General features: G+C 64.7%; 854 protein-coding genes, 3 tRNA genes, 9 pseudogenes and 1 riboswitch (2 of these 867 cut by a window edge). Of the genes and pseudogenes, 403 read left to right on the top strand and 463 right to left on the bottom strand.

Annotation, left to right across the window (positions count from 1 at the left end):
• Positions 1-850, top strand: partial view of a crotonase/enoyl-CoA hydratase family protein gene (locus N2603_RS17190; protein ID WP_260389709.1) — the 3' portion only. It extends 41 nt beyond the left edge of the window; 850 of the gene's 891 nt are visible here — the last part of the coding sequence; its start codon lies beyond the left edge, outside the window; it ends in the stop codon at positions 848-850.
• A 120-nt stretch (positions 851-970) separates the two neighbouring features.
• Here N2603_RS17190 and N2603_RS17185 read toward each other — a convergent pair whose 3' ends face one another.
• From N2603_RS17185 to N2603_RS17175, 3 genes are all read right to left on the bottom strand, one after another.
• Entirely contained in the window at positions 971-1948 is a 978-nt protein-coding gene (locus N2603_RS17185) for an NADPH:quinone oxidoreductase family protein (protein WP_260389708.1), read from the bottom strand.
• The gene (locus N2603_RS17180) at positions 1948-2556 is read right to left on the bottom strand and encodes a 2-hydroxychromene-2-carboxylate isomerase (RefSeq protein ID WP_018647019.1); all 609 of its coding nucleotides are present in this window, start codon (positions 2554-2556) and stop codon (positions 1948-1950) included. Before N2603_RS17180 ends, N2603_RS17185 begins: the two co-directional genes overlap by 1 nt.
• A 138-nt stretch (positions 2557-2694) precedes the next feature.
• Entirely contained in the window at positions 2695-3396 is a 702-nt protein-coding gene (locus N2603_RS17175; protein ID WP_260389707.1) for a glutathione S-transferase N-terminal domain-containing protein, read from the bottom strand.
• Positions 3397-3541: 145 nt separating this feature from the next.
• Between N2603_RS17175 and N2603_RS17170 the strand changes: the two genes are divergently transcribed.
• The 5 genes from N2603_RS17170 to N2603_RS17150 all read left to right on the top strand — a co-directional run bounded on the left by N2603_RS17170 (position 3542) and on the right by N2603_RS17150 (position 5918).
• A complete protein-coding gene (locus N2603_RS17170) occupies positions 3542-4564 on the top strand; it encodes a methionine synthase (RefSeq protein ID WP_260389706.1) in 1023 nt (340 codons plus the stop codon).
• Positions 4561-4797 carry a hypothetical protein gene (locus N2603_RS17165; protein WP_260389705.1) on the top strand — a complete coding sequence of 79 codons (237 nt, stop codon included), beginning with the start codon at positions 4561-4563 and terminating at the stop codon, positions 4795-4797. The genes N2603_RS17170 and N2603_RS17165 overlap by 4 nt, the downstream gene beginning before the upstream one ends.
• A gap of 245 nt (positions 4798-5042) precedes the next feature.
• Positions 5043-5258, top strand: a complete 216-nt coding sequence (locus N2603_RS17160) for a dodecin family protein (protein ID WP_026312625.1) — start codon at positions 5043-5045, stop codon at positions 5256-5258.
• Positions 5259-5369: 111 nt separating this feature from the next.
• Positions 5370-5549, top strand: coding sequence for a hypothetical protein (locus N2603_RS17155; RefSeq protein ID WP_260389704.1), 180 nt, complete (start codon positions 5370-5372; stop codon positions 5547-5549).
• Between the two features lie 39 nt (positions 5550-5588).
• A complete protein-coding gene (locus tag N2603_RS17150; RefSeq protein WP_260389703.1) occupies positions 5589-5918 on the top strand; it encodes a GcrA family cell cycle regulator in 330 nt (109 codons plus the stop codon).
• A gap of 184 nt (positions 5919-6102) precedes the next feature.
• Here N2603_RS17150 and N2603_RS17145 read toward each other — a convergent pair whose 3' ends face one another.
• The 3 genes from N2603_RS17145 to N2603_RS17135 all read right to left on the bottom strand — a co-directional run bounded on the left by N2603_RS17145 (position 6103) and on the right by N2603_RS17135 (position 8129).
• A complete protein-coding gene (locus N2603_RS17145) occupies positions 6103-6720 on the bottom strand; it encodes a hypothetical protein (RefSeq protein ID WP_260389702.1) in 618 nt (205 codons plus the stop codon).
• A gap of 107 nt (positions 6721-6827) precedes the next feature.
• Entirely contained in the window at positions 6828-7355 is a 528-nt protein-coding gene (gene gpt, locus N2603_RS17140) for a xanthine phosphoribosyltransferase (protein ID WP_018647011.1), read from the bottom strand.
• 36 nt (positions 7356-7391) lie between these two features.
• Complete coding sequence (locus N2603_RS17135; RefSeq protein WP_018647010.1) at positions 7392-8129, bottom strand: competence/damage-inducible protein A; 738 nt, start codon at positions 8127-8129, stop codon at positions 7392-7394.
• Between the two features lie 221 nt (positions 8130-8350).
• On the opposite strand from N2603_RS17135, the gene N2603_RS17130 reads away from it, so the two are divergent.
• The 8 genes and pseudogenes from N2603_RS17130 to N2603_RS17095 all read left to right on the top strand — a co-directional run bounded on the left by N2603_RS17130 (position 8351) and on the right by N2603_RS17095 (position 15131).
• Complete coding sequence (locus N2603_RS17130; protein WP_260389701.1) at positions 8351-9769, top strand: circularly permuted type 2 ATP-grasp protein; 1419 nt, start codon at positions 8351-8353, stop codon at positions 9767-9769.
• Between the two features lie 4 nt (positions 9770-9773).
• Positions 9774-10718: an alpha-E domain-containing protein gene (locus tag N2603_RS17125; RefSeq protein WP_018647008.1), complete on the top strand. Its 945-nt coding sequence runs from the start codon at positions 9774-9776 to the stop codon at positions 10716-10718.
• Positions 10719-10836: 118 nt separating this feature from the next.
• Complete coding sequence (locus tag N2603_RS17120; protein WP_260389700.1) at positions 10837-11685, top strand: transglutaminase family protein; 849 nt, start codon at positions 10837-10839, stop codon at positions 11683-11685.
• A 103-nt stretch (positions 11686-11788) separates the two neighbouring features.
• Positions 11789-12037, top strand: a pseudogene (locus tag N2603_RS17115) (acyl-CoA dehydrogenase family protein); the annotation flags it as partial.
• 155 nt (positions 12038-12192) lie between these two features.
• The gene (locus N2603_RS17110) at positions 12193-12981 is read left to right on the top strand and encodes an acyl-CoA dehydrogenase family protein (protein ID WP_260389699.1); all 789 of its coding nucleotides are present in this window, start codon (positions 12193-12195) and stop codon (positions 12979-12981) included.
• A 53-nt stretch (positions 12982-13034) separates the two neighbouring features.
• Positions 13035-13442, top strand: coding sequence for a carboxymuconolactone decarboxylase family protein (locus N2603_RS17105; RefSeq protein ID WP_018647005.1), 408 nt, complete (start codon positions 13035-13037; stop codon positions 13440-13442).
• A 145-nt stretch (positions 13443-13587) separates the two neighbouring features.
• The gene (locus N2603_RS17100) at positions 13588-14346 is read left to right on the top strand and encodes a proteasome-type protease (RefSeq protein ID WP_018647004.1); all 759 of its coding nucleotides are present in this window, start codon (positions 13588-13590) and stop codon (positions 14344-14346) included.
• 26 nt (positions 14347-14372) lie between these two features.
• The gene (locus N2603_RS17095; protein ID WP_260389698.1) at positions 14373-15131 is read left to right on the top strand and encodes an SDR family oxidoreductase; all 759 of its coding nucleotides are present in this window, start codon (positions 14373-14375) and stop codon (positions 15129-15131) included.
• A gap of 246 nt (positions 15132-15377) precedes the next feature.
• Here N2603_RS17095 and N2603_RS17090 read toward each other — a convergent pair whose 3' ends face one another.
• Positions 15378-16616, bottom strand: coding sequence for an MFS transporter (locus tag N2603_RS17090; RefSeq protein ID WP_260389697.1), 1239 nt, complete (start codon positions 16614-16616; stop codon positions 15378-15380).
• Between the two features lie 161 nt (positions 16617-16777).
• Between N2603_RS17090 and N2603_RS17085 the strand changes: the two genes are divergently transcribed.
• Entirely contained in the window at positions 16778-18028 is a 1251-nt protein-coding gene (locus tag N2603_RS17085) for a NupC/NupG family nucleoside CNT transporter (RefSeq protein ID WP_260389696.1), read from the top strand.
• A gap of 185 nt (positions 18029-18213) precedes the next feature.
• Here the strand turns inward: N2603_RS17085 and N2603_RS17080 are convergent, their stop codons facing one another.
• The gene (locus N2603_RS17080) at positions 18214-18741 is read right to left on the bottom strand and encodes a cupin domain-containing protein (protein WP_018648590.1); all 528 of its coding nucleotides are present in this window, start codon (positions 18739-18741) and stop codon (positions 18214-18216) included.
• Positions 18742-18958: 217 nt separating this feature from the next.
• On the opposite strand from N2603_RS17080, the gene N2603_RS17075 reads away from it, so the two are divergent.
• On the top strand, positions 18959-21085 hold the full coding sequence (locus N2603_RS17075) for a tetratricopeptide repeat protein (protein ID WP_260389695.1): 2127 nt from the start codon (positions 18959-18961) through the stop codon (positions 21083-21085).
• 206 nt (positions 21086-21291) lie between these two features.
• Here N2603_RS17075 and N2603_RS17070 read toward each other — a convergent pair whose 3' ends face one another.
• Complete coding sequence (locus N2603_RS17070) at positions 21292-21579, bottom strand: usg protein (protein ID WP_018648592.1); 288 nt, start codon at positions 21577-21579, stop codon at positions 21292-21294.
• A gap of 398 nt (positions 21580-21977) precedes the next feature.
• Here N2603_RS17070 and N2603_RS17065 point away from each other — a divergent pair, with 398 nt between their 5' ends.
• On the top strand, positions 21978-22292 hold the full coding sequence (locus N2603_RS17065; RefSeq protein ID WP_014494241.1) for a co-chaperone GroES: 315 nt from the start codon (positions 21978-21980) through the stop codon (positions 22290-22292).
• Between the two features lie 46 nt (positions 22293-22338).
• Positions 22339-23979, top strand: a complete 1641-nt coding sequence (gene groL / locus N2603_RS17060; RefSeq protein ID WP_027560140.1) for a chaperonin GroEL — start codon at positions 22339-22341, stop codon at positions 23977-23979.
• 138 nt (positions 23980-24117) lie between these two features.
• Here the strand turns inward: groL and N2603_RS17055 are convergent, their stop codons facing one another.
• The 7 genes and pseudogenes from N2603_RS17055 to N2603_RS17030 all read right to left on the bottom strand — a co-directional run bounded on the left by N2603_RS17055 (position 24118) and on the right by N2603_RS17030 (position 28035).
• The gene (locus N2603_RS17055) at positions 24118-24405 is read right to left on the bottom strand and encodes a GIY-YIG nuclease family protein (protein WP_260389694.1); all 288 of its coding nucleotides are present in this window, start codon (positions 24403-24405) and stop codon (positions 24118-24120) included.
• A gap of 80 nt (positions 24406-24485) precedes the next feature.
• On the bottom strand, positions 24486-24767 hold the full coding sequence (gene lepB / locus N2603_RS44940; protein ID WP_425248990.1) for a signal peptidase I: 282 nt from the start codon (positions 24765-24767) through the stop codon (positions 24486-24488).
• 85 nt (positions 24768-24852) lie between these two features.
• A pseudogene (lepB, locus tag N2603_RS44935) lies at positions 24853-25215 on the bottom strand (signal peptidase I); the annotation flags it as partial.
• A gap of 152 nt (positions 25216-25367) precedes the next feature.
• A complete protein-coding gene (locus N2603_RS17045) occupies positions 25368-26531 on the bottom strand; it encodes an SPFH domain-containing protein (protein ID WP_260389693.1) in 1164 nt (387 codons plus the stop codon).
• Between the two features lie 336 nt (positions 26532-26867).
• A tRNA-Lys gene (locus N2603_RS17040) sits at positions 26868-26933 on the bottom strand.
• Between the two features lie 4 nt (positions 26934-26937).
• Positions 26938-27007: transfer RNA gene (locus tag N2603_RS17035), tRNA-Phe, on the bottom strand.
• Between the two features lie 194 nt (positions 27008-27201).
• On the bottom strand, positions 27202-28035 hold the full coding sequence (locus N2603_RS17030; RefSeq protein WP_260389692.1) for a LysR family transcriptional regulator: 834 nt from the start codon (positions 28033-28035) through the stop codon (positions 27202-27204).
• Between the two features lie 129 nt (positions 28036-28164).
• On the opposite strand from N2603_RS17030, the gene N2603_RS17025 reads away from it, so the two are divergent.
• The 3 genes from N2603_RS17025 (at position 28165) to N2603_RS17015 (ending at position 30309) form a co-directional block, all read left to right on the top strand.
• Positions 28165-28758, top strand: coding sequence for a cysteine hydrolase family protein (locus tag N2603_RS17025; RefSeq protein ID WP_260389691.1), 594 nt, complete (start codon positions 28165-28167; stop codon positions 28756-28758).
• 12 nt (positions 28759-28770) lie between these two features.
• Positions 28771-29409, top strand: a complete 639-nt coding sequence (locus N2603_RS17020) for a glutathione binding-like protein (RefSeq protein WP_260389690.1) — start codon at positions 28771-28773, stop codon at positions 29407-29409.
• A 75-nt stretch (positions 29410-29484) separates the two neighbouring features.
• A complete protein-coding gene (locus tag N2603_RS17015; protein ID WP_260389689.1) occupies positions 29485-30309 on the top strand; it encodes an SDR family NAD(P)-dependent oxidoreductase in 825 nt (274 codons plus the stop codon).
• Positions 30310-30373: 64 nt separating this feature from the next.
• Here the strand turns inward: N2603_RS17015 and N2603_RS17010 are convergent, their stop codons facing one another.
• On the bottom strand, positions 30374-31465 hold the full coding sequence (locus N2603_RS17010) for a DUF2778 domain-containing protein (RefSeq protein ID WP_260389688.1): 1092 nt from the start codon (positions 31463-31465) through the stop codon (positions 30374-30376).
• A 651-nt stretch (positions 31466-32116) separates the two neighbouring features.
• On the opposite strand from N2603_RS17010, the gene N2603_RS17005 reads away from it, so the two are divergent.
• Both N2603_RS17005 and N2603_RS17000 read left to right on the top strand, forming a co-directional pair.
• On the top strand, positions 32117-32638 hold the full coding sequence (locus N2603_RS17005; RefSeq protein WP_260389687.1) for a FecR domain-containing protein: 522 nt from the start codon (positions 32117-32119) through the stop codon (positions 32636-32638).
• Positions 32639-32732: 94 nt separating this feature from the next.
• A complete protein-coding gene (locus N2603_RS17000; RefSeq protein ID WP_260389686.1) occupies positions 32733-34616 on the top strand; it encodes a CHASE2 domain-containing protein in 1884 nt (627 codons plus the stop codon).
• 181 nt (positions 34617-34797) lie between these two features.
• Here N2603_RS17000 and N2603_RS16995 read toward each other — a convergent pair whose 3' ends face one another.
• The 4 genes from N2603_RS16995 to N2603_RS16980 all read right to left on the bottom strand — a co-directional run bounded on the left by N2603_RS16995 (position 34798) and on the right by N2603_RS16980 (position 38350).
• Positions 34798-36300 carry a glycosyltransferase family 39 protein gene (locus tag N2603_RS16995; RefSeq protein WP_260389685.1) on the bottom strand — a complete coding sequence of 501 codons (1503 nt, stop codon included), beginning with the start codon at positions 36298-36300 and terminating at the stop codon, positions 34798-34800.
• Between the two features lie 6 nt (positions 36301-36306).
• Positions 36307-37440 carry a glycosyltransferase family 2 protein gene (locus N2603_RS16990; protein ID WP_260389684.1) on the bottom strand — a complete coding sequence of 378 codons (1134 nt, stop codon included), beginning with the start codon at positions 37438-37440 and terminating at the stop codon, positions 36307-36309.
• A gap of 240 nt (positions 37441-37680) precedes the next feature.
• Positions 37681-37881 carry a hypothetical protein gene (locus N2603_RS16985; RefSeq protein ID WP_018645823.1) on the bottom strand — a complete coding sequence of 67 codons (201 nt, stop codon included), beginning with the start codon at positions 37879-37881 and terminating at the stop codon, positions 37681-37683.
• A gap of 88 nt (positions 37882-37969) precedes the next feature.
• Entirely contained in the window at positions 37970-38350 is a 381-nt protein-coding gene (locus N2603_RS16980; protein WP_260389683.1) for a hypothetical protein, read from the bottom strand.
• A gap of 104 nt (positions 38351-38454) precedes the next feature.
• Here N2603_RS16980 and N2603_RS16975 point away from each other — a divergent pair, with 104 nt between their 5' ends.
• Both N2603_RS16975 and N2603_RS16970 read left to right on the top strand, forming a co-directional pair.
• Positions 38455-39291: a DUF72 domain-containing protein gene (locus N2603_RS16975; RefSeq protein ID WP_260389682.1), complete on the top strand. Its 837-nt coding sequence runs from the start codon at positions 38455-38457 to the stop codon at positions 39289-39291.
• Positions 39292-39300: 9 nt separating this feature from the next.
• Positions 39301-39762 (top strand): DUF488 domain-containing protein, encoded by a 462-nt coding sequence (locus tag N2603_RS16970; protein WP_260389681.1) that lies wholly within the window; start codon positions 39301-39303, stop codon positions 39760-39762.
• A 105-nt stretch (positions 39763-39867) separates the two neighbouring features.
• Here the strand turns inward: N2603_RS16970 and N2603_RS16965 are convergent, their stop codons facing one another.
• The 6 genes from N2603_RS16965 to N2603_RS16940 all read right to left on the bottom strand — a co-directional run bounded on the left by N2603_RS16965 (position 39868) and on the right by N2603_RS16940 (position 46301).
• Positions 39868-40782, bottom strand: a complete 915-nt coding sequence (locus N2603_RS16965; protein ID WP_260389680.1) for a PhzF family phenazine biosynthesis protein — start codon at positions 40780-40782, stop codon at positions 39868-39870.
• A 551-nt stretch (positions 40783-41333) separates the two neighbouring features.
• Entirely contained in the window at positions 41334-42638 is a 1305-nt protein-coding gene (locus N2603_RS16960) for an adenylate/guanylate cyclase domain-containing protein (RefSeq protein WP_018645829.1), read from the bottom strand.
• Positions 42639-42746: 108 nt separating this feature from the next.
• Positions 42747-43910, bottom strand: coding sequence for an ABC transporter permease (locus N2603_RS16955; RefSeq protein WP_018645830.1), 1164 nt, complete (start codon positions 43908-43910; stop codon positions 42747-42749).
• Positions 43907-44839, bottom strand: coding sequence for an ABC transporter ATP-binding protein (locus N2603_RS16950; protein WP_018645831.1), 933 nt, complete (start codon positions 44837-44839; stop codon positions 43907-43909). Before N2603_RS16950 ends, N2603_RS16955 begins: the two co-directional genes overlap by 4 nt.
• Positions 44836-45624: an HlyD family secretion protein gene (locus N2603_RS16945; protein WP_260389679.1), complete on the bottom strand. Its 789-nt coding sequence runs from the start codon at positions 45622-45624 to the stop codon at positions 44836-44838. Before N2603_RS16945 ends, N2603_RS16950 begins: the two co-directional genes overlap by 4 nt.
• Complete coding sequence (locus N2603_RS16940) at positions 45621-46301, bottom strand: TetR/AcrR family transcriptional regulator (RefSeq protein ID WP_260389678.1); 681 nt, start codon at positions 46299-46301, stop codon at positions 45621-45623. Before N2603_RS16940 ends, N2603_RS16945 begins: the two co-directional genes overlap by 4 nt.
• Positions 46302-46409: 108 nt before the next feature.
• On the opposite strand from N2603_RS16940, the gene N2603_RS16935 reads away from it, so the two are divergent.
• Genes N2603_RS16935 through N2603_RS16925 form a run of 3 tightly spaced genes read left to right on the top strand, consistent with a single transcriptional unit; the run spans position 46410 to position 47629 of the window.
• On the top strand, positions 46410-46745 hold the full coding sequence (locus N2603_RS16935) for an ArsR/SmtB family transcription factor (RefSeq protein ID WP_018645834.1): 336 nt from the start codon (positions 46410-46412) through the stop codon (positions 46743-46745).
• The gene (locus N2603_RS16930) at positions 46742-47203 is read left to right on the top strand and encodes an SRPBCC family protein (protein WP_260389677.1); all 462 of its coding nucleotides are present in this window, start codon (positions 46742-46744) and stop codon (positions 47201-47203) included. Before N2603_RS16935 ends, N2603_RS16930 begins: the two co-directional genes overlap by 4 nt.
• A gap of 12 nt (positions 47204-47215) precedes the next feature.
• On the top strand, positions 47216-47629 hold the full coding sequence (locus tag N2603_RS16925) for a GFA family protein (protein WP_260389676.1): 414 nt from the start codon (positions 47216-47218) through the stop codon (positions 47627-47629).
• Between the two features lie 4 nt (positions 47630-47633).
• Here N2603_RS16925 and adhP read toward each other — a convergent pair whose 3' ends face one another.
• From adhP to N2603_RS16910, 3 genes are all read right to left on the bottom strand, one after another.
• Positions 47634-48659 (bottom strand): alcohol dehydrogenase AdhP, encoded by a 1026-nt coding sequence (gene adhP, locus N2603_RS16920; protein ID WP_260389675.1) that lies wholly within the window; start codon positions 48657-48659, stop codon positions 47634-47636.
• Positions 48660-48806: 147 nt separating this feature from the next.
• The gene (locus tag N2603_RS16915; RefSeq protein WP_260389674.1) at positions 48807-49217 is read right to left on the bottom strand and encodes a DUF2000 family protein; all 411 of its coding nucleotides are present in this window, start codon (positions 49215-49217) and stop codon (positions 48807-48809) included.
• A gap of 120 nt (positions 49218-49337) precedes the next feature.
• The gene (locus tag N2603_RS16910; protein ID WP_260389673.1) at positions 49338-49727 is read right to left on the bottom strand and encodes a DUF4189 domain-containing protein; all 390 of its coding nucleotides are present in this window, start codon (positions 49725-49727) and stop codon (positions 49338-49340) included.
• Between the two features lie 187 nt (positions 49728-49914).
• Between N2603_RS16910 and N2603_RS16905 the strand changes: the two genes are divergently transcribed.
• Positions 49915-50406: an avidin/streptavidin family protein gene (locus N2603_RS16905; protein WP_260389672.1), complete on the top strand. Its 492-nt coding sequence runs from the start codon at positions 49915-49917 to the stop codon at positions 50404-50406.
• A 166-nt stretch (positions 50407-50572) separates the two neighbouring features.
• Here the strand turns inward: N2603_RS16905 and N2603_RS16900 are convergent, their stop codons facing one another.
• From N2603_RS16900 to N2603_RS16865, 8 genes are all read right to left on the bottom strand, one after another.
• Positions 50573-52177: a molybdopterin-binding/glycosyltransferase family 2 protein gene (locus N2603_RS16900; protein WP_260389671.1), complete on the bottom strand. Its 1605-nt coding sequence runs from the start codon at positions 52175-52177 to the stop codon at positions 50573-50575.
• Positions 52174-52875, bottom strand: coding sequence for an XdhC family protein (locus N2603_RS16895; RefSeq protein WP_260389670.1), 702 nt, complete (start codon positions 52873-52875; stop codon positions 52174-52176). Before N2603_RS16895 ends, N2603_RS16900 begins: the two co-directional genes overlap by 4 nt.
• A gap of 2 nt (positions 52876-52877) precedes the next feature.
• Positions 52878-53201 (bottom strand): XdhC family protein, encoded by a 324-nt coding sequence (locus N2603_RS16890; RefSeq protein WP_008564652.1) that lies wholly within the window; start codon positions 53199-53201, stop codon positions 52878-52880.
• A gap of 10 nt (positions 53202-53211) precedes the next feature.
• Positions 53212-54414, bottom strand: a complete 1203-nt coding sequence (locus N2603_RS16885) for a vWA domain-containing protein (RefSeq protein WP_018645843.1) — start codon at positions 54412-54414, stop codon at positions 53212-53214.
• Positions 54415-54558: 144 nt separating this feature from the next.
• Positions 54559-55482, bottom strand: a complete 924-nt coding sequence (locus N2603_RS16880; protein WP_018645844.1) for an AAA family ATPase — start codon at positions 55480-55482, stop codon at positions 54559-54561.
• A 63-nt stretch (positions 55483-55545) separates the two neighbouring features.
• Complete coding sequence (locus N2603_RS16875; protein WP_260389669.1) at positions 55546-56352, bottom strand: FAD binding domain-containing protein; 807 nt, start codon at positions 56350-56352, stop codon at positions 55546-55548.
• Between the two features lie 27 nt (positions 56353-56379).
• Positions 56380-56865 carry a (2Fe-2S)-binding protein gene (locus tag N2603_RS16870; protein WP_008137528.1) on the bottom strand — a complete coding sequence of 162 codons (486 nt, stop codon included), beginning with the start codon at positions 56863-56865 and terminating at the stop codon, positions 56380-56382.
• A gap of 149 nt (positions 56866-57014) precedes the next feature.
• Entirely contained in the window at positions 57015-57461 is a 447-nt protein-coding gene (locus tag N2603_RS16865; protein WP_018645847.1) for an SRPBCC family protein, read from the bottom strand.
• Between the two features lie 170 nt (positions 57462-57631).
• On the opposite strand from N2603_RS16865, the gene N2603_RS16860 reads away from it, so the two are divergent.
• The 3 genes from N2603_RS16860 to N2603_RS16850 all read left to right on the top strand — a co-directional run bounded on the left by N2603_RS16860 (position 57632) and on the right by N2603_RS16850 (position 60362).
• The gene (locus N2603_RS16860) at positions 57632-58987 is read left to right on the top strand and encodes a 3-carboxy-cis,cis-muconate cycloisomerase (protein ID WP_260389668.1); all 1356 of its coding nucleotides are present in this window, start codon (positions 57632-57634) and stop codon (positions 58985-58987) included.
• 100 nt (positions 58988-59087) lie between these two features.
• Complete coding sequence (gene pcaD / locus N2603_RS16855) at positions 59088-59870, top strand: 3-oxoadipate enol-lactonase (RefSeq protein WP_260389667.1); 783 nt, start codon at positions 59088-59090, stop codon at positions 59868-59870.
• Between the two features lie 99 nt (positions 59871-59969).
• Positions 59970-60362, top strand: a complete 393-nt coding sequence (locus tag N2603_RS16850) for a carboxymuconolactone decarboxylase family protein (protein ID WP_026312440.1) — start codon at positions 59970-59972, stop codon at positions 60360-60362.
• Here the strand turns inward: N2603_RS16850 and N2603_RS16845 are convergent.
• Both N2603_RS16845 and N2603_RS16840 read right to left on the bottom strand, forming a co-directional pair.
• Positions 60324-60848, bottom strand: a complete 525-nt coding sequence (locus tag N2603_RS16845) for a hypothetical protein (protein ID WP_026312441.1) — start codon at positions 60846-60848, stop codon at positions 60324-60326. The two genes, N2603_RS16850 and N2603_RS16845, sit on opposite strands and share 39 nt — an antisense overlap.
• A 282-nt stretch (positions 60849-61130) precedes the next feature.
• Positions 61131-61301 carry a hypothetical protein gene (locus N2603_RS16840; RefSeq protein ID WP_018645852.1) on the bottom strand — a complete coding sequence of 57 codons (171 nt, stop codon included), beginning with the start codon at positions 61299-61301 and terminating at the stop codon, positions 61131-61133.
• 280 nt (positions 61302-61581) lie between these two features.
• Between N2603_RS16840 and N2603_RS16835 the strand changes: the two genes are divergently transcribed.
• From N2603_RS16835 to N2603_RS16815, 5 genes are all read left to right on the top strand, one after another.
• Positions 61582-62499 carry an ABC transporter permease subunit gene (locus N2603_RS16835; protein ID WP_018645853.1) on the top strand — a complete coding sequence of 306 codons (918 nt, stop codon included), beginning with the start codon at positions 61582-61584 and terminating at the stop codon, positions 62497-62499.
• A 9-nt stretch (positions 62500-62508) separates the two neighbouring features.
• The gene (gene livM, locus N2603_RS16830; RefSeq protein ID WP_018645854.1) at positions 62509-63828 is read left to right on the top strand and encodes a high-affinity branched-chain amino acid ABC transporter permease LivM; all 1320 of its coding nucleotides are present in this window, start codon (positions 62509-62511) and stop codon (positions 63826-63828) included.
• Positions 63825-64670, top strand: coding sequence for an ABC transporter ATP-binding protein (locus N2603_RS16825; protein ID WP_260389666.1), 846 nt, complete (start codon positions 63825-63827; stop codon positions 64668-64670). The genes livM and N2603_RS16825 overlap by 4 nt, the downstream gene beginning before the upstream one ends.
• Positions 64667-65410 (top strand): ABC transporter ATP-binding protein, encoded by a 744-nt coding sequence (locus tag N2603_RS16820; RefSeq protein WP_018645856.1) that lies wholly within the window; start codon positions 64667-64669, stop codon positions 65408-65410. The genes N2603_RS16825 and N2603_RS16820 overlap by 4 nt, the downstream gene beginning before the upstream one ends.
• A gap of 151 nt (positions 65411-65561) precedes the next feature.
• A complete protein-coding gene (locus N2603_RS16815; RefSeq protein ID WP_018645857.1) occupies positions 65562-66680 on the top strand; it encodes a branched-chain amino acid ABC transporter substrate-binding protein in 1119 nt (372 codons plus the stop codon).
• A gap of 80 nt (positions 66681-66760) precedes the next feature.
• Here the strand turns inward: N2603_RS16815 and N2603_RS16810 are convergent, their stop codons facing one another.
• Entirely contained in the window at positions 66761-67147 is a 387-nt protein-coding gene (locus N2603_RS16810) for a response regulator (protein WP_018645858.1), read from the bottom strand.
• A gap of 227 nt (positions 67148-67374) precedes the next feature.
• Here N2603_RS16810 and N2603_RS16805 point away from each other — a divergent pair, with 227 nt between their 5' ends.
• From N2603_RS16805 to N2603_RS16795, 3 genes are read left to right on the top strand one after another with little or no spacing between them, the layout of a single operon-like run.
• On the top strand, positions 67375-70200 hold the full coding sequence (locus tag N2603_RS16805; protein ID WP_260389665.1) for a PAS domain S-box protein: 2826 nt from the start codon (positions 67375-67377) through the stop codon (positions 70198-70200).
• 58 nt (positions 70201-70258) lie between these two features.
• Positions 70259-71254 carry a P1 family peptidase gene (locus N2603_RS16800; RefSeq protein ID WP_260389664.1) on the top strand — a complete coding sequence of 332 codons (996 nt, stop codon included), beginning with the start codon at positions 70259-70261 and terminating at the stop codon, positions 71252-71254.
• A gap of 49 nt (positions 71255-71303) precedes the next feature.
• Entirely contained in the window at positions 71304-71528 is a 225-nt protein-coding gene (locus tag N2603_RS16795) for a KTSC domain-containing protein (protein ID WP_018645861.1), read from the top strand.
• Here N2603_RS16795 and N2603_RS16790 read toward each other — a convergent pair whose 3' ends face one another.
• Positions 71529-72332: an EF-hand domain-containing protein gene (locus N2603_RS16790; RefSeq protein WP_260389663.1), complete on the bottom strand. Its 804-nt coding sequence runs from the start codon at positions 72330-72332 to the stop codon at positions 71529-71531. It lies immediately after the preceding gene.
• Between the two features lie 254 nt (positions 72333-72586).
• On the opposite strand from N2603_RS16790, the gene rpe reads away from it, so the two are divergent.
• The 4 genes from rpe to N2603_RS16770 all read left to right on the top strand — a co-directional run bounded on the left by rpe (position 72587) and on the right by N2603_RS16770 (position 74564).
• Positions 72587-73288 (top strand): ribulose-phosphate 3-epimerase, encoded by a 702-nt coding sequence (rpe, locus tag N2603_RS16785; protein ID WP_260389662.1) that lies wholly within the window; start codon positions 72587-72589, stop codon positions 73286-73288.
• A 49-nt stretch (positions 73289-73337) separates the two neighbouring features.
• On the top strand, positions 73338-73937 hold the full coding sequence (locus N2603_RS16780) for a hypothetical protein (RefSeq protein ID WP_260389661.1): 600 nt from the start codon (positions 73338-73340) through the stop codon (positions 73935-73937).
• Positions 73938-74028: 91 nt separating this feature from the next.
• Complete coding sequence (locus N2603_RS16775) at positions 74029-74169, top strand: hypothetical protein (RefSeq protein WP_260389660.1); 141 nt, start codon at positions 74029-74031, stop codon at positions 74167-74169.
• Positions 74170-74174: 5 nt separating this feature from the next.
• On the top strand, positions 74175-74564 hold the full coding sequence (locus N2603_RS16770) for a hypothetical protein (RefSeq protein WP_260389659.1): 390 nt from the start codon (positions 74175-74177) through the stop codon (positions 74562-74564).
• 107 nt (positions 74565-74671) lie between these two features.
• On the opposite strand, the gene N2603_RS16765 is transcribed toward N2603_RS16770, so the two are convergent.
• The 5 genes from N2603_RS16765 to N2603_RS16745 form a co-directional block, all read right to left on the bottom strand.
• Positions 74672-76093 carry a serine/threonine protein kinase gene (locus N2603_RS16765; protein ID WP_260389658.1) on the bottom strand — a complete coding sequence of 474 codons (1422 nt, stop codon included), beginning with the start codon at positions 76091-76093 and terminating at the stop codon, positions 74672-74674.
• A 6-nt stretch (positions 76094-76099) separates the two neighbouring features.
• A complete protein-coding gene (locus N2603_RS16760) occupies positions 76100-76840 on the bottom strand; it encodes a metallophosphoesterase family protein (RefSeq protein ID WP_018645867.1) in 741 nt (246 codons plus the stop codon).
• 117 nt (positions 76841-76957) lie between these two features.
• Complete coding sequence (locus N2603_RS16755; protein ID WP_018645868.1) at positions 76958-77563, bottom strand: hypothetical protein; 606 nt, start codon at positions 77561-77563, stop codon at positions 76958-76960.
• Entirely contained in the window at positions 77556-78242 is a 687-nt protein-coding gene (locus tag N2603_RS16750; RefSeq protein ID WP_260389657.1) for a hypothetical protein, read from the bottom strand. Before N2603_RS16750 ends, N2603_RS16755 begins: the two co-directional genes overlap by 8 nt.
• On the bottom strand, positions 78239-79024 hold the full coding sequence (locus N2603_RS16745) for a MotA/TolQ/ExbB proton channel family protein (protein ID WP_260389656.1): 786 nt from the start codon (positions 79022-79024) through the stop codon (positions 78239-78241). Before N2603_RS16745 ends, N2603_RS16750 begins: the two co-directional genes overlap by 4 nt.
• A 199-nt stretch (positions 79025-79223) precedes the next feature.
• On the opposite strand from N2603_RS16745, the gene N2603_RS16740 reads away from it, so the two are divergent.
• From N2603_RS16740 to N2603_RS16730, 3 genes are all read left to right on the top strand, one after another.
• Positions 79224-80594: a sensor histidine kinase gene (locus N2603_RS16740; RefSeq protein WP_260389655.1), complete on the top strand. Its 1371-nt coding sequence runs from the start codon at positions 79224-79226 to the stop codon at positions 80592-80594.
• 7 nt (positions 80595-80601) lie between these two features.
• The gene (locus N2603_RS16735; protein WP_260389654.1) at positions 80602-81255 is read left to right on the top strand and encodes a response regulator; all 654 of its coding nucleotides are present in this window, start codon (positions 80602-80604) and stop codon (positions 81253-81255) included.
• Positions 81256-81366: 111 nt separating this feature from the next.
• Positions 81367-81672 (top strand): hypothetical protein, encoded by a 306-nt coding sequence (locus tag N2603_RS16730; RefSeq protein WP_212343166.1) that lies wholly within the window; start codon positions 81367-81369, stop codon positions 81670-81672.
• A gap of 9 nt (positions 81673-81681) precedes the next feature.
• Here N2603_RS16730 and N2603_RS16725 read toward each other — a convergent pair whose 3' ends face one another.
• Positions 81682-82269 (bottom strand): TetR/AcrR family transcriptional regulator, encoded by a 588-nt coding sequence (locus tag N2603_RS16725; protein ID WP_026312444.1) that lies wholly within the window; start codon positions 82267-82269, stop codon positions 81682-81684.
• 563 nt (positions 82270-82832) lie between these two features.
• Here N2603_RS16725 and purB point away from each other — a divergent pair.
• Together purB and N2603_RS16715 are read left to right on the top strand one after the other, a co-directional pair.
• Positions 82833-84140 carry an adenylosuccinate lyase gene (gene purB / locus N2603_RS16720; RefSeq protein ID WP_254125050.1) on the top strand — a complete coding sequence of 436 codons (1308 nt, stop codon included), beginning with the start codon at positions 82833-82835 and terminating at the stop codon, positions 84138-84140.
• Between the two features lie 106 nt (positions 84141-84246).
• Complete coding sequence (locus N2603_RS16715) at positions 84247-85416, top strand: M20 aminoacylase family protein (protein WP_260389653.1); 1170 nt, start codon at positions 84247-84249, stop codon at positions 85414-85416.
• 230 nt (positions 85417-85646) lie between these two features.
• Here the strand turns inward: N2603_RS16715 and N2603_RS16710 are convergent, their stop codons facing one another.
• The 4 genes from N2603_RS16710 to N2603_RS16695 form a co-directional block, all read right to left on the bottom strand.
• Positions 85647-87467 (bottom strand): caspase family protein, encoded by a 1821-nt coding sequence (locus N2603_RS16710; protein WP_260389652.1) that lies wholly within the window; start codon positions 87465-87467, stop codon positions 85647-85649.
• Position 87468: 1 nt separating this feature from the next.
• A complete protein-coding gene (locus N2603_RS16705) occupies positions 87469-89271 on the bottom strand; it encodes a caspase family protein (protein WP_260424209.1) in 1803 nt (600 codons plus the stop codon).
• Positions 89272-89335: 64 nt separating this feature from the next.
• The gene (locus N2603_RS16700) at positions 89336-91144 is read right to left on the bottom strand and encodes a caspase family protein (protein WP_260389651.1); all 1809 of its coding nucleotides are present in this window, start codon (positions 91142-91144) and stop codon (positions 89336-89338) included.
• A gap of 259 nt (positions 91145-91403) precedes the next feature.
• Complete coding sequence (locus N2603_RS16695; RefSeq protein ID WP_311741452.1) at positions 91404-93257, bottom strand: ATP-binding protein; 1854 nt, start codon at positions 93255-93257, stop codon at positions 91404-91406.
• A gap of 208 nt (positions 93258-93465) precedes the next feature.
• Here N2603_RS16695 and N2603_RS16685 point away from each other — a divergent pair, with 208 nt between their 5' ends.
• The gene (locus N2603_RS16685) at positions 93466-94833 is read left to right on the top strand and encodes an ABC transporter substrate-binding protein (protein WP_260389650.1); all 1368 of its coding nucleotides are present in this window, start codon (positions 93466-93468) and stop codon (positions 94831-94833) included.
• Positions 94834-94989: 156 nt separating this feature from the next.
• Here the strand turns inward: N2603_RS16685 and N2603_RS16680 are convergent, their stop codons facing one another.
• On the bottom strand, positions 94990-96315 hold the full coding sequence (locus N2603_RS16680) for an LVIVD repeat-containing protein (protein WP_260389649.1): 1326 nt from the start codon (positions 96313-96315) through the stop codon (positions 94990-94992).
• A gap of 77 nt (positions 96316-96392) precedes the next feature.
• The gene (locus N2603_RS16675; RefSeq protein WP_260389648.1) at positions 96393-98300 is read right to left on the bottom strand and encodes an acyl-CoA synthetase; all 1908 of its coding nucleotides are present in this window, start codon (positions 98298-98300) and stop codon (positions 96393-96395) included.
• A 244-nt stretch (positions 98301-98544) separates the two neighbouring features.
• On the opposite strand from N2603_RS16675, the gene N2603_RS16670 reads away from it, so the two are divergent.
• On the top strand, positions 98545-99627 hold the full coding sequence (locus N2603_RS16670) for a SecDF P1 head subdomain-containing protein (protein ID WP_260389647.1): 1083 nt from the start codon (positions 98545-98547) through the stop codon (positions 99625-99627).
• Positions 99628-99883: 256 nt separating this feature from the next.
• Positions 99884-100690: a Crp/Fnr family transcriptional regulator gene (locus tag N2603_RS16665; RefSeq protein ID WP_018645886.1), complete on the top strand. Its 807-nt coding sequence runs from the start codon at positions 99884-99886 to the stop codon at positions 100688-100690.
• 7 nt (positions 100691-100697) lie between these two features.
• Here N2603_RS16665 and N2603_RS16660 read toward each other — a convergent pair whose 3' ends face one another.
• Both N2603_RS16660 and N2603_RS16655 read right to left on the bottom strand, forming a co-directional pair.
• Positions 100698-101339, bottom strand: coding sequence for a glutathione S-transferase family protein (locus N2603_RS16660; protein ID WP_260389646.1), 642 nt, complete (start codon positions 101337-101339; stop codon positions 100698-100700).
• Positions 101340-101557: 218 nt separating this feature from the next.
• Positions 101558-102109, bottom strand: coding sequence for a cytochrome b (locus N2603_RS16655; RefSeq protein WP_260389645.1), 552 nt, complete (start codon positions 102107-102109; stop codon positions 101558-101560).
• 173 nt (positions 102110-102282) lie between these two features.
• Between N2603_RS16655 and murI the strand changes: the two genes are divergently transcribed.
• The 8 genes from murI to N2603_RS16615 all read left to right on the top strand — a co-directional run bounded on the left by murI (position 102283) and on the right by N2603_RS16615 (position 107785).
• Positions 102283-103074 (top strand): glutamate racemase, encoded by a 792-nt coding sequence (murI, locus tag N2603_RS16650; protein ID WP_260389644.1) that lies wholly within the window; start codon positions 102283-102285, stop codon positions 103072-103074.
• Positions 103075-103135: 61 nt separating this feature from the next.
• Positions 103136-103909, top strand: coding sequence for an HpcH/HpaI aldolase family protein (locus tag N2603_RS16645; RefSeq protein WP_018647413.1), 774 nt, complete (start codon positions 103136-103138; stop codon positions 103907-103909).
• A 70-nt stretch (positions 103910-103979) separates the two neighbouring features.
• A complete protein-coding gene (locus N2603_RS16640; protein WP_260389643.1) occupies positions 103980-104363 on the top strand; it encodes a cupin domain-containing protein in 384 nt (127 codons plus the stop codon).
• A 105-nt stretch (positions 104364-104468) separates the two neighbouring features.
• Positions 104469-105236: an acyltransferase gene (locus N2603_RS16635; protein ID WP_260389642.1), complete on the top strand. Its 768-nt coding sequence runs from the start codon at positions 104469-104471 to the stop codon at positions 105234-105236.
• A gap of 270 nt (positions 105237-105506) precedes the next feature.
• Entirely contained in the window at positions 105507-106124 is a 618-nt protein-coding gene (rpsD, locus tag N2603_RS16630; protein WP_018647416.1) for a 30S ribosomal protein S4, read from the top strand.
• Between the two features lie 68 nt (positions 106125-106192).
• The gene (locus N2603_RS16625) at positions 106193-106408 is read left to right on the top strand and encodes a hypothetical protein (protein WP_260389641.1); all 216 of its coding nucleotides are present in this window, start codon (positions 106193-106195) and stop codon (positions 106406-106408) included.
• Complete coding sequence (locus N2603_RS16620) at positions 106368-106697, top strand: type II toxin-antitoxin system RelE/ParE family toxin (RefSeq protein WP_260389640.1); 330 nt, start codon at positions 106368-106370, stop codon at positions 106695-106697. Before N2603_RS16625 ends, N2603_RS16620 begins: the two co-directional genes overlap by 41 nt.
• Before the next feature lie 20 nt (positions 106698-106717).
• On the top strand, positions 106718-107785 hold the full coding sequence (locus N2603_RS16615; protein ID WP_260389639.1) for a threonine aldolase family protein: 1068 nt from the start codon (positions 106718-106720) through the stop codon (positions 107783-107785).
• 95 nt (positions 107786-107880) lie between these two features.
• On the opposite strand, the gene N2603_RS16610 is transcribed toward N2603_RS16615, so the two are convergent.
• From N2603_RS16610 to grxD, 4 genes are read right to left on the bottom strand one after another with little or no spacing between them, the layout of a single operon-like run.
• Entirely contained in the window at positions 107881-109146 is a 1266-nt protein-coding gene (locus N2603_RS16610; protein WP_260389638.1) for a serine hydrolase domain-containing protein, read from the bottom strand.
• A 1-nt stretch (position 109147) separates the two neighbouring features.
• Positions 109148-110434, bottom strand: a complete 1287-nt coding sequence (locus tag N2603_RS16605) for a serine hydrolase domain-containing protein (protein ID WP_260389637.1) — start codon at positions 110432-110434, stop codon at positions 109148-109150.
• Between the two features lie 43 nt (positions 110435-110477).
• A complete protein-coding gene (locus N2603_RS16600) occupies positions 110478-111032 on the bottom strand; it encodes an O-acetyl-ADP-ribose deacetylase (protein WP_260389636.1) in 555 nt (184 codons plus the stop codon).
• Between the two features lie 4 nt (positions 111033-111036).
• Positions 111037-111363: a Grx4 family monothiol glutaredoxin gene (grxD, locus tag N2603_RS16595; protein ID WP_018647423.1), complete on the bottom strand. Its 327-nt coding sequence runs from the start codon at positions 111361-111363 to the stop codon at positions 111037-111039.
• A gap of 273 nt (positions 111364-111636) precedes the next feature.
• Between grxD and egtB the strand changes: the two genes are divergently transcribed.
• The 3 genes from egtB (at position 111637) to N2603_RS16580 (ending at position 115208) form a co-directional block, all read left to right on the top strand.
• Entirely contained in the window at positions 111637-112935 is a 1299-nt protein-coding gene (egtB, locus tag N2603_RS16590; protein ID WP_260424208.1) for an ergothioneine biosynthesis protein EgtB, read from the top strand.
• Positions 112936-112986: 51 nt separating this feature from the next.
• On the top strand, positions 112987-113958 hold the full coding sequence (gene egtD / locus N2603_RS16585; protein WP_260389635.1) for an L-histidine N(alpha)-methyltransferase: 972 nt from the start codon (positions 112987-112989) through the stop codon (positions 113956-113958).
• A gap of 317 nt (positions 113959-114275) precedes the next feature.
• A complete protein-coding gene (locus tag N2603_RS16580; RefSeq protein ID WP_260384990.1) occupies positions 114276-115208 on the top strand; it encodes an IS110 family RNA-guided transposase in 933 nt (310 codons plus the stop codon).
• 113 nt (positions 115209-115321) lie between these two features.
• On the opposite strand, the gene N2603_RS16575 is transcribed toward N2603_RS16580, so the two are convergent.
• Positions 115322-116515, bottom strand: coding sequence for a low temperature requirement protein A (locus N2603_RS16575; protein ID WP_260389634.1), 1194 nt, complete (start codon positions 116513-116515; stop codon positions 115322-115324).
• Positions 116516-116554: 39 nt separating this feature from the next.
• Positions 116555-116800 carry a BolA family protein gene (locus N2603_RS16570; protein ID WP_018647427.1) on the bottom strand — a complete coding sequence of 82 codons (246 nt, stop codon included), beginning with the start codon at positions 116798-116800 and terminating at the stop codon, positions 116555-116557.
• A 197-nt stretch (positions 116801-116997) separates the two neighbouring features.
• Between N2603_RS16570 and N2603_RS16565 the strand changes: the two genes are divergently transcribed.
• Both N2603_RS16565 and N2603_RS16560 read left to right on the top strand, forming a co-directional pair.
• Complete coding sequence (locus N2603_RS16565; protein WP_260389633.1) at positions 116998-117357, top strand: DUF427 domain-containing protein; 360 nt, start codon at positions 116998-117000, stop codon at positions 117355-117357.
• A gap of 58 nt (positions 117358-117415) precedes the next feature.
• Positions 117416-118516: an alpha/beta fold hydrolase gene (locus tag N2603_RS16560; RefSeq protein WP_260389632.1), complete on the top strand. Its 1101-nt coding sequence runs from the start codon at positions 117416-117418 to the stop codon at positions 118514-118516.
• Positions 118517-118554: 38 nt separating this feature from the next.
• Here the strand turns inward: N2603_RS16560 and N2603_RS16555 are convergent, their stop codons facing one another.
• Entirely contained in the window at positions 118555-118728 is a 174-nt protein-coding gene (locus N2603_RS16555) for a DUF1328 domain-containing protein (protein WP_018647430.1), read from the bottom strand.
• A gap of 181 nt (positions 118729-118909) precedes the next feature.
• Here N2603_RS16555 and N2603_RS16550 point away from each other — a divergent pair, with 181 nt between their 5' ends.
• Complete coding sequence (locus N2603_RS16550; RefSeq protein WP_260424207.1) at positions 118910-120100, top strand: acyltransferase family protein; 1191 nt, start codon at positions 118910-118912, stop codon at positions 120098-120100.
• 159 nt (positions 120101-120259) lie between these two features.
• Here N2603_RS16550 and purL read toward each other — a convergent pair whose 3' ends face one another.
• Positions 120260-122470 carry a phosphoribosylformylglycinamidine synthase subunit PurL gene (purL, locus tag N2603_RS16545; protein WP_260389631.1) on the bottom strand — a complete coding sequence of 737 codons (2211 nt, stop codon included), beginning with the start codon at positions 122468-122470 and terminating at the stop codon, positions 120260-120262.
• 185 nt (positions 122471-122655) lie between these two features.
• Between purL and N2603_RS16540 the strand changes: the two genes are divergently transcribed.
• The 3 genes from N2603_RS16540 (at position 122656) to N2603_RS16530 (ending at position 124947) form a co-directional block, all read left to right on the top strand.
• Positions 122656-123135 carry a PaaI family thioesterase gene (locus tag N2603_RS16540; RefSeq protein ID WP_260389630.1) on the top strand — a complete coding sequence of 160 codons (480 nt, stop codon included), beginning with the start codon at positions 122656-122658 and terminating at the stop codon, positions 123133-123135.
• Between the two features lie 75 nt (positions 123136-123210).
• Complete coding sequence (locus N2603_RS16535; RefSeq protein ID WP_260389629.1) at positions 123211-124197, top strand: DMT family transporter; 987 nt, start codon at positions 123211-123213, stop codon at positions 124195-124197.
• An 81-nt stretch (positions 124198-124278) separates the two neighbouring features.
• Complete coding sequence (locus N2603_RS16530; protein WP_260389628.1) at positions 124279-124947, top strand: CPBP family intramembrane glutamic endopeptidase; 669 nt, start codon at positions 124279-124281, stop codon at positions 124945-124947.
• Between the two features lie 8 nt (positions 124948-124955).
• Here N2603_RS16530 and N2603_RS16525 read toward each other — a convergent pair whose 3' ends face one another.
• The 3 genes from N2603_RS16525 to purQ all read right to left on the bottom strand — a co-directional run bounded on the left by N2603_RS16525 (position 124956) and on the right by purQ (position 127569).
• On the bottom strand, positions 124956-125699 hold the full coding sequence (locus tag N2603_RS16525) for a tetratricopeptide repeat protein (protein ID WP_260389627.1): 744 nt from the start codon (positions 125697-125699) through the stop codon (positions 124956-124958).
• Between the two features lie 182 nt (positions 125700-125881).
• On the bottom strand, positions 125882-126871 hold the full coding sequence (locus N2603_RS16520; protein ID WP_260389626.1) for a tripartite tricarboxylate transporter substrate binding protein BugD: 990 nt from the start codon (positions 126869-126871) through the stop codon (positions 125882-125884).
• Positions 126868-127569 (bottom strand): phosphoribosylformylglycinamidine synthase subunit PurQ, encoded by a 702-nt coding sequence (gene purQ / locus N2603_RS16515; protein ID WP_018647438.1) that lies wholly within the window; start codon positions 127567-127569, stop codon positions 126868-126870. The genes N2603_RS16520 and purQ overlap by 4 nt, the downstream gene beginning before the upstream one ends.
• Positions 127570-127736: 167 nt before the next feature.
• On the opposite strand from purQ, the gene N2603_RS16510 reads away from it, so the two are divergent.
• Positions 127737-128753, top strand: coding sequence for a magnesium and cobalt transport protein CorA (locus N2603_RS16510; RefSeq protein ID WP_018647439.1), 1017 nt, complete (start codon positions 127737-127739; stop codon positions 128751-128753).
• A gap of 123 nt (positions 128754-128876) precedes the next feature.
• Here the strand turns inward: N2603_RS16510 and purS are convergent, their stop codons facing one another.
• Together purS and purC are read right to left on the bottom strand one after the other, a co-directional pair.
• Positions 128877-129119, bottom strand: coding sequence for a phosphoribosylformylglycinamidine synthase subunit PurS (purS, locus tag N2603_RS16505; RefSeq protein WP_007602264.1), 243 nt, complete (start codon positions 129117-129119; stop codon positions 128877-128879).
• 13 nt (positions 129120-129132) lie between these two features.
• The gene (gene purC, locus N2603_RS16500) at positions 129133-129900 is read right to left on the bottom strand and encodes a phosphoribosylaminoimidazolesuccinocarboxamide synthase (RefSeq protein ID WP_172782948.1); all 768 of its coding nucleotides are present in this window, start codon (positions 129898-129900) and stop codon (positions 129133-129135) included.
• Positions 129901-130231: 331 nt separating this feature from the next.
• On the opposite strand from purC, the gene N2603_RS16495 reads away from it, so the two are divergent.
• The gene (locus N2603_RS16495) at positions 130232-130555 is read left to right on the top strand and encodes a DUF1476 domain-containing protein (RefSeq protein ID WP_260389625.1); all 324 of its coding nucleotides are present in this window, start codon (positions 130232-130234) and stop codon (positions 130553-130555) included.
• 5 nt (positions 130556-130560) lie between these two features.
• On the opposite strand, the gene N2603_RS16490 is transcribed toward N2603_RS16495, so the two are convergent.
• Positions 130561-131535 carry a LysR family transcriptional regulator gene (locus N2603_RS16490; protein ID WP_260389624.1) on the bottom strand — a complete coding sequence of 325 codons (975 nt, stop codon included), beginning with the start codon at positions 131533-131535 and terminating at the stop codon, positions 130561-130563.
• A gap of 108 nt (positions 131536-131643) precedes the next feature.
• On the opposite strand from N2603_RS16490, the gene N2603_RS16485 reads away from it, so the two are divergent.
• Positions 131644-132471 carry an isocitrate lyase/PEP mutase family protein gene (locus N2603_RS16485; protein ID WP_260389623.1) on the top strand — a complete coding sequence of 276 codons (828 nt, stop codon included), beginning with the start codon at positions 131644-131646 and terminating at the stop codon, positions 132469-132471.
• A gap of 40 nt (positions 132472-132511) precedes the next feature.
• On the opposite strand, the pseudogene N2603_RS16480 reads toward N2603_RS16485, so the two are convergent.
• Positions 132512-132619 (bottom strand): annotated as a pseudogene (locus N2603_RS16480) (cyanase); the annotation flags it as partial.
• 160 nt (positions 132620-132779) lie between these two features.
• Here N2603_RS16480 and N2603_RS16475 point away from each other — a divergent pair.
• Positions 132780-133127, top strand: coding sequence for a hypothetical protein (locus N2603_RS16475; RefSeq protein WP_018642737.1), 348 nt, complete (start codon positions 132780-132782; stop codon positions 133125-133127).
• Between the two features lie 264 nt (positions 133128-133391).
• Here the strand turns inward: N2603_RS16475 and cynS are convergent, their stop codons facing one another.
• The 4 genes from cynS to N2603_RS16455 all read right to left on the bottom strand — a co-directional run bounded on the left by cynS (position 133392) and on the right by N2603_RS16455 (position 137231).
• Complete coding sequence (gene cynS, locus N2603_RS16470) at positions 133392-133880, bottom strand: cyanase (protein ID WP_211403748.1); 489 nt, start codon at positions 133878-133880, stop codon at positions 133392-133394.
• A gap of 15 nt (positions 133881-133895) precedes the next feature.
• Entirely contained in the window at positions 133896-134819 is a 924-nt protein-coding gene (locus tag N2603_RS16465) for an ABC transporter ATP-binding protein (RefSeq protein ID WP_260389622.1), read from the bottom strand.
• 5 nt (positions 134820-134824) lie between these two features.
• On the bottom strand, positions 134825-135664 hold the full coding sequence (gene ntrB / locus N2603_RS16460) for a nitrate ABC transporter permease (RefSeq protein WP_260389621.1): 840 nt from the start codon (positions 135662-135664) through the stop codon (positions 134825-134827).
• A 187-nt stretch (positions 135665-135851) separates the two neighbouring features.
• The gene (locus N2603_RS16455) at positions 135852-137231 is read right to left on the bottom strand and encodes a CmpA/NrtA family ABC transporter substrate-binding protein (protein WP_260389620.1); all 1380 of its coding nucleotides are present in this window, start codon (positions 137229-137231) and stop codon (positions 135852-135854) included.
• A 160-nt stretch (positions 137232-137391) separates the two neighbouring features.
• Between N2603_RS16455 and N2603_RS16450 the strand changes: the two genes are divergently transcribed.
• On the top strand, positions 137392-139317 hold the full coding sequence (locus N2603_RS16450) for a sigma 54-interacting transcriptional regulator (RefSeq protein ID WP_260389619.1): 1926 nt from the start codon (positions 137392-137394) through the stop codon (positions 139315-139317).
• A gap of 9 nt (positions 139318-139326) precedes the next feature.
• Here the strand turns inward: N2603_RS16450 and N2603_RS16445 are convergent, their stop codons facing one another.
• From N2603_RS16445 to N2603_RS16435, 3 genes are all read right to left on the bottom strand, one after another.
• The gene (locus N2603_RS16445; protein ID WP_260389618.1) at positions 139327-140205 is read right to left on the bottom strand and encodes a sulfurtransferase; all 879 of its coding nucleotides are present in this window, start codon (positions 140203-140205) and stop codon (positions 139327-139329) included.
• A gap of 63 nt (positions 140206-140268) precedes the next feature.
• Positions 140269-141381 carry an acyl-CoA dehydrogenase family protein gene (locus N2603_RS16440; protein WP_260389617.1) on the bottom strand — a complete coding sequence of 371 codons (1113 nt, stop codon included), beginning with the start codon at positions 141379-141381 and terminating at the stop codon, positions 140269-140271.
• Between the two features lie 35 nt (positions 141382-141416).
• Complete coding sequence (locus N2603_RS16435) at positions 141417-141959, bottom strand: OsmC family protein (protein WP_027576569.1); 543 nt, start codon at positions 141957-141959, stop codon at positions 141417-141419.
• A 246-nt stretch (positions 141960-142205) separates the two neighbouring features.
• On the opposite strand from N2603_RS16435, the gene N2603_RS16430 reads away from it, so the two are divergent.
• Positions 142206-142853, top strand: coding sequence for a TetR/AcrR family transcriptional regulator (locus tag N2603_RS16430; RefSeq protein ID WP_260389616.1), 648 nt, complete (start codon positions 142206-142208; stop codon positions 142851-142853).
• Positions 142854-143218: 365 nt separating this feature from the next.
• Positions 143219-144427, top strand: a complete 1209-nt coding sequence (locus N2603_RS16425) for a GGDEF domain-containing protein (protein WP_260389615.1) — start codon at positions 143219-143221, stop codon at positions 144425-144427.
• A gap of 223 nt (positions 144428-144650) precedes the next feature.
• On the opposite strand, the gene N2603_RS16420 is transcribed toward N2603_RS16425, so the two are convergent.
• On the bottom strand, positions 144651-145850 hold the full coding sequence (locus N2603_RS16420; protein ID WP_260389614.1) for a TrmJ/YjtD family RNA methyltransferase: 1200 nt from the start codon (positions 145848-145850) through the stop codon (positions 144651-144653).
• A 353-nt stretch (positions 145851-146203) separates the two neighbouring features.
• On the opposite strand from N2603_RS16420, the gene N2603_RS16415 reads away from it, so the two are divergent.
• Positions 146204-147418 carry an NADP-dependent isocitrate dehydrogenase gene (locus tag N2603_RS16415; protein WP_260389613.1) on the top strand — a complete coding sequence of 405 codons (1215 nt, stop codon included), beginning with the start codon at positions 146204-146206 and terminating at the stop codon, positions 147416-147418.
• Between the two features lie 124 nt (positions 147419-147542).
• Positions 147543-148043 carry a DUF3455 domain-containing protein gene (locus N2603_RS16410; protein ID WP_260389612.1) on the top strand — a complete coding sequence of 167 codons (501 nt, stop codon included), beginning with the start codon at positions 147543-147545 and terminating at the stop codon, positions 148041-148043.
• A gap of 4 nt (positions 148044-148047) precedes the next feature.
• Here the strand turns inward: N2603_RS16410 and N2603_RS16405 are convergent, their stop codons facing one another.
• Positions 148048-149274 carry a cyclic nucleotide-gated ion channel gene (locus tag N2603_RS16405; protein ID WP_260389611.1) on the bottom strand — a complete coding sequence of 409 codons (1227 nt, stop codon included), beginning with the start codon at positions 149272-149274 and terminating at the stop codon, positions 148048-148050.
• A gap of 6 nt (positions 149275-149280) precedes the next feature.
• A complete protein-coding gene (gene alaS / locus N2603_RS16400; RefSeq protein WP_260389610.1) occupies positions 149281-151959 on the bottom strand; it encodes an alanine--tRNA ligase in 2679 nt (892 codons plus the stop codon).
• Between the two features lie 220 nt (positions 151960-152179).
• A riboswitch (glycine riboswitch) is annotated at positions 152180-152270 on the top strand.
• Positions 152271-152415: 145 nt separating this feature from the next.
• On the opposite strand from alaS, the gene gcvT reads away from it, so the two are divergent.
• Genes gcvT through gcvP form a run of 3 tightly spaced genes read left to right on the top strand, consistent with a single transcriptional unit; the run spans position 152416 to position 156825 of the window.
• Positions 152416-153561 carry a glycine cleavage system aminomethyltransferase GcvT gene (gene gcvT, locus N2603_RS16395; RefSeq protein ID WP_260389609.1) on the top strand — a complete coding sequence of 382 codons (1146 nt, stop codon included), beginning with the start codon at positions 152416-152418 and terminating at the stop codon, positions 153559-153561.
• 10 nt (positions 153562-153571) lie between these two features.
• Positions 153572-153940, top strand: a complete 369-nt coding sequence (gene gcvH / locus N2603_RS16390; protein WP_260389608.1) for a glycine cleavage system protein GcvH — start codon at positions 153572-153574, stop codon at positions 153938-153940.
• 17 nt (positions 153941-153957) lie between these two features.
• On the top strand, positions 153958-156825 hold the full coding sequence (gene gcvP / locus N2603_RS16385) for an aminomethyl-transferring glycine dehydrogenase (protein ID WP_260389607.1): 2868 nt from the start codon (positions 153958-153960) through the stop codon (positions 156823-156825).
• Between the two features lie 121 nt (positions 156826-156946).
• Here the strand turns inward: gcvP and N2603_RS16380 are convergent, their stop codons facing one another.
• Positions 156947-157960 carry a hypothetical protein gene (locus N2603_RS16380; protein ID WP_260389606.1) on the bottom strand — a complete coding sequence of 338 codons (1014 nt, stop codon included), beginning with the start codon at positions 157958-157960 and terminating at the stop codon, positions 156947-156949.
• A gap of 105 nt (positions 157961-158065) precedes the next feature.
• Positions 158066-159154, bottom strand: coding sequence for a recombinase RecA (gene recA, locus N2603_RS16375; protein ID WP_260389605.1), 1089 nt, complete (start codon positions 159152-159154; stop codon positions 158066-158068).
• A gap of 808 nt (positions 159155-159962) precedes the next feature.
• On the opposite strand from recA, the gene N2603_RS16370 reads away from it, so the two are divergent.
• From N2603_RS16370 to N2603_RS16350, 5 genes are all read left to right on the top strand, one after another.
• On the top strand, positions 159963-160145 hold the full coding sequence (locus tag N2603_RS16370; RefSeq protein ID WP_260389604.1) for a hypothetical protein: 183 nt from the start codon (positions 159963-159965) through the stop codon (positions 160143-160145).
• A gap of 401 nt (positions 160146-160546) precedes the next feature.
• On the top strand, positions 160547-160777 hold the full coding sequence (locus N2603_RS16365; RefSeq protein ID WP_018642763.1) for a hypothetical protein: 231 nt from the start codon (positions 160547-160549) through the stop codon (positions 160775-160777).
• A 638-nt stretch (positions 160778-161415) separates the two neighbouring features.
• On the top strand, positions 161416-161586 hold the full coding sequence (locus N2603_RS16360; protein WP_260389603.1) for a hypothetical protein: 171 nt from the start codon (positions 161416-161418) through the stop codon (positions 161584-161586).
• A 611-nt stretch (positions 161587-162197) separates the two neighbouring features.
• A complete protein-coding gene (locus N2603_RS16355; protein WP_018642766.1) occupies positions 162198-162398 on the top strand; it encodes a hypothetical protein in 201 nt (66 codons plus the stop codon).
• Between the two features lie 145 nt (positions 162399-162543).
• Positions 162544-162723, top strand: a complete 180-nt coding sequence (locus N2603_RS16350) for a hypothetical protein (RefSeq protein WP_260389602.1) — start codon at positions 162544-162546, stop codon at positions 162721-162723.
• Between the two features lie 772 nt (positions 162724-163495).
• Here N2603_RS16350 and N2603_RS16345 read toward each other — a convergent pair.
• Positions 163496-163735 carry a DUF2798 domain-containing protein gene (locus tag N2603_RS16345; protein ID WP_018642769.1) on the bottom strand — a complete coding sequence of 80 codons (240 nt, stop codon included), beginning with the start codon at positions 163733-163735 and terminating at the stop codon, positions 163496-163498.
• Positions 163736-164061: 326 nt separating this feature from the next.
• Here N2603_RS16345 and N2603_RS16340 point away from each other — a divergent pair, with 326 nt between their 5' ends.
• Together N2603_RS16340 and N2603_RS16335 are read left to right on the top strand one after the other, a co-directional pair.
• A complete protein-coding gene (locus N2603_RS16340; protein WP_026311954.1) occupies positions 164062-164250 on the top strand; it encodes a hypothetical protein in 189 nt (62 codons plus the stop codon).
• Between the two features lie 191 nt (positions 164251-164441).
• A complete protein-coding gene (locus N2603_RS16335; protein WP_018642771.1) occupies positions 164442-164675 on the top strand; it encodes a DUF6894 family protein in 234 nt (77 codons plus the stop codon).
• A gap of 18 nt (positions 164676-164693) precedes the next feature.
• Here N2603_RS16335 and N2603_RS16330 read toward each other — a convergent pair whose 3' ends face one another.
• Positions 164694-164951, bottom strand: a complete 258-nt coding sequence (locus N2603_RS16330) for a hypothetical protein (RefSeq protein WP_026311955.1) — start codon at positions 164949-164951, stop codon at positions 164694-164696.
• Positions 164952-165050: 99 nt separating this feature from the next.
• On the bottom strand, positions 165051-165344 hold the full coding sequence (locus N2603_RS16325; RefSeq protein WP_018642772.1) for a hypothetical protein: 294 nt from the start codon (positions 165342-165344) through the stop codon (positions 165051-165053).
• 353 nt (positions 165345-165697) lie between these two features.
• Here N2603_RS16325 and N2603_RS16320 point away from each other — a divergent pair, with 353 nt between their 5' ends.
• Complete coding sequence (locus N2603_RS16320; protein WP_260389601.1) at positions 165698-166162, top strand: PaaI family thioesterase; 465 nt, start codon at positions 165698-165700, stop codon at positions 166160-166162.
• Between the two features lie 115 nt (positions 166163-166277).
• On the opposite strand, the gene N2603_RS16315 is transcribed toward N2603_RS16320, so the two are convergent.
• Complete coding sequence (locus tag N2603_RS16315; RefSeq protein WP_026311957.1) at positions 166278-166571, bottom strand: HdeA family protein; 294 nt, start codon at positions 166569-166571, stop codon at positions 166278-166280.
• A 103-nt stretch (positions 166572-166674) separates the two neighbouring features.
• Between N2603_RS16315 and N2603_RS16310 the strand changes: the two genes are divergently transcribed.
• Positions 166675-166998 (top strand): PilZ domain-containing protein, encoded by a 324-nt coding sequence (locus N2603_RS16310; protein WP_425248989.1) that lies wholly within the window; start codon positions 166675-166677, stop codon positions 166996-166998.
• Between the two features lie 44 nt (positions 166999-167042).
• On the opposite strand, the gene N2603_RS16305 is transcribed toward N2603_RS16310, so the two are convergent.
• Together N2603_RS16305 and N2603_RS16300 are read right to left on the bottom strand one after the other, a co-directional pair.
• The gene (locus N2603_RS16305; protein WP_260424205.1) at positions 167043-169025 is read right to left on the bottom strand and encodes a pyrroloquinoline quinone-dependent dehydrogenase; all 1983 of its coding nucleotides are present in this window, start codon (positions 169023-169025) and stop codon (positions 167043-167045) included.
• Positions 169026-169093: 68 nt separating this feature from the next.
• Entirely contained in the window at positions 169094-169318 is a 225-nt protein-coding gene (locus N2603_RS16300; protein WP_018642777.1) for a hypothetical protein, read from the bottom strand.
• A 152-nt stretch (positions 169319-169470) separates the two neighbouring features.
• Between N2603_RS16300 and N2603_RS16295 the strand changes: the two genes are divergently transcribed.
• Positions 169471-169875 carry a hypothetical protein gene (locus N2603_RS16295; protein WP_260389600.1) on the top strand — a complete coding sequence of 135 codons (405 nt, stop codon included), beginning with the start codon at positions 169471-169473 and terminating at the stop codon, positions 169873-169875.
• 111 nt (positions 169876-169986) lie between these two features.
• Positions 169987-170322, top strand: a complete 336-nt coding sequence (locus N2603_RS16290; RefSeq protein ID WP_018642778.1) for a hypothetical protein — start codon at positions 169987-169989, stop codon at positions 170320-170322.
• Between the two features lie 66 nt (positions 170323-170388).
• Here the strand turns inward: N2603_RS16290 and N2603_RS16285 are convergent, their stop codons facing one another.
• Both N2603_RS16285 and N2603_RS16280 read right to left on the bottom strand, forming a co-directional pair.
• Positions 170389-170856: a DUF6691 family protein gene (locus N2603_RS16285; protein WP_018642779.1), complete on the bottom strand. Its 468-nt coding sequence runs from the start codon at positions 170854-170856 to the stop codon at positions 170389-170391.
• Positions 170857-170861: 5 nt separating this feature from the next.
• Positions 170862-171290, bottom strand: a complete 429-nt coding sequence (locus tag N2603_RS16280) for a YeeE/YedE family protein (RefSeq protein ID WP_260389599.1) — start codon at positions 171288-171290, stop codon at positions 170862-170864.
• A gap of 182 nt (positions 171291-171472) precedes the next feature.
• Here N2603_RS16280 and N2603_RS16275 point away from each other — a divergent pair, with 182 nt between their 5' ends.
• A complete protein-coding gene (locus tag N2603_RS16275) occupies positions 171473-172636 on the top strand; it encodes a GNAT family N-acetyltransferase (protein ID WP_260389598.1) in 1164 nt (387 codons plus the stop codon).
• Positions 172637-172642: 6 nt separating this feature from the next.
• Here N2603_RS16275 and N2603_RS16270 read toward each other — a convergent pair whose 3' ends face one another.
• Entirely contained in the window at positions 172643-173308 is a 666-nt protein-coding gene (locus N2603_RS16270) for a DsbA family oxidoreductase (RefSeq protein WP_018642782.1), read from the bottom strand.
• A gap of 170 nt (positions 173309-173478) precedes the next feature.
• On the opposite strand from N2603_RS16270, the gene N2603_RS16265 reads away from it, so the two are divergent.
• Positions 173479-174279 carry a thioesterase family protein gene (locus N2603_RS16265; RefSeq protein ID WP_260389597.1) on the top strand — a complete coding sequence of 267 codons (801 nt, stop codon included), beginning with the start codon at positions 173479-173481 and terminating at the stop codon, positions 174277-174279.
• Here the strand turns inward: N2603_RS16265 and N2603_RS16260 are convergent.
• Both N2603_RS16260 and N2603_RS16255 read right to left on the bottom strand, forming a co-directional pair.
• The gene (locus N2603_RS16260; protein ID WP_260389596.1) at positions 174267-175091 is read right to left on the bottom strand and encodes a helix-turn-helix domain-containing protein; all 825 of its coding nucleotides are present in this window, start codon (positions 175089-175091) and stop codon (positions 174267-174269) included. The genes N2603_RS16265 and N2603_RS16260 overlap by 13 nt on opposite strands.
• A 40-nt stretch (positions 175092-175131) precedes the next feature.
• Positions 175132-175953, bottom strand: a complete 822-nt coding sequence (locus N2603_RS16255) for a helix-turn-helix domain-containing protein (protein WP_260389595.1) — start codon at positions 175951-175953, stop codon at positions 175132-175134.
• 101 nt (positions 175954-176054) lie between these two features.
• On the opposite strand from N2603_RS16255, the gene N2603_RS16250 reads away from it, so the two are divergent.
• On the top strand, positions 176055-176285 hold the full coding sequence (locus N2603_RS16250; RefSeq protein ID WP_208751644.1) for a hypothetical protein: 231 nt from the start codon (positions 176055-176057) through the stop codon (positions 176283-176285).
• Between the two features lie 38 nt (positions 176286-176323).
• A complete protein-coding gene (locus N2603_RS16245) occupies positions 176324-176722 on the top strand; it encodes a hypothetical protein (protein ID WP_260389594.1) in 399 nt (132 codons plus the stop codon).
• Between the two features lie 117 nt (positions 176723-176839).
• Here the strand turns inward: N2603_RS16245 and N2603_RS16240 are convergent, their stop codons facing one another.
• A complete protein-coding gene (locus N2603_RS16240) occupies positions 176840-177403 on the bottom strand; it encodes an SET domain-containing protein (RefSeq protein ID WP_018642788.1) in 564 nt (187 codons plus the stop codon).
• A gap of 163 nt (positions 177404-177566) precedes the next feature.
• Between N2603_RS16240 and N2603_RS16235 the strand changes: the two genes are divergently transcribed.
• On the top strand, positions 177567-177725 hold the full coding sequence (locus tag N2603_RS16235; RefSeq protein ID WP_260389593.1) for a hypothetical protein: 159 nt from the start codon (positions 177567-177569) through the stop codon (positions 177723-177725).
• 15 nt (positions 177726-177740) lie between these two features.
• Here N2603_RS16235 and N2603_RS16230 read toward each other — a convergent pair whose 3' ends face one another.
• Complete coding sequence (locus N2603_RS16230; RefSeq protein WP_260389592.1) at positions 177741-178469, bottom strand: TetR/AcrR family transcriptional regulator; 729 nt, start codon at positions 178467-178469, stop codon at positions 177741-177743.
• 106 nt (positions 178470-178575) lie between these two features.
• Between N2603_RS16230 and N2603_RS16225 the strand changes: the two genes are divergently transcribed.
• The 6 genes from N2603_RS16225 to N2603_RS16200 all read left to right on the top strand — a co-directional run bounded on the left by N2603_RS16225 (position 178576) and on the right by N2603_RS16200 (position 182835).
• The gene (locus tag N2603_RS16225) at positions 178576-179973 is read left to right on the top strand and encodes a carotenoid oxygenase family protein (RefSeq protein ID WP_260389591.1); all 1398 of its coding nucleotides are present in this window, start codon (positions 178576-178578) and stop codon (positions 179971-179973) included.
• 40 nt (positions 179974-180013) lie between these two features.
• Positions 180014-180277, top strand: a complete 264-nt coding sequence (locus tag N2603_RS16220; protein WP_260389590.1) for a hypothetical protein — start codon at positions 180014-180016, stop codon at positions 180275-180277.
• 75 nt (positions 180278-180352) lie between these two features.
• Positions 180353-180928: a hypothetical protein gene (locus N2603_RS16215; RefSeq protein ID WP_018642792.1), complete on the top strand. Its 576-nt coding sequence runs from the start codon at positions 180353-180355 to the stop codon at positions 180926-180928.
• 12 nt (positions 180929-180940) lie between these two features.
• Positions 180941-181495 carry an inner membrane-spanning protein YciB gene (locus N2603_RS16210; RefSeq protein ID WP_018642793.1) on the top strand — a complete coding sequence of 185 codons (555 nt, stop codon included), beginning with the start codon at positions 180941-180943 and terminating at the stop codon, positions 181493-181495.
• A 106-nt stretch (positions 181496-181601) separates the two neighbouring features.
• Positions 181602-181898 carry a hypothetical protein gene (locus tag N2603_RS16205; RefSeq protein WP_260389589.1) on the top strand — a complete coding sequence of 99 codons (297 nt, stop codon included), beginning with the start codon at positions 181602-181604 and terminating at the stop codon, positions 181896-181898.
• A gap of 16 nt (positions 181899-181914) precedes the next feature.
• The gene (locus tag N2603_RS16200) at positions 181915-182835 is read left to right on the top strand and encodes an SH3 domain-containing protein (RefSeq protein WP_260389588.1); all 921 of its coding nucleotides are present in this window, start codon (positions 181915-181917) and stop codon (positions 182833-182835) included.
• A 180-nt stretch (positions 182836-183015) separates the two neighbouring features.
• Here N2603_RS16200 and N2603_RS16195 read toward each other — a convergent pair whose 3' ends face one another.
• Positions 183016-184671 carry a fumarate hydratase gene (locus tag N2603_RS16195; RefSeq protein ID WP_260389587.1) on the bottom strand — a complete coding sequence of 552 codons (1656 nt, stop codon included), beginning with the start codon at positions 184669-184671 and terminating at the stop codon, positions 183016-183018.
• A gap of 247 nt (positions 184672-184918) precedes the next feature.
• On the opposite strand from N2603_RS16195, the gene N2603_RS16190 reads away from it, so the two are divergent.
• From N2603_RS16190 to N2603_RS16180, 3 genes are all read left to right on the top strand, one after another.
• A complete protein-coding gene (locus N2603_RS16190; RefSeq protein WP_018642797.1) occupies positions 184919-185392 on the top strand; it encodes a hypothetical protein in 474 nt (157 codons plus the stop codon).
• Between the two features lie 300 nt (positions 185393-185692).
• Positions 185693-185866: a hypothetical protein gene (locus N2603_RS16185; protein ID WP_260389586.1), complete on the top strand. Its 174-nt coding sequence runs from the start codon at positions 185693-185695 to the stop codon at positions 185864-185866.
• A 117-nt stretch (positions 185867-185983) separates the two neighbouring features.
• The gene (locus tag N2603_RS16180) at positions 185984-186658 is read left to right on the top strand and encodes a methyltransferase family protein (protein WP_260389585.1); all 675 of its coding nucleotides are present in this window, start codon (positions 185984-185986) and stop codon (positions 186656-186658) included.
• A gap of 45 nt (positions 186659-186703) precedes the next feature.
• Here N2603_RS16180 and N2603_RS16175 read toward each other — a convergent pair whose 3' ends face one another.
• The 10 genes from N2603_RS16175 to flgB all read right to left on the bottom strand — a co-directional run bounded on the left by N2603_RS16175 (position 186704) and on the right by flgB (position 196018).
• Positions 186704-187411: a glutathione S-transferase gene (locus tag N2603_RS16175; RefSeq protein ID WP_260389584.1), complete on the bottom strand. Its 708-nt coding sequence runs from the start codon at positions 187409-187411 to the stop codon at positions 186704-186706.
• A 194-nt stretch (positions 187412-187605) separates the two neighbouring features.
• Positions 187606-188286 carry a lectin gene (locus N2603_RS16170; protein ID WP_260389583.1) on the bottom strand — a complete coding sequence of 227 codons (681 nt, stop codon included), beginning with the start codon at positions 188284-188286 and terminating at the stop codon, positions 187606-187608.
• A gap of 146 nt (positions 188287-188432) precedes the next feature.
• Entirely contained in the window at positions 188433-189437 is a 1005-nt protein-coding gene (locus tag N2603_RS16165) for a Tim44 domain-containing protein (RefSeq protein WP_260389582.1), read from the bottom strand.
• Between the two features lie 334 nt (positions 189438-189771).
• Entirely contained in the window at positions 189772-192360 is a 2589-nt protein-coding gene (cckA, locus tag N2603_RS16160) for a cell cycle histidine kinase CckA (RefSeq protein WP_260389581.1), read from the bottom strand.
• A 154-nt stretch (positions 192361-192514) separates the two neighbouring features.
• Positions 192515-193594, bottom strand: a complete 1080-nt coding sequence (flhB, locus tag N2603_RS16155) for a flagellar biosynthesis protein FlhB (protein ID WP_260389580.1) — start codon at positions 193592-193594, stop codon at positions 192515-192517.
• 7 nt (positions 193595-193601) lie between these two features.
• Positions 193602-194372, bottom strand: coding sequence for a flagellar biosynthetic protein FliR (gene fliR, locus N2603_RS16150; RefSeq protein WP_018642805.1), 771 nt, complete (start codon positions 194370-194372; stop codon positions 193602-193604).
• A gap of 17 nt (positions 194373-194389) precedes the next feature.
• A complete protein-coding gene (gene fliQ / locus N2603_RS16145) occupies positions 194390-194653 on the bottom strand; it encodes a flagellar biosynthesis protein FliQ (RefSeq protein ID WP_011088555.1) in 264 nt (87 codons plus the stop codon).
• A gap of 170 nt (positions 194654-194823) precedes the next feature.
• Entirely contained in the window at positions 194824-195132 is a 309-nt protein-coding gene (fliE, locus tag N2603_RS16140; RefSeq protein WP_008142413.1) for a flagellar hook-basal body complex protein FliE, read from the bottom strand.
• Between the two features lie 16 nt (positions 195133-195148).
• Entirely contained in the window at positions 195149-195574 is a 426-nt protein-coding gene (flgC, locus tag N2603_RS16135; RefSeq protein ID WP_026311961.1) for a flagellar basal body rod protein FlgC, read from the bottom strand.
• 39 nt (positions 195575-195613) lie between these two features.
• Entirely contained in the window at positions 195614-196018 is a 405-nt protein-coding gene (gene flgB / locus N2603_RS16130) for a flagellar basal body rod protein FlgB (RefSeq protein WP_260389579.1), read from the bottom strand.
• 347 nt (positions 196019-196365) lie between these two features.
• Here flgB and N2603_RS16125 point away from each other — a divergent pair, with 347 nt between their 5' ends.
• Together N2603_RS16125 and fliP are read left to right on the top strand one after the other, a co-directional pair.
• Positions 196366-197340: a flagellar biosynthetic protein FliO gene (locus N2603_RS16125; RefSeq protein ID WP_260389578.1), complete on the top strand. Its 975-nt coding sequence runs from the start codon at positions 196366-196368 to the stop codon at positions 197338-197340.
• On the top strand, positions 197337-198089 hold the full coding sequence (fliP, locus tag N2603_RS16120) for a flagellar type III secretion system pore protein FliP (RefSeq protein WP_018642809.1): 753 nt from the start codon (positions 197337-197339) through the stop codon (positions 198087-198089). The genes N2603_RS16125 and fliP overlap by 4 nt, the downstream gene beginning before the upstream one ends.
• A 210-nt stretch (positions 198090-198299) precedes the next feature.
• On the opposite strand, the gene N2603_RS16115 is transcribed toward fliP, so the two are convergent.
• The 6 genes from N2603_RS16115 to fliL form a co-directional block, all read right to left on the bottom strand.
• Positions 198300-198536: a hypothetical protein gene (locus tag N2603_RS16115; protein ID WP_260389577.1), complete on the bottom strand. Its 237-nt coding sequence runs from the start codon at positions 198534-198536 to the stop codon at positions 198300-198302.
• A gap of 81 nt (positions 198537-198617) precedes the next feature.
• Complete coding sequence (locus N2603_RS16110; protein WP_260389576.1) at positions 198618-202322, bottom strand: tetratricopeptide repeat protein; 3705 nt, start codon at positions 202320-202322, stop codon at positions 198618-198620.
• A gap of 103 nt (positions 202323-202425) precedes the next feature.
• Positions 202426-203187: a MotE family protein gene (locus tag N2603_RS16105; protein WP_260389575.1), complete on the bottom strand. Its 762-nt coding sequence runs from the start codon at positions 203185-203187 to the stop codon at positions 202426-202428.
• Positions 203188-203196: 9 nt separating this feature from the next.
• Entirely contained in the window at positions 203197-203643 is a 447-nt protein-coding gene (locus tag N2603_RS16100) for a DUF6468 domain-containing protein (RefSeq protein WP_018642813.1), read from the bottom strand.
• Positions 203640-204842, bottom strand: a complete 1203-nt coding sequence (gene fliM, locus N2603_RS16095; protein WP_018642814.1) for a flagellar motor switch protein FliM — start codon at positions 204840-204842, stop codon at positions 203640-203642. The genes N2603_RS16100 and fliM overlap by 4 nt, the downstream gene beginning before the upstream one ends.
• Positions 204843-204872: 30 nt before the next feature.
• Positions 204873-205370: a flagellar basal body-associated protein FliL gene (gene fliL / locus N2603_RS16090; RefSeq protein ID WP_018642815.1), complete on the bottom strand. Its 498-nt coding sequence runs from the start codon at positions 205368-205370 to the stop codon at positions 204873-204875.
• A gap of 385 nt (positions 205371-205755) precedes the next feature.
• Between fliL and flgF the strand changes: the two genes are divergently transcribed.
• Genes flgF through flgH form a run of 4 tightly spaced genes read left to right on the top strand, consistent with a single transcriptional unit; the run spans position 205756 to position 209237 of the window.
• Positions 205756-206517: a flagellar basal-body rod protein FlgF gene (gene flgF, locus N2603_RS16085; protein WP_018642816.1), complete on the top strand. Its 762-nt coding sequence runs from the start codon at positions 205756-205758 to the stop codon at positions 206515-206517.
• 16 nt (positions 206518-206533) lie between these two features.
• Positions 206534-207322, top strand: a complete 789-nt coding sequence (gene flgG, locus N2603_RS16080) for a flagellar basal-body rod protein FlgG (RefSeq protein ID WP_018642817.1) — start codon at positions 206534-206536, stop codon at positions 207320-207322.
• 10 nt (positions 207323-207332) lie between these two features.
• On the top strand, positions 207333-208472 hold the full coding sequence (flgA, locus tag N2603_RS16075) for a flagellar basal body P-ring formation chaperone FlgA (protein WP_260389574.1): 1140 nt from the start codon (positions 207333-207335) through the stop codon (positions 208470-208472).
• A 3-nt stretch (positions 208473-208475) separates the two neighbouring features.
• Positions 208476-209237 (top strand): flagellar basal body L-ring protein FlgH, encoded by a 762-nt coding sequence (flgH, locus tag N2603_RS16070; protein WP_018642819.1) that lies wholly within the window; start codon positions 208476-208478, stop codon positions 209235-209237.
• Between the two features lie 133 nt (positions 209238-209370).
• Here the strand turns inward: flgH and N2603_RS16065 are convergent, their stop codons facing one another.
• The 3 genes from N2603_RS16065 to N2603_RS16055 all read right to left on the bottom strand — a co-directional run bounded on the left by N2603_RS16065 (position 209371) and on the right by N2603_RS16055 (position 212752).
• A complete protein-coding gene (locus N2603_RS16065; RefSeq protein WP_260389573.1) occupies positions 209371-210531 on the bottom strand; it encodes a PcfJ domain-containing protein in 1161 nt (386 codons plus the stop codon).
• A gap of 333 nt (positions 210532-210864) precedes the next feature.
• On the bottom strand, positions 210865-211644 hold the full coding sequence (locus N2603_RS16060) for a 2-keto-4-pentenoate hydratase (protein WP_260389572.1): 780 nt from the start codon (positions 211642-211644) through the stop codon (positions 210865-210867).
• Between the two features lie 82 nt (positions 211645-211726).
• On the bottom strand, positions 211727-212752 hold the full coding sequence (locus N2603_RS16055; RefSeq protein WP_260389571.1) for an SDR family oxidoreductase: 1026 nt from the start codon (positions 212750-212752) through the stop codon (positions 211727-211729).
• Between the two features lie 96 nt (positions 212753-212848).
• On the opposite strand from N2603_RS16055, the gene N2603_RS16050 reads away from it, so the two are divergent.
• A complete protein-coding gene (locus N2603_RS16050) occupies positions 212849-213247 on the top strand; it encodes a winged helix-turn-helix transcriptional regulator (RefSeq protein WP_260389570.1) in 399 nt (132 codons plus the stop codon).
• 282 nt (positions 213248-213529) lie between these two features.
• Here the strand turns inward: N2603_RS16050 and dksA are convergent, their stop codons facing one another.
• Both dksA and N2603_RS16040 read right to left on the bottom strand, forming a co-directional pair.
• Positions 213530-213895: an RNA polymerase-binding protein DksA gene (gene dksA, locus N2603_RS16045; protein WP_008554760.1), complete on the bottom strand. Its 366-nt coding sequence runs from the start codon at positions 213893-213895 to the stop codon at positions 213530-213532.
• A 215-nt stretch (positions 213896-214110) separates the two neighbouring features.
• Complete coding sequence (locus N2603_RS16040; RefSeq protein WP_260389569.1) at positions 214111-214722, bottom strand: NAD(P)-dependent oxidoreductase; 612 nt, start codon at positions 214720-214722, stop codon at positions 214111-214113.
• Positions 214723-214879: 157 nt separating this feature from the next.
• On the opposite strand from N2603_RS16040, the gene N2603_RS16035 reads away from it, so the two are divergent.
• Positions 214880-215251, top strand: a complete 372-nt coding sequence (locus tag N2603_RS16035) for a winged helix-turn-helix transcriptional regulator (RefSeq protein ID WP_026311964.1) — start codon at positions 214880-214882, stop codon at positions 215249-215251.
• A gap of 172 nt (positions 215252-215423) precedes the next feature.
• Here N2603_RS16035 and N2603_RS16030 read toward each other — a convergent pair whose 3' ends face one another.
• Positions 215424-215837, bottom strand: a complete 414-nt coding sequence (locus N2603_RS16030) for a flagellar assembly protein FliX (RefSeq protein WP_018642825.1) — start codon at positions 215835-215837, stop codon at positions 215424-215426.
• Positions 215838-216120: 283 nt separating this feature from the next.
• Between N2603_RS16030 and N2603_RS16025 the strand changes: the two genes are divergently transcribed.
• The 4 genes from N2603_RS16025 (at position 216121) to N2603_RS16010 (ending at position 218649) form a co-directional block, all read left to right on the top strand.
• The gene (locus N2603_RS16025; RefSeq protein ID WP_026311965.1) at positions 216121-217245 is read left to right on the top strand and encodes a flagellar basal body P-ring protein FlgI; all 1125 of its coding nucleotides are present in this window, start codon (positions 216121-216123) and stop codon (positions 217243-217245) included.
• Positions 217245-217619, top strand: a complete 375-nt coding sequence (flgJ, locus tag N2603_RS16020; protein WP_018642827.1) for a flagellar assembly peptidoglycan hydrolase FlgJ — start codon at positions 217245-217247, stop codon at positions 217617-217619. The genes N2603_RS16025 and flgJ overlap by 1 nt, the downstream gene beginning before the upstream one ends.
• An 11-nt stretch (positions 217620-217630) precedes the next feature.
• Entirely contained in the window at positions 217631-218128 is a 498-nt protein-coding gene (locus N2603_RS16015) for a hypothetical protein (RefSeq protein WP_260389568.1), read from the top strand.
• Between the two features lie 158 nt (positions 218129-218286).
• The gene (locus N2603_RS16010; RefSeq protein ID WP_018642829.1) at positions 218287-218649 is read left to right on the top strand and encodes a hypothetical protein; all 363 of its coding nucleotides are present in this window, start codon (positions 218287-218289) and stop codon (positions 218647-218649) included.
• A gap of 131 nt (positions 218650-218780) precedes the next feature.
• On the opposite strand, the gene flaF is transcribed toward N2603_RS16010, so the two are convergent.
• The 5 genes from flaF to N2603_RS15985 form a co-directional block, all read right to left on the bottom strand.
• Complete coding sequence (gene flaF / locus N2603_RS16005) at positions 218781-219149, bottom strand: flagellar biosynthesis regulator FlaF (RefSeq protein ID WP_018642830.1); 369 nt, start codon at positions 219147-219149, stop codon at positions 218781-218783.
• A 296-nt stretch (positions 219150-219445) separates the two neighbouring features.
• Complete coding sequence (locus N2603_RS16000; RefSeq protein ID WP_260389567.1) at positions 219446-221737, bottom strand: DUF1522 domain-containing protein; 2292 nt, start codon at positions 221735-221737, stop codon at positions 219446-219448.
• A 219-nt stretch (positions 221738-221956) separates the two neighbouring features.
• Entirely contained in the window at positions 221957-224245 is a 2289-nt protein-coding gene (locus tag N2603_RS15995; protein WP_018642832.1) for a DUF1522 domain-containing protein, read from the bottom strand.
• 328 nt (positions 224246-224573) lie between these two features.
• Positions 224574-226862: a DUF1522 domain-containing protein gene (locus N2603_RS15990; protein ID WP_260389566.1), complete on the bottom strand. Its 2289-nt coding sequence runs from the start codon at positions 226860-226862 to the stop codon at positions 224574-224576.
• Between the two features lie 360 nt (positions 226863-227222).
• Positions 227223-229511, bottom strand: coding sequence for a DUF1522 domain-containing protein (locus N2603_RS15985; protein WP_260389565.1), 2289 nt, complete (start codon positions 229509-229511; stop codon positions 227223-227225).
• A gap of 321 nt (positions 229512-229832) precedes the next feature.
• Between N2603_RS15985 and flbT the strand changes: the two genes are divergently transcribed.
• Positions 229833-230270, top strand: a complete 438-nt coding sequence (flbT, locus tag N2603_RS15980) for a flagellar biosynthesis repressor FlbT (RefSeq protein ID WP_260389564.1) — start codon at positions 229833-229835, stop codon at positions 230268-230270.
• 91 nt (positions 230271-230361) lie between these two features.
• Here flbT and N2603_RS15975 read toward each other — a convergent pair whose 3' ends face one another.
• The 9 genes from N2603_RS15975 to N2603_RS15935 form a co-directional block, all read right to left on the bottom strand.
• Positions 230362-231858, bottom strand: a complete 1497-nt coding sequence (locus N2603_RS15975) for a pyridoxal phosphate-dependent decarboxylase family protein (protein WP_260389563.1) — start codon at positions 231856-231858, stop codon at positions 230362-230364.
• Positions 231855-233108 (bottom strand): ATP-grasp domain-containing protein, encoded by a 1254-nt coding sequence (locus tag N2603_RS15970; RefSeq protein WP_260389562.1) that lies wholly within the window; start codon positions 233106-233108, stop codon positions 231855-231857. Before N2603_RS15970 ends, N2603_RS15975 begins: the two co-directional genes overlap by 4 nt.
• A gap of 1 nt (position 233109) precedes the next feature.
• Positions 233110-234732, bottom strand: a complete 1623-nt coding sequence (locus tag N2603_RS15965; protein WP_260389561.1) for a hypothetical protein — start codon at positions 234730-234732, stop codon at positions 233110-233112.
• A 10-nt stretch (positions 234733-234742) separates the two neighbouring features.
• Positions 234743-235525 (bottom strand): hypothetical protein, encoded by a 783-nt coding sequence (locus N2603_RS15960; protein ID WP_260389560.1) that lies wholly within the window; start codon positions 235523-235525, stop codon positions 234743-234745.
• Between the two features lie 73 nt (positions 235526-235598).
• Complete coding sequence (locus N2603_RS15955) at positions 235599-237482, bottom strand: flagellar protein (protein ID WP_260389559.1); 1884 nt, start codon at positions 237480-237482, stop codon at positions 235599-235601.
• Positions 237483-237502: 20 nt separating this feature from the next.
• Positions 237503-239386, bottom strand: coding sequence for a flagellar hook-associated protein FlgK (flgK, locus tag N2603_RS15950; protein ID WP_260389558.1), 1884 nt, complete (start codon positions 239384-239386; stop codon positions 237503-237505).
• A gap of 36 nt (positions 239387-239422) precedes the next feature.
• Positions 239423-241699, bottom strand: a complete 2277-nt coding sequence (locus tag N2603_RS15945; RefSeq protein ID WP_260389557.1) for a flagellar hook-basal body complex protein — start codon at positions 241697-241699, stop codon at positions 239423-239425.
• A 291-nt stretch (positions 241700-241990) separates the two neighbouring features.
• Complete coding sequence (gene msrB, locus N2603_RS15940; protein ID WP_260389556.1) at positions 241991-242503, bottom strand: peptide-methionine (R)-S-oxide reductase MsrB; 513 nt, start codon at positions 242501-242503, stop codon at positions 241991-241993.
• 86 nt (positions 242504-242589) lie between these two features.
• Entirely contained in the window at positions 242590-244059 is a 1470-nt protein-coding gene (locus tag N2603_RS15935; protein WP_260389555.1) for an NAD(P)/FAD-dependent oxidoreductase, read from the bottom strand.
• Between the two features lie 197 nt (positions 244060-244256).
• Here N2603_RS15935 and N2603_RS15930 point away from each other — a divergent pair, with 197 nt between their 5' ends.
• Together N2603_RS15930 and N2603_RS15925 are read left to right on the top strand one after the other, a co-directional pair.
• Positions 244257-244793, top strand: a complete 537-nt coding sequence (locus N2603_RS15930) for a SixA phosphatase family protein (protein WP_018642844.1) — start codon at positions 244257-244259, stop codon at positions 244791-244793.
• Between the two features lie 176 nt (positions 244794-244969).
• Positions 244970-245395, top strand: coding sequence for a universal stress protein (locus N2603_RS15925; protein ID WP_018642845.1), 426 nt, complete (start codon positions 244970-244972; stop codon positions 245393-245395).
• Positions 245396-246394: 999 nt separating this feature from the next.
• Here N2603_RS15925 and N2603_RS15920 read toward each other — a convergent pair.
• Positions 246395-246631, bottom strand: a complete 237-nt coding sequence (locus tag N2603_RS15920) for a DUF1127 domain-containing protein (protein ID WP_260389554.1) — start codon at positions 246629-246631, stop codon at positions 246395-246397.
• Between the two features lie 186 nt (positions 246632-246817).
• Between N2603_RS15920 and N2603_RS15915 the strand changes: the two genes are divergently transcribed.
• The gene (locus N2603_RS15915; RefSeq protein ID WP_260389553.1) at positions 246818-248161 is read left to right on the top strand and encodes an aminotransferase-like domain-containing protein; all 1344 of its coding nucleotides are present in this window, start codon (positions 246818-246820) and stop codon (positions 248159-248161) included.
• A gap of 13 nt (positions 248162-248174) precedes the next feature.
• Here the strand turns inward: N2603_RS15915 and N2603_RS15910 are convergent, their stop codons facing one another.
• Positions 248175-248756: a hypothetical protein gene (locus N2603_RS15910; RefSeq protein WP_260389552.1), complete on the bottom strand. Its 582-nt coding sequence runs from the start codon at positions 248754-248756 to the stop codon at positions 248175-248177.
• A 64-nt stretch (positions 248757-248820) separates the two neighbouring features.
• On the opposite strand from N2603_RS15910, the gene N2603_RS15905 reads away from it, so the two are divergent.
• Positions 248821-249255 (top strand): hypothetical protein, encoded by a 435-nt coding sequence (locus tag N2603_RS15905; RefSeq protein ID WP_018642849.1) that lies wholly within the window; start codon positions 248821-248823, stop codon positions 249253-249255.
• Between the two features lie 4 nt (positions 249256-249259).
• On the opposite strand, the gene N2603_RS15900 is transcribed toward N2603_RS15905, so the two are convergent.
• From N2603_RS15900 to N2603_RS15890, 3 genes are all read right to left on the bottom strand, one after another.
• The gene (locus N2603_RS15900; protein ID WP_018642850.1) at positions 249260-251659 is read right to left on the bottom strand and encodes a bifunctional diguanylate cyclase/phosphodiesterase; all 2400 of its coding nucleotides are present in this window, start codon (positions 251657-251659) and stop codon (positions 249260-249262) included.
• Between the two features lie 112 nt (positions 251660-251771).
• Positions 251772-253181, bottom strand: a complete 1410-nt coding sequence (locus N2603_RS15895) for an MFS transporter (protein WP_260389551.1) — start codon at positions 253179-253181, stop codon at positions 251772-251774.
• A 206-nt stretch (positions 253182-253387) separates the two neighbouring features.
• A complete protein-coding gene (locus N2603_RS15890) occupies positions 253388-253894 on the bottom strand; it encodes a YciE/YciF ferroxidase family protein (RefSeq protein WP_018642852.1) in 507 nt (168 codons plus the stop codon).
• Positions 253895-254320: 426 nt separating this feature from the next.
• On the opposite strand from N2603_RS15890, the gene N2603_RS15885 reads away from it, so the two are divergent.
• The 8 genes from N2603_RS15885 to garD all read left to right on the top strand — a co-directional run bounded on the left by N2603_RS15885 (position 254321) and on the right by garD (position 265736).
• Positions 254321-255403, top strand: coding sequence for a lysylphosphatidylglycerol synthase transmembrane domain-containing protein (locus N2603_RS15885; protein WP_260389550.1), 1083 nt, complete (start codon positions 254321-254323; stop codon positions 255401-255403).
• Positions 255404-255489: 86 nt separating this feature from the next.
• Entirely contained in the window at positions 255490-257442 is a 1953-nt protein-coding gene (locus N2603_RS15880; RefSeq protein WP_260389549.1) for an SGNH/GDSL hydrolase family protein, read from the top strand.
• A 338-nt stretch (positions 257443-257780) separates the two neighbouring features.
• Positions 257781-259133, top strand: a complete 1353-nt coding sequence (locus N2603_RS15875) for an MFS transporter (protein ID WP_260389548.1) — start codon at positions 257781-257783, stop codon at positions 259131-259133.
• Positions 259134-259255: 122 nt separating this feature from the next.
• Positions 259256-260161, top strand: coding sequence for a LysR family transcriptional regulator (locus tag N2603_RS15870; protein WP_018642856.1), 906 nt, complete (start codon positions 259256-259258; stop codon positions 260159-260161).
• 129 nt (positions 260162-260290) lie between these two features.
• Complete coding sequence (kdgD, locus tag N2603_RS15865) at positions 260291-261235, top strand: 5-dehydro-4-deoxyglucarate dehydratase (protein ID WP_260389547.1); 945 nt, start codon at positions 260291-260293, stop codon at positions 261233-261235.
• 25 nt (positions 261236-261260) lie between these two features.
• Positions 261261-262604 carry a glucarate dehydratase gene (gene gudD, locus N2603_RS15860; protein WP_260389546.1) on the top strand — a complete coding sequence of 448 codons (1344 nt, stop codon included), beginning with the start codon at positions 261261-261263 and terminating at the stop codon, positions 262602-262604.
• A gap of 23 nt (positions 262605-262627) precedes the next feature.
• A complete protein-coding gene (locus tag N2603_RS15855; RefSeq protein ID WP_018642860.1) occupies positions 262628-264076 on the top strand; it encodes an aldehyde dehydrogenase family protein in 1449 nt (482 codons plus the stop codon).
• Positions 264077-264194: 118 nt separating this feature from the next.
• The gene (garD, locus tag N2603_RS15850) at positions 264195-265736 is read left to right on the top strand and encodes a galactarate dehydratase (protein ID WP_212342913.1); all 1542 of its coding nucleotides are present in this window, start codon (positions 264195-264197) and stop codon (positions 265734-265736) included.
• A gap of 4 nt (positions 265737-265740) precedes the next feature.
• Here the strand turns inward: garD and N2603_RS15845 are convergent, their stop codons facing one another.
• Together N2603_RS15845 and N2603_RS15840 are read right to left on the bottom strand one after the other, a co-directional pair.
• Complete coding sequence (locus tag N2603_RS15845) at positions 265741-266481, bottom strand: hypothetical protein (RefSeq protein WP_260389545.1); 741 nt, start codon at positions 266479-266481, stop codon at positions 265741-265743.
• Between the two features lie 5 nt (positions 266482-266486).
• The gene (locus N2603_RS15840; protein WP_026311969.1) at positions 266487-267374 is read right to left on the bottom strand and encodes a MipA/OmpV family protein; all 888 of its coding nucleotides are present in this window, start codon (positions 267372-267374) and stop codon (positions 266487-266489) included.
• A gap of 340 nt (positions 267375-267714) precedes the next feature.
• Between N2603_RS15840 and N2603_RS15835 the strand changes: the two genes are divergently transcribed.
• The 3 genes from N2603_RS15835 to N2603_RS15825 all read left to right on the top strand — a co-directional run bounded on the left by N2603_RS15835 (position 267715) and on the right by N2603_RS15825 (position 270216).
• The gene (locus tag N2603_RS15835; protein WP_018642864.1) at positions 267715-268395 is read left to right on the top strand and encodes a response regulator transcription factor; all 681 of its coding nucleotides are present in this window, start codon (positions 267715-267717) and stop codon (positions 268393-268395) included.
• A complete protein-coding gene (locus tag N2603_RS15830) occupies positions 268392-269756 on the top strand; it encodes a sensor histidine kinase (RefSeq protein ID WP_260389544.1) in 1365 nt (454 codons plus the stop codon). Before N2603_RS15835 ends, N2603_RS15830 begins: the two co-directional genes overlap by 4 nt.
• Positions 269757-269946: 190 nt before the next feature.
• Positions 269947-270216, top strand: a complete 270-nt coding sequence (locus N2603_RS15825) for a hypothetical protein (protein ID WP_026311970.1) — start codon at positions 269947-269949, stop codon at positions 270214-270216.
• A gap of 170 nt (positions 270217-270386) precedes the next feature.
• Here the strand turns inward: N2603_RS15825 and N2603_RS15820 are convergent, their stop codons facing one another.
• Positions 270387-270743 carry a hypothetical protein gene (locus N2603_RS15820; RefSeq protein WP_018642868.1) on the bottom strand — a complete coding sequence of 119 codons (357 nt, stop codon included), beginning with the start codon at positions 270741-270743 and terminating at the stop codon, positions 270387-270389.
• Between the two features lie 349 nt (positions 270744-271092).
• Here N2603_RS15820 and N2603_RS15815 point away from each other — a divergent pair, with 349 nt between their 5' ends.
• Positions 271093-272232: a hypothetical protein gene (locus tag N2603_RS15815; protein ID WP_260389543.1), complete on the top strand. Its 1140-nt coding sequence runs from the start codon at positions 271093-271095 to the stop codon at positions 272230-272232.
• A 96-nt stretch (positions 272233-272328) separates the two neighbouring features.
• Here the strand turns inward: N2603_RS15815 and N2603_RS15810 are convergent, their stop codons facing one another.
• A complete protein-coding gene (locus tag N2603_RS15810) occupies positions 272329-272928 on the bottom strand; it encodes a DUF2147 domain-containing protein (protein WP_018642871.1) in 600 nt (199 codons plus the stop codon).
• 173 nt (positions 272929-273101) lie between these two features.
• Positions 273102-274130 carry an NAD(P)/FAD-dependent oxidoreductase gene (locus tag N2603_RS15805; RefSeq protein ID WP_018642872.1) on the bottom strand — a complete coding sequence of 343 codons (1029 nt, stop codon included), beginning with the start codon at positions 274128-274130 and terminating at the stop codon, positions 273102-273104.
• A gap of 182 nt (positions 274131-274312) precedes the next feature.
• On the opposite strand from N2603_RS15805, the gene N2603_RS15800 reads away from it, so the two are divergent.
• Entirely contained in the window at positions 274313-274768 is a 456-nt protein-coding gene (locus N2603_RS15800; protein ID WP_260389542.1) for an acyl-CoA thioesterase, read from the top strand.
• Positions 274765-275943 (top strand): CocE/NonD family hydrolase, encoded by a 1179-nt coding sequence (locus N2603_RS15795; protein ID WP_260389541.1) that lies wholly within the window; start codon positions 274765-274767, stop codon positions 275941-275943. Before N2603_RS15800 ends, N2603_RS15795 begins: the two co-directional genes overlap by 4 nt.
• On the opposite strand, the gene N2603_RS15790 is transcribed toward N2603_RS15795, so the two are convergent.
• Together N2603_RS15790 and N2603_RS15785 are read right to left on the bottom strand one after the other, a co-directional pair.
• Entirely contained in the window at positions 275885-276205 is a 321-nt protein-coding gene (locus N2603_RS15790; RefSeq protein WP_018642875.1) for a 2Fe-2S iron-sulfur cluster-binding protein, read from the bottom strand. The two genes, N2603_RS15795 and N2603_RS15790, sit on opposite strands and share 59 nt — an antisense overlap.
• 172 nt (positions 276206-276377) lie before the next feature.
• Positions 276378-276752 carry an Hpt domain-containing protein gene (locus tag N2603_RS15785; protein WP_018642877.1) on the bottom strand — a complete coding sequence of 125 codons (375 nt, stop codon included), beginning with the start codon at positions 276750-276752 and terminating at the stop codon, positions 276378-276380.
• Positions 276753-277149: 397 nt separating this feature from the next.
• On the opposite strand from N2603_RS15785, the gene N2603_RS15780 reads away from it, so the two are divergent.
• The gene (locus N2603_RS15780; protein ID WP_260389540.1) at positions 277150-282867 is read left to right on the top strand and encodes an apolipoprotein A-IV repeat region-like domain-containing protein; all 5718 of its coding nucleotides are present in this window, start codon (positions 277150-277152) and stop codon (positions 282865-282867) included.
• 427 nt (positions 282868-283294) lie between these two features.
• On the opposite strand, the gene N2603_RS15775 is transcribed toward N2603_RS15780, so the two are convergent.
• From N2603_RS15775 to N2603_RS15765, 3 genes are read right to left on the bottom strand one after another with little or no spacing between them, the layout of a single operon-like run.
• Positions 283295-284167, bottom strand: coding sequence for an MlaD family protein (locus tag N2603_RS15775; RefSeq protein WP_260389539.1), 873 nt, complete (start codon positions 284165-284167; stop codon positions 283295-283297).
• Positions 284168-284183: 16 nt separating this feature from the next.
• On the bottom strand, positions 284184-284954 hold the full coding sequence (locus N2603_RS15770) for an ABC transporter ATP-binding protein (RefSeq protein ID WP_018642882.1): 771 nt from the start codon (positions 284952-284954) through the stop codon (positions 284184-284186).
• A 2-nt stretch (positions 284955-284956) separates the two neighbouring features.
• Positions 284957-286090 carry an MlaE family ABC transporter permease gene (locus N2603_RS15765; RefSeq protein WP_260389538.1) on the bottom strand — a complete coding sequence of 378 codons (1134 nt, stop codon included), beginning with the start codon at positions 286088-286090 and terminating at the stop codon, positions 284957-284959.
• Between the two features lie 144 nt (positions 286091-286234).
• Between N2603_RS15765 and dgcA the strand changes: the two genes are divergently transcribed.
• Complete coding sequence (gene dgcA, locus N2603_RS15760; RefSeq protein WP_260389537.1) at positions 286235-287230, top strand: N-acetyl-D-Glu racemase DgcA; 996 nt, start codon at positions 286235-286237, stop codon at positions 287228-287230.
• Here dgcA and N2603_RS15755 read toward each other — a convergent pair.
• Entirely contained in the window at positions 287200-288396 is a 1197-nt protein-coding gene (locus tag N2603_RS15755; protein ID WP_018642887.1) for an MFS transporter, read from the bottom strand. The genes dgcA and N2603_RS15755 overlap by 31 nt on opposite strands.
• A gap of 75 nt (positions 288397-288471) precedes the next feature.
• Between N2603_RS15755 and N2603_RS15750 the strand changes: the two genes are divergently transcribed.
• Positions 288472-289854, top strand: coding sequence for a hypothetical protein (locus N2603_RS15750; protein ID WP_260389535.1), 1383 nt, complete (start codon positions 288472-288474; stop codon positions 289852-289854).
• Positions 289855-290141: 287 nt separating this feature from the next.
• Here N2603_RS15750 and N2603_RS15745 read toward each other — a convergent pair whose 3' ends face one another.
• Entirely contained in the window at positions 290142-290501 is a 360-nt protein-coding gene (locus tag N2603_RS15745) for a hypothetical protein (protein ID WP_026311971.1), read from the bottom strand.
• Between the two features lie 115 nt (positions 290502-290616).
• Here N2603_RS15745 and N2603_RS15740 point away from each other — a divergent pair, with 115 nt between their 5' ends.
• Complete coding sequence (locus N2603_RS15740) at positions 290617-292305, top strand: Na/Pi cotransporter family protein (protein ID WP_260389534.1); 1689 nt, start codon at positions 290617-290619, stop codon at positions 292303-292305.
• Positions 292306-292360: 55 nt separating this feature from the next.
• Here N2603_RS15740 and N2603_RS15735 read toward each other — a convergent pair whose 3' ends face one another.
• The gene (locus N2603_RS15735; protein WP_260389533.1) at positions 292361-292801 is read right to left on the bottom strand and encodes an RbsD/FucU family protein; all 441 of its coding nucleotides are present in this window, start codon (positions 292799-292801) and stop codon (positions 292361-292363) included.
• A 186-nt stretch (positions 292802-292987) separates the two neighbouring features.
• Between N2603_RS15735 and N2603_RS15730 the strand changes: the two genes are divergently transcribed.
• Entirely contained in the window at positions 292988-294784 is a 1797-nt protein-coding gene (locus N2603_RS15730) for a caspase family protein (protein ID WP_260389532.1), read from the top strand.
• A gap of 72 nt (positions 294785-294856) precedes the next feature.
• On the opposite strand, the gene N2603_RS15725 is transcribed toward N2603_RS15730, so the two are convergent.
• The 5 genes from N2603_RS15725 to thiD all read right to left on the bottom strand — a co-directional run bounded on the left by N2603_RS15725 (position 294857) and on the right by thiD (position 299533).
• On the bottom strand, positions 294857-295360 hold the full coding sequence (locus N2603_RS15725) for a hypothetical protein (RefSeq protein WP_260389531.1): 504 nt from the start codon (positions 295358-295360) through the stop codon (positions 294857-294859).
• Positions 295361-295424: 64 nt separating this feature from the next.
• The gene (locus N2603_RS15720) at positions 295425-296408 is read right to left on the bottom strand and encodes a threonine/serine dehydratase family protein (RefSeq protein WP_260389530.1); all 984 of its coding nucleotides are present in this window, start codon (positions 296406-296408) and stop codon (positions 295425-295427) included.
• A gap of 63 nt (positions 296409-296471) precedes the next feature.
• A complete protein-coding gene (locus N2603_RS15715) occupies positions 296472-297530 on the bottom strand; it encodes a glycosyltransferase family 4 protein (RefSeq protein WP_260389529.1) in 1059 nt (352 codons plus the stop codon).
• 13 nt (positions 297531-297543) lie between these two features.
• A complete protein-coding gene (locus N2603_RS15710; protein ID WP_018642900.1) occupies positions 297544-298356 on the bottom strand; it encodes a UDP-2,3-diacylglucosamine diphosphatase in 813 nt (270 codons plus the stop codon).
• Positions 298357-298732: 376 nt separating this feature from the next.
• On the bottom strand, positions 298733-299533 hold the full coding sequence (gene thiD / locus N2603_RS15705) for a bifunctional hydroxymethylpyrimidine kinase/phosphomethylpyrimidine kinase (RefSeq protein ID WP_260389528.1): 801 nt from the start codon (positions 299531-299533) through the stop codon (positions 298733-298735).
• Positions 299534-299808: 275 nt separating this feature from the next.
• Between thiD and N2603_RS15700 the strand changes: the two genes are divergently transcribed.
• Entirely contained in the window at positions 299809-301785 is a 1977-nt protein-coding gene (locus N2603_RS15700) for an ATP-binding protein (RefSeq protein ID WP_260389527.1), read from the top strand.
• Between the two features lie 91 nt (positions 301786-301876).
• Entirely contained in the window at positions 301877-302122 is a 246-nt protein-coding gene (locus tag N2603_RS15695) for an Lrp/AsnC ligand binding domain-containing protein (protein ID WP_018642903.1), read from the top strand.
• Between the two features lie 9 nt (positions 302123-302131).
• On the opposite strand, the gene N2603_RS15690 is transcribed toward N2603_RS15695, so the two are convergent.
• Positions 302132-303049 carry a c-type cytochrome gene (locus N2603_RS15690; protein ID WP_260389526.1) on the bottom strand — a complete coding sequence of 306 codons (918 nt, stop codon included), beginning with the start codon at positions 303047-303049 and terminating at the stop codon, positions 302132-302134.
• A gap of 154 nt (positions 303050-303203) precedes the next feature.
• Between N2603_RS15690 and N2603_RS15685 the strand changes: the two genes are divergently transcribed.
• Positions 303204-303623: a CHRD domain-containing protein gene (locus N2603_RS15685; RefSeq protein ID WP_018642907.1), complete on the top strand. Its 420-nt coding sequence runs from the start codon at positions 303204-303206 to the stop codon at positions 303621-303623.
• A gap of 305 nt (positions 303624-303928) precedes the next feature.
• On the top strand, positions 303929-304159 hold the full coding sequence (locus N2603_RS15680) for a VF_A0006 family four-cysteine protein (protein WP_244635848.1): 231 nt from the start codon (positions 303929-303931) through the stop codon (positions 304157-304159).
• An 8-nt stretch (positions 304160-304167) separates the two neighbouring features.
• Here the strand turns inward: N2603_RS15680 and N2603_RS15675 are convergent, their stop codons facing one another.
• The 9 genes from N2603_RS15675 to N2603_RS15635 all read right to left on the bottom strand — a co-directional run bounded on the left by N2603_RS15675 (position 304168) and on the right by N2603_RS15635 (position 316938).
• The gene (locus N2603_RS15675; protein WP_260389525.1) at positions 304168-305451 is read right to left on the bottom strand and encodes a cystathionine gamma-synthase family protein; all 1284 of its coding nucleotides are present in this window, start codon (positions 305449-305451) and stop codon (positions 304168-304170) included.
• Positions 305452-305876: 425 nt separating this feature from the next.
• Positions 305877-306326, bottom strand: coding sequence for a cytochrome c (locus tag N2603_RS15670; protein WP_260389524.1), 450 nt, complete (start codon positions 306324-306326; stop codon positions 305877-305879).
• 128 nt (positions 306327-306454) lie between these two features.
• Positions 306455-308764 carry a xanthine dehydrogenase family protein molybdopterin-binding subunit gene (locus tag N2603_RS15665; protein WP_260389523.1) on the bottom strand — a complete coding sequence of 770 codons (2310 nt, stop codon included), beginning with the start codon at positions 308762-308764 and terminating at the stop codon, positions 306455-306457.
• A gap of 199 nt (positions 308765-308963) precedes the next feature.
• Positions 308964-309239, bottom strand: coding sequence for a DUF1127 domain-containing protein (locus N2603_RS15660; RefSeq protein ID WP_260389522.1), 276 nt, complete (start codon positions 309237-309239; stop codon positions 308964-308966).
• Positions 309240-310343: 1104 nt separating this feature from the next.
• Complete coding sequence (gene murJ, locus N2603_RS15655) at positions 310344-311870, bottom strand: murein biosynthesis integral membrane protein MurJ (RefSeq protein WP_260389521.1); 1527 nt, start codon at positions 311868-311870, stop codon at positions 310344-310346.
• 285 nt (positions 311871-312155) lie between these two features.
• On the bottom strand, positions 312156-313307 hold the full coding sequence (locus N2603_RS15650) for a DegT/DnrJ/EryC1/StrS family aminotransferase (protein WP_260389520.1): 1152 nt from the start codon (positions 313305-313307) through the stop codon (positions 312156-312158).
• 33 nt (positions 313308-313340) lie between these two features.
• Positions 313341-314345: a Gfo/Idh/MocA family protein gene (locus tag N2603_RS15645; protein WP_260389519.1), complete on the bottom strand. Its 1005-nt coding sequence runs from the start codon at positions 314343-314345 to the stop codon at positions 313341-313343.
• Between the two features lie 183 nt (positions 314346-314528).
• A complete protein-coding gene (locus tag N2603_RS15640; RefSeq protein WP_260389518.1) occupies positions 314529-315941 on the bottom strand; it encodes a mannose-1-phosphate guanylyltransferase/mannose-6-phosphate isomerase in 1413 nt (470 codons plus the stop codon).
• Positions 315942-315948: 7 nt separating this feature from the next.
• Entirely contained in the window at positions 315949-316938 is a 990-nt protein-coding gene (locus tag N2603_RS15635; RefSeq protein ID WP_260389517.1) for an NAD-dependent epimerase, read from the bottom strand.
• Positions 316939-317172: 234 nt separating this feature from the next.
• Here N2603_RS15635 and N2603_RS15630 point away from each other — a divergent pair, with 234 nt between their 5' ends.
• Positions 317173-318132, top strand: a complete 960-nt coding sequence (locus N2603_RS15630) for a lysylphosphatidylglycerol synthase transmembrane domain-containing protein (protein WP_018642919.1) — start codon at positions 317173-317175, stop codon at positions 318130-318132.
• Positions 318129-319148 carry an MraY family glycosyltransferase gene (locus N2603_RS15625; protein ID WP_260389516.1) on the top strand — a complete coding sequence of 340 codons (1020 nt, stop codon included), beginning with the start codon at positions 318129-318131 and terminating at the stop codon, positions 319146-319148. Before N2603_RS15630 ends, N2603_RS15625 begins: the two co-directional genes overlap by 4 nt.
• On the opposite strand, the gene N2603_RS15620 is transcribed toward N2603_RS15625, so the two are convergent.
• From N2603_RS15620 to rfaD, 6 genes are all read right to left on the bottom strand, one after another.
• Entirely contained in the window at positions 319136-320083 is a 948-nt protein-coding gene (locus N2603_RS15620) for an NAD-dependent epimerase/dehydratase family protein (RefSeq protein ID WP_260389515.1), read from the bottom strand. The two genes, N2603_RS15625 and N2603_RS15620, sit on opposite strands and share 13 nt — an antisense overlap.
• Positions 320080-321312 (bottom strand): glycosyltransferase family 4 protein, encoded by a 1233-nt coding sequence (locus N2603_RS15615; RefSeq protein WP_260389514.1) that lies wholly within the window; start codon positions 321310-321312, stop codon positions 320080-320082. The genes N2603_RS15620 and N2603_RS15615 overlap by 4 nt, the downstream gene beginning before the upstream one ends.
• Positions 321313-321314: 2 nt before the next feature.
• Complete coding sequence (locus N2603_RS15610) at positions 321315-323228, bottom strand: SDR family NAD(P)-dependent oxidoreductase (protein ID WP_260389513.1); 1914 nt, start codon at positions 323226-323228, stop codon at positions 321315-321317.
• An 84-nt stretch (positions 323229-323312) separates the two neighbouring features.
• Complete coding sequence (locus tag N2603_RS15605; RefSeq protein ID WP_260424204.1) at positions 323313-324566, bottom strand: O-antigen ligase family protein; 1254 nt, start codon at positions 324564-324566, stop codon at positions 323313-323315.
• 53 nt (positions 324567-324619) lie between these two features.
• Entirely contained in the window at positions 324620-326104 is a 1485-nt protein-coding gene (rfaE1, locus tag N2603_RS15600; protein WP_260389512.1) for a D-glycero-beta-D-manno-heptose-7-phosphate kinase, read from the bottom strand.
• A gap of 12 nt (positions 326105-326116) precedes the next feature.
• Positions 326117-327097, bottom strand: a complete 981-nt coding sequence (rfaD, locus tag N2603_RS15595) for an ADP-glyceromanno-heptose 6-epimerase (RefSeq protein ID WP_260389511.1) — start codon at positions 327095-327097, stop codon at positions 326117-326119.
• A gap of 171 nt (positions 327098-327268) precedes the next feature.
• Between rfaD and waaF the strand changes: the two genes are divergently transcribed.
• A complete protein-coding gene (gene waaF / locus N2603_RS15590; protein ID WP_260389510.1) occupies positions 327269-328333 on the top strand; it encodes a lipopolysaccharide heptosyltransferase II in 1065 nt (354 codons plus the stop codon).
• Between the two features lie 61 nt (positions 328334-328394).
• Here the strand turns inward: waaF and N2603_RS15585 are convergent, their stop codons facing one another.
• Both N2603_RS15585 and N2603_RS15580 read right to left on the bottom strand, forming a co-directional pair.
• Positions 328395-328778 (bottom strand): helix-turn-helix domain-containing protein, encoded by a 384-nt coding sequence (locus tag N2603_RS15585; protein ID WP_311741416.1) that lies wholly within the window; start codon positions 328776-328778, stop codon positions 328395-328397.
• Positions 328778-329080 (bottom strand): type II toxin-antitoxin system HigB family toxin, encoded by a 303-nt coding sequence (locus tag N2603_RS15580; protein WP_260389509.1) that lies wholly within the window; start codon positions 329078-329080, stop codon positions 328778-328780. The genes N2603_RS15585 and N2603_RS15580 overlap by 1 nt, the downstream gene beginning before the upstream one ends.
• 158 nt (positions 329081-329238) lie before the next feature.
• On the opposite strand from N2603_RS15580, the gene N2603_RS15575 reads away from it, so the two are divergent.
• A complete protein-coding gene (locus N2603_RS15575; protein ID WP_260389508.1) occupies positions 329239-329421 on the top strand; it encodes a hypothetical protein in 183 nt (60 codons plus the stop codon).
• A 2-nt stretch (positions 329422-329423) separates the two neighbouring features.
• Positions 329424-329819 (top strand): hypothetical protein, encoded by a 396-nt coding sequence (locus N2603_RS15570; RefSeq protein ID WP_425248988.1) that lies wholly within the window; start codon positions 329424-329426, stop codon positions 329817-329819.
• Between the two features lie 156 nt (positions 329820-329975).
• Here N2603_RS15570 and N2603_RS15565 read toward each other — a convergent pair whose 3' ends face one another.
• Positions 329976-331013: a glycosyltransferase family 4 protein gene (locus tag N2603_RS15565; RefSeq protein WP_260389507.1), complete on the bottom strand. Its 1038-nt coding sequence runs from the start codon at positions 331011-331013 to the stop codon at positions 329976-329978.
• 126 nt (positions 331014-331139) lie between these two features.
• Between N2603_RS15565 and galE the strand changes: the two genes are divergently transcribed.
• From galE to N2603_RS15550, 3 genes are all read left to right on the top strand, one after another.
• Entirely contained in the window at positions 331140-332153 is a 1014-nt protein-coding gene (gene galE / locus N2603_RS15560) for a UDP-glucose 4-epimerase GalE (protein ID WP_260389506.1), read from the top strand.
• 118 nt (positions 332154-332271) lie between these two features.
• The gene (locus N2603_RS15555) at positions 332272-334074 is read left to right on the top strand and encodes an ABC transporter ATP-binding protein (RefSeq protein WP_260389505.1); all 1803 of its coding nucleotides are present in this window, start codon (positions 332272-332274) and stop codon (positions 334072-334074) included.
• A 39-nt stretch (positions 334075-334113) separates the two neighbouring features.
• Entirely contained in the window at positions 334114-334815 is a 702-nt protein-coding gene (locus tag N2603_RS15550; RefSeq protein ID WP_018642931.1) for a fumarylacetoacetate hydrolase family protein, read from the top strand.
• 75 nt (positions 334816-334890) lie between these two features.
• Here the strand turns inward: N2603_RS15550 and N2603_RS15545 are convergent, their stop codons facing one another.
• From N2603_RS15545 to N2603_RS15525, 5 genes are all read right to left on the bottom strand, one after another.
• Complete coding sequence (locus N2603_RS15545) at positions 334891-335349, bottom strand: YybH family protein (protein WP_260389504.1); 459 nt, start codon at positions 335347-335349, stop codon at positions 334891-334893.
• Between the two features lie 141 nt (positions 335350-335490).
• Positions 335491-336222 (bottom strand): sulfite exporter TauE/SafE family protein, encoded by a 732-nt coding sequence (locus N2603_RS15540; RefSeq protein WP_260389503.1) that lies wholly within the window; start codon positions 336220-336222, stop codon positions 335491-335493.
• 183 nt (positions 336223-336405) lie between these two features.
• Positions 336406-337335, bottom strand: coding sequence for an aspartyl/asparaginyl beta-hydroxylase domain-containing protein (locus N2603_RS15535; RefSeq protein WP_260389502.1), 930 nt, complete (start codon positions 337333-337335; stop codon positions 336406-336408).
• Between the two features lie 145 nt (positions 337336-337480).
• On the bottom strand, positions 337481-337636 hold the full coding sequence (locus N2603_RS15530) for a hypothetical protein (protein WP_014493894.1): 156 nt from the start codon (positions 337634-337636) through the stop codon (positions 337481-337483).
• A gap of 148 nt (positions 337637-337784) precedes the next feature.
• Entirely contained in the window at positions 337785-338708 is a 924-nt protein-coding gene (locus tag N2603_RS15525; protein ID WP_260389500.1) for a LysR family transcriptional regulator, read from the bottom strand.
• 213 nt (positions 338709-338921) lie between these two features.
• On the opposite strand from N2603_RS15525, the gene N2603_RS15520 reads away from it, so the two are divergent.
• The 3 genes from N2603_RS15520 to N2603_RS15510 are packed head-to-tail and all read left to right on the top strand — an operon-like array spanning position 338922 to position 341163.
• Complete coding sequence (locus tag N2603_RS15520; RefSeq protein WP_018643280.1) at positions 338922-339632, top strand: SDR family NAD(P)-dependent oxidoreductase; 711 nt, start codon at positions 338922-338924, stop codon at positions 339630-339632.
• 16 nt (positions 339633-339648) lie between these two features.
• On the top strand, positions 339649-339885 hold the full coding sequence (locus N2603_RS15515; protein ID WP_026312040.1) for a tautomerase family protein: 237 nt from the start codon (positions 339649-339651) through the stop codon (positions 339883-339885).
• Positions 339886-339915: 30 nt separating this feature from the next.
• A complete protein-coding gene (locus tag N2603_RS15510) occupies positions 339916-341163 on the top strand; it encodes an MFS transporter (RefSeq protein WP_260389499.1) in 1248 nt (415 codons plus the stop codon).
• A gap of 25 nt (positions 341164-341188) precedes the next feature.
• Here N2603_RS15510 and N2603_RS15505 read toward each other — a convergent pair whose 3' ends face one another.
• The 6 genes from N2603_RS15505 to N2603_RS15480 all read right to left on the bottom strand — a co-directional run bounded on the left by N2603_RS15505 (position 341189) and on the right by N2603_RS15480 (position 348373).
• Complete coding sequence (locus N2603_RS15505) at positions 341189-341824, bottom strand: phasin family protein (RefSeq protein WP_260389498.1); 636 nt, start codon at positions 341822-341824, stop codon at positions 341189-341191.
• A complete protein-coding gene (locus tag N2603_RS15500) occupies positions 341787-342449 on the bottom strand; it encodes a ParA family protein (protein WP_260389497.1) in 663 nt (220 codons plus the stop codon). The genes N2603_RS15505 and N2603_RS15500 overlap by 38 nt, the downstream gene beginning before the upstream one ends.
• A gap of 141 nt (positions 342450-342590) precedes the next feature.
• A complete protein-coding gene (locus N2603_RS15495) occupies positions 342591-344051 on the bottom strand; it encodes a flavin-containing monooxygenase (RefSeq protein WP_260389496.1) in 1461 nt (486 codons plus the stop codon).
• A 160-nt stretch (positions 344052-344211) separates the two neighbouring features.
• A complete protein-coding gene (gene ahcY, locus N2603_RS15490; RefSeq protein ID WP_260389495.1) occupies positions 344212-345633 on the bottom strand; it encodes an adenosylhomocysteinase in 1422 nt (473 codons plus the stop codon).
• Positions 345634-345757: 124 nt separating this feature from the next.
• The gene (metK, locus tag N2603_RS15485) at positions 345758-346954 is read right to left on the bottom strand and encodes a methionine adenosyltransferase (RefSeq protein ID WP_018643273.1); all 1197 of its coding nucleotides are present in this window, start codon (positions 346952-346954) and stop codon (positions 345758-345760) included.
• 63 nt (positions 346955-347017) lie between these two features.
• Positions 347018-348373: a hypothetical protein gene (locus N2603_RS15480; RefSeq protein ID WP_212343296.1), complete on the bottom strand. Its 1356-nt coding sequence runs from the start codon at positions 348371-348373 to the stop codon at positions 347018-347020.
• A gap of 140 nt (positions 348374-348513) precedes the next feature.
• Here N2603_RS15480 and N2603_RS15475 point away from each other — a divergent pair, with 140 nt between their 5' ends.
• The 7 genes from N2603_RS15475 (at position 348514) to N2603_RS15445 (ending at position 354499) form a co-directional block, all read left to right on the top strand.
• Positions 348514-348846, top strand: a complete 333-nt coding sequence (locus N2603_RS15475; RefSeq protein ID WP_260389494.1) for a hypothetical protein — start codon at positions 348514-348516, stop codon at positions 348844-348846.
• Complete coding sequence (locus N2603_RS15470) at positions 348847-349530, top strand: retropepsin-like aspartic protease (RefSeq protein ID WP_260389493.1); 684 nt, start codon at positions 348847-348849, stop codon at positions 349528-349530. It begins immediately after the preceding gene.
• Between the two features lie 159 nt (positions 349531-349689).
• Positions 349690-351411, top strand: coding sequence for a caspase family protein (locus N2603_RS15465; RefSeq protein ID WP_260424202.1), 1722 nt, complete (start codon positions 349690-349692; stop codon positions 351409-351411).
• A 315-nt stretch (positions 351412-351726) separates the two neighbouring features.
• Positions 351727-352656, top strand: coding sequence for a DUF2167 domain-containing protein (locus N2603_RS15460; RefSeq protein ID WP_260389492.1), 930 nt, complete (start codon positions 351727-351729; stop codon positions 352654-352656).
• The gene (locus N2603_RS15455; protein WP_260389491.1) at positions 352653-353378 is read left to right on the top strand and encodes a site-2 protease family protein; all 726 of its coding nucleotides are present in this window, start codon (positions 352653-352655) and stop codon (positions 353376-353378) included. Before N2603_RS15460 ends, N2603_RS15455 begins: the two co-directional genes overlap by 4 nt.
• Before the next feature lie 16 nt (positions 353379-353394).
• Positions 353395-353622: a hypothetical protein gene (locus tag N2603_RS15450; RefSeq protein WP_260389490.1), complete on the top strand. Its 228-nt coding sequence runs from the start codon at positions 353395-353397 to the stop codon at positions 353620-353622.
• Between the two features lie 52 nt (positions 353623-353674).
• Entirely contained in the window at positions 353675-354499 is an 825-nt protein-coding gene (locus N2603_RS15445) for an acyltransferase family protein (RefSeq protein ID WP_260389489.1), read from the top strand.
• A 57-nt stretch (positions 354500-354556) separates the two neighbouring features.
• On the opposite strand, the gene N2603_RS15440 is transcribed toward N2603_RS15445, so the two are convergent.
• From N2603_RS15440 to N2603_RS15415, 6 genes are all read right to left on the bottom strand, one after another.
• Positions 354557-355675 carry a cobalamin-independent methionine synthase II family protein gene (locus tag N2603_RS15440; protein ID WP_260389488.1) on the bottom strand — a complete coding sequence of 373 codons (1119 nt, stop codon included), beginning with the start codon at positions 355673-355675 and terminating at the stop codon, positions 354557-354559.
• Between the two features lie 68 nt (positions 355676-355743).
• Positions 355744-356457, bottom strand: coding sequence for an ABC transporter ATP-binding protein (locus N2603_RS15435; RefSeq protein ID WP_018643265.1), 714 nt, complete (start codon positions 356455-356457; stop codon positions 355744-355746).
• Positions 356450-357205 carry an ABC transporter ATP-binding protein gene (locus tag N2603_RS15430; RefSeq protein ID WP_018643264.1) on the bottom strand — a complete coding sequence of 252 codons (756 nt, stop codon included), beginning with the start codon at positions 357203-357205 and terminating at the stop codon, positions 356450-356452. The genes N2603_RS15435 and N2603_RS15430 overlap by 8 nt, the downstream gene beginning before the upstream one ends.
• The gene (locus N2603_RS15425) at positions 357202-358230 is read right to left on the bottom strand and encodes a branched-chain amino acid ABC transporter permease (protein WP_260389487.1); all 1029 of its coding nucleotides are present in this window, start codon (positions 358228-358230) and stop codon (positions 357202-357204) included. Before N2603_RS15425 ends, N2603_RS15430 begins: the two co-directional genes overlap by 4 nt.
• Before the next feature lie 8 nt (positions 358231-358238).
• The gene (locus N2603_RS15420) at positions 358239-359108 is read right to left on the bottom strand and encodes a branched-chain amino acid ABC transporter permease (protein WP_260389486.1); all 870 of its coding nucleotides are present in this window, start codon (positions 359106-359108) and stop codon (positions 358239-358241) included.
• Positions 359109-359244: 136 nt separating this feature from the next.
• Positions 359245-360423 carry an ABC transporter substrate-binding protein gene (locus N2603_RS15415; protein WP_260389485.1) on the bottom strand — a complete coding sequence of 393 codons (1179 nt, stop codon included), beginning with the start codon at positions 360421-360423 and terminating at the stop codon, positions 359245-359247.
• Positions 360424-361012: 589 nt separating this feature from the next.
• Here N2603_RS15415 and N2603_RS15410 point away from each other — a divergent pair.
• Positions 361013-361300 (top strand): hypothetical protein, encoded by a 288-nt coding sequence (locus tag N2603_RS15410; protein WP_260389484.1) that lies wholly within the window; start codon positions 361013-361015, stop codon positions 361298-361300.
• A gap of 114 nt (positions 361301-361414) precedes the next feature.
• Here the strand turns inward: N2603_RS15410 and purU are convergent, their stop codons facing one another.
• Complete coding sequence (gene purU / locus N2603_RS15405; RefSeq protein ID WP_260389483.1) at positions 361415-362278, bottom strand: formyltetrahydrofolate deformylase; 864 nt, start codon at positions 362276-362278, stop codon at positions 361415-361417.
• A 157-nt stretch (positions 362279-362435) separates the two neighbouring features.
• Here purU and N2603_RS15400 point away from each other — a divergent pair, with 157 nt between their 5' ends.
• Both N2603_RS15400 and N2603_RS15395 read left to right on the top strand, forming a co-directional pair.
• Entirely contained in the window at positions 362436-363278 is an 843-nt protein-coding gene (locus N2603_RS15400; protein WP_260389482.1) for a uroporphyrinogen-III synthase, read from the top strand.
• 141 nt (positions 363279-363419) lie between these two features.
• Positions 363420-364682, top strand: a complete 1263-nt coding sequence (locus N2603_RS15395) for an MFS transporter (RefSeq protein WP_260389480.1) — start codon at positions 363420-363422, stop codon at positions 364680-364682.
• Between the two features lie 6 nt (positions 364683-364688).
• Here the strand turns inward: N2603_RS15395 and N2603_RS15390 are convergent, their stop codons facing one another.
• Positions 364689-365363, bottom strand: coding sequence for a Crp/Fnr family transcriptional regulator (locus N2603_RS15390; RefSeq protein WP_260389479.1), 675 nt, complete (start codon positions 365361-365363; stop codon positions 364689-364691).
• A gap of 336 nt (positions 365364-365699) precedes the next feature.
• On the opposite strand from N2603_RS15390, the gene N2603_RS15385 reads away from it, so the two are divergent.
• The 6 genes from N2603_RS15385 to N2603_RS15360 all read left to right on the top strand — a co-directional run bounded on the left by N2603_RS15385 (position 365700) and on the right by N2603_RS15360 (position 372813).
• Positions 365700-366521: an ABC transporter ATP-binding protein gene (locus N2603_RS15385; RefSeq protein WP_080140120.1), complete on the top strand. Its 822-nt coding sequence runs from the start codon at positions 365700-365702 to the stop codon at positions 366519-366521.
• Complete coding sequence (locus N2603_RS15380) at positions 366518-368449, top strand: long-chain fatty acid--CoA ligase (RefSeq protein WP_260389478.1); 1932 nt, start codon at positions 366518-366520, stop codon at positions 368447-368449. The genes N2603_RS15385 and N2603_RS15380 overlap by 4 nt, the downstream gene beginning before the upstream one ends.
• Positions 368450-368525: 76 nt before the next feature.
• Positions 368526-369419, top strand: coding sequence for a branched-chain amino acid ABC transporter permease (locus N2603_RS15375; RefSeq protein WP_027576773.1), 894 nt, complete (start codon positions 368526-368528; stop codon positions 369417-369419).
• 3 nt (positions 369420-369422) lie between these two features.
• Positions 369423-370496, top strand: coding sequence for a branched-chain amino acid ABC transporter permease (locus tag N2603_RS15370; RefSeq protein ID WP_018643252.1), 1074 nt, complete (start codon positions 369423-369425; stop codon positions 370494-370496).
• A gap of 43 nt (positions 370497-370539) precedes the next feature.
• Positions 370540-371823, top strand: a complete 1284-nt coding sequence (locus tag N2603_RS15365) for an ABC transporter substrate-binding protein (RefSeq protein WP_260389477.1) — start codon at positions 370540-370542, stop codon at positions 371821-371823.
• Between the two features lie 150 nt (positions 371824-371973).
• Entirely contained in the window at positions 371974-372813 is an 840-nt protein-coding gene (locus tag N2603_RS15360; RefSeq protein ID WP_260389476.1) for an ABC transporter ATP-binding protein, read from the top strand.
• A gap of 17 nt (positions 372814-372830) precedes the next feature.
• On the opposite strand, the gene N2603_RS15355 is transcribed toward N2603_RS15360, so the two are convergent.
• Entirely contained in the window at positions 372831-373982 is a 1152-nt protein-coding gene (locus tag N2603_RS15355) for an AGE family epimerase/isomerase (protein ID WP_260389475.1), read from the bottom strand.
• Between the two features lie 86 nt (positions 373983-374068).
• Here N2603_RS15355 and N2603_RS15350 point away from each other — a divergent pair, with 86 nt between their 5' ends.
• The gene (locus N2603_RS15350) at positions 374069-375292 is read left to right on the top strand and encodes a phenylacetate--CoA ligase family protein (RefSeq protein ID WP_260389474.1); all 1224 of its coding nucleotides are present in this window, start codon (positions 374069-374071) and stop codon (positions 375290-375292) included.
• Positions 375293-375389: 97 nt separating this feature from the next.
• On the opposite strand, the gene N2603_RS15345 is transcribed toward N2603_RS15350, so the two are convergent.
• From N2603_RS15345 to N2603_RS15335, 3 genes are read right to left on the bottom strand one after another with little or no spacing between them, the layout of a single operon-like run.
• Complete coding sequence (locus N2603_RS15345) at positions 375390-376487, bottom strand: DegT/DnrJ/EryC1/StrS family aminotransferase (protein WP_260389473.1); 1098 nt, start codon at positions 376485-376487, stop codon at positions 375390-375392.
• A gap of 26 nt (positions 376488-376513) precedes the next feature.
• Positions 376514-376969 (bottom strand): acyltransferase, encoded by a 456-nt coding sequence (locus tag N2603_RS15340; RefSeq protein WP_260389472.1) that lies wholly within the window; start codon positions 376967-376969, stop codon positions 376514-376516.
• Entirely contained in the window at positions 376966-378027 is a 1062-nt protein-coding gene (locus N2603_RS15335) for a Gfo/Idh/MocA family protein (protein ID WP_260389471.1), read from the bottom strand. Before N2603_RS15335 ends, N2603_RS15340 begins: the two co-directional genes overlap by 4 nt.
• A gap of 380 nt (positions 378028-378407) precedes the next feature.
• Here N2603_RS15335 and N2603_RS15330 point away from each other — a divergent pair, with 380 nt between their 5' ends.
• The 8 genes from N2603_RS15330 (at position 378408) to N2603_RS15295 (ending at position 387125) form a co-directional block, all read left to right on the top strand.
• Positions 378408-379784 (top strand): GHMP family kinase ATP-binding protein, encoded by a 1377-nt coding sequence (locus N2603_RS15330; protein WP_260389470.1) that lies wholly within the window; start codon positions 378408-378410, stop codon positions 379782-379784.
• A 22-nt stretch (positions 379785-379806) separates the two neighbouring features.
• Positions 379807-381726: an N-acetylneuraminate synthase family protein gene (locus N2603_RS15325; RefSeq protein WP_260389469.1), complete on the top strand. Its 1920-nt coding sequence runs from the start codon at positions 379807-379809 to the stop codon at positions 381724-381726.
• Positions 381726-382415 (top strand): acylneuraminate cytidylyltransferase family protein, encoded by a 690-nt coding sequence (locus tag N2603_RS15320; RefSeq protein WP_260389468.1) that lies wholly within the window; start codon positions 381726-381728, stop codon positions 382413-382415. The genes N2603_RS15325 and N2603_RS15320 overlap by 1 nt, the downstream gene beginning before the upstream one ends.
• Complete coding sequence (locus N2603_RS15315) at positions 382408-383172, top strand: SDR family oxidoreductase (protein ID WP_260389467.1); 765 nt, start codon at positions 382408-382410, stop codon at positions 383170-383172. Before N2603_RS15320 ends, N2603_RS15315 begins: the two co-directional genes overlap by 8 nt.
• Positions 383169-384017: a sugar phosphate isomerase/epimerase family protein gene (locus N2603_RS15310; protein ID WP_260389466.1), complete on the top strand. Its 849-nt coding sequence runs from the start codon at positions 383169-383171 to the stop codon at positions 384015-384017. Before N2603_RS15315 ends, N2603_RS15310 begins: the two co-directional genes overlap by 4 nt.
• Positions 384014-384775 (top strand): SDR family NAD(P)-dependent oxidoreductase, encoded by a 762-nt coding sequence (locus N2603_RS15305; RefSeq protein WP_260389465.1) that lies wholly within the window; start codon positions 384014-384016, stop codon positions 384773-384775. The genes N2603_RS15310 and N2603_RS15305 overlap by 4 nt, the downstream gene beginning before the upstream one ends.
• 13 nt (positions 384776-384788) lie before the next feature.
• A complete protein-coding gene (locus tag N2603_RS15300; protein WP_260389464.1) occupies positions 384789-385628 on the top strand; it encodes an SDR family oxidoreductase in 840 nt (279 codons plus the stop codon).
• Between the two features lie 135 nt (positions 385629-385763).
• Positions 385764-387125, top strand: a complete 1362-nt coding sequence (locus tag N2603_RS15295; protein WP_260389463.1) for a hypothetical protein — start codon at positions 385764-385766, stop codon at positions 387123-387125.
• Here N2603_RS15295 and N2603_RS15290 read toward each other — a convergent pair.
• From N2603_RS15290 to rfbF, 4 genes are read right to left on the bottom strand one after another with little or no spacing between them, the layout of a single operon-like run.
• The gene (locus N2603_RS15290; protein WP_260389462.1) at positions 387114-388121 is read right to left on the bottom strand and encodes a Gfo/Idh/MocA family oxidoreductase; all 1008 of its coding nucleotides are present in this window, start codon (positions 388119-388121) and stop codon (positions 387114-387116) included. The genes N2603_RS15295 and N2603_RS15290 overlap by 12 nt on opposite strands.
• Complete coding sequence (locus N2603_RS15285; protein WP_260389461.1) at positions 388114-389355, bottom strand: class I SAM-dependent methyltransferase; 1242 nt, start codon at positions 389353-389355, stop codon at positions 388114-388116. The genes N2603_RS15290 and N2603_RS15285 overlap by 8 nt, the downstream gene beginning before the upstream one ends.
• 25 nt (positions 389356-389380) lie before the next feature.
• Complete coding sequence (gene rfbG / locus N2603_RS15280; RefSeq protein WP_260389460.1) at positions 389381-390442, bottom strand: CDP-glucose 4,6-dehydratase; 1062 nt, start codon at positions 390440-390442, stop codon at positions 389381-389383.
• Positions 390439-391209 (bottom strand): glucose-1-phosphate cytidylyltransferase, encoded by a 771-nt coding sequence (gene rfbF / locus N2603_RS15275; RefSeq protein WP_026312034.1) that lies wholly within the window; start codon positions 391207-391209, stop codon positions 390439-390441. Before rfbF ends, rfbG begins: the two co-directional genes overlap by 4 nt.
• 235 nt (positions 391210-391444) lie before the next feature.
• Between rfbF and N2603_RS15270 the strand changes: the two genes are divergently transcribed.
• Positions 391445-392383 (top strand): glycosyltransferase family 2 protein, encoded by a 939-nt coding sequence (locus N2603_RS15270; protein WP_260389459.1) that lies wholly within the window; start codon positions 391445-391447, stop codon positions 392381-392383.
• Positions 392384-392471: 88 nt separating this feature from the next.
• On the opposite strand, the gene N2603_RS15265 is transcribed toward N2603_RS15270, so the two are convergent.
• From N2603_RS15265 to N2603_RS15255, 3 genes are all read right to left on the bottom strand, one after another.
• Positions 392472-393347, bottom strand: coding sequence for a hypothetical protein (locus tag N2603_RS15265; protein ID WP_018643231.1), 876 nt, complete (start codon positions 393345-393347; stop codon positions 392472-392474).
• A 59-nt stretch (positions 393348-393406) separates the two neighbouring features.
• On the bottom strand, positions 393407-394147 hold the full coding sequence (locus N2603_RS15260) for a hypothetical protein (protein WP_018643230.1): 741 nt from the start codon (positions 394145-394147) through the stop codon (positions 393407-393409).
• Positions 394148-394382: 235 nt separating this feature from the next.
• Complete coding sequence (locus tag N2603_RS15255; protein WP_244635956.1) at positions 394383-394643, bottom strand: hypothetical protein; 261 nt, start codon at positions 394641-394643, stop codon at positions 394383-394385.
• Between the two features lie 195 nt (positions 394644-394838).
• On the opposite strand from N2603_RS15255, the gene N2603_RS15250 reads away from it, so the two are divergent.
• From N2603_RS15250 to neuB, 6 genes are all read left to right on the top strand, one after another.
• Positions 394839-396932: a hypothetical protein gene (locus tag N2603_RS15250; protein ID WP_260389458.1), complete on the top strand. Its 2094-nt coding sequence runs from the start codon at positions 394839-394841 to the stop codon at positions 396930-396932.
• 124 nt (positions 396933-397056) lie between these two features.
• Positions 397057-398259 (top strand): HAD-IIIA family hydrolase, encoded by a 1203-nt coding sequence (locus tag N2603_RS15245; RefSeq protein ID WP_260389457.1) that lies wholly within the window; start codon positions 397057-397059, stop codon positions 398257-398259.
• 134 nt (positions 398260-398393) lie between these two features.
• On the top strand, positions 398394-399413 hold the full coding sequence (locus N2603_RS15240; protein ID WP_260389456.1) for an NAD-dependent 4,6-dehydratase LegB: 1020 nt from the start codon (positions 398394-398396) through the stop codon (positions 399411-399413).
• Positions 399406-400620 carry a LegC family aminotransferase gene (locus N2603_RS15235; RefSeq protein WP_018643226.1) on the top strand — a complete coding sequence of 405 codons (1215 nt, stop codon included), beginning with the start codon at positions 399406-399408 and terminating at the stop codon, positions 400618-400620. The genes N2603_RS15240 and N2603_RS15235 overlap by 8 nt, the downstream gene beginning before the upstream one ends.
• Complete coding sequence (neuC, locus tag N2603_RS15230; RefSeq protein WP_260389455.1) at positions 400613-401791, top strand: UDP-N-acetylglucosamine 2-epimerase; 1179 nt, start codon at positions 400613-400615, stop codon at positions 401789-401791. The genes N2603_RS15235 and neuC overlap by 8 nt, the downstream gene beginning before the upstream one ends.
• Positions 401788-402858 carry an N-acetylneuraminate synthase gene (neuB, locus tag N2603_RS15225; RefSeq protein WP_260389454.1) on the top strand — a complete coding sequence of 357 codons (1071 nt, stop codon included), beginning with the start codon at positions 401788-401790 and terminating at the stop codon, positions 402856-402858. Before neuC ends, neuB begins: the two co-directional genes overlap by 4 nt.
• On the opposite strand, the gene N2603_RS15220 is transcribed toward neuB, so the two are convergent.
• Positions 402855-403466: an acetyltransferase gene (locus tag N2603_RS15220; protein ID WP_260389453.1), complete on the bottom strand. Its 612-nt coding sequence runs from the start codon at positions 403464-403466 to the stop codon at positions 402855-402857. The two genes, neuB and N2603_RS15220, sit on opposite strands and share 4 nt — an antisense overlap.
• A 198-nt stretch (positions 403467-403664) precedes the next feature.
• On the opposite strand from N2603_RS15220, the gene N2603_RS15215 reads away from it, so the two are divergent.
• The 10 genes from N2603_RS15215 to N2603_RS15170 all read left to right on the top strand — a co-directional run bounded on the left by N2603_RS15215 (position 403665) and on the right by N2603_RS15170 (position 414823).
• Positions 403665-404714, top strand: a complete 1050-nt coding sequence (locus tag N2603_RS15215; protein ID WP_260389452.1) for a nucleotidyltransferase family protein — start codon at positions 403665-403667, stop codon at positions 404712-404714.
• On the top strand, positions 404711-405619 hold the full coding sequence (locus N2603_RS15210; protein WP_260389451.1) for a Gfo/Idh/MocA family protein: 909 nt from the start codon (positions 404711-404713) through the stop codon (positions 405617-405619). Before N2603_RS15215 ends, N2603_RS15210 begins: the two co-directional genes overlap by 4 nt.
• A complete protein-coding gene (locus N2603_RS15205) occupies positions 405616-406317 on the top strand; it encodes an acylneuraminate cytidylyltransferase family protein (RefSeq protein ID WP_260389449.1) in 702 nt (233 codons plus the stop codon). The genes N2603_RS15210 and N2603_RS15205 overlap by 4 nt, the downstream gene beginning before the upstream one ends.
• Positions 406318-406330: 13 nt before the next feature.
• Positions 406331-407152: an SDR family oxidoreductase gene (locus N2603_RS15200; RefSeq protein WP_260389448.1), complete on the top strand. Its 822-nt coding sequence runs from the start codon at positions 406331-406333 to the stop codon at positions 407150-407152.
• Positions 407153-407165: 13 nt separating this feature from the next.
• Positions 407166-408680: an MATE family efflux transporter gene (locus N2603_RS15195; RefSeq protein WP_260389447.1), complete on the top strand. Its 1515-nt coding sequence runs from the start codon at positions 407166-407168 to the stop codon at positions 408678-408680.
• A 69-nt stretch (positions 408681-408749) separates the two neighbouring features.
• Positions 408750-410138, top strand: coding sequence for a surface carbohydrate biosynthesis protein (locus tag N2603_RS15190; protein WP_260389446.1), 1389 nt, complete (start codon positions 408750-408752; stop codon positions 410136-410138).
• Positions 410139-410141: 3 nt separating this feature from the next.
• The gene (locus N2603_RS15185) at positions 410142-411545 is read left to right on the top strand and encodes a capsular polysaccharide export protein, LipB/KpsS family (protein ID WP_260389445.1); all 1404 of its coding nucleotides are present in this window, start codon (positions 410142-410144) and stop codon (positions 411543-411545) included.
• Positions 411546-411556: 11 nt separating this feature from the next.
• Positions 411557-412306, top strand: a complete 750-nt coding sequence (locus N2603_RS15180; protein ID WP_260389444.1) for a glycosyltransferase family 2 protein — start codon at positions 411557-411559, stop codon at positions 412304-412306.
• A gap of 161 nt (positions 412307-412467) precedes the next feature.
• A complete protein-coding gene (locus N2603_RS15175; RefSeq protein WP_026312031.1) occupies positions 412468-413430 on the top strand; it encodes a UDP-glucuronic acid decarboxylase family protein in 963 nt (320 codons plus the stop codon).
• A gap of 43 nt (positions 413431-413473) precedes the next feature.
• Entirely contained in the window at positions 413474-414823 is a 1350-nt protein-coding gene (locus tag N2603_RS15170; protein ID WP_260389443.1) for a hypothetical protein, read from the top strand.
• Positions 414824-414913: 90 nt separating this feature from the next.
• On the opposite strand, the gene N2603_RS15165 is transcribed toward N2603_RS15170, so the two are convergent.
• The 7 genes from N2603_RS15165 to N2603_RS15135 all read right to left on the bottom strand — a co-directional run bounded on the left by N2603_RS15165 (position 414914) and on the right by N2603_RS15135 (position 423251).
• A complete protein-coding gene (locus N2603_RS15165; RefSeq protein ID WP_260389442.1) occupies positions 414914-416107 on the bottom strand; it encodes a glycosyltransferase family 4 protein in 1194 nt (397 codons plus the stop codon).
• Positions 416100-417032: an NAD-dependent epimerase/dehydratase family protein gene (locus tag N2603_RS15160; RefSeq protein ID WP_260389441.1), complete on the bottom strand. Its 933-nt coding sequence runs from the start codon at positions 417030-417032 to the stop codon at positions 416100-416102. The genes N2603_RS15165 and N2603_RS15160 overlap by 8 nt, the downstream gene beginning before the upstream one ends.
• Positions 417033-417099: 67 nt before the next feature.
• On the bottom strand, positions 417100-417720 hold the full coding sequence (locus tag N2603_RS15155) for an acyltransferase (RefSeq protein ID WP_260389440.1): 621 nt from the start codon (positions 417718-417720) through the stop codon (positions 417100-417102).
• A gap of 146 nt (positions 417721-417866) precedes the next feature.
• A complete protein-coding gene (locus tag N2603_RS15150) occupies positions 417867-418955 on the bottom strand; it encodes a glycosyltransferase family protein (RefSeq protein ID WP_260389439.1) in 1089 nt (362 codons plus the stop codon).
• Positions 418956-418958: 3 nt separating this feature from the next.
• Entirely contained in the window at positions 418959-420797 is a 1839-nt protein-coding gene (gene asnB, locus N2603_RS15145) for an asparagine synthase (glutamine-hydrolyzing) (protein WP_260389438.1), read from the bottom strand.
• 3 nt (positions 420798-420800) lie between these two features.
• Positions 420801-422300: a lipopolysaccharide biosynthesis protein gene (locus N2603_RS15140; protein ID WP_260389437.1), complete on the bottom strand. Its 1500-nt coding sequence runs from the start codon at positions 422298-422300 to the stop codon at positions 420801-420803.
• Between the two features lie 264 nt (positions 422301-422564).
• Positions 422565-423251: a hypothetical protein gene (locus N2603_RS15135; RefSeq protein WP_260389436.1), complete on the bottom strand. Its 687-nt coding sequence runs from the start codon at positions 423249-423251 to the stop codon at positions 422565-422567.
• Between the two features lie 334 nt (positions 423252-423585).
• Here N2603_RS15135 and N2603_RS15130 point away from each other — a divergent pair, with 334 nt between their 5' ends.
• A complete protein-coding gene (locus N2603_RS15130) occupies positions 423586-427197 on the top strand; it encodes an autotransporter domain-containing protein (protein ID WP_260389435.1) in 3612 nt (1203 codons plus the stop codon).
• A gap of 7 nt (positions 427198-427204) precedes the next feature.
• Here the strand turns inward: N2603_RS15130 and gspM are convergent, their stop codons facing one another.
• The 9 genes from gspM to N2603_RS15085 all read right to left on the bottom strand — a co-directional run bounded on the left by gspM (position 427205) and on the right by N2603_RS15085 (position 434901).
• Positions 427205-427795, bottom strand: coding sequence for a type II secretion system protein GspM (gene gspM, locus N2603_RS15125; RefSeq protein ID WP_260389434.1), 591 nt, complete (start codon positions 427793-427795; stop codon positions 427205-427207).
• Positions 427792-428829 (bottom strand): PilN domain-containing protein, encoded by a 1038-nt coding sequence (locus tag N2603_RS15120; protein ID WP_260389433.1) that lies wholly within the window; start codon positions 428827-428829, stop codon positions 427792-427794. The genes gspM and N2603_RS15120 overlap by 4 nt, the downstream gene beginning before the upstream one ends.
• A gap of 1 nt (position 428830) precedes the next feature.
• Entirely contained in the window at positions 428831-429745 is a 915-nt protein-coding gene (locus N2603_RS15115) for a type II secretion system minor pseudopilin (protein WP_260389432.1), read from the bottom strand.
• A complete protein-coding gene (locus N2603_RS15110; RefSeq protein WP_260389431.1) occupies positions 429742-430446 on the bottom strand; it encodes a general secretion pathway protein GspJ in 705 nt (234 codons plus the stop codon). Before N2603_RS15110 ends, N2603_RS15115 begins: the two co-directional genes overlap by 4 nt.
• A gap of 26 nt (positions 430447-430472) precedes the next feature.
• Positions 430473-430868: a PulJ/GspJ family protein gene (locus N2603_RS15105; RefSeq protein WP_018643199.1), complete on the bottom strand. Its 396-nt coding sequence runs from the start codon at positions 430866-430868 to the stop codon at positions 430473-430475.
• Entirely contained in the window at positions 430846-431340 is a 495-nt protein-coding gene (locus N2603_RS15100) for a prepilin-type N-terminal cleavage/methylation domain-containing protein (RefSeq protein WP_260389430.1), read from the bottom strand. The genes N2603_RS15105 and N2603_RS15100 overlap by 23 nt, the downstream gene beginning before the upstream one ends.
• Positions 431303-431758, bottom strand: a complete 456-nt coding sequence (gene gspG / locus N2603_RS15095; RefSeq protein ID WP_018643197.1) for a type II secretion system major pseudopilin GspG — start codon at positions 431756-431758, stop codon at positions 431303-431305. Before gspG ends, N2603_RS15100 begins: the two co-directional genes overlap by 38 nt.
• Positions 431759-431781: 23 nt before the next feature.
• The gene (locus N2603_RS15090; protein WP_260389429.1) at positions 431782-432993 is read right to left on the bottom strand and encodes a type II secretion system F family protein; all 1212 of its coding nucleotides are present in this window, start codon (positions 432991-432993) and stop codon (positions 431782-431784) included.
• 219 nt (positions 432994-433212) lie between these two features.
• Complete coding sequence (locus N2603_RS15085) at positions 433213-434901, bottom strand: GspE/PulE family protein (protein ID WP_425248987.1); 1689 nt, start codon at positions 434899-434901, stop codon at positions 433213-433215.
• A 136-nt stretch (positions 434902-435037) separates the two neighbouring features.
• Between N2603_RS15085 and gspD the strand changes: the two genes are divergently transcribed.
• Together gspD and N2603_RS15075 are read left to right on the top strand one after the other, a co-directional pair.
• A complete protein-coding gene (gspD, locus tag N2603_RS15080) occupies positions 435038-437419 on the top strand; it encodes a type II secretion system secretin GspD (protein WP_260389427.1) in 2382 nt (793 codons plus the stop codon).
• A gap of 4 nt (positions 437420-437423) precedes the next feature.
• Entirely contained in the window at positions 437424-438020 is a 597-nt protein-coding gene (locus N2603_RS15075) for a prepilin peptidase (RefSeq protein ID WP_260389426.1), read from the top strand.
• A 147-nt stretch (positions 438021-438167) separates the two neighbouring features.
• Here the strand turns inward: N2603_RS15075 and N2603_RS15070 are convergent, their stop codons facing one another.
• From N2603_RS15070 to N2603_RS15050, 5 genes are all read right to left on the bottom strand, one after another.
• Complete coding sequence (locus N2603_RS15070) at positions 438168-438737, bottom strand: tetratricopeptide repeat protein (RefSeq protein WP_260389425.1); 570 nt, start codon at positions 438735-438737, stop codon at positions 438168-438170.
• A 153-nt stretch (positions 438738-438890) separates the two neighbouring features.
• Complete coding sequence (locus N2603_RS15065; RefSeq protein ID WP_260389424.1) at positions 438891-439985, bottom strand: acyltransferase family protein; 1095 nt, start codon at positions 439983-439985, stop codon at positions 438891-438893.
• A gap of 29 nt (positions 439986-440014) precedes the next feature.
• The gene (locus tag N2603_RS15060) at positions 440015-441211 is read right to left on the bottom strand and encodes a hypothetical protein (protein ID WP_260389423.1); all 1197 of its coding nucleotides are present in this window, start codon (positions 441209-441211) and stop codon (positions 440015-440017) included.
• 374 nt (positions 441212-441585) lie between these two features.
• Positions 441586-442434 carry a right-handed parallel beta-helix repeat-containing protein gene (locus tag N2603_RS15055; RefSeq protein ID WP_260389422.1) on the bottom strand — a complete coding sequence of 283 codons (849 nt, stop codon included), beginning with the start codon at positions 442432-442434 and terminating at the stop codon, positions 441586-441588.
• A 553-nt stretch (positions 442435-442987) separates the two neighbouring features.
• Positions 442988-445561, bottom strand: coding sequence for a M10 family metallopeptidase C-terminal domain-containing protein (locus N2603_RS15050; protein WP_260389421.1), 2574 nt, complete (start codon positions 445559-445561; stop codon positions 442988-442990).
• A 198-nt stretch (positions 445562-445759) separates the two neighbouring features.
• Between N2603_RS15050 and N2603_RS15045 the strand changes: the two genes are divergently transcribed.
• Complete coding sequence (locus tag N2603_RS15045) at positions 445760-446086, top strand: hypothetical protein (protein WP_260389420.1); 327 nt, start codon at positions 445760-445762, stop codon at positions 446084-446086.
• A gap of 144 nt (positions 446087-446230) precedes the next feature.
• Positions 446231-447424 (top strand): CaiB/BaiF CoA transferase family protein, encoded by a 1194-nt coding sequence (locus N2603_RS15040; RefSeq protein ID WP_026312028.1) that lies wholly within the window; start codon positions 446231-446233, stop codon positions 447422-447424.
• An 87-nt stretch (positions 447425-447511) separates the two neighbouring features.
• Here the strand turns inward: N2603_RS15040 and N2603_RS15035 are convergent, their stop codons facing one another.
• The 12 genes from N2603_RS15035 to N2603_RS14980 form a co-directional block, all read right to left on the bottom strand.
• Positions 447512-447793, bottom strand: a complete 282-nt coding sequence (locus N2603_RS15035) for a hypothetical protein (protein ID WP_260389419.1) — start codon at positions 447791-447793, stop codon at positions 447512-447514.
• A gap of 106 nt (positions 447794-447899) precedes the next feature.
• A complete protein-coding gene (locus N2603_RS15030) occupies positions 447900-448751 on the bottom strand; it encodes a leishmanolysin-related zinc metalloendopeptidase (protein ID WP_260389418.1) in 852 nt (283 codons plus the stop codon).
• Between the two features lie 245 nt (positions 448752-448996).
• Positions 448997-449143 carry a hypothetical protein gene (locus N2603_RS15025; protein WP_260389417.1) on the bottom strand — a complete coding sequence of 49 codons (147 nt, stop codon included), beginning with the start codon at positions 449141-449143 and terminating at the stop codon, positions 448997-448999.
• Between the two features lie 79 nt (positions 449144-449222).
• Positions 449223-450092, bottom strand: a complete 870-nt coding sequence (locus N2603_RS15020) for an outer membrane protein (protein ID WP_026312027.1) — start codon at positions 450090-450092, stop codon at positions 449223-449225.
• 168 nt (positions 450093-450260) lie between these two features.
• The gene (locus N2603_RS15015; protein WP_145831973.1) at positions 450261-451778 is read right to left on the bottom strand and encodes a tripartite tricarboxylate transporter permease; all 1518 of its coding nucleotides are present in this window, start codon (positions 451776-451778) and stop codon (positions 450261-450263) included.
• Positions 451779-451789: 11 nt separating this feature from the next.
• Complete coding sequence (locus N2603_RS15010; RefSeq protein ID WP_018643180.1) at positions 451790-452332, bottom strand: tripartite tricarboxylate transporter TctB family protein; 543 nt, start codon at positions 452330-452332, stop codon at positions 451790-451792.
• 136 nt (positions 452333-452468) lie between these two features.
• A complete protein-coding gene (locus N2603_RS15005; protein WP_026312026.1) occupies positions 452469-453443 on the bottom strand; it encodes a Bug family tripartite tricarboxylate transporter substrate binding protein in 975 nt (324 codons plus the stop codon).
• Between the two features lie 207 nt (positions 453444-453650).
• Positions 453651-457565, bottom strand: a complete 3915-nt coding sequence (locus N2603_RS15000; RefSeq protein ID WP_260389416.1) for a beta strand repeat-containing protein — start codon at positions 457563-457565, stop codon at positions 453651-453653.
• Between the two features lie 586 nt (positions 457566-458151).
• Positions 458152-458949 (bottom strand): enoyl-CoA hydratase/isomerase family protein, encoded by a 798-nt coding sequence (locus N2603_RS14995; protein WP_260389415.1) that lies wholly within the window; start codon positions 458947-458949, stop codon positions 458152-458154.
• Positions 458950-458973: 24 nt separating this feature from the next.
• A complete protein-coding gene (locus tag N2603_RS14990) occupies positions 458974-460173 on the bottom strand; it encodes a pyridoxal-phosphate-dependent aminotransferase family protein (protein ID WP_260389414.1) in 1200 nt (399 codons plus the stop codon).
• 115 nt (positions 460174-460288) lie between these two features.
• Positions 460289-461572 (bottom strand): MFS transporter, encoded by a 1284-nt coding sequence (locus tag N2603_RS14985; protein ID WP_260389413.1) that lies wholly within the window; start codon positions 461570-461572, stop codon positions 460289-460291.
• Between the two features lie 55 nt (positions 461573-461627).
• A complete protein-coding gene (locus tag N2603_RS14980) occupies positions 461628-462830 on the bottom strand; it encodes a pyridoxal-phosphate-dependent aminotransferase family protein (protein ID WP_425248986.1) in 1203 nt (400 codons plus the stop codon).
• A gap of 133 nt (positions 462831-462963) precedes the next feature.
• Here N2603_RS14980 and N2603_RS14975 point away from each other — a divergent pair, with 133 nt between their 5' ends.
• The 3 genes from N2603_RS14975 to N2603_RS14965 all read left to right on the top strand — a co-directional run bounded on the left by N2603_RS14975 (position 462964) and on the right by N2603_RS14965 (position 467210).
• Positions 462964-463713: a GntR family transcriptional regulator gene (locus N2603_RS14975; RefSeq protein WP_260389411.1), complete on the top strand. Its 750-nt coding sequence runs from the start codon at positions 462964-462966 to the stop codon at positions 463711-463713.
• Between the two features lie 103 nt (positions 463714-463816).
• Positions 463817-466789 (top strand): FAD-binding and (Fe-S)-binding domain-containing protein, encoded by a 2973-nt coding sequence (locus N2603_RS14970; protein ID WP_260389410.1) that lies wholly within the window; start codon positions 463817-463819, stop codon positions 466787-466789.
• Positions 466782-467210: a GlcG/HbpS family heme-binding protein gene (locus N2603_RS14965; protein ID WP_260389409.1), complete on the top strand. Its 429-nt coding sequence runs from the start codon at positions 466782-466784 to the stop codon at positions 467208-467210. Before N2603_RS14970 ends, N2603_RS14965 begins: the two co-directional genes overlap by 8 nt.
• A gap of 114 nt (positions 467211-467324) precedes the next feature.
• Here N2603_RS14965 and N2603_RS14960 read toward each other — a convergent pair whose 3' ends face one another.
• Positions 467325-468107: an enoyl-CoA hydratase/isomerase family protein gene (locus N2603_RS14960; RefSeq protein WP_260389408.1), complete on the bottom strand. Its 783-nt coding sequence runs from the start codon at positions 468105-468107 to the stop codon at positions 467325-467327.
• Positions 468108-468242: 135 nt separating this feature from the next.
• Complete coding sequence (locus tag N2603_RS14955) at positions 468243-470333, bottom strand: molybdopterin oxidoreductase family protein (protein ID WP_260389407.1); 2091 nt, start codon at positions 470331-470333, stop codon at positions 468243-468245.
• Positions 470334-470568: 235 nt separating this feature from the next.
• Here N2603_RS14955 and N2603_RS14950 point away from each other — a divergent pair, with 235 nt between their 5' ends.
• From N2603_RS14950 to N2603_RS14935, 4 genes are read left to right on the top strand one after another with little or no spacing between them, the layout of a single operon-like run.
• A complete protein-coding gene (locus N2603_RS14950; RefSeq protein ID WP_260389406.1) occupies positions 470569-471543 on the top strand; it encodes a tripartite tricarboxylate transporter substrate binding protein in 975 nt (324 codons plus the stop codon).
• A gap of 13 nt (positions 471544-471556) precedes the next feature.
• Positions 471557-472027, top strand: coding sequence for a (2Fe-2S)-binding protein (locus N2603_RS14945; RefSeq protein WP_260389405.1), 471 nt, complete (start codon positions 471557-471559; stop codon positions 472025-472027).
• Complete coding sequence (locus N2603_RS14940) at positions 472024-474150, top strand: xanthine dehydrogenase family protein molybdopterin-binding subunit (protein WP_260389404.1); 2127 nt, start codon at positions 472024-472026, stop codon at positions 474148-474150. The genes N2603_RS14945 and N2603_RS14940 overlap by 4 nt, the downstream gene beginning before the upstream one ends.
• Positions 474147-474845 (top strand): molybdate ABC transporter substrate-binding protein, encoded by a 699-nt coding sequence (locus N2603_RS14935; protein ID WP_260389403.1) that lies wholly within the window; start codon positions 474147-474149, stop codon positions 474843-474845. The genes N2603_RS14940 and N2603_RS14935 overlap by 4 nt, the downstream gene beginning before the upstream one ends.
• A 15-nt stretch (positions 474846-474860) precedes the next feature.
• On the opposite strand, the gene N2603_RS14930 is transcribed toward N2603_RS14935, so the two are convergent.
• The 4 genes from N2603_RS14930 to N2603_RS14915 form a co-directional block, all read right to left on the bottom strand.
• Positions 474861-475667 (bottom strand): SDR family NAD(P)-dependent oxidoreductase, encoded by an 807-nt coding sequence (locus N2603_RS14930; RefSeq protein ID WP_260389402.1) that lies wholly within the window; start codon positions 475665-475667, stop codon positions 474861-474863.
• Between the two features lie 24 nt (positions 475668-475691).
• Entirely contained in the window at positions 475692-476984 is a 1293-nt protein-coding gene (locus N2603_RS14925) for a TRAP transporter large permease (RefSeq protein WP_018643164.1), read from the bottom strand.
• Positions 476975-477526: a TRAP transporter small permease gene (locus N2603_RS14920; RefSeq protein WP_260389401.1), complete on the bottom strand. Its 552-nt coding sequence runs from the start codon at positions 477524-477526 to the stop codon at positions 476975-476977. Before N2603_RS14920 ends, N2603_RS14925 begins: the two co-directional genes overlap by 10 nt.
• Positions 477527-477591: 65 nt before the next feature.
• Positions 477592-478563, bottom strand: coding sequence for a TRAP transporter substrate-binding protein (locus N2603_RS14915; RefSeq protein WP_018643162.1), 972 nt, complete (start codon positions 478561-478563; stop codon positions 477592-477594).
• Between the two features lie 295 nt (positions 478564-478858).
• On the opposite strand from N2603_RS14915, the gene N2603_RS14910 reads away from it, so the two are divergent.
• Positions 478859-479635, top strand: a complete 777-nt coding sequence (locus N2603_RS14910) for a cyclase family protein (RefSeq protein WP_260389400.1) — start codon at positions 478859-478861, stop codon at positions 479633-479635.
• 10 nt (positions 479636-479645) lie between these two features.
• On the opposite strand, the gene N2603_RS14905 is transcribed toward N2603_RS14910, so the two are convergent.
• From N2603_RS14905 to N2603_RS14895, 3 genes are all read right to left on the bottom strand, one after another.
• Positions 479646-480374: a Crp/Fnr family transcriptional regulator gene (locus N2603_RS14905; protein ID WP_018643161.1), complete on the bottom strand. Its 729-nt coding sequence runs from the start codon at positions 480372-480374 to the stop codon at positions 479646-479648.
• A gap of 293 nt (positions 480375-480667) precedes the next feature.
• Positions 480668-480793, bottom strand: a complete 126-nt coding sequence (locus tag N2603_RS14900) for a hypothetical protein (RefSeq protein WP_260389399.1) — start codon at positions 480791-480793, stop codon at positions 480668-480670.
• 94 nt (positions 480794-480887) lie between these two features.
• Positions 480888-481601, bottom strand: a complete 714-nt coding sequence (locus tag N2603_RS14895) for a Crp/Fnr family transcriptional regulator (RefSeq protein WP_260389398.1) — start codon at positions 481599-481601, stop codon at positions 480888-480890.
• 156 nt (positions 481602-481757) lie between these two features.
• On the opposite strand from N2603_RS14895, the gene N2603_RS14890 reads away from it, so the two are divergent.
• Positions 481758-482075, top strand: coding sequence for a c-type cytochrome (locus N2603_RS14890; protein ID WP_260389397.1), 318 nt, complete (start codon positions 481758-481760; stop codon positions 482073-482075).
• A gap of 6 nt (positions 482076-482081) precedes the next feature.
• Here N2603_RS14890 and N2603_RS14885 read toward each other — a convergent pair whose 3' ends face one another.
• The 3 genes from N2603_RS14885 to N2603_RS14875 are packed head-to-tail and all read right to left on the bottom strand — an operon-like array spanning position 482082 to position 485095.
• Complete coding sequence (locus N2603_RS14885) at positions 482082-483185, bottom strand: ABC-type transport auxiliary lipoprotein family protein (protein WP_260389396.1); 1104 nt, start codon at positions 483183-483185, stop codon at positions 482082-482084.
• Positions 483186-483188: 3 nt separating this feature from the next.
• Entirely contained in the window at positions 483189-483956 is a 768-nt protein-coding gene (locus N2603_RS14880) for an ABC transporter ATP-binding protein (RefSeq protein ID WP_026312020.1), read from the bottom strand.
• Between the two features lie 2 nt (positions 483957-483958).
• Entirely contained in the window at positions 483959-485095 is a 1137-nt protein-coding gene (locus N2603_RS14875) for an ABC transporter permease (protein ID WP_260389395.1), read from the bottom strand.
• Positions 485096-485269: 174 nt separating this feature from the next.
• On the opposite strand from N2603_RS14875, the gene N2603_RS14870 reads away from it, so the two are divergent.
• Both N2603_RS14870 and N2603_RS14865 read left to right on the top strand, forming a co-directional pair.
• Positions 485270-485545: a hypothetical protein gene (locus N2603_RS14870; protein ID WP_260389394.1), complete on the top strand. Its 276-nt coding sequence runs from the start codon at positions 485270-485272 to the stop codon at positions 485543-485545.
• Positions 485546-486034, top strand: coding sequence for a phage holin family protein (locus N2603_RS14865; RefSeq protein ID WP_260389393.1), 489 nt, complete (start codon positions 485546-485548; stop codon positions 486032-486034). It abuts the gene before it with no gap.
• A gap of 9 nt (positions 486035-486043) precedes the next feature.
• On the opposite strand, the gene N2603_RS14860 is transcribed toward N2603_RS14865, so the two are convergent.
• Both N2603_RS14860 and N2603_RS14855 read right to left on the bottom strand, forming a co-directional pair.
• Positions 486044-488737: a bifunctional acetate--CoA ligase family protein/GNAT family N-acetyltransferase gene (locus N2603_RS14860; RefSeq protein ID WP_260389392.1), complete on the bottom strand. Its 2694-nt coding sequence runs from the start codon at positions 488735-488737 to the stop codon at positions 486044-486046.
• Positions 488738-488806: 69 nt separating this feature from the next.
• Positions 488807-489646, bottom strand: coding sequence for a universal stress protein (locus N2603_RS14855; RefSeq protein ID WP_260389391.1), 840 nt, complete (start codon positions 489644-489646; stop codon positions 488807-488809).
• A gap of 173 nt (positions 489647-489819) precedes the next feature.
• On the opposite strand from N2603_RS14855, the gene N2603_RS14850 reads away from it, so the two are divergent.
• The 3 genes from N2603_RS14850 to N2603_RS14840 are packed head-to-tail and all read left to right on the top strand — an operon-like array spanning position 489820 to position 493343.
• Positions 489820-490803 carry a zinc-dependent alcohol dehydrogenase family protein gene (locus N2603_RS14850; protein ID WP_260389390.1) on the top strand — a complete coding sequence of 328 codons (984 nt, stop codon included), beginning with the start codon at positions 489820-489822 and terminating at the stop codon, positions 490801-490803.
• 24 nt (positions 490804-490827) lie between these two features.
• Positions 490828-492363 (top strand): bifunctional aminoglycoside phosphotransferase/ATP-binding protein, encoded by a 1536-nt coding sequence (locus N2603_RS14845; protein ID WP_260389389.1) that lies wholly within the window; start codon positions 490828-490830, stop codon positions 492361-492363.
• Positions 492364-492374: 11 nt separating this feature from the next.
• The gene (locus N2603_RS14840; RefSeq protein WP_260389388.1) at positions 492375-493343 is read left to right on the top strand and encodes a CHAD domain-containing protein; all 969 of its coding nucleotides are present in this window, start codon (positions 492375-492377) and stop codon (positions 493341-493343) included.
• On the opposite strand, the gene N2603_RS14835 is transcribed toward N2603_RS14840, so the two are convergent.
• Positions 493340-495178, bottom strand: coding sequence for a PHA/PHB synthase family protein (locus N2603_RS14835; RefSeq protein WP_260389387.1), 1839 nt, complete (start codon positions 495176-495178; stop codon positions 493340-493342). The two genes, N2603_RS14840 and N2603_RS14835, sit on opposite strands and share 4 nt — an antisense overlap.
• A gap of 210 nt (positions 495179-495388) precedes the next feature.
• On the opposite strand from N2603_RS14835, the gene N2603_RS14830 reads away from it, so the two are divergent.
• The gene (locus tag N2603_RS14830; RefSeq protein ID WP_260389386.1) at positions 495389-496117 is read left to right on the top strand and encodes a CBS domain-containing protein; all 729 of its coding nucleotides are present in this window, start codon (positions 495389-495391) and stop codon (positions 496115-496117) included.
• A 27-nt stretch (positions 496118-496144) separates the two neighbouring features.
• Here the strand turns inward: N2603_RS14830 and N2603_RS14825 are convergent, their stop codons facing one another.
• From N2603_RS14825 to N2603_RS14815, 3 genes are all read right to left on the bottom strand, one after another.
• On the bottom strand, positions 496145-496603 hold the full coding sequence (locus tag N2603_RS14825; RefSeq protein WP_260389385.1) for a RidA family protein: 459 nt from the start codon (positions 496601-496603) through the stop codon (positions 496145-496147).
• Positions 496604-496624: 21 nt separating this feature from the next.
• The gene (locus N2603_RS14820; RefSeq protein ID WP_260389384.1) at positions 496625-498316 is read right to left on the bottom strand and encodes a benzoate-CoA ligase family protein; all 1692 of its coding nucleotides are present in this window, start codon (positions 498314-498316) and stop codon (positions 496625-496627) included.
• A gap of 146 nt (positions 498317-498462) precedes the next feature.
• Positions 498463-498954 carry a MarR family winged helix-turn-helix transcriptional regulator gene (locus tag N2603_RS14815; protein ID WP_260389383.1) on the bottom strand — a complete coding sequence of 164 codons (492 nt, stop codon included), beginning with the start codon at positions 498952-498954 and terminating at the stop codon, positions 498463-498465.
• Positions 498955-499233: 279 nt separating this feature from the next.
• On the opposite strand from N2603_RS14815, the gene N2603_RS14810 reads away from it, so the two are divergent.
• Positions 499234-500409 (top strand): ABC transporter substrate-binding protein, encoded by a 1176-nt coding sequence (locus N2603_RS14810; protein ID WP_260389382.1) that lies wholly within the window; start codon positions 499234-499236, stop codon positions 500407-500409.
• Between the two features lie 30 nt (positions 500410-500439).
• Positions 500440-500895 (top strand): cupin domain-containing protein, encoded by a 456-nt coding sequence (locus N2603_RS14805; RefSeq protein WP_018643141.1) that lies wholly within the window; start codon positions 500440-500442, stop codon positions 500893-500895.
• 63 nt (positions 500896-500958) lie between these two features.
• Here N2603_RS14805 and N2603_RS14800 read toward each other — a convergent pair whose 3' ends face one another.
• The 4 genes from N2603_RS14800 to N2603_RS14785 all read right to left on the bottom strand — a co-directional run bounded on the left by N2603_RS14800 (position 500959) and on the right by N2603_RS14785 (position 506358).
• Complete coding sequence (locus tag N2603_RS14800; RefSeq protein WP_260389381.1) at positions 500959-502209, bottom strand: flavin-dependent oxidoreductase; 1251 nt, start codon at positions 502207-502209, stop codon at positions 500959-500961.
• Between the two features lie 55 nt (positions 502210-502264).
• The gene (locus N2603_RS14795) at positions 502265-504616 is read right to left on the bottom strand and encodes a bifunctional salicylyl-CoA 5-hydroxylase/oxidoreductase (RefSeq protein WP_260389380.1); all 2352 of its coding nucleotides are present in this window, start codon (positions 504614-504616) and stop codon (positions 502265-502267) included.
• 101 nt (positions 504617-504717) lie between these two features.
• Positions 504718-505554: an enoyl-CoA hydratase family protein gene (locus N2603_RS14790; RefSeq protein ID WP_145831975.1), complete on the bottom strand. Its 837-nt coding sequence runs from the start codon at positions 505552-505554 to the stop codon at positions 504718-504720.
• A 42-nt stretch (positions 505555-505596) separates the two neighbouring features.
• The gene (locus tag N2603_RS14785; RefSeq protein WP_260389379.1) at positions 505597-506358 is read right to left on the bottom strand and encodes an SDR family NAD(P)-dependent oxidoreductase; all 762 of its coding nucleotides are present in this window, start codon (positions 506356-506358) and stop codon (positions 505597-505599) included.
• 214 nt (positions 506359-506572) lie between these two features.
• Here N2603_RS14785 and N2603_RS14780 point away from each other — a divergent pair, with 214 nt between their 5' ends.
• The 5 genes from N2603_RS14780 to N2603_RS14760 are packed head-to-tail and all read left to right on the top strand — an operon-like array spanning position 506573 to position 512282.
• Positions 506573-507370 (top strand): alpha/beta fold hydrolase, encoded by a 798-nt coding sequence (locus N2603_RS14780; RefSeq protein WP_260389378.1) that lies wholly within the window; start codon positions 506573-506575, stop codon positions 507368-507370.
• Positions 507371-507382: 12 nt separating this feature from the next.
• Positions 507383-508672, top strand: a complete 1290-nt coding sequence (locus N2603_RS14775) for an acyl-CoA dehydrogenase family protein (protein WP_260389377.1) — start codon at positions 507383-507385, stop codon at positions 508670-508672.
• 2 nt (positions 508673-508674) lie between these two features.
• Positions 508675-510201 carry a class I adenylate-forming enzyme family protein gene (locus N2603_RS14770; RefSeq protein ID WP_260389376.1) on the top strand — a complete coding sequence of 509 codons (1527 nt, stop codon included), beginning with the start codon at positions 508675-508677 and terminating at the stop codon, positions 510199-510201.
• Positions 510198-511286 (top strand): NAD/NADP-dependent octopine/nopaline dehydrogenase family protein, encoded by a 1089-nt coding sequence (locus N2603_RS14765; protein WP_260389375.1) that lies wholly within the window; start codon positions 510198-510200, stop codon positions 511284-511286. The genes N2603_RS14770 and N2603_RS14765 overlap by 4 nt, the downstream gene beginning before the upstream one ends.
• Before the next feature lie 3 nt (positions 511287-511289).
• Positions 511290-512282, top strand: a complete 993-nt coding sequence (locus N2603_RS14760; RefSeq protein WP_260389374.1) for a 3-hydroxybutyryl-CoA dehydrogenase — start codon at positions 511290-511292, stop codon at positions 512280-512282.
• Here the strand turns inward: N2603_RS14760 and N2603_RS14755 are convergent.
• From N2603_RS14755 to N2603_RS14730, 6 genes are all read right to left on the bottom strand, one after another.
• A complete protein-coding gene (locus tag N2603_RS14755) occupies positions 512279-513325 on the bottom strand; it encodes a 2,5-dihydroxypyridine 5,6-dioxygenase NicX family protein (protein ID WP_260389373.1) in 1047 nt (348 codons plus the stop codon). The two genes, N2603_RS14760 and N2603_RS14755, sit on opposite strands and share 4 nt — an antisense overlap.
• A gap of 38 nt (positions 513326-513363) precedes the next feature.
• Positions 513364-514131 (bottom strand): ABC transporter permease, encoded by a 768-nt coding sequence (locus tag N2603_RS14750; protein ID WP_260389372.1) that lies wholly within the window; start codon positions 514129-514131, stop codon positions 513364-513366.
• Complete coding sequence (locus N2603_RS14745) at positions 514128-514913, bottom strand: ABC transporter permease (RefSeq protein WP_260389371.1); 786 nt, start codon at positions 514911-514913, stop codon at positions 514128-514130. Before N2603_RS14745 ends, N2603_RS14750 begins: the two co-directional genes overlap by 4 nt.
• Positions 514910-515755: an ABC transporter ATP-binding protein gene (locus N2603_RS14740; RefSeq protein WP_260389370.1), complete on the bottom strand. Its 846-nt coding sequence runs from the start codon at positions 515753-515755 to the stop codon at positions 514910-514912. The genes N2603_RS14745 and N2603_RS14740 overlap by 4 nt, the downstream gene beginning before the upstream one ends.
• 120 nt (positions 515756-515875) lie before the next feature.
• Positions 515876-517570, bottom strand: coding sequence for a dihydroxy-acid dehydratase (gene ilvD / locus N2603_RS14735; RefSeq protein WP_260389369.1), 1695 nt, complete (start codon positions 517568-517570; stop codon positions 515876-515878).
• Positions 517571-517647: 77 nt separating this feature from the next.
• Positions 517648-518631 (bottom strand): ABC transporter substrate-binding protein, encoded by a 984-nt coding sequence (locus N2603_RS14730; RefSeq protein ID WP_260424201.1) that lies wholly within the window; start codon positions 518629-518631, stop codon positions 517648-517650.
• A 178-nt stretch (positions 518632-518809) separates the two neighbouring features.
• Between N2603_RS14730 and N2603_RS14725 the strand changes: the two are divergent.
• Together N2603_RS14725 and N2603_RS14720 are read left to right on the top strand one after the other, a co-directional pair.
• Positions 518810-519270: pseudogene (locus tag N2603_RS14725) on the top strand (NAD(P)-dependent oxidoreductase); the annotation flags it as partial.
• The gene (locus N2603_RS14720; RefSeq protein ID WP_311741555.1) at positions 519250-519717 is read left to right on the top strand and encodes an NAD(P)-dependent oxidoreductase; all 468 of its coding nucleotides are present in this window, start codon (positions 519250-519252) and stop codon (positions 519715-519717) included. The pseudogene N2603_RS14725 and the gene N2603_RS14720, both read left to right, overlap by 21 nt.
• 25 nt (positions 519718-519742) lie before the next feature.
• On the opposite strand, the gene N2603_RS14715 is transcribed toward N2603_RS14720, so the two are convergent.
• The 9 genes from N2603_RS14715 to N2603_RS14675 form a co-directional block, all read right to left on the bottom strand.
• Positions 519743-520306, bottom strand: coding sequence for a flavin reductase family protein (locus N2603_RS14715; protein WP_260389368.1), 564 nt, complete (start codon positions 520304-520306; stop codon positions 519743-519745).
• Between the two features lie 9 nt (positions 520307-520315).
• Positions 520316-521545: an acyl-CoA dehydrogenase family protein gene (locus tag N2603_RS14710; RefSeq protein ID WP_260389367.1), complete on the bottom strand. Its 1230-nt coding sequence runs from the start codon at positions 521543-521545 to the stop codon at positions 520316-520318.
• Positions 521546-521710: 165 nt separating this feature from the next.
• Positions 521711-522973, bottom strand: a complete 1263-nt coding sequence (locus tag N2603_RS14705; protein WP_260389366.1) for a CaiB/BaiF CoA transferase family protein — start codon at positions 522971-522973, stop codon at positions 521711-521713.
• A gap of 248 nt (positions 522974-523221) precedes the next feature.
• Positions 523222-523650, bottom strand: coding sequence for a GNAT family N-acetyltransferase (locus tag N2603_RS14700; protein ID WP_260424199.1), 429 nt, complete (start codon positions 523648-523650; stop codon positions 523222-523224).
• Positions 523651-523712: 62 nt separating this feature from the next.
• Positions 523713-524012 carry a hypothetical protein gene (locus N2603_RS14695; protein ID WP_260389365.1) on the bottom strand — a complete coding sequence of 100 codons (300 nt, stop codon included), beginning with the start codon at positions 524010-524012 and terminating at the stop codon, positions 523713-523715.
• Positions 524009-524527 (bottom strand): portal protein, encoded by a 519-nt coding sequence (locus N2603_RS14690; RefSeq protein WP_260389364.1) that lies wholly within the window; start codon positions 524525-524527, stop codon positions 524009-524011. The genes N2603_RS14695 and N2603_RS14690 overlap by 4 nt, the downstream gene beginning before the upstream one ends.
• Positions 524528-524626: 99 nt before the next feature.
• On the bottom strand, positions 524627-525706 hold the full coding sequence (locus tag N2603_RS14685) for a hypothetical protein (RefSeq protein WP_260389363.1): 1080 nt from the start codon (positions 525704-525706) through the stop codon (positions 524627-524629).
• A gap of 11 nt (positions 525707-525717) precedes the next feature.
• On the bottom strand, positions 525718-526197 hold the full coding sequence (locus N2603_RS14680) for a hypothetical protein (RefSeq protein WP_260389362.1): 480 nt from the start codon (positions 526195-526197) through the stop codon (positions 525718-525720).
• Between the two features lie 456 nt (positions 526198-526653).
• The gene (locus N2603_RS14675) at positions 526654-527229 is read right to left on the bottom strand and encodes a portal protein (protein ID WP_260389361.1); all 576 of its coding nucleotides are present in this window, start codon (positions 527227-527229) and stop codon (positions 526654-526656) included.
• Positions 527230-527528: 299 nt separating this feature from the next.
• Between N2603_RS14675 and N2603_RS14670 the strand changes: the two genes are divergently transcribed.
• The gene (locus N2603_RS14670; protein ID WP_260389360.1) at positions 527529-527708 is read left to right on the top strand and encodes a hypothetical protein; all 180 of its coding nucleotides are present in this window, start codon (positions 527529-527531) and stop codon (positions 527706-527708) included.
• A gap of 161 nt (positions 527709-527869) precedes the next feature.
• On the opposite strand, the gene N2603_RS14665 is transcribed toward N2603_RS14670, so the two are convergent.
• Complete coding sequence (locus N2603_RS14665) at positions 527870-528124, bottom strand: hypothetical protein (protein ID WP_260389359.1); 255 nt, start codon at positions 528122-528124, stop codon at positions 527870-527872.
• A gap of 91 nt (positions 528125-528215) precedes the next feature.
• On the bottom strand, positions 528216-529502 hold the full coding sequence (locus tag N2603_RS14660) for a PBSX family phage terminase large subunit (RefSeq protein WP_260389358.1): 1287 nt from the start codon (positions 529500-529502) through the stop codon (positions 528216-528218).
• Positions 529503-530130: 628 nt separating this feature from the next.
• On the opposite strand from N2603_RS14660, the gene N2603_RS14655 reads away from it, so the two are divergent.
• Complete coding sequence (locus tag N2603_RS14655) at positions 530131-530313, top strand: hypothetical protein (protein ID WP_260389357.1); 183 nt, start codon at positions 530131-530133, stop codon at positions 530311-530313.
• Between the two features lie 204 nt (positions 530314-530517).
• Here N2603_RS14655 and N2603_RS14650 read toward each other — a convergent pair whose 3' ends face one another.
• Entirely contained in the window at positions 530518-530856 is a 339-nt protein-coding gene (locus N2603_RS14650) for a hypothetical protein (RefSeq protein ID WP_425249005.1), read from the bottom strand.
• 629 nt (positions 530857-531485) lie between these two features.
• Between N2603_RS14650 and N2603_RS14645 the strand changes: the two genes are divergently transcribed.
• From N2603_RS14645 to N2603_RS14635, 3 genes are all read left to right on the top strand, one after another.
• Complete coding sequence (locus tag N2603_RS14645; RefSeq protein ID WP_260389355.1) at positions 531486-531689, top strand: hypothetical protein; 204 nt, start codon at positions 531486-531488, stop codon at positions 531687-531689.
• Between the two features lie 189 nt (positions 531690-531878).
• A complete protein-coding gene (locus N2603_RS14640; RefSeq protein ID WP_260389354.1) occupies positions 531879-533396 on the top strand; it encodes an FAD-dependent monooxygenase in 1518 nt (505 codons plus the stop codon).
• A gap of 1686 nt (positions 533397-535082) precedes the next feature.
• Entirely contained in the window at positions 535083-535277 is a 195-nt protein-coding gene (locus N2603_RS14635) for a hypothetical protein (RefSeq protein ID WP_260389353.1), read from the top strand.
• Positions 535278-535509: 232 nt separating this feature from the next.
• On the opposite strand, the pseudogene N2603_RS44860 reads toward N2603_RS14635, so the two are convergent.
• Together N2603_RS44860 and N2603_RS14625 are read right to left on the bottom strand one after the other, a co-directional pair.
• Positions 535510-536051 (bottom strand): annotated as a pseudogene (locus N2603_RS44860) (imm11 family protein).
• A 530-nt stretch (positions 536052-536581) separates the two neighbouring features.
• A complete protein-coding gene (locus N2603_RS14625; RefSeq protein WP_260389351.1) occupies positions 536582-537358 on the bottom strand; it encodes a DUF4261 domain-containing protein in 777 nt (258 codons plus the stop codon).
• 403 nt (positions 537359-537761) lie between these two features.
• Between N2603_RS14625 and N2603_RS14620 the strand changes: the two genes are divergently transcribed.
• Together N2603_RS14620 and N2603_RS14615 are read left to right on the top strand one after the other, a co-directional pair.
• Entirely contained in the window at positions 537762-537962 is a 201-nt protein-coding gene (locus tag N2603_RS14620) for a hypothetical protein (RefSeq protein WP_018644762.1), read from the top strand.
• Complete coding sequence (locus N2603_RS14615; protein ID WP_018644763.1) at positions 537959-538216, top strand: hypothetical protein; 258 nt, start codon at positions 537959-537961, stop codon at positions 538214-538216. Before N2603_RS14620 ends, N2603_RS14615 begins: the two co-directional genes overlap by 4 nt.
• Here the strand turns inward: N2603_RS14615 and N2603_RS14610 are convergent.
• Positions 538186-538434, bottom strand: coding sequence for a hypothetical protein (locus tag N2603_RS14610; protein ID WP_018644764.1), 249 nt, complete (start codon positions 538432-538434; stop codon positions 538186-538188). The genes N2603_RS14615 and N2603_RS14610 overlap by 31 nt on opposite strands.
• Before the next feature lie 487 nt (positions 538435-538921).
• Here N2603_RS14610 and N2603_RS14605 point away from each other — a divergent pair, with 487 nt between their 5' ends.
• A complete protein-coding gene (locus N2603_RS14605) occupies positions 538922-539137 on the top strand; it encodes a hypothetical protein (protein ID WP_018644766.1) in 216 nt (71 codons plus the stop codon).
• 153 nt (positions 539138-539290) lie between these two features.
• On the top strand, positions 539291-539476 hold the full coding sequence (locus N2603_RS14600; RefSeq protein ID WP_018644767.1) for a hypothetical protein: 186 nt from the start codon (positions 539291-539293) through the stop codon (positions 539474-539476).
• On the opposite strand, the gene N2603_RS14595 is transcribed toward N2603_RS14600, so the two are convergent.
• The 3 genes from N2603_RS14595 to N2603_RS14585 form a co-directional block, all read right to left on the bottom strand.
• Positions 539469-539678, bottom strand: coding sequence for a DUF3606 domain-containing protein (locus N2603_RS14595; RefSeq protein ID WP_018644768.1), 210 nt, complete (start codon positions 539676-539678; stop codon positions 539469-539471). The genes N2603_RS14600 and N2603_RS14595 overlap by 8 nt on opposite strands.
• A 97-nt stretch (positions 539679-539775) precedes the next feature.
• On the bottom strand, positions 539776-539904 hold the full coding sequence (locus N2603_RS14590; RefSeq protein WP_260389350.1) for a hypothetical protein: 129 nt from the start codon (positions 539902-539904) through the stop codon (positions 539776-539778).
• A gap of 226 nt (positions 539905-540130) precedes the next feature.
• Entirely contained in the window at positions 540131-540838 is a 708-nt protein-coding gene (locus N2603_RS14585; RefSeq protein WP_311741391.1) for a phytanoyl-CoA dioxygenase family protein, read from the bottom strand.
• A gap of 275 nt (positions 540839-541113) precedes the next feature.
• Between N2603_RS14585 and N2603_RS14580 the strand changes: the two genes are divergently transcribed.
• Complete coding sequence (locus N2603_RS14580) at positions 541114-542400, top strand: NRAMP family divalent metal transporter (RefSeq protein ID WP_260389349.1); 1287 nt, start codon at positions 541114-541116, stop codon at positions 542398-542400.
• A gap of 175 nt (positions 542401-542575) precedes the next feature.
• Entirely contained in the window at positions 542576-543790 is a 1215-nt protein-coding gene (locus N2603_RS14575; RefSeq protein WP_260389348.1) for a mandelate racemase/muconate lactonizing enzyme family protein, read from the top strand.
• Between the two features lie 6 nt (positions 543791-543796).
• Here N2603_RS14575 and N2603_RS14570 read toward each other — a convergent pair whose 3' ends face one another.
• The 4 genes and pseudogenes from N2603_RS14570 to rocF form a co-directional block, all read right to left on the bottom strand.
• Positions 543797-544078, bottom strand: a complete 282-nt coding sequence (locus N2603_RS14570; RefSeq protein WP_018644773.1) for a hypothetical protein — start codon at positions 544076-544078, stop codon at positions 543797-543799.
• Positions 544079-544183: 105 nt separating this feature from the next.
• Positions 544184-544726: a c-type cytochrome gene (locus N2603_RS14565; protein ID WP_260389347.1), complete on the bottom strand. Its 543-nt coding sequence runs from the start codon at positions 544724-544726 to the stop codon at positions 544184-544186.
• A pseudogene (gene soxC / locus N2603_RS14560) lies at positions 544713-545983 on the bottom strand (sulfite dehydrogenase). Before soxC ends, N2603_RS14565 begins: the two are co-directional and overlap by 14 nt.
• 165 nt (positions 545984-546148) lie before the next feature.
• Positions 546149-547126, bottom strand: coding sequence for an arginase (gene rocF / locus N2603_RS14555; protein WP_260389346.1), 978 nt, complete (start codon positions 547124-547126; stop codon positions 546149-546151).
• A gap of 259 nt (positions 547127-547385) precedes the next feature.
• On the opposite strand from rocF, the gene N2603_RS14550 reads away from it, so the two are divergent.
• The gene (locus tag N2603_RS14550) at positions 547386-547646 is read left to right on the top strand and encodes a hypothetical protein (RefSeq protein ID WP_260389345.1); all 261 of its coding nucleotides are present in this window, start codon (positions 547386-547388) and stop codon (positions 547644-547646) included.
• 16 nt (positions 547647-547662) lie between these two features.
• On the opposite strand, the gene N2603_RS14545 is transcribed toward N2603_RS14550, so the two are convergent.
• Positions 547663-550401 carry an EAL domain-containing protein gene (locus N2603_RS14545; protein ID WP_260389344.1) on the bottom strand — a complete coding sequence of 913 codons (2739 nt, stop codon included), beginning with the start codon at positions 550399-550401 and terminating at the stop codon, positions 547663-547665.
• Positions 550402-550463: 62 nt separating this feature from the next.
• Positions 550464-551705, bottom strand: coding sequence for a FecR family protein (locus N2603_RS14540; RefSeq protein ID WP_260389343.1), 1242 nt, complete (start codon positions 551703-551705; stop codon positions 550464-550466).
• Between the two features lie 130 nt (positions 551706-551835).
• Here N2603_RS14540 and N2603_RS14535 point away from each other — a divergent pair, with 130 nt between their 5' ends.
• From N2603_RS14535 to N2603_RS14525, 3 genes are all read left to right on the top strand, one after another.
• Positions 551836-553632, top strand: coding sequence for a ShlB/FhaC/HecB family hemolysin secretion/activation protein (locus N2603_RS14535; RefSeq protein ID WP_260389342.1), 1797 nt, complete (start codon positions 551836-551838; stop codon positions 553630-553632).
• Between the two features lie 151 nt (positions 553633-553783).
• Positions 553784-554614 carry an alpha/beta fold hydrolase gene (locus N2603_RS14530; RefSeq protein WP_018644781.1) on the top strand — a complete coding sequence of 277 codons (831 nt, stop codon included), beginning with the start codon at positions 553784-553786 and terminating at the stop codon, positions 554612-554614.
• 273 nt (positions 554615-554887) lie between these two features.
• Positions 554888-555208, top strand: a complete 321-nt coding sequence (locus tag N2603_RS14525) for a c-type cytochrome (RefSeq protein ID WP_260389341.1) — start codon at positions 554888-554890, stop codon at positions 555206-555208.
• Positions 555209-555400: 192 nt separating this feature from the next.
• Here N2603_RS14525 and N2603_RS14520 read toward each other — a convergent pair whose 3' ends face one another.
• The 3 genes from N2603_RS14520 to N2603_RS14510 form a co-directional block, all read right to left on the bottom strand.
• Positions 555401-555742 (bottom strand): phasin, encoded by a 342-nt coding sequence (locus tag N2603_RS14520; protein ID WP_018644784.1) that lies wholly within the window; start codon positions 555740-555742, stop codon positions 555401-555403.
• Positions 555743-555881: 139 nt separating this feature from the next.
• Positions 555882-556067, bottom strand: coding sequence for a hypothetical protein (locus N2603_RS14515; protein ID WP_018644785.1), 186 nt, complete (start codon positions 556065-556067; stop codon positions 555882-555884).
• 378 nt (positions 556068-556445) lie between these two features.
• Entirely contained in the window at positions 556446-556910 is a 465-nt protein-coding gene (locus N2603_RS14510; protein ID WP_260389340.1) for a hypothetical protein, read from the bottom strand.
• A gap of 194 nt (positions 556911-557104) precedes the next feature.
• On the opposite strand from N2603_RS14510, the gene N2603_RS14505 reads away from it, so the two are divergent.
• A complete protein-coding gene (locus N2603_RS14505) occupies positions 557105-557461 on the top strand; it encodes a hypothetical protein (protein ID WP_260424197.1) in 357 nt (118 codons plus the stop codon).
• Between the two features lie 45 nt (positions 557462-557506).
• Here N2603_RS14505 and N2603_RS14500 read toward each other — a convergent pair whose 3' ends face one another.
• Together N2603_RS14500 and N2603_RS14495 are read right to left on the bottom strand one after the other, a co-directional pair.
• Positions 557507-558082 (bottom strand): hypothetical protein, encoded by a 576-nt coding sequence (locus N2603_RS14500; RefSeq protein WP_260389339.1) that lies wholly within the window; start codon positions 558080-558082, stop codon positions 557507-557509.
• A gap of 45 nt (positions 558083-558127) precedes the next feature.
• On the bottom strand, positions 558128-558658 hold the full coding sequence (locus N2603_RS14495; RefSeq protein WP_260389338.1) for a GcrA family cell cycle regulator: 531 nt from the start codon (positions 558656-558658) through the stop codon (positions 558128-558130).
• Positions 558659-558824: 166 nt separating this feature from the next.
• Here N2603_RS14495 and N2603_RS14490 point away from each other — a divergent pair, with 166 nt between their 5' ends.
• Both N2603_RS14490 and N2603_RS14485 read left to right on the top strand, forming a co-directional pair.
• Positions 558825-559433 carry a S24 family peptidase gene (locus tag N2603_RS14490; RefSeq protein ID WP_018644790.1) on the top strand — a complete coding sequence of 203 codons (609 nt, stop codon included), beginning with the start codon at positions 558825-558827 and terminating at the stop codon, positions 559431-559433.
• A gap of 97 nt (positions 559434-559530) precedes the next feature.
• The gene (locus N2603_RS14485; protein WP_260389337.1) at positions 559531-559806 is read left to right on the top strand and encodes a hypothetical protein; all 276 of its coding nucleotides are present in this window, start codon (positions 559531-559533) and stop codon (positions 559804-559806) included.
• A 38-nt stretch (positions 559807-559844) separates the two neighbouring features.
• On the opposite strand, the gene N2603_RS14480 is transcribed toward N2603_RS14485, so the two are convergent.
• A complete protein-coding gene (locus tag N2603_RS14480; RefSeq protein WP_018644792.1) occupies positions 559845-560819 on the bottom strand; it encodes a quinone oxidoreductase family protein in 975 nt (324 codons plus the stop codon).
• A gap of 223 nt (positions 560820-561042) precedes the next feature.
• Here N2603_RS14480 and N2603_RS14475 point away from each other — a divergent pair, with 223 nt between their 5' ends.
• The 3 genes from N2603_RS14475 (at position 561043) to N2603_RS14465 (ending at position 563718) form a co-directional block, all read left to right on the top strand.
• Complete coding sequence (locus N2603_RS14475; RefSeq protein WP_018644793.1) at positions 561043-561243, top strand: hypothetical protein; 201 nt, start codon at positions 561043-561045, stop codon at positions 561241-561243.
• A gap of 145 nt (positions 561244-561388) precedes the next feature.
• Positions 561389-562336: an AAA family ATPase gene (locus N2603_RS14470; protein WP_260389336.1), complete on the top strand. Its 948-nt coding sequence runs from the start codon at positions 561389-561391 to the stop codon at positions 562334-562336.
• 5 nt (positions 562337-562341) lie between these two features.
• Positions 562342-563718: a vWA domain-containing protein gene (locus tag N2603_RS14465; protein ID WP_260389335.1), complete on the top strand. Its 1377-nt coding sequence runs from the start codon at positions 562342-562344 to the stop codon at positions 563716-563718.
• 22 nt (positions 563719-563740) lie between these two features.
• Here N2603_RS14465 and N2603_RS14460 read toward each other — a convergent pair whose 3' ends face one another.
• The gene (locus N2603_RS14460) at positions 563741-563923 is read right to left on the bottom strand and encodes a hypothetical protein (RefSeq protein ID WP_018644796.1); all 183 of its coding nucleotides are present in this window, start codon (positions 563921-563923) and stop codon (positions 563741-563743) included.
• A gap of 347 nt (positions 563924-564270) precedes the next feature.
• Here N2603_RS14460 and N2603_RS14455 point away from each other — a divergent pair, with 347 nt between their 5' ends.
• Complete coding sequence (locus tag N2603_RS14455) at positions 564271-564492, top strand: hypothetical protein (protein WP_260389334.1); 222 nt, start codon at positions 564271-564273, stop codon at positions 564490-564492.
• Between the two features lie 8 nt (positions 564493-564500).
• Here the strand turns inward: N2603_RS14455 and N2603_RS14450 are convergent, their stop codons facing one another.
• From N2603_RS14450 to N2603_RS14440, 3 genes are read right to left on the bottom strand one after another with little or no spacing between them, the layout of a single operon-like run.
• Complete coding sequence (locus N2603_RS14450) at positions 564501-565892, bottom strand: NCS2 family permease (protein WP_260389333.1); 1392 nt, start codon at positions 565890-565892, stop codon at positions 564501-564503.
• Between the two features lie 12 nt (positions 565893-565904).
• A complete protein-coding gene (locus tag N2603_RS14445) occupies positions 565905-567770 on the bottom strand; it encodes an adenine deaminase (protein WP_260389332.1) in 1866 nt (621 codons plus the stop codon).
• Positions 567767-568447, bottom strand: coding sequence for a TetR/AcrR family transcriptional regulator (locus N2603_RS14440; protein ID WP_260389331.1), 681 nt, complete (start codon positions 568445-568447; stop codon positions 567767-567769). The genes N2603_RS14445 and N2603_RS14440 overlap by 4 nt, the downstream gene beginning before the upstream one ends.
• A 222-nt stretch (positions 568448-568669) precedes the next feature.
• On the opposite strand from N2603_RS14440, the gene N2603_RS14435 reads away from it, so the two are divergent.
• Both N2603_RS14435 and N2603_RS14430 read left to right on the top strand, forming a co-directional pair.
• Entirely contained in the window at positions 568670-569683 is a 1014-nt protein-coding gene (locus tag N2603_RS14435; RefSeq protein WP_260389330.1) for a formamidase, read from the top strand.
• An 85-nt stretch (positions 569684-569768) separates the two neighbouring features.
• Positions 569769-571088 (top strand): dicarboxylate/amino acid:cation symporter, encoded by a 1320-nt coding sequence (locus N2603_RS14430; RefSeq protein ID WP_260389329.1) that lies wholly within the window; start codon positions 569769-569771, stop codon positions 571086-571088.
• A 9-nt stretch (positions 571089-571097) separates the two neighbouring features.
• On the opposite strand, the gene N2603_RS14425 is transcribed toward N2603_RS14430, so the two are convergent.
• Positions 571098-572471 carry a hypothetical protein gene (locus tag N2603_RS14425; RefSeq protein WP_260389328.1) on the bottom strand — a complete coding sequence of 458 codons (1374 nt, stop codon included), beginning with the start codon at positions 572469-572471 and terminating at the stop codon, positions 571098-571100.
• Between the two features lie 73 nt (positions 572472-572544).
• The gene (locus N2603_RS14420; RefSeq protein WP_260389327.1) at positions 572545-573834 is read right to left on the bottom strand and encodes an allantoate amidohydrolase; all 1290 of its coding nucleotides are present in this window, start codon (positions 573832-573834) and stop codon (positions 572545-572547) included.
• Positions 573835-574236: 402 nt separating this feature from the next.
• Here N2603_RS14420 and N2603_RS14415 point away from each other — a divergent pair, with 402 nt between their 5' ends.
• From N2603_RS14415 to N2603_RS14390, 6 genes are read left to right on the top strand one after another with little or no spacing between them, the layout of a single operon-like run.
• Positions 574237-575349: a BMP family ABC transporter substrate-binding protein gene (locus N2603_RS14415; protein ID WP_018644805.1), complete on the top strand. Its 1113-nt coding sequence runs from the start codon at positions 574237-574239 to the stop codon at positions 575347-575349.
• A complete protein-coding gene (locus N2603_RS14410) occupies positions 575346-576458 on the top strand; it encodes an ABC transporter permease (RefSeq protein ID WP_260389326.1) in 1113 nt (370 codons plus the stop codon). The genes N2603_RS14415 and N2603_RS14410 overlap by 4 nt, the downstream gene beginning before the upstream one ends.
• The gene (locus N2603_RS14405) at positions 576458-577384 is read left to right on the top strand and encodes an ABC transporter permease (RefSeq protein WP_145661734.1); all 927 of its coding nucleotides are present in this window, start codon (positions 576458-576460) and stop codon (positions 577382-577384) included. Before N2603_RS14410 ends, N2603_RS14405 begins: the two co-directional genes overlap by 1 nt.
• A 17-nt stretch (positions 577385-577401) precedes the next feature.
• Positions 577402-578085 (top strand): biuret amidohydrolase, encoded by a 684-nt coding sequence (gene biuH, locus N2603_RS14400; protein ID WP_260389325.1) that lies wholly within the window; start codon positions 577402-577404, stop codon positions 578083-578085.
• Positions 578082-579614, top strand: a complete 1533-nt coding sequence (locus N2603_RS14395; protein WP_260389324.1) for an ABC transporter ATP-binding protein — start codon at positions 578082-578084, stop codon at positions 579612-579614. The genes biuH and N2603_RS14395 overlap by 4 nt, the downstream gene beginning before the upstream one ends.
• Positions 579615-579625: 11 nt before the next feature.
• Positions 579626-580111 carry a nucleoside deaminase gene (locus tag N2603_RS14390; protein ID WP_260389323.1) on the top strand — a complete coding sequence of 162 codons (486 nt, stop codon included), beginning with the start codon at positions 579626-579628 and terminating at the stop codon, positions 580109-580111.
• 192 nt (positions 580112-580303) lie between these two features.
• Here the strand turns inward: N2603_RS14390 and N2603_RS14385 are convergent, their stop codons facing one another.
• Entirely contained in the window at positions 580304-581410 is a 1107-nt protein-coding gene (locus N2603_RS14385; protein WP_260389322.1) for a hypothetical protein, read from the bottom strand.
• Between the two features lie 574 nt (positions 581411-581984).
• On the opposite strand from N2603_RS14385, the gene N2603_RS14380 reads away from it, so the two are divergent.
• The 4 genes from N2603_RS14380 (at position 581985) to N2603_RS14365 (ending at position 586689) form a co-directional block, all read left to right on the top strand.
• Positions 581985-583556, top strand: coding sequence for an ABC transporter ATP-binding protein (locus tag N2603_RS14380; RefSeq protein WP_260389321.1), 1572 nt, complete (start codon positions 581985-581987; stop codon positions 583554-583556).
• Positions 583540-584631, top strand: a complete 1092-nt coding sequence (locus N2603_RS14375) for an ABC transporter permease (protein ID WP_260389320.1) — start codon at positions 583540-583542, stop codon at positions 584629-584631. The genes N2603_RS14380 and N2603_RS14375 overlap by 17 nt, the downstream gene beginning before the upstream one ends.
• The gene (locus N2603_RS14370; RefSeq protein WP_260389319.1) at positions 584618-585535 is read left to right on the top strand and encodes an ABC transporter permease; all 918 of its coding nucleotides are present in this window, start codon (positions 584618-584620) and stop codon (positions 585533-585535) included. The genes N2603_RS14375 and N2603_RS14370 overlap by 14 nt, the downstream gene beginning before the upstream one ends.
• Positions 585536-585612: 77 nt before the next feature.
• Positions 585613-586689: a BMP family ABC transporter substrate-binding protein gene (locus N2603_RS14365; protein ID WP_026312272.1), complete on the top strand. Its 1077-nt coding sequence runs from the start codon at positions 585613-585615 to the stop codon at positions 586687-586689.
• A 110-nt stretch (positions 586690-586799) separates the two neighbouring features.
• Here the strand turns inward: N2603_RS14365 and N2603_RS14360 are convergent, their stop codons facing one another.
• Entirely contained in the window at positions 586800-588149 is a 1350-nt protein-coding gene (locus tag N2603_RS14360) for an 8-oxoguanine deaminase (RefSeq protein ID WP_260389318.1), read from the bottom strand.
• Positions 588150-588301: 152 nt separating this feature from the next.
• On the opposite strand from N2603_RS14360, the gene N2603_RS14355 reads away from it, so the two are divergent.
• Positions 588302-589126: an FAD binding domain-containing protein gene (locus N2603_RS14355; RefSeq protein WP_260389317.1), complete on the top strand. Its 825-nt coding sequence runs from the start codon at positions 588302-588304 to the stop codon at positions 589124-589126.
• Positions 589123-591849, top strand: coding sequence for a molybdopterin-dependent oxidoreductase (locus N2603_RS14350; protein WP_260389316.1), 2727 nt, complete (start codon positions 589123-589125; stop codon positions 591847-591849). The genes N2603_RS14355 and N2603_RS14350 overlap by 4 nt, the downstream gene beginning before the upstream one ends.
• Here the strand turns inward: N2603_RS14350 and uraD are convergent.
• From uraD to N2603_RS14330, 4 genes are all read right to left on the bottom strand, one after another.
• Positions 591846-592733, bottom strand: coding sequence for a 2-oxo-4-hydroxy-4-carboxy-5-ureidoimidazoline decarboxylase (gene uraD / locus N2603_RS14345; protein ID WP_260389315.1), 888 nt, complete (start codon positions 592731-592733; stop codon positions 591846-591848). The genes N2603_RS14350 and uraD overlap by 4 nt on opposite strands.
• 5 nt (positions 592734-592738) lie before the next feature.
• Entirely contained in the window at positions 592739-593674 is a 936-nt protein-coding gene (puuE, locus tag N2603_RS14340) for an allantoinase PuuE (protein WP_260389314.1), read from the bottom strand.
• Complete coding sequence (locus N2603_RS14335; RefSeq protein ID WP_008134648.1) at positions 593675-594088, bottom strand: DUF3830 family protein; 414 nt, start codon at positions 594086-594088, stop codon at positions 593675-593677.
• A gap of 89 nt (positions 594089-594177) precedes the next feature.
• Positions 594178-594465 (bottom strand): hypothetical protein, encoded by a 288-nt coding sequence (locus tag N2603_RS14330; RefSeq protein ID WP_260389313.1) that lies wholly within the window; start codon positions 594463-594465, stop codon positions 594178-594180.
• Positions 594466-594687: 222 nt separating this feature from the next.
• Between N2603_RS14330 and N2603_RS14325 the strand changes: the two genes are divergently transcribed.
• Positions 594688-594906: a hypothetical protein gene (locus tag N2603_RS14325; protein ID WP_018644825.1), complete on the top strand. Its 219-nt coding sequence runs from the start codon at positions 594688-594690 to the stop codon at positions 594904-594906.
• A gap of 1281 nt (positions 594907-596187) precedes the next feature.
• Here the strand turns inward: N2603_RS14325 and N2603_RS14320 are convergent.
• Positions 596188-596628: a hypothetical protein gene (locus N2603_RS14320; protein ID WP_260389312.1), complete on the bottom strand. Its 441-nt coding sequence runs from the start codon at positions 596626-596628 to the stop codon at positions 596188-596190.
• A 303-nt stretch (positions 596629-596931) separates the two neighbouring features.
• Here N2603_RS14320 and N2603_RS14315 point away from each other — a divergent pair, with 303 nt between their 5' ends.
• Positions 596932-597189 carry a DUF2798 domain-containing protein gene (locus N2603_RS14315; RefSeq protein WP_260389311.1) on the top strand — a complete coding sequence of 86 codons (258 nt, stop codon included), beginning with the start codon at positions 596932-596934 and terminating at the stop codon, positions 597187-597189.
• A 394-nt stretch (positions 597190-597583) separates the two neighbouring features.
• On the opposite strand, the gene N2603_RS14310 is transcribed toward N2603_RS14315, so the two are convergent.
• The 4 genes from N2603_RS14310 to N2603_RS14295 form a co-directional block, all read right to left on the bottom strand.
• Positions 597584-598420, bottom strand: a complete 837-nt coding sequence (locus N2603_RS14310; protein ID WP_260389310.1) for a hypothetical protein — start codon at positions 598418-598420, stop codon at positions 597584-597586.
• A 180-nt stretch (positions 598421-598600) separates the two neighbouring features.
• The gene (locus tag N2603_RS14305; RefSeq protein WP_018647940.1) at positions 598601-600388 is read right to left on the bottom strand and encodes a chloride channel protein; all 1788 of its coding nucleotides are present in this window, start codon (positions 600386-600388) and stop codon (positions 598601-598603) included.
• Positions 600389-600401: 13 nt separating this feature from the next.
• Complete coding sequence (locus N2603_RS14300; RefSeq protein WP_260389309.1) at positions 600402-601055, bottom strand: L-fuculose-phosphate aldolase; 654 nt, start codon at positions 601053-601055, stop codon at positions 600402-600404.
• A 151-nt stretch (positions 601056-601206) separates the two neighbouring features.
• Complete coding sequence (locus N2603_RS14295) at positions 601207-601833, bottom strand: MarC family protein (protein ID WP_026312812.1); 627 nt, start codon at positions 601831-601833, stop codon at positions 601207-601209.
• A 146-nt stretch (positions 601834-601979) separates the two neighbouring features.
• On the opposite strand from N2603_RS14295, the gene N2603_RS14290 reads away from it, so the two are divergent.
• The 4 genes from N2603_RS14290 (at position 601980) to N2603_RS14275 (ending at position 605654) form a co-directional block, all read left to right on the top strand.
• Positions 601980-602543 carry a YciE/YciF ferroxidase family protein gene (locus tag N2603_RS14290; RefSeq protein ID WP_018647937.1) on the top strand — a complete coding sequence of 188 codons (564 nt, stop codon included), beginning with the start codon at positions 601980-601982 and terminating at the stop codon, positions 602541-602543.
• Between the two features lie 153 nt (positions 602544-602696).
• Complete coding sequence (locus N2603_RS14285) at positions 602697-603080, top strand: Hsp20/alpha crystallin family protein (protein WP_018647936.1); 384 nt, start codon at positions 602697-602699, stop codon at positions 603078-603080.
• An 8-nt stretch (positions 603081-603088) separates the two neighbouring features.
• Positions 603089-605494, top strand: a complete 2406-nt coding sequence (gene lon / locus N2603_RS14280; protein ID WP_260389308.1) for an endopeptidase La — start codon at positions 603089-603091, stop codon at positions 605492-605494.
• Positions 605495-605498: 4 nt separating this feature from the next.
• Positions 605499-605654, top strand: a complete 156-nt coding sequence (locus N2603_RS14275) for a hypothetical protein (protein WP_018647934.1) — start codon at positions 605499-605501, stop codon at positions 605652-605654.
• 72 nt (positions 605655-605726) lie between these two features.
• Here the strand turns inward: N2603_RS14275 and N2603_RS14270 are convergent, their stop codons facing one another.
• The 7 genes from N2603_RS14270 to N2603_RS14240 form a co-directional block, all read right to left on the bottom strand.
• Positions 605727-606029 carry an HU family DNA-binding protein gene (locus tag N2603_RS14270; RefSeq protein WP_008139488.1) on the bottom strand — a complete coding sequence of 101 codons (303 nt, stop codon included), beginning with the start codon at positions 606027-606029 and terminating at the stop codon, positions 605727-605729.
• Between the two features lie 333 nt (positions 606030-606362).
• On the bottom strand, positions 606363-607595 hold the full coding sequence (locus N2603_RS14265) for an acetyl-CoA C-acetyltransferase (protein WP_260389307.1): 1233 nt from the start codon (positions 607593-607595) through the stop codon (positions 606363-606365).
• Between the two features lie 257 nt (positions 607596-607852).
• On the bottom strand, positions 607853-609316 hold the full coding sequence (locus N2603_RS14260) for a GH1 family beta-glucosidase (RefSeq protein ID WP_260389306.1): 1464 nt from the start codon (positions 609314-609316) through the stop codon (positions 607853-607855).
• A 123-nt stretch (positions 609317-609439) separates the two neighbouring features.
• The gene (locus N2603_RS14255) at positions 609440-610417 is read right to left on the bottom strand and encodes a Bug family tripartite tricarboxylate transporter substrate binding protein (protein WP_260389305.1); all 978 of its coding nucleotides are present in this window, start codon (positions 610415-610417) and stop codon (positions 609440-609442) included.
• An 84-nt stretch (positions 610418-610501) separates the two neighbouring features.
• Positions 610502-611347 (bottom strand): fumarylacetoacetate hydrolase family protein, encoded by an 846-nt coding sequence (locus N2603_RS14250; RefSeq protein WP_260389304.1) that lies wholly within the window; start codon positions 611345-611347, stop codon positions 610502-610504.
• Entirely contained in the window at positions 611344-612966 is a 1623-nt protein-coding gene (locus N2603_RS14245; RefSeq protein WP_260389303.1) for a bifunctional 3-(3-hydroxy-phenyl)propionate/3-hydroxycinnamic acid hydroxylase, read from the bottom strand. Before N2603_RS14245 ends, N2603_RS14250 begins: the two co-directional genes overlap by 4 nt.
• The gene (locus N2603_RS14240; protein ID WP_260389302.1) at positions 612963-613862 is read right to left on the bottom strand and encodes a VOC family protein; all 900 of its coding nucleotides are present in this window, start codon (positions 613860-613862) and stop codon (positions 612963-612965) included. The genes N2603_RS14245 and N2603_RS14240 overlap by 4 nt, the downstream gene beginning before the upstream one ends.
• A gap of 157 nt (positions 613863-614019) precedes the next feature.
• Between N2603_RS14240 and N2603_RS14235 the strand changes: the two genes are divergently transcribed.
• A complete protein-coding gene (locus N2603_RS14235; RefSeq protein ID WP_260424196.1) occupies positions 614020-614718 on the top strand; it encodes a GntR family transcriptional regulator in 699 nt (232 codons plus the stop codon).
• Positions 614719-614747: 29 nt separating this feature from the next.
• Here the strand turns inward: N2603_RS14235 and N2603_RS14230 are convergent, their stop codons facing one another.
• The 7 genes from N2603_RS14230 to N2603_RS14200 all read right to left on the bottom strand — a co-directional run bounded on the left by N2603_RS14230 (position 614748) and on the right by N2603_RS14200 (position 620633).
• Positions 614748-615155, bottom strand: a complete 408-nt coding sequence (locus N2603_RS14230; RefSeq protein ID WP_260389301.1) for a hypothetical protein — start codon at positions 615153-615155, stop codon at positions 614748-614750.
• 61 nt (positions 615156-615216) lie between these two features.
• Positions 615217-615384, bottom strand: coding sequence for a hypothetical protein (locus tag N2603_RS14225; RefSeq protein ID WP_018642702.1), 168 nt, complete (start codon positions 615382-615384; stop codon positions 615217-615219).
• 133 nt (positions 615385-615517) lie between these two features.
• The gene (locus N2603_RS14220) at positions 615518-615751 is read right to left on the bottom strand and encodes a hypothetical protein (protein ID WP_018642701.1); all 234 of its coding nucleotides are present in this window, start codon (positions 615749-615751) and stop codon (positions 615518-615520) included.
• A complete protein-coding gene (locus N2603_RS14215; protein WP_018642700.1) occupies positions 615748-616047 on the bottom strand; it encodes a hypothetical protein in 300 nt (99 codons plus the stop codon). The genes N2603_RS14220 and N2603_RS14215 overlap by 4 nt, the downstream gene beginning before the upstream one ends.
• Before the next feature lie 130 nt (positions 616048-616177).
• Positions 616178-616537 carry a hypothetical protein gene (locus N2603_RS14210; protein WP_260389300.1) on the bottom strand — a complete coding sequence of 120 codons (360 nt, stop codon included), beginning with the start codon at positions 616535-616537 and terminating at the stop codon, positions 616178-616180.
• Between the two features lie 101 nt (positions 616538-616638).
• Positions 616639-619113, bottom strand: coding sequence for a TonB-dependent receptor (locus N2603_RS14205; protein WP_260389299.1), 2475 nt, complete (start codon positions 619111-619113; stop codon positions 616639-616641).
• 161 nt (positions 619114-619274) lie between these two features.
• Entirely contained in the window at positions 619275-620633 is a 1359-nt protein-coding gene (locus tag N2603_RS14200; RefSeq protein ID WP_260389298.1) for a histidine kinase, read from the bottom strand.
• Positions 620634-620827: 194 nt separating this feature from the next.
• Here N2603_RS14200 and N2603_RS14195 point away from each other — a divergent pair, with 194 nt between their 5' ends.
• Together N2603_RS14195 and fghA are read left to right on the top strand one after the other, a co-directional pair.
• Positions 620828-621448 carry a response regulator gene (locus N2603_RS14195; protein WP_018642696.1) on the top strand — a complete coding sequence of 207 codons (621 nt, stop codon included), beginning with the start codon at positions 620828-620830 and terminating at the stop codon, positions 621446-621448.
• A gap of 76 nt (positions 621449-621524) precedes the next feature.
• On the top strand, positions 621525-622370 hold the full coding sequence (gene fghA / locus N2603_RS14190; protein WP_260389297.1) for an S-formylglutathione hydrolase: 846 nt from the start codon (positions 621525-621527) through the stop codon (positions 622368-622370).
• Between the two features lie 175 nt (positions 622371-622545).
• Here the strand turns inward: fghA and N2603_RS14185 are convergent, their stop codons facing one another.
• Positions 622546-623118, bottom strand: coding sequence for a DUF3280 domain-containing protein (locus N2603_RS14185; protein WP_260389296.1), 573 nt, complete (start codon positions 623116-623118; stop codon positions 622546-622548).
• Positions 623119-623178: 60 nt separating this feature from the next.
• Here N2603_RS14185 and N2603_RS14180 point away from each other — a divergent pair, with 60 nt between their 5' ends.
• From N2603_RS14180 to N2603_RS14155, 6 genes are all read left to right on the top strand, one after another.
• On the top strand, positions 623179-624360 hold the full coding sequence (locus N2603_RS14180; protein WP_260389295.1) for an ABC transporter substrate-binding protein: 1182 nt from the start codon (positions 623179-623181) through the stop codon (positions 624358-624360).
• A gap of 191 nt (positions 624361-624551) precedes the next feature.
• Positions 624552-625520, top strand: coding sequence for a YVTN family beta-propeller repeat protein (locus N2603_RS14175; protein ID WP_260424195.1), 969 nt, complete (start codon positions 624552-624554; stop codon positions 625518-625520).
• Positions 625517-626323 (top strand): ABC transporter ATP-binding protein, encoded by an 807-nt coding sequence (locus N2603_RS14170; RefSeq protein WP_260389294.1) that lies wholly within the window; start codon positions 625517-625519, stop codon positions 626321-626323. Before N2603_RS14175 ends, N2603_RS14170 begins: the two co-directional genes overlap by 4 nt.
• Positions 626320-627168 carry an ABC transporter permease gene (locus N2603_RS14165; RefSeq protein ID WP_260389293.1) on the top strand — a complete coding sequence of 283 codons (849 nt, stop codon included), beginning with the start codon at positions 626320-626322 and terminating at the stop codon, positions 627166-627168. The genes N2603_RS14170 and N2603_RS14165 overlap by 4 nt, the downstream gene beginning before the upstream one ends.
• On the top strand, positions 627165-627779 hold the full coding sequence (locus N2603_RS14160) for a hypothetical protein (protein ID WP_260389292.1): 615 nt from the start codon (positions 627165-627167) through the stop codon (positions 627777-627779). Before N2603_RS14165 ends, N2603_RS14160 begins: the two co-directional genes overlap by 4 nt.
• A 136-nt stretch (positions 627780-627915) precedes the next feature.
• Entirely contained in the window at positions 627916-628215 is a 300-nt protein-coding gene (locus tag N2603_RS14155) for a copper-binding protein (RefSeq protein WP_260389291.1), read from the top strand.
• A gap of 251 nt (positions 628216-628466) precedes the next feature.
• On the opposite strand, the gene N2603_RS14150 is transcribed toward N2603_RS14155, so the two are convergent.
• Both N2603_RS14150 and N2603_RS14145 read right to left on the bottom strand, forming a co-directional pair.
• Positions 628467-629024, bottom strand: coding sequence for a PQQ-dependent catabolism-associated CXXCW motif protein (locus N2603_RS14150; RefSeq protein WP_260389290.1), 558 nt, complete (start codon positions 629022-629024; stop codon positions 628467-628469).
• Positions 629021-629905: a substrate-binding domain-containing protein gene (locus N2603_RS14145; protein ID WP_026311944.1), complete on the bottom strand. Its 885-nt coding sequence runs from the start codon at positions 629903-629905 to the stop codon at positions 629021-629023. Before N2603_RS14145 ends, N2603_RS14150 begins: the two co-directional genes overlap by 4 nt.
• Before the next feature lie 129 nt (positions 629906-630034).
• Between N2603_RS14145 and N2603_RS14140 the strand changes: the two genes are divergently transcribed.
• Entirely contained in the window at positions 630035-630958 is a 924-nt protein-coding gene (locus N2603_RS14140) for a quinoprotein relay system zinc metallohydrolase 2 (protein ID WP_260389289.1), read from the top strand.
• Between the two features lie 62 nt (positions 630959-631020).
• The gene (locus tag N2603_RS14135; RefSeq protein ID WP_260389288.1) at positions 631021-631842 is read left to right on the top strand and encodes a quinoprotein dehydrogenase-associated SoxYZ-like carrier; all 822 of its coding nucleotides are present in this window, start codon (positions 631021-631023) and stop codon (positions 631840-631842) included.
• Between the two features lie 122 nt (positions 631843-631964).
• Here the strand turns inward: N2603_RS14135 and N2603_RS14130 are convergent, their stop codons facing one another.
• Positions 631965-632324 (bottom strand): hypothetical protein, encoded by a 360-nt coding sequence (locus N2603_RS14130; protein WP_260389287.1) that lies wholly within the window; start codon positions 632322-632324, stop codon positions 631965-631967.
• Positions 632325-632360: 36 nt separating this feature from the next.
• Here N2603_RS14130 and N2603_RS14125 point away from each other — a divergent pair, with 36 nt between their 5' ends.
• From N2603_RS14125 to N2603_RS14105, 5 genes are read left to right on the top strand one after another with little or no spacing between them, the layout of a single operon-like run.
• Positions 632361-633392 (top strand): ABC transporter substrate-binding protein, encoded by a 1032-nt coding sequence (locus N2603_RS14125; RefSeq protein WP_260389286.1) that lies wholly within the window; start codon positions 632361-632363, stop codon positions 633390-633392.
• 1 nt (position 633393) lies between these two features.
• Entirely contained in the window at positions 633394-634131 is a 738-nt protein-coding gene (locus tag N2603_RS14120; RefSeq protein ID WP_260389285.1) for an ABC transporter permease, read from the top strand.
• Positions 634121-634849: an ABC transporter ATP-binding protein gene (locus N2603_RS14115; RefSeq protein WP_018642680.1), complete on the top strand. Its 729-nt coding sequence runs from the start codon at positions 634121-634123 to the stop codon at positions 634847-634849. The genes N2603_RS14120 and N2603_RS14115 overlap by 11 nt, the downstream gene beginning before the upstream one ends.
• A gap of 47 nt (positions 634850-634896) precedes the next feature.
• Entirely contained in the window at positions 634897-635706 is an 810-nt protein-coding gene (locus tag N2603_RS14110; RefSeq protein WP_260389284.1) for a pentapeptide repeat-containing protein, read from the top strand.
• Positions 635707-635732: 26 nt separating this feature from the next.
• Positions 635733-636080: a hypothetical protein gene (locus N2603_RS14105; protein WP_260389283.1), complete on the top strand. Its 348-nt coding sequence runs from the start codon at positions 635733-635735 to the stop codon at positions 636078-636080.
• A gap of 142 nt (positions 636081-636222) precedes the next feature.
• On the opposite strand, the gene N2603_RS14100 is transcribed toward N2603_RS14105, so the two are convergent.
• The 4 genes and pseudogenes from N2603_RS14100 to N2603_RS14085 form a co-directional block, all read right to left on the bottom strand.
• Entirely contained in the window at positions 636223-636432 is a 210-nt protein-coding gene (locus N2603_RS14100) for a hypothetical protein (protein ID WP_018642677.1), read from the bottom strand.
• 133 nt (positions 636433-636565) lie between these two features.
• Positions 636566-637473, bottom strand: a pseudogene (locus tag N2603_RS14095) (hypothetical protein).
• A gap of 25 nt (positions 637474-637498) precedes the next feature.
• Positions 637499-637579 (bottom strand): pyrroloquinoline quinone precursor peptide PqqA, encoded by an 81-nt coding sequence (pqqA, locus tag N2603_RS14090; RefSeq protein WP_012029362.1) that lies wholly within the window; start codon positions 637577-637579, stop codon positions 637499-637501.
• A 161-nt stretch (positions 637580-637740) separates the two neighbouring features.
• On the bottom strand, positions 637741-638127 hold the full coding sequence (locus N2603_RS14085) for a lanmodulin LanM (RefSeq protein ID WP_260389281.1): 387 nt from the start codon (positions 638125-638127) through the stop codon (positions 637741-637743).
• A gap of 333 nt (positions 638128-638460) precedes the next feature.
• Between N2603_RS14085 and N2603_RS14080 the strand changes: the two genes are divergently transcribed.
• The 6 genes from N2603_RS14080 to N2603_RS14055 all read left to right on the top strand — a co-directional run bounded on the left by N2603_RS14080 (position 638461) and on the right by N2603_RS14055 (position 644453).
• Positions 638461-640125, top strand: coding sequence for a methanol/ethanol family PQQ-dependent dehydrogenase (locus N2603_RS14080; RefSeq protein WP_260389280.1), 1665 nt, complete (start codon positions 638461-638463; stop codon positions 640123-640125).
• A gap of 10 nt (positions 640126-640135) precedes the next feature.
• Entirely contained in the window at positions 640136-640492 is a 357-nt protein-coding gene (locus tag N2603_RS14075; RefSeq protein ID WP_260389279.1) for a c-type cytochrome, read from the top strand.
• Positions 640489-641412, top strand: a complete 924-nt coding sequence (locus N2603_RS14070; protein WP_260389278.1) for a substrate-binding periplasmic protein — start codon at positions 640489-640491, stop codon at positions 641410-641412. The genes N2603_RS14075 and N2603_RS14070 overlap by 4 nt, the downstream gene beginning before the upstream one ends.
• 354 nt (positions 641413-641766) lie before the next feature.
• Positions 641767-642777 carry an FUSC family protein gene (locus tag N2603_RS14065; RefSeq protein WP_260389277.1) on the top strand — a complete coding sequence of 337 codons (1011 nt, stop codon included), beginning with the start codon at positions 641767-641769 and terminating at the stop codon, positions 642775-642777.
• A 108-nt stretch (positions 642778-642885) separates the two neighbouring features.
• Positions 642886-643887 (top strand): Bug family tripartite tricarboxylate transporter substrate binding protein, encoded by a 1002-nt coding sequence (locus N2603_RS14060; protein ID WP_260389276.1) that lies wholly within the window; start codon positions 642886-642888, stop codon positions 643885-643887.
• 140 nt (positions 643888-644027) lie between these two features.
• On the top strand, positions 644028-644453 hold the full coding sequence (locus N2603_RS14055; protein ID WP_018642670.1) for a hypothetical protein: 426 nt from the start codon (positions 644028-644030) through the stop codon (positions 644451-644453).
• Between the two features lie 39 nt (positions 644454-644492).
• Here the strand turns inward: N2603_RS14055 and N2603_RS14050 are convergent, their stop codons facing one another.
• On the bottom strand, positions 644493-645461 hold the full coding sequence (locus tag N2603_RS14050; protein WP_018642669.1) for a helix-turn-helix domain-containing protein: 969 nt from the start codon (positions 645459-645461) through the stop codon (positions 644493-644495).
• Between the two features lie 514 nt (positions 645462-645975).
• Between N2603_RS14050 and xoxF5 the strand changes: the two genes are divergently transcribed.
• The 7 genes from xoxF5 (at position 645976) to N2603_RS14015 (ending at position 653875) form a co-directional block, all read left to right on the top strand.
• Positions 645976-647784 carry a lanthanide-dependent methanol dehydrogenase XoxF5 gene (xoxF5, locus tag N2603_RS14045; protein ID WP_018642668.1) on the top strand — a complete coding sequence of 603 codons (1809 nt, stop codon included), beginning with the start codon at positions 645976-645978 and terminating at the stop codon, positions 647782-647784.
• A 111-nt stretch (positions 647785-647895) separates the two neighbouring features.
• Complete coding sequence (locus N2603_RS14040; RefSeq protein WP_026311940.1) at positions 647896-648387, top strand: c-type cytochrome, methanol metabolism-related; 492 nt, start codon at positions 647896-647898, stop codon at positions 648385-648387.
• A gap of 60 nt (positions 648388-648447) precedes the next feature.
• Entirely contained in the window at positions 648448-649557 is a 1110-nt protein-coding gene (locus N2603_RS14035) for an S-(hydroxymethyl)glutathione dehydrogenase/class III alcohol dehydrogenase (protein ID WP_018642666.1), read from the top strand.
• Between the two features lie 33 nt (positions 649558-649590).
• Positions 649591-650154 carry an S-(hydroxymethyl)glutathione synthase gene (gene gfa, locus N2603_RS14030; RefSeq protein ID WP_018642665.1) on the top strand — a complete coding sequence of 188 codons (564 nt, stop codon included), beginning with the start codon at positions 649591-649593 and terminating at the stop codon, positions 650152-650154.
• A gap of 641 nt (positions 650155-650795) precedes the next feature.
• Entirely contained in the window at positions 650796-651248 is a 453-nt protein-coding gene (locus N2603_RS14025) for a (2Fe-2S)-binding protein (protein WP_260389275.1), read from the top strand.
• A 1-nt stretch (position 651249) separates the two neighbouring features.
• Positions 651250-653562, top strand: coding sequence for a xanthine dehydrogenase family protein molybdopterin-binding subunit (locus tag N2603_RS14020; RefSeq protein ID WP_260389274.1), 2313 nt, complete (start codon positions 651250-651252; stop codon positions 653560-653562).
• 55 nt (positions 653563-653617) lie between these two features.
• Positions 653618-653875 carry a hypothetical protein gene (locus N2603_RS14015; protein WP_260389273.1) on the top strand — a complete coding sequence of 86 codons (258 nt, stop codon included), beginning with the start codon at positions 653618-653620 and terminating at the stop codon, positions 653873-653875.
• 311 nt (positions 653876-654186) lie between these two features.
• Here N2603_RS14015 and N2603_RS14010 read toward each other — a convergent pair whose 3' ends face one another.
• The 5 genes from N2603_RS14010 to N2603_RS13990 form a co-directional block, all read right to left on the bottom strand.
• A complete protein-coding gene (locus N2603_RS14010) occupies positions 654187-655914 on the bottom strand; it encodes a methanol/ethanol family PQQ-dependent dehydrogenase (RefSeq protein ID WP_018642661.1) in 1728 nt (575 codons plus the stop codon).
• 116 nt (positions 655915-656030) lie between these two features.
• Positions 656031-656684 (bottom strand): QcrA and Rieske domain-containing protein, encoded by a 654-nt coding sequence (locus N2603_RS14005; protein ID WP_018642660.1) that lies wholly within the window; start codon positions 656682-656684, stop codon positions 656031-656033.
• A 245-nt stretch (positions 656685-656929) separates the two neighbouring features.
• Positions 656930-657394: a group III truncated hemoglobin gene (locus tag N2603_RS14000; protein WP_018642659.1), complete on the bottom strand. Its 465-nt coding sequence runs from the start codon at positions 657392-657394 to the stop codon at positions 656930-656932.
• A gap of 138 nt (positions 657395-657532) precedes the next feature.
• The gene (locus N2603_RS13995; RefSeq protein WP_260389272.1) at positions 657533-658384 is read right to left on the bottom strand and encodes a 3-hydroxybutyryl-CoA dehydrogenase; all 852 of its coding nucleotides are present in this window, start codon (positions 658382-658384) and stop codon (positions 657533-657535) included.
• A 231-nt stretch (positions 658385-658615) separates the two neighbouring features.
• Positions 658616-660094 (bottom strand): FAD-binding oxidoreductase, encoded by a 1479-nt coding sequence (locus N2603_RS13990; RefSeq protein WP_260389271.1) that lies wholly within the window; start codon positions 660092-660094, stop codon positions 658616-658618.
• Between the two features lie 225 nt (positions 660095-660319).
• Here N2603_RS13990 and hisC point away from each other — a divergent pair, with 225 nt between their 5' ends.
• Complete coding sequence (hisC, locus tag N2603_RS13985; RefSeq protein WP_260389270.1) at positions 660320-661372, top strand: histidinol-phosphate transaminase; 1053 nt, start codon at positions 660320-660322, stop codon at positions 661370-661372.
• A gap of 127 nt (positions 661373-661499) precedes the next feature.
• Entirely contained in the window at positions 661500-662198 is a 699-nt protein-coding gene (locus N2603_RS13980) for an ABC transporter permease (protein WP_018642655.1), read from the top strand.
• Here the strand turns inward: N2603_RS13980 and N2603_RS13975 are convergent.
• Positions 662172-662981, bottom strand: a complete 810-nt coding sequence (locus N2603_RS13975) for an ABC transporter substrate-binding protein (RefSeq protein ID WP_260389269.1) — start codon at positions 662979-662981, stop codon at positions 662172-662174. The two genes, N2603_RS13980 and N2603_RS13975, sit on opposite strands and share 27 nt — an antisense overlap.
• A gap of 164 nt (positions 662982-663145) precedes the next feature.
• Here N2603_RS13975 and N2603_RS13970 point away from each other — a divergent pair, with 164 nt between their 5' ends.
• The 5 genes from N2603_RS13970 (at position 663146) to N2603_RS13950 (ending at position 668608) form a co-directional block, all read left to right on the top strand.
• A complete protein-coding gene (locus N2603_RS13970; protein ID WP_260389268.1) occupies positions 663146-663418 on the top strand; it encodes a hypothetical protein in 273 nt (90 codons plus the stop codon).
• Between the two features lie 253 nt (positions 663419-663671).
• Positions 663672-664907 (top strand): hypothetical protein, encoded by a 1236-nt coding sequence (locus N2603_RS13965; RefSeq protein WP_260389267.1) that lies wholly within the window; start codon positions 663672-663674, stop codon positions 664905-664907.
• A gap of 61 nt (positions 664908-664968) precedes the next feature.
• Positions 664969-665253, top strand: coding sequence for a TonB-dependent receptor plug domain-containing protein (locus tag N2603_RS13960; protein WP_260389266.1), 285 nt, complete (start codon positions 664969-664971; stop codon positions 665251-665253).
• Positions 665254-665419: 166 nt separating this feature from the next.
• Positions 665420-666304 carry a BJP family subclass B3 metallo-beta-lactamase gene (gene blaBJP / locus N2603_RS13955; RefSeq protein WP_260389265.1) on the top strand — a complete coding sequence of 295 codons (885 nt, stop codon included), beginning with the start codon at positions 665420-665422 and terminating at the stop codon, positions 666302-666304.
• Between the two features lie 294 nt (positions 666305-666598).
• Positions 666599-668608 carry a putative bifunctional diguanylate cyclase/phosphodiesterase gene (locus N2603_RS13950; RefSeq protein WP_260389264.1) on the top strand — a complete coding sequence of 670 codons (2010 nt, stop codon included), beginning with the start codon at positions 666599-666601 and terminating at the stop codon, positions 668606-668608.
• Positions 668609-668615: 7 nt separating this feature from the next.
• Here N2603_RS13950 and hutU read toward each other — a convergent pair whose 3' ends face one another.
• From hutU to hutI, 3 genes are read right to left on the bottom strand one after another with little or no spacing between them, the layout of a single operon-like run.
• On the bottom strand, positions 668616-670286 hold the full coding sequence (gene hutU / locus N2603_RS13945) for a urocanate hydratase (protein WP_260389263.1): 1671 nt from the start codon (positions 670284-670286) through the stop codon (positions 668616-668618).
• A gap of 12 nt (positions 670287-670298) precedes the next feature.
• A complete protein-coding gene (gene hutH / locus N2603_RS13940; RefSeq protein WP_260389262.1) occupies positions 670299-671858 on the bottom strand; it encodes a histidine ammonia-lyase in 1560 nt (519 codons plus the stop codon).
• Entirely contained in the window at positions 671855-673069 is a 1215-nt protein-coding gene (gene hutI / locus N2603_RS13935) for an imidazolonepropionase (RefSeq protein ID WP_260389261.1), read from the bottom strand. Before hutI ends, hutH begins: the two co-directional genes overlap by 4 nt.
• Positions 673070-673154: 85 nt before the next feature.
• Between hutI and N2603_RS13930 the strand changes: the two genes are divergently transcribed.
• The 7 genes from N2603_RS13930 (at position 673155) to N2603_RS13900 (ending at position 680222) form a co-directional block, all read left to right on the top strand.
• Positions 673155-674513: a formimidoylglutamate deiminase gene (locus N2603_RS13930; RefSeq protein WP_260389260.1), complete on the top strand. Its 1359-nt coding sequence runs from the start codon at positions 673155-673157 to the stop codon at positions 674511-674513.
• A complete protein-coding gene (gene hutC / locus N2603_RS13925) occupies positions 674510-675238 on the top strand; it encodes a histidine utilization repressor (RefSeq protein WP_260389259.1) in 729 nt (242 codons plus the stop codon). Before N2603_RS13930 ends, hutC begins: the two co-directional genes overlap by 4 nt.
• Before the next feature lie 106 nt (positions 675239-675344).
• Positions 675345-676289 carry an ABC transporter substrate-binding protein gene (locus N2603_RS13920; RefSeq protein WP_260389258.1) on the top strand — a complete coding sequence of 315 codons (945 nt, stop codon included), beginning with the start codon at positions 675345-675347 and terminating at the stop codon, positions 676287-676289.
• 71 nt (positions 676290-676360) lie between these two features.
• The gene (locus N2603_RS13915) at positions 676361-677134 is read left to right on the top strand and encodes an ABC transporter permease (protein ID WP_260424194.1); all 774 of its coding nucleotides are present in this window, start codon (positions 676361-676363) and stop codon (positions 677132-677134) included.
• Positions 677131-677916, top strand: coding sequence for an ABC transporter ATP-binding protein (locus N2603_RS13910; protein ID WP_260389257.1), 786 nt, complete (start codon positions 677131-677133; stop codon positions 677914-677916). The genes N2603_RS13915 and N2603_RS13910 overlap by 4 nt, the downstream gene beginning before the upstream one ends.
• Positions 677909-679141, top strand: a complete 1233-nt coding sequence (locus N2603_RS13905; RefSeq protein ID WP_260389256.1) for a Zn-dependent hydrolase — start codon at positions 677909-677911, stop codon at positions 679139-679141. Before N2603_RS13910 ends, N2603_RS13905 begins: the two co-directional genes overlap by 8 nt.
• 160 nt (positions 679142-679301) lie before the next feature.
• Positions 679302-680222 carry a catalase family peroxidase gene (locus N2603_RS13900; RefSeq protein ID WP_260389255.1) on the top strand — a complete coding sequence of 307 codons (921 nt, stop codon included), beginning with the start codon at positions 679302-679304 and terminating at the stop codon, positions 680220-680222.
• 18 nt (positions 680223-680240) lie between these two features.
• On the opposite strand, the gene N2603_RS13895 is transcribed toward N2603_RS13900, so the two are convergent.
• Positions 680241-681173, bottom strand: a complete 933-nt coding sequence (locus tag N2603_RS13895; protein WP_260389254.1) for a helix-turn-helix domain-containing protein — start codon at positions 681171-681173, stop codon at positions 680241-680243.
• A 169-nt stretch (positions 681174-681342) separates the two neighbouring features.
• On the bottom strand, positions 681343-683856 hold the full coding sequence (gene bamA, locus N2603_RS13890; RefSeq protein WP_260389253.1) for an outer membrane protein assembly factor BamA: 2514 nt from the start codon (positions 683854-683856) through the stop codon (positions 681343-681345).
• A gap of 297 nt (positions 683857-684153) precedes the next feature.
• Here bamA and N2603_RS13885 point away from each other — a divergent pair, with 297 nt between their 5' ends.
• A complete protein-coding gene (locus N2603_RS13885; RefSeq protein WP_260389252.1) occupies positions 684154-684522 on the top strand; it encodes a hypothetical protein in 369 nt (122 codons plus the stop codon).
• A gap of 196 nt (positions 684523-684718) precedes the next feature.
• Here N2603_RS13885 and N2603_RS13880 read toward each other — a convergent pair whose 3' ends face one another.
• Positions 684719-685048 (bottom strand): hypothetical protein, encoded by a 330-nt coding sequence (locus N2603_RS13880; RefSeq protein ID WP_260389251.1) that lies wholly within the window; start codon positions 685046-685048, stop codon positions 684719-684721.
• 49 nt (positions 685049-685097) lie between these two features.
• Here N2603_RS13880 and N2603_RS13875 point away from each other — a divergent pair, with 49 nt between their 5' ends.
• The 7 genes from N2603_RS13875 to N2603_RS13845 all read left to right on the top strand — a co-directional run bounded on the left by N2603_RS13875 (position 685098) and on the right by N2603_RS13845 (position 696413).
• Positions 685098-687128 carry a TonB-dependent siderophore receptor gene (locus tag N2603_RS13875; RefSeq protein WP_260389250.1) on the top strand — a complete coding sequence of 677 codons (2031 nt, stop codon included), beginning with the start codon at positions 685098-685100 and terminating at the stop codon, positions 687126-687128.
• A 1238-nt stretch (positions 687129-688366) separates the two neighbouring features.
• Entirely contained in the window at positions 688367-689896 is a 1530-nt protein-coding gene (locus N2603_RS13870) for an efflux transporter outer membrane subunit (protein WP_260389249.1), read from the top strand.
• Positions 689893-691128 carry an efflux RND transporter periplasmic adaptor subunit gene (locus tag N2603_RS13865; protein WP_260389248.1) on the top strand — a complete coding sequence of 412 codons (1236 nt, stop codon included), beginning with the start codon at positions 689893-689895 and terminating at the stop codon, positions 691126-691128. Before N2603_RS13870 ends, N2603_RS13865 begins: the two co-directional genes overlap by 4 nt.
• A 1-nt stretch (position 691129) precedes the next feature.
• Positions 691130-693082: a MacB family efflux pump subunit gene (locus N2603_RS13860; RefSeq protein WP_260389247.1), complete on the top strand. Its 1953-nt coding sequence runs from the start codon at positions 691130-691132 to the stop codon at positions 693080-693082.
• Between the two features lie 90 nt (positions 693083-693172).
• The gene (locus tag N2603_RS13855) at positions 693173-693886 is read left to right on the top strand and encodes a response regulator (protein WP_018642630.1); all 714 of its coding nucleotides are present in this window, start codon (positions 693173-693175) and stop codon (positions 693884-693886) included.
• Positions 693883-695211 carry an ATP-binding protein gene (locus tag N2603_RS13850; protein WP_260389246.1) on the top strand — a complete coding sequence of 443 codons (1329 nt, stop codon included), beginning with the start codon at positions 693883-693885 and terminating at the stop codon, positions 695209-695211. Before N2603_RS13855 ends, N2603_RS13850 begins: the two co-directional genes overlap by 4 nt.
• Positions 695212-695273: 62 nt before the next feature.
• Positions 695274-696413 (top strand): MFS transporter, encoded by a 1140-nt coding sequence (locus tag N2603_RS13845; RefSeq protein ID WP_260389245.1) that lies wholly within the window; start codon positions 695274-695276, stop codon positions 696411-696413.
• Positions 696414-696419: 6 nt separating this feature from the next.
• Here the strand turns inward: N2603_RS13845 and N2603_RS13840 are convergent, their stop codons facing one another.
• Positions 696420-697409 carry a Bug family tripartite tricarboxylate transporter substrate binding protein gene (locus N2603_RS13840; RefSeq protein WP_260389244.1) on the bottom strand — a complete coding sequence of 330 codons (990 nt, stop codon included), beginning with the start codon at positions 697407-697409 and terminating at the stop codon, positions 696420-696422.
• A 295-nt stretch (positions 697410-697704) separates the two neighbouring features.
• Between N2603_RS13840 and N2603_RS13835 the strand changes: the two genes are divergently transcribed.
• Complete coding sequence (locus N2603_RS13835) at positions 697705-700542, top strand: ATP-binding protein (RefSeq protein WP_260389243.1); 2838 nt, start codon at positions 697705-697707, stop codon at positions 700540-700542.
• A 139-nt stretch (positions 700543-700681) separates the two neighbouring features.
• Here the strand turns inward: N2603_RS13835 and msrA are convergent, their stop codons facing one another.
• The 4 genes from msrA to N2603_RS13815 all read right to left on the bottom strand — a co-directional run bounded on the left by msrA (position 700682) and on the right by N2603_RS13815 (position 703273).
• Complete coding sequence (gene msrA / locus N2603_RS13830; protein ID WP_260389242.1) at positions 700682-701197, bottom strand: peptide-methionine (S)-S-oxide reductase MsrA; 516 nt, start codon at positions 701195-701197, stop codon at positions 700682-700684.
• Positions 701198-701331: 134 nt separating this feature from the next.
• Positions 701332-701754 (bottom strand): OsmC family protein, encoded by a 423-nt coding sequence (locus N2603_RS13825; RefSeq protein WP_260389239.1) that lies wholly within the window; start codon positions 701752-701754, stop codon positions 701332-701334.
• Positions 701755-701883: 129 nt separating this feature from the next.
• Positions 701884-702573, bottom strand: coding sequence for a VOC family protein (locus N2603_RS13820; RefSeq protein WP_260389238.1), 690 nt, complete (start codon positions 702571-702573; stop codon positions 701884-701886).
• 34 nt (positions 702574-702607) lie between these two features.
• Positions 702608-703273: a sensor histidine kinase gene (locus N2603_RS13815; protein ID WP_260389237.1), complete on the bottom strand. Its 666-nt coding sequence runs from the start codon at positions 703271-703273 to the stop codon at positions 702608-702610.
• Between the two features lie 331 nt (positions 703274-703604).
• Between N2603_RS13815 and N2603_RS13810 the strand changes: the two genes are divergently transcribed.
• The 4 genes from N2603_RS13810 (at position 703605) to N2603_RS13795 (ending at position 709490) form a co-directional block, all read left to right on the top strand.
• Positions 703605-706445 (top strand): ATP-binding protein, encoded by a 2841-nt coding sequence (locus N2603_RS13810; RefSeq protein WP_260389234.1) that lies wholly within the window; start codon positions 703605-703607, stop codon positions 706443-706445.
• Between the two features lie 118 nt (positions 706446-706563).
• The gene (locus N2603_RS13805) at positions 706564-707271 is read left to right on the top strand and encodes a hypothetical protein (RefSeq protein WP_018642621.1); all 708 of its coding nucleotides are present in this window, start codon (positions 706564-706566) and stop codon (positions 707269-707271) included.
• Entirely contained in the window at positions 707255-708199 is a 945-nt protein-coding gene (locus tag N2603_RS13800) for an alpha/beta fold hydrolase (RefSeq protein WP_260389232.1), read from the top strand. Before N2603_RS13805 ends, N2603_RS13800 begins: the two co-directional genes overlap by 17 nt.
• Before the next feature lie 304 nt (positions 708200-708503).
• Positions 708504-709490 carry a helix-turn-helix domain-containing protein gene (locus tag N2603_RS13795; RefSeq protein WP_260389231.1) on the top strand — a complete coding sequence of 329 codons (987 nt, stop codon included), beginning with the start codon at positions 708504-708506 and terminating at the stop codon, positions 709488-709490.
• A gap of 135 nt (positions 709491-709625) precedes the next feature.
• On the opposite strand, the gene N2603_RS13790 is transcribed toward N2603_RS13795, so the two are convergent.
• Entirely contained in the window at positions 709626-710126 is a 501-nt protein-coding gene (locus tag N2603_RS13790) for a Dps family protein (RefSeq protein ID WP_018642618.1), read from the bottom strand.
• 222 nt (positions 710127-710348) lie between these two features.
• On the bottom strand, positions 710349-712670 hold the full coding sequence (locus N2603_RS13785) for a molybdopterin guanine dinucleotide-containing S/N-oxide reductase (protein ID WP_260389228.1): 2322 nt from the start codon (positions 712668-712670) through the stop codon (positions 710349-710351).
• A gap of 123 nt (positions 712671-712793) precedes the next feature.
• On the opposite strand from N2603_RS13785, the gene N2603_RS13780 reads away from it, so the two are divergent.
• Both N2603_RS13780 and N2603_RS13775 read left to right on the top strand, forming a co-directional pair.
• Positions 712794-713006, top strand: a complete 213-nt coding sequence (locus N2603_RS13780) for a hypothetical protein (protein ID WP_260389227.1) — start codon at positions 712794-712796, stop codon at positions 713004-713006.
• Entirely contained in the window at positions 713003-713353 is a 351-nt protein-coding gene (locus N2603_RS13775; RefSeq protein ID WP_260389225.1) for a RidA family protein, read from the top strand. Before N2603_RS13780 ends, N2603_RS13775 begins: the two co-directional genes overlap by 4 nt.
• A gap of 16 nt (positions 713354-713369) precedes the next feature.
• On the opposite strand, the gene N2603_RS13770 is transcribed toward N2603_RS13775, so the two are convergent.
• The 12 genes from N2603_RS13770 to N2603_RS13715 form a co-directional block, all read right to left on the bottom strand.
• Positions 713370-714566, bottom strand: a complete 1197-nt coding sequence (locus tag N2603_RS13770) for a CaiB/BaiF CoA transferase family protein (RefSeq protein WP_260389223.1) — start codon at positions 714564-714566, stop codon at positions 713370-713372.
• Positions 714567-714602: 36 nt separating this feature from the next.
• Positions 714603-715757: an acyl-CoA dehydrogenase family protein gene (locus tag N2603_RS13765; protein ID WP_260389221.1), complete on the bottom strand. Its 1155-nt coding sequence runs from the start codon at positions 715755-715757 to the stop codon at positions 714603-714605.
• A gap of 22 nt (positions 715758-715779) precedes the next feature.
• Positions 715780-717279 (bottom strand): tripartite tricarboxylate transporter permease, encoded by a 1500-nt coding sequence (locus N2603_RS13760; RefSeq protein WP_130364622.1) that lies wholly within the window; start codon positions 717277-717279, stop codon positions 715780-715782.
• A 12-nt stretch (positions 717280-717291) separates the two neighbouring features.
• A complete protein-coding gene (locus N2603_RS13755) occupies positions 717292-717759 on the bottom strand; it encodes a tripartite tricarboxylate transporter TctB family protein (RefSeq protein WP_260389220.1) in 468 nt (155 codons plus the stop codon).
• The gene (locus tag N2603_RS13750) at positions 717756-718547 is read right to left on the bottom strand and encodes a carboxymuconolactone decarboxylase family protein (protein ID WP_260389219.1); all 792 of its coding nucleotides are present in this window, start codon (positions 718545-718547) and stop codon (positions 717756-717758) included. Before N2603_RS13750 ends, N2603_RS13755 begins: the two co-directional genes overlap by 4 nt.
• A gap of 13 nt (positions 718548-718560) precedes the next feature.
• Positions 718561-719334, bottom strand: coding sequence for an SDR family NAD(P)-dependent oxidoreductase (locus N2603_RS13745; protein ID WP_260389218.1), 774 nt, complete (start codon positions 719332-719334; stop codon positions 718561-718563).
• A gap of 11 nt (positions 719335-719345) precedes the next feature.
• The gene (locus N2603_RS13740; RefSeq protein WP_260389217.1) at positions 719346-720374 is read right to left on the bottom strand and encodes an acyl-CoA dehydrogenase family protein; all 1029 of its coding nucleotides are present in this window, start codon (positions 720372-720374) and stop codon (positions 719346-719348) included.
• A 36-nt stretch (positions 720375-720410) separates the two neighbouring features.
• The gene (locus N2603_RS13735; protein WP_260389216.1) at positions 720411-721181 is read right to left on the bottom strand and encodes an SDR family NAD(P)-dependent oxidoreductase; all 771 of its coding nucleotides are present in this window, start codon (positions 721179-721181) and stop codon (positions 720411-720413) included.
• Positions 721181-722392 (bottom strand): acyl-CoA dehydrogenase, encoded by a 1212-nt coding sequence (locus tag N2603_RS13730; protein WP_260389215.1) that lies wholly within the window; start codon positions 722390-722392, stop codon positions 721181-721183. The genes N2603_RS13735 and N2603_RS13730 overlap by 1 nt, the downstream gene beginning before the upstream one ends.
• A gap of 45 nt (positions 722393-722437) precedes the next feature.
• The gene (locus N2603_RS13725; protein ID WP_260389214.1) at positions 722438-723667 is read right to left on the bottom strand and encodes an ABC transporter substrate-binding protein; all 1230 of its coding nucleotides are present in this window, start codon (positions 723665-723667) and stop codon (positions 722438-722440) included.
• A gap of 62 nt (positions 723668-723729) precedes the next feature.
• A complete protein-coding gene (locus N2603_RS13720; protein ID WP_260389213.1) occupies positions 723730-725859 on the bottom strand; it encodes an acetate--CoA ligase family protein in 2130 nt (709 codons plus the stop codon).
• A gap of 1 nt (position 725860) precedes the next feature.
• Positions 725861-726631, bottom strand: coding sequence for an enoyl-CoA hydratase/isomerase family protein (locus tag N2603_RS13715; RefSeq protein WP_260389212.1), 771 nt, complete (start codon positions 726629-726631; stop codon positions 725861-725863).
• 189 nt (positions 726632-726820) lie between these two features.
• On the opposite strand from N2603_RS13715, the gene N2603_RS13710 reads away from it, so the two are divergent.
• A complete protein-coding gene (locus N2603_RS13710; protein ID WP_260389211.1) occupies positions 726821-727798 on the top strand; it encodes a tripartite tricarboxylate transporter substrate binding protein in 978 nt (325 codons plus the stop codon).
• A 19-nt stretch (positions 727799-727817) separates the two neighbouring features.
• On the opposite strand, the gene N2603_RS13705 is transcribed toward N2603_RS13710, so the two are convergent.
• Positions 727818-728492, bottom strand: coding sequence for a TetR/AcrR family transcriptional regulator (locus tag N2603_RS13705; protein WP_026311929.1), 675 nt, complete (start codon positions 728490-728492; stop codon positions 727818-727820).
• Between the two features lie 99 nt (positions 728493-728591).
• Here N2603_RS13705 and N2603_RS13700 point away from each other — a divergent pair, with 99 nt between their 5' ends.
• On the top strand, positions 728592-729476 hold the full coding sequence (locus N2603_RS13700) for an SMP-30/gluconolactonase/LRE family protein (protein ID WP_260389210.1): 885 nt from the start codon (positions 728592-728594) through the stop codon (positions 729474-729476).
• A gap of 9 nt (positions 729477-729485) precedes the next feature.
• On the opposite strand, the gene N2603_RS13695 is transcribed toward N2603_RS13700, so the two are convergent.
• The gene (locus tag N2603_RS13695; protein ID WP_260389209.1) at positions 729486-730403 is read right to left on the bottom strand and encodes a LysR family transcriptional regulator; all 918 of its coding nucleotides are present in this window, start codon (positions 730401-730403) and stop codon (positions 729486-729488) included.
• A 121-nt stretch (positions 730404-730524) separates the two neighbouring features.
• Between N2603_RS13695 and N2603_RS13690 the strand changes: the two genes are divergently transcribed.
• The 3 genes from N2603_RS13690 to N2603_RS13680 all read left to right on the top strand — a co-directional run bounded on the left by N2603_RS13690 (position 730525) and on the right by N2603_RS13680 (position 732625).
• Positions 730525-731607, top strand: a complete 1083-nt coding sequence (locus N2603_RS13690; protein WP_260389207.1) for an LLM class flavin-dependent oxidoreductase — start codon at positions 730525-730527, stop codon at positions 731605-731607.
• Positions 731608-731663: 56 nt separating this feature from the next.
• The gene (locus N2603_RS13685; protein WP_260389206.1) at positions 731664-732158 is read left to right on the top strand and encodes a flavin reductase family protein; all 495 of its coding nucleotides are present in this window, start codon (positions 731664-731666) and stop codon (positions 732156-732158) included.
• 167 nt (positions 732159-732325) lie between these two features.
• Positions 732326-732625, top strand: coding sequence for a hypothetical protein (locus tag N2603_RS13680; protein ID WP_018642597.1), 300 nt, complete (start codon positions 732326-732328; stop codon positions 732623-732625).
• A gap of 17 nt (positions 732626-732642) precedes the next feature.
• Here N2603_RS13680 and N2603_RS13675 read toward each other — a convergent pair whose 3' ends face one another.
• The gene (locus N2603_RS13675; RefSeq protein WP_260389203.1) at positions 732643-734124 is read right to left on the bottom strand and encodes an aldehyde dehydrogenase family protein; all 1482 of its coding nucleotides are present in this window, start codon (positions 734122-734124) and stop codon (positions 732643-732645) included.
• Positions 734125-734297: 173 nt separating this feature from the next.
• Complete coding sequence (locus N2603_RS13670; RefSeq protein ID WP_311741554.1) at positions 734298-734798, bottom strand: Lrp/AsnC family transcriptional regulator; 501 nt, start codon at positions 734796-734798, stop codon at positions 734298-734300.
• A 125-nt stretch (positions 734799-734923) separates the two neighbouring features.
• Here N2603_RS13670 and N2603_RS13665 point away from each other — a divergent pair, with 125 nt between their 5' ends.
• From N2603_RS13665 to lpdA, 5 genes are read left to right on the top strand one after another with little or no spacing between them, the layout of a single operon-like run.
• Positions 734924-735244, top strand: coding sequence for a hypothetical protein (locus N2603_RS13665; RefSeq protein ID WP_018642594.1), 321 nt, complete (start codon positions 734924-734926; stop codon positions 735242-735244).
• Positions 735241-736473 (top strand): 3-methyl-2-oxobutanoate dehydrogenase (2-methylpropanoyl-transferring) subunit alpha, encoded by a 1233-nt coding sequence (locus N2603_RS13660; protein WP_260389200.1) that lies wholly within the window; start codon positions 735241-735243, stop codon positions 736471-736473. Before N2603_RS13665 ends, N2603_RS13660 begins: the two co-directional genes overlap by 4 nt.
• Positions 736474-736476: 3 nt before the next feature.
• On the top strand, positions 736477-737493 hold the full coding sequence (locus N2603_RS13655; protein WP_018642592.1) for an alpha-ketoacid dehydrogenase subunit beta: 1017 nt from the start codon (positions 736477-736479) through the stop codon (positions 737491-737493).
• Positions 737493-738776 carry a dihydrolipoamide acetyltransferase family protein gene (locus tag N2603_RS13650; protein ID WP_260389198.1) on the top strand — a complete coding sequence of 428 codons (1284 nt, stop codon included), beginning with the start codon at positions 737493-737495 and terminating at the stop codon, positions 738774-738776. Before N2603_RS13655 ends, N2603_RS13650 begins: the two co-directional genes overlap by 1 nt.
• 13 nt (positions 738777-738789) lie before the next feature.
• The gene (lpdA, locus tag N2603_RS13645; RefSeq protein ID WP_260389197.1) at positions 738790-740187 is read left to right on the top strand and encodes a dihydrolipoyl dehydrogenase; all 1398 of its coding nucleotides are present in this window, start codon (positions 738790-738792) and stop codon (positions 740185-740187) included.
• A 35-nt stretch (positions 740188-740222) separates the two neighbouring features.
• Here the strand turns inward: lpdA and N2603_RS13640 are convergent, their stop codons facing one another.
• Positions 740223-740999, bottom strand: coding sequence for a LamB/YcsF family protein (locus N2603_RS13640; RefSeq protein ID WP_260389196.1), 777 nt, complete (start codon positions 740997-740999; stop codon positions 740223-740225).
• Between the two features lie 139 nt (positions 741000-741138).
• On the opposite strand from N2603_RS13640, the gene pxpB reads away from it, so the two are divergent.
• Together pxpB and N2603_RS13630 are read left to right on the top strand one after the other, a co-directional pair.
• On the top strand, positions 741139-741894 hold the full coding sequence (pxpB, locus tag N2603_RS13635; protein ID WP_260389195.1) for a 5-oxoprolinase subunit PxpB: 756 nt from the start codon (positions 741139-741141) through the stop codon (positions 741892-741894).
• Between the two features lie 8 nt (positions 741895-741902).
• Positions 741903-742928, top strand: a complete 1026-nt coding sequence (locus N2603_RS13630; RefSeq protein ID WP_260389193.1) for a 5-oxoprolinase subunit C family protein — start codon at positions 741903-741905, stop codon at positions 742926-742928.
• Between the two features lie 27 nt (positions 742929-742955).
• Here the strand turns inward: N2603_RS13630 and N2603_RS13625 are convergent, their stop codons facing one another.
• Positions 742956-744032 carry a flavodoxin family protein gene (locus tag N2603_RS13625; RefSeq protein WP_260389192.1) on the bottom strand — a complete coding sequence of 359 codons (1077 nt, stop codon included), beginning with the start codon at positions 744030-744032 and terminating at the stop codon, positions 742956-742958.
• A gap of 145 nt (positions 744033-744177) precedes the next feature.
• Here N2603_RS13625 and N2603_RS13620 point away from each other — a divergent pair, with 145 nt between their 5' ends.
• A complete protein-coding gene (locus tag N2603_RS13620) occupies positions 744178-744900 on the top strand; it encodes a DUF72 domain-containing protein (RefSeq protein WP_260389190.1) in 723 nt (240 codons plus the stop codon).
• A 21-nt stretch (positions 744901-744921) separates the two neighbouring features.
• Here N2603_RS13620 and N2603_RS13615 read toward each other — a convergent pair whose 3' ends face one another.
• On the bottom strand, positions 744922-745530 hold the full coding sequence (locus N2603_RS13615; protein ID WP_260389188.1) for a cysteine hydrolase family protein: 609 nt from the start codon (positions 745528-745530) through the stop codon (positions 744922-744924).
• A 219-nt stretch (positions 745531-745749) separates the two neighbouring features.
• On the opposite strand from N2603_RS13615, the gene N2603_RS13610 reads away from it, so the two are divergent.
• The gene (locus tag N2603_RS13610; protein WP_026311925.1) at positions 745750-746085 is read left to right on the top strand and encodes a cupin domain-containing protein; all 336 of its coding nucleotides are present in this window, start codon (positions 745750-745752) and stop codon (positions 746083-746085) included.
• Between the two features lie 341 nt (positions 746086-746426).
• Positions 746427-747305 carry a hypothetical protein gene (locus tag N2603_RS13605; RefSeq protein ID WP_260389187.1) on the top strand — a complete coding sequence of 293 codons (879 nt, stop codon included), beginning with the start codon at positions 746427-746429 and terminating at the stop codon, positions 747303-747305.
• Between the two features lie 85 nt (positions 747306-747390).
• Here N2603_RS13605 and N2603_RS13600 read toward each other — a convergent pair whose 3' ends face one another.
• The 4 genes from N2603_RS13600 to N2603_RS13585 form a co-directional block, all read right to left on the bottom strand.
• On the bottom strand, positions 747391-747714 hold the full coding sequence (locus N2603_RS13600) for a hypothetical protein (RefSeq protein WP_260389186.1): 324 nt from the start codon (positions 747712-747714) through the stop codon (positions 747391-747393).
• A gap of 116 nt (positions 747715-747830) precedes the next feature.
• Entirely contained in the window at positions 747831-748856 is a 1026-nt protein-coding gene (locus tag N2603_RS13595; RefSeq protein WP_260424193.1) for an ATP-dependent DNA ligase, read from the bottom strand.
• Between the two features lie 60 nt (positions 748857-748916).
• Positions 748917-749105, bottom strand: a complete 189-nt coding sequence (locus N2603_RS13590) for a hypothetical protein (RefSeq protein ID WP_018642579.1) — start codon at positions 749103-749105, stop codon at positions 748917-748919.
• A 231-nt stretch (positions 749106-749336) separates the two neighbouring features.
• Positions 749337-750239: a GNAT family N-acetyltransferase gene (locus tag N2603_RS13585; RefSeq protein WP_260389185.1), complete on the bottom strand. Its 903-nt coding sequence runs from the start codon at positions 750237-750239 to the stop codon at positions 749337-749339.
• Positions 750240-750575: 336 nt separating this feature from the next.
• Here N2603_RS13585 and N2603_RS13580 point away from each other — a divergent pair, with 336 nt between their 5' ends.
• On the top strand, positions 750576-750926 hold the full coding sequence (locus N2603_RS13580; protein WP_018642577.1) for a cupin domain-containing protein: 351 nt from the start codon (positions 750576-750578) through the stop codon (positions 750924-750926).
• 86 nt (positions 750927-751012) lie between these two features.
• Positions 751013-752470: an NAD-dependent succinate-semialdehyde dehydrogenase gene (locus N2603_RS13575; RefSeq protein ID WP_260389184.1), complete on the top strand. Its 1458-nt coding sequence runs from the start codon at positions 751013-751015 to the stop codon at positions 752468-752470.
• 33 nt (positions 752471-752503) lie between these two features.
• Here N2603_RS13575 and N2603_RS13570 read toward each other — a convergent pair whose 3' ends face one another.
• Positions 752504-753778: an NAD(P)/FAD-dependent oxidoreductase gene (locus N2603_RS13570; RefSeq protein ID WP_260389183.1), complete on the bottom strand. Its 1275-nt coding sequence runs from the start codon at positions 753776-753778 to the stop codon at positions 752504-752506.
• A gap of 16 nt (positions 753779-753794) precedes the next feature.
• Positions 753795-754463 (bottom strand): haloacid dehalogenase type II, encoded by a 669-nt coding sequence (locus tag N2603_RS13565; protein WP_260389182.1) that lies wholly within the window; start codon positions 754461-754463, stop codon positions 753795-753797.
• Between the two features lie 174 nt (positions 754464-754637).
• On the opposite strand from N2603_RS13565, the gene N2603_RS13560 reads away from it, so the two are divergent.
• From N2603_RS13560 to N2603_RS13535, 6 genes are all read left to right on the top strand, one after another.
• The gene (locus tag N2603_RS13560; protein WP_260389181.1) at positions 754638-755489 is read left to right on the top strand and encodes a GNAT family N-acetyltransferase; all 852 of its coding nucleotides are present in this window, start codon (positions 754638-754640) and stop codon (positions 755487-755489) included.
• 12 nt (positions 755490-755501) lie between these two features.
• Positions 755502-756878 (top strand): aspartate aminotransferase family protein, encoded by a 1377-nt coding sequence (locus N2603_RS13555; RefSeq protein WP_260389180.1) that lies wholly within the window; start codon positions 755502-755504, stop codon positions 756876-756878.
• A 274-nt stretch (positions 756879-757152) separates the two neighbouring features.
• Entirely contained in the window at positions 757153-758757 is a 1605-nt protein-coding gene (locus N2603_RS13550) for an ABC transporter substrate-binding protein (protein ID WP_260389179.1), read from the top strand.
• 83 nt (positions 758758-758840) lie between these two features.
• A complete protein-coding gene (locus N2603_RS13545) occupies positions 758841-759791 on the top strand; it encodes an ABC transporter permease (protein WP_026311922.1) in 951 nt (316 codons plus the stop codon).
• Positions 759788-760642: an ABC transporter permease gene (locus N2603_RS13540; protein ID WP_260389177.1), complete on the top strand. Its 855-nt coding sequence runs from the start codon at positions 759788-759790 to the stop codon at positions 760640-760642. The genes N2603_RS13545 and N2603_RS13540 overlap by 4 nt, the downstream gene beginning before the upstream one ends.
• Positions 760639-762300, top strand: a complete 1662-nt coding sequence (locus N2603_RS13535; RefSeq protein WP_260389176.1) for an ABC transporter ATP-binding protein — start codon at positions 760639-760641, stop codon at positions 762298-762300. The genes N2603_RS13540 and N2603_RS13535 overlap by 4 nt, the downstream gene beginning before the upstream one ends.
• Before the next feature lie 12 nt (positions 762301-762312).
• Here N2603_RS13535 and N2603_RS13530 read toward each other — a convergent pair whose 3' ends face one another.
• Positions 762313-762789, bottom strand: coding sequence for an Lrp/AsnC family transcriptional regulator (locus N2603_RS13530; protein WP_211405921.1), 477 nt, complete (start codon positions 762787-762789; stop codon positions 762313-762315).
• Between the two features lie 235 nt (positions 762790-763024).
• Here N2603_RS13530 and N2603_RS13525 point away from each other — a divergent pair, with 235 nt between their 5' ends.
• Positions 763025-764350, top strand: coding sequence for an NAD(P)/FAD-dependent oxidoreductase (locus N2603_RS13525; RefSeq protein WP_260389174.1), 1326 nt, complete (start codon positions 763025-763027; stop codon positions 764348-764350).
• A 47-nt stretch (positions 764351-764397) separates the two neighbouring features.
• Here N2603_RS13525 and N2603_RS13520 read toward each other — a convergent pair whose 3' ends face one another.
• From N2603_RS13520 to N2603_RS13480, 9 genes are all read right to left on the bottom strand, one after another.
• Positions 764398-765033 (bottom strand): response regulator, encoded by a 636-nt coding sequence (locus tag N2603_RS13520; RefSeq protein ID WP_018642565.1) that lies wholly within the window; start codon positions 765031-765033, stop codon positions 764398-764400.
• 168 nt (positions 765034-765201) lie between these two features.
• Positions 765202-765831: a response regulator transcription factor gene (locus tag N2603_RS13515; protein ID WP_026311921.1), complete on the bottom strand. Its 630-nt coding sequence runs from the start codon at positions 765829-765831 to the stop codon at positions 765202-765204.
• A 60-nt stretch (positions 765832-765891) separates the two neighbouring features.
• On the bottom strand, positions 765892-767031 hold the full coding sequence (locus tag N2603_RS13510) for a sensor histidine kinase (RefSeq protein WP_260389173.1): 1140 nt from the start codon (positions 767029-767031) through the stop codon (positions 765892-765894).
• Between the two features lie 449 nt (positions 767032-767480).
• Complete coding sequence (locus tag N2603_RS13505) at positions 767481-767729, bottom strand: hypothetical protein (protein WP_260389172.1); 249 nt, start codon at positions 767727-767729, stop codon at positions 767481-767483.
• A 14-nt stretch (positions 767730-767743) separates the two neighbouring features.
• Positions 767744-768547, bottom strand: coding sequence for an outer membrane beta-barrel protein (locus tag N2603_RS13500; protein ID WP_260389171.1), 804 nt, complete (start codon positions 768545-768547; stop codon positions 767744-767746).
• Between the two features lie 176 nt (positions 768548-768723).
• Positions 768724-769989, bottom strand: coding sequence for an arginine deiminase (gene arcA / locus N2603_RS13495; protein ID WP_260389170.1), 1266 nt, complete (start codon positions 769987-769989; stop codon positions 768724-768726).
• 14 nt (positions 769990-770003) lie between these two features.
• Positions 770004-771437, bottom strand: a complete 1434-nt coding sequence (locus N2603_RS13490) for a basic amino acid/polyamine antiporter (RefSeq protein ID WP_018642559.1) — start codon at positions 771435-771437, stop codon at positions 770004-770006.
• Between the two features lie 145 nt (positions 771438-771582).
• Positions 771583-774648: an efflux RND transporter permease subunit gene (locus N2603_RS13485; protein WP_260389169.1), complete on the bottom strand. Its 3066-nt coding sequence runs from the start codon at positions 774646-774648 to the stop codon at positions 771583-771585.
• Positions 774645-775727, bottom strand: a complete 1083-nt coding sequence (locus N2603_RS13480) for an efflux RND transporter periplasmic adaptor subunit (protein WP_260389168.1) — start codon at positions 775725-775727, stop codon at positions 774645-774647. Before N2603_RS13480 ends, N2603_RS13485 begins: the two co-directional genes overlap by 4 nt.
• A 358-nt stretch (positions 775728-776085) precedes the next feature.
• Here N2603_RS13480 and N2603_RS13475 point away from each other — a divergent pair, with 358 nt between their 5' ends.
• Together N2603_RS13475 and N2603_RS13470 are read left to right on the top strand one after the other, a co-directional pair.
• Positions 776086-776292 carry a DUF3551 domain-containing protein gene (locus N2603_RS13475; protein ID WP_260389167.1) on the top strand — a complete coding sequence of 69 codons (207 nt, stop codon included), beginning with the start codon at positions 776086-776088 and terminating at the stop codon, positions 776290-776292.
• Positions 776293-776508: 216 nt separating this feature from the next.
• Complete coding sequence (locus N2603_RS13470) at positions 776509-777012, top strand: DUF1269 domain-containing protein (RefSeq protein WP_018642556.1); 504 nt, start codon at positions 776509-776511, stop codon at positions 777010-777012.
• Between the two features lie 19 nt (positions 777013-777031).
• On the opposite strand, the gene N2603_RS13465 is transcribed toward N2603_RS13470, so the two are convergent.
• Positions 777032-777739, bottom strand: a complete 708-nt coding sequence (locus N2603_RS13465; RefSeq protein ID WP_018642555.1) for a Bax inhibitor-1/YccA family protein — start codon at positions 777737-777739, stop codon at positions 777032-777034.
• A gap of 258 nt (positions 777740-777997) precedes the next feature.
• Between N2603_RS13465 and N2603_RS13460 the strand changes: the two genes are divergently transcribed.
• The 13 genes from N2603_RS13460 (at position 777998) to N2603_RS13400 (ending at position 793096) form a co-directional block, all read left to right on the top strand.
• Complete coding sequence (locus tag N2603_RS13460) at positions 777998-778222, top strand: DUF6894 family protein (protein WP_145831731.1); 225 nt, start codon at positions 777998-778000, stop codon at positions 778220-778222.
• A 162-nt stretch (positions 778223-778384) separates the two neighbouring features.
• Complete coding sequence (locus tag N2603_RS13455) at positions 778385-779818, top strand: basic amino acid/polyamine antiporter (RefSeq protein WP_260389166.1); 1434 nt, start codon at positions 778385-778387, stop codon at positions 779816-779818.
• Between the two features lie 30 nt (positions 779819-779848).
• On the top strand, positions 779849-780088 hold the full coding sequence (locus N2603_RS13450) for a hypothetical protein (protein WP_260389165.1): 240 nt from the start codon (positions 779849-779851) through the stop codon (positions 780086-780088).
• 29 nt (positions 780089-780117) lie between these two features.
• Entirely contained in the window at positions 780118-781239 is a 1122-nt protein-coding gene (locus tag N2603_RS13445) for an AI-2E family transporter (RefSeq protein WP_260389164.1), read from the top strand.
• A 6-nt stretch (positions 781240-781245) separates the two neighbouring features.
• Positions 781246-781845: a hypothetical protein gene (locus N2603_RS13440; protein WP_260389163.1), complete on the top strand. Its 600-nt coding sequence runs from the start codon at positions 781246-781248 to the stop codon at positions 781843-781845.
• Complete coding sequence (locus tag N2603_RS13435) at positions 781846-782328, top strand: DUF992 domain-containing protein (protein ID WP_260389162.1); 483 nt, start codon at positions 781846-781848, stop codon at positions 782326-782328. It abuts the gene before it with no gap.
• Positions 782329-782369: 41 nt separating this feature from the next.
• Positions 782370-783440, top strand: a complete 1071-nt coding sequence (locus N2603_RS13430; protein ID WP_260389161.1) for an HlyD family secretion protein — start codon at positions 782370-782372, stop codon at positions 783438-783440.
• Entirely contained in the window at positions 783437-786214 is a 2778-nt protein-coding gene (gene rbbA, locus N2603_RS13425) for a ribosome-associated ATPase/putative transporter RbbA (RefSeq protein ID WP_260389160.1), read from the top strand. The genes N2603_RS13430 and rbbA overlap by 4 nt, the downstream gene beginning before the upstream one ends.
• Entirely contained in the window at positions 786215-787327 is a 1113-nt protein-coding gene (locus N2603_RS13420) for an ABC transporter permease (RefSeq protein WP_260389159.1), read from the top strand. It begins immediately after the preceding gene.
• A gap of 160 nt (positions 787328-787487) precedes the next feature.
• Positions 787488-788066, top strand: a complete 579-nt coding sequence (locus N2603_RS13415; RefSeq protein ID WP_018642545.1) for an HdeD family acid-resistance protein — start codon at positions 787488-787490, stop codon at positions 788064-788066.
• A gap of 356 nt (positions 788067-788422) precedes the next feature.
• Positions 788423-788665 (top strand): hypothetical protein, encoded by a 243-nt coding sequence (locus N2603_RS13410; protein ID WP_244635792.1) that lies wholly within the window; start codon positions 788423-788425, stop codon positions 788663-788665.
• A gap of 40 nt (positions 788666-788705) precedes the next feature.
• Entirely contained in the window at positions 788706-789947 is a 1242-nt protein-coding gene (locus N2603_RS13405; protein ID WP_260389158.1) for an efflux RND transporter periplasmic adaptor subunit, read from the top strand.
• Positions 789944-793096 (top strand): efflux RND transporter permease subunit, encoded by a 3153-nt coding sequence (locus N2603_RS13400; RefSeq protein ID WP_260389157.1) that lies wholly within the window; start codon positions 789944-789946, stop codon positions 793094-793096. Before N2603_RS13405 ends, N2603_RS13400 begins: the two co-directional genes overlap by 4 nt.
• A gap of 207 nt (positions 793097-793303) precedes the next feature.
• On the opposite strand, the gene N2603_RS13395 is transcribed toward N2603_RS13400, so the two are convergent.
• From N2603_RS13395 to N2603_RS13350, 10 genes and pseudogenes are all read right to left on the bottom strand, one after another.
• Positions 793304-793432 (bottom strand): hypothetical protein, encoded by a 129-nt coding sequence (locus N2603_RS13395; RefSeq protein ID WP_018642541.1) that lies wholly within the window; start codon positions 793430-793432, stop codon positions 793304-793306.
• Positions 793432-794442, bottom strand: a complete 1011-nt coding sequence (gene cydB, locus N2603_RS13390; protein ID WP_018642540.1) for a cytochrome d ubiquinol oxidase subunit II — start codon at positions 794440-794442, stop codon at positions 793432-793434. The genes N2603_RS13395 and cydB overlap by 1 nt, the downstream gene beginning before the upstream one ends.
• Positions 794439-795836 (bottom strand): cytochrome ubiquinol oxidase subunit I, encoded by a 1398-nt coding sequence (locus N2603_RS13385; protein ID WP_260389156.1) that lies wholly within the window; start codon positions 795834-795836, stop codon positions 794439-794441. The genes cydB and N2603_RS13385 overlap by 4 nt, the downstream gene beginning before the upstream one ends.
• Positions 795837-796051: 215 nt before the next feature.
• Positions 796052-797026 carry a 3-hydroxyacyl-CoA dehydrogenase NAD-binding domain-containing protein gene (locus N2603_RS13380; protein WP_260389155.1) on the bottom strand — a complete coding sequence of 325 codons (975 nt, stop codon included), beginning with the start codon at positions 797024-797026 and terminating at the stop codon, positions 796052-796054.
• A 21-nt stretch (positions 797027-797047) separates the two neighbouring features.
• A complete protein-coding gene (locus N2603_RS13375) occupies positions 797048-797971 on the bottom strand; it encodes a 3-hydroxyacyl-CoA dehydrogenase (protein ID WP_260389154.1) in 924 nt (307 codons plus the stop codon).
• Between the two features lie 35 nt (positions 797972-798006).
• A complete protein-coding gene (locus N2603_RS13370) occupies positions 798007-798267 on the bottom strand; it encodes a Clp protease/crotonase-like domain-containing protein (protein ID WP_260389153.1) in 261 nt (86 codons plus the stop codon).
• 108 nt (positions 798268-798375) lie between these two features.
• On the bottom strand, positions 798376-799617 hold the full coding sequence (locus N2603_RS13365) for a CaiB/BaiF CoA transferase family protein (RefSeq protein WP_260389152.1): 1242 nt from the start codon (positions 799615-799617) through the stop codon (positions 798376-798378).
• 34 nt (positions 799618-799651) lie between these two features.
• On the bottom strand, positions 799652-800458 hold the full coding sequence (locus N2603_RS13360) for an enoyl-CoA hydratase-related protein (RefSeq protein ID WP_260389150.1): 807 nt from the start codon (positions 800456-800458) through the stop codon (positions 799652-799654).
• 57 nt (positions 800459-800515) lie between these two features.
• Entirely contained in the window at positions 800516-801736 is a 1221-nt protein-coding gene (locus tag N2603_RS13355; protein ID WP_260389149.1) for an acyl-CoA dehydrogenase family protein, read from the bottom strand.
• Positions 801737-802189: 453 nt separating this feature from the next.
• Positions 802190-803843: pseudogene (locus N2603_RS13350) on the bottom strand (winged helix-turn-helix domain-containing protein).
• Positions 803844-804084: 241 nt separating this feature from the next.
• Between N2603_RS13350 and N2603_RS13345 the strand changes: the two are divergent.
• Positions 804085-805030, top strand: a pseudogene (locus N2603_RS13345) (helix-turn-helix transcriptional regulator).
• A 261-nt stretch (positions 805031-805291) separates the two neighbouring features.
• Here the strand turns inward: N2603_RS13345 and N2603_RS13340 are convergent.
• The 8 genes from N2603_RS13340 to N2603_RS13305 form a co-directional block, all read right to left on the bottom strand.
• Positions 805292-806296, bottom strand: coding sequence for a COG3904 family protein (locus N2603_RS13340; RefSeq protein ID WP_425248985.1), 1005 nt, complete (start codon positions 806294-806296; stop codon positions 805292-805294).
• Positions 806287-806589, bottom strand: a complete 303-nt coding sequence (locus tag N2603_RS13335; RefSeq protein WP_260389148.1) for a hypothetical protein — start codon at positions 806587-806589, stop codon at positions 806287-806289. Before N2603_RS13335 ends, N2603_RS13340 begins: the two co-directional genes overlap by 10 nt.
• A 212-nt stretch (positions 806590-806801) precedes the next feature.
• On the bottom strand, positions 806802-807776 hold the full coding sequence (locus N2603_RS13330) for a helix-turn-helix domain-containing protein (RefSeq protein ID WP_260389147.1): 975 nt from the start codon (positions 807774-807776) through the stop codon (positions 806802-806804).
• 114 nt (positions 807777-807890) lie between these two features.
• Positions 807891-808385: a MaoC family dehydratase gene (locus tag N2603_RS13325; protein WP_260389146.1), complete on the bottom strand. Its 495-nt coding sequence runs from the start codon at positions 808383-808385 to the stop codon at positions 807891-807893.
• Between the two features lie 10 nt (positions 808386-808395).
• Positions 808396-808878, bottom strand: coding sequence for a hypothetical protein (locus tag N2603_RS13320; RefSeq protein WP_260389144.1), 483 nt, complete (start codon positions 808876-808878; stop codon positions 808396-808398).
• A gap of 55 nt (positions 808879-808933) precedes the next feature.
• Complete coding sequence (locus tag N2603_RS13315; RefSeq protein WP_018642525.1) at positions 808934-809260, bottom strand: hypothetical protein; 327 nt, start codon at positions 809258-809260, stop codon at positions 808934-808936.
• Between the two features lie 11 nt (positions 809261-809271).
• Positions 809272-809490, bottom strand: coding sequence for a hypothetical protein (locus N2603_RS13310; protein ID WP_260389143.1), 219 nt, complete (start codon positions 809488-809490; stop codon positions 809272-809274).
• A gap of 142 nt (positions 809491-809632) precedes the next feature.
• Entirely contained in the window at positions 809633-810529 is an 897-nt protein-coding gene (locus N2603_RS13305) for a LysR family transcriptional regulator (RefSeq protein ID WP_260389142.1), read from the bottom strand.
• 210 nt (positions 810530-810739) lie between these two features.
• On the opposite strand from N2603_RS13305, the gene N2603_RS13300 reads away from it, so the two are divergent.
• The 9 genes from N2603_RS13300 to N2603_RS13260 all read left to right on the top strand — a co-directional run bounded on the left by N2603_RS13300 (position 810740) and on the right by N2603_RS13260 (position 817793).
• Positions 810740-810880 (top strand): hypothetical protein, encoded by a 141-nt coding sequence (locus N2603_RS13300; protein ID WP_260389141.1) that lies wholly within the window; start codon positions 810740-810742, stop codon positions 810878-810880.
• Between the two features lie 261 nt (positions 810881-811141).
• Positions 811142-811456: a DUF1127 domain-containing protein gene (locus N2603_RS13295; protein ID WP_260389140.1), complete on the top strand. Its 315-nt coding sequence runs from the start codon at positions 811142-811144 to the stop codon at positions 811454-811456.
• Entirely contained in the window at positions 811447-812205 is a 759-nt protein-coding gene (locus tag N2603_RS13290) for a sulfite exporter TauE/SafE family protein (RefSeq protein ID WP_260389139.1), read from the top strand. The genes N2603_RS13295 and N2603_RS13290 overlap by 10 nt, the downstream gene beginning before the upstream one ends.
• A 381-nt stretch (positions 812206-812586) precedes the next feature.
• On the top strand, positions 812587-813291 hold the full coding sequence (locus tag N2603_RS13285; protein ID WP_260389138.1) for a helix-turn-helix domain-containing protein: 705 nt from the start codon (positions 812587-812589) through the stop codon (positions 813289-813291).
• A gap of 159 nt (positions 813292-813450) precedes the next feature.
• Positions 813451-813852: a hypothetical protein gene (locus N2603_RS13280; RefSeq protein ID WP_260389137.1), complete on the top strand. Its 402-nt coding sequence runs from the start codon at positions 813451-813453 to the stop codon at positions 813850-813852.
• Between the two features lie 269 nt (positions 813853-814121).
• Positions 814122-816176, top strand: a complete 2055-nt coding sequence (locus N2603_RS13275) for an FUSC family protein (RefSeq protein WP_260389136.1) — start codon at positions 814122-814124, stop codon at positions 816174-816176.
• Positions 816173-816382 (top strand): DUF1656 domain-containing protein, encoded by a 210-nt coding sequence (locus N2603_RS13270; RefSeq protein WP_018642516.1) that lies wholly within the window; start codon positions 816173-816175, stop codon positions 816380-816382. The genes N2603_RS13275 and N2603_RS13270 overlap by 4 nt, the downstream gene beginning before the upstream one ends.
• Entirely contained in the window at positions 816379-816822 is a 444-nt protein-coding gene (locus tag N2603_RS13265; protein ID WP_260389135.1) for a DUF983 domain-containing protein, read from the top strand. Before N2603_RS13270 ends, N2603_RS13265 begins: the two co-directional genes overlap by 4 nt.
• The gene (locus N2603_RS13260; protein ID WP_260389134.1) at positions 816819-817793 is read left to right on the top strand and encodes an efflux RND transporter periplasmic adaptor subunit; all 975 of its coding nucleotides are present in this window, start codon (positions 816819-816821) and stop codon (positions 817791-817793) included. Before N2603_RS13265 ends, N2603_RS13260 begins: the two co-directional genes overlap by 4 nt.
• A 509-nt stretch (positions 817794-818302) precedes the next feature.
• Here the strand turns inward: N2603_RS13260 and N2603_RS13255 are convergent.
• The 5 genes from N2603_RS13255 to N2603_RS13235 all read right to left on the bottom strand — a co-directional run bounded on the left by N2603_RS13255 (position 818303) and on the right by N2603_RS13235 (position 823130).
• Positions 818303-818378 (bottom strand) — tRNA-Lys (locus N2603_RS13255).
• 180 nt (positions 818379-818558) lie between these two features.
• The gene (locus N2603_RS13250) at positions 818559-819167 is read right to left on the bottom strand and encodes a Spy/CpxP family protein refolding chaperone (RefSeq protein ID WP_260389133.1); all 609 of its coding nucleotides are present in this window, start codon (positions 819165-819167) and stop codon (positions 818559-818561) included.
• 212 nt (positions 819168-819379) lie between these two features.
• On the bottom strand, positions 819380-820396 hold the full coding sequence (locus tag N2603_RS13245) for a TRAP transporter substrate-binding protein (protein ID WP_260389132.1): 1017 nt from the start codon (positions 820394-820396) through the stop codon (positions 819380-819382).
• A gap of 226 nt (positions 820397-820622) precedes the next feature.
• The gene (locus N2603_RS13240) at positions 820623-822185 is read right to left on the bottom strand and encodes a 2-isopropylmalate synthase (protein WP_018640772.1); all 1563 of its coding nucleotides are present in this window, start codon (positions 822183-822185) and stop codon (positions 820623-820625) included.
• A 681-nt stretch (positions 822186-822866) separates the two neighbouring features.
• Positions 822867-823130, bottom strand: coding sequence for a hypothetical protein (locus N2603_RS13235; protein ID WP_018640774.1), 264 nt, complete (start codon positions 823128-823130; stop codon positions 822867-822869).
• 275 nt (positions 823131-823405) lie between these two features.
• Between N2603_RS13235 and N2603_RS13230 the strand changes: the two genes are divergently transcribed.
• The 11 genes from N2603_RS13230 (at position 823406) to N2603_RS13180 (ending at position 837053) form a co-directional block, all read left to right on the top strand.
• Positions 823406-824638: an SMP-30/gluconolactonase/LRE family protein gene (locus N2603_RS13230; protein ID WP_260389131.1), complete on the top strand. Its 1233-nt coding sequence runs from the start codon at positions 823406-823408 to the stop codon at positions 824636-824638.
• A 142-nt stretch (positions 824639-824780) separates the two neighbouring features.
• Positions 824781-825416 carry a glutathione S-transferase family protein gene (locus tag N2603_RS13225; protein WP_260389130.1) on the top strand — a complete coding sequence of 212 codons (636 nt, stop codon included), beginning with the start codon at positions 824781-824783 and terminating at the stop codon, positions 825414-825416.
• 60 nt (positions 825417-825476) lie between these two features.
• Complete coding sequence (locus N2603_RS13220; protein WP_260389129.1) at positions 825477-826598, top strand: D-alanine--D-alanine ligase family protein; 1122 nt, start codon at positions 825477-825479, stop codon at positions 826596-826598.
• Between the two features lie 58 nt (positions 826599-826656).
• On the top strand, positions 826657-827754 hold the full coding sequence (locus N2603_RS13215) for an NAD(P)/FAD-dependent oxidoreductase (protein WP_260389128.1): 1098 nt from the start codon (positions 826657-826659) through the stop codon (positions 827752-827754).
• A 379-nt stretch (positions 827755-828133) separates the two neighbouring features.
• Positions 828134-828268, top strand: a complete 135-nt coding sequence (locus N2603_RS13210; RefSeq protein ID WP_260389127.1) for a hypothetical protein — start codon at positions 828134-828136, stop codon at positions 828266-828268.
• Positions 828269-828366: 98 nt separating this feature from the next.
• Positions 828367-829242 (top strand): branched-chain amino acid ABC transporter permease, encoded by an 876-nt coding sequence (locus N2603_RS13205; protein ID WP_018640780.1) that lies wholly within the window; start codon positions 828367-828369, stop codon positions 829240-829242.
• A 1-nt stretch (position 829243) separates the two neighbouring features.
• Entirely contained in the window at positions 829244-830170 is a 927-nt protein-coding gene (locus N2603_RS13200; protein ID WP_260389126.1) for a branched-chain amino acid ABC transporter permease, read from the top strand.
• On the top strand, positions 830170-831651 hold the full coding sequence (locus N2603_RS13195) for an ATP-binding cassette domain-containing protein (protein ID WP_260424191.1): 1482 nt from the start codon (positions 830170-830172) through the stop codon (positions 831649-831651). The genes N2603_RS13200 and N2603_RS13195 overlap by 1 nt, the downstream gene beginning before the upstream one ends.
• 41 nt (positions 831652-831692) lie before the next feature.
• On the top strand, positions 831693-832928 hold the full coding sequence (locus N2603_RS13190; RefSeq protein WP_260389125.1) for an ABC transporter substrate-binding protein: 1236 nt from the start codon (positions 831693-831695) through the stop codon (positions 832926-832928).
• Positions 832929-833089: 161 nt separating this feature from the next.
• A complete protein-coding gene (uvrA, locus tag N2603_RS13185; RefSeq protein WP_260389123.1) occupies positions 833090-835600 on the top strand; it encodes an excinuclease ABC subunit UvrA in 2511 nt (836 codons plus the stop codon).
• Positions 835601-835742: 142 nt separating this feature from the next.
• On the top strand, positions 835743-837053 hold the full coding sequence (locus N2603_RS13180) for an ABC transporter substrate-binding protein (protein WP_018640785.1): 1311 nt from the start codon (positions 835743-835745) through the stop codon (positions 837051-837053).
• Positions 837054-837237: 184 nt separating this feature from the next.
• Here N2603_RS13180 and N2603_RS13175 read toward each other — a convergent pair whose 3' ends face one another.
• The 9 genes from N2603_RS13175 to N2603_RS13135 form a co-directional block, all read right to left on the bottom strand.
• The gene (locus tag N2603_RS13175; RefSeq protein ID WP_260389122.1) at positions 837238-838407 is read right to left on the bottom strand and encodes a Gfo/Idh/MocA family protein; all 1170 of its coding nucleotides are present in this window, start codon (positions 838405-838407) and stop codon (positions 837238-837240) included.
• Between the two features lie 44 nt (positions 838408-838451).
• Positions 838452-838766 (bottom strand): septal ring lytic transglycosylase RlpA family protein, encoded by a 315-nt coding sequence (locus tag N2603_RS13170; protein ID WP_018640787.1) that lies wholly within the window; start codon positions 838764-838766, stop codon positions 838452-838454.
• Between the two features lie 103 nt (positions 838767-838869).
• Positions 838870-839715, bottom strand: a complete 846-nt coding sequence (locus N2603_RS13165; RefSeq protein WP_260389121.1) for a CmcJ/NvfI family oxidoreductase — start codon at positions 839713-839715, stop codon at positions 838870-838872.
• Positions 839716-840100: 385 nt separating this feature from the next.
• Positions 840101-841039, bottom strand: coding sequence for an ABC transporter substrate-binding protein (locus N2603_RS13160; RefSeq protein ID WP_260389120.1), 939 nt, complete (start codon positions 841037-841039; stop codon positions 840101-840103).
• The gene (locus tag N2603_RS13155; RefSeq protein ID WP_260389119.1) at positions 841036-842136 is read right to left on the bottom strand and encodes an LLM class flavin-dependent oxidoreductase; all 1101 of its coding nucleotides are present in this window, start codon (positions 842134-842136) and stop codon (positions 841036-841038) included. Before N2603_RS13155 ends, N2603_RS13160 begins: the two co-directional genes overlap by 4 nt.
• 30 nt (positions 842137-842166) lie before the next feature.
• Entirely contained in the window at positions 842167-843339 is a 1173-nt protein-coding gene (locus N2603_RS13150) for an acyl-CoA dehydrogenase family protein (RefSeq protein WP_260389118.1), read from the bottom strand.
• Positions 843333-844130, bottom strand: coding sequence for an ABC transporter ATP-binding protein (locus N2603_RS13145; protein WP_260389117.1), 798 nt, complete (start codon positions 844128-844130; stop codon positions 843333-843335). The genes N2603_RS13150 and N2603_RS13145 overlap by 7 nt, the downstream gene beginning before the upstream one ends.
• Complete coding sequence (locus N2603_RS13140; protein ID WP_260389115.1) at positions 844124-845146, bottom strand: ABC transporter permease; 1023 nt, start codon at positions 845144-845146, stop codon at positions 844124-844126. The genes N2603_RS13145 and N2603_RS13140 overlap by 7 nt, the downstream gene beginning before the upstream one ends.
• Positions 845124-846227 carry an ABC transporter substrate-binding protein gene (locus tag N2603_RS13135; RefSeq protein WP_260389113.1) on the bottom strand — a complete coding sequence of 368 codons (1104 nt, stop codon included), beginning with the start codon at positions 846225-846227 and terminating at the stop codon, positions 845124-845126. Before N2603_RS13135 ends, N2603_RS13140 begins: the two co-directional genes overlap by 23 nt.
• A 474-nt stretch (positions 846228-846701) precedes the next feature.
• Between N2603_RS13135 and N2603_RS13130 the strand changes: the two genes are divergently transcribed.
• On the top strand, positions 846702-847682 hold the full coding sequence (locus N2603_RS13130) for an ABC transporter substrate-binding protein (protein WP_026311669.1): 981 nt from the start codon (positions 846702-846704) through the stop codon (positions 847680-847682).
• 126 nt (positions 847683-847808) lie between these two features.
• Here N2603_RS13130 and N2603_RS13125 read toward each other — a convergent pair whose 3' ends face one another.
• Entirely contained in the window at positions 847809-848273 is a 465-nt protein-coding gene (locus N2603_RS13125; RefSeq protein ID WP_260389112.1) for a hypothetical protein, read from the bottom strand.
• Between the two features lie 326 nt (positions 848274-848599).
• Here N2603_RS13125 and glgC point away from each other — a divergent pair, with 326 nt between their 5' ends.
• From glgC to N2603_RS13110, 3 genes are read left to right on the top strand one after another with little or no spacing between them, the layout of a single operon-like run.
• Positions 848600-849862: a glucose-1-phosphate adenylyltransferase gene (gene glgC / locus N2603_RS13120; protein WP_260389111.1), complete on the top strand. Its 1263-nt coding sequence runs from the start codon at positions 848600-848602 to the stop codon at positions 849860-849862.
• A complete protein-coding gene (gene glgA, locus N2603_RS13115) occupies positions 849859-851313 on the top strand; it encodes a glycogen synthase GlgA (protein WP_260389110.1) in 1455 nt (484 codons plus the stop codon). Before glgC ends, glgA begins: the two co-directional genes overlap by 4 nt.
• Before the next feature lie 33 nt (positions 851314-851346).
• Positions 851347-851607, top strand: coding sequence for a SemiSWEET transporter (locus N2603_RS13110; protein WP_260389109.1), 261 nt, complete (start codon positions 851347-851349; stop codon positions 851605-851607).
• Between the two features lie 47 nt (positions 851608-851654).
• Here the strand turns inward: N2603_RS13110 and N2603_RS13105 are convergent, their stop codons facing one another.
• Positions 851655-852449: a DODA-type extradiol aromatic ring-opening family dioxygenase gene (locus N2603_RS13105; protein WP_260389108.1), complete on the bottom strand. Its 795-nt coding sequence runs from the start codon at positions 852447-852449 to the stop codon at positions 851655-851657.
• 157 nt (positions 852450-852606) lie between these two features.
• Here N2603_RS13105 and N2603_RS13100 point away from each other — a divergent pair, with 157 nt between their 5' ends.
• Positions 852607-852786, top strand: coding sequence for a hypothetical protein (locus N2603_RS13100; RefSeq protein ID WP_018640802.1), 180 nt, complete (start codon positions 852607-852609; stop codon positions 852784-852786).
• Between the two features lie 7 nt (positions 852787-852793).
• On the opposite strand, the gene N2603_RS13095 is transcribed toward N2603_RS13100, so the two are convergent.
• Positions 852794-854257, bottom strand: a complete 1464-nt coding sequence (locus N2603_RS13095) for a carboxylesterase/lipase family protein (protein ID WP_260389107.1) — start codon at positions 854255-854257, stop codon at positions 852794-852796.
• 259 nt (positions 854258-854516) lie between these two features.
• Complete coding sequence (locus N2603_RS13090) at positions 854517-854765, bottom strand: hypothetical protein (RefSeq protein ID WP_260389106.1); 249 nt, start codon at positions 854763-854765, stop codon at positions 854517-854519.
• A gap of 191 nt (positions 854766-854956) precedes the next feature.
• Here N2603_RS13090 and N2603_RS13085 point away from each other — a divergent pair, with 191 nt between their 5' ends.
• The gene (locus N2603_RS13085) at positions 854957-857647 is read left to right on the top strand and encodes a flavin-containing monooxygenase (RefSeq protein ID WP_260389105.1); all 2691 of its coding nucleotides are present in this window, start codon (positions 854957-854959) and stop codon (positions 857645-857647) included.
• A gap of 19 nt (positions 857648-857666) precedes the next feature.
• On the opposite strand, the gene N2603_RS13080 is transcribed toward N2603_RS13085, so the two are convergent.
• Complete coding sequence (locus tag N2603_RS13080) at positions 857667-859055, bottom strand: MFS transporter (protein WP_260389104.1); 1389 nt, start codon at positions 859053-859055, stop codon at positions 857667-857669.
• A 58-nt stretch (positions 859056-859113) separates the two neighbouring features.
• On the opposite strand from N2603_RS13080, the gene N2603_RS13075 reads away from it, so the two are divergent.
• From N2603_RS13075 to N2603_RS13065, 3 genes are all read left to right on the top strand, one after another.
• Positions 859114-860079 carry a LysR substrate-binding domain-containing protein gene (locus N2603_RS13075; RefSeq protein WP_260389103.1) on the top strand — a complete coding sequence of 322 codons (966 nt, stop codon included), beginning with the start codon at positions 859114-859116 and terminating at the stop codon, positions 860077-860079.
• Positions 860080-860234: 155 nt separating this feature from the next.
• Positions 860235-860507 carry a hypothetical protein gene (locus N2603_RS13070; protein WP_260389102.1) on the top strand — a complete coding sequence of 91 codons (273 nt, stop codon included), beginning with the start codon at positions 860235-860237 and terminating at the stop codon, positions 860505-860507.
• An 84-nt stretch (positions 860508-860591) separates the two neighbouring features.
• Positions 860592-860897: a hypothetical protein gene (locus tag N2603_RS13065; protein WP_018640807.1), complete on the top strand. Its 306-nt coding sequence runs from the start codon at positions 860592-860594 to the stop codon at positions 860895-860897.
• Between the two features lie 270 nt (positions 860898-861167).
• Here N2603_RS13065 and N2603_RS13060 read toward each other — a convergent pair whose 3' ends face one another.
• From N2603_RS13060 to N2603_RS13015, 10 genes are all read right to left on the bottom strand, one after another.
• Positions 861168-861323 carry a hypothetical protein gene (locus N2603_RS13060; protein ID WP_018640808.1) on the bottom strand — a complete coding sequence of 52 codons (156 nt, stop codon included), beginning with the start codon at positions 861321-861323 and terminating at the stop codon, positions 861168-861170.
• A gap of 160 nt (positions 861324-861483) precedes the next feature.
• Positions 861484-862002, bottom strand: coding sequence for a septal ring lytic transglycosylase RlpA family protein (locus tag N2603_RS13055; RefSeq protein ID WP_260389101.1), 519 nt, complete (start codon positions 862000-862002; stop codon positions 861484-861486).
• A 152-nt stretch (positions 862003-862154) separates the two neighbouring features.
• Positions 862155-862319 (bottom strand): hypothetical protein, encoded by a 165-nt coding sequence (locus tag N2603_RS13050; RefSeq protein ID WP_260389100.1) that lies wholly within the window; start codon positions 862317-862319, stop codon positions 862155-862157.
• A 30-nt stretch (positions 862320-862349) separates the two neighbouring features.
• A complete protein-coding gene (locus tag N2603_RS13045; protein ID WP_260389099.1) occupies positions 862350-863600 on the bottom strand; it encodes a DUF1501 domain-containing protein in 1251 nt (416 codons plus the stop codon).
• A gap of 2 nt (positions 863601-863602) precedes the next feature.
• The gene (locus tag N2603_RS13040) at positions 863603-865060 is read right to left on the bottom strand and encodes a DUF1800 domain-containing protein (protein ID WP_260389097.1); all 1458 of its coding nucleotides are present in this window, start codon (positions 865058-865060) and stop codon (positions 863603-863605) included.
• 173 nt (positions 865061-865233) lie between these two features.
• Complete coding sequence (locus N2603_RS13035; protein WP_260389096.1) at positions 865234-867753, bottom strand: M56 family metallopeptidase; 2520 nt, start codon at positions 867751-867753, stop codon at positions 865234-865236.
• Positions 867750-868142, bottom strand: coding sequence for a BlaI/MecI/CopY family transcriptional regulator (locus tag N2603_RS13030; protein WP_260389095.1), 393 nt, complete (start codon positions 868140-868142; stop codon positions 867750-867752). Before N2603_RS13030 ends, N2603_RS13035 begins: the two co-directional genes overlap by 4 nt.
• Positions 868143-868490: 348 nt before the next feature.
• Positions 868491-870086 (bottom strand): NAD-dependent malic enzyme, encoded by a 1596-nt coding sequence (locus N2603_RS13025; protein WP_260424190.1) that lies wholly within the window; start codon positions 870084-870086, stop codon positions 868491-868493.
• A 355-nt stretch (positions 870087-870441) separates the two neighbouring features.
• Positions 870442-871440: a Bug family tripartite tricarboxylate transporter substrate binding protein gene (locus N2603_RS13020; RefSeq protein WP_260389093.1), complete on the bottom strand. Its 999-nt coding sequence runs from the start codon at positions 871438-871440 to the stop codon at positions 870442-870444.
• Between the two features lie 100 nt (positions 871441-871540).
• Positions 871541-873874 carry a mechanosensitive ion channel domain-containing protein gene (locus N2603_RS13015; protein ID WP_260389091.1) on the bottom strand — a complete coding sequence of 778 codons (2334 nt, stop codon included), beginning with the start codon at positions 873872-873874 and terminating at the stop codon, positions 871541-871543.
• An 807-nt stretch (positions 873875-874681) separates the two neighbouring features.
• On the opposite strand from N2603_RS13015, the gene N2603_RS13010 reads away from it, so the two are divergent.
• Positions 874682-875566, top strand: a complete 885-nt coding sequence (locus N2603_RS13010; RefSeq protein WP_260389090.1) for an MBL fold metallo-hydrolase — start codon at positions 874682-874684, stop codon at positions 875564-875566.
• A 513-nt stretch (positions 875567-876079) separates the two neighbouring features.
• Here the strand turns inward: N2603_RS13010 and N2603_RS13005 are convergent.
• The 9 genes from N2603_RS13005 to N2603_RS12965 all read right to left on the bottom strand — a co-directional run bounded on the left by N2603_RS13005 (position 876080) and on the right by N2603_RS12965 (position 884556).
• Positions 876080-877117: a patatin-like phospholipase family protein gene (locus N2603_RS13005; RefSeq protein ID WP_260389089.1), complete on the bottom strand. Its 1038-nt coding sequence runs from the start codon at positions 877115-877117 to the stop codon at positions 876080-876082.
• Positions 877114-878043, bottom strand: a complete 930-nt coding sequence (locus tag N2603_RS13000) for a polyphosphate kinase 2 family protein (protein WP_260389088.1) — start codon at positions 878041-878043, stop codon at positions 877114-877116. Before N2603_RS13000 ends, N2603_RS13005 begins: the two co-directional genes overlap by 4 nt.
• Positions 878003-879022, bottom strand: a complete 1020-nt coding sequence (locus N2603_RS12995) for a branched-chain amino acid ABC transporter permease (protein WP_260389087.1) — start codon at positions 879020-879022, stop codon at positions 878003-878005. The genes N2603_RS13000 and N2603_RS12995 overlap by 41 nt, the downstream gene beginning before the upstream one ends.
• Positions 879019-879900, bottom strand: a complete 882-nt coding sequence (locus N2603_RS12990) for a branched-chain amino acid ABC transporter permease (RefSeq protein WP_026311672.1) — start codon at positions 879898-879900, stop codon at positions 879019-879021. Before N2603_RS12990 ends, N2603_RS12995 begins: the two co-directional genes overlap by 4 nt.
• A gap of 5 nt (positions 879901-879905) precedes the next feature.
• Complete coding sequence (locus N2603_RS12985; RefSeq protein ID WP_260389084.1) at positions 879906-880610, bottom strand: ABC transporter ATP-binding protein; 705 nt, start codon at positions 880608-880610, stop codon at positions 879906-879908.
• Positions 880610-881380, bottom strand: a complete 771-nt coding sequence (locus N2603_RS12980) for an ABC transporter ATP-binding protein (protein ID WP_260389083.1) — start codon at positions 881378-881380, stop codon at positions 880610-880612. Before N2603_RS12980 ends, N2603_RS12985 begins: the two co-directional genes overlap by 1 nt.
• Before the next feature lie 12 nt (positions 881381-881392).
• Entirely contained in the window at positions 881393-882703 is a 1311-nt protein-coding gene (locus N2603_RS12975; protein WP_018640825.1) for an ABC transporter substrate-binding protein, read from the bottom strand.
• 94 nt (positions 882704-882797) lie between these two features.
• Positions 882798-883502 carry an NUDIX hydrolase gene (locus N2603_RS12970; protein WP_260389082.1) on the bottom strand — a complete coding sequence of 235 codons (705 nt, stop codon included), beginning with the start codon at positions 883500-883502 and terminating at the stop codon, positions 882798-882800.
• Positions 883503-883530: 28 nt separating this feature from the next.
• Positions 883531-884556: an ABC transporter substrate-binding protein gene (locus N2603_RS12965; protein ID WP_026311674.1), complete on the bottom strand. Its 1026-nt coding sequence runs from the start codon at positions 884554-884556 to the stop codon at positions 883531-883533.
• A 138-nt stretch (positions 884557-884694) separates the two neighbouring features.
• Here N2603_RS12965 and N2603_RS12960 point away from each other — a divergent pair, with 138 nt between their 5' ends.
• Positions 884695-885144 (top strand): cupin domain-containing protein, encoded by a 450-nt coding sequence (locus N2603_RS12960; RefSeq protein WP_260389080.1) that lies wholly within the window; start codon positions 884695-884697, stop codon positions 885142-885144.
• 45 nt (positions 885145-885189) lie between these two features.
• Here the strand turns inward: N2603_RS12960 and N2603_RS12955 are convergent, their stop codons facing one another.
• Positions 885190-885978: an ABC transporter permease gene (locus N2603_RS12955; RefSeq protein ID WP_260389079.1), complete on the bottom strand. Its 789-nt coding sequence runs from the start codon at positions 885976-885978 to the stop codon at positions 885190-885192.
• A complete protein-coding gene (locus N2603_RS12950) occupies positions 885978-886796 on the bottom strand; it encodes an ABC transporter ATP-binding protein (protein ID WP_260389077.1) in 819 nt (272 codons plus the stop codon). The genes N2603_RS12955 and N2603_RS12950 overlap by 1 nt, the downstream gene beginning before the upstream one ends.
• 287 nt (positions 886797-887083) lie before the next feature.
• Between N2603_RS12950 and N2603_RS12945 the strand changes: the two genes are divergently transcribed.
• Both N2603_RS12945 and N2603_RS12940 read left to right on the top strand, forming a co-directional pair.
• Positions 887084-887866: an ATP-binding cassette domain-containing protein gene (locus N2603_RS12945; RefSeq protein WP_260389075.1), complete on the top strand. Its 783-nt coding sequence runs from the start codon at positions 887084-887086 to the stop codon at positions 887864-887866.
• A complete protein-coding gene (locus tag N2603_RS12940) occupies positions 887863-889419 on the top strand; it encodes a glycine betaine ABC transporter substrate-binding protein (RefSeq protein ID WP_260389074.1) in 1557 nt (518 codons plus the stop codon). Before N2603_RS12945 ends, N2603_RS12940 begins: the two co-directional genes overlap by 4 nt.
• A 153-nt stretch (positions 889420-889572) precedes the next feature.
• On the opposite strand, the gene N2603_RS12935 is transcribed toward N2603_RS12940, so the two are convergent.
• The 3 genes from N2603_RS12935 to N2603_RS12925 form a co-directional block, all read right to left on the bottom strand.
• On the bottom strand, positions 889573-890505 hold the full coding sequence (locus tag N2603_RS12935; RefSeq protein WP_260384990.1) for an IS110 family RNA-guided transposase: 933 nt from the start codon (positions 890503-890505) through the stop codon (positions 889573-889575).
• A gap of 197 nt (positions 890506-890702) precedes the next feature.
• On the bottom strand, positions 890703-892415 hold the full coding sequence (locus tag N2603_RS12930; protein ID WP_260389072.1) for a sulfatase-like hydrolase/transferase: 1713 nt from the start codon (positions 892413-892415) through the stop codon (positions 890703-890705).
• Positions 892416-892613: 198 nt separating this feature from the next.
• Entirely contained in the window at positions 892614-893183 is a 570-nt protein-coding gene (locus N2603_RS12925; RefSeq protein WP_260424189.1) for a TetR/AcrR family transcriptional regulator, read from the bottom strand.
• Positions 893184-893373: 190 nt separating this feature from the next.
• On the opposite strand from N2603_RS12925, the gene N2603_RS12920 reads away from it, so the two are divergent.
• The gene (locus N2603_RS12920) at positions 893374-893994 is read left to right on the top strand and encodes a hypothetical protein (protein ID WP_260389071.1); all 621 of its coding nucleotides are present in this window, start codon (positions 893374-893376) and stop codon (positions 893992-893994) included.
• 7 nt (positions 893995-894001) lie between these two features.
• Here N2603_RS12920 and N2603_RS12915 read toward each other — a convergent pair whose 3' ends face one another.
• The 9 genes from N2603_RS12915 to miaA form a co-directional block, all read right to left on the bottom strand.
• The gene (locus N2603_RS12915; RefSeq protein WP_260389070.1) at positions 894002-894853 is read right to left on the bottom strand and encodes an SDR family oxidoreductase; all 852 of its coding nucleotides are present in this window, start codon (positions 894851-894853) and stop codon (positions 894002-894004) included.
• A 477-nt stretch (positions 894854-895330) separates the two neighbouring features.
• Positions 895331-896350, bottom strand: a complete 1020-nt coding sequence (gene ilvC / locus N2603_RS12910) for a ketol-acid reductoisomerase (protein ID WP_018640837.1) — start codon at positions 896348-896350, stop codon at positions 895331-895333.
• 134 nt (positions 896351-896484) lie between these two features.
• Positions 896485-897087: a LysE family translocator gene (locus N2603_RS12905; RefSeq protein WP_260389068.1), complete on the bottom strand. Its 603-nt coding sequence runs from the start codon at positions 897085-897087 to the stop codon at positions 896485-896487.
• Positions 897088-897094: 7 nt separating this feature from the next.
• Complete coding sequence (locus N2603_RS12900; protein ID WP_260389066.1) at positions 897095-897970, bottom strand: EamA family transporter; 876 nt, start codon at positions 897968-897970, stop codon at positions 897095-897097.
• Positions 897971-898019: 49 nt separating this feature from the next.
• Positions 898020-898715, bottom strand: a complete 696-nt coding sequence (locus tag N2603_RS12895; protein ID WP_018640840.1) for a class I SAM-dependent methyltransferase — start codon at positions 898713-898715, stop codon at positions 898020-898022.
• A 3-nt stretch (positions 898716-898718) separates the two neighbouring features.
• Positions 898719-899261 carry an acetolactate synthase small subunit gene (gene ilvN / locus N2603_RS12890; protein ID WP_018640841.1) on the bottom strand — a complete coding sequence of 181 codons (543 nt, stop codon included), beginning with the start codon at positions 899259-899261 and terminating at the stop codon, positions 898719-898721.
• Between the two features lie 23 nt (positions 899262-899284).
• Positions 899285-900256 (bottom strand): threonine dehydratase, encoded by a 972-nt coding sequence (locus N2603_RS12885; protein WP_260389063.1) that lies wholly within the window; start codon positions 900254-900256, stop codon positions 899285-899287.
• 4 nt (positions 900257-900260) lie between these two features.
• Positions 900261-902036, bottom strand: coding sequence for an acetolactate synthase 3 large subunit (locus tag N2603_RS12880; protein WP_239626301.1), 1776 nt, complete (start codon positions 902034-902036; stop codon positions 900261-900263).
• A gap of 502 nt (positions 902037-902538) precedes the next feature.
• Positions 902539-903480, bottom strand: a complete 942-nt coding sequence (miaA, locus tag N2603_RS12875; protein WP_260389062.1) for a tRNA (adenosine(37)-N6)-dimethylallyltransferase MiaA — start codon at positions 903478-903480, stop codon at positions 902539-902541.
• Positions 903481-903491: 11 nt separating this feature from the next.
• Between miaA and serB the strand changes: the two genes are divergently transcribed.
• On the top strand, positions 903492-904397 hold the full coding sequence (gene serB, locus N2603_RS12870) for a phosphoserine phosphatase SerB (RefSeq protein WP_260389060.1): 906 nt from the start codon (positions 903492-903494) through the stop codon (positions 904395-904397).
• 155 nt (positions 904398-904552) lie between these two features.
• Here the strand turns inward: serB and N2603_RS12865 are convergent, their stop codons facing one another.
• Positions 904553-904860, bottom strand: partial view of a Do family serine endopeptidase gene (locus N2603_RS12865; RefSeq protein ID WP_018640846.1) — the final stretch only. The gene runs 1204 nt beyond the window's last position; 308 of the gene's 1512 nt are visible here — the last part of the coding sequence; its start codon lies off the right edge, out of view; its stop codon occupies positions 904553-904555.

The following is a 904860-nucleotide window of genomic DNA, read 5'->3' as shown; positions in this document are numbered from 1 at the left end:
CCTCACCATCACGCTGAACCGGCCCGACAAGCTCAACGCCTTCAACGCACAGATGCAGACAGAGCTGATCGACGCGTTCGACGCCGCCGACAAGGACGACAATGTCCGCGCCATCATCGTCACCGGCGCCGGCCGCGGCTTTTGCGCCGGCGCGGATCTGTCGTCGGGCGCCGACACCTTCGATCGCGACGCGCGACGCGGACCCGTCAAGCGTTTTGCCGACGGCAAGGTCGACTACAGCGACCCGCAGGTGCGCGACGGCGGCGGCCAAGTGACCTTGCGCATCTTCAAATGCCTCAAGCCCGTCATCGCCGCGGTGAACGGGCCCGCCGTCGGCATCGGCGTCACCATGCAGCTCGCGATGGACATCCGCATCGCCTCGGAGGCCGCGCGCTTCGGCTTCGTGTTCTCCCAGCGCGGCATCGTGCCGGAGGCCGCCTCGAGCTGGTTCCTGCCGCGCATCGTCGGCATCTCGCAGGCGCTGGAATGGTGCTATTCGGGTCGCGTCTTCCCGGCGCAGGAAGCGCTGGCGGGGCGTCTCGTCAGCAAGGTCGTGCCTCCCGACGATCTGCTCCCGACCGCCCGCGCGCTCGCCAAGGAGTTCGCCGCCAAGACCGCGCCGGTATCGGTTGCGCTGATCCGCCAGATGATGTGGCGCATGATGGGCGCCGATGATCCCATGGAAGCCCACAAGGTCGACAGCCGCGGCATCTACACCCGCGGCCGTTCGGAGGATGTGAAGGAAGGCGTGGTCTCGTTCCTGGAGAAGCGGCCGGCGCAGTTCAAGAACAAGGTCTCGACGGACATGCCGGACTATTTCCCGTGGTGGACGGAGCGGGAGTATAAGTAAGGCTCTCGTAGGGTGGGCAAAGCGAAGCGTGCCCACCATTCTTGCTTTGCTTCCCGATGGATGGTGGGCACGGCGCAAGAGCGCCTTTGCCCACCCTACGGCACCGTCACTACAGCACCGTCACTCCATCACCAGCGCCACGCGCCCGATCGCCTTGCGGTCGATCAAGAGCCGCATCGCTTTGGCGTACTCTTCCAGCGGCAGGCGGTGCGAGACGTTGGGGCGCAGCTTGCCCTCCTCCGCCCATTGCAAGAGCGCCTTCAGGCGGACCTCGCCGAGCGCGGGGTTCTTCCGTACCGCTTCGCCGGCGCGCACGCCGAGCACGCTGGCGCCCTTGATCAGCAAGAGATTGGTCTTGGCCGAGCCGATGCCGCCCGTAAAACCGATCACCAGCAGCCGCGCGCCCCAGGCGATGCAGCGCATCGAGTCTTCAAAGACCTGGCCACCGACGGGATCGAACACGACATCAGCGCCGCGACCATCGGTGATGCGCTTGACGGCGTCACGAAACGGCTCGCGGTCGTAGCGCACGAGATGATCGGCGCCGCGCGATTTCGCGATCGCGAGCTTTTCATCGCTGGAGGCGGTCGCGATCACGGTTGCACCCAGCATCTTGCCGATCTCGACGGCGGCAAGGCCGACACCCCCGCCGGCGCCGTGCACCAGCAGCACCTCACCCGGCTCGACCCGGCCGCGATCGATCAGCGCGTGATAGGCCGTGCCGTGGCCGGCGAGATAGGTCGCAGCCTCCGCGTAGTCGAACGTCGACGGCTTAGGCGTGAGCTGCGCCGGCGTCACAACGGCTTCGTCGGTAAAGGCGCCATGGCGCATCTTGACGATGACCTTGTCGCCGATTGCGACGCCCCTCGCCTCCGCGCCAACTTCGGTGACATCTCCGGCAGCCTCCATGCCCGGCGTGAACGGCAGCTCGGGCTTGAGCTGATATTCGCCGGCGGCCATCAGCACATCAGGAAAATTCAAGCCAGCGGCGCGGATCGCGACGCGCACCTCGCCGGGCCCCAGGGCGCGCGACGGAGACTGCTCCAGCCGCAGCGTTTCGGGCGCGCCGAGCGCGCGGCAGACGACAGCGCGCACCATCAGGCCGCGCTCGCCTTGCTGCGCTCAAGGGCCTCGCGGATCAGCGGCAGGCGGTCATTGCCGAAATACATGTCGGTCTTGCCCACAAAGATCGTCGGCGAGCCGAAGCCGCCGCGCGCGACGACCTCTTCGGTGTTGGCCTTGAGCTGGTCCTTGATGCCCTGCTCGGAAATGCCGGCGAAGAATTTCTGCTCGTCGATACCGACCTTTTTGCAGATCCCGGCGAGCACCGCGTCCTGCGAGATGTCCTTGTCCTCGCCCCAATAGGTCTCGAACAAGGCGGTCGCGAACGGCACCATGTCTTTGCCGAGCCAGATGCAGCCGCGCATGGCCTTGACGCTGTTCACCGGGAACACCGTCGGCGGCATCTTGATCGACAGGCCCGCCGAGCGCGCCCAATCGGCAAGATCCTTTTTCATGTAGCGCGCCTTCAGCGGCACCGGCTTCTCGCGCTGGGCGTAGACGCTGGGGTTGACGGTGTTGAAGATGCCGCCGACCAGGATCGGCCGCCAGACGATCTCGGCGCCAAGCTCTTTCGCCAGCGGCTGGATGTTGTGGAAGGCGAGATAGGTCCAGGGGCTGGAGCAGTCGAAGAAGAATTCGATCATGACGTTTCCTTGTGGCTTGTTTGTCTCGATCTCTCCCCGTCATTGCGAGGAGCGGAGCGACGAAGCAATCCAGACTCTTTCCGCGGAACCAGTCTGGATTGCTTCGCTTCGCTCGCAATGACGAGGAGGCAGCAGTGCCTACCTCTTTCCCAACACTTCCTTAGCCCTCTGGCCGAACATGATCTTGCGTGATTCCTCGTCGAACGGCTCTTTCACGAATTTGCCGATCGCAAGCCCGGCCTGCACCTGCGGCCGCGCGCGCACCTCGGCGTACCAGCGTTTGACGCTCGGATAGTCATCGAGCGTAAAGCCCTGCGCCTTGTGGGTCATGGTCCAGGGGAAACAGGCGATGTCGGCGATGGAATAGTCCCCGGCGACATAGGCGCCGGTTTTGGCCAATTGCCGGTCGAGCACGCCATAGAGCCGCGCCGCCTCGTCGCGATAGCGCTCGATCGCATAAGGGATCTTCTCGGCCGCATAGAGCGCGAAATGGCCGTGCTGGCCGAGCATCGGCCCCAACCCCGCCATCTGCCACATCACCCATTGAATGGTGGTGGAGCGCCCGCGCAAATCAGCCGGCAGCAAACGGCCGGTCTTCTCCGCCAGATAAATCAGGATCGCGCCAGTCTCGAACGCCGAGAACGGCGCGCCGCCGTCGGCGGGTTCGTGATCGATGATCGCGGGAATGCGGTTGTTCGGGGAGATGGCCAGAAACTCAGGATTGAACTGCTCGCCAGCGCGGATATTCACCGGGATCACCTTATAAGGGAGCCCGAGTTCCTCCAGCATGATCGAGATTTTCCAGCCGTTCGGCGTCGGCGCGTAATAGAGGTCGATCATGACCTTTCCATTGGCCTTTCCTCTGGCCCTTTCTTGGGCCTTCCCTGTCGCCGCCGCTGGAATAGAGAGCGACTTTCGTTGTTCTGTACCTCGACGTTAGGACATGGCAGGAAGGGGCGCAACTCAACCTGCCGGGAGGGCCGCCATGCTGTTTCCAACCACGATCGCCGGCTCCCTGCCGAAGCCGGAATGGCTCGCCGAGCCCAACATGCTCTGGGCGCCCTGGAAGTCCGAAGGCGACGAACTTGCCCGCGCCAAGCGTGACGCGACGCTGATCTGGCTGAAGATCCAGGAGGACGCCGGCATCGATATCGTCACCGAAGGCGAGCAGTCCCGGCAGCATTTCGTGCACGGCTTCCTGGAGAAGATCGAGGGCATCGATTTCGCCCACAAGGTCGAGATGGGAATCCGCAAGGACCGCTACAAGGCAATGGTACCGCAAGTGGTCGCGCCGCTCCGGCTGAAGGACCGCGTCCATGCCTTCGAGGCGCGCGTCGCGCGCACGCACACGAAGAAGAAGCTGAAATTCACCCTGCCCGGCCCGATGACCATCATCGACACCATCGCCGACCGCTACTATGGCGACCGCGTCAAGATGGCGTTCGCCTTCGCCGAGCTGCTCAACGAGGAAGCCAAGGCGTTGCAGGCCGACGGCGTCGATCTCGTGCAGTTCGATGAGCCCGCCTTCAACGTCTACATGGACGAGGTCAACGACTGGGGCATCAAGGCACTGGAGCGCGCCGCGCAAGGCCTCACCTGCGCCACCGCCGTGCACATCTGCTACGGCTACGGCATCAAGGCCAATACGGACTGGAAGGAGACGCTTGGGAGCCAATGGCGGCAATACGAGCAGATCTTCCCCGCGATCGATGCGAGCCCGATCCAGCAGGTCGCGATCGAGTGCCGCAATTCCAAGGTGCCGCTCGACCTGCTCGCTCTGCTCAAGACAAAGATCGTGCAGGCCGGAGTGATCGACGTCGCCAGCGACACGGTCGAGACCGCCGAGGACGTCGTGAAGGTGATCGACGCGGTGTCGAAATTCGTGCCCAAGAGCAACATCATCGCCACCACCAATTGCGGCATGGCGCCGATGCGGCGCGAGATCGCGGAAGCCAAGCTGATGGCGCTCGGCGCCGGCGCCGCGCTGGCTCGCGAGAAGCTGGGATGACGGGGGCGATCCGTCTGGTCCTCGTCGTCGCGGGGCTCGCAGCGGTCGCGCTGCCGGCGCACGCGGAGGATCGCTCGGTGCTGTTGAATTGCAAAGCCATGCTGGAGCGCGCGTCCAAGGATGCGAATGCCGCGAGCGAAGCCGAGCTGACCCGCTGCCGTCAGGTCATCCGCGAATGGGCGCTGCGCGACGCCCGGACGACAGTGGATGAACAGGGGCGGCCGCTGCGCTAGGGCGCGTACTCATAAACCCGAGGTGCGAGGTCCGCTCTGAGCCTGATAGCGGCGCATCAGCCGACCGCACCAGAGGTCTAGGTTGGGCCAAAAGCCGCCACCCCCACCAAATGCAATTTGTCCCTTATCGGCCCAGAGCGACGTCCGAGACCGTATCGTGTCGTATCAGCGCCGATATCCTGATGCTAGATTTCACAACAGCAGGGAGCACCTGCTTCCTGCTTCATACCGAACAGGAGGACGACATGCCTGATAGCGTCTACAAGGTCATTGAACTGGTCGGTACCAGCAACGACTCATGGGAGAAGGCGGCCGCTAATGCGGTCGAGCAAGCTGCAAAATCTCTACGAGATCTTCGCGTTGCAGAGGTCGTCAAACTCGATATGCAACTGGATGCCAAGGGAAAAGTAGAGGCCTATCGCGCCAAGCTCAACGTATCGTTCAAGTTCGACGGTTCCTGAGCCTCAGCATCTCGCCCCGCTTGCGGGGCGAGATTGGCTCACTGGCGAAAGGCGCGTCGCGCGGCCCGCCGACCAGCCGACCGCGCATGCTTTTCGAGGAGTAAAAACAACATGAAGCAACACGCCTTCGAATCATTTTTCACCACAGCGACCGACTGGAGACCGCTCGTGCCCATGGGCGCCGTGATGCCGCCCCGAGATCCTGATGAAGACGAGGAGAACGAAGAGGACGACGAAGAGGAGGATGAAGCCGACGAACCGGCAGTCGTACGCGAGCCGGACGAAGACTAGACTAGCCGGTGTCTGGCAGTCAGCGCTATAATATCTCCCATGGACTGGGGTGCGAAAGACATAGCACTGCTCAAAAGGCTCTGGACCGCAGGACAGAGCGCGGCACAGATTGCGCGCCGTCTCGGGTGTAGCCGTAACGCGGTCTGCGGCATGCTAACCCGTTTGGGCCTGAAGCGTGGCCACAAGCCGCCAACAGCAAGACCCAAGATAAGGCCGAACCCGAAGCTAAGGACGACGTCGTCGGCCGCCTCCACGCGTCCGGTGGCAAAGAAAGTGTCGCGGAGCACAGCAGAGAGGCAGCAGCCTAGGGAATTCAGCAAGCAGCAGCTTTACGCCATTCTGGCTGAGGCCGTCAGGAACACTGGCTAAGGGCTCACCACGAAGGCCGTTACGCTCCGCGTCCGTGCCTAGTTCAGCTCGAACGGGTTCGGCTGTCGTGAGCATTCCCCAAGCCTTGATCCGCTTTAGGTCATTAGCGGTAATGTTCTGACTGATCGTAAGAACTCCGCTTGGCCGCCAGAAGCTGACATCGGTGCCCTTATGAGTACATGCCCTAGGGCAACGCGGTCGGATGCATGACCGGTCGATAACCCGCATGCAGTGTGCGGAGTGTCGATGGTGGCGTCAGCAGCGTTACTTCGCCAAGCTGACGCTCGACTGCGGTATAACCCGCCGGCGACCATAAGAGCACTCCGCCCTGCATCACCAGAAAGCTCTCCTCGCCCTGCTGCACCATCGCGCCGTCGGGAAGCTGGTCGAGCGGCACCAGCAACACGTGCAGCCGCTTCTTGCCGTGATCGAGCCGTTCGTGGTGCAGCACGGTATCGATGTCGTGCATGCGGACGTCATGCACGCGGTTGCCCTTCTCCCATGCGCCACGGAAGCGATTGGCATCGTCGCGGCGGCAGTAGAAGCACGGGCGGTGACCGGCGGCGAGCGCGGTGGCCTCATCCAGGAAGAACAGCTCGGTCCAGCTCCGCTGCGCCATCACTTCGCGGCGACGGCCGCGGAATTCGCAAGTGCAGGTGAGCCAGGCCGGCGACGACCAGCGCTTCTTCAGGAGCGTCTTCGTCGCGGGATCGTGGATGATGCCGCGGTTGCCGGTGAACAGGCCGCGATACGGCGTCGCGATGATCTCGCCGGTGGGTGTGACACGGTTTTGCAGGGGCAAAGCTGCCTCCACCCGTCATTGCGAGCGCAGCGAAGCAATCCAGAAATGTATCCGCGGAAGCAGTCTGGATTGCTTCGTCGCTTCGCTCCTCGCAATGACGGCGGCGCTCACGCCGCCCCGTCGCGCAGCGGCGGCTGGAACGACAGCGCGGTGTCCCAGGGGAAGAAGATCCAGGTGTCCTGCGAAACCTCGGTGATGAAGGTGTCGACCAGCGGGCGTCCCATCGGCTTGGCATAGACCGTGGCGAAATGCGCGTCGGGCAGCATCTCGCGGACCAGCCTGCCGGTCTTGCCGGTGTCGACGAGGTCGTCGACGATCAGGAGGCCCTTGCCGGTGCCGCCGCCGAGCTTCATCGCGGCTTCCGAGATGCCCTTGAGCACCTGAAGCTCACCCTGCTTGTTGTGGTCGTAGCTGGCAATGCAGACCGTATCGATGACGCGAACGCCGAGCTCGCGCGCGACGATCGCGGCCGGCACCAGGCCGCCGCGGGTGATCGCGATCACCGCGTGGAATGGGCCGACCTCGTTGAGCCGCCAGGTCAGCGCCCGGCAATCCCGGTGGAACTGGTCCCACGAGACCGGAAAGGCTTTGCCTGCCCGCTCCTGCGCGCTCAGTTCCGGTGCTTCACCAGCCATTGTCGTCTCCTGCTTCGTCTGCCGGCAAACTCTCTGCTAGCGAGTGATGTTCAATCCCGCCAGCATTTCCTTCACCGCCGCCATCGCGGCCGTCAGCTTCTCCGGATCGCGCGAGCGCACGACCAGATTGGTGTTTGGCTTCTGCTCTTCGTCCATGAAGGGATAGCTGCCGATGATGGTGTCGGGATGGGCGGCGGCAATGGCCCGCAGCGGGCTGCCGATGTCACCCTCCCGCGCATTGGCGCGGACCGATTCGGACAGCATGCGCACGCCCGATTTGAGCTTGGGCGAGACGATGTCCATCATCGCCTGCATGATCGAGGGCACGCCGGCCATCACGATCACATTGCCGATCTTGAAGCCCGGGGCGAGGATGGTGGCGCTCTGGATCAGCTCGGCGCCGTCGGGGATGCGGGCCATGCGCAGGCGGGCCTCGTTGAGATCCTGCTCGCTCCAGCGCTCGCGGAAGCGGGCGACCACCTCCGGATGATGGTCGATGCCGACGCCAAAGGCCTTGGCGACGCTGTCGGCGGTGATGTCGTCATGGGTCGGCCCGATGCCGCCGGTGGTGAAGACATAAGTGTAGCGATGCCGCAGTGCATCCAACGCGGCGATGATGTCAGGCTCGTCGTCCGAGACGACCCGGACTTCCTTGAGGTCAATGCCGATATTGGTCAGGTACTCGGCGATGAAGCCGATATTCTTGTCCTTGGTCCGGCCGGACAGGATTTCGTCCCCAATGACCAGAATGCCCGCCGTGACGATTTCGCTCATGCCTTAAGTCCCTCACCTATGCGCCGACTTTGCCGAGGTAACGCGTTGAAGTCACGCGGTTTTGCTGCCGAAATAAGCAGTCCTCAGCCATTTTTTCAGGCAAGCCCTTGGCCATCCCCGGTAAATCCTGCCAGTCCATGCTTATCGCGCTGGCCCGGCCCTTGCTACCACATGAAAGTCATGCACTCTTGCCGCATGGCCAGGGAAACAAGTCGGGATCTATGGCAGTCGCGTTTGATGAAATGAATATTCCCGGCGGGGACCTTCGCCCTGCCTATCAGGAGCTGGCACGCTGGCTCAAGGAGACGCCTCCCGAGGCGCTCGAATATCGCCGCCAGGAAGCCGAGCTCCTGTTTCGGCGGATCGGCATCACCTTTGCAGTCTATGGCGATTCCGAATCCACCGAGCGCCTGATCCCGTTCGACGTGATCCCCAGGATCATGTCCGGCAAGGAATGGGCACTGCTGGAGAAGGGCCTGAAGCAGCGCGTGCGCGCGCTCAACATGTTCCTCCGCGACATCTATCACGGCCGCGACATCCTCCGCGCCGAAATCGTGCCCGACGATCTGATCTTCCAGAACCCGGTCTTCCGTCCCGAGATGAACGGCCAGCAGGTGCCGCACGACGTCTACGTGCACATCGCCGGCATCGACATCGTCCGGGTCGATGCCGAAGACTTCATCGTGCTGGAGGACAATGCGCGCACGCCCTCGGGCGTATCCTACATGCTGGAAAACCGCGAGATCATGATGCGGCTGTTTCCGGACCTGTTTGCGCGCCACAAGGTGGCGCCGGTCGAGCGCTATCCGGACGAACTGCTCGCGGCGCTGCGCTCGGTCGCGCCGCAAAGCGCATCGGGCGAGCCGACGGTCGCCCTGCTAACGCCGGGCGTCTACAACTCCGCCTATTACGAGCACTCGTTCCTGGCCGACAAGCTCGGCATCGAGCTGGTCGAGGGCCGTGACCTCATCGTCAAGAACAACGAAGTGTTCATGCGGACGACCGAGGGCGTGAAGCGGGTCGACGTGATCTACCGCCGCGTCGACGACGACTTCCTCGATCCCCTCACCTTCCGCCCCGATTCCGTGCTCGGCGTGCCCGGGCTGATGTCGGCCTATGCGGCCGGCAACATCACGCTCGCCAACGCCGTCGGCACCGGCATCGCCGATGACAAGGCGATCTACTCCTACATGCCTGACATAGTGAAGTTCTATCTCGGTGAGGAGCCGATCCTGAAGAACGTGCCGACCTGGCGCTGCCGCGAGCCGAAGGATCTCGCCTATGTGCTGGATAACCTCGGCGAGCTCGTCGTCAAGGAGGTGCACGGCTCCGGCGGCTACGGCATGCTGATCGGACCTGCCGCGACCAAGGCGACGATCGAAGCCTTCCGCGAGAAGCTCAAGCGCGAGCCGGAAGGCTTCATCGCCCAGCCGACGCTGGCGCTGTCGACCTGCCCGACCTGCACGGCGAGCGGCCTTGCACCGCGCCATGTCGACCTTCGCCCCTTCGTGCTCACCGGCAGCAAGAGCACGACGATCGTGCCGGGCGGGCTCACCCGCGTCGCACTGAAGGAAGGCTCCCTGGTGGTCAATTCGAGCCAGGGCGGCGGCACCAAAGACACCTGGATTTTGGACGAGTAGTCAGATGCTGTCGCGTACCGCCGAAAACCTGTACTGGCTCGCCCGCTACGTCGAACGGGCCGAATATCTCGCGCGCACAATCGATGCGACGCTGCGCGTCACCGCGCTTCCCGCCGCCTATATCGGCAAGACCAATGAATGGGACTCGGCGCTGCTTACCGCCGGCGTCGCCGCCAGCTTCTATCAGGCCTATGAGGAAGCCAACGAGCACAACGTCGTCGAGTACCTCTCGTTCTCGGCGAACAATCCCTCCTCGATCAGGAACTGCATCGAGGCGGCGCGGCTGAACTCGCGCTCGGTGCGCACTGCGCTGACCAGCGAGATGTGGGACACCATCAACTCGGCCTGGATCGAGCTCCAGGCGGTCTGGAGCAAGGGCACCTCGACGCGCGAGGACCTCGCCAAATTCCTGCGCTTCGTGCAGGAGACCTCGCTGCGCTTCGACGGCTCGGCCTACCGGACCATGCTGCGCAACGACGCCTACTGGTTCTCGCGCATGGGCGTGCACCTCGAGCGCGCCGACAACACCGCGCGCATCCTCGACGTGAAGTACCATGTGCTGTTGCCCGAGGAAGAGCATGTCGGCGGCCCGCTCGACTTCTATCAATGGAGCTCGATCCTGCGCTCGGTCTCGGCGCTGACGGCCTATCACTGGGTCTATCGCGAGACGCTGAAGCCGTGGCTGATCGCGGATCTCCTGATCCTCAACGACACGCTGCCGCGCTCACTGGCGAGCTGCTACGGCAACCTCGTGCGCAACCTCGACCAGATCGGCGTCGCCTATGGCCGCCAGGGCCCGGCCCAGCGCCACGCCCGCGGCATCCGCAACCGGCTGGAACACAGCAATATGAACGACATTTTCCAGCATGGCGTGCATGAATTCATTCAGGAATTCATCGCGGACAATTCCAGGCTGGGCGAAATCATCACGAAGCAGTATTTGATCTAGTCGAACAGGGACCTACCTCAGCCTTCGTCATTCCGGGGCGCGCGCAGCGCGAACCCGGAATCTCGAGATTCCGGGTTCGGTCCTGCGGACCGCCCCGGAATGACGGAATCAAAACACCATGCGCCTGCGAATCCAGCACACCACGACCTATCGCTACGAGCCGGCGGCCACCAGCGTGATCCAGATCCTGCGCATGACGCCGTGCAGCCATGACGGACAATATGTTGCGGAGTGGCAGATCGACGTCTCCACGGACACCAAGCTCGACATGCATGAGGACGCCTTCGGCAACGTCACCCATGTGCTGTCCTGCGGCCCCGTCGGCGACATCAGGATCTCCGCCGAGGGGCTGATCGAGACCCACGACACCGGCGGCGTGTTGCGTGGCGCCGACGAGCGCTTTCCGGCCGGCATGTTCTTGCGTCCCACCGATCTCACCACGGTCAACCCGGCGATGGCGGCGGTCGCAAGGCAGCTGCGCAGCGAGGCCGAGCGCGACACGCTCGGCTTCCTGCACGCGCTGATGAGCGAGATCAGCGACCACATGACCTTCGACGAGGACCCGACCAACAGCGGCACCTCGGCGGCGGAAGCGTTCACGCTCAAGCGCGGCGTCTGCCAGGACTACGCACACATCTTCATCGCCTGCGCCCGCACCGGCGGCGTGCCGGCGCGCTTCGTCTCCGGCCATTTCCTGCGCTCCGACGGCACGGTGCACCAGGATGCCGGCCACGCCTGGGCGGAGGCGTATGTCCCCGATCTCGGCTGGGTCGGCTTCGATCCCGCCAACTGCATCTGCACCACCGATGCCCATGTCCGCGTCGCGATCGGCCTCGACTATCTCGGCGCCGCCCCCGTGCGCGGCACCCGCTATGGCGGCGGCGCTGAGACGCTGACGGTCGCGGTCAAGGTCGAGCAGGCCGGCCGCGGCGGGCAATCGCAGTCGCAGTCCCAGCGGCAGAGCTAGCAGCGTTACAGCCGTAACCGACGACTGCCGCGCTGAAACCGCGCCGTAGCGCGGTCCGTCCAATTCTTGTTGCGATCCGTTCCCGCAACAGAGGTTGAGACAGATGCGGCTTCAAGAAAGACTCAGCGATCATTTCGCACTGCGCGATCCCCAGAAAGCCATGCTTGTGGGCATTCGGGAATTGGCACCCGACATCACGGCACGCGCCGCCGAGATCGAAGCTGCGCGGCGGATCCCGCCCGACCTGGTGGAGCGGCTGAGGTCGATCGGAGTCTTCCGGATGTTCGTTCCGCGGAGCCATGGCGGGCTGGAGCTCGATTTTCCCGATGGCCTCGAGGTCATCAAGGCACTGACCCGGACGGCTCGGTCGGCTGGGTCTCGATTGTCGGCGCAGTCGGCAGCCTGTTCGCCGCCGCGTCTCATCCCGACCTGTATCAGCGAATCTATCAGGACGGACCGGACGTGGCGATCTGCGGCTCATCCCAACCGGGCGGAACGGCAGAGCGTGTGGCGGACGGCTACCGCGTCAAGGGCCGCTGGCCGTTCGCCAGCTCTTGCACGCATGCCCAATGGATCGGCGGGTTCTGCATCGTCACCGAGAATGGCAAACCGGTCCCCGGGCCGCAGGGCAAGCCGCAGATTCGCGTCGTTGTGCTGCCGGCGCACGACTGGGAGATCGAGGACACCTGGTATGCGGCGGGGCTCGAGGGCACCGGCAGCCATCACATCGTGCTGCGGGAGAGGCTGGTTCCGGAGGTGCATCTCTTCGACCTCGAAGCTCCGCCTCGCATGGCGGGTCCGCTCTATCAGGCGCTCCGGCAATGGCTGCCATTGTTTCACGGCGCATTCTCGGTCGGCCTCGCCGAGGGCGCGGTCGATGACCTGCTCGCGCTGGCCCATGCCGGGCGGCAGCAATTATATGCGGCCGTACCGCTGCGGGAGTCCGAGACCTTCCAGTTCTGCCTCGGCCGGATTTGCGCCGACCTCAGGGCTGCGCAGGCGTTTCACGAGGTCCAGGTTGCCAGCCACTGGCGCCGCGCGCAGGCCGGCACGTTGAACGACGAAGACCTCATGATCGAGGGGGCCCGATCCGCGGTCTGGCTCGCGACGACCTGCGTCGGCATCGCGGATGCCTCCTTTGCGCTGGCCGGAAGCAGCGCGGTCTACGACAGCTCGCCGCTGCAGCGGCGCCTGCGTGACCTTCACGTCGGCGCGCAGCACGCTCACGCGCAGCAGAGGCAATATGTCGACGTCGGCAAGCTCGCCTTGCGCCGTTCGGCCGAGCCTGCCGCCTGACCGCATGAGCCGTGCTACACTCGCGGGATCAGACCTGATCCCGCGAGGCCCTCATGGCGACCGTAAAACTGCTTTCGGACGATGAACTCTCCACCGAGGCGCGCGCCGTTTTCGACGACATCCGCAAGGTGCGGCAGTCGGATTTCGTCAACAATTTCTGGCGCGCGCTGGCGCATGATCCGAAGACGCTGCGGCGGACCTGGGAGAGCATCAAGGAGGTAATGGCTCCGGGCGCGCTCGATCCCAAGGTCAAGGAAATGCTCTATGTCGCGGTCTCGATCGCGCATGGCTGTAGCTATTGCATCCACTCCCACACCGCTGCCGCCCGGGCCAAGGGCATGACCGCCGCCGAATATGGCGAGCTGCTCGCCATCGTCGGCATGGCGGCGGAAACGAACCGGCTGGTCACGGGCCTCGGCGTCCCCGTCGATGAGGCATTTTTGGTCGATAGCGCGGATTGAGGTCGGCGCGGAGAGCCAAGCCGTTTCCTCCCGTCATTCCGGGGCGCGCGCCCGGGAATGACGGCCTCCCCCCGCGGGAATCGGGGGTTGGAGCGGCCGGCGAAATTCGCTAGTAATTCCGCGCAAACGCGTTCGGGGACTGGAAATGACCTATTGTTGCGGAATCCTGGTTCGGGACGGTCTGGTGATGATCGCCGATACCCGCACCAATGCCGGCCTCGACAACGTCTCGACCTTCCGCAAGCTGCATATCTTCTCCAAGCCCGGCGACCGCATCATGGCGATCGCCAGCGCCGGCAACCTCGCCATCAGCCAGTCGGTCCTCTCGACCCTGACCGAAGGCCTGGAGGACCCGAACACGGGCGAGGTCGAGACGCTGATGAACGCGCCGACCATGTTCCAGGCCGCCCAGCGCATCGGCCGGGCGATCCGGGCGGTGCATGCGACCGAAGGCCCGGCGCTGAAGTCCGAGGACGTCTCCTTCGACGTCTCCTTCCTGTTCGGCGGCCAGATCAAGGGCGCGCGCATGCGCCTGTTCATGGTCTACACCGCCGGCAATTTCATCGAGTGCACCACCGACACGCCCTACCTTCAGATCGGCGAGCACAAATACGGCAAGCCTGTGCTCGACCGCGCCATGCATTACGACGTCGAGCTCTACGAGGCGCTGAAGACCGGCCTGATCTCGATGGACTCGACCATGCGGTCCAATCTCGGCGTCGGCCTGCCGATCGACGTGCTGGTGGTGCGCACGGACGCCTGCGAGGCCGATCTCAACCACCGCATCGAGGCGGGCGAGCCCTATTTCCACGATCTGCGCTCGCGCTGGTCGGCGGCATTACGCGCCGCGCACCAGAACATCCCGCGCCCACCCTACAAGAACGAAAAAGAACCCAAAACCTGACAGCTTAAGAGAAAAGGCAGGAAACGATGAGTGAAGCGAAAAAGATCGCAGTGGTGACGGGCGCCGGCACCGGTGTCGGGCGCGCGGCGTCGCTGGCGCTGATGAACGCCGGCTTCACCGTGGTGCTCGCCGGCCGCCGGCTCGACATGCTCGAGGAGACCGCAAAGCTCGGCCCCGCGGGCAAGAGCCTGTGCGTCACCGCCGACATGACCAAGCCGGACCAGATCGCCGCACTGTTCGACAAGGTGAAGGCGACCTTTGGCCGCCTCGACGTGCTGTTCAACAATGCCGGCATGGGCGCGCCCGCCGTGAACTTCGAGGACCTCAGCCTCGAGCAGTGGCAGGCAGTGGTGAACACCAACCTGACGGGTCCGTTCCTGTGCACCCAGCACGCCTTCCGCATCATGAAGGACCAGACCCCGCGCGGCGGCCGCATCATCAACAACGGCTCGATCTCGGCGCACGCGCCGCGGCCGTTCTCGGCGGCCTACACCTCGACCAAGCACGCCATCACCGGCCTCACCAAGGCCAGCAACCTCGATGGCCGCATGTATGACATCGCGGTCGGCCAGGTCGACATCGGCAACGCCGCGACCCCGATGACCGACCGCATGGTCAACGGCCCCGGCGTGCTGCAGCCCGACGGCACCACCAAGCACGAGCCGCGCATGGACGCCAAGGCGGTCGGCGATGCCGTCGCCTACATGGCCGGCCTGCCGCTCGATGCCAACGTGCTGACCATGACGGTGATGGCCACGAAGATGCCGTTCGTCGGGCGGGGCTGAACAAAAAACGCGAAAACAACCCCATGCACAATAGCCGGCATGGGGTTGCGCCCTGCCTTCGCCAAGCAGTGTGACGTCGGTTAAATCCCCAAGCTGCCTCCACAATCGTCATTGCGAGCCAACGGGTCCGCGCGAAGCGCGGCCCGATGACAGGCTCCGCGAAGCAATCCAGACTATCAGATGCGGCACGATTCTGGATTGCTTCGTCGCAAGGGCTCCTCGCAATGACGGGGAGAGAGCGGAGACCTATTCCAGGCTCTCCACCTTCCGCAGGCTCGGAAACAGCTTCATCCAGAGCAGCGCCACTGCGACCGTGCAGACGCCGCCGAGCACGGCGGCGGGCATGGTGCCGAACAGGGCGGCCGTCAGCCCGCTCTCGAACTGGCCGAGCTGGTTCGAGGCGTTGATGAAGAGGAAATTCACCGCGCCGACCCGGCCGCGCATCTCGTCGGGCGTCGACAGCTGCACCAGCGAGAAGCGGATCACGACGCTGATCGTGTCGGCCGCGCCGAGGATCGCGAGCGACAGCACCGACAGCCACATCCAGGGGGACAGCGCGAACACGATCGTGGCGATGCCGAACACGATCACGGCCTGGAACATGCGCAGGCCCACATGCTTGGAGATGGCGTGGCGCGCCAGCACCATGGTCATCAGCAGCGCGCCGACCGCGGGCGCCGCGCGAAGCACGCCGAGGCCTACCGGGCCGGTCTGAAGGATGTCGCGGGCATAGATCGGCAGCAGCGCGGTGACGCCGCCGAACAGCACGGCGAACAGGTCGAGCGAGATGGTGCCGAGAATCGCGGGATTGCTGCGGATGAAACGGACCCCGGCAAAGATGTTGTCCGCCTCGTCCATGTCCTTGGCGACGGCCTGCGGCCGCGGCCGGATGAAGCCGGTCAGGATCATCCCAAGAATCCAGAACAGCAGCATCACGGCGTAGGCGAGATGCGGCGCGATCGCGTAGGCGAAACCGCCGAGCGCGGGACCGGTGATGGTCGCGACCTGGCCCGCACCGCTCGCGACCGCGGTGGCGCGCTGCAGCGATCCCTGCGGCGCGATCAGCGGCAGCAGCGCCGCGGTCGTCGGGCTCTCGAAGGCGCCGGCAATGCCGAGCACGAAAGTCGCGATGAAGATCTGCACCTCGCTGACCGCGCCGAGATAGGTGATGGTTGCGAGATAGAGCGCGGTCGCCGCTTCCACGAGTTGGCAGAGCTGGACCACGCGCTTGCGCTCGAAACGGTCGGCGGCGTGGCCGGCGACGAACACCAGGAGCGCCGTGGGCAGGAACTGCACGAGCCCGACCATGCCGAGGTCGAAGGCCGAACCGGTAAGATCGTAGATCTGCCAGCCGATCGCGACCGCGGCGATCTGGCTCGAAAAGCGCGACAGGCTGCGCGAGAGCAGGAAGTACAGGAAGGCGCGGTGGGCGAGCAACGCGCCGGCGCTGACCGGCGGATTTCGGGATATTGGCTGCTCTGACATCGCCGCTTCGGTCACCTCAGACTGTCCGCCCCCCTGATCTGATGGGCTTCCCGCGTGGCTGAGACGGGTCCGCTTGTCAACAACCCGACACTTCCGTGGCCTGTCGGCATTGCCTTTGCAACGCACGCGCGGCCATAATCATTGGGGGTTTTGGGGACATCATGCTTCGCCTGCAATCGGCACTCGGCATTTTCGCATTGCTGCTGATCGCCTTCGCGCTCGCAGAGAATCGCCGCGCGGTCTCGCTGCGCCAGGCGGCGATCGGCCTCACCGCGACCTTCGTCACCGCGGTCGTGCTGCTCAAACTGCCGGTCGTCGCCCATGCCTTCGGCACCATCAACGACGCGGTCGGCGCGATCTCGGCGGCCTCACGCGCCGGCTCCGCCTTCGTGTTCGGCTATGTCGGCGGCGGCACCCTGCCCTTCGACCTGAAGGTGCCCGGTGCGGACTTCATCCTGGCGTTCCAGGCGCTGCCGATCGTGCTGGTCATGAGCGTGCTGACCACGCTGCTGTTCTATTGGCGCGTGCTGCCGCCGATCGTGCGCGGCATGGCCTGGCTGCTGGAGCGCACGCTCGGCGTCGGCGGCGCGGTCGGGCTCTCGACCGCCGCCAACATCTTCCTCGGCATGGTCGAGGCGCCGCTATTCGTGCGGCCGTATCTGGCGCAGATGACCCGCAGCGAATTGTTTCTGGTCATGACCGGCGGCATGGCCGGCATCGCCGGCACCGTGCTGGTGCTCTATGCGACGCTGCTGGCGCCGCTCATCCCCGACGCGGCCGCGCATTTCGTGATCGCATCCGTGCTGGGCGCGCCGGCCGCGATCCTCGTCAGCCTGATCATGGTGCCGGAGACCTCGGACAAGCGCACCGGCGGCGCGCTGGAGGATCCCGAGATGGACGTCGCCAGCACGATGGACGCGATCGTGAAAGGCACGAGCGCAGGGCTCGAGCTGCTGCTCAACATCGTCGCCATGCTCTTGGTGCTGGTGGCGCTGGTCTATCTCGTCAACGCCATCCTCGGCCTGTTGCCAAACATCGGCGGCGCCGCGATCTCGCTGCAGCGCCTGCTGGGCCTCGTGATGGCGCCGGTGTGCTGGCTGATGGGATTGCCGTGGGACCAGGCGGTGACGGCCGGCAGCCTGATGGGCACCAAGACCGTGCTCAACGAGCTGATCGCCTATGTCGACTTCTCGAAGCTGCCGCGCGACACGCTCGATCCGCGCTCGCGCCTGATCATGCTTTACGCGATGTGCGGCTTCGCAAACTTCGCCAGCCTCGGCATCATGATCGGTGGCCTGGGAGTGATGGCGCCGGAGCGGCGCGAGGAGATCAACGCGCTCGGGCTGAAGTCGATCGTGTCGGGGACGCTGACAACGTGCTTGATTGGAGCGGTGGTGGGGGTGTTGGCGTGACGTCGTAGCCCGGATGGAGCGTAGCGCAATCCGGGACAGCGTCGCTGCGGAGAGAGTGTCCCGGATTTCGCTGCGCTCCATCCGGGCTACGAGCTGTCATTGCGAGCGCAGCGAAGCAATCCAGAATCTGTCCGCGGAGACAGTCTGGATTGCTTCGCTGCGCTCGCAATGACGACGGAGAGAGCCTACGCCTTCAACTCCACCGTCTTGAATTCCGCCGGCAGGATCACCTCCAGCAGCTCGACGTCGTCCGAATAATCCAGGATCATGTGTTTGATCTTCGGCGGTTGGGTCCAGGCGCTGCCTTCCTTCATCAAGGTCTCGCCCTGCCCGTCCATGTAGGTCTTCACCCAGCCCTTGAGCACGTAGACCATCTGGAACTCGACGTCGTGGAAATGCAGCTTCGAGACCTCCGCCGGATCGCAGGGGCCTTGCAGCCGGATCACATGCGCCTGCGCGAGGCCATGGGTCGCATCGGCAATGCCGAGGTCGCGGTATTTTGCGTAGGCGCGCAGGCCGTCGGCCTTGAAGTCCTCTTCGCGGTGATGGCTGATCGCGATGCGCTGCCTCCGACGTGCGGGCTTCTTCGGTGCCGCCGTGCGCGCCTTTGCCTTGACCGCCTTGCGTGCCGAGGACCGCGCCGCGGCCTTGGCGCCGCTCCGCTTCTTCACCGCAGTCTTCGATGCGGGTCTTGATGCCTTTTGCCTGGCCATTGTCTGCCTCCCTGATCTGAGCCGCGCCCGCCGGACGGGTGCAACCCGAAGGCAGATTAGCTAGTCCTGGACCGGGCAGCAATTGCGGGGCTGGATCAGCGAACGACATGACCTGATCGCTCGTAGCTTGTCCGAAGCTGTCGCGGCGAACGGCAGTCGTCTCGTATTCGTTCCCGCGCCGATTTAGTCTCGCCAGGAGATTCTGGGGGATTGATTCATGAGCAACAGCGTAGGTCAGCGTGCATTCCACAATGCCCGGCTTCGGAAGCGGCAGCAGGCCGAAGTACTGCCATTGCTCGGGCTGGCCCTCCAGTTGCACAAGCAAGGGCTTCTCCCCGAAGCCCGGAATGGCTATCGCCAGGTCCTGCAGCTCGAGCCCAACCAGTTCATTGCGCTGCATATGCTCGGCAGTTTGGAGTCTGATGCCAAGAACTATCAGGAAGCCGAAACCCTGCTGAGCCGGGCGGTTGCCGTGGATCCGAAATCTGCCGACGCTCACATGAGCCGAGGCGTCGCGCTGAACAAGCTACGACGTCACGATGAGGCCCGCGAGAGCTATCGAAGGGCCCTCGCCTTGCGCCCCAACTACGCCTTAGCCCTGTCCAATCTCGGCAACGCGAGCGTGACCGTCGATCTTCAGCAAGCGCTCGAGTGCTACGACAAGGCGCTCGCAATCGACGCAAATCTTGCCGAAGCCCACAACGGCCGGGGTTGGGTGCTCTGCCGTCTGCGCAATTATGACGAGGCCATCGCAAGCCTGAACCGCGCGCTATCGATCAAGCCCGACTATGCCTCGGCGCTGGCGAACCGCGCCATCGCATTGCAGGAGCTTCTGCAATTTGACGACGCCATGGCGGATTGCAATCAGGCGATCGCCCTGGCGCCCGACGAGATGAACGGGTGGCTCGGGCGCGCCAATGTCTGGCTGCAGATCCAGCAAATCGCCGAAGCATTGCACGATAGCGAGAAAGCCATCGCGCTCGATCCCGATGCCGCTCAAGCTCACCTGGTCCAGGGCGTTTGTCTCTCCACACTTGGGCGGGTCGACGAAGCTCTGGCCAGTTACGACAGAGCGCTCGAGATCGAGCCTAGCTTCCCGGGCGCGATCTCCAACAAGATATTCACGCTCGATTTCGTGGCGGATGCCAGCGTTGAGCAGCATCAGCAAGCGCGGCAGCTCTGGTGGGAGCGGATCGGCACGACGTTCGCTTCAGAAGTGGCGGGACCATACGACAACAGCCGCGATCCGGATCGCCCTCTGGTGCTCGGCTACGTCTCGTCGGACTTCAACGCGCATTCGGCCGCGTTCATATTCAAGCCGGTCCTGCAATACCACGACCGGGCACAGTTCGAGGTCGTGTGCTACTCTTGTTCGTCGAAAGTGGATCCGGCCACCGCCGAATTTCAAAAGATCGCCGATCGCTGGCGCGACGCCTCGCAGTGGAGCGACGATCGCCTCGCCGATCAGATCCGCGCCGATGGCGTCGATATCCTGATCGATCTGTCCGGCCACACCAAGGGAAACCGCCTCAGCGTGTTTGCGCGCAAGCCGGCGCCGATCCAGGCCCATGGCTGGGGGCACGGCACCGGCACCGGGCTGCCGACGATCGATTATCTGTTCTCGGACCCGGTCGCGATTCCTGCCGCGGTCCGGCATCTGTTTGCGGAAACCATCGTCGACCTGCCGTGCTTCGTGACACTGGAGCCGCTGCCAATGGAGCTTGCGGGGGCGTCAACACCGGCGATCTCGAACGGCTTCATCACATTCGGTGTGTTCAACCGCATCAGCAAGATTTCGGACCAGGCCGCGCAGGCCTGGTCAAGGATTCTCGAGCGGGTGCCCGGATCACGACTGCTGATCAAGGATGTTGCGCTGGACGATCAACTGGTCCGCGACAATCTGCTGGCACGGCTTGCAGCTTGCGGCGTTCCGGCCGAACGCGTCGAACTGCTCGGCACCACCTTGCGGGTCGATCATCTGGCGGCGTTCAATCGCGTCGATATCGCTCTCGACCCGTTCCCGCAGAATGGCGGCGTCAGCACATTGGAAGCCTTGCAGATGGGCGTGCCCGTGGTGGCGAAGCTAGGGAACAGTCTGCCCAGCCGTGCCGCCGGCTCCATTCTCACCGCGCTCGGCTTGCCGGACTGGGTGACGGATAGCGAAGAGGCCTATGTCGACATCGCGGTGAGCCGTGCGGCTGAGATCGGCGATCTCGACAAGTTGCGCGGCGAACTGCCCGGACAGGTCCGGGCTGCGGCCGCCTGCAACCCGGTCGCCTACGCGCAAGCGGTGGACGAGGCCTATCGCGCGATGTGGAAGCGCTATTGCAGCAGCGGCGCCTGATCGCGTGTTCGTAGGCTTCGCGTAGCCGCGCTCCAACGTAGATATCGTAGGGTGGGCAAAGCGACTTGTCCGCCGTAGCTCGAAGAGCGAAGGCGGAAGCGTGCCGACCATTTTCAGATGTGGTCGCGGAGAGATGGTGGGCACGGCGCTAACGCGCCTTTGCCCACCCTACGAGACCGGCGCTCGCTACGAAACCGGTGCTCTGCTCAATGCAGCCGGAACACGCCGTCGACGGCGCGCAACTCGGCGGGCTTGATCAGCTTGGAATGCGCGACGGTCACCGAGAACAGCGGACCGTCGAGCTTTTCCTGCCAGAAGGCCAGGAAGTCGGTCAGCGCCGGAAATTTCGGAAACATGTCGTAGTTCTGCCAGACATAGGTCTGGAGCAGCGAGGGATGATCCGGCATCCGGTAGAGAATTTGTGCCGTCGTCAGCCCGTAGCCCAGCATCTGTTTCCGGAAGTCTTCGGAAACGCCCCCAACCCGCAATCCCATGCCAACCTCCTTTGCAGGAGCGCATTCAGGGGGTGGCTTTCCGGGTACGCGTACGAGCCACCCGATGGAGATGCGCTCACATGAGAGAAATGTGACGCAAACTGACAACCCATCTCAAGCCCAAAAGTTTAACAAGCTGTTGAAATTCAATGCGTTAGCAGCAGATGCGACTCCGTGCTAATACGGCTCCCACGGGGCCTCGAAGAGGCCTCCCAGGCTGGTTAACGATGGAAAAGAGATTCTGGCAGTCCACGCTTCCGGGTGCCGATTTTTCTGCTAGAAGCCCTTGCCCCCGCAAAATTCCTGTCCTATTTCAGCCTCGCCTGTGCTAGCACTCGCGGGCACAGACTGCTAACGCCAAAAAATTCCCATATCGTGCAACTACTTAGGAGGACTGCATGAAATTCCGTCCGCTTCACGACCGCGTCGTGGTCAAGCGCATCGACGCAGAAGAGAAGACCGCTGGCGGCATCATCATTCCCGACACTGCCAAGGAAAAGCCCTCCCAGGGTGAAGTCGTCGCCGTTGGCCCGGGTGGCCGCGACGAAGCCGGCAAGCTGATCCCGATCGACCTCAAGGTCGGCGACCGCGTGCTGTTCGGCAAGTGGTCCGGCACCGAGGTCAAGATCGACGGCGTCGATCTCTTGATCATGAAGGAAAGCGACATCATGGGCGTCCTCGACGTCCCCGCTTCCAAGAAGAAGGCGGCCTAAGAGCCCCTCTCTCCCTCCAGTCAAACATACCTAAGGAAAATTCCAGATGGCAGCCAAAGAAGTCAAATTCTCGGTTGAAGCGCGCGACAAGATGCTGCGCGGCGTCGACGTTCTCGCCAACGCGGTGAAGGTCACGCTCGGTCCGAAGGGCCGCAACGTCGTGCTCGACAAGTCGTTCGGCGCTCCCCGCATCACCAAGGACGGCGTCACCGTCGCCAAGGAGATCGAGCTCGACGACAAGTTCGAGAACATGGGCGCCCAGATGGTGCGCGAAGTCGCCTCCAAGTCCGCTGACGCGGCCGGCGACGGCACCACCACCGCCACCGTGCTCGCCCAGGCGATCGTGAAGGAAGGCGCCAAGTCGGTCGCCGCCGGCATGAACCCGATGGACCTCAAGCGCGGTATCGACCTCGCGGTCGAAGCCGTCGTTGCGGACCTGCAGAAGAACTCCAAGAAGGTCACCTCGAACGAGGAGATCGCCCAGGTCGGCACCATCTCGGCCAACGGCGACCAGGAGATCGGCAAGTTCCTCTCCGACGCCATGAAGAAGGTCGGCAACGAGGGTGTCATCACCGTCGAGGAAGCCAAGTCGCTCGAGACCGAACTCGACGTCGTCGAGGGCATGCAGTTCGACCGCGGCTACATCTCGCCCTACTTCGTCACCAACGCCGACAAGATGCGCGTTGAGATGGACGACGCCTACATCCTCATCAACGAGAAGAAGCTCTCCTCGCTGAACGAGCTGCTGCCGCTGCTCGAGGCCGTGGTGCAGACCGGCAAGCCGCTGGTCATCGTCGCCGAGGACGTCGAGGGTGAAGCGCTCGCGACCCTGGTCGTGAACCGCCTGCGCGGCGGCCTGAAGGTCGCGGCCGTCAAGGCTCCGGGCTTCGGCGATCGCCGCAAGGCCATGCTGCAGGACATCGCGATCCTGACCGGCGGCCAGGCGATCTCGGAAGATCTCGGCATCAAGCTCGAGAACGTCACGCTCAACATGCTCGGTCGCGCCAAGAAGGTGATGATCGACAAGGAGAACACCACGATCGTCAACGGCGCCGGCAAGAAGGCCGACATCGAGGCGCGCGTGGCCCAGATCAAGGCGCAGATCGAGGAGACCACCTCGGACTACGACCGTGAGAAGCTCCAGGAGCGTCTCGCCAAGCTCGCGGGCGGCGTCGCGGTGATCCGCGTCGGCGGCGCGACCGAGGTCGAGGTGAAGGAGCGCAAGGATCGCGTTGATGACGCGATGCATGCGACCCGCGCGGCTGTCGAGGAGGGCATCGTCCCGGGCGGCGGCGTCGCCCTGCTCCGTGCCTCCGAGCAGCTCAAGGGCCTGCGCACCAAGAACGACGACCAGAAGACCGGCGTCGAGATCGTGCGCAAGGCGCTGTCGGCTCCCGCTCGCCAGATCGCGATCAACGCCGGTGAAGACGGCTCGGTGATCGTCGGCAAGATCCTGGAGAACAAGGCCTACAATTACGGCTTCGACTCCCAGACCGGCGAATATGCCGACCTCGTCAAGAAGGGCATCATCGACCCGACCAAGGTGGTCCGCACCGCGATCCAGAACGCTGCCTCGGTTGCCGCGCTCCTGATCACCACGGAAGCCATGGTCGCCGAGCTGCCCAAGAAGGGCGGCGCCGGTCCGGCGATGCCTCCGGGCGGCGGCATGGGCGGCATGGACTTCTGATCCAGCCCTTTCAGGCAAGATACGAAATGCGAAACCCCGGCAGCGATGCCGGGGTTTTTGTTTGTATTGACTTCTCTCCACCCGTCATTCCGGGGCGCGCCCTCTTGGGCGCGAGCCCGGAATCCATAACCACGAACCTCAGTTGGTTATCCCCGGATAGAGATCATCCCAATTGGGATTCTGCTCCTCGATGAGACGTGTCTTCCAATCCCGCCGCCACTTCTTGAGCTCTTTCTCGCGGGCGATGGCGACTGCTGCATCATCGTAGATTTCGAACAGGACTAGCTTGTTGACGCCGTAACGTGTCGTGAAGCCAGGAACAGCTTTCGTTCTGTGCTCATACACCCGGCGCACGAGATCATTTGTCACGCCGATATAGAGCGTGCCGTGCTTCTTACTCGCGAGGATGTAGACATAGTAGGCCATTCCATCCGCCTGTGGTTATGGATTCCGGGCTCACGCCCAAGGGGGCGTGCCCCGGAATGACGAGGGAGACGACCTCCGCCTCACTCCACCTTGCCAAGCCGCTCCATGTGCGGATCGCCGTTTTCGTCGAGCGACCAGAAGATCCGCGTCACCTTGCCGATCAGATTGTCCATCGGGATGAAGCCCATCGCGCTCATCATGCGGCTGTCGGTGGAGTTGTCGCGGTTGTCGCCGAGCACGAAGACATGGCCTGGCGGCACGGTGTAGACGCTGGTGTTGTCGAGGAAGCCATTGTCGACGCAATCGTAGGTGACATAGCTCGTGCCGCTCGGCAGCGTCTCGTTTGGCCTTCGCCTCGTCATCGCCTCCGCAGGCAGCACCGGCAAACACCTCCTTCAATGCCACGCGCGTCACCGCGCGGTCGTTGAGGATGAGCTGCCCTCCCCGCATCTGGACCCGGTCGCCGGGCAGGCCGATTACGCGCTTGACGTAATCGACCGAGGTGTCCTTCGCCGTGCGAAACACGACGATGTCGCCGTATTCGGGGTCGGCGGCAAGGATGCGGCCCGACGGTGCGAAGGGGAAGGAATAGCGGCCATAGCCGTAGGCGTATTTGGCGGCGAAGACGTAGTCGCCGACCACCAGCGTCGGCGTCATCGAGCCGGACGGGATGCTGAACGGCTTGTACAGGAAGAAGCGAACCAGGAACGGCGGCGACCACAGCACCGGGATCAGCAGGATCAGGACGACGATTGCCTTCCATTCGCTGGATCGCGCCGCGGGGCGGATCGTTTGCTCAAGAGTGGTCATGCGTCTGCCTGATCAACATCGTCATCGGGAGATTACGCAACCTTTGCGCGCGTGCAATCCCCAGCGAACTCCAATTGGTCGCGCGTTGCGCGGATCGCGTTCACCGCAAGCGACGCGGATGTGAAGGGCCGCCCGTGGGCGGCCCTTCTGTTTCAAGCGCTCTCGGGCGCCTTCAGGCGCACGAGCCGGGTCAAGAGGGCATCGAGGCCCTGACCGTCGCCGGCATGGAGGTCGATGCGGCCGACCTTCTCGACCAGCCGCTCCAGCGACTCCAGCTCCTTGAGCCGCAGCAGCAGGGGGTTCTCCTCCATCAGGCGGGCGGTGTTCAGGAGCGAACGCGTCGCCGCGGTCTCCTCCTGCCGGCGGATCAGGTTCGCCTTCGCGACCCGCTCCGCCTCCACCACCTTGTTCACCAGCTCCCGGATCTCGCCGGGCAGGATCACGTCCTTCACGCCGAGCTCGGTCACCTCCACGCCGGACTCCGCGACGCGTGCACGCACATAGTCGCGCAGCTCCGCATCCAGCGCCGCCTTCGCAGACAGCACCTCGTCCAGCGTCCGGCCCGCGACCGCTTCGCGGATCGCGAACTGCACCAGGCGGTACAGCCACGCATCCACGTCGGGCACGGTCGCAACCGTCCGCTCGGGATCGACCACCTTACGGAACGCCGTCAGCGTCACCCGCAGCGCGATGCGATCCTTGGTCAGCATCTCCTGCGCGGTGATCTCGACCGCCTGGGGCCGCAGGTCGAGGCGCTTCACCTCGATCTTGCGACCGAAGGTCCAGAAGGCGTGCCGGCCGGGCGCGAGCCGCTCGGTGAGCCGGCCCTCGACGTAGAGCAGGCCCGCCTCGTGGTTCTCGACCACCGTCTCCGACGTCACGGCCGAGCGGTTGCGCTCGATCATGGCCAGATGCCGCGCGCTGACCTTGGGATCAGCGGACACATCGATGCGCTCGACATCGATGCGCGTTGCGACCTTCCAGTAGACCCGCACCTGCCAGGGCGTCATCAGATGCACGGGCCGGCCGTCGAGGCTGACGATGGCGATCTCGTCCGCCCTGGTCTCGACCGCCTCGAACAGCTCGGCGGCAAGATCGGGACGCGCGGCCTTCAGCACCGCGTAGCGCTCCGCAGGGAATTCGGTCCCCACGACGTTATACACGACAGCCGTCAACTCGTTGCGCAGATCGAACAGGCGATGCCGGCCAGGCGCGAGCACACGCTCGAGCTGGCCGTTCCGCGTCAGTAGCGCGCGCTCACCGTCCTTCACGGTGATCGTGGTCGTGAGCAAGTGCCAAGTCTTTTCAGACGCCATGGCACGCCTCCTTCGTTTGCGTCCGGCCGGATGCCGGACAACAGGTTTCGTTTGCAAAGGATGTGAGGACGCGGACGACGCTTCCCATGACATCGGCGGACCGGGGCTTGAGCTTGCATGACGACGGGCGCACGCGCGCGATCGCGCGAGGTGTGTCGCGCGGTCATGCGGAGCCACCCGGCATCAGCGCAAGCGGTATCGACCCGCGGCGCAAAAGCCGGTCTCACAGTGTCGTTGTTCGGACGAAAGCCTTTTGGGCAATGCGGCCGGACGGCGACTGAAGCGCGCGTCCGGTCCCCTTCAGAGGTATCAGCTTTTCAGGCTGAAACGGAGCGCTGGAGCGGGATTCGAACCCGCGACAGGATGATTAAAAGTCATCTGCTCTACCAAACTGAGCTATCCTTTGTGCAAGAGACCGGAATCGAACCGATGCCTTCGGGTGTTCAGCCCGACGCTCTCCATGAGCTACGTCCTGCGTTTCTCCTTCATTCGGCGGAACACGAAACCGGAGACCGGCCCGCGCCAGCCGGGATCTCAGAGAGCCCGAACCCATGGCCTAGCGAAGGACGGCGCTAATAGACCAGGCACGTTCGGGTTGCAAGGGGGATGGCGCAAGATTTTTCGTCGCAGCTTGCGCGCTGTGACGCGATGATCACACCGAGACATCGCCTCAACTGCGCGACATCTCCTGGAAGCACGCCCTCACCCAGTCGATGGTCACGCGCGTTGCGGCGTCGCGCTTGAGATGGTTTTGCACCAGCAGCCATACGTCGCGCCGTTTCGGCAGCAGGGTGGCGCGCAGGCGGCGATCGCCAAGCAAGTCCGCGCAAACATACTCCGGCAACACACCGGCGGCCTGATGCGCGCGGATCAGGTTACGGATGACACGAACGTTGTCGGTGACGCAGCGCGCGCGGGCTTTCTTCGTGCGCAGGAATTGCATCTCGGGAATGGCCCCGAGCTCGTCCGGATAGGCGCACAGCATCGGCTCGCCCTCGGTCGTCACAGGCTCGAAATAATGGATGCGGATATCGCCGAGCTTTGAGATCGCGAAGTCGCCCTTGTCGGGTTTGCGCAGGCGGATGGCGAGATCGGCTTCCCAGCGCGAGAATTTGACGTTCTCGCTCGAGGTGAGGAATTGCAGCGTCAGGCCGGGATTGGCACGCAGGAAGTCGCTCGCGCGCGGCGACAGCACTTCCTCGGCGACCGTGTTGGTGGAGGCGATGCGCAGGCGTCCCACCGGGCCTTCCAGGCTCTCACTGAGGCGACCGATCTCGGCGGCATGCGCGGCCATCGCCTCGACATGCGCCAGCACCGCCTCGCAGCTCCGCGTCGGCCTGCGGACGCCGTCGGCGGCCTCGAACAGACGCAAACCGAGCGCACGCTCGATGCGCGACAGCCTGCGCCCGACCGTGGTCTCGTCGATGCGCAGCCGCGCGCTGGCGCCCGCGTAGGTGCCCTCGTCCCTGACGGCAGCGATGATGCGCAGATCGTCCCAGTTCATCGTGGGAGGTTATACCGACCGGGAGGCGCCTGCAATACCGCAGCCACCCACTGCAATATCCCTGCATATCGGCAGGCGTTGCCGGGGCTATGTTTGTTCAGCCTTTTTGCCCCGGAGATTGCCAAGACCATGACGACCGCAAAGACCCTGCTGCAGCTCGCCGGCGCCGATCTCAACCCGCCGCGTCTTGCCGACGCCGCGCTGGTGCTGATCGACATCCAGAACGAATATCTCGAAGGTCCTCTCGCCTTGCCCGACGCGAGACCTGCGATCGCGCGGGCGGCTGCGCTCCTGGCACGGGCTCGCGAGAGCGGAGCCGCGATCATCCATATTGCCCATCGCGGCAAGGCCGGCAGCCTGTTCGATCGCGGCGCCGAGCGTGGCGCCATCGTCGCCGAGCTGAGCCCCCAAGCCGGGGAGCTGGTGATCGAGAAGGAGTTGCCGAATGCCTTTGCCGGCACTGATTTGCGGGCGCGCCTTGCCGCAACCGACAGGAAGAACATCGTGCTGGCCGGCTTCATGACGCATATGTGCGTCAGCTCCACCGCGCGCGCCGCGCTGGACCTCGGTTTTCGCACCACGATCGACGCCGATGCCTGCGCCACGCGCGACCTGCCGGACGGACGCGGCGGCACCTTGGACGCCCGGACCATCCATGAGGTTGCGCTCGCCGAGCTATCCGACCGCTTCGCCATCATCGCGCGCGGCGATGCACTGAAATAACGGAGCAAAGCGATGCTGCAACTCTATTTCTCGCCGATGGCCTGCTCGCTTGCGAGCCGCATCGCGCTGATGGAAGCAGGCCTCGACGCGCGCTATCATCTGGTGCAGCTCAGGACCAAGCAGGTCGTGGGCGACGACAGCGACTTTCGCGGCGTATCACCGAAGGGGGCGGTGCCGGTCCTCGTGCTGGAGAACGGCGAACGGCTGACCGAAAGCGCGGCGGTGCTGCAATACATCGCCGATCTGAAACCGGACACGGGTCTTGCGCCGCGGCTCGGCGATCCCGATCGCTATCGCCTGCAGGAATGGCTGAGCTTCATCGGCGCAGAGATCCACAAGGCGTTCCTGTTTCCCACCTTCTGGTACAGCGACGAAGGCTCGCTCGCCAAGCCGCGCGCACGGATCCCGCAGACCCTGTCGGTGCCGTCAGCGCACCTTGCCGACCACGAGTTCCTCGTCGGCAACGGCTTCACCGTCGCGGATGCCCATCTCACCTGGGCCTTGCTGCTGCTCCGTCCCGCAGGGGTCGACATCGCACAATGGCCGTCGTTGTCGGCCTATCTCGAACGCATGCAGGCGCGGCCCACCATAAGGGAAGCGGTCGCAACCGAGATGGCCTTGCGCAAGACGCTTGCGACGAGCCCGGCGTGACACGCCACTGGCACAGAGGTTGGCGATTGAGCTAGATCTTGCGACCGACTGGCATTGCACGACGGGAGCAAGATCATGGCGCCGCACGACACTACGAGGGTATTGGCCGGCAAGGTTGCGTTGGTGACCGGCGCAGGACGCGGGCTCGGCCGCGCCTTCGCGGAGAAACTTGCCGGGCTCGGCGCTGATGTTGCCGTCCATGGCATGCGCGAGAACGGGCCGGCGGAATATGGTGAGGGCACCACCCTGACTGCGGTGGCCGCAGAAATCGGCCAGCAATTCGGCGTCCGCAGCCAGCGCGTGCTGGGCGATCTCACCAAGGGCGAGGACATCGCGCGCGTGATCGCCGAGACGGAAACCGCGCTCGGCCCGATCGACATTCTCGTGCACAATGCGGGCGGCGACATCGCAGCCGCCGGAGGCAAGCCCGATCCGAACGACGCGGTGAACATCAGGGAAGCCGATGTGCGCGCGGTGCTGGAGCGCAATCTGCTCTCGACCATCCTGACCTGCCAGGCGGTCGCGCGCGGCATGATGGAGCGGCGGCGCGGGCGCATCGTCACGCTCGGCTCGGTCGCCGCTTTCAAGGGGCGCACCCAGGGCTCGATCTATGCGGTGTCGAAGGCCGGCGTCACTCATTTCACGCGCTGCCTCGCCGATCAGCTTCGCCCCTACGATATCGCCGTCAACTGCATCGCGCCCGGCGATACCCGCACCGGCCGTTTCCTCGGCACGCGCGCAGTGGACCCTGGCAGGATGGTCGAGACCGGCACGCTCGACCGGATCGCAACCGTCGACGAGATCGCCCGGGTCGTCGAATTCTTCGCAGGCCCCATGGGCGCGTTCGTCTCCGGCCAGGTGCTGAGGATCGACGGCGGAGGACAGTGCTGGCCGGGCTGACACGTCGCGCAAAAAGAAAGGGCCGCTGCGAGCGACCCTTTCGATCAACCGGTATCAACGAAGATCAGTCCACCCGCGCCAGCACCGCGAGCTTGCGGATGCCCTTGTTGCGGTAGGCGTCGAGGAACGCGTAGTAATCCCTGAACGACACGCAGCCGTTGGAATCGCCGTTCGGCCCGAGCATGAAGGTGTGCGCAAGCAGGCCGTCGCGGCCGTAGATCGCGCTCTCGCCGCCGATCGGGGTCAGGCGCAGCGCCGGCACGCCGTGGAACAGCGCTTCGCGCGGCTTCAGCGTGTAGATGTGCGGCGGCGTCACGCCGCGCATGCGGGTGCGCTGCGAGCGCGGATCGTCGAGATTGGAGCCGAGGCCGGAATGCGCCTCGAGCTTGGTGCCATCCGGCAGGTAGACCGTCTTGGCGGTGATGTCGTAGACCGCCGTATCGCGCTCATAGGGCGGCGCGCCGCCGAACATCGGGTTCTGCTCCTTCGGCGCGATGGCCGAGGTCACGCTGGCATCGGCCGAGGCATAGGCCAAAAGCCCGCCGGACGGCTCACGCTTGCCCCAGAGCTTTTCCACCATCGACTGGCGCGGCCCGGTGATCGACATCACCGCGGCCTTGGCGCGATCGGCGAAGGATTTTGGCTTTGCCTCGGGCGCCGGCACGATCTCGGCGGGGTCGGCCGAGGCCAGCTGCATCTGGCCCTCCGGCGCGCGCTTGGCCTTGTCCGCAGTCTTGTCGGTGGTCTTGTCAGTGTTCTTGGCCGCCGGCTTCAGCGCTTCCGCGACCTTCGCGATCACGCTCTGCTTCGGGGCGTCTTTGGCCGCAGCAACCTGGGTCGCGGGCGCGGCGCTCGGCGCATTCGAAGGCACGCCCTGCGTCGCGGCGGCGGCAAAGCGCTCGTTGAACATCTCGCGGGAGATGGGGGCTGCGACCTGGAGCCGGTCGGGCAGCAGCAGCGCAAAGGTCTCGTTGATGGCGTCGCTGGCCTCGCGCAGCACCACCTTGGGCGCACGCTTGATGACGGGCTCATCGTAGCCAATGCTGCCGACGGTCGGATAGACGCTCGCGCCGAAGACGTTGCTGTAGATGGTCCAGCCGGCGCCCATCACGACGCAGCCGATCGCCGCGGCGCCAAGCCAATTGGTGGTGGTCATTTTCCGGGAAGGCTTCCGAAGAAAATTCTTACCAGGATTTTTGGACTTCCGTGCCGCGTTACTCTGCGCAGCGATACTCGTACTCATTCGCCTTGCGTCCAGGACGGTGTCACTCAGTCCCCCTTTGAAGCGCCGCTGGTCACGATCCGGGAACAGCATCTCGCAGAGGGTCGGAGCGTCATTAAGGCGACTTTTAGTTAAATGCGGATTAAGTTCGGGCAGATGTGGGGCAACTCGTTAACGCTGTCTCATTCTGAGAAAAAAGCCCGCAGAACTACGGACTTAGTCGCGTTTGTTAACCATAATTCTCGGCTGGATCGGGCGATCAGCGAACGTTTTACGGCCGCCTCTCTAGGTACATCCAACCAAGTCATTTTCGTGGTCTTCAATGCCCTGATGATAACGGGGAAGCATTGCGCGAGGCTGGTGCGCGCCATCCCCCATTCGCCTCTCTCCGCTCGCGATGAGAGGGAGAGACTTGGCGCTCACGCGGCACGGCGCCCTGACTGAAAGTTGATCGCATCGGATCTGGAAAATGCCGCAGCGCGAAAATAGCTGCGAGAAGCGGCACTATTCAGCAGCCTCTGCGTGTGATACGGTACCGTATCAGCATCGCCTTGAACTGTGCCGAGCACGCGAACGGAGGCTGGCATGAGAGGGATCGCACCCGCCGGATTTTTCATTCTGGCGTGGTCGTTGTTGTTGACGGGATACGCGGCCGCGCAGCCGGCCGATGCGGGCTGCGCGCCGTCGCCATCAGCAGCCGGGACACAGACCTGGCGCTGCGACAACGGGATCACGATCGTTGCGGAGAATGGCGCCAGGTTTGAACTTAAGGACGCCAACCGCGACGGACATATTGACTCCGTGGAGTTGAGCAGCAAGGCGCTGCTGGTCGATGTGCCCAAGAAGCCCGGCGGCAACCCTTTCAAGGTGCTGACGCCACGGGCGATCGCCGCGGTGCGCGGCACGAAATGGGCCGTCGATGTCACAGAGGCCAAGACCGCGGTGTTCGTCGCCGATGGCCGTGTCGGCGTCTCCCGCAGGAGCGGCGGACGCGGCGTCGTGCTGGGACCGGGCGAAGGCGTCGATGTCGAGGCGACCGGCCCGTTGACCGTCAAGACCTGGGGCCAGCCGCGCGTCGACGCGCTGATGGCAAGACTGGGCCAATAAGACTGGGTCAATAAGACTGGGCCGATAAGGCTCCGATAATACGATTAAGGCTCGCGCAGCAAGGCTCGGGCGACAAAGAAGATTGCAGTACGTAATGACTAGACGCGTTCAGATCCTGGTGGCTCTCGTCTTCACCGCGCTGTGGGGTGCCGGCATCTATGTCGGTCACGCCAACGGCCATCTGCGCTTTCTCGACCGCCTCGAGGCGACGCTGACGGATTGGCGGACGCAAGTCCGCGGCGTGCAGGCGCCGCCAGATCTCGTCACCATCGTCGCGATCGACGACACCGTGGTGAAGCGCGGTGGCAGCTATCCGCTGCCGCGCGCCGATCTCGCCCGTGTCGTCGATACCATCGTGCAGTTCAAGCCGAAGGTCGTCGCGATCGACCTCTTGCTGGTCGACCGCAGCGCCGCGATCGGCGATGCGACGCTCGCCAGTACGCTCGCCACCGGTCCGATGGTGCTTGCCGCCGCAGCGATCTTCCCGTCCGCCAGCGAGACCGTGGCGCCCAGCAGCCAGGGTCCCCTCGCCGTGCTGCCGCAAGCCGAGCGCTTCCTGCTGCCGCTGCCGGCGTTTGCCGATCACGCCGAGGTCGGCGTCGTCAACGTCGCCACCGGGCAATCGGGCTCGCCGCTTTCGGTGCCGATGCTGTTTCGGACCCACGACAAGGTCGAGCTCTCATTCCCCTTGCGCGTCGCGACCCGCGCGCTCGACAAGCCGCTGACGATCGCGCCGGACCGTCTCATGCTCGGCGACCGCGCGGTGCCGACCGACAGCGACTTCGCGCTGCCGATCACCTATTACGGCCCGCGCCGCACCATCCGCACCGTCAGCGCGCAGAGCATCTTCGACGGCACGCTCGCTCGCGCGGCGATCGAGAACCGGATCGTGGTGATCGGCGCCTCGGTCGCCGGCGGCGGCGACTTCTATCCGACGCCGTTCGATTCCCTCATGCCCGGCGTCGAGGTGATCTCCACTGCGATCACGCATCTCGTTGCGGGCGACGGCATCACGCGTGACCACAAGGTTCATATCGCCGATGCGCTCACCGCGATCCTCTTGCCAGTGCTGCTGGTGGGCCTGCTCGCCTGGCGACGCAGCGCGCTCGGCATTGTCGCAGCAGCCGTCGTGATGATCGCCTGGGCCGGACTCAATTTGTTCGCCTTCACGCACGGCCTCTGGCTGAACGCTGCGACCACGCTTGCGGCGACGGTACCACCGGTTGCGGTCTTTGCCGGCGTGCAGCTCTGGGCTGGCGGCCGCAAGGCGCAATATCTCACCGCCAAGAGCAGGTCGCTGGCGCAGTTCCAGGCGCCGGCCGTGCAGGAATGGCTGGCGCGCGATCCCGATTTCCTGGCGAAGCCGGTCCGGCAGGATGCGGCCGTCGTCTTCATCGATCTCTCGGGCTTCACCGCGCTGAGCGAACGGATCGATCCGGACGATCTTCAGAATATCCTGAAAGCATTCCATGTGCTGATCGACAAGACCGCGGTCGATTGCGGCGGCGTGATCATCAGCTTTCTCGGCGATGGCGCCATGATCCTGTTCGGCCTGCCAGAGGCGATGCCGGATGACGCGGCACGCGCGCTGAAATGCGCTATCGACCTGCATCGCAGCGTCGAGCGCTGGATGGCATCACTGCCGCCCGCGATTGGCGGCCGCCTCGGCTTCAAGATCGGCGCGCATTTCGGCCCGATCGTCGCCTCCCGTCTCGGCGAGAGCCACCAGCACATCACGGCAAACGGCGATACCGTCAACGTCGCGAACCGGCTTATGGAGGTCGCGGCGCAGAACGGCGCGCAACTCGCGCTGAGCGACACGCTGCTGGATGCGGCCGACTATCTCGGCGATCCCGACAGCACGTTGAGGGGCCCGCTGCGCACGCAGGTCCGCGGCCGCTCCGGCACGGTCACGGTCTGGTTCTGGCGCGACGAGAGCAAGCCGGGCGCGGCGGCCGGGGCAGAGATGATGGAGTGAATAGCCTCCGCTATTCGCCCAATACTCCGCCGTCGTCCCGGCGGAGGCCGGGACCCGTAGCCACAGGGAGTGGTTTGGCGAAGACTGGTCGTGAATGAGTCTTCACGCGGTACGGATACCTGCGCTCATCGAGAGATCACGCGGTATGGGTCCCGGCCTTCGCCGGGACGACGATGGAGATCTACCGCGCTTCCGGCGGCGGTGAGCGGTCGAGCACGTCGCCCCTGGCGCCTTCCAAGAGATCGATGCCGTAGGTTTCGACCACGAGCGGGCCGCGCTTGCGCTGCAATTGCGCGATTTGCGTCACCTTCGCAAAAAGGCCGTTGAGGGCGGGGTGCCCCTCGCCGCGCAGCTCGTCGACATAGAGCAGCTTGCCGGCGAGCAGCTTGGGATCTGGCTCGGGCATGTTGACCCAGCGGATGCGCTGGTTCTGCTGCACCACGCAGGTGCCGCGCGGCAGGTAGAAGGCGAGCCAGCCGGTGGTGCCGTAATCCGGCGCAAGCACGCAGGTCGCACCATTGCGCGCGCGCTCGGCTTCGATTGCCGCGGCGAGCTCGCGCCAGCCGACGCCGACGCTGCGCACGGTCGCATCGCGGCGATAGCCCGACAGCCAGCCGGTGTTGGCCTGCACGATCAACGCTGCAAACATCACGATGCCCACGGGTGCGGCCCAGCGCAGGCAGAAGTCCGCCAGGCGCCGCTGGCGCGGCTTCCACTGCACGAGATTGGCGGCCGCCGCGGCCGCGATCACGAAGGGCGGATAGACGGGCGCAAACCAGTTGGCCTCGACGCGGGCATGCAGCGAATGCCAGACAAAATAGACGACGATGGTCCAGAACATCGTCTCGATCAGCACGCGCGAGGCCAGCGCGCCGGCCCGGTGCCAAGTCAGCGCGTGCAGGCCCATCGCGCCGAGGATGAAGACCAGCGGGGTCGCGAACGCGACCTGGGTCGGGATCAGCTCGGCGATGAAGACCGGACGAAAGTCCTCGATCTTCGCACGCCCGAGCTGCTTTGCGAACGAGACCCATTGGTGGTCCGCGTTCCAGAGGATCACCGGCGAGAACAGCGCCAGGGCCACGAGACCGCCGAGATAGGGCCAGGGGGAGAGAAACCACCGCCTGAGCTTCGGCACGGACGCGAGCCAGATCAGGATGGCGGCGCCAAAGAACATCGCGGTGTATTTCGACAGCAGCGCCGTGCCGACCGCGGCGCCGACCGCAAGCCACCAGGCGCCGCGACCGGTCTCGAGCACTTTTGCGAGGAAGAACAGCACGAAGCTGGAGGCGACCAGCAGCGGCGCATCGGGCGTCACGATCAGCGTGCCGACGGAGGCCAGCAGCGTCACGTTGAGAAGGATGGCGCTGGTCGCGGCGACACGGGCGCCGCCGAACAGGATCGCCGCGGAGCGGTAGACCGCGTAGCTCATCGGCAGCGCGAGCAGGATCGAGACCAGGCGGACGCCGAGCTCGGTGTCGCCGGCGATCATGGTGCCGGCGCGGATGACGTAGGCGACCATCGGCGGGTGGTCGTAGTAACCACCGGCCAGGTTCTTCGACCACATCCAGTAATAGGCTTCGTCGAAGGTGATCGGCGTGAAGGCGGCCGCGACGAGCCGCAAAGCCACCAGCGCGACAATCGCCAGCGCGGTGTTGCGGACGATCCGCGCGTCAGCTCCGCCCATCTCGCGCTATTTCTTGCGCCAGACGAACAGTCCGGACATCGCGTAGTTCCACACCACGCCCATCAGCGCGCCGGCCATGCCGGCCAGCCACCAGATCGGCTCCTGGTCGTAGACCGAGAAGGCGACGCCGACATTGGCGAGCAGACCGACGCTGCACACGATGTAGAAGGCGATCAGGCCGCGCAGCAGCGCAAAGCCCTTCAGCCGCTGGTCGCGATAGGTGAGGAAGTTGTTGAGGATGAAGTTGCTGGTCATGGCGACGATGGCGCCGGCGGCCTGCGCCTCCGCGAACGGCGCCTTGAACAGCCGGAGGGCGATGAACAGCGTGGTGAGGTGCACCACGAGGCCGATGCCGCCGACCATCGCGAACAGGATGAAGCGCAGCGAGACGATGTCGTTGGTCAGCTTGGCCAGCACGAGGCCCAGGAAGTCGAGCGCGACCATGGAATCCAGCTTGCTCTCGCCATGCTGGCGGGCGCCGAACGTGTAGGGAATCTCGACGGCGCGCAAGCCGCCATGGGCGGTCGCGACGACGTCGAGCAGGATCTTGAAGCCGTGCACCGACAGCTTTGGCGCGAGCTGCTCGAAACGGTCGCGGCGGATCATGAAGAAGCCGCTCATGGGATCGGCGATCTCGACCCGCAGCATCTTCCTGGCGACCTCGGTCGCCAGTGCGCTGGCGCCGGCGCGCTGCTTGTTGAAGCCTTCGCTCTTGTAGCCCTCGATATAGCGGCTGCCGACCACGAGCTCGGCCTGGTCGCTGGCGAGCAGCAGCAGCATCTTCGGCAGTTGCGTCTCGTCGTGCTGGAGGTCGGCGTCGATCACGGCCACATAGGGCGCGCTGGAGGCCAGGATGCCCTCGATACAGGCGCCCGACAGGCCGCGGCGGCCGATGCGGCGCACGCAGCGCACGCGGCTGTCGCGCTGCGCCAGTTCGCGCACGACGTCCCAGGTGCCGTCGGGCGAATTGTCGTCGACGAACACGACTTCCCAGGCGACGTTGACGAGCGTCGCCTCCAGGCGCCGGTACAGCACCGTGACATTGTCGCGCTCGTTGAAGGTCGGGACGATGACCGACAGTTCCGGCCCCTCTTGAGCCTGCGGCGGATGGTCGGAGCCCGGTCTGATCGCTTCATTCATGACGGCAGCGTATATCCGCCGCGTCCTGCGCTGCCAAGCCGGGGTTTTGAGGGGGGACGGGCCAAAACGGGCCCTAAAATGCCAACGACCCCGGAACGGCGGACCGCGCGTACATCCGGCGCAGGCCCAAGCTATTCCAAGGTCGTCCCAGCGCCGGAGTATTTCTCTCAACGTCGCCGTTAGAAGCTAGATGGGGACGGCAAAACCGCTTTTCAAGGGGACAAAAGCCCCTTTCCGGGATTAGTTCGGGACTTCCTTGATTACCGGGCCCCGCGGCGCGGGCGCGGCAGGGGCTGCGGGTGCCGCAGCAGGAGCCGGCTCGGCCTTGGCCGGCTTGGGGGGCTTGCCGTACTGGCCGATCGGCCCGAAGACGACGGCGACCGCAAGCACGACCGCCGCGACGATCGCGCCCAGAATGCCCCCCACCGACTCAGACGACATGGAAACCCATCCCTGTTCCAGATGCGGCGAGTGATACCACGGATGAACACGGCGCCGGAAGGCCCCGGGACCGCGGCGGTCGATCGAGCTATTTCTGCGGTGGCCTGTGCTTGACGAAAGCCGTCACGATGTCCTTCTGCGCCGACTCCACCGCCCTGTTCGCGGTCGCGAGATGGGCGCCGGCATCGATGTTCGGATATTGGGTGGTGAGATAGTCCAGCAAGGCCACACGGTAATATTGCCGCTCCGACGGACAGGCCCCTGCGACCGAGCGGCCGAAGTCCTGCTCCGACAGGCCCTGATTGCCCTCGCGCGAATATTCCCGCGCCAGGCAATGCCAGTAATCGTCGCGGCCCTGCATGGCGAGCTTTTGCGCGTTCTTGTCGTCGTCATCGTCCGCCATTGCATTAGACGTCATGGCAGCAGATGTCATCATCATGAGCGCCGCTCCCACCATCAGCATCCGCATCTTGTTCTCCTTCTGCGCAGACGATCTTCGCGAGCTTAGACGGGACGCGGCAACTGGCCAATCACAACTGGTTTGATTAGGATGCCGGCCTCCCCTCCACGTCGATGCGAGATCCTTCCGTGGCCAAAGCAAAAACCGTGTCCAAAAAATCCGGCAACATCTTCATCGGCATCGGCGGCTGGACCTTCGAGCCCTGGCGCGGCGTGTTCTATCCGGAGAAGCTGACGCAGGCGAAGGAGCTGTCCTACGCCGCTTCGAAGCTGACCTCGATCGAGATCAACGGCACCTATTACGGCTCGCAGAAGCCGGAGAGCTTTCGCAAATGGGCGAGCGAGGTGCCTGATGGCTTCGTGTTCTCGGTGAAGGGACCGCGCTTCGCCACCAACCGCCGTGTGCTGGCCGAGGCCGGCGACTCCATCAAGCGGTTCTACGATTCCGGCGTGCTGGAACTCGGCGACCATCTCGGCCCCGTGCTGTGGCAGTTCGCGCCGACCAAAAAGTTCGACGGCGCCGATTTCGGCAAGTTCTTGGAGCTGCTGCCGCGCAAGCTCGACGGGCGCGCGCTGCGCCACGTGGTCGAGGTCCGCCACGACAGCTTCTGCGCGCCTGACTTCGTCGCGCTGATCCGCGAATTCGAGACGCCGGTGGTGTTCGCCGAGCACGGCAAATATCCCGCGATCGCCGACGTTGCCGGCGATTTCGTCTATGCGCGGCTGCAGAAGGGCGATGACGAGATCAAGACCTGCTATCCGCCGAAGCAGCTCGATGCCTGGGCGGAGCGCTTCAAGGATTGGGCTTCGGGCGGTGAACCGGACGACCTGCCGAAGGTTGACAAGACCAAGCCGAAGAAGGAGCCGCGCGACGTGTTTGCCTATGTCATCCACGAGGGCAAGGTGCGCGCCCCGCACGGCGCCATGGAACTGATCGCGCGGGTGAGCTGAGGATGGTTCATGGCAAAGGCGAGGAAGCTGTTCACCATCGGCTATGAGCAGACGCCGCCCAAGGCGGTGCTCGACGAGCTGGAAGAGGCAGGCGTCAAGCTCGTGGTCGACGTGCGCGCGGTGACGTCATCGCGCCGGCCGGGCTTTTCCAAGAAACAGCTGTCCGCCGGGCTCGACGAGCGCGGCATCGCCTATGTCCATCTCGCAGCCCTCGGCACGCCGAAGGAGGGCCGCCTTGCCGCGCGCAGTGGACAATACGGCGCGCTGGAGAAGATCTATTCAAAGCACCTGAAGACGCCGCAGGCAAAGGAAGAGATGGACGAGCTCTCGGCGCTGGTGAAGAAGGCCGGCCCGGTGTGCCTGCTCTGCTACGAGCGCGACCACACCCACTGCCACCGCCAGATGATCGCTGAGATCATCGAGGAGCGCGATGGGGTGACGGTGAAGAATCTGGCGGGGCGGCAGGTGTAGCTGGCTCGTTCTGTAGCCCGGATGGAGCGAAGCGTAATCCGGGACCTTTGTCCCGCGCAGGGATCGCTCCGGATTACGCTTCGCTCCATCCGGGCTACGAATCTCCTACCCTTCCCCCGCCAGCTTGAACGTTCCCTCCATCATCTGCACGCAGCTGCCGCCGACATGAGCGGACACAACCTTGCCGCCCTGCTTGCGCACGCGCGTCAGCAGCAGGCTCGGCCGGCCCATGTCAAACCCCTGGCCGACCGTGAGCTTCAGCTCGCCGTCGCGGGTGGGATCGAGATCGGCGAACAGTGCGGCTGCGGCTACCGTGGCGCTGCCGGTAGCGGGATCTTCGGCGAGACCGCCGGCGCCGCGCATGAACATCCGCGCCTGCCGCTCGCTGGGCGCCTCCGCTGCGGGCACATCGCGCGTGTAGAACCACACGGAGCGGGCGTCGTCGCGCGGCAAGACCCTGCCGAACGCAGCCGCGTCGGGCCTTGCCCGCTTCAGCGCATCGCGCGAATGCAGCTCCGCCACCAGGAACGGCGTTCCGACGCCGACGACCTGCGGCGCATGGTGATCGGTCCTGATGTCGTCAGCCGTCAAGGAGATGCAAGCCGCGACGTCAGCGGCTGAAACCTCCGCCAGCCGCGACAGCGGCTGCGGCGCGGTGAGCTCGGTACTGATCACCCTGCCCTGCTCGCGCACGATGTCGACCGGTACCAGCCCCGCCTTCTCCTCGAACAGAAGGCGCGGTTTCGGCTCCTTCGCAAGACTCGCCAGCACGAAGGAGGTGCCGACATTGGGATGGCCGGCGAACGGCATTTCCCGGACCGGCGTGAAGATGCGCACCTCCGCATCATTGGCCTTGTCGCGCGGCGGCAGCACGAAGGTCGTCTCGGAATAGTTGAACTCGGTGGCGATCGCCTGCATCTGCGCGGTCGACAGGCCGCCGGCGTCGAGCACCACGGCGAGCTGGTTGCCGCCGAAAGCGCGGTCGGTGAACACGTCGACGGTGATGTAGCGGCGCTGCATCGTCACTTCCCCATGCAAATGGCGGCCACGACGGCCGCATCGCGCAGCACTCTACAAGCCGAAAACATCGCTCGTCATGCCCCAAAATTGAGTGCAATCGGAGCAATGGCATTGACGTGTTGGAAGCTGACGAGCCGCAGCAATTCGCGAAGCCGGGCTAGCGATTTCGCCAGCCCGACATCGTCGGTCGTGATCGTTAGTAGGCGTACGAGTAGCCCGTGTTCGGCAGGCAGGGGGGCTGCGTGTAGGGCGCAGAGGCAAACGAACCCTCTGCCGGAGCCCTGACACAGGAGTCGGTCGCCGCCTGAGTTACAGCAGCGCGCGGCGGGGTAGCGTGGCGCACCGATGCGGCCTGAGTCTGGGTGGCGGCGATCAGGACGGCCGCAACAAGGATCAATCGGGTCATTGGCTTTCTCCGGGTGACAAGTGAAAGCCGAGACGTTTCGGCTTCCACAGTGCAGGACCCGGAAGCTAGCAGGGATATTTCATCACGCGCCTTCAAGGCAGCGCGACCGCGCTTCAACGCAGCGCGACTCACATTTGAAGGCGCCCTACCCCAACTGAAACACCGCGACCTTCTGCTCGTAGCCGCGCACCTCGACCTCTCCGAGCGCGACGGCATCGTCGCCGTCCGCGCCCAGCGCGTCGCGCACGGATGCGGAGATCAGGAGCTGCGAGCCGAAATCCTTGTTCAGCGCCTCCAGGCGCGAAGCAAAATTCACGGTGTCGCCGATCACCGTGTATTCCTTGCGCCGGGGCGAGCCGATATTGCCGGCAACGACCTCGCCGAAATGGATGCCGATGCCGATCCGCAGCGGCCAGCTCGTCTCCGCGTTGATGTGGTCCATGGCGGTCAGCATCTCGCGGCCTGCGGCAACCGCGCGGTGAGCGGCGTCGGAAGCCTCCAGCGGCGCGCCGAACAGCGCGAGGAAGCCGTCGCCCAAAAACTTGTTCACGATCCCGCCCTGACGGTCGAGGATATCGACCAGCACCGCGAAGGCTCCGTCGAGCCGGTCGACGACCTCCTGTGGGGTGCGCGACTGCGCACCCGCGGTGAATCCGCGGAAATCGACGAACATCACCGCGACGCGGCGGACGTCGCCCCCCGCGCTGGTTCCTGCAGCCATCAGCCGCTCCACCACTTGCGGAGACACGTGCTGGCCGAACAGGTTCGTCACCCGGTCGCGCGCGGTGGCGGCTGCAATGCTCGCGGCAAACTGGCGGCGGAGCTGTGCGCCGACGGAGCCCGCGAGCACGCCGCAGATCAGGATGATGGTGCTGCGCACCGCGTGGAAATAGGTTTGCGGCTCGCCGAAGCTCGAGGAATCATAGATCGAGGCGACGACGAACAGCTGGGCGGCCGCAACGAATCCGGTGAAGGTGGAAAGCCAGAAATCGAGCCGCAGGGTCGAGAGGATGACGAAGATGAAATAGATCAGCGGCACCGCGAAGCCGAGCGCCTGGGTTGCGCCCATGGTCCGGATCTGCAGGATCAGGATCACCGTGGGCATCGAGGTCTCGATCAGCGCGCCGATATAGCGCCTGACAACCGGCAGGTCGCGATCGAGCTTGAGGTTCTTCCTGATCTGGGTATGGATCCAGACCTCGAACAGGATGAAGCCGACGAGCAGACCGTAGACCTCGGCGAGCCCCTCGGTGCCGCGCCAGACCCGGTTCACCACGACGGGATCGACCAGGTAGATCGCGGTGAGGAACAACATCATGACGCAGCCCGTCATGATTAGCGCCCTCACCCGCAACAGCTCGGTGCGCAGCACCTCGCGCGTCAGCTCGCGCTCGAAATCCTCGGACAAGGCGGCATGCTGCCGCATCTTCCTGCTCGCAAACCGGACCATTCCACCCCCTGGTCATTCCGGGGCGCGACGCAGTCGCGAACCCGGAATCTCGAGATTCCGGGTTCGCGCCACGCGTGCCCCGGAATGACTCTCAAGGGCCAGTTTGCCTCAATCCAGCGTGCGGCGGAAGCGCGTCACGGCGATGGTCATGGCGATCAGCATCAGGGCCGCCAGCGCCAGCGCGTCGAAGCGCAGGTTCTCCATGGTCGCGCCCTTCAGCATGATGGCACGCACGATGCGCAGGTAGTGGGTCAGCGGCAGGGCCTCGCCGACATATTGCGCCCAGGCCGGCATCCCGGCGAACGGGAACATGAAGCCGGAGAGCAGAATGCTCGGCAGGAAGAACATCATCGACATCTGCATCGCCTGGAGCTGGTTCTGCACCAATGTCGAGATGGTGTAGCCGATCGACAGATTGGTGGTGATGAACAGCGTCGAGAGCAGCGCCAGCAGGAACAGATTGCCGAGCACGGGCACGCCGAACAGGCCGACGCCGATGCCGATGATCAGGAAGGCCTGGACGAATCCGACCAGCACGTAAGGGATGATCTTGCCGAACATCACCTCGACCGGCTTGATCGGCATCGACAACAGGCTCTCCATGGTGCCGCGCTCGACCTCGCGCGTGACCGAGAGTGCGGTGAAGATCAGCATGGTCATGGTGAGGATGGTGCCGACGAGGCCCGGCACGATGTTGAGGCTCGAAGCCGCGGCCGGGTTGTAGCGGGCATGAGCGCGGATCTCGAACGGCATCTCCGGGGGATCGCCGATGTAGAGATCGTGCTTGAGCGCGGTCTGCACGACCATACCAAGCGAGCCGATCGCCGAGCTCGCCGCAACCGGATCGGTGGCGTCGGCCGCGACCAGCAGCGCCGGCTTGTCGCCGCGCCGCACCGCCCGCTCGAAGCCGCGCGGGATCTCGACGCCGAACAGCACCTTGCCGGACTTCAAGAGATTGTCGAAATCATCGACGTCGTGCACCTCGTAGAGGAAACGGAAATAGGCGGTGTTCTCCAGCGCCTTCAGGATCGAGCGGGCGAGATCGCTGTCTTCCTGCAGCAGCACCGCGCTCGGAAGACGGTGCGGCGTAGTGTTGATGGCATAGCCGAACAACAGGAGCTGCATCACCGGCAGCATCACGATCATCGCGAACGAGACGCGGTCGCGCCGGAGCTGGATGAATTCCTTGATCAGCATCGCATAGGAGCGCTTCCAGAAGCCGAAGCGTTCGCGGATCTCGTGCGTTGGGGCGGGTTGATCGGCTGCGCTCATTGGAAATTGTCCCTGGAGCGGCTCATCAGCTCGATGAACACGTCTTCGAGCGACGGCGACGATTTATGCCAGTGCAGACCGCCCTTGTCGCGCCACGGCGCGATGCTGGCTTCGAGAGCGGCGACGTCGCGCCCCGAAACGTGCAGCGAGGTCCCGAACGGCGCCACCATGTCCACGCCCGGCTTGCCGGTGAGCGCGGCCGTGAGCCCGTTCAGGTTCTCGCCCGTGACGGTGTAGGTCGTGAGCGCCGATTTCGCGATCACCTCCTCCACCGTGCCGTGCGCGAGCAGATGGCCGTAGGCGATGTAGGCGATCTCGTGACAGCGCTCGGCTTCGTCCATGTAGTGGGTCGAGACCAGCACGGTGAGGCCGTCGGCCGCGAGCGCATGGATCTCGTTCCAGAAATCGCGCCGCGCCTTGGGATCGACGCCCGCCGTCGGCTCGTCCAGCAGCAGCAGTTTTGGGCTCGGCAGCGTGCAGGCCCCGAGTGCAAGCCGCTGCTTCCAGCCGCCGGAGAGTTCGCCGGCAAGCTGCTCCTCGCGCCCCGAAAGCCCGAGCCGCTTGATCATATCGCGTGCCGCGCCGCGCGCGTCGGTGAGGCCATAGAGCCGCGCGACGAATTCGAGATTCTCCCGCACCGACAGATCCTGGTACAGGCTGAAGCGCTGGGTCATGTAGCCGACCTGGCGCTTGATCTTCTCGGCATCACGCCGGATGTCGTAGCCGAGACAGGTGCCCTCGCCGCTGTCGGGCGTGAGCAGGCCGCAGAGGATGCGGATGGTGGTGGTCTTGCCAGAACCGTTCGGCCCGAGGAAGCCGTAGATCGAGCCGCGCTTCACCTGCATCGACAGATCATGCACGACCTCGCGGCCGCCGAATGATTTCGTCAGTCCCTTGACGTCGATGGCGATGCCGCTATCGCCGTTCATCGCTTGTCCGCCACGGGTGTCTTGGGGTTGAGGTAGACGTCGATCGGCTGCCCGACGCGAAGAGCATCGGGACGCGACGGCCGCGCCTGGATCAGATAGACGAGCTTGTTGCGCTCCTCGAGGCTGTAGATGACGGGCGGGGTGTATTCGGCCGAGGTCGCGATGAAGTAGATCTTCGCGGTGAGATCGGCGGCGCAATTGTCGCAGGCGATCCGCACGGTATCGCCGATCGCAAGCTTCGGCAGCTCGGTCTCCGGCACGAAGAAGCGCAGCTTCATGTTGCCGGGCGGCATGATCGAGAGCACCGGCCGCTGCGCCGCCACCATCTCGCCTTCACGGAAATAGATCTGCTGGATGGTGCCGGCAACCGGCGCAAAGCCCTTGCGCCGCGCCATGCGCGTCTCCGACGTCGCCACCCGCGCTTCGGCCACGCGCAGGGCGGAGACAGCCGAGTCGAGATTGGCCTGCGTGCCGGAGCCGGTCTTGTTCAACGAGGCTGCACGGTCATAAGTCTGCTGCGCATTCGCCAGCGTCGCCTTGTTCTGGTTGAGATCGGCAAGCTGGAGGTCGTCGTCGACCGAATAGAGCTGATCGCCGACCTTGACCTCGTCGCCCTCGCGCACGCCAAGCTTCGTCACCCGGCCCGCTTCATCAGGGCTGACAAAGATCATGTCGGCCTCGACCCAGCCCTGGAAGCCGGGATCGCGCTTCTCCTTGCATCCGGCGAGGCCGGTTGCGAGCACGAGCGCCAATGCAAATGCAGAAAGTACCCGCGACGACCTCATGTCGTCCTCCGTTCGCCAAAAATCAAATCAAGATGGACGCGCAGCATGTCCTGCGCGTCGAGCGGCGCATGCCGCGCAAACAGGCTCTGCCAGATCACCGCAATCATCGCGGGCGCGACCAGGATCTGCGGATAGCGTGCGAGATCCTTCTCGCGGATCTCGCCGCGGGCGATCCCGAGCTCGATCAGCGCGCGCATGGCGGCGATCCCGCGCGAGACGACCTCACGGTAGTAGAAGTCGGCGACCGCTGGGAAACGCGGCCCCTCCGCCACGATCAGGCGCACGAGATCGCCACGCTTCGTGCCGATCACCTCCTTGAGGAAGTTGCCGGCGAAGGCTTCGATGAGGTCGCGTACCGAGCCCGCCGGGGGCGGCAGCGCCGTCAGGCGCGCCACGACAGGCACGATGACGATGCGCACCAACTCCTCGAACATCGATTCCTTGTCCTTGAAGTGCAGGTAGATCGTTCCCTTGGCGACGCCTGCGCGCTTGGCGATGTCGTCGAGCCGGGTCGCGGCAAAGCCGCGCGCGATGAATTCCTCCATCGCCGCCTCCACGATCGCCGCACGCCGCTCCGCCGCGCGCGTGGCGCGGTTCGAGGGGGGTACTTCCACGCTGCCAGCAGAGCCCTTCACGCTGGCGTGCGTTGCGGACGCTTTGGTCGGCTTCTTGGTCATTCGCAATATATGACTGACTGGTCAGTCATAGTCAAGACAGTGCAGCAGTCCTATTCCAGCCGATGAATTAGCCTTGACTAATGCATTAGCCATTGCTAATTGAATTGCATGATTGAAGCCGCCCCAAACCCCGTCACCACGGTGATGCGCGCCCTCGCCGATCCGACGCGGCGCGCCGTGTTCGAGCGTGTGTTCGAGAGCAAGGAGATCAGCGTTGCCGACCTGACGCGCGGCAGCGGCGTCACGCAAGGAGCGATCTCGCAGCACCTGAAGTCGTTGAAGCAGGCCGGCCTCGTCGCCGAGCGCGCCGAGGGCCGCAACGTCTACTACCGCGCCGCGCCACAAGGACTCGAGCCGCTGGTGACCTGGATGGATCATTACGGCGTCTTCTGGCGCGAGCGCTTCCAGAACCTGCGTGACCTCTTGAAGGAGATCGATCCGTGAGTGCAGCCGCGTTGCAAGCCGAAACAAGAGACATCGTCATCGACGAGGTCTTCCCTCACACCGCCGAGACAATCTGGAAGGCGCTGACCAGCGCGCAGCTGATCGCGCGCTGGCTGATGCAGCCGACCGGCTTCGAGGCCGTCGAAGGCAACGCCTTCACGTTCCAGACCAAACCGGGCGGCAACTGGGACGGCGTGATCCATTGCCGCGTTCTCGAGGTCGTACCGAACCGCCGCCTCGTCTATGCCTGGAACGGCGGCGATGAGCGCAACACCGGTTACGGCGCGCCGCTCGACACCGTCGTGACCTGGTCCCTCACCCCGGTCGAGGCCGGCACGCGGATCCGCCTGGTTCACGCCGGCTTCGTCCTGCCCAGGAACGAGTCGGCCTACACGGTGATGAGCGGCGGCTGGAAGAAGGTCGTGCGCCAGCTCGACGAGATCAGCGGCGAAGAGTGAGGAGATATCGCGATGGACAAACCCTATACCGGCGGCTGCGCCTGCGGCGCGATCCGCTATTCGATCCTCGGTGAGCCGCTGTTCAGCAATCACTGCCAGTGCCGGGACTGCCAGCGGGAAAGCGGCAGCGGCCACGGCTCCTACGCGACCTTCGCGCGCGCCGGCGTCACGCTGAGCGGCGAAGCGAAGCACTGGGACATGGTCGGCGACAGCGGCAACGTGAAGACGCGCGGCTTCTGTCCGCAGTGCGGTCTGCCCGTCTACCTGACCTTCGCCGCGATGCCCGACATCTTCACCATCCGCGCCGCGAGCCTCGACGAGCCCGCCCGCTACCAACCGCAGGCGGTGACCTACGGAGCGCGCGGGCATGGCTGGGATCATCTCGATCCGGACTTGCCGAAATTCGAAGGCATGCCGCCGGGGTGAGGTGCTAGCCAAAGTCCAGCACCATGCGGCCGTCGATCTTGCCGGCCTTCATGCGCTCGAAGACGTTGTTGATCTCGGCGAGCGGCACCTTCGTCACTTCGGCCTTGACCTTGCCGTCGGCGGCGAAGGCGATGGCTTCGTCGAGGTCGCGGCGGGTGCCCACGATGGAGCCGCGCACGGTGATGCGCTTGAGCACGACGTCGAAGATCGGCGTCGGGAACTCGCCCGGCGGCAGGCCGACGAGGCTGACGGTGCCCTTCCGCCGGACCATCTTCAGCGCCTGGGCGAAGGCCGGCGTCGAGACCGCTGTCACCAGCACGCCGTGAGCTCCGCCTCCGGTTGCCGCCAGCACCTTGTCCACCGCATCGGCCGCAAGCGCGTTCACAGCGAGATCGGCGCCAGTCTCGCGCGCGAGCTTGAGCTTGTCTTCGGCGATGTCGACGGCCGCAACCTTGAGTCCCATCGCCTTGGCGTACTGAACCGCGACGTGGCCGAGCCCGCCGACGCCCGAGATCACGACCCACTCACCGGGCTTTGCCTCGGTCTCCTTCAGGCCCTTGTAGGTGGTGACGCCGGCGCACAGGATCGGCGCGACGCCCGCGAAATCGATCGTCGCCGGCAGCTTGGCGGCGAAGGCAGCCGAGGCGATGACATATTCGGCGAAGCCGCCGTTTACGCTGTAGCCGGTGTTGTGCTGGTGCTCGCACAGCGTCTCCCAGCCGGTCTCGCAATATTCGCAAGCCATGCAGGCGTCGTGCAGCCAGGCGACGCCGACGGCATCGCCGACCTTCAGATTCTTCACGCCGGGCCCGAGCGCTGCGACGATGCCGGCGGCTTCATGGCCGGGGATGAAGGGCGGAACCGGCTTCACCGGCCAGTCGCCGGACGCCGCGTGCAGATCGGTGTGGCAGACGCCGCAGGCCTTGACCTTGACCAGGACCTCGCCGGGACCGGGCTGCGGCACCGGCACCTCCTCGATCACCAGCGGCTTGCCGAATTGTTTGACGACTGCGGCTTTCATGGTGGGCATGGGTCTGCTCCGTCTAGATTGCGGAAACAGACTAGCGGCGACGGGCGATGCGCCCTTGATTGGAGTCAAACCGCACAAAGATTACGCAAAGCGCTCGCGCGATCGTGACATCGCGATGACAACGCGGCGCAAAGCGTGACAGGCCTATCAGCTGTGGAACTTCAGACCGTCGACGATCTTGTCGATCACCTTGCGCTCGGCACGCATCGCGATGCCGACGAGATTGAGATCGTTGCGGGCCACCGCCCTCACCGCCTCGCGATTGGCGGCGTCATGCGCGGTCTTGAACATGTCCTCGGTGTAGACGGCAGGCTTGACGTTGCGCGTGAGCGCGCGGTCGAGCGCGCGCGACAAGGCGGGACCATCGGCGCCGTAGATCAGGATCGGCTGGCCGATCAGCGAGAGATATTTCGTGCTTGAAGCGTCCTCATAGGGCTCGCCGATGCATTCAGGAAACGCAGCCGCGATGCCGCTGGTGAGAAAGGCCGCAACGTTGAGCTTCTGCCAGGCCTGCAGGTCGGTGCGGATCACGACGGCGATCTTGGTGTCGAACTGCATGCATGTCTCCACAAATTGTCATTCCGGGATGCGCCGTCAGGCGCAGACCCGGAATCTGGAGATTATCGCACGAGATTCCGGGTTCGCGCTACGCGCGCCCCGGAATGACTGAGCCAGAAATCAACCCTTGGCGTCGCAAGCCCAGGCGCGGATCACGCATTCCTTGCCGCCGTATTTGTAGCATTCGCGCGTTGCGGCGTTGAGCGAGACCGAGATCTTCGGCTTGACGGCATAGCCGTAAGCGCCGCAGGGGTTGGTCATGTCGACCGACATCGCGGCGCAGGCGCGCTTCATCGTCACGGTGGTGCAGTCGCCCTTGCACTGCTTCTGCGCCGCGGCGCGGGCCTCGTGCTCGGCGCCATAATCAAAGGCCTGGCCATAGGCGCCGCACTTGCCGACTGCAAAGGCGCCGGCCGCGTGAGCATTCGTGATGTGGCGGGCACCGGCAACACAGACCGACAGCGCAAAGAAAAACATCGCGCAACGGCGCGCGACGACGTTCGAAGCCATGGAAAAAACCCCTCACCCCCAAGGCAGGTGGAGGGAACTCTAAGCGCCGGTCGTTTCCACTTGGTGAACGAGTGGTTGAAAAGCCATGCCGGAATAGTGATGCCGCATCATACACTTTATAGTTGTAATTCCAAATCGCGTTATTTAAGGTCGTGGAGCGCCAAGCAGAGAGCCGGAGGAGACGATCATGCGTCCAATCAATGCTGTGCTGTTCGGAATCGTTGCGTCGGCTTGTCTGATCGGGCCCCTGCCTGCGCATGCGCAGTCGGTGAACTGGACCTGGACCAACCAGTACGGCTCGACGCTGGCCATCACCAGCTTCAACCAGAACACGGGCGCGATCGCGGGGACCTACACCAACAACGCGGCGAGCAGTTGCGATGAGGGCAAGCCGCAGGGCGTGACGGGCTGGCTGGCCTACGGCAACACCGGCACCGCGATCAGCTTCTCGGTGAACTTCCTCGGCTGCGGCTCGACCACCGTCTGGACCGGACAGCTCAATAACTCATCTGGATTCCAGGGACTGTGGTATCTGTCCCTCGGCGAGGCCGTCGCATGGAACGGCATCAGCGCGGGCGCCGACACCTTCACGTTCTCAAGCGGCGACAAGGCCCTGCTGACGAAGAGCGGCGTCGACCTGAAGGCCGCCAGCGAGAAGCTGTCGAACACGAAAAAATAGGCGAGCAACGCACGCCGTGCGTAGGGTGGATTAGCTCGCGGCTGCGCGAAGCGCAGTCCGCACGGCGTAATCCACCACCTTCGTTCGGCAAACGCGGAAACATGGTGGGTTACGCCCAGCGCCCGCGCTTCGCGCAGCCGCAAGGCAAACCCACCCTACGGCAGCTTCATCCCCGTCTCGCCGCTTCCAATGCCTGCGGCGTGTCGATGTCGAGGAAGGCGCTCTCACCATCCACCGGCACTTCGGCGACCGCCTCGGTGTGCTTGGCGATCAGATGCCGCGCGCCGACGTCGCCGTCGAGCGTCATCAACTCCTTGAAGAAACGGCGCGACCACAGCACGGGATTGCCGCGGCGGCCTTCGCTGACGGGCACGACGATGAGGTTGCCGCGGTCCGGCGCAAAACTGTCGATCAGGCGATCGATCAGGCCGGCATCGATCAGCGGCATGTCGCCGAGGCAAACCAAGGCGCCATCGCAGGTCTCCGGCACTGCCGCGATGCCGGCCTTGACCGAGCTGGCGATACCGCCGGCGAAATCCGGATTCCTGACGAATTTCACCTTCAGGCCTTGCAGCGCCTGCTCGACCAGCTCGGTCTGGTGGCCGGTCACGACGATCACCTCGGATGCTCTCGAAGCCAGCGCCTGCTCGGCTGCGATCCGCACCAGCTTCTTGCCGTCGAGCTCGGCGAGCAGCTTGTTCGGCCCGCCCATGCGCGTGGAACGGCCCGCCGCGAGCACGATGGCCGCGACCTGGCTGTTGCCCTCGGTCTCCGGCTGCGCGCGCGGCTGCGGCCGCGTCACGATCTCCATCAAGAGGCCGCCGACGCCCATGCCCATCAGCTCGGACCGCGTCACCTTGATGCCGGCGAGCAGCCGCATCAGGACCCAGTCGAACCCGTTCTCGACCGGCGAGCGCGCACAGCCCGGCGCGCCCAGCACCGGCACATTGCCGGCGCGGGCGATCAGCAAGAGATTGCCGGGATCGACCGGCATGCCGAAATGCTCGATCTCGCCGCCGATTCCGGTGACGGCCGCGGGGATCACGTCACGACGATCGGCGATCGCGGACGCCCCGAACACGATGACGAGCTCGGCGCCAAGCGCGAGCAATTCCTTGATCGCGGCCGACAGCGCGCGCTCGTCGTGCTGGACCCGCCGCTCGGCAATGATGCTGGCGCCGGCCGGCGCAAGGCGCTCGGCGGTGACGCGTAGCGTCTTGTCGATCACCTTGGACGACAGGCCCGGCAGCAGCGTCGAGACGACGCCGACGCGCTGGATCACGTAAGGCGCGATCTTCAGGACGTCCTTGCCCGCAGCCTTCACCGCAGCATCGCGCAGGCTTCCTTCGACGCCGAACGGGATGATCTTGACGGTGCCGACCATCTCGCCCTCGACCACCGGCTTGTAGGCGGTGAGCGTCGCAAAGGTGATGGCCTCGTCGATATTGTTGATGCGGTCGACCGCGGCGCGATCGATCACCAGCACGCCCGGCTGCGCGGCGAACAGATTGGCGCGGCCGGTGAAGGCGCGCTCGACATGGATGCCCTCTCCGCCGACGGCAAGCGCGATGCTGGCGGCCGCGACGTCCTCGGAGACGTCGCCCGCCTCCATGCGCACCACGACGATGTCCTTGATGCCGGCGCGCTCGAGCGACTCGACCTCGGCTGGGCCAATCGTCGTGCCCTTCTTCAGCACCAGCGGTCCCTGGCGCAGGGTGTGGACGGTCACCCCGCCGATCGCATCCCTGGGGCTCGCCGGGCCGAACTTCATGCCGCTTCTTCTTTTTCTTTGGGAGGCAGGCGGAGCACCGCCGTGATCTCGGCCATGATCGACACCGCGATCTCGGACGGCGAGACCGCACCGATCGCAAGGCCAATCGGCGCGTGAATGCGCGCGATGTCGCTTTCCTTCGCGCCCTGCGCCCGCAGCCGGTCGCCGCGCTTGGCATGCGTCTTCCGCGAGCCGAGCGCGCCGATATAGAAGCAGTTGCGCTCGAAGGCGTGCAGCAGCGCGGGGTCGTCGATCTTGGGATCGTGCGTCACCGCGACGAACGCCGTATAGGCATCGACATTGAGCGGCGGCAGCGCGGTGTCGGGCCATTCGGCAACAAGCGGAATGTCGGGGAAGCGCTCGGGGCTCGCAAACGCGGTGCGGGGATCGACGACGGTGACGTCATAGCCGAGCGAGCGCGCCAGCGGCGCCAGCGCCTGGCTGATATGGACCGCGCCGATGATCACGAGCTTTGCGGTCGGCGCGTAGACGTTGAGGAAGAGTTTCTTGCCGCCGGCCTCGACATGGGCGCTCTTGCCCATGCGAAGCTGCTTGTCCAGCTCGGCCCGCAGCGGGTCGTTGGCGAAGTCGGCGGCCTTCACCAGGCGCTGCTCGCCACTCTCGGTGTCGGTGACCAGGATCACGGGCCGACGCGCGGCGCGCTCGGCATTGAGTTCGTGCAGGATCGCGAGCTTCACGGCTAGCCGACCTTCTCGACGAAGACGCGGATGGTGCCGCCGCAGGATAGCCCGACATTCCAGGCGGTCTCGTCGGCGACGCCGAATTCCAGCATCTTGGGCTTGCCGCTCTCGATCACGTCCATGGCCTCGGTGACCACGGCGCCCTCGACGCAGCCGCCCGAGACGGAGCCCAGGAAGGTGCCCTCGTCGTTGATGACCAGGCTGGAGCCCGCCGGGCGCGGGGCCGAGCCCCAGGTCTCCACAACCGTCGCAAGCGCGACGCCACGGCCGGCCTTCTGCCAGTCCTCCGCCGCCTTCAGGATATCCTCGTCGCGATCGAGCATGGCTGGCCTCTCAAGCTGCGGAGCGGATCAGGCTGCGGTGATGCGGCGGCAGCGGCTGGGAGAGCGTGGTGATCAGCTCCTGGATCGAACTCAAATTATGTACCGGGCGGAATTCGTCAACGTGCGGAAGCATCATTTTGATGCCCTGGGCCTTGGCCTCGAAGCCGCCGAACCGTAACAGCGGGTTGAGCCAGATCAGCCGCCGGCAGGACCGGTGCAGCCGGTCCATCTCGAAGGCGAGCCTGGAATCGGCCTCCCGCTCCAGCCCGTCGGAGATCAGGAGCACGATGGCGCCCTGGCTCAGCACCCGGCGCGCCCACAATTTGTTGAAGTTGTGCAGCGAGGCCGAGATCCGCGTGCCGCCGGCCCAATCCTCGACCGAGGCCGAGCAGCTCGCCAGCGCCTCGTCCGGATCGCGCTGGCGCAGCGCGCGGGTCACGTTGGTGAGGCGCGTGCCAAACAGGAACACCGAGACGCGTTTTCGCGCATCCGTGATCGCATGCAGGAAATGCAGGAACAGGCGGGTGTATTCGCTCATCGAGCCCGAGATGTCGAGCAGCGCGACAATCGGCGCCGGCTTCTCGATTCGTCCGAGGCGATGGATGTCGATGATTTCGCCGCCGGTGCGTAAAGATGCGCGCAGCGTGCGGCGCAGGTCGAGGCGCAGGCCCCGAGCGTCGGGCCGATGCCGGCGCGTCAGCAGCTCGGCCTGCGGCAGATGCATCCGCTCGACGGCATGGAGCGCCTCGGTGATCTCCGCCGCGCTCATCTGCGCAAAATCCTTCTTCTGAAGGATCTCCTTGTCGGAGACCGACAGGCGCAGATCCTGCTCCTGGTGCTGCGGCGTCTCGGTCATGCGCGGCTGCGACATCGCCTCCTGGACGCGGCGCGCGCCGGCCTGCGGCTTCTTCTTGGCCTGCTCCGGCAGCGGCACCGAGTCCAGCATGTGCTTCCATTCTTCCGAGGCGCGGAAGAACAGGTTGAAGGCCTGCTTGAAGATCAGCGCGTGCTCATGGCGCTTGACGAAGATCGCCTCGAGCGTGGTGAAGACATCGGACCGGTTGCCGATGTCGATCACCTGCAGCGCGCTCATGGCATCGATGACGGCGCCCGGCCCGACCGGCATGCCGGCAGAGCGCAGCGCGCGGGCGAAGCCGACGATGTTGTCGGCGAATTGCTCGGTCTGCTCGGGGGCAAGGTGGTTGATGGCCATGGTCTCGTATCCATCCCCTCGTCATTCCGGGGCGCGCCACTTGGCGCGAGCCCGGAATCCATACTCCCGATCGTGGTTATGGATTCCGGGCTCGACGCTTGCGCGTCGCCCCGGAATGACGGGAGCAGTGATGACGCGCGCGCGTCAATTCTCGCTCGTCGCTTCCTTCAGCACCTTCTGCAAGGCATCGCCCTGCATGCGGGTGATGTCGTCCTGGTACTTGAGGAGCGCGCCCAGCGTGTCGCCGACCACTTGCGGCGTCAGCGAGCGGGCATCTAACTCGGACAGCGCGGTGGCCCAGTCGATGGTCTCGGCGACACCCGGCGATTTGTAGAAGTCCTGGTTGCGCAGCGCCTGCACGAAGCGGACGACCTGCTGCGACAGCTTTGCGGAGATGCCGGGCACACGCGTCTTGACGATCGCAAGCTCACGCTCGGCGGCGGGATAATCGACCCAGTGATAGAGGCAGCGCCGCTTCAACGCGTCGTGGATCTCGCGGGTGCGGTTGGAGGTGATGATGACGATCGGCGGATGCGGCGCCTTGACGGTGCCGAATTCGGGGATGGTCACCTGGAAGTCACTGAGGATCTCGAGCAGATAGGCTTCGAACGCCTCGTCGGCGCGGTCGAGCTCGTCGATCAGCAGCACCGGCGGGCCGGCAACGTCGGGCTCCAGCGCCTGCAATAGCGGCCGCTTGATCATGTAGCGGTCGGCGAAGATGTCGCTCGAGAGCTGATCGCGATCGGTGTCGCCGGCGGCTTCCGCCATCCGGATCGCGATCATCTGCGCCGCGCTGTTCCACTCGTAGACCGCCGAGGAGACGTCGAGGCCTTCATAGCACTGCAGCCGGATCAGCTTCCGCCCCAGCGCGGCCGACAGCACCTTTGCGATCTCGGTCTTGCCGACGCCGGCCTCGCCTTCCAGGAACAGCGGCCTGCCCATGCGCAGCGACAAATAGGTCACCGTCGCCAGCGACCGCTCGGCCAGATAGCCGCGCGAGGTCAGGAGTTCGAGCATCGCGTCGACCGATGCCGGCATGGCACCGGAAGTATTGGCCGCTGAAGTCATGAAAGGCCAGTCTCGTTTGCGCCCTCACACGGGGCAAGTCTTGTGCCGAGGAGTGAGCTCACCTCACCCCTTGGCGTTGGCAGCATCAAGGGCGCGCCGTGTCAGCACGCCGATGAGATGCGCGCGGTATTCGGCGCTGCCGTGGATGTCGCTGTTGAGCCCTTCCGCCGGCACCTCGATGCCTTCGATCGCCTTCGAGGCGAAGCGTTTCTTCAACGCCTCCTCGAACGCCTCGACGCGGAACACGCCTTCGGACCCGGCGCCGGTGACGGCAACGCGCACGTCCGACGGACGCCGCGCCACGAACACGCCGACCAGCGCGTAGCGCGAGGCCTGGTTGCGGAATTTGACGTAAGCGGCCTTCTTCGGCAGCGGGAACATCACCTTGGTGATGATCTCGTCGGCTTCCAGCGCGGTCGAGAACAGGCCCTGGAAATACTCCTCGGCCTTGAGGCGGCGCTTGTTGGTGACGATGGTGGCGCCCAGCGCGAGCACCGCAGCCGGATAGTCCGCGGTCGGATCGTTGTTGGCGAGCGAGCCGCCAATCGTGCCTCGGTGGCGCACGGCAGGATCGCCGATCCCGCCGGCAAGACTCGCCAGCGACGGGATCGCCTCACCGACGATCGCGGAGGTCGCGACCTCCGCGTGCTTGGCGGTGGCGCCGATCACGAGCGAGCGGCCCTTCATCTCGATCGTGTTGAGCCCCTCGATGTGGGAGAGGTCGACCAGATGCGGCGGGCTTGCGAGGCGCTGCTTCATGACGGGAATCAGCGTGTGGCCGCCGGCGATCACCTTGGCGTCCTCGTTCTTCACCAGGAGGTTGGCCGCCTGGCGCACGGTGCCCGGGCGATGATATTTGAATTCGTACATCTGAATGTCCTGATCGCGGGGTGCGCGTTACGCGAGATCGGATTTCGCCATCGCCTTGGCGCCGGCGGAGATCGAGGCGACGATGTTCTGGTAACCGGTGCAGCGGCACAGATTGCCTTCCAGCTCCTCGCGGATGGTGTGGTCGTCGAGCTCGTTGCCCTTGCGGTGCACGATGTCGATCGCGGTCATGATCATGCCGGGCGTGCAGAAGCCGCACTGCAGGCCATGGTGCTCGCGGAAGGCTTCCTGCATCGGATGCAGCGGCGCGCCGTCGGCGGCCAGTCCCTCGATCGTCTTGACCTCGTGACCGTCGGCCATCACGGCAAGCGTGGTGCAGGACTTCACGGCCTTGCCGTCGAGATGCACGACGCAGGCGCCGCACTGCGAGGTGTCGCAGCCGACATGGGTGCCGGTCAGGCGCAGATTCTCGCGCAGGAACTGCACCAGAAGCGTGCGGGGATCGACGTTGGCCGTCACAGGATTGCCGTTCACGATGAGGGAGATTTTTGCCATAAGCACTCTCTATCAGCGCCCCGACGGGTCCCGTCGAAGCGGTTCTTATAATTATTCCAACCCATCATATGGGCCATTGTCCCCTGGGGCAACATCACCCCGGACGCAAGGCGCCATGCCGAAAGGCGATAGGTTTCAGCCCTGTACCGCTAGCCCTGTACAGCTTTGGCGAAGTTCGCGAAAAACTCGTCGGCCAGCTTCTTGGCGGTGCCGTTGATCAGGCGCTGTCCGAGCTGCGCCAACTTGCCGCCGATCTGCGCCTCGACGTCGTAGGAAAGCAGCGTGCCGCCGTCCTTCTCCGCGAGCTTGACCGCGGCCCCGCCCTTGGCAAAGCCAGCCACCCCGCCCTCGCCTTCGCCTGAGATCTTGTAGCCGTTCGGCGGGTCGAGATCTGACAGCATCACCTTGCCCTTGAAGCGCGCCGACACCGGCCCGACCTTCATTTTTGCCGTTGCACGGAAGCCGCCATCGTCGGTCTTCTCCAGCTCCTCGCAGCCGGGGATGCAGGCCTTCAGCACCTCGGGATCGTTGAGCTTGGCCCACACGGCCTCGCGCGGCGCCGCGAGCTGGACTTCGCCGTTCATTGTCATGGCCATGGGGTGCCTCCCGAGATCGCGTCAGAATAATATTGCTCAAGTAACGCACGGAGGCCGCAAAGGAAAGGGCGCCCCCGGTCACGTGCAATGCATATTCGCAACTGCAAAAAGCTTGCGCGAGCGGTTTTGGATTGGCAGAGGCGGGCCATGATGGTTAGGTCCCGCACGATATGAGCACATCCCTCTCCCCCCTGCTCGCGCCGATGCTGTCGAGCGCAGCCATGCGCGCCGTCTGCGACGACCAGTCGACCCTGCAGAACATGCTCGATTTCGAGGCAGCGCTGGCACGGGCCGAGGCCGCTACCGGCGTGATTCCCGCGTCCGCTGTCGGGCCAATTCAAGGCGCCTGCAAGGCGTCTTGGTTTGACGTTGCAGCCCTCGCCGACGCCGCAACGCGATCCGGCAATCTCGCGATTCCCCTGGTCAAGGCGCTGACCGCCAATGTCGGCAAGGCCGATGCGGAGGCCGCGCGCTACGTGCATTGGGGCGCGACCAGCCAGGACGTCATCGACACCGCGACCATGCTCACCCTTCGCGCCGGCATCGATGCACTCGACGCCGACCTCAGCCGTGCCATCAAGGGTTTTGCGACGCTCGCCCGCGCCCATCGCAACACCGCGATGGTGGCGCGGACCTGGCTCCAGCACGCGCTGCCGATGCCGTTTGGGCTGAAGGCCGCCGAATATGCCGCAAGCCTCGCCCGTGCCCGCTGTCGCCTCAGGCGGCTCCGTCGCGACGGGCTGGCACTGCAATTCGGCGGCGCCGCAGGCACGCTCGCAGCCCTCGGCGACAAGGGGCTCGTCGTTGCGGAAAGATTGGCGCAGGAGCTGAACCTTCCGCTGCCGGAAGCGCCCTGGCACACCCATCGCGACCGTATTGCGGAAGCCGCTTCAAGTTTCGCGATCCTGGCTGGAAGCTGCGGCAAGATCGCACGCGACGTCTCGCTGCTGATGCAGACCGATGTCGGCGAAGCCTTCGAGCCCGCCGGCGAAGGCCGCGGCGGCTCCTCGACCATGCCGCACAAGCGCAACCCGGTCGCGGCCGCAAGCGCGCTCGGCGCAGCCACCATGGCGCCGCAGCTCGCTGCCACGATTTTTGCAGCGCAGGTGCAGGACCATGAGCGCAGCGCCGGGCCCTGGCACGCGGAATGGCCGACGCTGCCGCAATTGATGCTGGTGGCCTCCGGCGCGCTCGCGGCGATCGTCGACATCGCCGAGGGCCTCGATGTCGATGCGGCGCGCATGCGCAGCAATCTCGATGCGACGCACGGGTTGATCATGGCCGAGGCCGTCACCTTTGCGCTGGCCGACAAGATCGGCAAGAGCGATGCGCATCATCTGATCGAGGCCGCGAGCAAGCGCGCGGTCGCCGAGAAGAAGCATCTGCGCGAGGTGCTGTCAGCCGATTCGCAGGTCACCGCGCATCTGACGCCGGAAAAAATTGCGGCATTGTTCGAGCCGATGGCCTATCAAGGGGCTTCGCAGGCCTTGATCGACCGCCTGCTCGATTCGTTGGATCTCTCCTGATGTCATTGCCGGGCTTGACCCGGCAATGACATCATCCTGGATAGATTCCGCTTCTTGGATGGGTGCGCGGGTCAAGCCCACGCATGACGAGGAACATGCCATGCCCATGATCGATGCCGACGGTTGCCTCATCAACGTCTCCGTCGAGGGCCGCGACGGCGGGCCGACCCTGATGCTCTCCAACTCGCTCGGCTGCACGCTGCAGATGTGGGAGCCGCAGATGAAGGCGCTGACGCAGATCTTCCGCGTCATCCGCTACGACCGCCGTGGCCACGGCAAGTCGAACGTTCCGCCCGGCCCCTACACGATGGAGCGCTTCGGCCGCGACGTGCTCGCGATCCTCGACGACCTCAACATCGAGAAGGTGCATTGGTGCGGCCTGTCGATGGGCGGCATGGTCGGGCAATGGCTGGGCGCCAACGCGCCGGAGCGCTTCGGCAAGCTCATTCTCGCCAACACTTCCTGCTATTACGCCGAGCCGACCAAATGGCTGGAGCGTATCGACGCCGTGAAGAAGGGCGGCATCGCAGTGGTCGCCGATGCCGTGCTTGCGGGCTGGCTCACGGCCGATTTCCGCGAGCGCGAGCCTGAGATCACCGCGAAGATGAAGGCGATGCTGCTCGCTTCCCCCGTCGAAGGGTATCTGGCCTGCTGCGAGGCGCTGTCGACGCTCGACCAGCGCGCGCTGTTGCAGAAGATCAAGAGCCCGACCTTGGTGATCGCCGGCCGTCACGACATGGCAACCCCGATCTCGGCGGCCGAGCTGATCCGCTCCAACATTCCCGGCGCCAGCATGACCATCATCGACGCCGCGCACATTTCCAATGTCGAGCAGCCGCATGCGTTCACGGATGCGGTGGTGGGGTTCTTGACGCAGGGCTAGCCACAGCCGTCATTGCGAGCGCAGCGAAGCAATCCAGACTGCCTCCGCGGAAAGATCCTGGATTGCTTCGCTGCGCTCGCAATGACGAAGGAGGACACCATGGACGACCAGAAGCGCCGCGATGCCGGCATGAACGTGCGCCGAAAGGTGCTGGGCAATGCCTGGGTCGACAAGTCGATCGCAAATCGCAATGCCTTCAACACCGACTTCCAGGACCTGATCACGCGCTACGCCTGGGGCGAGATCTGGACGCGGCCGCATTTCGACGAGCGCACGCGGCGGGTGCTCGTCATCGGCACCATGGTCGCACTCGGGCAATGGGACGAATTCCGCTTGCACGTGCGCGCGGCGCTCGCCGAGGGCGGCTTCACGCCCGATGACATCAAGGAAATCCTGCTCCAGCAGGCGATCTATTGCGGCGTTCCGGCGGCGAACCACGCCGTCAAGGAAGCCTCAGCGATTGTGCAGGAGCTCGGCCTGCTCAAGAGCTAGCGGCGCGGCGGCCGCGACGGCCTTGGGCGCCGCCTCCGGCCGCTCGATCACCAGCACAATCGCGGCCCCCAGCAGCAGCAGAAGCTCGGTGGCGTGCAGACGGAGGGCGGCCATCTCGCCGACCTTCGAGGCCATGACCATGCTGGCAAACGAGATCAGGCTGCCGATCGCCAGCGCAATGGCGAGCGCCTCGTCACTGCCGCCGCTCTTGCGGGTCCGGGGAATGCATAGCAGCGCGAGGTAGATCGCAAAGAACACCACGACGGTCAGCCGTCCCAGCGCCAGCAGCCAGGCGGCCCGCACCGTGTCCATCCCCGCCATCTGGAGATGATCGCTGAGGAACAGCGCCACCGCGACGCTCGGACGCTCGTAGAGGCCGTGCACCGGTGCAACAAAGATGTTGAAGGCGACCAGCGCCCAGGCCGGGATGAAATAGGCCGCCAGCAGCGCGCCATTGACCGAGCCGATCCGCCAATTCCTGAACATGCCGCTACCCGCTTCGCCTGCCATCCGCCTTCGGGGGGAAGGCTTTGCGGGGAGCTAACTCGCATGAGACTGTGGCGGCAATTTAAACCCTTTGTTTACCTTAACCGGGCTGACCCACGCCGTCATTCCGGGGCTCGCAGAGCCTAACTATGGTGCGCAATTACGCACCTGAGAATCTCGAGATTCCGGGTCTGGTCCTTCGGACCATCCCGGAATGACGGAGCAAGACGCCAAAGAAAAAAGGCCCCGCCTTTCGGCGAGGCCCTCCCACTCCCGGGCTCCCTACTCGTCCTGGCTGCGCTGGCCACCCTGCTGCTGGCCGGGACGATCGCCCTGGCGCATCGGGTCCTGCTGCTGCTGTCCGGGTTTCTGGCCGCCGCCCTGTTGCTGTCCTGGTTTCTGGCCGGGGTTCTGATTCTGCTGACCCGGATTCTGGTTCTGCTGCTTCGTCATCGGGGGAAACTCCCTTGTTGGACGTCAGAGAACGGTGATAACGGCCGATCCCGACTTTGGTTGCCCTGGGAACCCGGTTCCTCGCAGGTGCGGAACCCGGAAACGAAAAATGACCTCTGTACAAGACCTTCTGCCGAGGCGTGAGCTGTTGCGGCGGCCAGTTCCCTCCTGTTACAAAACCAGCAGAACGCTCAAGGGCTGCCGGGGCCCGAGAAGAAACTCAATCACTCTCTCTCGAAGAGCTCCCTTTGAGCCGCGTCAGGTTTGGTAACGGCAGCCTATGGATTATTTCGCCCAGCAGCTCATCAACGGCCTCGTGCTCGGCTCCATCTACGGCCTGATCGCGATCGGCTACACGATGGTCTACGGCATCGTCGGCATGATCAATTTCGCCCACGGCGACGTCTTCATGATCGGCGGCTTCATCGCCCTGATCACCTTCCTGATCCTGGTTTCGCTCGGTCTCACCGCGATCCCCGTGATCCTGCTGGTCGTGCTGCTGGTGTCGATGGCGATCACCGCGCTCTACGGCTGGACCATCGAGCGCATCGCCTACCGGCCGCTGCGCCACTCCTTCCGCCTCGCCCCGATGCTATCGGCGATCGGCATGTCCTTCGTGCTGACCAACTACTCGCAGGTGGCGCAGGGCGCCCGGGTCAAGCCGATCCCGCCCTTCATCACCGGGGGCTACACCTTGCATGAGAGCACGGACGGCTTCGTCATCCAGCTCTCCAACATCCAGATCATGGTGGTCCTCACCACCATCGTGCTGTTGGCGATCTTCACCTGGCTGGTGTCGCGCACGCGGCTCGGGCGCGACATGCGCGCCTGCGAGCAGGACCAGACCATGGCGGCGCTGCTCGGCGTCAACGTCGACCGCACCATCTCCATGACGTTCGTGATCGGCGCGGCGCTCGCCGCGGTCGCCGGCCTGATGTACCTGCTCTATTACGGCCTGGTCGACTTCTTCATGGGCTTCGTCGCCGGCATCAAGGCGTTCACCGCCGCCGTGCTCGGCGGCATCGGCTCGCTGCCGGGAGCCATGCTCGGGGGTCTTGCGATCGGCCTGATCGAGACGTTCTGGTCGGCCTATTTCTCGGTCGAATACAAGGACGTCGCGGCGTTCTCGATCCTGATCGTCGTGCTGATCTTCATGCCGACCGGCCTGCTCGGCCGTCCCGAAGTCGAAAAAGTCTGACGGTCGCGCGTGACAGCTCCCTCGACCAATACGGCCAAACCTGCAACGGGCATCCCAGCCCTCTTCAAGACCGCCTTCATCAACGCCCTCGTCGCGCTGGTGCTGTTCTCGCTGATGGTCGGCATCCGTACCGAGGCGGGCTCCGACGGCCAGCTCACCTATTGGACGCGCTTCGGCGAGCTCGCCTCCCTCGTCGGCATCGTGTTCGGCGGCTCGATCGTGATGGAGCTATTGCGGCAATGGATCGGTCCGACCGGCACCGAGAAGCTGGTGCCGCCGGCGATACGAAGCGGAATGTCGTTCGTCGGCCGCTACCTCGCGCCGGCGCTTCTGATCTTCACGCTGCTGGTACCCGTCATTTTCTATAACCAGCGCTACATCCTCGATCTCGCGATCCTCGTACTCACCTATGTGATGCTGGGCTGGGGATTGAACGTCGTGGTTGGCCTCGCCGGCCTGCTCGATCTCGGCTATGTCGCGTTCTACGCGGTGGGCGCCTATTCCTACGCGCTGCTCGCCACCAATTTCGGCTGGTCGTTCTGGGTCTGCCTGCCGCTCGCCGGCATCCTCGCCGCGTTCTGGGGCGTGCTGCTCGGCTTTCCCGTGCTGCGGCTGCGCGGCGACTATCTCGCCATCGTGACGCTGGCCTTCGGCGAGATCATCCGCCTCGTCATCATCAACTGGCAGAGCCTGACCGGAGGCCCGAACGGCGTTTCCGGCATTCCGCGTCCCACCTTCTTCGGCATCCCGCTCGACAACAGCGATGACGGGTTAGCGGCAAAACTCGGCATCGAGTACTCCTCGACCCACCGCATCATCTTCCTGTTCTATCTGATCCTGGCGCTGGCGCTGCTCACCAACTGGGTGACGATCCGCCTGCGCCGCCTGCCGATCGGCCGCGCCTGGGAGGCGCTGCGCGAGGACGAGGTCGCCTGCCGCGCGCTCGGCATCAACACCACGACGACGAAGCTCACGGCGTTTGCGACCGGCGCCATGTTCGGCGGCTTCGCCGGCGCGTTCTTCGCCACCCGCCAGGGCTTCATCAGCCCGGAATCCTTCACCTTCCAGGAATCGGCGCTGGTGCTCGCCATCGTCGTGCTCGGCGGCATGGGTTCGCAGCTCGGCGTCGCGCTCGCCGCGCTCGCCATGATCGGCGGCTTCGAACTGTTCCGGGGTCTGGAGGGCTACCGCATGCTGGTGTTCGGCATGGCGATGGTCCTGATCATGATCTGGCGGCCGCGCGGCCTGATCGGCCATCGTGCCCCGACCGTGTATCTGACCAAGGCGCAGGCGATCTCCTCCGACCTCGTCAAGGAAGGGCACGGATGAGCGGCGACAAGACTGGCGATAAGATTCTTGGCGTCGACCGGCTGACCATGCGCTTCGGCGGCATCGTCGCCGTGCAGGACCTCTCCTTCGCCGCCGAGCGGACCAAGATCACCGCGCTGATCGGGCCGAACGGCGCCGGCAAGACCACCGTCTTCAACTGCATCACCGGCTTCTACAAGCCGACCGGCGGCACCATCCGCCTCGCCCATGACGACGGCCGGGTCATCGCCCTGGAGCGGCTGAACGATTTCCGCATCGCCAAGCAGGCCAAGGTCGCGCGCACCTTCCAGAACATCCGCCTGTTTCCCGGCATGACCGCGCTGGAAAACCTGATGGTGGCGCAGCATAACGCCTTGATGCGCGCCTCCGGCTTCACCTTGCTCGGCCTCGTCGGCGCCCCCGTGTACCGGGACGCCGAGAAGCACGCGATCGATCTCGCCACCGACTGGCTGAGGCGCGTCAACCTGCTCGACCGCGCCGACGACGCCGCCGGCAACCTCGCCTATGGCGACCAGCGCCGGCTCGAGATCGCGCGCGCGATGTGCACCGAGCCCGCCCTGCTGTGCCTGGACGAGCCCGCCGCCGGCCTCAATGCGCGCGAGAGCGCCGCTCTGAGCGAGCTCTTGCTCTCGATCCGGAACGAGCTCGGCACCTCGATCCTCCTGATCGAGCACGACATGTCGGTGGTGATGGAGATCTCCGACCACATCGTGGTGATGGACCACGGGGTCAAGATCGCGCAAGGCACGCCGCGCGAGGTCCGCGACGATCCCAAGGTGATCGCCGCCTATCTCGGCACAGACGAGGAAGAGGCGGCGGCCGTGATGGAGGGCGGGACGTGACGGCGGCACCCACTCCCCTGCTCGCGATCCGGTCCTTGCGCGCCGCCTACGGCAAGATCGAGGCGCTGAAGGGCGTCGACGTCGAGATCAATGCCGGCGAGATCGTGGCGCTGATCGGCGCCAACGGTGCCGGCAAGTCGACGCTGATGATGACGATCTTCGGCAAGCCGCGGGCCCGCGCCGGCCAGATCCTGTACGAAGGCCGCGACATCACCGACGTGCCGACCCACGAGATCGCGCATTTGCGCATCGCGCAATCGCCGGAGGGCCGCCGCATCTTCCCGCGCATGAGCGTGGCGGAAAACCTCCAGATGGGGGCCGATGCCACCGAGTGCACCGATGCGGAGCGCGAGGCGACGCTCCAGCGCGTCTTCACGCTGTTTCCACGGCTGAAGGAACGCTACGCCCAGCGCGGCGGAACCCTGTCCGGCGGCGAGCAGCAGATGCTGGCAATCGGCCGTGCCTTGATGAGCCGCCCCCGCCTGCTCCTGCTCGACGAGCCCTCGCTCGGGCTCGCGCCGCTGATCGCCCGCCAGATTTTCGACGCGATCCGCACCCTGAACCGGCAGGACGGCCTGACCGTCCTGATCGTCGAGCAGAACGCCAACCATGCGCTCAAGCTCGCCCACCGGGGCTACGTCATGGTCAATGGCCTGATCACGCTGGCCGGGACCGGCGCCGAGTTGCTGCAGCGCCCCGAGATTCGCGCCGCCTATCTGGAAGGCGGCCGGCACGGCTGAGAGCGGCCATATGCAGCGCAATGCGGCGAGATATCTCCGCCAATGCCCGTATTTTGCCGGTGACTTCTCCTCGAATTCATTCAAGAATGGCGCCGGTTTGGACCGGGCATGCCCCGGCGACTTCCACAGGCGACCACCCGCGAGGTATCTCATGAAATCACTGAAGCTCATCGGTCTGGCATTCGGCGCGTCGATCGCGCTGTCGAGCGCGGCATTCGCGCAGGATGTCACCATCGCAGTCGCAGGCCCGATGACCGGCGGCGAGTCCGCCTTCGGCCGCCAGATGAAGAACGGCGCCGAGATGGCGGTGGCCGATATCAACGCCGCCGGCGGCGTCAACGGCAAGAAGCTTGCGCTCTCCGTCGAGGACGATGCCTGCGATCCGAAGCAGGCACGCTCGATCGCCGAGAAGATCGCCGGCGCCAAGATCCCCTTCGTCGCCGGGCACTATTGCTCGTCGTCGTCGATCCCCGCCTCGGAGGCCTATGCGGACGGCAACGTCCTGCAGATCACCCCGGCCTCGACCAACCCGCTCTTCACCGAGCGCAAGCTCTGGAACGTGGCGCGTGTCTGCGGCCGTGACGATCAGCAGGGCCTGATCGCGGCGCAGTACATCGCCAAGAACTTCAAGGGCAAGAACATCGCGATCCTCAACGACAAGACCACCTACGGCAAGGGTCTTGCGGACGAGACCAAGAAGGCGCTCAACAAGGCCGGCATCACCGAGAAGATGTACGAGTCCTATAACAAGGGCGACAAGGACTTCAACGCGATCGTCTCGCGCCTGAAGCGCGACAACATCGACCTCGTCTATGTCGGCGGCTACCATCAGGAGAGCGGCCTGATCCTGCGCCAGATGCGCGACCAGGGCCTCAAGACCGTGCTGATGGCCGGCGACGCGCTCGCCGACAAGGAGTACGCCTCCATCACCGGCCCCGCCGGCGAAGGCACCCTGTTCACCTTCGGCCCCGACCCGCGCAACAAGCCGACCGCCAAGAAGATCGTCGATGCTTTCAAGGCCAAGAACATCGACCCCGAAGGCTACACGCTCTACACCTACGCCGCGATGCAGGTGTGGTCGCAGGCAGCCAAGAAGGCCGGCACCACCGACGCCAAGAAGGTCATGGAGGCGATGAAGGCCGGCAAGTGGGACACCGTGATCGGCCCGATCGAGTATGACGCCAAGGGCGACATCAAGCAGATCGACTACGTCGTCTACAAGTGGGACGCCAAGGGCGGCTACTCCGAGATCAAGGGCAACGGCACCTAACGCGCTTGCCGGGCCTCAAGGCTGCGATCCAACCCTCACACGCCCCGGCTTGCGCCGGGGCGTTTCTTCTTGCGCCAAGGTCAGACGGCTGCGGGCAGTTCGCCGCCCGCAGCCGTCTGGGCCTTCCGCAGTGCTTGCAGGAGGTCGTTCGGCCGAAACGGCTTTTGCAGGCAGACCACGTTGGCGAGGTGAGGCGCTTGGTCCAGGAAATCGAGCGTCGTCATCCCGGACACCGCAATGATGGGAAGTCCCGGCGCACGCTCGCGCAGGCTCGCGATGACGTCGACGCCGCTGGTGTCGCCAAGGAAGATATCGACGATTGCCGCGTCACACGGGCTTTCCGCGAAAGCTTTCAGCCCGGCCGCGCCGCTTTCGGCCTCCACGACCTCGAAACGATTGACCCGGAGCACGATCGCGACCATCGCGCGGACGTCCTTCTGGTCGTCGATGATGAGAACGCGGGGCATAGGGGAACAACTCCCGGATATTGAGATCAAATCGAATGATTCAAACCTGGAACCCACCACGGCGGAAGGGCATTATGGCACCGTTCAGTAAAGCGCATCTTACCCGACCCTATTCCGCGTCCCCACCAAAATTAAGTAAGCTGTAACCTTCGGTTGAGTCGCGGCCGTAACGGTACACGATGCGAGCCTATAACCCGCTACCATAGAGCTGGCCCACGGCAATCCGAATGACGTCGATGACGATGGCGAAGACCGGTCTGCGAGAGATGGACGTGCCCGCAACGATCGACCGAAGCACATTCCTTTCGACCCTGCCGGCCACCCCGACCGACCGCACCGCCGCATTGGCGATCGTCGGCGTGTCCGCAATCCTGTTCGCGCTCGCCGTCCCTTTCGCAGGTATCCCGCTCCTGCCTGTTCCCGCCTTTGTCGCGAGTTATCAGTCGGCCCTCGCCGTCAGCGACACCGTCACCGCGGTGCTGCTGCTGTCGCAGTTTTCGGTCTTGCGGACGCGCGCGCTGCTGTGGCTCGCGACCGGCTATCTGTTCACCGCCGCCGCCGCGCTGGTCCATGCCCTCACCTTCCCCGGCCTGTTCACGCCGACCGGACTTCTCGGCGCGGGCCGGCAGACCACGGTCTGGCTCTACATGATCTGGCACGGCGGCTTCCCGCTCTGCGTGCTGGGCTATGCCTGGTTGAAGGAGGCCGATGGCGGCTCCAGGATTCGCGGCACGACGGCCAGCGCGATCTGCACCGTCGTGTTCGGCGTCATCGCCGCCATGGCCTTCTTCGCCTGGATCGTCACCGCCCAGCACGACCTGCTTCCGGTCCTGCTGCGCGACGGCCGCTACACGCCGACCATGATCGGCGTCGTCTCCTTCGTGTGGTCGCTGAGCTTTGCCGCGCTCGTCTCGCTGTGGTTCCGCAAGCCGCATACGGTGATCGACATCTGGCTCATGGTCGTGATGTGCGCCTGGCTGTTCGACATCGCGCTCTCGGCGATCGTCAACGTCGCGCGCTTCGATCTCGGCTTCTATGCCGGCCGCCTCTATGGCCTCTGCTCGGCGACCTTCGTGCTCGCGGTGCTCCTGGTCGAGAACGTCCGCCTTCAGGCCCAGACCGCGGGCATGGTCGGCGCATTGAAGCGCCGATCGGACGCCGAGCGCGACTATCACGCCGAGCGCGAGCGGCTGTTCACCGCCGTCGTCGAATCCTCCAACGACGCCATCATCACCAAGTCGCTCGACGGCACGATCACGACCTGGAACAACGCGGCCGAACGCGTCTTCGGCTACTCCGCGGGCGAGGCGGTCGGCCGCTCCATCGACATCATCATGCCGGACGACCAGCTTGAAGACATCGCCGAGAACCTGGCGCGCACCCGCAATGGCGAGGTCATCGACCAGCAGGAGGCGGTGCGGCTGCACAAGAACGGTCAACAGATCGACGTGGTGCTGAGCCAGGTCCCGCTGCGCTCGACCGACGGCAAGATCATCGGCGCCTCCAAGGTGGCCCGCGACGTGACGGAGCGGAGGCGGGCCGAGATGGCTCTCAATCGCGAGATCGAGGAGCGCCAGCGCATCTTCGAGACCTCGCAGGACCTGATCCTGGTCACCGACGGCTTTGGCAATTTCATCCAGGTCAGCCCCAGCGTGAAGACCATTCTCGGCTTCAGCCCGGAGGACATGGTCGGGCATAGCGCGATCGAGTTCATCCACCCCGACGACCTCGAGAAGACCCGGGGCGAGATGCGCGCGGCGCGGCGCGGGGCGGTCAAGCGCAGCTTCGAGGCGCGCTACTACCACCGCGATGGTCACGAGGTCACGCTGAACTGGATGGGCACCTGGTCCGAGCCCGTGAAACGCCATTTCTTCATCGGCCGCGACCTCACCGAGAAGCAGGCGGCCGAGGCCCAGCTCAGGCAGGTCCAGAAGATGGACTCCATCGGCCAGCTCACCGGCGGCGTCGCCCACGACTTCAACAACGTGCTGACCGTCATCACCGGCACGATCGGCATCCTGGCGGATGCCGTGGCCGACCGGCCGGAGCTTGCCGCCATCACCAAGCTGATCGACGATGCCGCCGAGCGCGGCGCGCAACTGACCAAGCATCTGCTCGCCTTCGCCCGCAAGCAGCCGCTCCAGCCGCGCGAGATCGACGTCAATGCGCTGGCGCTCGAGGCCGCCAAGCTGCTGCATCCGACGCTGGGCGAGCAGATCACCATCATGCCGCAGCTCACCGAGGATGCCTGGCCGACCCTGGTCGATCCGGGCCAGCTCTCCACCGCGATCCTCAATCTGGCGCTGAACGCGCGCGATGCCATGCCTGATGGCGGCACCCTGGTGCTGGAGACCCGCAACGTCTTCCTCGACGACGGCTATGCCAGCATGAACCCCGACGTCACCGCCGGCAATTACGTGATGATCGCGGTCAGCGATACCGGCAGCGGCATCCCGGCCGATCTGATCGATCGGGTGTTCGACCCGTTCTTCACGACGAAGGAGGTCGGCAAGGGCACCGGCCTCGGGCTCAGCATGGTGTTCGGCTTCGTCAAGCAGACCGGCGGACACATCAAGATCTACAGCGAGGAAGGCCACGGCACGAGCGTGAAGATCTACCTGCCGCGCTCGACCGGCGTGCAGGAGACCGAATTCGAGGTGCTCCAGAACGTCCCCATCACCGGCGGCGACGAGAAGATCCTGATCGTCGAGGACGACGCCTTGGTGCGGCAATATGTGGTGACCCAGGTCAAGAGCCTCGGCTATGCCGCGCTGGAGGCCGCCAACGCGGCCGAAGCCCTGATCATCATCGATGCCGACAAGGAGATCGACCTGCTCTTCACCGACATCATCATGCCGGGCGCCATGAACGGCCGCCAGCTCGCCGACGAGGCGGCCCGTCGCCGCCCCGACCTGAAGACGCTGTTCACCTCGGGCTACACCGAGAACGCCATCGTCCATCACGGCAGGCTCGATTCCGGCGTGCTGCTGCTTGCAAAACCCTACCGCAAGTCCGAGCTCGCCAAGATGCTGAGGACCGCGCTCGCCAGTTGAGCCGGCGGCATCCCTGCGCTATCGCAAAGACGAACTCCTTCAGCGCACGAGGCCTGTCTTGAAGAACCTGCTGACCGACATCGCCGGCGTCCGCGTCGGCCATGCCGTGGATACCAAAATCGCCACCGGCACGACCGCGATCATTTTCGACCAGCCCGCGGTCGCGGCGATCGACGTCCGCGGCGGCGGCCCCGGCACGCGCGAGGACGCACTTCTCGATCTCGCCAACACGGTCGAGCGTGTCGACGCGATCGCGCTGTCGGGCGGTTCCGCCTTCGGCCTCGATACCGGCGGCGGCGTGCAGGCCTGGCTCGCCGAGCAGGGGCGCGGCCACCGGGTCCGCGAAGCGCTGATCCCGATCGTGCCGGGCGCGATCCTGTTCGACCTCCTCAATGGCGGCGACAAGGCCTGGGGACGCTTCTCGCCCTATCGCGACCTCGGCTACGCCGCGGCGGCCGCGGCCGGCGCGGACTTCGCGCTCGGCAGCGTCGGCGCGGGCTTCGGTGCCACCACGGCGACGTTCAAGGGCGGGCTCGGCTCGGCCTCGGCGGTGACGCCTGACGGCGTGAAGGTCGCAGCGATCGTCGCCGTCAACGCGGTCGGCACTGTCACCGTCGGCGACGGGCCGTGGTTCTGGGCGGCGCCGTTCGAGGTGGGCGGCGAGTTCGGCGGACGCGGCCTGCCCGAGAAGTTCACCGAAGACATGCTGCGCATGCGCATCAAGGGCGGTCCCGCGGCGACCGCGCGCGAAAACACCACCATCGGCGCCGTCGTCACCGACGCGGTGCTGACCAAACCCCAGGCCAAGCGGCTGGCGATGATCGCGCACACCGGCTTTGCCCGCGCGATCTATCCGGTTCATGCACCGACCGACGGCGACGTGCTGTTTGCGGCGGCGACCGGCGAGAAGCCGATCGAGCCGCTGGCCGGCCTCACCGAGCTCGGCACGGTCGCAGCCAATGTGGTCGCGCGCGCGATCGCCCGCGGCGTCTACAGCGCGACGGCGTTGCCGTTCCCCGGCGCGCAGCCGGCGTGGAAGGATCGGTTCGGCTAGAAACGAAGCGGCGGGTCCGGCGTTACCTTGAGGGCCAAGGTGCACCGTCATGCCGTCTTCCGTGATCCGCTTCTTTCGCTATGCGCCCGATCGTCGTGAGCTGAAGGTGACGTTCGTCAGCGGTCGCGTCTATGTCTATGAGGACGTTCCGGCCGAGCTCGCCGCCGCCTTCAAGGACGCGCGCGCGAAGGGAACGTTCTTCAATCAGCACATCCGTGACCGCTATGCCTGTCACGAGATCACGCGTGAATACTCCGGCCAGGCCGGATCCTGATCACACGCTCATCGACATCGAAGAGGACGCGGTCGCGGAGGCAGCCTGCGACTGGCGCTGCATCATCTGCCCGAACCAGTCATAAGGCGAATTGCCGCCGCCGTTCGCCTTCGAGCTGCTGGAGGCGCCCGGCACCGTGGTCGACATCTTGAAGCCGTCGGCATAGGTGACGGTGGTGGTGGTCGAGCCGTCGGCGTTGGTCGTCGTGGTCGAGGTCGATCCGCCGCTCGATGACGACGAGGAATCCGAGCCGCTGCCGGACGCATCTTCCGCGCCGTTCGCGCCATGGGCATGGCGGTGACCGCTCTTCAGCGCCTTCGACATCTCATCCAGGCTGACGCTGCCGTCCGCATTCGAATCCAGCTTCGAGAACACGTCGTCGGCCTGCGCCAGGTTGGTGCCGCCGGCACCGAGCGCGCCCTCGAATTCCGACTTGGTGATGTTGCCGTCGCCGTCGGCATCGATCTGCGAGAACAGGTGCTTCAGCGCGGCATCGCGGCCCGACGACGTCGAGGACGTCGAGCTGGATGAGGTCGAGGTGGTCGCGCCGCTGGTGCCGTCCGAGGACTGGCTTTGCGCAGCGAACAACGCGTTCATCGTCTCCGGCGAGATCTGCGGATATTTGCCTGCATTGACCGACGAGGTCGTCCCACTGGTCGTGCTGCTGCCGCTGTCGATCGCGAACGGATTGGTCGGCGCGCTCTGCGAGGCTCCCGTCTTCTGCGTCGACGACGACGATTTCGAGTTCGTCAGCGACTGGATCGCGTCGAGCGCACTCGAGACGGCACCAAGAGCGAACAACATTGCACAACTCCAACCGATGCGGCATGCCGCAGCCAATGTTCTGCAGGTGAAGTCAGCAAGCGTCGTGCCAGCGCGAAAAGTTCAATGAAATCCGCGTCCGTCACGCTGTGCAGGTCGCGGGAACACCGGCAATTCATGCCGGTCGCGGCAGAAATTTCCGCCCACAGGAAGCGCACCCCTGCTGCATTGCCCGCCACGGAGGCCCATGTTAGGCGAGGCCCATTCGTCGTCCGGCCGCCACGGGAAACAGCGCCATGACCCAAGCCTTCACCCCCCGCCCCCTGGCCATCGCGCCCTCGATCCTGGCCTCGGATTTCTCCAGGCTCGGCGAGGAGGTGCGCGCGGTGGACGCCGCCGGCGCCGACTGGATCCATCTCGACGTGATGGACGGGCACTTCGTTCCCAACATCTCCTACGGCCCCGACGTCATCAAGGCGATGCGCCCGCACACCAAGAAGATCTTCGACGCGCATCTGATGATCTCGCCCTGTGATCCCTATCTCGAAGCCTTCGCGAAGGCCGGCTGCGACCACATCACGGTGCATGCGGAAGCCGGTCCCCACCTGCACCGCTCGCTCCAGGCCATCCGCGCGCTCGGCAAGAAGGCCGGCGTCTCGCTCAACCCGGGCACGCCCATCAGCGCGCTCGAATACGTCATTGACCTCGTCGACCTCGTGCTGGTGATGTCGGTCAATCCGGGCTTCGGCGGCCAGGCCTTCATTCCCTCCGCGATCAACAAGATCCGCGACATCCGGGCGATGGTCGCGGGCCGTCCGATCGACATCGAGGTCGACGGCGGCGTCGGCCCCGACGTCGCAGGGCCGCTGGCAGCTGCCGGCGCCAACGCCTTCGTCGCCGGCACCTCCGTGTTCAGGGGCGGCACGCAGGACGCCTACAAGACCAATATTGCCGCGATCCGCAACGCGGCGCTCGGGGCGCGCGGCGAGGCCATCTGACGGCTATTCGCGCTCCGAACCGGCCTTGCGGCCGCCGCGACCAACGGGGATGGACGACATCCGCGCCACTCCGTTTTCCGCAGGCCTGCAGCGCCTGCGCGCCGAGGCCCTGCAGGACGGCGAAAAGGTGATCTGGCAGGGCCAGCCCGACGGCGTCGCCCGCATGATGATGTGGCGATTTCTCTGGTGGATCGGATGTCCCTGGCTGTTGCTGACCGTCGCCGCCGTCAGAGCCGATTGGATCGACCAGGCGGCCCATCCTCTCGCAATGCTTGGGGTTGCGATGGTTGCGGCCCCGCTGGTGATGCTGCTGCAAGATCTGCAGACGCTCTATCTGATCACCGATCGCCGCGCGCTGATCCTGCGAACGGCCTGGGGCCGACGGACGGTTAGCCAGACGCCATTCGAGGCCATGGACGCCGTCTTCGAAATCCTCGACATCGGCGGCGGCGCCGGCCACCTCAACTTCGCATCTGGGCGATCGACCCGTTCGCCCGATACCGACTACACCGGCCGCTATGGGTTTCGCTGTGTTCGCGACGCTCCGCGCCTGCGTGACATCCTCGAAGCTGCGCGCGCAGGCAAGTTACGGCAGCCGCCCCAGGAAAAACCTGCGGTTCTTACGGGCGCTGCGGAGCGAACTGCCTAAAATTACAACCGCGACCCGTACTCATCCGGGCTTCACTGATTCGCGCAAATCACTGCAAGTGATTCCCGCCTGCTTTTGACGGGAGCACATCATGACGACGACCCTGGTCTGGACTGGCGTGGCGTTGTGGATTGGTTTCAGTGCATTTGTCGTGTTCGGCCCGTCGGCCGGACCGGTCGAGGCCCCGGCACGTTCGGCCCGCAGCATCCGTCGCGACCGCTATCGGGGCTGACGCCCATGCAGATCGCCCTCGTGAAGCGCCAGCCGAAACGCAGGTGCCGGATTCCGCGGCGCCCGCATCCGAGCCTCGACTATTTCTTCGGTCGGCTCGAACGCACTGACGGCGCGCCGGTCGACGATAACAGGCTCGACAATTCGGACCTGGACCTCCGTCTCAGCGCCACCACTGACGATCTCCTTTTTCGGAACGACCCGATGAAACCGCATTGCCCGAACTGCCTGAAGGAAATGACCAAGGCATCCGCCTCGCGTAACCTGTTCAATTGCGAGCCCTGCCGCGAGATCATCCAGTATTTTGGCGGCAGCGCGGACCACGGCGAGCCGGGGCCGCAATTCTCCTGGCCCATCCGCCGCAAGCGCGGCGCCCACACCGCTCACGCGGCCTGATTTCGTCTAAAGCGCGATGTGATCAGGATGAATCGCCATCGCGCTTTAGGTTATTGTTTGAGCATGATCTTTCCGGAAAACCGCTGCACACTTTTCCGGATCATGCTCTAGCCAATCTCCTCTTCATCCGCAGCCATCCGCGGCGGCCGCACCACGGTGACGGTACAGGCGGCCTCCGCGGCCACCTTGGCCGAGACGCTGCCGAGCAGCGTGCGGCGGAACGAGCTCTGCCGCGCGCCGATGATGACGTGGTCGACCTGGTTGACCTCGGCGAATTCCAAGAGCGCCGCCGCGGGATCGACGGCCTCCAGCACGTGAACCGACAGCCGGCTCTCGTCGAGCTTCAGCGGCGTCGCCCAATGCCGGAGCGCGACCAGGCGGTCGATATGCTTGTTCGAGCCTTGCTCATCCAGCGTCCGGTCGATCGCAATGCGGTTCAGCTTGAGCACGTTGACGCAGGCAAGCCGCGCCGAGGGCAGCGTGGCGAGAATGCGCTCGGTGGTGACGCGCAGCGCTTCGTTCAGCTCCGGCGCACCTTCCGCCGTGTCGAGTGCGACGGCGAGGATCGGGCTCGATGCGATCTGAGCTGCGACATCCGATTTCGCGCGCGGGGCCATGACGCCCTGGTTGAAGCGCCGCCGCCAGGCGACGCTGAGCGGATCGCGCTTCAGCCGCTCCGAACGCGCAGTGAGCCTGACCTGGTCGGGATAAGCGAGATCGAAGGCGAGCTGGGATGCGGTCGGATAGCGCCACACCGGCTCGATCTCCAGACACCGCAGCACCACCTCCTGGAGCCAGGGCGGATAGTCGGCGCGAAGCGCGCGCGGCGGGCGCGGATCGCGCCACAGCCGGCGCCGCATCGCGCGCAGCGTCTCGCCCTCGCCGAACGGCCGCTCGCCGGTGGTGAAGAAATAGAGCAGCACGCCGAGCGAAAACAGGTCGCTGCGCGGATCGTCGCGCACGCCCAAGAGCCGCTCCGGCGCCATGTAGGGCGCGGTGCCGTAAGGCAGGCGGAACTCCTCCTGCAGGAGATCGGGCAGATGGTCATGGTGCGACAGGCCATAGTCGATCAGCACCGCCTCGCCGCTCTCGCGTAACATGATGCTGCTCGGCTTGATGTCGTGATGGATCACGTTCTGCCGGTGCAGGTCGGCCAGCGCGGTCGCGACCTTGGCGACGAGCTGCCGTGCCTCGTCATACGGCAGCGGCAGATCAGGCAACCGCTTGTAGAGCGTGGTCCCGGGGATGCGCTCGATCACGACATAGGCCTGGTGCGCGAAATCGCCGGTGCCGAAACAGGTGGGCACGTGCGGCCCCGCAAGCCGCGGCAGGATCATCATCTCCATCTCGAAGGAGACGATCGCGGCGGGGTCCTCGCCCTCCGACACCCGCGGGATCTTCATCAGCAACGGCACGTCGATGCCGGGATGGGTGACGGTCCACAACGTCGCCATGCCGCCGGCATGGACGCATTCGCCGATGGTGTAGCCGTCGATCACCGCGCCTGACTTGACCAGGGGTTTCGGCATCGGCTTCTAGCGTCCCTGCGACAGGCGGTCGGCGAGCCAGTGCGGCAGGCCGTTCTCGCGGATCCGGCTCGCGGCCGTCTCGATGTCATAGGGCGCGCGGCAATAGGTGATCTGGCACGACACCGTGTCGAACAGCACGAAGGCCGCAGACGGATCGCCGTCGCGGGGCTGACCGACCGAGCCGAGCACGGCGAGCCATTGCCGTCCGCGCAGCAGCGGCACCGCGACATCGGTCTTGGGCACGAGGCTCGTCATCTTCGCCGTCACCGACATCGAATAGAGCGCCGGGCGATGGATATGGCCGCAAAAGGTGACATGAGCGGGGGTCGAGATCAGGCTCTTGGCGGCATCCGCCGTCGATCGGACATAGTGCCAGCGCTGCGGGCTGGAAGCTTCCGAATGCACGAACAGGCGGTCGCCGTCCTCCACCAGCATCGGCAGTTCGGCCAGGAATCGCCGCTGCGCGGCATCGAGCCGGCCGCGGGTCCATTCGATTGCGATCTGTGCCTCGGCGTTCATGGTCTCGGCCGAGGAATTGACTGCCTGGTCGTGATTGCCGCGCACGGCGACGGCCCCCTGCGCGACCAGCTCCATCGCGGTATCCACCACCCATTCCGGATCGGCGCCATAGCCGACGAAGTCGCCGAGCAGGATGAACCGCTCCGCCCCCTTGGCGCGGGCAACCTTCAGGCAGGCCTCGAACGCCTGCCTGTTGCCATGGATATCCGAGAAGACAGCGAGAAGCACGCACCCTCCACCCTCAAATTCTTATTGGAGGCCGATGAGGCCAAATTGAGGGAGGTCAAGAGGATGCGTCAGCGCTGCGCCGTTTACCAGCGCAGTCCTGTAGCGATGGTGAAGGGCCTATTGCTCGTCCTTCGGCGGCATCCGGGGCGGCGGAATCGGGGTGAACACCGCGCCCTGGGCACCGGCGGGCGGGGCATTGAACTCGCCGGTGGAGGAATCGCCGCCGCTGGTCTCCAGAATGGTCTTCGGCGTCACATACTCCCGGACCATGTCGATCAGGCTGCCGTCGCCACCGCCGAAATCGGCCGCGCGGCCGCCTTGCGGATGTCCGAGCGCGATCTCGTTCTCCGCGGCATGGGTCTTGTCGGCGAGCCGGTCATTGTAGGGCACGCGAAAGGCGCGCGGGATGCCGCTCGGGCGATTGTCCTCGTCCAGCGCCTCGACCCAGAGATAGATCGAGCCGGAATCGCCCTCCAGCGAATGCGGCTCGACGATGCGGGCCTTCAGCAGCTTGAAGGTAGCCGGCAGCCGGTCCGTGCTGGCCCAGCCGAGCAGGCCGCGCATCTCGGTGAAGCTGACGACATAGAAGGCGCTGGTCACGACCACCGCGACCGCCTTCAACGACCAGTGCAGCCGCGCGTAGACCAGCACCACCAGCAGCAGCGCGCCGATGACGGCGTAGGCGACCGACAGCGTGAGGATGACCGTCTGCAGGCTAGTCACGACGTACCCTCGCAGTGTTCCTGCTTACACCGGTCCGCGGATCGAGATCGGCGCCGTTGCGCCAGCTGCTGCGGAACGTCTCCAGCAGCGATTTCGGCCGCTGATCGACATTGACGACCTTGCCTTCCGCATCGATGCGGAATCGGACCGCGGTCTTCTCGTCGCCGGTGTGGTCGAGCGTGAACTTGTTGTCGAAGACCACCTGCGCGGTCGGATTGAGCTTCTGCACCTTCACATTTGCCGTCACCGGCTCGCCGGTCGTGGCGACGAAATGGGAGACATTCACCGTGTATTCGCCGGCGAGGATGCCGCGTATCGTGACGATCTCCTCGCGGATGGGCGAAGCGATCTTCTTGCCGGCGACCATGATGAAGTCGTTGGCGCCGCCGCGGTCGTCGCGGTCGAGCGTGAGGAAGCCGGCCTCGCGGTGGCGATACCAGGCGATATTGCCGGCAGGATCCTGCACGAACAGGTCGAGGTCGTCGGGGTGGTTGTCCGGCCAGTCCAGCGTGATCATGAACTCCGCCTTGGAGTCGACCTTGCCGTCCTTGGCGTCCGGGGACACCGCGAGCAGCGCGAGGAAGAACAGGAAGGCGATCACCTGGAGCGCCTTGAACAACATCACGCCCAGAGGATCGAACGGCTCCTCGCGCGGATAAAGGCCGAAATCATCCATCATGACGGCGTTCCGGCGCCTTTGATTCCAGCGCCTTTGCGCTCCAGCACCGGCGTCACATAGGTCTCGGTCAGCACCACCGCATCGGAGAACACCCGCTGGGTCGCGGCATCCAGCATGTAGTACTGGATGCGGACCAGGATCGAGCCGACGAGGCCGGCCAGCGTCGTGTACATCGCCACCGCCATGCCGTCGCTCATCAGCCCCATCGAGGAGCGCATCGCGACCTTGTCGGCGGCATCCAGCCCCGCGATCGGCGCCAGCATGATGATGAAGCCGATGATGGTGCCGAGCAGGCCGAGCTTCATCAGCGTGTCCGAGACGAAGGCGCCGAACCCGTTGGAGCCGCGCAGCCGGTCAGCCAGCGTCCGCAGCAGCAGCGTCTGGTCCACGGGGCGGTAATCCTGCGCCGCGGCCTTCGTCACCAGGCTCTCGATGTGATCGCGCACCAACCCGCGCGGTAGCGCCGTCGCACGGGCATCGAGCACCCTGCCGCCGTCAGGCGCCGCGAGCGCCGCCCGGCAACGCCGCGCCGCCGCCCCTTCCCGCGCGATCGCCCGCGTGCGCAGGAAACAATGGCCGCAGGTGACGATGTAAAGCACCGCGATGATGCTGGAAATGTAGGTGCGGTCCGAGGTCAGCATCAGATGGATCAGGCCGAAGCGCCAGAGCAGCACGACGGCGAAGATCGACAGCCCGGTGAAGATCATCCAGAACAGCAGCGCGCTGCGCTCGGATGGATCCGCAGCAGACCCGGCGATCGGTCCAATCGTCATCGAACTCATGCTGCACCGCTCCTCGCTCGCAACGATTGGTCTGGAAAGATTCCTGCCCGATTAGATCAAAGTCGTCGCGCTTGGTCCAAAGACCCATGCCCAATCCGGCTTGGGAAATTTGCCCGAGCTGCAATCCTGCCACACCCCGCAATTGGCAAGGCGCGGCGGCGTTGTTAGGCTGATCCTACCAAACGTCGGGGGTGATCGCATGCGCCTCGTGCTTCAGCTTGTTGCCCGCCTGCTCCTCATCGTGGCGCTCTGCCTCGGAGCCGCGGCCGTATGGGCTACTTTCGACGCCTATCGCAGCATTGACCGGGCGACCGCGGCCTCGGCGCAGCGGGTCGCGCAGGCGCTTCAGGCGCTGTACTGGCACGAGCTGTTGTTGCGTAGCAGCAGAGCGCGCGAGCACCTGCTGCCGGTTCCGGAATGGCGCACGCTGGAGACGATGAAGCTGATCTCGCCCGGCGTCTGCGTCGAGTTCCAGCCGGCGACCGCATTCGAGAAGCCGCTCTGCGGCCAGAGCGAGGGGCTGGGCAAGACCCCGCCGCGCTGGTTCGCCGCGATCGTGCCGACCTTCCTCGGCAGCCATGCCGAGGTGGTGCGGCCCGTCAGCCCGCGCGCCGCGGCCGCCGGCACGGTGGTTGCGACGCCCGATGCGGCCGCCGCGATCTCGCTCGCCTGGGAATACATCCTCAACGTCATCGACGTCGCGCTGCTGATGGCGGCGGCGATCGCCCTGCTCGCCTCGGTCGCCATCGCGCACGCGCTGGCGCCGGCGCGCGCGATCGTCACCGCGCTCCAGCGCATGGCGCGCGGACAGTATCGCACCAAACTGCCGCGCTTCCGCTCGATGGAGCTGGCGATGATCGGGGGAGCCGTCGGCGAGCTTGGCGGCCGGCTGGAGGAAGCGACCGAGCAGCGCGCGGCGCTGGCGCGGCGGCTGATCGAGATCCGCGACGACGAGCGCCGCGCCCTCGCCCGCGAGCTGCACGACGAGTTCGGACAGAATCTTTCCGCCATCCTCGCCTTTGCCGACACCATCGAGACGGCGAGCGCGAAGCAGAACAAGGACAATGGGATCGCGCAGGACGCGCGCATGATCTCGCAGGCCACGCATCATCTGATGGCCTCGCTGCGCGATGCGCTGAGGCGGCTGCGCAATCCGCTGCCCGAGGAGCTCGGGCTCGAGGCAAGCCTCGTCAATCTCGTCGACAGCTGGCGCTCGCACAGTACGGCGCGGCCGACGATCCAGCTCGACCTCAGGGGCGATCTCACCGACATCAGCGGCCCCGCCGCTACCACCGCCTATCGCGTCGCGCAGGAATGCCTGACCAACGCGCTGCGTCACAGCGCGGCGCGTGAGATATCGTTGCGGGTCGAGCGGCGCGCGGGCGAGGACGATGCGCTCTTGATCCGTGTCGAGGACGACGGCGGCGGCGATGCGGAGCGGGTCGCGCGGTCGGCCGGCTTCGGCCTCACCGGCATTCGCGAGCGCGTCGCGGCGGCCGGCGGATCGCTGTCGATCCTGCCTGCATCCCGCGGCCTCAGCGTCGCCGCCACCATCCCGCTCGCCGCGTGAGGCCGACGTGAACGATGTCGCGGCAACAGGTATCTCCGTTCTGCTGGTCGACGACCATCCGATCGTCCGGCAAGGCTACCGGCGTGTGCTGGAGAGCCAGGGCGACCTGCACGTCGTGGCGGAGGCCGACAACGCCGCGGATGCCTACGGCGCCTTCAAGGCGCACGATCCTGATGTCGTCGTGCTTGATATCTCGATGCCCGGCGCGAGCGGGCTGGAGGCCATCCGCAACATCCGCGCCCGCAGCCCGCGGGCCCGGATCCTCGTCTTCACCATGCACAACGAGGCCGTGCTGGTGAAAGCGGCCTTCAGCGCCGGCGCCTCCGGCTTCGTCACCAAGAGCAGCGAGCCGTCCGCGGTCGTGAATGCAATCCGCAGCGTCGCTCGCGGCGAGCGCGCCATGAGCGACGACATCGCCCACATCCTCGCCGAGGACAGTCTGTCACCGACCGGCTCGGTGCTGGACCAGCTTGGCGAGCGTGAGATCGAGATCCTGCGCCAGTTCGCCGGCGGAGCTACCACCGAAGAGATCGCGGCGCATCTCAATCTCAGTGTGAAGACGGTCCAGAACTATCACTATCTGATCAAGACCAAGACCGGCGCGCGCACGGATGCGCAGCTGGTGCGGCTCGCCGCGACGTGCGGGCTGACCAGGATCTAGCAGCGGGGCTGCCGGATTCCTCGAGCGAGGTGGCGCTTGTGAATCTGCCGAGCGGGATGGAACGGAGGCCATCCAGCCCCGGTTAATAGTGGAGTGGAGGAGTAAATCGCCATGAGTAAGGCTCATCACAAGGCAATCGACCATCCCCCGATCATTACCGTAGGCGAGCTCATCGACGAACTTTGCCGCCTGCCGGATACGGCCGTCGTCCACTTCCGCTGCCCCATGCTCGAGCAGGAGCTGACGTTCTACCGCCTTCGAAAGCGGTCAAAGGATGTCGTCGAAATCGCGGTCAACACATATCCGGAGAGTCCGCCGGTCGTCCCGTCGGCCAACGGCGGATTGCACCCGCGCAGACACGCGACCGCCTCGCCCTCCCTTGGGGAGAGCGCGCTTCTTCACAAGGCAAGAGGGTAAGTCAGGCGTCTAGGCCGCCTTTAAGCCTCGCAGCACCAGCGCGAGCGTCGCATCTACACGCGCCGGCAAATCGGCGTCCTTCCATTCGTCGGCATGGGCCGGATGGTGGAAGCGGCAGGTCGCATCGAAGATCGCGCGCGCGGTCGCCTTGACGTCGTCCACGGCGAACACGCCCTGGCTGACGCCGTCGGTCAGTATCGCCGCGATCTGGTCGATCATGGTGTCTTTGTGGCACTTGACGGCCGCACAGGCCTCGCGCGCCAGCGTCAGATAGGTCTCGAACATCTCGGGGTCGTCGAGCACGCGCGAACGCTTGGCTGCGAACAACGTGCGCAGCCAGCGATCGAGCCTGTCAGGCGCCGGGCCCTGCTCCCTGGCGATCGCCAGAAGCGGCGCGTCGATGCGATCGAGCCAGCGTTTGGCAACGGCCTCCCGCAGCGAGGCCTTGCTCGGGAAATGGCGATAGACGCTGCCGTGGCTCACATCGAGCGCACGGGCAACGTCAACCACGGTGGCCTTGGCAAGTCCGTAGCGCCGCAAGACGTCCTCAGTGACTTCGAGGATCCGCTCCGGCGTCAGGATAACGGCTTCATTCATGCCAGCACCTTGTTCCCGTTCAGGGTTCACCCGGCGACGGCGCTGATTCCGAAGCGCCCCTCACCGGTCGTTCGGAAAGCTCTCGCCTTAATGAGGCAGTTTTGCAGCCTGCGCCGCGATCTGGCGCGCCACCAGCAAATTGAGCCAATGCCCAATGGTGCCGGTGAAATTGAGGATTTCGGTCGTCATTGTCTTAAGTCTCCATTCGTCCACGGCTCCCACCCCTTAATTACGTCCCTCGATCCGCTGGTTTTTCGGACCTCGGGCTCCCCTGGCAGGATGGCCGCGGGACGCCCAATCGGAGCATCCGGGAATGGATATACACGTCTCGCTGACAGATTTCAATAACTGTCAGTCAATGATCCGTGATTGACAGTTAATATTTGCGGCCCCCGCGCCGCCATCCCTGCCGGCCGGTCCGGTGGATAGGTCGGCGATCCCCCTCTTCCAGGGCCCAGACCGTTTGTTTCGTCCTGCCCGCTCTGTTAAATCACGGCGTAAAAAGCATTTTGGCCGGCGCCGCCCCCTTGAGGTCCGCCCGCCCACCTTCCTGGAGCCGTCAGATGATCCCCCGCTATACTCGTCCCGAAATGGCCTCGATCTGGGAGCCGCAGACCCGGTTCAAGATCTGGTTCGAGATCGAGGCGCACGCGGCGGACGCGCTCGCCGAGCTCGGGACCATCCCCAAGGAGGCCGCCAAGACGGTCTGGGCCAAGGCCAAGGACGCCACCTTCGACGTCGCCCGCATCGACGAGATCGAGCGCGAGACCAAGCACGACGTCATCGCCTTCCTCACCCACCTCGCCGAGATCGTCGGCCCCGAGGCGCGCTTCGTGCACCAGGGTATGACCTCCTCCGACGTGCTCGACACCTGCCTGAACGTTCAGCTCACCCGCGCCGCCGACCTCCTGCTCGCCGACCTCGACAAGGTGCTGGCCGCGCTGAAGAAGCGCGCCTTCGAGCACAAGATGACGCCGACCATCGGCCGCAGCCACGGCATCCATGCCGAGCCCGTCACCTTCGGCCTCAAGCTCGCTTATGCCTACGCCGAGTTCACGCGCGCCAAGGAGCGCCTGATCGCGGCGCGCAAGGAAGTCGCGACCTGCGCCATCTCCGGCGCCGTCGGCACCTTTGCGCAGATCGACCCGCGCGTCGAAGAGCACGTCGCCAAGGCCATGGGCCTCGTGCCGGAGCCGATCTCGACCCAGGTGATCCCGCGCGACCGTCACGCCATGTATTTCTCGACGCTCGGCGTGATCGCCTCCTCGATCGAACGCATCGCGGTGGAGATCCGCCACATGCAGCGCACCGAGGTGCTGGAGGCCGAAGAGTTCTTCTCCGAAGGGCAGAAGGGCTCCTCCGCGATGCCGCACAAGCGCAACCCGGTGCTGTCGGAGAACCTCACCGGCCTCTCCCGCATGGTGCGCGCCTATGTGACCCCGGCGCTGGAGAACGTCGTGCTCTGGCACGAGCGCGACATCTCGCACTCCTCGGCCGAGCGCATGATGGGCCCGGATGCGACCGTCACGCTCGACTTCGCGCTGGTGCGCCTCGCCGGCCTGATCGACAAGCTGCTGGTCTATCCCGCCAACATGCAGAAGAACCTCGACCGCCTCGGCGGCCTCGTGCATTCGCAGCGCGTGCTGCTGGCGCTGACGCAAAAGGGCGCGAGCCGCGAGGACGCCTACAAGCTGGTGCAGCGCAACGCCATGCCGGTCTGGCGCGGCGAAGGCGACTTCCTCCAGCTCCTGAAGAAGGACGCTGAAGTGAAGAAATATCTCAGCGACGCCGAGATCGAGGAGCAGTTCGACCTCGGCTATCACCTCAAGCACGTCGACACGATCTTCAAGCGCGTGTTCGGGGAGAGCTGAGGCGTTGCTTCCGTAGCCCGGGTGAGCGCAGCGATACCCGGGACTTCTCTCGCAAAGACCCGGATGTCGCTTCGCTCATCCGGGCTACAAGAAAACGGACACTCCCATGCCCATCGTCAACCGCATCGCCGCCCTCTCCGACGAAATGGCCGCCTGGCGCCATGACTTCCACGAGAACCCGGAGCTGCTCTACGAAGTCCATCGCACCGCCGGGATCGTTGCCGACAAGCTGCGCGAGTTCGGCTGCGACGAGGTGGTGACGGGCATCGGCCGCACCGGCGTGGTCGGCGTGATCCGCGGCCGCAAGTCGGCCTCCGGCAAGACCATTGGCCTCCGCGCCGACATGGATGCGCTGCCGATCATGGAAACCTCGGGCGTGCCCTACGCGTCGAAGGTGCCCGGCAAGATGCACGCCTGCGGCCATGACGGCCACACCGCCATGCTGCTCGGCGCCGCCAAATATCTCGCCGAGACGCGCAATTTCGACGGCACGGCGATCATGATCTTCCAGCCCGCCGAGGAAGGTGGCGGCGGCGGCAAGGCGATGGTCGACGACGGCCTGATGACGCGCTGGAACATCCAGGAGGTCTACGGCATGCACAATATGCCCGGCCTGCCCGAAGGCCATTTCGCCACCACGCCCGGCGCGATGCTGGCTTCCTCCGACAACATCCAGATCACGGTCCGCGGCAAGGGCGGCCATGCCGGCGCAGGTCCGCACAAATCGGTCGACAGCGTGCTGATCGGCTCGCAGATCGTCAATGCGCTGCAATCGATCGTCGCGCGCAACGTCGATCCGCTGAAATCAGCCGTCATCTCGATCACCCAATTCCACTCCGGCACCGCCTTCAACATCATTCCTGAAGTCGCCGAGCTCGCCGGCACCGTGCGCACGCTCGATCCTGAAGTGCGCGATCTCGTCGAGCGCCGCATCGGCGAGGTCGCCGAGAGCGTCGCCCGCGCCTATGGCGGCTCGGCCGAGACGAAGTACACGCGGATGTATCCGGTGACGATGAACCATGCGCGCGAGGCCGGCCTTGCCGCCGACGTCGCCCGCGACATCGTCGGCACTGATCGCGTCAACGACAAGTTCATCCCGATGATGGGCGCCGAGGACTTCTCCTTCATGCTGGAAGCGCGCCCCGGCGCCATGGTGCTGGTCGGCATGGGCGACGGCAACGAGTGCCACCACCCGGCCTATGTCTTCAACGACAACATCCTCGGCCACGGCGCATCGTTCTGGGTGCGCATGATCGAGACGCGGATGCCGGCGTAGGAGGTCTGGGTGGATTAGCCCGCGGCTGCGCAAAGCGCAGTCCGCTGGCGTAATCCACCTCTTTAGTTGCTGCGGAGGCGAAGAGTGGTGGGTTACGCCTTCGGCTGACCCACCCTACGATACTTCGCAAGGTGAGTTGGCGTAGCTCACCTTGAGAAGGCAGAGGCAAAGAGGTCGTTGCGCTTAGCCAACCGATCTTACGAGCTGCACGTTGCTGCAGAAGGGCGGTCTCAGTTGCATACCTCGACTTGCCCCACACCACCGCTATGGCTGTCGAGGCGACATCCCTTGCGGACGGGCCGGCAGCCGCCGCCTGCTGTACAGATGATTTGTCCTGCAACTTGCGGCTTAGACGGCGCAGCTTCGGTTGCCTTCCGGTCTGCGTCCCGCTTCCGCGAATCCTCGCGCGTTGCGACCGGCTTCTTCTCCTGGATCTTCTCGCATTCATTGTCATCGCTGACGCGATAGCCGGGGCGACAGACAATCTTCGTGCAGGCATCGCCGTCGGCCCTGAAGCCATGGTCGCAGACCAGCGGACAGACACGTCCCGATTTGGCCTTCAGGGCATCGAACACATCGGTATTCGCAAGTTTCGCGTCGAATTTCGTGCCGGCGTATTTGTTGAACAGTGACAGCGACCGCTGCGCGGTCTCGCTCCACTCGCCGGTCGGCTCAGTCTTCATGCAACCGACGCGGCGAAGTTCGAGCTGGACCGATTTCGAGAGATCGCCGGGTGGAGGGGAACTGGACAGGGGCGACAGCGCTGCGACCTTCTTGCTTTCGGCGTCGGCGGCCTGCTTGTCCGCGGCCTGCTTCGCAGCGGCCTCGGCCTTGGCCTTCTCCGCCGCCTGCTTCTCCGCAAGCGCCTTCGCGGCAGCCGCCTCGGCCACCTTGCGCTCGCGTTCGGCCGCTTCCGCCTTCGCCTGCTCGATCTGCTTTTGCTTCTCCGCGGCGATGCGCGCATCTTCGGCGGCTTTGGCGGCCGCGGCGGCTTTTTCCAGCTCCGCCTTCTGGGCACGTTCGGCGGCGAGCTTCACCTTCTCCTGCTCGGCCAGCCGCGCCTTCTCCGTCGCCTGCGCACGCTCCTCCTCGGCGGCAATCTTCTTCAACTGCACACGGGCGAGGTTGGCGTAGAAGCCGTCCGGATAGGTTTGCAGAAACGCCTCCCACGCCTCACGCAGGCCGGCCTGAAGCGCAAGCTCGTAGTCCCTGCGCACGCTGTCCTGCGGATTGGCCTGCGGACCGGCAATGACCGCCGGCTTCGCCGGCACCAGCGGCACGTCGTCGCCGCCGAGGGAGCCATAGACATACGGCTCCTGCTTGTAGCCGGTAGCCTTGAGCACATCATCGCGGACGAACCCGAACGCCTTGCGCAGGTCGAGCCCGGGTTTCGGCAGATGGTCGCTCAACGCCACCGCGAACGGGCTGTTGCGGGAATCGCCATCGGACGCGGTCGAGCCCGCCTTGGCCGCGAACGCGATCATGGTGTTCGGACTGGTCGGCTCGACCTTGGCAAGGCCGCGACCGACCGCACGCGAAGCCACGGTGCGCTTCATCGTCTTGGAAAAGGGATTGTCGCGGCAGGCGTCGAGGATGACGAGCCGAAGCTGCTTGGCGGGCTCGATGCTCACCAGAACGCGATCGATCGGCAAGGCTTCGTCGTAAACGTCGGTGTCGGCCTCCAGGGCCGCATCGGTCGGAATCAGGTAGTTGGTGCCGTCCAGTTCGAGGCCGTGGCCTGCGTAGTAGATCACGGCGACATCCGCATCGCGCGTCCGCGCGCTGAACTCGCGCAACGCCTTGCGCATTTCGGGCGCGCTCAGGTCCTGCCGGACATCGACCGTGTCAAAACCGGCCTTCTTCAGCATGCCGCCGATCAAGCCGGCGTCGTTCGCCGGATTGGCAAGCTTCGCCACGCTCTTGTAGGCGGAATTGCCGATGACGAGCGCGACCCGCTTCTCGGCAAGACAAGGGCTGCTGCCGAGGCAGATTCCAAGCACAAGAAACAGTGCTCCGAGCACGAAGGAGGAAGTGCGAACGGTATGCGTCATATCAGTTGCATATTTCGGTGGTCGGAGACGCACCATAGAGGTTCTTCACCGTTCCGAGACGGCATCCTTTGGCAACCGGCCGGCAACCCGCGCTGTTGCAGATCATCTGTCCGGATGCTTGCGATTTCGGTGCGGCGGACTCCGCGTCTTTCCGCTCCTGGTCCCGCCGCCTCGGTTCATCGCGGGCAGCGGGTTTTTTCTCCGGTATCTTCTCGCACTCGTTGTCGTCGCCGACGCGATAGCCGGCGCGGCAGGTGATCTTCACGCATTGATCGCCGTCGGCCTTGAAGCCGAAATTGCAGACCAGCGGACAGACCCGTCCCGGCTTCGCCTTCAGCGCATCGAGCGCGTCGACGCTGGCGAGCTTCACGTCGAACTGGGTGCCGGCATATTTGTTGAACAGCGTCAGCGAGCGCTGCGCGGCCGACGTCCACTCCCCTTCCGCAGCCGACGTGAGGCAGCCGACGCGGCGCAACTCGCTCTGCACGGATTTCGTGAGGTCAGCCGTGGATAATGGCGATGTCGGCCCGGGTGACAGCGCCGCGACTTTTTGCCCGGCCTCTGGCAACTGGCGATCCGCCGCCGGCTTTGCAGCCTGCTCGGCCCTCTCGGCCGCCTGCTTTGCGGCAAGCTCGGCCCTGGCCTTCTCGGCGGCCTGCTTCTCGGCCAGCGCCTTTGCAGCCGCCGCTTCTGCCACCTTGCGCTCGCGTTCGGCCGCTTCAGCCTTCGCCTGCTCGATCTGCTTCTGTTTCTCCGCCGCGATGCGCGCCTCTTCGGCCGCCTTGGCGGCCGCGGTCGCCTTCTCCTGCTCGGCCTTCTGGGCGCGCTCGGCAATCAGCCTTGCCTTTTCCTGCTCGGCCGCCCTGGCCTTTTGTTCGGCCGTCGCACGCGTCTCTTCAGCAGCGATCTTGTTCAGCTGCCCCTTGGCGAGGTTGGCATAGAAGCCATCGGGATATTGCGTCAGAAACGCCTCCCAGCCGTCGCGCGTCGCGAGCTGGAGCGCAAGTTCGTAGTCTCGCCTGAGTTCTGACTGGGGATTTGCCTGCGGACCCGTCGCGGCCGGCCTGGCAGGAACCAGCGGGACGTCATCGCCACCCAGCGAACCATAGACGAAGGGTTCCTGCTTGTTCGCGGTGCTCCTCAGCACATCGTCGCGGACGAACCCGAACGCCTTGCGCAGGTCGAGCCCGGGTTTCGGCAGATGGTCGCTCAACGCCACTGCGAACGGGCTGTTGCGGGAATCGCCATCGGACGCGGTCGAGCCCGCCTTGGCCGCGAACGCGATCATGGTGTTCGGGCTGGTCGGCTCGACCTTCGCAAGGCCGCGACCGATCGCGCGCGAAGCCACGGTGCGCTTCATCGTCTTGGCAAAGGGATTGTCACGACACGCATCGAGGATAACGAGGCGCAGCTGCTTGGCGGGCTCGATGCTCACCAGCACGCGATCGATCGGCAACGCCTCGTCGTAGACGTCGGCGTCGGTCTCCAGAGCGGCGTCTGTCGGGATGAGATAGTTGGTGCCATCAACTTCCATGCCGTGGCCAGCGTAGTAGATGACCGCGACATCGGCATCCCGCGTCCTGGTGCCGAATTCGCGCAGTGCCTTGCGCATTTCGGGGGCGCTCAGGTCCTGTCGGACATCGACCGTGTCAAAACCGGCCTTCTTCAACATGCCGCCGATCAAGCCGGCATCGTTCGCCGGATTGCCAAGCTTCGGCACGCTCTTGTAGGCGGAATTGCCGATCACGAGCGCGACACGCTTCTCGGCCTGCGCCGGCGCGCAAGTCACGAGAGCTGCAAACATCAATGCGTAGAAATATCGAGCTATGGTCACGCCATTCATCCGCGGCTTTGATCGACGACACGATTCAGTTGCAGACCTCGTAATTGCCGCTTCCTATGGCGGCGTTATACCTTCCGGGCGTAGCCCCGGACACGAGCCTGCAGCCTTTCTGCACCGGGCGGCATCCCGCCGAGTTACAAAAGATCTGCCCGCTCGCTTCCGGCTTGGACGGCGCAGCTTCGGTCGCTTTCCGGTCTGCGTCCCGCTTTCTCGAATCCTCGCGCGTGGCGACCGGCTTCTTCTCCTGGATCTTCTCGCACTCGTTGTCGTCACCGACGCGGTAGCCGGCACGGCAGGTGATCTTCACGCATTGATCGCCGTCGGCCTTGAAGCCGAAATTGCAGACCAGCGGGCAGACCCGTCCCGGCTTCGCCTTGACCGCATCGAGCGCGTCGACGCTGGCAAGCTTCACGTCGAACTGGGTGCCGGCATATTTGTTGAAGAGCGTCAGCGAACGCTGCGCGGCCGACGTCCACTCGCCTTCTGCAGCCGACGTGAGGCAGCCGACGCGGCGCAACTCGCTCTGCACGGATTTCGTGAGCTCAGCCGCGGACAATGGTGATGTCGGCCCGGGCGAGAGCGCCGCGACCTTTTGCTCGACTTCGGGCAGTTGCCGGTCGGCCGCCGGCTTTGCAGCCTGCTCGGCCCTTTCCGCCGCCTGCTTTGCGGCGAGCTCGGCCTTGGCCTTCTCCGCCGCCTGCTTCTCGGCCAGCGCTTTTGCAGCCGCCGCTTCTGCCGCCTTGCGCTCGCGTTCGGCGGCCTCAGCCTTCGCCTGCTCGATCTCCTTCTTCTTCTCCGCCGCGATCCGTGCCTCTTCGGCCGCCTTGGCGGCCGCGGCCGCCTTCTCCTGCTCGGCCTTCTGGGCGCGCTCGGCAATGAGCCTTGCCTTTTCCTGTTCGGCCGCCTTGGCCTTTTGTTCGGCCGAAGCGCGCGTCTCTTCGGCGCCGATCTTGTTCAGCTGGCCCTTGGCGAGGTTGGCATAGAAGCCGTCGGGATATTGCGCCAGAAACGCTTCCCAGCCGTCGCGCGTCGCAAGCTGGAGCGCGAGCTCGTAATCCCTGCGAATGGCTTCCTGCGGGTTTGCCTGGGGACCGGCCGGGGTTTGCTTCGCGACCAGGGGCACGTCGTCGCCGCCGAGCGAGCCGTAGACATAGGGCTCCTGCTTGTAGCCGGTCGCCTTGAGCACGTCGTCGCGCACGAAGCCGAAGGCCTTGCGCAGATCGAGGCCGGGCTTCGGCAGGTGCTCGACCAGCGCGGCGGCGAACGGGCTGTTTCTGGCATCGCCGTCCGATGCGGTCGATCCCGCCTTGGCCGCGAACGCAATCATGGTGTTGGGGCTGGTCGGTTCGACCTTGGCGAGGCCGCGTCCGATCGCGCGCGAGGCCAGCGTGCGCTTCATCGTCTTCGCGAACGGGTTGTCGCGGCAGGCATCCAGGATGATCAGGCGCAGCTGCTTGGCCGGCTCGACCGCGAACAGCGCCCGCTCGACCGGAATGGTCTCGTCGAGCACGTCGCCGTCCGTCTCCAGCGTGGCGTCGGTCGGAATGAGATAATTGTTGCCGTCGAGCTCGATGCCGTGGCCGGCGTAATAGATCACCGCCATCTCCGCATCGCGCGACCTGCCGGCAAACTCACGCAGCATGCGCCGCATCTCGCTGGCGCTGAGATCCAGCCTGACATCAACGGAATCGAAGCCGGCCTTCTTGAACATGCCGCCGACCAGCGTGGCATCGTTCACGGGATTGCCGAGCTTGGGCGCGCTCTTGTAGGCGGAATTGCCGATGATGAGCGCCACCCGCCGGTCGGCATGCGCCGATCCGCAGGCAAGGCTCATCGCAAAAATCACCAAAGCAAATAGCCGAACCGGAATCACTTGCGTCCCCCCGGATGCAATTCCATGAGACTATTCGGAGCATGGCCGAATGCCAAATCCTCCCTATGTGATCACCCTCACACAAGGCGTCGCGGACAGCTCGTTGATCGTGCGGCGAAGCGCCGCTGTAGGTCCGGCCAGGCCGAGGTCTGATGCCGCCTCACCTCCTGCGGTTGCACCGGAGCCCGGATCGCGAAAGACGCGTGCTGCGCAGACCCCGTCAGTGGGCAACAGAGCGCAGGCCCGTTGGCTCGTCCGCCTTCAACATGCGGGATGTGGCCTCGTCTGAGGCGAGAGGCAGGGTGAACTGAAAGACGGCGCCCCGAGGCTCGTTTGCGCCAGCCCACATCTGTCCGCCATGCGCCTCGATGATCGAGCGGCAGATGGCGAGGCCCATCCCCATGCCTGTCGGCTTGGTGGTGTAGAAGGCCTCGAACAGGCACTCGACATTCTTCGGGTCCAGTCCTGGACCGGAATCGCGCAAGGTGACGTGCACGCCGTTCGATACATCTCGATCGGTGCTGATCAGCAACTCGCGTTTCCCTTCGCCAATCGCGGTCATCGCCTCGATCGCGTTGACAATCAGGTTGAGCACCACTTGCTGAAGTTGGACCCGATCTGCCTGAATGGTCGGCAAGCCTTCGGCAAGTTGCGTTCGTACCGCGACGCCGTGCTTGAACGCTTCGCTGCGGGTCAGCGCGATGACCTCGAGCACCGCCTGGTTGATGTCCATGTCCTCCTTTTGCGGCGCCGCCTTCCTTATCAGCGCCCGGATCCGGCCGATGATGTCGCCGGCGCGCATGCCATCGCCGGTGATCCAGTCGAACGTCTGTCGAACCCGCTCCAGATTTGGCGGTTGAGCCTCCAGCCAATTCAACCCGGCCTCGGCGTTCGCCACGATCGCGGCGATCGGCTGGTTGACCTCATGGGCAATCGAAGCCGTGAGCTGCCCCATCGTGGTGACGCGATTTGCGTGCGCGAGCTCCATCAGGGCTTCGCGGTAGAGCCGCTCGTGCTCGCGAGCTTCGGCCTCTGCCCGCTTGAGAGGCGTCAGATCGAGGACAAAGCCGACCCCTTGATCCGCACCTGGTGCAAACATCGTCCCGCCAATCAGCACGGAAACACGGCTTCCATCCTTCCGGACATACTCCTTCTCGAACGGCTGGGCCGTCCCGACCCGCTTCAATTCCGCCACGGTTTTTACGTCGCGGTCGCGCCATTCCGGCGGCGTCAGGTCGTATCGATGCAGGCGCCCCGAGGCGAGATCGTCCCGGTCGTATCCGACGATGCGCAGGAACGCGTCATTGGCCTCGAGAATGCGCCCCTCGACCTCCCAGATGATGATCCCGATGATGTTGGAGTCGAACAGGCGCCGGATCTTGATATCCCGCGCTGCAAGATCGCTCTGCAGTTGAATGTTCTCCTCGGTCGCCTGTCTCCGCCGTTTCGCTTCGAGCCGCGCGAACGCCAACGCCGCTCCCGCCAGCGCGACGACGAGGACGACGGCGCCGGCCATCAGCCAGGTCCAACGCTGCTCGAATGCTTCGGCATGCGTCTCCCGGTCGGCGAGCCGAAATCGCTCGTGATCCACCATCTGGTCGATTTGCGAGCGGATCTCGTCCATGCTGCGGATCATCGCCAGCGCCGCCTGCCCGGACGTGCCGGCGGTCTTCACCATCTCGTCGATCTCGCGCAGCTTGGCCGAAACGGTCAGCGCCAGGTGTTGCGCGCGCAGACTCTGCAACGGATCGTCCGCGACCAGCACCAGCAGCGCCTGCGCCTCGCGCCGCACACCTTCGTCGGAGACGCCGTAGGCTTTGAGATAGGTGGGGTCGAGGGTCATTAGATACCCGCGCCGTTCGGTCTCCAGCTCGGCGGTGATCGAACGCAACCGATCGAGTGTTTCGAGCACCTGGCGGCTATGCCCAAGCAGGTCATGAGCCGCCTGCCGCTCCTGCTGATATTGCAGGCCGAGAAAGCCGGTCGCAGCGAACAGCGTCAGAAGCGCCACGACCGCCACGATCAGCGGACGAGCCAGCCATCGCAAAGACGGGACCAGAGCAGGAACTGACATCGGCCTTGGGTCTTCGATGCTCGTGTGACAGCGCGTCTTCTGGTGTCGACGCCTGAGCGTGATAGAATAATAGCATGGTTAGGTGGGGTGGAACCCGACATTCTCGCCCTCCAAGGTTACACCGGTCTGGCCAGTCGTCGCGCGAAGGCCGCAACATCACCGGTATGGCTCGTGTTGCGAATGATTGCCCGTCGCAGGGAGAGGCAACATGACGTACGCACAGAGCGGTCGGAGTCCGACCAGCCGTCGCAGCTTCGTCAGGGGATTGGGGGCGGCGGGCGCAATCTTGCCGGCGCTGGGCGCGTTGCCACGCTGGAGCTTCGCCGAGGATCGCGCAGCGACCTACGCCAACGCGAACATCGATTGGAAGCAGTTTGCGGGGCAGACCATCTCTCTTTCGGGCGCCATCCATCCCTGGTCGAATGCGATCACGCCGCTGCTGCCGGAGTTCACCCGGCTGACCGGCATCAACGTCACGATCGATTTCCAACTCGAAACCACGTTCCTCGGGGCCTTGCCGATCAGACTAGCCCGCGGCAGCGCGACGCCCGACGTATTCATGTTCACGACCTATGGCCAGGGCATCTCGGGAGGATGGCTCGAGCCATTGAACGGCTATTATTCCAATAGATCGCTGACCGATCTCGGCTGGTATGACGAGAGCGACCTGCTCAAGACGGCTCGGGCCTTCCCGCTGTGGTCCGACGGCGAACGGTACGCCATACCGATCACCTCCGAAGCGATGACCATGTTCATCAACGGCGACGCGCTGGCAACCAAGAACCTGCCGGTTCCGCAGACGTTCGAAGAGCTGCTTGTGACCGCCAAGGCGCTCAAGTCCAGCGAGATGTCGGGGATCGCCATGCGGGCCCAGGCCAGCGGCAATTCCTCTCCGCCGGCCATGGGCTTCTTGTTCTCTTACGGCGGCGCCATGATCAAGGACAACAAGGCGGTTTTCGCAAGCCCCGAAGCGATCGCGGCCGTCGAGATGTACGGACGCCTGCTCAGCCAGGCCGGGCCTGGCGGCGTCGGCAGCTATGAATGGTACCACGTGCTGGACGACTTCCTGCAGGGACGGACTGCCGTCGCGATCGACAGCAGCAATTTCGCGACCGACATCTCCAATCCGGCCAGGAGTCGCGTCGCGAAGCAGGCCCAGTTTGCGGTCTTTCCGCATGTCCCTGGTCGCGCTCCCGTGCCCTTCATGTCGCACTGGCAGGCTTGCATCAATTCAAAATCACGAAACAAGCGGGCGGCTTTCCTGTTCCTGCTCTGGGCGACAAGCAAGCCGACATCGCTGCAGACTGCGGCAGCGGGGCTGGCGACGACACGCGTGTCGGCGTGGTCCAGCGAGGGCTTCAAGAAGGCATTCGGCCCGCAAGCCGCCGAGGCGGCGCTGACCAATTTGCAAAATGCCGATGTCGACCGCGCCAAGGCTATACTCTTCCATCCGCAATCGCGACCGATTCTCGATGCGTTCATGATCGGCGTCAATGAAGTGGTCAACGGCGAGAAATCGGCAAAGGACGCCATGACCGGTGCAGCCGCGCAGGCCAATGCGGCGATCCGCGGCTAGCGCCTGATCGAAACGACGATGCTGGCTGGGAAGGTCGGACTCGTAGGGTGGGTTAGCCGAAGGCGTAACCCACCACTGTCTATCTCCGCGGAAGCAAAGGAGGTGGGTCGGACTGCGCTTCGCGCAGCCGCAGAGCTAACCCACCCTACGCGTTGCTCACCCCTGATATTGCAGCACGTGCATGCCGGCGTTCCAGTCGGAGACGAACATCAGCCCGTCGGGCCGGACGTAGGCGTCGCAAGTCTTGGCTGCGAGGGCGATATTCGGCCGGGGGTCGATGAGCTTCTTCGGCGTCGGCGGCACCCAGTACGCGATCTCCTTGGGCGCGAAGGCATCCTTGACGTCGAACACTCTCACACCGGCATTGTTGTAGGTCGCGAAGATCGTCTCCTCGCTCTGGAACGAGCCCGGGCGGTTCTCGTGGAGATTATGCGGGCCGAAGGTGCCGCTGGTGCAGAAGTCGCGCTCGCGCGGGGTCGGCAAGGTTGCGATCGGCACCGGGTTCTCGGGCGCGCGCACGTCGAGCACGAAGGTGTGGAACAGGCCCTTGGCGCATTTCTCCGCGTTGGCTTCGTCCGCGACGATCGCAAGCTGTCGCTTGGGCAACGGCAACGGTGTATGCGTGCCGCCGGCGAAGGGCGGCGACCAGTTGATATGGGACAGCAGCTTTGGATTGGCGGGATCGCTGATGTCGTGGACGGTGAAGCCGCCATCGCGCCAGGCCGCATAGCCGCGATCGCCTGCCGTGATCATATGATGAAGCGCGAAGCGCTTGCCCTTGGGCGTCGGCGGCTCGCCGGCCGCGCGGTTCATACCGGGCAGCCACCATTTCGCGACGACCTCCGGCTTCGTGATGGTCTTGAGATCGACCACGCACAGGATGTGGTCGGTGAAACCGTCGAAATGCACCGATACATAGGCATAGCGGCCGCCGGGCCACCACAGCCGGTTGATGCCGAAGCCGGGCATTTCGAGGAACGCGATCTCGCGCATCTCGCCTGGTTTCGAGATGTCGTGGATCGACAGACCGGAGCGGAATTTCTTGGCCTTGGTGATGCTGTCGACCAGCGTGTTCTCGAAATAGCCGCGCATGTTGTCGTAGGACTGCATCGCGACGATGTTGGCGCCGTTGGCAACCAGCAGCAGGTCCTCCGCCGCCTGCAAATGATGGGTGCGGGTGTATTGCCCCGCGGTGAAGAAATTGACCGGCTTCAGCGCACGCGGATTGGAGGCGTCCAGGATCGTCACGCCGTCGCTGAACATGTGCCCGACATAGACGTGCTGCCGGTTGAACATCACCTGCACGCTGTCGGGCCGGCCGCCGATGTCGCTGTAGGAGACGTGCTGGATGCCCTTGCCGATGCCCTCCGGCGGAATGTCAGGCTCTGAAGCCGACGCGGATTTCGGCCACCCCGACAGCGCGGCGGCTCCGAACACACCCGACAATTGCTGAAGGTGGCGGCGGCGAGAGACTTGAGGCATCGGTTTCCCCCCATTTTTTTGAAGGGATGATGCTCGCATGACGCGAGGCATGCAAGCCTCGCGTCGCCCGACCTCGCCTAGACCTGCACCACCTCGTGCCGCATCACGAACGGCGCCAGCAGCGTATGCACCTCGCCGGCGACGATCTCGCGCTGGTCCGCCGGCACGCCTGCAAGCGTCACGGTGGCGATCGAGCCGTGGCTGCCATGCGCACCGACCTTCACCTTGCAGTCGATGCCACGCTCGGCGAGCGGCGCCAGCGCCTTGGTGAACACGCGCTGCGCGGCATCCCAGCGCAGCTGCGGCTTGAACACCTTGCCGACGCCGGTCACCGGCATCGGATCGATCGGGATGACCTGCACCGGCACGGCGGCGCGCTCCGGCGTGCGCTCGCGCACCCACGTCTCCAATTCGCCAGGCTCGACGCTGGCGCCTGGTTTCAGCTGCACGTAGCCCACGGGGAGTTCACCCGCGTAAGCGTCGGGCTGGCCGACCACCGCGGCGAAGCCCACGGCGGGATGGCGGAACATGATCTCCTCGATCGGCGCCGGATCGATGTTGTGGCCGCCGCGGATCACGAGGTCCTTGGCGCGCCCGGTGATCCAGAGATAGCCGTCGGCATCGAGGCGCCCGAGATCGCCGGAATTGACCCAGACCTCATCGACGAAGGCGCCCTTGTTGTGCTCGTCGTTGAGGTAGCCGCCGAAGACGCCGGGTCCCGCCATGATGACGACGCCGATCTCGTCCGGTGCGCAATCGCGGATCAGCCGGCCGTCGGCATCGAGCTGCACGATCCGCACGCGCGCATAAGGCATGGGAAGGCCGACCGAACCGAGCCGGATCGGCCGCCCCGGATAGGCCAGCGTGTGCACGCTCGAGGTCTCGGTCATGCCGTAGACCTCGACCACCGGCAGCTTCAGCTTGTCCTGGATCGCCGAGCCCACGGCGACGGGGATCGCCGAGCCGCCGCCGGCGGCATATTTCAGGCTGGAGATGTCCGCATTGCCTGGCGGCACGGCAAGCGTCGCAGCCAGCACCGTCGGCACGCTCGACAACGCCTCGGGCTTATAGCGCTCGACCAATCCCCAGATGTTCTTCACCGAATTCGGATTGCGCCAGCCGCTCGGCGACAGCACGACCAGTGAGCCGCCGCTCGACAGCATCAGCAGCACCTGCGTCAGCGATCCCCCGACATGAAACAACGGCATGCCGAACAGCAAATTAGAGCCGGGCTTCGACTTGAGCAGCAGGCTGAGCGCCCAGGCCTGGTAGACCTGGTTGGCGTGGGTATGCCGCACCAGTTTTGGCGTGCCGGTGGTGCCGCCGGTGTGGAAATAGGCGGCGATATCGGCCCCCGAAATCTTGCGCCCGCTGATAAGCCGGTCTGCCGGCTGCTGCTTGATCAGGTCGTTGAACGCAAAGATGCCCTTGTCCGGATCGCCGCCACGAAACACCTGCACGATCGCCTTGAGGTGCTTCAGCTGCGGGCGGATCTGCTCGACCTTCTGCCAGATGTCGGTGCCGGGCATCGGCCCGAGCGCCACCAGGATCTTCGTATCCGCCGCCTCCAGGATCTCCGCGATCTGGTGCGGCTCCAGCAGCGGATTGACGGGATTGGCGATGCCGGCAGCTTCCGCACCGAACAGCGTCACGAAGGCATCAGGCACCAGCGGCAGCATGAAGCTGATGACATCGCCCTTTTCCGCGCCGAGCGCGTGAAACATGTTGGCGGCTTGTGTCACACGCGCAATGAAGTCGCGGTAGGTGACCACGACCGGCGTGTCGGACGGATCGGCATTCTGCAGGAACTGGATCGCCGCACCATCAGGGTTGCGCGCCGCACCGAGCTTGATGGCGTCGTACGTGCTCTCGGCCGCGACGCGGTCCGCGTAAGGGACCTGCTCGAAGGCCCGGACCTCATCGTCGGTCAAAAAGTCCGGATAGTCGTTGCCGATCAGCCGATCGAGCGCATGGATGCCCGCCATGGAATTTCGTCCTCCCTCAGATTTCTCGCCCCTTTGTCTTTTGACATTTTGGTTTGGCGAGACCCGGCCGATGGCCAGCCGAGCGGGACCACAATGAGGGATGATTTGGCGCTCGTCCATGGCCTGGGCGGCTGCGGCGACACCGCCGGATCGAACGGAATTTGAACCTCCGCACCCGATCGGGGGACCAAGAACTGGCATCAGATTCGCCTGCCAGCGTCCTGCCGCAAGACTTAAGGTGATCATGATCACGCCCCTGTGGAATCGCATTGCACCGCTGATCGTCGCGTTTGCGATGGCGTCGGCGATCCCCCTGCCCCGCACAGCGCTCGCCGCGGATAGCCAGCTCGAGAAGATGCGCGCCAAGATCGCGGCCTTCATCGGCGACAAGATGGAGCAGCTGGGCGGCTCGCGCATCGTTTACAAAGTGGACGCCGATGGCTTGCACGAGAGTGCCGTCACGGACCTCCGCGACGACGTCTACAAGACCCTGCGCGAGGGCAAGATCGCCTTCTCGGGTCTTGCGATCCGCGACGGTGGCGTCGAGGTGAAGGTCGCAGACGCCAAGGGCCGCGAGGAGCTGAAGCGCAAGCTCGCGGCGGCCGCGGAGGGGTTGCCCGCGCATGCCCTCTCCGTGACCGACGGCGGCGACGGGCAGGTCAAGCTCAAGCCGACTGACGCCGCATCCGCCGCAGGGCTGCGCGACCTCGTCGAAGATTCCATCGCGATGATCGAGCAGCGCCTCAAGGATGCCGGCATCAAGCTCGCCAGCGCCCAGCCTGATGGCACCGACCGCATCCGCATCTTCGTCCCAGGGATGATGGAGCCCGAGCGCGTCACCGCGATCTTCGCCACGAAGGTCAAGGTCAGCTTCCGCATGGTCGACATCTCAATGCCGGCGGAACAGGCGCAGTCCGGCACACCGCCGGCGGGCACGGAAGTCCTGCTCGGCTTCAAGGACAGGCGCCCTTATCTTGTTGCCAAGGACAGTGCGCTCGACGGCGACGACATCAGCTATGCGGGCCCGGGGTTCGCGAGCAGCACGAACGAACCGATCGCCTCGTTCCGCTTCAACGGACGCGGCGCGCGGCGTTTCGCCCACATCACCGAAGAGAACATTGGAAAGCCCTTCGCCATCGTGCTCGACGACAAGGTGATCTCCGCCCCGGTGATCCGCGAGCCCATCACCGGGGGCTCCGGCCAGATTTCAGGCAATTTCACCCTGGAGGAAGCAAGCAGCGTCGCCATGTTGCTGCGCGCCGGGTCGCGGCCCGGTCGCCTTGCCCTGGTCGAACAGCAGGTGATCCAGCCCGCCGCCAAGCCCTGAGGTGGTGACCGCCCCGTTCCCCTTATCAGGGCCGTCCGAATCCGTCCACGACGCCAAAGCTGCACCCCGCGCCCCCGAATCACGGGCGCTTCACGGGTCATACGCACAACCAACGGGCAATTGCCGAAACGCCCGATCAGGCTAAAATTTGCCTCTTGCGGCATGACGGCTGAACGCTTCATTTCAAGCGGTCGTCATTCGATTTCGGCTATACGAATACCAAGCAGGACTGAAGGCCTTACACGGGGTTAGTACCATGCCGTCCGGCAGCGCAGACATATCCTCGATCCTCGACCGCATTCTCGATGCGGCCACGGACAACCTCAGGATCGCCAAGATCCTGGTCCAGATGGGCCTCGATCCCGACAACGTCACCTACGACGCGATCTTCAACCGGCTACTGGAGATCTTTGTCCACAACATCACGTTCGCCAATTTGTTCGCCGCGGTCGGCGCCGGCTTCTTCGTCGCCACGCTCCTGATGCGGACGATGGTGCCCCTGCGGGTGGCCAACATGATCGGCTGCGCGTTCTTCGCCGCTTTCGGCGCACTCACTGCCAACGTCTCGACGTTCCTGCTCTATCTTCTCTTGCTTCCGATCAACGCTCTTCGCCTGCGGCAGATGCTCAAGCTGGTCAAGAAGGCGCGCCATGCGGCCGAGGGCGACATGTCGATCGAATGGCTCAAGCCGTTCATGACCGAGCGCAAATATCGCCGCGGCGACACGCTGTTCAAGCTGGGCGATCCGGCCAAGGAGATGCTGCTCACGGTCACCGGCAAATTCCTGGTCAAGGAGATCAACGTCGAGATTCTGCCGGGAGCGCTGATGGGCGAGCTCGGCTTCCTCACGCCGGACAACCGCCGCACCGGAACGATCGAATGCATCGAGGACGGACAGGTGCTCACGATCACCTATGACCGGCTGCTCGAGATCTACTTCCAGGACCCGCAGTTCGGCTATTACTTCCTGGTGCTGACCAGCCAGCGCCTCCTGCAGAACATCGATCGCCTGCAGAAGCAACTCAACGCGGCGCGGGCGACGACCACCAACAGGATCGCCTGATCCCCGCTCAGCTCAACAGCAGCGCCATGCCGGGATCGCCCTTCTCCATCGCGCGTCGATAGGCCGCCCGTGCACTGACGCGGCCGAGATATTTGACCACGTTCGGGCAGCGCGACAGATCATAGGGCTGGAAGTAGCGCATCGTGGTGAGCGAGAAGCCCGTCATGATGTCGGCAGTGGTGAAGGTCTTGCCCGCCAGATATTCGGCATCGCGAACCCGCGCATCGACCAGATCGAAGGCGCGGTCGACGCGCCCCCTGGTCGCGACCAGCATCGGGTTGTCCTCGGCGAGCTTGAGCCGGTTCAGGATCATAAGCCGGCCCATGCCGGCCTGCAGCGTGCCGTTGGCGAAGTGAAACCAGTACAGGAACTGCGCGAAATCAGGATCGTCGGGACGGAGCACGAGACGGCCGCTGCCGTACTTCGCCATGATGTAGTCGACGATGGCACCGGATTCGGCGAGCACGAGATCGCCATCGGTGATAACGGGCGCCGCCCCGATCGGGTGCAGCGCCTTGTAGTCGGGCGGCGCCAGCATGGTGACGGGATCACGGGTGTAGCGCTTCAGCGCGTAGGGGATTTCGAGCTCTTCGCACAGCCAGACGATGCGCTCGGACTGCGACTTGCCGAGATGATGGACCGTGAGCATGGCGCCTCCTGGACCCGCGAGTTGAACTGGTTGCATATTAACCGGTGGAAAGAGCGCGCACGAAACTCCGCTCTCGTGCCCCGGACGCTGCGCAGCACGAAGTGATGCGCTGCAGAGCCGGGGCCCATGTTACAGCGGGCACCGTGGCCTGCATGGGTCCCGGCTCTGCGCAGCAACGCTGAGGAGCGTTGCAGCGCGTCCGGGACACGGGACCGAGCCTACCCCGCCTCGTCCGTCACCATCCGCGCCACCACGCGGTCGCGGCGGATGAAGTGGTGCCAGATGGCGGCGACGACGTGAACCGCGATCAGGGCCAGCAGCACATAGGCAAAGAGGATGTGGCGATCCTCATAGGCGCGCGCGGCCTCGCGGTCGGGAGAGGTGAATTGCGGCACGCGAAACAGGCCGAAGAAATCCGAATAATCCGGCGTGTGCGCGCCGGAATGCGCCCAGCCAAGCAGGACCACGACGATGGCGGCAAGATACAGCGCGCCATGACTGATGCGGGCGAGAAGCTTCTGCCAGAGCTGGCTGTCGGCCGGCAAAGCCGGCGTCGGATTGGCGACGCGCCAGACCAGGCGCAGCACGGTGAGCAGCAGGATCGCATAGCCGATATCGGCGTGGATCGAGCGGTAGAAGAAGCGGTCGGGGCGCGCCGGGATGTGGTTCATCCACCAGCCGAAGCCGATCATGCCGATGATCGTCAGCGCCAGGATCCAGTGCAGCCGACGGGAAATGCTGCCCCAGCCGGCATTCGTGTTTCTGATCATGTCGGCTCCCCGGAATTTTGCGGACATGCCCCTGCCCGCAGCGCAGCAATGCTGCTGATAGCGGGAACTGGCGGCCATCGTGAAATTGAATCGTTCCAAATCGACCCAAATCGGATCCGCCGCAAAACCGCCCCAAAAACCGAATGGTAACCATGGCGCCTTAAGGTAACGACGTGACCAATTCCCTGACGATACTGGTATTCGATTCCGGCCTTGGCGGGCTCATGGTGCTCCGTGAGGTCGTGGCCGCGCGCCCGGACGCCCATTACGTTTACGTCGCCGACGACGCCTTCTTCCCCTACGGCCACCACAGCGAGGACGAGATCATCGCCCGCGTCGTGCCGCTGATGGGTGAGCTGATCGGCACGCATGATCCCGACCTCGTCGTCATCGCCTGCAACACGGCCTCCACCTTGGTCCTATCGCACCTGCGCGCCGCTTATTCCCTGCCCTTCGTCGGCACGGTGCCGGCGATCAAGCCGGCCTGCGCCCTGTCGAAGACCCGCCGCGTCTCGGTGCTCGGCACCAAGGGCACGGTGAAGCGCGAATACACCAAGGCGCTGATCCGCGATTTCGCGCAAGGCTGCGAGGTGACGCTGGTCGGCTCGCCCGAGCTCGCCTCGCTGGCCGAAGCCGAGCTGAGTGGCGCTTCCGTCAGTGACGACGCCATCCGCGCCGAGCTCGCGCCCTGCTTCGTCGGTGAGGAAGCGGGCGCGCGCACGGATACCGTGGTGCTGGCCTGCACACATTATCCGTTGCTGCTCGACCGCTTGAAGAAGCTCGCGCCCTGGCCGGTCGAGTGGATCGACCCGGCGCCGGCGATCGCCCGCCGAGTCTCGGACCTGCTGGGTGCGTCGACCTGTGCCATCGCGCAGTCCGGCGCCGAGATGATCTTCACCTCGAACCGCGTGCATGGGCTCAGCGCCACGCTGACGCCGTTCTTCGGCGGGCGCGCGCTGGCCTGACTTTCCGCATCGACGACGCGCTGCTAGGCTCTGCCGTCGTCATCTCCGCGCAGGTCATCCCATGTCGATCCCCGCAACGCCGCTCAATCGCCTCCGCCAATTGTGGAGCGAGGGGCGCCCCGCCTTCGGCGCGATCGCGACCATCCCGAGCGTGCAGATGGTGCAGATCATGGCGCGCTCGCTCGACTGGATCATCGTCGATCTCGAGCACGGACCGATCGGCCTCACCGAAGCACATGCGATGATTGCCGCGACGACGGGCACGCCGTGCACGCCCCTGGTGCGGATCGCGGCGAACGAGCCGTGGCTTGCGAAAGCGCCGATGGACATCGGCGCCTTCGGCATCAACTTTCCGATGATCACCAATCGCGCCGATGCCGAGAAGGCGGTGCGCAGCGTGCGCTATCCGCCGCGCGGCGACCGTCTCTGGGGTCCCTTCCACGCGCCGTTCCGCTGGGGCAAATCGATGCCTGATTACATGGCCTCTGCCGACGACGAGATGATCTGCATGGTCACCATCGAGCACGTCGAGGCCGTCAACCGCATCGACGAGATCATGGCGACGCCCGGCATCGACGTCGCCGTGATCGGTCCCGGCGACCTCGCGACGTCCATCAACAAGCGCGGCCAGATGGACGATCCGGAGCTATTGGAGCTGGTCGCGCGCGCCGAAGCCGGCATCCTCAAAAGCGGCGTGCCGATCGGCGGCGTGGCCCGCACCGCCGACCAGGCCAACGCCCTGATCGACCGCGGCTACCGCGCCATCGCGCTCGGTTTCGACTGGTCGCTGTTCCAGCGCGGCATCATGGCCGCGTTCGAGGGGATTAGACGTTAGCCCTTGGGCTATCGAGCCTTGCCGGGAACTGCGGCGCTGCTAGGGTCGGCCGTTTCAAGGGAGGAAAATCATGCTCAAAAAGACTTTGCTCGCTCTCGTCTTCACCGGCCTTGCCGTCACGGCCGTCGCCCAGCAGCCCGGCATCAAGCGTACCCCTCTCCAGAAGATCGAGTTTCCGGACGGCTACAACACCATCACCGCCATCGCCGAAGTCCCGGCGGGCGGTTCGGCCGGACGCCACACGCATCCCGGAATTGAGACGGGCTATGTCCTGGAAGGCGAGCTCAGTCTCCTGATCGACGGGCAGCCGGAGAAAACCCTGAAAGCCGGTGATTCCTACCAGATCCCGGCCGGCGTCGTGCACGACGCCAAGGCCCATGGCGATAAGGCTATGAAAGTGCTTGGAGTTTACGTCGTCGACAAGACCAAGCCGCTGGCCTCGCCGGCCCCCTGATGCGGCGAACCGACCGGCCCCAAGCGGGTTGGTTCGTGCTAGAGCAGGCGGCGAGCGGGAGCCCGTTCGCTGCCCATTTTTTCATCCGCCGGAACCGAAAGAGCGATGCGCGGGACCCCCAAGACCATTTCGCTGCCGCGCCGCCTGATTTTCGACCTCATGCGCGCCTCGATGGACGTGCCGTTCGTTTCGCTCTCCCGTTCGCTCGATATTCGCCCCCTGCTGGAGGCCCGTGCCGGCGCACTGGCGCCCGTGGGCTGGGCGGCGATGTTCGTCAAGGCTTTCGCCCTGGTGGCCAGGGACGAGCCGGTGCTGCGCACCGTCTACGCCAAATGGCCCCGGCCGACCCTCTACGAGCTGCCGAAGAGCGTGGCGACGGTGGCCATTGCCAGGGTCGAGGACGGCGAGGAATGCGTGCTGCCGCAGCGAATCGCAGCCCCGGAGGCCCTGCCGCTGGCCCAGGTCGACGCCGAGATCCGCCGCGCCAAGACGGCCCCGATCGAGGACATCCCGATGTTCCGCAAGATCATGCGGGCGACCCGCCTGCCGCTGCCGCTCCGGCGGCTGTCCTGGGCGGTGGGGCTGAATTTCGGCCGCCAGCGCGGCAACTGGTTCGGCAGCTTCGCGGTGAGCTCGGTGGCCGCCTATGGCGGCGGCGAGCTCCACCCTATCACGCCGGGCCCCTTCATCGTCAGCTATGGGGTGGTCGAGCCCGACCAGACCATCCATGTCGTGATCCGCTGGGACCACCGGGTCACGGACGCGGCCCCCATCGCCCGGGTCCTGACCCGGCTGGAACAGGTCCTGAACACTGAAATCGCTGCCGAATTGCAGGGCTCGGGCCCAAAGGCGATCCGGGCGGTCAGGACTTAAGCCCCATCGTTCCGGGATGGTCCGAAGGACCAGACCCGGAACCTGGAGATTCCGGGTTCGGCGCCACCCCGGAATGACGGCTAGAGAATTGACAGCGAACCCCAAACTCCCCTAAAAGCCGCCTGCTCGCGGGCCGATTTCGGCCCGCGAAGCGTTTCGCGACCCGTGGTCGGCTCCCTCTAGCTTTGGGGATCGGACCTGTCGGTGCCGGGCCTGGCCCGTCACACAGGAGGGCGCGTTTCCTCAAACCATGCAACCGAAGAGGACGCGATGACTAAGCGCAGTGAGGCGAAGTACAAGATCGATCGCCGTATGGGCCAGAACATCTGGGGCCGCCCGAAGAGCCCCGTGAACCGCCGCGAATACGGCCCCGGCCAGCACGGCCAGCGCCGCAAGGGCAAGCTCTCCGACTTCGGCGTGCAGCTCCGCGCCAAGCAGAAGCTCAAGGGCTACTACGCCAACATTTCCGAGCGCCAGTTCCACGGCATCTATGTCGAGGCGAGCCGCCTCAAGGGCGACACCGGCGAGAACCTGATCGGCCTCCTGGAGCGCCGTCTCGACGCGGTCGTGTACCGCGCCAAGTTCGTCTCCACGATCTTCGCCGCCCGCCAGTTCATCAACCACGGCCACATCAAGGTGAACGGCCGTAAGGTCAACATCTCGAGCTACCAGCTCAAGGTCGGCGACGTGATCGAGGTCAAGGAAGCCTCCAAGCAGCTCGCCCACGTGCTCGAAGCCAGCCAGCTTCCCGAGCGCGACGTCCCCGACTATCTCGAAGTCGACCACGGCAAGATGACCGCGAAGTACGCGCGCATCCCCGGCCTCTCCGACGTGCCGTTCCCGGTGCAGATGGAGCCCCATCTGGTCGTCGAATTCTATTCGCGCTGATATCTCCGCGATCCATTGCTCAAAGGCCCCGGTTTCCGGGGCCTTTTTGTTGTGGTAACATGCTCTCGATGTCCCAGACGACCGACCAGCTCTCCAACATCACCCCATCGGCAACGCCTTCCGAGGCGGAGCTTGAGGCATGGGCCAAGCTGCCCCGTGACGAGCAGGTCCGCCGATATCAGGCGCTGTTCGCTCAGCCCGATTGCAACAATTTCACCTCGGACACGCCGGACGACATCCTCGTTGCCGCGCGCCAACGCGTTGCTCAACGCCGCCATGGCTGAGTATCGGTTATCGGAGCGCACCCGAGCCGACCTGATCGACATCTACGACTTCACCGAAAGCCGGTTCGGCAAATATCAGGCTGAAGCTTATTACGCTGGTCTGATCCGTTCCTTCGGACTTCTCGCCGACTTTCCCTTGATCGGCCAGCAAGTGGATGAACTTGCGGCCGGCTATCGACGTTTCCGCTTCCAATCCCATCTGATCTTCTACACGGTGCAAGCCGACCACGTCGAGATCCGTGCCATTCTTCACGGCGCACAAGACATCAGACCGCAATTGTTCGACTAGATGAAATGACGAGATCAGCCATGCTCTACACCCCTCCCCCGACCGATCCCAAGGCACCGCCGGTGCGCATCAATCTGCTCTCGGACACGCAGACCAAGCCGACGGCGGGGATGCGCGAGGCGATGGCGCGGGCGGAGGTCGGTGACGAGCAGGTCGGCGACGATCCGACCGTGAATGCGCTCTGCGAGCGCGTCGCCGAGCTGCTCGGCAAGGAAGCTGCAGTCTACATGCCCTCGGGCACGATGTGCAACGTCACCGCGACGCTGGTGCATTGCCGTCCCGGCGACGAGATCCTGGCCCATGAGACCGCGCACATCATCGCCCGCGAAGGCGGCGCGCATGCCGCGATCGGCGGCTTCCAGGTGACGCAACTTAGGGGTCCCGACGGCCAGTTCACGCCGGAGACGTTCCGGAAAGCGCTGCATCCGCGCACGCGCTACCAGCCGCCGCAGACCGTCGTCAGCGTGGAGCAGACCGCCAATATCGGCGGCGGCACGATCTGGAAGAAGGCAGCCCTCGACGAGATCGTCGCCATCGCCAAGCAGCACGGCCTCGTCACCCACATGGACGGTGCACGTCTCCTCAATGCCACCGTCGCCAGCGGCATCTCCCCGCGTGACATGACGGCGGGCTGGGATTCGGCCTGGATCGATTTCTCCAAGGGCCTGGGCGCGCCGATCGGCGGCGTGCTCGCAGGCTCGCGGGCCTTCATCGATGCGGTCTGGCAATGGAAGCAGCGGCTCGGCGGCTCGATGCGGCAGGCCGGCATCTGCGCCGCCGCGTGCGTCTATGCGCTCGATCATCACGTCGAGCGCCTCGCCGACGACCACGCCAATGCGCGCGCGCTCGCGCGCGGGCTGTCGCAGATCTCAGGCATCGAGGTGCAGGAGCCCGAGACCAATCTCGTGTTCTTCAAGCCCGACGGCACCGGCATTCCCGGCGACAAGATGGTCGCGGCACTGCGCCAGCGCGGCGTGACGCTCGCGATGATGGACGGCCGCATCCGCGCCTGCACCCATCTCGACGTCAATGCGGCCCAGGTCGAGGAGACGATCGGATACGTGCGCGAGATCGTGCGCGGGGCGTAAGTCCCGTAGCCCGGGTGAGCGCAGCGATACCCGGGACTTCACACGCAGAGATCCCGGATATCGCTTCGCTCATCCGGGCTACAGGACTGCCCTCGTCACCGCCCCATCGCCTGGTAGATCAGCGTCTTCAGCGCCAGCTGAATCCGGCCGCGCTGCGAGGGCGTCTGCACCATGAAGATCCCGAACAGGTCATCCTCGGGATCGATGAAGAAGAAGGTGCCGCCGACGCCGTCCCAGCGATACTCGCCCAGCGGCCATGACGTGCCTGAAGGCACCGAGGTGCGCACGGCGAAGCCGAGGCCGAAGCCGGAGCTGCCGCCCGGATAATAGTTCTGGTCGCGCGCGATCTTCGTTTCCGGCCCGATATGGTCCGACGCCATCAGCGCGATGGTCTCCGGCTTGAGATAGCGCCGGCCCTCAAACGTGCCGCCATTCAGCAGCATCTGCGAGAAGCGCGCGTAGTCGCCAATCGTCCCGACGAGGCCGCCGCCGCCCGACTCCCATTTCAGCGGTTTGCGGGGATCGCGGACCTGCGTCATCGGGCTGATCGCACGATCCCCAGGCATCGGCTCGGCGATGCGCGGCCACTTGGCGGGATCGGCGACATAGTATGCGGTGTCCGTCATCCCGAGCGGATCGAGCAGCCGCTCCTTCTCGAACTGGAACAGCGATTTCCCCGAGATCACCTCGATGATGCGGCCGAGCACGTCAGTGGAGAGGCCGTAGTCCCAGATCGTGCCGGGCTGCTCGGCGAGCGGCAGCGTGGCGATCTTCGCGACGAGTTCGGCATTGGTCAAAGCCTTGTTGTCGAAAAGCCCGGCGTCGGCATAGAGCTTGTTCACCAGGCCCCCGCCATAATAGCCGTAAGGAAGCCCGGCGGTGTGGCGCATCAGATCCTTGACCGTGACCGGGCGGTTGACCGGCTCGAACGCCAGCGAGACCTTGCCGTCCTCGGCTTTCGTCTCGACGCCGACCTTCATCTCGCCAAAGGCCGGGATGTATTTCGAGACAGGGTCGTCGAGCGAGAGCTTGCCCTCCTCGACCAGCATCATCGCCATGACCGTCGTGACCGGCTTCGACATCGAGTAGAGGCGGAAGATGGTGTCGGCGCTCATCGAGAGCTCGGTCGCAGCGTCGCGAACGCCGAAATTCTCGTAATAGACCGGCTTGCCGTGCTGCTGCAGCAGCAGGACCGCGCCCGGGAACGTTCCCGCAACAATCTCCTTCTGGATGTAGTCGGAGACCTTTGCGAGGCCTTCAGGCGAGAATCTGCGCGCGGCGCGCGTCTCCGAGCCCGCTTGCGCACCGGCCGCACTCAACAGCAGAACGAGCGCCGCGAACAGCGCACGGCGCCCGCTCATGTCAATTCTCCATGGCTTCATAAACCAACAGCTTCAATGTCCGCTGCACGCGCTGGCGCTCGGTCGGGGTCTGCTCCAGCAGCACGAAGAACATGTCCTGCTTGGGATCGATCACGAAATAGCAGCCGGAGGCGCCGTCCCACTTCAATTCACCGAGATCGCCGGGCGGCGGCGGTTTTGCGTTGCCGGGATCGGTGCGGACCGCAAGCCCGAGGCCGAAGCCGAAGCCGTCGCCGGGGAAATAGAAATAGTCGCGATCAACGCCCGATTTCGGACCGATCTGATCCGTCACCATCAGCTTGAACGTCTCGGGCTTGAGGATGGTCTTGCCGTCGAGACTGCCGCCATTGAGCAGCATCTGCGCAAAGCGCTTGTAGTCCGCCATGGTCGTGACCATGCCGCCGCTGGCGAACATGATCCTCTTGACGACCGTCGGATCGTTGATGCGGCCGACGCGGAAATCGGCGTCATTCGGCACCGGCTGCGCCAGCAGCTTCTGCTTTTCGGGGTCGGTGACGAAGAAGCCGGTGTCGACCATGCCGAGCGGGGTGAGCAGCTTCTCCTGCATGATGTCGATCAGCGGCTTGCCGGCGGCGATCTCCATCACGCGCGCCAAAATGTCGGTGGAATGGCCGTATTGCCACAGCGCGCCCGGCTGATTGTGCAGCGGGAGTTTGGCGATGCGCTCAGCGAACTCGGCGAGGTCATAGTCGCCGGCATAGATATTGGCGTCGCGGTAGGCCTTGCGCACCAGGCTGTCGCCGTAGAAGCCATAGGTGACACCCGAGGTGTGCGTCATCAAATCGTGCACTGTCATCGGCCGGTTCGGCGGCACCAGCTCGAGCGACTTGGTGCCGTCCTCGGCCTTCTTCTCGACGCCGACCTTCACATTGGCGAAGGACGGAATGTATTTCGAGACGGGATCATCCAGCTTGATCTTGCCGTCCTCGATCAGTCGCACCGCGACGACGGAGGTGATCGCCTTGGTCATCGAAAACAGGCGGAAGATGGTCTTGTCCGTGATCGGCGCCTTGCTGACCACGTCCTGCACGCCGAAGGCTTCGTGGTAGACCGGCTTGCCGTGCTGCTGGATCAGCACGGTCGCACCGGCGATCTTGCCGGTCGCAACCTCGTTCTTGAAGAACTCACTGACTTTGGCGAGCTTGTCCTGGTTGAAATGCGCGCCGGCCGGAATCTCGTAGGTGCCCTCCGCGCGCGCCAGCGATAGCACCCCGAGTGACAACAATGCGCCATAGACAAATGGGCGCAGTCCAACATGAAAATTCATATCCCCTCCCCGGAACATGGTCCGGCGGAGTGTACTGACCGCGTCATCGGGCACAAGGGCTGCTGTGTTGCGCCAGCGCCTCGGCATGGAGTTTGGCGCTCGGCTCGGCGAAGCAGCAGAACACCACGCGGGTGACGGATGGCGCGGCGGCGAGCCCTTCGATGGTCGTACGCACGGCAATATCGGCGGCCCGGTCGGCAGGAAAGCGGAAAATGCCGGTCGAAATCGCGGGGAACGCCACCGAGGTCAGCTTGTGCTTGCCGCACAGCTCCATCGAGCGACGATAGCAGGAGGCGAGCAGGCCGTCCTCGCCCAGCGTGCCGCCATTCCAGACCGGTCCGACCGTGTGGATCACGTAGGCGGCCTTGAGCCGATAGCCCTTGGTGATCTTGGCGTCGCCCGTTTTGCAGCCGTGAAGCATGCGGCATTCAGCGACAAGATCGGGCCCGGCGGCCCGATGGATCGCACCATCCACGCCGCCCCCGCCAAGGAGCGACGTGTTGGCCGCGTTGGCGATGGCGTCAACGCTCAGTGTCGTGATGTCGGCAACGACGACGTCGAGCTCCACGCCGCCAATCCGGCGCGACAGCACGGTCACGCCCTTAGGCCGCGACGACGACGCCCTTCTCGGAGAAGAGCTGCTGCAACTCGCCGGCCTGGAACATCTCGCGGACGATGTCGCAGCCGCCGATGAATTCGCCCTTCACATAGAGCTGCGGGATGGTCGGCCAGTTCGAGTATTCCTTGATGCCGTTGCGCAGCTCGGCGGATTCGAGGACGTTGAGGCCCTTATAGCCGACACCGATATGGTCGAGGATCTGGACGACCTGGCCGGAGAAACCGCACTGCGGAAATTGCGGCGTACCCTTCATGAACAGAACCACGTCGTTCGACTTCACTTCATTGTCGATGAATTCCGCGATGCTCATATCCGTGTCCTTCTGGGGCAGAGCCCTCACCAATTGCTTCGGGCCGGCTCAGCCGATTTAACCCGATACCTGCCTATATATGTAGCCCAAACCGTTGTGCATCCAAAGTAAAATGGCGGCGAACGGTCCCCGTCCCCGCCCGTGTCCCGGCCTTCCCCCGGTCTTGGGCGGCCGGCCCCGGCAGCGCCGGCCCATTGCATGATGGCACAAATATCATCACCGGGGAGGACTTTCATACCGTAACGGAGCCCCTATCTAGGACGAACCTTGGTTTTGGAACCGGGCAACGCCAACAACGTTCTCTTGTCCTGTCTGGAGAAAAACGTGACGAAACCAGCCTCCGCCACGGCCGCCCCCGCGCTTTCGTCACCATCCTCCGAGGAGGGCAGCCTTGCCCGGCGGCTGGAAGAGGACTTTCTCACGGTTCGCAACGAGACCGAGCGCCGGGCCGCGCCGCTGTCGCCCGAGGACCAGCAGATCCAGTCCATGCCCGATGCGAGCCCTGCGAAATGGCACAGGGCCCATACCACCTGGTTCTGGGAGCAATTCCTGCTCGGCGAGCACGCCCCCGGATACCGGCCCTTTCACCCCGATTTCGCATTCCTGTTCAATTCCTATTACGTCAGCGCCGGCCCGCGTCATGCCCGCAACCATCGCGGCGACATCACCCGTCCGAGCGCGGACGAGGTCGGCGCCTACCGCAGATATGTCGATGCGGCCGTCGTCAAATTCTTCCGCGAAGCGAACGACGACCAGCTCCTGGCCCTGGCGCCGCTGGTCGAGGTCGGGCTCAACCATGAGCAGCAGCATCAGGAATTGATGTTCACCGACATCCTGCATGCGTTCGCGCAGAATCCGGTCTATCCGACCTACGACCCGGACTGGCGCTTTCCGTCCGCAACGCGCACCGGCGACGACTGGATGACGCTCAACGAAGGCATCCACACCGTCGGCCATGTCGATGACGGCTTCCATTTCGACAACGAGAAGCCCGCCCATCGCGCCCTCGTCGGCCCTGTCAAGGTCGCGCGTAATCTCGTCACCAATGCCGAATGGCTGGCCTTCATGCGCGACGGCGGCTACCGGACGGCAACGCTGTGGCTGATGGACGGCTTTGCCGCGGCCAGCAAGGAAGACTGGCAGGCCCCGGGCTATTGGCGCGAGGTCGACGGCGCATGGCAGGTGATGACGCTCGCCGGCCTCACGCCGGTCGATCCCGACGCGCCGGTCTGCCATGTCAGCTATTACGAGGCGGATGCGTTCGCGCGCTGGGCCGGCAAACATCTCCCGACCGAGATGGAATGGGAGGTCGCGGCGCGTGCCGGACAGCTCAACGACGCCTTCGGCATCGTCTGGCAATGGACCCGCAGCTCCTACTCGCCCTATCCCGGCTATCGCGCCGTCGAAGGCGCGCTCGGCGAGTACAATGGCAAGTTCATGATCAACCAATTGGTTCTGCGCGGCTCCTCGCTTGCAACTCCGGAGGACCACAGCCGTATTACTTATCGCAACTTCTTCTATCCGCACCATCGCTGGCAGTTCACGGGACTGCGGCTCGCCGATTACGTCTAGTCCTTAATCCGACGACAGATGCGCGCCGGACAGCGCGTTCAGGAGAGTATCATGAATGTGCACGCCAGCGCTTTGGCCGAAGCCCATCTTCCCGACGAGCAGACCACCGCCTTCGCCCGCGAGGCTATCGAGGATTTGTCGCAGCAGCCGAAAAAACTGTCGCCGAAATATTTCTACGATGCGACCGGGTCGGAATTGTTCGAGGCGATCACGCGCCTGCCGGAATATTACCCGACGCGCACCGAGCTATCGATCCTGAAGGAGCGCGGCAGCGAGATCGCGAAGATCATTCCCGGGCATGCGGCGCTGGTCGAGTTCGGGGCGGGCGCGACCACGAAAGTCCGCCTGCTGCTGGGCCACTGCAAATTCGCGGCCTATGTGCCCGTCGACATCTCCGGCGACTTCCTGGCGGCGCAGGCGAACGGGCTCAAGCGGGACTTCCCCGCGCTCGGCATCTATCCGGTCGCCGCCGATTTCACCACGCCGTTCGAGCTGCCGAAGGCGGTCGCATCCATGCCCAAGGTCGGCTTCTTTCCCGGCTCGACCATCGGCAATTTCGAGCCGCATGAAGCGCGGTCCTTCCTGAAGAGCGCGCGCCAGATCCTGGGCAAGGGTGCGCAGATGATCATCGGCGCCGACCTCGAGAAGGACGAGCGCGTGCTCCATGACGCCTATAACGATGCCGCCGGCGTCACCGCGCGCTTCAACCTCAATGTGCTGGTGCGCATCAACCGCGAGCTCGGCGGCAATTTCGACCTGTCCGCCTTCACCCATCGCGCGATCTACAATCGCGAGCGGCACCGCATCGAGATGCACCTGATCAGCAGGAAGAGCCAGACCGTGCGCCTGCTCGGCACCAGCTTCTCGTTCAAGCCGGGCGAGAGCATTCATACCGAGAATAGCTACAAATACAGCATTGAGCGCTTTGCCGCACTGGCGCAAGGCGCTGGCTGGCGGGTGCGCGAAAGCTGGACGGACGCGGCCAAGATGTTCTCCGTGCATGCGCTGGAGGTCGTGGAGTAATCCTCACCGCTTCCCGGTATTTGAGAGCGCTTTCCCCGCGGCGCATCCTTCGAGACGCCCGCTTTAAGCGGGCTCCTCAGGATGAGGGCGGAGCGTGCGGCAAAGTTTCCACGGGCAGCGTGACCGGTCAGCCTCTTCCTTGTAAGTCACGACTCACTGGATCGGATAGAGTGTCCGATGCGGTAACGGACGGGAGACCGCTTCATCCAAGGGCCTTGAAGCCCGTTCCTCAGCGCGGCGCCCCGTCCGTTGTTCCATTGAACCCGAACAGTCGCGGGGGCCGCCTGGCGAGCCCGGTTGCGCAAGGATGGGTGCAGATGGACGCGATCTATGTTGGCATTGATGTGTCGAAGGACCGGCTGGACGTGCATGTCCGTCCGATCGGAGAAGTGTTTGCCGTAGCGCGCGATGGCAAGGGCCTGGAAGAACTTGTTGCGCGCCTTCTGAGCTGTTCGCCGACGCTGGTTGGGGTGGAGGCGACGGGAGGCTTCGAGACCGTCGTCGCCGCGGCACTGGCCGGCGCCCAGCTGCCGCTGGTGGTGATCAATCCGGCCCAGATCCGGCATTTCGCACAGGCCATCGGTCAGCGCGCCAAATCGGATCCGATCGATGCGGCAGTGATCGCAAGGTTCGTCGAGGCGGTGAAGCCGGCCTTGCGCCCCGTCCCGGATCAGCAGGCGCGGCTGCTGGCCGAGTTGGTCGCTCGCCGACGGCAGATCATTGAGATGATCGTCGCCGAACGCCAGCGCGAGCAACGGGTTGAGAACGTCCGCATCCGCAAGGGCCTTGCTCGCCACATCAAGCTGCTCGAGAAGGAACTGCCGGATATCGACAACGACATCGACACACTGGTGCGCGGTTCGCCGGTCTGGCGGGACAAGGAGGATTTGCTGATCAGCTTTCCCGGTGTTGGCAACACACTCGCGCGCACCCTCCTTGCCGAAGTCCCCGAGCTTGGCGCGCTCAATCGGCGCCAGATCGCAAGCCTCGCCGGACTTGCCCCGTTCGTCCGCCAGTCCGGCCGATGGAAGGGCAGGAGCAAGATCGGCGGAGGCCGATCCGCCCTGCGGGCGGCCCTCTACATGGCCGCTCTTTCGGCGATCCGGTGCCATCCGCAGCTCAAGGTCTTCTATCGCCGCCTGGTCAGCGCCGGTAAGCCGAAAATGGTCGCCCTCATCGCCGTTGCCCGCAAGCTCCTGACCACCCTCAACGCCATGCTCAGGGACCGAAAACCATGGCAAACCGCTTGACGAAGAACACAGTCGCTGAGGAGACCGCCACCGGGTCCGCGCGAAGCGCGGCCCGATGACAGGCTCCGCGGTCGTCTCGAAGGACGAGGCGCTTGCTCAGGCCGCTCCGCGCTTCAACGCTCCTCCGCCTCCTCCACCTTCGATCCCAGCGACACCGACTCCCACACCGCCACCACGATCAAGATCACACTGGTCGCGACCGAGAGCCAGAGCGGCGACAGATCGGCTGCAAACCACCACAGCACCAGCAGCAGGATGATGCCGATGCCGTGCGAGAGCTGGAGGAAGCCGCGGATCGAATGCTTGAACAGGATGGTGCCGATCAGGAACACCAGGGGACCGCCGATCGTGCTCACGATGGTGCGGATGTCGGAGTGGCCGGTCGGGTGCTTCAGCACCAGCTCGTCCGAGACCGCGGTCAGGATGATGCCGGCGACGATCGGCATGTGCAGATAGGTGTAGGCGAGCCGCGCCAGCCGGCCGGATTCGGTGGATTTCGAGATCCGCTCGGAGCCGGCCTCGGCGCCCTTGTGGAAATAGACCCACCACATCGCGATGCTGCCGACCAGCGCCGAGACGAAAGCGAGGATGTTGGCCGACGTCCATTCCAGTTCGGCAAAAGTCGCGCCGTTGACCACGACGGCTTCGCCCAGCGCGATGATGATGAAGCCGGCACAGCGCTCGGCCATGTGGTTGCCTTCGACCGCCCAGGCCTCGACCGACGAGAAGCCCAGCTTCGGGACCCAGAAGCGCGCCGCGGGCGAGACATACTCCCAGGTGACCGCCGCGATCCACAGCCACAACCGGGTCTCTCCCTCGGAGAAACCGCCCGCGATCCACAGCACCGCAGAGATCGAGAGCCACGTCAGGATGCGGATCGCGTTGTGCCGCACCGCCGTGCGATGGCGCGGGGTCGCAAACAGCCAGAACGCGGTGCGTCCGACCTGCATGGCCGCGTAGGCGATGGCGAACCACAGGCCCCGCCCCTCGAAGGCGGTCGGGATGGTCGTCGACAGCACGAGGCCGCCGAGCATCATCAGGAAGATCAGGATGCGGACCGGCGTCAGATCCGGATTGAGCCAGTTGGTGACCCAGGCGGTGTAGACCCACACCCACCACACCGCGAGAAACAGCACCGCGACATGCACCGCGCCGAGCGGCGTGAAATGGTGCAGCAGCGTGTGCGAGATTTGCGTGACGGCGAAGACGAAGACGAGGTCGAAGAACAGCTCGGCGTTGGTGACGCGGCTGGGCTGGTTGGGCAGGATGACGCGAAACATCGCGCCGCGCGAATTCTCGGCAGCCATCGTCGTTCCCCAGCGCGTTCGGATCAGGCGCTCGTCAGGTCAGGTGCCGGGTACCCCAGGTACCCCGGTTTGCAGCGCCAGCGCATGCAGGACGCCGCCCATCTGGCCGCGCAGGGACTGATAGACGATCTGGTGCTGCTGGACGCGGGACTTGCCGCGGAAGGATTCTGAGATCACGGTCGCGGCATAGTGATCGCCGTCACCGGCGAGATCACGGATGGTCACCTCGGCATCGGGGATCGCTGCCTTGATCATCGCCTCGATATCGTGGGCGTCCATGGGCATTCGGGTCTAGCTCCTTATCTCGGCTGCAGGGCAGCCTCGTCTTCGAATCGCTCGCCGGGGTCCCCGGGGCCGGCGGGACAAACTTAGCGTGAACGGTCTTCTACGTCACGCCTTCCGGCACTATATCCCTGATCGCATCGGGACAAAGGCACGACAAAGTGCCGCGCGCGGCAGATTGATCGAAAAGGCGTGAAATCATGAAGCTTCCAGGGCCGGACCACCCCATCACCATCACCCCAAATCCCCGGCGCGTCCGCGTCACGGCGGGCGACATCGTCATCGCCGAGACCAGCAAGGCGCTGACCTTGAAGGAGGCCAAATATCCGGCGGTGCAATATGTACCCCGCGATGACGCCAACATGGCGCTCTTGGAGCGCACCGACCGCGTCACCCATTGCCCCTACAAGGGCGACGCGAGCTACTACAGCGTCAAGGCCGACGGCAAGACGCTCGACAACGCGATCTGGACCTACGAGACGCCCTTCCCCGCCATGACGGAGATTTCCGGCCATCTCGCCTTCTATCCGGACAAGGTGAAGATCGAGGAAGTGGGGTAGGTTCACGGCACTCCGACTCCGGGCGATCATCCCCCCGTCTCAGTCGACGCTGCTGTCAATGCCGCGCAAGGCCGGAAGACTGATTGGACTCTCGTTGCTGGGACTGGCCGGCGTCGTCACTGTGGTGGCCACAGCCGGGCTGGGTTTTCGCGCCTATCGCCAGCATCTTGCTGCCGAAACTCTCGCGATCCGCTCCCCCAAGGGGGTGCAGGAGGGAGAGTTCGTCGACATCGGCGGCATCAAGCAATGGATTCAAATCCGCGGCGAGGATCGGGATAACCCGGTCCTGCTGTTCGTCCACGGCGGGCCCGGAGGCACTACCTTGCCCATCTCCTCGGGCTGGCGCTCCTGGGAAAAGCATTTCACTATTGTGCAGTGGGACCAGCGCGGTACCGGCCGCACTTATGGTGCCGCTGGAGAGACGCTCGCTCCAACGATGACATTGGAACGAATGACGCAGGACGGCATCGAGCTGGCCGAATATCTGCGCGCGCACTTGCACAAGCACAGGATTGTCCTGGTCGGACACTCCTGGGGCTCATTCCTGGCAATTCACATGGCGAAGCAACGTCCCGACCTGTTCTGGGCCTATGTCGGCACAGGTCAGGTCGTCGGCAGGACGACCTTCGAGAAGGCATTCGAGCTCAAGATTGGCCGCCTGCAAACACTGGCGGCGTCGACCAGCAACAACGAGGCGCTGGCGGAGTTGGCGCCGATCGCTGCACGGCCGACCATGAGCGAGGAAAATCGCCTGATCGCCGAAAAGTGGAGCCGCGTGCTGGCGCTTCCCGTCGATCGCATCCAGCTGGCTGGCGCGATCCCGCCCCGCTTCATGCCGGATTTCTCGCTGCTCGATTGGTACAACTGGCGCAAGGGCGTCGCCTTCTCCACCAAATATCTGACCGGACGGGATGGTCCGATGGTTCAGCACGAGGTGGCCTCACTAGGACTCGAATTTTCAATCCCCATGTTCTTCATCGACGGCGATTCGGATGGCGTGACGCCGGGCGGACCTGCCGAGCAATATTTCAGTCAGATCACTGCACCGCATAAGGAATTTGTCTGGATTCGCGGCGGCGATCATTTTCTCCCGTTCAACCGTCCCGACGAGTTTCTCGCGGAGTTGCTGACCCGCGTAAGGGCGTACGCTCGCAATTGAGGACCTGCGCCTTGCGAGCCGGTCGAGCGGCTTCGCCGCTACGCCCGGAAGATCGTCAGCCCCAATATCAGCAGCGCCAGGAAGATCACGACGAAGACGTAGAACAGGAAGCGGGCGACATCGGCCGAGGCGGCCGAGATGCCGGTGAAGCCGAACACGCCGGCCACGATCGAGACCAGTAAGAAGATCAGCGCCCATTTCAGGATCGTCATCACCAGCTCCGAAATTGTGCCGCCACTGCGGCCCTCAAGCCCCTTTGCGCGAACGCCAACCTTGCTACGCGGAACTGGTTCCTATCGTCCCAGGACGGTTGTGGGGCTCACACACCCCTTGCTGAATCCGGTTCCGGGCGGCACAGTCCGTCGCGGGACAGGAGCGCAATCGGGGCGAACCATGACGACGATGTCACATACAGCGACGATCGGCCCGGAGGCGCAAGCTGCACCAAAGGCCAAGGCGCGCAACCTGTCGCTGGATCGGGCCCGCACCTTCCTGACCCTGGTGGTGCTGCTGCACCACGCCGTGATCCCCTATACCTACTTCGGTCATACCGATCCGAAATTCTTCTTCGGCTTCGACATGATCGTGCTCGCCACCGACAGCTTCTTCATGGCGATGTTCTTCTTCCTGTCGGGCTTGTTTGCTTGGTCGGGCATCGCCCGCAAGGGCGCGCTGAACTATCTGGCAGATCGCCTGCTTCGGCTTGGCCTGCCGTTCGTGATCTGCGCATTCACGATCATCCCGCTCGCCTATTACGCCATCTCGCTCCGACACCATCCCGAGATCGGCTTTTCGGAATACTGGTGGAATATGGTCACGAAGGGCCCGTGGCCGAGCGGGCCGATCTGGTTCCTTTGGGTCTTGTTCGCCTTCGACCTGGTTGCCTGCCTGCTGCACCGGCTGTCACCCAACCTGCTCGATCCGATCAACCGCCTCTCGCTGCATGGTCGCCGTCGGCCCGCCGCGTTCTTCGCGGTCATGCTTGCCGTCACCGCAGCGTTCTACATTCCTGGGCGGATTCTTTATGGACCAAGCAGCTGGTTCGAGTTCGGGCCGTTCTCGGTCCAGCACGGGCGCGTGATGCTCTACGCGACCTACTTCTTTTTCGGTGCCGGCATCGGCGTTGCGCAAATGGATCGCGGGCTGCTCGCCGCAGACGGCCGGATGGCAAAGGTCAGCTGGGACTGGATGGTGCTGGCGATCGTTCCGTATTGCTTGCTCTGGGTGCTGATCTTCATCAAGCGCGAAATACTGGGCAACCCGTCGCCATTGCCGGACTGGTATGAAGCGCTCTATGCGATCTGCTTCACTGTCTTCAGCGTGGCCATCATGTTTCTGATCCTGGCCTTTTTCCAGCGGTTCAAGCAATCAGGTTCAGCCAAGCTGCTCGATCCGATGCAGTCCGACGCCTACGGCATGTTCCTGGTGCACTACCCGATCGCACTGTGGCTGCAATACTGGCTGTTCGACTATGACCTGCCAGCGATCGTCAAGGCGACGATCGGCTTCGTGCTGACGGTCGCGTTCAGTTGGGCGCTAACGCGCGCCTTGCGCCAGATCCCGGGCGCGACGAAGGTGCTTTGAGCGGAAGATCTCTCCATTCGTCATTGCGAGCGTAGCGAAGCAATCCAGCGAAATCCGTAGCCCGGATGAGCGCAGCGATATCCGGGGTCTTGCCACAAGTGACAGCGGTCCCGGATGTCGCTTCGCTCATCCGGGCTACGGCACCGAGTTCGCGACTGCTTACGCCGCCTTGCCGCCCATATATTCCGGCAGCCAGCGCTCGAACGACTTGCGCAAGCTGTCGATCGTAACAGGCGCCTCGCCGGCAATCGCGATCGCGTCGCCACCGGTGGTGCCGATCCGCACGCAGGGCACCTCGCAGCCGCGCATCTTGGCGAGCACGCGGCCGGCTTCGGTTTCCGGCACGGTGACGAGATAGCGCGCCTGGTCCTCGCCGAACCAATAAGCCTGCGAGACGAGCGACGTCGGAGCCGCCAGCAGCTTTGCGCCGATGCCGCTCGCGATTGCCATCTCGGCGAGCGCGATCAAGAGGCCGCCATCCGAGAGGTCGTGCACGGCGGTCGCGGTGCCGGCATGGATCATGCCGCGCACGCAGTCGCCGTTACGCTTCTCGGCGGCGAGATCGACCGGCGGCGGTGCGCCCTCCTCGCGGCCGCAGATGTCGCGCAAATACACGGACTGGCCGAGCCAGCCATGGGTCTCGCCGATCAAGAGGATCGCCTCGCCCTCGGCCTTGAAGGCCAGCGACGCCGACTTGGTGAAGTCGTCGAGCAGGCCGACGCCGCCGATCGAGGGCGTCGGCAGGATCGCGCGGCCGTTGGTCTCGTTGTAGAGCGAGACGTTGCCTGAGACGACCGGGAAGTCGAGCGTGCGGCAGGCTTCCGAGATGCCCTTCAGGCAGCCGACGAACTGGCCCATGATCTCGGGACGCTCGGGGTTGCCGAAATTGAGATTGTCGGTGATCGCGAGCGGCTTGCCGCCGACCGCGGTGATGTTGCGCCAGGCTTCGGCGACGGCCTGCTTGCCGCCCTCAAACGGATCGGCCTCGCAATAGCGCGGCGTGACGTCGACGGTCAGCGCCAGGCCCTTCGGCCCGTCCTGGACGCGCACCACGGCGGCATCGCCGCCGGGACGCTGCATGGTGTTGCCGAGGATGACGTGGTCGTACTGCTCCCACACCCAGCGCTTGCTGCACATGTCGGGCGTGCCGATCAGCTTCACCAGCGCGCTACCTAAGCCCATCGGCGCGACCACGTCGCGGGCGTGCACGACCGGCAACGCGGCGGACGGGACATGCGGGCGGTCATAGACCGGCGCCTCGTCGCCGAGCTCCTTGATCGGCAGGTCGGCCATGACGTCACCGCCATGCTTGACGACGAAGCGCTTGCTCGGCGTGGTGTAGCCGACAATCGCAAAATCGAGCCCCCACTTCGTGAAGATCTCCTCGGCTTCCTTTTCCTTCTCGGGCTTGAGCACCATGAGCATGCGCTCCTGGCTTTCCGAGAGCATCATCTCGTAGGCGCTCATGCCGGTCTCGCGGGTCGGCACCGCATCGAGATCGAGATCGACGCCGAGATCGCCCTTGGCGCCCATCTCGACCGCCGAGCAGGTCAGGCCCGCCGCGCCCATGTCCTGGATCGCGATGACGCAGCCCTTCTCCATGATCTCGAGGCAGGCCTCCAGCAGCAGCTTCTCGGCGAAGGGATCGCCGACCTGCACGGTCGGGCGCTTCTCCTCGGACTTGTCGTCGAACTCGGCCGAGGCCATCGAGGCGCCGTGAATGCCGTCGCGGCCGGTCTTCGAGCCGAGATAGACGATCGGCATGTTCACGCCGGAGGCGGCCGCATAGAAGATCTTGTCGGCATCGGCGAGGCCGACGGCCATCGCGTTGACGAGGATGTTGCCGTCATAGCGGGTGTGGAAGCGCACCTGGCCACCGACCGTCGGCACGCCGAAAGAATTGCCGTAGCCGCCGACGCCGGCGACCACGCCGGAGACGAGATGCCGGGTCTTGGCATGCTCGGGCGCACCGAAGCTCAGCGCATTGAGGCAGGCGATCGGCCGCGCGCCCATGGTGAAGACGTCGCGCAAGATGCCGCCGACGCCGGTGGTCGCGCCCTGGTAGGGTTCGATGTAGCTCGGGTGGTTGTGGCTCTCCATCTTGAAGACCACGGCCTGGCCGTCGCCGATGTCGATCACGCCGGCATTCTCGCCGGGGCCCTGGATCACCCAGGGGGCCTTGGTCGGCAGACCGCGCAGATGGATGCGCGAGGACTTGTACGAGCAATGCTCGTTCCACATCGCCGAGAAGATGCCGAGCTCGGTGAAGGTCGGCTCCCGCCCGATCAGCTTCAGGATGCGCTCGTACTCGTCGGGCTTGAGCCCGTGGGCGGCAACCAGTTCGGGGGTGATCTTGGGTTCGTTCTTCATGGATTCGGGGCTTTCGGCGGCGGTTTGGCCGTTCTTAGGAACATCGGGGGCCTTGGAAAAGCCCTTTATGGCGCATTTTCCCGCTGTCCCACGTTTTGCGCCGGGGGCCCCGCGGGAACGGGAATTGCACGGCGCTGACGGATCGGATTTAAGGGCAAAGCACCCGTAATTGAAGGCCCATTTCCTTGCACGAATTGACCAAAATGGCCGCTTCCCCCCGCCCCGAGCTGCATGTCGCGACCGAGGGCGAATTTGCGGGCTGGCAGACCTGGATCCGCGACAGTTTTGAGAACCATATCGGGCCCTTCTGGCACCGCCTGGAGGCGGACGGCAGCGTCCGCTGCGCCTTCCGGGTCGAAAAGAAGCACCTGAACGGCTCCGGGAACGTCCATGGCGGCTGCTTCATGGCCTTCGCCGACTACAGCCTGTTCGCGCTCGGCCGCCACGCGCTGCAGGGCAAGGGTGTGACCGTCAATTTCGCCTGCGAATTCCTCGATGCGGGACATGAGGGCGAGCTGATCGAGTGCACCGGCGAGGTCACCCGCGCCGGCAAGTCGCTGATCTTCCTGCGCGGGCAGATGAGATCTGGCGAGCGCCTTCTGTTCACCTTCTCCGGGACGATCAAGCGGGCGAAGTGGAAGTCGATCCCTCAGCCAAACGCATAGCTCGGCGCCTTCCCTTTTGCCGCCCCCTCGCCCAGACTTGGGCCGAGCGCGTTCGCGCCGGGGAGCAGAAACAAGGTGCCGCAGAGCACATCGCCGAGGGGTCGCGCAGCGGCCGCCGTATCGTCGCCGCTGCCGTCCATGGCCGCAACCGGCGCCCGCAACTGGCGCGATTACGCGCTGCTGTTTGCCCTCGCCTGCTGCTGGAGTTCGACCTATCCGCTGGCAAAACTCGCGCTGGACACCATCCCGCCGATCACCTTCATCTCGGCGCGCTCGCTGATCGCGGCCGCCTTCCTGTTCGCGATCCTGTGGATGCGCGGCAGCAAAATTCCCACCGACGCGAAGGCCTGGAAGCTGTTTGCGACCCAGCAGTTGATCAACTCGACCTTCCCGTTCCTGATCATCACCTGGTCGCAGCAATATGTGCCGGCCTCGAACACGGTGGTGCTGGCCTCAACCACGCCGATCTTCGCCTTTTTGATCACCTCGCTGATCACGCGCCACGAGCCGGCGACGCTGCTGAAGCTCGCCGGCGCGATTTTGGGACTCGCCGGCACCGTCGCCATCGTGGGGCTCGATGCGCTGCGCGGCTTCGGGAGTGAGATCGTGGCGGAGATCGCGATCCTGCTCGCCACCATCTCCTTTGCCTGCGCGACCATCTTCGGCCTCAGGCTGTCCGACTACGATCCGATGGTGGTGGCGGCGGGCTCGCTCCTGTTCGGCGGCCTCGTGCTGCTGCCGCCCACGCTGGTCATCGACCAGCCCTGGACACTGCATCCGACGTTTCAGGCCATCGTCGCCACCATCGTCATGGGCATCGTCTCCAGCGCCTTGGGCCTGATGCTGTTCTACGTCTGCCTCGGCCGGCTCGGCACGCTGACAACGAACGCGCAGGGCTATCTGCGCATCCCGATCGGCGTTGGCCTGTCCGTGCTGCTGCTCGGCGAGAGCGTGCCATCGAGCCTGGCACTGGGCCTGCTGCTGGTGATGGCGGGCGTCGCCGCGATGACGATTCCGGACGAGGCTTACAAGCGCTGGTTGGGACGGCTGCGTAGGGTCTGAGGGCCGGTTGACACACGTTGGACCAATGTGAGGTAGTCGCGCGCAAGCCTGTCGTGACACATCCCTCCCTCAGGGCCCAGCATGGAAAGTCGTTCACCGCACGCCATTGGCGATTCAAAAGCCGATCGCGTGCCCGGCATCCGGTGGTTCGCCCTCGCGCTTGTTCCGCTCGTTGCATCCCAACTCATGCGACTGCATCAGAACACTGCAGCGGGTTGGCTCGTCTGGGACTATGCCGGCCGGATAGCTGCCCTGGCCATTCTTGCGGCGATTCCGGCAGCACGAGCTATTGCCTATCGCACGGAGAAACGTCGGATTTCCTTTCTTGAAATCGGCGTCTGGATCGCAGGAATTGTGCTGCTGGACCGCTTGGGTCAGTGGCCGCAACGTCTCATCGATGCGACATTTCCGGCGACTGTCATTGGCAAGTATCCGCACCCGACCGGCTGGCTCGACGTCTTCGATCTCGTTTTTGGCCTGGCACTGGTCGCGGCCAGCGAAGAGATCATTTTCAGGCGATTGCTTCGGAACGCATTGCTGCCTTACGTGGGCGACGGTGTCTTTGCCATTCTGGTCACGTCTCTGATATTCGGCGCCCATCATTGGTGGACGGGGATCGGAAACATCCTGCTCTCCGCAACAATCGGCATCCTTTTCATGGTGATGTACCGGCGCTCAGGCGCGCTTTGGCCGGTCGTGCTCGTGCATTACCTGGTTGACCTGATCGCCTTCTCTGGCGTTTGGCGTTGAAGCGGCAATCAGCGCGACGCCGACAATTGCTTCTCGGCGATGTTGAGCCATTCGGCCTGTGCATCGCGCAGATATTTCGGCGCGCGGCGCATCTGGATCAGCAGCTCGTTGAAGACCATGCGCGCCTCGGCGGTACGGCCGACCATTTGCAGCAGCATGCCGTAGCGCACCCGCGCCTCGGCGCCGGGGAAATAGCCGGCGAGCGCGTGATATTCCTCCAGGGCCTCGTCGAGCCGGCCGACCTCGGCGAGCGCGCGGGCGTAGAGCAGATGCGCCTCCGCGGAATCGAAGTCTGGCCATTGCTTCTGGAGATCGTCCAGCGTCGCCAGCGCATCGGCCGGGCGCTTGGCGGCAAACTCGGCCCGCGCCTTGCCGAAGGCATAGGCGGGATCGTGGCCCATCGGCAGTTTCAGGATGTGATCGTAATGCGCTTCCGCTTCGCTGAACCGGCCGATATTGGCGCACTCTTCCGCCAGCGCCGCGCGGTTGGCGATGGTGTCGGTGTCCGCCAGCCGGTCCGACAGCTCACGATAGCGCTTCTCCGGATCGAGGCGATTGGCGACGCGTTGGCGCGCCTGCCGCGCACCGGGGCTGGAAAACCATTCGGGAATGAGCTCGACCGCGATATAGGCGAGCGCGCCCATCATCGGCACCAGCAGGATGATGAAGGCCCAGGGCCGCAACCGGCCGGTTCGCGAGGCGTGGTAGATCAGCGTGATATCGAGCAGCAGAACGACCAGGGCAACGGGCATGTGACATCCACGGGCACAACGACAGCGCACGCTTCCTGATATCGCAACCGGCGCGACCGAACAACCTGGAGTTGCCAGTCTTCGCGGAAATCAGCGGCCCAGGACGCATGCGCCGAGATGGCGACGTGGAGTCAGTCGTCTCGAACGCAAGGCAGGTTCACGGGATCGCAGCCAGAAAGCGGCTATTGCTTGGCGTCGTCCGCCAGCATCTTCCGGTACTTCTCGACGTCGCGCGTCACGAGCTGCTGCAGCAGCTCTGGCGTATGCTCGTTGTCATCGGGCGCGACGGTCGAGAGGTCGGCAAAACGCTTCTTCACCGCGTCGGTCCCGACTGCGGTGCGCGCCGCCGCGTTCAGCTTGGCAATGACGGCCGGCGGCGTGCCCTTCGGCGCGAACAGGCCGTTCCAACCCTGCGCCTCGAAATCGGGAAGACCGGCTTCAGCCGATGTCGGCAGCTCCGGCAGCGTGGCGAGCCGCACGGTCGAGCCGACCACGAGCCCCCTCACCAGCTTCTCGTTGATCGACTGCGAGACCGAGGCGGCCGCATCGCAGACGCCGTCGATCTGGCTGCCGACGGCATCCGTCAGCGCGGGCGCGGCGCCGCGATAGCCGACCAGCGTCGCATCGATCCCGGCGGCGGTGACGAAGCTCTTGCAGATCAGATAATTCGACGAGCCGACGCCGGCATGGCCGAGATTGATCTTGCCGGGATTGGCCTTGGCATAGGCGATGAACTCCTTGAGGTCCTTCGCCGGAAAGTCCTTGCGCAACGCGATGATGCCGAACGTCTTCGCCACCATCGCGATCGGCACGAAGGACTCAGGCGTGAACGGCAGTTTTGGATAGATCGTGTAGGTCGCCGCATTGGTGCCGGCATTGCCGATCGCGATCGTGTAGCCGTCAGGCTCGGCGCGGGAGGCGCGCGCCAGTGCGGTCGAGCCACCGGCGCCCGCAACGTTCTCGATCACGATGGTCTGGCCGAGCGCGATGCCCATCTGCTCGGCGACGGTGCGCGCGATCACGTCCGAGGTGCCGCCGGCCGCGAACGGCACGATCATGGTGATCGGACGCTTGGGATAATCCTGCGCGAATGCGGCAGTCGCAAGCGAAAATGTTGCGAACGCCAGCGCCGCGATCGCGGCGCGAGCACGCTTCACCACGAACGGGATCACGCGGCCTTGTCCAGATGCTGGGCGAGGCCGGCGAACAGGCCGCGGCCGTCGGTGCAGCCCATGATGTCTTCGACGTGGTTTTCGGGATGCGGCATCATGCCGAGCACGTTGCCCTTGTCGTTGACGATGCCGGCGATCGACTGTGCCGCGCCGTTGATGTTGGCGGCCTCGTCGACCACGCCGTCGGCGGAGCAGTAGCGGTAGAGCACCCGCCCCTCGCCTTCGAGCCGCTTGATGGTTTCTTCGTCGGCCTCGTAATTGCCCTCGCCATGCGCGACGGGCACGCGGATCACCTGACCTGCATTGTAGCCGCGGGTGAACGGGGTGTCGGAGCGCTCGACGCGCAGATGCACGTCCCGGCAGATGAATTTCAGCCGCGCATTGCGCATCAATACGCCCGGCAGGAGGCCGGATTCGCAGAGGATCTGGAAGCCGTTGCAGACGCCGAGCACGAGCCCGCCCTTGGCCGCGTAATCGCGCACCGCATCCATCACCGGCGCACGCGCGGCGATTGCGCCACAGCGCAGGTAATCGCCATAGGAGAAACCGCCCGGCACGACCACGAGGTCGGTGCCTGATGGCAGCGACGTCTCGGCGTGCCAGACCATCGCCGGCTCGCTTCCGGAGATCAGCCTCAATGCGCGCGCCATGTCGCGCTCACGGTTGATTCCGGGAAAGACGAGGATGGCGGCTTTCATGGCAGAGGTTCCGACGGTGATGGGAATCGGGCTGGCCAAAGGGCCAATTCGTGAAGAGACATAGCCATTTGACGGGGATTTTACCAGTGCTAGCCTTGCCGGGCGGCCTTGTACACAGGCCATAGCCACGGCACTTTTGCCCGACGATCTTGCCCGGGATTGAAGCCATGAACGTCCCGTCGCGGCCCGCATCCCCCTCCGAGCCGGTATCCACCGAGGGCGTCATCGCTGCCGGCGCCTATGTCGACGGAAGGCGCGTCGCCAACATCGCCATCAGCGAAGCGTCGAGCTGGCGGGCCAAGCCCGGCCACGTGGTCTGGATCGGCCTGCACGAGCCCGACATGGCGCTGCTCGGCGCGGTGCAGAAGCAGTTCGACCTGCACGAGCTCGCCATCGAGGACGCCAACCACGCCCATCAGCGGCCCAAGATCGAGCAATATGGCGAGGCCCTGTTCATCGTGGCGCGCACGGCGCAGCTGATCGATGGCCGCATCGCCTTCGGCGAGACCCACATCTTCGTCGGCGACGGCTATCTGGTCTCGGTGCGCCACGGCGCCTCGACGTCCTACACCCCAGTGCGCGAACGCTGCGAAAGCTGCCCGCGGGCGCTTGCCCGCGGCGAGGACTACATCCTCTACGCGATCCTCGATTTCATCGTCGACAACTACTCGCCCGTGCTGGAGAGCATTCACGAAGAGGTCGAGGGCATCGAGGACGACGTGCTCGCCCACGCGATCACCAGGGCGCAGATCGAGCGGCTCTACATGCTGCGCCGTGACCTGTTACGGCTCCGCAACGCGATCGGACCGCTGGTGGAGGTCTGCCGCCGGCTCGAGCACGACGAGCTGTCGATGGTGCGCGCGACGATGCAGCCGCTGTTCCGCGACGTCACCGACCACGTCAGGAACATCCAGGAGCGCATCGATTCCATGCGCGAGGTGCTGGCCTTCGCCTTCGAGGCAAGCCTGCTGGTCGGACAGGCGCAGGAGACGGCGGTGTCCAAGAAGCTCGCCTCGTGGCTGGCGATCATCGCCATCCCGACCGCGCTTGCCGGCATCTACGGCATGAACTTCAAGCACATGCCGGAGCTGGACTGGGAGTACGGCTATTACATGCTGCTCGGCGTGATGCTTGCGGCCTGCGGCGCGCTCTATTGGCGTTTTCGGCGGGTGGGATGGCTGTGAGCTGCGAGAGCGCTCAGCAATAACTTCGTAGCCCGGATGGAGCGAAGCGCAATCCGGGACAGTGCCACCGCGGATAGCCCCCGGATTTCGCTTCGCTCCATCCGGGCTACGACTCAGTCCGGCCTAGCCGATCAGCTCGACCCGATAATTCTCGATCACGGTGTTCGCCAGCAGCTTGTCGGCGGCGTCCTTCAGCGCGGCTTCCGCCTTGGCCTTGTCGGCGCCGGCGAGCTCGATGTCGAACACCTTGCCCTGGCGGACGCTGGCGACGCCGTCGACGCCGAGCGACTTCAGCGCGCCTTCGATGGCCTTGCCTTGCGGATCGAGGATGCCGGTCTTCAGGGTAACGGTAACACGTGCCTTCACGTCTATATCCCTCTTAGCTCTTCACCAGCACCGGGCCCGTGCCCTGCGGACGCTCGTTCTCCATGAGGATGCCGAGGCGCTTTGCAACTTCGGTATAGGCCTCGAGCAGGCCGCCGAGGTCGCGGCGGAAGCGATCCTTGTCGAGCTTCTCGTTCGACTTGATGTCCCACAGACGGCAGCTGTCCGGTGAGATCTCGTCGGCGACGATGATCCGCATCATCTCGTTCTCGAACAGGCGGCCGCACTCCATCTTGAAGTCGACGAGGCGGATGCCGATGCCGAGGAAGAGGCCGGTGAGGAAATCGTTGACGCGGATGGCGAGCGCCATGATGTCGTCGATCTCCTGGGGCGTCGCCCAGCCGAAAGCGGTGATGTGCTCTTCCGACACCATGGGGTCGTTGAGCTGGTCGTTCTTGTAATAGAATTCGATGATCGAGCGCGGCAGCTGCGTGCCCTCCTCGATGCCGAGGCGCTGCGACAGCGAGCCGGCGGCAACGTTCCGCACCACCACTTCCAGCGGCACGATCTCGACCTCACGAATCAACTGCTCGCGCATGTTGAGGCGGCGGATGAAATGGGTCGGCACCCCGATGTCGTTGAGGTGCTGAAACAGGTACTCCGAGATCCGGTTGTTGAGGACACCCTTGCCCTCGATCACCTGATGCTTTTTCGCATTGAACGCGGTGGCGTCGTCCTTGAAGTGCTGGATCAGGGTACCGGGCTCCGGGCCTTCGTAGAGAACCTTTGCCTTGCCTTCATAAATGCGACGCCGACGGCTCATTGGGATGTACCGTGTTTTGTTGAAATCCATGAATTTGGTGTGCTCCGGTTGACTAGGATTACGACCCACAGCGGAGCTGCCGTGAACGGCTCGGAACCCATCCATAACCCAAGGAAACACCGAGGAAACAGAACGGGAACCAAGCCTTTAGGCAACCTATCCGATTGGCTGTCCGAGCACAATCGATCCGGCCGTCCGGCACCAACTTATACCGTCTTGCCTGCGGCTTAACGGCTCGTTGTTTTGCCGATTCGTGCTCCTTATCTAGGCATGCGCCGGGGCTCCCGCAACGAGGGCCGCCGGGTCCAGTCAGCAGGGAATTGGAAGACGCATGAGCGAAATCAACAAGCGCCAGGAAGGCTTCGAGAAGAAATTTGCCCTCGACGAGGAGCAGAAATTCAAGGCGGAGGCCCGCCGCAACCGGCTGCTCGGGCTGTGGGCGGCCGAAAAGCTCGGCATATCGGGCGACGCCGCCACCGCCTATGCCAAGGAGGTCGTCGCGGCCGATTTCGAGGAAGCCGGCGATGCCGACGTCCTGCGCAAGGTCATGGCCGATTTCGCCGCCAAGAGCGTCGCAGTCACCGAACAGGCGATTCGCGCCAAGATGAGCGAGCTGCTCGCGGTCGCGGCCGCCGAAGTGAAGGCAGGGACATAATACGTTCAGATCCGACGCCGGCGCGCAACGACCTTGCGCGCCGGCGATTTTTTTCGCCTACCCCGGATGTTCGAAACGTCGCCCGCGGCGTAGTCGCGGCGGATGGTTTCCAGCAGACGCTGAGCGGCCGCACTCAGAAAGCCGCCGCGACGGGTCACCAGGACGATGCGCTGGTCCGCAGCGAGATCGCCGACGGTGATCGTCGAGATCGTCCCCGTACGCAGTTCCTCCGCCACGTGGCTTTGCGCCAATAGCGCAAGGCCAAAGCCCGCCTCCACGAGGCGCTTCTGCGCGGTGAGGCTGTCCACCGCCGTCCACTCCACGTCCCCGAGGCCTTGCGTCAGGAACAGCGCGAACACGTGAGCAGCCGCGACCTCGCGGCGGCCGCGCGTTTCCGGAAACGCGATCCAGCGCTCGCTGCGAAGCTCGGCAAGCCGCTTCACGCGCGTGCCGGCGAGCGGATGATCGGACGCACAGACCACCTGCAACGCTTCGCTGAGTACCAGCTCGCAGGCAAGATCGCCCGCGCGATCGGCGTTGTAACGCAAGCCGATCGTGGCCTCGCCGCGCCGGATGAGATCAGAGACCTCCGCGCTGGTCGCGGTCCGCAAGGCGAGCGCGACCGCGGGATTATCCGCGGCAAACCGTTTCATGATGCCCGACAGGCGGCCGTCGGCGAGCGTGCCGGTCACGGCCAGCGAAACCGGCCCCGAATTCTGCTTGGTCAGCGCGCGTATCGCCTGTTCGGCGTCCTGCGCCGCCGCGACGGCGCGCTCGGCGTAGGGGATCAGCACGCGCCCGGCGTCGCTGAGCCGCGTACGACCCGCGATCCTCTCGAACAGGGGCACGCCGAGCTCTTGCTCCAGCAGCGCGATGCGGCGCGATATCGCCGGCTGCGAGCGATGCAGCGCCTTTGCAGCGTTCGAGATGCCGCCGCGCCGGTGCACCACCAGGAACGTGTTCAGCGCGTCGCTGTCCATGTCGGACCTCATGCAAAAAGCTGATGATATCGAGAGCAATAACAAATTTGTCTGATGGGCGAAACCATCCTATCGCTGCTGCGCGACAAGAGACCGACAGGAGCCCCCATGCACACCCAGGCCGACAAGGCAGCACGATTTCGCGAACTGCATCAGCGCCCCGGCGCCTTCATCATCCCGAACCCCTGGGATGCCGGCACCGCAAAACTGCTGGCGTCGATGGGGTTCGAGGCGCTGGCGACGACGAGCCTTGGACTTGCCAACACCCTCGGCAGCACGACCGTCAGCCTCGATGCCATCCTTGAAAACTGCCGGATCATCGCCGAGGCGATCGATCTTCCCGTCAATGCCGACCTCGAAAACTGTGGCGCCGACGATCCGAAGACCGCGGCAAGGGCCATCACGCGCGCGGCGGAGGCCGGCTGCGTCGGCGGCTCGATCGAGGATTTTACCGGCGATCCGCGCAAGCCGATCTACGATTTCCAGCTCGCGGTCGAACGCGTGCAGGCCGCCGTCGAGGCGGCACGCGCGCTCCCCTTCCCATTCACGCTGACGGCCCGCGCCGAGAACCTGCTGAAGGGTAGCAACGATCTCGACGACACGATCCGGCGGCTGCAGGCGTTCGAGGCCGCCGGCGCCGACGTTCTGTATTCGCCGGGGGTCCACGACCTCGAGACCATCCGCACCGTGGCCTCGTCGGTCAAAAAGCCCTTCAACCTGGTGATGGGCTTTGCCGATCCGACGCTGACCGTCGAGCAGATTGCCGCAGCCGGCGTCAAGCGCATCAGCGTGGGCGGCGCCATGGCCCGCGTTGCGCTGGCTGCGTTCCTGAAGAGCGCGCGCGAGATGAAGGAGAACGGCTCCTTCACCTATGTTCGCGAGATGGCACCGATCAAGGAGCTGCGCGACGCATTCGCGTCGGTCAGCCCTCCCTAAAGCCGTACTCCGGCACGTTGCCGCTGGCGCCGTAATCTTTCTACGGCAGGGACTTGCCGCTCATCGTGATCTTGACGCGATCGCCCCTCGGGTTGGCGACGCGCTCGATCCCCATGTCGAAGTCGATCGCCGACATGATGCCGTCCCCGAGCCTGGCACCGAAATTTCTGGCCAGGCTGATGGGCCCATCGTCTCTCGCGACACCCTCCCCCTTTGACAACACCACCTTGTGATCGACCTTTGGTTGTAAAACTAGCAATTAAAATCTAAGATGTCACTGATGGCAGCAGCCTTAAGGGGAGGCGCAAATGAACGAAATGCTTACGAGGCAAATCACCGACCAGGCCCAGGCGGTCCAAACCCAGTCCGGTACCTATACCTGGTACCTCAACGCGTATCAGCTGCACGGCAACCTTTGGCTGTCCTGGCAGACCACCGCGCCGTTCAGGGCCCAGCAGGGACAAATCATGGTCTATTCGGGCCAGTTTTTTCCGTCCAACCCCCAAGACAACGTCAAGGCATGGCAGTGGGATAACGTCAGTTCGGGTGGCTGGGATACCGGTCTGCCTTATGGCACCGGCTGGTATTGCGCGTGGAATGCGCAACGCAGTCCGAACGGACCTTACGCCTACGCTGTGCAGCTCGTTACGGGTTAGCACGGCCGGCGTCGGCTGGTTCGTCAAGGAGCGTACGGTTTCGGAGCGCCATGCCGGCGCGGATCATTTTCAACGCAGAAGTCGCAACGCCGCGCTCAAAAAGCGCGGCGCGTCGTCGTGACGACGTCGCGTGGCGCGCCGTCAGGCTCCCCAAAGCAATCCATCGCCCGCGCACCACGCAGGATGGATGGATTGCTTCGTTGCTTCAGCGCAAGTTGCTTCGCAATCTTGTCGCAAGCTCCCCGCCATTGCGGTTGAGCGCCCTCACCCTTCCTTGAAGCCGTATTCCGGCACGTTGCCGCTGGCGCCGTAATATTTGTACGGCAGGAACTTGCCGCTCATGGTGATCTTGACGCGGTCGCCCTTCGGGTTGGCAACGCGCTCGATTCCCATGTCGAAGTCGATCGCCGACATGATGCCGTCGCCGAACTCTTCCTCGATCAGCGCCTTCCAGGCCGGGCCGTTCACCATCACCATCTCGTAGAAGCGGTAGATCAGGGGATCGGTCGGCGGCATCGGCGTGCCGGTGCCGCGCATCGGCACCTCGTTGAGCATCGCGGTCTCGGCCTTCGAGAGGCCGAACAGCTCGCCAGCGTTCGCCGCCTGCGGCTTCGTCAGCTTCATCTGGCCCATAATCGCGCCGACGATCAGCACCTCGGAATAGCCGCCGATCTTCTCGCAGATGTGTTTCCAGCTCCAGCCCTTCTCGCGCTTGATGTCGAGCAGTTTTTCGGTGAGGTCTTCGCGTTTCATGTTGGTGTCTCCTTGTTAGGCGCTCAATCCGGGATTGGTCCCGGGTGTCCAGGTCTGTCGTTGCTCTTCACTACCCGAGGCGATCGTCAGTCCGGGCTTGCCGATATGCACCAGAGGCACGTTGCGCGGATCATGGTCCGGCGTCTCTGCGGCGAAGGTCTTGCTGCGCGTGACCAGGAAGTCGATGATGTGGTTGCGCAGCGCGTAGTAGAGCGGATGGCGGTGCAAATCGGTGCGGGCGCGATCCCTCGGCAACGGGTTTTCGACGACTTCGGCCAGCACAGCGCCGGGCCCGTTGGTCATCAGGAAAATCTTGTCGGCGAGATAGATCGCCTCGTCGACGTCATGGGTGATCATGAACGCGGTCTGGCCGGTCTCCAGGCAAATGCGCCGGACCTCGTCCTGCAGCGTGCCGCGCGTCAGCGCATCCAGCGCCGAGAACGGCTCGTCCATCAGCATCATCTTCGGCGTGATCGACAGTGCCCGCGCGATGCCGACGCGCTGCTTCATGCCGCCCGACAGCTCCGAGGGGCGCTTGTGCTCGGAGCCGGTGAGGCCGACGAGATCGATGAATGTCTGCGCATGCGCCTTGACCTTGGCGCGATCCCAGGTCCGCCATTTCGAGCTCACGGCATAGGCGACGTTGCCGAGCACGGTGCGCCAGGGCAGCAGCGCATGGCTCTGGAAGATCACGGCGCGGTCGAGGCTGGTGCCCGAGATCGCCTGCCCGTCCACGATGACCGCCCCTTCGCTCGGCGCATCGAGGCCGGCGAGGATGTTCAGCACCGTGGTCTTGCCGCAGCCGGAATGGCCGATCACGCAACAGAACTCGCCGCGCGCCATCGACAGCCAGAGGTTCTCGAATACGGCGGTGGTGGCGCCATTCGCGCCCGGATAGCGCTTGGCGATGCCTTCGATGGAGACGAACTTGTCGGTCAAGGCCCCTACTCCGGAAAGGTGACCATGCGCGTGAAGCGCGCGAGGATCTGGTCGAGCAGCATGCCGACGATCCCGATCAGGAGGATCGCGATGATGACGTTGGTGATCGAGAGGTTGTTCCACTCGTTCCAGACGAAGTAGCCGATGCCGGTGCCGCCGACGAGCATCTCGGCCGCGACGATCACGAGCCAGGCGATGCCGATCGAGATGCGCATGCCGGTCAGGATCGTCGGCGCCGCTGCGGGGAGGATCACCGTGAAGGCGCGCCTGACGGTGCCGACCTCGAGCGTGCGCGCGACGTTGATCCATTCCTTGCGGACGCTGGCGACGCCGAACACGGTGTTGAGCAGCATCGGCCAGATCGAGCAGATGAAGATGACGAAGATGGCGGAGACCGAGGAATCCTTGATGGTGTAGAGCGCCAGCGGCATCCAGGCCAGCGGCGAGATCGGCTTCAAGACCTGAATGAAGGGATCGAGCGCCTTGCTGAGCAGCGGCGACACGCCGATCAGGAAGCCGAGCGGAATGGCGACCAGCACCGCCAGCAGATAGCCGGTGCCGACCCGCGCGATCGAATAAGCGAGCTGGATGCCGAGCCCCTTGTCGTTCGGCCCGTTATCGTAGAACGGCCGCTTCAGGTGCTCCCACAGCTTGGCCCCGACATCGAGCGGGCCGGGCATCGCCGATTTGCCCTGCGTGGCGGTGAGGCCCATCAGCTTGGCGTATTCCGGGCTCATCGTCGTCACCGGCGCCGTCGAGCGCGTGGCGAGATGCCAGATGCCGAGGAAGGCGGCGAGGAGCGCGATGGAGACGAGGCCGGCGCGGAGGCGGAGGGAAGAGTTCATTGTGCGAGACCTCTCCACATGTCGCCCCGGCCTAGTGCGCTTTGCGCACGGGGGCCGGGACCCATAACCACAGGGAGAAGTTTGGCGAAGACTCGTCGTTCGGTACTGCGACCTTCCGCAGCCGATAGATCACGCGGTATGGGTCCCGGCCTTCGCCGGGACGACAGCGGGGATAGAGCGCGGCCCATCACGACTGCTTCCTGATCTTGAAGCTCGCGACGTAATCCTCGGGCTTGGCCGGATCGAACGTCTTGCCCATCACCGCGAACGACTTGTAGCTGCCCGCCGGCGGCGACAGGCCCATCTCGGTCATCAGCTTCTTGGTATCGGTCGCCAGATACACCTGCTCGGCCACCGCCTTGTAGTCGACATCGCCCTTGATCTGGCCCCAGCGCTTCATCTGCGTCAGCATCCACACCGCAAAGGACTGCCAGGGGAACGGATCGAAATCGACGCGCTTGGCATCGGTCTTCACCCCGCCGAGGCCGTCGGCATAGGTGCCGGTGAGCACCTGCTCCAGCACCGTCACCGGCGCGTTGATGTAGTTGGCCGGCGCAATCGCCTCCGCAATCTGCTTGCGGTTCTCCGCCTTCGAGGCGTAGGCGGTGGCATCGACGATGGCGCGCGTCAGCGCGGCAAAGCTGTTCGGCGCCGTCGTGATGAACTCGCGGCTGGCGGCGAAGCTGCAGCAGGGATGACCGTCCCAGATCTCCTTCGAGAGCAGATGCATGAAGCCGACGCCGTCATAGATCGCGCGCTGGCAGATGTTGTCGGGCGCGAGGAAGCCGTCGATGTTGTCGGCGCGGAGGTTCGCGACCATCTCCGGCGGCGGCACCGAGCGCAGCTGCACGTCGGTATCGGGGTCGATCCCGTGCTCGGCGAGATAATAGCGCAGCAGGTAATTGTGCATGGAATAGTCGAAGGGAATGGCGAATTTCAGCCCCTTCCAGTCCTTTGGGTCACGCTTGTCCTTGTGCTTGGCCGCGAGCACGATGCCCTGCCCGTTGATGTTTTCGATCGCGGGCACTGCGAACGGGATGGCGTTGGCGCCCAAGCCAAGCGAGATCGCGATCGGCATCGGCGCCAGCATGTGCGCGGCGTCGTATTCCTTGTTGATGGTCTTGTCGCGGATCACCGCCCAGCCGGCGGTCTTGACCACTTCGACATTGAGGCCGTGCTTGGCATAGAACCCCATCGGCGCCGCCATGATGATGGGCGTGGCGCAGGTGATCGGGATGAAACCGACCTTGAGGTCCTTCTTCTCGGGCGCGCCGGTTTGCGCAAAGACCTCGGTCGCCGTCTTGAGCGGGAAGAACTGCGAGAGTGCCGCGAGCGCGGTCGACGCACCGACCGACTTCAGGAACGCGCGCCGCGCCACATCCTGCGGAAACATCGCGCGCATCACGGCGGAGGCGACCACCCCCTCGTAGCGCTTCTCCTCGCTCTCGGTCGGCTCGCAGCGCAGCGCCGTGGCCTGCCCGTGCTCGGCCGCGGAACGATGCTGGCCACAGACGCAGCCGGCTCGAAGGTTGCGATCGGGATCAAACGGATTGTCGAACGTGGACATCGGCCCTCCTGCGCGTCATTGCCAGGAGGAATTACGCAAGGAGCATGCCACGGCCCCAGAAGCGGCCAGTGCCTTGATGACGCAGCACTTTCGGTCACGCTTGGCCACTACGAAAACTCGTGATAAACGAGATTTCGTAGCTCAATTACGAGATTTCGCAATGGCAACGACGCCAATGCCCATCCACGACGATGTGGCCCCCGCCATCGACCCGCGTATCGCAGCGTTCGAATCCTCGGTCGAGGCGACGCTGCTGGTCGATCCCTTCAGCGACCAGATCGTCGATGCCAATCCCGCCGCCTGCGCCCTGCTCGGCTATGACCGCGCGCTGTTGCGGCAGACCAGGGCCAGCACGCTCCACGCCGGCGAGCTTCCGGCCCTCACCGTCTTCACCCAGGCGGTGCTGCACAAGGGCGCCTACTGGACCACCGCGCTCACCCCCCGCCATGCGACGGGGCAAAATCTCCAGCTCGAATATGCCGGCTGCCTGCTGCCGCATGACGGCCGCTCGCTGCTGCTGCTGACACTGACCGATCTCGAAGCGCGCCGCCGGCGCAATGTCGATGCCGCCGCCGAAGACCATATGCGCGGCGGCATCTCGACCTGGCAGCGGGTCGAGCGCGTGTTCCAGGACATCGAGCGCGAGAACCAGCTGATCCTGCGCGCCGCCGGCGAAGGCATCTATGGCGTGAACGCGGAAGGAAAGACCACCTTCGTCAATCCCGCGGCCGAGCGCATGCTCGGCTGGACCGCCGAGGAGCTGGTCGGCAAGGAGATCCACCCGATCGTCCACCACACCCATCACGACGGCCGCCACTATCACAACCACGACTGTCCGATCTATGCGGCGTTCCGCGACGGCGCCGTGCACCAGGTCGACGGCGAGGTGTTCTGGCGCAAGGACGGCTCGCCCGCCTGGGTCGAATACACCTCCACGCCAATTCGCGACCGCGGCGTCGTGGTCGGCGCGGTCGTGGTGTTTCGCGACGTCAGCCAGCGCCGCGAGGCCGACGAGAAGCTGCATGCCGCGCTCGCCGAGGTCGACCGTCTGCGCGAGCGGCTGGAGCTGGAGAACGCTTATCTGCAGGAAGAAATCCGCATCGAGACCAACCCGCGCGGCATCATCGGTCAAAGCGAGGCGATCCAGAAGACGCTGCGACAGGTCAAGCTGGTGGCGCCGACCACCGCGGCGGTGATGATCACCGGCGAGTCCGGCACCGGCAAGGAGCTGATCGCGCGCGCTATTCACGAGGACTCCACCCGCAGCGACCGCCCGCTGATCCGCGTCAACTGCGCCGCGATCCCGCGCGAATTGTTCGAGAGCGAGTTCTTCGGCCATGTCCGCGGCGCCTTCACCGGCGCGACGCGCGACCGCATCGGCCGCTTCGAGCTCGCCGACGGCGGCACGCTGTTCCTCGACGAGGTCGGCGAGATCCCGCTCGAACTGCAAGGCAAGCTGCTGCGCGTCTTGCAGGAGGGACATTTCGAGCGCGTCGGCCAGGAGCGCACCCGCGCGGTCGATGTCCGCGTCATCGCCGCGACCAATCGCGACCTCAAGCAGGAGGTGCAGCGCGGCCGTTTCCGCGAGGACCTCTATTTCCGCCTCAACGTGTTCCCGATCGAGACCGTGCCCTTGCGCGAGCGGCGCGAGGACATTCCCCTGCTCGCCCAGCACTTCTTGACGCGCGAGGGCAAGGCGCTGAAGTCGAATTTGCGCCTCTCCGAGGGCGATGCGCGGCGGCTTGCCCGCTACGACTGGCCCGGCAATGTCCGCGAATTGCAGAACGTGATCGAGCGCGCCGCGATCCTGTCGCAGAACGGCCGCCTGCGCATCGATCTGCCCGACTCCTCCGGCGCGCAAGCACCTAGCGGCGCCGCACGCCAGAAGGCCGACACGCGCCCCGCCGTCATGACGTCGGCGGAAATGCGCGACCACGAGCGCGCCAATATTCTGGCCGCGCTCGAGGTCTGCTCGGGAAAAGTCTTCGGCCCCGGCGGCGCGGCCGAGATGCTGGACATCAAGCCGACCACGTTGGCCTCGCGGATCAAGGCGCTGGGAATCGCGCCTCGCCCGCGGGCCATGTGATCGCAGCACTCACGCCGCCTTGGTCGTGACTCCCGTCGCAATCGGCAGGCCCTGCTCGATCGGCAGCGAGGGATCGCGCGACCATTCGTTCCAGGAGCCGAAATACATCCGCACGTCCTTCACGCCGGCATTCTTCAGCGCGAGGAAGGTGTTCGAGGCGCGCGCGCCCTTGAAGCAGTAGAGATAGACCGGCGTCGTCTGCGAGATGCCGACGGTGGCGCATTCGGCCAAAATCTCGTCCTTGGACTTGAAGCGCGGGCCCTCGGCGGTCGGCTTCATCATGCGATACCACTCCAGCCAGACCGCGCCGGGGATGCGGCCCTTGCGCGGGCAGAAATCCTTCCCATACGGAGAAGAGCTGTCGCCGATCCACTCGTCGACGTCGCGGACATCGAGAATGGCGATGCCGGGCTTGCCGACGGCGCCGAGCATGGTTTTCGCGTCGATCAGGATCTCGCCCGCTTCCGGCACGATCGCGAACGAAGCCTTCGCCGGCGTCGGCACGTCCTTGGTCACCGGGAAGCCCGCGGCCGACCAGGCATCGAAGCCGCCATGCAGCACCTTCACCTTGGGATAGCCGAGCATGGTGAGCAGGTAGTAGCCGCGGCAGGACTGGCCGAAGCCGGAGTTCATCGACTGTTCGTAGATCACGGCGGTTTCCTTGCCGGAGAGACCCGCGCCGCCGAACGCATCGGCGAATTTTGTCTTGAGCTCAGCCATGCCCTCCGGTGTCGAGGTCGCCAGGAACGTGAAGATCTCATGCACGTTCACCGCGCCCGGCAGGTGCCCGGCGGCATAGGCATCGGGATTGCGGGTGTCGATGACGACACACGGCTCGCTCTTCAAGAGATCGGCGAGTTCGACGGCAGTGATCAGGACGTCAGTCATGGCAGCCTCTCCGTTGAGGTGGGTGGTCTTCAGGTGGACTCGTTGAACTCAAAGACTTGGAACTCAGGCATCGGCGAGCATCTTGCGCAGCTGCTTGGTGGCCGGCGTGACGATCGCGACGAAATAGGCCTCGCGCAGGCGCCGCTGCGCGCGGTGGCTCTTGAGATAGCCGCGCGCGCCACAATGCAGCATCGCCGCATGCGCCGCCGCGACGCTGGCCTCGCCCGCGCGCAGGCGCAGCGCGATCACCTTGCGCCAGTAGGTCTCCTCCTCGTTGTAGGGATCGCGCGCAAACGCCATGGTCTCCGCCTCGAGCTCGGCGGCGAGCTCGCGAAAATGCACCGGCTGCTGCGGCAGGTAGCGGTTGATGTGGCCGAGCGGGCTATCCACCTCGTCCATGATGTTAATGCAGTCCCTGATGACGCCGAGCGCCATGCCGGCCTGCAGCAAAATGAAGCCGGCGCGGATCTTCTTGACGAAGGGCGCGGCGGGATCGGCAAGGATGAGCTCATCAGGCACGAACACGTCGCGGAACTGCACGCCGTAAGTGCCGGTGCCGTCCATCGCCAGGAACGGCTTGCACGGCGTCAACGTGATCGCGGGATCGGAGCAGTCGGCGAGGAACATGACGGTCCCCTGGTCGTCCTCGCGCTCGAAGATCGTGCCGAAATAATGGTCCGGGCCGAGATTGGAGACCCAGGGCAGCGCGCCACGCACGATGTAGCCGCCCTCGACCTTCCGCCCCTTCAGCTTGAGCTTCTCGATGCCGAAAAAGCTCTTCATCGGATTGGACAGCCCGGTGCCGCCGAGCACGCGCCCTGTCGAGAACGCGTCGCCAAAACGCCTTGCCAGCTTCAGATTGGTCGAGTTTGCGGCGTACCAGACCAGCGTGTTCTGGCACCAGGCCATGAAGGCGGTGGCGCCGCAGACCTCGCCGATCGCAGCCATGGACTCGATCGCGCAGCGCAAATCCGCGGGACCTTCCAGGGGCATGTGACTGCCCCAGGCGCCGACCGCGCCGAACGCGCGCAGCACCTCGGCCGGATAGACCGAGCCGTCGTCGATGCCGGCGGCGAGCGGCGCGAGCTGCTCCCGCGCGATCCGCGCCACCTCCCCTGCAATGGACGGTGCGGGCTGATCCAGAACTTCGACCCGCGACAAAGCCAGTGAACCCATGGTCGTCTCCCGCACCTTGTCCTGATTGCTGTCTGCTAGATGCCGACCTCGAGATTGACCGGGCGGGTGAAGGTGTTGGCGACCGGCGACCATTTCTTCACATGGGCGACCAGCGCGTTGATCTCGTCCGGCGAGATGCCCTCGCACTCCATGTCCACTTTCACGCGGACGTCGGTGAAGCCGACCGGCTTGTCCGAGGTGTCGCCGGTGCCCCAGACCGCGGTGATGTTGAGGTCGCCTTCGAGCTCGAGCTCGAGCTTGTTGACGATCCAGCCGCGATGCACGGCGTTGGCGTGCAGGCCGACCGCCAGGCAGGAGCCGAGCGCGGCGAGCGAGGCCTCCGACGGATTGGGCGCGGTATCGTCGCCCAGCAGCCCCGGCGGCTCGTCGACGATGTAGGGTGGCAGGTTGCGGATGTAGTTGGCGTGGCGGAATTTGCCTTCCGCGACCGTCTTGCACTTCAAGGTCTTGATGACCTTCGGGTTCGCCTTGCCGTTGGCGATCAGTTGCTCGAGGCCATTCTTGTCGATGGGTGCGAGGCAACCCGTCAGCACTGTCTTCTGAACGACGGCGGTCATCAATCTTCTCCCTGGCAGAAGTGGAAATCGGCAGGATACCGAACGGTCTGTTTCCTTGCATGGAGCGTGCCAGAGCCGGCCGAAAACAAAAGGCGAAGCTTTGGAGCCGCTTAAGCCTGCCTGCCTGCGGATTGATCAGCAGCCGCTTGCTCAAAGGCGATGCAGATGGGCGGCCTTTGCGAATCTTTTCAGCGCGGAACAGATGCGGCTTGCTGATGCGGCACGGCTGCGGGTAAGTTTGAGTCCATGGCAAAGACGTCATCGAAAAAGCATTCGCCGCACGCCGCCGCTGGTGAAGATGAATCTGCGCGCGGGCGCCTGCTCAGCGCCGCGACGCATCTGTTCTGCAAGAACGGCATCAACGCCACCGGCATCGACGCGATCATCGAGGAAGCCGGCACGGCGAAGACGACGCTCTACAAATTGTTCGGCTCCAAGACCAATCTCGTCAACGCGGTGCTGGAGAGTGAAGGCAAGCAGTGGCGCGAATGGTTCATCGGCGCCATGGAAGCGGGCGGCGGCGACGCGCAGGCCAAGCTGACGCGGATCTTCCCGGCGCTGAAGAGCTGGTTCGCGGAAGAGCGCTTCTACGGCTGCCCCTTCATCAACGCCGTCGGCGAGCATGACAAGGACGCAAAGCAGTTCCGCAACATCGCGCTGAAGCACAAGAAGATCGTGCTCGGCCATATCGAGAAGCTCGCCGGCGAGCTCGGCTCCAGCGAGCCCGCGGTGCTGGCGCACCAGCTCGGCCTCATCATCGATGGTGCCATCGTCGCCGCGATGATCTCGCGCGACCCGGGCGTGGCCGATACGGCCGCGCTCACCGCCGGTCCCCTGCTCGGCCAGGCGAAAGTAAAGAAGAAGCGTGGGGCGGATCAGCTCGAGGCGGTCTAAACGCGCTGCTCTCGTAGCCCGCATGCAGCGAAGCGGAATGCGGGGACACTGTCCCGGATTACGCTCCGCTCCATCCGGGCTACGACGCTGGTAGCCCGCATGAGCGCAGCGACATGCGGGACCTTTCCCCGGATATCGCGGAGCCTGTCATCGGGCGGCGCTTCACGCCGACCCGTTGGCTCGCTACCCCAATCCGCCTCCCCTCACCGCACTCCTGCACCAACCCGCACCTTCCTGCACGGCCGCAGTCCCGGCAGCGTCCATTTACCTTGCGTCAAGCACGGCCGGTACAATCGGCTTCTGGCTTAAAAGGCTGTTAGGAGCCGTCGTCGTTGTTGGCCCCCGGGATACGGGGACGCTCTGCAATGCAATCGAACGAGGCACTCTACAGCGCGCCGAGCTGGCGCCTGACGCGCTGGCTGGCCGATGCCGGGCCGGGCGCGCCCGACGACATCCGTGCCGCGCTCATTGCCCAGCTCCATGGATCGCTGCCGGTGTTTGCCGCCGGCGCCGTCAACACTATTGCGGTCGCCGCCGTGATCGCCGCCCGCAAGCAGACCGCCCCCTTCATCGTCTGGCTGGTCATGGAGATCGCGATCTGCCTCGCCCGTCTCCTCGTGCTCGCCAGCGCGCATCGCAAGGCGCGTGAGCACCGCCCGACTCCGACTGACCTTCATCTCCTGCTGGCGGTCGCCTGGAGCGCCAGCGTCGGATTTGGCGCCATCGCCAGCCTTGCGAGCGGCGACTGGGTCGTCGCCATGCTGGCGTCGCTGTCGGCCGCAGCGATGGTCGGCGGCATCTGCTTCCGCAATTTCGGCGCACCGCGCCTCGCCGGAACCATGATCCTCTTGAGCCTTGGTCCCATCATCCCCGGCGCCGCACTCGCCGGCGAGCCGCTGTTCTACATCGTGTATCTGCAGGTGCCGATGTATCTGGCGGCGATGACGGCTGCCGCCTTCCGCCTCAACCGCATGCTGATCGCAACCATGCGCGCCGAGCGCGAGAACAGCCATCGCGCCCATCATGACGCGCTCACGGGACTGCTCAATCGGGCCGGCCTCGTCGAAGCGCTCGGCACGAGGCTCGCGGCGCGCGGCGAACCCTCCTTCGCGGTGATGTTCTTCGACCTCGACAATTTCAAGCCGATCAACGACACGTTCGGACACGCGGCGGGCGACGAAGTGCTGAAAGCGGTGGCCGCTCGCGTGCGCCGGGTGTTGCCTGACGGCACGGTGGTTGCGCGGATGGGCGGCGACGAATTCGTCGTGCTCCTCGACGGCGTCGCTCCCGAGATGGCGCGGGAGACGGGACACCGCCTCATCGCCGAGGTTGCCGCCTCCTACGAACTCAGTGGCGAGGTGCGCGCCGGTGTCGGAGCCAGCGTCGGCATTGCGATGTCGCCGGATCACGGCGCCGACGTTGCCGATTTGCTCGCCGTCGCCGATGCCGCGCTCTACGAGGCGAAGTCGGGCGGCAAATCCCGCTGCTGCCTCGCATCGGTCGAGACCAACCTTTCGGCATTGCGCCGGCTGCAACAGAGCGAGCCGAGGGGCCCGATGGCGAGTGCGGCCTGATGTAGGGGCGAAGCGCGTTCCGTCACCACGGCGTAGCCCGCATGAGCGCAGCGACATGCGGGGCCTTTCCCCGGATATCGCTTCGCTCATCCGGGCTACGAAGATCTCGTAGGGTGGCAAAGGCGCAAAGCGCCGTGCCCACCACTTCTCTCTCAGCGTCGTCGATAGACATGGTGGGCACGCTTCGCTTTGCCCACCCTACGAGACCTGTGCCCGACGAAACCTACGCGCCCTGCTCGAGCATCCCCTGCAGCCGCACCAGCTCCGCCTCCAGATCGCGCTCCACATCCGCCGCACGGATCTCCAGCACCCGATAGTCGCGCGCCTCGAGCCATGTCCGCCGCCCTGCGCGGTCCGCGGCAATGGCTTCCCCCTCGCCCGGGTTGACCAGCTCGATCGCGATCCGATGCGGGAACGAGACGAAGTCCGGGATGTGGCGCCCGACCGGGGTCTGGCGCTTGAACCCACCTGCGAAGCGGCGGTCGCGGGTCAGGGCCTGCCAGAGCAGGCGCTCGGCGTCGGTCGGGTTGCGGCGGAGCAGGCGGGCGAGGCCGCGCACGGTCGAGCCGCTGTCGGGCACGCCGCCGCCCTGCCCGTGCTCCGCCAGCAGCGCGCGCAGGCGCGTCGCCTGCTCGCCGTCGAGCACGCCGCCCTTGGCCGGACCCTTGCGCCCCTCCGCAATCGCCATGACGACGCCGTGGAGGGTATGCATGTCCTGCTTGGTCGGCTCCATGCGGCTGAAGATGTTGCGCAGGTTCACCAGCATGGTGTCGCGCTTCTCGGCCGGCCGCAGGAACTCGACCTTGTCGAGCTCGCGCACGAGATTGTCGAAGAACGCCTGCATCTGGTGCTGCGAGGCGCGCTCGGAGCGCTCCGGCATGGCGTGCGGCAGTTCGCCTGACGTCGCCAGCTTGAACCATTCATAGCCGACCAACAGCACGGCCTGGGCGAGGTTGAGCGAGGCAAAACCCGGATTGACCGGGAAAGTGATGATGCGGTTGGAGAGCCCGACCTCCTCATTGGTCAGGCCCCAGCGCTCCCGGCCGAACAGGATACCGGCCTTGCCGCCGGTCGCGACATGCCGGGCGATCTCGCTGACTGCCGCTTCCGGCCCGACCACCGGCTTGGCCTGGTCGTGGGGGCGAGCCGTGGTGGCGAACAAGAGGTCGAGGTCGGCGACCGCCTGCTCCACCGTGTCGAACAATTCGACCTTTTCCAGAATGTGGTCGGCGCCGGCCGCGGCCCGCTGGGCCGCGATGTTGGGCCAGCCGTCCCTGGGGTTGACGATGCGCAAGGCGCCGAGCGCGAAGTTGCCCATGGCGCGCGCGGCCATGCCGATGTTTTCACCCAGCTGCGGCTCGACCAGGATGACGATGGGACCGTCGAGGGAAAGGCCCGTCTTGCTCTTGTCAGTCCCCGACATCTGGCTTCGCTTTCACACTGTCTCTCAAGGCCTTGGCAAGGCACTCTTAGGAAATGATTCAAGGCGGCCTTTTCGAGTTGGTCTTGGGCCGGCCGGCGCTGCCCGCCTGTCGTTTGCCTGTCCTGACAAAATTCTCAAGGGAAATAACGGGTTGGATTCAACTTTTGAATCTCGCCTGAAACCTCACCCCCGCCCCAGCCGCGGGGTCAGGCCCCGCTCCCCATCTGGGGAAGCTGGATGAGCTAAAAGTGCATAATCACTTGGCTTTCGCCCGCTGCTATCAGGTGCTAAGAGGCGGCGGATATTCACGTTGGCGCGCCAAAAGCGCCGTTCCCAAGAGGGCTTCCCCGATCATGGCAAAAATCAAGGTATCCAATCCCGTCGTCGAACTCGATGGCGACGAGATGACCCGGATCATCTGGCAGTACATCAAGGACAAGCTGATCAACCCGTTCCTGGATGTCGAGCTGATGTATTTCGACCTGGGCATGGAGTACCGCGACCACACCAACGATCAGGTCACCATCGACGCCGCCGAGGCGATCAAGAAGGTCGGCGTCGGCGTCAAGTGCGCCACCATCACCCCTGATGAAGCCCGGGTGAAGGAGTTCAACCTCAAGCAGATGTGGAAGTCGCCGAACGGCACCATCCGCAACATCCTCGGCGGCGTGATCTTCCGCGAGCCGATCATCTGCAAGAACGTGCCGCGCCTCGTTCCAGGCTGGACCAAGCCGATCATCATCGGCCGCCATGCCTATGGCGACCAGTACCGCGCCACCGACATCAAGTTCCCGGGCAAGGGCACCCTCTCGCTGAAGTTCGTCGGCGAGGACGGCACCGTGATCGAGAAGGAAGTGTTCAAGGCCCCGGGCGCCGGCGTCGCCATGGAGATGTACAATCTCGACGACTCCATCATCGACTTCGCCCGCGCCTCCTTCAACTATGGCCTCTTGCGCGGCTACCCGGTCTACCTGTCGACCAAGAACACGATTCTGAAGGTCTATGACGGCCGCTTCAAGGACATCTTCCAGGAGATCTTCGACAAGGAGTTCAAGAAGGAGTTCGACGCCAAGGGCCTGACCTACGAGCACCGCCTGATCGACGACATGGTGGCCTCGGCGCTGAAGTGGTCCGGCGGCTATGTCTGGGCCTGTAAGAACTACGACGGCGACGTGCAGTCCGACACGGTCGCGCAGGGCTACGGCTCGCTCGGCCTGATGACCTCGGTGCTGCTCACCCCCGACGGCAAGACCGTCGAGGCGGAGGCCGCCCACGGCACCGTGACGCGCCACTACCGCGAGCACCAGAAGGGCAAGGAGACCTCGACCAACTCGATCGCGTCGATCTTCGCCTGGACCCGCGGCCTGTCGCACCGCGCCAAGCTCGACAACAATGCCGAGCTCGCCAAGTTCGCCGCCACGCTGGAGAAGGTCTGCGTCGACACCGTCGAGGCCGGCTACATGACCAAGGACCTCGCGCTGCTGGTCGGCGCCGACCAGCGCTGGCTCTCGACCACCGGCTTCCTGGACAAGGTCGCCGAGAACCTCACCAAGGCGATGGCGGCGTAAGCTGTCAACTACGCCGTCATTGCGAGCAAAGCGAAGCAATCCAGAATCCCTCCGCGGAAACAGTCTGGATTGCTTCGTCGCAAGGGCTCCTCGCAATGACGAGACCTTTGCCTGAGGAAGCACCATGCCGACACTCAAGAGCCTTGCATTTGCGGTCTTAGCCCTGACCAGCACCACCGCGCTGGCCGCAGACCCACTTCCTGACGCCATCGCCGCGCCTGGCGAGACCGTCGTGCTCAGCGTCCACGCCGAGGGCGCGCAGGTCTATGAGTGCAAGGCCGCCGCCGACGGCAAGCTCGCCTGGGCCTTCCGCGAGCCGGTCGCGACGCTGCTGTCCGAGGGCAAGACCGTCGGCCGCCACTATGCCGGGCCGAACTGGGAGCTCGCCGACGGCAGCGCCGTCGTCGGCAAGGCCATCGGCAACGCGCCCGGCGCAACGGCTGCCGATATCCCCTGGCTGAAGCTGGAGGTCGCCTCCCGCCGCGGCAGCGGCACCCTCACACCGGTCACCACGGTCCAGCGTATCAACACCCATGGCGGCAAGCTCGACGGCGCGTGTGACAAGGCCGGCGAGTTCAAAAGCGCGCCCTACTCGGCCGACTACGTCTTCCTGAAGAAGAGCTGACCGCTCAGCGGTCGGCGTGGTCCTTCTCAGCCTGCGCCAGCTCTGCCGCGGCGAGATCGCCGCTGTCGGCGAGCCGCGCCTTGGCGGTGGTGTGGACGTGCTCGGCCAGCGTCGGCATGCGCGCGATCAGGGCGTGGAAATCCTGAGCGTCGAGCACGAGCAGGCGCGTCTTGCGGGTCGCCGTCACCGTGCCGCTGCGCTTTGTCTTATGCAGCAGCGCGATCTCTCCGAAGAAGGTGCCGTCGGCAAGCCGCACCTGCTGGCTCGGCAGCGCGATCTCGACCTCGCCGGCGGTGATGAAATACATCGACGAGGCCGCATCCCCGCGCCGCACCAGGATCTCGCCCTGCTCGATGGTGCGCGCGCGCAACAGGCGCATGATGTCGGCGATCTCGGCCGCGGACAGATGCGAGAACAGCGGCACCCGCGCCAGCATGCCCCACGTCACCACGAAATCGCGCCGCTTCACCTCTTCCGCGAAGGCCGAGGAGATGATCGCGACCGGCAGCGCGATCATGGCGAAGCCGCTGATGATGGCGAAGGTCGAGATGAATTTTCCGAGCGGCGTCACCGGCACGACGTCGCCATAGCCGACGGTGCCGAGAGTCACGATCGCCCACCACATCGCCTGCGGGATGGTGCCGAGCTTGTCCGGCTGCACGTCGCGCTCGACGACATAGAGCAGCGAGGCAAAGGTCAAGACCGCGCCGATCAAGATGACGATGCAGCCGATCAGCGCGCGCCGCTCGGCATGGACGGCGGCGAGCAGCGAACGCATCGCCGGCGAATAGCGGATCAGCTTGAAGAACGGCAGCACGCCGAGCCCGGCGAGCGTCGCGTGCCGCCCCGTCGCGAGCACGATCGCTGCGGGGAGGAACGCCATGAGGTCGATGATGCCGAGCGCGGAGAAGGCATAAGACAGCCGGTCGGACAGCGCCGAGCCTGTGCGCTGGGTGTGCCCCGCCACCGTCCACAGCCGCGCCAGATATTCGAGCGCGAACACGATGACGGCGAAGACGGCGATCGCGCTGAACAGCGTGTCGAACCGCGCATCTAACTCCGGCACCGAGGCGAGGATCATCGCGGCCACATTGAGCACGATGACGCCGATGATGAGCTGGATGAAGCGCGACCCGACCGAATAGGCCAGGGGATCGTGCTCCAGCAATTCGTAGAGGCGATCCCGGAAGTCGGGATCGCCAAGCCCACGTCCTCGCGGAACGAGGCGCATGGGCCTTTAAGCGCCTGCCATCGCTTTTTCGATCGCCGCGAGCGCCGCGGTGGCGTTGGCGCCGTCGGGGCCACCGGCCTGCGCCATGTCGGGCCGGCCGCCGCCGCCCTTGCCGCCGAGCGCTTCGGAGGCGACGCGGACGAGGTTCACGGCGTTGAAGCGCGCGGTGAGGTCCGGCGTGACGCCGACCACGACGCCGGCCTTGCCGTCCCCGGTGACGCCGACGATGGCGACGACGCCCGAGCCGATCTGCTTCTTGCCGTCGTCGGCAAGGCCCTTGAGATCCTTCATCTCGATGCCCTCGACCGCACGCGCCATCAGCTTGACGTCGCCGACCTCGCGCACGCCGCTCGCCGCGCCGTTGCCGGCGGATGCGCCGCCGCCCATCGCCAGCTTCTTGCGGGCGTCGGACAGCTCGCGCTCGAGCTTCTTGCGCTCCTCCATCAGCGCGGCGATGCGCGCCGGCACGTCGTCGATCGAGGTGCGCAGCTCGTTGGCCGCGGTCTTCGCCAGCGCCATGGTCTCGTTGGCGTGTTTTCGCGCGTAGTTGCCCGTCAGCGCCTCGATGCGGCGCACGCCCGAGGCGACCGCGCTTTCGCCCGTGAGCGTGATCAGGCCGATATCGCCGGTGCGCTTGACATGCGTGCCGCCGCAGAGCTCGACCGACCAGCCGAGCGCATTGGCGCCGCGCTCGCGCGCGGTCCTGCCCATCGAGACGACGCGGACCTCGTCGCCATACTTCTCGCCGAACAGGGCGCGCGCGCCGGCCTCGCGGGCCTCGTCGACGCCCATGACGCGCGTCGTCACCTCGTCGTTCTCCAGCACCACGTCGTTGGCGATGTCCTCGACGCGGGCAAGCTCCTCCGCCGTGATCGGCTTCGGATGCACGAAGTCGAAGCGCAGGCGATCGGGCGCGACCATCGAGCCGCGCTGGGCGATGTGGTCGCCGAGCACCTGGCGCAGCGCCTCATGGATCAGATGCGTCGCCGAGTGGTGCGCGCGGATCGACGAGCGCCTGGAATGATCGACCTCGAGCTGCAGCGCGGTGCCAAGCTTGAGCTCGCCGCTCTCGACGGTGCCGATGTGGACGAAGAAATCGCCGAGCTTCTTCTGCGTGTCGGTGACGCGGAACTTGATGCCGCCCTCACCGATCAGCACGCCGGTATCGCCGACCTGGCCGCCGGACTCCGCGTAGAACGGCGTCTGGTTCAGCACGAGCGCGCCCGTCTCGCCGGCCTTGAGACTGGCAACCTCCGCGCCGTCCTTGACCAGCGCGGACACGACGCCCTCGGCGCTCTCGGTCTCGTAACCCAGGAACTCGGTGGCGCCGAGCTTTTCGCGCAGCGGGAACCAGATCGCCTCGGAGGCAGCCTCCCCCGAGCCCTTCCAGGACTCGCGCGCCTTGGCCTTCTGGCGCTCCATCGCGTCGGTGAAGGCGGACTGGTCGACGCCGATGCCGCGCGACTTCAGCGCGTCCTGCGTCAGGTCGAGCGGGAAGCCGTAGGTGTCGTACAGCGTGAAGGCGACGTCGCCGTCGAACATGTCGCCTTTTTTCAGGCCCGCGCTCTTCTCGTCGAGGATCGCCAAGCCGCGCGAAAGAGTCTTGCGGAAGCGGGTCTCTTCCAGCCGCAGCGTTTCCTCAATCAGCTTCTCCGCGCGCATCAGGTCGGGATAGGCCTGGCCCATCTCGCGCACCAGCGCCGGCACCAGGCGATGCATCAGGGGCTCCTTGGCCCCGAGCAGCTGCGCATGGCGCATCGCGCGGCGCATGATCCGGCGCAGCACATAGCCGCGGCCCTCATTCGAGGGCAGCACGCCGTCGGTGACGAGGAAGGCGGAAGAGCGCAAATGGTCGGCGATGACGCGGAACGAGCCGGCGGTCTGCTCCTGCGGCCCGCTGCCGAGCGCGGACGCGGTCGCATCGATCAGGTTGCGGAACAGGTCGGTCTCGAACACGCTCTCGACGCCCTGGAGGACGCAGGCCATGCGCTCCAGGCCCATGCCGGTGTCGATCGAGGGACGCGGCAGATCCACGCGCTCCTCCTTCGTCACCTGCTCGTATTGCATGAACACGAGATTCCAGAATTCGAGGAAGCGGTCGCCATCCTCTTCCGGCGAGCCGGGAGGCCCGCCCCAGATGTGCTCGCCGCGATCGATGAAGATCTCCGAGCACGGGCCGCACGGCCCGGTGTCGCCCATCGCCCAGAAATTGTCCGAGGTCGGGATGCGGATGATGCGGTCGTCGGAGAAGCCGGCGATCTTCTTCCAGAGCCCGTGCGCCTCGTCGTCGGTGTGGTAGACCGTGACGAGCAGCTTGTCCTTCTTCAGCCCGTACTCCTTGGTGATCAGCTTCCAGGCGAGCTCGATCGCGCGCTCCTTGAAGTAATCGCCGAACGAGAAATTACCGAGCATCTCGAAGAAGGTGAGATGGCGCGCGGTGTAGCCGACATTGTCGAGGTCGTTGTGCTTGCCGCCGGCGCGCACGCATTTCTGCGACGTGGTGGCGCGCTGGTAAGGCCGCTTCTCGACGCCGGTAAAGACGTTCTTGAACTGCACCATGCCGGCATTGGTGAACATCAACGTCGGGTCGTTGCGCGGCACGAGTGGCGAGGACGGCACGATCTCGTGGCCGTTCTCGGCAAAGAAGTTCAGAAAGGTCGACCTGATCTCGTTGACGCCGCTCATGTTCATCCAATCGGGTGTGCTTGGGCCCGCTGCCGCCGTCCAAACCGGAAATTAAGGCTGATATCTGCGGGCCAAAGCGCTTTTAGACAAGGCCAGCTTCGCTGTCCAGAAACTGTGCAAGGAGATCAGAGGGTTGCCGCAGGCGCTCAATCCGGTTGAAAGCCGCTGAAGTCGCGTTGACAGCCTTGGCTGGCCTGTGGTCTGTACCCATCTGTATCGTACGGCCACGTCGGGAGAGACCGGCTTTAGGCAGCCGGCGCCGAAGGAGCAACCGCCCCGGAAACTCTCAGGCAAAAGGACCGCGTGGCTTTGACAGCATCTGGAAAGAGGCGCCGACGGGCTTAAGGCCCGGACCAGCGTCCGCCGACGGGATAATACTCTCAGGCACAGCGACAGATGGGGCTTCGACTGGTGTCCATGGGGAATCCTCCCCGGGAACCGCCGAGGGCCCCTTAGATGCTAGCGCACAGCCAAGACTCTCTGAAACGTACGCCCCTCCACAGCCTCCATGTCTCCCTGGGCGGCAAGATGGTGCCGTTCGCGGGCTATGACATGCCCGTGCAGTACCCCGCGGGCGTGCTGAAGGAGCACCTTCATACCCGCATCCAAGCCGGCCTGTTCGACGTCTCCCATATGGGCCAGATCCGCTTGCTGCCGAAATCCGGGAGGATCGAGGACGCCGCCCGCGCGCTGGAACGGCTGGTGCCACAGGACATCGTGGCAATCGCCAAGGGGCGGCAGCGCTATGCCCAGTTCACCAATGCGGACGGCGGCATCCTGGACGACCTGATGGTCGCCAATTTCGGCGATCACCTGTTCCTGGTCGTCAACGCCGCCTGCAAGGAACAGGACGAGGCGCATCTGCGCGCGAATCTGTCCGATGACTGCGTGATCGATTCGCTTGCCGACCGCGCGCTGATCGCGCTGCAGGGCCCGAAGGCTGAGGCGGTGCTGGCGAAATTCTGTGCAGAGGCGCCGGCCATGAAGTTCATGGACGCCGGCCCGCATGAGGTCGCCGGCATCAAGTGCTTCGTCTCCCGCTCCGGCTACACCGGCGAGGACGGGTTCGAGATCTCGGTTCCCGCTGCCGATGCCGAACGCCTCGCCAAGATGCTGCTGGACAATCCGGACGTGTTGCCGATCGGCCTTGGCGCCCGCGACAGCCTGCGGCTGGAAGCCGGGCTCTGCCTCTACGGCCACGACATCGACACCGTCACCACGCCGGTCGAGGCCGCGCTGGAATGGTCGGTGCAGAAGAGCCGCCGCAGCAGCGGCGCCCGTGCCGGCGGCTTTCCCGGCGCGGAAAAGATCCTTGCGCATTTCGACAATGGCGCATCCCGCCGCCGCGTCGGCCTGCTCGCCGAGGGCCGCGCACCGGTGCGCGAAGGCGCGTTGCTGTTTGCCGACAGCGCGGGCGGCGAGCCCATCGGAAAGGTCACATCTGGCGGGTTCGGCCCGAGCCTGAGTGCGCCGGTGGCGATGGGCTACGTGCCCGTGAGCCTGAGCGCGCTCGGCACAAAACTCTTCGCCGAGGTGCGCGGCCAGCGCCTGCCGCTCGCCGTCGCCGCCATGCCCTTCGTGAAAAACACCTACAAACGCTGAGGACTCGACAATGACCACGACGCTGTACACTTCCGATCATGAATGGCTCGCCATCGACGGCGACGTCGCCACGGTCGGCATCACCGACTACGCACAGCAGCAGCTCGGCGACGTCGTCTTCGTCGAATTGCCCAAGGTCGGCCGCGCTTTGAAGAAGGCGGAAGCCGCCGCCGTCGTGGAATCGGTGAAGGCCGCCTCCGACGTCTACGCACCTGTTACGGGCGAAGTGCTCGAGGCCAACGAGGCGCTGGCCGCCGAGCCGGCGCTGATCAATTCGGACGCGCAGGGCGCGGCCTGGTTCTTCAAGATCAAGATTGCCGACAAGAGCGAGCTCGGCGGCCTCATGGATGAAGCCGCCTACAAGGCGCATACGGCTTAGGGACGATGGAGCAAGCGATGACCGCGCACCGTAAATCCAGCGGCGAGACCGCCGCCAGTTTCGTCCGCCGCCACATCGGCCCCTCCGCGCGCGATGTCACCGCAATGCTCGAGGCCGTCGGCGCGAAGAGCGTCGACGCGTTGATGGCGGAGACGCTGCCGGCCTCGATCCGGCAGGCATCCCCCCTCGATCTCGGCAAGCCGCTCAGCGAGACCGAGGCGATCGCGCATATGGCCGAGCTCGCCGCGCAGAACCAGGTCTTCACCTCGCTGATCGGCCAGGGCTATTCGGGCACCATCCTGCCCGCGGTGATCCAGCGCAACATTCTGGAGAACCCGGCCTGGTACACGGCGTACACGCCCTACCAGCCCGAGATCAGCCAGGGCCGGCTGGAGGCGCTGTTCAACTTCCAGACCATGATCTGCGACCTCACGGGGCTCGACGTCGCCAACGCCTCGCTGCTGGACGAAGCAACCGCCGCTGCCGAAGCCATGGCGCTCGCCGAGCGCCACTCGCAGGTGAAGGCAAAAGCCTTCTTCGTCGACAAGGACGTGCATCCGCAGACGCTGGCGGTGATGCGCACCCGCGCCGAGCCGCTGGGCTGGAATCTCATCGTCGGCGATCCCCTCACCGATCTCGACAAATCAGACGTGCTCGGCGCGCTGCTGCAATATCCGGGTTCTTCCGGCGCGTTGCGCGACCTCCGGCCGGCGATCGCCGCGCTGAAGGCCAAGGGCGCGCTCGCGATCGTTGCCGCCGATCTGCTGGCGCTGACGCTGCTCGCCTCGCCCGGCGAGTTAGGTGCCGACATCGCGATCGGCTCGGCGCAACGTTTCGGCGTGCCGATGGGCTACGGCGGACCGCACGCGGCCTATATGGCGGTGCGCGATGCGCTGAAGCGCTCGCTGCCCGGCCGCATCGTCGGCCTTTCCGTCGACTCCCGCGGAATGCCGGCCTATCGCCTTGCGCTGCAGACCCGCGAGCAGCACATCCGCCGCGAGAAGGCGACGTCGAACATCTGCACCGCGCAGGTGCTGCTCGCCGTGATCGCCGCGATGTACGCGGTCTATCACGGCCCCGAGGGCCTTTCGCAGATCGCGCGCAACGTGCATCGCCGCGCGGCCGTGCTCGCGGCCGGCCTGCGCAAGCTCGGCTTTGCGCCGCAATCGGAATCCTTCTTTGACACGCTCAGCGTCGATGCCGGCGCCAAGCGCGCCGAGATCGTCGCGCGCGCCGCTGCCGAGAAGATCAATCTCGGCGTAGGCGAAACTGCCCTGCGCATCGCGCTCGACGAGACCACGACGCCTGCGACGGTCGAAGCGGTCTGGCGCGCCTTCGGCGGCCAGCTTTCCTACGCCGAGTTAGATGCCACCACGCGCGAGGCCCTTCCGGAGGCGCTGAAGCGCACCACTGCCTTCCTGACCCATCCCGTCTTCCACGCGCATCGCTCGGAAACCGAGATGCTGCGCTACATGCGCAAGCTCAGCGACCGCGATCTCGCGCTCGACCGCGCCATGATCCCGCTGGGGTCCTGCACCATGAAGCTGAACGCGACCACCGAGATGATGCCGCTGACCTGGCCGGAATTCGGCAGCCTGCATCCCTTTGCGCCGCGCGAGCAGGCCAAGGGCTATCACGCGCTGTTCGCGCGGCTGGAAAAATGGCTGTGCGACATCACCGGCTATGACGCGATTTCGCTGCAGCCGAACTCGGGCGCGCAGGGCGAATATGCCGGGCTGCTCGCGATCCGCGGCTATCACGCCGCACGCGGAGAGAGCCATCGCAAGATCTGCCTGATCCCCTCCTCCGCCCACGGCACCAACCCGGCTTCGGCCGCGATGGTCGGCATGGACGTGGTGGTTGTGTCTTGCGAGAAGAATGGCGACGTCGACGTCAATGACCTCCGCGCCAAGGCGGAAAAGCATTCGAACGATCTCGCCGCGGTGATGATCACCTATCCCTCGACGCATGGCGTGTTCGAGGAGCATATCAGCGAGATCTGCGACATCGTGCACGGCCATGGCGGCCAGGTATATCTGGATGGCGCCAACCTCAACGCGCAGGTCGGCCTTAGCAGGCCCGGCGATTACGGCGCCGATGTCAGCCATCTCAACCTGCACAAGACCTTCTGCATCCCGCATGGCGGCGGCGGCCCCGGCATGGGCCCGATCGGCGTGAAGGCGCATCTTGCGCCGTTCCTCCCCGGCCATCCCGCGACGAAAGGCGACGCGCCGGTCGGTCCGGTTTCGGCCGCGCCGTTCGGCTCGGCCTCGATCCTCACCATCTCCTACATCTACATTTTGATGATGGGTGGCGAAGGCTTGAAGCGTGCGACCGAGATCGCGATCCTCAACGCCAACTACATCGCCGCGCGCCTCGATGCGCACTTCCCGGTGCTCTACAAGAACGCCAGGGGCCGCGTCGCGCATGAGTGCATCGTCGACCCGCGTCCGCTCAAGACCACCTCCGGCGTCACCGTCGACGACATCGCAAAACGCCTGATCGACTACGGCTTCCACGCCCCGACCATGAGCTTTCCGGTGCCGGGCACGCTGATGATCGAGCCGACCGAGTCGGAATCAAAGGCGGAGCTGGACCGCTTCTGCGACGCCATGATCGCAATCCGGAAAGAGATCGCCGAGGTCGAGGCCGGCCGCTTCAAGATCGAGGCCTCGCCGCTGCGTCACGCCCCGCACACCGTGCACGACATCGCGGACGATGCCTGGAATCGCGCCTACACCCGCAGCGAAGGCTGCTTCCCCGACGGCGTCTCGCGTACCGACAAATACTGGTGCCCTGTGGGGCGCGTCGACAACGTCTATGGCGACCGCAATCTGGTCTGCTCGTGCCCACCGGTGAGCGACTACGCCGAAGCCGCGGAGTAAGACGCGACGGAGGTCTCGTAGGGTGGGCAAAGCGTAAGCGTGCCCACCACCTTTGCACGCGGTGAATGATGGTGGGCACAGCGCTTACGCGCCTTTGCCCACCCTACGGCACTAACCCACCCTACGGCCCTTGGGGCGCAACCAGCGAACGCCCCTGCGCATCCCAGCGCCAAAGCCGTTCGTTGGTAAGATGCGTACCACCCCACCAGCGCCGAATCGGATTGAGCCGACGAAAATCCTCGCGGCCTTCAAGAACCGCTTTGCCAAACTCCGTCAGCGACAGCCGGCTGCGGCGAAAGGCAGCGTTGCGGCTTCTTGCATTGTCCCGATCAAGTGTCGCCAGCTTGCCGTCCAAACCCGCAACGGCGGGCGCCGGGCCGAATGCCAGTCCTTCGAGCAGCGTGCCCAACTCCCACGGATCGAACACGCGCGCTCCAAGCGTGCCAGGCCGAAACAGCTCATCGGTGCGATTGTGTCCGCTTGCGATCAGGTCGAGGAGCCGCGTCTCGGTCACGCCCAGCCCCGTCGCCGTCGACGGCAGTTCCGAGAGCAGGTCTTCCATGGCCGGCTTCAAAAAAGACAGCTTGCCGAGCGGCCGGTCGAGCAGCCCGGCACAAAGCTCGGGCGTCGGGGCGCAGTAGGCCTCCCAGGCCATGCTGGCGATTTCCACATCGCTTTCCGCGATATCGAACTGCCGCACGTCACGATGACGAAGCTCCGAGGGATCTGCGCCGCGCAGACCGAAATCGACACGTCGTAATCTCAGGCTCTTCGCGAGTGACGGCTTGAAACGCAGCAGGTAATCGAGAATCCAGATCAACTGCAATTGACTATTGGGTTCAGGGTCGAACCACAGTTCGATGTGATCGACCCCATAAGCCTCGCAAACCCAGAGCAAGGCGCCCGCCCGATCCTGGCGCCTGATGAGCGGCGATTGACGGACGCGGACGCAATCTGACCAGTGCATCTCGTCGTAAAACGTCCTAGACTCGCGCCAGCCGAGATAGCCGTTGAGGTGGTCAGGCGTGGGAAGTGGCCCCGACACGAAGCGATAGATGAACGGGACGACCATATCGGCGCGATCGGCGTGGGCAAGACCAACGCCGGACGAACTGGTCAGGATCACACACTTCATCGTCGGCGCGCCTCACCCTCACGCAAAACGAAACGGGCACCGAAGACGTCGGCAACTCAACGTCCTCAGTGCCCGCTCCTCGCGAAAACTTTTCCGCGTTAGGTCTTACTCTTCCGCCGGCTCCTCGCCGTCGGCGTCGCTCTCGGGCGTGCCGGCCAGAATCTGCTCGGAGATCAGGCCGGAGTTCTGGCGGATCGAGGTTTCGATCTTGGCGGTGATGTCGGGATTGGCCTTCAGGAACGCTTTCGAGTTCTCGCGGCCTTGGCCGAGGCGCTGGCTGTCATAGGAGAACCAGGCGCCGGACTTCTCGACGATGCCGGCCTTGACGCCGAGATCGAGAATCTCGCCCATCTTGGAGACACCCTCGCCGTACATGATGTCGAACTCGACTTGCTTGAAGGGCGGCGCCAGCTTGTTCTTCACCACCTTCACGCGGGTTGTGTTGCCGACCACTTCGTCGCGCTCCTTGATCGCGCCGATGCGGCGGATGTCGAGGCGGACGGAGGCGTAGAACTTCAGCGCGTTGCCGCCGGTCGTGGTTTCGGGCGAACCGTACATCACACCGATCTTCATGCGGATCTGGTTGATGAAGATCACCATGGTGTTGGATTTGTTGATGGACGCCGTCAGCTTGCGCAGCGCCTGGCTCATCAACCGCGCTTGCAGTCCCGGCAGCGCATCGCCCATCTCGCCTTCGAGTTCGGCCTTCGGCACCAGCGCCGCAACCGAATCGACCACCAGCACGTCCACCGCGCCCGAGCGCACCAGCGTGTCGCAGATTTCCAGCGCCTGCTCGCCGGTGTCGGGCTGCGAGATCAGGAGCTCGTCGATGTTGACGCCCAGCTTGCGGGCATAGACCGGATCGAGCGCGTGCTCGGCATCGATGAAGGCGCAGATGCCGCCCTTCTTCTGTGCTTCCGCAACCGTATGCAGCGCCAGCGTGGTCTTGCCCGACGATTCCGGCCCGTAGATCTCGACGATGCGCCCCTTGGGCAGGCCACCGATACCGAGCGCGATATCGAGCCCGAGCGAGCCTGACGACACCGCCTCGATGTCCATCGACCGGTCGCTCTTACCGAGCTTCATCACCGAGCCCTTGCCGAACTGCCGCTCGATCTGGGAGAGCGCGGCGGCCAGAGCTTTACTCTTGTCCATGGAAGATCCTTCGACGATACGCAGGGCAGTTGCGGACATTGGGTCGTGCTCCTTATGGCGAGGATTCGCTAGGGGGACAAACGATTGAGAGGCGGGCCGGCGATAAAAACAATGTACCCCATTTGTTCTAGGTTCGCAATATGTTCTTTTGCGGGTACCGCCCAGATTTGCCCCCCAAGTGTCCTATTTAGATTTCGTTAGTGTCCTAATTAGCTAGCGCGGACTGGACGGCCATGATGCCAAGTCCGATGTCAGCTACGGCAATCAGGCAAACGACAATCCAGAATGAAGCGGGGTCATCTTGCCGGACCAGCCGAGTTTCATTCCCGCCTCTAATTCCAGCCCACAGTTTCCCCGAGGCGATGCCGCGCAATAGGTATCGGCAGACAATAATCCCTGCCACGGCAAAGAACGCGACATAGACCGCTCTGGCCACTATCCCAAACTCTTCTAGGCCGCCTCTGTGGCGGCTTCTTTCACGGCTGCGTACCAGTCTTCGCGGCTGAGGAACTATCAGCCTAGCAGCGCATCTCTACGATGCCCCCAGCACGAAAGGTGCCCCCCCGACTGCTGGAGGAAAACCCCATCAGCGGGTTGGCGGCCCCCAATTGGGGCCGTTTATATTCAAAGATAAGGCCGCCTCAGTTGGCGGCCTCATCCATTGTCCATTGTCTGAGTCTTTCCTCTTCGTCTTCGAATAGCGCGATATTCGCTTCAAGCCTCTTGAGCAGGCGACGCGCATCTACGACAGCACCCGATTTCCGCCTGATTGAGTTCGAAGCGCCCGTGCTCGCGGAACCAAGGAACCTAACATAAGTTAAGCTCCCGGCTTGACCGGGAGGCGCTTATGGCAACAGGCGACTTGGAATGGCTTTCCGAACAGATCGAATTCAAAATGGAACGGATGCGCGCCAAGACCGAGCGCGAGAGGGCAATGCTTCAGCGATCTTTCGAATTGCTTGCGAAGGCAAAAGAGCTGCTTCGCGAGCCCGCCCCGCAGGTCTGGCCGTCGAGACAGCCTCAAAAGTAGGTCGTGCCTCAGTTTGAATTTTGCTGGTGAATTAGGAACCTATCCGCGCTTTCGTACTTGGGCCCGGTTATTGGGTTACATCATGACTGCGCATCACGAAGAGAAGTCGTCGGCCCTGGTTCCACGAAAGACGGCACCAAGGTGCCCGGCCTGCGCATCCTTTCCCAGACTGGCATATTCGATGCTGGACCCCCGGCGCGGCCGAACTGTACGCCTTTACGAATGCCAGTGCGGCGAACGTATTTGGGACGATTAAGGCCGACGCTGTTGACGTGGTTTCGCTAGCAACCATCGGTTAAAAGGCGCATTGTTCCTGCATCACCGGCCGAGGCTCTGCCCGTAGGCGTCGGTGGCTGAGAGACCGAGAGCGCTCCCGCCTGCAAAGCGAAGGGAGCGCCGTCATGGCCGACCATTCCCAGATCCGTCGCGCGCGTAATCTGGCTGCCGAGATCGCGAAGCAGAACGACAAAATCCGCCAGATAACGGCTGAAGCGGCCGAAGCGCTCAAGCTGCCCAAGCCCGACACCTTCCTTGGGCGCAAGACCCAAGAGCCGTTCCGGGACGAAGACCCGTTGGAACGCGTGGATATTCATAACCTCATCCACAGCGAGTTGCAGCCGCCGAAGCCGTAGGGGCCGCCCATAAGACTGGCACGAGCTGCGTAGCATTGGTCCTGCTACGCCATGCTGCCGTATGGGCAATGACCTCCGGTACAAGGTTCTTGTGATCGTCGGGACAACCTGTCGGTGGCGGTGGTTGCCGTCGCCATCCTCATGTTTTAAGGCCGCCTCCGTTGGCGGCCTCCTCCCCATCCACATCGATCAGATCGAAACTGCCCTCCAACAATTGGAGCCAGGCTGTCCGCATTTGATCACAAGTGTCCCAGTTTGCTCTGAGGGTGTCCCAACTCTCGTGGCGTCCTCAAGAAGCTTCGCGGCCTCCTTGAACCAAAGGCCAGCCATAAAGAACCGAACGACCTGGATTTTGCGCCGGCTGTGCACGTCGCGGTGTTGTGCCGCCGATTCCGTTGCTGGTTGGCGCGTCACAAGCCTGTGGCATGGCCGTTGCACATTGAGCTCAACTGAGATTTCAGCGCTCAGTTAGAAAATAAAGCGCCGCCGGGACGTTTATTTCGAGCCCGGCCGCGCTTTTCTTAATCCTGATACGGCCATTCGCCGTCATAAATCCGTAATTCTACGGCACCCGAACCTTCCCGCTATTCCCGGTCTTGTCTAGGGATCAGCGACTGAAAAGACGGGGAACGTGAGTGATGACGGAACCGACCCATCTTGGCGTGGCGCCAAAAGATCGCCTGTTGGACGCAGCCCGCAAAGAGCTGATCGAGTTCGAACGGCGAGAAAAGGAGTTTCGCAAGAAGGACCGCGAGGAGCGTGCGGCGGAGCTTCACCTTCCCCTGGATCGGATCATCAAGGTCCACTGAGGCGAACGCCGACAGGGCTTGCCTCCAGAACCTTTGCAGTGCGCCCGGGTTATCCCGGCATGTATCGCCTCTGGTATTTTGCCGCCTTCATCGCGGTCACCGCGACGGCCTTCGGCGCCTTGGTGGCGTTCGACAAATTCCTCGGATGACGCGAGGCCGCCTCGGTGGCCGGCCTCTTTTATTCGTGGGATTGCAAGCAGCTGATCTGGGACGGCGCATCCATCGGAAATCAACTAGGTTAGTCCGGCCGGTTCCCGCAAGGCCGCCAGCCTGTGCGGCTTCCTTCTGTTGATCCAGCGCAAACATCATTCCCTCGCACGGCAGACCATCCGGGCCATGACCGATCCAGGTAAGCCGACTGAGGGGTAAGGAAGCCAAGCCATCGCGCTTGGACGAGGCGCGCCGGATCATTGAGGTACGCCGCCGACCTCCGCGAGATCATCATGCAGTTGCGCCGCAAGCTGAATTGAGGCCGCCTCAGTTGACGGCCTTTTTCAACTCGCCCTTCGGGATCGTGCGGCATGTCTTCGGGAACCGGAACGCCAGCTACGGCATATTGGATTCGTGAAATTCAAACCCAACGGTTAGGACCCGTCAGACGAGGTTGTGTCATGCAGCGACGCCGCCGTTTCGCGCAAACCGTATCCCTGGAAGAACGCCTTGCCGAAGAAGCAAAACGCCTCCGAGAAAAAGCCAGATCTCTCCCTCCCGGTCCGCTACGGGACGACGCCCTCCGCAAGGCCCGCCAGGCCGAGACCGGTTCGCACATGAGCCAGTGGCTGAGATCGCCCGGCCTCCAGCCGCCGGACTGAGGCGTCAGCAGCAACCCAAAGTTCAATAGTGAACAAAAAGCGGCCCGTGGCAGTTTACCTGGCATCACCGGCCGAGGCTCTGCCGTAGGCGTCGGTGGCTGAGAGACCGAGCGCGCTCCCGCCTGCAAAGCAAGGGAGCGCCGCCATGGCCGACCACAATCACATTTCGCGCGTGCACTATCTGGCTGTCGAACTTGCCGCGCAGAACGCCCTGATGCGCGAGCTGGTGGCGGAGGCGGCGAAAGTGCTGCAACTGCCCGTGCCGGATACGTTTCTCGGCCGCAAGACACAGGAGCCATTCCCCTGGGAGAAGCCTCGCGCCTGAACGCGCTCGCTTGCTTCTGCGTCATGGGGGCCATGGAAACAGACCCGTTTTTCCGGCGCGCCGGCTTGCTTCAGCGGTATGGCAGTCGGTAAGGCATTCCAACACCACCCGTAAGCCATTGATCGCGCAAGAGAGACCTACTGTGCATGGGGTTGTTTTGCAGCTTTATGCGGGTCGGCGCGTCCATGACCATGCTGGCCCGGAGCCGCCCCCCATCCGCCTGCGTCCCGTGGTCCCTAAAGCAGCACCAGCAGTGCGATGCCGATCACCAACACCACGAAGCCAGCCGCTGTCGCGGCGGCAAATGACCGCTCTACGTTATCCATGATGCCACCCCGTTGCCGGCGCGCCACGTTTCCCCCATGGCACGACCGGACGTTGCGGAATCTCGCCTGCTGCTGTGGCTCGAGTGGTGCGATCGGGTGGCCAAATTGGGACCGGCGCGGGGCCAGTCTGCGGCCTGCTCAGCGCTGCTTTCGTTTTCGCCGTCAGGCGTCTGTAAGCCAACGCGCCTAGTGTCGATGAGCCCGGTGGACCAACACCGGGCCTCCATACCAGTCGACGACCCCGCTCTCACCGAGCGGGGTTTTCTGTTTGCGAGCCTGTGCGCGGTGATGCCTGCCGAATCGATTCGCGAGCCTGTCAGGCTGCCGTAAGCTCAGCCGGTTAGGGTCTTTCGGCTTATGGTGTTGCAGCCCAGCACCTCAGCCTCCAATAACCTTTGCCCCGCTTGGCTCTCCCCAGGCGGGGTTTTTTCATGCGTGCCCGCCGTTCACGCCCCGCCCTCCTCTCGCGTCAGCCGCAGCGAGAAGGCGCGGATCGCGGGCGCCGCCAGCAGCACCATGGGCAGCATCGCGGCCCATGCGATCAGCCACGACACCATCCAGTGCCGAACGAACAGCAGCGCACCATCAGCGGGAAAGCTGGCGATCCCCGCCGCGATCAGCGAGGTCAGTCCGGACTGGATGACGCCGAAGACGAAATGACTGTAGCGGCGGGGAATGCCGAGCATGACGCGCCCTTGTGCTTACCGTCATGTGGCCAAGCAAGGCACGTGCCGCCTCGCGCACTGGGACGCGCCTGATCGCCTGCCCGTTCAGCGCCCGCGCTTTTTTGAATCCGGAGACTGATCTGGATCAAGAGTCTTGGGCAGCATCAGCATTGAACTGGCTCCGTGGTTCTCCGGCCATGAACAAAGTTCCTGGCCGGGCGATGGCGCGCGCGCTTTCGAGATTTCCGTGAGCTATCCAAGAGTTACCGGCAGATTTCACTTGTCCCTGGAATATTATGACGGCCAACATGTTTTCAGTGATCGAGGGTGAATCGTGGGAGGTGACCATGAATCACAGGGGCGTCGAGTTCACCGTCGCCAAGACAGCGATTCCCGGAGTCTGGCAGTGGCAGTTCCGCATCGGGGAGCAGGTCAAGTCCGGCAAGACCGAGACCAAGATCGACCTGTTGGCGATCCGGCGGGTGCAGCTGCGCATCGATCGGGAGCTGAAAGCCATCGGGCGCAAGACGGCCTGATCGAGACGGCCTGACCGAGACAGCCTGAGGCGGAGCGGCGGTGTCGCGGACATCCTTGCGCAGCGCGACATCCCCTGACCGAAGCCGCATGTCCTCCGTAGACGTCCGGAATTGATCTGCCGGGGGTTTGGGATTGCACTGCCGGCCCATGGCCTTGGGGGCGGGGCCTTTACGCGCGACCGGTGCCAGCCATGCCGCTTTATTTCTTCCGAATCCGCAACGGCCGCTATTCCGGCTGTGCGGACCAGGCGACGGAATTTTCCGATCGCGATTCCGCCTGGAAGGAGATGACCAGCGTCTGCGCCGACATGGCTGCCGGGATCGCCCGCAAGCTCCAGGAAAATTCCGAATGGCACATGGAGCTCCTCGACGAGGCCAAGGAGCCGGTGTTCCGCATCCGCATCGTCGCCGAGACGCTCGACTAGGCGCGAGGGCGCGGTCCCTCAATCAGCGCTGGGCAGCCGCCGCATGGTGAATTCGATGTCGCCGCCGGGCAGCTCGCGCCAGGTCTCGACCGCGCTCATATAGCCGGCCTTGGGATAGCGGGCGAAGAAGGCCTCCGCCCTCGCCCGCGCTGCCGCGCGCGGCAGCGTGAAGGTCTCGCGCAGATAGCCGTCACTGGCGCGCCCGCCCGGCGTGCTGCCGCCGACCTTGCGCCGGCGCGCCATCCGCTCGGCGAGATCCCGCGGACGATCGGCCATGAATTGCCCTCCTCTACGCAACACCTGCGCTCAATGTAGGGAGTGGCCGGGCAAGGAGGAGTCCCGGCCGGAAGGCGCCTGCCGCCCCCGGCCAAAGGCTCAGTTCGCGGCTGTGCCGGTCTTGCTCTTCTTCGGCGCGCTGGTGGCGGCCGCCTTCGGCGCCGCCGGCTGCTTCGGCGGATCGGAGCGCATGCCGCCCCAGGGATCGTTGGACGCCTTGGCGTCCGGAATCTTCTTCAGCGTTTCCTTGTAGGCTTTGTCACGCTCGGCTTCCGCGGCCTTCTCCTCCGGGGTCTTGCCCGGGCCGTCCTGCAGCAAATTGAGATTGGGCATTTGCGCATAGGCCGGTCCCGCCAGCACGGCCAGCACCGCGGCCAAACGGAAAAGCTTCATCTTTGACTCCTCAGATCATTTCATGGAGGCGCGGCTCGCCGTGCCTTGTCATCCCAGCGCGGCCGCTGGGGGCCGCAGGGACCGCTACGATCGGCACGATTTCGGTGCGTGCAGCCAGTCGTCCCAGATCGGGCCGCACTTGGTGCACCCGTTCAGCGCAAGACCGAGCGCAACCAGACAAAAGACGAGAACATACCGACGCAACATCGCCCACCCGTTACCCAACCACGGCATCATATCGGGCCAAGTCGGGCATTTTCAAGCCGAAGGGACCGGCACGGCCGGGTGACTTTGCCGCGCCGATGCGGGCAGAATGCCCGAAACATCCGGCAACCATGGAGGAAACCACAGCAATGCCATCGCAGCCAGAAGCCGAGTTCGGCATCAATGATGCCCGACGCATCCTCGGCGAGGTCTTTGCACCCTGGGTCCAGGATCTCAACCTCTCGGTCGAGCGCATCGAGCACGTGCCGCCGCCGGATGAGCCCGACTGGCAGCCGGGCGCGCTGCTGCGCATGGCGTTTTCGGAGCGGCTGTGCCGGAGCGGCGGAGTGGTCTGCGGCCAGGCGCTGATGGCCCTCGCCGACACCGCGATGGTGATCGCCATCCTTGCCGCCAATCGCGGCTACCGTCCGATGACCACGGTCGACCAGACCACGCATTTCATGCGCGCGGCCTCCTCCTCGGACGTGCTGGCGGATGCGCGCGTCGTGCGGCTCGGACGCACCATGAGCTTCGGCCGCGTCACCCTGCTCTCCGCCGTCGACAACAAGCCGGTGGCGATGGTGTCGAGCGCGTTCGCGATGTTGCCGGGCTGAGGCTCATCCGAAAAATGAGAGCCGCGTGAGCGCAAGGCGCAGCGCGGCTCTCGATGACGACGAAGCCAGACCGAGGCACGATTGCGATCGTGTCTCGGTCGGCACGCTTCAATAATTACTTGCCGAGGATCTCGTCGGCCGCGGTGACGACGCTGACGGTCGGATTCTTTCCGCAATAGGCACCGAACTTCTTGGCGTTCTCGATGAACACCTCGGTGTCGATGATCGCGTTGTCTTCGTCGCCCTTGTACCAGCCGTCCATCCAGGTCAGCACGACCGCGATGTTGTCTTCGCCGCTATCGAGGAATTGCTTGCAGGTCATGGTCGAGAGGTCCCACTTGACGGCGTGGGCGGGCATCGACGTCAGCGAGAGCGCTGCGGCGAACAGAAGCGAAAGCGTGGTCTTCATCAGTATCTCCATCGGCGCGTAACGCCATAAAGGAAAGGATCGTGAGGAAAGTCGGCGGGACATGACTCACCGCTTCAACGTCGTAAACGAAGTCTGAAGCGCGATGCAAGTAGCGCCAGTATTGAGTTCATTTCAACGTAATTTCTATGCACTATTTCACAATCGTCATGATGGATTAACGCCGATGATCGAGAAGCGCGCAGCACAGCGTCACCGTGTTTTCAAGGGTGGAACGATCACCTTCGAAGATGGCGGCATCGCGTGCACGGTGCGAAACATGTCGGCAGGCGGCGCAGCGATCGAGCTCGAGAGCCCCGTCTCATTGCCGCAATCGTTCACACTCTCGATCGCGCGCGACAATTTCGTGCGGAATTGCCGCCCCGTGTGGCGCAGCGACAAACGCATCGGCCTCGCTTTCGTGCAATAGCACTCGCGATGTGAACGAGCGTTCGCATCACATGCACAACACGATCATGATTGCCTGCTACGATGGCGGCGACGCCAGCGCAGTCCGACCATCACGATCGTGATGATCGCGAGCGTGATCGCCGACGTCGCCGCAAGAAATCGTCCGCCCGGACGATCGATCGTGCGCGACCAGAGCGAAGGCGCCTCGCCCGGCCGCGCCAGGCGGAACGCCACGACGCTGTCGCCGATCGATGTCCCGGCTTCGGAATGGCCGCCGGCGCCGATCGCGACATATTGCTCGCCCTTCCAGAGATAGGTCATGGGATTGGCGACGCCCGGCACCGGCAGCCGCCCCTGCCACAGCTCCCTGCCACTGCGCGCATCGAAGGCGCGCAAGTAAGCATCCATCGCACCGGTGAAGACGAGGCCGCCCGCGGTGACCGCGAGTCCATTGAGGAGCGGCGCGCCCCAGGGCAGTGGCACGCCGAGCGGCGCCAGATCCTCGGTGGTGCCGACCGTCGAACGCCAGAGAATCCTGCCCGCCTTCAGATCGACCGCAACCATCTCGCCCCAGGGCGGCTTGTTGCAGAGAAAGCCGAGCGGCGACGTCACCATCGCGCGCGACATCGCGAACGGCGCGCCGCGCTGCCTGCCGAAATCATGACCGGGCGGCGGATTGAAGCCGGCGGCTTCCGCGCGCGGGATCAGCTTGATGAGATGAACGGCACGGCTGGTGTTGGCGTAGAGGATCTGGTGGACCGGATCGTAGGCCGCGCTGCCCCAGTTGACCCCGCCGCCGGTGAAGGGAAACTCCAATGTGCCCTGCACCGAAGGCGGCGTGAACAGTCCCTCGTTGCGCGCCGCTGCGAATTGCCGTTCGCACGACGAGCGCATCAAGCCGGGCAATAACGAGAGCGCGTCATCGGTCGAGATCGTCTGTGACGTCAATGCCGGCACATGGGTCGGAAACGGCTGCGTCGGCGACAGCTTCTCGCCTTCCGCGCCACCTTGCGGCACCGCGCGCTCCTCGACCGGCCACACCGGCTTGCCGGTGTCACGGTCGAGCACGAAGACAAAACCCTGCTTGGTCGGCTGGATCACGACGTCGCGCTGCCCGTCACCCGTGTCGAGACGCGTCAGCGTCGGCTGCGCCGGAAGATCGTAGTCCCAGACGTCGTGATGCACGGTCTGGAAGGCCCAAACGAGTTCACCGGTCTCGATGCGCAGCGCGACCACCGAATTGGCATGCTCGTTGTTGCCCGGTCGTTTGCCGCCCCAAAAGTCCGGCGACGGCGAGGTCGTGGGCAAGAACACGAGCCCGCGCGTCTCGTCGACCGACATCGGTGCCCAGACATTGGCGTGGCCGGCCTCGATGCCGTCGCGCTTGAGCGGCTCGAAGGTCCAGCGCGGCTCGCCGCTACGCGCATCGAATGCGCGCACCATGCCGCTCGGCGCGTCGACGCGGCTGTTGTCGCCGATCGAGGAGCCGACCACGACGACGCCGCGTCCGACCGCCGGTGGCGAGGTGATCTGGAATTCGCCGGGCCATTCCAGCCGCATGCCGATCTCGAGCTTGATCTCGCCGCCCTTGCCGAAACCGGCACAGGGAATGCCGGTCCTCGCATCGAGCGCAATCAGGCGGACGTCGTTCGTTCCCATGAAGATGCGCGACCGGCAAGCGGCATTCGCGGGCGCGTGGTCATCGACCCAGTACGTGACACCGCGGCAGACATAGCGATTGGCAGGACGCTGATTGGTCGCGATCTTCGGATCGAAGCGCCATTTCTGCGCGCCGGTGCCGGGATCGAGCGCGATCACCTCGTTGAAGGGCGAGCAGAAGATCAGGCTGTCCTCGACGAACAGCGGCGTTGCCTGGAATTTGGTTCGCCGCATCACTTCGGGCGGGCGCGCAGTGAGATCGCCGGTGTGATATTCGAAGGTGCGAACGAGTTGGCCGACATTGTCGGGCGTGATCTCTCGCAAGGGCGAGAAGCGCGAGCCGCCGGCATCACCGCCCCAGCTTTCCCAGGCGGCGCAGGGGGGCATCGCAAGCAGCAAGAGCGCAACGAACGCCGGCGGAATTCGCAGGCGGGTCCGCAAACGCCCGCCTCCCCCTATTTCGGCTTCTTGGCCGGTTCGCTGGGGCGGGCCCCGCCCCACGGATCGTACTTTTCCTTCGGCTCGGGAATGCGCTCGAGCGCGGCTTTGTAGGCTTTCTCGTCGACCTTCGGCTTGTTATCCGCCGGCTTGGGACCGTCATTGGGCTGGCGCCGTCCCTGCGCCTCAGCCGAGCCGCACGCCAGTGCCAGCACCGCAGCCGCTATGACCAAAATCTTCATTGATGCAATCCCCCTCGCGTGGGGTACAAACTAGCCTGCAATCCCGTAATAGCAAATGCCGCGGGTTCCGCGCCTTCAGCAAATTTTGATCGGGGCGGACTTCGCCGGATCGCATTCGTGCCTATCTGTTCGCCCGCAGGGGACTTTCACGGATGTTGCGGATTATTGCCAATGCGGCGCTGCTGGCCGGCGCGCTCGCGCTCGGTGCTTGCGGCTTTGCCGACAGCCGGGCGCCGGTGCCCGAGTTCATGCGCATCAAGGAAGCCGAGCAGCTTCCGCCGGAGCCGCCCCCGGACGTCAAGCGCGTGGTGCGCGAGCAAATCGACGTGGTGTTTCTCGCCACGTCCTATCCACGTGAGATTCATGTCGCCCCGCCCCATCACGAGGTGCGGGGACCGGGCTGGACCGTCTGCGTCCGCGCGCAGCTCACCTCCGCAACCGGCACGCCGCTCGGCGCACAGACCTACATCGTGACCATCAATGGCGGAAAGGTCGTCGATCGCCGGCGCGCCGAAGCCGACGATATTTGCGGGACCGAGACTTACGAGCCGATCTAGGAACAAACCGCCGTTAACGGAGGTGCGGTTCCGGGAAAAACCCGCATTGCGGGCGGGAACGATCACCGCCTCCCCTTCTTGTTACCGCCGAGGGCAGTTTCGGAGGAGGACATGATGAGGACGTTGACTATTGCGCTATTGGCGGGCGTTGGTGCTTTGGCAGCCGCATCGGGCGTGAAGGCTTCGGATATCTACACGAGCAGCGAATACACCAATCCGGATCTCGTCCAGCAGGTGCGACTAGTCTGCGACGACGCCGGCCGGTGCTATCGCACGCGCGGCGGTTCGCGTGTCATCGTGCGCGATTCCTACAACTATATGCCGCGCGACCGCTATTACGAACATCGGACGTATCGCCGCGACTGGGATGACGGCCCGCGCGCCGGCGTCGGCATTCGCACACCTGGCGTCAGCGTCGGTGTGGGCGTCGGCGACGACCGCTGGTGATCGATGAAGGTTTCATTGGCGGACCGGACGAGACAACTCGCCCGGTCCCGCTTTCGCATGCCGACGTCAGGTTTCGAGCGGATCGGCCGGCGTGACGAAGCGCGTCGATGACGGCAGGTGAGCAATGAAGCGGGCGAGCACCATGCCGGCGCACATCGCCGCAACGAAGATGACGGCCGAGACCGAACCGAATCCGAGCGCGGTCAACGCCGGCCCCGGGCAGAAGCCCGCCAGTCCCCAGCCGATACCGAAGATCGCCGGACCTGCGACGATCCTGGGATCGATGTCTCGTCGTGTCGGCAGATAAAACCGATCCGCGAAGAACGGACGCGCGAGCTTGAGGACGCGGCTGAAGCCGATGAAGGTCACGGCCACCGCGCCCGCCATGACGAAGGCGAGGCTCGCATCCCATGTCCCTGCCGGAATGCCGCCGACGTCCAGGAAGTTCAGCACCTTGGCCGGGTTCGACATGCCGGAGACGATGAGGCCGATGCCGAAGATCAGGCCGATCGCGAATTGAACGAGAATTGCCATTGCCATCAGCTCCAGTGACGCATCACAAAGACGGTCGCCATGCCGGCCGCCATGAAGGTCATTGTCGCGACCAGCGAGCGCACCGACAGCCGCGACAAGCCGCAAACGCCGTGGCCGGAGGTGCAGCCACTGCCCCACACCGAACCAAAACCGGTGAGCAATCCGCCAACGACCAGGACAGCCGGCCCTGCCGCGATCGTCTGCGCCGGCAGGTCTCCGGTGACGAGCCGCACCAGCACGGGCGCGGCGACGAGACCGGCGACAAAGGCGAGACGCCCGGCGAATTCGCGGTCCTCGTAGGGCGGAAACAGCCGCGCCGCGATGCCGCTGACGCCGGCAATCCGCCCCGTCGCCCACATCAGCAGAACGGCGGCGAGGCCGATCAGTGCTCCACCCAGGAGCGAGGCCATTGGTGTGAAAGGTGTCACGATCATTGTGATCCTCCAGTTCGGGAGCAATCCTACCGCATCCATCCCTACAATCGACGCTCCGATGCTCAACGAGACGTTAATATTACCACTCGAATTGAAGCGGCGTCCCAACGGTATTTTCCAATCTTTGCGCTAAGCATGACCCGTAACACGGGCTCAGCTCGCGTGAACGGGGACGACGGGACGTGGTCGACATCGCGCATCAGGCTGCGATCAATCCGGCATCGGCAAAAGATGTCGCGAAGTCGCGCGCGCTCGTCCCACTCATCGCGCTCGACACCGGCCAATGGCGCGCGCTCGCGCAGCGCGCTATCGAGCCGAACGGATATTACCTGCCCGCCTGGGAGCTGGCCGTCAGTGCAACCGCGCGCGGCCGCACGGACGCCGCGGCGCTAGCCGCGTTCGACGCGCCGCGGCTGATCGGGCTGATGCCGGTGATCTCGCTCTGGCGTGCCTGGAAGATTCCCCTGCCCGCGCTGGTGAGCGCACATCCCTATGGCACGCTGTGCAGCCCGCTGATCGACCGCGATGCGCCGATCGAGGCGGCCACGCGTCTGTTCCAGCAGGCACGCGAGGCCGGCGCCCATGCGCTCGTGCTGAACGACGTCGCGCTCGACGGCGCGGCGATGAATGCGCTCAACCAGGTTCTGAGCCGCGACGGCCTGAAGCCAAGAATCCTCTCCTCCTACATCCGCGCCAGCCTCGATGCGAGACAGGATGGCGAGACGCTGTTGCGCGACGCGCTCGGCGCCAAGAAGCTCAAGGAGCTGCGCCGCCAGCGCCATCGCCTGGAAGAGCACGGCCCCGTCGTGTTCGAGGTCGCGCGCAGCCCCGACGAGATCGGGCCGGCGCTCGAAAATTTCCTGCAGCTCGAAGCCAGCGGCTGGAAGGGCAAGCGCGGCACTGCGCTGATCCAGCATGCGGGCGATGCGACCTTCATCCGCCGCGCCGTACCGACACTGGCGGAGACCGCGCAGTGCGAGATCGTCACGCTTCATGCCGGCACGAATCCGATCGCCGCCGGCATCGTGCTGCGGCATCAGGACCGCGCCTTCTTCTTCAAGCTCGGCATCGACGAACGCTTTGCAAGATATTCGCCGGGCGTGCAGCTCACGCTCGACCTCACCCGCCATCTCTGCGCCGATCCCGCGATCGCCAGCGCGGATTCCACGGCGAGCGCCGACCATCCCATGATCAACCCGATCTGGCGCGGACGCTTCGCGATCGGCGACGTGCTGATCCCGCTGCGGCGGCACGATCCGGTGGTGGCGCTCGTTCACGCAGCGCTAACCGGCCTCAACGCCGCGCACGAGACGGCGCGACGCGTGGTCCGCCGCCTCCGCAAATAAGCGAAGCTACTCCGCCGCCTGCGCGTTGATCTCCTCGGAGACCTGGCGGATGGCGCGGGCGAGCAGGTTCGGATCCTGCGCGCCGGACACAGCGTATTTCTGCGCGAAGACGTAGGTCGGCACGCCGGAGATGCCCTTCTCGGCGGCCTCCTGCGCATCCGCCGAAACGCGCGCGACGTCCTCGTCGGTGGCAAGTCGCTTGCGCACGTCGTCGGCGTCGAGGCCGACATCGGCCGCCGCCTGCACCAGCACGTTCACATCGGTGAGATCGCCGCCGTCGCGGAAGTACAGCTCCATCAGGCGCTGCTTCATCTCGGGTGCCTTGCCGATGGCTTCGGCCCACAAAATGAGGCGATGGCAGTCGGTCGTGTTGGGCTGGCGCGCGACCAGCTCGGGCTTGTAGACGAGGCCCTCCTCGCTCGCGGCCGCGACGACGCGTCCCGCAATGCCCTTATAGGCCTCGACCGAGCCGAACTTCTGGGTGAGATAAGCCTCGCGGCTGATACCCTCGCGCGGCACCCAGGGATTGAGGAAGAAGGGCCGGAAATTCAGCTTGACCGGAACGTCGGGCACCAGCGCCAGCGCGCTCTCGATCCTGTGCTTGCCGATATAGCACCAAGGACACACCACGTCGGAGACGACGTCGATCTGGAGCGGTTTCAGCGTGCTCATGTCAGGCGCCTCCTTCGGGCACTTCGAGGGTTCGTCGGAAGATAAGCCGAACCGGAGGCTGCGCAAGGCACCCGTCCTGCATGGCTCACGACTTCACCTCTGCGGTTATTGTGACCGGTCGCCCCCGCCACGATAGTTGCGGCCACGATCCAGCCCAAGGGGAGACCGCGATGACCGCCATTTTCAAGCCGGAAGGCCATCAATTCCGGGCAACCGAGCATGCCGGCGGCCCGTGGTCGCCGGACATGTTGCAGGGAAGCGCCACCACTGCACTGATGACCCGCGACGTCGCGCGGCTCGCGGCCGAATCCGGCTTTGCGGTGCGGCGCCTGACCTTCGATTTGTGGCGGCCGGCAGGCCTGCGCCTGTTCAGGACCGACACCGAACTGCTGCGCGACGGCCGCAAGGCCAAGACCTTGCAGGTGCGGCTGATGGACGGCGAGACCGAGATCGGCCGCTGCACGGCGCTGCTGACGGCATCGAGCGCAGAGTCGCCGCTCGATCCCTTCGCCGGGCCCACGGCGCTCGACACGCGGCCCGAAGCCGGCAGCCCGCCGCCGGCCTTCGCGCAGAAATGGAGCCGCTATTTCCAGAACGTCTCGGTGCGGCTGATCGAGGGCGCACTGGAGAAGCCCGGCCCGGCCGCGGCCTGGATGCGGCTCGATGCGCCGCTGGTCGAGGGCGAGCCGAACACGCCGCTGCTCCAGGCCGTGCAGGCCGCGGACTTCGCCAGCGGCGTCGCGCAGATCGTCGACATGCGCGACTGGACCTTCATCAACCCGGAGATCAGCCTCTATTTCTTCCGTCCGCCGGAGGGCGAATGGATATTGATCCGTGCCGCGACGCGCGTCGGCGCTCATGGCGCGGGCCTCACCACGGCGACGCTGAGCGACCTCAAGGGACCGTTCGCGGAGGTGATGCAGGCCATGAGCTTCGAGCGGCGCGAAGCCGTGCAGGCTCAGGCGTCCTGAGCCGCAAGCGCGGTCAGGATAGTCTCGGACGTGGCATCGGCAGGCATGAACATTTCGACGCGAAGCTCCTGCAGTGTCACGTCCTGCGGTGTGCCGAGCGTCAGCACCGCACCGATCAGGCCGATGCCGACGTCACCCTTGCGCAGGCGCACCTCGCAGAGCGGCCCCGGCACGGAATTGTCCTCGGTCGCAGGCGCAGGAAGCTCCGGCAGCCGCATCAATTCGCGCCAGGTCGATTGCAGGGCTTCATCGAGCGGCGCGGCCATCGCCTCATGCCGCGCCCGCGCCAGCAGCGCGGCCGCAACGGTCGGCCAGTTCTCGACGAACGGCTTGAGCGCGTCCGGCGCAAGGAACATGCGCATGTGATTGAGCGGCCGCTGCATGCGCGCGGGACCAAGCAGCATGGTCATCAGGCGCGAGGCGGCGCGGTTGGCCTGCATCACGTTCCAGCGGCGGTCGGTGACGATCGCGGGGAACGGCTCGTGGCGGCTGAGCAGAAGATCGATGGCGCGGCGTGCATCGGCAAGCTCCGGCGCAGACAGATCGCGCTCGCCATATTGCCGCGCGAAGCCGCCGGCCTCGAGCAGCGCATTGCGATCACGCAGCGACAGGTCGAGCGCGGACGCAAGCTGCAGCAGGATGTCCCGGCTTGCCGCCGCCTTGCCGGTCTCGACATAGCTCAGATGCTTGACCGAGATGCCGGCCTCGAACGCCAGCTCCGCCTGGCTCAAGGCGCGACGCGTGCGCCAGCCACGCAGGAGATCACCGACGGGATTGGCCGGCCGCAATCGCCGGAACGCGCGTGTGTCCATCGGCGGATTATGCGAGCGCCGCGCTCACCTGTAAACGGCGCTACCGCAGCCCGGCCGCCATCTGCCTCAACCGTTCGGCGGTACGCTCGTCCGCCGGAAAGAAGGTCTCCAAAGCCAATTCCGACAGGGTAATGTCGACCGGCGTGCCGAACACCATGGTGGTGGAGAAGAAGCTGAGGATCTCCCCGCCATGCCGCAGCTTGAAGGGGATCGCGACATTGTCGCTCGACAGCGGCGCCGAACGCGCCGGGATGGGATAGCTCTTGAGGTCGTTGTAGAGCTTGATCAGCTCCGGATCGGCCGTCGCCTCGCATTGACGGTGCAGCCGCTCCAAGAGATGCCCGCACCATTCGGCGAGATTGACGGTGCGCGGCGCCAGGGCTTCCGGATGGAACGCGAGCTTCAGCACGTTGAAGGGCTGGCCGAGCAGCCGCTGCGGGATGCCCTCGAGCAGCGGCGCCACCATGCGGTTGGCCGAGACCAGGTTCCAGTGCCGGTCCACTGCGAGCGCCGGATTGGGCTCGTGTGCTTTGAGCACGAGGTCGATCGCCTGGCGGGCTGATTTCAAGACGGGGTCCTCCAACGGGCGCTGCGGGAACGCCGGCGCGAAACCGGCCGCGACCAGCAGCACATTGCGTTCGCGCAAGGGAACGTCGAGACGCTCGGCGAGCCGCAGCACCATGTCGCGCGAGGGCGCGGCGCGGCCGGTCTCGACGAAGCTCAAGTGCCGCGCCGAGATCTCGGCTTCGCCGGCAAGATCGAGCTGGCTCATGCGGCGGCGCTGCCGCCACTCGCGCAAATGGTCGCCGATATGGACCGGCTGGCTGCGTTCGGCCTGTGCCGTGGATGCATGTGCGTTCATGACCAGAAACCTAGCATGCGGATTTCGGCCCTTCCATTACCCGCGAGGTAATCGAATTGGGGCGCAGGCGCGCGCATCTTCGGTCGCAACAGGAGATGACCATGATCGCGCTGCTGCTCTACCGGACCGTCGCAGACCACGTTGTGCCCTGGGCCATGGCATTCGCAACCCGGATGCTGGCGCGCAGCCTCAACATGCCCGAGCCGCTGGTGCATTCGACCGGCGATTATGTCCTCGCGCAGGTCATCGCCTTCGAGCACGGCGTCGGCAAAAGCCTCTGCCCGTTCCGTCTCGCCCGCCTGCTCCGCGCCTGGTGGCGCGGACTGCACTGAGTTTCACCCCGCGCCCACCCCAACCAAGGAGACCTAAGATGATCGATGCATCCACCTTCCTGCGCCGCGCCCTGCTCGCCGACGCCGTCTTCAGCGGCGTTGCCGCTCTCGGCTTCACCTTCGGCGCAGGCGCGTTCGCAGCGATGTTCAACCTGCCCGAAGCGCTGCTGCGCGAGACCGGCCTGTTCCTGATCGCCTACACCGCCCTGGTCGGCTGGCTAGCCTCGCGGGCCACGGTGGCGAAGCCGCTCGTGCTGCTGGTGGTGATCGGCAATGCGGCCTGGACGGTCGGCAGCATCGCACTGCTGTTCTCGGGCGCGGTGTCGCCGAACCTCGCCGGCGAGCTGATGGTCGTCGCGCAGGCAATCGCCACGGGCGTGTTTGCCGAGCTGCAATTTTGGGGATTGCGGAAGAGTGCGGGTGTGGTCGCCGCGTGAAGCCACAGCCGCTGCTGTCGTCGCCCGGTTTAGTATTCCAGAGACGTTGAGGGATGCGGAGAACCCGCGGCGTACTGGATGCCCCGCTTTCGCGGGGCATGACACCGCGGTTAACGGCTACGCCCGCGCGCGGCCGTTGACCTTGCCGAGGGCGTGGCCGTTGAGCTTCTTCTTTTTGGCCGCCTTTGTGGGCGCCTTCTTGGCCGCCTTGACTTCCGTGCGCGCCTTCACCTTGGCACGCTCGGCCCGCTCCTCGGCACGCAGCTTCTTGCGCTTGGCCTCGCAGGAAACGCACTTGCAGCCGATCGGCTTCAGATAGGCTTTGAAATAGTCGGTGCCGTAATCGTAGTTGATCTCGTCGCCCGGCTCGATGTTCTTGATGGCGCGGATGAAGACCTTGCGTTCGCGCGGGCGGACGTCCGATTCCGCATTGGGCCGGCAGGAATGGTTGATGTAGCGCGCCAGATTCTTGCGCACCGAGCCGTCGATGGTCCAGCGGCCGTTGAGCTCGAACAGATATTTGTTCTCGATCTCGTCCTGCTCGGGGATTCGCGAGTCCAGGATCGGTCCGTAATAACGGATGATCCGGGTTCCCTTCTTGATCGGTTTGGTGGCAAAGAGGCCGAGCCCGGTCTTGGAGCGGCCGACGCGATAGGGTTTGTTCGACGATGTGGCTGGCATGATCAGGAGAACGAGGACGCGTACGAGGCCGCATGAGCTTCAGGCGAAGCCGCTCTTCTAGAACGATTCCGCGCCGCTGTCAGGTCTCTCGCGGGCCTGTTTGAACCTTGCCCACAATGAAAGACGCCAGATGGTACGGAGTTCCCACTGCATTCGAGGTCTCGTGACGATCCGCATCACCTCCGCGCGCCTCGCGATGTTGCTGACGAGCACCGTCCTCGATGGCGCGAACGCTCAATCCGTGGGCACCACCTATAGCTCGACGGCGCCGAAGAGCTGCCGGCAGGTCGGCAAGCCCGGCGAGCTCGCGACGATGCGCTAAAGCGCCGAACAGCCGCTACACGGGAAGTTTCGTGGTGATAGGCGCCGTCAGCATCGACTCGAGCAGCCGCTCGGCCGTCGTGCCCTCGGGCAGGCGCCCCAGAATGTCCTCGAGGCGGCCGTCGAGCAGCAGCGTGGTGAAACCGTGCACCATCGACCAGGCGCGCGCGATCGCGGCGCCCTGCTCCATCGTCAGCGCGTCACCGCTGATCTGCTCCTGCCGCATCGCGCCGATGGCGTTGGCAAGCCCGGCGAAAGACGCCTCCGCCGCCTCGTGCAGCGAGGGCCTCGAGTAATCCAGCCGCTCGGTGCGGAACATGATGCCGTACATGCCGGGATGGGCCTGAGCGTAGGCGACATAGGCCTTCGGCCGCGCCAGCGCGCGCCCGAGCGGCGTGGTGGCGGCATCGCAGGACGAGGCCATCGCGGCGTTGAACTGGCGGAAGCCGACGGCTGCAAGCTCGCTGAGAAGCCCGGTGAGGTCGCCGAAATGGTGCGTCGGCGCCGCATGCGAGACGCCGGCCTCGCGCGCCACCGCGCGCAAGGTCAGGCCGGCGAGCCCGTCGCGCTCGAGCACCCGTTCGGCGGCCTGAAGCAGCGCCTCGCGCAGGGCGCCGTGATGATACGGCGTCTCGGTCTTCGCACCCGCCGCGCGGCGTGCCGGACGCGATGCCGCAGCCGATGCTGGTTTCCTGGGGGCACGCGCGCCTCGCGCCGTTTCGCTCTTGGTGTCGGTCCTGGCCATTTGCAAGCTATATGACGCAATATTGACAGTGTAAAGATTTCACTTGACGAAAGCCGCGATCGGCCCTATTTGATCTTTACGATGTAAAGATAGGGAGGACTACGCCGTGCAGCACGACGCCGTCACCGAGCGCCGCAACAATATCGCGCCGATCCCGTTCGAGGCCGACGCCCCCTTCCTCAAGATCGTCGGCGAATTGCCGCGTGAGCTGAACGGGGTGCTCTATCGCAACGGCCCCAATCCGCAGTTCGAGTCTCCCGGCGCGCACTGGTTCGTCGGCGACGGCATGCTGCACGCCTTTCACCTCGAGAACGGCCGCGCCAGCTACCGCAACCGCTGGGTCCGCACGCCGAAATGGCTGGCCGAGCACGACGCCGGCCGCGCGCTGTTCGGCGGCTTCGGCCGCAAGCTGCCGGATGCCCCGGCGAAGCTGACCGACGGCGGTGTCGCCAACACCAATATCATCTTCCATGCCGGCAAGCTGCTCGCGCTGGAAGAAGCGCATCTGCCGACCGAGATCGAACCCGGCACGCTGGCGACGCGCGGCTATCACAACTATCAGGGCCGCGTCGCCGGCAGCTTCACCGCGCATCCAAAGGTCGATCCCGTCACGGGCGAACTGGTGTTCTTCGGCTACAACGCCGCGGGGCCGCTGACGCCTGCCCTCTCCTACGGATCGATCGACGCCTCCGGCAAGGCGACGCGCTTCGAGCGCTTCGAGGCGCCCTATGCCAGCATGGTGCACGACTTCATCGTCACCGCGAACCATGTGCTGTTTCCGATTCTGCCCATCACCGGCAGCATGGAGCGCGCGATGAGCGGACGGCCGCCCTATGCCTGGGAGCCGGACAAGGGCGCCTATGTCGGCGTCATGAAGCGCAGCGGCACCGCGAAGGACATCGTCTGGTTTCGCAGCGAGGCCTGCTACGTCTTCCACGTCATGAATGCGTGGGAGGACGGAGACCGCATCGTCGCCGACGTCATGCAGTTCGAGGAAGCGCCGCTGTTTCCGCATCCCGACGGCCGGCCGACCGATCCGGAGAAGGCGCGCGCCCGCCACTGCCGCTGGACGTTCGATCTCGCGGGGAATACCGACCGCTTCCAGCAGGCCTACCTGGACGACCTCACCGGCGAATTCCCGCGCATCGACGATCGCCGCGCTGGGCTGAAGAGCCGTCACGGCTGGTACGCCTGCGCCAATCCAAGACTGCCGATGTTCGGCGCGCTGTCCGGCATCGTCCATGTCGACGGCAACGGCAGGCGGCTTGGGCATTATCTGCTGCCGGCCGGTGACACCATCTCCGAACCTGTCTTCGTCGAGCGATCAAAGGATGCGCCCGAGGGGGACGGCTGGCTGCTCGCGGTGGTCTGGCGCGCGCGCGAGAACCGCAGCGACCTCGCCGTGTTCAATGCCACCGACATCGAAGCCGGCCCCGCCGCGCTCGTGCAACTCGGCCACCGCGTGCCGGACGGCTTTCACGGCAATTGGGTGGGCGCGGCGTAGCGCCCCCCGGAGTGACATCGCGAATGCAGAGAGGTCTCCCATGCATATGCCCTCGCTCACCGCAGCTTGCCTTGCCCTCCTTGCCCTGACCGGCACCGCGCTCGCATTGCAGATGATCCGGTTGCGGCGGAGCCGCCATACCGTCTTCAACGGCGGCATCCTGCTCTGCCTCGGCCTCTTGATCGCCTTCACGCTGCCGCTCCTGTCGCGCCTGCCCTGGGCGGAATTGGCCGACGAGGCATCAGACCAAGCCGTTGCAGCCCTTCACCTTTTAGAGGTCGCCTACGTCATTTTGACACTGTAAAGATTTCGCTTGACCCGGCATCGTCGCTGCACTATTGATCTTTACATCGTAAAGATTTGCCTGACCGAGGCGACCATGGCGATTTTCCTGATCCTCGCGCCCTACGGCGCTTTCACCTTCCTCATGCTGGTGACATCGGCCGCGGTCAGCGTGTTCACGGCCTCCGCGATCTGCCTCGCCACCGTCGCGGTCGATGTCGCGCGCGGCCGCTCGGTGAAGGTCCTGGCCGCGGGCTCCGCAATCGTGTTCGCCGCGATCGGCCTTTACCTTGCGCTGATTGACCCCGCCTTCGGCCCGCTCGGCGTCAAGCTGTCGGTCGACATCGGCATCTTCGTCATCTCGCTCGGCTCGATGCTGCTCCGCCGCCCCTTCACGCTGCAATATGCGCTCGAATCCGTCCCGGCCGAGACCGCGGCAATGCCCGGCTTTCTCACGGCCAATTACGTCATCACCAGCGCGTGGACAGCCGCCGCGCTGCTGATGGCGGCCGCCAATCTCGTGCTGCTTTACGTCCCCGGCCTGCCGCTCTGGTCGAGCCTTGCGGTCGCCTTCGCCGCCCGCAACAGCGCGATCTACTTCACAAAATGGTATCCCGAGTATCGCCAGATCAAGTACGGTACGCCCGCCCGCGCTCTTCCCGACGCCCGCTGAACAGGATCGACGATGAAGGACGTATTTGCCCGCCTCGCCTCCGACTTCCTCTCCGCCATCGTCTTCCTGGCCGTCTACCTCATCACCGACAACGTCGTGCTGGCAACGTCGGTGGCGATTGCCGGCGCGATCGCGCAGGTGATCTACGCCCGGGTGAAGGGGCAGCAGCTCAACTACATGACCTATGCGAGCCTCGCGCTCGTCATCGTGCTGGGCACGGTGACGCTGCTGACCAACGATCCCCGCTTCATGCTGGCAAAGCCCTCGATCGCGCATTTCGCGATCGGCGCCATCATGCTCAAGCGCGGCTGGATGCTGCGCTACATGCCGCCGATCGTCACCGAGACCGTTCCGGAATATGTGACCGCTGCTGGTTATGCCTGGGCCGCGCTGATGTTCGTGATCGGCGCCGGCATGATCGCGGTCGCCGCCACAGGCGATCTGAAGCTGTGGGCGTTCTACATCACGGTGGTCGCGGGCGGCGCCAAGATCCTGGCCTTCGCCGTGCAGTATGTGGTTCTCAGGCTCATCGTCACCAGCCGCCGGCGCGCCGCCGCCCGCGCCTAAATGCCTCCAATGCAGGGTTAGGCAGGAGCTGCGAGTTGGGCTATAGGCTCGCTCAGGACTGGCCGCGGATCATCGCGGCCAGCCGGGATTTGTTGGGGAGACGGGAATGGCCGTAGACGGCAACTGGAATCTGACCATGACGACGCCGATGGGCGAACGCCAGGCGACGCTCAGCGTCAAGGCTGCGGGCGGCACGCTCACGGGCACGCAGGGCGCGGAAGGTAATACCGCCGAGATCTTCGACGGCACCATCTCCGGCGACAACGTCTCCTGGAAGGTCTCGATCACCAACCCGATGCCGCTCACGCTCGAATTCACCGGCACGGTCTCCGGCGACAGCATCAACGGCGAAATGGGCATCGGCCCGATGGGCAGCTTCCCGTTCACGGGCGCGCGGACGTAAAGACCGCGCGGCATCCATGCGTGCGCTCCGTCTCATCGCGGCGACGATCCTGTGTGTCGCGACACAGGCAGCGCGCGCGGATGACACCGAACCGGCGTGGCGCGCAGGCGCGCTCGCCATGGTGCCGGCAGGCTATGTCGCAGGCCTCGCCTATCGTACCGAAGGTGCGACCGGATATCTGGCGGTCTATCCGGCGACGTCGAACGATCCGAAGACACCAGCGAGCGTGTTCGCCGCGCGCCAGGCTCTCGTCGTCACGCTGACGGCGGATGCGACGCGCGCGGTCTCGGCCGAGTTGAAGCCGCGCAGCGGGCCTGATCCTGACAACGACGACAACGATTTCGCGAAGCTGCACGCCGAACTTGCCGCGAAACGCGCAAGCCTGCCCGAAGGCACCGAGCCCTGCGATCTCGGCGCCTGGTCCATCGACAAGGATCCGAACGGCCTCAATGTGCGCGCTGAACCCTCCGTGAAAGCGCGCGTGCTCGGCACGCTGCCGCCGCCCTACCGGCTCAAGCTCGGCGGCGCCGAGAACACGCCTGACGGCGGCTGGCTCACCGAATTCCGCATCATCGGCTTCAGGGACGGCTGGTTCCTGATCGAGGGCGCCAAGCCGCCGGGCAAGGATTACGAGGACGACAAGCGATACCCACGCAGCGCGCCAAAGCCCTACGCGGGGCGCGGCTGGGTCGCTTCCAACAAGGTCGGCGCGAATTACGCCAATGGCTACACACGCGCGGGCGGGCTATTCCAGGCGCCATTCGTCGATGCCAAATGGATGCCCGCCCAGCACGAGCTCGGCGGCCCGATTGACGGCGACGGCGGACCAAAGCGGCTATTGGCCTGCAGCGGCTTCTGGGGCCTCGTCGAGAGCCACGACGGCGTGCGTGGCTGGTGGCGTTCGCTGTGCTCCAACCAGGTCACGAATTGCAGTTAGCTCTTCTCCCTCGCCCCGCTTGCGGGGCCGCGACGAGCTACGCTCGCGCTGAGAGCGTTGGGGTGAGGGGGAGTCTCCGCGAGGGCGGTGACAGTTGGACTCGTGGAGAGTCCCCCTCACCCGGACTTTGCGCCACGCGCAAAGTCCGACCTCTCCCCGCAAGCGGGGCGAGGTGAAGAACTAGCCCAAATTCAACTCCTTGAAGAAGTCATTCCCCTTGTCGTCGATGATGATGAACGCGGGGAAGTCGACGACTTCGATGCGCCAGATCGCTTCCATGCCGAGCTCGGGATATTCGAGCACCTCGACCTTCTTGATGCAGTGCTCGGCGAGGTTCGCCGCAGCGCCGCCGATCGAGCCGAGATAGAAGCCGCCGTATTTCTTGCAAGCCTCGCGCACGGCCGGCGCGCGGTTGCCCTTGGCCACCATCACCATCGAGCCGCCGGCAGCCTGGAACAGGTCGACGAAGGAATCCATGCGGCCCGCGGTGGTCGGACCGAACGCGCCGGAGGCATAGCCCTCGGGCGTCTTGGCGGGACCAGCGTAATAGACCGGGTGGTTCTTGAAGTAATCCGGCAGCGGCTCGCCCTTCTCCAGCCGCTCACGCAGCTTGGCGTGCGCGCTATCGCGCGCAACAATCATGGTGCCCGTCATCGAGACCCGCGTCTTGATCGGGTGCTTCGAGAACGTCGCAAGGATATCCTTCATTGGCTGGTTGAGGTCGATCTTGACGACCTCGCCGCCGAGCGCCTCTTCGACCTGAGGCAGGTACTGCGCCGGGTTGTGCTCGAGCTCCTCGAGATAGACGCCGTCCTTGGTGATCTTGCCGAGCACCTGGCGGTCGGCCGAGCAGGACACGCCAAGCCCGATCGGGAGCGAAGCGCCGTGGCGCGGCATGCGGATCACGCGCACGTCGTGGCAGAAATATTTTCCGCCGAACTGCGCGCCGACGCCGAGCGACTGCGTCATCTTGTGGATTTCCTTCTCCATCTCGACATCGCGGAAGGCGTTGCCGTCGGGCGAGCCGTGGGTCGGCAGCGCATCGAGATAGCGGGCGGAGGCGAGCTTCACCGTCTTCATGCAGAGCTCGGCCGAAGTGCCGCCGATCACGATGGCGAGGTGATAGGGCGGACACGCCGCGGTGCCGAGGGTGAGGATCTTCTCCTTCAGGAACGCGAGCAGCCGGTCCTTGGTCAGGACGGACGGCGTCGCCTGGAACAGAAAACTCTTGTTGGCGGAGCCGCCGCCCTTCGCCATGAACATGAACTTGTAGGCGTCGTCACCCTCGGCGTAGATCTCGCACTGCGCCGGCATGTTGTTGGCGGTGTTCTTCTCCTCGTACATGGAGAGCGGCGCGACCTGCGAGTAGCGCAGATTGCGGCGCAAGTAAGCGTCGCGCGCGCCTTCCGATAGCGCCGCCTCGTCGTCACCGTCGGTGATGACGTTGCAGCCCTTCTTGCCCATGATGATCGCGGTGCCGGTGTCCTGGCACATCGGCAGCACGCCGCCGGCGGCGATGTTGGCGTTCTTCAAGAAGTCCAGCGCGACGAACTTGTCGTTCGGGCTCGCCTCACTGTCCTCCAGGATCGAGCGGAGCTGCTTCAGATGGCCGGGGCGCAGATAATGGTTGATGTCGCCAAAAGCCGCCTCCGACAGCGTCTTCAGCGCCTCGCGCGACACCACCAGCATGTCCTTGCCGAGGACCTTCTCGACCCTGACGCCCTCGGACGAAATCTTCTTGTAGGGCGTCTCGTCCTTGCCCAGCGGGAACAGCGGGGTGTGCTTGTAGGGCGGAACGGGCTTGGACTGGTCGGGGAAGGCGGTGGGAGCGTTCATGGGGCGAATCTCGGGGTTTTGGAGCCCTGGCGGGCCGCTAGCATAGAAGCGTTCTAAGCTTTTTTGCCGCAAAGGGAAGGCGTTCTGGCGCGGCCGGGGCATCTGAATTCGGCGACAGGACGACCCTTTTCCAGGCCGATGTCCGCAAAGATGCGCGGCCGCCGTTGTCTCCGGGAAAGGTCCGGATGCACCCCTTGCGCTCCGCGCGCGACGAAGGTTGAATGCGCGCCCTCAGGGGCTTTTCATCATGATTTTCAAACTGAACGTCCGCGGCGCGATTCTGGTCGCCGCCGCCATCACCGGACTTGTGACCCTCACCTCGCCTGCGCGCGCCGATCGCTGTGACGACAGCGCCAAGGAGCTGGCGAACCAGATCGACCGCCTCAAGGTGAATTTCCGGGCCGCCAATATCGTCTACCTGACGCACCCCGCAGCCAAGGAGCTGTCCGTGGGTTGCCGCGGCGACAAATATTCGATCGAGCTCTATGCCAAGGGCGACCGAAAGCCGACGCCGGAATTCCTTGCGCTGGTGGGATCGATGGCGGCGATCGTCTTCACCGTGACCAAGGACGACACCACGACGGGCGCGACACGCTGCCTGAAACGGATGGGCCTGTTGCGCGGCGACAAGATCAGCATGCGCTACCGGCGGCTCAACATGGAATGCACCCGCACCAAGACGGATGCGTCGATCGCGATCACGCGCGGCAAGGACGAGTAGGCGGCGCGCCCTCCCGCTCTTGGCTACGGACGCGGTGCACATGTGCCGCGACGCGGCTACACACTCCGTCATTGCGAGCGGAGCGAAGCAATCCAGAATCTTTCCGCGGTGGTAGTCTGGATTGCTTCGCTCCGCTCGCAATGACGAGGAGAGAGCTACCGTCCTCTCAAATCTTCCCTTCGCGGAAGTAAGAACAGCACAACCCACAGCACCAATCCCTCGCATTTTAACGATTGCCTTGAAGGAAATTTCGCTCCTGTCGGGGCAGGCTGAATTGTTTCCATGTGTGAGGATTTGTGGATGAAGGTTTCCACCGTTGCGCCGCCGCCGATCGCGATCGTGGTGCCGAGCTACGACACGACCAAGCAGCAGGACGACCAGACCAAGACCAAGGACACCGATCCGACCTACAAGCCGCAGCCGCCCGCGCCGCTGCCGCCGGGTCAGGGCACGCGGATCGATCAGCTCGCCTGATCGGCCTTGCCAGAGATGAAACGCCCGATCCGTTCGATCGGGCTTTTCGCGTGTCCGGCCGCATCTTTGCCGGATAGCGGGACCACACTCGTGCGCGCTCGGGTCTGAGAGTTGCGCATGATCGTCCGCCTTCTGCTGCAGAACATGATCTTCACCGTCGCGATGGGCGCGCTGCTGTTCGCGTCCGCCGGCACGCTGCACTGGCCGTCGGCCTGGGTGTTCCTCATCACCTCCGCCCTGCTCGGTCCGCTCTGCGGCTGGTGGCTTTACCGGCTCGATCCGGCGCTGCTGGCGGAGCGCCTCCGGCCGGTCATCCAGAAGGACCAGCCGCCGGCCGACAAGGCCTTCGTCACCGCCCTCATTGCGGCGATGCTGGCCTGGCTGGTCGTGATGGGGCTCGACCGGCGTTGGCTTTGGTCCGACATGCCGCTTGCCCTGCAGGTCCTCGGCTTCGTGCTGTTCGTGCTCTGCATGCTGTTCACGATGTCAGTGTTCCGCGAGAACTCGTTCGCCGCGCCCGTGGTGAAGCTGCAAGCCGAGCGCGCGCAGCGCGTGATCTCGACCGGGCCCTACGCCCATGTGCGTCATCCCATGTACAGCGGCATGATCCTGTTCTTCGCCGGCCTGCCGCTGCTGCTGGGCTCGTGGTGGGGACTGGCGATGGCGCCGCTGTTCCTCGCCCTGTTTGCCGTCCGCATCGGCATCGAGGAGCGCACGCTACGCGAGGGCCTACCGGGCTACATCGATTACGCCACACGGGTGCGCTATCGCCTGGTGCCGGGCGTGTGGTGAGTGCGCATACGCGCCCGTACGACAGGCGGACGTCTTCCGGACCGACTAATTGTCCAGCTCTCGATAGCGGCGGAAGATGCCCTGCTCGTTGAACGGAATGCGGCGTTCGCTGTCGAGATAGGCCTTGATGTTCGGGCGCGCGGCAACGCGGTCGTGCAGGCCGACAACGCCCGGGATGTCCGTCTCGAACGCCGTCATGCGCTTCGGAAACGCGTAGCGCAGCCCGGCGACGATCTGGAATAGCGAAAGGTCGACATAGGTGAAGCGGCGGCCGGTGACGTAAGCGCCGCCGTTGCCGGCAAGCAGCTGCTCGAAATAGCCGAGATATTTCGGCACACGCTCGTCCCAGAAATCGGCCGTGCGCTTCTTCGCCGGCGCCTTCTGGTCCTCGTAGTACATCGACGGCCCGAGCGGATGATGGGTGTCGTGAATCTCGACCACGAAGTCGGTGATGGTGAGCTGGAGCTGGTGCACCCAGAGCCGGCCGGCTTCCGTCTTCGGCGCCAGTCCGTGGCGGCTGCCGAGATAGAGCAGGATATTGGCGGTCTGGCCGATGACGAGCTTGCCCGCTTTCAGGAAGGGCGGCGCAAAAGGCGGCGTGCCCTCCTGCGCCTCCATCATCTTCATCATCGCAGCCGAGCCGCGCGCACCGCGTGCGACATCGACATAAGCCGCCCCCACCTCCTCCAACGCCAGCCGCACATATTCGCCACGGCCCTGGATCTCGGGCCAGTAGTAGAGTTCGTATTTCATGGGAGGGGTCCGTGAACGTGGGGGCAACCGGACCAATGTAGCATGCGGCTCAGGGTTCCGTCAGGGTGAGGCGGAACTGCCGCGTCATTGCGAGCGCAGCGAAGCAATCCAGAACTGCCTCCTCGGAAAGATTCTGGATTGCTTCGTCGCAAGAGCTCCTCGCAATGACGGAGGAGAGAGCTTCGCGCCTTAATTCAATTCGACGCGAAACAGTAGAACAGCCCGTCGCCGCCGGTGCTCTTCAGATCGGCCTGCGAGCAGCCGCCTTCGGACCCACGCGACGGATGCGAGCTGTTCCAGGACTTCGACGGCTCGTCATCGCGCAGGCCCTTACGATCGGCGTGGCCGACGACCGCCGCGCCTTGCGTGCTCGACGTCCAGTTCTTGCAGGTCTTATCGTCACCCGCGGCAAAGGCGGTGCCGTCCGGTTGCGATCCCGTGAGGATGTCGTGCCGGTTCGGCGTGTCGCCGGCGCCGTTGTTGACCTCACCCTTCTCCGTGAGCGCGGTCTGCTTGGTGAGGTTGTTGGCGGGACCATGCAGGTCGGCAACGTCCTTGGCGATGACCGTACCCTTGGCGTTCTGCCACGGTCCCTTGCCAATGCGATCGCGCGCGTTGACGGCCGGCTTGCCGTCGGCCGCCTGCGTCGAGAGATAGGCCCGCCAGGTCTTGGTGCCGGCGCCCGCGGACTGAGCGAGCTTCTGGCACTGCGCATCGGCTCCCTCCAGGCCGCCGAGATCGGCGCCCTTGCCCGGGCCGTTGGAGGTCACGAAGAACGTCATGTCAGCGGACTGCGCGTGCACGGATGGCGCCGCGAGCAAGGCCAGCGTGAGTGCGAGCCCTGAAATCGTCACGGATCTTTCGATACGGATCATCTTGTCCTCCCAAAAGTGTTTTTCGTTCGCCGTCTGACTTCAACCCGAGGCGCACCCGCTTATTCCGATGCCGCGCTGCGAGATGCCCAAAAGAAAAGGGCGCCGTGCAAGAAGCACGACGCCCTGGTTCCTCATCTCGTCTGCGATCAATTGGTCTGCTGGATCGCCGACAATTCCCAGCCGCCGTTCGGGCGACGAGCGAAGGTCCAGACCTCGGTGGCCTCGCCCGGCTGCTCGCTGCCGGCGACGACCGCGCCGGTGTTGCGGTCCACCGTCTTGTCGGTGAGCGCGAAGCGCAGCGCCACCGTGGCGTAGTCGGTCTCGCCTTCGCGCCAGGCTTCCGCGAGATCGCCCTGCAACAGCTTCACGTTGGTGACCTTGTTCACGACATTGCGCGCGCGGTTCTGGCCGAGGTCCTGCTCGAAATAGGAGACCATTTCCGGCGTCGCGAGCGTGTGCAGCTTGGCCACGTCCTCGTTCGACCAGGCGGTCTGGATCTCGCCGAGCAGACGCTCGAACGCCTCATAGTCATCCGGCTTGATCTCGAGCGGCGCGTTGTTGGCGCCGAAGCCGAAGCCGCCGCCAAGACCACCACCAAGGCCGCTGCGATAATTCGTTTGCGGTCCCTGGCCATTACCTGCGTCGGCATTGGCATAGGCCGCCTGCGGCGAGTGGCGGCGCTGCCACCAGGACATCGCCAGCCGCACCACCAACACCACGAGCGCGATCTGGATGATCAGGCCAATGATCGACGACAGGCCGCCGAGGCCGCCGAACAGGCCGCCGCCGAACAGCATGCCGAGCAGGCCTGCGCCGAGGAAGCCGGCCGCAAGGCCGCCCATGAAGCCGCCGGCGCGGCCGAACAGGCCGCCGCGCGCGGGCGCAGCCGCAGCCGAGTTCATGCCTGCACCCGGCTGGGTGTAGGTGCGGTTGAACTGCGAGGTCGAGCCCGGCGCGGTCGTGGTCGACGGCGGAGCCGAATAGGTGCGCGAGCCGCGCGAACCCGACGAAGCGCCGCCTCCGACGCGGGCGTCGGCGGACGAGATCGCCAGCGCAGTCGGCAGCGCAAGCGCCAGCACGACGGCGATCGTCTTGAAGAGAGAGCGGGATCGTTGCGAGAAAGTCATGTGCGTTTCCCAAATCCCCGGCATGGGGACGTGGCCCTAAGATGGGCAGACTTCCCGAAAAGTGAAGCCGGTTTCGGGACCGATGGCTGCGGCCCTCAGTCGCGGGGATGTGGCAAAAGCCCATATTTGACGGGGGTTTGGCCGGGTCCGCCGAGGGAACCGTGGTCGCCGGCTACCGGCGGGTTCAGGGGCTGGAATCCGCTTTTTCCTCGTCATTGGAGGCGCGACTCTCTCACCACGTCATTGCGAGGAGCCCTTGCGACGAAGCAATCCAGAGTCCCTCCGGATGCATTTCTGGATTGCTTCGCTACGCTCGCAATGACGGAGAATGCGGAAGCGGCGTGCCGACTCTCGGTCCTCACCCCTGCTTCGTCATCGTCTCCTTCACCGCCGCCACGAGCTGGCTGAGGGTGAACGGCTTTGGCAGGAAGTCGAACTGCTGGCCCTCAGGCAGGCTCTTCTCGAAGGCGTCCTCGGCGTAGCCGGAGACGAAGATGAACTTGATGTCGGGGTTCTGCTCGCGCATCGCCTTCAGCAGCGTCGGCCCATCCATCTCCGGCATCACGACGTCGGACACGACGAGATCGATCGCGCCGCTTTGCTCCTCCAGCACCTCCATGGCCTCAACGCCGTTCTCGGCCTCGACCACGGTGTAGCCGCGCGAGCGCAGGCCGCGGGCGTTGAGGGCGCGCAGGCCCTCCTCGTCCTCGACCAGCAGGATGGTGCCCTGCCCGGTGAGATCGGTGCGCGGCTTGGCCTCTGCCGGCGCGGCGGGCGCAGCTTCCTTCGCGGCGCCGTTGGTCGCGCTGGCCGCGGCTGCGGGCTGCTCGACCTGCACCTCTGGCTCGGCGTGATGGCGCGGCAGGAAGATGTGGAACGAGGTGCCCTGCCCCGGCTCGGAATCGACGTAGATGAAGCCGCCGGTCTGCTTGACGATGCCGTAGACGGTGGAGAGGCCGAGGCCGGTGCCCTTGCCGACTTCTTTCGTCGAGAAGAACGGCTCGAAGATCTTGTCGCGGATATCGGCGGGAATGCCGGTGCCGGTATCGGCGACCTCGATCCGGACATAGTCCGCCGCCGGCATGCCCTTGTAGGCGAGCTTGCCCGCATCTTCCGTCGTGACGTTGGCCGTGCGGATGATCAGCTTGCCGCCGTCGGGCATGGCGTCGCGTGCGTTGACCGCGAGATTGACGATCACCTGCTCGAACTGGGAGACGTCGACCTTGACCGGCCAGAGGTCGCGGCCGTGGATCAGGTCGAGCTTGACCTTCTCGCCGATCAGCCGGCGCAGCAGCATGGTGAGATCGCTCAATGCATCGCCGAGATCGAGCACCTGCGGCCGCAGCGTCTGGCGCCGCGAGAACGCCAGCAGCTGCCGCACCAAAGTGGCGGCGCGCGTTGCGTTCTGCTTGATCTGCATGATGTCCTGGAACGACGGATCGGTCGGCTTGTGCGCGTTCAGCAGGAAGTCGTTCGCCATCATGATGGCGGAGAGCACGTTGTTGAAGTCGTGGGCGATGCCGCCGGCGAGCTGGCCCACCGTCTCCATCTTCTGCGACTGGTTGATCTGGTTCTCCAGCGCGCGCCGCTCGGTAGTCTCAAGCATGTGCACGATGGCGGCTTCCGCCTCGTTCTCGGCCGCATCCACCGGCGTGACGAAGAACTGGCCCCAGCGCTCCTTGGTCCCTTCCAGCGCCACCTCGACCGGAGCGACGTCGGCCTGGCCTTCGGCGGCCTGGTTGATGGCCGTGATCAGCAGATGACGATCGCGCGAATTGACCGCGCGGAAGATCGACTTGGAGGCACTGTCGAGCCCGAGCGCCTGCCCGAGCTTGGCATAGCGCGCATTGGCGCGCACGACATTGCCGGCGCGATCGACGGTCGCGATCGCCATCGGCGTGTGGTCGAAGAAGCGCATGAACCGCACTTCGGCGGCCCGGTCAGGATCGCTGCGCTCGTCGCGGGCGCGGCTGATGACGAGGGTGCGCGAGGGTCCCGGCGCGCCGTCGGCGCCGAAGGCGAGCTTGTGATAGAGCCGCACCGGCATGGTCTTGCCGGTCCGCATACGCAGGTCGATATCGAAGACCTCGGTCTTCACCTCGCCCGGCACCGCCACGATCGCGGTGAGCAGCGAGGCGCCGTCGCCGGAGACGATGTCGGTCAGCTTCAAGCCGCCCGAGCCGATCTCGGCCAGGTCATAGTCGAGCCAGTTCGCCAGCGTCGCGTTGACATAGGCGAGCTCGCCGGCCGGATTGACCGAGAAGAAGCCGCACGGCGCGTGGTCGAGATATTCGATGGCGTGCTGGAGCTCCTGGAACACGTCCTCCTGGCGCTCGCGGTCGCGGGTGATGTCGGCGATCGACCACACCGCGTATTTCGCCTCGCGCTTGCCGGTGCCGAGCGGGCGCACGCGCATGCGCAGCCAGCGGCCCTGGCTGCCGTCCTGCCCGGAGATGCGCACCTCCTCCTGCTGGCGCTTGCCCTCGCGGGCGGCCTTGAGCAGGCGGAACACGGCTTCGGAGACGTCGGGGTTGCCGATGAAGACGCGCTCCACGGGGCGCACGTCCTGCGGGCCGCTGGCGCCCGTCAGCGTCAGATAGGCCGCGTTGGAATAGACCACGTGTCCGCGCGCATCGGTGACGGCGAGACCGTCGAACGCGTGATCGGAGATGCGGCCGATGATGGGATCGTCGAGATTGCGGTCGGCAAAGCGGATGATGCCGGCGGCGAAGGCGAACAGGTTGAACAGGCCGACCATCGCCAGCACGGCGAGGATGCCGAGGATATAGGGCTGCGCCTGCGCACGCCCGAGGGTCATCAGCCCGACGGCGACCGCGACGAGGCCGGCGGCCACCAGCAGCACCAGCGCAATGCTGCCCGAGCGCGGCGACGGCTCGTGCGCCGCAACGGGCTCGCGTGTGAGGTCGTGGTCGGTCTCAGCAGTCATCTCGAGCTGGCGCAGCCTGTTGGCAGAGAATCAACGCGCTGCCGCGCGCGCAGGGCCTTCCCTGCCTCATCAGGACCCGCAGGCGCAAGGGCAGCAAGGGTGAAAGGTACGCTGATTCCCAGATTACAGCCATTTCCGGTACTTTTCGGGGGTTTTAGCCGCGCCCGGCTCGGAATCCCTGTTTCAGCCGCATGACGTAGCCGATGACCTCGGCGACCGCATGGTAGTGCTCGGTCGGGATTTCCTGGTCGATGTCGACGGTGGCATAGAGCGCACGGGCCAGCGGCACGTTCTCGACGATCGGGATGTCGTGCTCGCGCGCGATCTCCCGGATCTTGAAGGCGAGATTGTCGACGCCCTTGGCGACGCAGATCGGCGCCGACATGCCGCGCTCGTAGGACAGCGCCACCGAATAGTGGGTCGGGTTGGTGATGATCACCGAGGCCTTGGGAACCGCCGCCATCATGCGCTTCTTGGCGCGCTGCTGCCGGAGTTGCCTGATCTTGCCCTTGATGTGGGGGTCACCTTCGGACTGCTTGAACTCTTCCTTGATCTCCTGGAGCGACATCTTCTGCCGCTGGAACCAGCTCCGGTACTGGAAGAAGTAGTCGGCGATGGCGACGATCGCCAGCGCCGCGACCACCGCGCCGAGCAGGTGGACGGTCATGCTGGTGGTGGCACCGAGCATGGCGGCCGGATCGAGCCTGACCATCGCCTCCATGCGATGCCGCTCCGGCCACAGGATCATGGTCATGACCACGCCCAGTGCGATCAGCTTGCCGAGGCCCTTGAGGAAGTTCGCCGCGGCCTGCTTGCCGAAGATGCGCTTGAAGCCGGCGCCGGGCGAGATCTTGCTGAATTTGGGCTTCAGGGATTCGGCCGACCACACCAGGCGGTGCTGCAGCATGTTGCCGGCGATCGCCGCCAGCACCAGCATCAGCAAGGGAACGCCGACCGCCGCAAGCACGGCGACCTCGATCTGCTGCATCAGCTTGAGCAGGTTCCCGCCGTCGGTCTTGATCATCCAGGAGTTGGCGAGCAGGTTGCGCATCGGCGTCACCAGCCCGCTGCCGACCGAGCCAGAGAAGGTCGAGACCACGAGCGTCCCGCCCGCGATCATGAACCAGGTGTTGATCTCCTGGCTCTTGGCGACGTCGCCGCGTTCGAGCGCGTCGTCGAGACGCTTTTGTGTCGGGTCTTCTGTTTGACTTTCGGGATCGTTGTCTTCCGCCATCGATCACCTATTTGAGCGGCATCATCTGGTGCATCACACCGATGAAGTAGTCGAGATAGGTGCCCATCATCGCGGTGAGCACCACGGCGAGCACCAGGAAGCCCGCGAAGATCGACAGCGGCACGCCGACGAAATAGACCTGCATCTGCGGCATCAGCCGCGCCAGCACGCCCAATCCGATGTTGAAGACGAGGCCGAACACCAGAAATGGCCCCGAGAGCTGCAGGCCGAGCCGGAACGCCGCGGCGAAGGCACGCGTCGCGAGCGAAGCGACATCCCCGCTCGACACCGTCTCGCCCGGCGAGAAGATCGAGTAGCTGTCGTTCAGCGCAGCGATGACCAGGTGATGGCTGTCGGTGGCGAACAGCAGCGTCACCCCCAGCATGGTCAGGAAGTTGCCGACCAGCACGCCCTGCTGTCCCTGCGTCGGATCGACCGAAGTGACGAAGCCGAGTCCCATCTGCTGCGCGATCACGGATCCCGCGACCTGCAACGCCGACAGCGTTACGCGCGCGGTCGCGCCCAGCACGATGCCGATCGCGATCTCATGCAGCATCAAGACCAGCAACGGCGCCAGCGACCCCATGTCGACGTGGTAGGCGTTGCGATGCAGCGGCAGGATGATCAGCGTCAGCAGCAGCGCGATGGACAGCTTGATCCGCGTCGGGATGTTGGTCTCGCCGAGACCGGGCAGCAGCATCACCATCGCGCCGACCCGGGCGAAGGCGAGCATGAAGGACGCGGCGAGCGCCGGCAGCAGCGAGACGTCGATGCGCATAGCGGCCGCATTGTGCCTCAGCCGCCGATGATTCGCGACGAGATCCGCAGCATGTGGGCGTGGAGCGAGTCGGCCATGAACGGTAATGCGAGTAGCATCGTGGCGAAGATGGCCAGGATCTTCGGGACGTAGATCAGCGTCTGCTCCTGGATCTGCGTCAGTGCCTGGAACAGCGACACGATCACGCCGACCACGAGGCCGACCACCATCAGCGGCGAGGACACGATCACGATGGTCCAGATTGCATCGCGCGCGACGTCGAGGGTTTCGGGTCCGGTCATTTGCAGAATTCCTTGTTCATCCTTCATCCCCGCCACCCCGGCGAGGAACGAACGCTCCCTCCCCCGTCGTTGCGAGCGAAGCGAAGCAATCCAGGCTGCCGCCGCGGAGAAGTTCTGGATTGCTTCGCTGCGCTCGCAATGACGCCTGGGGCGAGCGCCAGCGCGAAAAATCAGATCGGCATCTTCATGATGTCCTCATACGCGGCGATCACGCGGTCGCGGACCGAGACCAGCGTGGACACCGCCACGTCGGTGTCGGCGACTGCCGTCACCACGTCCATCACGTTGGCCTTGCCGGCGGCCATCGCCACCGTCTGCGCGTCAGACTTGCGGCCGGATTCCATGACGCTGCCGACGGCGTCTTTCAGCAGCGAGGCGAAGGATTGCCCGCTCGCTTCGCTGCCCTTGCCGGCACCGCTGTTCTCCAGCACCCGGGCAAGATTGGCATAGGCGTTCGCGGCGATTGTCGGTGATGCCATGGCTCAAAGGTCCTGTTCAGCTCTTGAGGATGTCGAGTGTGCGCTGGATCATCCGGCGCGTCGCACTGATGATGTTGAGATTGGCCTCGTAGGACCGCTGCGCATCGCGCATGTCGGTCATCTCGACCACCGAGTTCACGTTGGGAAATTTGACGTTGCCGGTCGCGTCCGCCGCCGGATTGTTCGGCTCGTATCTGACACGGAAGGCGGACTGATCGGGCTTGATCTTGCCGAGGGTGACGACCTGCGCGTCGAGGGTGCGGTCGAGCGCGGAGGAAAAAGTTGGAACCTTACGCCGGTAGGGATCGCCGCCCGCGGTCTGCGAGGTCGAATCCGCGTTCGCGATGTTTTCCGAGATCACCCGCATGCGTCCTGCCTGCGCGCGCAGGCCGGAGGTCGCGATCGCCATCGAACGGGCAAAGTCGCTGCTGTCATTCGCCATCATCTGCCTCCGCTAGCTCTGCTGTTCCCGGATCATGACCTAGCCCTTGCCGATCGCGGTCTTGAGCAGATGCAGGCTCTTGGAATAGAGAGAGGTCGCCGCCGCGTAATCCATCTGGTTGCTGGCGGACTTCATCATCTCCTCTTCGAGATTGACGGCGTTGCCCGCAGGGCGGGTCTCGAAGCCGGCATTCTTGTTCTGGTCGAAGCCCGAGGCCGCGCCAGATGGCTTCATGTGCGAGGAACTGGTGACGGTCATCGCCAGCGGGCCCATCGAGCCCGTCACGGCGCCTGATTTGTCGAGCTTCGGCTCGACCAGGTCGCGCGGCCGGAACTTGGGCGTATCGGAGTTGGAGACGTTCTCGGACAGGACGCGCTGGCGCTCCTGATGCCACTGCATCTTGGTGCGAAGCGCCGACAGCACCGGGAGGTCGTTGATGGACATCGTTGCGGCTCCTTCCGCCGTCGGACCTGTGTCCGAAGCTAGGCAGAATTTGCCGCCTGTATGGTTAACAGGTGGTTAAGGATGCCGCCGGGACATGTTCCGGGGCGGGACACGACCTTGCGATCCCGTGATTCTACGCGTCAAAAAGCGGCATTAACCCAACCGCTTGGCGGCCCACGCACGGGCCAAGAAGTCGTTTTGGATCGAGCGATTCATAGGTTATTAAGAGTTGGGGACGGCAAAACTTGCCGTGGAACGTTAAGAGATCGCAGTTTGGGGCATCGTACGCCGGTGGTTGGCGCAGCTGACCACGGGCGCGAGAAAAGCGCCATTTGTCGGGGACAAGTATGCAAGGCAGCCCTATCACCTTCATCGTCGCGTTCATCGTCGTTCTGGCGTTGATCGGCGTCGCTGCATGGCTGGTTCGCCGATTCGCCGGCAACCGGATCGGCGCCAACACCCAGCGCGGCCGGATGCCCCGGCTCGCCGTGATCGATGCCGCCGCGGTCGATGGCCGGCGCCGCCTGGTGCTGGTCCGGCGCGACAACGTCGAGCATCTCCTGATGATCGGCGGTCCGACCGACATCGTCGTCGAGCCCAACATCGTGCGCGCCGCGCCCGGCCGTGACCAGCTCCCGCAGCGCCCCAACGCCGCCGAACCGCCGCGTCTCGCCCCCATGCCCGATGCCGGCGCCTGGGCCGACGAAGCGCCACGGCCCGAACTGCTCGATCATCCCGAACCGCAGATGCCCGAGCCGCCGCCGCGGCCCGCGCGGCCGTCCTTCGCCGACGAAGTGCGCCGGCCCGCACCCGCCTTGGCCGAGCGCCGTGGCGAGCCGGCCCTGCCCGGCTTTCCGCCGGAGCCGATGTCGCCGCGTCCCGAGCGCGAGCCGCGGCCAGAACCGCTGCCGCCGCGCATTGCCCGCAGCGAGCCGCCGCTGATGCCGCGTCCGCCGCGCCAGAGCGAGCCGGTGAAGGTCCCGCCAGTGCGCGCCGAGCGCGCAGCCGCGCCGCCGCCTCCGCCGGTACCGCAGGCCGCGCCCGTTCCGCCGCCGACCCCCGCTGCCGCTGCGCCCTCGAGCGCCGAGCAGAATCTTGCCGAAATGGCGCAGCGGTTAGAGGCTGCCCTGCGCCGCCCGGGCGGCGAGCCGGTCGCCCCTCCGGTTGCTCCGGAACCTCCGGTCGCTCCGGCCCGCGCTGCACGCAGCGAGCCGCCGGCGTCCCCGGCCCCGCCGGCAAAACCCGCCGCGGAGAAGACCAGCTTTGAGAATCTCGAAGACGAGATGGCCTCACTGCTCGGCCGTCCGAAGCCGTCTTCGTGAGGCTGCCGGCCCTCCCGCGTAGAGTTCTTTTTCTTTCTGTCCTGGTCGGTGCGGCTTCGCTCGCGATGCCCGCGCACGCGCAGGACATCAGCATCAATCTCGGCGGCCAGGGCGGCGGCGTCACCGAGCGCGCGATCCAGCTGATCGCGCTGCTCACGGTGCTCTCGATCGCGCCGTCGATCCTGATCATGATGACGTCGTTCACGCGCATCGTGGTCGTGCTGTCGCTGCTGCGCACCGCGATGGGCACGGCGACCGCGCCGCCGAACTCGGTGATCATCGCGCTCGCGATGTTCCTCACCTTCTTCGTGATGGGGCCGGTGCTGCAAAAATCCTACGACGAGGGCATCCGTCCGCTCGTCGCCAACCAGGTCAGTGTCGAGGATGCGCTCCAGCGCGCCTCCGTCCCCTTGCGCGGCTTCATGCAGAAGAACGTGCGCGAGAAGGACCTCAAGCTGTTCCTCGATCTCTCCGGCGAGCCGCCGCCCGCCACCCCCGACGACCTCGCGCTGCGCATCCTCGTTCCCGCCTTCATGATCTCCGAGCTCAAGCGCGCCTTCGAGATCGGCTTCCTCTTGTTCCTGCCCTTCCTGATCATCGACCTCGTCGTCGCCTCGGTCTTGATGTCGATGGGCATGATGATGCTGCCGCCGGCGACGATCTCGCTGCCGTTCAAGCTGATCTTCTTCGTGCTGGTCGACGGCTGGTCGCTGGTGGCGGGGAGTTTGGTGCAGAGTTACGGAGGGTGAGGCGCTTGGGACAACGTCACCGGCGCATCCCCACCGCCTCAACGAGAGCCTTCCTCCCTCTCCCCGTCATTGCGAGGAGCCCTTGCGACGAAGCAATCCAGACTGCCTCAACGGAAAGATTCTGGATTGCTTCGCTCCGCTCGCAATGACGGAGTGTGTGGCGACGCTCAGGGCCGCGCTTGGCGCGGAATGGCTGGCGACAGGCGCCCCCTACTCCTTCACGTCATACTGCTTGCTGAGATGGTCGCCAATCTGGACCAGCATGGCGACGCTTTCGGGGAAGCCGGGCCGGTCCCGCGTGGCCTGATCGGCGTCGGCGCGGAACTCCCAGCTGTCGCCGTCACGGACGATCGAGATGACGAGGCCGTCAGGGCCGTCCGCGTGGGCCTTCAACTCGGCCCGCGCCATGGCGATGAGTTCGGCTTCGGTCTTGGCAGGCTTGCTCATATCGTCCCTCTCCCGGCATGAAGACGTGCAGGTTGCCGCCTCGCGCGGCAGCTGTCGAGAGGTCCAGAGGTAGCAGGGTTCCTAGCGCGTCATCTTGATCTGCCGCATGGCGGGGATCGTGGGCAGCGAGCCGGTGTGGTCGCTCTCGTCCCTGGCCTGCGGCGAGGCCGGTGCGCGGGCGGTGGCGTCGGGGAAGCGCTGCTTCATCTCGCGCAGGAAGCCGTCGAGCGTATCGACGCTGGCGGCGAGCTTGGCGATCTCGGCGAATTCGGCGCTGGAGGCCGCAGCCGGCTTGCTGGCGATGTCGAAGGCGAGACGGTCGGCGCTCTCGCTCATCAGCGGCGCGTATTTCTCGCGGAAGCGCGACAGGCCGATCGAGTCGTCGGCGAGCGCGTAGCCGACGGCGGCGCGGATGATGTCGCTCTTCTCCACTGCATTGAGCGGCTTGAAGTCGCGGAAGCGCTCGCCGTAGTACAGCTCGATCTGCTCGGCGGACTCGCGCCAGCGCCGCGCCGCCCAGAAGATGTCGGAGCGCAGGCGGAGCACCTCGCGCCCGGAGACGTTGGAAACGATGTCGAGCGCGAGATCGTGACGGCCGACGTCGCTCTGCGCGCGCGCTTCGAGCAGCAGGCGCTGCTGCCTGAGCTCGCCGGAGAGATCGCTGATGCGGCTTGCGCGCAGCGCCGAGATCGCCTTGTCGGGCCTGCGGTTGGCGAGATAGATCATCGACAGCCGCGCGGCAACCTGGGCGCGGGCGGCGCCTTCGAGGCGGTGGTCGACCTGGTACTGCAGGAGCTCGGCGGCCTGGTCGAGCAGATCGATCGAGGCGAGACGGTCGGCGAGACGCCGGATCAGCTCGTCGCCGCGACGGCCGATCGGCGTCAGCTCGCGAAACTCGTAGAACATGCCGAGCGCTTCGACCACCGGCAGCTCGTCGCCCTTGGGACCCAAGAATATCTGCGTGAACAGCTCGGAGGCGAGGTCCTGCGCCTGGCGCGAAGCTTCGGCGTTCGGCTGCAGCCTTGTCGCGGTGCGCGCCGCCGTGAGCGCATCACGGTAGCGCCCGTTCGCGGCATACAGCTGCGACAGCATCTGCAGCGTCTTGACTTCAATCGCATCGCCGCGCCAGGTCATCGACAGCGTCTCGAGCTCGCGCAGCGCGTCTTCCTTGCCGATCTCGTCGCGCTTCTGCCGCAGCGCGACCTCGAGCTGCTTGGCCTCTGCCGCAGCCAGACGATCGTTCGAGGCGACCGCGAATTTGTAGTCGTCGAGCGCATCCTTGTCGTGGCCGAGCGCCTCGGCGAGCCGGCCGCGCAACACCGCAAAGCCGGGCGCCGCCTCCGGCGAGACGCCGACGACCTCGAGCTCGCTGCGGCGCTTGGAGGCGCCGGCATAGTCCTTCACTTCGAGCGAAGCCCGCATCGCGTCCATGGTCACGATGCGCTGGATGTCGAGCGGCAGCGACGCGATGGCGAATTCGACGTTCTTGAACTTCTCGCGCGCGTCCGCCCATTTGCCCTGGCGCGCATAAGCGAGCGCCTTCCACAGCAGGGAGTCATGGCTGTTGCCGATTACGGGATTGGCGAGGTCCTTCAGGCCTTGCGCCGGCCGGCCGATCAGGATGCTCGCGATCGCGTGCATGATCAGGGCGCCGCTCTCCTCCTTGTTGAGCGGATCGGCCAGCATCAATTCGGTCACGGCCTTGGCTTCGTGATACATCGCGCGCGACATGTAGAACTGCGCGAGGTCGAGCCGCGGCAGTGAGCGCTGCGCCGGATCGACCGCGGAGATCGCCATGACCAGATCGCTCTGCCGCGTCCAGAAATTCTCCGACTGCCCCTTGCGCCAGCCTTCCGGGCTGAAGATCGGGCGCACCGCGGTCGGCGCGCGCTCGGCGGAGATGTCGACCGGCGACAGCGTCAGCCCGCCCTTCTTGCCGAGGATGACCTTGTCGGAGCCGACCTCGACGCCGACCTCGTCGGAGTTCGGCCGGATCGCGATGCCGTGCGCGGATTCCAGCAGCGAGAGATCGACGAGGTCCTGCCGCTTGATGAAGCCGCGCACCGGCCGTTGTGCGGTGACGATGTAGAGCGTGTCGCCGGCATCGGGATCGGTCAGCTTGTGCAGCTGGCCCGGGTTGGCAAAGGGGATTGCGATGTTGGCGAGGGCGGGATCGGTGATGTTGCGCGACATCATCAGCGGCAGCGGCGTTGCCTGGATCTTGTCGGCGAGGGTCAGCAGCCAGTTGGTCTCCTTGCCGACCTCCTCGCTCGTCAGCGAGTAGACCAGCGGCCGGGTGAGACGGATGCGCACCGCCTGTCCCTTGTCGAGCGGGATGCGGCCGACCTCCCCGATCATCGCGCCGCCCTTGCTGCGGATCGCCTCGACGTCGATCGGTTTCGGCGTATCGAACACCAGCCAGATGGTATCGCCACGGCGGAACGCCGCCGCAGCGGTTGAAACCTGCAGCGGGAACGTGACGCGCAAGCCATCGCTGTCGCGGCGCGCATCGACGCTGGCGACAGCGGGCTGCGGCGGGGCCTCGGCCTTGGCGGCTTCCTTGACCGGCTCCTTCGCCGCTTCCTTCACGAGCTCTTTGGGTGCCTCGGCCGTTGCGGGAACGGCAGGCGCAGCCGGAGCTTCGGCAACAGGCGCTGGCTTCGCCACTTCCTTGGGCGCTTCCGCGGCGTGCGCAGCCTCGGTCGCGGGAGCCGGCGCCGGCTTCGGTGCTTCGGCGACCGGCATCGCGGCGGGCACTTCCGGCTTCACTTCGATCTTGGCTTCGCGCGCGATCGTCTCCGATGTCGGCGGCGTAATCTCGCGGCGAGCCTCCTTCGGCTTCTCGGCAGCCGGCTTTTCCGGCGCAGGCGCCGGTGCATGGCCCGCAGGCTTGGCCTGCGCGATCGCCGCCTCCGGCGTCATGGCCGTCTTGCCCTTGTCCGGCTGGAAGGAGACGTCGACGACGTAGTTCTTGTCGTCGCGGAAGGAGTGCACGTCGGAATCGCCGATCAGCGCGATCTCTACACTGGTCTGGTCGATGTCGGCCTTCTGCTTGATCGAGGCGACGTTCGGCGGCGCGGCGACGACGGCGTCCGCGAGGTCGAAATTGAGGTTGGCGTTGAACATCAGCGTGAGCTTCTGCTCATTGAGCACGGAGGACACGCCGACGCCGTCCGGCATCTCGAACACGAAGCGCACGAAGGTCGGCTGCACCGACGCGCGGACACGGATCTGCGGACGCTTCTTGGTCTCGGCCGCGGCGCGCTGGGCGCGCAAGGCACGTTCGGCGAGACGCGCGCGCTCGGCAAGCTCCTTGACCACGTCCATGGGCAGGCTCGGCGGCGGCCCCTTCCAGCCCTCCGGCAGGAGGTCGACGAAGGTGCGCTCGCCGGCATTCATGGTGTTGACGGTGACGCGCCGCGCGAGCGACAGACGGATGGCGCCGCCGTCGGGGTCGCGGCGGGCGGAGTTGACGTAGTCGGGCGCGCCTTCCGGAACGCGGTCGACGGGAACGTCGACGGGACGATCGAAGCGGATGATGAGGATGGAGCCGGCCGTCGTCACCTCGGATGGAACATCCTCGCCGAGCTTGATGACGAGACGGGCAAAGCCGCCGCCGGCCGAAAAACTGGCCTCGCCGCGGATCGGATCGGCGGCTCCGGCTGGCACCGTGAGGCCGATCAGCAAGCAGGCTGCCAGCACCGGCGCCTTGCGCGCATGACGCGACAATCCCCGCACCAAGGCGCGGGCTCGCGACACAAATCCAGCGGCAGCCTCTCGCGCCATTTGCGGCATTTCTTCCGGTTCGGCGGTTCACGCCGGCAACTGGTGCCGGCCCATGCCCTCGAATGTAGGTTTTGCCAATTAAGGACTTCTTAAGTATGAGCCCTCAATTCGGCTTTTGCGTCGGCTTGCCGTCGATCTTGGGCAGGTCGCCAGCCGAGGCGGATTGATCGCCGCCGCCATTGGCACGGCGGGCCATCTCGACCGTGAGCCGCTCGGCGGCCTCCGGCGACATCAATCCGAGGATGTCCGACATCTTTCGCGGCGCGATCGCCGAGGCGATCTCGATCAGCACGCCCATCTCGAGCCGGTCGAACACCCGCGCGGCGTCCTTCGGCTTCATGCCCTCATACATGGTGACGAGGCCCTTCATGCGCTGGGCTTCGGCGGCCTTCTGCTCGGCCTGGGTTGCGGAGATGCGGGTTTCCACCGCCTTCATCTCCTCGACCTTGTTCTCGATGCGCTTCTCGGCGGATTTGAGCAGGCTTTCGCGGATGTCGATCTCGCGCTGGCGGGCCTCGATCTCCTGGCGGCGCGCCTGCAGTCGCTCGAGGATCGCGCGTTCCGAGGCCGAGACCTGCGGCTGGCCTTCCTCCACCTTCACCACGGTGCCTTCGGGCTTGGTCTCGGGCGCGGCGGGCTTCGGCGCCTCCTTCGGCGCGCCATGGGTCGAGCCGGTGATGTCAGGGTCCTCGCGACCGGTCGGGAAGTTCAGATTCTCCTGCGCCCAGGACCTTTTGACCTGTTTCGGCTGGTAGTCGAAGACATAGCCGCCATTGATCACGAGGCCCACGACCTTGAGCGTGGCGAGACCTGCGACGGCGACCAGGACGACCGGAATGACGCGGATGTTACGAAAGGATTTCATACCATGGCTTTATGCGGCAAGGCCGTTGGACCGCCGGCGCTCCGAGAAGGCTTCGGCTGCAGCCGCCACCGCCTTCGCCGACGACGGCTTGGCTACGGGCGCGGATACCGTTTCCGGATTGGTGACGGGCCGCGCGGCGATCGCGATCTTGGACAGGCGCCGCACCACGTTGTCGGCTTCGCCGAGCTGCTTGTAGAGCTGGTCCGACATCTGGGTCGCCGCCGCGAGCTGGCTGCCGAGGTTCTCGTTGACGTCGCGCACGGCGAGCTTCAGCCCGCCGATCGCGCGCTCGGCGATCTCGGTCGCGGTGATCAGCTCGGCGATGACCGCCTTCAGCGAATGCTCGTCCGCCTTCAGCCGCGTCAGGCGCTTGTTCAGCAGGATACAGTAGCCGATCGTGAGCATCAGCAAGATAGCCACCAGCGTCTCGATCGCCATTCCCAGGGAGTGGTTCATGGGGCCTCCATCATCTTGTTCTGCTCGTCCACCTTCTCGAACATCGCAAGTGTCGTACTTGGCTTGCGCAGGGGTTTCGTCACGCGGATCGCGACGCGGTCGCCGACCCGGCCCATCCGCCCCTCGGTCAGCGTGACGTCGCCGCAGCGCACGGTCACGTTGGCATCGGCGCGCATGTCGAGCGGCAGCGTGTCGCCGACCTTCAGCCGCATCAGCTGCTTGAGCGGAATGTCGGCCTCGTAGAGCACGGCATCGACGGCGATCTCGGCCTGGTTGATCTCGGTGGCGAAATGGCCCTCCCAGATCGGATCACGGCCGAACTTTTCGCCCATGAACATCTGGAGCAGCACGCCCCGGATGGGTTCGATGGTCGCATAAGGCAGCAGCAGCTCGATGTTGCCGCCGCGATCTTCCATGTCGATGCGCAGGCGCACCAGGATCGCGGCATTGGCGGGACGGCTGATCGCGGCGAAACGCGGATTGGTCTCGAGCCGGTCGATCGTGAAGGTCACCGGCGACAGCGGCCGGAACGCCTGCTCGGCGTCGATCAAAACCACCTCGACCAGCCGCTTGACCAGCTCGGTCTCGATCGTGGTGTAGGGCCGGCCCTCGATGCGAAGCTGGCTGGTGCCGCGGCGGCCGCCGAGCAGCACGTCGATCATCGAGTAGATCAGGCTGGAATCAACCGTCGCCATGCCGAAATTGTCCCACTCCTCGGCCTTGAACACCGAGAGCACGGCGGGCAGCGGGATCGAATTCATGTAGTCGCCGAAGCGCACCGAGGTAATGCGGTCGAGCGAAACTTCGACGTTGTCGGAGGTGAAATTGCGCAAGGAGGTCGTCAACAGCCGCACCAGGCGGTCGAAGACGATTTCGAGCATCGGCAGACGCTCGTAGGAGACCATCGCCGAATCGATGATCGCGCGAATGCCGCTGTGGTCGTCGAGCGTGACGTCGCCGACGGTGAAACCGAGGAGATTGTCGATCTCCTCCTGCGACAGCACCCGCTCGCCGGAATTCTTGCCGGTGCCGAGATCGCGGCTGCCGTCCTCGACCATGGCCGCCCATTGCAGGGCCATGGTCTCCGACAGTTCGTTTTCGGCAGCGGCCTTTGCGGCCTCCGCGGGATCCTCGGAATCGAGCGACGCCTCCCATTGGGCGGCAATCGCATCCTGGTCCATTTGCTCGTTGCCGGCCATGACGCTAGCCCGTTGCCTTCCGCGGCATCATCACTGGATCACGACTTCCTTGAACAGCACCGCGCTGACCTGGATCGGCGCGACCGCGGCATTGACGCGCTTGGTCAGCTCTTCCTTGAGGCGGAAGATGCCGGCGGAACCGTTGAGGTCGGAGGAGCGCAGCTCGCGCACATAGGTCTGGAAGATGTCGGTGACGCGCGGCATGGTCGGCTTGATCGCCTCGATCTGTTTCTCTTCCTTCAGCTCCAGCACGATCTTCAGCTTCAGATATTGCACGCGCTCACCGGGCGCGCCGGCGAGGTTGACCATGATGTCGGGCACGTCGACGAAGGCCGGCGGCTTCGGCGGAGGCGCCGCCTCGGCGTGATGCTCGTCGTCGCCATGGCGGAAGAACAGGAACCAGGTCGCGGCACCGCCGCCGAGCAGGACCAGCACGGCGACTACGATCAGGATCAGCTTGAACTTGCTCTTGGGGGCAGCGGCTTCCGCGCCTTCGGCGGCTGCGCCGCCTTCCGCTTCATCTGCCATGATCGTCCGGGCTCGCTCATCTTATAAAGGGTCGAAAGAGCGAAGCCTCCTGGCAGACAGTGACGCGATACAAATGCCCCAGCGCAATGCGCTCCTCTTGCCCGCAAACGCTAGGGTAATAATGGTTAACGGTTTCTTTCGATTGGGCTTCAGCTAGGAAAAATCTGCCGGGCAAACATGGCTAACAGAACCTTTCTGCCGCCTTCCCGCGCTCTCGAAAAATCGTCAAATAATTGAAATTACATACATTTTCAGGTTGGCACGGCTTTCGCTGAGAGAGGACCGAGACCGAACGGTTTGGGAGAACCCGACGGTCTCGTTCACGGGGTCGGCCAAGGCGCTTGGGAGAGCGAGGTGGCAGATCTCACGCAGGGGAGATCTTCCGATGCAGAACGCGCTTCTGATCGGCTTGTCGCGGCAGATGACGTTGGAACGGCAGATGGATGTCGTCGCCAACAACGTCGCCAATGCCAACACCAACGGCTTCAAGGCCGACCATTCGCTGTTCGAGGAGTACCTCAACTCGAACGCGCGTGAGGACAATTTCATCGGCTCCGACCGCCGGGTCTCCTATGTGCAGGACCGCGGCACCTTCCGCGACGTCGGCCAGGGGCCGATGGAGCCGACCAACAACCCGCTCGACATGGCGATCAGCGGCAATGCCTTTTTCGCCGTGCAGGCCAACGGCGCCGAGCGCTACACCCGCGACGGCAAGTTCACGCTCAACAGCACCGGCCAGCTCGTCACCTCCGACGGCAACCTCGTGCTCGGCACCGGCGGCCCGATCACCTTCCAGCCGACCGACCACGACATCAACGTCGCCCCCGACGGCACCGTCACCGTGCTCGAAGGGACCGCCAAGACGGACTCGATCCGCGGCAAGATCCGCATGGTCTCGTTCGACGATCCGGCCAAGCTGACCAAGCTCGGCACCAACCTCTACAGTGCGGGGTCGGCGAACCAGCAGGCCGACACCAAGTCGACCGTGCAGCAGGGCTACATCGAGAAGTCGAACGTGAACTCGGTCGGCGAGATGACCCGCATGGTCGAAGTCATGCGCAGCTACACCGCCATCGCCAACCTGCTGCAGCAGCAGAGCGACCTCCACAAATCGGCGATCGAGAAGCTCGCCGACGTCCCGGCCTGATTGAGGGAGAACTGACATGCAGGCGCTTCACACCGCAGCGACCGGAATGGCGGCACAGGAACTCAACGTTCAGGTGATCTCCAACAACATCGCGAACCTCCGCACCACCGGCTTCAAGAAGCAGACCGCGGCGTTCCAGGACCTGATCTACGAGCACGTGCGCCGCGTCGGCGCGCAGGCCTCGGACCAGGGCACCATCCTGCCGGTCGGCGTCGACATCGGCGGCGGCGTCAAGACCGTCGGCACGCCCCGCAGCATGACGCAGGGTACGCTGTCGCAGACCGGCAACGACCTCGACCTCGCGATGTCGGGCGAAGGGTTCTTCAAGATCCTGATGCCCGACGGGACCTATCAATACACCCGCGACGGCACCTTCCAGATGGACAACCAGGGCCGTGTCGTCACCGCGCAGGGCAACCCGGTGCAGCCGACCATCACCATCCCGAACAACGCCTCGGGCATCTCCGTGAGTGAGCAGGGCCAGGTCTCGGTGACGCTGCCGGGCTCGTCGACCTCCTCAATCATCGGCCAGATCGGCGTGACCCGGTTCATCAACAAGGCGGGTTTGCAGCCCGTCGGAAGCAACCAGTTCACCGAGACGCCTTCCTCCGGCCCGCCGCAGGACGGCACTGCGAACGCCGAAGGCTACGGCAAGATCACGCAGGGAAGCCTCGAGCAGGCCAATGTCGACGTCGTCTCGGAGATGAGCGACCTGATCGCCGCCCAGCGCGCCTACGAGATGAACGCCAAGGTCATCAGCGCCGCCGACCAGATGATGCAATCGACCACGGCGCTGTTCCGCTGAGGTGATGACGATGATCCGGACCACAATCGCCACGATCTCCGCGCTCCTGCTGCTGGCCCTGCCGGCAGAAGCCGCCGACGACGGCATCGCCGCGCCGACGCTGCGCGCGAACGTCACCGTGACCTCGGACGTGGTTCGGGTCGGCGACCTCATCGACAATGCCGGCTCGGCCGCGCTGATCCCGGTCTACCGCTCGCCCGATCTCGGCACCACCGGCGCCTTGCCGGTCGCGCAGGTGCTTTCTGTGTTGCGTGGAAAACAGGTGATCGGCGTGATGACCGGCGACATCAAGGAAGTCCAGGTCACCCGCCTCGCCCGCACGCTCGCCAACAGGGATCTCGAAAACGCGGTGGCCTTCGCGCTCGAGCGCCGCTTCGGCCTTGGCGATGCCGCCAACATCACCGTCACCTTCGACCGCGGCGTCTCCGACATGCGGCTGGACGCCTCCAACACCGGCGCGCTGCAGCCGGTCGCAACCCGATATGATGCGCGCAGTGGCCGTTTCGACATCGCCTTCGAGATCAACAACGACAACAACCCTACGCCGACCAAGCTGCGCTTCACCGGCACCGCGATCGAGACCGTGGAAGTCGCCGTGCTGACCCGCGACATCGACCGCTCCGACATGCTGAAAGCCTCGGACATCTCGCTGGAGCGCCGGCCCAAGGCCGAGGTCACCGGCGAGCCCGCCTCGCGCGATCGCACCATCGGCATGCAGCTGCGCCGGCCGATGCGGGCGGGCACGCCGATCCGCGTCGCCGACATCGTCAAGCCGGACTTCGTGCAGCGCGACCAGAGCGTCACCATCATCTACCAGGTGCCCGGCCTCTACCTCACCACGCGCGGCAAGGCCATCGAGAGCGGCGCCGAGGGCGACACCGTCTCCGTGCTCAACCTGCAATCCAAGCGCACGCTGACCGGTGTCGTCACCGGCCGCGGCCAGGTCACCGTGCAGGGTGCCAGCCAGTCCGCGCCGGTGGCGCCCGCGGTCGAGCAGACCTCCTCGCTCAAGCGCGATGAAGCGCCCGCGCCCGTCGACACTGCAGCCCTCATTCGTAACCTGGTCCAGGCCCCCGCCTCGCCAGCCCAGGTCGCCCAAGCCCAGATCCCGCAAGCCCGCGTCTCGCAAGCTCCAGCCAAGTCAGAGTAAGTCATGTCCTCGTTCAGTTCGGCTTCCCGTCTTCGTCGCATCGCGATCTCTGCCCTGCTGCTGGCCTCTTGCGCACTGGGCGGCTGCTCCTCGATCGACCGCCTGTCGCAGATCGGCGAGCAGCCGAAATTGTCCGCGATCGACAATCCGACGACGCAGCCCGGCTACAAGCCGGTGCAGATGCCGATGCCGAAGCCGGAAGTGGCCTCCTACAATCCGAACTCGCTGTGGCGCAACGGCAGCCGCGCCTTCTTCAAGGACCAGCGCGCCCGCCAGGTCGGCGACCTCCTGACCGTGACCGTGAACATCACCGACAAGGCCAACATCGCCAACGAGACCCAGCGCAGCCGCACCAACAAGGAAGATTCCGGCATTACCGACTTCATCGGGTCCAAGACCATCACGCAGGCGAACAAGATCCTGCCCGGCCGCATCCTCACTGCCGACGCCACCGCCTCCAGCGACGGCAAGGGCTCGGTCAACCGCACGGAAGCGCTGCAGACCAACGTCGCCGCGGTCGTCACCCAAGTGCTGCCGAACGGCAATCTCGTGGTCGAGGGCAAGCAGGAGATCCGCGTCAACTACGAGATCCGCGAGCTCGTGGTCGCCGGCATCGTCCGCCCCGAGGACATCCAGAGCGACAACACCATCGATTCCACCAAGATCGCGCAGGCCCGCATCGCCTATGGCGGCCGCGGCCAGATCATGGACGTGCAGCAGCCGCGCTACGGCCAGCAGGTCATGGACGTGCTGCTGCCCTTCTAAGCTTCTTCAAGAGCTCCCACATCGTGTTCGCGAACCTAGGCGCGAACGACGGTGTACTACGCGGCCTCCGGTAGCTCCCCTGCCGGAGGCCGCATGTATTTTGCCTGCGCCGCCTTAGCGGCGCAGGTCTCTGTTAGAGGAGCGCGATCCCGCGGGCTTGCCCCCACCGCTCCAGGACCTTGCGCTCCCCGGCGTGCGGCGCGCGGTTTGCAAACCCGCGAACCTGAACCGCCCGACAACGAGGATCAAGTTCGATGGTCAGCAGCCGCTCGGTACGACCGTTGGCACGGCGGCGTAGCGACCAGATCGACGCGTGGCCCGCGATGCACTTTGCCGCGTAGGTCGCGACGCAGTGGCGCATGGCGCGCGTCTCAGCCACAAGATCGGCGGCAGTACGCAGCTGGACGACGACATACTCCTCGCGCCTGCTGCGATCCTTGAACGACAAGGTCCACGACCAGTCGGCGATCGCAGCACCTCGCCAGGCGTCGTCGACGGTGCCCGCCGCCAGCCCTCGCGCACGGTTCCGCAGAGCCTCGGCGCGACGGCGTGCAGCCTCGATGCGAGCGACCGCTTCGAGATCGCGATGCCATTCGCGCATCTGCCGACCAAGCGAAGTCAGCGTGCGCCCCTTGAGGCTGAACGCTGGATTCCGCCGGTAGCAAGCGGCGAGGTAATCGTGGAGGTCGTCCATCTCCTCGACCGTGGTGGGATGCGCGCAGAAGAAGCGGACCGCCTCGCGCCAGAAGCCATGCTCGGCACGGGGCGTCTGCGTGATCCTGGTGCGCGCGATTCGCAGCGCAACGCCGGGATCGCTCGCGTAGGATCGCGCGATCGCCTGCCAGATCGCAGCCTCGAAGTCGAGACGTCCCAGCGGATTGAGGAACGCATGGACCTCCTTGCGGGACAGCCACGCGCCCGCACCTGCGCCGTGCAGCGAACCGCCACCGGCCGCCACCACGTACCAGCGCTTGCGCAGCGCAATCTCGGCGGCATCCAGTCCCGCGGCGTCGATCCAGATCTGCTCCAGATGTTCTGCAACAGGATAGCGCGCGAAGAGATAGCGAGCCGCGGCAAGACGGAGACGCGCGGCATCGCGAGTCTTCATCCGCGGCTTCCAGGCCTGGGCGTCGCGCACGACGTCCGCCTCGAAGCCACGCCTGGCCTCGTAGATCGCGGTCTCGAAATCCGGTGGAGGACGCGTCCGCTGCGACACGTGCCGCAGCGAAAGCTCGTAGGCTTCAACCCGCGCGCGCTCGGCCTCCTGCCGGCGCTGAATCAACGAATGTGCCATTGTCGTTCAACATGATTGGATGACTGTCAGCCGGACGCACTGAGAGCGTCGGCACGGAGCGTGTCGATCGCCACAAAGTACTCACAGCTGGTCTCCTCATTGTTGAACGCGCAGGTTGAATGGGACGGGGCTCATATACCCGATCGCGGGCGGGCGCAAGATGCGTCCCGTCTGAAATTCAGAAACTACAAACGGCGGGGCAAGTCCGCGACATTATTGCAACGCCGCCACCACACACTCCGTCATTGCGAGCGTAGCGAAGCAATCCAGACTTCCGCCGCGGAAAGACTCTGGATTGCTTCGCTACGCTCGCAATGACGCCGTGGCGAGAGCTCACTTGAACTTCGCCTCCACCACGCCCAGCCCGTCCAGCTCCATCCGCACCTTGTCGCCGGCCTTCAGCCACAGCGTCTTCACCAGGCTTCCAGTCAACACGAGCTGCCCTGCGTGCAGGCCCTTGCCTTCGGCGGCGAGATGATTGGCGAGCCAGGCGAGTGCGTTGTGGGGATGGCCGAGCACGTCGCCGCCGGTGCCGTGGCTGACCTCCTCGCCGTTGACGATGGCGCGGCCCTTGACCGCTTTCAGGTCCGGCACCGACGAGCGCGGCACCGACGGGCCCAGCACGCAACCGGCGGCGAAGAAGTCGTCGGCGATCAGCGTCGGCGCGCCCATCGTCTCCCATTTCACGTAGCGGTCGTCGACGATCTCGATCGCGGGATGGTAGGACTCGACGGCCTCGCCGACCCATTCGGCCGTGAACGGCGCCTCGCCGGCGGCGAGGTCGCGCTGCAGCCGCACCGCGATCTCGCATTCGACGCCGACGCGGACATAGTCGGCGGCGGCGAGCTTCGCCCCGCTGTCGTGCACGCCCTTCTGGAACACCCCGCCGGCACAGGGATGCGGGATGCCGATATAATCCTGCATCACCTGGCTGGTGCAGCCGATCTTGTAGCCGACCAGCGGCCCGGCATGCGGCAGCAGCAGATCATGCAGGGCGCGCTGGACCCGGTAGCCCTCGGCCTCGTCAGCCAGCGGAACTTCGAGGTCCGCGAGCGGCGCATGGTTGCGGCGCGCCAGCGCGATCGCCTTTGCGGCTTCGAGAATCTTGTCCATCGGCGCCGCCTCCCACGCTACGCAAATCGAGGACGGCACTTCAGCACCCCCGCCCCAGCCTGACAAGCGCGAGCGACGGGCCTCACGGCTTGACGAGCCCAAGCCGGATCAGGCTCTCGGCGGTCGCAAGGATCGCTTCCTCATTGGACCGCGCGTGCCAGCCGAGCAGCGACCGCGCCTTGGCGCTGGTGGAATGCCGCACCCTGCCGAGCATCGGCACGACCGCGCGCAGCAGCGGAATCCGGTTCGCGGCCAGCCGCACCAGCCAGTCTGGAGCCTGGAGCCGTGGAACCCGGCGCGCGGCCGGCCCCAGTTCCCGCCGCAGCACAAGGGCAATGTCGAGGATCGACATCGTCTCCCCGGAGACAGCGATGAAGCGCTCGCCCTTCGCCTGCGGCGCCGTCATCGCCCGCAGATGCAGATCGGCCACGTCGCGCACATCGACCACGCCGAAATAGACCCGCGGCACCGCCGGCATGGCGCCGTCGAGCAGCGATTTGACGATCTCGATCGACCCCGAAAAGTCCGGCCCCAGCACGGGACCGAAGATACCGGCGGGATTGACGACCGACAATTCGAGCCCGCCCTCGCGCGCGACAAAATCCCAGGCCGCCCGCTCGGCCAGCGTCTTGGACTTGATGTAGGGCTGCACGTCGGCGCCGCCGAGATTGGTCCAGTCGGTCTCGTCGAACGGCTTTTCGCGGGGCGGATGGCCGTAGCCGATCGCCCCCAGCGACGAGGTGATCACCACCCGTTTGACGCCGGCCTCGCGCGCGGCCCGGAGCACCCGGAGCGTTCCGTCCCGAGCCGGGACGATCATCTCGTTCTCGTCCTTGGGAACACTGGTCGACAGCGGCGAGGCGACATGGAGCACGTAGTCGCAACCAGTGACCGCCTCGCGCCACCCCTCGTCCCGGACGAGGTCGGCCGTGACGAAGGATACGCTCTCGGGCGAAGCCGCCCCGCCCTCGCGCAACATGGCCAGCACGTCGTCACGCCGGTCCGGCCGACGCACCGTCGTACGCGCTGCGTGGCCGGCGGCCAGAAGTTGCAGGACGACATGGATGCCGACGAAGCCCGACCCGCCGGTGACCAGAACAGTGCTCATTGCCAAATTCCCCGCGTGGCGCAGGTCCACAAATTGGTTCCACCAGGGCCCTGCTCAAGGCCGCATCTGGTCACTATGTGCTGGCGGACAAGTAGAATGGATTTCGAGACCGGTATGGAAAACCTGACCACCGCCTGTGCCGGCGACTGCGATTGCAGCTCCGACCCCGCTTTGCTCGCCGACTTCAAGCGCGCCATCCATGCCCTCGGTGGCAAGTGGAAGCTGGAGATCCTGTTCGCCCTGATGAACGGCGCGGTTCGCTTCGGCGCCTTGCGGCGGTCGATAAGCGGCATCACCCAGCACATGCTGACCATGCAACTGCGCGAGCTCGAGCAGGACGGGCTGGTGTCCCGAACGGCCTTTGCGGGGAAACCCCTAAGGGTCGAGTACGAGCTGACGGATGCGGCCTACGGCCTGCTCCCGGCGTTTAAGGAAATATTGAGCTGGTCGAGGCTTTATGGGGACGCACGCCTGACGGCGTCGCACCAGGCTTGATTGCAGCGCTGCTTGATGGAGCTGGATCAACCATTCAGCATCCGAGCCGATCTCGTTGATGCGACTCGCAAAATCTCCCGCACCTGAAGTGAAGGCTGCTTCTCATCCGAACTCACGTGAGCTCGGAGGAATCGAGTCTAGCCCATTGATCGCGATTCACTTTTCGCGATTGCGCTCGCATGTGGATGCGCGCGGCGGTAGGCGACAGGCACAATGCCGAGCACGGCGCGAAATGGCGCCTTGGGTTCAAAAACAAAGAGCCGCATCTCTGCGGCTCGGACCTTATTCGTCGCGATAAACCTTCTCGCGTTTCTCGTGGCGCTCCTGCGCTTCCACCGAGAGCGTTGCGATGGGCCGGGCTTCGAGCCGCTTCAAAGAAATTGGCTCGCCGGTGTCCTCGCAATAGCCGTAGGTGTTGTCCTCGATCCGCTGGAGCGCGGCGTCGATCTTGGCGATCAACTTGCGCTGGCGGTCGCGGGCACGGAGTTCGATGGCGCGGTCGGTTTCGGACGATGCCCGATCGGCGAGATCGGGATGGTTCACGTTCTCCTCCTGCAGGGCTTGCAGGGTGAGCTTGGACTCTTTGAGGATCTCATCCTTCCAGGCAAGGAGCTTCAAACGGAAGTACTCCTTCTGCCGGTCGTTCATGAAAGGCTCTTTTTCGGTCGGTCGGTAGTTTTTCAACTTTTCCAAGGGCGGCCTATCTGTCTAAGCAACGACTCGCAAACGGAACGGGGTCCGTTGAGCGGGGCGTTATATAGCGGCCTCCTGTGACAGACAATATTTCCTTAATCATTCGGTTACCGCCCCCAAACCCTTGCACAGGAAGGTTTATCCGCAAGAGCCCGGGGGCGGCCGAAGGCCTAGTAACCGACCGTGAAACGCTGCTTCAGATGGGCCGGCTTCTCGATCTCGTCAGCCAGCGCAATGGCGTAGTCGGCGAAGCTGATCCAGCTCTTGCCGTTCGCATCTGCGAGAAGCTGATCGGTCCCGAGGCGGAACTTGCCGGTGCGTTCCCCCTCGATGAACAGCGCCGACGGCGAGATGAAGGTCCAGTTCAGGTCTTTTTCCTGTCGCAGCAAATCGAGGAAGGCAGAGCCCGCCTCCGCCTCGGCCTTGTATTGGGCCGGAAAACCGGGAGTTGTGACCAGCTTCACGCCGGGGGCGGCTTCGAGGCTGCCGGCTCCGCCGACGACGAGGTAACGGCCCACCCCGGAGGCCTTGGCCGCGCCGATCAGCTTCAGCGCGTCGCTGGCCAGGAAGTGGACGGAACTCACGGCAACGTCGTGCCCGGCCCACAGCTTGGCCAAGCCCGCCTGGTCGAGCACGTCCCCCTTGGTCGGCGTGACGTTCGGCAGGGCCGCGATCTTCTCCGGGTTCCGGGCAATGGCGGTGACGCTATGACCGCGACGCGACAGCTCCTTGGTGATCTCCGACCCTGCCCGGCCCGAGGCGCCGGCGACTGCGATTTTCATTGGAAGGCTCCTTTGCTTCTATGGTAACTAACGGTGACTAGATATCGCAAAGAACGCTGGTGTTAAGAGAGCACTTTGTGCTTACCTGATTACGCCGGAGTAACCGGCGCACGTAACCGGCGCGCGCAGGCGGCCGGAATGGATCGAGGACCCCAAGATGAAGCCCGACGTCTATGCAGCGAATTGCCCCACGCGCCAGATCCTCGACCGCGTCGGCGACAAATGGGCGGTGCTGATCCTCTTGCTGCTGCGCGAGGAACCGATGCGCTTCAATCAGTTGCGCCGCACGATTGAAGGCATTTCGCAGAAGATGCTGAGCCAGGTTCTGAAATCGCTCGAACGCGACGGATTGATCAAACGCCGCGCCATCGCGACCGTGCCTGTAACGGTGGAGTATTCGATCACGCAGCTCGGGCTGACGCTCGCTGCCGCCGTCGATCCCCTGCGCGATTGGGCCGAACAGAATCTGAAAGACGTGCTCGCCGCCCAGCGCCGCTACGACGCGCAGTTGAAGGAAGAAGCGGCGTAGGGTGCGTGTGAAGATCGCTTACAGAAGTCCCGTCATCCTGAGGTGCGAGTGGCGCGATCCAAAGCATCGCGCCGGGAGCCTCGAAGGATGCACGGCCGAGATGCTTCAGCGGGGCCGTCGCCCTTCGAGGCCTCCGCTTCGCTCCGGCGCCTCAGGGTGACGGATAACGTGACTACGCCTGCCCGGCCTTCGCCAGTTCCACCTCGACGCGCAGCTCGATCTCCGAGAGCACGGAATCCAGTCCGGGATCGCCCGAGGACGATTTCAGGTTCGCCGCGGCGTCGCGCAGCCGCATCACGGTCGAGGCGTCGAGATTGCCGGACAACAGCCCCATCTTGAGCTCGTCGAGCACGTCGAGCGCGGTCCTGCCGCGGGCGACCGAGCGCTTGCGGCGCTCGACCGGATCCTCCTCGACACCTTGCAGCGCGAGCAGCGCGTCGATGTTGGCGGCGGCTTTCGGTGCGGCAGCGCTCCGCGTCTCCTGCGCCGACGAGGTGTCGGGCAGCACGAAGGTGCCGGAGCCGGTCCGTCTGGCCTGGCTGGCCGGCGTTCCAAGCGTGGTGCCGTTCGGTCCGTAGATGCGCATCGGAAGCAATCCGGGTGATCGATGCGCCACATTCGCCGTTTTATGGTTAACGACGCGTAAACGGCTCGGCAAAATCTGCCGACAGGCGGCAGTTTCGCTCCTGAAGGCGAACGCCCGCTGACACCGGTCGAAATAGATTTATTCAACCTATTCAACCGCCTACCCCTCGTGCCCCACGTTGGCACAGCGCTCGCAAGGAAAGCGCCGGACCAGCTCGTCATGGGAGTGTCGTGCAGGTCTTGTCGATTTGAGGAGGCTCTTTGGAAGCCTTGGGGAGCAGAGGATGCCAGGCGTTCGTTGGGTGAGGATTGTTGGAGTGGCCTGCGCCGCGCTGTCAGCGCTGGCGTTGTCGGTCACGTCGGCTGCTGCGACCTCGCGCATCAAGGACCTCGCCAATATCGAAGGCGTGCGGCAGAATCAGCTCATCGGCTACGGCCTCGTGGTCGGCCTCAACGGCACCGGCGACACGCTCAACAACATCCCCTTCACCAAGCAGTCGCTGCAGGCGATGCTCGAGCGCATGGGCGTCAACATCCGCGGCGCCACCATCCGCACCGGCAACGTCGCCGCCGTGATGGTGACAGGCAATCTGCCGGCCTTCGCCACCCAGGGCACGCGCATGGACGTCACGGTGTCCGCGCTTGGCGATGCCAAGAACCTGCAGGGCGGCACCCTGCTCGTCACCCCCCTCCTCGGCGCCGACGGCAATGTCTATGCGGTGGCGCAGGGCTCGCTCGCGATCTCCGGCTTCCAGGCCGAGGGCGAGGCGGCCAAGATCGTGCGCGGCGTCCCGACCGTCGGGCGCATCGCCAACGGCGCCATCATCGAGCGCGAGATCGAGTTTGCGCTCAATCGGCTGCCGAACGTGCGCCTGGCGCTGCGCAACGCCGACTTCACCACCGCCAAGCGCATTGCGGCGGCGGTCAACGACTATCTCGGCGTCAAGACGGCCGAGCCGATCGATCCCTCGACGGTTCAGCTTTCGATCCCGCCGGAGTTCAAGGGCAACGTCGTCGCCTTCCTCACCGAGATCGAGCAGCTCCAGGTCGATCCTGATCTCGCCGCCAAGATCATCATCGACGAGCGCAGTGGCATCATCGTGATGGGCCGCGACGTTCGCGTCGCCACCGTTGCGGTCGCCCAGGGCAACCTCACCGTCACGATCTCCGAGAGCCCGCAGGTGAGCCAGCCCAACCCGCTGTCGCGCGGCCGCACCGTGGTCGCGCCGCGCAGCAGCGTCAGCGTCGTCGAGGACGGCAAGAAGCTGGCCCTCGTCAAGGACGGCGTCTCGCTCCAACAGCTCGTCGACGGCCTCAACGGCCTCGGCATCGGCCCCCGCGACATGATCAGCATCCTCCAGGCGATCAAGGCTGCCGGGGCGATCGAAGCCGACATCGAGGTGATGTGATGCAGACGAGCACAATCAACACCCCGCACCTCACGACGTACTCCCCGACCTTCTCGGTCGAGAGCCGCAACGGCCGGCCCGATTTCGAGCTCGCCGCGGCCCTGCAAAAGGTCTCGCCGCAGCAACAGGCCAAGTCGCAGAAGACCGCCACCGACTTCGAGGCGATGTTCCTCAACAGCATGTTCTCGCAGATGACCTCGGGCCTGAAGGGCGACGGCCCGTTCGGCAGCACGCCCGGTACCGGCGTGTGGCGCTCGATGCTGACCGAGCAATATTCCAAGAACTTCGCCAATGCCGGTGGCGTCGGTGTCGCCCGTGACGTCTATCGCACCCTGATCATCCAGCAGGCGAAAACCACTCTCCGTACGGCATAAGGTCCAACGAGATGAACCAGTTCAACGCCTCACGTCAGCCGATGCAAGCGCAGCGCCCGAACAACGCGCCCGCCAGCGCCGAGGCGCGCAAGCTCGCGGAAGACCTGATGGACGCAATGAGCGCCCTGCTCAGCCTGATCGAGCGCGAGACCGAGCTGGTGCGGGCCGGACAGGTCCGCGAGGCCATGACCCTGGAGGGCAGAAAGCAGGAGCTGTCGCGCAACTATGTCGGCGCCGTCAGCCAGCTCAAGGCGAACCAGGCCCAGCTTGCGAAATCCGCGCCCGAGCTGCTCTCGACGCTGCATCGGCACCACGATGCGTTCCGCGCGATGCTTCAGGTCAACCTCACCGTGCTCGCGACCGCGCATGCGGTCTCCGAGAGCGTCGTGCGCGGCGTCAACGCCGAGATCCAGAAGCGCAACGTACCGAATACCTATACTGCCGCCGGGCGTCGCGCTGCTCCCGGCCCGCGCCACATCACTCCACTCGCGGTCAGCCGGTCGCTCTGAACGCACGCAAAACCGGCTACAATTTTACGAAAAACCGCGCGGCGTTGTCGCCGCGTGGTTAGGCACGTTTCGTTACCGGGTCTTCAGTCCTGGTGTTCCATGGTTGCGTATTGAGAGGGGTTGGGATTTGACTCACGTAAGGCAACCAGGAGGCTGCCATGAGTACAGATTTCAGCATCAGGCCGGTGGGGATACCGGCCCCCGTGCAGATCATAACGACGTCGAATTCGGCGGCGGTCGATGCCGTGCAAACCGATTTGCCCGTGAGCCAGACGGTCGCCGCGAGCGATACCAGCGCACCCGTCCGCAATGATCTGCCGAACAACAACGAAAACATCTCGCGACAGGTCGTGTTCGACCAGGCAGCCGCATCCTTCGTCTTCCAGGTGGTCAACGACAAGACCGACGCGGTGGTCAACCAGTTCCCCGACGAAGCGATGCTGCGCCGGCGCGCCTATTTCCATGCAGAGGACCTGAAGTCCAAGCCCTCGCGCCCGCTGAACACGGACCTCAGCGCCTGACGATCAGGTGTCGAGCTGGTGACGGTGTTGGACGCACCGCCGCGCTCATGGCGAAGCTGCGCGTGAAATCCCGATGCTGGATCAATATGCTGTCGACGAGCCGCTCGCGATGTCGGCCGTGACAAGCCTCGTCACGGACGGCCGGACAGACCCGCAGCGATGTTCCGGTTGATCTCGATCAGCGGACGGAAATGATCGAACTGCGGGCTCATCTGCAGCGCCGCGGTCTGGCTCAAAACGAACACGCTGATGTTGGCGATCTTCTGCCGGACGTCGATCGGCTGCGGATTGCTGTCGCGCATGGCTTCGCTCAGGAAGATCGTCCAGAGCTTACGATTGAACATCAGCGCCTGCATCGTCTGCTCACTGAGCGGATCGGCATTGTTCACCGCATCCTGGAGCTTGTTGGCGGCCTTGAGCAGAGTCTGCGCCTCGATGTCGCGAGGAGATGCGGTGGTCGTTGCGACACGCGCATAAGCCGAGGCAGCGGAATTCGACATCAATCACACCCTGGAAGTTTACCTAGCCCGTTGAACGCGCTTAAGGATTTCTTTCCCAACCCTAGGCAGCACCGCTTAAGATTTGCTTACGTGTGTGCTTGGAAGCACTCCGGATTATTACGGGTCGCGGAGTTTCTTCGTCAGCGCAAACGCTAGATGCACGCACGCGCGATGTAAACTCGCTTCGCGTGATGCGCGCCGATCTCAGCTAATCTTGTCTTAGCGATCTCCCTCAAAAGAACGGCGGAGCGTTAGCTCCGCCGCGCTATCCTCATCAGTGATCTTGCGCTGCGAAACTAGCGGAGCAGCTGCAGCACGCTCTGCTGCGACTGGTTGGCCAGCGACAGCGCGGAGACCGCGATCGACTGGCGGGTCGACAGCGCCTGGCTGTTGGCCGCTTCCTCGTTGGTGTCGGCGAGCGTCAGGTTGGACGAGCCGGTCTGCAGCACGTTGATCAGATTCTTGGAGAAGTCCTGACGCACCTGCACGATCGAGAGGTTCGAGCCGAGCGAGGAGCCTTCGGAGCGCAGCCTGCTCGAGGCGGCATTGAGGCTTGCCAGCACCTTGTTGGTGGCGCCGTTGTCGATGAAGTCGACACCGTTGACGAGGTTGCTGAGGCCGAGGCCGGCCGCGTTGAACACCACGCCGTTGATGCTGAGCGTCGAGCTACCGGTCTCGTTGAAGACGAGCTTCAGCGTATCGCCGTTGAGCAGGTTGACGCCGTTGAAGGAGGAGTCCTGCGACGTCGTGTCGATCTGCGCCAGGATGTTGTTGAACTGGTTGACCAGGTTGGAGCGTGCGGTCTGCGCGACGGGATCCTGGACCGGCGGCTGTGCCGTGGTGAAGGCCAGAACACCGGTGATCGTGCCGCCGACGGTGCCGCCCGCAGTCGTCGAGCCGAGCGTCGAGGAGGCGTATTCGTTGACGGTCGTCACCGTGAGCACGCCGTTGGCGTCGATCGTCGCCGTCAGGTGGTTGGCCTGAAGCTGCGCGTTGAGCTGGTCGAGCGTCTTGACCGTGCCGTTGGTGCCGTCGCCGAAGGTGACGTTCACCGGCGTGCCGCCGTTGAAGGAGGTGAAGGTCAGCGTCTTGCCGCTGATGCCGCCGACGCCCGAGGTGCGCGCCGCGGTGAACGCGGTCGCCGTGCCGGTGTTGCCGCTGAGGCCGAATGCGCTGAGTGCATTGCCGGTGCCGGTGATCGAGAGATCGGCATTGATGCCGGTGGAGAGCGCAAGCTGGCCGCTGCTGTTGACTGACGACGGGATCTGGCCCGCCGTGGTCGAGAGGGTCGCCGCGCCATTGAAGATGCTGGCGGTCTTCACGCCGGTGGCAAGGTCGACCGCGTTGAGCAGGTCGGTGAGCGTCGCGCTCTGGATATAGACCGTCGAGTTGCCGTTGCCGTCGGTGACGACGTTGCCGCTGACGCCATAGCCGGTGGCCACGCTTGCCGCCGATTGCGGCGTCTGGGCGTTCTTGAAGGTAATGGTGTGGCCATCGACGTTCAGCGTCGAGCCATCCTGAACGAGCGTGCCGAGCGAACCGGCGGTCGTCGACCGGTTCGCGGTCACGTTCGCATTGCCCGCACCGGTCGCCGCGGTCAGACCGAGCTTATTGAGGAAGTCAGCCTTGCCCGTCACGCTCAGATCGGCGCCGGTCGAGCTCTTCAACGTTACAGCGCCGGCCGTGATCGAGGATGCCACCTGAAGCGTTCCGACGGGACCCGCCGAGCCGCTGACGGCGATGGTCGCCGCGCTTGCGCTGATGGTCGCGGTCTTGACGCCGCTGGCGAGGTCGATCGCGGTGAGGACGTCGTTGATCGTCGCGCCAGGCGCAGTCGGCGTTCCCTCATACACGATCGAATTGCCATTGCCGTCGGTGGCGATGTGTCCGCTGGCATCAAGGCCCCAGCCGGTCGGCTGCGTGGTCGGAGCGATGCCGGTGCGGAAGGTGATGGACTTGCCGTTCACCGTGATGGTGTCGCCATCCGCGGGCGGCGCGCCGAAGCTGGTGGATGCCGTGGTGCCGAGCAGTGTGGCAGTTCCGGACAATGCGGTGGTGCCGTCGGCGGCGACCGCTGCCGTGCCGGTAAAGGTGCCGGCGCTCGAGCCCAGCGAGGCACCAAGCGCGGCACTCCCGGTAACCGGGGTCACGCCGCCGGCCGCACCGGTATAGAGCACGTTGCTCTTGGCGGTCGCGCTCGCATAGGAGGTCGTGCCGCGCAGGTCCGCGGGCGTCGCGCCGGGAATCGTGGTGGAGACGTTCGACTTGGTGGAATAGCCGACCGTGGTCTGCAGCGCCTGGTTGGCGATCGATTTCGCGCTGTCGATCAGCTTCTGCAGCGAGGTGATGCCGGTGTTGGCGGCCTGCAGCACTTGCACGCCGTTGTTGATGCCGTCGAGCAGGTTGCTGATGTCGCTCGCCCGGTTGTCCAGCCCCTGCGCCGTGAAGAAGTTGGTGGGATTGTCGAGCGCCGTGTTGACCTTCTTGCCGGTCGCGAGGCGCTGCTGCGTCGTGGCCAGCAAGTCGGCCGTCGACTGCAGCGACAACAGGTTCTGGCGAACTGACGCCGAGAGAACGATGTTGGACATTGGCGAGTCTTCCTCTTGAACCGGATACGAATCGGCCGCGCGGTCTGGAGAGCGGGCTTTTGTCCAGTTTTAGGAGGTGTCCTTTAAAGTATGGTTAACGCCGGTTTAAGGGATAGGGTTAATGGCCGGTGAACGCCCCTGCCCGTCTCCGGACGCAAAAAAGAGCGGCGGGGCAAAAGGCCCCGCCGCCCGGTTTTATTCAGCAATTTCAGCCGCTTGTTAGCGGAGCAGCTGGAGCACGCTCTGCTGCGAGGTGTTGGCCAGCGACAGCGCCGAGACTGCGATCGACTGGCGGGTCGACAGCGCCTGGCTGTTGGCCGCCTCGACGTTGGTGTCGGCCAGGGTCAGGTTGGACGAGCCGGTCTGCAGCACGTTGATCAGGTTCTTGTTGAAGTCCTGACGGATCTGCACCACCGAGAGGTTCGAACCGAGGCTCGAGGCTTCCGAGCGCAGCGTGCTCGACGCGGCGTTGAGGTTGGTCAGCACCCGGTTGGCCGCGGCGTTGTCGATGAAGTCGAAGCCGACGGTCAGCGAGGCGAGGCCCAGACCCTTCGAGTTGTAGGTCACGCCGGTGATGTTCAGGCTCGACTTGCCGGTCTCGTCGAACACCAGCTTGAGCTGGTCGCCGTTCAAGAGGTTGACGCCGTTGAACGAGGAGTCCTGCGAGGTCGTGTCGATCTGGTTCAGGATGTTGTTGTACTGCGACACCAGGTTGGCACGCGCCGTCTGGGCAACCCCATCCTGGACGGGGTTGGAAGCCGTCGAGAACGTCAGCGCCGAAGTGAGCGTGCCGCCGATCACACCGCCCGCCGCAATCGAGCCGAGCGTCGAGGATGCGTAGTCGTTGGACGCGGTGATGGTCAGCAGGCCGTTGGCGTCGATCGTCGCAGCCAGGTTGTTGGCCTGGAGCTTGGTGTTGAGCTGATCGAGCGTCTTGACCGTACCGTTGGTGCCGTCGCCGAAGGTGACGTTGACCGCCGTGCCGCCGTTGAAGGAGGAGAAGGTCAAGGTCTTGCCGGCGATGCCGCCGATGCCGGAAGTGCGGGCCGCGGTGAACGCGGTCGCATTGCCGGTGTTGCCGGCGAGGCCGAGCACGTTCAACACGTTGCCGGTGCCGGTGATCGACAGATCGGCATTGATGCCGGTCGAGATCTTGAGCTGACCGGACGTATTGATCGTCGAGTTCGACTGACCGGTGGCGGTCGCAAGCGTTGCGGTGCCGTTGGCGTTGATCGTCGCGGTCTGTACGCCGGTGGCAAGGTCGATCGCTTTCAGCACGTCGTTGACCGTGCCGGCCTGCAGATAGACCGTCGAGTTGCCGTTGCCGTCGGTGAGGATGTTACCGGTGGCACCATAACCGCTCGGAACGCTCGGCGCACCGGTCGAGCCCGGGATCGGCGCATTCTTGAAGGTGATGACGTGACCGTCGACGTTCAGCGTCGAACCGTCCGCGATGGTCGCACCAAGCGAGGCCGCGCTCGTAGTCCGGTTGACGTTCACGGTGGCGTTGCCTGCACCCGTCGATGTTGTCAGTGCGAGGGCCTTGAGCAGGTCGGCCTTGCCGGTGACGCTCAGATCTGCACCCGTCGAGCTCTTCAGCGTGACGGCGCCGGCAGCAGCGGTCGAAACCGCAGCACCTGGCTGGCTGGCGCTCACGGAGATCGTCGCAGCGCCGGAGCTGATGGAGACCGTCTTCACGCCGCTGGCCAGATCGATCGCAGACAAGAGATCGTTGACGGTCGCTGCCGGGGTGCCCGCGGTGCCGAGATAGACGGTGGTGTTGCCGTTGCCGTCGGTGACGAGGTTGCCACTGACGCCCGAACCGGCTGGGACGGCGGTCGACGCCGGAGCAGCGCCGCTGCGGAAGGTGATGGTCTTGCCGTTCACGGTCAGCGTATCGCCGTCAGCTGGCTGGGCGTTGCCGGCCAAGCCGGTCGCGGTCGTGCCGTTGGTGGCGATCAGGGTGATGGCGCCGCTCAGGGCCGTGGTGCCATCACCGGCCGTTGCGCCCGTGCTCGCAAAGGAACCGATGGTCGCGCCGAGCGTGGTGGTGCCGGTCGCCGCCGTGGTGCCGCCGGCCGTGCCGTTATAGAGCACGTTGCTGCTCGCGGTCGCGCTGGCAAACGAGGTCGTGCCGCGCAGATCGGCCGCGGTCGCACCGGCGATCGTGGTGGAGACGTTGGATTTGGTCGAGTAGCCGACCGTGGTCTGCAGCGCCTGGTTGGCAATCGACTTGGCGCTGTCGATCAGCTTCTGCAGCGAGGTCAGGCCGGTGTTGGCGGCCTGCAGCACCTGCACGCCGTTGGCGATGCTGTCGAGCAGGTTGTTGATGTCGCTGGCGCGGTTGTCGAGCGACTGGGCCGTGAAGAAGTTGGTGGGATTGTCCAGGGCCGAGTTGACGCTCTTGCCGGTCGACAGACGGTTCTGTGTGGTGGCGAGAAGATCGGCGGTGGACTGGAGAGAGAGCAGGTTCTGGCGAACCGACGCAGAGAGAACAATACCGGACATGACTCTTACCCTTCTGGCTTACGCGTCTTCGTTCGATCGCTTCTGGATCGAGTGACGGCCACAGGGTGCGCCGACATGGCTAACAAAGCGTGAAACGAACATCGTCCGCATAAGCGCCGGTTCACCATAAGCGAGCGAGCGGTGGCGTCGCGGCTGGCAACCCGTCTGAAATCATTGGCGATTCTTTGCGCTTACGCTCCATTAACCATAACCGCTGGTTACTTTTCAGAGCCTCGCACGGTGTCGCAGATGTCGACGAACAGACGCAAAAAAGCGGCGGGGCCGAAGCCCCGCCGCCGGATCTTGCTTAGCGAATGTCAGCCGCTTGTTAGCGGAGCAGCTGGAGCACGCTCTGTTGCGACTGGTTGGCCAGCGACAGCGCGGAGACCGCGATCGACTGGCGGGTCGACAGCGCCTGGCTGTTGGCTGCCTCGACGTTGGTGTCGGCCAGCGTCAGGTTGGACGAACCGGTCTGCAGCACGTTGATCAGGTTCTTGTTGAAGTCCTGACGAACCTGCACGATCGTCAGGTTCGAGCCGAGCGCCGAGGCTTCCGAACGCAGCGTGCTCGACGCTGAGTTCAGGTTGGTCAGCACCTTGTTGGTGGCAGCGTTGTCGATGAAGTCGACACCGCTGGTCAGCGCGGCGAGGCCCAGACCCTTGGAGTTGTAGGTCACGCCGGTGATGCTGAGGTTCGACTTGCCGGTCTCGTCGAACACCAGCTTAAGCTGGTCGCCGTTCAACAGGTTGACGCCGTTGAACGAGGAGTCCTGCGCAGTCGAGTCGATCTGGTTCAGGATGTTGTTGTACTGAGTCACGAGGTTGGCACGCGAGGTCTGCGCAACCGCATCCTGGACGGGGGTGGAAGCCGTCGAGAAGGTCAGCGACGTGGTCAGCGTGCCGCCGATCGCACCACCCGCGGCGCTCGAACCGATGGTCGAGGACGCGTAGTCGTTGGTGGTGGAGACGGTCAGCAGGCCGTTGGCGTCGATCGTTGCCGTCAGGTTGTTGGCCTGAAGCTTGGTGTTGAGCTGATCGAGCGTCTTGACCGTGCCGTTGGTGCCGTCGCCGAAGGTGACGTTGACCGCCGTGCCGCCGCTGAAGGAGGCGAAGGTCAAGGTCTTGCCGGTGATGCCGCCGACGCCGGAGGTGCGGGCCGCGGTGAAGGCGGTCGCAGTGCCGGTGTTGCCGGCAAGGCCGAGCGCATTCAACGCATTGCCCGTGCCGGTGATCGACAGATCGGCGTTGACGCCGGTCGAGAGCTTGAGCTGGCCCGAGGCGTTGATCGACGAGTTGGTCTGGCCGGTGGCCGTCGCAAGCGTCGCGGTGCCGTTGGCATTGACCGTCGCGGTCTGCACGCCGGTGGCAAGGTCGATCGCCTTCAGCACGTCATTGAGCGTGCCGGCCTGCAGATAGACCGTCGAGTTGCCGTTGCCGTCGGTGAGGACGTTACCGCTCGTACCAAAACCACTCGGAACGCTCGGAGCACCGGTCGAGCCCGGGATCGGCGCGTTCTTGAAGGTGATGACGTGACCGTCGACGTTCAGCGTCGAACCGTCAGCGATGGTCGCGCCCAGCGAGGCCGCGCTCGTGGTCCGGTTGACGTTGACGGTGGCGTTGCCGCCGCCGACGGCCGTGGTCAGGCCGAGCGCCTTGAGCAGGTCGGCCTTGCCGGTGACGCTCAGATCCGCACCCGTCGAGCTCTTCAGCGTGACGGCGCCGGCAGCAGCGGTCGAGACTGCAGCACCCGGCTGGCTGGCGCTCACGGAGATCGTCGCAGAGCCGGAGCTGATGGAGACCGTCTTCACGCCACTGGCCAGATCGATCGCGGACAAGAGATCGTTGACGGTCGCAGCCGGAGTACCCGCCGTGCCGAGATAGACGGTGGTGTTGCCGTTGCCGTCGGTGACGAGGTTGCCGCTGACGCCCGAGCCGGTCGCAACCGCGGTCGACGCCGGAGCAGCACCGCTGCGGAAGGTGATGGTCTTGCCGTTCACGGTCAGCGTGTCGCCGTCGGCAGGCTGGGCGTTGCCGAGCAGGCCGCTTGCAGTCGTGCCGTTGGTGGCGATCAGGGTGATGGCGCCGGACAGGGCCGTGGTGCCGTCACCGGCCGTTGCGCCAGTGCTCGCAAAGGAACCGATGGTCGCGCCGAGCGTGGTGGTGCCGGTCGCCGCGGTGGTGCCGCCGGCCGCGCCGCTATACACGACGTTGCTGCTCGCCGTCGCACTGGCGAAAGAGGTCGTACCGCGCAGGTCGGCCGACGTCGCACCCGAGATGGTGGTGGAGACGTTCGACTTGGTGGAGTAGCCGACCGTGGTCTGCAGCGCCTGGTTGGCGATCGACTTGGCGCTGTCGATCAGCTTCTGCAGCGAGGTGATGCCGGTGTTGGCGGCCTGCAGCACCTGCACGCCGTTGGCGATGCCATCGAGCAGGTTGTTGATGTCGCTGGCGCGGTTGTCGAGCGACTGGGCCGTGAAGAAGTTGGTGGGATTGTCCAGGGCCGAGTTGACGCTCTTGCCGGTCGACAGACGGCTCTGCGTGGTGGCGAGAAGATCAGCGGTGGACTGGAGAGAGAGCAGGTTCTGACGAACCGATGAAGAGAGAACGATACCGGACATTGAGTGTTACCCTTCTGGTACGCAACGCAACAAACTTCGATTAGGATTAATCGATGGCCGGGACGGTGAACGTTGTGGGCTAACAAAGCATGAAGCGTGTCGCTCCAATCCTTGCGCGGATTCACCATACGCGCCTCCGGAGCCAAATCGTGCTCACCGATATCGTCATGATAGGATGATGCTTTTTGGTGCAGCGACGAGGCGTTTGCGACTTGTCAACCATAACTCAGAGTGAGCAATTCGCTGCATCCGAATGCAGCGTCCTCACCTCGCCGGACGGCACTGCGACGCCGGCGCAAAAAGAAAGCGGCGGGGCCGAAGCCCCGCCGCCGGATCTTGCTTAGCGATGTCAGCCGCTTGTTAGCGGAGCAGCTGCAGCACGCTCTGCTGCGACTGGTTGGCCAGCGACAGCGCGGAGACCGCGATCGACTGGCGGGTCGACAGCGCCTGGCTGTTGGCCGCTTCGGTGTTGGTGTCGGCCAGCGTGAGGTTGGACGAACCGGTCTGCAGCACGTTGATCAGGCTCTTGTTGAAGTCCTGACGAACCTGCACCACCGAGAGGTTCGAACCGAGGCTCGAAGCTTCCGACCGCAGCGTGCTCGACGCGGCGTTCAGGTTGGTCAGCACCTTGTTGGTGGCAGCGTTGTCGATGAAGTCGACACCGCTGGTCAGCGCAGCAAGGCCCAGACCCTTGGAGTTGTAGGTCACGCCGGTGATGCTGAGGTTCGACTTGCCGGTCTCGTCGAACACGAGCTTGAGCTGGTCGCCGTTCAACAGGTTGACGCCGTTGAACGAGGAGTCCTGCGCGGTCGTGTCGATCTGGTTCAGGATGTTGTTGTACTGAGACACCAGGTTCGCACGCGAGGTCTGAGCAACCGTATCCTGGACGGGGGTGGAAGCCGTCGAGAAGGTCAGCGACGTGGTCAGCGTGCCGCCGATCGCACCACCCGCGGCGCTCGAACCGATGGTCGAGGACGCGTAGTCGTTGGTGGTCGAAACGGTCAGCAGGCCGTTGGCGTCGATCGTTGCCGTCAGGTTGTTGGCCTGAAGCTTGGTGTTGAGCTGATCGAGCGTCTTGACCGTGCCGTTGGTGCCGTCGCCGAAGGTGACGTTGACCGCCGTGCCGCCGTTGAAGGAGGTGAAGGTCAAGGTCTTGCCGCTGATGCCGCCGACGCCGGAGGTGCGCGCCGCGGTGAAGGCGGTCGCAGTGCCGGTGTTGCCGGCAAGGCCGAGCGCGTTCAGCGCATTGCCCGTGCCGGTGATCGACAGATCGGCGTTGACGCCGGTCGAGAGCTTGAGCTGACCCGAGGCGTTGATCGACGAGTTGGTCTGGCCGGTGGCCGTCGCCAGCGTCGCAGTGCCGTTGGCGTTGACCGTCGCGGTCTGCACGCCGGTGGCAAGGTCGATCGCCTTCAGCACGTCATTGAGCGTGCCGGCCTGCAGATAGACCGTCGAGTTGCCGTTGCCGTCGGTGAGGACGTTACCGCTCGTACCAAAACCGCTCGGAACGCTCGGAGCACCGGTCGAGCCCGGGATCGGCGCGTTCTTGAAGGTGATGACGTGACCGTTGACGTTCAGCGTCGAACCGTCCGCGATGGTCGCACCCAGCGAGGCCGCGCTCGTGGTCCGGTTGACGTTGATGGTGGCGTTGCCGCCGCCGACGGCCGTGGTCAGGCCGAGCGCCTTGAGCAGGTCGGCCTTGCCGGTGACGCTCAGATCCGCACCCGTCGAGCTCTTCAGCGTGACCGCGCCGGCAGCAGCGGTCGAGACCGCAGCACCCGGCTGGCTGGCGCTCACGGAGATCGTCGCAGCGCCGGAGCTGATGGAGACCGTCTTCACGCCGCTGGCCAGATCGATCGCGGACAAGAGATCGTTGACGGTCGCAGCCGGAGTACCCGCCGTGCCGAGATAGACGGTGGTGTTGCCGTTGCCGTCGGTGACGAGGTTGCCGCTGACGCCCGAGCCGGTCGGAACGCCGGTCGACGCCGGAGCAGCGCCCGAGCGGAAGGTGATGGTCTTGCCGTTCACGGTCAGCGTGTCGCCGTCGGCAGGCTGGGCGTTGCCGAGCAGGCCGCTTGCAGTCGTGCCGTTGGTGGCGATCAGGGTGATGGCGCCGGACAGGGCCGTGGAGCCGTCGCCGGCCGTTGCGCCCGTGCTCGCAAAGGAGCCGATGGTCGCGCCGAGCGTGGTGGTACCGGTCGCCGCGGTGGTGCCGCCGGCAGCGCCGCTATAGACCACGTTGCTGCTCGCCGTGGCGCTCGCGAACGACGTCGTGCCACGCAGGTCAGCCGCGGTCGCACCGGAGATGGTGGCCGAGACGTTCGACTTGGTGGAGTAACCGACCGTGGTCTGCAGCGCCTGGTTGGCGATCGACTTGGCGGAGTCGATCAGCTTCTGCAGCGAGGTGATGCCGGTGTTGGCGGCCTGCAGCACCTGCACGCCGTTGGCGATGCCATCGAGCAGGTTGTTGATGTCGCTGGCGCGGTTGTCGAGCGACTGGGCCGTGAAGAAGTTGGTGGGATTGTCCAGGGCCGAGTTGACGCTCTTGCCGGTCGACAGACGGTTCTGCGTGGTGGCGAGAAGATCAGCGGTGGACTGGAGGGAGAGGAGGTTCTGACGAACCGACGCGGAGAGGACGATGCCTGACATGACTCTGTTACCCTTCTGGTAAACGACGCTACTGTTACGCGTCTGCTTGGATCGAGATTGACCCAGCGACCGGCGGACCCTGGCGTCGAGACCTCTAACGAAACATGAAATGAAATCGGCGCTTTCGCTCAGTCAGCGCGTGATTCGGCCGATCCAGCCACCGCCGACGCTGCACCGCCGCGCAACTCCCACGTTGATATGATTGATCTTTTCGGCGCGAACAGCGCCAATTTAGAACTCGTTAACTAATGTTGAGGGAGTATTGCGCCCTGATCCGCCCCAACTCACGCTCGGTTACGAAAGCGTTGATGGAGAACAGGCATGGCTCTCAAGGTCGAGCTCAAACCGCACGAACGCATCATCGTCGGCAATTCCGTGATCACCAACACGGACCAGCGGGCTCGCCTCCTGATCGATGGCGAGAACGTGCCGATCCTGCGCGAGCGCGACATCCTCACGCCCGAGACCGCCGACACCCCCGCCAAGCTCGTCTACCTGGCGGTCCAGCTCATGTACATCTCGCCGGATCCGCAGACCCAGCACGGCACCTATTTCAACCTGGTGCGGGACATCGTCACCGCGGTGCCGAGCTCCTGGCCGATCATCGAAGGTATCAACAACAACATCCTGAACGGCGACCTCTACCGGGCGCTGAAGGAAGCCCGCAAGCTGATCGCCTATGAGGAGAAGCTGCGCAGCCAGTTCGAGGCCACTCATCCCAAGGCGGTAGCGACGGACGACGTCAGCAGCGCCGCCTGACGCAGGCGTTCGCGCGAACGACCAAGCCGCACAAACGACAACGGCCCCGGATCGCTCCGGGGCCGTTGTCGTTTCAGCCATGCACCCGATGCTATTGGGCCACGAGCGGCGGCGCCTCGACCTCGATCACTCCGCCGCTCCGCCGTCCGCCGAACTCCAGCACGGCCGCAACCAGCGCATCGATATCGATCTCGTTCGTTCGGTGATTGACGATCGCGGCGCGGATCGCAAACTTGCCGTCCAGCGTCGTGCCCGAGGGCGCGGCGATGCCGGACTCCTGGATGTCGGCAACGATCTCGCGATTGACCGCATCGCCGCACCGATAGCGGAAGCAGACGATGTTGAGATTCACCGGCGCCAGCAACTCCAGCCGCGGTTCGGCCAGCACGCGCGCCTCCAGATATTTGGCGAGCGCGCAGCTTCGCGCGATCACCGCACCCAGCCGGTCGGTGCCGAACGTCTTCAGCGTGAACCAGGTCTTCAGCGCCCGGAAGCCGCGCGACAGATCGGGGCCGAGATCGCAGGGCCAGACCGCACCTGCCGCAAGCCCCCTCGCCTCGCGGCTGAGATAGGCCGCCGGCTGCGCAAAGGCCTGCCGGTGCTGCTCGCCGTCGCGCACCAGCAGGAAGCCGGCGTCATAGGGTACCTGGCCCCATTTGTGGAAGTCGAGCGCAATGGAGTCGGCGAGCTCGATGCCGCCGAGCAACGGCGCGAGCTCGGGAGAGAGAATTGCGAGCGCGCCAAAAGCGCCGTCGACGTGAAACCAGATTCCTTCTTCGCGGCACAGCTCCGCGACGGCCCTGAGATCGTCGATCGCACCGACATCGACCGTGCCGGCGGATGCGACGACCAGGAACGGCTTGAAGCCGACTTCGCGATCGGCCGCGATCTGCGCACGCAGCGCGGCCACATCGATGCGGTGATCTGCATCGACGCTGATCTTGCGCAGTGCATCAGTGCCGAGCCCGGCGATGTCCATCGCCCTGGAGACACAGCCATGCGCGGCCCGCGACGTGTAGGCCGTGAGCAGCGCGCCGTCATTGCCGATGCCGTGCTGCCGCGCCAGCGTGCCGAGCGCAGCGTTGCGTGCCACCAGCACCGCCATCAGATTGGCCATCGATGTGCCCGTGACGAAGATGCCGCTCGCTTCTTCCGGAAAGGCGAACAGGCGGCGCATCCAGTCGACGATCTGGCGCTCGACCTCGATCGGCATGTGGTCGCGGCCGCCGAGATTGGCGTTCAGACCCGCGGCGAGCATCTCCGCGACCATGCCGACAGCCGTGCCGCCGCCATGCACCCAGCCCATGAAGCCCGGATGAATGTTGCCGGTCGCGTAAGGCGCGACGTGCTCGGCGAATTCGCGATAGACATCGGCGAGGTCGGTTGCCTCACGCGGCACATCGGACTTGATAGCCGCGCGGACCTCATCGGGGATCGGCCGCCAGACGGGACGCCCGCGGACATTGGCGATGCCATCGATCGCCTCGTCGAGCATGCGATGGGCGAGCGCGCGGAATTCGCTCCAGTCCTGCGGATCGAGCGAAGTGTGCGTGACCGAGCCTTGCGTGTTGCGGATGATCTCGTTCATGCTGCAGCCCCCTCGCCCGCCATTGCATGCCGCGACAGCATCGCCGTGAACGCGGCGAAGATCTTGCGCATCTGCGGCGGCTTGTATGGAAACACGGCGGGCGGATCCATGTTGTGCACGACGGCGGTGTTGTCGGCCTCGAACACCAGCAGCTCGCCGTCCTGGTTCTCGGCGCAGTCGACGATGAAATAGTCGAGGCCGACGCGCCGGCTCATCTCGTCGAGCGCATTCTTGTGGCGTGCCGCGAAGGCGTGATCGAAGTCTTGCATGAAGACGGCCTCTTCAGCGCGCTTCTCTTCGCTGAACGCCATGTAGGCGTTGAGATACCAGATGTCCCAACGATCGGCGATCGCCATGTGACAGGCATAAGGCTTGCCGTCGACCATGGTGAGCCGGATCTTGCGAAAGAGCCCGTCGGAGCTCGCGTAGTTGACGAAACGCGCGACGAAAAAGTCCTGCTCCTGTCGCTCGGCCAGATAGGCCTTCAGCGCCGCAGCATCGTCGACCTTCGCGAGCCCGACGCCGGCGTGCGTGCCGCGCGGCCGTACGATCATTGGAAAGTGCAATTCGCTCGTAATCTCCGCGCAAGCGATCCGTCCCTCTGAGAGAGCCGTCAATTGCGCACGGGTCGCGTTGGCGGTCACGGGAATATCGAGACCGGGGATATCAGCCAGCAACCGATAGAGCTTGTCGCGATCGAGATTGCCAATCAGCTCGGGGCGATTGAGCAGCGGCCGCGGCCAGCGCGGCGCGGCCTGTTCGATGACGGCGAGTGCCTCGCGGCATTCCGCGGAATCGGAGGCGACCACGATGGCGACGTCATGCTCGGGCAATGTCTCGGGCAGGCCGACGCCCTTGACCACGTAGAGCGTCAGCAGCTCGATGTCGGAGCCTTCGAGCAGGAACTCGATCGGCGTATTGCCGCCCATGTCGATATCGGCCGCGAGCGCCAGCACGCGCATGCGCGGTTTGGCAGCCGCGCAAGGCGTACGAAACAATTGATGGAAGGCGAGCACCTCGGTCTGGATCACGAGGCCGGCCTCTTTCTCGCCGAGCAGCTGGGCAATCAGCGACAGGTCCAGCCCCTCGCCCGCCTCCGCGGTTCCTTCCGCGATCCGCGCCAGAAGCTGCTCGCGCAACGGATGCAGATTGCCGCCCTCGAAGGCCCGGCGCGTCAACTGCGCAAAGCCGATACGGTCGGAATGGGCTGGCGCGGTGGCGCCGTTCGGGGCGGAAACAGGATGCAGCATCTTAGGCCTCGAGCACGAACTTCCCCGGCGCAGCCGTGGCACCGTCGAGCAGCAGCTCGATCTTCACCAGCACGTGGGCGATGCGATCGAGGATCTGCTGCAAATTGCGTTGCGATTGTGCGGCGTCCGCCGACCAGGCTTCGGTGACGAGCCGCGCGCCGACACACAGCCGCAGCAATCCTTGCTTGCCGTCCGCCCGCTCAAGCCGTACCGGCTGACCAACGAGGCAGCGTTGTGCGGCGACCTGCCGGTCCGCCGCACTACCGCCGATGTCGTTGCTCATGTCACGCGCCAGAGCGCGATGCACCGCGCTGGTGTCCGCGATGGAGACCGGCTTGCCGTCGCGCAGCAACGTGAACGGAAAGATCGTGGCCGCCGCAAATTCCTCGTCATCCACGTCGGCCTGCCCGGATGCATTCGGAACGGCTTGAAACGATGGCGACAGCGCGATCATGCTATCGATGCCGGCAGCGAGCTCGGCCAGCGCTTTGGCGCGGAATGCGCCCGGCACGGCATAGTAGCTGCCGATCTGCGCCAGTGCGGCCTCCCAGCGGAGCCATTGACCGAAATTCGGCCGGCGCTCGAATCGCGAGCGCAGCGCCGTCCAGGCCGTCGGCCAGTCGCAGCGGCCGGCATAGTCGAAGATGCCCGGCGCCATCGCGCCAATTCGGTCGATCGACCGCGACAGGCCCTTCGGCACCAGCAGCGCGCCGCTGAAGGCGGGGCCGCCGAAGAATTTCGAGCCTGTCATCAAAACCATGTAACCGCGGTCGAGATAGGAACGCAGCCGGCGGCGACCGAGTCGCGCCTGGCAGGCATCGACGACCACCTGAACCTTGCGCGGCCAGCGCCGCGCGATCTCATCGAGGCAGGCAGCACTCGGCGCGCGCCAGCCGAGTTTTGACGAATCCATGATGTGCAGAAGAACGCACCGGCCTTGCGCGAGGCTGTTCTCGATTGCACGCATTACTGCAGCGTCGGCATCGGCGCGCATCGCGATGTCGGACGCGGCGGCGTCGAGCAACGGCACCGCGATGCTGTCACCAGCAAGCCCGGCCACCGCACTGTCCTTGCGCACCGCAAGGCCGCTCGCCGTCAGCGTGCTGAAATGGCGCCCGCCCGCAGTATGGGCCGTCCCGCTTCCGGTCTGATCGGCGCCGACCACGATCGTCACCGGCGGTGCGCCGAGCACCGCGCGCGCCAGGAACAGGGCATGGAGCTGGGAGTCGGTGCCTGACGGCGAGAACACGATGTCGACGCGCGGCGAGAGCTGGAGATGGCCGCGCAGCTCCTCGCGCATGCCCTCGCAGCGTGCGTCGAAGGCGACCTCGACCTCGTCGAACAGGCATCGGTGCATCAGCTCTTCGCGCGCCAGCGCAGCGCGATCGTAAGCGGCTTGCGAGATCGTGGACGCGGTCGACGAAGCAAAATTCCAGATCTCCGGCTCCGGCGATGGCGCACAGCCATAGGCATTGACGCGATCGTCAGGATCGAGCGTCAGGCGCGGGTCGCCGCCGGAGACCAGCAGCGTGTCGAGCGGCGTGAAGAGATCGCGCAAGCGATAGCGCGAGCCGCCGTCGGACGCTCGTTCGATGTCTGGCAGACGGGATGCGCCGGTGCTCATCCCGAAGCGCTCAGGCCGCGTCGGCCGCCGCCGCAGGCGCCGGCGCGAACTGAGAGGCGATATCGCCGTGGAACACCGACGGCCCGACATGGTCGAGCGAGCTCTGGATGTCGGCCCAGATCTCGCCGCCGATATCGGTCCAGCGCTTGCAGAAGGCGAAGTCCTCGGAGAGATAGGTGCCGGTCGCCGGGTCGATCATGCATTCGAACAGCGCAAACCTATTCTGGCTCGCCGCCAGCGTGTCATGCGAATGCTCGCGGAAGAACTGAAGGTTGGCGTAGTCCGGATGGCGGCACATCGCCTCCAGCACGTGACGGCGGATCATCAGGAAGCCCGTGCCGGCGTAACGTACGCGGGTAAAGCCGTTGACCACCACGATGCGGTCGGGATCCTCGATCTCGAGCACGTAGTCGAGCGAGGCGGCCGGCACGTCGGCCCGACCTGACTGGATCGCACGCGCGGCCTTGTCCCAGTTGACCCGCTTGATCGGATAGCAGCCCGCAACGACGTCGGCGCCGCATTCGATCAGCCGGAACACCTGCTCCGGCTTGAAGCCGATATCGGCGTCGATGAACAGGAAGTGCGTCGCCTTGGGATCGTCCAGGAACATCGCGGCCAGATTGGCCCGCGCCCGCGTGATCAGCGCGTCGCCGTCGCGCAAGTGCACCTTGAGCTCGAGATTGGACATGCCATGCACGGCGCGCTGGAGCGCGAAGATCGAGCTCGCATAGATGCTCGACACCTGCCCGCCGAAGCAAGGCGTTGCCACCACCAGCTGCATCCTGTCAGACATCGACCGCTCCGCCCCCGCTTGCAATCCTCACCAAGAGGTAAACAGGCATGGTTAACGGCGTCTTAACGCAACCTTACAGGAACTTGACGAGCGAGAGCTGGGCGAGTTTTGAGGTGGTCTGGTAGGACGCCTGAAGCGCATTCTGCAGCGCCAGGATCTCGCTGGCGACCTGGTCGGGCGAGGCCGATTCCGCCTGGTCGACGATGGTCTGGAGCTGCGCCTTGGCCTGGGTCTGGCGCGTGGTCGCGTCCTTCATGGTGTTCTGGGCCATCGCGATGTCGGTCTGGATGTCCTCGATGCGCTGCTGGCCCGGCTGCTGGGTCAGCGCCTGCGTCACCCGCAGGCTCAGCGCCGAGACCTGCCCGCCGGAATACTGCCCGGTCGGCGAGGTCGAGAACGTCCCGAACACGGCGATTGCCTGCAACTGCCGGCGGATCGCGTCCTCGTCCGCCTGCGCGCCGTACTGCACCGTGATGGAATCGTCGACCGGCGCCATTGCGGTCGAGCGCGCCGGGCCCGGCCCGTCATTGCCGAGGTACCATTTCACTGTCGTGGCCGAGCCGTTCACCAGCGTTGTTGCCGAGCTCGCCGGCGACCAGCCGACGCGCAGCGGCGGCTGCGTGGCGGTCACCGGCGTCGCGCTGAAGCCGAGTGAGCCCAGCGCGCCCGTGTTCGAGCTCGTGATGTTCAGGCTCGCCGCATCGTCGGTGTTGATCGTGATCGCGCCGCCATGAACCGTCGACGGCTTCGACGTCCCCGTGATCGCGTCGATCTTGCTCAGCAGGGTCTGGATGCTGTCGGTGACGTTGAGCTGGTTGCCGGTCGCGCCCGAGCTGACGAAGGTGAGCGTGGTGCCGTTGACGGTGATGGTGTCGCCGGCGGCGAAGCCCGGCGAGATCGAGTCCGAGGGGCTGGTGCCGGACAGCGCCGTCGCACCGCTGATCGGCGCGGGCGGAGCCGCCTGGTTGGTCTTGGCAGCGCCGATCGCCGAGCTCGCGGTGTTGAAGAAATTGTCTCCGGCGGTGACGGCCGACGCCGCGACGAGCGAGGTGTTGGCGAGCTTCTTGATCGCCGTGTTCAGCGCCGTGTTGAGATTCGACGCGGTATTGTTCGGGTTGACCGGAACGCTCGCATCGATCGCGAAGCTGCCGAGCGGCGTCGGCGTCGCCGAGGACGCGGTCAGGTCGATCTGCTCTGTCGTGCCGTCCGGCAGCGTGAACTGAATGCTCAGCTTGTCGCCGTTGCTGGGATTGTTGCCGTTGAGATCGACGGAGAACGACACCGGCGAACCGCTCGGGCCGGTGACGGTCGCACCCGTCAGCGTCGAGGACACCGACTTGATCTTGAGCCCGAAGGGCGAGCCAGCGACGTCTTCGGACACCTGCACCGAGCTCGGCGTCGGCTGCGTCTGCACCAGCCGCCCCATGCCGTTGGCCCCCAAGTCGGCGGCCTGGCGCTCCGCCATGACGGTCTTGAAGCCGGCCTGCGTCGTGGTGCCGTTGATGATGTCGCCGGCGTCCGCAACCGACTGCGTGTTGACCGCCGTTCCCGAGAACAGATAGCGGTTGCCCGTCTGCGTATTGAGCACGCCGACCATCGAGCCGAACTGGGCGGCGGCGGTGTTCTGCGCGATCGTCTGTCCGTTGACGTTGAGATCCTGCGCGGTGTTGGCGGAGCCGGTCTGCACCGTGCTGCGGATCTTCGTCAGCGACTGCAGCGCGGTATTGGCAAGGTTGATGCTCACGTTGACGTTCGTGATCGTGTCGGTATAGGCCGCGATGTTGGAGAGCTGCGCGCGCGAAGCGATCGCAAAACCCTCGTTGGTGCCCATGCCGGCATAGTTCTGCGACAGCTTGCCGGTCGAGAGCTGCGTCGACAGGTCGGTGAGCTGCTGATTGATGTTGCGGATCTGCGAGCCCAGAACCGACGAGGAATAGTTGATGCTGCTGATCGACATCTTTCAGAGCCCTGTACTGGTTACCTTTGAGCCTGGATCAACGTGTTCATCATGCTCTGCACCACCGACATCACGTGGGCGTTGGCGGCATAGGCATTCTGGAGCTGGATCAGGTTCGACATCTCCGAGTCCAGATTGACGCTGGAGGTCGAGTTGAACTTGGCCTGGAGCGTCGAGACCACGACACTCTGGCCCTGTTGCAGCTGGGTGGCCTGGGTCGAGGCGTTGGCCTGGATGCTCAGGAACTGCTGGAGGTAGTTCGAGACGCTGCCGGTGAAGGGCTGGTTCGCCGAGCCGAGGCCCGTGGTCGGCGAATAGGAGAACACCGCGCTGATGAGCTGCGAATAGAGATAGTCCGAGCGCGTGGTATCGCCGGCGGGCGTCACCGGCGAGGTGTTGTAGACCGACAGCCGCGTGGGATCGCTGACCAGCTGCGTGTTCACGGCGATGCGCCCGGCAAGGCCGGTCAACTGCGAACCCGATGCCGTGATCGCACCGGTGTAGAGCGCCTGCCCGCCGTCGGTGAACACCGCCAGCTGCGGGCTGCCCGAGGTCAGCGACGAGATCGTCTTGGTGGTCGAGGCCGAATTGACCTTGGCAAGGCCGCTATTGTCGTCGGTGACCCGCAGCGTCGTGGCGGTGGCCGGCGACGGCGCGGCGGAGAACGTCAGGTGCGAGCCAGGCAGCGCGGTGTTGAGCGCAGCGGCGATCGCACTCATGCCGCCGGAAAAGTTGACGCCCACCCGCATCGGATTGGCGTTGGTGGCATTCTGGAGCGGCAGCGCCGCCGGATCGGTCACGTTGACGAGCGTGACCTGGCGCTGTGTGTTGGTCGCGGTGTCGGTATAGGTGATGTTGACCGTATTGCCGGGCTGCGCACCGGCAAGGTCCAGGTCGAACCCGGCCGGCGGGCCCGAGACCGTGCTGCCGGCCGTGGTCTTGTCCGACAGCGCGCTCGACATCGTCGCGGCGAGCTGGTCGAGCTGGGTCTGCGCCTGCACCAGCGTCTGGTCGCGCAGCTTCAGGTCGGCGGCGATCTGGCCCGAGGAGACCACGTTGTTGGCGACGACGTCGACCTGCGAGCCGTTCGGCAGTTTGATGTTGAACGCACCGACGCCGGACTTGGCCGGGTCGATGTTGTAGAGCGAGGTCGCCGACAGCGCGCCGGCCGAGGCAAAGGAGAATTGCGAGGCAAGCCCCGCGCCGACCAGCTGGATGCCGGTCGTGGTGTAGATGTTGGCCTGGTTCGAACCGTCGGTGGTGACGCGGACGTCGACATATTTCGACAGCGTGTTGATGGCCTGGTCGCGCTGGTCCATCAGCGTCGCGGCCGAGGGATCGTTGGCCGACAGGCCCTGAAGCTTGGTGTTGATGTCGGCGACCTGCTGCATCGCCGCGTTGGCGGCTTGCGCCGAGGTGCCGAGATCCTGCTCGACATTGGAACGCAGCGACTGGACGCCCTTGGTGGCGAGATTGAGCTGCTGCGCCAGCGCCTGCGCCGCGCCCAGCGCAACGGTCTGTGCCGACGACGCGCCCGAGCTCGTCGACAGCGCCTGCAGCGCCGTGGTGAATTTGTTCAGCGCGGTTTCGAGCGTGCCGTTGTTGCCGGGCGTGCCATACACACTCTGAAGCTGCTTCAGGATGTTGGCCATCTGGTCGGCGTAACCGCTGCCACCGGTCTCGGTGCGCAGCTGGTTCAGCACATAGGTGTCGAGCTCCCGGCTGACGCCGGTCGTCATCGCCGTCGAGCCGAAGTCGCCGGTGGTGACCTCGATCTGGTTCGCCTTCTGGACGACGTAACCCGGCGTCTGCGAGTTCGCGACGTTCGAGGAGACGATCGAGAGCGCGGCCTGGTTGGCACGCAGACCGCTCATCGCACTGGCAAGGGCTGAACTCAAACCCATGTGTACTTACCCGCCTTTGGTTACGTCACGTGCCGATCAGCGCAACACGTTCAGGAGGTCCTGCACCATCGAATTCGCGGTCGTGATCACCTTGGTGTTGGCCGAATAGGCCTGCTGGGTCACGATCAGCTTGGTGAATTCGTCGGCGATGTCGGTGTTGGAGCCTTCCAGCGACGAACCGCTGATGGTGCCCGAAGCGCCGTCGATCGCAGGCCCCGATTGCTCGGTCGCTGCGTAAGCGCCGCCGTCGAGCGCCTTCAGGTAGTTGGTGCCGTTGAAGTGCGACAACGAGACCTGCGCGAGGTCGAGGTTCTGGCCGTTGGAGAAGGTGCCGACCACGAGGCCGTTGTTGTTGACGGCGACGGAGCGGAGCTGACCGGCGGCGTAGCCGTTCTGGGTGATGGTGTTGATCGTCACCGCTCCGCTGGTGCTGGCATATTGCGTCAGGCCGCCCTGGGAGATGTTGAAGGCGACAGAGCCGAGCGACTGGCCGCTGACGCTGACATTGTTGATGGTGACGCCCGAGGTGCTCGGCGAGGTCAGCGAGCCGTCGGCGGCGAAGGTGAAGGCCTGCCCGGTATTGACCCAGCCGACCGTCGTGCCGGTCGCGTTCGGGTCGGTCTGATAGAACAGGTTCCAGGTGTCGGAATGGCCGGTGCCCAGCGAGGCGCTGTCGGTCTTGGCCCAACGCAGCTGCAGGTTCACCGGCGTGCCCGCGGCGTTGTAGGCGGTCACCGCACCGCCGCTGATCGATTCCTTGGTGAAGGTGGCGATGTCGTTGCCGATCACGCCGCCGGTGCCGGCGGTGCCGCCGCCGCCGCGGTTCTTGGAAATGGATGACGTGAAGCCGAGCGCGGCGAAGGCGCTGCTGTTGTTGCTCGTCACCGTCAGGGTCGGATTGGCGATACCGGTGTTCAGCGTGATCACGCCGTTGCTGATCGAAGAACCGCTCGCGCCGCTGAGCTGGTCGATCTGGGAGAGCAGGGTCGCGATGGAGTCGGTGATGTTGATCTGGTTCGGAGGGGTGGCGCCAGAGTTCACGAAGGTGATCGTATTGGCGGGTCCCGTGCCGTTGACCTGGATCGTGTTGCCGGCCACGAAGGGCGTCGACAAGACCTCGGCCTGGCCGGGCTGCGCGGTGCCGCCGAGCTGTGTACCACTCGTGATCGCAGGGGTGGACAGCACGTTACCACCGCGCGTCACGCTGCTGACGCCGAGCAAGCTTGCCGCAGTGCCGCCGATCGTGACGTCGGCCGTGGTGCTGGATGTGATCTGGATGTTACCGCTGGAGTTGATCGTCACATTGGAGGCGGGAACGCCGGCTCCGGTCGCGATCTCATTGAGGACGTCCTGCATCGTTGAGGTGGTCGGCGACTTCAGACCGATCGTGGTGACGATTGGGGGGCCCGCGGCCGTCGAAGTGTTCGAGACGGTGTTGTCGAAGTTGATGGTCCGGTTGTTGACCGTCAACGACTTGCCGGCGAGGTTGGTGAGAAGGCTGTTGTTGAGATGCGGGGATACAGCGGAATCGAGCGACGTGGCGCCAGTTGCCGCCGCCGAAGCGCTGTCCAGCAGTGTCACCGTGCCGGTCGCGGTCGTTGCGGTATAGGCCGAGCGCAGATTGCCGGTGGCCGCGGCGCCGGAGATCGTCGCATTGGTGTAGGGCGGCGGCGGCGTGCCGACGATCAGCGGGTTGGCGGCGAAGTCAGACGGATTCAGGCCGCCGGCCGCCAGCAGCGTGCCTTTCGCCGCGGTCGAGCTCGCCGCCGTGTTCGGCACGCTCGGCAGGTTCGCGGCGTATTGGATCGAAGTGGTCGCCTGGGCCGGGATGAAGTTGTTCTGGAATTTCAGCACCGTCGCCACGTTGCCGGTCGGATTGCCGGTCTTGGGGTCGACCGTGGTGCCCATCAGGTAATAGCCGGCGCCGTTGACCAGGTTGCCGTTGGCATTGAGCTGGAAGTCTCCGCGGCGGGTGTAATAGGTGACGCCGCTGAACACCGGCACGTTGTCGACGACGCCGGTCGCCTTCTGGATCGAGAAGAAGCCGTCGCCGGTGATCGCCATGTTGGTGGCGACGGTGGAGGACGAGATCGTGCCCTGGGTCGTGATGGTCGCCTTGGCGTTGGCCGTCACGCCGCCGGCGACTTGCTTGCTCGGCACCGAGGCGTCGGGAATGAGATCGACGAAGCTGGTTCCGATGCCCTTGTAACCGGTGGTGGATGAGTTCGCGATGTTGCCGGAAATGTTCTGCAGCGCGTAGGACTGCGCCTGCAGACCACCCACCGAGGTGTTCATTGCATCGAAGATACCCATAACTTTGTCTCCAAATCCGATCTCGGCGGCCGGTCGACCATGGCCGCAGTCGGAGGAGACAGTCGCAAGGGCTATGCCAATGCGGGTATCTTCAGGAAATCAATGACTTAATGAAAAAGCCCCGGTCTGATGACCGGGGCACAATTGCCGGGACCGGCAACAATTGCCGGGGCACATCGTCGTTCCGGGGCGATGCGAAGCATCGAACTCTGGTGCGCAATTGCGCACCTGAGAACCTCGAGATTCCGGATTCGATGCTCACGCATCGCTCCGGAATGACACCTCAACTCACTACGTCGCCGAGGCCGCAGCCGGGTGGAAAACCAGCCCGAAACCGTCGATGCAGTAGCGCAGTCCGGTCGGCTTCGGACCGTCATCGAAGACGTGGCCGAGATGGCCGCCACAGCGCCGGCAATGCACCTCGGTGCGGAGCATGCCGTAGGTGCGGTCCTCGGTCTTGCCGACATTGCCCTCGATCGGCTGGTAGAAGCTCGGCCAGCCCGTGCCGCTCTCGAATTTGGTCTCCGACGCAAACAGCGGCAGGTCGCAGCCGGCGCAGGCGAAAATGCCCTTGCGATGCTCCTTCAAGAGCGGGCTGGAGCCCGGCCGCTCGGTGCCGTGATTGCGCAGGATCTCATATTGCTGCGGCGTGAGCTGGGCACGCCATTCGGCCTCCGTCTTGGTGATCTCGAACGTTTCCGCGGCCTTCTCGCCAGCCTCGGCAGGTGATCCTCTCAACCAGCGGAAGGCCGAAAGGCCGAACAGGCCGGCGACAGTCGTTAACAGGATGCGGCGGTCAAACATCTCATTCTCCGTGCGCGGGGAGTCCACGCCCTGAGATACGGGCTCTAACGGCCGACGTTACACTTCCGGGCGGAGGATTTCTCAACTTATTGCGAGACGCTCTGGTCCTGGACAGCCGGTTCCGGAGCCTGCTTCACGCCTTGGGCCGCATGTTCCGGTGCAGGCGCCGGCCGCGGCCGCACGCCGGGGGGCGGACGGCGCGGCCCGGTCCCGGCGGCGCGGTTGGCTTCGGCGAGACGGGCCTCGCGCTCCCTGTCCTTGACCCTGGCACGTTCGCGGTAGCGGGCGAGCGAGCCCGCGGCGGCGGAGCTCGCCCTGCCCCAGATGCCGACCAATTGGCCGGCAACACGGCCGGTCGCCCCGCCCGCCCAGACCAGCTCGAACGGCGAGAACAGCTTCCAGCGTTCATCGCCCCACAGGATGCTGCGCGCGATCAACTGTCCGGCCATGGCCGAAGTGTTCATGCCCTGGCGGCCGAATCCGCTCGCCACCCACAAGCCTTTGCGCAACTGGCCGATCTGCGGCATGCCGTGCACGGTCTGGCCGGTGGCGCCGGCGAACGTCTCGGTGATCTCGACGTTGCCGAGCTGGGGGAAGATCGTGCGGATGCGCCGCTTGACGCTGCCTGCAAAACGCTGCGGTCGCGCGGCCCAGGTGGTCTCCGGGCTCTCCCACATCAGGCGGTCGCCATCGACGATGCGGAAATGATCGACGCCGTCGGAATCCATCACCGATCCCTTGAAGGCGATGATCTCCTGCACCCGCTCGCCGAGCGGCGCGGTGATGCCGGCATAACGCCAGACCGGCAGCAGCGTCTCCGACAGGCGTCGCAAGGGCGCGCCGAGATGGATGTTGCCGGCGAGCACGATGTGGGTGGCGCGTAGCCGCGCCGATGGCGTGACGATGCGCTTGCGGATGCCGGAATGATCGATGCTGACGACCGGCGTCTCCTCGAAGATGCGGGCGCCTGCCCGCCGCGCCAGCCCTGCAAGGCCGTGCACGTATTTGCGGCCGTCGACCTGGAACGCCCTGGGGTAGTGCACGCCGTGGAAGTAATGATCGGTCTTCAGCGCCTCGCGGACGCGATCGACCTGCCAGCCCTCGACCTCGGTGTCGAAATCCTCGTTCAGCATCTGCAACCGGCTGATCAGGCGGTCGCCGGCATCGACGTTGGAGACCTCCAGCACGCCGTCGCTGGGGGCGATCCCCGGCATGTTCTCCTCGGTGGCGTTGGCGCGGACGAATTCGGCCCCCTCCTTCGACAGCGCCCACAATTCGCGGGCGTCCTCGAAGCCGATGCGCTCGATCAGCTCAGTGAGCGGCAGCGCAAAGCCCGGCATCACGGTGCCGAGCTGGTTGCCGGAGGCATTCCAGCCGACATGCCGGCCCTCGAGCACTGCGACGCTGGCCCCGAGCCGGGCCGCCTCCAGCGCGATGGAGAGCCCCGCAAGCCCGGCTCCGATCACGCAGATATCGGCGTCGAGCTCGAACGACAGCCGCGTGCGCTCGCGAAGGCCGGCTTCTTCCTGGGATACGCTTGTGAAAGTCTCGCTCATGTCGTTTTCTTAGAGCATGAACCGGAAAAGTGTGCAGCGGTTTTTGCGAAAAGATCATGCTCATAACAACAACTTAAATCGCGATGACGATTTGTTCTTGCCTCATCGCCGCTTTAAAGAACCGATCGGGCGCTTGTCACCTTGTCCTCAACCGGCGTCTGTAGATTATCCTGGACGTGGAACGATTCGAGAATGCCATGCGCCGTTTGATGCTGCTGCGTCACGCCAAGACCGAGACTGACGCGCCAAGCGGCCGTGACCAGGATCGCCGCCTCGACGACCGCGGCCACAAGGATGCCGCCCAGATAGGCGACTGGATCGCCAGCCATCCGCCCTTCCCCAATGCCGTGCTGGTGTCGCATGCCGTCCGCGCCCGGCAGACCTGGGACATCGCCTGGGACACGATGAAGGACCGCGTCCCGGCGCCGCAGGTCGAGATCCTGCCAGAGCTCTATCACGCCGATCCCGCGCAGATCCTGGAATCCATTCGCACTGCAACTATTCCCTCCGATCCGAAGCGGTTGCTGCTGGTCGGCCACAATCCCGGCATGCACGAGATCGCCCTGATGCTGATCGGCGGCGGCGATCACGCCGGCGCCAAGGCGCTCGCCCACAACCTGCCCACGGCGGGGCTTGCGATCTTCGACTTTGACGTCAAGGATTGGGGGGACGTGGCCTACCGCCGCGGCAAGCTGGTGCTGTTCGTCAGCCCCAAGCTGCTTCGATCGGCCTGAGACGCGCGGGCGCCGTCTCGACCGGTTGTCAGCTTGGTCCACATGAGCGTTTTCGAGCGAAGTGGACACCGGTTCGCGTCAAGAAAACGCGTCCAAACAAGAAGCTGGAGCTCCGTTCCGATTCCATCGGAACGAAAATGGCTCTAGACTTCCTGACTGGAAGACTGGAGGCGCAGATGTTCAAGTCCATCCTCGTGCCCATCGACCTCGCCGACACCGACCTCGCCAAGCCGGCGATCGCGACCGCGGCCACGCTGTCGCAGACCTGGAGCGGCACGGTGCGCCTGCTCAACGTGCTGCCGATGACGCCGGTGATGCTCGCCGAATATGTGCCGGCCGATTTCGACGAGCAGCAGCGCCAGACTTCGGAGGAAGCCCTCGCCATCGTCGCGCGCGAATCCGGCATCGAGCCTGCTCGCATCTCCAGCGTGGTTCGCCAGGGCGGCATCTACCACGAGATCCTCGAGGAAGCCGTGCACATGAAGGCCGATTTGATCGTGATGACCTCACACCGGCCGGCGATGCGCACCTATTTCCTCGGCTCCAATGCCGGCCACGTCGTGCGCTATGCCAAGTGCTCCGTGCTGGTGGTCAGGCACTGAGGGCAGCAGCGAGTTCTCAATTCGTAGCCCGGGTGAGCGAAGCGACACCCGGGACTGCTCGCGGACGGAATCCCGGATATCGCTTCGCTCATCCGGGCTACAAGACCTTGCGCTGCCCGTCGGGCAAAACACCCAAGAAATCGGTCAAGACGTCCCGCCAAAAATATTCCGCTTTACCGAAATTCGGAATTGACGGATAGTGCACCCACTCCGGCCCAAGGAAGAGGGGCGTATCGCGATCGTCACGAACGCGGGCCGGGCGGCGGTGGACGCAGATGGCGTTGGCGCGAACGGATTTGCAGGGCGGGAGACCGTGAGCAAGGTCGTCGTGCATACGACCGGTGCCATCAGCGTACGGCCAAATCGTGTGGTCCTGGCGCCCGGGGTCTGTGCGCCAAGTCTTGCGGTGATGTGGCGACCCGACCGGGCGCGCGCACCAGTCATCCGCATGGCGACGGGGGCAATAGTGCATCGCTCCCCGAGGAGAGCGCGACATAAACCGTAAAACCACTGCGCAGGGAAGGCCGTGTGTTAGGCTTCACCTGTATGCCGCTGTGCAAATTCCTTGTTGCCACCTTTCGCACAGTGGACCGTGGGTGCCCGGCCGGCACCCGGTCTTCCCTGCGCCCTCTTTCATTGGGGGCAAGGCATCGAGGCAAAGCTCGGGCGAGATGAGCCGCGAGGACGCGAAGGTGTGTCTGCGATTGAGACGCGAGCAAAGGAACGATGGTGCCAACCACACACTCCGTCATTGCGAGCGCAGCGAAGCAATCCAGACTGCCTCCGCGGAAAGATTCTGGATTGCTTCGCTGCGCCCGCAATGACGATGCGGAAACAGTTGCGCCCGAAAACTCCGCTCTCGTGCCCCGGACGCGGCGCGGCGCTACTTCAGCGGTGCGCTGCAGCGCCGGGGCCCATGCAGCAGCGAGTGCGGGCCTGCGGGGTCCCGGCGCTGCGGCGCGTCACTGCGTGCCGCACCGCGTCCGGGACACGAGAGGCTCACAGATACCGCGACAGCTCGGCCTTGAACTGCCCGTAGACGGCGTCCTCGATCTGGCTGCGATTGATGCCGATGTCGCGCAGGGCGCGGTCGTCGAGCTCGTTCAGGGTCTTGACGGCCGAGCGGCGCTCCAGGCGGTCGAACAGCGCGTAGGCGGCATTGGCGAGCGTTGCAAAAATTCCGCTCGACGAGGATGGGCGTAAGCTCCGCCCGGCAGTTTGCGAGATCGTGGTCATGTTTCTTCTCCGGCGTATCGTCCCGCGCGGCGAAGCAGGTGCCGTTGGCGCGGACGCATTCAGCGCCTGCACCTCATTTGCCGTCGGATTGCTCTCGCTCCCCTCGGCTCAATCGCGGAACTTGATGGAACTTAAATGCTCCAGTACACTACTCGGAGCAAGTAAAACATTGCTCTCGGTGCAATAATGTCCAAGTTCGAGTACGTGAAGCTTGCCGATGCCATTGCCGCGGATATCTCTAACGGCACGTTAAGGCCCGGCGACCGGTTGCCGCCGCAGCGCAATTTTGCCTATGATCGCGGCATCGCGGTCTCGACCGCGAGCCGGGTTTATACGGAGTTGCTCCGCCGCGGCCTCGTGGTCGGCGAGGTCGGCCGCGGCACCTTCATCTCCGGCGACATCAGGCGCGAGGTCGAGGCGCTGAGCGAGCCGCGCGATGCTCGGATCGATTTCGAGGTCAATTATCCGTTATTGCCGCAGCAATGGGCGATGATCGCCAAGAGCCTCGCGGGGCTGGAGCGCGTCGACGCGCTCGAATCCGCGCTGCGCGTCTCGACGAGCACCGGCACCAAAAGCGCGCGCAATGCGGCGGCCGCGTATCTCGCCCGCAAGGATTTTGCGCCGCAGGCCGAGCAGATCGTCTTCACAGCCAACGGCAAGCAATCGCTCGCGGCCGCACTCGCCGCGCTTGTCCCCACCGGCGGACGCTGCGGCGTCGAGGCGCTGACCTATCCTTACGTCAAGAGCATCGCAGCGCGGCTCGGCATCACGCTGGTCCCGATTCCAATGGACGAATTCGGCGCGCGTCCCGATGCGATCCAGAAGGCGCATCGCGAGGCGCATCTGTCGGCGCTGTACCTGCAGCCGATCATCCAGAATCCGCTCGGCGTCACCATGAACGCGACGCGGCGTGCCGACATCATGCGCGTTGCCGAGAAGCTCGATCTCACCATCATCGAGGACGCCGTCTACGGCTTCCTCGCCGACGACACGCCGCTGGCCGCGCTCGGGCCGGACCGCTGCATCGTGATCGACAGCCTGTCCAAGAAGGTCGCGCCGGGCCTCGCACTCGGCATCCTCGTCACACCGCCTCACTTGCGCGAGAGCGTGATGAGCGCGGTCCGCACCGGCGGCTGGATCGCCTCGGGCCACGCGCTCGCGTCCGGCCAGCGGCTGATGGCCGACGGCACCGTCGCCGAGCTGACGCGGCTGAAACGCCTCGACGCCGCACGCCGCCAGCAGACCGCGGCAAGGCTGCTCGCCGGCTACCAGATCGCGGCCGACACACGCGCATATCATTTGTGGTTGACGTTGCCGTCGCACTGGCGCTCGCAGACCTTCGTCGCCGCAGCAGCAAGGCGCGGCATCGCGCTGACGCCGTCCTCAACCTTCGCGATCGCGCATGGCCATGCACCGAATGCGGTGCGGCTCGCGCTCGCTCCGCCCACCCCGGAGCAGCTCGATTCCGGCCTGCGCACAATCGTCTCGCTGCTCGGCACCAAGGAAGAGGACTTCGACTCGACGGAGTAGCGCGCTGTGAAGACTACGGCAGCAGGGCCTTGGGCACGCGATCGAAACTGTAGCTCTGCGGCTGGTTGCGCCGCACGAAGCCGCCGACCTGCCAGGCGAACAGCGCGGCAAAGCCGAGGATGAACAGCACGCCGGCGAATTCGCCGATCATGAGGGCGCGGATCAACAGCCCGGCCATCGCCACGGCGAGCACCGCCAGGAACGCCAGCACCGCCGCATAGGTCTTGCGGCCGAGACCTGCGGTCAATTCGGCGCGGCTGCCCGCTTTCGCCATCCGCGCATGGAGCTCGATCAGAAAATCGCGAAAGCCGTTGTCCTGCGGCGCCATCAGGGCCGCGGTCTGCCAGCTCGTCGACAGGATCGCGATGCGGCCGCCGCCGCTGTGGCGGACATCGGCGCGAAAGCGGTGCTGCTGCATCGACACCGGGCGGAACGACAGCCGGATCGCCGAGATCTCGTCATAGCGCCACAGGCCCGAACGGCCGGCAATGTGCCAGGACAATCCCTCCTCCGTCAGCTCGAAGCGATGCGCCGAGCCGATCAGCGAGGCCTTGTAGGCGTAGCTCGTGGCCGCCTCGGCTCCGGAAACCTGCATCTCGAAATCAATCCCGTCCGCGATCCGCTTGCGCGATCGCCCTCGCCCATCCTACAAGCGAGGCATGGCTGAGACGACCTTTTTTCCGCGTCGCCTGATTCTCGGCGCCGCAATGATCTCCGGCGTGCTGCTCGCGCTCGCGGTGCACATGCTGGGCGCGCGCTACGGTCTCGACCTCGGCGGTCTCTGGCGCTCCGACACGCATGAGTTCATTCCGGCGGGCGCTGCGATCGCCTGGTGGCTGATCGCGACCGTCGGCTTCTCAGGCGGCTATTTCACGGCGAGCCTGATGCAGAGCGCGGTCTCCGGCCAGATCCCGCAGCGCATGCGGCAATTCCTGATCGCAGTCGGCGTGCTGCTGCTTGCGGGGGCCGGCCAGGTGGCCTCGGCGCCGAGCCCGATCCCGACGGTCTCGGGCGTGCTGGCCGGGCTTGCCGCATTGTGCCTCGGCGCCGTGATGGCGTTCTGCGGCGCGCACTTCGCGCTGCGCCGCGGCTGATCCTTCAGGCCGAGGCGCGCAGCCGAGGCCGGTCCAGCATCATCGCGACTTCCGAGGCAGGTCGCGGCTTGCTGAACAGATAGCCCTGCGCCTGGGTGCAGCCCTCGCGCCGGAGCAGCTCGAGCTGCGCGTCGTTCTCGACGCCTTCCGCCGTGGTGACGATGCCGAGGCTGCGGCCAAGGCCGGTCACGGCGCGGATGATCGCCATGGAATCCTCGCGCGTCGCAAGCTCCGACACGAAGGAGCGATCGATCTTGATCTTGTCGAACGGGAAGCTGCGCAGATAGCTCAGCGACGAGTAGCCGGTGCCGAAATCGTCGAGCGAGATCCGCACGCCCATGGCGCGCAGCTCGTGCAGCGTGGTGAGCGTCGCCTCGCTGTTCTGCAGCAGCACGGATTCGGTGATCTCGAGCTCGAGGCGGTGCGCCTCAAGTCCCGAGGCGGCCAGCGCCGCGGTCACGGAGGCGATCAGGTTCGGGCTCTTGAACTGCACCGGCGACAGGTTGACGGCGACGTCGACATCGTCGGGCCAGGTGGCCGCGTCGGTGCAGGCGGAGCGCAGCACGAATTCGCCGAGCTGGACGATCAGACCGGTCTCCTCGGCGAGCGGAATGAAGCTGACGGGAGCGATCAGGCCACGCTGCGGATGGTTCCAGCGGAGCAGCGCTTCGAAGGCGACGACCCGGCCGCTGGCGACGTCGCGGATCGGCTGGTAGTACGGCTGGAACTCGTCGCGCTGCAGCGCCGCGCGCAGATCCATTTCCAGGAGGCGCCGCGCCTGCGCGCGCGCATCCATGCCGGTCTCGAAGAAGCGATAGGTGCCGCGGCCGTCCGCCTTGGCGCGGTACAGCGCGAGGTCCGCGTTCTTCAACAGCTCGTCCGGATTGTTGCCGTCCTGCGGCGACAGCGAGATGCCGATCGAGACACCGATGACGATCTGATGGTCGTCGATCTCGTAAGGCGCCGAGATCACCTCGACGAGGCGGGCGGCAAGCGACCGCGCAGCGGCTTCCTCCGACCGTCCGATCTGGACCACGGCGAATTCGTCGCCGCCAAGCCGCGCCACGGTGTCGTGCTCGCCGACCGTGGCCTTCAGCCTGCGGCCGACCTCCTTGAGCAGCGCATCGCCGATGGGATGGCCGAGCGAGTCGTTGATGTCCTTGAAGTGGTCGAGGTCGAGACAGAGCACCGCGAGCTGGTCGTCCGACCTCGCCCGGTGCAGTCCCTGCTCGAGCTCCTCGTGGAACAGCACGCGGTTCGGCAGGCCTGTCAGCGCGTCATGGCGCGCCATGTGCGTGATCTTGGCTTGAGCCTCCAGCCACTCGGTGATGTCCTCGAAGGTCGCGACCCAGCCGCCGCCCTGCATCGGCTGGTTGACGACACGGATGGAACGGCCGAACCGGTTGACGACGTCGGTCGTGGTGCGGCCCTCGCGCGCATCGGCGACGAGGCGCGCGAAGAATTGATCGGCGTCGCCCTGCCACTGGCCCTTGGCCTGCTCTTCCCTGAGCACGTCGACCAGCAGGCGGCCGGTGAGCGCGATGTCGGTGCGGCGAAGCATCGCCGCATAGCGCTCGTTGAACAGGATGATCTTGCCGTCCGCATCGAACATGCACAGTCCCTGCGACATGTTCTCGAGTGCGGAGTCCAGCACCAGTTGCTGGCGTCCGAGCTCGCCCTTGGCGCGGCGGTCGAGCAGCGCGGCAACGAGCGCAATCGCGATGATCGCAACCGCGGCGGTGGCGGTGAGGAAGGACATCGAGGCAGGCGGAACGGCGAGCCCGCTGATCGCGAGCGTCGGGTCCGGCGTCAGCAGCACGGCGCCCATCGCGGTGAAATGATGTGCGACGATGGCGAGCGTCAGCAAGGCGGTCGCGCCCAGCGCATGGGAGAGATCGTCGCGTCGCGCGGCGACGAACAGCGCGAGTGCGGCAAAGACAATTCCGAGCAGCACCGAGGCGGCAACCGTGCTTCCGATCCAGTCCACGCGGGCCGGCATCTCCAGCGCCGCCATGCCGGTGTAGTGCATCGCCGCGACACCGCCGCCGACGATGGCGCCGCCGACGATGACCCAGGCCGCGCGTGAGGACGATACCGCGATGCTCAGCCCCACGAAGGTCACGGAGATCGCGAGGATCAACGAAAGTATCGTGACGGGGATGTTGTAGGCGCCGGCGCCGCCCGGCCCATAGGCGAGCATCGCGATGAAATGCGTCGCCCAGACGCCGCATCCGCTGACGGCAGCATCCAGAGCGATCCAGGCGAGCCGTCCCGGGCCCCGCGTCGCGCGCGCCCGGTGAAACAGGCTGATGGCTGCGGCGCTCGCGAGCAGGCACACCGCTCCGCCCAGCGCAACCAGTCGCCAATCATGCTCGTCGGTGAGACAGTAAAGAACTTGATACATTGCCGGCCCCTATGGAGCCGCACTTCAACCGACAGAGGTGGACGATCGGTAACCGGCTATGTGCCGGTTCCGCGGATGGTGAACGGGAGATGTGTTCATTCGCTCGGATTGTTCATCCTCGCGAGGGCGCGCCGATCCCGATCACGGCCGCAGCGAGCAGCAGGACGGAAGCCGATACGGCCAGCGAGGCGTGCAGGCCGGCCATGAAGGCTCCCTCCGAGGCCACCAGCGAGCCGAACAGCGCAACGCCGAGCACGCTGCCGGTCTGCCGCGTCGCGTTCAGGACGCCGGCCGCGATGCCGGAGCGCGCCTTCTCGACACTGCCCAGCAGGGTCGAGGTCAGCGGCGGCACCAGCAGCCCGAGGCCGCCGCTGATCGCGATCATCTGCGCGCAGATCATCCAATAGCGCGTGTCAGCCTCGATCCAGAGCAGGCCGAGACAGCCCAGCGCCGAGATACTGGCGCCGACCACGATGGTCGGGCACGCGCCGATGCGCTCGGCAAGGCGCGGCGCCAGCAGATTGACCGGCAGCACCGCCGCCATCATCGGCACAAAGGCGAGCCCGGTCCACCACGCCGACAGCCCGTTGATCCTCTGGAAGTACAGGCTGAGCACGAAGATCAGTCCGTAGATCGCGATGTTCACCAGCAGTCCGACGAACGCGGTCAGGGTAAACAGCCGGTGACCGAACAACGACAAGGGCAGCATCGGTTGCGCCGCGCGGCTTTCCCGCCAGATAAACAGCACGCCCAGGACCAGGGCCGCCGCGAAGGCCGCAAGCACGGCCGGATGATCCCAGCCGAGCGCCCCGCCCTCGATGATCGCGCCGGCCAGCGCCCCCAGCGCGCCGATCGCTGCGAGCTGGCCGGGCAGATCGATCTCGCGCGAGGGCGCGCGCGTGGTCTCGGTCGCATAACGCCAGCTCAGCCAAAGACCCATCAGGCCGATCGGGAGGTTGACGAGGAAGATCGCGCGCCAGCCGACCAGGGTGATCAGCGCGCCGCCGACGAAGGGGCCCGCGGTGAGCGCCAGGCTGGCGCCGGCAGCCCAGATCGCAACAGCCCGGCCGCGCGCGCGATCATCTGTATAGGCATGATTAAGCAGCGCCAGCGAATTCGGCACCAGGATCGCCGCCGCCAGCCCCTGGACCAATCGTGCCGCGATCAGCACCATGGCATTGGGCGACAGCGCGCAGGCGAGCGAGGCCGCGGTAAAGATGGCGAACCCCGCCATGAAGACGCGCTTGGCGCCGATCCGGTCGCCGAGCGCGCCTGATGTCAGGATGAAGGCTGCAAAGGCGATGGTGTAGGCGCTGACCACCCATTGCAGCTCGGCCACCCCGCCGCCGAGTGTCTTGCCCATCGCATCGAGCGCGGTGTTGACGATGGTGACGTCGAGCTGCACCACGCCGTAGCCGAGGCTCATCGCGGCCAGCGTCAGCGAGGTCGCAAGACGCGAGCCGGCACGCCGTGCGCCGGCTCCGTCGTCGAAGGTTTCATATTTGATGGTGCTCACGCGCATGCTGCCACCTCAGTTGCAGCCCCATGCGAACCATACGCGCCCGGCGCGCCATCATGCTTCGATAATGGCGGAAGGATGGCCGCAGCAGCGCAAGGATACGGAGAAGCCGCGGCGTACCGGATTCCCCGCCTTCGCGGGGAATGACGACGGCCGAGGCAAGGCAAAAGCGCCGCGCGAACCGCGGCGCTTTCCTGGCTACACCAGCCCTAGCTCGCCGCGCGCAAATTCACCTTGCTCTCGGCAAGCGCCGTCAGCTTCTTGTCGGTCGCCTTCTCCTCCTCCAGCGTCTTGGCCAGCACGGTGGCACAATCGTTGCGGCCGAGCTGCTTGGCCCAGGCGATCAGGCTGCCGTAGCGTACGATTTCGTAATGTTCGGCGGCCTGCGCCGCATTGATCAGCGCGGCGTCGAGCACCGCCTTGTCGGCGACTTCGCCGGCGGTCTCATCGGCCTCCTCGATGATGCCGTCGATGGCCGGGCAGTCGACCGCCTTCACGGCAACGCCGTGCATCCTGAACACTTCCTCGAGCCGCGTGACATGTTGCTTGGTTTCTTCGAGGTGCGTCAAAAAGCCCTGTTTCAGCTGCGGATCGGTGGCCTTGCTGGCCATTTTCGGCAGCGCCTTGGTGAGCTGCTGCTCGGCATAGTAGATGTCCTGGAGCTGGTGCACGAACAGGTCGTTCATGGTTTTGATGTCCTTTGTGAACAGTCCCATCGTTCCAATCCTCTTGCGTTTCGGGAACACGGAGGCCGCGGCTTGCACGAAAAGCCGCTTATTCCGCCATGTTCGGTTACTGATGAGCCGCTAACGAGAGCCCGGCATCGACGTTCCATAAAAGCCAGCATCGCTTGAGCTGGAACAATGCAGGCGGCGGCACGATATGAGAGTGTGCCGACATGTGAACGTCCGATCCGGTCCGATCCGCCGACTCATATGCTTAACGCGCGCCCGATGTGAACCGCATATGACAAAAGTAGTCGGTCTTGCGCAGAACCTATCCTTGTCAAGGGCTGCACAAGTCACTGTTTTTGCCTTAAATGAGCTGGATCATATCCAGCGATCGACACTGCCTTCGGCAACGATCGCGCCCGACTGGCCCATGCCCGGCCGGGTCGGTCTTGCCCCCCGCCGGGAGGATGAATGCACGGACTGCTGACCGCGCTGAAACGCGGCTTCAAGAGATGGATTGGCTGGCGACGGCTCGGAATTGCCGCGAGCGTGTTCATCATCGCCTTCGCCATCACAACGCTGGTGCGGACCCTCAAGGGCATCGATACCGGCGTGATCCTGACCGCGTTAACCGAGATTCCCCGCGGCAGCATCGGGCTGGCGGCGATCTGCGTCTTCTTCGCGTTCTGTACGCTGACCTTCTATGACTTTTTTGCACTGCGAACGATCGGCAAGAAGCACGTTCCCTATCGCATCGCAGCGCTCTCCAGCTTCACGTCCTATTCGATCGGCCACAACATCGGCGCCACGGTGTTCACCGGCGGTGCGATCCGCTTCCGGATCTACTCGGACTATGGGCTGAACGCGATCGACGTCGCGAAAATCTGCTTCCTATCGGGCCTGACCTTCTGGCTCGGTAACATCTTCGTGCTCTCGATTGGCATGGCCATCCATCCGGATGCCGCGTCCTCGATGGATCAGCTCCCCTCGTCGCTCAACCGGTTGATCGCGCTCGGCGGCCTTGCCTCGATCGGCGCCTATCTGGTCTGGCTTTGCATGGGCGAGAAGCGGCGCGAGCTCGGCCAGAAGGGCTGGAAGGTGGTGCTGCCCTCGGCGCCCCTGACGCTGCTGCAGATCCTGATCGGCGTGGTCGATCTCGGCTTCTGCGCCACGGCGATGTACCTGCTGATGCCGGCCAATCCGCCGATCGACTTCCTCTCGCTCGCCGTGGTGTTCATCCTGGCGACGCTGCTCGGCTTCGCCAGCCATGCGCCCGGCTCGATCGGCGTGTTCGACGCCGCCATGCTGGTGGCGCTGCCCGAATTCGGCCGCGAGCAGCTCCTGGCGACGCTGCTGGTGTTCCGCCTGCTCTATTTCGTGATCCCGTTCGGCCTCGCCATCTCCATCATGGGCACGCGCGAGCTCTGGATGAACGTGGTCGAGCCTTGGCAGGAGCGACGGCGGCTGGCGGAGGCTTGCGCCCAGGCCAATCTGCCCAAGCAGGTGGCGCCGATGGAGCGCGAACGGCTGCTGCGACAGGCCAATAAACGGTAGGCTGCGATCTGGAGCCGGAGGGCTTGCGGGCGGGGAGGCAATCCCCTCTTATTTCCGCCTCAACTTTGCCGTTGAAAACGCGGGCCATGATCCCTGTATCCCTTCGCACCCTCTCCGCAAGCGTCCTGCTGCTTGCCGGAATTCTGGCCGCTTCGCCGCTCCCGCGCGCAGCGGCGCAGGACGCCGGCGCCATGCAGATTTCCTGGGAGGTGCGCAACCGCTTCCGCCTGTTCCGCGAGGAGCGCGACTTCCTGCTTCATGTCGAGAATGCGCGTAACCGCAGCATTCTCGCCGCCGAGCAGTCGCTGGAGCTGCAGAGCGAGGGTCGTGGCTGGGCCCGCAACATGGTCAACCGGCTCTGCATCGACCTGCAGGGCCGGGTCAACCAGCCCTGCACCCGCGACAACGTCAAAGAGAACTACATCACGCCGATCGACCATCCCGTGACCGTGCGCCTCGTCGGCGCGGTGCCGGTCGGGGCCACCTGTGCCTGGACGTTCGACGACGGCGACGGACCGCAGGCCTCGACCTTCGACTGCGCCGAGCCGGTCAATCTGCGCGTCCGCTACGGCAAGCAGACCGTTGCGACCGTCGACATCTCCGCCGGCGCCGACCCGACCCAGCGCGTCCAGACCGAGATCCAGGTGCGCGACGTCTTCGTCGCCGGCTTAGGGGACAGCATCGCCTCGGGCGAAGGCAATCCGGACCGCCCATTGGCGCTGTCGGACGAAGGATTTTGCTTCCGCTCCTATCTCGGCACCGCCGGCGCGCAGTACTACCGGCCGAGCCGGGCCGGCTACAAGGGCGGCCGCGCATGCGAGGCGCCGGACACGCTCGCCAACTGGCAGCACTACAGCGCGCTGTGGTTCAATGCGCCCTGCCACCGCTCGCTCTACAGTTACCAGGCCCGCACCGCATTGGCGCTCGCGGTGCGCTATACCCACATCGCGGTGACCTATCTGCCGCTCGCCTGCACCGGCGCCAGCATCGGCGACGGGCTGCTCGGCTCGCAGCGCGCCCGCGAATGCCCGCCCGGCAAGACCGGCGTCTGCAACACCAGCGTGAACGCGCAGGTCGCCGAGTTGCGCGAGGCGCTCACCGCGGCCAAGAAACGCCAGCCGGACCGCACGCTCGATCTCGTGCTGCTCTCGGTCGGCGCCAACGACGTCTATTTCTCCGGCCTCGTCGCCGACGTCATCGTCGAGACCGCGACCGAGCGCGCGCTGTTCCGCCGCTCCGGCGTGATGGCGAGCGTTGATGATTCCCGCGACGCGCTGGCGCGCGAGCTGCCACAGAATTTCGTCAAGCTGCGCGAGACCTTGAAGCCGCTGGTCGGCGGCGACCTCTCGCACGTGGTCTATGTCTCCTACGCCAATCCGGCGCTCGCCGACGGCGGCGTGCCCTGCCGCGGCGGCCGCGCCGGCTTCGACATCCACCCGTCCTTCAACGCCGATCCGCAGCGCCTCGCGCGCGTCTCGACCTTCGTCGACACCGAGTTCCTGCCGCAACTGAAGGGGCTGGCCACCTGCACGCGCGGTGCGCTGTGCCGCGATCCCGAAGCCGACCGCATGACCTTCGTCGATGCGCATCAGGCCGCATTCGCCGACCACGGTTTCTGCGCCCATTCCGGCAACGATCCCGAATTCGACCGCAGCTGCTTTGCCGAGAACGGCCAGAGCTTCAACCCCGATATCGTGAGCTCGGCGAGCCAGCCGATGCTGTGCGGCCGCGGCGCCTCGGAGTACCGCGCTTATCTGCCGCGCGCACGCTGGATCCGCGACGCCAATGACAGCTATTTCGCCGCGATGACCTATCCGCAAGGCTTGCCGGCCGCGAGCCAGCCGACCGACATCCACGACGCCACCTGGGGCGTGCTCTCCGCCGTCTATGGCGGCGCCGTGCATCCGAGCGCCGAAGGCCACGCCGCGATGGCGGATGCGGCATTGCCCGCGGCAAGCGCAGTGCTCGGCCTCGATGCCGTGCCGCCGAACGTGACGCGCGGGTTTCTGCCGCAGTTGCTGCCGAGCGCGCAGCAGTAGGCCACGCGACGACATCGTAGCCCGGATGAGCGCAGCGACATCCGGGACCACTCTCCCCGCATATCGCTACGCTCATGCGGGCTACCCGCCGCCCGCCACACCGTCATTGCGAAGCAATCCAGAATCCCTCCGCGGAAAGATACTGGATTGCTTCGCTGCGCTCGCAATGACGAGCTTGGGGCTGGCGTCTCGTCCACCCTCACGATCGTTCCCCCAACCTGGCGTTCCATCAATCCAAAAACGGCATCGATCGATACTGCCTTGAACTTGGACACCTTGCCGCACGCGCCTCTAGGACTCGCCTTGAGGAAACATTTCGAGTTCTAAGGAGGCGCGTGATGAGCGCAGTGGTGTCCGCAGCGGACGTGAGGAGGTCTCGCGTCAGGCTGTTCATCGTGACCATGTTGTTCCTGGTCACCACCGTGAATTATGCCGACCGCGCCACGCTCTCGATCGCCGGCCCCGCGCTCTCCAAGGAGCTGCATCTCGATCCCGTCGCCATGGGCTGGATCTTCTCGGCTTTCGGCTGGTCCTATGTCGTGGCGCAGGTGCCGGGCGGCTGGCTGCTCGACCGCTACGGCTCGCGCCTCGTCTATGCCTTCAGCATCATCATCTGGTCGCTGTTCACGCTGATGCAGGGCTGGGTCGGCTTCCTCAGCGCCGGCGCGGCCATCGTCGTGCTGTTTGCGCTTCGCCTGCTCGTCGGCGTCGCGGAGGCGCCCTCCTTCCCAGCGAATGCCCGCATCGTCGCGGCCTGGTTCCCGAGCAACGAGCGGGGCACCGCGTCGGCTTTCTTCAATTCGGGGCAGTATTTCGCCACCGTGATCTTCGCGCCGCTGATGGGCTGGATCGCTCACAGCTACGGCTGGCGCTTCGTGTTCTTCGTGATGGGCGCGCTCGGTGTCGTCATGGGCCTCGTCTGGCTCAAGACCATCTACGGTCCGAAGCAGCACCCCTCGATCAACGAGGCGGAGTTCGACTACATCAAGGAAGGCGGCGCGCTGGTCGATCTCGACGCGCCCAAGGACGATCAGCTGCGCGAGCGTGCGCCCGAGGCCGGCTCCGGCTGGGACCATATCCGGCAGCTTCTCTCCAACCGCATGATGCTCGGCGTCTATCTCGGCCAGTACTGCATCAACACGCTGACCTATTTCTTCCTGACCTGGTTTCCGGTCTACCTCGTCAAGGAGCGCGGCCTGTCGATCCTGCAAGCCGGCTTCGTGGCGACGCTGCCCGCCTTGTGCGGCTTCATCGGCGGCGTGCTCGGCGGCATCATCTCGGATGCGATCCTGCGCCGGACCGGCTCGCTGACCATGGCGCGCAAGATCCCGATCGTCGGCGGCATGCTGCTGTCGATGTCGATCATCGCCTGCAATTATGTCGACGGACAGGCGATGGTGGTCGGCTTCATGGCGCTCGCCTTCTTCGGCAAGGGCATCGGCGCGCTCGGCTGGGCGGTCGTCTCCGACACCTCGCCGAAGGAAGCCGGCGGCGTCTCCGGCGGCCTGTTCAACACCTTCGGCAACCTCTCCTCGATCACCACCCCGATCGTGATCGGCTACATCCTGGCCGCGACCGGCTCGTTCAACGGCGCGCTGGTGTTCGTCGGGCTCAACGCGCTGGTGGCCGCCTTCGCCTATCTCGTCATCGTCGGAAAGATCGAGCGGGTGACGCTCAAACGTTCCTCCTGAGAGCTCCCATGGGAGCTTGACCAGGCAACTCAACGGCGGCTTCACGGCCGCCGTCTTTGTTTTGGGGATGATCGATGCTAGAAGTGCCGGGGAAACGCCTTATCCATCTAAGGCATGTATCGATGTTCGACCTCAACCAGCTCCGCTGTTTCGTCACGGTGGCGGAGGAACTGCATTTCGGCCGCGCCGCCGCGCGGCTCAACATGACCCAGCCGCCGCTGTCCCGGCAGATCCAGGTGCTCGAGCACATCATCGACGCGCCGCTGCTCGAGCGCACCAGCCGCTCGGTGCGCCTGACGCCGGCGGGACGCAGCTTCCTGCCGGAGGCGCGGCGCATCCTGAAGCTTGCCGAAAGCGCCTCGCAGGTCGCCCGCCGCATCGCGCTCGGCAAGACCGGCTCGCTGAAGATCGGATTCACCGCGGCGGCCGCCTACGGCTTCCTGCCCGAGCTCGTCGCCGCCTGCCGCGCCAAGCTGCCCGAGGTGGACTTCTCGCTGAAGGAGATGGTGTCGGGCGACCAGTTCGAGGCGCTGACCTCCGGCCAGATCGACGCCGGCCTGCTCAGGCCGCCGATCGCGCGGCCCGAGCTGACCAGCCGCCGCGTCGTCGCCGAGCCCCTGCTCGCTGCGATCCCGAAGAAGCATCCGCTGGCCAATGCCGACAGCATCACCATCAAGGATTTCGACGACCAGCCCTTCGTGATGTATTCGCCCTATGAGAGCCGCTACTTCCACGACCTGCTGGTCGCCCTCTTCACCCGAGCCGACGTGCTGCCGCGCTACGTCCAGCATCTCAGCCAGATCCACTCCATCCTCGCCATGGTCCGCGCCGGCCTCGGCCTTGCCATCGTGCCGGCCGCGGCCGCGAGCCTGAAGATCTCCGACGTCCGGCTGCGTCCCCTGAAGCTCCGCAACCGCGTCCCGGTCGAGCTGTTCATGGTCTGGCGCCGCGAGGACGAGAATCCGCTGCTGTCGGCGCTGGTCAAAATCGCCGGTGAATTGTCCTCCGCGGAGACGATGGAAGATTGATGCTGAATCCGCATTGGTCGATATAGGCTTTGGCTTGGACGCGCATCGAACGGTTGCCTAAACCACGGCGCATGGACGCGCAGCCTTCTGCTTGCGTCCTCCACAACACGCAATAAGGGAGCCGCGCCCATGAGCAAGATGACCCCGCAGGAAATGGCCCAGAAGATCGGATCGGGCCTCCTGTCCTTCCCCGTCACGCCCTTCAAGGCGGACTATTCCTTCGACGAGGCGACCTACCGCGCCAACATGGACTGGCTGTGCGGCTATGATGTCGCAGGACTCTTCGCCGCCGGCGGCACCGGCGAGTTCTTCTCGCTGACCCCGACCGAGGTTCCCGAGGTCGTGAAGGTCGCCGTCGACGAGACCAACGGCCGCGTGCCCGTGCTCGCCGGCACCGGCTACGGCACCGCGATCGCCCGCGAGATCGCGATCGGCGCTGAAGAGGCCGGCGCCGATGGCCTCTTGCTGCTGCCGCCCTACCTCACCCATTCCGAGCAGGAGGGCCTTGCCGCCCATGTCGAGGCGGTGTGCGCCTCCGTGAAGATCGGCGTCATTGTCTACAACCGCGACAACGCCATCCTCCAGCCCGATACGCTCGCGCGCCTTGCCGAACGCTGCCCGAACCTCGTCGGCTACAAGGACGGCATCGGCGACATCGAGCTGATGACCCGCGTCTACACCAAGCTCGGCGATCGCCTGACCTATGTCGGCGGCCTGCCGACCGCCGAGACCTTCGCCCTGCCCTATCTCGACATGGGCGTGACGACGTACTCGTCGGCCGTGTTCAACTTCGTGCCGGAGTTCGCCACCAATTTCTACGCCGCCGTGCGCAAGCGCGACCATGCGGCGATCCATGCCGGTCTGAAGGATTTCATCCTGCCGCTGATCGCGATCCGCAACCGCAAGAAGGGTTATGCGGTCTCGATCATCAAGGCCGGCATGAAGGTGATCGGCCGCGATTCCGGCCCGGTCCGTCCGCCGCTGACCGACCTCACCGAGCAGGAGATCGCGGAGCTGGCCGCGCTGGTGAAGAAGCTGCCCGCCGCACGATCGTCACAACAGGCTGCAGAATAGCAGCCGACAACAGGAGGAGCGTGCGATGGCCGAGACCAATATCTCCGGCGCACCGGTCGTCACAGCGATGCAGGTGATCCCGGTCGCCGGCCGCGACAGCATGCTCCTCAACCTCAGCGGCGCGCATGCGCCGTTCTTCACCCGCAACATCGTCATCCTCACCGACAATGCCGGCCACACCGGCGTCGGCGAGGTGCCGGGCGGGCAGAAGATCTGGCAGACCCTGCAGGACGCCCGCGATCTCGTGATCGGCAAGACCGTCGGCGCGATGAACAATATCCTCGCCGACGTCCGCACCGCCTTTGCCGACCGCGACGCAGGCGGCCGCGGCAAGCAGACCTTTGACCTGCGCGTGATGATCCACGCGGTCACCGCGATCGAATCCGCGCTGCTCGACCTGCTCGGCCAGCATCTCAACCTGCCGGTCGCCGCCCTGCTCGGTGAAGGCCAGCAGCGCAAGAGCGTCGAGACGCTCGGCTATCTCTTCTTCGTCGGCGACCGCCGCAAGAGCAAGCTCGACTACGTCACCGGCGAGACCGGCAAGCCCGACTGGTTCAACCTCCGCCACCAGGAAGCGATGACGCCCGAAACCGTGGTACGGCTCGCCGAGGCCACCCACGACCATTACGGCTTCGCCGACTTCAAGCTGAAGGGCGGCGTGCTCCGCGGCGAGCAGGAGATCGAGGCCGTCGCCGCGATCGCAAAGCGCTTCCCCAACGCGCGCGTCACGCTGGACCCCAACGGCGCCTGGTCGCTGGATGAGGCGATCCGCCTCTGCAAGGGCATGCATGGCATCCTCGCCTATGCCGAGGATCCCTGCGGCGCCGAGGCCGGCTTCTCCGGCCGCGAGATCATGGCCGAGTTCCGTCGCGCCACGGGCCTGCCGACCGCGACCAACATGATCGCCACCGACTGGCGGCAGCTCTCCCATGCGCTGCGTCTGGGCGCGGTGGACATTCCGCTCGCCGATCCCCATTTCTGGACCATGCAAGGATCGGTGCGCGTTGCCCAGACCTGCCGTGACAACGGCCTGACCTGGGGCTCGCATTCCAACAACCACTTTGACATTTCGCTCGCGATGTTCACCCATGTCGGCGCCGCCGCTCCCGGCAACGTCACCGCGATCGACACCCACTGGATCTGGCAGGACGGCCAGGCCCTGACCAAAGAGCCGCTCCAGATCAAGGGCGGCAAGATCGCCGTGCCCGATCGCCCCGGCCTTGGCATCGAGATCGACCGCACCGCCATCGAGGCAGCGCATGAGCTCTACAAGAAGCATGGACTCGGCGCCCGGGATGACGCTATGGCCATGCAGGACTTGATCCCCGGCTGGACGTTTGACGACAAGCGTCCCTGCCTCGTCCGTTAAAAAGCGTTCCCTGGAGGAAAAAGATGACTGCGATCCTGAAGAACTTCATCGGCGGCGAATGGGTCGACGGCTCCGGCGTCACCAAGAACATCAACCCCTCCAACACCAACGATCTCGTCGGCGAATACGCCAAGGCCGACAAGGCGCAGACCGAGAAGGCGATCGCCGCCGCCAAGGCCGCCTTCCCCGCCTGGGCGCAGTCGACCCCGCAGGTGCGCTACGACGCGCTCAACAAGATCTCGACTGAAATCCTTGCCCGTAAGGAAGAGCTCGGCCGCCTGCTCGCCCGCGAGGAAGGCAAGACCCTGCCGGAAGGCATCGGCGAGGTCGCCCGTGCCGGCCAGATCTTCGCGTTCTTCGCCGGCGAAGCGCTGCGGCTGATCGGTGAGAAGGGCGCCTCGGTGCGTCCCGGCCTCGACGTCGAGCTCACCCGCGAGCCGGTCGGCGTCATCGGCATGATCACGCCCTGGAACTTCCCGATCGCGATCCCCGCCTGGAAGATCGCGCCCGCGCTCTGCTACGGCAACACCGTGGTGTTCAAGCCGGCCGAGCTGGTGCCCGGCTCGGGCCACGCGCTCGCCGAAATCATCACCCGCTCCGGCATTCCCGCCGGCGTGTTCAACCTCGTGGTCGGCTCCGGCTCGGTGGTGGGCCAGACGCTGCTCGATCATCCGGATGTGGCCGCGATCTCCTTCACCGGCTCGGTGCAAACGGGCCGCAAGATCGCGCAGGCCTGCGTGCTGTCGAACCCGATGAAGAAGTTCCAGCTCGAGATGGGCGGCAAGAATCCGCTGGTCGTGCTCGACGACGCCGACCTCAAGACCGCCGTCGAGGTCGCCGTCAACGGCGCCTATTTCTCGACCGGCCAGCGTTGCACGGCGTCCTCGCGCCTGATCGTCACCGAAGGCATCCACGACCGCTTCGTCGCGGCGGTGGCCGAGCGCCTGAAGGGCCTGTCGGTCGACGACGCGCTCAAGGCCGGCGTGCATATCGGCCCCGTGGTCGACCAGAGCCAACTCGACCAGGACCTGCGCTACATCAAGATCGGCCAGGACGAGGGCGCCAAGCTCGCCTTCGGCGGCGAGCTGCTCAAGCGCGAGAACCCCGGTCACTACCTCGCGCCGGCGCTGTTCACCGAGGCCAACAACAACATGCGCATCGCGCGTGAGGAAATCTTCGGCCCGGTCGCCGCCGTCATCCGCGCCAAGAACTACGAGGAAGCCCTCGCCATCTCCAACGACACCGAATTCGGCCTCGCCTCCGGCATCTGCACCACCAGCCTGAAATACGCCTCGCACTACAAGCGCAACAGCGAGTCCGGCATGGTGATGGTCAATTTGCCGACCGCCGGCGTCGACTATCACGTGCCGTTCGGTGGCCGGAAGGGTTCGAGCTACGGCGCCCGCGAGCAGGGCTCCTATGCGCGCGAGTTCTACACCACGGTGAAGACGGCTTATACGTTCCCGGGTTGAGACATCGCAGGCATCGTAGGGTGGGTTAGCGCAGCGTAACCCACCTCTTCTGCTTCCGCGGACACCGACATTGGTGGGTTACGCTGCGCTAACCCACCCTACAAATCCGGAGTCCACGATGGACCAGGACGTCGCAGCGAAAGAGCAGCCCCGCTACATCAAGCTCAACGAACGCGACAACGTCGCGATCGTGGTCAATGATTTCGGGCTTCCCGCCGGCTCCCGCTTTGCCAGCGGCCTGACGCTACGTGCCTTCGTGCCGCAGGGACACAAGACGGCGCTGGTCGACATCGCGCAAGACGCCCCGATCATCCGCTATGGCGAGATCATCGGCTACGCGCTCTCGCCGATCCTGGCCGGCGAATGGGTGGACGAGGCGCGCATCCGCATGCCGGAGGCCCCTGCCCTCGACAAGCTGGAAATCTCCACCGCCGTCCCGGCTCCGCTGCCGCCGCTCGAAGGTTTCACCTTCGAGGGCTACCGCAATCCTGACGGCTCGGTCGGCACCAAGAACATCCTCGGCATCTCCTCCTCCGTGCAATGCGTCAAGGGCACGATGGAATATGCGGTCAAGCGCATCCGCGCCGAGCTGCTGCCGAAATATCCGAATGTCGACGACGTCGTGCCGCTCACGCACGCCTATGGCTGCGGCGTCGCCATCACCGCGCCCGACGCGGTGGTGCCGATCCGCACCCTGCAGAACCTCGCGCTGAACCCCAATTTCGGCGGCGAGATTCTCGTCGTCGGCCTCGGCTGCGAGAAGCTCGCGCCGGAGCGCCTGGTGCCGGAAGGCGTGAGCGATGCCATCGTCCGCATGCAGGACGAGGCCTTCGACGGCTTTGGCGCCATCGTCGATGCGATCATGACCCAGGCCGAGGCGCGGCTGAAGGTGCTCAACACCCGCAAGCGCGAGACCTGCCCGGCCTCCGATCTCGTCATCGGCCTGCAATGCGGCGGCAGCGACGCCTTCTCGGGCGTCACCGCCAACCCCGCCGTCGGCTTTGCCGCGGACCTGCTGGTGCGCGCCGGCGCCACCGTGATGTTCTCGGAAGTGACCGAAGTGCGCGACGCCATCCAGCTGCTCACCCGACGCGCCATCAACGAGGACGTCGGCCGCGCGCTGGTGCGCGAGATGGCCTGGTACGACTCTTATCTCGCCCGCGGCGGCGCCGACCGCAGCGCCAACACCACGCCCGGCAACAAGAAGGGCGGCCTCGCCAACATCGTCGAGAAGTCGCTCGGCTCGATCGTCAAGTCCGGCTCCTCCGCCATCACCGGCGTGCTCTCGCCCGGCGAGAAGGCGACGCAGAAGGGCATGCTGTTCGCGGCAACCCCTGCATCCGACTTCATCTGCGGCACGCTGCAGCTCGCCTCCGGCATGACGCTGCAGGTGTTCACCACCGGCCGCGGCACGCCCTACGGCCTTGCGGCCGCGCCTGTGATCAAGGTCGCGACCCGCAGCGAGCTGGCACGGCGCTGGAAGGACCTGATCGATTTCGATTCAGGCAGCATCGCCACCGGCGAGAAGACCATCGAGGAATGCGGCTGGGACCTGTTCCGCCTGATCCTCGACGTCGCCTCCGGCCGCACAAAACCGTGGTCGGATCGCTGGGGCATTCACAACGATCTCACGCTGTTCAATCCGGCGCCGGTGACCTAGAGGCTCACTGGCCGTCGATCAGGTGCATGTCGCCCAGCGTGACGGGCAGGCTGCGCGTGATCAGATCCGCGATCGCCGCCCGCAGCCGCTCGCTCGCAGCCGGACCCTCGAACGTTTCGTCGATCGGCCCGCTTGGACCGGCGAGCCGCAGGGTCCCGGTGTTGTCGAGCGGCGCGGCCGCCCGCTTCTCGATCACGTCGAACGACTTCCCCTCGATCACGCGCACTTCGTACAGCGCGTGGATCAGCCCGTAATCTGCAAGCAGCGTCCGGTATTGGGCAAGCCCGACGCCCTCGACATTGCGGCCGTTGCCGAGTTTCGATCTTGCCCGGGTGATGACGATGTAGGCATCCAGCCCCTGGGGGACGACGTCGCTGCGAACCAATTCCTTGAACGGATCGCTGCGCAGGAGGTTGACGGGCGTAACCGCTGAATCCCTGACAGCAGCGAACGCGGCGCGCCTGTAATTCACCGGCTGCACGCGAAAGCGCCCGCTCAAGAGCTTCGTCGCCTGCTGGACGATCAACTCATCCAGTCCCCATGCGCTGATCGAGAGGCTTTGCGCTGTGTTCCCGAGCCCGGTCAGGCCGGCGCGCGTCAGGCTCATCTCCTCGCCGATCGCCGAGACGATGCCGACTGACTTGATCGCCTGGAGTTTCGTCGCGCGCGTCTCGAACGCCGCAGCGGCGCTGAGCGCAACGGAAGCGATCGCGAGACCAATCCAAAGAATGACACTGCGACGCATGGCGACTATCGAATCCTGAAGTCGAACGAATAGGACGCACCGAGGCCGACGGTGGTCTGGTTCGACGATCCCCGCTGCTTCACCAGCGGACTGTCCGCGGCATCGCCGAGCAGCTTCTCGTATTCGACATAGGCATGGACCTCCCACTGCGGATTGATGCGGTAGGAGATCTGGCTGCCGAAGCCGACCGAATGCGCGCCGCCCCTGGCATTGTACATCGGCAACCCCGAAGCCAGCGCCTGCGCGGCATCGACGCCGAAATACGGCGCGGTGGCCTTCGTGCTCTTCCAGGTGAAGCGCGGGCCAGCCGAGATCGTCAGCCTCTGGATCAGCGGCACGATGACGTCGGCGGAGACGTCGGCCACTGTGCCGGTGTGGCCATCGAAGCCCTGACGCAACTCGCTGCGCAGGCGCAGCCAATCCACCGGATAATATTCGACGAAGCCGCCGAGCTCGTATGCGGCCTTGACGTCGCCGAGGCCGGTCAGCTCGGCATATTTGCTGCTCTTGCGCGAGGAGACATATTTGAACGCAGGGCCCGCGCGAAAATTGCCGACGTCGAGCAGCGCAATGCTGGCGCTGTCGCGCGGTCCGCGAAACTGGTCGATCGATCCGGCGCGGCGAATGGTGAAGATCGGGATCGGACGAAACTTGCTGTTCTTCGATCCGACGAAGTCAGGCGTGTATTCGCCGCCGATACCGACCATGACAGTCCAGTTGCCGGACGGCGACGGCAGCATCGGCAGCTCGAATGGCGGAGCCGGCAGCGTGAACGCGGTCTGCGCCGATGCGGATTGCGCGGTCGCCATGATCGCACCGAGTGCGGCAAGACAGGCGGTCGTCCACCGCGCATTCACCGTGAGGCGGAGAGCGGCTTCGTCAATATGCTTCATTTCAGGGCCCCGGACCGGCTTTCCTTGCCGAGTCGACTGGTGTGGTTAGGAGCCCAGCATGTGGTCCGGCAAAATTGCCCCAAGATTGCAACGCCCAACTGCCCCTGCGACATTCCGCGCACGGGTGCGCCGCCGGATCAACATTGCCCGAACATTGCCCGGGACGGGTTCACGCGCACAAGTTTTGACCGCGCGTGCCGTTCAACCCCTCCGTTCCTGCCTTTTATTCGCCAAGCTCACTGCCTTAAACGGAACTCGCGCGCGAACCGAAACGCCGGACTTCGGTCAGGAAGCGTCAAGATCGGGGCCTATGGCCCCAGCAGAGTCAAGGACGACCCGCGTGCGCTCGCTCGTGATCGAAGACGAACCGCAGATCGGCGCTTACATCATCCGTCTGCTCGGACAGTTGCACGGCGTCGTCGATCTTGTCGGCTCGATTGCCGACGCCCGCCAGGCGCTGGACAATTTCAAATATGATCTCGCCATCGTCGACCGGATGCTGCCCGACGGCGATGCGCTCGAGGTGGTCACGGCGCTCAGCCAGTCGCCGGAGCGCCCCGCCATCATCATGCTGACGTCCAAGGACACCAAGGAGGACGTCGTCGACGGCCTCAACGGCGGCGCCGACGACTATCTCGGCAAGCCGTTCGAGCCGCAGGAACTGCTTGCGCGAGTGCGCGCCGTGTTGCGTCGGCCCCGCCTGCTCGCGCCTGCCGTGCTGTCGCTCGGCAATGTCGAGCTGCATCTCGGCAGCAACGAAGTCGTGGTCGCCGACAGGAAAATCCTGCTGCGGCGGCGCGAGGCGCTGATCCTGGGCGCACTGCTGATGCGGCGCGACCGCGTCATCACCCGCGCCGCCCTGATCGAGGAAATCTACGGTTTCGACGACGAGATCGAATCCAATACGCTCGAAGCGCAGGTCTCGCGCCTGAGGAAGAAGCTGGCCGCATTCGGCGGCGACGTCGAGATCCGCAGCATGCGCGGCATCGGTTACATCCTGCGGCTGGCGACGCCGCGATGAGGTCGATCGCCCGAACGTTTGCGTTCTCGCTCGGCATCGCCGCCACAACGATCTTTTTGATCATGGTTGCGATCTTCGTCTCGAGGTACCCGTTGGAGGAACGCGAGTTCAGGGCCTGCCGGGTCGTGGCCGCCGTTCTCGATCGCGCCACTGATATCAATGGACAAAACCTGACGGTCCGTCCGACTCCCGCGCTCGAGGAATTGAAGGCCGACAGCCCGAACCTCTGGTACGTCGTATCCGTCGGCGATCTCGTCAACGAGTATGGTAGCGAGCGCCGGCCGGCGCTTCCTTTCGCATTCCCCTATCGCGGGCCGGTCGGCTTGTCCGTCTTCAGCACCCACGACCAGAAGAGCACGTTCTGTCTCGCCGTCGAGCAACGGGGCTCCTTGCGGCTCACGACGATGGTCGGCGAGCCTCAGGTCCGCTTCGGCCGGATGGCGAGAAGCTTCCTCGTCCGCAGCAGCTTTTCGATCATCCTGGTGGCGCTGGCCTTTGCGACGACCGTCGCCATCGGCTCGGCGCTGGCCGCACGTTTCGTCACGCGCGGCATCGAACGGGTGGCGCTTCGCGCGCTCGCGATTGACCCTGCAGCACCGCAAGGTCTGATATCGCTGTCCGAAGTCCCCCGCGAGCTGAAGCCACTGGTGGAGGCGCTGAACCGCGCCTTCGGCGAGATCGACGCCTATATCAGGATGCAGCGCCGCTTTCTCGGCAATGCAGCCCATCAGCTCCGTACGCCGCTGACGCTGCTGCGCGCGAAGATCGACGACGTGCCCGATCCGGCCCTGAAGGCCGAGCTGGTGCGCGACGTCCGCCGCCTGACGTCGCTGGTCTCAGCCATGCTTGACCTCGCGCGCCTGCAAAATCACGCGATCGAAAAGCGGCCGATCGATCTTGCCGCGATCACGCTGGACGTGCTCGCCGATTTCGGTCCCTCGGCGCTGGACGCCGGCATCGAGCTTGCACTCGAGCGGGCCGACGAAGGTCCGTTCCTGGTGCAGGGCGTCGATGCCGCCATCCGCAGCGCGCTCGCCAATCTCGTCGGCAACGCGCTGATCCACGCCCGCGGTGCGCGGCGCATCGTCGCCACGCTCGGGCGCGGCAGCATCTCGGTCGACGACGACGGCGCAGGCTTGCCCGACGGCGCGGAGCACAAGCTGCTGGAGCCGTTTCAGACCGGCAACAGCGCAGGCGACGGCGCCGGCCTCGGCCTGTCGATCGTCCGCGAGATCATGGCCGCCCATGACGGCGAACTCGTCATCGCCTCCGAGCCCGGCCGCGGCACGACGATGCGCCTGTGCTTTCCGGAGGCTGCCGCCGCGGCCAGATCGCGGCACTTGGCTTTGGAGGCGCTCTAGGGGCGTCGCCTTGCTTCCGCGAAACCGTCCGGAAACATTGGCACGAAAAACTTCTTCACCGTTTCATCCTTTCGCACCAAGCAACCAATATCTGCGCCGACGGCGACAGGAATGTTCGCGCTCAAGCGAACCTGCCCCGGCATCATCGCGACCAAACCTCCGATTGACATCTTTCACGGAGATTTTCCAAATGCGTGCTCTCTCGATGATTGCCATTGCCGGTGCAATGATTGCCAGCTCCGCTGCCGCGTTCGCCGGCGAGCTTCCCTCCTACGAAGTGAAGTCGTTTCCGATCTCGTCGACGCAGGTCCAGGTGCTCGGCGGGGCCGGCGTCGAGGAGCAGTCGACCGCGCCCGCGATGATCGTCGCCGGCATGCCCGCCTCGCCCGCGCAGGTCTCGGTGCTGTCGCCGCGCGTGAAGCGGCTTGCGAGCGCGAATTCGCAGAGCGAAGCGCGCTGATCGGTCTCGTCATTCCTCAACGATCCCGTCATGGCCGGCGCCTTGTCCCGCCTGCGCGGCCGAAGCCGCTTCGGCGCGGCGAAGGCCCGGCCATCCACATTTTGCTCCTCCACACGAAGTGTGGATGCTCGTGACAAGCCTCGACGAAGCTCTTCCGTCGTCTTCCGTCTCTACGTCATGCTGCCCGGCATGAAGCAGCGCACGCGCGGGTGGCCGTCGATATAGTGCTTCCACACCATGGTGCGGCCGATCTTGTTCGGCTCGGTGATCACTGCTCCCTCCGGCACGAGCACCCATTCACCGTCGAGATGCACGCGGTAGCGCCCCTTGTCGGATTCCCAGTCGACATCGGCGACCACGTAGCCGTCGGCATCCGAGCAGCATTGCCCAAATTCGCTGTGCAGGCTCTCGAACCAGGGTTTGAGCGGCGAGTTGGCGTAGCGCCCGTCGTCGCGCGCCAGCGCTGATGTCGCCAGCAGCACGGTCAGGCCGAGCAGCATCGCTGCACACGGTCTTGCAAGTGTCATGTCGTCTTCCCGCGGATCGAAGTCAGCGCCGCGAGGGACAGGCGCCACCGTCCGCCTTGCCGCACATGGGCGGCAGAGACGGCGACTCATTCCCCCAGCAGCTTTTGCGACAGCTATGCAAATCCGGCGCCAGCGCGCATTCCGGAGAACTACTGCCGCACGCTGTTGCCCACGCTTGCGTATGCCTGCATGCGTGACGCGCCGGCCGTTTTGCCGCGCATTTTCGAGGCTTTCCTTGTTGCACCCAGACGTGTAGGAACGTGGCCGCGAAACTTATCGCATTTGTTTAACCGGCTGTTTCGATTAGAGAATCAGGTGACGGCGTGACTGGCATTGGACCGGCAGCGCTATGAATTCGAGAGAGTTGCTCCCTGGCCAGCAGGACGCGACCGATCTGCCCGCAAACCAGGTGCAGTTTGCGCTGGTGATTTCACGCATGCTGGAGACGGTGAAGGACGACGCGGACGCGAGGCGGCAGATGGTCTACGACCTTGCCCGCTACAAGCTCCAGGAGCAGTTCACCTACGCCGACGCCAGAAACATCGACCAGATGAAGCGGGCGCTCGAGATCGCCATCGAGGAGGTCGAAAAATTCTCGCGTGACGAGGCGCCGCTGGAGCGCCTGCCGTCGCAACCACTCGCCTCGTCCAAGGAGGCCGGCGGTCTTCTGGTGTCCGGCGATGCGACCGTTTTGCCATCAGGCGTCGGCAGGCCGCGCAGCAAGCTGCCTGCGATCTCGGGCCCGCTTCTGCCGGTGATCAAGCGCACGGCGGCCATCCTGCTTGCGGTCAGCGCAGTCATCCTGATCGTTTCGCAGCGGGACAATATCGCAGCGCTGCGCCGGCTGATCACGTCCCAGCCCGCGGAGATCGCGCTGGTCGCACCCAAGCCGGAGACGACGATCACGGTCGCCAAGCCGGAGATGGTGACGCCCGCCGCACCTGCCCCGACGCGCGTGCTGCCCACCGACTACGGCATCTACGCCCTGATCGACGACAAGTCGCTGGTGGAGCTGTCCGCGACCGGCGTGATGGCGCCCGACATGCGGATTGCGATCTCACCGGAGTTCAGGAAGCCCGATCGGCCGCATCTGCCGAACGGCCGCGTCAAGTTCATCGTCTTCCGCCGCGATGTCGCAAACGCCATTCCCGAACGCGTCGAGGTTCGGGTCGTGGCGAAGATCGCCCGGGAGTTTTCCAGCGATGTCGCCGGCAAGGCGCTCGGTGGCGGAGACGATGTCGGGGTCATCCGCAACCTCTCCTATCCGTTCCGGGTCTCGCCGATTCCGGGCAAGGCGGAAATGTACGAACTTCACTCCGGCGATTCAGGGCTCGATCTGGCGCCGGGGCATTACGTCCTGAGCCTGGGATCGCAGGCCTATTACTTCCAGGTCGACGGCGAGATCACCGATCCCCGGCAGTGCCTCGAGCGGGTCGTCGCCGGCAACGGCACCTTCTATGCGCCGTGCAAGAAGGCGCGGACATATTGAGGGTCTCGTAGCCCGGGTGAGCGCAGCGACACCCGGGTCAAGCGGCCCCGCATATCGCTTCGCTCATGCGGGCTACGCGAAAACGCGGAAACAGCCCTACTGCTTCGGCGCCGGCGCCATCATCGCGCCGCCCTTCTTGGCTGCGGGCGCGGGTGCCGGCTTGGTCGCAGCGGCTTGCGCGGGCAAATATTTGGCGACGATGGCGGGATCGACCTGGGCGATGTTGGTATCGGGCAGGCGCGTCCAGGTCTCGTCCTTGCCGAGCAACGCGATGCCGAGATAGCCGCGCAGGGTCAGGGTCTGGCCATCGGGACTGACCTTCATGTTGGCCTTCCAGATCTGGCCGTCACGCGGATTGAGCACGTTGCCGCCTTCGTATTTCAATCCCTCGCGCTTCATGTTGCGGACGAAGGAGATGCCGAGCACCGGTGCATTCTTGCGATCGTCGGTGCACTTGCTGCAGACCTCGTTCGGATCGTCGCCGGGCCGCGGGAAGGTTTTTGCGATCACACCTTCGAAGACGCCGCTGCGATCGATGAAGAGGAACCATCCCACCGTCTTGCCGTCCTCGACTTTCTGCCAGAGGCCGGCAGCCGTCGGCTCCGCGGTCTGCGCCGCAGACGGGCTCACCGCACCGACCGATAGCACGAGCGCGAGGAAGGGCAGCAGCCGAAAGCTGGAAAAGAGAGTCCGCATTATCATCACCTTGCTGAGCCAATCGCCTTGCTGAGCCAATTGCCTTGCTAAGCCAAGACTTTGTCAAGCCAAGACTATCCTAAAGCCAAGTCCGGAATGGCCGCACACTACGGCGATTTCGCGAACGGTTCCAGCACCAGAAACATGGGGCATCGCCGCCCGCCCCTTCGCCGTTAGTTGACTCCGAGCTTCTTTTGCAGGCTGGAGGACGAGGTCGTGTACTGGAACACGAGCCGCTTCTCCGGATAGACATAACGATGGGCTTTTTGCGACATCAGTGCGCCCTCGTGGAAGCCGCACAGGATCAGCTTGATCTTGCCGGGGTAAGTGTTGATGTCGCCGATGGCGAAGATGCCCGGCACATTGGTCTCGAACGCTGACGTCTCGACCGGCACGAGGTTGTTCTCGAGCGCAATACCCCAGTTCGCGACCGGACCGAGCTTCATGGTCAGCCCGAAGAACGGCAGCATGGTGTCGCAGTCGACCTCGGTGATGCTGTTGTCGTTGCCCTTCACGGTCGCACCGGTGAGCTTGCCGTCGGCGCCTGAGAGCGCGGTGACCTGGCCGAGCCGCAGATCCATCTTGCCGCCGGCGACCAGCGCGCGCATCTGCTCGACGCTGTGAGGCGCTGCGCGAAACTCGTCGCGCCGGTGCAAGAGCGTGATGCGCTTGGCGAGCGGATGCAGATTGAGCGTCCAGTCGAGCGCGGAATCGCCGCCGCCGACGATCAGCACGCTCTTGTCGCGGAACGTCTCCATCTTGCGCACGGCGTAGTGCACCGAGGTGCCCTCATAGGCCTCGATCCCCGGCACTGGCGGACGCTTGGGCTGGAACGAGCCGCCGCCGGCCGCGATCACCAACACCTTGCATTCGAACACCTTGCCGGCATCCGTGGTGCAGCGAAACGCGGGATCGCCGATCTTCTCCACCGTCTCGATCATCTCGCCGAGATGGAAGGTCGGATGGAACGGCTTGATCTGTTCCATCAGCGCGTCGGTGAGTCCCTGCCCCGAGACCTGCGGAATGCCGGGAATGTCGTAGATCGGCTTTTCCGGATAGAGCTCGGCGCACTGGCCGCCGACCTTGTCGAGGATGTCGACGAAGTGCGCCTTCATGTCGAGAAGGCCGAGCTCGAAGGCGGCGAACAGACCGCAGGGGCCGGCGCCAATAATCAGCACATCGGTTTTGATCACGTCGCTCATGTCGTCTCTTTATCGGTCGTTATCGGTTGGACGGCGCCCGTTGGGCAGAGGTGACCCTGCCTGTCTAGCCAACGGGGATGGATCAGGGAAGGCATAAAAGCGGGAGCGCCCCGCAAGCACGCCCACTTGCCGGGCCAAAATAACTGGGCTGTAACGAGGCTGGATATGACGGAGATCAATCGGTGAACGCACCAGCCCGCCTCGACACGACGCCGCGCCTGGAAGACTTCCCCTACCGCCTCAGCGACAACGTCCGCTTCGGCGATCTCGACCCCAATCAGCACGTCAATAATGCGGTCTACGCCACCTATTTCGAGACCGGCCGCGTCACGCTGATGAAGAGCCCACAATACGGGCTGACGCCGCCGGGCCTCGCCTGGATCATGGTGCGGCTCGACATCCATTTCCGCGCCGAGTTGCACTGGCCGGGCACGATCGAGCTCGGCCTCGGCGTCACAAAGCTCGGACGGACCTCGGTGACCTTCGAGCAGGTGGTGTTTTCGGAAGGGCGATGCGTGGCGTCGGCGCAGGCCATCGCCGTCATGATCGATGAGGCCTCGCGCCGGCCGACACCGCTGACCGACGAGGTGATCCGCAATCTCAAGCCGTGGTGGCACCGCGGCGCGGGCGGGCAATGACGCGCCAGGGGGCGCTCTGGCTTGTGCTGGCCGTTCTGGCCGCGCAGCCCGCCGTGGCCGAGGACTACCATCGGGAGGATTTGCGCATCGCGATGCCGGCGGCGGGCCCGCGCGGCCTCGAAGCGTTGCTGATCCGCCCTGCGGGCGCACAGGCCTATCCGCTCGCCCTGATCAGCCACGGCACGGCCGCGGATGCAGAAGAGCGGCGCGATCTCACCCCTTACCGCTTCTACCAACAGGCCGTCGCATTCGCGCGCAGGGGATTTGCCGCGCTCGTCGTGATGCGTCGCGGCTACGGTGACTCGGGCGGCACTCACGCGGAAGGCGCCGGCTGTTGCGCCACCGCAAGCATTCTGCGCGCCGAAAGCATGGCTGCGGACGATCTGCGTGCCGCGGTTGCAGCCATGGAGCATCGCCCTGACATCAGCTCGCACGGAATGATCGCGATCGGAGTTTCCACGGGCGGCCTCGCAACCATCGCACTGACGACGAACCCGCCCCCTGGCCTCGCGGCGGCGATCAGCTTCGCCGGCGGCATTCGCCGCGGCAACGCGAGCGATGCCAGGAAAACCGCCGACCAGGCGGGATTGGTCGACGCGTTCCGCACGCTGGGTGCAACATCGCACGCACCCATGCTGTGGATCTATGCGGCCAACGACAGCTATTTCAGCCCGGAGCTTGCCGGCCAAGCGTTCGACGCGTTCTCAGCCGCCGGCGGACGCGCGCAGCTGATCGAGGCACCGGCCTTCGGCAATGACGGCCATGATCTGTTTCATGGCGGCATCACGGTCTGGCAGCCGATGGTGGACGCCTTTCTGCATCAGCAAAATCTGGGCAGGAGTATACCTCTGGCAGCGCCGCTCCTGCCCGATCTGCCGGTACCGCCGCAATTCGGCAGCCGAGGACGCGCGGCCTTTTCGGAGTACATGGCCAAGGGCCAGCACAAGGCATTCGCAGTGTCGCCGAAGAACTTCTATGGCTACTCAGCCGGTCGGCGATCGGTCGAGGATGCCAAACAGCGCGCGCTATCCGAATGCGGGAAACTCGCGCCCGATTGCGCTCTATATGCGGTCGACGATCAGCTCTCTGGACCAGCGACGGCCGCTACCGAGCCCGTCAGGCCTGACGTTCCGGCGTCGCCACCACAAGACCGTCGAGATCGTCGCTCACCTTGATCTGGCAGGACAGGCGCGAGTTCGGGCGCACGTCGAAGCCGAAATCGAGCATGTCCTCTTCCATCGGCGTCGGGCTGCCGACCTTCTCGCGCCAGGCTTCGTCGACATAGACATGGCAGGTCGCGCAGGCACAGGCGCCGCCGCATTCGGCTTCGATGCCGGGGATGCTGTTGCGGATGGCGGCTTCCATCACGGTCGCGCCGTTCTCGATTTCCACCGTGCGGGTTTCGCCCTTGTGGTCGACAAAGTGAATCTTGGCCATGTGTGCTCGTGCTGCCGCGATGTTGGGAATGAAGGAGGGTCCGGGCTGTCCTATAACGGGTCGGTTAGCCCGGCGCCATAGCGTTTTCGAGCGGCGAGGATCCCGCATCGCGCGCAGAAAACGCGTCAAATCAAACGGCTAGTGCGCAGGCCCCATATTCGTGGGGGCCGCCCTAGTGCTTCAGGATCGCCGCGATCGCGGCGCGGACCTCGGCCACCGCCTCTTTCAGTGCGGCAAGCGCATGCGATCGGTTGTGGCCGGTCCGGACCGCCGTCTCGAGGCTGGCGGCAGCATCGGCCACCGCAAAGGCGCCGATCCCGCGGGCCGAGCCCTTCAGCGTGTGCGCGAGCGCACCGGTCTCGGCCGGCAGCGCCGCCATTGCGGCGAGCAGGCGGACGGCCTGCTCGGCGAACATCGCGAGCACTTCCTGTTCCAGTTCAGTGTCGCCGAGCGTCATCCGGGAGAGGTGGTCGAGATCGAGCGGGCTGTCGATGGGCGCAAGCGGGGGCGAGGGCATCCAGTCCATCCGTTGCAGTTCAGGCGTCATGGCGCTGGCCCCGGCATCGCGCGGTGGTTCCGCCGGTCAGGCGGTACGGTTCACCCCAGCCAAGCACGGAAATGGTTAACGAAATGTTTGGGCTTATTTACGTAATTCCGCCCGTTTATTGACGAAAAGTCGCCGCAATTGGCCGGGTTCCGTGGAGAATTTCATTTATTGCTAAGGCGTTACGGCCCGATCCTGTTAACGATGATTAAGATTGTCTTAATCGCGGGCATTTCATTCGCGACGCTCTGCCAATAGGATGTTGCGGAAATTGGCGGACAAGCCGTCCGGGTGGGGACGGCTCGGAGATCCGCATAAGCGGCATGATCCGGTCTGTGGGCTTGCGTAGCGCGCAGGGCTCGCGGGGGGCGTGTACAAGTAACGAGGGCTCGGACTGAACATGGCGAACACTCCCAAGAAGGTCAAAGACCCCACAGAAGTTGCGCTTTCTGCGATCCAGGAAGCCCTGAACATCAGCGACACGGCTGCGGACACCAGCCGCAACGCCTCGATGCGGGGCGAAACGACGTCTCAGGTGACGCCTCCGGCACCCCCGGTCTTCGACGAGCCGAGCTTCGAGCCGCGCCCCGCCGCCAACGAACGGGCGACCGTGTTCGACCCGGTCGAGGAGCCGCGCACCGCGCGCCGCGCCGCCAACGACGACCGCGAGACCATCGGCCAGCTGCTCCAGGCGCTGCAGAAGGGCCGCCCTGCCCGCAGCGTCTACACCTTCGCCACCATCTTCGCCGGCGTCTGGCTCGCCGCCTGCGCCGCGCTGACGGTCGGCTTCCTGCCCTCGATCCAGGCCGCCATGGGCCAGAGCGGCGGCGTGCTGGTCATCGCCGGCCTGATCGCGATGTTCTTCGCGCCGATCATGCTGTTCTACTTCCTGGCGAGCCTCGTCTGGCGCGGCCAGGAAATGCGCATGATCGCGCAGGCGATGGCGCAGGTCGCGATCCGCTTCTCCGAGCCCGAAGGCTCGGCCTCCGATTCCATGGTCACCGTCGGCCAGGCCATCCGCCGCGAGGTCGCGGCGATGGGCGACGGCATCGAGCGCGCGATCGCGCGCGCCGGCGAGCTCGAGACGCTGGTCGCCAACGAGGTCGCCGCGCTGGAGCGCGCCTATAGCGACAACGAAGTGCGCATCCGCGCCCTGCTCCAGGACATCGCGCATCAGCGCGACAATCTGGTCGGCCAGGCCGAGCAGGTCCGCAGCGCCATCTCCGGCGTGCAGATCGATCTGCGCCACGACATCGCGCTGATCTCCGACGCGATCGCCTCGCGCGTCGACGAGGTCGCCAAGTCCATCACCGGCGCGCTCGAAGAGCGCGGCGCCCACATTACCAGCGCCTTGAGCAATGCCGGCGACAACATGATCCTGGCGCTCGGCGAGCGCGGCGGCGACCTGCTCGACCGCCTCGAGGAAGCCAGCAACGAGACCACGCGCGCCGTGCTCGACGCCAGCGAGCGGCTGACCACCAGCCTCAACTTCAAGACCGGCCACGTCCACGACGAGTTCGTCGACCTCGCCGACCGCGTCCACGAGATGCTGAACGAGCGCATCGACCGCATCACCGGCGAGTTCGAGCAGCGCTCCGCCGCGATCGTCGACGGCATCTCCGAGCGTACCGAGCAGGTGCACGACAGCTTGAAGAACTCGTCGGACTCGCTGCTGCTCGAGCTCGAGCTGCGCTCCAACGACATCTCGGCCAAGATCGACGACGCCGGCAGCCGCCTCGCCAACCAGATCATGACGAGCGGCGACAAGGCGAGCGAGGCGCTCGACGCCACCGTCAACACCCTCGTCGCCAAGGTCGTGAGCCAGACCGAGACCGCGCACGACTCGCTGTCGCTGCAGATGAGCGCCTTCGACGAGCTGGTGAAGAACCAGGGCACCGAGCTGGTCGAGAAGTTCGCCCGCGACTCCGGCACGCTGGGCGCACTGATCACCCGCCACATCTCCGAGTTCGACCGCACCGTGAAGACGTTCGGCGGCGAGATCGTCGAGCGCATGGGCCAGCGCACGCAGGACATCCATGAGTCGCTGAAGACCTATGTCGACAATTTCGACACCCGCTTCACCTCCAGCGGCGGCGAGATCACGGCCGTGCTCGACCAGCGCCTGGTGCAGTTCGAGAGCACGATCGGCGAACGCGTCAACCATCTCGATGCCTCGCTGAACGGCAAGATCGCCGGTCTCGACGGTACGATCGAGGGCCACATCAAGACCTTCGACGAGCAGCTCGTCGGCCGCGTCGCCACGCTCGAACAGTCGTTCGACAGCCGCGCGAAGTCGATGACCGAGACCATCGACGGCCGCCTCAACACGCTCGCGACGTCGCTCACCGACGGTGCCGCGCAGGCGATCCAGTCGATCGACTCCCGACTCACCCACCTCACGTTGTCGCTCACCGACGGCGCTTCGCACGCCATCGAGACGATCGATTCGCGCCTCAACCACCTCACGAGCTCGCTGACCGATGGTGCGTCGCAGACCATCCAGTCGATCGACTCCCGCCTGACCCACCTCACGACGACGCTGACGGGCGGCGCGACGCAGGCGCTCGAATCCATCGACTCCCGCCTCACCTACCTCACCACCGCCGTCACCAACGGCGCCTCGCAGGCCGTGCAGTCGATCGACACGCGCCTCACGCTGCTGACCTCGACGCTCACCGACGGCACCGCGCAGGCGATCGAGGCGGTCGACCGCCGCATCACCGGCGTCACCGAGATCATCGACGGCCGCAGCACGCACCTGACCGACACGGTCACGGCGCGCTTCCAGGACATCCAGCAGGCCATCGAGACCAAGGTCGGCTCGGTCGCCAGCGACATCGACGTGCGCGTGGCGCAGTTCGAGGACCTGCTCGGCTCGCGCGTCGAGGCCGTCGCCGGCCGCATCGAGAGCAGCGGCCGCCAGGCCAGCGAGGACATGATGTCCCGCGCCGAGATGATCTCGACCGCGATCCGCTCGCATGTCGAGGACGCCGAGCGCTCGCTCACCAACCTCGTCGTCAACACCAGCGAGACGATCCAGACCGGTGCGCGCACCGCCCAGCAGTCGCTGATGACGGTCTCCTCCGACGTCAACGCCCAGCTCAAGATGACCTCGACCGAGGTCGAGCGCGCGCTGACCGCGGTCGGCACCGGCGCCGCCAACTCGATCTTGAGCAGCGCCCGCGAGGCGCAGTCGACCCTGGTCGCGGCGTCCGGCGATGCCTCCAACCAGATCAAGGGGCTCGCGGCCGACGTCGAACGCACGCTGTCGGCGGCCGGTTCTGCCACCGCAGCCTCGATCCTGGCCGGCGCCCGCGAGGTGCAGACCACCCTCGTCACGACGTCCTCGGACGCGGCCAACCACGTCAAGACGCTCACCGCCGACGTGCAGCGCTCGCTGTCGATGGCCGGCTCCTCCACGGCGGAATCGATCACCGCCGGCGCCCGCGACGCGCAGAGCGCGCTGATCGCGGCCTCGGCCGAGACCGCAAACCAGATCAAGGCGCTGTCCTCGGACGTGCAACGCTCGCTCACGATGGCGGGCACCGCGACGGCCGAAACCATCATGACCGGCGCCCGCGAAGCCCAGAGCACGCTGGTCACGGCGTCCTCGGATGCGGCAAGCCAGGTCAAGACGCTCGCGGCCGAGGTGCATCGTTCGCTCTCGCAGGCGGGGCAGACGACCGCCGAGACCATCACGACCAGCGCCCGCGACGCCCAGAGCACCCTTCTTGCTGTCTCCGCAGAACAAACCGGACAGGTCCGTTCGCTCGCGGCCGAGATGCAGCGCGCGCTGGCGACCGCCGGCGGCGCCACCATCGAGGCGCTCACCAGCGGCGTGCGCGAGGCCCAGGGTACGCTGATCTCCGCTTCGACCGATGCGGCCAGCCAGATCAAGTCGCTGACCACGGATATCGAGCGCACGCTGACCGCGGTCGGCGCCGACACCGCCTCGACCATCCTCAACAGCGCGCGTGAGGCACAGACCTCGCTGACCTCGACCTCGGCGGATGCCGCGAGCCAGATCCGCACGATCTCGACCGAGATCGAGCGCGCCCTGAGCACGGCCACCACGAACGCGACCAGCGAGATCCAGACCAGCGCACTCAACGCCCAGAACGCGCTGATCTCCGCCTCGAACGAGGCGAGCTCGCGGGTCAAGTCGAGCTCGGCCGACGTCGAGCGCTCGGTGCTCGCCGCCAGCTCCAGCTTCGGCCAGGCCATGACCGGCAAGACCGACGAGATCGTCACCTATGTGCAGCAGCAGGCCGACCGTCTGTCGAACATGATCGACGCCAAGCGCGGCGCGCTGGTCGATGCGATCGGCTCCAAGACCAGCCAGCTCACGCTCGACATCGACCGCGTCACCTCCGACGCGCTGAAGTCGATCGAGACGCGCGGCCATGCCTTCTCGCAGACCATGATGGGCAACGGCTCCGAAGTCGCCCGCACCATCAACGCGGCGAGCGAGATGGCGACCGGCGCGGTCGGCAAGTCGCTCAAGGACCTCGAGCAGGCCTCGCGTTCCGCGATCGACCAGTCGCGCCAGGTCTCGATCGCGGCCGTCACCGAGATGCAGGAGACCAGCAAGATCCTGCGCACCGACACGGTCGCCCTGTTCGAGCGCCTGCGCGAAGGCAACATCCTCCTCCAGGAAGTGCTGACCGGTGCGCACGACAACCTCAACTCGCTGGAGCGGGCGCTGGTGACGCGCGTCGCCGACTTCGTCTCGGCGATGAACGACGTCACCTCGCGCAACGGCGCGGCGACGCAGAACCTGGAAGACCAGCTCAACGTGTTCAACAGCAAAACCACGAAGGCGCTCCAGGATCTCGGCGAGCTGTCGGTCCAGTTCGACAAGCACGGCAAGGCGCTGGTCGATGCCGCGCAGGTCGTGGAGCAGAGCAACAAGAACACCACCGCCTCGCTCGCCGAGCGCAAGCAGGCGCTGGAATCGCTCGTCACCACGATCGACCTGCGTACGGCCGATCTCGACCAGCGGCTGTCGCGCTTCACCGGCCTGCTCGATGAATCGCTGGCCGCGGCCGAAGAGCGTGCCCGCGACATCGCCCGCGTCGTCGCCGAGACCGCCGGCGCAGGCTCGGCCGCGATCACCCGCCAGTTCGAGGCGGTGCGCGCGGCGTCCGAGGAGGAGCACCGCCAGACCATCGAGGCGATGCACGACATCTACCGCCAGACCACGGACGAGGCGGATACGATGTTCAAGCAGTCGACCGAGAAGTTCACCAACCTCGTCTCCAGCATGAAGCAGATGGCGTTCGAGATGCACAACGAGCTCGAAGCCACCCGCAACGAGCTGCGCCGCGGCGTGCTCGAAATGCCGCAGGAGGCCGCCGAGAGCACTGCGCAGATGCGCAAGGTGATCGTCGACCAGATCGAGGCCCTCGCCGAGCTCAACCGCATCGTGGCCCAGCATGGCCGCGGCCTCGACGTCTCGACGACGGGCCGCGCTTCTGTCGCCGTCCAGCGTCAGGAAGAGCCGATGATGGCGGCTGTCGGCGGCCGGGCGACCGAGACCCGCATGCGCGACACCGGCAGCGCCTCGACGCTGCCGCCGCCGGACCTCGGCATGCCCGCGCCCTCGCGCCGTACCGAAGCGCCGTCGGTTGCGCCTTCCAGCAACGACCAGGGCCGTGACGGCTGGCTGTCGGACCTCTTGAACCGTACGGACGCCAATCAGGGCGCTCCGAACGGCCGTGAGGCTCCCCGTGGCCGTGCTGCTGCCCCTGCACCGCAGCCGCAGGCCCCGCAGGCAAGCAGCAATCCGCTGGAATCGCTGTCGCTCGACATCGGCCGGCTGATGGACCGCAACCTCGCCGCCGAGATGTGGGACCGCTACCAGCGCGGCGAGAACAAGGCCTTCACCAAGCGCCTCTACACGCCCGCCGGCCAGAAGGCCTTTGACGAGGTCGCCCGCAAGTACCGCGCCGACCGCAACTTCAAGGGCACGGTCGACCGGTACGTCGCCGAGTTCGAGCGCCTGCTCGACGAAGTCGCCCGCGACGGCCGCGGCCCGCAGGAGCTGCGCGGCCACCTGACCTCGGAGACGGGCCTGGTGTACACCCTGCTCGCGCATGCGGCGGGCCGGCTGGGGTGAGACAGCAATAGCGATTGACGAACAGGGAAACGGAGGCCTTGCGGCCTCCGTTTTCGTTTGAGCTCATAGCGCGGCGATCGTAGCCCGCATGGAGCGAAGCGTAATGCGGGAAGGCAGGCAAAGAACCCGGATTGCGCTTCGCTCCATCCGGGCTACGAAGGCAGCGCACGCTCCCTCCATGTCGTCATTGCGAGGAGCGAAGCGACGAAGCAATCCAGACCGTCCCCGCAGAAGCAGTCTGGATTGCTTCGCTTCGCTCGCAATGACGGGTGGAGAGAGCATGCACCCTCTCGTGCCCCGGACGCAGCGCAGCGCTTCTTCAGCGGTGCGCTGCAGAGCCGGGGCCCATGTCGCGGCATTGTAGCGCAGCAATGCTAAGGGGCGTTGCAGCGCGTCCGGGACACGAAGCGTGCAAACACGCGTCCGCCTACTGCCGCCTGCGCTCCTGTGCCGCCGGCTTCGGCGGCTCGGGCGGCGGGGCGGCTTGCGATGAGTTGCTGGCGCCGAACAGCACGCGGGTCGGGTTGCGGTCGAAATTGTTCACGGCGCGGCTGATGTCGCCGAGCGTGCGGCGGCCGTCGCTGATCAACGCGCCCGAGCGCTTGTCGAAATCGTCGGCGAGCTCGCGGATCGACTTCACCGCCTGGAACAGCTCGCCGCCGTCCTTGCCGCCGGCCAGCGTGTTGAGGCCGAGCATGAGGCTGTCGGCCTTGAGCATGACGCCGTCGACCTTGGCCATCACGCCGTCGATCTTCTCGGAGTTGCGGGCGAGCGAGTTGGTGAAGGTCTCCAGATTCTTCAGCGAGTTCTTCACCGATTCCTGATTGTCGGCGACGATCTTGTTGATGTTCTGCAGCGTGCCGCGGATCGCCTCGGTGACGTCCTGGAGCTTGTTGGGGTCGGCCATCAGGGTCGGAATGCCGTCCTCGTCGAGCGGCGGCGGCGGTGCCGCCTCCTCGCCGCCCTTGAGCGAGATCGCGGCGACGCCCGTGAGGCCCTGGAATTCGAGGCCAACCAGGGTGTCCTTGCGGATCGGGGCGTTGTTCTCGACCATGGCGAGTGCGACAACCCGCCGCGGGTTGTCGAGCTTCACCGAGACCACTTCACCCACCCTGATACCGTTGAAATTGACGCTGCCGCCGTTGCGCAAGCCCGCCGCCGGGCCCTCGAACACGACGCGCAAGGGGCTGCGCTGCTTGGTGGTGTGCAGCGACTGGAACCAGAGCACGAAGCCGATTGCCGCGGCGATCACCGCCAGCGTGAACGATCCGATCAGGACGTAATTCGCCCGCGTTTCCATCAGGTGCTCCGGCTACTCAACTCATGACCGCGCGGGCGCGCTTGCCATGGAAATACTGCCTCAGCCAGGGATGCTGCGAGGCCTGCATGTCGGCGATCGACCCTGCCGCAATGATCTTACCGTTCCCTAAAACGGCGATGCGGTCGCAAGCGGTGTAAAGGCTGTCGAGGTCGTGGGTTACCATGAAAACGGTCAGACCCAAAGTGCGCTGGAGCGTCCGCACCAGCTCGTCGAAATCGCCAGCGCCGATCGGATCGAGCCCCGAGGTCGGCTCGTCCAGGAACACGAGATCCGGATCGAGCGAGAGCGCGCGTGCGAGCGCGACGCGCTTGATCATGCCGCCCGACAGTTCCGACGGAAAGCGCTCGGCAACTTCGGGCTTGAGCCCAACCATGGCGAGCTTGGCCATGGTGATCTCGTCCATCAGCCGCTGCGACACGCGAAGATATTCGCGCATCGGAAACTGGATGTTCTGCCGCACCGTCAGCGAGGAGAACAGCGCGCCCTGCTGGAACAGCACGCCCCAGCGCCGCTCGACATTGCGCCGCTGCGACGTGCTGGAGGAATCGAGATCAACGCCGAACACTTCAATGCTGCCCGCGACCTTAGGCACCAGGCCGATGATGGTGCGCGTCAGCACGGATTTGCCCGCGCCGGACGGGCCAACGAAGCCAAGAATCTCGCCGCGCTTGACGTCGAGGTTGAGGCCGTCGAGCACGCGCGTCGTGCCGAACTGCACGGTGATGTCGCGGACGCGTATGATGGGATTTTGAATTTCGCCTGCCATCGTCACATCCCGATCGAGGCGAAGAAGATGGCGAACACGCCGTCCATGACGATGACGAAGAAGATGCCCTTCACCACCGACGCCGTGGTGTGCTGCCCCAGCGATTCCGCGCTGCCCTGCACGGCGAGCCCCTCGACGCAGGCGACGATGCCGATCACGGCGGCCATCACCGGCGCCTTCACGATGCCGACGATGAAATGGTCGATCGAGATCGCATCGCGCAAGCGCAACAGAAACGCTTCGGGATCGACGCCGCCATAGAGCCAGGCGACGAGGCCGCCGCCATAGAGCGCGGCCATGGCACCGAGGAAGGCGAGGATCGGCAGCGCCAGCACCAGCGCCAGCATGCGCGGCAGCACCAAGACCTCGATCGGGTCGAACCCCATCGTGCGCAGCGCGTCGATTTCTTCCCGCATCTTCATCGAGCCGAGCTCGGCGGTGTAGGCGCTGCCCGAACGTCCCGCGACCATGATCGCGACCAAGAGCACGCCGATCTCGCGCAGCACCAGCACGCCGAGCATGTCGACGACGAAGATGTCGGCGCCGAAGCGGCGGAAGTGGAAGATGCCCTGTTGGGCGATGATGCAGCCGATCAGGAAGGTGATCAGCACGATGATCGGCACCGCGCGCCAGCAGACCTGCTCCATGTGGTGCACGGTCGAGGTCAGGCGGAACGAGCGCGGGTGGATCAGCACGCGAAAGCCCGCCGCCAGCACCGCGCCGAGCATGTCGATCAGGCCCGCCACGGTGCCGCCGACGCCGGCGACAGTGCGGCCGATCTGCTCCAGCATGCCGGTGATGGTGATCGTTGAGGTCTCGACCACGGGCGTCGCCCGGACCCGCCGCACCTCGTCGACGAGGCTCGAATAATTGGCCGACAGCCCGGCGATCTGCGCCTCGACCGCGCCTTGGGTCAGGCTGCGGCGCAGCCGTTCGATCAGCCAGGCGCCGAACGTGTCGAGCTTGGCGACCTCGGAGACGTCGATGAAGATGCTCTGCGGACTGCCGGCGAGCTTCTCGGCATCCGCCACCATCCGCTCCAGGACCGGCGCGAAGCTCGCGGTCCAGGTTCCGGTGGCGCAGAGTGCCAGCGCGTTGCCCTTTGCAATCCGTTCCAGCTTCGGATCGCTGTTCAAGATGTCCGCTCCCGCGCCGGGGCGCAAGAAACAGATGAATTCAGATAGTTGCGCACGCGCCCTTACCCAGAGAAAGGTATCCCCAAGTGGTTAATGTTAGTTGCTACAGGTAACCAGCAGGTTCAGATTTCGCCAGAGTTCAAAATGACTTCCAGCAAAGTTCCGGCCCTATTGGCGCGAATCGAGCGCTTTCCCATTGCCGGCAGTTTCACGATCAGCCGGGGCGCCAAGACCGAGGCCGTCACCGTTGTGGCCGAAGTGAGCCATAACGGCCTCAGCGGCCGCGGCGAATGCGTGCCCTACCCCCGTTATGGCGAGACCCCCGAGGCGACCCTTGCGGCCATTGAGGCCATGCAGGACGCCGTGGCCGGCGGCCTGACCCGGCAGGCCCTGCAAGGTGCCATGCCCCCGGGCGCCGCCCGCAACGCGCTGGATTGCGCCCTGATCGACCTGGAGGCCAAGGCGGCCGGCCGGCGGGCCTGGAGCCTGCTCGACCGCCCGGCGCCCGGGATGCGCACCACCGCCTACACGATCTCGCTGGGCACGCCCGCAGCCATGGCAGCGGCCACGGCCGCAGCGGCACACCGGCCGCTGCTCAAGATCAAGCTCGGCGGCGACGGCGACCCGGAGCGCATCGCGGCCGTACGCAAGGCGGCTCCGGAGTCCGAGCTGATCGTCGATGCGAACGAGTCCTGGACCGAGGCCAATCTGGAGCACAACCTCGCCGCCTGCGCCGCTGCCGGCGTCACCCTGGTCGAGCAACCGCTGCCATCAGGCAAGGACGAGGCGCTGGCACGGATCCGGCGGCCGCTCATGGTCTGCGCCGACGAGAGCGTGCACGACCGCTCCTCGCTGGCGCCGCTGCGCGAGCGCTACGACGCCGTGAACATCAAGCTCGACAAGACCGGCGGCCTCACCGAAGCGCTGGCGATGGCGGACGCCGCGCAGGCACTCGGCTTCGAGATCATGATCGGCTGCATGGTCGCGACCTCGCTGTCGATGGCCCCCGCCATGCTGGTGACGCCGCAGGCGCGCTTCGTCGATCTCGACGGCCCCTTGCTGCTCGCGCGCGATCGCGATCACGGCCTGCGCTATGACGGCAGCCTGGTCTATCCGCCGGAGTCCTCGCTCTGGGGATGAGCCTTCAGCCGGTGCCGCGCCGACCAGATCAGAAGCGCGCCGGCCGCGGCCATCGCCGCCATCACGTAGTACAGGCCATCCCCGATGCGGGCATAGATCGCGCCTGACGCGATCGAGGTCACAGCGCCGAGCAGCCCGCTGCATGCGGCGTAATAGCCCTGCCCCCGCGCGAGCTGATGCGAGGGCACGCGCTGCACCAGGAGGTTCATGGTGCCGACGATGGTCATGCCGAAGGTGAGGCCATGGCCGAGCTGCACGATTGCGAGCAGCGGCAGCGGTGGCTCGTTGGCGGTGACGATCCAGCGCACCACGGCGCTCAAGCCGCCGATCGCCATCATCGTGGACGGATGCAGCAGGAAGCGCGGCGACAGCGCGAACACGACGATCTCGGCGATCACGCCCAGCGTCCACAGCCCCGCGATGGTCAGCCCACTGATCCCATGGAGCTGCCAGTTGATGGCGGAGAAGGTGTAGTAGGCGACGTGGCTGCCCTGGATCAGCGCTGCCGAGGCGATCAGCGCCCAGAAGCCGACATCGCGCAGCAGCGCCGTGTCGGTATGCCTCTCCGTCGTCTTGCGCCTGATGTCGTCGAGCGGCTGCAGCAGCAGGCTGGCGAGCATCGCAACGACCGCCCAGGCCACGATCACCCAGATCAGGTCGCGCGGTGCGATGACGTCGACGAGATAGCCGCAGGCGAGCGAGCTCGCGGCGAACGCCGCCGAGCCCCACAGCCGCAAGGGGCCATAGTCGAGACCGTAGCGGGCGACGCCGCGCAGCGCGTAGGCATCGGTGAGCGGGGTCGACGGCGTCCACATCACGCAGGTCAGCGCGTAGATCAGGAACAGCGCCAGCGGATGCTGTTGCAGGCCGACGGCCGCAAAGCCGATCGCGGTCGCCAGCACCGACACCATCATCCCGGCGCGAATGGCATGCCGCTTTTCGGCAAAGGCGGTGATCTGCGGCAGCGTGGTGAAGCGCGTGATCGCCGGCAGCGCATTGATGAGGCCGATCCAGGCCGCGTCGATGCCGATTGCCTTCAGCCAGACAGGGAAGAACGGCAGCTGCGTGCCCGACACCGCGAACAGTGCCGAATAGAACAGGGCGAGGCTCACGGCAAATCGCCGCTTCACGGCGGCGGGCGTGGGGATTTGTGATTCGGACTGCATCAAACCAATTGCGATTCGGTCGATATCGTGGTGATCGTTAGTGTAACGCGCACTGATTTGCGCGACGAGATTGTCATGGCCAACGAAGCATTCGCCCTTTCGCCCATGTCTGCCCGCGCGGCCGAGCCGAACGAGCAGGATTACGACGCGATCCGCGAAGCCTTCATGGAGACCGCGCGCGGCCGCTGGTTCCTCGGCGAATATGCCAAGCGCAACCGCAATGCGGATACCCGCATGGTGCTGGATGCGGTCGCGAAAATCGAAGAAACCCTTGCGGCACAGCGACAACCCGTCGTCGAGGACCGCCTGCCGGAGGCGCTGGTCGAGATCCGCCGCGCCATCCGCGAGGCCGAGACGATCGCGCTCGCGGCGTTCGATCCCGCCGCGATCGAGACGAGCCTCGCGCCGATCCCGCGCGGCGTGCGCATCATCAAGGAGATCTCCTGGCGCTGGCGCGAGATCGGCGCCGACGGGCGAATCTGCGACCTCATTGATTCGCAGCTCGCCTCGATCGAGGCCGCCTGCGGACAGATGTCGACCATCGACCCCCGCGTCGAGCTCAAGGCGGCATTCGATCTGCTCAGGGAACGGATCGAGCAGACCGAGGGCGGCGCATCGCCGCAGGCAGAGCATCCCTCGCCGGCGCCAGTGCAGGAGGCGCCCACCGCGGTGGTGGAAGCTGCGCCTGCGCAAGCCGCACCCGCCGAGATGGCGAGCGAAGCTCCCGTGGCTTTTACGGAGGCGCCGCAGGACGTCGCAGCGACTCCCGAGCCCGAAGCAGAAATTGAGGAAGCCGGCAACGCCGAAGCGTTCGCAATGGCCGAGCAGGCCATGGATGCGACCGTCGCGCCGGAGGCCGCTGCCGACAGCAAGATCGCGCCCGACAACGCCGCGGTTGAAGACGTCGCTCTTGAAGAGCCGGTCGCGGAGCTCACCGCTGTCGTGGAAGCCGCCGACGAGCTCGCGCTCGACGCCGCCGCGGAAGCTGAGGACGAGGCCATCCTCGAGGCCATCGCGCTGGAGATGGCCGCGCCCGATCCGGAGTTCGACGAGATCATCGAGCCGGTCGAGATGGCCAGCGCAAGTCCGGAGCCGATGGCTACGGAGGCCGTGGCGCCAATTGCCGCCGAGCTTCCGGAGCCGGTCGCACCCGCAGCGGTCGCGGAAGAGCCCGCAGCCGACGCACCGATCGCGATGGACTCGCTCGCGCGCCTCACCGACGCCATCGCGGAAGCCGCGGCCGAAGTGATGGAGCAGCAGGCCCCGGCGATGGCAGCCACGGCATCATTAGCCGGAGCACCGGCCGCAACGCCGATGCCCACGCCGCTCCCCGAACCCTCGCTCGGCGCCACCATCCTCGCCAGCGGCATCCTGCAAAAACCCCGCGCGCCCGCCAACGACCCGCTCGCGCCGATCCGCCGCATGACCCAGGCCGAGAAGATCGCGTTCTTCTCGTAAGGGACTACGCTCTCTCCACATCGTCATTGCGAGCGCAGCGAAGCAATCCAGACTGTCGCCGCGGAAAGACTCTGGATTGCTTCGCTGCGCTCGCAATGACGAGAGTACCAGCTCCGTCATCCTGAGGCGCGAGGCGCACGATGCGCAGCATCGTGCGGGGAGCCTCGAAGGATGCACGGCCGAGATGCAGCCGGGCCTTCGCCCTTCGAGGCTTGCTCAGCGGCGCGGCTGCGCGACTGAGCGCGCACCTCAGGGTGACGGTGATGAGACTCACTATGACGGCGCGCTCACCCGCAATTCCACACCGCCCCGATCGGTGTGCGCGTCCAGCACGGGCCAAAGCTGCCGCCGTTGTAGCGGCCGCCGCCGAAGCCGGGGCGGCCGAAATAGTGCCACTCGCCATCCCAGCGGTAATACTGAGGAACCGGGTCGATGTACCAATGGCGACGTTCACTGCGCGCGAGGCGACGCATGGCGTCCTTCTGCTTGTAGAGCGGAATGCTGTTGCTCAGCGGCTGACGATAGCCCGGCAGGAAGCCGTAGCCCTTCCAGACCGGCTTGGGGCGCTTTTGCACGGGCTCAGCGGGCGCGACAGCGGGCAGCAGCGACAGGATGACAGCAACGAAGAGACACACAAGGCGAGACATGGATCGACCATAGACAGGCGGATGCGAGAAGGCCACTCAAATTCGAGTGCGAGGCTTTGCGCCGCCTCGATCAATATGCTTCGCTATTCGTGGTGCCCTGTCGGAAGGAGCACACATGTCCACGGCGATCTCGACACTCGGCGGGGTAGGTCTCTTCCTGCTCGGCATGACCGTGATGACGGAGGGCCTGAAGACGCTGGCCGGCTCTGCGCTACGCACGGTGCTCGGCATGGCTGCGTCGACGCCGCTGCTTGGCTCGTTTTGGGGGGCCGTGGTCACGCTGCTGGTGCAGTCCTCCAGCGCAACGACCATGACGACGATCGGTCTCGTCAGCGCCGGCCTCTTGACCTTCCAGCAAGGGTTGAGCCTCGTCTTCGGCGCGAATATCGGCACCACCGGGACCGGCTGGCTGGTCGCGCTGATCGGCGTCCGCGTCTCGCTCACGGCCGCGGCGCTGCCGATGATCTTCGTCGGCGCGCTGACCAAGCTTCTCGGCAGAGGACGAATCTCCGGGGTCGGCGCCGCGCTCGCCGGCTTCGGACTTGTGCTGTTCGGCTTGACGACCCTGCAGCAGGGCATGGGCGGGCTGGCTGAACGATTGCACCCGGCGGACCTGCCCGCAGTCCTCGGCAGTCCCGGGGTGTCATGGTGGTCGGGCCTCTTCGGCGTGCTGGCGCTGGTCGTGATCGGATTGGTCATGACCGCGCTGATGCAATCGTCGACGGCCGCGATCGCGGTGACCCTGTCCGCCTATTTCGCGGGCGCGATCGGGTTGGACCAGGCCTGCGCCCTGATCATCGGCCAGAACATCGGAACAGCGACGAGTTCCGCCCTGGCCGCGATCGGCGCGAGCCCGACCGCAAAGCGGCTGGCCATCGCCTACGTTCTTTTCAAGCTGATTGCCGCACTCATCGCTTTGGTGGCTTTTCCCATGGTAACGCCGATGCTGCTGCGCGCCTCCGACACGATCGACGGCGTCACGCTGCTGGCCGGCTACCACACGGCCTTCAACGTCGTCGGCGTCGCGGTCCTGCTGCCCCTGATCAATCCGTTCACGCGACTGGTCGAACGGATTCTGCCCGAGCGCGGCTCGCCGCTGACGCGATGTCTCGATCCTTCGGCGCTTGGGACCCCGGTCGTGGCAGTGGAAGCGGTACGGCGCACGATCGCGCGCGTGCTCTTGACGGTGTGCAGTTCGGTCGAGGCGAAACTGGCCGGCCGCGCTGGATCGATACGCCTGGGGAAGGAGGCTGTATCCGTAGAGGAGGCGGCCGATGCCGTGCGCCAGGCACAAATATTCCTGTCGGATGTAGCTGGACCGCCTGAGACCGACGACGAGCAACAGCGTCTGACGAGCACGCTGCACGCCCTCGACCACGCGTCGCGGCTGACGGACCTCGCAGGTGGAGGAAACAATTTCGCTTCGGTGGCAGGCGGACCGGAGGACATCCGCGCCGGAGAGCTATGTGCCGAAATCATGCGAAGCGCGGCTGCGATTGCGCGCGGCGTTGCGGCGCCGCCCCGCGTCGATGGATCGCCGCACGCCGTACCCGCCTCGCGTGCCGGCGACGCCATGGCCGGTCCGCGCGCTGACCCGCCCGACGAGGCGATCGCCGAGCTCGAGCGTTGTACGACACAGCTCGCCGAAATGCTGCGCATCCATCGCAGTGCGACGCTCGGTGCGGTGGCCAATGGAACCCTGACCGCCGACGCCGCCCTGCTTCGTGTCGAGGTGGTGCGAAACCTCGAAGCCCTGTCGCAACACGCCTGGCGCTCGGCGGCTCATCTGGTGGGGCGGGGCTAGTGCGGAGATATGCTCAAGCAGCAGCCTGAAGCGGGATGACCGTTCTCATCGCGATTCAGATCACGCCCTTGCGGATCAGGAAGCAGCCATAGCCCCTGCTGTCGCCGACCTGCACGACACCAAACCCGGCAGCCGCCGCGCGATAAAAATCCGGACGCGAGAGCTTGCCGGGAGTGACAGCGCGGCCAGCAGCGCGCGCGATCTCCGCGAGCACCACGCGCTGCACGTCGGGCACGCGGTCGGGATCATCGACCGGCATCATCACGCGCACCGGATCCGGATCGAAATCGTCGAGCGGATAGACCGACATGATGGCGCGGATGGCTATCTCCATGCTCATGCCCGGCAGCTGGATCAGGCGCTGCGATGTCGTGCTCTGCGCAATGCGGACCGCGGGATGATTGGCGTCAACGAAAACGAGGTCGTCGCCGTGGCCCATCGAGGCCAGCAGCCAGAGCAGGTCGGGCGTGAGGATCGGATCGATCGATTTCAGCATGTGACGGCACTTCCCCCGAAGCATGTTCTTCGCCGGCGGAACCGGCCATTCACCATAGCAGGTTCCGAGCGTGATTCAGATCACGCAGCATACCATGGTGACAGGGATCACGGACCCCGTACTCGAACGCGGCCAGTCTGCCTCGCAACCAATCTCGCATCGAGATCAGAGCCAGAGGAGCACGCCATGTTCCGCCTAAAGCCTTTCCTGATGACGGCTAGCCTCGTGGGAAGCCTGTTCGGCTTCGCCTGCGGCCCCGTTTCCGCGCAAGTCGCCCCGGTCCAGCCGGCCCCAACCGCATTGCAAGGGCCGGAGCAGCGCGTGGCGCTGGTGATCGGCAATTCGAACTACCAGAACGCGCCGCAGCTCGCCAATCCCGACAATGACGCCCAGTCGATGGCGCAGTTCCTGAACTCCGCCGGCTTCGAGGTGGTCTCGGCAACCGACCTCGGCCAGAACGACATGCTGCGCGTCGTGCAGGACTTCTCCGCAAAAGTGTCCGCGCGCGGTCCGAACACGGTGGCGATGGTCTATTACGCCGGTCACGGCGTGCAGCTCGCCGGCGAGAACTATCTCGTTCCGGTCGATGCGAAGGTGTCCAGCCAGACCGAGCTCGTCAATAATTCGGTGCGCCTGGTCGACGTGATGTCGACGCTGGAGACGATCCCGAGCCGCATGCGCATCGTCATCCTCGATGCCTGCCGCAACAACCCCTTCCCGTCCGTCAACGACGCCGGCCGCGGCCTCGCCATCGTCGATGCGCCGAACGGCTCGATCGTCGGCTACTCGACCGCACCTGGCGCCGAAGCGCTCGACGGCACCGGCGGCCATAGTCCCTATACGCAGGCCTTCCTCAACGTCGCGCGCGAGCCCAACGTGCCGATCGAGCAGCTGTTCAAGCGCGTGCGCCTCCAGGTGAACCAGACTACCAGCGGCGCGCAGATCCCGTGGGAGAGCTCCTCGCTGACGTCCGACTTCACCTTCTTCGGCGACACCGCCGTTGCCGCCAATCGTGCGCCTGTGAATGCGCCCGTGGTGCAGATGGCCTCCAACCTGCCGAGCCGCTCGACGCGCCAGGCCTATGACTATGTCGTGTCCGAGGGCCGGCCGGAGTACTATCAGGAGTTCATCCGGATGTATCCGCACGACCCGCTGTGCGACCACATCCGCTGGCTGCTCAGCAACCTCCTGATCTCGCAGGCCTGGCACAAGGCGGTGCTGGCGAATTCGCCGCTCGGCTACCAGACCTTCTACGACAGCTACGGCACCAGCCCCTATGCCGTGTCCGCGCTGAAGCTCGCAGCCCAGCCGAAGCAGATCCCCCTGATGCAGCCGACCAAGTTCCTGGCGCCGCAGAACATCGCCCCTGTCTTCAAGATGGGCAATCTCGGCCAGCCCAAATACATGCCGCTGATGCAGGGCAATGGTGGTGCACAGGTCAATGGCAACCTGCCCGTCGTGCAGAAGCCGGTCGACGGCAACGTCATCGGCAAGCTCGGCAATGGCGGCCAGATCGGTAGCCTGCCGACCGGCAACAACCAGCCGAACGGCACGCCGTCGCAGATCCCGGGCAAGATCGTCACGCTGCCTGCGCCGATGAACGCGACCAACAACACGGGCGGTACCGGCAAGATCGTGACGCTGCCCGTGACCAACACCAAGCCGAACGGCGGCAACGCCAACGGCAATCCGGGCAAGATCGTCAGCATGCCGGTCAATGTCGGCAAGGGCGGTTCGACTGTCGACGTGAAGCCTGTCCAGACGCAGAACAACCCGATCCGCGTCAACAACGGCAACACCGGCATCGTGAAGCTCAACAACAACCCGGTGAACAAGGTGCAGGTCCAGAACCAGCAGACCAACCGTCCGCAGCTCAACACGACGCCGAACCGCATGGTCAACAGCAACAACAACTTTCGCCAGTCGATGAACCAGGCCCCGAGCATGGGTGGCGGCAACAACCACCGCGGCTTCATGCACTGATCGCGGCGAGCGAAACGACAAAGGGGCAGAGCGGCGACGCTCTGCCCTTTCTTCATGCTCGCAGCACGAACTTTATGGGCCGGCTAAAATCGCGCCGCTGGCGTAATCAAAAAGGTACACTGATTGATTGAAATCGACGGCCTCGACACCGTTAGCCAGGCACCTGAAGCCTTCCGAGAAAATGTCTGCGCCTGTCGCACTCCAAATCTCATCGCCCGACAGGGAAAGACGAGAAATTTGCACTTCACCGTGGGATATGAGCGCTTTGTGGGCGCAATCCCAATAAACGCCGAAGCATGTCGCCTGATCGACGCGTCGTGACCAGTTCTTCGAACCTGTCACAAGGTCCAAGCAGACCACTTGATCACCCACCGCGAGATAGAGATGGCGGTCCACTTCGATGGCAGAGTGTTGATAGATGCCAGAAGGCCCTCCACTAGCCCCAAAGACTGCGGACCACTTCCCGTCAGCTCTCACTCCGTGAACTGAGTTCAGATCAGCGTCGTCAAGTCGGATTTCCGTATCGTATTTTCGCAGATTATCCGCGGAGCCGAACGAATACGCCGGCTCATCCACGATCTCTACCTGGCCCTCGCGTGTCTCCAGGACGATGCGACGCTGCAGTAAAGCCTCCCAAAAATCAGGCCACCAGCTCCGCGAACAAGTCGGCATCGACATTGCCGCCGGAGAGCACGATGACCACGTTCTTGCCGGCCACATCGAGGCGGCCCGCGAGCAGCGCGGCAAGGCCCACGGCGCCGCCCGGCTCCACCACCAGCTTCAGCTCGCGATAGGCGAACGCCACGGCCGCGCCGACTTCCTTGTCCGACGCGGTGACGCCGCGCGCGAGCAGCTTGCTGTTGATCGCAAAGGTCATCTCGCCCGGCATCAGGGCCATCAGCGCGTCGCAGATGGTGCGGCCCGCGGGCGGATGCGGCTCGCGGTGACCCGCGGTCAGCGAGATCCCGTGATCGTCGAACGCCTCGGGCTCGGCCACCACGATCTCGGCTTGCGGATAGCGCGCCTTCACGGCCGTCGCGACGCCCGCGATCAGGCCGCCGCCGGAGGCCGGCGCCACCACGATATCGGGGTTGAGGCCGAGCGTTGCCATGTCTTCCGCGATCTCGCGGCCGGCGGTGCCCTGCCCTGCGATCACGAAGGGATCGTCATAGGGTTTGACAAGCGTCGCGCCGCGCTTCTCGGCGATGCCGCGCGAGATCGCCTCGCGATCATCCTTGTCGCGATCGTAAAGCACGACCACGGCGCCGTAGGATTTGGTGCGCTCGCGCTTGGACAGCGGCGCATCCGCCGGCATCACGATGGTCGCCTGCATGTCGAGGATTTTTGCCGCGGCCGCCACGCCCTGGGCGTGGTTGCCGGAGGAGAACGCGACGACGCCACCGGCGCGCTTGTCCTGCGGGATCGAGAACACCTTGTTGAAGGCACCGCGGAACTTGAACGAGCCGGTGCGCTGGAGCATCTCCGGCTTCAGAAATACCTTGGCACCGACGCGCTCGTTGAGCACGGGAAAGGACAACAGCGGGGTGCGGATGGCGTAGGGCGCAATCACGCGCGCTGCGGCATCGATGTCGGCAGGGCCGACCGGAAGGAGCTGTTCGGTCATGGCCAACTGTATCGCGGCCATCGAGCCCCCGGCAAGACACCTCCGCGCGAGGGTTTTGGGTTCTCAGGCCACGAAGCGCGGCTGTTCCGCCCCATTCCTGCCTGATAGCACCGCCCCGACCGCCTGGATGCTGTCGATGAAGACCTGCGCCGAGGCCTCCCAGGTGTAGTTGGCGGCGAATTCGACGCAGTCCTGCCGGCAGACACCGAGCGCGGCGAAGCAGGCATTGCGCAGATCGTGATCGAGAGCGCCAACCGGCGCATCGCCGATGACGTCGCGAGGACCCTTCACCGGGAAGGCCGCGACCGGCAGGCCGCTCGCCAGCGCCTCCAGCAGCACCAGGCCGAACGTGTCGGTCTTGCTGGGGAACACGAACACGTCGGCGGCGGCATAGATATCGGCCAGTTCCTCGCCGTGCTTCTCACCGAGGAAGATCGCATCGGGATAGGCCTCTTCGAGCGCGGCGCGCGCCGGGCCGTCGCCGACAATCACCTTCGTGCCGGGCAGGTCGAGGTCGAGGAAGGCCTCGAGATTCTTCTCCACCGCGACGCGGCCGACCGACAGGAACACCGGCGCCGGCAGGCAGAGGTCGACGGCGCGGGGGTGGAACAGGCCGGTGTCGACACCGCGCGGCCACAGCACGACATTGTCGAAGCCGCGCTCGGTCAGCTCGCGGGCGAGCGCCGGCGTCGCCGCCATCACGGCGCGGCTGGGCGCATGGAAACGGCGCAGCGCCCGCCAGATCAGCGAGCCCGGGACCGGCACGCGGGCGCGGACATATTCGGGGAAACGGGTGTGGAAGCTGGTTGTGAACGGCAGCTTGCGCTGGCGGCAATAGCGCCGGACCATCAAGCCGATCGGCCCCTCGGTCGCGATATGGATGCTGTCGGGACGCGCCTCCTCGATCAGCCGCGCGATTCGCGCAGGGCGCGGCATCGCGAGGCGCACGTCGCGATAGCTCGGCATCGCGAAGGTGCGGAACGATTGCGGCGTCAGGAACGTGAACTCGACGCCAAGACCTTCGACGTTAAGGCTTTTGGCGGCATCAGCGAGCTTGGTCAGCGTCCGAACCACACCATTGACTTGCGGGTGCCAGGCGTCGGTCGCGACCAGGATGCGCATCAAGTGGCCCTTGTTATGCAGCTCTGGCTGCGACCTGCGGGACTTCTGCCGGCTTCTGCAAATGGTCCGCCCAGGTGATGATCTCGAAATGGCCGTCGTCGTGCTCGACCAGGGCGGTGCAGCTCTCCACCCAGTCGCCGCAATTCATGTAGCGGATGCCGGCCTCGTCGCGGATCACGGCGTAGTGGATGTGGCCGCAGATCACGCCGTCGGCGTCATGGCGGCGCGCTTCGGCCGCAAGCGCCTGCTCGAACGCGCCGATATAGTTGACGGCGTTCTTGACCTTCTGCTTGGCCCATTGCGACAGCGACCAATAGGGCACGCCGAACATGCGCCGGAAGAAATTGACGAAGCGATTCATCTGGATCGCGAAGTCGTATGCCTTGTCGCCGAGATGGGCGAGCCAGCGCGCGTTCTGCACCACGAGGTCGAAGATGTCGCCGTGGATGACGAGATAGCGCTTGCCGTCCACGCCGGTGTGGACGGTGTTCTCGACCACGTCGATGCCGCCGAAATGCGTGCCGTAATAGTTGCGCAGAAACTCGTCGTGATTGCCGGGAATGTAGATGATCTTGGCGCCCTTGCGCGCCTTGCGCAAAAGCTTCTGGACGAGGTCGTTATGCGATTGTGGCCAGTGCCAGCTCGATTTCAGCGCCCAGCCGTCGACGATGTCGCCAACGAGATAGATCGTGTCGGCATCATGGTAGCGCAGGAAGTCGAGCAGAAGGTCGGCTTGAGAACCGCGGGCTCCGAGATGAACGTCGGAGATGAACAACGTGCGAAAGCGCCGCTCCGGGCTCTCGTCACTCACATCGTAACTTCCCATGCGCCAGCCTGTAACAATGTCCCGTGACAGGGGGATGACCGATTGAACCCTTGAGGCACCTTCAAATACGAATCACGCCTTGCCTCGCCCTCCCCGCGAATATCAGTCGCATGCGACAATCAGGCGACATGGCGCCGCGGGCCGCCCCCGCAATAACCCGGAACTGCAACGAGAATGATGAAATTTGGCTCGGTCGGCTCTTACCCTCCCCTGGAGGGGGAGGGTCGATCGCGCGCAGCGCGAGCGGGGTGGGGTGATCTATCCACACGGGCACTGTTCGTTGCGGAGAGACCGTCACCCCACCCCGTCTCACATTTTCGCTGCGCTCAATGTGAGCCGACCCTCCCCCTCCAGGGGAGGGTGAACCGGAACGCCGTCAGTAAAATTTGTGGAAATGATGGATCGGCCCATGGCCATGGCCGACGCTGAAGCGGTCGGCGGCTGCGATCGCAGCACTGATCCAGGTCTTGGCGTTGCGTACGGCGCCCTCGAGATCCTCACCTTTGGCGAGACCCGCAGCGACCGCCGAGGACAGCGAGCAGCCGGTGCCATGGGTGTTCTTGGTGGCGACGCGGGGCGCGGCGAGCGCGGTCGTGTGTCCGGACGTGACGAGATAGTCGATGCTCTCGGCGCCCTGGCCGTGCCCGCCCTTGATCAGGACCGCACGGCAGCCGAGCGCCAGCAGGCGGCGCCCCTGGGCTTCGATCTCGGCCTCGCTGGCGGCAACGTGCTCGCCGAGAAGAGCCGCGGCCTCCGGCAGGTTCGGCGTGATCACCGAGGCCAGCGGCATCAGCCTCGTGCGCAAGGCGTCGACGGCTTCCGAGGCCAGCAAACGGTCGCCCGAGGTCGCCACCATCACGGGATCGAGGACGATGTGGCGCGGCTGCCAGCGCGACAGCGCGGCTGCGATTGCGTCGATGCTGTCGGCCTGGCCGACCATGCCGATCTTCACCGCGCCGATGTCGAGATCGGAAAACACCGCATCGATCTGCGCGGCGACGAACTCGGCCGGCACGGCGTGAATGCCGGTGACGCCGCGCGTGTTCTGCGCCGTCAGCGCCGCGATCACGGAGGCGCCGTAGACGCCGAGCGCGGCAAAGGTCTTCAGATCCGCCTGGATGCCGGCGCCGCCGCTGGAATCCGAGCCGGCAATGGTGAGCGCAACGGGCGTCGTCATCGCCGGATACGTTCGTTTGAGAAGGACACGGCCATGCCCTTTCCTAGCGCGCCCCCGGCGTGCCAGCAAGCCAGGCCAGCCATGGGCTAGCGAATCAGGCGGAACGCAGCCTCGCTCCCTGTCGTCCCGCAATCGTGTACATCCCGCCCAAATATCACATCGGCATCGCCCGGCCTTGGCATCGATTCCGATGAATGAGAGGTTGGCCCGTGGATTCGTCCACAACGCCATGTTGCGGGCCAGCCTCGGCCCGCAATCCTCTCGGGAACCCGATCATGTGGGCCTATTTCGAACGTCTCCTCGACTCCTCGATGTTCTCCCCGCACGGCATCTGCCTGCTCTGGGAACCCGAGCTGATATGGCTTCACGTCGTCTCGGACGCCTGCATTGCGCTGGCATATTTCTCGATCCCGTTCGCGCTTGCGATCCTCGTCACCAAGCGGCGCGACCTCAAGTTCGGATGGGTGTTCTGGGCGTTCGCCGTCTTCATCATGGCCTGTGGCCTGACGCATGTGCTGTCGATCTACACGCTCTGGGTGCCGGTCTACGGCATCGAGGGTCTCGTCAAGGCGGCGACCGCCGTGGCGTCGGTCGTCACCGCGGTCGCGCTCTGGCCGCTGCTGCCGAAGATCCTGACCATCCCCTCGCCGTTCGAGCTCCGGCAGGTCCAGGCCGCGCTTCAGGAGGAGGAGACCAAGAACCGGGACGCGGCACAGCTGCTCGGCCAGGTCAGCGAAACCCAGCGCGCGCTGCGCGAGAGCATGACGCGCCTCACCGCCGTGGTCGACACCGCGGTCGACGGCGTCATCCTGTTCGACGCGCAGGCCCGCATTCTCCTGTTCAATCCCGCCTGTGAACGCCTGTTCGGCTATCGCGCCGACGAGGTCATGAATCGCGACATCGGCATGCTGATGTCCAAGGAGAGGCCCTCATCCACCGGTCGCGCGCAGCGTTTCGCAACAGGGGAAGCCGTCGGCCTGCGCAAGGACGGGTCACACTTTCCGATGAACCTGTCGGTGGGCCAGGCGTGGCAGGACGGCGAGCTGATCCATGTCGGCATCGTCCACGACCTGACCAGGCGCAAGCTGACCGAGCAGCAGCTGCAGCAGGCGCAGAAGATGGAGACGGTCGGCCAGCTCTCCGGCGGGATCGCCCACGACTTCAACAATCTGCTCACCGTCATCATCGGCAACGCGGAATTCCTGAGCGAGCAGCTCCGCGAGCGTCCTGACCTCAGTCGCTTCGCCGACGACATCTGCCAGTCGGGCGAGCGCGGCGCGGAGCTGACGCAGCGGCTGCTGGCGTTCAGCCGGCGCCAATTGCTGCAACCCCGCGCGATCGAGTGCCGCGAGCTTTTGACCTCGATGCACAAGCTGCTCAAGCGCACCTTGCGCGAGAACATCGAGATCAGCACGGCGTTCGGCTCCGGCTCCATCCAGGCCTTCGCCGACCGCGCCCAGCTCGAATCCGCCGTGCTCAATCTCGCGCTGAATGCGCAGGATGCCATGCCCTCGGGCGGGCATCTCACCCTCAGCACCGAGCTCACGGCGATCGACGAGCACTATCGCATGCAGCATCCGGAGGTGGAGTCCGGCAGCTACGCCCTGATCGCGGTCACCGATGACGGCGAAGGCATGGCACCTGACGTCATCGAGCGCGCCTTCGAGCCGTTCTTCACCACCAAGGAGGTCGGCAAGGGGTCTGGCCTCGGCCTCAGCATGGTCTATGGCTTCGCCAAGCAATCGGGCGGACATGTCTCGATCTACAGCGAGCCGGGCCTCGGCACGACGGTCCGCATCTACCTGCCGCATGCCGGCGGCGAGACGTCGCTCGCCGACATCGAGGCGCGCGAGGAAGCCGCGCCCCGCGGCCACGAAACGATTCTGATCGCCGAGGACGATCCGTTCGTCCGCTCCTCCGTCACGCTACGCGTGGAAGCGCTGGGATATCGCGTGATCTCGGCCGTCCACGGCAAGGAGGCCCTGCAGCTGCTTCGCACCAACCCGGCCATCGACCTCCTGTTCACCGACATCGTGATGCCCGGCGGCATGAGCGGCTGGGAGCTCGCCGACCAGGCCCGGCGTATCCGCCCTGGCCTGCCGGTCGTGTTCTCGTCCGGCTACGCCCTGGAGACCCTGGTCGAGCAGGGCCGCGCGCACGCCCAATCGATCGTCCTGACCAAGCCCTATCGCAATGCCGAGCTCGCCCGTCGGCTCAGGGAAGCGTTCGCCGCCGTGCCGCTGCCGTCCTAGAAGCGCTCCGGCCGGGGGCCAGCAAGTTCGCTTGCCAAGCCACCCCGGTTTTGGCCTATTAGCCGCCAGATGCGCTTTCGGAGTGACTGCAATGGTTCCTTTTTTCGTCCAGATCAAATGCAAGCTCGGCCAGTCCTATACGGTCGCCAATGCACTCGCCGAAGCCGAGATCGCCTCCGAGATCTACTCGACCGCCGGCCAGTACGATCTGCTGGTGAAGTTCTACGTCGACAAGGACACCGACATCGGCCACTTCGTCAACGAGAAGGTGCAGGTGCTGCCGGGCATCCAGGACACCCTCACCATCATCACCTTCAAGGCGTTCGGCACGGGCTAGAGCTCGCTGCTAGCCGCCCTCCTTCTTCTTGGGCGGCGTCGGTCCCTGCACCGGTGGCAGCGACTTCAGATAAGCGGCCATCGCGGCGCGATCTTCCGCGGTCAGTTGCGCCAGGTTCTTGATCACCGGCCGCATCGCACCCGAGGCGCTATCGCCCTCGGGCATGTCGCCGGTCTCGAGGAAATCGGCGATATCCTTCTCGCTCCAGCTGCCGATGCCCTGCTGGGTGATGTTCGGCACCCAGCCCTCGCCTTCCGGATTCGGACCGCCGGCGAAGCGCTGCGCCGTGATGATGCCGCCGAGCAGATTGCGCGGGCTGTGGCATTCGGCGCAATGGCCGAAACCGTTCACGAGATAGGCGCCGCGATTCCATTGCGGCGAGCGTGCAGCGTCCGCGACGAACGGCCCGGTGTTCATGAACAGCAGCTTCCAGATGCCGACATTGCGGCGGATGTTGAACGGAAACGGCAGCGCATGGTCGCGCACCCTGCCGGACACCGGCGGCAGCGTCTTCAGATAGGCGAAGAGATCGCGGACGTCGTCGATCTTTGCCAGATGGTAGGACGTGTAGGGAAACGCCGGGAAGTAGTGCGTGCCCTCGGGCGAGATGCCGCGCATCACGGCGTTGACGAAATCAGCCTCGCTCCACCGGCCGATCCCGTCGGTCGGATCGGGGGAAATATTGGGGACGTAGAACGTCCCGAACGGCGAGCCGAGCGCCAGGCCGCCGCCGAGCCGCAGGCGGTCGGGCTGGTTGGGCACCGCATGACAGGACGAGCAGCCGCCGGCGTTGAACAGCTCCTGCCCGTTGGCGAGATCGGGGCTGCGCGGCGGCACGGCCAGCGCGGCCGGGGCGGTCAACCACCAATAGAGGCCGAAAGCCGCGAGGGCGGCGATCAGGGCGGCAAGTAGTGTTCGTCGCAGCATTCAATCATTCCATCATGAGCGCGCGAACTTAAGGGTCATGCCGGGCCCGATCCAGCCACGAATATTTTAGGTGGTCCGGCTGTCATGCGGGAATAAACTGCAGGACGTACTGTTTGGAAGTGCACAGCAATCAGGCGTCAACAGGGAGAGACTCATGACCAAAGCCGTTTTTGCCACTCTGGCACTCGGAGCTGCCGTTGCCTTCGCCGCCCCGGCCAGCGCGGAGAAACTGAAGGCGACGCTTGACGGAAAATCCGAGGTACCCGCCAACACCAGCAGCGGCACGGGAACGGCCGAGCTCGACTATGACGCCGCCAGCAAGAAGCTGTCGTGGACCGTCAACTATTCCGGGCTCTCCGGTCCTGCCACCGCCGCCCATTTCCACGGCCCCGCCGAGGCCGGCAAGAACGCCGGCGTTGCGGTCCCGATCGCCAATCCGGGTTCGAGCCCGGTCAAGGGCGAAGCGACGCTCACCGACGCGCAGGCCGCCGACCTGCTCGGCGGCAAGTACTATATCAACATCCACACGGCTGCGAACCCGGGCGGCGAGATCCGCGGCCAGGTGATGAAGTAACGCGACGGCGCGGCTTCGTCGCGGAAAGGCCGGACGCAAGGAGGGAGCGTCCGGCCTTTTCGATTCGCGGCGGAGGCCGCTCCGGCGGTCCACGCTTGTGCCTTGCCTGCCTCGCGCGTTCCGCCGTAAACTTCGGCCTCACCAATTTCCAGAGTGGCACTGTGCGGTTCGTTTCCAGCGTTCTCGATCGGCCCGACGATGCGCGCATCAGACGATCGGCGCGCGGGCCATTGTACGTTCTGGCAGGCCTCATCGTGGCCGGAGCGTTTCTTTGCTTCTCCAGCCCCGTCGTTGCGCAAAGCGACATGGAAAAGCAGGCTCAATGCGAGCTGTCCGCCATCCGCGACACGCGGTCGCCCCTTGCCGTGCAGTACATCCGCTCCGCCTGCAACTGGCTCGTCGTCAACGGCGATTCCCTGCTGAACGCATCCAGCAAGGGCTATTACATCTGCCTCGTGCGGCAGCTCTCGGGCGCGCAGAGCAACGAGGCTGCCGCGGCGATCATGTCGGCATGCCGCGCGTCCAATCCGCTTTGATCCACCGCTCAAGCCGCATTCAGTGCCTGCGCGAGGTCCGCGATCAGATCCGAGGGGTTCTCGATCCCGATCGACAGCCGGATCGTGGAATCGAGCACGCCGATCTTTTGGCGGATGTCGGCGGGAACGCCGGAATGGGTCATGGTCGCGGGCAGGCTCGCGAGCGATTCTGTGCCGCCGAGGCTCACCGCCAGCTTGAGGATCTGCAGCGCATTGAGGAATTTCACCGCCGCCTCCTTGCCGCCGACGATGTCGAACGAGAAGGTCGATCCCGCCCCCAGGCATTGCCGCGCGAACACGCGGCCCAGGGCTGAGTCCTGTTCGTGATGACCGAGATAGTGGACCTTGGCGACTTTTGGATGGTCGCGCAGATAGCTCGCCACCAGGCGCGCATTCGCATCGGCCTTTTCCATGCGGAGGCTCAGCGTCTCCAATGAGCGGTTGATCATCCAGCACGAATGCGGATCGAGCTGGGTGCCGATGGCGCCGCGCAGCGCCTTGATGCCCTTCATGATCGCCTTCGATCCGAGCGCGGCGCCCGCGATCAGGTCGGAGTGGCCGCCGACATATTTCGTCAGCGAATACAGCGACAGGTCCGCGCCGTGCTCGATCGGCCGCTGAAACACCGGGCCGAGCAGCGTGTTGTCGCAGGCGATGATCGGCGTGTGTCCCTGGGACTTGCCGATGGAATCCGCGATGCGGCGGATCATCGCGATGTCGACGAGGCCATTGGTCGGGTTGGCCGGGGTCTCGATCAGGATCATCGAAACCCGCCCCCGACCCATCGCCTCCTCCGCGGCCTGCCTGACGGATGCTTCATCGATGCCGTCGGCAAAGCCGACCGCGCCGATCGACAGCCGCGCAAGCGTGTTCGTCAGCAGCGTTTCCGTGCCGCCATAGAGCGGCTGGGAGTGCAGGATGACGTCGCCGGGACGGACGAAGGCGAGGATCGTGGTTGCGATCGCCGCCATGCCCGAGGAGAACAGCGCGCAGCTCTCGGTGCGCTCATAGACCGCGAGCCGGTCCTCGACGATTTCGCTGTTGGGGTGGTTGAAGCGCGAATAGACCAGGCCCGCGCCCATGCCTTCCGGCGGCTCGCGCCGGCCAGCGACGTAGTCGAAGAAGTCCTGCCCGTCTTCGGCGGTCTTGAACACGAAGGTCGAGGTCAGGAACACCGGCGGCTTGATGGCGCCTTCCGACAATTGCGGATCATAGCCATAGGTCAGCATCAGGGTTTCCGGATGCAGCATATGGTTGCCGATATGGGTCTTCGACGGGAACGGTTTTACCATGGCCTGCCTCGCTGTTCTGATGCTCGCCGCGCGTTGGAACTCCTGACGTCATGAAGCAGTCGGGAGCGAGATGCGTCGACTCGTGTCAGCGCACGGCCGTTGGCACAAAGATAGCTGCTCTCAGAGCGATCCGTCAGGCCTTGCGGACAGAATTTCTGCGGGCCGACTCATTGGCTGGTTATGAGTCATGTAGCCCGGATGAGCGAAGCGACATCCGGGACAGACTATCAGCTAGGCTCCCCGGATATCGCTTCGCTCATCCGGGCTACGAGACTGGACGTTGACGCAACAAAAAAGCGGCTGCTTTCGCAACCGCCTTAGTAGCCCGGATGGAGCGCAGCGCAATCCGGGACAAGTCCATCAAGTCACGCAGGCTTCCCGGATTACGCTGCGCTCCATCCGGGCTACAAACGAACTTCGCCCGGTTATTTCAACTTCAGGCGATAGGTCTCGTGACAATCGGTGCAGCGGTCGTTGATCGCGGTGTAGGCCGCCTTCAGGCTCGCGACGTCGGTGATCTTGCCCTTGACGTCGGCGATCGCCTTCTGCACCGGCGGGATCTTGGAGTCGAAATCGGCCTTGTTCTGCCAGACCTTCGGCGAAGCGCCATAGGTCGCGTTGACGACATCCTGCTTCGGATTGACCTCGAAGGTCTTGGCGATCTTGGCAACATCGGCCTCGATGTTGGCGATGGCCTGATCGGCGGCCTTCTTGTCGAAGGGGATATCGCCCTTCGTCATCTTCTGGATGACGCCATACTGGTTCTTGGCGATCGAGCGCATCAGATTGTCCTGCTGGACGGCAATCTCCTGTTGCGCCATGACGGCGCCCGCGCCCAGCAGGAGGGCGCCCGCGACAATCATCGTCCGTTTCATTGGTCCGTTTCTCCGGCTCTCGAGACGTTCAGGGAATGAGACTTCACCGGCTTCACGGGAAGCCGGGACCCCATCATGGGTAGAACCCCGCGCGGCGCGTTTATTCCCGGGCGCACGGAGATCGGGTTTTAGAGGCTGTGGCGGCGATGGTGCTCGTTGATGGCGATCCACACCCGCTCCGGCGTTGCCGGCATGTCGATGTGGTCGATCTTGTACTCGCGCCAGAGTGCGTCGACGATGGCATTCACGATGGCCGGGCAGGAGCCGATCGCGCCGGCCTCGCCCGCCCCCTTCACCCCCAGCGGATTGGTCTTGCAGGGGATGTTGTGGGTCTCGAACACGAAGGCCGGACCGTCCGCCGCCCGCGGCAGCGCGTAGTCCATGTAGGTGGCGGTGATTAGCTGGCCATCGGTGGCGCCATAGACCACCTGCTCCATCAGCGCCTGGCCGATGCCCTGCATGGCGCCGCCATGGACCTGGCCGGCCAGCAGCAGCGGATTGAGCGTCTTGCCGAAATCGTCGACGATCACGTAGTTGACGATCTTGATGATGCCGGTGGCCGGGTCGATCTCGACCTCCGCCAGATGCGTGCCGTTCGGATAGGTGCCGTCGGCACTGGCGAAGGTCGCGCTGCCCTTCAGCTTCGACGGATCGACGCCGGGCCGCTTGGCGAGATCGGCAAAGGAGATCGAGCGGTCGGTGCCGGCAATGCGCACGATGCCATCGGTGATCTCGAGATCGCCGGCGCTGGCTTCGAGTGCCTGCGCCGCGATCTCTTTCAGCCTCGAGCCGAGCTCGCGCGTGGCACGCTCGACGCTGACGCCGCCCGAGGGAATCGAGGCCGAGCCGCCGGTGCCGAGGCCCGTCGCGATCTCGTCGGTGTCGCCCTGGCGGACGTTGACGCGCTCGGGCGCGAGGCCGAACTGCTCGGCGACGATCTGCGCATAGGCGGTCTGGTGGCCCTGCCCGCTCGACTGTGTGCCGATCAGGACGGTGACGTCGCCATTGGGATCGAGCCGGACATTGGCCGTCTCCTCACCCATCACACCGCAGATCTCGACATAGCTCGCGAGCCCGATGCCGCGGATCAGGCCGCCCTTCTTGGCCGCCTTGGCGCGCTTGGGAAATTCCTTCCATTCCGCGATCTCCATCGCGCGCTTGAGATGCGCGGCAAAGTCGCCGGAATCGTAGACCTTGCCGGTGGCGGTCTTGTAGGGCAGCGCCTTCGGCTGGATGAAGTTCTTGCGGCGGATGGCGTCCGGAGTCATGTCGAGCTTTCGCGCGCAGGCATCGACCAGGCGCTCGATCACATAGGCGGCCTCGGGACGACCCGCGCCGCGATAGGCATCGACTGGCACGCTATGGGTGAAGATGGTGCGCACCCGGCAGTGGAAGGCCTGGATGTCGTAGAGGCCAGGCAGCATGCCGGCACCGCCATGCGGGATGTAGGGCCCGAAGGTCGACAGATACGCGCCCATGTCGCCCATCAGGTCGCAGTCCATCGCGAGGAACTTGCCGTCTTCAGTCAGCGCCATCTTCGCGGTGGTCACGTTGTCGCGGCCCTGCGCATCACCCATGAAATGCTCGGAGCGGTCGGCCGCCCACTTCACCGCCTTCTTCAGCTTGCGCGCCGCGACCGCCATCAAGGCGTATTCGCGGTACGGAAACAATTTTGTGCCGAAGCCGCCGCCGACGTCGGGGCAGATCACCCGCATCTTGTCGGTGGAGATGTTGAGCACGTTCTGGCAAAGGATATCGCGCAGGCGGTGGCTGCCCTGGCTGCCGACCGTCAGCGTCAGATGGTCGCGCTTGGCGTCGTATTCGCACACCGCCGCACGCGTCTCCATGAAGCTCGCAACCACGCGCGGATTGACGATGGAGATTTCGGCCACCGCATGCGCCTTGGCAAAGGCGGCTTCCGTCGCCGCCTTGTCGCCGATCGAGACGTCGAACAGCACGTTGCCGGCCTTGTCCGGCCAGACCTGCGGCGCGCCGTTCTTCACGGCGTTGACGACGCCGGTCACCGCCGGCAGCGGCGACCATTTGACCTCGATCGCCTCGATCGCGTCGCGAGCCTGGTCGATGGTCTCGGCGACGACGAAGGCGATGGAATCGCCAACATGACGCACTTCGTCCTTGGCGAGGATCGGGTAAGGCGGGCCGGTGAACGGATCGGTCTCGAGGTTGAACAGGCACGGCAGATTGCCGAGATCCTTGACGTCATCCGCGGTCAGGATCAGCGCGACGCCGGGCAGGCCGCGGGCGCGGCTCGCATCGATGGTGTATTTGGCATGCGCATGCGGCGAGCGCAGCATCAAGCAGCGGAGCGCGGCCTGCGGCGCATAATCGTCGGTATAGCGGCCCTTGCCGCGGATGAGCGCGTCATCCTCCTTGCGCAGCACGCTTTGGCCAACGCCGAACTTGATGGGAGCCGCCATTGTCTTGACCCGTCCTATGGTTGTTTTGCCGGCATATTGCCGTGGAAAAAGTGGCAAGGCAAATGGGTTTGGTCAGGCGCATGGGTCGCGGGCGGGGAAAGCGCCGCGCCCCCGTCACCATGCCGTCTAGATTGCGCCGCGAAACAAGACCTCATCCTGACGAGCCCGCCAAAAAGAAGACGCCGCCCACCTGAGGAAGTTACATCCCACTGCGCCTCCACAGATCCGCCGCGCGATCTCGCAGCCTTTCGATAGCACGCTCAGGCGCGATGCGGTCGATCTCGCCACGCGTCAGGCCGATGTCCATCAGCTCCCTGTCGCTCAGGTCCTGCAAGGTGGCTCGTGACCGCTGGCGCCAGCCCTGAAACGCGCGCCAGTATCGCCCGAGCAGGTTCAAGGCGATGGAGAAGTCGAGGCGAAGCCGCGCGGCATCGCCCTCCGTCTCGGAGGTGATGTTCGTCTGTTGGGGTGGCATCGGATGCTCCTGCTGTTGTGCCGGCAGGGAGCGTGACCAATGAAAAGGCCCCGTCCGATGCCGGCGGGGCCCTTGTGAAAAGATGTCGTCGTCGAATTCCTAGCGCGCGACTCCTTCCACGGCCCAGCCGAAGCGGGTCATGTTCGAGAGGTTGACTTTGCGCACCGATTTAATCATGGGACGTTACTACCACGGCAATCGCATAAAATCAAGGGATGTGTGGAGGCTGACTGCATCCTGGAGGCGAGTCCTCCGCTCCGGCGGATTCGTCCATTCAACGCGACGGTTCATGCCCTACGCGACGGGCATTCCAATGCCGCCGCCACCCTTATGGGGACGCTCGAAAAAGCCGGACGGCGCGGATGGGATCAAGTCGACGCAGGCGCTCGAGCAACTGTGGACCAGGAGGGGAACGTCATCCGTGCCAACCCGCTGCGTTGTCCAGAAAAGCTCAGGGGTTCTCTCCCCGAACGGCTGATCGCAAACGCTGCAGGTCATAGGACGTAGCGCCTCGATCGGACGTGAAAGTCGTGGGAATGGCAGCCTCGTCTTCCTATTTCCATAGAGCGCGCGCGTGCTCATCCTGCTGACGCTCAGGTTTGCGCATCGTGTGACTTCGTAAGGCAGCCAATGCAGCGAATAAGACGTGTAGATGTCCAGATCTCGGAGCGACGTCATTCGTCCGATGTCTGGGGGAAGTCTTCGCAGGTGGCTACCATAAAGGCGTATTCCCACCACATGCGCCAGAGACCCCACTTGAGACGGGAGCGTGATGACGCGCATCCAGTCTTCCCACGGAATTTGCGCCGATGGCTCGAGAATCGAAGCAGCCGTTCGTGCAAGCTGATCGATCAAATTAGTGACCTGCCCCCAGCCCGCTACGCTCCGATCCTGGGCCTCCGCATGAATGTTCGGAACAAGGGGCGCCCCCTTCTTTGACCTCACCGCCAAGCAAGCGCAGTGGTCGCGCCGCGTCATACGTCCGATCGCGGCCTCTGTGGCAGAATCAATCAAAAAAACGCGCGAGGAAACATCCTTATCGCTGGACATGCTTCTATCCTAAGGGTCGGTAGAGCGGGCTTGACGAACTCTTTTGATACGCGCCTAGCCGCGCACCAGCGAGACCAGCCACTTGCGTCCGAACAGCACGAGGATCGCGAGCGCGTAGACGATCGTGCCGCCGACGGCGAGCAAGGCCAGCGTCACTTCATCCCGAAAATGCATCGGACCCAGCATGGAATTGCTGAAACGCGCAATCAACCAGAACGCCGCAGCCAGAATGACTCCGGTCAGCAGGAATTTGCCGATCGACATCAACCAGGCGCGGTCCAGCACGAGAAAACCCCGCCGCACCGCGAAGAACAGCACCAGCAAGAGATTGGTCCAGACGCCGACGGCGGTCGCCAGCGCGAGGCCGATCTGGGCCAGCGATCCCATCAAGGCGACCTTCAGCGCGACGTTGACGGCGATGCCGGTCAGCGACGCCCGGACCGGCGTTGCCGTGTCCTTGCGGGCATAGAAGGTCGCGACCGCGCTGCGGATCAGCACGAAGGGGATGAGGCCGATGGCATAGGCTGCGAGCGTCGCGCCGGCGGCTGCGGCATCGGCCTTCGAGAACGCGCCGCGGGCGAACAGCGCGCGCATGATCGCGTCGGGCACGGTGAGGAAGGCCGCGACGAACGGCACCGAGAACAGCAGCGTGAAATCGAAGGCGCGGCGCTGCGCCTTCATCGCGCCGTCATGGTCGTTCGCCGTGATCCGCCGCGACATCTCCGGCAGCAGCACCGTGCCGATGGCGATGCCGATGACGCCGATCGGGAGCTGGTTGAGACGGTCGGCATAGTAGAGCGCCGACAGCGCGCCGGCAGGCAGGAAGGTCGCGATGATGGTGTCGGCGAACAGCGCGACCTGCGTGCCCATCGAGCCCAGCGTCGCAGGTCCCAGCGCCCTGAAGAAGCCGCGGACGTCCTCGTCGAGCTTCAAGGGCGCAAAGCGCGGCAGGCCGCCATGGCGGGCGAGATCGCCCGCCAGCAGGAAATATTGCAGGAAGCCCGAGATCAGGACGCCCCAGGCCGCGGCATGGCCCGCGGTCGGAAACCAGACGGCAACCGCCAGCGTCATCATCATCGCGACGTTGAGGAAGATCGAGGCCGCCGCGGCGCTGGCAAAGCGCTGCATCACGTTGAGCATGCCGCCATAGAGCGTCACCAGCGTGATCAGCAGCAGATAGGGAAAGGTGATCCGGGTCAGCTCGATCGCGAGCTTGCGCTGCTCGGCGTCTTCACTGAAGCCCGGCGCCAAAATGCTCATGGCCTGCGGCATGAACAGCCAGGCGACGATCAGCAGCACCACCTGCGAGGCCAGGAGCAGCGTGAAGATGCGGTTCGCGAACAGTTTTGCCGCCGCCTCCCCCTTCTCGCCATGGACATGCGCATAGGCCGGCACCCAGGCGGCGTTGAAGGCGCCCTCGGCGAAGATCGCACGGAAGTGATTGGGCAGTCGCAGCGCCACGAAAAAGGCGTCGGCCACCGGGCCGGCGCCCAGGATCGCCGCGAGCATGATGTCGCGGGCAAACCCCGTCAGCCGCGACAGCAGCGTGTAACCACCGACCGTGAAGATGCGTCCGAGCATCGTTCCCTTCTAAAGCGTTATCAGTCGGCCGATAAGACTTTGAAGGATAATGGATCAAAAAAGACTTTTGCTTACAACGCAGGTTCTACAAACAGTCGTCCCGGCGAAGGCCAGGACCCATACTCCCGGCTGATAGTGCTGAAGCACGCCGGGGCTACCAGCGTGGTCGCACAACAAAACCCTGTGGTTATGGGTCCCGGCCCCCGTGCGCAATTGCGCACTAGGCCGGGACGTCGATGAAGGCGAGCATCTCGCGGGCCGGGCCGTGAGACACTCCTCCCAAATTCAGCCCGCGAGCGCGCCTTGCACGGCGGCGATGATTCGCTCCTGGTCGGCTTCGGTCAGGTAGGCGTGCATCGGCAGGCTGATGACGTCCTGCGACAAGCTCTCGCAACCCGGCAGGCCGCCTTCGGCGACCGGATACTGCTTGTAGGCGGTCTGCTGGTGCATCGACTTGCCGTAATAGATCGCGGTCGGCACGCCCTGGGCCTTCAGGGCGGCGGCAAAGCCGTCGCGATCGGTACCCTCAGGAAGACGGATCGTGTACTGCGCCCAGACCGAGGTATTGCCGGGCGCGAGGCGCGGCACGGTGACGACATTCGACAGGCCGCGCGCGTAGCGCTCGGCGACCTTGTTGCGGGCGGCGATCTCGTCGTCAAAGATCTTCAGCTTCTCGATCAGGACCGCAGCCTGCATGGTGTCGAGACGGCCGGTCAGGCCGAGGCGGACGTTGTCGTATTTGTCGACGCCCTGCCCGTGCACGCGGATGCTGCGCAGCGTCGCCGCGAGCTCGTCGTCATCGGTGAAGATCGCGCCGCCGTCACCGAAGCAGCCGAGCGGCTTGGCCGGGAAGAAGCTGGTGGCCGTGGCGTGTGCCAGCGTGCCGAGCTTGCGGCCCTTGTAGCTCGCGCCAAAGCCTTGCGCGGCGTCGTCGAGCACGAACAGGCCTTCGGCCCTGGCGATCTCGGCAATGGCGTCATGATCGGCGGGCTGACCGAACAGGTCGACCGGAATGACCGCGACCGGCTTGAGGCCGGACTTGCGGGCGATCGCGATGCCGCGCTTGAGCGACTCCGGGCTCATGTTGAAGGTCGTCTCGTCGACGTCGACATAAACAGGCGTCGCACCGGTCCGCGCCACCGGCGATGCCGTCGCGATGAAGGTGAAGGACGGACAAAACACGGCATCGCCGGGCCCGACATTCTTCGCCATCATCACCATCAGGATCGCGTCGGTGCCGCTGGCGCAGCCGATCACGTGCTTGGCGCCTGAGTAGGCCGCCAGCTCCTTCTCGAGCTCGAAGACTTCGGGTCCGTTGACGAACTGGCAATGGTCCATCACGCGCTTGACGGCGGCGTCGAGCGAAGCGCCGAGCCGGCGGCGCTGCGAGGCGACGTCGATGAAGGGAATGGGTTCGGAACGCAGATGCTGGTTCATGACGCCTTCTTGAGTAGTCGACATGGAAAGGGATCAGCCGGCGACGCGGCGCGGCTCCTTGCGGGCGGGCGCCGTCGCGGCGGGACGCGAGGGCGTCTCCAGGCACTGCGTCGCAATCTCGAGGCTGGCAACGCCCTCATCGCCCGTGACCGCCGGCGTCTCGCCATGGCGCACGGCTTTGAGGAACGCGATCAGCTCGGCGCGCAGCGGCTCGTCATGGCCGACCGGCAGATGCCGCATCGAATAGCTGCCGTCCGGCTTGAAGCCGAAGCATTCGGTGACCTGGCGCGTGAGCAGATCGCCCATCACGTATTTGCCGCGGGTCGCGACCGTGACGCTGCGCGCCTTGAACGGCGTCAGCCAGTTGGTGTTGATGTGGGCGAGCACGCCATTGGCGGTGCGGAACTGGAGCAGCGCGATGTCCTCGCGCTCGGCGACCGCGCTCGACAATTGCGGCTGCACCTCGACGATGTCGGATTCGGTGAACCAGCGGATCAGGTCGATGTCGTGCACGGCAAGGTCGATGACGACGCCGACATTGGACATGCGCGGCGGGAACGGGCCAACGCGCGTGATCGCGATGGAGAGAATGTCTTCGCCCGCAATCGCCTGCTTGACCGCGGCAACCGCCGGATTGAAACGCTCGACATGGCCGACCATCAGCGTGACGCCGGCCTTTTGCGCGGCGGCGACGATCTCGCGGCCCTCTTCGACCGTGGAGGCGATCGGCTTCTCGACCAGGACATGGATGTTCTTGGCGATGCAGGCGAGCGCGACCTCGTGATGCAGATGGGTGGGCGCCGCGATGGTGACGGCATCGACGCCAGCGGCGAAGAGCTGGTCGAGCGTCTCGAAGCCCTGGCAGCCCGCAAGCTCGGTGGTGCGCGTCAGATGCGCCGGTGACGGATCGACGACGCCGACGAGGCTGACGCCGGGCAGGCCGCTAAGCACGCGCGCATGGTTGCTGCCCATGACGCCCGCGCCAATCACGCCGACGCGCAAGCCGGCCTTTGCCGGTTGTGACCCTTTGGAACTCATCTGAGCAAACCCCGATTCAACGCAAATCCCCGGGCTGCTTCTAGCACGGGTGCCACATTTGTGGCGAATGCCGGCCTGATTGACCGGACACGATTTGATTCAAAAAGTTACACGTTCCCCGGGCCTTAGCCGCTGAAAGAGGCCGTTACTCCGGCCCGGGTCGCGTGATTCGGAGCCTGCTGGTTACGACCTTTGATAGTCGTCTTCAATCCGGATGATGTCGTCTTCCCCGAGATAGGAGCCGGTCTGGACCTCGATCAGCTCCAGCATGATTTTACCGGGGTTTTCAAGGCGATGGACGGCGCCCATGGGGATGTAGATCGACTCGTTCTCATGCACCGTCTTCACGGTCTCGTTGACGGTGACGCGGGCCGCGCCGCGGACCACGATCCAGTGCTCGGCGCGATGATGGTGCTTCTGCAGCGACAAACGCCCGCCCGGCTTCACCACGATGCGCTTGACCTGGTGGCGCTCGCCGTTGTCGACGGACTGGTAGCTGCCCCAGGGCCGGTGCACCTTCAGATGCTCCTCGGTGACCTTCGGTGCGACCGCCTTGAGCTTGGTGACGAGACGCTTCAGGCCGTTGGCATCCTTCTGGCGCGAGACCAGCACTGCGTCCGCAGTCGCGACCACGACGAGGTCGTCGACGCCTTCGAGCGCGACCAGCGCCTGGTCGGTGGTGACGTTGCAGTTGCGCGAGTCTTCGAACACCGCGGTGCCGTGCGCCGCGTTGCCCTGCGCGTCCTTCTCGGACAGCTCCCACACCGCATGCCAGGAGCCGACATCGGACCAGCCGCAGGACACCGGCACGACGGCGGCGCGCGAGGTCTTCTCCATCACGGCATAGTCGATCGAGATCGCCTTGGCCACGCCGAACGCCTCGGGCTCGAGCGTGACGAAGCCGAGATCGCGGCCGGCATTGTTGACCGCGTTGGAGACCGCCTCGACGCTTGCCGCATCGACCTTGCGGTATTCGTCGAGCAGGACGCTCGCCGGGAACATGAAGTTGCCGCTGTTCCAGAGATAGCCCGAATTGACGTAGTCGGCCGCCTTCACGGCGTCGGGCTTCTCGACGAAGCGCGCGACCGCGTGAACCTCTCCGGAGATCACGTCGCCTGGACAGATATAGCCGTATTCGGTCGCGGGCCGCTCCGGCTTGACGCCGAAGGTGACGATGCGCCCGGCGCTCGCGGCGGTGAGGCCTTCGCGGCACGCCGCGACGAAGGCGGCATTGTCCTGCACGACGTGATCGGCGGCGAGCGCGAGCACGATCGCTTCACTGGCGCGGTTCTGCGCGAACACGGCGCCGGCTGCGATCGCGGGGCCGGAGTCGCGCCGCATCGGCTCGAGGATCACGTCGGCCTCGATGCCGATCTCGGCGAGCTGCTCCAGCACCATGAAGCGATAGGCCGCATTGGTGATGACGATCGGGCGATCGAACAGCGATGCATCCGAGACGCGTAGCAGCGTGTCCTGGAAGGTCGAGCGGGTGCCGAACAGCGGCAGGAACTGCTTCGGGCGCACCTCGCGCGAGGCGGGCCACAGCCGCGTGCCGGCGCCGCCGCACATGATCAGGGGGATAATGCGTTTGTCCATCGTCATCTCAAACCTTGAAGTAGTCCCGATACCAGGTGACAAAATTACGGACCCCCTGCGCGATCGGCGTTGACGGCGCAAAGCCGGTGTCGCGCATCAGGTCCTCGACATCCGCGAACGTTTCCAAGACGTCTCCCGGCTGCATCGGCAGCAATTCTTTGATCGCCGTCCGACCCAGCTCCTGCTCCAGGAGTCCGACGACATGCATCAGCTCCTCGGGGTGGTGGTTGCCGACATTGTAGACCTTAGACGGCGCATTTGCGGCAGCCGGATCATCCGCAGGCACCCGATCGATCAGCTTGGACACGACACGGGTGACGTCGTCAATATAGGTGAAGTCGCGGCGCATCCTGCCATGGTTAAAGAGCCGGATCGGCCGGCCCTCCATGATGGCGTTCACAAACAGAAACATGGCCATATCCGGCCGTCCCCACGGGCCGTAGATGGTGAAGAAGCGCAAGGCGGTGACCGGCAGCCGGTAGAGATGGCTGTAGGACTGCGCCATCACCTCGTTGGCCTTCTTGGTCGCAGCGTAGAGGCTCACCGGATGGTCGGTGCGGTCCTTGACCGCAAATGGCAGTTTCGTGTTGGCGCCGTAAACGGAGGATGACGAGGCGTAGACGAGATGGCGACAGCCATTGTGACGGCAGCCCTCCAGCACGTTGAGAAAGCCCTGCAGATTGGAATCGGCGTAAGCCTGCGGCTGCTCGATCGAGTAGCGCACGCCGGCCTGGGCGGCCATGTGCACGACATGTGTGAATCGGTGGCGCGCAAACAGCGCGGCGACGGCCTCGCGGTCGGCGAGATCGGCCTTGACGAAGGCGAAGCGGGAATCGCGGCAGAGCAGTTCCAGGCGCGCCTGTTTCAGTGCCGGGTCATAATAGCTGTTGAGATTGTCGAGCCCGACGACCGGCCGGCCTTCGGCCAGAAGCTGCCGGGCGAGGTGAAAGCCGATGAATCCGGCGGCACCCGTGACCAAAATCGCCTGATCCGTCATCCTGTTCCCAGGGGACCCGATCCCCGGCCTTTCTGCGCCTCTTTAGCCGCCGTATCGAGGGGGTCGCAAGTGTCGCCGTCCGGCCCGTCATAACGGCCGTTCATGACCGCCGCTTATGAACGCTCCTAATCACCGCTATTGCAAGATCGGCGCCAAGACCATACCAAAGCGGCCGAATTCGGCGCCTCGCGTCGGGTTGCCACAATCTTCGCAAACCCTGTTCATGCGGGCGAGATGCGCCGAATCCTGCTTTCTGCGGCCAAGATCCTGATTTCCGCGGCGCTGCTCTACCTGGCGCTGCGCAAGGTCGATCTGTCCGAACTGTTTTCGCGTTTCACCGTGACCAGCCTGTTCTGGATCGGCCTCGCGATCGCGATCACGTTCCTGCAGATCTTCGTCGGCGTGCTGCGCTGGCGCGAGATCAGCGCCGCATGCGGTGCGCCGCTCGAGCTCGCCCGCGCGATGCGCTACAACGTGATCGGCTCGTTCTTCAACCAGACCCTGCCCTCCGCGATCGGCGGCGATGCGGTCCGCCTGTGGCTGGTCGCGCGCGCCGGTGCCGGCTGGCGCGCGGCGACCTACTCGATCTTCGTCGACCGCGCGATCGGCCTGATCGCGCTCGCGATCCTCATCGTCGCGAGCCTGCCCTGGAGCTACGCCCTCATCACCGATCCGCACGGGCGCTCGGCGCTGCTGCTGGTCGACCTCGCCGCGCTCGCGGGTGGTCTCGGCTTCCTGGTCTTCGGCGCGCTGAAATGGCGCTGGCTGAAGACCTGGTGGGCCACGCACCACATTCACGCCTGCGCCGTGATTGCGAACCGCGTGATCTTCAGCCGCACGCGCGGACCGATCGTCTCGATTCTCTCGCTCGCCGTACATGTGCTCACAGTCGTCATCGCCTGGTGCGTCGTGCAGTCGATTGCCGCTCCCGTCGGCTTCAACGACGTGTTCCAGCTCGTGCCGCCGGTGATGCTGATCACGATGATGCCGATCTCGATCGCGGGCTGGGGCGTGCGCGAGGCCACCATGGGCCTCGCCTTCGGCTTCGCGGGACTTGCCGCCAACGAGGGCGTCAACATCTCGCTGCTGTTCGGCGCGGTGTACTTCATCGTCGGCGCGGTCGGTGGCCTCGTCTGGATCCTGAGCGCGGAGAAAGCCGCGCAAGGCTCGGCGCCGATCGGAGTGCCGGAGTGAACCTGGCCACCGAAGCCGTTGCCGCCGTGCCCGCGCTGCTTGCCCTGGCGATTGCCGCGCTGATATCGGCCGTCGTCACCTGGACCAGCCGCCCCCTGCTCCAGCGCTACGCGCTGGCGCGGCCGAATGCGCGGTCCTCCCATCGTGTCCCGACGCCCCAGGGTGCCGGCATCGCGGTGATATCGGCGACGCTGCTGGTGGCAGCCGTATGGGCGGCTTGGGCGAACGTCGCGATCCCGCCGGCGCTGGTCATTGCGACAATCGCGATCGCGCTGGTCGGATTTGCCGACGACATCGTCTCGCTGCCGGTGACCGTGCGGCTCGTGCTGCAGGCAGCCACCGTCGGCGCCGTCGTGTTCACCGCGCCCGAGACGGCGCGCATCGTGCCTGCGATGCCTCTTGCACTGGAGCGCGGACTCATCCTGCTCGCCGGCGTCTGGTTCGTGAACCTCGTCAACTTCATGGACGGGCTCGACCTGATGACGGTGGCGGAAGTGGTGCCGGTCACCGCGGCCCTGCTGCTGCTCGGATGGCTCGGCGAGCTCTCAAGGCCTGCAACGCTGATTGCCACCACGCTGTGCGGCGCCATGCTCGGCTTTGCGCCCTTCAACAAGCCGGTCGCAAAAGTGTTCTTGGGCGATGTCGGCAGCCTGCCGATCGGCCTCCTGCTCGGCTGGTGCCTGCTCGAGCTCGCCTGGCACGGGCAAGCGGCTGCGGCGCTGCTGCTGCCGGCCTATTACCTCGCCGATGCCACCATCACGCTGTTTCGGCGCATCGCGCGCCGCGAGCAGTTCTGGTCGGCGCACCGTTCGCATTTCTATCAGCGCGCGACCGACAACGGCTTTTCGGTGTCCCGGGTGACCGGCGAAGTCTTCCTGCTCAACCTCGTGCTCGCGGGGCTGGCGATCCTCGCCGTTCGCGCCGCGACGATGGCGGTCACGCTGCCCGCGCTGCTCGCCGGCGCGATCACGGTCGGCTTCGTGCTGCGGCGCTTCTCCCGCCCTCAAGGCTCCTGAGCCGACAGCGCAAGCCGCAGGCCCTCGTCGAGCGAGACCTCCGGCTGCCAGCCGGTCGCGAGCGCCTTGGAGACGTCGAGCTCGAGCGAGCCGATCAGGCTGTCATGCGTATCCTGCCGTCCCATCACGTTGAGGAGCATGCCGAGCAGGTCCGGCGGCATGCGGAACAGACGCGGGATCTTGCCGGAAGCCCGGCCCAGGCGCTCGATGAATTCGGGCGTCGAGACCTGTTCCCTGTCGGCCACCAGGAAGATCTCGAAATTGCTGGCGGGGTCGTGATGGGCGAGCCGGCGCAGGATGAACGAGGACAGGTTCTGCACGGCAAGGAAGGCGCGGTGATTGCGGATCGCGGCAAAGGGCAGCGGCAGTCCCAGGCTGACCGCACGCGTCAGCAGCGCGAAATTGCCCTTGGCGCCGGCACCATAGACCAGCGGCGGCCTGATCACCGAGATCTTCATGGCGCCGTCGCGCGCCAGCGTCCGGAGGCCCGCCTCGGCCGCGGCCTTGGACATGCCGTAGAGGCCGCGCGGCGTCAGGATGTCGTCCTCGCTGAAGGGGGCACGGCCGTCGTTGCTGCGACCGTGCACGAGCACGGTGCTGACGAAGATGAACTGGCGCACGCCGGCCGTCGCCGCCGAGCGCGCCAGATGCAGCGTGCCGGCGATGTTGACATTGCGGTAGAGCTGAACGGCGTGCTCCTCGTGCTTGTGATGCACGCGCGCGGCGAGATGGACCACGGCGTCGACGCCTTCGAGCGCCGCCTGCCAGTTGGTGTCGGGACCGATCGTCTCGATCACGACCTCGTCCTCGGCGCCTTCGGAGCTGCGCACCGCGCGGCGCACCGACCAGCCGGCGCGCGCGAGCGCGGGCACGACATGACGGCCGACAAAGCCGCTCGCTCCCGTCACCAGCACGACCGGTTTGCTCTCGCTCATGGCGGCTCCGAAAGGTCCGGGTTGCGCAACAATTCGTCGACCAGAGCGGCATAGGCGTTCATCGCGGTGACGCGATCGAACCTCGCCGCCGCCTTCACCGCACGCTCCGCCATGGCAGCATCGTCGGAACGGGAGGCCGCGCGGATTGCGTCTGCAAGCTGATCGGCCCGGCCCGGCGTCACGACCCAGCCGAGCCCGTTCTCCACCACCGTCAACGCGGCCTCGGCCTCCGGCTCCGAGACCAGTGCCACGGGACGGCCGACCGCCAACAGATTGTAGAACCGGCTCGGCACCGACACCCCCGCAACGTCCTTCCGGTATGGAATGATCCAGAGATTGGCCGATGTCAGAAACGCCTCGAGCTCGGCGTCTTCGACCCGTGCCACGAAGGACACGTTGGGCAGGTTTGCTTCCGCCTGCAACTGCTTCAGCCGCGCGAAGCCGATGCCCCAGCCGGACAGCAGGAAATGGATGTCCGGCTCGTCCTTGAGCAGGCGCGCCGCCTCGAACACGATCTCCGGATCATGGGTGAAGCCGAGATTGCCCGACAGGCCGACGACGAAACGGGCGGGAATCGCTTTGCGGAACGGATTGTCCTGCGACAGCGGACGCGGCCCGGGCACCAGCGTCGCCCAGTTCGGGATGAAGCGGATCTTGTTCCGCCTCATGCCGGAATAGGTCAAGAGCGGCCGCTCGGCATCGCGGCCGATGGTGATGACGGCGTTGAGCGCACGGAACATCAGGCTGTTGGCGAAGCGCATCGTCCGCGTCACGATCGAGCCCGGCTTCAGCAGGCCCGCCATCACCAGCACGTCGGGAAAGAGGTCGTGCATGATCAGCGCGGAGCGCGCGCCCTTGAGCCTTGCCGCGGCGGCGACGGCATAGGGCAGCATGAACGGCGCCGTGACGGTGAGCACGACGTCACCTGCCTTAAGCTCCCGCATCAAGGAAAAGAATGTGCGCACCACGAACAGCAGTTCGGACACCCCGCGCCGCACCAGCGCCGCCTTGCCCGCCATCCGGTTCTTGATCGCGACGACGCGCGGCTTTCCGGGACCGGTCTGCGAGGCTGGCAGTGCGCCTGGCGAGCCCGACAGCACGACAACCTCGTGACCGGCCGCGATCCGGCAGGCGATCTCCGCCATGATCGCCGCGGTCGTGCTCGGATCCGGCGGATAATGCTGGCTCGCGACGACGATCTTGCCAGCGATCTTGCCTTGGGGCTGCATGATCAGGCCGCGGTCGACCCGAATTCCGGGACCGCATCCTTCAGGATCGTCCTGATCGTGGCCCGATCGTCGCGGGCGATCGCCTGCTCAAGTGCTGTGATCCATTTGCGCAGCGTCTGCATCGGCGGCTCGTTGGGCTGCGCCGCCATGATGCCGGCGACGCCGATCTCGCGGGTCGGCTCCTCGGAGGCGAACAGGATCTCGTGCAGCCGCTCGCCCGGCCGCATGCCGGTGAACACGATCTCGATGTCGTAGCCCGGCTGCAGGCCGGAAAGGCGGATCATGCGCTCGGCGAGATCGACGATCTTCACCGGCTGGCCCATGTTGAGGACGTAGACCGAGACATCGGGACGCTGCGTTCCGAGCGCATGCGTTGCCGCCGTGATGACGAGGTCGCAGGCCTCGCGGATGGTCATGAAGTAGCGGACCATATCGGGATGAGTGACCGTCACCGGTCCGCCGGCCTCGATCTGGGCCTTGAATTTCGGCACCACCGAGCCGTTCGAGGCCAGCACGTTGCCGAACCGGACCGAGATCAGCCGCATCGGTGGCCTGGCGTTGCTGCTGCCTGCGGCAAGATCGTGGTCGAGCGCCTGGCAGTACATCTCGGCGAAGCGCTTGGTGAGGCCGAGCATCGACACCGGCTCGATCGCCTTGTCGGTCGAGATCATCACCATGCCCTCAGCGCCGGCGGCGTGCGCGGCGTCGGCAACGTTGATCGAGCCGAAGATGTTGGTCTTGACCCCCTCGCTCCAGTCGCGCTCGAGGATCGGCACGTGCTTCAGCGCCGCGGCGTGGAACACGATGTCAGGCTTGAACTCGGCCATCAGGCGCATGATGCGCTCGCGGTCGCGGATGTCTGCGATCCGCCCTTCGATCGCGGCGGTCGCGCCATGCGCGGCGAGCGCCTCCGTGACCGCGTAGAGCGCCGGCTCGGAATTTTCCACGATCAGCAGGCGCGCGGCGCCGAAGGCGACGACGCGCTCGCAGATCTCGGAACCGATCGAGCCGCCGCCGCCGGTGACAATCACCGCCTTGCCCCTGATCAGGGCTTCGAGGCGCGCATAGTCGATCTTCTCGCTCGGCCGCAGCAGGAGGTCCTCGACCGCGACGGCCGTGAGGCGCGGCGTATCGCCGCTCTCCAGCGAAGGCATGCGGTTGACGATCACACCCAGCTTGCGCGCCCGCATCAGGATCGATTCCGGATGCGCCTCCGGCTCGAACGCCGACGGTGTCATCACCAGACGCGCGATCGGCTTGTTGCGCTTGGCGAAGTCGGCGATGACGTCCTCGACGTCGTCGATGCCGCCGAGCACCGGCACGTTGCGGATCAGCTGGCCGCGATCCGAGCTCGACGGCGACAACACGCCGACCGGCCAGATCCGCTTGATCGCCCCGCTCTCGATCCCGCGCAGCAGCACCTCGGCATCCGCGGCGCGGCCGATCAGCAGCGTCGGCGCCGCATCGTCGGTGCGGGCATGACGCCGCACCCGCGTGTAGCGGAAATAGCGATAGGTCATGCGCAGCGCGCTGAGGAACGAGATCTCGAGAAACCAGTAGAGGACGATCGTCACCTTGCCGAGGAAGAAGGCGCCGCGGACATTGGGGGCGACGAAGACGTAGTCCAGCACGAGCAGGGCCACCGTCAGCACACTCGCGACGCGGATGATGTTCAGCGCGTCCGGCAGCGAGATGAAGCGCCATTTCGTCGTCGTCAGGTTGAAGACGAAGAATACGACCACGCTGAAGGCGAGGAAGTAGGGCAGGATCTGGAACAGCAGCGGCAGGCGGTCGTAGAAGCCTTCGCCGCCCTCGAAACGCAGGTAGAACGCGGCGAACAGCGCCGCCGTAGTCGCCAGCAGGTCGTGGAGCGCGATCAGAAAATTGCGCAAGGTGAGATGCGAAAGACGCGTCATCCGCCGACCGATGAATATCCCGTTGGGTGCAACCTGACCGCGCTGATAGCCCATCTTAACGGGACTTGCCAGCCGCGCGGCCGCTCAGGAACCGGCTTCCCCCATCTTCGCCTCGGCCTGTTGTGCCCGGATCACCATGCCGCCGGCAACGCCGACGCCGATGACATACATCCAGCCCTCGTGAAAATCGAACAGATGGGAGTTGAGCAGCGAGGTGAAGACGTTCTGCACCACGACCAGCAGGCCGACCCAGCTGGCGAGGCTATCGCCTCGAAACAAGCGCAGATGAAGGATCCAGATCGCGTAGAGAATGGCGATGCCGATGATGCCCCATTGCACGGCGACGTTCAGCGTCTGGTTATGCGGATTGCCGATCACCTCGGCGGACGCCTGGTACTGGACCCCGGGCGTCGCAGCCCGCTCGAACAATCCGCGCGTCGAACCCGTTCCGTGCCCCTTGATCGGCGCCTCCGCGAAGAAGCCGAGCGATTTCCGCCAGAACTCGAGCCGCAGGCCCGCCGAGGTCGGCTCGCCCTTCTCCACATAGCGCGTGTAGTCGCTGGCAAAGGTGTCGGCGGTCCTGCGCAATTGCGGCGAGGCCTGCCAGGCGAGAAACGCCCCGGCGACCAGAGCGGCCGAGATGATCGCGATGCTGCGCCAGCTCAAATGCAGCAGCGCGAACACACCGAACATGATCGGAACGGTGACGAGCGCGGTGCGCGACACCACCACGAAAGCCATGTTGACGAAGAAGCTCAGTGCCAGCGCGGTGAGCAGCCCTGCGAGCCAGTAGCGCTTCTCGCGCAGCAGCATCACGACCGGATAGGCGAGCGCGACCGCGCACAGTGCGAATTCCTGGCTCTGGTCGATATAGTTCTTGACGAAGATGCCGCGCTCGGGCGGATCGGTCTTGAGCGCGAGGTTCGGGTAGAAGGCGACCAGCCAGGACATCACCGACAGCAGCCCGCAGGACACCAGGAAGGCGACGAAGATCCAGCGTCCGCGCGACGAACGCTCGAAATGGTAGAGCAGGACCGGCAGCACGAGCAGCTTGACGGTCGGATTGACGGCATAGAAGCGCGCGCCCCAGGCCGCATCCGACCACAGCGTTCCGACCAGCGCGAGCACCACCAGCGCGATCGGCGCAATGCAGATCGGCCGCTTCAGCGATTGCAGGAAGGCGCGGACGTCGAGGAACGGCACCATGCAGAGGAGCATCAGGGCGTTGAAGATCCCCGCCAGCGACGTCGACCAGGGCAGCGAGGCCGCGGTCAGGATGGCAAACAGGTCGACGGTCTCGCTCCAGGCTGCCGGGCTGCGCAAGCGGCGCGACAGCATCTGGCCCGCCGTCTCCCGGGCCAGCGTCGTCGCCTGGCCTGTCACTTGAGCGGTCACTTGGCCCCTCCCCGCGCGCGATGCACCAGCGCCGTCGTGCTGAAACCCTGGAGGATGTCGACCAGCACGACCACGCCGCCCGCGGCCTCGACCACCTCGTGGCCGACCACCTGCTCGCGGGTGTAGTCGCCGCCCTTCACCAGAGCGCTCGGCTTGATCCGGGTGATCAGCTCGATCGGCGTGTCCTCCTCGAAGATGACGACGAGATCGACCGCTTCGAGTGCGGCGAGCACCTCGGCGCGCGCGCGCTCGTCCTGGACCGGGCGATCGGCGCCCTTCAGCCGTCGCACCGAGGCGTCGCTGTTGAGGCCGACGATCAGGCGGTCGCAGGCGGCACGCGCCGCGGTCAGCACCTTGACGTGACCGGGATGCAGGATGTCGAAACAGCCGTTGGTGAAGCCGACGCGGAGGTCCTGCCGGCGCCATTCGGCGAGCTGCGCGTCGAGCGTATCAGGCTCGAGCACGATCTTCTCCTCGGCCGCGAGATAAGCGTGCGGCAATATCTTGCGCCGCAGCTCGGCCGCGCTGGCGCTGGCAGTGCCCTGCTTGCCGACGGCGACGGCGGCGGCGGCGTTGGCCACGCGCAGCGCCGTGTCCCAGTCCGCGCCCGCCGCGAGCGAGACCGCAAGCGCGGCGGCGACGGTGTCACCCGCGCCGGAGACGTCGCGCACCTTCACTGGAACGGCAGGAACGTGGACGAACCCGCCGCCACGCGGCACCAGCGTCATGCCATGCTCGCCCTGCGTGACCAGGATCGCCTCGCAATCGGCGAGCCGCATCACGTCCTCGCTGGCATCGACGATGCTTTGCGGGGTGTCGGCGCGGCTGCGGGTGGCTTCCGCAAACTCCTTGCGATTGGGCGTGAGCAGCGTCGCGCCGCGATAGATCGCCCAGTTCAGGCTCTTGGGATCGACGATCACGGACTTGCCGAGCTTTCGCGCGGCATCGATGGTGTGGCGGATCACGCGCGCGGTCAGTACGCCCTTGGCGTAGTCGGACAGCAGCACGATGTCGGCGCGCGCGATCTGCGGCAGGATCGCCTCGATCAGCTCGGTCTCGACCGCGTCGGAGGCCGCGACCGCCTGCTCCCAGTCCGCGCGCAGCATGTGGGTGGAAAAATGCTCGGAGACGAAGCGGACTTTTCGCGTGGTCGGTCGCGACGGATCGCACACCAGCACGCTCTCGATGCCGGCATGTTCGGCCAGCGCCGATGCGAGCCGCTTGCCCGCATCGTCATCGCCAACGAGGCCGACGAAAATGCAGCGCGCGCCGAGCGAAGCGATATTGCGTGCGACATTGCCGGCGCCGCCGATATGGATCTCGTTGCGCTGGGCGGCGATGACCGGCGTCGGCGCTTCCGGCGAGATCCGCGACACCTCACCATAGACGAACTCGTCCAGCATGATGTCACCGATGCAGAGCACCGTGCGGGCTGAGATCGTTTGCGCAAGCGCGTCGAAATCGAGAATGGGCGTCGCCATGATCAAAAAGCCTCAGCGGAAACGGTCGGGCCGGTCGAGATAGTCCCCGACATAGGCTTTCACCGCGTCCTCGAGTGTCGTGAAGCCGCCGTTATAGCCGGCGCGGCAGAGGCGATCGACCTCGCTCTGGGTGAAGTACTGATAAGCGCCGCGGATGTTCTCGGGCATGTCGATGTATTCGATGTTGGGCCTGGTACCGAGCGCGGCATAGGCGGCCAGCATCAGATCCTTGAAGCTGCGCGCCTTGCCGGTTCCGACATTGAAGAGCCCGGAGACGGAGGGCGTGGCCAGCAGCCACATGATGACGCGCACGACGTCGTCGACATAGATGAAATCGCGGCGCTGATCGCCGTCGGCGATGCCCTCGCGATGCGACTTGAACAGCTGCACGACGCGGCCCGCCTTGACGTCGTCGAAGCGGCGCGCCAGCACGCTCATCATCGAGCCCTTGTGGTACTCGTTCGGGCCGAACACGTTGAAGAATTTCAAGCCCACGCATTGCGGCGGGAGCGGATCGCCGTTCGCCACGCGCCCGGCGACCGCGAGGTCGAACATGTGCTTGCTCCAGCCGTAGAGATTCATCGGCCGCAGTTTTTTCAGGGCCGGCAGCGAGGCGTCGTCGCCAAAGCCGGCCTCGCCGTCGCCATAGGTCGCTGCCGAGGAGGCGTAGATGAACGGCACGGCGCCCGCCGTGCACCAGTCCAGCAGGCGCATCGACATCCGGAAATTGGTCTCGAACACGTGGTCGCCGTCGGTCGCGGTGGTCGCGGAGATTGCCCCGAGATGGATCACGGCATCGAGCTTGCGGCCCTTCAGCCAGTCGAGCAGCTCGGCCGGCGGGACGATATCCACAAGCTGGCGCTTGGCCAGGTTCCGCCACTTGCCGTCATTGCCGAGCAGGTCGCATACAACGACGTCGCTGCGGCCGGCGTCATTCAGCGCAGCCACGACATTCGATCCGATAAAACCGGCCCCGCCGGTCACCAGCAACATTCCACCTACCTGCCCGATTTTCTTAAGGTCCGATCCTGCCGTAGCGCATCATCCGCCAAAGTGTAAGCATTTTGGGCAGCCGCTTTGGACTCGCGCACTGCCTGCTTTACGTCCCGGCCCGGAGCGGCTAACCGAACCGCCACATCAGCTCGCCTTCGGCCCTATTAACGAATGAACCAAGATTCGCAACTTAGTGAAGATACAGATCGGGACGACACCCGCCCGATTCTGATCATTCCCTACATGTGGATCGGCGATTTCGTCCGGAATCACACCGTGGTGCGGGTCCTGAAGGAGCGCTGGCCGAACCGGCCGGTCGATCTCCTGACCACATCCCTGTGCGCCCCGCTGGTCGATTACATGCCCGGCGTGCGGGAGGGGATCGTCTGGGACCTGCCGCGCAGCCGGCTGGCCGTAGGCCGGCAGTTCGGCTTGGCCAAACTCCTTCGGAAACGGAACTACGGCACCGCCCTGGTGCTGCCCCGGACCTGGAAAGCGGCCATCGCGCCGGCGCTGGCCGGTATCCCGGAACGGGTCGGCTTCGTCGGCGAGTTCCGGTTCGGGTTGCTCAACCGCTGGCGCTGGGGCGAGAAGAAGCTGCCCCGCTTCATCGACAAGAACGCTGCGCTGGCCCAGCCCGACGGCGCCCCCCTGCCGCCGGAATGGCCGGTGCCGCAATTGCGCGTTCCCAGCGAGGAAATCGCGCGCTGGCGGCAGGCCAACGGCCTCAGCGCCGGCGCAGCGGTTGCGCTCGCCCCCGGCTCGGTCGGCGTCTCCAAGCGTTGGACCTACTATCCCGAGGCCGCCCGCCTGCTGGTCGAGCGCGGGCTCGAGGTTTGGGTGGTCGGCGGCCCCGCCGAAAAGGGCCTCGCCCAGGAGATCGTCGCCGCCGGCGGCCCGAAGGTACGCGACCTCACCGGCAACGATCTGCGCAACGGCGTGCTGGCCATGGCCGCGGCGGGCGTCGCGATCTCCAACGATTCCGGTCTGATGCACATCGCCGCCGCGCTCGGCACCCCCACCATGGGCATCTTCGGCCCGACCAGCCCCTATCTTTGGGCCCCCCTCAACGGCCTCGCCGCGACCGTGGTCCAGGACAAGAGCGTGCTGTCGTGCCAGCCGTGCCAGAGCACGATCTGCAAGATGAACGACCACCGCTGCATGCGGGACATTGCGGCCAGCGAGGTGGTGGGGATTACGCAGCGGGTGCTGAGGGAGGCGGGAGCGCCGGTCTAGCCGACATATGCGAGGACGGCTCGTATCTTGGGGACGTCAGCGTCAGAATTCGCCAACGGGACTACGCGGACGCACGCCCCAGTTCATATTGAGCTGTCAGAGCACCAATCGGAATATTCCATTCCTTGCTGATGGTCCGGATCATGTCCAGTGTCAGTGGGCGGACGCGATTCAAAATCTCGGACGCGCGATTGCGTCCAATCAACGCCGCCAGTTCTGCCTGTGATCGCCCCATTGACTCGATTGCGAAATGGAGGACGTCGATCGGATCGCCGTGAGTGGTCGCGAAGTGATTGTCTTCGTATTCCTTGATGAGCGACGACAATACCTCGAAGCGATCACCATCGGGCGTACCGGGCGTCGGTTCGACGTCGAAATAGCGGGACACTTCACGAATGGCCCAATCGTAATCCTGTTCGTTGTGGAGCGGCTTTACGTCCATCATCACACGGTCTCCGCGTCTATTCCGTCATACTCTTCGTGCGTGCCGACAAACTTGATGAGGGCTGTTTTGAACTTGTAGGAGAAATGGACCACAAGGCGATACTTGTTGCCGCCAATGTCGAAGATGGCTCTGTTGTCTCCAACAAAGTCCACGTTGTTTCCAAACGCCTTCTTCAAATCGGCTGGGCCGCTCCAGTCCCCTTTGGAAACGATCTCATACCAGGTACCTAAGGGAGTCTCCGCTTTGGGGTATCGCTGCCAAAAGGCTTTGAGTGCCTTTCTTGCTATTACATTCGTCGACATAGCATGTTCCCAAAATGGGATCAACCCAAAAGTTCCCAAGGCGGGAATAGACTTCTTACTCTAGCGGGCTACGCCGCGGAACCTTCTTCGACCTAACATAAGTTGCTTACACCCTCGGGAAACCTTGGCATCCTCTCGCCTCTCCGGGGGACACAGCCATGGACGAGGACTTCATCAGGGGTCGTGCTGAGCACATCCGGGAGCTCGCGACGAAGGCGGATCCGTTCACCAAAAAGCGTCTGCTCGATCTTGCCAACACCTATGAGCGTAGCCTTCGCCCGGCCTCGCACGTCGCGGTAAAAGGGACGGCAAAGCATTCGCAACCGCAGGCGAAACGCTAGGCATGCCCAGGGAGAAGGAACGCGAGGGCCAGCGTGTCGTGTTCGAGCGGCCGCTGCCGGCGCAGATGATGGCGATCGACGGCACCTGGCGGCGCCCGGGCCTTGTCAAGGACGTGTCCGAGAATTCCGCCACGCTGCGCGTCGAGAGCTCCATCGAAGGCCTGGCGCTGACGGAGTTCTTCCTCGTGCTCTCCTCAACCGGACTTGCCTATCGCAGATGCCAGCTCGACCGCGTGAACGGCGACGAGATCGAGGTCACTTTCCTGCGTCAGAACGTCAATAAGAAGCTGCGCGGCGAGACGTCGGCTTGCTCAATGGTACGTGGTCCATGCGCCGGAGCGCACGGATTGCGGGCTCGCCTCAGCGAAGGGCAGGACGCCTGGGACGTTTTGGGATGATACCAGTCTACAGGTGTTTTGCCCGACGGGTCAAATCGGTTTCGCAAAATCAGCAGACGATTAGACCACCCGCCAAACCGTTGATTCCATTATCCCCGGCTACTGTGCATGGGGTTGTTTTTCGACTTTTTTGTTTGCGATGGCAAAAGTGGCGGCTCAGAGCAGCGGCCGATAGACCTCGCCGATCCGCGCGGCTTCCGCATCGAGGCTGAATCGTTCGAGCACCCGTGCCCGCCCGCGCTCGCCCATTACCGTGGCAGCGGCCACGTCGCGCATCAGCGGCTCGAGCGCTGCCGCGAGCGCGTCGGCATCTCCCGTCGGGATCAGCACGCCGGTGACGCCATCCTCGACCACGAGCTCGGCCGCGCCGGCACGCGCGGCGACCAGCGCACTGCCTGCCGCCATCGCCTCGATCAGCGTCAAACCAAAACCTTCGTTGCGTGATGTGAAGGCGTAGATCGTCAAGCGCTGATACCAGCGCTGCACCGCTTCGATCGGCAACTCGCCGGTGATGACGATGCGCGATTGCAGGTTGGCCGCTTCGATGCGCTTCTTCAGGTCGCTCGCAAACGGCGCCTGCTCGGGCGTGACCTGGCCGACGATCACGGCGGTGAAGTCGGGATAGCGCGGCAGCAAGCGGCACATCGCATCGACGAACACATCTGTGCCCTTCTGCGCGCGCACACGGCCGAAGCAGCCGATGGCGTAGCGGCCCGGCAGCGCGGCTTCCGCGAAGGCAGCAGCGCGATCGATCGGCGGCGCGTAGACGTCGGTGTCGACGCCGTGCGGGATCACCGTCGCCTGCACCTTCAGGAACGAGGCCGAGATGTCTGATGTCGCGATGATCGCGTCCATGCGCCGGATCAGCCAGCGCGTGATCCATGAGTGATGCCGCTGCGCCGCCGAGGTGAACACGAGTTTGAGCGGCCAGCCGAGCGCGCGCAGCACGACGCCCGCGATCATCTCGTTGTTGCGGCGCGCGTGCCAGATCAGCGGCGCCTTGCGGCGCCACAAATGCAGGAAATCAGCGCCGCTCAGCCGCGCGATCCCCTCCGGCGCATCCGAGCCGAACCAGGCGGCGCGATACAGTTTCGCCAGCCGCGGCGCCACCATCCGGTTGGTCGCGGTGACCCCGGAATAGCGCCTGTGCAGATTTGGCACGATCACTTGCAGATCGCCCTGGGAATTCGCCACGTCATGCTCCGTTTCGAAAGGTCCCTATACGCAACATTAAGCATAGTGACCAGTTCAGGACCGCCGATACCCCCTCTTCACCACGCAAGCGCTAGCTTTGCGCGTTGATCGAGGACGGGTGAGACCATGACTGTGCTAGTCACCGGCGGCGCCGGTTATATCGGAAGTCATACGGTCCTGGCGCTGGCGGAGGCTGGCGAGGACGTCGTCGTGATCGACGATCTCTCCACCGGCTTCTCCGCGTATTTGCCGGAAGGCGTGCCGCTGTTCATTGGCGACGCCGGCGACGAGAACCTGCTCGAAGGCGTGATCGCCCAGCACAACATCGAGAGCATCATCCATTTCGCCGGCTCCGTCGTCGTGCCGGATTCGATGCGCGATCCGCTCGGCTACTACCGCAACAACTTCACGACCGCGCGCAATCTGCTCAACGTCGCCGTCAAGCGCGGCATTGGCCGCTTCATCTTCTCCTCGACCGCGGCGGTCTACGGCAATCCGGACCAGGTGCCGGTGCCCGAGCACGCGCCGACGCGGCCGCTGTCGCCTTACGGCTCCTCGAAGCTGATGACCGAGATCATGCTGCACGACGTCGCCGCCGCCTACGGCATGCAGTACGTCACCCTGCGCTATTTCAACGTCGCCGGCGCCGATCCGCAGGCGCGCATCGGGCTTGCCACCGTCGGCGCCACGCATCTGCTCAAGATCGCGGTCGAGGCCGCGACCGGCCAGCGCGCCAAGATCGACGTGTTCGGCACCGACTATCCGACCCCCGACGGCAGCTGCATCCGCGACTTCATCCACGTCACGGACCTGTCGCAGGCCCATCGCTCGGCACTCGCTTACCTGCGCAACGGCGGCGCCTCGACCACGCTGAATTGCGGCTATGGCCGCGGCTATTCGGTGCTGGAGACCATCGACGCTGTGCGCCGGGTGTCCGGCCGCAGCTTCGCCGTCCAGTACGCCCCGCGCCGGCCCGGCGACATCATGACCATGGTCGCCGACACCAGCCGCATCCGCGGCCTGCTCGACTGGAAGCCGCAATATGACGACCTCGAGACCATCGCAGCCCATGCGCTGGCCTGGGAGGACAAGCTGTTCCGCGACCGCCATGGCGAGCTCCGCCAGGCCGTCTCGGCCTAGATTCCGTCCCGATGCAAGCCCTGAATTGGGCTTGAAAAACCCCGCTTGAGCGGGCACAGAGGCCCATCGATCCCTGACGCGCGGGCAGGCTTTGTCCTGCGCTGTCAATGGACTACGGATGGCCCAGTTTCCAAAGAAAATCACCGACGATCCCTATGCGGCAGCGGTCCTGATTCGCCGCCTGGTCACCGAACAGGGCATCGTCTACTGGCGGCGCTACCTCGTCGCCTTCGCGCTGATGGCGCTTGCCGCCGGATCGACCGCGGGCGCGACCTATGTGCTCGGCCAGGTCATCAACCAGGCCTATGTCGACAAGAACATCCCGGGCATCGCGATGTTCTCGGGGATCACGGTGGTCCTGCTCTTCATCAAGGGCGTGGCGACCTACGGCCACATGGTGATCCTGACCAAGATCAGCAACGCGATCCTCGCCACCAATCAGCGCCAGCTGTTCGCGAAACTGATGCGCGAGAGCGTCGGCTTCTTTTCCGAGCGGCACTCCTCCGAGTTCCTGGCGCGGCTGACGGCCGGCGCAAAATCCATTACCGACGTGCTCAACATGCTGGTCAACGCCATCGGGCGCGACCTCTTGATGCTGCTCGCCATGATCGGCGTGATGGTGTGGCAGGATCCGCTGATGTCGTTCATCGGCCTCGTCGCGGTGCCGCCGGCGATGCTGGTGCTGCGCAAGCTGGTCAAGCGCATCAAGGGCCTCGCCTTCACCCAGTTCACCGGCACCGCCGACATCATGGAGACGATGCAGGAATCGCTGCAGGGCATCCGCACCGTCAAGGCGTTCACGCTCGAAGACACCATGCAGAAGCGCATCGACGAGAACATCGCGATCGTCGAGCGCAACGCCAACAAGATGGCCCGCGTCGCCAACCGCTCCAACCCGCTGATGGAGATGCTCGGCGGTTTCGCGGTTGCCGGCTGCCTGATGTACGGCGGCTATGCCGTGGTCGCGCTCAACGCCACGCCAGGCGCGTTCTTCACCTTCATGACCGCGTTCCTGATGGCGACCGAGCCGGCCAAGCGGCTGGCGCGGCTCAACATCGACCTCAACAGCCAGCTCGTCGGCGCGCGCATGCTGCTCGAGGTCGTCGACAGCCCGGCGAGTGAGCAGTCCGACGACGACAAGCCCGCCTTGAAGCTCACCGACGCACGGATCGAGCTGCGCGACGTCAGCTTCTCCTATCGCGCCAATGAGACCATCCTCAACCGCATGAGCTTCACGGCCGAGCCCGGCAAGGTCACCGCGCTGGTCGGTCCCTCCGGCGGCGGCAAGTCGACCGTGCTGGCGCTGCTCTTGCGCTTCTACGAGGTGACGCAAGGCGACATCGTGATCGACGGCCAGCCGATCTCTTCGGTCTCGCGCAAATCGCTGCGCGCCCAGACCGCCTATGTCGGCCAGGACGTCTATCTGTTCCGCGACACCATCCGCAGTAACATCGCCTTCGGCAAGCCGGGCGCGAGCGAGGGCGAGATCATCGAGGCGGCGAAGGCGGCCTGCGCGCATGATTTCATCATGGGCTTCCCGCTCGGCTACGACACGCCGGTCGGCGAGCACGGCACGCAGCTCTCCGGCGGCCAGCGCCAGCGCATCGCGGTGGCGCGCGCGCTGCTCAAGAACGCACCGATCATCCTGCTCGATGAAGCCACCGCCGCGCTCGATTCCGAATCCGAGCGGCAGGTGCAGGAGGCGATCGAGCATCTCTGCCAGAACCGCACCACCATCGTGATCGCGCACCGACTGCACACCATCATGCACGCCGACGCCATCCTGGTGGTCGAGGGCGGCGAGATCGTCGAGCAGGGCCGCCACGACGAGCTGCTGCGCCGCGGCGGGCGCTACGCTTCGTTCTTCCGCCTGCAACATCGCGACGCCGGCGCTCTGGCGCCGATCGGCGCAACCGCATAGAGTTCCTTACCATCCCACCAAGAGCAGCGAGACCGCTCCATGAACGCCGCCTCCTACGTCATCCCGCTTCCGCCCCAGGCTTCGCTTCCCGTCGTCGGGGAGAGCGGCCGTTTTCCGGTGCGCCGCATCTGGTGCGTCGGCCGCAACTATCTCGAGCACATCCGCGAGATGGGCAATGACGAGCGCGCCCCGCCGTTCTTCTTCGCCAAGCATGCCGACATGCTGGTGCCCGATGGCGCCACCATTCCCTATCCGCCGCTGACCAAGGACCTGCATCACGAGGTCGAGCTGATCGTCGCGCTCAAGAGCGGCGGCCTCAACATTCCCGCCGAGAAGGCGCTCGACCACGTCTACGGCTATGCCGTCGGCATCGACCTTACCCGCCGCGACCTCCAGATCGCCTCGCGCAAGAAGGAGCGCCCGTGGGAGATCGGCAAGTCGTTCGACGGCTCGGCGCCTGCCTCGGCATTGCAGCCGGCCTCGAAGATCGGCCATCCCACCAAGGGCAGGATCTGGCTCACGGTCAACGGCAAGGAAGCCCAGACGGGCGACCTCGAGCAGATGATCTGGAACGTGCCGGAGACGATCTGGCAGCTGTCCCAGCAGGTGAAGCTCGCCGCCGGCGACATCATCATGACCGGTACGCCGGCCGGCGTGTCGCAGCTGCAGCCCGGCGACAAGCTCGAATGCGGCGTTGACGGCGTCGGCACGCTGAAGGTCAGCATCGGCCAGCCGGAATAGGCGGCGCAACGATTGAAAATCGAAAGGCCCCGGACGTGTCCGGGGCCTTTTGCATTTCGAACATGTGATCGCGTTCTACCAGGCCTTCACCGGCCGATTGGCGTGGCTTGCCTGCGGCACACCGCGATTGAGCGACATGTGCGAATGCACGCACAGCCAGCCATCGTTATCCTTTGAAAACACCATCGTCGCCCGGCCCGGTCGCGCAAACGCGCTGCCATCGGGATGATAGCCCGTGCTGGTCCACGGCGCGATCACGGTCGCCATCGCCCCATCGGGTGACGCCAGAACAGAGGCCTGATCGAAGACGAAATGGAAGTCGGCCGTCTTCGGCCAGACGTTGTCCCATTGCGTCTTGACCCATTGATCGAGGCCGGGGATGACATCGTTGTGCGTGCCGAAGGCGAGCACGTCGGGATGGAAGAGCGGCCTTGCCGAGGCGTAGTCGACCTCGCGGACATAACCCGCGAAGGTGTCAAGCCACTGGCGGAAGAACTGCGTGATCTCGGTGTTCGCGGTCGGCAAAGGCGCCATTGCCTGCTCCATATTGGCCACAAGGTCTCTACCCTTACATCACAGTGCGTCTGATGTCCGCCATGTTGCCGGTAGTGGAGGCAAGCCGATCGCTTCTGACGTCGCACGTAGCCAAACAATCGACGTCGTGCCGATACCAGTTTACGTTCGCAAATAGGGTAGGAGCAAAAGCTGAAGGCCAGCCATGCCCAGGATCGCTGCCAGAGCGCAACGTGTCATCCTTTCCGACAACCAGCGCAAACCTATCAATGTCCCGAGCATCGCACCTACAAGCGCCGCCAACGCATAGAGCCACGTCTGCTCGGAGGGGGTTTGACCGGCATATGCTGCGCCGAGAAACCCCAGAACCGAATTTGCCAAAATGAAGGGCGCTGAGAGAGCTGCCGTCTGTTTCGGCGAAGCCCAGCGCAGCGTAATCAAGATCGGTGCCAGGAAGATCCCGCCACCAACACCGGTAAGCCCAGACACGAGACCAACCGTCGCACCGACAGCGAAGGCGCCGCGCAACGGCATCGATCGATCTTGTGCTCCCTGACGTACGTGACCGACAGCAAGGATTGCCGCCGCGAGCAAAAGCACGACTCCAGTAAAAGCCTTGTACAGATGCGCATCAAGCACGATGAACCCGCCGACAAGAGCGGCCGGCAGCGACGCGGCTAGCAACGGACGGAGTTTGGTCCAGTCGACCAAACGACCGCGATTGAAAAGCCAGGTGGAGTACGTGGCAGCAACGATATTCAGCAGGAGGGCCGTGGGACGCATCTCAACCGGTGAAAACGAGGCGAACGCCATCAAGGCGAGAAACGCCGTACCGCCAGCTTGGCCCACCGTTGCGTACAACAGCGAAATGACCGCAAATAACACCGAGAGCATTCCGCCTACGTACAACGTAGGCGGCCGAGACCACAAAGAAAAAAGCCCCTGAGCGTGCTCCGGGCTTTGTGATTCAGGCACCGTAGCCCGGATGAAGCGAAGCGCAATCCGGGACTCTCTCGCCGCGACAAAGGCCCCGGATTTCGCTTCGCTTCATCCGGGCTACGTACTTCGCACCTCGGCCTACCGCAGCGCCGACAGCACGATGAGGCCAAGGATCAGCGCCGTCAGCGAATATTTCAGCGTGTAGTAGACGTTGCGGTTCCACTCCTTGACCTTGCGGCTGGCGAGGTGGATCTCGTAGAGCTTGCCGAATACCTTGTTGAGCACGCCGACATTCTCGCCCTCGACGTTCTGGGTCGCCGACGCCTTGACGATGTGATGGCTGACCCAGCGATTGATCGCGGTCATGAAGCCGAACTTCATCGGGCGCTCGACGTCGCAGAACAGGATGATGCGGTTGACGTCGGTCTGGTTCTCGGCGCTGTGGATGAAGGTCTCGTCGAACATGAAGGCCTCGCCGTCGCGCCAGACGCACTCGACGCCGTCGACGAGGATGCGGCACTTGTTCGAGTTCGGCGTGACGAGGCCGAGATGGTAGCGCAGCGAGCCCGCGAAGGGATCGCGGTGCGCCCCCAACTTGCCGCCCGGCGGCAGCATCGCGAACATGGCACCATGCACGCTCGGGATCGACTTGAGCAGCTCAACCGTCTTCGGGCACAGCGTGTTCGCCGACGGCAGGAAGTCGTCATACCATTTCAGGTAAAAGCGTTTCCAGCCGCTCTTGAAGAACGAGTAGAAGCCCCAGTCGTTGTTCTTCGCCGCCGCGCGGATAAAACCTTCGTCGAACAGGCGCACGGCCTCGTCGCGGATCGTCTCCCAGTTCTCGCTGAGGGGCTTGAGCTCCGGAAACTGATCGACCGAGATCACCGGCTTGTTCGGCACGGCCGAGCCGGCGTACATCAGGACGTTGTACGGCGCGAGGTAGGTCGAATGATCGCCAAGCTGGCGCGCGAAGCGCAGCCGCTGCTTGCCGCGGAAGTGAACGTAGATCGTCGAGGCCGCAAGCACATATAAAATGACCAGTTGCGGCGCAAAAAGCTGTTTCAGCATTTCCCCAAGTTCCCAGGTGACCCAGCCGGGGACGTCATCTACTCCGACCCAGCGCGAGCAGCAAGATATTCACCGGTGGGTTGCAATCACACCGGAGAGAGCAAGGGAATGGAATTTGGGGCTGAACCGGCCGAAACGAACCGAATCAGGCCCGCGACAGCGCCTGGAGACCCTTGAAGGTCAGCCGCTTGGGATCGGTGACGCCGGCGAGGTAGAGCCGGCGGATGAACGCGATCACGGCGTCGCGATCGCAATCGGTCAGCGCGACGACGGCGTCGACCGCGATCTTCTGGGCTTCCATTGGGCTCACCTCGGCCTTGCGAGTAACCCCGGCCGAGACAGGCTAGGACTCATCCGTTAAATCGGCGTTAACCGTTTGGGAACCATCGCCGATTCAGCCCGGCCCACCGTATACGCAAAACAACGCATTGCGGCCGGCGGGAAGCGGCTCAGCGCGCCTTGATGCTGTTCTTCAGCAGCGCAAACTGCTTCTTCAACCGGGGCACGGCGAAGTCGGTGAAGGCCCGCACCTTGGGCACCGAGAGCCGGCCCTGCGGGCAGATCAGGTGCGCGGGCATCTCCGGATCCTCATCGTCTGCCAGCACGATCTCGAGCTCGCCGCGCCCGACCTGCTCGGCCACCTGGTACGAATACATCCGCGCCACGCCGCGCCCGGCCACAGCGGAGGCCACCGCCGCATAGGTGCTGTTGACGACGAGCCGCGGGGTGAACTGCACGGTTCGCGGCGCCGACGAGCCCGCCTGCGGCGCAAAGGTCCAGGAATTGGGCAGATGCGCCATCGCGACGATCTGGTGTTTTGCGAGATCGCCCGGCTCGGTGATGCGCGGATGCTGCTTCAGGTAGCGGGGGGCGGCCACCACGACACGGCTGATGCCGCCGACCCGCATCGCCACCATCGCCGAATCCGCCAGCGGGCCGATGCGAAGCGCGACGTCGACGCCCTCCTCGATCAGATTGACCGCACGGTCGAACAGCAGCAGTTTTGCCGATACGGTCGGATAGGCATCGAGGAATGCGTCGAGGATCGGCCGCAGCACCATCTCGCCCGAGACCACCGGAGCGGTGATCGTGAGCAGGCCGCGCGGTGCCGTGCGCGGTCCGGCCGCGATGTCCTCGGCTTCCTCCAGCTCGGTGAGCACGCGGCGGCAGATCGCGACATAGCGCTCGCCCTCCTCGCTCAGCTTGATCGAGCGTGTCGTCCGGTGCAGCAGCTCGGCGCCGACGCGCTCTTCCAGAAACGCGATGGCGCGGCTCACTGCCGCGGGTGAGCGGCCGAGCTTGCGGCCTGCGGCGGCGAGGCTGCCCTCGTCCACCGCAAGCACGAACACATTCATCGCATCCAGACGATCCATGCGCGTCCCGCCGTCCCCCGAGATTTCAGCTGCAGGCTAGGCGTTCGCTGCGGTCGCGACAACCGCCACCGGACGACAATCCGGCATTCGTTCGCGCCGCGAAAGAGTGTCTGCCGGGCAGCGGATATTCGCAAGCAAGCCGCCGCAGCGTACCTCAGCGGGCAAGCCAGCGGCTGCTGGCGCAGGTCTTCAAGCCAACAACGGGAGTCCGTCATGGGTATCGAGCAGAAAGTCGCCATCATCACCGGTGCATCACAGGGTATCGGCGCCGCCCTGGTGCAGGGTTTTCGCGATCGCAACTATCGCGTCGTCGCAACGGCACGCTCCATCAAGCCGTCGGGCGACGATGACGTCCTCGCCGTCGCGGGCGACATCGCCGACCGGTCCACCGCCGAGCGCGTGGTGTCGCAGGCGATCGCCCGCTTCGGCCGCGTCGACACGCTGGTCAACAACGCCGGCATCTTCGTCGCCAAGCCCTTCACGCAGTACACGGCCGAAGATTATGCGGCGGTGATGGGCACCAACGTCGCGGGCTTCTTCAACATCACGCAGCTCGCCATTGCCGAGATGGAGAAGCAGGGATCCGGCCACGTGGTCCAGATCACGACCACGCTGGTCGACCACGCCAATTCGAACGTGCCCTCGGTACTGGCCTCGCTGAGCAAGGGCGGGCTGAACGCCGCGACCAAATCGCTCGCGATCGAATACGCCAGGCGCGGCATCCGCGTAAATGCTGTGTCGCCCGGCATCATCAAGTCGCCGATGCACGCCATCGCGACGCATGCGCAGTACGGCGCGATGCATCCCCTGGGCCACATGGGCGAGATGTCCGACATCGTCGATGCCGTGCTCTATCTCGAACGTGCCTCCTTCGTCACCGGCGAGATCCTGCATGTCGACGGCGGCCAGAGCGCCGGCCACTGAGCCGAGGAGACAGACAATGCCCATCGTCACCATTCAAGTGACCCGCGAGGGAACGACGCCGGGCGCGGCGTCGCTCACGGCGGAGGAGAAGGCGGCGCTGATCAAGGGTTCGAGCCAGCTCCTGCTGGACGTGCTCGGCAAGCCGCTCGAGTCCACTTTCGTCGTGATCGAGGAAGTCGACACCGACAATTGGGGCTGGGGCGGCCTGCCCGTGCAGGAATTCCGGCGCCGCAGCGCCGCCCAGACAGGATGACCCGCGCGCCATCGCGCGCAGGAGGATGACATGACCAACACAGATTCGAAGCGACACGTCGAGACCCGGCCGCAGCAGCGGCCGGGATCGGCGTCACAACAAACATCCTCACAGCAAACCTGGCGATACGCCGTGGCGGGTTTGTCCGCATCGCTGGTCGGGCTCGGCCTCGCCCGCTTTTCCTACACGCCGCTGATCCCGGCCTTGATCGCAGCAAAGTGGTTCAGCGCATCCGATGTCGTCTATCTCGGTGCTGCGAACCTCGCCGGCTATCTCGCCGGCGCGCTCGCGGCACGCGCCATCGCCAGCAGAATCGGCGCGGTCCGTGCGCTGCGGGCGATGATGCTGCTCGCCACCCTCTGCTTCTTTGCGAGCTCAGCCCCGGTGTCGTTCACCTGGTTCTTCGGCTGGCGCTTCCTGTCGGGCCTCACCGGCGGCGTCATCATGGTGCTGGCGGCGTCCGTCATTCTGCCGCACACCTCGGCCGCAAGACGCGGCATCGTCGGCGGCGTGATCTTCGCCGGCGTCGGGCTCGGCGTCGCGGCATCGGGCACGCTGGTGCCGCTGCTGTTGCAACAGGGTTTGCAGCAGAGCTGGTATGGTCTCGGTGTGCTCGCGGCCGTGCTGACGCTCGCGAGCTGGTGGAACTGGCCTGCGGAAACCAAAGGTGATGCCGCGCCTTCGCACCAGGCGAAGCCGCTGCGCACCTCGTTCGCCGCCCGGGCGCTGCTCGTTCAGTACGGTCTCAACGCCGTGGCGCTGGTGCCCCACATGGTCTTCATCGTGGATTTCGTGGCGCGCGGCCTCGGCCAGGGCATTGCCGCGGGATCGCGCTACTGGGTGCTGTACGGTCTCGGCGCCATCGTCGGCCCGCTCGTCACCGGCCATCTCGGCGACCGCTCCGGTTTTGGTCCCGCCCTGCGCGCGGCGTTCCTGATCGAGGCGGCGGCCGTGCTGCTCCCGACCGTCAGCACCGCGCCACTGTCGCTGATCGTGTCGAGCGTCGTGGTCGGCGGCTTCACACCAGGCATCGTGCCGCTGGTGCTCGGACGCATCCACGAGCTCGTGCCTCATTCGACCGAGCAGCAGCGCGCGACCTGGAGCCATGCCACCACCAGCTTCGCGCTGTTCCAGGCGGCCGCGGCCTACGGCTTCTCCTGGATCTACGCGCAGACCGGCGGAGACTATCTGGTCCTGTTCGGACTCGGTGGCGGCGCGGTGGTGCTGGCACTGGCGATCGATCTCGGCCTCGCCCTGATCGTCCCGCGCAGATCCTGAGCACGATGATGGCAGGCGAGCGGCATTACCTGGCACCGGGCTTTGTCATGCTTTGAGCAAGCGACCGCAGTAACTCGGTTTGCTTCAGGACCAGCTCACATTGTTTTCGCGCATGCGTGCCCGACAGCTCAACCAACTCCGCCAGCGTTTTTGCACGGCCTAACTCTCGCGCATACTCCAAGGTCGCGCCCGCATTGACTTTCATCAGTTCGAGCACGACGGTGCGACACTCGGCTGCCGTCCCAATTGCGTCGATGAGGTCGCTTTCCGCGACGACGGTTCCATTGGCCTCTGATGTCACACCGGCCAGCCGCGACTTGGCGAGGTCATTGGCGTAGTTGAGCGTAGCGCTCAAGCCGTCCAAGGCGCGGGCTTGATACTCCTTGGCCATGTCCACGATGAGATCAGTGGTGGTACTGCTCGGAGGTTCAGGTCGTGCAACGATGACGCTGGTCGCTTCTTGCACCGGAACATTCATCGGAGCAGGCGCTTCTTGCACGATCTGCGGCGCATCTTGGGGGAAGACGGCGACCGAGCCCGGCGGCATGGCCAAGCCCTCGTCGACCGCCCGGCTCACTTCCGCCGCCAGTTCCAGCAGCGAGCGACGCCCGGCGCGGGCAACGTCAGCAGGCAGCTTTGAGCGCGCCTTTGCCATAATCATCCGACTCCTCGGCCAAGTGCGCCGCGATCCAACCCCACAAACTGACAATTTCGTCCGAAGCTTTGCCCACCGGTGCGAACTCAGTCACGCCCAACCCTGCTCCGAGCGCATCCTGGTGATCGTTACGCTGCGCAACAAACGGAAGCGCAAGCACGCCGAGCGAGCTTAGCGATGTGGCAGCTTCGCTCAGCCGGCCTCCCCGCGCCGGCGTCTGATTGAGGATGAAGGCAAATCGGCGGTTGAGCCTGCGAATGGCGATCAGTGTAGGGATTGCGGCTTCGATATCGGCCGGGCTCGGGCGCGCCGGGATGAGACAGAGATCGGCGCAGGCGATGACGCGCATCGCCAGGCTGTTGGTCGTGGCAGCTGTGTCGATGATGGCAAGCCAGACGCCTTCGGCCCTCAGGCGCGCGATCAACGGTTCGATCTCGGCAGGATCGGTTACGCGCTCGACGCGAGGATAGGGATTCTCGCGGCGCTCCTTCCATCTCGAGATCGTACCTTGTGCGTCCGCCTCAATGAGAGCGACGCGTTCCGAGCGCTGCGTTGCCGCCACCGCCAGTCCAACGGACAGCGTACTCTTGCCGCTTCCGCCTTTTTGCGTGACCAGGGCAAGGACGTGCATGTCCCGCGCTCCCTCAGGACGGCAACGACGCCGAACTCAGACGTCGTCGGAAATCAACTTCTTGCAGCGCAAAAATACTACCGCAAGTCGCGATTCGTCTCAAGCGAACGCGGCGCCATGCCGGTATCCTAGGCAGCAAGCTCAGGAATATTGCATCACGCCGTCGTCGATCCGGCCAAAGCGTAAGGAGACGATGTCGAACGCGTAGTTCTGGTACAGTCGCCACGGCCGCTTCGAGCCCTGCTTCGGCATTTTCGCCACCGAGCGCTGCACGTAGCCGGAGGTGAAATCCAGCGAGGGCTGCGCGGTGATCTCGGGATCGTCATTGTGCGGCATGCATTGCCGGAAATTGTGCCGATCCATGTAGTTGATGAGCCGGCAGACATATTCGCAGGTGAGATCGCATTTCAGCGTCCAGGACGCGTTGGTGTAGCCGAAGGCCGAGGCCATGTTCGGCACGTCGGCATACATCATGCCCTTGTAGGTCAGCGTCTTGGCGAAATCGACGGTGCGGCCGTCGACGCTGACCTCGAGACCGCCGACGACCTGCAGCACCAGCCCCGTCGCTGTCACGATGATATCGGCGACGAGCTCGCTGCCGTCCTTGAGACGAATACCGTTGCGCGTAAACGTATCGATCTCGTTGGTGACGACGGCGGCACGCTTTTCGCGGATCGCCTTGAAGAGATCGCCGTCGGGAACGAGACACAGACGCTGGTCCCAGGGATTGTAGCGTGGCGTGAAATGGGTCGCGACGTCGTAGTCGGGCCCGAGCGCCATCTGCACGCCCTTGAGAATGAGGTCCTTCACCTTCGCGGGCCGGCGCCGGCTGAGCTGGAAGAAGAACATCCCCCACATCACGTTGCGCCAGCGGATCAGATGATAGGCCAGCTGCGCCGGCAGATTGCGCCGCAATTTGTTGGCGACGGGGTCCTGCGCCGGGCGCGACACCACATAGGTCGGCGAACGCTGCAGCATGGTGACCTGCGCCGCTGCCTTGGCGAGCTCCGGCACCAGCGTCACCGCGGTCGCGCCGGACCCGATCACGACGACGCGCTTGCCCGCGTAGTCGATATCCTCGGTCCATTTCTGCGGATGCACGATGCGTCCGGCGAAGTCCGCAACGCCTGAAAACTCCGGCGTGTAGCCCGCCTCATATTTGTAATAGCCCGAGCACAGAAATAAGAAATTGCAAGTGAAGCGCACCAGCTCGGTCGCGCCCTCGCCCGTGATGCGCTCGGCCTCGACGGTCCAGCGCGCATCCGGCGTCGACCACGCCGCGCGCTTGACGCGATGGCGGAAGCGGATGTGCTTCTCGATATCGTTCTCGACTGCGGTCTCGCGCACATAGTTGAGGATCTGCGGCCCGTCGGCGATCGCCTTCGGATCGGTCCACGGCTTGAAGGAATAGCCGAGCGTGAACATGTCGCTGTCGGAGCGGATGCCGGGATAGCGGAACAGATCCCAGGTGCCGCCGATGCAGTCGCGCCCCTCCAGGATGACGTAGCTTTTGGTGGGGCACTTGCTCTGCAAATGATAGCCCGCGCCGATGCCGGACAAGCCCGCGCCGACGATCAGCACATCGAAATGTTCTTGTTGCATGGTTTCCTCCGCGAAGGAGGATTGTCCGCCCGCCGCCGCTGGCCGTCAATTGGCAATCGGCCGTACCGCAACTGCAAAGCGAGTTGAATTCCATGCGCCGAAACAACAAAGCCCCGGATCGCTCCGGGGCTTTGCGTCGATGGTCGATCGAACCAGCAGATCAGTAGCGGTAGTGGTCCGACTTGTACGGACCTTCCTGCTTGACGCCGATGTAGTCGGCCTGGTCCTTGCGCAGCTCGGTGAGCTTGACGCCGATCTTGGCGAGGTGCAGGCGCGCGACCTTCTCGTCGAGGGTCTTGGGCAGCACGTAGACTTCCTTCTTGTACTTGCCGTCGTTGTTGTTGGCGAACAGCTCGATCTGCGCCAGCGTCTGGTTGGTGAAGGAGGCCGACATCACGAAGGACGGATGGCCCATCGCGTTGCCGAGGTTCACGAGGCGCCCCTCCGACAGCATGATGATGCGGTGCTTGTCGGGGAACTCGATCTCGTCGACCTGCGGCTTGATGTTGGTCCACTTCAGATTGCGCAGAGACGCGATCTGGATCTCGTTGTCGAAGTGACCGATGTTGCAGACGATGGCGCGATCCTTCATCGCGCGCATGTGGTCGATGGTGATGATGTCCTTGTTGCCGGTCGCGGTGACGAAGATGTCGGCGCGGGGCGCTGCGTCTTCCATGGTCACGACCTCGTAGCCTTCCATCGCGGCCTGCAGCGCGCAGATCGGATCGACCTCCGACACCATGACGCGGCAGCCGGCCTGGCGCAGCGAAGCGGCGGAGCCCTTGCCGACGTCGCCGAAGCCGGCGACCATCGCGACCTTGCCCGACAGCATCACGTCGGTGCCGCGGCGGATGCCGTCGACCAGCGATTCACGGCAGCCATAGAGGTTGTCGAACTTCGACTTGGTGACGCTGTCGTTGACGTTGATCGCCGGCCACAGCAGCGTGCCGGCCTTCTGCATGTCATAGAGACGATGCACGCCCGTGGTGGTCTCTTCGGACACGCCCTTGATGCTCTTGGCGATCGCGGCGAAGTAGCCCTTCGGCTTTTCCTTGAGCTGCTTCTTGAGAAGCGCGAAGAAGACTTCCTCTTCCTCGGAGCCGGGCTTGTCGAGGAAGGCGGTGTCGCCGTTCTCGGCGCGCAGACCGAGATGGACGTACATGGTGGCGTCGCCGCCGTCATCGAGGATCATGTTCGGGTGACCGCCGCCATGCCAGTCGAACAGTTTTGCGGTGTAGTCCCAGTACTCGGTCAGCGTCTCGCCCTTGACGGCGAAGACGGGAATGCCGGCGGCCGCGATCGCGGCAGCGGCATGATCCTGCGTCGAATAGATGTTGCAGGAGACCCAGCGAATGTCGGCGCCGAGTGCTGCCAGCGTCTCGATCAGCACGCCGGTCTGGATCGTCATGTGCAGCGAGCCCGCGATGCGCGCGCCCTTCAGCGGCTGCTTCGGGCCGAACTCCTCGCGGGTGGCCATCAGGCCGGGCATCTCGGTCTCGGCCAGCGAGAGCTCCTTGCGGCCGAAATCGGCGAGCGAAATGTCCTTGACGATGTAATCGGTGAAGCCGGGCTTCGCGTTCATAGGGGGTTCCTGTTTGTTGGGATCGTCATTCCGGGACGCTCGTGAAACGAGCGAGCCCGGAATCCGTAAGGTTCGAGATTCCGGGTTCGCCGCTGTCGCGGCGCCCCGGAATGACGCAAGAGAACTAGAGCGCGCGCTTCAGCTGCTCGACGAGATCGGTCTTCTCCCAGGAGAAGCCGCCCTCGTTGTCGGGCGTGCGGCCGAAATGGCCGTAGGCCGAGGTGCGCGCGTAGATCGGGCGGTTGAGATCGAGATGGCTGCGGATGCCGCGCGGGGTGAGGTCCATCGCCTTGGCGGCGGCCTTCTCGAGCTGGTCCTCCGACACCTTACCGGTGCCGTGGGTGTCGATGTAGATCGACAGCGGGCGCGCCACGCCGATGGCGTAGGCGAGCTGCAGCGTGCAGCGGTCGGCAAGACCAGCCGCGACGATGTTCTTGGCGACGTAGCGCGCGGCATAAGCCGCCGAACGGTCGACCTTGGTCGGATCCTTGCCGGAGAACGCGCCGCCGCCGTGCGGGGCTGCGCCGCCATAGGTGTCGACGATGATCTTGCGGCCGGTCAGGCCGGAATCGCCGTCGGGACCGCCGATGTAGAACTTGCCGGTCGGGTTGATGTGCCAGATGGTCTTCGGCGTGATCCAGTCCTTCGGCAGCGCCTCGCGCACGTACGGCTCGACGATCTCGCGGACCTGGTTCGAGCTGAGATCCGGAACCAGATGCTGGTGTGAGACCACGATCTCGCGCACGCCGACCGGCTTGCCGTTCTCGTACTGGACGGTGACCTGGCTCTTGGAGTCCGGACCGAGCACCTTCTCCTTGCCGGAGTGACGGGCTTCGGAGATCAGGCGCAGGATCTTGTGAGCGTAGAAGATTGGTGCCGGCATCAGATCCGGCGTCTCGTTGGTGGCGTAACCGAACATGATGCCCTGGTCGCCGGCGCCCTCTTCCTTGACCTCGCCCGGCTGCAGCGCATCGACGCCCTGGGCGATGTCGGCCGACTGCGGATGCAGCAGGATCTCGATGTCGGCAGTCTTCCAGTGGAAGCCTTCCTGCTCGTAGCCGATGTCCTTGATCGCGCCGCGCACGACGCTCTCGATCTGCTCGTTGGTGACGGACTTCGGACCGCGGGTCTCGCCCGCAATCACGACCTTGTTTGTGGTCGCGAGCGTCTCGCAGGCGGCGCGGATCTGCCACGGGTCGATGCCGGCTTTCGGCCCCTCGCGGTAGAACAGATCGACGATTTCATCGGAGATCCGGTCGCAGACCTTGTCCGGATGGCCCTCGGACACGGACTCGCTGGTGAAGAGATAGGACGCGCGCATCAAGTAACCCCTTGTTCCGCCACTCGACGGCGGCTCGTTTGCGATGTTTACGGTTGGATTGTGTCAATCACGCCGGCGCGAGATGACGTAGGATTCGTCAAGAAACCAGAGGCCGTTGTACTTTCTCAGCACGTCCCTGGCGGCATCCAGAGTGCGGCCGTTTTGAGTCATTTCTGTCAACCGGTCGTCCTCGATTTGAGCGACATACACCGCCGCATTCCACGCTGCAAAGGCCGTCGAGGTTCCGATATTGCCGGTAACCTCGTTGGGCAGAGCTTCCATATCATACCTGAAGATCGAGCGGTTATCAGCATAAGCATTAAAATTTAAGTCGCGGCCCAACGACCCAAGCTCGTACTTCACGGCGCGCAATAGCTCATGACGGCTCACCGAGAAAGGATTTTCTCCGGGCCAGATCGCCTGGATCATTTCCATGCCCGGATCCTGGCCATGGGAGTGGATACCGATCAGCCGCCCCCCCGGCCGCAGGGCCCGCGCCAGGGGCGCAATGATCCGCTTTGCCCGAAAATTGACCGAGGACAGCGCACGGTAGGGCTGGGATGCGATGACGAGGTCGAAATTAGCCTCAGTCTGGCCCGGCCGCGGGATGGTTGAATCCAGCAAGAACCTGTGGTCCTCGCGATACAGCACCAGCACGACCGGCCGCTCATAGAGCGGCATGGCTGTGCGGGGGCTGATCGCGGCGCGCCAGTTCTGCTCCAGGAACGGCCGCAGTTCGGCGATCTGCTGCTCGAACTCGCCCGATGAAGCGCCCCGCAGCGGGACCTCGTGCCAGACGGTGGCCGCCGCCGCCGCGGGCGAGGCCGGGGTGAGCCAGGGCGCCTCCGAATAGAACATGTTGGTGAAGACGAAAACCGACGCCGGATGCTCGAAAATGCGGTCCGGCACTTTCTCCAGCGTCAGCCGCAGGTCCTCGAGGCTGAGCTCCTTGCCGGCCACATAGAACGGCATATGCGGGTAGCGCTGATGTGTCGCGCGCAGCACCCGTGCCAGCACCGTGCCGTCGCCGACGCCGGCGTCGAAAATGCGCAGCGCCGGCGGGCGCGGATGGATGGCGGAAAGCTCCAGCGCGACCCGGTCCGCGATCACCCGCTTTTCGCTGCAGGTGTGGACGAACAGCAGATATTTCTGCCGGTTCTCGAAGAAGCGGAAATTGCCGCGGGGATCGCGCTTCTCGGGCGGCACCTGAAGCCCCCGTGGCGGCGGCAGGCCGCCGGTCGTCGATGCGGCGATATAGGCCTGGATCCGCTCCAGCGTGTCGATGGTGATGCGCTTGCCCTCGCGCAGGCGCTGCACGAGCTTCCCATCGTTCACCGCACGCCGGCCGAAAGTCGATTCGGCCATGCCCGCCTTGCGGCAGAACTCTGTGATTTGGCTCAGGATTTCGTCGTTCTTCATGAGTGGGAAGGCAGTGGGCAGCCGAGTGGGATGGAGGACTTCTAACATCATCTGCCCACCAGGGAAAGATTGGGGCTCCAATTTGCACAGGTCACACCTCCCGATATAGAGAGTGCCGATTGCGATACTCTGGGGTGCATATGTTCCGGCGAAAATGCCTGACGGTCCTGTTGCTCGTTGCCTTCTCAAGTATCGCCCGCGCAGGCGACCCCACCGCCGACAATCCCGACCAGGTCTTTGAATCCGTCTACGCCCGCATCGGGGCGCTGCCGGCCGGGGTGGCGCGCGAGCGTCTGGTCTGGCTGAAGCTGGAGGAGCTCAAGCGCGAGCCGTGCGACCAGCGGAGCATCGACGATCTGGCAGGGATGCTCGACAGGCGGGGCTATCGGCGGCAAGCCGCCGACGGGCTCTACAAGTTCGTCCAGAACTGCGGAGCCCCACTGACGGCGCTGAACAAGGCGGCCGTCATCTAAATGAGCATCACCGACTATCCGAAGGCCGTCGAGGTCGCCGACGAGTATGTGAGACGCGCGCCGTCCGACCAGAGCGCACGCTATGTCCGCGCCATGACTCTGGACGGTGCCGGCGACTATCGCCGCGCGCTCGCCGACTACTCCGACACGATCGAACTGTTCAGCGGCGACAAGAAAATGATCTCCGGCGGGATCTCACTCCGCATGGCGAACGCCTACGCGGCCCTGAAGCAGTTCTGTGAGGCGACAGCGCCGATCATCCGCTGGGTCGCGCTGGATCCGGCGACGCGCGACAACAGCCGGACCCAAAAGATGATCGCCGACTACGAGCGGCAGTGCAATTGCGTCTCGTCGACCGAGGCCCGCAAGGAAAGCTTCCCGATGCACGGGCCGAAGGGCATCGTCACCGTGAAAGCCGAGATCAATGGCGTGCGCGGACTGTTCGTCCTCGACACCGGCGCGAGCTATGTGTCGGTGAAATCGGCGTTTGCAAGCAAGGCCAAGATAGCGGACGGCGGCTCCAGCGACATCACGCTGGTCACAGCCAACGGGGAAGCGAAGGCAAAACTCTCCAAAGCCGGCAAGGTCCTGCTGGGCAAGCTCGAAGCGGCCAACGTACCTGTCGCGGTCCTCGGGGCGACGACAAGGGTTTTGGCGCCGGGGTCGACGGCCTCCTCGGCATGAGCTTCCTGTCCCGGTTCGAGGTCCAGATGGCGAGCGGATCGATCGAAATCCGCACCCGCCAACCCAGGAAATAACGTCGCAGACGATCACACCGTGAACCCGAAAAGCGGCGCGGACGACCAAGAGCAGACACTCCCACTCGCCGCAGCCGAGGTCTCCTTGCGCCGCCTGCTCCTGGTCCTCCCTGCCATGCTCGCCGCCCTGCTCTGGTGCGCACCGGCCTACGCGCAGGCGCGCAACCAGCTCGGGCCGCTCTGCACCACCGAGACCACGCCGGCGGACCAGATGGTCGACGCCTGCACCAAGATCATCGCGCTGAAGGTCTTCAAGGGCGGGCAACTCGCGACCGTCTATTTCTGGCGCGCCGTGGGCTGGAACAAGAAGGGCGACTACGCCAAGGTCATCGCTGACGCCACCGAGGCGATCCGGCTGCAGCCGAGCCAGGCCGTCTACAATCTCAGGGGCTCGGCCTATTACGACAAGGGCGACTACGACATCGCGATCGCCGATTTCGACGATGCGCTGACGCTCGGCCCGCCCAGCGGCATCATCTTCCACAATCGCGGAAATGCCTGGCGCGGCAAGCGCGACTACGCCAAGGCGATCGCCGACTACGATGCCGCAATCAAGGCCGATCCGAAATCGGCGTTCTCGTTCCAGAATCGCGGCATCTCGAAGGAAGCGGTCGGCGATCTCGACGGCGCGCTCGCGGACATCAACCAGGCGATCCGGCTCGACCCGTCGCTGCCGCAGCCGCTGATCAACCGCACCGCGATCTGGCGCGCCAGGGGCGATTTCGATCGCGCCATCGCCGACGGCAGCGAAGCGATCCGGCTCGCCAAGGACAAGCCCCCGGTCAACATCATGACGCCGCCCAACAGCGTGCTGATCTCGGGCTACACCCATCGCGCGCTGGCCTATGAGGCCAAGGGCGACTACGCCCACGCGCGCGACGACTACAAGGCGACGCTCGCGATCGTGGCGTCCGATGCCGGTAGCAAGGCCAACCAGGCCACCGCAAAGGTGCGACTGTCGCTGGTGACGGATGCAGCCGCGCCGATCCCGCGCGATGCGCCTTCCCCCGCGACGCAGCCGGCGGCATCCCCTGCCCCGCAGCAGACCGGCGCGGCATCGGCCCCCTCGCCCGCTCCCGCCGTCCGCGGCACGCGCATGGCGCTGATCATCGGCAACGGCGCCTATGCGCATGTGAAGGCGCTGCCCAATCCGCCCAACGATGCGCGCGCGGTCGCGAAAAGCCTGCGCGACATCGGCTTCACCGTGTCGGAGGGCGTCGATCTCGACCGCGCCGCGATGCAGAAGATGACGCGCGACTTTCTGCGCGAGGCCGCGCGGGCGCAGGTCGCGTTGGTCTACTATGCCGGCCACGGCGTGCAGGTTGACGGCCGCAACTATCTCATTCCCGTCGACGTCGAGCTCAAGCCGGGCACCGGCATGACGGACGCGATGATCGACATGGACACGATCATGGCCGGCCTCGACGACCAGGTCCGCACCAACATCTTGATCTTCGATGCCTGCCGCAACAATCCGATGGCACAGCAGGTGGCGAGCGCCGGCACCAATCGCGGCATCGAGGGAGCCTCCGGTCTCGCTGCACCCACGAGCCTGGGCGCCGGCGCAACGTTGGGGGCTGGCACCCTGATCGCGTTCGCCACCGCACCGGGTCAGGTCGCACTCGACGGCGAAGGCGCCAACTCGCCGTTCTCCGCCGCACTGTCCCGCCATATCGGCACGCCCGGGCTGGAGGTGCAGCAGATGCTCACGCGCGTGCGGGCGGAAGTGGTCTCGAGCACGAAGAACAAGCAGGTTCCGTGGTCGAATTCGTCGCTGCTGGGTGAGGTCTATCTGGCGGAGAAGTGAGACACTCTCTCCGTGCCCCGAACGCAGTGCAGCGCTTATTCAGCGGTGCGCTGCAGAGCCGGGGCCCACTTCAACACAGTGCAGCCCGTTGCCTTCTGGGTCTCGGCTCTGCGCAGCAACGCTAAGAGCGTTGCAGCGCGTCCGGGACACGAGCAAAGCGAGCAGCCCGCCGGCGCGGCCACCACAGCGCGCTAAAATTGCAACAGCCTGCAAGATAGTCGAACGCAACCTGCGGCTGCTCTGTCCTGCCACTTATCGTTATCCTACAATACCGGCAACACCAACGCGTTGGTGGACTGGTGGTTGGGGGAACTTGTGGGAAAATTCGTTGCCGCCGTCGGCATCGCCCTGTCTGTCTTATTCGGATCACAACCTGGTTTCTCGCAAGGTGCACCATCGAGCGAGGCGGCGCGCAAGGCGGAGCTTGCCGCCGCGTGGCAGGCAGCCGGCAATGCCGGCACCGCTGGTCCTGCCGACATTCCGCTGATCGATCAGGCGACTTTGAAAATCCCGACCGGCGACTTCTTCGTGCCGAAAGCCGAGGGGGCACGGGTCATGCGCGCTCTCGGCAATGTCGTGCACGAGGCGACATTCGTCGGTCTCGTGCTCGGCACCCGGCAGAACGACCGGTGGCTGGTCGTGATCAACCACATTAAGGAAGGCTACATCAAGGATGATGCCGCCAAGGACTGGAATGCGGACGATCTCCTGAAGAACCTGAAGGAAGGCGTCGAGGAGTCCAACAAGGACCGCCTCGCCCGCGGATTTCCCGAGATGGAAGTGATCGGCTGGATCGAGCCGCCGAAATACGATGCCGTGTCGCACCGTCTGGTGTGGTCGGTCCTCGGCAAGGACAAGGGCGCGCCGGACAACGCCGAAAAGGACGTCAACTACAACACATATGCCTTGGGGCGCGAAGGCTATTTCAGCCTGAACCTGCTGTCGGACTCGGGCCGGATCGCAACGGACAAGGGCGCGGCTCACGAACTGCTCGCCAACCTCTCCTATCAATCCGGCAAGCGCTACGAGGACTTCAGCGCCTCGACCGACCGTATCGCAGAATACGGCCTGCTCGCCCTGGTCGGCGGCGTCGCCGCCAAGAAGCTCGGCCTGTTTGCGGTGCTGCTTGCCTTTGTGCTCAAGTTCGCCAAGGCCATCATCTTCGGTCTGGCGGTCGCCGGCGCCGGCGTGGCGAAATTCTTCCGTCGCAAGCCGCGCGGCGATTCCGCCGGCGGCACGGCATGAAGACTCTCTTTCTGCTGCTGTTCTCCGGGCTGAAATGGGGGAAGCTCGCTACCAGCGGCGGCACCATGCTGCTGTCGCTCGCGGTCTACGCGACGATATGGGGCTGGCACTATGCGGCAGGCTTCATCGCACTGCTGTTCGCGCACGAGATGGGACACTACCTCGCCGCGCGCCAGCGCGGCCTCGACGTGGGCGCCCCCGCCTTCATTCCGTTCGTCGGCGCGTGGATCGCGCTCAAGGACAAGCCGGTCGACGTCGAGACGGAAGCCTATGTGGCGATCGCGGGTCCTGTGGTCGGCACCGCCACCGCGCTCGCGGTCTATCTGTGGGCAAGATCGGAAGACAGTGCCCTGCTGCTCGCGATCTCCTATGCGGGACTGTTCCTGAATCTGTTCAATCTGCTGCCGATCTCGCCGCTCGACGGCGGCCGCGTGACCGCCGTCCTCAGTCCGCGAATCTGGTTCGTCGGCGTGCCGGTCCTGGTTGCACTGGTGCTGTACCGGCCAAGCCCGATGCTGCTCATCGTGGCGATCCTCGCGGCCCCGCAACTGATCAGCGCGTGGCGATACGATCCGCATGCGCCCGAGAACGTCGCGTATTACGGCGTGCCGCTCCAGACCAAGCTCGAATATGGCAGCGCCTATCTGGCGCTCGCAGCCCTGCTCGCGGTCATGACCTACGATGTCCACGAGATGTTGGGGCCGATGACACGGCAGGGCTAGCCGAGGCAGTATCGTCATGCCGAAAACGTGGACATTGCCGGAGGCCCAGAAGCTCCTGGGTCTGGAGGGGTTGCGCTTCCTTGCAACCGTCGCCGTTCTGCTCTGGCACTATCAGCACTTCGCCTTCGCTGGCGGCCCCCGCATCAATCTCACCAGAAGCGAGCTGCCGTTCTATCAGGCTCTGTTCCCGTTCTACGAGGCCGGCGAATACGGCGTCTGGTTCTTCTGGTGCATCTCGGGCTAGGAAGTATCGCGCCGTCGTCGCCGATCGCACGATCGGCGGCCGGACCTTCTTCGTGTACCGGCTGTCGCGACTCTACCCGCTCCATATCGCGACGCTGCTGCTGGTCGCCGTGCTGCAGCCGGTCTATTTCGCGCAGCATGGCTTCTACTTCGTCTATCAGAACAACGATGTCCCGCACTTCATCGCGCAGCTGTTCATGGCGAGCGACTGGCTGCCGCCACGCAGCGAAAGCTTCAACGGACCGATCTGGTCGGTCTCGGTCGAGATCGTGGACTATGCGGCCTTCTTCCTGACGCTGCGCTTTGTGACCGCATCCCCGCTGCTCAATCTGGTCGTGATCCTCGCCTCGATCACGTTCGGTACCCAGCTCGGAACCAGCCTGGCTTTCTTCTATGCAGGCGGGCTTGCCGCCATGGCCCGGCAGGCCGTCGTCTTTACACGGCATCGACGGATGTTGGAGGCGATGGCCGGGTGCGCCGCCATCGCGGTGCCCGCGGCGCTCTGGCTGGCGGACATCGAGCTCGTCCCGGTCGCAGGACCGCTGCTGCTGACCTATGCGCCGATCCTGTTGTTCTGCTGCTCGGGCCAGCTCACCTTGCCGCGGCGGATCGAGACCGTGCTGGAGGCGGCCGGCAACATGACCTATTCCTGCTATCTCCTGCACTTCCCGTTCCAGCTCGCCATCGCAATCGCCTGCGCCGCCATGCAGCGACCGATTCCCTATGGCAGTCACCTGTTCTGGGTCGCTTTCGTGCTGCCGACGCTCGTCGCCTCGCACTTCACCTATCGCTGGTTCGAGGCGCCGGCGCAGCGGCTGATCCGCAGCACTCTGCTGCGCAAAAAACAAGCGGGGCGGACAAGTCCGGCCCCGCTCTGATGTCGCCGGTCGAGCAGCCCTGATGCCTCGCTCACGCGATGACGCGGCTGCGCGGGATCACTGCCCCCACACTTCCTTCGCAATCTCGACCGCGAGGCCGAGCTTGGCCCACTGCTCCTCCTCGGAGAGGATGTTGCCCTCTTCGGTCGAGGCGAAGCCGCATTGCGGGGACAGCGCGAGCTGCTCCAGCGGCGCGAACTTGGCGGCTTCCTCCAGACGGCGCTTGATGTCGTCCTTCTTCTCGAGCTCGCCGAACTTCGAGGTGATGACGCCGACCACGACGACCTTGTTGCCCTTGGGCAGGAAGCGCAGCGGCTCGAAGCCGCCGGCGCGGTCGGAATCGTATTCCAGGAAGTAGCCGTCGTAATTGGTGCCGGCGAGCAGGGTCTCGGCCACCGGCTCGTAGCCGCCCGAGGAGATCCAGGTCGAGCGGAAATTGCCGCGGCACACATGCGTCGTCACCACCATGTCGGCGGGCTTCTCGGCCAGCGCGTAGTTGATGATGCGGGCATAGATCTGCTGCAGACCGTCCGGATTGTCGCCGCGCTCGCGCGCCTTCTGCAATTCGTCCTGCGAGCAGAGATAGGCCCAGACGGTGTCGTCGAATTGAAGGTAGCGGCAGCCGGCGTCATAGAACGCCTTCACCGCCTTGCGGTAGGTCTTGCCGAGGTCCTCGTAGAAGGCCTCGAGATCGGGATAGACGTCCTTGGAGATCGCCTTGCGGCCGCCGCGGAAGTGCAGCACGGCCGGCGAGGGAATCGTCATCTTGGCGGTAACGTGGGCCTGATCGGCGACCTTCTTCAGGAAGCGGAAATGGTCCAGCATCGGGTGGTCATCGGGGAAGTCGAGCTTGCCGATCACGCGCACCGCGTCGTGGCGGGTCTGTACGCCCGTGAACTGAATGCCGGTGTCGGGGTGGAACAGCTCGCAGCCGGTGAGCTTGGCCAGGAAGTCGAAATGCCACCAGGAGCGGCGGAATTCGCCGTCGGTGGCGAGCTTCATCCCGAGCGAGGCCTGCTTGTGCACGACCTTCTCGATCTCCATGTCCTCGATCTTGCGCAGATCGTCGGCCGAGATTTCGCCCTTCTCCAGACGGCTGCGGGCTTCCTTGATCTTGGCGGGGCGCAGGAGGCTGCCGACCTCGTCGGCGCGGAAGGGGGCTTTGGTTCGCTGCATTCTTGTTTCTCCCAATTTCAGTCGGCGCTCGTTGTACGCCCCTCCTCGCGAGCGGGGAGAGGCAAAGATCAGTGGGCCGCTCCGGCGACGCCGAGATGGCGCTCCAGGACCGACGGGTCAGCCTTCAGCGCGGCACTCGGGGCGTCGTGGACGATCGTTCCGCGCTCCAATATCACAACGCGATCGGCAAGCCCCAGAATCTTTTGGGCATTCTGCTCGACGATGATGGAGCAGATGCCTCCTGCCCGGGTGATGGTGCCGATCGCCTTCAGCAGCTCCTCGACGATGATGGGGGCCAGGCCCTCGGTCGGCTCGTCCAGCAGCAGGACCTTCGGGTTGAGGGTCAGCGCGCGGCCGATCGCCAGCATCTGCTGTTCACCACCAGAGAGCTGGTTGCCAAAGTTGCTCCGCCGCTCCTTCAGCCGCGGGAACATCTCGTAGACCTTCTCCACCGTCCAGGGGCCGGGCTGGGCCACCGCGGTCATGTTCTCTTCCACGGTGAGCGAGCGGAAGATGTTGCGCTCCTGGGGCACCCAACCGATGCCGGCGCGCGCCCGCTGGTCGGGCCGCAAGGCGGTGACGTCGGTGCCGGCCAGCGCGACGGTGCCGGAGAAGCGGCGGGTGACGCCGACGATGGAGTTGATCAGCGTGGTCTTGCCGGTGCCGTTACGGCCGAGCAGTGCCAGCACCTGCCCTTCGGCAAGACTGAGCGTCATCTTCGGCAGCACTACCGCCTCGCCATAGCCGGCGCGCAGGGCCTCGATTGCGAGCAGGTCAGACATTGACCGCCTCCTCGCCGAGATAGACCGCCTTCACTTGCGGATCGCGCGCGACCTGCTCGGGCGGGCCCTCCGTCAGCAGCGCGCCGGACACCAGCACCGAGATGCGGTCGGCAAAGGAGAAGACGAGGTCCATGTCATGCTCGATCAGCAGCACGGTGACGTCGCGCGGCAGCGCGCCGACGACGGCGAGAATGTCATGGCGCTCGCTCTCGGGCACGCCGGCGGCGGGCTCGTCGAGCAGCAGCACGCGCGGCTTGGCAGCGATCGCGACCGCGATCTCGAGCAGGCGCTGCTTGCCGTAAGGAAGCGTCACGGTCTCTTCGTTCATGACGTCGAGCAGATGGAAGCGTGTCAAGAGCTCGGCGATCTCGCCGTTGACGTCGCCGCGCGTCCCCATCCGCCGCCACCAGTCGCCGCCGTGGCCGAGGCGTTCGGACACGGCAAGGCCGATGGTCTCGAGCGGGGTCAGGTCGGGATAGAGCTGGTTGATCTGGAAGGTGCGCGAAAGGCCGCGCAGCACGCGCTTGTGCACGGGCAGGTCGGTGATGTCCTGGCCTTCAAGCAGGATGCGGCCCGAGTTCGGCTTCAGCACCCCGGTGAGCTGGTTGATCACGGTGGTCTTGCCGGCGCCGTTGGGCCCGATCAGCGCGTGGCGGGCGCCCTGCTCGATCTTCAGGGACAGGTCGCGGGTGACGCGCAGGCCACCAAAAGTCTTTTCGAGATTTTGGGTTTCGAGCGCGATGGTCATGCGTCGCTCTCCGGCACGGCGACGACGGCCTTGCGTCCCGCAACCTGCTTGATGATCAGGTTCGGCACATAAAGCACCCAGCGATGCAGGCGCTGGCGGCCGACCAGCACGATCACGACCAGCACGAGGCCGATCCAGAACTGCCAGTACTGCGGCGTGATGGTGGAGAACAATTCCTGGAGCATGCGGAACACCACCGCGCCGATCAGCCCGCCATAGAGATAACCTGTGCCGCCGATCACGAGCACCAGCATCAAATCGGCGGAGCGTTCGAACGCGAACACGTCGAGCGAGGCGATCGCGGTGGTCTGGGTGAACAGCGCCCCCGCAATGCCGGCATAGAATGCCGCGAGCGTGTAGATCGCGATCAGGCGGCGGTTGACGGGGATGCCGATCGCGGCCGCGCGCAGCGGATTGTTCTTGATGGCGCGCAGCGACAGGCCGAACGGGGAATGCACGACGCGGCGGGCAAACAGGAACAGCACGAACAGCACGGCCAGCGAATAGAAGAAGCCGGCCTTGCCGAACATGTCGAACGGGATCTCGCCGAAGATCGGCTGCATCTCGATGCCCTGCAGGCCGTCGGTGCCGCCGGTGATGTTGGAGAAGCGCTCGGCAAGCGCCTCCAGCAGCAGCGCGATGCCGAGCGTCACCATCAGACGGGTCAGGTCGACGCCGCGGATCACCAGGAAGCTGGTGGCGAAACCGAGCACCATCGCGGCGAGGCCTGCGACGATGAGTGCCAGCACGGGCTCGTTGATGATCCCGTGCAGGGCAAGCAGCCCCGCGGCATAGGCGCCGACGCCGAAGAAGGCGGCATGGCCCAGCGAGACGATGCCGGCATAGCCGAGGATGAGATCGAGCGACATCGTGAACAGCGCCAGGCGCAGGATGTCGGTCATGATCAGATAGCGCGTGGGAAACAGAAAGCCGCAGGCCAGCACGATGAGCCAGAAGGCGACTTCGCCGTAGTGCCAGCGCGCCTGGCGCTGGGCGTGAAAACCGACGTCGGAAGCAGCGGTCATCGGCGAACTCAACGCGCAGCCGTGCGGCCGAACAGGCCGTTCGGGCGCCAGATCAGGATCACGATCATCATGGTGTAGATCACGAAGGGTCCCATCTTCGGCACGTAATATTTGCCGGTGACGTCGCCGATGCCGAGCAGGAGCGAGGCCAGGAACGGGCCCGTTATCGAGGAAGAGCCGCCGACGGTGACCACGATCAGGAAGTAGATCATGAACTTCAGCGGGAAATACGGATCGAGGCCGAGGATCTCGGCACTGAGCGCGCCGCCGAGGCCGGCGAGCCCGCAACCGAACGCAAAGGTGAAGGCGAACACCTGCGGCACGTTGATGCCGAGGCCGCTCGCGGCGCGGGGATCGTCGACCGCAGCGCGCAGGCGGCTGCCGAAGCGGGTCTTGGCCAGCACCATCTGAAGGCCGATGGTGAGCAGGCCGCAGATCACGATGATCATCAGCCGGTAGCGGCCGATGCCGACGCCGAACACATCGAACTGGCCCTGCAGCGCGGCCGGCAGGTTGATGAACACGCGCGACGAGCCCTGGATGTAGTCGACCGCCGCGACCGACATGAAGGTCAGGCCGATGGTGAACAGCACCTGGTCAAGATGGCTGCGGGTGTAGAGATGGCGATAGAGCGTGCGCTCGAGCAATATGCCGATCGCCGCCGATGAGACGAAGGCGAGCGGCAGCGCGGCGAAGAACGGCCAGCCCATCCGGTTGACCAGCACCATGCAGACATAGCCGCCGGCCATGGCGAAGGCGCCATGGGCGAGATTGACGAAGTTCATCAGGCCGAGCGTGACCGCGAGCCCGCAGGCGAGCACGAACAGCAGCATGCCGTAGGCAACGCCATCGAACAGGTTGGTGAGGATAGAGGTCATCGTAAGTGGGTGAACCCTGATAATCACTCGTCATTCCGGGGCAGCGCGACAGCGCTGAACCCGGAATCTCGCTTCAACAATTTCGAGATCCCGGATGCGCGCTAATGCGCGCTCCGGGATGACGCGCTTTCGCGCGTCACTTCTTGGTCTTGCCGAGATCCTTGACGGCCTCGAAGGTCGCGAACTCGACGTTGTAGAGCTCGCCGTCGACCTTCTCGACCTTGCGGATGTAGATGTTCTGCACGATGTCGCGGGTCTCGGGGTCGATCGAGATCGGACCGCGCGGGCTCTCCCACTTCTGGCCCTTCATCGCCTCGATCAGCTTGTCGCCGTTGGTGTCGCCATTGGTCTTCTTCAGCGCCTCGTAGATCAGGTGGATGCCGTCATAGCCGCTCACCGCCATGAAGCCCGGACGGTTGCCGAAGGCCTTCTTGTAGGCCGCGACGAAGTCCTTGTTCATCTGCGAGGGGTGCGCCGCCGAGTAGAGATGCGCGGTGACCGTGCCGAGCACAGCATCGCCCATGTTGTTGAGCAGGTCATCGTCCGTGACGTCGCCCGGCCCGATCACCTTGATGCCGGCCTTGTCCAGGCCGCGCTCGGCATATTGCTTCATGAAGTTGCCGCCCTGGCCCGCCGGCACGAACACGAAGATCGCGTCGGGCTTGGCATCCTTCATGCGCTGCAGGAACGGCGCGAAGTCGGGGTTCTGCAAGGGCGTCTTGACCTCTTCGACCACCTCGCCGCCGCCCGCGGTGAAGTTCTGCTTGAAGAAGTTGAGCGCGTCATTGCCCGGCGCGTAGTCCGACGTCAGCGTCGCGACCTTCTTGATGCCGTTCTTCACCGCCCAGTCGCCGATGATGGTCGAGGACTGCGCCAGCGTGAAGCTGGTGCGCACGATGTAGGGCGAGCGCTCGGTGATGATCGAGGTGCCGGCCGCCATCACGACTTCCGGGATCTTGGCTTGCGTCGCCAGCGGCGCGGCCGCGAGCGCGGCGGGCGTCACGCCGAATCCGGCGATGAAGTTGACCTTGTCGTTGACGATCAGCTCCTGCGCGGCGGTCTTGGTCTTGTCGGGGATCGCCGCATCGTCCTTGAGGATGATCTCGACCTTCTTGCCGGCGACGGTGTCGCCCTTCTGCTGCATGTAGAGCTTGATCGCGTTCTCGATCTGCTTGCCGGTCGAGGCCTGGCCGCCGGTCATCGGCAGGATGAGGCCGACCTTGACCGTGTCTTCCGCCTTGGCGGGCGCGACGGCCGCGAAGCCCGCGATGGCAGCGGCCGCTGCGGTGCGCGAAAAAATCTTGCGTTCGAACATCAGATGTCCCTCCCCTTCATTTCTGACCTCTTGTGAGCCGGACCGAGTGCCCGGTCCTTGCCGCGCTTTACTCACGGACGAGCCATGCCGTGCGGCCACATGGCGTCCTCTGCAACCCCGTTGTCAATCGGACGTTGGGCGACCATTCGGCGCAAGCCGCGTGATCTGCCTCAACGACGGCAGGGAGAGATTTGTACGATTGTACAAATATAATGGTCCTGTCAACGAAAAAGCCCCTCGTGGCGCTGGCCGATTGGGCGGTGATTGTTGATGCGCCATTTTAAGAAGACCGCACGACGCCGTAGATGGAGGATTCCGCCCCTCATTTGCAGAATTTGGACATCTCACCTGCTTCGCGGTGGGGCCACTTGGGTGACGCCCATCGACCGGGGAATACGTGATGTATACCGTACCAGCTAAAGTCACCCCTTCAAGGGCAAAATTTGCTTATTATAATACCCTCTTTGTATACATCGTCGCCGACCCTCGAATAGGCCAATTTTACATGTTGAGGGCTATAGTTCGTCGCTGACGCCCATCCGGCGTCCCCTCATCCCGCGCCCGACCGGGCACGACCTAGAAGATATCCATGCGTTCCCGTTCGCTTTCGATCGCTGCTGCAGTCGCCCTGCTCGCTTCCAACCTTGCAGGCTGCGGCACGGTCAACGAGAAACTCTCGGCCGGCATGGGCGACTACGTCCCGCAATGGGCCGGCGGTCTTCCGGCGGATGCTCCGCCGCGACCGGGCACGCCGCAATACGACGCCTACATGAAGGAGCGCGAGCGCAAGCGGCTGATGCCGGCGGCCGATCGCGAGAAGGAAGAGCAGGCGCAGAAGGGCGCGACGGGGACGACGTCGGCTGGCGCGGTGCGCTAGCCTCTTGCCGTCATTCCGGGGCACGCGAAGCGCGAACTATGGTGCGCAATTGCGCACCTGAGAAACTCGAGATTCCGGGGTCGCCTCTTCGAGGCGTCCCGGAATGACGGTGCCCTAATCCACGAACACCACGGTCTTGCGGCCGTTGAGGATCACGCGGTCGTCGAGATGGTAGCGGATCGCGCGGGCCAGCACGCGGCGCTCGATGTCGCGGCCCTTGCGCACGAGATCTTCCGGCGTGTCGCGATGGCTGATGCGCTCGACGTCCTGATCGATGATCGGGCCTTCGTCGAGGTCGCGCGTAACGTAATGCGCAGTGGCGCCGATCAGCTTCACCCCGCGCTCGTGCGCCTGGTGATAGGGCTTTGCGCCCTTGAATCCCGGCAGGAACGAGTGGTGGATGTTGATGCAGCGTCCCGAGAGCTTTGCCGAGAGATCGTCGGAGAGGATTTGCATGTAGCGGGCGAGCACCACGAGATCGGTCCCGGTCTTGCCGACGAGATCGATGATCTGCCCCTCCTGCTCGCGCTTGGTCTCCTTGGTGACGGGCAAATGGTGGAACGGGATGCCGCCGAAATCGAGCCCGGCATAGACCTCGCGCGGATGGTTGGAGACGATCGCGGTCGGAACCATCGGCAATTCGCCGGTGCGCCAGCGGTAGAGGATGTCGACCAGGCAATGGTCGGACTTCGACACCAGCAGCATCACCTTTCGATGCGCGGCGCGGTCGCGCATCTGCCACTCCATGCCGAAACGCTCGGCGATGGCGGCAAAGCCGGTCTGCAGTGCCGCGAGCTCGACGACGAGATCGGCCGCGGTGAACACCACGCGCATGAAGAAGTTCTTGGTCTCGACGTCGTCGAACTGCTGGGCGTCGAGAATGTTCTGTCCGTTATGGGCCAGGAAGGTCGACACCGCCGAGACGATGCCGGGACGATCCGGACAGGACAGGGTCAGGACATATTGATGATCGGGCATCTTGATGAACAGGCTTGGCTCTTGATGAAGGTTTGTGCAACGGCCGCGGAACACCCCGCAATTTGCGCCCTGCTCTAGCACCGACGCTGGCCTTGCGCCAATCCCGGGCGCAGAGTCAGGATGAACGTACCATTGCGATTTATACCGGAGCTCGCCCATGGCCGACCGCTTGAACGGCACCCGCATCCTGATCCTGGAAACACGCGAGGAGGCGCAGTTTTCCAAGCTTCTGGCCGAACAAGGCGCCGAGGTCGTGCAATGCCCGATGTTCACCATTGAGGATGCGCCGGACCCCGCCCCGATCGAGGCCTGGATTCGCCGCGCCATCGACAGGCCCTTTGAGGACCTCGTGCTGATGACCGGCGAAGGCCTGCGGCGGATCATGAAGCTCGCGCGCGCTCGCGGGCTCGACCAGGCCCTGGTCGCGTCGCTCGCCAAATCGCGCAAATTCACCCGCGGGCCGAAGCCCGGCAAGGCGCTGCGTGAAATCTCGCTCGAGGCGCAGCAGACCACGGAGAAGCCGACCACCGAGGGCGTGATCGAGATGCTGGGCAAGCTCGACCTGAAGGGCCATCGCCTCGGCCTGCAGCTTTATCCGGACAAGGATCACAGCGCATTGGTCGGCGCGCTCGCCGCGCTAGGCGCCGAGGTCGACACCGTGCTGCCCTATGTCTACGATTCCAAGGCCGCAGATGCCAGCATCGTCGCCGCCATCGACGACATGGCGGAAGGACGCATCGACTCCATCGCACTGACCAATCTCGGCCAGGTCCGCCGCCTGATCGAAGCCGCCAGGGCGCATGGCAGCGAGGCGAAGCTGCGCGCCGGCCTCGAACGCACGCTGATCGCCTCGGTGGGCCCGGCCGTCTCCGGCGAGCTCGCCGCGCACGGCCTGCGCACCGACGTGTTGCCTCCGGAGGAAGCCTACTTCATGCGCCCGCTGATCTCGGCCATCGCCGCAGCGCTGGCGGAACGGAAGCCACAGGGCGCAGCGAGGTAAGAGCCGAGCGCGGGGGCGGCCTGCAGCGGCTGCGATTGACAGGTGTAGCGTCAGCGCTACTTTGCCGAACAGCAAGAAGAAACAACACAGCAAGAAGAAACAACAAAGGTAGGGAATCGCCGTGACACGCGTCATCGCCTCTTGAGCAGAGGCGCGCGACCTTCAGCGCTCGCACCGTTCCGCATTCGCAACTATCGCTTCCAATGGCCATCCGACCTGCTCACCTCCTGGGCGTTCGAGATCGAGACCCTGGTGCTCGGCTGGTACATCCTGGTCGAGACCGGATCGGTGCTGCTGCTGACCCTTCTCGCCTCGCTGCAATATCTGGGAACACTGATTGCACCGGCGCTCGGGATGGTCGGCGACCGCATGGGTCATCGCGATCTCCTCGTGGTGCTGCGCCTGACCTACACGGCGCTGGCCTCGACCATCATGGTGCTGGCGCTGACCGGACACCTGGCGCCGCTCAACGTCATGATCATCGTGACGATCATGGGCCTGATCCGCTCCTCCGATCTCGGCCTCCGCAGCGCGTTGCTCGCCGACATCATGCCGGCCGAGCAGCTGGTCGGCGCGATCAGCCTGTCACGCACGACCCAGGATAGCGCCCGCATTGCCGGAGCGCTGACAGGAGCCGGCCTCTTCGCCGTGCTCGGCATTGGATTGGTTTATGCGGCAGTCGCCAGCCTCTACCTGGTGGCCGCGATTCTCATGTCCTGCCTGACCCGGCCGAAAAGGACCGTCGCCACGACGGACCTGCCGGCGAACAGCCGCGCCGTTTCAAAACTGCTCGACGAGCTGAAGGAAGGGATCGTCTACGCCTGGAATGGCCCTGGAATGGGCGCCGCACTGTGCGTCGCCTTCCTCGCCAATCTCACCGCATTTCCCTTCACCGGCGGATTGCTGCCCTACATCGCGCGCGAAATCTTTCACACCGACCAGACCGGCCTCGGTTATCTCTCGGCGAGCTTCGCCGTCGGCTCGCTGATCGGCTCGATCACGCTCAGCCTGGTCGGCGGACTGCGCATTGCCCGGCTGCTGATCGGCGCGACGCTGGCCTGGTACGCCATGTTGCTGGTGTTCGTCGAGATCAGGACGATGCCCGTCGCCATGGCCTGCCTCGTTCTCGCCGGCATCGCACAGAGCATGTCGATGATCTCGGCGGCCGTGATCCTGATGCGCACGGCGAGCGCGCATCTGCGCGGCCGCGTGATGGGCGTGCGCATGATGGTGATCTACGGCCTGCCGCTCGGACTGCTCGCGGCCGGCAGCCTGATCGACATCATCGGCTATTCCGCGACAGGGTCGCTCTACGCCGCCGTGGGCTTCATCGCGATGCTGGCGATCGCGATCCGCTGGCGCGCCGACCTCTGGCCGCTGCACGCACCCGCCAACGCGCGCTGACGGCGCCTAATCCCCGTACCCGCGCAGCCGCTCGACATTGAGGATGGTGACGCCGCCATATTCCAGCCGCAGCAGCCCCTCCTTCTCCAGCCGGTTCAGCGCGCGGTTGGCGTTCTGGCGGGACATACCGGAGAGCGCGCCGATTTCCTCCTGGGTGATCTCCAGATGCGCCGTCGATTCCGGATAGAGGATCGGGTTGAACAGCGAGGCGATGCTGCGGGCAAGCCGCGAGGTGGCATCGAGCGTGCGGTTGACCTCGAGCATGCCGATGAACTGGCCGAGCCGCTCGTTGAGCTGGCGCACCAGGAAGCGGTTGAAGCCGACGCTGTTCTCGAACAGCCACATGAACGCGCTGCGCTCCATCAGCGCGACGCGGCTGTTGCGCAGCGCCACCACGTCGTAGCGGCGCGGCTCGTTCTTGAGCACGCTGCCCTCGCCGAACCAGGCCCCCGCCGTCAGCCCGGCGAGACTGGTCTCCTTGCCGTCGCGCGAGACCCCGCCCATCCGGGCAAGGCCGAAAACCATGCCGGCCCAATAGTCGAAATTGTCGCCGCGCATGAACACGGTCTCGCCGGTGCCGTAGGACCGCTCCGTGATTCCGGCGCGGGCGACCTCGATCTCCGCGTGCGTGAGCTCGCGCGACCAGGCGGCAACGCGCTTCAGATGATCCTCTGAAATCATGATCTCGAAGCCAGCCGCACCGTGTCGTCACTCCACCCTTATGCTGCATCGCAACATCAACGTTTCGGCTTCCATCCGACGAAAGATGAAGGCCGCCTCGGTCCGAAAAACTTTGTCGCAGAATTGTCAGGCCGGAGACATTTCAAAATAGCGCTTTCCCCTATTGAGAACCACCTCGGGTGATGCGGCTTTTGATCCCAAACGGGAACGAAAGTGGCGACCGTCCGGTCGAGACCAATAGCTGCATGGTCTGGCAGGCACGGCCGTATTAGTATCGCCCGACAGAACCGACGAAGAGCGCCGCAGAACGCGCCATCACCGGGAGGGATTTGTTTGGTGGCTACCAGTCTCGAAGTGCGCGGCGTGTCCTTACGATTCGGCGGCGTTCGTGCGCTGACCGATGTCAGCTTCGCCATCAAGGAAGGCGAGCTGTTCTCGATCATCGGCCCCAACGGCGCCGGCAAGACCTCGATCGTGAACTGTATTTCCGGTCGCTACAAGCCGACCGAAGGCCAGCTGTTCTATGGCGATCGCGACATCACCGGCCTGACCCCGAATGCGCGCGCCTCGCTCGGCATCGGCCGCACCTTCCAGAATCTCGCGCTGTTCCACCACATGAGCGTGCTCGACAACATCATGGTCGGCCGCCATCACCTCCTGAAGAACAACTTCCTCACGGGCTCGCTGTACTGGCTCACCGGCGCGCGCAAGGAAGAACTCGAACACCGCCGCAAGGTCGAAGAGATCATCGACTTCCTCGACCTGCAGTCGGTGCGCAAGGCGACCGCCGGCACCCTCTCCTACGGCCTGCGCAAGCGTGTCGAGCTCGCCCGCGCCATGGCGCTGGAGCCGCGCCTCATCCTCCTCGACGAGCCGATGGCCGGCATGAACTTCGAGGAGAAGGAGGACATGGCCCGCTACATCGTCGATCTCAACGAGGAGTTCGGCATGACGGTGGTGATGATCGAGCACGACATGGGCGTGGTGATGGACATCTCCCACCGCGTCATGGTGCTGGATTTCGGCCGCAAGATCGCCGAAGGCGATCCGGGCGCGGTGCTCGCCGATCCCCACGTCAAGCGCGCCTATCTGGGTGAAGAAGACGAGGCGCTGGTCGATCCCGACGACGCTCCTCCGGCGCAGGAGAGCGCGGCATGATGGATTATGCAGGCCGCGTCGCGCAGGCCGATACCTACCCGAAGATGCTGCGGCTCAATGCGAAGGAGCACGGCAACGAGATCGCGCTGCGTGAGAAGGATCTCGGGCTGTGGCGCATTTTCACCTGGAGCGACTACCAGAGGCGGGTGCGCGATTTCGCGCTCGGCCTCATCGAGCTAGGCCTTGGTCGCGGCGACGTCATCGGCATCATCGGCGACAACCGACCGGACTGGGTCGCAGCAGAAGTGGCGACGCATGCGATCGGCGGCCTCAGCCTCGGGCTCTATCGCGACGTGCTGGATGAAGAAGCCGCCTATCTCCTCACCTATGGCGAGGCGCAGCTGGTCTTCGCCGAGGACGAGGAGCAGGTCGACAAGCTGCTGGCGCTGGCCGAGCGTGTGCCGAAGCTGAAGCACATCATCTATTCCGATCCGCGCGGCATGCGGAAATATGACGACCCGCGCCTGATGTCGGCGGAGAAGTTTGCCGAGCTCGGCCGCGCCCGCGCCGCGCGCGAGCCGGAGCTTTACGACAAGCTGGTGGATGCCACGAAGGGCGAGGACGTCGCGATCCTCTGCACGACGTCCGGCACCACCTCGCATCCGAAACTGGCGATGCTCGCCGCCGGCCGCGTGCTCGGCCATTGCGCGACCTATCTCGCCTTCGACCCCAAGGGGCCCGATGACGAATATGTCTCGGTGCTGCCGCTGCCGTGGATCATGGAGCAGGTCTACGTGCTCGGCAAAGGCCTGCTCTGCCGGATGAAGATCAACTTCGTCGAAGAGCCCGACACGATGATGAACGATCTGCGCGAGATCGCGCCGACCTTCGTGCTGTTCGCCCCGCGCGTCTGGGAGTCCATCGCCGCCGACGTCCGCGCCAAGGTGATGGACGCGACGCCCTTCAAGCAGCGCCTGTTCGACATCGGCATGAAGTCGGGCCTCGCGGCGCTGGAGCAGGGCAAGCGCTCCGGCTTTGCCGATACGATCCTGTTCCGCGCGCTGCGTGACCGCCTCGGCTTCACCCGCCTGCGCTCGGCCGCCACCGGCGGCGCGGCGCTCGGGCCGGATACCTTCAAGTTCTTCCAGGCCATGGGCGTGCCGCTGCGCACGCTCTACGGCCAGACCGAGCTGCTCGGGGCCTATACGCTGCATCCGGAGGGCAAGGTCGATCCTGACACCACCGGCGTGCCGATGGCCGACAGCGTCGAGATCCGCATCGACAATGCCGACGTCCACGGTGTCGGTGAAATCGTGGTGCGGCATCCCAACATGTTCCTGGGCTATTACAAGAACCCCGAGGCGAGTGTCGCCGACATCAAGGACGGCTGGATGCTCTCGGGCGACGCTGGCTATTTCAATGCCAATCGGCAGCTCGTCGTCATCGACCGCATCAAGGACCTCGCCGAGACTTCGCGCGGCGAGCGCTTCTCGCCGCAATTCATCGAGAACAAGCTGAAGTTCTCGCCCTATATCGCCGAAGCCGTGGTGCTCGGGGCCGGCCGCGACGCGCTCGCGGCGATGATCTGCATCCGCTACTCCATCATCTCGAAATGGGCGGAGAAGAACCGCCTCTCCTTCACGACCTACAGCGATCTCGCCTCGCGGTCGGAGGTCTATGCGCTGCTGCAGAAGGAGGTCGAGACCGTCAACGCCACACTGCCGCCCGCCCAGCGCATCTCGCGCTTCCTCTTGCTCTACAAGGAGCTCGACGCCGACGACGGCGAGCTCACCCGCACGCGAAAGGTGCGCCGCGGCGTCATCAACGAGAAGTACGAAGGCATCATCGATGCGATCTACCGCGGCGATGCCGACATCCCCGTCGACACCGTGATCCGCTTCCAGGACGGCACCACGCAGCGCGTACGAACGACACTGCGCGTGGTGGACCTCGGCGGACATGGGCACATGGCGGAGGCTGCGGAGTGAATTCGCTTCCAATACAGAGCCGGCAATCGATCCACCCCTCCCTGCGCAAGCGGGGAGAGGCGAAGGATAGCATCACATGAACACCGCCTTCCTCATCCAGCTCCTGGTCAACGGCCTCGTGGTCGGCACGCTCTATGGCGTGGTCGCGATGTCGTTCGTGCTGATCTACAAGGCGACCCAGGTCGTCAATTTCGCGCAAGGTGAATTGCTGCTGGTCGGCGCCTGGGTGTGCTGGGCGCTGCTCGCCAAATACCAGGTGCCGTTCTGGATCGGCATGCCGATCACGCTGGTGTTCATGTTCGTGTTCGGCATCGCGGTGCAGGTGCTGATCCTGCGGCCGATGATCGGCGAGCCCATCATCTCCGTGATCATGGTGACGATCGGCCTGTCCACCGTGCTCCAGGCCACGCTGAAGTGGATGTTCGGCGTCAACCCGCAGCCGTTCCCGCGCGTGTTCGAGAGCCAGTCGGTCAGCCTGTTCGGCCTCCAGATCCAGACCGTCTACGTCATGAGCCTCGTCGTCTCGGTCGCGATGATGATCGGCATGGCCTGGTTCTTCCGCGCCTCGAAATACGGCCTCGCGATGCGCGCCACCGCGTTCAACCAGCAGGTCGCGCAGTCGCTCGGAATTTCCGTGAAAAGCGTGTTCGCGATGGCCTGGGCGATCTCGGCGACAGTTTCCGCGGTCGCCGGCGTCGTCGTCGCCGTCGTCAACGGCGTGTCCTCGGGCCTTGCCGCCTACGGCATCAAGGTGTTCCCGGCAGCGATCCTCGGCGGGCTCGATTCCGTCGGCGGCGCGGTGCTCGGCGGCATCATCATCGGGCTGCTCGAGAACGTCGCCCAATATGTCGACAGCCAATACCTGCACTGGGGCAATCTCTACGAGATTGCGCCGTTCTACGTCCTCATCATCGTGCTGATGATCAAGCCCTACGGCCTGTTCGGCACCCACGACATCGAGCGGATCTGACCCATGGCCGGCCCTGCCCTCATCCCCGCTGGTGATTTCCGCACCTCCTATGCGGCCGACACCACGATCTTCCCGACCACCACCAGCCGCAACTTCGCGATTCTCGGCGTGCTGCTGCTCTGCCTCGCGCCGCAATTCTTCAGCGGCTACTGGCTCAGCATCCTGATCCAGATCGGCATCTTCTCGATCGCGGCGCTCGGCCTCAACATCCTGGTCGGCTTCACCGGCCAGATCTCGATCGGGCACGCCGCCTTCTTCCTGCTCGGCGCCTTCACATCGGCCTACATCTCCAACAACGCGCCGATCCCGGTGTTCTTCGCGATTCCGCTCGCGGGCGTCGTCACCGCGATGGTCGGTCTGATCTTCGGCATCCCGGCGGCGCGGCTGAAGGGCCTCTACCTCGTCATCGCGACGCTGGCCGCGCAATACATCCTGCTCGACTTCTTCTCGCGCGCCGAATGGTTCTCCGGCGGCTCGGTGCCGGCGAGCGCCGAGCCGTTCTCGATCTTCGGCTATACGCTGCGCGGCGATAAACAATATTTCTACGTCGTGCTGGCCTATGTGCTCCTGAGCTACATCCTCGTCACCAATCTGATGCGCACGCGCGACGGCCGCGCGCTGGTGGCGATCCGCGACCATTATCTCTCCGCGGAGATCATGGGCATCAACCTCACCAAGTACCGCACGCTGTCGTTCGGCCTCGCGGCCTTCTTCGCCGGCATCGCCGGTGCGCTCTACGCGCACTATCAGCTCGTGGTCTCCCAGGAAGGATTCGGCATCGAGCGCTCGATCCTGTTCCTGGCCATGATCATCATCGGCGGCACCGGCTCGATCATGGGCACGCTGATGGGCACCGCCTTCGTGGTGCTGCTGCCCGAGGGGATGGAGTTCATCAGCCACTACTTGAAGGGTGGCGCGATCGACAAGGCGCTGTCGCTCAACACCAACATCACCTTCCTGCGCGAGATCGCGATCGGGGTGATCATCATCGCGTTCCTGATGTTCGAGCCCGATGGCCTCGCGCATCGCTGGCGGCAGATCAAGGCGTACTGGAAACTCTACCCGTTCTCGCACTGAGCCGGGCAACTTCACTTAGACAATAAACAGGAGGAACCGACCCATGAAGGCAAAATCCCTTTTGAGCACCGCATCGCTCGCGATCGTGATCGCCGCCTTTTCGGCCGGCGCGCAGGCGCAGATCGCGATCGGGCACCTCGCCGATTATTCCGGCGGCACCTCCGACGTCGGCACGCCCTACGGCCAGGCCGTCGCCGACGCTTTTGCCTGGGTCAACAAGAACGGCGGCGTCGGCGGCAAGCAGCTCAGCGTCGACACCAACGACTACGGCTACCAGGTGCCGCGCGCGATCGCGCTGTACAAGAAATGGTCGGCGCCGGACAGCAAGGTCGCGGCGATCATGGGCTGGGGCACCGCCGATACCGAGGCTCTGACCGGCTTCCTCGCCCAGGACAAGATCCCCGACATGTCGGGCTCCTATGCCGCGGCGCTGACCGATCCCGAAGGTGTCAGCGGCAAGGCCAAGCCCGCGCCCTACAATTTCTTCTACGGCCCGAGCTATTCGGACTCGCTGCGCGCGATGCTGATGTGGGCCGCCGAGGACTGGAAGGCCAAGGGCAAGTCCGGCAAGCCGAAGTTCGTGCACATGGGCGCCAACCATCCCTATCCGAACGCGCCGAAGGCCGCGGGCGAAGCCATGGCGCAGGAGCTCGGCTTCGAGGTGCTGCCGCCGCTGGTGTTCGCGCTCACGCCGGGTGACTACAGCGCGCAGTGCCTGAGCCTGAAATCCTCGGGCGCCAACTACGCCTATCTCGGCAACACCGCGGCTTCCAACATCTCGGTGATGAAGGCCTGCAAGACCGCCGGCGTCGAGATCCAGTTCCTCGGCAATGTCTGGGGCATGGACGAGAACGCCGCCAAGACGGCCGGAGATTCCGCCAACGGCGTGATCTTCCCCTTGCGCACCGCGGTGAGCTGGGGCGGCGATGCGCCCGGCATGAAGACGGTGATGGAGATCTCCAAGATGTCCGATCCGAGCGGCAAGGTCTATCGCCCGGTGCACTACATCGCGGCGGTCTGCTCGGCGCTGTACATGAAGGAGGCGCTCGACTGGGCCGCCAAGAACGGCGGCGCCACCGGCGAGAACGTCGCCAAGGGCTTCTATCAGAAGAAGGACTGGGTGCCATCAGGTATGGAAGGCGTCTGCAATCCCTCGACCTGGACCGACAAGGATCACCGCGGCACGCTGAAGGTCGACCTCTACCGCACCAAGGTGTCGGGCGCGACCGACGGCGATCTCAACGATCTCATGGCCAAGGGCACGATCAAGCTCGAGAAGGTCAAGACCGTCGAGCTGCCGCGCAAGCCGGAGCTGCTGGGCTGGTGAGACTGATCCGTTCGTCGTTCCGGGGCGCCTCGAAGAGGCGAACCCGGAACCTCGAGATTCTCAGGTTCGCAATTGCGCACCATAGTTCGGTCCTGCGGACCACGCCGGAATGACGGATGAAGCTGTGACGACAGCGGAGAATGAAGACGCATGTCCCAAACCATTGAAGCAACCCGCTCAACTCCCACCGCTGTCGCGACGCCGCCCCTGCTCGGCGTGCGCAACATCGAGGTCGTCTATGACGATGTCATCCTGGTGTTGCGCGGGCTCAGCCTCGACGTGCCCAAGGGTGCGATCGTGGCGCTGCTGGGGGCCAACGGCGCCGGCAAGTCGACGACGCTGAAGGCGATCTCGGGGCTGCTCAAGACCGAGGACGGCGAAGTCACGCGCGGCGAGATCCTGTTCGAGGGCGAGCGCATCAACGGCATCGATCCCGACAAGATCGTCCGCCGCGGCATCTTCCAGGTGATGGAGGGCCGGCGCATCGTCGCCGACATGACGTCGCTGGAGAACCTCAAGCTCGGTGCCTTCACCCGCAGGGACCGCGAGGTCGATGCCGATCTCGACATGGTCTTCAACTACTTCCCGCGCCTGAAGGAGCGCACCGGGCTTGCCGGCTACCTCTCCGGCGGCGAGCAGCAGATGCTCGCGATCGGCCGCGCGCTGATGGCGCGCCCGAAGATGATTTTGATGGACGAGCCGTCGATGGGCCTGTCGCCGCTGCTGGTGAAGGAGGTGTTTTCCATCATCCAGAAGATCAACCGCGACCTCGGCGTCACCATCCTGCTGGTCGAGCAGAACGCGCGCGCCGCGCTGTCGGTGGCGAGCCACGGCTACATCATGGAGCAGGGCAAGGTCGTGCTCGACGGCACCGCCGACGAGCTGCGCGATAACGAGGACGTCAAGGAGTTCTACCTCGGCGGCGCCGGCGACCAGCGCAAGAGTTTTAAAAATCTCAAGAGCTTCAAGCGGCGCAAGCGTTGGCTGTGACCCGCAACGCTTCGAGCCTAGCCCAGCACCTGCTCCGCTTCCGTGACTGCGCAGAGAACATGATAGAACGACGACGCAGGAATGGTGTCGACCAGCGATTTGCCGTCGCGATCGAACTGGTCGTACCAGCCGCCCTTGACGGGATGGCTGAGATAATGCCGTTCGAGCAGCACCAGCGACGCGCGCGCCTCCTCCGCCGCACCCGCCTCGCCGGACTCGGCCTGCGCGATCCACGCCTTCGCGATCTCGGTCTGCGGCCACAGCCGGCGCGTGCTGCGGCGGATGTTGCCGCTCGCATCGCCCTCGTCGATCAGGCAGCCCGTCGCCTCGTCGCGATAGCGCAGCGCGGTCGCCAGCAGCTCCGCGCGCCGCTGCCCGGTCGGACAGCCGGTAATGCGCTCAAATCCCTTCAGCAGCCAGACCCATTCCGCCTGATGGCCCGGCTCGACGCTAACCGGCTCGATCTTGGACCAGTCCTCCTCGAAATACTCCGACAAGACGTGCTTCTGCTTGTCGTAGAGATTGGCGAGGAACAGCGCGAAGAACTCGCCGGCACGGTTCTGGAACGACAAATCGTGGGTCGCGTCGAAGCACGCGATCATCGCCTCGAACAGATGCATGTGCGGGTTCTGCCGGCGCGGCAGCGAGACCGGCAGACCTTCGTGAACGCCGCCATGCGGCGAGCGCAGATGGCCGTCGAGGAAGGCGAGCAGCGCGTCGATCTCGGCGCGAATTTGCGCGTCCTTGTCGAGCGTGTAGACGGTCGCGAGCGCAAACAGGATGAAGGCGTGGTCATAGGCGTCGCGCCGACCGTCAAGCATCGCGCCCTCTGGCGTCAGCCGGTGCACATAGCCGGGCTTGCCGTCGGGCGATTTGGCCTTCGCCAGCAGGTGCTCCAGCCCCTTCAGCGCGATGGCGCGCCCTTCCGGATACCAGCCCATCTGCGCCGCCTTGGCGTAGCAGTAGATCTGGCGGGCCTGCACGAACACGCGCCGCGGCGCGGCGGCATCCGCCGTGCCGTCGCGGTGCAGCCGGTCGATGAAGCCGCCCGCTTCATGATCCCAGCCGACGGTCGACCACAGCGGCATCGCCTCCTCGATCATGCGGCGCTTCAGGCGCGCGACGACGCCGGCCGTCTCCTCCGCCGCCATGATCGGTTCCTCCGCCATCTCGCTCTCTCCACGTCCCCACAATGGCCGTCTGATACCCATGCCAGCGGCGGCGTGCAACGGATGCCAACCCGGAAAGATCAGCCATGACCGCCCATTACGACGCCCTCGAGACGCGCGAGCAGGCTGCGCGCGAGGCCGAGCTGTTTTCGCGCCTTCCCGCCGTTCTGCGCAGCGCGATGACGGCACCCGCCTATGCCGAGCGGCTGAAGGGCGTGGATCCGGACGCCGTGACCACGCGCGCGGCGCTGGCGCGCCTGCCGGTGCTGCGCAAGTCGGAACTGCCGGCCCTGCACAAGGCCTCGGCGCCCTTCGGCGGCCTCGTGGCGGTAGCACCCGGCTCGTTCGCGCGGCTTTTCACCTCGCCGGGACCGATCTTCGAGCCGGAGGGACGGCAGGCCGATCCGTGGCGCGGCGCGCGGGCGCTGTTCGCGGCCGGGTTCCGCGAGGGCGACATCGTGCTCAACACCTTCAGCTACCACCTCACGCCTGGCGGCTTCATCTTCGATTCGTCGGCGCGCGCGCTCGGCTGCGCGGTGATCCCCGCAGGTCCCGGCAATGCCGAGCAGCAATTCGAGCTGATCGAAGCCTACCGTCCCGTCGGCTACAGCGGCACGCCGGACTTTTTGAAGATCCTGCTCGACGCTGCCGCAACCGCAGGCCGCGACGTCTCCTCGATCAAGCGCGCGCTGGTCTCGGGTGCGGCCTTCCCGCCCTCGCTCCAGGCCGAGATCAAGGCGCGCGGCATCGACGCCTACCAGGCCTTCGGCACCGCCGATCTCGGCCTCATCGCGTTCGAGACCGAGGCCCGTGAAGGCATGGTCGTGAACGAGGACCTGATCATGGAGATCGTAAAGCCCGGCACCGGCGATCCCGTGGCGCCGGGCGACGTCGGCGAGATCGTCGTCACCTCGCTCGACCCGCACCATCCCTGGATCCGGCTTGCGCTCGGCGATCTCACCGCCGCGCTGCCGGGCACCAGCCCCTGCGGTCGCACCAACATGCGGATCAAGGGCTGGATGGGCCGCGCCGACCAGACCACCAAGGTCAAGGGCATGTTCGTCCGTCCCGAGCAGGTCGCCGAGATCGCCAAGCGCCATCCCGCGCTCGGCCGCCTGCGCCTCGTCGTCACGCGCCAGGGCGAAACCGACGCCATGACGCTGAAGGCCGAAACCGCGGCGGCAAGCGAGGCACTGCGCGAGGAGATCGCGGGCACCTTGCGGGCGGTGACGAAGCTCGGCGGCGCGATCGAGCTGGTCGGCCCCGGCGCGCTGCCGAACGACGGCAAGGTGATCGCGGACGAGCGCTAAAGCATGATCCGGAAAAGTGCGAAGCGGTTTTCCGGAAAGATCATGCGCGAACAACAACCTAAAGCGCGAGGATGATTAATCCAAATCTCATCGCGCTTTAGAATTTCCGGACGAGGTCGATCACCTCGTCCTGCTGCGCGCGAGTGATTTCCGCGAACATCGGCAGCGACAGGATTTGTCCCTGGTCGCGAGATGCATTCGGAAACTGTTCCGTGCGGTAGCCAAGCCGCTGATAGGCGGGCAGAAATGGCAATGCGGTGGGATAGTTGATGGCCGTCTGCGCACCGCTAGCCTTGAGATGGGCGGCCAATGCATCACGACGCGGATGGCGGATCGTATAGAGGTGGTAGACGTGACCGCGCTTGGGCGCGATCGCGGGTACGATGAGTTCTTCGATTTGGCCCAGTCCTGCGTCGTAGACTTTCGCGGCAGCCTGTCGCGCCTCGGTCCAGGCCGCCAGATGCGGCAGCTTCGCCGACAGGATGGCGGCCTGCAGGCCATCGAGCCGACTGTTGATGCCCTCGATCTGGTGCTGATGCTTCACGAGCCCGCCATGGCGCGCCAACATGGTCATATGCTCGGCAAGTGCGCCGTCATTGGTGACCACCGCGCCGGCGTCTCCCATCGCACCGAGATTCTTGCCGGGATAAAACGAATAGGTCGCGGCCGCGCCGAAGGTGCCGACCATTTGCCCCTTGTAACGTGCAAGATGCGCCTGCGCGCAGTCCTCGATCACCCACAATTTGTGCCTGGCTGCGATCGCCATGATCGCATCCATGTCGGCAGGCTGGCCGTAGAGATGGACGGGGATGATGCCGACAGTGCGCGGCGTGATCGCCGCCTCGATCGCCGCCGGATCGATCGTGAAGGTCGCACCGTCGGTGTCGCAGAACACGACCGAAGCTCCGGCATGGGTGATCATCGCGGCCGTCGAAATCCACGAATGCGCCGTGGTGATCACCTCGTCACCCGGCTTCACCTTCAGCGCCTTCATGGCGAGATAAAGCGCATCGGTCCCGTTGGCACAGGACACGCAATGCTTCACCTCGGCGGCCTCGGCGAATTCCCGTTCGAAGGCATCGACATAGCTGCCGCGAATGAACGCGCTGTCACCGATCACGCCTGCGATTGCAGCATCGATCTCGCTCTTGATGGTCTGATGCTGCAGATGCAGATCGGCAAAAGGCACGGCCATCGATCGTATTCCCTTAATTTACCGGTCTACAGCCGGCGCGCCGGATTACCGGCATAGGTGCCCGGCGTCGCAATATCCTTGGTCACCACGGCGCCCGCGCCGATCACGACGTCGTCCGTGATCTTCACCGGCAGGATGGTGGCGTTCGAGCCGATCGACACCCGGTTGCCGATCACCGTCTCGCGCCACAGTTCCTTGCGGCCTCGCGCCGGGCCACCGGTCGAAAACGTATCGTTGATGAACATCACGCCATGTCCGACGAAGCAATCCTCGCCGATCGTCACCAGCTCGCAGATGAAGGCATGCGACTGCACACGGGTGCGCGCACCAATCACCACGCCCTTCTGGATCTCGGTGAACGGACCGACGAAGCAATCGTCGCCGATCTTGCAGCCATAGAGATTGCAGGGCTCGACGACCTTGACGCCGACACCGAACGCGACATCGCGAATAGCGGCCTGATGGATGTCCGGCTTGTTCACGTGACGACACCCAGGCGGCTCAGCCGCGGTGTAAATCGCAGCGGCACCTCCGCGCCGGTCTCGATCGATTCATACAGCGCGGAGATCAGTTCCAGGCTCTTGCGGCCCTCGAGTCCGTCGACCAGCGCGGCGCGCTGGTTCACCAGGCAGTCGACCACATGGTGGTAATAGGCCTGATGGCCGAAGCCATAGACGTTGGGCGGATTGACCGAGAACTTCTCGACCACGTCCTTGTCGGAAGGCAGCTCGTCGACGAAGCGCCAATGCCGGATCTGATTGACCGCGAAGCCGGAGATCTCCACCGTGCCCTTTTCTCCGAGGATCGAAAGCGATCCCTCCAGATCGGTCGGCCGCGCCGCAGTGGTGGCCTCGACGATTCCGAGAGCGCCGTTACGAAACTTCAGCGTCGCAACCGCAGTGTCCTCGGTCTCGATCTTCGCGAGCGCCGTCACCCCGCGCGCATGCACGCTGACGACGTCGCCGAAGAACCACTCCAGCATGTCGATGTGATGGCTCGCCTGGTTGGTGAGGACGCCGCCATCGTAAGCCCAAGTGCCGCGCCAGGCATCCTGGTCGTAATAGGCCTGGTCACGGCACCAGCGCACGCGCACGGTGCCCAGAATCAACTTGCCAAAGCGGCCGGCATCGAGCGCCTCGCGCGCCTTGACGACCGGCACGTTGAAGCGGTTCTGCTTGACGATAAACATCTTCACGCCCGCCTCGTCGCAGGCGCGGATCATGTCGTCGGCATCCTGCAGCCGGAGCGCCATCGGCTTCTCGACGACGACGTGCTTGCCGGCCCTGGCGCAGGCAATGACGTGCGCCGGATGCAGCCCACTTGGTGTCAGCACCGCAACCGCGTCGATGTCCTTGCGGGCGAGAAAGTTGTCCATGTCGTAATCGGCAGGCACCCCGAACTTGCCGGCAATGGCGTCGGCGCGTGCGCGGACGGGATCGCAGACCGCAACGAGGCTCGCACCCTCTACGTGATTGCCGCCCAAGAGGTCGGAATGGCGTTTGGCAATTCGCCCGCAGCCGAGCAGCCCAAATCTAATCATGCAGAGCCTTCATCATACCGGTAAACGCCGGTGAACGCGGACGGGGCCGGCCCAGGCAAGGCCGACCGTCGGCAAGTGCCTGGTTCGTCAAATACAGGCAAAGCAGACGGCAAGGCAAGGCGAGCGCTAGACCAGGCAGTTCGACCCGCCCCGCAACGCCTGTGGCCCCATCCGGGGCAGGACACCGCGAGCGGTCCGCAACGCCCAAGCCGGCTCCTGACGAAGCCGGTTCCGGCACTGATGACCCCATATGCGGCGCGCGGACGCGCGATTCCGGGAAACTTGCATGATCCGGCCCCCTGCCGTATCTAACGACTCGAAAGGCGGCTCGCCGCGGGGTTAAGGGCCTGAAATTCCTTCCCCTTTTTGGATCCATCACATTGGCAGAAACGAGCCACCTCACCATCGCCGAAACCGAGACCATTGAGGAAGCCTTCCGGCGCCTCAACGCCAACATGCTCGGGATCCTGTTCGCACAGAATGCGGCCGGACGAATCGTCGGCGCGGTGACCGATGGCGACATCCGCCGAAGGATGCTGACGGGCCTCACGATCCACGACCAGGTGGCAGCCTGCATCAACCGCAACTTCGTCTCGGCGCAGGCCGGCGGACCGCGGGAGCAGATCCTCAAGCTGCTCGATCAGCGCGTGCACGTCGTGCCCATCCTCGATACCGAGGGCCGGCTGGTCGACGTGTTCAGCCGCGAGCTGTTCAACCTGTCGGAGGAGAGCGAGGTCTTCGCGCGCGCCCGCTCGCCGGTGCGCATCTCCTTCTCCGGCGGCGGCACCGATCTGACGCACTACTTCGTCGCCAACGACGGCGGCGCGGTGATCAGCGCCACGATCAAGATGTACGCGCATGCGACCTTGCGGCGCCGGAGCGATCCCCGCATCCGGATCTATTCGCACGATTTTCGCCGCACGGTGGAGGCCGAGAGCCTCGCCGAGCTCGGCACGGGCGGCGATCTGGCCCTGATCAAATCGGTGGTGCGCCTGATCAAGCCGACTTACGGCTTCGAGCTCGAGGTCTCCGCCGACTTTCCGGTCGGCTCCGGCCTCGGCGGCTCGGCGGTGGTCTCCTCCGCCATCATCGGCTGCTTCAACGAATTTCGCAGCGACCAATGGGATCGCCACGAGATCGCGGAAATGGCGTTTCAGGCCGAGCGGTTGATGCTCAACATTCCCGGCGGGTGGCAGGATCAATACGCCACCGTGTTCGGCGGCTTCAATCACATGGAGTTCTCCTCCGACCAGAACACCATCGTACCGCTGCGTCTCGACTCCAACATCATCGCCGAGCTCGAGGAGAGCCTCGTGCTCTGCTACACCGGCGCAGGCCGCGACTCCGGAGCGATCCATCGCGACCAGAAAGCTCAGCACGAGACGACCGACGCAGTAAGCGCCGCCGCCAAGCAGAAGGAGGTGACGCGCGAGATCCGCAAGCACCTGCTGCGCGGCCGACTGCAGGATTGCGGACGCCTCATCGACGAAGCCTGGCACGCCAAGCGCAAGCTCAGCTCCAAGATCTCCTCCGGCGAGCTCGACGCTCTCTACGATTTCGCCAAATCGCACGGCGCCGTCGGCGGCAAGCTGCTGGGCGCTGGCGGCGGCGGCTACTTCCTGTTCTTCGTGCGTCCGTTCGAGCGCTACCAGCTCATCGCGGCGCTGGAGCAGCAGGGGCACAGCTGCTCGCGCATCATGTTCGAAGAAAACGGACTGCGGACGTGGAAATCGCGCCTTCCCGCGCGATCCGCCTGACGCGTGTGAGACGAGAATGTTGATGACACCGCCCAAACAGCCTGCTCCCGTCCGTATCGGCAACCACCTCCTGGGCGAGGGCGAGCCCTGCTACGTCATCGCCGAGATCGGCAACAACCATAACGGCGACTTCGACCGCGCCATCGCGCTGGTCGACGCCGCGGTCGCGGCCGGCGCGGATTGCGCCAAATTCCAGATGCGCAAGCTCGACGAGGTCTATCGCGCCTCCTCGCTGTCCGGAAAAGACGACGACCTCGCCGTCGAGTACACGCTCGACCTGCTCCGCCGCTTCGAGCTGACCACGGAGCAGCAGAAGAAGATCGCCGACTACTGCGCCTCGAAGGGCATTCAATATCTCTGCACGCCCTGGGACGCGAAGAGCGTCACGGTGCTCGAAGGTTTCGGCGTGCAGGCCTACAAGGTCGCCTCTGCCGACCTGACCAACCTGCCCCTGCTCGCCCGGCTCGCCGCAACCGGCAAGACGCTGATCGTCTCGACCGGCATGAGCACCACGGACGAGATCAGGACCGCGGCGAAATTCCTCGACGACCGCAGCGCCGGTTATGTGCTGCTGCATTGCCAGAGCACCTATCCGGCAGCGCTGCACAACATCCATCTGCGCTTCATGGAGACGCTGCGCCAGATCCACCCGGTCGTCGGCTATTCCGGCCATGAGCGCGGCACCGCGGTGTCGACCGCGGCGGTCGCTCTCGGTGCCGTCGTGATCGAACGTCACATCACGCTCGATCGCGAGATGGAAGGCCCGGACCATGCCGCGAGCCTGGAGCCGGAGGAGTTCAAGGCGCTCGTCACCGGCATCCGCGAGGTGGAAGCAGCGCGCGGCGAAAAGCTCGCCGAGCGCGCGCTCAGCCAGGGCGAGCTGATCAACCGCGAGAACCTCGCAAAGAGCCTCGTCGCAGCGCGCGACATCGAGGCCGGCACGGTCATCTCTGACGACGACGTCGCCGTGAAGAGCCCGGGCCAGGGCCTGTCGCCGCTGAAGATGCCGGCGCTGATCGGCAAGACGCTCAAGCGCAGGATGGCGGCCGACGACTATTTCTTCCAGAGCGACCTCGACACGGGTGCCGCGAAGGCGCGGCGCTACCGCTTCGACCGGCCCTGGGGCGTGCCGGTGCGCTATCACGACACCGAGCGTTTTCTCGAGATCTGCGAGCCCGACATCATCGAATTCCATCTCAGCTACAGCGACATGGAGCGCGATCCGGCGGCCTATCTCTCCGGCACATACGATCTCGGCTTCGTCGTGCATGCGCCGGAACTGTTCGCCGGCTCCAAGCTGATGGACCTCGCAACGCCCGACGAGGCGCTGCGCCGCTATTCGCTCGAGCAGACGCAGGCGGTGATCGACATCACCCGCGGCCTGAAGAAGTTCTTTCCCAAGACGACGCGTCCGCCGATCGTCGCCAATATCGGCGGCTTCACCATGGACGAGCCGCTGCCCCCGGAGGAGAAGGCCGAGCGCTACCGCATTTTCGCGCAGAGCCTGAAGGAGCTCGACATGGAGGGTGTCGAGCTGACGCCGCAGACCATGGCGCCGTTCCCCTGGCATTTCGGCGGCCAGCGTCACCAGAACATCTTCATTTTCCCGGACGAGTCGGCCGCGTTCTGTGCCAAGCATGACTTGCGGATGTGCGTGGACATCTCGCACACCAAGCTCGCCGCCAATCATTTCGGCTTCGACTTCGCGCAAGGCCTCGCCCAGCTCGGGCCGCACACCGCACACCTGCATTTCGGCGATGCCAAGGGACTGGACGGCGAAGGCCTCCAAGTCGGCGAAGGCGAGATCGACTTCGACGAGATCGGACAGGTGCTGCGCAAGCATGCGCCCACCGCATCCTTCATTCCCGAGATCTGGCAGGGCCACAAGAACATGGGCGAAGGTTTCTGGACCGCGCTCGAGCGCCTCGAGGGACACATCTGATGGCGCGCAAGACGCTGGCCGTGATCGCCGCACGCGGCGGCTCCAAGGGCATCCCGCACAAGAACCTGCTCGATCTCTGCGGCAAGCCGCTGATCGCCTGGACGGTCGAGCAGGCGCGCGCCGCTGAAGGCGTCGACGTGGTGGCGGTCTCATCCGACAGCAACCGGATTCTGGAAGCGGCGGAAGCTGCCGGTGCGGTGGGCGTGCGGCGTCCCGACGACATTTCGGGCGACCTCGCCTCCTCCGAATCTGCCTGGCTGCATGCGCTCGAGGCCGTCGACGCGCGGATGGGCCGGTTCGAGCGCATCGTCGCACTGCAGGCGACCTCGCCGATCCGCGAACCCCGCGACATCGAGGCGGCGCTTGCGACCTTCGATCGCGAGCATCTCGACAGCCTGCTCTCGGTTTGCGAGGTCGAGGACTATTTCAACTGGCGCATCGGCCAAAACGGGCCGGAGCCGATCAACTACGACTATCGCAACCGCCGCATGCGGCAGCAGATCGAGAAGCGCTATTTGGAGAACGGCTCGTTCTACGTGTTGATTCCTTCACTCCTGCGCGAGCAGAGCAACCGTCTCGGCGGCAAGATCGGCTTTCACGTGATGGAGCGTCATAAGATGTTCCAGATCGACCGCCCGGAAGACGTCAAGCTCTGCGGCGCCATCATGCGCAGTTACGGCTATGCCTGATCTCAGCGCCTTCTCTCTTGCCGGCAAGATCGCCGTCGTCACCGGCGCCTCGCGCGGCATCGGCGCTGCTATCGCGAGCGGCCTGAAGGACGCTGGCGCCACGGTGTTCGGTCTCAGCCGTTCCGGGACCGCGCCGCAGGGCGTCACGGCGATGGCCTGCGATCTCTCCGATGATGCCGCGATCGGGCGCGCTTTCGATGCCATCGCGGCGCAAGGCGGTCGTATCGACGCGCTGGTCAACGCGGCCGGGATCAGCCTCCCCCCGCAGGGCGCCGAAAGCGAGATCGCGCGCTTCCGGACTACGGTCGCGACCGACCTCACCGGCGTCTACGCCACGATCCTTGCCGCCTATCCGCTGCTCAAGGCCACGGGCTCGGCCGCGATCATCAACGTCACCAGCATCAATTCGATCCGCGGTTTTCCCGGCAATCCCGGTTACGTCGCGGCGAAAGCGGGCCTCGCCGGCCTGACGCGCGCGCTCGCCGCCGACTATGCGAGCGACGGCATCCGCGTCAACGCGCTGGCGCCCGGTTACGTCGCGACCGAGATGACCGCGAAGAGTTTTGCCGATCCCGTCATGCACGAAGACCGGCGCCGCCACACCATGCTCGGCCGCTGGGGACACCCCGCCGACATGGTCGGCGCCGCCGTCTTCCTGGCGTCGGACGCCTCGGCCTATGTGACCGGCCAGGAGATCTTCGTCGACGGCGGCTGGACCGCCAAGGGCCTCGCCATCAACTCGGATAACAAGTCGTGACCGCAACATTGCAACGCATCGGCTTCATGCAGGGACGCCTGTCGGCACTGGTCGACGGCAAGATCCAGGCGTTCCCTTGGGATGAGTGGCGCGAGGAATTTCCGCGGGCCAAGGCGCTCGGCCTGACGCGGATGGAATGGACCATCGATCAGGAACGGCTGCGGGAAAATCCGCTCATGACCGAACCCGGCCAGGCGGAGATCATCGCCCTGGCGCGCGAGAACGGCCTGCGCATTCCGAGCCTGACCGGCGACTGCTTCATGCAGGCGCCGTTCTGGAAGGTCGATGCCGTCGTGCGCGACGCTCTCGTCGGCGATCTCGATCTGCTGATCGCCGCCTGCAGCCGGATCGGCATCGAGTTCGTCGTGATCCCGCTGGTCGACAATGGCAAGATCGAACGCGAGAGCGAGAGCGACACGCTCAAGCGGGTGCTGATCGCCCGCCGCGAACAGCTTGTGAGACAGAACGTCAAGATCGTGTTCGAATCCGATCTGCCGCCGCGCGATCTCGCCCGCTTCATGGAGGCGTTTCCGGCCGACGTCTTCGGCATCAATTACGACAGCGGCAACAGCGCCTCGCTCGGTTATGACAGCGCCGAGGAGATCGAAGCCTACGCGCCCCGCATCCTCAATGTGCATGTGAAGGACCGCGTCCGCGGCGGCACCACCGTGCCGCTCGGCACCGGCAACGCCGATCTCGCCAAGACGATCCGGCTGATCGAGCGTTCCGGCTACAATGGACAGTACATCCTGCAGACCGCACGCGCGGCCGACGGTGACCACGCCGGTGCGCTTGCAAGGTATCGCGACATGACGGTCGGCTGGATCGAGGACGCGGCGCGATGAAGCTCGAGCTGGAGGGCCGCGTCGCTCTCGTCACCGGCGCCAGCCGCGGCATCGGCCTTGCCATTGCCGCTGCACTTGCCGCGGAGGGAGCGAAGGTCGCGCTGGCTGCACGCGGCTCCGATGCGCTGAATACGGCGCGCGCGACCGTCGGCGGACAGAGCTCGGTCCATATTGCCGACGTCACCGATGCGGACGCCGCCGCGGCACTGATCCAGGATGTCGAGCAGCATTGGGGCCGCCTCGACGTCCTCGTCTGCAATGTCGGCAGCGGCGCCTCGGTCCCGCCCGGCAAGGAAACCGCGGCGGAATGGTCGCGGGTGATGGACCTCAACTTCTTCGCCACCACCAACACGATCGAGGCCGCACGGCCGCTGATGGCGCGCGGCAGCGGCGACCGGTCCATCATCTGCATTTCCTCGATTGCGGGCATGGCGGCGCTCGGCGCGCCCGTGACCTACTATGCCGCCAAGGCGGCGCTGAACGCGACCGTGCGCGGATTGGCGCGGCCGCTGGCGCTCGAGGGCATCCGCATCAATGCCGTTGCGCCGGGCAATATCCTCGCAGCCGAGGGGACCTGGGCGCGCAAGCTCGCCGAGAACAGGGCCGCGGTCGAGGACATGCTTGCGCGCGAGGTGGCGCTGCGCCGGCTCGGCAAGCCGGAAGAGATCGCCGACCTCGTCGCGTTCCTTGCCTCGCCCCGCGCCGCCTTCATCACCGGCAGCGTCATGGTCGCCGATGGCGGCCAGTTGCGCAGCTGAACAGGAGCCTCCCATGGCAAGCCCCTCCTCCCGCTATGACCTCGCCGGACGCACGGCGCTCGTGACCGGTGCCGGCGGCCTGCTCGGACGGCAGCATGTCGCCGCGCTCTCCGAAGCGGGCGCGCGCGTCGTCGTCACCGAAATCGGCCTCGCGCAGGCCGAGGCGGCCGTCGCCGCCCTGAAACAGGTCACGCCCTCCGCGGATCTGATCGCGCTTGCGCTCGACGTCACCGCGCAGGATTCGGTGCGCGCCGCGAGCGAGCAGCTCGCGGGCCGCGGCGTCACCGTCGACATCCTCGTCAACAACGCCGCGATCGATCCGAAGGTGACGTCGAGCCCGGGCGTCATGCATTCCTCCCGCTTCGAGGCGTTCCCGGTGCCGCAATGGCAGACCGAGATCGCTGTGGGCCTGACCGGAGCGATGCTGTGCGCGCAGGAATTCGGCGGCCAGATGGCCAGGCGCGGCCGCGGTGTGATCCTCAACATCGCCTCCGATCTCGGCGTGATCGCGCCGGACCAGCGGCTCTATCGCCAGCCGCATGTGACGCGCGAGGAGGAGCAGCCGGTCAAGCCCGTGACCTACTCGGTGATCAAGCACGGGCTGATCGGCCTGACGAAATATCTGGCGACCTACTGGGCCGACCACGGCGTGCGCGTCAACGCGATCTCGCCGGGCGGCGTCTTCAACAACCAGGATCCCGCCTTCGTGGAACGCCTCACCCGCCTGATCCCGATGGGGCGGATGGCCGAGGTCGACGAATATCGCGCCGCCGTCCAGTTCCTCTGCTCGGATGCCTCGAGCTACATGACCGGGCAGAACCTCGTCATGGATGGCGGCCGGAGCGTGTGGTAGCGGTCCGGCGGTATTGACCAACTTTCGGTTGCTGATCAGTGTGCGATCGTCCATCCTCACGCAAGGCTGGTCAATCTCTTCCACCGGGCTCACCACCCCAAGCCGGCCTCGCCAGACCCGACAACGCGACCTGAAATGACCGACAAAGTGAGTGACGAGCTGATCACGGCCGATGCGCGGCGCCACGGTCATCCACTTGCGGCAGCGGGCCTCGCCAATACGCTCATCGTCGTCATGGCGATCGGAACCGTGGTCTGGCTCGGCCTGCTGCTCAACACCATGCTGCGGCAGCCGTTCGAGGCGACCGACGATCTGATCTGGCTCGCCAAGCTGCGTAACGACCGCTTCCTCGACCTGCCACTGTCGCCCGCCTGGATGCTCCAGAGTCCGTTCTACCGGCCGGTCGCCGAATTCCTGCTGAAATGCCTGTACGCGCTCTTCGGTCTCAACCCGACGCCGTATCGCTATGTGCAGTTCGCCATCTTCCTGCTGCTGATGGGATTGAGCCTTCAGGTGGTGCGGCGATTGGGCTTGCGCCCGGAAAGCGTGCTGCTTATCACCGTGTTCGCAATCGGCTCACCGTTCATTTCCGGATCCGTAGTATGGATCAGCGAATTGCCGCACGTCCTCGTGCTCGTCTGCTTTGCGGCCTCGCTGCTGAGTGTTCTCTCTGACAACACCGACAGGGTAAAGCTCGCGCTGTGCGGGCTGGCGTATGCGATCGCGCTGCTCTCGAAGGAAAACGGGCTCTTCTTGATCGCGTTCTACATCTACTTCCTGCGCGCCGCGCCGCTCAGGGCGGCGATCGTGTTCGGCGGCATCACGCTGGCTTATTTCGCCATGCGCGCCGTCGTGCTCGGCTCCGGCATGGGGACCGCCGGGGTCGATGAGTCCGTCGGCTATTTCTTTCAGATGTTGTCGAAGGAGGAACGTCAGACGTTGTTCTCGGGCCCCGCTGTGTACAAGCTCTACGTCTACAACGTACTGGCACAGTTGGGCGCGCTCGCATTCCGCATCACCCAGTGGGGCGTCATCTTCGATCGCCCGCACTACCAGATCATCGTGGAGACCCTCTCGACCGCGCTCATCGTGGCAGGCCTTGTTGCGCTCAGGGGCCGGCCACAGCGCCATACGCTCGTCGTCGTCGTCATCGCAGCGATCGCGATCGGAGGGCCGCTCCTCTCCTATTCCTATGCGCGAGACCGGCATCTTGCCCTGCCCGCCTTCGCCTATGCTTTCTTGCTGGTGATCGCGGTCAACGAGCTTGCGAACTTCTTGCCCGGCCGCCCACGGCCGACCGCGCTGATCGCCTGCGTCTGGATCGCCTGGTCGCTGCAGGCCGGCCTAATGCTGCGCCAGATCAACTGGGCTTCGGGGGACGTGATCGAGCGCGTGTATCGGGCAAACGAGAAACCGTTCAACCCCACTTTGCCGCCGGACGTCTGGGCCACCGCCCGCGAGCACGCGCTATCGCTGGCGCCACCATCACGTCAATGACGCGGCGACTCGCCGGGACGCCTGCTCTACTCGCATCCACAGCGCGATGATGTCACGTTGACGCTGCGCATGGCCCGCGTCGAGCTCGCTGAGCGAGCGACACAACCGTGACAGCACGTCGACCCTGGGATCGCGAGCGCCCCTGGGATCGCGGGCCCCCCTGGGATCGCGGGCGACCTTGGGATCGCGGGCGACCCTGGGATCGCGAACGTCGACCGAGGCCGGCTCGACCGACGCGAAGGGATCGGGCTGGTCCACGAGCGTAACGCGCGGATCCGCGGTGATCCTGAACCAGGTCTGTGGCGCGCGGCTGTCGACGCGCAGCGTGAATGGCGGCAGGGCCTTGGCCGTGAACACGGCCTCCCATGACGACGTCTCAGCGTCCGACGGTCCGCCAACCACCGACGACGAGACGTCGTCGTAACCGAGCTCTGCAAGAAGCGCGATCAGATGGATGCCGTAGAAGCGGAGAGCACCGCCGCCACTGGCGTCGAACCGCTTCCAGTTCGCGAGATTGGCGCGGTAGTGATGCGCCATGAAGCTCCAGTCCAGCGAAAGGCCACCGGTTCGCTCGCCGAGCACCGTGCGAAGCCGCTCTGCCCACGGCATGAAACGAAAGGTGTAGCCGACGCGGTAGCGCTTGCCGGTGCTCTCGAATGCCTCGATGAGCTGCGCCGCAAGCTGCGGCGTGGGCGCGACCGGCTTCTCCAGGATCAGCTCGCCGATACCCGGCATTTCTGCCAGCCTCGCCATCCAGCCGGCCTGATCGGCAGGGCGAAGCGCAATCACCGCACCGCTCGCCTGTGCCAACGCCTCCTCGGTGCCGGGACACCAGATCACCTCGGGCGCATATTGGACGAGCTCGCTTCGCCCGCTGACCACCGCGCGATAGCGCTCCGGCAGCGCCACCCTTTTCCCGCACTCGATCAGCGCAGGCAGATATCCATACATCCCGAAACCCGATCCGAGGATCGTGAAAACGGGCGCCTCAGGCATGGAAATCGTCCGCGCCGAGCACGTCGATCACCGGCCCTTTGTAACCGTTGTCCTGGAGATACTGACGGATCTCGCGCGAGATGTGCCAGGCGAGATTGAGCAGCGGCTTGCCCTGGTCGCCATGCGCGAACAGTTCGTCGTCGGACACGATCGGAATGCGCGTGCCCGGCACATAATGGCCGATCTTGATCGAGCCGGGTTTCTCGTGGACCGCAACGATCTCTTTTTCAGTCAGCCCCAGCAACTTGACCAGGATCGCCGCGCGGCCCGGAAACGCCTTGGCCCTGACAGGACCGTGCGCCGCGATGATCTTCTTCAGCTCTTCGCCCTTGCGCGCCTTCCAGAGCTCGACGTCGCGCGCGAGCTGGGCGAACTCGGCCTGGAAATTGTTTTCGCGCGCGACGATCTCGGCTGCAACAGTATCGCTCTTGGCCGCGTGTCCGAGAATGACACGGATATTGCCGCCATAGCGCGCGGGAAATTCGACATTGACGATGTCGAGGCCGAGCGATCTCGCGATGAAGCTGAACGATTTGTACGAATAGGTGCGCGGATGCTCGTGGTAGAAGGTGTCGAACTGATGCCGGTCCAGTACCGCGCCGAGATAGTGGTTCTCGATCACGATCACCGTCTCGGGCCCGAGCAACGCCTTCAGCGCCGCGAGCACGCCGTTCAGATCCTCGATATGCGCGAAAACATTGGTGAAGGTGATGATGTCGGGCGTGCCGACGGCGCGGCGGATCTCGGCCGCGGTCTCGGTGCTGAGATAGTTCTGCACCACGAAATGGCCCTTGGCGGCGGCGTCCTGCGCCGCGCCGGTCGGCTCGATGCCGGCCGTTGTCGCGCCGGCCTCGCGGAAGAAATCCAGCAGGCTGCCGTCGTTGCAGCCGATGTCGAGCGCGATCTTTCCGGTCAACGATCCCATCCGCTCCGCGCAGGTCGCCACGAGCCCCTTCATCCCCGAGAGCACGTCGGCGGTGAAGCGAGAGCGATAGTGATAGTCCTTGGGGAAAAGGTCCTCTTTCGGAACCTGGAAGCGCTGATGGCCGGTGGCGCAGGTCGGGCAGAAATCGATCTGAATCGGATATTCGCGGCATACACGCGAATCGCCGACCGCCACCAGGTCGTCGCACAGGGGATGCAGGCCGAGATCGAGCACCGGCACGAGCTTGTCGCTGCCGCAGACCTCGCAACTCTTGATCTCGGTAAGCGGTCTCGTCGACGTGGTGGCCATCATATTGATCCGATTTGAAGGGCGGCTAGTCCCGCCTTGTGTTCATGAAAGCGTCGATCTGGTCAACCATCACCGACTTGACCGCAGCGCCCTGCTCGAACGCCTTGTACCACTCCACCACGGCGGAGGCGGCGCGATCGAGGCCCCAACGCGGCGCCCAGCCGAGATGAGCCCGCGCCTTGGAACTGTCCAGTGACAGCAGCCGCGCCTCGTGCGGATGCTCTCCCGGCTGCGGCATCTGCTGCGGCGGAACACCCCACAGCAGTGCGAGGCGATCGACCAGCCAGCGCACCGTGCGCACGCTATCTGCGTCGGGACCGAAATTCCATTCGCTGGAGAAGGCAGCCGGATCGCGCCACAGATGTTCGGCGAGCAGAATGTAGCCCGACAGCGGCTCGAGCACGTGCTGCCAGGGCCGCACCGCATCGGGATTGCGGACCGGCACCGGTTGTCCGTTGCGAATCGCGGCGATCACGTCGGGGATGAGACGATCCTGCGCCCAGTCGCCGCCACCGATCACGTTGCCCGCGCGGGCGCTGGCGAAGCCGATCCGGCGAGTTCCGCTGAAGAACGACGACCGATACGCCGCCGTGATCAGCTCCGCACAGGCCTTGCTGCTGGAATAAGGATCCTTGCCGCCGAGCGGATCAGTCTCGCGGTAGCCCCAGACCCACTCCTTGTTGTCGTAGCATTTGTCGCTGGTGACGTTGACCACCACGCGCACGCCGGAAGTCCGCACCGCCTCGAAGACGTGCACGGTGCCCATGACGTTGGTTGCATAGGTGCCGACCGGATCATCATAGGATGCCCGCACGATCGCCTGCGCCGCCATGTGAAACACGATCTCGGGCTGGAATCGGTCGAACACTGCCTTGACCGCGGCGGGATCGCGGATATCGGCGAAGACCGACACGATGTCCTCCGCAGTCTGCGCCAGGTTGAACAGGTTGGGCGTCGTCGACGGCGGCAGCGCGAGACCTGCGACCTCGGCGCCGAGATGGCGCAGCCACGCCACCATCCAGCCGCCCTTGAAGCCGGTATGGCCGGTAACGAGGACGCGCTTGCCGTTCCAGAAGCCAGGGTTCATTGCCATCGCTTCCAGGGGGCCTGCCCGCTCTCCCAGAGCTGCTCCAGATGAAGCTTGTCGCGCAGGGTGTCCATCGCTTCCCAGAAGCCGGTATGACGGTAGGCCGCGAGCTGCCCGTCCTGCGACAGACGCTTCAGCGGCTCCTGCTCCCAGATGGTGGCGTCGTCGCCGAGATAGTCGAAGATCGCGGGCTCCAGCACGAAGAAGCCGCCGTTGATCCAGCGACCGTCGCCGCGCGGCTTCTCCTCGAAATGCCGGACCACGTCGTCGCCGATATCGAGCGCGCCGAAACGCGCCGGCGGCTGGATCGCAGTGACAGTCGCATGACGCCCGTGAGCACGATGAAACTCCCGCAGCGCGCCGATGTCGACGTCCGCGAGCCCGTCGCCGTAGGTCATGCAAAACGTCTCGTTGCCGACATAATCCCTGATGCGCTTGAGGCGGCCGCCGGTCATGGTGTTGAGGCCGGTGTCGACCAACGTCACCTTCCAGTGCTCGGCGAACTTGTTGTGCACTTCCATCGCATTGTTGGCGAGGTCGAAGGTGACGTCCGCCATGTGGAGGAAGTAGTTCGCGAAGTATTCCTTGATGACGTAGGACTTGTAGCCACAGCAGATGATGAATTCGTCGATCCCGTGCGACGAGAAGATCTTCATGATGTGCCACAGGATCGGCTTGCCGCCGATCTCGATCATGGGTTTCGGCTTGATGTGGCTCTCTTCGGTGATGCGAGTCCCGAACCCACCTGCCAGAATCACGGCCTTCATGCTCATACCCGTCCAGCAGAAAACGTCACATCAGAACGATTAGTCCAGTCTTGTCAACAAGATCCAACCGCCCTCGCCCCGTCCCCGGAACGGTTGAAGTTGCCGACTTACCTGCTAAAGAAACGATTGAAGGATGGCAACCCCACCACCGGCGTGCCAGTCCCCTCGGGCGGCCACCGGCTGCCGATTCCCCCACGGGGAAGTAATCCCGCTCGACGGACGTCCTGGAGGATTGATGCGGAAGAAGATCAGCCTTGTGACGCCCTGCTACAACGAGGAGGCGGGAATCCGGGAATGCTACGCTGCGGTCAAGGACATCTTCGACCGTGAGCTGCCGGATTACGAGCGCGAGCACATCTTCTGCGACAACGCCTCGACCGACCGGACCGTGGAGATTCTCAAGGAGATCGCAGCCGAGGATCCCTCGGTGAGGGTCATCGTGAACGCCCGGAACTTCGGCGTGCTGAGGAATACCTACAACGGCGTGCTGGCCTCGACGGGCGATGCCACCGTGCTGTTCATGCCCGCGGATCTGCAGGACCCGCCGTCGCTGATCCCGACTTTCGTCAAGCACTGGGAGCAAGGCTACGAGATCGTGTTCGGCATCCGGGCCCGGCGCGAAGAGCCTCTCATGAGCCGGACCGCGCGGCATCTCTACTACAAGATGATCAGCCGGATGTCCTATGTCGACTATCCGGCCGACGTCGGCGACTACCAGCTCGTCGACCGCAAGGTGCTCGACGCCATGAAGCAATTCGAAGACGTCCAGCCCTTCATGCGGATGATGCCGTTCGAATGCGGCTTTCGCTCGATCGGCGTGCCCTACACCTGGCTGGCGCGCAAGCACGGCATCTCCCGCAACCGGCTGTCGAGCCTGATCGACCAGGGGCTGCTCGGCGCCATCAGCTTCTCGACCGTGCCGCTACGTACCGCGTTCTTCTTCGGACTGATCATCTCGTCGCTGAGCTTCGCCTATGCGTTCGTCGTGTTCCTGCTCAAGATAGCCGGCTTCGACATCGGTCCGCACGGCATCCCCACGATCATCATCGGCCTGTTCTTCTTCGGTGGCGTGCAGCTGTTTTTCCTCGGCGTGCTCGGCGAATATATCGTCGCGATCTACAATCAGGTCCGGCGACGCCCGATCGTGGTCGAGCGCGAGCGGATCAATTTCTGACCGACCTGACGTCTGGCGACGACCGGGCCTTCAGGGCCCGTCGGTCAGCCCCGGTCATCGACCTACCCTCGGTCGATCGATTGCCAAATCAGTGCTGCAAAATGCCGGCGAGATTCATGTGAGCCGGGCGCGAGTGCTCGATGCCCAGTAGCGTCCGCCGGTTATCGTTCGTCCGCTGCAAATGCAGGCTTGCGAGCGTGACCCCGGTGCAGGTGGTGACCGTGCTGCCGCGACCGCCGAACGGCTTGAGGAAGTCGAACACGCGACCGCCGAACATATCCACGACGGACATCTCGCGTGCCCCGAGCGGCGGGATCTCGCCGAAATCCGCTTCGAGCTCCTCGCCATCCTCCCGGATCAGCCTCGACGTCGGCCGCGCGGCATGAGCATATTCGGGATCGGAAGAATGATTGATCAGCATCAGGCTACTGACGATATCATCGGTCGCGATGACCTTCGGATTGATCCCGGTGAACCCGACATGCGCCTTGAGCCTGCCCTCGTTCAGCGGCCGGGCAAACGCGCCGGTGCGATAGATCGCGACGTTGTCCTGATCCACATAGGTCATGGAATAGCTTGCAGGCGAGGAACGAAATCCGTCCATGCGCCCGCGCGACATCACCGCGATGACCAGATAATCGTCCTGAGGCAGCTTGAGCGACGCGAAGAGGCGCGACAGCTCGATCTCGACGGTGGCGCCCGGCGCATAGTTTTCCGGGAACTCGTAGGTCGCCCGGTAGTCGCCCTGCCGCGACAGGATGTGCAGCTTGAATCTGAGCTTCTTGCTGAAACCCGAGGCGACGAGGCTGGCGAGCTCGGGAACAAGATCCTTGACCGTTTCGCGAAAGTTCTTGCGCAGGCTGCCGGCGACGAGGCTGCGGAGATAACGGACGTCGATCGGACGGTACCAGGCGGGAATCGAGAAGCCCATGCGCGACTCGATGCCCGCAAAGGTCGGGAACATGAATCTGGGCTCGTGAGGCTTCCAGGGACGGGACGAGAAACGTGTCACGGGCGGGGCCTCTAGAAATGATGCAAGCTGAACTTGCCGTTGGCAAATTCATAATAGCTGAACGGGCTGGCGATGTTGGTGCCCTTGAACTCGAGCGCAAAGCCCTCGGCCGTACCCACCAACCTTTCGGCCTCGGGGAACAGGTCCAGCGTGCTGATGCGGACCGCACCCATCGGCGCGATTTCCGGAAGTACCCGCTCGCCCAAGGCGGTGCCGTCCAGAGCCATGAGCCGGGCCGTCCCCACCGAAACGCCCTGAGGTGCCATGCAGGAGTTCACGAGCACCGCACCGGACTCCTTCAGGAACCGCGTAAGATAGGACTGCATCCAGGCGGTGGTCGGAAACGGCGATGGGGCGACAGGCTCGCGCTCATGCGACAACGTGATTGCGCCGTGCTGCGAAAAATATTGTGCGTAATAGCCGGTGGTCACCTTTCGTCCGGGACGTAGCTTGGCCTCATGTTTCGGCACCAGCGCCATCGCCACCGTTCCCGAGACGCGCGGACAGAGCTCGGATGTCTGCAACTGCAACTGCCCGTTAACTCCGAGTTCCCTGTGGAAATATCCAGCCTGCTTGCCCGCCCCGTCGAACAACCAGACGTGGGCATCCACGTCCGGATGATCCTTCATGAAGACCGAGAAGTAGTTGAATGCGCAGACTTCCGTCGTGACGGTGTCATCATTGCGCAGGTAGAGCACCGCGGGCGGATAGCCCCTTGCGACGGCCTCGCCAATCTGCAATTCACCGGGCATGCGACGAAACTCGGCGGGAAGCGACGATCAGGCCGGATTGGCCGACGAATAGCGAAGATTGCGCCCAGATATTCTCGCCCGCATGCTAAAAATCCTGCACAATTCCAAGGATGTTTACGCTCAGCCGTACTTGGAATCAACTATGAACGGAGCTGCACCGCGCCTTCGGAAAACTTGGCATGACGCGGCACCCTCGAAATGACTGGCAGCCATTCGCCGCGTTGGGGCCAGCCGGTCACATGCGTAGGCGTGGCCCAGGTGGAAGAACGATAGGGATGTTGCGATGTGGATAAATACGTTGCTCTTGACCTTCGTATTCGTCCTGATTCAGCTCGGCATCGGCCTTTCCATTCTGGCGATCGTCCCGCTGGAGTTGATCAAGAGGAGCCGACTGACGAAGCTCCAGTTCGTGGTGCTGGGATATGCGATCGGCGCTTCCGCCGTGGGCATTCTTCTCGGGTTCTGCTCCGTTCTGATTGACGACATCTGGCTTCATCTGGCGATCATGGTTGCGCTGTCCGCCTTCGGACTGGCATGGACCTGGCCGGCCTGGAGCCCGCGCACCGGCGATGCCGGAAATATCCTGCTCTGGTGCCTGTTATCGCTCCCGATCGCGCTCGCGACGTGGTGGTGGACGTTCGGTGCATTTTCGCAATTCCCCTACTCCGATATCGGCGCTGACGTTCACTGGATGAAGACGGCGCAGGAATATGCCGACAGCGGTGTCATCAACCCCTACGCGTCGCAATCGTACGTCGACCTTCGCTCGGCATTGGCCGGCGTGTTGTCGGGCACGCTCGGCCTCGATCTCCTGTATTTCGGCTGGACCTACCGCTTCGTCTCGATCCTGTGCTTTCTTCTGGCCTTCTACGCGTTCGCCGAAGGCCTCTATGCGGAACCGATCCGGAGATGGATCACCTTTTTGTTCGCGGCGGCAGGCAACGGCGTCGGGCTGCTGACGAATGGCAGCCTGGCGCTGGCCGGAAGCGTGGTCTTCCTGGGTGTCCTGTTCGCCAATGCCGGGCGGGATGCGAAAGAGGAAATTCCGGCGGGCTCAGTCGCGTTGCTGACCCTGAGTGCGGCTACTTCGCTTCTCACCGCCTTCATGCTCAACAACAACGCGCTGGTGCTGGTGCTGCTGATGGTCGGGCTGCTCCTGCTCAGGATACTGGGCAAGGGCCATCCGCGCGAAAGCATCCTTTTCGTGGGTTGCGGATGGCCCGCGATGTTGCTGCTGGCACACCGCGGATCGTACCTGTTCATCCCGACCGTCCTCGCAGCCTGGCTGAGCTACCTGCTCATCTTGCGCGAGATGTCACGCCGGCCGGCGAAGAGCCTTCGGATTCTCCGCGCCCTATCCGTCGTCCTGCCGCTGATCGTATGCGGAATCGTCGCCACGATCGTGGCGATGCGGCTCGGCTACCTGCCGTCAGCGAACGCCAACGTGGTATTTTCTCACATCACGGGACTGGTGCTGGGCAAGACGATCGAGAGTGGCGAGGAGCTGTTCCTTGGCACGGGCCCGCAGGTCGCAGTGATCGAACTGGGCCGGGCCATAGGCCCGCTGTTTGCCGTCTGCATCGCGATGGCGATGGCCTGGTGGTGGATCGATCGCGCGAGCACTCCCTTGGGCACGGCTGCCACCCCTGTCCAAACCGAACGCATGTCGAAATTGCTGTGGTCGTGGACGATCGGGTGCAGCCTTGCCGTCGCCGTGCTGTCAGGCTTTCCGTTCCTGTACCGCACCACCATGATCGTCCTGGTTCTGCTCACGGTCACGGCAACCGAAGCGTTCTGCCAGTTGCTGGTCGATCCCTCTCCCGCGTCCTTCCGGCGGCGGGCGACTGCGGCAATCACGGTTACTCTGCTCGCCGCCGGCCTCGCACTGGCGGTCTATGCCTTCACTTGGCGGCCCGACCTGCCCGCCGCGCGGTACCAGGATTTCCTGCGGCCGGCCGAGATCGCGGGAGCGGTTCTCCTCGTGGCGCTCGTGCCGGTGGCGCTCATCCGCTCGAGATGGATTCATGTCGGCGCGCTCGCGACCATCATGGGCTTGGGCATCGGCCTCGATCGCGCCGGCATCGCCGGCATGTCCAAGAGCTACAGCTACGGGCCCCTTCCGGGCGGTGCCACCGCCATCACGCACTACAATGCCAGCGATCTCGACGCCGCACGCTGGCTGCATGGCAACCTCAGGAAAGGCATCCTGCTATCCGATCCCTACACGCTCGGCGTGATCCAGGCCCTGACCGGTGCCCCGGCGGCCTACACGTTCTCGAATCTGGATACCGTCAACGAGGCTACCGCCAGGCCGGTGCGCGCCGTGCTTTCCGCGATCGTCGAACGGGACGACGGAGCGCGGCGGCTGGCCGATGCCTGCGCCTCCATCCGGCCGGTCCTGCAGGAGATCAACCAGGAGACGTCTTTTCAGATGTACCGGGCCGACGCTCTGTCTGGAATTTTGCGACCTGTCCGCCCCCCGAAAACGCCGGAGACGGACGAGCCCGAGGCGGCACCGCCGAAAACGCCCAAAGCGACGGAAGAGACGGATCGAGAGCTGATCCAGAGTGTGCTGAGAAGCGGCCAGGACACCTGGCAGCTCGTCGCCGTGATCAATCCCCGTGCGATCGGGTGGATCGATCTCGGCGCCGGTCAACGGCTCTCCTATTTTCCGCCGACGGAGCCGCTGGATCCCGGGCTCATCAAGTCGCTTCGCGCCGGGCCGTTCCAGGCGCTGTTTGCAAACAACCAGACTGCCATCGTTCGCATCCCGTGCGAGCGCTGACCTCAGGCATTCTCCGTCACGAACCAAAGCGCATCTGGCGCGCAGATCGGTGGCGCGCTATGGACGTGGAAATGACACTCGCCTCTCACCGACAGCTCGATCGATGTCGCAAACTCCCCACGCTATGCTGAGACAGGCCGTTATCCTCGTCGGCGGGCTTGGCACCCGGCTTGGCGAGCGCACCAGGCTGGTTCCGAAGCCGATGCTCGACATCGGCGGGCGGCCGTTCCTCGACACGCTCATCGACGAACTCGTCCGCTATGGCATGTTCGATGAAATCGTCCTGCTTGCCGGCCACAAGGCGGAGATCGTCGAGACGCACTACGCCGAGGCCGCGAGGGGATCCACGCGAATCATCGTGTCGCGCGAGACCGAGCCGCTCGGCACCGGCGGTGCGCTCGTGCATGCGCGCGACTTGCTGCACGACCGCTTCCTGCTGCTCAACGGCGACTCTCTGTTCGACTTCAACCTGCTGGATCTGATCGCGCGCGCGCAGGACGGGCGCGTTCACATGGCGCTGCGCGACGGCGTGATCGGGGATCGCTACGGGCGCGTCGCCCTCGACGGCGACGTGGTCCGTGATTTCATCGCTCCGGGCGCAGGCGCCACAGGCCCGGTCAATGCCGGCATCTACGTCGTCGACAAGTCCGTTCTCGCTGATATCGCGAAGCTGCCCGCTTCGCTCGAGCAGGACGTGTTTCCCGGCCTCGTCACGCGCGGCGAGCTGCGCGGCACGGCCTATCGCGGCTATTTCATCGACATCGGCATCCCCGATGATTTCGCGCGCGCCGATCGCGAACTGCGCGAGAAGCTGCGGCGTCCCGCCGTGTTCTTCGATCGCGACGGCGTGCTCAACCACGATTCCGGCTACACGTTCGAGACGCACAAGCTCGAATGGATCGAGGGGGCGCGCGAGGCGGTGAAGGCGGTCAACGACGCCGGCTATTTCGCCTTCGTCATCACCAATCAATCCGGCGTCGCGCGCGGCTATTACGAGGAGCATCACATCGTTACCCTGCACCGCTGGATGGCGGACCAGATGGCAGAGGTCGGCGCGCATATCGACGCCTTCGAATATTGCCCGGATCATCCCGACGGAACCGTCGCGCGCTATTGCCGCACGAGCGACCGCCGCAAGCCGGCGCCGGGCATGATCACCGACCTCGCGCAGCGCTTTCCGGTCGACATGACGCGCAGCATGGTGATCGGCGACAAGCCGAGCGACATCGAGGCCGCGCGGGCTGCCGGCCTCCCCGGCCATCTGTTCGAGGGCGGCAATCTCGAGGCGTTCGTGAGAGCGCGCCTGAACCCGGCCGGCAAGGCTTAGGCGGCCTTACAAAAACTGCTGCATCCCCGGGCATTTGGCAGCTTTCGGGCGCTGCTCTGTTGCGCGCGACGGCCAGTGTGCTATAGCGGCCATCTTGTTGCGAATACTGGCTTAATCGCCTTCTGGGGTCCGGCATGGCAGATCTGAGGGACGCCCGCGTCCTCGTTACCGGCAGCGACGGCTTCATCGGTTCGCATGTCGTCGAGGAGCTGGTGAAAGCCGGAGCCCGCGTCAAGGCGGTCGTCTACTACAACTCCTTCAATTCCTGGGGCTGGCTGGACACGGTTCCCGCCGACATCATGAAGTCCGTGGAGGTGGTCGCCGGCGACATCCGCGATCCGCATTTCATGATCGCAGCCGCCAGCGGCTGCACCGACGTGCTGCATTTGGCGGCGCTGATCGCGATCCCCTTCTCCTATGTCGCGCCCGATTCCTATGTCGAGACCAATGTGCGCGGCACCGTCAACGTGCTCCAGGCGGCGCGCATGGCCGGCGTGCGGCGCTTCGTGCAGACCTCGACCAGCGAGGTCTACGGCACGGCGCAGATCGTGCCGATCAAGGAGAACCATCCGCTGGTCGGCCAATCGCCCTACTCGGCCTCGAAGATCGCCTCCGACCAGATGGCGCTGTCGTTCCAGGCCTCGTTCGACATGCCGGTCGTCGTCATCAGGCCGTTCAACACCTATGGACCGCGGCAGTCGGCACGCGCGGTGATCCCGACCATCATCAGCCAGATCGCGACCGGCAAGCGCAGGATCCGTCTCGGCGCGGTCAGTCCGACGCGCGACTTCTCCTTCGTCACCGATACCGCGCGCGGCCTGATCGCAGGCCTCACCGCGCCGGCCGAACAATGCGTCGGCCAGACCATCAATCTCGGCAGTGGCTTCGAGATCTCGGTCGGCGCGACCGTCGAGATGATCGCCGATGTGATGGGCGTGACGATCGAGATCGAGACCGACGAGGCGCGCCTGCGTCCGGCCAACAGCGAGGTCGAGCGGCTCTGGGCCGACAATTCCAAGGCACGCCAGCAGCTCGGCTGGAGCCCGGAATTCGGCGGCATCGACGGCATGCGCCGCGGCATCGAGAAGACGGCGAGCTGGTTCACCAATCCCGCCAATCTCAGCCGTTACAAGGCGGACGTCTACAATGTCTGAGGCAATTGTGGGAACGGCCGCGACCAAAGCGCTCACATTCGATCCGAAGGCCGTGGTCGATGCCGTCCGGCGCGCCGCGGGCACGCCCAACGGCATCCTCGGCCTGCATGAGCCGGTATTTGCAGGCAACGAAGTCTCCTATCTCGAAGAGTGCATCAAGAGCACCTTCGTCTCCTCGGTCGGCCCGTTCGTCGACCGCTTCGAGCGCATGCTGGAAGAAGTGACGGGCGCACGGCGCGCTGTCGCCGTCGTCAACGGCACGGCCGCGCTGCACGCCTGCTTCCGCCTCGCCGGCGTCGAGCCCGGCGAGGAGGTGATGTCGCCGGCGCTGACCTTCATCGCGACCACCAATGCGATCGCCTATTGCGGGGCGGTGCCGCATTTCATCGACAGCTCGCTCACGACGCTCGGCATGGACCCGCGCGCCCTCGCCGCACGGCTCGAGGCGATTGCGGAGCGCACGCCCAGGGGCGCCGTCAATCGCGAGACCGGACGCCGCATCGCCGCGATCTCGCCGATGCACACGTTCGGGCATCCCGTCGAGCTCGACGAGATCGCTGCGATCGCACGCGACTGGGGCATTGCGCTGGTGGAGGACGCCGCGGAATCGCTGGGCTCGACCTACAAGGGCCACGCCGTCGGATCGCAGGCGCGACTCGCGGCGCTGAGCTTCAACGGCAACAAGATCGTCACCACCGGAGGCGGCGGCGCCATCCTCACCAACGACGAGGAACTGGGACGGCGCGCCAAGCATCTCACCACCACCGCGAAGCTGCCGCACAAATGGGCCTTCGTGCACGACGAGATCGGCTTCAACTACCGCCTGCCCAATCTGAACGCCGCGCTGGGCTGCGCCCAGCTCGAGCAGCTCGACGGTTTCCTGGCGAGCAAGCGCCGCCTCGCTGCGGCCTACGACCGCGTCTTTGCGGATGTGCCCGGCGTGCGCTTCTCCCGCGAGCCCGATGGCACCACGAGCAATTACTGGCTGAACGCGATCCTGCTCGACGAAGCCTACGCCGAGCGGCGCGACGACGTGCTCACGGCGCTGAACGAAGCCGGCTTCGGCGCACGCCCGGCCTGGACCCTGATGCACCGCCTGCCGATGTTCGCGCAGAGCCCGCGCGGCGATCTCACCACCGCCGAATCGATCGAGCGCCGCCTGATCAACCTGCCGAGCAGCGCCAGCATCAGGGCACGCGATGAATAGCGGCGCGCGAAAGATCTGCTTCGTCACCGGCAGCCGGGCCGATTTCGGACTGCTGATCTGGCCGATGCGCGCGATCCGCGAGACATCAGGCCTGACGCTCCAGCTCATCGCGACCGGCATGCATCTCGCACCGGAGTTCGGCTACACCTTCAACACCATCATCGACGAGGGCTTCGAGGTCGACGAGCGCGTCGAAACGCTGCTCGCCAGCGACACCGGCGCGGGCGTCGCGAAATCGGTCGGGCTCGGCGTGATCGGATTTGCCGACGCCTTCGCACGGCTGCAACCCGATCTCGTGGTCCTGCTCGGCGACCGGTTCGAGATGTTCGCGGCCGCACAGGCCGCGATGTTCATGCGGCTGCCGATGGCGCATCTGTTCGGCGGCGACGTCACCGAAGGGGCGGTCGACGAATCCATCCGCCACGCGATCAGCAAGATGTCGCACCTGCATTTTGCCAGCAATGCGGGATCGGCACAGCGGCTGGTCCAGCTCGGCGAGGATCCATCCCGCATTCATACCATCGGTTCGGTCGGCATCGACGCCATCAGGCATCTCGACCTGATGGACCGCGACAGTATCGGCCGCGCGATCGGCCTGCCGCTCGGCCAGCACAATGCGCTCGTGACGTTCCACCCGGTCACGATCGAGGCCGGCCGCTCGATGGCTGAGCTCGACGAGCTGTTCGCGGCGCTGTCGACGCTCGATCCCGCCTTCCGCCTCATCTTCACGCTGGCCAATGCCGATGCCGAGGGACGCGCGCTGAACGAGCGGACCAAGGCCTTCGCGGCGAGCCGGCCGAACACCATCGCGGTCGCCTCGCTCGGGCAGCTCCGCTATCTCAGCCTGATGAGCCAGGTCGACGTCGTGATCGGCAACTCCTCGAGCGGCATCCTCGAAGCGCCGTCATTCGGCGTTCCCACGGTCGATGTCGGCGACCGCCAAAAGGGACGCGAGCGCGCGGCTTCGGTGTTCCACGCCGCGTCCGAACGCGGTGCGATCGGTGCGGCGATCGCGCGAGCGCTTCAGCGTGGCCGCAAGGACACCGTCAATCCCTATGGCGACGGCGCTTCCAGCCGGCGATTTGCCGACATCATAGCCGGCATTCCGGATTTCGGCCAGCTCCTGAAGAAAAGCTTCCACGAACTTCCGGCAAGCGGAGCGCGGCCATGACGACGCACACGCTGATCATCGCGGAAGCCGGCGTCAATCACGACGGCAGCCTGGACAAGGCACTGGCCCTGGTCGATGCGGCAGCCGACGCCGGTGCCGACATCGTCAAGTTCCAGACCTTCAATGCGAAGGCGCTGGCGGGCGGAGCGGCGAAGAAGGCCGACTATCAGCAGCGCACCACGGACGCCGCCGAGGGCCAGCTCGCCATGCTGGAGCGGCTGGAACTGCCGCAGGCCGCTCACCACACGCTGATCGCGCGCGCTGCCGAACGCGGCATCGAATTCCTGTCGACGCCGTTCGACGACGCCTCCCTCGGCTTCCTGCTGTCGCTGAAGCTGCCGCGCATCAAGGTCGGATCGGGCGATCTCACCAATGCACCGCTGCTGCACGCGGCAGCGCGGGCCGGCGCGACGCTGATCCTGTCGACGGGCATGGCGACGCTCAGCGAAGTCGAGGAAGCGCTGGGCGTGTTGGCGCATGGCTACGCGCAGCGTAACGATCCCGCCGGTATCGCCTCGTTCCGCGCGGCTTGGCGCGATCCGGCGGCGCGCGCTGCGCTGGCGCGGCATGTCAGCCTGCTCCATTGCACGACCGAATATCCCTGCCCCATCACGGATGTGAACCTCGCCGCGATGGCGACGATGCGTTCGGCATTCCAGCTTCCGGTCGGCTATTCCGATCACACCGACGGTTTCGAGATTTCGGTCGCCGCGGTTGCGCTCGGCGCGGCCATCATCGAGAAGCACCTGACGCTGGATCGCAATGCGCCCGGTCCCGACCACGCGGCCTCGCTCGAGCCCGACGATTTCAAGCAGATGGTCCGCGCCATTCGCAACGTCGAAGCCGCGCTCGGCGATGGCGTGAAGACGCCGAAGGAATCCGAGGTCAGGAACGTGCCGGTGGCGCGCAAGAGCATCGTGGCAGCGCGCGCGCTGAAGGCGGGCGAGATCATCGGCCCGGCCGACATCACCGCCAAGCGGCCGGGCGCGGGGCGGCCGCCGATCGACTATTGGTCCCTGATCGGAACGGCGGCGCCGCGGGCGCTCGAACCCGACGATCCGGTTTAGCGGCGAGGCTTTGCGGGAACCCCGCGCAGCACGGACCCGGGCGGCCATGAGCCCGTGACGACCGAGCCCATCGCCACCAGCGTATCGTTGCCGATGGAGATGTGATCGCGAACGCGGCTGCCGAGACCGACAAAGCAGTTGTCGCCGATCTCTGCGCCGCCGCCGACCACCGTTCCCGGAGACAGATGCGTGTAGTGCCCGACGCGCACGTCGTGCTCGACGACTGCGGCCGAATTGATGATGCAGTGATGGCCGATCATGCTTCGCGCATTGACGATCGCGCCCGGCATGATGACGCTGCCAGCTCCGATCGTCGCCGATGGCGAGACGAACGCGCGCGGATGAATCACCGACGCCCAGCGCTTGAGCTGCAGCCGGCCGATTATCTGGCGGCGCGCGGGCCCCGCCTGCATCGTTCCGATCCCGACCACGAAGGCGGCATCCGGATAGTTCGGCGCAACATCATCGGTTCCGAGGTAGCGCGCATCCCCCAGCGTTCCCGGCTGGCGATCGAGGAAACCGACGACGTTGAACTGGCCCGACAGCAGCGCCGCCTCATAGACCATGAAGGCATGTTCGCCGCCGCCAATGATGATCAGATCGTCCATCGCGATTCCCTTGAGCCGCACCGATCTTAGCGACGGGGGCGCGGCACTTCAAACCGCCGGACCGGGCCTGAAAACGCGAGATTTAACAAGGACAACGCGGGATCCCCCGGCGGGGTTGACGCCGCCTCCCGCAGCCGCGATATAGCAGGCTCAGCCGCGGGCGGCCCCCAATATCTGGCGTATACGAGGCAGATTGCCATGAAATCCTGGCGTAAGGCCGTCGTTGGAACGCAGGCGACCGTGGGCGAGGCCATTGCCGCGATCGAGAGCGGAAGCATCCAGATTGCGCTCGTGCTCGACGACCAGAACCGCCTGCTCGGCGTGGTCACCGACGGCGACGTCAGGCGCGGGCTGCTGCGAGGGATCCCGCTCACCGGGCTTGCCACCGACATCATGAACCGCACGCCGGTGTCGGCTCCGGCGACGTTGTCCCGCGACGATCGCCTGCATCTGATGCGGCACAAGTCGATCAAGCAGCTCCCGCTTGTCGACGAGGGCGGCCATCTGGTCGTGGTCGAGACGCTCGACGAGCTGCTCGAGCCGCGCCATTATTCCAATCCGGTCCTGATCATGGCGGGCGGGCTCGGCGAGCGCCTGGGCGCGCTGACGCGCGACCTGCCCAAGCCCATGCTCAATGTCGGCGGAAAACCCCTGCTCGAGACGATCGTCCGCAACGTGGTGCAGCAGGGTTTTTCCAATATCTACATCTCGGTCAACTACAAGGCCGAGACGATCAAGGGTCACTTCGGCGACGGCGCCGCCTTCGGTGCCAATATCCAGTACGTGCACGAGACCGAACGCCTGGGCACGGCCGGTGCGCTCGGGCTGTTTCCGGCGCCGCCGGATCTGCCGATGATCGTCACCAACGGCGACATCCTCACCACGATCAATTACGGCGCGCTTCTCGACTTCCACAACGGGACGCCGGCGGAAGCGACGATGGCCGTCCGCGAGCACAAGGTGCACGTCCCCTATGGCGTGGTTTCCACGTCGGAAGGCTTCCTCCAGACCATTCGCGAGAAGCCGACCGAAAGCTGGTTCGTCAGCGCCGGCATCTATGTGATTGGAAGCTCCGTCTTCCGCCATGTCACGCCCGGCGTCAGGATCGATATGCCGACCGTGCTGGAGCGCGTGATCGCCGGCGAGGGACGTGTCGCGGTCTATCCGATCCGCGAATACTGGCTCGACATCGGCCGCCTGGAGGATTTCGAGCAGGCCCATGCGGAGTTTCATGAGGTCTTCCCGTGACCTCGACAAAAGCCGTCGTGATCGGGCTCGGCTCGATCGGCACAAGGCATGCGCGGATCCTGCGCGAGCTCGGCCTCGAGGTCGCGACGGTGAGCCGACGAGAGGGCGGCGACTATGCGTCGATCGGAGAGGCCGTCGCCGGCGCGCATCCGGATTACGCGGTGATTGCCACCGAAACCGCACGCCATGCCGACGACCTGCAGGCGCTCGCGCAGGCCGGCTTCCGCGGCGCGGTCCTGGTCGAGAAGCCGCTGTTCGCGACGGCGGCGCCGCCGCCGAAATATCCGTTCGCCCATGTCTGCGTCGGGTACAATCTGCGCTTCCATCCGGTCATGACGGCCCTGGTCGAGCAACTGCGCGGGCGCGAGGCGATCACGGTCGCCGCCTATGTCGGGCAGGACATCAGGGACTGGCGGCCCGGCCGCGACCATCGCACCACCGCATCTGCGACAACGGACGCCGGCGGCGGCGTCCTCAGGGATCTCAGCCACGAGCTGGATTATCTGCTGTGGCTGTTCGGGCCATGGCACCGCGTCGCAGCGCTCGGCGGCGCGTCCGGCGCGCGCGACATCGACGTCGACGACCATCTCGACCTGCTGCTCGACATGCAGCGGGCGCCGTCGGTGCACGTCCACATGGATTATCTCGACCGCCAGGGCATCCGCCGCATCCGCGTCAATGTCGACGATGACACCATCGAGGCCGATCTCGTCGGCAGCCGCCTGATCGTCAACGGCAAGGCAACGGACATCGCCAGCGAGCGCGACCAGAGCTATCGCGACATGCACGTCGCGGCGATGCGGGGCGCGCGGCCGGCCTGCTCCCTGCCCGAGGCACTCGGCGTCGTGCATTTGATCGACGCCAGCGAGCGCGCGCTGCGCAGCAAGACCTGGGTATCGCCATGAGCCTCGTCTGCACCATCTGCGCGCGAGGCGGCTCGAAGGGGGTCGTCGGCAAGAATGCGCGCGATCTCCTCGGCAAGCCCGTGCTCGCCTGGAGCATCGCGCAGGCGCGCGAGACCGGCCTGTTCGATGCGATCGCGTTCAGCAGCGATTCGGACGCGCTGCTCGAAGCGGCGCTGAAGGCCGGCGCCGATATCGCGGTCAAGCGCCCCGACGAGATGGCGACCGATACCGCGCCGAAGCTGCCCGCGATCCGCCATTGCCTCGAGCAGGCCATCGCGCAAACCGGCACGACACCGGAGATCTTCGTCGATCTCGATGTCACCTCTCCGCTCCGGCTCGCCTCCGACATCACCGGCGCGGTGGCGCTGCTGCGCGAGAGCGGCGCCCGCAACGTCATCACAGGGGCGCCGGCACGCCGCTCGCCCTATTTCAACCTGGTCGAGCAGCGCACCGACGGCAGCGTCCGCCTCTCCAAATCCGCCAATCCGCCGATCACGCGACGGCAGGATGCACCGCGCTGCTTCGACATGAACGCGTCGATCTATGTCTGGCGCGTCGCGCCGTTCCTGGAGCAGCCCGCGGTCTTCTATCCGGACACACGGCTGTTCGAGATGCCGGAAGAGCGCTCGATCGATATCGACTCCGATCTCGATTTCGCGTTGGTGGAACTGCTGCTGCGCCAACGACTGAACGCCTGAGGGGGCTTTAGCGATGACCACGAGCTTCAAGGCTCTGTTCGATCTGACCGGCCGCACCGCCGTGGTGACCGGCGGATGCGGCATTCTCGGGCGTCGCTTCGCCGAAGGCCTTGCCGAGTTCGGCGCCAATGTCGCGATCGTGGATCTCGATCAGGCCGCGACCGATGCGGCGGCCGCCGACCTCGCTTCGCGCCACTCCATCCGCGCCAAAGGCTATGGCTGCGACATCACCCAGCCCGACGCCGTGCGCGCCACCGCGGAGGCGCTCGAAGCCGACCTCGGACCCGTTTCGATCCTGCTCAACAACGCCGCGAGCAAGGCGCGAGACCTCGACGCTTTCTTTGCACCCGTCGAGACATTCTCGCAGGACGCCTGGCGGGAGATCATGGCGGTCAATCTCGACGGCATGTTCAACGTCGCCCAGGTGTTCGGCGGCCGGATGGCCGAGCGCGGCTATGGCGCCATCGTGCAGACCGCTTCGATCTACGGACTGATGGCCCCGGACCAGCGCATCTACGAAGGCTCCGAATATCTCGGCCGCGCCATCAACACGCCTGCGGTCTACACGGCGTCCAAGGCCGGGGTCATCGGCCTCACCAAGCACCTCGCGACCTACTGGGCGGCGAAAGGCGTTCGCGTCAACACGCTGACCCCCGGCGGCGTCGAGAGCGGACAGAACGAGACCTTCAAGCAGCGCTACGGCGCCCGCATTCCGCTCGGCCGCATGGCCCGTGCCGACGAGATGGTGGGCACGATGCTGTTCCTGGTGTCCGACGCGGCGTCCTACGTGACCGGCCAGAACATCGCGGTCGATGGCGGGCTGAGCGCGTGGTGAGCCGGGCCATGCCATGTTGAAGCAGTTGATCCGAAACACGGTGATTTCCAGCGCGGCGTTCGGAATAGCGGCCGTGCTCGGCCTGATTGTCATTCCGGTCATCATCCGCACCTGGGGCGTAACCGAATTCGGCCTCATCGTGCTGGCCCGCATCCTGCTGCCGAGCGGCATGATGGGGCTGCTCGACCTCGGCCTCTCCGAAGTCACGACGCAAGCGGTCGCACGCGCGCGCGAGCATCGCAATTGGCGCGTTGCGGGCCAGCAACTCGCGCTTCTCACCGTGATGGCCGCTGTTCTCGCAGGGCTGCTCGCAGTCACGATCTGGATCAGCGCGCCCTATCTGACCATCGCGCTGCGCGTCGATACCGCGCACGCCGAGAGGTTTTCGCAAATCTTGCGCTACACCGCGCTTGCCAACCTGGTGCTGATCCCCGCGCTCGTCTGGGAAGGCATCGTCAAGGGCTTTGAGCGCTACAATGTCCTGCGGCTGGCCGAGGTGACCTCCACGATCGTCTATGTTGCCTGTACGATCTGGGCGGCCAACTCCGCAGCCTCGTTCGAGCTGGTGGCCTATATCTATCTCGCCAGCACCTTGATGCGCGCATGCCTGGTGTTCACCGCGGCCTTCGTCGCGGTCGTGCGCAAGGTCAGGCTCGCGATGTGGGACGCGCCGATCCGGCGCGAGCTGTTCCACCGCTGCGCGCTGTTCGCGCAGGGCAAGCTGACGGGCGGCTTGGCGCTGCCGATTCAGCCTTTCCTGGTCGGCCTCCTGTTCGGGCCCAAGGGTGTCGGGGTGTACGATACGCTGGTCCGGCTGCCCCGGGTGTCAAAGGTCGTCGTCGGTCTCCTGACGTCCGCCTTGCTGCCGGTGGCAAGCCGCCTGGACGAACGCGGCAATGCTGCGGCGTTCCAGCGCCTCGGTGAATTCGGCCTCATCATCCTGCCCATGTTCACGGTACCGCCGCTGATGGCGGCCGCCATGCTGTCGCGCGAGATCATGCAGGTATGGATTGGACCGCAGATGGCTCCCTACGCGTTCTGGATGGGCCTGGGCTTCGTGGTTCCGATCTGCGCTCAGTACCTCGCCTTCGGCAACGTCATGTTCCTGACCCGCACGGACGTGCAGTCGCGCCTGAACCGGCTCATGATCTATCAATTGGCGGTGTGGGCCGCGGTGGCGGTTGCGACGCTGCACCTGTTCGACGAACGAGCGCTGATCCTTGGCCAGGTAGTTGGGAACGCCGTCATTCTGCCGTTGCAGATCGCGGCCGTGAGCCGCGGGTTGCAGCTTGACTCCTACCGCCTCCTTAGAGCACTTCTCGCCCAGGCTGTCATTCTCGTGGTCTTGGGCCTGCTGCTCCTCGAGCTTGCAGACCATTTGGCGATCGACGGCTTCTGGGGACTCGGGCTTGCGATCGCCTCGTTCTGCATGGCGAGCTGGGCCATTCAGTATTTTCTCGTTCTGGAAGACCGCCAGCGGGCGATCTTCGCGGAACTGGGCCATCGCTTCGGCTGGGCGTCGACCTAGCTTGTTAACCTGCACCGACATGCTCGGGAGATCGATGACCGCCTTGGTTGACACGAGGAGACGTAAACGGTGCGCATAGGCCTGGTGGTCGATCACCCCAAGCGTGACCTGCCGGGTGCAGTCATGCTCGGCTATCAACTCGCGCGGCGCGGCGTCTCGGTCGTACTGGTGCCGATGTACGAGCAGGCCGTCGACGTGCCACGGCTCGGGCTCGACGCGCTGGTCGTCAACTATGCGCGCCCCGTCAATCTCGACCTGATGCGTAGCTTCGCCAAGGCTGGCCTTGCGCTTTACGTGCTCGACACCGAAGGCGGCGTGCTCGCCGAGAAGGGCGGCAACTCGCCGCCGGCGATGGCCGCGCACGTCAAGGGCAGTGGCTACGCCGACATCCTCTCGGGCTATTTCTTCTGGGGCAGCCGGCTCCACGATGCCTTCCTGGCGGCGGGAACCATGAAGCCGGACCAGCTTCACCTCAGCGGATGCCCGCGCTTCGATTTCGCAGCCCCGCGCTGGCGCGCGCTGCTCGACGGCGAGCCGCGCGGCTATCTGCTCGTCAACGCCAATTTCCCGCTGGTCAATTCGCGCTTTACCGGCAAGCCGGGCGGCGAGCGCGAGGCGATGGTGCGGGCCGGCTGGGATGGCGCCTATGTCGACCGCTTCATCGCGGACCTGAAGCAGGTCTTCACGAACTACCTCGCCGAGATCGACCGGCTCGCCGGCGCGCGGCCCGACCGCACCATTCTCGTGCGGCCGCATCCGTTCGAGAGCGAGGATGTCTATCGCAACGCGCTGGCGCGCCACGCCAACGTCCTGATCGACGGCACCGGCAGCGTGCTCGACCGCATCCGCAACGCGGCCGCGGTCGTGCACCTCAACTGCGGCACCGCCGTCGAATCCGTCCTGCTCGGGAAGCTGCCGCTGCAGCTCGAATATCTGAACACGCCGGTCACCGCCGGTCACGCCGCACTGCCCGCGCGCGTGAGCCGTGCAGTCGCTTCGTTCGACGAACTGCTCGGCGCGATCGACCACATCGAGCGCGAGACCGAGACCTTCGATTTCGCGCGTGTTCACGCCGCCGATATCGAGGCCTTCTTCCATCTCAACGATGGACAGGCCGCCGAACGGGTCGCCGACGTCCTGACTGCTGCAGGCAGTTCGCGCCGGCCTTACCTCTCGCTGCTGGCGACCGTGAAGGGTACACGCGACAAGCCGAGCATCGGCCAGATCGTCAAGGGCGCAGCCAGCGCCGTGCTCGGATCGGCCGTCACCGAACGGCTGCGCAGCCGATTCAACCCCGCCCGGCGCGACAAGCGGATCGAGCCGGTCTTCGTCAGGACGCTGCTGCAGCGTATCGCAACGCATGACCGTGCAAGCCCGTCGCAATTCACCGCAACGCGCGCGCACTGCGCGACGACAGGCTTGCCGCTCGCGAGCATTGCCATCGAACCCGCCCGATAGACCATGGCCACATCTGCAAGAACCATTCTCATCACCACGCTCGCCGAATACCAGACCCGGTTCTGGATTCCGGTCGCGCAACGGCTGCGCGCAGCCGGCGATGAGGTCGAGCTGCTCGCTTTCGACGATCGCAGCGCCGAGATGTCGGCGGCCGAGGGCGTGCCTGTCACGAACATGTACCGCGAGGGCCTCAAGACCGGCCCCGCGCCCGACGATCGCAGCGCGTTCGACGCGCGCGTCGCTGCCTACGGCCTCGACGGGACCAATTTCCTGTTCAGCCATGAGCGCTTCACCTTCGGCATTCGCGATACCGCCGCGCTGCGCCGGCGCTTCATGATCTATGCCAATGCGATGGAGACGGTGCTCGACCGGCTGGAGCGGCAAGGCAAGCGCGTCGAGCTGGTGCAGGAGCTCGGCGGCTTTCTCTCGGTGATCGCGAGCTTCTACGCCGCCAGGCGCCGCAACATCCGCAACTGGTTCATCGAGCCGTCGTTCTTTCGCGGCCGCATGTACTTCACGCCCGACACGCTTCGTGCGCCCGACGTGATGCCGACACCGGCGGACGCGGTGTCGCCGGAGGTGCGGGCTTATCTCGACGACACGCTGACGCAGCGGGCGATCGTGATCCCCAAGAAGGACCAGCATCATTATTCGGCGGCCTTCAAGAAGGTCGCGAACCTGCGCAATGCCCGCCGCCTCACCGAAAAGCTGTGGGACCAGTTCGCGCTCGGCAAGCACCAGGAGTTCGGGCACAATCTGCGCCACGCCCGCGTGCACGCCGCGATGGCGCTCAATGCGACGCGGCTGCGCAAGCTCTACAAGCCGATCCCCGAGGCGCCCTTCGTCTACTATCCGTTCCACGTCCCGGCCGACATGGCGCTGACGCTGCGCTCGCCCGACTATCTCGACCAGGTCGCGACCGTCGACTTCCTGCTGCGCACGATCCCGGACTCGCATGTGCTGGTGGTGAAGGAACACCCCGCCCAGATCGGCGCGATCTCGGCCGACCGCCTGTTCGAGCTGGCGCGCCGGTTCGATAATTTGGTGCTGCTGCCGCCGCAGACCAACAATTACACCGTGCTCAACCGCGCCGACGCCGTGATCTCCGTCAACAGCAAGTCGGGCGCCGAGGCCCTGCTGCTCGGCAAGCCGGTCGTGGTGATGGGCGATGCGTTCTACCGCTCCTGCCCGCTGGTCTACGCGGTCGACCGTCTCGCGGACGTGCCTGCGCGGCTGCGCGAGGCGCTCTCCGCCGGCCCATTCGATCCGGCCAAGGGTGCGCCCTATTTCGAAGCGGCCTGGCGCAAGTCTTATCCGGGCGAGCTCTACATCGGCGATCCCAAGCTGCTCGATACGTTTGCGGCCACCTTGCGTGCCGCGATCGCCGAGCCCGCCCGCGCGAATTGAACGGACCCGTCATGCCGCTCGTCTCGATCATTACCCCATCCTGGAACGTCGAAGGCCTGATCGAGGAGACCATCCGCTCGGTGCAGAGCCAGAGCTTTGCCGATTGGGAGCTCCTGATCGCCGACGACTGCTCGACCGACAGGACACCTGAGATCATCGCCGACATCGGCGCGCGCGATCCGCGCGTCAAGCTGATCCGGCAGGCGAAGAACGGCGGACCGGCGCTGGCGCGCCAGGCCGCGATCGACCGGGCGCAGGGCCGCTATCTCGCCTTCCTCGACAGCGACGATCTGTGGCTGCCCGAGAAGCTCGAGCGGCAGCTCGCCTTCGCGAAGGAAAAGAAGGCTGCGCTCAGCTACACCGCCTTCCGCCGCATCAACGAGACCAACACGGTCACCGGACGCCTGATCGAGGTGCCGGCCTCGCTCACTTACGGTCAGCTCCTGAAGAACACCGCGATCGCGACGCTGACCGCGATGGTCGACCGCGAGATCGCAGGCCCGATCGCGATGAAGAACGAGGGCTATGACGATTTCTGCCTGTGGCTCTCGATCCTGAAGCGCGGCCACACCGCATATGGCCTCAATGAGGATCTGGCCCGCTATCGTGTCAGGGGCTCCTCGGTCTCCAGCCGCCCGGTACGCTCGGCCAAATGGGTCTGGCAGATCTACCGCAACGTCGAGCACCTCTCCCTCGTCCGATCGGCCTGGTGCTTCGCCCATTGGGGGGCGCGGGCGTGGCTGAAGCGGCGGGAGTTCTAGGCGCATCGCCGGGCACCGAGGGCTGAAAAAAGTGCGAAAACAACCCCATGCACAGTAGGGGTATTTAAATACCTGTATCCAAGCCCACTTGGCTATTGGCGAGTCCGGCCGTTGCCGATACCACTCAGCCCGCTCCCGCCGCGGACAATCTGGAACCGATCATGCCGTTTGAAAGCTACAAGAACAGCCGCATCCTCGTCACCGGAGGCGCCGGCTTCATCGGATCGCACATCTGCGAGCGACTGCTCGATGCCGGCGCCGAGGTGGTGTCGGCGGACAATTATTTCACCGGCAGCCGGCGCAACATCGCCCATCTGATCGCAAATCCGCTGTTCGAGGCGGTCAGGCACGACGTCACCTTCCCGCTCTACATCGAGGTCGACGCGATCTTCAACCTGGCCTGCCCGGCCTCGCCGATCCACTACCAGCGCGACCCCGTGCAGACCACCAAGACCTCGGTGCACGGCGCCATCAACATGCTGGGCCTTGCCAAGCGGCTGAAGGCGCGGATCTTCCAGGCCTCGACCAGCGAGGTCTACGGCGACCCGCTGATCCACCCCCAGACCGAGGATTACTGGGGCAACGTCAATCCGATCGGCATCCGCTCCTGCTACGACGAGGGCAAGCGCTGCGCCGAGACGCTGTTCTTCGACTATTGGCGCCAGCACGGCCTGCCGATCAAGGTCGCACGCATCTTCAACACCTACGGCCCGCGCATGCAGCCCAATGACGGCCGCGTGGTGTCGTCCTTCATCGTCCAGGCGCTGAAGGGCGAGCCGATCAGCGTGTTCGGCGACGGCGGGCAGACGCGCTCGTTCTGCTATGTCGACGATCTCGTCGAGGCGATCATGCGGCTGATGCTGACGAACGAAGACATCACCGGCCCGATCAACATCGGCAACAATTCCGAGTTCACCATCCGCGAGCTCGCCGAGAAGGTCATCGAGCTCACGGGATCGCGCTCCAGGCTGGAGTTCAAGCCGTTGCCGCAGGACGATCCGCGCCAGCGCCAGCCCGATCTCACCAAGGCGAAGGCCGCTCTGAACTGGGAGCCGAAGGTGGCGCTCGAGGACGGCTTGAAGGAGACCATCGCCTATTTCAAGCACTCGCTGGAAATGGCCTGAGCCCGCTCGCAACTCCCCCTCGTCCGCAGCGAGCCTGTCCGCCATGAGCGCACCGTCCAGGATGATCAGCGACCTCCGGTCACGGCTGGACTCGAAAACTGCGCTGACGGTTCTGGTGCTGCTGCACAGCGCCCTCACCTGCCTGTCGCTGATCAAGGTCGCCACCTTCCAGTACTATATCAGCTTCAGCGTGGAGCGCCTCTGGATCGCGGTCATCGTTGCGGCCAGCTTCTCCGTCGTTTCACTGCTGTTCGTCGTCGCCCGATTCAGCTTCGGCTATTTCGTCGGGTTCTATTTCTACACGATGATCCTGGGCTTCCTCTGGATCGACGTGTTCTCGTATTACAGCTACGAGCAATTGCCCGCAGGCATCTCGGCGGCGCTGGCGCTGGTGCTCTTCCTGTTGCCGGTGCTATTCGTCAGGGCGCCGCTGCGACAGCCATTCGTGCTATCGAACGCACATTTCGAGCATCTGCTGACGCTGATCCTGGCCGTCTCGATGATCACCATCGCCGTGGCCGCGACCTACAATTTCCGCCTGGTTTCGGTCGACCACATCTACGACTATCGCGAATCGCTCGAATTTCCGGCCGCGGTGCGATATCTGACGGGCTGGGTCTCCAGCACGTTGCTGCCGTTCGCCTTCGCCTGCTACTGGCTGCTCGGCCATCGCTGGCGTGCCGCACTGGTGCTTATCCTGCTCCTGTTGTTCTACCCCATCACGCTGACCAAGTTCGCCTTCTTCACGCCAGCCTGGTTGATCGCCCTGGCTGTGCTCTCGCGCCTTCTGGAGGCGAGAACGGCAGCCATCGCATCGATCTTCGTCCCGATGCTCGTTGGCCTCGTCGTGATCGTTGCGACCGGCGCCGCCATCAACAGCATCCCCGGCAGGTACTTCGACATCGTCAACATCCGGATGATCGCGACTGCATCCAGCGCGCTCGACATCTACAACAACTTCTTCTCGAGCCACCCGCTGACCTGGTTCTGCCAGATCTCCGTCCTCAAGCCGCTGATGCATTGCCCCTACGAGGTGCAGCTGTCCATCCTGATGCACGACGCTTACGACCTCGGCAAATTGAATGCCTCGCTGTTTGCGACCGAAGGGATCGCGTCCGTCGGAATCTATCTCGCACCTTTGACCGCGCTCGCATCGGGCTTCGTGCTGGCGCTCGGCAACCGTGCGTCTGCGGGCCTGCCGCCCCGCTTCATCCTGATGTCCGCCGGCGTGCTGCCGCAAACCCTGCTCAACGTGCCGCTCTCGGTGGCCTTGCTCACTCACGGCGCCGCGCTTCTCTTCTTGCTCTGGTATGTGGTGCCCCGGAGTGTCTTTGCGCAGGAACGCTCCGCGGACGGGGGCGCTCCCGATCGAGCAAGGCCGGCTAAAGCATGATCCGGAAAAGCGCGAAGCGGTTTTCCGGAAAGATCATGCGCAAACAACGGCCCAAAGCGTGATGACGATTCATCCAAATCTCATCGCGCTTCAGCGGGCCGCTGACGCCATCGCATCCCGAGTCAGCCGGACGAAATCCGCAACGAACGCCTCGACGCGCTGCTCGAGATTCGGCAACAGATTACGGACGGTCGCAGGCCCGGCCGCCTGCGCAACCTCAGACATGTGATCGGCCAGCGTCTCGGCGTCGTGGATGCCGAAATATCGCGCACGTCCCTCGGTCTGTTCGCGATGAACGTCGATATCGGACAGGATCATCGGGACGCCGAACGACTTGGCTTCCTCGACCGTCGTGCTCCACCCCTCACATTCCGAAGGATTGATGAGAGCGATCGACGCGCGCAGGAGGGCATAGACGTGATCCAGCGGGATCATTCCGAGATGCCTGAAATTCGCATCGAGACCGCGCGACCTGACTTGCCTCATCGTCGTTTCGAACAGATCGGGGTCACGGGAGTCCTGCGTATTTCCGGACGCCGCGACGACGACGTCCAGCCCGCGGCGTTTCAAGAGATCAAGCGCATCGACGACGATCCGGTGATTCTTGTGCCGCCAGAACTGGTTCGGCAGATAGAAATAGCGTGCCGGCAGGCCGTAGCCTGCGATCACGTCGGACGGATTCGTGGTCAGCAGGCCGGCCGGCGGCTCGGTCGCAAACCGGACCACGGAGACGCCGTTCGACAAGCCGGGATAGAACCGCTTGAGATCGGCAAGCGCGCTTGTGCTGCTCACCATGATGTGTCGGCCGGATGCGATCTGGACCCGAAAGCCGAGATCGCGCCGCCAATAGGCGCTCCTGGAGAAAAGGTGCGGGAGCAGGCGGTGCTGGAAATCCGGGAACCAGGCGATCGCGGGGACCGGCAGGCGCCAGCCGAAGAAGCGCGCGGATTCGAACACCATGTCGATCTTGCGCAGCTCGAATTCGGCGACGGCGGGTCCATCCAGACCAAAGGCGATCGCGCGGGCAAGATTCGTCGCACGGGCAAGACCGGTCGCGGCGTGATCGAACACCGGCGAGCGCACGACCTCGACGGCGGGAATGCCGGCCAGCGCTGCAATCTCCTCAGGCTCGTCAGCCGTTCCGGCAAACAGCACGGGCGTCACCGCTCCCGGCGCGTATCTGTTGAGCGCCTCGAACAGATTGCGTTGATAGTTGTAGCCTCCCGCCCACAGGCGGCGCGGAATGTTGGTGAATGCGATCCGCAGCGGCGCACGCTCAGGCACGAGCTTGGCCTTTGAACCATGCGACGTAGTCGGCGAGACCCCGCTCCAGCGGAATGCGCCAGTCGAAGTTCATGGCGAGCACGCGCGCGTTGTCGGCCAGCAGGCTGGTCGGATCGCCGGGCCGGCCGACGCCGGAAAACTGCACGGCCGTTTTGCTGCCCCAATGCCCGATCAGGCCTTCGGCAATGCCGGCGACGCTTACGCCGCGCCCGGAGCCGCCATTGATCACGTCAAAATCGTCCTGCCACGCCCCCTCCGCGACGTGCGCCAGCAGGCGAACGACGTCGCGAACGTCGGTCCAGTCCCTGATCTCGGCCCCTGTTCCTCCGAGATTCAGCGTGCGCTGCTCGTTGCGCAGCCGCGAGCAGATATCCCAGAGCAGCTGCTTGCGAAGGTTGGGACCGTAGACCGAGAACAGCCGCACGACGGCGCAGCGTATGCCGAAGCTCTGGACGTAGCTTTGACACAGCTGCTCCATCATCAGCTTGTGATGGCCGTAGGGCGACATCGGCGTCAGCACCGCGCTCTCGGGGATCGGCCCGGCATGATCGGCCCCGTAGACGGCAGCGCTCGACACCACGATCAGCCGGCTCTCGGGCGCAAAGCTTCGAAGCCATTCCAGCAAACGTGCCGTGCTGGCCACGGTCCGCGAAAAGTCCTCGAACGGGCGCTCGATCGACAGTCCGACGGACGACCCGCCGGCCAGGTGGAAGACATGCGAGGGCAACCCGTGCGCGGCGGCAAGCGCGTTCAGATTGGCGGCGTCGACTTCGCCATTGATCCAGGTCTGCAAGCCGAGCGCGCGTGCATCGGCCGGATCGAGCGCTCCATGACCAACGCCATGGACAGCATGCCCGCCGTCCGCCAGCTCGCGGACGAGATGGCGGCCGATGAACCCGTTCGCGCCGGTAACCCACATGGACATGGCGTTACCTGGCTTGCGGACGGTTGGCTTGTGAGCACATTACAATCCTCGTCGTCATGGCTATTTCTCATCGCTCGTCCGGCGACAACTCCCTAACAATGGTGGCGGGATTACCAGCCACGATGGAATATGCCGGAACGTCCTTGGTGACCACGGCGCCCGCGGCGACGATGCCACCCTCACCGATCGTCACGCCTCGCATCACCATCGCACAAGCGCCGATCCACGCATCGTCGCAAATCTTGATCGGACGATCGTCGAGCGAGAGCTTGCGTGGGTGACCCAAGGTGAAAATCTGCTTTGCCTGCTCGTGCCGCTCGGCAGCACGGATCGGATGCGAAAGATTATCGAATATGTTCACTGAATGCGAGATCAGGACGCGGTTTCCGATCTCGATCGAAGCTCCCGACCAGATGCGCGTACCGACTCCGACGTAGCACCACTCTCCAACTGTGATGCTGCCGCCGTGACCGAGGATCATCAACTCACCCCGGACGTGAGAATGACTGCCAATGACGATCTTTTCGCTATCGCCCAGCGCGTTCCTGATCCGCGCGGTATGAGCCAGGAACGCTCCAGGGTGCAAGCGGCAGGTTGCCCGCCCGATCAGGCGCTGGACGATATAGTGCCAATTGATGCCGTCGATGGCATGTGCGCAATGGCGTACAAGCGTGGAAAGGCTGGACATCAGCGCACCCTCTCACGTCGCAAGGTCGAACGTGTTCGGATTCTCATGACACCTCCAACGGAGCCAACCTTCCGTCCCCCGCCGGATCAGTAAGTTGAAATTCATGCGATCAATCGGGAGAACGCGCGACGAATGCTGTAGCATGGCTACAGGCGTCCTACGAGATCGACGAACGCTTTCCACTGCACGTCCTTGCCATAAATGCCGCGAATGCGCGCCCGCCCCAGCGCGGCGATCTCGGCGGATCTGGGCCAATCCTGAAGTCTGCGCGAGATGACTTCAGCGGCCTGTTCCGGAGTACCGTAGGTCTCGATCGTGACGCCGTCCTGCATGCCTTCCGGATATCTTCCGGCGTCGGACACGAGCAGCGCACCGCACCCCATCGCCTCGAAGCAGCGCATATTGCCACGATCCTCGCCGGCCATGTCGATCGCGCCATTGAGCACAATCTTGGACGAGCCGATCAGCTCATAGAGATCTCTCCCGAATACCGGGGGTCTTGCGATGGCCGCAATGGCATCGGGACGCCTGTGACGTCCCAGCGGCAGCAATCGCCCGATCGCGCTCTCGGCGAGCCTGGTCAGGCGCGACGCGTCGAGACACAGCACGATGTTGTGGTCGTCAGCCAGGCGTGCGACCCGCTCCAGTGTTCTGGCCCGTGCGCGATGATGTCGCGAATAACCGCCGACGAAGACGACGTCGATCGGACGTTCGCCGTGACCATATTCGTCCATCACCGGATCATGCGCCGGACGGAACAATTCGGCCCGGCATCCCTTGCCGCGCCATAAGTCGAGGATCGACGGAAAGTTGCCAAGCACGGCGCCATAGGCCGCGAAATCGGCATTTCCCGATGGCGCCGCGCGCCAGCACAGCGTCGTCTTCACGCAGCCCGGCAGCTTGGCAACGAATGTGCTTGGGTAGCGTACGGGATCGAGATTGTAGAACACCTCGGTGGCGTGATGCTCGATCTGCGCGAGCAGGATGGCCTCGAGCGACGGCTCGCCCGGCATGCCCTGCTCGCGGGCCCAACGGCGCTGCAAGAGCTCGTCGTCGCCATTGGTGAAGAAGGCCTCCGGCGATCCATCGAGCACCGGCTGGAGGAAATGCGCCGCGCCGAAACGGTCGTTGAGAAACACCTCGCGCCGCGCGTCGAAGCTGAGCGCCTTTGCCGCGAGTTGGTTGAACCGCGGCAGATAGGAAGGATAGAAGCAGCTATTCTGGAACAGGCGCATCGCTCAGACGTACCTTGCCAACATCCATTTCATGTTCAGATACGGCCAGATCCGCCCGGCCCTCTCCCAATCCCACGTCTTTGACGCCGTCAAACGGCTGATCGCTCGGCGCAAGGCCGCCTCGTCCACCAGCTCGGCAAACGCCGGCACCTCGCGGTCAAGCAGGTCTGCCGTCCAGCCGGCCAAAGGTCCGTTCAGCCATTCGGGCATCGGCGAATTGAAGCCGACCTTGCGGCGCGCGGTCCGGATCGACTCCGGCATCAGGTTGGCCATCGCCCGCCGGGCGACAGCCTTGGTGTAGCCGTCTGCCGACTTGCTGCTTTCCGGAAGCGCCATCGTGTAGGTCACCAGGCGCCAGTCCATGAAGGGCATACGGACCTCGACGCCGTGGGCCATCGAGAGACGATCGAAGTTGCGCAGGATCGTGGGCAGCACCGTGCTGTGAAACATGCGGTAGAGCCGCCGGTTCAGGCCGCCCCATTCACGCGGCAGCACGTCGTCCTCGGCAACCAGCGGAAGCAGGCCCGGAAGTTCGCGCAGCCCGCCACGCAGAAAATAGACGCCCTGACGCTTCAAGGAGAGTACGCGCAGGAGGTCCACGCAGCGGCGCGCCAGCGGCGATCGCGAGGCCAGGTCTTCCGCGGCATTCCGGATTCGAAACGCAGCCGCCTGGCCGTCCTGCAAATATGCCCCCATCAACTCGTCCGCCCCGTGGCCGTCGAGTGACACCGTCACGTCGTTCTGCCGCAATTGCCGATAGATCAGCCAGGCCGCGCTGGGCAACCCGATATAGACGTCGTCGAGATCGTCGAGAATCCGATCGAGGTCCGTCAACGCATCGCCCTGTCCGATTTCGAGGAAGGTGGGCTCGACCTTGGCCCAGGCGGCAGCCTCCTCGGCCATCGGCCGCTCGTCATTCGATGCGCCCGGGAACGTCGCGACGAAGGCGTGACGCCACGCGGCGCTGTCGCGCGGCCCCATCCCGGCCTGCTCATGCGCCGCCATGGTGCAGATCACCGCCGATGAGTCGAAGCCTCCGGACAGGCAGGTCCCGATCGGCACGTCGCTGCGCATCCGCAGCGCCACGGCGTCCTGGAACAACTCGCGGAAGCGGGCCACACGCTCGGATTCCGTGGCCGGCACCGAAGGCAGATGATCGATCGTCCGCCACCAGCGTCTGACGCTGACCTTGCCCTGGCGCAGCCACATGCAATGGCCGGCCTGCAGACGGCGAACCTGCCGAAACAGGGTGCGGTCGCTTCCCTCGATCCCGAAAGCGTCGAGCAACAGCCGCCGCGCCACCTCCAGGTCGACGGAAGCATCGATCAGTCCGCTCCGCACCAGCGCCCGCTGCTCGGAGGCGAAGACAAATCGCTCCGGCGAGATGGCATAGAGCAGCGGCTTGATGCCGAAGCGATCCCGCGCGAGGAACAATTCGCGGGTAGCCGTATCGAAGATCGCCAGGGCCCACATGCCGTTGAAGCGCGGCAGCATGTCTTCCCGCCAGGCCTCCCAGGCGGCGAGGATCACTTCGGTATCGGACTGGCTGCGGAACACCGCGCCCCGCGCCTCGAGCTCGCGGCGTAGCTCGAGAAAATTGTAGATCTCGCCGTTGAAAACGATGACGTGACGGCCATCCGCCGACAGCATCGGCTGATAGCCGCCCTCGCCGGGATCGATGATCGCAAGTCGACGATGGCCGAATGCGAGAGTCCGGTCCGGACTGAACCACGTGCCTTCGCCAAACGGACCACGATGCGCGATCAGGCTGGTCAGCCGCGAGATATCGGCCGGCTCGACCGCATTGCCGCGCAAATCGACGATTCCAGCGATTCCACACATGTCCTAGATGGCCTTCAGGGGCACGAAGCGACCGACAATGGCCCGCAAGTCCTGCAAGCAGGCCCTTCGATACGGTCCCAGCTGCGACACGGCAACTTCGACGACAAAGATGATCGCAGCCGTCACCGACGCGACGAGTCCCACCGACCACCAGGACGGCGCAAGGTGGAGCGGTGCGCGGTCGAGACCGGCGCGCAGCGCCAGTGCCGTCACGATCCCGACGCCGAGCGGCATCAGCACGCAATGGATGACGCGCGGCCAAATGCCGGAAATGTCAAAACTACGGCGCAGCAGCACGACGATGGTCGCCATCTGCGCGATCATGCCGGCGCAGGCGCTCCAGCCTACGGCCTGCCATCCGAAGTTCGGCAGTACGATCGCGCTGGTGCCGAGGGTGACGATACCCGTGATGAACGCGATGAGCGCGTTGGAGCGCGAGCGCCCCTGCGCCAGCAGATAGAAGCCGAACACGTTCGCACTCGATCCTAGGATACCGGCAATCGACAGGACGACGAGCACCCGCGCGGCCTCGGCTGCGACCTCCGCTCCGGTCCAGACATGCAGCAGCGGACCGGCCACGGGGATCAATGCGCCCAAGGCACTTGCGGCAAGGACATTCAATATCCACGACGATCGGAACAGCAGATCGACCCTGCGATCCTCGCTCTCTTTTTGCAGCGTGCTGAAGAACGGAAACAGGATCTCACCGACCTTGAGGATGCCGATATAGGTCGCCTCCTGCAGGCGCTGCGCCACGCCATAGAAGCCGACGAACTGTGGTTGCAGCAGCGCGCCGAGCAGATATCGATCGGCCTGCCCCGCAAGCAGCGCCCCGCCCTGTGCGGCCACCTGCCAGATGCCGAACCGGGCGAGCCTCGCGAAGGCATCGCGATGCAATGCCGGCGGTGCCAGCCACTGACCGATTGCGCCGCGGGACCACGCCACGGCAATCAGCAGGCCGGTCGCAAATCCCAGCGCCTGGCAACCAAGAAACGTCGACGCATATGGCCAGACGGGGATCAGCAGGAGCATCGAGAAAGTCGAGACCACAGTGCTCGCCATGCCGACCGAGGCAATCCGGCGATAGTCCTGACGCGCGGTAAACAGGGCAACGAAGACCGCCGACACGCACTGACATAGCCAGCCGATGCCGGCCAGTGCGAAGGCCCATCCGAGGTCGCCAGCGGCCGGACCGGCCAGATGAAATCCGAGACGCGCAATGGGAGCCCCGGCAACCAGAAAGAAAACACTGATCGGGCCGCCCGCGCCGATCGCGAGCATCACCGCGGTCGCGAACAGGCGTCGCGCATCGTCACGATCGGATGGCTCCAGTCGCTGCGCGAGTTCGCGCGCCGTCGAAAGTCCCAGCGCATTGCTGAACACCAGCGCCGGCGCAATGCAGGCGGTGACCAGACCTGCCACGCCGAACGCAGCGAGGCCGAGGTGAACGATCACGAAAGGCAGGATGGCCAGGTTCAGCACCACGGCCACCAGGAAGGCCATCGCATTCCAGGCGGAGTTCCCCAGCAGATCGGGCGGTCTTTTTCTCGAAGTCATGCCAGCCACCCGGCCGTACCCTCACCAAGCCTTTGCCACCTCGTCAATCAGGGTTCCCCCAAGCAGCGCGAATTCGGGCTAGCAGTCAGTGCACGGATTGTCGATAGTCTGCGGAGGTAACAACTGGCCGCCTGCGCCGGGCCCGTTCGGGCACGGCAAGTCGCCGGGCCGCATCACGGAATTGGGCTTCCCGATCTCGCAACCAGGCGCTCAGAGCCCATCCGACTCGCCGTTCTTCGGCGTCGAACGCGGCACGATGGGCGCAAACGACGTATCGGTCGTCCCCGGCATCATCGGCCTCCCGCCGACATCCGCAGGGGGAGCCCCGGGGGCCGCTGCCGGATCCGCCGGGCGCTGGAGCGCCAGGACCTCGCTGCGATCACCCTGCTTGAACGTCACCTCGCGCGCCTGAACCGCCGTCAGCGACCAGCCGGCGAGCGATTCGCCCTGCCGCAGGCGCACGACCTTCTGGTCGATGCGGTTGACCAGAATCGCGATGGCGTCGCCCTCGCCCACCACGGCCCCCACCAGCAGCAGCGGCGGCGGCGCCTCGACCGCCTTGGGCGGCGGGGCTGCTTGCACCTCTTCGACCGGAGACCCGGCGACCGCGCGCGGCGGTGGCCGGCGCGAGGCCGAGAAGATCGGGCGCTCCTCGGTTGCCGTCAGGGCCGAGAGCGGTACCGACCACAGCGGGTTGCCGCGGGGGACCGGTTTGCTGACAGCCGGCGCCGGCCGCGCAATCGGCCTCACCGCGCCGACATCGACGCTCTCGGCGGGACTGCCCGCGGCATCGTCGGGCAGGATGTCGATGCGCGAGGAGGTGGCAGCCCAGGTCGCGGCACTGCCCAGCACCGCCCACAGCGCAGCCAATCCCATCGCTCGAAGCCACCCGGACATTGAATTTCCTTGCAGAGGATTTCCTTGCAGAGGATTTCCTTGCAGGTCCCCTTCCGCAAGCCAAACTAGGCCCGATGGGCCCGCCCATCAACCGCCTCGTGTCCGCGCCAACTCCGGCGGACAGGCAGCAATCCGGGTCCCGCCTGTTGCGACGCGTGGAAATGTTGCCCAACAGCCACGATCGCGGAAATTGCATCCGGAACAGGCAGGAACCCTGCACTATCAAACCCCCGTTCATTGCGAGCCCATGTAAGGCCATGAGATCATGGCGCGCGGGCCGCGCTGCACGGCCAAGTTGCATGTTTGCTTTGAGTTTTTTGATTTGAGAGCACCGATGTTCGGACCGGAAATGGCGCGCAAGAGGATCGGACACCGGCTGCGGTCGGTGACGCGCCACTCGCTGGCGACCCTGCTCGCCACGACCGCGCTCGGCGTCGTCGCCGCCCACGCCGTGGACGCCACCTGGACCGGCGCCAGCACCGACTGGACGGATCCGGCCAACTGGAACCCGAGCGTGCCGGACGGAACCGCGACCTTCACCAGCAGCGGCAGCGCGAACGTCGACAACTTCAACGGCGTCGTCGTCATCGGCACGGTGCAGTTCACGAACACCGCGCAGGCCTACACGGTCACGATCGGCGATGCGTTCATCGTCAACGGCACCGGCATCATCAACGATTCGGGCAACACGCAGAACTTCGTGTCGACGTCCAACGGCATCAATATGGTGTTCCAGAACAGCAGTACCGCCAGCGGCGGAACTGGTGCCGTGACGATCACGAACAGCTCCGGTGGCACCGTCTCGTTCCTCCAGAACAGCACGGCGGGGACGGCAAGCATCATCAACGGCAGCTTCCTCACCTTCGAGGATTCCAGCAATGCCGGCAGCGCCCAGATCACCAACAACGCGGGCGGCCAGATCGATTTCTTCACCAGCGCCTCGGCCGGCAGCGCCACCATCAGCAATGCCGCGTCGGCCACGCTGAACTTCCACAACGCCACCACCGCCGCCACCTCGTCCATCATCAACGACGGAACGGTGAATTTCGACGGCTCCGCCACCGCCGGCAGCGCCACCATCACCACCAACAACGGCGCGACGACGAATTTCAGCGGCGCGGCGACCGGCGGCAGCGCGCGTTTCATCACCAATGGCGGCGGCACGGTCGATATTTCGGGCCTCACCAGCGGCGGCATGACGGCCGGCTCGATCGAAGGCGCCGGCAACTACGTGCTCGGCGCCAACACGCTCGCCACCGGCAGCCTCAACACCTCGACCCAGGTCGACGGCGTGATCTCCGGCGCCGGCGGCGGCCTGACCAAGGTCGGCACCGGCACGCTGACCCTGACCAACGTCAACACCTACACCGGCCCAACGACGATCTCGGCCGGAACGCTGGCATTATCCGGCGCCGGCAACATCTCGAGCTCCAGTGTCGTGACGGTGAACGGGACATTCGACGTCACTGCGTCCTCGTTCCCGATCATCGCCGTCACGACGCTCGCCGGCAGCTCGAGCGGCGTCGTCAACATGGGCGCCCACGGGCTGTTCATCAGCAACGGCTCGACCGAATTCGCGGGTGTCATTCAAGGCAGCGGCGGATTTGAAGTCGGCAGCGGCACTCAGACGCTCTCGGGCGTGAACACCTACAGCAACGTCACCCAGATCGACGGGGGCGCGACGCTCGCCCTGAAGGGCAGCGGCTCGATCGCAAGCTCGCTCTATGTCGCCCTCGCCGGCGCCGGCGCCACGCTCGATATTTCCCAGACCAATTCAGGCGCTTCGGTCGGCGGCCTTCTCTCCCCCAGCACCGCCGGCTTCGTCTCGCTGGGATCGAAGACGCTGACGATCACCAACGGCAGCTTCTATGGCGGCGTGATCCAGGACGGCGGCATCGGCGGCGGCACCGGCGGCAACCTCGTGATCGCGAACGGCGCGACGCAGCAGCTGTTCGGTACCAACACCTATACCGGCACCACCACCATCGCGGCCGGCGGCGAGCTCGATCTCATCGATTTCGGCGCCCTCAATGGCAGCATCGCGACCTCGAGCAACGTCATCGCCAACGGCGTCTTCGACATCACGGGCTTGCTCAATGGCGGCACCTCGATCAAGTCGCTGTCAGGCTCGGGCACCGTCAATCTCGGCTTCAACACGCTCACCATCACCAACGCCAGCGGAACCTTCTCCGGCACCATCGACGATTTCGGCTTCGGCGGCGGCCTGACCATCGCCGGCGGAACGCAAACGCTGTCCGGCAACAGCAACTACAGCGGCGCCACCACGGTGAATGGCGGCACGCTGGTGGTCGACGGCTTGATCGTGAACAGCCCGGTCACCGTCAACACCGGCGGCACGCTCGCCGGCAGCGGCGGGGTCGCCGGCGTCCAGGTCAGCGGCGGCACATTGTCGCCGGGCAGCGTAGCCGACCCGTTCGGCCGGCTGACGGTAACCGGCAGCCTGATCTTCACCGCCGCCTCGACCTATCTGGTGCAGGTCTCCTCAACCAATGCCAGCCATACCAACGTGTTCGGGAGCGCCGATCTCGGCGGCGCGACGGTGCGCGCGAACTTCACCTCGGGCACGGTCAAGAAGCAGTACACGATCCTGAACGCGGCCGGCGGCCTCGGCAACACCACCTTCAATCCGACCGTCCTGTCGAACATGCCGACGCTCAACGCGACGCTGAGCTACGACACCAACAACGTGTTCCTCAACGTCAACGTCAACTTCACACCGAGCGGCGGCCTCAACGCCAACCAGCAAAGCGTTGCGAACACGCTGACCAACTTCTTCAACACGACCGGCGGCATCCCCGCGGCCTTCGCCGCGCTGAGCCCGGCGGGGCTGACCACCGCCTCGGGCGAGCTCGGCACCGGCATCCTCCAGGCCGCGATCAACGCCGACGGCCAGTTCATGAACCTGATGCTCGACCCCACGGTCATCGGCCGTTCCGGCGGCTTCGCCAAGGCGGGCAGCGTCGCGCAATTCGCCGAGAGCGACGACGCTAGCGCCTACGCCAGGATGCGTCCGGCCAATGCGCGCGAGCGCGAAGCCTATGCAATGGCGACCAAGGCGCCGCTGCTCTCCTCGCAGCCGAGCAGCCGTTGGAGCGTCTGGTCGGCGGGCTATGGCGGCTCGGCCGAGGTCGGCGGCAATGCCGCGGTCGGCTCGCAGGACCTGACCGCACGGGTCTGGGGCGGCGCGGCCGGCGCCGATTACAGGATCTCGCTCGACACCCTCGTCGGCTTCGCGCTCGGCGGCGGCGGGCTGAACTACTCGGTCGCGAACGCGATGGGCTCGGGCTCGGCCGACCTGTTCCAGGCCGGCGTCTATGGCCGGCACAATTTCGGACCGGCCTATGTCGCGGCCGCCCTTGCCTATGGCTGGCATGACGTCACCACCAACCGCACCGTGGCGCTCGCCGGCACCGACCAGCTCCAGGGCCGCTACAAGGCCGACAGCTTCTCGGCGCGTTTCGAGGGCGGCTACCGCTTCGCAACGCCGATGATCGGCATCACGCCCTATGCGGCGGCGCAGGTGACGAATTTCAACCTGCCGAACTATTCCGAAACGAGCCTCAATGGCGGCGGCCTGTTCGCGCTGAACTACGCCGCGCAATCCCTCACCGACACCCGCTCCGAGCTCGGCCTGCGCACCGACAAGTCCTATGCCATGCAGAACGGCGTGCTGACCTTGCGCGGCCGCGCCGCCTGGGCGCACGACTACAATCCGGGCCGCGCCGTCACCGCCCTGTTCCAGACCCTGCCGGGCACCTCGTTCGTCGTGAACGGCGCCAGGGTCGATGCCGATTCCGCACTGGTCAGCGCCAGCGCCGAGATGAAATGGCTGAGCGGCTTCTCGATCGCCGGCACCTTCGACGGCGAATTCTCCGGCAACGTCACCAGCTATGCCGGCAAGGGCGTGTTCAAGTACAGCTGGTGAGCTGGCCCTATTTCCCCGCCTGCCACTGGCCGGAGACGCCCAGGATCACCCTGACGCGGCCGGTGGGCGCGTCGCCGAGCGCCGTGGTCTGCGGCACCTGGACGTCGAGCTGGTCGACGAACAGGAACGGCATGCCGGCCTCGATATCGTAGAGCAGCTTCCGCAGCGCGGGCTGCTCCAGCTCGCAGCTCACGACGAGGCCGACGAAGCCGTCCTTGGTTTGCGCACCTGATACGTCCACCTGCGAAGACTGCACCGAGCCGCCGACATTGCCGACGGCGGCTGCAACCCGCTGCAACAAATTGGCGCCCGCGACCGTCACGGTCGGCCCTTCCAGGAACGGCGTGCCGGGATGCTCGGCCGCCGACATCGCCGCGTTCTTGGCGCCGCTCTTGCGGCCGCGCAGCTGATCGAGCAGGTCGGAGCTCTCTGCCAGCGCCTGGCGGTGAGCGATGACGTCGGCGATCGAGAGGCCGGCCAGCAGCAACAGCCCGCCGGCGATGGCGATGTAGAGCGAGACCGCAATCAGCGGCGAGCCCGTCAGCGCCCGCGCCACGGCGCTTCCGCTCGCAACCTTGCTGCCCATGGCACTGCTCATGGCACGTTCCTCGGTTCGATCTGCGCCTCGATGTGGAAGCGCTCGCCGGGTTCGGAGGGGCTGCGCGTCGTCGGGGCGTAGAAGGTCGCGCGGGTGAAATGCTGGGACTGCTCGATCAGCGGGATCAGCGAGGGCGCATCGCGGGTGATGCCGCCGATCTGAATCTTGTTGCCGGCAACATGCAGCTCGGTGACATAGGTGTGATCGGGCAGCAGCCGGCTCAGCGACTCCAGCACGATCACGCTCGCCGGTGTCTCGTATTTGCGCCGCTCGAGCAGCGCGAGCGGCGAGCGCTCGCCGCCGTCACTGCCGCGCAGCGCGGCGCGGCGCTGGGTGATCTGCCGTTCGAGCTCGCTCTGCTGCGCACTGAGGCTGTCGGCCAGATAGCTTGCCGCGACCGAGCCGGTCACCGCGGCGACCGCGGCAAGCGCCAGAACGGCTTGCAGCGCGCGGCTCAGCCGCACCGGGTCGACGGCACCGCGCGATTTCTGCTCGAACACCTTGATGCGCGGGCCCTCAGCCGCCTCCGTCACGATCGCGATCGCCGAGGGGTGGAAGCCCGACAGCGCCTCGACATAGCCCATTGCCAGCCGGCGCGGCGCCGCGGCGATCTCCGTGGTGATGCTCTCGCTGCCATGCGCCACCGGCGGGCTGCACCCGAACACCGCCTCGGCGGCGCTCCACGGCGTCAGCCGGTCGATCTGGGCCCGCACGATGCCGTCGAGGAAATCGGCCGCACGGGCCGGCAGCTCCAGGGGACGAAACAGGAAGCGCGTCGGCCGCAGCACGATCTCGACGCGGCTGCCGCGGACGATCTGGGCGAGATTGGCGCTCTCGAACTTGCCGTCCTCGAAGGTAATCTCGTTCGGCACGTTCTCCGACTTCGAGGCCTCCAGCGCGAATGCGCCGGTCCCGGTCTCGACCAGCCGCACCACGCGCGGCGCCACCACCCGCTCCAGGGCGGCCACGATCGTGCCGGCCACGGTGCCGGTCCAGGCATCGAGAATGCCGCGAAGGGAATTGAGCGAGCTCATCTCACAGAGGCTTTCCGGCAGAGCCGTCGAAGGCGTTGCGCCACGACAATACACGATAGGGCTCATCGCCGCTTTCGAGAAGCAGGATGACGATTTCGGCCGAGCTGCGACGATGCGACGGGGCCTCGACGGCGACCGTCATCCGGTACGCCTTCGAGCCCTCGATCGTCGCATTGGCGCTGCCGGCAAGCCCGACCAGGGAGCGCGGGTCGATCTTGGGATCGGCGCGGTCGCGCAGCACCTGCTGCAGCGTCTCCGGCGTCATGCCGGGGAGTGCCGCCACCACCTGCGGTGCGGCGTCGAGCACGTTCACGGTGCGCATGTTGCTGAACACGGTGACGAACGGCATCACGCGTTCCACCACGGCGGGCGGAATGCCGCGGACGAGCCAGAGCTCGTCGCTGTGCGGAAACGGCGCATGACGCGGCAAGTACGGTGCGCCGAGCGTGCGATAGTAGGAATCCTCCGGATTGTCCTGTCCGGCCTCCGTCGACGAACGCCAGGCCAGGATCCGGTCGGCATAGGCCGGGGCATCACTCGCGGAGACGCCGAGCGCCGTCATCAGCCCGGCGAGCACCGGCTTCGGCGCCATGTTGAGGTCGATGCGCGCGGCCTCCGAGCGGAACGTCACGCTCACTTGCCCGGCCCCGACGCGGGCATTGAAGGTGCCGCTGGTCGGACGCGCCGCTTCGTTCTGCGCCGTCAGCCGGTAGGCGGCGAGTTCGAGCCCGGCGTTCACCAGCGCATCGGCCTGCAGCCGGTCGGCGTTGACCGCGACCGTGACCGCGGTGTTGGTGACATAGGTCAGATAGATCAGCGCCAGCGCGGCCAGCGCCGCCAGCATCCAGAGCACCGCGACGACGATGAAGCCGCGGCCGTCACCAGGCGTCGCATGGTCGTGCCTCGCGCCGCTCACAGCTGCTGCTCCTCTTTCGTCGGCTGTTGCGGCCGGCTGCCGGCCGCGACGCAGGTCACCGGATTCTTGGCCCGCGCGCATTCGGCCGGCGCGGTGATGTGCGGGATCACCGCGCCCGACACAGCCAGCACCTGCCCGCTGGCGCCGTCGCGCACCGTGATGCGGATGCGAGCCGGCAGTTGCGGCTGGCCGCGCCAGGTCGGCTGCCACTGACCGTCCTGCCCGGCATAGGCGAAGCTGACGCGGAACGGCGCCCGGATCAGCACGACCTGGTCGACGAAGCGGATCTGTCCGTCCGTCGGCATCGGCTGGAACGGCGCGCGCTCGCGCACCAGCGCGAGCCCCTGCGCGTCGGCCTTCTCGATCAAGCGGATGAATTCGAGCCCAGGGCGCGCGCTCGGGCCGAGCGCGGTGCGCAGGAACGTCACCGACAATTCAGCGCCGTCGAACAGCGGCGCCTTGGCATCGCCGTTGACCGTCATCTGCTCGGCGACCGACAGGTCGGCGATGATGCGGTCGAGCCCGGTCGCGAGCCGCTCGGCGCGCTGCACGCGGGCGATGCCGCGGTTCCAGTTCGGCAGCCATTGCGCCGTCACCGTCGCAAGGGCCGCCAGGATGACGGTCATCAGCAGCGTCGCCAACAACACTTCGAGCAGGGTGAAGCCCGCCTCATCGGCGAGTGCGCGGCGCAGGCGCTTCATGGTCGGGCCTTGAGTAGAGAAGCCCTTCACTGCGAAGCCCTCGGCACCAGCTTCACCGTCGTGATCTGGATCGCAGCGCCGTCGGCGCGCTGGAGGCGCAGATTGACGGCCAATGGCACGAAGCGATCGGTGTCGGGATTGCCACCCGTCACGCTCATCGGCGCAACATCGACGCGCCAGCGGCTGCCGGCCATTTCGCCGCTCTGCCGGCCGGGCTTCAGCAGGGCGCGCGCCGGCAGGTTCGCAAGCAGGGTTTCGGCCGTGCCGGCGAGTGCGAGACGCTGGTCGATCGCACGCGTGCCCTTCGCGGTCGTGGCGATGACCGAGCCGATCGTCCCGAGCACGACGGCGATGATCGCGAGCGCGACCAGCGCCTCGATCAGCGTGAAGCCGGCGGCGTCAGAGCAGCTTCTGCGGGACAATCTCGACGCCTCCGGTCAGCCAGTTGACGCGCACCTCGTAGCCCATGCCGGGCCGCGCCAGCGCAATCGTTCCTCCGCACGACATGCCCGACGGAAAGAAGTCGATCGATCGCCCTACTGCGCGATCGGCACAGCGCGAGGCCAGCATCGCCTGCATGACCACGTCGCCCGGCAGGCGGATGGTCCGCCCGGTGACGCCGGAACGGATCGCGCGCGCCTCCGCGTCCACCTGCGTCGTCACCCTGACCTGGCGGCGCAGCGCCGCGCTGCGGTCGGCCTTCAGCAGCGCCGCGGTCTCGACCGCGTAGCTTTCCAGCCTCGCCCGGGTCGTCGAGCGCGGGATCGCCGGCAGGATGATCGCTGCGAGCAGGCCGATGATCGCGAGCACGCACAGGATCTCGATCAGCGCGAAGCCACGCGCGTCGCGGATGTCCTCAGCGCGCGCCGCTGACAATGTCGGCTGCCGTTCCACTGCCGCCTTCCTGGCCATCCGATCCGAGCGAGATGATCTCGTAGGGCGCGCTCGCGCCCGGCGAACGATAGACGTAGATGTGGCCCCAGGGATCGCTCGGCACCACGCCGCCGCGCAAATAGGGCCCGTTCCAGCCGGACTGGTTGTTGTTGCGGGTCAGCGCCGCGAGGCCTTCATTGGACGTCGGATAGCGGCCGAGATCGAGATAATAGAGATCGAGCGCGCTGGAAAAACTCTCGATCTGGATCTTCGCAGCCTTCGCCTTGGATTCGCTGAGATAGTTCAGCACGCGCGGCCCGACCAGCGCCATGATCATCCCGATGATGGTGATGACGACCAGCATCTCGACGAGGGTGAAGCCTGCTTCCCCTCGGCGTGCGCGCCGCCGACCGCGGCTTGCTGTTGGATGTTTGGTCACTTCAAGCTTCTCCCGTTCCCTGCCTATCCGACAATCTGGCTCACCGACATCAGCGCCGTCATCACCGACGTGATCAGGCCACCGACGACCAGCGAGATCGCGATGATCGCCGCTGGTCCCGCGATGCCGACCGCACGGTCCAGCGTACGCTGCAACTTGGCTTCGTAGAATTCGGCGACCCGCCCGGACAGCATCGGCAATTGGCCGGTCTCGTCGCCGAGCCGGAGCATGCGCACGGCCATCGCCGGCAACGCCGCGGTCTCGGCCAGCGCATCGGAAAGTTTCGAGCCGTGACGGACGCGGTCGGCGGCCTCGCTCCAGACCGTGGACGGGCCGGTTGTGGCCATCATGTCGATGAGGATGCGCAGCGTGGTGGTGAGATTGACGCCGCTGCCGAGCAGCAGGCCGAGATTGCGGCAGAACAGCGCCGTGCGGTACGCGCTCATGATGTTGCGGATCGCCGGCAGATGCGTGATCGCATGGGTGATGCCGCGGCGGATACGCTCTTGCCGCAGCAGAAGCCATGTCGCGGCGATGACGGTCGCAAGGCCGGCCAGCATCACGTCGGAATTGCCGCGCAGGAAGGTCGAGATGTTGAGGAAGACACCGACGACCGGATCGACCTTGGCCCCGAAATCCTGCAACACCGATGCGAACTGCGGCAGCACGAAGGTGAGGAAGAACAGCAGCACGCAGCCGGCCGCGCCGAGCACGAACAAGGGATAGCGGATCGCATCCGACAGCCGGCGCCTCAAGGCCTCGCTGCGCGCGCGTTCGCCGGCCAGCACCTCCAGAACCTGATCGAGGGATCCCGAGGCCTCGCCGACCCGCACCAGCGCGATGTACATCGGCGGAAACAACCCCTCATGCCGTGCCAGCGCCTCGGCAAAGCTCTCGCCCGAGACGACGCGGGAACGGATGTCGGCAACGACCGGCCGCAGCCGGCCGAAATCGGGATCGGCCGCGAGCAGCTCCAATCCATCATTGATGCGGGCGCCGGCCCGCAACAGCAGCGCGAGGTCGCGGGTGAAGATGGTGACGTCTTCCGGCTTCGGCCTGTTGAACAGGCTGGTGACGCGGCCGGCAGCGCCGCCCTCCTCCGGCGTCACGTTGTCGACCAGGACGAGGCCGAGCCGCTCGATCCGCTGCGCGACATCGCTCGCCGCGGGCGCGGCAATGGCGCCGGAGACCAGTTCGCCGTTGGCGTTGAGCGCGCGGTAACGATAATTCGGCATGGATTTCTAGAGCCGCATGAGCTTGGGTCGAATGGATTGGCCGCGGGCTCGGTGCACCTCTCCCGCTTGCGGGAGAGGTCGGCGCAGCGCGCCGGGTGAGGGTTCTCGCCTCTGGGGGAGCCTTCGTTGTTGAGACACCCTCTCCCCAACCCTCCCCCGCAGGCGGGGGAGGGAGCACACCTCTCTCGTTGCGGCGTTTACACCAAATCTCATCATGTTCTAGCGCACCGTCGTGACGCGGAAGACCTCGGGCACGGTGGTGAGCCCGGCCCGGCATTTGGCCACCGCGTCCTCCAGCATCGTGGTCATGCCGCCCCGCATCGCGGCGGCGTCGATCGAATGGGAGTCGGTCTGCGGTCCGACCAGCGCGCGCACCTCGTCGGACATTTCGAGGATCTCGAACACGCCGTTGCGGCCGCGATAGCCGGTGCCGCCGCAGCGCTCGCAGCCGCCGGCCTCGTGCACGACCTCGCCGCACCTGAAGCCGATCACCGCAAGGCGCGGATCCTTGGCAAGATCGGCCTCGGTCAATGCATGCGGCACCTTGCAGCGGTCGCACAGGACGCGCACCAGGCGCTGCGCCACCACCGCGCGCAGTGTCGACTTCAGCAGGAAGCCCTCGATGCCGAGATCGATCAGGCGCGGCACGGCAGCGGCCGCCGTCTCGGTGTGCAGCGTCGTCAGCACGAGATGGCCGGTCAGCGCGGCATGGATCGCGATATGGGCGGTCTCGGCGTCGCGGACCTCGCCGACCATGATGACGTCGGGGTCCTGGCGCACGAAAGCGCGCATGGCCGAGGCGAAGGTCAGCCCGATCGACGGCTTGACCTGGGACTGGTTGATGCCGGGGATCTCGTATTCGACGGGATCCTCGATGGTGAGGATCTTTCGCGTCGGCTCGTTCAGGATCGACAGCATGGTGGCGAGCGTCGTGGTCTTGCCGCTGCCGGTCGGACCCGTCACGACGATCATGCCGTGCGGCATCGCCAGGAGGCGCGTCATCACGCTCTCGTCGCGTGCGGCGAGGCCAAGCTTGCTCGTCTCCAGGAGACCGCGATCGCGCGGCAAGAGGCGGATGACGGCGCTCTCGCCGTGCTGCGTCGGCATGGTGGCGACGCGGACGTCGAGCTCGCTGCGCCCGACACGCACGCGCGCGGCGCCGTCCTGCGGCAGCCGCCGCTCCGCGATGTTGAGGCTGGCGAGAATCTTGATGCGCGAGATCAACGCCTGCGGCGGGATGCCGTGCGGCGACGGCAGCGCACGCAAGAGGCCGTCGACGCGCATGCGCACGGCGAGTCCGGCGCGGAACGGCTCGACATGGATGTCGCTCGCGCGCAAGTCCACCGCGCGCTCCAGGAGATCGTTGAGCGCGCGCACCACCGGCGCACCGCTGGCGAGATCGCGCAGGCTTTCGATGTCGTCGTCGGACTGCTGCGCGACGCTCCTGCCGCTTCGATCGGCATTTGCGTCGTCGGCCTCGGCCCGTTGATCGAGCACCGTCGTAATGTCCTCATATGACGCTACGACGACATCGACCGGTGTCCCGAATACGATTTCGGCGGCGCGAATGGCAGCGGTGTCGGAGGGATCGGCAACGGCCAGCCGAAACGCGTCATCGGTCGAACTGAAGGGAAAAATGGTGGATTCACGCAGGAAACGGCGCGAAAAGCCGTCGAGACGAGGCGCAGCCGCGAGCAGTTGCGGAAGGCTCAGTCGCGGCAAGGCAAAATAGTCGGAGACTTCATCTGCGAATTCGGCTGCGGAAAGATCGGTGGCCTCCCACAATTCGCGCAAGGGGCGAGTCAGCGCGGGATTGGCCGACTTGTCGATATGGGCGTGTGCCCGCTGCGGCAGTGAATATTTTTCCAGGAGGTGCTGTCGGAAGCTATCTGCGGAGCGGTCGCGCATCGCATTCACAGCGTTGACCTTGTTACCTGAATGCAACAACTTAGGGGTTAAGGACGACCCTTTGCCCTTGACTTATTTCTTAGCAAAAACATAATCGTGGCGCAAACAATTGCGCGTCCGAACCGAGGGGGATCGGATGCAATTTCCAATCACTCCTAGCGTTGGCAGGCGTATTTTGTTTAGGGTGCTCCAGCCGCTTTTGCGCCTTCGCTCAGCGTTGCCTGGAACGCTCATCCTGTTGTCGTCTGCCTTCCTGCTCGGCGCTTGCATCGTCACCGCCGACCAGTCGATCGAGGCCGATCCAAAGGATCCGCGCGCCCAGGACATCGCCGACAAGATCCGTTCCCTCGACCTGCAGCCGCGGCAACCTGCGGATGCGGGCGCGAGCGGCATTGCCCAGGCGAAATCGTCCAAGCCCGCGATCTACCTCAGCGATGGTGCAACGCCGCAAGGTGGCGCGCTCGCCGAGCGCGACGATGGCGGCGGCAGCGGCTACGACCTCAATTTCGAGAATGCTCCGGTCGCCAGCGTGGCAAAGGTCATTCTTGGTGACGTTCTGAACGTCGGCTACACGATCGATCCGCGCGTGCAGGGGACCGTGACGTTGGCCTCGGTGCGCCCCGTGCCCAAGGCGGACGCGCTCTACGTGCTGGAGAACGCGCTACGCATGTCCGGTGTCGCGCTGGTCCGCGACCGCACCGGCTATCGCCTGCTCCCGGCGCCGGAAGCCGGTCCCGGCGGGGTCGATCGTTCCGTGAACGCAGCGGCCGGTCAGGGCATCACAGTGGTGCCGCTGCGCTATGTCTCGTCGCAGAACATCTTCAAGCTGCTCGATGCCTTCGGTGTGAAGGCCTCGACCATGCGTGCCGACAATGCCCGCAACACGCTGATCGTCAGCGGCAGCGGCAGCGATCGCGCGGCCGCAGTCGACACCATCCTCTCCTTCGACGCGGACTGGATGCGCGGACAATCCGTCGGCATCTTCCCGGTGCGCAATTCCTCGCCGGAGCCTGTCATCACCGAGATCGAGAAGATCATGGATTCCGGTGAAGGCGGCATGAGCCAGAACGTGATCAAGTTCCAGCCGATCTCGCGGCTCAACTCGATTCTCGTGGTGAGCCAGAAGCCGGAATATCTCAAGCGTGCCCAGACGTGGATCGCGCGGCTCGATCGCTCCGACACCGACGGGGTGAACCTGAAGTCCTATCCGCTGCGCTACGGCAATTCCAAGCTGATCGTGTCGCTGCTCAACGAGATGCTGCTCAGCCAAGGCTCGGCAAGCGGCTCGACGCTGGACAACGCGTCGAGCCAGATTGCACCGGGCGCCGGGATGTCGACGACGTCCTCCAGCAATCCCGTGGCGTCGCTGAGCGCACTGCCGACTGCTGCCGCGGGCGCGGCAACGCCGGTCACCACGCCTCCGGGATCATCGCTCAGCGCCCGTCCCGCTCCGGCCGCCGCCGCGACGCCGGCGCAGGACAATGGCCTCGGCGGTCCGCCGGGCGGCGGCGCCAAGTCCGGCCTCAACGGCATCCTCCAGAACGTGCGGATCACCGCCGACGTCACCAACAACGCCGTGCTCGTCTACGCCAATCAGGAGGCGCAGCGCATCGTCGAGCAGACCATCCGTCAGATCGACAGGCCGCAGCGCCAGATCGCCATCGAAGCGACGATCGCCGAGGTGACGCTGAACGACCAGTTGAACTATGGCGTGCAGTTCTTCCTCGCCAGCAAGCAGGGCTCGATCTCCAACACCATTTCGGGCATCAGCAACAGCGCCACGATCGGCAGCAACACCGAGCCGGCGAGCAACGCGGTCAATGCCGCCGCCGGCGCCCTGCTCGGCCGCGCGCTGCCGGGCTTCAACTTCCTGATCGGCGCCGAGAACTCGCCGCGCGTCGTGCTCGACGCGTTGCACGGCATCACCAACGTCAAGGTGCTGTCGAACCCGTCGCTGGTGGTGCTGGACAACCAGGCCGCGACCTTGCAGGTCGGCGACCAGGTGCCGTTCTCGACGGGCACTGCGACCGTGCTGACCGCCAACAACACCGTGGTCAACACCATCGACTACAAGAACACCGGCATCATCCTGCGCGTGCTGCCGCGCGCCAACGCCAACGGCAACGTCGTGCTCGACATCGAGCAGGAGATCTCGAGCGTGGCCGCCGGCAGTGCCAACTCGTTGACGCCGACGATCTCGCAGCGCCGGGTCAAGAGCTCGATCGCGGTGACGAGCGGGCAGACCGTGCTGCTCGCCGGCCTGATCAGCGAGACCGAGAACAGGCAGCGCCAGGGCCTGCCGATCCTGGATTCCATTCCCGGCGTGGGCGATGCCTTCTCGCATCAGTCCACCGCGCGTGCCCGCACCGAGTTGATCCTGTTCATCCGTCCGACCGTGATCAAGGACGGCGTCGATGCGCATGTCATCGCCGAGGAGATGCGCAGCAAGATGAACGGCCGTTTGGTCGGGACCAGCAATCCCGTGGTCACCGTGAGCCCGCCCAGGGCGGCGCGCTGACGGCGTGACGGATCAGGCGGCGAACGACGGCACGGGCGCTCCGCTCGCGCTCGGCATCGCCCTGCTGCTAGGGGTGTTCGCGAGCCTCGTCACCGCGCCGGGGGCGGAAGGCCTGTACGGCGCGTTCCTGGCTGCCCTGATGCTGGCGATCGCCGCGTACGATGCCCGCCACTACCTCATTCCGAACGAGCTGACGGGCGCAGCTTTCGCGCTCGCCTTGCTTCGCGCCGGGGCGCTCGTGCCCGATATCGGCCTGGAGGCACTGCTCTGGCCGCTCGCCCGTGCCGCAGCCGTGGCGCTGCCGCTGCTGCTGCTGATGGCGCTCTACCGGCGCTGGCGCGGCCGTGACGGGCTCGGGCTCGGCGACGTCAAGCTCGCCGCGGTGTGCGGCGCCTGGCTCGATCTCGTGACCGTGGCCGCGGTCATCGAGCTTGCGGCCCTGCTCGCGATCGCCGTCTATGCCGCCAATGCTGCACTGCGAAAGAGACCGCTGCGCGCGACTGCCTTTCTGCCGTTCGGATTGTTCCTGGCGCCGGCGGTCTGGCTCGGTTGGCTGGGCGAGACCTGGTACGCCAACTGGCCTGGTGGCTGGCCCGGCTAAGGCGCGGTGCTAGCAGGAGGAATCGTCATTCCACCGCACGCGGCAGGCGCCGCGCCGACGGTCGCCGTCTACTGTGCATGGGGTTGTTTTCGCAGTTTTTTGTTTGGGGGCGCGAACCGCCGGGGCAAGCCCGGCGCGTGAAGGCCGTCAGTGCTCGCGGCTCGGCGCCCATTCCAGCGCCCGCAGGCGGGCCTGGGCGATCTCTCCGCGCGTCATCTTGGTGGTGACGGCATCGCGGATCCGGGCCCGCGCCTCGCGCGCCGGAGGGGGCGCTGCGGCCGTCGACAGGTTGAGCCATTTGGAGGCCTCGACGATGTCCTGCGGCACGCCGAAGCCGCGGTCGTAGAGCAGGCCCAGGGAATATTGGGCACGGCTGTCGCCCTGCTCCGCCGCGCGGCGGTACCACATCGCGGCTTCGGTATAGTTCTGCGGCACGCCGCGCCCGGTCTCGAACAGGAAGCCGAGATAGGTCTGCGCGGCCGCGTTGCCGCGCTCGGCCAGCGGAATGAAGATGCGGGAGGCCGCCGCATAGTTCTGGCGCTGGAACGCGGAGACGCCCTGGCGAAGCGACTGGGCCTCGGCCGGTGCGGCGAGGGTGGGCGTCGCGAGCAACACGAGAACAGCGGCGACCCATCCTGTCCGTCGCGCAAAACCGCGCGCCGCTTCCCGCGGCATCTGTCGGCAAAACCCCTGATCGTGGCTGTCGAGGGTCCCCATCCCGCCCGCTCTCCCTGCTCCGCAGCCAGATTAGTCCGGTAGCACCGCGAAATCCAGAGTGAGTGCCGAGCACAACAATTCGCCGGGCATGGGTTGGCCTAAAGCTCGATGCGACCGAGATGAATCCGGCTCTTTCGTCTACACCAATCGGAGTTAGGAGGCTCCCGCCGAGGCGTTCGCGGTCACCTCGCTGCGCCAGTTGCGCGCTGGTCGACCGAGAAGAGTCTTTATCGCGTTCGCCACTCGATGATAGTGCCGCTCGAAAAGAAGCGAGAAAACGAATGCCAAGACGTTGGCCACAACAACCGCGACCAGCAGTCGCGACACGGTTGCATCCGTCCAAAAGCTGAATATCACACGCTGTATCGTGAGATGAATCAGAAAGAGCGAGAAGGAATAGTCTGCAACCACCTTGATGAACGAAGCCAACCGTCGCGGCACGATTCGGATCGCCTGAGTGATCTGCACCAAGCTCACGAACGAGAGGATCAACATCGGATACTGCCGCAAATTCGCATCATCACCAGGCGTACGCTGGATCAACCAAGTCGCCAGGGTGACTATCAAGGCCAAACACCAGAAGCCCACATTCGCCTTGTGTTCGGCTAGCGCTTTCACAACGAAGTAGGAGGCGAACGCCAACAGCCAAAGCGCGAACAGCGCCCGATCAGTGCCCGGCAAATTCGAGAAATATGCGAGGGGCATAAAAGCAAACATCGCGGCAACAACACAGCACAGCACTACATTTCGCCCTCGCACCAGGAAGTACAGTGCGCCGACAAAAAAGTAGATGTGAAATTCGAGAGCCACCGAAGTGAGCTGTCCCGCCGTCCCAAACGTCGATACACTCAGGCAGCAGGGCACGTTCTGCTGCATGAAGATATTGCCGATGAAGGTTTTCAGATTGGTTGGATCAGCCTTTATTTCGATGCCGTACCACCGAAGAAGCACGGTGACGAGGCCGATGAGCAAGATGGCCGGCAGATACGCCGTATAGATTCTTGCAAACCGTTCTATGCCAAATTCGACAATGCCGTAGCCCGTCGAAGCCGATTTGAAGTCAAGCGTATAGGCAATCAGAAAGCCAGATAGAACGAAAAACAACAACACGCCATCGGTGGGGATGTATGTCGTTCCAAATCCACCAAAGTTGAAAGCATGACCAACGCAAACCATTTGCGCCGCAACGGCTCTCAGCAAGTCCAAACTAACCGAGGTGTCGTTTTTTGCCGGATCTAAGCTAAACATACTCGGTCTCCCCATCCGGTCAGCCTCACTCAGGATTCCACGTTTGGTTCGGTCTTCGGCTGGAAGTAGGTGGCGAGTCGCTCGCTACATATCAGGGCCAAAGCTCCGAGTGTTGGCCCCAGTTTATTTGTCTCAGAGAAATCAGCTATCACAAAAACCATCGCTAGATAGACGAGCGCTGGCGGAAGCATCAGCGCGGTTGTCCGCGACACACCAGGCGTCCATGTTAGTATCAGCAGGACGAATAACGGCGCTGCCATACCAGCGGCTATCCGCGAGGCGGAAAGATTGCCCAGAGGCTTCGTGAAATAATCTCCATGGGTGAGGAGAAAGGAGGAGAAATCCGGCTGGACGGGAGAAAGCGCGATCAGGATTTTCGGAATGACTAACGAAATGATGAGCAGTCCAGCGAACGTCAGCCACGCCCAGGAATCCGACCAACGACGTTCAAACCAGAGTATTCCGGGGATGGCAAAAGCGGCAGCAAAAACCACGTCCGTTCGCGCGAAGCTAATGAGGAGCCCGCTCAAGAGCGCTACACCATATCTTTTGGATGCTATTAGAAACAGTTGCCAAAAGAATCCGCCTGCTAAGAAGGCCGACCCCATACGGCCCGGAACGAAGGCGGCTTCTGCGAAAAATGCAACGAAGAGGACAAAGAGAATGTGAATCGATAACGAGGCTGGCCGGACAAGGACGGTCGCCAGCGCAAACGCGGCAATGAACGACGCAGAATCGAACATATAGTTGATGGAAAGATGCGTAACGTAGGTCGAGCGTCCTGAGTTATCGTCGCCGAGAACCCACACATAACCTTGAACGATCCGCGAAATGAGCGGTCGAATGACGCCTTCCACCAAATTCAGTTTCGTAACGTACGCGATTTCGTTATCCAGGCTGTGTTGCATTGCGGCCCGGAGATAGTTGGCCTCGTTCGTGGCCACCGATAAGGCAAGACCACAACAGACCAGCAAGCCGATCCTCGTCCGAGTGGCGAAGTACTTGCGAAAATAAATCAATACCAAGAATGGGGCGAGCGCGACCGGCGCCAAGAGGGCGACCTTCATCGGCCGCCAAGGCAGACCAGTGAGCGCATGCACTACGCGCGCGGGGAACTCGCCGTAGTGCCACAAAACGACCAAGACGCTTGGCACGAGCCAATACGCAAACAGCGTTTTGAGCGAAGGTGACGCGTCGTCGGTCTCATTGCCCAGTGATGCCGACATATCCACAACCCGGTTAGCAGCGCCTCGGCACCTAGGCACCGTTGACTGATCTGAAAGAACAGGAACGACGCCATTTAGCAGAGTGGCCGCTAGGACTTCAATAGCCTGGCTATCCCCACTCCTGCTCCGGAATTGCGTAGATTCCAGCGCCTGCCGAGCTTCGGCATCCGCCGCGTGATCTCTTCCAAGATGGGCCCCGGACGGCAGTCTCGCCGAGTTCGGCAAGCAGAATGAAGACCCGCAAAGCCGCAACGTTGTTTGCCGAGTTAGGCCTCGTACGTCCCTGCGGAGGGCATCGCAGAACAACGAATCCCGAAGTGTAGGCACGAAAAAGCTCCGGGCGCGGACGCCCGGAGCTAGTCGAGCGAAGAGTCCTAGTGATAGCCGCCTGCTGTTCCCGGCGTGGTGTCCGGATTATTCCCGTTAATCTGGTTGTCCAGGTACGACAGGACGGTGCCGGTCGTGGCCGATCCGAGGTTGTTGACGATCATCGACCGGCCAACACGCAAGCCAGCCGCGCCACTCTGAGCAATTCCCGTGCCGACGTTCTCGGAGATGTTGCTCGCGTTGACCTGAACATTGGATTGGTTTTGAACGGTGAGACCGACGAAGTTCTTGTGAATGGACGTGTTGACGATCGATCCCCGGGCGCTTCCTGCAGTGGAGTCCACGAAGACGCCGCCACCGGTGGCTGCTCCGCCGTTGTGCGAGATGACGCTGTCGCGGATCAGCAGCATCGAGTTGAAATTTGCCGGCACGAACGAAACTCCCTGTGCACTGCCAGCATTGAAGTTCCTGATGGAGCAGTGGTCGATAACCACTGACGCAGCTTGCAAGACGTTTACCCCTTTGAGCCCTGTGCCGGCACCATCGATATCCAGGCCGCGCAGAACGACATGATCAGTCGCTGCTGCGTTGACATTGATTCCATTTGTGCCGGACGCCAGCACGCCACCGATGACTCCTTCGCAATAGATGGAAATCGCCTTGGTGATTGTCACAGTGCCGAAACCGGCGGAATCGAGACAATTGATTTCACCACCTGCCGCCGTCTTCGAGATCGCTCCGGCAAAGGTCTTGCACGGCGCCGTGCGGCTGCACGGATTGACGTCGTCTCCCACACCAGAAACCCAGGTTCTGGTGGCTTGGGCTTGAGCCGGCTGCGCCGCAATCAAGGGTATGAACAATCCAATGGCAAGGGCGAAGAAGGCAATTCGACGCATTTCAACCTCCGTAATCGCTGACATAGTCAGCCTGTTAGGATGCACGATGATCAACCGGCCGCGCAGCTCGCAGCCGACAACACAAACGCAACTTTCTGCTGGAACCCCGCCGCTGCCGGCGAGCGCAATTTGGCTTAGGCAGCTTCCGATACTGAAATACGCAAATACTACCGTGGGTTAAGAGACGTGAAGGTAAACTCAGTCGAGACGAGCCTCGTCGGCTATTGTGCCGGCGCGCTTGTTGCCTCGCGGCACCCGGCCGTCGATCGTCGCAAATTGTTATCTGATGGATTCATGGGAACGGAGGACCGACTACCGAAGGAGGAAATGGGAAGCTTCAGGCGATAGTGTCACGTCATATAATGTCCTCAGCCCGACAACGATATCGGGAAGCACGCTGTCACCACTCCTGCGATGTCGTGGATCGAGCTACTCAATCGCAGGGTCTTCCAGTGGTCGCACGGGATCGCGGGAGGTTCAACCTTAGCGTGACTTTTTCATTGGCAAGTCTACGTTGTCAATTTTGAATTTTCCTGTCAATCTTTGGAATCCGTCAGCCGAGCATGAAGCCGGTATCGTGGAGGTTGTGGAGAAGGTCAATCAGACTGTGGGTCATAGCCGCGTCCTGATTCCCCGCCGCATCGGCGACAGTCCCCTGCTCTGACGGGATCTGCGCGTTGGCTGGCGCAGGCATGGTGTCCGGCAGCTCAGGCAATGCGGACAGCGTCGTTCCGCCCGCACTCTGATTGAAGACAAAGCTGCCGTCGGAGACCGCGAGCGGCGCTGCGCCCACGACACCGTCCCCATTGAGGTCCTGGTGGAATACCGGCTCGAGCGCCTTCAGGCGGGAGTCCGTTCCAGCTACTTCGGGCGTGAGCGTTGAAACGAAGTTGCCGTTGCTGTCCGTGCTCCAGACCGAGAAATAGCCGGTCGAGGCATTCTTCCATGCGACGTCATAGCCGCCGCCAGAGACCTGCTCGGCGGCAACAGGCGACCAGGCGCCATAATTGCCAGCGATCACCGCCGCCCCGCCATTCTTCAGGACGGGGCCGGTGCCGCCCGCGCTCGGATTAAGGAAGTAGTTATTTGCGCTCAGGATCAGGCTGGTCGTGCCCGCATTCTCGATCGTGGTGCTCGCCAGAGCGTTCGACGCACCGATACTGCCGTCCCCGTTGAGATCCTGATGAAACGACGTCTCCAGCGATACCAGAGAGGCGTCGTTTCCCGCGACCTCCGGCGTCAGCATCGACAGGAAGTTGCCGTTGCTGTCGGTGCTCCAGATCGAGAAATAGCCGGTCGAGGCATTTTTCCAGGCGACGTCGTAACCGCCGCCAGAGACCTGCTCGGCAGCCACCGGCGACCAGGCGCCGTAGTTGCCGGCAATCACCGCCGCCCCGCCGATCTTCAGGAGGGGACCGGTGCCGCCTGCGGTCGGATTGAGATAGTAGTTGCCTGCGCTCAGGACCAGGCTGGTCGTCCCCTGGGCTTCGATGGTGATGATTGCAGCACCGATGTTGCCGTCGCCGTTGAGGTCCTGATGGAACGAGGTCTCCAGCGAAATCAGCCGGGAGTCCGTTCCAGGCACTTCCGGCGTCAACGTCGTCAGGAAGTTGCCGTTGCTGTCGGTGCTCCAGATCGAAAAATAGCCTGTCGAAGAATTCTTCCAGGCGACATCATAACCGCCGCCCGAGACCTGCTCGGCAGCGACGGGTGACCAAGCGCCGTACTTTCCCGCGATCACCGCCGCGCCGCCATTCTTGAGGATGGGACCGGTACCGCCCGCGGTCGGATTGAGCTCGTAGTTTTGGGTGTCGAGAACGAGCGCTGTTACGCCGACGGATTCGAGGGTGACAGGGCCCGTGAGCGTCGAGCTCGCGACCGTTTGATCGGCAAACTGAAAATACTCGACCCCCGTGACCGCATCGGTGCCGTCGAACGAACTGCCGCGCTGGTCGGCGATCGTGAAGGTCTGCGTCGCCGAATTGTATGAGACGACATAGTTGGCCCGGTTGCCCGAATACACCGCCGTGTCCGTGCCGGCTCCGCCGACGATGCTGTCGTTACCGCTGCCGCCGGTGATCGTGTCGTTGCCGGTGCCGCCGTTCAGCGCGTTGGCGATGGCGTTGCCGACGATGGTGTCGTTGCCGGACCCGCCAATGGCGTTGTCGATGTAGGAGCGCGCGTCGTTGTTGTAGAGGTAGGCGTTGTAGACGTTGCCCGAGGCGTAATGGCCGTTGCCGAGATTGGCGAGCTGCGTCGCAGAGAACAGCGATGACGCGCCGGGATTGAGGTTGATGCTCAGGTTGGTCGTGTAGTTCGACAGATCGTAGGTATCGACGCCGCCGCCGTCCCACACCGTTTCGTAGATGCGGTTGGCCGAGCCGCCGGCGCCGCCTCCCGGCGCCAGTTGCCCGACGCCGTTGATGAACTCCTGGCCCGTCGTCGGATTCCAGGTGTAGACCGTGCTGCCGCTCTGGGTCGTGTAGTTCGCGCCGTACATCGTCTGCAGCGCGAGGATATCGTTGGCCATATAGGTCTGCGGATATCCATACGACTCATTGGTGTAGCCGCTGGTCGTCGACGCACCGACATAGCTGCGATAGCTCATGACGGTGTATTCGCTGTCGTCATGCGCGCTCGGCACCGCGACGTTGGCGGGGCCACCCGTCTCCTGGCTGTGCTTGAGGCCGAGGGCATGGCCGAGCTCGTGCAGCGCCGTCGTGAAATAGTAGTTGCCGAGCTTGGCCAGCGAGTAGTTGTATTGGGTCCCGAACCAGATGTCGCCGCCGGACGCATAGTTGCCGGGGTAGTAGGCGTAGGAGGTCGGATTGGCCGACGGGGACTGCGCGATCATGATGTCGGCGCTTCCAGTCCCGTTATACTGGATCGTGGCGTTGGTGTAGCCGAGGATCAGCCCGATCGCGTAGTTGATCGCCGCCTGCATCTGAGTGGGCGCCGAGGCGAAACCCGACGAGGTCGGTTCGCTGCTGCCGCCGCTGTAAGGATTGGAGTAATCGCTGGGCGAATCCGGAAAGCTGTAGCTGATCGTGCCAGTCCATTTATAGCCCGACAGCAGGCCGTCGATCTCGGCGTTGTTGGTGGCACTGATGGAAACCGAGGTAGCCAATGAACTCTCCGAAGCAATGCATCGCGCGCGATTCGCCGCGCAGGGGCATGATTCTAGCTAGAGAGTTATACGTTTGGTTTAATTTGGGCGTCGGGCCCTCAGTCGGGCCGTAACGCCGTGTTAGCCATCAACGTCCGTAATGATACGGAGCAGCGACGGCATTCAGTACCGCGCCTAGCGTGTTCCGTAAAGGAAACTATGAAACTGAGCCCACTTTCGGCCGGCCTGATTGGAGCCTTAATTGGAGCCTTGGCCATGCTCGCCGGGCCGGACCGCCTGCCCATCGGAGAACAGCCTGTCATGGCCTCGAAAGCGAATGCGGACGAAAGCAGCAAGGGGAACACCAAGGGGGGACGCGCCCCCTCCATGCCAATGGCCCGCGATCCTTCCGCGGCGGTGGCTGAGGAATTCGAAGCCGCCCGTCGGACGGGAACGCGGCAGGCGTTCGAGCTCTTCATCGCGCGCCACGGCGATGACCCGCTGGCCGAGCAGGCGCGCGCCGAGCTGAAGCGCCTGTCGCGCTGATCCCTTGCGCGGCGCGACCCGCTGCGTCAGTCCAGCCCCGGCCAGTCCTTGCATTTCGACAGGCGGCATCCGCGTCGCGGCCGTCTTGCCGCCTGACGTTTCGGCACTATGGTGGCTCCGCCATCTGTCCCGGAGCCTTTCAAGATGCCTTTTCCGCATGCCTCGGAAGCCCTGTCGCGCTTCACCGTGCTCGATCTGACACGTGTCCGGTCCGGGCCCACCTGCGTGCGTCAGCTCGCCGACTGGGGCGCCAACGTCATCAAGATCGACGCACTGACCGAGGATGCCGGCGGCGAGCAGCCGGGCGGGCCGCGCCGCGGTTCCGACTTCCAGAATTTGCATCGCAACAAGCGGGCCATGACGCTGAACCTGAAGGACGAGCGCGGGCTCGCCGTGTTCAAGCGCCTCGCCGCCAAGGCCGACGTCGTGGTCGAGAATTTCCGTCCCGACGTGAAGAAGAAGCTCGGCATCGACTATGAAAGCCTCGCCGCGATCAATCCGCGCATCGTCTATGGCAGCATCTCCGGCTTCGGCCAGGACGGCCCCTATCACAAGCGGCCGGGCTTCGATCAGATCGCGCAAGGCATGGGCGGGCTGATGTCGATCACCGGCGCGCCGGGCGAAGGCCCGATGCGGGTCGGCATTCCCGTCGCCGACCTCACGGCGGGCCTGTTCTGCGCCATGGGCATCCTCACCGCGCTGCTCGAGCGCGAGGTCTCGGGCAAGGGCCAGTGGGTGCAGACCTCGCTGCTGCAGGCCCAGATCTTCATGCTCGACTTCCAGGCCGCGCGCTGGCTGATGGAGAAGGAGGTCGCCAAGCAAGCCGGCAACAACCACCCGACCAGCATTCCGACCGGCGTGTTCAAGACCTCGGACGGCTACATCAATATCGCCACGACCGGCGGGCGGATCTGGGAGCGCTGTGCGCAGGCGATCGGCGCGCCGGAGCTCTACAATCATCCCGATTATGCGACGGCCCCCGCCCGCTCCAGGAATCGCGACGCGCTCAACGCAGAGATCGAGAAGCGCACCGTGACGAAGTCGACCGAGACCTGGGTCCGTGAGCTCAACGAGGCCGGCGTGCCCTGCGGGCCGATCTACGCCATCGACCAGATGTTCGAGGACGCGCAGGTCAAGCATCTCGGCATCGCGCAGGACGTGCCGAACGACGAGGGCCGGCCTATACGCCTGGTCGGCCAGCCCGTGACGCTGTCGCGCACGCCGAGCAGGATGGTGGCGCGACCGCCGGAATTCGGCGAGCAGACCGACGAGGTGCTGAAGGAATTCGGCCTCAGTGCGGACGAGATCGCGGATCTGCGTCAGCACAAGGTGGTGTGACAGAGCGGCAGCTCTCACAGCCGCCTTTCCGATCCAGCTCGTCACGACATCACGATCGGCCGGACGCCGACGGCCTTGCGCAAGCGTCTAGATCTTGCGCAAACCGTCGAACCGCGTGTCGACATAGTGGCCAGCAGCATCGACAACCCGGCAAAGCTCTCCGCCGTCATGGTAGAGCAGAACGACCTTGGCGCCCGCTTCGAATTGCCCGGCCGGCGGCCCGCTCGGTAGACCGCGCGAGACGTAGAACGGCTGCGATCTCGCCACCTCGTGGGTGAACTGATTGGGCGGCGGCGAGATCAGGCAGTCCGACGGTATCAATGACGAATCCGGCAGCACGATCGCTTCCGGTCGCTTCATGCCCTCCATGATCCGGCATCCCTGAACTACGCAAGGCTTGGTAGTGCCTTGGCTTTGCAGCGCCTTGGCTTAGCAGCGCCTTGGCTTAGCAGCGCCTTGGCTTAAGTGTCCTCACTCAAGAGCCGAGGCTGTCCTCGGGCAACGTGATCGGAATCCGCCGGAGCACGATGCCTCTTGTGTTGTCGGCCTGCGCTGCAACTATTCCTGCTTCGGCCATATGGAGGTGATTGGGCAGGTGATACGGCTGAGCGGCGTCCATGTTCACCTGATAGCCGAGATCCTGCAGGCTGGCGATCGTCATCCGGCTCATCGGATTGCCGCCTTCATTGACGAAGCCGGTCATCATCTCCGCGCCGAACACAGTGTCGCGCCAATGCGAGTCCACCGTTCCTTCACCGCCCGTGTTTTCGACGGGAACGGGCAGTGGCGCCGCGGAGCCGCGGAGCTTGCCGTATTCGTGCATGGCGTGGGCACCATGGAACGTCGGATTGTGGGAATGGGCGCCTTTCAGCAATTTCTTGTTCGTCCAGATCGTTCCGATGCCGATCACGTGCCCCATCTCGTGCGTGATGACGTCGTTCAGGGTGCCGTCGGCTTCCATGGCGGCGAGGTCGGCCGTGTCGAATTGCATGTCGCCTGTCGCCGGCAGGAACGCGGCGGCCCCGGCATTCTTCGGGCGCAGGCGGCTCGGCCCCGCCTGGCCGAGAACATTGCCGGGCCCGTCGATGTCGGTGCCCTGCGCCGTGATACGGAGATTGTTGATCCTTTCGCCGCCGACCGTGACGTCAGGCAAATCCCCGATGATGGCGTGTGTCCACCGGTTTGCCGCGAGCTTGAAAGCGGCCTTTTGCTTGTCTGTCAGTCCGCCCAGGAAGTGAACCTCGATCGTGTAGCCTCCGGCGGATACGTCCGCGACCGCGTGTGAAATCTCGGCGCCTTTGCGAGTTCGATAGCGTTCAATAGCCATGACATTCTCCAAAAAAATGAGATCAATAAATTTCTATCTACGCTTGTATTGTGATCCCGATTAGCGTCACTGACAAGTGAGAGAAAGCGTCATGGGGTCTGACTGTTCTCATCACAAATGCGCGAAAGCCCGGCGCGGCCGCCGGGCATTCGACTCGCAGGTGCTTCCTGCGAGGACGTCGCTCAGGTGCAGCTGAAGCGGTAGTTAACGCCGAAGCGCAGGATGTTGTCGCTGGCGTGCGAGCGTTAGTTGGCGATCAGTGGTGCACCGCCGAGTGCGATGACAGGCGTCGCGAGCGAGCCAGACACCGTTCCGAGATCGACATCGAGATATTCGAGGTGGGCGCTCCAATCGTCGGCAAAGGCACCGAGCGCGCGTAAGGCACGTGGCAACGATCTCGGCCGACGGAGCAGAAACGACAAAGCCCGGCGCGAGGCCGGGCTTTGCTTCTTGTCGACGCCTTTGTTGATCTCAGTACCTGGCAACCACCGGGCCGCCGAACTGATAGTTGATGCCGGCGCGCAGGATATGGTCGGTGAAGCGCGACGAGGTATTGGCGGCAATCGCGGAAGCCGGCGCGAGCGTGAACGGACCGGCGGAGAAGCGGCCGAGATCCATGTAGAGATATTCGAGCTTTGCGCTCCAGTTCTGGGTGATCTTGCCTTCGACACCAGCGCCGACGGTCCAGCCGACGCGCGTGTCGGAGCTCGAGGCGGTCGAGGCGATCGCGACGCCGGCGGGCGTGAAGCCGGTCATGGTGCCAGTGGTCTTGATCTCGCCGAAGGCCACACCACCGGTGCCGTAGAACAGCACCTTCGGGGTCGCCAGGATACCGACGCGACCGCGCACCGTGCCGAACCACTGGAGCTTCTGGTCGATCGTCAGCGTGGTGCCGGCGAGACCGCCAGCGGGAAGGAAGGTCAGCCCGGGAAGACAGGCACCACCTGCAGGCGCGACGCCGCCGCAGTTGAAGAAGGCGCTGCCCTTTTCACCCGACCATTGCAGGTCGCCCTCGACGCCGAACACCCAGTTGGCGCTCTGCCAGTTGTAACCGGCCTGACCGCCGGCGACGCCGCCGTTCATGTCGAACGACGCGCTGGTGATGGAACCGGCCGGCGGCACGATCACCGCACCGGTCGCCGTGTTGTTGTAGGTGACGTCGGTGCGCGAACGGCCCCAGCTGTAGCCGCCGTTGGCGCCGATGTAGAAGCCGGTCCAACTCCAGACCGGTTCGACCATGACCGGAGCCTTGACATAGGGCTTTGCTGCCAGATCAGCAGCCAGGGCGCCCGTCGCGAACAGCGACATCGCCGCCGCCACCCCAATCACAATCCGCTTCATGGAAAATCCCCCTCAGCACAATTTTGTGAACGAGATATACCCCTCCGCCTGCCCAAAGGCTGTGCCGCGCCAGCAACATCTGGAAATAATCGAGCTTAAGGTAGCGCTGGCGCCGAAACACCACCGCCCCCCTAAATCATTGATTTAGAACAATATTGGTCGACAGCGCTAACGCGATGTCGCGTTAGTCCGCTGCGTCAGTCCGACACGGCCCAGTAGTCCGTCGATGACCGGCCAGAACAGCAGCACGATCGCCAGCGTGGTGATGGAGCCGACCAGGCCGTTCGACCAGAACACCTTGAGATTCCCGCCGGAGCCGATCATCGACAGGCGGAAGGCATCCTCGGCGCGGTTGCCGAGCACGAGCGCCAGCGTGAACGGCGCCAGGGGAATGCCGATCTTCTTGAAGACGTAACCGACGATTCCGAAGCCGAGCATCAGCCAGATGTCGAACATCGCGTTCTGGATGGCGTAGGCGCCGATCGCGCAGGACACCACGATCATCGGCGCCACCGCCGCGAACGGCACGCGCAGGATCGAGGCGAAGATCGGAACCGTCGTCAGCACCAGCACGAGGCCGACGACATTGCCGAGATACATCGAGGCGATCAGGCCCCAGACGAAGTCCTTGTGCTCGACGAACAGCAGCGGGCCTGGATTGAGTCCCCATACCATGAGGCCGCCGAGCAGGATCGCGGCGGTACCTGAGCCGGGAATGCCGAGCGCCAGCATCGGCAGCAGCGCCGAGGTGCCGGAAGCATGCGCCGCCGTCTCAGGCGCGAACACGCCCTCGATGCGGCCCTTGCCAAAACTCTCGGGATCCTTGGCGAAGCGCTTGGCCAGATTGTAGCCCATGAAGGAGGCCGCGATCGCACCGCCCGGCGTGATGCCGAGCCAGCAGCCGATGAAGGAGGAGCGCAGCAGCGTCACCCAATATTTCGGCAGGTCCTTCCAGACGCCGAGCACGACGCGCAGCGAGATGCTCGCCGCATGTCCGCGCAGCGCGAGGCGCTCCTCCATCGTCAGCAGGATCTCGCTGATCCCGAACAGGCCGATGACGGCGACCAGGAAGTTGATGCCGCGAAGCAGCTCGGCCGAGCCGAAGGTCATGCGCAGGTTGCCCGACACCGTGTCCATGCCGACGCCGGCGAGCAGCAGCCCCAGCGACATCGAGATGACCGTCTTGTGCTTGGCTTCGCGCCCGAGCCCGACGAAGGAGCAGAAGGTGAGCAGATAGACCGCGAAGAACTCGGGCGGGCCGAATTTCAGCGCAAAGGACGAGATCATCGGCGCGAGGAAGGTGATCAGGAGCACCGCGACCAGCGAGCCGACGAAGGAGGACGTGAACGCTGCCGTCAGCGCCTCCGCCGCCCTGCCCTGCTGGGCCATCGGATAGCCGTCGAAGGTGGTCGCGACCGACCAGGCTTCACCGGGGATGTTGAACAGGATCGAGGTGATCGCACCGCCGAACAGCGCGCCCCAATAGATGCAGGACAGCATCACGATCGCCGAGGTCGGGTCCATCGTGAAGGTGAGCGGCAGGAGGATGGCGACGCCGTTGGGGCCGCCGAGCCCCGGCAGCACGCCGACGAAGATGCCGAGCACCAGCCCGACCATCATCAGCACGAGCGTCTTCCAGGTGAGCAGGACGGCGAAGCCGTGAAGCAGGAGACCGAGAGCTTCCATCGCGGACCCGCCTAGCGGCCGAAGGCCGCTTCGAGCGGCCCTTTCGGCATGATGACGTCGAAGGCGATGTCGAAGGTGACGAACATGATCGCCGTGAACACGAAAGCGGTGAGCAGCGACTTCCACAAGGCGATCTTGCCGACGAGGCGCATGAAGCCGGCGATCAACAGGAAGCTCGCGACATAGAGGCCGAGGAACTGCATCACCAGGCAGAACAGCAGCGTCGGCACGAACACCGCCATCACGCGGCGCGCCTGGGCGCGGGTGACGAAGGTCTCTGCCGCCTTGCGGTGGGCGACCAGCGCCACGATCAGTCCGTAGAGGCTGCCGCCGCCGAGGATGATGGAGAGATAGAACGGGAAATAGCCGGGCTCGGGCCCTGTCGCATCCCAGGACGCGCCGGTACGCCAATTGTCGTAGCCGAGCGTGACGGCAAGCGTGAGAAGAAGGAGACAGACGATGATCTCGATCGTGCCGGAGGAGACGACGGACGGCGAGTCGTCTTCGGGGGCGGTCGGATCGTCGACGACGATTTCAAGATCGGTTTGGGACATGCTCTGCCAAATCAGGTTGCGCTGTCATCATCCGCGAAAGCGGATGATCCAGTACGCCGTGCAGAAGCCGTCGTTCGTCGAGCTCTGTGCAATACTGGATGCCCCGCCTTCGCGGGGCATGACGTGGAGGATGTGATTACTTCGCGACGAATCCGGCTTCCGTCATCAGCGCCTTGTTGATGGCATCGTCCTCCTCGAGGAATTGCACCATGTCCTTGCCGGTGAGGAAGATCGGCTTCAGCGCCTGCTTCTCCATGTAGTCCTTGTATTCGGCGGTCTGCGTCACCTTGTGGAACAGCTCGACGAAGAACGCCTGCTGCTCGGCCGTGACCTTGCCGGGCAGGAACATCGCGCGCAGCATCAGATACTGCACGTCGACGCCCTGCTCCTTGCAGGTCGGGATGTCGGCCCAGGACTGGGTGTCCGTCACCTTGCTGGTGTAGGAGATGCGCTCCTTGTCGAACACGCAGAGCGGACGCACCTGGCCGGCGCGCCAGACCTCGAGATTTTCACTGGGATTGTTGACGTTGGCTTCGGTGTGGTTGCCGACGAGCTGGGTCGCGGCCTCGCCGCCGGACTTGTAGGGCAGATAGGAGAACTTCGCGCCGGTCTTCTGCTCCAGGAACACGGTGAGCACGTGATCCTCGCGCTTGGAGCCGGTGCCGCCCATCTTGAACGGCGAGCTTGCCGCCTTCGCGGCCTCGATGAATTCCTTCACCGTCTTGGGGCCGGCGCTGTTGTCCCACAGCACGAACTGGTCGAGCGCGATCACCGAGACCGGCGTGAGCTCGCGCCAGTTGAACGGGATCTTCGCCGACAGCGGCAGCATGTAGATCAGCGAATAGGCGATCAGCACCTTGTTCGGGTCGCCCTCGCTGGACTTCATGTACATCAGCGCTTCCGCACCCGATGCGCCGCCCTTGAGCGAGACCACCATGGGCTGCTTCATCAGATTGTTCTTCTGGATCGCGGCCTGCATCATCCGGGCCATCTGATCCGAGGCACCGCCCGCACCCGCCGCCACGACGATCTCGACGGGTTTGGTCGGCTCCCAGCCGGCAAAGGCGGGCGTGCCGCAAAGCGCGGCCGCCAGCGCGATTGCCGCCTTCATTCCATGTCCCACGTGCGTCTTCCCTATGTTCTTGTTCGGATTGGAAATTCAGAGATGAATTCAGCGCCATTGTGCTGGCGAATCCGACCGAGTTCAAGCCACCCCGTGGCATCCCCCGTATGACTTTGGAATGAGACCGGCGCGCCACAAACGACGCGGGCCCCTTCAGGGCCCGCGCCTCAGAAGTTTCGCCGCGGCAGCTGCGGCTTAGACGACCAAGATGTCGTGCTGGCTGAGCAGCACGCCGTTCTGGACGGTAACCAACGCGACCGCCGCGCCCTGGGTCCCGTCGGCGCTGTAGTAGAGCGTCTGGTTGCCGGTGTCGAAATGGAATTGGGAGAAGCCCGAGAACACATCGTCGCCGGACGTCTCGAACGTGACGTCCATTCCCGCCGTCAACCCGCCGCCGAAACCACTCGCGGAGACGGCGATACGGTCGTGCTCGGTGGTGTTGTTGAAATCGCCGATGGTGCTCGGCGCCGACGGCTGCTGGAGGAAGGCGAAGGTGTCGTTGCCAGCGCTGCCGGTCATGGCATTGCCGCTGGCCGTTGCGATCAGGACGTCGTTGCCGCCGCCTCCGCTCATCGTCTCGGTGCCGTTGGTTGCGATCAGGATATCATCACCGCCAGTGCCGGTGAGCGCGGTTGCGCCGGCTGTGTTGTTGATGATGGTCGCGGTTGCAGCGTTGGAGGAGGTCGTCGTCCCGTCGGAGGTCGTGTAGCTGAACGAGCCGCCGAGCGTCGCGTCGTCGGTGAAGAAGGCGTCCCCGAACTGGACGGCACTGCCGCCGGAGCTCGTGGTGATCGTGCCGAGCGAAAGGTGGTCGATGGTGTCGGGGTCGGTGTCGTTCAAGGCGAGGGCCCAGTTGGGAATCTCGACCGTTGCGCTCGCGCCGACATCGGTGATGACAGTCTCGCTCACGGCGGTCGGCGCATCGTTGGTGCCGTTGATGGTGACGGTGACGTCCTGCGTGATCGACCCGCCATTGTTGTCGGTGATCGTCACCAGATAGTCCTGGGTCAGCGTCTGCCCCTGCGCCAGGAACTGGATGTCGGCGTTGTCGACCGTGAAGTGCCAGGCGACGGATCCGGTGCCGCCGGCCTCGCTCACCGGATCGAGGGTGAACGTGCCGACATAACCGCTGCCGTTCGCCAGGAAGCTCGCGCTGTGCGTATCTCCGGTCTCGGCGTCGGAGAACGACAGCGAGCCCGCCGTGGATTCGCTGGCAGGTCCCGTCGCCGGACTGACATTGACGGAATCGAGGATCATGCCGGTGGCATCGTCCTCATAGGAGAACTGCAGCAGCGTCGACGACAGCGAGGCGTCTCCAATGAGATCGAAGGAATAGTGGTTGAGGCCCGACGGCACGTTGGCGAGCGACAGGATGGTTACGCCGTCCCACGAGACCGAGAACGGCGTGTTGACGCCCTCCGGGTCGCCGATGACGTCGAAGCTGACGAAATAATGCTGGCCGGGCGTGGTCGCGACGTTCTGCGACAATGTTTCCGGGCTGCCGCTCGTCGGCAGAAGCTCGACCGAATAGTGACCGAAACTGCCGCCGAACTCGAGCTGCGCGACGTGGATATGGCCTCCGCCGCTCACCGACCAGCCGGCGAGATTGCCGGTCTCGAAATCGCCGTTGACAATGACCGGCGGACCGGCGTCCTCGGTGACCGATCCGCTGACATTGGCGGCGGTGACCTGCGGATTGTCGTCGGCGCCGGCGATATTGAAGGTGAGCGTGGTCGAGGCCTGATGGCCCTGGCCGTCATCGACCGTGAAGGTGAACTGGTCGGTGACGTTGTCGCCGGCGAGCAGCGCGTCGACCGCCGCATTGGCGACATAGCCGTAGGAGCCGTCTGCGTTGAGCACCAGCGTGCCATAGGTGCCGGCCACGGAGTGGCCGACATTGGCGGCGCTGCCGTTGACCTCGGTGATGGTCCGCGGCGTGCTGAGGTCGACCGGCTGGGTCACGTCGAAAATGGCGCCGGTTGCGATTGCCGTGCCGGCATCAGATCCCGCGGTGTCGGATGCTGCGAGGGTCAGTGGTGTCAGAACCAGCGGATCGGCCGCACCGTCAATGGTGACGGTGACGGTCTGGGTCGAATTGGTGAAACCGTCCCAGACGTTGACGTCATACTGCACCGTCAACGTCTCGCCGAGACTGAGGAAGTCGAGATCGGCATCGGCGATGCTGAAGGTCCAGTCGATGCTTCCGGTGCCGGCTCCCGTAGAGTCATGCAGCACCGTGGAAAGCGCCGACTGGAGATCCACCACCGTTTGACCGGGGATGGCAAAACTACCGTTCGACCACACCGCCGAATCCAGCACCACGCTGACCGAATGCGTGTCCGACAGATCGACGTCGTTGAAGCTCAGCGTTCCCGTCGGCACCGGGCTCGTGGTGTCAGGCGATTGCGATCCGGTGACGCCAGGCTGCTCCGACAGCGAAGCGGCCTGCGGCCCGCTCGTGATCACCGGCGCGTCGTTGGCGCCGGTGATGACGACGGAGACCGTCTGTGTCGAGCTGGTCGAGCCGTCGGCGACCTTGATATGGTAGTTCACCGTCAGCGTCTCGTTGGCCGCGAGATAGTCGAGATCCTTGTCGGCAATCGCAAAATTCCAGTCGATGCTTCCCGAGCCTGAGCCCGTGGAATCGTGCAGCACCGTCGTCAGCGCCGCGGCGAGATCGGCCTGCGTCGCCGCCGGTGGTGTCGGTCCGGAGATCGAATCCAGCGTCACCGTCACGGTGTGGGCGTCGCTGGTGTCCTGGTCGGTGAAGGCGAGCGTGCCCGCCGGAATTGTCGGCGTCGTATCGGGCGCGGAAGAACCCGTGGTGGCATCCTGCTCGACGACGGTGGAGGATTCCGGGCCGCTCGTGATGACGACGGGATGATTGACGCCGAGGATGGTGATGGTGACGTCCTGGGTGGTGGAACCACCGTGGCCATCATCGACCGTCACGTGATAGACGAGTTTGAGCGTCTCGCCGCCGTTGAGGAAATTGGTCGAGGCATTGGCCAGCGCAAAATTCCAGTCGACCTCGCCGAACAGATGACCGGTCGAATCCTGCAGCGAGGTGCCGAACGCAGCCAGCAGCTGCGCATTCGTCAGGGGAATCGAGCCGCCGCCCGAACGGGTCGCGGTGACCGTGGTCGAGACCGCGTGCGTGTCGGCGAGATCGATGTCGGTGAAGAGCAGGCTGTCGCCGGCATGGAGGTTGCCGGAGGAATCCAGGTTCTGATCCTCGACGAGCGCGGCCGATTCCGGGCACGACAGGAACAGCGGCCTGTCGTTGGTGCCGACCACGGTCACCGTGACGGTCTGGCTCGAGATTCCGCCGGCGTGGTCATCGAGCTGGACGGTGTAGGTGATGTCGAGATGCTGGCCAGCTGAAAGATAGTCGAAAGCGAGATCGGGCGCCGAGAAGGTGGTGTTGATGGTGCCGGTCGAGGAGCCGGACGTCTTGATGACGTTGTCGACGTGGAAGAACGACATCAGCTCGGCATTGCCGAACGGCCCCGGCAGCAGGCCTGCCGTGGCGCCGGACGCGGACACGCCTGTAACCGTCGCGGTGTGCCCGGTGTTGGCGAGGTCGTCGTCGGTGAAGTTGAGCGCGACGTGAACCGTGTCCGGCGTGAGCGAGAGCGTCTGGTTCGCCTGCTCGGTGACCGTCGCCGCCGTCGTCATGTTGATCACGGGCTTGTCGTCGGTGCCGGTGATGGTGATCTTGACGGTCTGGATCGCGAAGCCGCCGTGATTGTCGGAAACCTTGACGTCGTAGGTCAGGACCAGCGTCTGGTTCTTGGCGAGGAAATCGAAATCCTCGTCCTCGTCGCTGAAGGTCCATTTCAGCTGGCCCGAGCCGTTTGCATCGCTCAGGATCTGCGATTGCATCGCGGTCTGGAACTGCGCAAGCAAGGTGGCAGGGATGACCGTTCCGCCCGACACCACCGCCGAATGCAGCGTCGCGGTGGTCGTATGGGTGTCGGTCTTGTCACTGTCCTTGAAGCTCATCGTCCCCGACAGCGTGTGCAGCGTGGTTGAATCATTGAGGTTGGCGAATTCGGTGAAGCTGCCCGTCGCGGATGACGAGCTGAAAACCGGCGTGTGGTTGGTCATGGAAAATCCCTGCCTGCGTTGCCATGAAGGCGCCGTCGCTTGAGAAAGCGGCGACGTGACTAATCGGTCCGAGAAATCAGACGAGACTCAACGGCTTTGACTCAAAGGCCTTGGTTTAAGGGGGGTGGCTTAAGGGTCTAGGTTCAGGAGCTTTGGCTTGTTCGCGAGGTCGTGCCTGGCGTCGGGATGGTCAGCAGCAATGAAATTCTGGCGCGGCTCGCATGGTCGAAACTACGTCGCTACTTCTACAGTTCGATTTCAGTTCAATGACGTCCGGTTGCAGCACGGTCCGCCGGAACGCTTCCACAATTAACGTCGCTCAATCGACTGGGCCTCAACCACCCGGCCGGACCATCGCCTCGGAAAACGAGACGGTGGAATGCAACCTCTGCGATCTTATGCCCGGGCTCGGCGTGCCGTCAACGTAAACGCGTGGACGCGCGCGTTCACAATCGCGGTTCCGAATGACGGAACCGCCTGTAACGTCTGTGATAATTGGATTTGCGCGGTCGCCTGGTGATGGATTGTCAGCAATCGCTTTGGCTCTGCACGCCGCGCACCTGGCGCAAAAAGCCGAGGGCGCGCGCTACTTACCCTTCCAGACCGGCGCACGCTTGTTGAGGAAGGCGTCCATGCCCTCGCGGAAATCTTCGCTCATATAGGCCTTGAGGATCAGATCCTCGCCTTCCTCGCGCGACAGCGTGCGGCGGATGCGGCGCACCGCTTCCTTGGTCGCCTCCAGCGTGAGCGGCGCGTGGCTGGCGACGAGCTTTGCGGTCTCCTCAGCACGGCGCTGCAGCGTCTCGACGTCGGGCACGACCTCGTTGAGCAGGCCGAGGGCGAGAGCTTCCGGCGCCTCGACCAGGCGCGCCTTGAAGATCAGATCCTTGGTGCGCGCAGGCCCGATCAGCGCGACGACACGGCTGATGTTCGACATCGAGAGACAGTTGCCGAGCGTGCGCGCGATCGGAAAGCCCATCCGCGTCGTCTCGGTGCCGATACGGAGATCGCAGCAGGCCGCGATGCCGGCGCCGCCGCCGGTGCAGGCGCCGGCGATGGCCGCGATCACGGGTACGCGGCACTGCTCGAGCGTGCCGAGCACGCGATCGATCCGCGCCTCGTAGTCGAGCGCGTCCTGCGCGGTCTTGAACGCACGGAACTGGGAAATGTCCGTGCCCGAAGCGAAGGCCTTGTCGCCCGCGCCGGTCAGGATCAGCGCCTTGATCGAGCGGTCGGCGTTGATCTCCTGGCAGATCTCCGCCATGCGATCATACATGGCGAAGGTCATTGCGTTGCGCGCCTGAGGGCGGTTGAAGGTGATCCGCGCGATGCCGTCCGTGACGGAGTAGAGCAGGTCTTCGTTGGTCGTCGTCGGTGCGTTCATCGCGCTATCACCTTCCAAGTTAGTTCAGGCCACCTGAGCCTTGGTCATCGGCACCACGTCGCGTCCCTTCAGGACGTCCATGGCCGCCAGCACGCCACCGCTCCGGTGCGGAATCTTTGCAAGATCCAGGCCCATCTCGACGCCGGCGAGCGTACCCATCAGCATCAGATCGTTGAAATGGCCGATATGCCCGATGCGGAAAACCTTGCCCTTCACCTTGTTCAGGCCGGTGCCGAGCGACATGTCGAAGTTTTCCAGCACGACCTTGCGGAAGGCATCGGCGTCATGGCCTTCGGGCACGCGCACGCCGGTCAGCGCCGGCGAATGCGCGGCGGGATCGATGCACTGCGTCTCCAGGCCCCAGACCTTAGCCGCCGCGCGCGTCGCCGCGCTGTGGCGCTTGTGGCGGGTCCAGACGTTCTCCAGCCCCTCCTCCTCCAGCATCTTCACGGCTTCACGCAGGCCGTAGAGCAGGTTGGTCGCCGGCGTATAGGGGAAGGTGCCGAGCTTGTTGAAGCTGATGACCTCCTGCCAGTCCCAATAGGAGCGCATGCCCGGATTGGCCTTGGCAACGGCGAGCGCCTTCTCCGAGACGGCGTTGAAGCCGAGGCCGGGCGGCAGCATCAGGCCCTTCTGGGAGCCCGCAACCGAGACGTCGATACCCCAGGCGTCGTGCTCATATTCCATCGAGCCGAGGCCGGAGATGGTGTCGACCATCAGCAGCGCCGGATGCTTCGTGCGGTCGAGGATCTTGCGCACCTCCGCCGGCGGCGTGACGCAGCCGGTCGAGGTCTCGTTGTGGACGACGCAGACCGCCTTGATGGCGTGCTGCTTGTCGGCGGCAAGACGCTGCTCGATCTCGGCGAGATCGGCGCCATGGCGCCAGTCGCTCGGGATGAAGTCGACGTCGAGCTTGAACTTGTCGGCGATGCCGCGCCACAGCACGGCGAACTGGCCGGTCTCGCACATCAAAACCTTGTCGCCGGGCGAGAACACATTGACCATCGCCGCTTCCCAGGCGCCGGTGCCGGACGAGGGGAAGATGATCACGGGCTGCTTGGTGCGGAACACGCGCTGCATTGAGGTGAGGACCGCGAAACCGAGCTCGGCGAACTCCGGACCGCGATGATCCAGCGTCGGCATGTCCATCGCCCGCAGCACACGGTCGGGCACGTTGGTCGGTCCTGGAATCTGTAAGAAATGCCTTCCAGTATGCACGGTCATAGGCGTCCTTCCCGGTCTAGCCTTGGTTTTGATGGCCGCCGAATAGCACCATTTGACCGGCTTGTCCCTCTCCTTGAGGCGCTTCCCATGCATAAGCGGCGGACATCCGCCGCCCCTATTCCGCGGCCACCATCTTGCCGGCCGGTCCCCTGCCCTCGACCTCCGCAAACGGCCGTTCCGGGTGCATCAGGAAGGCCGAAAAGCCGCCGAGCAGCAGCAGGCCCATCGACATCAGGAACGGCAGGTACCAGTTGCCGGTCGCATCGATCACGAAGCCCGCGACCAGCGGCGAGACGATGGCCGCGAAGGCCGAGCCGGTGTTCATGATTCCCGAGGCGGTGCCCGAATATTTCGGCGCGATATCCATCGGGATCGACCACATCGGGCCGATCACCAGCTCGGCGCAGAAGAAGCCGGCCGACAGGCACAGCGCGACCAGGGTGATGTCGTGGACGAACAGGATCGGCAGCAGCGAGAGCAGCGCCCCCGTAAACCCTGTTACGGTGACGCTGAGCCGCGCCAGGCGGACATTGCCAGTGCGGTCGAGAATCCTGTCCGAGAGCACGCCGCCGACGCTGTCGCCGACCACGCCGGCGAAGAACACGCCGGAGGCGAACAGCGCCGAGTTCTTGATGTCGAGATTGTAGTTGTTCTTGAAGAACAGCGGCAGCCAGTTGAGGTACAGCCACAGGCACCAGCCGTAGCAGAAATAGGTCAGCGTCACCGGCCACATCCGGCCGAGCAGCGCACCCCAGGGCACGCGCGGCCGCTCGCCGGCCGGGCGCGGCGGCAGCGCCGCGAGCTCGGCCTCGGTGATGGAAGCATGGTCCTTCGGCTCGTTGCGGAAATACCAGACCCAGATCACGCCCCAGATCAGGCTGACGAAGCCGAGCACGACGAAGGCGCCGCGCCAGGTCAGCCACAGGATCAGCAGCGCCACCACCGGCGGCGTCACCGCATTGCCGAGCCGGGCGAAGGAATGCGTCAGCCCTTGCGCAAAGCCGCGGCGGTTGGCCGGGGTCCAATATTGCATCGCGCGTGTTGCAGTGGGGAACGTCGCGCCCTCGCCGAAGCCGAGCGCGAACCGCGCGACGAAGAGTGCAGCAAGACCGTTGACGAAGCCGGTCATGATGGTGGCGACCGCCCAGATCATGCCGCACCAGAACAGCGTCTTGCGCGGTCCGAAATGATCGCCGACCCAGCCGCCGATCACCTGGAACAGCAGGTAAGGATAGGCGAAGGCGGAGAAGACGAGGCCGAGCTGGGTGTTCGACAGGCCCAGCTCCTTCTGGATCTCGCTCGCGGCCGTGCCGATGTTCACCCGGTCGACATAGGTGATGAAATACATCGCGCAGAGCATCGCCAGCACGACATGCGTGGCCTTGAACCGAACCCCCACCTCACCCCTCCCGTATCGCTGTTGTTATGATTGCTGCCCGCCTGTCCCGCGCGATTTAAGTGCCGACCACTTTCAGGTGCGGCGAGGCGTTGCCTTGCGGACGCTGCTCCAAGAGCTTCATCGCGACATCGACGCCACCGGAGCGGTGCGGCACGCCCGCGACCGAGAGGCCCATCTCCACGCCAGTGAGCGCGCCGAGCAAAGTGAGCGCATTGCATTCGCCGAGATGGCCGATACGGAAGACCTTTCCGGCGACCTTCGACAGGCCTGAGCCGAGCGACATGTTGTAATTGTCGAGCACGACTTTCCGGAACGCATCAGCATCATGTCCCGGCGGCATCAGCACGGCGGTCAGCACCGGCGAGAACTCTGAAGGCTCCTGGCAGAGCACTTCGAGACCCCAATGATTGACGGCGGCGCGGGTTGCGGCGGCAAGCCGCTGATGCCTGGCGAAGACGTTGGCGAGCCCCTCCTCGAGCAGCATCGCGATCGCCTCGCGCAGGCCGTAGAGCAGATTGGTCGCCGGCGTGTAGGGGAAGAAGCCTTTTGCGTTGGGCTTGAGCATCTCCTCCCAGTCGAAATAGGAGCGCGGCATCTTGTTGGTCTTGGACGCAGCCAAGGCCTTCTCCGAGATCGCGTTGAAGCCGAGCCCAGGTGGCAGCATGAAACCCTTCTGCGAGCAGCTAACGCTGACGTCGACCTTCCATTCGTCGTGGCGATAGTCGACCGAGCCGAGCGAGGAGATGGTGTCGACCATCAGCAGCGCCGGATGCGACGCGCGGTCGATCGCGGCGCGGATCTCGGCGATGCGGCTGGTCGCGCCGGTCGAGGTCTCGTTATGCACGACCATGACTGCCTTGATCGTGCGCGCCTTGTCCTCGGTAAGCTTTGCTTCGATCACCGCGGGATCGGCGCCGCGGCGCCAGTCGCCCGGGACGAAATCGACCTCGATGCCGAAGCGGCCGGCCATCTGACGCCACAGGGTGGCGAAATGGCCTGTCTCGACCATCAGCACCTTGTCGCCCGGCGACAGCGTGTTGACGATCGCGGCCTCCCAGGCGCCGGTCCCCGACGACGGGAAAATGATGACCGGGCCCTTGGTCTGAAAAATCTTCTGGCTGCCTTCGAGCACGACGCGGCCGAGCTCGCCGAACTCCGCGCTGCGGTGGTCGATCACGGGCATGTCCATGGCGCGCAGGACACGCTCGGGAACCGGGCTCGGGCCCGGAATCTGAAGGAAATGGCGTCCCTGGTGCATGAAAACCTCCCTGTCGGCGGGTTCTGGCCGGCTCTGTTGGCTATTTTGCATTCATTTTTTGTCCTTTCAATCGAAATTTGGTATTCGATTGTGGACGTCGACGCGACCTAACGGGCAAACTACTGTGCTGCAAATGAAATCCACGATTCCCGACACCGGGGTTCCGATCACCCCGCCCGCCGGCAATGGCGGCGACCGCCAGGAAAACCGTCACGAGGCCTCGCTTCATGGCGAGATCCTGCTGCGGCTGCGCGACTACGTGGTCGAAGGCAACATTCCGGAGGGCGCGCGCGTTCCCGAGCGGCAGCTCTGCGAGATGCTCGGCATCTCCCGCACACCCTTGCGCGAGGCGCTGAAAGTGCTCGCGGCCGAGGGGTTGATCGAACTATTGCCCAACCGCGGCGCACGCGTGCGCCAGCTCAGCCAGCGCGACCTCGAAGAGCTGTTCGACGTCATGGCGGGACTGGAAAGCCTGGCCGGGCGGCTCGCCTGCGAAGCCATTACAGATGAGGAAATCAGCGCGATCGAGCAACTGCATTACGAGATGTACGGCCACTACCTGCACCGCGACATGCACGGCTATTTCCAGACCAACCAGCGCATCCACGAGAGCATCGTCGCGGCCGCGCGCAACGAGACGCTGAAGACCGCCTACGCCAACTTCGCCGGCCGCATTCGCCGCGTCCGCTACTCCGCCAATTTCGCCCGCAAGCGGCAGCGCTGGGCGGAAGCGATGCGCGAGCACGAGGCTATCCTCGATGCTCTGCGTCGCCGCGCCGGCAGCGAGCTCAGCGACATCCTGTTCCAGCACCTGCGCAACAAGCGGACGGCGGCGATCGAGCACCTGACCGAGCCTCAAGAGGACGCACCGGCAGCGCCTTGAGGGCGACCGGCTTGCTCATTTTGCATTCATAATATAATCGGTCTGGAACCATAATGAATAACTCAGCAAGGCTGAGCCTCGCTGAGGCAGTCCGGGATCAGGGATGACAAACGCCTCCTCGCTCGAACGGCGCCTGCGGTCGGAATTGACCGGCGACGTCCTGTTCGACCCCTTCAGCCGCGGCCGCTACGCCACCGACGCCTCGTTCTACCAGATCATGCCATCAGGCGTGGTGGTCCCGAAGACCATGGACGAGGCCTTGAGGGCGCTGGCGATCGCCCGCGACGAAGGCCTGAAGGTCACCCCGCGCGGCGGCGGCACCTCGCAATGCGGCCAGACCGTCAATGACGGCCTGGTGGTGGATCTCTCCAAGCATCTCAACAGCATCCTGTCGCTCGACGTCGAGGGCCGGACCTGCGTGGTCGAGCCCGGCATCGTGCTCGACGACCTCAACCGGCAGCTCAAAAAGCACGGCCTGTGGTTTCCGGTCGACGTTTCCACGGCCTCGCGCGCCACCATCGGCGGCATGGCCGGCAACAATTCCTGCGGCGGCCGCTCGCTTCGCTACGGGACCATGCGCGACAACACGCTGTCGATGGAGGCATCGCTCGCCGACGGCACACTGAGCCGCTTCGGCGAGGTCTCGCGCGACCTCTCTGACGTCGATGTGCCCGACAGCACCCGCGCCCTGTTCCGCGACATGCTCGATCTCGGCACGCGCGAGGCCGACGAGATCGCGGCGCGCTTTCCCAAAGTGCAGCGCCGCGTCGGCGGCTACAATCTCGATGCGCTGGTGCCGCGCAACGCACCGAACAACATGGCGCATCTCTTGGTCGGCTCGGAAGGCACCCTCGCCTTCACCACCAAGGTCGAGCTGAAGCTGTGGCCTGTGATCCGCGACAAGGCGCTGGGCGTCTGCCATTTCGGCAGTTTCTACGAGGCGATGGATGCGGCACAGCATCTGGTCAAGCTGAAGCCGATCGCGGTCGAGCTGGTCGACCGCACCATGATCGCGCTGGGCCGCGACATCGCGATGTTCCGCCCGATCATCTCCGCTGCGATCAAGGGCGATCCCGATGCCGTGCTGGTGGTCGAGTTCGCTGAGGAGGACCAGGCCGACAATCTCGTCCGTCTCAAGCAGCTCGGCGAGCTGATGGGCGACCTCGGCTTCGGCTGGAATAACGGGACGCGCAAATGGGGCGGCGTGGTCGAGATCACCGAGCCGGCACTGCAGAGCGGCATCGCCGATTTCCGCGCCGCCGGCCTCAACGTCATGATGTCGATGAAGCAGGAGGGCAAGCCGGTCTCCTTCGTCGAGGATTGCGCCGTTCCGCTGCCGCATCTCGCCGACTACACCGCTCGGCTGAACGCGGTGTTCGCAAAACACGGCACCAGCGGCACGATGTACGCCCATGCCTCCGAGGGCTGCCTGCATGTGCGCCCCGTTCTGAACCTGAAGCTGGAAAAGGACGTCAAGGCGATGCGCGCCATCGCCGAAGAGGCCTTCGCGCTGGTCCGCGAATACAAAGGCTCGCATTCCGGCGAGCATGGCGACGGCCTGGTGCGCTCCGAATTCCACGAGACCATGTTCGGCGAGCGCTTGGTTGCCGACTTCAGGGAGGTGAAACAGCGCTTCGATCCCGCCGGCGTCCTCAATCCCGGCAAGATCGTCGATGCGCCCAAAATGGACGACCGCTCGCTGTTCCGCTTCAAGCCCGGTTATCGAGTCGGCGAGCTGAAGACCAGGCTCGACTGGTCGGCTTATCCCGGCGCCGGCGGCGGTTTCCAGGGTGCGGTCGAGATGTGCAACAACAACGGCGCCTGCCGCAAGCTCGAGGGCGGCGTGATGTGCCCCTCCTACCGCGCCACGCGCAACGAGAAGGATGTCACGCGGGGACGCGCCAACACGCTGCGCCTCGCGATCTCCGGCCAGCTCGGCCCCGACGCGCTCGCCTCCGACGAGATGATGGAGACACTCAAACTCTGCGTCTCCTGCAAGGCTTGCCGCCACGAATGCCCGACCGGCGTCGACATGGCCAAGATGAAGATCGAGGTGCTCGCGGCGCGCGCCGCCAGCCACGGCTTGAGCTTGCGCGACCGCCTTGTCGGCTACCTGCCGCGCTATGCCGGCCTTGCGGCGCGCTTCGCGCCGCTCGCCAACTTGCGCAACCACAGTCCACTGCTGCGAAAGCTGTTCGAGCGCTTTGCCGGCATCAGCGCGCGCCGGGCGCTGCCCGCCTTCCGCAGCGATGTGTTCGTGCCGCCAGCTGACAGCGTCGGCCCGGAGAGCGGCCGCGAGGTCGTGCTGTTCACCGATACCTTCAACCGCATCTATGAGCGCGAGAATCTCGACGCCGCGCTCCGCGTGCTCGCGGCCGGCGGCTATCGCGTGCACCTGCCGAAGCCTGCGAGCGGCAGCCGGCCGCTGTGCTGCGGCCGCACGTTCCTCTCGGCTGGGCTCGTCAACGAAGCCAAAGCAGAGCTCGACCGGCTGGTCTCCGCCTTCGCGCCATACGCGGCGCGCGGCGTGCCGATCGTCGGCCTCGAGCCGAGCTGCCTCTTGACGCTGCGCGACGAGCTCGCATCGCTGCGCAAGGACAACGACGCCAAGGCCGTCGGCGCACACGCCCTCACCTTCGAAGAGTTTCTGGTGCGCGAGGCCGAGGCCGGACGGCTGCAACTGCCGCTCGGCAACGTTGCCGACAAGGCCGTGGTGCACGGCCATTGCCATCAAAAGTCCTTCGGCGCCTTCAAGCCGGTCGAGCAGGTGCTGCGCCTCGTCCCCGGCCTCAAGGTCGAGACCATCGAGTCGAGCTGCTGCGGCATGGCCGGCGCCTTCGGCTATGGTGCAGACACCTACGATGCCTCGATCGAGATGGCCGAGCTCTCGCTGCTGCCCGCCGTGCGGCGCGCGGAGCCGAGCACGCTGGTCGTCGCCGACGGCACCTCCTGCCGCCACCAGATCCACGACGGCACGAAGCGCGAGGCGCTTCACGTCGCGCGCGTGCTGGCGATGAGCCTCGATCGCGCTGAAACCAATTCCACTCCCGTTACAAAGGAACCAAGCCATGGCTGAACTCACCCTCGACACCGCCCGCAATATCCTCGACGCCGCCTTCGCAAAATCCACCGAGCTGAAGCTCAAGCCCCTCGTCGTCACCATTCTGGACGCGCGCGGCGTGCTCAAGATCGCGGCGGCGCAGGACGGCACCAGCCTGATGCGCGCCGAGATCGCCCACGGCAAGGCCTATGGCGCGCTCGCGATGGGCATGGGCTCGCGCGCGCTGTTCCAGCGCGCGCAGGAGCAGGCCTATTTCATCGATGCCGTGAACACGATCGCCAAGGGCGCCTTGGTACCGGTCCCCGGCGGCGTGCTGATCATGGACGGCACGACCCTGCTCGGTGCCGTCGGCGTGTCCGGCGACACCTCCGACAATGACGAGGCCTGCGCGCTGGCAGGCATCCAGGCGGCGGGACTGAAGGCCAACGCGGGGTAGAAACTCTCCCGTAGCCCGGATGGAGCGTAGCGTAATCCGGGACCTTCGCGCCTCCAGCAAGATTCCCGGATTGCGCTTCGCTCCATCCGGGCTACAAGATCGTTCGCGGCCTCTTCATCTCCCCGTCCAGACCGGCTTGCGCTTCTCGCTGAACGCCTTCAGCCCTTCCTTGGCGTCCTCGGTCATCGCGAGCAGCGCGATCTGGCTTTCGGTGTAGGCGATGCTCTCGTCGAACGACATCGAGGCAATGGCGCGCATGGCGTATTTGCCGCGGCGGATCGCGGTCGGGGATTTGTCGACGATGCGGCCGATCAGCCAATCGACCTTGGAGTCGAGCTCGGCCGTGGGCACGACGTAGTTAAGGAGGCCCGCTCCTTGCGCCGTCTTCGCATCGAACGGCTCGCCGGTGAGCGCCCATTCGTTGACGAGCCGGGGCGGCGCGATGCTCTGCAGCAGGCTCAGCACCTGCATCGGGAACACGCCGACCTTCACCTCGGGCAGGCCGAAGATGACGTGATCGGCGGCAACCGCCATGTCGGTCATGCACAAGAGGCCCATGCCGCCGGCCATGCAGACGCCGCCAACCCGCGCAATCGCCGGCTTGGTCGCGTTCTGCGACAGGCGCAGCAGATCGGCATAGTCGACATTTGGTTTGGAATGATCCATCGCGAAGGCCGCGCCGGAGTTCTGCAGGTCCGCGCCCGCACAGAACGCCTTGTCGCCCGCGCCCGTCAGCACGATGACGCGGACGTCCTTGTCCTCATGCGCGTCGCGATAGCCTTTGCTGATGCCGGCGATCACGTCGCCGTTCAGCGCGTTGCGCTTCTCCGGACGGTTGATGGTGATCCAGAGCGCCTGCCCGCGCTTTTCGGTGACGACGGCTGTGGTGTCGGTCATGGCACGCTCGCTTCCTTGCTCCCGTTTGCCGCCATTTGCGGCAGCTCGGGTGAAGGGTGCAAGCGCAAACTGCGGCGCGGCGCCGCTTTAGCGCCTCGACGCAATTTGCGGGACGATCGAAGAGCGAGCCGCGCCTCAGGTCGCGACCGCTTTCCTGATCCAGACCTTGTTATCGTGGAACGCGGCCCCGCCGATCGGCGCGATCGTGTCCGCACCCGTCAGCATGTTGATGCCACGGCCGCCAATATGGTTCTTGTTGGGGTGAACGGACTCCGCGATCAAGACGCCACGTCGCACGCCCTCGAACAGCGTTGCGACCAGCGTTGTCTCGCCGCGGCCGTTGCCGAGCGTCACGGCGTCACCGTCGGCAATGTCGAGCGCGGCCGCATCCAGCGGATGGATCATCACGCTCGCTTTGCCCTCGCGCGCCTGCGAGGACGGCGTCTCGTTGAAGGTGGTGTTGAGAAAGCTGCGCGAGGGGCTGGTGGCGAGCCGGAACGGATGGGCCTGGTCGGCATGCTCGATCACCGCCCAATGGTCCGGCAGATCAGGCATCTTGTCGAAATCGCCCATCGTCACGCCGAACGGCGGGTGCGCCCAATCCGCCCTGAAGTGGAATTTCTTGTCGGCATGGGCGAAGCCGTCGAGGAAATGCGAGGTGCGGAAGTCCGGCTGCAGGTCGCGCCAGAGGTCAGCCTCGAGGCCGGCGATGTCGCCGTGGTTGCTCAGCTTCAGCGTCGCATCGATCAGTTCGCGCGGCGTCATCTCGAAGCCCGGGTGGCTGGCGCCAAGCCGCGGCGCCAGCGCCCGCAGGACCTCATGATTGGAGCGGCATTCGCCGGGCGGGTCGATCAGCTTCGGCCCGACCGAGATGTGCTGGTGACCGCCGCCGTAATAGAGGTCGTCGTGCTCCATGAACATTGTCGCCGGCAGCACGATGTCGGCCATCTGCGCCGTCTCGGTCATGAACTGCTCGTGCACCGCCACGAATAGATCCTCGCGCGCAAAGCCCTGACGCACGAGCGCCTGCTCCGGCGCCACCGTCATCGGGTTGGTGTTCTGGATCAGCATCGCCTTGACCGGCCCCTTGCCGCGCAGGGCCTCAGCGTCGCCGGTGAGGATGCGGCCGATCTTGGACTGGTCGAGCGCGCGGACGCTGTGGTCGATCGCGTCGTGGCCCTCGATGATGGATTCGTTGAAGTGCCACAGCGCATAATTGTTGAAGAATGCGCCGCCGCCCTCGTACTGCCAGGCGCCGGTCACCGCCGGAATGCAATTCGCCGCGTGCATCTGCACGGCGCCATTGCGGCTGCGCGTAAAGCCGTAGCCATAGCGGAAGAAGGTCCGCTTGGTCTCGCCGACCGCCTTGGCGAACGCCTCGATCTCCGCGACCGGCACGCCGCAAATCGCAGACGCCCATTCCGGGGTGCGCGTCTTCAGGTGCGCCTCGAGCTCGGCGGGGCAATCCGTATACTTGTCCATGTAGGCCCGGTCGGCATAGCCGTCGCGGAACAGGACATGCATGACGCCGCAGGCGAACGCGCCGTCGGTGCCCGGACGCAGGATGATCTTGATGTCAGCCTGCTTCATGGTCTCGTTGTCGTAGATGTCGACCGCCGCGATCTTCGCACCGCGCTCCTTTCGGGCACGCGAGGCGTGCGTCATCACGTTGACCTGGGTGTTGACGGGATTGGTGCCCCAGATCACGACGAGGTCTGACAGCGCCATCTCGCGCGGATCGACGCCGGCGATCTTGCCGGTGCCGATCGCAAAGCCGATGCGCCCGACATTGGCGCAGATCGTCTGGTAGAAGCGCGAATATTTCTTCACATGGGTGAGGCGATTGAGCCCGTCCCGCATCACCAGCCCCATCGTGCCGGCATAGTAATAAGGCCAGATCGATTCCGCGCCGAAATCGCGCTCCGCCTGGTTGAAGCGCTCCGCGATCTCGTCCAGCGCCTCGTTCCATGTGATGCGCGCGAACTGACCCGAGCCCTTCGGCCCAATGCGGCGCATCGGGAATGTCACCCTCTCCGGGTGATGGATGCGCTCGGCGTAGCGGGCGACCTTGGCGCAGACGACGCCGGCCGTATAGGTCTGCTTTTTCGAACCGCGGACGCGGCCGATGCTGCGGCCCTCGACCACCTCGACATCGAGGGCGCAGGCCGAGGGGCAATCGTGCGGACAGGTCGAATGGCGGATTTCGATCTTGGCGTGCTGGTTCATGTCTCAGTTCGTAACACCAAAATACCTGTCGGCCGAGGGCATTTATCCGGCAGTGCCCATGCGATTTGCTCAAACCGCACGCGCCGGCGGTTCCTGCCGCAACCGCGAAATGCGACCCAAATCACACCGAATCCCCTCGGATATTCCCGGCCGGATCGACTTTGTGAGGCGTCGACAGTCCGCATTCCCTGCCGCTACAGTGCCGGCCAACAAAAACGACATCAGGGAGGTGGGCATGACAGCCCGAAGCTTCATGCTTGCGCTGGCCGCCGGCCTGCTCGGCGCATTCGCCGCATCCTCCACATTGGCACAGGACTATCCCACGCACGCGGTGCGGATCGTCGTCCCCTTCGGGGCCGGCGGGCCGGCCGATGTCGCTGCCCGGCTGATCGGCAACGTGCTCCAGGAGAGCTTTGGCCAGCCTTTCGTGATCGAGAACCGCACCGGCGCGGGCGGCGTCATCGGCACGGTCGAAGCTGCGAAGTCGCCGGCCGACGGCTACACGCTGCTGATGATGTCCAACACCCAGACCGCGAATGAATCGCTGCTGACGCCGGACAAGCGCAAATACGAGCTGATGCGCGACCTCGCGCCGATCGCGCCGGTCAACTATTCCGATCTCGTCATCGTGGTGAACCCGCAAGTCCCGGTGAAGACGCTTGCCGACTTCATCGCGCTCGCCAAATCGCAGCCGGGAAAGCTGAACTATGCCTCCTCCGGCCAGGGCACGCCGTATCACATGGCCGGTGAGCTGTTCAAAGCGATGGCCGGCATCGACGTCGTCCATGTCCCCTACCGCAATAGCGGCGAAGCTCGCAGCGGCGTGATCGGCGGACAAGTGCAGATGATGATCGACGCCGTGCCGGCGATGGCGCCGAACATTGCCGAAAACCAAGTTCGCCCGCTCGCCACCACCGGCAAGCAGCGCTCCACGGTGCTGTCGAACGTGCCGACCGCTGGCGAGGCCGGTGTAGTAGGCTACGAGGCCACGATCTGGCTGGGCCTGATGGCGCCGGCCGGCACGCCGAAGCCTGTCATCGACAAGCTCAATGCCGCCGTCAACGCAATGGTGAAGCGGCCCGACATCGTAAAACTCTGGACCGAGCAAGGTGCCGTCCCCATGTCAATGACACCGCAGGAATTCGAGAAATTCCTGCGCGGCGACATCGAGAAATGGGCCGATGTCGTCAAGAAGTTCGACAAGTCCTGAGGCTGCCCCGCTCATGCCCACGCTTCAATTCCGGCTCAACGGCGCAGCGATCGCCGTGGATGCCGATCCAGACCAGATGCTGCTCGACGTGCTGCGCAACCGGCTCGGCATCACCGGAGCGCATTTTGGCTGCGGCGCCGGCGAGTGCGGCGCCTGTCATGTCATGGTCGACGGCCGCGCGATCGCCTCCTGCGACATGCCGATGTGGTCGGTCGCGGACAAGGATGTCGTCACGGTGGAAGGCCTCGGGACAGTGGAGCAGCCGCATCCGCTGCAACGCGCCTTCATCGTCGAACAGGCGATGCAATGCGGCTATTGCGTCTCGGGGATCCTGATCAGCGCAGCGGCGCTGCTGAAACGCAATCCGTCGCCGACCGAGGCTGAAGTGAGAGAGGCGCTCGATCGCAACCTGTGCCGCTGCGGATCGCATAACCGCATGGTCCGCGCGGTGTTGCGCGCGGCCTCGGAGATGGCCGCATCATGACCTCCCCTGCCCCGAAACTGCCGGTCAGCCTGGTGGCCAATCCAAGGCTGTCGTCCTGGGTGAAATTCACCGGTGACGGCCGTGTGGCGATCTCGCCGGGCAAGGTCGAGATCGGCCAGGGCATCGTCACGGCGCTGGCGCAGATCGCAGCGGACGAGCTCGACGTCGATATCTCCAAGGTCGAGATGATGCGTGCCTCGACGGCAGCCAGCCCAAACGAAGGCGTCACGTCAGGCAGCCTGTCGATCCAGCAATCCGGTCGCGCGCTCCGACACGTCTGTGCCGAGGTGCGCCAGCGTTTCCTGCTTGCAGCTTCCGAGCGTCTCGGTGTCGATGAGGCATTACTCGATGTCGATGACGGCACGATCTCGGGTCCGGGCAATGTCAGGACCAGTTATTGGGAGCTGGCCGGTGATGTTTCGCTCGACCACGACGCCACCCCAGGCGCGACAGCGAAGCTCGCCACGAGGCGCGCCGTCGCCGGGCATTCCGTCCGGCGCGTGGACATTCCCGACAAGGTGTTCGCCCAGCCCCGCTTCATCCATGACCGGGCATTGCCTGGTTTGCTGCACGGACGCGTGCTGCGGCCGGACATCTCGGGCGCCAGGCTGATCGCGCTGGACGAAACAGCCGCATGCGCGAACCCCGGCCTCGTCGCGATCGTCCGCGACGGCGGCTTTGCCGGCGTCGTCGCTGAAAGTGAGGCAGCGGCGGATGCCGCATTGAAAGTCCTGCGCAAAGGCGCGACATGGTCCGCGGGCGAGCCCCTGCCCGACGAAGATGATCTGGCGGGATTCCTGAAAAGCCAGCCGGTCGAGACCACCGTCATCGACACCACGACAGCGACCTCGCCGAAGCAAGCCGTGCGCACGCTCCGGCGGCAATACATCCGTCCCTACATCGCACATGCCTCGATCGCACCCTCCTGCGCCATGGCGCAATGGGACGGCGATCGTGTCCACGTCTGGACGCACAGCCAGGGCGTCTATCTGCTGCGCGCCGATCTCGCCATCGTGCTCAAGGTGCCGGCCGAGAACATCGTGGTCGAGCACATGGAGGGCGCCGGCTGCTACGGACACAACGCGGCCGACGATGTCGCGCTCGATGCCGTACTGCTGGCGAGAGCGGCCGGCGGCCGACCGGTCCGGGTGCAATGGTCGCGCCACGACGAGATGTCCCATGCGCCGTTTGGTGCGGCGATGGCCATCGAGATCGAGGCCGATCTCGATGCGGACCATGAGATCGTCGGCTGGCGTCACGCGATCTGGAGCAACGGCCACGCCGCAAGGCCAGGGCGTGCGGCGCAGCCCGCGCTGCTCGCGGCAACCGAGATCGCAAATCCCTATCCGCGCATGATCTCGACCAATCCGCCCGCAGCCAATGGCGGCGGTGGCGACCGCAACTCCGTTCCACTCTATGAGCTCTCGGCCTGGACGATCGCGAGCCACCGGCTGCTGACGATGCCGGTACGTACCTCGGCGCTGCGGACGCTGGGCGGACAAGGCAATGTCTTCGCCATCGAGTCTTTGCTCGATGAGATCGCCGCGCTGGGCGGCGAGGACCCCGTCGCATTCCGCCTGCGCCATCTCCGTGACGAGCGGGCGCGCGACGTCATCCGCGCCGCAGCCCGACGCGCGCAATGGAAACCTCAGAAGCAGGCCGGCATCGGTCACGGCGTCGGCTTTGCCTGCTATAAGAACACTGGCGCCTATTGCGCCGCAATTGCAGAGATCGAAGGTACCGACGACATCCGCGTGAAGCGGCTGACTCTTGCGGTCGACGTCGGCGAAGCCATCAATCCAGACGGCGTCGTCAACCAGATCGAGGGCGGTGCGATCCAGGCGACGAGCTGGGTGCTGAAGGAGCGCGTTCGTTTCGACCGGTCGCGTATCACCTCGACCTCGTGGACGGACTATCCGATCCTGACATTCAGCGAGGTGCCGGCGGTGGATGTCGAGATCATCCAGCGGCCGGAGATCGAGCCGGTCGGCGCCGGCGAAGCCGCGCACGGCCCGGTGACGGCGGCGATCGCGAATGCCGTGTTCGATTGCCTCGGCGTGCGCGTGCGCGACCTGCCGATCACGCGCGACAGGATCATTGCAGCCATGGAGCTTGCATCGTGACGACAGTGAACATCTTGAGCGGCGGCGCGGCGCAAGGCCTGGTGCGCGGCCTCGCCGAGGCCTTCAAGGCTGAGACCGGCTGTAGCATTGACGGCGAGTTCGGCGCCGTTGGTATCATGGCCGACAAGCTGCGCGCGGGTACGCCGGCCGATCTCGTGATCCTGACGCAGACCCTGCTTGCGAAGCTTGCCGAGGAGAAGCTCGTTACCCCCGCCTCGATCGCGGATGTCGGCCGGGTGGAGACCGCGCTGGCGGTCCGCAGCCGCGACCCCAGGGTGACGGTGAAGACCGAATCCGATTTGCGAGACGCGCTGCGTTCCGCAGACGCCATCTACGTCCCGGACACGAAGGCGTCGACCGCGGGACAGCACGTCGCAAAGGTGCTGGATCAGCTCGGCATCGCCTACGAGGTGGCATCGCGCCTCAAGATTTTTCCCAACGGTGCGACGGCGATGCGGGAGCTTGCAACTTCAACTGCGCAAAGACCGATCGGATGCACGCAGGCCACCGAGATCATCGCGACCGACGGGATCGCGCTGTCGGGGGCGCTTCCGCCGGGCTGCGAGCTGGTGACGATGTACACGGCCGGCGTGACCGCGCGGGCCGCACATCCGAAAGAAGCAGCCACGCTGGTCGCGTTGCTGACTGGCGCAAACCGGAAAGACTTGCGCCAGCGCATGGGCTTTGCCGGCTAGATGCGGCTGGCCGTCCTATTTGTGCAACTGGGTGAGACCGGTCGGCGGACCATCGACCGCGGTCCAGCCGCCGTCAACGAACAACGTGCTGCCGCTGACATAGCTCGCGGCGTCCGAGGCGAGATAAGCCACGGCGGTGGCGACCTCGTCCGCACTGCTCCAGCGGTTGAACACAGTGTGGCCGGCGTAAAGATTGTAGATGTCGGGACGCTGCTTGAATGGGCCGGTCAGCGCGGTCTCGGCGATGCTCGGCGCAATCGCGTTGACGCGCACGCCGGCATGGCCGACCTCGGAGGCAAAGCCCTTCACCAAGAGGCCGATCGCCGCCTTGGTGGAGCCGTAGACGCCAAGGCCGGGCTCGATGGTCACCGCGCGCACCGAGGAGCAGGCGATGATGCTCCCGCCCTTCTGCGCGACCATGATGCGGCCGAAGGCCTGGAAGAACCAGACCGTGCCCTTGACGTTGAGGTTGAGGACGCGGTCGAGATCCTCCTCGGTGTAGTCGAGGATGGTTTTGCGGATGTTGAGCCCGGGCGTCGTCACGGCGATGTCGAGCCGTGGGAACTTTTGCATCACGGTTTTCGCCAGTGCGTTGACGTCCGCAGCGCTCGCGGCATCGCAGCTGGCTGCTTCCGCCCACCCGCCCTTCTCGCGAATGCCGGCCGCGGTCGCTTCCGCAGCGTCAAGCGCGCGATCGGCGCAGACGACGCGGGCTCCTAACCCGGCCAGCGCCTCGGCCGACGATTTGCCGATCCCCGAGGCGGCACCGAGCACCACGGCCGTCTTGCCGGTGAGATCGAAGAGCTTGCGATAGTCAGTCACGGACGGATTCTCCCTGTGTTGCTGCTATCCCTTGTAGCCCATCAACAGGCGGGGCAGCCACAGCGAGAACGCGGGGACGTAGGTCACGAACATCAGAGCTGCGATCAGGGCAGCATAGAACGGCAGGATGGTGCGCATCACCGCGCCGACCGAGATGCCGCCGATGGCGCAGCCGACGAACTGCGTCGTTCCGACCGGCGGGGTGTTCAGTCCGAGCGCGCAGTTGATCAGCATCAGCATTCCGAACTGCACCGGGTCCATGCCGGCTTTCATCGCGATCGGCAGGAAGATCGGGGTGCAGATCAGGATGGTCGCCGCCATGTCCATGAACGTGCCGAGCACGAACAGGATGATGTTGATGAGCAGGAAGATCATCCAGGGCTGCGAGGACACCTTGCTCATGAGGTCGCCGGCGAAATCGGCCACCTCGTAGAGACCCATCAGGTACTGGAACATGGTGGAGACGCCGATCAGCAGCAGCACCACGCCCGTCGTCTTCACCGCCTTGGCCGCGGCCCGCAGGAAGTTCTGCAGGGTCATGGTGCGGTAGATGAAGAAAGTCAGCAGGATCGTGTAGGTGACCGCAACGGCTGCGGATTCGGTGGCCGTGAAGACGCCAGACAGGATGCCCGCCAGGATGATGCCGACGATCAGCAGGCCGGGCAGCGCGGCCGCGAGCGAGCGGAATACCTCGGCCCAACCCGGAAACTTGCCGGCCGGATAGCCGCGCTTCACCGCGACGGCGTAGGCAGCGACCAGCATGCAGACCATCAGCACCAGCGCCGGCAAGAGACCGGCGGCGATCAGCGCGCCGATCGAGACCTTGCCGCCGGCGGCCAGCGCATAGATGATCATGTTGTGGCTGGTCGGCATCAAGGCGCCGACCAGCGAAGCATGGGTGGTGACGTTGACGGCGTAGTCGGTGTCGAACCCTTCCTTTTTCATCATCGGGATCATCACCGCGCCCATCGCCGACACGTCGGCCACGGGCGAGCCGGAGACGCCGCCGAACAGCGTGCAGGCGACCACGTTCGACATGCCGAGGCCGCCGCGGATGTGGCCGACGAGATTCTTGGCGAGCTTCACGATCTTGTCGGCGACGCCGCCATGAAGCATCAGCTCACCGCTGAAGACGAAGAACGGGATGGCCAGGAACGAGAAGATGTTCATCCCCGACATCATCTGCTGGAAGATGACGGCGACCGGCAGGCCTTCGTAGAGGATGGTGCAGATCGCCGAGAGGCCGATCGCGAAGGCGACCGGAACGCCGAGGATCAGGAAGCCGAAGAAAGTGGCGCCGAGGATGATCAGTTCCATGAGGGGACGACCTCTTCGCCGCGCAGGAGAGCAATGATGTGCTCGATGGAAAAGGAGACGATCAGGACGCCGGAGGCAATCAGCGGCACGTAGCGGATCACTTCAGGCAAGCCGAGATTGGGGATTTTCACGGTGCCGACCGATGCCCCGAGAACCCAGCCGTTATAGGCCATCGCAATGCCGAATACGGCCACCAGAATGTGGATCACGATCTCGATCTTCTCGCGCACATGATCCGGAAGCATGACCAGCAGACTGTCCATGCCGATGTGGCCGGCATCGCGGACGCCGACGGCGGCACCGATGAGTGTGACGTACAGGATCAGGACCAGCGCCAGATTCTCGGTCCAGGTCGGGCTGGAATTGAGCACGTAACGCCCGAACACCTGGTAGAACACGATGGTGACGATGACGAGCAGACCGGTCACCGACAGATACATGCCGAGGCGCGCGATGGGTGCATTGATCCGCGAGAGCAGGCCGGTGGACGGCCGTCCGGCGACCGCCTCCTGCTCGTGATCTGCAACGTGTGGGTCTGTCATCCCGCGCCTCCCTCGCGAGGGTCCGGGGTCACCTCGCGGCGACGCCGGACCCGATCCGCCGTGCCTTACTTCGTGTCCTGGATACGCTTGACGAGGCCCTGCAGCTTCTCGTCGCCAGCGAACTTCTGGTACACCGGCTTCATCGCGTCGACGAACTCCTGCTTGTTGGCGATCGTGACGACCTGAACGCCGGCCGCCTCGACGGTCTTGCGGGAGGCCTGCTCGCGCTCGTCCCAGAGCTTGCGCATGACCGGCACCGATTCCTTGGCTGCCTTGCGGACCATCGCCTGATCCTCCTTGCTCAGCGTGTCCCAGACCTTTTTGGACATCACGAGAACTTCGGGGGCGAGCGAGTGCTCGGTGACGTTGTAGAACTTGGCCGCCTCGAAATGACGCGAGGATTCGTAGGAGGGCCAGTTGTTCTCGGCGGCGTCCACGAGGCCGGTCTTGAGCGCGGTGTAGACCTCGCCATAGGGCATGGGCGTCGGGTTGGCGCCGAGGCTCTGGATCATGCCGACCCAGAGATCGGATTGCTGGACGCGGATCTTCAGGCCCTTGAGGTCGGCGAGCGACTTGACCGGAGCCTTGACGGTGTAGATGGACCGGGCGCCGCTGTCGTAATAGGCAAGGCCGACCAGGCCCGCGGGCTCCATGGCCGCCAGGATCTCGTCACCGATCGGCCCGTCAAGGACCGTGCGCATATGCTGCGTGTCGCGGAAGACAAAGGGCAGGCACAGCGCGATGGTTTCGGGCACGAAGTTGTTGAGCGGCGATGCGTTGATCCGCATCATGTCGAGCGCGCCGATCTTGAGCTGCTCGATGGTGTCCTTTTCCGAGCCCAGGGCGCCGTTGGGAAACACCTTCACGCCGAGCTTGCCGCCGCTCGCCGTCGCGAGCTGCTTGCCCATGAACTTGACGGCCTCGACGGTCGGGTAGTCGGCCGGATGGATGTCAGCGGAGCGGAAATCGCGGGCGGTCGCCAAGGGCGCCGAGACCGCCAGCACGGCGGCTGCGATGATACCGGTAAGTGTCTTCATCTGGGCTTCCTCCTGAGGTGATTATGTCGTTGTCGGGCAGGCTGCGGGCCGTCTTGGGTCGCTCCACTTCAGGCGTGAAGTCAAGCGCCAATCTCGTCCCTAGGGCGGGCGGCATTCTCTGTCCAAGCCAAATCCAGCATCGATCAATGCAAGAGTTGCATCGATCGATTTCTGGCGCAATTCGCACTATGGTGGGCATGGCGGGCTGGCTCGACGTCGCCGGAGCGTGACTTGACGCCTCCAATGGAGGCCCCTCAAGATGTCCCAAACACCGGACTGTCGCGAGGGAATGCCTATGCCGCGGAAGCTGATCGATATTTCCGTGCCGCTCCGAAACGACGTGACGTCCGATCCGCCCGGTAATCACCCGACCATCAACTATATCGATCACCAGCAGGGCTTGCCGCGCATGCTGCAGTTCTTCGACGGCCTCAAGGCGGAAGACCTGCCGGATGGCCAGGGCTGGGCCGTGGAGCAGGTGTCGCTGTCGACCCACAACGGCACGCATCTCGACGCGCCCTGGCACTTCCATCCGACCATGAATCACGGCGAGCGGTCATGGACCATCGACGAGGTGCCGCTGGAGTGGTGCTTTCAGCCCGGCGTGAAGCTCGACTTCCGGCATCTGCCTGACGGCTATGTCGTGACTGCCGGCGATGTCGAGGCGGAGCTCAAGCGCATCGGGCATACGCTCTCGCCGCTCGAGATCGTGGTCGTCAACACCAGCGCCGGCGCCAAATTCGGCCAGGCCAGTTACGTCAACTCCGGTTGCGGCATGGGCTATGAAGCCACCATGTATCTGCTCGAACGCGGCGTGCGGCTGACCGGCACCGATGGCTGGAGCTGGGACGCGCCGTTCGTCTTCACCGCGAAGAAATATGCCGAAACCAAAGACGCCGGCCTGATCTGGGAAGGCCACAAGGCGGGACGCCACATCGGCTATTGCCATCTCGAAAAGCTGCACAATCTCGATCAATTGCCTTCCACCGGATTCACGGTCTCGTGCTTCCCGGTGAAGATCGAACGCGCCTCCGCGGGCTGGACCCGCGCGGTCGCCATCATCGACAACTAGACGCGACGCATCATTCGCCGTCGAGGCCGCTCTCGGCGAGCTCACGTAGCGCATCGATGTCGAGCACCACGATGGCACCATGCTCGAGACGAACCCATCCGCGACCGGCCCAGGCGCGCAATTGCTTGTTGATGCTCTCGCGTGTCATCCCCACCATCTCACTGATCTCCTGTTGGGTGATGGCGAGCGTGCCGCTGCCGGAGTCGAGCTTGCGCTCCTCGGTGAGGCCGAGCAGCGCGCTTGCCAGCCGCCCCGGCAGATTTTGCAGGATCACCTGCTCGACCTGCTGGCTGGTCCAGCGCAGGCGCGCGCAGAGCAGCTCGATGAACTTCATCGCCAGCGCTGGTTGACTCTTCACGAACGGCAGGAAGTCGCGGCGGTCGATGATGTAAAGCTCGCAATTGGTGTTGGCGGTCGCATCCGCCGATCGCGGCGCACCGTCGAGAACCGCGATCTCGCCAAAAATCTCGCCGGGGCCGATGAGATTGAGAATGGCATTCCGCCCGTCGGGCGATGAGGAGGATATCTTCACCGTTCCGGTGATCACCGCGAACAGGTTGTTGCCGGGATCGCCCTTGGCGGCGATCGTCGCACCGCGCTTCACGGTGGTGTGCTTGGCGTAGCGGCAGAGTTGATCGAGCGCGTCCGGCTCCAGATCCGCGAAGATCGGGTGCTTGCGCAGGACCGATAATTTGTTGCCCGCCGATTGTCGGGGGTCGCCGGTCTTGTCCTGAGGCACGCCGCTGGGCTCCTAAGGCTGCGAGGCACTGGAGTTCCTGCGTAGTGAGTGTTGTCCGGCTTTTCAACCGGAAAGCACGCCCACGGTTTGAGGCAAATGCGGCGAAAATGCCTCCGCCCGGCTTGAAGCCCGCATCCGAAGGATGCGCCAATGCACCCCCGCCGATGCAGAGTTGCAGGCCCCGCAGGTCATTGTTGTGTTGAGGCGCTGCCGAGCGGCCAACAGCCGACTGCGCTCGAGTGGGCGGCTAGCACATTACTAGCACATTAGACCGGGATCCACGATCGAGAGCTTCAACGCCTGGAATCGAGGTCGATCCGGCCTGCGCTGGTTTGCCGATCCGCCCACGCCAGAGCTGCGGCGAAAGTGACGAAGATCGCCACGACGACCATGGTCATCAGCAACGCGTCTGTGGGCATCATGCTCCTCCCGGATTGTTTGAGGGCATTATTTGCGACCGGTCCTCGGCGTCATTGATCGGGATCAAAAATTCGGGAGCGTTGCGGAAGTCTCTCAGGCTGCGGCGAGGGCCTCGACTCGCGCCGGGTCGAGCAGGCTGATCCCGCCGTGAATGATCTCGATCGCGCCGTGGCGTTCCAGCTTGGTGAAGGTGCGGCTGACGGTTTCGATGGTCAGGCCGAGATAGTCGGCGATGTCCTGGCGGCTCATCGGAAGCGGAACCGTGTCGGACGACGCCTTGAGTGCCAACAGCCGTTCGCGCCAGCCAAGCAGGAAGGCGGCAAGCTTCTCGTCCGCCGAGCGGCGGCCGAGCAGGACCATATGGTCGCGCGCCTGGCCCAACTCGCGAATGGCCAGCTCGTTGATCCGCCTGAGCAGCTGCGGACGGTCCTCGATGAAACGGCCGAAGGGCGCTTTTGCGAACTGGCAGACGGTCACCGCGCCGATTGCATCGGCCGAAAAATTGTGACGGCCGGAGAGATTCATCCCAAGGAAATCGCCGGGCAATGCGAAACCCACGATCTGCCGCCTGCCGTCGGGCAGCAGCTTGTACAGCCGCATGACGCCCTCGATGACGTTGTAGAACGAGGTCGTGATGTCCTCCTCGGAGAACACGGTCTCGCCCGGGGAAAAATGGACACGGCGTCCGAGATGCTCGAACTCCCTGAGCTCGGCCGGATCCAGCGACGAACAGACCGCCGATGCGCGTACGGCACAATCGCTGCAGAAATGCCCGTTCGGCTCAATCGTGATCACGGAAGGCTTCATCCACCGCTCCTAGCGTGGGTCCAGCTCCGCCCCCCGGCCGAGTCCGCCACGCGGCTGCATTTTACTGCAGCGCCACAAACGCGATTGACCCAGATCAATTTTGACCTCCCTCCCCCCTCTCTTCTGCGCCGAGAGTTCGACGGGATCCCACCTTCCATGCTCCAGCACGCGCTCCGCCAGGCCCTGATTGGCCTCTTTCTGATCACGCCTGCGCTCGCGGCTCCCACCGCCGAACAACGCGGCAAGGCCTTTGCACGGACCAATTGCGCGCGCTGCCACGCGATCGACCGCGTCTCCGAGAGCCCGCTCAAGATTGCCCCACCGCTGCGCACTCTGCATCGGCGCTATCCGATCGAGACGCTTGGCGAGGCGCTGGCCGAAGGCATCTACACCGGCCACGCCGACATGCCCGCCTTCGAGCTCAGTCCGGACCAGATCCACGATCTGCTGTCCTACCTGAAGACGCTGGAATAGCCGACCTCAGACCGCCTGTACGGTCCAGCCGATCAGCTCCTTGGCGATGCGGGCGAAAGCTGCGTCGAACGCCGCAACGGCAGCCGCCGGCTCGACCTTGTCGAGCTTCTCGCTGGCCTCGACGAGGCGTGACGCGACCACCTTGCCGTTCTTGTCGACGATCCGCGCCGACAGGGCGATCTCGACCCTTGTCTCGCCCTCCGTGGCAATCCGGAAGCGCCTGATGTCGATGAGAAGCTGGTAGTCCGCCTGGCCAAGGTCGGTGGTGCGCAAGGGCGCGTGGGCGATGTCGTAATTTTCAAAGCTGTCGATCAGCCGCGCCTGGACCAGCTTCGGGATGCTGTCGGCCCACAGGAAATCGGCAAAGCCCGGGTTGTCGCCTACGGGAGAGAACAGCATGCGCTGGGTCTGGAGCATTGCGACCGCGGTCGGCTCGGGAATGGCCAGCGACGAGGAGAACGTCTTGCCGGCGGGACCAAGGTTCTGCGGCGCGCGCAGGTCGTAGGTGATCTTCTGTGCCGGCGTCCCGCCGCCGGTCATCTTCTCGAGGCCCGCCAAAATGCCGTCGATCTTGCCGGTGTTGCGCGCGAGCCCGTCGGAGAATGTCTTGAGATTGGCGATGGTGTCCTTCAGCGGACCGGAATTGTCCTCCAGCACGGTGTCGACCCGCCGCAGCGCATCCCGCGCGGCCTGCGTCATGCTCTGGCCGGCGCCCGCCTCGGCAATCAGGGTCAGGGGCTCGCCGGATTTGGCGACGATCATGCCGCCCTCCAGCGTCACCACGGGCACGCCGGTGAGCCCCTGGAAATCGAGCCCGACCCTGGTGTCGGCGCGCACGGGCGTCGCCGAAGCAACGGAGACCGTCGCGTTGACGAAGCGCGGATTATCCGGCGCCAGCCCGAGCTGGGTCACCTCGCCAACGCGGATGCCGTTGAACAGCACACCGGCGCCGACCAAGAGACCCGGCACCGGTCCCTGGAATTGCACGTGATAGTTCGTACGCGGTCCGATGCCGCCGGTGTTGTTCAGCCAATAGACGAAGCCGAACACCGCGATAATCGCGGCCAGCACGAAGCTGCCGATCAGCACGTAGGGAGCGCGGGTTTCCATGTCTCATCTCATCTCGTGTTGCAGCATCTGCGAGCGCTTGCCGTGGAAATAGGCGCGCACCCAGGGATGCTCGGATTGCAGCAGTTCGCGCATCGGCCCGATCGCGACGATCTTGCCGTCGGCGAGCGCGGCGACGCGGTCGCAGACCGTGGTGAGGCTGGCAAGATCGTGGGTGACCATGAACACGGTCAGCCCCAGGGTCCTTTGCAGGGTCCTGATCAGCGCGTCGAAATCGCCGGCGGCGATCGGATCGAGGCCGGACGTCGGCTCGTCGAGGAACAGGATCGGCGGATCGAGCGCGAGCGCGCGCGCCAGCGCCACGCGCTTGGTCATGCCGCCCGAGAGCTCCGCCGGATATTTGTCGGCATCCTGCGCCCGCAATCCGACCATCTCGAGCTTGGCGATCGCGATCTCGTCCATCAGCTCCTGCGACAGGACGAGATTTTCGCGCAGCGGAAACTGGACGTTCTGGCGGACGGTCAGCGAGGAGAACAGCGCGCCCTGCTGGAACAGGATGCCCCAGGCCGTGGCCGCACCCTGCGTGCGGCCACCGATCGGCTGTCCCATGACCTCGATGGTACCGCTCCGGCGCGGGATCAGGCCGATGATGGTCCGCATCAGCACCGACTTGCCGCCGCCGGACGCGCCCACCAACCCGAGGATCTCGCCCCGTCGCACATCGAGCGACAGATGGTCGAGCACGGTCTGGCGGCCGAAACCGACCACGAGGTCGCGAACCCGGATCGCAAACTCTTCCTGCTGTTCGCTCATCGTTACATTCCGATCGAGGCAAAAAAGATCGCGAACAGGCCGTCGAGCACGATCACCAGGAAGATCGACTTCACCACCGACGTCGTCGTCTGCCGTCCGAGCGACTCGGCGCTGCCCTTGACGCGCAAACCCTCGCTGCAGGCAACGATTCCGATCACCAGCGCCATGAACGGCGCCTTCAGGATGCCGACCTCGAAATGGGTGACGGAAATGGCCTCATGCAGCCGTGCGATGTAGATCGCCGGCCCCATGTCGCCATAGAACTGCGCGACGAGGCCGCCGCCATAAAGCGCCGCAATCGATCCGATGAAGGCGAGGATCGGCAGCGCGATGACCAGAGCCGCGACGCGAGGCAGGATCAGGACGTCGACGGGATCGAGCCCCATGGTCGAGAGAGCATCGATCTCCTCGCGCATCTTCATCGAGCCAAGCTCGGCGGTATAGGCGCTTCCCGAACGCCCCGCGACCATGATGGCGACGATCAACACGCCAAGCTCGCGCAGCACCAGGATGCCAACCATGTCAACGGTGTAGGACTCCGCGCCGAACCTGCGGAAATGGAAGAACCCCTGCTGGGCGATGATGGCGCCGATCAGGAACGTGATCAGAACGACGATGGGGATTGCCTGCCAGCCGATGCGGTAGAGCTGATAGACCAGCGACGTCAGCCGCAGCGTACGCGGCCGGCGCAGCACGCCGATCACGGCCATGAACAAGGCGCCAAGCATTTGCAGGAAGATCGTGATGTCTTCGCGCGCACCGACCGTGGCTTTGCCGAGATCACCGAGCCTGAGCAGGACCGGATTTGGCACCGCTGCAGACGCCGGCGTATGGCGGTTGACCTGACGCACCTCGTCCATGAGACCGCTGAAATGGTCGGCGACACCGACGAATTCCGCCGATCTGCCGGATGAAGCGGCTCTGCGCGACAGTTTTTCCAGAACCCAGGCGCCGAGCGTATCCAGCGCGCTGATGCCAGACATGTCCAAGGTCACAACTCTCGACCGATCGACCTCGGCTCCGACCGAGCGGGACAGCGTTTCGAGCGTCGTCACATTCGCTGCGGTCCAGGGCCCTTCCGGGCGCAATTTCAGCGCATCGCCAGAGGGCGTTGCCAGCAACAGCGGTTCGGAGTTCACGCTTCCACCTCATCGGGACAACTGGTCCCCATTCAGCCGCCAGTTCTAGGCCAGCGTGTGGCGGCCGGTTTGACCTGTCTCAAGTGCAGGACCTGCCCACGTCTTGACGCAGGTCAAGCGCGGTCGTGCCGGCGGGCCCTAGGGTTCGCTTCATTCAATGGAGACATCAAATCCATGTTCGACAGCGACAGGATGAGCGAAGAACTGCGTTCGTTGAAAGTGGACGTCACGCGCCTCTTGAGCACCGCCGGCGAGGAGATGTTCGACAGTTCGAAGGAACGGGCCGACGCTTTGGCCAACCAGATCAAGGCCGCGCTGGCCGAACTCGGTGAAACCGTCAGCGACGAGCAGGAGCAGCTTCAAGGCCTCATTGCGGAGCGCCCGATGACGTCGCTCGCCTCCGCTTTCGCGCTCGGCGTGGTCGTCGGCTTCATGCTGAGGAGACACTAGGTGAATAGCGAGAATGTCGTCAAACATCTGCGCCTCTTGTGGCGTACCGACCGGATCATCGCGGACATCAGGCTGCGCCACCTCCTGATGGGCCTCGGCCTGCGCGCCTTTGCGGCGCTGATCGCGGCGTTCGGGCTCCTGATGCTGGAGCTGTCGGCCTATTTTGCGCTGGTCCAGATCTGGAGCGCCATTGCCGCGGCCGCCATTCTCGGCGCCGTCAATTTTGCCATCGCCACGGTCCTGTTCGTCATCGCCGGCCGCGCTCCGTCCGGCCGCGACATCGAACTCGCCAATGAGATTCACGGCGCATCCATCGAGGCCCTTCAGCTCGAGGCACGCGCGCTTCAGGCTCAGGTGTCGGGCGCGGTGCATCATCCGCTGAGCACGATCGTGCCGGTGCTGGTGCCCCTGATCGCGATTATCGTCAAGTCTTTGCGAACTACTGCCAAGACATCTGCCGCCTCAAATTCGGCCGAAGCGCCTTCCTAGCGGGCGCGCTCAGAGCTCCAGCCGGACATCACAGATATCGGGCTCGGTCGGATCAGGCTTGACCTCGAAACCGAGCTGCCGGCACATCTCGAGCATCACGGTGTTCTCCTGAAGCACGTCGCCCGAGATCGCCTTCAGCCCTTCCGACCTCGCGTAGCTGATGATCAGCTGCATCAGGGCCCATCCGAGCCCCCTGCCCTTGAGATCGGACCGCAGCAGGATCGCGTATTCGCCGCTCTCGTAGATCGAGTCCGAATGGAGCCGGACGACGCCGACCATCTCGCCGGTCGCCTCGTCGAACGCGATGAAGGCCATGGCGCGGGCATAGTCGAGCTGGGTCAGCCGCGCGATGAATTCATGGGTGAACTCCTTCATCGGCGCGAAGAAGCGCAGGCGAAGGTCGTGCGGCGTCACGTGACGCAGGAACTCATGGATGGTCGGCTCGTCCTCGGGACGCAATGGCCGCACGAAGATCCGCCAACCGTCCTTGAGCTCGAGGCGGCGCTCCCACTGCGACGGATAGGCGCGAACGGCGAAATTGGCGGGACCGGAGCCCGCGAATTTCCGCTGCGACGGCCCCACCGCGACACGGGCGTCAACCGCCGTCACGCCGGTCTCATCCGCGAGCAGCGGGTTGATGTCGAACTCGCGAATCTCCGGAATATCGGCCGCCATCTGCGCAAGCTTGACCAGCACCATGGCGACGGCGTCCTGCTTGACGGCAGGCACGTCCCGATAGGCGCGCAGCAGCCGCGAGACCCGCGTGCGGTCGATCAGATCGCGGGCGAGTTGCAGATCGAGCGGCGGCAGCGCCAGCGCCTTGTCATTGATGATCTCCACCGCCGTCCCGCCCCGACCGAAGACCACGACGGTGCCGAAGGTGGGATCGTCGGCAAGACCGAGGATCAGCTCGCGCGCCTTCGCCTTGACGACCATCGCCTGGACGATGACGCCGCCGATGCGAGCCTCGGGCCGCAGCTTCCTGGCCCGGGCAAGAATATCGGTCGCGGCCGCGCGCACCGCCTCCGGCGTCGTCAGATTGAGCACGACGCCGCCGACATCGGATTTGTGCACGATGTCGCGCGACATGATCTTCAGCACAACGGTCCCGCCTTGGGCAAATATCTCGTTCGCGCAGACCACCGCCTGCTCGACATCACCGGCGGCATAGGTCGGCACCATCGCGATGTCGTAGGCTTCGAGCAGGTGCTTGATCTCGACAGGCTCGAGCCATTTGCGGCCGTCGGCAATCGCAGCGGCGACGATCTGGCGGGCCGCGCGAGCATCAGGCACAAATGTATCAGGCATGGCGGGAGGAACCTGGCTCAGCTCCTCGACCACTTCGCGATGCCGGACCAGATGCATGAAACCGCGCACCGCATCGTCCTCGGTCGGGTAGTTCGGCATGCCGGCATCGGACAGCGCCTGAACGATCTTCTGGTCGGCTCCAACCCAGGCGGCCAGGACGGGCTTCGACCATCGGCCATGCTGCTTGCGATATTTGCCGACGAGCTCCGTCACGGTCGTCGCGATGTCGGCAGCCGAGGCGATCGCTGTCTGCACATTGAGGACGAGAACTGCGTCATTGTCGGTGTCGGCCAACAGCGCCTCGAGTGCAGCCGCGTAGCGCGATGCATCGGCATCGCCGACGATGTCGACGGGATTTCCGCCGGACCAGGTCGACGGCAGCACGTCGTCGAGTCTCTTGCGGGCGTCCGCCGAGATCGACGCCGGAATCCCGCCAAGCTCGACCAACCGGTCGACGGCGAGGACGCCGATGCCGCCGCCATTGGTGAGGATGGCCAGCCGCTTTCCGGTCGGCGATTCGACGCGGCCGAGCGTCTCGGCGCAGTCGAACAGCTCGCGCAGATCGGAGACCCGCAAGACACCCGCGCGGCGGAACGCCGCGTCATAGACCGCGTCGGCGCCCGCAAGCGCGCCCGTGTGTGTCGCGGCCGCCTTCGCTCCTTGCGCCATGCGGCCGGACTTCACCACGACGACCGGCTTGACGCGCGCCGCGGCGCGGGCCGCCGACATGAATTTGCGCGCGTCCTTGATCGACTCGATATAGAGCAGGATCGCGCGGGTCTTGTGATCCATCGCGAAATAGTCGAGCAGGTCGGCAATGTCGACGTCGATCTGATCGCCGATCGAGACGATGCCGGAGAAGCCGACGCCGCGCTGGGCGGCCCAATCAACCATGCCGGCGGCAATCGCACCGGATTGCGAAATCAGCGCGAGATTTCCTGCGCCCGGCATGTGCGCGGCAAAACTGGCATTGAGGCTCACTTCCGGCATCATGATGCCGAGGCAGTTCGGCCCGATCAGCCGCATGCCGTATTTGCGGGCTGCGGCGATTGCGGCGTCCTGCAGCGATCCCGGCCCATGGCCCAATCCAGCCGAGACGATCAGCGCGCCCGCCGAGCCGCGCCGCCCGGCCTGGTCGATGATGCCGGGAACCTCGCGCGCCGGCGCGGTGATGACCACCAGTTCGGGCACGAACTCCAGCCTGTCCAGGCTCTTGACCGAGGCAACGCCGGCGATCTCCGCATGGCGCGGATTCACCAGGCCAAACTGTCCCATGAACTCGGCCTTGCGAATGTTTTCCAGCACGGCGCGTCCCACGGAGACAGGACGGGCGCTCGCTCCGACGAGCGCGACTGATCGCGGCGACAGCAGGTTCTTCAGGCGATAGGTGGACATTAAAGCAAATGCGCCCGGTCGGTGGTGGTTCCGATGGTCGAAAGATCAGGCCGGAAACGAGCGGCCAGCCTAGTGAGAGATCATAACCCAGCACGGTGGCTGGCCAATGACGGTCTTCGTCACACCGCCCCAAACGATCTCATTCAGGCGCGAATGATGGTAGGCTCCCATCACGATCGCATCGACGGCATTGGAATTCGCCCAGCTTCCAAGCACCTTGCCGATCGAGCTGCCGCCGCCCGCTGCCGTTTCGAACGAGGCGTAGACACCGTGTTCCCTCAAATGGTCGACGAGCGAGGTCCCGGACTGCACGATCTCGTCGGTCTTGTCGTCCGTCACGGTCACCACGCGGACCGAGGCCGCAGCCTGAAGGATAGGCATCGCGTCGCCAACGGCGCGCGCCGCGCGCGCGGAGTGATCCCAGGCGATCATGACGTTCTCGAATTCCGGCCGCAGCACCTTCACAAGCTGTTCCGGGCACAGCAACAGCGGTCGGCCGGATTCGAACAGGAGCGTCTCGATGATGTGCTCTGTTCGGCTGTCATGCGGCTTCACGGGGACCAGAGTGAGATCACTGAAACGCGCATGCTCGGCGAGGATCGGCGCGATCTGGTCCGCCGCAACCTTGCCCGATCGGCTTTGGGCCCGAATGTTGGCGCGAGACGCCGCAACCGTGAAGGCATCCAGCAGACGTTGCATATCTCCTGCTGCAGGAGCCCCCTTTGCCTCGACGGCGTCGGGATCGTCGGGAAGCAGCACCTTCGGCCGTACGAAGAGATCTTCGTCGAGCGCGAGCGCGGTGATCCTCGCGCCGAGATCGGCCGCGACAGAAACGCATTTCTCGATCGCTGCAAGGGCCGGTCCACGCGGCTGGCCGACAAGCGGCAGAAAGACGTCCTTGATGGGCATCGGAATTCTCCTTAGCTGCCAGAATAGGCCGGCTTTCGTCGGGATGCTTGATCCTCGTCAACCCCGGGGAACTGCCCGACCGGGCAAGGACGGCATTGACGGAAGTCAAGGACTGGCCGCACGCTGCCATTCTATGGATAGTTCGATCGGAGCGGTCCGCCCCGGAGAGATTGATGCGTGCGATGGTGTTGGCGGCCCCGCGAGCGCGGCTCCGGATGGAGGAGCGCCCCGATCCAAATCCCGGCGAAGGCCAGATCCGGGTCAGGGTCAGCGCTTGCGGCGTCTGCCGAACCGATCTTCATGTCGCCGATGCCGAACTGCCCGACATCCGCTATCCCATCGTGCCCGGCCATGAAATCGTCGGCCGCGTCGATCTCCTCGGCCCCAATGTCGCAATGCATTCGCTGGGCGACCGGGTCGGCATTCCCTGGCTCGGATTCACCTGCGGAAACTGCCGGTTTTGCCGGGAGGGCATGGAGAACCTCTGCGACCGCCCGCTCTTCACCGGCTATACAAGGGATGGCGGCTATGCAACGCACGTGGTCGCCGACGCGCGCTACGCCTTTCCGCTGGGCGAGGCCGGCGACGACGTGGCCCTCGCCCCTCTGCTATGTGCAGGCCTGATCGGCTGGCGCTCGCTGGTCCTGGCCGGCGAGGCCGAGCGGCTCGGCATCTACGGCTTCGGCGCCGCCGGCCACATCGTCGCGCAAGTCGCATTCTGGCAGGGGCGATCGGTCCATGCGTTTACGCGGCGCGGAGATGTGGCCGCACAGGACCTCGCGCGCCGGCTCGGCGCCGTCTGGGCCGGCGCTTCGGACGAGACGCCGGACACGCCGCTCGACGCGGCCATCATCTACGCCCCTGCCGGCGAGCTCGTGCCGGCCGCGTTGCGTGCCGTTCGCAAGGGCGGCCGCGTCGTGTGCGCGGGCATCCATATGAGCGACATTCCAAGCTTCCCGTATGATCTGCTCTGGCAGGAACGGCAGTTGATCTCCGTTGCCAATCTCACCCGACAGGACGGTCTCGATTTTCTAAGCATCGCCCCGCAAGCCGGCGTACACACGGAGACGACCGCATTTCCGCTCGATCAGGCCAACGAAGTTCTGGACATGCTGCGGAATGGACAAATTCTCGGCGCGGCCGTGCTGAAGCCCTGACCGCATCTTGGGACACCAGCTTCGATGACAGACGAAACGGCTGCCCAGGAACGAATCTTCGCGACGCTCTGTGCGCATCCCGGCGTGACGCGGATCGATACGCATGCCGCTTCGGTCTTTCTCGACGGGGCGCGGGCGCTGAAGATCAAGCGAGCCGTCCGGTTTCCGTTCCTCGACTATTCGACGCTCGAGAAGCGCAAGGCGGCCTGCGAGGAAGAGATCAGGATCAACCGGCCGCTGGCGCCGCAGATCTACCATCGCGTCGTGGCGATCACCGAAGATCCCGACGGATCGCTGAGGGTCGACGGCAGCGGCAGGCCGGTCGAGTATGCGGTCGACATGTCCCGCTTCGACGAAAGCCGGACGCTGGATCATCTGGCCAAGGCCGGCCCGCTCGATGCGAGCCTCGCCTCGGCAACCGCCGACGCCATCGCAGCTTCGCATGCGGTCGCGCCCCGCGCCGACGGCAAGGCGTGGGTCGCCTCCATCCCCGGCCTCATCGATGGAAACAGCAACGGCCTGCGGAAGGGCAACCATCTCGAAGCCGGGGAGATCGAGCAGCTCGGCAAGGCCTCGCACGCGATGTTCCTGCGCCTGCGACCTCAGCTTGAAGAGCGTGGCCGACAGGGCTTCGTACGCCGCTGCCATGGCGACCTGCATCTTGCGAACATCGTCCTGATCGGCGAACAGCCCATCCTGTTCGATGCCATCGAGTTTGATGCGCAGATGGCAACCGTCGACGTGCTCTACGATCTCGCATTCGCCCTGATGGACCTGCTAAGCCATGATCAGGCCGCGGCAGCCAACATCGTGCTGAACCAGTATCTGACCACCGCGCCGGTCGAAACTCTCGATGCGCTGTCCGCCCTGCCGCTGTTCATGTCCATTCGCGCGGCAATCCGTGCGCAGGTGGCATTGACGCGGCTGACGCGGCCCGATGCCGACCGGAGCGGAATTCTCGCCGAGGTGCGGCGCTATTTCGATCTCGCCCGGGCTCTGATCGCTCCTCCCGCTCCGCGCCTGATTGCGGTCGGCGGACTATCTGGCACCGGCAAGTCCGTCCTTGCCCGCGCCCTGGCGCCCCACGTCGCGCCGCAGCCGGGAGCCGTCGTGCTGCGCAGCGACGTCATCCGGAAGCAGCTGTTTCAGGTGGGACATACCGACCGACTGTCACCGTCCACGTACCGGCCTGAGGTCACGGCACGCGTCTACGAGGTGCTGGCGCTGCGTGCCCGACAGACGCTGTCGCAAGGCCATTCCGTCATCGTCGATGCCGTCTTTGCGCGAGAATCCGAACGGGACCAATTGGCCATACTGGGGCGCGAATGCAACGTGCCGTTGAGCGGGCTATTCCTCGTCGCCGACCTCGCGACCCGTCAGGCCCGCATCGGTGGCCGCCATGGCGATGCCTCCGATGCCACGCAGGAGGTTGCTGCGCAGCAAGAGCACTATAATATCGGTCACGTCGGTTGGGCGACCATCGATGCATCCGGCACACAGGGGCAGACGCTCCAGAGCTGCCGGGACGCGATCGCGAGGCAAGCAAGGCAATCTGATTGACGCGGGCAAGGATGTCGCGACCCACCACGAGCTCGACCGCGCCCGCCAAGCCCACGACGCGGCGAAATGTCCTGCCTGGCCGCCTCAGCCCCGGCATGGCCTGCGATACCGCCTTCCGCATCATCGCCCGCCGGCATCTCGATGCCGTCCTTGCCCAGCACGACGGCACGTGCCGCGGCGATCCCGACGCGCTGCATCAGATCCGCATCGCGCTGACGCATCTGCGCACGGCCATCCGCTTCTTCTCCCCGATGGTCGATGACGCGCTGCGGCCGAGCGTCTGGGCCGAGCTGAGATGGCTGAACAGCCAGCTTGGCCTGGTCCGGGACCTCGATGTCGCGATCGAGCGGGTCGTCGCCGAGAGCGGCGAAGAGCTCGCCGTGGTCGCCGAGCTCCAGCACTGGGACGAGAAACGCGCCGAGAGCCACCGCCTTCTCGCGCGCGCGCTGCAGTCCGCGCGCTTTCGGCGCCTGGTCGAGCAGACCTCGACCTGGATCGAGAGCGGCCCCTGGTCGACCCGGCGCAGCAAGGAGGCAGTCAGGTTGCGCCGGTGCCCGCTGGCCGACCATGCGACGGCCCGCCTGACCGAGTGGGAGGAGACGCTGCTCAGGAGGGCCCGGAAGCTGCGCAAGCTCGACGTCGAGAGGCGTCACAAGCTGCGGCTTCTCAACAAGCGGATGACCTATTCGGTCGAGTCGCTCGCAGACCTGTTCGCCGACGAATCCTTGACGAAGCAGAAATCGATCCTCAAGCAATTAAGGAAGGCGCAGAGATCCCTTGGACAATTGAACGACGATGCGCGTGGGCAGGCGCTGGCCGCGTCATTGAACGGCGCCGGCCCCGAGGCCGGCATTCGTTTCCTCGACCGCAAACGGGAAAAGAAGCTGTTGCGGACGGCCTCGAAAGCGTACCGAAAACTGGACAAGGCCAAGCCGTTCCGCTCGTCAGATCTTGCGCCGAATTCCACGCCTGACGATTAGGTGTGAACGTAGTCGCCCGGCGCATCGGGCAGGCCGTCAATGTCTCCGCCCCCGATTGACGGTGGGTCGCAAGGCGCCCCCGAACGCGCCGCCAGCCATTGGCTCCATTCAGGCCACCACGACCCCTCGACATGCGGTGCCAGCTTCAGCCACTCTTCCGGCCCGACATAAGGCGCGTCCGCGGCTTTGGTCTTGACCTGGTAGTTGTGCCAGGACTCGTCGGGAGGCGCGACGACGCCGGCATTGTGGCCGCCGCTGGTCAAGACGAACGTCACGTCGGCATCGACCTGGTAGTGGATCTTGTAGACGGATCGCCAAGGCGCGACGTGGTCGGCGAACGTGCCGACCACGAACATCGGCGTGTGAATGTCGGAGAGCGAGACGCTCCTGCATTCGACGCGATAGCGACCTTCAGCCAGATCGTTGTCCAGGAACAGCTTGCGCAGATACTCCGAGTGCATGCGATAGGGCAGCCGCGTGGCGTCGGCGTTCCAGGCCATCAGATCGCTCGGCGGCGAGCCCTCGCCCATCAGATAGTCACGCGAGAGCCGCGACCAGATCAGCTCGTTGGAGCGCAGCAGCTGGAACGCGCCGGCCATTTGTGTCGTATCGAGATAGCCGCGCTGCCACATCATGTCTTCGAGGAAGGAAACCTGGCTCTCGTTGATGAAGAGCGTCAACTCGCCGGCCTCCCTGAAATCGGTCTGCGCGGCGAGGAGCGTGATGGTGCCGAGACGGCTATCGCCGTCGCGTCCCATGGCGGCAGCGGCGATCGACAGCAAAGTGCCGCCCAGACAGTAGCCGAGCGCGTGAACCTTCCGGCCGGGCACGATCCGACCGATCATGTCCAATGCGCCCATCACGCCCAGCTTGCGATAGTCGTCGAAGGCAACATCCCGGTCGTTCGCATCCGGATTGCGCCAGGAGATCGCGAATACGGTGAAGCCTTGGCCGGTCAGATATTTGACCAGGGAATTCTGCGGCGACAGATCGAGGATGTAATACTTCATGATCCACGCCGGCACGATTAGGATCGGCTCCGGTCGCACCTGCGCGGTCGTCGGATGGTACTGGATCAGCTCGATCAGATCGTTGCGGTAGACGACCTTGCCGGGGGAGGCCGCCACCGTTTTGCCGATGACAAACTGATCGTCGCCCGATGGCTTCGAGACGGAGAGCAGGCGCATCAGATCGCTGCACCAGTTTTGCCAGCCGAACACGAAATTCTCTCCGCCGCTCTGGAACGCCTTTTCCAGAACCTGCGGATTGGTGGCCGCGAAATTCGAGGGCGCCAGCATGTCGAGCATCTGGCGCATCGAGAACTCGACGATGGCTTCATTTGCGTGGGATACGCCGCGTATTCCAGTCGTGGCATCGTGCCACCAGCGCTCAGTGAGCAGAAACGCCTGCGCGAGCAGATTGAACGGCGCGGCTTCCCATTGCCGATCCCTGAAGCGGCGATCTCGCCCCTGCGGTCGGATGACGGACCACGGCTCTTGCGACGTCGCGTGCGCGGCAGCTTCCAGGAATCGGACGGTATCGCGCAGAATGCTGCGGGAAAGCTCCATCTGGTGCTGCGGCGCCGCCGCAAGATGCGTGCCCCAATCGAGCCAGGCGAGCGACAAGGCCACGGGCGAAATCCCACCCGTGAACCGCGCCAGCATGGCATGAAAGGCGCGGTCGAGAGGATAGGGCTCTGGTGCGGGCGGGCAATTTCCGGCAACCGGCTTCGCCGCGACCCGTTCGGGACTCGCGGCGGGGACCTCGGCAACCGGCTTGGCGGAGGGAGCTTGCAGCGGCTCTTCGGCCCGAGGAAATATCTTCACGACGCTCATGGCTGATTGTTCCTGCGGGCTTCTGTTCCACGCCTGCGGCAGGATATGGCGACGCTTCCGCTGTGCGTTGAGCTGCATCAAATCCCCGACACGGATCACGATTGCTCAATCAGGAAAAAGCGGCTTTGTCGCTTGACTTGGGTCAAACCGCACCCCGACGGACGGACTAGGTTTTGCACATTGAAATTCGACATGCCAGCGGAGCTTGCCATGCGTGCCCATCAGATCATGACCCGGTCGGTCATCTCAGTCACCCCCGACACCAGCATCGTGGAGGCGGCGAACATCATGCTGAAGCGGCACGTCAGCGGCCTCACGGTGGTGGACGACGCCGTCAGGCTGGTCGGCGTCGTCTCGGAAGGAGATTTCATTCGCCGCAGCGAAATCGGCACCGGACGCAAGCGGGGTCGCTGGTTGCGGTTCATCCTGGGCCCGGGAACGTCGGCCAGCGACTTCGTCCAGGAACACGGCCGTAGGGTTTCCGAGGTGATGACCCCCTCGCCCGTGACCATCACCGAAGATACGGCGCTTGCCGAGATCGTCGATCTCATGGAGCGGAACAACGTCAAGCGCCTGCCGGTGGTGCGCGGCGACATGGTCGTCGGGATCGTGTCCCGCGCCAATCTGCTGCAGGCGGTCGCGGGGCTCGCCCGGGACGTGCCGGATCCGACGGCCGATGACGATCGCATTCGCAGCCGCATCATCGATGCCATGGAGAAGCACGACTGGTGCCCGTTCGGCCTCAACGTCATCGTTCGCGACGGCGTCGTCCATCTCAGCGGCGTCATCACCGAGGAACGCGCGCGGCGGGCTGCGGTCGTCGCGGCGGAGAACGTCGAGGGCGTGAAGAAGGTGCACGACCATCTGTGCTGGGTCGACACCATGTCCGGCGTCTATCTGAACTCGCCTGAAGACGACGATCTCGCCAAGGCAAGCTGAGAAGCGAACTGAAGCAGCTAGCGCGGCTCAGCGGGGAATGACGGCAGTCGCCTCGATCTCGACGCGAGCCGCCTTCTCGACCAGCCGCACGACCTGGATCAGCGCCATCGCCGGATAATGCGCGCCGAAGATGGCGCGATAGACCCTGCCGAGTTCCTTCAGATTCGCCAGGTATTCGTCTATGTCGACGACGTACCAGGTCAGCCGTACCAGATGTTCGGGGCGTGCGCCGGCCTCGTTCAGGATCGCGGCGATGTTGCTCAGGGTCTGGTGGACCTGCGCGACGAAACCGTCGGCCAGCCGCTCGTCGGCATCCCAGCCGATCACGCCACCGGTGACGACGATCCGCCCTTCGGCAGCCATGCCGTTGGCATAGCCTTTCGGCACCGGCCAACCGGACGGCTGGAGGATCTGCGCCACCGAACCTGTGTCATTCTCATCGGCGGTCGGCAGCACCGCAAGCTGCGGGCTTTTCGGCGTCGTCACGGACAATTCTCTATCCTTCTCTCATTCTGCCGCGACGCCCGAGGACGTCGCCGCGGCCTGCGCGAGCTGTCGCAGGGCAAAACGTTTCAACTTGCCGGTCTCTGTCTTCGGGAGTTGCGTCACGAACTCGATTGCGCGCGGATATTTGTACGGCGCGATCTCGCGTTTCACATGCTCCTGCAACTCGGCTGCTAGCTGAGCGTCCGGCGTCACGCCGGGCGCGGCGATGACATAGGCCTTGACGATCATGCCTCGCGCCTCGTCCGGCGCACCGACCACTCCGCACTCGACGACAGCGGGATGCGTGAGCAACGCGGCCTCCACATCTGTACCGGCAATATTATAACCCGCCGACACGATCATGTCGTCGGAGCGCGACTGGTACCAGAAATAACCGTCGCTATCCATCAGATAGGTGTCGCCGGTGATGTTCCAGCCATTCTGGACGTATTTGCGTTGCCGATCGTCGGCGAGATAGCGGCAGCCGGTCGGCCCGCGCACCGCGAGCTTCCCCATCGTCCCAGGCGGCACGTCATTGCCGGCATCGTCGACGATCTTCGCTTCATAGCCTGGCACCGGCTTGCCCGTCGCGCCCGGGCGGATGTCGTCCTCGGTCGCGCTGATGAAGATGTGCAACAGCTCGGTCGAGCCGATACCGTCCATCAGATTGATACCGGTCGCCTTGAACCAGGCGTCGAATGTCGGTTTTGGCAATGTCTCACCGGCCGAGACGCACTTCCGAAGCGAGGAAATGTCGCGGCCCACGAGCTTGCCGATCATGGCGCGATAAGCGGTGGGCGCGGTGAAGCAGACCGTGGTCTTGTACTGCTCGATGGCCGTCAGCATGTCGTCCGGCGTCGTCTTCTCCAGCACCACGAAAGAGGCGCCGATGTGCATCGGAAACAACACGCCGCCGAAGCCGAAGGTGAAAGCGAGCGGCGCCGAGCCGATAAAGCGATCCTTCTGCTCGGCCCGCAGGATATTGCGGGCGTAGCCATCGCAGACGGCCAGCATGTCGCGATGAAAATGCATGGTGCCCTTGGGATCGCCTGTCGTGCCCGACGTGAAGGCGATCAGGCAGATGTCGTCGGAGGCGGTATCGACGGCCGTGAACTCGGGGCTGGCATCGGCGATCAGCGCTTCGAGCGAGTCGGGCGCGCTATTGCCCCAATAGACGACCCGCTTGAGACCGGGCGCAGCTAGCTTCGCCTTCTCCATCTCGTCGGCGAGTTTTCCGTCGCAGAGCGCCAGCGTGATCTCCGCCTTCTGGATCGGATAGGACAGCTCCTTGGCGCGCAGCAGCGGCATCGTCGCCACGCAAATTCCGCCGGCCTTGATCACAGCGAGATAGGTTGCGACCATCATCGGACTATTGGCCGAACGCAGCAGCACGCGTCCGCCGGTGACGAGACCCAGCTTGCCGACCAGCACATTGGCGACGCGATTCACGAGCGCCTGCATCTCGCGATAGGTGTAGCTCACGGCGGGACTGATGACGCAAGGCGCTTCGCCATGGCCCTGCTCCACCCACCGGTCGAGAAAATAGCTGACACAGTTCAATCGCGGCGGATAGTGCAGCTCCGGCCGCGTGAAGATGAATTCGGGCCAGAGCTCGCGCGGCGGCAGATGCTGCCGCGCGAATGTATCGACATGGGCCGTCGCGGCGTTGCCGTCATACGAGCCCGACGCTTGAACCTTCGCGGCGTTGGCCATCGCACGCTCCTTTGCGCATGGAAAGCACCCGGCAGCACTATCTAAAAACATTTTAGGCTTAAAACAATTTGGCGCAATAGGGGATTTGGGCATCCCGTGCTTTTTCCTGCGGCAAAAGGGATTGGCGGGCCGGCCCGGATGCGGGCTCAGGGCCGCCTGCGCGCGGCCGATTTCTGCGCCGACGCCTTGGTCTTGGCGAGGAGGCGCATCAGCTCGCGCACGTCCTTCGGCGTCAGGTCGACGAAGAGATCGGCGATCCAGGTCTCGTGTTCCGCGGCCATCCTGCGAAATTCGGCGCGCCCGAGCTTTGTCAGGCGGATCACCTGGACACGGCGGTCGGTCTCCGAGGTGCGCCGGTCGAGATGGCCGGATTCCACCAGACGCTCGACGAGACCGGTGACGTTGCCGTTGGAGACCATCATCCGCTTGGAGACGTCGGACAGCGTCATGCCGTCCGGCGCCTTGTCGAGCTGCGCCATCAGGTCGAAACGGGGCAGCGTGACGTCGAAGCGCTGCCGCAGGCGGCCGCGCACCTCACCCTCGATCAGGGTGGTACAGGTCAACAAGCGCAGCCACAGCCGAAGCTCATCGGCATGGTCCTCCGGCGTCTCGACGGCCTTGGTCTCGGAATCAAGCATCTGATGCGGTCATTGACGGCAGGCATTGGCGCCGGCACGGATTCCCCAACGTTTTGAGCTTCAAATAAATTGAAGCCGGCCGCAAGTCCAAAGCTGCAGCAATCGACCGCACGCCGATTTCTTTAGGCTTCAAATAATTGGCGCGCCGCTTGCATGCGCGCTTTGCCGCGGGATGGCGACGTCTTGAGCCTTGCTTGCCGCGGCAGCCATCATCGGCATAAGCTTGGATTGGAGTAGGCGGCTTGCTGCGCAGGCGCTGATGTCACGAGGGGACAAAAAATGAAAATGCAAAGAACCTTGACCGTAGCCGCCTTGCTGCTCGGCACCGCAATGAGCCCCGCCCTCGCCCAGGAGAAGATCAAGCTCGGTGTGATCGTGACCCTGTCGGGACCCGCCGCCGCGCTCGGCCAGCAGGTTCGCGACGGCTTTGCGCTCGCGGTGAAGGACCTCGGCAGCAAGATGGGTGGCCGCGAGGTCGAGGTCGTGGTGGTCGACGACGAGCTCAAGCCGGACGCGGCGGTGACCAAGGTCAAGGGCTTGCTCGAGCGCGAGAAGGTCGATTTCGTGGTCGGCCCGATCTTCTCCAACATTCTCCAGGCGATCCACCGACCCGTGACGGAATCGAAGGTGTTCCTGATCAGCCCGAATGCCGGCCCGTCGACCTTTGCCGGCAAGGATTGCAACCCGTTCTTCTATGTGACGTCGTATCAGAACGACCAGGTCCACGAGATCCTCGGCAAGGTCGCGCAGGATCGCGGCTACAAGCGCATGTACCTGATGGTGCCGAACTATCAGGCCGGCAAGGACTCGGTCGCCGGCTTCAAGCTCGACTACAAGGGCGAGATCGTCGAAGAATCCTACATGCCGCTGAACACGCTCGATTTCCAGCCGGAGCTGTCCAAGATCTCCTCGCAGAAGCCTGACGCCCTGTTCACGTTCATGCCGGGCGGCCTCGGCGTCAATCTCGTCAAGCAGTATCGCCAGGCAGGCCTTGCCGACAGCATCCCGGTGCTCTCGGCATTCACGGTGGATGAATCGACGCTGCCGGCACAGCAGGACGCGGCCGTCGGCATGTTCGGCGGCGCGAACTGGGCGCCCAATCTCGACAATCCACAGAACAAGAAGTTCGTCGCAGCCTATGAAGCAGCCTACAACATCGTGCCCGGCACCTACGCCTTCCAGGCCTATGACGCCGCGATGCTGATCGACAGCGCCATCAAGGGCGTGAAAGGCGACCTTTCGAACAAGGACGCGGTCGGAGCCGCGCTGAAGAAGGCGGATTTCACCTCGCTGCGTGGCGCCTTCAAGTTCAACACCAACGGCTATCCGATCCAGAATTTCTACCTGACCAAGGTCGCCAAGCGTCCGGACGGCAAGTTCCAGACCGAGATCGTCCAGAAGGTGTTTGAGAATTACGGCGACCGCTATGCCAAGGACTGCAAGGCGGCAAACTGAGGCCGCGCGTCGCGTCAAGGGAGGACTGCAATGAAGAGCGAAATCACCGGCATCACGCGGGCCAATGAGGGAATCCAGGGCATTTCCTGGAACATCCTCGGCCAGACCTATGTGCCGAAAAGCTACGCCGAGAACAGCTTCTCCTGGCACGCGACGCTGCCGCCCGGCACGTTCGTGCCGCCGCACATTCATCCCGACCAGGATGAGTATCTCTACATGCTGGAGGGCAAGCTCGACTTCGTGCTCGGCAATTCGGAGGCGCAGGCCACTGCGGGCGACCTGATCCGCCTCGGCATGGGCGTGCCGCACGGTATCTTCAACAAATCGGAGCAGACCGCAAAGGTGCTGTTCTGGGTCTCACCGAGCCGCAAGCTGTTCGACCTGTTCTGGGGCCTTCATAACATGAAGGAGCAGAAGCCGGAGGACGTCGTGGCGATGGCCGCCGAGTTCAACATCCACTTCCTGCCGCCGCCTCCCGGCGGTTAGCAGCATGACCCCGGAAAAGTGTGAAGCGGTTTTCCAGAAGGGTCATGCTCAATCAAAAGCACATCAAGCACGCACCGCCGCCAGTCCCGGGACAGCGGCGAAGCCCGCCTTGGTGGCATAGCCCCGCACGATCGCCTCGCGCTGGGAATAGCTCAAGACGTTGTCGACATTGTCGAAACCGTCGGGCGCGAGCTGCTCGACGGCGTCGATGACGCCCTCTGGGCCGCCGCGGCGGTTGGAGCGGACGATGTCAGCTGTCATCGGCAGGCGCTTCTTCTCATATTCGAGCAGCGCCTGGCGCGGATGCTCGGCGCGCACCAGCGCGTCCGCGAGGCAGCGTGCGTCGAGGATCGCCTGCGAGGCGCCATTGGAGCCGACGGGGTACATGGGATGCGCGGCATCGCCGAGCAGCGTGACGCGCCCGGACGACCAGTAGGGCAAGGGATCGCGGTCGCAGGTCGGATATTCGTAGAATTCAGGCGTTGCCGAGATCAGGCTCTTCACGTCGATATAGGGCACCGAGAAGCGCGCCACGTGCGGCATCAGTTCCTCGCGCCGGCCCGGCCGCGACCAGTCCTCTTTGCGCGGTGGCGGAGCGTTGCCCTCGCCGACCTTCACCAGCACCGCCCAATTGGTCAACCGGCTTGCGGGGCTCGATCCCTCCGCGATCGGATAGATCACCACCTTGGCATTGAGGCCGCCGGCCACGATCATCGACTTGCCGGTGAGGAACAACGGCCAGTCGCGCGCACCGCGCCACAGCATCAAGCCGTTCCAGCACGGCGGCCCCTCGTTCGGGAACAATGTCTCGCGGACGCGCGAATGGATGCCGTCGGCGCCGATCAGGATATCGCCTCGCGCCGTGTGAATGTGCGCGCCAGCACGATCGAAGAAATAGGCGGTGACGCCACCCTCGTCCTGCGTGAAGGCGCCGAGCCGGCAGCCGGTGTGGATTGCGGCCGCACCGAGTCGCTCCTCGACGGCTCGATGGATGACGCCCTGAAGGCGGCCACGGTGGATCGAGAATTGCGGCACGTCGTGGCCGGCGTCGATGCCGCGCGCCTCGCGCCACACCTCCTGGCCATGGCGGTTGAGGTAATAGAGCTGGTCGGTGCGGATCGCGACGTCGTCGAGCTTCTGGAGCAGGCCGAGGCCGGCAAGCTCGCGCATGGCATGCGGCAGCGTGTTGATGCCGACACCGAGCTCGCGGATGGTCTCGGCCTGTTCGAAGATCTCGCAATCCAGGCCCCGCGAGCGGAACATCAATGCCGTGGTGAGACCTCCGATACCGCCACCGACGATAATCGCCTTCATCGCCCTTACTCCACTCGAAATACGCCAGGCAATGGGGTTAACGTCGCACGGGCGGTCACTCGGCCGCAAGCGGCTTTGTCGCCTCCGCCTTCAGCTCGGCCCGGGTCTTGGGCTTAGCCTTAATTCTCAGCTCCTCGAGATCCTGCCGGTCGCGCACGCTGTTGCGGAAAATCTGATCCTTTCCGGGAAGGTATTGCGGCGGGCAGAAGGCGTCGTTTGCCCCGTACCAGGCCGCGGCCTTCATGGTGAAGAATGGATCGACCAGATGTGGGCGCCCGAGCGCCACGAGATCCGCCCGTCCGGCGGCCAAAATGGTGTTGGCCTGATCCGCCGTCGTGATGTTGCCGACGCACATGGTGGCGACACGCGCCTCGTTGCGGACCTGATCGGAGAACGGCGTCTGGAACATGCGCCCATAGACCGGCTGCGCATCGCGCACGGTCTGCCCGGTCGAGACGTCGACGAGATCGACGCCGGCCTCGGCAAAGGCGCGCGCGATCGCGACGGCGTCATTACCGTCGATACCACCCTCAGCCCAGTCCGTCGCGGAGATACGCACGGACATCGGCTTGTGCGACGGCCAGACCGCGCGTAGTGCCTCGAAAACCTCAAGCGGGAATCTGAGGCGATTTTCGAGCGAGCCGCCGTACTCGTCGGTCCTGGTGTTTGTCAGCGGCGAAATGAAGCTTGCGAGCAGATAGCCGTGGGCGCAGTGCAGCTCCAGCATGTCGAAGCCGCAGCGCTCGCCACGCTCGGCCGCCAAGACGAAAGAATCCCTCACCGCGTTCATGCTGGCGCGGTCGAGCTCGCGCGGCACCTGGCTGTCAGGAAAATAAGGCAGAGGTGATGCCGAAACCACGTCCCAGCCACCCTCGTCCAGCGGACGGTCCATGCCGTCCCACATCAGCTTGGTCGCGCCCTTGCGGCCGGCATGGCCGAGTTGCAGGCAGATTTTCGCGGCCGAATTGCCATGGACGAAATCCACGATGCGCCGCCACGCGGCCTCCTGCTCGTCGTTCCACAGGCCCGTGCATCCCGGCGTGATCCGGGCGTCGCGACTGACACAGGTCATCTCCGTGAAGATCAGGCCGGCGCCGCCGATCGCGCGCGAGCCGTAATGCACGAGGTGGAAGTCGGTCGGCACGCCCTCCTTCGCTGAATACATGCACATCGGCGACATCACCGCGCGGTTGGCGATCTCCATCTCGCGCAAGCGGAACGGCTGGAACAACGGCACTAACGGCTTGCTGGTATCAACATCGAAGCCGCTGTTGCGAACGTGCCTTGCAAAGGATTTTTCGACCTCGGCCACAAAATCAGGCGCGCGGAGTTTCAGATTGTCGTAGGTGATCGCCTTCGAGCGCGTCATCACACCAAAGGCGAATTGCACGGGATCGAAATCCCAGAAACGATCGACGTGCTCGAACCAGACCAGCGACACGTCGGCGGCGTGCTGGGTCTTTTCGACCTCCTCACGGCGACCGTGCTCATAGACCTCCAGCGCAGCCTTGATACTGGGAGCGTTCTGCATCGCCTCGGCAAGCGCGATCGCATCTTCCATCGCGAGCTTGGTACCGGAGCCGATCGAGAAATGCGCGCTCGCCTTGGCGTCGCCGAGCAGCACCATGTTGTCCTTGACCCAGCGCTTGCTGCGGATCATCGGGAAATTCCGCCACATCGAGCGGTTGGTCAGCAGCTTGTGGCCGTCGAGAAACCAGCCGAAGATGTCGGCCATCCGCGCGGCGGACTCTTGCTCGTTCAGCCCGGTCAGCCCTGCCCGCTCGAAAGTCTGCGGATCGGTCTCAAAGATCCAGGTCGAGTGCCCGGCCTCGTACTGATAAGCGTGGGCGATGAACGGCCCCCATTCCGTTTCCTGGAAGATGAAGGTGAAGGCATCGAGCGGCCTGGTCGAGCCCATCCAGGCGAACTTGTTGGCGCGGACATCAACCTCCGGGTGGAAATGGTCCACGTATTTTTCACGGAAGCGGCTGTTGATGCCATCGGCGAGCAGGACGAGATCGGCATCAGCGAAGCGGGACTCGTCGTCGATATCCACCTCGAATTGCAGCGCGACGCCAAGCTCTCGCGCGCGCTCCTGGAGGATCAGGAGCAGCTTCTGCCGCGAGCAGCCGCAAAACCCGTTGCCGCCGACCCGGTGCACCGTGCCGCGGAAATGCACGGCGATATCATCCCAGTAGGCGAATTCCTGGGTGATGCGGCGATAGCTCGGAAGGTCGTGTTTCTCGAAATTGTCGAGCGTGGCGTCAGAGAAAACCACGCCAAAGCCGAATGTGTCGTCGGCCCGGTTGCGCTCGTATACCGTGATGTCGGCACTTGGCCGCTGCTTCTTCAGCAGGATCGCAGCGTAGAGACCCGCAGGTCCGCCACCGATGATCGCGACTTTCATGGGAGCCTCGCCAATTCACCCGCCATGAAAACTATTTTAAGCCTAAAATAATTTCACGCAAGTCCCCGTCGCTGGCCTGGCTGCGGATAATAGCAGCCGGCTCAGTCGCCCCTGAAGACCGGCTTGACCTTGTTGGCGAAGGCCTCGAACGCGCGCTCGAAATCCGCCGTCGTCATGCACAGCGCCTGGGCAACGGCTTCCGCCTCGATCGCCTCCTCCACCGACATCGCCCATTCCATCGCCAGCATCCGCTTGGTCATGGTGTTGGCGAAGGTCGGCCCTTCCGCGACCTGCCTGGCCAGAATCTGCGCCTGGGGCAGCACCTGCTCCGGCGTGACGATCCGGCTGAAGAAGCCCCAGCGCTCACCCTCCTCCGCGGTCATGAACCGGCCGGTATAGAGCAGCTCGGAGGCGCGGGACTGCCCGATAATGCGCGGCAGGATGGCACAGGCGCCCATGTCACAGCCGGCAAGGCCCACCTTGTTGAACAGGAACGCGACCTTGGCACCGCTGGCCGCAAGTCTCATGTCGGATGCCATGGCGATGATCGCGCCGGCGCCGGCGCAGATGCCTTCGACCGCGGCCACGATCGGCTGCGGACAGGCCCGCATCGCCTTGACGAGGTCGCCGGTCATCCGCGTGAAGGCGGTCAGCCCCTTGGTGTCCATCTTGACGAGCGGGCCGATGATCTCGAACACATCGCCGCCGGACGAGAAATTGCCGCCGGCGCCGGCGACGACGATCGTCTTGACCGCGTCGTCAAACGCGCAGGCACGGAAGAAATCGGTCAATTCCCGGTAGCTCTCGAACGTCAGAGGATTCTTCCGTTCGGGACGATTGAGCGTCACCGTGGCAACACCGTCGACAACGGCCAGCAGGAAGTGTTGCGGCGAATAGTCCGCAAGCGGCACGGTCACAGGATTTGCTGGTCTGCTCATGCGATCTCCTTAACTTCCTTGTTCCGGCCCGTGCCTCGCACGCTAGATTTCCCCACCGGCAACGGCGATTGCCTGTCCGGTGATCGCACCGGCTTCCTCACCGCACAACCAGAGCACAGCGTCGGCGACCTCCCGAGGTGAGATCAGCCGCCCCTGCGGATTATGCCTGGCGAGTTCGGCGATCGCCTGCTCGCGGGTTCGCCCCGTCTTCTTCACGATGTTCTCGATGCTGCCGGCGACGAGATCCGTGTCGGTGAAGCCCGGACACACGGCATTCACCGTGACATTGCTGCCGGCCATTTCGAGCGCGAGCGACCGCACCAGACCGACCACCGCGTGCTTGGCTGCAGTGTATGCGCTGACATAGGCATAGCCTTTGAGCCCGGCTGTCGACGCGACCGCCACGATCCGTCCATAGGGGCGATCCTTCATACCTGGCAAGACCGCGCGGATGGCATGAACCACGCCCATAAAATTGACGTCCATCATGCGCGCGAAAAGGGCACTATCCGATTTCACGAACGACGCGGATTCGGCGCTGCCCGCATTGGCGATCAGGATATCGATCGGCTTTCGCGCATGGGCCTCGGCGATGGCGGCGTTGAGCGACACCTCGTCTGAAACATCGGCGACGGCTGCGAAATGCGCAGCTCCCGCCTCGATCGCCTCTTCAAGAGTTGCGGCATTCCGGCCGAGCACCGTCACGGTTGCGCCGGCCCCGACGAGAGCGGCTGCGATCGCGCGGCCGATGCCGCGGCCGCCACCGGTCACCAGCGCGTGCGGCGATTGCGGCAATGCGGACATGCGCTGGCTCCTCGGAATCTGTTGATCGCTCTTTCGGATATATTTTAAACTTCAAATTTTTGCAACGAAAGCGCCGATCGCGCCGTGAACAGCCGCGCGCCAGAGATCGGCCCGGAAATTGCTTTAAGTATAAAATTATCTCTTTCCATCCCCCACAGGCCTGTTAGCATCACGGGGCCAAGCAAAAGGATGTCGCGTGTCGCAGCCTGCGCCAATGATAACAAAGGATGGACGCTTCGCCTATGAAGCTGCGGGCAATCCCGGCGCAATACCCTTGGTTTTCCTGCATGGCATCGGCGGTGCGGCGCGCGCCTGGCGGCGCCAGCTTGCCACATTCGGCAACCGCTTCCGCGCGATCGCGTGGGACATGCCGGGTTATGGCGCGTCCGAACCGCTCGCCAGCGTCAGTATCGCTGCCCTGGCGGATGCGCTCCAGCAATTCATCGAGCAGCTAGGTGCGGCCAAGCCTATTCTGGTCGGACATTCCATCGGCGGCATGATCGTCCAGAAATGGCTGGTGCAATCGCCGAAACTGGCGCGCGCGGTCGTTCTTGCACAAACCAGCCCCGCATTCGGGAAGGCCGACGGCGACTGGCAGAAATCGTTCATCGCCGCGCGGCTCGGGCCGCTCGATCGCGGCGAGACGATGAAATCGCTGGCGCCCTCGCTGGTGAAAGAGCTTGTCGGCGACGATCCGGATCCGAGCGGAATGGAGCTTGCGCGCGAGTGCATGGCAAGCGTGCCGGAGGCAAGCTATCGCGCCATGATGCTGGCCCTGATCGGCTTCGATCAGCGCAGCACGCTCAAGGACATTTCCGTGCCGACGCTGCTGCTGTCCGGCTCCAAGGACAACAATGCGCCGGCGCCAATGATGGCGAAGACGGCGACCTACATCCCTTCTGCCGAATATATCGAACTCGCCGGCGTCGGCCACCTAGCCAACCTCGAGCGGCCCGGCGCCTTCGATGAGGCGCTCGGCCGATTCCTGCATTCCGTCGCGACCAAATCGTAAGGTGACTAGGCAATGACCATGCAAGTCAGCAAGACCATCGGCGCGAGCGACAAGGTGGCGCTGGATGCGCCGATCTTCGACCCTGTCGCATTCCGTCTCAGCGACGAACAGGCCGGCATCATTGCACGTGCGCGGGAGATCGGTCAGAGTGTGTTCGCCGGCCGCGCGGCGATCTACGATCGAGATGCGGTCTTCCCGACGGAGAATTATCGCGATCTGCACCGCGTCGGTCTGCTCGGTATTGCCATCCCCAAGAAGCATGGCGGGCTTGGCGCGAACTACCAGACTTATGCGCTCGCAGCCGCCGAGATCGGCCGCTATTGCGGCGCCACCGCGTTGACCTGGAACATGCATGTCTGCTCGACCCTGTGGTCTGGGCCCCTCGCCGACGATCTCGACATGGATACGGAAACTCGCGCGGAGCACGAGCGGCGGCGCGCGGTCCACTACAAGCGCATCGTCGAGGACGGCGCGATCTACTCGCAGCCTTTCTCCGAGGGTGGCGCGGCGGCTGCGGGCGGTGTCGCCTTCGGCACGGAAGCCAGGCCGGTCGAGGGCGGCTGGATCGTCAATGGCAAGAAGATCTTTGCATCGCTCTCCGGCCACGCCGACTATTACGGCGTGCTTTGCACCGAGATCGAGGAAGGCGAGAAGGCCTCGCGCCGCAACACGCTTTACCTCGCGATCTCCGCAAAATCGGAAGGCGTCTCCGTTGTCGGCGACTGGGATCCGCTCGGCATGCGCGGGACGGTCTCGCGAACGCTGCTGTTCAAGGATGTGTTCGTCCCGGATGATTCGGCGCTGATGCCGCGCGGCGTCTATTTCCAGGCTGCAATGCGCTGGCCGCACATGTTCCTGACGCTATCGCCGACCTACATGGGCCTCGCGCAAGCGGCCTATGATTTTACGGTGCGCTATCTGCGCGGCGAGGTCCCGGGCATGCCGCCGGTCAAGCGCCGAATGTACCCGACCAAGCAGATCGCGGTGGCGCAGATGCAGATCAAGCTCGAACAGATCAAGTCGATTTGGTTCCAGGCTGTGACCGAAGCACGCGCCAATCCGAGCAAGGAGCAGGTGCTGCGTGCCTATGCCGCGCAATACTCGGTGATGGAGGGAGCAAATGAGCTCGCGGCGCTCGCGATCCGCACCTGCGGCGGCCAGGCCATGCTTCGCTCATTGCCGCTGGAGCGCATTTACCGCGATAGCCGGTGCGGCTCCCTAATGCTGCCCTGGACGGCCGAGCTTTGCCTCGATCGGATCGGCCGCGAGGCGTTGTACGAGGCCGGCGAAACGGACGATTGACAGTGGACCTCTGTAGTCTGATCGACCGCAACGCGGCGTTCGCGCCAGACAAGATAGCCATTGCCTTCGAAGGGGAACGGCTGAGCTACGCGGCATTCGCCGCACGCATCGAGCGGACGGCCACGGCTTTGAAGCAGGAGCTCGGCGTCGGCCGCGGCGACCGCGTGGCGATCCTAAGCCTGAACCGGCCGGACTACCTGGTTCTGCTTTATGCCTGCGCGCGGCTCGGCGCGATGCTGGTTCCGCTGAACTGGCGGCTGGCGGTCGCCGAGCAGCTCTTCATTCTCACCGATGCTGGTGCCAAGGTGCTGGTGCTCGAGCAGGCCTTTGAGGGAGTTCTTTCCGAACTTGCACCAGCGACATCTATCGTCGGCCTCGACTTTACGCCACCACGCGGCACGACATTCGAAAGCCTGCTGGCCCGCAGCGACGGCAGCGGCCGCAACCCGCACACCGATCTCTCCTGCCCACTCCTGATCGTTTACACGTCAGGAACGACCGGACGGCCGAAAGGCGCCGTACTGCGCCAGGAAGCGTTGTTCTGGAACGGCGTCATGAGCCAGCACATGCACAACATGACGTCTGACGATCATGTGCTGACCGTGCTGCCGTTCTTTCACGTCGGCGGCCTCAACATCCAGACGACGCCAGCGCTTCAGCTCGGCGCAACCGTCACGATCCATGCGCGGTTTACGCCAGACACGGCGCTTACCGCTATCGAAAACGAACGGCCGACACTAACGGTGATGGTGCCGGCGATCATCCAGGCTGTGAGCGAGCATCCGGCTTGGCCTACGTCCGATGTATCTTCACTCAAGGCTGTGGCGACGGGCTCGACCATCGTGCCGCCTCACCTGATCGACCGCTTTGTTGAGCGTAGCGTGCCGGTCCTTCAGGTCTACGGCTCGACGGAAACCTGCCCCATCGCAATCTACACGCGGCTTGGCGGCGATCTCTCGCGTGCGGGATCGACTGGACTTGCCGGCCTGTGCTGCGAGGCGAAGGTGATCGACCAAGCCGGCGCCGAAGTGCCGGCCGGCACGCCCGGCGAAATCGCGGTGCGCGGCCTCAACGTGTTCTTCGAGTATTGGGGCAATGCGGATGCCACGCGAGACGCGCTGCACGACGGCTGGTATCGCACCGGCGATATCGGCCTGTGCGACGCGGAGGGCTATTTCTGGGTCCGTGACCGCAAGAAGAACATGATCATTTCGGGCGGCGAGAACATCTATCCGGCCGAGGTCGAACGCGTTCTGCTCGAGCATCCCGATGTCAGCGAATGCGCCGTGATCGGCCGGCCAGACCCGCGCTGGGACGAGGTGCCGATCGCTTATGTCATCCGGCGGTCCGGATGCCGGCTCGAAGCGGACGAACTGAGAGTGCATGTTCAGGCACAGCTCGCGCGTTACAAGGTTCCGCGTGACATCGTCTTCGTCACCGACCTGCCGCGTACGGCGCTGGGCAAGGTCCAGCATTTCCTGCTCAAGCAGCTTGATGCGCAGTCGCGCGCGCAAGGAGAAGCATCTTGAAGATTGCGGTTCTGGGTGGGGGAAACGGCTCTTTCGCGGCCGCAGGCGATTTTGCCTTGTCCGAGCACGACGTCCGACTCTGGCGCCGCGACGCAGACCAGGTGGCGGCACATCGTGACGCCGGCTCGCGCATCGTAGTGAAGGACCATAACGGCCGCCACGACGTGAAACTGACGATGGTCACGACCGATATCGCCGAAGCCATCAGTGGCGCTGAACTGATCCTCTGCCCGGCCCCGGCCTTCGCGCAGCCTGACATTGCCCGTCTGCTCGCCCCGCATTTGCGGGACGGCCAGGTCGTGTTTCTGCCGCCGGCAACATTCGGCTCGATGATCTTCGCCCAGGCCGCACGGGAGGCCGGCAACCAGGCTTCTGCGAGCTTTGCGGAGACCGGCACACTGCCCTGGCTCACCCGCAAGCACGGGCCATTCGAGGTCGCAATCACCATCCGCGCCAAGCGGCTGCCGGTCGGCGTCTTTCCGCTGGATCAGGCGCCGCACGCGCTCGAAGTGATCGGACGCGCCTTCCCCGATGCGATCGAGCCATGCGGCGATGCGCTGTCCGGCGCGCTGATGAATGCGGGGCCGATCATCCATCCACCGCTGATCGTGATGAATGCGGGCCCGATCGAGCACTTCGAAAGGTGGGATATCCACAAAGAAGGCACGCAAGCCGCGATCCGCCGGGTGACCGACGCGCTCGATGCCGAACGGATCGCGGTGCGCGAGGCGCTCGACTACGGCGCACCGCATTTTCCGCTCGCGCATCACTACGCTAGGGAAGGTGAGATCTGGATGTATGGCCGCGGCTCGCACGACCGGCTGACCGATTCCGGCGACTGGCGCGAACGCATCGTGCTGGCCGAGCACCGCTACATGCGAGAGGATTTGCGGCTTGGGCTGTCGCTGCTGGTTTCCGTCGCCGCCCTGGCGGGCGTGGCGACGCCGCTTGCAAGGGCTTTCCTGGCAATCGGCGGTGCGATCTGCGACGAGGATTTCGCACAAGGCGGCCGAACGCTGGATACGCTTGGCCTTGGTAGCTTCAGCAGGGCCGAATTGCAGACGCTGCTTCGCAATGGATTTTGATCGATGACCCGTCGCGCTAACATCGCCTGTGTCGGGGCCGGCCGCATGGGGCGCGGCATCGCCGTCGCATTCGCCTATGCCGGGCATACGGTGACGATGATCGACGTCAAGGCCCGTTCAGCGGAAGATTTCGCCAAGCTGGAGGCAGACGCAATCGGGGAAGTCAGGAAGACTTTTTCCAGCCTGTCAAAGTTGGGGTTGCTCACCGAGGCAGATGTCGATCCCCTCATCGCTCGTGTGTCGGTGGTGCCGGCCAGCCAAAGCGGCGCAGCGCTGTCCGAGGCCGGAATGGTCTTCGAAGGTGTTCCAGAAGTCGTTGAGCTCAAGCGAGAGGTCCTGGGATCAGCCTCGAGGCAGGTCGGTCCGGACACGATAATCGCTTCGACGACATCTACGATTCTCGTCGACGATCTCTCCGGCGCGATCATTAACCCTCGTCGTTTTCTCAACGTGCACTGGCTCAATCCGGCCTATCTGATCCCGCTGGTCGAGGTTTCGCCCGGTAAAGCCACCGATCCCGCCATCGTCGACGAGGTCAAGGCACTGCTTGAAGGCATTGGGAAGGTACCGGTGGTCTGCGCGGCGACGCCCGGATTCATCGTCCCGCGCATCCAGGCGCTGGCGATGAACGAGGCCGCGCGCATGGTCGAGGAAGGTGTCGCCAGCGCCGAAGAGATTGACAAGGCGATCCGCTACGGCTTCGGCTTCCGCTACGCCGTACTCGGGCTGCTCGAATTCATCGACTGGGGCGGCGGCGACATTTTGTACTACGCGAGCCGTTACCTCGAAGGCGCACTCGCCAGCGATCGCTATCGCGCGCCGGAAGTGATTTCAAAGAACATGCACGAGGGCCGGATCGGTCTCCGCACGGGCGCCGGCTTTCTCGATTATTCAGGCATGGACATCGATGCCTATCGGGTCAAGCGGCTGCAGGCCATGGTGGACCTGCTCCGGCATTTCGATCTGGCTCGCCCGCCCGTGCTCGACCGCAACTAGCCGAAGACATCCTGGAGCACGCCCTCCCGGACCACCACGACGCCATCGAGTTCAATGGTCGTTCCCATCATGGGCAGATCGAAATGCCCTGCCGTGTAGCGGCCGGCGAATTCGTTCGCGCCGGTGGAGAACAGGAAATTGCCGGAGACGGCACGGATCTCCGTGCCGTTGGTGTCGCGCTGGTCATACATCGACAGCGCCTCGTAACGCGCGGCCGGATTCATGCCGAAGCCGACATGCGACACGGCGTAGGCCTCGCGATCGCCCCAGGCGGCGAGATAGGCGCGCATCATCGCGGCATCCGTGCCCTCGCCTTCCAGTTCGACGACATAATCGTCCTTCAACGTCATCTTCACCGGCGAGGTCAGGTAACGTTTGAACGTGAGATTGATGTCGCCGGGCGCCATCACCAGCGTGCCGTTGATCGTCCCGCTCTTGGGGAAGCTGACCACGATGCCACCGGGCCAATGGGCCAGCGTGCCGGGCTTATCGGTCCAGCCCCACACACCGACTGTTGAAGCCCCGACCATATCGACGTCGAGCGCCGTGCCAGCCTTCGAGGTCACCCGCATGCGCTTGGTTCCGCGCAGCATCTTCGCCGCGGCGCGCACGCGCTTTTCGAGCGCGGGGTCCGGCACCATCCGTTCGAGCGCCTCCGGGTGCTCGTTGGAGATCACAAGGATTCGCGCCCCGGCTTTGAGGATTTCAGGCGTCTCCACCGCGTGCATCAGGCCTTCGATGGTACAATCCACGACAAAGCCGGCCTGTTGAAGTGCGGTAATGACCGGACCAAGCTTCTGGATCGCCTCGCTCGCCCCAGTCGAGCGGACCGGAACGATGTTTCGGTTGCGCGGCGTCGGCATCACCACATGGAACGGCCGTGCGCCCATCCGCAGCAGCGCGAGCTCGGCTAGATGAACATTCAACGCGCGCGACTGGGTTTCCGAGAGGATTGCCGCGGTATCGCCCGCCTTGACGGCGCATCGCTCAAAAATCTCGCAAAATGCGTCGATCCATTTTGCCTCGATGCGATCGGCCAGCATGCTTCACTCCCGGTATCGTGGTTTCTTGTTCAGTCAGATCACGCTTCGGGAAAGCCCCGCAAGAGATACGATCGCAAGGCGCCCAACAGCGCATTTAGAAGCAACCCCAGCAGCGAAATCGTGATCAGCGGCACGAACATATCGACGGCCTGGAACGTCCGGGCCGCCGTGACGAGGGCATGGCCCAGCCCGTCCGTCGACGTGATCATCTCAGCCAGAAACACCACGATGCAGGAAATGACAAGGCCGATCCGGCAGCCGGTCAGGATCGACGGCATCGCCGCGGGCAATACCACCTTGAACAGGATTTCGTAGCGCGGCGTCCCCGCCGCCATAGCCGACCAGATCAGCTTCTGCTCGACAGTCGATGCGCCATAGTAGGTCGACAAAAGAATGGGGAAAAGTGCGTCCGCAGTCACCAACGTGACCTTCGATCCGTGGCCGAATCCGAGCAGCAAGAGCAGTGCAGGATAGAGCGCGACCTTGGGCAACGGCGCCAGTACCCGCACGATCGGCCGAACCACGGCGTTGATTGCCGGACTGGCGGCAGCGGCGATGCCGATACTGACGCCGAGCACAACCGCGATCGCAAACCCGGCAAACAGCCGGATCAGGGTCGCCGCGATCTCCTGCTGAAACGTCCACGTCACGAGCTGTTGGAGCAACCGGCTGAAGACATAACCCGGCGGCGGCAGCAAGACTGCGGGCGCGAAGCCGAACGACACCAGACCTTGCCAGACCGCGATCACCAGAGCGATCGGCGCGAGCCCGAGGAGGAGATTTGCCGAGATGAGGCGCGATGTCATGAGAAACTCAGCGGCATATCGAACTGAGGCTCGGACCAGCGTACCAGCCTGGCGCGGATCCGCTCGAAGATCGCATCGAGGCAGATGCCCATTGCTCCCACGATGATGATCATCGCGAAGACGGTGTCGTATTGCCCCATGTCGAGCGCATTGAACAGGATGTTGCCCGCACCCGACTGACGGGCGATCATCTCGCTGGTGATCATCGTGATCAGCGCCAGCACCAATCCCGTGCGGCATCCGGTCAGGATCTCCGGCAGTGCGGCAGGCAGCACGATCCGGACCAAGCGCTGCAGGGATGAGAGACCCATCGCCGCGCCTGACCACAGCATCTTCTCTTCCACCGCCTTGGCACCCTCGAAGCTGTGATAGATCACAGGCAGGCTGACGCCGAGGAAGATCACCAGCGTCTTTGTGACGTCGCCGACGCCCAGCCACAGCATGATGATGGGCATCAAGGCTGCTTTCGGGACCGGATAGATCCCCATCAGGAGCGGATTGAAAAAGGCTGCGACGGCTCGGCTGCGCCCCATCAACAAGCCAAGTGGAATCGAAAAGAGCACGGCGGCACCGAACCCCATCGCCATGCGACGAAGCGAGGCCAGAATGTTGATCAGCGATTCCTTGTCTCCAAGGATGTCGGGGATCGCGCGGATCGCCTCGATCGCCGTTGGAAAGCTGTCGTTCTTCAGCACCAGCGCAGCGGCCTGCCATATTGCCAATAGCCCGATGCAGGCAAGCACCGGGGCGGCACGCTTGAGCACGGCGGCCGGCGACATCATGAGGGTCCCCCGGCTCCGTCGCTCTCATCGAACATGCGCTCGATGTCCACGACGTATTTCTGGTAGCGCGGGTCGAGCAGCAGCTCGTTACGGCGTCGCGGTCGCGGCAAATCGATGTCGATGATCTGCCGGATGCGACCGGGAGACTTCGACATCATCACCACCTTGTCGGATAGGAAGACGGCTTCGTCGACCGAATGGGTGACAAACAACACCGTCTTGCGATCACGCTCCCAGATGTTCAGGAGATCGTTCTGCAGACGCGTCCGGGTGTGAGCGTCGAGGGCGCCGAACGGCTCGTCCATCAACAGGACTTCGGGATGGTAGGCGAGTGTCCGGGCGAGCGCGACGCGCTGCTTCATGCCGCCCGACAGCTCCTTGGGATAGAAGCTCTCGTAGCCCTTGAGGCCGACCATCTCGATCAGCGAGCGACTCTGCGCTTCGGCCTCGCTCGCCCGCACACCCTGCTGGCGCGGCCCGTACATCACATTGCCCAACACCGTCTTCCAGGGAAACAGCGCAAACTCCTGGAAGACCGGTCCGCGATCCGGACCGGGTCCTGTGATCGCCTGTCCCTTGATCTTCGCCGCGCCACTGGTTGGGCTGACAAAGCCTCCGACGATGTAGAGCAGTGTCGACTTGCCGCAGCCGGACGGTCCGAGAATGGAAACGAAAGCTCCTTCGTCGATCGTCAGTGAGATGTCCGACAGCGCCAAATGGTCCTTGCGCGCCGAGGTCTGGAAAACCTGTGAGACGCTCTCGATCTCGATGATCGCAGAAGCCGGCTTTTGTGACGTCACCGGTCTCACCCATTCGCTCGATCTCGAAGGCACGACATTCATCCCGCTCTCACCTCACGCGTGCAACATCGCACAACCAGTTTGCTGAATGTCCTCCATCAGCGGCCCGAGCTTAGCAAGAAACTTGCCAGACTGCGGCCATTTTCGTCGCCCACGCTCCCGTCATTCGAACCAGGGCCATTCTGCCGGGCCTTCATGCGTAACCGCCCCGCCTGGCGCCTGCCCGACCAGCCGCGCATATTTTGCGAGAGCACCCGCACGGTGACGCGGCGGACGTTGCTTCCAATCACGTCGGCGTGCCGAGAGTACCTGCTCGTCGACCAACAGATCCATCCGCCGGTTTGCAGCGTCAATCCGGATCTTGTCGCCGTCCCGAACGAGCGCCAGCGGACCGCCCACGAACGCTTCGGGGGAGACATAGCCGATGCACATGCCGCGGGTGGCACCGGAGAACCGGCCATCGGTGATCAGGGCCACCTTCTCGCCCATGCCTTGGCCGTAGATCAACGCAGTGACCCCGAGCATCTCGCGCATGCCGGGGCCACCGACAGGCCCTTCATTGCGGATAACGAGAACCTCGCCCGCCCTGTAGCTGCGGTCACGAACCGCTTTGACACAGGCTTCCTCGTCTTCGAATACGCGCGCAACGCCCTCGAAGAACTGGCTCTTCAGCCCTGCGACCTTGATGACCGCACCGTCCGGGCAGAGATTACCCTTCAGCACCGCCACACCGCCATCCGGCATGATCGGGGTGCGCGAGGCGTAAACGACTTCTCCATCAGGCGCATTGGCAGCGGCATATTCCTCCGCGAGCGTTCGGCCTGTGATGGTCAGACAGCTACCATCGACATGGCCACTCTGGATCAGCTCGCGGATCACCACGGCAGCACCGCCGATATCGTAGACATCCTTTGCCGTGTATTTGCCGCCTGGCCGCAGATTTCCGATCAACGGTGTCCTGGCAAAAACCTCGCCGACATCATCGATCGTGAATGCGATGCCGGCCTCGTTGGCGATGGCTGGCAAATGTAACGCAGCGTTGGTCGAGCCGCCCGTCGCTGCAACGATCGCGGCGCCGTTCTCAAGGGATTTCCGCGTCACGATGTCGCGCGGGAGCGGTCCGCCGCGCTCCAGCATCTCCATGATTAGGCGTCCGGCGCGGCGCGAGATCTGCGCACGCTCGGCGTAGATACCGGGCACCATCGACACGTTGGGGATGGTCAGGCCCATTGCCTCCGACACCATCCCCATGGTGTTCGCCGTGAATTGGCCCGCGCACGCACCGATAGTCGGTAGGCAAGCACGCTCGATCCGCTCTAGCGTGGCCGCGTCGATCTCACCGGTCATGAAACTGCCGACGGCCTCGTAGGAGTCGAGCACCGTGAGGGTCCGCCCATCGACGCGCCCCGGCAGCGAGCTGCCACCATAGATGAAGATGGACGGCACATTGCAGCGAACCATGCCCATTATCACGCCGGGAAGCGTCTTGTCGCATCCGCCGTATCCGATCAACGCATCGTAGGCGAGGCCATGGACGACCGCTTCGATCGAGTCGGCAATCAGCTCGCGCGAAAACAGGGAAAACTTCATTCCCTCATGATTCATGCTGATGCCATCGGAGACCGACACGGTCGAGAATTCGCGCGGCGTCCCGCCGGCCTCCTCGATTCCCGTCTTTGCTCCGGCCACCTGGAAATCGTGAGTCATGTTGCAGGGCGTCTGCTCGCCCTTCATGCTGACGACGCCGACCATCGGCCTGGCAATCGCGGTGTCGTCGAGGCCCATCGCGCGCATGAAAGCGCGGTGCGGCGCCCGGTCGAGCCCGTCCGTCGTCACCCGTGATCGCAACTTCTTCATGCGTGCATCTTCTTCATGCAATGTCCAGGGCGACCGGGACGTTGCGATCTCACTCTCCAGATAGTTCGTTCGACCACCTATTGCAGCGGTGCAACGATCGTCGGATGCTTGAACTGAGCGACGTCGAGCTTCGGCAGCATTCCCGTCTCTGCGTAGATGTCGAGCATCTTTTGAATGGCGGGGAAGTTCGGCGCAGCTCCCGGGTCACGGCCGAAGTCGTTCTCCTTGAGCAGGTACGTCTCAAGAACCGGAACGGGAGCCTTCAGTACCTCGGACACGACCTTCAAGGTCTCTTCGCGGTTCGCCAGAGCCTTCTTCATGCCCGACGTGATGTCACGGACATAGGCTTTGACCAGTTCCGGGTTCTTGTCGACGAAATCGGCACGGCAGGCTTCCAAGATGTGCACGATGTTCGGCATGGCCTGCGACAGCGAGAACAGTTTCCTTGTCCCGCCCTTCGCTTCTGCGCGCGCGGCAAACGGCTGGTTCATGTTGACCGCGTCGACACGGCCCTGACGCAGCGCATCTTCAGAGACAGCAAAGCCGACCTCGACCAGCTTGATATCCTTGGCCGGATCGATGCCATTCTGCTTCAGCAGCAGGTTGAACGGCCCCTGCGTGCCGCCGCCGATCACGGAAATGCCGACAGTCTTGCCCTTGAGGTCGGCGATGGTCTTGATCGGCGAGTCATCCATCACCGCCCAATAGACCGAAAAGCCGCCGGGCTTCTCGAAGACATGCTGCGCCACGATGTAGGCCTTGAGATTGCCGCCCACCACGCCGTTGGAAAGCGACAGCGGTGCCTGCGTCGCGCAATCCAGAGCGCCCGCCGCCAATGCCTGCGTCATTGGCGCGGTGCCCTGAAACTGGGTCCATTCGATGTTGTAGGTCTTGCCAATATCGGGGAATTCAGCCGGGCGGCGCATCATCCAGTACTTGGACTCCTCGGCCGGGATCGTCCAACCGACGCGGATTGTCTGCTGCGCCCGTGAAGGAGCCGCGACCGCAATCGCGGCCGCTACCGCCCCTGTTGCCAGCATCAACCTCGAAACCGTTCGCATCGCGCCCACTCCGTTGCTCCGGCGCCGACCGGCGCCACCCAACCCGACCGACCCAAATGTTTCATGGTTCAAACAATCAGGCAAGCCATGCAAGCCGGCCCGGTTTCGTCCGAGAGCGCGCAATGTATGGTATGGCGGCGGTCGTGCGCCATTGCGCTGCGACAGGAGGAAGCAACCTATGGCTGATACGAGCAGGACAAACCCGCAGGGCGCCGAGCGGCTTGGCTATGTCGGCCTCGGGTTGATGGGAACGCCCATGACCCGCCGCCTGCTCAAGGCTGGCTATCAGGTCACAGTGTGGAACCGTTCGGAAAGTAAGGTCGCTCCGCTCGTCGAAGCTGGTGCACGGCGCGCAACTACCCCCCGCGACGTTATGACGAACGCGGATATCGTCTTTATGTGTGTGACGGACGCCGCGGCGGTTGAAGAGGTGATATTCGGAGCTGAAGGCCTTTCGGCCGCAGCCGGTGCGGGCAAGCTCGTCGTGGACTTCTCGTCGATCCATCCCGACGCTGCGCGCGACCTCGCGAGCCGATTGAAGGATACCAACGGCGCAGGCTGGATCGATGCACCCGTGTCCGCGGTACCAAGGGCGCCGAGGAGGGCACGCTTGCAATCATGGCAGGCGGAGACATTGCCGACGTCGAGAGGGTGCGCTCTTACGTCCTCGCCATGGCACGGAGGTTCACCCATATGGGACCCAACGGCGCGGGTCAGACGACAAAGCTGTGCAATCAGGTGATCGTCGGATGCGCGATGGCCGTCCTCGCTGAAGCAACCCGCCTTGCCGTGAACGCAGGAATTGATGCCAATCGGTTGCCCGAAGCGCTCGCCGGTGGCTTTGCGGATTCCATTCCGCTTCAGCTTTTCGTGCCACGGATGGTCCAGGGCATTCACTCCCCGCCGCTCGGTCACATCGCCACGATGCTCAAGGACCTCGATACGGTCGCCGCGCTCGCGCAGACGACGTCAACGCCGGTGCCGATGGCGACGCTTGCCGGACAACTTTTCAGGCTGGCCAAGGCCGCGCGCGGCGCGGATGCGGACGCGCTGGAGATCTATAAGCTCTCAGCTACAGAACATTGAGCTTCCGAATACGACCAGAGGTCCCTTACGGCGACTTCTTGCGCTCATCATCGGCCAGGAACCGGCCATATGCCCCCCGCGCAAACAGCAGAGGTTCCCTGGCATTGTAGACATAGGCCTCGACTGCTCCGAGAAAGATCACGTGATCGCCGCCATAATAGCGGTTGACGGAACGGCATTGAAAACTGGCAACGCTCTCGGCGAGCACCGGAGCGTTGCCGAGGCCCGGCGCCCAATCGACACCGGCGAACTTGTCTTCGGACGATTTTGCAAACTTGTTCGCAAGCGCCTGTTGCGACGTGCCGAGGACATGGACGACGAAGTGGCTGGCGTTCTGGAACACCGGCAGGCTTGAGGAATAGACCCCGAGGCTCCAGAGGACCAGAGGCGGATTCAAGGAGACCGATGCAAATGAATTGCAGGTGATGCCATACGGCTTTCCATCCGCCGCCGTGGCGGTGATGATCGTTACGCCCGTTCCGTATGTGCCCAGCGCATTTCGAAAATCGCGGGGATCGATCGGCGAGCTGTCGCTCGCAAGTTCGTTGGCTGGATCGGGAACGGCCGGCTGCTTCGGCAGATCATTCATCGGCCGGCCTCACAGCGTGAGATTCTCGGACGGCAGGCCTAGCGCCACGCGTCCATAGTTGGTTCCAGCCGCATCAAAATTGAAGGCGAGATGTGAGTTGATCGCGTGTGCATCGCGGAATTGCCGCTGCAACACCCCCGTCGTGAACAAGCCGCGCGCTCCGCTCGCCGCAAACAGCATCGAGACCGCATCTGTACACAAGTTCACCGAGAAGGCCCCGTCGCGCCGATATCGGGTCTTGGCTGACATATCTGGAATATGGCCACGCCTTGCGTTCTCCATGGCATCGATGCAAGCCGAACGCATGATCAGGCGCGCAGCGTCGATCTTGGCGGAAGCCTCCGCGATCTTGATCTGCGTGCTCTGAAAGTCGCTCAGCTTGGCACGGTTGTAGGTGGAAATGCGATGACGCGCGACCTCGGTATAGTCGTTCAGGCACGCCTGGGCATTTCCCAACGCAACACCGGACAAGACGTAAGGAAATAGCGAGAACACGGGTAACTTATACAGCGGATTGGAATTAACTCTGCTTCCCGGCGGCCGGCCACCGGTTAGCTCGCCAACCGCGACGGTCATATCGTCGGCTACGAAGGCGTCCCGGACCTCCACGTCGCAAGAGCCCGTGCCTCGCAGCCCGGCGACATTCCAGGTGTCGAGGACTCTATAGTCGCCCTTCGGAAGCAGGAATATCCGGTACTCGATGCCATCTGCCTCGTCTTCAGAGGAGACCACGCTTGCAAGCATGTTCCATTCGCACGACGCGACGCCGGAAGAAAATGGCCAACTTCCATGCAACCGGTATCCGCCCTTGACCCTCGTGGCGCGGCCGGCTGGAAAGATGAACGAGGAGGCAATCAGCGTATCCGGATCACGGCCCCAGACCAGATCTTGCGCCCTCTGCTCGAACATGCCGAGCATCCAGTGATGGCTCGCCAGATTGGCGAGATTCCAGGCCACCGACGCATCCGCCTGCCCAAGCAGATCGGCGCAATCAATCAAGGCGACATAGTCGAGCTCGGCACCGCCAATGCGCCTGGGCTGGAGCATCCGGAACAGACCGGCGTCGTGCAGATCCCGTTCGGTCTCGGGCGGAAGGTACCGGAGCTCTTCGGTTCGGGCAGCTCTCTCTCGCAGTCGTGGCAGGAGCGCCCGAGCGTTCGCGATCATTGCGGCGTAAGCGCGCTCGCCGGATCCCGGCCCCTCAGGCTGGCCCACGCTCGGCTCTTGACCAGGCGCCATTCCGCATCCCTCACTTTCCCACATTTATGCGGCGGGATTATCGCCAAATCAAGCCGATCGCTCCGAACCCGGCTGTCGGAAAGGAGGCGATATCGCGGACCGGCATCGTGAAGCAACGATCTGGAAGCCGCGCGACGCCAGCCCACGAGGTCAACCGCTCGGGGCTCAAACCGAAGGTTTATTTAATCCGAAGACTCCCCTCTGGACGAATTCCGCAATCCGGCGCTGGTCGTAACCAAGCGTGTCACGCAAGACGTCCAGGGTATGCTCGCCCAACAGAGGTGCGGCCACGGGATCGATCGCGGCGGTTAGACTCATGGTAATCGGCGTCTCGATGTTCGGGACCCAGTCGGCGGTAGGATGCGGAATCCGGCTCAGGCGATGGCGGTCGCGGGCCTCGGGTGCGTTAAAGCCCTCTTCGACGGTACGGAGATAGCCGACCGGGATATTGGCCAGCTTCATCTTCGCCATCCAGTTCTCGAGGGTATCGCTTGCAAAGACTTCCGCGATGGTTGCCCGCAAGAGTTCCTTGTTCTCGGAACGCGCTTTGCGCGTTGCGAATTGCGGATCGGTGATGAGATCTGACCGGTTCAGCACCTCGACGACCAGCCGGCGATAGAGACGGTCGTTGGCGCAAGCCATGTAGAGTGGCCCATCCGAAGCCTCGTAGACGCCGACGGTGGGAGATCCGCTCGGCGAATTTCCAAACCGCCCGGGATTTTGGCCGTTGATCAGATAGGCCATGCCATAAAAGCCCGTCATCGCCATTGCGATGTCGAACAAGGCGACTTCGACGTGCTGGCCGCGGCCCAGCCGATCCCGCGCCAGCAGAGCGAGAAGGATGGCGTTACAGGCTGTCATTCCCGTCGCGATATCCACGATGGGCGGGCCGGTGCGCACCGCGGGACCATCGGCAAATCCGTTGAGCGACATGAAGCCGCTTTCCGCCTGGGTGATGGGATCGAAGCCGGGGCGCGCGGCAAACGGCCCGGAGCGCCCATAGGCAGATATCGAGCAATAGACCAGCCGAGGGTTGAGCGGCGCGACCGTGTCGTAGTCAAGGCCGAATTTCTTCATGACCCCGCTCGAAAAATTTTCGACAACCACGTCGGCCCTGCGGATCAGATCCAGGGCGATCTCGCGGGCCTCAGGCACAGCGAGATCCAGTGCGATGCCGCGCTTGTTGCGGTTGAGGCTAAGATAAGCAGCAGTCTCGCCGCCGATTTCGGCATGCTCATATGCGCGTGTATCGTCACCGCCATCCGGGTTCTCGATCTTGATGACGCGTGCACCGAAATCAGCCAGTGTCTGCGTGCAGGCCGGACCAGCAACCACGCGTGTAAAATCGACGACCAGCAGACCATCGAGCGCTGCAGGACCGTCCGTGACCCGCGACGAACGTTCCGGCAATTGAGGCTTGGTGGACATCGGTGGCGCTCCCTTAACATCGGCTTATGGTCGCCGAATTTCCTGCAAGAGCAAACTTAAAGCGCGGCGCAACCAACTTCGCAAGTGCTTCAACCACATACCTGAAAACGCAAAAGGGGCCCGGCAGCCATCAAGCTGCCGGGCCCCTCGACACATTGGGCATACAAGGCTGCACCGCATTTCGTGCTCGCCGCTCTGCTCTACGTCGCGGGGCCACGTTCCGCATCACGGGAAACCCCGCGCGCCACTCAGCGCAGCCGCTTTTTCCAGTACAGCGTATGCGACCAGGCCCAGGGCACCTCGGGCTCGTACAGCAGATAGCCAGCCCTGATGAAGTTATTGGCAGAGACGGAGTTGCTCGTCGTATCGGAAACGATACTATCCCATCCGACGCGCCGGCCCCTTGCCTCGATGGCCCGCATCAGCCTGAGTTGAAGACCACGTCCCCAATGCCGCCGTATGACCCCGACCCGGCAGAAGTACCCGCTGTTTCGTGCATGTGTCGACGACACGACGCCGGCGAAGGCGACCGGGTCATCATCGTGATAGGCGAGCCACCAGGTGCCCAACTCGAACCGAGGCACGGCCGCACCATCGAAGAATGTGAGCCGGTGCAGATCGCTGAGGGTCTCGATGATCTCTTCATCGTCCGCATCGACGACGCCAATTCTGTACATGGAGCGGCTCATTGACGGAAACAATTTCGGGTCGAGCGACTGCAACGCGGTCGTCGCGCGGCTCATTTGCCCAACATAACTTTGACACCGAGCCAGACAGCGCCCATCAGGCCGGTAGCAATAACCATGATCACCGCCTTGAATGTATAGCTCTGCGCCTGCTCCACGCTCTTCCGCCAGCGCCGCAGATGCTGGAAGTCTGCCCTGACTTCCTTCCGATCATCATCTTCAATTCCAAATGAGGCCATGACCGACGCCACCGCCTTCAATACGATCGCGTCGATGCTGTCCTGCTGAAGCCTGTGCTGCTCGGCCAGCGTTTCCGCAACAATTGCCCTGATCTCGTCCTCTGGCATTTTCACCGCTTGATGATCCTTGCGACATTCTCGAAACCGCGCTTGGCGAAGTAGAAGGAGACCACGAGATTGGCGGTGATCGCCGCAAATCCCGCCAGCGCGTCAGTCGAACCGAAGCCAAGGACCTTGTCCCAGACCAGGAGCTTTGCGAAATAAAGCGCCACGCAATAGCCCATCAGCTTGTCGGGCTCGTACCTGCGCACCAGCCGCGCCGCCGAATTGGCGTTGCCGCCGCCGGCTGTCGCGGACAAATGCTCTTCCACCGTATCGCGCGCCAGCGTCTCGATCTCGGTCGTGCCGGTATGCGGCAGCAAGGCCCTGATCTGGCCGGCATCAAAGCCCTCCGCGATCAGCTGCGCCTCGGTCTTGGTCACGACCTCGTGGAAGCAATAATTGCAGTCGCGGATGCTGCGCGCACCGCGCTCGATGCCGAATTCTTCCGGCGGCACCCCCATCACCCGCGCCTGCGCAAGCTTGCGCGTGGTGACGATGGTCACGTCATGCGTGACAAGAGAACCCATCGGCACTGATGGTGCCGGGGCTAGCAAGGGAACGGGCATGTTTCGATTGAACTCTCAGGTTTTGCCGCACGCAGATAGGCGGCAGAAGGGCAGCAGCGGCTAATAGCCGTGATTGCGCATGTATTCCTGGATCATGCCGAGCAGTCCGCCGGCCGGCGGCCAATCGAGATCGGATGGAACGTGCCGTGTGATCGAAGGGACCTCGCCTGGGAGGTCGGCAGAAGCGCGTTGCGCGGGCGGAGATGGGTCTCTCTGCGGTGAAGACGAGGCCCATTGATCCAACGCGCGATTGCGATCGGGCGCAAGCAACGCCTCGAGTGGAAATCGTGTCGGAGGAAACGCAGGCGAACTGAACTGATCGGACGCGAACTGCAACGGCGGCAGCGTCGGATTGCCCGCCGGCACGGGCATCGTAGGGGCTTGCGAGCGCGGGCGAGGAGGCGTCAATGGTGCTGGACCATTAGGCCCACCAAGCGACGTCGGACCTTTCGCGCCGGAGACTGCAGTGCTGGGCAAGTCCTGCGGCGGCGTGACCAGGGAACGTGGAGCGCGAGCCGGCGGTGCAATTGTGCGGCCGCCTGGTGCTCCAACAGAACCGAACGGTCGTTTCGCCGAATCGAGAGGGCTCTGCTGATCGACACCGCCTGGCTGCTCACCTGAGTCCGGTGCATCCCCAGAAGGGTCCGCACCGATGTTGAACTGACGCTGGATATCCTGAATATCCTTCGGGTCTAGCAACATACTCCTGGCGCCCGGGACCACGGAGGCGCCACCGCGCATCGACGATTCGTTCAAGCCCATCGCAGCGATCAACGTGCTCGCAAACGAGTTGCTGTTTTGCCCGAGCCCCATCCATGGATAATGGATGTTCCGCGCATTTATCTTGTCGAGGACGGCCCTGCCGGCATTCCACCTCTTCATGATCTCGGCCTGATCGCCGGAGGCCAACTCGGTCTGAGCGAAGTTGGGCTTGTAAAAGCGCTGGTCGTGATACCCCTTCAATTCATCCGACGGCAAATGCCCGATCGGCTTGGGAAGTCCGTCTGCCCCCGTCGCCAGACCGTGCAGCTCCCCCATGACATTCCCATCCGGGTCGATCAGCGCAAGAAAATTGTGACCGGCAAGTCCACCGATAAGGGGAAGTTGGGCCTTGACGATACGATATTGGCCTTCCGCCATAATCCACCTGCTCATTCATCGGGAACGTAGCGTTTATAAGCTTGCACGACGGCGTCATGCGGCTTCAGATAGGAGAGCCGCACGTCGACATGATAAACTGCTCGTGCTCCGTAATCGGGACCATCGCGCGGGACATATCGCTGGTCGCTTCGAACCCAATATTCGCCCGAATAGCTGCACTCCTTGCTGGGCGCCGGGGCGCACTGCAAACCAAGAGCTTCTGCATCCTCGCGAGAGATGCCCTTGGCGGACGTCCGCTCGATGATGAACTTTTTCGTCCGTTGCTGAAGTCCATCGGCGTCATAGTAGGTGTTGCGGCCAACGAATTTCGCCAGCTCACCTTCGCCCAATCCCTCAATATTGACATCGACCCGAGGCCACGGCCCGGACCAGAAACATCCGGAGATTATGAGAGCAATTGCCAGAAGCGCGAGAATGTTGAGTATCGGAAACTTCGGCATTCCAAGTGCTTCTCCGGGCCAATACTTCATCTGCTCATCCTTCGGGAATCGCGTGTACGCTGCCTCGATCGTTCGCGATGCAAAGCGGCCAACTAACCGCACCAACATCTTTCGCCGTATAGGAGCGTGCGCTCCGCACCACCATCTATGATTTAGTAGAACAAAAGAGCAACATCGTCAAACGAGACCTTGGGCTGCCGATGCCCTCATAGTCCATCCGCACATAGTGCTCGGTGACGGGCACCAGCCGCGCCGTGGCGCCGGCGCCGCCGGGGCCGCGGATAAATGCTCTTCGACCGTATCGCGCGCCAGCGTCTCGATCTCGGTCGCTCCGGTATGCGGCCGTAGCGACCTGATCTCGACGGCATCAAAGCCCTCCGCAATCAGCAGCGACCTCGGTCTTGGTCACGACCTCGTGGAAGCAATAATTGCAATCGCGGATGCCGCGCGCACTGCGCTCGATGCCGAATTCTTCCGGCGGCACGCTCAGGACGCGCCCTGGGATATGTCCGGCTGATCCGTTCCAGCATTCATCGTGTGCGCGACGATCTTCATCGCGCCGTTCGACTCCGCGACATCCTGGGCCAGCAGTGCGAACTGATCGTCGGTGAGATCGTAATAGGTCTCGCGACTCTCCTCCTCCCGCTCCTCCCACCAGACCTTGACGATGCCGGCTTTCGACAGCAGCGCATCCTTGATGAAGGAATAGAGGACCATGAAGCCTCCGTTCTGCTGCATGAAGACGTGATTGACATAGTCCGTCTCCTGCTGCGCGGCCGCGACGTCCTCGGGGCCGACCGGCTCGAAGCGGACGACCTCGTCGGAGCCGGCGAAGATGTCCATCAATGACGGCATCAGGCCTTCGATGGTGTCGGCGACATCGGTCGACACCGCGCGCGAGCGGCCGTCCTGCGCCGGCATGTCCTTGCGCATGTCGCCGAGATAATAGTCCATCGCATCGGCGCGCTCCTCGGCAAGCCGCGCGGCCGACATTGCGGCAAGCGCGTTGGCTTTCTCGGAGGCGAGCATCGCCTTCACTTCGGAGATTGGCATTTTCGGCATGAACAACCTTTCCGATCAGCACTTGTTCGCAGCAGCGAACGGGCACGTAGTAACTCAGCGCGACACCTTAAATAGCCAAACCTGGCGGGCAAACCAGGTCTTGTCGTTCGCGCCGTTTCCGTCGTTGGAGTGCGTACCGCACCCGCCAAATCGCTCGTTGAGTCAAAAAACTGGAAGTATGGCACTGGCGAAGTACCGGTTGTGAAGACGTCCGTCGCATTCGGAGCCGAGTGCCGGGTCAGCCGGCGAATGTCGATGCGACGTGCAGCACCAGGCAACCGCGACTTATCGATCGCCCGGTGGACCCGATCGAACCACCAATTATCAATACGCTTCAGCGTCGGCGCGGTGCTGAGGATGATCTTTTCGAGGATGCATCCGGACAAATAGGCGACGGCAATACTCACGAGATACACGCCGACGCCAACGACGGGATAATAGTTGACCAGCAGCCCACCATCGGCGCTTCCGGGCGCTGAGCGCCAGAAAAAATCCGCGCGTCTTGCCGTCATGTGCGAGATAGGCCACGGCGAGCATGAACAGAACATAAGACGTATAGAGGCCAACGCAGATCAGGCGACCTCGATTGAACTTGACGCCCCTTGTCTCCTGTCATCCGGGACCACGTCCGGCTTTTGGCTCACCTGAAAGCGGTGTGGATACCCAACGCCGTGGCCAGCAACACGAGAATACAGATCCCAAATCCGATCCAGCCGGCAGCGCCCTGCCGCAGTTCGACACGTCCATTCGCATCACTACGATACCACGGCCACTGCAACGGCTGCGGAGTTGCGCTGAATGGTTCGACATAGATCCAGCCGAATGAAAGGACCGGCAAGGAAGCTCGCGCGACCGAATATCCAATCAGGTCGACCAGTATTCCAAACGCTGACATTGCAAAACTCGCGCAGCGGTAGAGATTACACCTCATAGAACATAACGGGAACATCGTCAACCGCAGGTTTTATCGCAAGCCGGCCGATCACTCACACCCATCCCTGCTCGGCATAGCGGATCGGCCGGTTGAATGCGGCTGCCCTGCCCGGCTGCTCGTAGCAGATCGCCATCAATCCCAGCGCATCCGCGGCATGGCTCGACCAGTCGTGCTCGGGGCCGAGCCCGATGTTGCGCGTCTCGTCCTTGCGCTCATGATAGAAGCCGAGCGCTTCGCGGCCGGGCTCGGTTGTCTCCTTGTTGAACCAAAGCTGGGGTGCGAGCCGCCGCAGCGCCTCGATCCGCATCATCGCGGCGCCCGGCCCCTGGTTCTTCACCGGGGGCTCGACCGTGAAGCCGGCGTCGCGCAAATGATCCTCGTAGCGCTTGCCCGTGATGTTGTTGGCGGCGATGCCGTCATGCGGCAGATAGAGGATCGCGCGGTCATAGCCCCGCGCGCGCAGCCAGTTGACGTGAAAGGCCAGCACCTGGCCGACGCTCTCATAGTAGTCGAGAACGCGAATTTCGCTGCCGACCCATTGCACGATCCAGATCGTGAAGGCATCTGCAGCGGCGCCCGCGCCGCCGATGTCGATGAAGGCGCGAAGCGGCAGCAGCGGATCCGCAGCAACCCTCCCAATCCGCCCTTGCGCGCGCGCGTCCGACAGCAGTGAGGCGAAATAAGCGCCCTCGAAGGCGCGTGCATACTCGCCTTCCCAGATGTGGTCATAGCGCTCCGGATAGAGTTTCTGGTCGAGCAAGCGCTCCTCCTCGAGCACGTCGGGAAACCAGGGATTGTCGCGCCAGTTCGCCTTGACGAGGACAGCGCCGTCGGGCCGCCGCCCGCGCAGAAAATCGTCGATCGCATCGCTCTTGCGCCGCGGATTCCAGCTCGCCCACAGTTCGGAGTCCTTGGCGCGGATCGTCGGCCGCAGCAGCGCGAGGCTGCGCGCACTCAGGCTTTGCGCCTCGTCGATCCAGGCGATGCGAAACCCCTCCAGGGATTTGATCGAGTCGGCTGTGTGATCCTGAAGCCCGCGGAAGATGATCAGCCCGTCCCCGGGCGTCTCGATCTTGTCGCTGAACGGCTTGAAGCCGTGGCCGAGACCGAGACTTGCGATCTTGCCCTCGATCAGCCGCTTCGACGATTGCGCAAGCGTCCGCTGTGCTTCGCGAATGCAGACCGCGAGCGTGCCACGTTCGGCCTGGCAAGTCTCGACCAGAAGCTCGCCGAAGAAATGAGATTTGCCGGAGCCGCGCCCGCCGTAGACGCCCTTGTAGCGCGCGGGTTGCAGCAGCGGCTCGAAGATCTTGGCCGTCGGAATTTTCAGGATGGACAATGGATGCGCTCGCTCTAGGGCAGGCCGGTGCGCCTGCGCCACATCGCGGACCAGTCTTCGGTGCCAGGAGTGTCGGGTTGTCCTTGCCGGGGTTGGTTCAGCTCAGGAGAGGGCGCGCTTTCAGAGAATGGCGGCCAAATCCCGAGAAGCCCTCCGAACTGTTTCTGCACGGCAGGCGGAAGCGTCGAAGCAGGGCCAATGTTCGGGACCTTTACCGGCTCTGAATCGAACGCCGATCCGTGCGGTCCTCTCGCGGGCATTCTCGTAAGAATCACGTGCCTGGCGTTGGTAGATTGCTCTTGTTCAGACGAGCCTCTCGTCCACCGACATAGTTGAAGTCGATAACGCGATGCGGGTTGGATGAGCCCGGCGGTCTCTTGGTCGTCTCTCCATACCCGCTCCTGACATGGGGCGGCACACCCCCGATAGGCTGCAAGATCCTTCGCATCATGTCTTCCAAGGACATACTCAACTCCGTTTCAAGCGACGTAGGCGAACGCGTTCCGTCTGCGCGCTGCGATCCGCAGCTTCGGCAAACTTTCTCAGCTCACGATAATTGCCTAACTATCTCACACGCCGGAGTAGGCCGCGCGCAACCGTTCGAACTGATGAGGCACGGGAGATTTGCGTGACGAAATGGTCGGTCCTCAAAATTCTAAGTCATGCGATGCTGGCGACATTCGCATCATCCGCCTTCGCACAAGGGCCAGCCGCCCAGGCGTTCGACAAATGGCACCCCAAGGCCGGTGCCAACCTGATGTTCAAGAAGATCGACGACAAGACCGTCATCCTCTGGATCATCAACGACTGACATTTTACCGTCTATGGCCGAAAGCTGTCCTATTGCCGCGACCAGGTGCAGCGCGCTTATGCCGGACAAGGCCGGGCCGGTAAGCAGACAAAGCACTAGCCGAGCCGAAGGCATCAAAACGAAAAACCCGCGCCGGACTGCGTCCGCGCGGGCGACACCAACTTCTGTCGATGATGCCATTCTGCCGGTGTTTTGCCCGACGGGTCAATGGTCGATCGAGGCGCGATTGCAGATCGAGATCTCCGCCGTCTCAAGATCGTGAACAGCGTCACCGCCGCCCGGCCTTGCCGGGTGCACGATGATCCGTTCGATCCGTTGGATCAATTCGAGCACTCCGTCTTCGCCATCTTCGACCGGCTGTGCGGCCTTGCCCCAGCCGCGATCCAGGATCGCGTTGGCGGCCGAGACGCGGGCCGCCGGCGTTGCGTCTTCGCTGCGCATGACGCCGACGAGCACCCTGATGGCCGTTCTGGTGTGGCTGCGCGCGAGCGATCGAATCTCGGTCACGGTGCGTGCCCTGGACGTCTTCCCGCGCGCGGGCAAGCGGACCGGTGCACGCTCGAGCTCACCTTCGATCTCCTCACTCACGACAACGTCTCCCACAGCACGATTGCAACGAGGCCCGCGAGGGCCAGCGATATCAGGTAGGCGGTCATCGTCTCTCCACGACAAGAAATGCGCGGCAGATCGCGCAATGAGGCGCAATCGTTTCGGGCGCGAACCCTATCTCCGGTCCCGGAGACCGCAGCGGCGCGGGCAACAGACCCGGCGCCGCGGGCCGGCACGTTCGCGCGTGCCCGGCCAGCAATGGTTCGGACGGCGGCACGCCGATCGGCGCTCCAAGAACGCGTATCAAGCGAGTGCGTGGCCGTGATGCGTTTGGCCGCCGTCCGATTCTGGAATCGAGACGAAAAAACCCGCAGCGGATGTCTCCGCGCGGGTGAACCAAACTCGTCTCGATGATGTCATTCTGCCGGTGTTTTGCCCGACGTGTCAAACCCCGTATTGCGCGCGATTGCCGTCACGCCAAAAGACATGAAAAAGCCCGCGAGCGGATTGCTCCGTGCGGGCCGACCCAAAGTCTTTCGATGATGCCATTCTGCCAGTGTTTTGCCCGACGTGTCAAACGAACGAATTCGCGCAAGCCGCGTTAGGCGATCAGGAGGCCCGCCATGACAGTCAAGACGACGTCACGAAATCTTCCGAGGTCAAAGCCGCGCATCGAAAAGCCGCGCATCGAAAAGGAGCGCGCCACGAAGGAAGCGATCATCGAAGACACCGGGGAAACGGAAGACAACAACCGCGATCTCGTGCATGGCGACGGCGGCACCATCGATCTGCACACAAAACCCGGCGATTTGTCGAAGGACGATTAGGCGGCGCCACGAGCGGCGCGCATCTCGATGATGCCATTCTGCCGGTGTTTTGCCCGACGTGTCAAATCAGCGCGCGAAACAGGAAGTCCCTTCCTCCCAGCTCAATATGTGGTGCGCAAGGGGCTTGCTTCAAGCCCCCTGTCATCGCGTAGAAGCCTCGACCCAACCAACAAGTCGAGGGTTCACGACATGCCTGTATTGCTTCCGACATCCCGTTCGCGACCGAGCGACAAGCGCGCGGCGGTCGCCGGCCATGCGGTCGTCATCGCCGGCGGCGGCCCGACCGGGCTGATGCTGGCGGCGGAACTCGCGCTCGCACAGGTCGACGTCGCAATCGTCGAGCGGCGCGCGGGCCAGGATCTCGTCGGCACGCGCGCCGGCGGCTTGCACGCGCGCAGCATCGAGATCCTCGATCAGCGCGGCGTCGCGGAGCGCTTCCTGCGCGAAGGACAGATCGTCCAGCTCGCCGGCTTCGCCTGGACCAGGCTCGACATCGGCGATCTCCCCACCCGCCACGCTTACGGGCTCGCACTGCGGCAGAGCCACATCGAACGCATCCTGGCCGACTGGGTCAGACAGCTCGCGGTGCCAATCTATGGGAATCGCGAGGTGACGGGCTTCGCACAAGACGAGACCGGCGTCGACGTCACGCTGTCCGACGGTGACACGTTACGCGCAAACTATCTCGTCGGTTGCGACGGCGGCCGCAGCCTGGTGCGCAAGACGGCCGGCATCGACTTCGCCGGCTCCGATCCGACGCTCAGCAACCTCATGGCCGAGGTCGAGATGGCGGAAGAGCCCGCATGGGGCCTGCGTCACGACGCGCTCGGTTTCCACGGTCTCAGCAAGGCAGAAAGCGGACGCGTGCTGGTCGTCGTGACGGAAGCAGCGCGCGAGCGCAGCGGCGAACCCGGCTTGCGCGATCTCAGCGATGCACTCGTCGACGTATACGGCACCGATTTCGGCGTGCAAGATCCCGCCTGGATCTCCCGTTTCACCGATGCGGCGCGGCAAGCCGCTTCCTATCGCAGGGGACGCGTGCTGCTCGCCGGCGATGCCGCGCACATCCATCACTCCGTGGGCGGACAGGGCCTCAACACCGGCCTGCAGGACGCGGTCAATCTCGGCTGGAAGCTGGCGCAGGTGGTCAAGGGCATCTCGCCCGAAGCCCTGCTCGACACCTACCACACCGAGCGTCATCCCGTGGCCGCGCGCGTGCTGCGCAACACCAGGGCGCAGATCACCCTGCTCCGCCGCGCCGAGGACGGCCTCACCGCCGCGCGCGAGGTCGTGTCCGAGCTGCTCGCCATGGACGAGCCGCGCAGGCGTTTCGGCGCCATGATGAGCGGGCTCGACATAAGCTACGATCTCGGCGAAGGGCACGCGCTGCTCGGCCGCCGCATGCCCGATCTCGACCTGACGATCGAAGGCCGGCCGCTGCGATTGTTCACACTGATGCACGGCGCGCGGGCGCTGCTGCTGAACTTCGGCGAGGCGCCGGACGCCGACATTGCGCCCTGGGCGGATCGCGTCAGTCTCTTCCGCGCCGGTTACGACGGCGCGTGGGAGCTCCCGGCTGTCGGGCAAGTCCTCGCGCCAAAAGCCGTGCTGGTGCGGCCCGACGGGCACGTGGCCTGGATCGGCGACGAGAAGCGGAGCGGACTTGCGGAGGCGATGACAACGTGGTTCGGACCCGGCTCGGCGTAGCGCGCGAACGTCTCACCCGCCGCCGAAACAAACAAGCCCGCGGCATCCCGCGGGCTTGTTCCGAATTCTTTCAATGATGCCATTCTGCCGGTGTTTTGCCCGACGTGTCAAACGACCGACATTGAGCTGCATAAGGACTCCATGACCTTCACTCCGGTCTAACCATCGGCCGTATCCAGCGGGAGAACCACTCCTCAGCGTCATTGTGCGGACTGCCTGGACTATCCACTCCGAAGATCGGTGGCGGAATAAGATAGCCCGGCTCATCCGCGAACGCACCGATCGGCCTGCTCGTCTGCGTTGGCTGGCCGTTAGGGGTCGACGTGGTCCAGCTGCCAAACCGATCGTTGAATTCGGTGGAAGGCAGGTACGGGACCGGCGCACTCCCGGACGAGAATACACTGCCCGCATTCGACGCGTTGACGCGGGCGAGACGGCGGACCTCGTCGGGTGCGACTGATCCGGCGGCAGGCGTGGGCGCGGCTTCTGGCAGATCCTTCGCAGGCATGGTGCCGGCTGGCGTGGTGGCCCACGCGCCGAAGCGATCTGCAAAAGTGCGGACGCCTCTGGATCAAGCGAGGAAGCTCCGCCCAGCTGCGGCCCGAACGCCGATGAGGCCGAAGAGTCGCTGCTATTAGCCGTCTTGTCGACGTTAAGCCCATCGCCGTTGGTGTTGTGCGCCGGCGCTCCTGTCGAGAACACTCCTCCGCCGGAAGTGGAAGGACCCGGCGTCGCACCGTCTGGGCTAACCTGCGCGTTGGCAGCGCGCGTAAGCGCTAAGATGCCTCCGATGCTAAGCAGCCAGGCGGGAATGAAGGGAGCCGCTGCACCGACTGCGGCCGCTCCTGCCAACCAAGGAAGAAGAGCACTATCCGCCAGAGATGTCCCGCCGGCTAACGAATTGTCGTAGAATGGAAGCGGCGTTCCGGCGTGCGGATCGGATCGGAGGACCAGCGGGTCTGTCGGGGCGGCCGTAGTGGGCGGCAATTGTCCAAAGCCTTGCGGATTGGCCACTGGGAAGCCAGGCGATCCAAAAGTCCGAAGTGGGTTGCTTGGTGCAAACCCTTCCGGCTTGTTCAACCCCTCGACAGGGGGCGGGATGAAGCCTGGCAATCGGGTATCCACAGACGGCGGAACGAGGCCCGGAAGCCCGGGGACGGGCCCGACAGCGCTGAATTGCAAGGAGATAGGCGAGCCACGCCCATACTGTTTCAAGAGTTCGATCCTGTCTGCCAGACTGAGAATGCTCGTCGGCGAGAGGAGCGGCCAACGCAAGGCCTTGTCCCACTCACTGCCTCTGTAAATTTGATCGACTGTCTCCTGCATCTGCTGGATCTGCTCTGCATTGTCGGCGGCATATTTTCTCCAATTTTCAAACCATTTTCCGTTCTCATCGTTTGCATGTTCAATCGTCATCCCGGTCGGGGTATTGGCAACCAAATGGCCATTCGCGAGCGCGTACTTGGCAGCGGCGACGAGTCCGTTCACGTCAGAAGCCAACTCGTCCAACGCACGTAGATCTCCCGCAACAGCTGCCTTGTATCTCGAAGACGCTTCGACCTCCTTCAGATATTCGCAAAATCCCCTGTAGTACGTTCCAAGATGTCCCCCGGTATGTGGGCTCGAACTGAAATTGGTTGCGAGCCGCTCCTTGGACGGCAAGGCCATAAGATTTTGAACAGATTCATGAGCAAAACGGCCAGCCAGGAGCATGATGACAGGATGGTTTGCAAATTTCTGCGGAAAGATGTGATGATCTTGGAGCATGCAGCCGCTACTTTCTGGCGCAGGCCGGCATCCGAGCTGCTGGTGATCGCAGCCGCCGGGTTTGATCTGAAATGCTTGCTGGATGGCCACCAGCGAGGTGGCCTCTGTGCTTGAGCGCTAGTTTTGATGCACTCGCAACGGGCAGGGCTCGCGTCTCGATACGCAAACGCCTTCAATGACAACGTCTGTGGACATCCTGACGAAGGCAGTGAACCCAACTGCTATGAATTGAGTCGGAGCGCGCCCCTGCTGGCGTCGTCTAGAGCGGCTGCAAAAGGGAGCCATCTACACGCAAGCAATAGATAGCCGGGGCCAGCGCAACCTTTGACGAAGCTTAAGCGAAATACTAGGGACGAAGGTTCTTATAATTACCGGACGCATCCTGGAAGCTTAAGCCTCTCATGCCTGCGGCCTTACAGGCGTCCTTCATCGCTTGGTCGCAAATGATTCTTGGCAGAAAGCGTGGCCTGAAAATATGAGCCGAGCCGATGGCCTCCTCTTTAAAGACAAAGCTGGAAATCGCCGTGTTACTGTATCGCCTGAACTCTGTCCCATCCTCCAGAATTTTGACGCACGACTTTTCTTCGTCGATAGCATCGAGCACACGCACGATACGCAAAGCCAATAGGTTGGTGCTGCGTTTCCACGTAGCGACCGCGTTTCGCATCTGACGAACGCCACACCTTCGCTATCCATAGTTTCAAGGAGGTCCTTCATTCGATCGGAGACAAGCCAAAAACTGTGAAAGTCCTCCCAATCGACGGGCGGCCGTCCGAGAGACCTATCGATAAGCAGCCGTGGCGGTTCAGAGAATGAAGGAAAACATCGCTTACCCGGTGGTGAGAGCAACAGCCCGCTGCCTCCGCTCAGGACGGCAATGTTCTCCATTTGCCAACCGGGGTTCGTTCGAAATCTGAAATCCGGCTCTACGCTATACAGCTTTCGTACTTTGGGCTTTCGCCCTTCAGTGGGAGATGCAGCCATGGATTATCGCTCCCTCCTCGTGTCTGCTCGACTGCCGCAAGGGTCGCCTGCCAAATCGAACCACAACCACGCCTCCCAACTCGCCCAATCAAACTATCGGCACCCTCGAGTCGGCGGGACCTCATTGCACACATAGTGTCCAGACCGGCTCAGAGCTTCGAGACCTCGTCAAACCGCCCCCTCTTTGAGACCCGCCGACTGCAAACGTCCTTCAGGTCTTGATCGCACATGACGTGCGCCTCACTGCGCCCCATTGAACATCGTGCCCGAACTCGTGACACGCAGCGAACCAATACCAACTGACGAACAATAAAGCCCGCGGGATGCCGCGGGCTTGTTTCGAATTCTTCGATGATGCCATTCTGCCCGTGTTTTGCCCGACGTGTCAACGAGCGAACCTAGAGCACCGAACGCGACGCCCTCTATCATCCCGCCTATTGCACCGAACCGTCGCTACAGAAAAACACGGGCAAGCCTCCGAATTGATCGGAGTTCTTGTATCTGACCGCGAAGCGCTCGTGCTCGTCGCGGCCGAACGTATTGCCGTCTTTGACCACAGGGCCGTGCTCGAGCAAATAGACTACAAGCCCGTCCACCTTGGACATCAAGGTTGCAAGTGTCAGCTTGTGGGTCTCGAACTGAATTTCGCGCTCGGCAAATGCCGACAGACCCATGGTCACCGCGCCGATGCCGGCGGCGGATCGGAACGGCAGTATGTCGACCCACAGCGCAGATGGATAGTCGGGGTAAGGCGCGAACGATTGCGTGGACATGTCGAGCCATAGATCGGCCGATCGTGCGACCTTGCCATTCCAGACCACGCCGCAACATTGCGGCATGGTCGCAATCAACGCGCCGATGACGGCAGTCGTCAGACGCGCAGCGGACAACGGTTGCTGCTTCTGGCCGAGTACCGAAACGATCAGATGGCCTCGATGCCGGGCCGCAACTGCCTCGCCCTCCGGCCATGTCGTGGCAGCGCGTGACCACAGCCCTTCATCATCTGGAATAGGTCCCGGCATCGACATCACCGCAACGAGTTCGTTGCCACAGCGTAGCAGCGGCGAGCCCTGGCGGATGCTTCCCTCGCCGCCTCCGTCCACATCCATCGGCAGTTCGGGATGTCGCGCGCGAAGCGCTCCAGCAAGCGCAACCATGTCGGGCGTTGCAGGAGTTTCCAGCAAGACCAGGGCAAGAAAAGACTTACTCATCGGCCGCCTCAGGGAAGCTTTGCGGCGTGATGTGGTCCGATCACATCTCACCTAAAGGTTGAGTTGCGATTGACTAGAACAAATATAGAACATTGTCAACTCCGTGCCAATGCAGGCATGGCACTCGGTGTCCTGCAGGATCCGGGAAGTCCCGCACACCCCACACCTCGCCGGCACGCGCAAGCCGGTCGGCAGCCCCTCGGCGAAAAATGAGTAACCAGCTCAAACAGCGCAAACCACGCCTCGTGAGAAGCCGGAATTCGCCTTCGCGCCGCTTATCAAATGATGGCGACGCCTCGTCGAAAGAGGCCTAGCCTTAACCCATCACCGCAAGGCCCTTGGCAACGATCGGTGATGAGAACGCCAATTGCGCTCCCGCCCCACTCCAGCAAGGGAGCAGAGCATGCTGACGCGGCGGCGTTTCAAGCAGACCAGGACTCTCGATCAGCGGCTTGCCGAGGAAGCGGCACGCCTTCGCGACGAGGCACGCGCGCTGCCGGCCGGGCACAAGCGCGAGATGCTGCTGCGCAAGGCGCGGCAGGACGAGACGGCGGTGCAGATCGAAGCCTGGCTTCGCTCGCCCGGCCTGCGGGCGCCGACATGATGCAGCAATATCGCGCCTATCTCGTCGGGGAGAACGGGGTGTTTCAGTCCGCCGAAGCTTTCGAGGCGCGGTCCGATGCGTCCGCGCTTCTGTTCGCGCGGCGCTTCACGCGCCGGGGCGACGTCGAGGTCTGGCAGCTCGGCCGCAGGATCGGCCTGCTGAAACAGGCGACCTCGCCCGCCGCAGCCTCGCCCGAAGACACAGGCCCCGGCAGGCAGCCGCCTCACTCCTCCGCGAGCTTCCGCTCGATATAGGCATCCACCGTTTCGGCAAAGGAGCGCTGCACACCGACCGCGGCAACATGCAGGTCGAGCGCATCGCGCTGCAGCACGCGCAGGCCGCGCCCGCGGGCGCTGACCGGCGCCGTGTTCAGATATTGGTCGATGGCGCCCTTGGCTTGCGGGATCGCCTTCGGATCGCCCCTTGCGATCAGAAGACGCAAGAGGCTCTGGCATTCGGCCAAGCCGGGCATGGGTTTTTGCCTCAGCCTTGCCGCGACTTCGGCTTCGGCCGCTTGACCGGCTGGGTGTGGGTGCCGAACAGCATCAGCAGAAACGCGACTTCTTCCTTCGAACCGACCTGGATCATGATGATCTCCCTTTCGCTTGGTTGGTCGAGACGAGCGGAAAGGGCGTTCAGGACAATCGGGTTTCGGGATTGTTTCAGGACTGTTTCGTCGTCCGCGACGGGACAGCAGCAGACCATGGGTGATCCACGCCCTCTAGATGTTGATCCAAGCTGGGCGTTTTCCCGAAATCGACGCAGGGGCTGCATTCGCTTATGTGAATCCAGTTGGGAAAAATAGGTAATGCCTCTGTTCAAAAGTGAACATAAAAAGAGTCCGGGACTATTTTAAGCTTGATCCGCCTGGTGCGCTTAGCCGGGCAACCTCCAACGGCCCCGGCATTTAGGGTTGTGCTGGGGCCGTTTCTAACTGTGCGACCGCGCGGCGTTTGACGATGTTCAACGATGCCATCCTGGACCAGCTGAGGCAGCTGGAACGTGAGGTGATTGAAGGGGAGCGGCGGCTGGCCCAGCAGGAGGCGATGATCGTCGACCTGAAACGGCAACATCAAGATCCGAGTGACGCCGAGGCCGAGCTTGAAATCATGCACGCGAACCAGCGCCAGCGTCAGCAAGACCGGCAACGGCTTCTCTCATTGATGCAGCGTTAGGAAGCGAAATAGTTTTGGGCGGTGCTTTACCCGACGGCGCAAATTTTACTCAAATCCGGCAAATCAGATTCGGCGAAACAAAATCTGTTCGCGCCAAGCTGGGACATGTCGCCCGCGAGGGGCACAGGTCGAAGAGCTTCGGAGAGACTATCGATGTATTACGTCGCCGCCGCATTGCTGGTGCTGTCGGGACTGTTCTACTCCGCGGGCCATCACGAGCTCGGCCAGTTCGGCGCGGACGTGTGCCGCTATGGCGGCACGTTCTGCGACAACCCGGTGGTCGTCTTCACCGGCGCGGCGCTGGCCGCCGCCTGGGGCATGTTCGTCAGCATCAAGTAGACGACCGCGTCTCAGGCTCGCGCGCGCCGGCCGCCGCCAGCTCCTTGCGGACGGAAGCGGCGGAATTGCCGACCTTGTCGACGGCCTTTTGCAGCTCCTCCTTCGACACGCCGAGCGCATGGGTCCAGTACTTGACCTCGAAGGCCTCGTGCATGTTGATCTTGCTGCGGTCCGGCTGTGCGCGCTTCGTCAGATTGTCCATGCGGCTGATCCTCGTTGTCGTCAGGAAAACGCGGCAAGAGGTCTGCCGTTCCTTGAGCGGGCCGACCATGCAGGCTTTCGCGCCGACAGCGTGCGCTTCAGACGCTCAGCCACAGCATGGAGGCGAGCACCGCCGAGAAAGCGAACAAGGTAATGATGGCGACTTTGAAAATCAGATCGGCTGCCAAGCGAGTCCCCTTTTCACGTCCGACGACCGCCAGAAGCACGGATGGTCCCTGCTTCTAGCCCGTCGGAAGGCCGGCAAGTGGCGTGACACGCTTTGGCCACGACCATCAAACGGCAGCGCAACGGCTCCACCGCCGTTTGGTTCCTAACTTCCAGTGCGCACCCTGCCGAATGTTCAGGCCATGTTGCCGGTGGGGCGGGCCGCGACTTAACATTTGTTAGGTGCGCCCGATCTGGAAACGCATTGTCCAGTGCGTCATCAAGTGCTCACGGCGCGAACACCTCGCCGGTGTCCATGCGCACGTTGCGGATGGCGCGACTGGCGTCCATGGTCGCGCGGTTGCACATCGGCATGAAGCTGAGCAGGAGCGAACGCCGCCGTGCGCCGGAGCGGTTGCGGCTCGCCCCGTGCGGCAGATCGGCGTCGAACACCAGGATGTCTCCTGCCTCGCCCGCAGTCATCAAGGCCAGCGTCTCGTCCGGCTCGCCTTGATCAAGAGGTCCTGGGTCGAGATGACGCGGGACAATGCGGGTTGAGCCATTGTCCGGCCCGTAGGCGTCGAGGAAAACCAGCGCCGCCACGGCTTTCATGCCGGCGCCGTCGCGATGCAGCGGCTGGTGACCGCCGTCCTTCAGTGGCTCGCGGCCCTCCACCTGGGCGAGGAAGAACGGACCGCCGAGCAGCGCGCTCGCCGCCAGCAGCAGCGGCAAGCGACAGGTTCGCTGCACCGTCGGATCGAGATCGACGAGAGCATGGCGCCAGCCGGCGCCGCGGGGCGCGGCCCATTGATCCGCGGTCCCCACGCCCGCATCGAAGGCCGCGCGCAGGGCCTCGCGCCACGCCGTGGGGACGGCGCCGCGCAGCAGCAGATAGCCGTCCCGATCGAGAGCGATCGCCTGCTCAGCCTGCAGGGGCGCAATCTTGATGAATGTCGGCTCACAGCTCATGCCGCCATCTACAACCTCAGGGTGCATTGCGCAAGTGCCTTGCACTGCATGGCCGCCGCGCGAGCGCCCGAGCTGTGGACCGGATTCAAGGAGGAGGGCTTGGCAAGAGCGGCGACCGGCGCCGCTGCATCGACAGCTCTTGCGATGGTGCCTTTATACAGGTGTTTTGCCCGACGGATCAAATCGGGATTCGCTTAATCGGAATCCGCTTTTTCCCGGACAAGGAACCATCGTTCCCCCGCGGCATTTCTTCCGGGCTTCCCCTTTCACAAACGGAACGCCGGAAAGACCCGAGATCCTACATGAGCGACAGCGCCCTCGCCCCGCCCAAATCCGCCTCCACACTGCTGAAGCGGCTGGGGCCGGGTCTCATCACCGGGGCGGCCGACGACGATCCTTCCGGCATTGCCACCTATTCGCAGGCCGGCGCGCAATTCGGCTACGGACTGTTGTGGACGGTGTTTCTGACCACGCCGTTCATGATCGCCATTCAGCTCGTCAGCGCGCGGATCGGCCGGGTCACCGGCAAGGGGCTGGCCGCCAACGTGATGCAGGTCGCGCCGCGCTGGGCGGTGCTGGCGCTCATCTTCATGCTCGTCGCCGCGAATACCTTCAACATCGCCGCCGACATCGCCGCGATGGCCGAGGCGCTCTCGCTCGTCATCGGCGGCCTCAACCATGAGCACGCCCTGATCTTCGCGGCCGGCTCGACCCTGCTCCAGGTGTTCGTTCCCTATCGCCGCTATTCGCCGGTGCTGAAGTTTCTCACGCTCGCGCTGTTCGCGTATGTCGCGACCGCCTTCACCGTGAAGATTCCGTGGAGCACGGCGCTGCTCGCCGCAGTGTGGCCGGAGGCGAATGTCAGTGCCGGCTATTTCATGATGGTGGTGGCCGTGCTCGGCACCACCATCAGCCCCTACCTGTTCTTCTGGCAGGCCTCGCAGGAGGTCGAGGAGATGAACCAGGGCGAGCGCGACAAGCCGCTTCGCGAACTGAAGCACGGCGGCAGTCCGGAGCTCGCGCGCATCAGGGCCGACACCATCGCCGGGATGCTGCTCTCCAATGGCATCGCCTTCTTCATCATCCTCACCACGGCGTCGGTGCTGCACGCAAACGGCGTCACCAACGTCAGTTCGGCGACCGACGCCGCCGAGGCGCTGCGGCCGCTTGCCGGCGATTTCACCTTTGCCCTGTTCGCGCTCGGCATCATCGGCACGGGCCTGCTCGCGATCCCGGTGCTGGCGGGCTCGGCTGCCTATGGCGTTGCGGAGATTTTCGGCTGGCACGCCACGCTCGAGGCGAAACCCGACGAGGCCGTCGGCTTCTACACCATCATCGCGACCGCGACCGCGATCGGCTTCGGGCTGGGATTCACCGGCATCGATTCCATGCACATGCTGGTCTGGAGCGCCGTGCTCAACGGCATCGTCGCCGTGCCGATCATAGCGATGATGATGCTCATCGTCTCGAGCCGCACGATCATGGGCCGTTTCAGGGCCCGGTCGTGGCTGATCGCGCTGGGCTGGCTCGGCACCGCCCTGATGGCGCTGGCCGTCCTCGCGCTGCTTGGCTCCTCAGTGATCGGCTGACTAACCTTGCGACAATGCCACTGTCTACAAGCCTCCCTGCCGCGGGTGGGCGTAATGCGCCCGGCGCGCTACAGCGGGCTTCACGCCGGTCCGTTGTTAGCCTAACAGTTGCAACCTGGGCCCTTTCGAGCTCGCCACAACAAACATAAAGCCCCGCCGGGCGACAGGGAGCGACATGACCAAATCATCAAAAGCAACAAACATCGAAATCCTCGCCTGCGATGCCGGCTGGAGAAACTACCATTTCGTCAAGCTGACGACCGAAGACGGCATCGTCGGCTGGAGCGAGTTCGACGAGGGCTTTGGCTCGCCCGGGGTCGGCGCTGCGATCCAGCGCCTGTCCGCCCGCGTGATCGGGCAGAACGTCTTCCAGCACGAGCGCATCTATGCCGAGCTGTTCGCAGCGACCCGCCCCGCCGCCGGCGGCGTCGTGGCTCAGGCGCTCGGAGCGATCGAGAACGCGCTGCTCGACGCCAAGGCAAAGTGTCTCGGCGTGCCCTGCTACGAGCTGCTCGGCGGCAAGATCCGCGATCGTGTCCGGGTGTACTGGTCGCATTGCGCGACCTGGCGGATCAATCATCCCTCCTGGTACAAGCCGCCGATCGAAAGCCTCGACGGCGTCAAGGCGATGGGCCGCGAGGTGCGCGAGAAAAAGTTCACCGCGCTCAAGACCAACATCTTCTCCTACGACGACGGCAAGCCGGCCGGCTGGCGTCCCGGCTTCGGCTCACCGTTTGCGCCGGAAATCAACGTCGACCGGAAAATCCTGCGCGACCTGCGCATGCATCTGGAAGCGATCCGCGACGGCGCCGGCCCCGATGTCGACATCCTGCTCGACTGCAACTTCAACGCCAAGACCGAGGGCTATCTGAAGATCCTGCGTACCATCGCGGACCTCGACATGTTCTGGATCGAGATCGACAGTTTCAATCCTGAGGCGCTCGGCTACATCCGCAGGCAAAGCCCGCATCCGATCTCGTCCTGCGAGACGCTGCTGGGCTTGCGTGAATTCCTGCCCTATTTCCACGAGCAGGCGATGGATGTCGCGATCATCGACACGCCCTGGAACGGCGTCTGGCAATCGATGAAGATCGCTGCGGCGGCCGAAGCGTTCGAGGTCAACGTCGCCCCGCACAATTTCTACGGCCACCTCTGCTCGATGATGAACGCGCATTTCTGCGCAGCCGTACCGAACCTGCGCATCATGGAGATCGACATCGATCGCCTGTCCTGGGACCGAGAGCTCTTCACGCACGAGCCGGAGATCCAGAACGGCCATCTCGTCATCCCGGACCGGCCCGGCTGGGGCACCGAACCGAATGAGGACGCATTGCGCGCGCACCCGCCGAGAACGAGCGGCGGGCTCCTCAACTATGGCCGCAAGAGCTGACGCGGATCACGGCGTCACGGGATTGACGGTCGGGGATGTCTTCGGCCCCGGCCGCGCCGGCTCGATCGGCGACTTCGGTTCGGTCGGAAGCACTGCAGCGCCCGCGGCGCGAGCGGCTTCGCCCGTCGTCGCATACATCGCGACATGGGCCGGCTGGGTCTTGGCACGGCTCCACGGTCCGTGGTCGACGATCAGCATGGCAGCAATCGTCAAACCAGCCACGATCAGCGCGATCACGCCGGGATGACGGAGCGCCGTGGAGATGGAGTTCGCGAAACGATCAGTCATTGAGGGGTCCGCTATTTTCCTATCGCAGGTTAATTCAATTGTGCCCCTCGGAGTTCCCCATTCGGTCTAAGCAAGTTCCGCGCCAGCCTTCGGAACTTGATCCGTTCATCGTTTCACATCCGGGCGAGCATCATCGACGAATCTGTCGCGGTTCGGCATCTTCACGGCCGCCAGCGATTTCGCATCGAGGATCGCATCCGCGCCCACCAGTCCGTTCAGGTTCAGGATAAAGGCGGACACCGCATAGACATCCTCATCGCTCAGCGACTGCGGCGCGTTCTGCGGCATGGCGCGACGGATGTAGTCGAACAATGTCGGGGCATAGGGCCAATAGCTGCCGACGGTTCGGATCGGCTTGGCCGTTCCGATCGTGCCCTGCCCGCCGGTGAGCCGATCGCCCAAACCGCCCTCGCCCTTCTCGCCGTGGCACGAGGCACATTGTTGAGCAAACACCTCGCGTCCGTGGCTGACCGAGCCGCTTCCCTCAGGAAGATTGCTGCCGTCGCGTCCGATATCGATATTCCACCCCGCAACCTCGGCGGTTGTTGCTGGTCGGCCAATGCCGTACGGGCTCTGCGCCTGCGCTCCGCACGAGAAGGCACACAGGCCGATTGCGAAGCCGATCCCGCAAATCTCACGCCAGCGCATTGGTCACCTCGCCATTGGCGGCGATGCGCCAGGGCCAGATCGCGTTGTTGTGGTAGAAGTAGTTTTCTCCGCGCACGGCAAGCAACTCGGCCAGGGTCGGCTGCACATAGCCTGTCTCGTCAATGGCGCGGCTCTGGATCACGGCGGGCTTGCCGTCCCATCGCCACGGCAGACGGAAGCGCGTCAGGGCACGCGTCAGAACCGGCTCCTGCAAGCGGGCGTCCTGCCAGCTCATCCCATCGTCGACGGACACCTCGACGCGCGCGATCTTGCCGTGCCCGCTCCAGGCGATACCCGTGATCTCGTGAAAGCCCGGTGCGCTCAGACGCTGACCGCCGGAGGGACGGGTGATGATCGACTTGGCTTCCATGTAGAAGGAGAATTCTCGCGCCGTGCCGTCGGGCAGCAGGTCGGTATACTTCGACGTTTCCTCGCGCGAATAAACCGGCTCCGCGGTCACATGCAGACGGCGCAGCCATTTCACGCTCATATTGCCTTCGAATCCCGGCAGGAGCAGCCGCAGCGGATAACCTTGCTGCGGGCGCAGCCGCTCGCCGTTCTGGCTGTAGACCAGCATCGCATCCTCGAGACATTTCTCGATCGGGATGCTTCGCGTCAGCGCAGCCGCATCCGCCCCTTCCGCGACCACCCATTTGGCTTCTGCCTTCAGCCCGGCCTCCTGAAGCACCAGCTTCAGACTCACGCCGGTCCATTCGGCACAACTCACGAGACCAACGAGGTCCGAAGCTGTCTTGCCATAGGGCTTGGTGTAGCCGGGATTGCCGGAGCATTCGAGGAAGTGGATGCGCGACTCCGACGGAAAGCGCCGGAGATCGTCCATCGTGAAGACCAGGGGACGTTCGACCAGCCCATGCAGCATCAGCCGGTGCTGCGCGGGGTCGATGGCCGGAACGCCGCCATGATGCCGCTCATAGAACAGCCCGTTCGGCGTGATGATGCCGTCGAGCTCCTGCAAGGGCGTCCGGCTGGACGCGGAGATGTATTGCTTGAGGGACTTCGAGATGTTCCTGACGACGCCCTTCTCGAACGGCGATGGCGCGCCATAGGGCTGACCTCCCGTGGCTCCCCCGGCGCTTTCATCCATTCGGGAACGTTGGGTGGAAGGTTGCCTGTCTCTGCGGCAACGGAAGCGTCCGCGCCAAGAACGGCGCCTCCCGCTGCTGCGGTGGCGGCTGTCAGAAAGCGACGGCGCGTGGTCGTCACGGAATCGTCGTCGGGAGGTGTCGTGCTGCTCATTGCGGCCCCCTCGGCTGGCGCTGAGCCCGCATCAAACAGTCCGACGGCCGCATTTGCAATTCGCAGCCGTTTCAAAAGCAGGCGATTTCGATCAGAGCTGATCTAAATCGGACGGCTGCGAGAGCAGTTCCTTCCTCGCAGCGCACAAACGCTGCCCGGCTCGATTTACTCGCCCGGAGCGATCGCATTGCTCGGCGTGGGCCGATCAGTGATCTGCTGACCGAACAGGCTGCCGATCAGCTCGACCGCAGTGCGCGCGGTCCGGCCACGTTCGTCGAGGAAAGGATTGAGCTCGACGATGTCGACCGATCCCACCACGCCGGAATCGTGCAACAGCTCCATGATCAGATGTGCCTCACGATAGGTCGCCCCGCCCGGCACTGTCGTGCCGACGCCCGGCGCTACGCAGGGGTCGAGGAAGTCGACGTCGAAACTGACATGCAGCACGCCGTTGCAGGCCTTGACGCGTTCGATGACACGCCGGATCAGCACCGCGACACCGAATTCGTCGATCTGTCGCATGTCGACAACCCTGATCCGGCGCGAGCGCATCAGCTCCTTTTCGAGCTTGTCGATCGAACGCGCGCCGAACAGATCGAGTCTATCAGGATCGATCGACGCACGCGGGTCATCGCCGAGCAGGCCATCGAGACCCGGCTCACCGCACAGAAACGCCGCCGACATGCCGTGCATGTTCGCCGTGATCGTCGTCTCCGGCGTATTGTAGTCGGCATGCGCGTCCAGCCAGAGCACGAAAAGCTCCCGTCCGCGCTCCTGCCAGTGGCGCGCCATGGCATTGACCGAGCCCATCGACAGCGTGTGATCGCCGCCGAGGAAGATCGGCAGCGCACCGGTGTTCGCGATCTCATAGCCTCTGCGGCTCAGCACGCGCGTCCAGCGCTGGATTTCGCGGTAGTGATTGGCTTTTTCAGGCGGCCTGTCAGCGAGGTCGCCGACCCCCGCCACGGAGAGATCGCCGTAATCGACGACTTCAAGATCCAGGCTCTCGAGCAGTGTCGCAAGGCCCGCGGTGCGCAGCGCAGCGGGGCCCATCAGTGTGCCGCGCTGCGAAGCTCCCATGTCGATGGGAGCACCGAGCAAGGCGATGTGCCGGGCTCGATCCGTCATGGTCCGATCGGTCACGGCGATCTCCTGTGATCAGCAAGGCTGCCGTCAGCCTAACAGAGATTCGTATCCGTCGTTTCACGGGGATCGTCCGCCTCCCGGCCGGAACAAAACCCCGCGGGCCGAATTGCCCTTCCAAGGCCGGTGCCCGCCGTCAGTTACGGCGCCTGTCGCGGATAGCCAAAGGTCGTCAGACCCGCTGTTCAAAACGAGCGCTCGCGAGGATAGCCAAAGGTGCCGGCCTCCATCGCTTCGTCGGGTTTTGGAGGTCGCAAGCTTGAGCACGGAGATACCGCATCCCGATCCCCAGCCCGGCGTGGCCGAGCGCGCCATCGATGCCGCAACCGACGTATCGCGTACGATCGGCGAGGTCGCGGGCGGCCTGCACGCCGCGGTCGATCGCCTCACCGCCGCAATTGACGAAGCTCGAAAGCCCGGCCGGCCCCTCGCGACGGTTGCAGCCATAGCGCGCGAGGCACCCTTGGCCAGCCTGTTCGTGGCTTTCCTCTTTGGCGTTGCCGTCGCGCGCCGGCGTTAAAATCGAAAGAGCGCGTTCAGGCAGCGCTGACGGCTTCGTACCCAGGCTGAAATTGCTTCTCGAATGCCTCGACAGGCATCGGACGGCCGAAGAAATAGCCCTGTCCTTCCTCGCACCCCATGCTGACGAGGAAATCGGCCGTGGCCCGGTTCTCGATGCCTTCGGCCACGACCGTGAGCCCGAGCTGCTTGCTGAGGCCGATGGTCGAGCCGACGATCGCGGCGTCGTCGGAATCGGCAAGCAGATCGAGCACGAATGAGCGGTCGATCTTGAGCCCGTCGAGCGGAAACTTCTTCAGATAGCTCAAGCTCGCGTAACCGGTACCGAAATCGTCGAACAGCACGCGGACGCCGAGCTGCTGGATCCGCTTGAACATGTCGAGCACGCGGCCTTCGTCATACAGCAGGATATCCTCGGTGACCTCGAGCTCGAGCAGCGAGGGCGTGAGCCCCGTCGCCTTGAGCAGCTCCGCAACCGAATGCGCGAGGTCGCCGGAGTCGAGCTGAGAGGGGGAGAGATTGATCGCAACGCGTACGCTGTTGCCGGACAATTCCCACGCACGCGCCTGCCGACAGGCGGTTTCCATGACCCAGCTCGCGATCCGCTCTGATAGCGCCGAGGTATTGACCACCGGCATGAACTCGCCGGGCGAAACGTAACCGCGCACCGGATGCCGCCAGCGGATGAGCGCTTCGGCTCCGAGCAGGCTGCCGTCGACCAAACGAACCTGGGGCTGGTAGAACAGCTCGAACTCGCCGCGATCCGCGGCGAGCGCCAATTCGCTCTCGAGCGTCAGCCGGTTCTCGAGCTCCTGCCTGATCGTGCTCTCGAAGATCACGTGACTGCCGCGCCGCGTCGCCTTCGCGCGGCTCAGCGCCAGATGGCCGTTGCCCAGGAGGTCGTCCGCAGTGTGTCCACCGTCGGGATAGACGGCAACGCCGATGCTGATCCGAACGCGGTGCTGTCGTGTGCCCGTGACGAGCGGCGCTTCGAACGCGCGCGCGATCCGCTCGGCGAACGCAGCAATCGGCTCGCCGACTTCCTCACAGTCGAGCGCGATGGCGAATTCGTCCCCGCTCAGCCGCGCGACGATCGCCTTGCCATCGACTTCGTTGCGGAGACGCTCGGCAACGGCCCGCAGCACGAGGTCGCCGGCCGAATGTCCGAGCATGTCGTTGATCTGCTGGAAGCCGTCGAGCCCGAGCACGAGCAGCGCGACGTCGGAAGATCGCCGCTCCGCCGTGGTGATCAAACCGGTGAGGCCCGCGTGCAGCATGTTGCGATTGGCAAGCCCCGTCAGCGCGTCATGCTCTGCCAGATACCTGACACGTTCGGCCTCGCGCTTGCGGACCGAGATGTCGCGCAGGATCGCGCCGTATTGGAAGCCGTCCGTTCCCTGCCAGCCGGAGAAGCTCGCCTCGACCGGGAAGGTCTCGCCATTCTTGCGCCGGCCTTCGAACTCGACGACGACGGCCCCGCCCGGGACCAGCAGCGCCTGACGGGCGGCATCGCCCATCGACGGCCTCGCCGCGCCGCTCGCCGGCGCGGCACAAAGTGTTTCGAACGGCTGGCCGATGATCTCGGCCGGCATGTAACCGAAGATCGCGCTCGCGCCGGGATTCCAGACCGTGATCCGGTGATCCGCGTCGGTGCAGACGAGACCATCGCCGAGCGACATCGCGATGCGATGAAAGCGGCTTTCGGCGATGCGTCCCAACAGGCTGCGGAAATCGATCTCGTCGAGCGCGATCGCGGTCAGATAGGCGATGATCGCGATGTGGAACAGCGACGTGTCGATGACGAGGGGCCATCTTGCCTGCACGAGAACCGCGGTCAGCTCGACGGCCGCCCCGGCCGTGACGAGGATTGCGACGCGAACGCCCGGTGCGAAGCGGCGCCACGAATACATCATCATCAGGCAGATTGCGCCGAGGCCCAGGATCATACCGATGTCGGAGGTCCAGCGCAGTGTCCGGATCTGGAGGATCGATTCTGCCGCCAATGCCTGAAGCACGGGTCCCGAGACGATGCCGCCATTTGGAACGCTGAACCGGTCGCCGAGCTCGAGCGCCGTGGCGCCGACGATGATCTTCTTGTCCCTGAGCTTGTCGAGAGTTGCAGTATCGCCGCGTATCACGTCGACATAGGAGACGCGCGGAATGGATGCCGCCTGAATACTGAAGTCGATCAGGAAAGGCGGTCGCCGGCCGGCGTCCTGTCCTGCCAACACGACGGCCATGGACGGCATCAGGGCATCGCCGAATTTCTCACCGAACGGATAACGACGAACCAGCCCGTCGGATTCGACCGCAACATTGACGAGGGCCGGCCACGACTGGTTGCTGAACGGCTTGAGGGGGCGATTGAGGTGAACCGCGCCACCATGGGCCGTCGGTTGCCTGAAGGACGGCAGGATCGTCGAACCGCCGACGTCCCGAAGCGCCTTGACGAAGGCCTCGTCGGAGACCGGATCCGATGGCGTGCTGAAGTCAACGTCGAAGGCGACGTCTTGCACTCCCGCCGCCTCGAGCCTGTGCAACAGCTCAGCGTGCAGCCGGCGCGGCCAGGGCCACACCCCGATCTGGTCGATCGAGGGCGCGTCGATGGCGACAACGACGACATTGCCGCTCGCCGCACGCGACTGCCAGGCGAACCGCAGATCGGTGAGCGCATTGCGAAGCGAAGCATGCCACCCCGTGGACAGCACGACCGCAAGCGCGATCACGACGAGAATATGCGGTCGATAGCGTTTCACTTTGCTCCCCTGCACCGACGGCACTTGCCGCCGAGTGCTCCCCCTATGCCGACTGCACGGTCCTAGTGATGGCCTCTGCCCCAGTACCAACCGTAATGGTGGCCGTTATTGCCATTTCCGTTGTGGCCGTTGTTGCCACCGTTACCGCTGTTGCCATTGTTGCCGGTGCCGCCGCTTCCGTTGCCGGTCACACCCCTCCCACTGCTTCCGGTCCCGGAAGTTCCGGTGGACACGTTGCCGCTCGACCCGGCGGCGGTCACAACGGTCGTCGTCGCACTCGACGACGTCGACGCGGCGCTGGCCGTTGACGCGCTGCTGCTCGCGACGGCCGCCGTCACGGTGGAGCTGTTGGAGGCTGTGGTGGTGGTGTTCGACGAGCTGTCGCTCCACACCGTAGCTGTGCCGATACTTGTGCTGGCATGTGCGTTGCGCACGCGCCCCGTTGCCACGGCTCCATGGGCGAGGCCATTCGTGACCTTGTGGACATTCAGCTTGACCTCGCCGAGCGAGCTCGAGATCCGCACGACGCCGGCCCTGGGCGCCTGGCCTCCGGCCGCCTGATGCAATTGCATCGACGCGCCCGCAGCCTTGGTCCCCTTGTCGATCGGACCCAGCGCATGGATCGCCTGGCCGTTCGCCGCGTTGCGCGGCGCCGACAATCCCGATTTCGGAACTGGAATTCGCTCGATCGTCGAGGCGCGCGGCTTGCCATGCTCGATCGGATTGAAGGTGCCGATGCCGCCCAGGCTGAGCCCGGGCTTGCCATGCTCAAAGGCGGTAGCCGCTTGTCCCGGCATGACTTGTGCGATCTGTCCGGTCTTGAAGTCGGAGACCTCGACCTGGCCGCGGAGCACGCCGACCCTGGTACTGCCCGCACCCACCGTGACGCTGAACTGCGTTCCCTTGACGACTGCGGCGAGATAAGGCGTCTCGACCTCGAAATGCTTGACGTTGCGCTTCTCGACTTCGAGCAGGATCGAACCCGCCTGCTGGATGATGGTGGTCGAAAGCCCGTCCTTCTTCTCGGCAGGTAAGCCCACAACGGAATTGGGCGAGATCAGAATCGTCTCTTCACCGCGGACAAGCAGCACCCGGCCGTTGCGTCCGGTGCGGATGGTGTTGCCGGGCTTGAGGGTCGCTTCCTGGTTCAGCGAGACCTGTTGCGCACCATCGGTCGCAACCCAGACCTCACCGGTGGCCTTGCTGACCGACCAGACGCCATCATCCGCGGCGAACGCACCGGAAGCCGTTCCCAGGGTCAGCGCCGCCACGAAGGCGCACCGCATTCCAATTCTGCCGAGCATGACGATCCTCAGTCCCCGTGACAGCCGGACCTGAGGCGTATCCGAAATGACTCAAGAGAGGATTAGCAGGAAGAGGTCAGTGGAACTGCCGCATTAACCATTCATTGACCATAAAAACCTATGAAAAATCATGCAGCTAACGATCCCTTACCGCGCCGCGGCAATCGCTCCGTCAAACTACGGAGACAGGTTTGCTGCGCGCGTTGAGAAGCGGCATTTCGCTACCGCATTGGCGCTGCTGGTACCGATTTTTGCGGGAGTTCCGCAAGCCTTCGCACAACAGGCGAACCAGCCGGGCTTTGATCCGCGCCAGCCCGAGAAATACTTTGAAAACCAAACCGAGCGGGAAACGCTGAACCGTCCCCTGGTCAAGCTCCCGACCGTCGGCCAAACCAACACCGGCGGCGACACCAAGCCCCAATTTGTCCTGCGCGACATCAGCGTCATCGGTGCTCATGCCATCCCTCGCGATCGTATCGCCGCGGTCTATCACCCCTATCTCGGCAAGAAGGTCTCGCAGGCGGACCTCGCCGCGATCGCCGGCGCGATCAGCGACCTCTACCGCGCCGATGGTTTCCATCTGAGCCGGGCCATCGTGCCGCCGCAAGACATTGTCGATGGCCGCGTCCGGATCCAGGTGATCGAAGGCGCCATCGTGCAGGCCGAGCTGAAAGGCGACGGCGCCGAGCAGTTCGGCGTGAGGCCGATGCTTGGGCCGGTTCTCGCCGAGCAGCCGTCGCGGCTGGCAACGGTCGAACGCCAGCTCTTCCTCATCAACGGCAGGCCCGGCGTCCGGATCACCGATACCGCGCTGGAGGAGATCGGCGGTACGACCGGCCGTTTCCGCCTCATCGTTTATTTGAAGACATGGCACGTCTTCTCGTCGTTTGGCCTGGACAATCTCGGCTCGTCCTCGGTCGGTCCATGGCAGACCTACGCGACGGGCGCGTTCAACTCCTACCTCACGCCCGGCGATACGCTGGCGGTCAACCTGTCGACCATTGCCAACGACCCGCGCGAGCTCGGCTTTGCCCGGCTGTCCTATGACGCGCCCGTCGGCGTCGACGGTGTGCGGCTCGGCGCGTCCGTGCTCTACAGCGCGGTCCGGCCGGGCGACGCCCGCCGCCTCGACAGCGACATCACCACGACCGAGGCTTTCGAGGTGCGGGCAAGCACGGTGCCCTTCATGTCGCAATCCTCGGCGCTGACGCTGACGCTGGCCGGGACCTTCAGCAACGTGTCGGAGCATGACCTGTACGGCCCCTGGTACAACGACCACATCAGGACCGCGAGCCTGACCGCCGACTACCGCCTCCAGGATCGCTTCGGCGGCACCAACTTCGCGACGCTGACCTACCGCCAGGGCCTCGACGTCTTCGGCGCCTCACATTTCGACGACGATCTGCTATCGCGCGACGGCGCCGCGTCGAACTTTTCGGTGCTGAACCTCTGGTTCACGCGCTATCAGGTGCTCAACGACGCCTGGTCGCTCAAGCTTTCCGCGGCGAGCCAGACGGCATCGCGGCCGCTGTTCACCTCGCAGCAATTCTACCTCGGCGGCGCCGCCTTCGGCCGGGGCTATGGCGCAGCCGAGATCAGCGGCGACAACGGTCTTGCCGGCTCGCTCGAGCTGCGATTCGACCAGAAGCTCAATTTCCGCTACTGGAGCGGCTATCAGCTCTACGCCTTCGGCGACGCCGGCGCAGTCTGGAACGACGGTTACAGGCTGAGCGACGGCCTGTCGCTGACGTCAGCCGGAGCCGGTGTGCGCTTCTTCCTGTGGGACGACCTCCAGGCCGATCTCGGCGTGGCAGTCCCGTTGAGCTACCGGGCGCCGGACAATGAACGCCGCAGCCCGCGCTTCCTGTTCACGCTGTCGAGCGCTTTTCGGCTGTGCCCCGAGCGCGGCCGGGGCGGCTGCCTGTAGCTCGTTTCCTTCGTGGAGCTGACCCGGCACATCACCGATTTGCGGTCTTGCGCACAGGCTTGCCTGAATTTAATCCCGTAGCCTGCTCACGATCGCTCGATCCGGGGGGCTCCAATGACCATTTTCAGTCGAAAGTGATTGGGACGGAATTATGAAGAGGGTGTTTGCAATCCTGGCGTTTTTTTGCCTGCTCGGGGTCGGCGAATATTTCATCGTCAGCCGGTTCGCGATTCGCCACGAGGCTTTGACCCTGTTCGACGCCTCGCGCCAGCGGCCGATCTCGGTCGAGATCGCGGTGCGACGCGACTACGAGACCAAGGCCAATCTCGGTCTCTGGAAGCTGCCGCTTGCCATCATCAGCAACGGCAATACCGTCAAGGCCACCGAATATTCCTTCCTCGCCAACGCGCTCGCCGCGCGTGGCTATCTCGTTGCCAGCGTCCAGCAGGACCTGCCGAGCGACCCGCCGCTGATGACCCATGTCGGTCAGCAATATGTCGGCCGGCGTGAAGTCTACATCCGCTGCGAGGCCAACATCCTTTTCACCCTGGGCGAATTGAAGCGGCGGCAAGAGAACGTCGACTACGACCACATCACCCTCGTCGGCCATTCCAACGGCGGCGACGTCTCGATGTATGTCGCCCATCAGCACCCGGAGCTGGTGTCGAAAGTCATCACCCTCGACAATCTGCGGGTGCCTTTCGTCCTCAGCGACAACATGAAGATCCTCACGTTCCGCTCGAAGGATCCGCATTTCCTCACCGACTCGGGCGTGCTGCCGACCCCGGAAGAGGCCAAGGCGCGCGGCATCGACATCGTCCACACCGGTGCGCAGCATAACGAAATGAGCGATCGCGGTCCCGATGCGGTCAAGGAGAAGATCCAGGCGACGCTCGACCGCTTCCTGCGTGACAGCGCAAGCAGCGCACTCGCTCCGGCTGATACCAAAAGTCCGATGATCATGAACCCCGGCGACTATTAGCCGGAAGCGCCTTTGCGGCAGATCAAGGCAGCTCCGGGCCTGCAGGCTAGAAAGGCCATGCAGCATCGGAGAGGCACGTGTCGCACTATACCGAAAGTCTTGGTACGAAGGGCCTCGGCCTGCCCGCAACGAGAACGCCGTCATTCGTGCGGCATCTCTATCGTGCGACCCGCAGGCTGCTGCGGTCGATCATCGCCCGCATCGATCTCTCGCAATTTCCGGGATCCTGTTGCGGATGAGCACGGCCGCAGGCGAACGCGTGAAGGTTGCCCCATGCACCAGCATTTGAGACGAATTTGCCTGCTGCTCGTCGTGACGTCGAGCTTGGGCTCGTCCTCTGCTCTGGCCGCCGACGCCGGTCACGGTGCCGACCTCGCCAAGCGCTGGTGTGCAAGCTGCCACGTCGTGGCCAGTGGCCAGGCGCAAGCCAGCGCCGACGTCCCCTCCTTTGCATCCGTTGCGCGGCGACCGGAGTTCAGTTCGGAGAAGCTCGCGTTCTTCCTGCTCGACCCGCATCCGAAGATGCCGAACTTTCCCCTGAGTCGGAGCGAAGCTGGCGACATCGCGGCCTACATCGGATCACTGCGTCCTTAGAGGCGGGACGATCGCGATACCTGCCACAAATGCAAATCCCTGCCGGAGGACCGACAGGGATCAGCAGAAAGGATGATGGACGGCGAATGAGACCTCATTCGGTGGCCCATCATGGACCTGCGCCAGCAGCGAAATGCGGATCTTCATGCCGCGCAAGATCAATTTGTAGGCAGCCGGCACACAGTCGAGGAATCAGGATTTGCCCTTGCCTGACTGCATGAGACTGCCGGTCATCTGGCGCATGTGATCTCCGGCGCTGGTGAACTGGCTGCGCAGGAAATCGGACTGGATCCGCATCGCTTCCTGAAGGTCGGTGGCATGCACGAGCTTGCGTGCATGCTCGAATGCCGACTTCATGTTCTGCTCGGTGAAAGCAAGCGCCTGCTTCGACACCTCCGTCCCGGCTCCCGGAACGGACGTCATCGATTTCGTGGCGGCTTCGAAAAACATGCCGAACGCTTTTTCTGCCTGGTCAATTGTCTTCTCGGCCAGGTCGCGCAGTTCGGCCGGAACTTCGAGCTTCGGTTCGATCATGGTCGCACTCCTCCCTTTTTCTGACTGAATATCACACTTGCCGGACCGGCTTCCAGCAGCGAACGCCGGGGCAAACACCCCCCGGGAGGCGGCTTGGGCAGGAAACGGAGGGAAAAAGGCGTGAGACGCGCGGTCCGGCTCAGGACAAGGGGTGTTCGGGAAGGGCTTCTTCGGTGGCGAGGTCTTCGACGAGTTTGATCACCTCGAAACGCTGTCGAGGCGCAAGCTTCAGGAAAGCGCGGAGCAGGCGCAGGCTTTCGACCGTGCCGGTCGCAGGCGCGCCGAGCTTGAGGTGCAGTTCAGCCGCGAAGTTGAGGTTCTTCATCTCGCACCTATGACAAGCATCGGCCATCCTGAACTGACATCGGGCTCCACGCGAGGGCCGAACACCACAACCAGACACCGTGGCCAGTTCGAACTCTCGGCCGGAGGGCCCGGCAGGTTAGCACCCTCAACGACGCATCCGGGCTCAACCGAGGAGGTTGCAATTATGCCAAGGAACAACCCATCCGGCAAGCCCAACCACCGGCGTGGCAATGCTTCGCCTGCATCGCTCCACCGCAATTCCGGATAACAGGAATATGGGCCGTCGTCACCCACCTGCGTCAAGAAGCTGCATTAAATCACGCGCGCAGCACCGATTGCTGTCAACCGCACTGCGTTTCGCCGTGTTTCAGGTGTGAATGGGCATTGGTGAAGGCGCCTAGCGCTTCTTCAGCGTATACACGTAATTGTTGAGTCCCACCTCGGCGGTTGTATCGTCGACGAAATGAACGTCGATCTCACAGCCGGTTTCCAAAGTCTTGATTGACGCGCCGGCAAAGCCGAGGGAGGCAGCAAGCGCCTTCGGATCGGCCATCTTGTCGACACGCTGCATCTCGTCGAATGCGCCCTGGAAGATCATGTCGGGGCCATAATCGGTGACCTTGTACCGCGGCTTGGCACAGGCAAAGGGGCGCGGCCCCGAGATCTCTTTCGCCTTCAGGACGACCGCCTTGCCCAACAGCCGCTCCCGCTCGGTGCCGTCAGGCTTGCGCTGCGAATCGGCCCACGGCGCGACCACGGCGGCCGTGAATGTCCAGGTGCCGACGTAGAAGGGATCTGCGGCCGCAGCAGTGCCCGTGGCGCCGACACAGACGAGAAGGTAAACGGTTCCGGCGAATTTCATAGAACGTATCCCCTCGAGCCTTCGGCTTGGACTCGCATCTTCGCATCGAGGTTCATCGCTGCCGGGATATTTCCGCCCGTGAACCGTTGTCTAGGATCGAACGACCAAGCGTTTGCGAAACGGCCACGCAGATCACGGGCGCCATGGCTAATGAACTGATCGATTCGGGCGCGCCTCAGCACAAGGACGACGGCATGCTTTCTCGCTGCGATCTCATCAAGGGCGCCGCGGTCGCGCTTCTCACCTTCTCGATACAAGGCGCATGGGCGCGGGAGACCAAGATGAACCTGTTCAAGATCGTCACCATCAAGGACGAAATCGTCGTCGGATTGTCGGCGGAGGAGCTGCAGGCACTCGGCGGCAATGACGCGAGCGCCGTTGCACATGCGCTCGCACAGAAGGGCGACCTCACCGTCTGGCAATACAACGTGCATCGCGGCCCGAATGGCGAATTGCAGCAGGCGCCGACCGCCAAAATCGGGCTTTTGGCCAACGCCTCGCTGCGGGTCGAGCCCTACACCACGCCTTACCAGATCGTACCTCATCCGTAAGGAGCAGAACGGCGCCCCGGCGGTCGGACCGCCGGCGCGCCGTAGTCACCTGCGCCAGCCCCCACGCTCTGTCCCCGTCTCTGTCGCAAAGCCGTAGATCAGCGCCAGCCGGTCCAGGCATTCGCGAAAGCGCCGCCCGAAATAATCCTTCCAGCGCAGGGTACGAACGGCACGACGCTGCCCGATTTGGTCCATGGTCAAACCCAGCACCAGCGCATCGTGCACGAGCGCGGCGCCGTCGGTGCCGAGTTCCCGCTCGACCCGATTCAGTCGCAGCACCGCCTGGCGCTGGCTCTCCGTGACCGGCTCGCGCGTGCCGGTCCCATCGACATATTCGCGGGTCGTATCCACCGCCTGAGGTCCCCGCTCCGCCCGCTCCCAATCGTTCTGGAAGGCGCGCCCGCCGCGGTATTGTGCTTCATCGATCTGGTGATGTGCGTGCAGCCGGCCGAGCGGATCGCTGCGGATCGACCGAAGGGCCAGAATCTTCTCGCCGGAATCGAGCGCCAGCGGATTGTCGACCTCCACCTCCGCCACCTCGGCATTGAACGGCACCTCCCGGGACCGCCGGTCGTAGATCTGCGTCAATTTGTAGGACTTGTTGCGTCGGGGACGTGCCACTCGGATGCTCCTTGCAAGACTGACGATTGAATGGACGGTGCGGCTTCAGGCGCGGGAGACCAGCCTCAGCGCGACCGGAGTTGCGATGCGAGCTGACGCAGCTCCGGAACGGCGCGTCAGGCGCGTATGCGGTGCGCAATAGCTAGAGCCCGGTTGGCGCGGATGGCCGCAGAAGGTGATTTCCTCCCCGTCCTTGTCGCCGCCGTAGGGATAGCGGCAGTCGGCCGCCTCGAGCTCGACCAGCTCGATCAGGCGCGGCTGGACGCCGACGCAGCGTAACTTGACCCGTGCGGCGGGCTTCATTGCGGACTTCGGCGGCAGGTTCAGGTTCGGCAGTGCCGAGCGGCGTGGCGAAACCAGAGCCTCGCCCGGCAAAGGCGGGACGATCGAGGGGCTCGTCATCCATTCCGGCACGACGAGTCCGAGCCGCTTGGCGCGGCCGATCACCGCGTTGCGCGTGTAAGCCGTTCCGAATCTTGCATTAATCTGCCTTCCGATCTCCGCATAAGACATTCCCTTGAGAAAATAGTCGCGAAGCGCGTCGGAGTGTTCCGACGGCCAATGGCCCGGTTCCATGATGCTGTCCTGTGATGCGCCTCCTCCGACCGCACGATCCGGGGGCGGGACACACATTCCGCTATTCCGAAGTTGGCGTCAAGCGGAAATTCTGATATTCATAATTGCATCAATTCCGAATTTCGGATTACAAGAGACGACACGATGGGCAATCGAGGGAATCACCATGTTGGACGTTGCTATGATCGAGCGGGGCCTGGAGAAGACGGGCAAGAGCAAGGGCGGCCTGGCGGCGGCCATGGGCGTGCGGCCCGGCGCGGTGTCGGAGATCCTCGGCGGCGAGCGCCTGGTGAAGGCGTCAGAAATCATTCCGATCATGGAATATCTCGAGCTCAACCTCGCGCCGATCATGGGCCGCGTCGGGGCCGGCGCCGTAATCGAGCCGGATTATGAACAGGTTCCTCCGGAGGGGCTCGGCGATATCGCGCTGCCCTTCCCGATCATGGAGGAGACCGTCGCCTTCGAGATCGTCGGCGATTCGATGCTGCCCAAATACGAGAGCGGCGACGTGATCGTGGTCTACAAGGACCAGCGCCATCCGCTGTCGAGCTTCTATGGCGAAGAGGCCGTGGTCCGGCTCAAGACCGGCGAACGCTATTTGAAGACCATCGAGCGGGGCAAATCTCCCTCCGTCGTCAATCTCACCAGCTTCAACGCCAAGCCGATCGTCGGCGTCAAGCTCGACTGGGTCGGCGAGATCTGCCTCTCCATGCCCAAGGGCCAGCTCGAACGACTGCGTGCCAAGTCGGCGCGTCCCCGCAAGAAGGGCAAGTAGGCAGAGGATTTCCGATTTTTGGAAATCCAACTTGACTTAGTTCTGTTTTTCGGAAATACTCTGCCGCGCACCGACCACGGCGCGGCAGGATTGCAAGATGCAGTATTTCGTCGTGATGATTGACTACGGGCGGCGTGGCCGCGAGGCGGTCGTCGATCCTGAAATCACCAGGCGCGAGGTCATCTCCCGCCTCGCCTCGGGTGAGTATCGGAACGTCTCGTTCATCCACGAGATCGTGGAGAACTCAGTCGAGGACGTGACCGAGGCCATCCTGGCCGAGGCGGCCCTTCCCCGGGTCGAGCCCGAGGACGTCGACCTCCAGGCGATCCGCCTCGACCACGCCCGCGACCTGCGCAAGCACGAACGGACGTGATGCAGGCCGCGGCGGCCTGCATCACGTCTGGACGAATATTACACCAGGAGAACGGTCGATCCCGTCGTCTTGCGCGCGGCAAGATCGGCATGCGCCTTGGCCGCGTCCTTCAGCGGATAGGTCTGGTGCACCTCGATCTTCACCGCACCGGACTTGACGACGTCGAACAGCTCGCCCGCCATCGCCACCAGGTTCTCGCGCTTGGCAGCATAGGTGAACAGCGTCGGCCGGGTGACGTAGAGCGAGCCCTTCTGGGCGAGCAGGCCGAGATTGAGCGGCTCGACCGCCCCTGAGGACTGGCCGAACAGCGCAGCGACGCCGAGCGGCGCGAGACAATCCAGCGATTTCAGGAATGTGTCCTTGCCGACGGAATCGTACACCACCGGCACCTTCTTGCCGCCGGTGATCTCGTCAACCCGCTTCACGAAATCCTCGCGCGTGTAGATGATCACATGCTCGCAGCCATGCGCCTTGGCGAGCTTCGCCTTTTCGTCGTTGCTGACCGTGCCGATCACGGTCGCGCCGAGATGCTTGGCCCACTGGCTGAGAATGAGGCCGACGCCGCCGGCCGCAGCATGGAGCAGAATCGTGTCACCGGCCTTCACCCGATAGGTCTGCCGGATCAGGTACTGCGTCGTCAGTCCCTTCAGCATCATCGCCGCCGCGGTCTTGTCATCGACGCCATCCGGCAGCTTCAAGAGACGGTCGGCGGGGATCAGCCGCGCCTCCGAATAGGCACCGAGCGGCGAGGCGCCATAAGCGACGCGATCACCAGGCTTCAGATCGGTGACACCCGGACCGACCTCCTCAACCACGCCGGCCGCCTCGCTGCCGAGCCCGCTCGGCAATTGCGCAGGATAGAGACCGGAACGGTTGTAGATGTCGACGAAGTTGAGGCCGACGGCCGTGTGGCGAATGCGCGCCTCGCCAGGTCCGGGCTTGCCGACACTGACCTCTTCCCAGACCAGGACCTCAGGGCCGCCGGTCTTGTGAAAGCGAATGGCATGCGTCATGGGGTTGCTCCCTTATCGTTGCAGTGATGGTCCGAGAACCGGATCGGCCTGTGAAATAGGCATTTGGTCCGCCCGTTACAGTACAGAGCCGTAACAAGAATGTCACAGCGAACGACAAACACCGGCCGTTCCGCCTCTGTTCGAAAGAGTTGATGACGGCCTTGGGGCAACCGGCAGTACCTTTTGCGCGGGGATTGGTGGTCGCCTGCGAAGGAGAGCCGGGATGCCAGCTTATGTACAGCTTCATCAGGACATCGAAATCGCGCCTGTAATTTGCCCGACGTGCATGGGGTTCCTGCCGATGTATGTGCGCGAGGTCGAGCCGCATTGGAGCCTTGCCAAGATCGACTTCGTCTACGAATGCGCCGATTGCGGCGCCGAGGTCCGGCAGACGATCCGCAAGCCGGAGCTGCTGCGGCACTGAGCGCGACCGAAGAACTGCTCAACTATTTGCGCTGAACGGAAAAAACGCCGCTCACGCGGATCTGATGTCTCCCAAACGAGGCTTGTTCTTTGCCGGGAACGCAGGCAGAACAAGCCTCAAGCAAGACCTTTGGGAGCGCCATTTCGTGGCAGAACAGAAGGCCTCGACGTCGATCGAGGCAGTGGAGAGCGGCCTCGCCGCGCAGGGTTATATCGCGAGCCGGCAGATCGCGACCGCCGTCTATTTGTCGCAACAGATCGAGAAGCCGATCCTGGTGGAAGGCCCCGCGGGCGTCGGCAAGACCGAACTCGCCAAGGCGATCGCCGCCTGGCGCGGCATGAAGATGATCCGCCTGCAGTGCTACGAAGGCCTCGACGAGGCCAAGGCGCTCTACGAGTGGAAATACGCCAAGCAGCTTCTCTACACGCAGATCCTCAAGGATAAGCTCGGCGAAGTGCTCGGCGGCGCGCAAACGCTGCACGCCGCGCTCGATCAACTCCACGATTTCGGCGACGTGTTCTTCTCCAAGGAGTTCGTCGAGCCGCGCCCGCTGCTCCAGGCGCTGGAACAGCTGGGCGGCTGCGTGCTGCTGATCGACGAGATCGACAAGTCGGACGCTGAATTCGAGTCGCTGCTGCTGGAAATCCTGTCCGACTTCCAGGTCACGATCCCCGAACTCGGCACCGTCTCGGCGATCACGCCGCCAACGGTGATCCTCACCTCCAACAGCGAGCGCGATCTCGGCGACGCCCTGAAGCGACGCTGCCTGCATCTGCATATCGGCTTCCCCGAGCAGCGGCTGGAGGAGCGCATCGTCGAGAGCCGTGTGCCCGGCATCTCGCAGACCTTGCGCCGGCAGATGGTCGGCTTCATCCACGAGATCCGGTCGCTCGATCTGAAGAAGCTGCCCTCGGTCAGCGAGACCATCGACTGGGCGCGCGTGCTGGTGCTGCTGCAGGCGACCGAGCTCGACACCGACATCGTCAAGGACACGCTCAACGTGCTCCTGAAATACGAGGCCGATATCGAGGCGGCGGCGCCGCAAGTGACGACCTTCATTGCCAAGGCAGCCCGATCCAACGTCTTCGGTTGACGCCGATGCGCGAGAACCTCCATCGTTTCTTTCGGGCGGCGCGGGGCGTGGGCGTCCACGTCTCGCCAGCCGAGAGCATCGATGCGATGCGCGCGGTGTCGCAGGTCGGCTTTTCCGACCGGACCATCCTGCGCGACGCGCTGCTGCTGACGCTCGCCAAATCCCAGGACGAGAAGCTCGCGCTCCGCGACTGCTTCGATCTGTTCTTCAGCCAGCCCGAACCGCGACAGGAGCAGCCCGAGGGCGCCGACCAGGACACCGCACAGGACGCAGATCAAGCGCCCTCCTCCGGCGCGGCCAGTGATGCTGGCGGCGGTTCACCGCAGCAGGAACTGGGCCCGCTCGCACAGATGCTGCTGTCGCAGGATCGCAATGCCATCGCGGCCGCGATCGCCAGTGCCGCCGGCGCCGCGTCCCTGTCGGACATCCGCTACTCCACCCAGCGCGGCATCTTCTCCAGCCGCATCCTTGATGCCATGGGTCTCCAGCGCCTGCGCGACGATCTCGACGAGCTCACCGCGACCAATCCGTCGCTCGCCGAGCGTCTCCGCGCCGCGCTCGACGCCTTGCGCGAGGCGGTGCGCGACACGGTCTCGCAGGGGCTTGCACTCTATGCCCGCGAGGAAGCCGAAAACCTCCGCAACGAGATCCTGCGCAACGCGCCGCTCGCGCGCATCGAGCGGCGTCAGGTTGCCGAGATGCGTGCCCTCATCCGTCAGATCGCGCGCCGGCTGCGGGAGCGCTATTCCAAGCCGCGCAAGCGCCAGCGCCGCGGCCATCTCGACGTCCGCCGCACGCTGCGCCGGAACGCGGCCTGGGGCGGCGTGCCCTTCCTGACCGCGTGGAAGCGCAAGCACCGCGACCGGCCGAAGATCGTGGCGCTCTGCGACGTCTCGGGCTCGGTTGCGCAGGTGTCCGATTTCTTCCTGCTGCTGATCCACTCCCTGCACGAGGTCGTCGACGACGTCCGCTCCTTCGCCTTCTCCTCGCATTTGATCGAGGTCAGCCAGATCCTGGAATCAAAGTCGCCGGAAGAGGCGATGGCCGAGATCATGTCCAAGGTCGGTTTCGGCTCGTCGGACTACGGGTCCTCGCTGGTCGATTTCGAGAAGGAGTTCATGAGCACGCTGACACCACAAACCACGGTGATCGTGCTCGGCGATGCCCGCAGCAACAACCTCGACCCGCGCGCCGATATCCTGCGCCGCATCTCCGAGCGCTCGAAGCGGCTGGTCTGGCTCAATCCCGAGGGGCGGCTCGCCTGGGGCTTTGGCGATTCCGAGATGCCGCGCTATGCGACCTTTTGCAGCGTCGTGCGCCAATGCGCCACCGCGCAGCAGCTCGAGCGCGCGGTGTCCGACATCGTGGCGACTTATCAGTAGGCGGCGACGACGACCTCTCGCGTCAGGCGGCGGTCAACTCCGCCTGGATGAGATTGCACTCCCGAAAGTGATACGCGATTTCGTCGAGCGCGCGCTGCTCCCACTCCTGGGCCTGCGCGAGCCAGAACACCCGGCGCTCCGAATCCAACGCAGCGCGCTCACGGCACAGGGATTCCTGACTGCGAATTTCGACCAGCCTGTTCATGCACTCCACTCCTGCCGTGTGAAGCCATTCCCCGCGAATCAACGTAACAGAGTCCCGAGCCCCCGCCTCATGATTTCTGTGCATATCGCGACGCAGAATGGGACAGCGATACTTCCCGTGCACCGCGACAATTCGCAGCGCAGCATCAAATGCGGATCATCAATTAGTGATCGTCGGGACGATATTCGCGCGCAAACGATCTTAACTCCTGTGGCCGCAACGAAGTGAGGCAATTTGTGAAGAGATGTTCTAAACAGCTGACCGAATTCCCGACTCATTGTCGTCGCACGGTCTTCATGCGCCGCCGCTAACAGGGGCACGCGAACCGGACGATCGCCTGAGGCAACATGAGCAACGATTTCGACTTCGATCTTTCATCCGACCAGTGGGAAGCGCTGAAGGCGCTTCGCAACCCGGTGTCGAACGGTCGCCTCGCGAAGGCCCATGTCGTCGGAAGCCTGGTTGAGCTTGGCCTTGTCGTGGTCAATGACGGCGTTCCGGCAATCACACCGGCCGGCCGCAGGGCGCTGGTGCGCGGATCGTGCAGATTGCTGGACCTCGCCGCTTAACGCAGGCGTCAAAAGATCTGCGCGATCACGATCGCGTAGGCAACGAACACCGCCCCAAGTCCCCACACCATCGCCGGAATCTGCGACCGCCGGCCGACGGCCACTTCCAGGGCGATGTAGCTCAGCGTGCCCAGGGCCATTCCGTTGATAAGGTTGTTGGTCAGCACGGTGACGAGCAGCGTCAGCACGATCGGAACCGCATTGACGAGATCGGTGATGTCGATGCGGGCGAGCCCCTGCATCATCAGCACGCCCACGAGCACCAGCGCGGGCGCGGTCGCTTGCGCCGGGATGATGACGAAGATCGGCCAGAAGAACAATGCGAGAAAGAAGAATCCCGCGACAGTCAGCGAGGTCAGGCCGGTGCGGCCGCCGGCCTGCACGCCCGTGATCGATTCGATGTAGGCCGTGACGACGGACGTCCCGAGCAGCGGTCCCACCACCGAAGCCGTCGCATCGGTCGCAAATGCTGCAGTGGCGTTCGGGATCGAGCCATCGGGCTTGCGTAAGTTGGCAGCCCCCGTCACGCCGATCAGCGTGCCCAGCGTCGAAAAGAATTCGGCGCACAGGAAATAGAACAGCAGCGGCAGCGCCACGACGAAGTGGCTGAAGAGATAGCCGATGTCGAGCGCCATGAAGGTGCTGGTCGGCCAGCGCGGCCACGCCATGATGGCTGATGGCACCGAGGTCACCATCTTGCCGTTGGCACCCGGAACGAAGAAGCCGATCAGGGTCAGCACTGCGATCGACAGGATCAGCGCCGCCGGCACCCGGCGCGCCACCAGGACCGGCGTGAGCAGGAGGCCGAACAACGTCAGCAGCACCGGCGGGCTGCGCAGGGATCCCATGGCAATGTAGGTCGACGGGTTCTGGACGACGAACCCGGCGCCCCGCAGCGCAATGAAGACGATGAGGGTACCGACCGCCGCCTGGATGCCGATCTTCAGCGCTTCCGGCACGTCCTTCGCGACTTTCTCGCGCAGCTTCGACAGGCTGAGGATCAGGAACAGAACGCCGGTGAAAGCGACCATCGCGAGCGCGCCCTGCCAGGGCATGCCCATCTGCTTGACGATGACATAGGTGAAGATGACGTTCGATCCCATTGCGGGCGCAACCGCGAGCGGCAGGTTGGCCCACAGCCCCATCATGACGGAGCCGAAGATCGCGGCGAGCGCCGTGGCGCTGACGAGATCGGCGCGATCCATCCCGGCGTTGGACATGATCGCGGGGTTGACGGCGATGATATAGGCCATGGCTGCGAACGTCGTTGCTCCGGCCATCACCTCTCGGCCAATGCTCGTGCCACGTTCGGTGAGGCCAAAGGTGCGATCGAGCAGCCCGGAGGCTGCACGCGGTGCCGGCTCGGCGGGAGCGGCTTGCGGCTTCGTCATCTCGTTCATCGCAGTCTTCCCCTACCAGACCACCGGATGCGCTTCGCCGGTCTGCACGTTGATGAAGCCGAGCGGCGCCTGCTCGCACGGCGCCACCAGCACCCAGCTCCAGGGCGCACAGGTCAGCGTTGCAAACATGAGCCGCTCTGGGAATCCCGAATACCAGCGCGGACGGAACGTCGGCTCGTACATCCAGTCGACCTTGCGGCCTTCCGCATAGAGCGCCTGCATCTCGGCATCGAGCGCTTGCGCGGAACGACAGCTCATCAGCCCACCGACCTCGAAGCGTACGGTGGCAACGAGCTCACCCTCGCGCACCAGCGCCCATCCGCCCTGAAGCTCGATCAGCGCGTTGACTGCCTTTGCCATCGCCGCGTCGGACGAGCCGACCACCCAGATATTGTGCTTGTCGTGCGCCACCGAGCAGGCAACTGCCGTCTCCGGCGTGCGCGGTCCGCAGCCGCGCCAAAACATCTTGGCCACACGCCCGTCGCCGGAAAAGCGATCGACGATGGCAAATTTGGTGATGGCCTCGCTCTCGTCGCGCTGCACGGCACCGTCACGCACCGGCAGCTCGAGCGTGTAGAACTCGGGATGCCAATGGAAGGGGCGGATCACGGCCGCCTTCATCGTGCTTCGGCCGGGTTCGGCTCGCAGCTCGAAATCCTGAGACTTGACCGTGCGCTTGATGTTGACAGTCTTCGTTGCCCAATCCGGCCACTGGATGTCAGGCACCTTGCCGAGATAGCGCTTGCCGTCGGAAACCTGCGCGCCATCGGCCCACACTTCGGCAATCGTGAGCTTGGCAACATCCGAGAGCAGCACCACGTCGCCGAAACGCCCAGGAGCCAGGCTGCCGACGAACGGCGTAAGGCGCATGTGCCGCGCCGGATTGATGGTGAGACACTGGATTGCGATTTCAGGTGCAAGGCCGGCCTCGATCGCGACCCGCGCATTGTGATCGCTGGCGCCGAGCTCGAGCGTGTGGCTGGCGCTGCGGTCATCCGTGGTGAACGCGATCTGCGACCAGTCCTGAAGGCCCTTCGCGAGGAGCCATCTGACGATCTCGTCCATGGCATAAACGCGCAACTCGACGAACAGGCCGCGCGTGAGCTTGTCCCAGGTCTCCTCCGGCGTCTGCACTTCGTGGTCGGACGCGAGCCCGGCCGCGGCAAACGCGTTGATGGAGGGCAGATCACGCAGGCCGGAAGCATGGCCTTCGACAACTCCCCGCGCCGCGAACGTCGCCTCGATCATGCCCCAGAGCCGCTTGTAGGAGGGATTGTCTGGATTCCAAACCGCCGGCCAGTCCATGACTTCGTCGAGCCCGGTGACCATCAGGCTCTCGCCCATGAAGCGCGCCTGCTCGTCGTGGCCGTACCAACCGCCACCCCATTCGTAAGCCGTCGGCGGCACCGCCGAGCCCGGCTGCGGAAAGATTTTTAGCGGCGAGCCGCGGCGGCGTGCCTCGAACCAGAATTCGAGATTGCGCGCGCCGTTGACATTCGAGAATTCGTGGCTCGCCTCGCAGGTCCAGGTATTGCCATGCGGCAGCACCAGCGCCGCCTCCCATTCAGGCGTCAGATGCGAGCTTTCAATATGCTTGTGCACTTCGCCGAAGCCTGGGACAGCCGCAAGATCCGGCCGATGCACGCGCACGCGCGCGTCGCCGGGATAGCTGCCGGCCGGTCCAACCCAGGCGATGCGGCGGCCCTTGAAGACGATCTCCTGATCCTCATTCCAGGTGCGGCTGTGCACGTCGAGTAATTTGCCGACCCGCAAGGAGCGATCGGCCGGGCGGCGGCCGAGCGCCGTCAGCACCAGGTCCTGGCGGATGCGAACCTCGTCGGGCGCGTTGATCAGGAGATCATCGGGGATCGCGTTCATGGCTTGCCTCGCTCTACGCCAGCGCTTTCGCGCGCCGTGCTTCGCTTGCGCGGCGATTTTCCGGTCTTGCCGGCGCGCGCCCCAGCGGCATCGCGCCGACGGACATCCTTCAAAAGCGTCGTGAGCGCCCATTCGATCGCGTCGGCGATCTCGGCGCTGGACATGTCAAAGTCCTCGCGCATCGCATTCCAGGCCAGCACGTTGTTGAGATAGGACGCGAGCGCCTCCGCCTGGCGGACTTCCTTGGCGGGAAGATGCCGTACCAGCGGCGCCATTGCCTTGCGATGCTCGTCGATCAGGTGCCGCCGGAAGCCGGCGCGCACCGTCCGGCCCGCCCGCGTCATCGCAATGGCACGCGCCAGATGCGGATGACGGTCGAACCGCTTGCACAGCTTGCGGAAAATATCCGGCAGTTCGTCGGGCGAGGTGAAGGGAATATAGCTGAAGACGTTGTCCTCGATCCACTCGCCGGCCGCAACGAACAACTCCGCGCGGGTCTTGAAGTGGCGATAGATGGTTCGCTCGGCCACCTTGGCGCGCTTGGCCACCGCGGCCATGGAAACGTCGTCGGCCGCCTCGTCCTCCAGCGTCTGGACAAAAGCGGCGACGATGCGCTGCCGCGTCATCTCGGCATATTCGTCGCGAAGACTGGCGATATGTCGCTTTGCTGTACTCATGTCATAAGTCTGACATCAGACAAATTGGAGGGTCAAGCCGAGAGTTGAGGCAGGCCGCGCCGCAACAATGGGCGTCGGCCCCGCGCGTGGGGGCCGGCGCCCCACGCGAGCTCATCGATCGCCCGCCGCCTGAAATATGGACTTTTGCGCGTCGCCAAAATCGGATTTGCTCTGCCGAGAACTGCGCGCAACGGCGCCGCGCGGACGGCAAGGGAGCTGATCATGAACGGGCTCGGCGGGCTGAACAAATCTCCCAACGGCGTGGTTGTCGGACTTGTGCAGCTGCAACTGCCTAACGTCGTGACCCCCGCCGATCTGGCCAAGCAGGCCGAGCGCATCGTCTGGATGGTCGGCAAGGCGCGCCGCAATCTCTCCACCATGGATCTGGTGGTGTTCCCCGAATACTCGCTGCACGGCCTCTCGATGGACACCAATCCCGAGATCATGTGCCGGCTTGACGGACCGGAGGTCGCCGCCTTCAAGAAGGCCTGCGTCGACAACAAGATCTGGGGCTGCTTCTCCATCATGGAGTTCAACCCGCACGGCAATCCCTACAATTCCGGCCTGATCATCGACGATCACGGCGAGATCAAGCTCTACTACCGAAAACTTCATCCCTGGATTCCGGTCGAACCGTGGGAGCCCGGCGATATCGGCATTCCCGTGATCGAGGGACCGAAGGGCGCGAAGATCGCCCTGATCATCTGCCATGACGGCATGTTCCCGGAGATGGCGCGGGAATGCGCCTATAAGGGCGCCGAGATCATGATCCGCACTGCCGGCTACACCGCGCCTATCCGCGACGCCTGGCGCTTCACCAATCAGGCCAATTCGTTCCAGAACCTGATGGTCACGGCGAACGTCTGCATGTGCGGCTCGGACGGCTCGTTCGATTCCATGGGCGAAGGCATGATCGTCAATTTCGACGGCACCGTGCTGGCGCACGGCACCACCGGCCGCGCCGACGAGATCATCACCGCCGAGGTTCGTCCGGACCTCGTGCGCGAGGCCCGCATCAATTGGGGCGTCGAGAACAACATCTACCAGCTCTGGCACCGCGGCTATGTCGCGGTGAGGGGCGGCGCGATGGACTGCCCCTACACGTTCATGCAGGACATGGTCGCGGGCACCTTCCGATTGCCGTGGGAAGATCAGGTGAAGGTCACCGACGGCACCTCGTGCGGCTTCCCGGCCCCGACGCGGATGTTTGGTAGGACTGCCAAGGCGGCGGAATAGCCCCGGTTCCTCGGGCGTAACCGCGACATTCTGGCACGGTTGTTGCTCCTTTTTGACGTCCAAGACGCGTCAAAGGGGAGTTCTCATGTCGACAATCGCCGCGGCACCCGCCGTCGAGCCGAAGCCGCTTTACACCTCACTGTTCGTCCAGGTCCTGGCCGCGCTGGTACTTGGCGTCATCCTGGGGATGGCCGTCCCGGATTTCGCGATCGGGCTCAAGATTCTCAGCGACGCCTTCCTGAAGCTGATCTCGATGATCGTGGCGCCGATCGTGTTCTGCGTCGTCGTCCACGGCATTGCCGGTGCCGGCGACCTCAAGAAGGTCGGCCGGGTCGGCGTCAAGGCGCTGGTCTATTTCGAGGTCATGACGACGGTGGCCCTCGTGGTCGGCCTCCTTCTCGCTTATCTCTTCGGCCCCGGCCACGGCATGAACATCGATCCCTCGACGCTGGATGCCAAGGCGCTCAACACCTACGCCGACAACGCCCACAAGCTGTCCGGCGGCGGCATTGGCGCCTTCCTGATGAACGTGATCCCGACAACCTCCTTCGATGCGCTGTCGCGCAACGACGTGCTCCAGGTGCTGTTCTTCGCCGTGCTGTTCGGCGTCGGCCTCGCTCTGGTCGGCGGCGAGAAGGGCGCGCTCGTCACCTCCATCATCGACGCGGCCTCCACAGTGCTGTTCCGCATCATGGGGCTGATCGTCCGTGTCGCACCGCTCGGCGTACTCGGCGCGGTCGCCTACACCGTCGGCAAATACGGCGTGGGCTCCTTGAAGCAGCTCGTGTCGCTGGTGATGCTGTTCTACGTCTCGGTCGGCATCTTCGTGCTGGGCGTGCTCGGCGGCGTCATGGCGCTCGCGGGCATCAACATCCTCAAATTCCTCGCCTACCTGCGCGAGGAGCTCACCATCGTGCTCGCGACGGCGTCCTCGGACGCAGTGCTGCCGCAGATCATGAAGAAGCTGGAGCGGATGGGCGTGAAGGATTCCGTGGTCGGCCTCGTCATCCCGACCGGCTATTCCTTCAATCTCGATGCCTTCTCGATCTACCTGACGCTGGCCGTCGTCTTCATCGCCCAGGCGACCAATACGCCGCTATCGTTCGGCGATCTCCTGCTGGTGCTCGGCGTCTCGCTGATCACCTCAAAGGGAGCGCACGGCGTGCCGGGCTCGGCGATCGTGATCCTGGCCGCGACGCTGAACGCGGTGCCGAGCATCCCCGCGATCGGCCTGGTGCTGGTGCTGTCGGTCGACTGGTTCATCGGCATGGCCCGCGCACTCGGCAACCTCGTCGGCAACTGCGTGGCGACGGTCGTCGTCGCCGCGTGGGAAGGCGATCTCGACCGTGCCAAGGCTGCCAAGGTGCTCGAAGGCGGCGAGCTGGTGGACGTGACGGCGGGATAGTTCCGCCGATCAATCATTCCAGCGGAGGAGCGGCGTTCCATACGCCCTCCTCCAGACCGACAGGAAGCGCGGAAACCAGGAGTGGGCCACCGCGCCCTTGTAGGCCCAGGTGCGATATTTCAGGCCCTGCTCCGAGATCAGCTCCTGATAGCCGCCGTGGACTTCGGTCGCCGTGCGAATGTCCTTCAATATCCCTTGCGCGCAGGCCCGGTAGGTATCGCTCCCCGAGGCCTCATCGAAGTCCAGCATGCGATCGGCGAATTCGACATTGAACGTCGGCCACGACGAACGCCCCTGATAGGCCGGCGCCGCGATCTTGTGGATCATCTTGTTGCGAGGATTATCCGCCGACACCAGGAAGTGGAATGTGCTGGGGATGCGGAAGCGCGGCTCGGCGATGATCAGGTCGGCCGTCGCAGCAAACAGCGCGCGCTCGCTGGCATCGCTCATATTCCAGAAACCGCGGTGCACGCTGACGAAATCGAGCGCGACCAACGACACCGGCGCGCCCGCCGGACTATCCAGGGAATGCCTGATATAGCCGTCCTTGCCAAACAGGCGGAGCAGGTCCCTCTTGTACTGCGCGAGGTCGCGTCCGAGCAGCCGCTTCAGCTCGTTCTCGCCGACGATCCCGAGCTGCACGCCCCACAAGAACGTCGTGTAGACGCAGGCATTGGTGACGAAACGCCTGCGTTCGGCACGGGTATCCGTTGCCGCGGAGCGCGGTCCGCTGGCGTCGCACAGCAAATATCTGGTGCCGTCAGCCTCGAACGACTCCAGCTCGCTTGCAAGCTTCAGGATCGCACGCTTGAGGTCGGCGCCGTACTCGGCCAGCAACAGACGGCCGGCATGCGCGCATTGCGACATCGCCAGATAGGACGACGCCCTCTCCTCGGCAGAGAGCATCTGCTGGAGGCCGGCGATAATGCCGAGCAGCGTGTCCGAGGGCCGCGAGAAATAATTCACGCCGAGATACCGGCCGCGTCCCGCCGGAACGATGGTCGTCGTGACGACGTCGGCGCGGACCGCCTCCAGCAACAGACGAACGCTCTTTTCGAGAAGGCGGGCCCGGCGCACTGCGTCCTGCGCATCCATGATGGTTTCAGGATCGAGCACATCGGGATAGAACCAGGCGAAGTCGCGCGGATAATAGGCGGAGGCGTGCGGTGCGCCGGTGACGAGGAAGGCTTCGGTCACCGAAAAGGCGCTGTCCATCGAGTGCCGGTAAAGGTCCTCGATGGCCGACAACGAATGGGGCGATTGCCTCAGGAATCGATCACCAAGAAAATTGACGGCCTGGAGAGCGTTGGCGACAAAGGTCGCAGCCATCCCCTGATAAAACCGGTTCTCACGATGTGATGAAAAAGAGAAATCGCTGTTCATGTCCGTCAATCGGCTGATGTCTCGTGACCCTCGCGATGATGGCCACCATTTTAAACATGACTGATTCGTATCTCTACCCGGTGACTTGCGGGTTCGTGACGCTTGCCTCGGCCGCCCGCGGCCTGAAATTCTCGATCACCCTGAGCAGCACCCGTGCGCCGGCGTCGGCATCGGCAAGCTCGACGTGCTCGTCCGGGTGATGGCTGATGCCGCCGCGGCAGCGGACGAAGATCATGCCGACATCGGCGATATCGATCATGGCCATGCCGTCATGGCCTGCCCCGCTCGGCAGCTCGTACACGGAGAGACCTTCCGCAGCGATCGCCTGCGCGATCTGCTGCTTCAGCCAGGGTGCGCAGGGCGCGGTGCGATTCTCGTGGGTGACATCGAGCTGGAGGGCCAGTTGTCTGCGCTTTGCAATCGCCTCGATCTGGCGGACGACGTCGGCAACCGCGCGCTTGCGGTGCATGTCGGTCGGCGCGCGCATGTCGATGGTGAACGACACTTCGCCCGGAATGACATTGGTCGCGCCCGGCCTCGCCTGGATGTAGCCGACAGTGCCAACGAGGCCGTCCACGTCGGTGCGGCAGAACTGCTCGATGGCGCCGATGCATTCGGCAGCGCCGGCGAGCGCGTCCCGGCGTAGCGCCATCGGCACCGTTCCGGCGTGACCGGCCATGCCGGTCAGCTGCGCGGCAAGCCGCGTTGCGCCAGCGATCGCGGTGACAACGCCGACCGGGAGGTTCTGCGCTTCCAGCACCGGTCCCTGCTCGATATGCAATTCGAGATAGGCGAGCAGCTCGCGCCGAGCCCGCGCGGCGGCGCCGACATGGTCGGGATCGAGCCCAAACTGAACGAGTGCATCGCGCATCGACACGCCGTCACGATCGCGCGTGTTCAGGACGCTCTCGTCAAAGGTGCCGGCCACCGCACGGCTGCCGAGCAGGGTCGAGGCAAAGCGCACCCCCTCCTCGTCGGCGAAGCCGATGATCTCGATCGCAAACGGCAGGCGCTTGCCGCGGCGATTGAGATCGGCGACGCAGGCGATCGCGGTGATCACTCCAAGCGGCCCGTCCCATTTGCCGGCATCGCGCACGGTGTCGTAATGCGAGCCGAGCATCAGGCAGGGCGCGCCCTGCCGCTCACCTTCATACCGGCCACAGACATTGCCGATCGCATCGAGATGCGCGCTCATGCCGGCGTCACGCATCCAGCCCAGGATCAGGTCCGCGGCCGTGCGTAATTCCTTGCTGAGGTAGACGCGGGTGAGCTTGTCGGGCTCTTCCGAGATCGCAGCAAGCTCGTTGACGCGGCGGACGATCTCCTTGCCGAGCGATGCATCATGAACAGTACCAGCACCCATCTCGGCGAGCTTTCCATCTTCTGAGGACCACGGCAGCGGTCCTGACGACAATCGATACAAGTTCGGTGCCAGCGAAAATCCTCCGGCGCCACCCGAGTCAGCGCGTGGTTAGCATGAATGCGCCTTGTCGGCCGACCGTCCGAAGCCAGTCATGCACATGTGGGGAGCCGGTTAAGACTGCTTAACTCCACTGCATACAATTACAGGATAGTGCCTATAAATTAATCTGCTGCTTTCCTCGCCAAGTTCTTGATGCAGATTATATCATATGTATTTCAGATACTTATGAAGAATTGCACTCTTCCTAGTCTCTGGCACGAAGCTTGCGACATCTGATCCCGGCTCCGCCAGGCCGGCGCAGCCGCGAGATCAAGGCGGGTCATCCGCCAAGGGGAGCGAGCAATGGATATTGGCAGGATTTCACGACGTCATTTGTTGCAGGGCGGCGCGGCCCTCACCCTCGGCGCGGCGGCGGGCCTCCGCCCGGCCTTCGCGGCCGAGACCACCATCGGCTTCATCTATGTCGGCTCGCGCGACGACTATGGCTACAACCAGGCGCATGCGCAGGGCGCGGCGGCACTGAAGAAGATTCCCGGCCTCAAGGTGGTCGAGGAGGAGAAAGTGCCGGAGACCGACGCGGTCGAGAAGACGATCGAGTCCATGATCAATCTCGATGGCGCCACCCTGCTCTTCCCGACCTCGTTCGGCTACTACAATCCGCACATGATCAAGATGGCCAGCAAGTACCCGAAGCTGCGCTTCGAGCACTGCGGCGGCCTCTGGAGCGACAAGGATCCCAAGAACGCCGGCAGCTATTTCGGCTACATCGACGAGGCCCAGTACATCTCGGGCATCGTCGCGGGCCTGACATCGAAGAGCGGCAAGCTCGGCTTTGTCGCCGCCAAGCCGATCCCGCAGGTGCTGCGCAACATCAACGCCTTCACGCTTGGCGCCAAGTCCGTCAATCCAAAGGCCACCACGCAGGTGATCTTCACCGGCGACTGGTCGATGCCGGTCAAGGAGGCCGAAGCCACCAACAGCCTGATCGACCAGGGCGTGGACGTGCTCACCTGTCACGTCGACGGCCCCAAGACCATGGTCGAGAACGCCGCGCGGCGCGGCGCTTTCGTCTGCGGCTATCACACCAACCAGTCGGCGCTGGCACCCAAGGCCTATCTCACCGGCGCCGAGTGGAACTGGGAAGCGCTCTATCCGAAGTTCGTCAAGATGATCGCCGCCGGCGAGGGCATCCCGAATTTCTACCGCGGCGGCCTGAAGGAAGAGATCGTGAAGGTCTCGCCCTACGGCGAAGCTGTCTCGGCCGAGGCGCGCAAGGCGGCCGACGAAGCCAAGGCAAAATTCCTGTCTGCGGAGGGGTTTGCCATCTTCAAGGGCGGCCTCGTCGACAACAAGGGCAAGACGGTGATCGCCACCGGCACCGACCGAGGCCAGAAGGATCCTGAACTCGAGAAGATGGACTACCTCGTCGAAGGCGTGATCGGAGCGACTTCGTGACCGCGGAAACGGCGGATTCCACGGAAGCGGTCGGGACAGTTGCCCCGGCCGCCGATTCCGGCTTCCTCCAGCGTTACGGCGGCACGATCGAGTATGTCCTGATCCCGGGCGCGGCGCTCGCCGGCGCGCTCGCGGTGTTCGGCATCTTCGTCGCGATGTTCGGCAAGAACCCGCTCGATCTCTATTTCTACATGTATTACGGCGCGTTCGGCACCTGGTTCTCCTGGCAGAACACGCTGACGCGCGCGGCGCCCCTGATCCTCACCGCGCTCTGCACGGCGCTGCCGGCGCAACTCGGCATGGTCATCATCGGCGGCGAAGGCGCGCTGCTGATCGGCGCACTGTCGGCGACCAGCGCCGCGCTCATGCTTCAGGGCATGCCGCCCTTCGTCGTGCAGATCGCCATGGTCTGCGCTGGCGTAATCGGCGGCGGCTCGTGGATCATGCTCTCCGGCGCCTTGCGGCAATATCGCGGCGTCAACGAAACCATCTCGAGCCTGCTGCTCGTCTACATCGCCCTCGCGATCCTCAACCATCTCGTCGAGGGGCTGATGCGCGATCCCGCCAGCCTCAACAAGCCGTCGACGCGTGAGATCGGCGCCGCCAACATGATCGGCTCCATTCCCGGCACCGACGTGCATTGGGGTCTCGTCTTCGGCCTGATCGCCGCGATCGCCTCTTACATTCTGATCTATCACACCGTGTTCGGCTTCGCCGCGCGGGTTGCGGGCGGCAACATTCGCGCTGCGAAGATCGTCGGCCTCGGGGTCAGCAAGCTGATCCTGACCGTCTGCTTCCTCGCCGGCGGCGCGGCGGGTCTTGCCGGCATGGTCGAGGTCGCCGCCGTGCAGGGGCGCACCAACGCCAACCTTGCAGCGGGCTACGGCTTCACCGGCATCCTCGTCGCCTTCCTCGCACGGCAAAATCCGCTCGCAATCATTCCGGTCGCGATCCTGCTCGGCGGCATCAGCGCCAGCGGCGGCCTGCTGCAGCGCCGTCTCGGATTGCCCGATGCGTCCGTGCTGGTGCTGCAGGGCATCATCTTCGTCTTCGTGCTCGCCAGCGATGCGCTCTACGGCCGCATCGGATTCCTGAAAGGCAAGTCCTGATGGCGGACGGATCGATCGGCCTCTGGACCGTCCCGCTCGCCGTGCTGGGCGGCGCCATTCGCGTCTCCACCCCGTTCCTGTTCGTGAGCCTGGGGGAATGCATCACCGAGCGCTCCGGCCGCATCAATCTCGGCCTCGAAGGCACGCTGGTGATGGGCGCGATGAGCGCCTATGGCATCTCCTATCTCACCGGCTCCCCGTGGCTCGGGGTGCTCGCCGCGGGCATCACCGGCGCGCTGCTGGGCGCACTGCATGCCGGCATCTGCTCGCTGCCGCGCGTCAATGACGTTGCGGTCGGCATCGCCTTGATGCTGTTCGGCACCGGCCTCGCCTTCTATCTCGGCAAGCCGCTGATCGAGCCGACCGCGCCGCGACTGCCCGCGATCGATTTCGGTTGGTGGAGCGACATCCCTCAGGTGCGCGCCGCGCTGCGCATCAACGTGCTGTTCCTGATCGGAGTCGCGCTGGCGCCGATCCTTTATTGGGCCTTCCGCACCACGCGCTGGGGTCTTCTGATCCGCACCGCCGGCGAGAGCTCTGATGCCGCGCGCGCGATGGGCCATTCCGTGCTGCTGATCCGCCTGCGCGCCACCATGGTCGGCGGCTTCCTCGCCGGCATCGGCGGCTCGTTCCTGTCGCTGTTCTATCCCGGAAGCTGGAACGAGGGCCTCTCCTCGGGCCAGGGCATCACCGCCGTTGCGCTCGTGATCTTCGCGCGCTGGGATCCCCTGCTCTGCCTCTGGGCCTCACTCGCCTTCGGCGGTGCCGCGGCGCTGGGACCGGCACTGCAATCGGTCGGCGTCACCTCCGGCTATCACCTCTTCAACGCCGCGCCCTACATCCTGACGCTGGCGATCATGATCATCACCTGCTCGCCGAAGCGCACGCTGACCGGCGCGCCCGCCGAACTCTCGATCACACGGTAACACGCACGAGGTCGTCCATGCCCGAGCGCTACATCAAGTCCGAACCCTATGCCTGGCCCTACAACGGTGATCTCTGCCCCGAGAACACCGCGCTGATCATCATCGACATGCAGACCGATTTCTGCGGCGTCGGCGGCTATGTCGACAAGATGGGCTATGACCTCTCGCTGACGCGGGCGCCGATCGAGCCGATCAAGAGGCTGCTCGCCGCGATGCGGAGCCAAGGCTTTCACATCATCCATACCCGCGAGGGCCATCGCCCCGATCTCTCCGACCTGCCCGCCAACAAGCGCTGGCGCTCGCGCCAGATCGGCGCCGGCATCGGCGACCCCGGCCCGTGCGGCCGCATCCTGGTGCGCGGCGAGCCTGGCTGGGACATCATCGAGGAGCTGGCGCCACTGCCTGGCGAGCCCATCATCGACAAGCCCGGCAAAGGCTCGTTCTGCGCCACCGATCTCGAGCTGATCCTGCGCGTCCGCGGCATCGAGAACATCGTGCTATCAGGCATCACCACCGACGTCTGCGTCCACACCACCATGCGCGAGGCCAACGACCGCGGCTTCGAATGCGTGCTGCTGCACGATTGCTGCGGCGCCACCGACAAGAGCAACCACGATCACGCGCTGAAGATGATCAAGATGCAAGGCGGTGTGTTCGGAGCGGTCTCGACGTCGGACGCCTTCATCGGAGCGATTTCGTGATCATCGGCGAAACGCCACCGCCGTCAGGTGCCTTCGGCGTCGATGCCATCGCCATGACCATGCGCTTCGGCGACTTCCTGGCACTGGACAATGTCGAGCTGAAGGTGCGGCCAGGCTCGTTCCACGCCCTGCTCGGCGAGAACGGCGCCGGCAAGTCGACCCTCGTCAAATGCATCATGGGCTACTACCACGCAACCGAAGGCGACATCATCGTCGGCGGCCGCGAGCAGGCCATCGCCAATCCAAAGGACGCGCACGCGCTCGGCCTCGGCATGGTCTACCAGCATTTCACGCTTGTGCCGGCCATGACGGTTGCCGAAAATCTCGTGCTGGCGCGCGACAATGTGCCGGCCATGGTGAACTGGCCCAAGGAGATGAAGGAGCTCGAGGGGTTCCTGGCGCGGATGCCCTTCAAGGTGCCACTCTCCGCCAAGGTCTCCGACATCTCCGCCGGCGAGCGCCAAAAGTGCGAGATCCTGAAGCAGCTCTATCTGAAGCGCCGCTTCCTGATCCTGGACGAGCCGACCTCGGTGCTGACGCCGGCGGAAGCGGACGAAGTGCTCGGCATGCTCCGCGATATGGTGGTCAGGGGCGAGCTGACCATCCTGATGATTACGCACAAGTTCCGCGAGGTCATGGCCTTCGCCGACGAGGTCACCATCCTGCGCCGCGGCAAGCTCGCCGGCGCCGGCAAGGTCGCCGAACTGACGCCGGATGCGATGGCGCGCACCATGATCGGCGCCGAAGAGCTGACCGTGCAGCCGCCGCGCACCGGCGAAGCCGGACAGGCGCGGCTGGAACTTGAGAAGGTTCGCGCGCTCGACGATGCCGGCGCCGTTGCCGTGCACGATGTCTCGCTCACGGTGCGCGCCGGCGAGATCGTCGGCATCGCCGGCGTCTCCGGTAACGGCCAGCGCCAGCTCGTCGAGGTGCTCGCCGGCCAGCGCGAGGCCGAGAGCGGCGAGGTGCGCGTGGCGGGCGATCCCTATCACGCCAGCCGCGAGGAGATGCGGCGCCACAGGATGTCGCTGCTGCCCGAAGAGCCGCTGAAGAACGCCTGCGTCGGCGGCATGAGCGTCGCCGACAACATCGCCTTCCGCGAGTTCGACCGTGCGCCCTTTGCAAGCGGTGGCTGGTGGCTCAATCGCAGCGCCTTCCGCAGCGACGCCAGGAAGAAGATCGGCCAGTACAAGATCAAGACCCGCTCGCCGGACACGCCGATCTCGGCGCTGTCGGGCGGCAACGTGCAGCGCGCCGTGCTCGCCCGCGAGCTCGGCGGCGACGTCGAGGTGCTGATCGCGGCCAATCCCTGCTTCGGCCTCGATTTCGCGGCGGTCGCGCAGATCCACGCCGAGATCATGGCGGCCCGCAACCGCGGCGCCGCGGTTCTGCTCGTCAGCGAGGATCTCGACGAACTGCTCGAACTGTCTGATAGGCTGGTGGTGATGTTCCACGGCGAATTCGTGTATGAAGCACGGACCAGCGAAGCCGATCTCACCGTAGTCGGCCGGCACATGGCGGGACATTGAACGGAGGACCGATGGACGACGCATCAGGGCGCGACGAGCACTTTCTGCGCCTGTCCTTCGCGGTCGCCCGCCGTTCCCTCACCCACGGCAACCATCCCTTCGGCTGTATCGTCGTCGATACCGACGGCAAGGTGCTAATCGAGACCGAGAACGGCTACATGCCGGATCACGACGGCACCGCGCATGCCGAGCGCCTCGCAGCAACCCAGGCCTGCCGTACGCTCGACCGCGATGTGCTGGCCAAAGCCACGCTCTATTCCTCGGCCGAGCCCTGCGCCATGTGTGCCGGCGCAATCTATTGGGCCGGCATCGGCCGCGTCGTCTATGGCCTCAGCGAGCACCGCCTGCGCGGCGTCACCGGCAACCATCCGGAGAACCCGACGCTGGACCTGCCCTGCCGCGAGGTGTTTGCAAGCGGCCAGCGCCCGACGGAGGTCCTCGGACCGCTGCTCGAAGACGAGGCCGAAGCCCTGCACGATGGCGTTTGGACGAAGTAGGTACCCAGCAAACAGTGCCGTAGGGTGGGCAAAGGCGCCCTTGCGCCGTGCCCACGATCTGACTTCAACATCGGTAGACGTCGTGGGCACGCTTCCCTTTGCCCACCCTACGGCAGCTTTCTCCTTGGCAAACACGAATGACGCCGCGCATCCCTGCGCGGCGCCATCCGAACCTTGGAGAGCGTCAGTCGATCAGAACTTCACAGTGACGCCACCATAGACGGTCGACTCGGTGCAGCTCTTGGTGCTCTGGCCGGTCGCGGCGATGGTGCAGACGCCGGGCATGGCGTTGTGGTCGAGGCCGAACTTGTTCTGCCAGTAGCGGTAGGAGACCCAGAGGTCGACGAAGTGCGAGTACTTGTCACCCCAGACCGCCTTCGAGGCGTCGAAGGTCAGGCGGATCGGTTCGCTGTTCAGCTCGGTCTTCGAAGCGGTCGAGAACCGGCCGACGCCCGAGAGCGCGGGCAGGCCGTTGGAGTCGCCCTTCGGACCGTACCAGCCGGCGCGGCCGCTGATCGACCAGAACTGCATGTTCGGCGGCAGGAAGCCGAGGTCCATGTAGTAGTTGATTTCGACGGCCCAGGTCGGACGATAGCTGACATTGCCGTCCGAGTTACAGGTCACGCCCGGCACGCCCGGTCCGAACAAGCCGCACTGGGTGAAGGCGTTGTGGTTCAGGAACTCGTAGTACATCAAGGGCGCGACGTTGAAGTAGCCCTTGTAGGGAAGGTCGAAAGCGAACTGCAGACCGGCGACGACGTCGCGCTTGGCCGGCGCGAGGAAGTTGTTCTCCGTGTTGCCGTCCATACCGACTTCGAACGAGATGTTGTGCAGCGGTCCCATGGTGAAGGCCTTGGTGTTGAACAGCTCGTTCCAGCCGAAGGTCGAGCGGAACAGGCCGTAGATCTCGGTCGCGCCGGCGCAGTCGGCGGCACCGCCGGTAATGGTCACGCCGGGCGCGACGCAAGGGCTGGCAGGGTCGTTCTTGCCCGACTTGAACATCGAGATGGTGAAGAAGTTGGTGCCGTAGGCCCAGAGGTCGAAGTGCGTGAAGGAGTAAACCTGCTTGGCGGTGGTGCCGTTGATGCTGCCATCGGGACGGACGCTCCACATGCCGGGATCGGTGCCCTTGGGCATCCAGGAGAACGTGACGCGATTGTCGATCACCAGGAAGAACGGAAGGTCCGGCGCCTTCTTGGCGGCCTTGACCGGCAAGTCCGCCGCGTGAGCCCAGCCGCCGATGGCCAGCGTAGCAAGTGACAGCGCCGTTGCTGCAATTGCCTTGAAACGAAACGACATCCTGAATACCCCCAAGTTTGGACACGTAAAAATGAACGCCCTTGGGTGCGACACTTGCGCCGATATCCCGGAGTGAGAAGCCTCAACTTTTTTCAAGGCATGCCGCTTGTTTCGGCAGTGGACGACGCCTCCCTTCGAGATTTTGAGTGCATTTGCGGGCCATGCGCATTGTCCCCGCGGCTGGCCATTGCCAGACATTCCCATTTGATTTTGTTCGCATTTCGTGTCGAACGAACAAGGCGGGCCGAATTACCGACGGCGCATGATGCGGCGATCCGACATTGCATACGCGTTCTGGCGCGATTTTGCTCAACGTCAGGTCAAGGCTGCACAGTGGGTTCCGATTTGGTTTGTACCGTCACAAATTTGCAACAGGCGTCGCGCGCGAGCACCGCCCTCATCGGACGGTCCGAAGGGCGCGCGAGCACGATCCGCGCCCGGCGAGAGCCACGACTCGCCGACACCACGCGCCTGCCGAAGCGTTGAGCAAGGGATGACGCTTTTTCACACCTTACGCGGCGGTTCAAACTAGCCCACTATTGAGGCACTTCATCCCATGCAAGCGCATCAGCGAATGTTAGATCCGACGCCTAACGGCCTGCATTCCGGCGAGTCCCCGTTGCTTCAGACGCTCGGGCTCACCAAGCGCTATGGCGATTTCCTCGCCAACGATTCCATCGATATCGACATCTGGCCCAAGGAGATTCACGCTCTGCTCGGCGAGAACGGCGCCGGCAAGTCGACGCTGGTCAAGGCGATCTACGGGCTGATCCAGCCGAGTGCCGGCGAGATCCGCTGGCAGGGCGAGCGAATCGTGCTGTCAGGCCCGTCCGAAGCGCGCAGCCGCGGTATCGGCATGGTGTTCCAGCACTTCTCGCTGTTCGACAATCTCACCGTCGCCGAGAACGTCGCGCTCGGCCTCGACGGCAAGGAGTCCTTCAAGGACATGTCGGCGCGGCTGGAGCAGGTGTCGAAGACCTATGGACTGCCGCTCGATCCCAAACGCGAGGTCTGGCAATTATCGGTCGGCGAGCGCCAGCGCATCGAGATCGTCCGCGCCCTGATGCAGGACCCGAAATTTCTGATCCTGGACGAGCCCACCGCGGTGCTGACGCCGCAGGAGGCCGACCAGCTCTTCATCGTGCTGGAGCGCCTCAAGGCCGAAGGCCGCGCCATCCTCTATATCAGCCACAAGCTGGAGGAGGTGAAGCGTCTCTGCGACACCGCAACGATCCTGCGCGGCGGCAAGAAGGTCGAGACCTGCAATCCCCGGCTTGAGACCGCAGCTTCGCTCGCCCGCATGATGGTCGGCGGCGAGATCAAGGAAGTGAAGGCTCCCGCCGGCCGGCAGACGACGGTGCCGCGCCTCGTCGTCAACGATCTCTCGCTCGCGCCGAGCGAGGCCCACGGCGTGCGGCTCGAGCATATCTCGTTCGAACTGAAGGGCGGCGAGATCCTCGGCATCGCCGGCGTCGCCGGCAACGGCCAGGACGAGCTCTTTGCCGCGCTCTCCGGCGAGCGGCTGTCCAGGGATCCCGGCACGGTGGTGATCGAGGGTATCGCCGCCGGCCACCTCTCGATCACCCAGCGGCGCAAGCTCGGCGCGGCCTTCGTACCCGAGGAGCGGCTCGGCCACGGCACCGCGCCACGCATGAAGCTGTCGGAGAACGCACTGCTCACGGGGCACGCCGCGAGTGGCATGGTCCATCACGGCTTCATCGACACCGCGGCCACGCTGAAGACCGTCGACCGCGCAACCGAGACGTTCGACGTCCGCAAGGCCAAGCGCGATCCCGAGGCCGCGAGCCTGTCCGGCGGCAATCTGCAGAAGTTCATCGTGGGACGCGAGATCCTGCGCAACCCGGCGGTGCTGGTGGTGAGCCAGCCGACCTGGGGCGTCGACGCCGGCGCCGCCGCGGTGATCCGCCAGGCGCTGCTCGATCTCGCCACCGCAGGCGCGGCCGTGCTGGTGACCAGCCAGGACCTCGACGAGCTCGCGGAGATCGCCGACCGCATCGCCGTGATGTTCCACGGCCGGCTCTCGGCCCCGCTCGCGACGAATGAAGCGACGCGCGAAAAGCTCGGCCTGCTCATGGGCGGCAGCAGCCTGGAGCCGAAGGAGGCCGCGCATGCAGTTGGTGCTTGAGAAGCGCGCCGAGCGCTCTGGCACGATCGCGCTGGTCTCGCCGCTGATCGCGATCGGCCTGACGATCGTCACCATGGTCATCCTGTTCGCGATCCTCGGCAAGAATCCGCTGCTCGCGCTGCATGCCTATTTCATCGCGCCTCTCACCGACAGCTATTCGCTGCAGGAGATCGCGGTGAAGGCGACACCGCTGGTGATGATCGCGATCGGCCTGTCGCTCTGTTATCTCGCCAACGCCTGGAACATCGGCGCCGAGGGGCAATTCCTGATCGGCGCAGTCGCCGGAAGCTGGATCGCTGTGAAGACGCAGGGCACCGATGCCGGCGCCTGGGTTCTCCCGGCGATGCTCGTGCTGGCAGCCGCTGCAGGCGCGCTCTATGCGCTGATCCCGGCGATCTGCAAGGTGAAGTTCGGCGCCAGCGAGATCCTGACCAGCCTGATGCTGGTCTATGTCGCCGATCTCTTTCTCGACTATCTCGTGCGCGGTCCCTGGCGCGATCCCCACGGCTTCAATTTCCCGACCACGGCCGAGTTCGATCCGGTCGCGACGGTGCCGCTGCTGATCGAAGGCGGGCGGCTGCATCTCGGCTCGATCATCGCCCTGCTCGTCGTCGCGGCGGCCGCCATCCTGCTCGGGCGCACCATCAAGGGTTTTGAGATCCGCGTGGTCGGTGCCGCACCGCGCGCAGCACGGTTCGGCGGTTTCAACGCGAACCAGCTGATCATCCTGACCTTCGCCGTCTCCGGTGCACTCGCGGGTCTCGCCGGCATCATCGAGGTCGCGGGTCCCGTCGGGCACCTCCAGCCCGGCATCTCGCCCGGCTACGGCTTTACCGCGATCATCGTCGCCTTCCTCGGCCGGCTGAATCCGCTTGGAATATTAATTGCAGGCCTTTTTCTCGCACTGACCTTTATCGGCGGCGAGCAGGCGCAGATCGCGATGAAGATCCCGTTGGATGTCACCAAGGTGTTTCAGGGCATTCTGCTGTTCTACGTGCTCGCCTGCGACTCGCTCATTCTCTACCGCTTCAAGCTGGTGTTCCCGAACCGACAGGTGGCCCGTGGAACTCATTGAAGCCATCATCCTCGCGATACTCGCCGCATCGACGCCGCTGCTGATCGCCGCGACCGGCGAGCTCGTGACCGAACGCTCCGGCGTGCTCAATCTCGGCGTCGAGGGCATGATGATCGTCGGCGCGGCCTGCGGCTTTGCCGGTGCGTGGCTCACCGGCTCGATTCTGATCGGCGCACTGTTCGGCATCGTGGCGGGCACGCTGATGTCACTGGTGTTCGCATTGATGGCGCTCGGGCTCGCCGTCAACCAGGTTGCGACCGGCCTCGCACTGACCATTCTCGGCATCGGACTGTCAGGCCTGATCGGCGCCGGTTTCGTCGGCGAGCGCATCACGCCGGCCGCGCATCTTTACGTTCCCGGCCTAACCGACATTCCGCTGATCGGCCGCGTGCTGTTCGGCGAGGACGGCTTCGTCTATTTCTCGGTCGCATTGATCGTCGGCGTCTGGTGGTTCCTGTACCGCACGCGGGCGGGATTGGTCCTGCGCGCCTGCGGCGACAACCACGTCTCCGCGCATGCGCTCGGCTATCCCGTGCTGCGCATCCGCACCTTCGCCGTGATGTTCGGCGGCGCCTGCGCCGGACTTGCCGGCGCCTATCTGCCGCTCGCCTATACGCCCTTCTTCATTCCCGGCATGACCGCTGGCCGCGGCTGGATCGCACTGGCACTGGTGGTGTTCGCGTCCTGGCGGCCCGGCCGGCTCGTGGTCGGCGCTTATCTGTTCGGCGCGGTGACGATCCTGCAACTGCATGCGCAAGGCTGGGGCGTCGGCATTCCCTCGCAATTCATGTCGGCGCTGCCTTACCTCGCGACCGTCATCGTGCTGGTCCTGCTTTCCCGCGCGCGCACCGGCGGCTCGACCGCGCCGGCCGCGCTCGGCACCGTGTTCGTGCCTGACCGCTGAGTTTCATTTCCGCGGCATGCGCGATGGGGCGCGCACGCTGCGGATCGTGGCTTTCCCCTGATGTTTGGAGATTGATGATGAGGAAATCACTTCTTGCGCTGGCTTCCGGCCTTTTGCTTGCCGGGAGCGTCAGCGCAGCCTCCGCCGCCGACAAGCTGAAGGTCGGCTTCATCTACTTGGGTCCGATCGGAGACCTCGGCTGGACCTACCAGCATGACGTCGGCCGACAGGCGCTGGTGAAAGAATTGGGCGACAAGATCGAGACAACCTATCTCGAGAACGTGCCCGAAGGCCCCGACGCTGAGCGCGCCATCGAGCAGCTCGTTCGCGCCGGCAACAAGCTGATCTTCACCACATCGTTCGGCTACATGGACCCGACGCTCAAGGTCGCCAAGAAGTATCCGAACGTGCATTTCGAGCACGCCACCGGCTACAAGCGCGACAAGAACATGTCGACCTATTCGGCCAAATGGTACCAGGGCCGCTACATCCAGGGCCTGATCGCGGCCAAGATGTCGAAGTCCGGCGTGCTCGGCTATATCGGCTCGTTCCCGATTCCCGAGGTCGTCTCCGGCATCAACGCGACGATCCTGGCGGCGCAGACCATCAACCCGAACATCAAGGTCAAGATCATCTGGGCCAACACCTGGTTCGACCCGGGCAAGGAGGCCGACGCCGCCAAGGCGCTGATCGACCAGGGCGCCGACGTCATCATGCAGCACACGGATTCGCCGGCCGCGATGCAGATCGCCAGCGAGCGCGGCAAGCTCGCCTTCGGCCAGGATTCCGAGATGATCAAGTTCGGGCCCAAGACCCAGCTGACCTCGATCCTCGATACCTGGGGCCCCTACTACATCGAACGCGTCAAGGCCGAGCTGGCCGGAACCTGGAAGTCCGAAGACACCTGGGGCGGCCTCGACAGCCACATGTTCGCGATGGCGCCCTACACCAACATGCCTGACGACGTGAAGAAGATGGCCGAGGATGCCCAGGCCGCGATCACCGCGGGCAAGCTGCACCCGTTCAAGTGCCCGGTCATTGGGCAGGACGGCAAGGAGGTCGAGTGCAAGGGCGGCGCCAACCTCGCTGACGGCCAGATCCTCGGCATGAATTTCTACGTGAAGGGCATCGACGACAAGCTGCCGGGCAAGTAGCACGCTTCTTGCATTGCCTAAATCACCTGCTCCTCCCGGAGGAGGTTCGGAGGGGGTGGCCAGAAGCACCCGGCACTTGTGGTCGCCCCCTCTTTCAATTTTCGGTCTTACTATCCCGCCTGCATGGCCCGCGCCGCCGAACTGTGGCGGCGGATGAGATCGGCGACATCCAGGCCCGGGATGGCCCCGTCGATCACCGCCCATTGTCCCGCCACCATGACCCGGTCGGCCAGATGCGCCCCGCACAGCACCAGCGCGGCCAGCGGATCGCCATGGCCGGAGAAGCGCAGCTCGTCGAGCTTGAACAGCGCCAGGTCCGCCGCCTTGCCGACCGCGATCTCGCCGAGCTCCGAGCGGCCGACGCAGGCCGCCGAGCCCTTGGTGGCCCAGCGCAGCGCATCCTTGTGGCTGACCTTGGTCACGCCGTAGCGCGCCCGTTGCAGCAGGAACGCCGCACGCACCTCCTGCATCAGGTTCGATCCGTCATTCGAGGCCGAGCCGTCGACCCCGATGCCGATGCCGACGCCGGCCTCCTCCATCTCGCAGACTGGGCAGCACCCGGACGCCAGCAGCTGGTTGCTGCAGGCGCAATGGCTGACGGTCGTGCCGGCCTTGCCGAGCCGCTTCATCTCGTCCGGATTGAAGAAGATTCCGTGAGCGAGCCAGGTCCGCGCGTTGAGCCAGCCGCATTGCTCGAGATAGTCGAGCGGACGGCAGCCATACATCTGCTGGCAGAATCTGTTCTCGTCCTCGGTCTCGGCGAGATGGGTGTGCAGGCGCACATCGAGCTTGTCGGCGAGGTCGGCGGTGGCGCGCATCAGCGACGTCGTCACCGAGAACGGCGAGCACGGCGCCAGTGCGATCTGCACCATCGCATCCGCGCCGCGCTGGTGATGCTTTGCGACCACGCGCGCGCTGTCGGCCAGGATCGTGTCCTCGTCCTGCACGACGCTGTCGGGCGGCAGGCCGCCGTCGCGCTGCGACAGGTTCATCGAGCCGCGCGTGAGCAGCACGCGCATGCCGAGCCGCTTTGCGACGCCGACTTCGATGTCGACGGACTCCTCGAGGCCCGCCGGAAAGACGTAATGATGATCCGTCGTCGTGGTGCAGCCCGAGAGCAGCAGCTCGGACATCGCCACGGTGACGCCGAGTTCCAGCCGCTCCGGCGTCAGCTTCGCCCACACCGGATAGAGCGCCTGGAGCCAGGGAAACAGCTCGCGGTCCATCGCCGCCGGCAGCGCCCGCGTCAGCGTCTGGTAGAAGTGATGATGCGTGTTGATGAGGCCCGGCAGCACGACATGCTCGCCCGCGTCGAACACCGCTACATCCGCGGTCGCAGGCGTGACGCCGGCCGGCACGAGCTCGACGATCCGGCCATCCCTGACCACGATTCCACGCTCGGCACCGTCGGCGAGGATAGCCAGCGGATCCCTGATCCAGATCGGCTTTGCATCGCTCATGAGCCTGCTTTCTCCTCACATCTGCTGACGACAGACCTGCGAGCCGGACGCCAGCCCGAACAGGGTCGTTCACCACTTTGCTTGTTGCGACTTGGCTCCGGTCTTGCAAGACTCTATCGCACGATTCACCGGCGGAAGCTTTCGGCGCAGCCATGGATTTGAATACCATCACAGCGGTCGCCCATCCGCAAACGCGCGCGCAGCTGCCCGTTTGGACGCCAGGTGATGCTTGGCTCGCAGGCGGCACCTGGCTGTTCTCGGAGTCGCAAGCGCACCTGAAGCGGCTGATCGATCTCACCGATCTGAAATGGCCCGCGCTGACGATCACGGACAGCCATCTCTCCATCGCCGCCACATGCACCGTCGCGCAGCTCGATGGCCTCGCCTGCCCGCCCGACTGGCTCGCAGCACCGCTGATCGGCCAAAGCTGCCGCGCCTTCCTCGCCTCCTTCAAGATCTGGAAGACCGCGACCGTCGGCGGCAATCTCTGCATGTCGCTGCCGGCGGGGCCGATGATTTCCCTCACCGCCGCGCTCGACGGTGTCTGCACCATCTGGAAGGCCGGCGGTGGCGAGCAGCAGATCACCGTCGTCGACTTCGTCACCGGCAATCAGCGCAACCGCCTGACGCCAGGCGACCTGGTCCGGCAGATCGATATCCCGATCGCGGCCTTGAGGCGCCGCACGGCGTTTCGCCAGATCTCGCTCGCGCCAGTCGGCCGCTCGGCCGCGCTCCTCATCGGCAGCTTCGATGCCGATGGCACGCTGACGCTGACGGTCACCGCATCGACAGTGCGGCCGATCCGATTGTCGTTCCCCAAGCAGCCTGATGCGAGCACGCTGCGCGATGCGATCCTGCAGCAGATCACCGACGACCTCTATCACACCGACATCCACGGCAAGCCGCTCTGGCGCAAACACATGACGCTGCGGCTCGCAGAGGAGATCCGCGGCGAGCTCCTGGGGGCAACATCATGAGCTTCGAGGTCAATGGAACGACGTTCACGCACGAGCCGCGCGCCGGGCAGTGCCTGCGCACGTTCCTACGCGAGCTCGGCCATTTCGGCGTCAAGAAGGGCTGCGATGCCGGCGATTGCGGCGCCTGCACCGTGCTGCTCGATGGCGAACCGGTGCATAGCTGCCTGATCCCGGCCTTCCGTGCCGAGGGCCGCGCCGTGACCACGATCGAAGGCCTCGGCAGCGACCGCGGCGCGCATCCAATGCAGCAGGCCTTCCTCGACGCGCAGGGCTTTCAATGCGGCTTCTGCACCGCCGGCATGATCCTGACCTGCGCCTCGCTGAACCAGGCGCAACGCACCGATCTCGGCGCCGCACTGAAGGGCAATATCTGCCGCTGCACCGGCTATCGCGCGATCGAGGACGCGCTGCTTGGCAAGACCAATGTCGAGGAGAGCGTCGAGGCCGGCGCCGCCTTCGGCCGCAGCCTGCCGGCGCCCGCAGGTCCTGACGTCGTGCGCGGCAAGGCGCGCTATACCTTCGACACCGCAATCGAGGGCCTGCTGCATATCAAGCTGCTGCGCTCGCCTCATGCCCACGCGCGGATCGTCGCGATCGACACGTCAGAAGCCCTTCGCGTTCCCGGCGTGCATGCGGTGCTGACGCATGAGGATGCGCCGACCGTCCTGATCTCGACCGCGCGTCACGAGAAGGACTGGATGGATCCCGAGGACACCCGCGTCCTCGACGACGTCGTGCGCTTCATCGGACAGAGGGTTGCCGCGGTCGTGGCCGAGAGCGAGGGCGCGGCCGAGGAGGCCTGCCGGCGGATCAAGGTGGAGTACGAGATTCTGCCCGCGCTGATCGATCCCGAGCAGGCGATGGCGCCGGGCGCGCCGATCATCCATCCCGACCGCACCACTGCGAACCGCATCGCCGATCCCCAGCGCAATCTCGCGGCGGAGACGCATGGCGAATATGGCGATGTCGCGGCCGCGCTCTCCACCTCCGCCGTCACTTACGAGGCCACCTTCCACAGTCATCGCGTGCAGCATGCGGCTCTCGAGACCCATGGCGGCCTCGCCTGGCTCGATGAAGCGGGCGTGCTCAATGTCCGTACCTCGACACAGGTGCCGTTCCTGACCCGGCGCGCGCTGTCGGACATCTTCCGTCTTCCGATGGACAAGGTCCGCGTGTTCTGCGAGCGCGTCGGCGGCGGGTTTGGCGGCAAGCAGGAGATGTTCGTCGAGGACATCCTTGCGCTGGCCGCGCTCAGGACCGGGCGACCGGTGAAGCTGGAGCTGACCCGCGAGGAGCAGTTCATCGCGACCTCGACGCGGCATCCGATGCGGGTCCACATCAAGGCCGGCGCGGATGCAGGCGGCAAGCTCACCGCGCTCCAGCTCGACGTGCTCTCCAACACCGGCGCTTACGGCAATCATGCCGGGCCCGTGATGTTCCACTCCCTGTCGGAGTCCATCGCCGTCTACAATTGCCCGAACAAGCGGGTCGACGGCTACGCGGTCTACACCAACACGGTGCCGGCGGGCGCGTTTCGCGGCTATGGCCTGCCGCAGACGCTGATCGCGATCGAGGCCGCGATCGACGAGCTGGCCAGGCAGCTCGGCATCAGTCCCTACGAGATGCGTCGGCGCAACATCGTCCGGCTCGGCGACCCCATGCTGTCGCCGCCGCCGTCCGAATTTCATGACGTGCTCTATGGCTCCTATGGGCTCGACCAGTGCCTCGACCTCGTCGAGCGCGCGATGCAGGCGGACGGCCCGCAGCCGGACCTGTCGCCGGAATGGCTGATCGGCGACGGCGTCGCGCTGACCATGATCGACACCGTGCCGCCGGCCGGCCACATCGCCGATGCGATGATCGCGCTCAATGACGACGGCGGCTTCGACTTGACCGTCGGCACTGCCGAGTTCGGCAACGGCACCAGCACCGTCCACCGCCAGATCGCGGCGACGATCCTGGCAACCACCGTCGACAGGATTCGCCTGCGCCAGTCCGACACCGCCCATGGCGGCCACGACACCGGCGCCTATGGCAGCGCTGGCACCTTCGTCGCCGGCAAGGCGACGCAGGCCGCCGCCACGCAGCTTGCGACCGAGCTGAAGGCGGCCGCCGCAGACGCCTGGCTGTGTGACGTGGAGAGCTGCATGCTCGATGGGGACGCCGTCGTCAGCGGCGTGCGACGCATGTCCTTTGTTGAACTGGCTAAGCTTGCGCGCGAACGCGGCCGGCCGTTCACAGGCACCGGCAATTCCGGCGGCACGCCGCGCTCGGTCGGCTTCAACGTGCAGGGCTTTCGCGTCGCGGTGAACAAGGGCACCGGCGAGCTCAGGATTCTCAGGAGCGTGCAGACTGCGGATGCCGGTGTCGTCGCCAACCCCATGCAGTGCCGTGGCCAGGTCGAGGGCGGCGTCGCACAGGCGCTTGGTGCTGCGCTCTATGAGGAGATGGTGATCGATACGACCGGCCGAGTCACCAACCCGAAATTCCGCGACTACCACCTGCCCTCCTTCGCCGACGTGCCGCGCACCGAGGTGTTGTTCGCAGAGACGTCGGACACGATCGGGCCGCTTGGCGCCAAGTCGATGAGCGAGAGTCCGTACAATCCGGTTGCCGCGGCCCTTGGCAACGCGATCGCGGACGCCACCGGAATCCGCTTCACTGCGCCGCCCTTCAAGCCGGACCGGCTGTTTCCGGCACTGCTCGAGAAGTTCGGCAGTTAGCTCCCGCGATAGGTCGCGTAGCTCCAGGGCGTGACCAGCAGCGGCACGTGGTAGTGATTTTCCGGCTCGCTGATGGCAAAGCGCAGCGGAATCTCGTCGAGGAATGGCGGGTCTGACAGCGGCACGTTGCGCTCGGCGTAATATTTGGCGACGCTGAAGCGGAGCTCGTAGCGGCCGATCGGCAATGGACGTCCGCCGATCAGCGGCTGGTCGGTGCGACCGTCCGCATTGGTGACGGTGCGCGCAATCACGCGGCTCTCGCCGAGCGCGGCGAGCTCGATGAGCTCCACCGGGATGCCGGGCGCAGGCTTGCCGGCGTGGTTGTCCAGCACATGGGTCGAGAGCCGGCCATGCACCTTCAGCTTGTCGTCGGCGACGACGAGCTGATCGAGCCGCAGCGCCGAGATACGGCCGATCTCCTCGATCGCGCGCCGCGTCTCGGTCTTGCCGATGTTGAGCAGCCGCGTCTCGAAGTCGCGCAGCACGGAATCCTTGGTGTGACGGCGCACGCAGACGATATAGGGGAAGCCGAACTTTTCACGATACGCGTTGTTGACGCGTTCGAACGCGGCGTATTCGGCCTCCGACAACCGGTCGAGGCCGGCGCTGTTCTGCTCGTCGGTCGATTCCGCCGTCAGGCCCGCCGCACGCTGGGTCTTGTTGGCGAGATCTGGATGCGCCCGGATCAGCGCCAGCTGCACGTCGGGCTCGGCAGCCTGGATCGCCGCCATCAGCGCCGTGTGCAACTGGTTGATGCCGGTGAATGGCCGCAGCTCGGCAAGCTTCTCCGCAATCCACGGCGAGTATTCGACGACGTTGGCGAGTGCAGCGACGAAATCGGCCTTGCTGGCAGCATTGAGATCGGCGAGCGAAATCTGCGGCATTGTCCTCATCCGATCTCGAACGCATCGGCGGCGAGATGCGCGTGCTTGTCGTGCCAATGCTGCGCGATCTGGAGACGGGTCGGCACCCAGACACGCTCGTGCTTGCCGATGTAATCCAGGAAGCGGATCAGCCCCGCGGCGCGGCCGGGCCGGCCGGCGAGACGGCAGTGCAGCCCCACCGACATCATCTTCGGCGCAGTCTCACCTTCGGCATAGAGCACGTCGAAGGCGTCCTTGAGATAGGTGTAGAACTGCTCGCCTTCGGCAAAGCCCTGCGGGTTGATGAACCGCATGTCGTTGGCGTCAAGCGTATAGGGAATGATGAGCTGCTTGCCCTTGGGGCCCTTGACCCAATAGGGCAGGTCGTCGGCATAGGAGTCGCAGAGATAGTGGAAGCCGCCCTCCTCCATCAGCAGCCGGTTGGTGTTGATCGAGGAGCGCCCGGTGTACCAGCCGAGCGGCCGTGCGCCGGTCGCCTCGGTATGGACGCGAATGGACTCGGCGATCTCGGCGCGCTCCTGCGCCTCGGTCATGTCCTTGTGCTCGATCCATTTCAGGCTGTGGCTGGCGATGTCCCAGCCCGCCTCCTTCATCGCGGCTACGATTTCCGGATTGCGCTTGAGCGCGGTGGCGACGCCGAACACGGTGGTCGGCCACTTCCGCTCGGTGAACATCCGCCACAGCCGCCAGAAGCCGGCGCGCGAGCCATATTCGAACATGGATTCGATGTTGGCATGGCGCTGGCCCGGCCAGGGCTGCGCGCCGAGCACGTCCGACAGGAACGCTTCCGAGGCCCGGTCACCGTGCAAGATGTTGTTCTCGCCGCCCTCCTCGAAATTGACGACGAACTGCACCGCGACCCGCGCCTCACCCGGCCATTGCGGGTGCGGCGGGTTGCGGCCGTAACCGCGGAGGTCGCGCGGGTAGCGGGCGTCAGTCACTCAGACTTCCTCGAAGCGGATCGGCAGGGCGCCCTTCCAGAGCACGCTCTTGCCGAGGGTCGCCAGATTCTCCAGGCCCGAGGTCACCGTGATGAAGTGATTGCCAGCGAGCTGGCCCATCTTGCTGGCGAAGCTCACACCGCCATAGGCCATCAGGATCTCGGTCTCGCTGATGCCGCCGGGATAGAGGATGATCTGGCCGGGCGCGGGATAGCTGGTGTGGTTCTCGTAGCCGACGCCGAAATCGAGGTCGCCGAGCGGCATCCACACCGCCTCGCCGCTCCAGCGCACATGGATGATGTGGCTTTCGAACGGCATGGCCTTGCGGAACGCGGCAACGGTCTTGGGTGCCGCCTGCTCCTCGAAGCGTGCATCGAAGGTGTAGTCGCCGGCGCGGATAACGAGTTTGCTCATCTCATCTCTCTGAATCGGGGGCGATGCGCCCCGCGGGGAACTTTCAGCAAAAAGCACTCCATCGGGCTTCGCGCAAGGGGCGCGGTCCGTCACCTGCGGTCGTAGGACCAGCCGAAAATGCCGCTCCGCCGCACCTCCGGCTCCGGCTCGGCGGCCGGCGCAGCCGCGGCCGGTGCTTCCTTCAGTTCCGCCTGCGGCAGCGGTGCGGGCGGTGCCGGCAGGTTCTCGCACTTCATGGAATAGACCAGCTTGCCGTCCGCGGTCCGCCCGATCGGCGCGCAGGGGTCCGGATGCGCCGCTGAACTCTTCGGGGTGGGTTTGACCTGCGCCGCCGCCGGTGCGGCGATCAGGAGAAGGACCAGCAGATATTTCGACATCGTTGTCGCCTGGAAAGCCAATTCGCCCCATTGAACCGGATTGCAGCGGGCAAGTCCATCGGCGCCGTGGGCCGGTTGCCGAATATTTAGCCGGGACCAAAAAATTTGCTCGCTCCAACGTGAAGGCGGCATCCGCTGATATTCGGAAGGGCGCATCGCCATCTCAGCCGCGACGACAACAACATTTCTCACAGCCGGAACGTCGTCGCGGGAGAAACAACGATGCAAAAGACTTTCGCCCTTCTCGGCGCCATGCTGATTGCCGCCGCAACCGTCCAAACCGCCGCCGCAAGCGACCGTCACCACGCTCGCAAGGCGCACCCTGCTCCCATCACCCAATCGGTGCGCGACTCCAACGCCGCCATCTGGCCGTCGCAGCCGAGCGTGCCAGACTGGTCACGCTACGCCAACGGCGCGATGTCGGCGCCTGCGGGACGGTGATGTTGGAAGCGTAGAGCGCTGTCCCGTCCCTCTCGTGTCCCGGACGCGCAGCAGCGTGTAACGCTGCTGCGCAGAGCCGGGACCCAGAAGCCGCAGGATGCAGTGCCGCGACATGGGCCCCGGCTCTGCAGCGCACCGTCAGAGAGACGCTGCGCTGCGTCCGGGGCACGAGAGCCGAGTGTGGCGTCCCACTGCTCCAACGTCGTCATTGCGAGCGCAGCGAAACAATCCAGAATTCCTCCGCGGTAAGACTCTGGATTGCTTCGCTGCGCTCGCAATGACGGAGCATGAGGCAGCAGCGTCGCTCTTTCGGCTCGCATTTCGAATCGCAGACACGCCTACGCATCCTCGCGGCTGATTTCGCCCGAGCTTTGCGTCGTCACTCCACCCTCTCGAGCCAAGAGGGCGCAGGGAAGGCCGGGTGCTGACCTCGCACCCGCGGTCCGCTGCGCGAAGATGTAGCGCAAAGGAACCGCACAGCAGCATACAGGTGGTGCCAATCACTCGGCCTTCCCTGCGCGATGGTCGGACGGCTTATGCCGCGCTCTCCCGGGAGCCGAGTTCGTTCTGGCCTCCCTCACTCCCGCGAAATTCACCGGCACCGCGCCGGTTGACGCGATCACCGCCTCCGCAAGAGCTTGACCGTAGCAACGACGGCCAGGACCACACGGTTTTGCCGTACGCGCGGCCCGCCATTTCCGCCGCAGTTTTTCCAGCCCCGTCGACGAAGCCGCAAACTTACAGACGAGACGAACCTGTCAGCGCCGTTCGTCCGCGCGCGGCCGCGGGCTCACCGGGGACTACCCTCCCTGCCCGCACCTTTCGCGCCCGACGCTGCCGCGTCCACCGCAAGCCCAGCTCGCGAAAATGACGACCTCATGATCGCCCCTCAAGAATGAGCCGGGATGGGCGACACATACGACATTTCCGAATTTCGGTAAAGCGGAATATTTTGGCACCGGTCGATTGACCCAGCGATCGCGTGTTTTGCCTGACAGGCAGCCCAAGGTCTTGTAGCCCGGGTGGGCGAAGCGATACCCGGGACAGAATCCACGCCGCCCCCGGATGTCGCTTCGCTCATCCGGGCTACAAGCTGGTCGCGCTATTCCAACGGCGCAATGTCGGCGCCTGCAGGACGATGATGTGAAAGTGGGAATGCTGCGGACCTAGCTTCCCGACACGACTGCGAAGCGACAAACAAAAAGGAGTGGGTTCCGCTTTCGCGAACCCACTCCATGGCAATCCCTGCGAAGCTGTCCGGCCCGACAGCCGCGTCCGAACTCAATGGTCGTAATTGCCGCAGACGGCCGAGGGGCCTCCGCCGGCACAATAGCCCCCAGGGATGTAAGGGCCCGAAGGACGGTTCGGCCCCCGGTAATAGTGGGAGCCGCCGTAATAGGCTGGACCACCGTAATAGCCAGGGCCCCGATCGTAATAATAACGATCCTCGTAATAGTCGCGGCGCCGGCTTTCGGCGATCGCGCCGATGGCCAGACCGGTCGCCGCGCCCATGATGCCGAGGGCGGCAGCATTCGGTCCGCGGCGATAATAACGGCGCCTGGCCGCGCTGAAATCGGTGGCGTCGGACGCAGCGTGGCCAGCGACGGCCGCCTTGGAAGGAGTCCCGGACGAGGCTGCAGCGGATGGCGTCGCGGAGGCCGCGACCAGGGCGAGGCTTGCGAATGCGGCCAGCACCGTATTGCGGCCGGCTGCTGAAATCATAAGGCCAATCATCTTAACCTTCCTCTGTTCTCGCCCAAAGTGACATGTGCAAACGAGCCATAACGCGCAAACCACTGAAATGGTTTCTTGATCGCGGCAATCTGCCACGCTTTGAACGATTGTAAACCGAACGATCCGATCCAGCTTGCACCACTCAACCTGAGCGGATAATGAACAGCCGCGCCGTTTTTCGGTCGCCGTAAGCGTTTCACGTGAACCAACGCATCAACCGACGCCGTCGGGATCGATGCCAATTTTTGGGTTCAACGTGACTGACGCGTCCTATTCTTCAAGAGAAATCAGATGATTGCGGTTCGCAAACTGCCGGCGCGCTATGCGCCGTTCGTGATGCCATTCGTGCTGTCCATCCTCATGACAGCCGTGGTGTCGATCATTTCGACACTCCGGAGCCTCGGCGCAACGCCAGCGTTCCTGGCGACGTGGCCGGGCGCCTGGGGGCTGTCATGGCTCGTCGCCTTTCCGACGCTGCTGATGGTGCTGCCACTGGTCCGCCGGATCGTGGCCTACCTTGTCGCGTCCCCATCTCAACCAGGCCGATAGAAGGCGCGGGCGGCGCGCATGAAGCACGCCGTCCCGCTTCCATGATTATTCGACATCTTGGATCGAGCTTCCACTCTCTCTACCCGTTGCCTTGTCGCGACATCGTCGACTGCTGCTCTACATCGCGTCGCGAACCCTGTCGGAATGCTCCTATCAAGTCGCTCACCGCGGCGATTGGCTGGCAGATCTGTGCACGAACCGGCAGCGCCTATTCTCTCGGCCTCGCAGGGCTCGATCATCACGCGGATTGCGATGGGCGCCATACGATCAGCGGCGTGACCGCCGTCTTACTCGGCGCGATGCCGGCGGTAGTTCTCGGCGGCGTCGGCACCATCGATGTGGGGCGATCGTTGTCGTGAATGCGGCCGCGACTACGGGCCCATATCGATCGCGACTATTGTCGCGCCGATTGCAGCAGGACCGGGGCCGCCCGTCGCACCGCGGCATGCGGTGACGACGTTGCCGGCGCCGGCTTGGGCGTCTGGGCCGCAGCCGGACGTGGCGCAGGCACTGGTGCTGCGCTCGTCTTCTGCCCCGCGTTCGACCGGTCGGTCGTTTTCCCGGCGATCTTGTTTTCAGACGCCTTGTCTTCAGGCATCTTGGCGACGAGCCGCACCATTTGTTCCTGGCCTGCCTTCAACTCATCGGCAAGCCTGAGATTGTCGAGCGACATTTGCTCCTGGTTCGCTTTCAATTGCGCATGGCTCGCCTTGAGCTGATCGATGCCTTGCTGCACGTTTGCGAGATCGCTCGCTAGCTTCTGCAGCAATTCGGTCAACTCCGGCGGGAGCGTGCTGCCGGTTGGCGCGACTACCTCCGGTATGGTTTCGGCGGCAGATGCCGGTTGCGGCGATGCCTCGGCCAATTGAGCAGTCGGGCTCGTCTCAGCTTCGCGCGCCGGCTCTGCTTGCAACTGCGACGATGTCGCAGCGTGCAACGGCGCCCAACCTGCGATCATCTGCCTGACCGTATCACCGTGGGATGATTGCGAGACCAAGGCAGCGATGCCAATCCCCGCAGCCAGCCCGAGACCGACGAGGCCGCGCAGCGCTGGCCCGCCACGCCGCGGGCGACTGCGCACGGGATCGCGCTCCAGCCGGGCAAGCTGCTCGCTGGCGCGCGCGATCTCTTCATCCACGCTCTTGATTTTCTCGAAGGTATGCGTGAGCTCTGCGTCCATGCGCGCGGACAGCGCATAACGCGGCTCGATCGGTGTCGTTACGGAGTTCATTGGCGCTCCCCTTCCCAGCCCAATGTCGCCCGAAGGCGTCCGTCGCATTTGCTTGCCCTGATCATCGCTGACGCGGTTTGTCCAAAGCAAGACGCCTTCAAGGAAATTCGGAGGCCGGGTGACTACGGGTGCCATGGTCCCCTCCCCCAATACCTCACTCGCCCCCGAGGCCGCAGACCCTTACGACAATGCCCCGAGCACGCCGCGCGTCGCCTTGTCGATCTCCTCGACATAGCGGCGGCGGGCGAAGGTCTCGGTGAGGAAGCCGACCACCTTGCGGCTGTCGGTGGAATCGACCACCGCCAGCATCTCTGCCTCGGCCTCGTCGAACACCGCCATCGCCGATTTCACGTTCATTTCCGGAATCAGCACGATGTCGATCAGGCGGGCCAGCTCGATCACCTGGATGTCGTCGGCGATGGTGTCGAGATCGCTGGAGTACAGGTCGGGCAGCAGGACGAGGCCGACATATTCGTCCGCGTTGTTGACGATGACTATACCGGGCCGCGACCCCAGCGCGAATTCGCGGCGCACGGCCGCGATCGTCGTGGTCGAAGGCACCTTGCCGACATCCGAGCGCATCAGGCGCTCGACCGTGAGATTGCGCAGCCAGCCGACGTCGTTGGCGCTGCGGATGGTCTCGCCGCGCAGATGCAGGCGCCAGGTCGAGAAGGAGTGGCCGAACATGAAGCGCACGCAGATCGAGGTGACGATGCAGCCGGCCAGCACCACGGCAGTGACGTCGACATTGCGGGTCATCTCGAGCACGAGGAACGACATCGTCAGGGGGCCGCCGACGATGGCGACGCCGAGCGTCGCCATGCCCGTCAGCATCGCCACCAGCGGATCGATCACGAAGTTCGGGCTGATCAGTTCCAACAGCTCGGCGAAGAACTTCCCGATCAGACTGCCGACGAACAGCGAGGCGAAGAACAGACCGCCGCGGAAGCCCGAGGCGAGCGAGATCAGGCAGGCCGTCACCTTCAATGCGATGATCAGCGCGATCAGGCCGATCGTCATGTCGTGAAACAGATCGAGCACCATTGCGCCGTGGCCGGCCGCCAGCACCTGCGGCGTGACAATCGCAAAACCGCCGACGATGAGGCCGCCCGCCACCGGACGGAGCCAGACCGGCAGCCAGGCGAACAGGCGCTCGAACATCGGCGAGGAACGCATCACGGCGATGCCGACGCCGCTGGTGATGAGCGCAAGCCCGATCAGCGCCAGATATTGCTCGACGCCGACGGCGCTGACCTTGGGGATCTCCAATGAATACGGTGCGCCGCCGAGCCATTGCGCGGTCAGCGCGCCCGCCAGCGAGGCCGCGAGGATCGGCGCAGCGCTGCCAACCGAATAGACGCCGACGATCAGCTCGCAGGCGTAGAAGGCGCCGGTGATCGGCGCACCGAACGCCGCCGCAATCGCGGCGGCCGCACCGCAGCCGACCATCAGGCGCAAATCGTTGCGGCGCAGATTGAAGAACTTGCCGAGCAGCGAGGCGATGCCGGAGCCGATCTGGGTATAGCCGGCCTCGAGGCCGACCGACGCACCGCAGCCGTTGGAAATCAGCGTCTGGCTCGACACCACCACGCTGTCGCGCATCGAGAGATTGCCGCCGCGCAGGGCGTTGGCCTCGATCGGGTCGACCGCGTTGGAGATCTTCATGCGCCGCCGCGACCATTCCATGATGCCGAGCGCAAGTCCGCCGAGCGCAGGTGCGAGCAGCGCAGCCCAGGGGCTCACGCGCGCATTGGCCGACAGGCGGACGTCGACGGGGATGCCGTAGATCACCACATGGGCGATCTGCGCGATCTCGGCCATCAGCGTCACGATCGCGCCGGCAAGCGTGCCGATCACGAGCGCCAGCGGGATCAGGTAGAACTCGTTGCTGCGCAGCAGCGCGCGCAGCCGAACCATGGTGCGGTTCGTTCCCTTGCGATCGACGAGACGCCTGAGCCGTACGAACACCTTCTACCCGCCCCTACCCTTCCGACAGGCCGTAGCCGGTCATGCGCTGGCGGACCCGTTCGATCTCGTCGCTGGAAAGCAGCGGCGGTTGTCCGATCTGGAGGCAGCCGTGATATTGCCGCGCGAGCGTCTCGACCTCGACTGCGAGCCACATCGCCTTGTCCAGCGTCTTGCCGATCGCGATCATGCCGTGATGGTCGAGCAGGCAGGCGAGCCGCCCCTCCAGCGCCCGCACCGCATGCTCGGACAGTTCCTCCGTTCCGAAGGTGGCATAGGGCGCGCAGCGGATGCTGTCGCCGCCGGCAGCCGCGATCATGTAGTGCACGGGCGGGATCTCCATGCCCATGATCGCCAGGATGGTGCAATAGGTCGGATGGGCGTGGACGACGGCGTTGACGTCGGGCCGCGACTTCAGGATGTCGCGATGGAAGCGCCATTCGCTGGACGGCTTTTGATGGCGCGCGTGCGAGCCATCCATCGCCATGAACACGATCTGCTCCGCCGTCATGGCGTCGTAGGGCACGCTGGTCGGCGTGACCAGAAGCCCGTCCGCATGCCGGACACTGATATTGCCTGAGGTGCCCTGGTTTATGCCGAGCGCGTTCATGCGACGGCAGGCGTCGATGATGGCCTGTCTCTTGGCGAGTTCGTCCGCTGTCATCGACATCCCGATGTCCTGGCGCTGGTGAAAGGGGAAGTACGTCAAAGCAACGTGGCAGTGCAAGCGAAAGCGACCGGTCCGTCCCACCGCTGGACGGCGCGCATGCGCCCTCTCGAAATAGACCGTAAAATCAACAAATTAACAGATTGTCGCAGGCCTAGGCGAGGCTCGCCCGGACGGCGGCTATGCCGTTGATCACGAACTGCACCGAATAGGCCGCGAGCAGCATGCCGAGCACACGCGAGAGCACGGCATTACCGGTGCGCCCGAGGGTGCGGGCGATCAGGTTTGCGGAGAGGAAGCAGAGCATGCAGAGCAGGCACACCGCGAGCACAATCGCGATGATGATCGCGAGCCGCGCGCCGTAGCCGGCGTCGCCCGACAGCAGCAGCGTGGTCGCGATCGCGCCGGGGCCGGCCATCATCGGGATGGCCAGGGGAAACACCGCGACGTCGGAGGCATGCTCCGAGGTCGCCTTGTCGGCCTCGCGCGCCTCGCGATGCGGACGGTCGCCGAAGATCATCTGGTAGGAGACGCCGAACAGCAGCAGCCCGCCCGCGATCTGGAAGGCGGGGATGCCGATCCCGAGCTGGCGCAGCAGCCAGTTTCCAACCAGCGCAATCACGACCAGGATCGAGGCCGCGATCAGCGGCGCCCGCAGCGCGATCGTCCGCTTGACCTTGTCAGGCATGCCGGAGGTCGCGGCCAGGAAGGCCGGCGCAAGGCCGACCGGATCGACCACCAGCAGCAGCGTCACGAAGGCGGACAGGGCGAAGTCGAGCATTGGAAAGCGTCTCTGGCGTAGCTCAGGCAGGAAGCCATAGCGGCTCGCGGCCGCCTTCGCGAGGAACATTTGCTCATCCCGACTCTTGATCGCCTGTGGATTTGAGGAAGGCGACGCCTTCCCGTGTCACCTCAAGAGGAGGATGTATGGCTAGACGAGCGAAGAAACGCACGAGCAAGACCGCGGCGCGCCGGCCGCGTCAGGCGCCGAAGATGCTCAGCGACCTGTTCCTGGCAACGCTAAAAGACATCTATTTCGCCGAGAACAAGATCATCAAGACCCTGCCCAAAATGGCCAAGGCCGCGCAGTCGAAGGACCTCACGGCGGCCTTCAACAAGCATCTGCGCGAGACCCAGGGGCAGGTCAAGCGTCTCGACCAGATCTTCAAGATGCTGGGCAAGCCCGCACGCGGCAAGCCTTGCGAGGCCATCAACGGCATCGCGGACGAGGGCGCCGAGATCATGAAGGAGTTCAAGGGAGCCCCCGCCCTCGACGCCGGACTGCTCGCAGCGGCGCAATCGGTCGAGCATTACGAGATCTCCCGCTACGGCACGTTGCGCACCTGGGCCGAGGAGCTCGGCATGCAGGACGCAGCAAGGCTGCTCCAGGAGACGCTGGACGAGGAAGAGGCGACCGATCGCACGCTGACCGAGCTCGCCACCTCCGTCATCAACCTCGAAGCGGAAGACGAGTATCGCGCCGCTGCCTGATGCCGCGCGGCGCTCTCACGACAGAACGCCGCGGCCAGGCCGCGGCGTTTGCTTGTTGGATCGCACGATGGCGCATGGCACGTCAGCGCCACTGCACTGGATTTCCGGGGAACCAGCCCCATATGCAGGCTTTCCCAGCCCCGAGTCCGCATCATGCAACCCAAAAATCCCCTCGACTGGATGCTGTCCGAAGCCCTGGACTCGCTGACCCGCGCCGAACGGCTGCGGCACCAGTTCGGCCGCCAGGAAGCCTGCTGGGAGCCGCCGATCGACGTGCTCGAGACCGAGCATGAGCTTTTGATCCTGGTCGCGCTTCCCGGCGTCAATCCGGACAATGTCGAGACCGTCATCCATGACGGCGTGCTCGTGATCTCCGGCCAGCGCACGCTTCCGCCGGAGCTTCGCAACGCCCGCATCCACCGGCTTGAGCTGCCGCAGGGGCGTTTTGAGCGCCGCATTGCATTGCCCCTTGGCCGCTACGCCATCAGCCGTTTCGTGATGGACGGCTGCGTCGCACTGCGCCTCGCCAAATCCTGAGGTCGATCATGGCCACCGAACAGATGAATACCGCACAGACCAATTCCCAAGACGGCTCCGACGTGAAGATCCCCGAGGACGCACTGATCATCATTCCCGTGCGCGAGATGGTGCTGTTCCCCGGCGCCATCGCGCCGATCGCGATCGGCCGCGCGAAGTCCATCGCCGCCGCGCAGCAGGCGCTGCGCGAGCAGCGCCCGGTCGGCATCGTCCTGCAGCGCAGCCCCGAGATCGAGGAGCCCGGCCCGGACGATCTCTACCGGGTCGCGACCATCGCCAACATCGTGCGCTACATCACCGCGCCCGACGGCACGCATCACATCGTCTGCCAGGGCGTGCAGCGCGCGCGCATCCTCGACTTCCTGCCGGGGACGCCGTTCCCGGCTGCGCGGATCCAGCAGATTCCGGAGCCGACCACGAGCTCGCCCGAGATCGAGGCGCGTGCGCTGAATTTGCAGCGCCAGGCCATCGAGGCGATCGAGCTGCTGCCGCAGGCGCCGCCCGAGCTGGTCGCGATGTTCCAGAGCACGAGCGCGCCCGGCGCGCTGGCGGATCTGGCGACCTCGTTCATGGACATCAAGCCGCAGGACAAGCAGGAGGTGCTGGAAACCATCGACCTCGCGCTGCGCGTCGAGAAGGTGTCGAAGCATCTGGCCGAGCGGCTGGAGGTGTTGCGCATCACCAATGAAATCGGCCAGAAGACCCGCGCCACGTTCGACGAGCGGCAGCGCGAGGCGATCCTGCGCGAGCAGATGGCGACCATCCAGCGCCAGCTGGGCGAAGGCGACGGCAAGGCCGCCGAGGTCACCGAGCTGACGGCCGCGATCGCCAAGGCCAACATGCCGCCGGAGGCGGAGGCGCATGCCAAGAAGGAGCTGCGTCGCTACGAGCGCATGCCCGAGGCGGCCGGCGAAGCCGGCATGGTCCGCACCTATCTGGACTGGCTGATCGAGCTGCCCTGGGCGCTGCCTGCGGAGAAGCCGATCGACATCAAGGAGGCGCGGCGCATCCTCGATGCCGATCACTTTGGCCTGGAGAAGATCAAGAGCCGGATCATCGAATATCTGGCGGTGCGCAAGCTCGCCCCGCAGGGCAAGGCGCCGATCCTGTGCTTCGTCGGCCCGCCCGGCGTCGGCAAGACCTCGCTCGGCCAGTCCATCGCACGCGCGATGGATCGCCCCTTCGTGCGCGTCAGCCTGGGCGGCGTGCATGACGAGGCCGAGATCCGCGGTCACCGGCGTACCTATATCGGCGCGCTGCCCGGCAACATCATCCAGGGCATCAAGAAGGCAGGCAGCCGCAACTGCGTCATGATGCTGGACGAGATCGACAAGATGGGCCGTGGCGTGCAGGGCGATCCCTCCGCAGCCATGCTGGAGGTGCTCGACCCCGAGCAGAACGGGACGTTCCGGGACAACTACCTGGGCGTGCCCTTCGACCTGTCGCGCGTGGTGTTCATCGCGACCGCCAACATGCTGGACCAGATCCCGGGTCCGCTGCTGGACCGCATGGAGCTGATCAGCCTCGCCGGTTACACCGAGGACGAGAAGCTGGAGATCGCGCGGCGCTATTTGGTGCGGCGGCAGCTGGAGGCCAACGGCTTGACGGCCGAACAGGCCGAGATCGAGCCGGAGGCCTTGAAGCTGATCGTCAAGGGCTACACCCGCGAGGCCGGCGTGCGTAACCTCGAGCGCGAGATCGGCAAGGTGTTCCGCCATGCCGCAGTGCAGGTTGCCGAAGGCACGACTACCAAGGTCGTGGTGACGACGAAAGACATCGCCACGGTGCTCGGCCAGCCGCGCTTCGAGGGCGAGATCGCGCAGCGCACCAGCATTCCGGGCGTGGCCACCGGCCTTGCCTGGACGCCGGTCGGCGGCGACATCCTGTTCATCGAGGCCTCGCGCGTGCCCGGCCGCGGCGGCATGATCCTGACCGGCCAGCTCGGCGAGGTCATGCGCGAGAGCGTGCAGGCTGCGCTGACGCTGGTGAAGAGCAGAGCCAACCAGCTCGGCATCGATCCCCAGCTGTTCGAGAAGAGCGACATCCACGTTCACGTTCCGGCGGGTGCGACCCCGAAGGACGGACCGAGCGCAGGCGTCGCCATGTTCACGGCGCTGACGTCACTGCTCACCAATCGTACGGTGCGCAGCGACACCGCGATGACCGGCGAGATCTCGCTGCGCGGCCTGGTGCTGCCGGTCGGCGGCATCAAGGAGAAGGTGGTGGCTGCGGCCGCCGCCGGCTTGAAGCGGGTGATGCTGCCGGCGCGCAACAAGCGGGACTATGACGACATCCCGCAGAGCGCACGGGACAATTTGGAATTCATCTGGCTGGAGCGCGTCGACGAGGCCATCGCCGCAGCGCTCGAGCCGGCGGAAGCCCAAGCCGGTGCGAACGTCGAAGCGGCGGAGTGATGCGATGAAGAAACTGCTGGAAGAAGCGAAGAGATCGCGGAAGACGCAGCGGCTACGCCAGCTGCTCGATCGCGCCATCGACCGGGTTCGCGATGCGCTCGCAGGCCCCGGGCCGCGGCTTCAGCCGGTCCCGGTCCGGGTGAAGCGCCGCAAGGGTTGAGCCCTCCGTCTCAGGCCCTCGCGGCTGCCCCAAATAAAAGGCCCCCTCGTTGCGAGGGGGCCTTTGCGTTTATCAGGCCACGGCGTCCTTGGCAGCCTTGACCGGGCGGGCGCGGACGATCTTCCGGGCCGGCTTGGCCTTGAACATCATCTCTTCACCCGTGAACGGGTTGGTGCCCTTGCGCGCCTTGGTCGCGGGCTTCTTGATGACCACGAACTTGGCGAAGCCCGGCACCAGGAACAGGCCGTTCTTCTTGAGCTCCTTGTGGCCGACGTCGGTCAGCGTCTCCATGACGCTCTTGACGTCGCGCTTGGAAAGCTCGGTGGCGGTCGCAATCTTTTCGATCAACTGCGATTTGGACATTTGGGCTGGCATCGTGTCTCCTCTGATTCGTTGCCGGTTGCATATTAGACCAAGCGGCGAAGGCCTATAGCCTTCTGCACAGTTTTGTCGCGATTTTACGGGCTTTTTTGGCCCCCTGTGGCAAAAAACCCTGCTTTTTAGCTACTTCCGGAGCGGAAGAAGCCTCGGGCAGCGGATTTTACCTTGTTTCAAAGGCCCGCACGCAACCTTGCTAAAGCTGATTCGCGGCTTTCGACAAGCGACGACCGAACGACCGCACGCGATTCACCCTGAAAAATAAGGGTGGATCGCACTGCAGCCGCTTTTTCTCCCCGTTTTTACGGGGGAGAAGTGAAGAGGAGGAGGCTAGACGCGCTCGATGATGATGGCGGGCGCCATGCCGCCGGCGGCACACATGGTGACGAGGCCGCGCCTCAAGTCGCGCCGTTCGAGCTCGTCGAGCACGGTGCCGATCAGGATCGAGCCGGTCGCGCCGATGGGATGGCCGAGTGCGATCGAGCCGCCATTGACGTTGACCTTGGCGCGGTCGAGCTTGAGGTCGCGGATATATTTTTCCGCCACCACCGCAAAGGCCTCGTTGATCTCGAACAGATCGATGTCGTCGATGGAGAGGCCTGCCTTGGCCAGCACCTTTCGCGTCGCCGGCACCGGCGCGTTCAGCATCAGGGTCGGCGAGTCCCCCATATTCGCCATCGCGACGACACGGGCGCGGGCTTTAAGGCCATGCGCCTTGGCATAGGCTGGCGAAGCCAGCAGGATCGCGGCGGCACCGTCGACGACGCCGGATGAATTGCCGGCGTGATGCACGAAGTCGATCTTCAGGTCCGGATATTGCTGCAGGATCAGGCCGCGATAGGTGGTGCCCTTGTCGTCGAGCGCATAGTCGGCGATGGCAGGGAACGCCGGCTTCAGGCTGCTGAGGCCTTCCATCGTGGTCTGTGGGCGCGGATATTCCTCGTGGTCGAGCGCGAGGCTGCCGTCCTCGCGATGCACGGGCACGAGGCTCTTCTTGAAATGGCCGTTGGCCATCGCGTGCGCGGCGCGCTTCTGGCTTTCGAGACCGAGCGCATCGACGTCATGGCGCGTGATGCCTTCCAGCGTCGCGATCGCGTCGGCGCAGACGCCCTGATGCGACTGCGGATGCTTTGCCCGCAGGCGCAGATTGCCGGAGTCCATCATCATCGGCCCGCCGCCGCGCCGTCCTTCCATCGACATTATCTCGCAGCCGCCGGCGATGACGAGGTCTTCGGCGCCCGCCATGATCGAGGATGCCGCCATGTTGACGCTGGTGATGCCGGAACCGCAGAAGCGATCCAGCGTCACCGCGCTGGCGCGCACATCATAACCCGCATCGAGCGCGGACATGCGGCCGAGATCGCCGCTTTGCGTTGCGACCTGCGCGCTGCAGCCCCAGACGATGTCGTCGACATCGGCGGTATTGATGCCGGTGCGATCGGCGAGCGCACGCAGCACGGTTGCACCCAGCTGCTGCGGATGAATGCCCGAGAGTGCTCCCTTGCCGGCCTTGCCGACGCCCCGCGGGGTACGGCAGGCATCGATGATCAGCGCGTCGGTCATGGGCGTTGTCCTCTTGTTATGAGTGTTGAGGACGTTTTGAATAAGGGGGAGAGTGGTGTCAATGCGGGACCCCTGCCCTTCGCCTCTCCCCGCTTGCGGGGAGAGGTCGGATTTTACGCGCAGCGGAAAATCCGGGTGAGGGGGAGCTTCGGCAAGGACGGTGACAGATGGACTCGCGGAGAGAGCCCCTCACCCCTGCCCTCCCAGCGCGAGCGACGCTCGTCGCGCCCCCGTAAGAACGGGGAGAGGGAGAAGAGCTACACCCCCGCCGCGTTCTTCGCGATCACGTTGCGATAGAAACTCGCGCTCAGCTTTGCGGTGCGGACCTGGGTGTCGAAATTGACGTGGTAGAGGCCGAAGCGCTTGCTGAGGCCGAACACCCATTCGAAATTGTCCATCAGGCTCCAGAGGAAATAGCCGCGCACCGGCACGCCCTCGGCGGTGGCGCGCTGCAGCTGGGCGAGATAGTTGCGCAGGTACATGATGCGGTCGGTGTCGTAGATCTTGCCGTCGGGCGAGACCACATCGTCGCCGGAGGTGCCATTCTCGGTGATGTAAATCGCGTCCGTCTTCCAGATCTTCGCCGCAAGCTTCGGCACCCAGTAGATCGTCTCCGGGGCGATGCGGAGCCAGTCCGAACTCATGTGCGGGAACGATTTCGGGATCGGCAGCGGCCTGAAGCCCGCACCCTCCTCGGACGGCACCACATAGTTCTGCGGCGCGTAGATGTTGAGGCCGAGGAAATCGACCGGCGAGGAGATGATCTTCAACTCGGCGTCGGTGTATTTCGGCGCGTCGGCGCCGGCGTATTTCAGGAAGGCGTCGGTGTAACGGCCTTCCATGATGACGTTGAGATAGCCGGCATTCATCTCGCGCAGCGCGATCTCGGCGGCAAGGACATGCTCGGGCGTATCGATCGCGGGAACGCAGACGTCGATGTTCTCGGCAGGTCCAACCCTGGTGCCGCGGCGGCCATGGGCCCGCACCGCCTGCACCGCGAGCCCATGCGCGAGCGCGCTGTTGTGCCTGACCTGGTTGACCTCTCGTTGCGGCAGCGTCAGGCCGGGCGCGTCGATGCCAAGGCCATAGCCGAACTGCACGAAGCGGCCGCTCTCGTTCAGCGTGAACACGTTCTTGACGCGATCGGTCAGGTGCTCGGCGACATAGGCCGCATAGTCGCCGAAGATCTTGCAGGTCTCGGTCGATCGCCAGCCGCCGAAGCGGTCCTGGAGCGATTGCGGCAGGTCCCAATGATAGAGCGTCGCCCACGGCTCGATGCCGTTCCTGAGCAGCTCGTCGATGAGCCGATTGTAGAAGTCGAGCCCGCCAGCGTTCGGCTTGCCATCCCCATCCGGGAACACCCGCGGCCAGGCGATCGAAAAGCGATAGGCCTTGCAGCCGAGTTCCTTGATGAGCGCGATATCCTCCTTGTAGCGGTGGTAGTGCTCGTTGGCGCGGTCGCCGGTCGAGCCGTCCTCGATCTTGCCGGGGATGCGCACGAACTTGTCCCAGATCGAGACCCCTCGCCCGCCCTCATTGACCGCGCCCTCGACCTGATAGGACGAGGTCGCCGTGCCCCAGAGAAAGCCTGCCGGAAAGCCGCTGTCGCGCGAGGCCGCGGCCGCCGGCCTGGCTTCGGCGCCGTCCAGTGGATTTGCGATTGCGGCCGCGGACAATCCCGCCAGCGCGGCAAACTGGCGACGCGAGACCTTGTCCGACATGTGATGCTGCCCCGAGGTGGTTGATGGGGCCCCACAATGACCGGTCACGGGCAATTTGAGAAGCAGTGGAGGCAGGAGCTGACGATACAAAAATGCAGAAGCGCGCCCCCGCGCCGCAGCGCACTATTCAGGCTCGATGCCGAGCCCCTGGATGATCTTGCCGGACGAGGCGAGCTGGTCGTCGAGGAAGCGTTTTGCGCCTGCCGTCGTCACGGCATCGCCGACATGGACATCGAAGCCGAGGGTGGGTGCGCGCTCGCGCACATCGGACGATTCCAAGGCGCGCGCGATCTCGGCGCTTAGTTTTTCGACGATATCGGCCGGCGTGCCGACCGGGGCCATGAACATGAACCAGCCCTGGAGATCGACGCTTTGCAGCATCTCCGCAATCGCAGGAACGTCCGGCAGGGAGTCGATCCGTTTGGAACCTGCAACGGCAACAGGTCGCAGCGTACCTGCCTTGATGAAGGCCTCGGCGATGGATGCCGATTGGATCGTCACCTGGATGCGACCCGAGATGGCGTCCTGCACCGCATTCGTGGTCGTGTTGTAGGGGATGAGGACAAAACCGGTCCCGGCGCTTTTGTTGATGGCCTGAGCGATCAGGCCCGAGAGGTTGCGCGCACCGTCGACGGCAAGGCTCAGCGAACCGGGCGACGATTTTTCGAGCTTGATCAATTCCGGCAGCGAATTGGCCTTCACCTCGGGATTGACGAGAAGGACATGGTTGCTTTTTGCCACCATCGCGACCGGCACGAAGTCTTTCACGGGATCATAGGGGAGCTTCTTGAATGTGTAGGGATTGGTGACGAGCGCCGCCGATGTGGCGAACAGGAACGTGTAACCGTCTGGCGCTGCACGGGCGACCGCCTGCGTGCCGACCAGGTTTGCGGCGCCCGGACGATTCTCGACGACGAACTGCTGCCCGAAGGTCCGCGAGAGCTTCTCGGTGATGAGGCGACACATCACGTCGGGGCTGTTGCCTGCCGGCTGCGGCACGACGACGGTCACGGGCCTCTGCGGCCAAGACTGCGCCAAGGCCGGAAGAGAGCAGCAAAGCGCAACGCCGGCGAGCAGCAGACGACGCGATAGTCCGGACATGGTGTTCCTCCCTGAAAGATGCCGCTTTGCGGGCTTTTATTGGTCGTTCGCAGGCCGCAGCCGTTGCCGGCTGCGGCCGCTCGATCAGGCTTCGTCCGCGACGACATTCCTGAGCACACCGATGCGCTCGACCTCGATCTCGACGACATCGCCCGGCTTCATCCAGAGCGGCGGCTCGCGCCGTGCACCGACGCCTCCCGGCGTTCCGCTGACGATGACGTCGCCGGGCTCGAGCCGCGTGAAGGTCGAGCAGTATTCGATCTGGCGCGGGATATCGAAGATCATCTGCTTGATCCGCGCTTCCTGCATGACCTGTCCATTGAGGCGGGTCTGGAGCTTGAGCTCGTCAAGCGGACCAAGCTCGTCCGGCGTCATCATCCAGGGCCCGAATGCGCCGGTATCCGGAAAATTCTTGCCCGGCGTGAATTGATGCGTGTGACGCTGGAAATCGCGGATGCTGCCGTCATTGTAGCAGGAATAGCCGACGACATGGTTCATGGCATCCGCGCGGGAGATGTAGCGGCCGGCCTTACCGATGATGACCGCGAGCTCGCCTTCGAAATCGAGGTCGGTCGAGACGCGCGGCCGCACGATCGGCCGCAGATGTCCGGTCTGGCTGTTGGCATAGCGCGAAAAGATGGTGGGGTGTTCGACCTCGGCGCGGCCGGTCTCCTTGCGGTGGGTCTCATAGTTCAGGCCCACGCACAGGATCTTGTCCGGGTTCGGGATGACTGGGAGCCAGGTGACTTTTGAGATCGGAACGGCCGCGGCGGAGGTCTTTGCATCCGCAACGCCGGCGAAGGCGGTGCCGATGGCGGCCTTGAGATCGGCATAGCGCGCTTTGAGCGTGGCGCCGACATCAAAAAAGGTCTCGCCTTCGACGATGCCCCAGGTGGTGCGGCCGTCGATCGCTACGGTGGCAAGTTTCACGGTATTCTCTCCATTTTCAGATCGGGAATCTTGTCTTGCTCGGCCGGGACGTCGCGACGACGCAACTCGACCTCGCGCAGAAGGTCGCCGAGCTCGGTGGCATCGCGCGCGGTTCCGAAGACGTAATGATCGGGTCGAACGACCGCCGCGACGACAGCGTGACGGTCGAACCAATTCGCGAGCACACCCTCGGTCTCTTCGAGCGCATCCGGCAGACCTGCGCCGGCAGGCGCGACTGCCGCCGCCGATACGTCCGGGCACACGGCACAGAGCGTGAGCATCGAAGCGGCATCATTGCTGCGACCGTCGATCAACACGCGCCAGCCGGCCCCGGTCACTTCGTCCAGCAAGCGAGCCGTACTGCCGTTCGCGATGCGCGGCTGCGGAAACAGAGTGCCGCGCGCCGGCGTTTCGTGATGCGACAGGCATCCTGCGCGGAGCGGCGGAATGATTTCCTGCCGCGTCAGCAGCAGCGGCTTGCCGCCACCTTCGGCCAGGATGTGCGCATCGCGCCGCCGGGCAGCGGCCGGATCGCGCTCGCAGATCGACTGGCCGATCGCCTTGATCTTGCCGGTCAGCTCGATGACGTGCTGCTTGCGTTCGACCGTGTAGCTGTCGAGCAGGCTGCCAGAGGAGACGCCCTTGAGCACATGATCCAGCTTCCAGACGAGGTTCGTGGCATCGCGCAGGCCCTGGCACATGCCCTGGCCGATGAAGGGAGGCTGCTGATGCGCGGCGTCGCCGGCAATCAGGATTCTGCCGCTGCGCCAGTCGGCGGCAACGAGGGCGTGGAAGCGATAGGAGGCCGCCCGCCACAATTCCCCGTCCTGCGGCGTGAGCCATGGCGCGAGCAGCTTCCAGACATTGTCGGGCCGCTCCATCTGCCGCGCGTCCTCGCCCGCCAGCAGCATGATCTCCCAGCGGCGGTGGTTCTTCGGGCCGATGAGGAAGCTCACGGGGCGCGCTGGATTGCAGAATTGTGCGGAGCATTGCGGCAGACGGGCAAGCGCACTCTCGTTCACGCGCACGTCGACCACCAGCCAGGGTTCATCGAAGATGAGATCCTCGAGCGCAAGACCTGCGATCTGACGCACGGTGCTCGAAGCGCCATCGCAGCCGAGCACATAGCGCGCCGTCACGGAACGAAGCAGTCCATCACTGTCCTTCAGGCGCGCCTCGACGCGATCGGACGTTTGCACGAGATCGAGCAGCTCGACGCCGAGCTCGGCCCGCACATTGGAAAAACCGGTCGCATGGCGGCGCAGCTCGGCCTCGACCGCGGGCTGGCTGAACACCATGCTCGGCGTGTAGCCGAGCGGATAGGGCCTTGCGACCATGTCGATCCGGCGGATCAACTGCCCGTCGACGCCAAAATGCTCCGATGCGGTGAAAGGCTCGATATGGGGCGAGATTGCCGCGGTGAGGCCCATATTGTCGAAGTGACGGAAAATCTCGTGATCGAGCGCGATCGCGCGCGGCTTGTCGTACACGTCGGTCAGCCGGTCGATGACCAGCGTGCGATGACCGAGGCGGCCGAGCAGGCCTGCGGCAACGGCGCCGGTCGGCCCGAAGCCGACGACGAGCACGTCATTGTCGATGGCGCCAGCCGTATCCGTCATGCGCGCGCCGCCGCGAAGGGAATGGCGAGCTGCGCCGTCTTACAGGCCTCCGACTTCGGCGGAGCGATACCCCATTGATCGGTTCGGCCGGGAGGCCAGACCCAATCGCTCGGACCTTTCGCGACATAGCTGTCGTCGATCTGCAAAACCTCGGCGGTGTATTCGATGACGCTACCTGCCGGATCGACGAAATAGGCGAACACGTTGTCGCCCGGGCCGTGACGGCCGACGCCCCAGCCGATCGGATAGCCGTGATCGATCATGCGACCGGAGCCGCGCATGACGGACTCCAGATCAGGCATGAGGAAAGCCACGTGATTGAGACCGTTGCGAGGGGCCTCCGCCAGCACGATCGCATGGTGGTCGCTGCTGCAGCACAGGAACGCCATCAGCTTGGACCGATCCGATAGCCGGAATCCCAAGGTCTCCTGATAAAATGTCGAAAGCGTTTCGATGTCGGCGCTGTTGATGTTGACATGCGCCAGCCGCTCGGGGCGATCGGCGATCACGCGCGCCGGCCTGGTGCGATCGCCATGAACGAACTCGATGACGCAGCCCTGCGCTTCGCGAACCACGAAACTTGTCCCGCCCGACGGCGCTGGCGACGGCGCGGGTGAGCTGATCACCTCACAGCCGGCCTGCCGCGCACGCGCGAAAAGGTGGTGCAGATCATCGTGCGAGCGGGCGCGGAAACTGATCTTGCGCAGCGATGTCGCCTCACCCGGCGTGAGCTCGAGGACGTGGAAGTCGCTGCCCGTCGCAGCAAGGTACACGGTGCCGCCCGCTTCCGCCGCGACGTCGAGGCCCCAGACCTTGCTGTAGAACTCGACCGAGCCGGCAAGCTGCGACGTCGTGACCTCGACGCTGCGCAGGGCCGTCACGGGAAAGTCGGGCATTGGGCGTCCTTATCAGGGGATGCGAACGTCACTTCATTAATATGTACAAAATCACACGTAAAGCATAAATTTATAAATAATCGCCAAGAACTCTGCTAATGTACATAAGTGCTGGAGATTCTGATGGATGCCCATGAGAACTGACATGAGCACTGACATGAGCACTGACCTGCCAAGCCAGAGGGTCGAGCAACCGGCAACGCTGGCGACCACGATCTACGCACGCCTCAAGGCCGACATCCTGACGACGCGGCTCGAGCCCGGTCGCAAGCTCCAGTCGCGCTTCCTGATGGAGCAGTACAACGTCGGGCAGACCCCGCTGCGCGAGGCGCTCAACCGCCTGACCACCGAAGAGTTCGTCGTCGGCATGGAGCAGCGCGGCTTCTATGTGAAGGAGGTCAGCAAGGAGGAGCTCCAGGAGCTGACCAAGACGCGGTGCTGGGTCGAGGGTCTGGCGCTGCGCGAGTCCATGCAGAATGCGACCCAGACCTGGGAAGAGGCTCTGCTGGTTGCGCATCACCGGCTCGATCGTACGCCGCGCTCGCTCAAGCCCGACACATTCGAGGACAATCCGGATTGGGAGAAGGTGCACCGCGCCTTCCACGCGACGCTGATCGGACTTTGCGGCTCACGGCCGCTGCTCGGCTTCTGCGAGCAGCTCGCCGACCGGCTCTATCGGTATCGCATGATGTCGATTGCGAAGGCCTATCCGGCGCGCAAGGTCGGCGCCGAGCACAGCGATATCCTTCAGGCGGTTCTCGCCAGGGACAGCGAGCAGGCCGTGCGTCTGCTTCAGCAGCACTATCAGCGTACGGCCGACGTCATCTATTCCGATCTCGACGGATTGCTGGCCTAGCTTCGTCTTGGAGACATGGAGCGCTGCGGTCAGCGCGAGCGCTTCGGCAGCTTTGGAAGCTTGTGAGGATCGAACGCCGGCAGCTGTCCGGTTTGTTCGGGTACCGCCGGAGGCTGCTCCGTCAGAATGAGCGTGCCGTGGAGAACCATTCCCGGCACTTGTTGTGCCGTAGCCGTGTAGGTCGCGATCTTGCCGGGGCAGCTTCCCTCGATGTCCAGCGTCAGCTCGTCCTCGATGCCGAAGACCGTTGCACGTCCGTCGGTATGACGCTTCGTCGACACGGTGGCGGTGAAGCGATCTCCGTCCACTTTGCAGGAGCCGTGATAGGTCATCAGGCTGTCGCGGCCCCAGATCTGGCCGTCTGCAACATGGACGATCCCGGTGCCCTGATCGATCGGCGTCTTGTACCAAGCCGCGTAGGTGCCGTCCTTCAGCATGGGAGCAGTCTCCCCTGGTAGTCCCACACAGACAATCCGCACGATCAGCGCTAAGAAAGCGTTAATCACGCGGCCCGTGACATTCCGGGACGTCCCTGCGCAGCTCCTCTTCAAGCTCCTCGATGATGCTGTGAAGCAGACACGCGGCAAGCGGGTCGGTCACTTCCAGCTCCAAACGCCGGTAACGCGCGATCTGGAATTGCCGCTCTTTCAACTGGTGCTCTGTCATCAGATGGGCCCTCCGGCGAAATGACGCGGAAACAGCCCAGCAGTTTCGTTAAAGTTTTCGGATCATTTGACATGGTTTCCGATCGGTAAAGGCTACGCGCCGGCTTTCGCCCGCGCGCAGGAGCCTCTCAATCCTACGGCACCTCGCCGCTCCTGCGCCTCTCGCCGATGCTGTGAGGCTTGTTGAGGAAAAACTCCCGATTGCCGAGAGCTGCTTCCGCGTATTGATCGATCGCGACCTGGATCGCTTCGACGTGCATGCGGCACCAGCCTTCGAGGCAGGACAGGCGCCGCGCGTGCTCGAGAGCCTTCAGAAATTCCGGAGGCTCCTGCATGTCGGAGAAGTAGGTCGGCCTCTCTCCCTTCATGCCCGCGCCACCTCTCTTGGCGGAACAAGGCGGCGCTTCTCGACACCGATGCGCGATGGCGCCGGCCGCCGGCGGGGAACGAAGAGGCTGGCGACGACGATCGGGTCGGTGTCCCCGAGTGCAGCCCGCTCCTGGACGAGCCCGCTCATCACGGTGCGCATCTTCATGACCTCCTCAGCCACGAAGGTGCAGTCTTCGTCCCGGTTGATTTGCTCATGCATGATGGCCTCGGCCTCACGCATGCTCACACGTAACGCCCTGATGATCTTGCGGATTTCATTGATTCGGTTGTCCATGGCTCGCTCCTTGGCTGGACGTCCAGCATAAGAACAAATCATGAACATTGAGTCAATCGGCCGGAAGTAGAACCCAGCCCGGCTCACCTCCCCTTACGGGAGGCGTCGCCGCGGCGAAGGGTGAGCCTCGCTAGGACGACAGTCGAAGCCAGACGTCCTTGCTCACCAGCGTACCGCTCGGCGTGGCGATCTCCATGTCCACGACATGCAGGGAGCCGGGCTCGTCTGCATAGATGTACCTGAGGTGCCACATGCGGCCGAGGTCCGGCGAAATGACGAAGTCGTCCAGTCCGTCGGTGATGGCCCTGATCGCCTCGCGGTGGGTCAAGGGCGCGGAAAACATCGCATCGATCAGGTTGGCGAGGGTCATGCCCTCGACGAGCATGAGGCGCGCGACCTCGTCACCGTAAATGTGTCGGAGCGCCGCGACGATCGCGGCGACGGCGTCCGGATTTTTCAATGACACGACAAAGCGAGCCTCCGGGCCCATGATGCCGGAGGCGGGATATTCTACGCAAGCTGTCTGCGCATGGCGGACGGAGTATGTCCGCCCTGAGCTCCCCTCCTCTCCGTCCGGGACCCTCGGCGCGCCTAGAACGTCACCCGCATCCCCGCATAGAACGCGCGCGGCCGGGCCGGGCTCAGCGAGCGCGGATCGGTGAAGTCGGCGCCGCCATTGGTGAAGTTGGGCAAGGCTTCGCGGTCGAAGAACTGTCCGTAGGTGGCGTAGCGCTTGTCGAAGATGTTGTCGACGCGGCCGTAGAGCTGGAAGTTCTTCGTCACCTGATAGGAGGTGTGGAGATTAAACACGGTGTAGGATGGCAGCTTCGAGTACTGGTTGGATTCGTCACCGACGAAATACTGGCTGGAGACGAACAGCGCATTGCCGCCGACCTTCCAGACGTCAGTGACGTTGTAGTCGATACCGACCTTGACCCGGTGGCGCGGGATTGCGGGGATCTGATCGCCGGGCAGGACCTGGATCGTCTCGGTCACGGGATCCCTGAACGGGCTTTCAGAGCCGAGCTCGAAAGCGTCGAGATAGCGTGCGTCGACGAAGGCGTAGCTCGCCTGGAACTGAAGCGTGGGCGATTTGATGTTGACCTCGGCCTCGAGCCCCTGGCGCCTGGTGCGGCCCACGTTCGTGAAATAGCCGAAGCCGGTGCGCCCCACTGCGGGAACGGCGACAATGTCGTCATAGTTGGTGGCGCGGAATGCGCCGACCTTCCATCCGAGCGAGCCGATGTTCAGCTCCTTGGTGCCGCGGAAGCCGGCCTCCACGGTCTTGGACACGACCTGCTTCAGCGGCGGATCCGAAACCAGAAACGCTGCGAGCAGGCAGGGCCGGACCGGGTCGGCGCAGCCGAGCTCGAGCGGCGTCGGCACGCGGTTGGCCTCGGAATAACCGGCATAGGCCGTCAGCTCCGGCGTGATCTTGTAAGTGCCGCCGATCACCGGATTGAAGCGGGTGAAGGTGTGGTCGCCGTTGAGACTGGTGCCGAGCTGGTCCTCCAGCGTGATGCGCGCCACGTTGAAGCGGCCGCCGCCGGTGATGGCGAAGGCATCCGTGACGTTGAACGTGTCCATCGCATAGAGGCCGTTATATTGATTGACGGTCCGCAGCGAGACGGGACCTGCGACGGTGTCAGGTACGCCGGTCGGCCCGAGGAAGATACCGCTGCCGCTGACGACGTAGTTTTCTCCCATCGTGCCGATCTCGGCGGTCGCGTTGTAGCGCGTGACACTGGCGTCGTAGCTTGTGCCCATGACGAAACGGTTGTCATGCCCGAACAGCTGATCGGTGTTGGTGGCCTGCCCCGACACGCCGAAGGTGGTCGAGCGTATCGAGCTGCGGTCGATCTCGCCGAGGATCGTTCCCGGCGCAAAAGGATTGGCGAGCTGCACGCCGTTGGTGCCGTTCGCCGGCGTCGTATCGTCGCCGAAGCAGAGCAGCGTTGGATCCGCACCGCATTCCTGCACGTCGGTCGGATTGCCGTCGACCAGCTTCTGCTCGTACCTGCGCAGATGCGCGGTGCCTTCCAGCGTCCAGGTCGGCGTCGCATCGACCTTGCCGGTGAAATTGAGATAGCCAACGCGGTTGCTCGTGGTCTGCGGCGTCGTGTAGGTCGCGCCCCAATATTTGTCGAGCAGCTCGGCCGGAACGGTGGCGCTGGCGCCGAAATCGTTCTTTGCAAGGCCCATGTTGACGTGGAATTCGCTGTCGCCTTCCTTGTAGCCGACATCACCGTAGAAGCGCCGCACGGTCGATTGGGAAAAATTGCGAAAACCGTTGTCGCGCAGGCCTTCGAGCGCGGCATAGACGCCGTAATTCTTGTCGACGGTCTTGCCCCATTGCGCCGAGCCCTGGACGCGGCCGAACGAGCCGCCCATCAGATCGAGCTCGGCACCCTGATAGGTGAAGCCGTCCTTCATTTGCAGGTTGAGCGCACCGCCGAGCGCATTGAGGCCGAAGGCGGGGTTGTTGGTGACGAGCGTCACCGACCTGATCGCGGCGGTCGGGATCAGGTCCCAGTTGACGGCGTCCGAGAAGGCCTCGTTGATGCGCACGCCGTTCTGGTACACCGCAAGGCCCTGCGGCGTGCCCGTCACGGGCGAAGCGACGAAGCCGCGGAATTCGACATCGGGCTGAAACGGATTGCCGGTGACCTCGGTGATGTTGACGCCGGCGATGTTGTCGCGCAACGCGTCGGTGATGTTGAGCGAGCCGGTGCGCCTGATCTGGTTGGCATCGACCGCGTTGATGGCCGAAGGAACCTTGTCGACGTCGAGCCCCCTGCCGGTGCCCGGCGAGGTCGGGTAGACGTAGATTCGTGACTTGGGGCGATTCGACGATGAAGCTCCAGCTTGGGCCACCGGCCGCGTTGGCGTCGTGCGCCTCGCTGTCGACGGCGACGGTGCCGACACTTCGACCGGCGGCAGGTTCTGGACGTTGGTTTCCTCGTCCTGCGCAGCCCCGGCAGGGCTCGCGACGACCAATCCCGACAACAGCCCCGTCGACACCGAGGCCATCAACCAACGACGCTTGATCCGAAAACGCTTGCCCATCCCAGCCTTCCCACCCGTAACCACCGGCTGTTCTGATCTTCGCCGTTTGGTGCAGACGAGTGTAATCGGCAGCAGCTCACGCGCCAGCCACAAAAGGTCGGGCGATATCCGCACCCGTTTTCCCGACCAAATCGGGAATTTTTCCCGATCGTGTCGCGCCATCAGGCCGCCGCCGTCGGCACCAGCGCCTCGACGGTCAGGCCGCCGTCGCCGGAGACGACATTGAGCGTGCCGCCCAGCGCCAGGATCCGCTCGCGCATGCCGACAAGGCCGAAGCCGAGCTTCTGGCCCGGCTCCATGCCGCGGCCATTGTCGCTGACGCGCACCCGGGCGCAGAGCCGGCCGTCGCGCGTGAGCTGCTCCGCGGGCTCGATGACGACATTGACCGCGGTCGCGCCGGCATGGCGGAACACGTTGGTGAGCGCCTCCTGCACCACGCGGTAGATGGTGAGGTCAGCGGTCTCGCCGGTCGCTCCGAGCCGTGGCGAGATCGTGGTTTCGATGGTGACGTCGGGATGCGACTCCCGCCACAGCCGGGACAGCGATTCCAGCGCCTGGCCGAGGCCGAGCTCGGCAAGGCCGACGGGGCGGAGGCGCTCCAGCACGCGGCGCGTGAATTGCTGGAGCGCGTTGATCTGCTCCAGGAGGGCACTGCCATGCTTGCGCACCGCCTCTGCGCTTGGCGCCTTCCCGTCCGCGAGCTTTGCCAGCGCGCTGGCATGGGCGCGCAGCGAGAACAGATAGGGCCCGAATTCGTCGTGCAATTCGCGCGCAATCTCCTTGCGCTCGACGTCCTGCAGCGACACCGCGCGCTCAGCGAGGCGCCGCTTGTCCTCGACCGCCTCGCCGAGCGTTGCAGCAAGATGATTGAGCCTGGTGCAGATGGCAGCGAGCTCCGGCGCGCCGCCCGGCGCGACACGCGCCTCGTAGTGCCCGCCTTCGAGCTTCCCCATCACCTCCGTCAACGACTGGAGCGGTGCCAGCGCCCGGCCGACCACATTCATCATCAGGAAAAACAGCGCGAGCGCGATCACCGAGCCGACCTCGAGCTGGGTCACGATGCCGTCCCAGATCTCGGCAATCTCGTCGTCGGGATGCGAGGTGATCCGGAGCGAGCCCGGCCTGCCATGGATCGACACCGGCACGCTCACCGCGGTCTGCTCGGGATGCACCAGGCTGACGAACCAGGCCGGCGGGGCGCGGGTGTCGTCGTCGGCATCGGGCCGCGGCGGCGTCAGCGGGTTCCCGCCGGCATCGTGAAGCGCGATGCTGACATGGCGCAGGCGGCTGAGATCGCGGGCGATCTGGTTCAGCCGCGCATCCGGATCGGGCGCCTCGTTGAGATCGGCAACGATCATCTCGATGAATTCGCGCGCGAGGCGGATCACGCTCTGGTCCTCGGCCTGCACGCGCGGGCCAGCCTCGGCGACCTGGCGGCCGATATTGACCGCGAGCCCCAGCGCCAGCAGCAGCGCCAGCAAGAGGTTGATGCGCCCGCGCAAGGATAGATTCTGCCACATTGATGTCGCCCATGCCTCGCGAAGGTTGGCCCGCGCCTGTCCGATGACGTTGACAGGGGCGAAGCGCCCGATATCTAATCGAAAGCGTACAGCAATCCCGACCGGGTTGCATGAGGCGACATGAGGGCGCGCGGCGCTCCTGTTCGGTATCATGCGGCGCGACAACAGGCCGGCGCTGTTACGGGGAAACGCCTATGCGCATTCTGATCGTCGACGATCATCCCATTGTCGCCTCCGGCTGCCGTGCCGTGCTGGCCGACGAGGGCGAGATCGAGATCCTGGAGGCCGCCGACGCCGAAGACGGCGAGAGCATCTTCATCGTCGAGCGCCCCGACCTCTGCATCATCGACATCAACCTGCCGACCGTGTCCGGCTTCGAGCTCGCGCGCCGCATCCTCGAGCGCGCGCCCGAGGCCCGCATCATCATGTTCAGCATGAACGACGATCCCGCCTTCGCCGCGCGCGCGATCGAATGCGGCGCCAAGGGCTACGTCTCCAAGACCGGCGATCCCGACGACCTCGTCGAGGCGATCCGCGCGGTGGGCGGCGGCGGCACCTATCTGCCTACCGCGATCGCGCGCAGCATCGCCTTTGCCGGACCGGCGCTGACGCAAAGTCCGCTGTCCAAGCTAAACGCACGCGAGATGGAGATCCTGCGGCTGCTCAGCGCCGGCAAGAGCCTATCCGAAATCGCCTGGCTGGTGCAGTCGTCCTACAAGACGGTGGCCAACACCTCCTCGATCATGCGACAGAAGCTCGGCGTGAAGACCTCGGTCGAGCTGGTCCGGCTGGCGATCGACAGCGGCGTCGCCTGACGACGCGCGCCGCCGCAAATTCGGTCACACAAGCGTTGCAATGTTGATGTGGTTAAGTGCCACTGGAGCTAAGGGCATGACGATTCAGACTGTCTCGACCAACAAATCCTACGGCGGCGTGCAGGGCGTCTATCGCCATGCGAGCCAGGCGACCGGCACCGACATGGTGTTCTCGGTCTATGTTCCGCCGCATGCCGACGGCGCCAAGCTGCCCGTGATCTGGTACCTTTCCGGCCTCACCTGCACGCATGCGAACGTCACCGAGAAGGGCGAATTCCGCGAGGCCTGCGCCGAGCTCGGCTTGATCTTCGTCGCGCCCGACACCTCCCCGCGGGGGCCCGACGTGCCCGGTGATGCCAACAACGCCTATGATTTCGGTCTCGGCGCCGGCTTCTATGTCGACGCCACGCAGGAGCCGTTCGCGCGCAACTATCGCATGTGGAGCTATGTCACGGACGAGCTCCCCAAGCTCGTGGCGGAGAACTTTCCCGTCGATGCCAAGCGGCAGTCGGTGATGGGGCATTCGATGGGCGGCCATGGCGCGCTGACGGTGGCGCTGCGCAACCCGCACCGTTTTCGCGCCGCGAGCGCCTTCGCGCCGATCGTGGCGCCCTCGCAGGTGCCCTGGGGCATCAAGGCCCTGACCGGCTATCTCGGGCCGAACAAGGATGCCTGGCGCAACCACGACACCGTGGCGCTGATCGAGGACGGTGCGAAATTTTCCGGCTTCCTGGTCGACTATGGCGATGCCGACAATTTCCTGAAGGAGCAGCTCAAGCCGGAGCTGCTGGACGCCGCCTGCAGCAAGGCCAACATCCCGCTGACCCTGCGGCGCCAGGCGGGGTATGACCACAGCTATTATTTCATCTCGACCTTCATGAGCGATCATCTGCACTGGCATGCTGCAAGATTGACGGCGTGATCTTTCTTACCCTCCCCTGGAGGGGGAGGGTCGCTTCGCATCGAGCGAAGCGAGAGGTGAAGCGGGGTGGGGTGATCTCTCCACTCGGGCACCGCTTCAAGGGAGAGACTGTCACCCCACCCCGCTCGCGCTTCGCGCGATCGACCCTCCCCCTCCAGGGGAGGGTCAACAACCCCTACTCCGGCTTGCCGTAATTCGGCGCCAGCAGGCGGTTGCGGATCAGGTAGCTCATCGTGCGCGTCCAGGATTCGTCCGTGTTGCCGCGCATGTCGGCGCTAGCGGCCGTGATCATGCTGCCGGTCTTCACGTCGCGCAGATAGACGTTGAGATTGATGATCAGGTTCGAGACCTTCTGCACCATACCGGTGATCTCGAGCTCGGCGCCGAGCTGGCCGGCAAGCTTGAGGTCGCAGCCGCCACAGGCCTGCAAATTGGCATGACGGGCGGCGTCCCTGACCGGCGCGATGTCGAGCACCTGGAACTTGCCCGACTCTGCCAATTCCTTGCGCAGCTGCTCGCTGATGCGCTGGAGCCGCGCCTCTTCCGGCTTGGAGCCGTAGAACTCGCCGGGCAGGCTGGTGTCGATCAGCTCGAAATCGAACACGGCCAGCTTCGGCGGGTCGGCGAATGCAGCCGAGCCCGTCAACAGCAAAGCGATGAAACATGTCAGCGCTCGCATGATCGTGATTCCGCCTCCTCTCGCCGCGACGACGAAATGCGGGGTTGCATGCCCTGACAAATCGGTCATGCTTGAAGCAGAAACAATTCTCCACCGGCGGTCAAGCCGGGGAGAACGCCTGGAGGAAATATGATCCGATGGTTGGTCGGCCTGGTCGGCTGGAGTCTTGCCGCGACGAGCGCGCTCGCGGCCGACCCTGTCACGATCGGCGTCGGCTATCTCGGAATCGCCGGCACCAGATCGACGCTGTCGCTGGTCGAGCAGCCCGCCGAAAATGACGGCGTCGCCGGCGCGCGCCTTGCCATCGAGGACAACAACACCACCGGAAAATTCACGGGCCAGCGGTTTGCCCTGGAGGAGCGACGCATCAGGGAAGGCGAGGATCCTGTCCAGGCCGCAACCGCGCTCGCCGAAAAGAATGGCTTCATCATCGCCGACCTGCCGGCCGATGCGCTCCTGAAGGTAGCCGACGCCCTGCGCGAGCGCGGCACGCTGCTGTTCAACGCCGGGGCGATCGATGAGCGGCTGCGCGAGGCCGATTGCCGCGCCAACGTCATCCACACCGCACCGACGCGCGCGATGCTGGCGGACGCGCTCGGCCAATATCTGGTGTGGAAGAAGTGGTCACGCTGGCTTCTGGTGGTCGGCTCGCATGACGAGGACAAGCTGTTCGCCGACGCGCTCCGGCGCACCGCGACGCGGTTCGGCGCGAAGATCGTGCAGGAGCGGACCTTCGAGGACAAGGGCGGCGCGCGGCGCACCGACTCCGGTGTCACGCAGATCCAGCGGCAGATGCCGGTGTTCACGCAACAGGCGCCCGCCTACGACGTGCTGGTCGCTGCCGACGAGAGCGAAGTGTTCGGCGCCTACCTGCCCTATCGCACCTGGGATCCGCGGCCGGTCGCGGGCTCGGCCGGCCTCGTGCCCCGCAGCTGGGACGCTTCGCAGGACCAGTGGGGCGCGATCCAGATGCAGAACCGCTTCATCAAGCTGAACGCGCGGCGCATGACTGCGCTCGACATGCAGGCCTGGACTGCGGTGCGCATGATCGGGGAAGCCACCTCGCGCACCAATTCCGGCGACGTCAAGAAGGTCACCGACTTCATCAAGGGCCCGGACTTCTCGGTCGCCGCCTTCAAGGGCACGCGGCTCACCTTACGCGACTGGAATCTGCAACTGCGCCAGCCCATTCTGCTGGTCGACGGCCGCATGGTGGTGTCGGTGTCGCCGCAGGAAGGATTCCTGCACCAGGTCTCCGAGCTCGACACGCTCGGCTACGATCGCCCGGAGAGCAAATGCAAGCTGAAATGAGCGATGTGATGAGATCGAGCCCTCGCCGCGACGACGCTGCGCTCCCTCCCCCGCCTGCGGGGGAGGGTTGGGGAGAGGGTGTCTCCACGCGCGATAACACCCAAGAGGAGAGAGCCCTCTCCCGTATCGCATCTAGCGATGCGATACGACCTCCCCCGCAAGCGGGGGAGGTGAAGACAGCTCGCGGACAGATGTCGCGCATGCTACGGGCGCCGTTGCTGTTGGCTCTCGCGCTCGCCGCCACGCCCGCGCATGCGTTCATCGCCTATGTCTCGAACGAGAAGAGCAACACGGTCTCGGTGATCGATACCGACAGCTGGACCGTGACCAAGACCATCAAGGTCGGCCAGCGCCCGCGCGGCATCGATTTCACGCGCGACGGCAAGTTCGTGATGGTCGCGGTCGGCGACGACGACACCATCCAGGTGATCGACGCCAAGACGCAGGCCGTGGTGGACAGCCTGCCCTCCGGCCCCGACCCGGAATTATTCGCGCAGGATGCCGCGGGAAAAGTCCTCTATGTCGCGAACGAGAACGACAACACGGTGACGGTGATCGACCTCGAGAAGCGCGCGCGCCTCGGCGACATCCAGGTCGGCGTCGAGCCCGAGGGCATGACCATCAGCCCTGACGGCAAAACGCTGATCAACACGTCCGAGACCACCAACATGGCGCATTTCATCGACACTTCGTCGCGCCAGATCGTCGCCAATGTGCTGGTCGATGCGCGGCCGCGCTTTGCCGAATTCAAGCATGACTCTTCGGAAGTCTGGGTGTCCTCGGAGATCGGCGGCACCGTGTCGGTGATCGATCCAAAAAAGCACGAGGTGATCGGCAAGGTCACATTCGAGATCCCGGGCTTGCGGAAGGAGGCGATTCAGCCGGTCGGCATCGGCATGACCAAAGACGACAAGACCGCCTTCGTCGCGCTCGGCCCCGCCAACCGCATCGCCGTGGTCGATGTCGCCTCGCGCAAGGTGACGAAATATTTGCTGGTCGGGCAGCGCGTCTGGCACATGGCATTCACGCCTGACGAAAAATACCTGCTCACCACCAACGGCGTGTCGAACGACGTCTCCGTCATCGACGTTGCCGCGCAAAAGGTGATCAAGACCATTCAGGTGGGCGAACTGCCCTGGGGCATCACGATCGCGCCATGACCAGCCCTGCCCTCATCACCGAACCACGCGAGACGCCGAAGCCTGATGCGGTCGTGGTGCCGGCGCTGTCGATCGACGGCGTCAGCCATTCTTACGGCCCGCGGCGCGCGCTGATGGACGTATCCTTCAACGTGCAGCCTGCGAGTTTTACGGCGCTGCTCGGGCTCAACGGTGCCGGCAAGAGCACGCTGTTCTCGCTCATCACGCGGCTGTTCGGCATTCAGAGCGGCCGCGTCGGCATTTTCGGGCATGACGTCAGCAAAAGTCCCGGCGAGGCGCTGCGGCTGCTCGGGGTCGTGTTCCAGCCGCGCACGCTCGATCTCGACCTGTCGCTGACGCAGAATCTGCTCTATCACGCTGCGCTCCACGGCATTAGCCGCCGCGAGGCCTCAGCGCGCAGCGCGGAGCTGCTCGGCCGCATCGGGCTTTCCGATCGCGCCGGAAGCAAGGTCCGCGACCTCTCGGGCGGCCAGATGCGGCGGCTGGAAATCGCACGTGCGCTCTTGCACCGGCCGCGCCTGCTCCTGCTGGACGAGCCGACCGTCGGCCTCGACGTCAAGGCGCGCGCCGACATCATCAGCCATGTCCGCCAGCTCGTGACCGAGCAAGGCATCGGCGTGCTCTGGGCCACGCATCTGTTCGACGAGATCATGGCCGGCGACGATCTCGTGGTGCTGCATCAGGGCAAGGTGCTGGCGCAGGGGCCGATGAGCCGCGTCATCGCGGAGGCCAGCGCGCAGGACGTCAACACCGCCTTCATGCGCCTGACCGGCGCGCAAACCATGCCGGGAGGCGGCGCATGAGCAGCATCACCACGCGCGATGCGCCGCGCGGCTTCTCGTTACAGGAGTACATGACCTGCCTCACCGGCATCGTCTGGCGCGAGGGCCTGCGCTTCCTGCATCAGCGCGAGCGCTTCGTCTCGGCGCTGGTGCGGCCGCTGGTGTGGCTCTTCATCTTCGCCGCCGGTTTCCGCCAGGTGCTCGGCATCTCCATCATCCCGCCCTACGAGACCTACATCCTCTACGAGGTCTATATCGCGCCGGGGCTGATGGCGATGATCCAGCTCTTCAACGGCATGCAGTCCTCGCTGTCGATGGTCTATGACCGCGAGATGGGCAACATGCGCACGCTGCTGGTGAGCCCATTGCCGCGCGGCTTCCTGTTGTTCTGCAAGCTGCTTGCGGGCACAGCGGTGTCGCTGCTCCAGGTCTATGCGTTCCTGCTGATCGCCTGGTTCTGGGACATCACGCCGCCGCCGTCGGGCTATCTCACGGTGCTGCCGGCGTTGATCCTGTCGGGGCTGATGCTGGGATCGCTCGGCATGCTGATCTCGTCGGGCATCAAGCAGCTGGAGAACTTCGCCGGCGTGATGAACTTCGTGATCTTCCCGATGTTCTTCGCCTCCTCCGCGCTCTACCCGCTCTGGCGGGTGGAGGAGGGCAGCCCCTATCTCTACTATCTCTGCGTGGCCAATCCGTTCACCCATGCGGTCGAGCTGATACGTTTTGCACTCTACGGGCAAATCAACTGGATTTCGCTGGCGGTGGTCGCAGCCTGCACAATCGTCTTCATGATCGGCGCAATTCTGGCCTATGATCCCTCGCGCGGGCTGGCGCGGCGAGGGCCCGCGGGAGGCGAAGGATGACGGTTCGGGTTCTGGCGACGGCTGTTCTGGCGCTTGCGCTTGCGAGCACGGCCGCGCGCGCGGCCGATCCGCGCTATCCGGACTGGCCCTGCACACAGGCAAAAGTGCCGGAGATCTCGCTTGCCGCTGTCTGGGCCGGTCCTGCGCTCGGTGACGCCGAGACCAAATGGAAGGACGACGCCAAGGTCAGCGCGCTGGTCTCGAAGCTGGCGGCGCGCAAGACTCCGCTGGATGAGGCCGAGAAATCAGTGAGGGAGTTCCTGAGCGGCTCCGCCGCCGACAAGTCCGCGAACGCCAAGCTGCTGTTCGCCGGCCTGTTCGACACGCTCAACGCCCAGCGCTCCCAGGTCATACTCGGGCTCGAGCGCGTCAGCCGCAAGCAGCGCGACGCCGCCGACAAGATCCGCGAGGAAACGCTTCAGCTCCAGGCGCTGCAGGGCGCGACACCGCGCGACGAAGCCAAGGTCGAGGCGCTCAGCAACGAGCTGATCTGGAAGACCCGCATCTTTGAGGACCGGCACAAGGTGGTGCGCTTCGTCTGCGAGGTTCCGACCTCGATCGACCAGCGCCTGTTCGCGCTCGGCCGCGTGATCCAGCAGGAAATGGAATAGCGTCAGCCAAGCTGACGGCTCACGAAAAGTTCCCGCGATCGCCTCGGGAACGTTAACTTTTTGCCGCGCTATGTGCCGGAACCAAACCGATTTATGATGGCTTGTCGAAGTCAACTCCAGACGTCGGGAGACCTCGATGGGAACAACAAGATTCATCTTCGCGGGCGCTGCGGCCCTCTGCATGCTCGCATCCAGCGCTCTCGCTGACGACATGACCGGAATGGTCACGCGGATCGATCGGCTCAACGGCACGATTTCGATCCAGCAGACCCAGAAAGGCACGGTCGGCACCAGCGCCGGCGGCGCCGGCGCGCTCCAGGAGTACAAAACCAAGGATGCCGCAATGCTGGATGCGGTTCATGCCGGCGACAGGGTGACGTACTCGGCGACCGACACCAACGGCACGGGGACGCTGACGAAGCTGCAGAAGCAGTAAGGTGATCTCTTCGCCTCTCCCCGCCGCGGGGAGAGGCCGGAATTCGCACGTAGCGCTCTGCCCACAACGTCATTGCGAGCGCAGCGAAGCAATCCAGCATCTTTCCGCGGAGGGACTCTGGATTGCTTCGCTGCGCTCGCAATGACGCGGAGAAGGCTGCGTCTCTCTCTGACACCTCCCCCGCGGAGACTCCCCCCACTCTGCAAGCGGCGCGAGGGAGCGGACCTGCAACGTGGCCACAGCCTCCTGCATCACTGCTCCGGCCGAGGCTCCGGCTGCGCGTCTTCCGTCGGAAGCTTCGCGTGCTCCCAGCCGTCGGTGCCGTCAGGATACCAGGCGATGTTGGAATAGCCGTAAGCCAAGGCGCGCTTGGCGGCGTTCCAGGACATCCAGCAATCGGCGAGGCAATAGATCACCAGCAGCGCGGCCTTGTCGCCGCGCGAGGCAGCCGCGAGGCCGCGCCGGAGATAATCGTCCATGGCCGGCGGCAAATTGCCGTAACCGGAATCGGGCAGCCACAGGCTGCCCGGAATGTTCCTGCGCGGGGCATCGCGCCACACCGTGCCCTCGGGCAGGTTCTTCGGCTTCGGCGGACGCGGCATTACGTCGATGAACACGCCGCTTTTCGCGCGCCATATGGCCTCGGCGTCAGCTGTGGTGAGCACGCGCGCGCCAGCAAGCGTCGCCGGCACCGGCGCGCGGTAATTATCAGTGCGATAGCCCTCGGGCTCGAACGGCTCCTGCTGCTGCGCGAATGCCGGCACCGCCAGAATGGCGGCAACCAGCACAGCGGCAAGACGCTGTCTCATGGCGTCTTCTTGGCGGTCTCCGCACCGAGCGGCCGGTCGCTCTCGTCCAGCAGCGGCACGCCGAAGTCGAGCAGGATCTTGTTGATCTCGCCCTGGTTCTCCTGGATCAGCTTGTTGAGCTGCCGCTTCCAGTTCTGATCGGCGGGCCGCACGCCCATGCCGATGCGATAGACCAACTTCGGGCCCGTCGTTTCCTTCACCAGCGGCGTGACATGGAGCGAAGAGCCGGCCTTCTTGGCGTAGTAGCCGGCCATCGGCCCCCACAGCACGCCGGCATCGATCTTGCCGGCGGCGAGGTCGTCGATCATCGCCTGCGCCGAATTGTCGAAGCGCGTGTCGATCATCAGCGGATATGGCTTTGCGTCGCCCATCAGGCCTGCAAGCGCCATGTTGGTCGCCGGCGGCGTGCCGGCGACGATGCCGACGTGCTTGCCCTTGAGGCGCGCGTCCTCGAGCGTGTCGACGTCCTCGAGCCCACTGCCGGCCTTGGCGACGAGCGCATAGGTCGTGCGGTAGTAGGGATTGGTGCCCTGCACGAGATCGTCGCCTTGCGGGAAGCCCATGATGACGTCGCAGCGATGCGCGCCCAGCGTCATCCGCACGAAGCCGGTGGCCTGCGGGAAGAACACGTAGTCGAGCTTCTTCTGCAGCTTGTCCGCCAGGAATTCGGCGAGCTTGTTCTCGAAGCCCTCGCCCTTCTCGTTGGAGAACGGCAGATTGCGCGGGTCGGCGCAGACGCGGAGCACCTTTGGATCGACCAGTTCGAACGAGAGATCGCCGGTCTCATTCGTCTGCGCAACGGCGACATCGCCGAGTGTGCAGCATGCAACCAGGACCCATAGTGAAAACAACCAGCGACGATGTCGTCCGGCCTCCGTCATCGCGCTTCCTCCTCGTTTTGTTTGAATGTTATCCATGCAACGCATGACGCGCCATGTTTTGCCAAGCTTTGTGCTGGCTTCGCCTTGCTGCAGTGCAATGCGGAAAACCCTTTGAACTGAGGCGGAAAAGTGTCTCGCATTGCTCTCGTGATCGCAGCCTTGTCCCTCGGAGCAGCGACGCTAGCACGCGCCGGGGCAGCCGAATTGCCTGTGAGCGAAGTCGCGCCGGGAATCTTCGTACACTCCGGGACCATCGCCCTGATGAGCCGCGAGAACGAGGGCGACATCGCCAATGTCGGCTTCATCGTCGGCGATGATGCCGTGGCCGTGATCGACACCGGCGGCAGTTTTCGCGAGGGCGAGGCGCTGCTGGCGGCGGTGCGAGCGCACACGTCCAAGCCGATCCGGTACGTCATCAACACCCACGGCCATCCCGACCATGTCTTCGGCAACGCCGCCTTCGTAGCCGACGGAACCAGCTTCGTCGGCCACAGCAAGCTGCCGCAGGCGCTGGCGAGCCGCGGGCCGTTCTATCTCGACAATTTCAGACGCATCATGGGCGGCGAGCTGATCGATCCCGTGAAGATCGTGCCACCCACCCTGCTCGTCACGGACACACTGGCACTCGACCTTGGCTCGCGCCGCCTGACCTTGCGGGCATGGCCGGCCGGGCACAGCGACAACGATCTGACCGTATTCGACGAGACCACCAAAACCCTGTTCGCAGGCGATCTCGTCTTTCTCCGCCACATTCCGGTGATGGACGGCAGCATCCGCGGCTGGCTTGCCACGCTGAAGGCGTTGGAGGCCATCCCGGCACGGCGCGTCATTCCCGGTCACGGCCCTGTGAGCGAGTGGCCTGCGGCGCTGAGTGATGAACGGCGTTACCTGTCAACGCTGTTGTCCGACGTCCGCGCACTGAACAAGAACGGCGAGCCAATCCGGGCCGCCGCGGACAAGGCGGCCGCTGCGGAGCGGCCGCAGTGGCAGCTGTTCGAGGACTACAACGCCCGCAACGCAACTGCAGCATTTTCGGAAATTGAATGGGAGTAGCTGGCACGCTACGCTCAGGCCGAACTCTGCTTCGCGCGTAGGACCATGACCGGACCATAACCATGACGGGATGCACACGCCGCCGCCTGCCCCTGATCGCCCTGCTCCTCGGCATCGCCTTCGCCCTGCCGGCGCAGGCTGAGGAGGCCTACGATCCCTGGCCGGGCCTGGTGCAGGACATCTTCAGCAACCGTCCGATGAACGACGGTGCCGACATCATCGGCATCGAGATGCCGTATCGTGCCGAGGATGCGGCGATCGTGCCGGTGACCCTGCGCAGCAAGCTGTCGCCGGCTGATAGCCGCCGCATCCGCTCGATCACCCTGGTGATCGACCGCAATCCGGCGCCGATGGCCGCGAAGTTCGAGCTCGGCCCGGAGGCCAATGTCACGGAAATCTCGACCCGCGTGCGCGTCAACAACTATACCGACGTCCACGCGGTCGCCGAGCTCAGCGACGGCCAGCTCTACGTCTCGAAAGTCTATGTGAAGGCCTCCGGCGGCTGCTCGGCACCGGCGGGAAAGAACATCGAGGAGGCCAGGAACCGTCTCGGCCAGATGCGCTACCGGCAATTCGCCCGTGAGGACGGTCCCGCGAGCCGCGTCCGCGAGGCGCAGATCATGATCGGCCATCCCAACAATTCCGGGCTACAGATGGACCAGGTCACGCAGCTCTACATTCCCGCCTTCTTCATCAACCAGCTGAGCCTGACGCAGGACGACAGCCCCGTGCTGTCGATGGAAGGCGGCATCTCGATCTCGGAAGATCCCAACCTGCGCTTCACCTACGTCTCCAACGGCGCCAAGCGTTTTCGCGCGGAAGCCAAGGACACGGACGGGCACGTGTTCCGGAATGAATGGGACGTGGAGAAGCCGGGGACCTAGCTGCGTTTCTTGCTGTCATTCCGGGGCGCGCGAAGCGCGAACTCCGGTGCGCGATTGCGCACCTGAGAATCTCGAGATTCCGGGTTCGGCCCTGCGGCCCGCCCCGGAATGACAGTGCCAAATCAAAAACACCTCACCTCAGCCTCCGCCTGCGCCCGGCGCAAATCATTCACCGCCGAGTTGGCCTGCTCCGAGGTGCGAAACTGCACGCCGAGATTGCCGCGCACCTGGGACATGCTGAGCGCGGTCTCTGCGGTCACATAGCGCTCAAAGGGCATGATCGAGGCGACCACGTCGATCGAGCAGGAACATTGCTCGATGGACTGCCGGCTCTCGCCATTGGCCTTCATGCAGCCATAGACGTACTCCGCGCGCGCCGACGTCGGATAGTCATTGGCCTCCCCGGCCCGCGCCACGCATGCGGTCGCCGCCAATACCGCCAATGCGGCGACAATCGGTCGTAGCTGCCCGGCCAGTTTCATGCGCGTCCTCCCGCTGGTTGCGACCAAAGCTATGCTATGCGTATTGTCCTGAAAAGCATTCTGTCAGAGGAAGCGGCTCACAAGGTGACGAGAGTTTTGGGACGACTATTGGCGCTCGCGGTGACGCTGGTGCTGACGCTGGCTGCACCGGCCCGCGCCGCGGATACCATCCGCCTTGCGGTGCAGAAGACCGGAACATTCTCCTGGGAGCTGGCCGCGATCCGCAGCGCCGGCCTCGACAAGGAGGCCGACCTGTCGCTGGAGGTGACCGAGCTCGCGAGCACCGAAGCCGGCAAGATCGCGATGCGTGCAGGCAGCGCCGACATCATCCTGTCGGACTGGCTGTGGGTGTCGCGCGAGCGCGCGCTCGGCGCGAAGCTCACCTTCTATCCCTATTCCAGCGCGCTCGGCGCGGTGATGGTGCCGGCGTCCTCGCCGCTTCAGACGCTCGCCGACCTCAAGGGCCGCAAACTCGCGGTCGCCGGCGGGGCGATCGACAAGAGCTGGCTGCTGCTGCAGGCGCGGATGAAGCAGGACGGCATCGACCTGAAATCGGACGCGACCATCGTCTACGGCGCCCCGCCCCTGATCGCGGCCAAGGCACTCGATGGCGAAATGGATGCGAGCCTCAACTTCTGGAATTTCTGTGCCCAGCTCGAGGCCAAGGGCTTCAGGCGCCTCGCCGGCATCGAGGAGATTTTGCCGAAGCTCGGCGCCAAGGGCGCGGTATCTGCGGTCGGCTACGTCTTCGACGAGAGCTGGGCCGCGAGCCACAAGGATGCCGTCGCCCGCTTCATCGCGATGACCCGCAAGGCCAAGCAGCTGCTGGTGACGTCGGATCCCGCCTGGGACAAGGTCGCGCCGCTCACCGGCACGTCCGATCCGGCCATGCTCAAGACCTACCGCGAGCGCTACCGCGACGGCATTCCGCACCGGAGCATCGACGACGAGGAGAAGGACGCACGCGTGCTCTATCGCGTGCTGGCCGAGATCGGCGGCCGCGATCTCGTCGGCCCCGCGGCCGAGCTCGATCCCGGCACCTTCTACCACGCCATCCCCGGAGACTGAGGTGCTGCGCCTTCTGTCGTTCGCCCTGTTTCTCGTGATCTGGTGGATTGCCGCGCTCCTCGTCGGCGGCGCAAAACTGCCCTCCCCGCCGGCCGTGCTGCAGGTGATGGTCGCGGAAGCATCAAGCGGCGCGCTGTTCCTGCATCTCGGGGCGACGCTGGCCCGCGTCGCGCTCGCCTTCATCTTGGCGATGTCACTCGGCAGCGCCATCGGCTACCTGATGGGCCGGGTGAAGCTTGCCGACCGGCTCGGCGATCCCTGGCTGATCCTGCTGCTCAATTTGCCGGCGCTCGTCGTGATCGTGCTCGCCTATCTCTGGGCCGGGCTGACTGAAGCCGCCGCGATCGCGGCAATCGCCATCAACAAGCTGCCGACGGCCATCGTCACCTTGCGCGAGGGTACGCGCGCGCTCGACCGGTCGCTGGACGAGATGGCGAGCGTGTTCGCGATGCCGCGCTGGCGCGCGTTCCGCCACGTCGTGCTGCCGCAGCTCGCGCCCTATATCGCGGCCTCGGCCCGCTCAGGATTGTCGCTGGTGTGGAAGATCGTGCTGGTCGCCGAGCTGCTGGGACGGCCGAACGGCGTCGGCTTCGAGATCGGCATTGCCTTCCAGCTGTTCGACACACCGCGGCTGCTGGCCTATTCGCTGACATTCGCCGCCGTCGTGCTCGTCATCGAGACCTTGCTGGTGCAGCCGTTCGAAGCCCGCGCAAACAGGTGGCGGCCCCGTGCGGCTTGAGGTCGATATCACAGGCAAGACCTTCAGGAGTGCCGCGGGCGGAACGCACGAGGTGCTGGCGCCGGTCAAGTTCGCGCTTCAGTCAGGCGAGGTCGGCGTGCTGATCGGCCCGTCCGGCTGCGGCAAGAGCACGATGCTGCGCATCATCCTGGGATTGGACCACGACTTTGCAGGCCGCATCGCGCGGCCGCCGGAGGCGCGGATCGGCATGGTGTTCCAGGAGCCGCGGCTGCTGCCGTGGCGGTCGGTCGAGCAGAATGTGCGGCTGGCGGCGCCCGATGTCACCGAAGCCAAGCTGTCCGAGCTGTTCAGGATCTTGGAGCTGGAAGCCCATCGCAGCCACTTCCCCGGCGAATTGTCGCTGGGGCTTGCCCGCCGCGTCGCGCTCGCGCGCGCCTTCGCGGTGGAGCCCGATCTACTGGTGCTCGACGAACCCCTTGCCTCGCTCGACGACGCCCTCGCCGGCCGCCTGCGCGACGAGATCGCGACGCTGGTGGCGAGCCGCCCAGTGATGACGCTTTTGGTGACACACAGCCTGGACGATGCAGTGCGCCTGGGCGACCGGCTGTTCTTCCTGTCGCCACGGCCGGCGCGGATCGTGGCCGAGGTGCCTATCGGTATTCCGCGCGACAGGCGCGGCGACGCCGAGATTGCGGCGATCAAGACCGGCCTCGCCCAACGGATTCATGGCGACCGCACTGAGCGAGATGTCTCATAGCCGGTCGCCTGGCGGACGTGCTAGACAGACCGGCGGCGGAGTTGACGATGACGCGAACGGCCACCTTCGCAACGCTTGGCCTTGCAGCGCTCAGCCTCGCGCTCGTCGCGATGACGGCGAGCGCGCAGGACATGATGCGCGACGTCGACCTCACCTCTCCCGCGATGGTCTCGGCCGAAATGACGAGGCCAGAGGTCGAGGCCGTGCTGGCCAAAGCGAGCCCAAAGCAGCCTGCCGATTTCACCGGCAAACGCCTGTCGGGCCTCGATCTCTCGGGGCTGGACCTGTCCAACGCAATTTTCCGCGCCGCGCGGCTCAACAAGACGATACTCCGACACGCCAGGCTTGACCGTGCGATCCTCGATCAGGCGTGGCTGCTGGATGCGGATCTGACCGGCGCGAGCCTGAAGGGCGCCAATCTGTTCGCCTCGCAAATGGCCCGCGCGCGCCTCGACGGCGCGAACCTGTCGGGAGCGCGCATCGCTGCCGACCTCACCGGCGCCAGCCTGGTCGGCGCCTCGATCGTGGACGCGCATCTTGGCGCCGATATGCGCAACCAGTCGATGGGGCTGATGCGCGCGGTGCTGAGATCCGCCAACCTGGAACGGCTGAACGCGCGCAACGCCGATTTGTCGCGCGTCGACCTCGAATTCGCCGTCCTCAGGGGCGCCGACCTGAGCGGCGCATCACTGAAAAACGCCCAGCTCGGCGGAGCCGATCTGACCGGCGCCATCGTCATCGACGCCGATTTCGACGGCGCCGATCTCGTCTCGACGAAGCTGATCGCACCGAACGGACTTGACCGCGCCAAGAATTTCGACAAGGCAAAGAACCGCGAGCGCCTGATCAGGGAATGACGGCGCGCCCTTGGGAGGACTGGCTGATGCGTTGGGTTCTGGCTTTGATCGCGTTGTTGACGCTTGCCGGCGAAGCCGCCGCGCAGGCCAAGGGCAAGGGCATCCGGCTCTGGAATCTGACGACGGAAACGATCTCCGGCTTCCAGCTCTCGCCGGCCGGCAAGACCGACTGGGGACAGAACCAGTGCCTCAACGACAAGGACAAGGAGGTCGACCACGACGAGCGGCTGCGCATCACCGGCGTCGAGCCGGGCCGCTACGACGCCAAGGTCAGCTATCCCAATGCGCGGCAGTGCATCGTCCGCGACATCGAGATCAGGGCGGATGCTGTGTTCTCGATCGCCGACAAGGATCTGAAGGACTGCACGAAGTAGCGCGCCGCAAGCACCTCGCCTCATCCTGAGAGCCTGCGAAGCAGGCGTCTCGAAGGATGGCTGCGGGCGAGAGCCGGGCCTACATGGTTCGAGACGCGCTTCGCGCTCCTCACCATGAGGATCTTAGAGTAGCGCGCCCGACTTACGCCTTGTCGTTCGGGTGCGGATATTCGCAGCGCCAGCGCACCGCCTGCCATTTCGGATGCTCGCCGACCCATTGCGCGATATAGGGCGGCGCGGCCATCACGCATTGACGGGGCGACCCCGAATAGTTGAACACCAGATGCTGCTCCTCGCAGGTCGCAGGCGAGAGCACCGCACACACAGTCACCACTAGGTCAATCGGGTTCATGCCGGGATCCTGTCGCAAGGGGCGGTGGAGAATAGCATGAAGGGTTACGTTCCAGGGAGCGGGAAGTTTCAAACGGGGGTGAGAAACGGATGTTTCCCTCTCCCCGCACGCAAGGAGAGGCGAAGCAAGCACGCTAAAAATTCACCCCGAACACCAACCGCGCCTGGTGCCGTTCGAAATTGACGAGGTCGAGATTGCCGCCCGCGCCGGCCGGGCGCCCCCAGGCCTGCATGCTCCAGCTCAGGGTCAGCCGCGACTTCTCCGATAGCTGGAAATAGGCCGTCGGCCCGACAAACAGAGCCTGGCCTGAGAACTCCCCGAGGCCGATGCCCTCATATTGTCGGAAATAGCGCATCTCGCCGCCGAGCAGCACGTTGGGGCGCACCCGCGCCAGGGCGGCAAACGCCGCGCCGATGGTCGAACTCTTCTCCGACGTCCCCGCCACCTCGAAGCGCGCCCATTCCGGCTGATAGATCAAATTGAGCGCGCCGATGACGAAGTTCGGCACGAGATCGCGGTCGAAGGCGAGCGTGAAGTCGGTGCCGTACATCCGCCCCTTGGCGCCACTGGTCTCGTCGATACGGTCGCCATGGAGGTCGGCGGCGATGGTGAGACCGAACGGGGCACGCTCGCGATCAAGCAGGCGGTAACGCAGGTCGAGCGAGGCGCCCTGGAAATTGAACTGGCGGCGGTCGTCGATGTCGGGGACGCCGGTGATGTCGTGCAGGCTGGCCGTGCCGCCGAGCTCGATGCGGAAGTTCGGCAGCGGCACCACTTCGATCTCGACCTCCTGCGCGAGGGCACGATAGGCGCCGCCGCCCTTGCCGAAGCGGCCCGTGGTCTGGGTCTGAAATTCGCGCTCGCCGACGTTGCCGACATCGGTGCCGATCATGAAGCCGAAGATGTGCTCGGTATCAAAACCCTCTTCGGCGCCTGCGCATGCCGGCGCGAGCGCGACCGTGCACGCGACCGCCATCCAAATTGTGTGGGCTCCAATGCGCATCCGGCGAACACTACCACGGCTCCGATGGCATTCGCCACCGAAGCCGCGGCAGGTTCGTCAGTCTTACTTGCGCGCAGCGCAGGCGTACATGTTGATTTCCATGCCGACCGGCACTTCCACGATCTTCGGAGCTTTCCAAGCCATTCGGGGTCTCCCAAGGGATTGAGCGCGACATCGCGCGGGGCAAAACCTAGGGCTGCATCATGCACAGCGCAAGCTGGAATCGAACCGCTGTTACAGCGAACTGTCGAATATTGCTTGCGAATTTCGCTCTCGTGCAAATCGCCTTCGCTCCCAGTCAAGCGCTACCGCAGCAATCGCAGCAGCGCGCGGCCGGCGCGCGAGTTGAGCTCCTTTGCATCCAGCGTTCCGTCCTTGTCGGGATTGGCCGCATTGAAGCGCTGCTCCACCACGGACAGATATTCGTCGAGCGTGAGAGTTCCGTCGCGATCGGGATCGGCCGCGGCGAGCTCCTTCGCCGTTAACCGTCCGCGCAATTCGCGCGCGTCCAGCGTGCCGTCGTGATCGGGATCGAGCTTTGCGAACAGCGCGCTCGCAGCCTTCTTCACCTCGGCCAGATCGAGCGTGCCGTCATTGTCGGTATCGAACATCTTGACGGCGGATGCCGACCAGGCCGGGTCGGACAGAACTGCAAGCGTGAGCGCAAGTGCAACAGAGCGACGCGATATCATCAAGACCTCCCAGACCAAGAGCCCCGATTCGAGCGGGATCAGAGCAACATAAGTCGGCAAGGCGAGCCCAGGTTCAAGCAGAATTACAACCTGCGCGCCGCAACCTCAGGGAACCCAGGTGCCCGCACCTGTGCCCGAGCACTGCGTCATGCCGCGGAATTTTTCCAGCGCCTGCACGCAAGTGAGAGTCGTCTGTAAGGTCTCCGTCAGGTGACTGGCATCCGGCGCTCAACATATCCGCGTCGCGATTACGACTTTCGTATTGACGCGTTTTGCATTCGGGCGGAGTGTTGCCGTCGCAGCGTCAAAAGGCGCGCATATTGGGAGGAACGGATGAAACGCTTTGCGATGGCCGCGGGCCTCGTCATGCTTGCATCGACGTGTGCGTACGCACAGACCACCGAGCAGCTGGTCAAGGGCGCGACCGATACATCGAACGTTCTCAACTATGGGATGGGCTACAATCTGCAGCGCTTCTCGACGCTGAACCAGATCAACAAGGACACCGTCAAGAACCTCGTCCCGGTCTGGAACTACTCCTTCAATGACGATCGCAGCGAGGAATCGCAGCCGCTGGTGTACCAGGGCGTGATCTACGTGACCTCCCACAACGCGACCATGGCGGTCGATGCCAAGACCGGCAAGCAGATCTGGAAATCCAAGATCGAATATCCCGCCGAGACGCCGCGTATCGTCTGCTGCGGCATCATCAATCGCGGCGCGGCGCTCTACGACGGCAAGGTGTTCCGCACCACGTTGGATGCCAACGTGATCGCGCTCGACGCCAAGGACGGCAAGGAGCTGTGGCGGCAGAAGGCGGCCGACATCAAGGAAGGCTATTCGATGACGGTGGCGCCGCTGGTCGCCGACGGTGTCGTCATCACCGGCATCTCCGGCGCCGAGTTCGGCACCCGCGGCTTCATCGACGGCTGGGATCCGGCGACGGGCAAGCATCTCTGGCGCACCCATTCGATTCCCTCGCCGGACGAGCCCGGCGGCGACACCTGGAAGGGCGACACCTGGAAGCTCGGCGGCGGCTCGACCTGGATCACCGGGTCGTACGATCCCGAGCTGAACACGGTGTATTGGGGCATCGGCAATCCCGGCCCGTTCAATTCGGCGGTTCGCCCCGGCGACAATCTCTACACCTGCTCCGTGCTGGCGATGGATCCCAAGACCGGCAAGATCAAGTGGCACTACCAGTTCTCGCCGAACAATCCGTTCGACTATGACTCGGTGGCCGAGATGGTGCTCGCCGACATGAACGTCGAGGGCAAGCCGACCAAGGTGCTGATGGACGCCAACCGCAACGGCTTCTTCTACGTGCTCGACCGCACCAATGGAAAGCTGCTCGCGGCCAACCCCTACGTGAAGGTCAACTGGGCGACCGGCATCGACATGAAGACGGGTCGTCCGATCGAGACCGATGTCAGCAAGGACGCGCGCGAAGGCAAGAAAGTGACGGTCTATCCGTCGATCCTCGGCGGCAAGAACTGGGAGCCGATGTCGTTCAACCCGCAGACCGGCCTCGCCTACGCCAACACCCTCGCCTTCGGCGGCAGGTACAAGACCGAGCCCGTCACCTTCAAGCAGGGTGAATGGTATCTCGGCATGGACCTCACCGACCTCTGGGAATGGGGTGACGGCGCGCGCGGTCATCTGAAGGCGATCGATCCCATGACCGGCAAGGCCAAGTGGGAAGCTCCCGCCGACATTCCGCGCTTCTCCGGCGTGCTGTCGACCGCGGGCGGCGTCGTCTTCACCGGCGCGCTGACCGGCGAGTTCGAGGCATTCGATGCCGACAGCGGCAAGAAGCTCTGGCAGTTCCAGACCGGCTCAGGCATCGAGGGACAACCGGTGACCTGGCAGCAGGACGGCGTGCAGTATGTCGCGGTCACGAGCGGCTATGGCGGCGTCTACTCGCTGTTCTCCGGTGACGAGCGGCTTGCCAAGGTGCCGCCCGGCGGCTCGCTGTGGGTTTTTGCGGTCAAGCAGTAACCACGGCACGATGCGGAGAGAGGTATCACACAGGACGGTGGCGACGATCGCCACCGTCGCGGTGCTGACGGTCGCGCTTGCGGCGACCGTCCGCGCCGCGGATGACGCAACCGGCAATCCCACCCAAGTGCAGATTGACCACGGCAGGTCGACCTATGCTTCGAAATGCTCGCACTGCCACGGCCCGAACATGATGAACTCCGGCACCATCACGCCGGATTTGCGCGCCTTTCCCGACGACAAGACGCGCTTCGTCACCACCGTGAAGAACGGCAAGAACAACAAGATGCCGCCCTGGGGCGATATCCTGAACGACGACGAGATCGGTGATCTCTGGGCCTTCGTCTCGAGTCGGAGGAAGCCATGAGACGCTGGCTCGCGGTGTGGAGCGTTGCTGCGATGCTCGCGGCGGCCACCGCGCATGCGGCCGATGATCCGCTGAAAATCTGTCTCGACGAGGACCGGCCGCCGCTCTCGGTGCATCACAAGGGCAAGCCGGACGCCGGCTTCGACATGCTGCTGGCGCAGGCGATTGCGGAGCGGATGGGACGGCCGCTGAAGATCCAGTGGTTCGAAAGCAAGCTGGACGAGGATTCCAGCCCGCAGCTCGAGGCCAATGCACTGCTCTCCGACGGGCGCTGCGCGCTGGTCGGCGGCTACGCGCTGACGACGGATTCCCTCGTCAAGCCCGGCATGAAGACGGCGCGCCTGCCGGACTTCGCCGGGGCCACCCGCGATGACCGGCGCCGCCGCGTCGCGCTCGGCGTGCTCGCGCCGAGCCGGCCTTACGTCTATTCGCCCATGACGGTGGTGCTCGGGCCGAAGGCGCAGGGGCGCAAGATCGCCGACATCGGCGATCTCGCCGGCCTCCGCCTCGTGATCGAGAGCGGCTCGCTCGGCGATGCCATCCTGATGACCTTCGACAAGGGACGCCTGATCGACGGCATCACGCATCTCGTCCCCGGCCGCGACGATCTGCTCGGCGCGCTCAACCGCGGCGACCATGACGCGTCGCTGATCGACCTCGGCCGCTTCGACGCCTATCGCGCCGCGCATCCCGATACGGCGATCACCGCGTCCGGCTACTACTACCCGATCGGCGCCAATCGCGGCTATGTCGGGCTCGCCAGCGAGCCCGCGCTGATCGAGGCGGTCAACAAGGCGCTGACGGAGCTTGCCGCGGAAGGCAAGATAGCAGAGTTCGGCAAGCAGGCCGGCCTGACCTATCTGCCGCCGCGCGAGCCGGCGATCCTGGGCGATGTCTGGATGAAGATCATTCAGCGGTAGAGGCTCTCGTGTCCCGGACGCGGTGCGGCACGCAGTGACGCTCCGCAGAGCCGGGACCCAGCAAGCCACGCAATTCGCTGCTGCGTGGGCCCCGGCTCTGCAGCGCACCGTCGAAGAGACGCTGCGCTGCGTCCGGGGCACGAGACCTGCGTTTTTGCGCACGACTATTTCCACATCGTCATTGCGAGCGTAGCGAAGCAATCCAGAGTCCCTCCACGGAAAGATTCTGGATTGCTTCGCTGCGCTCGCAATGACGGCGCGTGGAGCCCGACATCGACTCGCCTAGCCCCGCCCTGAACGGCTATAATGTTCGCAATTCATTCGCCCCTTGGGTGCCCCGTGAATTCCCCCACCATGCCGCCTGCTACAGGCCTGCGCGACGTCCTCTCCCGCGAAATCAAGACCCGCGAGCTCTCGCGCGCGCTGATCGTCGTCGGCCCGATGGTCGCGGCCTATTTCATCGCGCGCGAGACGGCGCTGCTCAATCTCGCCCTGGTCGCGGTCTCGCTGCTCATTCCCGCGCTCAGGCTGCACCTGCCGCCCAAGGTGATCGCGTGGCACTACCTTGCCATTCTCGTCACCTTTTCCGCGCTCTTTCTTGCCGCTCCGATCAAGCCGTTGTTCGCGGTGCTGACGGCGCTCGCCGGCTTCCTGGCGGTGGCGGGGACGCGCTATGGCGAGCATTTCCGCACCCTCGGCAATTGGGTGTTCATTCCCGCCGTCTATCTCGCCTGTGAAGTGCGGGAAGGTGTCAGCGCGCCCGAGGCGCTGCGCCATGCCGGCGTGATCATCGTGTCCTCTCCGATCGCGCTGGCGCTGGTCTGCGCCATCCAGATTTACGACCGGCGCCGGCGCGACGGTGCCGCTTCGACCTCGTTCGGGCCGCCCGCGGACGCGTGGTTTCTGCCCGCGCTCGCAACCGCCATGGCGGTGTTCGCTGCGGCCGCGCTGGTCGAGATGCTCGACCTTGCGCAGGGGCAATGGGTGATGTGGTCGGCCGCAAGCGTCGTCGTCGGCGATCTCGCCGCCTCGACCGGCAAGCTGAAGCAGCGGGCGATCGGCGCCCTCGTCGGCGTGCCGCTCGGCTTCCTCGCCGGCATGGCGCTGCCGCAGAGCCGGGTCGGCTATGCGGTCGCTGTGCTCGCGGCCACCCTCACGCTGATCTCGTTCTCCCGCTATATCGTCGGCTTCGGCCTGCGCTGCTTCTTCATTGCGCTGGCTGCGTCCTTTGCCGGCGGCGCCAGCGGCATCGCCGAGGAGCGCATCGTCAACGTCCTGATCGGCGGCACCTTCGGCCTGAGTGCAGTGGCGCTGACCGAAATCGTCTGGCTGCGGATCGTACGAAAGGTGCGACCGTCCGGGTGACGCGCAAATGAGCAGCGCCGCTCTCTCGAATGCGCCAATCTGTCTCGCCCACCGGCCATGCCGGCGCCAGCCCGATGCAGTACCTTCGGCAAAAACCGGGAGAGAATCATGTCCGCCAAACTCGATCGCCGTCACTTTGTCGCCGCCGGCAGCGCCGCACTCGCGATGCCCTTTGTCTCGGGCAGCGCCTCGGCACAGGGCACATCGCAAGGCACCTGGCCGTCGCGGCAGATCCGCATGATTTGCAGCTATCCCGCCGGCGGGCAGACCGACCTGCTCGCACGCGCCTACGGCGAATTCATCTCCAAGCAGACCGGCAAGACCGTCGTCGTCGAGAACAAGCCCGGCGCCTCCGGGGCGATCGGCACCGCTGAGGTCGCCCGCGCGGAGCCCGACGGCCACACCATCCTGTGCTCGATCTCGACCACCTACATCATGAACCGGGTGGTGATGAAGAACCCGGGCTACGACATGGACAAGGATCTGACGCTGGTCAGCATCATTCCGGGCGCCGGCCTGTTGCTGGTGGCGAACCCGAAAACCGGCGTCAGGACACTGGAGGATTTCGTCGCCTTCGCGCGCAAGAGCGGCAAGGTGAATTTCGGCACCTACAGCGCGGGCTCGGCCCCGCACATGACGATCAACGAGCTCAACAAGCAGTACGGCCTCACCATCGAGCCGGTGCACTATCGCGGCGAGGCGCCGATGTGGACGGGCATGCTGGAGGGCACGCTCGATGCCGCCATGGGCAGCTACACGGCCGCGCAGTCGGTTCTGCAAAGCGACCGCGGCACCGTGTTCGCGGTGCATTCGAAGAAGGTCGACGCAATTCCGAGCGTCAAGACTCTCCCGGAGCAGGGCGCGACCTCAAAGTTCTTCACGGTGAGCGGTTTGTCGGGCTGGGCGGTGCCGAGGGCGACGCCACAGCCGGTGGTCGACCGCCTCGCCGAGCTCTGCGTCGCCGCCAACAGCGATCCGAAGGTGAAGGAGGTTCTCGCGACCTTCGTGCTCGAACCCGCGATCGGCTTCAAGGAGACCAACGAGCTGTATCAGCGCGAGCTGCCGATCTGGATCGAGAGCGCAAAGTCGCTCGGGCTCGAGCCGGCCTGAACCTTGGGCAAGGCGCAGCGGAGAAACGTCCGCTGCGCGGCCCGGCGTCCGACCAAAGCCTAGTGTTGGAAACGCATTTTCACGCTATGATTGTGCCGTTGCCGGGGGGCCGCGTGGGGCGGACAAGAAGGGCCGATCGCATGACACCGGATGCAGTCGCTGTCGCCGTTATGGTCATCCTGCTCTTTCCGATGGGCTATTTCACGCTGGCATCGCCCGCCTTCCTGCTGGTGAAGCTCGATATCCAGCCCGTCGCGCAGTTGCTGCGCGGAATGTTCAACGCCCATTTCCTGGTGATGCGCGTTGCCGGAATCATCGGAACGGTGATTCTCCTGCTCGACGGCCGCCTGCTTGCCGCGATGGGCGTCGGCGTGCTCGCGGCCCTGGCGATCTGGGGACGCCGCTGGTTCATGCAACGGATGGACGACCAGCTCAGCGCGAGGGACGCCGGCGATACCGAGGCTCCGCGTCGGTTGCGCCGGCTGCATTGGAGCGGAATGCTGGGCAACGCGGCGCTGCTCGTCGCTCTCGTGGCCAGCATTCCCTATATTGCGACGGCTGCGTAAGCGCGTCGGCCGACGCGCCGGAAGTTCTCCGGCGTGCGCCTAATGCTCCCCCGAGGCCGCCGTGCCCTGCTGGGCCTTGTGGATCGAGGACGGCACCACGCCGAAATATTTCCGGAACACGCGGCTGAAATGCGATGAGCTGGAGAACCCCCAAGAGAACGCCACGTCGGTGATGGTCTTGCCGGCGTGCGCCTCGAGCTCCTGGCGGCAGTTCTGCAGGCGCGCCTGCCAGATGTAGTCGCTCACCGTGGTGCCGCGCTCGGAGAACAGCATGTGCAGATAGCGCTTGGAGCAGCCGAGCTCGGCGGAGATCTGGTCGATGCACAGGTCCGGATCGCGCAGGTGCTCGCGGATGAAGAACTGGGCGCGCACATACATCGCTTCGGGCCCGACGCGGTCGAACATCGTGTCGGCTTCGCGCAGCGGCAGCAGCAACAGGTCGATCAGCGAATCGGCGACGCCGACCGCGCTGTTCGCGGACAGTTTTGCCGCCTCGTCGAAGGTCGCATGGACGAAATCGTGGGCGATCCGCCCCGTCCCCGTCTTCGCCGACAATTTGCACGCGGGCATCCGCTGCGAGGGGAAGCCGCGGTCGCGCAGCAGCGCCTTCGGCACGATCACCACATCGTGACGCGTGAAGGCGGGGCTGATGATCGAATGCGGGCAGGAGACGTCGTAGGCGATGATGTCGCCCGGATTGATTTCGATGTGGCGGCCTTCCTGCTCGAAATAAGACACCCCGTAGGTCTGGAAGTGAATTTTTATGTACGGGTGTTCATTGGCCTTGGCGCGCGCCATCGTGTGCGCGATGCGATGCTGGCTGACCTCGATCTGACAGAGCTTCAGGCGCGAGACCGTGGTGTAGTCGATGCGGCCCTCGAGCGAGGACGCCTCCAGCGGATCGACGTCGAAATACCCGCACAGGCTCGTCAGCCCGTCGATCCAACTCTGGATCTGCCGCTTCGGCGTCATTCCAGTCGTCGAAAGCGTGTGAATGGTGTCGGACATTAATCCAGCCACTGGTTTGATCCGGAGATTCGACGCGAATCGCGACCAGCGCCACCGGAGCCCTCAGCCGTGATTGCGTGACGTTTACCTCGAATTTGAGCGGTCTTTTGCAACGAGCGCCATCGTTCCATTGCCACTCTTGAAACTTAATCCTCCGCCTTAGTTGCAGCGCCGTCAAGGGGAACCTGAGCGTTGAAGGCGGTGCAAAAGGCTTACCGAAGCCGCTGAATTCGCTACTGCAAAATCAAAATCTTCGCCTCCGTGCGCTGTCAAGCAAACCGCCTTCTCTCTTGGGCAAGTTTCCCGATGGCGAAGTGGTTAGGGATTGCGGCAGGAACAACAAGAACGGGCCGCTCCTGCACGTGGACCCGTGGCTCTCATCAGGAGGAGGAAACACCACAGCATCGTTTCTGGTCCCAAAGTGACCGCCCTGCACGAGCAGACGCCGGACGAGAAGCCCGGTGATTGAGCAATGCTTCGGAAACAATAAACGAGACCAACGGAGGAAATGACTATGCGCAAGGTGCTACTGGCGACCTATCTTGGCTCCGCGGCGGCTCTCGCCGTCGGCAGCGCTTCAGCCAATGACGAGCTGATCAAGATGTCGCAGAACCCGAAGGACTGGGTAATGCCGGCGGGGGACTACGCCAATACCCGCTATTCCAAGCTGAACCAGATCAACGCACAAAACGTGGGCAAGCTCCAGGTGGCCTGGACCTTCTCGACCGGCGTACTGCGCGGCCATGAAGGCGGCCCGCTGATCATCGGCAACGTCATGTACGTCCACACGCCGTTCCCGAACAAGGTCTACGCTATTGACCTTTCCAACGAGAACAAGATCATCTGGAAGTACGAGCCCAAGCAGGATCCGAACGTCATTCCGGTGATGTGCTGCGACACGGTGAATCGCGGCTTGGCCTATGGCGACGGCAAGATCATCCTGCATCAGGCCGACACCAACCTCGTCGCGCTCGATGCCAAGACAGGCCAGGTGGCCTGGAGCTCGACCAACGGCAACCCTGCGAAGGGTGAGACCGGCACCTCGGCGGCGCTCGTGGTCAAGGACAAGGTCCTGGTCGGCATCTCCGGCGGCGAATTCGGCGTGCAGTGCCACGTCACCGCTTACGATCTGAAGAGCGGCAAGCAAGTCTGGCGCGCCTTCTCGGAAGGTCCGGATGACCAGATCAAGGTCGATCCGGCCAAGACGACGTCGCTCGGCAAGCCGGTCGGAGCCGACTCCTCGCTGAAGACCTGGCAAGGCGATCAGTGGAAGATCGGTGGCGGCTGCACCTGGGGCTGGATGTCCTACGATCCCGCTCTGAACCTGGTCTATTACGGGTCGGGCAACCCCTCGACCTGGAATCCGAAGCAGCGTCCGGGCGACAACAAGTGGTCGATGACCATCTTCGCGCGCGACGCCGACACCGGCATGGCCAAGTGGGTCTATCAGATGACGCCCCACGACGAGTGGGACTATGACGGCGTCAACGAGATGATCCTCTCGGATCAGCAGATCAACGGCCAGGCGCGCAAGCTCCTGACCCATTTCGACCGCAACGGTCTCGCCTACACCATGGACCGTGAGAACGGCGAGCTGCTGGTCGCCGAAAAGTACGATCCGAAGGTGAACTGGACCTCCGGCGTCGACATGGACAAGAACTCGCCGACCTATGGCCGTCCGAAGGTGCTCGACGCAGCTTCGACCGACAAGGCCGGTGAAGACCACAACGTGAAGGGCATCTGCCCGGCCGCGCTCGGCACCAAGGACGAGCAGCCGGCAGCCTACTCGCCGGAGACGCAGCTGTTCTACGTCCCGACCAACCACGTCTGCATGGACTACGAGCCGTTCAAGGTGAGCTACACCGCGGGCCAGCCCTATGTGGGTGCGACGCTCTCGATGTATCCGCCGCAGGGTGAAAGCCACATGGGCAATTTCATCGCCTGGGACGGCAAGACCGGCAAGATCGTCTGGTCGAACAAGGAGCAGTTCTCGGTCTGGTCGGGTGCGCTCGCAACAGCCGGCGGCGTGGTGTTCTACGGCACGCTCGAAGGCTACCTGAAGGCGGTCGACGCCAAGTCCGGCAAGGAGCTCTACAAGTTCAAGACTCCCTCCGGCATCATCGGCAACGTCACGACCTATGAGAACGGCGGCAAGCAGTATGTCGCAGTGCTCTCCGGCGTCGGTGGCTGGGCCGGCATTGGTCTGGCCGCAGGCCTGACCGATCCGACCGCCGGGCTCGGCGCAGTCGGCGGCTACGCGGCCCTCAGCAACTACACGGCGCTCGGCGGTACGCTGACCGTGTTCTCGCTGCCGACGAACTAGGCCCGTTCAGTATCGCTCCGGCGCGTGGATCAACTCCACGCGCCGGCTCGTCTCCACCGAACGCCTTCGAGGAAAAATCTCTTGCGTAAAATCTGCTTTGTCATTGCTGCGATGATCTTCGTTGGGTCGGGAGGAATTGCGACCGCGGACGGTCCGGGCGACCCGGCCGCCGTGAAGAAAGAAGACGACGGGAAATGGCTCGATAAGGAAGGAAACCCGACCTACAAGATTTCGGCCGACGGCACCGTGGACTGGTTCACCTATTCCGGCTACCGCCGCTATCACTCCGACTGCCACGTCTGCCATGGCCCCGACGGCATGGGATCCACCTACGCGCCGGCGCTGAAGGATTCGGTCAAGACGATGAGCTATGGCGACTTCCTTGGCGTCGTCGCCTCCGGTCGCAAGAACATCTCGACTGCGCAGGAGAACGTCATGCCCGCCTTCGGCGACAACCCCAACGTCGCCTGCTACATGGATGATCTCTATGTCTATCTGCGCGCGCGCTCCGACGAGGCGTGGGGCCGACAGCGTCCCTCCAAGAAGGAGGAGAAGAATGAGGCCTACACCAAGGCCGAAGACGCCTGCATGGGCAAGAAATGAACGTTGCGAGGACCGCCGAGACTACGTCCTGGCGTCTTACGAGAATTTGAGGAGCCACCAATGAAGACACGTGCCGCCGTCGCTTTCGAAGCAAAGAAGCCGCTCGAGATCGTCGAAGTCGACCTGGAAGGGCCCAAGGCCGGCGAGGTCCTGGTCGAGATCAAGGCAACGGGCATCTGCCACACCGACGCCTACACGCTCGACGGTTTCGACAGTGAGGGAATCTTCCCGTCGATCCTGGGCCATGAGGGCGCGGGCATCATCCGCGAGATCGGCCCCGGCGTGACCTCGGTGAAGCCGGGTGACCACGTCATCCCGCTCTACACGCCGGAATGCCGGCAGTGCAAAAGCTGCCTGAGCCAGAAGACCAATCTCTGCACCGCGATTCGCGCGACGCAGGGCAAGGGCGTGATGCCCGACGGCACCAGCCGCTTCTCCTACAAGGGCAAGCCGATCTACCACTACATGGGCTGCTCGACCTTCTCGAACTTCACCGTGCTGCCGGAGATCGCGGTCGCCAAGATCCGCGAGGACGCCCCCTTCGACAAGAGCTGCTACATCGGCTGCGGCGTCACCACCGGCGTTGGCGCCGTGGTCAACACCGCCAAGGTCGAGCCGGGCGCCAACGTGGTCGTGTTCGGCCTCGGCGGCATCGGGTTGAACGTCATCCAGGGCGCCAAGATGGCCGGCGCCGACAAGATCATCGGCGTCGACATCAACGACTCCAAGGAGGATTGGGGCCGCCGGTTCGGCATGACCCACTTCGTCAACCCGAAGAAGGTCACCGGCGACATCGTCCAGCACCTGGTCGGCCTCACCGACGGCGGCGCCGACTACACCTTCGACTGCACCGGCAACACCACCGTGATGCGGCAGGCGCTGGAAGCCTGCCATCGCGGCTGGGGCACCTCGATCATCATCGGCGTCGCCGAAGCCGGCAAGGAGATCGCCACCCGCCCGTTCCAGCTCGTCACCGGGCGCAACTGGCGCGGCACGGCGTTCGGCGGCGCGCGCGGCCGCACCGACGTGCCGAAGATCGTCGACTGGTACATGAACGGAAAGATCCAGATCGATCCGATGATCACCCACGTGCTCAAGCTCGAAGAGATCAACAAGGGCTTTGACCTTATGCACGAGGGAAAATCCATCCGTTCAGTCGTCGTGTTCTAGCTCGAAATCGTCACCCCAAAGGAGGATCGACCCATGACTGTTGCACTCCATCCCTCGATCGATAACGGCGTCAAGCAGGGCAGCGGCAGCTTTGCCGGCGGCACGTTGGCCTGCAAATGCGCGGACCATCAGGTCAAGGTCGCCGTCAAGGGCGACGTCGCCCACAACCACGCGTGCGGCTGCACCAAGTGCTGGAAACCGCAGGGCGCGATCTTCTCGGTCGTGGCCGTGGTGCCGCGCCAGAACATCACCGTGCTCGAGAACGGCGACAAGCTTCAGATCGTCGATCCCTCCGCGGTGATCCAGCGCTACGCTTGCACCGGTTGCGGCACGCACATGTACGGCCGCATCGAGAACAAGAACCATCCGTTCTACGGCCTCGACTTCATCCACGCCGAACTGTTCCAGGAGCAGGGTTCGGCAGCGCCGCAATTCGCCGCCTTCGTCTCGTCGGTGATCGAATCGGGCGTGAAGCCGGAGCAGATGGGCGGAATACGGTCTCGGTTCAAGGAGCTTGGGCTTGAGCCCTATGACTGCCTGTCGCCTGCACTGATGGACGCGATCGCGACCCACGTGGCCAAAGCCAAGGCCGCCTGAACAAGGCAGCTTGAACTGAACGGGCCGCCTCAACCGGCGGCCCACGCTCTCGCCACGCCCGTCCGATCGCTGGTTGCCCCACTCCCAGCGAACCGGACGGGCCTGGCCCTGGACGATCGCGGCGAAGCCGCCTCCTCGCCTTCGATGGACTGGCGAGAACCATCGGCTCCCTCAGTCCTGGTCTCTGAAAGACTGCGCAGGGCCGCCAACTTCCTCTTGAAGTTTGCGGCGCTTGCGTTTCTCCCTCCCTCGACTGAGGCATCCTGCTTCGTCCGCGCAGTCTTCCTGGCGGACGAAGCTTTTTTCGTTGCCCATCCGCGGGTGCGCGTGGCGCGATGTCGCGCCCTGCTTTTGACAAACCATCGATGCAATCTTTTCCCGGTGAGAACACTCGCCTGTGAACGCCGAGCCGGCGCGATCTCTGCTAGGCTTGCGCCGTCACGATGCCGCACGACGTTCAATCAATTAAGAACAACACGGGGGGATCGAGCACATCCAGACATCGCCATCGGCGTTCCTGCCTCCCTCCGGGATTTGCCCGCGCGGGATGACGGCGGGATGTGGCGCCACGACGCACGAACCACCGCTGACTCACGTCGGCGATTTGAATTTGGCATGCTTATGAAGAGCGAGGGACGATCATGATCAAGGTGAAGATCAACGGCCAGGAACAGAGCTGGGACGGCGACCCGGATCTCCCGCTACTCTGGTTCCTGCGTGACGAGGCCGGACTGACCGGCACCAAGTTCGGCTGCGGCCAGGCCCTGTGCGGCGCCTGCACCGTCATCGTCGACAAGCAGGCCGTGCGCGCCTGCATCACGTCGGTGAACGACGTCGCCGGACGCGAGGTCACGACGATCGAGGGGCTGCACCCGAGCGGCGATCACCCGGTTCAAAAGGCTTGGCGCCAGGTCAACGTTCCCCAATGCGGCTTCTGCCAGGCCGGCCAGATCATGCAGGCCGCCGCGCTTCTGATGGACAATCCAAAGCCGTCGCACGACCAGATCCGCGAGGCGATGGCCGGCAACATCTGCCGCTGCGGCTGCTATCAGCGCATCGAGAATGCGGTCCATCTCGCATCGACGGGAGTGTGACATGAATTTCATCGACAATCCCCGCAAGCTTCGCGGCTTCGAAAACCATATCAGGGTCGAGAAGATCTCGCGCCGCAGCATCCTGAAGGGGCTCGGCGTCACCGGTGGCTTCGTGCTTGCTGCGCCCGTGATGTCACGCCAGGCCCTCGCCTATGAGACAGGCGCCGGCAAGATGCCGCACGGGGTCGTGATCGATCCGCGCGTGTTCGTTTCGGTCGCGCCTGATGGCATCGTCACCATCGTCGGGCACCGCTCCGAAATGGGCACCGGCGTGCGCACCAGCCTGCCGCTGATCGTGGCCGAGGAAATGGAAGCCGACTGGTCCAAGGTCAAGGTGCAGCAGGCCCATGGCGACGAGGTCAAGTTCGGCAACCAGGACACCGACGGCTCGCGCAGCACGCGGCACTATCTGATCCCGATGCGCCAGATCGGCGCCTCCGCCCGCACCATGCTGGAGCAGGCCGCGGCGAAACGCTGGAAGGTGCCGGCGACCGAGGTCAAGGCCGTCAATCACGAGGTCGTCCACAGCGCCAGCGGACGCAAGCTCGGCTTCGGCGAGCTTGCTGCCGACGCCGCCAAGGAATCGGTGCCTGCTATCGAAGGCCTCAAGCTGAAGGACCCCCGGGATTTCCGCTATCTCGGCAAGGGCCAGATCGGCATCGTCGATCTCCACGACATCACCACCGGGAAGGCGCGATACGGCGCCGACGTACGCTTGCCCGGCATGAAGTACGCGGTGATCGCGCGGCCGCCGGTGACCGGCGGCAAGCTGGTCAAGTTCGAGCCGGACGAGGCGCTGAAGGTGCCCGGCGTCGAAAAGGTGATGCAGGTGCAGGGCTGGCCGTGGCCCTCGAAATTCCAACCGCTCGGCGGCGTCGCCGTGATCGCGCGCAACACCGGGGCGGCGATCAAGGGCCGCGATGCGCTGAAGCTGACCTGGGACGACGGCCCCAACGGCAAGTACGAGTCGGCCGCCTATCGCAAGGAGCTCGAGGAGGCCTCGCGCAAGCCCGGCCTGGTCCTGCGCCAGGAGGGCGATGCGGACGCCGCCCTGAAGGGCGCCGACAAGGTCATCGTGGGCGAGTACTACATCCCGCACCTCGCCCATGTCAGCATGGAGCCGCCGGTGGCGGTGGCCGACGTCAAGGGCGACAAGGCCGAGATCTGGGCGCCGGTGCAGAGCCCGGGCGGCACGCGCGAGGATGTCGCCAAGACACTCGGCATTCCGGAAGCGAACGTCACCGTCAACGTGACGCTGCTCGGCGGCGGTTTCGGCCGCAAGTCGAAATGCGACTTTGCGCTCGAAGCCGCGCTCCTGTCGAAGGAGCTCGGCGCACCGGTGAAGGTGCAGTGGACGCGGGAGGACGACATCCACAACGGCTTCCTGCACACCGTCTCGGTCGAGCGGATCGAGGCCGGTCTCGACAAGAGCGGCAAGGTGATCGCCTGGCGCCACCGTAGCGTGGCCCCCAGCATCGCCTCGACCTTTGCGGCCGGCACGGTGCATCAGGCGCCCTTCGAAATCGGCATGGGCCTCGTCGACATGCCGTTCGAGATCGCCAACATCTCTTGCGAGAATCCGGAGGCGGCCGCGCACACCCGCATCGGCTGGTTCCGCTCGGTCTCGAACATCCCGCGCGCCTTCGCGGTGCAGTCGATGGTCGGCGAGATCGCGCAGGCCACGGGCCGCGACCAGAAGGAGACGCTGCTCGCGCTGATCGGCAGCCCGCGCATCGTCAAGCCGGCGGTGAAGGACCTCTGGAACTATGGCGAGCCCTTTGACAGTTACCCGATCGACACCGCGCGCCTGCGCAAGGTGGTCGAGCTGGTCGCCGAGAAGGGCGAATGGGGACGTCAAGTGCCGAAGGGGCACGGTCTCGGCATCGCCGTGCACCGCAGCTTCGTCAGCTACATCGCGACCATCGTCGAGGTCGCCGTCGATGACAAGGGCAAATTGACGGTGCCGCGAGTCGACACCGCGATCGACTGCGGGACTTATGTCAACCCCGAGCGCATCGCCTCGCAGATCGAGGGCGCGGCGATCATGGGCCTGAGCATCGCCAAATACGGCGAGATCACGTTCAAGGACGGCAAGGTGCAGCAGAAGAACTTTGACGACTTCCAGGTCGTCAGGATGGATGACTCTCCTGTGGTGACCAACGTCTATATCGTGCCTCCCGGCCCGGACACGCCGCCGAGCGGCGTCGGCGAGCCCGGCGTTCCCCCGTTCGCGCCGGCGCTGATGAATGCCATCTTCGCTGCGACCGGAAAACGCATCCGGAGCTTGCCACTCGGCAAGCAATTGGAGGCGTAGATACGGAACAGAGGCGGCCTCGCGCCGTTTCCATCGATCTGACAGGAGCAGATCGATGATCAACATCTCAAGGGCGCTCGCAGTCTCGCTGTCGGGCGCCTTTCTTTTGGCTGCCGCAGGCGCATCCGCCCAGAGCAACGCCACGCCCCCGACCACAGCCACGCGCCCCACCGCACCGGACCAGAACTCGCTGCCCAACGCCAACGCTCCACCGGCGTCGACGACCCAGACCACCGGGCAGAGCAGTCCGGATCCGAAGGTTCGGGAGATGAACCAGAAGGAGAAGGACAAGGTGGATCGCCAGGGGAAGTAGCGGTTTGGCGCCTGCGCAATTGATATGTCCCTTCCGCTTGCGGGCAGGGCTGAAGAAGCGTGGCGGATAGCTCGCCCGCGGCCCATCCTTCGAGACGCCTGCCGATGGCGGGCCCTCAGGATGAGGACGGAGTGTGCGGCAGCAATTTCAACGGGCCAATGCTGCTTAGCCTCATCCTGCTTTGTGGGGAAGGCGACGACGCTTGTTGCCAAGGGGAAGGACGCAGGCCCACGCAAAAATGCGGCGGACGTTGCCGTCCGCCGCATTCGCCACCCCCCTGCTGCTCCGCCTTCGTCGATCCGCCCGCGGAGCTATTTCTTCAGCGCGAACACCCAGATCACGCCGCCCTGCGGCACGTTGGCCTCGATACCGATGTTGTTGGTGACCAGCGCATCCTGGATGCGCTGCGCATCCACGCCCCATCCCGACTGGATCGCGATGTACTGGACGCCGTCGACCTCATAGGACACCGGCATGCCCATGATGCCGGAGTTGGTCTTCTGCTCCCACAACAGCTCACCGGTCTTGGCGTTGAAGGCGCGGAAGTTGCGGTCGTTGGTGCCGCCGGCGAAGACGAGATCGCCCGCGGTTGCCGTGACCGATCCGAACAGCTGCGACTTCGGGAAATTGTGCTGCCACACCTTCTTGCCGGTGACGGGATCCCACGCCTGCAGCTCGCCGAAATGATCGGCGCCGGGCTTTGTCTTCAGCCCGATGTCTTCGGGCTTGGTACCAAGCCAAAGCTCACCCGGCTTGAGCGCAACCTTCTCGCCGGTGAAGCCACCGCAGAAGTTCTCGTTGGCGGGCACGTAGACCAGCTTGGTCCGTTCGCTATAGGCCGCCGACGGCCAATCCTTGCCGCCCCACAGCGACGGGCAGAACTCCACCCGCTTGCCAATGACCGGCTTGTGCGCGGGATCGACGATCGGCTTGCCGCTCTCGGCATCGATGCCCTTCCAGACATCGGTCGAGACGAATGGCCAGCCGGCGACATAGTTGATCTTGGTCGGCGTGCGCTCGAGCACCCAGAAGATCGCGTCGCGTCCCGGGTGGACCAGGCTCTTGATGTTGCGGCCATCGCGTTGCAGGTCGATCAGCATCGGCGCCTCGACCTCGTCCCAATCCCAGGAATCGTTCTGGTGATATTGGTGATAGGTCTTGATCTTGCCGTTGTTCGGATCGAGCGCGAGCACCGACGAGGTGTAGAGATTGTCGCCGGGATGAGTCTCGCCGGGCCATGGCGCCGCATTGCCGACGCCCCAATAGATCGTCTTGGTGTCCTTGTCGTAATTGCCGGTCATCCAGGCTGAGCCGCCGCCGTTCTTCCAGTCGTCGCCCTGCCAGGTGTCGTGACCGGGCTCGCCTTCACCGGGAATGGTGTAGGTCCGCCACAGCTCCTTGCCGTCCTTGGCGTCATAGGCGGCGACATAGCCGCGCACGCCGAACTCGCCGCCGGAGCCACCGACGATGACCTTGCCGTCGACGATCAGCGGCATCAGGGTCATGTACTGGCCCTTCTTGTAGTCCTGTACCTTGGTGTCCCACACCACCTTGCCGGTCTTGGCATCGAGCGCGACGACGTGGTCGTCGGTGGTGGCGAGATAGAGCTTGTCCTCCCAGAGGCCGACGCCGCGGCTGGTCGGATGCAGCTGGAACAGATCATCCGGAAGTTGCCGCTTGTAGCGCCAGTATTCGTCGCCGGTCTTCGCGTTCAGCGCGATCACCTGCCCCATCGGGGTCGCCACGAACATCACGCCGTTGTTGATGATGGGCGGCGCCTCGTGGCCTTCGACCACGCCGGTGGCAAAGGTCCAGACCGGCGTGAGATTCTTCACGTTCGAGGCGTTGATCTGGTCGAGCGGGCTGTAGCCCTGCCCGTCATAGGTCCGCCTGTAGAGCATCCAGTTGGCAGGTTCCGGATTTTCCAGCCGCTGCGCGGTGACCGGCGTGTAGCTCTCGATCGGACCGGCGATTGCGGCGGTCGCGGCAAGACAGGTGAAGGCGACGAAGCCGGACAGGTACCATTGCTTCCTGGTCATGGACGTTCCCCTTTTCATCCGTTTGAATTCTTGTTGTGAATTCTTGTCGTTCGTCCCGTCGTCCGCCCGTCGGCGGATGCGGCCTCTCGTGACGCGGGCATACCCCGCACCGTCCATCATCCCGGCTGCGCGCCACCTACCTTTCCGACGAAGTTGCCGGCGACGCTGAGCGATCCATCAGCGAGCGCGAGCGGCAGCGCCGCGAGCCGCCGCGGCGCCGGTCCGAACACGACCTGCGCGCCCGCGCGAGGATCGTATTCGGAGTTGTGGCACATGCACTTGAACACCTCCTTGTCGCCGACATCGCTCTTGACCCAGGCGGTGACGGGACAGCCGGCATGCGAGCAGATCGCCGAATAGGCGAGGATGCCATCGACGGCACGCTCACGGGTCTTTTCGTCGAGCTCGTTGGGATCGAGGCGGATGATCAGGATCTCGTTGAGCCGGGATGCGCTGCGCACCACCGATGTCTTGGGGTCCTTCGGCCAGGCATGCACCGGCGGCCCGCCGGCCGCCAGATCGGCCAACGTGACCGGCTTTCCTTCCTGGTCGCCTTCGGAGAAGACGAGCACGTCACCTTTCTGAGGCCGTTCGTCGGAGCCAGGCGCATCCTCGCCGGCGCGCGCCTGGGTAGAACAGCCGAGGCATGCGGTGGTGGCGAGTGCACCGAGCAGCAGCGTTCGCCGCGTCTGCTCGGTGCCCGCGTCAACTTCAGGTTCCGCAGCACTCTCGGAGGGTGAAGATGTGGTGTTGAACGATGCGCGAGCCATGCCCGCTAGCAGGCGCTGGAACTCTGCCGAAAACAAGGCGAAGAATTGGCGCCGCAGTGCATCAATATGGCTTTGCTCGCGTTGATTGAATGAGAATGAACGCGAGCAAGCGTGTTTTCGCAAATTCTACTTCGCATTGCGCGAACAGCATGATGATTTTGCAGATCAGACCGATGCTACAGGAATTGGTGCAACGCGCCATCACGCGATGCGTGCTGCACGTTTCTCAGGCACGCATTTTGTATTCACGACCTGAGCACGTGACGCGGTGAAGCGATGCGGCCTGCAACAGTTGCCGACGCCATCTCAAAACTGTCGGCGATACGACGGGCCTTGTCGATGAAGAGCGCGGCCGCCGGAGGCGGGCAGACTTCGCGTGCGGTCTGTTCGAACAGATCGAGCCAGCGATCGAAATGGCCGCCGACCAGGCTCAGTGGCAGATGCGCCCGCATCGGCGAGCCATGATAGCGGCCGCTCATCAGCACGACCGACGACCAGAAATCCGTGAGCTTGGCGAGATGCTCGTCCCAATTCTGCACGATCGCGAACACCGGCCCCAGCAGCGCGTCCTTGCGCACGCGCCCGTAAAAGCGGGTGACGAGTTCCCCGATCATCTCCTCAGTGATCCCGGTGCGCTCGATCGCATCCTGGGTCAACAGGTTCCGTCGCACAGCCGCAGCTTCGCGCTCGGCCTTCAGTCGATCCGACATGTCCTTTGTTTTCCGTTCCGTTGTTCCCGCAAGGCCGCCCGTTCGACATTGTCGGGCCAATCGCGCGCGGCGTCTTTGTCGCAGCGCAAATTGCGGGATCTGGCGGCGGACGCTCGACGTCCGCCGCCGACGCCTCGATCAGGCGTTGTAAGTGTAAAAACCCTGCCCGGTCTTGCGACCGAGATGGCCGGCATCGACCATCTCTTTGAGCAGCGGCGCTGGCCGATATTTAGGATCGTTGAAGCCTTTATAAAAGACCTCCATGACCGAGAGCATGGTGTCGAGGCCGACGAGATCGGCGAGCGCCAGAGGCCCAATCGGATGGTTGCAGCCGAGCTTCATGCCGGCGTCGATCTCTTCCGCGGTCGCGATGCCTTCCTGGAGCGCGAAGATCGCTTCGTTGATCATCGGGCAGAGGATGCGGTTGACGGCGAAGCCCGGGCTGTTCTTGGCGGTGATCGCCACCTTGCCGACGCGCTGGGCGAAATCGAGCGCCTTGGCGTGGGTGTCGTCGGAGGTCTGCAAGCCGCGGATGAGTTCCAGCAGCGCCATCACCGGCACGGGGTTGAAGAAGTGCATGCCGATGAAACGGTCGGGACGATCGGTCGCGGCCGCGAGCTTGGTGATCGAGATCGAGGAGGTGTTGGTGGCAACCAGCGTGCGCGGCGACAGGTTGGCGCAGAGATCCTTCAGGATCTTGACCTTGAGCTCCTCGTTCTCGGTGGCGGCCTCGATGACGAGGTCGCAATCCGACAGCTTCGCGCGGTCGGTCGTGCCGGTGATGCGCTTGAGCGTCGCCTCGCGGTCGGCCGCCGACATCTTCTCTTTCTTGACCAAGCGCTCGAGGCTGCCGCCAACGGTCGACAGGCCGCGGTTCACCGCCGCGTCGGAGATGTCGACCATCACGACCGAGAGCCCGGCCGCGGCGCAGATCTGCGCGATACCGTTCCCCATGGTGCCTGCCCCGATGATGCCAACGCTCTGGATCATTGCCTCATATCCTTCATCCTAGCGGGCCAGCCGGCTACCGGCCCGGCCCCATTGTTTCTGCATCAGGGTCTAGCACCGCCAAGGGGCGCCTGCGACCTGATCCTGCCCCTTCCTTAAAGCATCCAAGGAGGGAATAAAGCCGTTCGTCCGCGGCGAAAAGGCATGATTTGGCACCGTTGGAGCCTGTTTTGCCCGGGTTTGCACCACATCCCACCTCCGCCGACCCTCATCTCACCCGAGACGCAGCACCTTGCCCGGATTCATGATGTTGTCGGGGTCGAGCGCCCGCTTGATCGTACGCATGATGTCGAGCTCGGTCCTGGCGCGATAGTGCTGGAGTTCGTCGAGCTTCTCGATGCCGATGCCGTGTTCGGCCGAGATCGAGCCGCCCATGGACGTGATGAGGTCGTTGACGGCCCGTGTGATCGCCGGGGAATACTGGCCGAGCGTGGCGCGATCCATGCTCTTCGGACCCATGAAGGAGAAGTGCACATTTCCGTCGCCGATGTGGCCGAGCGGATAAGGGCGGATCGTCGGCAGGATGCCGAGCGCGGACTTCAGACCCTTGTCGATGAATTCGGGAATCCGGGAGATCGCGACCGACACGTCGTAGCTCAAACCGGGCCCCTCGGCGCGCGAGGCCTCGGCCACGCTTTCGCGAATACGCCACATGTTACGCGACTGCGTTTCGGTTTGCGCGATCACCGCATCGAGCACCCGGCCCGCATCGAGCTGATCAGCCAGAAACTGCTCCATCCTGTCCGACATGCCTGCACCGCCGTCCTGCCGCGGGCGGGCCGACGACCATTCGAGCAGGAGATACCAATCGGTCTCCGCCTTGAGAGGATCCTGGGCACCGGGAATATGCCGCAGCACCATATCGATGCATGCGCGGCTCATGAGCTCGCAGGAACTGACATTGTCGTCGGAGGCCGCATGCGCCTCCGACAGGAGCTCGATCGCGGCGCTGGGATCGCGGATCGCGAGCCATGCCGTGCAGACGTCCTTCGGCGTGGGCCAGAGCTTCAGCACCGCCTTGGTGATGATGCCGAGCGTGCCTTCAGCGCCCATGAACAGGTGCTTGAGGTCGTAGCCGGTGTTGTCCTTCTTGAGCGCACGCAGCCCGTCCCAGACATCTCCGTTGGCCAGGACGACCTCGAGGCCCAGCACCAGATTGCGCGCATTGCCGTAGCGCAACACCTGCACGCCGCCGGCGTTGGTAGAGAGATTGCCCCCGATCATGCACGAGCCCTGCGCGCCCAGGCTGAGCGGAAACAAGCGATCATGGCGCGCGGCCGTGTCCTGAAGCGTCTGGAGGATGCAGCCCGCCTCCACGGTCATGGTGTAGCCGACTGGATCGACATGCAGCACGTGGTTCATGCGGCCGAGCGAAAGCAGGATGCCGCGATGCACGGGCCACGGCGTGGCACCGCCCATCAGGCCCGTGTTGCCGCCCTGCGGCACGATGGCAATGCCATTGTCGTGGCAGAGCTTGACGACCGCGGAGACTTCCGCGGTGCTGGCTGGTCGCACGACCGCTGCAGCCTGCCCGGTGAGCTCGCCGCGCCAGTCGGTCACGAACGGCCGTTTGTCGTGCTCATCCAGGATGAGGCCCTTGTCGCCCACGATGGCTCGCAGGCGGTCGAGAACGGCCGGCGTCACGGGCACGGTCGGAATGGAGGGAGCGGTGACAAGGGCGGCACCCGGCATGTGTTCCTCTCTTTGCGGCTCTTCTGCGCAGCCTTGGGCTGCGCCGGCCTTCTTTGTTGTTTTCAGGTCTTGCGTTTGCACGATGAGGCTAGCATGAAGGCCGCGCTTGGGGGAACGTCGCCCGACATGAGGCCCGCGCGGATCTGTCGAGGATGCCGACGGCAAGTGCCCTTCCTCCGAGGCCCCGCATCCCCTACTGTGCCGGATCAACCCGGATTGGAGATCATGAGCCGCTTCTGGAGTCCGGTCGTCCACACGCTTTCGCCCTACGTGCCGGGCGAGCAGCCGAAGCAGGACGGCGTCGTCAAGCTCAACACCAACGAGAATCCCTATCCGCCCTCGCCGCGCGTGCTGACGGCGATCGCATCGGCTGCGGAGCGGCTGCGCCTCTATCCCGACCCGCACGCCACCCGCCTGCGCGAGGCGATCGCGGCCTACAGCGGCGTTGCGCCCGAGCAGGTGTTCGTCGGCAACGGGTCGGACGAGGTTCTGGCTCACACCTTCCAGGCGCTCCTGAAGCACGATAAGCCGCTTCTGTTTCCCGATGTCACCTACAGCTTCTACCCGGTCTATTGCCGCCTCTATGGCATAGCGCATGAGGAAGTGCCGCTCGATGCCGCGATGAGGATCGAGACCGCCGGCTACAGCCGGCCGTCGAGCGCCATCCTGCTCTGCAATCCCAACGCGCCCACCGGTATCGCCCTTTCGCGCGAGGCAATCGCCGCACTGCTCGCGGAAAATCCGGACCGGCTGGTGGTGGTGGACGAGGCCTATGTCGATTTCGGCGCCGAGAGCGCCGTGCCGCTCGTTGCGCGCCACGACAATCTGCTGGTCATCCAGACCTTCTCGAAGTCGCGCTCGCTCGCGGGCCTCAGGGTCGGATTTGCCATCGGCCAGCGGCCGCTGATCGAGGCGCTGGAGCGCGTGAAGGACAGCTTCAACTCCTATCCCGTCGATTGTCTCGCCATCGCCGGCGCCGTCGCCGCCATCGAGGACGACGCATGGTTCCTCGAGACCCGCGCCCGCATCATTGCAAGCCGCGACGTGTTGGCGCGCGATCTCGGGCAACTCGGCTTCGAAGTATTGCCGTCGCTTGCGAATTTCGTGTTCGCACGTCATCGCAGCCGGAGTGGCGCCGATCTCGCGACCGCCCTTCGCCAGCGTGGTGTACTGGTCCGGCATTTCAAGAAGCCGCGCATCGAGGACTTCCTGCGCATCACCGTCGGAACGGAGGCAGAGTGTAGCCGGCTGATCGACGTGCTGCGTGGGTTGATCTAGCTCAGCGAAGGCGGTGGCCGCCGCTTGAACACAATGGCATTTGCAGGGACCAGTCCGTGACGCACCTTCGCCGCCTCGACATCGACGCCCCGGAGGCACGCGCTCGAACATCGAAGCGCGGGCGCGGATGAACGACTTCGCGCGATCCATCGGCGCCGCCTTCACGCTGATCGGCGAGGCCGACGCCGAGCTTCTCGGCATCGTCGCATTGTCGGTCCGCGTCAGCCTGACCGCAAGCATCGTCGCGCTGCTGATCGGCGCGCCGATCGGCGCACTCCTCGCGATCAGCCGTTTCCGCGGACGGCAGGTCATCATCGTGCTGACCAATGCGCTACTCGGCCTGCCGCCCGTCGTGGTCGGGCTCGCGCTCTATCTGCTGCTGTCACGGTCCGGCCCGCTCGGAGCGGCCGGGCTGCTGTTTACGCCCACCGCCATGGTGATCGCGCAGACGCTGCTCGCCACGCCGATCGTGGTGGCGCTGGTGCATCGGCCGGCGAGCCTGCTCTGGGCGGAGTATGGCGATCTGGCGCGGATCGACGGTCTGTCGGCCCTGCGCAGCATGGCGCTCCTGCTCGCGCTGGGACGGACCTCGCTGCTGACGGCCTTTCTCGCGGCCTTCGGCCGCGCCATCGCGGAGGTCGGCGCCATCATCATCGTCGGCGGCAACATCCGCGGCTTTACGCGCACGATGACGACCGCGATCGCGCTGGAGACCAGCAAGGGCGACCTGCCGCTGGCGCTGGGTCTCGGGCTGATCCTGCTCGCACTCAGCGTTGCGGTGTCGACCGTCGCCTTTCTGCTAGTTGGCCGCGTTGGGGAAAAATAGCTGCTCGCCGCCGACCTTGTAGCCGGCAATCGCCTGCTGTCCTTTGGGAGACACCAGCCAGTCGATGAAGGCCTGCCCGTCCTGTGCCTTCACATTCGAATGCTTTGCCGGATTGACCAGCATGACGCCGTACTGGTTGAAGAGCCGCTTGTCGCCCTCGGTGAGGATGGCGAGTTCGCCGCGATTCCTGAACGACAACCAGGTACCACGATCCGACAGCAGATAGGCGTTCGAGGACGAGGCCATGTTCAGCGCGGGCCCCATGCCCTGGCCGATCTCGCGATACCAGGTGTCCTTGCCGGAACTGACATCGACACCCGCCTCCTTCCACAATCTCAACTCGGCTGCGTGCGTGCCGGACTTGTCGCCGCGCGATACGAACGGCGCCTTTGCCGCAGCGATCCTGCGCAGCGCATCGGTGACGTCCTTGCTGCCGGCGATCTGCGCCGGATCGCTTTTCGGGCCGATGATGACGAAGTCGTTGTACATCACGTCAAAGCGCTTCACGCCCTGCCCTTCCGACATGAACTTGTCTTCGGCAGGCCTGTCATGGACGAACACCACGTCGGCATCACCGCGCCGCCCGATGTCCAGCGCCTGGCCGGTGCCGACGGCAACGACTTTCACGTCGATGCCCTCGGCCTTCGAGAACAGCGGCAGCAGATGGCCGAACAAACCCGACTGTTCGGTCGACGTCGTCGAGGCCACCGTGATGGTGCGATTCTGCGCGAATGCAATGGTGGACCAGAGCAGAACCGCTCCGATAGCGACTATTCTTTTCATGCCTCGTCCTCACACCAGATGCCCGGGAGTTCCAAGTTAACCTTGAGACCGCACCACAGGGAACCCCCACATTCGGCACAACTCACATTGCTGCGACGCGCCACGCCCGAGTTTGGAACGCCCCCTCCACGCACAGGTTGTCTCGGGCAATGCAGGAGAACAACATGAAGAAGATCATTTTGGCATCGGCGTGCATCATGGCGCTGGCAACCGGCGGCGCCTTCGCGCAGACACAACCCGCTCCAGGCGCATCCAGTCAGGGCGAGGTCGGTCCCTCATCGCGAGGCCCTGCCACCAAGGGGATGACGACGGGGCGCTCCTCGAACATGCAGAACGAGGCCGCCGACAGCAAGGGCAAGCAGTCGCCTTCGGCCGGCGGCAGCAACACCAACAACATGGGCAGCCAGGCCGGCGGTGGCGCAGGCTCCGGGAAGTAACCGCGAGATCGTGAGAGGGGGCGGATGTCCCCTCCTCTCCCACGGGAAGGCAAGATCGATCGGCATTGTCGCGCCGCGCCACAGATTCGAACCGAGAAGCTAGCCAGCGGCGCGTGCATGTTCTGCAATTGGTCCCATCTACATTGACATCGGTGTGACGGCCGGGGCAGTTTTTCACATTGCTGACGAATCAGCGATTGCCTCACGCCGAGTACCTCTTGGACAACTCCCAGTGCTTTCGAGACTGATATCGTTGCTGCACCGCATCCCTGCGGTGAAATGGGCGTTGACCCGGCTTCGGCCCACGCCGCACGGCGGCAGCATCGACGCCGCCCCGATTGCCGCAGAAAGCTCGCCAGTTCTCATCGTCGACGCTGCAGAATCTGCGCCGGCTCCGAGCATTAGCGCCGATCCACCGCCCAGCGACGCAGTCGTCGCGGACGAAGCCGCGATCCCTGTCGTCGCGGAGAGCCCATCGGCCGCGCCGGCTGATGGGAACGTCACCGACGATTCATTGCCGGAGACGCCGACAGAAGCCGAGCCGGTCGTCGTGGCCGAGGCTGCAATCTCACCGGTCGACATCGCACCCGAGCCGACCGATATTCCCGAGCTCATCATCGACAACGATCCGCCGGCGGAAGATTCGGCTGACGTTACGCCCGACGAGGCCGAGCAGGCCGCGGCTGCATCTGTCGAGGCCGAAGAAGAATCGGTCGACGCCGAGCCCATTGCTATCAGCGGCGATCCATCTCCCGAGCTTCCGGCCGGCATCGAGCCCGTCGTCGCGGAGGAGACCGAGGTCGTGTCCGTCGACGTCGCGATCGCGCCGGTTGACGCCCTCGTCGTCAACGACGATCACTCCCCTGGCATTCCCGCTGATGTCGAGCCCGCCGTCGTCGACGCATCCTGTGTCGCGCTTGCCGGAAGTGACGTCCCGGTGGAGGACGCTTCCGAAAGCGGCATCGACAACGCGCCGTCCTCCAGCGTCGCGGTCGAGATCGAGTCGGTTCCCGCCAACGATCCTGCGCCGGTCGTCGCCGCAGTCGTCACTGAGACCTCCTCGGAGGACACGCCCGGCGTCGTCGCGGACATCGCGCCGGAGCAGGAGTTGGCGCCTCCAGCGCCGGAGGTCCGCAGCACACCGAAAGTTCGCGCCAAGCCCGCGGAACCGGCCGATCGTGCCGCGCTGATCCGGCAGCGCTGGGCCGAGACCGGGGTCAGGATGTGGAATCCGCGGCTTCACGGCACCGGCGATGCCACGCTGAACATCCAGGGCAGCATCGAGCTGCTGCCGCCCGCCCCCGGCGAGACCCTGCCGCGCTACGACAAGCTGGAATTCAGGATGCTCGGCGGTCAGATCGTGTGCGAGGGCGTCATCGTCGAGGCGCCCGTGCAGGCGAGCCATCGCAGCTTCACCCGGCTCGCCGAGCCGCGAGTTCCGGACCGGGTCCGTGAATCCGTGCGGGAGCGCCAGGCCGCACTCGCCTGATCCTTTTCTCCGAAGAATGCTTGCCATATGCTAGGCTGATGCCCCGGCTATGGGAGATCGCATGCGCGCGAGATCGTTGCGATTGATCGTCATCGCGGCCCTCTGCTTCTCGCAAGGAGCCTTTGCAGCGTCCAGCAAACGGCCGCGTCACGTGCCGCCAACCGCGCATGCCGCCGATGTCGCAGCGAGCTACAAAGCCGACCGGCTCTCGTCCTCGCGTGGCGAGACGATCCTCAACACGCCCGGACAGACCACCGTGCTGACGCGAGAAGTCCTCGACGACAAGAAGGCGACGAGCCTGCGGGACGCCATGCGCTCGACCGCGGGCGTGACGATCGGGCGATAGGCTCCGCTCCGCTTTCAGCAAACCCGCGCTATTCCCGCAAGGCCTACGCATTTTTGCGGACACAAGACTGTTGCCCTCAACGCCCGCCACGACGTAACTTGCGCACCGCCCGGGCCACGACGTCCGCGCCCGACCAAAACGACAAGAACACTGCGGGAGGCAGACTATGAGAAGGCTCGCGGCCGCGCTTTGTGCACTGGCCCTGCTCTCGACTGGCGCGCAGGCGCAGACCATCAAGGATTTCCTGGCAATCGCCATGAAGAAATGGACGGCCCCGTTCGAGCCGTTCCAGCTCATCGGCAACATCTACTATGTCGGCACCGACGGCATTGCCGTCTACGTCATCAAGACGTCGCAGGGGCTGATCCTGATGGATACGGCGATGCCGCAGTCTACCGGCATGATCAAGGACAACATCGCCAAGCTCGGCTTCAAGGTCGCCGACATCAAGATCCTCCTCAACTCGCACGCGCATCTCGACCACACCGGCGGCTTTGCCGAGATCAAGAAGGAGACCGGCGCACAGCTCATCGCCGGCGAGCGCGACAAGCCGCTGCTCGAAGGCGGCTATTATCCGGGCGACGAGAAGAACGAGGATCTCGCCTTCCCCGCGGTGAAGGTCGACCGTACCGTCAAGGAAGGCGACAAGGTCACGCTTGGCGACACAACGCTCACCGCGCATGCAACGCCCGGCCATTCACCGGGTTGCACCAGTTGGGAGATGACCGTCAAGGACGGCAGGGAGGACCGCGAAGTGTTGTTCTTCTGTAGCGGCACCGTGGCGCTGAACCGGCTGGTCGGCCAGCCCACCTATCCCGGCATCGTCGATGACTACCGCGCGACCTACGACAAGGTGAAGGCGATGAAGATCGACGTGCTGCTCGGACCGCATCCGGAAGTCTATGGCATGCAGGCCAAGCGCGCGGAGATGAAGGACGGCGCACCGAACCCGTTCGTCAAGCCGGGCGAGCTCGTAACTTACGCAACCAGCCTCTCCGAGGAATTCGACAAGCAGCTCGCGAAGCAGACCGCTGCGCTGGAGAAGAAATAGCGGCCGGCAGGTGCTGCGCGCCTCTCCCCGGCGAGGGAGGGCGGCGGCAACACGTTGTGCTGGCGCCATGGTTAGCAGAGTGTAGCCTCGGCTCTACAGCACTTCGCAGTTGATATGGCTCGCCTCCCCCGCCCTCGTATCGTTAACGCAGCCTCACCAATGCACGCGGCCTGAAATTCCTGCGGCCGCGTGCAACCTGTGCTGGCCTTTCGGCATGGAACCCGTCTAACGCGCCCTTTACCCCTGCCGTGCAAGATCGCTCCCGTTTTGAAGGGATCCGGGGCGCGTATTGCAATGCCTGTCGCCAATTTGAAGTCTCATATCGCCGCCGCGACGCGGCTGTTTCGCGTGCCGGCCGACAACCCGGACCTGACGCGCGCGCAGTTCGACGCCTTCTCGAAGCAGATCCCGCTGCTCTACTTCATCCTCATGAGCAATACGATCGCCGTCGCCTACACCTTTGTGAACGTGGCGCCGGACTGGCTGACGATGATCGTGCCGAGTGTGCTCACCGTGCTGGCGGCTCTGCGTACCTTCTGGTGGCTGCGCCAGCGTCATCTCGTGCGCAGTGATGCCGACATCCTTCGCAATCTGCGCGCCACCAACTGGATGACGCTGCCGATCGGCGCGGGCTTCACCGCCTGGTCCTTCGCGCTCTTCCCTTACGGCGATCCCTTCGCCAAGAGCCAGGTGGCCTTCTACATGGCCGTCACCGTGATCGGCTGCATCTTCTCGCTGATGCATCTGCGCTCCGCGGCGCTGATCGTGACGCTGGTCGTCGACGTGCCCTATGTGCTGTTTTTCTGGGCCACCGGCGAGCCGACGCTGAAGGCGATCGCGGTCAACAACCTGCTCGTCTCGGGCGCGATGGTGACGGTGCTGGTCATCTACTATCGCGACTTCGCCGATCTCGTCGCCAGCCGCAAATCGCTGCTCGCACAACAGGCTGCGACGCAAGCGCTGTCGGACGAGAATTTCCGCCTCGCCAATCTCGATTCCCTCACCGAGCTGCCAAACCGCCGCCGCTTCTTCGCCGAGCTGTCGAGTGCCTTCACCGATGCCGAGCGCAGGAACGTTCGCGTCGCGGTCGGCATCATCGATCTCGACGGCTTCAAGCCGATCAACGACAATTACGGTCACTCGGTCGGCGATCGCGTGCTGATCGAGGCCGGCCGGCGCATCCGCGAGGTCTGCGAGGGCTTTGGTCCGCAGCGGGTGGAATTCGCCCGGCTCGGCGGCGACGAATTCGGTCTCGTCGTGTGCGGCGATCCCGATGATGCGGATCTGCTCCGGCTTGGCCAGCGCATCGGCGACCAGGTCAAGCTTCCCTATCAGCTCGACACCGCCCATACGGGGCTGTCCTGCTCGATCGGCTTTGCGCTGTTCCCGCAATCGGCAACGACGGCCGAAGCGCTCTACGAATGCGCCGATTATTCGCTCTATCACGCCAAGCGCCATCTGCGCGGCCGCACCGTGATCTTCTCGAGCGAGCTCGAGGCCGAGATCCGCAGCCGCGGCGTGATCGAGAACCTGCTGCGCACCGCCGATTTCAGCACCGAGATGGACCTGGTGTTTCAGCCGATCGTGGACGCCATGAGCGAGCACACCGCCGGTTTCGAGGTGCTGGCGCGCTGGCACAGCTCCCGCCTTGGCCTCGTGTCGCCGGCCGACTTCATCCCGGCCTCCGAGCGCATCGGCCTGATCCGGCCGCTGACGCAGGCGCTGCTGGTTCGCGCGCTCGCGGCGGCCAAGACCTGGCCCGACCACATCCGCCTGTCGTTCAACCTCTCCGCTCACGACGTCTGCGCGGCCGAGGGCATCCTGCCGCTGATCTCGATCATCGAGAAGAGCGGACTGCCGCCGCACCGGATCGACTTCGAGATCACCGAGACCGCCGTTACCTTCGACTTCGTGCGCGCACAGCAGTCGATCGCAACGCTGAAGGCGATGGGCTGCGGCATTTCGCTGGACGATTTCGGCACCGGCTATTCCTCGCTGAGCCACGTGCACCGGCTGCCGCTCGACAAGATCAAGATCGACCGCAGCTTCGCCGCCGACATCAACGACAATCCGGTGAGCCACAAGATCATCAAGTCGCTCACGGGCCTGTGCGACGACATGGAGATCGCCTGCGTCGTCGAGGGCGTCGAGACGCGCGCCCAGCTCGATACCCTGCGGCGGCTGGGATGCGACTTCATCCAGGGCTATTATTTCGCAAAGCCAATGCCGGGCGACGCGATCGGCGACTACCTCGCGAACGAAGGCCAGCGCCTCGGCGGCGCGGGAGCCAAGGTCGTAGCCTGAGGCGCGGCTACTTCGAAAGGCTCGGCAGATCGAGCCCCTTGTCGCGGGCGCAGTCGATCGCGATGTCGTAGCCGGCATCGGCGTGGCGCATGACGCCGCTGGCCGGATCGTTCCAGAGCACGCGCTCGATGCGCTTTGCAGCCTCAGGCGTGCCGTCGGCGACGATCACCATGCCCGCGTGCTGCGAATAGCCGATGCCGACGCCACCGCCATGATGCAGCGAGACCCAGGTCGCGCCGCTGGCGCAATTGAGCAGCGCGTTGAGCAACGGCCAGTCGGACACCGCATCCGATCCGTCCTTCATCGCCTCGGTCTCGCGGTTGGGGCTCGCCACCGAGCCGCTGTCGAGATGATCGCGGCCGATCACGATCGGCGCTTTCAACTCGCCGCGCGCCACCATCTCGTTGAACGCAAGACCGAGACGATGGCGATCGCCGAGGCCGACCCAGCAGATCCGCGCCGGCAGGCCCTGGAACTTGATGCGCTCCTTGGCCATGTCGAGCCAGTTGTGCAGATGCTTGTCGTCGGGCATCAACTCCTTGACCTTGGCATCGGTCTTGAAGATGTCCTCGGGATCGCCCGACAGCGCGGCCCAGCGGAACGGCCCGACACCGCGGCAGAACAAGGGGCGGATATAGGCAGGAACGAAGCCAGGGAAATCGAAGGCGTTCTTCAGGCCCATGTCCTGCGCCATTTGGCGGATGTTGTTGCCGTAATCGAGCGTCGGGATTCCTTGCGCGTGGAAATCCAGCATGGCCTGGACGTGCTCGACCATCGACGTCTTCGAGGCGCGCTCGACCGCCTTTGGGTCAGAGGCGCACTTGGCTTCCCAATCGGCGAGCGTCCAGCCCTTCGGCAGATAGCCGTTGATCGGATCATGCGCGCTGGTCTGGTCGGTGACGATGTCGGGCTTGACGCCGCGCCGGACCAGCTCCGGGAAAATCTCTGCGGCATTGCCGAGCAGGCCGACCGAGACAGCTTTCTTCGTCTTTGCGGCGTCCACCATGATCGCGAGCGCTTCATCGAGCGTTGCAGCCTGTCGGTCGAGATAGCCGGTGCGCAAGCGCATCTCGATGCGGCTCGGCTGGCATTCGACCGCAAGCATCGACGCGCCGGCCATGGTCGCGGCCAGCGGCTGCGCTCCGCCCATGCCGCCGAGGCCGGCGGTGAGGATCCATTTGCCGGCGAGGCTGCCGCCATAATGGCGACGGCCGACCTCGACGAAGGTTTCGTAGGTGCCCTGCACGATGCCCTGGCTGCCGATATAGATCCACGACCCCGCCGTCATCTGGCCGTACATCATCAGGCCCTGGCGATCGAGCTCGTTGAAATGATCGAGCGTCGCCCAATGCGGCACGATGTTGGAGTTCGCGATCAGCACGCGCGGCGCATCGGCATGGGTGCGGAAGACGCCGACCGGCTTGCCGGACTGCACCAGCAGCGTCTGGTCGTCTTCGAGCTTGCGCAAGGCGGCCGTGATCCGGTCGAAGCTCTCCCAGTCGCGCGCGGCGCGGCCGATACCGCCGTAGACAACCAGCTCGCTCGGACGCTCCGCCACGTCAGGATCGAGATTGTTCATCAGCATGCGCAAGGGCGCTTCCGTCAGCCAGCTCTTGGCGCTGATGTCGCTGCCGCGCGGGGCGCGAATGGTGCGGTCATTGTCGAGTCGGCGGTTCATGCGGAACACCCTTTAGCCAAATCGCGGAAATGGATCGGTTGAAAGCTTGGTGAGCGCCACGGTCGGCAGCGCATCGGCTTCGATCAGCGCAGCGGCCTTGGCGAGATCGCCGGCCATGTAGCGGTCGGCCCCGAGTGCGGGCACCTGCTCGCGCAGCGCGGCGATGACGGCGACCAGCGGCGCGCTGGTCGCATGCGGCGCACGCAGCGTGATGCCCTGGGCTGCCACCAGCAGCTCGATGCCGAGAATGGCGGCGAGATTGTCGGCCATGTCGGAGAGGCGCCGCGCCGCATGCGCGGCCATCGAGACGTGGTCTTCCTGGTTGGCGCTGGTCGGTGTCGAATCGATCGAGCATGCGAGCGCGCGCTGCTTGTTCTCGGCATAGAGCGCGGCCGCCGTCACCTCGGCGATCATGAAGCCGGAATTGAGGCCGGGATCGGGGGTGAGGAACGGCGGCAGGCCGAAATTCAGCGCAGGATCGACCAGCGTCGCGATGCGTCGCTCGCTGATCGCGCCGATCTCCGAAAGCGCCAGCGCGATCGCATCAGCGGCGAAGGCGACCGGCTCGGCGTGGAAATTGCCGCCGGAGACGATCTCCCCGGTCTCGACCAGTACCAGCGGATTATCGGTGACCGCATTGGCCTCGACGATCAGGGTGCGGGCGGCCTGCGTGATCAGGTCGAGCGCCGCGCCGGCCACCTGCGGCTGGCAGCGCAGGCAATACGGATCCTGAACGCGTTCGTCGCCTTCGAGATGCGACAGGCGGATGTCGCTGCCGTCGAGCAGCGCGGTCAGCGTCGCGGCCGCCGCGATCTGCCCGGCATGACCGCGCAACGCCTGGATCTCCGGGCGGAACGGCGCCGTCGAGGCCATCGCCGCATCCACCGACAGCGCGCCCGTCACGAGCGCGGCACGGGCGAGGCGAAATGCGCGCAGCACGCCCGATATGGCATAGGCAGTCGAGAACTGGGTGCCGTTGATCAGCGCGAGGCCTTCCTTTGGCCCGAGGGTCAGCGGCACGAGACCGGCGGCGGCGAGCGCCTCGCTGCCGGACACCGTTTTACCGTCAACGATCGCCTGTCCCTCCCCGATCATCACCGCGGTCATATGCGCAAGCGGCGCGAGATCGCCAGAGGCGCCGACCGAGCCCTGTTGCGGCACCAGCGGATAGACGCCCCGCGCCAGCATGCCCTGCAATTGCTCGATCACCGCGCGCCGCACGCCGGAAGCACCGCGCCCCAACGAAACGATTTTCAATGCCATCATCAGGCGGACAATTGGTTCCGGCGTTGCCGGGCCGACGCCACAGCAATGCGAGACGATGAGGTTGCGCTGGAGCAGCGCGGTCTGGTCGGGTGGAATGCGCTTCGAGGCCAGCTTCCCGAAGCCGGTATTGATGCCATAGACGGGAACATCGGCCTGCGCGGCTCGCGCAACGATCTGCGCAGCCGCCTCCACACGCGGCCAGAACGACGGATCGAGGACGACAGGGGCGCCTGCGAGCACGCGCACGAGGTCGTCGAGGCTCATTGTGGCCGGCTTGACGACGATCACCGCGCCCTGTTCCGTCACTGCGCCCTCCATACCCGCCGATGCAGCGGATTGAAGCCGATGCGGTAAACGAGCTCGGCGGGACGCTCGATGTCCCAAATCGCGAGATCGCACCATTTCCCGCCTTCCAGCGTGCCGGTCTCATCCAGCACGCCAAGTGCACGCGCGCCTTCACGGGTGACGCCGGCGAGGCACTCGGCCACATTCATCCGGAACAGCGTTGCGCCCATGTTCATCGCGAGCAGCAACGATGTCAGCGGCGAGCTGCCGGGATTGCAGTCAGTCGCGAGCGCCATGGGAACGCCGTGCTTGCGGAATACCTCAACCGGGGGCTTCTGCGTCTCGCGGATGAAGTAGAAGGCGCCGGGCAGCAGCACGGCCACCGTTCCGGCTTTCGCCATCGCCGCCGCACCGGCTTCATCCGTGTGCTCGAGGTGATCGGCCGACAATGCGGCGTATTTTGCGGCAAGCGCAGCGCCGCCGAGATTCGACAGCTGGTCGGCATGAAGCTTCACCGGCAGACCGAGCCGTCTCGCGGCCTCGAAGACCCGCGCGGTCTGCTCTGCCGAGAACGCGATCCCTTCCATGAAGGCGTCGACGGCATCGGCAAGGCCAGCTTTTGCGACCGCCGGCAGCACCTCCTTGCAGACCAGATCGATGTAGCGATCCTTGTCGCCCTCGGCCTCCACCGGCAGCGCATGGGCGCCGAGGAAGGAGGTGCGGATCGTGACCGGCCTCTGACGACCGAGGCTGCGCGCGGCCGCGAGCTGCCGCATCTCGGTTTCGGCATCGAGGCCATAGCCGGACTTGATCTCGACCGTGGTCGCGCCTTCGCCGATCAGCGTATCCAGCCGCGGCAGCGCGCCTGCGACGAGCTCGGCTTCGCTCGCCTTGCGCGTTGCCGCCACCGTCGAGACGATGCCGCCGCCGGCGCGGGCAATCTCTTCGTAGCTTGCGCCCTTCAGGCGCAGCTCGAATTCATGCGCGCGGTTGCCGCCATAGACGAGATGGGTGTGGCAGTCGACGAGACCCGGCGTGATCCAGCGTCCCTCGCAATCGATCCGATCGATCGCCTCCGCATCAACAGGAAAATCCGCCAGCGCGCCCGCATAGACGATGCGGCCGCCGCGCGCGGCGATGACACCATGCTCGATCTCTCCGAGATCGGGACGATCGGCCCGCATCGTTGCGAGGCGGGCATTGTGCCAGATCCGGTCGAAGCGCTCTGCCATGCGGATATCCATTCGCCGTCGGATGCTTGACTTATATGTCTAGACATATAATCGTAAGGCGGTTCTGTCCAGCCGGCGTGTCATCATGTCCCGACTGCATTTCGCTTCCGCGCTCCTGCCTTCGGGCTGGGCCAATGACGTGCAGGTGGTCGTCACCGCCGGCGCGATCGCGGCGGTGACGACGGGCGTGGCGCCCGCCGCCGGCGACGAGCGCCACGCCATCGCGCTTCCCGGGCTTGCGAGCCTGCACAGCCACGCGTTCCAGCGCGGCATGGCGGGGCTCGCGGAACTGCGCGGCGAGTCCACCGACACCTTCTGGACCTGGCGCGAGACGATGTATCGCTTTGCGCTGGCGATGACACCGGACGACGTCGCGGCCGTTGCGACGCTGCTCTATGTCGAGATGCTGGAGCAGGGTTTTACCCGCGTCGGCGAATTCCATTACCTGCATCACGATCGCGACGGTTCGCCCTATGCCGATATCGCCGAGACGGCCGCGCGGATCGCGCAGGCCGCCGAGGCCTCCGGCATTGCGCTCACGCTGCTGCCGAGTTTTTATGCGCATGGCTCTTTTGGTGGCGCAGCGCCGCATGCCGGCCAGCGCCGCTTCATCTGCACGGTCGATCAGTTCGACGCGTTGATGGAGGCCTCGCGCAAGGCCATCGCGAGCTTGCCGGGCGCCAATATCGGCATCGCGCCGCATAGTTTGCGCGCGGTGACGCCGGACGAACTGACCGCGATCATTCCGTTCGCTGAGGGCGGGCCCATACACATTCATGCAGCCGAGCAGGTGAAGGAAGTCGAGGATTGCCTGGCCTGGTCGGGCCGGCGCCCGGTGCAATGGCTGCTGGAACACGCCCCCGTCGATCAGCGCTGGTGTCTCATTCATGCGACCCACATGACGACTGAGGAAGTGACGGCATTCGCGAAGACCGGCGCGGTCGCTGGCCTCTGCCCGATCACGGAAGCAAGCCTCGGCGACGGCATTTTTGCGGCACGCGAGTTTCTCGACGCGGGCGGCCTCTTCGGTGTCGGCACCGATTCCAACGTGCTGATCGGCGCCGCCGACGAATTGCGCCAGCTCGAATACGGTCAGCGGCTCAAGCACCGCCAGCGCAACGTCCTCTCCGGCGGCGCGGGTCGCTCCACCGGGCGCTCGCTGTTCGATGATGCGCTTGCCGGCGGAGCGCGGGCGCTGGCGCAGCCGACCGTCGGCCTCGCACCCGGCACGCGCGCCGACATCGTCACGCTCGACGCCGCACATCCATCGCTCGCAGGGCGTACGCGCGACGCTGTCATCGACGGCTGGATCTTTGCCGCGGGCGGCGCTGCGATCGATTGCGTCTGGGCCGGCGGCAACAAGGTGGTCGAAGGCGGGCGGCATCGACTGGGCCAGCGAGCGCGCGAACGCTTCAACGCCGCGGTGCGGAGGCTCGTTGCATGAGCCTCACCGCAGACGCAGCCGACCAGCCGACGCTCTACAAGCGCATCCGCGCCGATATCGAGAAGCGCATCCTGACCGGCGAGTGGCCGCCCGGGCATCGCATTCCGTTCGAGCACGAGCTGGTCGCGCGCTACGGCTGCTCGCGCATGACCGTCAACAAGGCGCTGTCGGAGCTGGCGCAGGCCGACCTGATCGAACGGCGGCGACGCGCCGGCTCGTTCGTGCGCCCGCCTCAGCATCAGTCGGCCGTGCTCAAGATCGCCGACATCCGCGCCGAGATTACTGCGCTCGGCCGCGCTTACGGCTACGAGCTGATCGGCCGCAAGCTGCGCGCGGCGACCGCTGCCGACCGCGACCGTCTCGGTGTCAAGAAGGCCGGCAAGGTAGTCGCGATCTCCTGCCGCCACAGCGCCGACAACGTGCCCTTCGCGGTGGAGGACAGGCTGATCGATCTCTCCTCCGTGCCGAGTGCGGCGACCGCCGATTTTTCGCGCGAGCCGCCTGGCTCCTGGCTGCTTCACCATGTCCCATGGACAGAGGCCGAGCATACGATCAGCGCCATCGTTGCGGATGATCGCACGGCGGAAGCGCTCGACATCGCCGTCGGCGCGCCATGCCTCGTGATCGACCGCTACACCTGGCGCAGCGCGCGCACCATCACCGCGGTGCGGCTGCTCTATCCCGGTGACTCTCACCGCCTTGTCGCCCGATTCAAGGGAGGCTGAGAGGAGAATGTCGGCACAATTCGTGCAATGCTTCGGGCAACGGTCTGCGTGGACCAATAGGGATCAACAGGACGTCAATCCATCGATCGGCAAGAGGACGACAATCATGCGTAGTTCGACAATTTTTGCGACAATCATTGCACTTGCGGCTGCCACTCCGGTGCTGGCCGACGACGTCAAGGTCGGCGTCGGCATCTCCGGGTGGACCGGCTTCGCGCCGCTGACGTTGGCGAAGGAAGCCGGCATCTTCAAGAAGAACGGCCTCGACGTCACCATCAAGAAGATCCCGCAGAAGGACCGACACCTCGCCATCGCCTCGGGCGACATCCAGTGCGCGGCCACTACGGTCGAGACCTGGATCTCCTGGAACGCCAATGGCGTTGCCACCAAGCAGATCTTCCAGCTCGACAAGAGCTATGGCGCAGACGGCATGGCCGTGCGCAACGACGTCGCCGCGATCAAGGATCTGAAGGGCAAGACGGTTGCGGCCTCCGCGCCGGGCACGTCGCCCTATTTCGCGTTGGCCTGGATGCTCAAGAAGAACGGCCTCACCACGAAGGACGTGACCATCGTGAATCTCGAGCCGGCTGCGGCCGCGCAAGCCTTCGTCTCCGGCCAGAACGATGCCGCGATGACCTACGAGCCCTATCTGTCGACCGTGCGCGCCGCACCGGACAAGGGCAAGATCATCGCGACCACGCTGGACTATCCGATCGTCATGGACACCTTTGGCTGCACGCCGAAATTCCTGAGCGAGAATCCGAAGGCCGCGCAGGCGCTCGCCAACAGCTATTTCGAGGCGCTCGACATGATCGCCAAGGACCAGGCCAAGGCCTATGAGATCATGGGCGCGGACGTGAAGCAGACCGGCGAGCAGTTCGGCAACTCGGCAAAGTACCTGCGCTGGCAGGACAAGGCCGCGAACCAGAAGTTCTTTGCCGGCGACTTCCTCACCTTCAATAAGGACGCTGCCGAGCTCCTGCTCGAGATCGGCATCATCAAGGCGGCGCCGAAGGTCGAAGACCTCTACGACGCCAGCTTCATCAAGTAAGCTTCACCGAGCTGTCGGTCCCGCCACGAGGCGGGACCGGCGCGTGACCGACCACCCGGATAGACAGTTTGATGCGTCCCCTGGATCCCGTGACATCGAGGCAGCGCGTGGCCTTTGGCCTCGCGTTCTTCGTGCTTTTCGTTGCCCTCTGGTCCTGGGCGACCTTCGGCGGCCATGTGTCGAAGACCTTTCTCGCCAACCCGCTGACCATGGTGCAGGAAGGTTTTGAGCTGCTGACGAAGCAGGGCTTCGTATTCGACATCGGCATGACGATCTGGCGCGTCGTCGGCGGCTTTGCGCTCGCGGCGATCATCGCGGTGCCGCTCGGTGTTCTGATGGGCGCCTACAAGCCGGTCGAGGCCTTCCTTGAGCCGTTCGTCTCCTTCGCGCGCTATCTGCCCGCGTCCGCCTTCATTCCATTGTTGATTCTTTGGGCCGGTATCGGCGAGATGCAAAAGCTGCTCGTCATCTTCATCGGCTCGGTGTTCCAGGTCATCCTGATGGTCGCCGTGACCGTCGGTGCCACGCGACGCGACCTGGTCGAGGCGGCCTACACGCTGGGCGCCAAGGACCGCGGCATCATCCGGCGTGTGCTGCTTCCCTCCTCTGCGCCGGAGATCGCTGAGATCCTGCGGCTGGTGCTGGGCTGGGCCTGGACCTATGTCATCGTCGCCGAGCTGATCGGCTCATCGTCCGGCATCGGCCACATGATTACCGACAGCCAGGCGCTGCTCAACACCGGCCAGATCATCTTCGGCATCATCGTGATCGGATTGATCGGGCTCGTCTCCGACTTCCTGTTCAAGGCGTTCAACGCCTGGCTGTTTCCATGGAAGCTCGCATGACCATTCTCAAGATCGAACAGGTCTCGCGCACCTTCCCCGCCCGCCACGGCAACGCGCCGACCAGGGCGCTGGAGCCGACCGACCTCACCATCGGCAACAACGACTTCGTCACCATCCTCGGCCCGTCCGGCTGCGGCAAGTCCACGCTGCTGCGCATCGTTGCCGGCCTCGACCGCCCGACCGGCGGCCGCGTCACGCTCGACGGGCGCGAGGTGACCGGCCCCGGCGCCGATCGCGGCATGGTGTTCCAGTCCTACACGCTGTTCCCCTGGCTGACCGTGCGCGAGAACATCGCCTTCGGCCTGCGCGAGCGCGGCGTGTCCGAGCAGGAGCGAAACAAGATCGCGGATGCCTTCATCCGCCAGGTCGGACTGTCCGGCTTCGAGAACCACTGGCCCAAGCAGCTCTCCGGCGGCATGCAGCAGCGCACCGCGATTGCGCGTGCGCTCGCCAATGATCCAAAAATCCTGCTGCTCGACGAGCCCTTCGGCGCGCTGGACAACCAGACCCGCGCCTTGATGCAGGAAATGCTGCTCGGAATCTGGGAGCGCGACCAGAAGACCGTGCTGTTCGTGACCCACGACATCGAGGAGGCAATCTTCCTCGGCAGCCGCGTCGTCGTCATGAGCGCCCGCCCCGGCCGCATCAAGGCCGAGATTACCGTGGACCTGCCGCATCCACGCTCGTACAAGATCAAGACCACGCCCGAATTCGTCCAGCTCAAGGAGCGGCTGGTCGAGGAGATCCGCACCGAGGCGCTGAAGGTTGCCGAACATGCCTGACACTCAGTCCCACGCCAATGGCGAGCGCGTCCTCGCCGATCTCAATGCACTGCGCGCCATCGGCGCCTACAAGACCGGCGTGCACAAGCCGACCTTCTCCGAGCCGCACAGGCAATCGCTGGACTGGCTGGTTCAGAAGCTGCCCGACGCGGGCCTCTCGGCTACGATCGACGGCATCGGCAATGTGTTGGGGACGAGCACGAAGGCTGGACCGAAGCTTCTCGCCGGCTCGCATCTGGAGAGCCAGAACTACGCCGGCTGGCTCGATGGCCCGCTCGGCGTCATCTATGCGCTTGAAGCCGCCCGCGTGCTCAATGCCGACCCCTCCGTGAAGGGCGCCGTCGAAGTCGCCGCCTGGTGCGACGAGGAAGGACATTTCGGCAGCTTCCTCGGCTCGCGCTCCTATGTGGGGCAAGTGACGGAGGATGAAATCGACGCCGCGCGCGATCGCACCGGTGGTCGCGCCATGCGCGATGCCCTCGCCGAGATGGGTCTCTCGGGGCGCGCACGTGTCGCTGTCGAGCCGAGCCGACACGTCGGGTATCTGGAGGCGCATATCGAGCAAGGCGACACGCTCGAAAGCAGTCATCTTGCGGTTGGCGTCGTGACCTCGATCGTGGGCATCTGGCAATACCGGATCAATTTCAGCGGCGAGCAGAACCACGCCGGCACCACGCGCATGGCCGTGCGCAAGGATGCCGGCCTCGCGCTGGCAAAATTCTGCGTCGCGATCGACGAACGTTTCCCGGCCGCATGCGGTCCGCGCACGGTCTGGACGACCGGCCGCATCACGCTCGAGCCGGGCGCGCCGAGCATCATTCCGGGCGGCGCTGAGATGCTGTTCCAGATCCGCGATGACAATCCCGCCGTCATCGCACGGCTGGAGGAACTGCTGCGCACGATGGCGAACGAGGCCAGTGCGAAGGGCCCCTGCACCGTCACCGTGGAGAAGATTCGCACCGGCGCACCGGCGATGATGAACGCGGGCTTTCAGGACGCGATCGAAGCTGCGAGCAAGGCGGTTGCCGGCGGCCGATCCATCCGCATGCCCAGCGGCGCCGGCCACGATGCGCAGATGCTCGCGACCGTCATGCCGGCCGGCATGCTGTTCGTGCCGTCGATCGGTGGCATCAGCCATCACTGGACCGAGAATACCGCAGACGTCGATATCGTCACCGGCGCGCAGGTCTTCGTCGATGCCTGCCGGCGCATCCTGAGCGCTTAGCCGGACGCGGTCCTCCGCATCGCGCCGACAGGACGGCAACCAATCACATTCGTTCCACCTTGAACGCGCCTTGAGCAGGATCATGCAAGGCCCGATCGCTTTGGGAAAGACGCCGGTTCGCACAACGCCTAGCCTGCCCGCCCCACGCGAGAAGGCTCACATGTCCAACGTCCCCGCCGCAACGCCCGCCTCCATCGTCGACGCCCTGAAGGCCGTCGCCGGCAATCCGCCGAAGGTCCGCGCCAGCTTTGCCAAGGGCTGGTGCGTTCGCGGCACCTACACTCCGTCGGACCGGGCAGGCGAAGTCACGCGATCGCAGAGCTTCACAAGGCCATCGCGCGTGCTGGCACGCTTCTCGGTCGGCGGCGGTAACCCTGCCGTCGCCGATACCAACAATCTGGTGCTGCGCGGCTTCAGCTTCAAGCTCGGCGACGACGATCACCGCTCGGATATCCTGGTGGAGAGCGCGCCCGTGCATTTTGCGCGAACGCTCGACCAGATGCTGGCCTTCCTCGAGGCACGCAGGCCGGGGTCGGACGGCAAACCTGATATGGCCAAGGTCAAGGCTTTCTCGGCGGCCAATCCTGAGACGCTCAATCAGGCGAACTACATCGCCGTGCGTCCGCTGCCCGGAAGCCTTGCCGGCACCACCTATTGGGGCGTGCATTCCTTTCCTGCGACGAATGTCGCGAATGAGACGCGCTTCATCAAATTCAAGGTCGTTCCGGCCGGCGGCGAGATCACGCTCAACGCGGACGAGGCCAGAACGAAGCCGGCCGATTTCCTGCGCGACGATCTGGGTGCGCGGATCGCTACAGGCAATGTCCGCTTCAACGTCATGGCGCTGCTCGACCGCCCGGGCGATCCGACCATGGACGTGACCATACGCTGGCCGGATGAGGATCATCGCGAGGAGGTGCGGCTCGGCACGATCGTGATCACGGGCTTCGAACCGGATCAGGCCTGCGACGCCTCCATCTTCAATCCGGCCAATCTCGCCGACGGCATCGGTCACCCGCCGGACGAGATCTTTGCCGCGCGGCGCGCCGCCTACACCATCTCTCTCGCGAAACGCCGCTGACGACGCAGGCGTCCGGCTTCACGCCTCGCCGCTGGAAGCACCGAGCGCCTCGCGACGCCACACGGCCGGGCTGACCCCGGCGATCGAGGAGAATACGCGCGTGAAGTGGCTCTGGTTGGCGAAGCCGGCCGACATCGCGATCTCCGACAGCGGCAGGTCGCGGACGCCCATCAATTGCTTGGCCGCCTTCACGCGCTGATGCAGCAGCCATTGGTGCGGCGGCATGCCGACGGAGATGCGGAACGCGCGCGAGAAGTGGCTGACCGAGAGATCGAGCTCGGCCGCAACCTTCTGCAGCGAGAGCTTGCCGCCGAGATCCGACTCCAGCCGCTCGCACGCGCGCTTCGCCTGCCAGGGTGCAAGACCGCCGCGCGCGGGCGCGGACTTACGCTGCAGCCCGCCATAAGTCTGGGCGACATGGGCGGTGAGCCCGAGCATCATGTGGTCGATGAAGAGCTGATTGGCCTCGTCCGGCCTGCGCAGCCCTTCCTGCAGCGACGCGCCGATGTGGCGGATGATTCCGTCATCATGGCCGACACCGACCTGGCAGTCGAGATCATCGACCCGAGGCACCTGACTCTGTTCGGCGATGCTGTCGAGTGCCGAGCGTGGAATATAGAAGAACAGCGAGTGGAACGGCTTGTCGATGACGTAGCGCGGATCGCGCTTGAGGTCATAAAGATAGGTCGTACCGGCGCGAACGTCCGCCCTCATGACGGATTTGCCGCGCTCCCAGAGCTCGCAATCCAGGTAATCGTGCAGCTTCAGGCTGACCAGGAAGGCGTCCTCCGCGGCCAGCGAGCCGGACAGGCCGCGCTCCGGATGGTCGTTCCGGGTCTCGGTGACTGCCAGCTCGGCACTACGCAGCGAGCGCGCCACCAGCGCGGGCGGCGCGTCCTTCAAGCGCAGGAACTGCCCAAGCCTCTGCCCGTAGGCGCCAGCCTGTGTCATCGGGATCGTCCTTCTGCGGAAGCTCAAGTGCAGGCCCCAGGGCCCACAATTTGCAGGACACATTATCGGACATTCGCCAAGGGCTGTCCACGCACTCGCGCACCGGCCCTATCACAGATTTTCACAAATGCACGACGGATGCCGAGACTCCCCGCCGCAGCGCCGCGACCTAGAAGGAGGTGCCGCCTCCGAACCTGAACTCCTGGACAATGTCGTATTTGCCCTTCGTGATCGGTACGGCGTAGTCGAAGCGCAGCGGTCCGAACGGCGAGGCCCAGATCAGGCCGACGCCGACCGAGGAGCGCACCACGTTGCCGTCGTCATATTGCAGCCCGCAGGTCGGACAGGCCTTGGTGTTGACCTCGCCGGTGGCCGTCCACGACGTCGGCCCCTGGTAGCCCCAGAGCGAACCGGCATCGGCATAGACCGCGCCCTTCAGACCGACCTCCTTCGGCAGGAACCAGAATGGCATCTGCAATTCCATGGACGCGCCCCAATATTTCGTGCCGCCGAGCGCATCACCGTTGGAGCCGTAATTATAGTAGGTGATGTCGCGCGGGCCGATGCCGTTGGAGGCGAAGCCGCGCACGAGGTTCGGGCCCATCTGGAAATGATCGAGCATGCGCAGATCGTTGTTGCCGATCTTGTTGAGGATGCCGCCCTGCAGGTGGATCACGTTGACGATCTCGGACACCAGCGGCGTGTAGTATTTGGTGTCCACCGCAGTCTTGAGATAGGTGACGTCGCCGCCGACACCGGCGAAATCCTGGCGGAAGTCGATCAGCAAGCCGTCCGTGGGGTTCTTGGTGTTGTCGAGCGTGTTGTAGTTCAGCGTGTAGCCGAGCGCCGACGTCCAGGTCGCGCCGTTCGCCAGCTCTTTCCGGACCGGCAGGCTCGACTCGCCGCCGCCGTAGCAGCCATAGCCATAGACGCCGGAATCCGTGGCATTGGTCGGGTCCACGCCGCCCAGAACATTCTTGATGTAGGCCGGCGTCGGGTTGTAGGCGAGCGACGTATTCGACGCGTTGTTGTTACAGTTATTGTACGCGCTGGCGAGCGTGATGCTCTGCTGATAGAGCGAATAGCGGAGCTGGAGCGAGAGATCCTCGCGCAACGCAAAGCCCAGGCGCGGCGAGAAGCCCAGCGTCGTCACGCCGTAGCTCGTATAGCTGTTCGACAATTGCTGGCGCCAGTAGGTGTCGAATCCAAGCGCCAGCCGGTAATCGAGCAGATATGGCTCGACGAAGGACAGCGAGATGCCGCGCGAGTACTGGCCGTAGCTGACGGATGCCTTGGCGTAGAGGCCCTTGCCGAGCAGGTTGCGCTCGGAGACCGAGACTTCGGCGAGCGCGCCGTCGGTCGTGGAATAGCCGCCGGAGATCGAGAAGTCGCCGGTCGATTTCTCTTCCATGTCGACGACCAGGATGACGCGGTCGCTGGAGGAGCCCGGCTCGGTGACGATCTTGACGCTCTTGAAATAGTCGAGATTCTTCAGCCGGCGCTCGGCACGGTCGACCAGCGCGCGGTTGTAGGCATCTCCTTCCGCGATGTCGAACTCGCGGCGGATGACGTAGTCCCGCGTGCGCGTATTGCCGCGCAGATTGATGCGCTCGATATAGGAGCGCGGGCCTTCGTCGATGTTGAACACGACGGACACGGTGTGCGCCTCGAAGTTGCGGTCGCCGCTCGGCCGCACCACGGCGAAGGCGTAGCCGCGACGCGAGGCCTCGATCTGCATCTCCTCGGTCGACTTCTCGACCGATTCGACGTTGTAGAGCGAGCCGACACCGACGCGTGAATAGGAGCGCATCGCGCTCGCGTCGAAATTGGCGATGCTGGAGCGGAAATCGACCGAACCGACGCGATACTGCTGGCCCTCCTCGATCTTGAAGGTGACGTTGAAACCCTTCTTCTCCGGATCATATTCGGTGAGCGCGGCCACGACCTGGGCGTCGGCGAAGCCGTTCTTGAGATAGAACCGGCGGATCAGGTCGCGATCGGCCTCGATGCGGTCGGGGTCGTAGATGTCGTTGTTGCCGAGGAAGCTGAGCAGATTGCTCTCATGCGTCTTGATCACGTCGCGCAGGCGCGCGGCCGAGTAGGCGCTGTTGCCGATGAACTCGACCGACCTCACTCCGGTTTTGACGCCTTCCACGATCGTAAAGATGAGATCGACGCGGTTGCTCGGCTGCTCGATGATCTCGGGTGTGACGCGCACGTCGTAGCGGCCCGAACGGCGGTAGATCTCGGCGATTCGCAGCGTGTCGGACTGCACCAGCGCCCGCGAGAAGGTCCCGCGCGCCTTGGACTGGATCTCGGCCGAGAGCTGCTCGTCCTTGATCTTCTTGTTGCCCTCGAAGGCGATGCGCCCGATCACGGCATTCTCGACCACCGACACGACGATGCGACCGCCGGCCTGGTTGATCTTCACGTCCTGGAACAAACCTGTCGCGATCAACGCCTTGAGGCCGTCGTCGATCGCCGGCTGGTCAAGGCGCCCGCCCGGGCCGGGCCTAAAATAGGAGCGCACGGTCTCGGCCTCGACGCGGCGATTGCCCTCGACGACGATCGTCTCCACCGCCTGTGCGGCCGCCGGCTGCGGCAACAGCGCGACAGGACCCGAACTCGCAATCGATACACCGCACATCACCACCGCGATCAGCCAGGGCCGCAAAAACGACATTCCACACCTCAAGAGCACCTAGCCTGCTCTGAAACGAGACGGCTGTGGCCGCGGTGTGGCTTTGTGATTTCTGCATTGTTTCCGGTCGTTCAATTTGATTGGCGGATCAGCACGCAAAACGCAGCAGCCGTGACGATCGCGCGGGCCTGCGGCGGTGACTGAATGGCATGGAGCCCGCTGCGCATACGGCTTGCCCATGCAGGCCTTCAGCAACATCGCGCAACGCCCGGATTCTTTACAGAGGCTTAAGCCGGTGCGAGAGGCGACGACATCAGGAACTTGCATGGGTATTCGTCGATGAACGCGTTTGTCATGACCAGAGCGGTGCTGGTCGCCCTCCTCGCCTCGACCTTGGCCGCTCATGCCGGGACGACCGGCAAGCGCGATCAACGACAGACGACACAAAATGCGGTCTATGAGTACGGTCCACGCGGCCCCAACCACTCCTATCAGTCCGGCCCGCACACGCGCATCTATCTCAGCAAGCGGTCCTGGCTCGATGGAGGGACCGAGTTGCTCCCCGGCGAGCGCAAGTTCAGCGACTACGCCTTGCCGCCCGGCATCTCGTTCGCACGCGAGAACAACAACCGGCCGCTCGATCGCCAGCCGCTGAGCCCCGACTCGGATCTGGGCGGATTCGTACCGAGAATCCCGATCTCGTGGTGACCGGCTTGCGAAAACTCTGCTCATCGTCTCGATGAGCGAAACGACAGTCAATGCGTTGCTTCCATCAGTATTGCGTCGGTCGTCCGCTGGCAATCGCGCACGAGCGGAGATGACGTGCGCGTGCGCGCATCTGCCGCACGCGATTTCATGTTCTCCACATTCATCTCGAACCATTCCAAATCCGCTCATCGCAGCTTCAAGCAATTCTATTTTGCGCGTGTGGAATTCCGATCGCTTCACCCATAGAAGTCCGCATCGCTCGACGCGCATCAGCACGCAGCTGCGCGCGTTCGCGTGATTCAGTTCGGCGAAATTGGGGATCATCATTGGTGGGCGTTGCTTTGTCGGAGAGGAAACTTCGTTGGTTTGGAAGCGCAGCAGCGATCAACGCCACGATGTTCGGTTCGATCGTTTTCGTGTCTGTTGACGTCTTGGCTTCCCGGGCACAGGCCCAGAGCAGCAACCTGCCACCGGTCAGCGTCGAAGCGCCGAGCGCGCCGAAGACGCGCAACAGCACCGCGTCCAATCAGCGCGCGCGGTCGCAACGCGCGGCCACGACGAATCGGCGCGGCAATTTGGCAGCCGATCAGAATCGCGCACCGCAGGCGGCTGGAGGCGCGGCCGGTACGACGACCGGCTACGTCGCGACCAGCGGCACCGCCGGCACAAAGACCAACACGCCGCTGATCGAGACGCCGCAATCCCTCTCCGTCGTGACCAAGAAGGAGCTCGAAGATCGCAACGTTCAGACGCTCAAGGACGCCGTGAACTACACACCCGGCGTCACGACCACGGCATTCGGTTACGATCCGCGCTTCGACGCCTTTTCCATCCGCGGCTTCGACGTGACCTATACCGGCATCTATCGCGACGGCCTGCGGCAAGGCGGCGGCAATTTCGCCATTCCCAAGATCGAGCCCTATGGAATCGAGCGCGTATCTATCCTCCGCGGCCCGGCCTCCGGCCTTTATGGCCTCGGCTCCCCAGGCGGCATCGTCGACGTCACGACGAAGCGGCCGCCGCAGACGGCGTTCGGCGAGGTGCAATTGCAGGCCGGCAATTACGATCGCTACCAGGGCGCCTTCGACGTCGGCGGCCCGGTCCCCGGCAGCGATCAGTTGTATTACCGGCTGACGGGCCTGCTGCGCGACGCAAAAACCTGGTTTCCCGGCAATGACGACGACCGCGCCTATATCGCGCCTGCCCTGACCTGGAAACCGAACCTCGATACGACCTTCACGATCCTCAGTGAGTATCAGACCAGCCGCACCGCTGCGAGCATCGGCAACGCGCGCACGGTGGATGGCAAGCTGACCAACATCTACTCGAACGATCCGGCGTTCAGCGCGATGGACCAGAAGCAGTTCCGCGTCGGCTACGCGTTCGTGCACAACGTCAACGACACTTGGACCGTCCGGCAGAATTTCCGGTTCTATCAGGTCAACACCGACGCGAAATACACCCAGATCGATAATCTCGACTTCGCGACCCAGACCGCGACGCGTTCGGCCTGGCGAATTCTCGACAATTTCAAGACCGCCACGCTCGACAACCAGGCCGAGGCCAAGTTCATGCTCGGCGCGGTCAAGAACACCGTCCTGTTCGGCGTCGACTACAGCAATTCCCGTTACGACGACAAGATCGGGTACGGCCCGGCGCCCGATCTCAATCTTGCGACCATGAACTACGGCACGCAGGCGATCGCCACGCCGGCATTCTCGATTTTCACCAAGCAGTCGACCAACGAGATCGGAGTCTACGCGCAGGAGCAGGCCAGGCTCGGCGGATTCATCCTGACGCTCAATGGCCGCCAGAGCTGGGTCTCGCAGAGCACGACGACGACGCTGGACGGGACCCCGGACACCCAGAAGCCGTCGGCCTTCACCGGCCGCGCGGGCCTGAGCTATGTGTTCGACAACGGCGTTGCACCCTATGTCAGCTACGCCACCTCGTTCAGCCCGCAGACGGGCGTCGACGTGACGGGAGCCGCCTTCAAGCCGACCACCGGGGAGCAATCGGAAGTCGGCGTCAAGTATCAGATGCCGAACGTTCCGCTGCTGCTCACCGCCGCCGTGTTCGACATCAAGCAGGACAATGTCCTGCGCACCAACCCCGACAACATCGCAGTCTTGGCGGCCACCGGACAGATCGAATCGAAGGGGCTCGAGCTCGAGGCCAAGCTGGCGCTCACACCCAGCTTCGACCTCACCGCGGCCTACACCCATCTCAACGTCGTGATCACGCGGGGCAATTCCGATACGACGGGCCATGAGTATTCCGGCATCCCGAGAGACTCGTTCGCGGCGTTTGGCAAGTACACGTTCCAGTCCGGCACACCGGTGGAAGGACTGGGACTTGGCCTCGGCCTGCGCTATATCGGCGCGAACTTCGGCAACGACCAGAATACTTTCGAGAATGCCGCTGTCACGTTGTTCGACGCCGTGGTCGACTACGATCTCGGCAAGCTCGACCGGAGTTTTCGCGGCGCCTACATGCGCGTGAACGCCACCAACCTGTTCGACAAGAAGTATGACACCTGCCAGTCCGGCTATTGCTACGCCAGCGCACGGCGTCAGGTGATCGGGACGTTGAGCTATCGGTGGTAGCTCAATTCGGCAAGTGCCGTAGGGTGGGCAAAGCGAAGCGTGCCCACCAATCATCACTGGTGGGCACGGCGCTTTGCGCCTTTGCCCACCCTACAATTCCGCACTTGTGGCACGCAGCCTCCTCAATCTCGTCATTGCGAGCGCAGCGAAGCAATCCAGAGTCTTTCCGCGGAGGGATTCTGGATTGCTTCGCTGCGATCGCAATGACGGAGTATGAGGCACGGCTTCGTCCTCCAAATACCGCTGTCATTCCCCGCGAAGGCGGGGAATCCAGTACGCCGCAGCTTCTCGGCTTAACCACAACAGCCTCTGGAATCTGGATCGCCCGCCTTCGCGGGCGATGACAGTGAGTATGTGTCGCAGACACGTCTTCGTATCCTCGCGGCTGATCCACCCGAGCTTTGCTTCGTCTCGCCGCCCTCTCGATCCAAGAGGGCGCAGGGAAGGCCAGGTGCTGACCTCGCACCCGCGGTCCGCTGCGCGAAGATGTAGCGCAAAGGAACCGCACAGCAGCATACAGGTGAAGCCTAACACTCGGCCTTCCCTGCGCGATGGTCGGACGGCTTATGCCGCGCTCTCCTGGGAGCCGAATTCCTTCTGGCCTCCCTCACTCCCGCGAAATTCACCAGCACCGCGCCGGTTGACGCGATCACCGCCTCCGCAAGAGCTTGACCGTAGCAACGACGGCCAGGACCACACGATTTTGCCGTACGCGCGGCCCGCCATTTCGCCGCAGTATTCCCAGCTCCGTCGACGGAGCCGAAAACTTACAGACGAGACCAACCTGTCAGCGCCGTTCGTCCGCACGAAGTTTTGGGCTCACGGAGAGCAATCCGCCCTGCCCTAACCTCTCGCGCCCGACGCTGCCGCGTCCACCGCAGACCGGCTCGCGAAAATGACGACCACATGATCGCCCCTCAAGGATGAGCCGGGATGGGCGAAACATACGACAAATCCGAATTTCGGTAAAGCGGAATCTTTTCGCCGGCAGCCCTTGACTCGGCTGCGAAACAGGACCGATGTCGCCCCTGGCCGCCCCCTCTCGCAGCCGCCGAGATGCCACGCAACATCTGTTTACATTCAGCAACATTCGGGCTGCCGAAAGGCCACGATCCCTAGGCTAGTGGTTCCCGCCTCGTCCTGCCTCTCCGAGGGCCGTGAGCGCCCTCCTCCTTCCCGGGCGATGCCAATGAATCTCAGCCGATTTGATGCCGTCACACTCGTCCGTCGAAATCCCCGTGCCTTCCGCAAAGGAGAACCGTCATCCGACGCCCCTTCCGCTGCGCGAAGTTCTGTCCCGTGGCGGATCGGCTTGTCTCGCGCTGGCGCTGATCGGCTCATTGGCGGGCTGTGCGGTCGGGCCGGACTATGCCGGCCCGCCCAGGCTCGACCTGCCGTCGCACTGGAGCACCAAGACCGCTTCGCGGCGCGGCGCAGGCACGCTCGATCGCTGGTGGCTGCGCCTGCGCGATCCCTTGCTCAACCGCCTGATCGAACAGGCCGTGGAGGCCAACCCCGATGTCGCCAAGGCGAAGGCGGTGGTGCGCGAGGCGCGGGCAACGGTGCAGCAGACCAGCGCCGGCCTGTTTCCGTCGGTCAGCGGCTCGGCCTCGGTGACCGACAACAAGACCAGCTCGGGCTCCGCATCAGCCGTCGTCGACAGCGCGCCCTACACGCTGCACCAGGCGAGCTTCGATTCCAGCTGGGAGCTCGACCTGTTCGGTGGTACGCAGCGGAGCATCGAGGCGGCGGTGCGCGGCGCGCAATCGGCCGAGGAGGATCTGCGCGACAGCCTCGTCACGCTGATCGGCGACGTCGCCGCCTATTACGTCGAGGCACGCGGCCATCAGGCCCGGATCGCGCTGGCGCAGCGCACGTCGGTCTCCCAGCGCGACACCGAAAAGCTCACCCGCAGCAAATACGAGGCCGGCAGCGGCAACGCCGTCGATCTCGCCAAGGCCACCGCACAGGCCGCGAGCACCGAGGCCAACGTTCCGACCTATCAGGCCGCGCTTGCAGCCGACATCCACCGGCTCGGCATCCTGCTCGGGCGGCCGCCGGATGCCGTCGCGACGCTGATGGCGCGGTCCGCGCCCGTGCCGGCACCGCGCATGCCGCTGCCGACTGGCCTGCCCGCCGATCTCCTGATGAGCCGTCCCGACGTCGCCAGCGCCGAGCGCAAGCTGGCGCAGGCCACTGCCAAGATCGGCGCGGCCGAAGCCGATCGCTATCCGGCGGTGTCCTTGACCGGCTCGGTCGGCACCTCCGCGCTGCGCGCCGGCGATCTCGCGAAGTATTCCAGCGTGAGCTGGTCGGTCGGCCCTTCCGTCACCGTGCCGGTGTTCGATGCGGGCAAGCGTCTGGCCACGGTCAAGATCGCGGAAGCGCAACGCGACCAGGCGTTCGCGACGTTCCATTCGACCCTGCTCACCGCGCTCGAAGATGTCGAGAACGCGCTGGTGTCGCTGTCACAGGAGCGCGTGCGCGCGACCAAGCTGACCGAAGCGGCGAAGAACTACCGCGAGGCCGCAAAGCTGTCGCGATCGCTGTTCGAGACCGGCAGCGCCAGCTTCATCGACGTGCTCGACGCCGAACGCTCGCTCTATTCGGCCGAGGATTCGCTGATCCAGAGCAAGGTGTCGGCGGCCAAGGATTACATTTCGCTGGCAAAGGCGCTCGGCGGCGGCTGGGCCGATCCGGTGGACGTGTCGACGCCTGTTATCGTCGATACCAATACGGGACCTCACGTCCGGGAGGCGCAGAAGTGACTGGGATCATCACCGTCAAGCGCGTGAAGATCGCGGCCGCGGTGGTCGCCGTGGTCGCGACCGGCATGGTGCTGGCGACGCGTTCGCCGGGGACGTCGAGCAAGGCGCAATCCTACATCACCGCGCAGGTCGCGGTCAGCGACCTCCGCGAGGAGGTGCTCGCCAGCGGCACGCTGAAGCCGGCGCGGCTGACCGCCGTCGGCGCGCAGGTGTCCGGCCGGATCACCGCGCTCAACGTGCGCGTCGGCGACACGGTCAAGGCCGGCGACGTCATCGCCCAGATCGACCCCGTCACCAAGCAGAACGATCTGCGCAACTCGGAAGCGTCGCTGAAGAATTATCGCGCGCAGAAGGCCGAAAAAGAGGCCGCGCTGGTGCTGGCCGACGCCAACCTTGCGCGCCAGCAGGCGACGCTTGCGCAGCGCGCGACCTCGCGCAGCGATTTCGACAGCGCGGAAGCGACCGTGCGCCAGACCCACGCCCAGATCGCAGCGCTGGAAGCGCTGATCGTCGGCGCCGAGGCCAGCGTCGAGACGGCGCGGGTGAACCTCGACTACACCCGCATCACCGCGCCGATCGACGGCACGGTGCTCGCGACCGTCGTGCAGGAGGGACAGACGGTCAACGCGGTGCAGTCCGCGCCGACCATCGTCGTGCTCGGCCAGCTCGAGACCATGACCGTGCGGGCGGAGATCTCCGAGGCCGACATCGTCAAGGTCCGACCGGGACAATCGCTCTACTTCACCATCCTCGGCGACCAGGATCATCGTTACGAGGCGCGGCTGGAGCAGATCGAGCCGGCGCCGGAGTCGATCAAGAACGACGCCAGCTTCTCCTCGACCTCAACGACGACGAGCTCAAGCTCGAGCTCGTCGAGCTCGACCAGCACGGCGATCTACTACATCGGCGTCTTCAACGTCCCGAACAAGGATTATGCGCTGCGGACCTACATGACCGCGGAGGTGCACATCATCACCGGCGAGGCCAAGCGGGTGAAAACGATCCCTGCGCTCGCCGTGATGCGCAAGTCCGATGGACGCAGCACGGTGCGCACCCTCAGCACGTCGGGCGACGTCAGCGAGCGCGAGGTCAAGACCGGCCTCAACGATCGCACCACCGTCGAGATCAAATCCGGCTTAGAGGCGGGCGAGCGGGTCGTGACCGGCGAGGCCAGCGAGCAGACCGCATCGCGCGGCATGCCGGGCGGACCTCCCGGCGGGGGAGGTCCCTGACATGACCGATCCGATCATCGACCTCCAGAACATCCGCCGCGAGTTCGCAGCCGGCGACACCATTGTGGTGGCGCTCGATGACCTCTCACTGAGCATCCAGCCCGGCGAGATGGTCGCGATTATCGGTCAGTCCGGATCAGGCAAGTCGACGCTGCTCAACATCCTCGGCTGTCTCGATCGTCCGACGTCGGGCGCGTATCGCGTCGCCGGCAAGAACGTTGCCGAGTTGGATGCAGACGAGCTGGCCGCGCTGCGGCGCGAGCATTTCGGTTTCATCTTCCAGCGCTACAATCTGCTCGGCGATCTCACCGCTGCCGCGAACGTCGAAATCCCCGCCGTCTATGCCGGCATCAATGCGCGTGAGCGCCGGACGCGCGCGAGTGCGCTGCTCGAGCGGCTCGGCGTCGGCACACGCGGCGGTCATCGCCCGAACCAGCTCTCCGGCGGCCAGCAGCAGCGTATCTCGATCGCACGGGCCCTGATCAACGGCGCCGAGGTCATTTTGGCGGACGAGCCCACCGGGGCGCTCGACCGGCGCAGCGGCGAGGAGGTGCTGAAGATCCTCAAAGAGCTGCATCGCGAGGGACGGACGATCATCATCGTCACCCACGATGCCGATGTCGCCGCCCGGGCCGAGCGCATCATCGAGTTGCGGGACGGCAGGATCGTTTCCGATCGCCGCATGGAGAGCGCGGGCGCGTCGGAGCCGGTCGCCCGCACAGCATCGAACGGCGGCGTCGGCTGGACCGGCGCGTTGGGACGGCTGCGCGAGGCCTCACGCATGGCGCTGGTGGCGATGGCCGCGCACCGGCTGCGCGCGTTCCTGACCATGCTCGGCATCATCATCGGCATCGCCGCGGTATCGTCGGTGGTCGCGCTCGGCAACGCCTCGCAGCGCAAGGTGCTGTCGGACATTTCGAGCCTCGGCACCAACACGATCGAGGTGTTTCCGGGCAAGGACTTTGGCGATGCGCGCGCCGGCAAGATCAAGACGCTGGTGCTGGACGATGCCCGTGCGCTCGACCGGCAGGGCTTCATCGCCGGCGTCACGCCGACAGTCTCGACCAGCTCCACGGTGCGCTATCGCGGCAACGAATCCAATGTGCTCGTCAACGGCGTCGGCGAGAGCTATTTCCTAGTCAAGGGCGCCAAGCTGGCGAAAGGCCGCCTGTTCGACGCAGACGCCGTCCGCAACATCGAGCGGCAGGCGGTCATCGACGACAACACGAGAAAGACCTTCTTCGCCGACGACCAGACCTCCGGGATCGGCCGCGTGATCTGGCTCGGCAAGGTGCCGTGCCGCATCGTCGGCGTGATCGCGCAGCAGCAGGGCGGCTTCGGCTCGAATCAGAATTTGGCGGTGTACCTGCCCTACACCACCGTGCAGGCCCAGTTCACTGGCGGCCGCGCATTGCGCAGCATCCTCTTGCGGATCAGCGACGAGGTCTCGACCAATCTGGCGCAGGACGCGGTGACCACGCTCCTGACGCAGCGGCACAACACCAGGGACTTCGTCATCCTCAACACCGACGACATCCGTCGCACCATCACCAGCACGACGCAGACGCTGGCGTTCCTGGTTGCGGCGATCGCGGTGATCTCGCTGGTCGTCGGCGGCATCGGCGTCATGAACATCATGCTGGTGTCCGTCTCGGAGCGAATCAGCGAGATCGGCGTGCGCATGGCCGTGGGCGCGAGGCGCAGCGACATCCTGCAGCAATTCCTGGTGGAGGCGACCCTGATCTCGTCGATCGGCGGCATCGCCGGCATCCTCATTGCGGTCCTGCTCGGCGTCGCCATCAACGTCGCGGTGCCCGGCTTCGAGGTCAGCTATTCGCCGTTCTCGATCGGCGCGGCATTCCTGACCTCGACCGGGATCGGCATCGCCTTCGGCTTCTTCCCCGCCCGCCGCGCCGCCTTCCTCGACCCCGTGGTGGCGCTGAGCCGTGACTGACCGTAGGATTGCACCATGACCGTCATTCTTCGGACGAGACAATCGTCCGCAAATCGACCAACGATCGGCGCCCCCGATGCGATCTCAACCATGACCAACGGCACGCCCAACATCTTGATCGTCGAGGACGACCAGCCGACCCGCGATCTCATCTCGCGTTATCTGCGCGAGCATTCGTTCGCGGTCAGCGCCGTCACCAACGGCAGGGAGATGGACCGCCACCTCTCGCAGAACCGCGCCGACCTGATCGTACTCGACCTGATGCTGCCGGGCGAGGACGGCCTCAGCCTCTGCCGCCGGCTGCGGATGGAAACGACGACGCCGATCATCATCCTCACCGCGAAGGGCGAGGACCTCGACCGCATCCTCGGCCTCGAAATGGGCGCCGACGACTATCTGCCAAAACCGTTCAACCCCCGTGAGCTGCTCGCCCGGATCAACGCGGTGCTGCGCCGGCACGCCAGCGGCCTTGCGGCCGCCTCCACCGCGACGCGGCTGAAGTTCCAGGGCTGGACCATCGATCTGCGCCTGCGGGAGTTGCGCGACCCCGAGGGAGCGCAGGTGCCGCTGACCAGCGCCGAGTTCGACCTGCTGCAAGCCTTCTGCGAGCGCGCCGGCCGTGTTCTCGGCCGCGACAGTCTCTTGAACATGACGCGCGGCCGCCCCGGCGGAAGTTTCGGCCGCAGTGTCGACGTGCTGGTCAGCCGTCTCCGCCGCAAGCTCGACCGCAGCGAAGACACCTCCATGATCAAGACCATCCGCACCGGCGGCTACATCTTCACACCAAGGGTGGAGGAAGCATGAGCCGCGCCGCCGACATCCTGGCGCTGTTCAGCTTCAGGCGGATCAGCGGTCAGATCGCCGCCCTGATCCTGGTCTCGCTGATCCTGATCCACGTGCTGATCGCCGGATATTTCCTGCTCAACCAGCCGAAGCTGCTCGCGAACTCGCCGGTCGAGCAGTTCGAGCTGATCGCGCGGATCATCACCAACACGCCCAAGGCGGAGCGCGCGCTCGTCCTCGGCAGCATCAGCCGGACCTTTCCGGCGCTCAAGCTGCAATTGCGGGACGGTGTTTCGACTTCCGTTATGCCGCTGCCGGCGCGGACACCCCTGCCCATCCCGTCCGCACTCGGCGGCCGGGCGGAGCTCATTCGCGGCAGCGGCGCGGAACAGGATCGCGTCTGGTTCTATCTCGCCAAGGACGACGTGCTCGAAGCGACGATGGGATTGCCCCAGATACCGGCCTTCGTCAGCGGCCTCTGGACCTCGACGCTGCTGTTCCTGGTGGCGAGCGTCACGTTGCTCGGCGTCTGGGCCGGCCGCGCGCTGTCCTCGCCGCTGTCGGCCTTCGCGCGCGCGGCGGAGAATTTCAGCCTGAACCGGGCCTCGCCGCCGCTGCCGGAAAACGGGCCGGAGGAGATCAGGTCCGCAGCCAGAGCGCTGAACCGGATGCGCGAGCGCATCACCGCTCTGATGAACGACAGGACGCGCATGCTCGCGGCCATCAGCCACGATTTGCGCACGCCGATCACGCGGCTGCGGCTGCGCTCGGAATACATCGAAGATCCGGCGCAGCGCACGCAGACCGTGCGCGACCTCGACCAGATGCAGTCGATGCTGGAATCGGTTCTGTCCCTGCTGCGCAGTGAAAGCCCGGTGAAGCCGACACTGGTGGACGTCGCGGCGCTGCTGCAGATGGTGTGCGAGCAGTTTTCCGATTGCGGCCATGCGGTGACTTATTCGGGCCCCGATCGCGCCGCCTTCGTGCTGCGGCCGGACGAGATCATCCGCGCGGTCACCAACCTCGTCCAGAACGCAACGCGCTTCGGAACCAGGATCGACGTCGCGCTGTCGATATCGGGGGATCATCTCGTCATCGACGTTTCGGACGATGGACCCGGCATTCCCGACGACAGGAAGGCGGCGATGCTGGAGCCCTTCGTGCGCGGCGAGGACGCCCGCACCATGGACGAGACGACCGGATTCGGCCTCGGCCTCTCGATCGCGCAGGCGATCGTGACCGCGCATGATGGAACCCTCGAGCTGTTCGACAACGCGCCGAAAGGCCTGTGCGTGCGCTTGCAGCTCGCCAGGACCGGCGCGGCGCCGGAGGCGTCCCGGCCATAAAGTCGCGGCAATCGTCGGGCTTGTCGGCCTCGCCTCCTTCATCGTGCTTCCCCGGAGTTCCAATGTCTTCCGCCGACCGGCCGGCGACACGCCTTGCGACGCGGCTTGCCTTCCTCGTCGCGGGCTTCGGCATGGCTTGCTGGGCACCGCTGGTGCCGTTCGCGAAGACGCGGCTCGGCGTCGACGACGGCATGCTCGGGCTGCTCCTGCTCAGCCTCGGCATCGGCTCGGTCGCCGCGATGCTGCTGACCGGCATCATGAGCGCGCGCTACGGCAGCAAGCCGATCATCGTGGCCGGCGGGCTTGGTCTGGCACTGGTTCTGCCTTTGCTCGCGATCGCGAGTACGCCCGCATCGCTGGCACTGGCGCTGCTCGCATTCGGCGCCGCGCTCGGCTCGATCGACGTCGCCATGAACATCCATGCGGTGGAGGTGGAGCGCGCCGCAAAAATTCCGCTGATGTCCGGCTTCCACGCGCTCTTCAGCATCGGCGGTTTTGCCGGATCTGCGCTGATGACCGCGCTGCTGTCGCTACAGCTCGGCGCGCTCGCCTGCACGCTGATCTGCTCCGCCCTGATGCTGGCCGCGATGGTGGTGACGTCGCCGCGCCTGCTTCGCTCGGTGCAGGTGCAGGACGGACCGCTCCTGGTGCTGCCGCACGGATCGGTGCTGCTGCTGGCGCTGCTCGGCGCCATCACCTTCCTGGTCGAAGGCGCGATGCTCGATTGGGGCGCGCTGCTCGTGATCGGCGCGGGCCTCGTCCCGGAGGCGCAAGGTGGGACCGGCTACATCGTGTTCTCGATCGCGATGACAGTGGGGCGGCTCGGCGGCGACGCCGTCGTCGCGCGCATCGGAGACCGCGCGACATTGTTCTGGGGCAGCCTCATTGCGATCGGGGGCTTCGTGGTGCTGCTCACAGCTCCCGTTGCGGCGGTTGCGATGGCCGGCTTCCTGCTGATCGGCCTCGGCGCCTCGAACCTCGTACCGGTGCTGTTCCGCCGCGCAGCCTGGCAGACGGTGATGCCAACGGGGCTCGCCGTCGCCGCGATCACGACCGCCGGCTATGCCGGCATCCTGGTGGGCCCCGCCGGCGTCGGCTTCGTCGCCCGCCTCGGCGGATTGCCGATGGCGTTCTGGCTTCTGGCCGCGCTGATGTGTCTGGTCACATTGTCGGCGCGTATCGTCACGCGCCCCGCGGGTTGAGTCGCCTCAAAACCTCTCCAGCCCGATCGATTTGATCATGCCCGCAAGGCTCGCCGAAGTCGCCTCGACGAGGCGCTGGAATTCGGCCGGCTTCGAATCGCTGTCCGGCTCCATGCCCTCGGCGCGGTAGTTGGCCTGCATCGCCTTGTCGGCCATGGCCATGCGCGTCGCCTGCGCGATCCGGTCGATGATCGCATCGTCGGTCTGCCGGGGCGCGAACAGGCCGAACCAGCCGTCATAGCGGAGGCCCGGCATGCCGGATTCGATGGCGGTCGGGATATCGGGGGCAACGCTCAGCCGCTTCTCGGTGGCGACCGCGATCATCCGGATCTTGCCGGCCTGGCTCCACTGCTGCAATTGCACCGACATCACTGCAATGATGAGGGGAATCTGGCCGGCGAGGAGGTCGTTGCTGGCCTGCGCGATGCCCCGATACGGGACATGGACGATGTCCAGCCCGCCCGCCTGCAGCTTGAAGGCTTCGCCGACGAGATGATTTCCGCTGCCGATTCCAGGGGTCCCGTAGGACAGCTTTCCCGGATTGGCTTTTGCGTAGGCAATCAGCTCAGGCAGATTTGTGACGGGCACCGACGGATGGACGACGAAAACAAGCGCGCTGGTGATGAGGCGGCTGATGGCGCGGAAATCGTCCATCGCATAGGACGGATTTTGCGATAGCAGCGGAATGGCCGCCTGCGTGCTGTCGTTTCCGAGCAGCAGGGAGTAGCCGTCGGGTTTGTCGCGCGCGACCGCCGCTGTCCCGATCGCGCCGCCCGCACCGGTGATGTTTTCGATGAAGACGGGTCCAAGCAGCGACGACATCTTCTCCGCCCAGGGACGCCCGATCTGGTCGCCGGATCCGCCCGCCCCATAGGGAATCACCAGTCGAATGGGGCGAGAGGGATAATCGGCGGTCTGCCCGATGCGCGGAATCGCCGCGAGCACCGCCGCCGCCGGTAATGCATGGACGAAGTGTCGCCGCGAGAAGGAAGACATGCCCGAATTCCGGAAGCGGTTGGTCACGGCCGAGCCGGGACCGGCTCCCGGACGATCCCATCGCAGCAATCGGCGACCGACGTCAATGCTCCATCCGGACTATGCGGCGGCGTCACCGCCATGTCGTGTGCTCTAACCCGCTGCTTTTAAAACAATATTTCGGAAGGCGGCCGACCCACGCGGTCCACGCAGGGCTGCCGGCCCTGCCCAGTGCTTTCGGCCAGTTTACTGTACGGTTCGTTCTGATAGACCACAAAGAAATACCTTTTGACTCCCGTCGCGGGGGTAATGGCGCGTGCCAGATCGTAGCGAAGACTCGTCCATTTCATTTGGGCCATTTCGACTGTTTCCAAAGTCCCGGCTCTTGGAGAAGGAGGGCGTGCCGCTCCATGTCGGCGGCCGCGCGCTCGACATCCTCATCTTCCTGGCCGAGCGGCCCGGTGAAGTCGTCGACAAGAGAGAGCTGGTCAAGCGCATCTGGGCCGACGTCAATGTCGACGAAGGCAGCCTGCGCTTCCATGTCGCAGCGCTGCGCAAAGCGCTCGGCGATACCGGCAAGTCGGCGCGCTACGTCGTCAACGTGCCCGGCCGCGGCTATTGCTTCGTCGCCTCGCTCGCCCCGCCGGCCTCGCCCGCCACGCAGCCGACCATCGACATCCTGCCGCCCCGCGCCCTCCCCGCGCCGCTCTCGAAAATGGTCGGACGGGAGGAGGTCGTCGAAAAGATATCGAGCGGACTCTCGCTCCATCGCTTCATGACCCTGGTCGGCCCGGGCGGAATCGGCAAGACGGCCGTCGCCATCGCCGTCGGACACCGCCGCTCCCAGGATTTTCGCGGGCGCGCCTTCTTCGTCGACTTCGGCCCGCTCCGGGATGCCAGCCACGTCGCAACCACCATTGCCTCCGCGCTCGGCCTGACCATCAGCGCAGAGGATCCGACGCCGGCCCTGTTGACGTTCCTCAAGGTCGGCCCGGCCCTGCTGATCCTCGACAGCTGCGAGCATGTGCTGGACAATCTGGCCCCACTCGTCGAGCACATCGTGCGCGAGGCGCCGCAGCTTCGTGTTCTCGCAACCACCCGCGAATCGTTCCGCAGCGAAGGCGAGCGCATCTTCCGCCTGTTCCCGCTGGATTGCCCGCCCGAGCGCGAGGGGATCGATGTCGCCGAGGTCCTCGCCTATCCCGCCGCCCAGCTCTTCGTCGAGCGCATCGCGCAGAGCTCCGGCCCGTTCCAGCTCAGTGCGGACGAAGCGCCGCTGGTCGCGAGCATTTGCCGGCGCCTCGACGGCATTGCGCTCGCGATCGAGCTCGCGGCGGGGCGCGTCAATGCCTACGGCATCGCCGGCACCGCCTCGCTGCTCGACAGCCGCTTCTCGCTGCAATGGCGTGGCCGGCGCACGGCCGTGCCGCGGCACCAGACCCTCGCCGCCGCGCTCGACTGGAGCTATGACCTGCTGCCTGCGGCCGAGAGCGCGACCCTGCGCCGGCTCTCGGTGTTCGCCGGACCTTTCGCGCCGGAGGCGGCTGCCGCGGTTGCATCCGGTGACGGCCTCAGCGCATCGGAAACGCTGGAGGCCATCGACAGCCTGGTCACCAAGTCGCTGATCTCGCCGTCCGGCGCGCGGACGCTGCGCTATCGCCTGCTCGACACGACGCGGGCCTATGCGCACGGAAAGCTCAGCGCGCTCGGCGAAACCAGGCAATTCGCACGCCGTCATGCCGAGTACTTTCGCGATTTCTTCGCGCATGCGGAGGCCGACACGTCGACGCCGCTGCCCGAATGGCTCGGCATCTATGGTGCGGAGCTGGACAATGTGCGCGCAGCGCTCGACTGGGCTTTCGCGCCCGACGGCGACACCGAGCTGGGAATCGCGCTGACGGCGGCCGCGGTCACGCTGTGGGTGCGGCTCTCCCTGTTCGCCGAATGCCGCGAACGAAGCAAGATCGCACTCGCGGCGCTCGGCGACACCGGCGACGACCGTATCCGCATGCAGCTCCTGTCGGCACTCGGCTGGTCGCTGATGTATGGCGAGGGCCGCGCGCGCGAGGCGCGCCCGATCCTGGAGACGACGCTCGAGCTTGCCGACAGGCTCGACGACAAGGATTTCCGGCTGCGCGCGCTCTGGGGCCTGTGCATCGACCAGTTCAACAATGGACAGTTCGGCAAGGCCCGTGCGTTCGCCGATCGTTTTGCGAACGCGGCCGCGAACTCTCCCGACAGGACCGACGTGATGCTGGGCGACCGGCTCACGGCCGTCGCGCTGCATTATCTCGGCGACCAGAACGACGCACGGCTGCGCATCGACCGGGTGCATGCATCGCTGCATGTGCTGGCGGAGAAGCCGAAGATCTTCCCGCTCGATCTGAGAATCTCCACGCAATATTTCCGCGCCCGCATCCTGTGGCTGCAGGGTCTCGCCGACCAGGCTCAGGCGCTCGCCGCCAGAAACATCGAGGAGGGCCGCGCCAACGGCCACGCGCTGACCTTCTGCAGCGTGCTGGGACAGGCCGCCTGCCCGATCGCCTTCTGGTCCGGCGATCTCGACGCTGCGGAACGCCACGGCACCGAGTTGCTCGAACATACCGAACGGCACGCGATCCGGCTGTGGGGACTGTGGGCGCGGGCCTTCAATGCGGCGGTGATCGCCAGGCGCGGCGACGTCGCGAGCGGCCTGCCGCTGCTGCGCGAGGAGCTCAACCGCGCCGGCGATGCGCGCTTCCTGCCGCGCTTCCTTCCCCTGCTCGGCGAGCTCGCGGCGTGCTCTGGCGAGGCCAACCAGGTCGACCGTGGCCTCGACGTGATCGAGGACGTCTTGACCCGCTGCCACGACCGGCAGGAGCTCTGGTATCTGCCGGAGCTGACCCGCATCAAGGGAGAATTGATGCGCCGGAGCGCGAAGGATTCGGGCGACGCGGAAGCCCACTTTCGCGAGGCCATGGGCATCGCGGCCCAGCAGGGCGCGCGCTTCTGGGAGCTGCGCTGCGCGACCAGCCTCGCGCGGCTGATGAGCGAGGCCGGTCGGAGCGCGGACGCTCTGGCCATTCTGGAGAACGTCTCCGGATCGTTCACGGAGGGTGCCGGGATCGCCGACCTGCGCACCGCGCGCGAACTGATCGCGCAACTACGGAACTGACCCGCGCGCTGATGCACGCCAAAGCGTGATGAGATTTCGATGAAGCGTCATCGCGCTTTAGGTTGTTGTTTGAGCATGATCTTTCCGGAAAACCGCTTCGCACTTTGCGCTACGCGGCCCTTCGGGTCCGGATCATGCTTTAGCCTCCCGCCGCCACCGCGCGGCGCGGCAGCTTCCAGTCCGGCCGGATGAAGTGACAGGTGTAGCCGTCCGGATAGCGCTCGAGATAATCCTGATGCTCGGGCTCGGCTTCCCAGAACTCGCCCGCGGGCGCGACCTCGGTGACCACCTTACCCGGCCACAGGCCGGAAGCCTCGACGTCGGCGATGGTGTCTTCGGCAATCCGCTTCTGCTGGTCGCTGGTATAGAAGATTGCGGAACGGTAGCTCGTGCCGAGATCATTGCCCTGGCGGTTGAGCGTGGTCGGGTCGTGGATCTGGAAGAAGAACTCCAGCATGGTCCGGAAGTTCGTCTTCGCGGGGTTGAAGATGATCTCGATGGCTTCGGCGTGGCCTTCATGATTGCGATAGGTGGCGTTCTTCACATGGCCACCGGTGTAGCCAACGCGGGTGGAGATCACGCCCGGCTGCTTGCGGATGAGATCCTGCATGCCCCAGAAACAGCCTCCGGCCAAAACTGCGCGCTCAGTCGTCATCTGATGCTCCCAATTGATCGCTCCTGTCGGTTCTGCCGCATCATAGGCTCTCGGCCGCCCCGCCGAAAGCCATCCATTGAGCGCATGTCCACCCGGTTCCTAGAGCCGGGTGGACCCAAATTGAAAGCTCGCCCCTAGCCCAGTTTGGCGTCGAGCGTGATCGCGGCGTTGAGCACCTTCGACACCGGGCAATTCTTCTCGGCTTCGCCCGCGATCTTGGCGAAACCTGCTTCGTCCAGGTTCGGCACCCTTGCGCGCAAGGTCAGCGCCGACTTGCTGATCTTGAAACCCTTGCCCTCGGGCTCGAGCGTGACGGCCGCTTCCGTCGAGAGTTCGTCCGGTGTGAAGCCAGCGAGCTGAAGGCCGAAGGCGAGCGCCATGGTGAAACAGCCGGCATGGGCCGCGGCGATCAACTCTTCGGGATTGGTGCCCTTCTCGTTCTCGAAACGGGTCTTGAACGAGTAGGGCGTGCTGGCAAGCACGCCGGATTCGCTCGACAAATGGCCTGCGCCATCGCGACCGGTGCCCTTCCAGACTGCTGTTGCCTTGCGGATCATCTCAGTTCTCCTTGTTTGTTGTTGACAACCGGCGCTCCGTACCGGCCGAAGGCGACATCAGCGTGACCGCCTGTTCGCCGACGCGCGAGGCCCAAGTCATCGCGCGCCTGGTCTAAGAATGCAGTTGCTTCAGGTTGGCAGCTCCTGACCGGCCTGCTCGCGCACGATGTAGTCGGCGTACCAGTCCGCCCAGTTCTCATCGTGTCCGCCGGTGCGCTTCTCATGCTCACCATGAGCCACCGAGGCGCGGCGCAACGCCGCGGCGAGATCGGTTTGCGATGCGAATGTCGTGTCGTCTGCCGCGATGCGTCCGGGCAACCGTGTCGTGACCTCCTGGAACAGCCAGCCATTGCCGTCGGGATCGCTGAACGAGGCGAACGAGCTGTAGCTGCCGCGCTTCGGGTCAGCGCCGCTGACGCGAACGCTGCCGAACAGATACGGCTCATCGGGCCCTGCATGAACATCGCCGGCACCGTGGAAGGGTTCGCTGACGGCAATGCCGCGCGAGAGCAGATCGTTCCGCGCGGCCTCCAGATCAGAGACGATCAGATACAAGCCGCGCGCCGAGCCTGGCGCCGCCGCCGTGACGTTCTTGCCGAAGATCACCGAGCAGGCCGAGCCCGGCGGCGTGAACTGGATCACGCGCCAGTCGTCGCCTGAGGCGAAATCGGCATCCAGTCGCCAGCCGAGCCGCGCATAGAACGCCTTGGCGCGGTCGACATCGGACACCGGAATGACGACGACTTCGAGCTTCAGATCAACGCTGCGCGATGTTGAAGGCTTGGCCGCGGCGTCGCGGTCGATTTCGAGTGTGGCCATGTCGAGCTCCCGTGGTGCGAGTTGAGGCGATCCTTCAGGCGGCGGCCGGCATCACGATGCTCACCCGCGTGCCGCCCTGCCCAGCTTCCCCATGCAGCCGTGCATGGATGCTGTGGGCGAGCCCTTCGAGGATACGGCTGCCGGTGCCCCGGAGCGGACCGACCGCACCAATGCCGTTGTCGGCCACCGTGCAGACCCAGGCGCCCTCGCGGCGCGCGACGTCGATGCGGATCAACCCGCCATTCTTGTTCGGGAAGGCGTGCTTCGCCGCATTCGTGACCAGCTCCGTCAGCATCAACGCGAGCCGATGACATTGCGAGGACGGCAGTGTGTCGTCTTCGATGGCGGCTTCGCAGCGGATACCCGCCGGCTCCAGCACCGCCTCAAAGAGCGCCCCGCACAGATTTTCGAAGAACGGCGCGACGGAGACCGGCGACGGATCGTCGTTGTCGGACAAGAGCTGATAGAGCCTGCCAAGGGCAATGATGCGCCGCTCGAACCGGTCCACCGCCAGCGAGACGTCCCTGGTGGCGGCCCGCGTGAAGTCGCGGCGGACTGACGCACCCAGCATCGTCAGCGTGTTCTTCATGCGATGGTGGGACTCGCGCAGCACGAGCTCCCAATCGCGCGACTGATCGTCGCGACCTGCGGCGAATTGAGATCGAACGGCACTGCCGTTCGGCGAGCCGATGGCAGACATGACAGCCTCCCGCTGCAATGAGACCTAACTCGAAGGCTATACTGAATGCATCGCCTGCGATTTGCTCGTTAGACTTTGCAAGATTCTGTTATGATCGGCGGCGTCACAATCCGGCATCGGAGACCGTCGTCGCGACGGTCAAGCACACTGACGAATTGTCGCGGGGCGCGTGATAAGCCTCTCGCGTTTAAGCAAAATTTGCGAGTGTTACACTCGGGGCGCGCTCCGGCGATCGCCACGCCATTTCGCCACTTTCGACCAGTTTACTCGCGATGTCGCTCTGCTAGACCAAAGTTGCAGACAGCATCCCCTTCATTGGAACCATTGGCTCGTGCCGGACACTAACGACCAGGATTCGGCAATCTCCTTCGGACCATTCCGGCTGTTTGCAAAGTCGCGGCTGCTGGAGAAGGACGGTGTTCCGCTTCATCTCGGCGGCCGCGCGCTCGACATCCTGATCTTTCTCGCCGAACGCGCCGGTGAGGTCGTGGACAAGCGGGAGTTGATCAAGCAGGTGTGGTCCGACGTGAACGTCGACGAAGGCAGCCTGCGCTTCCATATCACGACGCTGCGCAAGGTCCTGGGCGACGCCGGTGAGGGCTCGCGTTACGTCGTCAACGTTCCCGGACGCGGCTATTGCTTCGCTGCTCCGCTGCTCCGCCCTGCTGCTTCGGACGGCCGGGCCAGCCCAGTCGCTTCGCCCCACGCGCTGCCGTCACCTCTTGCGCGGATGATCGGGCGGGACGATGCCGTCGCGAAGATTTCCGCCGAGCTCGCCCTGCATCGCTTCGTCTCCATCGTCGGCCCCGGCGGGATCGGCAAGACCTCGGTCGCACTCGCTGTCGCGCATCGCGAGCTGGACGCCTTCCACGGCCAAGTGTGCTTCGTCGACTTCGGCGCGCTCACGGACACCCGCCTCATTCCCGGAACGATCGCCGCAGCCCTCGGCTTGACGGTCAATTCCGACGACCCGATGCCTGGCCTGCTGACTTTCCTGCGTAGCCGGCGCACACTGCTGCTGTTCGACAGTTGCGAGCACATTCTCGACGAGCTCGCCCCGGTGGCCGAGCGTCTCGTCCAGGAGGCGAGCGAGCTGCACATTCTCGCCACCAGCCGCGAATCCTTTCGCACCGAAGGCGAGCGCGTGCACCGGCTGTTTCCGCTGGATTGCCCGCCCGAGCGCGACGGCCTCGGCATTGCCGACATCCTTGCCTATCCTGCAAGCCAGCTCTTCGTGGAACGTATTGCCGAAAGCCTCGGCGATTTCGAGCTCAGCGAGGAGGATGCGCCGCTCGTCGCCGAAATCTGCCGGCGGCTGGACGGCATCGCGCTCGCGATCGAGCTCGCGGCCGGACGCGTCAACGCCTATGGCATCGCCGGGACCGCCTCGCTGCTCGACGGCCGCTTCTCGCTGCTGTGGCGGGGACGGCGCACCGCCATCCCACGGCATCAGACCTTGGGCGCCGCGCTGGCCTGGAGCTATGATCTGCTGCCAGAAGCCGAAAGCGCGACGCTGCGCGGATTGTCGGTGTTCGTCGGGCCGTTCACGCTGGAAGCCGCACTGGCCGTCGCATCCAGCCAGGGCATCGGCGAAGCCGAGGCGGTCGAGGCGATCTCGAACCTGCTCTCCAAATCACTGATCGCAACCTCGCCTGCGGAGCGGCGGCTGCGCTATCGTCTGCTCGATACCACCCGCACCTTCGTCGGCAACAAGCTCGTCGAGAACGGGGAAGCGGACCGCGTCGCGCGTGCACATGCCGAATATTTCCGCGATTTGCTGCGCGACATTGCGCTCAAATCCTCGGGGCTGCAGACGGCGGGCGGCTTCCTGCCCTATGCGGACCATTTGCCCAATGTCCGGGCCGCGCTGACCTGGAGCTTTTCGGACGGCGGTGACCGGACGCTCGGCGTGGAGCTGGCGGCCTCGGCCGCGCAGTTCTTCCTCGAGCTGACCTTGCTGACGGAGTGTCTTCGCTGGACGCAGCAGGCGCTGGCCGCTTCCGATGCGGGCACATTGGACCGCCGCCAGGAGATGACGCTGCAGGCCGCGCTCGGCGTCTCCGTGATGTTCACGCAAGGCAATACGGAAGCCGTCCGCTCCGCGTTCACGCGCAGCCTGCAGCTCGCCCGCGAGCTCGAGGATTTGCACTGGCAGCTCTGGCTGCTGCGCGGCCTGCACATCTACCTGACCAGGGTCGGAGATTTTCGCGGCGCGCTCGGGATCGGCGTCGACGGCGAGAGCGTTGCGCGCAAGCTGAACGATCCCGCTGCCGCGCTGAACGTGGAATGGATGCTCGGCGTCGCGCATCATCTGATCGGCAACCAGGACAAGGCGGTGCAGTTCTGCGAGAGCGCGATGGTGCACAATCCCGGCTCGCAGCGGCTGAATATCGGACATCTCGGATATGACGACCGCATCGTCGCGCTGGTGGCGCTGGCGCGCGGGCTCTGGCTCACCGGCCGGCCCGATCACGCGGTCGAGGCGGCCAGATACACGGTGCGCGAGGCCGAGCTGCTCGAGCAGCCGCTCACGCTCGGCATTTCCCTGATCTGGACCATCTACGTGTTTCTCTGGGTCGGCGACTGGGCCAATGCCGAAGCCCTGATCGATCGGCTGATCGATCATTCGGCGCGGCACTTCCTCGGGCCCTATCACGCGGTCGGGATCGGCCAGAAGGGCGAGCTGATGCTGCGCCGCGGCGATCTTGCCGGCGGCATCGAGCATCTTCGCCGCAGCCAGGCAACACTGCATGCGACGCGGCACCGGATCATGACGACGGTGTTCGCGACGGCGCTCGCGGAGGGTCTCGCGGCGCAGGACCAGACCGGCGAGGCCTTGCGCACGATCAATGAGGCCATCGCCCAGATTCCCGATCACGGCGAATCCTTCGACATGCCGGAAATGCTCAGGGTCAAGGGCGATATCCTGGCCCGGTCGGGCAACGCGGCGGAAGCCGAAAGCTGCTTGCGCAAATCGCTCGATCTGTCGCGCCGGCAATGCGCTCTCGGCTGGGAGCTTCGCGGAGCGATCAGCCTCGGCCGCATCTGGCACCAGGCCGGAAAAGTCCGCGAGGCACGCGACCTGCTCGCCCCGCTCGTGGCGCGTTACCAGGAAGGCCTCGCGACTCGTGATCTGGTCACCGCAACGGGACTGCTGGGCGCGCTGAATTGACAGCGTGTTCAACGAGATACTGCCCAAATCCCGGCTCGCAACTCCTAACAACTTCTAACACGCCAATCCGCAAGCGCCCCGCCATGGTGGTGGCACTTCACGGCGGATGTGACGGGACATGGCTCTTCTCGACGATGTAATCGATGCCAGCGGCGGTCTGGCGCGCTGGAACAGCTTGAACCGGTTCACGCTCCATTTGTCCGTCGGCGGAACGCTGTTCGCAAGCGCCGGACATGCCAGGGAATTCAAGGATGTGACTGCGGAAGGTTCGACCCGGACGCAATCCGTCCGTTTCACCGGCATCACCGGCGGGGAATACTCGGGCTCGTTTCAACCGGATGCGATCACGATCGAAAGTCCCGATGGCGAGGTGCTGCGGGCCTGGAGCAATCCGAGCCTGGCGTTTCCCGAGACCGGCTCTGCTGCACTCGCGGACGAGCTGCACCTCGTCTACTTCTGCGGCGTCGCGATCTGGAATTATCTGACCAATCCATTCCTGCTCGCCCACCCCGGTGTTGTGCTGGAGGAACTGCCGCCATGGCGCGAGAACACCGAAACCTGGCGGCGGCTGCGCGCGCAATTTCCCCCGAGCCTGATCACGCTCGCGCCCGATCAGATCTTTTATTTCGACGAGAACGCGCTGCAACGGCGAACGGATCACGATCTCTTCGGGACGAAGGTCGCTCACTACTCCTGGGCCCATGACAGTTTCGGCGGCATCGTGGTGCCGACGCTTCGGCGCGCGCAGGCGCTGCAGCCTGACGGGACCGTGATCGCCAAGCCCGTGCTGATGGACGTGGAGATTTTTGATGCCGTATTCGAGTAGCAGCGGCGGCGGGGCAACGAGCGCGCAGGCTTCGGCAGACCATGTGCGATCAAGCCGCCGCTCGATCAGCTATCACAGCGTTGACGTAAACGGCCTCAAGATCTTCTACCGCGAGGCTGGGCCCGTGGACGCTCCGGCCGTGCTGTTGCTTCATGGCTTTCCCTCCTCCTCGCGGATGTGGGAGCCGTTGCTGCCACTGCTCGCGGACAAATATCATCTGATCGCGCCAGACTATCCCGGCTTCGGCCACAGCAGCGCACCGCCGCCATCGGACTTCAGCTACACATTCGACAACATCGCCGGCGTGATCGGCGAGCTCGCAGTGAAGCTTGGTCTCGCCAGCTACGTCCTGTTCATGCAGGACTATGGCGGACCGGTCGGCTTCCGCATGGCGCTGGCCGATCCCGAACGTATCCGCGGCATCATCATCCAGAACGCCGTTTCGCATGAGCAAGGATTGAGCCCGCTGTGGGAAGCGCGCCGCAAATACTGGGCCGATCCCGCGCATGAGCTCGAGGCGCTCAGGGCCAACTTCACGTCTCTGGAGGCGACGCGGCAGCGCCATCTCGGCTCCAGCCCGCATCCCGAGCGCTACGACCCTGACACCTGGATCGACGAATACGCATTTCTGACGCGTCCCGGCCAGGCCGAGATCCAGACCACGCTGTTCCTGGACTACCGGACCAACGTCGCGTCCTATCCGAAGTGGCAGGACTGGCTGCGCAAGACGCGGCCGCCGACGCTGGTGGTCTGGGGCAAATACGATCCCTCCTTCACCGTCGCCGGCGCCGCCGCCTATCGCGACGATGTGCCGGATGCCGAAGTCCACATGCTCGAAGCCGGTCACTTCGCGCTGGACGAGGCGACCGACGAGATCGCCGGGCTCGTGCGCGACTTCCTCGCACGGCTCGGTGGGCGCACGAGCTGAACGGCGACGGCGTGGCGCTCCGTCGCACCGCGCGCAAGGCCGGTCGAACTTCCCTGCGCCGTCCTCGCACCACGCCGGCCGGCGCAAGAAATTGAAAAGCTTGACGAAGTCAGACCAAATGCGACGAGCTGTCACATCCTGTGCACTCGCACAAAATCTAACACATCCTAATCACCCCTAACGGGCTTCTTGTCGGGCCCACGCCTATCCTCCGAGCATGGAAAGCCTTCTCGAAAGCCTGGTGACAGGGGGCTTGAGAGTTTGCCGGTCGCCACCAGCGACCGCGATGCGGAGAGAATGAGCGATGTTTACCGATTTGCAGGCGGCACATGCCTGGATTGATCTTCAGGCCAGCCCGCGGGATCACCAAGAGCATCAGGCCGCACAGCCGATTCCCAGGGAGAGCGGATGGCGCCGGCTCGAGCGCGGCCCGAATGCGGCAATCGAGGACATCACGATTTCGCGGTGGGAGGATGTGAGAGACGGCTCGTCGCACGAGGCGACGACACCCGGGGATCGGTATTTCGTCGGCATCGCGCTGAAGAGCACGCGCGCGAAATTGACGCGGGACCGCCAGATCATTTTCGACGGCACCATGCCCGCAGGCACGCTCTATGTCAGCGCGCCGTCGAAGTCTCTCCGTGCACAATTCCAGGCGCCTTGCGCCTTCCTGCACTTCCACATCCCGGCTGACCAATTCCCAGCGCAATCGCCCGCGACCGACGGGCTTGGCGACCTCGTCCTGCTGCGCGACCCGCTCGCCGCCGAGCTCGCCAAGGCGCTGATCGAGCATGGCGATGCCGCGGACCGTCAATTCGCGCGCTGTATTGGCCAGACCCTTGCGATGCATCTTGCGCGGCTGGAGCTGCCGCGCGCGCGGGTCAATGCATTGCCGAAATGGCGGCTGCGACGCGTCGAGCAGCATATCGCCGATCATTTCGACCGCAGCATCAGCCTGTCCGAACTCGCCGGCGTCGCCGGGCTTTCCAGGATGCACTTTGCCGCGCAATTCCGGGCGGCGACCGGCTATCGTCCGCGCGAATACCTGCTCAATCACCGGATCGAACATGCGAAGACGCTGCTGGCGACGACCGGGCGGCCGCTGGCCGAGATCGCGCTGGCCGTCGGCTTCTCGACGCAGGCGCATTTTTCGACCGTGTTCAAGCGGATCAGCGGCGAGTCCCCGGCGCGTTGGCGCCTCGCCAGCAACGGCGAGCGCCGTGAGATCGAAGCGCTGCCACGGCATCGGCCTGCTGTGGACAGGAACTGGATCGCCAGCGCGGCTGCCTAGCCCGTCATTCCCTGCCTTTGGCACAGGCGCCCTGCCGCTTGCGCCGGCTCGCACCCTCTTCCTCCCGGGTCTGTGAGCCAGTTGGGGCCGTCCCTGCTCCCTCACAGGACGGCCCCTTTTTCTTGGCGTCGGGTATCACCCATGCGCGCCGGTGCGGCCCGACTCGTACAGGAACCAGATCCGCCGCTCGGCCTCGTCGATCCAGTTCTCGATCAGGCTTGCGGTTGCGACATCGCCATATTCGTCGCAGAGCTCGTGCACGCGCCGCATCTCACGCGTGAGCTGCTGGTTGTCGCTGCGCAACTCCGCCAGCATGTCCAGGGGATCGACATAGTCCGCATCGTTGTCGAGGATGCGCTGCTCGCGCGCGATCTGGCCGATCGAGCGCAGCGTCGTGCCGCCGATCTTGCGGGCGCGTTCTGCGATGTCGTCGGTCATCGCAAAGATCTGGTCGGCCTGCTCGTCGAGCAGCAGGTGATAGTCGCGAAAATGGCTGCCCGACATGTGCCAGTGAAAGTTCTTGGTCTTAAGATAGAGCGCGAAGACGTCGGCGAGCAAAGCGCGCAGCGCGGCGGGAATGTCGCGGTTCGCGTTGGCGCCGAGATCGGTCGGGCCCTGAAGGTCTGCTTTGGTCATGTTCGTTGATCCGTCGGTGAGGAGACGAACCCTTAGCAGCGCCGCGCGTGTGGTTCTTCCCTCATGCGCGCGACGATTTCGAATTCGCACGAGGGGCGGAAGTGGGACCGATGCTATTTCCACACCCATTGCGAGCGCAGCGAAGCAATCCAGAATCTTTCCGCGGAGGGACTCTGGATTGCTTCGCTTCGCTCGCAATGACGGAGGAGGACGAACCAATCCCTACACCGGATCGAACGCCCGGATCGGCGGCAGATTGCCGGTGAACTTCTCCACCTCGACCGTTGTCAGCTGCCCGGTGCAACCCTGCGCGAAGGCGGAGGTGCCGAGGTCGCGGGTGAGGACGTTGGGATTGCCATGGACGCAGAGCGGGGCGTCGTCCTCGGGATCCATCGGATCGTACCAGGCGCCAGTCGGCAGCTGGACGACGCCGGCCGCGATGCCGTCGGTGACGTGGACGGCGGCCAGGCAGGCACCGCGGTCGTTGAACAGGCGGATGATATCGCCGTCCTTGATGCCGCGCGCGTCGGCATCGCGCTGGTTCATGCGCGCGACCTCGCGGCCGCGATGCTTTGCTCCAAGCGAATGGCCGCCGAAATCGAGCTGGCTGTGCAGACGCGTCACCGGCTGGTTGGCGACGAGGAAGCACGGTGCACCGGGCTTGGGCACGTCGGTCTTCTCCAGCCAGACCGGATGGCCGGGACAATCGGCATCGCCATGGGCCGCGATCTTGGTCGAGAAGATTTCGATGCGGCCGCTCGGCGTCGGCAGGGCGTGATTGACCGGATCCTCGCGGAAGCGGCGGAGCCGGCCGCCGTCATCGGGCTGCTGCGGCACGACCAGGCTGCCGCGGCGCCAGAACTCATCGAAGTGAGGGGCCTCCAGGCCACGCTTGGCGAGCGAGGCGCGGGTCGGCTCGTAGAGATATTCCAGCCATTGACGAGACGTGCGGCCCTCGGTGAAGGGTTCACGCGCACCGAGGCGCTCGGCGAGATCGGCGAAGATATCGTAATCGTCGCGCGCAAGGCCGAACGGCTCGGCGATCTGGTGCATCGCGACCATGAGAGGATCGTTGGTGGAATAGCCGATGTCCTCGCGCTCCAGCGTCATCGTCGAGGGCAGCACGATGTCGGCGTGCCGCGCCGTCGCGGTCCAGGCGAGCTCGTGCACGACGAAGGTGTCTGCCTTCGCAAACGCCTTGCGCAGACGGTTGATGTCCTGGTGGTGATGGAAGGGATTGCCGCCCGCCCAATAGACGAGGCGGATGTCTGGATAGGTGCGCGTCTCGCCATTGTAGCGATAGGTCGTGCCAGGATTGAGCAGCATGTCGGCGATACGCGCCACCGGAATGAAATCGGCGACGCCGTTGCGTCCCTGCCCGAGCGTCGGCCCCGGCACGTCGTTGACGCGGCGGCCGTAATAGCCGATCGCACCCAGCGAATAGGCATAGCCGCCGCCGGGAAGACCGATCTGCCCGAGGGCTGCCGCCAGCACCATGCCCATCCACACCGGCTGCTCGCCATGCTCGGCGCGCTGGAGCGAGTGCGAGACGGTGATCAGCGCGCGCTTTCCGGCAAGGCGGCGCGCCAGCTTGCGGATCGTGCCCGCATCGACGCCCGAGATCGCGGCGGCCCATTCGGCGTGCTTCGGCTGCCCGTCGCTCTCACCGGTAAGATAGCGCAGGAAGACGGGCCAGCCCTCGGTGTACCGATCGAGGAAAGCCTGGTCGTGGAGATTCTCGCTGACCAGCGTATGGACGATGCCGAGCATCAAGGCGGTGTCGGTGCCGGGCAGGCAGGTCATCCATTCAGCGCCGGCTTCGACCGGTAGATCGTCGCGCAGCGGGCTGACCAGGATGAACTCGCAGCCGCGCCGGCGCGCAGCTTCCATGGCGCCGCGCTCGACATGCTTGCTGATCGAGCCGCCGGCCACCATGGAGTTCTTCAGCGCCATGCCGCCGAAGGCCAGCACGACGTCGGTCTCGGTCGCAATCTGCTCCCAGGTGACGTTGCGCTTGGTGATGTCCTCGTAGCCGCAGAGGATCTGCGGCAGCAGCACCGAGGACGCGCCGGAGGAATAAGTGTTCACCGAACGCACATAGCCGCCCATCGCGATGTTGAGGAAGCGATGCACCTGGCTCTGGGCGTGATGGAAGCGGCCGGCGCTCGACCAGCCATAGGAGCCGCCGAACACGGCGCCGGGCCCGCGCGTGTCGCGAATGCGGCCGAGTTCGTCACCGAGGAGGTCGAGCGCCTTCTCCCAGCTCACCGACACGAATTCGTCACGGCCGCGGCGATCGTCGGGGCCGGGGCCACGCTCGAGCCAGCCGCGGCGGATCGCCGGCTGCGCAATACGCGCCTGGTGGCGGAGCGCGCCGGGGAAATTGTCGATGATGCCGTTCGGATCGGGATCGCCCGCATAGGCCCTGACCTCGAGCCCGGCCGCGCCGTTGCGCGCCGAGAATACACCCCAATGGGAGGTATGGGGCTTGAAGCCATCCGAGAGGTCGAGACCGGGGTCGGGGAAGCCAATCGTATCGTCCATCATCTGATCCTGGTTCCGGGGCGTGGCACGGTTCAGCCGCGCCCCGAGTCAATTCCGGTGGCAGTATACCGATCCACCCACCGATGTCGTCGGGCTCAGGGTCGGCGGAAATGCTGGGCTCTCGTGCGCAACTACATCTTGGTGAACATTCGGCGGACGATCGACGACGATTCCACCGTCAATTTATTCTTTTATTTTCAAAGCCTTATCGGATCATCTGCGGAGCGCCCGGTCGAACCCATTTTGCAGACGCGCGAAATCTCCTGCAGCGACACCGACAGGGAAATGTGCGATATGCCCGCCCATCCCCTTAAACCAACATCGGTCTCATCATGATCCAGCGCGTCCTGCCCTACGAAGGTCTGCTCCACGAAGTGGTCGAGCATAACGGCGTGCTTTACATCGGTGGAATCGTCCCCGAGGACACAAGCCTCGACATGTCGGGCCAGGCGAGCGACGTCCTCGGGCAGCTGGCGCGCCTGTTGAAGACGCTCGGATCCGACCTCGCCAACGTCCTTCAGGTGACCATCTACATGACCAACCTGAAGGAGAAGGCCGAGTTCAATGCGGCCTGGAAGGCGCATTTCACAGAAGCGCATCTGCCGGCGCGCGCCGCAATCGGCGTGGCCGATCTCGGTCCGGGCGTGAAGCTCGAGATGACTGCGATCGCTGCGCGACAATAGCCGCGCGCGCGGCGCGTCAGATGACCTTCGCCTGCGCGAGGCGATCGATCTCGTCCTCCGACAGACCGAGCCAGTGCTGGTAGATCTCGCGATTGTCCTGGCCGATATCGCCGGCGGATGTTTTCAGCTGTGCGCGGTCGACCGTGAAACGCGGCACGACATTGGACATCGCCACCGAGCCGAAATGGCGATCGGGTACGCGAGTGATCATCTCGCGCGCCAGGGATTGCGGATCGGTCGCGATCTGGTCGATCGCGTAGATCGGCGCCAATGTGCCTTCCCCGGCCGCGAAGGTGGCAAGCACCTCTTCGAGCGGATGGTCGCCGCACCATTGCGCGAAAATTGCGTTCAACTCCTCTGAATGGTCGACGCGCCGCGCATTGTTGGAAAAGCGCGGGTCCTCGATCAGGTCGGGCCGGCCGATCGCCCGGCAATTCGCCGCAAACAGCGCATTGGTCGAACCCGCAAGCGTGACCCAGCGATCATCGCGGGTCCGGTAGATCGCCGCCGGTGCGGAATAGGCGTTGCCGTTTCCGATGCGGCCGCGCACATCGCCGAGCTGGTCGAACTCGATGGCGAGAACGTCGAGCAGCCGGAACACCCCCTCGGTCAACGCGAGATCGATCTCCTCGCCGGGCGCGTCCGGATTTTTCGCCCGCTTCCACAGGGCTGCGAGCGCGCCGACCGCACCGAACAGGCCACCGATCGCATCGCCGAGGGGATAGCCGGGGTGCATCGGCTGGCCGTCGGCCTCACCGGTGATGTAGGTGAGCCCGCCCATCGCCTCGAAGATCCGCGCAAAACCCGGCCTGTCGCGATACGGCCCGTCCTGGCCGAAGGCAGTGGCGCGCAGGATGACGAGGCGCGGCTGGATCTGCCACAGCACCTCCTTGGACAATCCCCAGCGGTCGAGCGTCCCGGGCCGGAAATTCTCGATCAGCACGTCGAAATGCGGCAACATCCGCTTGAACAGCTCGACGCCTTCCGGCTTGCGGAGGTCGAGCGTTGCGAACTTCTTGTTGCGGTTGACGGTCTTCCACCACAACGGCTTGCCATCCTTGAAAGGCGGAAAGGCGCGCACGCCGTCGCCCTGCCCCGGCATCTCGATCTTGAGCACATCGGCGCCGTAATCGGCCAACAGCGTCGCGGCGAACGGCGCAGCGACGATGGTCGCGATATCCAGGACCTTCAACCCTTCGAGCGGCCCGCTCATTTCACTTCCCCGAACCCATTGAATTGGCTTGCCGGCTCACGCCACATCCCGCAGCAGCAGGCGCGCGATGTTGAGCTGGTGGATCTGGCTGGTGCCCTCGTAAAGCCGGAACAGCCGGACGTCCCTGTACCAGCGCTCGATCGACGAATGATCGGCGATGTAGCCGGCGCCGCCGAACATCTGCACGCAGCGATCGGCCACGCGGCCGCACATCTCGGTCGCAAAATATTTGCACATCGACGCTTCGAGCGCGATGTCCTCGCCGCGGTCGCGCTTGCGCGCAGCCTCGAGGATCATCGACTGCGCCGCGAATATCTCCGTCCGGCAATCGGCGATCATCGCCTGAACCAGCTGGTAGTTCGCGACCGGCTCGCCGAACTGAACGCGGCTGCTGGTATGACGGACCGCCATGTCGAGCATCCGGATCGCCGGCCCGGTCGACAGCGCGGCCAGGTGAATGCGCTGCTTGTTCAGCACCTTCATGATGGTCTTGAAGCCCGCGCCTTCGCGGCCGCCGATCAGATTGGCCGCGGGCACCCGGCACTGGTTGAAATAGACCGCGCTCACGGGCGAGCCGGCCTGCCCCATCTTGCGATAGGGGGCGCCGGTCGCAAGGCCTGCGCTGCCGCGCTCGACGATGAAGGCCGAGACGCCCGCCGCACCTTTAGACTGCGGATCGGTTCGCGCCGTGACCGTGAAGACGTCCGCGACGGGCGCGTTGGTGATGAAGCATTTCTCGCCGTCGAGAACATAATGATCGCCTTCGCGGCGAGCGGTGGTCCGCACGTTCGAGGCTTCCGAGCCGGCGTCGGGCTCAGTCACGGCGAGACAGCCGGTCCATTCGCCGCTGGCAAGGCGCGGCAGATAGGCCTTCTTCTGCTGCTCGGTCCCGTCGGCGACGATGCCCTCCGAACCGATGCCGGTGTTGGTGCCGACGCGGGCGCGAAAGGCGACCGAGCATTGCGACAGCTCGAACGCCGCCAGCACGAGTTCCTCGGTGGTGAGCCCGGCCCCGCCATAGGCCTCGGGAATGCTCCAGCCGAAGAAGCCCTCTTCGCGCATGGTGGCGACGATGTCCGCCGGGACCTCATCGCCGTCTTCGACGCGCGCCTCGGCCGGAATGGCGATGTCGCGGACGAAGCGCCGGACGCGTTCCAGCAGGGCCTCGAAGGCAGCAGGTTCACGGATCATGGCACGAGCCTTCCGATGTCACTCATTCCTGGAGCGCTTCCTCGCGCCGCGCGCGGATCGTCGGCAGCATGATCAGGATGATCGCGATGGCGGCCGCGGCCAGGAGGCTCGCCGAGATCGGCGACGTCAGCAGCACGGTGGCATCGCCCCGCGACAGCACCATGGCGCGGCGGAAGTTCTCCTCGATCGCCGGGCCCAGGACCAGCCCCAGCAGCAGCGGCGCCGCCGGCAATTGCAGCTTGATCAGGACGTAGCCGAACACGCAGAACACGGCCGCCTCATAGACCTCGAACGTCCCGCTGTTGATGGAATAGACGCCGATCGAGCAGAACACCATGATCGCGGGAAAGAGATAGCGATAGGGGATGGTGAGCAGCTTCACCCACAGCCCGACTAGCGGAAGGTTGAGGATGAGTAGCATCAGATTGCCGACCCACATCGAGGCGATCAAGCCCCAGAACAGCGTCGGGTTCTTCGTCATCACCTCCGGACCCGGGTGGATGTTGTGGATGTTCATGGCGCCGACCATCAGCGCCATGACGACGTTGGAGGGAACCCCCAACGTCAGCAATGGAATGAACGAGGTCTGGGCGCCGGCATTGTTCGCGGACTCCGGACCCGCAACGCCTTCGATGGCGCCCTTGCCGAACTGTTCGGGATGCCGCGACAGCTTCTTCTCCAGCGTGTAGGACGCAAAGGACGACAGCACGGCGCCGCCGCCGGGTAGAACGCCGAGCAGCGTGCCGAGCGTCGTGCCGCGCAGCATCGCCGGGACCATGCGGCGGAAGTCGTCGCGGGTCGGAAACAAATTGGTGATCTTCTGCGTGACCAGCGACAGCTTGTCGTCCTGCTCGAGGTTCTTGACGATCTCGGCGAAGCCGAAGATGCCCATCGCCAGCGGCACGAAATCGAGGCCGTCGAACAGCTGGGGAATGCCGAAAGCAAAGCGCTGGCTGCCGCTGTTCAAATCGGTGCCGACGAGGCTCAGGAGCATGCCGAGCACGACCATGCCGATGCCCTCGATGAACGGCCCGCTCGATAGCACTGAAGCAAGGATCAGGCCCAGGATCATCAGCGCGAAGAATTCCTTGGGACCGAACAACAGCGCGGTCGCGGTCAGCGGACCCGCAAGCGCCGCAAGAGCGAGCGTCGCCACGCATCCGGCGAAGAACGAGCCGATGGCGGCGGTTGAGAGCGCCACGCCGGCGCGGCCCTGCTTGGCCATCTGGTAGCCGTCGATCGTGGTCACGACGGACGAGGACTCGCCGGGCAGATTGACCACGATGGCCGTGGTCGAGCCGCCATACTGCGCGCCGTAGTAGATGCCGGCGAGCATGATCAGCGCGGCGTCCGGTTGCAGCGCATAGGTGATCGGCAGCAGCATCGCGATGGTCGCAAGCGGACCGAGTCCGGGAAGCACACCGATCAAGGTGCCGAGCAGGCAGCCGAAGAAGGCGTAGAGCAGGTTGGCGGGCTGGGCCGCCGTGGCAAAGCCGATCGCCAGATTGTGGAAGAGATCCATCGCCCGGCTCGCTCAGTTGAGAAGGGAGGGCCAGACGGGCAATGGCAGCCCGAGACCGTAGACGAAGACGGCAAGGCACAGCACGATGAGCACCGCCGCGTTGGTCAGCGCGCCGGTCCAGGTGAATTCGTGACTGGCCCTGCTCGACACCATGATCAGGACGAACAGCGCGCCGACCAGGCCGAGCGGAAACAAGAGGGCACCGAACAGGATCACGGATCCGGTGATCCAGGCGAGGCCCTTGAGGTCCCATGCGCGCAACACCTGCCGGTCCGCGGCCGGCTTCATCGCACCGAACATCACGGCGAGTCCGATGGCGGCGAGCACGATCGCGAGCAGGCGCGGGAAATAGCCCGGCCCCATCTTCGCGGCCGTGCCTGCCGGGTATTGCAGCGCCGTCACGAAGAAGAAGATTGCAAAGGCGAGGAACAAGGCGCCGGAGGCAAAGGCCCTATGATTGCGGATTGCCAATCCCTTCATTCCGGTCCTCCCTCGCCTGCACCGGCCTTCGCGGCGCGCTCCTCGAGCGCTTCCATCAGAACCGGCACGCCGATGGCGCAGGCATGCACGCCGAGATGCGCGGCCATCTGGAGAACCTGACGAATCTCCCGCTGCTCAATGCCGAGCCGCAGCGCCCGCCTGATCTGGACACGCAGCCCTTGCGGATTGAGCGCGGTGAAGCAGGCGTTCAGCGCGAGTGAGATCAGACATTGCGAGCGTCGGTCGAGGCCGTCGCCTGCGGACCGGTCGGCGAGGAGATCCAGCAGGACGGCGAAATAACCGGGATCGCTCCGCAGCCATTGCTCGCAGAAATCCGGCCAGTCCCCGAATTGCGCGACGTAGGCTTCGCGTAGCGCCAGCTGCTCTGTCGTGAGTTCGAAATGATCGGGCTGGAGACCGGCGCTCGCCAATTCCTCGGCCAGAATGCCGATACCGACGTTGCAGCCGTCCAGCCCCTGCATCGTCGCGAGGCGAAACACGTCGATGATCTCCCGCGCCGTGGCGCCCTCCTGAAGCGCGAGGCGAAGGTGCAGCGCGAGGCCGGGGCGGAACAGATGCGTCGCCGATCCATCGAGCGCGACGTAGATCAGCTCGCACATCTTGCGAGACAGCGGTCCCTTCTCTGCGGCATGGCCGCCGTATTTGCCGTAGGCTTCGAGGAACACCGGATCGAGCCGCAGCAGGCCCTCGGTCCAGGGCCGCCAATAGCCGCGCGCCTTGACATAAGCTTCCTTCAGCGCCTGCTGTTCGGGCGTCAGGTCGGACATCGCGATAGCCCCGTCAGGCAATGTTGGTCAGGGTGATGCCGCCATCGACGGTGAGCACCTGCGCCGAGATGAAGCCGGCCTCGTCGCCGGCGAGGAAGCAGATCGCCTTGGCAATGTCGTCGACCGTGCCGAGCCGGCCCAGCGGCGTTCGCGCGACGCGGCGCGCATCAAGCTCGGCATTGCGATTGCGCATGGTTCCTTCGGTCGGGATCGCCGAGGGCGCGACGGCATTGACACGGATGTTGCGCTCGCCGAGCTCGGCAGCGGCCGCCCGCGTGATGCCCATGACGCCGGCCTTGATGCCACTGTAGACGATGCTGTTCTTGGCCGAGATCAGACCGGCGACCGAGGCGACGTTGACGATGGCGCCGCCGCGCTCCGCATTCATGACCTCCGCGGCGGCCTGAATTCCCCAGATGATCGCCTTGAAGCCGATGTTGAGCATGCGATCGACGGTTTCCGGAGCGATGTCCGGGACGGATTGATAGCGCACCCACGCGGCGTTGTTGACGAGGATGTCGAAGCGCTTCTGGCTCTCCGCCAATCCCAGAACCGCCTGCCGCATGCCGTCGCGGCTGGAGACGTCCTGCGTGACGGCAACGGCGTTGCCGCCGGCTGCCTTGATCGCCTCCACGGTGCTACCAACGAATTCCGGCTTCAAATCATTGACGCCGACGATCGCACCGCGCGCGGCGAGCTTGAGTGCGGTTGCGCGGCCGATGCCGTTGCCGGCGCCGGTGACGAGTGCGACGCGGCCCGCGAGCGTCTGATCCCTGGTTTCGGTCATGGCTGTCTCCCTTACGCTCCTGCCTCGGCAAACGGAGCAACTTCCGATACGTAACGGCGGCCGAACGCACTGATCAGGCCGCTGGCATCGCCCTGGGCCTGGAGCGTGCGAATGCGACGCAGATGGCGATGCACCGGCACGTCCCACGTGAAGCCCATGCCACCATGGATTTGCAGCGCGCCTTCGCTGATCGAACTGCCATAGGTCACTGCTGCCAGGAACGCGGCATCGCGCTGCACCGGACCGCCATCCCTTGACAGGCTGCGCGTGATCGCATGACGGATGCTCTCGAGGCCGAGCTTCTGGCGCGCCAGCGCGTGGCGGATGGCCTGGTTGTAGGACAGAGCGTGGCCGAACTGGCGGCGCGTCGAGGCATGCTCCTGCGCGAGCGCCAGGCACGCCTCGGCCGATCCCAGGATGGCCGCGGCACGCAGCACGTTGGCATCCGAGCTGAGCAGATCCCAGGTGCCGGCCGGCAGGATGGAGCCGATGGGGACCTCGACCTTCTCCAGCCGCACCACATGCTCCGGCACGGTGAGATCGAGGCCGGCCGCGTCCTCCACCACGACGCCTTTGGCGTCGGCCGGGATCAGCGCCGCGGCGCCGCCGCTCATCCGCACCAGGATATGGTCGACCGACGCCGCGCTGGGAGCGCGCGCGAGCGAGCCGTTCAGCAGCAACAACCCGCCTCCCCTTTCGGGAACAGCCTCACCCTGCCACGCGATCGTTGCCAACTTCTCGCCGGACACGATCGCGGCCGCAAGACGCGTCAGCGATGACTGCAGCAGGCGGGTGACGAGAATGGTCTCCAGCAGCGGAAAGCCGAGCAAACCCGAGTGAGCGGCGGCGATCACCGGCACCGCGAAACCGAGCGGCAGGGCCAGTCCCCCGACCTCTTCATCCGCGATGATTCCGAGCAGACCATCACCGGCGAGATTTTGCGCCTGCTCGCGCACGCCCAGACCGGCGCACGCGGTCACAGCGCGTACCGCGGTTGCCGCGAACTCGTCGGGCTGCAGTCCTTCGGCCATGCTCATCATCGTCCTCTCTAAAACCCTTGCGACACCAATCGTTCACTAGGCGAGATAACCGCCGTCGACCGGCAGGATGACGCCGTTGACATAGGATGCCATCGCCGACGCCAGAAAGATCACCGGCCCGGCGATCTCGTCGGGTTGTCCCACACGCTTCATCGGCGTGCGCGCCATCAGCCCGGACAGCCGCGCCGGATCGTCACGCGTGATCTCGCTCATCTCGGTCGCGATGATGCCGGGCGCGACAGCGTTGACGCGGATGCCATCAGGCGCGAGATCGCGGGCGAGCGCCTGTGTGAACAGCCTCACCGCCCCCTTCGACGGCGAATAGCCGAGCGCACCATTCATGCCGCCAAAGGCCGCCGCGGAGGCAACATTGATGATGGTCCCGCGCGTCTTGCGCAGCGCGGGGATGAACGCATGAACGACGTTGAAGGTGCCGTTGACGTTGACGTCGAAGACCTGGCGCCAGTTCTCGTGGGCGCGCTCGCTGTCGATCGACTCCCGAATGATGATGCCGGCATTGTTGACGATAACGTCGGCGGGGCCGATCTCCTCGTCCACGCGTTTGGCCACGTCACGACAGGCTTGAGCATCTGTCACATCGAGGGAATAGGCGATCGCCTCTGTGCCTCCGTCCCTGATCTCGCGGGCGGCGGACTCTGCCCGGTCCTGCCGCAGATCGGCCAGGACCACCCTTGCCCCGGCAGCGGCGACGCCGAGCGCGATGGCGCGTCCGATCCCCTGGCCTGCCCCCGTCACCACGACGAGACGACCGAGCAGCAGGCCCGCGACCTTGCCCTGGGAGGTCATCATTTGCCTCGCGACAGCTGGAGAATCCGGTCGGCGATGATGCCGAGCTGGATCTCGGTCGTGCCGGCGTAGATCGTCTCGGCGCGGGCCGCGAGATAGATCGCCTCGAACCGTCGCCGGGCCACCTTGATCGCGGGGTTCTGCGGCAGCGATGCCTGCGACAGCAATTCGATCGCGAGCGCGGCAAAGCGCTGATGCGATTCGCTCCAGTAGAGCTTCGCAAGACTGCCGCGTGCTCCGATCTTGTCACCGCTCGCGAGTGCCTCGACGGCGGTCTCGACATGCGCCTTCAGCACCTCGATCTCGACGGCGACCTCGCCGAGCCTGACCGAATAGTGCCGGTCCGCAACCATCGCCGACAGCGCCGTGTCAGTCTTGCAGGCCGAAATCAGATGGCGCAGCTCGTTCTCGAAGCGCCAGGCGCGATACATGCGGTTGGTCGCCCGCTCGATCTCCAGCACGCGGATGGCCGCGGCCCAGCCCTCATCGGGCGCGCCGATCGCATCTTGCTGGGCAACCTCGACCTCGTCGAAGAAGACCTCGCAAAAGCTCTCGCGACCGTCGATCGACTTGATGGTGCGCACGCGCACGCCCTTGGCATCGAGCGGCACCGCGAACATGGCAAGGCCGCGATGGCGATCCTCCAGCGGACCGGTGCGGGCGAGCACGAGACAGCGCTGCGAGCGATAGGCGCCGCTGGTCCAGATCTTCTGGCCGTTGATGCGCCAGCCGTCACCGTGCCGGGTCGCACGCGTGCGCAGGCCCGCAAGGTCGGAGCCGGCTTCGGGCTCGGAAAAGCCCTGGCACCAGGTGTTGCGCATCTCGAGGATCGCGGGCAGGAAGCGCCGCTTCTGCTCCTCGGTGCCGACCGCCAGGATGATCGGACCGGCGAGCTCCTTGCCGATCGAGTTGACGCTTTCCGGCATCGCAAGCCGGCCGATCTCCTGATTGGCGATGAGGTGTTCGCGCAAGGAGCGGCCGTGCCCGCCATAGGCCTGCGGCCAGGTGATGCCGGTGAGGCCGGCGCGGTACATCGCCGCCTCCCAGGCCACGGACTGCTGCAGCGTGGGCGACGCGAACGCGGCGCTGTCGCTGCGGAAGCTGGCAGGCAGATTGGCATGCAGCCAGCGATACGTCGCATCGCGATAGGCTTCGCCCGTCAGGTTCTCACCTGCGACGGATTGCGTCGATACCGCTTCAAGTACACTCATCGCCTGCTTCCCGCTTTCGCCATACGTACCGTCAAGTCCTGCCGGCTATTCGTTCTTCACTGCGACTTTGAGAAGGTCGCAGGCGCTCTCCGAGGCCGGCCGCCACGCATCCTCGGGCGCGATCGTGCCGGTGATCTCGTAATAATCGTAGGTGTATTTGGATTCCGCCGGTGTCTTGATCCGCGCGACGTAGAGCGGACGCATCACCTGGCCGTCGGCCCGGATGCTCACGTTCTTCATCTCGAAATCGTTGACCGGCGTATTCTTCATCTGCCGCATCACGGCATCGCCATCGTCGGAGCCGGCCGCGGCCACCGCCTTCAAATAGTGCGTGATGGCGCTGTAGGTGGCGGATTTGCCCTCGTTGAGCAGCTGACCGCCCGTCGCCTCGGCATATCGCTTGGCGAAGGCCCGGCTCTCCGGGGTCATATCCCAGTAGAACGGCGTCGTCAGCCGGACGTTCTGGAGGTCCTTCAGGCCAATCCCGTGCGTCTGACTGATCATGAGGCCGAGCGGAACGAGCAACTGCGACTTGGTCAACCCGAACTCCTGCGCCTGCTTGATCGTATTGGCGAAATCAGAACCCGAATTGGCGACCGCAATCGCCTTGGCGCCGCTGGCCTGCGCCGTCAGCAGGAACGAGGAGAGATCCGACGCATTCAGAGGATGCAGCACCGAGCCGACCACCTTGCCGCCGCCGGCCTTGATGAAATTGGTCGCGTCGGCCTGCCAGGCCTTGCCGAAGGCGTAATCGACGGTCAGGAAGAACCAGCTGTCAACGCCCTGCGCCAGCAGCGCCTTCACCGTGGCCTTCGGCTGCGCGTAGGTGTCGACCACCCATTGCGTGGTCATCGGCGAGCATTTGTCGTTGGTGAAGAACGAGCCCGCCGTGCCGGCCAGCATGTAGGGCTTCTTGCGGTTCTTCATGAGCTCCTGCACCGCAAGCGCGATCGAGGAGGCCGAGCAGCCGACAATGGCATCGACACCTTCATTGTCGACCCAGCGCATGGCGATGGCGACGCCGACATCTGGCTTGTTCTGGTCGTCTGCGATGACGAGCTCGATCTTCTTGCCGCCGACCGTTCCGCCGAAATCGGCGACCGCGAGCTTGGCGGCCGCGACCGAACCAAGACCGCAATTGTCGGCATAAGGACCGTTCTGGTCGTTCATGACGCCGATCTTGACGACGTCGCCCGAGATGCCCTGTGCGGACAGGGGCGCGTGCGCGAACAGCAAGGCAATCATGCCGAGCGCCGCAATCGTCAATCTCCTCATTCTATCCTCCTGCTCCTTGCGTTTCCTCTGGGCCTGCTTCTGCGGCCTCTTTGTCGTTGAGTTCAGTGATCTCTAGCCGGCCGCTCTCCATGCGGAATCAGCAGCGCGTCGAGCGCCACGGCGCCCTCGCCCCTGGCGCGGAGCAGCAGCGGGTTGACGTCGATTTCGGCGATCGTGTCGGCATGCGCGGCGGCAAAGCGCGACAACGCAGCAACGGCCTGCGCCGCGGCGTCGAGGTCGGCGCGCGGCCGCCCGCGCGCGCCATCAAGCACGGCGAAAGCCTTGAGCGACTTCAGCATCGCCATGGCCTGCGCCTCGCTGACCGGCGCCATCTGCACGGCCGAGTCCTGCAGGATCTCCGCAAAGATGCCGCCGAGACCGACCATCACCACCGGCCCGAACACGGGATCGATGCGGCTGCCGAGGATCAGCTCGGCGACACCCTTGGCCATCGGCGCCACGATTACACCATCGATCGCAGCGTTTGGTGCCCTGGTGGCGACGCGGTCGCGCATCTGGGCATAGGCGCGCCGGACATCGGCTTCCGAGCCGAGGCCCACCACCACGCCGCCGACCTCCGTCTTGTGCGGCAGATCGGGCGAGGCGATTTTCAACACCACGGGATAACCGATCTCGGTGGCGGCACGCGCCGCCGCATCCGCATCCTGGACCAGACGCTCGGCCAGCACCGGCACCCCGGCATCGGCCAGCGCGCGCTTGGCGCCAAGCTCGTGGCGAAAAGCGTCGGCAGCAAGCGGTGCCGCCTGCGCGACCGCCGCAGGCTTGCCCTGCGGACGCTGCGCCGCGGCCCGCAACCGCACCAGCGCGGCGACAGTTGCGCAACATCCGTCGAAGCTGGCGATCGTCGGAAAGCCCATCGCATGCAGCTCGGCCAGCGCGTCCTCGGGACCGTCGACGCAGAGGACGATCGGACGGTGAGGAAATTGCGCGCGCATGTTGCGCAGCGTGTCCATGTAGATGGAGCGCAGGCGCGGCAGATGCAGCGAGAACGGCAGCGGCAGAATCACCGTGTCGGTGCGCTCGTCCGCGACGACCGCGGTCATGATCTTCTCCAGAAGATCAGGACGGCTCGACATCTGCGCGGTGGCGTCGACCGGATTGCGGGCCGAAGCAAAGGGCACCAGCTCCAGAATTTGGCGCTGCGTCTCCTCACCGAGCTCCGGCAAGGTCAGCCCGACCGACTGCGCGGCGTCCGCGAGCAGCACGCCGAAGCCGCCCGACGCCGTGAGGATTGCGATGCCCGGTCCCTTCGGCAACCGATCCGGCAACAGGATCGATGCGGCGTGACCGAGATCGATCAGCTCGTCGACGCTGCGCACGCGCACCGCGCCGCAACGGGCAAACAGCGCATCGAACACGGCATCCGACCCGGCCATGGCACCGGTGTGCGAGGCCGCTGCGGCCTGACCTGCCGCAGACGTTCCGATCTTCATGGCAATGACCGGCTTGCCGGCATCGCGCGCCTCTTCCAGCGCGGAGATCAGGCGGCCGGCATCGCGGCATGCCTCGAGGCAGCACAGGATCACCCTGGTGGCGGGATCGCGCGCCATCCAGGCGATGCCGTCGGCAATGTCGATGTCGCACTCGTTGCCGGTGGTGATGAAGCGGCTGACGCCGACGCCGCGCTCACTGGCCAGGCGCATGGTGTAGCTGCCGAGATTGCCGCTCTGCGACACGATGCCGAGCGAACCGGCTGCCGGCATGCCGTGCTCGAGCACGATCGAGAACGTCGCGATGCTCTTCTCGGCGATGCTGACCGCGCCGAGGCAGTTCGGCCCCAGCAGGCGCATGCCGCTGTTACGCGCAGCAACACGCAGCCGCTCCTGCATGGAGCGGCCCTGCGCGCCGAGCTCGGCAAAGCCCGACGAGAACACGACGACGCTGCGGACTCCGCGGGCGGCGCACTGCTCCACGGCGTCGCCCGCGCGCTCCGCATCGACCGCTATGATCGCGAGATCCGGCGCTTCCGGCAGCTCGGTGACGGACGCATAGGCCTTGAGCCCCTGCACCGTCGCAGCCTTCGGATTGACCGGATAGATGCGGCCCGCATAGCCGTGACGGCGCAACAGGTCGACGGGCCGGCCACCGATCTTGGTTGCCTCCTGCGAGGCGCCGATGACCGCGATCGATTGCGGCGACATCAGCGCGTCGAGACCTTCTCCCGGCCGCATCTCAGCGCCCCTTGAACACCGGCGTGCGCTTTTCCAGGAACGCCATGCGCGCTTCCTTGGCATCCTCCGTCTTGGACAATGCCATCGTGATGTTCTGCTCGAAGCGGTAGGCATCGCGCGGCGGCATCAGCTCGACCATGTTCGCCGCGTTCTTGGCGTACTCCATCGCGATCGGACTCTTAGATGCGATCTCCCGGGCGAGCTTCATCGCTTCGGGGAGCAGGTTTTCCTTGGTGGTGCAGGCCTCGATGATGCCGAGACGATAGAGCTCGGCGGCCGGCACGCGATAGCCGGTGAAGAACATGCGACGCATCAGCGAGCGGCCGAACAATGTGTTGAGCATCGCAGCGCCGCCGGCGAGCCCGACATTGATCTCGGGCATGCCGAAGACGGCTTCCTCGCAGGCGTAGAAGATGTCGCAGGAGGCCATCAGGCCGACACCCGCGCCCAGCGCGACGCCGTTGATCGCCGCGATGACGGGCTTCGCGCATTCGCGGATGCAGTTGCCGGTCTCGCGCGTGATGCGGTTGTGGCTGTGAAATGCGCCGATCTTGTTCGGGTCCGGCCGGTCCTTCAGATCCGCGCCGCTGCAAAACACCTTTCCGGCGCCGGTCAGGATCGCGACCCTGACGTCCTGGCGCTCGGAAATCTCGTCGAACACGGCGACGATGCGGTCGCGCATGGCACGATCGAGCGCATTCACCGGAGGCCGGTTCAGCGTCACCAGCGCAATGTTATCGGACACTTCGAGGGTGACGATATCTCCTGACATGGGCTTCCTCCTTTGGCTTCTGTTCGTATTGCTTGCGACCGTCCTGACGGCCTGACCGATCGGTCAGCTTTTTGCGCTGATAACACCAACCGCTTCCACTTGCAATATCCTGCTGCTCATCTATTGACCGACCGATCGGTCAGCCGATAGATTTCACGGCAAACAAGAATGAGCTTGAGGAGGATTTCCATGCCCAGGATCAGCCGACGCCAGGCGACAGCTCTGATCGCCGGCGCTCTCGCCGCGCCGCTTGGCGCGCCCGCCATCGTCAGGGCGCGCGCGTCGCAGATCTTCATCATCGTGCCCTATGCGCCGGGCGGCTCGATCGACAGCCTGATGCGCTCGATCGCAAAGGCCATGGCGGAAAACCTCGACCAACCGGTCCTGGTCGACAACAAGCCGGGCGCCAACGGCATCGTCGGATCGCAATACGTCGCGCGCGCACCGAAGGACGGATCGGTTCTCTTGGCCGGCGGCACCGGCCCGATTTCACTGAACGTCCTGCTGCGCAAGAACCTGCCCTACAAGCTCGAGGACTTCGCCTCCGTCGCCATGCTCTGCAACGGGCCGCTGTCACTGACCGTGAACGCGCGGACGCCAGCCACCGACGTCAAGAGCTTCGTTGCCTACGCCAAGGGCCGCGACAAGCCGCTGTTCTACGCCACACTCGGTCCGGGCAGCGTCACGCATTTGTTCGGAATCATGATGGGCAAGTCGATGGGATTTGCCGTCACCGAGGTTGCCTATCGCAACAATCCGGCTTCCATCATGGAGACGCTGTCGGGGGAGTGCGATCTCAATTTCGCAACGCCCGCCGCCGTGATCGAGCATGCGCGCGGCGGTCAGCTCCGCATCCTCGCGGTCTCCTCCGAAAAGCGCATGGCGAGCCTTCCAGAGGTACCGACGCTGGCCGAAGCCGGCTATCCCGACCTCACGGCCTCGTTCTGGACCGCCCTGCACGCGCCCGCGGGCACGCCGCGCGACGTCATCGCGCGGCTGAACGCGGCGGCCAACGCCGCGATGCAGAAGCCGGAAATCGCAAAGCAGCTCGAGACCGACGGCCTGATGGTCGATACCGGCGCACCGGAACGGCTCGACGCCCAGTTGACCAAGGACGCGGCGCTCTGGGGGCCGGTGATCAAGGCGCAGAACATCGTTCTGGAATGAGAGGCCGCCGCCCGCCCGGTCAGCGCGATTTGCGCCGGCCGGCCTTGGGCGGCTCCGTCGCCGGAAGTTCGACAAGCTCGCCGCTGCGCAGGCCGTTGAAGATCATGTCGAAGAAGATCTCCGCGATCTGCTCGGGGGTCGCGGACTTGTTGGGATTGTACCAGCGATGCATCCAGTTGAGCGAGGACAGGATCAGCCGGCCGGTCATGGGAACATCGACCTTGCGGATCTCGCCGGCATCGATGGCCTCCTGGATCAGGCCGCGCAGGAAGTTCTCGAAGCGGTCGCGGCGCGTCAGCCGTTCCTTGTGCCGCTGGCGATCGGGGTCGTTCCAGAACGCGGTCGTCGAGGCGATCCAGGCCCAGCGGTAGCGGCGGAAATACTCCGCCGTGGCGACCATGAACGCGCGGATCTTCTGCGACGGCGGCCCGTCGGGAATCCGGTCGCGCACGAACAAATAGAGTTCGAGGGTCGAGCCGACCGCGACACGCGCATAGATCTCGTCCTTGTTGGAGAAGTGATGATAGAGCAGCGACTTGGAGATGCCGCAGGCGAGCGCGATGTCGCGCATCGAAGTACCCTCGAAGCCCTTGCTGGCGAACAGCCTGCCGGCCTCGGCGAGGATCTGCAGGACGCGGTCGGAGGCCTCCGCCTGGTTCGCAACGCCGTCCTTCATCGTTGACAGTTCAGTCATGAACTCCGCAATCCATTCGTCAGCCAGAAGAGTCTTTAGAATGAAACTAGGTTTTCACCGACCGATCGGTCAAGCCCGGCGATTCCCGCGGAAGGAACCATGAGCGCAGTCCGCATCAGGCGCCTCGGCGTCACCAGGGACCTGCTCGGCGAGAGTCCGGTGTGGGACGAGCGCCGGCAGCGCCTCTACTGGATCGACTCTCTGGCCGGATTGATCCACGCGCTAGACCCCGCGACCGGCGCGACCGAGCAGTTCAGCGTGCCCGCGCCGATCGGCTCGCTGGCGCTGCGAGGCGACGGCGGCACGGTCCTGGCCCTGCGCAACGGATTTGCGGCTTACGATTTCGACAGGCGCGCGCTGACGGAAGGCCCAATGATCGGCCTCGACCACCCGAAGGTGCGGCTGAACGACGGCAAGGCCGATCCCCAGGGCAACTTCCTCGCAGGTACGATGCACGGCGATCGTGCTCCCGATGAGGCGCCGCTCGGCGGCCTCTATCGGCTGGACGCAAAGGGCACGCTGCAACTCCTGGAGACGGACCTCGCCGTGAGCAACGGACCGTGCTTCAGCCCGGACGGCCGGACCTTCTACATCGCCGACAGCGCAAGGCGGATCATCTGGGCCTATGACTACAGCGCGGATAGCCCCCTCGCGAACAAGCGCGTCTTCGTCGACACGGAAGCGCAAGGGTCCGGCTGCGACGGCGCAACGGTCGATGCGGACGGTCATCTCTGGTCCGTGCTCGTGCGCATCGGCAAGATCGCGCAGTTTGCACCGGACGGAAGGATCGTGCGGACGATCGACATGCCGGTCCGTCATCCGACCAGCGTGTGCTTCGGCGGACGCGATCTCGATGTACTCTACGTCACATCGATCTCGCGCAGTCACGCTCTCAGGGACGATCATCCCGATGCCGGCGGCCTGTTCGCCGTCGAAGGCCTCGGCGTTCGCGGACTGCCGGCGCACAGATTCGGCCCAGGCTAGCCTTCCCGGCTACCGCGCCGATCTCTTGACCTGCTTCGGCACGTGCTCCGCCATGTAGTCCACGAACACCCTGATCTTTTCCGGCAAGTAGCTGCTCTGGAGAAACGTCGCATACATGCCCTCGTCGAAGGTGGAATTCGTCACCCGGAGGCCCGGCAGCAGCCGTATCAGGCGGCCACGCTTCAACTCCTCGGCCACGGTGTAATCATCCAGCAGGGCGATGCCGTGTCCGCCGGCGGCGAGATCGCAGAGCACCACCCCGTTGTTGCTGCTGAAGGACGACGGCACCACGATCTCGCGCAGCCTGTTCCTGTGCATGAACTTCCAGACCACGTCGTCCGGGCCCATCCAGTAGGTCAGGCAATGGTGGCGGGTGATGTCCTCCGGTTCGCGCAATTTCGGCATCCGGGCGACATAGTCCGGTGAAGCCACGAGAATCCGCTCGCTCCTCAGCAGCCTTCGCTGCATGAGGGCCGGGTCTTTCGCCGCCTGGATCTGGAAGTCGACGTCGAATTCATCTTCGCGAAGCTGGGGGCGCCGCTCGGACAGGCGCAGCTCCACTTTCAGCTCCGGATAGAGCTTCTGAAAGCCCGGGATCAGCGGCGACAGCACCTTGATGCCGAACAGCGTCCGCGAGTGCACCCGCAGCGTTCCGCGGGGTGCGGTCTGCAGCGCGAGCGCGGCGGCTTCGGCATCCTCGATGCCGTGCAGCACCTGCTCGGTGCGCTGGAAGAAGATCTTGCCGGCATCGGTCAGTCCGAGATGGCGTGTGCTGCGGTTCAGAAGCTGCACGCCGAGCTGCGCCTCGAGCTCGCCGATATAGCGGGACACCGACGCCGGCGAGAGCCCGACGCGGCGCCCGGCGGCCGAGAAGCTGCCCTCGCGGACGGCGCTGACGAACAATTCCATGGCCTGGAGGCGGTTCATCGATCTTTTCAGATTCTGCAAAGGACATGCTCAGAATACGTCAATTGTTCGAAAAAGCTCAAGCCCCTAGCCTGATGAGAACGCGTCGCAACAGCGACCGATTAGGTGGAGGACGCAACCAATGGAATTCGGCGTATTCATTCTGGCGCAGCAGCGCGGTTATCACCAAACCTCGCAGCAGGTCATTAACAACGCCGTCGAGCAGACGGTTATCGCCGAGCACGCGGGCTTCGATACGGCCTGGTACGCCGAGCACCATTTCAACAATTACAGCCTGTGCCCCTCGCCGCTGATGATGGTGGCGCATTGCGCCGGCCTGACCAAGCGCATTCGCCTCGGCACGGCCGTCTGCGTGCTGCCGCTGTACAATCCGGCGCGGCTGCTCGGCGAAATCGGCTTTGCCGATACGGTCTCGAACGGACGCCTCGATCTCGGCATCGGCTCCGGCTATCAGAAGTTCGAGTTCGACCGCTTCGGCGTGGACCTCGACCATTCGCATGCACTGTTCGCCGAGTTCTACGACGTGCTTCACGCCGGCATGCAGCAGCGGATCTTCTCTTATTCCGGCGAGCATCTGAAAATGCCGCCGACCGCGATCGCCGTGCGCACGGTGCAGAAGCCGATGCCGCCGATCTGGGTCACGTCCGGCCATGGCGAGACGCTCGGCCGCGCCATTCGCGACAATCACAACCTGTTCGTCACCGCGCTCTTGAACGGGCTCGACGCGATCAAGGCCCTGCGGGAACGTCTCGAGGGGATCGCGGCGACGGAAGGACGCTCCATCGACGACACGCGCTTCGGCTTCCTGCGCTGCGCCTATGCCAGCGACAATGACAGCGAGATCCAGTCGTATCTGGACAACGCGCGCTTCCAGCGCCGGTTGTCCGAAAGCCTGAAATTCCGGCGCGCCCAGAGCGACGACGGCTACCTGATCAAGGAAGAGGCCGGCCCGAACGACATGAGCCTGGAGACGATGCGCAGCAACCTGCCCGTCGGCAGCGTCAACCAGGTGATCGACCGCATGCTGGAGGAGATCAGCATCCTCAAGCCGACCCACATCGCGCTGCAGACCCAGCTGGGCGATTTCGATCAGCGCACGATGCTGCGCCAGATCGAACTGTGGGGCAGCAGGATCATTCCCGCGATCCGGAAAGAACTGAAATCCGGCCGCGGCAAGGTCGCAAGCGAAGCGGTCTCGGCGTAAGCGCAACCGGCGAGCGCGAGGTTCGGAGGCACGTCATGGGATGTCAGATGTCTCAAATGACCGATTTCCGCTCGGTCGAAGCTGCCGAATTCCGGCTGGCCATGCGCAACCTCGCGAGTGGCGTCGCCATCGTGGCGACGGGAACGGAAACCACACGGCGGGGGCTGACGGTCAGCTCTGTCACCTCGCTGTGCATGGACCCGCCCTGCCTTCTCGTCGGCGTCAATTCAAGCTCCGAAACGCACGCCGCCATCCTCGCCAACGGTCGCTTCGGGATCAGTCTGCTCGGCAGCGGGCAGGAGGATCTGGCACTGCGTTTCGCCGGCGGCGCCAAGGGCATCGACCGCTTCGCGACGGCGCCATGGGAGCAAGGCATTCTCGATGTGCCGCTGTTCGGACCGGCGATCGGCGCACTGGAATGCGTGCTCCACCATCACCAGGTGGTAGGCACGCACGGTCTCTTCATCGGCAGGATCGTGGCCACCCGCGGCGGCAACGGCGATCCCCTCGTCAATTTCCAGGGCGCACTGCGCGCGCTGCCGCAAGCCTAAAGCGCGATGAGATTTGGATGAAGCGTCATCGCGCTTCAGGTTGTTGTCTACGCATATCTTTCCGGAAAACCGCTTCGCACTTTTCCGGATCATGCTTTAGCCGCATCCTTTGTGGCGATCCTGCTATCATCACCCAGCAGGCCGTAAGCGCGAGAAGGAGCCGCGTCGTGATCATCGAATGCCTGGACGGCGGCGCCGTCCGTCTGACAGAGCCATCCGACTTCAGAAAGTTCAAGCTGGTGCTGCGCGCCGATGTCCGCACGGACACACAGAGCTGGAATGGCATTACGCTTCTTGACGATCGCAATGCGCTCGTCTCGATCGATCTGGTCCCGACCCTGCCGGGCCGTCCCGACGATGCAAGCTGGGACCAGGACTACGCGGTGATGGTGGCCAAGGCCCGCGAGCATGGCTGGATCGATGCCGAACGACAGGCGATCCGCGCACATATCGAACGAGTGCCCTAATCGCAGTCGTCCCAAAGTCAGTCCAGCTTGATCCAGACACCCTTCGTTTGCAGGTATTCGTCGAGCTGCTCGGTGCCGCCCTCGCGGCCATATCCGCTCATCTTGTAGCCGCCGAACGGCATTGCGGGATCGATTGCGTGATAGGTGTTCACCCACACCGACCCTGCACGGAGGCTGCGCGAGATCACGTGCGCCTTGCTCACGTCGCGCGTGAAGACACCTGCCGCGAGCCCGTACGGCGTCGCGTTGGCTCTTTCCACGGCCTCGTCGAGGGTGTCGAACGGCAAAGCGGAAATGACCGGGCCGAAGATCTCGTCACGGGCAATCTGCATGTCGTCGGAGACGCCGGCGAACACGGTCGGCTCGACGAAGTTGCCCTTCGCAAGACTGCCCTCCTTTGCGCGCCGTCCGCCGGCCACGACCTTTGCGCCTTCGTCGCGCCCGCTTTGCAGGAAGCCCTCCACCTTGTCGAGTTGTCGCTGGGAGACGAGAGGCCCGATCTCCGTCGCCGGATCCGCGCCATCGCCGATCTTCAGCGCGGAGGCGAACTTGCCGAGCCGTTCGACCAATTCATCGTGGATTTTACGCTCCACGAACAGGCGCGAGCCGGCGATGCAGATCTGGCCCGAATTGGCGAACGCGGCCATCGCGGCAACAGGCACGGCCTTGTCGAGATCGGCATCGGCGCAGACGATGACCGGTGATTTTCCGCCAAGCTCGAGAGACACCCGCTTGAGGTTGCCGGCCGACGCGCGAATGATCGCCTGGCCGGTCGCGGTGGAGCCGGTGAAGACGATCTTGTCGACACCGGGATGCTCGGCCAGAGGCGCGCCGGCCTCAGGCCCGGTTCCGGTCACCACGTTGACGACGCCGGGCGGCACGCCGGCCTCGTTCATCAGATCCGCGATCAGCAGCGGCGTCAGCGGTGCCTCTTCCGACGGCTTGAGCACGATCGTGCAGCCGGTCGCGAGCGCAGGTCCGATCTTCCAGACCGATGCGGCCGTCGGTGCATTCCACGGAATGATGGCGCCAACCACGCCGATGGGCTCCTTCCGCGTGAACGAGACGATATCCCCCGGCAGCGAGTTATCGATGGTCTGCCCGTGGAGCGCGGTCGCCATGCCGGCGTAGTAGCGCAGCATGCCGATCACGCGGAGCTTGTTCGCCCGCGTCCGGACGATCGGCATTCCCATGTCGGCCGTATCGGACTGGCTGATCTCCTCCCAGTGCTTCTCGAACAGGTCGGCGACACGCAGCAGCAGCGCCTGCCGCTCGAACGGCTTGAAACGGCTCCATGGTCCCACGAAGGCGCGACGGGCCGCGGCGACCGCGGCGTTGATATCGGCCGCCTCGCCGCGCGGGACTCGACCGATGACGTCGCCGGTCGCCGGATTGCGCGTCTCGAAGACCTTGCCCGAGCGGGCTTCCACCCAGGCGCCGTCGACGAACATCTTTCGGGTTCGGCCGTCGACCGGAAATCGGATCTCAGCTTTCGTCATCGAAGTACTCCTGTCTCGACGGAGGCGAGGATGGATGCCCCGCCGCCGTTTGAATTCGCGCTTTCATAGCTGTTATTCTTCGCCTCGGGCAGGGTCCGCAACGATGGCGGGGACTGCATTCTGATGCTCCGCGGTCTTCGGGTCGAACATGGGAGCGGGCGTCATGGCGAATGTCAGGGCTGACCGGCCTTGGAAGGATCGATCGAGATCTGGCGCTTCAGCGTGCGCAGGCCGAACGTCGTTCGCGACTGCCGGATGCGCGGTATCCTGTACAACGCCTGTCGCAGGAAGCGCTCGTAGTGATCGGTGTCCTGCACGACGACCTTGATGAGATAATCGTATTCGCCGGTCACCAGATAGGCTTCCATCACCTCCGGAATTCGCGACAGTGCGGTGCCGAAGCGCTCGAGCACCTTCTCGTCATGCTTGTCCAGCGTGATCTCGACGAAGGCAATGTTGTTGTAGCCAAGATTGGCGTGATTGAGCACCGCGACGTATTTCTCGATCGCGCCGTTTTCCTCCAGGCGCTTCACCCTGGTCCAGCATGGCGAGCTCGAGAGCCCGACCTGCTCCGCCAGCGCGCTCGTCGTCAGGCGGCCGTTCTCGCTCAGAGCCGAGAGAATGCGGCGATCGAGCTGATCGAGCTCCTCGACGGGGCCGCGCTTGGCAGGCATCGGATAATCCTTCTGTATCTTGGTCATGTTACGGGAAAATATCCCGAAATTTTGGCCAATCCGTCGGAATTTTGGGAAATCTTTGCGAATGAAGAGATTATCATTGTGCCGCGAGAGAACCTGACATGCAACCTCAACAGCGCCGCAGCGTCAGCGTGACGGCCACCACGTCCGACCCTTTTGACGGCATCGTCCGGCTTGTCCTCGACGCGGGGCGGTTCGGCTTCGGCCTCGACCAGATCTCGATGACCACGCGCTCCGACGGGAACCGAACCATACGGATGGTTCTTGAAGTCCAGCCGTCGGCCGATTGCGCGGACCTTGCGGAACGGCTGTCACGGCATCCGGCGATCACGGACCTTCGCATCGCGGAGCTTTCGCGCGAACAGTCCGATCAACCGGGTGTTGCCGCGTCACACCCCGCAGACGAGCGGATGCTCCCATGACCAGCCCCACGCTCCTTCATTTTCACGTTCCGGAGCCTGCAAGCCGACCGGGAGGCAAGCCGGATTTCTCCGGCGTCTCGATTCCGAAGGCAGGCTCGGTCCGGCGTCCACCGGTCGACGTGCTCCCTGAGGAGATTCGTGACCTCGCCTACTCGATCATCCGCGTGCTCAATCACGAGGGCCGGGCAATCGGGCCATGGGTGCCGGACCTCTCCCAGGACGAGCTGGTCGCCGGCCTGCGCCACATGATGACCCTGCGGACGTTCGACGCGCGCATGCAGATGGCGCAACGACAGGGGAAGACGTCTTTCTACATGCAGCACACCGGCGAGGAAGCGGTGAGCTGCGCCTTCCGCATCGCGCTCGGCCCCGACGACATGAACTTCCCGACCTACCGTCAGGCCGGCCTGCTGATCGCGCATGACTACCCGCTCGTCGACATGATGTGCCAGATCTATTCCAACGAGCATGATCCGCTGAAGGGCCGGCAATTGCCCGTGATGTACTCTTCGAAAAAGCACGGCTTCTTTTCGATTTCGGGCAACCTCGCCACGCAGTTCGTCCAGGCGGTCGGCTGGGCCATGGCGTCGGCGATCAAGCGCGACAACCGCATTGCCGCCGCCTGGATCGGCGACGGCTCGACGGCGGAGTCGGATTTCCATGCGGCGCTTGTCTTCGCCTCGACCTACAAGGCGCCGGTCGTCCTCAACGTGGTCAACAATCAGTGGGCCATCTCGACCTTCCAGGGCATCGCGCGCGGCGGCTCGGGCACCTTCGCAGCGCGCGGCCTCGGCTTCGGCATCCCCGCGCTCAGGGTTGACGGCAACGACTATCTCGCGACCTATGCCGTCGCAAAATGGGCGATCGAGCGGGCGCGGCTCAACCTCGGGCCAACACTGATCGAATACGTCACTTACCGCGCCGGCGCGCATTCGACGTCGGATGATCCTTCCGCCTACCGGCCGAAGCACGAATCCGAGGAGTGGCCGCTGGGCGATCCCGTGATCAGGCTCAAGCAGCATCTCATCGCAGCCGGCGCCTGGTCGGAGGAGCGCCACAAGCAGACCGAGGCCGAGATTCTTGCCACCGTCATCGCCGCGCAGAAGGAGGCCGAGGCCTTCGGCACCCTGCATTCCGGCGGCAAACCCTCGGCGCGCGACATCTTCGAGGACGTCTATGCCGAGCTGCCGCCGCATCTGCGCCGCCAGCGCCAGCAGATCGGGGTCTGAGCCATGCCGCGCATGACGATGATCGAGGCAATCCGCTCGGCGCTCGACGTCTCGATGGCTCGCAACGACGACGTCGTGGTCTATGGCGAGGACGTCGGCTTTTTCGGCGGCGTGTTCCGCTGCACGCAGGGCCTGCAGCAGAAATACGGCGTCTCGCGCTGTTTCGATGCGCCGATCAGCGAATGCGGCATCGTCGGCACCGCGATCGGCATGGCCGCCTATGGCCTGCGCCCCTGCGTCGAGCTTCAGTTCGCCGACTACATGTATCCGGCTTACGACCAGATCGTCTCGGAGGCAGCGCGCCTGCGCTATCGTTCGGCCGGCGACTTCACCTGCCCCCTGGTCATCCGCATGCCGACCGGCGGTGGCATTTTCGGTGGGCAGACCCACAGCCAGAGCCCCGAGGCGCTGTTCACGCATGTCGCGGGACTGAAGACCGTGGTGCCGTCCAATCCCTATGATGCGAAAGGCCTCCTGATCTCGGCCATCGAGGATCCGGACCCCGTCATCTTCCTGGAGCCGAAGCGGCTCTACAACGGCCCGTTCGACGGTCATCACGATCGACCGGTCACCGCATGGGCCAGGCACGAGCTCTCCGAAGTGCCGGAGGGACATTACACCACGCCCCTCGGCAAGGCCGTGACGCGACGCGCCGGCGAGGCTGTCACCATCCTTGCCTACGGAACCATGGTTCACGTCGCCCTCGCGGCCGTCGAGGAGACGGGTGTCGATGCCGAGGTGATTGACTTGCGCACCCTGCTTCCGCTCGATCTCGAGACGATCGCGGCTTCCGTCGCCAAGACCGGCCGCTGCATCGTGCTGCACGAAGCAACCCTGACCTCCGGCTTCGGCGCGGAACTGACGGCGCTGGTGCAGGAGCACTGTTTCTATCATCTCGAAGCGCCGGTGATGCGCGTCACCGGCTGGGACACGCCCTACCCGCATGCGCAGGAATGGGACTATTTCCCCGGCCCTGTCAGACTCGGGCAGGCGTTGCGCGAGATCGTGGAGGCACGCTGATGGGCGAGCGCAGCGTCAAGCTTCCGGATATCGGGGAAGGCATTGCCGAAGCCGAACTGGTCGAATGGCACGTCAAGGTGGGCGATCTCGTCCGCGAGGACGACCTGCTTGCCACCGTGATGACCGACAAGGCTTCGGTCGAAATTCCATCGCCGCTCGCAGGCGAGGTCAGCTGGGTCGGCGCCCAGATCGGTGAAGCGGTCGCGATCGGCTCGACGCTCGTGAAGCTCAAGGTACCCGGCGACGACGCCTCGGAGCCGGCGGGCGAGGCGCCGACGAAAGACGTAGCAGTGCCATCGGCCGTGACGAAAGCCGAAGCCCCGGACGCTCGGCCGGCGCCCGCTGCCCGCGTTCACTCCGCGGCGATCGAGGCCCGGCCGGCGATCACATCTGCGGCGCGCCGCGCGCCGGGCGAAAAGCCGCTGGCCTCGCCCGCGATACGCCTCAAGGCGCGCGAAGCCGGCATCGACCTGCGTCAGGTCCACGGCACCGGCCCCGCCGGACGCATCACCCATGAGGACATCGACGCCTTCCTATCGCGCGGTCCGGCACCGCTCCACGGTCGCGGCATGAGCCCGAAGACCGCCGTCACCGACGTCAAGGTGGTAGGCCTGCGCCGCCGCATTGCCGAGAAGATGGCGCTGTCGAAGTCGCGCATCCCGCACATCACCATCATCGAGGAAGTCAACGTCTCGCCGCTGGAGGATTTTCGCGCGTCGCTGAACAAGAAGCCCGCGCCGGAGCATCCCAAGCTGACGCTGCTGCCGTTCCTGATGCGCGCCATGGCCAAGGCGCTTGCCGAGCAGCCCGCACTCAACGCGCTCTATGACGACGAGGCCGGCATCGTGCATCAGCATGCCGGCATCCATATCGGCATCGCGACGCAGACTCCGTCGGGCCTCGTCGTGCCCGTGGTGAAGCATGTGGAGGCGCGCGACTTGCGGGACTGCAGCATCGAGCTGAACCGTCTCGCGCAACGCGCCCGCGATGGCACCGCGACGCGCGAGGAACTGACCGGCTCGACCATCACCATCACCTCGCTCGGCGCACTCGGCGGCCTTGCGACCACGCCCGTGATCAACCATCCGGAGGTCGCCATTGTCGGCGTCAACAAGATCGCGGTGCGTCCGGTCTGGGACGGCACGCAGTTCGTGCCATGCAAGATGATGAACCTCTCCTCCAGCTTCGATCACCGCGTCATCGACGGATGGGACGCGGCCGTCTTCGTGCAGAGGCTCAAGGAGCTGCTGGAGAATCCGGCGACGATCTTCGTCGACCCCTGAGGCGGAAGAAGCAATGACCGAGATCACCTGTCAGCTCGTCGTTATCGGTGGCGGCCCCGGCGGCTATGTCTGCGCGATCCGCGCCGGCCAGCTCGGCCTCGACACCGTTCTCGTCGAACGCGGCAAGCTGGGCGGAAGCTGCCTGAACGTCGGCTGCATTCCCTCGAAGGCGATGATTCACGTCGCCGAGGAATTCGAGAAGCTGACCGAGGCGGCGAGTGGCAAGACGCCGTTCGGCCTGACGGCGGCAAATCCTGCGCTGGACTTCAGGCAGGCGATCGCCTGGAAGGACGGTATCGTCCAGCGGCTGAACAACGGCGTCGCCGCGCTGCTCCGCAAGGCCAAGGTCAAGATCGTTCAGGGCCATGCGCGCTTCCGCGACGGCAAGACGATCATTGTCGAGACCGAGACCGGTCCGAAGACGATCAAGGCGGAGACGGTTGTGATCGCGACCGGCTCGGCGCCCGTCGAGTTACCGTCCCTGCCGTTCGGCGGCAGGGTGATCTCCTCGACCGGCGCCCTCTCGCTCGCAGAAGTGCCAAAGTCCCTTGTGGTCGTCGGCGGCGGCTATATCGGACTCGAGCTTGGGACCGCCTTCGCCAAGCTGGGGAGCAAGGTGTCCGTGGTGGAGGCGCAGGACAACATCCTGCCGCTCTACGATGCCGAATTGACCGCTCCGATCACAAGACGCCTGAGCGCGCTCGGCGTCGAGGTGCTGACCGGCGCCCGGGCGCTCGGCCTGACCGCCCAAGGCGACGGATTGCGCATCGAGACGGCCGACGGTCGCGAGCGCAGCCTCTCGGCTGACAAGATTCTCGTCACGGTCGGCCGCGCGCCGGTTACCGCAACGTTGGGACTGGAGCAACTCGTGCTCGACATGGACGGCCGCTTCATCCGCATCGGCCAGCATTGCGAGACCTCGATGCGCGGCATCTATGCGATCGGCGATGTCACGGGAGAGCCGATGCTGGCCCATCGCGCCATGGCGCAGGGCGAGATGGTGGCGGAAATCGCCGCCGGCATGCCGCGCGCATGGGACAAGCAGTGCATCCCGGCGATCTGCTTCACCGATCCCGAGATCGTCTCCGCGGGCTTGTCGCCGGAAGAGGCTCGCCGAGCAGGCACCGACATCAAGCTTGGGCAATTTCCCTTTGCAGCCAACGGCCGCGCGATGACGCGCCATGGCGAGCCTGGCTTTGTGCGCGTCGTCGCCAGGGCCGACAATCAACGCGTCCTCGGTATCCAGGCCGTTGGACAGGGCGTGTCGGAGCTTTCTGCCGCGTTTGGCCTGGCGATCGAGATGGGCGCGGTCTTGCAGGACATCGCCGGCACGATCCACGCGCATCCCACGCTGGGCGAAGCAATCCAGGAAGCCGCCTTCAAGGCACTCGGCCACGCGATCCACGTCTAGGCCCGTCCCCGGGCGGAGACCAGACGAAGTGCGGCTCAGGCGCCAATGACCTCAGCCATTGGCGCCAGCGTCACTGCGGCTGCGGCAAGGCGTGCCTTCAGGCGCTGCGCCATCGCGACCGCACCCGGCGTATCACCGTGGACACAGACGCTGTCGATGCGGGTCGGCAGCTGCGCTCCCGACAGGGACGTGATCGCGCGATCCTCGATCATGCGAATGACCCGTTCGGACGCGACCTCGGCATCGTGAATGACGGATCCGGCGAGGCGGCGCGACACCAGATTGCCATTGTCGGCATAGGCGCGATCGGCATAGATCTCGCGCACCAGCGGCAGGCCGAATTTCTCGCCGGCCCGTTCCGTCTCCTGGCCGGGCATCACCACGAAGATCAGGTTGCGGTCGATGGTGCGGATCGCACGCGCCACGGCTTCGGCGAGGTCGCGATCCTCCGCGGCGATGTTGCCGAGCGCACCGTGGGTCTTGACGTGGCGGACGGGGTGACCGGCGTCGGACGCCAGCGCCATCAGCGCGCCCACCTGGTAGAGCACGATCTTCTCGATGTCGGCGGGGCGTTCGCCCTGGATGGGCCTGCGGCCAAACCCCCAGAGATCGAGGAAGCCGGGATGCGCACCGGCCTGCACGCCGTTGGCCTTCGCCTCGCTCAAGGTGCGATGCATGACGAGCGGATCGCCGGCATGAAAGCCGCAGGCGATGTTGGCGGAGGTGACGGTCCGCAGCATTTCGGCGTCATCGCCGAGGGTATAGACGCCGAAACCTTCGCCCATGTCGCAGTTCATATCGATCAGAGTCATCGTCGTCCTCATTTGGCGTGCAGATTGGATATACCCGTGATACGCGGTGTGCGTCACGACAAATTCGGCCCGCCCCTTGCATGGGGCGGTGACGTTTTTCGAGGAACATGTCTACGTCCAACGACCTCACAGGGCCTCAATGAGCAAGGCCAATGATGCACTCTACGCGGTGCCGCGCTTCCGCCGATCGGGCGATACCGCACTGACGGTCGAGGTCGGCGACGGCATCGACGCCGATGTCAATGCGCGGGTCGTCGATCTCGACCGTGCGCTGACCGAGCGTGCGCTGCCCGGCATCGTCGAGATCGTGCCGACCTACCGCACGCTACTGGTCTGCTTCGATCCGGTCATGCTGTCACGGCGCGACATCGAAGCAGAGATCATGGCGCTGTGGCCGCCGGTCGCCCCGAAGGGACAGGTCCGCCGCCGCTGGACCGTTCCCGTCGCCTATGGCGGCGACAACGGCATGGATCTCGACTGGCTCGCACAGCGGCTCGACACCACCACGGACGAGATCGTGGCGCGGCACAGCGCAGCCGAATACCGCGTCTACATGATCGGCTTCATGCCGGGATTTGCCTATCTCGGCGGGCTCGATCCCGCGCTTCACGTCGACCGGCGCCCGGAACCCCGGCTCGTGACGCCCCCATGCAGCGTCTCCGTCGGAGGCCAGCAGGCCGCGGTTGCGCCGCCACTCGCCGCGCCGAGCGGCTGGCACATGCTTGGGCGCACGCCGGTGCGCTCCTATGACCCGCGACGCACGCACGAACCCTTCCTGTTCCGCGCCGGCGACCTGCTGCGATTTCATCCCATCGCTGCCACCGAATTTGCCGCGCTGGAGCGCGCGGCCGAAGCAGGCGCGATCGTCGCCGAGAGAGAAGAGTTGCAGGTCTGAGCGGCGCAATGTCTGTCGATCTCGAAATCATCGAGCCCGGTCTTGCTACGACCCTCCAGGATCTTGGCCGCCGCGGCTTCCAGCGCTTTGGCATCTCGGCGTCGGGCGTGATGGATCCGATTGCGCTGGCAACCGCCAACGCATTGGTCGGCAACAAGCTTGAAACGGCCGCCCTCGAAATCACCCTCGCGGGACCCACGCTCACCTGCGCCGGCGCCGATATCCGCTTCGCGCTTGCAGGCGCGGACTTCGCTATCGCGATCGACGGCCGGCCGGTTTCGTCGCACGAAACACTCGATCTGAAGGCGGGCCAGCGCCTCTCGATCGGAACCGCGCGGGATGGCGCACGCGCCGTCCTCGCCGTCTCCGGCGGATTTCAGGTCGCGCCGATGCTCGGCAGCGTCTCGACGCATTCGCGCAGCCAGCTCGGCGGGGTCGACGGTGGTCCGCTGCGTGCGGGCGATCGATTGCCGCTGGCAGCTCCCGGACTGCCGGCGCGGCCACATCTGATGGTGCCCCCGGCGCACCGCCGCCGCGCGCAAGGCCCAGTTCGCGTCCTCCTCGGCCCGCAGGACGATGCCTTCAGCGCGGAAGGCATCGCGACGTTCTTCGCCTCCGACTACACCGTCACGGCGCTGTCCGATCGCATGGGATGCCGGCTCGAAGGGCCGCGGGTTCAGCATGCGGGCGCAGTGGGTATCGTCTCCGACGGCACGGTGTTCGGCAGCATCCAGATTCCCGGAAATGGCCAGCCGATCATCCTGCTCGCCGATCGCCAGACCACCGGAGGATATCCAAAGATCGCAACCGTGATCTCGGCGGACCTGCCGCGGCTTGCTCAGCTCCGCCCCGGCGAACGCGTCCGTTTTCAGGCGATCGAGGAGGACGTCGCCGTGCAGCTCGCCCGCGACATGCGCGAACGGATCAGGCGCATCGACGCATCCTTGATCGAGATCCAGCGTACCGCCGCGCCCACGAGCGACCATCTGCTGGCGTGCAATCTCATCGACGGGGTGATTTCCGCGCTCGATTGAACAGAGGTTGCGCCGAACGCCCTCGCGTCACTTCGGGTTAGGCTCTTCCAATCCTGCACCCGGTTCATCCAACCGGCCGTCCCTCGCAAGCCGGATCGCATTTCCCAGCGCGCGTGCCACGTTCAGCACTTCCTGCTGAAATTCGCGGTCTTCGTCCAGCTCCCGATGCGAGGTGGCATATGTCTCCATATGACCGACGTAGCCGTCGAGCTCGCCGAAGCGACCGGCCGAGATCAGGTGCATGTCCGTCAGCCAGTCAGACAGGGTTCTGCGCACGCCCTCGGTGCCGACACTGTCGCCGTGAACCACGAGGCCGAAATGGCGGCCGGCGAGATGACGCGGATAGGGCCAGCCTTTCAGCTCGATCGCCTTGGCCTCATCCACCTTCTTGCCGTGCGTCGAGGTCGGATCGGGATTTCCTCCATCGGCGCACACGAGCCGGTCCATCATCGCCTTGAGTCCGGCCGGGACATGGTACCAGTTCACGGGCGTCACGATCAGGATGCCGTGGGCGGCAACCCAGAGCGGATAGATCTCGTTCATCCAGTCGCTGGTCTGGCCCAGCGCGTAGTTCGGATAGCAGCTGCACGGCCAGTGGCAGAGCGGCATGGCGGTGGACACGCAGGCTTTGCAGGGATGGATGTTCTTGCCCAACTCCGAGGTCAGGCGGGAGAGATCAAGGATGTCCACGGCAAAGCCCATCTCGATCAAGACCGGCTCGGCCATCTTGACCATGCGCCAGGTCTTGGACATCTCGCCAGGACAGGTGTGCTCGCTGCGCGCTGACCCGTTGATGATGAGGACGCGGGCAGGCGCACGGGCGTCATCATGCCGCCGCTGGGCCTCGAGGACCGCGGACCGGGCATTCAGCCAGTCGACCGCGAGCTCGTAATCCGGATCGGAGAAGCCTGGTCCTGCCTTTCGGGTCACCGGGGCTTTGCGCGAATGACTGTAGGCATCCCAGGCCGCTCCGATCACAGCATCCAGCTCATGCTGCAGGGGCGCAAACGAGGGATCAACGAACTGGTCCCTGTAGCGGCGTTCAAACTCCTCGCGCGACAGTTTGACGGGCGGCATCCCCTTGCGAATGTCCGGATCCGTCATGCTGACTCCTGTGGATATCGGTGCGATCCGATCAACCGGAGAGTGCCGCATGCGGTTCCTAAGGCGAGGGCCGAAACGAAAAGCGCCCCTTGGACGCAACATATCCGGCGCCGGGACGTTTGCCGACGAGGGAGCGTGGCGACAGATGGCTCGCGTACATATCGGAACTTCGGGCTGGCACTACGCCTCGTGGCGAGGCCCATTCTTTCCGAGCGATTTACCCCTGAAGCAGCAACTCAGCTATTACGCCGGTCAATTCCACACGACCGAGCTCAACGGCGTCTTCTATCGCACGCCGACGCCAGAAGCCGTCAGGACCTGGCGGTCTCAGGTCGACGGAGATTTCGTATTCGCGTGGAAAGCCTCCAAGTTCATCACGCACTGGAAACGGCTGTCCGACAACTCCAGGAACAGCCTAGCGCTGCTGGAGGATCGTATCTCCTTGCTCGGTCCCGCGGCGGGGCCGATCCTGTTTCAACTTCCGCCTCAGTTCGAAGCAAACGCCGACCGCCTTGCCTCTTTCTTCAAGCTGCTGTCCACCAAGCGCCGCTACAGTTTCGAGTTTCGTCATCCGAGCTGGTATCAGCCTCGCATCCTGCGAATGCTGGCCGACGAGAACATCTCGCTTTGCCTGTCGGACCATCACGACGCACCGGCGCCGTGGCGACGGACAGCGGATTTCGTCTACGTACGTGGGCACGGGCCGAGCGGACGCTATTACGGCCACTACCGTCGGCCGGTGCTTGCCGAATGGGCCAAGCGCATCAAGTCATGGAAGCGCCAGGGCTGCGACGTCTATGTCTATTTCGACAACGACCAGAAAAGCGCGGCACCGAGCGATGCCCTGAAGCTTCGGTCGCTGCTATAGGCCGCGCGCAGGACTCCATTGCTATTCGCGCCAGAATTCCGCGAGCTCCTCGGCGGTCACCAGATCGACCTGACCATGGAAGCGCGTGCGATACATCGTCATGAGCGCGTCATGGCCGACGTCGGATGAACTGCACAGAGCGTCCTCCACGATCACCACCCTGAAGCCGAGATCGACCGCGCTCAAGACCGTCGACAGGACGCAAACGTCGGTTTCCGCGCCAGTGACGACCACCGTCCCGATTGCTTTTTCGATCAAGGAGGTCGCCAGCGCCGGATTGCTGAACGCCGAATAGGCCGGCTTGTCGATGACGCGAGCCGGCGGAACGTGGCGCGCCAAGGCCGGCACGAGGTCAAGCGCCGATGCCGGGAGATGGTTGCGGGTGGCCTGCTCCCAACGCTGGAAATAGCTACGCCACTGCCCGGGACGGTCCTCCGGGTGTTGCGGCGTGATGAAGCGCGAAAACACGGTTCTCACCTCGTAGCGCGACACGATCGTAACGATCGTTGGCAGGACTCGCTCCATCCACGGCGTCTCCCAGAGACCGCCGGGCGCAAAGATGTTCTGCATGTCGATGCAGAGATGAACGGCGTCGCGAATCTCCGCGACCTCCGACTTGCCATCCCTCATTATCTTCCACCGTTCGCCTGCGTCACCCGTACTCACGAGCCCGACCGGTCCGCTTGCAGCGCCCGCGCCAGGAGGTGCGGTGCGACGCGCAGACTAGTTTCCGGCCACTGCAGGCCTGCCCAAGAAACCTGAAACCAGAACGCTGGTTCCAAGACGCATCTGCGAGGAACAAGCAGGAGCCAGGCTTCTTAACCGGACAGAACGACGTCGGAGGTCAGCATGGGTGACACCACGATCAAGAAGGTTTCCGCCAGCCACTCCCCGGTCGGGGACATGGGACAAACGTACTTGGTCTCCGGAAAGCACGTTTCAATGCGCTTGTGGCAGAACGAGGCGCCGCAACAGGGCGCGACGACGCAGCGAGAATACGAGACCGTTGGCTACGTCATTGCGGGGCAGGCCGAACTCACGCTTGAAGGCCAAACGATCAATCTGAAATCCGGCGATTCCTGGCTTGTTCCTGCGCAGGCAAAGCACGCCTACCGGATTCAGAAGACCTTTACCGCGATTGAGGCGACGGCACCGCCGGCGCAGGTGCACGGGCGCGACGATTGAACGGCCGCGCCGATTGGCGCGAATGTGGACCGATCAAGCTGTCATTCCGCGGCGCTCCTTGCGCCGATCGTACAGCCTTGGGTGTAGGACAGCAAAACCGGCCGCCTTCCCGGTGAAAAGTACGTACCACTGACCGCTCCATGAAGCGAGCCTACCGCGACGTGGATGTCGTGCGGACGGTCTTCCCGGATCATCCACCGGCCTGATTAGGAACCCTCACGTCAACACTGAATTGGTACCGCACAATTCGGAGGACTTCACATGGATGGGATCATTTATCTCGTTGGGTTGATCGTTATCATCATGTTCATCCTGTCTCTGTTCGGCTTGCGGTGATCATCATGGAAACGCTGGTGAGAGCCGAAGACGCGACGGTGCGCGAGCAAGGCCGATTGCAACCGTGGAGTCTGCAATGGACGCCTGTCATCGCCGGCGCCCTGGCAGCATCGGCGCTTTCGCTGATCCTGATCTCGTTTGCCGCCGCCCTCGGGCTTGGCGTCGCCTCGGCGGCTCCGACCTGGCGGGACACCTCGTTTGCGCTTTGGCTGCTCTCGGGCGTTTATCTGATCTTTCAGGCCCTCATCAGCTTCGGTTGCGGCGGCTATTTTGCCGGGCGCATCCGATCGCCCTATGCGTCCGTCAACGAGGACGTCGCAACTCGCGACGGGATGCATGGCGTTGCCTCCTGGGCGCTTGCCGTCGTGATCGGCGCCGTCCTGACCGCCTTGGTTGCATGGGCGGCCAGCAAGCCGTCCTCGTCTATGCAGACGTCTTCGGCTTCCGAACCATCGGTTCTCAGTTTCGAGCTCGATCGCCTGTTCCGCGCGCCGCGTCGGCCGCCGAACGTCGATCTGAGCGCCGAACGAGCCGAAGCCGCACGCATCCTGATGACGTCGTCCAGCCACAGCGGCGTTGCGACCGACGATCGTGCTTACCTCGTCCAGCAGGTCACCGCGCTGACCGGCCTGACCGGGCCGGATTCGGAGAAGCGGGTCGATGCGACGATTGCGAATGCCAAGCAAACCATTTCCAGGGCGCGCGCGGCGAGCATCATCCTGGCTTTTTCGGCCGCTGCTGCGCTGCTGTTTGGAGCCGTTGCCGCCTGGGCTGGCGCCGCGGCAGGCGGACGGCACAGGGACGGCCGGCCACTTTCTGCCTGGATGATGCATTCGAACCGCTGGTCGAGCCGCCCGGCAGAGACGCCGCAATCCATGCCTTAGTGCGAATTGAAGGACGATCGCAAAAAAGGGCGTCCCGGTAACGGGGCGCCCTCGTTCGTCAGAACACAACGACAGGCGACCGCAGTCAGCAGCCCTCGTCGGCAGCGGTCGACTTGCTGGCATCGGCCGCAGTGGACTTGGTCGATTGCTCGGCAGCCGTCGGCTGGCTCTGCATCTGACGCTGGGCATCCTGCGACGAGGCCGCGGTCCCCTCGGTCGCTTTGTTCATGGCCGAGGTCGGCGGATGCTCCTTGGCATTCGATGAAGCAACTCCCGTCGTTTCACCGGCTTTCCCGGTTGTCACCGGCCCGGAGCCGGCATCGCGGCTGGCCGTATTGCACGGACCGCCGAGCGCGATGGTCGAACTGAGCGCGAGCAGAGCGCCCACCAACATTGACTTCTGAAACATGACAATCTCCTTCCTCGCTTTCACCGGCTAGTGCTTGGCGGAGCCGGGTTCCGCCATCTTGCGATGCGATCTCAACGTCGTCCCGCACCCCACGTTCCAGGCGCGGACGCGCGTCGCTATCGCTCATCCGGCTTCGCGGCTTGTGTCTTCGTTCGCTTCGCTGATTTCTGGCGAAGCTGGTCCATGCGGCATTGCGAAGGCTTCTTGTCCGGGCGCCAACGCAGGATCTTCGTGCCGTGGCGAAACCGGCCGCCGGACACATGGTCGTAGCAGACCTCGACGACGTGAACCGGCCGCACCGGCTGCCACTCGGCAGATCGCCTGGTCGACCATCGGCTGGGCCCGCCCGGAGCCTTGCCGGTAAAGCTGCTCTTGCTGACGATCTTCTCGAATTTCTCGGTGAGGCCCACTCTGTCGGACGCCTTGATCGCCGAAGTGAAGCCGACGTGATGCAGGCGGCCGGCGTCGTCGTACAGGCCAAGCAGCAACGAGCCGAGCACCTTCCGTTTGCCCTGCTTCTTCTCGCCATATCTGAAGCCGCCGACCACGCAATCGGCCGATCGCAGCAGCTTGATCTTCTGCATCCCGTCCCGCGTGCCGCTGCGGTAGGCAAGGTCCAGCCGCTTTGCGACGACGCCGTCGTGGCCATCCTCGACATGCTGGAGCCACCGCTTCGCCTCGGCAAAATCGCGGTTCGCCGGCGAAAGCTCGAATACCTCGTTGCCCCGGAAGTAGCGCCGCGCGAATTTTTCAAGCGCAAGCCGTCGTTTTGCCAGCGGCAGCGCTCCGACATCCACCTCCGCCGACCGCAGCAGGTCGAAGGCGATGAAGTGTGCTGGCGTTTCCCGGGCAAGACGCTTCACCCGGCTGGCTGCCGGATGGAGGCGCTGAAGCAAGGCGTCGAACGAGTAGCCCTCCTCAAGCTGGATGATCAGCTCTCCGTCGAGCATGAAGGAGCCCGCAGTTATGGCCGATGCGGCGGAAGCGATCTCCGGAAAATAGCGGACGAGGTCGCGGCCGCCTTTCGACCGCATGCGAACGCCTCGGCCGTCGCGAATGAGCAGGCAACGGAAGCCGTCCCATTTCGGCTCGTATTGCCATTGCGCCCCGCGCGGAAGCTCGGTGACGGATTCGGCTTCCATCGGCTCCATGGTCAACACTCGCAAAACGCTTCGATCAGCGAGACGTTGTTCGTCCCCCGTTCAAACAGGTTTGGCTGGATGTACCGTGCGCGGATGACGATCGTGCAGCAGCCGCGCAAGCGCTTCCCGCTCCGAGGCATGCCCCTTCATCGCCGTCTCGAACAGCGCCTCCTGGACGTCGCGCGGCATATCACCCCATACGTCCATGGCGGCCTGGCCCAGCAGATAAGCAAAGCGTTCGTCGGCCATGTCGACCCTCCCTCTCGTGCCTGAGGATAGGAACCGCAGGCGCCTGCCCGCGTTCCAAACCCATCAAGCAAGTCGAGCGGCTCTAGAAGGTGGATTGTCTCGGGTCGCAAACGCCAGATCCCTGGCGGTCTAAAGACCTGAATTGGCGGACCGTCCGTCATCGCGTGCTGAAAGGTACGGGCGCGGCAATGGTTAGCTTGACGCCGGCTGCGGCGCGTCGGCCAATTCGATTTAGCCAAGCGCCTGGCTTGCGAGCGCGTAGGTCACAGGTGTGTCTCCGGAGCGATCGTTCGGATCACGAAACTCTCCGCCCAGCGACATCGTCGTGACGGTGTCGAAAAAGACGAGGCCACACCGTGCCAGGAAGGAGCAGAACTCCCCGTCAGCCAGATGCGTGTCGATCCTCAGAAACTGTCCTTCGTGCACCGCGACATGCGGCGCGACGACCAGGATCGCATCCTCGTCGCTCGACGCGACGACGGGCCCCACGACGTGCCCTCGCCCAAACGGGCGGCACAATGCGAACGCTTCGAGACGACCAAGCCGATAGAGTCCAATCCCGGCAGATTGTCCGAGCAGCGCCGCAAGCAAATCGAGGCGCGAGGCGCCAAACGCCTGCGCATCCAGTTGAGCGATGGCCGGCAGGTCCTTCCGATCCAGCTCCCGCAGCTCGGCCCCTTTGGAAGGGCTAGGCACCTCACCGAACTGCTGCGCCTCGGCTTGCCGCTGGAACACCGTTCGTTCGCGACGAAAGCCGAGCGAGAGATAAAGCTTGCGCGCTGCACGCGTGGCATTGAGGCGGAGATTACGTCCCTTGGCGGCGGACAGAATGCGCTTCATGAGCCATTGGGCTGTGCCAAGCGCCTGAAGACGGGGCGAGGTGATGACCATGCCGACGGTGGCAAAATCCGCCCCGTGGGGAAACCACATCGCCGATCCCAGCACCCGCCCGATTTCATCATGAACGACGATGCCGTGGCCGGTGTCGCGCAGAAACTGCCAGTCCTCCGGGCGGTGCGGCCAGCCGACGCCGATCGAGAGGGTGTAAAGCTGATCGAGCTCGACCGTGTCGATGTCAACCGCACGCGCATCGAATGCGTCGATCGTCAGCGAACGGGTCGTGCGGGACTTCATGTCTCCCCCTGATCGGCCTGACCTTGGTCGCGGTAGTGTGTTCCGAGCTCGCTCCAGGGCCGCTGTGGCGCTCAGCATAAACCGAACCTCGCCGCAGATTACGTTTCAGAACAGCCATCTGGCGAAACAATCCACCAAATCGCGCTTGCCTTCGGCACCGGATGGAACACCGCTCCGATAGCATAGTGCGATCGGGTGACCCCGCCATGCCCTGCGTGTCCAAAACCCCGGCGGACAGCGCCACTCGCGCGGTCATCGACAACATCAAGCGATATGAGGCGGCTCGACCTCGTCGGGCTGCTGGATCGGACTTGTGGTTACTGAGAGGAGCCCAACTTGCTGCTGAAACGGATTGATCCCAACCCGACGTTCGCCCCGGAGGAATCCGGCCCAATCCCGGAGCGGCTCATTGCCGGCGCGCCGCACTTCAAGACCTGGGCGCAGGACGAGGCCAAGGGTGAGCTGGTGCATACCGGCGTGTGGGAAGCGACGCCGGGCGAGACGCGCTCCATCAAGGGCGAGACCTTCGAATTCTGTCACATCCTCGCCGGCAGGATCGAGATCACGCCGGATGGCGGCGAGCCGATCACGTTCAAGGCCGGCGACAGCTTCGTCATGAAGCCCGGCTTTATCGGCGTTTGGAAGACCATCGAGACCGTCCGCAAGATCTACGTCACGGTGTCATGAGCCTGAGCGTCGATCCCGAGGAGCGCAGCGAAGCGATCAGCGCAGCCGTACTCTCCCGTCTCTCCTGAAACGACAAGGCACAACAGATGCAGAACCTGAGCGACCAGCAACTCTTCCGCCAGCAGGGCTTGATCGGCGGCCAATGGCAAGCGGCGCTTTCGCGCGCGACGATCGACGTGATCGACCCGGCGACGCAAACCGTTCTGGGGACCGTGCCGGATATGGGCCGGGACGACACACGCGCCGCCATTGCAGCGGCCGCGAAGGCTTACGCGACCTGGCGCGCGAAGACCAATGCCGAGCGCGCCGCGCTTCTGGAAGCCTGGCACGGCCTCATGATCGCGCATCTCGACGACCTCGCGCGCATCCTGACGCTGGAACAGGGCAAGCCGCTGGAGGAGGCCAAGGGCGAGATTCGCTACGGCGCCTCCTTCGTCAAATGGTTCGCAGAGGAAGCCCGGCGGATTGCTGGCACCACGATCCCCTCGCCCACACCGGACCGGCGCATCGTCGTGCTCAAGGAACCGGTGGGCGTGTGTGCGATCATCACGCCCTGGAATTTCCCGAACGCGATGATCACCCGCAAGGTGGCGCCCGCCCTCGCGGCGGGATGCACCGTCGTGATCAAGCCATCGGACTTCACGCCCTATTCGGCGCTGGCTCTCGGCGTGCTGGCCGAGCGCGCCGGCATTCCCGCCGGTGTCATCAACATCGTCACCGGCCTGCCGACCGAGATCGGTGCCGAGCTCATGGCCAACGAGACGGTGCGCAAGATTTCGTTCACCGGCTCGACCCGCGTCGGCTCGCTGCTCATGCGCGGTGCCGCTGACAGCATCAAGCGCGTCAGCCTCGAGCTCGGCGGAAATGCGCCCTTCATCGTCTTCGACGATGCCGACCTCGACCTCGCGGTCGAGGGTGCAATCATGTCGAAATTCCGCAACGGCGGCCAGACCTGCGTCTGCGCCAACAGGATCCTCGTGCAGGCCGGCGTTTATGATGCCTTTGCGGACAAGCTCGTCGCCCGCGTCAAGTCCATGAAGGTGGGATCGGGTCTCGAGCCGGGCGTGGCGATCGGGCCGATGATCAACGAAGCGGCGATCAGCAAGATCAATCGCCATGTCGCCGACGCACTGTCGAAGGGCGCCCGTATTGCCGCCCAACCGGCGAGCCTGCCCAAGGGCCCGCAGTTCACCGCGCCGATCGTCCTGACCGGGGCGACCACCGACATGGTGCTGGCGCACGAGGAGACATTTGGTCCCGTGGCGCCTCTGTTCCGCTTCGAGACCGACGAGGAGGCGATCGCCATCGCAAATGCGACGCCCTTCGGCCTCGCCGCCTATTTCTATACGCGCGATCTGAAGCGGTCCTGGCGCGTTGCGGAGGCGCTCGAGGCCGGCATGGTCGGCCTCAACACCGGCATGGTGTCGACCGAGGTGGCGCCCTTCGGAGGTGTCAAGCAATCCGGCCTGGGGCGCGAAGGAGCACAGATCGGAATCGAGGAATACCTCGCGACCAAGGCCTTCCACATTGGTGGGCTGGGCTAGGCGGCAGCGGGCGAAAGGCGTAGCCCTTTCGCCCTACTGCACGCGATCAAGCATCTTGTAGTACAATCCCACCAGCGGCAGGAACCACGGCTTGCCGAAGTGACCGGGCACCGCGGGCCAGTCGAGGTCCTTCATCGGATTTCGATCTTCGCGTCCGAGCATCGCATCGGCGATGATCATGCCGAGATGGGTCGACAGTTGCGCGCCGTGACCTGCATAGCCCATCGCATACCACAGCCCGTCCTGATAGCCGGCGCGCGGGAAGCGGTCGCTGGTCATGTCGACAAGCCCACCCCAGCAATAGTCGATCTCGATGCCGGCGAGTTGCGGGAAGGTTCGCGTGAGACCGTCGACGAGAATGGCCCCGCTCTTTGCGTCGGAACGCTGGTCCGACGTCGCCGAGAAGCGCGCCCGTCCGCCGAAGATCAGACGGTTGTCGGGCGCGAGGCGGAAATAGTTGCCGACATTCATCGACGTGACGCACGTGCGGTTGCCCGGCATGGTGGCCGCGATTTCAGCCGCGTCCAGCGGACGGGTCGCGACGATGAAGCTGCCGACGGCAACGAGGCGCCGCCGGAAGTAGCCGAAATTCGGCGTCGTGTAGGCGCCTGTCGCCAGCAGCACCTGATCGGCGGTGACGCTGCCGCGAGGTGTGGTCAGGCGATGGCGCGATCCCTCGCGCACCTGCGCGGTGACTGGCGCCTGCTCGAAGACGATCGCGCCGCGGCGCTTGGCGGCTTCGGCCAGCCCGATGCCATAGCGTCCCATATGCATCATCGCGCTCTTCTTCGAGAGCATCGCGCCAAAGAAGGGCGAGCCGATTTCGGCGCCGAGATCCCCCGCAGACAGCAATGCGGTGTCCGGATCGACCTCGCGATGAATCGCTTCGAAATTGCGCGCGATGGCGTCGAGATGCTTCGGCTTGGAGGCGAGCTTCAGCTTGCCTGCGCGGCGAAAATCGCATGCAATGCCCTCCTCCGCGATCAGCGCCTCGAGCGTGTCGATCGAGGCATCGAGCGCGTGGTAGAGCGCGACGGCTCGCTCTTTGCCCAATTCCGCCTTGGCGGCGAGATAGCTGTGGGCGAGACCGTTGTTAAGATGCCCGCCGTTCCGGCCCGATGCGCCGCCGATCACCCGGTCCGCCTCGAGCACGACAACCTTCGTTCCCGCCTTGGCGAGCTGGCGCGCGGCTCCGAGACCTGTGAAGCCACCGCCGATCACCGCGACCTCATAATGCCCTTCGACGGGGCCTTCGGCGCCGCCGGAAAAGCGCGGTGCGGTATCGTGCCAATAGGAGACGTATTTCACCGCAGATCCCGCCGGCTCAGAGTCCGAACACACCCGGCAGGCCGCCGATATCCTTGATCTCGACGTAGCCGTAATAGGGATTGGCAGGCTCGTGCCCCCGATTGACCCAGACCTTGTTCTTGATGCCGAGGTCGTGCGCGGTCATCAGGTCGTAGCGGAAGGACGAGGAGCAGTGCGCGACGTCCTCAGGCCCGCAACCCAGCGTGTCGAACATGAATTCGAAGCCCTTCATGCGAGGCTTGTAGGACCGGGCCTGTTCGGCGGTGAGCGCGGCGTGAAAAGGCGCCCCGAGCTTGGCAACGTTGGACGGAAGCTGCGCATTCATGGCGTTGGAGAGAATGACGAGCGGAATCTCCTTGGCGACCTTGGCAAGGCCGGCAGGAACGTCGGGATGCGGTCCCCAGCTCGGCACGCGGTCATAGACCATCTGCCCGTGCTCGGACTTGAAGGCGACGCCGTTGCGCTTGCATGCACGCTCCAGCGCGTTATGGATCACGTCGGCATAGGGCTTCCAGTCGCCGAGAATCTCGTCGAGCCGATATGCCGCGAAATCGCGCACGAGCGCGGTCATTTGCGCTTCAGGAAGGTGCGCGCGATAGAGATCCTGCGCCGCTTCCGCCATCTGGAAATTCGTCAGCGTGCCGTAGCAGTCGAAGGTCACGTATTTCGGGCGAAACTGGCTCATCATCCTATCCTGGTGCGCTCGCGCAATGTCAGGGCTGCAACCATAGAACGTCAACGCGGCATAAGATGCGGCTTTTTCGTCGGCTGCGGTGGAAGATATCGTTCGCGCCGGGCCCTTCAGACGATCTGCACGTCGCCGAGATAAGAAACTGGTGCCGGACAGGAACACGAGTCAATGACCCAGAGCACCATATCGCTCACGGCCTTTCGCCCCGACCATCTCGAGGGCGCGTTACGTCTTTCGCGCCAAGCCGGATGGCCGCACCGCCTCGAGGACTGGCAACTGGCGCTCGACCTCAGCGCGGGGGTCGTCGCCCTGGATACGGATGCTTCGACCGTTGTCGGAACGATCCTGATGACGCCCTACAAACGGGATGTCGCGACCGTCAACATGGTCATCGTCGATGAATCCGCCCGCGGCCGCGGATTGGGACGCCAGCTCATGGAAGCAATCATCGAGCAGGCGGGATTGCGCGCGCTGAGGCTGGTTGCGACCGGCGAGGGCCTGCCGCTCTATCAAAAACTCGGCTTTCACAGGACCGGAACGATCACCCAGCACCAGGGAATGGTCTTGCCCGTCGCCACGCCCGTCAATGTCCGGCCGGCCGGGCCGCACGACATCTTCGGCATCATCGAGCTCGACCGAAGCGCGTTCGGCGCCGACCGCAGATGTCTGCTGCGGACGCTCGCGGAGGTTGGCCAACTGGCCGTGCTCGATCGCGGCCGCGGGGTCACCGGATTTGCGGCGTCGCGTGCCTTCGGTAGAGGTGAAGTGATCGGACCTGTGATTGCAGCGAATGTCGATGACGGAAAAGCCCTGCTCAGCTTCTTCATGGCCCGAAGCGAAGGGCGTTTCGTTCGCGTCGATACTGCCGAAGCCTCGCAATTGAGCGCCTGGCTCTCCGAGCACGGGCTGGTCCAGGTGGGCGACGGCATCGCCATGCAGCGCCCCGTCGCGGTTCAGTCCAGTCCCTCCACATCCACGACATTCACGACATTCGCCCTCGCCAGCCAGGCTTTTGGATAGACGGAGACTTTGATGCTGAGCAATTCGCTCGTCGAGCTCGACCGGGCTCACCTCATCCACCCGGTCGCATCCTACCGGGGTCACGAAGCGGCCGGCGTCAAGGTTCTCACGTCGGCCAGGGGAGCGACCGTGACGGATGCTTCCGGACATCAGCTGATCGACGGCTTCGCCGGCCTCTGGTGCGTCAATGCCGGCTACGGACACGAGAGCATCGTTGCGGCCGCTGCCAGCCAGATGCGGGAGCTTCCCTACGCGACGGGCTATTTCAGCCTTGGCTCGGAGCCCGCGATCCGCCTTGCGGCCGAGTTGGCGCAGCGCGCGCCCGGCGACCTCAACCATGTCTATTTCACGCTCGGCGGTTCGGACGCCGTCGACAGCACGGTCCGCTTCGTCCGCTATTACTGGCACGCCCGGCGCGAGCCGCTGCGCGAGCATTTCATCTCGGTGGAACAGGGCTATCACGGGTCTTCAACCGTCGGTGCCGGGCTGACGGCCCTGCCCGCCTTCCATGCCGGATTCGGCGTGCCGCTGAGCTGGCAGCACCGGATTCCCTCGCATTATGCCTATCGCAATCCGGCCGGCGGGGACGACGACGCCATCATCGCAGCCTCGCTCGCCGCGCTCGACGCGAAGATCGAGGAGATCGGCGGCACGCAACGCGTCGCCGCGTTCTATGCCGAACCGATCCAGGGCTCAGGTGGCGTGCTCGTACCACCAAAGGGCTGGATGAAGGCCATGCGCGCGCGGTGCAAGGCGCATGGCATCCTCTTCGTCGCAGACGAGGTCATCACCGGGTTCGGCAGAACCGGGCCGCTGTTCGCATGCAGCGAGGACGACATCATCCCCGATCTCATGACGGTCGCAAAGGGATTGACCTCGGGATACGTCCCTATGGGCGCGGTCTTCATGTCGGATCACGTCTACGACGCGATTGCCGATGCCGCAGGCTCCAGCGCCGTCGGCCACGGTTACACCTACTCCGCCCATCCAGTCAGCGCCGCGGTCGCGCTGGAAGTGTTGCGCCTCTACGAAAACGGCCTGCTCGAGAATGGCGCGAGAGCGGGTGCGCGTCTGATCGCTGGGCTTCAATCGCTCAGGGATCATCCCCTGGTTGGAGACGTGCGCGGCCGCGGCATGCTGGCCGCCGTCGAACTCGTCACCGACAAGCAACGCAAGACGCCGCTTCCTGCCGCGGCCGAGCCGGCGAAGCGCATCTTCGACCGCGCCTGGAAGAACGGCCTCGTCATCCGGGCTTTCCCCACCGGCGTACTGGGTTACGCCCCGCCGCTCTGCTGCTCCGAGTCCGAGATCGACGCCATCATCGAGCGCACCGCCAGGACACTGGACGATACTCTGGCTGATGCCGAAGTTCGCGCCGCACTGCGATAATAATAGGCACGCACAACGAGCGGGCTGGAGGCAGGTCCGAAACACTGGAAACAGAGACATCTTCGCAATTTTGTGCCGCGGCTCGCGGGTTTTTCGGCCAAAGCCGCCGAACTATCCTGCGAGACTTTGATCGCAGGAAAGAAGTGCAGTTCTGAGTGGAGACAGGGCACCGTCGTTACGACGGACCACGCCGGCATCCACCACAACGGCGCGGCAGAACAATCTGCCGCTCACCGCAGTACGGGTCGTAGCCTTAGCCAGCGAGGGGATTGACATGAGCGACACGACGAACTGGTCCTGTTCAGACGATGCCACGATCGAGAACGCCATTCGGCGCGGGGCTTCGCGCCGCGATCTTCTGAAGCTGATGCTCGCTAATGGCGTGGCCATGGCGGCAGCCGGCACGATCTTCGGCCGCGCGTCGGAAGCGGTGGCGGCGACACCCGTGAAAGGCGGCGCCTTGAAAGCCGCGGCCTGGTCCTCCTCGACCGCCGACACGCTGGACCCGGCCAAGGCCTCGCTCTCGACCGACTATGTTCGCTGCTGCTCCTTCTACAATCGCCTGACATTTCTCGACCAGACCGGCGTGCCCCAGATGGAGCTCGCCGAATCGATCGAGAGCGGCGATGCCAAGACCTGGACGATCAAGCTCAAGAAGGGCGTCACCTTCCACAACGGCAAGGAGCTGAGCGCCGACGACGTCATCTTCTCGCTGAAGCGCCATCTGGACAAGGCGACCGGATCGAAGGTCGCTGCGATCGCGTCCCAGATGACCGGCTTCAAGGCCGTCGACAAGAGCACCCTCGAGGTGACGCTGGCGAATCCCAACGCAGACCTGCCGACGATCCTGTCCATGCATCACTTCATGATCGTGGCCGACGGCACCACCGACTTCTCCTCGGGCAACGGCACCGGCGCCTTCACGTGCAAGCAGTTTACCCCCGGCGAACGCTCGATCGGCGTGCGGAATCCGAACTACTTCAAGGGAGGGTCGAATGTCGATTCATTCGAGTTCTTCGCGATTCCGGACGAAAACGCGCGGATCAATGCCCTGTTGTCCGGGGACATTCATCTCGCCGCCTCGATCAACCCACGATCGGTGCGCCTCCTCGACGGCAAGGATGGCCTTGCGCTGTCGACGACCACGTCGGGCACCTACACCGACCTGAACATCCGCATGGACATGGCGCCCGGCAACGTCAGCGATTTCGTGGAGGGCATGAAATACCTCGTCAACCGCGAGCAGATCGTCAAATCGGCTCTGCGCGGCTTCGGCGTCGTCGGCAACGACCAACCCGTCTCGCCCGCCAACGCCTACCACAATGCGGCCCTCAAGCCGAAATCGTTCGATCCGGACAAGGCAAAATTCCATTTCCAGAAGGCCGGCGTGCTGGGTCAGACCATCGAGGTCATCGCTTCCGAGGCGGCCGGTTCGTCGATCGACATGGCCATGATCGTCCAAGCAAGCGCCGCCCAGATCGGCATGAAGCTCGATGTGAAGCGCGTGCCCTCCGATGGTTACTGGAGCAACTACTGGCTGAAGGCGCCGATCCATTTCGGCAATATCAACCCGCGTCCGACACCCGACATCCTGTTCTCCCTGCTCTACAAGTCGGATGCGGCGTGGAACGAGAGCCGCTTCGTCTCGGAGAAATTCGACAAGATGCTGGTCGAGGCCCGCGGCTCGCTCGATCAGGCCAAGCGGCGCGAGATGTACAATGAAATGCAGGTCTTGGTGTCGGAACAAGCCGGGACCATCATTCCGGCCTATATCTCCAACGTGGACGCCATCACCGCCAAGCTGAAGGGACTGCAGCCCAACCCGCTCGGCGGCATGATGGGATACGCCTTCGCCGAATATGTCTGGCTGACCGCCTGACCGGCGCACGGCGAGGTCACGCCTCGGGATCCCGAGATTGGAGCCCGAGCTGAATGAAATGACGGGGGGCGTGGAGAACGAATGTGAGAGGACAAGTTTCGTCGCTTGTGGTGAGGCGGCTACTCATCGCCTTGATCACGCTCGTAATCGTTTCCTTCGCCGTCTTCTTTGCGACCGCGCTCCTGCCCGGCGACACTGCCACCATCCTGCTCGGGCAGTCCGCGACGCCTGAAGCCGTCGAGGGCCTGCGCAAGGCCATGCATCTCGACGATCCCGCCATCATCCGCTTCCTGAGATGGATCGCCGGCCTCTTCCAAGGCGATTTCGGCAAGTCTTATGCAAACAATGCCCCGGTCGCTACTCTGATCAGCGGACGGTTCGTCAATACGATGAAGCTGGCTGGACTGACTGCCGCGATCGCAGTCCCTCTTGCGCTGACGCTCGGCATCACCGCTGCGATGTGGCGCGGCACGCTGTACGACCGCATCGTGACCGTCGGAACCATCGGCATCATCTCGGTGCCGGAGTTCATGATCGCAACGTTGGCTGTGCTGCTCTTCGCGGTCTACCTCAAATGGCTGCCGGCGCTTTCTCTCACCAACGAGGTCAAGTCGTTCCATGACCTGGTGCGGATCTACGCGATGCCGGTCATGACACTCACGTTCGGCGTTTCCGCGCAGATGATCCGCATGACACGCGCCGCCGTGGTCGAAACATTGAACACACCCTATGTCGAGATGGCGCTGCTCAAGGGCGCCTCGCGTCCCCGGCTCGTGCTGCGACATGCCCTGCCCAATGCGCTCGGCCCCATCGTCAATGCGGTCGCGCTCTCGCTGTCGTACCTGCTCGGCGGCGTCATCATCGTGGAGACCATCTTCAACTATCCCGGCGTGGCTAAGCTGATGGTCGATGCCGTTTCGACCCGTGACCTGCCACTGATCCAGACCTGCGCGATGATCTTCTGCCTGGGTTATCTGGCACTGATCACGGCCGCCGACATCATTGCGGTCGTGTCCAATCCGAGGCTCCGATGACGAATCCGACTTCGTCAGGCCGGCTCAGCATGCGCTTGGGCTATCGCTTCAATCTCGTGGGCGTGTCGGCCCTTGGCATCATCCTCCTCTGGACCGGCGTCGCCCTGTTCGCTCCGCAGATCATCCCGCATTCCGTGGGCGAGATCGTCGACGCCGACTATTTTGGCCCCATGAGCCGGGACCTGTGGTTCGGCTCCGATTATCTCGGCCGGGATATCTTCTCGCGCATCCTGATGGGCGCGCGCTATACGCTTGGCATCTCGCTTGCGGCCGTCTCCATTGCCTGCTTCAGCGGCGTCGCGCTCGGCATGACTGCGGCAGTCGCCGGAGGTTGGTGCGACAGCATGCTGAGCCGCTTTCTCGATGCGCTCAACTCTATTCCCAGCAAGCTGTTCGGGCTCGTCGTGGTCGCCGCGGTCGGCTCGTCGATCCCGGCACTCATTGCGACGCTCTCGGTGATCTATACGCCCGGCGCCTATCGCTTCGCTCGCGCCCTCGCCGTCAACGTCAATACGATGGACTTCATGGTGGTCGCCCGTATCAGAGGCGAACGCCTGCCCTATCTCATCGCCTCCGAGATTCTTCCAAACATTCTCGGCCCCGTGCTCGCCGATCTCGGCCTGCGCTTCGTCTTCATCGTGCTGCTGCTCTCCGGCCTGTCCTTTCTCGGGCTCGGCGTGCAACCGCCCTACGCGGACTGGGGCGCACTGGTTCGCGAGAACATCGGCGGGCTGCCCTTTGGCGCGGCGGCGGTGATCTTCCCGTCGCTCGCGATCGCAAGTCTCACCATCAGCGTCAACCTTCTGATCGATAACCTGCCGCGCAGGATCCGCGACCGGAGCGCCGAATGACGGGAAACCTCGTCGAGATCCGCAACCTCAGGGTTGAGGCAACGACCGACGCCGGCAGGCGGGTCGAGATCATCAAGGGCGTCAGCCTCGACATTGCCGAAGGCGAGATCGTCGCCCTCATCGGCGAGAGCGGCTCGGGCAAGACCACGATTGCCATGACGCTGATGGGCTACGCCCGGCAGGGCTGCGCGATCACCGGCGGCGAGGTGCGGGTGGGCGGCGTCGACATGGTGAAGCTTTCGGAAGCGGAACGCGCCGGCATTCGCGGGACGGGCGTCGCCTATGTGCCGCAGAGCGCCGCGGCCGCGTTCAACCCTGCGCTCACCATCATGGACCAGGTCATCGAGGTGGCGCGGATCCACAGGCTCATGTCGGCCACTGAGGCACAGGCAAAAGCCCTCTTGCTCTTCAAGGCCCTGTCGCTGCCGCACCCCGAAACGATCGGCAACCGCTACCCGCACCAGGTCTCCGGCGGTCAGCTGCAGCGCCTTGCCGCCGCGATGGCCCTGATCGGCCAGCCGAAGGTGGTCATCTTCGATGAGCCCACCACGGCGCTCGATGTCACGACGCAGGTCGAGGTGCTGCGGGCCTTCAAGTCCGTCACGGCGCAGCACAACATCGCCGGCGTCTACGTCTCGCACGATCTTGCGGTCGTTGCCCAGATCGCCGACAGGATCGTCGTGCTCAAGGACGGTACGGTCCAAGAAATGGGAGCGACCAACGATATCCTCGAGGGGGGCCAGCACCCCTACACCAGGGAGCTGCTGGCCGCGTTCAGGCCAAAGGCCCAGCAACGGGAGCCTGACGGCGAGAGCGCGACGAAGCGCCCGTTGCTGGAGGTCGACAATCTCACGGTCGGCTACGGACCTCGCTCGCGCGATGGACAGCCGCTGATCAAGGCCGTGCAGGCGGTCAGTCTCAAGCTCGATCAGGGGCGGAATCTCGGCATCATCGGCGAATCCGGCTGCGGCAAGTCGACGCTTGCCCGGGCGATTGCCGGCATCCTGCCGGCCCATGCCGGCGACATCATCTTCAACGGGCGCGAGTTGGGGAAGGCCGGCCGCAACCGCACCCGCAACGAGCTCCGCCAGATCCAGATCGTGTTCCAGCACGCGGACACCGCGCTCAACCCCGCAAAGTCGGTGGAAGACATCCTGAGGCGTCCCCTCGCCTTCTACCACGGCATGAGAGGCAAGACGCGCGATGCGCGCGTCAACGAGCTGCTCGATCTGGTTCGGCTGCCCAAATCCGTGCGGCATCGATTGCCGGGAGAGCTGTCAGGCGGCCAGAAACAGCGCGTGAACTTTGCCCGGGCACTCGCCGCCGAACCGACGCTCATCCTGTGCGACGAGATCACATCGGCCCTCGACACGGTCGTGGCGGCCGCGGTGGTCGAGCTGCTGAAGGAGTTGCAGCGCGAACTCGGCATCTCCTACATCTTCATCAGCCATGACCTGTCGGTGGTCGAGGCGATCTGCGACGAAATCATCGTGATGTATCGCGGTCAGAAGGTCGAACAGATCGCGTCAACCCGCCTGGCAGCACCGGAGCACCCTTATACGCGGCTGCTGTTCTCTTCGGTGCCTAAGCTCGATACCCGCTGGCTCGACAATCTGGAACGGGATGCCGAACAGGTCCGGGCCTATGGCCATCCGTAGGCGCAGCCGGCATCAAGCCGGAAACAGGCTGGTCAGCGGCATCTGCGACCGGACGATGGGCGATTTGAGGACGACGAAGCTGAAATACTTGTCGATGCCGATATCCATGTCCGTCAACCGTTCCATGATCGTCTGGTACTCGCCGATGCTGGCGGTGACGAACTTCAGCATGTAGTCGTACCCTCCCGAGACCAGATGGCATTCGATCAGCTGGTCGACCTTGTCGACCGCCGACAGGAAGCGGGCGAAGTCGATCTGTCGATGGTTCTTCAGCGTCACTTCGGTGAACACCGTCAGCGTCTGTCCCAGCTTGCGCACGTTGATCTGGGCGGAATACCCCTCGATGTAGCCCTCGGCCTGCAGTCTCTTCACGCGCATGAGACACGGGCTGGGCGACAGATTCACCAGCTCGGCAAGCTCGACATTGGTGATGCGACCGTTCTTCTGGAGTTCGTGGAGGATCTTGATGTCGATCCGATCCAGCTTCATTGGTCTCTCTCCATCGAGCAGGCGCCAGAAGGCACAACAGAAAATTTGGTGCAATGAGCTAAAGGCTCACCTTGCCCGCAACCATCGTTTCCCATCGAAGTCATATTGTTCGAGAAAAACGTGGTTTTGCGATGCCTTGAGGATACAGCATAAAATGCTGGACTACCATCAAATCCAGTGCCGCTCGCGCCGATGGGCGATTTACCCTGTGACGAGCGAAATCTAGGAAACCAGGATGCCTGCCCCACTCAGCCATATCGAGACCTCGCCGGATCTTCCCCATAGCGCCGACGTGGTGGTCATCGGAGGCGGCATCATCGGGGTGTTCGCAGCTTACTATCTCACCCTGCGGGGGCTTGGCGTCGCCCTCGTGGAGAAGGGACGAATCGGGGCCGAGCAGTCCAGCCGCAACTGGGGCTGGTGCCGGCAGCAAAATCGCGATGCCCGCGAGCTGCCGATGGCCACGAAGAGCCTGGACCTGTGGGAGAAGTTCGGGAGTGAGAGCGGCGAGAGCACCGGCTTCTCCCGCTGCGGCCTTCTGTATCTCAGCAACGACGAGGCGGAGCTCGAGGGCTGGGCGCGCTGGCGCGACTTCGCGCGGACGGCCGGCGTCACCACGCACATGCTCGATGCGACCGCGGCGACCCGGCGCGGCACGGCGACGGGACGCGCCTGGAAGGGTGGCGTGTTCTCGCCGACCGACGGCATCGCCGATCCCGCCGAGGCTGCGCCGGCGGTGGCGCGGGCGATGCTCAGGCGCGGGGGCACGGTGCATCAGATGTGCGCAGCGCGCGGGCTAGAGATCGAGGGCGGCTGCGTGAGCGCGGTCGTGACGGAGCGCGGTACGATTCGCACGCGTATCGCCATATTGGCGGGCGGCGCGTGGTCGTCGTCGTTCTGCCATCAGGCCGGCATCCGTCTGCCACTCGCCTCGATCCGCTCGTCCATCCTGTCGGTGTCGCAAGGTGCGAAGGGCTTGCCGGATGCACTCCACACTGCCGCTGTTTCGGTGACGAAACGTGGCGATGGCGGCTATACGCTCGCCATCAGCGGCCGGGGCCGGGTCGATCCGACTGCGCAACAGCTGCGCTTCGGCCCGCAATTCCTGCCGATGTTTCTGCGGCGCTGGCGCAGTCTGCTCCCGGGCGGCCTCGAAGGCGTCAGGTCCGGACACGAAACGCTGCAGCGTTGGCGCGTGAGCGAGCCGACACCGATGGAGCGCATGCGCATTCTGGATCCCACACCCGATCGGAACACGATCGCGCTCACGCATCGGCGGGCACTCGAGCTGCTGCCCGCCCTGAAGAACACCAGGATCAACGCCGCGTGGGGCGGCTACATCGACTCGACGCCCGATGGCGTGCCGGTCATCGGAGAGACGTCCGGCCTGCCTGGATTGGTCCTGGCCGCGGGCTTCAGCGGCCACGGCTTCGGTATCGGTCCGGGAGCCGGGCACCTCATCGCGGACATTGTGACCGGCGCCGCGCCGATCGTCGATCCCCAATCCTATCGGCCGGATCGCTTTGCCGGACTTGCGGTCGGAAAGGTCTCGGATTTCTAGAAAAGGTCGTCATACGCACCGAAGCGGTGCGCCACATCAGCATGGGTTCAGGGTGAGACCAGCTTCTTGCGGACGGCATAGCGCACCAGCTCGGCGGTGGACGACATTCTGAGTTTGCGCATGGCCGAGGCGCGATGGGTCTCGACGGTCTTCACGCTCAGATTCAGGATCGCGCTGATGGATCTGTTGGTATTCCCTTCCGCGATCAGCTGGACCACGCTCTGCTCGCGTGATGTCAGCAGCATGTCGGCCCGGTTCTGCTTGTTCGCCTGGTAATCATGCAGCAGCTTCTCCAGCAGCACGCTGGTGAAGTAGGGCCTGCCGTCGAGCAAGGCTTCGATAGCGGAAATCAGGTGCTTGCGGGCATCGGACTTGAACAGGAAGCCGCGAATGCCGGCCAGGATGGCCTCCGTCAGGAGCTCCTCGCTTTCGTGCATGGTCAGGATCAGCACCTCCGTTCGCACGTGCAGCGTCCTGAGGCGGCGGCTGACCTCCAGGCCGTTCATGATCGGCATGGAGTAATCGACAATCACGATGTCCGGTCGGGTTTCGAGCGCCAGCGCGACGGCCTGCTCGCCGTTGGTGGCCTCTCCGCTCACGATCCAGTCGGACCGCGTTCCAACGATCGCGCGCAGGCCGGAACGTACGATTTCATGATCATCCGCAATCAAGATGCGTTTCACGACATCGTTCCCGTTTGCCGGCTCCTATCCGACCGGGCGGACAACGGCAGTGACCGGCCGTAGGCTCGAACGATCATACGGCGCCCCGCGGCCAGCGTTATCCAACAAAACCCTGAGATGTCCCGGCGAAGGTACTGACGCCCAGGGTCGGTTCGCCGACGTCACCGTTCAGGCCTCGACCAGCCCGGTCCGGACCGCGTATCGGACGAGGCCCGCCGTCGAATTCACCTCGAGCTTGCGCATCGCAGCCGCCCGATGCGCCTCGGTTGTCTTGACGCTAAGATTGAGGATCGCGCTGATCCCCTTGTTGCTGTAGCCTTCCGCAACCAGCTTGACCACGAGCTGCTCGCGCGCCGTCAGCTCGTGATGCCGCTCGCCGTTGGCGCCCGAGCCGCGGTCGAATTCCGTCACGCAGCTCGTGGTGCAGAACGGCCGGTGCAGCAGCAACGCCTCGACCGCCGCAAGCAGCAGCTTGTTGGCGTCCGACTTGACCAGGAACGCACGCGCGCCGGCCTCGAATGCCTGCTGCGCGATCAGGCCCGAATTGTGCACGGTGAAGATCAGGACCTCGGTCTGCAATGGATGGTCCTTGATCCGCCGCGCCGCCTCCACGCCGGTCATGCGGGGCATCGAGAAATCGAGGATGGCGACGTGAGGCTGGCTCTCGATCGCCGCAGCGACCGCCCGGCCGCCATCGGTGACCTCGGCCACCACCTCCCAATCCGCCCGCTGTTCGAGCACCGCACGCAAGCCAGACCGCACCGCTTCGTGATCGTCAGCTATGAGAATTCGTTTCATGGCAGCACGCTCCCAATCCTTCACGGCGGTTCGGCCGCCCATCCGGCCTGCCGCCGCGGGCTAGTGTTCTTTCGCTGATCGTGTGCCTGCGTGGGCCCTCATGATGGTCGTGGCTCTTCGCCGGTTCCGCCTGTTCGCCGCAAAGCGACGCGGAAACATCGCGCACAGGATGGTTCCGGAAAGTGGCGCGGTCCGGCTGGACCGGATGTCGAGCGTACCTCCGATCTCATGCAGCCTCACCCGCATCGCGGGAATGCCGACCCCGACCGATACCGCCTTGTGGCCGCGCCCGACCACATCGGGAAGACCGCGTCCATTGTCGCTGATCGTCAGCACGAAGCGGCTGTCGGCAAGGTCGAGGGCGATGGCCACCTCCGTCGCCTTCGCATGGCGGTAGACGTTCGTGAGCCCCTCCTGAACGACGCGCAGCAGCGAACGCTTCGTTTCATACGGCAGCCGATCGACATCCGGCACGATGTTCACGGTCACGCGCAACGAAGTGCGCGCCGCAAATCCTTCCGCGTATCGCTCGATCGCGGCCTTCAATCCCTCACCCGCCAGATTCCGCGGATGCAGGAGATAGGCAAAGGCGCGGAGCTCCCGGAGGGCTTCGTCGATCGACGCGTCAATTTCGTCGCAGAGCCGTTCCGCGAGGGCCGCGTCGCCCACATTGCTCCGCATCCGCATCAGGCCGAGGCTGGCGGCGATCAGATGCTGACAGGTCGAGTCGTGCAGATCGGAGGCGATCCGTTGCTGGATGCCTTCCTGAATGGCGAGCAGGCCGACGTCGATATCGAGTCCATCGTCGCATGCGGCGGCGTGCTCGAAAGGACCGTTGCGCAGCTCGCGGTGGCTGCCGATCAACCGGACCACGCCGCCGTCCACGATCGGCGTGACCGTCGTTTCCATCGCCCGCGGCGACCCGCCAAGCGCGAGCCGCTGGCGGATCCTGACCTCCGTTCCCTCCGCGAGGCCGGCCTGAAGCGCCTCGCAGACGGACCTTGCGTCGTCCGCGCTCATGCAGTCGAAGACGTCCATGTCGCTGACGTCTTCCGACGATACGCCGAGCTGGGACTCGAATGCCGGATTGATTCCCTCATAGGCGAAGTGTCCGCGGAACGACGGACGCGCGGCGAAGAGCAGATCTGCCGAAGACGTCCAATAGAGCTCGTCGATCGATTCTTGCGAACCTATGCGCAACCAGTTTTTCAGACCGGTTCGATCCGACTCACTGTCGGGGCAGCCATGTGGCTTCACGGTACGCACTCACTATATTCCGGCGACGCCCGATATCGGCGACTATATCGCAGGTCCCCTCCCCGCCCCACCGGCGAGACATCCGCCACCGGATCCGGAAGACGCACGCCATTGGGGCCGACCAATCATACACCCCGTCGCGCGACCACACCATCAGGTAGTATAATTTCCAGATTGAAATCTCGAATTCGTGAGGCATGTTTTCAGCACGGGGCAATATGCAGTTTGTGCCACGCCCGCGACGTCAAATCCGATGCAACAGAGATTCAAAATCAAGATGTGGATGGCCGCGAGGTCACTGTGGCAACGTGGTTGCTCCGATACGCAGCAGCAAGCCTGCCGCAATTTGCCAGCAACATTCCCGGCCCGCTGGCCACGGATGCGCGACCAGCCTAGCGGCTGCTGCTCGTGCCCGGCTTCTTCTTCCTCACCGCCTTCGCCGCTGGTGCGGGACGAGTCGGCGCAAGATCGAGAGGATGCGACGGCTGCTTCAGACGGTGTATCGCGGCATCATCCCGAAGCGCATCGGTATCGAGACGCTGGCCTCGATCCACCGCATCGCGCGGATCGGCGACCGCCATCGATGCCGCAAGGCTTCCGGCGACGATGCAGGTCAGCGTCAACAGGCGTCTTGCGGGCATCTTTCAGGTCTCACTCAAAAGGCGAAATCCAGGCGAGGGCCGATGCGAACGTCCCTGTACCGCCGCAACGGAACGTTCGACGTTCGCGCTTCGTATAGCACGGTGGTCGTGAGTGACACATTGCTGGCGAAATTATACTTCAGGCCCACATCAGCCGAATAGAGCTGATCCTGGCGGCCGCTATTGAGCCCGTCGGTGAACCAGTAAGCCTCGAACAGCGGTGTGCTCACGATCGACCATCTGGGATCAAGCTTGACCTCGATGCCGAGCACTGCGTCAAAGCGCCAGCGGCGCGCTTCCGCGAGGTCTGAGAACCGATAGGTCAGCAGCAGCAGCGGCGAGAAAATCGCGTTGTCGATGCGGAAGTCGCGCGCCACCGAGCCCATCACATCATGGGACGTGAATGCGAGGTCGCGGTAGACCCCGTCGAAATCATAGCGATTTTCATAGATGGCAGAGAAGCGCCAGCCGTTAAAATTCTCGGTCAGACGCGCGCCCATGCGCGCCACGGCGAAGTTGCCATCCTTCTCCCGCGAAAAGGCCTCGTACTGGGCCCGTGCATAGAGCCGGTAGGACAGATCATTGGTGAGGTTTCCGTCGAGCCTGACGCTGACGTCCGGCTCGTAATAGATGTCCGATTTGCGATTGTCGCGGGTAAAGAGCGCGTTGTCGGTGAAGGTCGGCGAAACGGAACCGACGACACTCCAGGACGGTGCGGAATAGTAGGGTACAGCGGCAATCGGGCCCGTCTTGAACTCGGTGAGATCAAGGTCCGCCGCCCCGGCTGTGCCCGCACCGAGTAAGCCGAGGACGGTCATGCCGACGATCGGCAGAAGAAATCCAGAGCTTCGCATGGCGCCCCACCTCCGATGCCGCTGCGCAGACCGGTTTCGCGTCACGCTGCGCAATGATTGTGGCGTGTTAATGTCACAATTTTAAATCACTGGTTGATGCGCTCAACCAGCGTTGGTGCAGGCCGCCAGACCGCGCACGCCTAGTAGTCAACCGCATCTCTGATGATCGGGCACGTCATGCAATGACCACCGCCGCGTCCCCGTCCGAGTTCCGCGCCGACGATGGTGATCACCTCGATCCCCTCCTTGCGCAGCAGCGTGTTGGTGTAGGTGTTGCGGTCATAGGCGAATACGACGCCGGGGGACGCGCAGACGAGATTGGCGCCACTGTCCCACTGGGTCCGCTCGCGCAGATACGCGTTCCCGCCGGTCTCCACGACGCGCAACTTCTTCAGGCCGAGCGCTTCTGCGACGACGTCGACGAAGGGCTTCTCGTCCTTGCGCAATTCGAGGCCGGCCGGATTGTCCGCGGGCCGATAGGAGAATGCGGTAATGTTGTTGACGATATCGGGATAGAGCAGCACGCAATCGCGGTCGGCGAAGGTAAAGACGGTATCGAGATGCATCGCAGCGCGGAGCTTGGGCATCGCCGCCACGATCACCCGCTCGGCCGCCTTCTTCCTGAACAGCGCCGCAGCAAGCTGGCTGATCGCCTGCCGCGAGGTCCGCTCGCTCAGTCCGATCAGAACGTTGCCCCTGCCGATCGGCATCACGTCACCGCCTTCCAGCGTGGCGAGGCCGTGATCCTGCGTCGGATCTCCCCACCAGACATTGACCTTGCCGGCGAAGTCCGGGTGGAACTTGTAGATGGCAGCGGCGAGGATCGGCTCCTCATGGCGCGCCGGCCAGAACAGCGAGTTCAGGGTCACGCCGCCATAGATCCAGCAGGTAGTATCGCGTGTATACAGCGTGTTCGGAAGCGGCGGCAGCAGATATTCGGTCATGCCCGCCGCTTCCCGAATCAGCCGAAGCATCTCGCCGCCATGGGCCTCGGGAAAATCGTGGGTCGACAGTCCGCCGATCAGGGTCTCCGCCAGCTCACGAGGCTTGAGGCTTTCCAGATAGCTGCGCAGCTCGTCGATCAGCCCGAGCCCGACCTGGTTGGGAACGACCTGGTTGTCGAGAATCCACTTCCTGGCCTCCGGAATGGCCACGGTGTCGGTGAGCAGATTGTGCATCTCGACGACATCGATGCCGCGGTCGCGCATCTTCTGCACGAAGTCGAAATGATCGCGCTTGGCATTGTCGACCCACAGCACGTCGTCGAACAGCAAAGTATCGCAGTTCGTGGGCGTGAGGCGCTGATGCGCGCGGCCCGGCGAGCAGACCATCACCTTGCGCAGCTGACCGACTTCCGAATGAACACCGAACGGGATCCTTGAATCCGACGCCTGTGCTGTCGCCATGGGAGATGCCTCGCCTAGATGGTGATGTAGCCGGTGGCCAGGCCATGAATCCCGACCACGGCGCCGATCACGGCTGCGATGAAGATGACCCAATCGATCGACGTGAAGATTTTCGCCTTCTGCTGGAGGCGCGCCCAGAAATACAGCGCCGTGCCGGGAGCGTAGAGGATCGCCGACAGGAGCAGATATTTCATCCCGGCGGCATAGATCAGGAACAGCGTGTAGACGACGGCGATGCCGGTGAAGATCAGGTCGCGTCGCCGTTCGCCCGGGCTCTTTTCGTAGGTCTCGCCCCGCTTGACCAGCAGGAGCCCGTAAGCGGCCACCAGGAAGAACGGAATGAGGTTCATGACGCTCGTCAAATTGAGCATCAACGCGAAGGCATCCCGCGACCAGTACGTGCTGATGACGAACAGCTGCACGACGATATTGGTGAGCCAGAGCGCTGCGGCCGGCACCTTGTTGGCATTTTCGGTGCCGAACACGCGCGGCATATCCCTGGTACGGCCCGCGGCGGAGAGCACCTCGGCGCAAATCAGCGACCAGGCGAGATAGGCTCCGAGCACCGAGACCAGAAGTCCGATGCTGACGAACACGGCGCCCCAATGCCCGACCACCGCCTCCAGCACCGTCGCCATCGACGGCTGCCGCGCGTCGGCGATCTCCGCGCGCGGCAACGCGGCATAGGGCAGCATCGTCACGAGCACCATGAGGGTCGTAACGACCGCGAAGCCCATGATCGTCGCGACGCCGACATGGGACCGCTCCTTGGCGTAGCGGGAATAGACGCTGGCCCCCTCGATCCCGAGAAAGACGAACACCGTGACCAGCATGGTCGCGCGGATCTGATCAAACAGACCCTTGTCCGGCATCCCCTCGCCGCCCCAGAAATTGGCGCGGAACAGATCGGCCTTGAAGGCAAACGCCAGGATGACGATGAAGATCAGGATCGGCACGATCTTGGCGACGGTGACGATGGTGTTGATCGCCGCGGCCTGTTGCACGCCACGCAGGATCATGAAGTGGAATAGCCAGATCCCGATCGAGGCGACGATGATCGCGGTGACCGTATTGCCGTCGCCAAACACGGGAAAGAACGCGCCGAGCGTCGACTTGATCAGGACCCAGTAGGACACGTTGCCGATGCAGCTGCCGGTCCAGTAGCCGAGCGCCGACAGGAAGCCGGGATAGTCGCCGAAACCTGCCTTCGCGTAGGCGTAGACGCCGGCATCGAGATCCGGCTTTCGCTCGGCCAGAGTCTGAAACACGCGCGCCATCGTGTACATGCCGCCGCCTGCGATGCACCAGGCGAAGATGGCGCCGAACGGGCCGGTGGCGATGCCGAACGTCCGCGGCAGCGAGAAGATGCCTGAACCGACCATGGAGCCGACGACCATTGCCGTCAGTGCGAACAACGAAAGCTTTTGGACCGTTGGCGTCGCAGTCATGGGGAGACCTCGAACCGCGAACGATGACCGATGCCGTGACCGATCGGCCTGCTCATTCCGAGGCCGAACCATGCGCCCAGGCATGATGGCGGCCTATCAGGTGATTACCTAGTCGGAGTCCGGGATTACCCTCACGGCCCGACGCTCAGGCCACGCTCGCCGCTTCGGGAGCCGCGACCGGCTCCTTTCCGCCCGACCAGGCCACATACAAGGTCGGCAGAAAGACGAGCGTCAGAACGGTTGCGACGAGCAGCCCGCCCATGATCGCAAAGGCCATCGGCCCCCAGAAGACAGTCGGCGCAATCGGAATCATGCCGAGGACGGTGGAGACCGCCGTCAGCATGATCGGACGAAAGCGGGAGCTGCTGGCATCGACCGCGGCCTCCCAGGGTCCCTTCCCTTGCGCGCGTTCGGCCTCGATCTGCCCAATCAGGATCACCGCGTTCTTGCTGATCATCCCGAGCAGCGCGAGGACGCCGAGAATGGCGACGAAACCCAGCGGCCGCCCTGACAGGAGCAGCGCCGCGACCACGCCAATCAGACCAAGCGGTGCAACGCTGACGACCATCAATAGCCGCGGGAAGCTCTGCACCTGGACCATCAGAACCGTGAACATGACAAACAGCATCACCGGCACGACCGCCATGACGGAGGCCTGGGATTTCCGGCTCTCCTCCACGGTGCCGCCGACCACGACATCATAGGACGGCGGCAGCGTCGTCCTCAGCTTGGCGATGGCGGGCGCCAGCGTATTGACGATCCTTTCCGGCAGTACCCCGTCGGGAATGGCAGCTCGCACCGTCAGGGTGGGCACGCGGTCGCGCCGCCAGATCAAGGGGAATTCCTGATCGTACTCGAAGGAGGCAAACTGGCTCAGCGGAACGGTCCGCCCACCGGGGATCGGCACCTGCAGCGTTCGCAAGCTCGCCAACGAGACACGCTGTTCGTCGGTCGCGCGGACCACCACGTTGACCAGATAGATGTCGTCCCGAACCTGTGTGACGGGCGTACCGGAGATCACGGTGTTCAGGACGGTGGAGATCGCCTGTGAACTCAGACCGAGAAGGCGTGCCTCATCCTGATTGACGCGGATGCGCACCTGGCGATCCGGCTCCATCCAGTCGAAGTTCGTGCTCCTGGCGCTGGGGTCGGAGCCGAGGATCCGCGCCACCTCGAGCGCGATGTCGCGGACTCGCTCGACGTCGGGGCCGCTGACGCGATATTGCAACGGCCATCCAACCGGGGGGCCGAGACCGAGCGGCGAAACCGACGAGATCGCGTTCGGGAATTCATTCGCCAGGAACCGCTCCAGCTTTGCATGCAAGCGCTCACGCGCCGCAACGCTTCTGGCGACGACGACGGCCTGGGTGAAGAACTCGTTCGGCAGCTCGACGCTGAGAGGCAGATAGAAGCGGATCGCGCCGCGGCCGACATTGGTGCTCCAATGCGCAACGTCGGGATCGCCGGTCAGCGCCTTGTCCAGGCGCCTGGCCGCAGCTTCGCTGGCATAGATCGAGGCGTTCTGCGGCAGGCTGATGTCGACGAGCAGCTCCGGCCGGTCGGACAAGGGAAAGAACTGCTGCGGAATCAGCGGAAGCGCGAGCATGGATGCAACGAAGAGCGCTGCCGTCCCGCCCAGCGTCAGCCATTTGGCGCGGATCGCCAACACCAGAAAGCGCCGATACAGCCGGAAGACCGCTCCGGGAGCCGGAGCGCCCGTCTGCTTGGGCGGCAGAAGGATGGCGACACCCAGCAGCGGCGCGAAGATGACCGCGACGAACCACGATGCCAGCAGTGCGATCGCGACCACTGCGAACAGCGAGAACGTGTATTCGCTGGCGGCGCTGGCGGCAAAGCCGACCGGAATGAAGCCGGCGATGGTCACCAGCGTACCGGCCAGCATGGCGAGCGCATGGGTGCGGAAAGCATAGCTCGCAGCCGCCATCTTGCTGTCGCCCAGCGCCAGCCGGTTGAGCGTGGCATCTGTGGTCGTCATGGCGTCGTCGACCAGCAGCGCGAGTGCGATGATGAGAGCGCCGAGCGATATTCGCTGCATATCGATGCGGAGAAGGTCCATGGTCGGAAACACGATGGCAAGCGTGAGCGGAATCGCCAGTGCGATGACGAGGCCGGGACGCAGGCCAAGGCTGACGAAACTCACCGCGAGAATGATGGCGATCGCCTGCACCAGCGAGGTCATGAACTCGCCGATCGCCTTGTCCACCACGACGGCCTGATCGGCAACCAGGCTCGGCTCGATTCCGATCGGCAGGTCGGCGGTGATGGCCGCCATCGCAGCTTTGACGTTCCTGCCGAGAGCGAGGATATCGCCGCCGTCGCGCATGGCGATCGCGAGCCCGATTGCCGGATGGCCGTTGACCCGGAACAGCGGCTGCGGCGGATCCGCATAGCCGCGCCGCACCGTCGCAAGATCGCTCAGGCGGAGCATGCGACCGCTGGCCGCGAAGTTGATGCCGGCGATGTCCTGCTCAGACTGGAAGCTTCCTGACACCCGAAGCGAGATTCGCTCGGAGCCGGTCTGGATCGTCCCGGTCGGCATCACGACATTCTGAGCCTGCAGAGCGGCGATCAGAGCTGTCCGATCGACGCCGAGATTTGCGAGCTCCTTCTTGGAGAACTCGACGAAGATCACTTCGTCCTGCGCGCCCAGCAGCTCGATCTTCGCAACGTCGGGCACGCCCAGGAGACGCGATCGGATCGCCTCGACCCGGTCACGCAGCTCGCGCTCGGTAAACCCGTCGCTGGTGAAGCCGTAGACGATGCCGAAAGTGTCGCCAAAATCGTCGTCGAATGCCGGGCCGACAACCCCCGCAGGGAGCGTATGGCGAATGTCCCCGATCGTCTTCCGCACCCGATACCAGGTGTCGGAGACATCTCGTGCGTTGGCGCTCCCCTTCAGGTTCACGAAGATCGTGGTGAGGCCGGGCCGGGTGAAGCTGCGCAGGAAGTCGAGATGCGGCGTCTCCTGCAGTTGACGCTCGAGCCGCTCCGTCACCTGCTTCATCGTCTCTGCGGCCGTCGCCCCTGGCCACGCCGCCTGGACGACCATGGTCCTGATGGTGAATGCAGGGTCCTCGTTCCGGCCGAGGCGGACATAGGACAGTCCGCCGGCGAGCACGGCGACGAGCATGAGATAGATGACGAGCGAGCGGCGCTCGAGCGCCCATTCCGAGAGGTTGAAGCCGGTCATGGCTCCGACCCGAGCACGCGCACCTTCTGCCCCGGGTGAAGTGCCTGAACGCCCGCGGTCACGACGATCTCGCCAGCGTCGAGCCCATGCGAGATGATCACCTGTGCCTGATCGAATCGCAGCACGTCGACGTTCCGGGCAGAGACCGTCTTGGTCAGGGGATCGAGGATCCAGACGGCCGGCTGTTGGTTCATCCTGGTCAGCGCAGTTGCGGGAATGTCGATCATCGGTCCGGCGCTCGCCACGGCGCGACCGATCACCGTGGCCCCCAGCCGCATCGCGGCGGGCGGATCGCTGAGTCCCACCCTCACCTCGAAGGTCCGTGTGACCGGGTTTGCCTGCGCGGCAACCTGCCGGATGCGCCCTTGCGCGGTCACTGCCGGATCGTCCGTCAGGCTGACGGTCACTTGCAGATTGGCGGGAGCCGCTCGCACCAGCTGGGCAGGGACCTCGAAGACAGCATCGCGGCCATCCTGCCGCGCAATCCGGGCAATGGTCTGTCCGGCCTGGATCACCTCGCCGGCGGCGGGCCCCGTCTCGGTGATCTTGCCGGGCGCATCGGCCCGCACCTCGGTGAAGTTGACATGGTCGTGGGCGGCGCTCAACTGGGCCTCGGCCGCGTCGACCTGGGACTGGGCCGTCTGTTGCGCCTGCGTTGCCGTCTCGAAATTGGCGCGCGTGGTCCATCCCTGCGCGAGCAATGTCTGCTGACGTTCGAAATGATTGCGGGCCTGGGTGAGCTGTCCTTGCGCGGCGGCGAGAGCCGCTTGCGCCTGACGCAGCGCGTTCACTTCATTCTGCGATTCCAGTTGCGCCAGAAGCTGGCCGGCCTCGACGCGCTCGCCGAGCCTGGTGTTGTTCGCGAGCAGCCGCCCCGAAATTCGGAACGCAACGCTGATCTCGTCTTCGGCTTCGACATGTCCAGTGAAGACGAACGGCGTCGGCGACTCCCGCTTCTCGATCGTCGTCGTGCGAACCGGGCGTGGCGCCGGCGCGACGTCGCTGGCCGCTTCCCTTTCGCAGGCCGCCAGCAGCAGCGATGCCGCGCCGGCAATAACCATTGTCCTGAGCGTCGGCATGAGATGATCACCGATCGACTTCACCGGACCTGATTTTGCCGAGGAGCCATCGTCCTTGTATCGGTAAATCTACTGAGCGCCCGCGGATACAATCGTGGTCGACGCTTCTTGCCCAAATTCTTACCCAAGGTTCTTGCCCAAGATTCTTGCCAAAGACATGATCGACCGCGCGGCAGGGACTGGATGATTCCCTTTCCCGCGTCAGGCAATCACCCAATAGCGTGAGCCTCGCACGCGGCGCATAACACGTGCGCCGGCCATCATGGTGGCGCGACCTGCGTCCGCCAAGACCGCCGGCGCGCGACGGAGCGGGTTGCTCGGGCTCCGGACGCTTCACTCGAGGACAGGAGGACTCCCCATGAAAAAGCTGGCTTTGCTGGCAGCCGCGATCACCATGACGCTTGGCGTCATGGGCGCGGCTGCGCCAGGACGCGCGCAAGATCTGGCGTGGTGCACGAAGATCAAGGGAATGACCAACTGCATGTACTCGACGCGCCAACAATGCCGCGCATCCATCAGCGGACGAAACGGTACCTGCGTTCGGAATCATCGTTCGGGGCAATAGGGATCGGCTCGTCCAGGCCTCGCCGGTCGGGCGTCGCTAGACGATTTTCCGGTCGTCTCGCGCCGCCCGAACTCCAAAGCGGGCCACGGTGCGGGCGCACCTATTGGGACATTCATCCGCCTGAGGCAGGGTTTCCTCTGATCCCGGAGGTGCCGCCCGCGGGATACCGTCCGCACCAACATTTTGGTCCGCATTTTCGATCCAAGGGAGGTCTTCATGTCCGATCTGGTCGCGATCGTGTATCCGTCCGAGGCAAAAGCCGAAGAAGTGCGTCAGCGGCTGCTCAAGCTGCAGAAGGAATATCTGATCACGATCAGCGACGCCGTGATCGCCGTGAAGACGGATTCGGGCGGCATCAAGCTCAATCAACTCGTCAACACCACTGCCATGGGCGCGATGACCGGGAGCTTCTGGGGCCTCCTCATCGGAGTCCTCTTTCTCAATCCGATCCTCGGGGTCGCCGTGGGTGCCGCGTCGGGCGCGCTGGGCGGCGCGCTGTCCGACTTCGGCATCGACGATTCCTTCATGAAGAACCTGTCGGCCAATCTCCAGACCGGCAACGCCGCCCTGTTCGTCCTGATCAAGCACATGACCGCGGACAAGGTGATCAAGGAGATCAAGGACGCCGGCGGCGTCGTGCTCAAGACCTCGCTCGATGAGACCAAGGAAGCGGCGCTGCGCGACGCGCTCGCCAGTGCGGTGGAGCGGCCGGCGGCCTGAGCCGCCGTCCTCTCGCGCCTCAACGGCGGCCGCCGGCAAGTCGCAGCAGCATCATGAACAGGTTGAGGAAATTGAGATAGAGCGACAGCGCGGCAACGACCGACTTGCGGCCCGCGGCGGTGTGGTCATCCGAGATGTCGTACATCCCCTTGATCCGCTGGGTATCGTAGGCCGTCAGGCCGGCAAACACGCCGACGCCCACGATCGAGATCAGCCAGTCGAGTGCGGTCGACCCCAGGAACAGGTTGATCAGGCTCGCGATGATGATCCCGATCAGGCCCATGAACAGGAAGGTGCCCAATCCCGAGAGGTCGCGCCGGGTCGTGTAACCGAGGAGACTAAGCGCGCCGAACATTGCGGCCGCGATGAAGAAGACGCGGGTGATCGACGAACTCGTGTAGATGTGCAGCAATATCGATAGCGATACGCCGACCAGGGCCGAATAGACGAAGAACAGGATCCGCGCCGTGGACACCGACAGCGTGTTGATGCGCGAGCCGATGAAGAACACCAGGCCGAGCGGCGCCAGGATGAAGACCCACATCAGGGGACTCTGGAGCAACTCGGGGCCGATGGCCTGATAGGTCACCCAGGCGACGACGGCGGTCAGGCCGACACCGGCGGCCATGTAGCCGTAGATCCGAAGCATGTAGTCGCGCAATCCGGCATCCACCGCGACGCCGCCGGCGGTGTCTGTAGCCGTCAGGTTGTGATCATAGTTCGACATCGCTTGCCTCCTCTGGCGCTCGCCGAGTGGGGCCACGTTAGCCTTCGAACCTGCAGACCAACATCGGACAATCCCCCGAGCGCCATCAGTGAAAACCACTGCCTTGCAAATGGCACGGCGCCGCCGGAGCGCCCACGGCTCCCCTGTTCATTACCAATCCGCAAGTGGGGAACCTCTTTTGCGCCTCTCAGCCTTTTGGCGGAGGCACCTTACGCCGTTGTCACTGGAGGCCCGCCGCGGCCCGGCCTAATCGGGGGCATGCGCTTCTTCTTCCATATCGCTGACAAATATGGTGTCTCGACCGACGGTATCGGATGCGAGTATGCCGGGCAGGACGCAGCCGTCCTGCATGCCAGCCGCCTTGCCGCCGAGCTTGCCAAGGCCGGCGAATTCTTCCGTGGCAGTGTCGTGCTCGTTGCCCGGACGACGGAGTTCCTCTCCTGCTCCGCGAGCGAGGACGAGGCGTTGCTTCCCAAGCCCTGACGACGGTACCTGACGACCGTACCTGACGCTTCGCGCCCGCCGATTTCCTGCCCTGCTCCCTACAGAGAATCCCTGATGGGCGCACGGGGTGCGGCCCTCTAAGGTCCGCGCATGAGGCGGTCGCTGCAACTGCGGCCGCCTTGGATTGGAAGGCCATCCGTCATGGCGGCGAACGAGGCCGATCAGAAACTCTCGCGCAACGCGCTGATTGCGCTTGTGATCGGGTCGATGGTCGGCTCCGGCATCTTCGCATTGCCGGCCCAGTTCGGACGCACCACCGGCGCGCTCGGCGCGATCATCGCCTGGGTGATTGCCGGCACCGGCATGCTGACGCTGGCCTTCGTGTTCCAGTCGCTGTCCCGCCGCAAGCCGGAGCTCGACGCCGGCATCTACGCCTACGCCAAGGACGGCTTCGGTGACTATATCGGCTTTGCCTCTGCAGTAGGCTATTGGATCGGCTGCTGTCTCGCCGACGTCGCCTGCCTCATCCTGATCAAGGCCACGCTCGGGCAGTTCTTCCCCGTCTTCGGCGACGGCACGACGCCGATCGCGATCGCCTCGGCGTCCCTGCTGCTGTGGAGCGTCCATGTCCTGGTGCTGCGCGGCATCAAGGGGGCTGCCGCGCTCAACACGGCCACGACCTTCGCGAAAATCATTCCGATCATGCTGTTCATCATCGTGGCCGCGATCGCCCTGAACGGCGAAGTATTCTCCGGGAATTTCTGGGGTGCGGAGCGGCCGGACGCCCGGGACCTGCTGTCCCAGGTCCGTGGCACGATGCTGCTCACCGTGTTCGTGTTCGTCGGCATCGAGGGCGCGAGCGTGTATTCGCGCTATGCCAGGACGCGTGCCGACATCGGCATCGCAACGGTGACCGGCTTTCTGACGGTGCTCTGTCTTCTCGTGCTCGTGACGCTCCTGTCCTACGGCATCCTGCCGCGGAGCGGTCTCGCGGACCTGCCGACACCGTCGATGGCGGGCGTGATGGAAGCGATGGTCGGCCGCTGGGGCGGGGTGTTCATCAGCATCGCCTTGCTGATCTCGATCCTCGGCAACTACCTGTCCTGGTCGCTGCTTGCAGCCGAGATCCTGCACTCGGCGGCGAACCAGCGCACCATGCCGGCCTTTCTCGCGCGCGAGAACGCGCACAAGGTTCCTGTCGGGGCGCTCTGGCTCACGAATTGCGTGATACAGGCATTTCTCCTCGTGAGCTGGTTCGCCGAATATGCCTTCACGCTCGCCCTGAAGATGACGAGCGCGATGACGCTGATCCCGTATTTTCTCGTCGCGGCGTACGGCCTGAAGCTCGCATCGACCGGCGCGACCTATGATGCCGGCGAGCGCGCCCGCACCACCGACGGGATCGTCGCAGCGGTCGCGACGCTCTACGCGGCCGGCATGATCTACGCCGGCGGACCGAAATTTCTCCTGCTGTCCGCAATCCTCTACGCGCCGGGAACGCTGCTGTTCCTGATCGCCAAGCGCGAGCGCAAGGAGAGGCTGTTCAGGCCGGTTGAGTCCGTCCTGTTCGCGGCGATCGCCATCGCCGCCGGCGCCGGAATCTATGGGCTGGCTGTCGGAGCCATCTCGATCTGACCGATTGTCGCTGACCGCATGGAGGCGAGTATGAACATCTGGACCGTGTATCGCACCTTGATCCTGAGCGCAGTGGTGGCCGTCGCCGCACCGTCGACCATTTCCGTGGCTCAGCCGAAGGACGGCACCGTGGCGGCGCCGAAGCAAACCGGCGCGGCTGCGCCAAGCGATGCAAGACCCAACACCAATACAAATCCGGTCAAGCACCGCTATTGGCGTCATCGCGGCGGCAAGCATCCGCATTACGGCAGCCGCCGCGTTCGCACCTGAGACAAGGCCACATGACGGCGGACCGATCAATGAGCGAATCCAGGATCGGACCAGAGCGAGTCCACGGGGTCGTTCTGCACGCGAGCCCCGTCGACGAATCCGGGCAAGCCGGAGGGCCGAGCCTGCTCGCGATCGGACTCACTTTGCTCGCTGCAGCCGTTGCCCTGTTCCTGGTGTGGCAAACGGTGTCCAGCCTGCTCATCGTCTTCGCGGGGGTGCTGTTCGCAGCCTTTCTGGATGCCGCGGCGCGGGCTCTGGCGCCGGTCCTTCCGCTCAGCCGCATCTGGCGTCTGACATTCGTTCTCCTGCTGCTCTCGGCCTTGTCGGGCTTTGGACTGGTCTGGGGCGCCGGCAAGCTGCCGGAGCAGACGCGCCTGCTGCTGAAGGTCATGGATGCCCAGGTCGATATTCTGCAAGAGCACCTGTTGTCCTATGGCGTGGACCTGCTCGGCCCGGAATGGGGGCGCGACTTCGCCCAATGGCTGTTCGCCGATCAGGGCCGGTTTCTCAGCCACGCGCAATTCCTGCTGGGGGGTGCCTCGAGTCTTCTGACCGGTGTGCTCGTGGTCGTGTTCCTGGGGATTCTCTTTGCCTTCGATCCCACCAGCCACCGCGAGAGCCTGGTCGTGCTGGTCAGGCCATCCTACCGCGCCCGCATGCGCGCCGTGATGGACGAAATCGGCAACGTCATGCGGCTATGGCTCGTCGGCCAGTTGATCCGCATCATCCTGATGACGCTCTGCGTCTGGCCGGCGCTCTATCTCATCGGGCTGCCGGGACCGTTCCTGCTGGGACTGCAGGCGGGCTTGTCGAATTTCATCCCCTATCTCGGGCCGATCGTCGCCGCGATCCCGATCGCGCTCGTGGCGATGCCGCTCGGCGCCTCGCTGCTGATCTGGGCCGTCGCCGTCTACACCATCATCCAGTCGATCGAGGGCTACGTGATCGGCCCCCTGATCCAGCGCCGGGCGGTCGAGACACCGCCCGCCTGGACGCTGGTTGCGATCGTCCTGCTCGGTGCCCTGTTCGGCGTCATGGGCATTGCGCTGGCGATGCCGCTCGTCGCCGTCGGGCGGGTCGCGATCATCCGGTTCTACGTCGAGGACTATCTCGGCGACGGTCGCGCGCCGGCAACCGAAAATCGTGAGTGACGCACCATGAGCGAAACCGATGCACAGCAACGCGAAGCTCCCGAGCCTCCCCTGACGCGCGCAGGGGCCGGCCGTTTTCTCTGGCAGCAGCTTCCATACGCCGTTGCCCTGCTGCTCGCCATCGCAGGCGTCGCCTATACGAACGTCTCGCACCAACCGCTGGTCGGCTATTGGGAATTCCTGGCGCTTGCCATCGGCGTCGTCTGCGTCATCACCAAATGGCCGGAGACCGAAGGCAGGGACAGGCAGATCCGCCTGGTGTGGACCCAGGCGCTGCACTGGATCGCGGTCCTGATCACGATGAACATCATGCTGGTCTCCGGTGTCCAGCAGATGCTTCCGACCCCGGCGACCGGTCTCGTGCTGTTGACGCTGCTTGCACTCGGTACGTTCCTTGCGGGCATCAGTCTCCTGTCGTTGCAGATCGCCTTTCTCGGCCTTGCGATGGGCGCGGCCGTCCCGGCGATATCCTGGCTGAAGCAGTCCATCTTCTTCTTCCTGCTCGGCGCCGTGCTGCTGATCGGTCTCGCGATCTCGTTCTGGCTGCGCCAGGACAGCCGCCCGTCGCGCGGCACGACGAGAGCCCAACACCAGACGGAGGGTTGAATGCGAACATTACGATTTGTTGCGGTCATCTGCGCGTTGACCGTTCTTTGCACCACCACGTCCGCGCGCGCCGAGAGATTCAGGATTGGCAGGCTGCTGTGCTTCTCCGAGCCCCGCGTCGGGCTGGTGCTGGGATCGACACAGGCAATGCGCTGCGTGTTCAGCGCGATACGTCCGCCGCGACAGTACGTCTACGAGGGACGGATCAGGCGCGTCGGCCTTGACCTCGGCGTGACCAGCGCCGGCACTCTGTCCTGGGCGGTCTTCGCCCGGAATTCACGGATTGGCCCCGGCACGCTCCGCGGCAGCTATGTCGGCGCGAGCGGCAATTTTGCATTGGGCCCCGGTCTCGGCGCCAACGTCCTGATCGGCGGCTCGCGGAGGAGCGTGATGCTGCAGCCGATCTCGATCGAACGTTCGATCGGGCTCAATCTCGCGACTGGCGTGACCCATCTGACGTTGGGACCGCGCGGCCCGCAATAATCCGCATCCTGTCTGGTGGTTCGATGAAAACGACCTGGACCATGACACGCAATCGGAAACGCTGGCTGATCGCCATCCTCGTCGCGGCTGTCTGCGCAGGCGGGTACTTCGCCTGGCAGACGCTTGGAGGCGACAGACTTCCGAGCGGGTTCGCCAGCGGCAACGGGCGCATCGAGGCCGTCGAGATCGACATCGCCACCAAGACGCCGGGGCGCATCCGCGACATCCTGGTGCGGGAAGGCGATCTGGTCTCGGCGGGACAGGCGCTCGCACAGATGGATACCGTGCAGCTCGAGGCGCAGTACCGCCAGGCCGAGGCCCAGTTACGGCGAGCCACGATCGGCATCGAGACCGCCCGGAGCCTCGTGACCCAGCGCCAGGCCGAGAAGAAAGCCTCAACAGCCGTTGTCGACCAACGCGGTGCAGAGCTGGACGCTGCCGATCGAAAGCTGCAACGCTCCGAGCAACTGATCAGAACCAATGCCGTTCCTCAGCAGGTGCTCGACGACGACCGCGCGGCTGCCAACGGCGCCCGTGCAGCCGTCGCGGCGGCAGAGGCCCAGCTCGCCGCCTCGGGCGCCGCCATCAGTGCGGCCGAGGCACAGGTGGTCGATGCGGAGGCTGCGGTCGAGGCGGCGAAAGCGGCCATCGAGAGCATCAAGGCCGATCTCAACGATTCGACGCTCCGCGCACCCCGCGACGGGCGCGTCCAGTTTCGCGTCGCCCAGCCGGGCGAGGTTCTCAGTGCTGGCGGACGCGTGCTCAATCTGGTCGATCTCGGCGATGTCTTCATGACCTTCTTCCTGCCGACGGCACAGGCCGGCCGCGTCGCGATCGGTTCGGAGGTCCGCCTCATCCTCGATGCCGCGCCGCAATGGGTCATCCCGGCCACGGCGACGTTCGTTGCCAGCGTTGCCCAGTTCACACCCAAGACGGTCGAGACCGAGGAGGAGCGGCAGAAGCTGATGTTCCGCGTCAGGGCGCATATATCGCCGGAGCTGCTGCGGCGAAACATCGAGCAGGTCAAAACCGGCCTGCCCGGCCGCGCCTTCATCCGCATCGATTCCAACGCCGCGTGGCCGGCAGAGCTGACGGAACGCCTGGTCAAATGAACAACGCGTCGTCCGAACCTCGATCCTCGCTCGCGCCGGTGATACGCCTCGAGGCGGTCGGCCTGCACTACGGGGCGATCCGCGCACTCGATCGCATCGCCCTCGATATTCCCGCCGCACGCATGGTGGGCCTGATCGGACCCGACGGCGTCGGCAAATCCAGCCTGCTCTCGCTCGTTGCCGGGGCTCGCGCGATCCAGGATGGCCGCGTTCACGTGCTCGGCGGAGACATGGCCGACGCCGCCCACCGGCGGCGGACCTGCCCGCAGATCGCCTATATGCCGCAGGGCCTCGGCAAAAACCTCTACCCGACGCTCTCCGTATTCGAGAATGTCGATTTCTTCGGCCGCCTGTTCGGTCATGACAGGCGCGAGCGCGAGGAGAGAATTCGGCAGCTCCTGGGGAACACCGGCCTTGCGCCGTTCGCTGACCGGCCCGCGGGCAAGCTGTCCGGCGGCATGAAGCAGAAGCTCGGGCTCTGCTGCGCCTTGATCCACGATCCGGACCTGCTGATCCTCGACGAGCCAACCACCGGCGTCGACCCACTCTCGCGCCGCCAGTTCTGGGAGCTGATCGACGAGATCCGGAAGGATCGCCCCGGCATGAGCGTCGTCGTCGCGACCGCCTACATGGAGGAAGCGGCGCGGTTCGACTGGCTGGTTGCGATGAATGACGGGCATGTGCTCGCCACCGGGACGCCGGCCGAGTTGCTGCGACAGACCGGCACCGACAATCTCGATGCCGCCTTCATCGCACTGCTGCCCGAGCAGCAGCGACGGGACCACAGGGAGGTGGTCATCCCGCCTCGCGCAAGCGATCACGACGATGACATTGCGATCGAGGCCAAGCATCTCACCGTCAGATTCGGCGACTTCACGGCGGTCGACAATGTCAGCTTCCGCATCGCCCGTGGCGAGATCTTCGGCTTTCTCGGCTCCAACGGCTGCGGCAAGACCACGACGATGAAGGTCCTGACCGGACTGTTGCCGGCCAGCGAGGGCGATGCCCGGCTGCTCGGGCGCGAGGTCGATCCCAGGGACATGGATGTGCGGCATCGCGTCGGCTACATGTCGCAGGCGTTCTCGCTCTATTCCGAGCTGACGGTCCGCCAGAATCTCGAGCTGCACGCGCGCCTTTTCCGACTCGCACCCGATACGATCGAGGATCGAGTCCACGCCATGGCCGCACGCTTCGACCTCACCAGGGTGATCGACGCGCTGCCCGACGCCCTGCCGCTCGGCGTTCGCCAGCGCCTGTCGCTGGCGGTCGCGATGATCCATGCGCCCGATATCCTGATTCTGGACGAGCCGACGTCGGGCGTCGATCCCGTGGCGCGCGACGGCTTCTGGCAGATCCTGTCCGACCTGTCGCGACAGGACAGCGTCACGATCTTCGTTTCCACCCATTTCATGAACGAGGCAGAGCGCTGCGACCGCATCTCGCTGATGCATGCCGGCAAGGTCATGATCAGCGATACACCGGAACGGATCGCGGCACGGCGCGGCAATGGAAGCCTCGAGGAGGCTTTCGTCGCCTATCTCAAGGACGCGATCGCCGCGACGGAAACGACCAAGGCAGCTCCCGCGCCGTACACGGCCACCCCCGCAACCGCAAAGACGCATGGAGCGGTGCATGGCGCATTGAGCTTCTTCGATCCGCGCCGCATGTTCGCCTACACGCAACGGGAAGCGCTCGAGCTCAAGCGCGATCCGATCCGCGCCACCCTCGCGATCCTCGGCAGCCTCATCCTGATGTTCGTGATGGGCTATGGCATCAACATGGACGTCGAAGACCTCTCCTTCGCCGCCATGGATCGCGACGATACCACGGTCAGCCGGGACTATATCCTCCAGATCGCCGGCTCGCGCTATTTCACCGAGCTTGCGCCGATCACCGACTATGACGATCTCGACCGGCGCATGCGCAGCGGCGAGCTCAGCCTCGCCATTGAAATTCCTCCGGGCTTCGGCCGCGACGTCGCGCGCGGCAGCAACGTTCAGATCGGTGCATGGGTCGACGGCGCAATGCCGTCGCGTGCCGAGACGGTGCGCAGCTACGTGCAGGCGATGCACGCGACCTGGCTGGCGCAACGCGCCCGGCTGCTCTATGGCGATGCCGCCACGACCGGCGACTTCCAGCTCGAGGTCCGCTTCCTCTACAACCCCGACATCCGGAGCATCGTCGCGATGGCGCCGGCCGTGATCCCGCTCCTGCTGCTGATCATTCCGGCGATCCTGGCGACGCTGAGCGTCGTGCGCGAGAAGGAGCTCGGATCGATCATCAATTTCTACGTCACGCCCGTGACGCGGATCGAGTTCCTGGTCGGCAAACAGCTTCCCTATGTCGCGCTCGCCATGCTGAACTTCTTCCTGCTGACCGCCTTTGCGGTATTCATATTCCGTGTCCCCTTCACGGGTAGCTTCGTCGCGTTCACATCGGCCGCGCTCCTGTACGTCGTCATCACCACCGCGATGGGTCTGGTGATCTCGTCATTCATGACAAGCCAGATCGCCGCGATCTTCGCGACCGCGCTGCTCACCATGATTCCGGCCACGCAATATTCAGGGCTCGTCGATCCCGTGTCCTCGCTCCAGGGCGCGGGCGCGATCATCGGGCGGATCTATCCGACCGCGCACTTCGTCACTATCACGCGCGGCACCTTCTCCAAGGGGCTCGACTTCGGCGATCTCTCCGGACCGTTCCTGGCACTTCTCGTCACCATCCCGGTGCTGCTCGCCCTCGGCGTCGCGCTCCTCAGAAAGCAGGCGAACTAGATGCGCGGAGGCAACATCGTTCAGCTCGGCGTCAAGGAATTGCGCGGCCTCGTGCGCAATCCCATGATGCTCGCACTGATCATCTATGCCTTTACCGTCTCGATTTACACCGCCTCCAGGGCCCAGCCGGAAACGCTCAACCAGGCGGCACTGGCCATCGTCGACGAGGACAGATCGCCCGCCGCCACGCGCATCATCACGGCGTTCAGCCCGCCCTATTTCGCGGTTCCGCGGCTGATATCGCAGTCGGACATGATGAACCGCATGGACGCAGGCCTCGACACCTTCGCGCTCAACATCCCGCCCAACTTCCAGCGCGACCTGCTTGCGCGGAGATCGCCGGCCATCCAGCTCAATGTCGATGCGACCCGGATGTCGCAGGCCTTCACGGGAAGCGGCTATATCCAGTCCATCGTCAGCGACGAGGTCAGCGAGTTCCTGTCCCGCTATCGTTCGGCTGCCCCCTTGCCGATCGATCTGGCGCTGCGCGCACGCTTCAATCCCGAACTCAACAAGAGCTGGTTCGGAGCCATCAACAACATCATCTCCTCCGTCACGATGCTGTCGATCATCCTGACCGGGGCTGCCCTGATCCGGGAGCGCGAGCACGGCACGATCGAGCATCTGCTGGTCATGCCGGTGACGCCCTTCGAGGTGATGGCGAGCAAGATCTGGTCGATGGGCCTGGTCGTCCTCGTCGCGGCCAGCGTGTCGCTCATCTTTGTCGTGCAGGGACTGCTGGCCGTCCGGATCGGCGGCTCGGTCCCGCTCTTTCTGTGCGGCACCGCTCTTTATCTTTTTGCCACCACCAGCATGGGCATCTTTCTCGCCACATCCGCCGGCACGATGCCGCAATTCGGTCTGCTCCTGATGCTGGTGCTGATGCCGCTGCAGATGTTGTCGGGCGCCACGACACCGAGGGAGAGCATGCCCGAGCTGATCCAGAACATCATGCTCGCCGCGCCGAACACCCATTTCGTGATCATGGCCCAGGCCATCCTGTTCCGCGGTGCCGGGCTCGCCGTCGCGTGGCCGCAGCTCGCGGCATTGCTGGTGATCGGCGGACTGTTGTTCTTCCTGTCGCTGCGTCGCTTCCGGCAATTCCTGCAGTGAGGTCCCGCGGGATCATCTTGCGTCCGACCGGGTACAGACCCGAAGGGGGATGCGAACATTCCCGCCCGGCGGCTCAGGGTTTCGTCTGATGTCGGCATGGCGGGTTCGCCACTAGGATTCACCATCTGTCGATGGAACCATCGTTGTCCGGGAGGATCGCATGACAGCCTATGACAGCCGGTCCGGCATCGCAGCGCTGGGCCCTCCGCCACTCTGGGTCTGTGCGCTCCTCGGCGCGGTCTTGATTGCCGCCGGCTTCTTTGCGCTCGGCGACCTCGCCTTTGCCACCATCATCAGCGTCAAGTTCATCGGACTGACCGCGATCGCCGCCGGCGGATTCGAGATCGCGCATGCGTTCTGGACCAAGGAATGGGGCGGCTTCCTGTGGCGGATCGTTCTCGGCGCGCTCTACCTCGTCTTCGGCCTCATCCTGCTGACCCAACCGGCCTCCGGCGCGCTGATCCTGACCTATTTCCTTGGCGCGGTGCTGTTCGCGTCCGGCGTCATTCGGTGCGTGCTGAGTTTTGCCTACTGGCATCAGAACGGCTGGATGATGTTGATCTCCGGCATCTTTGCCGTCATCGCCGGCGTGCTCATCCTGTTCGGCTTCCCCGACATCAGCGTCTGGGCGCTTGGCTTCCTGCTCGGTGTCGACCTGATCTCGCATGGCCTCGCATGGTTGCTCTATGCGCTGCAGTCGCTGCGGACGGCCGAGTCACAAAGGAGAGAAGCACAATGATTGCTCCCAACCGCCGTGCCTTCCTCGGTCTTGCAACGAATGCCATTGCCGCGGCCGCAATCGGCACCGTCGGCGCGCGCCTCATCGGCGTCGCGGAGGCGATGCCCTTCGACCCCGATCCCGGACGGGCCGGCGAGTCAGCGCTCCCTGTCATGCCGGCGCAGTGGGGACCGGGACCCGGCCCGGGCTGGGGCAGCCCGGGCTGGGGCGCCCCGCCACCGCGTCCCGGTTGGCGTCCCCCACCGCCGCGTCGTCGTCGTCGCTGGGTGTGCTGGTGGCATCGCGGTCGTCGTCATTGCGGATGGCGCTGGCGCTAGGACGCGTCCCGAGCCCTTGCCAAGGTGATGGAGGGAATCGTGCGCAACAATTACCAATGGGTCCTCGCCGCCGTGCTGGCCGCGCTTCTCGTTGCGGCGACCTGGTTCTGCGTGTCGGTCTGGCGCTCGACGCCGGCGATGCCGGTCTACGGCAACGTCATCCTGGCCGGGGCCGCGGTCCTCGTCCTGGTGTCGGGCTGCGGGCTGATCGCATTGATGTTCTACAGTCATCGCAAGGGCTACGACGAACCCGCGCGCAGCGACAGGGCCGCGCGGGACTGACCCCAGTCCGCTGTTCTGAGCCTGGAGCAAGGAGCGGACGATGAACCATGCGGACGTCCCGATCCGATTGCTGGCGGCAGGTCTCATGATCGTGCTGACCGGCGGGGCCGCCCGGGCGCAGCCTGCCGCCTCCGCGCCTTCAGTCGGGGTCGTCGAAGCAACACGGCGTCCGATCACCGAGAGCAGCGAGTTTCTCGGCCGCATCGAGGCGATCAACCGGGTCAACGTTGCCGCCCGCGTCACCGCTTTTCTGGAACAGCGGCTCTTCAACGAGGGCGCGGAGATCAAGAAAGGTGACCAGCTCTATCGCCTCGAACGCGGTCCATTTGAAGCCGATCTTGCGGCCAAGAAGGCGCAGGTGGCGCAGCTCGAGGCCACGCTGGAGAATGCAAGGCTGACGACCGAGCGCGCACGGACCCTGCTCGGCGGACCGGCCGGGCAGCAGTCGACCTATGACGCCGCGATTGCAAACCAGCGCAGCCTGGAAGCCCAGGTGCAGGCCGCGCAGGCGCAGGTCCAGGCCTCGCAGATCAACCTCGACTACACCGTGATCAGCGCGCCGATCGACGGCAAGATCGGACGCACGGCGGTGACGGAAGGCAACATCGTCAGCCCCTCGTCGGGCGTGCTTACCACGATCGTCAGCCAGGATCCGATGTACGTCACGTTTCCCGTGCCGCTACGCCAGGGACTCGAGCTGCGCGAGCGATACGGTCCGCAAGGCGGACTTGAGGCGGTGGTGATCCGATTGCGGCTGCCCGACGGGCGCATGTACGGCCAGTCCGGCAGGCTGAACTTCGTTGACAACAGCATCGCGCAAAACACCGACACGATCACGGTGCGGGGTGAGATCGCCAATCCGATCCTCCGCGCCTCCTCCGCGGCAGGCGTCATCACCCACGAGCTGACGGACGGCGAGTTCGTGACCGTCGTGCTCGAAGAGGTCCAGCCGATCGAGGTGCTGGCGATCCCGCGCTCGGCGGTGCTGTCCGACCAGCGGGGCGACTACGTCCTCGTGGTGGGCACGGGCAACAAGGCCGAGCAGCGGCGTATTCAGCTCGGACAATCGACAACGACGATTGCCGCGGTCATCGACGGGCTTGCGGCCGGCGACAAGGTGATCGCGGAAGGCCTGCAGCGGGTTCGTGCGGGCCAGACCGTCACCCCGGATCCGGCAAGCGCACTCATTCTGTCGAGCATGAAGGGCGCAGCGACCGGACCGGCGCCACCGGCTGACCACGGCACCCGCCTCCCGACACGCCCGGCGGACGGCAGCCCATGATATCGGACGTCTTCGTCGACCGCCCGCGGCTATCGATGGTGATCGCTCTCATCATCACCATCGCCGGCGCGCTGGCGCTCACGCAGATTCCGGTGGCGCAGTTTCCGGATATCGTGCCGCCTCAGGTCACCGTGGCCGCGACCTTCCCCGGCGCCTCGGCCGAAGTGGTGGAAAGCAGCGTCGCCCAGCCGCTGGAGGCTCAGGTTATCGGCGTCGACCGCGCGCTGTACATGAAATCGACCAGCGCCAACGACGGCAGCTACACGCTGACGGTTTCGTTCGCGCTCGGCACCAATCCCGACATCAACACCGTCAACGTCAACAATCGCGTGCAGAGCGCGTTGTCGCAATTGCCCACGGAGGTGCAGCAGCAGGGCGTGACGGTGCAGAAGCGATCCTCCTCGATCCTGCAATTTCTGGTGCTGTACAGTGCCGATGGCCGGCAGGATCCGCTCTTCATCACCAATTACGCCATCATCAACGTGCTCGACGCGATTGCCAGCACGCCCGGGGTCGGCCAGGCCAATCTGTTCGCCAAAATGAACTATTCGATGCGGATCTGGTTCGATACGCAGCGGCTCACCAGCCTCGGCCTGACCCCGACGGATGTGATCGCCGCAATCCGCGCGCAGAGCGTCCAGGCTCCCGTCGGCCGTATCGGGGCGCGGCCGATCAGCAACGATCAGCAGTTCCAGTTCAATGTGCAGACACTGGGCCGGCTCGCCACCGTCGACCAATTCGCCAACATCGTGCTGCGCGCCAATCCGGACGGATCATCGCTGCTGGTAAAGGACGTCGCCCGCGTCGAGATGGGCGCACAAAATCTCGACAGCGAAGCGCGGATCGACGGGCGCGCCGCCGTCCCGATCGCGATCTATCTCGCGCCGGGCGCCAATGCGGTGACCACCGCGCGCGCGGTGGCGGAGACGATGCAGCGGCTGTCCGCCCGGTTTCCTCCAGGCCTCAGCTATCTCGTGCAATACGACTCCACGAGTTTCGTCCGCGACACCATCGCGGAGGTGTTGCGGACCCTGGGCGAGGCGTTCGTCCTCGTGGTGGTCGTTGTCTATTTGTTCCTCGGAAACCTCAGAGCCACGGCGATTCCGGCCGTCGCCGTACCGGTCAGCCTGGTGGGCACCTTCGCCGTCCTGCTGACCTTCGGCTATTCGGCCAACACCGTGTCCCTGCTCGCCATGGTGCTCGCCATCGGCATCGTCGTCGACGATGCCATCGTCGTGGTGGAAAACGTCGAGCGCGTCATGGCGGAAGAGCCCGACCTGTCGCCGGCGGAGGCCAGCAAGAAGGCCATGAGGCAGATCACCGCGCCGATCATCGCAATCACCCTGGTGCTGCTCTCGGTGTTCGTCCCGATCGCATTCATTCCCGGCATCTCGGGCACGCTGTTCCGTCAGTTCGCGGTGACCATCAGCGCCGCCATGATGATCTCGGCATTGAATGCGCTCACGCTCTCGCCGGCGCTGTGCGCCCTGCTGCTGCGCCACGGCGGCCCGCGCCGAGGTCTCATCGGCCGCGTGCTCGGCGGGATCGACTGGGTGCGCGATCGCTACAGCGGCGGCGTCCGCCACCTGGTGCGTATGGCCGCCTTGTCACTGCTGCTCGTCGCGGTCTTTGCCGGCGGGATCTTCGGCCTGTCGCTGGTCACGCCGACGGGCTTCCTGCCGGAAGAGGACCAGGGTGCCTTCTTCACCTCGGTGCAGTTGCCCGATGGCGCTTCGGTGGCGCGGACCAGCGCGGTCACACAGCAGGTCGAGGACATCCTGAAACAGATACCGGCCGTCGACCACGTCCTGGCGGTGATCGGCTTTTCGCTGCTCGACGGCGCCTCCGAGCCGAACAGCGCGCTGGTGGTGGCGCGCCTGAAACCCTTCGCCGACAGAAAGGCGGCGGCGGATTCGGCGCAGGCGCTGATCGCCAGGATGTTTGCAGCCGGAGCTCAGATTCGAGAGGCCAACGTGCTGCCGTTCAACCTGCCGCCGATCATCGGGCTCTCGACCGGTGGCGGATTCGAATATCAGCTGCAGGCGCTGGAGGGACAGAGTCCGGCCGCGATCTCCAGCGTGACGAACGCGCTGATCGGCGCCGCCAATGCCGATCCAAGGCTCGCGCGCGTGTTCTCGACATTCACCGCGACCAACCCGTCGCTCTATCTCGATATCGACCGCCGCAAGGCCCAGGCGCTGGGCGTCACCATCAGCGACATCTTCACCGCGCTGCAGGCCACGCTCGGCGGCATCTACGTCAACAATTTCAACCTGTTCGGCCGAACCTGGCAGGTCAATCTTCAAGGCGAGGCGTTCGACCGCGCCGACACCTCGGACATCTGGCGGATCTACGTGCGCAACAGCTCCGGCGAGATGGTGCCGCTGCGATCGCTGGCCGGGCTGAAGATCGTCACCGGACCGCAGGTCATCACCCGCTACAACAACTATCGCTCGGTGACCGTCAACGGCAGCCCGGCGCCGAACATCTCCTCGGGCACCGCGATGGCTGCCATGACTGAGATCTCCGATGCCGTGCTGCCGTCGGGCTACACGTTCGCATGGACCGGCACCGCCTATCAGGAGCAACAGGCCGCCGGCCAGACCGGCATCGTGCTGATGCTCGCCGTCCTGTTCGCCTATTTGTTCCTGGTCGCGCTCTATGAGAGCACGGTGATCCCCATCCCTGTGCTGCTCTCGGTCGTCGTCGGCGTGCTGGGATCCTATCTCGGCATCAAGGTCGCCGGGCTCAACCTCGATCTCTATGGCCAGATCGGCCTGGTCGTCCTGATCGCGCTCGCCGCCAAGAACGGCATCCTGATCGTCGAATTCGCGAAGGAGCAGCGCGAGGCCGGCATGGCGCTCGATGAGGCCGCGGTCCAGGGCGCCCATATGCGCTTTCGCGCCGTCATGATGACCTCGGCCGCCTTCATCCTCGGCCTGCTGCCGCTCGTCGTCGCAACGGGCGCAGCCGCGCTCAGCCGTCGCGCGGTGGGCACGGCGGTGTTTGCCGGCATGCTGGCCGCGAGCTCGATCGGGATATTCATGGTGCCGATGCTCTATGTGGTCTTTCAACGCATCCGCGAACGCACGAAAGCGGCTTTCAAATCAAGCCATCGGCCGTCTTCGCCCGACCGCAATGCGGTCTAGACCCAGCCATTGGCGATGCCCATTGCATCCGGCATACCCGCCACCCGAAAACGACCTTCGGCCCGCACGCCGCACCCGGTTCGTGCGATGAGCGAAAAAGCGCGGAGATCTTTCGCAATCCGTCCTCCGGACGAGGAACGAGCGAGCCGCACGTCGTTGAAAATCTCGCAGCATCTTTCGCCCCGGATCCTTCCGGCATAACCTGCGTCATTTCGGAGCGATCCAGAGCCGCAAGGCGAGCGAAATCAGCGCCACCGTGCCGACGCCACCGAGCCAGAGTGCTACGAACCACAACAGGCGTTGCGCGAGCGGGTGCGGATTCCGATCGGGTTGCATCAATGATACCCGCTTTCAGGCCGTACCTTGCCGCGAAACACCCAATAGGCCCACGCGGTATAGCCGAGGATCAGGGGGATCAGCACGGAGACGCCGAACAGCAAGAAGATCTGGCTGTTCGGCGGCGCGGCCGCCTGCCAGATCGTGATGCTCTGCGGCACGATGAAGGGATACATGCTGATGCCGAGCCCGGCATAGGACAGCGCGAACAGTGCAAGCGACAGAAAGAACGGCTGGTAGTCGTATTTGTTCGCGAGCGCGCGGAGCAGCAACACCGTGACAGCGGCGACCGCGATCGGCACCGGCGCCGTGAAGATGATATTCGGCCAAGCGAACCAGCGCTGCGTGTACTGCACATGCAGGAGCGGCGTTGCGATGCTGACCGCAACGATCGCCCCCAACATAGCAAACAACAATAGCCAGCTCAGGCGATAGGCGCGGTCGCGCAATCTCCCTTCGGTCTTCATGACGAGCCAAGTCGCGCCGAGCAGCGCATAGCCGATCACGAGCGACACGCCGGTAAGGATCGAGAACGGCGTCAGCCAATCCCACCAGCCGCCCGCATAATGCCGCGCCTCGACTTTCACGCCCTGCAGGATGGCGCCGAGCGCGACGCCCTGCGCCAGCGCCGCAAGCCACGAGCCGCCGGCAAAGGCGAGGTCCCAGGGGTTGCGTTCTCCTTGCGCCCGCCAGCGGAATTCGAAGGCGACGCCGCGGAAGACGAGCGCGATGAGCATCGCGATCATGGGCGTATAGAGCGCGGGCATCAGCACGGCGTAGGCGAGCGGAAATGCCGCCATCACGCCGCCGCCGCCGAGCACGAGCCAGGTCTCGTTGCCGTCCCACACCGGCGCTACGCTGTTCATGACCACGTCGCGGTCGGCTTTCGCCGGAAACAACGGAAACAGGATGCCGAGCCCGAGGTCAAAGCCGTCCATCACCACATAGACGAACACGGCAAAGGCGATGATGAGCGCCCAAACCGTTGCGAGGTCGATGGCGAGGCTCACTGGCTCACCCCTTCGATCGCGGGCGTGATGCCCGCCGTACGTGTCGGCATCTCGTGCGGTGGTCCGACTTCACCGGGATGCGGGGGCTGCGCCATCAGCCGCAACAGATAGGTCACGCCGGCGGCATACACGACGAAATAGACGATGACAAAGGCGAGCAGTGAGGAGCCGACGGCAGGGGCCGCCAGAGGTGAGGCGGATTCAGAAGTCCGTAGCAGATTGTACACCGTGAACGGTTGCCGGCCGGCCTCGGTGGTGATCCAGCCCGCGAGCACGGCGATGAAGCCGGCCGGTCCCATCAGAACAGCAAAGACATGCAACAACCGCGAGTCGAACAAACTGCCACGCCAGCGGCACCAGAGGCTGAACAGGCCGAGGCCGAACATCAGGAAGCCCATGCCGACCATGATCCGGAACGACCAGAAGGTGATCGGCACCGGGGGCCAGTTTTCACGCGGCACGGTGTCGAGGCCCGGCATCGGCGCATCCGGCGAATGTTTCAGGATCAGCGAGCCCAGCTTGGGAATTTCGAGGGCGTATTTGACCTTGCCTTCCTGCTGGTCAGGCAGGCCGAACAGGATCAGCGGCGCACCATCGGGATGGCTCTGGTAATGTCCTTCCATCCCCATGATCTTCACGGGCTGGTGCTCCAGCGTGTTGAGGCCGTGCTGGTCGCCGGCGATAATCTGGATCGGCGCCACCAGGGTGGCCATCCACATTGCCATGGAGAACATCACGCGGGAGCCGGCGAGATGTGGGTTGCGCAATAGATGAAACGCGCCGACCGCGCCGACCACCAGCGCCGTGGTGAGGTAGGCCGCCAGCACCATATGGACAAGGCGATAGGGAAAGGACGGGTTGAAGATCACCTTGAGCCAATCCGCCGCAACGAACTGGCCGTCGGCGTTCACCGCATAGCCAGCTGGGGTCTGCATCCAGGAGTTGGAGGAGAGAATCCAGAACGCCGAGATCAGCGTGCCGATCGCGACCATCAGCGTCGCCAGGAAATGCAGCCGGGGGCCGACGAGCTTGAGGCCGAACAGCATCACGCCGAGGAAGCCGGCCTCGAGGAAGAACGCTGTGAGCACCTCATAGGCCATCAGCGGGCCGATCACGGGGCCGGTCTTGTCGGCGAAGGCCGACCAGTTGGTCCCGAACTGGTAGGCCATCACGATGCCCGACACCACGCCCATTCCGAAGGCGATCGCAAAGATCTTGAGCCAGTAATTGAACAGGTTGAGGAAGACTTCGCGTCCGGTCAAAAGCCACCGCGCTTCCAGCACCGCGAGGTAACTTGCAAGCCCGATCGAAAACGAGGGGAACACGATGTGGAACGACATCGTGAACGCAAATTGTGCGCGGGCGAGCGTGACCGCATCCCATCCTTCGAACATGAAGCACCTCTATCTTCGATCCAGCACGTTCCCTTTCGGACTCTCGAACCCAACGCACGTTGTCGTCGCACGCGCGATCAGCCGGTCCTTTACATCGGTGATGCCACGCGCCATGCCGGGCCCGATGCACATATCATTCTTCAGAAAGGGGGTTGCCGGGTCAAGCCCGACAACGACAAAAGCAACTACGCTCGCTTGGCTTCGGATCGTCCGCGCTACTCGGCCCCGACCTTGTGCGGGGAGACCGTCTTCCGACGGTTGCTGCGGAGTTCGAGGAGACCGAGCAGAATCTCGTCCCGCTCCGCCTCCAGCTCTTCGACGCTGCGCGATCCGATCTCGGCATGAACACCGTCGATCAGCTTCTTCTGCACCTCAGGAGTGAGGTCGGGCGTACCGAGGGTCTTCCACGTTGCGGTAAACGGGCCGGCAAACTGGTGCAAGAAATGCTCGATGCCGCCCGGGCCGCCGCCGAGATGATTGAGCATCATGTTGCCCATGATACCCCAGCGCAGACCAGGCCCCCAGGACAAGGCGTCGTCGACGTCGGCAGCGCTCAGCACATCCTCGGCAACGAGGTAGTAGACCTCCCTGGCCAGTGCGCCCTGCAGGCGGTTGGCGACATGGCCCGGCATTTCCTTGTTGAGCCGGACCGCCTTCTTGCCGATCGACTTGTAGAATGCGATCGCACGCTGGATCGTCTGCTCCGAGGTCCTGGTCCCGCCTACGACCTCGACCAGCGGGATCAGGTGCGGCGGATTGAAGGGGTGACCGATGACGCAGCGCTCAGGATGCAATGCAGCGCCCGACTGAATGTCGCTCATCTTGATCCCGGACGAGCTCGACGCGATGATCACGTCCGGCGGCAGCAGCTCGTCGAGCTGCTTGTACAGCTTCTGTTTGAAGTCCAGCCGCTCGGGTCCGTTCTCCTGCACGAGATCGACACCGACAACCGCTTCGGCAAGGTCGGCGGTGAACTTCAGCTTCGCCTGCGATGCGCCAGGCGACAGGCCCAGCCGTTCGAGCGCCGGCCAGGCCGAGTCCACGAACTTCCGCAGCGCGGCCTCCGCGTCGGGCGCGATGTCTGTCGCGACGACGTCAAGTCCCTTGGCGAGGTACTGCGCGGCCCAGCTCGCGCCGATCACGCCAGTGCCGATGATTGCGACGCGGCGAATGGGTTTGGTATTGGTCATGGGGATGCTCCGATGCGTTTGTCAGATTTCGACGTATGCGACGCCGGTGAGATTTCCCTGGGCGGCGAGAAGCATCCGCTTCTCCGTCCCGTCGAGCTTCGCCGCATAGAGCGAACCGGCGAAATCGGTCACGAACATGCGGTTGCCAGAAACATCCAGCGCGATGCCGATCCCTTCCATCAGGTCCGAGACCACGATCTGCGGCACGTTTTGCGCGGGCCTGGCGTCGATCGGCGCGCGGTTCACCGTGTTGCCCCGTGGAGGATTGCCGCGATCGGTCCAGTAAAGGATGCGATGCTTCAGATCGATTTCGAGATCGATCGGTTCGGGAAGCCCGTTGAAGAAGACTTCGATGTCGCTGCGATCAACCGCCGTCTCACCCTTCGGGATCTCGATCCCGGCGCGCAAAATGCGTCCGACTTCGGCGTTGTCGCCGCCTTTTTGCGTCCAGTAGATCTGTCCGTGTAGGGGATCGACGGCGATCCCGACGCACCATCTGTTCTGATCGCGGCGGTCGTTCTCGCCCTGGCCCGTCTGGACGAGCGTCTCGATCTGCGAACCGTCGAGATTGGCGCGCATGACTCGCATGCCCTCGCGATCGGACCAGTACAGCTTGCCGTTCGCCTTATCGAGATGCAGCTGCTTCGGCGTGAACGTGCCGCCGGGCGCGACGACGAACCTGCGATTGCTGCCATCGAGGTCGGCGCGTTCGATCGAGCCGTCGTTACGGCTGGGAACGCCCATATTGGTCCAGTAGACGTGACCAGCCGCCACGTCGACGACGATCCCGTCCGGATGCGGGCAATCGGCCGCGATGACGTAGGGATGCGAGCCGTCCGGATTCATCGACAGGACGCGCCCGCCGCTCAAGTCGAGGAGGAACAACCGGCCAGATCGGGTCGCGCCCGATACGGCTTTTGTCTGCGTGGCATGGAGTACGGTCATGGTCTGTCCTTTGGTGTCGCTTCGCTGGCGCCGGACTATTCGGCCGCGCGGGGCTTCGGCAGGTTGGTGAAATTGGGCGCCCGCTTCTCTCGGAATGCCGTGAAGGCTTCGGTGGCTTCCGCTGAGTGAACTCGTGCGCTGAACTCATGGCTTTCGAACTTCGCGGCCTCTCTGAGCTGGCCGATAGACGTCTGCTTGAGGAGTCGCTTGGAAGCGCGCAACGCGCCTGCCGGCTTTGCCGCAAGTTTCTGTGCCGTCGTAGAGCCGGCGAGGCTCGTGTACATGCCGGCCGTCATCGCGTTCTTCTAGGCCGGGCGATTGAGCTCGACCCGCAAGATGCTGCCGGAACGCTCGGTGATGATGTCGCTCATTGCGTACTTCCTTTCCCGATGGTCTTGCGGCGGTCAGACCGCGCTTTCCTGCTTGCGCGGTGGCGCCGCCTTCGCGATGGCGCCGCTTTCGCGCAGGTTGATGATACTGTTGGCGTCGAAGCCGAGTTCACCGAGGATCTGCTCAGTGTGCTCGCCGAGGTCGGGCGCGCGCTGGGCCGGAGCCTTGGTGACGCCATGCACCGTGATCGGGCTCGAGATCGTCGAGGTCAGCTTGCCGCCGGCGCCGTTGAGCGGCACGACGATATCGTTGGCCGCGAGCTGCGGGTCGTTGACGACCTCCTGCGGCCCGCGCACTTCGCCAAAAGTGACGTTCACTCCGGAAAACACTTCATGCCAGTGCGCCATCGGTTTGGCGCCGAAAACCTCGTCGAAGATTGCCGTCAGTTGCGGCATGTTCGCGACCAGATGCGCAGGATCGGAAAAGCGCGTGTCGGTCAGCAAGTCGTGCCGGCCCATTGCATTCACGACGGGGACAACCTTGTCCGGCGTGACGATGAGGACGAACCACGTGCCGTCGGAGGAACGATAGACGTTCGCCGCGGCGTTGGCCGGATGCGTGCGGTCGTGCATCGGCGGAAACTTGGCGCCGGCGAGAGCTGCCTGAATGGAAACGCTCGCAGACCACACGCCCTGGGCCAGCAGCGAGGTCGTGACATAGGATCCTTTGCCGGTACGCTCGCGCCGGTACAGGGCGGTGACGATCGCCGCGTAGAGACCGACGGCAGTGGCGTTGTCGCCGCTGCCACCCACCGGCCAGGTCGGCGGCGCACCGGCATCACGCGTCATCGACAACAGACCGCTGCGCGCCCAGTAGGAGGTGATGTCGAAACCGGGCAGTTCGGCGTCCGGCCCATGCTCGCCGAAGCCCGTGAGGTCGGCATAGATCAGGCGCGGATTCCATCCCGCGACGTCTTCATATTCGAGCTTCAGCTTCTTCCGCGCATGGTGCGGCGTGTTGACGATGAACACGTCAGCCCAGTTGGCGAGCTCGAAGATGATCTGCTGCGCGCCCTGTGACTTGAGGTCCAGCGCGAGGCTGCGCTTGTTGCGGTTGGCGAGATGCCACTGATAAGGATCGTGGGCGCTCGGCTGGAATGGGACCTTGTGCCCATTGCGCCAGGGATCGCCGTGCGGCGGCTCGACCTTGATGACATCGGCGCCGAAGTCGGAGAGGATCACGGCCGCGCCCGGTGCGGCGACAAAGCTCGAGAAGTCAACGACCTTCAAGCCAGAAAAGATGTTTTCGTTTACCATTGATGGCTCCTGAGTTCGATAGTGGCTTGCAATCTCAGCGGCCGTGAAATTGCGGCGCGCGCTTCTCGAGGAAGGCCGACGTGCCCTCCTTCTTGTCTTCCGTGCCCGCGCACAGCCCGAAATAGGAGGCTTCGAGGGCGAGGCCTTCGCTCTGGCTCGTATCCATTCCCTTGTTGGTGGCCTCCAGCGCGAACTTGACGGCGAGCGGTGCGTTGGCGGCGATCTCGCTCAGGATCGCTTCGGCTCGTGGGATCAGGTCGGATGCGGGGACGATCTCGTTGACCAGCCCGATGCGGTACGCCTCCTGTGCGCTGATGATCCCACCCGACAGGATGAGCTGAAGCGCGCGGCCCTTGCCGATGAGCCGGGGCAGCCGCTGCGTGCCGCCCCCGCCGGGCAGCAGCCCCAGCTTCACCTCCGGCTGGCCGAACTTCGCGTGCTCCACCGCGATGCGGATGGTGCAGGCCATCGCGGTCTCGCAGCCGCCACCGAGCGCAAAGCCGTTGATCGCCGCAATCACCGGCTTGCCGAGATTCTCGATGAGATCGAGGACCTGCTGTCCGAAGCGGCTGGACCGCTCGGCGTCGATTGCGGTCGCTTGCGCAAGGCCGCCGATGTCGGCGCCGGCGATGAAGGCCTTGTCGCCCGCTCCCGTCAGGATGACGCCGCGCACAGTCGGGTCGCTTTTCGCATCCTCGAATGCGGTCGACAGGTCCTGCCAGGTTGCTACGTTGAGAGCGTTGAGCACCTTCGGCCGATTGACCGTTACACAGGCGATCGCGCCCCGTGTCTCGTAGAGGACGTTCGCAAGCGGCGGCGCAGCAACTGCTGATGTTGACATGTTGATCGATCCTGGTTGGGGGACGGCCGGCAGCCGAGTGCCGGCCCGTTCGTGACATCAGACGAAGGCACTGAACCCGGTGATCGCCTTGCCGACGATCAGGTTCTGCATCTGGTAGGTGCCTTCGTAGGAGTAGATCGCCTCGGTGTCGGCGAAGAAGCGCGCGACGTTGTAGTCGACCAGGATCCCGTTGCCGCCCATCAGCTCGCGGGCCCAGGCGACGGTTTCCCGCGCCTTGGACGTGCAGAACGCCTTGACGATCGCTGCCTGCGCATCCGTCAGCTTGCCTTCGGTTTCCAACTGCATCGCGCGGACCAGCATGCTTTGACAGGCCACGATGTTGGCAAGCATCTTCGCCAGCAGCTCCTGAATGAGCTGGAACGACCCGATCGGCTTGCCGAACTGCAGGCGCTCCTGCGCGTATTTGAGGGCGTTCTCGTAGGCGCCCATCTGGGCCCCGGTGATTTCCCAGCCGACGCCATGGCGGGTGCCACGCAGCACCAGCGCGGGATCGCGGAACGTTCCCTTGCCGCCCTGCAGACGGTTCGCATCGGGCACGCGGCAGTCGGTCATCGTGATCTGGCCGTTCTGCACGACCTTCAGCGCGATCTTGTTCTGCATCTTCTCGACGCTGAACCCGGGCGTCGTCTTGTTCTCGACGATGAACCCCTTCACCTGATTGTCGGCCACGTCGCGCGCCCAGACGATCGAGATGTCACACCACGGAGCGTTGCCGATCCAGCGCTTCTGGCCGTTGAGGACCCAGGTGTCGCCTTCGCGCTTCGCCGTCGTCGTGAGACCTGCACCGGTCCCCGAGCCCACCAGCGGTTCGGTCAGCGCGAAGCATCCGACCTTTTCCATGCGCGCCATCGGCGGCAGCCATTTCTGCTTCTGCTCCTCCGTGCCCGCGAGGTAGATGGAATTCATCGCAAGACCCGTGTGGACGCCGTGGAAGGTGCAGAAGGAAACATCGGTCCGTGCGATCTCCAGGGCGACCAGGCCGACCAGCAACGGGCTTCCGCCGGGGCAACCGTAACCGTGCATGCCGAGGCCGGCGATGTTCAGTTCCTTGTAAGACGGGAGCAGCTCGAACGGGAATGAGTCCTCGACCCAGTGCTTGTTGATGATGGGAGCAACCTTCGTCTCCATGTAGGCGCGCACCTTCTTGACGATCGCCCTCTCCTCCTCGCCCAGCGTGTCGGCGAATTGAAAGAAGTCGGCGTTCGGCGGAGGAAGCTGTTTCGGTGCCGAAGGTTTCAGTGCAGCAGCGGTGGCCATTTCGATCTCCGTTTCGATGTGGGGCCTGCGACTGCAGCAGGCGTCTCGCTCCAACGCATCGAACATAGGGAAGCGGCCCGCATGCGGCTTTGCATCGCGTGCTGTCGTTTTGTCATTTGTTGCTGGCGAGCGAGGTGGCAGATGCAAATGCGGGACAATTGGCCGCGCCGTACTCAAGATGTCTGCGATTATGGCGGGCTACGAAAATGCCGAACGTGTGCTTCGATCAGGTAGGCATCACGGGAGCACTCGGACATATTCAGATTAGGGAAGAGCTCGTCTTAGGCCGTGTACCTATAAACACGGCGGCGTCATGTGACTGGTGACTCCGTCCGCTTTGCTCCTATAGCGACCAAATTCGTGCGGCAGCACAATATGTCGCGATGGGCCATTAGCGGAAGTTGCGATTATTCGATCACCTCGTTGCCAAGGCGAGTACCTTGGCCGAGATAGTCATTCGGGCAGCCCTGCTTGCCGCAATCCCTCTTCATATCGCGCGACGTCCTCAGCACGTCGATAAGGGCCAAGCACTTCCTTGAGATTGGAAAGGCGCAGCGTGGGGCTCAGTTCTCGCAGCCGAGCCACTGCCTTGTGTGCTTGCTCCGGCCGACCGGCCATTGCGTTGCTTGCGGCGGTGACACGTAATCCAGGTTGATAGTCCGGACTGCACTGCAGTGCCATTGCCGCCCATGATGCCGCTTCGTCATAGCGCTCCAAAAAAATGCGCATATGCGGTCCCGGCTCGCATGCCCATCAGCCACGGATCAAGTGGGCTCAGGCGAATGGCACGCGCGAAGCGCTCGATCGCCGATTCCGGCTCGCCGAGCCAGAGTTTTACCCAGCCGCCGAAATTCCATGCCTCAGCCAAATTGGAATTAAGCGCGAGCGCGCGATCAACCAAGCCGGCACCTACCCCGAGATCCCCAGCAACAAAAGCTAACGCATTCCCGGCAGCGGAGAGCGCGATCGCGTCATCCCTGCCCAACTCAACTGCCCGTTGGGTGAGCTTCTTCACTTCGGCAATCGCGTTCGCTGTGTCCGGAATCCAGCCATTGATCCTGGCAATGAGGTAGCAAGAGGCTGCACGACCGTAGGCGGTGGCAAATTCCGGGTCGAGCTCGATCGCGCGGTTGAACAGACGCAATGCCTCGTCGTTCGCTGGCCGGTTACCAAACTGATGAAGCCGGGCCAAACCGCGCAAATAGAGGGTATAGGCGTCGAGACTAGCGGTCGGCTTGCGTTTGGCGCGCTCGATCTCAGCTTTTTCCACCGCAGGCGCGATCGCCCCGACAACGCTCTCAGTCACCTGATCCTGCAAATCAAAGATGTCGCCGAACTCGCCATCAAACCGATCGGCCCAAATATGTGCTCCGGTCGCGGCATCGATGAGTTGTCCCGTAATGCGCACTCGGTTTGCCGCCTTGCGAACGCTCCCTTCCAACACGTAGCGCACCCCAAGCTCGCGTCCCACCTGCTTCACGTCGACGGCGCGCGACTTGTAGGTGAAGCTGGAGTTTCGGGCGATGACAAATGGCGCCTTGAAACGGGACAGTGCCGTGATGATGTCCTCGGCCATTCCATCGGCAAAGTATTCCTGTTCGACATCGCCAGACATATTCTGGAACGGAAGCACCGCAATGGAAGGTCTGTCGGGCAGCGGAGGCGGGCTCTCGGCCTCGGCAGCAAGAACTGGCGCAGCATCTCGCGCTTCAGCAGGCGCACCGACCTCAAAGGCCCTGACATGTCGAACGCCAGGATCCGCACCCGGCTCTGTGACCGAGGCTCGCGCGGGCATTTCGTCCTCAATGACCTTGCCAACAAACCGGAGGCCTCTGCGAGAAACCGTTCGGATCAGGCGTTGCTCCTTGCCGGTATCCCCGATTGCCCTGCGCACGGCATTGACGTGGCTGGTCAGCGTGGATTCGGACACGATCCGTCCTTCCCACACCGCCTTCAGAAGATCGTCCCTTGTGACGACCTGTTCCCGGTTCTGGACCAGGAAGAGCAGCAGATCGAACACCTTCGGTCCAACGGGGATGAGCTCGGAGCCTCGCTTGAGCTCGCGCCGGTTAGCGTCGAGGCAATAATCTTCGAACAGAAACGGCACTTCTGATCCTTCTTGGACAAGAAGCCACGGAAAACCCAATCGCAATTCAAGCCGGCTGCAAGGCTTTTTCCGCTCGGAACAGTACACGTTTTCTCACCCTTCGGGAACAAGCCCGGTTCGAGAAATGGTTGGCCCGGTCCGCACCCGACGCACATTGAGCTTCGCGATTGACGCAAAAAATCCGGCCACCCGGCATTTCTTCCCGCCACCCGCATCGCATCCCCAATGCGAGGATACGTTCATGAACAAGCATATCTTGCGCGATTCCTTGGAGGACGCGTCAGTTGCGCCTGAGGCGTGCCAAGTAATCAGTCCGGCCAATGCCGAGCGCCCTCACGCTGGTGCGGTAACGGCGCGAGTGCTCGGCATTTCGCATGGCTTTGGATACCTCCGGTGCCGCGATAGCCCACCGGAAATACAAACGAGTGCACGACGTCTGCGGGCCCAAGAGCCACCACGTCATCATGGCCTACAACGGCTCGGCGCAGCGCATGGAACGGCGGTCGGGACGATCAGTTGCGACCGGAACGTTCCGCCCCGGGGCTGTGATAATCATTCCCGAAGGATCAAGCTCCCGATGGGACATTCCAAAACCTGTTGATGTCGTTGAGTTCTATCTTCCGCACGCGACGCTCGAGCGCATGGCCGAAGAAGCCGACACCGCCGGACCGGTCAATCTCCTGGAGCGAACGGCGCATCCCGACCCCGTTACATCCCGATTGCTCTTGACCGCGGCAGATACCCTGGAGGGCAATGAGGCCCTGGATACGCTGTTCAGACGTCAACTGACAAGCCTTCTAGCCACGCGTCTCCTGGCTGCGCACACCGGCTTGCCAACCACGATCCAGCCGACCATGGGTGGCCTTTCGCCAAAGGTGCTGAGCCGCGCCATCGAGCGCCTGCGCCCAGAGAGCGATGCGGACGTCTCTCTCGCCGCGCTCGCCTCGGATGCCGGTCTGTCGCGCTTCCACTTCTGCCGCGCTTTCAAGAAAAGCACCGGGCTGTCGCCGCATGCCTGGCTGCGTCAGCACCGGCTCGAGGAGGCCAAAAACATGCTGCGCGACACCGACGCGTCGGTCATCTCGGTCGCAGTCGCGCTTGGCTATTCCTCCCAGACCGCGTTCGCCGCTGCCTTCAGGAAGCTGACCGGCGAGACCCCGAGCAATTGGCGACGGCGTGCACGTTGACAGCATCGCCGATGCGGGGAACTGCATCATTGTTAAAGACGGAGCGGAGAGCCTGCCTCGGCCCTCGACGCCCGTTCTCATGCGGGCGGAAGTCGCGTGCGCAAGACCGGTGCTGCCTAGAGCACGGATCGCAAGTGTCCAGGCCCCGTGACACCGATGAAGCTCGGGCGTCAGATGACGAGGCCGCGGAGGCAAGCATGCTCTAACGGCCAACGCGAGCCAGTAGGATATATGCGATCTCCCGAACAACGCGACCAGGCGCTACCTGCTAGTCTGCCCAAGGGGAGTCATCGCCGCCTGCCCGCCGCCCATGCGGCTCATAGCGTCAGCCGACTTAATAGGATTGGGCTCCGGGGAGGTCGCAACCGCGCTGCTTACGATGCGACCCTGCAGCGGTTTGGGCATCAGCTCGACCATCGCTGCATCGGGACTTCCCGCCCGAGCTACCTTATCGGTGGTGACGAGATTGGTCAGTCGCAATTCATCCCGAGACAGTTCATGCAGATCTTCCCACGGTGGCACGTTCAGCGACAGCGACAACAGATCGCCCGCGCCGCCCATATCGAAGGTGTACTTGGCGAGACGCCCGATATCGCGTTCCACGATCATCAGATCATCAGCGCTGTAGGTTGCGGCCTTGGCGTCATTGGCACGGTCCCCAAGCCAGATCTGATGTACCCGGACATGGGCAGTCTCGGGCACGTAACGCGTCTTGCCCGACAGCAGAAGGAACACGCACATCGATTCGCAATAGGCTACGGGCGCTATATTGGCAGGAGCACCTTGAGCGGTATTGGTCTGGACGCTGACGCCGACGGTGGTCAGTGCCCCAAGCTCGCGGAAACGCCTTCCAAGCGCGATGGAGGCATTGACCGAACCGCCGCTGGAATCCAGCACGATGGTCGCGCCGCCGAGTTGTCGCCCATGGGCGAATTCGTCAAAGTCCGTTGGACTGTCGGCGGTCACGATCCCGGCTGCACGGACCCAGCCCCGGCAATTCGGCTGGCAATCGACCCAAGTGAACTTCATCGGCAGTTTGCGTTCTTCGAGGGCGACGCCGGCATGGACCGAACCGCTCAGCACAGCCATCAATGCGATGCAGAGGAAGGCGCCAACGAGCAGCATCCATCCTCGGGTTTCCGCCCAACGACTGTGATCCGAAGCTCGATTGGAGATGCGGATGCGCTCCGAGGTGTCGACCTTCGAGATTGTCGCCAGGTTGATCAAGAGCGAAACGGCCAGCAGGTACACTGGAATCACGAACATGATTGCGTAACCTCGATGGACTGTCGGATGGGGTCGGCCGTGCCGCGCTGGCGTACATACACCGGCGACAGCTGATGGTGCCCGGCTGACGGTACGGCTTCAGAACCGGCGCTTTGCCTGGGTTGATGCTTGGCCCGCCATTTTGGGCCGGGGCCTCGCAGGTTGTGCAGTTCGGGCCGGTAGCTGTCGCGCACGTCCATGATCAGGTTGTGAATGACGCCGGCGAAGTTGGATGCTGACTCAGCCGTCTTGCGAGCAAAACCTGACAGTGCGCTTGCATCTATGATGCTCATCACGGAACTCCTCAGTCGTCTTGCCGTTCGAAATCGGCGCTAGGCAATCGCTGGACATTTCGTGTGCCTTGCTTCGTCGCGATCGAACATAGTTAAGGGACCGGGCGAATTTCTTTGCTTCGCATGCTTTCGTTTTGTCATTTTTTGCTGGCCGGAGATGACAGATGTTGAATCACCAACAGCAAAGGGTGAGGCCGTTGCGAGCTGCGGATTCACGCCAGCATGAGAGCCTGCTTGATAAAAGCCGGTGACGAATCGTGTTGTCGCAATCCAAACTCGCGGCGATATTGGCCCGGCGCCTGGCCAGTTGCTTGCCTGAATGCTCGCGTGAAACTCGCTTGGTCGGAAAAGCTGAGCGCCAGCGCGATATCCGCCAATGACCGCTCGCCTTGCATCAACAAGGCTTTCGCATGATCAAGGCGTCTGGCGCTAACGTAGCGATGAGGAGGTTGCCCGACGGCTTGCTTGAAGGCACGGGCAAAATGGTATCGGCTCAGGCAAGCAATGGATGCCATGAGGTCGAGGGTGAGATCCCCTTCCAGGTTCGTTTCGATGTAATCCAGCACACGCTCGAGCCTGCGTCGATCCAGCGCGCCACTTGTGCGAGGGACCATGGACTGGCCGGCCGGTGCCCCGATGCACTTTTGAACCAACCTCGCCGCCAGGCTGGATGCAAGGTTCTCGATGAGCAGACTGCCGGCGGACGTTTCGGCCTGCAATTCCGCCGAGATTGCACGTCCGATCTCGGCCAGCAGCGGGTCTTCGAAAGCGCTTTCGTAGCTCAGCGCGTGGACTGCGGCCAGATCGATATTGATATTGAAAGGCGCGAAGTGGCTGAGTGGAAGATAGATATGCAGAATTCCCGACATATCTTCGGCGATGTCAACCGAACCTTCCTGCAGACCGGGAGGAGACAGCCAGACCGTACCTCGCCTTGCGATGACCCGGCTTTCGATGCCTGGGGCGCGCCGCGTAACCAGCGATTCGTTGCCGTGAGTATCGAAGCAAATCCTGATGTCGGATTGTGGAGTTCTCCATGGGATCACCCCTTTGCGAACGGTCCCACACAGCTGGGCCGACAGGCCTGACCAACCTCGATCCGCCGAAGATGACAGGACCCCCTCGAAACCGTAGTGCTCCAATCTATATCGGGTTGCAGTAGCCGCCTGATCAAGTTGGATGTCCAAGACACGCTCCTACAGAGTTAGAGCTTCAACGTTGTTCAGCCCGGAATCCGGGAGACTGAGGTCCTGAGATCGGCGGCGTCCCCCATCATGGCCGGTTTTGCAAGCCAGGTTTCCTCATGCCGCAGCTTTGCGCAGAACAACAAGCCTGGCTTTCTGAACCAGAACAACGTCGCCGCGCTGGTTTATCGTCCGGCTGAGAAGGACGATCGTTCCGCGGTCGGGCCGCGTGCGTGACGGCGTGACTTCGACGACTTCGCTCTCGACGTGGAGCACGTCGCCGGGACGGACCGGTGCCGCCCAGCTCACTTCGCCCCCGGCGCCGACGAAGCCGCCGGCGAGTGGCGGACCGCTCTCGACGTTCAGACGCATCGTGATCGCGGCGGTGTGCCAACCGCTCGCAGCTAAGCCCTTGAAGAAGGTCCGCTCGGCGGCGTGCTCGTCCGTATGGAAGGGTTGCGGATCGAACTGAAAGGCGAATGCCTTGATCTGTGCTTCGTCGAGCCTGTGCGTTCCGGTGGTGAAGCGTTGTCCGACCTTGAGGTCGTCGAGATAGAGCTGATCTGCTGGGATTTGTCTTCCAGCCTCGCGGCTCACTTGGACCATGGTCATGTCGGCCTCCTCAGGCTGCGATGCTGGAGCGGCCTGCATCCGCACGCCCAGCTTTGTTCCGGGCTTCGATGGCCCTGACGGATTCTTCAAACGCCTTGTCCTGAACCCGCCTCCCGATCGTTCCGAGCACGAAGCCGAGCAGCCGCCCCGTCAGATTCTTGCCGTCGCGTATGACGACCACATCGATGTCTGTCGTGCCGTCGGGCTGACGCGTGAAAGTGTGGATGTGCCCCGACGCGCCACCCCACACGTTGGAATCGATCGTCGTGAGGACGACGCGGGCAGGATCGGACCAGTCGTAGTGCAGGCGCTCCCAGATCCCGCCCGAGCCTTCCGTGACATCGGCATGCGAGCCGCTCTGATGATGCACCTTGAGATACGCATCGCTGCTGTTGCCAAACAGCTTCGAGCGGCCGGGTCCGAAATCGGTCAGGCCGGCCACGTACTGCTCGGGCGTCGCAGTGGTCCTCCGATGAAGGCGGATGGTGGACATGTGTAGTTTCCCTGGCTGCGTTCCGCTTGGCGAACGCAGCCGTTCGAGTCGAAGTTCAGTTCGAGGCCGTGCTCGGTTTGCGAACGAGCACGCTGTCGCCTTCCCGGCTGATCTCGATCACGCCCGCTGGCTTCGGTGTCGAGAGAAGCAGGCGCTGACCAGGTGCGAGGAGAGATACGACGCGGAACGGTGTTCCTGTCTCGCCCTGCGCCAGAGTGGCGACCACGCGAAAGCCATCGCGCTCGACAGTGTAGTAGGCGACCCCCGATATCCCGCCGAGGTCGATGCTCTTAGCCTCGATTGGACGCAGCCCTTCTGCCTGGGCGGCCGTCAGGGAGACGAGACCGAATGCAACGGCGAAAAGCGTGTTGCGGATTGACATGACGATTTCTCCTAATGGTTGACGATCGAGCACAGCGAAGTTGTTGACCACGACAACGGTTCGCCGCCCCGATGAATCCAGGTTCCGTTGATGACGATTGGTGCGTTGTCGGGCTGCCCGCTGACCGGATCGGCCGGCGGGAACACACTGTCGTAGATCGCGCGGGCTTCTCGTATCAGGCGGAGCCGTTCGCGCTCGGCCTTCGGGATAAATTGAATGACTTCACCCATATTCGCCTCCAGTTCGTAACGCCGTTGTCCGGCACGTCATGACTGGCAGGTGGGGCGAAAGGCCTGGGTCAACAGGCCGGGAAATCGGGAGTCATCCTTCCGGAATTTGGAAGCCCGACAGCGGAGCTCACACTGTCGGAATCTACTCCGCAAAAACTCGCTTCAGCCGCGGCGCCGCAAAGTCCAGGAACGCTCTTACTTTGATCGGCAGAAACCTGTTGGCCGTGTAGACGAGATTAACCGGCATTGACGGTGGCTGGAATTCATCCAGCAAGGTCGTCAATGTTCCCGCTTCCGGACCGGCCTCGAGTTGGTAGGCAAAGGCGATGGAAATTCCCACGCCGGCGCGGGCTGCCGTACAAGCCGCCTCCGCACTGCCCACGGTGAGCCGCGTATGCACCGGCGCTGCGATGGTCGCCTTGCCTTTGACGAATGTCCAGACATCGGGGGGCGAGAAGCCGGGATAGCTGATGCAATCATGTCCGGCCAAATCTTCCGGCGTGCGCGGCGTTCCGCGCGCCGCCAGATAGGCGGGACTCGCGCACACCACCCGGCGCGTCCTGCCGAGCCGCAGCGCGACCAAGCTCGAATCCGGCAACTCGCCAATGCGCACCGCGACATCGATTTGCTCCTGGGCCAGGCTCAGCTTCTGATCGGTGGGGATCATCCTCACCTTGATGTCCGGATAAGTCTTGAGGAAGTCCGCGATGATCGGCATGAGGATGATGCGCCCAAGGCCCAATGGGGTCGTCACCGCCAGCTCGCCTGTCGGCGTGGTATACTCGCCGGAGGCGGTACGCTCCGCTTCGAGCACATCGGTGAGGATGCGCTTGCAAGCCGCAACGTAGGACGTGCCCGCATCCGTCAGCACCAGCTGCCGGCTCGATCGGTTGAAGAGCTTCGTCCGCAGGTGAGCCTCGAGCTCGGATACGTTGCGACTGACTGTTGTGAGGGGCGTTTTCAATCGCCGCGCCGCCGCGGACAGGCTGCCCTGCTCGACCACGGTCAGAAAGGTCGACATCGCTTCCAGGCGATCCATCGGATCCCCTTCCATAATTCGGGAGGATACCTTCCGATTTTGCCATATCGCCCCGGACTTCGGAAGACGACGTCGCCCCTATCGAGCGAACCTTCCGCTGCCTGGAAGGACCCTTTCCACGTACGACCCTTTCTCAGGCGGGCTCTCCAATCGATCTCCTTGGATGATGGCGTGGGAAACGCCGTCCTCAACACTGACAAGGAGAGTTCAATGACAGCGCATATCGAATCCTATCGGTACGAAATCCAGTACAGCGACGACGCCGACTTCGTTGCGTATCAGCGCAAGTCGAGCGACGGCGTCTGGCAGACGGTTTCGGCGTGGACGATTCCGGATTCGGCGGATTGCTGAGTGCCGGCTGGCCATTGCACAGCCGACCGGTCTTCCGTGTCGGCCGGCTTCGACAATCCGAACTGGCCGAAGCTCGACATATTGTACTCGGTGCAATGTTTGGATTGTACCGATAATTGCATCAGATCATTCTGCTCATCCGAGGAGCTCATATCGAGAGGCCAGCGTTCAGAACCATTTCCCGAGCCATTATCGGCGCCAGCCGACGAATGTCAGCCTCTCGGAGCATTGAAATCCTAGCTCGGAGCATTGGAGACCAAAATGTCTGCGATAGTCTCGACGACCATCCTTCCTGCTGCCATCAAGGGGTCCGGGATCGCATCTCGGCTGCTTGCCGGCGCTTGCGAGAGGTTCTCGGGCTACCTCGGCCGGCGGACCGCCATTGCCTGCCTTCACGATCTCGACGACCGCCCACTGCGGGACATCGGCATCCGCCGTTTTCAGATCGAGGCCGCTGTCGACGGTCTCATCACAGTCTCTGCTCAAGCGGACGAAGAGATGGCGACCCCCGCGGCGGTAACGATTTCACGCGAGCGCCGGCGCGCGCCAACCTTGGAGTCGGCGCCATGGAGCTGACCGTCGCCACGATACTGGTTACCTTTGCCGGCGTATTCCTGATCTGTTTCATGAAGGGCGCGTTTGGCGGCGGATTCTCGATTGTGGGCATTCCGCTATTGTCGCTCGTGATGGATCCGGTCACCGCCGGCGGCCTTCTCGCGCCATTGTTCATCGCGATGGACTTGTTCGCCCTTCGCTACTGGAAGCCTTCGACCTGGTCGAAGCCGGATCTTCTGCTGCTGTTGCCGGGTCTCGTGACCGGCATCGGACTGGGCTATCTGCTGTTCCGCTTCCTGGACCACCGCGCCATCGCGATCGCGATGGCCGCGACCACGTTGATCTTCGTGGCACTGTGGCTTGCTGCAGGCGCGGAAGTGATAACTCGTCCACGTTCAACGCCGAAGGCGATCACCGCCGGTCTCGCCTCGGGAGTCACGACAATGGTAGCGCATTCGGGCGGACCGCCGCTCGCGATGTATCTGCTTCCGCTCGGCCTCAGCAAGGAGATCTATGCAGGAACAACCAGTCTGTTCTTCACTGTCGGCAACGCGACCAAGGCAGTGCCCTGGCTCTTGCTGGTGAAGCCGACGGGAAACGTCTGGACGTTGATGGCGCTTTGCCTGCTCGCCATTCCCGCTGGCGTATGGGCGGGTTGGCGGCTCCACGGGAGCCTGGACCAGCGCCAGATCTATCGGGTTTGCTACGGATTGCTGGTCGTGACGGCGCTGAAGCTACTGTGGGATGGGGTCTCCGGCTATCTCGTGTGAGCCGATTGTTGGCGATGTGCGAGACTCGCAAACCCTAACAGCCTCTAACAACCGATAACGAGCAAATTGCGCCGCCTATGCCAAGTTAGTCTTGCACAATGTTGATGCGATCCTGGAGCGCCCATGGAGTTGCAAGCGAAACAGCCGACCGTCGAAGCCCGCCATGAGACGCGGCCGCCTCGTAGCGTCCGAAAGCCGGTTTGTGCGACCTTGCTTCTGTCTTCGGCGGATCGCCCCTGGTCCGGCCTGTCGGCCGACTTATGTGCTGCTAGAAAAGGCGAGATCCCATGGAGAACTCCACAATCAGATATCAGGATCTGCGTCGCTGTCCGTAGCGACAAAACGATTGTCACGCGGAAGGCGCCAGGCATCGAGAGTCAATTGGTCGCTGAGCAGGGCACGGTTTGGCTTTCGCCTCCTGGCATGCAGGAGGGGTCGATCGATTTTGCTCAGTACATACCGGAATTGCTTCATATCCATCTTCCACTCAGCCACTTCTCGTCGAGCGAATTCGACAACGACACCGGCAATTGCGCGATCGACGCGCTAGGCTACGAAGAAGCTTACGAAGACCCGCTGCTTGCCGAGATCGGATATGCAGTCGCCTCCGAACTGAAGACCGAGACTTCCGCCGGCGGACTGCTCGTCGAATCCCTCGCATCCAGTCTGGCGGCGAGGCTGCTTCAGAAGCGCACCAGCGCGCCACGCACTCAGCTTCTTCCCTGCCGTACACATCAGGGGCTCGATCAGCGCAGGCTCTCCCGCGTGCTGGACTATATTGATGCAAACCTGGAAGGCGATCTCAGCCTTGAATGCATGGCAATGATCGCGTGCCTGAGCAAATACCATTTTGCGCGCGCCTTTCGACAGGCCGTCGGAGATTCTCCCCACCGCTACGTCAGTGCCAGGCGCCTCGAACGCGCGAAGGCCTTGCTGATCCGTAGCGACCGCCCCCTGGTGGACATCGCGCTTTCGCTCAACTTTTCCAGCCAGGCCAATTTTACGCGGGCCTTCAAGCAGGCGACGGGACACGCGCCCGGTCGATATCGTCAAGCAGCCGGATACGTCCACCCGAGCCCTCTCTGACGAATATCCCGCAATCGCTTCCGGCTTCGGCTTGAGATTGCATCTCACCGGCGCTTTGGCGGTCAGCAATAAAGGACAAGACGGCAGCACGCGATGCAAAGCACGCGGGCCGTCATCCGACTATCTTCGCCGTGGTAAGTCGCTGAGAGACCGCTTGCCATGCCGATACGTCAGTACTTTGTGTGGGTGGGAAGCGTCCTGCTCCTGTCGCTGTTTGCAGCCGATTGGTTGCTTCCAGCGCCCCCTGCTCATTCGCATTCCGCGATCGCTCCGAGCGAACGGGCCAATCTGCGCATTCGTTCGGATCACAAATGGCCGGAACGGGTGGTGTTCGACACCGCGCATGCGGCGGTGTCGCTCGCTGCTGCGCCCGGGCCCGAGCCGAACGCCGTTCACGACGACCTTCCCCTGACCGCGCAACGCAGTCCACGCGATGCGTTCGCGGCGGTGGAAGAAGCTCCGGCCACCACTCCGACAGCAACAAATGAAAACGGACCGGCAATCCGGGCAAAGCCGCGGCGGCCCAGAGCTCGTATGACCAGTGCAGCCAAAACCGATTGATCGGGAGCTGACATGAAAGACGTTCTGTGCCTCGCCGTGTTCGCTGGCAAGATTCTATGCCTCTTGATGTTCGTGAACGTCGTGAAACCCGACGTCGTCGGCATCCTCCAGATGTCGGCGGCTCCTGTCGACTGCAGGGAACGTTCAGGACTGCGGGACTGCGCCTCGAACCTGTTTGCGACAGCTTCGCTAGCCGACGCAAAGTCATGCATCGCACATAGAAACATCGCTCACTGCTGAAGCAACCGTCCGCCGACGCCACGATCGCCATGACCAAAATTGCCTCATTCCGTGACCGACACGCCGCCCTCATCTTCGCGCTGCGGACCTTTGCGGCGGCGATGCTGGCGTTCTCGATCGCGCTGCTGCTGGACATGCCGCGTCCCTATTGGGCCATGGCGTCGGTCTATATCACCTCGAACCTGTTCACGGGGGCGACCACGTCCAAGGCCGTCTACCGCATTCTGGGCACGCTGATTGGCGGGGCAGGAACGATCGTGCTGATCCCGAACCTCGTCAATGCGCCGGAGCTGCTCAGCCTCTGCATCGCGCTGTGGGTCGGCATCTTTCTATATCTCTCGCTGATCGACGGCACGCCGCGCAGCTACGTCTTCCTGCTGGCCGGCTATACCGTGGCGCTGCTCGGATTTCCCATCGTCTCGACGCCCCAATCGGCCTTCGACATCGTGGTTTCCCGCGTGCAGGAGATCGTGCTCGGAATCGTCTGCGCGAGCGTCGTCGCGATGCTCGTGCTGCCGCGCAGCGTCGCCTCCGCAGTCACCGCACAAACCGACGCATGGCTCGCCGGCGCGCGCCGGCTCGCTGCGGACGTCCTGACGGGCCGCGGCAGCGGTCAGGAGCGTGACAGCGAACGCATGCGTCTTGCCGCTGCGGCCTCCGAAATCGACCAGCTTGGGCGCCATCTCGGCTATGAGGCGACCGCTTCTGCAAATACCGGGCGAGCGCTGCAGCGCGTCCGGCAGCATATGCTATCGCTGCTTCCGCTGCTTGGATCGATCGAAGACCGCAAGCTGCCTCTCAACTGGCATGAGGGGGCGGCTGCGCGCGTTGCCTGCATGTGCACAAAGACAGCGGCATGGCTCGACGCGGGCGGGCGCGATGGACAGCAAGCAAGTGCGTTGCGCACAGCACTCGATGAAATACGACCGGTGCTGGGCGTAGATGCCGACTGGACCGACATTGCGATCTCTGGTCTCGTGGTCCGGCTGCGCAACCTTGTCGACGTCATGCAGGATTGTCGGCTCCTGCGTGAGGCCATCTCCGAGGGGCGCAATCCCGAATCGCTTCCACTCGCCTTCTCTCCTGGCGGATTGGCTGTTGTCATCCCGCATCGCGACCACTGGTCTGCGCTCCTGGCGGCCGGCTCCGTGGCCCTTGCGGTGCTTTGCTGCAGTTGCTTCTCCATTGCGACCGGCTGGTCGGACGGGGTTGCTGCTCCGCTCTTCGCAGCCGTCGTCGGCAGCTTTCTGGCGGGCGTGGACGATCCGCTTCCGGCGTTCCGCAATTTCTACGGAGTGTTCGTCGCCGTTATCGCCGTCCATGGCATCTACCTGTTTGGCGTGTTGCCACGGATTACGACTCTCGAGGTGCTCATCGTCGCATTGATGCCGACTTTCCTGCTGTTCGGCTGGATGGCTGCGCGGCCCGCGACCGCACGCCTCGGCTCCATACTTGCCATCTATCTCTCGGTGCAACTGGCGTTGACCGAGACCTATTCGGCCGACTTTACCTCCTATGCCAACTCCAGCATTGCGCTGATGCTGGGCGTGGCGCTGACCGGCGTGACCTGCGGCATCGTTCGCCTGGTCGGGGCTGACTGGATCGCAAACCGATTGCTGCGAAGCAATTGGACCACGCTTGCATCGGTCGCCGAGCGCACGTCGGATCAAGGTCCCTTTGCGCTTGCCAGTCTCATGCAGCATCGCCTCGCCCTGCTTGCTGCGCGTATCACCGTCGTTCCTGCCGATGCAAGGAGCGGCGCAGCCAATCTTCGCCAGCTGCGGACGGCGCTCAACATTGTCGGCGTGAGGCGCGCGAGCTTGGGCCTGTCACGCTGCACAAGAGCGGCAGTCGAAGCCTTTTTCGCCCGTCTTGCCCCGATTTGCAGGACCCATACGGCCGGGCCGCTTCCAGATGGCCTAATCGGACAGCTCGATAGCACCATCGCATTGACGTTGCAGGAACCCTCGAGCGAAGCCCGCGATCACGTCCTGATCGGTCTCACAGGCGTTCGTTCCGGGCTCTTTCCGGAGTCGCCGGCCTATCAACCGCAGCAAATCGAATCTGGGACGATCGCCGCATGAAATACCAACTTGACCTTTTCGGCGTGCTCGTTCCGACGCTCCTGCTCTGGAGCGTGGTTGCCTACGTGCTGGCGCGCGTCGTCAGCAAGCTGATTGCTCGTATCGGCCTCTATCGATGGATCTGGCATCCCGCACTCTTCGATTTCGCGCTTTTCATCTGCCTGGTCACCGGCCTCGTCTTAGGCTCCACGGAGTTATTCTCATGACAGCACCCGTTTCGCTCCAGAAAGCCTTATGGCGCGGGTTCACGATGAAGTGCCCGAACTGCGGCCAGGGCCGTCTGTTCGGCCGCTTTCTCAAGGTGGTCGGCAACTGCGAGGTTTGCGGCGAAGATTACACGCCGCAACGCGCCGACGACCTTCCGGCCTATCTTGTGATCGCGATCGTCGGCCACCTCGTCGTGCCTGGGCTTCTAGCCGTCGAGATGACCTATTCACCTCCGGCCTGGCTTCAATTGCTGATCTGGCTCCCGGTCACCGGGCTTTCCGCATTCTTTCTGCTGCAGCCCGTGAAGGGGACAATTGTCGGCCTGCAATGGCAGACCGGCATGCACGGCTTCGAGGCCGCCAGACGCCGCCGGGATCGAGAAGTCCCCGATGGCGTCACGCCCGTTTCTCACCTCGCCTCCAAGGAGTTGGTGTCATGAAAGCCGTTGTGAATTTGCTGCGTCCTTTTGCGCTGACCGGTCTCATCGTGCTGGTCGCGCTTTGGGCCGGTTACAAGCTGTGGGATTACTACTTTGATGCGCCCTGGACCCGTGACGGACATGTGCGGGCCGACGTGGTGCCCGTGGCTCCCGATGTTTCCGGCATTGTGAGCGAGGTCCTGGTTCGGGACAATCAGCAGGTACAAAAGGGCGACGTGCTCTTCCGGATCGACCGGGCGCGCTATGAAATCGCGCTCAAGCAGGCAGAGGCGGTACAGGAAGGCAAGCGCGCCACGCTCGACAATGCCAATGCCGATCTGAAGCGCTACAGTGCGCTGACACCCGGCGTCGTGGTTTCCACGCAGCGGATGGACCAAGTCGTCGCCATCCAGGGCTCGGCCCAGGCGGCCTATGACCAGGCCGTCGCGGACGTTGCGCTTGCGAAGCTCAACATCGAACGCAGCGAGGTGCGGGCCTCGGTCAGCGGCATTGTCACCAACAACGAGCTGCGGCCGGGCGCCTACCTCACCCCCGGAAAGGGCGTGATGGCGCTGCTCGATACCGACACCCTGCACGTCCAGGGCTACTTCGAGGAAACCAAGCTGCAGCGCATCCATGTCGGCGATCCCGTCAACGTGCGGCTGATGGGAAGCAGCCGTGCCTTGCTGGGCAAGGTCGAGAGCGTTGCAGCCGGTATCGAGGACCGCGATCGCAGCAACGGCTCAACCCTTCTTGCCAACGTCAACCCGACCTTCAACTGGGTCCGCCTGGCGCAACGCGTCCCGGTCCGGATCGCGCTGGACGGCACCGAGCGAAACGAACTCGTTGCGGGCGCCACCGCGACGGTCGAGGTACTCGGCTCCGGATCACGCAGCTATGCGACCGAAGCCAAAAATGAACGCAGGACGGCACAGCCCGCCAGCTGCCACATGGCGCGAACTGCGATCGCGGTCGTACCCTCGTGCGGCTGAAAGCTGATCAGATAAAGGTCTATCAAGATGTTGGTAGCGTTTCTGGCAATGCTGAGCACGGGCATCTTCGCGGCCCATATTCTCGAAGCGCTGCACACGGGCCTGTCATCGGCGCACACACGCCGAAATCGAACCCGATAACCCACCGAGGTAACCTCTGATGCGCACTCGCCGGACCAGCTATCGATCCTGGTTGTCGCTCGGCGCCGGCACCGGCCCTAACCGCCACTCAATCGCTTCGCAGGCTCTGCAACCTCAGCTTCCGGAGGCGCGACCGCGAACACCACGGAGTGTCCGCTTTGCTCGCTCGAATATCCTATTCTACGACGAAGGCGTCATCGGGCTGTGCGGTCGGGTCTAGGAGCTGTATCGACGGGTGAAGCCGCAAAAAGAACGAGCCAGTCGCTCAGCAGTCCGGCGGTGCGAGGCTCGACCACGGGAACGTCGCACGAGATACGCTCTGTGCTCACAGCCGGAACGAAAAACCCTGCATCAGCAGGGCTTTGGAATGGTGGGCGCACCAGGGCTCGAACCTGGGACCCGCTGATTAAGAGTCAGCTGCTCTACCAACTGAGCTATGCGCCCGAAGGCCGGTCAAAGCCTTGCGAGGCCGGTCGTTTAGCAAAGCGATCCGGGTCTGGCAAGCGATGTGGCGCATGTTTTCCAAGGTTCTTCCACAGCCGCAAAAAAGCGAAAAGCCGCTGGATTCCAGCGGCTTCGCCAAGGCTGATCCAAGGTTAAATCCCTCGGAAAATACGGGGTGGCTCAGAGCCGGCCCTCGCGATCCCGGTCCGGGCCGCCGTCGCGGTCGAAACGGTCCCGGTGGAAGTGCTCCATGCCCCTCTCCATCATCCGGTCCATGCCGCGTCCCATGAAGTGGTGGGGCGGGCCGTCCTCGCCGCCGCCGAACGGGCCGCGGTGACGGGTCAGCACGGCGAGGCGCCGCTTCTGGCCCTCGTCCAGGGTCTTGTAGAGCGGATCGGCGGCATCGGCGATCTTCTTCAGGGCAGCGGAACTGGCGCCCATGTCCTCGGCGCGCTGGCGCAGGCGGGCGATCGGATCGTCCGGCTTGTCGGCATCCCTGTTTGCGTCACCTGGGCCTGCGTTCATGCGCGCATTGGCGCGATCGATGCGCAGCTTGGCGAAGTCGCGCACGGCGGCCTCGACCGGCGGCCACAGCTTTTCCTGATCGGCGTTGAGCTTCAGCCCGGCGTGGACGGCGGCGATCCGCGCGTCGACGAAGGCGGCGCGGTCTTCCGGGTTCATGCGGATGTGGCGGAAGTGCTCCATCCACGGGCGATGATATTGGGCATAGACCGCGCCCGAGCCGGCGATGCTGAGCGCGGCGATGGCGGCGATGGTGAACTTTTTCATCCGAACCTCCTCTGGAAGGATGCCCGCAAGGATGAGCGCGAGGAGGCTGACGCGCAACTTACAACTTGGACAGGGAGCGCGTTCTAACGGAGATGTAACTGCCGTGAATGTCCGTTCAGATGCATACTGAAATGATTTGCAACAGAAAGGGCTTCCGTGCCGACACGGAAGCCCTCTGTTCATGCATTATTTATCCGCCCGCCACGCGCGCGTCAGTTCGTCGTGCTCTTGGCTTCCTTCAGGAACTCGTCGATCAGCGGCTGGCCGACGCGGCCCGCGGCGTCCTTGTAGACCGGCTCCATCGCCTTGCGCATCGCCTCGTCCTGCGCGCCCGTGAGCTTGATGATCTCGCTCTTGCCGCTCTTCTTGATCTCGGCGAGCGCGTCGTCGTTCTCTTTCTGCGACTGCGCGTTGTTGAAGTCGGTCGCTTCCTTCATCGCCTTCGACAACTGGTCGCGGATGTCGGCCGGCAAATCGTCCCAGAACTTCTTGTTCACGATCACGACGTAGCCGATGTAACCGTGATTGGTCTCGGTGATGTACTTCTGCACCTCGTGCATCTTCTGCGTATAGATGTTCGACCAGGTGTTCTCCTGCCCATCGACCACGCCGGTCTGCAGTGCCTGGTAGACCTCGCCGAAAGCCATCACCTGCGGCAGCGAGCCGAGCGTCTTGAACTGGGCCTGCAGCACGCGCGAGGACTGGATGCGGAACTTGACGCCCTGATAGTCGGCGGGCGCAATCAGCTTCTTGTTCGCGCTCATCTGCTTGAAGCCGTTGTCCCAATAGGCAAGGCCGGTGATGCCCTTGGTATCCAGCAGCTTGAGCAGGCGGAGGCCGAGCGGCCCTTCCGTCACCTTCCGCAGCGTCTTCAGGTCGGGAAGGATGTAGGGCAGATCGAACACCTCGAACTCGCGGATGCCGAGCGGGCCGAACTTGGAGTTGGACGGCGCCAGCATCTGCACGCTGCCGAGCTGGAGCGCCTCGAGTTCTTCCTTGTCCTTGTACAGCGTCGAGTTCGGGTAGACCTCGACCTTGACCTTGCCGCCGGTGTACTTCTCGGCGAGCTCCTTGAACTTCTCCGACGCCTTGCCCTTCGGCGTGTCGGTGGCGACGACGTGGCTGAACTTGATGATGATCGGCGACTGCGCCAGTGCCGGCCCGGTCAGGCCAAAGTTCAGACCAAGTGCCAGGACCGCGATGGACGCGGCGATCGCGAAGGTGCGCATAGTCTCTCCCTGTTGTTTTTTGGGCCGCCCGGCGCGCAGGCGGCCAATCCTTATGCCGGCAGCATCAATAGCGGCTGGGAGAGACAGCCGCTATTGGCCCTTAGCAGGGCAGGTATTCATGATGAATGAATGCCGTCATTCCGGGGCGATGCGAAGCATCGAACCCGAAATCTCGAGATTCCGGGTTCGGCTCTTCGAGCCGCCCCGGAATGACAAGCTTCGCGCCTCAGCCCGCAGCCGCCGTCGTCACCGTGTCGCGCTGGCGCTTCATGACGATCTTGTTGAGCGCGCCGAGATAGGCCTTGGCCGAGGCCACCAGCGTATCCGGATCCGCCGCCCGCGCCGTCATCGAGCGGCCGTCCTGCGACAGCCGCACCGAGACTTCCGCCTGTGCATCGGTGCCTTCGGTGACCGCGTGAACCTGGTACAGCTCGAGCTTGGCCTCGTGCGGCACCAGACGCTTGATGCAGTTGAACACCGCATCAACAGGACCGTTGCCCTCGGCTTCCTCGATCTTGATCTGGCCGTCGACATCCAGCTTCATGGTCGCGCGCTGCGGACCATGGGTGCCCGCGATCACGGTCAGCGAGGTCAGCTTGATGCGGTCGTGCGAGGCCGCCATCTCCTCGTCGACCAGCGCCTCGATGTCCTCGTCGTAGATGTCCTTCTTGCGGTCGGCGAGCGCCTTCATCCGTGTGAACGCGTCTTCCAGCTGGTTCGGGCCGAGCTTGTAGCCCATCTCCTCCAGCTTGTGCACGAAGGCGTGACGGCCGGAGTGCTTGCCGAGCACCAGCGAGGACTGCTTCAGGCCGACCATCTCGGGCCGCATGATCTCGTAGGTCGAGGCGTCCTTCAGCACGCCGTCCTGATGGATGCCGCTCTCATGCGCGAAGGCGTTCCGGCCAACGATGGCCTTGTTGTACTGCACCGGGAACGACGTCGCCGCCGACACCACCTTCGAGGCACGGGTCAGCTGCGTGGTGTCGATCTTGTTCCAGTACGGGAATTTGTCGTTGCGCACGTTGATCGCCATCACGATCTCTTCGAGCGCAGCGTTGCCGGCGCGCTCGCCGATGCCGTTGATGGTGCACTCGACCTGGCGCGCGCCGCCGACGATGCCGGCCAGCGAGTTCGCTACCGCCATGCCGAGGTCGTTATGGCAATGCACGGAGAACACGGCTTTATCTGAGTTCGGCACGCGCTCGATCAGCGTCTTCATGAAGTGGGTGTATTCCTCCGGCACCGTGTAGCCGACGGTATCGGGGATGTTCACCGTGGTGGCGCCGGCCTTGATGACGGCCTCGACGATGCGGCAGAGGAAATCCATCTCGCTGCGGGTGCCGTCCTCGGCCGACCATTCGACGTCGTCGATCTGGTTGCGGGCGCGCGCGACCATGGCGACCGAGGTCTCGAGCACTTCTTCCGGAGTCTTGTTCAACTTCACCCGCATGTGCAGCGGCGAGGTCGCGATCACAGTGTGGACGCGGCCGCGCTTGGCGAATTTCACTGCTTCGGCGCAGCGGTCGATGTCGGCCGGATGCGCGCGGGACAGGCCGGCGATGACGGAATTCTTGGAGCGGCGGGCGATCTCGCTCACCGCTTCGAAGTCACCCTGCGAGGTGATCGGGAAGCCGGCCTCGATCACGTCGACGCCCATGTCGTCCAGCAGCTCGGCGACCTCGAGCTTCTCCTCGAAGGTCATGGTGGCGCCGGGGCACTGCTCGCCGTCGCGCAGCGTGGTGTCGAAAATGATGACGCGGTCCTTGTCGGACTTGTTCGCGGGGGCCATTGCAAATTTCCTTTTGAGCTTTTGGCGCCGTCAGTCTTCTGGGCGCCTGAGGTGTCCGGTGATCTCGACCAACCCCTGAGCGCCCAGGCGCGTTGCGCCCAGCCGGCCCTCAGGGGCAGCTAAGAAGAAGCCCGCCAAGAAGGAGGGTGGGCAGCGCGGCCGGGATCGTGGCGGCGGCCAAAGCCACCTCCTTCGAAATCCCATCGATTTGGCCGCGAATCAGCATTGCCAGACCCTTTTGAGCCCTCAAATCCTCGGTCAAAACCGTTGACGGTTGGTTGCCGGGAGGCCCGATGCGGCTGTTTCTAGACGAGAAACGGGCGCAACTGCAACGCCAAAAGATGGTCAGGAAGACTGACCTGATTGGAGGTCGACCCATGCCTCCCTCAGCAGGCGTCCCATCAGCCCCGTCATCCTGAGGCGCGAGTGGCGCGATGCGCTCAGCATCGCGCCGGGAGCCTCGAAGGATGAGCGGCCGGGATGCATCCGGGCCGTCGCCCTTCGAGGCTTGTCCTGCGGCGCAATCGCGCCGCGAGGCGCGCACCTCCAGCGACGAGCGCTAAGCGCTCGCGCGGGGTGACGGTGATGCAGGAGAGTTCGCGATAGCCTCCGCGTCCTTGCGATACAAAGGCCCCGGCTTGATTGTGCTTCGCTCCATCCGAACTGGGAAGCAACGTCGCGCTATCCCGCGCGGCGGGCGCGGGCCCTGCTCTCCCAGCGATCCAGCATCTGCCCGAGTTCGCCGGTGGCTACCTTCGCAACTGCGTTGGAATTCGCGGCTTCGTTGGTGTTGGCGGGCGCGGCGGCGCGCAACCAGCCCGGCTCGCTATATTCGCGCCAGCGCTGCGCCTCCGCCCGACGTTTGCGGGAGACACGATCGCGGGTGAAATAGCCGGCGGCGAACGCGACGGCGAGCGCAATGACCAGTGCAACAACGGCTAACACAGTGAACTCCGGAAATTGCCCCGCGCACCGTTCTGCCAGCATCGCGCGCGAGGTCAAGGCTTGACAGACCCCAAAACCGGCCCCGGTTAACAGCCCGCGGGCGAGGCGAATTGTCGCCCTGCAGCTCGCGCAGCCGCAATGCGGCAATGTTGCGGCGATCTCGCGGCATCGCGCGGAGGCTGCGAACCTGCCCTCGCAACCTGACGCGGACCGGACTAACCTTCGCCTCGCTTGGCCGGATCAACCGGCCAGCCGAACACGACCGGGAGGACGCGATGACACGCCAGGAGGCTCCTGAGCAGGAGCAGCGTGCGCAGGATGCTGCGCTTTCACGACGAACACTTGTCCGGGGATTGGCGCTCGGCGCCGCGGCCACAATGGCCGGCCCCGCGCTGGCCCAAACGGGGCCTGCCGCACCGCCGACGACGATCACGACGCCGCCACGCGATTTCGGCCCGAACGGCGCGCCGACCACCTATTTCTGGGACCCCGACATCGTCGCGGTCGATCCGTCCTTCAACGATCTCGCGCAGCCCAACACCGCGATCAAGCGCCTCTATACCGGCCTGTTGTGGGCGGAAGGTCCGGCGTGGAGCGCACAGGGACGGTACCTGCTCTGGAGCGACATTCCCAACAACCGGCAAATGCGCTGGACCGAGGACGACGGCCGCGTCAGCGTATTCCGTTCGCCCTCCAACAATTCCAACGGCAACTCCTTCGACTTCCAGGGCCGGCAGCTCTCCTGCGAGCACCTGACGCGACGGGTGACGCGCTATGAGCATGACGGCACCGCCACGGTGCTGGCAGATTCCTATCAGGGCAAGCGGCTGAACTCGCCGAACGACATCGCGGCGCATCCCGACGGCAGCTACTGGTTCACCGATCCGCCCTATGGCGGCCAGCTCTATGAAGGCGAGCCTGACGTCGCGGGCGGTCCGAGCAATGCGGGCGGCAAGCTCAATCCGCGGATCGGACAGCCGGCCGGTTTCGTGCCGGGCAAGCGCGAGCTGCCGACCAACTGCTACCGCATCGATCCCTCCGGCCGCATCGATCTCGTCGTCACCGAGGACCAGGTGCCCGATCCGAACGGCCTGTGCTTCTCACCCGACTACAAGAAGCTCTACATCGCCTCGACCGGCAAGGGACCGGGCGATACCGGGCCCGGCGGCAAAGGCGAGATCTTCGTCTTCGACGTCGGCACGGACAACAAGCTCTCGAACCTCAAGAAGTTCAGCGATTGCGTGATCGACGGCGTGAAGTGCGGGCCCGACGGCCTGCGCTGCGACGTCAACGGCAATCTCTGGGCCTCCAGCAACGCCGGCCGCGCCGTCGGCTACAGCGGCGTGACGGTGTGGTCGCCGGAAGGCAAGCTGCTCGGCCGCATCCGTCTGCCGGAAGTCTGCGGCAACGTCTGCTTCGGCGGCCCCAAGCGCAACCGCCTGTTCATGGCCGCGAGCCAGTCGCTCTATGCGGTGTATACGGCGACGCAAGGCGCGGGGCCGGGCTGAACGATGCAAGCTGAATGCGACGAGGCGTCAGCGCACCCCCGCTGGCGCCTCAACTATGAAGCCGATCGTTCAGCGGGATAACGAAGTGACTGTCACCGCCCGTCCAATGACCTCGTCCAACCCAATCTAGGAACGCTTAACTATGCTCACCGTCTATGGCGAAGGTCGTGGCTTCCGTGTCGTTTGGCTGCTTGAGGAATTAGGGTTGGCTTATCGGCTGCGGCCGGTCGATCTGCTGGCAGCAGAGAAGGATCGCGATTTCCTCGCGATCAACCCCGCCGGCTTCGCACTGCAGGATGGCGAGACGATCATGGTCGAATCGATCGCGATTCTTGAGTACCTGCTCGCCCGCCACGGCTCAGGTTCGCTTGCCGTCGCCCCTGATGATCCCGCCTTCGCTTCCTATCTGCAATTTCTCCACTTAGGCGAGGCCGGGCTCGCCGGGCCGATGAATGCCGTCCTTGTCGGTCGTCAACTGGCGCCCGAAGCCGAGCGAAATGTCCGGGTTACCTGCTGGGCACTCGAGACCTTCGAGAGCCGGCTGGGGTTGGTTATCCGCCGCCTCGCGGATTGCCCCTATCTCGCCGGCGACCGGTTCACTGCTGCCGATATCTCGGTGAGCTACGCGCTCCTGCTCGGCCTGCGAACTGGCAACTACGTCCCCGGTTCTACCGAGCGGGACTATCTCGCTCGCACGACGGCACGCCCTGCCTACGCCCGAGCGATGGAAAGCTGCCAGGCCACCAAGGCTTGGGCGGCGAGATCACCGGGGTTGTAGTCGCCTTGGCCTTCCGCAGGCAGCACGTGACTTCCGGACAGCGCGCGTGATAATTGAGCCATGGCAGACAAAATTCGCGTGGTTGTTCTCTATGGCGGCAGGTCCGGCGAGCATGAGGTCTCGCTGAAATCGGCGGCCTCGGTGTTCAGGCATCTCGACCGCACCCGCTTCGAGGTGATCCCGGTCTCCATCGACAAGGAAGGTCGGTGGCAATGGAACGATCTTCGCTCGCTCGATCAGGCGCAGACGACGTCCTTGCCGATCCTGCCCAACGCGCCGGAGATAAGGCTTGCCAGAGAACCTGATGGACGCGTCGCTCTCATGCCGATTTCCGCAGGGACAATGGACCCGCTCGAAATCGACGTCGTCTTTCCGGTCATCCACGGCCCGCTTTGCGAGGACGGCACCGTGCAGGGCCTGCTGGAATTGGCTGACGTCGCCTATGTCGGATCCGGCGTTCTCGCCTCCGCCGTCAGCATGGACAAGGATGTCGCCAAGCGGCTCGCTGAATTCGCCGGCATTCCAGTCGCGCCATATCGCGTGCTCACGCGCAAGGCCTTCGTGCAGGACCGATCTTCATCGCTTGCGAAGGCGGCCGAGGGCCTGAGCCTTCCGGTCTTCGTCAAGCCGTGCAACATGGGCTCCAGTGTCGGCATTCACAAGGTGAAGGATTGGGATGCGCTCGCAGCCGCGCTCGACGATGCGTTTCGCTATGACGTCAAGGTGCTGGTCGAGCAGGGCATCGACGCGCGCGAGATCGAGGTCGCGGTGCTCGAGGGCGAGACGCTGTTCGCGAGCCTCGCCAGCGAGCTGAACCCCAACGCCCATCACGAGTTCTATTCCTACGAGGCGAAGTATCTCGATCCTGACGGCGCTCGGGTCGACCTTCCGGCCAGGCTGGATGAAGCACAGATGGAGCGCGTGCGATCGCTGGCGACGCGGGTGTTTGCGGCGCTCGAATGCAGTGGCTTCGCGCGCGTCGACTTCTTCCTCGACCGGCAGGGCGGAGAGTTCTGCTTCAACGAGATCAACACCCTCCCCGGCTTCACGTCGATCAGCATGTATCCGAAGATGATGGAAGCCTCGGGGGTCCCCTATGGCGAGCTGCTGACCCGCCTCGTCGATCTGGCGCGGGACCGGCACCGGCAGCGGCAATCGCTGGAACGGGGTTACGCGAGCTAGGTTGTCTCCGCTCGGGAGCAAAGCGCCCCAGCAATTGACGCGAGCCAGGGAGCCCATCATGCGCGTTGTGATCTGCGGCGGCGGCGTGATCGGAGCCTGCACGGCTTATTTCCTGCGCCGCCGCGGCATCGACGTGACTGTCGTGGAGCGAACCGATGTCGCGGCCGCCGCGTCCGGCAAGGCCGGCGGCTTCCTGGCGCGCGACTGGTGCGCCGGCACGCCGCTCGATGCGCTGGCCCGGCGCAGCTTTGCGCTTCACGCGCAACTGCCTGGCGAGATCGCGGGTGACTGGGGCTACCGGCCGATGACCGCCTATAGCGGTTTCGTCGCGTCCGACGGTGACACGCGCCGGGATGCACCATCCGCGCTTGGCTGGCTCAGCGACGGTGTCGTCATCACACAGCGCATCGGCACGACGAAGACGACTGCGATCGTTCATCCCCGCAAGTTCACGTCGGCCGTGATGGACGCAGCGCTCGCGCTCGGCGCGGAGCTTCATCCCGGCCGCGTCACCGGCCTCGTGCGCGACGGCGATCGTGCGAGGGGTTTCGAGGTCGAAGGTCGCGTCATCGCGGCTGATGCCGTCGTGATCGCGATGGGACCGTGGTCGCTGCTCGCGGCGCAATGGATGAGCCTGCCGGCCGTCTACGGCCAGCGCAGCCCGAGCATCGTCTACGACACCGCCTCCGACGTGCCGGCCGATGCGCTGTTCCTGGAGTATGAGGGCGACGGCGGCGCGGTCTCGATCGAGGTCTTCCCGCGCGCCGATGGCAGCACACAAATCACGGCCCTGTCCGACATCGCACCGCTGCCGCTCGATCCTGCCGCGGTGACGCCGGACGTTGATGCGATCGCGCGGCTGCAAGGCATGTCCGAGCGGCTGTCACCGCTGTTCCGTCCCGAAAGGATCATCGCGCAGCAGGCCTGTTTCCGTCCGGTGACGCAGGACGGCTTGCCGCTGATCGGCAAGGTGCCGTACAGCGAGGGCCTCTATGTTGCGACCGGACACAATGTCTGGGGCATCCTCAACGCACCCGCCACCGGCGAAGCCCTGGCGGGCCTGATCGCCGACGGCGCAACGCGCGAGGTTGATTTGTCGCCATTCGATCCTGCCCGGCTGACACCGCTCGATCCATCCCTGCTGCAAGCACGCTGAACCGCCAACAGTTCGCTTTCTTGTAGCCCGGATGGAGCGAAGCGAAATCCGGGACCTCAGTGCCCATTGGTGAGAATCCCGGATTGCGCTTCGCTCCATCCGGGCTACAGGAGCTTCAAGCGTGCTGAACGCTTGACGACATCGCGGCTCGCCGATCGCCCGCAGCCGTTGATACTCACGCATGCCCATCGACGGAATCTGCATGCCTGCGCGGCGCAATGAGCGTCGCGCATCTTTTCCCGCCCGCAAAACGCACAAGCGCTCAACTTTAGTCCGCCTCTCACAATCCTGAATGCGGTTTCACTTGCCGAGAAACTCTCCGCCGGTATAGTCGCGACACAATGGCTCACAAGAGGCCTGTTCAAAGGGAGAGAACAACATGAAGAAACGACTCTCTGTTGCGTTGCTTATAGCGTGCGACACGGCCGCGACCGGCGTGCCGAAGGACGTTGCAAAGGCCGACGCAAAGGCCAACGTCTGGCTTCCGAGCCTCATCAAACCCATCACAGGCTGATCGGGACTGCTCTCCGGGCGTGAGCCTGGAAGCATTCACACGCGCTCCATCCAGCACCTTCCCTCAAGGAGGCAGCTCGTCTGCCTGGCCAATCATCTATGCGAGCTTTCCAGATCTTGATCGATGGCTTTGCCATCAGCGCTCTCTACGCCCTCGGTGCCACCGGCTTCACGCTGATCTTCGGCGTCTCGGGCGTCCTCAACCTCTCCCACGGAGCCATCATGGTGGCGGCAGCCGTCGCCGCCTGGGCCGCCGCGAGCATCCTCGGCGTCGGCACCTATGCCGGCGCGCTGATCGGCGTCGGGGTCGCCCTCCTCACGGCCTTTGCCACCTATTTCGCGGTGGTGAAGCCGATCCAGGACTCCCGGCGCATCCCGAACGAGGAGAAGGAGATCTTCGTCCTCACGGGAACGCTGCTCTGGGGCATCATGATCCAGGAGCTGATCGCCTATTTCTTCACCAACAACGCCAAGACCGTGCTGCCGATCGTCGAGGGCGTGGTCGAGATCCTCGGCGTGCGCACGCCGCGCAACGAGATTTTTACGGCGATCGTGTGCTGCCTCGTGATCGCGCTGCTGTGGCTGCTGGTGAACCGCACCCGCACCGGCAAGGCGGTGCTGGCGGCCTCAATGAACCCGCGCGGCGTGACTTTGCTCGGGCTCGAGCTCACCAACATCTACATCGTGGTGTGGGCGATCTACGGCATCCTCGCCGGCATCGCCGGCGTGCTGCTCGGCATGTTCCTCGGCGTCAGCTCCTACAGCGTGGGACCGCTGACCGCGAGCGCGTTCTCGATCGTCGTGCTCGGCGGCCTCGGCAGTGTCTCCGGCTCGCTGATCGCCGCTTTCGTGGTCGGCTATCTGGAAACGCTGACGGCCTATCTGGTCTCGCCGGCCTATCGCACCATCCCCGCGCTCTTGCTGCTCGTATTCGTGATGTACATCCGGCCCCAGGGCCTTCTGGGGAGGCGCTGAGATGTCGAACTTTTTCACCTCGCGCCTGTTCTTCATCTCACTGGCCCTGGTCGTGATCGCGGCGACGCTGCCGCTCTATGTCTCCGGCTATGTGCTCGGCCTGCTCACCGTCGCATTCTATTTCGGCGTGTTCGCGATGGCCTGGGACCTCTTGTTCGGCTTTGCCGGCGAGGTCAATTTCGGCCCGACCTTCCTGATCGGCGTCGGCGCCTACACCGCCGGCATCCTGAACGCCCAGTTCGGCTGGTCGGTCTATGCTTGCATCGTGCTGGGCGCACTCGCCTCCGTCATCGCCGGTCTCGTTCTGGCGCTGCCGGCGCTGCGGGTGCGCGGGCCCTATTTTGGCCTGACCACGCTGGTCGCGGTCTTGATGCTGCAGAACTTCATCGTCGTGTTCGCCGACCTCACCGGCGGCGAGATCGGGCTCACCATCCCCGACGTCATCAGCATCAATGCCGGCACGAACTACTGGATCGCGCTTGGCTTCATGACCATCTCCGCCGCGATCCTCTACGGCCTGTCGCAATCGCCTGTTGGACTCGTGCTGCAGGCGAGCGGCCAGGACCCGGTGCAGGCCGGCGCGCTCGGCTTCAACATCGTCAAGCACAAGCTCGCGGCCTTCATCGTCTCTGCGTTCTTCTCGGGACTATCAGGGGCGCTGCTGGTGTTCTACTTCGGAACTGCCTCGGTCGGCACCGTCGTGGACGTCGCGGTCGGCGTCAACGTGATTGTCTCGGCTGTGCTCGGCGGCCGGCGCACCGTGCTCGGTGCGGCGCTGGGCGCGATCTTTCTGATCGTCGCCGGCGAGTTCCTGCGCCCCACCGGGGAGCTCGCCACCTTCATCGTCTCGGCGGTCGCACTTCTCGTCGTGCTGTTCTTCCCCGGCGGCTTCTTAGGAGCGGCCCTCTCGCGCGAGGCTCGCTCGTGATGGATATGAGGCTTTCAAACCGCGCCGTGCTCGAAGTCCGCGGCCTGACCAAGCGTTTCGGCGGCCTGACGGCGGTGAAGAATCTCGGCTTCGAGGTCAACAGCGGCGAGATCTTCGGCCTGATCGGGCCGAACGGATCGGGCAAGTCGACCGCGATGAAGAGCGTGATGGGCATCGAGCGCCCGACCTCGGGCGAAGTGATCTTCGAGGGCGAGGACGTCGCCGGCCTGCCCGCGCACAAGATCGCGCGCAAGGGCTTCGGCATGGTGTTCCAGCACTCGCGGCCGCTGAACCGGCAGACGGTGCTGGAGAACATCATGGTGGCGCTCTTGCCGGACAGCCTGTTCATGCTGTTTCCGGACAAGGCGCTGGTCGAGCGCGCCAAATGGATCGCCGAGCGCGTGGGCTTAGGCAACGTTATGAACCGCCGTCCGCCGACGCTGCCCTTCGCCGACCTGCGCCGGCTCGAGCTCGCGAAAGCCATCGCCCGCGATCCCAAGGTCGTGCTGGTGGACGAGCCCTTTGCCGGGTTGACGCGGGCCGAGGTTGATATCTTCTCCGACCTGATCCGCAGCTTTCGCGACGACGGCCGCGCGGTGATGCTGGTCGATCACAACGTCAAGAGCGTCGCCGCGCTCGTCGACCGCGTGCTCGCGATGTATCTCGGCGAGGAGATCGTCACCGGCAAGGCCGAGGACGTCATGCGAAACGAGACCGTGCGCCGGGTCTATCTCGGCGGCGCCATCGAGACCCATGCCCGGCCCGAGACCAGCTTCAGGGATAAGGTGCCGCTGCTCCAGGTCGAGAATGTCAGCGTGTTCTATGGCAAGGCGCAGGCGCTGGAGAACGTCTCGATCCACGTCCACGAGGGCGAGTTCGTCTCCGTGGTCGGCCTCAACGGCGCCGGCAAGACCACGCTGTTCAACACCATCTCCGGCTTCCTGCCCTACACCGGCGAGATCGTGCGCGGCGGCGATAAATTGCGCGGCACCAGTCCGGCAAAGATCGCGCGCAGCGGCCTCGTGCAGTGTCCGGAATCGCGCGAGCTGTTCGGCGAGATGACGGTCCGGGAGAACCTCGACCTCGGCGGCCAGCATCTCGCCGACGACAAGCGCGCCGCGCAGCTCGCCTGGCTGTTCGAGCTGTTCCCGATCCTGAAAGAACGTCAGGGCCAGATGGCACAGACCTTGTCGGGCGGCGAGCAGCAGATGCTCGCGATCGGACGCGCGCTGATGATGCAGCCGCAGATCCTGATCCTGGACGAGCCGACGCTGGGCCTTGCCCCCGTCATCCTCGAGCAGTTGTCCAAGGCGCTGACCAAGCTGCGGCAGACCACGGCGATCACGGTGCTGCTTGGCGAGCAGAACGTTACTTTCGCGCTGCCGCATGCCGACCGCGTCTATGTTCTGGAGCACGCCAGGATCGTCTGGGAGGGCGATCCCGCCCGCTTCGCCAGCGAAGCCGGCGCCGATTTTCTGTAAGTCCGTCAACATCAACAAAAAGCATAGAAAGGGAAACGACCATGCGACCTTCAGTTCTCAGCGGCAGCGTCCTCGCCTCCGCGCTGGCGCTCTGCCTTGCCGCGCCCGCCTACGCCCAGTCGAACGACCCAATCAAGATCGGCGTCATTGCCGAGGTGCAGTCGATCGCGGGCGCCGCGACACCGGGCGGCGCGCAGATCGCCGCCGACGAGATCAACGCCAAGGGCGGCATCCTCGGCCGCAAGGTCGAGATCGTCACCTATGACAACAAGAGCTCCTCGGCCGACTCCGTGCGTGCGTTCCAGCGCGCGGTGAGCGAGGACAAGGTCTCCGCGGTGATCGCAAGCTACATCAGCGAGGTCGTGCTGGCGCTCGAGCCCTGGGCGGCGCGGCTGAAGATGCCGCTGATCACCCCCGGTGCCGCCTCGAACGAGATCACCAAGGCGATCCACAACGACTACGAGAAGAACAAGTACACCTTCCACGGCTATCTGACCTCGGCCGCCCAGGCCCAGCTCGTCTGCGACGCCGCCAAGGACCTCCTGGTCGACAAGCTCAAGTTCAAGACCGTCGCGATCATGAGCGAGGACGCCGCCTGGACCAAGCCGCTCGACGTCGGCTACGAGGCCTGCCTGCCCAAGGCGGGGCTGAAGGTGGTCGAGCATGTGCGCTTCTCCCCGGATACCACCGACTTCACGCCGATCTTCAACAACATCGAGGGCAAGAAGCCCGACGTGATCGTGACAGGCATCTCGCATGTCGGCGTGCAGCCGACCGTGCAGTGGAAGAACCAGCAGGTGCCGATCCCGATGTTCGGCATCAGCGCGCAGGCGCTGAGCCCGACCTTCTGGAAGGACACCAATGGCGCCGCCGACGGCGTGCCGTCGCTGGCGGTTGCCACTCCTGACGTCGCCGTGACCTCCAAGACAAAACCGTTCGCGGCCGCCTTCAAGGCCAAGTTCGGCTCGCCGCCGGCCTATACCGGTTACACCGCCTATGACGAGGTCTACATCATCACCGACGCGATCAAGCGCGCCGGCTCGACCGATCCCGACAAGATGGTCACCGAGCTCGAGAAGACCGACTACGAGGGCACGATCGGCCAGATCCAGTTCTACGGCAAGAACGACGAGTTCACCCACGGCATCAAGTCCGGCCCGGGCACGATCACCGGCCTCGTCTTCCAGTGGCAGGACGGCAAGCAGGTCGTGGTCTGGCCCGAGAAGATCGCCGAAGGCAAGATGAAGTTTCCGAATTTTGTGAAGCTGTCGCAATAACATCCGGGGCCGGCCCGCTGCCGGCAGCCCAACACCCGAGCGAGGCCCGTCGCATGAACGCGGCGGGCCTTCGCTTTGTGAAGAACGGAACTGCCCCGCTGGCATCAAAGGACCCATCCTGCGATCTTGCCGTTAATGCCGGATGTAGCCGGAGGAGCCAGATGGACGACCGACCGAGACAATCCGAGAGCCTGATGCAGGACGATGGCTTCGTCCGGGTCCGGGGCGCCCGCGAGCACAATCTCAAGAACGTCGACGCCAAGATTCCGCGCAACGCCCTCGTCGTGTTCACGGGGGTCTCGGGCTCCGGCAAATCCTCGCTCGCCTTCGGAACGATCTACGCCGAGGCGCAGCGGCGCTATCTGGAATCGGTGTCGCCCTATGCGCGGCGCCTCTTCCACCAGATGCAGATCCCTGAAGTCGACGACATCGAGGGCCTGCCGCCCGCCGTCGCGCTCCAGCAGCAGCGCGGCGCGCCGACGACGAGGTCGTCCGTCGGCAGCGTCACGACCATCTCGAATCTGCTCAGGATGCTCTATTCCCGCGCCGGCGATTACCCGCTGGGGCAACCGATGCTCTATGCGGAGTCGTTTTCTCCCAACACGCCGGAGGGCGCCTGCCCGACCTGCCACGGCATCGGCAGGATGCTCGACGTCACCGAGAAATCCATGGTGCCCGACGACACCAAGACGATCCGCGAGCGCGCCGTGGCCGCGTGGCCGAGCGCCTGGCAGGGACAGAACCTCCGGGACATCCTGACGACGCTGGGCTACGACGTCGACAAGCCCTGGCGCGAGCTGCCGAAGAAGGACCGCGACTGGATCCTGTTCACCGACGAGCAGCCGACCGTTCCGGTCTATGCCGGCTACGACGCAGCTGAAGTCAAGCGAGCGCTGCGCCGCAAGGAGGAGCCGAGCTACCAGGGCACGTTCACCGGCGCCAAGCGCTACGTGATGCAGACCTATGCCAAGTCCGAGAGCGCGATGATGAAGCGCCGCGTTGCGCAGTTCATGATCACGCAGGACTGTCCGACCTGTCATGGCACGCGGCTGAAGCCACAGGCGCTCAAGGTGAAGTTCGCCGGGCTCAATATCGCCGAGATCTCGCACCTGCCGCTGAAGCAATTGCAGGAGCTGATCAAGCCGTTCGCGAAGGCTTCGCCGGACAGGTCGGAGAAGGCTGTCGTCGCCCGGCGCATCTGCGAGGATCTGTCGGCACGCCTCGCCGTCCTGCTCGACCTTGGCCTTGGCTATCTCGCCTGCGAGCGCAGCACGCCGACGCTGTCCCCGGGCGAGTTGCAGCGCTTGCGGCTGGCGACGCAGGTCCGCTCCAACCTGTTCGGCGTCGTCTACGTGCTCGACGAACCATCCGCTGGCCTCCACCCCGCCGATACCGAGGCGCTGCTGCGTGCGCTCGACCGGCTGAAGCACGCGGGCAACTCGATCTTCGTGGTCGAGCACGAGATCGAGGTGATCAGGCATGCCGACTGGCTGGTGGATGTCGGGCCCGACGCCGGCGACGGCGGCGGACGCATCCTCTATAGCGGGCCGCCCGCAGGGCTCGGCGACATCGCGCAATCGCGAACCGCGAGCTATCTCGCGCATCCGCGGAAGAAGCTGCCGACGACCCGTCGCGAGCCGAACGGCCATCTGAAGATCAGAGGTGTGGTCCGCAACAATCTCCGCGGCCTCGACGTCGATATTCCGCTGGGCGTGATCACTGGGATCACCGGCGTGTCGGGCTCCGGCAAATCGAGCCTGATCAGCCAGTTCCTCGTCGAGGCCGTGGCCGGGCATCTCGGCCATACGCTGGCCACCGATGCGGATGACGACAGCCTGGCTCCGACGGTCGAAACCCTGGGCGGCAAGATCCTCGCCGGTCTCGACCGTGTCGATCGCCTCGTCGTCGTCGACCAGAAGCCGATCGGCCGTACGCCGCGATCCAACCTTGCGACCTACACCGGCCTGTTCGACCACGTCCGAAAACTGTTCGCGGCAACGCCGCAGGCCAAGGCCCGCCGCTACGATGCCGGGCGCTTCTCGTTCAATGTCGCCAAAGGCAGGTGCGCCACCTGCGAGGGTGAAGGCTTTGTCTGCGTCGAGCTCTTGTTTCTGCCCAGCGTCTACGCGCCCTGCCCGACCTGCAAGGGCGCGCGCTACAACGACAAGACGCTCGAGGTGAAGATCGACGGTAAATCCATCGCGGACGTGCTGGCGATGCGCGTCGACGAGGCCTTCGACTTCTTCCGCGGCGATGCCACCCTGAACCGTTCGCTGTCCGTCGTGCGCGAGGTCGGCCTCGGCTATATCCGCCTCGGCCAGTCCGCCACCGAGCTGTCCGGCGGCGAGGCCCAGCGCATCAACCTCGCGACCGAGCTGATGCGTCCACAGCGCGGGCACACGCTCTATATCCTGGACGAGCCGACCACAGGCCTTCACCCACGGGATGTCGAGCGGCTGATCGCCCAGCTCGATCGGATCGTGGATGCCGGCAACAGCGTGGTCGTGGTCGAGCATGACATGGATGTCGTGGCTCACAGCGACTGGATCATCGATCTCGGTCCCGGCGCCGGCGACGAGGGTGGCCTTATCGTCGCAGCGGGGACACCGCATCAGCTCGCCAAGGCGGGCGGGAAGACCGCGCGCTATCTGGCGCGCCGCCTGGAGCACTGATTGCACGATTTCGCGGCATCATTTCGCAATTGCGTTCCAGGCCGTGGAGGACGGACCCAGACTTTCGCGATGTTGACTTTCCGCCGCCCCCCTCCCCATACTTCGAAAAAAATAACAACCAACGGTTTTGAGGGAGGATAGGATGCCGACTTCACGCAGGCAGCTGCTGAAGGGTACGGCGGCTGCCGCCGCCACACTCAGCCTCGATTGGACCAGGGCCCAGGCGCAAGCGGAGACATTGCGCATCGGCCTGATCTACGACCTCACCGGCCCGTTCGCCGCCGGCGGCTCGGTCGCCTCGTCGATCGGCGCGCAGATCGCGATCGATCTCGTCAACGAGAAAGGCGGCGTCGGCGGCAAGACCAAGATTGCTCCGGTCGCCGCAGATTCCCAGAGCAAACCCGACGTTGCGATCAACGAGGCCGAACGCCTGATCAGTCAGGAGAAGATCGACATTATCAACGGCGTCTATGCGAGCTCGCATGCGGTGCCGCTCGCAGCCAAGGTCGAGCAGCAGAAGAAGATCCTCTGGATCACGACCGCGGTCTCGACCGCCGTGTTCAAGGACAAGAACCTGCAATACGTGTTTCGCGCGCAGATCCATTCGGATCAATACGGCCAAGCGTTTGCGGGCTTCCTCGCCGAGCACGCCAAGGCCAAGCTCGGCATGGAGCCGGGCGAGGTGAAGGTCGCGCTGATCCACGAGGACGGCCCCTACGGCGTCGGCGTCGCCGCGGCCGACGAGGCCTATGCCAAGCAGGCCGGCATCCAGGTGGTGCTGCGCGAGGGCTATTCGGCCTCGGCGCCCGACCTGTCGGTGCTGGTCACGAAGATCAAGCGCGCCAAGGCCGACGTGATCTCGCATGCCGGCTACAACCCCGACATCACCCTGTTTCTGCGCCAGGCCCGCGAGAGCGGATTGCGCTTCAAGATGCTGTTCGGCGCCGGCGCGGGCTACAGCCAGCTCGACAAGCTGCGCGCCACCTTCGGCGCCGACATCGACAATTTCTGCAACATCGATCCGGTGCCGGCGCAGCTGCTCGATCCGGCGAAGCTCGCGCCGGGTATCGGCGATCTGACCAACGCCATGGTGACGCGCTACAAAGCCAAGACCGGCGCCACCGACGTTCCGCCGCACTGCTCGATGGGCTTCAACCAGACCTGGGTGCTGCTCAACAACGTGCTGCCGGTCGCCAAGGAGAAGTACGGCAGCTTCGAGCCCGAGGCGATCCGCAAGGCCGCGCTCGACGTCGACATCCCCGCCGGCGGCACCATCCAGGGCTATGGCGTGAAGTTCTTCCCGCCGGGCACGCCGATGTCCGGCCAGAACGAACGCTCGACGCCGGTGGTGATGCAGAACGCCGGCGAGCACATCTCGGTGGTGTGGCCGACCAACATCAAGACGCAGGACCCGGTCTTCCCGCTGCCGAAAGGCTCGACCTACGGGGCGTGAGGGGGCCCTGCTCCCACCCTCCCCTGGAGGGGAGGGTCGCTACGCATGCAGCGAAGCGGAATGCGTGGCGGGGTGGGGTGATCTCTCCTCACGGGCACTGCCCGATTGGAGAGATCACCCCACCCCGCTCGCGCTACGCGCGATCGACCCTCCCCCTCCAGGGGAGGGTAAGCGTACCGATCCCCTACAACACCACCCTTCTTCCCTCCTCCGCCGCCCAGTACCCGGCGTAGTTCACCTTGATCGTCTCGTAGGCCAGCGCGAGGTCCGACAGCGGCTGCCGCCCGGTCGCGGCGCATTCCATGAAATCCTGGATCTCCTGGAGAAAGCCGCGCGTCCATTCCTCCTCGAGGCAGACATATTGCCAGCCGGTTTTGCGGTCGACCTTTTCGGTGATGTAGACGCTGGCGAGCTTCTCCTCGCTGGTCTGATAGCTCATCAGATGATTGTTCGGCGTGATGTTGGCGAACAGCGAGCCGCCGCTCGTGTAGGTCTCGATCAGGTTGCGCACGCCGCCCATGATCATGTCGCCGGAGAAGATGGTGGCCTTGGTGCCGTCGGAGAAGGTGGCGGTGAGCGTGCCCCAATCCTCGACGTCGACGGGATTGGCCTTGATGTAGCTGCGCTCCTCCGGCTTGAGCGCGGCGGTGACGTTGCCGACGTCGCCGGTGACGCTGGCGACATGGATGCTCTCGCCGCGCGCCCTGGCTTCCACCTGCTTCAGATACAGCACGGCGGAGAGCGGATGGCAGCCCATGCGGATCAGCGAACCGCCGCCGGTCATCGCCCACTGCGCCGCATGCGCGGCGTGCGAGCCGGAATGGCTCTCCTCCCCCTTCATGAACAGGATCTTGTCCTTGGTCGCCTTGATGATCTCCGCGGTCTTGGTCACCGCTGGCGCGTAGATCCAGTCCTCGGCATACATGAAGAGTTTTCCGGTGCGCTCGATCGCGGCGCGCGTCCTGTCCATCTCTTCGATCACGCGCTCATACATCAGCGCCTTGGGCACGTGCTTGCCGATCGGCTGCGTGTCGCCCTCGCGGCCGAAATAGCCGGCGAACGGCTTTTCGCAGATGACGTGCTTACCGGCCTCCATGCTGGCGACGATCATCTCCGCATGAAGGCTCGGCGGCGTGCAGATGTCGATGACATCGAGCTCACCGTCCGCGATCAGCTCGTCGAAACTCCGATAAACACGCGGAATATTGTGATGCCGGGCGAACGCGACGACCTTGTCGCCGCGCGCGGCGACCGCCGCGACCTCGACATCCACGCCATAGACGCGCCGGAACGCATACATGTGCAGCTCCGACACGAAGCCGCAGCCGACGAGTCCCACCCTGATCCCGGTCATAGCGCCCCCCTTGCTTCGGGCGGCACTATAGCGCGCTCGGAGAGCTAATCCACCGACACGCGCACCACGCCGGCGCTCATCATGCCGAGCGCGCGGGCGGCGGGTACCGAGAGATCGACGATGCGGCCGCGGATGAAGGGGCCGCGATCATTGACGCGGCACTGGATCGTGCGCCCGCTGTAGGACACCCTGAGCACGCTGCCGAACGGGCGTGTGCGGTGGGCGCAAGTCAACTCGCCGCCTTTGCCCGCCCTTCCATATCCGTAGTAGGAAGCAAGCCCGCTTTCGGCGTTAGCGACGGAGATGAAGGCGGGGAATGAAGTCATCAAGCAAAACAGTAGAGTCGTCTGCGCGCGCACGGCACCGCTCCCGGTTAACCCTGCCCGGCGCTGCAAACGTGGTTTTGTTCCCTCAGGTTCCAGGAACCCTGCCGGAAGAGTCCGGCAGGGTCATCACAGTTTGTTACTGCCGGTGAAACACCAGCGTTCGGACCTCGATGCTTTCGCGGGGCGCCGCATCGGCGGGCGTGGTCGGATCCACGAACGCAGTGTGCGGCCCGAAACGGGTGCGGCCATCCGTTGCGGAATCGTAGCACTTCAGCAGCAGCGCCTCGTCCGGCGTCATCTCCGGGAAATAGAACCAGCGGTGGTTCGGATTGTATGTCACCGAATAGGTCTCGCCGCGACGGTTGGGATAGATCAGGTCGGATGCGACGAGATCCTCGGGCTTAACCGTCGTGCCGTCGGCCATGGCGAGCGGTGAATCGCGCAAGGGTCCGCGGATCGGCCGCCACAGATTGATCACCTGCACGCGTCCCTTCAGCAGCTCCTCGGCCTCGTCAGGCAGATGCTCGCGAACGCGGTTGGCGCCGGACGCAATTGTCTGATCGACATGGGCGCGCGTCGCCGGCTGACGCGGCCCGCCGCCACGAATATCCGGGGCGCCCTCGACGCGCTTGCGCACGGTATGGTCGAAGATGACCACACGATCGGCCTTCAGCGTCGCGCGAAGGAAGGCTTCGACGGCGGGATAATAGACCGCGCGGATTTCCTCCTCGTTGTAAAAGTCCTTCACCTGTGTCGGGTGACGCACCAGCGCAAAGCCCTCGCGATCGAGCGAGAAGTTTTGCGCGATCAGCCGCGCATCGAAGATCGGAACCTGGTGCGGCTCCGGCAGCGACGTACTTTTCGGCTCACCCGGCGGCGGATCGAAGGCGTAGGTGCGCGGCTTGGCCGATGTCGGCGCGAGATAGTTGAGTTCGGCGGTGACGAAGGGAAGCGATTCGATTCTTGTTTCTTGCAGGCCCATGGCCGGTCTCCCGATGTGGTCGTCGAATTGATTTTTGCGGGGATGTGATGGGGCGCAAGGGAGCGGGTGCAAATAGCAATGAGGGGTTGTCGGCGGTGCAAACAGCAGAACGAATAATTCGAGGAAAGCTACTGCGATGGAAGCCATCACCTCTCCTCACGAGTCCTTGAGATGCTCGTGAGAGCGCTTCTTCCTCTTACCCTCCCCTGGAGGGGGAGGGTCGATCGCGCGCAGCGCGAGCGGGGTGGGGTGATCTCTCTATGCGGGCAGTGTTCGACGTGGAGAGACTGTCACCCCACCCCGTCTCACATTTCGCTGCGCTCAACGTGAGCCGACCCTCCCCCTCCAGGGGAGGGTGAGACCGTCCGGGCGACGCGAGTGCGCGCTACAACCCCGCCTTCGCGATCGCGTCCGCAAACGAGCGATCCACGATCTCGGCTGCATCGAGCTTCTGCTTGATCAGCCCCCAGCGGAAATACAGATCGATCGTGCTCTGCTCGTCCGCGACGACGCCGTCATCGATCGGCGCGATGCTGATTTTTGCGCGCGACAGCCAGTTCTGCGGCACGGCGGTGGGGATGTTCATCAGTCTGCCCCAGGTCGCGGCGTAGCTGTCGAGGTTGTTCAGCGACCACGCCCGCGCCGCGGTGAGGCGCCGGACGAAGTCGGTCAGCTCGGCGCGCTTGTCCCTGATAGCGTCGGGCCGCGCCACCTGGAAGCTCAGGCCCGGCGTGAGGCCTTCGGACGTGATGATGCGGCGCGATTTGAACAGCACCTCCTCCTGGCTCACATAAGGCTCCCACGTCGACCACGCATCGACCGAACCTTGGGTGTAGGCGATCTTGGCGTCCGACGGCGCCAGGAACGCGATCTGCACGTCGCTCGCACTCCAGCCGTTCTTCTCGAGCGCGGCGAGGATCAGCTGATGGCCGATCGAGCCGCGGCCGGTTGCGATCTTCTTGCCGCGCAAATCGGCAAAGCTCTTGATCGGCGAGGTCTCGGGCACGAGGATGGCGAGCCCCTCGCGCGTCTGCCGGATGGCGGCAATCGCTTTCACCGGCGCGCCGGAGGCGGCGGCAAAGGTGAAGGGCGCGTCCCCGACGAGGCCGGTCTCGATCGCGCCAGCGCTCAGCGCCTCAAGCAGCGGCGCCGCCGCCGGAAATTCCTTCCATTCGATCTTGTACGGCACATCCTTGAGCACGCCGGCCGCTTCCATCACGGCCTGCGCATTGCCCTTCTGGTCGCCGACACGCAGGGTGGTTTGCGCCGCCACGAGTTCAAGCGAACCGAACAGCAGCGCGCCGGCCAGCATGAGGCGGATCATTCTGCCGCCTCGTCGCGAACCGCCTGGCGCTTGGCGACCAGCTCGCGCGTCAGCGGGATCAATTCGCGGCCATATTCGATGGCGTCGATCAGCGGATCGAAGCCGCGGATCAGGAAATGGCTGATGCCGAGGTCGTAATAGTCGCCGAAGACCTCCGCGACCTGCTCGGGTGTACCCACAAGCGCCGTAGTGTTGCTGTTGGCCCCGGTGAGCTTTGCGATCTCGGTCCAGAGCCGCTTGTCGATGCGGCTGCCCTGGTCGGCGAGCGCGAGCAGGCGCCGCGCGCCGGCGGTGGCATGGCCGTCGGCGGGCTTGCGATACCCCGTTTTGTCCTGCAGCGCGGTGGCGCGCGCCAGAATTTCCTCCGCCTTTTCCCAGGCCTGCTTTTCGGTCGGGGCGATGATCGGCCGCACGGACAGGCTGAAGCGCGGCGTCGGCCGCCCCTGCCGCACCGCGGCGTTGTGGACGCGCGAGGTCACATCGCGCACCTGCGCATAGGATTCGCCCCACAGCGCAAACGTGTCGGCGTGCTTGCCGGCGACGTCGATCGCCGCATCCGAGGCGCCACCGAAATAGACGCGGATGCCTTCGGGGCGATACGGCTTCACCTGCGAGAAGGCGTTCTCGACCTGGTAGTACTTGCCCTTGTAGCTGAACGGCTTGTCGCTGGTCCATTCCAGCTTGAGCACATCGAGGAACTCGGAGGTGCGGGCATAGCGCTCGTCCTTGTCATCGAGCGTATTGCCGTCCTGCCGCAGCTCGGTGGCATTGCCGCCGGTGATGACATGGAGCGCAACGCGGCCGCGGGAAAACTGGTCGAGCACCGCGAACTGCCGCGCCAGCAGCGTCGGCGCGGTGAAGCCCGGCCGCTGCGCGATCAGCACGTTGAGCCTCTCGGTGTGATTCAGCACGTGCTGGGCGACCTGGAGCGCGTCCGGCGAGGTCGAATGGAACGCCAGCAGCGCACGATCGAAGCCGGCATTCTCGTGCGCCTTCGCCACCGTCTCGATGTGGGTGGGGTTGAGGATCGGCCCCTCGCGCACGACGGTCTCGGACGAATTGTTGTTGCTGATGAAGCCGATGAACTCGATCGACATGATCGTCTCCCCGATTGTTTTGCGGAAAAGCTAGAGGCCCAATGCGGCGCGGCCGAGGCCGATCCGGGTGGAATCGTCCTGCGGCGTGTGCACGCGCCCGCACAGCACGTCGCGATAGTGCCGCTCCAGCGGATTGCTGCGGGACAGGCCGTGATTGCCGGTGAGCGAGAAGGCCTCCTCGACCACGGCCACAGCGTTGTTGGTGACGGTCAACTTGATGACGTTGGATTCGCCGGCGGACAACTGGACCCCATCATCGAAGTCGCGGGCGAACGTCTCAATCAGCCGCGCATTGACCGCGAGCCGCGCCTCGATCGCGCCGAGGCTCTCCTGCGCGCGGGCCAAGGTCGCCAGCGGCGCGCCGAGGCTGGCGGGAGCGCGCTGTCTCAGGAACGTGATCAGCCAGTCGCGCGCCGCGCGGGCGACACCGTCATAGATCGCGGCGACGAAGACCGTGTGGACGGTCGCCTGCGTGAGGTCGGGGGCCCGCCAGTCAGCCGGCTTGCGCACGTCGACTTCGGAATCCAGCGGGATCACCACATCGTCGAAGATGACGTCGTGGCTGCCGCTGGCGCGCAGGCCATGGTGGTCCCAGGTCTCGACGATGCGCGTGCCCGGCAGGCCTGCCGGCACCAGGAACTGTCCGACGCGGGGCTCGGCCTCGTCGGTCCGGGCCCAGACCAGGTACCATTTCAGGATCGGCGAGCCCGTCGAATAGATCTTGTGGCCGGAAAGGCGCCAGCCGGTTTCGGTGCGCCGGGCGATCGTCGCCGGCAAGCCGCCGCGCGTGGGCGAGCCGAGCTCCGGCTCGACGCGCAGCGCATTGATGAGCGCAAGGCCTTCGACGCTCTCGCGCGCGAGCTTGCGCGACAGCCGCGCCGGCCAGGCCGGGCTGCGCGCCATGACGAGATGATTGATGTAGTGCATCGACAGCACCAGCGCGGTCGACGGATCGGCCTTGCCGAGGATACCGATGACGCGCGCGGCGTATCGCGCGCCCGCCCCGCCACCGCCATGGGCCGCCGGCACCGTCAGCGACAGCAGGCCGGCTTCGGACAGTTCGCGAAAATTCTCGAACGGAAAACTGCCGGTGCGGTCGTGCTCGGCCGCGCGCGCGGCGATGGTTTCGGCCAGCACCTCGGCGCGCGCGATGTAGTCGGGTTCACTGTGAGCCGTGCGGCCCTTGGCTGCAGGCGTTACCATGTGGCGTCCAACCCCAGCAGACCAAGGATCTGGCGGCGCAGATCGGCGAGATACGGATCGCCGCGATGGCGCGGATAGGGACGGTCGACACGGATGTCGGCCTTCACGCGCGCGGGACGCTCGCTGAAGACGACGACGCGGTTGGCAAGCACGAGCGCCTCCTCGGCGTCATGCGTGACCAGCAGCGTGGTAAAGCCCTTGCGCTGCCAGAGCGAGACGAGCTCGGCCTGCATGGTGATGCGGGTCAGCGAGTCCAGTTTTCCCAACGGCTCGTCGAGGATCAGGATTTTTGGATCGTTGACCAGCGCACGCGCCAGCGCGACGCGCTGCGCCATGCCGCCGGAGAGCTGGTGCGGATAGGCATTGCGGAACGACGACAGTCCAACCAGATCAAGCGCATCATCGACGCGCTGCCGCTGGCTCTTCAGGATGCCCTGGGCTTCGAGGCCCAGGGCGACGTTGTCCCAGACCGAGCGCCAGGGAAACAGCGTCGGATCCTGGAACACGACGACGCGCGATGGATGGGGGCGTCTGATTCGCTCCTCGTCCTCCCGCAACCTTCCCGCCTTGGGCTTGTCGAGCCCGGCAACGAGCCGCAGCAAAGTCGACTTGCCGCAGCCGGACGGCCCGAGCAGCGCGACGAATTCGCCCGGCTCGACCGAGATGCTGACATCGCTGAGCACCGGCAGCTCGGCGCCATCGATGTCGAAGGCGTGGCTGACCTGCTCGATGTCGAGCGCGGCGCCGGCCGCCGGATGCGTGAGCGCTTCGGCAAGAGCTGCGGCTACCATTTGACGGTCCCCTTCTGCCAGACCAGCAGGCGATCGCGGATCGAAAACAGCAGCGTGATCGCGCCGGAGCAGAGCAGCGACATCACGATCAGCGCCGCGTACATGTTGGCGTAGGCGGCCCAGCCCTGGGCCCATTGCAGGTACCAGCCGAGGCCGGCCTTGACGCCGATCATCTCGGCGACGACGAGCACGGCAAAGGACGAGCCGAGCCCCATGAACAGGCCGACGAAGACGTGCGGCAGTGCCGCGGGGATCGCGACTTTCAGCACAAGGAAGGACGGCTTTGCACCCAGCGTGCGCGCAACGTCGTAATAGGCGTTGCTGACGCTCGCGACGCCCGACCAGGTCAGCACGGTGACGGGAAAGCCCGTCGCCAGCGCGATCAGGAAGGTCGAGGCGCTCCAGCTCGACGGGAAGGTGAAGAAGGCGATCGGCAGCCACGCCGTCGCCGGCAGCGGGCCGATGAAGCGCAGCACCGGATGCACCCAATAGCCGACCGCACGCGACCAGCCGATCGAGACGCCGGTCAAAAAGCCGATCGTCGCGCCGATCAGATAGCCGCCGAGCTGGAGCTTGACTGAGGCAAAGACGCTGTCGAGCAGTTTTGGCAGATCGTCGGTATAGACCTCGATGATCGATTGCGGCGGCGGAAAGAACGGCAGAGGCAGCCAGGCGAATTTCGCGGTCGCAACTTCCCACACGGTCAGGAACGCGCCGAGCGCGACCAGCCAGGGCGCACGCTTGTGCAACGCCTGCCCCGTCGATCCCAGATAGTCGGCGCCGACGGTCCCGAACAGTGCGATCGCTGCAATGATGAAGGCGGCAATGCCGAGCGAATGCGTGCGCGACCAGTCGCCGACGTCCTCCCACCACAGGCAGGACAGGCCGAAGGCGATCCAGGCGATGCTGGCGAGAACGCCGACGCCGGATTCCCGGATCCAGGTCGCGAGCAGCGGCGCGCGCGAGGTGCGCGGCGCGCCGGAGGCAAGGCCGTCAGACAGCGAATACGTCGACATAGATGCGCTCCGCGAATTTGGCGGTGTCGGTGCTCTGCTTGAACACCTGCACGCCCTTGAGATCGTCGGCATAGGCCTTGAGCTCGCGCTTGAGCACGTCGCCGACGGGATGATGATGATGGGTGTGGTAGCGCACCATGCCCTCGATATCGGCGAGCGATGCCGTCTTTGGCGCGTAAGGCTGGAACGACTTTGCCGTCACGGCCGGGTTCTGCGCGGTGAACATCGCCGCATCGAGCAGCGCCTGCGTGAGGGCACGCGCGACCTGCGGCTCCTCGCGCACCAGACTGCCGCGCAGGCCGAGGATGCAGCAGCTCTTGTCGCGATATTCGCCGTCGAGGTTGGAGGCGACTTCCTTGTACTGGCTGTCCTTGAGCCAGAGATAGCCGAGCGGATCGGACGACAGGAAGGCCTGCACCTCGCCCTTCTCCACGGCGACATTGAGCAGATTGCCGGGATAGGCGCGCCAGTCGACATCCTTGTTGGGGTCGATCCCGAGCTTGGCGAGCTGGACGGAGAAGAAATTCTTGTCGGGGCCGCCGAGGTCGCCGACCGCGACGATCTTGCCCTTGAGGTCGGCGAGCTTGCTCACGCCGGAATCAGTCCGAGTGAGGACGCGCATGCAGCCGCCATGGGTGCCGGCGGCGATCTTGACGTCAAAGCCCTGCTCCAGCGGCTTCAGCCAGCGCAGCGCCATGCCGAGGCCGGCATCGCTTTTTCCTGTCGCGATCGCCTCGAGCAGCTGGTCGGTCGAGCCGGAATAGTTGATGAGCTCGATGTCGAGATTGTGCTTCCGGAAAAAACCGTGCTCGATGGCGACCGGCACCGGGGCGAGGCACACCGCGCCGGCATTCCACGACAGTTTCAGCTTGCGCGGCGCGCCGGTGAGCGCGGGCGCGTCGGAGGCCGTGCGGCACAGCGGAAACTCCGAGAGGTCGACGCCGGGCGCGATGGCGCGCGGTGCAAAGGCCTGTGCCGCGCCAAAGGCGCCAAGCGGCGCGGCGAACGCCGCAGCGAGCCCCGCCTGCAGCAGATGACGCCGGTCAAGGCCCGATCCGCCGCGCTTGTTGTCGTTGTCCATCAGCCCCGCTCCTGAGTTGGCACGGCTCCGCCGTTCGCGCAACGCATTGCGTTGCGCATGTTCCGTACGGAGATGCGTTGAGAGAATATTTTTCGCCGGCGCTTCCCGCGCCGCGTTGATGCGATGCGCAAATCATGCGGCGCGGCCGCCGCATCGTCAATGAAATGGAATTTCGAATGTGACGCGAAGCGAAGTCATTCTCTCCATCTGCAAGTCCGGGAACGATGAAACGATTTTCGCCGCCGCATCGCCTTGCAAAGTGGGCGGCGAGTCCGCCGCCTGCTTCATCCGTGCGCGTCTTCCGCTGCGCACACTGCACGTTCTCGAAAGCAGCACTTCGCTGAAACGTCCTTGCCGATCACGCGCGCAATACGGTTGGCCATTTCATTGACTGCGTATCGCGCGCTCATAGACTTGATCGTCTCGCTGCATCGTCCGCTCACGCATCGTGAGCGACGCAACAAGACGGATCCAATGAGCATCAACTCCCACGACCATTCCATCACCCGCCGCCTCGCGGCATCGCTGCTGGCCGCCGCCATCACCCTATCGACGGCGGCTGTATCGCTCGCCGCCGACACCGTCGTGCTGCGGGTCGGCGATCAGAAGGGCGGCAACCGCTCGCTGCTGGAAATCTCCGGCTACGCGAAGGACCTGCCTTACAAGATCGAATGGTCGGAATTCCCCGCGGCCGCGCCGATCCTCGAAGCGCTCAACGCCGGCGCGCTCGATGTCGGCTACACCGGCGACCTCTCGTTCCTCTCGGTCTATGCGGCGGGCGCGCCGATCAAGGCGATCGGCGGCACGCGTTCAGATGCGAAGACGCAGGCGATCCTGGTGCGCCAGGATTCGCCGATCAAGTCGGCCGCCGACCTCAGGGGCAAGCGCCTCGCCGGCACGCGCGGCGGCTGGGGCCAGTTCCTGATCGACGCAACGCTGGAGAAGGCGCAGATCAAGCTGGAGGATGCGACCTTCGCGCCGCTCGGCCCCGTGGATGCCAAGATCGCGCTGGTCGCGGGCTCGATCGACGCCTGGGCGGTGTGGGAGCCCTATGTCTCGTTCGCGACGCTGAAGGACAAGGCGCGCGTGATCGCCGACGGCGAAGGCTTGACGCCGACCATCACCTTCATCGTCGCCTCCGACAACGCCATCGCCACCAAGCGCGCGGCGGTGCAGGACCTCGTGCAGCGCCTGAACAAGGCGCGGCTGTGGTCGCTCGACCATCTCGGTGAATACGCGAAGAACACGGCCGAGCTGACAAAACTGCCGGAGGACGTGCTGCTGTCGGCTTACACCGCGCAGCGCACCAGTCCGATCGTGATCGACGAGAACGTGGTGAAGGAAATCCAGGCCGCCTCGGATCGCTCGACGCGCTACGGCATCCTGCCGAAGCAGCTCGACGTCAGCAAAGCCGTGGACCGCAGCTTCACCGCCGCGGCCGCGGGATCAAACTAAACGGAGGCGGCGGGATGCACAGGCCTCGCCTCAAGGCCGGCCCGCTGCATCTCGCCGCGATCGTGCTCATGCATTTCGCCTGCATGAGCCTGATCGTGTGGCTCTCGCTCTAGCTCCGCGAGGCGCTCACCAATATCCGCGGTAATAGGGCCGGTAGTAGCCGTAGCGAGGGCCATAATACGGACGATAGGCCCGATAGCCATAATAGGGACGCGCGTAGTAGCCGCCATAGCCGTAGCCCGGTCCATAGCCGTAGCCGCCGTAATAGGCCGGCGCATAGCCATAGCCGTAGCCCGGATATCCATAGCCGCCGCCATAATACGGTCCGCCGCCGTAGTAGCCGTAGCCGTATGGCGCGCTGCTGGCGATGGCGCCGCCGATGATTGCGCCGGCCGCGAGGGCGCCGAAACCCAATCCCCAGCCGCCACCCCAGCCGCGGCCGCGCCAATAGACCTGCGTGACATCATCGCCGACTGCCGCTTTCATGGCCGCGACATTGGTCGGCAGCGGGGCTGCTGCGGCCTGCCCGATTTGGCCGACCATGACCGCGCCCGCCAGTGAACAGGCAATTGCAGTTCTCCAGATCCTCATCGTCTTGCTCCCTGTCTGACGTTTCGCTTGGAAAAAGGATCGCAGGCCTATGATCGGGCATCGTTGCGCCAAGTCAAAGCCTCGATTTTGCGTGCGGCGCACAAGAGAGCGGGTGCATGCCTCAATTATGGTCAAGCGGGATCGCGCCGATATGACCCCGATACGACGGCGCCCGGTCCCGGCGACCACGGCAAAGCATTAAGCTTCCCGCGCGTTCGCAACCAACAACCATCTTCCTGATTTACTATTCGTACCGTTACTATCGGTTCCAATGGTGCGCGGCCGGGACGCATCCCGCGACGCGTCAGAGGTGTGGGGAGGATTGCATGAGTGCCGTGGGTAGTGAGCCGCTCGCGCGTCAGGCGCTGGCGTTCGTCCTGGCTGGTGGACGCGGCAGCCGCCTGTTGGAGCTGACCGATCGGCGCGCCAAGCCCGCGGTCTATTTCGGGGGCAAGTCCCGCATCATCGATTTCGCGCTGTCGAACGCGGTGAATTCCGGCATCCGCCGCATCGCGGTCGCCACCCAGTACAAGGCGCACAGCCTGATCCGCCATCTCCAGATGGGCTGGAATTTCTTCCGCCCCGAGCGCAACGAGAGCTTCGACATCCTGCCCGCGAGCCAGCGCGTCTCCGAGAACATGTGGTATGTCGGCACGGCGGATGCGATCTACCAGAACATCGACATCATCGAGTCGCACGCCTGCCGCTTCATCGTCGTGCTGGCGGGCGACCATATCTATAAAATGGACTACGAGGTGATGCTGCGCCAGCATGTCGAGAGCGGCGCCGACGTCACTGTCGGCTGCCTGGAGATGCCGCGCACCGAATCCTCGGGCTTCGGCATCATGCATATCGACGAGAACGGCTGGATTCAGCAATTCCTGGAGAAGCCGAAAGATCCCCCGCCGATGCCGGGCAAGCCGGACGTCTCGCTCGCCAGCATGGGCATCTATGTCTTCAACGCGAAGTTCCTGTTCGACGAGCTCAAGCGCGACGCCGAAGACCCGAACTCGAACCACGATTTCGGCAAGGACATCATTCCCTATATCGTCAAGAACGGCCGCGCCATCGCGCACCAGTTCTCGACGTCATGCGTCCGCTCCGGCAGCGACGAGCGCGCCTACTGGCGCGACGTCGGTACGGTCGACGCCTATTGGGCCGCCAATATCGACCTCACCGACGTGGTGCCGGAGCTCGACCTGTTCGACCGCGCCTGGCCGATCTGGTCCTATGCGGAGATCACCCCGCCGGCGAAATTCGTCCATGACGAGGAGAGCCGGCGCGGCCAGGCGGTGAGCTCGCTGGTCTCCGGCGGCTGCATCATCTCCGGCGCCTCGCTGCGCCGCTCGCTGCTGTTCACCGGCGTGCGCATCAACTCCTATGCCAATGTCGAGAACGCCGTGATCATGCCCTACGTCAATGTCGGGCGCGGCGCACGGCTCAAGAACGTCGTGATCGACCGTGGCGTCGAGATCCCCGAGGGCCTCGTCGTCGGCGAGGATCCCGATATCGACGCCAAGCGCTTCCGCACCACCGAGCAGGGCATCTCGCTGATCACCCAGCCGATGATCGACAGGCTCAATACATGACGCCTGTTCGCGTCCTCGCGGTCGCCTCTGAAGTCTACCCCATCGTCAAGACCGGCGGCCTCGCGGATGTCGCCGGCGCGCTGCCGCTTGCGCTGAAGGCGCACGGCGTCGAGATGCGCACCCTCATGCCGGGCTATCCCGACGTGATGCGGCTGATGTCCGATGCAGAGGAAGTCCGGCGCTGGCCGGATTATTTCGGCGGACCGGGCCGGCTGCTCGCCGGCTCCCGTGACGGGCTCGACCTGTTCGTGCTCGACGCGCCGCATCTCTATGCGCGGCCGGGTAATCCTTACGTCACCGCCGAGGGGGTCGACTGGCCGGACAACGGCGTGCGCTTTGCGGCGCTGTCGCGCGTGGCGGCCGATATCGGCCACGGCCTCGTTCCGGCGTTCGTGCCTGACATCGTGCATGCCCATGACTGGCAGGCGGGGCTCGCACCGGCCTATCTGCACTATGACAATCGCCCGCGGCCCGGCACCGTGATGACGATCCACAACATGGCCTATCAGGGCAAGTTCGCGCGCGAGCTGATCGGTGCGATCGGCCTGCCGTGGAGCTCCTTCGACGTCAACGGCCTAGAATATTTCGGCGGCATCAGCTTTCTCAAGGCCGGCCTGCAATTCGCCGACCGCATCACCACGGTATCGCCGACCTATGCCCAGGAGATCCAGAGCGACGAGGGCGGCATGGGGCTCGGCGGCCTCCTGCGCGCACGCGCGGGCGCATTGAGCGGCATCCTCAACGGCATCGACACCGAAGTCTGGAATCCGCAAACCGACGCGCACATCGCCTATCGCTTCGGCGCGGAGGACCTGACGTTCCGGGCCGCGAACAAGGCGGTGCTGCAGCAGCAATTCAATCTCGATTCCTCGGATGAAGCGCCACTGCTCGGCGTTATCAGCCGGCTGTCCTGGCAGAAGGGGCTCGATCTCCTGCTCGAGGCCATTCCGACCATTTTGCGCGAAGGCATGCAGCTCGCGCTGCTCGGCAGCGGTGACCGCGATCTCCAGGACCGCTACCAAGCCGCCGCCCGCGCCAATCCCGGCCGGATCGGCGTCGTGATCGGCTATGACGAGATTTTGGCGCATCTGATCCAGGCCGGCTCGGACGCGCTTCTGGTGCCGTCGCGCTTCGAGCCATGCGGCCTGACCCAGCTTTGCGCGCTGCGCTATGGCGCGGTGCCGATCGTGTCGCGCGTCGGCGGCCTCGAGGATACCATCGTCGATATCGGCGAGGCCGACGCATCGGAGCGCGATGCGACCGGCTTCAAGTTCAGCCCGGTGACGGCGGATGCCTTCGCCGGCACGCTGCGCAAGGCCAACACCGCCTTCCACGACAAGTTGACCTGGCGGCGGCTGCAGCGAAGCGGCCTAGCGACCGACGTCTCCTGGCGCAACCGCGCCGGCGACTATGCCGCGCTGTATCGCGGCCTCATGGCGGCCCGCGCTTGAGGCATGGCGTCGAATCCATGCTATAGAGCGCGCATGGAACCCTTCATGATCAAGCTGATCGGCTTTGCCGCTGCCACCTGCACCACCGTGGCCTACGCGCCGCAAGCCATCAAGGTGTGGAGGACCCGCTCCACCGGCGACATCTCGCTCGGCATGTTCCTGGTCATGGTGCTGGGCCTCGCGCTCTGGCTGATCTACGGCCTGCTCTCGGGCGATGGGCCCCTGATCGCCTCAAACGCCGTCACCATGCTGCTCGCCGGCGGCATCCTGGTGATGAAGCTGCGATACGGGTGAGGCTTTCTTCGCCTCTCCCCGCGTGCGGGGAGAGGGAGAAGAGATCATCATCCAAACATATACGACGCCATCGCGACGCTCGCGACCTCGTCGACGAAGACCCGCTTGCCGACATCCTTGCCGGCTGCCCCGGCTGCCACCATCAGCGGCAGCAGATGGTCCTCGCGCGGATGCGCCAGCCGTGCGCTCGGCGCGTTTTCCCAATCGACCAGCATCGCATTGCGGCGCGCCGCATCGGGGTTGCTGATCGCCTCGTTCAGATAGGCCTCGAAGTCATAGGAGACCGGCTTCGATTCCGGCCGGTTGAAACCGCGCATGTTGTGATAGGTGAGCCCGCTGCCGACGATGAGAATGCCTTCGTCGCGCAGCGATGCGATCGCCTGCCCGACCTTGATGTGCTCGGCCGCATCGTAGCTCGACTTCAACGACAGCAGCACGATCGGCATGTCGGCATTCGGATACATCAGGCCGAGCGGGACGAAGGTGCCGTGGTCAAAACCCTGATTGGGATCTTCCCGGCAATCGACGCCCACGTGCTTGAGCAGCGCCCTCACCTCGACGGCAAGCTCCGGTTTGCCCGGCGCGGGATATTTGAGGTGATAGGTATGCTCGGGGAAACCGTAATAGTCGTACACCATCGGCGGATGCGCCGAGGTCGAGACGGTGAAGGCGTCAGCCTCCCAATGCCCGGTGATGACGAGCACGGCTTTCGGTCTTTCCGGGAGAAGCTGCGGCAGCCGGCCGAACTCCTCGGCGGTCCTGGCATATTGCACCCGCCGGTCCTCCATGAAGGGCCAGGGGCCGCCGCCATGCGACAGGAAGAGGGTCGGAAATCGCGTCATGGTAATGGCTCGGCTCAAAGACAACATACGCGCGGTGCGGTCCCGCGCGACCGGCGGCGAGCATAGGCAAACTCGTATGGTTAGCAAGTCGTTAACGATTTGCCTTCCAAAATCCCCGCCGTGGCCGAAGGAGTCGGCCAGAAGACGAGGACGTGAGATGAGGAAGTTTTCGCTGGGGGACGTCGTCAACAGTGACAAGGGCCGCCGCGGCGTCGTTCGCGCTGCCTTCAAGTCGCGGGAAGGCCAGCAGTTCTATGCCGTCGAGAAGGACGGCGCGATGGACTATCTCGAGGAAGACCGGCTGAGCCCGGCCCCGCGCGTCGAGCTCGCGGCTTAAGTCCAACTCATTTCCTGCTCTCATCTGCGAACCGGTCGAGGCGCTCCGCGAAGGGATCGTCTCCGCTCGCAATGCGATCGTTCGCGATCAGCAGCAGACGATCGCTGCCCGCCGCCGCGTCCCAACGCGGCAGGTCCGGGCCATTGGGATCGCCGCTTTTTGCAAAATTGATCCAGTAGCCGCGCATGCGGCTTGCGACCTCGCGATCACGCCGCGACAGGATGCCAGCACCGGGGACGCCTTCCGCGCCGAAGATGAATTGCAACTCGCGTCCGTGGCCGCCCTCGGGATTGGCGCGTCGGGCCTCCGGCACATAGGCGAAGCGATAGCGGTAGGTTGGCGCGCCGATCGCGGCATGCAGGCGCGCGAGCAGCCGCACGGGTTCGGAGAAGACCTTGTCGGTGTAGAACCGCGCTGCAAGAGAAGGCCTGGTGAGGTCGGGATAGAGTTGTTCGGGCGCCGCACCTGACGATGCCATCGCCTCCGCGATCTCAGGCTCACTGTCGAAGCCGGTCTCGTCATCGTTGGAGCCGACGATCAGGGGAATGCGGCTTTGATGTCCGGCCGCAAAGCCTGCGGCGATATCTTCCGCCACGAGACCCCCGTCGATCACCGGCGCGAAGCCGTGCGGGGATTTCGCCAGCAGCTTCCTTTGGGCGGCAAGCAGCGGCGCAGCCGCGATCGTGCGCAGGTCGGCGCCATCCTGTCCGAGCGTCGCGACGAATTGCAGGCCCCAGGCCTCCGCCTCCTGCCGTGAGCGCAGGCGCACACGGCCGGGCAGCGATTGCAGGATGGCTTTCTGAAATAGCTCACGCGCCTCGCCGCACAGCATCAACAGCGCGATCGATGTCGCCCCCGCGCCACTGCCGAACAGCGTGACGTTGCGCGCATCGCCACCGAATGCCGCGATGTTGTCGTGGACCCAATGCAGCGCCGCGATCTGGTCCATCAACCCGTAATTTCCGGATCCGCCTTCGGACAAGGCAGGATGCGTGAGCCAGCCGAGCACGCCCAAGCGATAGTTCACGGTGACCACGATGAGCCCGGCCTGCGCGAGCCTCGCGCCGTCGAACAGCGGATCGTTGGCGGTGCCGTTGACGAAGGCGCCGTCATGGATGAACACCATCACCGGCAGCGGGCCGTCGACGCCGAACGGACGAAACACGTTGAGCGTGAGGCAATCCTCGCGCGCGTTTGGCAGCGACGGTTGAAGGCACGGCGCAGCGTACTCATAGGCCGTGCGCATTTCCGAGCTTTCAGGCGTGACCTGCGGCGGCCGCCAGCGCAGCGGCCCGACCTGCGCGGCTGCATAAGCCAGTCCCTTGAAGAAGGCCACCTCGCCTTCGACGCCGCCGAGCATCTGGCCTTCGCGCGTCAGCGCAAACGGAAACTGTCCGACCGGCTGGGCGACGCCCGGGCCAGCAAGGCAGAGGAATCCGGAAGCCGTAACGAGCGCAAGCAGGGATCGCATCTTGGGGATCTCGATGCGCGGAAAGGTTCTCTGGAAGGTTACGTCTGCGGTACGCGAAGAGGCAAGCCGCGTCTTACCTCTCCCCGCTTGCGGGGAGAGGTCGGATTGCATCGAAGATGCAATCCGGGTGAGGGGGTACAGGTCCCTCGATAATCTCCTCGTGCGGAGAGACGCCCCTCACCCCAACCCTCTCCCCGTAAGAACGGGGCGAGGGAGCACACCGGCGGTGCGGCCAAACTGCAACTCAACCAGTGCGCAGCTAACCGCCCTTGGCCAAAATCTCCGCCAGTGCCCGTCGCGCGATGATGCCGAGCTCGCCGAGCGTGGAGTGTCCCGCCTGCGCCGCCTCGATCAGGCGCTCGGCGATGAACCTGCGGCTGTCGTGATCGCCGCCGTGCGGCAGTTGGCGGCACGTCTCCTCCAGGACGACGTCCATGTTGGCTTTGGTCCGCTCACTCAACTCTGTCATGACGCCCGGCCGGCACGCGTGGCTTGTAACCGCAAGCATACACAGAGGGATCAGGCATGATTAGCCCGGACAATCACGGCCATTGTGCATCGCGATGCGTGCAATGGAGCAACGTTCGCGCCGCTTTGGTGACATCGAAAACGACTACCGAGGATTGCACTTGGTCTGATGACAAGCCGGGCCTGCAGGACTAGCCTGCCGGCAAAACAAAACGCACGGGAGGAAATGCCATGCCGGAAGCAATGGTTGCTGCGCGTGAGTCCAAAGCGGCGGGTGGAACAGCAGAGCAGGTCGACGTCGCCGTGGTCGGCGCCGGGTTTGCCGGCCTCTATCTGCTCCAGCGCCTGCGCAAGGCCGGATTCACGACCGTTGCCCTCGAAGAGGCCGGCGATGTCGGCGGAACCTGGTACTGGAACCGCTATCCCGGCGCGCGCTGCGATATCCAGACCATCGACTACAGCTACACCTTCGATCCCGACCTCGAGGCGGCCTGGACCTGGTCGGAGAAATACGCGACCCAGCCGGAGATCCTGCGCTATCTCGGCTTCGTCGCCGACCGCTATGATCTCCGCCGCGACATCCGCTTCAGGACCAAGGTCACCGAAGCCAGATGGGACGAGGCCGCCCAGCGCTGGCACCTCACCACCGACAATGGCGCGCCTGTTTCCTGCCGCCATTACATCATGGCCACCGGCTGCCTCTCCGCGCCGAAGCCGCCGGAGATCGACGGCGTCAAGGACTTCAAGGGCGAGGTCTATTTCACCGGACGCTGGCCGCATGACGGCGTCGATCTCGCGGGCAAGCGCGTCGCCGTGATCGGCACGGGATCGTCCGCGATCCAGTCGATCCCGCTGATCGCCGAGCAGGCCGCGCACCTGACCGTGTTCCAGCGCACGCCGAATTTCGCGCTGCCGGCACACAATGGTCCCGCTCCCTCCGACCGCATGAGCCTGCTGCAGGGCGATCGCGCGGCCTATCGCGAGCAGGCGCGGCAGTCGATGGCCGGCGTGCCCTATCCTCAGCAGACGGTCGTGAGCTGGCAGTTGAGCGATGCCGAGCGTCGCGAGCGGTTCGAACGTGCCTGGGCAGCGGGCGACCTCGTCCACATCCTGACGCAGCTCTGGGCCGACCAGGCCGTCGATGTCGACGGCAACAAGATCGTCCAGGACCTCATCCGCGAGAAGATCCGCGCCGCCGTGAGGGATCCCGAGACGGCTGCGGCACTCACACCGCATGACCATCCCTTTGGCGCCAAGCGTCCCTGTCTCGACACCAACTATTACGCCACCTACAACCGGCCGAACGTCACGCTGGTCAATCTGCGCCAGGAGCCGATCAAGGCGATCACCGCGAGCGGCATTTTCACGAACGGCCGCAGCTTCGATGTCGACGTCATCGTGTTCGCGACCGGCTTCGACGCCATGACCGGCGCGATCCGCGCCGTGCATCCGATCACCGGGCGCGGCGGCAGGTCGCTCACCGATGTCTGGGCGCAGGGGCCGCAGACCTATCTCGGGCTCACGGTGGAAGGCTTCCCGAACTTCTTCATGATCACCGGGCCCGGCAGCCCGTCGGTGCTGTCGAACATGGCGGTGTCGATCGAGCAGCATGTCGACTGGGTCGTCGATCGCCTTGCCGCGTTGCGCGATGCCGGCTTCACCACGATGGAGCCGACCGAGACGGCGCAGGCCGGCTGGGGCCAGCACATGGCCGACTGCTCGATGCTGACGCTGCACCGGCTCGCCAACACGTGGTACACGGGCGCCAACGTGCCCGGCAAGGTGCAGGGCCTGATGCCCTATACCGGCGGCGTCGGCCCCTATCGCAGCATCTGCGACGAGGTGACGAGCCGCGGCATGCTCGGCTTCAGGCTCACCGGGCCCAACGGCGCCGCGCAATGCAATGACGGCGAGGTGGTGCGGCTGCAACCGGACGTGCGGCTGGTGCTGAACCTGCTGGCAACGCTCAACCTGCCACCGATCGAGTCGATGGGCGCAGCAGGCGCGCGCGCCTTCGTCAACCAGTTCAACAAGGGCCGTCCCGCCGGACGGCCGATCGGCGAGATCGTCGACGGCACCCTGCCCGGTGCTGCCGGCCCGCTGCCCTACCGTGTCTTCAAGCCAGCAACAGCAGGCCCGCATCCGGTCGTGGTCTATTTCCACGGTGGCGGCTGGGTGCTCGGCGACGAGCAGTCGGACGAGCCGTTCTGCCGCGACATGGTGCGCAAGACCGGCATGATGTTCGTCAGCGTCGGCTATCGCCACGCACCGGAGCATCGCTTCCCGGCCGCGGCCGAAGACGGCTATGCGGCGACGCGCTGGATCGCGGAGCACGCCGCCGAGCTCGGCGGCAGTCCGGGCCCGGTGCTGGTCGCCGGCTGGAGCGCCGGCGGCAACATCGCCGCCGTCACCTGCCAGCTCGCGCGCGACCGTGGCGGTCCTGACATCGCCGGCCAGCTCCTGATCTGTCCGGTCACCGACTGCAGCTTCGATCGTCCCTCCTACAACGACAATGCGACCGGCTATTTCCTGACGCGCTCGTTGATGGACTGGTTCTGGGACATCTACTGCTCACCGGCCGACCGCACCGATCCGCGCGTCTCGCCGCTGCGCGGCAAAGTCGCGGGCCTGCCGCCGGCCTTCGTCGTCACCTGCGAGTTCGATCCGTTGCGCGACGAAGGCATCGCCTATGCCGAGGCGATGCAGGCTGCCGGTGTCCCGGTCGAGCAACTCAAGGCGCGCGGCCATTTCCACTCGTCCTTCACGATGGTGGATGTGGTGATCACGGGCGCGCCCGGCCGGATGCAGATGGCCGAAGCCCTGCGACGCTTCGCCGGACTGCCGCCGGAGGTCAATCGCGGCGATGAGAACAGCCACGGTCACACCAGCCCGGGGCATAAAATCGCGGCGGCTGCGAGTTGAGCTGCAACGGATCGGCGGGCTACGGCTGGTGCTCCGGCAACAACAGCGAAGCCGCGATGAGGCCGCCTGCCGATCCAGACGCGGCAAGAAGCCAGGGCCACACGTAGCCGGTGGCCATTCCTTGGTCCGGCAGCGTTGCGCCGAGCGCCGCGATGCCCAGCGCAAATCCGGCCTGACGCATGACCACGGTGACCGCCGAGGCCATGCCTGTCTGCGCCGGAGGCACCAACGCGACGACGGCGCCAGATAATTGCGGATGCGCAAGCACGGCGCCAAGGCCGATCAACAGCATGCCGATCGCCGTCGCAGCAAGAATGACGTCCATGTTCGGGAGCCAGCCGCTCGCCGCCAGCACCAGAACGAGATTGCCTGCCAGAAGCACCAGCATCGCCGTCGCGAACAGCCCGCGCCAGCCCCAGCGTTTCGCCAGGCGGGCACCATAGGGCGGCAGCACGAGCATCGGCAATGTCGCGGAGAGCAATGCGACGCCAACCGACGAGCCTGTCCAGCCGAACGCTGCACTCAGGAACGGCGGCAGGTAGACGAGGACAGCCCAGTATCCGATGGATACGGCGACCAGCACCAACGAAATGCCGGCCATGACCGGCCGACCAAACACGGCCGGGTCGAAAATCGGCGCGGGCCGGCGCCGCTGCTGGATCCCGAAGATGACGAACAGGCACATACTGCCTCCGAGACCAACCGCAATCCAGGCCGGTGCCGCACGTCCCATCAGCAGGCTCTCGATCGCAAGACCAAGAGCGAGCGTGAGAAGAACGACGCCGCCCCAATCCAGCGGACGGCCGGCGGGATCGCGCGACTCTGCGACCAGCCTTGGAACGGCGAGAATGACAAGCAGGCAAAGCGGGATGTTGGCCAGGAAGATCCAGCGCCACCCGATCCAGCTCGACACCAGCCCGCCGAGCGTCGGCCCCAGCGCCATGGCAACACCCGAGATTACACCCATGATCGCAAATGCGCGGACGCGCTCGTCGGGCCGGGCATAGGTGCTCGCGAGCAGCGCAATGCCGCCGGTCACGACGAACGCCGCACCAAGGCCCTGGACTGCGCGGGCTGCCCATAGCTCCGGACCTCCCGTCGCAACACCGCAAGCGATCGAGCCCGCCAGGAACACGATGTTGCCGCCAAGCATGGCTCGTCGTCGTCCATACCTGTCGGCCAGCGCGCCGGCGGCGAGCAGTCCACCGGTGAAAGCCAGGCTATAGGCGTCCATGACCCATGCGTAGGCGGCAGCGCCAAAGCCGAGTTCAGCCGCCATGGCCGGCATCGCGACGACAACCCCCGTCACGTCGAATTGCGTCAAAAAAGCCGCCATGCCGAGCGCCGAGGCTGGCAACAGGTCGCGCCAACGGCGCTGCGGCTGCTTGTGGAGGTCGGATTCGGCCATCGTTTTCCCATCGTGGAGGCGTCTGTCCGATATGCACGCGCGCGGGCGCTCCGCGCCAATGCGACGTGTTCACATCGCCATGAAAATAATTCATAGTGATGCAATGCGCTCATTTCCTCCATTCGATGGCCTGATTGCATTCGAGGCGGCGCTGCGACATGCGAGTGTCACCCGTGCCGCGGTAGAGCTCGGGCTCACGCAGAGCGCGGTCAGCCATCGCCTCCGCAAGCTCGAGGATTTCGTCGGCATGCCCCTGCTCGTTCGGCAGCCGGGCGGCTTGAGCGCCACGCCCGCCGGTATAGCCCTCTCGAACGAGTTGGCGGGCTTGTTCGACAGGATGGCCGATTTCCGCGCGCTGTGCCGCGCCGCCGCGCCGCCTCCGGCCTTGAAGGTAGGCGTCGGCGCAGCGCTCGCGGATTACTGGCTCGTGCGCCGCTTGCCCGAGTTTGCGAAAGCCTGTCCCGGCATACCGGTCGAATTGATCATTATCCAGGGCGATGGACACGCGAGGTCGGCCGATCTCGATGTGAAGGTGCTGTGGCAGCAGGCGGCCGGCTTGAGGCCAACGTCGACGCAGCGCCTGCTATTCCGCGAGCAAGTGTATCCTGTCTGTCACCCGCGCCTGCTGCCGGGTCGGAGGCCACTGAGCGACGTGACGCGACTGAGATCATTGCCGCTCCTGCACAAGGGCCGAGCCGGCGAAGACAGCGGAGCCGAGTGGTCATGGACGACCTGGTTCGAACGATTGGGCCTCGGCCGTCCGCCGCCTGCGGAGATACGGTTTGCGACAATAGCCACCGCCATAGCCGCGGCCCTCGCGGGCAACGGGATCGTGCTCGCGCGCTCGCTGCTGGTTCAGGATGCGCTCAGGGACGGCAGGCTGCTGCGCGTGCTTCCGCCGTCGTGGGACTTGCCATCAAGCAAGGTCCAGATCGTCCGCTGGGCCCCGGCCATGGCAAATGACGCCCGGGTGAAGGCGTTCGTCAATTGGATATTGCAGATTCCGAAGATTCCCGGCGATTGAGCGCCAAGCCCTGCGACAGAGGCTTTGCGACGGAGCAGCAGGGAACCTCTTCACGACTGCTGCGTTAGGTAGCCGTGGCATTGAGATGCAGCGATAGGTGTAGGCCCCGGCGTGCAGATCCGCGCGCTGGGGTTCTTTTTGCGTGAGGCGGGACGATGGGGGACGTTGTTGCGGAGTCAAAAGTCGATTTCGGCGCGCTTGCAGCGCTGCATAAATGGCCGTCACTCGCCAATCAGCGCCGCCCGGACCGCGAGCCCTATCAGGTGAGCGAGGGGACGCTCGACGAATGCATCTCGGCCTTCATGAAGAAGCCGGCGGCAACCCGGCACCTCTATGAGATCCGCACGGCGCCGCAGCCGCCGCTGGTTACCGCCGTTCTCTCTCCCGAGCACGTCATCGAGCTATCGCGCTGGCGGGAATTTCTCTGACGGCCTTCACAAGCACGTGCGTAGGAACCTTCTTCCGGTTTTTCCCGTTGTCGGAGATCGGAAGTCAAATCGTGAGCGCCCCACATGCTTGAAGCTGGCGTTGCATCTCCCGTCGTGCCCTATGGCGCGGACCAAACCCTCTTCGTCGTCGTCGACCGTCTCGACATTGCGACTGAAATCCGCATCGAGCGCAGCGATCTCGAAGCCACCATCGGCGAGTTCGTCGCCGGCTGCTTCAACGATCCCGTCAAGGTGATCTCGTTCAACACGCTCGAACACTGGATGAAGGACATCTCGACCGACGTCGCCGGCGCGATAAAGGCACGCTGCGACATCTATGGCATAGAGCTGCCCGACTATCTCAGCGACTTCGTCGAGAGCCATAGCTGAGGGCGCATCGCGCCTCAAACGCTGCACATCGCGCCCAACAAAAAAAAAGCGCCGCTTCCGCGGCGCTTTTCGTGTGGCAACTCAATGGTGCCAGAACAATGCCAGCAGCAGAATGATCGGCAGCGGCACGCCAAGCAACCAAAGCAAAGCACCTCGTCCAAAACCCATGATGTCCTCCTCCTCTCTCACTGCGCAGATGACGCAGGAGACGAGCGGAAGTTCCGCGCTTCGCGGGGAGCACGGATGCGCTCACGGCATGGGTTACGGGAGTTATGCGCGCCGATACTTGCCGGTGATGACCTCGATCTCGCGGCGGCGTTCGCCGGCGAAGGTCAGGAGCTTTTCGATCGTCAGCGTATCCGTGATCCTCTTGGCGAGCCGCTCGGCACGCGCGGCCTGATCTTCGAGATACTGGATCGTGTTCAAGCGTCCGCCTCCCCAAAAGCCCCGAATTGTTTGGGCAGCCATGGTGCTTGAGAAGCGCCTAACAGCCGGTTAAGCGCGGTGCCTCACCTCGACGAAACGCGCTTGATTGTTTGAGCATGATCTTTTCGGAAAACCGCTACGCACTTTTCCTGATCATGCTCTATCGCACGACGTCGAGGCGGACATTGGCGAGGCCCTTGTCGACCATGCCGAGCGCTTCGGCGGCGGACGGCGAGATGTCGACCACGCGCCCGCGAACGAAGGGGCCGCGATCGTTGACCCTGACGGTGACGAAGCGGCCGGAGGACACGTCGGTGACGCGCAGCTTGGTGCCGAACGGCAGGCTCCGATGCGCCGCGGTCAGTTCGTTCTTGTCGAACTTCTCCCCGCTCGCGGTTTCGGTGTCCGAGTAGAAGCTGGCGAGACCATGCGAGGCGGTTCGCCTTGCCTCACCGTCGGGGACACGCGCCCGGCTGATCGGCCGCGGATGCAATGCCGCCACCCGGTGCGGCCGCTCGACTGTGGCCTGCCGGCTCGTTCCGGCGAGATCGGCTTTCTGGCGGCCGACCGGCGACTGCGCGCAGGCGGCGAGCGATGCGGCACTCAGGACAGCGAGCAACAATCGGCTCGAGGTTGCCAGCGACATTCGGGCAGTTTCGGCACGTGCAATGCGAGACATGATGCGCCCTCCGAACAACCCCAAGTTTCGGTGGGCAATCGGGGCAGAACCTTGTCGGAACAAAAGCGGCCGTGCGGCCGCCACCGTTTCGCGCCCGCTGTGACGATTCCATCACAGTTAATGTCCTGAATCGGGACAGATCAGCGGAACTATCAGCCCGATACGGTGCGCAAGATGATCGGGCGCGCGTCCGGCCGATCCTCATCGGCACCGACGTCTCCCCGCAGCAGCCGCATCAGCTCGCGGCGATAGAGCCGCCGCCAGCCGGTTTTCAGGCTGGCGAGAAAGTCGAGCTCCAACTGTGTCAGTGTGCACATGAACCCGATCCGGTTGCGAAAGGCGCGTCGTCAGCCGACGAGGCCTCCCATCGGTTTGACGTCAGTGCTGCCGGGGAAGACCGTCTCGGCGAGGATCTTCTCCTCGACGCGCAGATGATCCCTGAGCAGGCCTTTCAGCACGGCACGTAAGTCAGTGGTCGGCTTGAGATCGCGGTCCTCGAACATTTGCGCGGGCTTCAAGCCTGGCCAGTCCGCGATCACGCGGCCGCCGGCGAGCCCGCCGCCGATGAGGAAAGCAACGGTGCCCGTGCCATGGTCCGTACCTTGCGTGCCGTTGATGCGCGCGGTGCGGCCGAACTCGGTGACGACGGCGACCACCGTCTCGTGCCAGACATCACCCATGTTGCTTTCGATCGCCGCGAACGCGCCGTCGAGCGCGCCGAGCAGATTGTAGAGCTGGCCCGAGGCCGCGCCTTCGGCAATGTGCGTGTCCCAGCCGACGAAGCCCATCGCGCCGACGCGCGGGCCGTCGGGCTTGGCGAGATAGCGCGCGGCGGTGCCGGCCGCCTCGGCGAAATAGGCGCGTACGCGCGCAATGCCGGGCGGTGCCAGCGTCGGATCGTCCGACATCGGATCGCCCGTGCCCATCGCGCCGTCGAGTGAAGCGAGCTTCATGCGCGCCTGGAGCACGGTCGCGAGCTTCGGATCGGTGTGCTGATAGAGATCGAGCAGGCGGTTCTGCATGTCCTGGCTCGCCGGCAGGAGTTTTTGCGGCACCCATGTCATGACGGGGGCAGAGCCGCGCACCACCAGCGGCGTCACTGAGCCGATGCCGAGCGCGCGGCTGCCGCGCGGATCGACACGGCCGCCGGACTCCATCGCGAGCAGCGCGCGGTTGAGCCATCCCGACGCGGTCGCACCGGGCCTGGTGAAGCCGCTCTCCAGCACGTCCTGGCCGTCGAAATGCGAGCGCTCGCGATAGGGCGTGGCCGTTGCGTGAACGATCGCGGCCTTGCCGCTCTTGTAGAGCCGATGCAGGTTCGGCATCGCCGGATTGAGCGCGAAGAAGGAATCGAGCGGCAGCGCCGGCGGCTTGCCGTCGAGCAGCAGCGCGCGATCGCCGCGCAAGGCGACCCAGTCGGGATCGCCGACCGGCGCCACCGCGCCGAGGCCGTCGAGCGCGCCGCGCAGGATGACGACGAGCAGGCGCGGATCGCGCCCTTCCGCGCGCGCGATCCGCGGCATCTGGCTCCATGCGAACAGCGCGCCCGAGCCGGCCAGAAGCTCGCGCCGCGTGGGCAGATAACGATCAAGGCCCATGCTCACCTCCTCTGAAAATCCGCCGACATGAACAGGAGCGCGAGCGCCTGCTGCCGGCTCTCGGCACGGCCGACCGCCTGCTTCACCTCGGGTGCGATCTCGGATGCAAAGACGTCCTCGATGATGATCTGCGGATCGGCCATGCCGGTGATGCGCTCAGCGAAGTTGTTGGCGATGTCGAGCCGCCGCCCGACCCCGTCGATCCAGCTCGCCTCGTCGTCCGGATAGCCTTTTGGCGCGGACGGACGCCACAGCGCCTCGCCGAGCAGCTCCTGGCCGCCGGTGTAACGGACGGGATCGACGGTCGTGATGCCGGTCGCGCGCACCATGCCGGCGACCCATTCGCCGGGCCGCTTGAGCTTTGAGGGCGGCCCACGCCATGCGTCGTCCGACGACACCATCGCGATCGCGACCTGCTTGAGGTCGCCCTCGGTGTCGCGAAAGGTCTTCGCCATCAGCTCGATCAAAGCCGGCGGCGGCTCGTCGGCCACGAAGTGCCGCGCCAGCTTGGTCGCGACATGGGTTGAGGTTGCCGGATGCGCGGCGAGATCGCGCAGCACGGCGCGGCCCTGCTCGGCGTCCTCCTGCTCGTAACGCTTGCCGAGCACGGTCTGCCCGCCGGGCTCGTGCAGCCGCGGATTGAAGGTGAACTCGCCGCCATGCTGGGGATCGACGCCCGGCGGCACCAGCGTCCAGCCGGTCATGACATTGGCGAAGCTGATGACGTCGTCCTGAGTGTAGCCGGTGCGCACACCGAGCGTGTGCAGCTCCATGATCTCGCGCGCGATGTTCTCGTTGAGGCCGCGGCTGCGATTGATGCCGGCGATCGAGTTCGCGCCCATCGATTCCAGATTGTCCAGATAGAACAGCATCGCCGGATGGCCTTCGACGGCGAGCAGGAGATCGACGAAGCGGCCGAGCGCATTGGCGCGAACCGCCTCGCGCTCATAGGCGCCGGACATGCTCTGGATCTTGTTGGCCGAGACGCAGAAATGGTTGGACCAGAACCACACCAGGCGCTCGGCAAAGCCGATGTCGGCGGCGAGCGCTGCCTCCGTGCGCAGCTTGGCTTCCTGCAGATACATCGGGCGCCCGGGATCGGGAACGGCTTCGGCGGCCTGCTTGGCCGCCATCTCGGCCGCGTCCTTGTCCTGGGCTTGACCTTGCGCCTGCGTCTGGTCTTCCGACATCGCCTGCGCAGCCGCCATCTGCTGCTTCTTCGCCTGCTGCTGCGCCTGCTTGACCCGCGCCGTCCGCCGCGCATTGGCGTCGGCAACGGTGCGGTATGCCTTGGCGCTGGTGGGAAGCCCGGCCGCGGCGGTCAGCGTAAGCGGCCGGTCGAGCTCGGCGATCAGCGCGCCGCGCGGGTCGCTACCGACAGCGGCGATCGATCCCGGCCGCGGCCCCATGCCGAAGCGATGCAGCGCCAGCACGGCCTCGGCCTTTGCAGAATTGCTCATGGCGAACGCCCAATTCTCTCGCGCCTGCCGACATCGCGCCGCGCGAGGCTACGAACCGTAATGCTACACACCGTAGCACTTGAGATGTGCCCGGGCAAGCGGAGATTGCGGCATCCCCGTTCGACTATCGCCCGCCGCCCATCCGGCACGACGGACGGGCAGACGCAGCGATCCTAGAAATTGGGCCCGAGCGCGATCTTGGTGATCGTGCCGTTCCTGACACCGATCCGCCATTCCGCCGAGCCGTTGGCGAACTGGGCGATGTAGATGTCGCTGTCGAGCGCGGTGACGCCGCGGAACGACACCGCACGCAGTGCACCGAGCCGCGCCAGGATGGCCTGGTCGAACGGAAGCTGCTGGCGCGTGATGTCGGCGACCTCCGGCGTCATGTGCTCGTAATCGGGCTGTCCCTTGCCGACGCCCTCGATGTAACGGCGCAGCATCTCCTCGCCATTGGCGATCGGAACGGCGCGGCGCGCGGCGCGCCCCGTCTTTGCGCCGAGGTTTGAAGCTTCGACATTGTGGAAGCGCGTCTGCCGGCCCGGCATCAAGACCTCGAGACACCGCCCCGACTTGTCGGCGATCACCCAGGCATTGTTCACGGTGGTCGTGGCCGCCCAGCTCATGTTGGATCTGACCACGCTCTGGCTCTTGCGATTGCCGTCGGCGTCGAGATTGAAGACACGAATGTCGTCGCCGAGTTCGTTGTAGACCATGATCCGGATCGGCGAGGTGCCGGCGCGGCCGCGCACATTCGCCTCTTCCGAGCAAGGCAGGATGCCGCCGAGCTCGTCGTTGCCGTCGGCCCGGAAGATGACGTCGCCGGCCTTGCCGTCGGGCTCGAGCAGCAAGCGGAATTCAGCCGTGCCGTTCTCGAACTTGGCGCCATAGATATCGTAGCCGCCGGGGCCGACGCCGCGGAAGAAGATCGACTCGAGGGCGCCGAGCGCCACGAAGGTCGCCTGCGTCTCGTTGAGCTGACGATGAATCTTCGCAGCCAGCGGCGCGCTCATCCGGTCGTAGTTCGGCATGCCCCGGCGCAGATCCTCGATCCCGCGCAGGATCATCTCCTTGCCGCCGGCGACGGGGACCTGCTCGCGGAAACGATCCGGCACTTCCGCAACACGGCGCGCGAAGTCGGCTTCGATCGCCTGCGCGGTGGCCGCATCGATCCGCGGCGCGAGACGGGCGCCGAACACCGCATTCTGGACCAGCACGCGCGAGACCCTGGCCTGCTCGTCGCGCAGGAAGATCAGGAGGTTGTCGCCATGGATCGAGAAGACGTCGGCACCTTCGGCGAGCAGCGCGGCCCGGCCCTGCACCGTTTCCTGCACCTGTAGCCGATCGCCGTCGCGGCGCACGGCGAGAACGCGGTTCGGCGCAACCTTGTACCAGCCGACATATTGATCGAGTGGCGCCGATCCCGTTGCCGGCGTCGGCACCTCGGCGAGGCGGACCGCGCGGATGTCGCGGCCGTTCATGCGCAGCACCAGCTCGGCCGAGCGGCGCTCCGCATCGAGCGGAAACGTGATCTCGCCGGACGAGGCCGCGTAGGACGCGGTGCCGTCACTGCCGACCGTCAGGCGCAGTTTGCGCTGCCCGGTGAGCTGGCCGTAGAGTTCGCCGCCCTCGCGGAAGATCGCGAACACCGAGGCCGGGCCCATGGCGTAGAAATTGACGAAGGGGCGATAATGCTCGGCCGGCACCTCGCCGCTGTCCGCAACGGCGGGCGCAGGGTCCGGCGTGCGATAGGCGATCATGCCGGTCGAGACGATCAACGCCGGCACGATCGCGGCCGCGATCCACAGCCGCTTGCGCCAACCGACCGCGACCGGCAACGCGGCCGCCGCGATGATGCGCTCGACGCGGGCGCGCACGGTCGAGGCCCGCGCCATCGCGAGCTCGACGGGGCGCGGTTTCACGCTGCTGGCAAAGTCGAGCAGGATCTCCGCATAGGACAGCCGGTCGTCGATCACCTCGATCGCCTGCGCGTCGCTGATGATCTCGGCGAGTTCGGCGAGATGCGCGAGCTGCCACCAGGAGAACGGGCTGAACCAGAACACCGCGCGATTGAGCGAGGCCAGCAGGAGGATGTAGAAATCGCGGTTGGCGACATGCGCGCTTTCATGGGCAAGCACCGCGAGGCGCTTCTTGGCATCCCATCCCGCAAATTGCGGCGGCACCAGAATGGTCGAGCCGAAGGTAACAGGGCCGCCGACGTCGCGGCTGACGCGGATGTCGGCATCGATCAACTGCGCACCCTTCACCGGCTTCGCCGCGCGCGCCAGGCGCCAGGTCAGGCCGAGGCCGATGGCGAGCCGCAGCAGCAACAGGCCGGCGACGCCGGCATAGACGCTCGTCGCCACCAACCACCAGTCGATCGAGACGCCGCTTTTCGCCGGCGGCGCCACGGCAGCACCCGGCGCGATCGGCAGCGCCGGCTGCGGCGTCTCCAGCATCGCGATGTCGGCCGGCCACATTTCGCCCGGCACCGGAACGGAGGCGGGCAACCGGTCGATGGTGAGCGTCGGCCAATGCATCACGAACGGCATCGCGAGCGAAGCCATGAGCACGACGACCCACGCCGTCATGTGGACGTGCGGATTGCGCACGCGAAACAGGATGAGACCGAACCAGACGACGCCTCCCAGCACAAAGGAGCGCAGCGCCGCCTCCGCCAGAGTTGCGATCATTCTTTCTTCACTCCCCTCGCCTTCTTCGCCTTGGCCACCTGGTCGGCCAGCGTGCGCAATTGCTGCTGGTCGAGCATCTTGTTGTCCACCATGCCGACGAGGACCTCCTCGATCGAGCCGTTGCAGAACCAGTCGACGATGCGCTGCACCGCCTTGGCCGCGACCCGCGAGCGCTCCTCGGCTGCGTGATAGACGTAGGTGCGGCCGTCCACCGTGTGGTTGGCATAGCCCTTCTCTTCGAGCCGGCGTAGCACCGTGCGCACTGTGGATTCCTTCAGGCGCCGCGACAACCGCTCCCGCACGATTTCGGCCGTGACGGGACCATGAGCCCAAACCAATTGCATGACCTCACGCTCGAGGTCGCCGAGTTCAGGCAAACGATCGTCCATGGCATCTGACCTTGCGGATTGAGTTTTCTTGTAACGCTACAGACTGTCGCATATACGGCCGCGCGGCACAACGGCGATTCCACCTGAAATGGTGGCGATGGGCTGACCTAACGCCGGTCTAGAAACGTGTGGGGAGTCGGATGGACCTCCGACGCGATTGGCAGGATGCCCTGCCCCTCACCCGGATCGTCCGACGACGCTTCGCATCGTCGGAGCGATCCGACCTCTCCCCGCAAAAGAGCGGGGAGAGGTAAGGAGGGCACACTCTCTCACTCCCTCTCCCCGTTCTTACGGGGAGAGGGTTGGGGTGAGGGGCTGCCTCCGCGAGTTCAACTTGAATTGTAAGCCTCAGTACTTCGGCTCGTACATCTGCGACTGGACCAGGGCCTTCACGTCATTCGGCGCGGGTCCGTCCGCCAGTCCGCGCTGATAGGCGACGTCGGCAACCGCGGCGGCGATACGGACAGAGACCTCGCGGATGCGGGGCAGCGCCGGATAGAGGCTGCCCTGGGCGAGGTCCTCCTTGCCGACGCAATCGGCCAGAGCATGGGCGGCCGCCATGAACATCTCGTCCGTCACCAGCCTGGAGCGGCTGGCGATGACGCCGAGGCCGACGCCGGGGAAGATGTAGGAGTTGTTGCCCTGGCGCGGCACGAAGGTGCGGCCGCTCAGCGTAACTGGATCGTACGGACTACCGCAGGCGAACAGCGCGCGGCCCTCGGTGTAGCGATAGGCGTCCTCCGCCGAGCATTCCGCCTTGGAGGTCGGGTTGGAGAGCGCGAACACGATCGGCTGCTCGTTGAGCTCGGCCATCGCCTTCAGCACCTCGGGCGTGAAGGCGCCGCCGACCGCGGCGACGCCGATGATCGCCGTCGGCTTCAGCGTCTTGATCGCGGTGAGGAAATCCGCAATCGGCGCCTGGCCGGCATGGGCATAGCGCAGCTTGTGGCCGGAAAGACCCTCACGGCCGCTGACGACGAGGCCGCGGGAATCCACCAGCCAGTTGCGCCGGAGCGCTTCGGCTTCCGTGGCCCCCTCCGCCATCATGGCGGAGACCACGAGATCGGCGATGCCGGTCGCTGCCTCGCCCGCGCCGAGGAACAGGATTTTCTGATCCTTCAGCTTGCCGCCGGAGACGCGCAGCGCCGAGAACAGGCCGGCGAGCGCCACAGCCGCAGTGCCCTGGATGTCGTCGTTGAAGACGCAGGCCTCGTCGCGATATTTGTGCAGCAGCTTGAACGCTGAGTGATTGGCGAAATCCTCGAACTGGATCAGCACGTCCGGGAAGGTCTTTCGCGCTGCTTGCATGAACTCGTCGACGAAACTGTCGTAAGCCTCGCCCGTCAGCCGCCGCTCGCGCAGGCCGAGATAATAGGGATCGTTCAGGAGCTCTTCGTTGTTGGTGCCGACGTCGAGCACAACGGGCAGGCACTGCTCGGGATGAACGCCGGCGCAGGCCGAATAGAGCGAGAGCTTGCCGACCGGAATGCCCATGCCGTTGGCGCCGAGATCGCCAAGCCCCAAAATGCGCTCGCCGTCGGTAACGACGATCAACTTGGCCGGATAGGGCCAGTTTTTCAGGATCTCGGCGATCTGGCCGCGATCGCGCGAGGAGATGAACATGCCGCGCGGCCGCTGGAAGATCAGGCCGTATTTCTGGCAGGCGAGCCCGACGGTCGGCGTGTAGATGATCGGCTGGATCTCGTCGATGTTGTCGACCACGACACGGAAGAACAGCGCCTCGTTACGGTCATGCAGCGCGTTCAGCGCGACGTATTTTTCGAGGTCGGTCGGCAGCGCGCGCAGATTGGTGAGCACGCGCTCCGCCTGGGTCTCCATCGTCAGCACGCAGGGCGGCAGCAGGCCACGCAGGCCGAGCGCGGCGCGCTCCGCTTCCGTGAAGGCGGTGCCCTTGTTGAGCAAGGGATCACGCAGCAGCGTCATGCCGTGCGCGGTGTCGGATGATGTCGAATGGGCGCTGACCCGAGCAGGTCTATTCACGAAATCCCCCAGGGAGTTTCTTATTGAAGGGCAACCATTGTCGGCCAGCGGTCCCCCGAGATCAAGGACGTAGCAACAGGCGCCTTGATTGTGATCTCGCACCGCAGCGAGATTGGCGCGGAAACTGGCAAAATGCGCACGCGAAAAGGTTAACGGCGCTCAGCTACTCATGATGAGGGATTGAGAGCGGCCCCTCTCTCCCCTCGTCATTCCGGGGCGCGCGTCAGCGCGAGCCCGGAATGACGAGAAGGCCTCACTATCTGTCAGGATGAGGAGCAGTGCTCGTGGTGCCTCGAAACTACTCAGGCTTGATGTCGGCGGCCTTCACAATCGGCCACCATTTCTCGGTCTCGGCTTTCTGGAAGGCGGCGAGCGCTGCGGGCGTTTGCTGGGCTGCAGGCGGAATCTCCTGCCCGAGTTCGGCAAAGCGCTGCTTGACGGCGGGATCGGCGAGCACGGCGACAATGGCCGCATTGAGCTTTGTCACAATCTCTTTCGGCGTGTTCTTCGGGGCCCAGATGCCGTGCCAGTAGGAAATATAGAGCCCGGGCAGCCCCGCCTCATCGACGGTGGGAATATCGGGTGCGGATGCAAGCCGTGTCGGCGAGGTCACGGCGAACGCCTTGATCGCGCCGTTCTTGTATTGTGGCAGCGAGTTCGAAGCCTGGTCGAACATGATGTCGATCTGGCCGGCGACCAGATCGATCATCGCCGGCCCGGCGCCGCGATAGGGCACGAACTGGAAATCGGTCCCGGTCTTCTCCTTGAAGAAGACGCCGGCGACATGGGCGCCGGTACCAGCACCCGCCGTACCTGCGGTCGCTTTGCCGGGATGGGCCTTCAGCCACGCGATCATCTCCTTCAGGCTGTTCGCCTCGAGCGACTTTCGGCCGACGATGAGCTGCGTGCCCATCGCGATGGTCGCGACCGGCTCGAAATCGGCGATCACGTCATAGGGCAGCTTGAAGATCGCGCCGTTCAGCACGTGCGTGCCCCAATGGCCGATGGTGATGGTGGTGCCGTCAGGTGTAGCCCGCGCGACGCGGGCGCCGGCGATGCTGCCGGACGCACCCGCCACGTTCTCGACCACGACCGTCGTGTGCAGCTCGGCCGCGATCCGCTCGGACAGGATCCGCGCCAGCGTGTCGGTGGGGCCGCCCGCGGCGAACGGCACCACGAGGGTGATGGGGCGCGACGGAAACGTCTGCGCGTTGCCTGGTGCGGTCCACACCGCGCATCCGATCAGCGCGCAAATGACGAACACATGACCACGACATCCGGCCCACAGCCCCCGCATCAGTCTCTCCCACCCTTTTTGCCGCCCGCATTGTTAGCGGGCTGAGGCTGGAGTGAACGCTGCCGGACGAGCGCAGGCAAGCTGGAATTTTGCGGACCGGTTACCCGGCCGCCGCCCGCCGCGGCGTCAGATTTGCGGCCCCCTCCGCCGGCGGCGCGATCTGCATCAGAATGGTCTGGGTCGCGGAGGCAACCTCGATGCCGTGCTGCTGGAAGCGCTGCTTCATGCGGCGGTTGAACTCGCGCTGCACCGGCCAGCGGCCGGCCTCGGTACAGCGGATCTGGCCGACGATCGACACCATCGCGCCGTCGACCTTGTCGACGCCCCACAGCTCGAGATCGCCGCGGATCAGCGCACGGAAGTCCGCCTCGCGCCGCATCTCGTCGACGATCTCCTTGAGGATCTGGCCGGCGCGATCGGTGTCCTCCTTGTAGGCGACGTTGACGCTGACGGAGGCGTTGCCGGCGCCGCGGCTGGCATTGGTGATGGTGGTGACCGCGCTGAACGGAACGATGTGGACGGCGCCGTCGCCGGCGCGCAGGCGGATGGTGCGGATCGAGACGTTCTCGACGACGCCCGAGAGCCCGGAGACGCTGACGGTGTCGCCGACCTGGACCGTGTTCTCCAGCAGCAGGAACAGGCCGGTGATGAGGTCCTGCACCAGCTTCTGCGAACCGAAGCCGATGGCGATGCCGACGATGCCGGCGCCCGCGAGCAGCGGGGCGACATTGACGCCGATCTCGCTCAACGCCGTGAGGCCGACGACGGTGGCGATCAGGCAGAGCAACGCGGTGCGCAGCATCGGCTGGAAGGTGCGCAGGCGCGCGGCACGGGCGTAATGGCCGTCGCGTGACAGCGCATTGATCTGGCGATCGAGCAGCGCGTTACTGATTTCCCAGATGGCGGCGGCGATGAACACGGCAATGCCGATCGTCACCACCGCCGAGATCAGCCGGCCGCCGATCTGGCCGCCATAGAACCAGACGATGGCGTCCACGCCCCAGACCTCGAGCACGGCCACGAAACCGATGAAGGCGATCACGCCGGAGACGATCTTGCGCAGCAGCGGCAGATAGCGGTTGGCGCGGGTCTCCAGTCCCGGAAAGCGCTGCAGGATCTCCGGCTTGATGCGGAAGCCGCGGTCGATCAGGCTCAGCGTCAGCATGATGGCGACGCGCGTGATCACCGCGACCACAACGGTACCGACGAAATATTGCAGCAGCAGCGAATAGCCGTTGCGGATGTTCAGCGCCCACACCGCCCATAGTGCCAGATCGAGTGCGATGGCGAGATAGTGCCAGCCGCCGGCGATGCGGTTGCGCAGACGCGCCGCGATCCCCTGCCGTTCCGCCGGCGCGCGGATGGCCTCGGCGACCTGGCGGCGGCATTGCAGGATGATGACGACGATGAAGAGGTGAACGACCAGCATCACCATGCGCAGCAGCGCGGCATAGCCGGCACGATGCAGGCCGAGCAGCAGCGCCACATTGGCGAAGGCGATGCCGGTGACACCGACACCGACGATGCGGCGCGCCCAGATCTCGATATAGGCCGCCGTCTCGGCTCGCACCGGAAACAGGCCGAACGGCCCCGCCAGCGCCCGGACCAGGCAGATCAGCCCGCGCGAGAACGCATAGGCGTTGACGACCGCGAGAATCACGAGGCGGACGGTCGTCGGCTCGCCGATCTCCGTTCCCAGCAGCGCGGTGGCGACGCCGACGAACACGAACATGGGAAGCAGCTCGAGCACGAAACGGCCGAGCACGAAGGGCAGCCGCAGCATGACCTGCCAGATCCGCGCCAGACTGTGACGTCGCTTCTGCAACTCAGGTGCCGGCGTCACGTCGGCGACCGACGATGGCGGATCGGCGATCGGCAGCGCCTGCGCCGGCAGGCGCGCGGTCTGTGGCACACGTCCTTCCAGGAACACGACCGGACGGCGGATTAGACGGAAGATCACCCATTCGGCCGCGAGCGCGCAGCCGAGCACCAGCGCGAGCTTCCAGGCAATCTCGATCAGGAGATTGTAGGCCGCCGGATCGTTCGCCGTGCGCATGATCCAGTAGTAGAACGCCGGGAAGTGCGTGAGCGTCCGCGTCATGCTGGCGATCTCGCTCGAGATCTCGCCGATCTGCTCCGACACCGTGAGCATGAGCTGCGCACCGAGGCCATCGGCCGCAAGCGGGATCGGCGATTTCTGTTCGGGCGCCGGCTGCTGCTGACCGGACGCATTGGCGATTGCACGCAGCGTGTCGATCATCTGCGCGCGCTTCTTGTCGTCCTGAAGGGTCTCCAGCGCGCGCTTCGCCTCGTCGGGCGACAGCGCGGCGGCATTATTCGTCGCCGGCCGAGGCGGCTCGGCGCGGGCGCTGGAGAGAGAAAGGATCGCGAGGAAGAGAGCGGCGAGGAGCGCCGGGGCGAGCTTATGCGACACGAGGATTCCCTGGAAAAAATGAATGCGCGCCGGCGGCGTCGGGATCGTCACCGCCGAAGCACACGCGTCATGTCGGATTGCAGCTATTCGCCCCGGCCCTGTGTCGGAAATGGGCCAATGAGGCGACATTCTCTTGGCATTTGCCGCAATGCAGGATCAGGGAACCGCGCCTCGGCATAGCTGGCGCCCGTCAGATCGACGCACAAAAATCTCTACCGTCATTCCGGAATTCAATCCGGAATGACGGTGAGGAGGAGGAGAGAGAAGCAGGATGTCGAACGGCACATGTCGCGACGACCATCTCGGTCATCCGACACGATTGATTGTGATGCAAATTACAGCGCCGGGAAGGTAGGGGCTATGCCTCACTGATGCAGCCCGCTAAACCTTGACCCGGCGTGCCGTTCGCGGTTTGCGCCGCTATGCGATAGTCCGAACGAGCTCCATCGCAATTAACGCGGCTGGATTTGCGGAGGTGGTGTCATAGACCTCCCCTTGCTCTGAGGTGGACGTTACGCGTCGCGTATTCGCGACCGTTGCGATGCTCCTCCTGAGACATAAAACTGTCAAGCGGGAACGTCGACGCAATCGCGAGATTTGAACGGCAGCAACCGGGTTCCATCCAGGCCATTTCACAACCTCAAGCTGCCCCGCGCGCGGCCGTTTTGACACCGGCGCAATGCCGGCGCTAGCTTGCAGCATATTGCGTCGATCATTGTGGTGACACGAATGGATTGGCGCGAACTCGTGAGACTTCTCGCCGGAATTTTGCTCCCACGCCCCTCCTCCCTTGCTGGACAATCAAACATGAAGCCAATCCATTGCCTTGCCGTTGTCGTGGCCCTCGCGACCGGATCGGCCTCCGCGCAGACCCCACCGCAGACCTCGACCAGGAAGGTCGACGGCACCGACAACGTCTACGTCTTCCGCTATGGCGGCCATCAGTCGATGTTCGTGGTGACGCCGCAGGGCGTGATCGCGACCGACCCGATCTCGTATCTGCGGCCCGCGAAGCCCTATATCGACGCGATCAAGGCCGTCACCGACAAGCCGATCAAATACGTCATCTACAGCCACCATCACTACGACCACATCGCCGGCGGCCAGCCCTTCAAGGATCTCGGCGCCACCTTCATCGCGCACCGGCGAACCAAGGAGCGCCTGCTCGAGCTGAAGAAGCAGAAGTCCCTGCTCGCCGACGTCGTCATGCCGGACCAGGTGGTGGACGACAAGAAGAGCATCACGCTCGGCGGCACCACGCTGGAGCTGAACTATGTCGGCCGCAACCATTCCGACAACTCTCTGGTGATGCGGCTGCCGAAGGAGAAGATCATCTTCGTGGTCGACTTCGCTCCGATCGAGAGCGTCCAGTTCCGCAACATCCCCGACAATGCCTCGCCGCTGGAGTACATCGCCTCGCTGAAGAAGCTGGCCTCGCTCGACTGGGAGCGGATGATCCCCGGCCATCCCTATGCCGGCGGACGCTTCGGCACCAAGAAGGACGTCGAGGACGACATTGCCTACATGGAGGACCTCTCCACTGAAGTGAAGAAGGCGGCGGACGCCGGCAAGTGCTTCGACACCGCGATGAAGGAGGTGAAGCTGCCGAAATACGAGAAGTGGGCGAATTACGAGGCGAGCCTCCCCGCCAATGTCGAGCGCTTCTGCTACTGGTGGGGACGGGGATACTAACCGGCCACTTGCAGAGACCCGGTAGGTGGGCAAAGCAACGAGACGCGCCAAGGCGCGGCTCGATGCGTGCCCACCACCTCTATCGAGTCAAAGATTGGTGGGCACGCTTCGCTTGGCCCACCCTACGAGATCGGGGATCGCGGGGCCCGACAAGCCGCTTGGCGAGAACTCGTAGGGATGGACAAAGCGACGAGACGCGCAAGGCGCGGCTCGTTGCGTGCCCACCACGCCAGCGGCGATCGTGGAGAGATGGTGGGCACGGCGCAAGGGCGCCTTTGCCCACCCTACGAGATCAAAGATCGCGGCTACGAGCGACGGCGAACGGGTCGCTTTGCCCACCCTGCCCCGGTCCGCGGCGATGATGACAACATACTCCTGTTTTGCCCGACGGGTCAAAACGCATTTCTCTAAATCCGAACATCGACAGCCAGCCGCCAAGCCATTGATTCCGCTGGCACCGGCTACTGTGCATGGGGTTGTTTTCGTACTTTTTTGTCGATGGCGATCAGCCGCCTAGAGAAACATGTCGGCCAGGTCGACCGTCGAGGACTTTCCGATCTGGTCGAAGTTACACGCCAGCCAGCTTCGCGCCGCATCGCGGCCCTCATCGCGCAGGCGGCACAACAGGCTCCATTCGGGGTGGAACTGCGTGGCCGTGCCGAGCTGCGACATCAGCAGGTCGTTGCCGATCCAGTGCATGTACATGCGGCTATGCTTGTCGCTGTCGAGCTCGCCATCGTCGATCAGCCGTGTGGCGAAGGCGATCGCGCGCATCTCGCGCATCAGGGACGAATTGAAGCTGATCTCGTTGATGCGGTGGAGGACGTCGGCCGCACTGGTCGGCAGCTCGTTGCGCCTGATCGCCGTGACCTGCACGATGATGACGTCGTGGCTGCCCTTGCGGTAGATCAACGGATAGATCGCGGGATTGCCGAGATAGCCGCCATCCCAATAATGCTCGCCGTCGATCTCGACGGCCTGGAAATAGGGCGGCAGGCAGGCCGAGGCGAGCACGGTCTCCGCCGTGAGCAGCGGGCTCTGGAACACCTTGATCTTGCCGTTGCGGACGTTGGTGGCATTGAGAAACAGCTGCGGCGCGTCGGGCGAGGAATTGAGCCGGTCGAAATCGACCACGCGCTGCAGCAGCGCGCGGAGCGGATTGAAATGAAAGGGATTGAGCAGGCCCGGCGGCAGCGTGTGCGTCAGCGTGTGGATGATGGCGTGGACCGGATGATATTCCGGCGGCAGCTTCAGGGCCTGGATCCACTGGTTCACCGGCGACATCAAATCGTACGCCATGTCCATGCGCGACACTTCGTACCAGAATGCGTGCAGGCTCTCCCGCGCGGCGTCCGCGCCTCCGTGCGCCATGCCGGAGGCCATCGCGACCGCATTCATGGCCCCGGCGCTGGTCGCGCTGATCGCCTCGATCGCGAGCCTGCCATCCTCGAGCACCTGGTCGAGCACGCCCCAGACGAAGGCGCCGTGCGCGCCGCCGCCCTGGAGCGCGAAGTTGACGGTCTTGCGGTCGGCGGTCCGGTTGGCTGTCACTTTGCTTTCTTCCTGCCTCCCGTCTCCTCTTTCTCCAGCGCCTTGCGCACCTGCTCGAACTCTACGAGGGAGGCCTTGTCGGCACGGGGAAAGCGCAGGTCGAGCTTTTCCAGCGCGGCATTGATCACCGAGCCGATCACGACGCGGGCGAACCATTTGTGATCGGCGGGAACGACGTACCAGGGCGCATGGGCGGTCGCCGTGTGCCGGACGATGTCCTGGTAGACCGCCTGGTAGCGCGGCCACAGCGCGCGCTCCTTGATGTCGTCCATGGAGAACTTCCACTGCTTGGCCGGATCCTCCAGGCGGTCGAGGAAGCGCTCGCGCTGCTCGTCCTTGGAGACGTTGAGGAAGAACTTCAGCACCACGGTGCCGTTGCGGCAGAGATAGCGCTCGAAGGCGGAGATGTCCTCGAACCGCTCCTTCCAGATGTTCTTGGTGACGACCTTTGGCGGCAACTTCTCCTTGGCGAGGATCTCCGGATGCACGCGCGTCACCAGGCATTCCTCGTAGTGCGAGCGGTTGAAGATGCCGATATGGCCACGCTCGGGCAGCGCAACGACGTGACGCCAGAGGAAATCGTGGTCGAGCTCCTTGCTGCTCGGCGCCTTGAAGGCCGTGACTTCGCAGCCCTGCGGGTTGATGCCCTCGAAGATCGCCTTGATCGCACTGTCCTTGCCGCCGGCGTCCATCGCCTGGAACACGATCAGCACGGACCAGCGGTCCTGGGCGTAGAGCTTCTCCTGGAACTCGATCAGCCGCTTCTTGTTGGCGTCGAGAATCGCCTGCGCCTTCTCCTTGTCGAGATCGCCCTTCTCGTTCGTCTTGTGCGCCTTGAGGTGAAACTTGCCCGAGCCATCGTAGCGGAATGGCGTGATGTAGCGGTCAAGCTCCTGGGCGAGCGATTTGGACGGCTTCTTGCTCATGAGCGCGGGATACCTTGCGTTGCGGCTTCAATCGGTCGAGCAAGCTACCAAGGATGCCCTTGGGAAGGAATATGATGAAGAGCACGAGCAGCACGCCGTAGACGAGGTTGTCCCAGCCGACTGCCTTGGTGCCGAAGCCGATGCGCAAGGTTTCCGCCAGGAGGATGGTGATGATGGCGCCGACAGTCGGGCCGAGCGAGACGAACAGGCCGCCGACGATCGCCGCGAACACCATCTGCAGCGACACCGCGATGCCGCTGACCGTGTCGGGGGTGATGAACATCTGGTACTGGCAGTAGATCGCACCGGCGAGCGCCGTCATCAGCGCGCTGAGCAGCGTGATCTTCAGCTTCTCGGCGGTGACGTCGACGCCGGCCGCGGCCGCGGCGTCCTCGTCCTCCGAGATCGCCTCCAGCGCATAGCGGGCCATGCTGCGGTCGACCCAGTGCCAGACCACGATGCCGAACAGCCAGACCGCAAGCGCAATCAGGTACCAGGTGATCTTGTCGTCGAATTGCAGCGCCAGCAGCTTGTTGCCGGACGCGCGGTTCGGGGTGTAGCCGAGCGAGCCGCCGGTGTAGTCGCGCGTCGCCGTGATGACCTGAAGCACGATGCCCGACAGCGCCAGCGTCACCAGCACGAAATAATGCCCGGTGATGCGGAAGCGGAAGCAGGGATAGCCGACGATCATCGCCAGCGCGCCGGCCGCCGCCATGCTGATGGGAATGCCGATCCAGGGCGACAGTCCCAGATGATTCCACAACAGCGCGGTGACGTAGGCGCCGATGCCCATGAAGCCGCCATGCCCGAGCGAGACCAGGCCGAACCGCCCCATCATCGACCACGACGTATAGGCGAACGACCAGATCAGGATCAGCACCAGGATGTGCAGATGATAGGGATCGCGATAGACGAAGGGCAGCGCGACCAGCGCCGCCAGCCCGATCCCCCAAGCCGCAAGACGTCCCTGCCCCGTCATCGGCGCCTCGCAAGCAGGCCCGCGGGCCGGATGAACATCATGACGATGAAGAAGGCGAAGGCGAGCACATAGCCCCATTCGAGGTCGGAGAACAGGCCGCCGAGCGAGATGATCTCGGCGAAGAGGAAGGCCGCGATGAAGCCGCCGATGAAATTGCCAAGGCCCCCGAGCACGCAGATCAGGAAGGTGATCGGCCCGAAGGAGAGGCCGACGAAGGGATGCACGTCGTATTGCAGCACCAGGAGGCAGGCGGCGAGGCCGGCGAGTGCGCCGCCGAGCGCGGAGGTGATGAGATAGATGCGCTTCGTGTCGACGCCCATCAGCGCCATGATCTGCCGGTCCTGCGAGATGGCGCGGATCGCGGTGCCGGTGAAGGTGCGCGTCATGAACAGATAGACCGCGACCATGCCGACCAGCGCGGCCACGAACGACAGCAGCCGCGCGTAGCTGAAATTCATGTCGCCGAAGGCGAGCACCGGCAGGCGGATGCCGAGATTGCGGAAGTCGATGCCGAAGGCGACGGTGGCAAAGCTCTGCAGCACGAACAGCACGCCGCCGGTCGCCAGCAGCTGGTTGATCGGAGGTGCTGTGAGCAGCGGCGCGATCACGAGGTAGTGCAGCGCCGCGCCGAGCACGGCGACCAGCAGGATTGTGAGCGGGGCGGAAACGAAATAGCTGACGCCGTAATACTGCACCATGAAATACATGGCGTACATGCCGATCATCACCAGCTCGGCGTAGCAGATCCAGGTCACGTCGATGACGCCGAAGATCAAATTGAGCCCGAGCGCGAGCAGCGCCAGCACGCCGCCGAGCAGGATGCCGTTGATGACGGCCTCGAGCAGATAGATATCGAAAATGTCCAGGAACGCCTGCATGCCCATCACACCCCGAGATAAGCTTCCTTGACCGTGTCGCTCGCCAGCATCTCGGCCGAAGTGCCGGACGCCCGGATCGTGCCCGCCTCGATCAGATAGGCGCGGTCGACCACCTTCAGCACCTGCTGCACGTTCTGCTCGACGATCAGCACCGTCAGCCCGCTGGCGCGGATCCGCTTCACCAGCTCGAACACCTGCTGCACCACGACCGGCGCAAGTCCGGCCGACGGCTCGTCGAGCAGCAGCAGCTTTGGATTGGACATCATCGCGCGGCCGATCGCGCACATCTGCTGCTCGCCTCCGGACATGGTGCCGGCCATCTGGTGGCGGCGCTCCTTCAGGCGCGGGAACAGGTCGAACACCACCTCCAGCCGCTCGGCATAATGGCCCCGCGCCTCCTTCATGAAGGCGCCCATCTTGAGATTGTCGTCGACCGTGAGTTGCGGAAACAGCCGCCGGTTCTCCGGCACATGCGCAATGCCGAGGCTGACGATCTTGTGCGGCGGTGTCGCGACGACATCGACGCCTTCCATCGTGATCGATCCGCGCGAGGGACGGATCAGGCCGGAGATGACGCGCATCAACGTGGTCTTGCCGGCGCCGTTGGGGCCGATGACGCCGACCGCCTCGCCGGCCTTCACGTCGAGATTGACGTCGAACAGCGCCTGGAAGGTGCCGTAGCCGGCATTGACGCCGCGAAGCTCCAGCATCATTGGCCTCCCGCGCGGCGGCGCGCTTCGGCGGCCGCGGCCTGCGTGGTCTCGGCATCGGTGCCGAGATAGACCTCGATGACACGCGGGTCGCCGGCGACCGCGCTCGGCAGGCCTTCCGAGATCTTCTCGCCGTGATCGAGCACCATGACGCGGTCGACGACGCGCATCAGGACGCCCATGATGTGCTCGACCCAGATGATGGTGATGCCGAGCTCGTCGCGGATGTTGCGCAGCATGTCGGCGGCCTGGTCCATCTCGGCCTCGTCGAGGCCGCCGAGACTCTCGTCGGCGAGCAGCAGCTTTGGCGAGGTGGCGAGCGCCTTCGCAAGCTCGAGCTTCTTCAGCCCCGCAGCGCCGAGGCCATCGACGCTGGCATGGCGATCGGTCGGCAGGCCGACCATCGCCAGCGCACGCTCGGCCGCCTCCTCGGCCTTGACGCGGCTGTGGCGGCCCTGGCCGTAGAAACCGGCGAGCGCGACGTTCTCGAAAATGGAGAGGCGACGGAATGGCCGCGGAATCTGGAAGGTCCGCCCGATGCCGCCATTGATGATCCGGTGCGGCGCAAGGCCCGCGATCTCGTGGCCGGCAAACAGGATCGAGCCGGAGGTCGGGGCCAGCGTGCCGGAGAGCATGTTGAAGATCGTGCTCTTGCCCGAGCCGTTGGGGCCGATCAGGCCGAGGATCTCGCCCTGGTCGACCCTGAACGACACGTTGTTCACGGCGGTGAAGCCGCCAAACCGCTTCACCAGCCCGCTGACTTCCAACACCGGAGCACTCCGCTACTGGTTGCTGTAGGTGGTGCCCTTGGGCAGCGGCAGCACGGCCTCGCGCTGCGCCTGGCTCTTGGGCCACACCACGTGGGACTTGTCGTCGAGATACTGGATCACGACCGGGAACGAGCGCTCGTTCTGGCCCGCCATCGGCGTGCCCTCGCCGTAGAACTTGACGCCGAAGCCGAGCATGGTGCCGCCTTCGGGGATGTCGGTGTCGAGCGCAGCCTTGCGCAGCGCGTCGGGATCCACCCCACCATATTTCTTGATCGCGCGCGGCAGCACGTCGCTCATAAACACATAGGTGTTGGACGCGCCGATGCCGACGTGTGCCGAGCGGATGGCGACCCCTGGCTTGATCCTGTCGAACTCCTCGCCGACCATCTTGATGACGGGCGGAAGTTTGGGATCCATGGTCTTCTGATTGGAGAGCCAGATCGAGATCGGATCGGCGTTGAAGATGTAGGTCGCGTCCGCGCCCATGCCCTCCTTCAGCTTCTCATACACGCCGTAGCCGGCGCCATGCCCCATCAACGCAGCGAATTTCAGGCCCTGCTCGCGGGCCTGGCGCAGCAGCAAGGTGATGTCTGGATTATAACCGGTGTGGAAGATCACATCGGGCTTGGCGCGCTTCAGCTTGGTCACCAGCGCCGACAGATCCGGCGCGGTGGCCGAATAGCCTTCCTTCAGCACGACGTTGAAGCCGGCCTTCTTCGCGCCGGCCTCGTTGCCCTTGGAGACATCGACACCATAGGCGCCGTCCTCGTGGATGATGGCGACCCGCAGGTCCTTCGGCTCCTTGCCGAGCTTCGCGCTGGCATTCTGCGCGATGAAATCCATCGTCATCATGCCGAACTGGTCGCCGCTCGCCTGCGGGCGGAAGACGTATTTGTAGCCCTTCTCGTTGAACACGGCCGACGAGATGCAGGTCGTCATCCACATGAACTTCTTGAGCTGCTCGACACGGGCCGCCACCGGCACGCATTGCGCCGAGGAGAAGAAGCCGAGCACCATGTCGACCTTCTCCTGCTCGAGCAGGCGGACGGATTCATTGATGGCGATGTCGGGCTTGCTCTGTGCGTCGGCGTAGACCGCCTCGATCTTGTAGCCCTCGACGCCGGACTTGGCGAAATGGTCGAGGATGATCTTGGTGCCGACATAGTTCAGCTCGGAGCCGCCGCCCGCGAGAGGCCCGGTCAGGTCGAAAACGACGCCGATCTTGATCTTTTTCTCTTGAGCATGGGCGGACACTGCCAAGCCCGTCGCTGATATCGCGACCAACAGCCCACGTACCAAGCGGGCAGCCATGCGCAGGCGCATCTAAACCTCCCTGGACGATTGTGCATTGCATTCTTCTTGCTTTTGCTTTTTTGCCCATCACATGGGCTGCGCGCGGCGATGTCAAGCCTCGCGCTCAGCGCGAGGCGAGCTGCTGCTCGACGAAGGCCGTGACAAATCGCGGCATGGCCGGCGTGAGATCGCTCATTCCGCGCACGAGATGAATGGCCGACAGTTCCGGCTCGGTCTCGCGTGCAAGATTGGCCTCGATCCGGGCGCGGGCAACATCGCCCGGCACATCCAGGTTGATGACCTGCAGCATTGCAATCGAGGGACCGGTGACGACGCAATGCCAGCCCGGCTCGACCCGGTAGTCGGCTACGGTCAGGCCGGTCTCCTCGCCGAGTTCGCGGACGACGCTGCCGGGAATGTCGAGCGTGCCGTCCCTGACGTCGTCGAGATCCGGCGTGCCCGAGGGGAAATAGATGCGGCCCGCATTGGCGGTGTGGGGCGCCATCTCGCCCATGACAAACGCGCCGTCGGAGGCGCGCAACGCGCCCATGCCAAAACCGTTGAACACGGCCTTGTCGGGAAAGCCCCAGTCGCGCCAGGCGAGGAAGCTTGCGAAATCGGTCTCGAAATAGGTCGCGGCAAGATGACCGTCGCTGAACACGGCATCGCGCCCGAGCAGGACGCGGCCGTTCCAGATCTTCGGCCGCTCACGCTGCTTCTCGGCGAAATGCGCCGCGATCTCGGCGCGCCGTTCCTCCGCGAACGGCCAAACGATCGGCCGCACGGCAAGATCAAGCGTCGTGACGCGATGAATGACCGGTGACGTCATGACACCTGGTACCACGCCTTCGCGTCAGCTATTTGGCGCTCCCCGTGGTCTTCTTGGCCTGGTCGACGTATTTGTTGGTGAAGGTCTTGCTGACGTCGATCTTGGCGTTCGCCACCTCGGGCGAACCGACGCTGAACACCGCAAGCACCGCGTCGGCACCCTTCGGGTCCATCTTGCCGGTCTCGGAGAACATGGGAATCGTGTTCTTCAGCGCGGCGAGATAGAGGTCCTTGTTCTTGCCGACCATCTCCTCCGGCATCTTCGCCATGATCTCCTCGGGCGAGTGCGAATGGATCCAGGCGAGCGTCGCCAGGATCGCATTGGTCAGCGCCTGCGTCTCCTTCTCGTGGCCATTGACCCAGGCCACCGTCGAATACAGCGCGCCACCAGGATATTCGCCGCCAAACGTCTCGAGCGTATCCTTCTGGGTGCGCGTGTCGCTGAGGATGCGCAGATCCTTGTGGCTGCCCTGGAGCACGGTCACTGAGGGATCGAGCATCACGGCCGCATCGATCTGCCCCTGCTCCATCGCGGCGACCGCGGTGGCGCCGAGGCCGACGCCGATCACGGCCGCGCTGGTGGGATCGAGCCCGTTCTTCTTCAGCATATATTTGAGGAAGAAGTCGGTGGAGGAGCCGGGCGCACTGACGCCGACCTTCTTGCCGGCGAGATCCTTGACCGACTTGATGTCATTGGTGCGCGAGGGCGCGACCACCAGCACGAGGCCGGGATAGCGGTCATAGACCACGAAGGCCTGCAGCTCCTGCTTCTTGGCGGCGAGGTTGACGCAATGGTCGAAATAGCCGGAGACGACGTCGGCGCTGCCGCCGAGCACGGCCTTGAGCGCGTCCGAGCCGCCCTTGAGGTCGACCAGCTCGACATTGAGGCCGGCCTTCTCGTACTCGCCGAGCTGCTTGGCCAGCACCGTCGGCAGATAGCACAGGCAGGCCCCACCGCCGACCGCGACGGTGACCTTGCTTTGGGCTGCGGCAAGCGAGGTGGTGAGCGTCAGCGCAAGCAGCGCGCCGGCGAGCCTGGCAATCGTGTTCTTCATTGGTTTCCTCCGTTCGGCCGGCGGCACCATAGAGCAGCGGGACTGGCTTGAGAAGCACTGCCTAAGTGGGCTGGCCATCCGCCCTTCGGCGCAATAGCATGGCTGAACAAGAACAATTCCTGATGGGGAGAATGATCCATGAATCGCCTTGTTGCCGGGCTGTCGCTCGCCGCCGCCTTTGCCGCCGGGTGCGGCGCGAACCAGTTGCTCCGGCCGGCGCTGGCCGCCGAGAACATCACTGCACAGCTCATCCACACCGGCGAGATGGAGGGCGATGCGCTCGGCCCCGCCAACGCCGTCGGCTTCCGCTCAAAGATGTTCGCGAGCGCCGACGGCGCCACCATCTCGATCCAGGTCGGAAACGTGCCCAAGCATATGCATCCCAACACTAACGAGATCCAGTACATCCTGGACGGGACCGGGACGATCTGGCTCGGCGACAAGGAGGTCACGGTCAAGCCGGGCGACCTCGTCATCATTCCGAAGGGCACGCCGCACGGCGGCACCAAACCGGTCAGCGGCCAGGTCAAGGCGATCGCCATCAAGACGCCGCCGCAGGCGCCCGACGATACCAAGCTGCTGGATTGAGCCTCCGCGATCGGGGCTCGCGCCGATGCGGGCCCCACCTCGCGCCTAGCCGCGCCCATCCGCCGCCGTCGGCCGCCACACCAAAAGGCGCCGCTCGACCAGCGTCACGCCGTAGTCGATCAGGATGACGAAAGCCGACAGCACGAACATGCCGGCGAACACGCCGGCGACGTCGAACACGCCTTCGGCCTGCTGGATCAAATAGCCGAGGCCTGCGGCCGATCCCAGATATTCGCCGACGACGGCGCCGACCACGGCGAAGCCGACCGAGGTGTGCAGCGAGGAGAACATCCACGACAGCGCCGACGGCCAATAGACGTGCTGCATCAATTGCCGCTCGCTCATGCCGAGCATGCGGCCGTTGTCGAGCACGGTGCGGCTGACTTCCTTGACGCCCTGATAGACGTTGAAGAAGACGATGAAGAACACCAAGGTCACGCCGAGCGCGACCTTCGACCAGATGCCGAGCCCGAGCCACAGCGCGAAGATCGGCGCCAGCACCACGCGCGGCAGCGCGTTGACCATCTTGACGTAGGGGTCGAACACCGCCGCGACCACCGGCTGGCGCGCAAACCAGAAGCCGACCAGCACGCCGCCGAGCGATCCGATCACGAAGGCGAGGATCGATTCCGCCAGCGTGATGCCGAGATGCTTCCAGATCACGCCGGAGGCGAACCATTTCACGATCTGGCTGAACACGTCGAGCGGATTGGAGAAGAAGAACGGCGGCAGCAGGATCTTGCCGAACACGGGGACGGTCGACAGCACCTGCCACAGCACGATGCACACGACCGCGACCAGGACCTGCAGCGCAAACAGCGTCGGACGAGACATCAGACCGCCTCCGCCGCGTGAGTGGACTGCGCGTAGCCCTTCATCACCTCGTCCTTCAGCATGCCCCAGATCTCGCGATGGAGCGCATGGAACTCCTTGTCGAGGCGCACCTCGAAGATGTCGCGCGGGCGCGGCAAGCTGACGCGCCAGTCGCCGATGATGCGCGAGGACGGCCCCGCCGACATGATCACCACGCGGTCGGCGAGTGCGATCGCCTCTTCCAGATCGTGGGTCACGAACAGCACCGCCTTGCGATCGGCGTTCCACAAGTCGAGCAGCAGATTGCCCATGACCTGCCGCGTCTGCGCATCGAGCGGCCCGAACGGCTCGTCCATCAGCAGGATTTTTGGATCGCGGATCAGCACCTGCGCCAGAGCCACGCGCTTGCGCTGGCCGCCGGAGAGCATGTGCGGATAGCGGTTCGCGAAGGCGCCGAGGCCCACGGAGGTCAGCCATTTCCGGGCCTGCGGCAGCGACTCGCTGCGCGGCGTGCCCTTGATCTCGAGCCCGATCGCGACGTTGTCGAGCGCGGTCTTCCAGGGGAACAGCGCGTCGGCCTGGAACAAATAGCCGGCCTCCCGGTTCAGCCCCGCCAGCGGCTGGTCGAATATCCTGACGCTGCCGGCGGCCGGCTTGAGCAGGCCCGCGGCGACATTGAGCAGCGTCGATTTCCCGCAGCCGGTCGGGCCGACGATGGCGACGAACTCGCCCTGCGCGACCGCAAGATGCGCCTTCTCCACCGCCGTATAGACCCGGCCGTCCCCCAGCCGGAACGCGACCTTGGCATCTTCCAGCGCCACTGCCGTGGGCGTTGTCATGTGTTTCCTCCGAACTCAGGCCGATGCCTTAGCCTCTCGCGCGGCCAAGTTCAATCAAGCCGCCAAGCGTGCTACGCATGGGGTCCGTCATCCCCTTCACCCTCCCCTGGAGGGGGAGGGTCGGTGCGCATGAAGCGAAGCGGAATGCGAACCGGGGTGGGGTGACGGTCTCTCCACGTCCAACACTACCCGTGTTGAGAGATCACCCCACCCCGTCTCACATTTCGCTGCGCTCAATGTGAGCCGACCCTCCCCCTCCAGGGGAGGGTAAGAGCGAGCCCACCGCGATGTCTTCCAAGTTGGCGATCAGCTACCAAACAGCCACCAAGAGCTTCGGCTCCCTTAGGGCTGTGGACGATGTGTCGCTCGACATTGCGGAGGGCGAGTTTCTGGCCGTCGTGGGCGGCTCCGGCTCGGGCAAGACCACGCTGCTGCGGCTCGCCAACCGGCTGATCGAGGCCGATAGCGGCACCATCACGGTCGAGGGCGAGGACGTGCGGAATGTCGATCCGGTCGCGCTGCGGCGCCGGATCGGCTACGTCTTCCAGAGTGGCGGGCTGTTTCCTCACTTAAGCGTCGCCGACAATATCGGCATCACGCCAAAGCTGCTGGGCGAGCCGGCAACGACTATCGCAACGCGCGTCGACGAGTTGCTGGAGCTCGTGCAGCTCGACCGCGCATCGCATCGCGACCGTCTGCCCGAGACACTCTCCGGCGGCCAGCGCCAGCGCGTCGGCGTGGCGCGCGCGCTCGCTGCAAAACCCCGCATCGTGCTGATGGACGAGCCGTTCGGCGCGCTCGATCCCCTCACCCGCGATACTCTCGGTGACGACTATCGCACGCTTCACCGCAGGCTCGGCCTGACCACCGTCATGATCACGCACGACATGACCGAGGCGATCCTGCTCGCCGATCGGATCGCGGTGATGCGCGGCGGAAATGTGCTGGCGCAGGGCACGCCCGCAGAGCTCTCGCGCAGCAGCGATGCTTATGTGCTGGAGCTGCTGCGCACGCCGCGGCGCCAGGTCGAGCGGCTGAATGCACTGCTGCCGCAGAGCGGTGCGGCATGAGCCTCTTCACCGATCCGCGCTGGGGCGAGGCGCTGTCGCATCTGCCTGATTATCTCGGCAACCATGTGCGGGTGAGCCTTGCCGCGCTGGCGCTTGGGCTTGCCGTCAGCCTGCCGCTGGCGATCCTGACACGCAACCGTCCGGCGCCGCGCGGCATCCTGCTCGCACTCGCCAGCATCGTGCAAACCGTGCCCGGGCTCGCGCTGCTCGCGCTGTTCTATCCGCTGCTGCTCCTTGCGGCCTCGGTCACGCTCGCCTGGTTCGGCGTTTCCTTCTCGGCGTTCGGTTTCCTGCCGGCGATGCTGGCGCTGGCGCTCTATTCGATGCTGCCGGTGCTGCGCAACGGCATCACCGGCCTCAACGGCATCGATCCCGCGCTGATCGAGGCGGCCAAGGGCGTCGGCCTGACGGCGCGACAATCGCTTGTCATGGTCGAGCTGCCGCTGGCGCTGCCGGTGATGATGGCGGGCATCCGCACCGCCGCGGTGTGGGTGATCGGCACCGCGACGCTCTCGACGCCGATCGGGCAGACCAGCCTCGGCAACTACATCTTCGCCGGGCTCCAGACCCAGAACTGGGTGTTCGTGCTGTTCGGCTGCGTTGCCTCGGCCCTGCTCGCGCTCGCGGTCGACCAGCTGCTCGGCCTGATCGAGAGCGGCCTGCGCCGCCGCAGCCGCTTGCGCAGCGGGCTCGGCGCAGTCGGAATCGCCGCGCTGGTCGCCGCAACGCTGGTGCCGACCATGGGACGCTCGTCGCAAGGCTATGTCGTCGGGGCCAAGACGTTTGCCGAGCAATATGTGCTGTCGGCGTTGATGAGGGACCGCCTCCAGGCGGCCGGCCTCTCGGCCACGGCGCGGTCAGGCCTCGGCTCCAGCGTGATCTTCGAGGCGCTGAAGGCGGGCGACATCGATCTCTATGTCGACTATTCCGGCACGCTCTGGGCCAACCAGCTGCATCGCACCGACATCAAGCCGCGCGCAGAACTGGTGGCGGAATTGAAGACGGCGCTCGCCAAGGACAACATCACCCTGCTCGGCGAGCTCGGCTTCGAGAATGCCTATGCGCTGGTGATGCCGAGGAAACGCGCCGAGGCGCTCGGCATCCGTACCATCGCCGACCTCACCGCGCATGCCGCGACGCTGTCGATTGCCGGCGACTACGAATTCTTCTCGCGTCCCGAATGGGCGGCACTGCAAAAGGCCTATGGGCTGCAGTTCCGCGCCCAGCGCCAGATGCAGCCGGACTTCATGTATGCGGCGGTCGCCAGCGGCGAGGTCGACGTCATCGCCGGCTACACCAGCGACGGTTTGATCGCCAAATACGAGCTCGTCACGCTCGACGATCCCAAGCACGCGATCCCGCCCTATGACGCCATCCTGCTGCTGGCCCCGAAGCGCGCCGGCGACGAGCGGCTGCACGCCGCCCTCCAGCCGCTGCTCGGCAAGATCGACATCGCCACCATGCGCGAAGCGAATTTGCGCGCCAGCGGCAACGACGCGAACTCGTCGCCGGATGCAGTGGCGAAATGGCTGTGGGAGAAGATTAAGCAGTAGGTCCGCTGCACACCCCGTCATCCTGAGGCGCGAGGCGTGCGCTGCGAAGCAGTGCGCGCGGAGCCTCGAAGGATGAACGGCCACGATGCAGCCGGGCCGTACATCCTTCGAGGCCTCCGCTACGCTCCGGCACCTCAGCGACTGTGTTCTTCGTCAAGCGGTTTGCCATGGTTTTCGGTCCCTGAGCATGGCGTTGAGGGTGGTCAGGAGCTTGCGGGCAACGGCGATGAGGGCGACCATTTTCGGCTTACCGGCGCTGACCAGGCGGCGATAGAAGACCTTGAGCTGCGGATGGCACCGGATCGCCGAAAGAGCGGCCATGTAGAGGGCCGCCCGCAGGGCGGATCGGCCTCCGCCGATCTTGCTCCTGCCCTTCCATCGGCCGGACTGGCGGACGAACGGGGCAAGTCCGGCGAGGCTTGCGATCTGGCGCCGATTGAGCGCGCCAAGCTCGGGGACTTCGGCAAGGAGGGTGCGCGCGAGTGTGTTGCCAACACCGGGAAAGCTGATCAGCAAATCCTCCTTGTCCCGCCAGACCGGCGAACCGCGCACCAGTGTGTCGATGTCGTTGTCGATATCCGGCAGTTCCTTCTCGAGCAGCTTGATGTGGCGAGCAAGGCCCTTGCGGATGCGGACGTTCTCAACCCGTTGCTCGCGCTGGCGTTCGGCGACGATCATCTCAATGATCTGCCGTCGGCGAGCGACCAACTCGGCCAGCAGCCGCGCCTGCTGATCCGGGACGGGGCGCAAGGCCGGCTTCACCGCCTCGACGAACCTTGCGATCACTGCCGCATCGATCGGATCCGATTTGGCGCGCTGACCGATGGCCTGTGCGAAATGCCGGATCTGGGCCGGATTGATCACCACCAGCGGCAGCTGGGCGCCGGCCAGTGCCGCGGCGACGACGGTCTCGAAGCCTCCCGTCGCCTCCACCCCAACCAGCGTCGGCGAACAGCTCAGAAGGCGCGCAACAAGTTCTTCCAGGCCCTTGCCATCGCGCGCTACGGCAAACACTTCTCCGATCGGACGGACATGCACGTCCAGCCGGTCCTTCGACACATCAATGCCAACATAGATCGCGTCCATCTGCACCCATCCTTGCGCAACCGGGCTCGCCAGGCGGCCCCCGCGACTGTTCGGGTTCAATGGAACAACGGACGGGGCGCCGCGCTGAGGAACGGGCTTCAAGGCCCTTGGATGAAGCGGTCTCCCGTCCGTTACCGCATCGGACACTCTATCCGATCCAGTGAGTCGTGACTTACAAGGATGACGGTGACAAAAAACTACAATCCCCGGATCATTCCCGCGTTGATCAGCAGCCGGTTCAGCCGCCGCGCCTCGGCGCCGTCCTTGCAACCGTAGAAGAGGCCCTTGCAGCGGAGCATGATCGCCTTCTGCTCGGCGAAGGACGGGTCAAGCGGGATGCCGGCGGCTTCCTGGATCACCAGCGGCAGGTAGGGGCCGTCGATCGTGTCCATCACGGCATCGCTTTTCACCGGCTCGAAATTGACGGCGTCGATCGCGTAATAGGTCGCGTAGAGGCGCGGATCGTAGGCGTCGAGCTTCTTGCCGATCGCGCCCTCGTCGAGCCCGGGCTCGAGCAGGTTCGGCGCAAATTCGGGCTGATGATCGCCATAGCGCACGATCAGGAAGGGCTCGCCGGGAAAATTCTTCTTCAGCCCCGCGACGAACGCCTTGTACTGCTCGGCGCTCATCGCCTGCCGGCGCAGATATTCGTCGATGGACGCCACATTGCCCGGCGCGCGCCAGTTCGGCAGCAGGTCCGGGCGGAAGCGCGTCTCCCAGGGGAAATGATTGGCACCGAGATAGATGAAGGTGAACAGCGGCTTGTTCGGCGGCTGCTGGCCCATCAGCTGAAGCGCCTTGTCGTAGAAGAAGCTGTCGGGCTCGACATCCTTCGCGCCGAGGTCTTTCGAGTCGAGGAAGCGCTCGATGCCGGTCGTCATCTGGAAGCTGCGCGCGCCCATGAAGCCGCCATAGGCGGGATAGAGCGACATCGTGTCGTAGCCGCAGCGGCGCAGCGCCAGCGGCAGGCCGCGCTCGACACGGCCTGTTGCGATGCGCGTCACGAAATAGGCGAAGCGGCCGAACGAGCGCGAGGAGAGCCCTGCGAGCACGTTGTACTCGGTGAACCAGCTCGGGCCGCCATTGCTCTCGGCAAGGAAGGTGCGCTGCTTGCCGTCCCACGACTTGAAATGATCGCCATAGCGCGACGGCACCTTGATGCCCTGCGCGGCACGGATGTCGAAGCTGGATTCATCATGGATCATGATGATGTTCGGCCGGCGGCCGGCAGGATGGCAGGCATCGACCAGCGGCATGTTGAGCCGCTCGTTGGTCGACGCCGCCGACTCCATGAAGCCGTACTGCGCGAAGTCTGAAACGGCGGTGACGCCCGAGCGAAAGAACTTCGAGAGATAGCCGTCGTCGTAATAGCCGCGCCAGGCCTCGTCCGGATGATAGAGCGAATAGCCGACCAGGGCGGCAAGGCAGGCGAGCTTGCAGGTGAACGCCGGCAGGCGACGGATGCGGAACGGATCGAGCCACCACAGCGCATACATCAGCGGCAGCGTGACGAGGCCGGCCAGGATCACCGACCAGCGCAAGTTCGGGAAGATCGTGAACAGGAAGGCGACCGTGTCGCGGTCGATCATCATCAGGTCGATGAAGTTGACCGTCATCTGTACGACGTCGTGCTTGAGCCGCGACAACAGCACCAGCACGACGACCATGGTCAGCGACAGCGCGCCCGACAGCGCCGGCCGACGCAGCAGCGTGATCCAGAAGAAGTTGAGGATGCCCCAGGCGAGAGCGAAGGACAGGCGCGAGCCGAAATCGGTCTCGGTCTCGTACATCAGTGCGAGCGCGGCCAGATGCGGCGCTGCGACCGCGAGCAGCCGCCAGATGCCGAGCGCAACGACGCTCGCCAGCACGGCGGTTGTGGCAGAAGGACCTGGATTCGGCGCGGACGCCATCGACGACACGCAACTCTGGTCCGGCGCGGGTATGCAAAGCCGTCTGGCCGGTCCCAAGACGGCTAGGGCGTCCGGCGCAGCCGGAAACCTGCACCGTGTCATAAAATTGTAACGGAACAGTCAAGAACAGGCAACGTGCGCCGCGGTCCGACCTTCGCTTAATGGTGGTGGGTGGCGAAGCGCCGTCCGCCTTATCCCTCAGCGCTTCGCGATCCCCGCGATGAACAGGTCGATCACCGCTTCCGCCATCCGCTCGATCTCCCCCTCCTCGACGCCCCAGCGCGGAAAATGGCCGTCGAGGTTCATCCGCGCGAAACCGTAGACCAGGGCGCGGCCGGCGATCTGGATGCGCTTGAGGTCGGCCGACCGCAGCAGGCCCTGCGCGGCCGCGTCAGCCAGCATCTGCTCCGTCAGCGCGATCAGCTCGGCATTGTCACGCGTCAGCTCCGCCGAGCTGCCATGGGCGAAGTAACGCCCCGTCGAGATGATCTCGAAATGCGCGGGGTTGCGCATCGCCCAGCGCAAATAGGCGAGGCCAAAGGCGCGGAAGCGCAGAAGCGGGTCGGCGGCCGGAGCCTCGGCCAGCGCCGCCTCGATCTCGGTCCGGAAGCGCCGCTGCGCCTCCCCGGCCGCGGCTGCCATCAGCGCATCGCGGTTGGGGAAGTGTCGGAACGGCGCTCCCGGGGACACCGCAGCCCGGCGCGCGGCCTCACGTACCGAGACTTCGGCGCCTTCCGATGCGAGCTGCAACGCAGCGTCGATCAACACACGACGGAGGTCCCCGTGGTGATAGGGCCGGGCTTCAGATATCTGGCGGTGTGCGCGCGGCTTGGAGGTCGGACGGGCGGACATGGCGCCTTCTAGCATCACCCCATCGTGAATGTAAGCAGCGATTACACCATTGACGGATGGGCGATCCCCAAATGTAATCAATGATTACATAAAGAGGGAGATCGTCATGTCGCAACGTCAAGGCTGGCTGGAAGGCTGGCGGCTGCTGGCCGCGCTCGTCGTGAGCCTGATCGCGCTCAGCCTGTGGATCGCGGCGATGCGGCACTTCGACGTCGAGGGCGTGCGGATGGTGATCCGCTTCACGGCGCGAAGCTCGCTCACGCTGTTCTGCCTCGCCTTCAGCGCCGCGGCGCTGGCGCGGCTGTGGCCGAATGCCTGGACGCGCTGGCAGCGCCGCAACCGCCGCTATCTCGGCCTCAGCTTCGCCGCCTCGCACACCATCCATGCGGCTGCCATCGTCGCCTTCGCCAGGATGGATCCAGCCGGCTTTGCCGAGGCCACCTCGGCGGCCTCCTACATCTTCGGCGGCATCGGCTATGCCTTCATCGTCGCCATGAGCGCGACCTCGTTCGACCGCACCGCCGCGCTGCTCGGGCCGCGCGCCTTTCGCGCGCCGCACCTTGTGGGCGGCTATTACCTCTGGCTCCAGTTCATGGTGTCGTTCGGCAAGCGTGTGCCGGCGATGCCGCTTTACGCCGCCTTCCTCATTCCGCTGCTCATCGTGATGGCGTTGCGGCTGATCGCGATGGCCGCCCATCCGCGCGGACGGACGGCGGAGGCGAGCTGAACGTCGGTCACCCCTGCGGCAGCAGCCCGAGCCGCTTGGCGATGATGCGATCGACCGTCCGCTTCGGCAGCACGGCGCCGATCAGGTGACGCAGCGGATCCGGCGTGATCTGGTAGCGCACCTTGGGGCTCGCCGCCGTCAGCGCCTCGAACACGATCTCGGCGATGTGCTCGGCCGGCAGGCCCTTGGCGCCAAGCTCCATCATGAAGGCCATCACCTTGTTCAGCGCCGGCAGATAGGGCGAGTTCTTGTAAACGGTGAGATCGATCTCTTCGGCCTTGCTCCAGATCGGCGTCTTGACCGCGCCGGGGGCGACGATGATGACGTCGATGCCGAACAGCATCAGCTCGCGGCGCAGGCTTTCCGACAAGCCCTCGACGGCGTGCTTGGAGGTGCAGTAAGGCGCCGACAGCGGGTTGCCGTTCTTGCCTGCGACCGAGCTGATCATCACGATCCGGCCCTTCGGCCCCTTCAGCGAGGGATCGGCGCCGAGCAGCGGCCCGAACGCCTGTGTCGCGATCACAGGCCCGATAACGTTGATGTCCATCTGGCGGCGGAAATCATCGGCCGACAATTCGAGCACGGGACCGGCGACCGCGATGCCGGCATTGTTGACGAGGCCGGCCAGCGTCTCCCCGACCAGCACCTCGCGGACTTTTCGCGCAGCAGCGAGGACTGCGGCTTCGTCGGTGACGTCAAACAGGAGCGGGGTGAAGTTCGCACCGAACTCCCCCTGAAGCCGGTCGGCGTCGGCCTGCTTACGGACGCTGCCGAAGACACGATAGCCGCGCCCGATCAGATACTTTGCAACGGCCCAGCCGATGCCGGTGGATGCGCCGGTGATGACGACGGATCGCATGGTCCCCTCCCCTCGAGTTCCCGCGATCATGTAGGAGGAAGGCACGGTCGCGCAATGCCGTCCAACGCTCAAGAAGGTGCAGCCAGTGTCGGTTCTTAAGATGAAGCGGCGTGCGAACGTTGCGACAGGAGGTCGAAGCGCCTTAAACAAGCGGATAAAGCGCCGAATCCTTAGCCCTGAAGACGCACGGCTTTTGACGAACCCGGACTTCTAAAAAAGTTCTGAAAACGACGCGATGCCAAGAATGTGGTTTAAGCGTCAGTTCTTGGTCTCAAGGAGCACGTCAACTCGCGAAGAATTTGAATGAAGCAGCAATGCTTCGCGCGAGAAGGCGAGAAGGAAAGAGCGAGACCGCTGTCTGCGATCTCGCTCCACCATAGCCGCGAAGGTTTTAAGATTTGGTTTGGCAAGCGAAGCTTGTGCTTCGCTCGTCATTCCGGGGCGCGTTCGCGCGAACCCGGAATGACGGCGTAGCCGTCAGTTCTTGCTCTTGTCGACCAGCGCGCCCTTCTTGATCCAGGGCATCATGTCGCGGAGCTTCGCGCCGACTTCCTCGATCGGGTGCGCGGCGAGCTTGGCGCGGGTCGCCTTGAACGAGGTCTGGTTGACCTTGTTCTCGAGCATCCAGTCGCGGGCGAACTTGCCGCCCTGGATGTCGGCCAGAACCTTGCGCATCTCCTTCTTGGTCTCGTCCGTGATGATGCGCGGACCGGTGACATACTCGCCGTACTCGGCGGTGTTGGAGATCGAGTAGTTCATGTTGGCGATGCCGCCTTCATAGATCAGGTCGACGATCAGCTTCACTTCGTGCAGGCACTCGAAATAGGCCATCTCCGGCGCGTAGCCGGCTTCGACCAGGGTCTCGTAGCCGCCCTTGATCAGCTCGACCAGGCCGCCGCAGAGCACCACCTGCTCGCCGAACAGGTCGGTCTCGCACTCTTCCTTGAAGGTGGTCTCGATGATGCCGGCGCGGCCGCCGCCGACGGCCGAGGCGTAGGACAGGCCGAGGTCATGAGCGTTGCCCGAGACGTCCTTGGCGATCGCGATCAGGCAGGGCACGCCGCCGCCGCGCTGATACTCCGAGCGCACGGTGTGGCCGGGGCCCTTCGGCGCGATCATCAGCACGTCGAGGTCGGCGCGCGGATCGAGCAGGTTGAAGTGGACGTTGAGGCCGTGCGCGAACACGAGGGCGGCGCCCTTCTTCATGTTGTCGTGCAGGTGCTCGCGATAGATGTCGCCCTGGAGCTCGTCCGGGGTCAGCATCATGACGAGGTCGGCCCATTTGGCGGCTTCGGCGACTTCCATCACCTTGAAGCCGGCGGCTTCCGCCTTCTTGACCGAGCTCGAGTCCTTGCGCAGCGCAATGGCGACTTCCTTGACGCCGGAATCCTTCAGGTTGAGCGCATGGGCGTGGCCCTGGCTGCCGTAGCCGACGATGGCGACCTTCTTGCCCTTGATCAGGTTCAGGTCGGCGTCGCGATCGTAATAAACACGCATAGGTCGTTTCCTCGTTCAGGGCCGAAAATCGGCCGATGGTCAGTGTCCGAAGGGTGAAATTTGCGGATTTCGGGGGCTGTCTAGAGCATTTTCAGCCCTGAGGGAAACCCGTTTCTGCATGGAAATCCGCGGCATCATGCATCCATGAAAACGGGGTAGAGGGAGGCCAGCAGCAGGATCGCCATCAGGATGTTGAAGGCGCGGACCAGCCGCTCGGAGGTCAGGATCGGCCGCAATGCAGTGCCGAACAGCGCCCAGACCACAGTCGAGACCGTGCCGACGAGCAGGCTGATCAGGGTCTGGATCACGATGTTGATGGGAAACTGGGCAATCGCCGCGTAGGCGGTGATGGTGCCGATCACGATCACCCAGCCCTTGGCGTTGATCCACTGGAACATGGCCGCGCCCCAGAAGGTCATCGGACCGCGGCCGCTGTCGCCGCCCGGCGTGGTCGGACTGGACATGGCGATCACCGCAGCAAGATAGATCAGGTAGACCGCACCGGCATATTTCAGAATGGTCTGGAGGATCGGATAGGCCAGGAACACGGTGCCGAGCCCGAGGCCGACGGTGGCGACCATGAAGGCAAAGCCGATGACGATGCCGACGATGTGCGGGATGGTGCGGCGGAAGCCGTAGGTCAGGCCGGAGGACAGCAGCATGATGTTGTTCGGCCCGGGCGTGAAGTACATCACCACCATGAAGGCGAGGAAGGCATAGAACAGCGAGTAGGCCATGTTCACCTCACGCGGTCTTCGGCAGGACTTGCGGGCGCCTCGCCAGCACCATCACGGCGATACCACCGATCACGGTGAGCATGCCGGCGAGGCGCAGCGGGCCGAACCGTTCACCGAACACGATGCTGGAGGCGGCGGAGCCGACGAACGGCACCAGCAGCGCGAACGGCACCACCTGGGCCGCGGGATAGTCGCGCAAGAGGCGGCCCCACAGCCAATAGGCGATGCTGGTGGAGATGCCGCCGAGCATCAGCATGCAGAGCGCCGACGCGAGCGACAAGTGCGTCAGGGACGTCCATGTCGCCACCGGTCCGTTGGCGATCAGCGCCAGCACGAACAGCGGCACGGCCGAGGCGAGGCACAGCCAGGCAAACAGGTCGAACATCGGCACGCCGCGGGCGCCGCGCAGCAGCAGATTGCCGACGGCAAAGCTGAGCGGCGAGATCATCAGCACCGCAAAGGCGGCAACGCTGAAATCATAGCCGACGGTGCCGCAGATCATCAGCAGGCCGATCGCAGCAACGACGATGCCCAGCGTCTGCATCGGCGTCGGCCGCTCGCCGAACGCGAGCGCGGCAAAGCCGATCGTGAACAGGGCCTGGCTCTGCACGACGACGCTGGTCAGGCCCACCGGCACGCCGTGGGCAATGCCGTAGGCCTGCGACAGGAACTGACCGAGGAACAGCGTGAAGCTGATCGCGATCAGCAGCGACCAGGCGACCTTCGGCTTGGGAATGAACAGGCACGGCACCGCGGCGATGGTAAAGCGCAGTGCCGTCATCAGCTCCGGCGGCAGCTCGTCGAGCGCGATCCGGCTCGCCACGAAGGCAAGCCCCCAGATGATCGCCACCATGACGGCGATGAGGATGTCGGCCGGCTTCATTGTTGTTTCCGGTTCTGCTTTGTCCTGCAGCCCTGTTTGTTGTTCTGGTCTAGCCTTGCTCGCCGGCTTTCGGTTTCCGCAGCAGATACGTGCCGTGCATCGGTGCGTGGTAGTCGGCCGAGACCAGCGTGAAGCCGACGTCGGTCAGCATCCGCTCCATCACCCAGCCGAAGGTGGAATATTCGTCGCGCATATGCGTCACCACGCCCTCGCGCGAGAAATCGTGGTTCTTGATCTGGAAGTCGGCCCATTGCTCGACGTCGCGCTCGACGGCGTCAGGCATCGACGCATAGACGATGTCGCGCAAGTAGAAGCTCGCACCCGGCTTCAGCGCGCGATAGATCCGCGACATCGCCACCGCCTTCCAGAAATCCGGCAGATGGTGCAGCGTGAACTCGCTGACGATGAGGTCATAGGATTCCGGCCGATAGGCGAAGCTGAGCAGGCCGGCGGACTGGGTGCGCACGGGCGCCTTGCGGTCGCGTGCGTAGATCTCGGCGAGCGCCAGCATCGCCGGCGAGATGTCGATGGCGTCGACCTCGGCGCCCATCAGCGCCGCTTCGGTGGCGAGCACGCCGTTGCCGCAGCCGATGTCGGCGATGCGCCAGCCGCGCTGGACCCCGAGCATTTTCAGCGCGGCGCGCGCCCGCAGATCGGCATCGTCATGGTTGTCGTAGATCGACGCCACGGCGGGCTCGATCCCCATCCGGTTCCGCTCGTTGTAGTACCAGTCGCGCGCCAGCATGGCTCACATCCCTTCAGGCCCGCGACCGATCGCGGCAACACCCGTACGCGACACCTCGACAAGGCCGAGCGGGCGCATCAGATCGATATATTGATTGATCTTGTCCGTATTGCCTGTGATCTCGAACACAAAGCTCTCGGTGGTGGCGTCGATCACCCGGGCGCGGAACGCGTCCGCGAGCCTGAGCGCCTCGACCCGATGCTCGCCCTGCCCGCGCACCTTCACCATCGCGAGCTCGCGCTCGATCGAGCGCTTGGTCTGAGTCATGTCGACGACCTGGTAGACCGGGATCATGCGGTCGAGCTGGTTCTTGATCTGCGCGATCACCATCGGCGTACCCGTGGTGACGATGGTGATGCGCGACAGATGCTTCTGGGCCTCGGTCTCCGAGACCGTGAGGCTCTCGATGTTGTAGCCGCGACCCGAGAACAGGCCGATGACGCGCGCAAGCACGCCCGGCTCGTTCTGCACGAGCACCGCAAGCGTGTGCGTCTCGTTGGGATCGTGGCGGTCCTCGATGAAATAGGCGGATGCGGGCTGGTTCATTGTCGTCCCCTCTTGTCTCTCCGTCACGCCATCGCTGGCGCGTCCGTCCCGACCCAACGGCGGAACAGATCGAAATCGATATTGCCGCCGGACAGCACGAGACCGACGCGCTTGCCCTTCAGCTTGCTCTTTTCCTGCAGCGCCGCGGCCAGCGCGGCGGCGCCGGCGCCTTCGGCGAGATTGTGGGTGTCGGTCCAGTAGGCGCGGATCGCGGCGGCGACCTCGTCGTCGCTGACCTCTACGATGCACGAGGCGCCCTTGCGGATCAGCGCGAACGCATCCTCGTCGGGGATGCGCGTCGCCATGCCGTCTGCGAGTGTATTGGCAGTCTCGGTCGTCACGATCTTGCCGGCCGCCAACGACAGCGCATAGGACGGCGCTTCCGTCGACTGCACACCGACGATCTCGGTCTTCAGGCCGAGCAGGTCGCGCGCCATGATGCAGCCGCAGATGCCGGAGCCCTGCCCGATCGGCACATAGAGGATGTCGAGATCGGGCGCGGACCTGAACAGCTCCAGCGCGTAGGTCGCGACACCCAGCACGAGGTCCGGATGGAACGACGGCACCATGTGGAGCCCGGCGAACTGCGCGCGGCGCTCGGCTTCCTCGCGTGCCGCCTGAAAGTCCTCGCCGTGCTCGACGAGCTCGGCACCAAAGGCCTTCATCGCGCGGTTCTTCTCGACCGAATTGCCGCGCGGCACATAGATCACCGCCGGCACGCCGTGGCGGCTCGCGGCAAAGGCCAGGCTCTGACCGTGATTGCCGCGCGTCGCCGAGATGATGCCCGGTGTGTTCGGCCGCTCGCGCTTCAGCCGGTCGAGATAGACGAGCCCGCCGCGCACCTTGAAGGCGCCGATCGGCGTGTGGTTCTCGTGCTTGACCACGACCTCGGTCCCGAGGCGTTCAGCGAGCAGCGGCCAGCCGCGCGCCGGCGTTGCCGGCACCGCCTGCCCCACGATCGCATGTGCGCGCTCGAGCTCCCTCAGGTCGAACATGGCCTCACACCAGCGCCTTGCCGCCGGCGAACGCCTTGGCGGTGGCTTCGTCGTTGGCCTGCTCCGGCAGCAACATCTCGTTGTGCGCCTTGCCGGAGGGGATCATCGGGAAGCAGTTTTCGAGCGCGGCGACGCGGCAGTCGAACAGCACCGGGCGCTTGACCGAGATCATCTCCTGGATCGCGCCATCGAGATCGCCCGGCTTGTGCACCTGGAGGCCGACGGCGCCATAGGCTTCCGCGAGCTTGACGAAGTCCGGCAGCGCCTCGGAATAGGAATGCGACAGGCGGTTGCCGTGGAGCAGCTGCTGCCATTGGCGCACCATGCCCATGTACTGGTTGTTGAGGATGAAGATCTTGATCGGCAGCTCGTACTGCACCGCCGTCGACATCTCCTGCATCGTCATCTGCACCGAGGCGTCGCCCGCGATGTCGATGACGAGGCTGTCCGGGTGCGCAACCTGCACGCCGACCGCGGCCGGCAGGCCGTAGCCCATGGTGCCGAGACCGCCCGACGTCATCCAGCGATGCGGCTCCTCGAAGCCGTAGAACTGCGCCGCCCACATCTGGTGCTGGCCGACCTCGGTCGTGATGTACGTATCCTTGCCGCGCGTCGCCTCGAACAGGCTCTGGATCGCGTGCTGCGGCAGGATGACGTCGTTGCTCTTCTTGTAATAGAGCGAGTTGCGGGCGCGCCACTGCGCGATCTGCTGCCACCACGACTTGATGTCCGGCTTCTTCGCCTCCGCCTTGAACACCTGGAGGATGTCGCCGAGGATGTTGCCGCAGTCGCCGATGATCGGCACGTCGACGCGGATGTTCTTGTTGATCGAGGACGGGTCGATGTCGATGTGGATCTTCTTCGAGCCCGGCGAGAACGCGTCGACGCGGCCGGTGATGCGGTCGTCGAAGCGCGCGCCGACGCACAGCATGACGTCGCAATCATGCATCGTCATGTTGGCCTCGTAGGTGCCGTGCATGCCGAGCATGCCGAGCCAGTTCTTGCCCGAGGCCGGATAGGCGCCGAGGCCCATCAGCGTCGAGGTGATCGGAAAACCGGTGACCTCGACGAGCTCGCGCAGCAGCTTGGTCGCTTCGGGACCGGAATTGATCACGCCGCCGCCGCTGTAGATCACGGGACGCTTTGCGTTCGCGAGCAGCGCGACCGCCTTGCGGATCTGTGTCGCATCGCCCTTGACGCGCGGCGCGTAGGAGCGGTGCACGTCGGACTTGCGTGGCGGATGATAGGTGCCGGTCGCGAACTGCACGTCCTTGGGCACGTCGACCAGCACCGGGCCCGGACGGCCCGAGGTCGCAACGTAGAAGGCCTCATGCAGGACTTTCGCGAGGTCGTTGACGTCGCGCACGAGCCAGTTGTGCTTGGTGCAGGGACGCGTGATGCCGACGGTGTCGCATTCCTGGAAGGCGTCGTTGCCGATCAGATGCGTCGGCACCTGGCCGGAGATGCAGACCAGCGGGATGGAGTCCATCAGGGCATCGGTCAGCGGCGTCACCATGTTGGTGGCACCGGGTCCGGAGGTCACCAGCGCAACACCGGGCTTGCCGGTCGAACGCGCATAGCCCTCGGCGGCGTGACCTGCGCCCTGCTCGTGGCGGACCAGGATGTGCTGGACCTCGCTCTGCTGGAAGATCTCGTCATAGATCGGAAGCACCGCGCCGCCGGGATAGCCGAAAATGTCGGTCACGCCGTGATCGATGAGCGCGCGGACGATCATCGCGGCGCCGGTCATCTGGTTCGGATCGTGGCTCTTGTCGCTCATTGGCTTGCTCCGGATGCGCTGTTGTCAGCGGCTTCGTTCTGGGTTCGGGAAATAAAAAAGGCCCCGAAGAGGGCCCATGCACACCGCCTGTCTTGTGGATGGCAGCTAGCCATCCCCGGCGGTGTGCCTGGGTACGACGGCGATAAGGAGTTTGGTAATAATGTTACGCATGGCAGGCGCCCGGCTTCCCAAAGGTTGCGCGAAACATAGCGGCCAAAGCCCGGATGTCAAGGCAATGTGGCCGTTCCCGCGCGATTTTGGCAGTGTAGCGGCGTTCCCGGGGTTCGGCGAGAGGTAAATTCGGGAACCCGGCACAAATGCGCGTCAGCGCCGCCCTCTGACGTCATTCCGGGCGATGCGAAGCATCGAGCCCGGAATCCATAGCCACAGGCCGTCCGTAGGTCCGAGGTAGGTGCCGGCAGCCATCGCCACATGAGCGCCTGGGATTATGGATTCCGGGCTCGCGCTGCGCGCGCCCCGGAATGACGACAGAGCGAGGCTCTCACCTCTCGTCTCCGGCCGCGCTGACGCTGGCAGCTAACCATCCCCTCGCCTCTTCCGGCTTGACCCACTCGAATTCCGGCAATTGGTGCCGGAACCAGGTGAACTGGCGCTTGGCGTAGTGGCGGGTGTCGGCGCGGCCGATCGTGGCGGCCTCGTCCAGGCTGAGCTCTCCGCGCAGATGCCGGATCAGGGCCGGCACGCCGTGGGCCTTCATCGCCGGCAGCAGCGGATCAAGACCGCGCGCGGCGAGCCGCTCGACCTCCCTCAGGGCGCCGCCCCCCAGCATGGCATCGAAGCGGGCGTCGATGCGGGCATAGAGGTCGTCGCGCTCGGGGGCGAGGAATACCGCCCGAAAACTGTCCCTCGGCAGCAGCGGCGGCTGGCCCTCCTGGTGCCAATCCAGCAGCGAGCGCCCGGTCGCCTCGACCACTTCGAGCGCGCGCGCGATGCGGGTGCGGTCGCGCAGGTTCAAGCGGCCAGCCGCGCGCGGATCGCGGGCAGCGAGTTCCGCATGCAGCGCCTCGACGCCGTTCCGCTCCAGCCGCGCCCGCACGTCTTCGCGCAGCTCGGCGGGGATGGGCGGCACCACGGAAAGGCCCGCCGTGAGCGCCTTGAAATAGAGCCCGGTGCCGCCGATGAAGATCGGCAGCCGGCCTTCGGCACGCGCCTCCTCGAGCGCCTTCGCTGCGTCGGCAACCCAGGCCCCGGCCGAGAAATTGACGGCCGCATCGACATGGCCGTAGAGGCGATGCGGCGCTCGCGCCTCATCGCCATGGGTCGGACGTGCCGTGATGATGCGGAGGTCGCGATAGACCTGCATGGAATCCGCGTTGATGACGGTGCCGCCCGCGCTGAGGGCAAGCTCGAGCGCCAGCGCCGACTTGCCGCTGGCGGTCGGGCCTGCGATAAGCACCGCCTTGCTCGAATGCCCCTCGCTCACAAAAACCTCAAATGTCCCTCGTCGCCACGCTGATCTGCAACCCTGACAATCCCGCGCTCGACTCTACCATCGTCGACGGCGCCCGCGCCGTGCTGCCCCAGGCAGCTCCCGCGCACTGGCTGTTCGACGGGGTTGCGGTCGACATTCCCTTCGGCGCCGACAGTAACCTCGAAGGCGACCGTCACGCCATCGAGCAGCGGTTGCGCGAGCTTCGCGGCGACCTGCCCATCGATATCGTCGTGCAGCCTGCCGGCTTCCGGCGCAAGAAGCTTTTTCTCGCCGACATGGACTCCACCATGATCGGCCAGGAATGCATCGACGAGCTTGCCGATCTCGTCGGCATGAAGGCCCATGTCGCCGCGATCACCGAGCGCGCGATGCGCGGCGAGATCGAGTTCGAGCCGGCGCTGCGCGAGCGCGTCGCGCTGCTGAAGGGCCTTCCCGCCAATGTCGTCGACGAGGTGCTGGATAAGCGCATCACGCTGACGCCGGGCGGCCGTGCGCTGGTCGCGACCATGCGCGCGCACGGCGCCTACACCTGCCTCGTCTCCGGCGGTTTCACGCTGTTCACGAGCGTCGTCGCCGCCAAGATCGGCTTCCAGGAGAACCGCGCCAACGAACTGGTCGTGCGCGACGGCAAGTTCACCGGCGAGGTGAAGGAGCCGATTTTGGGCCGCGCCGCGAAGCTGGCGACGCTGGTGGATCTGATGGAGTCGTTCGATCTCGACGACGTCGACTCGGTCGTGGTCGGCGATGGCGCCAATGATCTCGCGATGATCCAGGCGGCTGGGCTCGGCGTGGCCTATCACGCCAAGCCGACGGTGGCAGCAGCCGCAGCGGCGCGGATCGATCACGGTGATCTCACCGCGCTGCTCTATGCGCAGGGTTATCGGCGGGACGAGTTCGTGGAGGGGTAGCCTCTGCAATCGTTGCTACACGCTCCGCAGCCGTAGGGTGGGCAAAGGCGCACTTGCGCCGTGCCCACCGCTCGTTGAGACGGCAGAAAGATGGTGAGCACGCTTCGCTTTGCCCACCCTACGAGACCATGCCGCGGTGCGAGACCGTGCCTCGACTACTGCACGCTCAGCGCGACAAACCGCAGCTCGCCGTCGGCGTTCGAGACCAGCAGCAGCACCGACTTCTTGCCGTCCTTCTTGAGCTGGTCGACGCGCTTCTGGATGTCGGCACCGCTGGAGACGGCTTCCTGCGCGACCTCGACGATGACGTCGCCGGCCGAGAGACGCTTTTCGGCGGCATCCGAATTGGCGTCGACATTGGTGACGACCACGCCCTTGACGCTCTCCTTGATCTTGTAGCGCGTGCGCAGGTCCTTGTTCAGCGCCGCGAGATCGAGACCGAGCGCCTTCTGCGTCACCGGCT

Source organism: Bradyrhizobium huanghuaihaiense, from assembly GCF_025200885.1.
In the GTDB taxonomy this organism is placed as follows: domain Bacteria; phylum Pseudomonadota; class Alphaproteobacteria; order Rhizobiales; family Xanthobacteraceae; genus Bradyrhizobium; species Bradyrhizobium huanghuaihaiense.
This window is presented reverse-complemented; position numbering and strand designations above follow the sequence as displayed.

Bases quoted from the DNA above. Each gene is read 5' to 3' on its own strand.
- N2603_RS15455 (WP_260389491.1), top strand. From the start codon at position 352,653: ATGAAGACTCTCTTTCTGCTGCTGTTCTCCGGGCTGAAATGGGGGAAG.
- N2603_RS13735 (WP_260389216.1), bottom strand. From the start codon at position 721,181: ATGACCTCCCAGGGCAAGGTCGCGGGCCTGCTGCTCGGTCGTCTCGTC.
- N2603_RS16110 (WP_260389576.1), bottom strand. From the start codon at position 202,322: ATGGCGCGAGAGGCTGCCGCTGGATTTGTGTCGCGAGCCCGCGCCTTG.
- N2603_RS13540 (WP_260389177.1), top strand. From the start codon at position 759,788: ATGACGAATCCGACTTCGTCAGGCCGGCTCAGCATGCGCTTGGGCTAT.
- xoxF5 (WP_018642668.1), top strand. From the start codon at position 645,976: ATGCGCAAGGTGCTACTGGCGACCTATCTTGGCTCCGCGGCGGCTCTC.
- N2603_RS13150 (WP_260389118.1), bottom strand. From the start codon at position 843,339: ATGGTAACGCCTGCAGCCAAGGGCCGCACGGCTCACAGTGAACCCGAC.
- N2603_RS15110 (WP_260389431.1), bottom strand. From the start codon at position 430,446: ATGAAGCGCCTGCGCCGCGCACTCGCCGATGAGGCGGGCTTCACCCTG.
- N2603_RS15995 (WP_018642832.1), bottom strand. From the start codon at position 224,245: ATGTCCGGTATTGTTCTCTCTGCGTCGGTTCGCCAGAACCTGCTCTCT.
- N2603_RS16925 (WP_260389676.1), top strand. From the start codon at position 47,216: ATGGACAAACCCTATACCGGCGGCTGCGCCTGCGGCGCGATCCGCTAT.
- N2603_RS14840 (WP_260389388.1), top strand. From the start codon at position 492,375: ATGTCGCGACCCACCACGAGCTCGACCGCGCCCGCCAAGCCCACGACG.
- N2603_RS13275 (WP_260389136.1), top strand. From the start codon at position 814,122: ATGACCAAAATTGCCTCATTCCGTGACCGACACGCCGCCCTCATCTTC.
- hutI (WP_260389261.1), bottom strand. From the start codon at position 673,069: ATGGCAGAGCGCTTCGACCGGATCTGGCACAATGCCCGCCTCGCAACG.
- N2603_RS16840 (WP_018645852.1), bottom strand. From the start codon at position 61,301: ATGACGAAGCAGCAGAACCAGAATCCGGGTCAGCAGAATCAGAACCCC.
- N2603_RS15805 (WP_018642872.1), bottom strand. From the start codon at position 274,130: ATGAGCGACGTGATCAAAACCGATGTGCTGATTATTGGCGCCGGCCCC.
- N2603_RS14195 (WP_018642696.1), top strand. From the start codon at position 620,828: ATGCGCATTCTGATCGTCGACGATCATCCCATTGTCGCCTCCGGCTGC.
- N2603_RS17105 (WP_018647005.1), top strand. From the start codon at position 13,035: ATGGCGACCGTAAAACTGCTTTCGGACGATGAACTCTCCACCGAGGCG.
- N2603_RS13675 (WP_260389203.1), bottom strand. From the start codon at position 734,124: ATGACGAAAGCTGAGATCCGATTTCCGGTCGACGGCCGAACCCGAAAG.
- N2603_RS16675 (WP_260389648.1), bottom strand. From the start codon at position 98,300: ATGGCGGGCATCCATGCGCTCGATCGGCTGATCGGCAACGACTATCCG.
- N2603_RS16845 (WP_026312441.1), bottom strand. From the start codon at position 60,848: ATGTTCAGGAATTGGCGGATCGGCTCGGTCAATGGCGCGCTGCTGGCG.
- N2603_RS13210 (WP_260389127.1), top strand. From the start codon at position 828,134: ATGAAGAAACGACTCTCTGTTGCGTTGCTTATAGCGTGCGACACGGCC.
- N2603_RS14805 (WP_018643141.1), top strand. From the start codon at position 500,440: ATGAAGAGCGAAATCACCGGCATCACGCGGGCCAATGAGGGAATCCAG.
- N2603_RS15270 (WP_260389459.1), top strand. From the start codon at position 391,445: ATGCGGAAGAAGATCAGCCTTGTGACGCCCTGCTACAACGAGGAGGCG.
- N2603_RS13085 (WP_260389105.1), top strand. From the start codon at position 854,957: ATGCCGGAAGCAATGGTTGCTGCGCGTGAGTCCAAAGCGGCGGGTGGA.
- N2603_RS17015 (WP_260389689.1), top strand. From the start codon at position 29,485: ATGGCGCCGCACGACACTACGAGGGTATTGGCCGGCAAGGTTGCGTTG.
- N2603_RS13725 (WP_260389214.1), bottom strand. From the start codon at position 723,667: ATGAGGAGATTGACGATTGCGGCGCTCGGCATGATTGCCTTGCTGTTC.
- flgC (WP_026311961.1), bottom strand. From the start codon at position 195,574: ATGGCGAATGACAGCAGCGACTTTGCCCGTTCGATGGCGATCGCGACC.
- N2603_RS14130 (WP_260389287.1), bottom strand. From the start codon at position 632,324: ATGAAACTGGCCGGGCAGCTACGACCGATTGTCGCCGCATTGGCGGTA.
- rpe (WP_260389662.1), top strand. From the start codon at position 72,587: ATGACCCAAGCCTTCACCCCCCGCCCCCTGGCCATCGCGCCCTCGATC.
- N2603_RS16040 (WP_260389569.1), bottom strand. From the start codon at position 214,722: ATGAAAATCGCAGTCGCCGGCGCCTCGGGCCGGGCAGGGTCGGAGATC.
- N2603_RS13575 (WP_260389184.1), top strand. From the start codon at position 751,013: ATGCAGAACCTGAGCGACCAGCAACTCTTCCGCCAGCAGGGCTTGATC.
- N2603_RS14575 (WP_260389348.1), top strand. From the start codon at position 542,576: ATGACCAAATCATCAAAAGCAACAAACATCGAAATCCTCGCCTGCGAT.
- arcA (WP_260389170.1), bottom strand. From the start codon at position 769,989: ATGGCGACAGCACAGGCGTCGGATTCAAGGATCCCGTTCGGTGTTCAT.
- N2603_RS15320 (WP_260389468.1), top strand. From the start codon at position 381,726: ATGGCGCGCAAGACGCTGGCCGTGATCGCCGCACGCGGCGGCTCCAAG.
- N2603_RS13475 (WP_260389167.1), top strand. From the start codon at position 776,086: ATGAAAAAGCTGGCTTTGCTGGCAGCCGCGATCACCATGACGCTTGGC.
- N2603_RS15390 (WP_260389479.1), bottom strand. From the start codon at position 365,363: ATGATTTCAGAGGATCATCTGAAGCGCGTTGCCGCCTGGTCGCGCGAG.
- N2603_RS15530 (WP_014493894.1), bottom strand. From the start codon at position 337,636: ATGGAAGCCCAGAAGATCGCGGTCGACGCCGTCGTCGCGCTGACCGAT.
- N2603_RS16750 (WP_260389657.1), bottom strand. From the start codon at position 78,242: ATGATGGATGATTTCGGCCTTTATCCGCGCGAGGAGCCGTTCGATCCT.
- N2603_RS16910 (WP_260389673.1), bottom strand. From the start codon at position 49,727: ATGGCTTCGAACGTCGTCGCGCGCCGTTGCGCGATGTTTTTCTTTGCG.
- N2603_RS14455 (WP_260389334.1), top strand. From the start codon at position 564,271: ATGAGCAACGATTTCGACTTCGATCTTTCATCCGACCAGTGGGAAGCG.
- N2603_RS13695 (WP_260389209.1), bottom strand. From the start codon at position 730,403: ATGAACCGCCTCCAGGCCATGGAATTGTTCGTCAGCGCCGTCCGCGAG.
- N2603_RS15350 (WP_260389474.1), top strand. From the start codon at position 374,069: ATGACCGCCCATTACGACGCCCTCGAGACGCGCGAGCAGGCTGCGCGC.
- N2603_RS14800 (WP_260389381.1), bottom strand. From the start codon at position 502,209: ATGAAGGCGATTATCGTCGGTGGCGGTATCGGAGGTCTCACCACGGCA.
- N2603_RS15885 (WP_260389550.1), top strand. From the start codon at position 254,321: ATGCACGGACTGCTGACCGCGCTGAAACGCGGCTTCAAGAGATGGATT.
- fliQ (WP_011088555.1), bottom strand. From the start codon at position 194,653: ATGACCGGACCCGAAACCCTCGACGTCGCGCGCGATGCAATCTGGACC.
- N2603_RS14020 (WP_260389274.1), top strand. From the start codon at position 651,250: ATGAATTTCATCGACAATCCCCGCAAGCTTCGCGGCTTCGAAAACCAT.
- N2603_RS16335 (WP_018642771.1), top strand. From the start codon at position 164,442: ATGCCGCTTTATTTCTTCCGAATCCGCAACGGCCGCTATTCCGGCTGT.
- N2603_RS15935 (WP_260389555.1), bottom strand. From the start codon at position 244,059: ATGAGCGAGACTTTCACAAGCGTATCCCAGGAAGAAGCCGGCCTTCGC.
- N2603_RS17185 (WP_260389708.1), bottom strand. From the start codon at position 1,948: ATGGTGCGCGCTGTCGTCTGCCGCGCGCTCGGCGCGCCCGAAACGCTG.
- N2603_RS15185 (WP_260389445.1), top strand. From the start codon at position 410,142: ATGGCCACATCTGCAAGAACCATTCTCATCACCACGCTCGCCGAATAC.
- N2603_RS13405 (WP_260389158.1), top strand. From the start codon at position 788,706: ATGAACCATGCGGACGTCCCGATCCGATTGCTGGCGGCAGGTCTCATG.
- N2603_RS14530 (WP_018644781.1), top strand. From the start codon at position 553,784: ATGAAGAGGGTGTTTGCAATCCTGGCGTTTTTTTGCCTGCTCGGGGTC.
- N2603_RS17120 (WP_260389700.1), top strand. From the start codon at position 10,837: ATGCGCCTGCGAATCCAGCACACCACGACCTATCGCTACGAGCCGGCG.
- N2603_RS14885 (WP_260389396.1), bottom strand. From the start codon at position 483,185: ATGGAAACCCGCGCTCCCTACGTGCTGATCGGCAGCTTCGTGCTGGCC.
- N2603_RS13500 (WP_260389171.1), bottom strand. From the start codon at position 768,547: ATGACCGTCCTCGGCTTACTCGGTGCGGGCACAGCCGGGGCGGCGGAC.
- N2603_RS15740 (WP_260389534.1), top strand. From the start codon at position 290,617: ATGTCCACGGCGATCTCGACACTCGGCGGGGTAGGTCTCTTCCTGCTC.
- N2603_RS16625 (WP_260389641.1), top strand. From the start codon at position 106,193: ATGTCCCAGACGACCGACCAGCTCTCCAACATCACCCCATCGGCAACG.
- N2603_RS12915 (WP_260389070.1), bottom strand. From the start codon at position 894,853: ATGCGATCCGTCGTCATCACCGGCGCATCCACCGGCATCGGCTGGGCC.
- N2603_RS14955 (WP_260389407.1), bottom strand. From the start codon at position 470,333: ATGAACCAGCACGCCAAGATCGAAATCCGCCATTCGACCTGTCCGCAC.
- N2603_RS15920 (WP_260389554.1), bottom strand. From the start codon at position 246,631: ATGACCACGATCTCGCAAACTGCCGGGCGGAGCTTACGCCCATCCTCG.
- N2603_RS15045 (WP_260389420.1), top strand. From the start codon at position 445,760: ATGAAACTGAGCCCACTTTCGGCCGGCCTGATTGGAGCCTTAATTGGA.
- N2603_RS16960 (WP_018645829.1), bottom strand. From the start codon at position 42,638: ATGGTCCGGTTTGCGAGCAGGAAGATGCGGCAGCATGCCGCCTTGTCC.
- flgH (WP_018642819.1), top strand. From the start codon at position 208,476: ATGTCCTCGTTCAGTTCGGCTTCCCGTCTTCGTCGCATCGCGATCTCT.
- N2603_RS14715 (WP_260389368.1), bottom strand. From the start codon at position 520,306: ATGAATGATCTGCCGAAGCAGCCGGCCGTTCCCGATCCAGCCAACGAA.
- N2603_RS15730 (WP_260389532.1), top strand. From the start codon at position 292,988: ATGTTCCGCCTAAAGCCTTTCCTGATGACGGCTAGCCTCGTGGGAAGC.
- N2603_RS15250 (WP_260389458.1), top strand. From the start codon at position 394,839: ATGAAGACGGCGCAGGAATATGCCGACAGCGGTGTCATCAACCCCTAC.
- N2603_RS13505 (WP_260389172.1), bottom strand. From the start codon at position 767,729: ATGCCCGCAAGACGCCTGTTGACGCTGACCTGCATCGTCGCCGGAAGC.
- N2603_RS16265 (WP_260389597.1), top strand. From the start codon at position 173,479: ATGACCGCCATTTTCAAGCCGGAAGGCCATCAATTCCGGGCAACCGAG.
- N2603_RS13805 (WP_018642621.1), top strand. From the start codon at position 706,564: ATGGCTCTTCTCGACGATGTAATCGATGCCAGCGGCGGTCTGGCGCGC.
- N2603_RS13995 (WP_260389272.1), bottom strand. From the start codon at position 658,384: ATGATCCAGAGCGTTGGCATCATCGGGGCAGGCACCATGGGGAACGGT.
- N2603_RS13530 (WP_211405921.1), bottom strand. From the start codon at position 762,789: ATGAAGCTGGATCGGATCGACATCAAGATCCTCCACGAACTCCAGAAG.
- flgK (WP_260389558.1), bottom strand. From the start codon at position 239,386: ATGGGTTTGAGTTCAGCCCTTGCCAGTGCGATGAGCGGTCTGCGTGCC.
- ilvD (WP_260389369.1), bottom strand. From the start codon at position 517,570: ATGAAGAAGTTGCGATCACGGGTGACGACGGACGGGCTCGACCGGGCG.
- N2603_RS17010 (WP_260389688.1), bottom strand. From the start codon at position 31,465: ATGACCACCACCAATTGGCTTGGCGCCGCGGCGATCGGCTGCGTCGTG.
- N2603_RS14425 (WP_260389328.1), bottom strand. From the start codon at position 572,471: ATGAACAGCGATTTCTCTTTTTCATCACATCGTGAGAACCGGTTTTAT.
- hutU (WP_260389263.1), bottom strand. From the start codon at position 670,286: ATGAACCGCCGACTCGACAATGACCGCACCATTCGCGCCCCGCGCGGC.
- N2603_RS12965 (WP_026311674.1), bottom strand. From the start codon at position 884,556: ATGAAGAACACGATTGCCAGGCTCGCCGGCGCGCTGCTTGCGCTGACG.
- N2603_RS13130 (WP_026311669.1), top strand. From the start codon at position 846,702: ATGAGCATCAACTCCCACGACCATTCCATCACCCGCCGCCTCGCGGCA.
- N2603_RS15905 (WP_018642849.1), top strand. From the start codon at position 248,821: ATGGCTGAGACGACCTTTTTTCCGCGTCGCCTGATTCTCGGCGCCGCA.
- N2603_RS15830 (WP_260389544.1), top strand. From the start codon at position 268,392: ATGAGGTCGATCGCCCGAACGTTTGCGTTCTCGCTCGGCATCGCCGCC.
- N2603_RS16980 (WP_260389683.1), bottom strand. From the start codon at position 38,350: ATGCGGATGCTGATGGTGGGAGCGGCGCTCATGATGATGACATCTGCT.
- purB (WP_254125050.1), top strand. From the start codon at position 82,833: ATGATCCCCCGCTATACTCGTCCCGAAATGGCCTCGATCTGGGAGCCG.
- N2603_RS16725 (WP_026312444.1), bottom strand. From the start codon at position 82,269: ATGAATGAAGCCGTTATCCTGACGCCGGAGCGGATCCTCGAAGTCACT.
- N2603_RS13095 (WP_260389107.1), bottom strand. From the start codon at position 854,257: ATGCGATCCCTGCTTGCGCTCGTTACGGCTTCCGGATTCCTCTGCCTT.
- N2603_RS15640 (WP_260389518.1), bottom strand. From the start codon at position 315,941: ATGGACAAACGCATTATCCCCCTGATCATGTGCGGCGGCGCCGGCACG.
- N2603_RS16405 (WP_260389611.1), bottom strand. From the start codon at position 149,274: ATGCGCCTCGTTCCGCGAGGACGTGGGCTTGGCGATCCCGACTTCCGG.
- N2603_RS13305 (WP_260389142.1), bottom strand. From the start codon at position 810,529: ATGGATCGCCTGGAAGCGATGTCGACCTTTCTGACCGTGGTCGAGCAG.
- N2603_RS14835 (WP_260389387.1), bottom strand. From the start codon at position 495,178: ATGAGCGTCGTGAAGATATTTCCTCGGGCCGAAGAGCCGCTGCAAGCT.
- N2603_RS12990 (WP_026311672.1), bottom strand. From the start codon at position 879,900: ATGCAGGCGTTCCTGGACATTTTCGATATCTATCTGCTCGAGGCCGTC.
- N2603_RS14055 (WP_018642670.1), top strand. From the start codon at position 644,028: ATGACACCGGATGCAGTCGCTGTCGCCGTTATGGTCATCCTGCTCTTT.
- N2603_RS16695 (WP_311741452.1), bottom strand. From the start codon at position 93,257: ATGTCAGTTCCTGCTCTGGTCCCGTCTTTGCGATGGCTGGCTCGTCCG.
- N2603_RS13090 (WP_260389106.1), bottom strand. From the start codon at position 854,765: ATGCTTGCGGTTACAAGCCACGCGTGCCGGCCGGGCGTCATGACAGAG.
- gcvP (WP_260389607.1), top strand. From the start codon at position 153,958: ATGACCGCGCACCGTAAATCCAGCGGCGAGACCGCCGCCAGTTTCGTC.
- flgB (WP_260389579.1), bottom strand. From the start codon at position 196,018: ATGTCCATCAACGACCTCCCGGTGCTGTCGGCGCTTCGCACCAAGATG.
- N2603_RS16425 (WP_260389615.1), top strand. From the start codon at position 143,219: ATGCAATCGAACGAGGCACTCTACAGCGCGCCGAGCTGGCGCCTGACG.
- N2603_RS13260 (WP_260389134.1), top strand. From the start codon at position 816,819: ATGAAAGCCGTTGTGAATTTGCTGCGTCCTTTTGCGCTGACCGGTCTC.
- N2603_RS15855 (WP_018642860.1), top strand. From the start codon at position 262,628: ATGACTGCGATCCTGAAGAACTTCATCGGCGGCGAATGGGTCGACGGC.
- N2603_RS15845 (WP_260389545.1), bottom strand. From the start codon at position 266,481: ATGCGTCGCAGTGTCATTCTTTGGATTGGTCTCGCGATCGCTTCCGTT.
- N2603_RS13010 (WP_260389090.1), top strand. From the start codon at position 874,682: ATGAAGCCAATCCATTGCCTTGCCGTTGTCGTGGCCCTCGCGACCGGA.
- N2603_RS16100 (WP_018642813.1), bottom strand. From the start codon at position 203,643: ATGAACCACTCCCTGGGAATGGCGATCGAGACGCTGGTGGCTATCTTG.
- N2603_RS14320 (WP_260389312.1), bottom strand. From the start codon at position 596,628: ATGATTTCAGCAGCCGGCCGCAATACGGTGCTGGCCGCATTCGCAAGC.
- N2603_RS14600 (WP_018644767.1), top strand. From the start codon at position 539,291: ATGTATTACGTCGCCGCCGCATTGCTGGTGCTGTCGGGACTGTTCTAC.
- N2603_RS13460 (WP_145831731.1), top strand. From the start codon at position 777,998: ATGCGCTTCTTCTTCCATATCGCTGACAAATATGGTGTCTCGACCGAC.
- N2603_RS15960 (WP_260389560.1), bottom strand. From the start codon at position 235,525: ATGTCTGACAGGATGCAGCTGGTGGTGGCAACGCCTTGCTTCGGCGGG.
- N2603_RS16955 (WP_018645830.1), bottom strand. From the start codon at position 43,910: ATGAGCGCAGCCGATCAACCCGCCCCAACGCACGAGATCCGCGAACGC.
- N2603_RS15015 (WP_145831973.1), bottom strand. From the start codon at position 451,778: ATGGAAGCTCTCGGTCTCCTGCTTCACGGCTTCGCCGTCCTGCTCACC.
- N2603_RS12985 (WP_260389084.1), bottom strand. From the start codon at position 880,610: ATGCTGGAGCTTCGCGGCGTCAATGCCGGCTACGGCACCTTCCAGGCG.
- N2603_RS16065 (WP_260389573.1), bottom strand. From the start codon at position 210,531: ATGGCACATTCGTTGATTCAGCGCCGGCAGGAGGCCGAGCGCGCGCGG.
- N2603_RS13020 (WP_260389093.1), bottom strand. From the start codon at position 871,440: ATGCGGGGGCTGTGGGCCGGATGTCGTGGTCATGTGTTCGTCATTTGC.
- N2603_RS14700 (WP_260424199.1), bottom strand. From the start codon at position 523,650: ATGTACAGAATTGGCGTCGTCGATGCGGACGATGAAGAGATCATCGAG.
- N2603_RS16615 (WP_260389639.1), top strand. From the start codon at position 106,718: ATGCTCTACACCCCTCCCCCGACCGATCCCAAGGCACCGCCGGTGCGC.
- N2603_RS15065 (WP_260389424.1), bottom strand. From the start codon at position 439,985: ATGTTTAGCTTAGATCCGGCAAAAAACGACACCTCGGTTAGTTTGGAC.
- glgC (WP_260389111.1), top strand. From the start codon at position 848,600: ATGAGTGCCGTGGGTAGTGAGCCGCTCGCGCGTCAGGCGCTGGCGTTC.
- N2603_RS13595 (WP_260424193.1), bottom strand. From the start codon at position 748,856: ATGGAAGCCGAATCCGTCACCGAGCTTCCGCGCGGGGCGCAATGGCAA.
- N2603_RS13340 (WP_425248985.1), bottom strand. From the start codon at position 806,296: ATGTTCGTGATTCCAGTGTACCTGCTGGCCGTTTCGCTCTTGATCAAC.
- N2603_RS13485 (WP_260389169.1), bottom strand. From the start codon at position 774,648: ATGACCGGCTTCAACCTCTCGGAATGGGCGCTCGAGCGCCGCTCGCTC.
- N2603_RS13230 (WP_260389131.1), top strand. From the start codon at position 823,406: ATGACACGCCAGGAGGCTCCTGAGCAGGAGCAGCGTGCGCAGGATGCT.
- flgJ (WP_018642827.1), top strand. From the start codon at position 217,245: ATGCAGACGAGCACAATCAACACCCCGCACCTCACGACGTACTCCCCG.
- N2603_RS17055 (WP_260389694.1), bottom strand. From the start codon at position 24,405: ATGGCCTACTATGTCTACATCCTCGCGAGTAAGAAGCACGGCACGCTC.
- N2603_RS16200 (WP_260389588.1), top strand. From the start codon at position 181,915: ATGCGTGCGCTCCGTCTCATCGCGGCGACGATCCTGTGTGTCGCGACA.
- N2603_RS15055 (WP_260389422.1), bottom strand. From the start codon at position 442,434: ATGCGTCGAATTGCCTTCTTCGCCCTTGCCATTGGATTGTTCATACCC.
- N2603_RS17085 (WP_260389696.1), top strand. From the start codon at position 16,778: ATGCTTCGCCTGCAATCGGCACTCGGCATTTTCGCATTGCTGCTGATC.
- N2603_RS17020 (WP_260389690.1), top strand. From the start codon at position 28,771: ATGCTGCAACTCTATTTCTCGCCGATGGCCTGCTCGCTTGCGAGCCGC.
- N2603_RS16715 (WP_260389653.1), top strand. From the start codon at position 84,247: ATGCCCATCGTCAACCGCATCGCCGCCCTCTCCGACGAAATGGCCGCC.
- N2603_RS13325 (WP_260389146.1), bottom strand. From the start codon at position 808,385: ATGACCATGGTCCAAGTGAGCCGCGAGGCTGGAAGACAAATCCCAGCA.
- N2603_RS16330 (WP_026311955.1), bottom strand. From the start codon at position 164,951: ATGGCCGATCGTCCGCGGGATCTCGCCGAGCGGATGGCGCGCCGGCGC.
- N2603_RS14485 (WP_260389337.1), top strand. From the start codon at position 559,531: ATGCAGTATTTCGTCGTGATGATTGACTACGGGCGGCGTGGCCGCGAG.
- N2603_RS14565 (WP_260389347.1), bottom strand. From the start codon at position 544,726: ATGCGCTGGCGTGAGATTTGCGGGATCGGCTTCGCAATCGGCCTGTGT.
- N2603_RS15220 (WP_260389453.1), bottom strand. From the start codon at position 403,466: ATGGACGATCTGATCATCATTGGCGGCGGCGAACATGCCTTCATGGTC.
- N2603_RS15990 (WP_260389566.1), bottom strand. From the start codon at position 226,862: ATGTCCGGTATCGTTCTCTCTTCATCGGTTCGTCAGAACCTGCTCTCT.
- N2603_RS16770 (WP_260389659.1), top strand. From the start codon at position 74,175: ATGCAGATCGCCCTCGTGAAGCGCCAGCCGAAACGCAGGTGCCGGATT.
- N2603_RS12995 (WP_260389087.1), bottom strand. From the start codon at position 879,022: ATGACGGGGCAGGGACGTCTTGCGGCTTGGGGGATCGGGCTGGCGGCG.
- N2603_RS14720 (WP_311741555.1), top strand. From the start codon at position 519,250: ATGGCAGGCGGAGACATTGCCGACGTCGAGAGGGTGCGCTCTTACGTC.
- N2603_RS16355 (WP_018642766.1), top strand. From the start codon at position 162,198: ATGCAGCGACGCCGCCGTTTCGCGCAAACCGTATCCCTGGAAGAACGC.
- N2603_RS12880 (WP_239626301.1), bottom strand. From the start codon at position 902,036: ATGAGCGACAAGAGCCACGATCCGAACCAGATGACCGGCGCCGCGATG.
- N2603_RS15130 (WP_260389435.1), top strand. From the start codon at position 423,586: ATGTTCGGACCGGAAATGGCGCGCAAGAGGATCGGACACCGGCTGCGG.
- N2603_RS15300 (WP_260389464.1), top strand. From the start codon at position 384,789: ATGGCAAGCCCCTCCTCCCGCTATGACCTCGCCGGACGCACGGCGCTC.
- N2603_RS14435 (WP_260389330.1), top strand. From the start codon at position 568,670: ATGAACGGGCTCGGCGGGCTGAACAAATCTCCCAACGGCGTGGTTGTC.
- N2603_RS15715 (WP_260389529.1), bottom strand. From the start codon at position 297,530: ATGCGCATCCTGGTCGCGACCGACGCCTGGCACCCGCAAGTCAATGGT.
- N2603_RS15925 (WP_018642845.1), top strand. From the start codon at position 244,970: ATGTTCAAGTCCATCCTCGTGCCCATCGACCTCGCCGACACCGACCTC.
- N2603_RS12960 (WP_260389080.1), top strand. From the start codon at position 884,695: ATGAATCGCCTTGTTGCCGGGCTGTCGCTCGCCGCCGCCTTTGCCGCC.
- N2603_RS13800 (WP_260389232.1), top strand. From the start codon at position 707,255: ATGCCGTATTCGAGTAGCAGCGGCGGCGGGGCAACGAGCGCGCAGGCT.
- rpsD (WP_018647416.1), top strand. From the start codon at position 105,507: ATGACTAAGCGCAGTGAGGCGAAGTACAAGATCGATCGCCGTATGGGC.
- N2603_RS14915 (WP_018643162.1), bottom strand. From the start codon at position 478,563: ATGAAGACACTTACCGGTATCATCGCAGCCGCCGTGCTGGCGGTCTCG.
- N2603_RS15555 (WP_260389505.1), top strand. From the start codon at position 332,272: ATGGCCCAGTTTCCAAAGAAAATCACCGACGATCCCTATGCGGCAGCG.
- N2603_RS16915 (WP_260389674.1), bottom strand. From the start codon at position 49,217: ATGCAGTTCGACACCAAGATCGCCGTCGTGATCCGCACCGACCTGCAG.
- N2603_RS15975 (WP_260389563.1), bottom strand. From the start codon at position 231,858: ATGAACGAGATCATCCGCAACACGCAAGGCTCGGTCACGCACACTTCG.
- N2603_RS13655 (WP_018642592.1), top strand. From the start codon at position 736,477: ATGCCGCGCATGACGATGATCGAGGCAATCCGCTCGGCGCTCGACGTC.
- N2603_RS16245 (WP_260389594.1), top strand. From the start codon at position 176,324: ATGATCGATGCATCCACCTTCCTGCGCCGCGCCCTGCTCGCCGACGCC.
- N2603_RS16185 (WP_260389586.1), top strand. From the start codon at position 185,693: ATGAAGGTTTCCACCGTTGCGCCGCCGCCGATCGCGATCGTGGTGCCG.
- N2603_RS17175 (WP_260389707.1), bottom strand. From the start codon at position 3,396: ATGATCGACCTCTATTACGCGCCGACGCCGAACGGCTGGAAAATCTCG.
- N2603_RS17160 (WP_026312625.1), top strand. From the start codon at position 5,043: ATGCCTGATAGCGTCTACAAGGTCATTGAACTGGTCGGTACCAGCAAC.
- N2603_RS13435 (WP_260389162.1), top strand. From the start codon at position 781,846: ATGCGAACATTACGATTTGTTGCGGTCATCTGCGCGTTGACCGTTCTT.
- fliM (WP_018642814.1), bottom strand. From the start codon at position 204,842: ATGGCCGGCAACGAGCAAATGGACCAGGATGCGATTGCCGCCCAATGG.
- N2603_RS16440 (WP_260389617.1), bottom strand. From the start codon at position 141,381: ATGGGTTCACTGGCTTTGTCGCGGGTCGAAGTTCTGGATCAGCCCGCA.
- N2603_RS13850 (WP_260389246.1), top strand. From the start codon at position 693,883: ATGAGCCGCGCCGCCGACATCCTGGCGCTGTTCAGCTTCAGGCGGATC.
- N2603_RS14000 (WP_018642659.1), bottom strand. From the start codon at position 657,394: ATGTCGGATCGACTGAAGGCCGAGCGCGAAGCTGCGGCTGTGCGACGG.
- pqqA (WP_012029362.1), bottom strand. From the start codon at position 637,579: ATGGCTTGGAAAGCTCCGAAGATCGTGGAAGTGCCGGTCGGCATGGAA.
- N2603_RS14385 (WP_260389322.1), bottom strand. From the start codon at position 581,410: ATGTCGTTTCGTTTCAAGGCAATTGCAGCAACGGCGCTGTCACTTGCT.
- N2603_RS13225 (WP_260389130.1), top strand. From the start codon at position 824,781: ATGCTCACCGTCTATGGCGAAGGTCGTGGCTTCCGTGTCGTTTGGCTG.
- gcvH (WP_260389608.1), top strand. From the start codon at position 153,572: ATGACCACGACGCTGTACACTTCCGATCATGAATGGCTCGCCATCGAC.
- N2603_RS13280 (WP_260389137.1), top strand. From the start codon at position 813,451: ATGCCGATACGTCAGTACTTTGTGTGGGTGGGAAGCGTCCTGCTCCTG.
- N2603_RS15020 (WP_026312027.1), bottom strand. From the start codon at position 450,092: ATGAAGCGGATTGTGATTGGGGTGGCGGCGGCGATGTCGCTGTTCGCG.
- N2603_RS15550 (WP_018642931.1), top strand. From the start codon at position 334,114: ATGAACGCCGCCTCCTACGTCATCCCGCTTCCGCCCCAGGCTTCGCTT.
- N2603_RS13610 (WP_026311925.1), top strand. From the start codon at position 745,750: ATGGGTGACACCACGATCAAGAAGGTTTCCGCCAGCCACTCCCCGGTC.
- asnB (WP_260389438.1), bottom strand. From the start codon at position 420,797: ATGTGTGGAATCGCTGGAATCGTCGATTTGCGCGGCAATGCGGTCGAG.
- N2603_RS13660 (WP_260389200.1), top strand. From the start codon at position 735,241: ATGACCAGCCCCACGCTCCTTCATTTTCACGTTCCGGAGCCTGCAAGC.
- N2603_RS13355 (WP_260389149.1), bottom strand. From the start codon at position 801,736: ATGGCCACCGCTGCTGCACTGAAACCTTCGGCACCGAAACAGCTTCCT.
- N2603_RS16685 (WP_260389650.1), top strand. From the start codon at position 93,466: ATGACGTACGCACAGAGCGGTCGGAGTCCGACCAGCCGTCGCAGCTTC.
- biuH (WP_260389325.1), top strand. From the start codon at position 577,402: ATGCCCGAGCGCTACATCAAGTCCGAACCCTATGCCTGGCCCTACAAC.
- N2603_RS14230 (WP_260389301.1), bottom strand. From the start codon at position 615,155: ATGCTGAAGGACGGCACCTACGCGGCTTGGTACAAGACGCCGATCGAT.
- N2603_RS14755 (WP_260389373.1), bottom strand. From the start codon at position 513,325: ATGCTGGCCGATCGCATCGAGGCAAAATGGATCGACGCATTTTGCGAG.
- N2603_RS16665 (WP_018645886.1), top strand. From the start codon at position 99,884: ATGCCGTCCGGCAGCGCAGACATATCCTCGATCCTCGACCGCATTCTC.
- N2603_RS13250 (WP_260389133.1), bottom strand. From the start codon at position 819,167: ATGAAAAAGTTCACCATCGCCGCCATCGCCGCGCTCAGCATCGCCGGC.
- purU (WP_260389483.1), bottom strand. From the start codon at position 362,278: ATGCCCGATCATCAATATGTCCTGACCCTGTCCTGTCCGGATCGTCCC.
- N2603_RS14585 (WP_311741391.1), bottom strand. From the start codon at position 540,838: ATGCACCCTGAGGTTGTAGATGGCGGCATGAGCTGTGAGCCGACATTC.
- N2603_RS16900 (WP_260389671.1), bottom strand. From the start codon at position 52,177: ATGAAGTTCGGCCCGGCGAGCCCCAGGGATGCGATCGGCGGGGTGACC.
- N2603_RS14910 (WP_260389400.1), top strand. From the start codon at position 478,859: ATGCCGCGGAAGCTGATCGATATTTCCGTGCCGCTCCGAAACGACGTG.
- N2603_RS14160 (WP_260389292.1), top strand. From the start codon at position 627,165: ATGACGGTTCGGGTTCTGGCGACGGCTGTTCTGGCGCTTGCGCTTGCG.
- N2603_RS13950 (WP_260389264.1), top strand. From the start codon at position 666,599: ATGCCTGTCGCCAATTTGAAGTCTCATATCGCCGCCGCGACGCGGCTG.
- N2603_RS14185 (WP_260389296.1), bottom strand. From the start codon at position 623,118: ATGACCGATTTGTCAGGGCATGCAACCCCGCATTTCGTCGTCGCGGCG.
- N2603_RS16175 (WP_260389584.1), bottom strand. From the start codon at position 187,411: ATGAAATACGAACTCTACTACTGGCCCGAGATCCAGGGCCGTGGCGAA.
- N2603_RS17045 (WP_260389693.1), bottom strand. From the start codon at position 26,531: ATGGCGTCTGAAAAGACTTGGCACTTGCTCACGACCACGATCACCGTG.
- N2603_RS14815 (WP_260389383.1), bottom strand. From the start codon at position 498,954: ATGCTTGATTCCGAGACCAAGGCCGTCGAGACGCCGGAGGACCATGCC.
- purL (WP_260389631.1), bottom strand. From the start codon at position 122,470: ATGAAGAACGAACCCAAGATCACCCCCGAACTGGTTGCCGCCCACGGG.
- N2603_RS16350 (WP_260389602.1), top strand. From the start codon at position 162,544: ATGGCCGACCACAATCACATTTCGCGCGTGCACTATCTGGCTGTCGAA.
- N2603_RS15040 (WP_026312028.1), top strand. From the start codon at position 446,231: ATGCCTTTTCCGCATGCCTCGGAAGCCCTGTCGCGCTTCACCGTGCTC.
- N2603_RS14450 (WP_260389333.1), bottom strand. From the start codon at position 565,892: ATGAACGAGATGACGAAGCCGCAAGCCGCTCCCGCCGAGCCGGCACCG.
- N2603_RS15930 (WP_018642844.1), top strand. From the start codon at position 244,257: ATGCGCCGTTTGATGCTGCTGCGTCACGCCAAGACCGAGACTGACGCG.
- N2603_RS15945 (WP_260389557.1), bottom strand. From the start codon at position 241,699: ATGGGTATCTTCGATGCAATGAACACCTCGGTGGGTGGTCTGCAGGCG.
- N2603_RS14265 (WP_260389307.1), bottom strand. From the start codon at position 607,595: ATGACCGACGCGCTGATCATCGATGCCTGCCGTACCCCGCGGGGCGTC.
- N2603_RS16660 (WP_260389646.1), bottom strand. From the start codon at position 101,339: ATGCTCACGGTCCATCATCTCGGCAAGTCGCAGTCCGAGCGCATCGTC.
- flhB (WP_260389580.1), bottom strand. From the start codon at position 193,594: ATGGCGGAAGACAACGATCCCGAAAGTCAAACAGAAGACCCGACACAA.
- N2603_RS15420 (WP_260389486.1), bottom strand. From the start codon at position 359,108: ATGACCTCTATCCTCACCAACCTGTTCGATGGCGTTGCCTACGGCATG.
- N2603_RS13620 (WP_260389190.1), top strand. From the start codon at position 744,178: ATGGCTCGCGTACATATCGGAACTTCGGGCTGGCACTACGCCTCGTGG.
- N2603_RS15150 (WP_260389439.1), bottom strand. From the start codon at position 418,955: ATGCGCCTGTTCCAGAATAGCTGCTTCTATCCTTCCTATCTGCCGCGG.
- N2603_RS13135 (WP_260389113.1), bottom strand. From the start codon at position 846,227: ATGGACAACGACAACAAGCGCGGCGGATCGGGCCTTGACCGGCGTCAT.
- bamA (WP_260389253.1), bottom strand. From the start codon at position 683,856: ATGTCGTTTTTGCGGCCCTGGCTGATCGCGGTGGTGATGTGCGGTGTA.
- N2603_RS13615 (WP_260389188.1), bottom strand. From the start codon at position 745,530: ATGAGGGATGGCAAGTCGGAGGTCGCGGAGATTCGCGACGCCGTTCAT.
- N2603_RS14975 (WP_260389411.1), top strand. From the start codon at position 462,964: ATGAAATCCACGATTCCCGACACCGGGGTTCCGATCACCCCGCCCGCC.
- N2603_RS12935 (WP_260384990.1), bottom strand. From the start codon at position 890,505: ATGGACGCGATCTATGTTGGCATTGATGTGTCGAAGGACCGGCTGGAC.
- N2603_RS13820 (WP_260389238.1), bottom strand. From the start codon at position 702,573: ATGGCCACACTCGAAATCGACCGCGACGCCGCGGCCAAGCCTTCAACA.
- N2603_RS14570 (WP_018644773.1), bottom strand. From the start codon at position 544,078: ATGACTGATCGTTTCGCGAACTCCATCTCCACGGCGCTCCGTCATCCC.
- N2603_RS13490 (WP_018642559.1), bottom strand. From the start codon at position 771,437: ATGACTGCGACGCCAACGGTCCAAAAGCTTTCGTTGTTCGCACTGACG.
- N2603_RS16765 (WP_260389658.1), bottom strand. From the start codon at position 76,093: ATGCCGAAACCCCTGGTCAAGTCAGGCGCGGTGATCGACGGCTACACC.
- N2603_RS14335 (WP_008134648.1), bottom strand. From the start codon at position 594,088: ATGAGCAAACTCGTTATCCGCGCCGGCGACTACACCTTCGATGCACGC.
- N2603_RS14920 (WP_260389401.1), bottom strand. From the start codon at position 477,526: ATGACAGACCCACACGTTGCAGATCACGAGCAGGAGGCGGTCGCCGGA.
- N2603_RS17030 (WP_260389692.1), bottom strand. From the start codon at position 28,035: ATGAACTGGGACGATCTGCGCATCATCGCTGCCGTCAGGGACGAGGGC.
- N2603_RS14355 (WP_260389317.1), top strand. From the start codon at position 588,302: ATGGATTTGAATACCATCACAGCGGTCGCCCATCCGCAAACGCGCGCG.
- N2603_RS16320 (WP_260389601.1), top strand. From the start codon at position 165,698: ATGCCATCGCAGCCAGAAGCCGAGTTCGGCATCAATGATGCCCGACGC.
- N2603_RS14080 (WP_260389280.1), top strand. From the start codon at position 638,461: ATGAAACGCTTTGCGATGGCCGCGGGCCTCGTCATGCTTGCATCGACG.
- gspM (WP_260389434.1), bottom strand. From the start codon at position 427,795: ATGAGCAGTGCCATGGGCAGCAAGGTTGCGAGCGGAAGCGCCGTGGCG.
- alaS (WP_260389610.1), bottom strand. From the start codon at position 151,959: ATGAGCGGCGTCAACGAGATCAGGTCGACCTTTCTGAACTTCTTTGCC.
- N2603_RS14860 (WP_260389392.1), bottom strand. From the start codon at position 488,737: ATGTCCACCTATCGCCTGAAGAACCTGCTGTCGCCGCGATCAGTCGCG.
- N2603_RS15815 (WP_260389543.1), top strand. From the start codon at position 271,093: ATGAATTCGAGAGAGTTGCTCCCTGGCCAGCAGGACGCGACCGATCTG.
- N2603_RS12920 (WP_260389071.1), top strand. From the start codon at position 893,374: ATGTCGCAACGTCAAGGCTGGCTGGAAGGCTGGCGGCTGCTGGCCGCG.
- N2603_RS14940 (WP_260389404.1), top strand. From the start codon at position 472,024: ATGACCTCCCCTGCCCCGAAACTGCCGGTCAGCCTGGTGGCCAATCCA.
- N2603_RS15290 (WP_260389462.1), bottom strand. From the start codon at position 388,121: ATGCCTGAGGCGCCCGTTTTCACGATCCTCGGATCGGGTTTCGGGATG.
- N2603_RS12970 (WP_260389082.1), bottom strand. From the start codon at position 883,502: ATGACGTCACCGGTCATTCATCGCGTCACGACGCTTGATCTTGCCGTG.
- N2603_RS16105 (WP_260389575.1), bottom strand. From the start codon at position 203,187: ATGAAATCCTTTCGTAACATCCGCGTCATTCCGGTCGTCCTGGTCGCC.
- N2603_RS13270 (WP_018642516.1), top strand. From the start codon at position 816,173: ATGAAATACCAACTTGACCTTTTCGGCGTGCTCGTTCCGACGCTCCTG.
- N2603_RS16035 (WP_026311964.1), top strand. From the start codon at position 214,880: ATGAAGCCCGACGTCTATGCAGCGAATTGCCCCACGCGCCAGATCCTC.
- N2603_RS13585 (WP_260389185.1), bottom strand. From the start codon at position 750,239: ATGAAGTCCCGCACGACCCGTTCGCTGACGATCGACGCATTCGATGCG.
- N2603_RS15915 (WP_260389553.1), top strand. From the start codon at position 246,818: ATGTCCAAGTTCGAGTACGTGAAGCTTGCCGATGCCATTGCCGCGGAT.
- flgG (WP_018642817.1), top strand. From the start codon at position 206,534: ATGCAGGCGCTTCACACCGCAGCGACCGGAATGGCGGCACAGGAACTC.
- N2603_RS15260 (WP_018643230.1), bottom strand. From the start codon at position 394,147: ATGCCCGGTGAATTGCAGATTGGCGAGGCCGTCGCAAGGGGCTATCCG.
- N2603_RS15355 (WP_260389475.1), bottom strand. From the start codon at position 373,982: ATGGCGGAGGAACCGATCATGGCGGCGGAGGAGACGGCCGGCGTCGTC.
- N2603_RS14995 (WP_260389415.1), bottom strand. From the start codon at position 458,949: ATGAACGCACCGACGACGACCAACGAAGACCTGCTCTACTCCGTCACG.
- N2603_RS13450 (WP_260389165.1), top strand. From the start codon at position 779,849: ATGAACATCTGGACCGTGTATCGCACCTTGATCCTGAGCGCAGTGGTG.
- N2603_RS12955 (WP_260389079.1), bottom strand. From the start codon at position 885,978: ATGTCTCGTCCGACGCTGTTTGCGCTGCAGGTCCTGGTCGCGGTCGTG.
- N2603_RS16475 (WP_018642737.1), top strand. From the start codon at position 132,780: ATGAACGAAATGCTTACGAGGCAAATCACCGACCAGGCCCAGGCGGTC.
- N2603_RS16415 (WP_260389613.1), top strand. From the start codon at position 146,204: ATGGCAAAAATCAAGGTATCCAATCCCGTCGTCGAACTCGATGGCGAC.
- N2603_RS16885 (WP_018645843.1), bottom strand. From the start codon at position 54,414: ATGGCCATCAACCACCTTGCCCCCGAGCAGACCGAGCAATTCGCCGAC.
- flbT (WP_260389564.1), top strand. From the start codon at position 229,833: ATGGCTCTCAAGGTCGAGCTCAAACCGCACGAACGCATCATCGTCGGC.
- N2603_RS13920 (WP_260389258.1), top strand. From the start codon at position 675,345: ATGCGTAGTTCGACAATTTTTGCGACAATCATTGCACTTGCGGCTGCC.
- N2603_RS16250 (WP_208751644.1), top strand. From the start codon at position 176,055: ATGATCGCGCTGCTGCTCTACCGGACCGTCGCAGACCACGTTGTGCCC.
- N2603_RS16570 (WP_018647427.1), bottom strand. From the start codon at position 116,800: ATGCCCATGGACGCCCACGATATCGAGGCGATGATCAAGGCAGCGATC.
- N2603_RS14535 (WP_260389342.1), top strand. From the start codon at position 551,836: ATGCAGCTAACGATCCCTTACCGCGCCGCGGCAATCGCTCCGTCAAAC.
- uraD (WP_260389315.1), bottom strand. From the start codon at position 592,733: ATGCCGCAGATTTCGCTCGCCGATCTCAATGCTGCCAGCAAGGCCGAT.
- N2603_RS15580 (WP_260389509.1), bottom strand. From the start codon at position 329,080: ATGTCGACGAATGTAATAGCAAGAAAGGCACTCAAAGCCTTTTGGCAG.
- N2603_RS14850 (WP_260389390.1), top strand. From the start codon at position 489,820: ATGCGTGCGATGGTGTTGGCGGCCCCGCGAGCGCGGCTCCGGATGGAG.
- N2603_RS13625 (WP_260389192.1), bottom strand. From the start codon at position 744,032: ATGACGGATCCGGACATTCGCAAGGGGATGCCGCCCGTCAAACTGTCG.
- N2603_RS15370 (WP_018643252.1), top strand. From the start codon at position 369,423: ATGGCCGGCCCTGCCCTCATCCCCGCTGGTGATTTCCGCACCTCCTAT.
- cynS (WP_211403748.1), bottom strand. From the start codon at position 133,880: ATGAAACGCGAAGACCTCACCGAAAAACTGCTCGACATCAAGCGCGAG.
- N2603_RS13785 (WP_260389228.1), bottom strand. From the start codon at position 712,670: ATGGACGATACGATTGGCTTCCCCGACCCCGGTCTCGACCTCTCGGAT.
- recA (WP_260389605.1), bottom strand. From the start codon at position 159,154: ATGTCCGCAACTGCCCTGCGTATCGTCGAAGGATCTTCCATGGACAAG.
- N2603_RS16210 (WP_018642793.1), top strand. From the start codon at position 180,941: ATGAAGGACGTATTTGCCCGCCTCGCCTCCGACTTCCTCTCCGCCATC.
- N2603_RS16280 (WP_260389599.1), bottom strand. From the start codon at position 171,290: ATGATCGTGACACCTTTCACACCAATGGCCTCGCTCCTGGGTGGAGCA.
- N2603_RS13700 (WP_260389210.1), top strand. From the start codon at position 728,592: ATGAGCGCAGTCCGCATCAGGCGCCTCGGCGTCACCAGGGACCTGCTC.
- N2603_RS15000 (WP_260389416.1), bottom strand. From the start codon at position 457,565: ATGACCAACCACACGCCGGTTTTCAGCTCGTCATCCGCGACGGGCAGC.
- uvrA (WP_260389123.1), top strand. From the start codon at position 833,090: ATGGACGACCGACCGAGACAATCCGAGAGCCTGATGCAGGACGATGGC.
- N2603_RS15195 (WP_260389447.1), top strand. From the start codon at position 407,166: ATGTTGAAGCAGTTGATCCGAAACACGGTGATTTCCAGCGCGGCGTTC.
- N2603_RS16115 (WP_260389577.1), bottom strand. From the start codon at position 198,536: ATGAGCAAGCCTGCCAAGACCGAAGCCGAACTCATCGCCATGGCGCGG.
- N2603_RS13470 (WP_018642556.1), top strand. From the start codon at position 776,509: ATGTCCGATCTGGTCGCGATCGTGTATCCGTCCGAGGCAAAAGCCGAA.
- N2603_RS13310 (WP_260389143.1), bottom strand. From the start codon at position 809,490: ATGGGTGAAGTCATTCAATTTATCCCGAAGGCCGAGCGCGAACGGCTC.
- N2603_RS16860 (WP_260389668.1), top strand. From the start codon at position 57,632: ATGAGCACATCCCTCTCCCCCCTGCTCGCGCCGATGCTGTCGAGCGCA.
- N2603_RS16970 (WP_260389681.1), top strand. From the start codon at position 39,301: ATGGCAAAGGCGAGGAAGCTGTTCACCATCGGCTATGAGCAGACGCCG.
- N2603_RS14640 (WP_260389354.1), top strand. From the start codon at position 531,879: ATGCCTGTATTGCTTCCGACATCCCGTTCGCGACCGAGCGACAAGCGC.
- N2603_RS15400 (WP_260389482.1), top strand. From the start codon at position 362,436: ATGGCCGACCGCTTGAACGGCACCCGCATCCTGATCCTGGAAACACGC.
- N2603_RS13045 (WP_260389099.1), bottom strand. From the start codon at position 863,600: ATGGGCCTTGATCGTTATCTGCCCACGCGGCGCGAGCTTCTGGCCGGC.
- N2603_RS13400 (WP_260389157.1), top strand. From the start codon at position 789,944: ATGATATCGGACGTCTTCGTCGACCGCCCGCGGCTATCGATGGTGATC.
- N2603_RS14275 (WP_018647934.1), top strand. From the start codon at position 605,499: ATGAAGAAACTGCTGGAAGAAGCGAAGAGATCGCGGAAGACGCAGCGG.
- N2603_RS16205 (WP_260389589.1), top strand. From the start codon at position 181,602: ATGGCCGTAGACGGCAACTGGAATCTGACCATGACGACGCCGATGGGC.
- N2603_RS13110 (WP_260389109.1), top strand. From the start codon at position 851,347: ATGGAACCCTTCATGATCAAGCTGATCGGCTTTGCCGCTGCCACCTGC.
- N2603_RS15695 (WP_018642903.1), top strand. From the start codon at position 301,877: ATGGTTCCTTTTTTCGTCCAGATCAAATGCAAGCTCGGCCAGTCCTAT.
- thiD (WP_260389528.1), bottom strand. From the start codon at position 299,533: ATGACGACGCCCGTTGCGCTCACCATTGCCGGCTCGGATTCCAGCGGC.
- N2603_RS17100 (WP_018647004.1), top strand. From the start codon at position 13,588: ATGACCTATTGTTGCGGAATCCTGGTTCGGGACGGTCTGGTGATGATC.
- N2603_RS14615 (WP_018644763.1), top strand. From the start codon at position 537,959: ATGATGCAGCAATATCGCGCCTATCTCGTCGGGGAGAACGGGGTGTTT.
- N2603_RS17125 (WP_018647008.1), top strand. From the start codon at position 9,774: ATGCTGTCGCGTACCGCCGAAAACCTGTACTGGCTCGCCCGCTACGTC.
- dgcA (WP_260389537.1), top strand. From the start codon at position 286,235: ATGACTTCCAGCAAAGTTCCGGCCCTATTGGCGCGAATCGAGCGCTTT.
- N2603_RS15325 (WP_260389469.1), top strand. From the start codon at position 379,807: ATGACACCGCCCAAACAGCCTGCTCCCGTCCGTATCGGCAACCACCTC.
- ilvN (WP_018640841.1), bottom strand. From the start codon at position 899,261: ATGAACCAGCCCGCATCCGCCTATTTCATCGAGGACCGCCACGATCCC.
- N2603_RS16945 (WP_260389679.1), bottom strand. From the start codon at position 45,624: ATGAGGTCGTCGCGGGTACTTTCTGCATTTGCATTGGCGCTCGTGCTC.
- N2603_RS14890 (WP_260389397.1), top strand. From the start codon at position 481,758: ATGCTCCAGCACGCGCTCCGCCAGGCCCTGATTGGCCTCTTTCTGATC.
- N2603_RS16995 (WP_260389685.1), bottom strand. From the start codon at position 36,300: ATGGGCGGAGCTGACGCGCGGATCGTCCGCAACACCGCGCTGGCGATT.
- N2603_RS14350 (WP_260389316.1), top strand. From the start codon at position 589,123: ATGAGCTTCGAGGTCAATGGAACGACGTTCACGCACGAGCCGCGCGCC.
- N2603_RS14135 (WP_260389288.1), top strand. From the start codon at position 631,021: ATGACGGGATGCACACGCCGCCGCCTGCCCCTGATCGCCCTGCTCCTC.
- N2603_RS14745 (WP_260389371.1), bottom strand. From the start codon at position 514,913: ATGATGTCGCCGGCCGCCGTGCTCAAGCGTGCCGCCCCGGTGCTTGCC.
- N2603_RS14405 (WP_145661734.1), top strand. From the start codon at position 576,458: ATGGCGGACGGATCGATCGGCCTCTGGACCGTCCCGCTCGCCGTGCTG.
- lepB (WP_425248990.1), bottom strand. From the start codon at position 24,767: ATGACGAGGCGAAGGCCAAACGAGACGCTGCCGAGCGGCACGAGCTAT.
- N2603_RS13440 (WP_260389163.1), top strand. From the start codon at position 781,246: ATGAGCGAAACCGATGCACAGCAACGCGAAGCTCCCGAGCCTCCCCTG.
- N2603_RS15575 (WP_260389508.1), top strand. From the start codon at position 329,239: ATGGACGAGGACTTCATCAGGGGTCGTGCTGAGCACATCCGGGAGCTC.
- N2603_RS13760 (WP_130364622.1), bottom strand. From the start codon at position 717,279: ATGGATCTCTTCCACAATCTGGCGATCGGCTTTGCCACGGCGGCCCAG.
- N2603_RS15415 (WP_260389485.1), bottom strand. From the start codon at position 360,423: ATGTTCGAACGCAAGATTTTTTCGCGCACCGCAGCGGCCGCTGCCATC.
- N2603_RS13430 (WP_260389161.1), top strand. From the start codon at position 782,370: ATGACACGCAATCGGAAACGCTGGCTGATCGCCATCCTCGTCGCGGCT.
- N2603_RS16295 (WP_260389600.1), top strand. From the start codon at position 169,471: ATGTTGCGGATTATTGCCAATGCGGCGCTGCTGGCCGGCGCGCTCGCG.
- N2603_RS13860 (WP_260389247.1), top strand. From the start codon at position 691,130: ATGACCGATCCGATCATCGACCTCCAGAACATCCGCCGCGAGTTCGCA.
- N2603_RS13825 (WP_260389239.1), bottom strand. From the start codon at position 701,754: ATGATCCGCAAGGCAACAGCAGTCTGGAAGGGCACCGGTCGCGATGGC.
- N2603_RS14150 (WP_260389290.1), bottom strand. From the start codon at position 629,024: ATGAGACAGCGTCTTGCCGCTGTGCTGGTTGCCGCCATTCTGGCGGTG.
- N2603_RS13100 (WP_018640802.1), top strand. From the start codon at position 852,607: ATGAGGAAGTTTTCGCTGGGGGACGTCGTCAACAGTGACAAGGGCCGC.
- flgF (WP_018642816.1), top strand. From the start codon at position 205,756: ATGCAGAACGCGCTTCTGATCGGCTTGTCGCGGCAGATGACGTTGGAA.
- N2603_RS13080 (WP_260389104.1), bottom strand. From the start codon at position 859,055: ATGGCCGAATCCGACCTCCACAAGCAGCCGCAGCGCCGTTGGCGCGAC.
- gudD (WP_260389546.1), top strand. From the start codon at position 261,261: ATGGCCGAGACCAATATCTCCGGCGCACCGGTCGTCACAGCGATGCAG.
- rfbF (WP_026312034.1), bottom strand. From the start codon at position 391,209: ATGAAGGCCGTGATTCTGGCAGGTGGGTTCGGGACTCGCATCACCGAA.
- N2603_RS14155 (WP_260389291.1), top strand. From the start codon at position 627,916: ATGGGAACAACAAGATTCATCTTCGCGGGCGCTGCGGCCCTCTGCATG.
- N2603_RS14300 (WP_260389309.1), bottom strand. From the start codon at position 601,055: ATGTCGATGACAGCGGACGAACTCGCCAAGAGACAGGCCATCATCGAC.
- N2603_RS12885 (WP_260389063.1), bottom strand. From the start codon at position 900,256: ATGTTCGACCTGAGGGAGCTCGAGCGCGCACATGCGATCGTGGGGCAG.
- N2603_RS15965 (WP_260389561.1), bottom strand. From the start codon at position 234,732: ATGAGCACCGGCGCATCCCGTCTGCCAGACATCGAACGAGCGTCCGAC.
- N2603_RS16710 (WP_260389652.1), bottom strand. From the start codon at position 87,467: ATGACGCATACCGTTCGCACTTCCTCCTTCGTGCTCGGAGCACTGTTT.
- N2603_RS15840 (WP_026311969.1), bottom strand. From the start codon at position 267,374: ATGAAGCATATTGACGAAGCCGCTCTCCGCCTCACGGTGAATGCGCGG.
- N2603_RS14215 (WP_018642700.1), bottom strand. From the start codon at position 616,047: ATGGACAACCGAATCAATGAAATCCGCAAGATCATCAGGGCGTTACGT.
- N2603_RS15200 (WP_260389448.1), top strand. From the start codon at position 406,331: ATGACCACGAGCTTCAAGGCTCTGTTCGATCTGACCGGCCGCACCGCC.
- N2603_RS14635 (WP_260389353.1), top strand. From the start codon at position 535,083: ATGAGCAAAACGGCCAGCCAGGAGCATGATGACAGGATGGTTTGCAAA.
- N2603_RS17170 (WP_260389706.1), top strand. From the start codon at position 3,542: ATGCTGTTTCCAACCACGATCGCCGGCTCCCTGCCGAAGCCGGAATGG.
- N2603_RS16775 (WP_260389660.1), top strand. From the start codon at position 74,029: ATGACGACGACCCTGGTCTGGACTGGCGTGGCGTTGTGGATTGGTTTC.
- N2603_RS15480 (WP_212343296.1), bottom strand. From the start codon at position 348,373: ATGAAGAACGACGAAATCCTGAGCCAAATCACAGAGTTCTGCCGCAAG.
- N2603_RS13720 (WP_260389213.1), bottom strand. From the start codon at position 725,859: ATGCGGCCGGGAGAAGGTCTCGACGCGCTGATGTCGCCGCAATCGATC.
- N2603_RS13290 (WP_260389139.1), top strand. From the start codon at position 811,447: ATGGAGCTGACCGTCGCCACGATACTGGTTACCTTTGCCGGCGTATTC.
- N2603_RS14705 (WP_260389366.1), bottom strand. From the start codon at position 522,973: ATGTCCACCAAGCCTCAATTGCCGGAACGTTCGTCGCGGGTCACGGAC.
- N2603_RS17095 (WP_260389698.1), top strand. From the start codon at position 14,373: ATGAGTGAAGCGAAAAAGATCGCAGTGGTGACGGGCGCCGGCACCGGT.
- neuC (WP_260389455.1), top strand. From the start codon at position 400,613: ATGAATAGCGGCGCGCGAAAGATCTGCTTCGTCACCGGCAGCCGGGCC.
- N2603_RS15335 (WP_260389471.1), bottom strand. From the start codon at position 378,027: ATGATTAGATTTGGGCTGCTCGGCTGCGGGCGAATTGCCAAACGCCAT.
- pxpB (WP_260389195.1), top strand. From the start codon at position 741,139: ATGAGCAAGGCCAATGATGCACTCTACGCGGTGCCGCGCTTCCGCCGA.
- N2603_RS14970 (WP_260389410.1), top strand. From the start codon at position 463,817: ATGACAAACGCCTCCTCGCTCGAACGGCGCCTGCGGTCGGAATTGACC.
- N2603_RS16935 (WP_018645834.1), top strand. From the start codon at position 46,410: ATGATTGAAGCCGCCCCAAACCCCGTCACCACGGTGATGCGCGCCCTC.
- N2603_RS16985 (WP_018645823.1), bottom strand. From the start codon at position 37,881: ATGTCGTCTGAGTCGGTGGGGGGCATTCTGGGCGCGATCGTCGCGGCG.
- N2603_RS13690 (WP_260389207.1), top strand. From the start codon at position 730,525: ATGGAATTCGGCGTATTCATTCTGGCGCAGCAGCGCGGTTATCACCAA.
- N2603_RS15005 (WP_026312026.1), bottom strand. From the start codon at position 453,443: ATGAAGGCGGCAATCGCGCTGGCGGCCGCGCTTTGCGGCACGCCCGCC.
- purQ (WP_018647438.1), bottom strand. From the start codon at position 127,569: ATGAAAGCCGCCATCCTCGTCTTTCCCGGAATCAACCGTGAGCGCGAC.
- N2603_RS13515 (WP_026311921.1), bottom strand. From the start codon at position 765,831: ATGAAACGAATTCTCATAGCTGACGATCACGAAGCGGTGCGGTCTGGC.
- N2603_RS14750 (WP_260389372.1), bottom strand. From the start codon at position 514,131: ATGACATCGCGCCTCATCTCGGCAAATCTCCTCCTCGGGCTCGCGCCG.
- N2603_RS13705 (WP_026311929.1), bottom strand. From the start codon at position 728,492: ATGACTGAACTGTCAACGATGAAGGACGGCGTTGCGAACCAGGCGGAG.
- N2603_RS15615 (WP_260389514.1), bottom strand. From the start codon at position 321,312: ATGCAGCCCCAAGGCAAGATCGCTGGCAAGATCGTCGTCGCGAGCCAG.
- N2603_RS12930 (WP_260389072.1), bottom strand. From the start codon at position 892,415: ATGGCGTCCGCGCCGAATCCAGGTCCTTCTGCCACAACCGCCGTGCTG.
- N2603_RS16025 (WP_026311965.1), top strand. From the start codon at position 216,121: ATGCCAGGCGTTCGTTGGGTGAGGATTGTTGGAGTGGCCTGCGCCGCG.
- N2603_RS14870 (WP_260389394.1), top strand. From the start codon at position 485,270: ATGTTCGACAGCGACAGGATGAGCGAAGAACTGCGTTCGTTGAAAGTG.
- N2603_RS13670 (WP_311741554.1), bottom strand. From the start codon at position 734,798: ATGCCTGCCAAGCGCGGCCCCGTCGAGGAGCTCGATCAGCTCGATCGC.
- N2603_RS16810 (WP_018645858.1), bottom strand. From the start codon at position 67,147: ATGCCCCGCGTTCTCATCATCGACGACCAGAAGGACGTCCGCGCGATG.
- N2603_RS13145 (WP_260389117.1), bottom strand. From the start codon at position 844,130: ATGGTAGCCGCAGCTCTTGCCGAAGCGCTCACGCATCCGGCGGCCGGC.
- N2603_RS14785 (WP_260389379.1), bottom strand. From the start codon at position 506,358: ATGTCCGCATTGCCGCAATCGCCGCACGCGCTGGTGACCGGTGGCGGC.
- N2603_RS15535 (WP_260389502.1), bottom strand. From the start codon at position 337,335: ATGCTGAAACAGCTTTTTGCGCCGCAACTGGTCATTTTATATGTGCTT.
- N2603_RS13730 (WP_260389215.1), bottom strand. From the start codon at position 722,392: ATGAGTGTACTTGAAGCGGTATCGACGCAATCCGTCGCAGGTGAGAAC.
- N2603_RS13175 (WP_260389122.1), bottom strand. From the start codon at position 838,407: ATGACCGGGATCAGGGTGGGACTCGTCGGCTGCGGCTTCGTGTCGGAG.
- N2603_RS15775 (WP_260389539.1), bottom strand. From the start codon at position 284,167: ATGGAAACGCGGGCGAATTACGTCCTGATCGGATCGTTCACGCTGGCG.
- N2603_RS13770 (WP_260389223.1), bottom strand. From the start codon at position 714,566: ATGAGCGGGCCGCTCGAAGGGTTGAAGGTCCTGGATATCGCGACCATC.
- N2603_RS15505 (WP_260389498.1), bottom strand. From the start codon at position 341,824: ATGATTATGGCAAAGGCGCGCTCAAAGCTGCCTGCTGACGTTGCCCGC.
- N2603_RS13840 (WP_260389244.1), bottom strand. From the start codon at position 697,409: ATGTCTTCCTTCTCGCGGCGACACTTCGTCCATGCATTACCGGCGGCG.
- N2603_RS15265 (WP_018643231.1), bottom strand. From the start codon at position 393,347: ATGTTCCCGACCTTTGCGGGCATCGAGTCGCGCATGGGCTTCTCGATT.
- rfbG (WP_260389460.1), bottom strand. From the start codon at position 390,442: ATGAACCCTGGCTTCTGGAACGGCAAGCGCGTCCTCGTTACCGGCCAT.
- N2603_RS15675 (WP_260389525.1), bottom strand. From the start codon at position 305,451: ATGGTAAAACCGTTCCCGTCGAAGACCCATATCGGCAACCATATGCTG.
- N2603_RS13915 (WP_260424194.1), top strand. From the start codon at position 676,361: ATGCGTCCCCTGGATCCCGTGACATCGAGGCAGCGCGTGGCCTTTGGC.
- N2603_RS17080 (WP_018648590.1), bottom strand. From the start codon at position 18,741: ATGGCCAGGCAAAAGGCATCAAGACCCGCATCGAAGACTGCGGTGAAG.
- N2603_RS15970 (WP_260389562.1), bottom strand. From the start codon at position 233,108: ATGCTGCATCCTGTTTCCGCCCCGAACGGCGCCACCGCGCCAGCCCAT.
- N2603_RS15720 (WP_260389530.1), bottom strand. From the start codon at position 296,408: ATGACCGAACAGCTCCTTCCGGTCGGCCCTGCCGACATCGATGCCGCA.
- N2603_RS14440 (WP_260389331.1), bottom strand. From the start codon at position 568,447: ATGAGTACAGCAAAGCGACATATCGCCAGTCTTCGCGACGAATATGCC.
- N2603_RS14365 (WP_026312272.1), top strand. From the start codon at position 585,613: ATGAGGAAATCACTTCTTGCGCTGGCTTCCGGCCTTTTGCTTGCCGGG.
- fliL (WP_018642815.1), bottom strand. From the start codon at position 205,370: ATGGCAGATGAAGCGGAAGGCGGCGCAGCCGCCGAAGGCGCGGAAGCC.
- N2603_RS13140 (WP_260389115.1), bottom strand. From the start codon at position 845,146: ATGTCGACGTATTCGCTGTCTGACGGCCTTGCCTCCGGCGCGCCGCGC.
- N2603_RS14025 (WP_260389275.1), top strand. From the start codon at position 650,796: ATGATCAAGGTGAAGATCAACGGCCAGGAACAGAGCTGGGACGGCGAC.
- N2603_RS16285 (WP_018642779.1), bottom strand. From the start codon at position 170,856: ATGGCAATTCTCGTTCAATTCGCGATCGGCCTGATCTTCGGCATCGGC.
- N2603_RS16905 (WP_260389672.1), top strand. From the start codon at position 49,915: ATGCGTCCAATCAATGCTGTGCTGTTCGGAATCGTTGCGTCGGCTTGT.
- N2603_RS17135 (WP_018647010.1), bottom strand. From the start codon at position 8,129: ATGAGCGAAATCGTCACGGCGGGCATTCTGGTCATTGGGGACGAAATC.
- N2603_RS15030 (WP_260389418.1), bottom strand. From the start codon at position 448,751: ATGGCTATTGAACGCTATCGAACTCGCAAAGGCGCCGAGATTTCACAC.
- N2603_RS14680 (WP_260389362.1), bottom strand. From the start codon at position 526,197: ATGAAGTATTGGCCCGGAGAAGCACTTGGAATGCCGAAGTTTCCGATA.
- N2603_RS13630 (WP_260389193.1), top strand. From the start codon at position 741,903: ATGTCTGTCGATCTCGAAATCATCGAGCCCGGTCTTGCTACGACCCTC.
- N2603_RS13320 (WP_260389144.1), bottom strand. From the start codon at position 808,878: ATGTCCACCATCCGCCTTCATCGGAGGACCACTGCGACGCCCGAGCAG.
- N2603_RS12975 (WP_018640825.1), bottom strand. From the start codon at position 882,703: ATGCGCCTGCGCATGGCTGCCCGCTTGGTACGTGGGCTGTTGGTCGCG.
- N2603_RS15120 (WP_260389433.1), bottom strand. From the start codon at position 428,829: ATGAGCTCGCTCAATTCCCTTCGCGGCATTCTCGATGCCTGGACCGGC.
- N2603_RS14820 (WP_260389384.1), bottom strand. From the start codon at position 498,316: ATGGCCAACGCCGCGAAGGTTCAAGCGTCGGGCTCGTATGACGGCAAC.
- N2603_RS14430 (WP_260389329.1), top strand. From the start codon at position 569,769: ATGTCGACAATCGCCGCGGCACCCGCCGTCGAGCCGAAGCCGCTTTAC.
- N2603_RS13065 (WP_018640807.1), top strand. From the start codon at position 860,592: ATGCTTGAAGCTGGCGTTGCATCTCCCGTCGTGCCCTATGGCGCGGAC.
- N2603_RS14105 (WP_260389283.1), top strand. From the start codon at position 635,733: ATGCGTTGGGTTCTGGCTTTGATCGCGTTGTTGACGCTTGCCGGCGAA.
- N2603_RS16000 (WP_260389567.1), bottom strand. From the start codon at position 221,737: ATGTCCAACATCGTTCTCTCGGCGTCAGTTCGCCAGAACCTGTTGTCG.
- N2603_RS17155 (WP_260389704.1), top strand. From the start codon at position 5,370: ATGAAGCAACACGCCTTCGAATCATTTTTCACCACAGCGACCGACTGG.
- N2603_RS14460 (WP_018644796.1), bottom strand. From the start codon at position 563,923: ATGAACAGGCTGGTCGAAATTCGCAGTCAGGAATCCCTGTGCCGTGAG.
- N2603_RS14100 (WP_018642677.1), bottom strand. From the start codon at position 636,432: ATGAACCCGATTGACCTAGTGGTGACTGTGTGTGCGGTGCTCTCGCCT.
- N2603_RS15285 (WP_260389461.1), bottom strand. From the start codon at position 389,355: ATGGCCACCACGTCGACGAGACCGCTTACCGAGATCAAGAGTTGCGAG.
- N2603_RS15360 (WP_260389476.1), top strand. From the start codon at position 371,974: ATGTCCCAAACCATTGAAGCAACCCGCTCAACTCCCACCGCTGTCGCG.
- N2603_RS12940 (WP_260389074.1), top strand. From the start codon at position 887,863: ATGAGCCTCTTCACCGATCCGCGCTGGGGCGAGGCGCTGTCGCATCTG.
- N2603_RS16195 (WP_260389587.1), bottom strand. From the start codon at position 184,671: ATGAACGCTCCCACCGCCTTCCCCGACCAGTCCAAGCCCGTTCCGCCC.
- N2603_RS15305 (WP_260389465.1), top strand. From the start codon at position 384,014: ATGAAGCTCGAGCTGGAGGGCCGCGTCGCTCTCGTCACCGGCGCCAGC.
- gspD (WP_260389427.1), top strand. From the start codon at position 435,038: ATGCAATTTCCAATCACTCCTAGCGTTGGCAGGCGTATTTTGTTTAGG.
- N2603_RS14510 (WP_260389340.1), bottom strand. From the start codon at position 556,910: ATGAAATTCGCCGGAACCGTTTACCTTCTCGTCTGTGTCGGCGCCACG.
- N2603_RS16270 (WP_018642782.1), bottom strand. From the start codon at position 173,308: ATGAGCACGCTGAAACCGCTCCAGATCGACGTCGTCTCCGACGTGGTG.
- N2603_RS14540 (WP_260389343.1), bottom strand. From the start codon at position 551,705: ATGCTCGGCAGAATTGGAATGCGGTGCGCCTTCGTGGCGGCGCTGACC.
- N2603_RS15060 (WP_260389423.1), bottom strand. From the start codon at position 441,211: ATGTCGGCATCACTGGGCAATGAGACCGACGACGCGTCACCTTCGCTC.
- N2603_RS15440 (WP_260389488.1), bottom strand. From the start codon at position 355,675: ATGCAGCGAACCAAAGCCCCCTTCCGCGCCGACGAGGTCGGCAGCCTC.
- N2603_RS16835 (WP_018645853.1), top strand. From the start codon at position 61,582: ATGGATTATTTCGCCCAGCAGCTCATCAACGGCCTCGTGCTCGGCTCC.
- N2603_RS14295 (WP_026312812.1), bottom strand. From the start codon at position 601,833: ATGCTCGACTTCGCCCTGTCCGCCTTCGTGACGCTGCTGCTGGTGGTC.
- blaBJP (WP_260389265.1), top strand. From the start codon at position 665,420: ATGAGAAGGCTCGCGGCCGCGCTTTGTGCACTGGCCCTGCTCTCGACT.
- N2603_RS13300 (WP_260389141.1), top strand. From the start codon at position 810,740: ATGACAGCGCATATCGAATCCTATCGGTACGAAATCCAGTACAGCGAC.
- N2603_RS13040 (WP_260389097.1), bottom strand. From the start codon at position 865,060: ATGAGCAATTCTGCAAAGGCCGAGGCCGTGCTGGCGCTGCATCGCTTC.
- N2603_RS14315 (WP_260389311.1), top strand. From the start codon at position 596,932: ATGATTGCGGTTCGCAAACTGCCGGCGCGCTATGCGCCGTTCGTGATG.
- N2603_RS13070 (WP_260389102.1), top strand. From the start codon at position 860,235: ATGGGGGACGTTGTTGCGGAGTCAAAAGTCGATTTCGGCGCGCTTGCA.
- N2603_RS14330 (WP_260389313.1), bottom strand. From the start codon at position 594,465: ATGTCGAAATATCTGCTGGTCCTTCTCCTGATCGCCGCACCGGCGGCG.
- N2603_RS16435 (WP_027576569.1), bottom strand. From the start codon at position 141,959: ATGACCGCCGTCGTTCAGAAGACAGTGCTGACGGGTTGCCTCGCACCC.
- N2603_RS15685 (WP_018642907.1), top strand. From the start codon at position 303,204: ATGACCAAAGCCGTTTTTGCCACTCTGGCACTCGGAGCTGCCGTTGCC.
- N2603_RS14710 (WP_260389367.1), bottom strand. From the start codon at position 521,545: ATGGCGCCTGGTCAAGAGCCGAGCGTGGGCCAGCCTGAGGGGCCGGGA.
- N2603_RS15180 (WP_260389444.1), top strand. From the start codon at position 411,557: ATGCCGCTCGTCTCGATCATTACCCCATCCTGGAACGTCGAAGGCCTG.
- N2603_RS13195 (WP_260424191.1), top strand. From the start codon at position 830,170: ATGGATATGAGGCTTTCAAACCGCGCCGTGCTCGAAGTCCGCGGCCTG.
- N2603_RS15345 (WP_260389473.1), bottom strand. From the start codon at position 376,487: ATGGCCGTGCCTTTTGCCGATCTGCATCTGCAGCATCAGACCATCAAG.
- N2603_RS13265 (WP_260389135.1), top strand. From the start codon at position 816,379: ATGACAGCACCCGTTTCGCTCCAGAAAGCCTTATGGCGCGGGTTCACG.
- N2603_RS13710 (WP_260389211.1), top strand. From the start codon at position 726,821: ATGCCCAGGATCAGCCGACGCCAGGCGACAGCTCTGATCGCCGGCGCT.
- N2603_RS15670 (WP_260389524.1), bottom strand. From the start codon at position 306,326: ATGAAACGGACGATGATTGTCGCGGGCGCCCTCCTGCTGGGCGCGGGC.
- N2603_RS15790 (WP_018642875.1), bottom strand. From the start codon at position 276,205: ATGGCCAAGATTCACTTTGTCGACCACAAGGGCGAAACCCGCACGGTG.
- N2603_RS13590 (WP_018642579.1), bottom strand. From the start codon at position 749,105: ATGGCCGACGAACGCTTTGCTTATCTGCTGGGCCAGGCCGCCATGGAC.
- N2603_RS14015 (WP_260389273.1), top strand. From the start codon at position 653,618: ATGATCAACATCTCAAGGGCGCTCGCAGTCTCGCTGTCGGGCGCCTTT.
- N2603_RS17000 (WP_260389686.1), top strand. From the start codon at position 32,733: ATGACTAGACGCGTTCAGATCCTGGTGGCTCTCGTCTTCACCGCGCTG.
- ntrB (WP_260389621.1), bottom strand. From the start codon at position 135,664: ATGAACTCTTCCCTCCGCCTCCGCGCCGGCCTCGTCTCCATCGCGCTC.
- N2603_RS16055 (WP_260389571.1), bottom strand. From the start codon at position 212,752: ATGAGCACTGTTCTGGTCACCGGCGGGTCGGGCTTCGTCGGCATCCAT.
- N2603_RS14165 (WP_260389293.1), top strand. From the start codon at position 626,320: ATGAGCAGCATCACCACGCGCGATGCGCCGCGCGGCTTCTCGTTACAG.
- N2603_RS15680 (WP_244635848.1), top strand. From the start codon at position 303,929: ATGGAAAAGCAGGCTCAATGCGAGCTGTCCGCCATCCGCGACACGCGG.
- N2603_RS15645 (WP_260389519.1), bottom strand. From the start codon at position 314,345: ATGAGTTCCAAAGGGTCACAACCGGCAAAGGCCGGCTTGCGCGTCGGC.
- N2603_RS14465 (WP_260389335.1), top strand. From the start codon at position 562,342: ATGCGCGAGAACCTCCATCGTTTCTTTCGGGCGGCGCGGGGCGTGGGC.
- N2603_RS15520 (WP_018643280.1), top strand. From the start codon at position 338,922: ATGGGTATCGAGCAGAAAGTCGCCATCATCACCGGTGCATCACAGGGT.
- N2603_RS13900 (WP_260389255.1), top strand. From the start codon at position 679,302: ATGTCCAACGTCCCCGCCGCAACGCCCGCCTCCATCGTCGACGCCCTG.
- N2603_RS14005 (WP_018642660.1), bottom strand. From the start codon at position 656,684: ATGGCTCGCGCATCGTTCAACACCACATCTTCACCCTCCGAGAGTGCT.
- N2603_RS15620 (WP_260389515.1), bottom strand. From the start codon at position 320,083: ATGAGCGAGAGCAAACCGGTCGTGCTGGTGACGGGAGCGAGCGGCTTT.
- N2603_RS16050 (WP_260389570.1), top strand. From the start codon at position 212,849: ATGGATTTCGAGACCGGTATGGAAAACCTGACCACCGCCTGTGCCGGC.
- N2603_RS13000 (WP_260389088.1), bottom strand. From the start codon at position 878,043: ATGAGCAAGAAGCCGTCCAAATCGCTCGCCCAGGAGCTTGACCGCTAC.
- N2603_RS14675 (WP_260389361.1), bottom strand. From the start codon at position 527,229: ATGCCGAAAATGCCAATCTCCGAAGTGAAGGCGATGCTCGCCTCCGAG.
- N2603_RS15435 (WP_018643265.1), bottom strand. From the start codon at position 356,457: ATGTCTGACCTGCTCGCAATCGAGGCCCTGCGCGCCGGCTATGGCGAG.
- N2603_RS13650 (WP_260389198.1), top strand. From the start codon at position 737,493: ATGGGCGAGCGCAGCGTCAAGCTTCCGGATATCGGGGAAGGCATTGCC.
- N2603_RS16890 (WP_008564652.1), bottom strand. From the start codon at position 53,201: ATGCTCGATCGCGACGAGGATATCCTGAAGGCGGCGGAGGACTGGCAG.
- N2603_RS13755 (WP_260389220.1), bottom strand. From the start codon at position 717,759: ATGAAGGGATTGGCAATCCGCAATCATAGGGCCTTTGCCTCCGGCGCC.
- N2603_RS15160 (WP_260389441.1), bottom strand. From the start codon at position 417,032: ATGTCCATGTGGGTTACCGGCGCGAACGGGTTCATCGGCCGCCATCTC.
- N2603_RS17025 (WP_260389691.1), top strand. From the start codon at position 28,165: ATGACGACCGCAAAGACCCTGCTGCAGCTCGCCGGCGCCGATCTCAAC.
- N2603_RS16410 (WP_260389612.1), top strand. From the start codon at position 147,543: ATGCCGACACTCAAGAGCCTTGCATTTGCGGTCTTAGCCCTGACCAGC.
- metK (WP_018643273.1), bottom strand. From the start codon at position 346,954: ATGCGCGCGTCCTATCTCTTCACCAGCGAGTCCGTGTCCGAGGGCCAT.
- adhP (WP_260389675.1), bottom strand. From the start codon at position 48,659: ATGCCCACCATGAAAGCCGCAGTCGTCAAACAATTCGGCAAGCCGCTG.
- N2603_RS12895 (WP_018640840.1), bottom strand. From the start codon at position 898,715: ATGCTGGCGCGCGACTGGTACTACAACGAGCGGAACCGGATGGGGATC.
- N2603_RS14760 (WP_260389374.1), top strand. From the start codon at position 511,290: ATGACCCGTCGCGCTAACATCGCCTGTGTCGGGGCCGGCCGCATGGGG.
- N2603_RS14830 (WP_260389386.1), top strand. From the start codon at position 495,389: ATGCGTGCCCATCAGATCATGACCCGGTCGGTCATCTCAGTCACCCCC.
- N2603_RS15910 (WP_260389552.1), bottom strand. From the start codon at position 248,756: ATGCAGGTTTCCGGAGCCGAGGCGGCCACGAGCTACGCCTACAAGGCC.
- N2603_RS15820 (WP_018642868.1), bottom strand. From the start codon at position 270,743: ATGACACTTGCAAGACCGTGTGCAGCGATGCTGCTCGGCCTGACCGTG.
- N2603_RS16445 (WP_260389618.1), bottom strand. From the start codon at position 140,205: ATGACTGACGTCCTGATCACTGCCGTCGAACTCGCCGATCTCTTGAAG.
- N2603_RS16870 (WP_008137528.1), bottom strand. From the start codon at position 56,865: ATGGCAAAAATCTCCCTCATCGTGAACGGCAATCCTGTGACGGCCAAC.
- N2603_RS14730 (WP_260424201.1), bottom strand. From the start codon at position 518,631: ATGCGAACGGTTTCGAGGTTGATGCTGGCAACAGGGGCGGTAGCGGCC.
- N2603_RS15750 (WP_260389535.1), top strand. From the start codon at position 288,472: ATGGCCAACGAAGCATTCGCCCTTTCGCCCATGTCTGCCCGCGCGGCC.
- N2603_RS16975 (WP_260389682.1), top strand. From the start codon at position 38,455: ATGCGAGATCCTTCCGTGGCCAAAGCAAAAACCGTGTCCAAAAAATCC.
- N2603_RS16670 (WP_260389647.1), top strand. From the start codon at position 98,545: ATGATCACGCCCCTGTGGAATCGCATTGCACCGCTGATCGTCGCGTTT.
- N2603_RS15525 (WP_260389500.1), bottom strand. From the start codon at position 338,708: ATGGATCGTCTGGATGCGATGAATGTGTTCGTGCTTGCGGTGGACGAG.
- N2603_RS14035 (WP_018642666.1), top strand. From the start codon at position 648,448: ATGAAGACACGTGCCGCCGTCGCTTTCGAAGCAAAGAAGCCGCTCGAG.
- N2603_RS15770 (WP_018642882.1), bottom strand. From the start codon at position 284,954: ATGGCAGGCGAAATTCAAAATCCCATCATACGCGTCCGCGACATCACC.
- N2603_RS14480 (WP_018644792.1), bottom strand. From the start codon at position 560,819: ATGACGCATGCCATTCGCTTTCACAAGACCGGCGGCCCTGAGGTCCTG.
- N2603_RS14945 (WP_260389405.1), top strand. From the start codon at position 471,557: ATGCCCACGCTTCAATTCCGGCTCAACGGCGCAGCGATCGCCGTGGAT.
- N2603_RS16170 (WP_260389583.1), bottom strand. From the start codon at position 188,286: ATGATCCGTATCGAAAGATCCGTGACGATTTCAGGGCTCGCACTCACG.
- N2603_RS13125 (WP_260389112.1), bottom strand. From the start codon at position 848,273: ATGAGGATCTGGAGAACTGCAATTGCCTGTTCACTGGCGGGCGCGGTC.
- N2603_RS16260 (WP_260389596.1), bottom strand. From the start codon at position 175,091: ATGGACACACGCGCGTTCCGGCGATTGCGGCCGGCCAATCCCGTCGGT.
- N2603_RS15610 (WP_260389513.1), bottom strand. From the start codon at position 323,228: ATGACGCGTCTTTCGCATCTCACCTTGCGCAATTTTCTGATCGCGCTC.
- N2603_RS14620 (WP_018644762.1), top strand. From the start codon at position 537,762: ATGCTGACGCGGCGGCGTTTCAAGCAGACCAGGACTCTCGATCAGCGG.
- N2603_RS16795 (WP_018645861.1), top strand. From the start codon at position 71,304: ATGCCGTCTTCCGTGATCCGCTTCTTTCGCTATGCGCCCGATCGTCGT.
- N2603_RS13685 (WP_260389206.1), top strand. From the start codon at position 731,664: ATGACCGATTTCCGCTCGGTCGAAGCTGCCGAATTCCGGCTGGCCATG.
- hisC (WP_260389270.1), top strand. From the start codon at position 660,320: ATGAGCCGCTTCTGGAGTCCGGTCGTCCACACGCTTTCGCCCTACGTG.
- N2603_RS13845 (WP_260389245.1), top strand. From the start codon at position 695,274: ATGTCTTCCGCCGACCGGCCGGCGACACGCCTTGCGACGCGGCTTGCC.
- N2603_RS16310 (WP_425248989.1), top strand. From the start codon at position 166,675: ATGCAAGTAGCGCCAGTATTGAGTTCATTTCAACGTAATTTCTATGCA.
- N2603_RS14060 (WP_260389276.1), top strand. From the start codon at position 642,886: ATGTCCGCCAAACTCGATCGCCGTCACTTTGTCGCCGCCGGCAGCGCC.
- N2603_RS16605 (WP_260389637.1), bottom strand. From the start codon at position 110,434: ATGAATTTTCATGTTGGACTGCGCCCATTTGTCTATGGCGCATTGTTG.
- N2603_RS13380 (WP_260389155.1), bottom strand. From the start codon at position 797,026: ATGACCAATACCAAACCCATTCGCCGCGTCGCAATCATCGGCACTGGC.
- N2603_RS15900 (WP_018642850.1), bottom strand. From the start codon at position 251,659: ATGTATCAAGTTCTTTACTGTCTCACCGACGAGCATGATTGGCGACTG.
- N2603_RS14605 (WP_018644766.1), top strand. From the start codon at position 538,922: ATGTTCAACGATGCCATCCTGGACCAGCTGAGGCAGCTGGAACGTGAG.
- N2603_RS14595 (WP_018644768.1), bottom strand. From the start codon at position 539,678: ATGGACAATCTGACGAAGCGCGCACAGCCGGACCGCAGCAAGATCAAC.
- N2603_RS14240 (WP_260389302.1), bottom strand. From the start codon at position 613,862: ATGCCCGACTTTCCCGTGACGGCCCTGCGCAGCGTCGAGGTCACGACG.
- N2603_RS16450 (WP_260389619.1), top strand. From the start codon at position 137,392: ATGGCAACGACGCCAATGCCCATCCACGACGATGTGGCCCCCGCCATC.
- N2603_RS13385 (WP_260389156.1), bottom strand. From the start codon at position 795,836: ATGTTCGAAGGATGGGATGCGGTCACGCTCGCCCGCGCACAATTTGCG.
- N2603_RS13025 (WP_260424190.1), bottom strand. From the start codon at position 870,086: ATGACGCTGCTGCGTGATCCCTTGCTCAACAAGGGCACCGCCTTCACG.
- N2603_RS13245 (WP_260389132.1), bottom strand. From the start codon at position 820,396: ATGCGCACCTTCGCGATCGCCGCGTCCATCGCGGTCCTGGCACTTGGT.
- N2603_RS13155 (WP_260389119.1), bottom strand. From the start codon at position 842,136: ATGTCGATCGAGTTCATCGGCTTCATCAGCAACAACAATTCGTCCGAG.
- N2603_RS13980 (WP_018642655.1), top strand. From the start codon at position 661,500: ATGAACGACTTCGCGCGATCCATCGGCGCCGCCTTCACGCTGATCGGC.
- N2603_RS16730 (WP_212343166.1), top strand. From the start codon at position 81,367: ATGAGTAAGGCTCATCACAAGGCAATCGACCATCCCCCGATCATTACC.
- N2603_RS13335 (WP_260389148.1), bottom strand. From the start codon at position 806,589: ATGAGCATCATAGATGCAAGCGCACTGTCAGGTTTTGCTCGCAAGACG.
- serB (WP_260389060.1), top strand. From the start codon at position 903,492: ATGTCCCTCGTCGCCACGCTGATCTGCAACCCTGACAATCCCGCGCTC.
- N2603_RS15215 (WP_260389452.1), top strand. From the start codon at position 403,665: ATGAAATCCTGGCGTAAGGCCGTCGTTGGAACGCAGGCGACCGTGGGC.
- N2603_RS13765 (WP_260389221.1), bottom strand. From the start codon at position 715,757: ATGATCCGTGAACCTGCTGCCTTCGAGGCCCTGCTGGAACGCGTCCGG.
- N2603_RS13160 (WP_260389120.1), bottom strand. From the start codon at position 841,039: ATGATCCGCCTCATGCTGGCCGGCGCGCTGCTGTTCGGTTCGCTTGAA.
- N2603_RS15735 (WP_260389533.1), bottom strand. From the start codon at position 292,801: ATGCTGAAATCGATCGATCCGATCCTCACGCCCGACCTGCTCTGGCTG.
- N2603_RS15175 (WP_026312031.1), top strand. From the start codon at position 412,468: ATGCCGTTTGAAAGCTACAAGAACAGCCGCATCCTCGTCACCGGAGGC.
- N2603_RS14270 (WP_008139488.1), bottom strand. From the start codon at position 606,029: ATGCCAGCCCAAATGTCCAAATCGCAGTTGATCGAAAAGATTGCGACC.
- N2603_RS14490 (WP_018644790.1), top strand. From the start codon at position 558,825: ATGTTGGACGTTGCTATGATCGAGCGGGGCCTGGAGAAGACGGGCAAG.
- N2603_RS15545 (WP_260389504.1), bottom strand. From the start codon at position 335,349: ATGGCGCCTTTGCCGACCGCGAACACCGAGATCACGCAGTTCTTCCGC.
- N2603_RS14420 (WP_260389327.1), bottom strand. From the start codon at position 573,834: ATGGGTGCTGGTACTGTTCATGATGCATCGCTCGGCAAGGAGATCGTC.
- N2603_RS16610 (WP_260389638.1), bottom strand. From the start codon at position 109,146: ATGAGCGGGCGCCGTGCGCTGTTCGCGGCGCTCGTTCTGCTGTTGAGT.
- N2603_RS14505 (WP_260424197.1), top strand. From the start codon at position 557,105: ATGCTTTCTCGCTGCGATCTCATCAAGGGCGCCGCGGTCGCGCTTCTC.
- N2603_RS16290 (WP_018642778.1), top strand. From the start codon at position 169,987: ATGATGAGGACGTTGACTATTGCGCTATTGGCGGGCGTTGGTGCTTTG.
- N2603_RS13465 (WP_018642555.1), bottom strand. From the start codon at position 777,739: ATGTCGAACTATGATCACAACCTGACGGCTACAGACACCGCCGGCGGC.
- N2603_RS15380 (WP_260389478.1), top strand. From the start codon at position 366,518: ATGATGGATTATGCAGGCCGCGTCGCGCAGGCCGATACCTACCCGAAG.
- N2603_RS16365 (WP_018642763.1), top strand. From the start codon at position 160,547: ATGGCCGACCATTCCCAGATCCGTCGCGCGCGTAATCTGGCTGCCGAG.
- N2603_RS16880 (WP_018645844.1), bottom strand. From the start codon at position 55,482: ATGACTTCAGCGGCCAATACTTCCGGTGCCATGCCGGCATCGGTCGAC.
- N2603_RS15235 (WP_018643226.1), top strand. From the start codon at position 399,406: ATGTCTGAGGCAATTGTGGGAACGGCCGCGACCAAAGCGCTCACATTC.
- galE (WP_260389506.1), top strand. From the start codon at position 331,140: ATGACTGTGCTAGTCACCGGCGGCGCCGGTTATATCGGAAGTCATACG.
- N2603_RS13190 (WP_260389125.1), top strand. From the start codon at position 831,693: ATGCGACCTTCAGTTCTCAGCGGCAGCGTCCTCGCCTCCGCGCTGGCG.
- N2603_RS16530 (WP_260389628.1), top strand. From the start codon at position 124,279: ATGGAAAGTCGTTCACCGCACGCCATTGGCGATTCAAAAGCCGATCGC.
- hutC (WP_260389259.1), top strand. From the start codon at position 674,510: ATGAGCCTCACCGCAGACGCAGCCGACCAGCCGACGCTCTACAAGCGC.
- N2603_RS14665 (WP_260389359.1), bottom strand. From the start codon at position 528,124: ATGTCAGCGTTTGGAATACTGGTCGACCTGATTGGATATTCGGTCGCG.
- N2603_RS16560 (WP_260389632.1), top strand. From the start codon at position 117,416: ATGCCGCGCAAGGCCGGAAGACTGATTGGACTCTCGTTGCTGGGACTG.
- N2603_RS14085 (WP_260389281.1), bottom strand. From the start codon at position 638,127: ATGATATCGCGTCGCTCTGTTGCACTTGCGCTCACGCTTGCAGTTCTG.
- N2603_RS13600 (WP_260389186.1), bottom strand. From the start codon at position 747,714: ATGTTTCAGAAGTCAATGTTGGTGGGCGCTCTGCTCGCGCTCAGTTCG.
- N2603_RS13215 (WP_260389128.1), top strand. From the start codon at position 826,657: ATGCGCGTTGTGATCTGCGGCGGCGGCGTGATCGGAGCCTGCACGGCT.
- N2603_RS16815 (WP_018645857.1), top strand. From the start codon at position 65,562: ATGAAATCACTGAAGCTCATCGGTCTGGCATTCGGCGCGTCGATCGCG.
- msrB (WP_260389556.1), bottom strand. From the start codon at position 242,503: ATGTTTGACCGCCGCATCCTGTTAACGACTGTCGCCGGCCTGTTCGGC.
- kdgD (WP_260389547.1), top strand. From the start codon at position 260,291: ATGAGCAAGATGACCCCGCAGGAAATGGCCCAGAAGATCGGATCGGGC.
- N2603_RS14040 (WP_026311940.1), top strand. From the start codon at position 647,896: ATGATCTTCGTTGGGTCGGGAGGAATTGCGACCGCGGACGGTCCGGGC.
- N2603_RS13665 (WP_018642594.1), top strand. From the start codon at position 734,924: ATGCAACCTCAACAGCGCCGCAGCGTCAGCGTGACGGCCACCACGTCC.
- N2603_RS16430 (WP_260389616.1), top strand. From the start codon at position 142,206: ATGGCAAAGACGTCATCGAAAAAGCATTCGCCGCACGCCGCCGCTGGT.
- N2603_RS16740 (WP_260389655.1), top strand. From the start codon at position 79,224: ATGCGCCTCGTGCTTCAGCTTGTTGCCCGCCTGCTCCTCATCGTGGCG.
- N2603_RS13555 (WP_260389180.1), top strand. From the start codon at position 755,502: ATGCTGAGCAATTCGCTCGTCGAGCTCGACCGGGCTCACCTCATCCAC.
- N2603_RS17070 (WP_018648592.1), bottom strand. From the start codon at position 21,579: ATGGGATTGCGGGTTGGGGGCGTTTCCGAAGACTTCCGGAAACAGATG.
- N2603_RS15795 (WP_260389541.1), top strand. From the start codon at position 274,765: ATGACGCGCCAGGGGGCGCTCTGGCTTGTGCTGGCCGTTCTGGCCGCG.
- N2603_RS15890 (WP_018642852.1), bottom strand. From the start codon at position 253,894: ATGGGACTGTTCACAAAGGACATCAAAACCATGAACGACCTGTTCGTG.
- N2603_RS14375 (WP_260389320.1), top strand. From the start codon at position 583,540: ATGCAGTTGGTGCTTGAGAAGCGCGCCGAGCGCTCTGGCACGATCGCG.
- N2603_RS13050 (WP_260389100.1), bottom strand. From the start codon at position 862,319: ATGTGCACACTGACACAGTTGGAGCTCGACTTTCTCGCCAGCCTGAAA.
- N2603_RS17165 (WP_260389705.1), top strand. From the start codon at position 4,561: ATGACGGGGGCGATCCGTCTGGTCCTCGTCGTCGCGGGGCTCGCAGCG.
- N2603_RS13075 (WP_260389103.1), top strand. From the start codon at position 859,114: ATGCGACGTGTTCACATCGCCATGAAAATAATTCATAGTGATGCAATG.
- N2603_RS13605 (WP_260389187.1), top strand. From the start codon at position 746,427: ATGGAAACGCTGGTGAGAGCCGAAGACGCGACGGTGCGCGAGCAAGGC.
- N2603_RS14310 (WP_260389310.1), bottom strand. From the start codon at position 598,420: ATGAACTCCGTAACGACACCGATCGAGCCGCGTTATGCGCTGTCCGCG.
- N2603_RS16865 (WP_018645847.1), bottom strand. From the start codon at position 57,461: ATGGCCATGACAATGAACGGCGAAGTCCAGCTCGCGGCGCCGCGCGAG.
- N2603_RS15710 (WP_018642900.1), bottom strand. From the start codon at position 298,356: ATGGGAAGTTACGATGTGAGTGACGAGAGCCCGGAGCGGCGCTTTCGC.
- N2603_RS14390 (WP_260389323.1), top strand. From the start codon at position 579,626: ATGGACGACGCATCAGGGCGCGACGAGCACTTTCTGCGCCTGTCCTTC.
- N2603_RS16485 (WP_260389623.1), top strand. From the start codon at position 131,644: ATGCACACCCAGGCCGACAAGGCAGCACGATTTCGCGAACTGCATCAG.
- N2603_RS14175 (WP_260424195.1), top strand. From the start codon at position 624,552: ATGTCGCGCATGCTACGGGCGCCGTTGCTGTTGGCTCTCGCGCTCGCC.
- N2603_RS16380 (WP_260389606.1), bottom strand. From the start codon at position 157,960: ATGAAGTGTGTGATCCTGACCAGTTCGTCCGGCGTTGGTCTTGCCCAC.
- N2603_RS16790 (WP_260389663.1), bottom strand. From the start codon at position 72,332: ATGTTGTTCGCTCTTGGTGCCGTCTCGAGTGCGCTCGACGCGATCCAG.
- egtD (WP_260389635.1), top strand. From the start codon at position 112,987: ATGAATGTGCACGCCAGCGCTTTGGCCGAAGCCCATCTTCCCGACGAG.
- N2603_RS15780 (WP_260389540.1), top strand. From the start codon at position 277,150: ATGGCGAACACTCCCAAGAAGGTCAAAGACCCCACAGAAGTTGCGCTT.
- N2603_RS13525 (WP_260389174.1), top strand. From the start codon at position 763,025: ATGCCTGCCCCACTCAGCCATATCGAGACCTCGCCGGATCTTCCCCAT.
- N2603_RS16550 (WP_260424207.1), top strand. From the start codon at position 118,910: ATGACGACGATGTCACATACAGCGACGATCGGCCCGGAGGCGCAAGCT.
- N2603_RS17005 (WP_260389687.1), top strand. From the start codon at position 32,117: ATGAGAGGGATCGCACCCGCCGGATTTTTCATTCTGGCGTGGTCGTTG.
- cckA (WP_260389581.1), bottom strand. From the start codon at position 192,360: ATGACTGCTGAGACCGACCACGACCTCACACGCGAGCCCGTTGCGGCG.
- murJ (WP_260389521.1), bottom strand. From the start codon at position 311,870: ATGCTCGGACGCATCTTCACGGTCGGTGGTTACACGCTGCTGTCGCGG.
- N2603_RS16455 (WP_260389620.1), bottom strand. From the start codon at position 137,231: ATGTCCACGTTCGACAATCCGTTTGATCCCGATCGCAACCTTCGAGCC.
- N2603_RS16805 (WP_260389665.1), top strand. From the start codon at position 67,375: ATGACGTCGATGACGATGGCGAAGACCGGTCTGCGAGAGATGGACGTG.
- N2603_RS15875 (WP_260389548.1), top strand. From the start codon at position 257,781: ATGAGCGCAGTGGTGTCCGCAGCGGACGTGAGGAGGTCTCGCGTCAGG.
- N2603_RS15540 (WP_260389503.1), bottom strand. From the start codon at position 336,222: ATGCTCTCGGTGTTATTTGCGGTCATTTCGCTGTTGTACGCAACGGTG.
- N2603_RS15895 (WP_260389551.1), bottom strand. From the start codon at position 253,181: ATGCGCGTGAGCACCATCAAATATGAAACCTTCGACGACGGAGCCGGC.
- N2603_RS15700 (WP_260389527.1), top strand. From the start codon at position 299,809: ATGTGGGCCTATTTCGAACGTCTCCTCGACTCCTCGATGTTCTCCCCG.
- N2603_RS16705 (WP_260424209.1), bottom strand. From the start codon at position 89,271: ATGTTTGCAGCTCTCGTGACTTGCGCGCCGGCGCAGGCCGAGAAGCGT.
- groL (WP_027560140.1), top strand. From the start codon at position 22,339: ATGGCAGCCAAAGAAGTCAAATTCTCGGTTGAAGCGCGCGACAAGATG.
- N2603_RS16345 (WP_018642769.1), bottom strand. From the start codon at position 163,735: ATGCTCGGCATTCCCCGCCGCTACAGTCATTTCGTCTTCGGCGTCATC.
- N2603_RS16780 (WP_260389661.1), top strand. From the start codon at position 73,338: ATGGACGACATCCGCGCCACTCCGTTTTCCGCAGGCCTGCAGCGCCTG.
- N2603_RS13775 (WP_260389225.1), top strand. From the start codon at position 713,003: ATGATCCAGCGCGTCCTGCCCTACGAAGGTCTGCTCCACGAAGTGGTC.
- N2603_RS13535 (WP_260389176.1), top strand. From the start codon at position 760,639: ATGACGGGAAACCTCGTCGAGATCCGCAACCTCAGGGTTGAGGCAACG.
- N2603_RS14290 (WP_018647937.1), top strand. From the start codon at position 601,980: ATGGCTAGACGAGCGAAGAAACGCACGAGCAAGACCGCGGCGCGCCGG.
- fliE (WP_008142413.1), bottom strand. From the start codon at position 195,132: ATGGCATCACCGACAATCGCCGCGAACGCCTATGCCAATCTTGCCCGG.
- N2603_RS13240 (WP_018640772.1), bottom strand. From the start codon at position 822,185: ATGGCCCCCGCGAACAAGTCCGACAAGGACCGCGTCATCATTTTCGAC.
- N2603_RS13395 (WP_018642541.1), bottom strand. From the start codon at position 793,432: ATGCAACCCGATCGGAATCCGCACCCGCTCGCGCAACGCCTGTTGTGG.
- N2603_RS14415 (WP_018644805.1), top strand. From the start codon at position 574,237: ATGGATATTGGCAGGATTTCACGACGTCATTTGTTGCAGGGCGGCGCG.
- N2603_RS13055 (WP_260389101.1), bottom strand. From the start codon at position 862,002: ATGTCTCGCATTGCACGTGCCGAAACTGCCCGAATGTCGCTGGCAACC.
- N2603_RS14445 (WP_260389332.1), bottom strand. From the start codon at position 567,770: ATGAACGCGATCCCCGATGATCTCCTGATCAACGCGCCCGACGAGGTT.
- gfa (WP_018642665.1), top strand. From the start codon at position 649,591: ATGACTGTTGCACTCCATCCCTCGATCGATAACGGCGTCAAGCAGGGC.
- N2603_RS15255 (WP_244635956.1), bottom strand. From the start codon at position 394,643: ATGAAGCCAGATGTCGTCAATCAGAACGGAGCAGAACCCGAGAAGAAT.
- N2603_RS13960 (WP_260389266.1), top strand. From the start codon at position 664,969: ATGCGCGCGAGATCGTTGCGATTGATCGTCATCGCGGCCCTCTGCTTC.
- N2603_RS14145 (WP_026311944.1), bottom strand. From the start codon at position 629,905: ATGACGGAGGCCGGACGACATCGTCGCTGGTTGTTTTCACTATGGGTC.
- N2603_RS16990 (WP_260389684.1), bottom strand. From the start codon at position 37,440: ATGAATGAAGCGATCAGACCGGGCTCCGACCATCCGCCGCAGGCTCAA.
- N2603_RS15245 (WP_260389457.1), top strand. From the start codon at position 397,057: ATGCTGAGACAGGCCGTTATCCTCGTCGGCGGGCTTGGCACCCGGCTT.
- N2603_RS13815 (WP_260389237.1), bottom strand. From the start codon at position 703,273: ATGTCTGCCATCGGCTCGCCGAACGGCAGTGCCGTTCGATCTCAATTC.
- N2603_RS15010 (WP_018643180.1), bottom strand. From the start codon at position 452,332: ATGTCCCAAACCGATCTTGAAATCGTCGTCGACGATCCGACCGCCCCC.
- garD (WP_212342913.1), top strand. From the start codon at position 264,195: ATGGACCAGGACGTCGCAGCGAAAGAGCAGCCCCGCTACATCAAGCTC.
- N2603_RS13220 (WP_260389129.1), top strand. From the start codon at position 825,477: ATGGCAGACAAAATTCGCGTGGTTGTTCTCTATGGCGGCAGGTCCGGC.
- N2603_RS15870 (WP_018642856.1), top strand. From the start codon at position 259,256: ATGTTCGACCTCAACCAGCTCCGCTGTTTCGTCACGGTGGCGGAGGAA.
- N2603_RS13035 (WP_260389096.1), bottom strand. From the start codon at position 867,753: ATGATCGCAACTCTGGCGGAGGCGGCGCTGCGCTCCTTTGTGCTGGGA.
- N2603_RS15630 (WP_018642919.1), top strand. From the start codon at position 317,173: ATGCGCCGAATCCTGCTTTCTGCGGCCAAGATCCTGATTTCCGCGGCG.
- N2603_RS15155 (WP_260389440.1), bottom strand. From the start codon at position 417,720: ATGTCCAGCCTTTCCACGCTTGTACGCCATTGCGCACATGCCATCGAC.
- N2603_RS14855 (WP_260389391.1), bottom strand. From the start codon at position 489,646: ATGCCCATCAAGGACGTCTTTCTGCCGCTTGTCGGCCAGCCGCGTGGA.
- pcaD (WP_260389667.1), top strand. From the start codon at position 59,088: ATGCCCATGATCGATGCCGACGGTTGCCTCATCAACGTCTCCGTCGAG.
- N2603_RS14685 (WP_260389363.1), bottom strand. From the start codon at position 525,706: ATGGCGGAAGGCCAATATCGTATCGTCAAGGCCCAACTTCCCCTTATC.
- N2603_RS13365 (WP_260389152.1), bottom strand. From the start codon at position 799,617: ATGGTAAACGAAAACATCTTTTCTGGCTTGAAGGTCGTTGACTTCTCG.
- N2603_RS13750 (WP_260389219.1), bottom strand. From the start codon at position 718,547: ATGTCCGACCTGACGCCCGAACAGCAGGCGCTGAAGGAAGCTTATGTC.
- lon (WP_260389308.1), top strand. From the start codon at position 603,089: ATGGCCACCGAACAGATGAATACCGCACAGACCAATTCCCAAGACGGC.
- N2603_RS16525 (WP_260389627.1), bottom strand. From the start codon at position 125,699: ATGCCCGTTGCCCTGGTCGTTCTGCTGCTCGATATCACGCTGATCTAC.
- N2603_RS14990 (WP_260389414.1), bottom strand. From the start codon at position 460,173: ATGACCGTGCATACTGGAAGGCATTTCTTACAGATTCCAGGACCGACC.
- N2603_RS13565 (WP_260389182.1), bottom strand. From the start codon at position 754,463: ATGAGCCAGTTTCGCCCGAAATACGTGACCTTCGACTGCTACGGCACG.
- N2603_RS14075 (WP_260389279.1), top strand. From the start codon at position 640,136: ATGCGGAGAGAGGTATCACACAGGACGGTGGCGACGATCGCCACCGTC.
- N2603_RS15570 (WP_425248988.1), top strand. From the start codon at position 329,424: ATGCCCAGGGAGAAGGAACGCGAGGGCCAGCGTGTCGTGTTCGAGCGG.
- N2603_RS13030 (WP_260389095.1), bottom strand. From the start codon at position 868,142: ATGGACGATCGTTTGCCTGAACTCGGCGACCTCGAGCGTGAGGTCATG.
- N2603_RS13640 (WP_260389196.1), bottom strand. From the start codon at position 740,999: ATGACTCTGATCGATATGAACTGCGACATGGGCGAAGGTTTCGGCGTC.
- N2603_RS12945 (WP_260389075.1), top strand. From the start codon at position 887,084: ATGTCTTCCAAGTTGGCGATCAGCTACCAAACAGCCACCAAGAGCTTC.
- N2603_RS15090 (WP_260389429.1), bottom strand. From the start codon at position 432,993: ATGCCGAATTATCGTTACCGCGCGCTCAACGCCAACGGCGAACTGGTC.
- N2603_RS16645 (WP_018647413.1), top strand. From the start codon at position 103,136: ATGTCGATCCCCGCAACGCCGCTCAATCGCCTCCGCCAATTGTGGAGC.
- N2603_RS16360 (WP_260389603.1), top strand. From the start codon at position 161,416: ATGACGGAACCGACCCATCTTGGCGTGGCGCCAAAAGATCGCCTGTTG.
- N2603_RS16030 (WP_018642825.1), bottom strand. From the start codon at position 215,837: ATGCGCATCTACGGACCGAACGGCACCACGCTTGGAACGCCGGCCAGC.
- N2603_RS14380 (WP_260389321.1), top strand. From the start codon at position 581,985: ATGTTAGATCCGACGCCTAACGGCCTGCATTCCGGCGAGTCCCCGTTG.
- N2603_RS14180 (WP_260389295.1), top strand. From the start codon at position 623,179: ATGATCCGATGGTTGGTCGGCCTGGTCGGCTGGAGTCTTGCCGCGACG.
- N2603_RS14580 (WP_260389349.1), top strand. From the start codon at position 541,114: ATGAGCGACAGCGCCCTCGCCCCGCCCAAATCCGCCTCCACACTGCTG.
- N2603_RS16850 (WP_026312440.1), top strand. From the start codon at position 59,970: ATGGACGACCAGAAGCGCCGCGATGCCGGCATGAACGTGCGCCGAAAG.
- N2603_RS14610 (WP_018644764.1), bottom strand. From the start codon at position 538,434: ATGCCCGGCTTGGCCGAATGCCAGAGCCTCTTGCGTCTTCTGATCGCA.
- N2603_RS13165 (WP_260389121.1), bottom strand. From the start codon at position 839,715: ATGGGCCTGCAAGAAACAAGAATCGAATCGCTTCCCTTCGTCACCGCC.
- N2603_RS14210 (WP_260389300.1), bottom strand. From the start codon at position 616,537: ATGGGCCCGGAGGCTCGCTTTGTCGTGTCATTGAAAAATCCGGACGCC.
- waaF (WP_260389510.1), top strand. From the start codon at position 327,269: ATGAACCAAGATTCGCAACTTAGTGAAGATACAGATCGGGACGACACC.
- N2603_RS15430 (WP_018643264.1), bottom strand. From the start codon at position 357,205: ATGACCATCGCGCTCGAAACCCAAAATCTCGAAAAGACTTTTGGTGGC.
- N2603_RS13360 (WP_260389150.1), bottom strand. From the start codon at position 800,458: ATGTCAACATCAGCAGTTGCTGCGCCGCCGCTTGCGAACGTCCTCTAC.
- N2603_RS16255 (WP_260389595.1), bottom strand. From the start codon at position 175,953: ATGAACGCACATGCATCCACGGCACAGGCCGAACGCAGCCAGCCGGTC.
- N2603_RS16305 (WP_260424205.1), bottom strand. From the start codon at position 169,025: ATGCCCCCCTGCGCCGCCTGGGAAAGCTGGGGCGGTGATGCCGGCGGC.
- N2603_RS14980 (WP_425248986.1), bottom strand. From the start codon at position 462,830: ATGCACCAGGGACGCCATTTCCTTCAGATTCCGGGCCCGAGCCCGGTT.
- N2603_RS15475 (WP_260389494.1), top strand. From the start codon at position 348,514: ATGTTCCGGCGAAAATGCCTGACGGTCCTGTTGCTCGTTGCCTTCTCA.
- N2603_RS15755 (WP_018642887.1), bottom strand. From the start codon at position 288,396: ATGCAGTCCGAATCACAAATCCCCACGCCCGCCGCCGTGAAGCGGCGA.
- N2603_RS15745 (WP_026311971.1), bottom strand. From the start codon at position 290,501: ATGTCTCGCCTTGTGTGTCTCTTCGTTGCTGTCATCCTGTCGCTGCTG.
- N2603_RS16215 (WP_018642792.1), top strand. From the start codon at position 180,353: ATGGCGATTTTCCTGATCCTCGCGCCCTACGGCGCTTTCACCTTCCTC.
- N2603_RS16655 (WP_260389645.1), bottom strand. From the start codon at position 102,109: ATGATCAGAAACACGAATGCCGGCTGGGGCAGCATTTCCCGTCGGCTG.
- N2603_RS15665 (WP_260389523.1), bottom strand. From the start codon at position 308,764: ATGGCGGCTCCCATCAAGTTCGGCGTTGGCCAAAGCGTGCTGCGCAAG.
- N2603_RS15495 (WP_260389496.1), bottom strand. From the start codon at position 344,051: ATGCAACAAGAACATTTCGATGTGCTGATCGTCGGCGCGGGCTTGTCC.
- N2603_RS16580 (WP_260384990.1), top strand. From the start codon at position 114,276: ATGGACGCGATCTATGTTGGCATTGATGTGTCGAAGGACCGGCTGGAC.
- N2603_RS16370 (WP_260389604.1), top strand. From the start codon at position 159,963: ATGGCAACAGGCGACTTGGAATGGCTTTCCGAACAGATCGAATTCAAA.
- N2603_RS17090 (WP_260389697.1), bottom strand. From the start codon at position 16,616: ATGTCAGAGCAGCCAATATCCCGAAATCCGCCGGTCAGCGCCGGCGCG.
- rfaE1 (WP_260389512.1), bottom strand. From the start codon at position 326,104: ATGGCGACGCCCATTCTCGATTTCGACGCGCTTGCGCAAACGATCTCA.
- N2603_RS16220 (WP_260389590.1), top strand. From the start codon at position 180,014: ATGCATATGCCCTCGCTCACCGCAGCTTGCCTTGCCCTCCTTGCCCTG.
- N2603_RS14255 (WP_260389305.1), bottom strand. From the start codon at position 610,417: ATGTCCGGACTATCGCGTCGTCTGCTGCTCGCCGGCGTTGCGCTTTGC.
- N2603_RS13715 (WP_260389212.1), bottom strand. From the start codon at position 726,631: ATGTCAGGAGATATCGTCACCCTCGAAGTGTCCGATAACATTGCGCTG.
- N2603_RS14960 (WP_260389408.1), bottom strand. From the start codon at position 468,107: ATGACCGACACCACAGCCGTCGTCACCGAAAAGCGCGGGCAGGCGCTC.
- N2603_RS17075 (WP_260389695.1), top strand. From the start codon at position 18,959: ATGAGCAACAGCGTAGGTCAGCGTGCATTCCACAATGCCCGGCTTCGG.
- flaF (WP_018642830.1), bottom strand. From the start codon at position 219,149: ATGTCGAATTCCGCTGCCTCGGCTTATGCGCGTGTCGCAACGACCACC.
- N2603_RS17130 (WP_260389701.1), top strand. From the start codon at position 8,351: ATGGCAGTCGCGTTTGATGAAATGAATATTCCCGGCGGGGACCTTCGC.
- N2603_RS16190 (WP_018642797.1), top strand. From the start codon at position 184,919: ATGATTTTCAAACTGAACGTCCGCGGCGCGATTCTGGTCGCCGCCGCC.
- N2603_RS16340 (WP_026311954.1), top strand. From the start codon at position 164,062: ATGAATCACAGGGGCGTCGAGTTCACCGTCGCCAAGACAGCGATTCCC.
- N2603_RS13855 (WP_018642630.1), top strand. From the start codon at position 693,173: ATGACCAACGGCACGCCCAACATCTTGATCGTCGAGGACGACCAGCCG.
- N2603_RS16965 (WP_260389680.1), bottom strand. From the start codon at position 40,782: ATGCAGCGCCGCTACATCACCGTCGACGTGTTCACCGACCGCGCTTTC.
- N2603_RS15785 (WP_018642877.1), bottom strand. From the start codon at position 276,752: ATGACGCCTGAACTGCAACGGATGGACTGGATGCCCTCGCCCCCGCTT.
- N2603_RS13455 (WP_260389166.1), top strand. From the start codon at position 778,385: ATGGCGGCGAACGAGGCCGATCAGAAACTCTCGCGCAACGCGCTGATT.
- rbbA (WP_260389160.1), top strand. From the start codon at position 783,437: ATGAACAACGCGTCGTCCGAACCTCGATCCTCGCTCGCGCCGGTGATA.
- N2603_RS13420 (WP_260389159.1), top strand. From the start codon at position 786,215: ATGCGCGGAGGCAACATCGTTCAGCTCGGCGTCAAGGAATTGCGCGGC.
- N2603_RS16950 (WP_018645831.1), bottom strand. From the start codon at position 44,839: ATGAACGGCGATAGCGGCATCGCCATCGACGTCAAGGGACTGACGAAA.
- N2603_RS13990 (WP_260389271.1), bottom strand. From the start codon at position 660,094: ATGCCGGGTGCCGCCCTTGTCACCGCTCCCTCCATTCCGACCGTGCCC.
- N2603_RS15035 (WP_260389419.1), bottom strand. From the start codon at position 447,793: ATGGAGGGCATGAAGCGACCGGAAGCGATCGTGCTGCCGGATTCGTCA.
- N2603_RS13560 (WP_260389181.1), top strand. From the start codon at position 754,638: ATGACCCAGAGCACCATATCGCTCACGGCCTTTCGCCCCGACCATCTC.
- N2603_RS13740 (WP_260389217.1), bottom strand. From the start codon at position 720,374: ATGATGAGCATGGCCGAAGGACTGCAGCCCGACGAGTTCGCGGCAACC.
- N2603_RS14225 (WP_018642702.1), bottom strand. From the start codon at position 615,384: ATGACAGAGCACCAGTTGAAAGAGCGGCAATTCCAGATCGCGCGTTAC.
- N2603_RS14880 (WP_026312020.1), bottom strand. From the start codon at position 483,956: ATGAGCGAACAGCAGGAAGAGTTTGCGATCCGGGTTCGCGACCTCGTG.
- N2603_RS14790 (WP_145831975.1), bottom strand. From the start codon at position 505,554: ATGAGCAGACCAGCAAATCCTGTGACCGTGCCGCTTGCGGACTATTCG.
- N2603_RS15515 (WP_026312040.1), top strand. From the start codon at position 339,649: ATGCCCATCGTCACCATTCAAGTGACCCGCGAGGGAACGACGCCGGGC.
- N2603_RS13445 (WP_260389164.1), top strand. From the start codon at position 780,118: ATGAGCGAATCCAGGATCGGACCAGAGCGAGTCCACGGGGTCGTTCTG.
- N2603_RS14495 (WP_260389338.1), bottom strand. From the start codon at position 558,658: ATGGAACCGGGCCATTGGCCGTCGGAACACTCCGACGCGCTTCGCGAC.
- N2603_RS14625 (WP_260389351.1), bottom strand. From the start codon at position 537,358: ATGAGTAAGTCTTTTCTTGCCCTGGTCTTGCTGGAAACTCCTGCAACG.
- N2603_RS13480 (WP_260389168.1), bottom strand. From the start codon at position 775,727: ATGCCGACGCTCAGGACAATGGTTATTGCCGGCGCGGCATCGCTGCTG.
- N2603_RS15240 (WP_260389456.1), top strand. From the start codon at position 398,394: ATGGCAGATCTGAGGGACGCCCGCGTCCTCGTTACCGGCAGCGACGGC.
- N2603_RS14895 (WP_260389398.1), bottom strand. From the start codon at position 481,601: ATGAAGCCTTCCGTGATCACGATTGAGCCGAACGGGCATTTCTGCAGC.
- N2603_RS12950 (WP_260389077.1), bottom strand. From the start codon at position 886,796: ATGACAACGCCCACGGCAGTGGCGCTGGAAGATGCCAAGGTCGCGTTC.
- N2603_RS14690 (WP_260389364.1), bottom strand. From the start codon at position 524,527: ATGGGTTCTCTTGTCACGCATGACGTGACCATCGTCACCACGCGCAAG.
- N2603_RS16575 (WP_260389634.1), bottom strand. From the start codon at position 116,515: ATGGCTGCCGAGAATTCGCGCGGCGCGATGTTTCGCGTCATCCTGCCC.
- N2603_RS13895 (WP_260389254.1), bottom strand. From the start codon at position 681,173: ATGACACAGGCTGGCGCCTACGGGCAGAGGCTTGGGCAGTTCCTGCGC.
- N2603_RS15375 (WP_027576773.1), top strand. From the start codon at position 368,526: ATGAACACCGCCTTCCTCATCCAGCTCCTGGTCAACGGCCTCGTGGTC.
- N2603_RS15170 (WP_260389443.1), top strand. From the start codon at position 413,474: ATGAGCGCACCGTCCAGGATGATCAGCGACCTCCGGTCACGGCTGGAC.
- N2603_RS15470 (WP_260389493.1), top strand. From the start codon at position 348,847: ATGAGCATCACCGACTATCCGAAGGCCGTCGAGGTCGCCGACGAGTAT.
- gcvT (WP_260389609.1), top strand. From the start codon at position 152,416: ATGCTAGCGCACAGCCAAGACTCTCTGAAACGTACGCCCCTCCACAGC.
- N2603_RS15500 (WP_260389497.1), bottom strand. From the start codon at position 342,449: ATGCACGTCCTTGCCCTGGTCACGCAAAAAGGCGGAAGCGGCAAGAGT.
- fliR (WP_018642805.1), bottom strand. From the start codon at position 194,372: ATGCGCATCGACGTCTCGCTGCTGCCGGCGCTCGCCGCGTCCTTCATG.
- N2603_RS16565 (WP_260389633.1), top strand. From the start codon at position 116,998: ATGAAGCTTCCAGGGCCGGACCACCCCATCACCATCACCCCAAATCCC.
- N2603_RS15810 (WP_018642871.1), bottom strand. From the start codon at position 272,928: ATGCGGACTCTCTTTTCCAGCTTTCGGCTGCTGCCCTTCCTCGCGCTC.
- N2603_RS14285 (WP_018647936.1), top strand. From the start codon at position 602,697: ATGCAACCCAAAAATCCCCTCGACTGGATGCTGTCCGAAGCCCTGGAC.
- N2603_RS14795 (WP_260389380.1), bottom strand. From the start codon at position 504,616: ATGAAAGTCGCGATCATCGGTGGCGGACCTGCGGGTCTCTACGCTGCG.
- N2603_RS14325 (WP_018644825.1), top strand. From the start codon at position 594,688: ATGCAAAAGACTTTCGCCCTTCTCGGCGCCATGCTGATTGCCGCCGCA.
- N2603_RS13415 (WP_018642545.1), top strand. From the start codon at position 787,488: ATGACAGCCTATGACAGCCGGTCCGGCATCGCAGCGCTGGGCCCTCCG.
- N2603_RS16940 (WP_260389678.1), bottom strand. From the start codon at position 46,301: ATGACCAAGAAGCCGACCAAAGCGTCCGCAACGCACGCCAGCGTGAAG.
- N2603_RS13105 (WP_260389108.1), bottom strand. From the start codon at position 852,449: ATGACGCGATTTCCGACCCTCTTCCTGTCGCATGGCGGCGGCCCCTGG.
- N2603_RS16700 (WP_260389651.1), bottom strand. From the start codon at position 91,144: ATGAGCCTTGCCTGCGGATCGGCGCATGCCGACCGGCGGGTGGCGCTC.
- N2603_RS16165 (WP_260389582.1), bottom strand. From the start codon at position 189,437: ATGCCGGGGATTTGGGAAACGCACATGACTTTCTCGCAACGATCCCGC.
- N2603_RS13790 (WP_018642618.1), bottom strand. From the start codon at position 710,126: ATGACCAAAGCAGACCTTCAGGGCCCGACCGATCTCGGCGCCAACGCG.
- N2603_RS16325 (WP_018642772.1), bottom strand. From the start codon at position 165,344: ATGAAGCTTTTCCGTTTGGCCGCGGTGCTGGCCGTGCTGGCGGGACCG.
- N2603_RS15825 (WP_026311970.1), top strand. From the start codon at position 269,947: ATGCGTGCTCTCTCGATGATTGCCATTGCCGGTGCAATGATTGCCAGC.
- N2603_RS16300 (WP_018642777.1), bottom strand. From the start codon at position 169,318: ATGAAGATTTTGGTCATAGCGGCTGCGGTGCTGGCACTGGCGTGCGGC.
- N2603_RS15070 (WP_260389425.1), bottom strand. From the start codon at position 438,737: ATGGGGACCCTCGACAGCCACGATCAGGGGTTTTGCCGACAGATGCCG.
- N2603_RS15365 (WP_260389477.1), top strand. From the start codon at position 370,540: ATGAAGGCAAAATCCCTTTTGAGCACCGCATCGCTCGCGATCGTGATC.
- N2603_RS15660 (WP_260389522.1), bottom strand. From the start codon at position 309,239: ATGCCACCCCAACAGACGAACATCACCTCCGAGACGGAGGGCGATGCC.
- N2603_RS13885 (WP_260389252.1), top strand. From the start codon at position 684,154: ATGAACGCGTTTGTCATGACCAGAGCGGTGCTGGTCGCCCTCCTCGCC.
- N2603_RS16680 (WP_260389649.1), bottom strand. From the start codon at position 96,315: ATGCCTCAAGTCTCTCGCCGCCGCCACCTTCAGCAATTGTCGGGTGTG.
- N2603_RS13180 (WP_018640785.1), top strand. From the start codon at position 835,743: ATGCCGACTTCACGCAGGCAGCTGCTGAAGGGTACGGCGGCTGCCGCC.
- lpdA (WP_260389197.1), top strand. From the start codon at position 738,790: ATGACCGAGATCACCTGTCAGCTCGTCGTTATCGGTGGCGGCCCCGGC.
- N2603_RS15205 (WP_260389449.1), top strand. From the start codon at position 405,616: ATGAGCCTCGTCTGCACCATCTGCGCGCGAGGCGGCTCGAAGGGGGTC.
- N2603_RS13370 (WP_260389153.1), bottom strand. From the start codon at position 798,267: ATGACGGCCGGCATGTACACGAGCCTCGCCGGCTCTACGACGGCACAG.
- N2603_RS15635 (WP_260389517.1), bottom strand. From the start codon at position 316,938: ATGACGGATCAGGCGATTTTGGTCACGGGTGCCGCCGGATTCATCGGC.
- N2603_RS16555 (WP_018647430.1), bottom strand. From the start codon at position 118,728: ATGACGATCCTGAAATGGGCGCTGATCTTCTTACTGGTCTCGATCGTG.
- N2603_RS13910 (WP_260389257.1), top strand. From the start codon at position 677,131: ATGACCATTCTCAAGATCGAACAGGTCTCGCGCACCTTCCCCGCCCGC.
- N2603_RS13970 (WP_260389268.1), top strand. From the start codon at position 663,146: ATGAAGAAGATCATTTTGGCATCGGCGTGCATCATGGCGCTGGCAACC.
- N2603_RS13905 (WP_260389256.1), top strand. From the start codon at position 677,909: ATGCCTGACACTCAGTCCCACGCCAATGGCGAGCGCGTCCTCGCCGAT.
- N2603_RS14070 (WP_260389278.1), top strand. From the start codon at position 640,489: ATGAGACGCTGGCTCGCGGTGTGGAGCGTTGCTGCGATGCTCGCGGCG.
- N2603_RS14260 (WP_260389306.1), bottom strand. From the start codon at position 609,316: ATGTCGGACAAGGTCTCGCGTCGCCAGTTTGCCGCGCTGGCGGGATTG.
- N2603_RS15880 (WP_260389549.1), top strand. From the start codon at position 255,490: ATGATCCCTGTATCCCTTCGCACCCTCTCCGCAAGCGTCCTGCTGCTT.
- grxD (WP_018647423.1), bottom strand. From the start codon at position 111,363: ATGAGCATCGCGGAATTCATCGACAATGAAGTGAAGTCGAACGACGTG.
- N2603_RS14050 (WP_018642669.1), bottom strand. From the start codon at position 645,461: ATGTCCGACACCATTCACACGCTTTCGACGACTGGAATGACGCCGAAG.
- N2603_RS14010 (WP_018642661.1), bottom strand. From the start codon at position 655,914: ATGACCAGGAAGCAATGGTACCTGTCCGGCTTCGTCGCCTTCACCTGT.
- N2603_RS14925 (WP_018643164.1), bottom strand. From the start codon at position 476,984: ATGGAACTGATCATCCTCGGCGCCACTTTCTTCGGCTTCCTGATCCTC.
- N2603_RS14125 (WP_260389286.1), top strand. From the start codon at position 632,361: ATGCGTATTGTCCTGAAAAGCATTCTGTCAGAGGAAGCGGCTCACAAG.
- msrA (WP_260389242.1), bottom strand. From the start codon at position 701,197: ATGACGACTGAGCGCGCAGTTTTGGCCGGAGGCTGTTTCTGGGGCATG.
- N2603_RS16495 (WP_260389625.1), top strand. From the start codon at position 130,232: ATGAGCGAAATCAACAAGCGCCAGGAAGGCTTCGAGAAGAAATTTGCC.
- N2603_RS14235 (WP_260424196.1), top strand. From the start codon at position 614,020: ATGAGCACTGACCTGCCAAGCCAGAGGGTCGAGCAACCGGCAACGCTG.
- N2603_RS13295 (WP_260389140.1), top strand. From the start codon at position 811,142: ATGTCTGCGATAGTCTCGACGACCATCCTTCCTGCTGCCATCAAGGGG.
- N2603_RS14200 (WP_260389298.1), bottom strand. From the start codon at position 620,633: ATGTGGCAGAATCTATCCTTGCGCGGGCGCATCAACCTCTTGCTGGCG.
- N2603_RS12900 (WP_260389066.1), bottom strand. From the start codon at position 897,970: ATGAAGCCGGCCGACATCCTCATCGCCGTCATGGTGGCGATCATCTGG.
- N2603_RS14775 (WP_260389377.1), top strand. From the start codon at position 507,383: ATGACCATGCAAGTCAGCAAGACCATCGGCGCGAGCGACAAGGTGGCG.
- N2603_RS13745 (WP_260389218.1), bottom strand. From the start codon at position 719,334: ATGACCGAAACCAGGGATCAGACGCTCGCGGGCCGCGTCGCACTCGTC.
- N2603_RS15135 (WP_260389436.1), bottom strand. From the start codon at position 423,251: ATGTCCGGGTGGCTTCGAGCGATGGGATTGGCTGCGCTGTGGGCGGTG.
- N2603_RS15295 (WP_260389463.1), top strand. From the start codon at position 385,764: ATGACCGACAAAGTGAGTGACGAGCTGATCACGGCCGATGCGCGGCGC.
- N2603_RS14170 (WP_260389294.1), top strand. From the start codon at position 625,517: ATGACCAGCCCTGCCCTCATCACCGAACCACGCGAGACGCCGAAGCCT.
- N2603_RS16640 (WP_260389643.1), top strand. From the start codon at position 103,980: ATGCTCAAAAAGACTTTGCTCGCTCTCGTCTTCACCGGCCTTGCCGTC.
- N2603_RS16180 (WP_260389585.1), top strand. From the start codon at position 185,984: ATGATCGTCCGCCTTCTGCTGCAGAACATGATCTTCACCGTCGCGATG.
- neuB (WP_260389454.1), top strand. From the start codon at position 401,788: ATGACGACGCACACGCTGATCATCGCGGAAGCCGGCGTCAATCACGAC.
- N2603_RS16240 (WP_018642788.1), bottom strand. From the start codon at position 177,403: ATGCCAGCCACATCGTCGAACAAACCCTATCGCGTCGGCCGCTCCAAG.
- N2603_RS13375 (WP_260389154.1), bottom strand. From the start codon at position 797,971: ATGACCGTACTCCATGCCACGCAGACAAAAGCCGTATCGGGCGCGACC.
- N2603_RS15605 (WP_260424204.1), bottom strand. From the start codon at position 324,566: ATGCTGTCGCGCCGCTTGCGCAGCCCGGCAGCCTGGAGCGAGACCGTC.
- N2603_RS14950 (WP_260389406.1), top strand. From the start codon at position 470,569: ATGACAGCCCGAAGCTTCATGCTTGCGCTGGCCGCCGGCCTGCTCGGC.
- N2603_RS15085 (WP_425248987.1), bottom strand. From the start codon at position 434,901: ATGCGCGACCGCTCCGCAGATAGCTTCCGACAGCACCTCCTGGAAAAA.
- N2603_RS14845 (WP_260389389.1), top strand. From the start codon at position 490,828: ATGACAGACGAAACGGCTGCCCAGGAACGAATCTTCGCGACGCTCTGT.
- N2603_RS17150 (WP_260389703.1), top strand. From the start codon at position 5,589: ATGGACTGGGGTGCGAAAGACATAGCACTGCTCAAAAGGCTCTGGACC.
- N2603_RS16420 (WP_260389614.1), bottom strand. From the start codon at position 145,850: ATGTCGGGGACTGACAAGAGCAAGACGGGCCTTTCCCTCGACGGTCCC.
- N2603_RS13205 (WP_018640780.1), top strand. From the start codon at position 828,367: ATGCGAGCTTTCCAGATCTTGATCGATGGCTTTGCCATCAGCGCTCTC.
- N2603_RS15585 (WP_311741416.1), bottom strand. From the start codon at position 328,778: ATGATGGACGTAAAGCCGCTCCACAACGAACAGGATTACGATTGGGCC.
- N2603_RS15410 (WP_260389484.1), top strand. From the start codon at position 361,013: ATGCGTTCCCGTTCGCTTTCGATCGCTGCTGCAGTCGCCCTGCTCGCT.
- N2603_RS14065 (WP_260389277.1), top strand. From the start codon at position 641,767: ATGCCGCCTGCTACAGGCCTGCGCGACGTCCTCTCCCGCGAAATCAAG.
- N2603_RS13550 (WP_260389179.1), top strand. From the start codon at position 757,153: ATGAGCGACACGACGAACTGGTCCTGTTCAGACGATGCCACGATCGAG.
- N2603_RS14645 (WP_260389355.1), top strand. From the start codon at position 531,486: ATGACAGTCAAGACGACGTCACGAAATCTTCCGAGGTCAAAGCCGCGC.
- N2603_RS15955 (WP_260389559.1), bottom strand. From the start codon at position 237,482: ATGTCGATCAGCAGCATCAACTATTCCTCGTCGGTTCTGGGCTCGCAG.
- N2603_RS15690 (WP_260389526.1), bottom strand. From the start codon at position 303,049: ATGCTGCGACGAACACTACTTGCCGCCCTGATCGCCGCCCTCGCGGCT.
- N2603_RS14525 (WP_260389341.1), top strand. From the start codon at position 554,888: ATGCACCAGCATTTGAGACGAATTTGCCTGCTGCTCGTCGTGACGTCG.
- N2603_RS13200 (WP_260389126.1), top strand. From the start codon at position 829,244: ATGTCGAACTTTTTCACCTCGCGCCTGTTCTTCATCTCACTGGCCCTG.
- N2603_RS15650 (WP_260389520.1), bottom strand. From the start codon at position 313,307: ATGAACCAGCATCTGCGTTCCGAACCCATTCCCTTCATCGACGTCGCC.
- N2603_RS16875 (WP_260389669.1), bottom strand. From the start codon at position 56,352: ATGTACGAATTCAAATATCATCGCCCGGGCACCGTGCGCCAGGCGGCC.
- rfaD (WP_260389511.1), bottom strand. From the start codon at position 327,097: ATGTTGCTGGTGACCGGCGGGGCCGGTTTTATCGGATCGAATGTCGTG.
- N2603_RS12905 (WP_260389068.1), bottom strand. From the start codon at position 897,087: ATGGCCTACTCGCTGTTCTATGCCTTCCTCGCCTTCATGGTGGTGATG.
- N2603_RS14900 (WP_260389399.1), bottom strand. From the start codon at position 480,793: ATGCCCACAGACGCGTTGCTGATGACCATGGTCGTCGTGGCGATCTTC.
- N2603_RS16230 (WP_260389592.1), bottom strand. From the start codon at position 178,469: ATGGCCAGGACCGACACCAAGAGCGAAACGGCGCGAGGCGCGCGTGCC.
- N2603_RS14220 (WP_018642701.1), bottom strand. From the start codon at position 615,751: ATGAAGGGAGAGAGGCCGACCTACTTCTCCGACATGCAGGAGCCTCCG.
- ahcY (WP_260389495.1), bottom strand. From the start codon at position 345,633: ATGAACGCGAAGCCCGGCTTCACCGATTACATCGTCAAGGACATTTCG.
- flgA (WP_260389574.1), top strand. From the start codon at position 207,333: ATGATCCGGACCACAATCGCCACGATCTCCGCGCTCCTGCTGCTGGCC.
- N2603_RS14360 (WP_260389318.1), bottom strand. From the start codon at position 588,149: ATGAGCGATGCAAAGCCGATCTGGATCAGGGATCCGCTGGCTATCCTC.
- N2603_RS14520 (WP_018644784.1), bottom strand. From the start codon at position 555,742: ATGATCGAACCGAAGCTCGAAGTTCCGGCCGAACTGCGCGACCTGGCC.
- N2603_RS16015 (WP_260389568.1), top strand. From the start codon at position 217,631: ATGAACCAGTTCAACGCCTCACGTCAGCCGATGCAAGCGCAGCGCCCG.
- fghA (WP_260389297.1), top strand. From the start codon at position 621,525: ATGACGATTCAGACTGTCTCGACCAACAAATCCTACGGCGGCGTGCAG.
- N2603_RS16510 (WP_018647439.1), top strand. From the start codon at position 127,737: ATGAACGTCCCGTCGCGGCCCGCATCCCCCTCCGAGCCGGTATCCACC.
- N2603_RS15985 (WP_260389565.1), bottom strand. From the start codon at position 229,511: ATGTCAGGCATCGTCCTCTCCGCGTCGGTTCGTCAGAACCTCCTCTCC.
- N2603_RS14475 (WP_018644793.1), top strand. From the start codon at position 561,043: ATGCCAGCTTATGTACAGCTTCATCAGGACATCGAAATCGCGCCTGTA.
- N2603_RS15315 (WP_260389467.1), top strand. From the start codon at position 382,408: ATGCCTGATCTCAGCGCCTTCTCTCTTGCCGGCAAGATCGCCGTCGTC.
- glgA (WP_260389110.1), top strand. From the start codon at position 849,859: ATGACGCCTGTTCGCGTCCTCGCGGTCGCCTCTGAAGTCTACCCCATC.
- N2603_RS16635 (WP_260389642.1), top strand. From the start codon at position 104,469: ATGCGCGGGACCCCCAAGACCATTTCGCTGCCGCGCCGCCTGATTTTC.
- N2603_RS16125 (WP_260389578.1), top strand. From the start codon at position 196,366: ATGCAAGGCAGCCCTATCACCTTCATCGTCGCGTTCATCGTCGTTCTG.
- gpt (WP_018647011.1), bottom strand. From the start codon at position 7,355: ATGGCTGGTGAAGCACCGGAACTGAGCGCGCAGGAGCGGGCAGGCAAA.
- N2603_RS14780 (WP_260389378.1), top strand. From the start codon at position 506,573: ATGATAACAAAGGATGGACGCTTCGCCTATGAAGCTGCGGGCAATCCC.
- dksA (WP_008554760.1), bottom strand. From the start codon at position 213,895: ATGAACGACCGGCAGAAGGAGTACTTCCGTTTGAAGCTCCTTGCCTGG.
- N2603_RS13975 (WP_260389269.1), bottom strand. From the start codon at position 662,981: ATGAAAAGAATAGTCGCTATCGGAGCGGTTCTGCTCTGGTCCACCATT.
- N2603_RS13315 (WP_018642525.1), bottom strand. From the start codon at position 809,260: ATGTCAATCCGCAACACGCTTTTCGCCGTTGCATTCGGTCTCGTCTCC.
- N2603_RS14810 (WP_260389382.1), top strand. From the start codon at position 499,234: ATGAAAATGCAAAGAACCTTGACCGTAGCCGCCTTGCTGCTCGGCACC.
- N2603_RS14205 (WP_260389299.1), bottom strand. From the start codon at position 619,113: ATGGGCAAGCGTTTTCGGATCAAGCGTCGTTGGTTGATGGCCTCGGTG.
- N2603_RS14515 (WP_018644785.1), bottom strand. From the start codon at position 556,067: ATGAAGAACCTCAACTTCGCGGCTGAACTGCACCTCAAGCTCGGCGCG.
- N2603_RS14110 (WP_260389284.1), top strand. From the start codon at position 634,897: ATGACGCGAACGGCCACCTTCGCAACGCTTGGCCTTGCAGCGCTCAGC.
- N2603_RS13795 (WP_260389231.1), top strand. From the start codon at position 708,504: ATGTTTACCGATTTGCAGGCGGCACATGCCTGGATTGATCTTCAGGCC.
- purC (WP_172782948.1), bottom strand. From the start codon at position 129,900: ATGAGCCGTCGGCGTCGCATTTATGAAGGCAAGGCAAAGGTTCTCTAC.
- N2603_RS16745 (WP_260389656.1), bottom strand. From the start codon at position 79,024: ATGAGTTCGATGACGATTGGACCGATCGCCGGGTCTGCTGCGGATCCA.
- N2603_RS16315 (WP_026311957.1), bottom strand. From the start codon at position 166,571: ATGAAGACCACGCTTTCGCTTCTGTTCGCCGCAGCGCTCTCGCTGACG.
- N2603_RS16490 (WP_260389624.1), bottom strand. From the start codon at position 131,535: ATGGACAGCGACGCGCTGAACACGTTCCTGGTGGTGCACCGGCGCGGC.
- N2603_RS14740 (WP_260389370.1), bottom strand. From the start codon at position 515,755: ATGAATGTCGTGCCTTCGAGATCGAGCGAATGGGTGAGACCGGTGACG.
- N2603_RS14965 (WP_260389409.1), top strand. From the start codon at position 466,782: ATGGCTGAACTCACCCTCGACACCGCCCGCAATATCCTCGACGCCGCC.
- N2603_RS17180 (WP_018647019.1), bottom strand. From the start codon at position 2,556: ATGATCGAATTCTTCTTCGACTGCTCCAGCCCCTGGACCTATCTCGCC.
- N2603_RS16825 (WP_260389666.1), top strand. From the start codon at position 63,825: ATGAGCGGCGACAAGACTGGCGATAAGATTCTTGGCGTCGACCGGCTG.
- N2603_RS16060 (WP_260389572.1), bottom strand. From the start codon at position 211,644: ATGGACAAGATTCTCGAAGCCGCAAAGGCGATCGCGCTGGCGCGCCGC.
- N2603_RS15425 (WP_260389487.1), bottom strand. From the start codon at position 358,230: ATGACCGCTGCTTCCGACGTCGGTTTTCACGCCCAGCGCCAGGCGCGC.
- N2603_RS17065 (WP_014494241.1), top strand. From the start codon at position 21,978: ATGAAATTCCGTCCGCTTCACGACCGCGTCGTGGTCAAGCGCATCGAC.
- N2603_RS13930 (WP_260389260.1), top strand. From the start codon at position 673,155: ATGTCCCGACTGCATTTCGCTTCCGCGCTCCTGCCTTCGGGCTGGGCC.
- N2603_RS16010 (WP_018642829.1), top strand. From the start codon at position 218,287: ATGAGTACAGATTTCAGCATCAGGCCGGTGGGGATACCGGCCCCCGTG.
- N2603_RS15140 (WP_260389437.1), bottom strand. From the start codon at position 422,300: ATGGCCTTCCTGGTGGCCGTGGTGCTGAACCTGGCCATCCTGCCTTTC.
- ilvC (WP_018640837.1), bottom strand. From the start codon at position 896,350: ATGCGTGTTTATTACGATCGCGACGCCGACCTGAACCTGATCAAGGGC.
- N2603_RS15450 (WP_260389490.1), top strand. From the start codon at position 353,395: ATGCCGAAAACGTGGACATTGCCGGAGGCCCAGAAGCTCCTGGGTCTG.
- N2603_RS14245 (WP_260389303.1), bottom strand. From the start codon at position 612,966: ATGACGGATACGGCTGGCGCCATCGACAATGACGTGCTCGTCGTCGGC.
- N2603_RS15510 (WP_260389499.1), top strand. From the start codon at position 339,916: ATGACCAACACAGATTCGAAGCGACACGTCGAGACCCGGCCGCAGCAG.